The organism is Erwinia tracheiphila, assembly GCF_021365465.1.
GTDB lineage: Bacteria > Pseudomonadota > Gammaproteobacteria > Enterobacterales > Enterobacteriaceae > Erwinia > Erwinia tracheiphila.
Genome location: NZ_CP089932.1, coordinates 1,321,129 through 2,243,874, shown reverse-complemented (window position 1 = coordinate 2,243,874; position 922,746 = coordinate 1,321,129). Strand labels below are relative to the sequence as shown.

At 50.0% G+C, this 922,746-nt stretch carries 809 protein-coding genes, 17 tRNA genes, 1 other RNA gene, 170 pseudogenes and 1 other annotated feature (2 of these 998 cut by a window edge); of the genes and pseudogenes, 467 read left to right on the top strand and 530 right to left on the bottom strand.

The window, feature by feature from the left end; genetic code table 11:
* A protein-coding gene (locus LU633_RS11910; RefSeq protein WP_016192452.1) for an ATP-dependent DNA helicase crosses the window boundary here: on the bottom strand, positions 1 to 1,224 show its 5' portion. 687 nt of this gene lie to the left of the window's left edge; only the first 1,224 of its 1,911 coding nucleotides appear in the window; the start codon lies at positions 1,222 to 1,224; the stop codon falls past the left edge of the window.
* 283 nt (positions 1,225 to 1,507) lie between these two features.
* Here LU633_RS11910 and LU633_RS11905 point away from each other — a divergent pair, with 283 nt between their 5' ends.
* On the top strand, positions 1,508 to 1,852 hold the full coding sequence (locus tag LU633_RS11905; RefSeq protein ID WP_016192451.1) for a RidA family protein: 345 nt from the start codon (positions 1,508 to 1,510) through the stop codon (positions 1,850 to 1,852).
* 9 nt (positions 1,853 to 1,861) lie between these two features.
* Here LU633_RS11905 and LU633_RS11900 read toward each other — a convergent pair whose 3' ends face one another.
* The 3 genes from LU633_RS11900 to LU633_RS11890 form a co-directional block, all read right to left on the bottom strand.
* Entirely contained in the window at positions 1,862 to 2,506 is a 645-nt protein-coding gene (locus LU633_RS11900; protein WP_016192450.1) for a hypothetical protein, read from the bottom strand.
* Positions 2,507 to 2,628: 122 nt separating this feature from the next.
* Positions 2,629 to 2,832 (bottom strand): hypothetical protein, encoded by a 204-nt coding sequence (locus tag LU633_RS11895; protein WP_152664151.1) that lies wholly within the window; start codon positions 2,830 to 2,832, stop codon positions 2,629 to 2,631.
* 37 nt (positions 2,833 to 2,869) lie between these two features.
* Positions 2,870 to 3,055 carry a YoaH family protein gene (locus LU633_RS11890; protein WP_016192448.1) on the bottom strand — a complete coding sequence of 62 codons (186 nt, stop codon included), beginning with the start codon at positions 3,053 to 3,055 and terminating at the stop codon, positions 2,870 to 2,872.
* A 111-nt stretch (positions 3,056 to 3,166) separates the two neighbouring features.
* Here LU633_RS11890 and pabB point away from each other — a divergent pair, with 111 nt between their 5' ends.
* Positions 3,167 to 4,531, top strand: coding sequence for an aminodeoxychorismate synthase component 1 (gene pabB, locus LU633_RS11885; RefSeq protein ID WP_016192447.1), 1,365 nt, complete (start codon positions 3,167 to 3,169; stop codon positions 4,529 to 4,531).
* A pseudogene (locus LU633_RS11880) lies at positions 4,524 to 4,956 on the top strand (CoA pyrophosphatase); the annotation flags it as partial. The gene pabB and the pseudogene LU633_RS11880, both read left to right, overlap by 8 nt.
* 53 nt (positions 4,957 to 5,009) lie before the next feature.
* On the opposite strand, the gene LU633_RS11875 reads toward LU633_RS11880, so the two are convergent.
* Complete coding sequence (locus tag LU633_RS11875; protein WP_046371854.1) at positions 5,010 to 6,029, bottom strand: phage integrase; 1,020 nt, start codon at positions 6,027 to 6,029, stop codon at positions 5,010 to 5,012.
* An 84-nt stretch (positions 6,030 to 6,113) separates the two neighbouring features.
* Positions 6,114 to 6,395: a helix-turn-helix transcriptional regulator gene (locus LU633_RS11870; protein WP_046371853.1), complete on the bottom strand. Its 282-nt coding sequence runs from the start codon at positions 6,393 to 6,395 to the stop codon at positions 6,114 to 6,116.
* Between the two features lie 104 nt (positions 6,396 to 6,499).
* Between LU633_RS11870 and LU633_RS11865 the strand changes: the two genes are divergently transcribed.
* From LU633_RS11865 to LU633_RS11795, 15 genes and pseudogenes are all read left to right on the top strand, one after another.
* The gene (locus LU633_RS11865; protein ID WP_233481908.1) at positions 6,500 to 6,931 is read left to right on the top strand and encodes a hypothetical protein; all 432 of its coding nucleotides are present in this window, start codon (positions 6,500 to 6,502) and stop codon (positions 6,929 to 6,931) included.
* Positions 6,928 to 7,185, top strand: a complete 258-nt coding sequence (locus tag LU633_RS11860) for a hypothetical protein (RefSeq protein WP_016193247.1) — start codon at positions 6,928 to 6,930, stop codon at positions 7,183 to 7,185. The genes LU633_RS11865 and LU633_RS11860 overlap by 4 nt, the downstream gene beginning before the upstream one ends.
* Positions 7,163 to 7,345 carry a hypothetical protein gene (locus tag LU633_RS11855; RefSeq protein WP_046371852.1) on the top strand — a complete coding sequence of 61 codons (183 nt, stop codon included), beginning with the start codon at positions 7,163 to 7,165 and terminating at the stop codon, positions 7,343 to 7,345. Before LU633_RS11860 ends, LU633_RS11855 begins: the two co-directional genes overlap by 23 nt.
* Complete coding sequence (locus tag LU633_RS11850; RefSeq protein WP_016193245.1) at positions 7,314 to 7,553, top strand: hypothetical protein; 240 nt, start codon at positions 7,314 to 7,316, stop codon at positions 7,551 to 7,553. Before LU633_RS11855 ends, LU633_RS11850 begins: the two co-directional genes overlap by 32 nt.
* A 337-nt stretch (positions 7,554 to 7,890) precedes the next feature.
* Entirely contained in the window at positions 7,891 to 8,127 is a 237-nt protein-coding gene (locus LU633_RS11845; RefSeq protein ID WP_040465953.1) for a hypothetical protein, read from the top strand.
* Between the two features lie 169 nt (positions 8,128 to 8,296).
* Positions 8,297 to 8,689, top strand: a complete 393-nt coding sequence (locus LU633_RS11840) for a hypothetical protein (RefSeq protein ID WP_040465952.1) — start codon at positions 8,297 to 8,299, stop codon at positions 8,687 to 8,689.
* Between the two features lie 81 nt (positions 8,690 to 8,770).
* Positions 8,771 to 9,331 (top strand): 3'-5' exonuclease, encoded by a 561-nt coding sequence (locus tag LU633_RS11835; protein WP_233479716.1) that lies wholly within the window; start codon positions 8,771 to 8,773, stop codon positions 9,329 to 9,331.
* Complete coding sequence (locus tag LU633_RS11830) at positions 9,328 to 10,170, top strand: DNA adenine methylase (protein WP_016193243.1); 843 nt, start codon at positions 9,328 to 9,330, stop codon at positions 10,168 to 10,170. Before LU633_RS11835 ends, LU633_RS11830 begins: the two co-directional genes overlap by 4 nt.
* Complete coding sequence (locus tag LU633_RS11825; protein ID WP_016193242.1) at positions 10,167 to 10,373, top strand: hypothetical protein; 207 nt, start codon at positions 10,167 to 10,169, stop codon at positions 10,371 to 10,373. The genes LU633_RS11830 and LU633_RS11825 overlap by 4 nt, the downstream gene beginning before the upstream one ends.
* Positions 10,370 to 10,663: pseudogene (locus tag LU633_RS11820) on the top strand (ash family protein); the annotation flags it as partial. The gene LU633_RS11825 and the pseudogene LU633_RS11820, both read left to right, overlap by 4 nt.
* A 41-nt stretch (positions 10,664 to 10,704) precedes the next feature.
* A complete protein-coding gene (locus LU633_RS11815) occupies positions 10,705 to 10,947 on the top strand; it encodes a derepression protein (protein WP_016193223.1) in 243 nt (80 codons plus the stop codon).
* A 72-nt stretch (positions 10,948 to 11,019) separates the two neighbouring features.
* Complete coding sequence (locus LU633_RS11810) at positions 11,020 to 11,403, top strand: hypothetical protein (protein ID WP_016193222.1); 384 nt, start codon at positions 11,020 to 11,022, stop codon at positions 11,401 to 11,403.
* Positions 11,403 to 13,898 carry a replication endonuclease gene (locus tag LU633_RS11805; RefSeq protein WP_052734706.1) on the top strand — a complete coding sequence of 832 codons (2,496 nt, stop codon included), beginning with the start codon at positions 11,403 to 11,405 and terminating at the stop codon, positions 13,896 to 13,898. Before LU633_RS11810 ends, LU633_RS11805 begins: the two co-directional genes overlap by 1 nt.
* Positions 13,864 to 14,130, top strand: a complete 267-nt coding sequence (locus LU633_RS11800; RefSeq protein ID WP_046371850.1) for a hypothetical protein — start codon at positions 13,864 to 13,866, stop codon at positions 14,128 to 14,130. The genes LU633_RS11805 and LU633_RS11800 overlap by 35 nt, the downstream gene beginning before the upstream one ends.
* A gap of 19 nt (positions 14,131 to 14,149) precedes the next feature.
* Positions 14,150 to 14,509 carry a type II toxin-antitoxin system HicB family antitoxin gene (locus tag LU633_RS11795; RefSeq protein ID WP_046371849.1) on the top strand — a complete coding sequence of 120 codons (360 nt, stop codon included), beginning with the start codon at positions 14,150 to 14,152 and terminating at the stop codon, positions 14,507 to 14,509.
* An 84-nt stretch (positions 14,510 to 14,593) separates the two neighbouring features.
* Here the strand turns inward: LU633_RS11795 and LU633_RS11790 are convergent, their stop codons facing one another.
* Positions 14,594 to 14,734 carry a hypothetical protein gene (locus tag LU633_RS11790; protein ID WP_161796982.1) on the bottom strand — a complete coding sequence of 47 codons (141 nt, stop codon included), beginning with the start codon at positions 14,732 to 14,734 and terminating at the stop codon, positions 14,594 to 14,596.
* A 39-nt stretch (positions 14,735 to 14,773) separates the two neighbouring features.
* On the opposite strand from LU633_RS11790, the gene LU633_RS11785 reads away from it, so the two are divergent.
* The 3 genes from LU633_RS11785 (at position 14,774) to LU633_RS11775 (ending at position 16,703) form a co-directional block, all read left to right on the top strand.
* Entirely contained in the window at positions 14,774 to 15,367 is a 594-nt protein-coding gene (locus LU633_RS11785; protein ID WP_046372030.1) for a hypothetical protein, read from the top strand.
* Positions 15,368 to 15,376: 9 nt separating this feature from the next.
* On the top strand, positions 15,377 to 15,757 hold the full coding sequence (locus LU633_RS11780; RefSeq protein WP_046372029.1) for a type II toxin-antitoxin system YafO family toxin: 381 nt from the start codon (positions 15,377 to 15,379) through the stop codon (positions 15,755 to 15,757).
* Positions 15,758 to 16,199: 442 nt separating this feature from the next.
* A complete protein-coding gene (locus LU633_RS11775; RefSeq protein ID WP_016193219.1) occupies positions 16,200 to 16,703 on the top strand; it encodes a hypothetical protein in 504 nt (167 codons plus the stop codon).
* 70 nt (positions 16,704 to 16,773) lie between these two features.
* Here the strand turns inward: LU633_RS11775 and LU633_RS11770 are convergent, their stop codons facing one another.
* Together LU633_RS11770 and LU633_RS11765 are read right to left on the bottom strand one after the other, a co-directional pair.
* A complete protein-coding gene (locus tag LU633_RS11770; protein WP_016193218.1) occupies positions 16,774 to 17,832 on the bottom strand; it encodes a phage portal protein in 1,059 nt (352 codons plus the stop codon).
* Positions 17,832 to 19,562: a terminase large subunit domain-containing protein gene (locus tag LU633_RS11765; protein WP_040465939.1), complete on the bottom strand. Its 1,731-nt coding sequence runs from the start codon at positions 19,560 to 19,562 to the stop codon at positions 17,832 to 17,834. Before LU633_RS11765 ends, LU633_RS11770 begins: the two co-directional genes overlap by 1 nt.
* A 159-nt stretch (positions 19,563 to 19,721) precedes the next feature.
* Between LU633_RS11765 and LU633_RS11760 the strand changes: the two genes are divergently transcribed.
* From LU633_RS11760 to LU633_RS11685, 16 genes are all read left to right on the top strand, one after another.
* Positions 19,722 to 20,558 (top strand): GPO family capsid scaffolding protein, encoded by an 837-nt coding sequence (locus tag LU633_RS11760; protein ID WP_016193215.1) that lies wholly within the window; start codon positions 19,722 to 19,724, stop codon positions 20,556 to 20,558.
* Positions 20,559 to 20,581: 23 nt separating this feature from the next.
* Positions 20,582 to 21,631 (top strand): phage major capsid protein, P2 family, encoded by a 1,050-nt coding sequence (locus LU633_RS11755; protein ID WP_016193214.1) that lies wholly within the window; start codon positions 20,582 to 20,584, stop codon positions 21,629 to 21,631.
* A 24-nt stretch (positions 21,632 to 21,655) separates the two neighbouring features.
* Positions 21,656 to 22,513 (top strand): phage terminase small subunit, encoded by an 858-nt coding sequence (gene gpM, locus LU633_RS11750; protein ID WP_040465938.1) that lies wholly within the window; start codon positions 21,656 to 21,658, stop codon positions 22,511 to 22,513.
* 96 nt (positions 22,514 to 22,609) lie between these two features.
* The gene (locus LU633_RS11745) at positions 22,610 to 23,134 is read left to right on the top strand and encodes a head completion/stabilization protein (RefSeq protein ID WP_016193212.1); all 525 of its coding nucleotides are present in this window, start codon (positions 22,610 to 22,612) and stop codon (positions 23,132 to 23,134) included.
* Positions 23,134 to 23,334 (top strand): tail protein X, encoded by a 201-nt coding sequence (locus LU633_RS11740; RefSeq protein WP_016193211.1) that lies wholly within the window; start codon positions 23,134 to 23,136, stop codon positions 23,332 to 23,334. The genes LU633_RS11745 and LU633_RS11740 overlap by 1 nt, the downstream gene beginning before the upstream one ends.
* Positions 23,325 to 23,627, top strand: coding sequence for a hypothetical protein (locus LU633_RS11735; RefSeq protein WP_016193210.1), 303 nt, complete (start codon positions 23,325 to 23,327; stop codon positions 23,625 to 23,627). Before LU633_RS11740 ends, LU633_RS11735 begins: the two co-directional genes overlap by 10 nt.
* Positions 23,611 to 24,156, top strand: coding sequence for a lysozyme (locus LU633_RS11730; RefSeq protein ID WP_016193209.1), 546 nt, complete (start codon positions 23,611 to 23,613; stop codon positions 24,154 to 24,156). The genes LU633_RS11735 and LU633_RS11730 overlap by 17 nt, the downstream gene beginning before the upstream one ends.
* Positions 24,153 to 24,668 (top strand): DUF2514 family protein, encoded by a 516-nt coding sequence (locus LU633_RS11725; protein WP_016193208.1) that lies wholly within the window; start codon positions 24,153 to 24,155, stop codon positions 24,666 to 24,668. The genes LU633_RS11730 and LU633_RS11725 overlap by 4 nt, the downstream gene beginning before the upstream one ends.
* A 4-nt stretch (positions 24,669 to 24,672) precedes the next feature.
* On the top strand, positions 24,673 to 25,134 hold the full coding sequence (locus LU633_RS11720; RefSeq protein ID WP_016193207.1) for a phage tail protein: 462 nt from the start codon (positions 24,673 to 24,675) through the stop codon (positions 25,132 to 25,134).
* A complete protein-coding gene (locus tag LU633_RS11715; protein WP_016193206.1) occupies positions 25,131 to 25,769 on the top strand; it encodes a phage virion morphogenesis protein in 639 nt (212 codons plus the stop codon). The genes LU633_RS11720 and LU633_RS11715 overlap by 4 nt, the downstream gene beginning before the upstream one ends.
* Positions 25,766 to 26,341, top strand: coding sequence for a phage baseplate assembly protein V (locus LU633_RS11710; protein WP_016193205.1), 576 nt, complete (start codon positions 25,766 to 25,768; stop codon positions 26,339 to 26,341). The genes LU633_RS11715 and LU633_RS11710 overlap by 4 nt, the downstream gene beginning before the upstream one ends.
* A complete protein-coding gene (locus LU633_RS11705) occupies positions 26,338 to 26,706 on the top strand; it encodes a GPW/gp25 family protein (RefSeq protein ID WP_016193204.1) in 369 nt (122 codons plus the stop codon). Before LU633_RS11710 ends, LU633_RS11705 begins: the two co-directional genes overlap by 4 nt.
* On the top strand, positions 26,693 to 27,589 hold the full coding sequence (locus tag LU633_RS11700) for a baseplate assembly protein (RefSeq protein ID WP_016193203.1): 897 nt from the start codon (positions 26,693 to 26,695) through the stop codon (positions 27,587 to 27,589). The genes LU633_RS11705 and LU633_RS11700 overlap by 14 nt, the downstream gene beginning before the upstream one ends.
* A complete protein-coding gene (locus LU633_RS11695) occupies positions 27,582 to 28,196 on the top strand; it encodes a phage tail protein I (RefSeq protein WP_016193202.1) in 615 nt (204 codons plus the stop codon). Before LU633_RS11700 ends, LU633_RS11695 begins: the two co-directional genes overlap by 8 nt.
* Positions 28,186 to 29,187, top strand: coding sequence for a phage tail protein (locus tag LU633_RS11690; RefSeq protein WP_016193201.1), 1,002 nt, complete (start codon positions 28,186 to 28,188; stop codon positions 29,185 to 29,187). Before LU633_RS11695 ends, LU633_RS11690 begins: the two co-directional genes overlap by 11 nt.
* Entirely contained in the window at positions 29,187 to 29,783 is a 597-nt protein-coding gene (locus tag LU633_RS11685) for a tail fiber assembly protein (RefSeq protein WP_233485090.1), read from the top strand. The genes LU633_RS11690 and LU633_RS11685 overlap by 1 nt, the downstream gene beginning before the upstream one ends.
* A gap of 154 nt (positions 29,784 to 29,937) precedes the next feature.
* On the opposite strand, the gene LU633_RS11680 is transcribed toward LU633_RS11685, so the two are convergent.
* From LU633_RS11680 to LU633_RS11655, 6 genes are read right to left on the bottom strand one after another with little or no spacing between them, the layout of a single operon-like run.
* Positions 29,938 to 30,426 carry a phage tail protein gene (locus tag LU633_RS11680; RefSeq protein WP_016193199.1) on the bottom strand — a complete coding sequence of 163 codons (489 nt, stop codon included), beginning with the start codon at positions 30,424 to 30,426 and terminating at the stop codon, positions 29,938 to 29,940.
* Between the two features lie 12 nt (positions 30,427 to 30,438).
* Positions 30,439 to 33,411 (bottom strand): phage tail tape measure protein, encoded by a 2,973-nt coding sequence (locus LU633_RS11675; protein WP_233485096.1) that lies wholly within the window; start codon positions 33,409 to 33,411, stop codon positions 30,439 to 30,441.
* Positions 33,398 to 33,553, bottom strand: coding sequence for a GpE family phage tail protein (locus LU633_RS11670; RefSeq protein ID WP_072052871.1), 156 nt, complete (start codon positions 33,551 to 33,553; stop codon positions 33,398 to 33,400). Before LU633_RS11670 ends, LU633_RS11675 begins: the two co-directional genes overlap by 14 nt.
* A 5-nt stretch (positions 33,554 to 33,558) precedes the next feature.
* Positions 33,559 to 33,876: a phage tail assembly protein gene (locus LU633_RS11665; RefSeq protein WP_046372028.1), complete on the bottom strand. Its 318-nt coding sequence runs from the start codon at positions 33,874 to 33,876 to the stop codon at positions 33,559 to 33,561.
* Positions 33,877 to 33,924: 48 nt separating this feature from the next.
* Entirely contained in the window at positions 33,925 to 34,440 is a 516-nt protein-coding gene (locus tag LU633_RS11660) for a phage major tail tube protein (RefSeq protein WP_046372027.1), read from the bottom strand.
* Positions 34,441 to 35,622 carry a phage tail sheath subtilisin-like domain-containing protein gene (locus LU633_RS11655; protein ID WP_046372026.1) on the bottom strand — a complete coding sequence of 394 codons (1,182 nt, stop codon included), beginning with the start codon at positions 35,620 to 35,622 and terminating at the stop codon, positions 34,441 to 34,443.
* Positions 35,623 to 35,772: 150 nt separating this feature from the next.
* On the opposite strand from LU633_RS11655, the gene LU633_RS11650 reads away from it, so the two are divergent.
* The 5 genes and pseudogenes from LU633_RS11650 to LU633_RS11630 all read left to right on the top strand — a co-directional run bounded on the left by LU633_RS11650 (position 35,773) and on the right by LU633_RS11630 (position 41,029).
* Entirely contained in the window at positions 35,773 to 36,909 is a 1,137-nt protein-coding gene (locus tag LU633_RS11650) for a phage late control D family protein (protein ID WP_046371821.1), read from the top strand.
* Between the two features lie 38 nt (positions 36,910 to 36,947).
* Entirely contained in the window at positions 36,948 to 37,196 is a 249-nt protein-coding gene (locus LU633_RS11645; RefSeq protein WP_072052782.1) for an ogr/Delta-like zinc finger family protein, read from the top strand.
* 134 nt (positions 37,197 to 37,330) lie between these two features.
* A pseudogene (locus LU633_RS11640) lies at positions 37,331 to 37,492 on the top strand (CoA pyrophosphatase); the annotation flags it as partial.
* 365 nt (positions 37,493 to 37,857) lie between these two features.
* Positions 37,858 to 39,222 (top strand): L-serine ammonia-lyase, encoded by a 1,365-nt coding sequence (gene sdaA / locus LU633_RS11635; RefSeq protein ID WP_016192647.1) that lies wholly within the window; start codon positions 37,858 to 37,860, stop codon positions 39,220 to 39,222.
* A 244-nt stretch (positions 39,223 to 39,466) separates the two neighbouring features.
* Positions 39,467 to 41,029, top strand: coding sequence for an EAL domain-containing protein (locus LU633_RS11630; protein WP_016192648.1), 1,563 nt, complete (start codon positions 39,467 to 39,469; stop codon positions 41,027 to 41,029).
* 230 nt (positions 41,030 to 41,259) lie between these two features.
* Here the strand turns inward: LU633_RS11630 and LU633_RS11625 are convergent, their stop codons facing one another.
* The 5 genes and pseudogenes from LU633_RS11625 to LU633_RS11605 all read right to left on the bottom strand — a co-directional run bounded on the left by LU633_RS11625 (position 41,260) and on the right by LU633_RS11605 (position 47,123).
* Positions 41,260 to 42,825: a TerC family protein gene (locus LU633_RS11625; protein WP_016192649.1), complete on the bottom strand. Its 1,566-nt coding sequence runs from the start codon at positions 42,823 to 42,825 to the stop codon at positions 41,260 to 41,262.
* Between the two features lie 828 nt (positions 42,826 to 43,653).
* Positions 43,654 to 44,481, bottom strand: a complete 828-nt coding sequence (gene rlmA, locus LU633_RS11620; RefSeq protein WP_016192650.1) for a 23S rRNA (guanine(745)-N(1))-methyltransferase — start codon at positions 44,479 to 44,481, stop codon at positions 43,654 to 43,656.
* A 488-nt stretch (positions 44,482 to 44,969) separates the two neighbouring features.
* Positions 44,970 to 45,179: a transcription antiterminator/RNA stability regulator CspE gene (cspE, locus tag LU633_RS11615; protein WP_001062678.1), complete on the bottom strand. Its 210-nt coding sequence runs from the start codon at positions 45,177 to 45,179 to the stop codon at positions 44,970 to 44,972.
* A gap of 715 nt (positions 45,180 to 45,894) precedes the next feature.
* A pseudogene (locus tag LU633_RS11610) lies at positions 45,895 to 46,841 on the bottom strand (MBL fold metallo-hydrolase).
* Between the two features lie 21 nt (positions 46,842 to 46,862).
* Positions 46,863 to 47,123, bottom strand: coding sequence for a YebO family protein (locus tag LU633_RS11605; protein ID WP_040465825.1), 261 nt, complete (start codon positions 47,121 to 47,123; stop codon positions 46,863 to 46,865).
* 237 nt (positions 47,124 to 47,360) lie between these two features.
* Here LU633_RS11605 and LU633_RS11600 point away from each other — a divergent pair, with 237 nt between their 5' ends.
* Positions 47,361 to 47,597 (top strand): YobH family protein, encoded by a 237-nt coding sequence (locus tag LU633_RS11600; protein WP_020323236.1) that lies wholly within the window; start codon positions 47,361 to 47,363, stop codon positions 47,595 to 47,597.
* A gap of 35 nt (positions 47,598 to 47,632) precedes the next feature.
* On the opposite strand, the gene kdgR is transcribed toward LU633_RS11600, so the two are convergent.
* A complete protein-coding gene (gene kdgR, locus LU633_RS11595; RefSeq protein ID WP_020323237.1) occupies positions 47,633 to 48,424 on the bottom strand; it encodes a DNA-binding transcriptional regulator KdgR in 792 nt (263 codons plus the stop codon).
* A 193-nt stretch (positions 48,425 to 48,617) separates the two neighbouring features.
* Between kdgR and LU633_RS11590 the strand changes: the two genes are divergently transcribed.
* Positions 48,618 to 49,994: an MFS transporter gene (locus tag LU633_RS11590; RefSeq protein WP_046372025.1), complete on the top strand. Its 1,377-nt coding sequence runs from the start codon at positions 48,618 to 48,620 to the stop codon at positions 49,992 to 49,994.
* 65 nt (positions 49,995 to 50,059) lie between these two features.
* On the opposite strand, the gene htpX is transcribed toward LU633_RS11590, so the two are convergent.
* From htpX to LU633_RS11565, 5 genes and pseudogenes are all read right to left on the bottom strand, one after another.
* Positions 50,060 to 50,941 (bottom strand): protease HtpX, encoded by an 882-nt coding sequence (gene htpX, locus LU633_RS11585; protein ID WP_020323239.1) that lies wholly within the window; start codon positions 50,939 to 50,941, stop codon positions 50,060 to 50,062.
* 236 nt (positions 50,942 to 51,177) lie between these two features.
* Positions 51,178 to 51,564: pseudogene (gene tnpA / locus LU633_RS11580) on the bottom strand (IS200/IS605 family transposase).
* Positions 51,565 to 51,928: 364 nt separating this feature from the next.
* Positions 51,929 to 53,968 (bottom strand): carboxy terminal-processing peptidase, encoded by a 2,040-nt coding sequence (prc, locus tag LU633_RS11575; RefSeq protein ID WP_020323242.1) that lies wholly within the window; start codon positions 53,966 to 53,968, stop codon positions 51,929 to 51,931.
* Positions 53,969 to 53,987: 19 nt separating this feature from the next.
* Positions 53,988 to 54,674: an RNA chaperone ProQ gene (gene proQ, locus LU633_RS11570; RefSeq protein ID WP_020323243.1), complete on the bottom strand. Its 687-nt coding sequence runs from the start codon at positions 54,672 to 54,674 to the stop codon at positions 53,988 to 53,990.
* 96 nt (positions 54,675 to 54,770) lie between these two features.
* Positions 54,771 to 55,271 (bottom strand): GAF domain-containing protein, encoded by a 501-nt coding sequence (locus tag LU633_RS11565; protein ID WP_040465820.1) that lies wholly within the window; start codon positions 55,269 to 55,271, stop codon positions 54,771 to 54,773.
* A 230-nt stretch (positions 55,272 to 55,501) separates the two neighbouring features.
* Between LU633_RS11565 and LU633_RS26490 the strand changes: the two are divergent.
* The 4 genes and pseudogenes from LU633_RS26490 to LU633_RS11550 form a co-directional block, all read left to right on the top strand.
* Positions 55,502 to 55,648, top strand: a pseudogene (locus tag LU633_RS26490) (membrane integrity lipid transport subunit YebS); the annotation flags it as partial.
* Between the two features lie 16 nt (positions 55,649 to 55,664).
* Positions 55,665 to 56,973 (top strand): annotated as a pseudogene (locus LU633_RS11560) (MlaD family protein); the annotation flags it as partial.
* 216 nt (positions 56,974 to 57,189) lie between these two features.
* Positions 57,190 to 57,485 (top strand): annotated as a pseudogene (locus LU633_RS11555) (hypothetical protein).
* Complete coding sequence (locus LU633_RS11550) at positions 57,476 to 57,823, top strand: DUF1493 family protein (RefSeq protein WP_020323248.1); 348 nt, start codon at positions 57,476 to 57,478, stop codon at positions 57,821 to 57,823. Before LU633_RS11555 ends, LU633_RS11550 begins: the two are co-directional and overlap by 10 nt.
* Before the next feature lie 60 nt (positions 57,824 to 57,883).
* On the opposite strand, the pseudogene LU633_RS11545 reads toward LU633_RS11550, so the two are convergent.
* Positions 57,884 to 58,027: pseudogene (locus LU633_RS11545) on the bottom strand (DUF2184 domain-containing protein); the annotation flags it as partial.
* On the opposite strand from LU633_RS11545, the gene LU633_RS11540 reads away from it, so the two are divergent.
* On the top strand, positions 57,989 to 58,126 hold the full coding sequence (locus tag LU633_RS11540; protein WP_020323249.1) for a phage integrase: 138 nt from the start codon (positions 57,989 to 57,991) through the stop codon (positions 58,124 to 58,126). The pseudogene LU633_RS11545 and the gene LU633_RS11540 overlap by 39 nt on opposite strands.
* A gap of 256 nt (positions 58,127 to 58,382) precedes the next feature.
* Here LU633_RS11540 and LU633_RS11535 read toward each other — a convergent pair whose 3' ends face one another.
* Genes LU633_RS11535 through yobA form a run of 3 tightly spaced genes read right to left on the bottom strand, consistent with a single transcriptional unit; the run spans position 58,383 to position 60,036 of the window.
* Positions 58,383 to 58,733 carry a YebY family protein gene (locus tag LU633_RS11535; protein WP_020323251.1) on the bottom strand — a complete coding sequence of 117 codons (351 nt, stop codon included), beginning with the start codon at positions 58,731 to 58,733 and terminating at the stop codon, positions 58,383 to 58,385.
* A 54-nt stretch (positions 58,734 to 58,787) separates the two neighbouring features.
* A complete protein-coding gene (gene copD, locus LU633_RS11530) occupies positions 58,788 to 59,627 on the bottom strand; it encodes a copper homeostasis membrane protein CopD (RefSeq protein ID WP_232426917.1) in 840 nt (279 codons plus the stop codon).
* A 37-nt stretch (positions 59,628 to 59,664) separates the two neighbouring features.
* Positions 59,665 to 60,036, bottom strand: coding sequence for a CopC domain-containing protein YobA (gene yobA, locus LU633_RS11525; protein ID WP_020323253.1), 372 nt, complete (start codon positions 60,034 to 60,036; stop codon positions 59,665 to 59,667).
* Positions 60,037 to 60,196: 160 nt separating this feature from the next.
* Here yobA and LU633_RS11520 point away from each other — a divergent pair, with 160 nt between their 5' ends.
* From LU633_RS11520 to exoX, 3 genes are all read left to right on the top strand, one after another.
* A complete protein-coding gene (locus tag LU633_RS11520) occupies positions 60,197 to 60,427 on the top strand; it encodes a DNA polymerase III subunit theta (RefSeq protein WP_020323254.1) in 231 nt (76 codons plus the stop codon).
* An 84-nt stretch (positions 60,428 to 60,511) separates the two neighbouring features.
* A complete protein-coding gene (locus LU633_RS11515; RefSeq protein WP_020323255.1) occupies positions 60,512 to 61,273 on the top strand; it encodes a carbon-nitrogen hydrolase family protein in 762 nt (253 codons plus the stop codon).
* Between the two features lie 4 nt (positions 61,274 to 61,277).
* Entirely contained in the window at positions 61,278 to 61,964 is a 687-nt protein-coding gene (gene exoX, locus LU633_RS11510) for an exodeoxyribonuclease X (RefSeq protein WP_020323256.1), read from the top strand.
* 70 nt (positions 61,965 to 62,034) lie between these two features.
* On the opposite strand, the pseudogene LU633_RS11505 reads toward exoX, so the two are convergent.
* Together LU633_RS11505 and LU633_RS11500 are read right to left on the bottom strand one after the other, a co-directional pair.
* A pseudogene (locus LU633_RS11505) lies at positions 62,035 to 64,113 on the bottom strand (S9 family peptidase).
* A 125-nt stretch (positions 64,114 to 64,238) separates the two neighbouring features.
* Complete coding sequence (locus tag LU633_RS11500; protein ID WP_020323257.1) at positions 64,239 to 64,892, bottom strand: tellurite resistance TerB family protein; 654 nt, start codon at positions 64,890 to 64,892, stop codon at positions 64,239 to 64,241.
* 233 nt (positions 64,893 to 65,125) lie between these two features.
* On the opposite strand from LU633_RS11500, the gene LU633_RS25940 reads away from it, so the two are divergent.
* From LU633_RS25940 to LU633_RS25930, 3 genes are read left to right on the top strand one after another with little or no spacing between them, the layout of a single operon-like run.
* On the top strand, positions 65,126 to 65,398 hold the full coding sequence (locus LU633_RS25940) for a hypothetical protein (RefSeq protein WP_325175737.1): 273 nt from the start codon (positions 65,126 to 65,128) through the stop codon (positions 65,396 to 65,398).
* A gap of 2 nt (positions 65,399 to 65,400) precedes the next feature.
* A complete protein-coding gene (locus LU633_RS25935; RefSeq protein WP_233478520.1) occupies positions 65,401 to 65,559 on the top strand; it encodes a hypothetical protein in 159 nt (52 codons plus the stop codon).
* Complete coding sequence (locus LU633_RS25930) at positions 65,556 to 65,978, top strand: sugar phosphate isomerase/epimerase family protein (protein WP_325175738.1); 423 nt, start codon at positions 65,556 to 65,558, stop codon at positions 65,976 to 65,978. Before LU633_RS25935 ends, LU633_RS25930 begins: the two co-directional genes overlap by 4 nt.
* A gap of 67 nt (positions 65,979 to 66,045) precedes the next feature.
* Here LU633_RS25930 and LU633_RS11490 read toward each other — a convergent pair whose 3' ends face one another.
* Positions 66,046 to 66,408 (bottom strand): YebG family protein, encoded by a 363-nt coding sequence (locus LU633_RS11490; RefSeq protein ID WP_020323258.1) that lies wholly within the window; start codon positions 66,406 to 66,408, stop codon positions 66,046 to 66,048.
* A gap of 111 nt (positions 66,409 to 66,519) precedes the next feature.
* Between LU633_RS11490 and LU633_RS11485 the strand changes: the two genes are divergently transcribed.
* The 3 genes from LU633_RS11485 (at position 66,520) to purT (ending at position 69,803) form a co-directional block, all read left to right on the top strand.
* On the top strand, positions 66,520 to 67,227 hold the full coding sequence (locus LU633_RS11485; protein ID WP_046372024.1) for a M91 family zinc metallopeptidase: 708 nt from the start codon (positions 66,520 to 66,522) through the stop codon (positions 67,225 to 67,227).
* A 33-nt stretch (positions 67,228 to 67,260) separates the two neighbouring features.
* Positions 67,261 to 68,481: an ISL3 family transposase gene (locus LU633_RS11480; protein ID WP_046371929.1), complete on the top strand. Its 1,221-nt coding sequence runs from the start codon at positions 67,261 to 67,263 to the stop codon at positions 68,479 to 68,481.
* A gap of 143 nt (positions 68,482 to 68,624) precedes the next feature.
* Positions 68,625 to 69,803 (top strand): formate-dependent phosphoribosylglycinamide formyltransferase, encoded by a 1,179-nt coding sequence (gene purT, locus LU633_RS11475; RefSeq protein ID WP_020323259.1) that lies wholly within the window; start codon positions 68,625 to 68,627, stop codon positions 69,801 to 69,803.
* 244 nt (positions 69,804 to 70,047) lie between these two features.
* Here the strand turns inward: purT and LU633_RS11470 are convergent, their stop codons facing one another.
* Together LU633_RS11470 and zwf are read right to left on the bottom strand one after the other, a co-directional pair.
* Entirely contained in the window at positions 70,048 to 70,686 is a 639-nt protein-coding gene (locus LU633_RS11470; RefSeq protein WP_020323260.1) for a bifunctional 4-hydroxy-2-oxoglutarate aldolase/2-dehydro-3-deoxy-phosphogluconate aldolase, read from the bottom strand.
* Between the two features lie 287 nt (positions 70,687 to 70,973).
* Positions 70,974 to 72,449, bottom strand: coding sequence for a glucose-6-phosphate dehydrogenase (zwf, locus tag LU633_RS11465; protein WP_020323261.1), 1,476 nt, complete (start codon positions 72,447 to 72,449; stop codon positions 70,974 to 70,976).
* A gap of 361 nt (positions 72,450 to 72,810) precedes the next feature.
* Between zwf and LU633_RS11460 the strand changes: the two genes are divergently transcribed.
* From LU633_RS11460 to LU633_RS11445, 4 genes are all read left to right on the top strand, one after another.
* Complete coding sequence (locus LU633_RS11460; protein ID WP_020323262.1) at positions 72,811 to 73,689, top strand: MurR/RpiR family transcriptional regulator; 879 nt, start codon at positions 72,811 to 72,813, stop codon at positions 73,687 to 73,689.
* Between the two features lie 103 nt (positions 73,690 to 73,792).
* Positions 73,793 to 75,235, top strand: coding sequence for a pyruvate kinase (gene pyk, locus LU633_RS11455; protein WP_020323263.1), 1,443 nt, complete (start codon positions 73,793 to 73,795; stop codon positions 75,233 to 75,235).
* Positions 75,236 to 75,354: 119 nt separating this feature from the next.
* Positions 75,355 to 75,495: a hypothetical protein gene (locus LU633_RS11450; protein ID WP_198292548.1), complete on the top strand. Its 141-nt coding sequence runs from the start codon at positions 75,355 to 75,357 to the stop codon at positions 75,493 to 75,495.
* Positions 75,496 to 75,587: 92 nt separating this feature from the next.
* Positions 75,588 to 76,823, top strand: coding sequence for an MFS transporter (locus tag LU633_RS11445; RefSeq protein ID WP_020323265.1), 1,236 nt, complete (start codon positions 75,588 to 75,590; stop codon positions 76,821 to 76,823).
* Positions 76,824 to 77,002: 179 nt separating this feature from the next.
* Here LU633_RS11445 and lpxM read toward each other — a convergent pair whose 3' ends face one another.
* The 3 genes from lpxM to znuA all read right to left on the bottom strand — a co-directional run bounded on the left by lpxM (position 77,003) and on the right by znuA (position 80,883).
* Entirely contained in the window at positions 77,003 to 77,974 is a 972-nt protein-coding gene (gene lpxM, locus LU633_RS11440; protein WP_020323266.1) for a lauroyl-Kdo(2)-lipid IV(A) myristoyltransferase, read from the bottom strand.
* A 621-nt stretch (positions 77,975 to 78,595) separates the two neighbouring features.
* Positions 78,596 to 79,924: a murein DD-endopeptidase MepM gene (gene mepM / locus LU633_RS11435; RefSeq protein WP_020323268.1), complete on the bottom strand. Its 1,329-nt coding sequence runs from the start codon at positions 79,922 to 79,924 to the stop codon at positions 78,596 to 78,598.
* Between the two features lie 11 nt (positions 79,925 to 79,935).
* Positions 79,936 to 80,883 (bottom strand): zinc ABC transporter substrate-binding protein ZnuA, encoded by a 948-nt coding sequence (gene znuA / locus LU633_RS11430; RefSeq protein WP_020323269.1) that lies wholly within the window; start codon positions 80,881 to 80,883, stop codon positions 79,936 to 79,938.
* Positions 80,884 to 80,960: 77 nt separating this feature from the next.
* Here znuA and znuC point away from each other — a divergent pair, with 77 nt between their 5' ends.
* Together znuC and znuB are read left to right on the top strand one after the other, a co-directional pair.
* The gene (gene znuC, locus LU633_RS11425) at positions 80,961 to 81,713 is read left to right on the top strand and encodes a zinc ABC transporter ATP-binding protein ZnuC (RefSeq protein ID WP_020323270.1); all 753 of its coding nucleotides are present in this window, start codon (positions 80,961 to 80,963) and stop codon (positions 81,711 to 81,713) included.
* Entirely contained in the window at positions 81,710 to 82,495 is a 786-nt protein-coding gene (znuB, locus tag LU633_RS11420) for a zinc ABC transporter permease subunit ZnuB (RefSeq protein ID WP_020323271.1), read from the top strand. Before znuC ends, znuB begins: the two co-directional genes overlap by 4 nt.
* Before the next feature lie 510 nt (positions 82,496 to 83,005).
* Here znuB and ruvB read toward each other — a convergent pair.
* The 6 genes from ruvB to aspS form a co-directional block, all read right to left on the bottom strand.
* The gene (ruvB, locus tag LU633_RS11415) at positions 83,006 to 84,010 is read right to left on the bottom strand and encodes a Holliday junction branch migration DNA helicase RuvB (protein WP_020323272.1); all 1,005 of its coding nucleotides are present in this window, start codon (positions 84,008 to 84,010) and stop codon (positions 83,006 to 83,008) included.
* A gap of 8 nt (positions 84,011 to 84,018) precedes the next feature.
* Positions 84,019 to 84,636, bottom strand: coding sequence for a Holliday junction branch migration protein RuvA (gene ruvA / locus LU633_RS11410; protein WP_020323273.1), 618 nt, complete (start codon positions 84,634 to 84,636; stop codon positions 84,019 to 84,021).
* 125 nt (positions 84,637 to 84,761) lie between these two features.
* Complete coding sequence (gene ruvC, locus LU633_RS11405) at positions 84,762 to 85,286, bottom strand: crossover junction endodeoxyribonuclease RuvC (protein WP_020323274.1); 525 nt, start codon at positions 85,284 to 85,286, stop codon at positions 84,762 to 84,764.
* Between the two features lie 31 nt (positions 85,287 to 85,317).
* Positions 85,318 to 86,061: a YebC/PmpR family DNA-binding transcriptional regulator gene (locus LU633_RS11400; protein WP_020323275.1), complete on the bottom strand. Its 744-nt coding sequence runs from the start codon at positions 86,059 to 86,061 to the stop codon at positions 85,318 to 85,320.
* Between the two features lie 146 nt (positions 86,062 to 86,207).
* Positions 86,208 to 86,642 carry a dihydroneopterin triphosphate diphosphatase gene (gene nudB / locus LU633_RS11395; RefSeq protein WP_020323276.1) on the bottom strand — a complete coding sequence of 145 codons (435 nt, stop codon included), beginning with the start codon at positions 86,640 to 86,642 and terminating at the stop codon, positions 86,208 to 86,210.
* A complete protein-coding gene (gene aspS / locus LU633_RS11390) occupies positions 86,642 to 88,441 on the bottom strand; it encodes an aspartate--tRNA ligase (RefSeq protein WP_020323277.1) in 1,800 nt (599 codons plus the stop codon). Before aspS ends, nudB begins: the two co-directional genes overlap by 1 nt.
* 277 nt (positions 88,442 to 88,718) lie before the next feature.
* Here aspS and LU633_RS11385 point away from each other — a divergent pair, with 277 nt between their 5' ends.
* The 5 genes from LU633_RS11385 to cmoB all read left to right on the top strand — a co-directional run bounded on the left by LU633_RS11385 (position 88,719) and on the right by cmoB (position 92,444).
* Complete coding sequence (locus tag LU633_RS11385; protein WP_020323278.1) at positions 88,719 to 89,273, top strand: hydrolase; 555 nt, start codon at positions 88,719 to 88,721, stop codon at positions 89,271 to 89,273.
* 92 nt (positions 89,274 to 89,365) lie between these two features.
* Positions 89,366 to 90,190: a DUF72 domain-containing protein gene (locus LU633_RS11380; protein WP_020323279.1), complete on the top strand. Its 825-nt coding sequence runs from the start codon at positions 89,366 to 89,368 to the stop codon at positions 90,188 to 90,190.
* Between the two features lie 122 nt (positions 90,191 to 90,312).
* The gene (locus tag LU633_RS11375; RefSeq protein ID WP_020323280.1) at positions 90,313 to 90,600 is read left to right on the top strand and encodes an MAPEG family protein; all 288 of its coding nucleotides are present in this window, start codon (positions 90,313 to 90,315) and stop codon (positions 90,598 to 90,600) included.
* A gap of 138 nt (positions 90,601 to 90,738) precedes the next feature.
* Entirely contained in the window at positions 90,739 to 91,479 is a 741-nt protein-coding gene (gene cmoA, locus LU633_RS11370; RefSeq protein ID WP_020323281.1) for a carboxy-S-adenosyl-L-methionine synthase CmoA, read from the top strand.
* The gene (gene cmoB / locus LU633_RS11365) at positions 91,476 to 92,444 is read left to right on the top strand and encodes a tRNA 5-methoxyuridine(34)/uridine 5-oxyacetic acid(34) synthase CmoB (protein ID WP_040465822.1); all 969 of its coding nucleotides are present in this window, start codon (positions 91,476 to 91,478) and stop codon (positions 92,442 to 92,444) included. Before cmoA ends, cmoB begins: the two co-directional genes overlap by 4 nt.
* 554 nt (positions 92,445 to 92,998) lie before the next feature.
* Here cmoB and LU633_RS11360 read toward each other — a convergent pair.
* Positions 92,999 to 93,106, bottom strand: a pseudogene (locus LU633_RS11360) (cytochrome b561); the annotation flags it as partial.
* Here LU633_RS11360 and LU633_RS11355 point away from each other — a divergent pair.
* Together LU633_RS11355 and LU633_RS11350 are read left to right on the top strand one after the other, a co-directional pair.
* A complete protein-coding gene (locus tag LU633_RS11355; RefSeq protein ID WP_046372023.1) occupies positions 93,095 to 93,868 on the top strand; it encodes a hypothetical protein in 774 nt (257 codons plus the stop codon). The pseudogene LU633_RS11360 and the gene LU633_RS11355 overlap by 12 nt on opposite strands.
* Positions 93,861 to 94,271 (top strand): hypothetical protein, encoded by a 411-nt coding sequence (locus tag LU633_RS11350; RefSeq protein ID WP_046372022.1) that lies wholly within the window; start codon positions 93,861 to 93,863, stop codon positions 94,269 to 94,271. Before LU633_RS11355 ends, LU633_RS11350 begins: the two co-directional genes overlap by 8 nt.
* Positions 94,272 to 94,844: 573 nt before the next feature.
* Here LU633_RS11350 and cutC read toward each other — a convergent pair.
* Positions 94,845 to 95,600: a copper homeostasis protein CutC gene (cutC, locus tag LU633_RS11345; RefSeq protein WP_020323285.1), complete on the bottom strand. Its 756-nt coding sequence runs from the start codon at positions 95,598 to 95,600 to the stop codon at positions 94,845 to 94,847.
* 250 nt (positions 95,601 to 95,850) lie between these two features.
* On the opposite strand from cutC, the pseudogene LU633_RS11340 reads away from it, so the two are divergent.
* Positions 95,851 to 97,001, top strand: a pseudogene (locus LU633_RS11340) (MalY/PatB family protein).
* On the opposite strand, the gene LU633_RS11335 reads toward LU633_RS11340, so the two are convergent.
* Positions 96,996 to 97,556 (bottom strand): VOC family protein, encoded by a 561-nt coding sequence (locus LU633_RS11335; RefSeq protein ID WP_020323286.1) that lies wholly within the window; start codon positions 97,554 to 97,556, stop codon positions 96,996 to 96,998. The pseudogene LU633_RS11340 and the gene LU633_RS11335 overlap by 6 nt on opposite strands.
* Before the next feature lie 617 nt (positions 97,557 to 98,173).
* On the opposite strand from LU633_RS11335, the gene argS reads away from it, so the two are divergent.
* Positions 98,174 to 99,904 carry an arginine--tRNA ligase gene (argS, locus tag LU633_RS11330; protein ID WP_020323288.1) on the top strand — a complete coding sequence of 577 codons (1,731 nt, stop codon included), beginning with the start codon at positions 98,174 to 98,176 and terminating at the stop codon, positions 99,902 to 99,904.
* A 236-nt stretch (positions 99,905 to 100,140) separates the two neighbouring features.
* On the opposite strand, the gene flhE is transcribed toward argS, so the two are convergent.
* The 23 genes and pseudogenes from flhE to LU633_RS11215 form a co-directional block, all read right to left on the bottom strand.
* Entirely contained in the window at positions 100,141 to 100,539 is a 399-nt protein-coding gene (flhE, locus tag LU633_RS11325) for a flagellar protein FlhE (RefSeq protein ID WP_020323289.1), read from the bottom strand.
* Positions 100,539 to 102,620 carry a flagellar biosynthesis protein FlhA gene (flhA, locus tag LU633_RS11320; RefSeq protein WP_020323290.1) on the bottom strand — a complete coding sequence of 694 codons (2,082 nt, stop codon included), beginning with the start codon at positions 102,618 to 102,620 and terminating at the stop codon, positions 100,539 to 100,541. Before flhA ends, flhE begins: the two co-directional genes overlap by 1 nt.
* Complete coding sequence (gene flhB, locus LU633_RS11315; protein WP_020323292.1) at positions 102,620 to 103,765, bottom strand: flagellar biosynthesis protein FlhB; 1,146 nt, start codon at positions 103,763 to 103,765, stop codon at positions 102,620 to 102,622. Before flhB ends, flhA begins: the two co-directional genes overlap by 1 nt.
* A 208-nt stretch (positions 103,766 to 103,973) precedes the next feature.
* Entirely contained in the window at positions 103,974 to 104,618 is a 645-nt protein-coding gene (cheZ, locus tag LU633_RS11310; RefSeq protein WP_020323294.1) for a protein phosphatase CheZ, read from the bottom strand.
* Positions 104,619 to 104,627: 9 nt separating this feature from the next.
* Complete coding sequence (gene cheY, locus LU633_RS11305; protein ID WP_020323295.1) at positions 104,628 to 105,017, bottom strand: chemotaxis response regulator CheY; 390 nt, start codon at positions 105,015 to 105,017, stop codon at positions 104,628 to 104,630.
* Between the two features lie 49 nt (positions 105,018 to 105,066).
* Positions 105,067 to 106,116, bottom strand: a complete 1,050-nt coding sequence (locus LU633_RS11300) for a protein-glutamate methylesterase/protein-glutamine glutaminase (RefSeq protein ID WP_020323296.1) — start codon at positions 106,114 to 106,116, stop codon at positions 105,067 to 105,069.
* On the bottom strand, positions 106,116 to 106,988 hold the full coding sequence (cheR, locus tag LU633_RS11295; protein ID WP_020323297.1) for a protein-glutamate O-methyltransferase CheR: 873 nt from the start codon (positions 106,986 to 106,988) through the stop codon (positions 106,116 to 106,118). Before cheR ends, LU633_RS11300 begins: the two co-directional genes overlap by 1 nt.
* Before the next feature lie 25 nt (positions 106,989 to 107,013).
* Positions 107,014 to 108,627: a methyl-accepting chemotaxis protein gene (locus LU633_RS11290; RefSeq protein WP_020323298.1), complete on the bottom strand. Its 1,614-nt coding sequence runs from the start codon at positions 108,625 to 108,627 to the stop codon at positions 107,014 to 107,016.
* Positions 108,628 to 108,669: 42 nt separating this feature from the next.
* On the bottom strand, positions 108,670 to 110,349 hold the full coding sequence (locus LU633_RS11285; protein WP_020323299.1) for a methyl-accepting chemotaxis protein: 1,680 nt from the start codon (positions 110,347 to 110,349) through the stop codon (positions 108,670 to 108,672).
* A gap of 536 nt (positions 110,350 to 110,885) precedes the next feature.
* Positions 110,886 to 111,383, bottom strand: a complete 498-nt coding sequence (cheW, locus tag LU633_RS11280; protein ID WP_020323300.1) for a chemotaxis protein CheW — start codon at positions 111,381 to 111,383, stop codon at positions 110,886 to 110,888.
* Positions 111,384 to 111,407: 24 nt separating this feature from the next.
* On the bottom strand, positions 111,408 to 113,399 hold the full coding sequence (cheA, locus tag LU633_RS11275; protein ID WP_198292546.1) for a chemotaxis protein CheA: 1,992 nt from the start codon (positions 113,397 to 113,399) through the stop codon (positions 111,408 to 111,410).
* A 10-nt stretch (positions 113,400 to 113,409) separates the two neighbouring features.
* Positions 113,410 to 114,450 carry a flagellar motor protein MotB gene (motB, locus tag LU633_RS11270; RefSeq protein WP_020323302.1) on the bottom strand — a complete coding sequence of 347 codons (1,041 nt, stop codon included), beginning with the start codon at positions 114,448 to 114,450 and terminating at the stop codon, positions 113,410 to 113,412.
* On the bottom strand, positions 114,447 to 115,334 hold the full coding sequence (motA, locus tag LU633_RS11265) for a flagellar motor stator protein MotA (protein ID WP_020323303.1): 888 nt from the start codon (positions 115,332 to 115,334) through the stop codon (positions 114,447 to 114,449). The genes motB and motA overlap by 4 nt, the downstream gene beginning before the upstream one ends.
* Positions 115,335 to 115,466: 132 nt before the next feature.
* Positions 115,467 to 116,045, bottom strand: a complete 579-nt coding sequence (gene flhC / locus LU633_RS11260) for a flagellar transcriptional regulator FlhC (RefSeq protein WP_020323304.1) — start codon at positions 116,043 to 116,045, stop codon at positions 115,467 to 115,469.
* Positions 116,045 to 116,398 carry a flagellar transcriptional regulator FlhD gene (flhD, locus tag LU633_RS11255; protein WP_020323305.1) on the bottom strand — a complete coding sequence of 118 codons (354 nt, stop codon included), beginning with the start codon at positions 116,396 to 116,398 and terminating at the stop codon, positions 116,045 to 116,047. Before flhD ends, flhC begins: the two co-directional genes overlap by 1 nt.
* Positions 116,399 to 117,324: 926 nt before the next feature.
* Positions 117,325 to 118,731, bottom strand: a complete 1,407-nt coding sequence (gene otsA / locus LU633_RS11250; RefSeq protein WP_020323306.1) for an alpha,alpha-trehalose-phosphate synthase — start codon at positions 118,729 to 118,731, stop codon at positions 117,325 to 117,327.
* A 4-nt stretch (positions 118,732 to 118,735) separates the two neighbouring features.
* Positions 118,736 to 119,542, bottom strand: coding sequence for a trehalose-phosphatase (gene otsB / locus LU633_RS11245; protein ID WP_046372021.1), 807 nt, complete (start codon positions 119,540 to 119,542; stop codon positions 118,736 to 118,738).
* Between the two features lie 905 nt (positions 119,543 to 120,447).
* Entirely contained in the window at positions 120,448 to 121,425 is a 978-nt protein-coding gene (gene hemB, locus LU633_RS11240) for a porphobilinogen synthase (protein WP_020323309.1), read from the bottom strand.
* 244 nt (positions 121,426 to 121,669) lie between these two features.
* Entirely contained in the window at positions 121,670 to 122,503 is an 834-nt protein-coding gene (locus LU633_RS11235; protein WP_232426918.1) for a glycosyltransferase, read from the bottom strand.
* Between the two features lie 255 nt (positions 122,504 to 122,758).
* The gene (locus LU633_RS11230; RefSeq protein ID WP_020323311.1) at positions 122,759 to 123,472 is read right to left on the bottom strand and encodes a glutamine amidotransferase; all 714 of its coding nucleotides are present in this window, start codon (positions 123,470 to 123,472) and stop codon (positions 122,759 to 122,761) included.
* 193 nt (positions 123,473 to 123,665) lie between these two features.
* Complete coding sequence (locus LU633_RS11225; RefSeq protein ID WP_020323312.1) at positions 123,666 to 124,226, bottom strand: TorD/DmsD family molecular chaperone; 561 nt, start codon at positions 124,224 to 124,226, stop codon at positions 123,666 to 123,668.
* A gap of 37 nt (positions 124,227 to 124,263) precedes the next feature.
* Positions 124,264 to 124,488: pseudogene (locus LU633_RS11220) on the bottom strand (phosphatase); the annotation flags it as partial.
* Between the two features lie 405 nt (positions 124,489 to 124,893).
* Entirely contained in the window at positions 124,894 to 125,151 is a 258-nt protein-coding gene (locus tag LU633_RS11215) for a hypothetical protein (RefSeq protein WP_020323314.1), read from the bottom strand.
* Here LU633_RS11215 and LU633_RS11210 point away from each other — a divergent pair.
* Both LU633_RS11210 and LU633_RS11205 read left to right on the top strand, forming a co-directional pair.
* A complete protein-coding gene (locus LU633_RS11210; RefSeq protein ID WP_020323315.1) occupies positions 125,143 to 125,619 on the top strand; it encodes a tyrosine-type recombinase/integrase in 477 nt (158 codons plus the stop codon). The two genes, LU633_RS11215 and LU633_RS11210, sit on opposite strands and share 9 nt — an antisense overlap.
* Before the next feature lie 139 nt (positions 125,620 to 125,758).
* Positions 125,759 to 125,941, top strand: coding sequence for a hypothetical protein (locus tag LU633_RS11205; protein ID WP_020323316.1), 183 nt, complete (start codon positions 125,759 to 125,761; stop codon positions 125,939 to 125,941).
* Positions 125,942 to 125,952: 11 nt separating this feature from the next.
* Here LU633_RS11205 and LU633_RS11200 read toward each other — a convergent pair whose 3' ends face one another.
* Positions 125,953 to 127,161 carry an IS256 family transposase gene (locus LU633_RS11200; RefSeq protein ID WP_046372020.1) on the bottom strand — a complete coding sequence of 403 codons (1,209 nt, stop codon included), beginning with the start codon at positions 127,159 to 127,161 and terminating at the stop codon, positions 125,953 to 125,955.
* A gap of 214 nt (positions 127,162 to 127,375) precedes the next feature.
* On the opposite strand from LU633_RS11200, the gene LU633_RS11195 reads away from it, so the two are divergent.
* A protein-coding gene (locus LU633_RS11195; RefSeq protein WP_233482019.1) for an IS1 family transposase occupies positions 127,376 to 128,075 on the top strand; the annotation gives its coding sequence in 2 pieces (ribosomal slippage) (positions 127,376 to 127,648 and positions 127,650 to 128,075; 699 coding nt in all).
* Between the two features lie 51 nt (positions 128,076 to 128,126).
* On the opposite strand, the pseudogene LU633_RS11190 reads toward LU633_RS11195, so the two are convergent.
* From LU633_RS11190 to LU633_RS11180, 3 pseudogenes are all read right to left on the bottom strand, one after another.
* A pseudogene (locus LU633_RS11190) lies at positions 128,127 to 128,573 on the bottom strand (recombinase family protein); the annotation flags it as partial.
* Positions 128,574 to 128,796: 223 nt separating this feature from the next.
* Positions 128,797 to 129,176 (bottom strand): annotated as a pseudogene (locus tag LU633_RS11185) (PHP domain-containing protein); the annotation flags it as partial.
* Between the two features lie 50 nt (positions 129,177 to 129,226).
* Positions 129,227 to 129,766 (bottom strand): annotated as a pseudogene (locus LU633_RS11180) (NAD(P)-dependent oxidoreductase); the annotation flags it as partial.
* A 394-nt stretch (positions 129,767 to 130,160) separates the two neighbouring features.
* Between LU633_RS11180 and LU633_RS11175 the strand changes: the two are divergent.
* The gene (locus tag LU633_RS11175; RefSeq protein WP_161796965.1) at positions 130,161 to 130,301 is read left to right on the top strand and encodes a hypothetical protein; all 141 of its coding nucleotides are present in this window, start codon (positions 130,161 to 130,163) and stop codon (positions 130,299 to 130,301) included.
* Positions 130,302 to 130,309: 8 nt separating this feature from the next.
* On the top strand, positions 130,310 to 131,524 hold the full coding sequence (locus LU633_RS11170) for an IS91 family transposase (RefSeq protein ID WP_046372006.1): 1,215 nt from the start codon (positions 130,310 to 130,312) through the stop codon (positions 131,522 to 131,524).
* Positions 131,525 to 131,667: 143 nt separating this feature from the next.
* Here the strand turns inward: LU633_RS11170 and LU633_RS26195 are convergent, their stop codons facing one another.
* A complete protein-coding gene (locus LU633_RS26195; protein WP_020323321.1) occupies positions 131,668 to 131,826 on the bottom strand; it encodes a 2-ketoacid reductase in 159 nt (52 codons plus the stop codon).
* Positions 131,827 to 131,890: 64 nt separating this feature from the next.
* Entirely contained in the window at positions 131,891 to 132,175 is a 285-nt protein-coding gene (locus LU633_RS26190; RefSeq protein WP_020323322.1) for a hypothetical protein, read from the bottom strand.
* 290 nt (positions 132,176 to 132,465) lie between these two features.
* Here LU633_RS26190 and LU633_RS11160 point away from each other — a divergent pair.
* Positions 132,466 to 132,552: transfer RNA gene (locus tag LU633_RS11160), tRNA-Ser, on the top strand.
* Between the two features lie 434 nt (positions 132,553 to 132,986).
* A tRNA-Ser gene (locus LU633_RS11155) sits at positions 132,987 to 133,074 on the top strand.
* A gap of 674 nt (positions 133,075 to 133,748) precedes the next feature.
* Here LU633_RS11155 and tnpA (LU633_RS11150) read toward each other — a convergent pair.
* The 6 genes from tnpA (LU633_RS11150) to putP form a co-directional block, all read right to left on the bottom strand.
* Positions 133,749 to 134,186 carry an IS200/IS605 family transposase gene (gene tnpA, locus LU633_RS11150; RefSeq protein WP_046372019.1) on the bottom strand — a complete coding sequence of 146 codons (438 nt, stop codon included), beginning with the start codon at positions 134,184 to 134,186 and terminating at the stop codon, positions 133,749 to 133,751.
* A gap of 160 nt (positions 134,187 to 134,346) precedes the next feature.
* A complete protein-coding gene (phoH, locus tag LU633_RS11145; RefSeq protein ID WP_020323326.1) occupies positions 134,347 to 135,135 on the bottom strand; it encodes a phosphate starvation-inducible protein PhoH in 789 nt (262 codons plus the stop codon).
* Between the two features lie 556 nt (positions 135,136 to 135,691).
* Positions 135,692 to 136,978, bottom strand: a complete 1,287-nt coding sequence (gene efeB, locus LU633_RS11140; RefSeq protein ID WP_020323327.1) for an iron uptake transporter deferrochelatase/peroxidase subunit — start codon at positions 136,976 to 136,978, stop codon at positions 135,692 to 135,694.
* A 6-nt stretch (positions 136,979 to 136,984) separates the two neighbouring features.
* Positions 136,985 to 138,103, bottom strand: coding sequence for an iron uptake system protein EfeO (gene efeO / locus LU633_RS11135; RefSeq protein WP_020323328.1), 1,119 nt, complete (start codon positions 138,101 to 138,103; stop codon positions 136,985 to 136,987).
* 36 nt (positions 138,104 to 138,139) lie between these two features.
* Entirely contained in the window at positions 138,140 to 138,973 is an 834-nt protein-coding gene (efeU, locus tag LU633_RS11130) for an iron uptake transporter permease EfeU (protein ID WP_020323329.1), read from the bottom strand.
* Between the two features lie 622 nt (positions 138,974 to 139,595).
* Positions 139,596 to 141,098, bottom strand: a complete 1,503-nt coding sequence (gene putP, locus LU633_RS11125; protein ID WP_233485089.1) for a sodium/proline symporter PutP — start codon at positions 141,096 to 141,098, stop codon at positions 139,596 to 139,598.
* Positions 141,099 to 141,412: 314 nt separating this feature from the next.
* Between putP and putA the strand changes: the two are divergent.
* Positions 141,413 to 144,597, top strand: a pseudogene (putA, locus tag LU633_RS11120) (trifunctional transcriptional regulator/proline dehydrogenase/L-glutamate gamma-semialdehyde dehydrogenase).
* On the top strand, positions 144,590 to 145,438 hold the full coding sequence (locus tag LU633_RS26185) for an aldehyde dehydrogenase family protein (RefSeq protein ID WP_161796976.1): 849 nt from the start codon (positions 144,590 to 144,592) through the stop codon (positions 145,436 to 145,438). The pseudogene putA and the gene LU633_RS26185 overlap by 8 nt, the downstream one beginning before the upstream one ends.
* 105 nt (positions 145,439 to 145,543) lie before the next feature.
* Here LU633_RS26185 and LU633_RS11115 read toward each other — a convergent pair whose 3' ends face one another.
* From LU633_RS11115 to LU633_RS11080, 8 genes are all read right to left on the bottom strand, one after another.
* On the bottom strand, positions 145,544 to 152,596 hold the full coding sequence (locus LU633_RS11115; protein WP_157275264.1) for an Ig-like domain-containing protein: 7,053 nt from the start codon (positions 152,594 to 152,596) through the stop codon (positions 145,544 to 145,546).
* A gap of 1,163 nt (positions 152,597 to 153,759) precedes the next feature.
* Complete coding sequence (gene tcyN, locus LU633_RS11110; RefSeq protein WP_020323333.1) at positions 153,760 to 154,497, bottom strand: L-cystine ABC transporter ATP-binding protein TcyN; 738 nt, start codon at positions 154,495 to 154,497, stop codon at positions 153,760 to 153,762.
* A complete protein-coding gene (gene tcyL / locus LU633_RS11105; RefSeq protein ID WP_020323334.1) occupies positions 154,494 to 155,162 on the bottom strand; it encodes a cystine ABC transporter permease in 669 nt (222 codons plus the stop codon). Before tcyL ends, tcyN begins: the two co-directional genes overlap by 4 nt.
* Positions 155,162 to 155,965 carry a cystine ABC transporter substrate-binding protein gene (gene tcyJ, locus LU633_RS11100; protein WP_020323335.1) on the bottom strand — a complete coding sequence of 268 codons (804 nt, stop codon included), beginning with the start codon at positions 155,963 to 155,965 and terminating at the stop codon, positions 155,162 to 155,164. Before tcyJ ends, tcyL begins: the two co-directional genes overlap by 1 nt.
* A gap of 92 nt (positions 155,966 to 156,057) precedes the next feature.
* Complete coding sequence (locus LU633_RS11095; protein WP_407647012.1) at positions 156,058 to 157,071, bottom strand: D-cysteine desulfhydrase; 1,014 nt, start codon at positions 157,069 to 157,071, stop codon at positions 156,058 to 156,060.
* Positions 157,072 to 157,133: 62 nt separating this feature from the next.
* Positions 157,134 to 157,637 (bottom strand): flagella biosynthesis regulatory protein FliZ, encoded by a 504-nt coding sequence (fliZ, locus tag LU633_RS11090; protein ID WP_020323337.1) that lies wholly within the window; start codon positions 157,635 to 157,637, stop codon positions 157,134 to 157,136.
* A 45-nt stretch (positions 157,638 to 157,682) separates the two neighbouring features.
* A complete protein-coding gene (locus LU633_RS11085; protein WP_020323338.1) occupies positions 157,683 to 158,405 on the bottom strand; it encodes an RNA polymerase sigma factor FliA in 723 nt (240 codons plus the stop codon).
* Positions 158,406 to 158,544: 139 nt separating this feature from the next.
* Positions 158,545 to 159,513, bottom strand: coding sequence for an HNH endonuclease signature motif containing protein (locus LU633_RS11080; protein WP_020323339.1), 969 nt, complete (start codon positions 159,511 to 159,513; stop codon positions 158,545 to 158,547).
* 268 nt (positions 159,514 to 159,781) lie between these two features.
* Here LU633_RS11080 and LU633_RS11075 point away from each other — a divergent pair, with 268 nt between their 5' ends.
* From LU633_RS11075 to LU633_RS11050, 6 genes are read left to right on the top strand one after another with little or no spacing between them, the layout of a single operon-like run.
* The gene (locus tag LU633_RS11075; RefSeq protein WP_020323340.1) at positions 159,782 to 160,588 is read left to right on the top strand and encodes a hypothetical protein; all 807 of its coding nucleotides are present in this window, start codon (positions 159,782 to 159,784) and stop codon (positions 160,586 to 160,588) included.
* Between the two features lie 23 nt (positions 160,589 to 160,611).
* A complete protein-coding gene (gene rfbF / locus LU633_RS11070) occupies positions 160,612 to 161,382 on the top strand; it encodes a glucose-1-phosphate cytidylyltransferase (protein WP_020323341.1) in 771 nt (256 codons plus the stop codon).
* The gene (gene rfbG / locus LU633_RS11065) at positions 161,367 to 162,464 is read left to right on the top strand and encodes a CDP-glucose 4,6-dehydratase (RefSeq protein ID WP_020323342.1); all 1,098 of its coding nucleotides are present in this window, start codon (positions 161,367 to 161,369) and stop codon (positions 162,462 to 162,464) included. The genes rfbF and rfbG overlap by 16 nt, the downstream gene beginning before the upstream one ends.
* Positions 162,461 to 163,003 (top strand): dTDP-4-dehydrorhamnose 3,5-epimerase, encoded by a 543-nt coding sequence (gene rfbC, locus LU633_RS11060; protein ID WP_020323343.1) that lies wholly within the window; start codon positions 162,461 to 162,463, stop codon positions 163,001 to 163,003. The genes rfbG and rfbC overlap by 4 nt, the downstream gene beginning before the upstream one ends.
* Positions 163,003 to 163,860 carry an NAD-dependent epimerase/dehydratase family protein gene (locus tag LU633_RS11055; protein WP_020323344.1) on the top strand — a complete coding sequence of 286 codons (858 nt, stop codon included), beginning with the start codon at positions 163,003 to 163,005 and terminating at the stop codon, positions 163,858 to 163,860. Before rfbC ends, LU633_RS11055 begins: the two co-directional genes overlap by 1 nt.
* Positions 163,847 to 164,896, top strand: coding sequence for a class I SAM-dependent methyltransferase (locus LU633_RS11050; RefSeq protein ID WP_020323345.1), 1,050 nt, complete (start codon positions 163,847 to 163,849; stop codon positions 164,894 to 164,896). Before LU633_RS11055 ends, LU633_RS11050 begins: the two co-directional genes overlap by 14 nt.
* Before the next feature lie 183 nt (positions 164,897 to 165,079).
* Here LU633_RS11050 and LU633_RS11045 read toward each other — a convergent pair whose 3' ends face one another.
* Complete coding sequence (locus LU633_RS11045; protein ID WP_020323346.1) at positions 165,080 to 168,604, bottom strand: glycosyltransferase; 3,525 nt, start codon at positions 168,602 to 168,604, stop codon at positions 165,080 to 165,082.
* Between LU633_RS11045 and LU633_RS11040 the strand changes: the two genes are divergently transcribed.
* Positions 168,603 to 168,746: a hypothetical protein gene (locus tag LU633_RS11040; RefSeq protein ID WP_157275265.1), complete on the top strand. Its 144-nt coding sequence runs from the start codon at positions 168,603 to 168,605 to the stop codon at positions 168,744 to 168,746. The two genes, LU633_RS11045 and LU633_RS11040, sit on opposite strands and share 2 nt — an antisense overlap.
* A gap of 594 nt (positions 168,747 to 169,340) precedes the next feature.
* On the top strand, positions 169,341 to 170,381 hold the full coding sequence (locus tag LU633_RS11035; RefSeq protein ID WP_046371791.1) for an IS481 family transposase: 1,041 nt from the start codon (positions 169,341 to 169,343) through the stop codon (positions 170,379 to 170,381).
* A 132-nt stretch (positions 170,382 to 170,513) separates the two neighbouring features.
* On the opposite strand, the gene LU633_RS11030 is transcribed toward LU633_RS11035, so the two are convergent.
* A complete protein-coding gene (locus tag LU633_RS11030) occupies positions 170,514 to 171,308 on the bottom strand; it encodes a helix-turn-helix domain-containing protein (protein ID WP_016193257.1) in 795 nt (264 codons plus the stop codon).
* 291 nt (positions 171,309 to 171,599) lie between these two features.
* On the opposite strand from LU633_RS11030, the gene LU633_RS11025 reads away from it, so the two are divergent.
* From LU633_RS11025 to LU633_RS10835, 40 genes and pseudogenes are all read left to right on the top strand, one after another.
* A complete protein-coding gene (locus LU633_RS11025) occupies positions 171,600 to 173,582 on the top strand; it encodes a transposase domain-containing protein (protein ID WP_046372018.1) in 1,983 nt (660 codons plus the stop codon).
* 2 nt (positions 173,583 to 173,584) lie between these two features.
* Positions 173,585 to 174,133 carry a DNA transposition protein gene (locus LU633_RS11020; protein ID WP_016191746.1) on the top strand — a complete coding sequence of 183 codons (549 nt, stop codon included), beginning with the start codon at positions 173,585 to 173,587 and terminating at the stop codon, positions 174,131 to 174,133.
* Entirely contained in the window at positions 174,051 to 174,536 is a 486-nt protein-coding gene (locus tag LU633_RS11015; RefSeq protein WP_233482000.1) for an AAA family ATPase, read from the top strand. The genes LU633_RS11020 and LU633_RS11015 overlap by 83 nt, the downstream gene beginning before the upstream one ends.
* Complete coding sequence (locus tag LU633_RS11010; protein WP_016191748.1) at positions 174,533 to 174,775, top strand: hypothetical protein; 243 nt, start codon at positions 174,533 to 174,535, stop codon at positions 174,773 to 174,775. Before LU633_RS11015 ends, LU633_RS11010 begins: the two co-directional genes overlap by 4 nt.
* The gene (locus tag LU633_RS11005; protein WP_016191749.1) at positions 174,768 to 175,382 is read left to right on the top strand and encodes a DUF3164 family protein; all 615 of its coding nucleotides are present in this window, start codon (positions 174,768 to 174,770) and stop codon (positions 175,380 to 175,382) included. Before LU633_RS11010 ends, LU633_RS11005 begins: the two co-directional genes overlap by 8 nt.
* Before the next feature lies 1 nt (position 175,383).
* Entirely contained in the window at positions 175,384 to 175,644 is a 261-nt protein-coding gene (locus LU633_RS11000) for a hypothetical protein (protein WP_016191750.1), read from the top strand.
* A 110-nt stretch (positions 175,645 to 175,754) separates the two neighbouring features.
* Positions 175,755 to 176,309, top strand: coding sequence for a gp16 family protein (locus tag LU633_RS10995; protein ID WP_016191751.1), 555 nt, complete (start codon positions 175,755 to 175,757; stop codon positions 176,307 to 176,309).
* Positions 176,306 to 176,815, top strand: coding sequence for a hypothetical protein (locus LU633_RS10990; RefSeq protein ID WP_016191752.1), 510 nt, complete (start codon positions 176,306 to 176,308; stop codon positions 176,813 to 176,815). The genes LU633_RS10995 and LU633_RS10990 overlap by 4 nt, the downstream gene beginning before the upstream one ends.
* Complete coding sequence (locus tag LU633_RS10985) at positions 176,812 to 177,252, top strand: Mor transcription activator family protein (protein WP_016191753.1); 441 nt, start codon at positions 176,812 to 176,814, stop codon at positions 177,250 to 177,252. The genes LU633_RS10990 and LU633_RS10985 overlap by 4 nt, the downstream gene beginning before the upstream one ends.
* A gap of 121 nt (positions 177,253 to 177,373) precedes the next feature.
* On the top strand, positions 177,374 to 177,880 hold the full coding sequence (locus LU633_RS10980; protein ID WP_016191754.1) for a glycoside hydrolase family 108 protein: 507 nt from the start codon (positions 177,374 to 177,376) through the stop codon (positions 177,878 to 177,880).
* A complete protein-coding gene (locus tag LU633_RS10975) occupies positions 177,880 to 178,179 on the top strand; it encodes a hypothetical protein (protein ID WP_016191755.1) in 300 nt (99 codons plus the stop codon). The genes LU633_RS10980 and LU633_RS10975 overlap by 1 nt, the downstream gene beginning before the upstream one ends.
* Positions 178,169 to 178,402: a hypothetical protein gene (locus LU633_RS10970; protein WP_016191756.1), complete on the top strand. Its 234-nt coding sequence runs from the start codon at positions 178,169 to 178,171 to the stop codon at positions 178,400 to 178,402. Before LU633_RS10975 ends, LU633_RS10970 begins: the two co-directional genes overlap by 11 nt.
* Positions 178,395 to 178,997 (top strand): hypothetical protein, encoded by a 603-nt coding sequence (locus LU633_RS10965; protein WP_016191757.1) that lies wholly within the window; start codon positions 178,395 to 178,397, stop codon positions 178,995 to 178,997. Before LU633_RS10970 ends, LU633_RS10965 begins: the two co-directional genes overlap by 8 nt.
* A complete protein-coding gene (locus tag LU633_RS10960) occupies positions 178,997 to 179,221 on the top strand; it encodes a TraR/DksA C4-type zinc finger protein (protein ID WP_016191758.1) in 225 nt (74 codons plus the stop codon). The genes LU633_RS10965 and LU633_RS10960 overlap by 1 nt, the downstream gene beginning before the upstream one ends.
* A complete protein-coding gene (locus tag LU633_RS10955) occupies positions 179,214 to 179,507 on the top strand; it encodes a DUF2730 family protein (protein WP_016191759.1) in 294 nt (97 codons plus the stop codon). The genes LU633_RS10960 and LU633_RS10955 overlap by 8 nt, the downstream gene beginning before the upstream one ends.
* Positions 179,508 to 179,509: 2 nt before the next feature.
* Positions 179,510 to 179,797, top strand: coding sequence for a VpaChn25_0724 family phage protein (locus LU633_RS10950; RefSeq protein ID WP_016191760.1), 288 nt, complete (start codon positions 179,510 to 179,512; stop codon positions 179,795 to 179,797).
* A 1-nt stretch (position 179,798) separates the two neighbouring features.
* Positions 179,799 to 180,371, top strand: a complete 573-nt coding sequence (locus tag LU633_RS10945; RefSeq protein ID WP_016191761.1) for a DUF3486 family protein — start codon at positions 179,799 to 179,801, stop codon at positions 180,369 to 180,371.
* Complete coding sequence (locus LU633_RS10940; protein WP_016191762.1) at positions 180,371 to 181,933, top strand: terminase large subunit domain-containing protein; 1,563 nt, start codon at positions 180,371 to 180,373, stop codon at positions 181,931 to 181,933. Before LU633_RS10945 ends, LU633_RS10940 begins: the two co-directional genes overlap by 1 nt.
* The gene (locus LU633_RS10935) at positions 181,924 to 183,507 is read left to right on the top strand and encodes a DUF935 domain-containing protein (RefSeq protein ID WP_016191763.1); all 1,584 of its coding nucleotides are present in this window, start codon (positions 181,924 to 181,926) and stop codon (positions 183,505 to 183,507) included. Before LU633_RS10940 ends, LU633_RS10935 begins: the two co-directional genes overlap by 10 nt.
* Positions 183,491 to 184,812: pseudogene (locus LU633_RS10930) on the top strand (phage head morphogenesis protein). Before LU633_RS10935 ends, LU633_RS10930 begins: the two are co-directional and overlap by 17 nt.
* Positions 184,813 to 185,280, top strand: a complete 468-nt coding sequence (locus LU633_RS10925; RefSeq protein WP_016191766.1) for a phage virion morphogenesis protein — start codon at positions 184,813 to 184,815, stop codon at positions 185,278 to 185,280.
* 156 nt (positions 185,281 to 185,436) lie between these two features.
* A complete protein-coding gene (locus LU633_RS10920; RefSeq protein ID WP_016191767.1) occupies positions 185,437 to 186,633 on the top strand; it encodes a phage protease in 1,197 nt (398 codons plus the stop codon).
* Positions 186,633 to 187,556 carry a Mu-like prophage major head subunit gpT family protein gene (locus LU633_RS10915; protein WP_040465662.1) on the top strand — a complete coding sequence of 308 codons (924 nt, stop codon included), beginning with the start codon at positions 186,633 to 186,635 and terminating at the stop codon, positions 187,554 to 187,556. The genes LU633_RS10920 and LU633_RS10915 overlap by 1 nt, the downstream gene beginning before the upstream one ends.
* 77 nt (positions 187,557 to 187,633) lie before the next feature.
* On the top strand, positions 187,634 to 188,101 hold the full coding sequence (locus tag LU633_RS10910) for an HI1506-related protein (RefSeq protein ID WP_016191770.1): 468 nt from the start codon (positions 187,634 to 187,636) through the stop codon (positions 188,099 to 188,101).
* A complete protein-coding gene (locus tag LU633_RS10905) occupies positions 188,098 to 188,550 on the top strand; it encodes a gp436 family protein (protein WP_016191771.1) in 453 nt (150 codons plus the stop codon). Before LU633_RS10910 ends, LU633_RS10905 begins: the two co-directional genes overlap by 4 nt.
* A gap of 1 nt (position 188,551) precedes the next feature.
* Positions 188,552 to 189,118 carry a DUF1834 family protein gene (locus tag LU633_RS10900; RefSeq protein WP_016191772.1) on the top strand — a complete coding sequence of 189 codons (567 nt, stop codon included), beginning with the start codon at positions 188,552 to 188,554 and terminating at the stop codon, positions 189,116 to 189,118.
* Complete coding sequence (locus LU633_RS10895; RefSeq protein ID WP_016191773.1) at positions 189,111 to 189,290, top strand: DUF2635 domain-containing protein; 180 nt, start codon at positions 189,111 to 189,113, stop codon at positions 189,288 to 189,290. Before LU633_RS10900 ends, LU633_RS10895 begins: the two co-directional genes overlap by 8 nt.
* Positions 189,290 to 190,756, top strand: a complete 1,467-nt coding sequence (locus tag LU633_RS10890) for a phage tail sheath subtilisin-like domain-containing protein (RefSeq protein ID WP_016191774.1) — start codon at positions 189,290 to 189,292, stop codon at positions 190,754 to 190,756. The genes LU633_RS10895 and LU633_RS10890 overlap by 1 nt, the downstream gene beginning before the upstream one ends.
* A gap of 9 nt (positions 190,757 to 190,765) precedes the next feature.
* Positions 190,766 to 191,125, top strand: coding sequence for a phage tail tube protein (locus LU633_RS10885; protein ID WP_016191775.1), 360 nt, complete (start codon positions 190,766 to 190,768; stop codon positions 191,123 to 191,125).
* A gap of 3 nt (positions 191,126 to 191,128) precedes the next feature.
* Complete coding sequence (locus LU633_RS10880) at positions 191,129 to 191,482, top strand: phage tail assembly protein (protein WP_016191776.1); 354 nt, start codon at positions 191,129 to 191,131, stop codon at positions 191,480 to 191,482.
* Position 191,483: 1 nt separating this feature from the next.
* Positions 191,484 to 191,615 (top strand): hypothetical protein, encoded by a 132-nt coding sequence (locus LU633_RS25765; protein WP_016191777.1) that lies wholly within the window; start codon positions 191,484 to 191,486, stop codon positions 191,613 to 191,615.
* The gene (locus LU633_RS10875; RefSeq protein ID WP_016191778.1) at positions 191,616 to 193,424 is read left to right on the top strand and encodes a hypothetical protein; all 1,809 of its coding nucleotides are present in this window, start codon (positions 191,616 to 191,618) and stop codon (positions 193,422 to 193,424) included.
* Positions 193,424 to 194,740 carry a DNA circularization protein gene (locus tag LU633_RS10870; RefSeq protein WP_016191779.1) on the top strand — a complete coding sequence of 439 codons (1,317 nt, stop codon included), beginning with the start codon at positions 193,424 to 193,426 and terminating at the stop codon, positions 194,738 to 194,740. The genes LU633_RS10875 and LU633_RS10870 overlap by 1 nt, the downstream gene beginning before the upstream one ends.
* Entirely contained in the window at positions 194,724 to 195,821 is a 1,098-nt protein-coding gene (locus LU633_RS10865; protein ID WP_016191780.1) for a phage baseplate assembly protein, read from the top strand. The genes LU633_RS10870 and LU633_RS10865 overlap by 17 nt, the downstream gene beginning before the upstream one ends.
* Positions 195,818 to 196,366 (top strand): phage baseplate assembly protein V, encoded by a 549-nt coding sequence (locus tag LU633_RS10860; protein ID WP_016191781.1) that lies wholly within the window; start codon positions 195,818 to 195,820, stop codon positions 196,364 to 196,366. Before LU633_RS10865 ends, LU633_RS10860 begins: the two co-directional genes overlap by 4 nt.
* Positions 196,363 to 196,803 carry a phage GP46 family protein gene (locus LU633_RS10855; protein ID WP_016191782.1) on the top strand — a complete coding sequence of 147 codons (441 nt, stop codon included), beginning with the start codon at positions 196,363 to 196,365 and terminating at the stop codon, positions 196,801 to 196,803. Before LU633_RS10860 ends, LU633_RS10855 begins: the two co-directional genes overlap by 4 nt.
* Positions 196,804 to 197,883 carry a baseplate J/gp47 family protein gene (locus LU633_RS10850; RefSeq protein ID WP_016191783.1) on the top strand — a complete coding sequence of 360 codons (1,080 nt, stop codon included), beginning with the start codon at positions 196,804 to 196,806 and terminating at the stop codon, positions 197,881 to 197,883.
* The gene (locus LU633_RS10845) at positions 197,874 to 198,458 is read left to right on the top strand and encodes a YmfQ family protein (protein WP_016191784.1); all 585 of its coding nucleotides are present in this window, start codon (positions 197,874 to 197,876) and stop codon (positions 198,456 to 198,458) included. The genes LU633_RS10850 and LU633_RS10845 overlap by 10 nt, the downstream gene beginning before the upstream one ends.
* A gap of 38 nt (positions 198,459 to 198,496) precedes the next feature.
* A complete protein-coding gene (locus LU633_RS10840) occupies positions 198,497 to 199,153 on the top strand; it encodes a phage tail protein (RefSeq protein WP_407647036.1) in 657 nt (218 codons plus the stop codon).
* A complete protein-coding gene (locus LU633_RS10835; protein WP_016191786.1) occupies positions 199,153 to 199,749 on the top strand; it encodes a tail fiber assembly protein in 597 nt (198 codons plus the stop codon). The genes LU633_RS10840 and LU633_RS10835 overlap by 1 nt, the downstream gene beginning before the upstream one ends.
* 363 nt (positions 199,750 to 200,112) lie before the next feature.
* Here LU633_RS10835 and LU633_RS10830 read toward each other — a convergent pair whose 3' ends face one another.
* Complete coding sequence (locus LU633_RS10830; protein ID WP_016192842.1) at positions 200,113 to 201,396, bottom strand: FliC/FljB family flagellin; 1,284 nt, start codon at positions 201,394 to 201,396, stop codon at positions 200,113 to 200,115.
* Between the two features lie 280 nt (positions 201,397 to 201,676).
* Between LU633_RS10830 and fliD the strand changes: the two genes are divergently transcribed.
* The 4 genes and pseudogenes from fliD to LU633_RS10810 form a co-directional block, all read left to right on the top strand.
* Positions 201,677 to 203,089 (top strand): flagellar filament capping protein FliD, encoded by a 1,413-nt coding sequence (gene fliD, locus LU633_RS10825; RefSeq protein ID WP_016192843.1) that lies wholly within the window; start codon positions 201,677 to 201,679, stop codon positions 203,087 to 203,089.
* A gap of 13 nt (positions 203,090 to 203,102) precedes the next feature.
* Positions 203,103 to 203,510 (top strand): flagellar export chaperone FliS, encoded by a 408-nt coding sequence (gene fliS, locus LU633_RS10820; protein WP_016192844.1) that lies wholly within the window; start codon positions 203,103 to 203,105, stop codon positions 203,508 to 203,510.
* Complete coding sequence (fliT, locus tag LU633_RS10815) at positions 203,511 to 203,879, top strand: flagella biosynthesis regulatory protein FliT (RefSeq protein ID WP_016192845.1); 369 nt, start codon at positions 203,511 to 203,513, stop codon at positions 203,877 to 203,879. It abuts the gene before it with no gap.
* Between the two features lie 133 nt (positions 203,880 to 204,012).
* Positions 204,013 to 204,352: pseudogene (locus tag LU633_RS10810) on the top strand (alpha-amylase); the annotation flags it as partial.
* 79 nt (positions 204,353 to 204,431) lie between these two features.
* Here LU633_RS10810 and istB (LU633_RS10805) read toward each other — a convergent pair.
* Positions 204,432 to 205,175, bottom strand: coding sequence for an IS21-like element helper ATPase IstB (istB, locus tag LU633_RS10805; RefSeq protein ID WP_046372017.1), 744 nt, complete (start codon positions 205,173 to 205,175; stop codon positions 204,432 to 204,434).
* A 10-nt stretch (positions 205,176 to 205,185) separates the two neighbouring features.
* Positions 205,186 to 206,715 (bottom strand): IS21 family transposase, encoded by a 1,530-nt coding sequence (gene istA / locus LU633_RS10800; RefSeq protein WP_046372016.1) that lies wholly within the window; start codon positions 206,713 to 206,715, stop codon positions 205,186 to 205,188.
* Between the two features lie 239 nt (positions 206,716 to 206,954).
* Here istA (LU633_RS10800) and amyA point away from each other — a divergent pair.
* Positions 206,955 to 208,049: pseudogene (gene amyA / locus LU633_RS10795) on the top strand (alpha-amylase); the annotation flags it as partial.
* Between the two features lie 46 nt (positions 208,050 to 208,095).
* Here the strand turns inward: amyA and yedD are convergent.
* Positions 208,096 to 208,578, bottom strand: coding sequence for a lipoprotein YedD (yedD, locus tag LU633_RS10790; protein WP_016192848.1), 483 nt, complete (start codon positions 208,576 to 208,578; stop codon positions 208,096 to 208,098).
* A gap of 140 nt (positions 208,579 to 208,718) precedes the next feature.
* Here yedD and LU633_RS10785 point away from each other — a divergent pair, with 140 nt between their 5' ends.
* The 8 genes and pseudogenes from LU633_RS10785 to LU633_RS10745 form a co-directional block, all read left to right on the top strand.
* Positions 208,719 to 209,042, top strand: coding sequence for a DUF6388 family protein (locus tag LU633_RS10785; protein WP_016192849.1), 324 nt, complete (start codon positions 208,719 to 208,721; stop codon positions 209,040 to 209,042).
* Between the two features lie 1,540 nt (positions 209,043 to 210,582).
* Positions 210,583 to 211,280 (top strand): IS1 family transposase gene (locus tag LU633_RS10775; protein WP_233481952.1). Its coding sequence is split into 2 segments (ribosomal slippage): positions 210,583 to 210,832 and positions 210,832 to 211,280, totalling 699 coding nucleotides; the frame shifts between segments, so codons are not numbered across the junction.
* A 274-nt stretch (positions 211,281 to 211,554) separates the two neighbouring features.
* Complete coding sequence (locus LU633_RS10770) at positions 211,555 to 212,835, top strand: rhamnan synthesis F family protein (RefSeq protein WP_046372015.1); 1,281 nt, start codon at positions 211,555 to 211,557, stop codon at positions 212,833 to 212,835.
* A gap of 187 nt (positions 212,836 to 213,022) precedes the next feature.
* Positions 213,023 to 213,205, top strand: a complete 183-nt coding sequence (locus LU633_RS10765; protein ID WP_016192853.1) for a hypothetical protein — start codon at positions 213,023 to 213,025, stop codon at positions 213,203 to 213,205.
* Between the two features lie 328 nt (positions 213,206 to 213,533).
* Positions 213,534 to 213,659, top strand: a pseudogene (locus tag LU633_RS26180) (IS256 family transposase); the annotation flags it as partial.
* 390 nt (positions 213,660 to 214,049) lie between these two features.
* Complete coding sequence (locus LU633_RS10760; protein WP_161796965.1) at positions 214,050 to 214,190, top strand: hypothetical protein; 141 nt, start codon at positions 214,050 to 214,052, stop codon at positions 214,188 to 214,190.
* Between the two features lie 8 nt (positions 214,191 to 214,198).
* Positions 214,199 to 215,412: pseudogene (locus tag LU633_RS10755) on the top strand (IS91 family transposase).
* Between the two features lie 149 nt (positions 215,413 to 215,561).
* Positions 215,562 to 215,726: pseudogene (locus LU633_RS10745) on the top strand (IS256 family transposase); the annotation flags it as partial.
* Between the two features lie 76 nt (positions 215,727 to 215,802).
* Here the strand turns inward: LU633_RS10745 and LU633_RS10740 are convergent.
* Positions 215,803 to 216,360 (bottom strand): EAL domain-containing protein, encoded by a 558-nt coding sequence (locus tag LU633_RS10740; protein ID WP_232426929.1) that lies wholly within the window; start codon positions 216,358 to 216,360, stop codon positions 215,803 to 215,805.
* A gap of 224 nt (positions 216,361 to 216,584) precedes the next feature.
* Here LU633_RS10740 and LU633_RS10730 point away from each other — a divergent pair.
* Positions 216,585 to 217,282, top strand: a protein-coding gene (locus LU633_RS10730) for an IS1 family transposase (RefSeq protein WP_325175736.1) whose coding sequence is annotated in 2 segments (ribosomal slippage) — positions 216,585 to 216,846 and positions 216,846 to 217,282 — 699 coding nt in all. Because the reading frame shifts where the segments join, the coding sequence is not laid out codon by codon here.
* Positions 217,283 to 217,362: 80 nt separating this feature from the next.
* Here the strand turns inward: LU633_RS10730 and LU633_RS10725 are convergent.
* Positions 217,363 to 218,318: pseudogene (locus LU633_RS10725) on the bottom strand (SulP family inorganic anion transporter); the annotation flags it as partial.
* A 201-nt stretch (positions 218,319 to 218,519) separates the two neighbouring features.
* Between LU633_RS10725 and ychF the strand changes: the two are divergent.
* Entirely contained in the window at positions 218,520 to 219,611 is a 1,092-nt protein-coding gene (gene ychF, locus LU633_RS10720) for a redox-regulated ATPase YchF (RefSeq protein ID WP_016192857.1), read from the top strand.
* Between the two features lie 172 nt (positions 219,612 to 219,783).
* Positions 219,784 to 219,921 (top strand): annotated as a pseudogene (locus tag LU633_RS10715) (Arm DNA-binding domain-containing protein); the annotation flags it as partial.
* A 33-nt stretch (positions 219,922 to 219,954) separates the two neighbouring features.
* Here the strand turns inward: LU633_RS10715 and LU633_RS10710 are convergent.
* Together LU633_RS10710 and LU633_RS10705 are read right to left on the bottom strand one after the other, a co-directional pair.
* Positions 219,955 to 220,459 (bottom strand): annotated as a pseudogene (locus LU633_RS10710) (peroxiredoxin).
* Positions 220,460 to 220,812: 353 nt separating this feature from the next.
* Positions 220,813 to 223,590, bottom strand: coding sequence for a flavocytochrome c (locus LU633_RS10705; protein ID WP_016192859.1), 2,778 nt, complete (start codon positions 223,588 to 223,590; stop codon positions 220,813 to 220,815).
* Between the two features lie 701 nt (positions 223,591 to 224,291).
* Between LU633_RS10705 and LU633_RS10700 the strand changes: the two genes are divergently transcribed.
* On the top strand, positions 224,292 to 225,785 hold the full coding sequence (locus LU633_RS10700; RefSeq protein WP_016192860.1) for an anion permease: 1,494 nt from the start codon (positions 224,292 to 224,294) through the stop codon (positions 225,783 to 225,785).
* Between the two features lie 39 nt (positions 225,786 to 225,824).
* Here the strand turns inward: LU633_RS10700 and LU633_RS10695 are convergent, their stop codons facing one another.
* Positions 225,825 to 227,000 (bottom strand): type VI secretion system ImpA family N-terminal domain-containing protein, encoded by a 1,176-nt coding sequence (locus LU633_RS10695; RefSeq protein ID WP_016192861.1) that lies wholly within the window; start codon positions 226,998 to 227,000, stop codon positions 225,825 to 225,827.
* Positions 227,001 to 227,494: 494 nt separating this feature from the next.
* On the opposite strand from LU633_RS10695, the gene treA reads away from it, so the two are divergent.
* Both treA and LU633_RS10685 read left to right on the top strand, forming a co-directional pair.
* Positions 227,495 to 229,156 (top strand): alpha,alpha-trehalase TreA, encoded by a 1,662-nt coding sequence (gene treA / locus LU633_RS10690; protein WP_016192862.1) that lies wholly within the window; start codon positions 227,495 to 227,497, stop codon positions 229,154 to 229,156.
* A gap of 209 nt (positions 229,157 to 229,365) precedes the next feature.
* Positions 229,366 to 231,515 (top strand): annotated as a pseudogene (locus LU633_RS10685) (TonB-dependent siderophore receptor).
* A 128-nt stretch (positions 231,516 to 231,643) separates the two neighbouring features.
* On the opposite strand, the gene LU633_RS10680 reads toward LU633_RS10685, so the two are convergent.
* Positions 231,644 to 232,317, bottom strand: a protein-coding gene (locus tag LU633_RS10680; protein ID WP_152664194.1) for an IS1 family transposase whose coding sequence is annotated in 2 segments (ribosomal slippage) — positions 231,644 to 232,059 and positions 232,059 to 232,317 — 675 coding nt in all. Because the reading frame shifts where the segments join, the coding sequence is not laid out codon by codon here.
* A 389-nt stretch (positions 232,318 to 232,706) separates the two neighbouring features.
* A complete protein-coding gene (locus tag LU633_RS10675) occupies positions 232,707 to 232,955 on the bottom strand; it encodes a GlsB/YeaQ/YmgE family stress response membrane protein (protein ID WP_016192864.1) in 249 nt (82 codons plus the stop codon).
* Positions 232,956 to 233,129: 174 nt separating this feature from the next.
* Between LU633_RS10675 and LU633_RS10670 the strand changes: the two genes are divergently transcribed.
* Positions 233,130 to 233,861, top strand: coding sequence for a flagellar brake protein (locus LU633_RS10670; protein WP_016192865.1), 732 nt, complete (start codon positions 233,130 to 233,132; stop codon positions 233,859 to 233,861).
* Positions 233,862 to 233,985: 124 nt separating this feature from the next.
* Here LU633_RS10670 and emtA read toward each other — a convergent pair whose 3' ends face one another.
* Positions 233,986 to 234,609 carry a membrane-bound lytic murein transglycosylase EmtA gene (emtA, locus tag LU633_RS10665; protein WP_016192866.1) on the bottom strand — a complete coding sequence of 208 codons (624 nt, stop codon included), beginning with the start codon at positions 234,607 to 234,609 and terminating at the stop codon, positions 233,986 to 233,988.
* Positions 234,610 to 234,884: 275 nt separating this feature from the next.
* Here emtA and ldcA point away from each other — a divergent pair, with 275 nt between their 5' ends.
* Both ldcA and LU633_RS10655 read left to right on the top strand, forming a co-directional pair.
* Positions 234,885 to 235,808, top strand: coding sequence for a muramoyltetrapeptide carboxypeptidase (gene ldcA / locus LU633_RS10660; RefSeq protein WP_016192868.1), 924 nt, complete (start codon positions 234,885 to 234,887; stop codon positions 235,806 to 235,808).
* A gap of 317 nt (positions 235,809 to 236,125) precedes the next feature.
* Positions 236,126 to 236,191 (top strand): annotated as a pseudogene (locus LU633_RS10655) (type VI secretion system tube protein Hcp); the annotation flags it as partial.
* Positions 236,192 to 236,227: 36 nt separating this feature from the next.
* Here LU633_RS10655 and LU633_RS10650 read toward each other — a convergent pair.
* Positions 236,228 to 236,521: pseudogene (locus tag LU633_RS10650) on the bottom strand (transposase); the annotation flags it as partial.
* Positions 236,522 to 236,621: 100 nt separating this feature from the next.
* On the opposite strand from LU633_RS10650, the pseudogene LU633_RS10645 reads away from it, so the two are divergent.
* Positions 236,622 to 237,660 (top strand): annotated as a pseudogene (locus LU633_RS10645) (IS481 family transposase).
* Between the two features lie 145 nt (positions 237,661 to 237,805).
* Here LU633_RS10645 and LU633_RS10640 read toward each other — a convergent pair.
* The 9 genes and pseudogenes from LU633_RS10640 to LU633_RS10605 form a co-directional block, all read right to left on the bottom strand.
* A pseudogene (locus LU633_RS10640) lies at positions 237,806 to 239,006 on the bottom strand (IS256 family transposase).
* Between the two features lie 247 nt (positions 239,007 to 239,253).
* Entirely contained in the window at positions 239,254 to 239,457 is a 204-nt protein-coding gene (locus LU633_RS10635) for a hypothetical protein (protein WP_016192871.1), read from the bottom strand.
* A 359-nt stretch (positions 239,458 to 239,816) separates the two neighbouring features.
* Positions 239,817 to 241,581: pseudogene (locus LU633_RS10630) on the bottom strand (amylovoran biosynthesis protein AmsF).
* Between the two features lie 136 nt (positions 241,582 to 241,717).
* Positions 241,718 to 241,879: a hypothetical protein gene (locus LU633_RS25925; protein ID WP_016192874.1), complete on the bottom strand. Its 162-nt coding sequence runs from the start codon at positions 241,877 to 241,879 to the stop codon at positions 241,718 to 241,720.
* A 118-nt stretch (positions 241,880 to 241,997) separates the two neighbouring features.
* Positions 241,998 to 242,484: pseudogene (locus LU633_RS10620) on the bottom strand (lysozyme).
* A gap of 1,113 nt (positions 242,485 to 243,597) precedes the next feature.
* Positions 243,598 to 243,741, bottom strand: coding sequence for a hypothetical protein (locus LU633_RS10615; protein WP_232426930.1), 144 nt, complete (start codon positions 243,739 to 243,741; stop codon positions 243,598 to 243,600).
* Between the two features lie 85 nt (positions 243,742 to 243,826).
* Positions 243,827 to 243,928 (bottom strand): annotated as a pseudogene (locus LU633_RS10610) (DUF2158 domain-containing protein); the annotation flags it as partial.
* Between the two features lie 743 nt (positions 243,929 to 244,671).
* Complete coding sequence (locus LU633_RS25760; protein ID WP_016192876.1) at positions 244,672 to 244,803, bottom strand: hypothetical protein; 132 nt, start codon at positions 244,801 to 244,803, stop codon at positions 244,672 to 244,674.
* Positions 244,804 to 244,937: 134 nt separating this feature from the next.
* A pseudogene (locus LU633_RS10605) lies at positions 244,938 to 245,414 on the bottom strand (DUF808 family protein); the annotation flags it as partial.
* Positions 245,415 to 245,476: 62 nt separating this feature from the next.
* Between LU633_RS10605 and LU633_RS10600 the strand changes: the two are divergent.
* Positions 245,477 to 246,685: an IS256 family transposase gene (locus LU633_RS10600; RefSeq protein ID WP_016192878.1), complete on the top strand. Its 1,209-nt coding sequence runs from the start codon at positions 245,477 to 245,479 to the stop codon at positions 246,683 to 246,685.
* 34 nt (positions 246,686 to 246,719) lie between these two features.
* Here the strand turns inward: LU633_RS10600 and LU633_RS10595 are convergent.
* From LU633_RS10595 to LU633_RS10580, 4 genes and pseudogenes are all read right to left on the bottom strand, one after another.
* A pseudogene (locus tag LU633_RS10595) lies at positions 246,720 to 247,168 on the bottom strand (DUF808 family protein); the annotation flags it as partial.
* Positions 247,169 to 247,185: 17 nt separating this feature from the next.
* On the bottom strand, positions 247,186 to 247,452 hold the full coding sequence (locus tag LU633_RS10590; RefSeq protein WP_016192880.1) for a hypothetical protein: 267 nt from the start codon (positions 247,450 to 247,452) through the stop codon (positions 247,186 to 247,188).
* A 114-nt stretch (positions 247,453 to 247,566) separates the two neighbouring features.
* Positions 247,567 to 248,037 carry a very short patch repair endonuclease gene (locus LU633_RS10585; protein ID WP_016192881.1) on the bottom strand — a complete coding sequence of 157 codons (471 nt, stop codon included), beginning with the start codon at positions 248,035 to 248,037 and terminating at the stop codon, positions 247,567 to 247,569.
* 121 nt (positions 248,038 to 248,158) lie between these two features.
* Positions 248,159 to 249,529 (bottom strand): DNA cytosine methyltransferase, encoded by a 1,371-nt coding sequence (locus LU633_RS10580; RefSeq protein WP_232426932.1) that lies wholly within the window; start codon positions 249,527 to 249,529, stop codon positions 248,159 to 248,161.
* Positions 249,530 to 249,736: 207 nt separating this feature from the next.
* On the opposite strand from LU633_RS10580, the gene LU633_RS10575 reads away from it, so the two are divergent.
* Complete coding sequence (locus LU633_RS10575; protein ID WP_016192883.1) at positions 249,737 to 250,393, top strand: epoxyqueuosine reductase QueH; 657 nt, start codon at positions 249,737 to 249,739, stop codon at positions 250,391 to 250,393.
* 143 nt (positions 250,394 to 250,536) lie between these two features.
* On the opposite strand, the pseudogene LU633_RS10570 reads toward LU633_RS10575, so the two are convergent.
* Positions 250,537 to 250,845: pseudogene (locus LU633_RS10570) on the bottom strand (IS481 family transposase); the annotation flags it as partial.
* A gap of 126 nt (positions 250,846 to 250,971) precedes the next feature.
* Between LU633_RS10570 and LU633_RS10565 the strand changes: the two are divergent.
* The 12 genes and pseudogenes from LU633_RS10565 to LU633_RS10510 all read left to right on the top strand — a co-directional run bounded on the left by LU633_RS10565 (position 250,972) and on the right by LU633_RS10510 (position 264,734).
* Positions 250,972 to 251,160, top strand: a complete 189-nt coding sequence (locus tag LU633_RS10565) for a hypothetical protein (RefSeq protein ID WP_016192885.1) — start codon at positions 250,972 to 250,974, stop codon at positions 251,158 to 251,160.
* 436 nt (positions 251,161 to 251,596) lie between these two features.
* Positions 251,597 to 252,189 (top strand): annotated as a pseudogene (locus LU633_RS10560) (hypothetical protein).
* Between the two features lie 340 nt (positions 252,190 to 252,529).
* Positions 252,530 to 252,605, top strand: a tRNA-Asn gene (locus LU633_RS10555).
* Positions 252,606 to 252,774: 169 nt separating this feature from the next.
* A complete protein-coding gene (locus LU633_RS10550) occupies positions 252,775 to 254,046 on the top strand; it encodes a tyrosine-type recombinase/integrase (protein ID WP_016192886.1) in 1,272 nt (423 codons plus the stop codon).
* A gap of 179 nt (positions 254,047 to 254,225) precedes the next feature.
* Positions 254,226 to 255,851, top strand: a complete 1,626-nt coding sequence (locus tag LU633_RS10545; protein WP_046372279.1) for a site-specific DNA-methyltransferase — start codon at positions 254,226 to 254,228, stop codon at positions 255,849 to 255,851.
* A 55-nt stretch (positions 255,852 to 255,906) separates the two neighbouring features.
* Complete coding sequence (locus tag LU633_RS10540; protein ID WP_046371917.1) at positions 255,907 to 257,115, top strand: IS256 family transposase; 1,209 nt, start codon at positions 255,907 to 255,909, stop codon at positions 257,113 to 257,115.
* A 37-nt stretch (positions 257,116 to 257,152) separates the two neighbouring features.
* Positions 257,153 to 257,605 (top strand): annotated as a pseudogene (locus LU633_RS10535) (site-specific DNA-methyltransferase); the annotation flags it as partial.
* Between the two features lie 9 nt (positions 257,606 to 257,614).
* Positions 257,615 to 260,572 (top strand): annotated as a pseudogene (locus LU633_RS10530) (type III restriction-modification system endonuclease).
* A gap of 170 nt (positions 260,573 to 260,742) precedes the next feature.
* Positions 260,743 to 261,874 (top strand): annotated as a pseudogene (locus LU633_RS10525) (helix-turn-helix domain-containing protein).
* A gap of 94 nt (positions 261,875 to 261,968) precedes the next feature.
* Entirely contained in the window at positions 261,969 to 263,009 is a 1,041-nt protein-coding gene (locus LU633_RS10520; RefSeq protein WP_046372007.1) for an IS481 family transposase, read from the top strand.
* A 361-nt stretch (positions 263,010 to 263,370) separates the two neighbouring features.
* Entirely contained in the window at positions 263,371 to 263,511 is a 141-nt protein-coding gene (locus tag LU633_RS10515; protein ID WP_161796965.1) for a hypothetical protein, read from the top strand.
* 8 nt (positions 263,512 to 263,519) lie between these two features.
* Positions 263,520 to 264,734, top strand: a complete 1,215-nt coding sequence (locus tag LU633_RS10510; RefSeq protein WP_046372006.1) for an IS91 family transposase — start codon at positions 263,520 to 263,522, stop codon at positions 264,732 to 264,734.
* A 441-nt stretch (positions 264,735 to 265,175) separates the two neighbouring features.
* Here LU633_RS10510 and LU633_RS10505 read toward each other — a convergent pair whose 3' ends face one another.
* The 12 genes and pseudogenes from LU633_RS10505 to LU633_RS10450 form a co-directional block, all read right to left on the bottom strand.
* The gene (locus LU633_RS10505; protein ID WP_016192890.1) at positions 265,176 to 265,787 is read right to left on the bottom strand and encodes a glycoside hydrolase family 19 protein; all 612 of its coding nucleotides are present in this window, start codon (positions 265,785 to 265,787) and stop codon (positions 265,176 to 265,178) included.
* A gap of 68 nt (positions 265,788 to 265,855) precedes the next feature.
* On the bottom strand, positions 265,856 to 266,179 hold the full coding sequence (locus tag LU633_RS10500; protein ID WP_016192891.1) for a phage holin family protein: 324 nt from the start codon (positions 266,177 to 266,179) through the stop codon (positions 265,856 to 265,858).
* 221 nt (positions 266,180 to 266,400) lie between these two features.
* Positions 266,401 to 266,505, bottom strand: coding sequence for a hypothetical protein (locus LU633_RS10495; protein ID WP_233482029.1), 105 nt, complete (start codon positions 266,503 to 266,505; stop codon positions 266,401 to 266,403).
* 163 nt (positions 266,506 to 266,668) lie between these two features.
* Positions 266,669 to 267,355 carry a bacteriophage antitermination protein Q gene (locus LU633_RS10490; RefSeq protein ID WP_016192892.1) on the bottom strand — a complete coding sequence of 229 codons (687 nt, stop codon included), beginning with the start codon at positions 267,353 to 267,355 and terminating at the stop codon, positions 266,669 to 266,671.
* Positions 267,356 to 267,362: 7 nt separating this feature from the next.
* Positions 267,363 to 267,740: a hypothetical protein gene (locus LU633_RS10485; protein ID WP_016192893.1), complete on the bottom strand. Its 378-nt coding sequence runs from the start codon at positions 267,738 to 267,740 to the stop codon at positions 267,363 to 267,365.
* Positions 267,737 to 268,030: a DUF1364 domain-containing protein gene (locus LU633_RS10480; protein WP_016192894.1), complete on the bottom strand. Its 294-nt coding sequence runs from the start codon at positions 268,028 to 268,030 to the stop codon at positions 267,737 to 267,739. Before LU633_RS10480 ends, LU633_RS10485 begins: the two co-directional genes overlap by 4 nt.
* A 2-nt stretch (positions 268,031 to 268,032) precedes the next feature.
* Positions 268,033 to 269,493: pseudogene (locus LU633_RS10475) on the bottom strand (DNA cytosine methyltransferase); the annotation flags it as partial.
* Positions 269,490 to 270,143 (bottom strand): phage N-6-adenine-methyltransferase, encoded by a 654-nt coding sequence (locus LU633_RS10470; RefSeq protein ID WP_046372004.1) that lies wholly within the window; start codon positions 270,141 to 270,143, stop codon positions 269,490 to 269,492. The pseudogene LU633_RS10475 and the gene LU633_RS10470, both read right to left, overlap by 4 nt.
* Positions 270,140 to 270,736 carry a DUF1367 family protein gene (locus tag LU633_RS10465; protein WP_046372003.1) on the bottom strand — a complete coding sequence of 199 codons (597 nt, stop codon included), beginning with the start codon at positions 270,734 to 270,736 and terminating at the stop codon, positions 270,140 to 270,142. Before LU633_RS10465 ends, LU633_RS10470 begins: the two co-directional genes overlap by 4 nt.
* 177 nt (positions 270,737 to 270,913) lie before the next feature.
* A complete protein-coding gene (locus LU633_RS10460; RefSeq protein ID WP_016192898.1) occupies positions 270,914 to 271,066 on the bottom strand; it encodes a Hok/Gef family protein in 153 nt (50 codons plus the stop codon).
* A gap of 206 nt (positions 271,067 to 271,272) precedes the next feature.
* Entirely contained in the window at positions 271,273 to 271,422 is a 150-nt protein-coding gene (locus tag LU633_RS10455) for a hypothetical protein (RefSeq protein ID WP_157275272.1), read from the bottom strand.
* Between the two features lie 153 nt (positions 271,423 to 271,575).
* Positions 271,576 to 272,172 (bottom strand): ORF6N domain-containing protein, encoded by a 597-nt coding sequence (locus LU633_RS10450; protein ID WP_046372277.1) that lies wholly within the window; start codon positions 272,170 to 272,172, stop codon positions 271,576 to 271,578.
* Between the two features lie 326 nt (positions 272,173 to 272,498).
* On the opposite strand from LU633_RS10450, the gene LU633_RS10445 reads away from it, so the two are divergent.
* A complete protein-coding gene (locus LU633_RS10445) occupies positions 272,499 to 272,756 on the top strand; it encodes a type II toxin-antitoxin system ParD family antitoxin (protein ID WP_016192900.1) in 258 nt (85 codons plus the stop codon).
* A 6-nt stretch (positions 272,757 to 272,762) separates the two neighbouring features.
* Entirely contained in the window at positions 272,763 to 273,050 is a 288-nt protein-coding gene (locus tag LU633_RS10440; RefSeq protein ID WP_016192901.1) for a type II toxin-antitoxin system RelE/ParE family toxin, read from the top strand.
* On the opposite strand, the gene LU633_RS10435 is transcribed toward LU633_RS10440, so the two are convergent.
* The 11 genes from LU633_RS10435 to LU633_RS10385 form a co-directional block, all read right to left on the bottom strand.
* Positions 273,047 to 273,415 carry a hypothetical protein gene (locus tag LU633_RS10435; RefSeq protein WP_016192902.1) on the bottom strand — a complete coding sequence of 123 codons (369 nt, stop codon included), beginning with the start codon at positions 273,413 to 273,415 and terminating at the stop codon, positions 273,047 to 273,049. The genes LU633_RS10440 and LU633_RS10435 overlap by 4 nt on opposite strands.
* A 25-nt stretch (positions 273,416 to 273,440) precedes the next feature.
* A complete protein-coding gene (locus tag LU633_RS10430; RefSeq protein ID WP_016192903.1) occupies positions 273,441 to 273,872 on the bottom strand; it encodes a DUF2514 family protein in 432 nt (143 codons plus the stop codon).
* On the bottom strand, positions 273,869 to 274,480 hold the full coding sequence (locus tag LU633_RS10425; protein WP_016192904.1) for a glycoside hydrolase family 19 protein: 612 nt from the start codon (positions 274,478 to 274,480) through the stop codon (positions 273,869 to 273,871). The genes LU633_RS10430 and LU633_RS10425 overlap by 4 nt, the downstream gene beginning before the upstream one ends.
* On the bottom strand, positions 274,477 to 274,803 hold the full coding sequence (locus tag LU633_RS10420; RefSeq protein WP_016192905.1) for a phage holin, lambda family: 327 nt from the start codon (positions 274,801 to 274,803) through the stop codon (positions 274,477 to 274,479). Before LU633_RS10420 ends, LU633_RS10425 begins: the two co-directional genes overlap by 4 nt.
* A 157-nt stretch (positions 274,804 to 274,960) precedes the next feature.
* Positions 274,961 to 275,164: a DUF2767 family protein gene (locus LU633_RS10415; protein ID WP_016192906.1), complete on the bottom strand. Its 204-nt coding sequence runs from the start codon at positions 275,162 to 275,164 to the stop codon at positions 274,961 to 274,963.
* A 133-nt stretch (positions 275,165 to 275,297) separates the two neighbouring features.
* Positions 275,298 to 275,996 (bottom strand): bacteriophage antitermination protein Q, encoded by a 699-nt coding sequence (locus LU633_RS10410; RefSeq protein WP_016192907.1) that lies wholly within the window; start codon positions 275,994 to 275,996, stop codon positions 275,298 to 275,300.
* Positions 275,993 to 276,376 carry a hypothetical protein gene (locus LU633_RS10405; RefSeq protein WP_016192908.1) on the bottom strand — a complete coding sequence of 128 codons (384 nt, stop codon included), beginning with the start codon at positions 276,374 to 276,376 and terminating at the stop codon, positions 275,993 to 275,995. The genes LU633_RS10410 and LU633_RS10405 overlap by 4 nt, the downstream gene beginning before the upstream one ends.
* Entirely contained in the window at positions 276,373 to 276,669 is a 297-nt protein-coding gene (locus tag LU633_RS10400; RefSeq protein ID WP_016192909.1) for a DUF1364 domain-containing protein, read from the bottom strand. Before LU633_RS10400 ends, LU633_RS10405 begins: the two co-directional genes overlap by 4 nt.
* On the bottom strand, positions 276,666 to 277,319 hold the full coding sequence (locus LU633_RS10395) for a phage N-6-adenine-methyltransferase (protein ID WP_016192910.1): 654 nt from the start codon (positions 277,317 to 277,319) through the stop codon (positions 276,666 to 276,668). Before LU633_RS10395 ends, LU633_RS10400 begins: the two co-directional genes overlap by 4 nt.
* A complete protein-coding gene (locus tag LU633_RS10390; protein WP_016192911.1) occupies positions 277,316 to 277,915 on the bottom strand; it encodes a DUF1367 family protein in 600 nt (199 codons plus the stop codon). Before LU633_RS10390 ends, LU633_RS10395 begins: the two co-directional genes overlap by 4 nt.
* Before the next feature lie 57 nt (positions 277,916 to 277,972).
* Positions 277,973 to 278,170: a hypothetical protein gene (locus LU633_RS10385; protein ID WP_016192912.1), complete on the bottom strand. Its 198-nt coding sequence runs from the start codon at positions 278,168 to 278,170 to the stop codon at positions 277,973 to 277,975.
* 204 nt (positions 278,171 to 278,374) lie between these two features.
* Here LU633_RS10385 and LU633_RS10380 point away from each other — a divergent pair, with 204 nt between their 5' ends.
* Complete coding sequence (locus tag LU633_RS10380) at positions 278,375 to 279,595, top strand: ISL3 family transposase (protein WP_046371806.1); 1,221 nt, start codon at positions 278,375 to 278,377, stop codon at positions 279,593 to 279,595.
* 160 nt (positions 279,596 to 279,755) lie between these two features.
* Positions 279,756 to 279,917 (top strand): hypothetical protein, encoded by a 162-nt coding sequence (locus tag LU633_RS10375; RefSeq protein WP_157275273.1) that lies wholly within the window; start codon positions 279,756 to 279,758, stop codon positions 279,915 to 279,917.
* A 429-nt stretch (positions 279,918 to 280,346) separates the two neighbouring features.
* Here the strand turns inward: LU633_RS10375 and LU633_RS10370 are convergent, their stop codons facing one another.
* The 5 genes from LU633_RS10370 to LU633_RS10350 are packed head-to-tail and all read right to left on the bottom strand — an operon-like array spanning position 280,347 to position 283,532.
* Positions 280,347 to 280,946 carry an HNH endonuclease signature motif containing protein gene (locus LU633_RS10370; RefSeq protein ID WP_016192913.1) on the bottom strand — a complete coding sequence of 200 codons (600 nt, stop codon included), beginning with the start codon at positions 280,944 to 280,946 and terminating at the stop codon, positions 280,347 to 280,349.
* Positions 280,936 to 281,178 (bottom strand): hypothetical protein, encoded by a 243-nt coding sequence (locus LU633_RS10365; protein ID WP_016192914.1) that lies wholly within the window; start codon positions 281,176 to 281,178, stop codon positions 280,936 to 280,938. The genes LU633_RS10370 and LU633_RS10365 overlap by 11 nt, the downstream gene beginning before the upstream one ends.
* Before the next feature lie 47 nt (positions 281,179 to 281,225).
* A complete protein-coding gene (locus LU633_RS10360) occupies positions 281,226 to 282,050 on the bottom strand; it encodes a ParB/RepB/Spo0J family partition protein (protein WP_016192915.1) in 825 nt (274 codons plus the stop codon).
* Between the two features lie 19 nt (positions 282,051 to 282,069).
* A complete protein-coding gene (locus tag LU633_RS10355) occupies positions 282,070 to 282,816 on the bottom strand; it encodes an ATP-binding protein (RefSeq protein WP_016192916.1) in 747 nt (248 codons plus the stop codon).
* 2 nt (positions 282,817 to 282,818) lie between these two features.
* Positions 282,819 to 283,532 carry a hypothetical protein gene (locus LU633_RS10350; protein WP_051124415.1) on the bottom strand — a complete coding sequence of 238 codons (714 nt, stop codon included), beginning with the start codon at positions 283,530 to 283,532 and terminating at the stop codon, positions 282,819 to 282,821.
* 267 nt (positions 283,533 to 283,799) lie between these two features.
* On the opposite strand from LU633_RS10350, the gene LU633_RS10345 reads away from it, so the two are divergent.
* Complete coding sequence (locus LU633_RS10345) at positions 283,800 to 283,985, top strand: hypothetical protein (protein ID WP_016192918.1); 186 nt, start codon at positions 283,800 to 283,802, stop codon at positions 283,983 to 283,985.
* A gap of 6 nt (positions 283,986 to 283,991) precedes the next feature.
* Here LU633_RS10345 and LU633_RS10340 read toward each other — a convergent pair whose 3' ends face one another.
* Together LU633_RS10340 and LU633_RS10335 are read right to left on the bottom strand one after the other, a co-directional pair.
* Complete coding sequence (locus LU633_RS10340; protein WP_016192919.1) at positions 283,992 to 284,480, bottom strand: toxin YdaT family protein; 489 nt, start codon at positions 284,478 to 284,480, stop codon at positions 283,992 to 283,994.
* Complete coding sequence (locus LU633_RS10335; protein WP_016192920.1) at positions 284,458 to 284,691, bottom strand: Cro/CI family transcriptional regulator; 234 nt, start codon at positions 284,689 to 284,691, stop codon at positions 284,458 to 284,460. Before LU633_RS10335 ends, LU633_RS10340 begins: the two co-directional genes overlap by 23 nt.
* An 83-nt stretch (positions 284,692 to 284,774) precedes the next feature.
* Between LU633_RS10335 and LU633_RS10330 the strand changes: the two genes are divergently transcribed.
* The 12 genes from LU633_RS10330 (at position 284,775) to LU633_RS10275 (ending at position 294,481) form a co-directional block, all read left to right on the top strand.
* Positions 284,775 to 285,176, top strand: a complete 402-nt coding sequence (locus LU633_RS10330; RefSeq protein ID WP_016192921.1) for a helix-turn-helix domain-containing protein — start codon at positions 284,775 to 284,777, stop codon at positions 285,174 to 285,176.
* A 177-nt stretch (positions 285,177 to 285,353) separates the two neighbouring features.
* Complete coding sequence (locus LU633_RS10325; RefSeq protein WP_016192096.1) at positions 285,354 to 285,569, top strand: hypothetical protein; 216 nt, start codon at positions 285,354 to 285,356, stop codon at positions 285,567 to 285,569.
* Between the two features lie 381 nt (positions 285,570 to 285,950).
* Positions 285,951 to 286,145, top strand: a complete 195-nt coding sequence (locus tag LU633_RS10320; RefSeq protein WP_016192097.1) for a cell division protein FtsZ — start codon at positions 285,951 to 285,953, stop codon at positions 286,143 to 286,145.
* A 70-nt stretch (positions 286,146 to 286,215) separates the two neighbouring features.
* Positions 286,216 to 286,551: a hypothetical protein gene (locus LU633_RS10315; protein WP_016192098.1), complete on the top strand. Its 336-nt coding sequence runs from the start codon at positions 286,216 to 286,218 to the stop codon at positions 286,549 to 286,551.
* Positions 286,552 to 288,261: 1,710 nt separating this feature from the next.
* Positions 288,262 to 289,059 (top strand): PD-(D/E)XK nuclease-like domain-containing protein, encoded by a 798-nt coding sequence (locus tag LU633_RS10310; RefSeq protein ID WP_040465749.1) that lies wholly within the window; start codon positions 288,262 to 288,264, stop codon positions 289,057 to 289,059.
* A 5-nt stretch (positions 289,060 to 289,064) separates the two neighbouring features.
* Positions 289,065 to 289,877 carry a hypothetical protein gene (locus LU633_RS10305; protein WP_016192100.1) on the top strand — a complete coding sequence of 271 codons (813 nt, stop codon included), beginning with the start codon at positions 289,065 to 289,067 and terminating at the stop codon, positions 289,875 to 289,877.
* Between the two features lie 143 nt (positions 289,878 to 290,020).
* Entirely contained in the window at positions 290,021 to 290,428 is a 408-nt protein-coding gene (locus LU633_RS10300) for a hypothetical protein (RefSeq protein ID WP_046372001.1), read from the top strand.
* A complete protein-coding gene (locus tag LU633_RS10295; RefSeq protein WP_046372000.1) occupies positions 290,421 to 290,645 on the top strand; it encodes a hypothetical protein in 225 nt (74 codons plus the stop codon). Before LU633_RS10300 ends, LU633_RS10295 begins: the two co-directional genes overlap by 8 nt.
* Positions 290,642 to 291,418: a hypothetical protein gene (locus tag LU633_RS10290; RefSeq protein WP_052734704.1), complete on the top strand. Its 777-nt coding sequence runs from the start codon at positions 290,642 to 290,644 to the stop codon at positions 291,416 to 291,418. Before LU633_RS10295 ends, LU633_RS10290 begins: the two co-directional genes overlap by 4 nt.
* Positions 291,415 to 293,055 carry a DUF4942 domain-containing protein gene (locus LU633_RS10285; RefSeq protein ID WP_046371999.1) on the top strand — a complete coding sequence of 547 codons (1,641 nt, stop codon included), beginning with the start codon at positions 291,415 to 291,417 and terminating at the stop codon, positions 293,053 to 293,055. Before LU633_RS10290 ends, LU633_RS10285 begins: the two co-directional genes overlap by 4 nt.
* Before the next feature lie 66 nt (positions 293,056 to 293,121).
* On the top strand, positions 293,122 to 293,373 hold the full coding sequence (locus LU633_RS10280; RefSeq protein WP_016192101.1) for an excisionase: 252 nt from the start codon (positions 293,122 to 293,124) through the stop codon (positions 293,371 to 293,373).
* Positions 293,348 to 294,481, top strand: a complete 1,134-nt coding sequence (locus LU633_RS10275; RefSeq protein WP_016192102.1) for a site-specific integrase — start codon at positions 293,348 to 293,350, stop codon at positions 294,479 to 294,481. The genes LU633_RS10280 and LU633_RS10275 overlap by 26 nt, the downstream gene beginning before the upstream one ends.
* Before the next feature lie 121 nt (positions 294,482 to 294,602).
* Here LU633_RS10275 and icd read toward each other — a convergent pair whose 3' ends face one another.
* Entirely contained in the window at positions 294,603 to 295,853 is a 1,251-nt protein-coding gene (gene icd, locus LU633_RS10270) for an NADP-dependent isocitrate dehydrogenase (RefSeq protein ID WP_016192103.1), read from the bottom strand.
* A gap of 101 nt (positions 295,854 to 295,954) precedes the next feature.
* Here icd and rluE point away from each other — a divergent pair, with 101 nt between their 5' ends.
* From rluE to LU633_RS10230, 8 genes are all read left to right on the top strand, one after another.
* Positions 295,955 to 296,617 (top strand): 23S rRNA pseudouridine(2457) synthase RluE, encoded by a 663-nt coding sequence (gene rluE, locus LU633_RS10265; RefSeq protein ID WP_016192104.1) that lies wholly within the window; start codon positions 295,955 to 295,957, stop codon positions 296,615 to 296,617.
* A 30-nt stretch (positions 296,618 to 296,647) separates the two neighbouring features.
* Complete coding sequence (locus LU633_RS10260; protein WP_016192105.1) at positions 296,648 to 297,124, top strand: NUDIX domain-containing protein; 477 nt, start codon at positions 296,648 to 296,650, stop codon at positions 297,122 to 297,124.
* Positions 297,125 to 297,182: 58 nt separating this feature from the next.
* A complete protein-coding gene (mnmA, locus tag LU633_RS10255; protein WP_016192106.1) occupies positions 297,183 to 298,286 on the top strand; it encodes a tRNA 2-thiouridine(34) synthase MnmA in 1,104 nt (367 codons plus the stop codon).
* Positions 298,287 to 298,346: 60 nt separating this feature from the next.
* Positions 298,347 to 298,991, top strand: coding sequence for a high frequency lysogenization protein HflD (gene hflD, locus LU633_RS10250; protein ID WP_016192107.1), 645 nt, complete (start codon positions 298,347 to 298,349; stop codon positions 298,989 to 298,991).
* A gap of 20 nt (positions 298,992 to 299,011) precedes the next feature.
* The gene (gene purB / locus LU633_RS10245; RefSeq protein WP_016192108.1) at positions 299,012 to 300,382 is read left to right on the top strand and encodes an adenylosuccinate lyase; all 1,371 of its coding nucleotides are present in this window, start codon (positions 299,012 to 299,014) and stop codon (positions 300,380 to 300,382) included.
* Between the two features lie 123 nt (positions 300,383 to 300,505).
* Complete coding sequence (phoP, locus tag LU633_RS10240) at positions 300,506 to 301,174, top strand: two-component system response regulator PhoP (RefSeq protein WP_016192109.1); 669 nt, start codon at positions 300,506 to 300,508, stop codon at positions 301,172 to 301,174.
* 4 nt (positions 301,175 to 301,178) lie between these two features.
* A complete protein-coding gene (gene phoQ / locus LU633_RS10235) occupies positions 301,179 to 302,639 on the top strand; it encodes a two-component system sensor histidine kinase PhoQ (RefSeq protein ID WP_016192110.1) in 1,461 nt (486 codons plus the stop codon).
* A 92-nt stretch (positions 302,640 to 302,731) separates the two neighbouring features.
* Positions 302,732 to 303,859, top strand: a complete 1,128-nt coding sequence (locus tag LU633_RS10230; RefSeq protein WP_016192111.1) for a ribosomal protein uL16 3-hydroxylase — start codon at positions 302,732 to 302,734, stop codon at positions 303,857 to 303,859.
* Between the two features lie 99 nt (positions 303,860 to 303,958).
* Here LU633_RS10230 and pepT read toward each other — a convergent pair whose 3' ends face one another.
* Both pepT and LU633_RS10220 read right to left on the bottom strand, forming a co-directional pair.
* Positions 303,959 to 305,194, bottom strand: a complete 1,236-nt coding sequence (pepT, locus tag LU633_RS10225; protein ID WP_016192112.1) for a peptidase T — start codon at positions 305,192 to 305,194, stop codon at positions 303,959 to 303,961.
* 96 nt (positions 305,195 to 305,290) lie between these two features.
* Positions 305,291 to 305,829: pseudogene (locus tag LU633_RS10220) on the bottom strand (helix-turn-helix domain-containing protein).
* Positions 305,830 to 305,946: 117 nt separating this feature from the next.
* On the opposite strand from LU633_RS10220, the pseudogene LU633_RS10215 reads away from it, so the two are divergent.
* From LU633_RS10215 to LU633_RS10195, 5 genes and pseudogenes are all read left to right on the top strand, one after another.
* A pseudogene (locus LU633_RS10215) lies at positions 305,947 to 307,086 on the top strand (benzoate/H(+) symporter BenE family transporter).
* A 191-nt stretch (positions 307,087 to 307,277) separates the two neighbouring features.
* Positions 307,278 to 308,195: a metal ABC transporter substrate-binding protein gene (locus tag LU633_RS10210; RefSeq protein ID WP_016192116.1), complete on the top strand. Its 918-nt coding sequence runs from the start codon at positions 307,278 to 307,280 to the stop codon at positions 308,193 to 308,195.
* A complete protein-coding gene (locus tag LU633_RS10205; protein WP_016192117.1) occupies positions 308,192 to 309,001 on the top strand; it encodes a manganese/iron ABC transporter ATP-binding protein in 810 nt (269 codons plus the stop codon). Before LU633_RS10210 ends, LU633_RS10205 begins: the two co-directional genes overlap by 4 nt.
* A 4-nt stretch (positions 309,002 to 309,005) precedes the next feature.
* Positions 309,006 to 309,872 (top strand): metal ABC transporter permease, encoded by an 867-nt coding sequence (locus LU633_RS10200; protein WP_087949726.1) that lies wholly within the window; start codon positions 309,006 to 309,008, stop codon positions 309,870 to 309,872.
* A complete protein-coding gene (locus LU633_RS10195) occupies positions 309,869 to 310,732 on the top strand; it encodes a metal ABC transporter permease (RefSeq protein WP_016192119.1) in 864 nt (287 codons plus the stop codon). The genes LU633_RS10200 and LU633_RS10195 overlap by 4 nt, the downstream gene beginning before the upstream one ends.
* A 50-nt stretch (positions 310,733 to 310,782) precedes the next feature.
* Here the strand turns inward: LU633_RS10195 and cobB are convergent, their stop codons facing one another.
* The 7 genes and pseudogenes from cobB to LU633_RS10160 all read right to left on the bottom strand — a co-directional run.
* The gene (cobB, locus tag LU633_RS10190) at positions 310,783 to 311,619 is read right to left on the bottom strand and encodes a Sir2 family NAD+-dependent deacetylase (RefSeq protein ID WP_016192120.1); all 837 of its coding nucleotides are present in this window, start codon (positions 311,617 to 311,619) and stop codon (positions 310,783 to 310,785) included.
* Positions 311,620 to 311,666: 47 nt separating this feature from the next.
* Positions 311,667 to 312,911, bottom strand: coding sequence for a lipoprotein-releasing ABC transporter permease subunit LolE (gene lolE, locus LU633_RS10185; RefSeq protein ID WP_016192121.1), 1,245 nt, complete (start codon positions 312,909 to 312,911; stop codon positions 311,667 to 311,669).
* A complete protein-coding gene (lolD, locus tag LU633_RS10180) occupies positions 312,911 to 313,615 on the bottom strand; it encodes a lipoprotein-releasing ABC transporter ATP-binding protein LolD (RefSeq protein WP_016192122.1) in 705 nt (234 codons plus the stop codon). Before lolD ends, lolE begins: the two co-directional genes overlap by 1 nt.
* Complete coding sequence (lolC, locus tag LU633_RS10175; RefSeq protein WP_016192123.1) at positions 313,608 to 314,807, bottom strand: lipoprotein-releasing ABC transporter permease subunit LolC; 1,200 nt, start codon at positions 314,805 to 314,807, stop codon at positions 313,608 to 313,610. Before lolC ends, lolD begins: the two co-directional genes overlap by 8 nt.
* A gap of 357 nt (positions 314,808 to 315,164) precedes the next feature.
* A protein-coding gene (locus LU633_RS10170; RefSeq protein ID WP_087949720.1) for an IS5 family transposase occupies positions 315,165 to 316,009 on the bottom strand; the annotation gives its coding sequence in 2 pieces (ribosomal slippage) (positions 315,165 to 315,664 and positions 315,664 to 316,009; 846 coding nt in all).
* A 37-nt stretch (positions 316,010 to 316,046) separates the two neighbouring features.
* A pseudogene (locus tag LU633_RS10165) lies at positions 316,047 to 316,530 on the bottom strand (IS5/IS1182 family transposase); the annotation flags it as partial.
* A 9-nt stretch (positions 316,531 to 316,539) separates the two neighbouring features.
* Positions 316,540 to 316,896, bottom strand: a pseudogene (locus LU633_RS10160) (host specificity protein); the annotation flags it as partial.
* Between the two features lie 270 nt (positions 316,897 to 317,166).
* Here LU633_RS10160 and LU633_RS10155 point away from each other — a divergent pair.
* Together LU633_RS10155 and LU633_RS10150 are read left to right on the top strand one after the other, a co-directional pair.
* Entirely contained in the window at positions 317,167 to 318,165 is a 999-nt protein-coding gene (locus LU633_RS10155) for a hypothetical protein (RefSeq protein ID WP_016192128.1), read from the top strand.
* A 1-nt stretch (position 318,166) separates the two neighbouring features.
* On the top strand, positions 318,167 to 318,571 hold the full coding sequence (locus tag LU633_RS10150) for a hypothetical protein (protein ID WP_016192129.1): 405 nt from the start codon (positions 318,167 to 318,169) through the stop codon (positions 318,569 to 318,571).
* 33 nt (positions 318,572 to 318,604) lie between these two features.
* Here LU633_RS10150 and LU633_RS10145 read toward each other — a convergent pair whose 3' ends face one another.
* Positions 318,605 to 318,763: an antiterminator Q family protein gene (locus LU633_RS10145; RefSeq protein ID WP_232426905.1), complete on the bottom strand. Its 159-nt coding sequence runs from the start codon at positions 318,761 to 318,763 to the stop codon at positions 318,605 to 318,607.
* Positions 318,752 to 318,985, bottom strand: a pseudogene (locus LU633_RS10140) (hypothetical protein); the annotation flags it as partial. The pseudogene LU633_RS10140 and the gene LU633_RS10145, both read right to left, overlap by 12 nt.
* Positions 318,986 to 319,255: 270 nt before the next feature.
* Between LU633_RS10140 and LU633_RS10135 the strand changes: the two are divergent.
* The 7 genes and pseudogenes from LU633_RS10135 to LU633_RS10105 all read left to right on the top strand — a co-directional run bounded on the left by LU633_RS10135 (position 319,256) and on the right by LU633_RS10105 (position 324,292).
* Positions 319,256 to 320,272, top strand: coding sequence for a membrane protein (locus LU633_RS10135; protein ID WP_016192131.1), 1,017 nt, complete (start codon positions 319,256 to 319,258; stop codon positions 320,270 to 320,272).
* On the top strand, positions 320,269 to 320,658 hold the full coding sequence (locus tag LU633_RS10130) for a hypothetical protein (protein WP_016192132.1): 390 nt from the start codon (positions 320,269 to 320,271) through the stop codon (positions 320,656 to 320,658). Before LU633_RS10135 ends, LU633_RS10130 begins: the two co-directional genes overlap by 4 nt.
* A gap of 98 nt (positions 320,659 to 320,756) precedes the next feature.
* A protein-coding gene (locus LU633_RS10125; protein WP_233482018.1) for an IS1 family transposase occupies positions 320,757 to 321,454 on the top strand; the annotation gives its coding sequence in 2 pieces (ribosomal slippage) (positions 320,757 to 321,006 and positions 321,006 to 321,454; 699 coding nt in all).
* Between the two features lie 265 nt (positions 321,455 to 321,719).
* Positions 321,720 to 321,836: pseudogene (locus LU633_RS10120) on the top strand (phage major capsid protein); the annotation flags it as partial.
* A gap of 17 nt (positions 321,837 to 321,853) precedes the next feature.
* Entirely contained in the window at positions 321,854 to 322,162 is a 309-nt protein-coding gene (locus LU633_RS10115) for a phage terminase small subunit P27 family (RefSeq protein WP_046371996.1), read from the top strand.
* Positions 322,146 to 323,803: pseudogene (locus LU633_RS10110) on the top strand (terminase large subunit). The gene LU633_RS10115 and the pseudogene LU633_RS10110 overlap by 17 nt, the downstream one beginning before the upstream one ends.
* Positions 323,804 to 324,163: 360 nt before the next feature.
* A complete protein-coding gene (locus LU633_RS10105; protein ID WP_016192136.1) occupies positions 324,164 to 324,292 on the top strand; it encodes a hypothetical protein in 129 nt (42 codons plus the stop codon).
* A gap of 38 nt (positions 324,293 to 324,330) precedes the next feature.
* On the opposite strand, the gene LU633_RS10100 is transcribed toward LU633_RS10105, so the two are convergent.
* Both LU633_RS10100 and LU633_RS10095 read right to left on the bottom strand, forming a co-directional pair.
* The gene (locus tag LU633_RS10100; RefSeq protein WP_016192137.1) at positions 324,331 to 324,756 is read right to left on the bottom strand and encodes an antitermination protein Q; all 426 of its coding nucleotides are present in this window, start codon (positions 324,754 to 324,756) and stop codon (positions 324,331 to 324,333) included.
* A 347-nt stretch (positions 324,757 to 325,103) separates the two neighbouring features.
* Positions 325,104 to 325,357, bottom strand: a pseudogene (locus tag LU633_RS10095) (recombination protein NinB); the annotation flags it as partial.
* A 589-nt stretch (positions 325,358 to 325,946) separates the two neighbouring features.
* Between LU633_RS10095 and mfd the strand changes: the two are divergent.
* Positions 325,947 to 329,390, top strand: coding sequence for a transcription-repair coupling factor (gene mfd / locus LU633_RS10085; RefSeq protein ID WP_016192139.1), 3,444 nt, complete (start codon positions 325,947 to 325,949; stop codon positions 329,388 to 329,390).
* 586 nt (positions 329,391 to 329,976) lie between these two features.
* On the opposite strand, the gene LU633_RS10080 is transcribed toward mfd, so the two are convergent.
* From LU633_RS10080 to yceD, 23 genes and pseudogenes are all read right to left on the bottom strand, one after another.
* A complete protein-coding gene (locus LU633_RS10080; RefSeq protein WP_016192140.1) occupies positions 329,977 to 330,516 on the bottom strand; it encodes a glycine zipper 2TM domain-containing protein in 540 nt (179 codons plus the stop codon).
* Positions 330,517 to 330,801: 285 nt separating this feature from the next.
* Positions 330,802 to 332,094 carry an NAD(P)/FAD-dependent oxidoreductase gene (locus LU633_RS10075; protein ID WP_040465732.1) on the bottom strand — a complete coding sequence of 431 codons (1,293 nt, stop codon included), beginning with the start codon at positions 332,092 to 332,094 and terminating at the stop codon, positions 330,802 to 330,804.
* 334 nt (positions 332,095 to 332,428) lie between these two features.
* Positions 332,429 to 333,277: pseudogene (locus LU633_RS10070) on the bottom strand (IS5 family transposase).
* Between the two features lie 59 nt (positions 333,278 to 333,336).
* Positions 333,337 to 333,897 carry an alpha/beta hydrolase YcfP gene (gene ycfP / locus LU633_RS10065; RefSeq protein WP_016192143.1) on the bottom strand — a complete coding sequence of 187 codons (561 nt, stop codon included), beginning with the start codon at positions 333,895 to 333,897 and terminating at the stop codon, positions 333,337 to 333,339.
* A 28-nt stretch (positions 333,898 to 333,925) separates the two neighbouring features.
* A complete protein-coding gene (gene nagZ / locus LU633_RS10060; RefSeq protein ID WP_040465733.1) occupies positions 333,926 to 334,954 on the bottom strand; it encodes a beta-N-acetylhexosaminidase in 1,029 nt (342 codons plus the stop codon).
* Positions 334,955 to 334,963: 9 nt separating this feature from the next.
* Positions 334,964 to 335,833, bottom strand: a complete 870-nt coding sequence (gene thiK / locus LU633_RS10055; RefSeq protein WP_232426898.1) for a thiamine kinase — start codon at positions 335,831 to 335,833, stop codon at positions 334,964 to 334,966.
* Positions 335,793 to 336,359, bottom strand: coding sequence for a penicillin-binding protein activator LpoB (gene lpoB, locus LU633_RS10050; RefSeq protein WP_198292542.1), 567 nt, complete (start codon positions 336,357 to 336,359; stop codon positions 335,793 to 335,795). The genes thiK and lpoB overlap by 41 nt, the downstream gene beginning before the upstream one ends.
* A 41-nt stretch (positions 336,360 to 336,400) precedes the next feature.
* Positions 336,401 to 336,748: pseudogene (locus LU633_RS10045) on the bottom strand (YcfL family protein).
* Between the two features lie 49 nt (positions 336,749 to 336,797).
* The gene (gene hinT / locus LU633_RS10040) at positions 336,798 to 337,148 is read right to left on the bottom strand and encodes a purine nucleoside phosphoramidase (RefSeq protein ID WP_016192148.1); all 351 of its coding nucleotides are present in this window, start codon (positions 337,146 to 337,148) and stop codon (positions 336,798 to 336,800) included.
* Positions 337,149 to 337,338: 190 nt separating this feature from the next.
* Positions 337,339 to 338,772 (bottom strand): PTS glucose transporter subunit IIBC, encoded by a 1,434-nt coding sequence (gene ptsG / locus LU633_RS10035; RefSeq protein ID WP_016192149.1) that lies wholly within the window; start codon positions 338,770 to 338,772, stop codon positions 337,339 to 337,341.
* 257 nt (positions 338,773 to 339,029) lie between these two features.
* Positions 339,030 to 339,824, bottom strand: coding sequence for a metal-dependent hydrolase (locus LU633_RS10030; RefSeq protein ID WP_016192150.1), 795 nt, complete (start codon positions 339,822 to 339,824; stop codon positions 339,030 to 339,032).
* A gap of 10 nt (positions 339,825 to 339,834) precedes the next feature.
* The gene (gene holB / locus LU633_RS10025; RefSeq protein ID WP_016192151.1) at positions 339,835 to 340,830 is read right to left on the bottom strand and encodes a DNA polymerase III subunit delta'; all 996 of its coding nucleotides are present in this window, start codon (positions 340,828 to 340,830) and stop codon (positions 339,835 to 339,837) included.
* A complete protein-coding gene (gene tmk / locus LU633_RS10020) occupies positions 340,827 to 341,459 on the bottom strand; it encodes a dTMP kinase (RefSeq protein ID WP_016192152.1) in 633 nt (210 codons plus the stop codon). The genes holB and tmk overlap by 4 nt, the downstream gene beginning before the upstream one ends.
* On the bottom strand, positions 341,449 to 342,468 hold the full coding sequence (gene yceG / locus LU633_RS10015; protein ID WP_016192153.1) for a cell division protein YceG: 1,020 nt from the start codon (positions 342,466 to 342,468) through the stop codon (positions 341,449 to 341,451). Before yceG ends, tmk begins: the two co-directional genes overlap by 11 nt.
* A gap of 11 nt (positions 342,469 to 342,479) precedes the next feature.
* A complete protein-coding gene (gene pabC / locus LU633_RS10010) occupies positions 342,480 to 343,274 on the bottom strand; it encodes an aminodeoxychorismate lyase (RefSeq protein ID WP_016192154.1) in 795 nt (264 codons plus the stop codon).
* A 236-nt stretch (positions 343,275 to 343,510) separates the two neighbouring features.
* On the bottom strand, positions 343,511 to 344,752 hold the full coding sequence (fabF, locus tag LU633_RS10005; RefSeq protein ID WP_016192155.1) for a beta-ketoacyl-ACP synthase II: 1,242 nt from the start codon (positions 344,750 to 344,752) through the stop codon (positions 343,511 to 343,513).
* 83 nt (positions 344,753 to 344,835) lie between these two features.
* A complete protein-coding gene (acpP, locus tag LU633_RS10000; RefSeq protein WP_016192156.1) occupies positions 344,836 to 345,072 on the bottom strand; it encodes an acyl carrier protein in 237 nt (78 codons plus the stop codon).
* A 154-nt stretch (positions 345,073 to 345,226) separates the two neighbouring features.
* Positions 345,227 to 345,961 carry a 3-oxoacyl-ACP reductase FabG gene (gene fabG / locus LU633_RS09995; RefSeq protein ID WP_016192157.1) on the bottom strand — a complete coding sequence of 245 codons (735 nt, stop codon included), beginning with the start codon at positions 345,959 to 345,961 and terminating at the stop codon, positions 345,227 to 345,229.
* A gap of 21 nt (positions 345,962 to 345,982) precedes the next feature.
* Positions 345,983 to 346,906, bottom strand: coding sequence for an ACP S-malonyltransferase (gene fabD / locus LU633_RS09990; protein WP_016192158.1), 924 nt, complete (start codon positions 346,904 to 346,906; stop codon positions 345,983 to 345,985).
* Between the two features lie 16 nt (positions 346,907 to 346,922).
* Positions 346,923 to 347,876, bottom strand: a complete 954-nt coding sequence (locus LU633_RS09985) for a beta-ketoacyl-ACP synthase III (RefSeq protein ID WP_016192159.1) — start codon at positions 347,874 to 347,876, stop codon at positions 346,923 to 346,925.
* A gap of 6 nt (positions 347,877 to 347,882) precedes the next feature.
* A complete protein-coding gene (gene plsX, locus LU633_RS09980; RefSeq protein WP_016192160.1) occupies positions 347,883 to 348,917 on the bottom strand; it encodes a phosphate acyltransferase PlsX in 1,035 nt (344 codons plus the stop codon).
* 23 nt (positions 348,918 to 348,940) lie between these two features.
* On the bottom strand, positions 348,941 to 349,111 hold the full coding sequence (rpmF, locus tag LU633_RS09975; protein WP_016192161.1) for a 50S ribosomal protein L32: 171 nt from the start codon (positions 349,109 to 349,111) through the stop codon (positions 348,941 to 348,943).
* 14 nt (positions 349,112 to 349,125) lie between these two features.
* A complete protein-coding gene (gene yceD / locus LU633_RS09970) occupies positions 349,126 to 349,647 on the bottom strand; it encodes a 23S rRNA accumulation protein YceD (RefSeq protein ID WP_016192162.1) in 522 nt (173 codons plus the stop codon).
* Between the two features lie 142 nt (positions 349,648 to 349,789).
* Here yceD and LU633_RS09965 point away from each other — a divergent pair, with 142 nt between their 5' ends.
* A complete protein-coding gene (locus tag LU633_RS09965; protein WP_016192163.1) occupies positions 349,790 to 350,374 on the top strand; it encodes a Maf family protein in 585 nt (194 codons plus the stop codon).
* A gap of 42 nt (positions 350,375 to 350,416) precedes the next feature.
* Here LU633_RS09965 and rluC read toward each other — a convergent pair whose 3' ends face one another.
* The gene (rluC, locus tag LU633_RS09960) at positions 350,417 to 351,379 is read right to left on the bottom strand and encodes a 23S rRNA pseudouridine(955/2504/2580) synthase RluC (protein ID WP_016192164.1); all 963 of its coding nucleotides are present in this window, start codon (positions 351,377 to 351,379) and stop codon (positions 350,417 to 350,419) included.
* Between the two features lie 569 nt (positions 351,380 to 351,948).
* Here rluC and rne point away from each other — a divergent pair.
* Both rne and tnpA (LU633_RS09950) read left to right on the top strand, forming a co-directional pair.
* Positions 351,949 to 355,230 carry a ribonuclease E gene (gene rne, locus LU633_RS09955; RefSeq protein WP_016192165.1) on the top strand — a complete coding sequence of 1,094 codons (3,282 nt, stop codon included), beginning with the start codon at positions 351,949 to 351,951 and terminating at the stop codon, positions 355,228 to 355,230.
* A gap of 164 nt (positions 355,231 to 355,394) precedes the next feature.
* Positions 355,395 to 355,832: an IS200/IS605 family transposase gene (tnpA, locus tag LU633_RS09950; protein ID WP_016192166.1), complete on the top strand. Its 438-nt coding sequence runs from the start codon at positions 355,395 to 355,397 to the stop codon at positions 355,830 to 355,832.
* 308 nt (positions 355,833 to 356,140) lie between these two features.
* On the opposite strand, the gene LU633_RS09945 is transcribed toward tnpA (LU633_RS09950), so the two are convergent.
* Positions 356,141 to 356,683: a GNAT family N-acetyltransferase gene (locus LU633_RS09945; protein WP_016192167.1), complete on the bottom strand. Its 543-nt coding sequence runs from the start codon at positions 356,681 to 356,683 to the stop codon at positions 356,141 to 356,143.
* Between the two features lie 46 nt (positions 356,684 to 356,729).
* Positions 356,730 to 357,692: an HTH-type transcriptional regulator Cbl gene (gene cbl / locus LU633_RS09940; protein WP_016192168.1), complete on the bottom strand. Its 963-nt coding sequence runs from the start codon at positions 357,690 to 357,692 to the stop codon at positions 356,730 to 356,732.
* A gap of 666 nt (positions 357,693 to 358,358) precedes the next feature.
* Between cbl and LU633_RS09935 the strand changes: the two genes are divergently transcribed.
* From LU633_RS09935 to LU633_RS09920, 4 genes are all read left to right on the top strand, one after another.
* Positions 358,359 to 359,495, top strand: coding sequence for an MFS transporter (locus tag LU633_RS09935; protein WP_016192169.1), 1,137 nt, complete (start codon positions 358,359 to 358,361; stop codon positions 359,493 to 359,495).
* 341 nt (positions 359,496 to 359,836) lie between these two features.
* Positions 359,837 to 361,288, top strand: coding sequence for an AMP nucleosidase (locus tag LU633_RS09930; RefSeq protein ID WP_016192171.1), 1,452 nt, complete (start codon positions 359,837 to 359,839; stop codon positions 361,286 to 361,288).
* Between the two features lie 418 nt (positions 361,289 to 361,706).
* A tRNA-Asn gene (locus LU633_RS09925) sits at positions 361,707 to 361,782 on the top strand.
* 179 nt (positions 361,783 to 361,961) lie between these two features.
* Complete coding sequence (locus LU633_RS09920; protein WP_040465757.1) at positions 361,962 to 363,245, top strand: tyrosine-type recombinase/integrase; 1,284 nt, start codon at positions 361,962 to 361,964, stop codon at positions 363,243 to 363,245.
* A gap of 189 nt (positions 363,246 to 363,434) precedes the next feature.
* On the opposite strand, the gene LU633_RS09915 is transcribed toward LU633_RS09920, so the two are convergent.
* Complete coding sequence (locus LU633_RS09915) at positions 363,435 to 363,986, bottom strand: replication/maintenance protein RepL (RefSeq protein ID WP_016192173.1); 552 nt, start codon at positions 363,984 to 363,986, stop codon at positions 363,435 to 363,437.
* Positions 363,987 to 365,118: 1,132 nt separating this feature from the next.
* Here LU633_RS09915 and LU633_RS09910 point away from each other — a divergent pair.
* Positions 365,119 to 366,159, top strand: a complete 1,041-nt coding sequence (locus LU633_RS09910) for an IS481 family transposase (RefSeq protein ID WP_046371995.1) — start codon at positions 365,119 to 365,121, stop codon at positions 366,157 to 366,159.
* A gap of 306 nt (positions 366,160 to 366,465) precedes the next feature.
* Here the strand turns inward: LU633_RS09910 and LU633_RS09905 are convergent, their stop codons facing one another.
* The 4 genes from LU633_RS09905 to LU633_RS09890 form a co-directional block, all read right to left on the bottom strand.
* Positions 366,466 to 366,762, bottom strand: a complete 297-nt coding sequence (locus tag LU633_RS09905) for a hypothetical protein (protein WP_016192174.1) — start codon at positions 366,760 to 366,762, stop codon at positions 366,466 to 366,468.
* A gap of 34 nt (positions 366,763 to 366,796) precedes the next feature.
* Positions 366,797 to 366,985 (bottom strand): helix-turn-helix transcriptional regulator, encoded by a 189-nt coding sequence (locus LU633_RS09900; RefSeq protein WP_016192175.1) that lies wholly within the window; start codon positions 366,983 to 366,985, stop codon positions 366,797 to 366,799.
* A 149-nt stretch (positions 366,986 to 367,134) separates the two neighbouring features.
* Positions 367,135 to 367,677 carry a DUF6387 family protein gene (locus tag LU633_RS09895; protein WP_016192176.1) on the bottom strand — a complete coding sequence of 181 codons (543 nt, stop codon included), beginning with the start codon at positions 367,675 to 367,677 and terminating at the stop codon, positions 367,135 to 367,137.
* Between the two features lie 167 nt (positions 367,678 to 367,844).
* Positions 367,845 to 368,093, bottom strand: a complete 249-nt coding sequence (locus LU633_RS09890) for a DUF6387 family protein (protein ID WP_016192177.1) — start codon at positions 368,091 to 368,093, stop codon at positions 367,845 to 367,847.
* Between the two features lie 431 nt (positions 368,094 to 368,524).
* Between LU633_RS09890 and LU633_RS09885 the strand changes: the two are divergent.
* Positions 368,525 to 369,691, top strand: a pseudogene (locus LU633_RS09885) (tyrosine-type recombinase/integrase); the annotation flags it as partial.
* A gap of 59 nt (positions 369,692 to 369,750) precedes the next feature.
* On the opposite strand, the gene LU633_RS09880 reads toward LU633_RS09885, so the two are convergent.
* Positions 369,751 to 370,791 carry an IS481 family transposase gene (locus tag LU633_RS09880; RefSeq protein WP_046371791.1) on the bottom strand — a complete coding sequence of 347 codons (1,041 nt, stop codon included), beginning with the start codon at positions 370,789 to 370,791 and terminating at the stop codon, positions 369,751 to 369,753.
* Between the two features lie 414 nt (positions 370,792 to 371,205).
* Between LU633_RS09880 and LU633_RS09875 the strand changes: the two are divergent.
* Positions 371,206 to 371,514 (top strand): annotated as a pseudogene (locus LU633_RS09875) (site-specific DNA-methyltransferase); the annotation flags it as partial.
* 17 nt (positions 371,515 to 371,531) lie between these two features.
* On the opposite strand, the pseudogene LU633_RS09870 reads toward LU633_RS09875, so the two are convergent.
* Positions 371,532 to 372,229: pseudogene (locus tag LU633_RS09870) on the bottom strand (IS1 family transposase).
* A 45-nt stretch (positions 372,230 to 372,274) separates the two neighbouring features.
* A complete protein-coding gene (locus LU633_RS09865) occupies positions 372,275 to 372,913 on the bottom strand; it encodes a hypothetical protein (protein ID WP_046371994.1) in 639 nt (212 codons plus the stop codon).
* Between the two features lie 74 nt (positions 372,914 to 372,987).
* On the opposite strand from LU633_RS09865, the pseudogene LU633_RS09860 reads away from it, so the two are divergent.
* Positions 372,988 to 373,293, top strand: a pseudogene (locus tag LU633_RS09860) (DDE-type integrase/transposase/recombinase); the annotation flags it as partial.
* Between the two features lie 95 nt (positions 373,294 to 373,388).
* Here the strand turns inward: LU633_RS09860 and LU633_RS09855 are convergent.
* The 3 genes from LU633_RS09855 to LU633_RS09840 all read right to left on the bottom strand — a co-directional run bounded on the left by LU633_RS09855 (position 373,389) and on the right by LU633_RS09840 (position 376,926).
* Complete coding sequence (locus LU633_RS09855; RefSeq protein ID WP_233485088.1) at positions 373,389 to 374,348, bottom strand: AEC family transporter; 960 nt, start codon at positions 374,346 to 374,348, stop codon at positions 373,389 to 373,391.
* Positions 374,272 to 375,720, bottom strand: coding sequence for an FAD/NAD(P)-binding protein (locus tag LU633_RS09850; RefSeq protein WP_016192182.1), 1,449 nt, complete (start codon positions 375,718 to 375,720; stop codon positions 374,272 to 374,274). The genes LU633_RS09855 and LU633_RS09850 overlap by 77 nt, the downstream gene beginning before the upstream one ends.
* 744 nt (positions 375,721 to 376,464) lie before the next feature.
* Positions 376,465 to 376,926 carry an IS5/IS1182 family transposase gene (locus tag LU633_RS09840; protein WP_016192184.1) on the bottom strand — a complete coding sequence of 154 codons (462 nt, stop codon included), beginning with the start codon at positions 376,924 to 376,926 and terminating at the stop codon, positions 376,465 to 376,467.
* 145 nt (positions 376,927 to 377,071) lie between these two features.
* Between LU633_RS09840 and LU633_RS09835 the strand changes: the two genes are divergently transcribed.
* The 6 genes from LU633_RS09835 to LU633_RS09810 are packed head-to-tail and all read left to right on the top strand — an operon-like array spanning position 377,072 to position 381,741.
* Positions 377,072 to 377,452: a GNAT family N-acetyltransferase gene (locus LU633_RS09835; RefSeq protein ID WP_016192185.1), complete on the top strand. Its 381-nt coding sequence runs from the start codon at positions 377,072 to 377,074 to the stop codon at positions 377,450 to 377,452.
* 48 nt (positions 377,453 to 377,500) lie between these two features.
* Positions 377,501 to 378,775, top strand: a complete 1,275-nt coding sequence (locus LU633_RS09830) for a lysine N(6)-hydroxylase/L-ornithine N(5)-oxygenase family protein (protein WP_051124400.1) — start codon at positions 377,501 to 377,503, stop codon at positions 378,773 to 378,775.
* 9 nt (positions 378,776 to 378,784) lie between these two features.
* Positions 378,785 to 380,272 carry a class I tRNA ligase family protein gene (locus tag LU633_RS09825; protein WP_016192187.1) on the top strand — a complete coding sequence of 496 codons (1,488 nt, stop codon included), beginning with the start codon at positions 378,785 to 378,787 and terminating at the stop codon, positions 380,270 to 380,272.
* An 8-nt stretch (positions 380,273 to 380,280) separates the two neighbouring features.
* On the top strand, positions 380,281 to 380,592 hold the full coding sequence (locus LU633_RS09820; RefSeq protein ID WP_016192188.1) for a cupin domain-containing protein: 312 nt from the start codon (positions 380,281 to 380,283) through the stop codon (positions 380,590 to 380,592).
* On the top strand, positions 380,585 to 381,298 hold the full coding sequence (locus tag LU633_RS09815) for an FAD-dependent oxidoreductase (protein WP_016192189.1): 714 nt from the start codon (positions 380,585 to 380,587) through the stop codon (positions 381,296 to 381,298). The genes LU633_RS09820 and LU633_RS09815 overlap by 8 nt, the downstream gene beginning before the upstream one ends.
* A complete protein-coding gene (locus LU633_RS09810) occupies positions 381,295 to 381,741 on the top strand; it encodes an FAD-dependent oxidoreductase (RefSeq protein WP_071598937.1) in 447 nt (148 codons plus the stop codon). Before LU633_RS09815 ends, LU633_RS09810 begins: the two co-directional genes overlap by 4 nt.
* A 103-nt stretch (positions 381,742 to 381,844) precedes the next feature.
* Here the strand turns inward: LU633_RS09810 and LU633_RS09805 are convergent.
* A protein-coding gene (locus tag LU633_RS09805; RefSeq protein WP_152664192.1) for an IS1 family transposase occupies positions 381,845 to 382,542 on the bottom strand; the annotation gives its coding sequence in 2 pieces (ribosomal slippage) (positions 381,845 to 382,293 and positions 382,293 to 382,542; 699 coding nt in all).
* 73 nt (positions 382,543 to 382,615) lie between these two features.
* A pseudogene (locus LU633_RS09800) lies at positions 382,616 to 382,852 on the bottom strand (integrase core domain-containing protein); the annotation flags it as partial.
* A gap of 118 nt (positions 382,853 to 382,970) precedes the next feature.
* On the opposite strand from LU633_RS09800, the gene LU633_RS09795 reads away from it, so the two are divergent.
* Both LU633_RS09795 and LU633_RS09790 read left to right on the top strand, forming a co-directional pair.
* On the top strand, positions 382,971 to 383,201 hold the full coding sequence (locus LU633_RS09795; RefSeq protein ID WP_046371992.1) for a hypothetical protein: 231 nt from the start codon (positions 382,971 to 382,973) through the stop codon (positions 383,199 to 383,201).
* Positions 383,188 to 384,405, top strand: a complete 1,218-nt coding sequence (locus LU633_RS09790; RefSeq protein ID WP_040465737.1) for an IS91 family transposase — start codon at positions 383,188 to 383,190, stop codon at positions 384,403 to 384,405. The genes LU633_RS09795 and LU633_RS09790 overlap by 14 nt, the downstream gene beginning before the upstream one ends.
* Positions 384,406 to 384,569: 164 nt before the next feature.
* On the opposite strand, the pseudogene LU633_RS09785 reads toward LU633_RS09790, so the two are convergent.
* The 5 genes and pseudogenes from LU633_RS09785 to LU633_RS26485 form a co-directional block, all read right to left on the bottom strand.
* Positions 384,570 to 385,004, bottom strand: a pseudogene (locus LU633_RS09785) (DDE-type integrase/transposase/recombinase); the annotation flags it as partial.
* Positions 385,005 to 385,129: 125 nt separating this feature from the next.
* The gene (locus LU633_RS09780; RefSeq protein ID WP_016192194.1) at positions 385,130 to 385,441 is read right to left on the bottom strand and encodes a type II toxin-antitoxin system RelE/ParE family toxin; all 312 of its coding nucleotides are present in this window, start codon (positions 385,439 to 385,441) and stop codon (positions 385,130 to 385,132) included.
* The gene (locus LU633_RS09775) at positions 385,429 to 385,707 is read right to left on the bottom strand and encodes a CopG family ribbon-helix-helix protein (protein WP_016192195.1); all 279 of its coding nucleotides are present in this window, start codon (positions 385,705 to 385,707) and stop codon (positions 385,429 to 385,431) included. The genes LU633_RS09780 and LU633_RS09775 overlap by 13 nt, the downstream gene beginning before the upstream one ends.
* 261 nt (positions 385,708 to 385,968) lie before the next feature.
* Entirely contained in the window at positions 385,969 to 387,075 is a 1,107-nt protein-coding gene (locus tag LU633_RS09770) for an IS91 family transposase (RefSeq protein WP_233482028.1), read from the bottom strand.
* 57 nt (positions 387,076 to 387,132) lie between these two features.
* Positions 387,133 to 387,312, bottom strand: a pseudogene (locus tag LU633_RS26485) (hypothetical protein); the annotation flags it as partial.
* A gap of 140 nt (positions 387,313 to 387,452) precedes the next feature.
* Here LU633_RS26485 and LU633_RS09760 point away from each other — a divergent pair.
* The 5 genes and pseudogenes from LU633_RS09760 to LU633_RS09740 all read left to right on the top strand — a co-directional run.
* The gene (locus LU633_RS09760; RefSeq protein WP_161796973.1) at positions 387,453 to 387,605 is read left to right on the top strand and encodes a hypothetical protein; all 153 of its coding nucleotides are present in this window, start codon (positions 387,453 to 387,455) and stop codon (positions 387,603 to 387,605) included.
* A gap of 56 nt (positions 387,606 to 387,661) precedes the next feature.
* Positions 387,662 to 387,886 (top strand): hypothetical protein, encoded by a 225-nt coding sequence (locus LU633_RS09755; protein ID WP_051124401.1) that lies wholly within the window; start codon positions 387,662 to 387,664, stop codon positions 387,884 to 387,886.
* A gap of 154 nt (positions 387,887 to 388,040) precedes the next feature.
* Positions 388,041 to 388,514, top strand: a complete 474-nt coding sequence (locus LU633_RS09750) for a DUF3757 domain-containing protein (protein WP_016192197.1) — start codon at positions 388,041 to 388,043, stop codon at positions 388,512 to 388,514.
* 93 nt (positions 388,515 to 388,607) lie between these two features.
* Positions 388,608 to 389,351: pseudogene (locus LU633_RS09745) on the top strand (IS256 family transposase); the annotation flags it as partial.
* Positions 389,346 to 389,798 (top strand): annotated as a pseudogene (locus LU633_RS09740) (IS6 family transposase); the annotation flags it as partial. The pseudogenes LU633_RS09745 and LU633_RS09740, both read left to right, overlap by 6 nt.
* A gap of 140 nt (positions 389,799 to 389,938) precedes the next feature.
* On the opposite strand, the pseudogene LU633_RS26175 reads toward LU633_RS09740, so the two are convergent.
* Positions 389,939 to 390,064: pseudogene (locus LU633_RS26175) on the bottom strand (IS6 family transposase); the annotation flags it as partial.
* 303 nt (positions 390,065 to 390,367) lie between these two features.
* On the opposite strand from LU633_RS26175, the gene LU633_RS09735 reads away from it, so the two are divergent.
* On the top strand, positions 390,368 to 391,675 hold the full coding sequence (locus tag LU633_RS09735) for a lytic murein transglycosylase (protein WP_040465738.1): 1,308 nt from the start codon (positions 390,368 to 390,370) through the stop codon (positions 391,673 to 391,675).
* Positions 391,676 to 392,090: 415 nt separating this feature from the next.
* On the opposite strand, the pseudogene LU633_RS09730 reads toward LU633_RS09735, so the two are convergent.
* Together LU633_RS09730 and LU633_RS09725 are read right to left on the bottom strand one after the other, a co-directional pair.
* Positions 392,091 to 392,294, bottom strand: a pseudogene (locus LU633_RS09730) (recombinase family protein); the annotation flags it as partial.
* Between the two features lie 123 nt (positions 392,295 to 392,417).
* Positions 392,418 to 392,974, bottom strand: a pseudogene (locus LU633_RS09725) (IS1 family transposase); the annotation flags it as partial.
* An 84-nt stretch (positions 392,975 to 393,058) separates the two neighbouring features.
* On the opposite strand from LU633_RS09725, the gene LU633_RS09720 reads away from it, so the two are divergent.
* Positions 393,059 to 394,282 carry an IS91 family transposase gene (locus LU633_RS09720; RefSeq protein WP_046371990.1) on the top strand — a complete coding sequence of 408 codons (1,224 nt, stop codon included), beginning with the start codon at positions 393,059 to 393,061 and terminating at the stop codon, positions 394,280 to 394,282.
* A gap of 248 nt (positions 394,283 to 394,530) precedes the next feature.
* Positions 394,531 to 395,568: pseudogene (locus tag LU633_RS09715) on the top strand (IS481 family transposase).
* Positions 395,569 to 395,713: 145 nt separating this feature from the next.
* On the opposite strand, the gene LU633_RS09710 reads toward LU633_RS09715, so the two are convergent.
* The 3 genes from LU633_RS09710 to LU633_RS09700 are packed head-to-tail and all read right to left on the bottom strand — an operon-like array spanning position 395,714 to position 398,551.
* Positions 395,714 to 396,922, bottom strand: coding sequence for an IS256 family transposase (locus tag LU633_RS09710; protein WP_046371989.1), 1,209 nt, complete (start codon positions 396,920 to 396,922; stop codon positions 395,714 to 395,716).
* Between the two features lie 60 nt (positions 396,923 to 396,982).
* Positions 396,983 to 397,171, bottom strand: a complete 189-nt coding sequence (locus tag LU633_RS09705) for an EexN family lipoprotein (protein WP_046371988.1) — start codon at positions 397,169 to 397,171, stop codon at positions 396,983 to 396,985.
* A 57-nt stretch (positions 397,172 to 397,228) separates the two neighbouring features.
* Entirely contained in the window at positions 397,229 to 398,551 is a 1,323-nt protein-coding gene (locus tag LU633_RS09700) for an IS4 family transposase (protein ID WP_046371795.1), read from the bottom strand.
* 153 nt (positions 398,552 to 398,704) lie between these two features.
* Between LU633_RS09700 and LU633_RS09695 the strand changes: the two genes are divergently transcribed.
* The 4 genes from LU633_RS09695 (at position 398,705) to LU633_RS09680 (ending at position 401,546) form a co-directional block, all read left to right on the top strand.
* Positions 398,705 to 399,825, top strand: a protein-coding gene (locus LU633_RS09695; protein ID WP_152664161.1) for an IS3 family transposase whose coding sequence is annotated in 2 segments (ribosomal slippage) — positions 398,705 to 398,963 and positions 398,963 to 399,825 — 1,122 coding nt in all. Because the reading frame shifts where the segments join, the coding sequence is not laid out codon by codon here.
* Positions 399,822 to 400,217 carry a hypothetical protein gene (locus tag LU633_RS09690; protein WP_046371987.1) on the top strand — a complete coding sequence of 132 codons (396 nt, stop codon included), beginning with the start codon at positions 399,822 to 399,824 and terminating at the stop codon, positions 400,215 to 400,217. Before LU633_RS09695 ends, LU633_RS09690 begins: the two co-directional genes overlap by 4 nt.
* A gap of 95 nt (positions 400,218 to 400,312) precedes the next feature.
* On the top strand, positions 400,313 to 400,726 hold the full coding sequence (locus tag LU633_RS09685; protein ID WP_016192205.1) for a hypothetical protein: 414 nt from the start codon (positions 400,313 to 400,315) through the stop codon (positions 400,724 to 400,726).
* Between the two features lie 397 nt (positions 400,727 to 401,123).
* Complete coding sequence (locus tag LU633_RS09680; RefSeq protein ID WP_016192206.1) at positions 401,124 to 401,546, top strand: hypothetical protein; 423 nt, start codon at positions 401,124 to 401,126, stop codon at positions 401,544 to 401,546.
* A gap of 457 nt (positions 401,547 to 402,003) precedes the next feature.
* On the opposite strand, the gene LU633_RS09675 is transcribed toward LU633_RS09680, so the two are convergent.
* Complete coding sequence (locus tag LU633_RS09675; RefSeq protein ID WP_016192208.1) at positions 402,004 to 402,486, bottom strand: Hcp family type VI secretion system effector; 483 nt, start codon at positions 402,484 to 402,486, stop codon at positions 402,004 to 402,006.
* Positions 402,487 to 402,562: 76 nt separating this feature from the next.
* Between LU633_RS09675 and LU633_RS09670 the strand changes: the two genes are divergently transcribed.
* A complete protein-coding gene (locus LU633_RS09670) occupies positions 402,563 to 403,372 on the top strand; it encodes a DUF4225 domain-containing protein (protein WP_016192209.1) in 810 nt (269 codons plus the stop codon).
* On the opposite strand, the gene LU633_RS09665 is transcribed toward LU633_RS09670, so the two are convergent.
* The 5 genes and pseudogenes from LU633_RS09665 to LU633_RS09645 all read right to left on the bottom strand — a co-directional run bounded on the left by LU633_RS09665 (position 403,369) and on the right by LU633_RS09645 (position 406,160).
* Entirely contained in the window at positions 403,369 to 403,695 is a 327-nt protein-coding gene (locus LU633_RS09665) for a hypothetical protein (RefSeq protein ID WP_016192210.1), read from the bottom strand. The two genes, LU633_RS09670 and LU633_RS09665, sit on opposite strands and share 4 nt — an antisense overlap.
* A 143-nt stretch (positions 403,696 to 403,838) precedes the next feature.
* Positions 403,839 to 404,027 (bottom strand): hypothetical protein, encoded by a 189-nt coding sequence (locus LU633_RS09660; protein ID WP_016192211.1) that lies wholly within the window; start codon positions 404,025 to 404,027, stop codon positions 403,839 to 403,841.
* 43 nt (positions 404,028 to 404,070) lie between these two features.
* Positions 404,071 to 405,191, bottom strand: a protein-coding gene (locus LU633_RS09655) for an IS3 family transposase (RefSeq protein WP_152664191.1) whose coding sequence is annotated in 2 segments (ribosomal slippage) — positions 404,071 to 404,933 and positions 404,933 to 405,191 — 1,122 coding nt in all. Because the reading frame shifts where the segments join, the coding sequence is not laid out codon by codon here.
* A 60-nt stretch (positions 405,192 to 405,251) separates the two neighbouring features.
* Positions 405,252 to 405,919, bottom strand: a pseudogene (locus LU633_RS09650) (tyrosine-type recombinase/integrase); the annotation flags it as partial.
* Positions 405,920 to 406,083: 164 nt separating this feature from the next.
* A tRNA-Arg gene (locus LU633_RS09645) sits at positions 406,084 to 406,160 on the bottom strand.
* Positions 406,161 to 406,339: 179 nt separating this feature from the next.
* On the opposite strand from LU633_RS09645, the gene folD reads away from it, so the two are divergent.
* A complete protein-coding gene (gene folD, locus LU633_RS09640; RefSeq protein WP_016192214.1) occupies positions 406,340 to 407,206 on the top strand; it encodes a bifunctional methylenetetrahydrofolate dehydrogenase/methenyltetrahydrofolate cyclohydrolase FolD in 867 nt (288 codons plus the stop codon).
* Positions 407,206 to 407,418: a ribosome-associated protein YbcJ gene (gene ybcJ, locus LU633_RS09635; RefSeq protein WP_016192215.1), complete on the top strand. Its 213-nt coding sequence runs from the start codon at positions 407,206 to 407,208 to the stop codon at positions 407,416 to 407,418. The genes folD and ybcJ overlap by 1 nt, the downstream gene beginning before the upstream one ends.
* A gap of 342 nt (positions 407,419 to 407,760) precedes the next feature.
* On the opposite strand, the pseudogene LU633_RS09630 reads toward ybcJ, so the two are convergent.
* Positions 407,761 to 408,539 (bottom strand): annotated as a pseudogene (locus LU633_RS09630) (IS5 family transposase); the annotation flags it as partial.
* An 845-nt stretch (positions 408,540 to 409,384) separates the two neighbouring features.
* On the opposite strand from LU633_RS09630, the pseudogene LU633_RS09625 reads away from it, so the two are divergent.
* Positions 409,385 to 410,343 (top strand): annotated as a pseudogene (locus LU633_RS09625) (IS630 family transposase).
* Between the two features lie 168 nt (positions 410,344 to 410,511).
* Here the strand turns inward: LU633_RS09625 and LU633_RS09620 are convergent.
* Both LU633_RS09620 and cysS read right to left on the bottom strand, forming a co-directional pair.
* A complete protein-coding gene (locus tag LU633_RS09620) occupies positions 410,512 to 411,552 on the bottom strand; it encodes an IS481 family transposase (protein ID WP_046371813.1) in 1,041 nt (346 codons plus the stop codon).
* Between the two features lie 166 nt (positions 411,553 to 411,718).
* Positions 411,719 to 413,110: a cysteine--tRNA ligase gene (gene cysS / locus LU633_RS09615; protein ID WP_016192218.1), complete on the bottom strand. Its 1,392-nt coding sequence runs from the start codon at positions 413,108 to 413,110 to the stop codon at positions 411,719 to 411,721.
* Between the two features lie 222 nt (positions 413,111 to 413,332).
* On the opposite strand from cysS, the gene ppiB reads away from it, so the two are divergent.
* The 4 genes from ppiB (at position 413,333) to purK (ending at position 417,228) form a co-directional block, all read left to right on the top strand.
* On the top strand, positions 413,333 to 413,827 hold the full coding sequence (gene ppiB / locus LU633_RS09610; protein WP_016192219.1) for a peptidylprolyl isomerase B: 495 nt from the start codon (positions 413,333 to 413,335) through the stop codon (positions 413,825 to 413,827).
* Positions 413,827 to 414,552: a UDP-2,3-diacylglucosamine diphosphatase gene (lpxH, locus tag LU633_RS09605; protein WP_016192220.1), complete on the top strand. Its 726-nt coding sequence runs from the start codon at positions 413,827 to 413,829 to the stop codon at positions 414,550 to 414,552. Before ppiB ends, lpxH begins: the two co-directional genes overlap by 1 nt.
* A gap of 1,087 nt (positions 414,553 to 415,639) precedes the next feature.
* Positions 415,640 to 416,149, top strand: coding sequence for a 5-(carboxyamino)imidazole ribonucleotide mutase (gene purE / locus LU633_RS09600; RefSeq protein WP_016192221.1), 510 nt, complete (start codon positions 415,640 to 415,642; stop codon positions 416,147 to 416,149).
* Positions 416,146 to 417,228 carry a 5-(carboxyamino)imidazole ribonucleotide synthase gene (purK, locus tag LU633_RS09595; protein WP_016192222.1) on the top strand — a complete coding sequence of 361 codons (1,083 nt, stop codon included), beginning with the start codon at positions 416,146 to 416,148 and terminating at the stop codon, positions 417,226 to 417,228. The genes purE and purK overlap by 4 nt, the downstream gene beginning before the upstream one ends.
* A 137-nt stretch (positions 417,229 to 417,365) precedes the next feature.
* Here the strand turns inward: purK and ybbP are convergent, their stop codons facing one another.
* Both ybbP and ybbA read right to left on the bottom strand, forming a co-directional pair.
* Positions 417,366 to 419,783 (bottom strand): putative ABC transporter permease subunit YbbP, encoded by a 2,418-nt coding sequence (gene ybbP / locus LU633_RS09590; protein ID WP_016192223.1) that lies wholly within the window; start codon positions 419,781 to 419,783, stop codon positions 417,366 to 417,368.
* Positions 419,780 to 420,466, bottom strand: coding sequence for a putative ABC transporter ATP-binding protein YbbA (ybbA, locus tag LU633_RS09585; protein WP_016192224.1), 687 nt, complete (start codon positions 420,464 to 420,466; stop codon positions 419,780 to 419,782). The genes ybbP and ybbA overlap by 4 nt, the downstream gene beginning before the upstream one ends.
* On the opposite strand from ybbA, the gene tesA reads away from it, so the two are divergent.
* The 5 genes from tesA to LU633_RS09560 all read left to right on the top strand — a co-directional run bounded on the left by tesA (position 420,437) and on the right by LU633_RS09560 (position 424,277).
* Positions 420,437 to 421,060 (top strand): multifunctional acyl-CoA thioesterase I/protease I/lysophospholipase L1, encoded by a 624-nt coding sequence (gene tesA / locus LU633_RS09580; RefSeq protein ID WP_016192225.1) that lies wholly within the window; start codon positions 420,437 to 420,439, stop codon positions 421,058 to 421,060. The genes ybbA and tesA overlap by 30 nt on opposite strands.
* Before the next feature lie 31 nt (positions 421,061 to 421,091).
* Entirely contained in the window at positions 421,092 to 421,889 is a 798-nt protein-coding gene (locus tag LU633_RS09575) for an SDR family oxidoreductase (RefSeq protein ID WP_016192226.1), read from the top strand.
* Between the two features lie 53 nt (positions 421,890 to 421,942).
* Positions 421,943 to 422,800: a co-chaperone YbbN gene (locus tag LU633_RS09570; RefSeq protein WP_016192227.1), complete on the top strand. Its 858-nt coding sequence runs from the start codon at positions 421,943 to 421,945 to the stop codon at positions 422,798 to 422,800.
* Between the two features lie 116 nt (positions 422,801 to 422,916).
* Complete coding sequence (locus LU633_RS09565; RefSeq protein WP_016192228.1) at positions 422,917 to 423,831, top strand: SPFH domain-containing protein; 915 nt, start codon at positions 422,917 to 422,919, stop codon at positions 423,829 to 423,831.
* The gene (locus LU633_RS09560) at positions 423,828 to 424,277 is read left to right on the top strand and encodes an NfeD family protein (RefSeq protein ID WP_016192229.1); all 450 of its coding nucleotides are present in this window, start codon (positions 423,828 to 423,830) and stop codon (positions 424,275 to 424,277) included. Before LU633_RS09565 ends, LU633_RS09560 begins: the two co-directional genes overlap by 4 nt.
* Before the next feature lie 727 nt (positions 424,278 to 425,004).
* Here LU633_RS09560 and cueR read toward each other — a convergent pair.
* Positions 425,005 to 425,394, bottom strand: a complete 390-nt coding sequence (gene cueR, locus LU633_RS09555) for a Cu(I)-responsive transcriptional regulator (protein WP_016192230.1) — start codon at positions 425,392 to 425,394, stop codon at positions 425,005 to 425,007.
* A 1,163-nt stretch (positions 425,395 to 426,557) separates the two neighbouring features.
* Between cueR and copA the strand changes: the two genes are divergently transcribed.
* From copA to ybaK, 3 genes are all read left to right on the top strand, one after another.
* The gene (gene copA / locus LU633_RS09550; RefSeq protein ID WP_016193059.1) at positions 426,558 to 429,071 is read left to right on the top strand and encodes a copper-exporting P-type ATPase CopA; all 2,514 of its coding nucleotides are present in this window, start codon (positions 426,558 to 426,560) and stop codon (positions 429,069 to 429,071) included.
* A 68-nt stretch (positions 429,072 to 429,139) separates the two neighbouring features.
* On the top strand, positions 429,140 to 429,940 hold the full coding sequence (locus LU633_RS09545; RefSeq protein ID WP_016193060.1) for a TraB/GumN family protein: 801 nt from the start codon (positions 429,140 to 429,142) through the stop codon (positions 429,938 to 429,940).
* Positions 429,941 to 430,604: 664 nt separating this feature from the next.
* Positions 430,605 to 431,084, top strand: a complete 480-nt coding sequence (ybaK, locus tag LU633_RS09540) for a Cys-tRNA(Pro)/Cys-tRNA(Cys) deacylase YbaK (RefSeq protein ID WP_016193061.1) — start codon at positions 430,605 to 430,607, stop codon at positions 431,082 to 431,084.
* 30 nt (positions 431,085 to 431,114) lie between these two features.
* Here ybaK and LU633_RS09535 read toward each other — a convergent pair.
* A pseudogene (locus LU633_RS09535) lies at positions 431,115 to 431,270 on the bottom strand (LysR family transcriptional regulator); the annotation flags it as partial.
* A 132-nt stretch (positions 431,271 to 431,402) separates the two neighbouring features.
* Here LU633_RS09535 and LU633_RS09530 point away from each other — a divergent pair.
* Together LU633_RS09530 and LU633_RS09525 are read left to right on the top strand one after the other, a co-directional pair.
* Positions 431,403 to 432,548 (top strand): annotated as a pseudogene (locus LU633_RS09530) (IS3 family transposase).
* A gap of 107 nt (positions 432,549 to 432,655) precedes the next feature.
* The gene (locus tag LU633_RS09525) at positions 432,656 to 433,666 is read left to right on the top strand and encodes a hypothetical protein (protein ID WP_016193065.1); all 1,011 of its coding nucleotides are present in this window, start codon (positions 432,656 to 432,658) and stop codon (positions 433,664 to 433,666) included.
* Between the two features lie 415 nt (positions 433,667 to 434,081).
* Here LU633_RS09525 and LU633_RS09520 read toward each other — a convergent pair whose 3' ends face one another.
* The gene (locus LU633_RS09520) at positions 434,082 to 434,276 is read right to left on the bottom strand and encodes a hypothetical protein (RefSeq protein WP_040465919.1); all 195 of its coding nucleotides are present in this window, start codon (positions 434,274 to 434,276) and stop codon (positions 434,082 to 434,084) included.
* Between the two features lie 32 nt (positions 434,277 to 434,308).
* Between LU633_RS09520 and LU633_RS09515 the strand changes: the two genes are divergently transcribed.
* The 4 genes and pseudogenes from LU633_RS09515 (at position 434,309) to LU633_RS09500 (ending at position 438,166) form a co-directional block, all read left to right on the top strand.
* Positions 434,309 to 435,301 (top strand): hypothetical protein, encoded by a 993-nt coding sequence (locus tag LU633_RS09515; RefSeq protein ID WP_046372375.1) that lies wholly within the window; start codon positions 434,309 to 434,311, stop codon positions 435,299 to 435,301.
* A gap of 673 nt (positions 435,302 to 435,974) precedes the next feature.
* A complete protein-coding gene (locus tag LU633_RS09510; protein ID WP_016193072.1) occupies positions 435,975 to 436,826 on the top strand; it encodes a hypothetical protein in 852 nt (283 codons plus the stop codon).
* Positions 436,823 to 437,002: pseudogene (locus tag LU633_RS09505) on the top strand (hypothetical protein); the annotation flags it as partial. The gene LU633_RS09510 and the pseudogene LU633_RS09505, both read left to right, overlap by 4 nt.
* A pseudogene (locus LU633_RS09500) lies at positions 436,991 to 438,166 on the top strand (IS91 family transposase). The pseudogenes LU633_RS09505 and LU633_RS09500, both read left to right, overlap by 12 nt.
* A 166-nt stretch (positions 438,167 to 438,332) precedes the next feature.
* Here LU633_RS09500 and LU633_RS09495 read toward each other — a convergent pair.
* Positions 438,333 to 438,890 (bottom strand): annotated as a pseudogene (locus LU633_RS09495) (recombinase); the annotation flags it as partial.
* A gap of 215 nt (positions 438,891 to 439,105) precedes the next feature.
* Here LU633_RS09495 and LU633_RS09490 point away from each other — a divergent pair.
* The 3 genes from LU633_RS09490 (at position 439,106) to LU633_RS09480 (ending at position 441,440) form a co-directional block, all read left to right on the top strand.
* Positions 439,106 to 439,813 carry a M91 family zinc metallopeptidase gene (locus LU633_RS09490; RefSeq protein ID WP_046372137.1) on the top strand — a complete coding sequence of 236 codons (708 nt, stop codon included), beginning with the start codon at positions 439,106 to 439,108 and terminating at the stop codon, positions 439,811 to 439,813.
* Between the two features lie 33 nt (positions 439,814 to 439,846).
* The gene (locus LU633_RS09485) at positions 439,847 to 441,067 is read left to right on the top strand and encodes an ISL3 family transposase (protein WP_046371929.1); all 1,221 of its coding nucleotides are present in this window, start codon (positions 439,847 to 439,849) and stop codon (positions 441,065 to 441,067) included.
* A gap of 115 nt (positions 441,068 to 441,182) precedes the next feature.
* Complete coding sequence (locus LU633_RS09480) at positions 441,183 to 441,440, top strand: YfhL family 4Fe-4S dicluster ferredoxin (protein WP_016193075.1); 258 nt, start codon at positions 441,183 to 441,185, stop codon at positions 441,438 to 441,440.
* A 22-nt stretch (positions 441,441 to 441,462) separates the two neighbouring features.
* Here the strand turns inward: LU633_RS09480 and acpS are convergent, their stop codons facing one another.
* The 13 genes and pseudogenes from acpS to rpoE form a co-directional block, all read right to left on the bottom strand.
* The gene (gene acpS / locus LU633_RS09475; RefSeq protein ID WP_016193076.1) at positions 441,463 to 441,855 is read right to left on the bottom strand and encodes a holo-ACP synthase; all 393 of its coding nucleotides are present in this window, start codon (positions 441,853 to 441,855) and stop codon (positions 441,463 to 441,465) included.
* Positions 441,855 to 442,586, bottom strand: a complete 732-nt coding sequence (pdxJ, locus tag LU633_RS09470; protein WP_016193077.1) for a pyridoxine 5'-phosphate synthase — start codon at positions 442,584 to 442,586, stop codon at positions 441,855 to 441,857. The genes acpS and pdxJ overlap by 1 nt, the downstream gene beginning before the upstream one ends.
* Before the next feature lie 71 nt (positions 442,587 to 442,657).
* The gene (gene recO, locus LU633_RS09465) at positions 442,658 to 443,392 is read right to left on the bottom strand and encodes a DNA repair protein RecO (protein ID WP_016193078.1); all 735 of its coding nucleotides are present in this window, start codon (positions 443,390 to 443,392) and stop codon (positions 442,658 to 442,660) included.
* Positions 443,393 to 443,396: 4 nt separating this feature from the next.
* Positions 443,397 to 444,302, bottom strand: a complete 906-nt coding sequence (gene era / locus LU633_RS09460) for a GTPase Era (protein ID WP_016193079.1) — start codon at positions 444,300 to 444,302, stop codon at positions 443,397 to 443,399.
* Positions 444,299 to 444,979 carry a ribonuclease III gene (gene rnc / locus LU633_RS09455; RefSeq protein WP_016193080.1) on the bottom strand — a complete coding sequence of 227 codons (681 nt, stop codon included), beginning with the start codon at positions 444,977 to 444,979 and terminating at the stop codon, positions 444,299 to 444,301. Before rnc ends, era begins: the two co-directional genes overlap by 4 nt.
* 129 nt (positions 444,980 to 445,108) lie before the next feature.
* Positions 445,109 to 446,071, bottom strand: a complete 963-nt coding sequence (gene lepB / locus LU633_RS09450; protein WP_016193081.1) for a signal peptidase I — start codon at positions 446,069 to 446,071, stop codon at positions 445,109 to 445,111.
* Positions 446,072 to 446,097: 26 nt separating this feature from the next.
* A complete protein-coding gene (gene lepA / locus LU633_RS09445; RefSeq protein WP_016193082.1) occupies positions 446,098 to 447,897 on the bottom strand; it encodes a translation elongation factor 4 in 1,800 nt (599 codons plus the stop codon).
* Positions 447,898 to 448,299: 402 nt separating this feature from the next.
* Positions 448,300 to 449,310: an IS110 family RNA-guided transposase gene (locus LU633_RS09440; protein ID WP_046372373.1), complete on the bottom strand. Its 1,011-nt coding sequence runs from the start codon at positions 449,308 to 449,310 to the stop codon at positions 448,300 to 448,302.
* Between the two features lie 230 nt (positions 449,311 to 449,540).
* A pseudogene (locus tag LU633_RS09435) lies at positions 449,541 to 450,237 on the bottom strand (IS6 family transposase).
* A gap of 139 nt (positions 450,238 to 450,376) precedes the next feature.
* Positions 450,377 to 450,835 carry a SoxR-reducing system protein RseC gene (gene rseC, locus LU633_RS09430; protein WP_016193085.1) on the bottom strand — a complete coding sequence of 153 codons (459 nt, stop codon included), beginning with the start codon at positions 450,833 to 450,835 and terminating at the stop codon, positions 450,377 to 450,379.
* Positions 450,832 to 451,785, bottom strand: coding sequence for a sigma-E factor regulatory protein RseB (gene rseB / locus LU633_RS09425; protein ID WP_016193086.1), 954 nt, complete (start codon positions 451,783 to 451,785; stop codon positions 450,832 to 450,834). Before rseB ends, rseC begins: the two co-directional genes overlap by 4 nt.
* Complete coding sequence (gene rseA / locus LU633_RS09420) at positions 451,785 to 452,435, bottom strand: anti-sigma-E factor RseA (protein ID WP_016193087.1); 651 nt, start codon at positions 452,433 to 452,435, stop codon at positions 451,785 to 451,787. The genes rseB and rseA overlap by 1 nt, the downstream gene beginning before the upstream one ends.
* Before the next feature lie 30 nt (positions 452,436 to 452,465).
* A complete protein-coding gene (rpoE, locus tag LU633_RS09415; protein ID WP_016193088.1) occupies positions 452,466 to 453,041 on the bottom strand; it encodes an RNA polymerase sigma factor RpoE in 576 nt (191 codons plus the stop codon).
* Between the two features lie 459 nt (positions 453,042 to 453,500).
* Between rpoE and nadB the strand changes: the two are divergent.
* Positions 453,501 to 455,111, top strand: a pseudogene (gene nadB / locus LU633_RS09410) (L-aspartate oxidase).
* On the opposite strand, the gene trmN reads toward nadB, so the two are convergent.
* On the bottom strand, positions 455,112 to 455,849 hold the full coding sequence (gene trmN / locus LU633_RS09405; RefSeq protein WP_016193092.1) for a tRNA(1)(Val) (adenine(37)-N(6))-methyltransferase TrmN: 738 nt from the start codon (positions 455,847 to 455,849) through the stop codon (positions 455,112 to 455,114). It abuts the pseudogene before it with no gap.
* 131 nt (positions 455,850 to 455,980) lie between these two features.
* Between trmN and srmB the strand changes: the two genes are divergently transcribed.
* Positions 455,981 to 457,303 (top strand): ATP-dependent RNA helicase SrmB, encoded by a 1,323-nt coding sequence (gene srmB / locus LU633_RS09400; protein WP_016193093.1) that lies wholly within the window; start codon positions 455,981 to 455,983, stop codon positions 457,301 to 457,303.
* A 128-nt stretch (positions 457,304 to 457,431) separates the two neighbouring features.
* Here the strand turns inward: srmB and tyrA are convergent, their stop codons facing one another.
* Complete coding sequence (gene tyrA, locus LU633_RS09395) at positions 457,432 to 458,553, bottom strand: bifunctional chorismate mutase/prephenate dehydrogenase (RefSeq protein WP_016193094.1); 1,122 nt, start codon at positions 458,551 to 458,553, stop codon at positions 457,432 to 457,434.
* 2 nt (positions 458,554 to 458,555) lie between these two features.
* Positions 458,556 to 459,635: a 3-deoxy-7-phosphoheptulonate synthase gene (locus LU633_RS09390; RefSeq protein WP_016193095.1), complete on the bottom strand. Its 1,080-nt coding sequence runs from the start codon at positions 459,633 to 459,635 to the stop codon at positions 458,556 to 458,558.
* 671 nt (positions 459,636 to 460,306) lie between these two features.
* Between LU633_RS09390 and LU633_RS09385 the strand changes: the two genes are divergently transcribed.
* The 3 genes from LU633_RS09385 to LU633_RS26170 all read left to right on the top strand — a co-directional run bounded on the left by LU633_RS09385 (position 460,307) and on the right by LU633_RS26170 (position 464,307).
* A complete protein-coding gene (locus LU633_RS09385; RefSeq protein WP_016193096.1) occupies positions 460,307 to 460,591 on the top strand; it encodes a hypothetical protein in 285 nt (94 codons plus the stop codon).
* Between the two features lie 365 nt (positions 460,592 to 460,956).
* Positions 460,957 to 464,163 carry a M66 family metalloprotease gene (locus tag LU633_RS09380; RefSeq protein ID WP_016193097.1) on the top strand — a complete coding sequence of 1,069 codons (3,207 nt, stop codon included), beginning with the start codon at positions 460,957 to 460,959 and terminating at the stop codon, positions 464,161 to 464,163.
* Positions 464,164 to 464,208: 45 nt separating this feature from the next.
* Positions 464,209 to 464,307: a hypothetical protein gene (locus LU633_RS26170; RefSeq protein WP_325175772.1), complete on the top strand. Its 99-nt coding sequence runs from the start codon at positions 464,209 to 464,211 to the stop codon at positions 464,305 to 464,307.
* 356 nt (positions 464,308 to 464,663) lie between these two features.
* Here the strand turns inward: LU633_RS26170 and rplS are convergent, their stop codons facing one another.
* From rplS to ffh, 5 genes are all read right to left on the bottom strand, one after another.
* Positions 464,664 to 465,014, bottom strand: coding sequence for a 50S ribosomal protein L19 (rplS, locus tag LU633_RS09375; protein WP_016193098.1), 351 nt, complete (start codon positions 465,012 to 465,014; stop codon positions 464,664 to 464,666).
* A 32-nt stretch (positions 465,015 to 465,046) separates the two neighbouring features.
* Positions 465,047 to 465,829 (bottom strand): tRNA (guanosine(37)-N1)-methyltransferase TrmD, encoded by a 783-nt coding sequence (gene trmD, locus LU633_RS09370; protein WP_016193099.1) that lies wholly within the window; start codon positions 465,827 to 465,829, stop codon positions 465,047 to 465,049.
* Positions 465,830 to 465,864: 35 nt separating this feature from the next.
* Positions 465,865 to 466,413 (bottom strand): ribosome maturation factor RimM, encoded by a 549-nt coding sequence (rimM, locus tag LU633_RS09365; protein ID WP_016193100.1) that lies wholly within the window; start codon positions 466,411 to 466,413, stop codon positions 465,865 to 465,867.
* A gap of 18 nt (positions 466,414 to 466,431) precedes the next feature.
* Positions 466,432 to 466,680 (bottom strand): 30S ribosomal protein S16, encoded by a 249-nt coding sequence (gene rpsP / locus LU633_RS09360; protein WP_016193101.1) that lies wholly within the window; start codon positions 466,678 to 466,680, stop codon positions 466,432 to 466,434.
* Between the two features lie 136 nt (positions 466,681 to 466,816).
* Positions 466,817 to 468,178: a signal recognition particle protein gene (ffh, locus tag LU633_RS09355; protein WP_016193102.1), complete on the bottom strand. Its 1,362-nt coding sequence runs from the start codon at positions 468,176 to 468,178 to the stop codon at positions 466,817 to 466,819.
* A 159-nt stretch (positions 468,179 to 468,337) separates the two neighbouring features.
* Here ffh and LU633_RS09350 point away from each other — a divergent pair, with 159 nt between their 5' ends.
* Together LU633_RS09350 and LU633_RS09345 are read left to right on the top strand one after the other, a co-directional pair.
* The gene (locus LU633_RS09350; protein WP_016193103.1) at positions 468,338 to 469,129 is read left to right on the top strand and encodes a cytochrome C assembly family protein; all 792 of its coding nucleotides are present in this window, start codon (positions 468,338 to 468,340) and stop codon (positions 469,127 to 469,129) included.
* Positions 469,130 to 469,154: 25 nt separating this feature from the next.
* Positions 469,155 to 470,441, top strand: coding sequence for an HlyC/CorC family transporter (locus tag LU633_RS09345; protein WP_040465921.1), 1,287 nt, complete (start codon positions 469,155 to 469,157; stop codon positions 470,439 to 470,441).
* 58 nt (positions 470,442 to 470,499) lie between these two features.
* On the opposite strand, the gene luxS is transcribed toward LU633_RS09345, so the two are convergent.
* The 13 genes from luxS to mltB all read right to left on the bottom strand — a co-directional run bounded on the left by luxS (position 470,500) and on the right by mltB (position 481,950).
* On the bottom strand, positions 470,500 to 471,015 hold the full coding sequence (luxS, locus tag LU633_RS09340) for an S-ribosylhomocysteine lyase (protein WP_016193105.1): 516 nt from the start codon (positions 471,013 to 471,015) through the stop codon (positions 470,500 to 470,502).
* Between the two features lie 150 nt (positions 471,016 to 471,165).
* Entirely contained in the window at positions 471,166 to 472,725 is a 1,560-nt protein-coding gene (gene gshA / locus LU633_RS09335) for a glutamate--cysteine ligase (RefSeq protein WP_016193106.1), read from the bottom strand.
* Positions 472,726 to 472,793: 68 nt separating this feature from the next.
* A complete protein-coding gene (locus LU633_RS09330; protein WP_016193107.1) occupies positions 472,794 to 473,222 on the bottom strand; it encodes a YqaA family protein in 429 nt (142 codons plus the stop codon).
* On the bottom strand, positions 473,219 to 473,785 hold the full coding sequence (gene yqaB, locus LU633_RS09325) for a fructose-1-phosphate/6-phosphogluconate phosphatase (RefSeq protein ID WP_016193108.1): 567 nt from the start codon (positions 473,783 to 473,785) through the stop codon (positions 473,219 to 473,221). Before yqaB ends, LU633_RS09330 begins: the two co-directional genes overlap by 4 nt.
* A 253-nt stretch (positions 473,786 to 474,038) precedes the next feature.
* Positions 474,039 to 474,115, bottom strand: a tRNA-Arg gene (locus LU633_RS09320).
* A gap of 105 nt (positions 474,116 to 474,220) precedes the next feature.
* A tRNA-Arg gene (locus LU633_RS09315) sits at positions 474,221 to 474,297 on the bottom strand.
* Between the two features lie 3 nt (positions 474,298 to 474,300).
* A tRNA-Ser gene (locus LU633_RS09310) sits at positions 474,301 to 474,393 on the bottom strand.
* Between the two features lie 306 nt (positions 474,394 to 474,699).
* The gene (gene csrA / locus LU633_RS09305; protein ID WP_016193109.1) at positions 474,700 to 474,885 is read right to left on the bottom strand and encodes a carbon storage regulator CsrA; all 186 of its coding nucleotides are present in this window, start codon (positions 474,883 to 474,885) and stop codon (positions 474,700 to 474,702) included.
* 249 nt (positions 474,886 to 475,134) lie between these two features.
* Positions 475,135 to 477,762, bottom strand: a complete 2,628-nt coding sequence (gene alaS, locus LU633_RS09300; protein WP_016193110.1) for an alanine--tRNA ligase — start codon at positions 477,760 to 477,762, stop codon at positions 475,135 to 475,137.
* 138 nt (positions 477,763 to 477,900) lie between these two features.
* Complete coding sequence (locus tag LU633_RS09295) at positions 477,901 to 478,407, bottom strand: regulatory protein RecX (protein ID WP_016193111.1); 507 nt, start codon at positions 478,405 to 478,407, stop codon at positions 477,901 to 477,903.
* A gap of 135 nt (positions 478,408 to 478,542) precedes the next feature.
* Entirely contained in the window at positions 478,543 to 479,610 is a 1,068-nt protein-coding gene (recA, locus tag LU633_RS09290; RefSeq protein WP_016193112.1) for a recombinase RecA, read from the bottom strand.
* Positions 479,611 to 479,705: 95 nt separating this feature from the next.
* Positions 479,706 to 480,200, bottom strand: coding sequence for a nicotinamide-nucleotide amidase (gene pncC / locus LU633_RS09285; protein ID WP_016193113.1), 495 nt, complete (start codon positions 480,198 to 480,200; stop codon positions 479,706 to 479,708).
* 670 nt (positions 480,201 to 480,870) lie between these two features.
* Positions 480,871 to 481,950 (bottom strand): lytic murein transglycosylase B, encoded by a 1,080-nt coding sequence (gene mltB / locus LU633_RS09280; RefSeq protein WP_016193114.1) that lies wholly within the window; start codon positions 481,948 to 481,950, stop codon positions 480,871 to 480,873.
* A 209-nt stretch (positions 481,951 to 482,159) separates the two neighbouring features.
* Between mltB and LU633_RS09275 the strand changes: the two genes are divergently transcribed.
* Together LU633_RS09275 and LU633_RS09270 are read left to right on the top strand one after the other, a co-directional pair.
* Positions 482,160 to 482,750 carry a DJ-1 family glyoxalase III gene (locus LU633_RS09275; protein ID WP_040465922.1) on the top strand — a complete coding sequence of 197 codons (591 nt, stop codon included), beginning with the start codon at positions 482,160 to 482,162 and terminating at the stop codon, positions 482,748 to 482,750.
* Between the two features lie 169 nt (positions 482,751 to 482,919).
* The gene (locus LU633_RS09270) at positions 482,920 to 484,128 is read left to right on the top strand and encodes an IS256 family transposase (RefSeq protein WP_046371820.1); all 1,209 of its coding nucleotides are present in this window, start codon (positions 482,920 to 482,922) and stop codon (positions 484,126 to 484,128) included.
* 11 nt (positions 484,129 to 484,139) lie between these two features.
* Here the strand turns inward: LU633_RS09270 and LU633_RS09265 are convergent.
* The 9 genes and pseudogenes from LU633_RS09265 to LU633_RS25915 form a co-directional block, all read right to left on the bottom strand.
* Positions 484,140 to 485,379 (bottom strand): annotated as a pseudogene (locus tag LU633_RS09265) (ISL3 family transposase).
* 90 nt (positions 485,380 to 485,469) lie between these two features.
* Positions 485,470 to 486,510, bottom strand: a complete 1,041-nt coding sequence (locus tag LU633_RS09260; RefSeq protein WP_046371818.1) for an IS481 family transposase — start codon at positions 486,508 to 486,510, stop codon at positions 485,470 to 485,472.
* Positions 486,511 to 486,770: 260 nt separating this feature from the next.
* Positions 486,771 to 487,094: pseudogene (locus LU633_RS09255) on the bottom strand (ATP-binding protein); the annotation flags it as partial.
* Positions 487,082 to 487,849, bottom strand: a pseudogene (locus tag LU633_RS09250) (Mu transposase domain-containing protein). The pseudogenes LU633_RS09255 and LU633_RS09250, both read right to left, overlap by 13 nt.
* Positions 487,850 to 487,961: 112 nt before the next feature.
* Complete coding sequence (locus LU633_RS09245) at positions 487,962 to 488,123, bottom strand: hypothetical protein (RefSeq protein WP_198292536.1); 162 nt, start codon at positions 488,121 to 488,123, stop codon at positions 487,962 to 487,964.
* A gap of 157 nt (positions 488,124 to 488,280) precedes the next feature.
* Positions 488,281 to 488,703 (bottom strand): hypothetical protein, encoded by a 423-nt coding sequence (locus LU633_RS09240; RefSeq protein ID WP_016191996.1) that lies wholly within the window; start codon positions 488,701 to 488,703, stop codon positions 488,281 to 488,283.
* 85 nt (positions 488,704 to 488,788) lie between these two features.
* The gene (locus LU633_RS09235) at positions 488,789 to 489,565 is read right to left on the bottom strand and encodes an N-acetylmuramoyl-L-alanine amidase (RefSeq protein ID WP_016191995.1); all 777 of its coding nucleotides are present in this window, start codon (positions 489,563 to 489,565) and stop codon (positions 488,789 to 488,791) included.
* A 2-nt stretch (positions 489,566 to 489,567) separates the two neighbouring features.
* Entirely contained in the window at positions 489,568 to 490,086 is a 519-nt protein-coding gene (locus LU633_RS25920; protein WP_325175735.1) for a family 10 glycosylhydrolase, read from the bottom strand.
* A gap of 92 nt (positions 490,087 to 490,178) precedes the next feature.
* A pseudogene (locus LU633_RS25915) lies at positions 490,179 to 490,741 on the bottom strand (glycoside hydrolase family 10 protein); the annotation flags it as partial.
* Positions 490,742 to 490,993: 252 nt separating this feature from the next.
* Here LU633_RS25915 and LU633_RS09225 point away from each other — a divergent pair.
* A complete protein-coding gene (locus LU633_RS09225; RefSeq protein WP_016191994.1) occupies positions 490,994 to 491,134 on the top strand; it encodes a helix-turn-helix domain-containing protein in 141 nt (46 codons plus the stop codon).
* A gap of 216 nt (positions 491,135 to 491,350) precedes the next feature.
* Here the strand turns inward: LU633_RS09225 and LU633_RS26165 are convergent.
* A pseudogene (locus LU633_RS26165) lies at positions 491,351 to 491,635 on the bottom strand (IS110 family transposase); the annotation flags it as partial.
* A gap of 297 nt (positions 491,636 to 491,932) precedes the next feature.
* Here LU633_RS26165 and LU633_RS09215 point away from each other — a divergent pair.
* Positions 491,933 to 492,244, top strand: a pseudogene (locus LU633_RS09215) (acyltransferase family protein); the annotation flags it as partial.
* Positions 492,245 to 492,252: 8 nt separating this feature from the next.
* Here LU633_RS09215 and LU633_RS09210 read toward each other — a convergent pair.
* Positions 492,253 to 493,575 (bottom strand): IS4 family transposase, encoded by a 1,323-nt coding sequence (locus tag LU633_RS09210; RefSeq protein ID WP_046371795.1) that lies wholly within the window; start codon positions 493,573 to 493,575, stop codon positions 492,253 to 492,255.
* Between the two features lie 86 nt (positions 493,576 to 493,661).
* On the opposite strand from LU633_RS09210, the pseudogene LU633_RS09205 reads away from it, so the two are divergent.
* Positions 493,662 to 494,507, top strand: a pseudogene (locus LU633_RS09205) (acyltransferase); the annotation flags it as partial.
* Between the two features lie 435 nt (positions 494,508 to 494,942).
* Here LU633_RS09205 and LU633_RS09200 read toward each other — a convergent pair.
* Positions 494,943 to 495,791, bottom strand: a pseudogene (locus LU633_RS09200) (hypothetical protein).
* Positions 495,792 to 496,237: 446 nt separating this feature from the next.
* Here LU633_RS09200 and LU633_RS09195 point away from each other — a divergent pair.
* Positions 496,238 to 497,460: pseudogene (locus LU633_RS09195) on the top strand (ISL3 family transposase).
* A gap of 253 nt (positions 497,461 to 497,713) precedes the next feature.
* Here LU633_RS09195 and LU633_RS09190 read toward each other — a convergent pair.
* Positions 497,714 to 497,863: pseudogene (locus tag LU633_RS09190) on the bottom strand (integrase); the annotation flags it as partial.
* Positions 497,864 to 498,025: 162 nt separating this feature from the next.
* Here LU633_RS09190 and sbcB point away from each other — a divergent pair.
* Positions 498,026 to 499,453 carry an exodeoxyribonuclease I gene (gene sbcB / locus LU633_RS09185; protein ID WP_016191990.1) on the top strand — a complete coding sequence of 476 codons (1,428 nt, stop codon included), beginning with the start codon at positions 498,026 to 498,028 and terminating at the stop codon, positions 499,451 to 499,453.
* A 386-nt stretch (positions 499,454 to 499,839) separates the two neighbouring features.
* Positions 499,840 to 500,286: an IS200/IS605 family transposase gene (tnpA, locus tag LU633_RS09180; RefSeq protein ID WP_016191989.1), complete on the top strand. Its 447-nt coding sequence runs from the start codon at positions 499,840 to 499,842 to the stop codon at positions 500,284 to 500,286.
* 25 nt (positions 500,287 to 500,311) lie between these two features.
* Here tnpA (LU633_RS09180) and LU633_RS09175 read toward each other — a convergent pair.
* Positions 500,312 to 500,605 (bottom strand): annotated as a pseudogene (locus tag LU633_RS09175) (transposase); the annotation flags it as partial.
* A gap of 100 nt (positions 500,606 to 500,705) precedes the next feature.
* Here LU633_RS09175 and LU633_RS09170 point away from each other — a divergent pair.
* Positions 500,706 to 501,746 carry an IS481 family transposase gene (locus tag LU633_RS09170; protein WP_046371813.1) on the top strand — a complete coding sequence of 347 codons (1,041 nt, stop codon included), beginning with the start codon at positions 500,706 to 500,708 and terminating at the stop codon, positions 501,744 to 501,746.
* Between the two features lie 58 nt (positions 501,747 to 501,804).
* On the opposite strand, the pseudogene LU633_RS09165 reads toward LU633_RS09170, so the two are convergent.
* The 8 genes and pseudogenes from LU633_RS09165 to LU633_RS09130 all read right to left on the bottom strand — a co-directional run.
* Positions 501,805 to 502,395 (bottom strand): annotated as a pseudogene (locus LU633_RS09165) (IS256 family transposase); the annotation flags it as partial.
* A gap of 79 nt (positions 502,396 to 502,474) precedes the next feature.
* A pseudogene (gene istB, locus LU633_RS09160) lies at positions 502,475 to 503,218 on the bottom strand (IS21-like element helper ATPase IstB).
* 10 nt (positions 503,219 to 503,228) lie between these two features.
* Positions 503,229 to 504,758 (bottom strand): IS21 family transposase, encoded by a 1,530-nt coding sequence (istA, locus tag LU633_RS09155; RefSeq protein WP_046371812.1) that lies wholly within the window; start codon positions 504,756 to 504,758, stop codon positions 503,229 to 503,231.
* Positions 504,759 to 504,966: 208 nt separating this feature from the next.
* A pseudogene (locus LU633_RS09150) lies at positions 504,967 to 505,305 on the bottom strand (transposase); the annotation flags it as partial.
* A gap of 100 nt (positions 505,306 to 505,405) precedes the next feature.
* Complete coding sequence (tnpA, locus tag LU633_RS09145) at positions 505,406 to 505,843, bottom strand: IS200/IS605 family transposase (RefSeq protein WP_046371836.1); 438 nt, start codon at positions 505,841 to 505,843, stop codon at positions 505,406 to 505,408.
* Positions 505,844 to 506,001: 158 nt separating this feature from the next.
* Positions 506,002 to 507,369, bottom strand: coding sequence for an APC family permease (locus tag LU633_RS09140; RefSeq protein WP_016191987.1), 1,368 nt, complete (start codon positions 507,367 to 507,369; stop codon positions 506,002 to 506,004).
* Positions 507,359 to 507,556, bottom strand: a complete 198-nt coding sequence (locus LU633_RS09135) for a hypothetical protein (RefSeq protein WP_016191986.1) — start codon at positions 507,554 to 507,556, stop codon at positions 507,359 to 507,361. Before LU633_RS09135 ends, LU633_RS09140 begins: the two co-directional genes overlap by 11 nt.
* Before the next feature lie 260 nt (positions 507,557 to 507,816).
* A pseudogene (locus LU633_RS09130) lies at positions 507,817 to 508,172 on the bottom strand (glutamine synthetase); the annotation flags it as partial.
* Positions 508,173 to 508,445: 273 nt separating this feature from the next.
* Here LU633_RS09130 and galT point away from each other — a divergent pair.
* The 4 genes from galT (at position 508,446) to gpmA (ending at position 512,583) form a co-directional block, all read left to right on the top strand.
* On the top strand, positions 508,446 to 509,492 hold the full coding sequence (galT, locus tag LU633_RS09125; protein WP_016191984.1) for a galactose-1-phosphate uridylyltransferase: 1,047 nt from the start codon (positions 508,446 to 508,448) through the stop codon (positions 509,490 to 509,492).
* Positions 509,493 to 509,494: 2 nt separating this feature from the next.
* Positions 509,495 to 510,643: a galactokinase gene (gene galK / locus LU633_RS09120; protein WP_016191983.1), complete on the top strand. Its 1,149-nt coding sequence runs from the start codon at positions 509,495 to 509,497 to the stop codon at positions 510,641 to 510,643.
* The gene (galM, locus tag LU633_RS09115; RefSeq protein WP_016191982.1) at positions 510,637 to 511,677 is read left to right on the top strand and encodes a galactose-1-epimerase; all 1,041 of its coding nucleotides are present in this window, start codon (positions 510,637 to 510,639) and stop codon (positions 511,675 to 511,677) included. Before galK ends, galM begins: the two co-directional genes overlap by 7 nt.
* Positions 511,678 to 511,830: 153 nt before the next feature.
* The gene (gene gpmA, locus LU633_RS09110; RefSeq protein ID WP_016191981.1) at positions 511,831 to 512,583 is read left to right on the top strand and encodes a 2,3-diphosphoglycerate-dependent phosphoglycerate mutase; all 753 of its coding nucleotides are present in this window, start codon (positions 511,831 to 511,833) and stop codon (positions 512,581 to 512,583) included.
* Positions 512,584 to 512,637: 54 nt separating this feature from the next.
* Here the strand turns inward: gpmA and aroG are convergent, their stop codons facing one another.
* Complete coding sequence (gene aroG / locus LU633_RS09105) at positions 512,638 to 513,690, bottom strand: 3-deoxy-7-phosphoheptulonate synthase AroG (RefSeq protein WP_016191980.1); 1,053 nt, start codon at positions 513,688 to 513,690, stop codon at positions 512,638 to 512,640.
* Positions 513,691 to 513,973: 283 nt separating this feature from the next.
* Here aroG and LU633_RS09100 point away from each other — a divergent pair.
* From LU633_RS09100 to LU633_RS09080, 5 genes and pseudogenes are all read left to right on the top strand, one after another.
* A pseudogene (locus LU633_RS09100) lies at positions 513,974 to 514,328 on the top strand (protein YbgS).
* 162 nt (positions 514,329 to 514,490) lie between these two features.
* Positions 514,491 to 514,799 (top strand): annotated as a pseudogene (tnpA, locus tag LU633_RS09095) (IS200/IS605 family transposase); the annotation flags it as partial.
* A gap of 72 nt (positions 514,800 to 514,871) precedes the next feature.
* Positions 514,872 to 516,046, top strand: a protein-coding gene (locus LU633_RS09090; protein WP_152664147.1) for an IS3 family transposase whose coding sequence is annotated in 2 segments (ribosomal slippage) — positions 514,872 to 515,127 and positions 515,127 to 516,046 — 1,176 coding nt in all. Because the reading frame shifts where the segments join, the coding sequence is not laid out codon by codon here.
* Positions 516,024 to 516,188, top strand: a pseudogene (locus LU633_RS09085) (hypothetical protein); the annotation flags it as partial. The gene LU633_RS09090 and the pseudogene LU633_RS09085, both read left to right, overlap by 23 nt.
* 372 nt (positions 516,189 to 516,560) lie before the next feature.
* Positions 516,561 to 517,049 (top strand): annotated as a pseudogene (locus tag LU633_RS09080) (cation diffusion facilitator family transporter); the annotation flags it as partial.
* Between the two features lie 53 nt (positions 517,050 to 517,102).
* On the opposite strand, the gene pnuC reads toward LU633_RS09080, so the two are convergent.
* The 3 genes and pseudogenes from pnuC to LU633_RS09065 form a co-directional block, all read right to left on the bottom strand.
* Positions 517,103 to 517,813: a nicotinamide riboside transporter PnuC gene (gene pnuC, locus LU633_RS09075; protein WP_016191977.1), complete on the bottom strand. Its 711-nt coding sequence runs from the start codon at positions 517,811 to 517,813 to the stop codon at positions 517,103 to 517,105.
* 36 nt (positions 517,814 to 517,849) lie between these two features.
* A pseudogene (nadA, locus tag LU633_RS09070) lies at positions 517,850 to 518,883 on the bottom strand (quinolinate synthase NadA).
* 120 nt (positions 518,884 to 519,003) lie between these two features.
* Positions 519,004 to 519,531 (bottom strand): methylated-DNA--[protein]-cysteine S-methyltransferase, encoded by a 528-nt coding sequence (locus LU633_RS09065; RefSeq protein ID WP_016191974.1) that lies wholly within the window; start codon positions 519,529 to 519,531, stop codon positions 519,004 to 519,006.
* A gap of 173 nt (positions 519,532 to 519,704) precedes the next feature.
* Between LU633_RS09065 and LU633_RS09060 the strand changes: the two are divergent.
* Positions 519,705 to 521,079 (top strand): annotated as a pseudogene (locus LU633_RS09060) (AlkA N-terminal domain-containing protein).
* A 166-nt stretch (positions 521,080 to 521,245) separates the two neighbouring features.
* Here the strand turns inward: LU633_RS09060 and LU633_RS09055 are convergent.
* The 21 genes from LU633_RS09055 to sdhC all read right to left on the bottom strand — a co-directional run bounded on the left by LU633_RS09055 (position 521,246) and on the right by sdhC (position 541,499).
* Positions 521,246 to 521,321, bottom strand: a tRNA-Lys gene (locus LU633_RS09055).
* A gap of 59 nt (positions 521,322 to 521,380) precedes the next feature.
* Positions 521,381 to 521,456 (bottom strand) — tRNA-Lys (locus LU633_RS09050).
* Between the two features lie 165 nt (positions 521,457 to 521,621).
* Positions 521,622 to 522,398, bottom strand: a complete 777-nt coding sequence (gene cpoB, locus LU633_RS09045; protein WP_016191971.1) for a cell division protein CpoB — start codon at positions 522,396 to 522,398, stop codon at positions 521,622 to 521,624.
* Positions 522,399 to 522,407: 9 nt separating this feature from the next.
* Positions 522,408 to 522,923, bottom strand: coding sequence for a peptidoglycan-associated lipoprotein Pal (gene pal, locus LU633_RS09040; protein ID WP_016191970.1), 516 nt, complete (start codon positions 522,921 to 522,923; stop codon positions 522,408 to 522,410).
* Positions 522,924 to 522,967: 44 nt separating this feature from the next.
* Positions 522,968 to 524,260 carry a Tol-Pal system beta propeller repeat protein TolB gene (gene tolB / locus LU633_RS09035; RefSeq protein ID WP_016191969.1) on the bottom strand — a complete coding sequence of 431 codons (1,293 nt, stop codon included), beginning with the start codon at positions 524,258 to 524,260 and terminating at the stop codon, positions 522,968 to 522,970.
* A gap of 118 nt (positions 524,261 to 524,378) precedes the next feature.
* Positions 524,379 to 525,530: a cell envelope integrity protein TolA gene (tolA, locus tag LU633_RS09030; RefSeq protein WP_016191968.1), complete on the bottom strand. Its 1,152-nt coding sequence runs from the start codon at positions 525,528 to 525,530 to the stop codon at positions 524,379 to 524,381.
* A gap of 29 nt (positions 525,531 to 525,559) precedes the next feature.
* Complete coding sequence (tolR, locus tag LU633_RS09025; protein WP_016191967.1) at positions 525,560 to 525,988, bottom strand: colicin uptake protein TolR; 429 nt, start codon at positions 525,986 to 525,988, stop codon at positions 525,560 to 525,562.
* Positions 525,989 to 525,996: 8 nt separating this feature from the next.
* Complete coding sequence (gene tolQ, locus LU633_RS09020) at positions 525,997 to 526,680, bottom strand: Tol-Pal system protein TolQ (RefSeq protein WP_016191966.1); 684 nt, start codon at positions 526,678 to 526,680, stop codon at positions 525,997 to 525,999.
* Positions 526,677 to 527,081, bottom strand: a complete 405-nt coding sequence (gene ybgC / locus LU633_RS09015) for a tol-pal system-associated acyl-CoA thioesterase (RefSeq protein WP_016191965.1) — start codon at positions 527,079 to 527,081, stop codon at positions 526,677 to 526,679. Before ybgC ends, tolQ begins: the two co-directional genes overlap by 4 nt.
* Positions 527,082 to 527,565: 484 nt before the next feature.
* Complete coding sequence (cydX, locus tag LU633_RS09010) at positions 527,566 to 527,676, bottom strand: cytochrome bd-I oxidase subunit CydX (protein ID WP_016191964.1); 111 nt, start codon at positions 527,674 to 527,676, stop codon at positions 527,566 to 527,568.
* A gap of 15 nt (positions 527,677 to 527,691) precedes the next feature.
* Positions 527,692 to 528,831 carry a cytochrome d ubiquinol oxidase subunit II gene (cydB, locus tag LU633_RS09005; RefSeq protein WP_016191963.1) on the bottom strand — a complete coding sequence of 380 codons (1,140 nt, stop codon included), beginning with the start codon at positions 528,829 to 528,831 and terminating at the stop codon, positions 527,692 to 527,694.
* Complete coding sequence (cydA, locus tag LU633_RS09000) at positions 528,828 to 530,414, bottom strand: cytochrome ubiquinol oxidase subunit I (RefSeq protein ID WP_016191962.1); 1,587 nt, start codon at positions 530,412 to 530,414, stop codon at positions 528,828 to 528,830. The genes cydB and cydA overlap by 4 nt, the downstream gene beginning before the upstream one ends.
* Before the next feature lie 523 nt (positions 530,415 to 530,937).
* Positions 530,938 to 531,635, bottom strand: a protein-coding gene (locus LU633_RS08995) for an IS1 family transposase (RefSeq protein ID WP_233482013.1) whose coding sequence is annotated in 2 segments (ribosomal slippage) — positions 530,938 to 531,386 and positions 531,386 to 531,635 — 699 coding nt in all. Because the reading frame shifts where the segments join, the coding sequence is not laid out codon by codon here.
* A gap of 162 nt (positions 531,636 to 531,797) precedes the next feature.
* Positions 531,798 to 532,673 carry a succinate--CoA ligase subunit alpha gene (sucD, locus tag LU633_RS08990; protein ID WP_016191961.1) on the bottom strand — a complete coding sequence of 292 codons (876 nt, stop codon included), beginning with the start codon at positions 532,671 to 532,673 and terminating at the stop codon, positions 531,798 to 531,800.
* Positions 532,673 to 533,839 (bottom strand): ADP-forming succinate--CoA ligase subunit beta, encoded by a 1,167-nt coding sequence (gene sucC / locus LU633_RS08985; RefSeq protein ID WP_016191960.1) that lies wholly within the window; start codon positions 533,837 to 533,839, stop codon positions 532,673 to 532,675. The genes sucD and sucC overlap by 1 nt, the downstream gene beginning before the upstream one ends.
* Before the next feature lie 103 nt (positions 533,840 to 533,942).
* Positions 533,943 to 535,163: a 2-oxoglutarate dehydrogenase complex dihydrolipoyllysine-residue succinyltransferase gene (odhB, locus tag LU633_RS08980; RefSeq protein WP_016191959.1), complete on the bottom strand. Its 1,221-nt coding sequence runs from the start codon at positions 535,161 to 535,163 to the stop codon at positions 533,943 to 533,945.
* 14 nt (positions 535,164 to 535,177) lie between these two features.
* Positions 535,178 to 537,985, bottom strand: coding sequence for a 2-oxoglutarate dehydrogenase E1 component (gene sucA, locus LU633_RS08975; protein WP_016191958.1), 2,808 nt, complete (start codon positions 537,983 to 537,985; stop codon positions 535,178 to 535,180).
* A 280-nt stretch (positions 537,986 to 538,265) separates the two neighbouring features.
* Positions 538,266 to 538,982 (bottom strand): succinate dehydrogenase iron-sulfur subunit, encoded by a 717-nt coding sequence (locus tag LU633_RS08970; protein ID WP_016191957.1) that lies wholly within the window; start codon positions 538,980 to 538,982, stop codon positions 538,266 to 538,268.
* A gap of 18 nt (positions 538,983 to 539,000) precedes the next feature.
* Positions 539,001 to 540,767, bottom strand: a complete 1,767-nt coding sequence (gene sdhA / locus LU633_RS08965) for a succinate dehydrogenase flavoprotein subunit (RefSeq protein ID WP_016191956.1) — start codon at positions 540,765 to 540,767, stop codon at positions 539,001 to 539,003.
* Between the two features lies 1 nt (position 540,768).
* A complete protein-coding gene (gene sdhD / locus LU633_RS08960) occupies positions 540,769 to 541,116 on the bottom strand; it encodes a succinate dehydrogenase membrane anchor subunit (protein ID WP_016191955.1) in 348 nt (115 codons plus the stop codon).
* Positions 541,110 to 541,499, bottom strand: coding sequence for a succinate dehydrogenase cytochrome b556 subunit (gene sdhC, locus LU633_RS08955; protein ID WP_016191954.1), 390 nt, complete (start codon positions 541,497 to 541,499; stop codon positions 541,110 to 541,112). Before sdhC ends, sdhD begins: the two co-directional genes overlap by 7 nt.
* A 612-nt stretch (positions 541,500 to 542,111) precedes the next feature.
* Here sdhC and LU633_RS08950 point away from each other — a divergent pair.
* Positions 542,112 to 543,395 (top strand): citrate synthase, encoded by a 1,284-nt coding sequence (locus LU633_RS08950; RefSeq protein WP_016191953.1) that lies wholly within the window; start codon positions 542,112 to 542,114, stop codon positions 543,393 to 543,395.
* A 33-nt stretch (positions 543,396 to 543,428) separates the two neighbouring features.
* On the opposite strand, the pseudogene nei reads toward LU633_RS08950, so the two are convergent.
* Both nei and LU633_RS26160 read right to left on the bottom strand, forming a co-directional pair.
* Positions 543,429 to 544,212 (bottom strand): annotated as a pseudogene (nei, locus tag LU633_RS08945) (endonuclease VIII).
* 99 nt (positions 544,213 to 544,311) lie between these two features.
* A complete protein-coding gene (locus tag LU633_RS26160; RefSeq protein ID WP_157275251.1) occupies positions 544,312 to 544,401 on the bottom strand; it encodes a hypothetical protein in 90 nt (29 codons plus the stop codon).
* Positions 544,402 to 544,525: 124 nt separating this feature from the next.
* Between LU633_RS26160 and LU633_RS08940 the strand changes: the two are divergent.
* Positions 544,526 to 544,882: pseudogene (locus LU633_RS08940) on the top strand (helix-turn-helix domain-containing protein); the annotation flags it as partial.
* Positions 544,883 to 544,978: 96 nt separating this feature from the next.
* Here the strand turns inward: LU633_RS08940 and pxpA are convergent.
* The 6 genes and pseudogenes from pxpA to LU633_RS08910 all read right to left on the bottom strand — a co-directional run bounded on the left by pxpA (position 544,979) and on the right by LU633_RS08910 (position 550,661).
* Positions 544,979 to 545,717: pseudogene (gene pxpA, locus LU633_RS08935) on the bottom strand (5-oxoprolinase subunit PxpA).
* On the bottom strand, positions 545,701 to 546,639 hold the full coding sequence (gene pxpC, locus LU633_RS08930; protein ID WP_016191947.1) for a 5-oxoprolinase subunit PxpC: 939 nt from the start codon (positions 546,637 to 546,639) through the stop codon (positions 545,701 to 545,703). The pseudogene pxpA and the gene pxpC overlap by 17 nt, the downstream one beginning before the upstream one ends.
* A complete protein-coding gene (pxpB, locus tag LU633_RS08925) occupies positions 546,633 to 547,289 on the bottom strand; it encodes a 5-oxoprolinase subunit PxpB (protein ID WP_016191946.1) in 657 nt (218 codons plus the stop codon). Before pxpB ends, pxpC begins: the two co-directional genes overlap by 7 nt.
* Positions 547,290 to 547,402: 113 nt before the next feature.
* Positions 547,403 to 548,146 (bottom strand): type 2 GTP cyclohydrolase I, encoded by a 744-nt coding sequence (locus LU633_RS08920; RefSeq protein ID WP_016191945.1) that lies wholly within the window; start codon positions 548,144 to 548,146, stop codon positions 547,403 to 547,405.
* A 115-nt stretch (positions 548,147 to 548,261) separates the two neighbouring features.
* Positions 548,262 to 549,683, bottom strand: a complete 1,422-nt coding sequence (gene phrB, locus LU633_RS08915; RefSeq protein WP_016191944.1) for a deoxyribodipyrimidine photo-lyase — start codon at positions 549,681 to 549,683, stop codon at positions 548,262 to 548,264.
* Between the two features lie 21 nt (positions 549,684 to 549,704).
* Positions 549,705 to 550,661, bottom strand: coding sequence for a YbgA family protein (locus LU633_RS08910; protein ID WP_016191943.1), 957 nt, complete (start codon positions 550,659 to 550,661; stop codon positions 549,705 to 549,707).
* A gap of 813 nt (positions 550,662 to 551,474) precedes the next feature.
* On the opposite strand from LU633_RS08910, the gene kdpE reads away from it, so the two are divergent.
* Positions 551,475 to 552,158: a two-component system response regulator KdpE gene (kdpE, locus tag LU633_RS08905; protein ID WP_016191942.1), complete on the top strand. Its 684-nt coding sequence runs from the start codon at positions 551,475 to 551,477 to the stop codon at positions 552,156 to 552,158.
* Positions 552,159 to 552,466: 308 nt separating this feature from the next.
* On the opposite strand, the gene pgm is transcribed toward kdpE, so the two are convergent.
* Together pgm and seqA are read right to left on the bottom strand one after the other, a co-directional pair.
* On the bottom strand, positions 552,467 to 554,107 hold the full coding sequence (gene pgm, locus LU633_RS08900; protein ID WP_233485087.1) for a phosphoglucomutase (alpha-D-glucose-1,6-bisphosphate-dependent): 1,641 nt from the start codon (positions 554,105 to 554,107) through the stop codon (positions 552,467 to 552,469).
* 30 nt (positions 554,108 to 554,137) lie between these two features.
* Positions 554,138 to 554,689, bottom strand: coding sequence for a replication initiation negative regulator SeqA (gene seqA, locus LU633_RS08895; RefSeq protein WP_016191940.1), 552 nt, complete (start codon positions 554,687 to 554,689; stop codon positions 554,138 to 554,140).
* A gap of 258 nt (positions 554,690 to 554,947) precedes the next feature.
* Here seqA and LU633_RS08890 point away from each other — a divergent pair, with 258 nt between their 5' ends.
* The 4 genes from LU633_RS08890 to fur all read left to right on the top strand — a co-directional run bounded on the left by LU633_RS08890 (position 554,948) and on the right by fur (position 557,647).
* A complete protein-coding gene (locus tag LU633_RS08890) occupies positions 554,948 to 555,718 on the top strand; it encodes an alpha/beta fold hydrolase (protein WP_016191939.1) in 771 nt (256 codons plus the stop codon).
* 150 nt (positions 555,719 to 555,868) lie between these two features.
* Positions 555,869 to 556,150, top strand: coding sequence for a LexA regulated protein (gene ybfE / locus LU633_RS08885; RefSeq protein WP_016191938.1), 282 nt, complete (start codon positions 555,869 to 555,871; stop codon positions 556,148 to 556,150).
* 156 nt (positions 556,151 to 556,306) lie between these two features.
* On the top strand, positions 556,307 to 556,837 hold the full coding sequence (gene fldA / locus LU633_RS08880; protein ID WP_016191937.1) for a flavodoxin FldA: 531 nt from the start codon (positions 556,307 to 556,309) through the stop codon (positions 556,835 to 556,837).
* 363 nt (positions 556,838 to 557,200) lie between these two features.
* Entirely contained in the window at positions 557,201 to 557,647 is a 447-nt protein-coding gene (gene fur, locus LU633_RS08875; RefSeq protein WP_016191936.1) for a ferric iron uptake transcriptional regulator, read from the top strand.
* A gap of 357 nt (positions 557,648 to 558,004) precedes the next feature.
* On the opposite strand, the gene LU633_RS08870 is transcribed toward fur, so the two are convergent.
* From LU633_RS08870 to nagE, 8 genes are all read right to left on the bottom strand, one after another.
* Positions 558,005 to 558,586 (bottom strand): hypothetical protein, encoded by a 582-nt coding sequence (locus tag LU633_RS08870; RefSeq protein ID WP_152664146.1) that lies wholly within the window; start codon positions 558,584 to 558,586, stop codon positions 558,005 to 558,007.
* A gap of 677 nt (positions 558,587 to 559,263) precedes the next feature.
* On the bottom strand, positions 559,264 to 559,461 hold the full coding sequence (locus LU633_RS08865) for a hypothetical protein (RefSeq protein WP_157275250.1): 198 nt from the start codon (positions 559,459 to 559,461) through the stop codon (positions 559,264 to 559,266).
* Between the two features lie 117 nt (positions 559,462 to 559,578).
* Positions 559,579 to 560,133 carry an MFS transporter gene (locus LU633_RS08860; RefSeq protein ID WP_152664145.1) on the bottom strand — a complete coding sequence of 185 codons (555 nt, stop codon included), beginning with the start codon at positions 560,131 to 560,133 and terminating at the stop codon, positions 559,579 to 559,581.
* The gene (locus LU633_RS08855) at positions 560,099 to 562,753 is read right to left on the bottom strand and encodes a beta-N-acetylhexosaminidase (RefSeq protein WP_016191933.1); all 2,655 of its coding nucleotides are present in this window, start codon (positions 562,751 to 562,753) and stop codon (positions 560,099 to 560,101) included. The genes LU633_RS08860 and LU633_RS08855 overlap by 35 nt, the downstream gene beginning before the upstream one ends.
* Positions 562,754 to 562,770: 17 nt before the next feature.
* Entirely contained in the window at positions 562,771 to 562,965 is a 195-nt protein-coding gene (gene chiQ, locus LU633_RS08850) for a ChiQ/YbfN family lipoprotein (protein WP_016191932.1), read from the bottom strand.
* A 38-nt stretch (positions 562,966 to 563,003) separates the two neighbouring features.
* Positions 563,004 to 564,407 (bottom strand): chitoporin ChiP, encoded by a 1,404-nt coding sequence (gene chiP, locus LU633_RS08845; RefSeq protein ID WP_016191931.1) that lies wholly within the window; start codon positions 564,405 to 564,407, stop codon positions 563,004 to 563,006.
* Positions 564,408 to 565,602: 1,195 nt separating this feature from the next.
* Positions 565,603 to 567,270 carry a glutamine--tRNA ligase gene (gene glnS / locus LU633_RS08840; protein WP_016191930.1) on the bottom strand — a complete coding sequence of 556 codons (1,668 nt, stop codon included), beginning with the start codon at positions 567,268 to 567,270 and terminating at the stop codon, positions 565,603 to 565,605.
* Positions 567,271 to 567,546: 276 nt separating this feature from the next.
* Positions 567,547 to 569,574 (bottom strand): N-acetylglucosamine-specific PTS transporter subunit IIBC, encoded by a 2,028-nt coding sequence (nagE, locus tag LU633_RS08835; protein WP_016191929.1) that lies wholly within the window; start codon positions 569,572 to 569,574, stop codon positions 567,547 to 567,549.
* A 335-nt stretch (positions 569,575 to 569,909) separates the two neighbouring features.
* Between nagE and nagB the strand changes: the two genes are divergently transcribed.
* The 11 genes from nagB (at position 569,910) to LU633_RS08780 (ending at position 576,849) form a co-directional block, all read left to right on the top strand.
* On the top strand, positions 569,910 to 570,710 hold the full coding sequence (gene nagB, locus LU633_RS08830; protein WP_016191928.1) for a glucosamine-6-phosphate deaminase: 801 nt from the start codon (positions 569,910 to 569,912) through the stop codon (positions 570,708 to 570,710).
* Positions 570,711 to 570,761: 51 nt separating this feature from the next.
* Positions 570,762 to 571,901 (top strand): N-acetylglucosamine-6-phosphate deacetylase, encoded by a 1,140-nt coding sequence (nagA, locus tag LU633_RS08825; protein WP_016191927.1) that lies wholly within the window; start codon positions 570,762 to 570,764, stop codon positions 571,899 to 571,901.
* Positions 571,902 to 571,917: 16 nt separating this feature from the next.
* Positions 571,918 to 573,138 (top strand): DNA-binding transcriptional regulator NagC, encoded by a 1,221-nt coding sequence (nagC, locus tag LU633_RS08820; RefSeq protein ID WP_016191926.1) that lies wholly within the window; start codon positions 571,918 to 571,920, stop codon positions 573,136 to 573,138.
* A gap of 31 nt (positions 573,139 to 573,169) precedes the next feature.
* Positions 573,170 to 573,922, top strand: a complete 753-nt coding sequence (locus LU633_RS08815; protein ID WP_016191925.1) for an HAD-IIA family hydrolase — start codon at positions 573,170 to 573,172, stop codon at positions 573,920 to 573,922.
* A 272-nt stretch (positions 573,923 to 574,194) separates the two neighbouring features.
* Positions 574,195 to 575,868: an asparagine synthase B gene (gene asnB, locus LU633_RS08810; protein WP_016191924.1), complete on the top strand. Its 1,674-nt coding sequence runs from the start codon at positions 574,195 to 574,197 to the stop codon at positions 575,866 to 575,868.
* 399 nt (positions 575,869 to 576,267) lie between these two features.
* A tRNA-Met gene (locus LU633_RS08805) sits at positions 576,268 to 576,344 on the top strand.
* 7 nt (positions 576,345 to 576,351) lie between these two features.
* Positions 576,352 to 576,436 (top strand) — tRNA-Leu (locus LU633_RS08800).
* Positions 576,437 to 576,459: 23 nt separating this feature from the next.
* Positions 576,460 to 576,534: transfer RNA gene (locus LU633_RS08795), tRNA-Gln, on the top strand.
* Positions 576,535 to 576,577: 43 nt separating this feature from the next.
* A tRNA-Met gene (locus LU633_RS08790) sits at positions 576,578 to 576,654 on the top strand.
* Positions 576,655 to 576,661: 7 nt separating this feature from the next.
* Positions 576,662 to 576,736 (top strand) — tRNA-Gln (locus tag LU633_RS08785).
* Between the two features lie 38 nt (positions 576,737 to 576,774).
* Positions 576,775 to 576,849, top strand: a tRNA-Gln gene (locus tag LU633_RS08780).
* A gap of 101 nt (positions 576,850 to 576,950) precedes the next feature.
* On the opposite strand, the gene ubiF is transcribed toward LU633_RS08780, so the two are convergent.
* Positions 576,951 to 578,141, bottom strand: coding sequence for a 3-demethoxyubiquinol 3-hydroxylase (gene ubiF, locus LU633_RS08775; RefSeq protein WP_016191923.1), 1,191 nt, complete (start codon positions 578,139 to 578,141; stop codon positions 576,951 to 576,953).
* Between the two features lie 184 nt (positions 578,142 to 578,325).
* On the opposite strand from ubiF, the gene miaB reads away from it, so the two are divergent.
* From miaB to lnt, 5 genes are all read left to right on the top strand, one after another.
* Positions 578,326 to 579,750: a tRNA (N6-isopentenyl adenosine(37)-C2)-methylthiotransferase MiaB gene (miaB, locus tag LU633_RS08770; RefSeq protein ID WP_016191922.1), complete on the top strand. Its 1,425-nt coding sequence runs from the start codon at positions 578,326 to 578,328 to the stop codon at positions 579,748 to 579,750.
* Positions 579,751 to 579,961: 211 nt separating this feature from the next.
* Complete coding sequence (locus LU633_RS08765) at positions 579,962 to 581,026, top strand: PhoH family protein (RefSeq protein ID WP_016191921.1); 1,065 nt, start codon at positions 579,962 to 579,964, stop codon at positions 581,024 to 581,026.
* Positions 581,023 to 581,496, top strand: a complete 474-nt coding sequence (gene ybeY, locus LU633_RS08760; protein WP_016191920.1) for an rRNA maturation RNase YbeY — start codon at positions 581,023 to 581,025, stop codon at positions 581,494 to 581,496. The genes LU633_RS08765 and ybeY overlap by 4 nt, the downstream gene beginning before the upstream one ends.
* 87 nt (positions 581,497 to 581,583) lie before the next feature.
* Positions 581,584 to 582,462, top strand: coding sequence for a CNNM family magnesium/cobalt transport protein CorC (corC, locus tag LU633_RS08755; RefSeq protein ID WP_016191919.1), 879 nt, complete (start codon positions 581,584 to 581,586; stop codon positions 582,460 to 582,462).
* A gap of 6 nt (positions 582,463 to 582,468) precedes the next feature.
* A complete protein-coding gene (gene lnt / locus LU633_RS08750; RefSeq protein WP_016191918.1) occupies positions 582,469 to 584,001 on the top strand; it encodes an apolipoprotein N-acyltransferase in 1,533 nt (510 codons plus the stop codon).
* Between the two features lie 96 nt (positions 584,002 to 584,097).
* Here the strand turns inward: lnt and LU633_RS08745 are convergent, their stop codons facing one another.
* Positions 584,098 to 584,580 carry a zinc ribbon-containing protein gene (locus LU633_RS08745; RefSeq protein WP_016191917.1) on the bottom strand — a complete coding sequence of 161 codons (483 nt, stop codon included), beginning with the start codon at positions 584,578 to 584,580 and terminating at the stop codon, positions 584,098 to 584,100.
* Between the two features lie 212 nt (positions 584,581 to 584,792).
* On the opposite strand from LU633_RS08745, the gene leuS reads away from it, so the two are divergent.
* The 4 genes from leuS to nadD are packed head-to-tail and all read left to right on the top strand — an operon-like array spanning position 584,793 to position 589,672.
* A complete protein-coding gene (gene leuS / locus LU633_RS08740; RefSeq protein ID WP_016191916.1) occupies positions 584,793 to 587,375 on the top strand; it encodes a leucine--tRNA ligase in 2,583 nt (860 codons plus the stop codon).
* A gap of 14 nt (positions 587,376 to 587,389) precedes the next feature.
* Positions 587,390 to 587,986 carry an LPS assembly lipoprotein LptE gene (gene lptE / locus LU633_RS08735; RefSeq protein WP_040465706.1) on the top strand — a complete coding sequence of 199 codons (597 nt, stop codon included), beginning with the start codon at positions 587,390 to 587,392 and terminating at the stop codon, positions 587,984 to 587,986.
* Entirely contained in the window at positions 587,983 to 589,014 is a 1,032-nt protein-coding gene (gene holA, locus LU633_RS08730) for a DNA polymerase III subunit delta (RefSeq protein ID WP_016191914.1), read from the top strand. The genes lptE and holA overlap by 4 nt, the downstream gene beginning before the upstream one ends.
* Positions 589,007 to 589,672, top strand: a complete 666-nt coding sequence (gene nadD / locus LU633_RS08725) for a nicotinate-nucleotide adenylyltransferase (RefSeq protein WP_016191913.1) — start codon at positions 589,007 to 589,009, stop codon at positions 589,670 to 589,672. Before holA ends, nadD begins: the two co-directional genes overlap by 8 nt.
* 373 nt (positions 589,673 to 590,045) lie before the next feature.
* Here the strand turns inward: nadD and tnpA (LU633_RS08720) are convergent.
* Positions 590,046 to 590,482 (bottom strand): annotated as a pseudogene (tnpA, locus tag LU633_RS08720) (IS200/IS605 family transposase).
* 810 nt (positions 590,483 to 591,292) lie between these two features.
* Here tnpA (LU633_RS08720) and LU633_RS08715 point away from each other — a divergent pair.
* The 10 genes and pseudogenes from LU633_RS08715 to lipA all read left to right on the top strand — a co-directional run.
* Positions 591,293 to 592,402 (top strand): annotated as a pseudogene (locus tag LU633_RS08715) (chitinase); the annotation flags it as partial.
* Positions 592,403 to 593,086: 684 nt separating this feature from the next.
* A complete protein-coding gene (gene rsfS, locus LU633_RS08710) occupies positions 593,087 to 593,404 on the top strand; it encodes a ribosome silencing factor (RefSeq protein WP_016191906.1) in 318 nt (105 codons plus the stop codon).
* A gap of 3 nt (positions 593,405 to 593,407) precedes the next feature.
* Positions 593,408 to 593,878, top strand: coding sequence for a 23S rRNA (pseudouridine(1915)-N(3))-methyltransferase RlmH (rlmH, locus tag LU633_RS08705; protein ID WP_016191905.1), 471 nt, complete (start codon positions 593,408 to 593,410; stop codon positions 593,876 to 593,878).
* Between the two features lie 32 nt (positions 593,879 to 593,910).
* Positions 593,911 to 595,815 (top strand): peptidoglycan DD-transpeptidase MrdA, encoded by a 1,905-nt coding sequence (gene mrdA, locus LU633_RS08700; RefSeq protein ID WP_016191904.1) that lies wholly within the window; start codon positions 593,911 to 593,913, stop codon positions 595,813 to 595,815.
* A gap of 2 nt (positions 595,816 to 595,817) precedes the next feature.
* Positions 595,818 to 596,930 (top strand): peptidoglycan glycosyltransferase MrdB, encoded by a 1,113-nt coding sequence (gene mrdB, locus LU633_RS08695; RefSeq protein WP_016191903.1) that lies wholly within the window; start codon positions 595,818 to 595,820, stop codon positions 596,928 to 596,930.
* Between the two features lie 11 nt (positions 596,931 to 596,941).
* The gene (gene rlpA / locus LU633_RS08690; protein ID WP_016191902.1) at positions 596,942 to 598,066 is read left to right on the top strand and encodes an endolytic peptidoglycan transglycosylase RlpA; all 1,125 of its coding nucleotides are present in this window, start codon (positions 596,942 to 596,944) and stop codon (positions 598,064 to 598,066) included.
* 131 nt (positions 598,067 to 598,197) lie between these two features.
* Complete coding sequence (dacA, locus tag LU633_RS08685) at positions 598,198 to 599,409, top strand: D-alanyl-D-alanine carboxypeptidase DacA (protein ID WP_016191901.1); 1,212 nt, start codon at positions 598,198 to 598,200, stop codon at positions 599,407 to 599,409.
* A 125-nt stretch (positions 599,410 to 599,534) separates the two neighbouring features.
* Positions 599,535 to 599,798, top strand: a complete 264-nt coding sequence (gene ybeD, locus LU633_RS08680) for a DUF493 family protein YbeD (RefSeq protein ID WP_016191900.1) — start codon at positions 599,535 to 599,537, stop codon at positions 599,796 to 599,798.
* A gap of 81 nt (positions 599,799 to 599,879) precedes the next feature.
* A complete protein-coding gene (lipB, locus tag LU633_RS08675; RefSeq protein ID WP_040465705.1) occupies positions 599,880 to 600,551 on the top strand; it encodes a lipoyl(octanoyl) transferase LipB in 672 nt (223 codons plus the stop codon).
* Positions 600,552 to 600,723: 172 nt separating this feature from the next.
* Positions 600,724 to 601,689, top strand: coding sequence for a lipoyl synthase (lipA, locus tag LU633_RS08670; RefSeq protein ID WP_016191898.1), 966 nt, complete (start codon positions 600,724 to 600,726; stop codon positions 601,687 to 601,689).
* Between the two features lie 36 nt (positions 601,690 to 601,725).
* Here lipA and tnpA (LU633_RS08665) read toward each other — a convergent pair.
* The 5 genes and pseudogenes from tnpA (LU633_RS08665) to LU633_RS08645 form a co-directional block, all read right to left on the bottom strand.
* A pseudogene (gene tnpA / locus LU633_RS08665) lies at positions 601,726 to 602,070 on the bottom strand (IS200/IS605 family transposase); the annotation flags it as partial.
* 26 nt (positions 602,071 to 602,096) lie between these two features.
* Positions 602,097 to 603,317, bottom strand: coding sequence for an ISL3 family transposase (locus tag LU633_RS08660; protein ID WP_046371806.1), 1,221 nt, complete (start codon positions 603,315 to 603,317; stop codon positions 602,097 to 602,099).
* Between the two features lie 67 nt (positions 603,318 to 603,384).
* Positions 603,385 to 603,534, bottom strand: a pseudogene (locus LU633_RS08655) (transposase); the annotation flags it as partial.
* 167 nt (positions 603,535 to 603,701) lie between these two features.
* Positions 603,702 to 603,908 carry a twin-arginine translocase subunit TatE gene (tatE, locus tag LU633_RS08650; RefSeq protein ID WP_016191896.1) on the bottom strand — a complete coding sequence of 69 codons (207 nt, stop codon included), beginning with the start codon at positions 603,906 to 603,908 and terminating at the stop codon, positions 603,702 to 603,704.
* A 344-nt stretch (positions 603,909 to 604,252) separates the two neighbouring features.
* Complete coding sequence (locus LU633_RS08645; RefSeq protein ID WP_016191895.1) at positions 604,253 to 605,074, bottom strand: deaminated glutathione amidase; 822 nt, start codon at positions 605,072 to 605,074, stop codon at positions 604,253 to 604,255.
* Between the two features lie 144 nt (positions 605,075 to 605,218).
* Here LU633_RS08645 and LU633_RS08635 point away from each other — a divergent pair.
* Positions 605,219 to 605,916: pseudogene (locus LU633_RS08635) on the top strand (IS1 family transposase).
* Between the two features lie 90 nt (positions 605,917 to 606,006).
* On the opposite strand, the pseudogene LU633_RS08630 reads toward LU633_RS08635, so the two are convergent.
* From LU633_RS08630 to LU633_RS08605, 6 genes and pseudogenes are all read right to left on the bottom strand, one after another.
* Positions 606,007 to 606,435 (bottom strand): annotated as a pseudogene (locus LU633_RS08630) (GNAT family N-acetyltransferase).
* 379 nt (positions 606,436 to 606,814) lie between these two features.
* On the bottom strand, positions 606,815 to 607,024 hold the full coding sequence (gene cspE / locus LU633_RS08625; RefSeq protein WP_004156612.1) for a transcription antiterminator/RNA stability regulator CspE: 210 nt from the start codon (positions 607,022 to 607,024) through the stop codon (positions 606,815 to 606,817).
* Positions 607,025 to 607,174: 150 nt separating this feature from the next.
* Complete coding sequence (pagP, locus tag LU633_RS08620; protein ID WP_016191892.1) at positions 607,175 to 607,750, bottom strand: lipid IV(A) palmitoyltransferase PagP; 576 nt, start codon at positions 607,748 to 607,750, stop codon at positions 607,175 to 607,177.
* 990 nt (positions 607,751 to 608,740) lie between these two features.
* Positions 608,741 to 608,983, bottom strand: a complete 243-nt coding sequence (locus LU633_RS08615) for a hypothetical protein (protein ID WP_152664144.1) — start codon at positions 608,981 to 608,983, stop codon at positions 608,741 to 608,743.
* Between the two features lie 429 nt (positions 608,984 to 609,412).
* Positions 609,413 to 610,198: pseudogene (locus LU633_RS08610) on the bottom strand (IS630 family transposase); the annotation flags it as partial.
* Between the two features lie 386 nt (positions 610,199 to 610,584).
* Positions 610,585 to 611,424: pseudogene (locus LU633_RS08605) on the bottom strand (helix-turn-helix domain-containing protein); the annotation flags it as partial.
* Positions 611,425 to 611,464: 40 nt separating this feature from the next.
* Between LU633_RS08605 and LU633_RS26155 the strand changes: the two are divergent.
* Positions 611,465 to 611,773 carry an acetolactate decarboxylase gene (locus LU633_RS26155; RefSeq protein WP_082103730.1) on the top strand — a complete coding sequence of 103 codons (309 nt, stop codon included), beginning with the start codon at positions 611,465 to 611,467 and terminating at the stop codon, positions 611,771 to 611,773.
* A gap of 411 nt (positions 611,774 to 612,184) precedes the next feature.
* Here the strand turns inward: LU633_RS26155 and arnF are convergent, their stop codons facing one another.
* From arnF to LU633_RS08555, 10 genes are all read right to left on the bottom strand, one after another.
* Complete coding sequence (gene arnF / locus LU633_RS08600; protein WP_016191886.1) at positions 612,185 to 612,574, bottom strand: 4-amino-4-deoxy-L-arabinose-phosphoundecaprenol flippase subunit ArnF; 390 nt, start codon at positions 612,572 to 612,574, stop codon at positions 612,185 to 612,187.
* Positions 612,574 to 612,906: a 4-amino-4-deoxy-L-arabinose-phosphoundecaprenol flippase subunit ArnE gene (gene arnE / locus LU633_RS08595; RefSeq protein ID WP_016191885.1), complete on the bottom strand. Its 333-nt coding sequence runs from the start codon at positions 612,904 to 612,906 to the stop codon at positions 612,574 to 612,576. Before arnE ends, arnF begins: the two co-directional genes overlap by 1 nt.
* Positions 612,903 to 614,564 (bottom strand): lipid IV(A) 4-amino-4-deoxy-L-arabinosyltransferase, encoded by a 1,662-nt coding sequence (gene arnT / locus LU633_RS08590; protein WP_016191884.1) that lies wholly within the window; start codon positions 614,562 to 614,564, stop codon positions 612,903 to 612,905. Before arnT ends, arnE begins: the two co-directional genes overlap by 4 nt.
* Before the next feature lie 5 nt (positions 614,565 to 614,569).
* The gene (gene arnD / locus LU633_RS08585; RefSeq protein WP_016191883.1) at positions 614,570 to 615,463 is read right to left on the bottom strand and encodes a 4-deoxy-4-formamido-L-arabinose-phosphoundecaprenol deformylase; all 894 of its coding nucleotides are present in this window, start codon (positions 615,461 to 615,463) and stop codon (positions 614,570 to 614,572) included.
* Complete coding sequence (arnA, locus tag LU633_RS08580) at positions 615,460 to 617,442, bottom strand: bifunctional UDP-4-amino-4-deoxy-L-arabinose formyltransferase/UDP-glucuronic acid oxidase ArnA (protein ID WP_016191882.1); 1,983 nt, start codon at positions 617,440 to 617,442, stop codon at positions 615,460 to 615,462. Before arnA ends, arnD begins: the two co-directional genes overlap by 4 nt.
* Positions 617,442 to 618,422, bottom strand: a complete 981-nt coding sequence (arnC, locus tag LU633_RS08575; RefSeq protein ID WP_016191881.1) for an undecaprenyl-phosphate 4-deoxy-4-formamido-L-arabinose transferase — start codon at positions 618,420 to 618,422, stop codon at positions 617,442 to 617,444. The genes arnA and arnC overlap by 1 nt, the downstream gene beginning before the upstream one ends.
* The gene (gene arnB / locus LU633_RS08570; RefSeq protein ID WP_016191880.1) at positions 618,412 to 619,563 is read right to left on the bottom strand and encodes a UDP-4-amino-4-deoxy-L-arabinose aminotransferase; all 1,152 of its coding nucleotides are present in this window, start codon (positions 619,561 to 619,563) and stop codon (positions 618,412 to 618,414) included. Before arnB ends, arnC begins: the two co-directional genes overlap by 11 nt.
* 915 nt (positions 619,564 to 620,478) lie before the next feature.
* Positions 620,479 to 622,584, bottom strand: coding sequence for a peptidase domain-containing ABC transporter (locus tag LU633_RS08565; protein ID WP_040465721.1), 2,106 nt, complete (start codon positions 622,582 to 622,584; stop codon positions 620,479 to 620,481).
* Between the two features lie 7 nt (positions 622,585 to 622,591).
* Positions 622,592 to 623,872 (bottom strand): HlyD family secretion protein, encoded by a 1,281-nt coding sequence (locus tag LU633_RS08560; protein WP_016191878.1) that lies wholly within the window; start codon positions 623,870 to 623,872, stop codon positions 622,592 to 622,594.
* 366 nt (positions 623,873 to 624,238) lie between these two features.
* A complete protein-coding gene (locus tag LU633_RS08555) occupies positions 624,239 to 624,484 on the bottom strand; it encodes a hypothetical protein (RefSeq protein ID WP_161796958.1) in 246 nt (81 codons plus the stop codon).
* Between the two features lie 950 nt (positions 624,485 to 625,434).
* On the opposite strand from LU633_RS08555, the gene LU633_RS08550 reads away from it, so the two are divergent.
* The 4 genes and pseudogenes from LU633_RS08550 to LU633_RS08535 all read left to right on the top strand — a co-directional run.
* Positions 625,435 to 626,643 carry an IS256 family transposase gene (locus LU633_RS08550; protein WP_046371804.1) on the top strand — a complete coding sequence of 403 codons (1,209 nt, stop codon included), beginning with the start codon at positions 625,435 to 625,437 and terminating at the stop codon, positions 626,641 to 626,643.
* Positions 626,644 to 626,875: 232 nt separating this feature from the next.
* Positions 626,876 to 627,250 (top strand): hypothetical protein, encoded by a 375-nt coding sequence (locus tag LU633_RS08545; protein WP_233478843.1) that lies wholly within the window; start codon positions 626,876 to 626,878, stop codon positions 627,248 to 627,250.
* A 131-nt stretch (positions 627,251 to 627,381) separates the two neighbouring features.
* On the top strand, positions 627,382 to 628,521 hold the full coding sequence (locus tag LU633_RS08540; protein ID WP_016191876.1) for an iron-containing alcohol dehydrogenase: 1,140 nt from the start codon (positions 627,382 to 627,384) through the stop codon (positions 628,519 to 628,521).
* A 149-nt stretch (positions 628,522 to 628,670) separates the two neighbouring features.
* Positions 628,671 to 628,826 (top strand): annotated as a pseudogene (locus LU633_RS08535) (short-chain dehydrogenase/reductase SDR); the annotation flags it as partial.
* A 116-nt stretch (positions 628,827 to 628,942) separates the two neighbouring features.
* Here LU633_RS08535 and LU633_RS08530 read toward each other — a convergent pair.
* The 14 genes from LU633_RS08530 to LU633_RS08465 form a co-directional block, all read right to left on the bottom strand.
* Entirely contained in the window at positions 628,943 to 629,131 is a 189-nt protein-coding gene (locus LU633_RS08530; protein WP_152664141.1) for a hypothetical protein, read from the bottom strand.
* Between the two features lie 37 nt (positions 629,132 to 629,168).
* Positions 629,169 to 629,450: a hypothetical protein gene (locus LU633_RS08525; RefSeq protein WP_152664140.1), complete on the bottom strand. Its 282-nt coding sequence runs from the start codon at positions 629,448 to 629,450 to the stop codon at positions 629,169 to 629,171.
* Positions 629,389 to 629,958, bottom strand: coding sequence for a hypothetical protein (locus LU633_RS08520; RefSeq protein WP_040465702.1), 570 nt, complete (start codon positions 629,956 to 629,958; stop codon positions 629,389 to 629,391). The genes LU633_RS08525 and LU633_RS08520 overlap by 62 nt, the downstream gene beginning before the upstream one ends.
* Positions 629,958 to 630,125: a hypothetical protein gene (locus tag LU633_RS08515; RefSeq protein ID WP_157275248.1), complete on the bottom strand. Its 168-nt coding sequence runs from the start codon at positions 630,123 to 630,125 to the stop codon at positions 629,958 to 629,960. Before LU633_RS08515 ends, LU633_RS08520 begins: the two co-directional genes overlap by 1 nt.
* A 61-nt stretch (positions 630,126 to 630,186) precedes the next feature.
* A complete protein-coding gene (locus LU633_RS08510; protein ID WP_016191873.1) occupies positions 630,187 to 630,381 on the bottom strand; it encodes a hypothetical protein in 195 nt (64 codons plus the stop codon).
* A gap of 17 nt (positions 630,382 to 630,398) precedes the next feature.
* Complete coding sequence (locus LU633_RS08505) at positions 630,399 to 630,746, bottom strand: Mor transcription activator family protein (RefSeq protein WP_016191872.1); 348 nt, start codon at positions 630,744 to 630,746, stop codon at positions 630,399 to 630,401.
* A complete protein-coding gene (locus LU633_RS08500) occupies positions 630,724 to 631,173 on the bottom strand; it encodes a gp16 family protein (RefSeq protein WP_016191871.1) in 450 nt (149 codons plus the stop codon). The genes LU633_RS08505 and LU633_RS08500 overlap by 23 nt, the downstream gene beginning before the upstream one ends.
* Before the next feature lie 7 nt (positions 631,174 to 631,180).
* Positions 631,181 to 631,423 carry a hypothetical protein gene (locus LU633_RS08495; RefSeq protein WP_016191870.1) on the bottom strand — a complete coding sequence of 81 codons (243 nt, stop codon included), beginning with the start codon at positions 631,421 to 631,423 and terminating at the stop codon, positions 631,181 to 631,183.
* A 261-nt stretch (positions 631,424 to 631,684) separates the two neighbouring features.
* Positions 631,685 to 631,825: a hypothetical protein gene (locus LU633_RS08490; RefSeq protein WP_157275247.1), complete on the bottom strand. Its 141-nt coding sequence runs from the start codon at positions 631,823 to 631,825 to the stop codon at positions 631,685 to 631,687.
* A complete protein-coding gene (locus LU633_RS08485) occupies positions 631,822 to 632,043 on the bottom strand; it encodes a hypothetical protein (RefSeq protein WP_016191869.1) in 222 nt (73 codons plus the stop codon). The genes LU633_RS08490 and LU633_RS08485 overlap by 4 nt, the downstream gene beginning before the upstream one ends.
* A gap of 1,038 nt (positions 632,044 to 633,081) precedes the next feature.
* Complete coding sequence (locus LU633_RS08480) at positions 633,082 to 633,654, bottom strand: DUF3164 family protein (protein WP_082103734.1); 573 nt, start codon at positions 633,652 to 633,654, stop codon at positions 633,082 to 633,084.
* 52 nt (positions 633,655 to 633,706) lie between these two features.
* The gene (locus LU633_RS08475; RefSeq protein ID WP_157275246.1) at positions 633,707 to 633,871 is read right to left on the bottom strand and encodes a hypothetical protein; all 165 of its coding nucleotides are present in this window, start codon (positions 633,869 to 633,871) and stop codon (positions 633,707 to 633,709) included.
* 40 nt (positions 633,872 to 633,911) lie between these two features.
* Positions 633,912 to 634,609 (bottom strand): IS1 family transposase gene (locus LU633_RS08470; protein ID WP_233482011.1). Its coding sequence is split into 2 segments (ribosomal slippage): positions 633,912 to 634,360 and positions 634,360 to 634,609, totalling 699 coding nucleotides; the frame shifts between segments, so codons are not numbered across the junction.
* A 519-nt stretch (positions 634,610 to 635,128) separates the two neighbouring features.
* Positions 635,129 to 635,623, bottom strand: a complete 495-nt coding sequence (locus tag LU633_RS08465) for a DUF1198 family protein (protein WP_040465700.1) — start codon at positions 635,621 to 635,623, stop codon at positions 635,129 to 635,131.
* Between the two features lie 232 nt (positions 635,624 to 635,855).
* On the opposite strand from LU633_RS08465, the gene LU633_RS08460 reads away from it, so the two are divergent.
* Positions 635,856 to 636,026 carry a hypothetical protein gene (locus tag LU633_RS08460; protein WP_157275245.1) on the top strand — a complete coding sequence of 57 codons (171 nt, stop codon included), beginning with the start codon at positions 635,856 to 635,858 and terminating at the stop codon, positions 636,024 to 636,026.
* 324 nt (positions 636,027 to 636,350) lie between these two features.
* Here LU633_RS08460 and LU633_RS08455 read toward each other — a convergent pair whose 3' ends face one another.
* Positions 636,351 to 637,310, bottom strand: a complete 960-nt coding sequence (locus tag LU633_RS08455; protein WP_016191864.1) for a chemotaxis protein — start codon at positions 637,308 to 637,310, stop codon at positions 636,351 to 636,353.
* A 534-nt stretch (positions 637,311 to 637,844) separates the two neighbouring features.
* On the opposite strand from LU633_RS08455, the pseudogene LU633_RS08450 reads away from it, so the two are divergent.
* The 4 genes and pseudogenes from LU633_RS08450 to LU633_RS08435 form a co-directional block, all read left to right on the top strand.
* Positions 637,845 to 638,018, top strand: a pseudogene (locus LU633_RS08450) (DUF554 family protein); the annotation flags it as partial.
* A gap of 195 nt (positions 638,019 to 638,213) precedes the next feature.
* Positions 638,214 to 639,311, top strand: a pseudogene (locus LU633_RS08445) (tyrosine-type recombinase/integrase).
* 76 nt (positions 639,312 to 639,387) lie between these two features.
* Positions 639,388 to 639,696 carry a hypothetical protein gene (locus LU633_RS08440; protein ID WP_016191863.1) on the top strand — a complete coding sequence of 103 codons (309 nt, stop codon included), beginning with the start codon at positions 639,388 to 639,390 and terminating at the stop codon, positions 639,694 to 639,696.
* A 25-nt stretch (positions 639,697 to 639,721) separates the two neighbouring features.
* Positions 639,722 to 640,132, top strand: a complete 411-nt coding sequence (locus tag LU633_RS08435; RefSeq protein ID WP_016191862.1) for a type II toxin-antitoxin system HicB family antitoxin — start codon at positions 639,722 to 639,724, stop codon at positions 640,130 to 640,132.
* A 37-nt stretch (positions 640,133 to 640,169) separates the two neighbouring features.
* Here LU633_RS08435 and LU633_RS08430 read toward each other — a convergent pair whose 3' ends face one another.
* Positions 640,170 to 641,189, bottom strand: a complete 1,020-nt coding sequence (locus LU633_RS08430; RefSeq protein WP_046371802.1) for a glycosyltransferase family 9 protein — start codon at positions 641,187 to 641,189, stop codon at positions 640,170 to 640,172.
* Positions 641,159 to 641,856, bottom strand: a protein-coding gene (locus LU633_RS08425) for an IS1 family transposase (protein ID WP_233482010.1) whose coding sequence is annotated in 2 segments (ribosomal slippage) — positions 641,159 to 641,595 and positions 641,595 to 641,856 — 699 coding nt in all. Because the reading frame shifts where the segments join, the coding sequence is not laid out codon by codon here. Before LU633_RS08425 ends, LU633_RS08430 begins: the two co-directional genes overlap by 31 nt.
* A gap of 103 nt (positions 641,857 to 641,959) precedes the next feature.
* On the opposite strand from LU633_RS08425, the gene LU633_RS08420 reads away from it, so the two are divergent.
* From LU633_RS08420 to LU633_RS08365, 12 genes and pseudogenes are all read left to right on the top strand, one after another.
* On the top strand, positions 641,960 to 642,322 hold the full coding sequence (locus tag LU633_RS08420; RefSeq protein WP_046371800.1) for a hypothetical protein: 363 nt from the start codon (positions 641,960 to 641,962) through the stop codon (positions 642,320 to 642,322).
* 35 nt (positions 642,323 to 642,357) lie between these two features.
* Positions 642,358 to 642,750 carry a DUF2303 family protein gene (locus LU633_RS08415; RefSeq protein WP_046371831.1) on the top strand — a complete coding sequence of 131 codons (393 nt, stop codon included), beginning with the start codon at positions 642,358 to 642,360 and terminating at the stop codon, positions 642,748 to 642,750.
* A 100-nt stretch (positions 642,751 to 642,850) separates the two neighbouring features.
* Positions 642,851 to 643,971, top strand: a protein-coding gene (locus LU633_RS08410; protein WP_152664139.1) for an IS3 family transposase whose coding sequence is annotated in 2 segments (ribosomal slippage) — positions 642,851 to 643,109 and positions 643,109 to 643,971 — 1,122 coding nt in all. Because the reading frame shifts where the segments join, the coding sequence is not laid out codon by codon here.
* A 60-nt stretch (positions 643,972 to 644,031) separates the two neighbouring features.
* Positions 644,032 to 644,822, top strand: a pseudogene (locus LU633_RS08405) (ParB/RepB/Spo0J family partition protein).
* Complete coding sequence (locus LU633_RS08400; protein ID WP_016191859.1) at positions 644,819 to 645,052, top strand: ParE family toxin-like protein; 234 nt, start codon at positions 644,819 to 644,821, stop codon at positions 645,050 to 645,052. The pseudogene LU633_RS08405 and the gene LU633_RS08400 overlap by 4 nt, the downstream one beginning before the upstream one ends.
* Before the next feature lie 84 nt (positions 645,053 to 645,136).
* Complete coding sequence (locus LU633_RS08395; RefSeq protein ID WP_016191858.1) at positions 645,137 to 645,382, top strand: hypothetical protein; 246 nt, start codon at positions 645,137 to 645,139, stop codon at positions 645,380 to 645,382.
* 68 nt (positions 645,383 to 645,450) lie between these two features.
* Positions 645,451 to 645,699: pseudogene (locus LU633_RS08390) on the top strand (hypothetical protein); the annotation flags it as partial.
* A complete protein-coding gene (locus LU633_RS08385) occupies positions 645,696 to 645,923 on the top strand; it encodes a hypothetical protein (RefSeq protein ID WP_016191856.1) in 228 nt (75 codons plus the stop codon). The pseudogene LU633_RS08390 and the gene LU633_RS08385, both read left to right, overlap by 4 nt.
* The gene (locus LU633_RS08380) at positions 645,905 to 646,498 is read left to right on the top strand and encodes an HNH endonuclease signature motif containing protein (protein ID WP_040465699.1); all 594 of its coding nucleotides are present in this window, start codon (positions 645,905 to 645,907) and stop codon (positions 646,496 to 646,498) included. Before LU633_RS08385 ends, LU633_RS08380 begins: the two co-directional genes overlap by 19 nt.
* Positions 646,495 to 646,920: a hypothetical protein gene (locus tag LU633_RS08375; protein ID WP_016191854.1), complete on the top strand. Its 426-nt coding sequence runs from the start codon at positions 646,495 to 646,497 to the stop codon at positions 646,918 to 646,920. The genes LU633_RS08380 and LU633_RS08375 overlap by 4 nt, the downstream gene beginning before the upstream one ends.
* Positions 646,921 to 647,151 carry a DUF4060 family protein gene (locus tag LU633_RS08370; RefSeq protein WP_016191853.1) on the top strand — a complete coding sequence of 77 codons (231 nt, stop codon included), beginning with the start codon at positions 646,921 to 646,923 and terminating at the stop codon, positions 647,149 to 647,151.
* A gap of 19 nt (positions 647,152 to 647,170) precedes the next feature.
* Positions 647,171 to 647,440, top strand: a pseudogene (locus LU633_RS08365) (3'-5' exonuclease); the annotation flags it as partial.
* Positions 647,441 to 647,502: 62 nt separating this feature from the next.
* Here LU633_RS08365 and LU633_RS08360 read toward each other — a convergent pair.
* Positions 647,503 to 648,543 (bottom strand): IS481 family transposase, encoded by a 1,041-nt coding sequence (locus tag LU633_RS08360; RefSeq protein WP_046372128.1) that lies wholly within the window; start codon positions 648,541 to 648,543, stop codon positions 647,503 to 647,505.
* A 283-nt stretch (positions 648,544 to 648,826) separates the two neighbouring features.
* On the opposite strand from LU633_RS08360, the gene LU633_RS26150 reads away from it, so the two are divergent.
* From LU633_RS26150 to LU633_RS08350, 3 genes and pseudogenes are all read left to right on the top strand, one after another.
* Positions 648,827 to 648,928, top strand: coding sequence for a hypothetical protein (locus LU633_RS26150; RefSeq protein ID WP_152664137.1), 102 nt, complete (start codon positions 648,827 to 648,829; stop codon positions 648,926 to 648,928).
* Positions 648,929 to 648,959: 31 nt separating this feature from the next.
* A protein-coding gene (locus LU633_RS08355; protein ID WP_233482009.1) for an IS1 family transposase occupies positions 648,960 to 649,657 on the top strand; the annotation gives its coding sequence in 2 pieces (ribosomal slippage) (positions 648,960 to 649,209 and positions 649,209 to 649,657; 699 coding nt in all).
* A 217-nt stretch (positions 649,658 to 649,874) separates the two neighbouring features.
* Positions 649,875 to 650,418, top strand: a pseudogene (locus LU633_RS08350) (IS110 family RNA-guided transposase); the annotation flags it as partial.
* On the opposite strand, the pseudogene LU633_RS08345 reads toward LU633_RS08350, so the two are convergent.
* Positions 650,419 to 650,531 (bottom strand): annotated as a pseudogene (locus tag LU633_RS08345) (IS481 family transposase); the annotation flags it as partial.
* On the opposite strand from LU633_RS08345, the pseudogene LU633_RS08340 reads away from it, so the two are divergent.
* Positions 650,529 to 650,725 (top strand): annotated as a pseudogene (locus LU633_RS08340) (transposase); the annotation flags it as partial. The pseudogenes LU633_RS08345 and LU633_RS08340 sit on opposite strands and share 3 nt — an antisense overlap.
* 245 nt (positions 650,726 to 650,970) lie before the next feature.
* Positions 650,971 to 651,069, top strand: coding sequence for a YoaK family small membrane protein (locus tag LU633_RS08335; protein WP_152664136.1), 99 nt, complete (start codon positions 650,971 to 650,973; stop codon positions 651,067 to 651,069).
* A gap of 52 nt (positions 651,070 to 651,121) precedes the next feature.
* On the opposite strand, the pseudogene LU633_RS26480 reads toward LU633_RS08335, so the two are convergent.
* Positions 651,122 to 651,361: pseudogene (locus LU633_RS26480) on the bottom strand (transposase); the annotation flags it as partial.
* A 54-nt stretch (positions 651,362 to 651,415) separates the two neighbouring features.
* Positions 651,416 to 651,607 (bottom strand): annotated as a pseudogene (locus tag LU633_RS26475) (transposase); the annotation flags it as partial.
* 610 nt (positions 651,608 to 652,217) lie between these two features.
* Here LU633_RS26475 and LU633_RS08325 point away from each other — a divergent pair.
* From LU633_RS08325 to LU633_RS08315, 5 genes and pseudogenes are all read left to right on the top strand, one after another.
* Positions 652,218 to 652,475, top strand: a pseudogene (locus LU633_RS08325) (IS1-like element transposase); the annotation flags it as partial.
* Positions 652,412 to 652,546, top strand: a complete 135-nt coding sequence (locus LU633_RS26470; protein WP_456151887.1) for a hypothetical protein — start codon at positions 652,412 to 652,414, stop codon at positions 652,544 to 652,546. The pseudogene LU633_RS08325 and the gene LU633_RS26470, both read left to right, overlap by 64 nt.
* Positions 652,494 to 652,607, top strand: coding sequence for an IS1 family transposase (locus LU633_RS26465; RefSeq protein ID WP_072052786.1), 114 nt, complete (start codon positions 652,494 to 652,496; stop codon positions 652,605 to 652,607). The genes LU633_RS26470 and LU633_RS26465 overlap by 53 nt, the downstream gene beginning before the upstream one ends.
* 328 nt (positions 652,608 to 652,935) lie before the next feature.
* A pseudogene (locus LU633_RS08320) lies at positions 652,936 to 653,765 on the top strand (IS5 family transposase).
* Between the two features lie 132 nt (positions 653,766 to 653,897).
* Positions 653,898 to 654,761 (top strand): annotated as a pseudogene (locus LU633_RS08315) (nucleoside-specific channel-forming protein Tsx).
* A gap of 129 nt (positions 654,762 to 654,890) precedes the next feature.
* Here the strand turns inward: LU633_RS08315 and LU633_RS08310 are convergent.
* From LU633_RS08310 to LU633_RS08285, 6 genes and pseudogenes are all read right to left on the bottom strand, one after another.
* On the bottom strand, positions 654,891 to 655,310 hold the full coding sequence (locus LU633_RS08310) for a hypothetical protein (RefSeq protein WP_016191847.1): 420 nt from the start codon (positions 655,308 to 655,310) through the stop codon (positions 654,891 to 654,893).
* Positions 655,311 to 655,417: 107 nt separating this feature from the next.
* Positions 655,418 to 656,338, bottom strand: a pseudogene (gene mmuM / locus LU633_RS08305) (homocysteine S-methyltransferase).
* Positions 656,339 to 656,345: 7 nt separating this feature from the next.
* A pseudogene (locus LU633_RS08300) lies at positions 656,346 to 656,888 on the bottom strand (amino acid permease); the annotation flags it as partial.
* Between the two features lie 8 nt (positions 656,889 to 656,896).
* Positions 656,897 to 658,219, bottom strand: a complete 1,323-nt coding sequence (locus LU633_RS08295) for an IS4 family transposase (protein WP_046371795.1) — start codon at positions 658,217 to 658,219, stop codon at positions 656,897 to 656,899.
* Between the two features lie 83 nt (positions 658,220 to 658,302).
* Positions 658,303 to 659,160: pseudogene (locus LU633_RS08290) on the bottom strand (amino acid permease); the annotation flags it as partial.
* 156 nt (positions 659,161 to 659,316) lie between these two features.
* Complete coding sequence (locus LU633_RS08285) at positions 659,317 to 659,652, bottom strand: DUF2002 family protein (RefSeq protein WP_016191844.1); 336 nt, start codon at positions 659,650 to 659,652, stop codon at positions 659,317 to 659,319.
* A 161-nt stretch (positions 659,653 to 659,813) separates the two neighbouring features.
* Between LU633_RS08285 and LU633_RS08280 the strand changes: the two genes are divergently transcribed.
* From LU633_RS08280 to LU633_RS08225, 12 genes and pseudogenes are all read left to right on the top strand, one after another.
* A complete protein-coding gene (locus LU633_RS08280; protein WP_016191843.1) occupies positions 659,814 to 660,137 on the top strand; it encodes a DUF883 family protein in 324 nt (107 codons plus the stop codon).
* Positions 660,138 to 660,389: 252 nt separating this feature from the next.
* Entirely contained in the window at positions 660,390 to 660,632 is a 243-nt protein-coding gene (gene nrdH, locus LU633_RS08275) for a glutaredoxin-like protein NrdH (protein WP_016191842.1), read from the top strand.
* Between the two features lie 5 nt (positions 660,633 to 660,637).
* Positions 660,638 to 661,054: a class Ib ribonucleoside-diphosphate reductase assembly flavoprotein NrdI gene (nrdI, locus tag LU633_RS08270; protein WP_016191841.1), complete on the top strand. Its 417-nt coding sequence runs from the start codon at positions 660,638 to 660,640 to the stop codon at positions 661,052 to 661,054.
* A gap of 29 nt (positions 661,055 to 661,083) precedes the next feature.
* Positions 661,084 to 663,165 carry a class 1b ribonucleoside-diphosphate reductase subunit alpha gene (nrdE, locus tag LU633_RS08265; RefSeq protein WP_016191840.1) on the top strand — a complete coding sequence of 694 codons (2,082 nt, stop codon included), beginning with the start codon at positions 661,084 to 661,086 and terminating at the stop codon, positions 663,163 to 663,165.
* Positions 663,166 to 663,209: 44 nt separating this feature from the next.
* Entirely contained in the window at positions 663,210 to 664,169 is a 960-nt protein-coding gene (gene nrdF, locus LU633_RS08260) for a class 1b ribonucleoside-diphosphate reductase subunit beta (RefSeq protein ID WP_016191839.1), read from the top strand.
* 377 nt (positions 664,170 to 664,546) lie between these two features.
* Positions 664,547 to 665,746, top strand: a complete 1,200-nt coding sequence (gene proV / locus LU633_RS08255; RefSeq protein ID WP_016191838.1) for a glycine betaine/L-proline ABC transporter ATP-binding protein ProV — start codon at positions 664,547 to 664,549, stop codon at positions 665,744 to 665,746.
* A complete protein-coding gene (proW, locus tag LU633_RS08250) occupies positions 665,739 to 666,902 on the top strand; it encodes a glycine betaine/L-proline ABC transporter permease ProW (protein ID WP_016191837.1) in 1,164 nt (387 codons plus the stop codon). Before proV ends, proW begins: the two co-directional genes overlap by 8 nt.
* A gap of 69 nt (positions 666,903 to 666,971) precedes the next feature.
* On the top strand, positions 666,972 to 667,967 hold the full coding sequence (proX, locus tag LU633_RS08245) for a glycine betaine/L-proline ABC transporter substrate-binding protein ProX (protein WP_016191836.1): 996 nt from the start codon (positions 666,972 to 666,974) through the stop codon (positions 667,965 to 667,967).
* A gap of 823 nt (positions 667,968 to 668,790) precedes the next feature.
* Positions 668,791 to 669,321 carry a transcriptional repressor MprA gene (gene mprA, locus LU633_RS08240; protein WP_016191835.1) on the top strand — a complete coding sequence of 177 codons (531 nt, stop codon included), beginning with the start codon at positions 668,791 to 668,793 and terminating at the stop codon, positions 669,319 to 669,321.
* 142 nt (positions 669,322 to 669,463) lie between these two features.
* Positions 669,464 to 670,161, top strand: a pseudogene (locus LU633_RS08235) (multidrug export protein EmrA); the annotation flags it as partial.
* A pseudogene (locus LU633_RS08230) lies at positions 670,156 to 670,353 on the top strand (MFS transporter); the annotation flags it as partial. The pseudogenes LU633_RS08235 and LU633_RS08230, both read left to right, overlap by 6 nt.
* Positions 670,354 to 670,457: 104 nt before the next feature.
* Positions 670,458 to 671,477: pseudogene (locus LU633_RS08225) on the top strand (helix-turn-helix domain-containing protein).
* Positions 671,478 to 671,629: 152 nt separating this feature from the next.
* Here the strand turns inward: LU633_RS08225 and LU633_RS08220 are convergent.
* The 3 genes and pseudogenes from LU633_RS08220 to LU633_RS08210 all read right to left on the bottom strand — a co-directional run bounded on the left by LU633_RS08220 (position 671,630) and on the right by LU633_RS08210 (position 674,552).
* Positions 671,630 to 672,764, bottom strand: a pseudogene (locus LU633_RS08220) (IS256 family transposase).
* Positions 672,765 to 672,900: 136 nt separating this feature from the next.
* Positions 672,901 to 673,356, bottom strand: a pseudogene (gene tnpA / locus LU633_RS08215) (IS200/IS605 family transposase).
* 164 nt (positions 673,357 to 673,520) lie between these two features.
* Positions 673,521 to 674,552 carry a tRNA/rRNA methyltransferase gene (locus tag LU633_RS08210; protein ID WP_016191828.1) on the bottom strand — a complete coding sequence of 344 codons (1,032 nt, stop codon included), beginning with the start codon at positions 674,550 to 674,552 and terminating at the stop codon, positions 673,521 to 673,523.
* A 243-nt stretch (positions 674,553 to 674,795) separates the two neighbouring features.
* Here LU633_RS08210 and trxC point away from each other — a divergent pair, with 243 nt between their 5' ends.
* The 4 genes and pseudogenes from trxC to LU633_RS08190 form a co-directional block, all read left to right on the top strand.
* A complete protein-coding gene (gene trxC, locus LU633_RS08205; RefSeq protein WP_016191827.1) occupies positions 674,796 to 675,215 on the top strand; it encodes a thioredoxin TrxC in 420 nt (139 codons plus the stop codon).
* 81 nt (positions 675,216 to 675,296) lie between these two features.
* A pseudogene (locus LU633_RS08200) lies at positions 675,297 to 675,495 on the top strand (DTW domain-containing protein); the annotation flags it as partial.
* 134 nt (positions 675,496 to 675,629) lie between these two features.
* The gene (locus tag LU633_RS08195) at positions 675,630 to 675,878 is read left to right on the top strand and encodes a hypothetical protein (RefSeq protein WP_071598930.1); all 249 of its coding nucleotides are present in this window, start codon (positions 675,630 to 675,632) and stop codon (positions 675,876 to 675,878) included.
* A pseudogene (locus LU633_RS08190) lies at positions 675,812 to 676,770 on the top strand (IS91 family transposase); the annotation flags it as partial. The gene LU633_RS08195 and the pseudogene LU633_RS08190, both read left to right, overlap by 67 nt.
* Before the next feature lie 61 nt (positions 676,771 to 676,831).
* Here the strand turns inward: LU633_RS08190 and LU633_RS08185 are convergent.
* Positions 676,832 to 677,872, bottom strand: a complete 1,041-nt coding sequence (locus LU633_RS08185) for an IS481 family transposase (protein WP_046371791.1) — start codon at positions 677,870 to 677,872, stop codon at positions 676,832 to 676,834.
* Positions 677,873 to 677,972: 100 nt separating this feature from the next.
* On the opposite strand from LU633_RS08185, the pseudogene LU633_RS08180 reads away from it, so the two are divergent.
* Positions 677,973 to 678,125 (top strand): annotated as a pseudogene (locus tag LU633_RS08180) (IS91 family transposase); the annotation flags it as partial.
* 232 nt (positions 678,126 to 678,357) lie between these two features.
* On the opposite strand, the gene LU633_RS08175 reads toward LU633_RS08180, so the two are convergent.
* Both LU633_RS08175 and LU633_RS08170 read right to left on the bottom strand, forming a co-directional pair.
* Positions 678,358 to 678,780 (bottom strand): hypothetical protein, encoded by a 423-nt coding sequence (locus LU633_RS08175; RefSeq protein ID WP_016191820.1) that lies wholly within the window; start codon positions 678,778 to 678,780, stop codon positions 678,358 to 678,360.
* Positions 678,773 to 679,474 carry a hypothetical protein gene (locus tag LU633_RS08170; RefSeq protein ID WP_016191819.1) on the bottom strand — a complete coding sequence of 234 codons (702 nt, stop codon included), beginning with the start codon at positions 679,472 to 679,474 and terminating at the stop codon, positions 678,773 to 678,775. Before LU633_RS08170 ends, LU633_RS08175 begins: the two co-directional genes overlap by 8 nt.
* Positions 679,475 to 679,711: 237 nt before the next feature.
* On the opposite strand from LU633_RS08170, the gene LU633_RS08165 reads away from it, so the two are divergent.
* From LU633_RS08165 to LU633_RS08130, 6 genes and pseudogenes are all read left to right on the top strand, one after another.
* Positions 679,712 to 679,960: a hypothetical protein gene (locus tag LU633_RS08165; protein ID WP_071598930.1), complete on the top strand. Its 249-nt coding sequence runs from the start codon at positions 679,712 to 679,714 to the stop codon at positions 679,958 to 679,960.
* Positions 679,894 to 680,999 (top strand): annotated as a pseudogene (locus tag LU633_RS08160) (IS91 family transposase). Before LU633_RS08165 ends, LU633_RS08160 begins: the two are co-directional and overlap by 67 nt.
* A 752-nt stretch (positions 681,000 to 681,751) precedes the next feature.
* Positions 681,752 to 682,449, top strand: a pseudogene (locus LU633_RS08150) (IS1 family transposase).
* A 233-nt stretch (positions 682,450 to 682,682) separates the two neighbouring features.
* Positions 682,683 to 685,340, top strand: a complete 2,658-nt coding sequence (locus tag LU633_RS08145) for a bifunctional acetate--CoA ligase family protein/GNAT family N-acetyltransferase (RefSeq protein WP_016191817.1) — start codon at positions 682,683 to 682,685, stop codon at positions 685,338 to 685,340.
* A 99-nt stretch (positions 685,341 to 685,439) separates the two neighbouring features.
* The gene (gene pssA / locus LU633_RS08140; protein WP_040465694.1) at positions 685,440 to 686,795 is read left to right on the top strand and encodes a CDP-diacylglycerol--serine O-phosphatidyltransferase; all 1,356 of its coding nucleotides are present in this window, start codon (positions 685,440 to 685,442) and stop codon (positions 686,793 to 686,795) included.
* Positions 686,796 to 687,063: 268 nt separating this feature from the next.
* Positions 687,064 to 687,762: pseudogene (locus tag LU633_RS08130) on the top strand (IS1 family transposase).
* Positions 687,763 to 687,997: 235 nt separating this feature from the next.
* Here the strand turns inward: LU633_RS08130 and clpB are convergent.
* From clpB to rluD, 3 genes are all read right to left on the bottom strand, one after another.
* Positions 687,998 to 690,583, bottom strand: a complete 2,586-nt coding sequence (gene clpB / locus LU633_RS08125; RefSeq protein ID WP_198292534.1) for an ATP-dependent chaperone ClpB — start codon at positions 690,581 to 690,583, stop codon at positions 687,998 to 688,000.
* Positions 690,584 to 690,696: 113 nt separating this feature from the next.
* On the bottom strand, positions 690,697 to 691,425 hold the full coding sequence (gene yfiH, locus LU633_RS08120; RefSeq protein ID WP_040465693.1) for a purine nucleoside phosphorylase YfiH: 729 nt from the start codon (positions 691,423 to 691,425) through the stop codon (positions 690,697 to 690,699).
* Positions 691,425 to 692,402 (bottom strand): 23S rRNA pseudouridine(1911/1915/1917) synthase RluD, encoded by a 978-nt coding sequence (gene rluD, locus LU633_RS08115; RefSeq protein ID WP_016191813.1) that lies wholly within the window; start codon positions 692,400 to 692,402, stop codon positions 691,425 to 691,427. The genes yfiH and rluD overlap by 1 nt, the downstream gene beginning before the upstream one ends.
* A 131-nt stretch (positions 692,403 to 692,533) precedes the next feature.
* Here rluD and bamD point away from each other — a divergent pair, with 131 nt between their 5' ends.
* The 3 genes from bamD to pheA all read left to right on the top strand — a co-directional run bounded on the left by bamD (position 692,534) and on the right by pheA (position 695,671).
* Positions 692,534 to 693,265 carry an outer membrane protein assembly factor BamD gene (gene bamD, locus LU633_RS08110; protein WP_016191812.1) on the top strand — a complete coding sequence of 244 codons (732 nt, stop codon included), beginning with the start codon at positions 692,534 to 692,536 and terminating at the stop codon, positions 693,263 to 693,265.
* 321 nt (positions 693,266 to 693,586) lie between these two features.
* Positions 693,587 to 693,928, top strand: coding sequence for a ribosome-associated translation inhibitor RaiA (raiA, locus tag LU633_RS08105; protein WP_016191811.1), 342 nt, complete (start codon positions 693,587 to 693,589; stop codon positions 693,926 to 693,928).
* A 582-nt stretch (positions 693,929 to 694,510) separates the two neighbouring features.
* Positions 694,511 to 695,671 (top strand): bifunctional chorismate mutase/prephenate dehydratase, encoded by a 1,161-nt coding sequence (gene pheA / locus LU633_RS08100; RefSeq protein WP_016191810.1) that lies wholly within the window; start codon positions 694,511 to 694,513, stop codon positions 695,669 to 695,671.
* Positions 695,672 to 695,849: 178 nt separating this feature from the next.
* On the opposite strand, the gene grcA is transcribed toward pheA, so the two are convergent.
* Positions 695,850 to 696,233 (bottom strand): autonomous glycyl radical cofactor GrcA, encoded by a 384-nt coding sequence (gene grcA / locus LU633_RS08095; RefSeq protein ID WP_016191809.1) that lies wholly within the window; start codon positions 696,231 to 696,233, stop codon positions 695,850 to 695,852.
* A gap of 284 nt (positions 696,234 to 696,517) precedes the next feature.
* On the opposite strand from grcA, the gene ung reads away from it, so the two are divergent.
* The gene (ung, locus tag LU633_RS08090) at positions 696,518 to 697,195 is read left to right on the top strand and encodes a uracil-DNA glycosylase (protein WP_016191808.1); all 678 of its coding nucleotides are present in this window, start codon (positions 696,518 to 696,520) and stop codon (positions 697,193 to 697,195) included.
* A gap of 86 nt (positions 697,196 to 697,281) precedes the next feature.
* On the opposite strand, the gene grpE is transcribed toward ung, so the two are convergent.
* Positions 697,282 to 697,863, bottom strand: a complete 582-nt coding sequence (gene grpE, locus LU633_RS08085; protein ID WP_016191807.1) for a nucleotide exchange factor GrpE — start codon at positions 697,861 to 697,863, stop codon at positions 697,282 to 697,284.
* 125 nt (positions 697,864 to 697,988) lie between these two features.
* On the opposite strand from grpE, the gene nadK reads away from it, so the two are divergent.
* The 3 genes from nadK (at position 697,989) to bamE (ending at position 701,115) form a co-directional block, all read left to right on the top strand.
* The gene (gene nadK / locus LU633_RS08080; RefSeq protein WP_016191806.1) at positions 697,989 to 698,867 is read left to right on the top strand and encodes an NAD(+) kinase; all 879 of its coding nucleotides are present in this window, start codon (positions 697,989 to 697,991) and stop codon (positions 698,865 to 698,867) included.
* A gap of 87 nt (positions 698,868 to 698,954) precedes the next feature.
* The gene (gene recN, locus LU633_RS08075) at positions 698,955 to 700,616 is read left to right on the top strand and encodes a DNA repair protein RecN (protein ID WP_016191805.1); all 1,662 of its coding nucleotides are present in this window, start codon (positions 698,955 to 698,957) and stop codon (positions 700,614 to 700,616) included.
* A 151-nt stretch (positions 700,617 to 700,767) separates the two neighbouring features.
* Positions 700,768 to 701,115 carry an outer membrane protein assembly factor BamE gene (gene bamE / locus LU633_RS08070; RefSeq protein ID WP_016191804.1) on the top strand — a complete coding sequence of 116 codons (348 nt, stop codon included), beginning with the start codon at positions 700,768 to 700,770 and terminating at the stop codon, positions 701,113 to 701,115.
* Positions 701,116 to 701,187: 72 nt separating this feature from the next.
* On the opposite strand, the pseudogene LU633_RS08065 reads toward bamE, so the two are convergent.
* The 4 genes and pseudogenes from LU633_RS08065 to LU633_RS08050 form a co-directional block, all read right to left on the bottom strand.
* A pseudogene (locus tag LU633_RS08065) lies at positions 701,188 to 702,207 on the bottom strand (IS481 family transposase).
* Between the two features lie 170 nt (positions 702,208 to 702,377).
* Positions 702,378 to 702,818: pseudogene (gene tnpA, locus LU633_RS08060) on the bottom strand (IS200/IS605 family transposase); the annotation flags it as partial.
* Between the two features lie 143 nt (positions 702,819 to 702,961).
* Positions 702,962 to 703,249: an RnfH family protein gene (locus tag LU633_RS08055; RefSeq protein ID WP_016191801.1), complete on the bottom strand. Its 288-nt coding sequence runs from the start codon at positions 703,247 to 703,249 to the stop codon at positions 702,962 to 702,964.
* The gene (locus LU633_RS08050; protein WP_016191800.1) at positions 703,242 to 703,676 is read right to left on the bottom strand and encodes a type II toxin-antitoxin system RatA family toxin; all 435 of its coding nucleotides are present in this window, start codon (positions 703,674 to 703,676) and stop codon (positions 703,242 to 703,244) included. The genes LU633_RS08055 and LU633_RS08050 overlap by 8 nt, the downstream gene beginning before the upstream one ends.
* A 157-nt stretch (positions 703,677 to 703,833) precedes the next feature.
* On the opposite strand from LU633_RS08050, the gene smpB reads away from it, so the two are divergent.
* From smpB to LU633_RS08010, 8 genes are all read left to right on the top strand, one after another.
* On the top strand, positions 703,834 to 704,316 hold the full coding sequence (gene smpB / locus LU633_RS08045; RefSeq protein WP_016191799.1) for an SsrA-binding protein SmpB: 483 nt from the start codon (positions 703,834 to 703,836) through the stop codon (positions 704,314 to 704,316).
* A gap of 49 nt (positions 704,317 to 704,365) precedes the next feature.
* Positions 704,366 to 704,746: a transfer-messenger RNA gene (ssrA, locus tag LU633_RS08040) on the top strand.
* Between the two features lie 248 nt (positions 704,747 to 704,994).
* The gene (locus LU633_RS08035; RefSeq protein WP_016191798.1) at positions 704,995 to 705,249 is read left to right on the top strand and encodes a DinI-like family protein; all 255 of its coding nucleotides are present in this window, start codon (positions 704,995 to 704,997) and stop codon (positions 705,247 to 705,249) included.
* 126 nt (positions 705,250 to 705,375) lie between these two features.
* Positions 705,376 to 705,678: a hypothetical protein gene (locus tag LU633_RS08030; protein WP_016191797.1), complete on the top strand. Its 303-nt coding sequence runs from the start codon at positions 705,376 to 705,378 to the stop codon at positions 705,676 to 705,678.
* Positions 705,679 to 705,766: 88 nt separating this feature from the next.
* Positions 705,767 to 706,990: an IS91 family transposase gene (locus LU633_RS08025; RefSeq protein ID WP_046371785.1), complete on the top strand. Its 1,224-nt coding sequence runs from the start codon at positions 705,767 to 705,769 to the stop codon at positions 706,988 to 706,990.
* Positions 706,991 to 707,076: 86 nt separating this feature from the next.
* Positions 707,077 to 707,658 carry a hypothetical protein gene (locus tag LU633_RS08020; RefSeq protein WP_016191795.1) on the top strand — a complete coding sequence of 194 codons (582 nt, stop codon included), beginning with the start codon at positions 707,077 to 707,079 and terminating at the stop codon, positions 707,656 to 707,658.
* 755 nt (positions 707,659 to 708,413) lie between these two features.
* Positions 708,414 to 708,860, top strand: coding sequence for an STM2901 family protein (locus LU633_RS08015; RefSeq protein WP_016191794.1), 447 nt, complete (start codon positions 708,414 to 708,416; stop codon positions 708,858 to 708,860).
* Positions 708,854 to 709,180: a DUF1493 family protein gene (locus LU633_RS08010; protein WP_016191793.1), complete on the top strand. Its 327-nt coding sequence runs from the start codon at positions 708,854 to 708,856 to the stop codon at positions 709,178 to 709,180. Before LU633_RS08015 ends, LU633_RS08010 begins: the two co-directional genes overlap by 7 nt.
* Before the next feature lie 29 nt (positions 709,181 to 709,209).
* Here LU633_RS08010 and LU633_RS08005 read toward each other — a convergent pair whose 3' ends face one another.
* The 21 genes from LU633_RS08005 to LU633_RS07905 all read right to left on the bottom strand — a co-directional run bounded on the left by LU633_RS08005 (position 709,210) and on the right by LU633_RS07905 (position 728,090).
* Positions 709,210 to 710,481, bottom strand: coding sequence for a phage tailspike protein (locus LU633_RS08005; RefSeq protein ID WP_052734686.1), 1,272 nt, complete (start codon positions 710,479 to 710,481; stop codon positions 709,210 to 709,212).
* A 560-nt stretch (positions 710,482 to 711,041) separates the two neighbouring features.
* Positions 711,042 to 713,231, bottom strand: coding sequence for a hypothetical protein (locus tag LU633_RS08000; RefSeq protein ID WP_016191790.1), 2,190 nt, complete (start codon positions 713,229 to 713,231; stop codon positions 711,042 to 711,044).
* Positions 713,231 to 714,421: a phage DNA ejection protein gene (locus LU633_RS07995; protein WP_082103727.1), complete on the bottom strand. Its 1,191-nt coding sequence runs from the start codon at positions 714,419 to 714,421 to the stop codon at positions 713,231 to 713,233. Before LU633_RS07995 ends, LU633_RS08000 begins: the two co-directional genes overlap by 1 nt.
* Before the next feature lie 11 nt (positions 714,422 to 714,432).
* Entirely contained in the window at positions 714,433 to 714,999 is a 567-nt protein-coding gene (locus LU633_RS07990) for a hypothetical protein (RefSeq protein ID WP_016191788.1), read from the bottom strand.
* Positions 714,983 to 715,372, bottom strand: coding sequence for a hypothetical protein (locus LU633_RS07985; protein ID WP_040465691.1), 390 nt, complete (start codon positions 715,370 to 715,372; stop codon positions 714,983 to 714,985). Before LU633_RS07985 ends, LU633_RS07990 begins: the two co-directional genes overlap by 17 nt.
* 2 nt (positions 715,373 to 715,374) lie before the next feature.
* The gene (locus LU633_RS07980) at positions 715,375 to 715,866 is read right to left on the bottom strand and encodes a hypothetical protein (RefSeq protein ID WP_046371784.1); all 492 of its coding nucleotides are present in this window, start codon (positions 715,864 to 715,866) and stop codon (positions 715,375 to 715,377) included.
* Positions 715,859 to 717,634, bottom strand: a complete 1,776-nt coding sequence (locus LU633_RS07975; protein ID WP_052734685.1) for a packaged DNA stabilization protein — start codon at positions 717,632 to 717,634, stop codon at positions 715,859 to 715,861. Before LU633_RS07975 ends, LU633_RS07980 begins: the two co-directional genes overlap by 8 nt.
* A complete protein-coding gene (locus LU633_RS07970) occupies positions 717,606 to 718,091 on the bottom strand; it encodes a packaged DNA stabilization gp4 family protein (protein ID WP_046371783.1) in 486 nt (161 codons plus the stop codon). The genes LU633_RS07975 and LU633_RS07970 overlap by 29 nt, the downstream gene beginning before the upstream one ends.
* The gene (locus LU633_RS07965) at positions 718,075 to 718,347 is read right to left on the bottom strand and encodes a hypothetical protein (protein WP_046371782.1); all 273 of its coding nucleotides are present in this window, start codon (positions 718,345 to 718,347) and stop codon (positions 718,075 to 718,077) included. Before LU633_RS07965 ends, LU633_RS07970 begins: the two co-directional genes overlap by 17 nt.
* 41 nt (positions 718,348 to 718,388) lie before the next feature.
* Positions 718,389 to 719,684: a P22 phage major capsid protein family protein gene (locus LU633_RS07960; RefSeq protein WP_046371781.1), complete on the bottom strand. Its 1,296-nt coding sequence runs from the start codon at positions 719,682 to 719,684 to the stop codon at positions 718,389 to 718,391.
* A gap of 11 nt (positions 719,685 to 719,695) precedes the next feature.
* Positions 719,696 to 720,604: a scaffolding protein gene (locus LU633_RS07955; protein ID WP_016193239.1), complete on the bottom strand. Its 909-nt coding sequence runs from the start codon at positions 720,602 to 720,604 to the stop codon at positions 719,696 to 719,698.
* 13 nt (positions 720,605 to 720,617) lie between these two features.
* A complete protein-coding gene (locus LU633_RS07950) occupies positions 720,618 to 722,732 on the bottom strand; it encodes a portal protein (protein WP_072052774.1) in 2,115 nt (704 codons plus the stop codon).
* Positions 722,732 to 724,255, bottom strand: coding sequence for a terminase large subunit (locus LU633_RS07945; protein ID WP_046371780.1), 1,524 nt, complete (start codon positions 724,253 to 724,255; stop codon positions 722,732 to 722,734). Before LU633_RS07945 ends, LU633_RS07950 begins: the two co-directional genes overlap by 1 nt.
* 202 nt (positions 724,256 to 724,457) lie before the next feature.
* Positions 724,458 to 724,937, bottom strand: a complete 480-nt coding sequence (locus LU633_RS07940; RefSeq protein ID WP_046371779.1) for a DNA-packaging protein — start codon at positions 724,935 to 724,937, stop codon at positions 724,458 to 724,460.
* 5 nt (positions 724,938 to 724,942) lie between these two features.
* A complete protein-coding gene (locus LU633_RS07935) occupies positions 724,943 to 725,197 on the bottom strand; it encodes a hypothetical protein (RefSeq protein ID WP_046372399.1) in 255 nt (84 codons plus the stop codon).
* Positions 725,198 to 725,214: 17 nt separating this feature from the next.
* Positions 725,215 to 725,643, bottom strand: a complete 429-nt coding sequence (locus LU633_RS07930) for a hypothetical protein (RefSeq protein WP_046372151.1) — start codon at positions 725,641 to 725,643, stop codon at positions 725,215 to 725,217.
* A gap of 9 nt (positions 725,644 to 725,652) precedes the next feature.
* Entirely contained in the window at positions 725,653 to 726,402 is a 750-nt protein-coding gene (locus LU633_RS07925) for a hypothetical protein (RefSeq protein ID WP_233481544.1), read from the bottom strand.
* A gap of 54 nt (positions 726,403 to 726,456) precedes the next feature.
* On the bottom strand, positions 726,457 to 726,891 hold the full coding sequence (locus tag LU633_RS26460; protein WP_016193238.1) for a lysis protein: 435 nt from the start codon (positions 726,889 to 726,891) through the stop codon (positions 726,457 to 726,459).
* Positions 726,888 to 727,313, bottom strand: a complete 426-nt coding sequence (locus tag LU633_RS07915) for a lysozyme (RefSeq protein WP_016193237.1) — start codon at positions 727,311 to 727,313, stop codon at positions 726,888 to 726,890. The genes LU633_RS26460 and LU633_RS07915 overlap by 4 nt, the downstream gene beginning before the upstream one ends.
* A complete protein-coding gene (locus tag LU633_RS07910) occupies positions 727,310 to 727,849 on the bottom strand; it encodes an NUMOD4 motif-containing HNH endonuclease (RefSeq protein WP_016193236.1) in 540 nt (179 codons plus the stop codon). The genes LU633_RS07915 and LU633_RS07910 overlap by 4 nt, the downstream gene beginning before the upstream one ends.
* Entirely contained in the window at positions 727,839 to 728,090 is a 252-nt protein-coding gene (locus LU633_RS07905; protein WP_407647021.1) for a phage holin family protein, read from the bottom strand. The genes LU633_RS07910 and LU633_RS07905 overlap by 11 nt, the downstream gene beginning before the upstream one ends.
* Before the next feature lie 226 nt (positions 728,091 to 728,316).
* Here LU633_RS07905 and LU633_RS07900 point away from each other — a divergent pair, with 226 nt between their 5' ends.
* Complete coding sequence (locus LU633_RS07900; RefSeq protein WP_052734744.1) at positions 728,317 to 728,607, top strand: hypothetical protein; 291 nt, start codon at positions 728,317 to 728,319, stop codon at positions 728,605 to 728,607.
* An 83-nt stretch (positions 728,608 to 728,690) separates the two neighbouring features.
* Positions 728,691 to 729,731: an IS481 family transposase gene (locus tag LU633_RS07895; RefSeq protein ID WP_046371797.1), complete on the top strand. Its 1,041-nt coding sequence runs from the start codon at positions 728,691 to 728,693 to the stop codon at positions 729,729 to 729,731.
* Positions 729,732 to 729,790: 59 nt separating this feature from the next.
* Here LU633_RS07895 and LU633_RS07890 read toward each other — a convergent pair.
* Positions 729,791 to 730,537 (bottom strand): annotated as a pseudogene (locus tag LU633_RS07890) (DNA-methyltransferase); the annotation flags it as partial.
* 51 nt (positions 730,538 to 730,588) lie between these two features.
* Here LU633_RS07890 and LU633_RS07885 point away from each other — a divergent pair.
* The 4 genes from LU633_RS07885 (at position 730,589) to fghA (ending at position 735,288) form a co-directional block, all read left to right on the top strand.
* Positions 730,589 to 731,296: a M91 family zinc metallopeptidase gene (locus LU633_RS07885; protein WP_046372137.1), complete on the top strand. Its 708-nt coding sequence runs from the start codon at positions 730,589 to 730,591 to the stop codon at positions 731,294 to 731,296.
* 33 nt (positions 731,297 to 731,329) lie between these two features.
* On the top strand, positions 731,330 to 732,550 hold the full coding sequence (locus tag LU633_RS07880) for an ISL3 family transposase (protein WP_046371929.1): 1,221 nt from the start codon (positions 731,330 to 731,332) through the stop codon (positions 732,548 to 732,550).
* Positions 732,551 to 733,308: 758 nt separating this feature from the next.
* Positions 733,309 to 734,433, top strand: coding sequence for an S-(hydroxymethyl)glutathione dehydrogenase/class III alcohol dehydrogenase (locus LU633_RS07875; protein WP_016192923.1), 1,125 nt, complete (start codon positions 733,309 to 733,311; stop codon positions 734,431 to 734,433).
* A 12-nt stretch (positions 734,434 to 734,445) separates the two neighbouring features.
* The gene (gene fghA, locus LU633_RS07870; RefSeq protein WP_016192924.1) at positions 734,446 to 735,288 is read left to right on the top strand and encodes an S-formylglutathione hydrolase; all 843 of its coding nucleotides are present in this window, start codon (positions 734,446 to 734,448) and stop codon (positions 735,286 to 735,288) included.
* A 42-nt stretch (positions 735,289 to 735,330) separates the two neighbouring features.
* On the opposite strand, the gene LU633_RS07865 is transcribed toward fghA, so the two are convergent.
* The 4 genes from LU633_RS07865 to yieE all read right to left on the bottom strand — a co-directional run bounded on the left by LU633_RS07865 (position 735,331) and on the right by yieE (position 739,820).
* Positions 735,331 to 736,116, bottom strand: coding sequence for an ABC transporter ATP-binding protein (locus LU633_RS07865; RefSeq protein ID WP_016192925.1), 786 nt, complete (start codon positions 736,114 to 736,116; stop codon positions 735,331 to 735,333).
* On the bottom strand, positions 736,116 to 737,198 hold the full coding sequence (locus tag LU633_RS07860; protein WP_016192926.1) for a FecCD family ABC transporter permease: 1,083 nt from the start codon (positions 737,196 to 737,198) through the stop codon (positions 736,116 to 736,118). The genes LU633_RS07865 and LU633_RS07860 overlap by 1 nt, the downstream gene beginning before the upstream one ends.
* Before the next feature lie 108 nt (positions 737,199 to 737,306).
* On the bottom strand, positions 737,307 to 738,782 hold the full coding sequence (locus tag LU633_RS07855; protein WP_016192927.1) for an amino acid permease: 1,476 nt from the start codon (positions 738,780 to 738,782) through the stop codon (positions 737,307 to 737,309).
* A 165-nt stretch (positions 738,783 to 738,947) separates the two neighbouring features.
* Positions 738,948 to 739,820, bottom strand: a complete 873-nt coding sequence (gene yieE / locus LU633_RS07850) for a DNA-binding transcriptional regulator YeiE (protein ID WP_016192928.1) — start codon at positions 739,818 to 739,820, stop codon at positions 738,948 to 738,950.
* Between the two features lie 97 nt (positions 739,821 to 739,917).
* Between yieE and LU633_RS07845 the strand changes: the two are divergent.
* The 3 genes and pseudogenes from LU633_RS07845 to LU633_RS07835 all read left to right on the top strand — a co-directional run bounded on the left by LU633_RS07845 (position 739,918) and on the right by LU633_RS07835 (position 742,381).
* Positions 739,918 to 741,006: pseudogene (locus LU633_RS07845) on the top strand (YeiH family putative sulfate export transporter).
* Between the two features lie 66 nt (positions 741,007 to 741,072).
* Entirely contained in the window at positions 741,073 to 741,915 is an 843-nt protein-coding gene (gene nfo / locus LU633_RS07840; RefSeq protein WP_016192931.1) for a deoxyribonuclease IV, read from the top strand.
* Between the two features lie 25 nt (positions 741,916 to 741,940).
* Complete coding sequence (locus LU633_RS07835; RefSeq protein ID WP_016192932.1) at positions 741,941 to 742,381, top strand: hypothetical protein; 441 nt, start codon at positions 741,941 to 741,943, stop codon at positions 742,379 to 742,381.
* Between the two features lie 664 nt (positions 742,382 to 743,045).
* Here LU633_RS07835 and fruA read toward each other — a convergent pair.
* From fruA to fruB, 3 genes are read right to left on the bottom strand one after another with little or no spacing between them, the layout of a single operon-like run.
* Positions 743,046 to 744,746 carry a PTS fructose transporter subunit IIBC gene (gene fruA, locus LU633_RS07830; protein WP_016192933.1) on the bottom strand — a complete coding sequence of 567 codons (1,701 nt, stop codon included), beginning with the start codon at positions 744,744 to 744,746 and terminating at the stop codon, positions 743,046 to 743,048.
* 15 nt (positions 744,747 to 744,761) lie between these two features.
* Positions 744,762 to 745,700, bottom strand: coding sequence for a 1-phosphofructokinase (gene fruK / locus LU633_RS07825; RefSeq protein ID WP_016192934.1), 939 nt, complete (start codon positions 745,698 to 745,700; stop codon positions 744,762 to 744,764).
* Complete coding sequence (gene fruB, locus LU633_RS07820) at positions 745,697 to 746,830, bottom strand: fused PTS fructose transporter subunit IIA/HPr protein (protein WP_016192935.1); 1,134 nt, start codon at positions 746,828 to 746,830, stop codon at positions 745,697 to 745,699. Before fruB ends, fruK begins: the two co-directional genes overlap by 4 nt.
* A gap of 276 nt (positions 746,831 to 747,106) precedes the next feature.
* On the opposite strand from fruB, the pseudogene LU633_RS07815 reads away from it, so the two are divergent.
* Both LU633_RS07815 and LU633_RS07810 read left to right on the top strand, forming a co-directional pair.
* Positions 747,107 to 747,640 (top strand): annotated as a pseudogene (locus tag LU633_RS07815) (site-specific integrase); the annotation flags it as partial.
* 66 nt (positions 747,641 to 747,706) lie between these two features.
* Positions 747,707 to 748,411 carry an IS6 family transposase gene (locus LU633_RS07810; protein ID WP_046372397.1) on the top strand — a complete coding sequence of 235 codons (705 nt, stop codon included), beginning with the start codon at positions 747,707 to 747,709 and terminating at the stop codon, positions 748,409 to 748,411.
* 261 nt (positions 748,412 to 748,672) lie between these two features.
* Here LU633_RS07810 and LU633_RS07805 read toward each other — a convergent pair whose 3' ends face one another.
* Positions 748,673 to 748,915, bottom strand: a complete 243-nt coding sequence (locus LU633_RS07805) for a RepB family protein (protein WP_020322900.1) — start codon at positions 748,913 to 748,915, stop codon at positions 748,673 to 748,675.
* 24 nt (positions 748,916 to 748,939) lie between these two features.
* Complete coding sequence (locus LU633_RS07800) at positions 748,940 to 750,385, bottom strand: TraI domain-containing protein (RefSeq protein WP_161797006.1); 1,446 nt, start codon at positions 750,383 to 750,385, stop codon at positions 748,940 to 748,942.
* A 451-nt stretch (positions 750,386 to 750,836) separates the two neighbouring features.
* Between LU633_RS07800 and LU633_RS07795 the strand changes: the two genes are divergently transcribed.
* Positions 750,837 to 751,640, top strand: a complete 804-nt coding sequence (locus LU633_RS07795; RefSeq protein ID WP_016192939.1) for a DUF4225 domain-containing protein — start codon at positions 750,837 to 750,839, stop codon at positions 751,638 to 751,640.
* Here LU633_RS07795 and LU633_RS07790 read toward each other — a convergent pair.
* From LU633_RS07790 to LU633_RS07765, 6 genes and pseudogenes are all read right to left on the bottom strand, one after another.
* On the bottom strand, positions 751,615 to 751,947 hold the full coding sequence (locus LU633_RS07790; protein ID WP_016192940.1) for a hypothetical protein: 333 nt from the start codon (positions 751,945 to 751,947) through the stop codon (positions 751,615 to 751,617). The genes LU633_RS07795 and LU633_RS07790 overlap by 26 nt on opposite strands.
* A 277-nt stretch (positions 751,948 to 752,224) precedes the next feature.
* Positions 752,225 to 752,818: pseudogene (locus LU633_RS07785) on the bottom strand (Tn3 family transposase); the annotation flags it as partial.
* 543 nt (positions 752,819 to 753,361) lie between these two features.
* Positions 753,362 to 754,180, bottom strand: coding sequence for a phosphatidylinositol-specific phospholipase C domain-containing protein (locus LU633_RS07780; RefSeq protein ID WP_051124417.1), 819 nt, complete (start codon positions 754,178 to 754,180; stop codon positions 753,362 to 753,364).
* 241 nt (positions 754,181 to 754,421) lie between these two features.
* Entirely contained in the window at positions 754,422 to 761,033 is a 6,612-nt protein-coding gene (locus tag LU633_RS07775) for an anthrax toxin-like adenylyl cyclase domain-containing protein (protein WP_052734743.1), read from the bottom strand.
* 67 nt (positions 761,034 to 761,100) lie between these two features.
* Positions 761,101 to 761,742, bottom strand: coding sequence for a recombinase family protein (locus tag LU633_RS07770; protein WP_046372395.1), 642 nt, complete (start codon positions 761,740 to 761,742; stop codon positions 761,101 to 761,103).
* A 91-nt stretch (positions 761,743 to 761,833) separates the two neighbouring features.
* Positions 761,834 to 762,106: a DUF2913 family protein gene (locus tag LU633_RS07765; protein ID WP_233482006.1), complete on the bottom strand. Its 273-nt coding sequence runs from the start codon at positions 762,104 to 762,106 to the stop codon at positions 761,834 to 761,836.
* Between the two features lie 165 nt (positions 762,107 to 762,271).
* On the opposite strand from LU633_RS07765, the gene LU633_RS07760 reads away from it, so the two are divergent.
* From LU633_RS07760 to LU633_RS07745, 4 genes are all read left to right on the top strand, one after another.
* Positions 762,272 to 762,835 carry a phospholipase D family nuclease gene (locus LU633_RS07760; protein WP_040465895.1) on the top strand — a complete coding sequence of 188 codons (564 nt, stop codon included), beginning with the start codon at positions 762,272 to 762,274 and terminating at the stop codon, positions 762,833 to 762,835.
* Between the two features lie 146 nt (positions 762,836 to 762,981).
* Positions 762,982 to 763,242, top strand: a complete 261-nt coding sequence (locus LU633_RS07755) for a replication regulatory protein RepA (RefSeq protein WP_016192946.1) — start codon at positions 762,982 to 762,984, stop codon at positions 763,240 to 763,242.
* 395 nt (positions 763,243 to 763,637) lie between these two features.
* A protein-coding gene (locus tag LU633_RS07750; protein WP_233482005.1) for an IS1 family transposase occupies positions 763,638 to 764,335 on the top strand; the annotation gives its coding sequence in 2 pieces (ribosomal slippage) (positions 763,638 to 763,887 and positions 763,887 to 764,335; 699 coding nt in all).
* Between the two features lie 459 nt (positions 764,336 to 764,794).
* Entirely contained in the window at positions 764,795 to 765,325 is a 531-nt protein-coding gene (locus LU633_RS07745; RefSeq protein ID WP_016192947.1) for a DUF2778 domain-containing protein, read from the top strand.
* 190 nt (positions 765,326 to 765,515) lie between these two features.
* Here LU633_RS07745 and tnpA (LU633_RS07740) read toward each other — a convergent pair whose 3' ends face one another.
* Positions 765,516 to 765,941 (bottom strand): IS200/IS605 family transposase, encoded by a 426-nt coding sequence (tnpA, locus tag LU633_RS07740; protein WP_016192948.1) that lies wholly within the window; start codon positions 765,939 to 765,941, stop codon positions 765,516 to 765,518.
* A 123-nt stretch (positions 765,942 to 766,064) separates the two neighbouring features.
* Between tnpA (LU633_RS07740) and LU633_RS07735 the strand changes: the two genes are divergently transcribed.
* Positions 766,065 to 766,769, top strand: coding sequence for an IS6 family transposase (locus LU633_RS07735; RefSeq protein ID WP_046372393.1), 705 nt, complete (start codon positions 766,065 to 766,067; stop codon positions 766,767 to 766,769).
* A gap of 79 nt (positions 766,770 to 766,848) precedes the next feature.
* On the opposite strand, the gene LU633_RS07730 is transcribed toward LU633_RS07735, so the two are convergent.
* Positions 766,849 to 768,021: a phage major capsid protein gene (locus LU633_RS07730; RefSeq protein ID WP_016192949.1), complete on the bottom strand. Its 1,173-nt coding sequence runs from the start codon at positions 768,019 to 768,021 to the stop codon at positions 766,849 to 766,851.
* Positions 768,022 to 768,261: 240 nt separating this feature from the next.
* On the bottom strand, positions 768,262 to 768,525 hold the full coding sequence (locus LU633_RS07725; RefSeq protein WP_072052884.1) for a DUF1493 family protein: 264 nt from the start codon (positions 768,523 to 768,525) through the stop codon (positions 768,262 to 768,264).
* Between the two features lie 75 nt (positions 768,526 to 768,600).
* Between LU633_RS07725 and LU633_RS07720 the strand changes: the two genes are divergently transcribed.
* Complete coding sequence (locus LU633_RS07720) at positions 768,601 to 769,641, top strand: IS481 family transposase (RefSeq protein WP_046371813.1); 1,041 nt, start codon at positions 768,601 to 768,603, stop codon at positions 769,639 to 769,641.
* 90 nt (positions 769,642 to 769,731) lie between these two features.
* Here LU633_RS07720 and LU633_RS07715 read toward each other — a convergent pair whose 3' ends face one another.
* From LU633_RS07715 to LU633_RS07665, 12 genes and pseudogenes are all read right to left on the bottom strand, one after another.
* A complete protein-coding gene (locus tag LU633_RS07715) occupies positions 769,732 to 770,952 on the bottom strand; it encodes an ISL3 family transposase (RefSeq protein ID WP_046371806.1) in 1,221 nt (406 codons plus the stop codon).
* 199 nt (positions 770,953 to 771,151) lie between these two features.
* Positions 771,152 to 771,592 carry an STM2901 family protein gene (locus tag LU633_RS26145; protein WP_040465896.1) on the bottom strand — a complete coding sequence of 147 codons (441 nt, stop codon included), beginning with the start codon at positions 771,590 to 771,592 and terminating at the stop codon, positions 771,152 to 771,154.
* Between the two features lie 74 nt (positions 771,593 to 771,666).
* Positions 771,667 to 772,001 (bottom strand): annotated as a pseudogene (locus tag LU633_RS07710) (hypothetical protein).
* Positions 772,002 to 772,267: 266 nt separating this feature from the next.
* Positions 772,268 to 773,516 (bottom strand): annotated as a pseudogene (locus LU633_RS07705) (DNA primase family protein).
* A 105-nt stretch (positions 773,517 to 773,621) separates the two neighbouring features.
* Positions 773,622 to 773,912, bottom strand: a complete 291-nt coding sequence (locus tag LU633_RS07700) for a helix-turn-helix transcriptional regulator (RefSeq protein ID WP_040465897.1) — start codon at positions 773,910 to 773,912, stop codon at positions 773,622 to 773,624.
* Between the two features lie 38 nt (positions 773,913 to 773,950).
* Positions 773,951 to 774,648 (bottom strand): IS1 family transposase gene (locus LU633_RS07695; RefSeq protein WP_233482004.1). Its coding sequence is split into 2 segments (ribosomal slippage): positions 773,951 to 774,387 and positions 774,387 to 774,648, totalling 699 coding nucleotides; the frame shifts between segments, so codons are not numbered across the junction.
* A 47-nt stretch (positions 774,649 to 774,695) separates the two neighbouring features.
* Positions 774,696 to 775,661: pseudogene (locus tag LU633_RS07690) on the bottom strand (terminase large subunit); the annotation flags it as partial.
* A gap of 52 nt (positions 775,662 to 775,713) precedes the next feature.
* Positions 775,714 to 776,145 carry a type II toxin-antitoxin system VapC family toxin gene (locus LU633_RS07685; RefSeq protein ID WP_040465898.1) on the bottom strand — a complete coding sequence of 144 codons (432 nt, stop codon included), beginning with the start codon at positions 776,143 to 776,145 and terminating at the stop codon, positions 775,714 to 775,716.
* A 2-nt stretch (positions 776,146 to 776,147) separates the two neighbouring features.
* Complete coding sequence (locus LU633_RS07680) at positions 776,148 to 776,399, bottom strand: type II toxin-antitoxin system Phd/YefM family antitoxin (RefSeq protein ID WP_016192956.1); 252 nt, start codon at positions 776,397 to 776,399, stop codon at positions 776,148 to 776,150.
* A gap of 98 nt (positions 776,400 to 776,497) precedes the next feature.
* Positions 776,498 to 776,935 carry a P27 family phage terminase small subunit gene (locus tag LU633_RS07675; RefSeq protein WP_016192957.1) on the bottom strand — a complete coding sequence of 146 codons (438 nt, stop codon included), beginning with the start codon at positions 776,933 to 776,935 and terminating at the stop codon, positions 776,498 to 776,500.
* A gap of 304 nt (positions 776,936 to 777,239) precedes the next feature.
* The gene (locus tag LU633_RS07670; protein WP_016192958.1) at positions 777,240 to 777,431 is read right to left on the bottom strand and encodes a hypothetical protein; all 192 of its coding nucleotides are present in this window, start codon (positions 777,429 to 777,431) and stop codon (positions 777,240 to 777,242) included.
* Between the two features lie 323 nt (positions 777,432 to 777,754).
* Positions 777,755 to 778,450 (bottom strand): annotated as a pseudogene (locus LU633_RS07665) (IS1 family transposase).
* Positions 778,451 to 778,504: 54 nt separating this feature from the next.
* Between LU633_RS07665 and LU633_RS07660 the strand changes: the two are divergent.
* A pseudogene (locus LU633_RS07660) lies at positions 778,505 to 778,636 on the top strand (cell wall-binding protein); the annotation flags it as partial.
* Between the two features lie 108 nt (positions 778,637 to 778,744).
* On the opposite strand, the gene mepS reads toward LU633_RS07660, so the two are convergent.
* The 3 genes and pseudogenes from mepS to LU633_RS07645 form a co-directional block, all read right to left on the bottom strand.
* A complete protein-coding gene (gene mepS, locus LU633_RS07655; RefSeq protein WP_016192961.1) occupies positions 778,745 to 779,320 on the bottom strand; it encodes a bifunctional murein DD-endopeptidase/murein LD-carboxypeptidase in 576 nt (191 codons plus the stop codon).
* 371 nt (positions 779,321 to 779,691) lie between these two features.
* Positions 779,692 to 780,389, bottom strand: a protein-coding gene (locus LU633_RS07650; RefSeq protein ID WP_233482003.1) for an IS1 family transposase whose coding sequence is annotated in 2 segments (ribosomal slippage) — positions 779,692 to 780,128 and positions 780,128 to 780,389 — 699 coding nt in all. Because the reading frame shifts where the segments join, the coding sequence is not laid out codon by codon here.
* Positions 780,390 to 780,594: 205 nt separating this feature from the next.
* Positions 780,595 to 780,800, bottom strand: a pseudogene (locus LU633_RS07645) (phosphatase PAP2 family protein); the annotation flags it as partial.
* A 306-nt stretch (positions 780,801 to 781,106) separates the two neighbouring features.
* Here LU633_RS07645 and LU633_RS07640 point away from each other — a divergent pair.
* Complete coding sequence (locus LU633_RS07640; RefSeq protein WP_016192963.1) at positions 781,107 to 781,406, top strand: fimbrial protein; 300 nt, start codon at positions 781,107 to 781,109, stop codon at positions 781,404 to 781,406.
* A gap of 71 nt (positions 781,407 to 781,477) precedes the next feature.
* On the opposite strand, the gene yeiP is transcribed toward LU633_RS07640, so the two are convergent.
* Positions 781,478 to 782,050 (bottom strand): elongation factor P-like protein YeiP, encoded by a 573-nt coding sequence (gene yeiP / locus LU633_RS07635; RefSeq protein WP_016192964.1) that lies wholly within the window; start codon positions 782,048 to 782,050, stop codon positions 781,478 to 781,480.
* A gap of 232 nt (positions 782,051 to 782,282) precedes the next feature.
* Between yeiP and LU633_RS26140 the strand changes: the two are divergent.
* Positions 782,283 to 782,348 (top strand): annotated as a pseudogene (locus tag LU633_RS26140) (YkgJ family cysteine cluster protein); the annotation flags it as partial.
* Between the two features lie 56 nt (positions 782,349 to 782,404).
* Here LU633_RS26140 and LU633_RS07625 read toward each other — a convergent pair.
* The 8 genes from LU633_RS07625 to tnpA (LU633_RS07590) all read right to left on the bottom strand — a co-directional run bounded on the left by LU633_RS07625 (position 782,405) and on the right by tnpA (LU633_RS07590) (position 788,178).
* A complete protein-coding gene (locus LU633_RS07625) occupies positions 782,405 to 782,656 on the bottom strand; it encodes a pyocin activator PrtN family protein (protein WP_016192965.1) in 252 nt (83 codons plus the stop codon).
* Positions 782,653 to 783,960: a DEAD/DEAH box helicase gene (locus LU633_RS07620; protein WP_232426935.1), complete on the bottom strand. Its 1,308-nt coding sequence runs from the start codon at positions 783,958 to 783,960 to the stop codon at positions 782,653 to 782,655. Before LU633_RS07620 ends, LU633_RS07625 begins: the two co-directional genes overlap by 4 nt.
* A 225-nt stretch (positions 783,961 to 784,185) precedes the next feature.
* Complete coding sequence (locus LU633_RS07615; RefSeq protein ID WP_016192967.1) at positions 784,186 to 784,488, bottom strand: PDDEXK family nuclease; 303 nt, start codon at positions 784,486 to 784,488, stop codon at positions 784,186 to 784,188.
* Positions 784,472 to 784,702, bottom strand: coding sequence for an ANR family transcriptional regulator (locus tag LU633_RS07610; RefSeq protein ID WP_016192968.1), 231 nt, complete (start codon positions 784,700 to 784,702; stop codon positions 784,472 to 784,474). The genes LU633_RS07615 and LU633_RS07610 overlap by 17 nt, the downstream gene beginning before the upstream one ends.
* 15 nt (positions 784,703 to 784,717) lie before the next feature.
* On the bottom strand, positions 784,718 to 784,930 hold the full coding sequence (locus LU633_RS07605) for a hypothetical protein (RefSeq protein ID WP_016192969.1): 213 nt from the start codon (positions 784,928 to 784,930) through the stop codon (positions 784,718 to 784,720).
* A complete protein-coding gene (locus LU633_RS07600; RefSeq protein ID WP_016192970.1) occupies positions 784,927 to 785,604 on the bottom strand; it encodes a hypothetical protein in 678 nt (225 codons plus the stop codon). The genes LU633_RS07605 and LU633_RS07600 overlap by 4 nt, the downstream gene beginning before the upstream one ends.
* Before the next feature lie 5 nt (positions 785,605 to 785,609).
* Positions 785,610 to 787,622 carry a DNA polymerase family A protein gene (locus LU633_RS07595; protein ID WP_233482027.1) on the bottom strand — a complete coding sequence of 671 codons (2,013 nt, stop codon included), beginning with the start codon at positions 787,620 to 787,622 and terminating at the stop codon, positions 785,610 to 785,612.
* Positions 787,623 to 787,818: 196 nt separating this feature from the next.
* Positions 787,819 to 788,178: an IS200/IS605 family transposase gene (gene tnpA, locus LU633_RS07590; protein ID WP_233482026.1), complete on the bottom strand. Its 360-nt coding sequence runs from the start codon at positions 788,176 to 788,178 to the stop codon at positions 787,819 to 787,821.
* A gap of 231 nt (positions 788,179 to 788,409) precedes the next feature.
* On the opposite strand from tnpA (LU633_RS07590), the gene LU633_RS07585 reads away from it, so the two are divergent.
* Complete coding sequence (locus LU633_RS07585) at positions 788,410 to 788,928, top strand: hypothetical protein (RefSeq protein ID WP_016192972.1); 519 nt, start codon at positions 788,410 to 788,412, stop codon at positions 788,926 to 788,928.
* Positions 788,925 to 789,281 (top strand): putative T6SS immunity periplasmic lipoprotein, encoded by a 357-nt coding sequence (locus tag LU633_RS07580; RefSeq protein ID WP_016192973.1) that lies wholly within the window; start codon positions 788,925 to 788,927, stop codon positions 789,279 to 789,281. Before LU633_RS07585 ends, LU633_RS07580 begins: the two co-directional genes overlap by 4 nt.
* Positions 789,282 to 789,302: 21 nt before the next feature.
* Here the strand turns inward: LU633_RS07580 and LU633_RS07575 are convergent.
* A pseudogene (locus tag LU633_RS07575) lies at positions 789,303 to 789,632 on the bottom strand (IS1 family transposase); the annotation flags it as partial.
* 385 nt (positions 789,633 to 790,017) lie between these two features.
* On the opposite strand from LU633_RS07575, the gene LU633_RS07570 reads away from it, so the two are divergent.
* Both LU633_RS07570 and LU633_RS07565 read left to right on the top strand, forming a co-directional pair.
* Entirely contained in the window at positions 790,018 to 790,158 is a 141-nt protein-coding gene (locus LU633_RS07570; protein WP_161796965.1) for a hypothetical protein, read from the top strand.
* A gap of 8 nt (positions 790,159 to 790,166) precedes the next feature.
* Positions 790,167 to 791,381 carry an IS91 family transposase gene (locus tag LU633_RS07565; RefSeq protein ID WP_046371879.1) on the top strand — a complete coding sequence of 405 codons (1,215 nt, stop codon included), beginning with the start codon at positions 790,167 to 790,169 and terminating at the stop codon, positions 791,379 to 791,381.
* A 106-nt stretch (positions 791,382 to 791,487) separates the two neighbouring features.
* Here the strand turns inward: LU633_RS07565 and LU633_RS07560 are convergent.
* Positions 791,488 to 791,906 (bottom strand): annotated as a pseudogene (locus LU633_RS07560) (IS1 family transposase); the annotation flags it as partial.
* A gap of 355 nt (positions 791,907 to 792,261) precedes the next feature.
* On the opposite strand from LU633_RS07560, the gene LU633_RS07555 reads away from it, so the two are divergent.
* The 6 genes and pseudogenes from LU633_RS07555 (at position 792,262) to yejF (ending at position 799,498) form a co-directional block, all read left to right on the top strand.
* A complete protein-coding gene (locus tag LU633_RS07555) occupies positions 792,262 to 792,876 on the top strand; it encodes an EAL domain-containing protein (RefSeq protein WP_161797005.1) in 615 nt (204 codons plus the stop codon).
* 152 nt (positions 792,877 to 793,028) lie between these two features.
* Positions 793,029 to 793,811, top strand: a pseudogene (locus LU633_RS07550) (IS5 family transposase); the annotation flags it as partial.
* Positions 793,812 to 793,987: 176 nt separating this feature from the next.
* Positions 793,988 to 795,796 carry an extracellular solute-binding protein gene (locus LU633_RS07545; protein WP_016192977.1) on the top strand — a complete coding sequence of 603 codons (1,809 nt, stop codon included), beginning with the start codon at positions 793,988 to 793,990 and terminating at the stop codon, positions 795,794 to 795,796.
* Between the two features lie 11 nt (positions 795,797 to 795,807).
* Positions 795,808 to 796,902, top strand: coding sequence for a microcin C ABC transporter permease YejB (locus LU633_RS07540; RefSeq protein ID WP_016192978.1), 1,095 nt, complete (start codon positions 795,808 to 795,810; stop codon positions 796,900 to 796,902).
* Positions 796,899 to 797,915, top strand: coding sequence for an ABC transporter permease (locus LU633_RS07535; RefSeq protein WP_016192979.1), 1,017 nt, complete (start codon positions 796,899 to 796,901; stop codon positions 797,913 to 797,915). Before LU633_RS07540 ends, LU633_RS07535 begins: the two co-directional genes overlap by 4 nt.
* Positions 797,915 to 799,498, top strand: coding sequence for a microcin C ABC transporter ATP-binding protein YejF (yejF, locus tag LU633_RS07530; RefSeq protein ID WP_016192980.1), 1,584 nt, complete (start codon positions 797,915 to 797,917; stop codon positions 799,496 to 799,498). Before LU633_RS07535 ends, yejF begins: the two co-directional genes overlap by 1 nt.
* Before the next feature lie 22 nt (positions 799,499 to 799,520).
* Here yejF and LU633_RS07525 read toward each other — a convergent pair.
* The 3 genes and pseudogenes from LU633_RS07525 to rsuA form a co-directional block, all read right to left on the bottom strand.
* A pseudogene (locus LU633_RS07525) lies at positions 799,521 to 799,862 on the bottom strand (hypothetical protein).
* Positions 799,863 to 800,123: 261 nt separating this feature from the next.
* Positions 800,124 to 801,320, bottom strand: coding sequence for a Bcr/CflA family multidrug efflux MFS transporter (locus LU633_RS07520; RefSeq protein WP_016192982.1), 1,197 nt, complete (start codon positions 801,318 to 801,320; stop codon positions 800,124 to 800,126).
* 4 nt (positions 801,321 to 801,324) lie between these two features.
* Complete coding sequence (rsuA, locus tag LU633_RS07515) at positions 801,325 to 802,053, bottom strand: 16S rRNA pseudouridine(516) synthase RsuA (RefSeq protein WP_016192983.1); 729 nt, start codon at positions 802,051 to 802,053, stop codon at positions 801,325 to 801,327.
* A 206-nt stretch (positions 802,054 to 802,259) separates the two neighbouring features.
* Here rsuA and LU633_RS07510 point away from each other — a divergent pair, with 206 nt between their 5' ends.
* Entirely contained in the window at positions 802,260 to 804,014 is a 1,755-nt protein-coding gene (locus LU633_RS07510; protein WP_016192984.1) for a DEAD/DEAH box helicase, read from the top strand.
* Positions 804,015 to 804,184: 170 nt separating this feature from the next.
* Entirely contained in the window at positions 804,185 to 804,469 is a 285-nt protein-coding gene (gene rplY, locus LU633_RS07505) for a 50S ribosomal protein L25 (RefSeq protein WP_016192985.1), read from the top strand.
* Positions 804,470 to 804,649: 180 nt separating this feature from the next.
* Here the strand turns inward: rplY and yejK are convergent, their stop codons facing one another.
* On the bottom strand, positions 804,650 to 805,654 hold the full coding sequence (gene yejK, locus LU633_RS07500; protein ID WP_016192986.1) for a nucleoid-associated protein YejK: 1,005 nt from the start codon (positions 805,652 to 805,654) through the stop codon (positions 804,650 to 804,652).
* 160 nt (positions 805,655 to 805,814) lie between these two features.
* Here yejK and LU633_RS07495 point away from each other — a divergent pair, with 160 nt between their 5' ends.
* From LU633_RS07495 to LU633_RS07480, 4 genes are all read left to right on the top strand, one after another.
* Complete coding sequence (locus LU633_RS07495; RefSeq protein ID WP_016192987.1) at positions 805,815 to 806,042, top strand: YejL family protein; 228 nt, start codon at positions 805,815 to 805,817, stop codon at positions 806,040 to 806,042.
* Positions 806,043 to 806,063: 21 nt separating this feature from the next.
* Positions 806,064 to 807,815, top strand: a complete 1,752-nt coding sequence (gene yejM / locus LU633_RS07490) for an LPS biosynthesis-modulating metalloenzyme YejM (RefSeq protein WP_016192988.1) — start codon at positions 806,064 to 806,066, stop codon at positions 807,813 to 807,815.
* A 94-nt stretch (positions 807,816 to 807,909) separates the two neighbouring features.
* Positions 807,910 to 807,986 (top strand) — tRNA-Pro (locus LU633_RS07485).
* Between the two features lie 204 nt (positions 807,987 to 808,190).
* Positions 808,191 to 808,742 carry an integrase arm-type DNA-binding domain-containing protein gene (locus tag LU633_RS07480; protein WP_016192989.1) on the top strand — a complete coding sequence of 184 codons (552 nt, stop codon included), beginning with the start codon at positions 808,191 to 808,193 and terminating at the stop codon, positions 808,740 to 808,742.
* 50 nt (positions 808,743 to 808,792) lie between these two features.
* Here LU633_RS07480 and LU633_RS07475 read toward each other — a convergent pair whose 3' ends face one another.
* Positions 808,793 to 809,833, bottom strand: a complete 1,041-nt coding sequence (locus tag LU633_RS07475) for an IS481 family transposase (protein WP_046371791.1) — start codon at positions 809,831 to 809,833, stop codon at positions 808,793 to 808,795.
* A 96-nt stretch (positions 809,834 to 809,929) separates the two neighbouring features.
* On the opposite strand from LU633_RS07475, the pseudogene LU633_RS07470 reads away from it, so the two are divergent.
* Positions 809,930 to 810,673 (top strand): annotated as a pseudogene (locus tag LU633_RS07470) (tyrosine-type recombinase/integrase); the annotation flags it as partial.
* Here the strand turns inward: LU633_RS07470 and LU633_RS07465 are convergent.
* Positions 810,666 to 811,019 (bottom strand): annotated as a pseudogene (locus LU633_RS07465) (integrase core domain-containing protein); the annotation flags it as partial. The pseudogenes LU633_RS07470 and LU633_RS07465 overlap by 8 nt on opposite strands.
* Between LU633_RS07465 and LU633_RS07460 the strand changes: the two are divergent.
* From LU633_RS07460 to LU633_RS07445, 4 genes and pseudogenes are all read left to right on the top strand, one after another.
* Positions 811,015 to 811,492: pseudogene (locus LU633_RS07460) on the top strand (transposase); the annotation flags it as partial. The pseudogenes LU633_RS07465 and LU633_RS07460 sit on opposite strands and share 5 nt — an antisense overlap.
* 41 nt (positions 811,493 to 811,533) lie before the next feature.
* On the top strand, positions 811,534 to 811,776 hold the full coding sequence (locus tag LU633_RS07455) for a hypothetical protein (protein ID WP_072052882.1): 243 nt from the start codon (positions 811,534 to 811,536) through the stop codon (positions 811,774 to 811,776).
* Between the two features lie 124 nt (positions 811,777 to 811,900).
* Positions 811,901 to 812,188 carry a hypothetical protein gene (locus tag LU633_RS07450; protein ID WP_016192991.1) on the top strand — a complete coding sequence of 96 codons (288 nt, stop codon included), beginning with the start codon at positions 811,901 to 811,903 and terminating at the stop codon, positions 812,186 to 812,188.
* Between the two features lie 125 nt (positions 812,189 to 812,313).
* Positions 812,314 to 812,640: a hypothetical protein gene (locus LU633_RS07445; protein WP_152664309.1), complete on the top strand. Its 327-nt coding sequence runs from the start codon at positions 812,314 to 812,316 to the stop codon at positions 812,638 to 812,640.
* A gap of 319 nt (positions 812,641 to 812,959) precedes the next feature.
* Here LU633_RS07445 and LU633_RS07440 read toward each other — a convergent pair whose 3' ends face one another.
* The 9 genes and pseudogenes from LU633_RS07440 to LU633_RS07400 all read right to left on the bottom strand — a co-directional run bounded on the left by LU633_RS07440 (position 812,960) and on the right by LU633_RS07400 (position 826,801).
* Positions 812,960 to 814,000: an IS481 family transposase gene (locus tag LU633_RS07440; protein WP_046371818.1), complete on the bottom strand. Its 1,041-nt coding sequence runs from the start codon at positions 813,998 to 814,000 to the stop codon at positions 812,960 to 812,962.
* Between the two features lie 192 nt (positions 814,001 to 814,192).
* Positions 814,193 to 815,393 (bottom strand): annotated as a pseudogene (locus LU633_RS07435) (IS256 family transposase).
* A gap of 662 nt (positions 815,394 to 816,055) precedes the next feature.
* Positions 816,056 to 817,096 (bottom strand): IS481 family transposase, encoded by a 1,041-nt coding sequence (locus tag LU633_RS07430; protein WP_046371791.1) that lies wholly within the window; start codon positions 817,094 to 817,096, stop codon positions 816,056 to 816,058.
* A 78-nt stretch (positions 817,097 to 817,174) separates the two neighbouring features.
* Positions 817,175 to 817,312 (bottom strand): hypothetical protein, encoded by a 138-nt coding sequence (locus LU633_RS07425; RefSeq protein WP_161797004.1) that lies wholly within the window; start codon positions 817,310 to 817,312, stop codon positions 817,175 to 817,177.
* 8 nt (positions 817,313 to 817,320) lie between these two features.
* Positions 817,321 to 822,135, bottom strand: coding sequence for an HNH/ENDO VII family nuclease (locus LU633_RS07420; RefSeq protein WP_082103858.1), 4,815 nt, complete (start codon positions 822,133 to 822,135; stop codon positions 817,321 to 817,323).
* Positions 822,136 to 822,184: 49 nt separating this feature from the next.
* Positions 822,185 to 822,604 carry a DcrB-related protein gene (locus LU633_RS07415; RefSeq protein WP_016193226.1) on the bottom strand — a complete coding sequence of 140 codons (420 nt, stop codon included), beginning with the start codon at positions 822,602 to 822,604 and terminating at the stop codon, positions 822,185 to 822,187.
* Positions 822,605 to 822,709: 105 nt separating this feature from the next.
* Positions 822,710 to 824,629: a type VI secretion system Vgr family protein gene (locus LU633_RS07410; RefSeq protein WP_016193224.1), complete on the bottom strand. Its 1,920-nt coding sequence runs from the start codon at positions 824,627 to 824,629 to the stop codon at positions 822,710 to 822,712.
* A 560-nt stretch (positions 824,630 to 825,189) separates the two neighbouring features.
* A protein-coding gene (locus LU633_RS07405; RefSeq protein ID WP_233482002.1) for an IS1 family transposase occupies positions 825,190 to 825,887 on the bottom strand; the annotation gives its coding sequence in 2 pieces (ribosomal slippage) (positions 825,190 to 825,626 and positions 825,626 to 825,887; 699 coding nt in all).
* Positions 825,888 to 826,489: 602 nt separating this feature from the next.
* On the bottom strand, positions 826,490 to 826,801 hold the full coding sequence (locus tag LU633_RS07400; protein WP_233481953.1) for a tlde1 domain-containing protein: 312 nt from the start codon (positions 826,799 to 826,801) through the stop codon (positions 826,490 to 826,492).
* 308 nt (positions 826,802 to 827,109) lie between these two features.
* Here LU633_RS07400 and tnpA (LU633_RS07395) point away from each other — a divergent pair, with 308 nt between their 5' ends.
* Positions 827,110 to 827,547: an IS200/IS605 family transposase gene (gene tnpA / locus LU633_RS07395; protein ID WP_046372389.1), complete on the top strand. Its 438-nt coding sequence runs from the start codon at positions 827,110 to 827,112 to the stop codon at positions 827,545 to 827,547.
* A gap of 283 nt (positions 827,548 to 827,830) precedes the next feature.
* Positions 827,831 to 828,862, top strand: a complete 1,032-nt coding sequence (locus LU633_RS07390; RefSeq protein WP_016191557.1) for an IS481 family transposase — start codon at positions 827,831 to 827,833, stop codon at positions 828,860 to 828,862.
* Between the two features lie 60 nt (positions 828,863 to 828,922).
* On the opposite strand, the gene guaA is transcribed toward LU633_RS07390, so the two are convergent.
* On the bottom strand, positions 828,923 to 830,503 hold the full coding sequence (gene guaA, locus LU633_RS07385) for a glutamine-hydrolyzing GMP synthase (RefSeq protein WP_016191558.1): 1,581 nt from the start codon (positions 830,501 to 830,503) through the stop codon (positions 828,923 to 828,925).
* Positions 830,504 to 830,581: 78 nt separating this feature from the next.
* The gene (gene guaB / locus LU633_RS07380) at positions 830,582 to 832,048 is read right to left on the bottom strand and encodes an IMP dehydrogenase (protein WP_016191559.1); all 1,467 of its coding nucleotides are present in this window, start codon (positions 832,046 to 832,048) and stop codon (positions 830,582 to 830,584) included.
* Between the two features lie 169 nt (positions 832,049 to 832,217).
* Here guaB and xseA point away from each other — a divergent pair, with 169 nt between their 5' ends.
* Both xseA and LU633_RS07370 read left to right on the top strand, forming a co-directional pair.
* Positions 832,218 to 833,627, top strand: a complete 1,410-nt coding sequence (gene xseA, locus LU633_RS07375; RefSeq protein WP_233485086.1) for an exodeoxyribonuclease VII large subunit — start codon at positions 832,218 to 832,220, stop codon at positions 833,625 to 833,627.
* An 80-nt stretch (positions 833,628 to 833,707) separates the two neighbouring features.
* A pseudogene (locus LU633_RS07370) lies at positions 833,708 to 834,329 on the top strand (protealysin propeptide domain-containing protein); the annotation flags it as partial.
* A gap of 911 nt (positions 834,330 to 835,240) precedes the next feature.
* On the opposite strand, the pseudogene LU633_RS07365 reads toward LU633_RS07370, so the two are convergent.
* From LU633_RS07365 to LU633_RS07300, 14 genes and pseudogenes are all read right to left on the bottom strand, one after another.
* Positions 835,241 to 837,673, bottom strand: a pseudogene (locus LU633_RS07365) (glucose/quinate/shikimate family membrane-bound PQQ-dependent dehydrogenase).
* Positions 837,674 to 838,040: 367 nt separating this feature from the next.
* A complete protein-coding gene (locus tag LU633_RS07360; RefSeq protein ID WP_016191564.1) occupies positions 838,041 to 838,259 on the bottom strand; it encodes a zinc ribbon domain-containing protein in 219 nt (72 codons plus the stop codon).
* A gap of 223 nt (positions 838,260 to 838,482) precedes the next feature.
* Positions 838,483 to 839,967, bottom strand: a complete 1,485-nt coding sequence (gene der, locus LU633_RS07355; protein WP_016191565.1) for a ribosome biogenesis GTPase Der — start codon at positions 839,965 to 839,967, stop codon at positions 838,483 to 838,485.
* A 216-nt stretch (positions 839,968 to 840,183) separates the two neighbouring features.
* Positions 840,184 to 841,365: an outer membrane protein assembly factor BamB gene (bamB, locus tag LU633_RS07350; RefSeq protein ID WP_016191566.1), complete on the bottom strand. Its 1,182-nt coding sequence runs from the start codon at positions 841,363 to 841,365 to the stop codon at positions 840,184 to 840,186.
* Positions 841,366 to 841,411: 46 nt separating this feature from the next.
* Entirely contained in the window at positions 841,412 to 842,032 is a 621-nt protein-coding gene (locus LU633_RS07345; RefSeq protein WP_016191567.1) for a YfgM family protein, read from the bottom strand.
* A 13-nt stretch (positions 842,033 to 842,045) separates the two neighbouring features.
* Positions 842,046 to 843,335 carry a histidine--tRNA ligase gene (gene hisS, locus LU633_RS07340; protein ID WP_016191568.1) on the bottom strand — a complete coding sequence of 430 codons (1,290 nt, stop codon included), beginning with the start codon at positions 843,333 to 843,335 and terminating at the stop codon, positions 842,046 to 842,048.
* Positions 843,336 to 843,387: 52 nt separating this feature from the next.
* Positions 843,388 to 844,509, bottom strand: coding sequence for a flavodoxin-dependent (E)-4-hydroxy-3-methylbut-2-enyl-diphosphate synthase (gene ispG, locus LU633_RS07335; protein ID WP_016191569.1), 1,122 nt, complete (start codon positions 844,507 to 844,509; stop codon positions 843,388 to 843,390).
* 37 nt (positions 844,510 to 844,546) lie between these two features.
* On the bottom strand, positions 844,547 to 845,548 hold the full coding sequence (rodZ, locus tag LU633_RS07330; protein ID WP_016191570.1) for a cytoskeleton protein RodZ: 1,002 nt from the start codon (positions 845,546 to 845,548) through the stop codon (positions 844,547 to 844,549).
* Positions 845,538 to 846,275, bottom strand: coding sequence for a type IV pilus biogenesis/stability protein PilW (gene pilW / locus LU633_RS07325; protein WP_016191571.1), 738 nt, complete (start codon positions 846,273 to 846,275; stop codon positions 845,538 to 845,540). The genes rodZ and pilW overlap by 11 nt, the downstream gene beginning before the upstream one ends.
* A gap of 82 nt (positions 846,276 to 846,357) precedes the next feature.
* A complete protein-coding gene (locus LU633_RS07320; RefSeq protein WP_016191572.1) occupies positions 846,358 to 847,533 on the bottom strand; it encodes a bifunctional tRNA (adenosine(37)-C2)-methyltransferase TrmG/ribosomal RNA large subunit methyltransferase RlmN in 1,176 nt (391 codons plus the stop codon).
* A gap of 238 nt (positions 847,534 to 847,771) precedes the next feature.
* On the bottom strand, positions 847,772 to 848,203 hold the full coding sequence (gene ndk, locus LU633_RS07315; protein WP_016191573.1) for a nucleoside-diphosphate kinase: 432 nt from the start codon (positions 848,201 to 848,203) through the stop codon (positions 847,772 to 847,774).
* Between the two features lie 540 nt (positions 848,204 to 848,743).
* A complete protein-coding gene (locus tag LU633_RS07310) occupies positions 848,744 to 849,454 on the bottom strand; it encodes an MgtC/SapB family protein (RefSeq protein ID WP_040465653.1) in 711 nt (236 codons plus the stop codon).
* Positions 849,455 to 849,581: 127 nt separating this feature from the next.
* Positions 849,582 to 850,796 carry an MFS transporter gene (locus tag LU633_RS07305; protein WP_016191575.1) on the bottom strand — a complete coding sequence of 405 codons (1,215 nt, stop codon included), beginning with the start codon at positions 850,794 to 850,796 and terminating at the stop codon, positions 849,582 to 849,584.
* A 14-nt stretch (positions 850,797 to 850,810) separates the two neighbouring features.
* Complete coding sequence (locus tag LU633_RS07300; protein WP_040465664.1) at positions 850,811 to 851,629, bottom strand: MBL fold metallo-hydrolase; 819 nt, start codon at positions 851,627 to 851,629, stop codon at positions 850,811 to 850,813.
* Between the two features lie 163 nt (positions 851,630 to 851,792).
* On the opposite strand from LU633_RS07300, the gene LU633_RS07295 reads away from it, so the two are divergent.
* The gene (locus LU633_RS07295) at positions 851,793 to 853,952 is read left to right on the top strand and encodes an extracellular solute-binding protein (RefSeq protein ID WP_016191577.1); all 2,160 of its coding nucleotides are present in this window, start codon (positions 851,793 to 851,795) and stop codon (positions 853,950 to 853,952) included.
* Between the two features lie 191 nt (positions 853,953 to 854,143).
* Here the strand turns inward: LU633_RS07295 and LU633_RS07290 are convergent, their stop codons facing one another.
* Positions 854,144 to 856,501, bottom strand: a complete 2,358-nt coding sequence (locus LU633_RS07290; protein WP_051124384.1) for a glycerophosphodiester phosphodiesterase family protein — start codon at positions 856,499 to 856,501, stop codon at positions 854,144 to 854,146.
* Positions 856,502 to 856,532: 31 nt separating this feature from the next.
* Positions 856,533 to 857,633, bottom strand: a complete 1,101-nt coding sequence (locus LU633_RS07285; protein WP_040465654.1) for a hypothetical protein — start codon at positions 857,631 to 857,633, stop codon at positions 856,533 to 856,535.
* Between the two features lie 1,051 nt (positions 857,634 to 858,684).
* Here LU633_RS07285 and sseA point away from each other — a divergent pair.
* Positions 858,685 to 859,533: a 3-mercaptopyruvate sulfurtransferase gene (sseA, locus tag LU633_RS07280; RefSeq protein WP_016191578.1), complete on the top strand. Its 849-nt coding sequence runs from the start codon at positions 858,685 to 858,687 to the stop codon at positions 859,531 to 859,533.
* A 101-nt stretch (positions 859,534 to 859,634) separates the two neighbouring features.
* Here the strand turns inward: sseA and sseB are convergent, their stop codons facing one another.
* The 5 genes from sseB to trmJ all read right to left on the bottom strand — a co-directional run bounded on the left by sseB (position 859,635) and on the right by trmJ (position 864,573).
* Positions 859,635 to 860,414 carry an enhanced serine sensitivity protein SseB gene (gene sseB, locus LU633_RS07275; protein WP_016191579.1) on the bottom strand — a complete coding sequence of 260 codons (780 nt, stop codon included), beginning with the start codon at positions 860,412 to 860,414 and terminating at the stop codon, positions 859,635 to 859,637.
* Between the two features lie 73 nt (positions 860,415 to 860,487).
* Complete coding sequence (gene pepB, locus LU633_RS07270; RefSeq protein ID WP_016191580.1) at positions 860,488 to 861,771, bottom strand: aminopeptidase PepB; 1,284 nt, start codon at positions 861,769 to 861,771, stop codon at positions 860,488 to 860,490.
* Between the two features lie 156 nt (positions 861,772 to 861,927).
* The gene (locus LU633_RS07265) at positions 861,928 to 863,082 is read right to left on the bottom strand and encodes an IscS subfamily cysteine desulfurase (RefSeq protein WP_016191581.1); all 1,155 of its coding nucleotides are present in this window, start codon (positions 863,080 to 863,082) and stop codon (positions 861,928 to 861,930) included.
* Between the two features lie 100 nt (positions 863,083 to 863,182).
* Positions 863,183 to 863,680: a Fe-S cluster assembly transcriptional regulator IscR gene (iscR, locus tag LU633_RS07260; protein WP_016191582.1), complete on the bottom strand. Its 498-nt coding sequence runs from the start codon at positions 863,678 to 863,680 to the stop codon at positions 863,183 to 863,185.
* A gap of 164 nt (positions 863,681 to 863,844) precedes the next feature.
* Entirely contained in the window at positions 863,845 to 864,573 is a 729-nt protein-coding gene (gene trmJ / locus LU633_RS07255) for a tRNA (cytosine(32)/uridine(32)-2'-O)-methyltransferase TrmJ (protein WP_016191583.1), read from the bottom strand.
* Between the two features lie 119 nt (positions 864,574 to 864,692).
* On the opposite strand from trmJ, the gene suhB reads away from it, so the two are divergent.
* Positions 864,693 to 865,496, top strand: a complete 804-nt coding sequence (gene suhB, locus LU633_RS07250; RefSeq protein WP_016191584.1) for an inositol-1-monophosphatase — start codon at positions 864,693 to 864,695, stop codon at positions 865,494 to 865,496.
* 48 nt (positions 865,497 to 865,544) lie between these two features.
* Here suhB and LU633_RS07245 read toward each other — a convergent pair whose 3' ends face one another.
* Together LU633_RS07245 and LU633_RS07240 are read right to left on the bottom strand one after the other, a co-directional pair.
* Positions 865,545 to 866,540, bottom strand: coding sequence for a nickel/cobalt transporter (locus LU633_RS07245; protein WP_016191585.1), 996 nt, complete (start codon positions 866,538 to 866,540; stop codon positions 865,545 to 865,547).
* Complete coding sequence (locus LU633_RS07240; RefSeq protein ID WP_040465666.1) at positions 866,531 to 867,139, bottom strand: DUF1007 family protein; 609 nt, start codon at positions 867,137 to 867,139, stop codon at positions 866,531 to 866,533. Before LU633_RS07240 ends, LU633_RS07245 begins: the two co-directional genes overlap by 10 nt.
* Before the next feature lie 166 nt (positions 867,140 to 867,305).
* Between LU633_RS07240 and LU633_RS07235 the strand changes: the two genes are divergently transcribed.
* Together LU633_RS07235 and LU633_RS07230 are read left to right on the top strand one after the other, a co-directional pair.
* Positions 867,306 to 867,671 (top strand): hypothetical protein, encoded by a 366-nt coding sequence (locus tag LU633_RS07235; RefSeq protein WP_232426879.1) that lies wholly within the window; start codon positions 867,306 to 867,308, stop codon positions 867,669 to 867,671.
* 107 nt (positions 867,672 to 867,778) lie between these two features.
* Positions 867,779 to 868,351, top strand: a complete 573-nt coding sequence (locus tag LU633_RS07230) for a PRD domain-containing protein (protein WP_051124386.1) — start codon at positions 867,779 to 867,781, stop codon at positions 868,349 to 868,351.
* 230 nt (positions 868,352 to 868,581) lie between these two features.
* On the opposite strand, the pseudogene tnpA (LU633_RS07225) reads toward LU633_RS07230, so the two are convergent.
* The 3 genes and pseudogenes from tnpA (LU633_RS07225) to LU633_RS25755 all read right to left on the bottom strand — a co-directional run.
* Positions 868,582 to 869,022: pseudogene (gene tnpA, locus LU633_RS07225) on the bottom strand (IS200/IS605 family transposase); the annotation flags it as partial.
* A gap of 164 nt (positions 869,023 to 869,186) precedes the next feature.
* On the bottom strand, positions 869,187 to 870,440 hold the full coding sequence (glyA, locus tag LU633_RS07220; protein WP_016191589.1) for a serine hydroxymethyltransferase: 1,254 nt from the start codon (positions 870,438 to 870,440) through the stop codon (positions 869,187 to 869,189).
* Positions 870,427 to 870,558 carry a hypothetical protein gene (locus LU633_RS25755; protein ID WP_256371751.1) on the bottom strand — a complete coding sequence of 44 codons (132 nt, stop codon included), beginning with the start codon at positions 870,556 to 870,558 and terminating at the stop codon, positions 870,427 to 870,429. Before LU633_RS25755 ends, glyA begins: the two co-directional genes overlap by 14 nt.
* 194 nt (positions 870,559 to 870,752) lie before the next feature.
* Between LU633_RS25755 and hmpA the strand changes: the two genes are divergently transcribed.
* Positions 870,753 to 871,931 (top strand): NO-inducible flavohemoprotein, encoded by a 1,179-nt coding sequence (gene hmpA, locus LU633_RS07215; RefSeq protein WP_016191590.1) that lies wholly within the window; start codon positions 870,753 to 870,755, stop codon positions 871,929 to 871,931.
* Between the two features lie 60 nt (positions 871,932 to 871,991).
* On the opposite strand, the gene glnB is transcribed toward hmpA, so the two are convergent.
* The 8 genes and pseudogenes from glnB to purL all read right to left on the bottom strand — a co-directional run bounded on the left by glnB (position 871,992) and on the right by purL (position 882,264).
* Positions 871,992 to 872,330: a nitrogen regulatory protein P-II gene (gene glnB, locus LU633_RS07210; protein ID WP_016191591.1), complete on the bottom strand. Its 339-nt coding sequence runs from the start codon at positions 872,328 to 872,330 to the stop codon at positions 871,992 to 871,994.
* A 141-nt stretch (positions 872,331 to 872,471) separates the two neighbouring features.
* The gene (glrR, locus tag LU633_RS07205) at positions 872,472 to 873,806 is read right to left on the bottom strand and encodes a two-component system response regulator GlrR (protein ID WP_016191592.1); all 1,335 of its coding nucleotides are present in this window, start codon (positions 873,804 to 873,806) and stop codon (positions 872,472 to 872,474) included.
* Entirely contained in the window at positions 873,803 to 874,531 is a 729-nt protein-coding gene (gene qseG, locus LU633_RS07200) for a two-component system QseEF-associated lipoprotein QseG (protein WP_016191593.1), read from the bottom strand. Before qseG ends, glrR begins: the two co-directional genes overlap by 4 nt.
* On the bottom strand, positions 874,528 to 875,961 hold the full coding sequence (locus tag LU633_RS07195) for a sensor histidine kinase (RefSeq protein WP_016191594.1): 1,434 nt from the start codon (positions 875,959 to 875,961) through the stop codon (positions 874,528 to 874,530). The genes qseG and LU633_RS07195 overlap by 4 nt, the downstream gene beginning before the upstream one ends.
* Before the next feature lie 1,040 nt (positions 875,962 to 877,001).
* Positions 877,002 to 877,184: pseudogene (locus LU633_RS07190) on the bottom strand (hypothetical protein); the annotation flags it as partial.
* A 428-nt stretch (positions 877,185 to 877,612) separates the two neighbouring features.
* Positions 877,613 to 877,961, bottom strand: a pseudogene (locus LU633_RS26455) (transposase); the annotation flags it as partial.
* Complete coding sequence (locus LU633_RS26450; RefSeq protein WP_071598891.1) at positions 877,912 to 878,133, bottom strand: transposase domain-containing protein; 222 nt, start codon at positions 878,131 to 878,133, stop codon at positions 877,912 to 877,914. The pseudogene LU633_RS26455 and the gene LU633_RS26450, both read right to left, overlap by 50 nt.
* A 243-nt stretch (positions 878,134 to 878,376) precedes the next feature.
* Positions 878,377 to 882,264 (bottom strand): phosphoribosylformylglycinamidine synthase, encoded by a 3,888-nt coding sequence (purL, locus tag LU633_RS07175; RefSeq protein ID WP_040465655.1) that lies wholly within the window; start codon positions 882,262 to 882,264, stop codon positions 878,377 to 878,379.
* Between the two features lie 270 nt (positions 882,265 to 882,534).
* Here purL and mltF point away from each other — a divergent pair, with 270 nt between their 5' ends.
* A complete protein-coding gene (gene mltF, locus LU633_RS07170; protein ID WP_016191597.1) occupies positions 882,535 to 883,995 on the top strand; it encodes a membrane-bound lytic murein transglycosylase MltF in 1,461 nt (486 codons plus the stop codon).
* Positions 883,996 to 884,005: 10 nt separating this feature from the next.
* On the opposite strand, the gene tadA is transcribed toward mltF, so the two are convergent.
* The 3 genes from tadA to murQ form a co-directional block, all read right to left on the bottom strand.
* A complete protein-coding gene (gene tadA, locus LU633_RS07165; RefSeq protein ID WP_016191598.1) occupies positions 884,006 to 884,512 on the bottom strand; it encodes a tRNA adenosine(34) deaminase TadA in 507 nt (168 codons plus the stop codon).
* Positions 884,513 to 884,556: 44 nt separating this feature from the next.
* On the bottom strand, positions 884,557 to 885,225 hold the full coding sequence (yfhb, locus tag LU633_RS07160) for a phosphatidylglycerophosphatase C (RefSeq protein ID WP_087949706.1): 669 nt from the start codon (positions 885,223 to 885,225) through the stop codon (positions 884,557 to 884,559).
* 208 nt (positions 885,226 to 885,433) lie between these two features.
* A complete protein-coding gene (murQ, locus tag LU633_RS07155; protein ID WP_016191600.1) occupies positions 885,434 to 886,327 on the bottom strand; it encodes an N-acetylmuramic acid 6-phosphate etherase in 894 nt (297 codons plus the stop codon).
* Between the two features lie 192 nt (positions 886,328 to 886,519).
* Here murQ and LU633_RS07150 point away from each other — a divergent pair, with 192 nt between their 5' ends.
* Positions 886,520 to 887,359: a MurR/RpiR family transcriptional regulator gene (locus tag LU633_RS07150; RefSeq protein ID WP_016191602.1), complete on the top strand. Its 840-nt coding sequence runs from the start codon at positions 886,520 to 886,522 to the stop codon at positions 887,357 to 887,359.
* Positions 887,360 to 887,623: 264 nt separating this feature from the next.
* A complete protein-coding gene (locus LU633_RS07145) occupies positions 887,624 to 888,910 on the top strand; it encodes an O-antigen ligase family protein (protein WP_016191603.1) in 1,287 nt (428 codons plus the stop codon).
* A 300-nt stretch (positions 888,911 to 889,210) separates the two neighbouring features.
* Here the strand turns inward: LU633_RS07145 and LU633_RS07140 are convergent, their stop codons facing one another.
* Positions 889,211 to 890,809 carry a lytic polysaccharide monooxygenase auxiliary activity family 9 protein gene (locus LU633_RS07140; protein WP_016191604.1) on the bottom strand — a complete coding sequence of 533 codons (1,599 nt, stop codon included), beginning with the start codon at positions 890,807 to 890,809 and terminating at the stop codon, positions 889,211 to 889,213.
* A 932-nt stretch (positions 890,810 to 891,741) separates the two neighbouring features.
* On the bottom strand, positions 891,742 to 892,140 hold the full coding sequence (locus tag LU633_RS07135; RefSeq protein WP_016191605.1) for a hypothetical protein: 399 nt from the start codon (positions 892,138 to 892,140) through the stop codon (positions 891,742 to 891,744).
* Positions 892,141 to 892,298: 158 nt separating this feature from the next.
* Between LU633_RS07135 and LU633_RS07130 the strand changes: the two genes are divergently transcribed.
* The 3 genes and pseudogenes from LU633_RS07130 to LU633_RS07120 all read left to right on the top strand — a co-directional run bounded on the left by LU633_RS07130 (position 892,299) and on the right by LU633_RS07120 (position 894,278).
* Positions 892,299 to 893,180, top strand: a complete 882-nt coding sequence (locus tag LU633_RS07130) for a hypothetical protein (RefSeq protein ID WP_016191606.1) — start codon at positions 892,299 to 892,301, stop codon at positions 893,178 to 893,180.
* Positions 893,102 to 893,694: pseudogene (locus tag LU633_RS07125) on the top strand (IS1 family transposase); the annotation flags it as partial. The gene LU633_RS07130 and the pseudogene LU633_RS07125, both read left to right, overlap by 79 nt.
* A 278-nt stretch (positions 893,695 to 893,972) precedes the next feature.
* Entirely contained in the window at positions 893,973 to 894,278 is a 306-nt protein-coding gene (locus tag LU633_RS07120) for a hypothetical protein (protein WP_152664306.1), read from the top strand.
* A gap of 15 nt (positions 894,279 to 894,293) precedes the next feature.
* On the opposite strand, the pseudogene LU633_RS07115 reads toward LU633_RS07120, so the two are convergent.
* Positions 894,294 to 894,467 (bottom strand): annotated as a pseudogene (locus tag LU633_RS07115) (transposase); the annotation flags it as partial.
* A gap of 255 nt (positions 894,468 to 894,722) precedes the next feature.
* Here LU633_RS07115 and LU633_RS07110 point away from each other — a divergent pair.
* Positions 894,723 to 895,166, top strand: coding sequence for a hypothetical protein (locus LU633_RS07110; protein ID WP_016191608.1), 444 nt, complete (start codon positions 894,723 to 894,725; stop codon positions 895,164 to 895,166).
* 1 nt (position 895,167) lies between these two features.
* On the top strand, positions 895,168 to 895,734 hold the full coding sequence (locus tag LU633_RS07105; RefSeq protein ID WP_016191609.1) for a hypothetical protein: 567 nt from the start codon (positions 895,168 to 895,170) through the stop codon (positions 895,732 to 895,734).
* A 50-nt stretch (positions 895,735 to 895,784) separates the two neighbouring features.
* On the opposite strand, the pseudogene LU633_RS07100 reads toward LU633_RS07105, so the two are convergent.
* From LU633_RS07100 to ushA, 4 genes and pseudogenes are all read right to left on the bottom strand, one after another.
* Positions 895,785 to 896,267, bottom strand: a pseudogene (locus tag LU633_RS07100) (IS256 family transposase); the annotation flags it as partial.
* Positions 896,258 to 896,956 (bottom strand): annotated as a pseudogene (locus LU633_RS07095) (transposase); the annotation flags it as partial. The pseudogenes LU633_RS07100 and LU633_RS07095, both read right to left, overlap by 10 nt.
* A gap of 44 nt (positions 896,957 to 897,000) precedes the next feature.
* On the bottom strand, positions 897,001 to 897,198 hold the full coding sequence (locus LU633_RS07090) for an antiterminator Q family protein (RefSeq protein ID WP_016191612.1): 198 nt from the start codon (positions 897,196 to 897,198) through the stop codon (positions 897,001 to 897,003).
* A gap of 412 nt (positions 897,199 to 897,610) precedes the next feature.
* Positions 897,611 to 899,263: a bifunctional UDP-sugar hydrolase/5'-nucleotidase UshA gene (gene ushA / locus LU633_RS07085; RefSeq protein WP_016191613.1), complete on the bottom strand. Its 1,653-nt coding sequence runs from the start codon at positions 899,261 to 899,263 to the stop codon at positions 897,611 to 897,613.
* 74 nt (positions 899,264 to 899,337) lie between these two features.
* Here ushA and LU633_RS07080 point away from each other — a divergent pair, with 74 nt between their 5' ends.
* Both LU633_RS07080 and ybaL read left to right on the top strand, forming a co-directional pair.
* A complete protein-coding gene (locus tag LU633_RS07080) occupies positions 899,338 to 900,537 on the top strand; it encodes an MFS transporter (protein WP_016191614.1) in 1,200 nt (399 codons plus the stop codon).
* Between the two features lie 220 nt (positions 900,538 to 900,757).
* Entirely contained in the window at positions 900,758 to 902,440 is a 1,683-nt protein-coding gene (ybaL, locus tag LU633_RS07075; protein WP_016191615.1) for a YbaL family putative K(+) efflux transporter, read from the top strand.
* Between the two features lie 16 nt (positions 902,441 to 902,456).
* Here the strand turns inward: ybaL and LU633_RS07070 are convergent.
* From LU633_RS07070 to dnaX, 8 genes and pseudogenes are all read right to left on the bottom strand, one after another.
* A pseudogene (locus LU633_RS07070) lies at positions 902,457 to 903,765 on the bottom strand (inosine/guanosine kinase).
* Positions 903,766 to 903,846: 81 nt separating this feature from the next.
* Positions 903,847 to 904,806 carry a ferrochelatase gene (gene hemH / locus LU633_RS07065; protein ID WP_016191617.1) on the bottom strand — a complete coding sequence of 320 codons (960 nt, stop codon included), beginning with the start codon at positions 904,804 to 904,806 and terminating at the stop codon, positions 903,847 to 903,849.
* A 179-nt stretch (positions 904,807 to 904,985) separates the two neighbouring features.
* Positions 904,986 to 906,007: pseudogene (locus LU633_RS07060) on the bottom strand (helix-turn-helix domain-containing protein).
* A gap of 104 nt (positions 906,008 to 906,111) precedes the next feature.
* Complete coding sequence (gene adk, locus LU633_RS07055) at positions 906,112 to 906,756, bottom strand: adenylate kinase (protein WP_016191620.1); 645 nt, start codon at positions 906,754 to 906,756, stop codon at positions 906,112 to 906,114.
* Positions 906,757 to 907,078: 322 nt separating this feature from the next.
* Entirely contained in the window at positions 907,079 to 908,956 is a 1,878-nt protein-coding gene (gene htpG / locus LU633_RS07050; RefSeq protein ID WP_040465657.1) for a molecular chaperone HtpG, read from the bottom strand.
* Between the two features lie 100 nt (positions 908,957 to 909,056).
* Positions 909,057 to 909,662, bottom strand: coding sequence for a recombination mediator RecR (recR, locus tag LU633_RS07045; protein WP_016191622.1), 606 nt, complete (start codon positions 909,660 to 909,662; stop codon positions 909,057 to 909,059).
* Positions 909,662 to 909,991: a YbaB/EbfC family nucleoid-associated protein gene (locus LU633_RS07040; protein ID WP_016191623.1), complete on the bottom strand. Its 330-nt coding sequence runs from the start codon at positions 909,989 to 909,991 to the stop codon at positions 909,662 to 909,664. The genes recR and LU633_RS07040 overlap by 1 nt, the downstream gene beginning before the upstream one ends.
* 43 nt (positions 909,992 to 910,034) lie before the next feature.
* Positions 910,035 to 911,975, bottom strand: coding sequence for a DNA polymerase III subunit gamma/tau (gene dnaX / locus LU633_RS07035; RefSeq protein WP_016191624.1), 1,941 nt, complete (start codon positions 911,973 to 911,975; stop codon positions 910,035 to 910,037).
* Positions 910,632 to 910,693 (bottom strand) — a sequence feature (DnaX frameshifting element). (Overlaps the previous gene by 62 nt.)
* A 471-nt stretch (positions 911,976 to 912,446) precedes the next feature.
* On the opposite strand from dnaX, the gene LU633_RS25750 reads away from it, so the two are divergent.
* Positions 912,447 to 916,001 (top strand): autotransporter outer membrane beta-barrel domain-containing protein, encoded by a 3,555-nt coding sequence (locus LU633_RS25750; RefSeq protein ID WP_016191625.1) that lies wholly within the window; start codon positions 912,447 to 912,449, stop codon positions 915,999 to 916,001.
* A gap of 171 nt (positions 916,002 to 916,172) precedes the next feature.
* On the opposite strand, the gene apt is transcribed toward LU633_RS25750, so the two are convergent.
* Entirely contained in the window at positions 916,173 to 916,724 is a 552-nt protein-coding gene (gene apt / locus LU633_RS07005) for an adenine phosphoribosyltransferase (RefSeq protein ID WP_016191626.1), read from the bottom strand.
* A 204-nt stretch (positions 916,725 to 916,928) separates the two neighbouring features.
* Between apt and priC the strand changes: the two genes are divergently transcribed.
* The 5 genes and pseudogenes from priC (at position 916,929) to rsmS (ending at position 920,631) form a co-directional block, all read left to right on the top strand.
* Positions 916,929 to 917,459, top strand: coding sequence for a primosomal replication protein PriC (gene priC / locus LU633_RS07000; protein ID WP_016191627.1), 531 nt, complete (start codon positions 916,929 to 916,931; stop codon positions 917,457 to 917,459).
* A gap of 237 nt (positions 917,460 to 917,696) precedes the next feature.
* Positions 917,697 to 918,533, top strand: a pseudogene (locus LU633_RS06995) (IS256 family transposase); the annotation flags it as partial.
* Between the two features lie 83 nt (positions 918,534 to 918,616).
* Positions 918,617 to 919,840: pseudogene (locus LU633_RS06990) on the top strand (IS91 family transposase).
* A 139-nt stretch (positions 919,841 to 919,979) separates the two neighbouring features.
* Positions 919,980 to 920,315: pseudogene (locus LU633_RS06980) on the top strand (transposase); the annotation flags it as partial.
* 160 nt (positions 920,316 to 920,475) lie between these two features.
* Positions 920,476 to 920,631 carry a pleiotropic regulatory protein RsmS gene (rsmS, locus tag LU633_RS06975; protein WP_016191632.1) on the top strand — a complete coding sequence of 52 codons (156 nt, stop codon included), beginning with the start codon at positions 920,476 to 920,478 and terminating at the stop codon, positions 920,629 to 920,631.
* Here rsmS and acrR read toward each other — a convergent pair.
* Positions 920,628 to 921,269: a multidrug efflux transporter transcriptional repressor AcrR gene (gene acrR / locus LU633_RS06970; protein WP_016191633.1), complete on the bottom strand. Its 642-nt coding sequence runs from the start codon at positions 921,267 to 921,269 to the stop codon at positions 920,628 to 920,630. The genes rsmS and acrR overlap by 4 nt on opposite strands.
* Positions 921,270 to 921,408: 139 nt before the next feature.
* Here acrR and LU633_RS06965 point away from each other — a divergent pair, with 139 nt between their 5' ends.
* Together LU633_RS06965 and LU633_RS06960 are read left to right on the top strand one after the other, a co-directional pair.
* Entirely contained in the window at positions 921,409 to 922,593 is a 1,185-nt protein-coding gene (locus tag LU633_RS06965; RefSeq protein ID WP_040465659.1) for an efflux RND transporter periplasmic adaptor subunit, read from the top strand.
* A gap of 16 nt (positions 922,594 to 922,609) precedes the next feature.
* A protein-coding gene (locus LU633_RS06960) for a multidrug efflux RND transporter permease subunit AcrB (protein WP_016191635.1) crosses the window boundary here: on the top strand, positions 922,610 to 922,746 show its 5' end (the start). 2,977 nt of this gene lie beyond the right edge of the window; the window shows 137 of its 3,114 coding nt (coding positions 1–137); it begins with the start codon at positions 922,610 to 922,612; its stop codon lies off the right edge, out of view.

Genomic DNA, 922,746 nt, shown 5'->3' with positions numbered 1-922,746 from the left:
AAAATGAGTCATTTGTTCATTGACCGACAGCGTGGCGGAAGTGAAGATCCAACTGGCAGGACGCTCATCCATGACTTCACGAAAGCGTTCAGCAACCGACAGCGGCGTCAGCGCCAATACAAAATGGCGCACATGGCATTCATACCAGTAGCTGAATCCCGGCTGCGCCACGTCCTTGAGCCGGCGTAGTCTGCTGCGGTAGAGTGCGGCGCGCTCAAAGGCGGCATCCAGCAATGCGGAGCGCCCCAGCGCCATTTTTGCCACGTCGTAACACAGTTCCAGCGCATCATCCAGCAATAGCAGCGTGCGCTGAATAGCGGGATTATTCAACAGATCGCGCAGGTTGCCGCGAAAACCCGGTTCCCCTAACGCCAGTCTGAAATCCTGCGTACTTTGTGCCAGACGGTCTGCAGACTTCAGTAGCTGTTGCATATCGCGAATTTCAGTTCGGTAGGCAATGGTAATATCTTTGGCAAGGTCCAACAGCTGCTTGCTAGAAATTTGCTGTCCGAAATACTGGCTGGCAATATCCGGCACCTGGTGGGCCTCATCGAAGATCATCACGTCGGCCTGGGGGATAAGCTCGGCAAAACCGCTCTCCTTTACCACCATATCCGCCAGGAACAGGTGGTGATTCACCACCACCACATCGGCATCCATCGCTCTGCGACGCGCTTTGACGACAAAACAATCCTGATATTGTGGGCAATCGCTGCCCAGACAGTTGTCGTTAGTACTGGTCACCAGCGGCCACAACAGGCTGTCCTCAGTGACACCGCCACAGGTACTGATATCGCCATCTTGCGTTTCTGCCGACCAACTGCGCAGATGCACCAGATCGCTCATCGCCTGAGCGACCAGCTCGCCTCCCGCCATTGACTGTTGCTCAAGTCGCTCCAGGCACAAATAGTTAGCGCGTCCTTTAAGCAACGCCAGCCTGCCCTTAAATTTCAGCGCAGCTGCAACGGTGGGTAAATCACGATTGTAGAGTTGATCCTGCAACGCTTTAGAACCGGTGGAAACGATGACTTTTTTACCAGAGCGCAACGCCGGGGCAAGATAGGCATAGGTTTTACCTGTGCCGGTTCCTGCTTCAACAACCAACTCCTGTTTATTCTCGATCGCCTGACGCACCGCATCTGCCATCAGGCCCTGAGGCTCGCGCGGTCTGAATCCGTTAATCGCCTGCGCCAGTGCGCCATCTGCTGCAAAATCGTCTGCCAATTTATCCTCACCGCCACGAAAAAAACGCCGCCATTATGTCAGTCCGACCGAACGAAGCAAAGTCGTTAAAATCGAGTGAACAGCATCATAATCACTGTAATTTTCTGATAAATAATGTTTATGTCCTTTATCGTGTATCGTGACTAATTTTCTGTTATTACTGTGTTCACCTCACGCATCGCCAGCATTTTTTCGTCAGGCTATCCGAACCCTGCGTATTAGCAAACGCCGGGCATTTATGGCAGGCTTGTAGCCTGGCCCCCAAATCGTTCAAGGGAAAATAATGAGTATTGAACGTCTCGATCCTGAACATCGTATGTCGGAAGCAGTGGTACACAATGACACCATCTATTACACCAGCGTGCCGGAAAACCTTGATGAAGATGCCCACGCGCAAACCGCCAACGCCCTTGCCGTGATTGACCGCACACTGGCTCGTTTAGGCTCAGATAAAAGCCGCATCCTTGACGCCACTATTTTTCTGGTTGATAAAGACGATTTCCCGGCAATGAATCGCGCCTGGGATACTTGGGTTTCCCCCGGCAACGCACCGGTGCGCTGCACCGTTCAGGCAGGATTAATGAACCCAAACTATCGCGTAGAAATTAAGATTGTCGCTGCCAGATAGTGCGTTACTTCAGCGTAACAAGGTAAAAAGTGCCCTTTTGCTTTCGTAGGAAGTAAAAACACAAAGCACTTCATGATGACATCCTGCCACCACATGGAGCCTGTGTGCCGCCTGCAGTTTAAGCGCTTCGCGGTCATACCGGGAAAAATTGATGCCCCGGTCTAACCGCCAGCGCCCCTGACTTATGGCAGCACAGGATTTATCAAGGATGTGTTCAGCACTGCCCAGTCCACTGCCGTGATCGTCACTCCCTCCAAGGTAAGTTATTTCTGCCGTGCGATAGTGCTCATGTGCGCCGGCAGCACGATCATGCAAACATGTCGACACGCTTTCGATACCGTATTTCCAGCGGTTTATTGGTAGGCAGGACGTTGCCTGACATGCGTCAAACCACAGCCATGACCCAGGATCGGCGATAACATAGCATATTCGTATCCCGGCAGGATGGCGTACGAATGCCACATAATGCTGCACAAACTGTCCACCGGTGGAAAAACCGGCCAGCGTGATTTGCTGAAGGGATGGCCAGCGCTGTTTTAACTCAACCAGTAACCGATCTATTGCGGAGAATGCGCTTACTTGACCTAACGTATCAGGCAAGCCGTCGACCCAGAAATGACCGTTCCACAGCGCCTCCTTTTGGTATAGCGGCATGCAAACCGGGTGAATAACACTGTGCCGGAACCATGTCAGACACCTGAAACAACGACACGACGGCAGGAAAATTATCTGCGACAGGGTTGCCGCTGGCAGTGCGCAACGCTGCAGCCAGCGTTTTACCCCCCGTCGCGCGGATGTCCGTGCATCACAACCAGCACATAAGTGACATCGTCACTTATGTGCTGGTTACTTAGAAAATAGTGAAAGCGCTGGCCGGAATCGAGCTTAATGATTTGCTCAATCATATCCTGCGGCCATTGCGGTGAACGGGCACCGGCAAAAGAAGGGGGAGCGCTCCAGCTTAATAACAGATTGCTCAAAATGAGAAAAAACAGTCTGAATGGACTTTTAAAGCCGTTAATCCTCTTCATCTTCATCGTCAAAACGGGCAGCAATCATCGCACCGGTATGGTTCTCACGAATTTGTGCCGCCACCAGCTGAATAGCCTGGCCGCTGCTCATGCCTTGCGCGATAAGTTGTTGGATGCACTCAACAGCCTGTTGCTGTTGCTCATGGGAAAGCGCGGGTAAACCAGTAATCATTGTCTGTTCCTTTCAGGTTGTGGAAATTATCATACGCCGAACAAAGTGATGCCAATAGCAGAAAAATATGTCAGGCTTGCCGGAAAATACTGTGTCGAATCTTAAAACCCTATGTCACCTGTTTATTATCCTCTCAGCTATACCCCGGGCGCGATTGAACGGCTGTTTACTGCCGTTTCCTCAGAGCCATGGTCAATACTGCTTCACTCTGGCTTTGCTGACCACAGCGACAATCGTTTTGATATTATGGTGGCCGACCCGCTGATCACCCTGACTACTCACGGTGAAATCACCTCCGTTTGTCAGGGCGGTCATGTTATCGAAAGTCGTGAAGATCCGCTGTATTTACTGCAAAAAACCCTGCAAACCTGCCCCTTCAATGCCGATGAGCATAAGGATTATCCGTTCCAGGGCGGCGCCCTTGGCCTGTTTGGCTATGATCTGGGACGGCGCTTTGAAAATCTTCCGCAGCGGGCAACGCAGGATCTGCATACGCCCGATATGGCCATTGGCATATACGACTGGGCGTTAATTGCCGATCACCATCTAAAAAAGCTTACCCTGGTAATGCAGGATAATGGCTCTTCACGACTTATCTGGCTGGAAAACCTGCAATCAGAGCTGCCTGAACATCCTTTCAGATTGACCAGTCCGTGGGTTTCCAATATGACCCGGGAGCAGTACGGTGCGAAGTTTCGTCAGGTTCAGCAGTGGCTTCGCAGCGGTGATTGTTATCAAATCAATCTTGCGCAACGATTTCAGGCAAGCTTCAGCGGCGATGAGTGGCAGGCATTCAGACGATTAAATCAACAAAACCGCGCTCCTTTTAGTGCCTTTATCCGCCTGCCACAAAGCGCCATTCTCAGCCTCTCACCAGAGCGTTTTTTAAATCTTACTGGGGGGATCGTTGAAACCCGGCCCATCAAAGGCACGCTTCCACGTCTTGCGGATCCTGACGCCGACCGCGCACAGGCGGTTAAACTGGCACACTCAACGAAGGATCGCGCAGAAAATGTGATGATTGTCGATCTGCTGCGCAACGATATTGGCAGGGTGGCAAAACCGGGCAGCGTGACGGTACCGGAACTGTTCGTTGTCGAGCCTTTTCCTGCAGTCCATCACCTTGTCAGCACCATCACCGCCGAGCTTAAATCTGAACTCGGCGCCTGCGATTTACTGCGCGCCTGCTTCCCCGGCGGTTCCATAACCGGTGCGCCAAAGGTACGCGCAATGGAAATTATCGACGAACTGGAACCCCAAAGACGCAATGCCTGGTGTGGCAGCATTGGTTATCTCAGCGTTTGCGGCAGAATGGATACCAGTATTACTATTCGCACACTGACCGCGGAGAAGGGCCAGCTTTATTGCACGGCAGGCGGAGGAATTGTTGCGGACAGCGATGAACAGGCGGAATATCAGGAGACTTTTGATAAAGTTAACCGAATTCTTCCCTGTCTGGAAGCTCACGATGACTGACACCAATCTGACAATCGATCACTTTATTAGCCGTTTTATGTTGCAACCTCCTGAACCTGCTGCGTTATTGTGCTCAGGCCGTCAGGCAGCCGTGCTGGTGCCGGTTATTAATCGCCCGCGTCCTTCACTGCTGCTGGCACAGCGTGCCACCACACTACGAAAGCCTCCCGGTCAGGTGGCCTTTCCCGGTGGGATGAAAGACCGCGATGATGGCTCGTTAATCGCCACGGCGCTGCGCGAAACACACGAGGAAGTTGCCATCTATCCTGACACAGTAACGTATGCTGGGTGTGCTGCCTGCCGTGACCAGCAGCAGCGGTTTTCAGGTCACACCCGTGGTCGGTATTTTGCCACAGGACCTGCAATGGCGGGCCAGCGATGATGAAGTTGAGTCGGTATTTGAAATGCCCTTACGGGTGGGATTAGTAACCCCGTAGCCACCTAAGTGACTACGGTAAATCAATAAGTTATAACCCCATTACCCCCCACTTACCCCCTTTTGACCTGATAACTGTGGTCGCAATGTGGACACTTCAGATAACGGGTTAAAGCTTACCGCATCTGCTAAATAGTCCGGGGAAAAATGTGCATAGGTCATGGTCTGCGATACGTCTGCATGACCAAGTATTCTTTGCAGGGTTATGATGTTCCCGCCCTTCATCATAAAGTGAGTGGCAAAGGTATGCCGTAGTGCATGGGCCGCCTGTCCCTTTGGCAGATTAGGTTTCGCAGCCTTCATCATTTTGCGAAAACGGCTGTAACTGACTTTGAACAACCGCCCTGACTCGTGCGTTTTAACAATATCAGCCACCTCCTGCGAGACTGGAACAACGCGCTTTTTCCCGTTTTTGGTATGAGGAAACATAACGTTGTTGTGGATGATATGTTCTGCCTTGAGTCCGTAAGCCTCCCCCCATCGCGCCCCTGTCGCTAAACAAAGAACGGCTATCCTGTAATAATCACCCTTTACTGAGCCAAGAAGAGTGTTAATCTCGTTCTCAGTAAGGTATGACATTTCGGATTTTACTTCCCGGAGTGGTGCCAGCGTGGCAACATGGTTTTCCCCATAGAACTCATCAATCGCCCCCATTGCTTTAAAAATGCCGCTTAACGCAAACAGATCGTGATTGATAGTCGATGCTTTGATCCCGTTCTCCAGGCGCAAGCACCGATAGTCGATTAAACATCTGGAGTCAATCTGGTACATCATGGGGTCGTTCATGTCCCGACAGATTCCATTGACAGTACTCAGCCTGTACTTTGCATAGGGCAGATTCCGGCCCAGCAACATCCACCAGGTTTCAATGAACTCACTCAGGCGACGCTTATCCGCTGGCCGGTTGAGATAATCATTGTTCTGGTACCTGGCAATGATGCTGCGTTCATAGCAATGTGCATCAGCTTTACGGTCAAACTTTTTACGGATACGCTTTCCATTGCGGCCCCGCGGTCTTACATCCACTTCAAAGCGACCATCTTCGAGTTTCTTAATTGACATAAGATAACCCTCCGATGTACTGCGCAACTCTTACCCTCAGTTCTTCAGCCCAAAGGTAATAAATATCTAGCCAGTTCTCCCTCCTTAACGGGGTGAGGTTGTTTCGTCTTGCATAGAGTGTGCGAGAGCCGGAGCAATTTGCCCCTTCGCAGGATCTGTTCGGTCATATAAAAACCAGTCTTGATACTTGCTAAAACGGGGGTGCCCAAAAATTTTTACCGCCGAATCTAAAGTCATTCTGGATTTATCATTCTCATACCCATGATAAGTGGTGTAATTAATATCAACTAAATCAGATAGTTCCTTCTTGTTTAGTTGTTCAGAAAACCTGATTAATCTTAATTTCTCACCTTGTGTTATTGACATATGTTCAACTTCTCCATATATTATAATGAAATCAAACCAGAGCAAGCAAAGCTAACTCTGAACCAAATAAACCCCATTGGGGTTCAACTAGGGATTTTAGCACAATGAAAAACATCAGCGAAATTGACACACAATATGCAAGGCAATTCCCTGTTGATACAGGACGTGCATTGCGAGTTTGCAGGATGACCGCAAAGCAGGCCGCGAAGCTGCGGGATATGCCAACAGACGAGCTTGCAAATCAGATTTTTGTTAGTGCGGAGGAGTTCGCTTATGTCACTGGTCGCACCCTTAAATCGGTGCAACACCTTATGGACAGAAATCAGATTCCCGTTCATCGCGAAGGGATGCCAGGTTCAAAGCGCCCTAAGCGCTTCATCATGATGCAGGAATATTTAGACGCTTTGCGCCACTGCCGCGCCATCATCACCGCCGACGAGCGCTATCACATAGATCGCCTCATGCGTGATAAAGCAACCTACCGCCGTAGTTCAATTAAGTCAGGTCGCACGGTAAACGGAAGGTCACCAGCATGAAACATTTAATGGCGCATCCGGATAAGTTTGCGGAAATTATTCCGGGTGTAATTCAGGTCAGCAGGAATATTTATATCTGTTCCGGTTTCACGATCCGAAAATCGCCACGAAACGCACTGAACAATCGCGGCGCTTATTTAATCACAAAGTATGCTGAAAACAGCAATAACTATTATGGGCGTGACTTTTCGCTGTCTGAAGCCCGTAATACCGTGCGCAGGATTATAAAACATGGACGACTCATTTCTTTTTGATGATTTACTACTGGCTTTCTGGCTGCTGGTTTTTTCCTGGGTATTTTTAACATCCGCACAGGCAATAATTCGTGACCATTGCCACCACGTTAATCTGAAAAATAAATTCAAATCAGGAGGCATGGAAAATGAAAAGCTTCTACGCAGAACAGATAAATAAATTACTTCAGGACTATTATTTTAATTTTGAAAATAATCCCCAAGGGCGCGAATCACATTACGGTGTGTTGGTTAGTGGTCTTCAGCATCTCTACGGCGCGGCCTTTTTCACGAATGACGATGAAGCATTGATCGTGCTTCGTCCATTTGTCAATTCCGTAATGAATGGTGAGGTGCCATCCCCGGCAATAGCGGATATGGCGTCATGAAACGCAAGGAAGCAAAGGCCGCACCGGCATTTATACGTATTTAGACGATGCCATTCCTTTAATAGCCAGAACTAATTGAAGTCGTGGAATGTGTGAAAAAAACAAGAATTTTTAATTACACCCGCAAAGTTGAGGTAGCTATGACTGATAAATCGACGTACCCCGCCTTGCATAACCTAAAAGTCAGCTAATTATCGAAGACCTGCGCCGAAACCCCTCTGAAGGAGGCCAGCAATGAAAAGAAAACTTAAAAACAAGATAAAAGAGGCCGCGAAGTTATGCGGCCTGAGAAAGAGATATTACGACAGCGGATCTGTTGCCGGTTTTATCGTGACTAGTGGCGGGATTTGCCAGTTTCAGAAGCGCCAATAGCGGCCATCTTTTCTACATAGCTCTTCAGAAAAGCAATGGCATCTATGGCTTGTTCTGGAGTGAGACCCGTAAAGAGCTTATCAGCCTGAGGGATGACCTCACCGTCAGGAAGGCGGTAATGAAAACGAAGACATGCCAGGTGATTGGCTATGTAGCACTAAATTTCACCGGGAATGAGGATTGGAACAGTCTCGTTTTGTGACATGAATTCTCCTTGTTGGTGGGTAGTTATGCCGCTCACTTCCTGGTCGAAGGCGGCATAACGAAATTACCACAAAACCATGCGCCGGGAATGGTTAAAACCCGGCACTTATCCGGGGCACTACTTACGAGTTGTGCCCCGGATAAGCAGCAGTGATGGAGGTAAAACCATGCGTACCGGACAGGATAAAACGTTATCGGGCCGTCAGATATTTCTTGAACAGTGCGCCCGTTTGCAGTCGGAGCTTAAGGTCTCCCGCACCTGCAAAACAGCCAATCGTTATGACCTGCTGGGAGAAGACCAGCGTGAGGTTATTTTTATTCTTGCTAACGAAGCTGCTGCGCGGTTTCAGGGATTGCCGCAGCTGACGCGGGAACGCCTGAGAGCAGACTTTGACGATTTGAGTGAGCAGGAACGCGGATCTTTGATGCTGGGCATCAAGCGCCTGGCGGAGCTGGCTGCGGCGTTGCCGTGGGAGTTTCTCGATCATGCTGCGCCGCGCCCTGAAATTCAGGCGTCACGCGGATCACCACCACCCGCACCGGACGGCGCAGCGAATTAACCACTGAATGATTAACCGGCAGTCAGGCGCATCATCGCGCCGGGCTTCCTGCACCCCGAGGAAAGCAAGATGAAACACGTAATGATTGATATTGAAGCCATGGATAACAAGCCAACTGCCGCTATTGCGTCTGTAGCTGCGGCAATCTTTGATCCTATGTCAGGTAAGGTTTTCGCCTCAATGTACCGGGCTATTGCTATTGAAAGCAGTGAAGCATTCGGCGGAACGTTGGGTGCTGAAACAATCAGATGGTGGTTTAAGCAGTCGGGAGAAGTACGAGCGGAGGTAACGAAAGAAGGGGCTGGCTCCCTCCCTGTAGCTCTCAGTGAATTAAATAGGTTTATCCTGAGAAATTGTGATCAGGCGAGCGTGAAAGTCTGGGCGCGCGGTACTGATTACGATATGCCGATTATCTATAACGCAATGCGCGCTGTAGAGTTAAAACCGGTCTGGAATTTCTGGAATGTCCGCGATGTCAGAACGGTTGAAGAGGTTACGCTTACTGTCTGTGGGTATGCCTCAAATCGGCTTGTTGACCCTGAAAAACATAACGCTGCCGCTGATGTGTGGAATCAGATCGCCCAGCTCTCAGACAACCTGAAAAGCCTCGCAGCCAAAGGCGCTACGGGGGCGGCATTATGATCCGCTCCCTTCTCAAATGGCCGGGAGGAAAAACCCGCGTTATACCTGAATTACTGCCATACCTTCCAAAGGCCAATTGCCTCGTTGAGCCTTTTGTGGGCGGCGCGTCAGTGTTCCTCAATACCGATTATCGCCGCTATATCCTCGCCGATATCAACCCGGATCTGATCCGCCTTTATCGCGAGGTTAAGGGTAACCCCGATCTGCTGACTGGTATGGCGCGTCAGCTGTTCGCTGAGGGGAATTCAAAGGAAGCTTATTTGCGCAACCGTCACATATTCAACAGCGTGAAGGGGTTGCCTGATGTTTACAGGGCTGCGCTGTTTCTCTATCTCAATCGACACGGTTACAACGGCGTGGTGCGTTATAACCAGCGTGGTGGCTATAACGTACCCTTTGGTCAGCACAAAACCGCGCCTTACTTCCCGGAAACGGAGATCCGCCAGTTTGCCGAGAAGGCCAACGACACCAAAGCCATTTTCCTGTGCAGCTCGTTTCAAAACACCCTCAAAGTGATGGCTGGAACGGATGAAGCCATCTACTGCGATCCGCCGTACCTGCCTGTCAGCGAAACCGCCAGTTTCACTCAATACCACACCGAGCCATTCACCGGGAAGCACCACCGCCAGTTAGTGGCGGAGCTGCTGGAGGTTAACCGCAAATATGGCGCGCCGGTTGTCATTTCCAACAGTGACACCGAAACCACCCGCGAGATTTACCAGTCGTTCAGGATGCACGAAATCAGCGTGCAGCGTTCCGTCAGCACTGACGCCAGTAACCGCCAGAGGGCCAGAGAGGTGATCGGCACTCTGGGCACCCACGCGGAGAGTCAGGTATGAGTGAATCTCGCAAAGAAATGGTCGCCCGCCATCAGACGTTCATCCCTGATGCGCATGTCCATATCGGCGACTCGATAATCTGTGGCAGTGCCAGAGAGGCATGTGGCATCAAGCCGGGGGCAATCATCCGGGTGCGTCAGATCACTGACGAACAGGATGGGGAGCTTCCATACGTTATCTTTGGCGAACAGGTTGCGGGATGATGACGGGATTCAGTCGAATGCTCCCCCGCAGCAGCGCCCACAAAAAAACCTTGCATATTCTGATTACCGGAGGCTATATTCCCCGTGCAGCCGCAAAATCGGCTGCCGGGTGTAGCAACCCGGTAATCAGTACAGCGCACAACCGCGCTAACGCGGTTTTTTTGTGTGCGAAGCACGGCCACATCAGCATTATGGTGGGGCGTGCAGGGCCAGCTTCGGCTGGGCCGGGTTCTGTGCTGACCGGTATTGCTACCCCTGTACGCCTCACCACCCTTGAGCGTAGCAACTCTCGTGGTGAGTTTTTAACTCTCAGCACGGAGGATGCCCAATCATGGCAACCCGCAATAGTTCTACCTGCAACAAACCGAGTGCCCGCGACGTCGTTCGCACGCATCAGACCACCGAAATCAACCGAAAACTGCACCGCGCCCGCGCAATGGCGTTTTTCCTGTCCGCTGAAATACTCAGACGGGATTACGACCCGATGCCACTTTATTTGCAATCAGCCCTCAGCTATATCGCCGATGACGTCAGCGATATACAGGCGATCTTCAAAGACTTCACTTCAGCTTAACCCGCCCGCAAACGCGCACCCCGCAGCAATACCGGGGTGCCTGCTCACGCCTGTAAAACGGGAGAATCGCGCATGACCGATTTTTACGCCTTTATTGACTGGTTGTGGGGACGTGATCCACGTCTGGCCGTTCGCACTCAGGATTACCACGACAGCTGGCACAAATTACTGACCCACCATCATGAGAGCCAGCAGGAAACGATCGGCGGACAATGCATTATTGATGGCCGCTACCGGATCATCTCTGAAAAGTACGGACTGGCGCTTTACAGCCTGATGGAACGCAATGAGGGGCCACTGGCCATCTATCATTCACCCGGACCGCTTTTTGCCGATCTCATTGCTCACAGTATCCGGCGATCAGGACACCTGGACGCCGGGGATTTTATCGCCGAGTCCGCACGGTTGCTGAAAGCATGTCAGGTTGCCTGGGCTGAGTTCGGGGGCGGGAAGTAATGAGCGCACCTTACGCCTGGTACTGGAATGCTCCCCGACCGGCACCCGATCCGTCCACCTTCGGCAAAGCCCCCCGGATTACAGAGCTTGCCAGACAAATAGCCTACTACACCCGTAGTGATCAACGGGCCGAGGCGTTGCGCCGGGCAGGGCAGCCCCCCTCAGCCTGTGAGATCATGATTAATCGCGCCCTCGAACGCGATCTTATTCGTGATAAGGAGCTGAAAAGAACCGAAGAAGACAGGCGGGCAGCGAGACGGGACAGGGACAATAATCAGGTGGTTGCGCTTCTGGCAATGCCAGATTATCTGCGCGAACCGCTCATGCAGCGCCTGCGCTTTTTGCGCAAAAAACAACATGACGCGGAACAGGGCGGAAAGAAGGAGCGCCCAGCCAGCGCATTCCTGCACGGCCAGCTTAACCGCATTTTTAAACGCGTGGAACGCATCGATACCCGCTTCAGGACGCCTGCTTATCAGTATGTGACGGCAAAAGAGCGACTGGATGCATTACTCGACCTTCCCCGACTGACCAAACGCGAGATCCAGACAGCTGCAACCCTGACGGCGGGCGCGATAGAAGGTGAGTTTAACCGCCTGTGTGATCTGTACGGCGTTAATTTCTCGCTGAATGACGCCCTTGAGGCTTACCAGAATCTGGCCCGCACGGTATTTAAACTGAACGTCACACCTGCAGGGTGGGAAGCACTCAGAACAGACAACGATCGACGGAGTGAACCAGACCTTGAGCAGCTTCCGGGTGCCATAGCCCGCCTGACCTGCGCCAACTGGTGGCAGCGCAAACTCTGGCGACTCCGGCGCATCTGGCGGGAAGAACAGCTCAGGGCTGCCGGGATGGTGTCGAAAACCACATCGGTATACCTCAGTCGGGATGCTCTCACAGAACATCGCGACCAGCGCCGCCGCATGCGCGACTTCCTTAAATCTTACGAACTGGTGAATGAGGATGGTTTCACCATCGATCTGGAAGATGCGTATTACGCCGGTAACAGCAACCCAAAGCACCGCCGTTTTGAAATGATGACCACCATGAAGGGTATGGAAAATATCGCCGAGGCACGCGGCGATGAGGCCGTTTTTCTGACGGTCACCTGCCCTTCGCGCTTCCATGCCACGCTGGAGAGCGGCCCACTCAATCCCAAATGGGACGGTTCAACGGTACGCGACAGCAGCGATTATCTGGTTAACGTATTTTTTGCCGGGGTACGAAAGAAACTTAATCGCAAAAAGCTGCGCTGGTATGGGGTAAGGGTTGCCGAACCGCATCATGACGGTACCGTCCACTGGCACATGATGATTTTTGCGCGCCCGGACGAACGCGAGGCCATTGTTGATATTGTGCGCGAATTTGCGATCCGCGAAGACAGGGCGGAGCTGGGCGACGATATTACCCCCCGCTTTGAAAGCGAACTTATCACCAAAGAAAAAGGCACCCCAACAAGCTATATCGCAACCTATATAGGTAAAAACGTTGATGGCGCAGCAGTAGGCGGCATTGACCCAAAAACAGGTCAGCCGCGCGTGGATAATGACAGCGGAAAAAGCATGGCCGATAGCGTGGAGCACGCTATTGGCTGGACGGGTTTACACGGTGTGCGCCAGTTCCAGTTCTTCGGCATTCCCTCCCGCCAGGCTTACCGTGAACTGCGAAGGCTGGCCGTCCAGATGTCGCGCCAGAAGGATGGCCCCGCAGAATTGCCTGACAAGTCAATGGATAACGTACTGGTTGCCGCCGATGCCGGATGCTTTGCCAGCTATATCAACAGTCAGGGCGGCGTGCTGATCCCCCGCAAAGACTATCTGATCCGCACCGCCTACGATGTCGCCGACAAACTCAACGATTACGGCGAAGCCGGAATACAGATTTTCGGTATCTGGGCCCCCGCCCTTGGTGAAGAGTCGCGCGTCTGCACGCACCCCGACAACTGGGTAATGGTCAGAAAAAGAATAAAATCCGCGTCAGAAGAAGCCCTTAAGGGGGTTGACCCTGACCTTCGGGGCGGCCCTGACGCCCCTTGGACTCGTGGCAATAACTGTCCGCCTGAGCAAAATTCAGACAAAAGTACAGATATTGCTACGCAGGAAATTAAGGATTTCGGGCAGATGACACGCCACGAAAGACGGGAATTATTAAAACGCCTGCGCAGTAGCCCACCACCAGGAAGTAAAGAGAGTTCGCCACCAACAAAATACTCGCAACCGGTGCATTCATCCCCTCCACCGCCCCAGCTTGCAGCCAGGGCCAGCAAGGTGCTGGACATTCTGGGAATATATGTAAGTGAACGACTGGTTGAAGCGTTATCGCGGGGTTCGTCTGTACATACTGATAAGACGCGAAAAATGTTTATGGACAGGAACGGCAGCATCAGATTTGTTAATCTGCTCCGCTATTGTAAAAAATGCTCACATGAAGTCAGCAAAAACAATGAGGATACCCCGGATGGATGCCAGAAATGCACAACCATTAAAAACTAAACCACCCGGTTATATTGAGGTGAGCATTGATGATGCGACCGACTACTTTTTGCCCTACGATGATCAGCATGTGATCTTCTCTTTCAGGCAATATATATGCATCAATGGTGCACGATTCAATCCAGGCGAAGTGGTAATACTGATGTGGAAAAATGGCCGGGAAGTAAGGGGGCAATATGCCGGAAGCTGCATTTTACTAAAGGCGCAGTCGTCAGCCTGCGCGAATGGTTAGAAAGCACCGGAGTGAAACCATGACAAAACCAGCCACCCCAAATATGATCGTTATTGCCGGGCAGCCAGCGGTTGTCAGCTACGTGCCGGAAATTAATATGTTTCGCGGGCGCTTTCTGGGGCTGACAGGCTACTGTGACTTTGTTTCTGACAGTATTCAGGGACTGAACAAAGAAGGCGATATTTCGCTTCGTGAGTATCTGGAAGATTGTAGTGCGGAAGGTATAGAACCTTACGCCCGCCAGGAAAAAACCAGGACATTCACGCTTCGCTACCCTGAATCTTTCGGCGAACGCCTGAATCAGGCAGCCGCAGAAAATGAAGTATCGGTGAATGCGTTCATTGTTGAGACGTTAAACGAGCGCATGAAGCATGCCTGACCCCGCAGGGCAGGCATTTATCTCTAAGTTCGGCGGGGCTTAATACCGTGTTTTCATGGCAATCGGTATGGCTGGCGTAATGCGTTACGCCGGAAATAGCGATTCTGCGGGTGCGGGCGGCAAAGAGTCCGCCAGCGCCACAACGTGGCGCTCAATGAGGTTGATGCGGGCTAGTTTTGCCGCGAGGATAATTCGTTTCAGCGGGTGATTTTTTTGCGCTATCATTCCGGCAGTGGTTCACGATTATTGGCAGGAAAGGAAATTATGGGCAGTAAGAAAAATAAAATATCATCTATGGCCGCAGCGCTGGCGGTGGCTCTTGCCCCTGTTCCTGCCAGTAGTATTGTGCATCATGACGTATCAATCTCCCGGCATAGTACGTCTACGCTATCCCTCCAGGACGTAAAGGATTCTGTGGCATACCTTCCTATTGATGAGGCCACCAGTTATATGCTTAACCTGGCTGACAGGATGAAGACACACAGAGCAAACCTCCGCATTGAATGGGAAGAGAAGCAGATCCCTATTATTCTGAAAAATCAGAAAAAAGAGACTCAGGAAGGGTTTGAAAGCCTTTTCCGTCATATTGCGGTATGTGCAAGTTTTGTCGAGGCTGCAAGGGTTGCGCTGAAAAGCGTACCTGAAAGTAACGCGGGACTGAGAAAAGAGATTGTCGCTTTTGCTCGTTCCGCTGCGACGCTTCGCTATACGATTGAAGATATTTTATCCTTCATTGAAAGCACGCATGTTCCTAAGAAAACTTCAGATGCTGATCTGGGTGTTACTGCCGATCAGGTTCATGCACTTATCCGCAGTGAACATAAAAAGCTGGGCCTTGAAGATCCAACGTTCCATTAAGGCAGAGCCATGATTAAAGTCTCTGTCCACAACGATATAGAACTTCCCGCAGTTGCTCGTAAATATGCACATGCTTTGCAGTCATGGAAGAACGGCGGATCTTTACCCTCAGTTTTTGGCAATGAAGGGCAATGGGAAGATAGCGGGCGTCTCCGCGATTCTTTTGTTTTTAAGATCCATATCCGTTTACCTGATGAAAAGCCGTGGCCTGCAAAATTGCCTGCTGCTTCGCGTAAATCAAACAGCTATCTCGTTTACTCCCGCCATTTCTTATATCCAGATAAGTATCAGTTGATCAGCATCATGACACCCAATGCGCATGAGTTAGCCCGTACATCCTACATGGCAGAAATTGAGCGCAGAGCAGAAGAGTTCCAATCTTCTTTTTGAGTTTTGCGCCGATTATCCATCAATCCCCACTAATCTGAGAAGCTGCCTTTTGAGGCGGCTTTTCTTCTTTCCTGGCCTTCATTCTCTGTTGCACAATAGTGCACAAATTTGCACAATTTTTTTGACGCTGTTTATACCCTTTCCGCCCTGTGGCGGCGCGGTCTGGCCCCGGATCGGCAAATGCACAAAAAACGAAGCAAATGTCGCGCGCAGGTGACGGGGGAACAGCCCACGCGACGGAGGGTCGGGAGGTGATGCCTTTAATTGGCATTCTCCGGCCTTTTTCGCCTTCTCAGCGCGTTTTCTCGCCTCCGGTATCAGGCACCGGGCGGTCATGCGGGTATTGAAAAATCTGACGGTGAGCACTGAAATTCGCATTGCTCATCATCGGATGAGTCAGCACAATAGCGGTGAGTACAACCAGAAAGAAAAGAGGTGAGCAATGAGCCACTTCCGTGATTTATGCCGTCTCAATGAGACGGTCGAAGAAAGGCGAGCCGATGCCGCAAGAATACTGAGGAATGAGGCGATAAGGCTGATCGAATACTATGAGGAATGGCTGGGCCTGCCTGCCCGTCATTGGGTGGACAGTGCCGGGGATCTCCACCCCTATGTTGAGACCGGTCTGCCATGCAACGAACCAGAAGGTTTTTCTGCGCTCTCCGTTCGACAGATTGGCGTCACCCCTGACGGAGCAATTCGCATGGCAGTAAGAACGTGGGTCGAAAACGAACCATCAGGTCTGCATGTCAGTGTGGTTCTGAACCTTCAGCTCGCTTCTGTGGGTGATAACCGCGTCAGTATTGACGTCCAGGTCGAACAGGACAGACCTGTCAGGGTGCTTATCGGTAAATCTGATGAGAACGTCTGGGAGGATGTGGTGGAAAGCATAAAGCGACACATCGGGAGCGCACTAAAAAAACGTTACCCTCCTGCATACCTCTGATCGGCGATCCCGTGCGGGCATAACGCTTTTATGCTCCGCACGGGAAGGGCAGGCGAAGTGCGGCAGTGAGTCACTTCTGCTCAAGTAGCGCGTAAGGATTGAAGCGGATCACGTCCTGGCCGAGCCAGTCGTTGACATGCTTCAGTGCTTCCATAACCGGCATCAGTTCATTGATGGCAAAGACGCGCGCGGCTTTTTCAACGTCGCCAAACGATCCTTTCTCACCAGGCATGGCACCCATCAGTTGCGGCGGCACGCGGTGGGCGGCAAGAATATCGTCACGCGTAACAGATTTGATATTCAGAAACTCATCTTTTGCAGAGATCTGACTGAACGGTATCAGCTGCACACCATCCTTACCACCGCCCGGCGCATTGATCAGCACGTTTTTGAATGCGCCTTTTCCTCTGGCCTCTGACAGGGTTTTTTGCACCACCTTTATGCTTTCCTGGTCAACCTGCGTCGCGCCGACGTAGAGTATGCAGCCAGCATGTGAGCCATTATCGTAATAGAGTTTGCGGAACTTATCGGCGGAGTGTGACAGGCTGGCGGAGAGCAGTGCACCCATATATTCCGGCATTCCGTAGATCTCCTGGTGAATATCAGGATTCATTACGTGGCAGACCTCACCCGCTTTAAACATGTACTCATCCTTCCACTGACGGATAAACCAGTACGTGTCCAGATCGCTGCCGCGACGTGTGTATTTCGCAGGAACATGGCGCAACGTCAGCGGCCCATTCAGGCGATTACGGCGGCACTCCAGATAGCAGTTGCCAAAGACAAACCAGTCAAGCACGAAGGCGGAGAATGCCTGACGGTTCAGCAGCGGATGGGGAATATAGCAGCCGGTCAGCGCATTGCGTTTGAAGTAAAGCGCTGACTGATGCCATGACGCCTGACCGAAAGAACGGGCCAGCCCGTACCAGTCAACCGGCGTCTCAAACCAGCGGCCATTATCGGCGCAATACATATTATCCAGCAGATCATAACCGTCCGTTACCGGGTACGGGCCGTCGAATGTGAAGGCGCTGAGCGACGGATCGCCTCTGAGCGCGTCAGAGATATCAGGCTGTCCGGCACTGCCACTACTGGCAGTGTGTTTGTTTTTGTAGGTGCGCTTCTTCATCAGAACTCCATAGCAAACCCGCCGTTGCCACTCTCCTGGCCCAGCGGTTCGTTAATAATGGCGAGCATGTTCGCCCAGGCTAAATCACCGTGGCTGACGCCGCGTGACCGATCGGTGTCATAGGTGATGAATCCGCCCGGCGTCTTTACCTTGCGAACCGAGTTAAAGGCGTTGATCAGGGCGCGCTCGCTGCGGTCATACTCCCAGCGCCCGGCGCGGATTAGCTGTAGCATTTTCAGCACCAGGGTGCGCTTTGACGTCATTGACATGGTCCAGGGCATCGCCATCGGGAAAAACTTCTTCACTATCTGATACACGGCTTCACCGTTACCGCCCGTCACGTCGATGCCGACATGCTGAACGTTGTATTTGAAGGTGAAGTTTTCGATAACTTTCGCCTGCTCTTCAAACTCAAAGCCGCGCACCTGTTCCGTTTCCACCGTGCGGAATCTGCCGCCCGGCACCAGCGGCGGCACCACAACACAAATCGCACCGCTGTCACCATTGCCGCTGCTGCCGTTGGCGTCATAGCCAATCCATACCGGGCGATTCCCCATCGGCCTGGACGCAAAGGGTTTCCAGTCCGGCCATTCGTCGTAACCATCTGCCCCGCAACCAATCAGGGCGTTAAGATTGAAGGCTGACTCGCCATCGCGAACAAACTCGCACATGTACAGGTTGCGGAATTCATCCTCGCTGTTTTCATCCTGGATTTCTTCAAGATTGGTATATTCCCAGCCCTGATCGATAATGTCTTTCAATGTGACTATCTGTCGCCAGGTTTTATCCGGGCATAACAGCCCGCTGTTCAGCGTTTTCCAGCCCACATCAAACGCTTTGCGCTGCACCTTCGGGCGTTTCTCATTCCAGCGGTCACCCGTCCAGAACGGGTAAGCCTCATGCGTTTCACTTGATGGTGTTGAAAAATAGGTGCGCGTCAGCCCTTTCATCGTTGCCATAGCGCCCGCCACTTTACGCAACTTTGTGAAGTGGCTGACCCAGAAAAACTCATCGAAATACAGGTTGCCGGTGTAAGACTGCGCTGTTGCCGCCGATGTACCGAGAAAATGCAGCTCTGCACCGTTACTCAGTACGATTTTGTCACCACCCTTCAGCTCAACGTCCACCTCGCCCGCCACCTTCTGGATGAAGCCTCTGAACTGGTGCGCCTGACGGCGGGATGCCGACAGAAATATCTGGTTACGCTGGTACGAATATTCCACATCATCCCGCAGGGCGCGCAACAGTGCCTCGCGGGCAAAATACCAGGTCGCGCCGCACTGACGGGTTTTCAGTAGCATGCGGTTGCGCTGGTCCTGCTGTTCCTGCCATTTGCGCTGGTGCTGCGCCAGTGATGCCGTTATTTTCTCCCGCAGTGCGACGATCTGTTCTTCGGTGAAGTGATTTTTCAGCTTGCGCTGGCGCGGCTTTTTGCCCGTGCCAGCCCCTGCCGGTTGTCCGTCAGACAGCTTTTTCAGTTGCCGGGTAAGCAGATCAATCTCTTTGAAGTCTCCCCCGGTCTTGTCTTTCTTGTCCGTAAGCTGGATAAGGCGGGCATCCATAGACTGGCTGACGCGCTGGACGGGCGGCGTTTCATCCCATTCATCGCGTTTCTTCCAGGCGTAAATTGTGTTCTGATTTATCCCCATCAGGCGCGCGATCTCCGCTGGCGGGTAGCCCTGCCAGTAAAGTTGTTTTGCCCTCTGACGTACAAACGCGTCCTGTATCATCTGCCCTCCACCGTTTATGGAGTGAAGATTACCCCGCACGCGATCCCGCTATCCCCCCCTTTATGGCCTGGCCTTCCTCCGACAACAAAACCTCGTTGAGACAGCTGGTTACGCTCTGCCATCATGGCCGTACAGAAACCACTCAACAGGATTATCGACATGGCAAGCTCTGCTAAACCCGCCCGTAAGAAATTCCGCGTTGCCGTCTCCGGTGCCACCGTTGACGGGCGCGAAATTCGCCCTGAGCACCTTCGTGATGCAGCAGCAAACTACAGCCCGGACGTGTACGGCGCACGCGTCAACGTGGAGCACTATCTTTCGCCGTTTCCCGGCAGTGATTTCGGTGCAATGGGGGATGTGACGGCGCTGAGTGCGGAAGATATCAGCGAAGGCCCGCTTGCCGGACGCACCGCGCTTTACGCCGAAATCGAACCTTCTGAGCGCATGAAGAAGCTGACGGATGAAGGTAAGAAAATTTACTCCAGCATTGAGCTGCACCCGCAGTTTGCGCTTAACGGCAGGGCTTATGTCATGGGGCTGGCGATGACCGATACTCCGGCGAGCCTCGGCACCGAGCGCCTGAAGTTTGCCGCGCAGCAGCGTCAGCAGGTTATGTCTTTCAACAATCAGCAGGGTGAAGCCCCGCTGTTCACCGATGCCATTGAGGCTGAAATTATCGAACTGGCTGAACAGCGAAACGATGAGGGCAAACAGTGGTTCGGGCGCGTTATGGGGATTATCGGCAAAGGCCGTAAATCTGACGGTGAGCAGTTCAGCCAGGTGCGTGACGCCGTGGAGAACGTCGCTCAATCCCATGCCGATCTGCTGGACAGCTTCAACGACCTTCATCGCGCCTGCCAGCAGGACAGCAAGACCATCCAGAAACTGACCGCTGACCTTGTCACGCTGAGAAGCCAGCTGGGCAGCACCGATGCCAGTTTCAGCCAGCGGGAACCCGCGAACGGCGGCACCAGCGAGCAGCTGGCTGATTTCTGATATTCACAACGAGAGCAGAGAACATGGATAACAATACCCGCCAGCTGTTTGATCGGTACATCGCCCGGCAGGCACAGCTTAACGGCATATCAACCGCCGCTGTTGCTGCAAAATTTGCCGTAGATCCGACGCGTCAGCAGCGCCTTGAGCAGGCCGCGCAGCAGGATGATTCTTTCCTGAGAAAAATTAACGTGTTTGGCGTCAACCAGCAGATCGGACAGAAAGTCCTGATCGGCAGTAAAGGCCCGATGGCTGGCGTAAACAACAGCGTCACCAGTCGCCGCAACCCTGGCTCTAATCATTCAATGGAGCCGCTCGACTACATGTGCCGCAAGGTCAACTATGACTACGGCATCAGCTACGAACAGCTTGATGCGTGGGCGCATATGCCGGAGTTCCAGCCGCTGATCAGCAAGGCGATGGCCCGTCAGATGTCGCTTGATCGCATCATGATTGGCTTTAACGGCGTGAAGTACAGCGATCCGTCTGACCGCGCTGCTAACCCGCTGTTGCAGGACTGTGGCACTGGCTGGCTGGAAAAAATCCGTCAGGAAGCGCCGCACCGGGTTATTTCTGATGTGACGATCACCTCTCGCGATGAAGATAACAAGGTTGTAGCGAAAGGCACCTACGGCAACATTGGCGCTGCGGTGTACGACGCCAAAAACACCCTGATGGATGAGTGGCACAAGCGTAACCCGGATAACGTGGTGATTCTGGCGGGCGACCTGCTGACTACCAGCAATTTCTCAGCCATCAACGCGTTAAGCCAGACCAACCCGAATACCGAAATGCTGGCCGGTCAGCTGATTGTCGCGCAGGAGCGCGTAGGCAACATGCCGACCTTCATCGCGCCTTACTTCCCTGTAAATGGCGTACTGATCACGCCGTTCAAAAACCTGTCGATCTACTACCATCGTGGCGGCCTGCGCCGGACGATCAAGGAAGAGCCGGAGTACAACCGTGTCGCAACGTATCAGTCTTCAAACGACGATTTTGTCATTGAAGACTACGGCAATGTTGCGTTCATTGACGGTATTCAGTTCGCCCAGGCCGAACCGGCAGGCGAGTGACAGAAGCGGCGGGGAGAAGTGACGATGTTAACACCGGCACAACGACATTTTCAGAAGGTCATGGCAGAACGCCGGGGCCAGGCGGATGAAGAATCCGATATCCAGCGCACTGCGCATGAGCAAATTCTGCATCGCCTGCGTATGGAATTGTCCCGCCTTAGCGGCGTGCAGTCCGAAGAAACCAAAGCTGAAATGAAAAAATCCATGCTGCCTGAATATGAGGGATGGATTGAAGGCACGCTCGACGGCGACAGCGGACGACAGGATGAAGTCATTACCCGGCTGATGGTCTGGGCGATTGACTGTCGTGATTATGCGCTTGCGTTGAGGCTGGGGCGCTATGTGGTGCGCCACGGGCTGACACTGCCGGATAACTTTAACCGCACGGCAGCAACATTCCTGACCGAAGAAATGAGTAAACCACTGTTGACGCTCGCGGCTGCTGATGCTGACGCTGATTTATCGTCCGGCATCGCTGTGCTTGACGAAGTGGCGGAGATTGTCGCCGACAGTGATATGCCGGATGTGGTGCGCGCCAAGTTGTGCAAGACCCGTGCGCTTGCCCGCCGTAGTGCGACTGATATCACGACCAAAGCGGAAGCGCTGGCGTTGTTCCGTGAGGCGCTGACGCGCAACCCCAACGCCGGGGTAAAAAAAGAGATCGCCACGCTTGCCCGTGACGTTAAGAAGCTGTCTGCCGATGGCGGCACGGGTGAAAGCGACGCGGCCAGCACCGACAAAACTGACGGTGCTGCAGAGCCTGTTACGGAAAAGACCACCGCCGCCAGCGCAGCAGGTAAAGCGACGGCGCGTAAAACCACGACCAGGGCGGCAACAGGCAAGGCGGCAACCCGCAAGCCTGCCAGCCAGAAAAAGAATTAACGACTTCGGCCCCGTCCGACAGGCGGCGCGGGTGGATATCTGCCCGTTTACGGTCTTTTAACCACCCGCCCACCGCCTGATTTATGGGAGATAAGCATGAGCAGCCTTGTGGCAAATAAGCGCGTGTTGCCTGCCGGGAGTGATACGCCCGATGTTGATGATGGTGATGCCACCGTCAGCGCCGGGGAATTCTGGCCGGTCATTAAACTGACCGATCTCCGTCTGGCCGCGCGCATCACCGGGGGTATCACCACGTCCAGACTGATGCACGTCACCACGGAAGCGGTAGCTCATGTCACCGCGCAGTTGCTGGACTGGCGTGCCGGTCAGGTCAGCGCAGGCTTTTACTCGCTGGAAGATGTACCTTCAGCCCTGCCATCAGGTGAGATGGAAAAGCTGATGATCAACGGTGAAAACGTGAAGGTGTACCGCTTCCGCCGTGCAGTTTATTCGATTGCCAGGGCGCTGGTCCTTGAGGGCTATCGCGACGTTGACACCACGGCGAAAGGCGACAAAGACGCCGCCGCGCTTGACCTGCAACGGGACGATCTCTGGCGGGATGCCCGCTGGAGTATTGCTGATATTCGCGGCGCGCCGCGACTCTATGCGGAGCTGTGCTGATGAAGGTTAAAGCGTTACAGGGGGATACGGTGGATTTGCTTTGCTGGCGTCACTACGGCACCACGCAGGGCGTGACCGAAAACGTGTTATCTGCCAATCCCGGACTGAGCCAGCAGGTTTTTCTGGATGCCGGTCAGGAGATTGAGCTGCCGGAAATCACCCGCAGTACACAACGGGAGACAGTACAGCTATGGGATTAGGTTTTTTTCAGCGCCTGAATGACTGGCTGACGTTCACCATGTCAGCGTTGGTAACGGGCATCGGTGTGATGACATTAAGCGAAAAAATAGCGCTGGCCGGGCTGCTGATCGGGATCGTTTTTGGTCTCCGTGGCTGGCTTTATCGCACGCGCATCGAGCGCGGCCAGCAGCGTCGCAACGATCTGATTAATCAGATCCTGTTACAGGCGGAACGCCATCCGCTCAGCGCTGCCGACAGTCGCGCACTTTCACTGCTGCAACAGGATGCCCCTGAAGATGAAAAAGCCTGTTAGAAAATGTGCGATTGCGGTCATCGTCGCGCTGGGTGCCACGTTCAGCCCCGCCACGTTGCGCACCTCACAGGAAACCCAGCAAAAGATAGCGGACTGGGAAGACTGCCGTAAAACCCCCTACTACTGCCCCTCCGGCGTGCTGACGGTCGGGATTGGCTCAACAGGTGGGGTTGAAAACCGCGAATACAGCGACAGTGAAATTGCCGGTCGCTGGATTAACGATCTGACGCGGGCAGAAAACTGTATTAACCAGAATTTTGAGGCGGCGTATATGCCACAGTCAGCGTTTGAGGCGATGACCGATGCGGCGCTTAACGTAGGTTGTACCGGCCTGATGTGGTTCACCAACGGGCAGGGCCGAAAACAGCGCACCACTATCTGGAAAAATGCCCGGTTACATGACTGGCAGGCGATGTGCAACCGCCTGACAGACTTTGTTAACAGCGCAGGTCAGCGCAGTCAGGGGTTGGTTAACCGCAGAACGGATTTCAAAGCCTGGTGCCTGCGTGATATGGAGAACACCCGGTGAAACCGACACTGACGGTAGCCGTAGTGCTCTGTGGTCTGGCCGTCTGGTGGTTCAGCCAGCAGCGTTATATGGCTGGGTACAGCAGGGCTGATGCTGAGTGGTCACTGAAATGGAAACAGCGTGATGCGGATGATGCGACAGCGCTGGCTGAACGCCAGGCAGAGGCCAGAAAAGAAGAACAACGCCGACAGGGTGAAATTGATGAGATCAGAAAACAGACCAGCCAGCAGCTTGCTGCCGTTCAGGCTGATGTTGATCGTGCCCGTACTGCTTCTCGTGGGCTGCACGACAGGGCCGGTAAACTCGCCAGGCAGCTGGCAGAACGTGAACGCACCTGCGGTGCCGGTACTCCCGGCAGAAGCGAGGCAGAAACCAGCGGAGCCATATTGCTCGCCGACCTGTTCCGCCGCGCTGATAAGCGCGCGGGAGAGCTGGCAGGAGAGGCTGACGAGGCAAGAGCCAGAGGGCTGGCCTGCGAAGCTGCCTATGATTCAATCAGCCGACTGAGGTAATACCATGCTGAAAGCAGATTCGCTGCGCGAAATGCTGACCCGCGCAAACACGTGGTGCAGGGCCAACCCTGAAGCCTTCACCGTGTTTGTGGAAGAGGGAAACATTGAAACGACCGGCGAAACACCGTCATTCATGTACCGTTATAACCTGGTGTTGTTTGTGATGAACTTTGCCGGTGATATTGATGATTTCACCCTGCCGCTGATGGCATGGCTCTGGCACAACCAGCCCTGCCTGCTGTTGAACCCGGATAAGAACCGGGACATTAAATTTACGACGCTCATTAACAACGATGACACCGCCGATATTCTGTTTGAAATGCCGCTTCGCGAGCGGGTGAAAGTCTCACTGGATGAAGACGGCATACCCCGCGCGGAGCATTTGCCGGAACCCAGGCCGCGCATCCCATCAGCGGATGGAGACTGGAGCACCGTCTTTGACGATGCCACATGGGAGGCTGCATGAATCAGGAACGTTTTCGTGAGCTGGATCAGGTGTTCAGCGGCATCCTGTCAGGTACCTCGCAGGCCGGACGTACCCTCACCGCGCGTGCTGTCGGGCAGGCGCTGAAACGCAGCCAGCAACAGCGCATCAAAGCGCAGAAAAATCCTGATGGTTCCCCCTGGGCTGCCCGCCGCCGCAGGGTGCTGCGATCCCAGCAGGGTATTGTATTTGTCTGGCAGGGTGAGATCCGACGCCTGAAAAACTGGCACGGCGGCCAGGGAAAGTACGGGCGCACCCTGACCGGCTTTGATGAAGAACGTAACGCCATCCGCACCTTCTACCGCAGTGATATTGAACGTTACATTGAGATAAACACGCGGTCAGTGCGCCGCAGCACTGCGAAGAAGGTGCCGATGTTTCAGCGGTTACGAGGTTATCGCTTTCTCAAAATGCGCGCTGACGGTGGCGGCACTTCTGTAGGCTATGACGGCGTGGCCGCACGTATTGCCCGTGTCCACCAGTACGGCCAGCGCGATCAGGTCGGGCCGGGTGCTTTTGCTAAATATCCGGTGCGTGAACTGCTGGGCTTTACCGCTGGCGATGACCGGATGATTACGGAACGGGTGATTAACAGCCTGGGGAGCGTCGCGCGATGAACGCTGAACTGATCCGCCTGCTGGAAAATATCCTCCGAGTGGGTGTCGTCAATGCCGTTGATGAAGAGAGCTGGCGCGTGCGCGTGCAAAGCGGCGAACTTCAGACCGACTGGCTGCGCTGGAGCGCCACGCGTGCCGGGGCATTCAGTCTCTGGGTGCCGCCTTCAGTGGGTGAGCAGGTCTTGCTGGGCTGTATTGGTGGCAACCCCGAAACGGCAGTCATTATCGGCAGTTTGTACAGCAACGATCACCCTGCACCGGGCAGCAGCCTGAAAGAGATGGTGCTGACGGCACCGGACGGTGCCTCTTTCCGCTATGACGCACAGACCGGTGCGCTGGAAGCGCAGGGCATGAAGACCGCACATATCAAAGCTTCTGCCCGCGTCACGCTTGAAACGCCGGTGGTGGAATGCACCGACCTTCTGAAAGTGCGGACGTTCGAACTGACGGAAGGCGGCACGATGAAAGGCAATGTGGCCCATTCTGACGGATCGCTTTCGTCTAACGGCAAGGTGCTGCATACGCACAAACACCCAGGTGACAGCGGCGGCACTACAGAGGCACCGCTATGACTGTTCGTTATACCGGCATGAACCCGGATGGCACCGGCCTGCTTACCGACAGCGATCAGCTGTGGAATTCCGTGCGCGACATCCTGACCACGCCGCTGGCAAGCAGGGTAATGCGCCGGGATTACGGCAGTCTGATCCCCGATTTGCTGGATGCCCCTCAGAATGAAGTGACACGCCTGCAATGTATGAGCGCCGCCGCGATTGCGCTGACGCAGTGGGAACCGCGCATCGCCCTGAGCGGTATCAGTATTAACTATTCAAAAGATGGCGCTGTTACCGCTGAACTGACCGGCATCATTACCGAAACCATGCAGGCGGCGGGCGGCGTGTTGACGCTCAGGAGTGGCAGCAATGGCAACGGTTGATTTATCGCAGCTACCGCAACCGCAGATTATTGAGGCAATGGATTTTGAAGCCATTCTCAGCGAGGTAAAAGCAGCGATGGTTGCAGCATTTCCGCAGGCACAGCAGGCATCTGTTACTGCCGCGCTGGAGCTGGAATCTGAACCGCTGAACATCATAGCGCAGGTGATCGCCTACCGCGTAATGGTGCTCATGCAACGGATTAATGACGGCGCAGCGGCGTGCATGTTGAGCCACGCGGTTTCATCCGATCTCGATAACCTCGCGGGCAACCTTGGCACCGAACGTCTGATTATCACCCCGGCAACGGCAACCACCGATGCGGTAACGGAAAATGACAGCGCATTACGATTGCGCGCGCAGGCGGCGTTTGACGGACTGAGCGTGGCCGGGCCAACTGGCGCATATGAATATTTTGCCCGCAGCGCCAGCGGCCAGGCGGCGGATGCGAAAGCAACCAGTCCGTCACCCGCCGTGGTGATAGTTTCCGTGCTGTCCACCGAAGGTGACGGTACGGCCAGTGATGAGCTGCTGGCAACGGTAAATCAGGCGCTTTCTGCTGATGACCGGCGTCCTGTCGGTGATCGCCTGATCGTACAATCTGCGGAAATCGTGAATTATAAGATAGACGCGCTGCTGTATTTCTACCCCGGCCCGGAGTCTGAACCCATCCATGCCGCCGCGCAGGCCGTGCTTCAGTCCTGGCTGAGTCAGCAGGGCAGGATTGGCCGCAACGTTGCGCGCTCTGCCATCATCGCAGCACTGCATGTTCAGGGCGTGCAGCGCGTGGAGCTGCTGGAGCCTGCCAGCGATATTGTGATTGACGATACTCAGGCGGCGCGCTGTGAGTCATTCACGATTACGGAAGGTGGCACCGATGAATAGTCAGATACTGCCGCCTTCATCCAGCGACTTTATGCGTTGCACCACTCAGGCCACGGAACGGCTCACCGATATCCCCGTCGATCTGCGCAAGCTGTGGAATACGAAAGATTGTCCTGTCGATCTGCTGCCGTATCTTGCATGGGCGCTGTCCGTTGACCGCTGGGATAAAAACTGGCCCGAACAGACCAAACGTCAGGTAACCGAGATGGCCTGGCTGGTTCACCGTCAGAAGGGCACCATCACGGCACTGAGGCGGGTTGTGGAACCTTTTGGCTATCTGCTGAGGGTAATCGAGTGGTGGCAGAGTGGCGAAGAGCCGGGCACCTTCCGGCTTGAAATCGGCGTGCAGGAGCAGGGAATTACTGAAGAAACCTGGTCTGAACTGGAGCGGCTGATTGATGATGCCAAACCCTGCAGCCGGCACCTGAAAGGGCTGTCCCTTTCGCTGCAATCGTCGGGGGTGGTTAATGCAGGTGCCGGGTGCTGCCTGGGCGATACGCTGACCGTGTACCCGTACTTTCCTGAAGCTACAGCCGTGGGCGGTCACAGTTATACCGGCGCGGCAGTCCATTTAATTGATACCGTGGAGATCGCAAGTGGCGACTAAATATTTTGCCCTGTTAACCAATATCGGGGCGGCAAAACTGGCAAACGCCACGGCATTGGGGGTGCAGGTTGAGATCACTCAAATGGCCGTGGGTGATGGCAATGGCGCGCTGCCGACGCCGAACCCGGCGCAAACCGCGCTGCTAAATGAACTACGGCGCGGTCCGCTTAATGCACTGAGCGTTGATCCGGACAATATCAGCCAGCTTATTGCAGAACAGGTGATCCCGGAGAGCGCCGGAGGGTGGTGGATACGCGAAATTGGCCTGTTTGATTCATCGGGCGATCTGATTGCCATAGCCAACTGTGCGGAAACCTACAAACCGCAGTTACAGGAAGGCAGCGGACGTGTTCAGGTTATTCGTATGATCCTGATCGTCAGCAGCACAGACGCGGTAACGTTAAAAATCGATCCGTCTGTGGTGCTGGCAACCCGTAAATATGCAGATGATGCTGTCATTGAAGTGAAGGCATATGTTGATCAACAACTGGCAGCCCATATTGCTGCCGTTGATCCCCATACGCAATATTTGCTTGAGTCAGATATTGATAAATATATCCCTGTGGGCTTCCCGCTACCGTGGCCGACAGCGACAGCCCCCGCAGGCTGGCTTAAATGCAACGGTGCGGCGTTTGATAAAGCCAAATATCCCGCACTGGCGGTGGCGTACCCCTCAGGCAGTTTGCCCGATCTGCGAGGTGAGTTTATCCGTGGCGCGGACGATGGTCGGGGCATGGATGCTGGCAGGTCTGTTCTTTCCGCACAGAATGATGCAATGGGTGTGAGCTATGCCTCTAACGGGTTGACGGTAAAAAACATTCTTGTACTGACTAATCGTACAGGTTCGGGAGCCGATGCCATTGATGGCCTGGCAGCCGGGGACGCATTCGCTGACGGTGGGCAAACTTCCTCCGCTCGTCTGTCTGTTCGATCAGCAAATGAAACCCGCCCGCGAAACATTGCGTTTAACTACATTGTGAGGGCCGCATAATGGCAACGGCAAAACTGAACAGCGAACTGATTTCCATTGAGGCGGGAGATATTACCGTATTTAACTACGATGGCGGGACCCGTGAATATCTTTCAACGTCTGTTGAGTGTCTTGCCCCGGGGGTGGGTATCCCTGCCAACTCATGTACTGACGCACCGGGTGAAAGCAAAAAAAAATTTGCTATTTGCCGTACCGCCGATTTGAAAGCGTGGGAATACGTTGCCGATCATCGTGGCGAAACGGTATACAGCACTGAAACAGGTGACGAAGTTTCCATTACTGCGCCGGGTGATTATCCGGAAAAAACCACTACGCCGGCACCATCTACGCCATACGATACGTGGAACGGCAGCGAGTGGGTGACGGATACCGAAGCGCAGCACGCGGCGGACGTGGAAGCGGCGGAGCAACAGAAAACAGCGTTATTGAGTGAGGGTCAGGCAACGATCGGCCTTTGGCAGACGGAGCTACAGTTAGGCATTATCAGCGATGAAGACAAAGCCAGTCTGATCGCCTGGGTGAAATACATAAAAGCTGTGCAGGCGGTGGATGCGCCGAAGGTGCCGGATATCACCTGGCCGGAAAAGCCGGAGTAGATTCTCATTCCGGCACGCACCACCATTTTCAACCGTGCTGGCCATGTGTATCGAGTACAGTCATTTTTAACGGTGCTGCAGTACAGTCAGTGATGGCGGAGTATCAAGAAAGACAAAGCGGGCAAATGCCCGCTTTAGTTTTATGTGGATGCCGTCAGAACAGGCCAGACAGCGTACTACTGGCAGAGTTATAAACGGTTGTTGCCTTATCCTTCAGGCCCAAAAGCAGATCGCCAACGGACGAGGCTTGCAGTCGTTCGCGTAAGTCTTCATCGCAGCGCTGAAAGCTGATCGAGAATGTTATTTTTTTCGCTTTCCCGTAGCGGTCAAACTCCGTATGCGTGGCCTGTAGCCCGGTCAGTACATACATCCCGTAAATCTGCCCCGCACCGCTGATGAGTGGCCAGGGACGCCCGGTGTATGCCTGCGTTGCCAGCACGGAGAGCGACACGTCACCACCCGTAATTTCAGGGTAAAGCACCCCGTCAAGGTTGATCTGCGTCTCCCCGACGCCGATGTACTGCCATTTTGCCGACCGGTTAATGCGGTCATTTTTCACATGCCGCCAGTTCAGTGAGTGCCGCAACTGCTGATACGGCAGCGTTTTCAGTTCAAAAACAAACATCCCAAATATCATCATCATAATGTTACCTCCTTAATCCCTGTCTCTGAAGCTTCCGCGGCTGAGTCGTTCACGCCGGGCCAGCTCCGCGTTGACCGCATCGGCGGCAATCCGGCCAATTTCGCGGGCGTCCTGTCGTTCAACGCCGTGAAGGTGTACGTGGATTTCCCCCGTAAAACCGCCCGTGTTAACCGGTGTACTGCTGGCGCTGCGGCTGACGGGCGGAAGCGGCGCCTGTTTGACAGGCAGCGATGCCACCGCCACGGCAGGCCGTGCGCTTAACCTGCTATTTCTGACCGTGCTGGCCAGTTGCGATTCCTGCCACCCCCCACGGACGGCCAGCGCACGCGGCAGGTTTTTAAACACGATATCGCCGGGGCCGATTTTCTTCGTGTTATCGGCTGTCACTTTGGTATTGCTGTCGATATTCTGTAACCGACGCAGAGTGCCGTTATCGTCGGTCAGGGGGGATGTGGTTTGTTGTGCTCCGGACGGAACGTTATTCACCTCAACTTTTTTCGGCGCAACCTTAGCGATATCTCCCTGAAGAAGGGCTACTTTGTCCTGAAGCACCGCCATGCGTTGTGCATCTTCGATCTTCTTCCTTGCCTTCTCAGCCTCATCAGGCAGAACGCCGAGCTTTTCAAGGATCCAGGCTAATGTATCCAGCAGCATTTTTGCGGGAGCCAGGACAAGCTGGAGCGCACCACCCAGGACATTGCCGAACACCTCACCGGCGCTGGCGCATTTATCCAGCGTTTCTTTGCTGGATTCCATTGGGGAAAGTAGAGATTTGAACCAGTTAAAGACCTGGCTAACAGCGCCGCTTATCGCATCAAAGATAGGACTGAACTGCGCGAAGGCCTCACGTAGCGGGGCCAGTCTTTCCATGATGCCGGTAAATACACCTGCAAAAAATGCTTTAAGAGGCTCCCAATAACGCCAGATGAGAACCCCGGCAGCAACAAACGCCGCCACTATCAGGCCAATCGGACTCAACAGCAGTGACAGCGCAGTACCCAGCACAGACACCGCAGCAGTGACCATGCTCCATATGGCCGGTAAACCCGTCAGGCGCAGGGCCAGCATCCCAGCCCGCTTAGCCAGCGATCCCAGCGCAGCACCGGGCGCGAGGACAGCCCCCATCAGCGCAACGCGCATAGCGGGCATGATGGCTGAAACTCCCCGCATTTTCCCTGCTAACGAGCCGAGAACTGGCCCCCATCCGCGCACGCTTGCCATTGCCGGGCCGGAGGTGGTTCCGAGTGTCCGGAAGGCGGCAATCGTTCCGGTTATGCCTCTGCCGCCCGTCAGCAGGGTAAAGCCCAGCTGAAGTTTCGCCAGCGGCCCCAGCAGCAGGCCAGTCGCCAGCGATGTGCCGCCAATGGCGACGGTCAGGGCCAGAACGCTGCCACCAACGAGCACCAGTGATTTGGTCAGTTCAGGATTTTTATCAACCCAGCCCTTCATGGTCGTTATGGCGGAAGTGAATGATTTCGCCAGCTGACGCAGCGGCCCGTCAAGCGTATCACTGACCGCAATACGAAAACCCTCCCAGGCGCTGGTCAGCTGCATCAGATCGCCCGGCAGATTGTCAGTCATGGTCCGCGCAACTTTCTGACTCTCTTTATTTTTATGCGCTCCTGATATCCCTTCATACAGGTCACTAAGATAGCCGTCACCCGCGCCCTCAATGATAGCCTGAAGACCAACAAAGCCCTGTTCACCCGCAATATCCTTGAGGAAACTGATTTTTGCAGGCCCGGTATATTTCGCCATTTTCTGCTGTAGCTCCAGCAGCAGTTCAAAAGGCTTCTTCATTTCACCCATTGCATTCACTGACTCAACGCCCAGCTCATGCATCGCCTTTTTGCCTGCCGGGGTTTGCACCGCCAGCCGTGACAGGCTGCGCCTCAGCGCCGTACCTGCATCGCCACCTTTGATCCCCATACGTGCCAGTGCGCCGGTCAGCGTGGCGGTTTCCTCCAGGCTGAACCCCATCGCCTTTGCCACCGGCCCGGTGTACTTCATGGTTTCGCCAAGCTCACGCAGGTTGGTATTGGTGCGGGTGAATGCCCCCGTCAGCACGTCGCTGACGCGATCCATTTCTGAGGCGGCAAGCCCAAACTGTGAGAGGATATTGGTACCGATATCCGCCGTTTCGCCCAGATCCAGATCGCCCGCCAGCGCCATATCAAGCACACCAGGCAAAGCTGCACGAACGGATGCTGGCGTAAACCCTGCCATTGCAAGAAAGGACTGTCCGCGCGCGGCGTCCGTAGTGGTAAACGCGGTTTCAGCACCCAGTTTTTTGGCCTGCTCGCGCAGTGCCGAGAAATCAGACGAGTTTTTATCGATCCGGGTCAGCGCCTGAACACGCGACATTTCCTTGTTGAAACTCAGCGCCGGAGCCAGAAAACGCCCGCCTGCGTAACCGGCAGCGGAAGCACCCGCAACGGCCATCGTGCCGCCTGCGCGCAGCTTACCCGCCGTTTGCTGCAACCGGTCATAACGTGCGCGTGCCTGCGTAACCGCTGCCAGCTGGCGGCGCTGGCGCTCCAGCGTCTGGTTATACTGTTCGGTGCGGCGAATGGCGCTCTGAATAGTCCTGTCGCTGCCGACCAGCGAAACGCCGTGGCCCTTCAGCGCCTGCGAGGCGGCGCGCAGTTTTACCATTTCCTGAGTACGTGTGGCGTTAAGCCGCTCCAGCTTTGCGGCCAGTGCTGCCATATGGGCTTTTTGCTTGTCTGTAAGCTGTGCACCATCCCGCTGCGCCTGATTCAACCCGTTAAATGCGCGGCTGGTTTCATCAATTTTTCGTGACGTTTTCTGTACGCTGTCGCGCAGGCGATTGAACGTGCGGGACTGACTGTCCAGGTCTTTAATGCCGGACTGCGTTTTTTTGAGGGATTCAGACAAACCGCCCGCACTCTGGCGGGCGGCATTGACCGGGCGGGTAAGTTTATCGATCGCGCTGAACGCGACGCGGATATTAAGGCTTTTCACTGTCACTGGCTCCACTTCGGACAGCCGCCCGCTCACGCCAGGCTATGACTTCGCCCAGCTCCATCGCGAAGACTTCAGAGGGCGGCCAGTTGAAAACAACGGCGATATCAGCAACCAGATCGTCGATCAGGTCGAACCGCAGGAGTGTTACTGATTCTCCGTCTCCGCCTCGTTCGATGCTCCAGACCCCGCAGGTGTCAAAAAAGGGACGAGCGCTTCTGACAGGCTGACGAAATCGCGGGTATCCATTTCGTTAATCTCAGTCTGTTTGAGGCGCGGTGACGTGACGCGGGTCAGCAGTACCGCCACCGAATCCACATCCATATTCATCACGTTGACCAGCTTTAGTCCACGCAGTGAACCAGCCTGTTTGATCTCATCTGTGATCGTTACCTGAGTAATTTTCTCATCGCCGCGAATAACGGGTTTTGCCAGCGTAATGGCGTTATCGTTTTTTTTGCTCATTGTTGAATGCTCCGGGCGGCACGGGTGTACCGCCACTTATCAGGTTAATCAGTTACCCATTCCCAGCGCAGACGTGATGCGGTCAGGGTAGATATTCTTGCCATCTTTCTTGTAGATGAAGTTCAGCAGATCAAACTCAAACACCGGCTTGTCGTCGATAGTAAGCTTGTAATAGGTGTTCTTCATGGTGTAACTGACGGAGGTGTCTTCTCCCTGCTTACTTTCGCCGCCGTCCATTTCGGTGATGCGGCCGCGTAGTTCAACCTCAACCAGCAGGCTTTCGCCATCGGTGTAATACTCACCAGCGAAGCGGAAACGGGTTTCATCGATATCCCCGCAGTAGTTCAGCAGCAGCGACTGAACCAGACCGCCAACCACCATCGTGGTGTCCAGTGCGCCACTGTCCAGACCGAGATCTACCGCAGCAGATCCAATCATCCCGCCGCCCTGAAAGTCTTCAGTCTTACGGGTCAGTTTTGGCAGCGTCACGGAAGAGACTTTGCCAATGCAGTTGCTGCCGTTCACAAAGCAGGTGAACAGGCGCAGTTTGTGAGGAACCGCCATTTATGCACCTCCCAGCGAAGAGAACGCCGATTCAAAGTATTCATCGGTGAAGGTTTGGTACATCGTCAGATCCTCCATCGGCGGAACTGGCGTATATTTATAGCGAATGCGCACCTGACCCTGGCGAAGCCCGGTTGTCGGGTTATCCAGGATATCAAACCAGCATTCAGCGCCGATTAGCCGTCCCTGCGTCACCAGCGAGCTGAGTTTTCCACTGATGCCGCTAACCACGTCCCTGACATTGGCCGGGGTCAGCGGCTCATCAACGGCTTCAAACTGCGCTTCTGCAATGCTGTCAGCCAGAATCTGTGCGGTGCGGGTATAAACCTCAAAGAGGTAATCACTGCTTTCTGTGGTCCTGTTGCCCCAGAACCGGAAACCGTTACGCTTGATAAGCGTCGTTACCTCCTTGTTGTTCAGCTCGTTCGCGTCGCTGTCTTCAGCCTGAAGCGACCAGAAAACGTCCTGTGAAATACCCAGCACGTTGCTGACTGCCACGTTAGACAGCGATTTATGCCAGCCCCGATCGTTATCAATCAGCGCCCGCAGGCCGCACGCATAGGCCGGTGCCGGGAAGGCTTCATTCACGCCGGTGAGCGGGTTGTAGGCGATAAAATCCGGCCAGATAAGCATCAGTTCGCGGTATGCAAATTTTGCCCGGTACGCGATGGCCTCTTTCATCGTTTTGCAGTCATGGCACCCGGCATAGACAAACGCCCGCAGGTTCTGGGCAATCACGCACAGCGCGGAGGTGACCTCTTCCGTGTCATACCCCGGCGCTGCCAGAATGCGCGGACGATACCCCACCTTCTGTTCCGCCGTCAGAAAAGCGTACATGCCGGTATAGCTGCCGTCTTCTGCCGTGCCGCCCATGATGAGCTGCGACTGTGTTTTGCTGCCTTCCTCATCCGTTGCTGCCGCCACGCGCACAACGATCACCTTCGGGCTGGTCTGGTCAGCGATGGCTTTCAGCGTTTTGTACAGGGAGCCGGTTTTACCCGCCTTACCCAGCACGTTGTTCACCCGCGTCAATAGCACGGGGGTATTCAGGGGAAAGGTTTCCGCATCGGCATCATCCGCCACGGCGACAACGCCAATGACACTGGAATCAATGTCATTGATAGCCGTCACCAGGTCGGTATTCTCCCGGACGCGTACGCCGTGGAAACGTGTCTCTGACATGTTCACCGCCACTATGTTGTTGAGTTCAGCGTCATAATCCCTCAGTTCTGCCGTCCACTCACGCCATTGCGGATCTGGCCGGACGGTGACAACAAAAACCGGTTTGGGATCGAACGCGCGCGTGAGATCGTCGCCAGAAAAGGAGAGGATATGGCACTGACAGACCTGGCCGAATCACTGAACAACGCTATCGGCAGTTATGACGATTCGCTGACTGAAGCGGTAAAAAGTCCGGGCTTCAGCGTCACGATGGGCGGCAGGGCGCTGACGCAGCTTGATGAACGAATCATGTCGCTGTCGCTGACGGATAACCGGGGCTTCAATGCCGATCAGCTGACCATTTCCGTTGATGACAGTGACGGACTGACCGCACTGCCGCCACGCGGCGCAGAGCTGGCCGTATCATTCGGCTGGCTGGGCGAAGCGCTGATTTATAAGGGACTGTATACGGTCGATGAAGTCTCACATGAAGGCCCGCCGGACGTGATCACCGTGACGGCACGCAGCGCGGATTTTCGTGACGAGTTCAACGTAAAACGGGAGGTATCCTGGCATGACGTGACCGTTGAGCGGGTTGTATCGGCTATTGCAAAGCGCTACGGGCTGACGGCACAGATCAGTGACATGCTGATGGAGATTGAGATAGACCACGCCGATCAGACGCAGGAAAGCGACATGTCTTTCCTTACCCGCATGGCGGAAATGCTGGGCGCAATCGCCACCGTCAAGAACGGCAGTCTGCTGTTTATCCTGCCGGGCGGCGGAGTCACAGCTACAGGCCGCGCGCTACCCTCCGCCAGTATCACCCGCAGCAGCGGGGACCGTCATCGTTTCCGTATTGCCGACAGGGATGCGTATACCGGCGTGCGCGCATACTGGCTGGATCTGAATTTTGGCAAAAAGAAAAAGGTCAGCGTTAAGCGCCGCAGACCTGCAAAGCCCAAAAAAGAGAAGAGCAGCAGCCGTGAGGGCGATTACATGGAGGGCGCAGACGGTAACGTTTATGTCCTGCGTAAGACTTACCAGAATGAGGAAGCGGCAAAACGCGCGGCGGCGGCAAAGTGGCAGCAGCTTCAGCGTGGTGCGGCAGAGTTTTCGATCACGCTGGCGCGTGGCCGCGCGGAGCTTTACCCGGAAATGCACGTCACGGTGAGCGGTTTTAAGGATGAAATTGATAATCAGGACTGGATTATCGCCCGTGCCGATCATGCAGTGGATGACAGTGGATTTACCACCCGGCTGGAACTGGAGGCAAAAATCCCTGACTGGATAGCGGAAACTGAATAGAATGTCATGGAGTTCAACTCCCCAGGGGAGCCATCATTATGTTCAGATGTCCATTTTGCGGCGCTATGGCCCGCACCCGTACCAGCCGTAAAATTACTGATATGACCATCCGGCAATATCACCAGTGTCAGAATCTGGAATGTAGCCGATCATTTACCACGCTAAACAGCGTGGAAAGGGAAGTCACAAAGCGAGCAGGCAACGCGCCGTTGCCGCCTGGCTTTATCCCGCGCGATGCGTTTCCGGCTTCACACTATGGCAGGGAACAGTTAAATCTGATGTTCTGAAGAAAAACCACTATTAATTCAATAATTTAATCAATTCCTAAAGCCCCGGCGACGGGGCTTTAGCTCGAAGTGTGGTCACATTGTGGACAGTGATGATATAAATCCTTTTATATCAATAAAATAAACACTTGACCCTCCCCTTACGGGAAGCTTTTGCACTGGCACGCTATTCCTCAGTGGACGTCTGGCGCAATGGCTTATCCCACCGCGTCTCGCTCTCCTGGTCTGGCGACTATTTTGTCTGGGGTATGACGGCCGGTATCATTCGACAACTGGGTCTGCAGGTGGCTCCCTGACAGACTTTACCCAACGTCTGAAGAATCGCTGTTTCAACCTCTTCCCGTCGGCAGAAAAGTTTTTTTGCCTGTCTTTAACGGTATCTGTTGATATTAATGTTAATCAGCGCCTGTAATGACTACAATAAATGAATACTTAACATTTCGTCACCATTTTTAAACAAGGCTTGCAGTACATTTTACAACGTGTCTTTTTCCCTGATGCAGCAAAGAATAAACAACGGACTCGTTAAGTTACACGATAAACACCTGCGATAATTTTTATCGGAAATCGATTAGTTTATTTCACGCGATGTTCTTTCGCTGGATGATTACTATTACCCCATCAGTTTCCGAATAGTTAAGGTTTACCGAGGATCAAAAGCGTGATTAGTGTTTTCGACATGTTCAAGATCGGCATAGGCCCGTCAAGTTCCCATACGGTGGGGCCGATGAAAGCAGGTAAGCAGTTTGTCGACGAACTGTGCAGTAAAGGCATTCTCACTGACGTCTCCCGCATTGCCGTGGATGTCTATGGTTCACTTTCCCTGACAGGTAAAGGCCATCACACGGATATTGCAATCATTATGGGATTATCTGGTGCTGCACCGGAAACAGTCGATATTGATGGCATTCCGGCATTTATTCGTGATGTCGAACAGCAGCAGCGTCTGCTGCTGGCAAATGGCAGCCATGAGGTCGATTTTCCGCGTGAGGGCGGCATGATTTTTCGCAGCGATAACCTGCCGCTGCATGAAAACGGCATGCGCATCAGCGCCTTTTGCGGTGACAGCCTGTTATTCAGTAAAGTGTATTATTCCATTGGCGGCGGCTTTATCGTTGATGAGGCACACTTTGGTCAGTCGGTGTTGAACGCCGTTTCCGTGCCCTATCCTTTCAATTCAGCCAAAGAAATGCTGGCTCATTGCCAGCAGACCGGACTGTCACTGTCCGGGATGGTGATGAAAAATGAGCTTGCGCTGCACAGCAAAGCGGAGATTGAGCGCTATTTCGCCGATGTATGGCAGAGTATGCGGGATTGTATCGACCGCGGTATGAATACCGAAGGTGTTTTACCCGGTCCGTTGCGCGTCCCGCGCCGTGCTTCAGCCTTACGTCGCCTGCTTGTTTCTTCTGACAAACTCTCCAGCGATCCAATGAATGTAATCGATTGGGTCAACATGTTTGCACTGGCCGTCAACGAAGAGAATGCGGCCGGAGGACGTGTGGTGACTGCACCAACCAATGGTGCCTGTGGTATCGTCCCTGCAGTACTGGCTTACTACGATCATTTTATTCAGTCAGTCAGCCCGGATATCTTTATCCGCTATTTTCTCGCCTCTGGTGCGGTGGGCATTCTTTACAAGATGAATGCGTCTATCTCCGGTGCGGAGGTGGGTTGTCAGGGTGAAGTAGGTGTAGCCTGCTCCATGGCAGCGGCAGGTCTGGCTGAACTTCTCGGTGCCAGCCCTGAGCAGGTCTGTGTCGCTGCAGAGATTGGAATGGAGCATAATCTTGGGCTGACATGCGATCCTGTCGCGGGCCAGGTGCAGGTCCCCTGTATCGAACGCAATGCTATTGCATCCGTGAAAGCGATCAACGCCGCAAGAATGGCCATGCGCCGCACCAGCGAAGCAAGAGTTTCGCTGGATAAAGTGATTGAGACCATGTACGAGACGGGAAAGGATATGAATGCAAAATACCGGGAAACATCACGCGGAGGGCTGGCAATTAAAGTTCAATGTGATTAAACATTAACCGCCGTCGTTTTAATCCCCCCTGCCTATAACGGCGGCCCCTCCTTTTTGTCCTGTCATCCGATGATCAAGTCGCTGTTCATCGTGACAAAACCACGGTATTTTCTGTCAACAGTGAGTTAGCCACGCTTTACGCTGAATCCGCACTCAGGCCAATTAAGACTAAACTTAACGCTGATTTTGCCGATATCAGGGGTTTGATTTCTAAATTATTACTTCAATCACAGGGTGATGACCGATGCAAGTGTCCCAGGAGGTTTTCGGACAGTATCGCCGCAAGCGCTTATTGATCGCTTTAGCGGTTTCAGCTTTAGTGCTTATCCTGACATTATCCCAACGTTTTTTTGAAGAAAAAAGTCGGATTGAAAAACAATCGCACACCTTCGCCGGAAATGCCATTCAACGATTTGATCGCCTTTTTTCACCACTTGAAGTGGCTGCCAGCAATACGCTTCGCCTGGTCGGGCTGCCCTGTGATGAAGTGCGTTTTCCTCTTATTGAAAAGCTGGCTATGTTGCAAACGGTGCGCTCAATCATTCTGGTTGATAAAGATATCCTGTATTGCTCAAGCATATTTGGCCACGGTGCCACAACGTTCAGTAGTCGCTATCCTGAACTGGCCGTCAATAATCAACGAATGATGCTCAGTATTGACGATCGTATTCTGAAAGGTTCACCCATTTTGCTACTCTGGACGCCCCAGGATACCGACAACCATGCTGGTATTTTGCAAGTCATTAATATCGAGATGATAAGCAACTATCTGCTTGAACCGACGTTGCCCTGGGTTGAGCGCGCGATTATTAACGTTGCCGGTAAAAGCCTAGAATATGGTAGCCAGCGACTTGAACAGACGGTCCCCTCAAATAACGAAATCAGCTATCAGGAAGCATCGCTGCGTTACCCATTCAGCATCACCTTATTTGGCCCGGCACCCGCACGACTGGCGCTGATCACTCTGCCTTCCCAACTGCCGCTGGCATTACTGCTAAGTTTGCTAACCGGATATATCATCTGGCTGGCGACCGCAAACCGGATGAGTCTCGCCTGGCAGATTAGTTACGGCATTTCCACTCGGGAATTCATGGTTTACTGCCAACCGCTGATTAACTCCCGAAGCCGTGAGTGCGATGGCATCGAATTACTGCTTCGCTGGCATAATCCCCGGCAGGGCTGGGTTCCGCCGGACGTATTTATTCCACTTGCCGAACAGCACAATCTTATTGCGGCACTGACTCGTTTTGTGCTCAGTGAAGTCGTTCGTCAGCTGCCCATGCTGCCAACCAGCCCTAATTTTCACATCGCAATCAATGTCGCTTCCGGGCATTTTCACGAGCGTGAAATTATTGATGACCTGCAAGAATTATGGTGGCCTGCCAGCCCGCGCCCACAATTAATCGTTGAGCTAACAGAGCGCGACGCCCTCCCCCTGGTGGATCAGCGTGTGGTGTCTCATTTGCACAAAATTGGCGTGAAGCTGGCGATTGATGACTTTGGCACCGGTCATAGTTCTCTTTCCTATTTAAAAACGCTGAATCCTGACGTGCTGAAAATTGACAAGGTCTTCACCGCCGCCATCGGCACAGATGCTATTAATGCCACGGTAACAGATATGGTTATTTCTCTGGCACAGCGTCTGAATATCAGTCTGGTAGCTGAGGGCGTCGAAACAGCGGAACAGGCAGAATATCTGCGCGAGAGAGGTGTTGACGTGTTGCAGGGATACTTTTACGCCCGACCTATGCCGCTCGGTGATTTCCCGGAATGGTTGAATCAGTACAAAACGACGCCAAGACAGTAAGTATTCGCCCTGTGCAACAAGAGTTATTAGTACAGCCCTCTTAACGAGAACCACAACACCGCGCCTGGGCTGCGGTTATATCTGACACTCTTCTCTTACCTGCATCACACATCTCTGCAAATTATTCATTCGCATAAAGCCATTGGGTTAATCAGGTGTTGAACACGCCCACTGGACGTGGTTTTAATTTACCAGTATAAAATGGGCCGTCCTTAACGACCCGTTGGGTTTTATTCTTCGCTCTGGTCATCTTCAGGATCGCGGTCACGAGTAACCCGAACCAGGTCGATACGATAGTCCGTCGCCTCTACAATCAGGAATTCTAGTGGTGGCAGTTGAATGGTTTCGCCAACCAACGGCAGTTGACCTGTCTGAGCAATCAGCAGCCCGGCCAGCGTGGCATGATTGTCACCTGGATTTACCAGCACATGCGTATTGAGACATTGCTGTAACGAATGCAAATCAGTCCCGCCTTTCACCAGCCAGCCCTCACCATCGGCAACGATATCCGGTGTTTCATCCTCATCCGGGAATTCCCCCGCGATTGCCTCCAGCACGTCCAGCGGCGTAATAAGCCCCTGCACCACACCAAATTCACTGGTCACCATAACGAAACTACCCTTAGCGCGGCGCAGTACGCCCAAAAGATTAATGGGATCCAGGGTATCAGGAATAATGACAGGCGGAGTGGATGCCGCAAAGGTGGCCACGTCCATGCCGTGCTCCAGTGCAACAAGTAACTCTTTAGCGCGTACCACACCAATAATCTCATCCAGTTCTCCGCGACAAACCGGAAAAAGACTGTGGGGCGTATCTAACAGCTGAATACGAATCTCATCGACCGGACGTGCAGCATCAACCCAAGAGATATCCCCGCGCGGCGTCATGATACTGCGCACGGAACGAGAGGCCAGTGTTAACACGCCGTTTATCATGTAACGCTCTTCATCTTTGAACGCTTCCTTTGGTGGGCTGAACGCTCTGTCTTTTCCTTCAGCAGACTGTTCTTCCGCGTCACGATCTCCGCCCATCAGGCGAAGTATCGCCTCTGCGGTGCGCTCACGCATCGGCTTGCGGGCCTGATTACGCATAAAATTAACGCGCGCAATCTGATTAAACAGCTCAATAAGAATCGAAAAACCAATCGCTGCGTAGAGATACCCTTTAGGAATGTGGAAACCAAAACCCTCTGCAACCAGGCTCAGACCAATCATCAACAGGAAGCTCAGGCACAACACCACGGCAGTAGGATGCGCATTAACAAAGTGAGTTAACGGTTTTGACGCCAGAAACATCACGCCCATCGCAATAATAACTGCCGTCATCATCACCGCCAGATTGTTTACCATACCGACAGCGGTAATTACAGCATCCAGTGAGAAAACGGCATCCAGTACCACAATTTGTAATACCACCGCCCAGAAACTGGCGTAACCCTTATTGCCCCCCCCTGAATGATCGCGGTTTTCCAGTCTTTCATGCAGTTCCATCGTGGCTTTGAAAAGCAGAAACAGACCACCCACAAGCAGAATCAGATCGCGACCAGAAAAACTAAACTCGCCCACGCTGAAAAGTGTCCGGGTTAAGGTCACCATCCATGAGATAAGCGATAACAGCCCCAGGCGCATAATCAGCGCCAGTGAAAGACCAATAAGCCGTGCGTTATCACGCTGTTTAGGCGGTAATTTGTCAGCAAGAATGGCAATAAAAACCAGATTATCGATCCCAAGCACAATCTCAAGAACAACCAGCGTAAGCAGGCCTGCCCAGATTGAAGGGTCTAAAAGAAATTCCATCAGAGACTCCGAAAAAGGGTAAGGCCAGATGCGATAATTGTGCACAAACTCGCATAGCATAAGGCAACGCTGGATAAATGGGGAAGTTCGTCAGATGACGGGATGATACTGGCCGATAAACCCGGAGAGGTGATTAAGCGACGTCGGTGACGATCCATAGGGAGGGCTGATGCCCGTTACTCCTGTGTTAAATAAGAAAGGCTACTGTAATAAGACATGCTCTGTACGTCAAAATATTTTCTTACATTTACATTGTCTTAACCACACTGGCACCGTCATCAAAACAAAAAACATCCATTCACCTCTGAATACTGGAACAGGACTACGGGCATTATTTACACGCTGAATAAAATAGTTTTGGCCCTGGCTTACCAGACAGAAAACAATTTTGTCCGGTGGCGGAATCAGCAATTTATATTTCCTCTTAATGCGTTATCCCATCCGGCTCCCTGACAGATTACTAAAAAAGACAGGCCGCGTGACCGACTCAAATCATCTCGCAGTATGTGCTGAAAGTTTATGCATCCCGGCTTTTGTAGAGAACGCAGGTTCAGGCACAAAACGCTGGCGGGTATTTATATCGATACATGATCGGATTGCGGAAAAACCAATAAAAACACTGAGAAGCTGTGTACAGAACAGTGAGATGCTAAAGAGTGAATTTCACACAGGGTGAAAACGTCGAAATCTAAATTCAGGACCGCTGCCCCGACAGAAATTCGCAGCAACGTGCTTATCCCCGTCGACCTGATGAGACAGCGTTCTACCAGAATACATGTTGATAAGAATAATAATGATGCCAGCATCGGCCCCATACTTTGGGAGATGCTACTGACACATAATGTTACGCTGCCACACGCGCAGCGTGAAATCAGTTTCGCAGTTAAACTCACTGGAGGTTGCCAGTACGCCCCATACTTCCGGGCGAGCGCGCCAGGCAAAAGGGGTCATTTGTAGCAATTGCGCCGACTCTTCGCTGTTTAAGCTCAATGGATAATTAAGTGAATGCTGCTCAACAAGAGTGAAGCATTTCATCTGTTCAGGTGTGTCGTCATGCAGTCTCACATCCTGATAAATCAGTTCCTTAAACTGGATTAAATGGCGCGGGCCCGGCGTGACGGTCAGTACAATTCCCCGGTCCTTCACCACCCGTTCCAGTTCTTCTGCATTGCAGGGAGCATAAATTCTCAACACAGCATCAAAAGCAGCGGAGGTAAAAGGCAGGCGATGACTTGAAGCCACGCAAAATTCGACATTGTGATAACGTTTGGCTGCAAAGCGCACGGCAGCTTTTGAAACATCCAGCCCGTAAACTAATGCTTCACTACGTGCCTGAAGCTGCATGGCGACTGCCTGCGTGTAATATCCTTCTCCACAGCCAATATCCAGAAGATGAAGCCCGGTGGACGGTAAATGCTGTTCAAGTAGTTCACAAACTTTATGTTGCAGTGGCTGATAGTGTCCGCTGTCAAGGAACTCACGCCTTGCAAGGATCATATCAGCACTATCACCGGGCTGGCGTGAACGTTTATGCTGCACCGGAAGCAGATTAACATACCCTTCTCTCGCCCGATCGAACTGGTGCCGGTTTTCACATCGCAAAACAGCGGCTTCCGCCAGCAAAGGCTGATGACAAAGTGGGCACTGGTATGGCATGACACTTCTCCGGCAGAATTAACGGCGGCAGTGTAACGGAATCCATTGGCGCGAGGCAGCTTTTATTCACACGGCAGTAAAACGGCCATTATAAGCAGTAATGTTGTTCACATTATCAAGAGGAGGCCATGACAACTCAAGGGCTGAAGTGCTCGGGGATTTTGTCAGGTTTATATTCAAAGGCAACAAGACCAACGATGGATGCTGATAAAAAACTTCATCAAATACTGCTTTAATGATTGTGCGATTTTTCACAAGGCCGGTGCGGTTCCTCTGTGGCAGATTACCAATCCCACAACAAATTCTGGTCATTCTGTCGCCGCTAACAGAACAAAAATCAAGACAGCAAACAATCTGACACACTGGCATACCCAATGCCTGAACTACCAGACAATGAAAAAAGCCGGACCGATTAAGGTCTGGCTTTTTTACTCAGATTCGTACCTGAACCACACGCTATGCGAACAGCTGGCAGGCCAAAACCGGAATTAGATTGCGGTGACGTTCACAGCAGCGGGGCCTTTCTGTCCATCCTGAATTTCGAACTCAACGTTCTGACCTTCAGCAAGAGTTTTGAAACCATTACCCTGGATAGCGGAGAAATGTACAAATACATCTTTGCTACCGTCAGCAGGGGTAATAAAACCAAAACCTTTAGACTCGTTGAACCACTTAACCTGACCTTTAATCTTTGCCATTTTACAAATTCCTTAGAATGTTTATTCGCCCAAAGGCTTATGTACAGAAAAAACAGAGACACTACTGCATGGGGCACAAATTAATTCTCGGCAAGGAAGCGGTATTCAACATAACGTCTTTGCTCAAAACTTCTTTACTGAAGATGCCTCACTTAAACAGAACTGTACCTCGGTTACCCAGATGTTTTATTACATATTTGTTAATTAATGGCAAGCTATTTTTAAACAAGGAACAAGGCTATGCACAGAATTGAAACAAAGCGATTTTTGATAATTCAATTCGGTGATTGTCGTTTACATTCATACAGTAAAACAGAGATGAAAAGTGCCCGCAAGCCTTGCGGGCACAGCAGGCGCGTGCTTTCAGCATGAGACATGCAGCTCATTAATAGTGCAAGCTGTTTATATTTAACCTGAATTGATTGCACAATTATTGAAAAGGTTAGGTAAAAACGTCATTTTAAGCCTCCTGCCATCAACGACTAAAGTCATGCTGTAAGATTTAAAAAAATTACCGGAGCAGGATGAATTTAAACTGTACCAAAATCAGGAAAGTGCATTTATTCCTGCCCCATTTAATCGCACCTGCTGCTGTATTAATTAACGGAATCGCGTAGGAATTTTTATATCAAAATCTCAATTTTAATTATCTTCAAATAATAAATTAGGATTATTCCTAGCCATCAGTATTAAACAAGATACATTCCCCAATTTTTCATGCATGAAAGCAGTTCTCATCCATTCCGGCAGCCTTCATTTCAACTGAAAGGACTTCAGGTAACTCGTCAAGAGACTCATCACCCCGCTCAAATACTCCCCAATGAATGGGAATAGTGGTGGGCTGCTCAAGGTATCCATGCAACAAAACGGCGCGCCTGGGATCCATATGGTGCTCCCTCACGAACCATCGTGGTGCATAGGCACCTGTTGGCAGCGCTGTAAGGTTAAAAGAACCCAGCCTCGCAGGGATTCCATCAGATTCTCAGAATAACCGCTGTCCCCACTAAACTAAAAAATTAAGCTGCTTATAGCGAATCACCCAACCGCACCAGAGAGAACGATTTCTGTCCCACAAGGTTCTCATACTCCAATGACGAGCAGGCACTGCATAAACCATCATTCCGGCAGATTCTGTATGTTCACACCTGTCCAGCTCTACCACGTTGCTGGCACCAATGCGCTAAACCACTTTTTCAACCCCAACGGCACGATAAACTCAGTCTGAGGGAATCGCCTGAGAATTTTTTATCGTCATTTTATCAAGGTGATCATCGTGGTTATGAGAAATCAGGACGCTGTACAGTGAGGGTAAATTATCAATGCTAAGTGCCGCAGAGGTTTTGCACCGGGGACCATAAAAACTGACAGGAGACGCTCGTGAAAAAAAAGCCGGGTCTATCAACGTGTATCGCCCAGAGCAGCGCAGCAACAAACAGGCATGCCCTAACCACCAAATCGTATCGCCCTTCCCGGGCAAATCGGCATGCTGCCATCACTGCTGAATAAAATTCTGATAACCATGAGCAAGGGAGTTGGTAATCCCTTAGCTTTACGCCAGCGTTTAAGATCATCTTTTCTGCGGATGTATGGTTCGGTATTACGAAAACCATCGCGAGAGTGATGATATTTATCAGGATCAAACCAGAGGTTTAGCCAGCCCATAAATAACCTTAAGTATGGTGTTCAACGTTCAGGCACAAGACGAGTGAAATCTTTAGTTTCACTATGCGCCTTATCAGTAACCGATGAAGATTCAGCTATTTTTCTCAACAGCGCATTTTGCCTCTTTTGCTCTTCAAGCAGCGCCTCAAGCAAACATACCTGTTGTGTGGCTTTAACGCTGGCGCGATTAATAAAAAACCAGACGAACAATCCAACTACCACCAGAGTCAGCATGATGCCCATTGATGTAAAGCTCATTGCACCATTCACTATTTCGTTCATAACCGCCTCAAATTGAAAACGTTTTTCTCTAATCTGACACCGGAAAAAGATTTTACCCGCTAACATGGAAAATGACAGCCGGATTGCGAAATTTTAAGAACGTTCGCGCAGGCAAAACGTATTGAAATGTGTATTCTCAGCCAAGGATGCGTACTATATCGCAACATACTGTTATATCAGCCAGTAAGAATCATGCTGAATAAGTAGCACAGGCGTCTTTCTGAAATAAGGATGTATATGAAATTTTTAGTTCGCATTGCGACATTGCTGGTCATTATCTGGTTAGCAATGCTGTTGACAGGTTACGGTGTTCTGACAGGAAGCACTAAAAACGTCGCAGGAATGGGGCTTCAGTGCCAGTACCTGACCGCACGCGGAACGCTTACCGCACAATATCTCCACAGCGATAGTGGAATAGTGGGCGTTTCGGATTGCCCGCTGTTAAAAAAGAGCGGTAAAGTTATAGATAACTAAATAAAACTTGGCCAGCACCCTGCTGGCCAGGCTTGTCAAACCGGGTAATCGTGGTAACCCATTTGTTCAGAAATAGCGCTTCCTGCCTGTTGCAGAAGTTTTACATATTCACTTTTTTTATCATGCGCAAAGCGCAACGTTGGAAAAGAAACACTCATGCCCGCAACGACAACCCCAAAGCGGTCAAATACTGGCACAGCCAGGCAACGCAGTCCCTCTTCCTGCTCTTCATTATCTTCAGCAAAACCACTGATGCGCACAATATCCAGTTGATGCATAAGGGCTTCAGCGCTGGCAATCGTCCTTGCAGTACTACGGGTAAATTCGACACCGTCAAACATCTTTACCACTTCTTGCCGATCCCGCCATGCAAGCAGCACTTTGCCTATTGCCGTGCTGTGTAGCGGATTACGGCGACCAATACGGGAATACATTCGCAGGTTGTACAGCGAATCAATTTTGTGGATGTATACAATACTGTTTTCTTCAAGTGCACCAAGATGAATGGTTTCACGAGTCTGACGCGAAATTTCACGCATTTGTACATCAGCCAAGCGAATCAGATCGATATTTTGTAGTGCTTTCGCACCAAGTTCAAACAGTTTTAATGTCAGGGTATATTTCTCTGATTCACCTTCCTGAGCGATATAGCCGAGTGACTTCATCGTCTGTAAAAAACGATACACCGTGCTTTTTGACATCATCAGGCGCTGTGAAAGGTCAGTGATGCCATGCTCCCTGCCCTCACCCAGCGCCTGAAGGATACCAAAGACTTTCATTACTGATGAAACCGCATCCGGCTGCTTGTCTATATCTTCCTTTGTCATTGCAGGTCCTTATATGTTGTTTTATAAAAAATGGAACAGTGTTTTTATTATACGATCGGCAAAAAGAATGTTGCAATCCATGCAATCTGAGAAGCCATTTCATATGATTTTGAAGTTATTAACGCATTAACACTGCTATTGTTGTTAAAAACCTTTAGCATAATAATATTCACTTCTCTTATTATCCTAAATTATGCTGCAAACTACTCAACAGGATGGCCTTCCCGTTCCACACCGCTACGGTGCTATTATGGCAATAGCCCTTGGCATTATTGTCGCTGTACTGGACGGTGCTATAGCGAACGTTGCACTCCCAACCATTTCACGCGAATTGCATGCCAGTCCGGCCGAATCAATCTGGATAGTTAATGCTTATCAGCTGGCTATTATTACATCGCTGCTGTCGCTTTCTTTTCTCGGAGACATCATAGGCTACCGACGTATTTATCAGTGTGGACTGGTTCTGTTTACCTTCACATCTCTGTTTTGTGCGCTGTCCGATTCTTTAGGCATGCTTACGCTGGCCAGGGTTCTGCAAGGTTTCGGCGGAGCAGCCCTGATGAGCGTCAATACAGCATTGATCAGGATCATCTATCCACAACGCTACCTTGGTCGGGGCATGGGTATCAATTCACTTATCGTGGCTGTTTCTACAGCAGCGGGGCCTACGGTGGCTGCGGGTGTGTTATCCGTAGCGTCGTGGAAATGGCTGTTTCTTATCAACATTCCAGTTGGATTACTGGCGCTATTTTTAGCATGTCGTTTTTTGCCTGACAATACGCAACGGAATAAGGAACAACGTTTTGACATCCCAGGCGCTGTCATGAACGCCCTGACTTTTGGCCTGCTGATTGCGGCGCTAAGTAGCTTTGCACAACGGCAGTGCAGCTGGCTGACCATGGCAGAATTAATTGGGCTTTTCACGGCAGGCTTTTTCTTTTTACGGCGACAGCTGCGTCTGCCCTTTCCATTATTGCCGGTGGATTTACTGCGCCTGCCTGTATTCTCACTTTCAATCGGCACCTCCGTTTGCTCTTTTTGTGCACAGATGCTGGCTATGGTGTCATTACCATTTTTTTTGCAAAAAATCCTTCAGCGTGATGAGGTCGCAACCGGTTTACTGCTAACTCCGTGGCCGCTGGCAACAATGGTGATGGCCCCAGTCGCAGGTCGATTAATTGAAAACTGTCATGCTGGCCTGCTGGGCGCAGTTGGGCTTCTTATGTTTTCCTGCGGGTTGTTTTCCCTGGCACTGCTGCCTTCTTCACCGGAAGATCTGAATATTATCTGGCGAATGGCGCTGTGTGGCGCAGGCTTTGGTTTATTTCAATCCCCTAACAACCATACAATTATATCTTCAGCCCCACGGCATCGAAGCGGAGGTGCCAGCGGTATGCTCGGTACTGCACGTCTGCTGGGGCAGAGCAGTGGTGCTGCGCTGGTAGCGCTTATGTTTAATCTGTTTGATAGTAAAGGCACTTATGCGTCTTTGTTAACTGCTGCCGGCTTTGCTGCAGTTGCTGCAGTTGTCAGCGCACTAGGCATTATGCAAACCAGAAATATTCCCTGATAAAAACACCCTGCCAGTAAAAACCTGGCAGGGTGCGGTAATACTCAGGCACTGAAACGGTGGCCCTATTTCAGATATTGTCCGCTTCTCAACGCTTCAATACGCTTATCGAGCGGTGGGTGAGACATAAACAGTTCACTTAAAGATTTAGATTTACCATTGATGCAGAATGCCATCATAGTGCTGGCTTCCTGCGGCTCATAGCTGGTTTTCAGGCGTTGTAATGCCGCGATCATTTTTTCACGACCCACCAGCCGGGCAGAACCCGCGTCTGCATGAAACTCGCGATGCCGTGAAAACCACATGGTAATAATGCTGGCAATGATGCCAAAAACCAGTTCAAGCAACATTGAGACCGCAAAGTAGACCAGCGGGTTACCGTTACTGCTCTCTCCCTCGTCACGATCGCCTGACATAAAGCCTGCAGCCAGTTGAGCAATGATTCGCGATATGAAAATCACGAAGGTATTAACGATACCCTGGATTAGCGTCATGGTAACCATATCACCATTAGCGATGTGACTGACCTCATGGGCAAGCACGGCCTCTGCTTCATCGCGACTCATGTTTTGCAATAGTCCGGTAGACACAGCTACCAGTGAGGCATCGCGGCGTGCCCCCGTTGCAAAAGCGTTAATATCAGGTGCATGATAGACGGCCACCTGGGGCATGGCTATGCCTGCCTGCTGCGCCTGCTGTGCGATGGTCTGTATCAACCAGCGCTCAGTTTCATTCCGTGGCTGTTCAATAACTTCACCGCCAACGGAACGTAACGCCATCCATTTTGACATCAGCAGTGAGACAAACGCACCGCCGAAGCCAAACAGACCTGCCATAATCATCAGGCCCTGTACACTGCTTGACTGAATTCCTGTCAGGCTGAGTATCAGCCCGAAAACCAACATAACCCCCAGATTGGTTAACAGGAAAAGCGCAATACGCATCATAGATTATCTTCTTCCTCAATTAACAAAAAATGCTCAAAGCAGACACTATCCTATTTGCACAGCAAAACATTTCAAGCTGCATCACTCGATAACTCATTAAAAAAACATAACTTTACACTTTCTGGTAATGAGCAGACGCACGTTTAAATAAAAAAGTAAAAAACCACCTGCATAGCAGGTGCCATTGATTTCGCCGCACAGGGGCGCACTAAGTCCAGACTCAGAGAGCCTTCCCTTCACACTTCTTTCAGTGGAAGCTGGCTATCTTCAACTTCATGTTTTTCCTGATACTTCACGTACTTTATTATCATTTCTTCGTTTATACCTACGGTATCGACACAATAACCTCTTGCCCAAAAATCATTCCCCCACTGCTTGTTCTTACGCAAGCAGGGAAATTTACTGAACAATCGAAGGGCTGTTTTACCCTTTAAGTCGCCTGTTACATGGGAAATCGAAAGCCGTGGAGGCACTTTTACCCGCAAATGGGCATGGTCTGTCTGGTCATTCAGCTACACTACTTCTATCCCGGGCTGCTCACCTGAGATCCTTATCGGCTTACAGACCTCTTTACCAACATTGTTACTAAGGATTCGAAACCGGTACCTGGGTGTCCATACGATATGATATTGACAACATCAGGGCACATGAGATGCTTTCTGGAATCTACTCATGGTTAAATCCCTGGCAATTATGTGTATAACAGATTCGGATTTTTCCATGAGTAGCATGACTGGCAGAGCCAGCTTATTGCTGACCACCTCCACAGGAGGTGGTGTTCATGCAGGGATAAAAAAAGCACAGCCTGTGCTGTGCTTTTTTTATTGCCGCCGGAAACCACCAGATAAGTAGGCGTGGTCATTATTACATTCTGGATTTATCTTACATCTCGCAGTTTTGAATCCACCAGACACAACGCCTTGTTAAACATGGTAGTTCATCTCTGTGGGATGGGCCTCAAGCCACCTTCTGTGAAGGTGGCTTTGACTATTTTGCAGCAGCTGGTGAAGGCTGCGATTTTTCAAGTTGCGCCAGATCGCTGGCAATCTTAACAGTTTCATCCATGTAAGGATCGGGTTCTTTATAATCCTTTGGAAGATCGTCAAGTTTAGCCAGCAGTTTTTTCCCCTCCCGCTGCATTCTGGCATTGATACGCTCAAGTCGCAGAGCGTCATCTTCATGATTCTCTTTTTCACGTTCGACCAGATTCAGGGAAACAATATTACGTTTATCTTTGTTCGCGTTGAAACGAGCAATGTCTTTAATTATGTACCGGAACTCAGGTTCCTGGGCAATTCGCGCATCGTGCAATTTCAACAACTGCGCTTCCAGCGGTTTTAAATCACGCGCTTTGCTGTAGCTTGCCGCATTAATACTGTCCCAGGGGAGCGCGTTATCTTCAAACTTCTCACCCGTATCAACGGCTTCCACACCGGTAGGCATCAGGAGATCTGGCGTGACACCTTTACGCTGCGTGCTGCCTCCATTAATCCGATAAAACTTCTGAATAGTATAAGTAATCGAACCCAGCGCAGGCCATTCCGGGCGCAGCATTTGGTCGTAGATGCGATTCAGTGAACGATATTGTTGAACAGTACCTTTACCAAAGGTAGGCTCACCAACAATCAATGCACGTCCATAATCCTGCATTGCAGCGGCAAAAATTTCCGATGCCGAAGCGCTAAAGCGATCAACTAATACTACCAGGGGGCCTTCGTAATAAACAATACCATCAGTATCACTGTCTTCACGTACTTTGCCGTTATTGTCGCGAACCTGTACAATCGGTCCGGACGGGATGAATAAGCCGGACAGCGAAACCGCTTCAGTTAACGCACCACCACCGTTGGTACGCAGATCGATGACCACACTCTCGACATTCTGTTTTTGCAGTTTTTGCAGCTGGACTTTCACATCATCAGTGAGGCCAACGTAAAAGCCGGGAATATCAAGTACGCCGACTTTTTCCTTACCGACATTATGCACGCTCATCTTCACGGCACGGTCTTCGAGACGGATTTTTTCGCGCTTCAGGGTAACAGTGCGTGTTTTTGTACCCTTGCCTGCAGGCAATATCTCAAGCCGAACCTTACTGCCCTTTGGGCCTTTAATTTGCGCAACGACATCATCAAGCCGCCAGCCAATTACATCCACCATCGGCTTACCCGGTTGACCTACACCCACGATGCGGTCACCCACGGTAATAGATTTACTTTTTGCTGCAGGACCACCTGCCACTATCGAGTTGATCACCGTGTAATCATCATCCATCTGCAACACCGCCCCAATCCCTTCAAGTGAGAGACTCATTTCAGTATTGAACTGGTCGGTGTTACGCGGCGAAAGATAGCTGGTATGAGGATCGATTTCGCGGGCGAAGGACGTCATTGCCAGTTGGAAAACATCTTCGCTGTTACTTTGTGCAAGACGACGAATCGCGAACTGATAACGTCGTGACAATACGTCACGAATTTCTTTTTCATTCTTGCCGGCAAGTTTAAGACTGAGCTGGTCAAATTTTACTTTGGCATCCCACAGCTGGTTGAGTTCATCCGTACTGGTAGGCCATGGGGACTTGCTGCGGTCAATATCGATTGTGTCGTGGCCGGTGAAATTCATCGGGCGATCGAGCACAGTCAGCGCATAATGAAAGCGCTCAAAACGACGTTGCTGGGCAAGGTTGTACAGTTCATAAAACACATCCAGTTTGCCGCTTTTCAGCTCATCGCCCAGCGTCGTTTTTTTACTGGCGAAGCGTTCAACATCAGAGGTCAGCAGGACGTTATGGTTGTAATCGAGAAGGTTAAGATAGCGGGTAAATATTTTCTCTGAAAAGCCCTGGTCAAGGTCGAACTGACGATAGTGAGAACGGGTAAAGCGTGACGTTACGCGCTCACTGACGGTGGCATGCTGTGGTTCCTGATGAAGCTGGGGAATTTGATCGGCGTGCGTAATCGTTTCCGCAGAGAAAACGTTACCCGTCAGGAGTGCTGCGGCGATAACGGTTATTTTAAAAAAATTGTTCATGCCCTGATTGGCCTCCGTCTCAGAACTGCAAGTGTTCTGCGCGTACGATCATTGCAAGGCCGGAAACCAACTGGACCCGGACACCATCTTTAGTGATCTCAAGAATTGTCGCCTCCATTGCATTTTTTCCCGCTGTGACTTTTATATTCTGCCCAACCTGCAGTGATGCAGTGTCTGGTACAGGCGCACTGCGTGGTGATGGAGTCGCTGAGACTGCGGGCTTGGACTCTGACGTATTGCGCGGCGGTCTGCTACGTGTCCGCCGCGACGCATCACCGTCGCTAGCAGGTTTATTCGCTGGCTTACGCGGACGACGAGGAGCGGCTTCCACAGCGGCCTCACGTTTTTTTGCCTGCAGTTGCTCACGATGTGCCTGAACTCGCGCTTTTGCTTCTTCCAGCTGCTTACGTGCATGTTCCACATGCTGCTCATCAAGCACACCACAGGCGTTTCCGTCGAGGTCAACGCGAGAAGCACCAGCTTTGATACCGTAGAGGTAACGCCAGCTTGATGTATAGAGCCTGAGTGCAGAGCGAAGCTGAGTTTTACTAAGACCCATCTCACCCTGAACACGCTCAACCAGATCCTGAAAGATACCGATTTTAAGCGGACGTGCTTCACCTTCAGCACTAAAACACTGGGGAAAGCGTTCGGCCAGAAAGGTAATAACTTCTTTGCTGCTATTCAACTTGGGTTGATTTTCCATGAAATTTCCTGATTACAACGGGTTGCCAACAAGCCGAAGGCATGAACAGGCGTCATTATAATGACACCATCGGCAATTGCTACGTGATCCAGCACTTTAGCTGCGTTTCATGTGAATAAATTTTTCCACATCAGAACCCGCAATCACCTCACACAGCCCGGCGATGAGCGTTGACAGCCCCGCTTCATCTTCGCTGTCAAAACGGCTGTATTCCACGCTATCAATATCCAGGACACCAATGACCTGGCCGTTAACTTCCAGCGGTAATACGATTTCCGCGTTGCTGGCCGCGTCGCAAGCAATGTGACCGGGAAAAGCGTGCACATCAACAACCCGCATAATACGGTTCTCTGCTACTGCCGTACCGCAAACACCTTTGCCAACAGCAATACGTACACAGGCAACTTTTCCCTGAAAAGGACCAAGCACTAATGTTTCAGGTTCAGCCAGCAGATAAAATCCCGCCCAGTTAACACCGTCCAGACGCTCGTATAAAAGCGCGCTGCAGTTACTTATGGCCGCCAGAAAGCTGGTTTCCCCGGCAATAAGCGTGTGCAAATCACGATTCAGATCCGAATAAAATTCTGCTTTTGTCATCGTTTAACCATTTTAAAAATACCTTTCTGCAGCAGTTTTGATTCTCGCAGTAAAATAAGCACAAATTTACGACCAGACAAGGTGAATGATCCCTTTAGTTAATATAACCTTATCCGGGAGGATTGCATGGACATGACCAGGGTGGATCAGTTTATCGCCATGACGACCGGAAAAACTTAACCCTGCCCCGCACTTGTGTTGTCTGGGCCTGAAGTACTTTGCTCATTATTATGAAGCTGTACGCCATCAGCCATGCTTTGCCTCAGGCACGTTATCAGCGTTGTCCCCAATGCGATACCCTTTTTTCCTTACCAGATGTTAAATCCAATCAGTCGACCCATTGCCAATGCTGCAATGCAAAAATACTTAAAAACCAGCATAAAAAGTGACATGAAACCCGCCATGCCTGCCCTCACCCTTACGGCGCATGAAAGTTACGGCATTGATGCCGGGCAGCCGGTTGTGCTGCACGGTATGCAGATTGGTCAGGTGGTTAACCGTCAGTTGCATGAACAAGGCGTCAGCTTTACCGTCGCCATCAGCCCGGATTATCGAAATCTGGTCCATGATGACAGTAAATTTATTATCAATAACCGCCTTGATGTGAAGTTTGGCATTGATGGCATGGAAGTGATTGGTGCCAGCGCACGCGAATGGGTTGATGGCGGCATTCGCCTCGATCACGGTAGCAAAAGCACGGCTAAAAATGTTTATCCACTGTATGCCAATGCGGAGAAAGCGGCCGAAGGTATTACCACCAATCAGTTGCCCCCTGACGCTCACGGCACAGAGCCTGCCTGATATTCAGACAGGTTCTGTGGTGCTTTACCGTAAATTTCAGATGGGTGAAATTGTCGAGGTGACACCGCAGGTCAACCAGTTTGAAGTACGGGTTCATATCAAACTGCAATACCGTAAATTGCTCACGCCAAACAGCGTATTCTGGTCTGAATGTGGCGCTCGCATTCAGCTGAACGGTGGTGGCCTGACCGTGCAAGCTTCACCACTTAGTCGGATTTTGAAAGGGGGGATCGGTTTTGACAACCTACCCGGTGCCAGCGCCGGACTGACCAGTAAAGATAAACGCGTGCTGTATGACTCCGAAACTGCCGCTCTCGCGGTGGGCAGTCAGATAACGCTGCGTACCTTTGATGCCAGCAAGCTCTCACACGGGTTACCCATTCGCTATCCGGGCATCACCATTGGTCAGTTGCAATCGCTGGCTCTTAGCCCGGATAAAAAGCAGGTTATCGCCAAAGCGGTGCTGTATCCGGAATACGTTGAGGACTTTGCACGGCAGGGGAGCCGTTTCTCGGTAGTATCACCAGAGATCTCTGCAGCAGGGGTTAACCACCTTGATACACTGCTACAACCCTATATCAACGTCGATCCGGGGAACGGGCGTGGACAGCGTAGCTTCGAGCTGCAGGAATCCACGCTCACCGACGCACGCTGCCCTGACGGACTGAATGTGCTGATGGATGCCCCTGAGGGCGGCTCACTTTCAGTGGGAACGCCGGTTCTGTTCTGCGGTGCTGAAGTCGGTACGGTTGCAGGCACGTCACCTGGCGCAATGGCCGACCGTGTGCAGATTACCTTGCGTATAAGTAAAAAATACCAGCATCTGGTACGCAATAACTCGGTGTTCTGGCTGGCCTCTGGCTATAACCTGAAGTGGCAGTTATGGGGACAACAGATTCGGATTTTCCCATGAGTAGCATGACTGGCAGAGCCAGCTTATTGCTGACCACCTCCACAGGAGGTGGTGTTCATGCAGGGATAAAAAGCGCCCCACAAAGCGGGCGCAATGCTGAAGGGAAGATAGTTGGGCAGGCTCGGCAGGAAACGTCTGATGGCGTTGGCGTAAAATGGTATGATAAGGTTTTAAACAATAATGCCACTTAATCAAGGGAATGATATGGATACGACAGAGCAATTGAACCGGACGTATTTTTATAATCTTACTGTTGGTGAGCTTTTTTCTGGGTTTGTCTGGAGGAGTTTCAGGAAAAACTCGCCGTGAGTGATGTTATCGCGCCGGGTTTGATTATCCTCGGCCAGCATATTAAATCGACGCGAGGAGCAACGAAAGGTGCACGCTGGATACCTATATCAGGCATTGCATTTATGTTCAGTGATATAGCAACTGCGGCCTGGAAGGCAACAGTAACTTACAATCATATCGTGCGTAAAGAGGATAGATTGTGGAATTAAATGACGAGCAGGCAATGAAGGTTTTTGACTGGTATGACGAAAAATGGAATTTGCCACCCCCTTTCAGTAAAAAGCGGCAACTGACTCTGGATACCAGTCTTTCCACCGGAGATTACCCGTTGGCCAGGGAAATCGGTGGCGATATTATGGAAGAATATTTTGCCCATTTTGATGTCGATAATTCCAACTTTGCTTTCCTTAAATACTGGCCCATTAGCAAAGGATTCATACCCAATTTTATTCGCCCGAAATCCATGCGTGTGGAAGAGAAAAATGCGGAACCATTAACCATCGCTATGTTGATTGAATCTGCTAAAGCAGGCCGCTGGCTTTACTGAACGGCAAAACGCCGGCAAAAGCAGGCGCTGTGTATTCAGTTGTATTAGTTTAGCCATTGTTTAAACTCCCGGCATTGAGGCGATAGCCAGAGGCTGTTTGATGATTGTTACCCAGGTTCCTGCCGATTTTTTCTGTTTCCAGGCCGACTCTTCCGTTACCACAGCATGAGCACGCATTTTTTCAGTAAAAGAGGTGTAGCCGGTAAGGGAAAAGAATTTGCCCGTAAATTACCGGGCCATAAAACGGAGGCAATGACGGAAAAATATCTCAATACACGCGGAAAGGAGTACGTGATGATATAAAAGACCAAAGGTCTAATTTCGGGGGTTTTTCGGGGAAAGGAAAATAAACCCTATAAAAACAATTAATTAAAAAAAGACTGAAGACAACTCCTGTCTTCAGTCCAGGGAAATGGCTCTGTTCAGAGCCATGCGCTAAAAGTTGGCATTAATGCAGGCTTTGGGTGGTCTGCCATTTAAAGATAGTCGGATTACGTAGATTTTCCACCCTGCGGGCATCACGACACATGCAGGCCAGCCACGTTGCAAACGCCACGACTCAATGCCCGGGCTGGCCACATAATTTCTGTGCCCGTTCAACAAAAGGCCCAAGGCTTTTCTTTTGACCGGGGTGTTGCGGATCGTCAATCTGAATAACGCTGACGGGCTGCCCCTTCATCTGGCCGTTTTTCATCATCTGCTCTGCAATATCGTTTAACGGGTACTGCATCAGGGTGCTGGGATTGATCACCAGCAGCGCGTTACCTCTGGCACAGGTCAGCATCACCTCTTCCCTGTCAAATGCCCAGTTATCTTTTCCCACTTCGAAGCGGCTGACGGTAATGATTTCAGCAGCCGTGGCATTGGCACAAAAACACAGCACAACGATCAAACTGGCCAGTTTTTTCATGATTAAGCAAACCTCTCTGAATAAGGGCTTTACAAGGCGGTAAAAACTTTCTGTCTATGCGGGTTCAAGCGTGGCAAAGACGCTGACCAGCAGCAATACCACAACGGAAAACAGAATTTCCATCAACGTGGTCAGCATAAAAAGATTACGGGTATTATCACCGCACTGAAAACGCGGCACCAGCCAGTAACGATTGAACAACGCCATCAGGCACATCGCGGCAACCAGCACACTTTTCAGCAACAGAAGTCGGGTATAAAGATGAAAACTTTCGGGAGGCCATCCGAGGATTAACAGCACGTTCAGCACACCGGTCAGCACTACCAGCGCGACAGCAATATGGCCATAGCGCGAATAGCGCATCAGCGTTTTTAAAGCATCAAAGCGGGTATCAGCGCGCCTGACATCCTGCAACAGCAATACCACCGGAATTAACCCCCCCGCCCAAAAGGCAGCGCTAATCAGATGTACCATCTGATTAGCGCGATGAAAGGCTCCGGTAAGGTCTTCGCTCATCGCAGCATGGCCAATTAACGCAAGCCCGACAAGCTGCGCAATCCCACTCAATAACCACAGTGTGTGCCTGCGCCTGTTGCTGGCCAGCACCGCGGCGGCTCCTGCGCCAGCGGCAAACAGCTGCCACTGCCAGACAAGGCCAACGTGTGTTTGCAGCACAGCCTGCCAAAGTGTAACATTTTTTAAATCCTGCCAGCTACCGACCAACAGCGCAGTATGTCCTGCCAATAACATTATCGTACTCAACAATGTCAGTGCCGCTGCACAAACCAGTACAATATGAAACTTTTTCCGCAGGTGTTCCCGAAATCTGCATGGCGCGAGCAGGACAGTGAAGGTACTACAACCTATCAGCGCTATTAGCGCTGAAAAATGCATCCAGCGGCAAAACATATAAAACAGGCTGAAAGACATATCATTTAACGCTGAAACTATAAGTCCCGCTGGTTTTATGTCCATCCGTCGATAGCACGTGCCAGCTGACCTGATAAGTCCCACTCGTCAGCGGCTTTTCCAGCGGAACGATCATCTGGTTATGCTGTTCAGGCGCACGTTGCGCTTTCGCCAGCGGTACCGTTTTTTGACCGCCGTCCCTGACCTCAACACCACTAAATGCGGGTTCTATATCCTCGGAAAAAGTTAAGGTCAGCGCCTGTGGCGAAGCGTCCATGCTGGCATTCGCAGCCGGATACTGATCTTTGAGATGAGCGTGCGCCAGGGCCTGCTGAGAGAAAAGGCTCGCGGCGAGAGCAGAGATGAAAAAGGCGGAGAATTTACGCATTGACATCGTATCATCCTGAAGCGGAGCAGCCCCAACGGCTGCGGTCAGGCGGCAAGGATACTCCCCTTAAAATAGGGTGTCGAGCAGATCGGGGCCATGCCGGTCGGCCATACTTGCGAAATATGCACGGGTGCTTTATTTTTGCCACCACCGTGAAGAGGAATAAATGATGCATAATCTTGCCCGACTGTCCCAGGACGAAAAAGACAGGGTTAATGTCGATCTTGCCGCCGCTGGCGTCGCTTTTAAAGAACGATACAATATGCCGGTTATCGCCGAGGTGGTAGAGCGTGAACAGCCTGAAGCGCTCCGCGACTGGTTTCGTCAACGGTTGATGCACTATCGTCAGGCTTCGCTACATTTTTCACGACTGCCTTATGAACCAAAGCAAAAATAGTCGGTATCCTTGGTGTTATTTCCTTGTATTTCCCTTCAGTCTGGGATGAGATACGAATTCTGAAAATGCCCCGCAGGAGAAATTATGTCCGTCTGGAGTGTTGCTGCGGCACAGTCAGGCTCCCGCCCCGGAGATATTGACTGGAATATCTCGCGGCATCTTGAATTTATCCATCAGGCAGCTGAACACCATGTTAATGTTCTGATCTTCCCTGAATTATCGCTCACCGGCTATGAACTGACCCTGGCTCAACAACTGGCGATGCACATAAACGATGCGAGGCTGGAACCCTTTGCTGAGGCTGCATCACGACATCAGATGACCATTGTCATCGGCTTACCGCTCCTCGACGACACCCGCCCACTGCTTTGCGCACTGGCGGTTCTCCCGGATGCTACCCGCCTCGCTTATGGCAAACGTAATCTGTTCGGCGATGAAAATCTTTTTTTCCAACCCGGCACAGGGGTACCGCTTTTTGGTTATCGACAACATCATATTGCGCTGGCGGTCTGTGCAGACATTCGTGTTGAAGAGTATGCAAGGGACGCCGCCGAACGCGGTGCCCACCTTTATGCCACAGGCGTCCTCTCCTGCGAAAAAAGCTATGAGCAAGTGTGCTATCTCCTTGCACGCTGGTCAGCGGAGTACAAGATGGCGGTGCTGATGGCGAACCACGCTCTGCCTACGGGCGGGGTCAACAGCGTGGTCAAGAGCGCAGTATGGAACAATGCCGGACAACAAATCGTGGTGGGGAGTTCAGGAAAAGAGGAACTGGTAATTGCAAGGCGCCAAGCGAACAACTGGCAAGGCGAAGTACATGCGTTCACTCTGGCCGGACAGAAATAATCCTATGCTGCGCGTAATTGATACCGAAACTTGTGGATTGCAGGGCGGCATTGTTGAAGTGGCCTCAGTGGATGTGATTGATGGCACCATAACCAATCCTCTCAGTGATTTGATATGTCCTGATCGTCCAATCAGCCCCCAGGCAATGGCGATTCATCGCATTACTGAAGCAATGGTGGTTGGAAAACCTCGCATCGAAGACGCTATTGGCCGCTATCAGGGTAGTGCGTACTACGTTGCACACAATGCCCGTTTTGACCGTCGGATGCTGCCGGAGATGTCTGGCGAATGGATTTGTACCATGACCCTGGCACAAAGTCTTTGGCCCGGCAGAAAATATGGCAATCAGGCACTGCGGGAGTCCCTGCAGCTTGAGGTTACTCCGCCGCCCGGTCTGCATGCACACCGTGCTTTATACGACTGCCACGTGACGGCGTCACTTCTTATTCGCATCATGACATTTACGGGCTGGGACGCACCGGAAATGGTGCGACGAATGCAGGTACAAGGTTCAACGACAACCTTTCCGTTTGGCAAATACCGGGGGAACAAAATCGACGACGTAGCCAGGCGCGATCCTGGCTATCTGAAGTGGATGTTGAAAAATATTCCCGACCTGAAAGCCAATTTACGTAGCGCTCTGGAACGAGCCGTGTCCGCGACTGACGATGACCTGTCAGCCTCGCCATAACGTACTGTCAACGTAATTTAATATCAGCCTGTAGTTCCCCGGCTTGCCTGTGGCAGGCAAGATCTGGCCGTTACAAATCGCCTGTATTATCGGCTGTCGGCCCCTGCAGGGCATTTGCCAACATAAGCAGGAAGGTATATTCCTCTGCCACGCTCTCATAAAAGGTGAACCGACCTGACTTGCCACCGTGGCCCGACTCCATATCGGTCAACAGTAACAAAAGATTATCATCGGTTTTCAGGTCGCGAAGTCGGGCGACCCATTTTGCCGGCTCCCAGTATTGCACCTGAGAATCATGTAGTCCGGTGGTGACCAGTATATGGGGATAATCTTGTGCAGTGACGCAATCATAAGGGCTGTACTGGCGAATATAGTGATAAAACTGCGCTTCGGCGGGATTGCCCCATTCGTCATATTCCCCGGTAGTTAAATGAACGGATTCATCCAGCATGGTGGTGACCACATCCACAAACGGCACCTGGGCCACCACGCCGTGAAAAAGCGCAGGTGCCATGTTAATCACCGCGCCCATTAACAGTCCTCCTGCACTGCCGCCCATGGCATAGAGCTTGCGGGCATCGCAATACCCCTTTTTGACCATCGCATCGGTTACATCAATAAAATCGTGTAACGTGTTCATTTTATTGAGCAATTTTCCATCTTCATACCATTGCTGGCCGAGTTCTCCACCGCCGCGAATATGGGCAAGGGCAAAGATAAATCCACGATCCAGCAGACTCAGTCGGCTCGCACTGAAAACGGCGTCCATGCTGCTGCCATAGGAGCCATAGCCGTAAACCAACATAGGGTTGTCGCCCGGCCTGAAATGTTCACGGTGATAAACCAGCGATACCCGCACTTCCGCGCCATCACGCACGGTGATCCAGTGACGTTCACTACGGTAATCACTGGCGTTAAACCCGTTGACGTCGGTCTGTTTGAGGATCTGGCGGCTACTGCTGTCCATATCCAGCTCAAACAGCGTATCCGGCGTGGTCATTGAGGAATAGCCATAGCGCAGCAGCGCTGTTTCCGGTGAGGGTTGCCAGGAAAGCCTGGTAACACAAGCCGGGGCGTCAAACGTAATGACAGAGTCACGGCCGGTTTTACGGCAAATTTGACGCAGCCGGGTTTGTCCACGTTCACGCTCCTGCACGACCAGCCAGTCTCTGAACAGGCTAAAATCTTCCAGCAGCACGGGCGTACGCGCAGGAATAATCGTCTGCCACTGTTCCTCATCCGGTACGTCGCTGCCATAGAGTGCAAAATTTTTGCCTTTACGATTGGAGCGAATATAAAAACGCTCTTGATAGTGATCCACCGAGTATTCGTGATCTTTACGGCGCGGGCAGAATCGTTGCGGCTGTGCCGAAGCTGAATGCACATACAGCAGCAGCACCTCGCTGGTGGTGGTACTGTTCAGTCTAATCACCACGAAGTCTTCTGAGGTCGTTTTATACAGGCTGACGTAAAAGGTGTCATCCTGCTCTTCATATATCAGTACATCATCCTGCTGCGGCGTGCCTGGCTGGTGACGCCACACCTACCAGGGTAAAAGCGTTTGTTTATCTTTCAACACATAATAGAAAGTGTGGCAGTCGCTGCCCCAGCTAAAGCTGGAAGAGACGTTTTCCAGGGTTTCAGCATACCAGTTCCCGGTTGCCAAATCACAGAGACGGATAGCGTATTGCCGACGGGACAAATAATCCTCAGCCACTGCCATAGTCTGGTTATCAGGGCTGATGCCAATTCCCCCGAGGGTATAAAAGTCCGCTTCAGCCGCACGAAGATTACAGTCGAGCAGAATGTCCCACTGTTCAGGCGCTGTGGTATCTTCCCGCTGGCGAGTATAAATTGCGTACTCTTTTCCTTCTTCATAGCGGCTCTGATAACGCCAGCCCCTTTTGACGTAGGGCACTGAAAAATCATGCTGTGGAATGCGCCCGATAATTTCGTTCAATACCGTCTGCTGCAGCTGCTGATGCGGTTCCATGACCTTTCTGACGTATTCATTCTCGGCGTTAAGATAGTCGAGCACGTCAGGATTCTCACGCTGGTCATCCCGCAGCCAATAATAGTTATCACAACGGGTTTCACCATGCAGCGTCATATTAAAGAGGATCTTTCTGGCAATGGGCGGTTTTGTCATTGCTCGCACCTGCTTTCTCAGTGATTTTAGCTAAGTGTGACAGCTGACAGAGGAAATGTCAGCTGTGTTAAGGCATTAACAAATGAATAATCAGGCTGTAGGGGGCCGCAGCCCCCGCATTACCCTCATGCAGATAATTTTTGCTTTTCCGTTTGAATGTCCTTTGCAATGCTGTCACGCACATCTTCAGGAATATTCAGGGCATCGCCCAGAGCCTGCAGATAGCTTCGTTCCATAAAATGATCAACGTCGATGACCAGATTGCTCAGGAAGTAAACCTCAAGTGCCTCTTCCTCATCGTTGATGTCCTGCACCAGTTTTTCCGGGGCGAGGGGCATATCAATTGCCTGCTGAATTAGCCGCTCCCCTTCGGTGCCGAGACCTGCCTGCTGGATATGCTGATCGATCACCTGCCTTTCGTTGCTGTCAATATGTCCATCGCTTTTGGCGGCAAAGACCAGCGCCAGAACAAGGCGCTCTGCACGACGATCAATGGAGGACTGCCGCGACTCACTGCCCGAACGACTGGCATGCGCTTCACTGAGGCGGTGTTTATATTTATTCCACAACAGTGCGCCGGCGGCGGCGCTACCGCCAATAATCAGCGCATTTTTCCCATACTTACTCAGCAACTTGCGGGAGGATTTACTGGCAATAAGCAAGCAAGCCAGACCACCCAATGCGCCCGGTGCCAGCATTTTACTTAACCCTTGAGCACCAGTGCTGCCCGGCTTGTTGTTGCCCAGAACATGTTTAAGCTGTTTTAACCAGTCAGACATCATCTTTACCTTCTGTGAAAGAAAAATCACAGAATAGAGCGCACTGTGTCAAGAACAGTCAGTTCTGGAAAAAACCCGAAAACAACAGATAACAGCATACTAACAATAAAATCGCACTATACTTAACTCACTCACAATCATCCTAGGGATTGCTGACATCCTCGCCACCATTACCACCATTACTGGCTCAGACCGTTTAATGCCATCCTTACCTGAAACAGGCAACAGCAGGATTGGCTCAGAGGAAAATAACGCGCTTCGCAGAGAACGCCTTGTTTATTAACATGGTCATTTTTGGCGGTATGCCTGAAGAAAAGGTCCATGCCGCTGCACAGGCAGGTTTCCAGCAGATTGAGCTATGGCACCAGGATGTCCGGCAGCCACGCTGCGATGCTACAGGGGGCGCTCAGTTGCGGGAAAAACAGCATCTGGCATTAACCGACTATCAGCTACTGCTCGATTTTGATGGCACCCCTGACAGGTCAAAGCAAGCAGCAAAGCATTGATAATGCCCAATACGGCTGTTGCACTCGGTGACAGCACGTTGTTAACGCCTGCGTCAACCGCAAGCCAATGTATTGCCGCACGCGAAGAAGAAGATATCCGCTGGCTGGTGGCTGAGGCGGCAAAGCGGGGGCTGAAAGTAGCGTTTGAGGCGATGGCCTGAAGCAGACATATCAGCGACGCACCGCCACATGGCAAATAGTACAGCGCATAGATCAACCCAACCTCGGACTGGTTATCGACGCATTCCATATCTTTGCCTGCAACCGTACAGTTGACGATCTTCTTGATATCCCCATGGAGAAAATTTTTCTGGGGCAGTTTTCAAAGCTTGCTGTTGTGCCCACGCAGGCAGAACTTATTGAAACCACACGCCATAAACGACTGTTACAAGGCCAGGGCACTTTCCCGCTCAATACCCTGTTCGATTACCTGGCCAGTAGGGGCTATCACAGGCCGATAGGACTGGAAGTGTTCAATGATGCTCTCCACCAGCAACCACCTGTGGAAGTGGCAAAGCAGGCGATGTCTGCACTGCAAAACTGCCTGTCCGGGCCGCCGCAAGGAACCACAACGAGCTGATAATCATTCGGCCCCCGGCACAATCGATAACAGCGACACCGTCGAAACGATCAGGCCGCTGTGGCAATCAGGCTGCTTTGCCTGCGCGTGTCGTTTTTACCGGGCGAACAACCTCAGATTCCGTGCTCATGCTGTCCCCGGCGTCGGGCTGCAGCTCGCTTTCGCAGGTTGGCTCCTCTGTGCTTTCGCCTGAATCCGGCAATTTGCTTGTACGCAGGATATGCTGGAGCACCTCTTTATTTTCCGCAAGATAGAGGCCGAGCGCCTCATAATGCTGCTCATCCAATGTCAACGGTGCAACGGACAGCCAGTCGGAGAAAACCTCAGCCATATCCAGCATTTTGTCGTACGCATCGGCTTCTTTTTTGCTGGCGAACGTCATTTTTTCCTCACCTTTTCTGACCACAACATATTTAATTTCAACAGCCATGATACACACCTTAAGTTAACTGTATTTTCATGGGTCTTCCCCTGTTGTGGTGGCGCACACTGCCAATCAAGTATAATCCTCTTGACTTGCGCTTATCCTCAGGAGGTCTTAATGCGCCCTACATCCCTTAACCTGACATTACCTTCGTTACCTCTACCCTCATCTTCGAATTCAATTTCAGCCACAGACATTCAATCTCTTGTAAAAATATCGGGTGTGCGCTGGGTGAAAAACAACCAACAACTCTGTTTCCACGGGACTGACCTTAAAATCTACAAGCATCTTGAAGCTGCTCTCGATAAGATCGAATCCACAGACACTGGACGTACTCTTTTGAACTGTATTGAATTAACATCCCGACTCAAATCAGAAAAACTGGCAATACATCTCGATTCTGCTGAGTTAGGGGTGATAGCACACTGCAATACGGATGCTGAAAACTCCCGAGGAACTGGCTCCGACTTTCACTGTAATCTGAATGCAGTTGAATATCCCTGCGCGCAAGGAATTAGCCTGGTAGACTTTCATGCGTGCATTGTTTTCCATGAACTTCTCCACGTTTTCCACAATTTAAATGGAGAGCGCCTGAAAGTTGAGAGTTCTCAACCAGAATTACAAACACACTCCCCACTTTTACTCGAAGAAGCCAGGACTGTTGGGTTGGGTGCTTTTTCTGAAGAAGTTCTTTCAGAAAATAAATTTCGTGAAGAGATTGGGATGCCCCGCAGAACATTCTACCCGCACGATTCATCTCTCATTCATGATGACAATACAGTGACTCAGGGATTCCAGCGGAAAAAACTACATCCGTTACTTTAGCTACGTTGCTTATATGAGGACTCATCTGCATATATGGATGAAAAATCGCTATACGCCCACATTCTCAACCTGTCCGCCCCGTGGCAGGTTGAATCACTTTCCCTTGATGAAAATACTGGCTCTGTCACCGTTGTTGTCGGGATCGCCAAAAATTCACTGCTAATCTGCCCGACATGCAGGCAGCAATGCCCTGTTCACGATCACCGCCACCGCAAATGGCGTCATCTTGATACCTGCCAGTTCATGACTGTCGTTGAGGCGAATGTCCCCCGGGTCATGTGTCCAGACCATGGATGCCAGACGTTACCTGTTCCGTGGGCCGGAGCTGGTAGCCGATATACGTTATTGTTCGAATCATTCATCCTTTCCTGGCTGAAAATTAGCACGGTTGATGCGGTAAGAAAGCAACTTAAGCTTAGCTGGAATGCCGTTGACGGCATTATGACCCGGGCAGTTAAACGTGGTCTTGCGCGAATAAAAAAGCCGCTATCAGCCCGGCATATGAATGTGGACGAAGTTGCGTTCAAAAAAGGGCACCGGTACATCACAGTGATATCAGATCGTGAGGGACGAGCGCTGGCATTAACGGATGATCGGGGAACAGAAAGTCTTGCCAGCTATCTTCGCACCCTCACCGACAGTCAGCTGCAGGCAGTCAAAACGTTCTCAATGGATATGAATGCCGGATATATCAGAGCGGCACGCATCCATCTTCCGGGCGCCGTAGAGAAAATAGCCTTTGACCGCTTCCATGTGGCAAAACAGCTGGGTGAAATCGTTGATAAGACACGGCAGAACGAACATCCCCGACTTCCGGTTGACAGCCGCCGTCAGGCAAAAGGAACCCGCTTCCTGTGGCAATACAGTGACAAATGGATGACAGAGCCCCGACAGGAAAAACTGGCATGGCTGAGAGAACAGATGCAACTGACCAGCCAGTGCTGGACACTGAAAGAGCTGGCGAAAGATATCTGGAACCGCCCCTGGAGTGACAAACGACGTGCAGACTGGTTGCAGTGGATAGCACTGGCGAAAAGTTGCGATGTGCCGGTAATGAGAAATATGGCAGGAACCATCACAAAAAGGCTGTACGGAATACTTAACGCCATGCGGTACAGCGTCTCAAATGGTAATGCCGAAGCGCTGAACAGCAAAATAAGGCTGCTGAGGATAAAGGCCAGAGGCTATCGAAACCGGGAGCGATTTAAACTGGGGGTGATGTTCCATTACGGGAAGCTGGATATGACGTTCTGATCCTCCCACCATGATTGGGGAAGACCCATTTTCATACAGTATATCAGTAATAATTTTCTATCTCAACGGGCGAAGCAGATGTATACGCAATCGTTTTCGTTTATACTTCGCGCACATTTTTTCCATTCTTTCAGGTAGATATTATGACAACTCTGGGTACTGCGCTGCGCCCTGCCGCAACGCGTGTGATGCTGTTAGGGTCGGGCGAACTGGGTAAAGAAGTTGCGCTTGAGTGCCAACGTCTGGGCGTGGAAGTCATCGCGGTAGATCGCTACGCCGATGCACCTGCAATGCATGTTGCACATCGCAGCCATATCATCAATATGCTCGATGGTGAAGCGCTGAAAGCGCTGGTGGCACAGGAGCGTCCCGACTACATCGTTCCTGAAATTGAAGCCATCGCTACCGACATGCTGATTGAACTGGAAAGCAACGGGCAGCGTGTTGTTCCGACTGCCCGCGCCGCCCGTCTGACGATGCATCGTGAAGGCATTCGCAGGCTTGCCGCTGAAGAATTGTCACTGCCTACCTCAACCTATCAGTTTGCCGACGATGAACCTGGTTTTCGGCGGGCCGTGGATGTAGTTGGTTTCCCGTGCATTATTAAGCCGGTGATGAGTTCATCGGGTAAAGGACAGAGTTTTATTCGTGAGGCAGCGCAGCTTGATGCGGCCTGGCGCTATGCGCAGCAGGGTGGACGTGCCGGCGCTGGCCGGGTGATTATTGAGGGTGTTGTTAAATTTGATTTCGAAATCACCTTACTGACCATCAGTGCGGTGGACGGCATCCACTTTTGTGCGCCCATTGGCCATCGACAGGAAGATGGCGACTACCGTGAATCCTGGCAGCCACAGCAGATGAGCGCCCTCGCCCTGCAACGTGCTGAAGAAATTGCCAGAAAAGTGGTAACCGCATTAGGTGGTTACGGTCTGTTTGGCGTTGAACTCTTTGTTTGCGGTGATGACGTGGTGTTTAGCGAAGTCTCACCGCGCCCGCACGACACCGGTCTGGTAACGCTTGTCTCCCAGGATTTATCAGAATTCGCCCTGCACGTTCGCGCATTCCTTGGTCTGCCAGTCGGCAGGATCCGTCAATACGGCCCTTCTGCTTCAGCCGTTATTCTGCCTGAGTTAAGCAGCGAAAACGTTCAGTTTACGCAGCTGGAGAAAGTTCTGGGCGCGGGGCTGCAGCTGTGCCTGTTTGGTAAGCCGGAAATCAACGGCAAACGCCGTCTGGGTGTTGCGCTGGCAATAAGTGACACTGTCACTGATGCCGTGCAGCGTGCTATTCATTGCGCTGCGGGTGTAAAAATCAGCGGATAACATTGCCTCATCGCAAAAGAAGAATGGCAGATGCCATTCTTCTTTTATTGCTCGAAAAAACCGCATTCTGCTGGCGGGATTATTAACAGGTTTTATCGCTCTGCTTTATTTTCTTTGGATTCGAATCTACCAGCATAATCAGAGTTAGCCATTACGGTTTTTTTCGTCTGTCAGTGGGGCTAGAGCAACAACTTCTGGTATAGGGCAAACTGTTACCGTCTCTGTCATCGATGATGCGGGATACTCATACCGCACCCGTTACGGCTTCTTTCGCCAGTCTGGTAATACGGGAGTAATCCCCGCTTTCCAGTGCATCACCCGGCACCAGCCACGATCCGCCAATACAGAGTACGTTTTTCAGCGCCAGATAGTCACGGTAGTTTGCCGATGTAATTCCACCTGTCGGACAGAAGCGTACCTGGGGAAAAGGGCCGGAAATAGCCTGTAATGCCTGTACACCGCCGTTGGCTTCTGCAGGAAAGAACTTAAACTCACACAGGCCGTAGTCCATACCCTCCATCAATTCAGAAACCGTGCTGATACCCGGAATCAACGGCACGCTTCCGGCGACCGCTGCCTTTAGCAACGAGGGGGTTATACCTGGGCTAATTGCAAATTGCACACCAGCATCCGTTACCGCATTGAGCTGTTCAGCGTTAATAACCGTTCCGGCACCGACAACCGCCTCCGGCACTTCTTTAATTATCGCTGTAATGGCATCCATCGCGCAGGGGGTGCGCAGCGTAATTTCCAACACATGAACACCACCCGCCACCAGTGCTCTTGCCATCGGCACCGCATATTCCAGTTTGTTAATCACCATTACCGGCACGACCGGACCGCTGCCAAGGATCTGTTCAGCACTCGTTTTCCAGTGATTCATTAACCTGATTCTCCTGTCTGTTCAGCCAGCATTCCACTGCTGCAAGGGCTTGTTTGATCGGCATGCCTTATTCTATACCGCTCAATTGTCAGCCACTTTACAGGATAACGAGGAAATACGTCCACTCCTCTTTTCTATTTTTAAAACACAAGTTCATTTATTTTAATCACCTGTTCCTTTAGTTAGCTGCACAAGCAGGATTCATTAAAACGTCTGTTTGCGGTGACGTTAGTTTTTCACTCTGTTAACTCACAGACTGTGCAGGGGATTGATTGGGTGACGGACGATCATTCAAATTCATTCCATGAGCGACCATCACGGGTAATCATAGCAACTGAGGCGACTGGCCCCCAGGTGCCCGCCTGGTATGGCTTGGGCGCTTCTTTATCTGCCGCCCAGGCTTCCATAATAGAATCCACCCATTTCCATGCTTCTTCCACTTCATCACGGCGCACAAACAGCGCCTGAATGCCGCGCATCGTTTCCAGCAACAGGCGTTCGTAGGCATCCGCCAGGTGTGACTGATTGAAGGTTTCAGAGAAGCTTAAATCCAGCTTGGTGGTTTGCAGATTATGCTTGTGATCGAGTCCCGGCACCTTATTCAGAATTTGGATATCGACGCCTTCGTCCGGCTGCAGACGAATGGTCAGTTTGTTCTGCGGTAATTCCTGCCAGGAATCTTTAAACAGGTTCAGCGCGGGATTTTTGAAATAGACTACGACTTCAGAACATTTCGTTGGTAGCCGTTTGCCCGTGCGCAGATAGAACGGCACCCCTGCCCAACGCCAGTCGTCTATATCAACCCGGATGGCCACAAACGTTTCTGTGTTGCTTGATTTATTAGCGTCTTCTTCTTCCAGGTAGCCAGGGACTTTTTTACCCTGCACAAATCCCGCCGTGTACTGACCACGCACGGTTTTATCGCGTACGTTAGTATGGTCGATACAACGCAGTGAGCGCAGCACTTTTACTTTTTCATCGCGAATGCGGTCCGCAGAGAGGTCAGCTGGCGGCGACATAGCAATCATGGTCAGAACCTGTAAAAGATGGTTCTGGATCATATCCCTCATCTGTCCTGCTTTATCAAAATAGCCCCAGCGTCCTTCAATACCCACTTCTTCTGCCACGGTAATTTGCACATGGTCGATAGTACGATTATCCCAGTTTGAAGCGAACAACGAGTTGGCAAAGCGCAGGGCCAGTAAATTGAGCACCGTCTCTTTACCAAGATAGTGATCGATGCGGAACACCTGGTTTTCTTCAAAGAACTCACCGACCTGATCGTTAATTTCCTGCGAGGTATCAAGGGAGGTACCTAACGGCTTCTCCATCACCACGCGCGCGGGCGGCGCATTCAGTTTTGCCGTCCCCAGCCCTTTGCAAATCGCGCCAAATGTTCCAGGTGGCATGGCGAAGTAGTTAATCGTCACGCGATTCTTCTGATCCAGCATTTTACCCAGCTTGCTGAAGTGACCGGTGTCGTTGACGTCCAGATTACAGAAGTCGAGCCGGCTGCTCAGTTTGTCCCAGAGCGCCTCGTCAATCTTCTCCTTCATAAAGGTCTCCAGCGCTTCCTGCACCATCCTGGTCCAGGTCGCTTTATCCCAATCCGCACGTCCCACGCCGATAATGCGCGATTCCTCATGGATCTGGCCGGCTTTTTCCAGCTGATAAAGGGAAGGTAACAGTTTCCGGCGAGCAAGATCGCCTTTGGCACCGAAAATAACCAGATCGCATGCCAGGGCCGTTTGTGTAACCGCCATATATTCTCCTCGTTGCAGGATAAGCCTGACCTGCATAACCCGTAACATTCAGGCTCTTATTGTAATTTTCTTTCGCTACAATGTACTGCTTTTTCCCGGTCCACGTAAACTGAAGTACGCAGGGAAACGCTAACGTGCTGAGTCTGCCCGCGGTAAATCATCAGTGAATGCGTAACTTTTCAACGTTTCTGTTTTAAACTTACACAGGTGAAAATCAGACCGAGTTCAAATTATGGCAAAAAACGGCGTTGTTGCAGGCGTGGCCTCTGACCCTGACTTATTAGCGCTTGTATATTCTCTACAAATTGACATCGATTTCTCCTTTGATTGAAATCGCCAGAACGTATTAACAGGCACCATCATGACCATGCTGGAAAAAATCCAGTCTCAGCTGGAAAATCTGAGCAAATCTGAACGAAAAGTGGCGCAAGCCATTCTTGCCGCACCGGGTGCTACCATCCAGACCAATATCGCCCTTCTGGCGCGTGAAGCAGGCGTCAGCGAACCCACCGTTAATCGATTCTGTCATCGCTTGCACACAAAGGGTTTTCCTGATTTTAAATTGCAGCTGGCGCAAAGCATCGCCATAAAGGGTACGCCCTGGGTCAGTCGCGACATTGAAGAAAATGACAGTGTGGCAGTTTATTCCGGCAAAATATTTGAATCGGCCATGGCCGGTTTGAATCTCGTCCGACAATATCTTGACACGGTAGCCATTAACCACGCCGTCGACCCGCTGACGCAGGCTCAAAAGATTGCTTTTTTTGGTTTAGGGGCATCCGCCGCCGTTGCACATGACGCAATGAATAAATTTTTTCGCTTCAATGTGGCAATCATCTGTTCCGATGATATTGTGATGCAACGAATGCACTGCATTAACTGTACGGAAGGCGATGTTATCGTGCTGATTTCTCACACGGGACGCACAAAAAATGTCGTCGAACTGGCCCAGCTTGCGCGAGAAAATAATGCCACCGTGCTGGCCATTACCTCTCCCGGCTCGCTGCTGGCATGTGAAGCCACGCTGGCGCTGACCGTGGAAGTCCCGGAAGATACCGATATCTATATACCTATGGTGTCGCGGCTCGCGCAGTTAACGCTCATTGATGTGCTTGCAACGAGCTTCACTTTGCGACGCGGTGCAAAATTTCGCGACAATCTCAGACAAGTCAAGGCTGCACTGAAAGGGTCACGATTTGATAAAGACGATCCCCCCGCGCAAACGGAGCTTTTGTCATGACCGCGACCGCCACGGCTTGTCAACGTATATTTACTGTTAACTGACTGAATTTTACACAGGGATTGCTCCAGCATTACTCACTTTTTAGCCAACGGAGTCATACATGTCCAGACGTCTCAGAAGAACCAAGATCGTCACTACCTTAGGTCCGGCAACCGATCGTGATAATAACCTCGAAAAAATCATCGCTGCCGGCGCCAATGTCGTTCGTCTTAACTTCTCCCATGGCACCCCGGAAGATCACATGCAGCGCGCCAATAACGTACGCAGCATTGCCGCAAAGCTTGGGCGTCACGTCGCTATCCTTGGCGATTTACAGGGACCGAAAATCCGCGTCTCCACGTTTAAAGAAGGCAAAATATTCCTTAGCCACGGTGATCGCTTCCTGCTCGATGCCAGCCTGGGCAAAGGCGAAGGCGACAAGGACAAAGTGGGCATTGATTATAAGGGACTGCCCGCTGACGTTGTGCCCGGCGATATCCTGCTGCTGGACGATGGTCGCGTGCAGTTAAACGTGTTGGAAGTTCAGGGGATGAAAGTGTTTACCGAGGTCACGGTCGGTGGTCCGCTTTCTAACAATAAAGGTATCAACAAACTCGGCGGTGGCCTTTCCGCAGAAGCTCTGACCGAGAAAGATAAAGCTGACATTCTCACTGCGGCAAAAATTAATTGTGATTACCTGGCCGTTTCTTTTCCGCGCTGCGGTGAGGACCTCAATTACGCCCGCAGGCTGGCGCGTGAGGCCGGCTGCGAGGCAATGATTGTTTCCAAAGTAGAACGCGCTGAAGCCGTTGCCACGCAGGAAGCAATGGACGACATTATTCTTGCCTCAGACGTGGTGATGGTTGCCAGGGGCGATCTGGGAGTAGAAATCGGCGATCCTGAGCTTGTGGGAATTCAGAAAGCCCTGATTCGTCGCGCCCGTCAGCTAAATCGTTCGGTAATCACGGCAACGCAGATGATGGAATCCATGATAACCAATCCCATGCCGACACGAGCTGAAGTCATGGACGTGGCTAACGCGGTTCTCGACGGCACCGACGCCGTGATGTTGTCGGCAGAAACGGCGGCCGGCCAGTACCCGGCAGAGACTGTTACCGCCATGGCGAAAGTGTGCCTGGGTGCAGAAAAAATTCCCAGTATCAATGTCTCAAAACACCGACTGGATGTACAGTTCGATAACATCGAAGAAGCCATCGCCATGTCAGCCATGTACGCCGCTAACCATTTGCAAGGCGTAACGGCAATTATCACCATGACGGAATCCGGCCGCACTGCGCTAATGACGTCGCGCATTACTTCAGGTTTACCGATTTTTGCCATGTCACGTCACGAGCGCACGCTGAATCTGACCGCGCTTTATCGTGGTGTAACGCCGGTTTATTTCGACAGCAACAACGATGGCGTCAGGGCGGCTCACGATGCTATTAACCTTCTACGTGATAAGGGTTTTCTGATGTCTGGCGATCTGGTGATCGTGACACAGGGGGACGTGATGAGCACCACTGGCACCACCAATACCAGCCGTGTTCTTCGTGTTGATTAAGTCATAAGTCATACCCCCATCCATAATATCGCCATTCTTCGTAATGGCGATTGTTCCTCACCCTGAAAATTTTACCTCTCCGAAATAATTCCCCACCTGACACCCTTCTTACTGAAAAAGTGCAGCGTCTGGCCGTAGACGTGCCGGAGCCTCTCAAACTGCTGTCAGTGTTTACCGACGTGTTTGACTGCATATTCCGTTTTATCAGCGCGATCCTCGATGAATCTGGCACCCTGTCGGAGATTGCTGCACTGCGTTAAAAATGTCATTGAAACAACATCAAACTGGTGTATGTTGACGCGGCCACCTGGCGACCACGTTTTTTTCATTCTTATTGCTGGAAGGAGCCTGCATGGCCTCGTTTATTCCGGTGTCGGTGCTGACCCGCCGCCATCTGATTTTTCCTTTTTCCCTGGTACTTTTCGAGTTCGCTACCTATATCGCCCACGATATGATCCAACCGGGCATGCTGCTGGTCACCCGTGAATTTAACGTGGGACCAGGGTGGGTTTCTGCCTCGCTAACCGCCTATCTGATCGGCGGTATCGTGCTGCAATGGCTGCTTGGCCCGCTTTCCGATAAGGTGGGTCGTCGGCCGGTCATGCTGGCAGGCGTGGCTTTTTTCATGGTGATCTGTTTTGCCATGCCCGCGGTTCAAAATATCGAGCAGTTTATTTTGATGCGGTTTTTACAGGGTATCAGTCTTTGTTTTATTGGTGCAGTGGGCTATGCCGCCATTCAGGAAGCATTTGATGAAGCATTAAGCGTGAAAATGATGGCGCTGATGGCCAATATTGCGCTGCTCGCACCGCTGGCGGGTCCGCTGGCAGGCGCGGCGTTTCTTGCCGTCAGCGACTGGCGCACGATGTTCTGGCTGTTCGGTTCGATCACTGCTGTCGCACTGGTCGGCCTGTGGTTTACCATGCCAGAAACATCGGGCGACAAAAATGCCTCTATTTCCCTGAAGTCTCTGGGCAAAGGCTACGCCAGGCTGCTGGCTGATCGCCAGGTCATGCGTGGTTCCCTGGCTATCGGCCTGGCAACCATTCCGTGTCTCGCCTGGGTGGCGCTGTCACCCGTAATTCTGATCCACGATGCCGGGTTAAACAAAATGAACTATGCCCTGCTTCAGCTGCCGGTATTTGTCGCAATGATCGCCGGTAATCTCACGCTGGTACGGATCACCGGGCGCTTTCCCCTTGAGCAGCCCCTGCGAATTGCCGCCTGGCCTGTGTTAGGCGGACTGCTGCTGTCAGCAGTCTTCACATTGTTCAACCCGCAAAGCTATCTGTGGCTCACTGCCGGACTGAGCCTGTATGGTTTTGGCACCGGGCTGGTCAATGCCAGTCTTTACCGGCTGACCCTGTTTTCCAGCGAGGCGGGCAGAGGCAGCGTTGCAGCGATGTTAGGGATGGTCAGTATCATCGTCTTTGCCCTCGGTATTGAACTGAGTAAGGCTGGCTATTTCAGCGGTGGTAGCGGCTGGTTTAGTGTGGTGAATTTGTTTTGTGGTCTTCTGTGGTTCTGGCTGGTGCGGGCCTTTTTAAAGGAGAGGAAATGCCTGACAAGACTCACGTCCATCGAATAAAAACCAGCTGCCGTGATTGTCCAACGATCTTAAAAACACGCCTGTGTATTTGATGAGATCGACAACTAAAAATAATCAGGCAAAACCACAGGCATTAAAAAACCACGGTCCAATCGTGGTTTTTTAATGAACAAAAAATGGCGGCGGAAAATCCTTCCGCCTGCCTGATTTTACCCTGCTTACTTTTTGCGAAACAGATCTTTGCGTCGGTAAGGTTCAATTTCACCGTCTTTACGGGTTTTCAGCAGCTTTAATATCCAGGTGTACTGTTCAGGATTAGGACCAACAAAAATTTCCACTTCCTCATTCATACGTCGCGCCAGTGTGCGGTCGTCCGCGTCAAACAGGTCATCCATCGGCGGGCGAATATGCACCTCAAGCTGGTGCGTTTTGTCATTGTAGACAGGAAATAGCGGCACCACTCTCGCCCGGCAAACTTTCATCAGACGGCCTACCGCCGGAAGTGTTGCCTTGTACGTTGAGAAGAAATCAACAAATTCGCTGTGTTCGGCACCGTGGTCCTGATCCGGCAGGTAGTAACCCCAGAAGCCCTGACGCACTGAACTGATAAAGGGTTTAATACCGTCATTTCTGGCGTGCAACCGACCACCAAAACGGCGGCGGGCGGCATTCCACAGGTAATCCAACAGCGGATTGCGTTGATTATGAAACATGGCGGCCATTTTCTGGCCTTCGGATGCCAGCAGCATCGCAGGAATATCCACGGCCCAGCCATGAGGAACCAGAAAAATTACGTTCTGCCCGCTCGCCTGTAGCTCATCGATAATTTCCCTGTTATGCCAGATGATACGTGAGCGGGTACGCTCCGGGCGCATCGCCATCTCAGCCATCATCACCATTGACTGCGGAGCGACGGCAAACATCTGATCGATAATGCTTTCGCGCGCTGCTTCAGGCACGTCAGGCATACAGTAAAACAAGTTTATCTGCGCCCGTCGACGGGCGCTTTTGGCAAATTTACCGGCCAGACGGCCCATAGCACCCAGCAGTGGGTCACGTACGCTGCCCGGAACCCAGGCCATGGCCACACATGCCCCCAGGGCAAGCCAGCTCCCCCAGTAACGCGGCAGCAGGAAAGATCGCTGAAAAACGGGAATAAATTCAATGTTGCTTTTTTTGCTGGTATCCATGCACTTGCCCCAAACAATAACCGACTAATGATAGTGCTGGCACACGATTTTGCAATGCCCGACCTGTTCTTCGGGCCAGTTAAAAAGCATGTGCATTAAAGGCAGCGTTGATAGCAACCCATCAGGAAGTGTCCATAATCCTAAAAAAACCGAAGCTTGTTATGTAAGAATGATGAACAAAGACAACAAAGCCAATACAGATTAATGTTCGGACTAACGGCACGCGTTGGTTCGTTAACAAAAAATCTGCTGCCACAAAAAGTGCTTTTACCTGCGCAATATCGCGGTTATCTCTCTAAAAAGATCTCTCGACTGGTACAGTGAAATTGACGGACAAAGACAGTAAAATTGAGTCAAAGCCCACGGATGGCGAGGCATCCAGGGCAGAGCCTGCTGTATACAGTAAAAATATCCCCTTACAGAAAGCAGCGTTGCTCTAACTCCACCCTCGACAGTTCAAAACCTGAAAACAAGTCTCTGCTTGCGCTGCCATATTTAATTCCTGGGACAATAAAACAGAGTCGAAATATTTTGATAACCACGTCTGCTGTGTGTGCTTTTTCCAGAAAAAAGCCGGCAGGAGCGCCCACCGGCTAAAGCGAGAACGCACTTGTGCGTTAATCAGAAGTGAAGCTGCGGTAGCACCTGGCGCACCTGCGCCATAAAGTCGGTGCGATCTTTGCCGGTCAGGCCTTCCATTCTTGGTAATCTGGCCGTTAATGGATTGACTGCCTGATTATTAATCCAAATTTCAAAATGCAGGTGTGGGCCGGTAGAACGCCCGGTGCTGCCGGAAAGACCGATACGGTCGCCGCGTTTCACTTTGTCACCTGGCTGAACTAACAGTTTTTTCATATGCATGTAGCGTGTCATATACTGACGACCATGCCGCAGGGTGACATAGTTACCGGCTGCACCATCGTGTTTGGCAACAACCACTTCGCCATCGCCAATGGCAAGCACCGGCGTCCCCGGGGGCATAGCAAAATCAACGCCTTTGTGTGGCGCGATACGTCCGGTAACCGGGTTAAGGCGGCGTGGATTAAATTCAGAAGAGACGCGATACTGGCGGGTGGTGGGAAAACGCATAAAAGCCTGCGCCAGTCCGGAACCATTGCGGTCATAGAACTTACCGTCTTCAGCACGGATGGCATAATAATCCTTACCGCCAGTGTGCAGCCGAACACCAATAAGCTGACTTTGCTGCGTTTTGTTGTCCAGCGCTTCACGGGACAGCAGCACCGCAAATTTGTCACCGCTGCGCAGTTTTCTGAAATCCATCTGCCACTGCAGTGCCTTGATCACCGCATTGATTTCGCCGCCTGACAGACCGACGCTGCGGGCGCTGTCCACAAAGCTTCCGTTCACCGTACCGGAAAGAACGCTGTTGCTCCATTCCCCTTTTTGAATTTCTGACGACACTTTAAAGGTGTCACCGGATCGGTCATAAGTGCGTTTTTCCCGTCGGGAAACTTCCCAATTCAGTCGCTGTAGCTGACCATCGCTGGTCAGCGTCCAGGAAAGTTGCTGGCCGACTTTCAGGTTGGCCAAGTCTTTATCAGCCTGTCCCAGGTGGTGGATAACGCCAACATCAATACCGTATTGGTTAAGGATACTGCTTAGGGTGTCACCTGAGGAAACAACGTACTCATGCGTTCCTGTTTCATTGGGAACATCCTGATCGATTTCATCCTGGGGAACATCATCATCCGGAGTGACCGTATCCTGATCGAGCGGTTCACTGGCGTCAGGCAACAGTGTTCTCAGTCGTTTGCCATCAAGCTCGATATTTCTGACGACGGTATTTTCTGCAACAGTTGAAGGAGTATAGACGTAAGGCCGCCAGACAGAAACGGCCAGAGTAGCTACGCTCAGTAAACCCAGCATAATGCGGTGGGTTCGTGGCAATGTATTGAACGCTATGGCGACAGCGCGGGCGATGTGCTGCACTTGTTATTCCTCTAGTCTCCTTTCAGGCAGCTTGTATACTGGTTCGACAGCTGTGAGAGGAATTTCACGTAGCTGTCCTTGCTGACAGTGATGTCGGTTCCAAGCGGGTCCAGCGTTCCAGTGCGCACACTGAACCCTCTGGCAACAGCATCGATAACCGCTGGCCTGAATTGTGGTTCAGCAAAAACGCAAACCGCCTTTTGCTCAACCAGCTGTGTTCGAATCTTATGTAGACGTTGTGCGCCAGGTTGAATTTCAGGGTTGACAGTAAAATGTCCCGTTGGGGTCAAACCGAAATGTTTCTCAAAATAGGTATAGGCATCATGAAAAACAAAATAGCCCTTTCCTCTAACCGGTGCAAGCTGAGCCCCTATTTGCGTATTGGCGCTCGCCAATTCTGCCTCAAAATGTCGCAGGTTCGCGTCTAGTTTGTCTCTGCTTTGCGGCATAAGTTCCAATAATTTTTCATGGATTGCAACCGCAGATTGCAAAGCAATATCGGGGGACATCCACAGATGCATATTGTATTCGCCGTGATGATGGTGATGTGCGGATTCTGCATCACCTGCGATTGCCTCTTCCCCGGCCTCATCCTCGTCATCCTGACCACGCAGTAACAGCGGTTTTACCGTGGGTAAATTCGCCAGCGCAATGGATTTTTGTGCAGGAAGCTGCGCGACGATTTTTGGCATAAACGCTTCCATTTCCGGCCCGACCCAAAGAATCAGCTCCGCGCTGCGCAAGCGTTTCAGGTCAGAGGGGCGCAGGGAATAATCATGTTCAGAAACACCGTCCGGAAGCAATACCTCTACCGGGGTCACGCCTTCTGCAATGGCAGCGGCAATAAAGCCTAAAGGTTTAACGGAGGCGACAACGGCAGCCTGTGCAGGCACAAGTGACGCTGCGGCGACGGCAAGACTGGATACCAGGGCAAACAATCGTTTTTTATTCTGTAACATAATAATACATTCCATCGTGACAGGTCGATGGAATGTGATATTATAACATTAGAAAACTTCTGCAACCCATAATCATTATGTTACCTCTGATTAATCTTGAAAAAGTCTCTGTCAGCTTTGGGCAGCGTACCGTGTTGTCCAGTGTCTCCATGAAATTGCAGCCGGGCAAGATCCTCACCTTGCTGGGTCCAAACGGTGCCGGCAAATCTACCCTGGTAAGGGTTGTGCTTGGGCTAACCCCCCCCACTCAGGGCAAGATTACCCGTGGCAGTCCGTTGCGCATCGGCTATGTGCCGCAAAAAATACACCTGGACGTTACGCTGCCGCTGACTGTTGAGCGTTTTATGCGACTGCGGACTGGCGTAAAACGCGCCGACATCCTTCCTGCACTTAAGCGGGTGGATGCCGCCCAGCTGCTTGATTACCCCCTGCAAAAGCTTTCCGGGGGCGAAATGCAGCGGGTCCTTCTGGCGCGCGCACTGCTGAACCAGCCTCAGCTGCTGGTACTGGATGAGCCGACGCAGGGCGTGGACGTCAATGGCCAGATGGCACTGTACGACATGACAGACCGGCTTCGCCATGAACTGAACTGCGGCGTGCTGATGGTTTCTCACGATCTGCACCTGGTCATGGCTAAAACTGACGAGGTGCTTTGCCTTAACCAGCATATCTGCTGTTCCGGGACGCCGGAAGTGGTTTCCCAACACCCGGAATTTATCTCAATGTTCGGTCCACGTACGGCAGGTCAGCTGGCAATTTACCGGCATCATCACAACCATCGCCACGATCTTCGCGGACGTATTATTTTACGCAAAGGACAGGGACAGTGATTGAATTATTATTGCCCGGCTGGCTTGCCGGCTTTTTACTGACGCTGGCAGCCGGCCCTCTGGGTTCCTTTGTCGTCTGGCGCAGGATGTCCTATTTTGGCGATACGCTGGCACATGCTTCACTGCTGGGGGTTGCTTTTGGTCTGCTGCTCAACATTACCCCTTACTACGCGATAATTGCTGTCACCCTGCTGCTGTCATTGCTGCTGATCTGGCTGGAACGACGTCCACATCTGGCAATAGATACGCTGTTGGGCATTCTGGCGCACAGCGCCCTGTCGCTGGGTCTGGTGGTGGTCAGCCTGATGTCCGGCGTACGAATAGATTTAATGGCGTATCTTTTTGGCGATCTGCTTTCAGTCACCCCGGCTGACCTCTGGATAATCGCAGGCGGGGTGACGCTGGTGTTAGCGGTGCTTATCGCCAACTGGCGTTCACTGCTATCGATGACCATCAGCCCGGAACTGGCGCAGGTGGATGGCGTGAATATGCAGCAGGCAAGAATTGTGTTGATGCTGGTCACGACCCTTACCATCGGAGTGGCGATGAAATTTGTTGGTGCACTGATTATCACCTCCCTGCTGATAATCCCTGCCGCAACCGCACGGCATTTTGCCCGTTCACCGGAACAGATGGCGCTCTTTGCCGTGCTGACTGGCATGGTCTCGGTCACCGCTGGCCTGCTCTTCTCGGCCGCTTACGACACGCCGGCTGGCCCATCGGTAGTGCTGGCAGCGGCCCTGCTGTTTATGCTGAGTACCCTGAAAAAAACACCGACTTAAAGATCCCAGGAAATCGCCGAGTTGCACCGGCCTCTACTCCTCAACGCAATTTGCCACAGGCTGAATCTTTCTCTTTTGTCAGGTAGAAAAATGGGTCCGGGTTTTAACCACCTCCCCTTGTACTTAGCATCGTTAATGTCAGTTTCGATTTCTATGTCAGCCTTCTCGGTTTTCCCCCAGGACCAAATGGCAACGCGGGGCTTATCTGTTCCCCGGCAAACTCTGTCTCTGGATGGCCACGATTAAAGCCACTTTACTTTGTGCATCGTTCGCAAGTTCTTTTCGCGTTCAGAAAACGGGGACAGGACGTGGGTATGCGGGAACGGAAAGAGAACACGGGCGAAGGAGAACTCGTCTGTCTTATCGATCCTGACGGCCCCTCGCTGGTGGAGCCAGTCAGGATGGCCAGACTGCCAGGACTGGCATAGTACCGTGCTGTTTGAACAGAACGGCTCACCATGACCGAATAATAGATGAAGCTTTGGCAGCGGGCCGCTTTGCCTGAAAGGGTTACGCCTCCGGGCTGAGTCCAAAATGGCGCCAGGCATGCTGCGTCGCGATGCGGCCACGCGGCGTTCGCTGAATAAATCCCTGTTGAATCAGATAAGGCTCAAGTACATCTTCAATGGTTTCACGCTCTTCACCAATGGCCGCGGCCAGGTTGTCAAGACCTACCGGCCCTCCGGTGAATTTGTCAATGATTGCCAGCAACAGTTTACGGTCCATATAATCAAAGCCTTCCGTATCGACGTTAAGCATGTCCAGCGCCCGCGCCGCCACTTCACCGCTCAGGTCCCCTGCCGCACGCACCTCAGAGAAATCCCTGACGCGACGCAGCAAACGGTTGGCAATGCGTGGTGTACCGCGTGAGCGCCGGGCTATTTCCAGCGCACCCTCTGTGCTTAACGACAACCCCAGGCAGGTCGCACTTCGCGCTACAATATGTTGCAGATCCTCCACCTTATAAAATTCCAGCCGCTGGACAATGCCAAAACGATCACGCAAAGGGGATGTCAGCGAACCGGCGCGGGTAGTCGCACCTATCAGGGTAAAAGGCGGTAAATCCAGTTTTATTGAACGGGCTGCTGGCCCATCACCAATCATAATATCCAGCTGATAATCTTCCATCGCCGGGTAAAGCATCTCTTCCACAATGGAAGACAGGCGATGAATTTCGTCAATAAATAACACGTCATGGGGTTCAAGGTTAGTCAGCATCGCGGCCAGATCGCCTGCTTTTTCCAGCACCGGACCGGAAGTGGTTCGCAGATTTACGCCCATTTCATTGGCGACGATATTCGCAAGGGTGGTTTTGCCCAGCCCCGGTGGCCCAAAGATCAGCAGGTGGTCCAGCGCATCGCCACGCATTTTTGCGGCGCGGATAAAGATATCCATCTGCTCACGCACCACCGACTGACCAACGTATTCAGCCAGCTTTTTTGGCCGAATAGCGCGGTCAATAACCTCTTCTTCGGATATCGTTCCCGGCGACACCAGGCGATCGGCTTCAATCATGCTTTACCTCAAATGGCTGTGCGCAGGGCTTCACGAATAAGTGTTTCACAATCCGCATCAGGACGACCCACCTTGCTGATCATGCGACTGGCTTCCTGAGGTTTATATCCCAGCGAAACCAGAGCGGCAACCGCTTCTCCTTCGCTGTCGTTAACCTGCGCCACAGGCTGCACTTCGCTGGTCAGTGCGTAAGGAACATCGGCGGCGAACAAATCACCGTGCATCCCCTTAAAGCGGTCCTTCATTTCCACGACCAGACGTTCCGCGGTTTTTTTGCCGACGCCAGGTAGTCTCACCAGTGCCGAAATTTCCTCACGTTCGACTGCGGTAACAAACTGCTGTGCCGACATCCCGGAAAGAATCGCCAGTGCCAGCTTGGGGCCGACACCATTAACTTTGATTAGCTCGCGGAACAGAGCGCGCTCCTGCTTACTGTTGAAACCAAAAAGCAACTGCGCGTCTTCACGCACCACGAAATGAGTAAAGAGTATCGCTTCGTGATGCAATTCAGGCAGCGCATAAAAGCATGTCATCGGAATATGCACTTCATAACCCACGCCACTGGCTTCCAGTACCACCAGCGGCGGTTGCTTCTCCAGAATATTGCCTCTCAGACGACCAATCACGTTAGCTTCCTCCAGAAAAGTTAGTGTGCGGGTTATAACATAAAAAAAGCTGGATGAATATCCAGCTTAGAAGACAATCCCCTTTAACCCGGAGACAACCGCGTTTTGCGTCACGGTACGGCACATCACTGGTGCAGCCGGGCACGAGCCAGATTGAGCTTTCCTTTGCCAATACGGTCAATATTCTGACTGAGATGACAATGGGTGATGGCAATCGCCAGTGCATCTGCGGCATCGGCCTGGGGGCTGACTGACAGCTTCAATAGCGTTTTCACCATATGTTGAATCTGACTTTTTTCCGCCCCGCCAGTGCCTGCTAACGTCTGCTTGACCTGACGCGCAGCGTATTCAAACACCGGAAGCTCATGGTTCACCGCCGCCACAATGGCACAGCCGCGCGCCTGACCCAGTTTTAGCGCGGAATCAGCATTTTTCGCCATAAACACCTGTTCGATGGCGAAAAAATCGGGCTGAAACTGGGTGATAATTTCACTGACGCCCGCATAAATCAGTTTCAGGCGCGACGGTAAGTCGGTGACATTGGTGCGAATACATCCGCTACCAAGCCAGGTCAACTGTCGCCCGACCTGGCGAATCACACCATAACCGGTGATGCGCGACCCCGGATCGATACCAAGAATAATCGCCATCACCTTTCTCCATGCTGGCAGCGCAACAGCATTACAGGGTTGCCGCCACCTCATCGGAGATCTCACCGTTATGGTAGACCTCCTGCACATCATCGCAGTCTTCCAGCATATCGATAAGACGCAGCAGTTTCGGTGCGGTGTCCTCATCCATATCCGATTTGGTGGAAGGGATCATGGTGACTTCAGCCGACTCCGGCGTCAGACCCGCCGCCGCCAGCTCATCTTTGACATCGCCAAGCGATTCCCACGGGGTAAACACATCAATCGCGCCATCATCGTACGTCACCACATCATCAGCACCGGCTTCCAGCGCCGCGTCCATCACCGTATCTTCTTCAAGACCGGGTGCAAAAGAAACCACGCCTTTACGGGTAAAAAGATAAGAAACCGAGCCGTCTGTGCCGAGATTGCCCCCGGTTTTGGTGAAAGCATGACGCACTTCAGACACGGTGCGGTTACGGTTATCACTCAGACACTCAACCATCACGGCGGTGCCGCCGGGACCGTAACCTTCATAAATGATGGTTTCCATGTTGCTGTCATCATCACCACCCACGCCACGAGCAATTGCGCGATTCATCGTATCGCGCGTCATGTTGTTAGACAGGGCTTTATCCATCGCGGCGCGCAGGCGCGGGTTAGAAGCGGCATCACCACCGCCCAGTTTCGCCGCCGTCACTAACTCGCGGATAATTTTAGTAAAGATTTTTCCACGCTTTGCATCCTGCGCGGCTTTACGGTGTTTGGTGTTTGCCCATTTACTGTGACCGGCCATTTGTACAATTTTCTCCTCGATCGCGCACAGGCAGATTTAACACAAAACGTATTCAGCATAATGTGAACACGCACCTCGCGTGAGTCCTGACTGGCGTTTCAGCTGATACTCTCCTGCCAGCGGCAGAAACGGTTATTCAAAATATTTTACTGCAGGAACGCTTCAATTGCCTGGCGATTGCTCCATGAGCAGGTCAGCTTCGCCGCCTCTGACGGGGACAGCCAGCGAAATGCCAGATGCTCACGCAGGTTGACCTGGCGTTCAGCGGGCAGTTCCAGACAAAACCAGTGTTCCCGGTTGTGCGTCACGCCAGGCGCATAGCGGTGGCGGAAATGCGCGAAGATTTCAAACTCAATCTGCCGCCGACAATCCACCAACTCCAGCCCTTCGGTAATCACGTCGATGCCAGTTTCTTCGCACACCTCACGCTGCGCGGTGCTTAACAGGCTTTCGCCCAACTCCTGGCTACCCGTAACGGACTGCCAGAAACCGGGATCGTCACGCCGCTGCAGCATCAGCACCCTGCCGGTATCACGGGCAGAAACCACCACCAGCACCGACACGGGATACTTGTAAAGCATCAGTTGCGCTCTGGCGCTTCGCCAGTCGCAGAGGGCTGATATTTTTTTGCCACCTCAATGCCCAGCTCGCCCAGTGAAGCCGGATTGGCAAAACTGGGGGCCTCCGTCATCAGGCAGGCGGCCGCCGTTGTTTTCGGAAAGGCAATAACGTCACGAATATTATCGGTGCCAGTGAGCAGCATCACCAGACGGTCAAGACCGAAAGCCAGTCCGGCATGAGGTGGCGCACCAAATTTCAGCGCGTCCAGCAGAAAACCAAATTTTTCGCGCTGCTCCTGCTGATTGATGCCGAGAATGCCAAAGACCGTCTGCTGCATTTCTCCATTATGGATGCGAACCGAACCGCCGCCGACTTCGTAACCATTAATCACCATATCGTAGGCATTGGCGATGGCCGTCTCAGGGGCCTTTTGCAGCTCTTTCGGCGTCATATCCCGGGGCGCGGTGAACGGATGATGCATCGCGCTCAGGCCGCCTTCGCCGTTTTCTTCGAACATCGGGAAATCCACGACCCACAGCGGTGCCCAACTATCGGCTTTGACGATTGCCAGATCGCACCCCACCTTCAGTCGCAGTGCACCCAGCGCATCAGCTACCACACTGGCGCAATCGGCACCAAAGAAAATGCAGTCGCCGTCGGCGGCATCGGTGCGAAACAGGATTTCCTCAATAATTTCAGCGCTGAGAAATTTCGCCACCGGGCTGCTGATACCATCAGGGCCGACTGCACGGTGATTCACCTTCATCCAGGTCAGACCTTTTGCGCCATAGATTTCAACGAACTTGCCGTACTCATCGATTTGTTTACGACACAGCTGCGCACCGCCCGGTACGCGCAAAGCAGCAACGCGGCCTTTAGCATCGTTAGCCGGACCGGAGAACACCTTGAATTCTACCTGTTTTAACAGATCCCCAACGTCCACCAGCTCCATCGGATTGCGCAGGTCGGGCTTGTCAGAACCATAACGGTGCATGGCTTCCGCATAGGTCATAACCGGGAAATCGCCTAAATCAATGTTGATCTGACTCTGCCAGAGCTGGCGCACCATTTTCTCCATCAGTGCGCGCACCTGCGGCGCGGTCATAAAGGAGGTTTCAACATCAATCTGGGTAAATTCTGGCTGACGGTCAGCACGTAAGTCTTCGTCGCGGAAGCATTTTACAATCTGATAATAGCGGTCAAAACCGGACATCATCAGCAGCTGTTTGAAAAGCTGTGGGGACTGCGGCAGCGCATAAAACTTGCCTTTGTGTACGCGGCTCGGCACCAGATAATCACGCGCCCCTTCCGGCGTCGCCCTGGTGAGCATTGGCGTTTCAATATCCAGGAAACCGTTGTCATCCATAAAGCGTCGAACAAAGCTGGTGATAGCCGCGCGGGTTTTCAGACGCTGCACCATGTCAGGTCGGCGAAGATCGAGATAACGATATTTCAGGCGGGCTTCTTCACTGTTGGCCTGGTTGGCGTCCAGCGGCAGGGGTTCCGCGCGGTTGATAATGGTCAGCCCGGTGGCGAACACTTCCACGTCGCCGGTTGCCATCTCACCGTTTTTATTTTTCTCATCGCGCGCGCGTACCGTGCCTGTCAGCTGGATACAAAACTCATTACGCAGCTCAGAAGCCAGTTTGAATGCTTCCTGGCGGTCAGGATCGAAAAAAACCTGCACGATACCCTCACGGTCACGCATATCAATAAAGATCAGGCTGCCCAGGTCACGACGGCGATTGACCCAACCACATAATGTGACCTGCTGTCCGACGTGAGACAGGTTGATCTGTCCGCAATACTCAGTACGCATAACGATATCCTTTAAACTTCGCCGCTCACATGCAGCCATTGTTTCCAGCCACAATCCGGCCATGCTGCCGTGAAAAAAGGCGGCTATTATAATGTAAAAACCCTGATACGATAAGTGCTCATGCGCACTCTGTTGCAGGCCATCCTCACCCGCAGTGACAGGCGCATGCTTAATCAAAAAAGTTAACAAATTTTGCAGCGCTCTCACACGGTGCCTGTCGTTTGTTTGTTGAATTAAGCCTAACCTCACTGACTTTTCTTATATGACCGGAGTCATCATGCTGAAATTACATGCCGCATCTGCTGCACTGGTGTTGATCGATTTGCAGGAAGGCATACTGCCTTTTGCCAAAGGCCCGCACACTGCTGCACAGGTGGTGTTACGGGCAGCCAGGCTGGCCGATGCCTTCCGTGCGGTTCAGGCACCCGTGGTACTGGTGCGCGTTGTCTGGGCCAGTGATTTTGCCGATGCGCCGAAGCAGCCAGTGGATTCAGCCAGCAACGGCGCACTGCCGGAAAACTGGTGGGCATGGCCACCGACCCTGGATCACCAGCAGAGCGATATTCTGGTGACTAAACGTCAGTGGGGCGCGTTTTACGGCACTGACCTTGAGCTGCAGCTGCGTCGCCGCGGCGTGGACACCCTTGTACTCGGCGGCATCTCCACTAATATCGGCGTGGAATCCACTGCGCGTAACGCCTGGGAGCTGGGCTTTAACCTGGTGATAGTGGAAGATATTTGCAGCGCGGCGGAACATCCCGGCAGTTTTAACTCTATTTTCCCCCGCCTTGGTCGCGTTCGCAGCAGCGAACAGGTGATAGCCGCACTGTAATCGTTTCTGGTAACGGTAGCCTTGCGATGATCGGTTGCGTCCGGTGCAGCAGATTGGTTACATTTTCGTGCCGTTAACCACAGGAACTTTGCGTGAAGCCTTTTTATCTTGGACTACCTCAGTGGCAGCATCCGCAATGGAAAAAACTGGGGATGTCCACACTTGCCGATTACGCCCGCTACTTTAACTGCGTTGAGGGCAATACCACCCTTTACGCCCTGCCACGCCCTGATATTGTTCAGCGCTGGCGGGATATGACCCACGACGATTTTCGCTTCTGTTTCAAATTTCCTGCCACCATCAGCCATCAGGCTGCGCTGCGTCAGTGTGACGCACTGACCCGCAGCTTTTTTGAATTGCTTGAGCCGCTTGCCGGGCGTATCGGGCAATACTGGTTACAGCTGCCCGCCGCGTTCAGCCCGGCTGATTTGCCCACGCTCTGGGCATTTCTTGACGGGCTGCCCGCCGACTTCAGTTACGGCGTGGAGGTTCGCCATCCCCAGTTTTTTGCCAAGGGCGAAGCGGAACAGGCGCTGAACCGGGGGTTACACCAGCGCGGTGCCAACCGGGTGATTCTGGACACCCGCGGCGTGCATGCCGCCGTGCCGGGCAACGCTGAAATCATAGAGGCCCAGCGCAAGAAACCACGTTTACCCGTGCATGCGGTAATGACCGCCGACAGGCCAATGATTCGTTTTATCGGCGGAGACGATGAGGCGGCAAATCTGCGCTGGTTTCAGGCATGGCTGAACAAGTTGCCGCAGTGGTGCGAACAGGGCAAGCCCTGGCTGTTTATTCACACCCCTGACGTCGCGTTTTCACCTCAGCTGGTACAGTCTCTCTGGCCCGCGCTTCAGAAGGCCCTGCCGCAGCTGGGGACCATGCCGGACTGGCCCAGGCAGAACGCGCTGTTCTGAGCATATACCGGCAGTGTCAATCAGCGCTTTGCAGAATATGACTGGTTTCGTTTTCACCGCTATCATCACCACTGATTTTCGCGTGGTTTTTCGGAGTGATTATGATTAGCGCACTGTAGGTTGTGATTGGGGTCCTGTTTCTTATTGCACTGTATCTCCAGGTTGTCCGTTTACGCCACCATTATCGTGTGCCGCTTGGTGACGGCGGCTTTTCTGCTTTGCAGGTGGCGATCCGCATCCACGGCAATTCGGTAGAAACCATCCCGATTGCCCTGCTGCTGTCGGTGATGATGGAGATTAACGGCGCACAAGTCTGGGTGTTGGCGGTGCTGCTTTCTATCTGGGCTGCGGCTTCCACTGCTATGGAATGTACACCCGTACCTTACTGTGGCGTAAAAATGCAATGCTGATCACCTGACTCTCTCTGCTGGCGATGGTTGTACTTAATCTGGTGTTTCTGCCCTGGGATCTGCTGCTGGCAGAAAGGATGCACCCTGCACCACTTTCTGCCAGAATAGCGCCTTTGCGTTTTCTTTCGGACTATCACTATGTCTAACCGCGATACGCTTTTCGCTGCTCCAATTGCCAGTTTGGGCGACTGGACATTTGATGAACGCGTGGCTGAAGTATTTCCCGATATGATCCAGCGCTCGGTACCGGGCTATTCTAACATTATTTCGATGATTGGCATGCTCGCCAGGCGTTTTGTTCAACCCGACTCACAGGTCTACGATTTAGGCTGTTCACTGGGTGCGGCAACGCTCTCGGTACGCCGAAATATTCAGGCCAGCGGCTGCAAAATCATCTCTGTTGATAATTCCCCGGCAATGATCGAACGCTGCCGTCGCCATATTGATGCCTTCCGTGCCGAAACGCCCGTAGAGGTTGTTGAGGCAGATATCCGGAATATCACTATTGAGAACGCCTCATTGGTAGTGCTGAATTTCACCCTGCAATTTCTTGCGCCAGAAGAACGCCAGGCGCTGATCGCACGTATTCTGTCCGGTCTGCGTCCGGGCGGTGCACTGGTGCTCTCGGAGAAGTTCAGTTTTGCCGATGAAAAGGTCGGTGCGCTGCTGTTCGATATGCATCATGACTTTAAACGCGCTAACGGCTATAGCGAGCTGGAAATCAGCCAGAAACGCAGCATGCTGGAAAATGTCATGCTGACTGACAGCGTGGAAACCCACAAAGCGCGCCTGCAAACCGCCGGGTTTAAGCATGTGGAACTGTGGTTTCAGTGCTTTAATTTTGGCTCACTCATTGCACTTAAAGCAGGGTCTGTCTGATGGACTTTGGCAACTTTTATCAGCTGATTGCCAAAGGCCCGCTGGCCTACTGGCTGGAAATCTTACCGGCACAGCTTGCCGCCTGGCAACGTGAACAGTTACATGGTCATTTTAAAAACTGGGATCGCGCGGTGGAATATCTGCCGCTAATGCAGCCGGAAACGCTGGACCTGCTTCACAGTGTTAGCGCAGAGAGCAGCCAGCTCAGTGAGCGTCAACGCGACGGCATCGAAAAGCTGTTACGAAACCTGATGCCCTGGCGTAAAGGCCCCTATTCACTGTATGGCGTGCATATTGATACCGAGTGGCGTTCAGACTGGAAATGGGAGCGCGTATTGCCCCACATCTCCCCGCTGGCCGGGCGCACCATTCTCGATGTCGGCTGTGGCAGCGGTTATCATATGTGGCGGATGATCGGGGCAGGCGCCCATCTGGCGGTGGGTATCGACCCGATGCAGCTGTTTCTGTGCCAGTTTGAAGCCGTCCGCAAACTACTTGGTAACGATCAGCGTGCACATTTGCTGCCGCTGGGCATTGAGCAGTTACCCGAGCTTAAGGTATTCGATACCGTGTTTTCGATGGGCGTGCTTTATCATCGCCGCTCACCCTTTGACCATTTGTTACAGCTAAGGAATCAGCTGGTCAGCGGCGGTGAACTGGTGCTGGAAACGCTGGTGGTTGAGGGTGATGAGCGCGCGGTGCTGGTTCCAGGTGAACGTTACGCCCAGATGCGTAATGTCTGGTTCATCCCCTCCACCGCCGCGCTAAAAAGCTGGCTGGAAAAATGCGGTTTTGTCGATGTTCGTATCGCAGATTATTCCCTGACCAGCACGGAAGAACAGCGCCGGACCAGCTGGATGGCCAGCGAATCACTGGCAGAGTTTCTCGATCCACAGGACAACAGCAAGACGGTAGAAGGCTATCCCGCGCCGCTTCGGGCTGTGCTGGTCGCCCGCAAACCCTGAGGGGCAGCCTGAGTACGTTTTCAATAACAATCCGGCGCGCGGATGCCTGGACAAAAACACGCGATCTAAGCCAGGTAGGCCAGCAACAGTATGTCTGGCTCAGAGGCCGCCACAATGCAAGCATGCTCTCATATGGCATATTCAGGCAGTGAACGATTAAGGTCACAACCGGCGGGCATGACGTTGACCGTAAAGCCCGTCATGCCTGATGGCAAGGCCTGTTTATGCAAATAAAATCATTATGCCAGGCATTCACTGCAGGTTTGTTTTCATCGGGATAGCGCCGATTCTTCTGTTACCTGTTAAGCCTTAATATCCGATTGATCGTCGCAGCAACCAGCCTGAGATTGGCGGCGAATAGTAATACCCATCATACTGACACACTGAATAAGCAGGAGAGATTTTTTCCTCAACAAGAACCAGCAGCGCAATACCCTCTGGCTGAGTCCCTTTATTCCCATCAATAATTTCTCAGGACGCCTGTTCCTCTACGATAGCGCTTCAGCCGCGCGCGGTTAGGGCATCATCCTGCGCAATGTGTTGTCTTTCATCAGCTAATGATGCACAAGCGCCGGCAGCACGTGCACTCCAATTAGCCAGTAACCTAATGGGGCAAGGATTACATACCACTCCATCAGGGTTGAGGCCAGCTGCGGGTCCGGTACGGGGTGGACGCTGACGCCGCCGGGTTTATGCAGAAACACTACGGCACTATTGCCGCGCTGACCGGCATCGGGGAAAAAGTCTTCAGCACCGCCGGGGACGCCGGTGAAAAATACTTCAACAGCATTGAGCAGACGCTTAAAAAAATTGAGGCCAGCTATCAGAACCAGTTCCGCACACAGGGAACGCTGATCAGCCAGCAGTTTTTCGTTGAACGTAATCAGCTGCTCAATCAGCTGAAGGAGCTGGTTAACAAACCGCTGTTAAAATCGCTGGCTCGCCATACGGTTAAGTTCCGACAGTATGAAAGCATGAAACGGGCGTTAAACCTCTCCAGCAAGTCTATTGTGCATGAATGGTCAACGGCCGGGATGAGTGGTATTCCGGGCTATTCATATTATGTCGGTAATGCGGCAAAAGCAGCGCGTTTCCTTAAGGCAGGGGGGTATATTGGTATTGGCTTTTCATTTGCCGGAACGACGAATGATGTGGTCAATGCCTGTACGACAGGAAGAGAAGGTGAGTGTAAAGAATCTGCATTTAAAGAATATACAAAGTTTGTGGCAGGAACTTTTGCTGGCATGGGTACAGGATATTTAGGCGCGTTAGCCGGGACAGGAATCTGCACAGTAATTGGTATTGCCACTGTTGGCGTGGGAGGAGTTGTTGGTGCCACAGTGGCTGGTAGCCTGGGTAGTGCTTCCTCAGACACATTTATAAAATTAATTACGCAGGACAACGAAGGAGTTCCACGTGGATAAGTCTCTTGCCATTATGGCAATTGCCTGTGCCTGGACAGGTTTCATAATTATTATTTTTTGTTTTTTTCCTTCTTATTCAATAAAAAAATATGACAGAATATTGAGTAATTACATTAAGAGAAATCCCCTTCTGCCTGCTCCGTACAGCCTTTTCTTTCACGCTGGATTCTTTGGCTCTTTCGGAGTTCCATATTTCTTTTGCAGAATCATAGAGAAAAAAAGAGTTGCATTTATGTCAACAACCAGCATCAATATCTATGATTTTGCAAATACCATCGAATCTGATGTAGTTCAATGGTTTAAGAAATATTATAAATTATCCAAAATTCTATTCATTCTATACTCATTATTTATGTTGATGGCAACGATTCAGATATTAATAATTAAGCCAGACAGTTTATAATTAGTAGCCGACACCCGGTCTGAAACGCTACATATAACTCTCCCGCTTAAGGCACATATCCCGTATTTACAAACAAATGTATGCAAACCCTATCCGCCATCTGAAAGATTATCCCTATTATACGCTGCAATTGCCTCCTCCCGCTTAGACCTGTCTTTTATGTAATGATCAACCAGAAAATATACTCTTCAGGCATTTCCGTTTAAGTCAGCACAGTGAGGAATCTGTCATTAATACATCATTATTTTCAGCGCAACTTATACCACTGGTTTTTTTAGAAGGCAGCCCTGAAAAATTCGACGCTATCAGTAAAGATAGTTGCCAGGTGCAAGGCAATTTGTCCAGACAAAGCCAAAAGCCACAGGTTGAAAAACATAGGGGAATAGCGAAAAGCGAATTTTGCAGCAGCTGACTGGTCACCCGCACATTGCACGATCTTGATATAAAGCTCTCCTGTAGCCTGTTTAATGAATAACTTATTAATTATAATGAAAAAAACCCATCAACACGATGGGGTATGGTACTTGCAAACACCACGTCGATAGTTTGGCGTGCTGCGCGGCAAAACTGGTGTCAGACCATCCTGACGGGAGCGTGTTGAGAAATAGCCGCCTTCATGGCTTCAACCATATCACTGTCAACACACAAACGGCTGAACTCATCCTGCTCTAAAATCGAACTCATTGAGACACCCGCTTTACGATAGCGCATCGGGGACGCAATGCGCTGACTGGCAGAGCTGTGAAACTCAGTAATACCCGCATCAATAAATTTTTGCAAATTACCCAGCCGCACGCCTGATCCTGCCATGATGATAGGGCCCCGGGTAAGACGATTAAGTTCTTTAAGCAGAGATAAACCACTTTCAGCGCTTTGCTGCTGGCCCGAGGTCAGGATTCTTGTCACACCAAGATCGGTTAACTGTCGCAGCGCCATCAATGGGCTGTGACAAAGATCGAATGCGCGATGGAATGTTACCGACATCCCTTCGCAGAGCAACATCACCTGGCGCATGCGCGTCAAATCAATATGCCCGTCAACATCCAGCACACCGACGACCAGTCCACTAAAACCCAGCTCTCTAATCAACGCAATATCAGACTTCATTTCGTTAAATTCAGTCGCACTGAAACAGAAATCCCCGCTGCGGGGACGAACGATAGGATGGACAGGGATAGCTACGGTTTCGCGAACCTGCATCAGGCTTCCCGCAGAAGGCGTCAGACCGCCCTCAGATGGAGCAGCACATAATTCGATACGATCGGCTCCAGCGTTTTCTGCCGCGACGGCGCATTCAACACCATAGCAGCATACCTCCAGTTTTAGCATCCTCTTCTCCTGTTAATCAGTGCTGTCTGGTTGTGTAAATGAGTGACGATGTTTAATCTGAATGAAAGCCTCTTGCCTCGGGCTTTTTCACCATTTTGAGTCTGTTAAGAATCTTTAATCATCAACTGGTGCATTCTGTCCAGGGCTCCTGTTCGTTGCGATGGCTAACGTCATCGCCCGATCAATCCGGTGAAAATATTATTAAAATTGCCAATAATTTTCAGCAAAAATATTAGCGGGAATAATATATATGATATGCAATTTTGACCAGCGCATCGATCGCCGCCACAGTGACAGCCTTAAATGGCAAAAATACGGTGACAGCGACATATTACCTTTATGGGTCGCTGATACGGATTTTCGTTCACCGGACTGCATTATTGAGGCGCTGAAAAAAAGGGTGGAACACGGTATCTTTGGCTATGGAAAATCACCCGCCGATCTGACCGACGTGGTCGTTAACAGAATGGCTGAACGATATCAGTGGCAGATACAACCAGAGTGGCTGGTGTTTCTTCCCGGCGTGGTAAGCGGCCTGAATATCGCCGTTCGCGCCCTGAGTGAAGCGCATCAGGGAACCATTGCGCCCACCCCCATTTCCGTTCAGCCGCAAAGCTGGCTAACCGAACGCAGCTCAATGCCCCACTGCGGCTGGAAGATCAGCGCTGGGTGTTAGATCTGGATGCGCTGGTGCCGCAGCTAACCGGCGGCGAAAAACTGTTAATGCTGTGCAACCCTCAGAATCCAGGGGGAACCGCCTATCGACGGGATGAACTTGAGCAACAGCTACGTTTTGCCCGGCAGCACGATCTCATCGTTTGCTCTGACGAAATTCACTGCGATTTAGTGCTGGAACCGGGCGTTACGCATATCCCCTTCGCCAGCCTTAGTGAAGATGCGCAGCAGCGTTCGGTCACGCTGCTGTCACCTTCGAAAACCTTTAATATCGCTGGGCTGGGTGCTTCACTGGCGATCATTCCTGACAGGGAGTTACGCACCCGCTTCAACGCGGTGCGACAGGGCATTGTTCCGCCGGTTGATATCCTTGCGCTCACCGCCGCTACCGCCGCATGGCAGCACGGTCAGCACTGGCTTGATCAACAGCTTGATTATCTGCGTAAAAACCGCGATCTGGTGACGGAAAAGGTCAATGCCATCAGCGGCCTTTCAACCGTCGCGCCTGAGGCATCCTATCTCTCCTGGATAGATGCCAGCGAATTAAACGTTGCCAATCCGGCAGTGTTTTTCGAGCACCATGGACTGGGTTTTTCATCCGGAGCAGATTTTGGCAACAGCAGCTTTGTTCGCCTAAACTTCGGGTGTCAGACAGACCTGTTGAAAGAAGCACTGAGAAGAATGGAAAATGCGGTCAGGCACCACGCGCAGCAGAATGTGTTATAACTCACTCTGCACAATCTCTTTAAGGCTCCAGGGATGGAACTTGATGGTCACACGTCCGTCTGAAATAGCCAGCGTTGGGTTGGCAAGGCGTTCGCCCTCGCCTTCAGGTGAGCTGTGTCTGACAGAGATACCAGGGCGGCCAAGCCCTTCGCCCATACACAGCGCCAGTGCCTGACTGATTAACTCCTCCTCCGGACAGCGCAGCACAATTTCCACGTGCTCCCAGCCTTCATGGCGATAGCGTTTTTCACCGGGCCACGGCAGCTCCACCACGGGTATCAACCAGGGCCCTACTGGCAAAGGCGTATCAAACTCAAACAGTGCTACCGGCCGGCCGTTAATCATCTTTTCTGACAGCAACACGCCGTGTTGCAAAAAACCTTTTTTCCATCGTTCAGCGGTTTCCTTCTGGAAACACCTCACCGCTATGTGATCGGCATGGAGTCCGCCGGGTTGAAGCCCTAACAAATCCGCAAGTTTAAAAACAGCGTGTAAAAAATCGGGAAAATCACTGGCCAGATCGGTTAATTCTTCAACGAATTGATAGTGGGACATTTCAGCTCCATTATTTTAAAGACATATTTTATGAAAAAATGCTAAACCCGTTATTCGCGACAAAAAATAACTTGTTAGTTCTAACAAAGAAGATCACGTGCAATAAAGTTTTTTAAAAAGAACCGCACAAAAGCCCCTTTTATGCATTTGCTTTGATAAAAGCCAAATTAGATTCGTTTCTTTTATGTTTTTTATCGCATTAATTACGAAGAATCTTAAATTCATCATGCGCTGAGATAAGGTATTTTGTTCCTCCACACCCCTCTGTTTACCCATAAGGAATGGAAACATGCTCTTTCTGATACTGAGTGTCACACTGATCTCCGTGCTTGGCTTTGCCTTATTACGTCACTGGAAAACACGAAAATATAAAAAAAACTTTACAAGCCCTTATCGTAATCATAACCGTCGCCTTTAATTTTTTCGGCGGGCCGTGCCGTTACGTCACTTCCCGCCACCCAGCATCCCCCTCCATGCCACCTGGCTAACCGCATGAGAAATGCAGTATACTTTTCCCCTTATTTTTAACGGCAACGCCCTGTGACCATGCAGCTTGCAGCTTGAGGCTTTATCGGTCGGCAACAGGCGCATGGCCAACAGATCACGAAGGTAACCAGTTGAACATTCAGGCTCTTCTTTCAGAAAAAGTCAGTCAGGCGATGATTGCGGCAGGCGCACCCGTCGATTGCGAACCGCAACTACGGCAATCAGCCAGGGACCAGTTTGGGAATTATCAGGCAAACGGCATCATGGCCGTGGCAAAAAAACTGGGTAAGGCTCCGCGGCAGCTGGCGGAAGAAGTGCTGACACACCTTGATTTACAAGGCATCGTCAGCAATGTTGAAATTGCTGGCCCGGGCTTCATTAACCTGTTTCTCGACCCGATCTGGGTTGCCGCGCAGGTAGATAACGTGATTACCGATCCGCGCGTGGGCTTGGCGACCGTTGAAAAACAAACCATTGTTGTCGACTATTCTGCGCCTAACGTGGCCAAAGAAATGCATGTGGGGCATGTGCGCTCAACCATTATTGGCGATGCAGCCGTGCGAACGCTGTCATTTCTCGGCCATAATGTTATTCGCGCTAACCACGTCGGCGACTGGGGCACCCAGTTTGGTATGCTGATTGCCTATCTTGAGAAACAGCAGAATGAACATCATGAGGACATTGCGCTGGCAGACCTGGAAGCCTTTTACCGGCAAGCGAAGCGCACCTATGATGAAAACGCGGAATTTGCTAAACGCGCACGCAGCTACGTGGTGAAATTGCAGAACGGCGATGCGTATTGTCGCACCCAGTGGAAAAAACTGGTCGACATTACCATGTCGCAGAATCAGTTAATCTATGACCGCATGAATGTCACCCTCACCCGTAACGACGTTATGGGTGAAAGCCTTTATAACTCCATGTTACCGCAGATCGTCACCGACCTGAAAGCAAAAGGCATGGCGGTGGAAAGCGAAGGTGCGACCGTGGTTTTCCTTGATGAGTACCAGAACAAGGAGGGAGAATCGATGGGCGTCATCATCCAGAAAAAGGATGGCGGCTACCTGTACACCACTACCGATATCGCCTGCGCGAAATATCGCTACGAAACCCTGCATGCGGACCGCGTGCTCTACTACATTGATTCCCGCCAGCACCAGCATCTGCAACAGGTATGGGCCATCGTGCGCAAAGCAGGCTACGTGCCGGCGTCCGTTACGCTTGAGCACCATGCGTTCGGCATGATGCTCGGTAAAGACGGCAAGCCTTTCAAAACCCGTTCCGGTGGCACCATCAAGCTGTCGGATCTGCTGGATGAAGCAGTAGAGCGTGCAACTCGGCTGGTCAGGGAGAAAAATCCTGGCATGCCTGCTGATGAGCTGGCAAAGCTGGCAAACATCGTGGCTATCGGTGCGGTGAAATACGCAGACCTGTCCAAGAATCGGACCACCGATTACGTCTTCGACTGGGATAATATGCTGACCTTTGAAGGTAACACCGCGCCTTACATGCAATATGCCTACACTCGCGTGTTGTCGGTGTTTCGTAAGGCAGGGATTGATGAAAGCGCACTGACCGCAAACACCGTCATCGGTGACGCGCGCGAAGCTGCGCTGGCCGTGCGTCTGTTGCAGTTCGAAGAAACCATCATGCAAGTCGCACGTGACGGTACGCCACACGTAATGTGTGCTTATTTGTACGATCTGGCCGGGCTGTTCTCAGGATTTTACGAACACTGTCCGATTCTGACAGCCGAAGACGAAACCACCCGACACAGTCGCCTGAAGCTGGCGCTGCTGACGGCGAAAACCCTCAAGCTGGGGCTGGAAACACTCGGTATTGGCACGGTGGAAAGAATGTAAGTCAAAAGCCGCCAACGGTGGCTTTTGACGCCCTCCATAAGGGGGCAACCCTCTCAGGCCGCCCCTCTGCCTGCTCTTTCAGATTCAACGTCCTAAAAACCCGGCCAGAAGCTGGGTATCTTTCCTTGCACCGGGCATGGTATTGCGTGAGTAAAAACGCCGTAGTCGCTGTTATGCAGCCACTGAGTGCTTGTTCCTTTGCTGTACGCATAGACCGCAGCCGCGTCAGACAATAATCAGCGGTAATTGACCATCACTTCATTACTGAGCACCCGTAGCGTTTGCGGTAGTTTGCCCTTGCCCTGAACGCTGTAAACAAAATGTAAATTTTCCGCTGCATTGACGTCGGTCAGTCCGCGCGTGCTACCGCTGGCACCTTCAAGCACCACACAGCGCGTCTGAGTACAGAGATGGACTATCAGTCCCGACGGCGGCGGCGCGTTTAACCTGTAGCGCCAGGAAATCTGGGTAATGACGCCGCTGCTCTTCTCAGGGGCACTCAGTGCTGGCGAAAACATCTGCTGACCACGAATTTGCAGTCCCGGACCACTGCTGCTCGCCTGCCAGCCCCCGCCGGCGGCGGCGGCGGCGGCGGCGGGCAGAAGCGCCGCCAGCAGAAAGAAAAGCCGCTTCATCAATATCCACCAATGGTCGAGGTCATGCGGATCTGACGATTATCGGTCATCTCAAGATTTGAAATCACCATCAGCTGCGGCAGATTACGACGCAGGAAGCGGGCAAGAAGCGCGCGCAGTGGATGGTTAACCAGCAGTACCGGTGGTGCGCCAAGCGATTCCTGATGGGCCAGTGCGCTCTGCGCCTGCGCCAGAAGACGATCGGCAAGGCCCGGCTCCAGTCCACCACCGCCCTGCAATGCCTGAAGCAGCAAACGCTCCAGCGTGGTGTCCAGCCCGATAACCTGCGCTTCCCCCGTCCCGGGAAACCACTGTTGCGTAATCGCCCGGCCCAGCGCGACACGCACCACAGCGGTCAGTTCCTGCGGATCGTTCTGAACCGGTGCATGTTCCGCCAGCGTCTCAATAATCGTTCGCATATCGCGGATAGAAACCCGCTCTGCCAGCAAATTTTGCAGCACTTTGTGCAGCGTGGTCAGGGTGATCACGCCAGGGATTAAATCCTCCGTCAGTTTTGGCATTTCCTGCGTCACACGATCCAGCAGCTGCTGTGCTTCCTGGCGACCAAACAGCTCACTGGCGTGCTGACCAATCAGATGATTCAGGTGCGTTGCCACCACGGTACTGGCTTCCACCACGGTATAGCCCTGAATCTGCGCCTGCTCTTTCAGGGCGCTGTCAATCCAGATAGCCGCCAGACCAAAGGCGGGATCGACTGTGGCTTCTCCGGGTAACGTTCCGGCAGCAGTGCCGGGGTTAATCGCCATCCAGCGACCCGGATAGGCATCACCACTGCCTATTTCGACGCCTTTCATCAAAATCCGGTAGCGCGCGGGCGGTAATTCCATATTATCCCGAATGTGCACCACCGGCGGCAGAAAGCCCATCTCCTGAGCAAATTTCTTACGGATACTGCGGATACGTCCCAGCAGTTCGCCATCCTGTAAATGGTCGACCATGGGGATCAGACGGTAACCCACTTCCATACCCAGTGAATCTTCCAGTTGCACATCGGTCCAGGACGCCTCAACGTTGGCCGGTGTTTCGGTGGTTTTCACCACGCCACCCTGCGGTTCCACCTTCGGTTTAGCTTGTTTACCGCGCAGATACCATGCGAGGCCAAGCAGCGCAGCGGTGAACAGCAGAAAAACAAAATTAGGCATGCCGGGTACCAATCCCAGCATCCCCAGTACTCCGGCACTGAGCATCATTACCCGCGGGTTGGTAAACAACTGCCTGACCATCTGCTCACCCACGTCCTGCTCGGTGCTGACGCGAGTAACAATAACGCCCGCCGCAGTGGAGATAACCAGCGCGGGGATCTGCGCCACCAGACCATCACCAATGGTCAGCAGCGTGTAACTTTCCGCCGCGTGGCCAACGTCCATACCATGCTGAACAACACCCACCAGCAGGCCGCCGATCACGTTAATCACCATGATCATAATCCCGGCGATGGCGTCCCCACGCACAAACTTACTGGCACCATCCATGGAACCATAAAAATCGGCTTCCTGAGTCACTTCAGAACGGCGTTTCTTCGCCACTTCTTCGCCGATAAGCCCGGCGTTCAGATCGGCATCAATCGCCATCTGTTTACCCGGCATTCCGTCCAGAACAAAACGTGCGCCGACTTCCGCGATACGTCCGGCACCCTTGGTGATAACCATAAAATTAATGATGACGAGGATGATAAACACCACGATACCGATAGCGAAGTTACCGCCTACCAGAAAGTGGCCAAAGGCTTCTACCACATGACCGGCAGCACTGGCACCGGTATGGCCTTCCAACAGAATGATACGGGTGGATGCGACGTTCAGCGCCAGACGCAGCAACGTTGAAAACAGCAGAATGGTGGGAAACGCGGCAAACTCCAGCGTACGCTGGGTGAACATGGCCACCAGCAACACCATAATCGACAGCGCGATATTAAAGGTAAAAAGTAGATCGAGGACAAACGACGGCAGCGGCAGCACCATCATTGACAGGATCATCAGAATCAATACCGGACCGGCCATCACCTGCCACTGGGTATCCTTAATATTCGGTAACCGTAATAACGTCGACAAAGAAGCCATTACTCTTTTTCTCCTGGATCAAAATCAAGTGCTTCCGGCACCGGTAAATTATTGGGTTTCTTCGGAGCCAGGCCGCCTTCGATTTTCCAGCGACGGAGCTGCCAGACCCAGGCTAACACTTCAGCGACCGCCGCATAAAGCGTGCCGGGAATATGCTGGCCTATTTCTGTGTGCCGGTAGAGCGCACGGGCCAGTGAGGGTGCTTCCAACACCGGGATACGGTGTTCTTTGCCCAGTTCACGAATGCGCAGAGCAATATCACCCGCTCCTTTGGCAAGCACCTTTGGCGCACTCATTTTTCGTTCGTCATATTGCAGTGCCACAGAGAAATGCGTTGGGTTGGTGACAATCACATCTGCTTTGGGAATATCAGTCATCATGCGACGACGTGCCGCGGCGCGCATTTGCTGGCGAATGCGCCCTTTTACGTGGGGGTCACCTTCCTGCTGTTTATATTCATCGCGGATATCCTGGCGGGTCATGCGTAACCCTTTAAAGTAGCTGTAAAGCTGCCAGAACACGTCAAATCCCACCATCGGGGCCAGCCCCAGCACCACCAGAATGCAGCACAGCGCAATCATGTTCAGCGAACTGGCCAGCGCGGTATACGGCGATTCGCCGATCAGCCTGAGCATATCGGGCCAGTGATGCCGGATATAAATCCAGGTAACTACGCCAACCAGCACAGCCTTAAGCACTGATTTGAGCAACTCCGCAGCGGTCTGGCCGGAAACCAGTCGTCCCAGTCCTTTAATCGGGTTCATCTTGCCAAAATCAACTTTAATCGCTTTACCGTTGATCATCACCCCACCAAGCAGCATAGGTGCAGCAATAGCGACCAGCACCAGCCCACCCATCATCGGCAGCAGCACAAACACTGCCTCCAGCAGCAGGTTACTCATTTGGCGCAGCATTTGGCTGGTATCGCTCACTACGGAGTGATCGAAATGCAGTCCCTCCGCCAGCAACAGAGCAATTTTGCGGGACATTAACGCGCCGCCAGCCCACAGAATAGTCAGTCCTGCGACCAGCATCAGTACCGACGTCAGCTCGCGCGATCGCGGTATCTGGCCCTCTTCACGCGCTTTTTCAAGTCGGTGGGCCGTTGCGGCTTCGGTCTTTTCCTCTTCGCTTTCACCGGACACGACAGCTCACCTTCACAACAGAAATTTTGTACAGCATGCCAGAATGGCGCAGGAATGATGCCGCGAGTAACGGCGTAAAAAAGGGGTTATTTCACTGATAAACGACGCGATGGTCAGGCACCCGGTCAGGCAGGTTGCTGCACGGGTGTCCTGTTGCTGAAAATCAGCGCCCGCTTTGCAGGCGTGTCAGGCAGACGTGGCACAGATGTCAGAACCCGAGACTGTCCAGCAGGTCGTCAACCTGGTCCTGGTTCGCCACCACACCGGGTGCGGTGCCGTTGATCTGTGGGCCATTGAGCAGGCTGTTGGCATCTTTTTTCGGCCTGTCAGGCTGATCCGGTATGTTTTCCAACAGCACCATCAGTAGCTGACGCTCAATTTCCTGGATTACATCCATCATGCGCTTGATGACCTGGCCGGTAAGATCCTGGAAATCCTGCGCCATCATGATTTCCATCAGCTGGGCGTTGGTAAAACCGGTATGCTCCGGTACGGATTCCAGATAGCTACGGGTATCCGAAACCAGCGAGCGGGCATCTGCCAGTTCAATAGGATTTTCAAACCACTCATCCCAGCGTCCTTTCAGTGCTTTCGCTCCGTTCTCCATCAGTGTCTGGCGAGGCTGCGACGCTTCCACGCAGTTTAGTGCGCGTTCCGCCGCCTGCGCGGTCATTTGTACTACGTAATCCAGACGATCGCGTGCGTCGGGAATGGCTTCCGCCGCTTCGGCAATCGCCTGATCCAGACCCAGCTCACGCAGGCTGTCACGCAGCATGCGCGTCAGTGAACCGATTCGGGAGATGATGTCTTGCGCCGAGGCAGCATCAACACTTGGTTTCGGAATATTGCTCATCTCGGCTCCTTACATACCCAGCTTTTCGAAGATTTTACCTAACTTCTCTTCAAGCGTGGCTGCAGTAAAGGGTTTAACAACGTAGCCACTGGCACCTGCCTGGGCAGCCGCAACAATGTTTTCTTTTTTGGCTTCTGCCGTGACCATCAGCACCGGCAGCTTGCCCAGGGTGGTGTCAGCACGGATGGTTTGCAGCAGCTGCAATCCGTCCATGTTGGGCATGTTCCAGTCGGAAATCACAAAGTCGAAGCCCCCCGCACGCAGTTTGGCCAGCGCATCGACGCCATCCTCGGCTTCTTCAACATTGTTGAAGCCGAGTTCTTTCAGCAGGTTACGGACGATGCGGCGCATAGTGTTAAAGTCGTCCACCACCAGAAACCGCATATTCTTATCAGCCATAGTTACTCCTGTTTTATGTAGCCCCTCAGGACGGGCGCTGTGTTATACGTTAGATTCGTAATGCCTGTCCGGCGCTAATTTTTGCCAGCATATGCTGGCTAACCTGGTGCAAATCCACCACTTCACTGGCCCCCCCGAGGGTAATGGCCTCGCGGGGCATGCCAAATACCACACAGCTTTCTTCATTCTGCGCAATGGTCCAGGCTCCCGCTTTATTCATTGCCAGCAGGCCCGCTGCACCGTCGTTACCCATCCCGGTCAGGATCACTCCCACCGCATTCCGGCCTGCAAACTGTGCCACTGATTTAAACAACACATCGACCGACGGTTTATGACGATTTACCGGTGGTCCATCATTCAGTTTAACCTGATAGTTAGCACCACTGCGGGCCAGCTCCAGATGCATCGCACCGGGTGCAATGTAAGCATGACCGGGCAGAATACGTTCACCATCTTCCGCTTCTTTCACCGTAATCTGGCACAGCTTGTTTAAGCGGTCGGCGAAAGAGCGGGTGAAGCCCGCCGGCATATGCTGAGTAATAAGCAATGCCGGGCTGGTTATCGGAAGCGGTTGCAGGACGTGCCTGATTGCCTCAGTGCCGCCCGTTGATGCGCCAATAGCAATCAGCTTTTCGCTACTCAGCAGCGGTCCGGCTTTTAGCATAACGGGAGCAGGCAGCAGCCCTCGTGTGTGCAGCCTGGCTTTTGCTGCCGCACGCACCTTGTCGCCAATCATCTGGCTGTAGGCCAGCATTCCCTCGCGAATACCCAGCGATGGTTTAGTCACAAAGTCCACCGCGCCTAGCTCCAACGCTCTCAGGGTGACTTCCGACCCTTTCCCGGTCAAAGAGGAGACCATCACCACTGGCATTGGCCGCAGACGCATCAATTTCTCAAGAAAATCCAGGCCGTCCATCCGCGGCATTTCCACATCCAGCGTCAGCACGTCCGGGTTGTATTCTTTAATCAGCTCCCGCGCTACCAGCGGGTCGGGGGCGGAAGCGACCATCTCAAGGTCGGGATGGCTGTTGATGATTTCAGTCATTAGCTGACGCATAAGCGCGGAATCATCTACGCATAACACTCTGATTTTGCCCATTATCTTTCCTTAGTCAGTCCGTAGACCGTCTGGCCGCGCAAATAAAATTCTTTGCTGATCTGGCTGAAATTCTCGGAATGGCCGGCAAACAGAATTCCCCCTGGCTTAAGCTGCGTGACAAAGCGCCTCAGAATTTTCTCCTGCGTTTCTTTATCAAAATAAATCATCACATTACGACAAAAAATAGCATCAAACGGTCCAGGTAAGACCCACTCATTAGCCAGCAAATTGAGCCGGGCAAAGGTCACGGTATTCGCCAGCTCGGGTCGTACCCGCACCATGCCAGCATGTGGTCCGGTACCACGGAAAAAAAAACGCTGCATTTGCTGTGGAGAAAGCGTGCGTAATTCCTCCTGGCGATAGACCCCGGCCAGCGCCTTTTCCAACACCTGCGTATCGATATCGCTGGCGTATACCTGAAATTTACCCGGCCCGGTACCCAGGATTTCCGCCAGGGTTATCGCCAGCGAGTAGGGTTCTTCGCCGGTTGACGCTGCGGCACACCAGACGTTAAAACTGCCACCGCGCTTTTTGGCATGTTCCGCCAGAATCGGAAAGTGGTGCGCCTCGCGGAAAAACGCCGTCAGGTTGGTGGTCAGCGAGTTAATAAACGCCTGCCATTCCGGGCTGTTAATATCATTTTCCAGCAGCGCCAGATAGCGACCAAAATCGTCCAGGTCCAGCATCCGCAGCCTGCGCACCAGACGGTTGTAAACCATCTCGCGCTTGTGATCGGCCAGAACAATGCCCGCCCGCTGATAAATCAGCTGACTGATACGTTTAAAATGCGCATCAGAGAGCGGGAGACGCTGCACCATCTGGGACAGCATTGTTTGATTTTCCTGCGGTGCTAATGACGTCGATTTTTTCATGTATTGCCACCCAGCAAAGTACAGATTAAGGGGTTAAAACCAGGCTATTTTTCCTGAATACATCCAGCGCCAGCGGTTGACCCATTTCATCCGCAGAAGAAAGGGTAAATTTCTTCACCGCCTGCGTCAGATGATCGGCCTGCGCTTCAAGTGCTTCGGTCGCGGCGGCGGCCTGTTCCACTAATGCGGCATTCTGCTGCGTGACCTGGTCCATCTGGCTGACTGCCCGCGCAACCTGTTCTATACCGCGACGCTGCTCATCTGAAGCCGAGGCGATTTCCCCCATGATGTCGTTAACTCGGGTGACGCTCTGGACTATTTCATCCATGGTTTCTCCGGCAGAGGCCACCAGTGCCGAACCCTGCTCCACACGGTTGACCGACTCTTCAATCAACACTTTAATCTCTCTTGCCGCCTGCGCGCTGCGCTGTGCAAGGCTGCGAACTTCCCCGGCAACCACCGCAAACCCTCTGCCCTGTTCACCTGCACGCGCCGCTTCAACCGCGGCGTTCAGCGCCAGTATGTTGGTCTGGAACGCGATACCGTCGATCACGCTGGTAATATCACCAATTTTTTTCGAGCTGGCGGCAATATCATTCATGGTGGTGACAACCTTGTCGGTCAGCGTTCCCCCGCGATTCGCAGTGTTTGAGGCGTCTTTTGCCAGCTGAGAGGCCAGCCGTGCGTTTTCCGCATTGCCGCTTACCGTTGCGGTCAGTTGTTCCATACTCGCCGCCGTTTCTGTCAGTGAAGCCGCCTGCTGCTCGGTGCGTGCCGACAAATCGTTATTACCCGATGCCATTTCATGGATCCCTGTATGCATTTCGTGGCTACCATCACGAACGCTGCTCACCGTACTGGCCAGCGCGGTTTGCATCACATGCAGGCTGTTAAACAACTGGCTCAGTTCATTGCGGCCATTGGCCGAAATGTGGCCACCAAGATCGCCGGCCGCAATACGTTCAAAATGACCACGCATCAGGGTCAGGGGCGCAATGACCACTTTCCTTACCCAGACAATGCCTGCCAGCGTGACCAGTAATGACGTCAGCACCGCAGCGATAAAAATCACCTTTGACTGCCGGTAAAAACCTTCCCCTGCCTGGCTGGCATGCTCACGCATCTTGTCGATATGCGCCATCCACAGGTTGTACTGCCCCTGGAATTTGTCCTGCTTGCCCTGAGTAGGGGAATCCAGGAAATTTTGCAGCTGATTGTTTTGCAGATAAGTAATCAGTTGCGCCAGTTCCTGATAATAATTGTGATATTCCACCGCCATCACCTGCTTTAACTGCTGCCCCTCAGGTGAAACCACTCCGATGGCATCAAACTCTCTGTAGGCTTTATCGGCAGCATTCAGATCTTCCTGAGTTCTTGTCATTAAACTTATTATTTGCTCGCGCGGTTTGCTCAGTGCAGCCAGCGTGCCAGCACGGCTCAGTGTTACGCAGGCGCTTAGGAGGGCCGCCCAGGTCTGCCCCAGGGTTTCGCGCTGGTTGCTGCTAACTTCAACGGCGTGCATATTGCGCGCATCCAGACGAAACGAGTTGAAAGAAAGGCCACTACCCACAATTTGCATTACGCAAAATAGCCCCAGCAAAAACAAAATGACGGTGGCGATACGGATCCGGCTGAACATGTAAATCTCCTGCATAGCCGCCCACGGCAGCTGGATAATAAGTTAAAAAGTTTCCCAGTTATCATTGGAAATCGGGGCAGCAAGCCTTTCAGGCTGAGGCGCTGTGGGAGACAGCAGGATCTTTTCGTCACGTCTACTGCTATTAACAGCCTGGATGACATTTTCTTTACGAATTCGAAATACACTAACCGCCTGGGACAGCCGGCGAGACTGTTCTTCCAGTGCAGCGGCAGCGGAGGCGGACTCGCCTACCAGTGAGGCATTCTGATGCGTAACGCGGTCCATTTCCGTTACCGCCGTCCCCACCTGTTCAATACCGCGGCTTTGTTCATCGGATGCCGAGACAATTTCACCCATGATGTCAGTGACACGGGTCACTGCACTGACAATATCCTTCATAGTTTCGCCCGCCGTGCCGACCAGCGCAGAGCCGCTGTTTACCCGCGCCACGGAATTCTCAATCAGCACTTTGATTTCTTTCGCCGCCTGGGCGCTGCGCTGCGCCAGGTTACGTACTTCTCCCGCCACCACGGCGAAACCGCGTCCCTGCTCACCTGCCCTCGCTGCTTCAACAGCGGCGTTAAGGGCCAGAATATTGGTCTGGAAAGCAATACCGTCTATTACGCTGGTAATATCGGCAATTTTTTTCGAACTGTCGGCAATTTCGCTCATAGTTTTCACCACGCTGTCCACCACGCTACCGCCTTTCCCTGCCGTTTCAGACGCGCTAAGTGCCAGCTGCGATGCCTGGCGAGCGTTTTCAGCATTCTGCTTCACGGTGGCCGTTAACTGTTCCATGCTGGCGGCAGTTTGCTCCAGCGACGCTGCCTGCTGCTCGGTGCGTGAAGAGAGATCGTTATTACCGGCAGAGATTTCACTGGCACGGGTGTAAATAGCGTCGGAACCGTCGCGAACATCGCTCACCGTGCGGACCAGCGACTGCTGCATATCCCGCAAATTTTCGGCAAGCTGCGCCATTTCATTTCGCCCCTCCACCAGCACGGGCTGAGTCAGATCGCCTTCTGAGATACGGCGGATATGCGCAATATTCATTTTCAATGGCTGCAGCAGGATTTTTTGGATGCCATTCCAGATGAACGCGGTTGCCACCAGGAAAGTCACCAGCACCAAGACCAACGTCCAGATGGTTTGCTGATAGGCATCGCGGTTCATCTGGTTTCCCTGTTCAGCCAACTGGCTGTTTCTTTCAAGCCAGGCGTTATAAATTTTTTCGAAATCGTCCTGATCGCGCTGCGGAGGCTGGGAAAGAAAATCGTTAAAACGGCCGACGTCCAGCATAGCGATCAAAGCAGACAGAGAGGCACGATACTGCTGATAACCAACCTGAAGCGCCTTGACGTGTTTCACCGTTTTGCCCTGTTCAGACAGATTTGCGTTAAATACTGCAAAGAATTTGTCAGCGGCATCCATACTCTGCCGGGCCTGTGTCAGCAACTCGTTTACCGTAGTGCCTGAGCCTGTATAGGTAGCATCAAGCAGAAAGCGGGTACCGGCACGATTCAGGGTGTTACATGCCTGGATTAAGGAAATCCACGCCCCTCCCATCGCCTGCTGCTGGATTCGCAGTCGCTGGTTGAACTGATAGTTTTCCTTATCATTATGTACCGTGTTAAAAAAGAGTACGCTGGTTCCTGACTGTAATAAGGCAAACAATACAAGTATTCCCACCAGGCCAGTGACAACTTTGATACGTTTGAACATGACTACCTCTGTACAGGGCTAATTATCCTCTATATCGGCATCAGCGCTGCGATCTTTACGAGAATGATTTTCGGTTGCTGCTTTCATGAGCAGTATCAGGACAATCCGTTATGTCAGAATCATCTGACAGAGCATGAGTGTTATTCCCACATGATTTAAACAGAGTAAAGGGGCTTATTTAATGACTCTCTGCCTGATTAAATTTAATTATTATCAAGATTTTTTAATGAGTTGTATTGATTTCCTGCAATGATATTTCACTCCGGTAACAACCTGGAAAGCTTCCCGGACTCGCCTTGACGCACACGTTTATGTCTATCTGGTGACGCCCTGTGCACAACTGAAAATGTGTAATGCAGGTTTCGGTTGGCAATAAATGAACGTACCGAATCATTAGCCACCGGGAAACAGTGCGGTCGACGGGCAGTCAGGCAGCGAGGACAATTGCGCAGAAAAAAAAGAAAGAAACCCTCAATAAAAGAAATTCGAAGCGTCCCGCAAAGGACTGCCCCGAAATAAAGATTCTTATCCGTGTCTTATGCGCTACGCAGTGTGTCTACCAGCGCCATTTCTTCACTGTTTAACAGCTTTTCAATATCCACCAGAATCAACATACGTTCACCCAGGGCGCCCAGGCCTGTCAGATACTCTGTGGACATGGTGACCGCAAATTCCGGGGAGGGGCGAATCTGGTCCTGCGTCAACGACAGAACATCAGATACGCCATCCACGACAATACCTACTACCCGATGTTTGAGGTTGAGAACAATCACCACGGTATTATCGTTATAGTGGACGTTCGGCTGTTCGAACTTAAGCCGTAAATCGATAATTGGCACGATTACACCGCGCAGATTGGTCACGCCTTTAATAAAAGGCGGCGTATTGGCGATACGGGTGACCTGATCGTATCCCCGGATCTCCTGGACCTTGAGGATGTCGATACCGTATTCTTCATTTCCCAGTGTAAAGACCAAAAATTCCTGGCCTACCGTTTCGCCAGCAAGTTTAGTGACAGCTGCCATTCCAGTCATAGTTATACCCTTAATCGGTTTAAGTCAGGCTGCGGCTCCCGCCACACGCTTTTCACGGTTGAGAGATTGCAGAGCCGAGACATCGACAATCAACGCCACGCTACCATCGCCAAGAATGGTTGCTGCCGAAATGCCCGGAATTTTGCGATAGTTGCTTTCCAGGTTTTTCACCACCACCTGGTGCTGACCAATCAGCTGATCAACCAGCAAGGCGTAGCGTTTACCGGCACTTTGCAGAATGACCACTATTCCCTGCGTCGCCTCTGTTTTAGCATCCTGCACATCAAATACATTCCACAGCTCAACCAGCGGCAAGTATTCGCCCCGCACTTCCAGCACACGCTCCCCACCAGCCAACGGATGCAGATCGTTTGCCAGTGGCTGGAGGGATTCCATCACAGCATTGAGCGGCAGGATAAAGACTTCATCAGCTACGCGGACAGACATGCCGTCGAGAATGGCCAGCGTCAGCGGCAGCAGGATACGGATGGTTGTGCCTTTGCCCTGTTTCGAGGCAATTTCAACATGGCCGCCCATCTCCTGAATGTTACGTTTCACCACATCCATGCCAACGCCGCGCCCGGAAACGTCGGTAACCTGTTCTGCGGTGGAGAACCCTGGGGCGAAAATCAGCATGCCGACTTCTTCATCGCTCATGGAATCACTGACCGGGAGTCCGGAGGAAAGCGCCTTCGCCAGGATACGTTCGCGGTTGAGTCCTGCACCGTCATCAACCACTTCAATACAAATATTGCCACCCTGGTGTTCTGCAGAGAGGGTAAGGTTGCCCACGGCAGCCTTACCCTCTGCCAGACGTTTTGCCGGTGCTTCAATTCCGTGGTCAAGACTGTTTCGTACCAGGTGGGTCAGTGGATCGATAATACGTTCAATCAGGCTCTTATCCAGTTCGGTCGAACTCCCCAGCAGGGTCAGTTCCACTTCTTTGCCCAGTTTGCTGGCCAGGTCGCGAACCAGACGCGGAAAGCGGCTGAAGACATATTCCATCGGCATCATACGGATCGACATCACCGATTCCTGCAGGTCCCGGGCGTTACGTTCAAGTTGGCCCATGCTGTTAAGCAAATCGCCGTGAGCAACCGGGTCAAGCTCGCCAGAACGCTGGGCCAGCATCGACTGGGTGATAACCAGCTCACCCACAAGGTTGATTAGCTGGTCAACTTTCTCAACCGCTACACGAATACTGGTTGATTCGCTGGCCTTAGGCACAGACGTTTTTTTAGTCGACTCACGCTTCGCCGGTGAAATATCGCTGACGGACGCCAGTATCGGCTCCGGTTCGGCTTCTGTTTCCACATCGGCCACCAGCGTTTCAACCTCGACCGCCGCGACCTTTTTCTGTGGTGTTTCACTGCCTTCGTTAAGGAATTTGATCTGAGACTCATCAATAACGAAGCAGAGTACCGCCACGATATCATCCGGGCTGACGGAAGAATCCAGGGTTAACTCTACCGAGGTTTCCCCTTTAATGACGTTGGAGACGCTGCCCAGGTTGCCCAATTCTTCCAGCATAAGCGGAATTTCAGCAGGTTTCAGGTCAACCAGAGTCAGACGCAGCCCCCCCCGTTCAGGCGTCTCAACAACGACAGGCTGTGGCGCGATAATTTCACCTTTGGCTTCGAGTGCCAGCTGACGCAGCGCCTGACAGATATATTCGAAGGTTGCAGCATCCGGCTCCGAGGCGGTTTTGTAGGCATCCAGCTGTTCTTGCATGATATCTTTCGTTTCCAAAAACAGGTTGATGATATTGGTGCTCAATTGCATTTCACCGCGACGAGCACCGTCGAGAATATTTTCCAGAATGTGCGTAGTTTCCTGCAGAACAGTAAAACCAAATGTTCCCGCACCACCTTTGATTGAGTGGGCTGCGCGGAAAATTGCGTTCATCTGTTCCGCATCTGGTTCCTGCGGGTCAAGGCCCAGCAGGTGTTGTTCCATGTCGGCCAGCAATTCATCGGCCTCATCGAAAAACGTTTGATAAAAATCGCTGATATCCATGCTCACGGTATCACCTCTGCTGTGAGTCGCGCTCGGTCTGTGCCGGGGTCGCAGGCTGTCCCGAAGAAAACGCCTTCGGTACATTCTTACTTCCTGCCGACTCAGCCTGTGATGGTTGAGGGGCCGGGTTATTGTTGGCAGCCGATGGGATCGGCGGTGCCACTATTTGTTTAAGATTTGCCGGATCACTGTTGTCGATTTGCACAGCATCACTTTCCGAATTTTCCTTCTCAATCTGCATTTCCGTGTCATGATTCAACACCAGCAAACTGATTCGACGATTGACCGCATCATTTGCACCGCGATTATTCAACTTCATGGTATCGGCCATGCCGAGCACCCGTAGCATCTTGCCTGCATCCAGCCCGCCTATCACCAACTCGCGACGTGATGCATTGGCACGATCAGTTGACAGCTCCCAGTTACTGTAACCCCTGTCGCCCGTGGCATACTGAAAATCATCCGTGTGCCCCGCCAGACTGATTTTATTCGGTATATCATTCAGAATCGGCGCGATGGCTCTGAGGATATCGCGCATATAGGGTTCCACTTCCGCACTCCCGGTTTTAAACATCGGGCGGTTCTGACTGTCGATAATCTGGATACGTAACCCCTCTTCCACCATGTTGATAATCAGATGCTGCCTGAGCGCCTTCAGGCGCGGATCGGCTTCTATCAGCTGATCCAGCTTTTCTCGCAGGCGGTTAAGTCGAATCTTATCCATATTGCGTTTCTCTGCATCCATATCGACAACTTTGTGAACTTCACCTATTTTTTGCGTCGGGTCCTGACCGCCACCCGGGATAACGCTTACGCTTTCACTGGTACGTGTCCCGCCCGTTATTGCAACCTTCAGGGGCGTTTTAAAATATTCCGCAATACTTTCGCGCTGTGCGGGCGTGGAAATCGAAATCAGCCACATCACCATAAAGAAAGCCATCAGAGCCGTCATAAAATCCGCATAGGCAATCTTCCATGAACCATGCCCGCCCTCATTGCCTTTGTGCTTCTTCTTCCTGACCACAATGATAGGATGAGTGTTATGTTTCATGCGCCCTGATCCGAAGTCTGTTTCGCCGATGCTTTCGCATTGCGGACGTGTTCCTCCAACTCGATGAAAGATGGTCTGTCCGTCGAGTAAAGGGTTTTACGGCCAAACTCAACGGCAATTTGTGGCGCATATCCATTCAGGCTGGAAAGCAGCGTAACCTTAATGCACTGCATCATTTTCGTGGTTTCTGCACACTTCTGCCGCAACACACTCCCCAGGGGAGAAATAAAGCCGTATGCCAGTAAAATGCCTAAAAATGTTCCTACCATCGCATGCGCCACCGAGGCACCCAACTCCGCTGCTGGCCTGTCAGCCGCTGCCAGCGTATGAACCACCCCCATTACCGCTGCGACGATACCAAATGCAGGAAGGGAATCACCCATGGATTGCAGTGCCGTCGCAGGCACCTCACATTCATGTTCGTAGGTTTCAATTTCTTCATCCATCAAGGCTTCGATTTCGAACGCATTCATATTGCCGCTGATCATCAGGCGTAAATAGTCGGTAATGAAGTCCACTAATCTTTTATCGGCAGAAATGCGCGGGTAATTAGCAAAAATTTCACTTTCCTGCGGGTTATCAATATCGGCCTCAAGGGACAACATGCCCTGCTGACGGGATTTAGCCATCAGGCGATAGAGCAGCGCCATCAAATCCATATAAACGGATTTGTTATACTTCGCGCCACGCATCAGGAGGGGAAAGGATTTCATGGTGGCTTTAATGGCTTTGCCGTTATTTCCAACGATAAAGGCGCCGACAGCAGCCCCACCAATAATCAACAGTTCAGAGGGTTGGTAAAGCGCGCCAAGTTCGCCACCAACCATCGCGAAGCCACCTAATACCGATCCCAAAACCAGGATATAACCCAAAATAATTAACACGATTGATCCTTACGTCTGCTGACGCGTGGGAGTAAGACGTCCAGATAGCGGTAAACGGATTGCATCACGCATGGACAAAAAAAAGCAGCGGTTAAAAACCGCTGCTGGAGTCATTCCACGTGGCTAACACCATTAAACGGCTTGTTTAATCTGTTCATCCAGCAGTTGTGAAATATTATCGGCAGAATCTGAAATAAGTTTACGCCTTTTTACCGCGCGCGAAGGCGGCTGGCAGAGGCTGCAAACAAAGCTGCCGACAGGCTGATGTGCATGATTAATAAAGCTTCCACCACAGCATTTGCAGTCGGAAAGCTCAAGCATACCGCTCTCCACAAAGCGGACCAGCGTCCATGCACGGGTCAACGCCAGTAGCGGACCGTTTTCCTGCTGCGGACACTGCTCAAGATACAGCCGATAGGCCTTAATAACGGCATCGACGCCTTTACACATGTCACTTTTCAGTAAGAACTGCCAGGCATTACAGAACATGGACGCATGGATATTCTGCTCCCATGTCATAAACCAGTCGGTAGAGAATGGCAGCATGCCTTTAGGTGGCGGGCTACCGCGCAGTTCTTTATACAGTTTGATTAAGCGGCCACGGCTTAACTGGGTCTCGCTTTCCAACATTTGCAGGCGTGCGCCGAGGGAAATTAATTCCATGGCTAACTGAATGTCACGCGCTTCCTGCACGATACTTTTTTCGCTCATTAACTCGCCCTCTTTTTAGGCTGTCCGTCTTTTTTATCAATGGCGTTACGCAATAAACGGCTGGATAACAAAATCCCCGTGTGAATTTGTTGTAAATCATCCACGCGTGATTCCTGAGTCAGGCGGTTAATTGTGTTGTGATCGGTGAAACGAAACTGACAAATCAGCTGATTGGTTTCGGCCAGTTTCACCATCTCAGGCAGGGTCAACTGAGACAGCGCATCGGCCATTGCTTCATCGATACCGAGGCGAAACATAGCGGAGGCTTTTTCCTGATTAATCAGGCGCTGTGCAAGCAGCAAATAAGACAGATTAATGTCATAAATATGTTTTAGTAATTCTGATGTGCCCATTTTTTCCCATCATAACTGTCACGACTTTAACGTTTACGGATTTCGCCGCTACCTGATTGCTGACTGTACATCTGAAGATGGCAAAAAATTTAGTGGCTAAAGCCAAACGCTTGCAAGGCTGAGGGCGACCAGAAAATGGAAGTCCATACAGGAAGTAGTCATAAACTCATTTTGCCAGTTACTGCTCCGATGTTTTCGTGCTTTTCCCTGGCATCACCTTTCTGAGTCTTGAACGCTATTAAGACTATTCTGAAAACAAAACAACTTTATATCCTCTTTTTTCCGGATACAACGTGAGCCAAGTTTAATTTTAGATAAAATGTGATCTATGTCACATTTTTTGGCTTGTTTTGGTTAAAAAAAGCTAAAGCAGAGCTGCTCATTAGTTCACTAACCAATCATTTTTGGCTCTTTTTATTAATTTTTTACCTTTTTTATTACATTCAGATGGAACCGTAATATAAACAAGATATATAACCTTAAAATTAAATAATTAATGAATTAAATAGAATTAAAAACTAATTAATTTTTATAATTAAGATTTTTATATTATTTTAGATGAAAAAATGACGCGCTAATTAGTGAAATGAAGCTACTATCACGAAGCTGGCTGAATAGAAAAAATGTGATCTGTGATAGGTTTTTTATCTGGAAATGTTGGTGTGATGTAAGGAGTGAGGGTATTGATGTTCAGCGGACGGCAGCAGATGTAACCAATAATTACATTAATAAATTGAATGTATTCCATAATTTCAATACTGCACGCTACATATCGGCAGAGGAACCATTTTCTTTAATAAAAATGTGCTTTTTTAGCGTTTTTTTTTAAATAAACGTTCTGATAAGCTCTAAAGGGTAAAAAAGAGCGATTAACACTCGCTCTTTTTATGAGGCGGGTACAAATTATGCCCGGCAGTGGAATGGGGCTATCTGTTTACAGCATGATCGACATCGCCACGCGCGGGAAGTGCCTGTAAATCCGTTAAGTAGGTTTTTCGCCAGTGGGTAATGTCATGCTTACGAAGAACGTCCATCATTTCGTTATAGCGTGAAATACGCTCATCCAACGGCATGGTTAGCGCCTGATTAAGCGCCGCTGCGACCTCATCGCGGTCGTAGGGATTCACAATCAGCGCGGAGGTCAGTTCATTGGCCGCACCGGCAAAACGGGACAAAACCAGCACACCGGGGTCTTTTGGGTCCTGAGCAGCGATATATTCTTTCGCGACAAGATTCATACCATCGCGTAACGGCGTAACCAGGCCAATGTCCGTCAGGCGAAATATTTTCATTAACAGCCGTCTGTCAAAATGCTGGTTAAGGTAATAAAGGGGGGTCCACCCCAGCGTGCCATATTTACCATTTATTCTTCCCGCTTCGGTTTCAAGCTGATGACGAATATCCTGGTAAGCCTGCACGTCACCCCGGGAGGTCGGCGCTATCTGGGAATAGCGTATTTTTCCACGATGCTCAGGGTAATTTTCCAGCAGAGCCTCATAAGCCAAAAAGCGCTCGGGAAGCCCTTTAGAATAGTCCAGCCGCTCACAGGCGATGATATTTTTGGCATCGCCGAGAGCCTTCTTCATGGCGGCCATTTTAGGCGGCAACGGCCCTTCCGCCATCTCGCGGATATTGTCCGGCTCAATCCCGATGGGATAAACCTCAGTGATAAAATGTTGATCAAATGCCTGATGTTTCTTGCCTTCACCCTGTAACTCAGTACACAGCGAAACACACTCCAGAAAAGCAGTACGATCATTTTCCGCCTGGAAGCCCAGCAGGTCATATTCGCACATCATCGCCAGGAGTTCGCGATGCGGCGGCAGCGCGTTAAAGACTTCCGGTGTAGGAAAAGGAATATGCAGGAAGAAACCGATGCGGTTCTGAACACCCAACTTACGAAGCGCGGCGGCAAAAGGCAGCAGATGATAGTCATGGATCCAGATAACATCGTCCGGCTCCAGTAGCAGCATCAGTCGGTCGGCCAGCTGGTTGTTGACCTTGCGATACCCCTCCCAGGCCTCACGCTGAAAATTAACCAGGTCAAGACGATAATGAAAAGCGGGCCAGAGCACGCCGTTGGAGAACTGCAGATAGTACAAATCATAATCGTTCTGGTTCAGTCCAAAAGAAGCATAGGAGATGCCATCCTGTTCGAACAGGTTCATCTCTTCCTCATCTTCCCCAATCTCATTGATTTCGCCATTCCAGCCAAACCATATTCCCCCGGTGGTTTTAAGCGCATCCATAATGCCAACCGTTAAGCCACCTGCGCTGACTTTTGACCCATCAGGTACTGCGATGCGGTTAGATACAACTACTAAGCGACTCATAACCTTAACTCCTTACCGACATTTTTTCGTCTTGATCTAATTGTAATAGTGTTTCTGCCAGCCATTTGTTGACTGCGGCGACATCCGGCAGACGATGCGCGGCTTCCGTGCAGCCCTCGCCGACTTTGACTGAGATTCCCTGCATGGCATTAACCGTGGAAAATGCTGCCTCATCGGTCACATCATCGCCAAGAAATACCGGTGTTTTACCGGAAAAAGGCGCCTGCTGCATAAATGCCGCAACAGCAGCCCCTTTATTGATACCCTGCGGCTTGATTTCCACCACGCATTTTCCGGGCTGAAGCGCCAGCCCGCTAAACTGCTCAATAACAGATTCAGCCAGTTGCATCACCTGAGTTTGAAAGTGCTGCGCACCCCGATAATGCAGGGCAAAGGCCATGCCCTTCATTTCCAGCTGGGTACCAGGGAGAGCAGCCATGCGTTGCTGTAATAAAGAAGAAAGTGCAGAAACGATCTCTTCTGGTAACGCATGCTGTTCGAGGTTTCCTTCCAGATCGCGCCGCTCGGCACCATGCACACCAGCCAGAGGCAGCTGTAACGGCGAGACCAGTGCGTCCAGTTCACTTATCGGGCGGCCTGATACCAGCGCCACTGCACCACCACAGATACGGGCAAGATCCTTAAGGTTGACAATAACCTCTTCCGAAACAGACACGTCATCCGGGCGCAGCTGAATGTCAGCCAGCGTTCCGTCAACATCAAAGAAGAAGGCGTAACGCTGTGCCTGAGATAGCACGGGGCCGGGTATATTTTGTGAATTCACACGTTTTCTCCTGATGGTATGTCTCATGGCGGTATGTTGATAAGGGGTGAGAAGGACTCGGAAAGCACCAGACACCGTATGCCCGGAAACAGCGACAGCAAATAACGCCCAAAGGGCTATCTGCAGAAGATGAAGAGTACTTACGGGCAGATTTCAGTGTTGTGAACGTCCCTTCCTCGCGGGTCTTTACAGCAGGTTCACCTCTGACCTCACCCCGTTGTTACTCAGGTAACAACATCATTATTAGTATAGTTGCCAGGCTTCGAACTGCCAGAACCAGGGTTTAAGCTGGTACAGCGGCGGCATAAATTCAGAGCCGACATGAAAAAAGAGGTCATGAAATCAGCGAACAACGAGTGCAGTCAGGCAACGGATCGCATCCACAAATCATTAATATTGATGCCACACCAGTCGGTGACATCCTCCGGACCGGCGATACTGTCGGGACAGTCGCTATCAGAAAGATTAACTATCTCACGTCTCAGGTATTGTCTGGTCCTCATGGACTAAAAAACGCAGACTTTAGGCTGCAATAACGACAACTCTCCGGGTTCAGCCACCACCACCCGCCCCGAAGCCAGGCACCAATGAACCCACCGGATAGATTCCTACCGCCTTAACAACAGTATAAAAATTATCCGGCCCAAATACCCTTCCCAGCTGGCCATTTTACGCATGGTGCTGGACGGATTCCAGCCTGCCTTGTACGCTCTGTCAGAGGTTATCACATCATAGACATCACATACTGCCGCCATCCGGGCCAGTTCAGAAATTTTCTCATCCTGTGAGCCAAACAGATAACCGAACGCTTGCTCGACACGGCCTACCGCCTCTTAATCGGGCCAGCTAACGCAGGTAAGACCGCCCGTCACTGAGTGCCTGTAAGAACGTTTCGGGCGGTCAAAGGCGTTGAAATACATTGCACCAGCACGCTACAGCAGATTTTTTTCCGCCAGTTCCAGGGCAAAATAGCTGAAAATAAGATCGGCCCCGGCACGTTTAATGCTTCCAAGGCTTTCCAGAAACACATCCCTTTCATCGATCGCCCCGGCCTGAGCCGCAAATTTAATCATCGCATACTCACCGCTGACCTGATAGGCAGCAAGAGGAAGTTCAGTGCGTTCACGCACTTCACGAATAATATCCAGGTAGGCTCCGGCGGGTTTTACCATCAATGCATCGGCCCCTTCCGCCTGATCGATCAATGATTCACGGAGTGCTTCCCGACGATTCATTGGATTCATCTGATAGGTTTTGCGATCTCCCTTCAGGGAAGTCCCCGCCGCTTCACGAAACGGACCATAAAAGGAAGAGGCAAACTTTGTCGAGTAAGACATGATCGCAGTATCGGTAAATCCTGCATTATCCAGCGCGTGGCGAATGGCTGCGACCTGACCGTCCATTGCTGCCGAGGGAGCAATAAAATCCGCACCGGCCTGCGCTGCCGCCACCGCCTGTCGGCCCAGATTCACCAGGGTGGCATCATTATCAACACCATTTTCGTGCAGCACACCGCAATGGCCGTGGCTGGTATATTCACAAAAGCAGGTATCTGACATCACAATTATTTCAGGGACGGTTTCTTTGCAGATCCGCGCCATGCGGGAAACCAGGCCATCCTTCTGCCAGGTATTGCTTCCATCGGCATCCGTATGGTGAGAAATGCCAAAAGTCATGACCGCAAGAATGCCCGCTTTTGCAATACGTTCAATTTCAAAAGCCAGACGTTTTTCCGGTATGCGCAACACACCGGGCATCGCCTGAATAGCTTTATAATCATCCAGTTCTTCCTCAACAAAAATCGGCAGCGCAAGATCGTTCAGGCTGAGAGTGGTTTCCTGAAGGAGTGAGCGAAGGGATGAGGACTGGCGTAGACGACGTGGACGTAAATTTGGCGAATAACTGGACAAAAGAACCTCGTTCTGGGAACCTGGCTCCGGCGAAGCAAACGCCGGAGGAAAAGACAATCTGCTAACACTATACGTCTGCGTGTCTGCTGGCAATATCTGCCGACCAACGCCTCGCATAACCACATGTAATCCTTATATTGTGCCGGGCAACTCTCCCGACTGCCCAGGCGTCAGTGGCATGGCTGGAAAACTGCTCTGACGCAATCTGCCCGCATCATGCTGTCACTCTTTCCGGCTGGCTGTGTCAGGCGGTGAAGCCTGAAAGCTTCTTTTTGAACAACATCAGGGTGTTATAAAGTGGATGACAATACCATACCAGACTCATCTTCACGCTATTGCGGGTCATCTGGCACGCCAGCATGTTGAACGGCAGTTGGTACTCTTTTGGCGCTTCCATGCGATGCTTTCTGACCATCATCAGGCAGCCAGGCATCACCGGAAAATAATAGCTATCCAAAAGCTGACGATCCAGAGGCTGCCCGGCCGCACGCAGTGTCCTTTCTGTTCCCTCGCGAACGATAAAATAGTTCCTGACCCAGGAAAAATCACGGGTATTCACCGACCGCGAGTTTAGCGTGTAGCGCTTGAAATAATAGCTGTTTCTGGTAAAGAACACCCGAGTGGCCTGCAGGTACAGCGTGAACATAAAAGGCGCGTCTTCATGGTTCTGCACTGGCAGAAACTCGCTGTGGGTACGGTCAATAAGCGCTCTGGAAATGATGCCTGACCACAATACGCTGTGCGCGGAATGGTTAGCAATCAGGTTACGTGGCATTTCCGGGCCGCCCGCAAATTCCCCCTGCACCGTACACATATGGCTGCGGGTGTATTTTCTCTGTTCCACCGGAACGTCAGGGAATATTTCTGCTGAGAAGCCGTAACGCTCCAGCTGCGGACAGACACGCAGTTCGCGGAGAAAATCGGTAAACAGTCCCGGCGCAATAAAATCATCCGAATCCATAAAATAGATGAACTGCCCCGTCGCCACGCCCAGCCCTTTGTTACGGGCAGCGTTCACGTCACTGTGGTTGTTACGCAGTAAGGTTATATGCGGATGCAGCTCGCTGTATTGCTCAATCAGCCGATCCGAGCCGTCGTCAGAACCGTCATCAATAACGATGATTTCATCCGGTAAGTTCCCTCAACAGGCGTCGTATATTTCCTGAAAGCGTCGACAATACGCGGGCGGGGTTGTTCGCAGATCGTAGCCCGATGGTTAACGGGAGCGTGCAGCCAGCTCAGACCTGTGGTGTAAAACGGCTGAACCGGGCGAATACGCTCCATGAGGAAAGGCAATGCAAGCCGTCAGCGCGCTGCCGACGGCGAAAAAGAATCAGCCCGTCTGACTCAGCGGACTTCGCTGCTGAAGAAAAGCCTGCAGCAAGCGACGTGGCCAGACCGGCTCGCTTTCTTGCATAACGCCGTTTTCCTGCGGTCTGTCAGGTAAACAGGCCATCATAATTTCTGCGGTAAACTCAGGATGGAACTGGAAAGACAGAGCTGACGGGCTGTAGCGGATGATCTGGCACGCATCCAGTGCCGAGGTGGCCAGTACCGTTGCGCCCGCCGGTGGCTTAAGTACCGACTGGCGGTGTGAAAGCCAGGCATTGAACTGTCCCGGTAGCTGACTCAGTAAAGGATCGTACTGGCAGCCCGGCTGCGTCTCAAGGCGCTGCTGCCCGCGCTCCCAGCCTTTAGGATTGTCTGCCACCTGCCCCCCTAACGCATAGGCCATAAGCTGGTGTCCGTAGCAAACGCCCAGCAAAGGAAGACCGTTGTCCACCGCACTGCGTATCCAGGCAGCGGTGCGCTCACTCCAGTCTGCATGGTCGGTCACCATCGCCCAGGAACCTGTCAGGATCGCTGCCGTAACGCAGGCTGGATCGGGTAAGGTTTCACCAAGATCGGGACGAACCACGATAAATTCGCCCTCTTTAAGCCCCAGCGCCGCTACAAACCAGTGATACTGTTCTCCTGCGCGGGCTAACACCGCCTCGGGCGGCGATTCAAGCTGGATAATAGCTAAGGGAAGAGAAGAACTGACCATTATTAGTGTATCCTCATCATTAATCTGCTTTTAGCGGGCAGAATGACACGCAGTCAATGCTCTGTCATATCACTTTTTTTCACATAGATATTCGCTGCTATGCTAATGCAGCAGCATCTTTTCTGTTGCTGACGCATAAAGCATCCACCATAGAAAATATGCGCCATACTTATGGCAGCGTTATCTGCCAGACTCAGGCACCTGTGTCTGTTTCCTCAGCCAGCTCGTCACGCATTGCCTGTAGCGCTTCCCGGGTTAACAGGGAGAGGGTGCGATAAAATGCCGTCTTCGCATGTGCTTCCACCTTGCCGAGGAAAGCGCCACACCAGGGCAACATGTAGCGGTCAAACAGAGCAATCTGCGCCTCGCTCTCATCTTCCTGCGACCGATCCTCAAGCCAGGAGGATGCAAGCAGTAAAGCGCCAAAATGGTCAGCAGGCGAATCGGTAAGTGGCATTCCCCGACTCTGTAAAAAATCCCGGATCTCAATTTCCTTAGGCCCGTTCTCCCAATGGGATCCAAAAGGCGAAACGCGACAATCGCTGCCAACAAACAGCGCATTGTAATCGGCTGCCAACGCCTGTGGATCGCTGTTGAGCTGGAGCCGGATCAACAGTTCATCCTGCTCCAGCGGCCACTGTGGCTGGAGTTTGCCTTCACGCAGCATGGTAAAAAGAGGCAGCAGCAGTGGGTCCTGAGGCTGTCGATGAAATAACGATCCTAAAATACGGCAGATAACGGAAAATTCATTCATGTCAGGATATCCATCCAGGCAATTAAAAGTGACAGCGTCACAGACAAGCGGATTCAGTAATTTCTTTACCCGTGCGCCGCTGCAGGAAATTCAGCAGCCTACGCGGCGTAACATTTAATATGCGATCTTTGGGAAAATCCACTGCATTAACAATACGCAGACAGTGTTCAAAATTTCCGAGCGTAAACGCCGTCTGGGAATCCGATACAAAGACAATCCAGCCGCCAGCATCGCTAACGGCAGTGACAATCTCCTGACAGTTAGCTCCCTCTCTATGACGTTCTGCCCGTTCCCAGAAACAGAATTAACCACATAGCTAAAATCATTCACCTTTTCAGACAGGAAAGTTAGCTGCTCTGAGGCCAGTTTTCCGGTTTTCTGCAGGTTTTTTAGCCATGCAGCTGCGTCTACTGGTCCACGTAGGTTTTGAATCTGTTTTAATGCTGATTGACCGTTAATGCCTGCCGTCATCGCAGCATTAACCCAATCCCCCATTTCGCCGCCTCCAGTGAAGGAAGTTTTTCCAGTTTTTTTATTCCTGGTAAACTGGCCCTGTGCCAATTCACCCTGCCGATCAGATAAATCTTTCTGGATGTCTCCCGGTTTTTCAAACAATAAATTGAAACCAGTATTCTGCGCCACAACCATCTGTAATGCAGCCGCTTCGTTATCCCCGAAATTTATCCCTGCGCTGTTGTATTTCCTGGCGTTCTGCCTGCAACTGGATAGCCCGTTCAGTTGCACCTGAAGCCATTGACAGACCTAAAGCACCTAATCCCGCAACTCCTGCCAGTGCAAGGCCAGCACCACCAACGCCAATGCCCCGTTCTGGTCGATGTGATTTTTTATTTGCTCGTGCTACCTCTCTGTTATTAGCACGGTTAGCCGCCGCCAGGCGTTTAGTATCAGCTAATAAATGACGCATGGATTGATTCATCTCACGCAAATCCAGATTTCCATTTTTGTACTCTTCAGAAAGCTTTCTTACAGCGCCGAACTGTTTAAATTTCTGTGCTGTAATGTGAAGGATAAGAAAACTGGCAAAATCCGGGCAATTTTGCGCACACCCAAAGCACTGGAATTGGTAGCACAACGCAGGGCAGGTAATCCCGCTCATACGTTTCTGTTTGAGGTGGAGAGCAACCGGGCCAAAGGCAAGCCCATCAGTAGAGTGAGCGTTTCAACAAAATTCAAGGAAGCAGGTGAGCGTTTAAATCTGACAATTGCTGCACATACGCCCCGAAAAACTATGGGCTATCAGGCACTACAGAGAGGAGTGAGCCAGCCAACTCTCACGAAACTTTATGGGCATTCGTCACAGGCTGTCACGCTTGCGTACTGCGGCATAATGGATAAGGATGTTGAATACGTGTACCCAGGGATCGATTATTGATATGATGACCAACGGTACATTGGCGATTTAGGGATGAAAGTAAGCGAAGAAAAATTACCGGAATCAGGATCCAGTAAGGATGGTATAAAAAAAATTGAAGAATAAGTGCCGGGTTGATTAGGATAAGGAATTTGATTAAATGGCTATGGATTTTAGTAAAAATCGTCTTCTTGCATCAGGTTTTACGGTGAAGGAATTACGGAAACTTCAGAATAATATCGATAACTTTGGTGGTACGCTTGAGGGCATTGTCAGGGATTTGGCTAAGAGGTTTAAAAGGATTTTTTTCACAGTTTTTGACCCTGTAAATAATTCTGTGTAACTGCCACCACGTCAAAGGTGATCGCTCAGGCGGTCACCGAACTCAATAATAAAGCGGCTCATCGCCAGCCGCCAGTTCTGGACCGGTATACTCCATTTTTTCGATGCCGACTGGATTGCCAGGTAAATAACCTTTCGCACTGAGTCATCCGTCGGGAATACCTTGCGTTTCTTAATGGCGGCACGGATCACCCTGTTCAGCGACTCAATGGCATTCGTGGTGTAGATAGCTTTTCGGATGTCAGACGGATAGCCGAAGAACGTATCGAGGTTTTCCCCGTGCGCACGCCAGCTTTTGCTGATTTGTGGATATTTGTCATCCCATTCTTCGGCGAACGCATCCAGCGCCATCCGTGCGGCCGCTTCTGTTAGTGCCTGATAAACGGTTTTCAGCCCGCCTGTGACCGCTTTGTAGTCCTTCCACGCCACGTATTTCAGGCGGTTACGCACCATGTGGATGATGCACAGCTGGATGTGAGTCTGCGGATAGACGCTGTTTATCGCATCCGGGAAGCCCTTCAGGCCATCCACGCAGGCAATCAGGATGTCCTGAAGGCCGCGATTTTTAAGTTCCGTCAGCACGTTCAGCCAGAACTTTGCACCTTCATTTTCAGCCAGCCACATCCCCGGAAGCTCTTTCCGGCCTTCGGTATTGATGCCCGGCGCCAGGAACACCGCTTTGTTAATCACGCTGCCATTCTGACGAACCTTAACAACAATACAGTCCAGATAAACAATGGGATAGAGCGCATACAGCTGGCGATTCTGCCATTCGGCGACCTGCTCTTTAACGGCATCCGTGACTTTTGATATCAGGGCCGGTGACACATCAGCATCGTACATCTCTTTGAACGTATCGACGATTTCCCGCGTGGTCATGCCTTTGGCATACAAGGATAAAATCTGGCTGTCCATCTGCGTGATACGCGTCTGATTCTTCTTAATCAGCTGAGGTTCAAAGGTATTTTCCCGGTCGCGCGGCGTGTTTAGCCCGATTTCACCGCCGTCGCACAGCAGCGTTTTCGAAGAGTAGCCGTTGCGGGTATTGGTGCCGGTTTTAGGGGCATTTTTCTCATGCCCGAGGTGGTCAGTCAGTTCTGCATTGAGTGCCGTTTCAACGGTCAGCTTCGTGAGCATGCGGAAAAACTGATTAAGGCCGGCCTCAGTTTTGAGGCCTTTGGCCAGTTCAGCAGCAAGGGCCTTAAGTTTCTTCTCGTCCATAATTTGCCTGTCTCCATTGTTGGAGTGAACATATCAAAAACAGGCAATTACACAATTTTAATTACAGTCTCCAGTTTTTATTATTTATGTATGCTGTTTTTTTCTCGTCGACGGGTGAAGCTATAACTCCTGGAGTATCACCCCTTGTTGTATCTATATTAGGTCGTGACGCAGACTTGCTGATCACGTATGCTTTGCGCTTTGGATGTAACATATGGCTAAAGTTGATGTCGTCTGCCCTCAGTGCAATGAAACTCATGCTGTACGATGTAACGGACATTCAGCATCCGGTGCCCAACGTTACATCTGCAAGCATTGTTCAAAGACCTTTCAGCTCAATTTTAGCTACTCCGGTGCCAAACCAGACACACACCAGACCATTGTTAATATGGCCATGAATGGTTCCGGATGTCGCGATACCGCACGGGTTCTCGGTATCAGCCTCAATACGGTTCTGCGGCACGTAAAAAAATTTCGCCAAAAAGCAGGTAGCTGAGAATATCGACCCCGAAACGGAGGTTGTTATCTGCTGTGAAGCCGGTGAACAATGGCCTTACGTGCGGTGTAAAAGCAATCCCCGGTGGTTGTTCTATGCTTATGACCGTATCCGCAAACGTGCTCTGGCCCATGTCTTCGGCCCGAGAAATGCCCCGACCCTGCGACGATTGCTGGCCCTGTTAAGCAAATTTAACATTGCCTTTTATATGACAGATGCCTGGCCGGTTTATAAAGTTCTGTTAAGTGCAACAAGCCACGTGGTGAGCAAGAAATATACCCAACCGACAGAACGACATAATCTTAATCTTCGTACACATATCAAACGACTGACCCGCAGAACAATTTGCTTTTCGAAGTCAGAGGAAATGCACGATAAGATCATCGGTTGGTATCTTACTCTGCATCATTATCAATAAATCTGCGTCACGACCCCCGAAACGAACCCCAGCCCTGCAATAATAATTCAATTATCTTCTTCGCTGCTGACCAGTGTACAGATGGGGTTTGGTTTCCTCATATCGTGAACCAGTGTCATCTATCCACCAAGGAGAACTACCTGCGCTTTTAATATTAACAGACTGGCAGCGATTGTGACGTTCCACTAGAGCGGCAACATTACAAAAAACGCGCTTTTGTTTGGTCAAGGATTCCTCGTGCGCCCGTTCAAAGGCGAGGGTAGAGAAGATCATGGACATGATGTCTCTATCGCTGCCTGGCCTCTGTATTTCTCTGTCCTGCCCGGTGACAACAGTTAACCCAAGCGTCAGCAGACGGCGTAACAGTTCATTTGCCATCATGGCGTAGTCACGCGATAGCCTATCCAATTTTTCCACGTACAACCAAGAGTAAGACGGTATGTCGCCATTCTCAACGGCTGCGATAAAATCTGCTAATGCTCCCTGAGAACTATTCCGCCCTTTGAAGGCACTGCCCCCTTCATCGCGAAAAGAATCATCGAAATCTAAATTATGCTCAAGAGCAAATTAACGGACGGCGCTGGTTTGACGCTCTAATGTTGTACCGCTCGCCTGGTGCTGACTTGACCAGCGTATGTATGAATAAAGTCGAGATTTACTACTCATATAGATGGCATCCTAAGTTTTTTACAAGAGCACACCATATTGTCATCTAAAATAACTTCGGATTATCTGGATAGCTGATGATATTCATGTTAGCGCTGGCCATGGCGGCAATCATCGCTGCGGTGTTGGTGGCTTTGTCCTGAGGCGCAAATAGGGGTTCATGAAAGCCCGCGACAACAAGATCTATCACCGCCAGCATTGGGCCACTGCAGTCAATGTTTTTAATATTGGCTTCAATGCCGCATAAAATACCCCCCCTTCAACCCCGCGTGGCCAGACACGCATCCAGTAATGTGGCGCATGGCCATATCAGGACCGTGATCAGTAATTACCAGCAGCGTTATACAGCACTGTTGCACCTGCTGAACATAATCACGCAATGTACTAAGCATGAGTGCTGACAACGGTATGCATATGTAAATCTACGGGATACATAATATTCTCCTGGAAGCTTAATGGGCGCTTATAACGCTCATTAAGCTTTATCAATAACCACGACCTAAATCCACACGTCCGCCAGGCTGATCGCCCACTTCGCACTGCATAATCGCGCGGGCGATGGCGTCAGGCACGTCTTCCCGAAGCGGGACCGCAGCATTGTGCGGCGTAATGGTAATAGTCGGGTGGTGCCAGAACGGGTGGTCCTGCACCAGCGGCTCCTGAACAAAAACGTTCAGTGCAGCCGCTTTAATTTCTCCGGCGTCAGTAAATCGGCTTCAACCAGGTGCGCTCCGTGCGCAAGATTCAGCAGATACGCCTGCGGTTTTAGCTGGCCTAACAGCGTGCGATTAAGAATACCTTTCGTCTGTGGTGTATTAGGGCAACAGATTAATCAGGACCTGCGTGCCGGAAAGGAAGTCGGTAAGCTGGTCATCACCATGAAAGCAGGTTACGTCGGGCAAATTTTTTGGCGGCCGGCTCCAACAACGTACCGGGAATCCCCACACCCTAAGACTTTCTGCGACGCATTGTCCCAGCACGCCAGCACCAAGAATACCAATGCTAAACGCCTCGCGGGAATAATTTCTGAACATAGCGCCCTTACAGGGCGAGCGTCACGGCTCTGCCGTTCCGAGGGTGTTCATGACCGGCTCACAGCTTTATACTCTGCGGTATGTTAATTTCTCAGGAAATCATTCACATGGCCCGTAGCAAAGCCCCCAGAAAGCGTAAACCCACGCCCTCGTCCCGACGCGCTATACCCGGATATCCTAAGCGTTTTCTGGTGTCCATTCCGCCCCGGAGCGATTATGACGACCCCGACGAGTTTTTTACGACACTCCGCAGGATGCCATTCGTCACTGTGTCCACCTGGGGCCACAGTTTTTCCTCGATACACACTTCGACCCGCCTCTCGTCTGCATCATCCGCGGCTTTGAGCCGCCTGACTCACCCGACGGCGATGTCGTCCTTGAGTCCATGCCAGCCGATGTGTTTATTATCGCCACAGAATCCGGCATGCTGCCGGTGACCTTCGCTCCCTGGGATAAACACACCGACAACTGGGCCGATGACTGTGACGACTGGCACTATAATACCGGTGCCACTGCAGAGCGATAATCCGCCGCATGTATATCCCGCGCCCGGCAAAACTGCTGTTCACCACTGATGACGCCTGGAACCGGTATATGGATAAACACGGGGACACCCTCAGCCCCTGGACCGTACTCTGCGTCGAGCGCATGCTCGCCTGCGGCACTGCTGCCATGGGGGTGAAGCGATACTGCTGCGCCTCCCCGGACTGCACCCACACCCGCTTCTTCTGCCAGACCTGTAAATCAAAAGGCTGCAGCTCCTGCGGACATAAGGCCACGGAGCAGTGGATTACAGAGCAACAGCAAATTCTGCCCGACTGCGACTGGCAGCATATCACCTTCACCATGCCCCATCTGCTGTGGCCCTTTTTCAACAATAACTGGCCTCTGCTCAATGCCCTGTTCCGCGCAGCCACCCGCGCCATGCTCCGCTGGGCCAGAAAACAGGGTGTGGAAGTCGGTATCTTCTGCGCCCTGCACACCTACGGTCGCCAGCTCAACCAGCATCCCCACATTCATCTCTCCGTCACCCGCGGCGGGCTTGATATTAAACACGGCGTATGGCGCGACCTCTTCTTTAAAAAGCATGCCGTGGAGGAAATCTGGCGCGGAGCCGTCATCCGGCTGCTGCGCCACAGCTATGACCTGATTAACCCCGGCAGGCTGCCGGGGCTGGGGTATATCCACGACAAAAAACAGTGGCTGCGCTATCTGCAGGCGCAGTACGGGCGCCGCTGGAAGGTCCACTTCGCGAAGAAGACCCGGGGGGCCTGGCGGAGCGTCAAATATCTGGGCCGGTACCTGAAACGGCCCCCCGTGTCGGCGGCGAAGCTGAGGCACTACAGCGGCGGCGCGGTGGTGCACCACTATTACGACCACCGTACGCAGCAGTACCGGCAGCAGACGCTGACGCAGGAAGATATGATCGGACGTTATATCAGCCATATCCCGGCGAAGCATTTTAAGATGGTGCGTTATTACGGTTTTTTATCAAACCGTAAACGGGGTAGCCTGCTGCCGAAGGTGTATGAAGCCCTGGAGATGGAAGCGCGGAAAAAACCGGAGAAGCCCGGCTTCGCCGCGCTGATGAAAGAATTTCTGCGCACGGATCCGTACAAATGCATTCTGTGCGGCAACCGACTGCGCTTCAGCAGTGCGCAGGCCGGGAGGCACGCGTCGGAGTTGGTGGCAGAAAGACTGCATAACATCGACCGGAAACGATGGCTTCTGGCACAGACTGCGGGATAAGTGCGTCTGAAAAACAGCTTTCAGGTTAAAAACGCGCCGCAAATGCCATTTTATGACCATAACGTTCCCGATGGCACATCATTACTGCATTACAGACACTGCTGCTCATGGTCAGGAAATTTTTAAAACGATGATTCAGTTTCCTAACCATCAAGATGATGCCAGCGAGCCTCATTCTTCTGCTGCTGGTATTCGGTAAAACGACGAAACCAGCCAGGGACGTGATATACCGCATATTCCTGCATCTGGCGCCCCATTCCGGTATCTTCCGGACGGAACAGCGGCACATCTGGCGACAGCATATTCGGATGTTGACGTAACTGGTTAAGAATATCATCGACACCGGCCCCAGCTCAAAAACGCCTTTCAAGCCGCGGCGTCCCTGCAATATCGCCACGGGCGGCTGGCGCACCAGCGCATAATCAGCAGCGGCATCATCACCCGCTGTCCAGGCACGCAGCGGGCATTGTTTAACCGCTGTTGCAAGGCCCTGGCACCATTTTTCCGCATTAAAAGAAGGATGACAGAAAATGATATCCACTGTTGCGCTCCTGTATTTTCTTCAGACTCAGGTAAAAAGACCGGTCTGACCAGCAAAAAATGCCAGCGGCCGCCGTCAACTTCCCAGCTACGCGGCAGGTATATCTTCATTTTTAGCAGCCCAGAAAGAATAACCCATTCAACCACATTAATCTGGTTTTCAGCCGGGCGCAGGCTGGCACTTTATTATCTTTATAAAAACAAGCACCCGCATGTGCTTCTCTGCCGGCATAAACACCACGCCCGGCCAGACCTTTTGCAGCAATACCCACCACTGTTGGCGATTTCAAAAAAACTGGTTTAAAACTGGCTAAATGCATGTCAAAACGCGGGAATGATGTTGACCATAACAGCGCTTTTCTACATTACCGGCGTTGTCTGACACTTAATGGCAACAATGTGGTGAGGTGTCCGAGTGGCTGAAGGAACACGCCTGGAAAGTGTGTATACGGCAACGTATCGGGGGTTCGAATCCCCCCTCACCGCCATCATGCAAAAAGAGAGTCCGAACGCACGCTCGGACTTTTTTATCTGTCGCACAGCAGAAACCCTCCCGTCGTATTTTCCGGGAAGCATCACCGCCCGGATGGATCAACCGCAAGACCGATGCTGCCAGTCAATCCCCCTGCCCTCACCCTCCCGGTAAAACACCTGCAGTGCTGCAGAGACTTTTTTGCCTGCCGACCGACGAACACAATGGACAGAAGGAAAACACTGGCGCATAGCGCAACAACAGGTTCCGGGCACATTGATACCTTGAGGAGTCAGGTCCTGTTGATCGCAGGCCGAGTTCATAAAAGCGGCATGCCTGCGGTCAACGCTTAACCATTCAGAATAAAAAGAATATTTTCCTTGACCGTAATAAGACGACTGCCTATAGTAGCGCCGCATCACCCCCCCCGGGGTAATGCAGTTAAAATGTGGTGAGGTGTCCGAGTGGCTGAAGGAGCACGCCTGGAAAGTGTGTATACGGTAACGTATCGGGGGTTCGAATCCCCCCCTCACCGCCATAATTTTAAGAAGAGTATGAACTTACGTTCAGACTTTTTTGTTACATTGCCAGATGCAGAAAGGGGGATTACCTCTCATCTGATGCGACGTCAGCAGCGCACACAGAGTACTGGCAGCCCGTCAAGTTGCCCTTTGCGCTGACAAACATATAGCGTTGTTGAAATCGCGTAACAAACGGTTATTTATCAGAGGCCGAATATTGCTTCGGTTACACCAGAAGCAACCGCCGCCAAACACAACTTGTTCACTTTTCAACGTTAAACCCCATCCCCTTTAATCATGGGGAGTTACCCGGCACTGCCAGAATGGTCTGGCCAATGATCTGCGTATATTATCCTCGTCATGACCGTATCAGGTTATGGTCTGAAAACGTGCTTGCGCCAATAACAGGTCGGGACCGCCCCTCATTTATCGCTAAAAATAGCGGTTTAATATCAGTAAAAAATCCGCATTCACACACGACAGCGTTGAGCGTGCAGGTGCCTGCTAACGCTCTGAAAAGGCGTCTTTGCCTGCATTGACAGATTTAATATCCTGCAACAACAAGGCGGAGCCAAAGCTGTTGATCACCACGGCCACAGGAAATTTGATAGTAAAAAACCACCTGCATAGCAGGTGCCATTGATTTCGCCCCACAGGGGCGCACTAAGTCCAGACTCAGAGAGCCTTCCCTTCACACTTCTTTCAGTGGAAGCTGGCTATCTTCAACTTCATGTTTTTCCTGATACTTCACGTACTTTATTATCATTTCTTCGTTTATACCTACGGTATCGACACAATAACCTCTTGCCCAAAAATCATTCCCCCACTGCTTGTTCTTACGCAGGCAGGGAAATTTACTGAACAATCGAAGGGCTGTTTTACCCTTTAAGTCGCCTGTTACATGGGAAATCGAAAGCCGTGGAGGCACTTTTACCCGCAAATGGGCATGGTCTGTCTGGTCATTCAGCTCCACTACTTCTATCCCGGGCTGCTCACCTGAGATCCTTATCTGCTTACAGACCTCTTTACCAACATTGTTCCTGAGGATGCGAAACCGGTACCTGGGTGTCCATACGATATGATATTGACAACACCAGAGCACATGAGATGCTTTCTGGAATCTACTCATGGTTAAATCCCTGGCAGTTATGGGGATAACAGATTCGGATTTTTCCATGAGTAGCATGACTGGCAGAGCCAGCTTATTGCTGACCACCTCCACAGGAGGTGGTGTTCATGCAGGGATAAAAAAGCCCGGACTGGCATCCGGGCTTTTCTCTTAATGCACTTCAACCGTAGGCCAGCAACGTACGCTGACACAGCTGTGAGCGCACGCAGTCTTCTTTCGCGAAACGCACCACGCCAATCATGTCGTCCTCCTGGAAACGGGCCAGCGCATCGCCAAGGCCGGACTGGACATGGGACGGCAAATCGCACTGGGTAATATCACCATTTACGATCACCGTAACGTTTTCCCCGAGTCGGGTCAGAAACATCTTCATTTGCGCCGCGGTAACGTTCTGGGCCTCATCAAGGATCACCACAGCATTTTCGAAGGTACGCCCGCGCATATAGGCAAAAGGTGCAATTTCCACCTTGCCAATTTCGGGACGCAGACAATATTGCATAAACGACGAACCAAGACGTTTAACCAGAATGTCATAGACGGGCCGGAAATAAGGGGCAAACTTCTCAGAAATATCCCCGGGCAGAAAACCTAAATCTTCGTCTGCCTGTAATACCGGTCGCGTCACGATAATCCTGTCGACATCCTTATTGATCAGGGCCTCTGCCGCTTTTGCGGCGCTTATCCAGGTTTTACCGCAGCCCGCTTCACCGGTGGCGAAAATAAGCTGTTTGCTTTCTATGGCTTTAAGATAGTGCGCCTGTGCTTCATTGCGGGCTTCAATCGGTGAATGATCGCGGCTGTCCCGCGCCATACCAATTGAGTCCAGCCCGCCCATCTGCACCAGTGAGGTGACCGACTCTTCTTCACGCTGACGGTGACTGCGTGAATCGCTACGAAGCAAACGTTTTGCTTCACGACGCGCTTTGATCACTGCTTTCTGTCTTCCCATAGTGGCACCTTACAGTTGGTTTCATTTCCCGCATCATTTTCATCGACGCGATTACGTGAACGCTTTAGAGGTTTTGGTGGCTCCCTTGTAAACCTGGTAAAGCCGTTGAAAAGATACGTACCGGGCATCGACGCCGTTGGCGTACCGGATGACATCGGATTCAGTTCGTTCTGGTACCAGGAAATAAACAAGGGAAAATGTCATTGCGACAAAGAGACTTTCGCGAAGAGATACGATGGTTATTTTTGGAAACTGTCGAATGCAACAGGGTTTTACCATTTGCCCTCTCCGCTATAAACACTGCTCAGACATGATGTGAATAAATTGCAACAAATTCCAACCAAAATGCAACATCAATTTTTACAGGGCAGCGCTAATAAAGCGATTAATGCAGCTGACGTTATCAGCTATGAAATTAAAAATTAATGAAAATCATAGCGATAAATTATATTCAATATTAGAAGACCGTAGTGAAACAATGTAAATATCAGGTTAAAAAAAGAGGGGTGTTTGATTAAAAAAGCCTTTCACACCAAAGAGTGGAAAGGCTGTTTTATTAAGCCTCAAGCAAAGATTGCCCAAGATAGTGTTTCTCATCGGGCACACCCGGCAAAACAAAAAAGTAGCCCCCGCCAACCGGCTTGACATATTCCTCAAGGGCTTCGCCATTGAGCCTTTTTTGTACCGTAAGAAATCCCTTTTCCAAATCGTGCTGATAACAAACAAACAGCAGCCCCATTTCCAGCTGACCCGCATGGGAAACACCCAACGAATAGCTGTAGCCGCGACGCAGCATCAGGCTACTTTGCGTCTCTGGCGTGCGTGGATTAGCCAGACGGATATGCGCATCGAGCGGGATAACCGCACCATCAGGGTCGCGGCTGTAATCCGGCACATCATGCTCATGCTGCATGCCAAGCGGTGCGCCACTCTGCTTCACCCGGCCAAAGATAGTTTGCTGCTCCTGCAGCGGCGTGCGATCCCAGAACTCCACGTGAAACTGAATAATGCGCGCCGCCTGGTAGCTGCCATTGTACGCCCATGTCGGTTCGCCCTGATCTGCCGATACCCACACCACAGAGTCCATCAGCGCCTGATTGCTGCTGTCAGGATTTGCGGTGCCGTCCTTGAACCCCAACAGGTTGACCGGCGTTTCCTTGCCTTTACTGCGCGCGGCATGGTCAGAAATAAAGCCTTCCCGCCGCCAGCGCACACTCAGCAGATCCGGCGTGTGCTTGATAATATCGCGCAACGCGTGGATCACCGTGTCGTTCGTATTTGCACAAATTTGCAACAGCAGGTCGCCGTGACACAGGCTGCTGTCAAGCGCATCGTTAGGAAAGCGGCTCATTGGCTGCAGCTTGAGGGGTTTCTGCTTTTGTAAGCCAAAACGCGAATCAAACAGCGAATGGCCGACAGAGGCGGTGACAGTCAGATTATCAGGGTAAATCATCTCACCAAGTATGCCGGAATCCAGTGGTGGCAGCTGTGGATTGTCAGTCTGTGGCGCTTTACCGCCTTTGGTCAGAAAGGCAATGCGGCTGTCAAGCAGCTGAAAAAGGCGTTTCAACTCGGCTTTATCCGAGGCCAGCACGTCAAAGGCTACCAGCATCATTGACGCCTGCTGCGGGGTAACAATACCTGCCTGATGCGCGCCGTAATAAGGCTGTGCTTCCTGGCGGGCATTGGGCGGCAGCACACCCGGTGAAAAAGGAGCGTTATTCTCGCCGGCGTGAACCGGACATCCGCCGCTAATCGCAAAGGCACCACCAAGGATGCCCATGCCTTTCAGTAAACGGCGGCGTTCTGGCAACGCCGCATCGTCAGAAGAGTGTCTTGCCATAACCCGTTAATCCAACCCCAGTGTGCCGCGCAGTTTAGATAAATCTTCCGCAAGGGTGGTAATCGGCCCTTTCAGCGCGGTACGGTCTGCATCGGTCAGTTTATCATAAGACTCAAAGCCTGCTTTAGTGCGATATTTGCCCAAAATCGCGTCCACTTTTTTGAAGTTGACATCAATTTTGGTCAGCAATGCCGCATCGGTCTTCTTCAACATGGGCCGCAGCAGATCAACAATTTTCTTCGCACCATCGACGTTCGCCTGGAAATCAGACAAATCGCTGCGGCTGTAGCGATCTTCTTCGCCAGAAATCTTGGTGGCCGCCACCTCTTCAATCAATGATGCGGCACCCCCCACCACCTTGCCCGGCTGGAAAACCAGATTGCTGACACGTTTTTGTAACTCGACGGTATCACTGTTCAACTTATCAGCATAATCATTCATGCCTTTGGTGCTGTTATCAGCAAACAGCGCTTTCTCCAGACGGTGCCAGCCGGTGAATTTAGGATCGGCCGCTTTTTTCTCGTAATCATCTTCACGGGCGTCAATGCTGCTGTCGAGATCGGAGAACAGCTCGGCAATCGGCTCTATGCGCTCATAATGATGGCGAGTGGGTGCATAAAGCGCTTTGGCCTTATCCACGTCGCCCGCTTTCACTGCGTCAGTAAAGGCTTTAGTACCGGCGACCAGGTCGGCCACTTCTTTTGTCACGTAAGTTTTGTATTCACCCAGCGGTCCGGCCAGCTGCACTACATCCGGCCTTGCCGGGGCATTGCCGCCCTTCACGGTCAGCTTGCCTTTCGGATTATTCAACAGGCCGCAGGTCATTTCGTATTCACCCGCTTCAAGATTGGCCGTCAGTTTCTGGGTAAAGCCAGGCGCGATATTTTCGCGCTCTTCCACCACCATCACCCCTTTAAGAATTTCCCACTCCAGCGCTTTCTGGCTGTTGTTTTGAACAACGAACTGGGTTTTACCGGCGCTGACGCTGATCGCCATCGGATCGCACTGCTTGTCGGTAACAGTGATTTTAACCTGTGGCACGTCTGCCGCCATTGCCGCAGACGTGCCGGTCAGCAGGGTAAGAAGTGCAGCAGTCAACGCAGACTGACGAAAACGAAAATTCATAGTGAATACCTGTGAAAAGTTCATCATAAAGACGCTTCAACGCGGCGTGCGTAGCGTTGTCGTCTGGGGACGCGCTGGCATAAAGAACAGCAGCAGCGCAGGGACTAAATAGAGTAACCATACCGCCACTTCACTGACGCTCGGGGCCTCCTGATAGCCGAAGATCCCCTCCAGCAGCGTACCCACCAGCGTCGCGGTTGACAGAGCGTTGCTTAAATCAAAGGCCACTGCCTGGAAATGATTCCATAACCCCGCTTCATGAAAGGCGCGGATTGCCCCTGCCGCCAGTCCGGCTGCGACAAACAGAATAAACAGGCTGGTCCAGCGAAAGAACACCGCGAGATTCAAACGCACACCTCCCCAGTAAATTAAGACGCCAAGTACAATTGCCGCGGTAAGGCCCAGCAGGGCGCCGAACGGTGGAGCAATGCCCACATCCTGCTGAAACGCCGCCAGCAGGAAAAAGACGGATTCAAGCCCCTCACGCATCATGGCAAGAAACACCATCACAATCAGCGCCCAGCCGCTGCCGTTGCCTTTTTGTAACGCATTCTCAATCGCACCTTCCAACTGCGCCTTGACGTTGCGTGACACCTTACACATCCAGAAAACCATGTAGGTCAGGATAGCGACGGCAACCATCGCCACCATGCCTTCAAACAGCTCCTGCTGTTTCTGGGGAAACTCTCCGGTGGTTTCGTTAATAAACCAGCCCACCCCCAGGCAGAGCGCAGCAGCGGCAACCACCCCAATCCACATGGCAGGAAACCACTCACCGCGCCCGGCGCGCTTCAGATATCCAGCTATCAGGCTGACGATCAGTGCAGCTTCAAGCCCTTCGCGTAACATGATAAGAAACGGGACAAACATGCAGGAGCCTCGAGTGTCAAAAAAATTTCAAACAGAGTAAAGAAAGGTAAATATAAACGATACAGATTATCATTATCGGAAAGAAAAAAACAAGTCTTGCGCGGTCATTTTATTACATCGCAGCAACCTTATTTTCGGTATGCGGATTTAAGTCAGTTTTACTTCTTAGCTGCGCCGTTTGAATTGTAATCACACCGATTGGGCAGCGATTATCATCGGGGTTTTGCTATATCCCGGCTGCGGAATCAAATCCGCCCTCAAGGAAAATGATGTTGACCGACTGAAAAAACGCATCCTCTGTATGGAATGAGCAAAAAATTCTGGTTCCCTCTGCGCCGTTTGAATTGCAATTTCACCAACGAGCAGCCATTGTTTTCAGGATTGTGGCTACAGCACGACGGAGGCGTCACATTGACCTTCAGTGAAAAATGACATTATTGCTGACTGAAAAATACGTCCTGTCGGCAGGCTCAATAATCTGTTTCGGCTCTGCTGAGGCAGGAATCCGGCAAAACCGATGCAGCCTGCCCCCTGTGGCACATTACATAAAAAACGCCTTTACGAAACCCTTATATAATGTACTGGTCGCCATAACCGGGCCGCATCCGGCGGCATGCAAAAATCAGCGCTGTCTGAATTCCGCTTCTGCGACGAGAAAACGCTGCTGTGCAGCGGCAGAAGGTTGTCCACCCAGCAGACTGATCAGCACAATGGCCAGGCTGGCAAACAGAAAACCCGGAATGATTTCATACAGTCCCAGCCATGCATACTGTTTCCATATCAGCACGGTCGCGGCCCCCACAATCATCCCGGCAAGCGCACCGTTGCGCGTCATGCGTTTCCAGAGCAGTGAAAGCAGCACGACCGGGCCAAAGGCAGCCCCGAAGCCCGCCCAGGCATAGCTGACCAGCCCCAACACCCTGTTTTCCGGGTTCGCGGCTAACAGAATGGCGATCGCCGCCACCAGCAATACCATTCCCCGGCCCACCCACACCAGCTCATGCTGGCTGGCGTGCTTGCGCAGATAATTTTTATAAAGATCCTCCGTCAGCGCAGAAGAACAAACCAGCAGCTGGCAACTCAGCGTCGACATCACTGCCGCCAGAATTGCCGACAACAGCACGCCCGCAATCCACGGATTAAACAGCAATCGTGCCAGCTCAATAAATATGCGTTCCGCATTTTGCGACACTCCGTAGGCCTCGCCCGGATGGTTCTGAAAATAGGCGATACCAAAGAACCCCACCGCCACTGCTCCGCCCAGACAGAGGATCATCCAGGTCATACCAATCCGGCGGGCGGCACGAATGGAGTGATGAGAATCTGCAGCCATAAAGCGTGCCAGAATATGCGGCTGGCCAAAATAGCCCAGCCCAGCCCAGCCCAGCCCAGCCCAGCCCAGCAGCGACAATACCGCCACCAGGTTAAGCCCCTTGAGCATATTGAGATTTTCAATGCTTTTCGCCTGAATAACTGACAGTGAATCACCCACGCCACCGACGCTCACCACGACCATCACCGGCATCAGGATCAGGGCGAAAATCATCAGGCTGGCCTGCACGGTATCGGTCCAGCTGATGGCCAAAAAACCGCCCACAAAGGTATAAATGATTGTGGCAGCGGCACCCGCCCACAGCGCGGTCTGATAGCTCATGCCAAAGGTGCTTTCAAACAGTCGCGCACCGGCAACAATGCCGGATGAGCAGTAAATGGTGAAGAACATTAAAATAACCACTGCCGAAATAACCCGCAGCAGCTTACTGCTGTCCTCAAAGCGGCTGGAGAAATAGTCCGGTAACGTCAGCGCATTATCATGGTGTTCGGTTTGCACTCGCAGACGTCCGGCAACAATTTTCCAGTTGAGCCACGCCCCGGCAATCAGGCCAATGGCTATCCAGCTTTCTGATATTCCCGAAAGGAAAATCGCGCCGGGCAAGCCCATTAACAACCAGCCACTCATATCCGATGCGCCCGCTGACAGAGCGGTAACCAGACTCCCCAGACTGCGTCCCCCCAGAATGTAGTCATCAAAACTTGTGGTTGACCGCCAGGCAATAAATCCAATCAGTAACATGCCGGTTATATACACGCAAAAAGTCACCACCATCGGTGTGCTTGCTGTCATTCAGGTTCTCCATTGTCATTGTTAGTGCAGGCACCTGGCGGACGCCAGGACAATCCCCTGTCATGCGGCTGGCACCTGCCCCGGCATCGGGGCAGGCTATCCTGCCTTAAAGGTGCGTTGCGGCTAAGAGGTTTAACACAATTTAAACAATAATTTCACTAATGCTTTTAAGCTTAGGGTCAATAAGTTGCACCCGATTACAATCACTGAGTTTACCTGTAAAAACCATATAAAACGAGATGTTAAGAATATCCCTGACACCCCTGAGACTCTAAGCCACAATCATCCTATGAGTTATAAATAAATTAAAAATTATGCTTTCTGCATCACAGTTAACAAGGTTGAACAAAGTTGCAGCATGGCTGATATTGTCGTTAACATTTATCACAACAGGAGTTTCAGCTATGGGTACTACCACCATGGGAGTTAAGCTGGATGGAGCCACCCGTGAGCGTATTAAGCTGGCGGCCAGCCAGATCGATCGCACACCGCACTGGTTGATTAAACAGGCCATTTTCAACTATCTGGAACTGCTGGAGCGTGGAGAAACCCTGCCTGAAATGGCTTCCTCGCCAGTAACTGAAGACAATTCACTTCAGGCTGCTGAAGATTCGCATCAGCCCTTTTTGCATTTTGCGGAATCCATCCTGCCACAGTCCGTTATCCGCGCCGCCATCACCGCGGCCTGGCGGCGGCCTGAAATTGAAGCCATCCCCTTGCTGTTGGAGCAGGCCCGCCTGCCGGAGAAGGCCGCGCAGCAAACCTTCCGTCTTGCCCTCCAGCTTGCGACCCGCCTGCGGCACCAAAAAAGTGCAGGCGGACGCACCGGCATGGTGCAGGATCTGTTGCAGGAATTCTCTTTGTCGTCTCAGGAAGGGGTGGCACTGATGTGTCTGGCGGAAGCCCTGCTGCGTATTCCAGATAAGCCCACGCGTGATGCGCTTATCCGCGACAAAATCAGCAATGGAAACTGGCAGTCGCATCTGGGACGCAGCCGATCGCTGTTCGTCAACGCTGCGGCCTGGGGACTGCTGTTTACCGGGCGGCTGGTCGCCACCCACAATGAAGCTAACCTTTCCCGCTCACTCAACCGCATTATTGGTAAACGCGGTGAGCCGCTGGTCCGTAAAGGCGTGGATATGGCGATGCGCCTGATGGGTGAGCAGTTTGTCACTGGTGAGACCATTGCCGAAGCGCTGGCCAACGCGCGACGGCTGGAAGAGAAAGGGTTTCGTTACTCTTACGATATGCTGGGCGAAGCAGCACTCACCGCCAGCGATGCAAAAGCCTGTCTGCTCTCTTATCAGCAGGCGATCCATGCTATCGGTAAAGCTTCCAACGGACGCGGAATTTATGAAGGGCCGGGGATTTCCATCAAACTTTCTGCGCTGCACCCTCGCTACAGTCGGGCGCAATACGATCGAGTAATGAGTGAACTCTGGCCGGTGCTTAAGTCGCTGACGCTGCTGGCGCGTGGCTACGATATCGGCATTAATATTGATGCGGAAGAAGCGGATCGCCTTGAGCTGTCGCTGGATCTTCTGGAAAAACTGTGTTTTGAACCGGAACTGGAAGGCTGGAACGGCATCGGATTTGTTATTCAGGCCTATCAGAAACGCTGTCCAATGGTGGTTGACGCGCTGGCGGACCTCGCGCAGCGCAGCCGCCGTCGGTTGATGGTGCGGCTGGTCAAAGGCGCATACTGGGACAGCGAAATTAAACGGGCGCAGCAGGACGGGCTGGAAGGTTATCCCGTCTGGACCCGTAAGGTTTACACCGATATCGCCTACCTTGCCTGCGCACGCAAGCTGCTGGCAATACCGAATCTGATTTACCCGCAGTTCGCCACCCACAATGCCCACACGCTGGCCGCCATCTATCAGCTGGCAGGCAATAACTATTATCCAGGCCAGTATGAGTTCCAGTGCCTGCACGGCATGGGTGAACCCTTGTATGAACAGGTGGTGGGCAGCGTTTCTGACGGCAAGCTTAACCGTCCGTGTCGCATCTATGCGCCAGTGGGCACCCATAAAACGTTGCTGGCTTATCTGGTGCGTCGGCTGCTTGAAAATGGCGCGAATACCTCCTTTGTGAATCGTATTGCCGATACCAGCCTGGCGGTGGAAGACCTGGTGGCAGACCCGGTAGAGGATGTTGAAAAGCTCGCCCGTGCCGAGGGTATGGTTGGCCTGCCGCATCCTAAAATTCCGTTGCCGCGCCAGCTTTATGGTCGCGCACGGTCAAACTCAGCCGGGCTGGATCTGGCAAATGAGCATCGGCTGGCATCGCTGTCCAGCGCCACGCTCAACAGTGCCATTCAGCCCTGGCAGGCTGCCCCCATGCTGGAGGGCGAGGCCACAGCCACAGACGCGTTGCCGGTTATCAATCCGGCAGAACCCGCTGACGTGGTGGGCTGGGTACGCCACGCCAGCCTGATCGATGTGGACAACGCGCTCGTTGCCGCCGTGAACGCCGCGCCTGTCTGGTTTGCCACACCGCCACAGGAACGTGCCGCTATTCTGCATCGCGCCGCCGTGCTGATGGAAAATCAGCTACAGCGCCTGCTGGGTGTACTGGTGCGGGAGGCGGGAAAAACCTTCAGCAATGCGATTGCTGAAGTGCGCGAGGCGGTGGATTTTCTGCATTACTATGCCAGCCAGGTGGAAGCGGATTTTGATAACGAAACGCACCGCCCGCTGGGTCCGGTGGTCTGTATCAGCCCGTGGAATTTCCCACTGGCTATCTTTACCGGGCAAATTGCTGCGGCGCTGGCGGCCGGTAACACCGTGCTGGCAAAACCGGCGGAACAGACTCCGCTCATTGCCGCCATTGCCGTCGGCATATTATTCGAGGCAGGCATACCCAGAGGTGCGCTGCAACTGCTGCCGGGTGACGGCGAAACGGTTGGCTCCCGGCTCAGTGCCGATCCCCGCGTGCGCGGCGTGATGTTTACTGGCTCGACCGCCGTGGCCACGCGGCTGCAGCGCACCCTCGCCAGCCGTCTGGACCCTCAGGGACACCCTGTCCCCCTGATTGCCGAAACCGGTGGACTCAACGCAATGATCGTTGATTCGTCAGCACTCACCGAACAGGTGGTGAATGATATTGTCGCTTCCGCGTTTGACAGCGCTGCTCGGCACTGCGCCTGCTGTGCGTTCAGGAAGACGTGGCGGATCACACCCTGAGGATGCTGCGCGGCGCGATGGACCAGTGTCGGATGGGGAACCCGGAACGACTCTCCACGGATATCGGGCCGGTCATCGATCGCGAAGCGAAGCACAATATTGAGCGCCATATCGCCGTATTACGCGGCAAAGGTATGGCAGTGTATCAGTCCGCGCTGAACTGCCAGGAAGACAGCAGAGAGTGGCAAAGCGGGACCTTTGTGCCACCCACGCTAATTGAACTGCAGCAGATCAGCGACCTGGAGAAAGAGGTGTTTGGTCCCGTGCTGCACATGGTGCGCTTTAGCCGCAGCGCCCTGCCAGCAGGTGATTGAACAGATTAACGCCACCGGCTATGGCCTGACCATGGGCGTGCATACGCGTATTGATGAGACCATCGCTCAGATAAGCCAGCGTGCACGGGTTGGCAACCTCTACGTTAACCGCAATATGGTGGGGGCCGTGGTCGGTGTCCAGCCGTTCGGCGGTGAAGGATTATCAGGAACCGGATCAAAAGCCGGAGGGCCACTCTATCTTTACCGACTGCTGGCCAGCCGCCCCGATGATGCGCTGCGCGTAACGCTGGATCGCCAGGATACCCAGTTCCCACCGGATGTATCTCTGCGCCCGTCCTTGCTGGTGGCACACCACGCGCTCACCGCATGGGCAGCAGAAAAACCGGATCTGGCGGCATTGTGCGCCCGCTATGCATTGCTTACCCAAAGTGGCTCGGTACGCCTGTTGCCAGGCCCGACCGGCGAGCGTAACAGCTATGCGCTGTTGCCGCGCGAGCAGGTGCTTTGTCTTGCCGATAACGAGCAGGATGCGCTGGTTCAGCTTGCGGCGGTGACCGCCACTGGCAGCCGGGTAGCGTGGCCGGACGATCCGCTGCACAGCACGCTGGTCAGCATGCTTCCTGCCGCGGTACAGGCATGTATTGATCTCGCGGTCGACCCGTTACAGCAGGCTTTTGATGCGGTCATCTTTCACGGCGATGCCGACAGGTTGCTTGAAATATGCCAGAAGGTGGCAGCACGTGACGGTGCCATTGTATCGGTACAGGGATTTGACCGTGGTGAAACCGATCTGCTGCTGGAGCGTCTGCTGGTTGAACGGGTGATCAGCGTCAATACGGCGGCGGCGGGAGGCAATGCCAGCCTGATGACCATTGGCTGACGACAGAGATAAAAAATCCCCCTAATTCAGGGGGATTCTGTCTGGAACCTGTTCAGGCCTGACGCTTACGCAGTAATATGGGCCTCACAAATATGGCTGGCAGATTCATCGCGGATAGTTTTCAACCCTGCGTACATTCATTCCATCGCCATTACCGCCCCATCCGCGACTTGGTGCATCGTAAGTATAGGTCTGCCCGGCATAACCTACGGTAAGAATCACAGCGTACCCACCTATATGATCGGTCCAGCACTTGGTTGCGACCGTTGTCGCTCCAAAAACAACATACTGATTAGTGGTGACCGAATCAAACGTGCCAGGGAAATCTCTTGATGTATTACCGCCATTTTGAGTTGCCCGTGCCCTGGCACTAAGGCGCATTGGCGAAAGCAGCCGCTTACCACCAAAATTGATACTGCCCCCGTCAGCAATGGCCACATTCCAGTGCTCGCGACCCAAGAAAGTTTCTTGACATGAACCCGAGTTCCCCGCACTGCTGCGGGCTGTCAGAAAATGATTAACGGTCATTGAGTTCCAAATCTGACCAGGCTCAAGATTTCTGACAGATATATCGGGCGACGACGCGGTGGTTTCGAGATTGCCGTAACCTTTCGCAACCACCTCCACGCGCACTGTTTTTCCCCAGAAATGAGTATCAGGATTGAAAGTCACCACGTTGCTGGCCACAGGAGATGAAACCGCAAACTCACTCAGTATGTTATCGTTGGTGTCTTTAATATAAACCACCGCACTGTTCGGCCTGCTGAATTCATTCGTCAGCCCCGCACTCCAGTTAACCGTGAGCGTATCGTCAGTAAAGACCGGCGTCCACGTCCCTGAGTTGCCGTTTGTGCCTCTGCTGATATAGGTTACATTGCCGAGGCTAATCGCGGGTTTGGTATACACCTGCACGTCATAGTAACCCGCGCTGGCACTGTAATAGTCATTCGCTTCCACCGTCAGCGTCAGCCGCGTCTGTCCATGACTGACGCTACCCTGCACCTCGCCCGCGGCGGAAACATTCACCACGCTTGTATTACTGGAAGCCCAACTTAGCGCCGCCTCCGGGCCAAATGTTGATGTCGGATTTTGCAAGCTGAAAGCAACCTGGTCCGTCGTTTTTACCTCAGGGTGAGCAAAGTTAATGTCCAGGGATGCTTTGTTCAGCACGTAAGTGACCTCCGATAATCCCGGCAGGAACTGGTCCGTTTCCGGTGTGCTGACGCTGACCACAGTGGTACCAGGCTTCACTGCCGTCAGTCTGCCACTGCTATCAACAGTGACGACGGAGGAAGCCCGGCTGGCATACACCGGCGTCAGCAGTCGCCGGGCATCGCTGTTGCCGTAACTGGCGGCAATGGTGCGATCCACACCGTCTCGCCACATCGCAATAACCGGCTCACCGCTTCCTGCTTTTAGCTGTGGGTCCGCTTTGGCAACTCTGATGTAATAATTGGCCATCGCGGCGGTGTATTGTGCATTACCGGGCGTATAGACTGAAACGCTGGCCTCTCCCGCCTTCAGCAAGGTGAGCCTTCCGTTGTTATCAATGCGTACCACACTTTCATCCGACACCGTCCAGATCTGCGTAACACCTTTCGGCATGCCAGTTACAGACTGGGATTCAGTGAAATTACTGGTCCACACCGTGTTCTGCTGCGCATTGGGAAAACGTAGATCCGGGATGATTGCACCGACGATAACCTTGACAGAATTGCCGACGGTTTGGTTGTCTACCTGTGCAGAAATCGTCACCTCCCCTTTAGTCGTTGCGGTGGCAGTTGCCATGTACAGACCATTACCCTTGTCTGCCACCGCACTCAGTGTGAAGCCAGACAAGGTGTTTGCCCCCCGGAGTACCACAGTCTTGCCGGTAACGGGGTTACCGTACCTGTCCTCAAGGTAGGTGGTGAACGTCACCGTATCTTTGCCATCTGAACCAATCATGGTCTTGTCAGCTGTCAGGCTTGCCTGCTTAATGTTCCCCGCCGCCACGTTAACCGTTGCTGCCTGCAGTGAATTATTGCTGTCCAACCAGGCAGTCATATGCAGCTGACCTGCGGTATTACTTAATACCGTGGTTGTTGCAATACCATTACTGTCCGTCCTTGAGGTCGGCATAAATGTGCCAACATGTTCACGCAGCTGCCACGACACCACTACACCAGGTAACACGTTGCCGTGGCTGTCCACTACGGTGGCGCTATAGGTCACTCCCTGACTGTCGCCCGCGTTAAAATGGGTTCTGTCCGGGATGACTTGTGAAATTTTCCAGCTGTCGGTGTCCCCATTGATGGTTAATGTTCGCGTCTGGCTGAAAGTTTGGCTGCCCACCGTCACCGAAAGTAAAGCGGTACCCGTCTTGTTACCACTGACAGTCATGGTGTAACGACCCGGCGCATCGCTGCTTTGCTGACTCGCAGCCACGCTGACATCGGCGTTGCTGCTGACGCCTCTCACGCTCTGTCCTGACAGCAGGTTGCCGTGCTTATCGCGCAAAATCAGCACAAGCTCCGCCGTTTCTTTGCCGGCGACGATAACCGATGGCGAAAGCGTTAACGCTGAACGGCTTTCATCTGCTGCCCCTGTGCTAAACGTCACATCCGGGGCAGAGGTGCTCCCCGATGGCAAAATCAGCTGCACGGTTGCGGTACCGACAATCAGTCGGGTGAGGGCGACTCTGGCCGTACCTGAATCATCCGTCCGGGTGACCTGCGCCTGTAAGGTACTCCCCTCATTGGCACTCCAGGTTACAGGGATACCAGCGCCGAGTGCATTACCGTTTTTATCTGTGAGAGTGGCCGAATAGGTCACCGTTTCCCCCACTGAAGCAGAGGTCGACGATACCGTGATGTTGCCTTTGACCACCGCTGCGGTGTTATCAGCCACAATGGTAAGGCTGGCTTTCTCCGTCACGGTCACACCATCCACCACGGCGGTGATATTGGTTCTGCCCGCTGTTGTGCCAGTCACTTTCGCCTGATACACCCCCGATGACACCTCAGTAAAGCCCGAAAGCGTCGTGTCGAGTGCAGTTGAGAAAGTCAGGCCCAGTTTATTTTTCAGGCCCGTCAGCAGATTGCCTTCTGCATCTCTGGCAGTGACAGTGGCCGTCGCGTTCTCCGTTTCTGCCACGATACTGGCAGGCAATACGTTGAGCGACGACCGCCCTGCATCAACGGTGCCGGCAGTAAAGGTGGCAACCCTGGAGGCACTGACTGGTACTCCACCGCCCAGCATAGCGCTCACCCGTGCCTGACCAGCTGCACGGCTGCTCAGGGTGATTTCCGCTATACCATTTTCATCCGAGCTGCTGATACGCGATGAAAGATTACCCAGATTGGTATCCCAGCCCACCGCCACACCGCTCAGTTTTGTATTGCCATTCTTATCTTTGACCTGGGCACGAAAGGTCACCGTTTCCACGCCGTCCGCTTTGGCGATTTGGCTGCCGGAAATCGTGACGCTGTCGATTTCCGCTGAGTCCTGGCTGGCAAGCATACCAATTGGCGTTTGCAGACTGAGGCTGCCGCTGTTTGCCGTTAGCGGCCAGGTACCCTCGCGGGTGCCGGTGACGGTGGCCTGATAGAGGCCATTGCCTGTTTCTGCTGCGGCAAGGGTAATACCGGACGCACTATCAGCAGCCCAGTTTACTGGCTGATTGAGTACCGGATTATTCCAGCGATCTTTCAGAATCAGCGTTGCCACTGCGCTGGTATGCCCGTCAGCGGTAATGGTCTGGGGCGATACCGTCAGTACGCTATTTTCCTGAGCAGGCACGCCCGGCGTAAAGGTCACCTGTGCCGTGCCTTTATTCCCGTTATGAAGTGCAGCAGTTATCGTGGTCAGTTGTGCCGTAGTGCCGGTAAGGTGAACCAGCGCCTCCCCCTGCGCGTTAGTCACGCTCATTGGCAGGCTCAATTGATTATGGGTTGATTGCCAGGCTACGCTGAGATCCGCCACAGGATTATTGTGTGAATCCACGACGGTAGCCGTGAGCGTGACTGGCTGGCTTTGTCCTGCTGCCGCGGTAGCTGAATCAGACTTCACCTTAACGGATGCCGTCTGCGTGTCCGCCAGCGCGGTTAAAGGCAGGGTTTTACTGGCCGCGTTATCCAGGCGCGCGGTAACGGTCATCACACCCGCCTCGGTCCCGGTGAGCGTGGCATAAGCAAAGCCATCTCCTCCTGACACCAGCGCGGAAGGACTCACCGTCCCGCCGCGATCGCTGCTTAACGTCACGTTCATATCAGGCAGGGGATTGCCGTAGCTATCTTCAACCCGCACGCTGAGACGCACCGAATCAGTACCGTTCGCTGTCAGCGTCAGCTTGTCGCTGCCAAGCTGCGCCACCTGCGCACTGGCCTTATCCGCGATAAAAGTAAATGGCGAGGCGGCCTTAGACGACGCGTTTGTCGAAGCGGTCACCACAACATCCGTAAAGGCGCGGATGCTGGCAACAGCGATTTCCGCCACACCCTGGCTGTTAGTCTGCGTCTGCGCCTGAGCAAAGGTCACGATGCCGTCATCTTTATTGGACTTCCAGTCAACGGGAATATCAGGTAATGGATTGCCGTTCTCATCTTTAATCAGCGCCCTGAACGTCACCGCCGTTTTACCATCAGCAATGCCGGATGCCTGTACAGCCTCAACAGATGTGACCAGCGCGGTTGCACTGTTGGCGATAAAGGTGGTTTCTTTAACCGTCGTGGTGTTATTGACGCTGGCGCTTACGCGGGAAAGCCCGGCAACCTTACTGCTCAGTAAGGTTGTGGCACGCCCCTGCGCATCACTCAGCACCGAATTATCCGCCGTTAGCGCACCGTTATCCGCGCTGAAAGCAACCGGCAGCCCCGGCACGGGATTACCGTTGGCGTCAGTCACAATAGCGCTTATCGTTTTGGATTCTTTGCCATCCGCCAGAGAGACCGCAGGCAGAATACTCAGATTACTGTCGATGACCCGCGCGGTATGTTGGTCAGACAGGAAAGTCAGTTTGACTTCTTTGCTGCCTGCGCTGCTGACGCTGGCGGTAAGGATAGTTTCCCCGGCACGAAGACTGGTAACAGGCACGTTCACTGAACCATCGTCGCTGGTTTCCACCTCACCGACGACCGAGGTTTCATTATTTGCCCTGAGCGTCACAACCTTTCCGGCAACGGGGTTGTTATGCGCATCGACCACGGTTATTTTAATAACATTTTGCGCCTGACCATCTGCAATGGCGTTATCCGACACCACCTCAACAGTGTCAATTAGCGCAGTCGTTTTATCGGCGGTAAGCACAACCCTCGCCGGGGCGAAGTCTGCATTACGCGCCCCAGGAGTCAGGGTAAAGGCTTCGGGCACTGTACCCGCGGTTACTGTGGTGACATATTCTCCCGGTGCCTGACGAACGAATGCCGACACAACGGTATCACTTGCCCTGCGAAGCATCGCCGTTCTGGTCACGCTAATTTCATCGCCATCAATATCAACAGGGTTACCTTCACTGTCGTTAACTTTCAGCACAAGCCGTTGCTGAGTTTTACCATCGGCTGGCAGTTGAATTTCGGACGGAGTGAGTGAACTGAGATGGGTAGCGATCGCAGCCTGCGTGACGGTGATGGTGGTGCTGGCACGTTTCGAATGATTACCCTGTTGATCAACCGCCACACCATCAACGGAATAGGTGTTTATACCATTTTGCGCCGACTGATAATCCGGTAACACCACCCCATAATCGCCATTGTTGTCAACAATTTTACCGCCTGCAGCAATCAACGAAGGTGCCGTCCAGTTGATATGGGAAAACGCGTATTTACTGTTCACCGATGCGCCCAGTGATTTATACTGTCCGGCGTAACCTGTTAGCAACGGCGCGGTTCTTAGGCTAATCACCTCTTTTTTTCGGTATTCCAGCACGATATTGTTATTGCGCTCAACCAAATCGTAGCGGCTGTTCATCAAACTACGCATGCCCGCCACAGCTTTTGGATCGGTCTGAAGACGCCACGGCACGCCAGGCTGATAGTTCATACTCAGGCCAAATAGCGTTTCGCTTTGACCTGCGGCCCCCTGACGCTGCTCGGCTCTGAAGGTAAGCAGTGGTACCGGGGTATAGTTCATCCCAGCGGTCACGGCATAGGGATTACGTTGGCGGTTGTCTTTGCCAAACAGGGCAACTTCATTGCCGTAATATTGCTCCAGAGTGAGTTTTCCGCCCAGTTGCGGATATGTTGGCAGCCAGCCCTGGGTGCGAATATCCCAGCCGTTTGCCGGGCGCGCCTCGTAATCTGTCAGGTGCGGAGCATCTTGCCAGTTGGTCAGGCGTAAATAGCCATTCACCGCGACCCTGACAAAATCACGCCAGTACTCAATGCCACCGCCCACCCGAGAATGCCGCTGGGAAAGGTCGTGATCGAAGAAAGTATTCATCCCGAACATCCACTTGTCGTAAAAGTGCCGCACGCCTGCGCCGAGATTAATCTGTGTGCGGTCATCAGTACGGTGCAGGCTGCTTTGCGAGAACACCAGGCGATTATTTTGTTCATGCAAAGGAAGCAGCAAATCCACCTGAGAGTTTTTCAGAGATAAATTTTTATCCGTTTCCAGCTGCACCCGTGCGGTGCCGAAACCACTCATCCACTGTTGGATTTCTGCACTGGCCGCGCTGGAAACCATACTTCGCGCCAGCGAAGAAGCCGCCTGACTGTTCGGCTGATTTGCCAGAAACGTTCCGACCTGAGAAACATGTCGGGCGACTTTTTCTTCGGTCTGTCCAGGCTGACTCGTCTGGGATGTTGCTGAAACATCCTCAGAATGCTCATGCCATTGAATCTCCGGGAACGGTTTGAGCGGCACTTCCAGCTCGTCTCCTGGCTGTATCCCCTCAAATCCGCGGGAAAATGTTCTGAATTGATTGAGTTTTTTAAGCGCCTCAGGCGTCATATTGTATTTTTTTGCCACAGTGGCGGCGGTTTCGCCCGCAACCAATCTATAAGGTTGGGTTTGCAAAATGGACTGTGTTGGTGCATTCAGCAGGCGGCTATTGCTGCCCGTGCCAGCAATAGCCGGTGAGAAGGCTGCCGCAAGGGGAAAGGCAGCCTGCACGGCTATGTTGAGCCATGCAAAAAATTTTATACGAAGCGGAACAACATTTCTGGATATTACGTTCACAAACTAGCCCCATTGAAAACCATCCGCAGATGGCAGATAAAAAAGGAAAATTGATCGGTATTAGCCAGCAGCAGAAAAGTAAAAAACTATGTTATTGGCTGGACTAATTTTTCATTTTGATGAAAAAATAAAATGGCAGGTTCATACTCCTGCTTGCGTAGCAATTTTGACAGAAGCCAATTAAACATTAATTAATTTCGGAACTAAAATGAATGCTTAACATTAACATCGATATTCCCCCTTATTTTAAGGTCAACTTATATAAGTACATCTATTTGCAAGATTCATTAAGAGAAACATTTAGCTAACACGCAGAGTTACATAAGTAAAAAATCAGGATTAAGAGAGCAATAACGAAACCAGACTACTGCACCATATGTCACATTAGTATTCTTGATATTATCATAATAAACATTAGGTTAAATTGAATGTAAATTTAGTAACGAACAAAAACACCTCCACAGAAGTCAGCCTTCATTAATCTAATCGCTTCCAGAACAAGGCTCTGGCTATTTTTTCTGATTCAGCCCAAAACAATAAAGTACAGGGCAAACCTGTAGATGATCGCGACCGGAGGGTGTCAATAATTAAATAATGTATCTTTCCACACTCTGTTTTGCTGGAATACAGCCAATTAATGGCTGGCATACATGTAACGTAATTTTATATCTGATGCGCTACGTGCATAAAGTCCGCAAATGCCTTCTCTTTCATACTGCTAATTATGACTAATAATATGGTCCAATTATCACTTTTTGGCAAGCCAACATCATTTACTGACGATCTTTACCAATAAAAAAACAAAAATAATCCAGATAATTAACAAGTGCATTCAGATGCTGTTTTTTTAAAAAAAAACAGTTTTAAATCACCGATAAAAAAAACTTTCTAAAAAAACGCCTTTGGCAGATGTTAAGTAAATGTAATGAAAAATAATTGCAACAAAAAATTTACCCATCTCATTGAGCTAATATTTATATATCTTAACCGCTCAAATTCCAGCCCCGATTGCGCAAGTATAATTAATGTTGGAAAGCAGCGCCTGATACTGAACACAGATGTAATATTGTATCAGTATTGCGCTTTTTAACGGCGATGTCGGTAAAAGGCCGGACGCAGCCATGAGCGGGGTCACAACAGCGTCCGGGAAGAAGTTGAAAGAGCTAACCTTCGAGGAACTGACGGGTACGCGGATGCTGTGGGGAGGTGAATAACGTTTCAGCCGGTCCCTGCTCGACGATTCGACCCTGGTCCATAAAAATAGCCCTGTCGGCAACGTCACGGGCAAACCGCATTTCGTGTGTGACAATCACCATGGTGCGTTTTTCATCCGCCAGCGCACGAATAGTATTAAGCACCTCCGCCACCAGCTCCGGGTCCAACGCCGACGTTGGCTCATCAAAAAGAATCGCCCGGGGGCGCATTGCCAGCGCACGCGCAATCGCCACCCGCTGCTGCTGCCCACCTGACAAACGGCGAGGAAAACGCGCTTCCAGTCCCTGCAGTCCGACTTTCTCCAAAAGCTGCCTCGCGTGGGCTATCGCCTGAGCTTTTGACTCTTTACCCACGATAACCGGCCCTTCAATAATATTTTCCAGCACGGTACGGTGTGGAAAAAGATTGAAATTCTGGAAGACAAAACCAACCTGCTGGCGCAGCTGTCGCACCTGTTCACGTTGCCGCGACGCTTCTGTGGCATCGATACGGATTTCACCTACCTGTATGGTGCCGCTATCCGGTGTTTCCAGCAGGTTGATGCTGCGTAACAGCGTGGTTTTGCCGGAGCCGCTAGGCCCGATAATTGCCACCACCTCGCCGCGCACCACCTCCAGGTCGATACCGTGCAGGACGGTATGACCCGCAAACTGTTTAACCAGGTTGCGAACCGAAATAGCACTCATTTTGCCTCCTGTTCCTGGCGATTTACGCTCGACTCCAGCCTGCTTTGCAGCACTGACAGTAGCGTGGCCATCAGCCAGTAAATGACCGAGATGGCAAGATACATGGTGAACACTTCCAGCGTGCGCGAGGTAATAAGCTGCGCCTGACGAAACAGTTCGGGCACCTGAATGGTCGCGGCCAGCGAGGTGTCTTTCACCAGGCTGATAAAGCTGTTGCCCAGCGGCGGCAGTGCAGTGCGTGCCGCCTGTGGCAACACCACACGACGTAATGTCTGCCAGCGCGTCATGCCGATACTGGCGGCCGCTTCCCACTGTCCACGCTCAATAGCGGCAATCGCCCCGCGCAGGGATTCAGAGGTATAGGCGGCGGTGTTTAACGACAGGCCAATCATCGCGGAAGGGATTGGGTCCAGCTCAATGCCAAACTGGGGCAGTCCGTAGTAAATCATAAAAAGCTGCGCAATCAGCGGGGTACCACGGAAAACCGAGACATAAAAGCGGGATGCCCAGTTTAGCGGCCTGAAGGATGACAGACGCATTATTGCCAGCATAAAACCCAGCAGCAGACCGAAAAACATGCCGCCAACACTCAGTTGCAGCGTGAAAAGCGCCCCTTTCAGCAAAAAAGGTGCTGAACCCAGCACCAGTTGAAAGCTTTCCTGCATTATTTCGTCACATCCACACCAAACCATTTATCAGACAGCGTTATCAGAGTGCCATCTTTCTGCATTGCGTTAATGGCCTGGTCGATAGCCTGCAACAGTTCAGGATTACCTTTACGCAGTGCCACGCCGGAGGTCTGACGAGAAAAAGCCGGACCGGCTGACGCCATGACCGCCCCGGTTTTCTTCACCAAATCCAGGGCGGCCAGACGATCCACCAGGATAGCATCAATCCGCCCTATCCGCAGATCCTGATACTTGGTCGGATCGTCATCGTAGGTACGGATATCAACATTTTTCACATTGTTTTTAAGCCACTGCTCGTAATTGGTGCCGAGGCCCACGCCAACTTTTTTACCGCTGAGATCCTCCGGTTTGGCAATACCTTCTGCGTTTTTACGCAGGGTCAGCACCTGAATGCCTGAAACCGTATAAGGCGAGGAAAAGTCATATTTTTTCTTGCGCTCGTCGGAAATGGTCACCTGATTGATCACCACGTCAATGCGGCCGGAATCCAGCGATGCCAGCATGCCATCCCATTTTGTCGGCTTTAACGCCGCTTTTACCCCAAGGTGCTGCGCCAGCGCTTTGGCAAAATCAACTTCAAAACCCGCCAGTTTACCGTTGTTATCCTGAAAGCTGAACGGTGGATAGGTGCCTTCCAGACCAACCAGCAGTGTGCCACGCTGTTTGACTTTATTGAGCAGAGTGTCATCAGCGGCTGAAGCGCTGCTGGCAAAACCGGCCAGCAGCGCCAGCGACATGACCCCCATAACCAACTGACGGCGGACAAAAGTAAATTTCATTTAATGCTCCATAATTTCAGGCAGATGCCAGGGGAATTTATGTGGACTGGCAAATTAATACCAGCGGTGTATTAAGAACAATCAGCACTAATTCAGAACAAAGGGTGATAAGCAAAGAGCGCGGGCGCTCCCCCCGTGTGAATAAACAGCAGCGGCCCTTCACGGCGAAAGCGCTTTTGCCCGATACCGTCCAGCAAGCCCGCCATGGCTTTACCGGTATAAACCGGATCGAGAAAAATGCCTTCCAGCCGCGCCAGCAGGCTAATCGCTTCCTTTGCCCCGGTGTTCGGCTCACCATAGCCCGGTGCATAATACTCATCCCACAGCGTGATCGGCGCACTGGCAGACAGCGCCAGCGAGGCAGCAAGCTCATCACGAAGGGCAACCACTTTAGCATGCTGTTGTTGCGCAGGGCGCGAGACGGTCACGCCCACCAGCTCGCAGTCGGGCAATAATTGCTCCAGCCCCACCGCCAGCCCGGCGTGGGTACCCGCGCTGCCCGAAGCAACCACCGCCGCCGCGAAATCCACCCCGCCCTCGCTCTGATGGGCAATCTCCTGCGCGCACTCCACATAGCCCAGCGCCCCCAGTGCGCTGGAGCCACCCACTGGAATGATACAGGGGCGAAATCCCTGCGCTTCCAGACGCGTGGCCTGTTCCTCCAGCTGCTCATCGGGATGATGCAGGGCATCCACCATGATCACTTCAACATCCATCAGCTCAAGCAGCAGGCGATTGCCATTGGAGAGATAGTTTTCCGCGCCAGTCCCGGTAGGATTTTCCAGCAGGGCCACGCACTTCAAACCCAGCTTTGCCGCAACAGCCGCGGTCTGGCGTACATGGTTGGACTGAATGGCGCCTGCGGTCAACAAAACATCTGCGCCCTGACGCAACGCGTCGGCCACGAGAAACTCCAGCTTTCTCAATTTGTTACCGCCGAGCGCAACTGGCGTAACGTCGTCACGCTTAATAAAAATATCCTGGCCAAGATAATCGGACAGTCGTGGCAGTCGCTCCAGCGGCGTGGGCGCACCAAGCAGTTCCAGACGAGGAAAGGAATGTAAAAGATGTAAGAACAAGACAGCCTCCTGAACGGGCGCAATCATTTGTCCTTACAGTGTTACAGAAGTAAGCAGAAAGGTAACGTAAAAAGGCTTGAAGAGAGCAATTAACTCCGCTGCCAGCCTAAAAACTGGTCATATTTGCGCAGAGCAATGCGATAATTGTTATTACCGGCATCAGGCAAATCGTTTTCCAGACAGGCATGCCAGCTGGCGCCGCTAAGTTTTTCCGCCGGGAAATTGCGGGCCGACAGCATATCGTCAAGGCGACGAAGGCGAACAACATATTCACGAATGGTGCTGTGACTCATTTCAGTCTGCTCAAATAAATATTGTTTGAACGCCATGATGTCGAAGTAATTCGGATGCGTATTGCAATATATATCGCTACAAAAGCGGCACAGCGCGGTTAGCTCATTCTGTAACTTTAACCAGATCTGATCGTCAATTAACTGGTCCATCCTCGAGATGGCTTCTTTATTAATGATTTGTCCGCGAAAGACAAGCGCCATTCGATCCAGTACTTTGCTGCAATGGGGACAGTTACTCTGGCTGTGTTTATAGTCTTTTAAATAACGGCTCAACGGCCTAAGTTTTGTTTTGGATTCCATTATGGAGTCCTCAATTGCTGTTAAGTATGCATAAAACTGCCCCCTCTAGCGCACCGCCGTTAAACGGGTACGCAGGCGTTTGATCGCCTGACTGTGCAGTTGGCTGACGCGGGATTCACCGACTTCCAGGACTGCGCCAATCTCTTTCAGGTTCAGTTCCTCCTGATAATAAAGTGTCAGCACCATTTTCTCGCGTTCAGGCAGAGTCTCGATCGCTTCAATGACGCGCTCACGCAGATTCTCTTCCATCAACTGGTGCAACGGATTAGCTTCTTCATGGCCTTCCGTCACCAGCTCCGCGCTGTCACCGTGTTCTTCACGAAACTCGTCGTAAGAAAACAGCTGACTGTTGTTGGTATCCAGCAGGATCTGCCGGTATTCCTCCAGCGATACATCAAGCTGCGCTGCCACTTCCTGTTCGCTGGCAGAACGCCCCAACGCCTGCTCCACCTGATGCATCGCAGCGGCAACTTCACGCGCATTGCGCCGTACGCTACGTGGTGCCCAGTCCCGGCTACGCAATTCATCCAACATTGCGCCGCGGATACGTTGCACCGCATAGGTGGTAAAGGCCGTTCCCTGCAGCGCATCGTAACGCTCCACGGCATTCAGCAGCCCGATGCCTCCTGCCTGTAACAGATCATCAAGTTCAACGCTGGCAGGTAACCTCACCTGTAAGCGAAGCGCTTCATGGCGCACCAATGGCACGTATCGCTGCCACAGCGAGTTTTTATCCATCACGCCACCGGCGGTATATAGATCGTTCACTCTGACTATCCTGCGTTAGTTAAGTTATCGGCACGATTATCAGTTTCCGTAGCCCAGATTGATTGGCAGAATAACAGTGAAAAACGCAGGTTATTTCAATTTTGTGTTGCGGGTGGATGGCCCGCTGCTTGCCAATCCGTTAACGAAATTTCTTTAATCTGGCGCGGGTAGCGTCAGGCACCTGCGACCACAATGCACACACTTTTCCTTCCAGCTCGGGATAAAACGATGCCAGGGTTTTATCCTGCGGCAGCGCACTACGGAACCGCACCACGCCGCTGACCGCATCAATGCTAAGGCGACGGCTGGCAAACAGACGCTGCAAATCGCTACGCAGAAAAAGGCCGTTGTCAGTGTGGTTATCCAGCACAGCACCCAGCTCGTTTTCCCGCATATCGATATGGCAGGCTTCGACCCAGGGCCAGCTCTCTTCATCACTGAGCAAGGTTCCGGTAATGACGCAGGCGCCATAGCGGGCGCGGACTGAACGGGTGAAGTCCTGCTGGCTGGCCCGTTGCCACAGCCGGGCTTTCACCCGACGGCCCACCTGAGTTCCCTGTATCACGCCGGTGGCGGGCGGCAATAACGGCGAGGTCAGTACCACAATGAACTGGAGCTGGCGCGCATGTTCGAAGCAGGGCTGTGACTGACTGTTATAAAGCTGCCAGTACTCCTCTTCATCCTCGGTACGCAGCAGCGTCAGGGTATAGCCACGCTGTTGCAGCAAGGTTTGCGCCATGATGGATGCAGGATCGAGCATCGCCAGCACTTTGCTTTCCCCCATCACTTTCCAGGTATTCCACGGCGACGGTTCGGTCGGACGCCGAAAATAAAGAAAGCTTTCCTGCTGCCGCAAATAATATTCAAATCGCGACAGATAATTCTTCCTTTCGTTATCGCTGGTGATAAACAGCACATCCTCCAGCGGAATCTGACTGTCTTTGCTGGCAAAAACCGCGCGGATGGTCCAGTTTTTGCTTGAGGTTGACGGACTGAGCAAACCCCGGCTGGTCAGCGATTTATTGTCAGGGTAGCGCTGGCTGTAGCGTTCGCTTATTTCATCAAACGACAGCAGTGTCCCCGGTAACAGGTCATAATTGAAGCGCATCGGACACTCCGGACGGTAAAAGGGTTATGCCATGCCCCGCATGCCGTGTGTTTGCAGCATGCGGTGACTATCTGAGAGAATTATCGGCACGGTGTAAGGTTTCTGTAAAGATTTACCACAACAGGGGCGAAGAATTTGTTTTCATCGAGAGGGAATCTGCTGCCCGGTCACTGTCAGTGATAAGCAATATAAAAGTGCGTTTATTCTGCTGATTGAAAGAAAAGCCTTAGGCTAGTATCGCTTCAGGCATTCCCTTTCGGAACACGCAATGAATACATTCATTATCTGCCACCAGAATCTTCCCTGTTACCAGGTGCGATCCAACGCCAGTATTGTCTGGCTAAACAATACGCTGCCGGAAAACCCGCAGGGGCTGAATATTATCCCCGGGTATGAATTTATTGATAATGCGGCGGAATTGCACCAGCAACTTTCCGGGGCCATTGGTCCAATGGTGATTCGCAATATCGTTAACCAGATGAAGCTGACCGAAGGCAATGTCACTCTCTGGCAATACCGCAAATTTGTCACCCGCGAGAAATTTGGCGCGCCGTCGGTTGATTACGGCGGCACGCACGATGTGGATATCAAGGAAGTCGCCGGCACCGCCATTATTCCGCAGCCCGCAGAGGGCCGCAGCTATATTGTTTCCGCGCCTATGCAGCTGGGAAATTTATATCAGCAATATGCCGCCTTTCATCACATCAGCGATCTGCTGAAATATACCGCGCTGGCGGTCGATCTCGGCGTAATCACCGAGCAGGAAAGCTTTTTGTTTCTCAACTGCGCCCATCTGATTATTGGTGGTATTGAACTGGGCACCTACCCGGTGGCCTGGTGGCAAAACGCGTTTGGCCATCTTCAGTCGGTCTCGCTGGCGTTTATTGAAAACTTTACGCCATTTTCCCCTGAGGATCCCTATCAAAAACGCGCGGTGGCGTTCTGTCAGGAAAGGCTGGGCAGCTATCTGCTTTTAAAAGAATTAAGCAGTACGCATAACAATAATCTTCCCGTGGGCCTGTTTGGCACCGTGCATACGGTCACGGAAAAAGGCGCTTATACCCGCGGTACCTGAAGGTGCTGATAAAGGATAACATGATGAAAGTAATCATTTTAGCAGGGGGGCTTGGCTCCCGCCTTTCAGAAGAAACGGTTGTGCGCCCGAAACCGCTGGTTGAAATCGGTGATAAACCGATTATTTGGCACATTATGAGTATTTACGCTCATCATGGCTTTAAAGATTTTATCGTCTGCGTGGGCTACAAAGGGTATTTACTGAAAGAGTATTTTGCCAATATCGTGCTGCACCATAACGATATTACCGTCGATTTACAGAGTAATAAGGTTGAATATCACCACGGCAGCTCGCCGGACTGGAAGGTGACGCTGGTGGACACCGGTAACAGCTCCATGACCGGCGGTCGGTTAAAGCGGATCAAAGAGTATCTGGACCCGCATGAGCCTTTTATGATGACCTATGGCGACGGCCTGGGTGACATTAATATTACCGAAGAACTGGCTTTTCATCGTTCTCATGGCCTTCAGGCCACCATGTGCACCGTGGTACCCCCTGCCCGCTTCGGCACGATCCACTCCGATGGCTATCGTATTACTGACTTTTCGGAAAAGCCAGTCGACCACTCGGCGCGCATCAACGGCGGCTTTTTTATTTTGCAGCCCTCGGTACTGAATCTGATCGACGGTGACAGCACCGTCTGGGAAACCGGCCCGCTCGAACAACTGGCAAGAAGTGGCCAGCTTGCCGGGTTTATGCACGACGGTTTCTGGCAGCCTATGGATACCCTGCGAGAAAAAGTCCTGCTGGAAGAACTGTGGCACAGCGGTGAGGCGCCATGGAAAATATGGTAACGCCCGCTTTCTGGTCAGGGCGAAAAGTGTTGGTAACCGGCCATAGCGGTTTTAAAGGCTCGTGGCTGACCCTGTGGCTGCTAAAATTGGGCGCGCAGGTCGAGGCAATCTCGCTGGCCAATGACCAGCCTTCATCACACTATCACGCGGTCAACCTGCGCCGGCAAATAACCGAACATCTGCTAGATATCCGTGAACGACAGGCGCTGAGTGACATCATTGCGCAGTCTGACGCAGAAATCGTTTTTCATCTGGCCGCGCAGGCGTTGGTTAACGCTTCGTATCTCGACCCGCTAACGACTTTCACCAGCAATGTCGATGGCACGCTGAATCTGCTTAATGCTGTCCGTTCTTCAAAAACTATTAAAACGGTTATCGTCATCACTACCGACAAGGTTTACGCCAATAATGACGCGCCGGATAACGTTTTTGATGAGCACGACGCGCTGGGTGGCAACGATCCTTACAGCGCCTCTAAAGCGATGACCGAACTGCTGTGCGCCGCGTACCGGGAAAGTTTTTTGCGCAAACAAGGGATTGTGCTGGCCACGGCCCGTGCCGGGAACGTGATCGGCGGCGGCGACTGGTCTGCTGACCGACTGGTTCCTGACTATTTCCGCGCCGTCAACCAGCAGCAGCCGTTTAGCGTGCGCTATCCCGATGCGGTTCGTCCCTGGCAGCATGTGCTAGAGTCGCTGCGCGGCTATCTGCTTTATGCGCAATATCTGACGTATCATCGTGACAGCTCGCTGACCGCGCTGAATTTCGGCCCGGACAGCCGCAATACCATTACCGTGCGCGATCTGCTGCAGCGGCTGTCGGCCTTTACCGAACAGGCGCAGGTCCCCGCTACCTCTGCAGTTGCCCCACAAAATCGGGAAGCCATTAACCTGTCGCTTAACTCCGCAAAAGCCCGTGAAGCATTGCGCTGGTTTCCGGCTCTGGATATTGACGCCACGCTGCGTTTTACCAGCGACTGGTATCAGGCCAGCCGCCGTGGCCTCGATATGGCCGCATTCAGCCTGCAACAAATTGCTGACTATGAAAGCCGGGTGAGGGAACAACAGGAGAACGTATCATGAAAATAACCGCAACGCCGATTGTCGGTGCATGGCATATCGAGGCGACGCCATTTGTCGATGAGCGCGGCTCATTCAGCCGCACCTTTTGCCAGAAAACCTTTGGTGACGCGGGTCTGGAAACCGTCTTTGTCCAGTGCAATCTGTCGCGGAACCGTGCAAAAGCCACGCTGCGCGGATTACATATGCAAACGGGCGAACATGCCGAAGTGAAACTGGTCAGAGCGATGACGGGACGAATTTTTGACGTCGCGCTGGATTTACGCCCGGAATCGGCGTCGTACAGGCAGTGGTTCGGTGTCGAACTCAGCGCGGCGCGCCAGAATACGTTTTATATTCCGCGCGGCTGCGCGCACGGTTTTATCACCCTTGAAGACCACAGCGACGTTTTTTATCAGGTGTCCAGTCACTATGCGCCCGGTCATGAGCAGGGATATCGCTGGGATGATGCGGCCTTTGGCATTGAGTGGCCATTGCAGCCCGCCACACTCAGCGATAAGGACCGCGCTTATCCTGACTATGACGCCCGTCAGGCCCGCTGATGATAAAAAATATTCTGCTCACCGGAGCGAGTGGTTTTGTGGGGCGGGCGCTGCTACAACGGCTTGCCGCTTATGACGTTGCCATTACCGTTATCTGCCGCGACGCGAGCCGTCACAGCCTGCCTGCTCAGGAAAATATCCACCGGGTGATAGTAACGGATTCGATTTTTAATAAAGATGTCGCGTGGTGGCAGGCCCCCCTCAAAGGTATTGATACCGTTATTCATGCCGCCTGGTACGTCAACCTCCTGGACTATCTCACCTCAGACGAGAATCTGGTCTGCCTGAACGGCACCCTGACCCTGGCACAGGCCTGCATTGCCAGTGATGTCAGCTATTTCGCCGGAATCGGCACCTGCTTTGAATACCAGCACGGCGATGATTTTTTAAGCGTGGATACCCCGCTAAAACCACAATCGCTATACGCCGCCAGCAAGGTGGCCACCTTTACTCTGCTGAGTGCGCTGTTCAAAAACACCCCGGTTCAGTTTGGCTGGTATCGCCTGTTTTATCTGTTTGGCGCCCATGAAAAAGCAGGACGCCTGGTTCCCTATCTGCAAGATATGTTCACCCGCAACAAAATTGCGGTATTGAATCAGGCCAATCTTATTCGGGATTATCTTGATGTGGATTGCGCGGCGGAAAAAATCACAGAAAGCGTAATGGCGACAAACACCGGTACATTTAACGTCTGCTCCGGTATCGGTACGACAATTGGCGACCTGGCCCTGCGCATAGCCGCTCTGCATCACGCCACCCACCTTGTGCAACTGGGTGAGGTTACCCCTTCTGAATCCACACCCTTAAAAATCATTGGCGTGTGCAATTTAAGAGATAAACATCATGACAGCCGCTAAGTCGCTTTTTTATCGTGAAAACTATCCGATATTTCAAAATAAAATGTATTCCTCGCGCGAGGCAGGGATTCACTGCCCGAAAGGCAATATCGATCTGATCGTTGACCAGAAGACCGGCATTATATTCAACTGCCAGTTTGATGAATCGCGAGTGCAATACGATAAGGATTATCACAATGAACAGGGACTGAGCCATGCCTTTTCACAGCATTTAAATGATGTTGCCAGGCGTATTATTCAGGCAATGGGCAAGGAAAACCTTGTTGAAGTCGGCTGCGGTAAGGGATTATTCCTCGATATGCTTAGTGCCCAGGGCGTTGACATCACCGGTTTTGACCCCACTTACAGCGGCGATAACCCCAGAATTCGCCCGGAATACTTTACTCAGGACACGCCGATATCCTGTGATGGTATTATTTTGCGTCACGTGCTTGAACATATTAAAGACCCGGCTGATTTTCTGCATTTTCTTAAAAAAGCCGCCCCTGAGCACTGCAAAATTTATATTGAAGTACCTGCCTTTGAATGGATTGCCGCGAATAATGCCTGGTACGATATTTTCTATGAGCACGTTAACTATTTCCGCTTGGATGATTTCAAACGTCTGTTTAGCACGGTGATTGAAGGGGGCTACGTTTTTAATCAGCAATATATTTATGTGATTGCGAACCTGGCAGACCTGTGCGAACGCATTGAGGTTGACCAACAGAGCATTGATGCTTCTTTCCCCATCGACCAGCTGATTGCCGAGAAAGTCGATCGCAGCAAAAAAATCACATTGTGGGGAGGGGCCTCAAAAGGGGTTATTTTTGCCATGAATCTTGCCCGGCTGGGCATTGAGGTCGATCACGTTATTGATATTAACCCGAAGAAACAGAATCGCTTTTTGGCGGCGACCGGCATTAAGGTCGAATCACCGGATGATGTACTGCCACAGTTAGCCGACGGTGAAAATATCTACGTGATGAATTCCGGTTATCTGGCAGAAATTAAGCAGATGACGGGGCAGCGTTTCAATTACATCACCCTTGACTAAGCCTGCGGCGCACGGTTATCCTTGAGGAAGCGGCCATCTTATCTTGAAGATGACTGGTGCAAAGGGTGAAAAGCCGCCTTAACAAAGGTGGCTTTTTTGTTTCGTACCGCGTCCCCTGCCCGTTCCTGCCCGATACCTTACGACAAAGCCAGAAACAACGGATAAATACTCATGGCACGCGGCTTACCCTGTCCATGCTTTTAGCCACTCCGTGACATTGTCTCCACTCAGCATCCAGTCGCGGCGCAGCCGCGCCTGCAGCTCATCGCCCATCCTGGCAGTGGCATCCATATCGTTCAGGTGTCTGCGGATAGCATCACACCAGTCTTTAAAGCGATTGCGCGCGCGGGTCACCGGTAAATCACCGCGATAACATTCCACATCGCTGCAAATAACCGGGACGCCGCAGGCACCGTATTCCATCAGGCGCAAATTGCTTTTACAGGCGTTGAAAATATTATCTTCCACCGGGGCCAGCGCCAGATCGAGATTCAGCGCCGCCAGCGTGGCCGGATATATTTCAATATCAACGCCATAATGCAGCTCGTGAATATAAGGGCGCAGCTTGTGCGGACACATGCCCATAAACACCCATTCAACCTCATTGGTAAACTCTTTGACCACATCGACAATCATTTCCAGATCGCCAGTATGACTGGAGCCGCCTGCCCAACCCACGCGCGGCTTTTTCCCCTGGCGGCGCTGTCCCTGTAAATTCCCCCACCACTGCACCGGCAGACGATTGTTCACCACCACAATCTGATCATGCATACCTTTAAAGGCTTCGGCCAGCGGTGCTGTTGACACCACGAAGCGGTCGAAAAAGCCCAGACTTTTACGCATTTTTTTCCACATATCCTGCTTAAAATCTTTGTGGTGATGATTTTTTAGCGGCACGTTGAGAATATAGTCATCCAACTCATAGACCCGAAAGATATCCGTTGCCGCCACCACGGGTGCCATCCAGTTCTGGAAAATGTCAGAATAGCGACGCTGAATAATCATGCTGTCCGGCTTCTGCTGACCGATTTCCGCAATAGACAACAGACGGCTGTAAAGCTTGCCGTTCGCCATTCCTTCCCGCTCCATAGCCTGGAACGGGCCGATAATACGGTAGTGTCCACATCCGGCACTGTCCGCGTGATTTGCAAGAATAGTTGGCACGCCGGGGCGGGTCACTGGCGTCCAGCACAGGGCGCTGTCGCTGTTAACGTCAAACTGGCGACTTTTTAGCGACAGATTGGCATTGAATGCCGGATCGTTAGCAATGGTCGGCAACCAGCGTCGGTAGAGCCAGGTGTCTTCATCCTGTTTTTGTATTTTAACCGCCTGACTGTTTTCACCTTTAAGCGGCGGCTGCCGTGCGGCCGAACGCAGAATACGGGCATAGGGCGTCCAGACGGTCAGGTAACCCTGCTCACGGGCGCGCAGGCAAAAATCCACGTCATCATAGAGCTGGCTGCGGGTGTCGAACCCGCCAAGGGCATCAAAAACCGTCCGGCGAATAAGCATGAAATCGCCGGATACGGCGCTGTAGTTTTGGTCGGTATGCAGCCGTCCAAGATAGCTCGCCTGGTCGTCCGCCATGCCACGAAACGCATCACCTACCGCGCCATCCACTCCAAGCAGGTAACCAGCGTGACGAATACGATGCTCTGAGTTGAGCTGCTTGCCGCCAACGACACCGACTTCGGGACGCTGCCCGTGGTTGAGCAGGTTATCCAGCCATTCACCATCCATCACCGCCAGTTCGCAATGCAGAAGCACCAGATATTCACCGCGCACGGCGCTGGCCCCCAGATTAGTCATGGCAGCCCGCTGCCAGTCCTCGCGGTGATGCAGTACTTTAATCCTTTGCGGATCGACGCTGGCAATACTTGCCAGCCATTTTTCGCGCTCGGGGCTTTGCTGATTGTCCGCCACGATAATCATTTCGTAGTTAAGATAGCGGGTTTTTTCCAGCACGGTGGTCACTGACGTAATCAGCGAGGGCAGATGCCAGTTCGCCAGGATAATCAGTGAAACCAGCGGCTGGTGAGGATGTTGGTAACGCAGACGATAATTGCCGTAGTGGTCCATCGCCACTTCGCCTTGCGGATAACCCCGGTTAGTCAGATGACGTCGCAGGATCGCTGCATCTTCCACAACGTCGCGCTTTCTGAGCGTCGTTGTCATCAAGGGTTCTGCGATATGACCGATAACGCCAAATCCCTGGTTTTCGATAAGCCGGGTGATAAGATCAAATTCACTGGCATTGGGGCAGGCCAGGTCAAATCCTTCCGAGGCTGCCAGCAGTTCACGTCGGAACAGCCAGTGCTGCGCCATGGTTTTTGGCGAGCTAAGAAACAGGTCGAGGTTAAAATCAGGACGGAAAGCGACACCGCCCGGATCCCCTTCGATGGCAAAAAATTCATCCGCATAGAGCGCCAGCGTGCCGCCCGCGCCGGGCAGCGCACTGGCCAGGGAAATAAGCCCTGAAGACAGGAAGAGGCTGCCTGCATCGACAAAAATAAACCACGCTTCACTGCGCCCCTGCAGCACATGGTTAATCACCTCCAGGCGATTTTGCGGCGTTGCCGGATAACAGCTCACATCCGCTGGCACGCCTTCCGCACAGCCAACCAGCAGCGGCGTAAGAGCCAGCAGGCTGGGATCTACCCCCGCCAGGCTCGCCAGCGTGACGCTGATACCGTGGCGGTTGTCATCACTGGCGGTAATAACCACCGCCACGCTTACTGGCCCGCCCCTTTCGTGCGCCAGCCTGGCAAGATAATTTCGCTCAAAATCCCGCAGCTGGCGATGGTCAAGCCAGGTCGCCAGCTCAGAGCGGATAAAGTTGTTGTGGTGCTGCTGGCTGAAGTTCTGATATTGCGCCTCATCCGGTGCATATATCGGCGCAACCCGCACCATGTTTTGTGGCTTTTGAAACTGACTAAACCAGCTTTGCTGGCGAAGAAAATAAAAAACCTTATCGCGATTTTGCACCACTTTTTCTTCGTTATCGCGCTGGCCCGGCTGTTGATAGACGCTGGAAACGCGGATAGTACACAGCGATGTGTTTAACCAGCCCAGCCATTTTCCGGGTAGCACTCGGGCATAGAGAACCAGTGCTTCCACCTCCAGCATTTTTTCATCATTGATGCTGAACAGCGCGCCCTGCTGCTCAATCAACGACTGGAGGTCTTCGCGGCGAAACAGCGCCACACTCATTTCACCAATAACGTTAAAACTTAAGGTCGACTGGAAACGTAACAGATCTTCGCCGTTAATCAGTACATCGCCATTGACCAGCGGCGCGTTAGACAAAATGTCCGGCTGGCGGATATTCAGACAGTTGGTGCGGGTGCGCCGCGTCGCCACTACCGATACCTGCTGGTTATTTTCCATAATGCCAACCGCCTGTGCCGTGGCATTTTCCGCCAGCCAGTCCGCATCCGCGAGATAGCGAATGTATTCTCCCTGCACCTCTTGCAACGCGTTTTCAAACGCCCCTTCTTTCTCTTTCGGATGTTTAAATATGCGTACCGGGTGGCCCGGCTGATTAAGAAAAGGGGCGACAATCTCGGCAATGAAGTTTTCACTGCTGCAGTCTGCGATCAGAATTTCGCAATGCACATAATCCTGAGCAACTGCGCTTTGCACTGCCTGAGCGAAATAGGTGGGAATGCGGGCAATAATAATTATGCTGACTAAGGGTGGACTGGACATGGCTGGTCTGCTCCGGGAAATCGACAATCCCAGTAAAATGAATGTACTGGAAATGGATGATGATTTTTATGTTATCGACAAACGAAGATTCCAATCGCCAGAAGAAGAACCTAAAAGCGCGTTATTCCCGCGTTTCAGATAGCAGATAAAAATCGCATCCCCACAGAGAACGCAGTTGCAGCCTCTTGGCAGAGGTTAAAAAAGCGGATGGTGCTGGTCCCTGTGCCATGAGTCACGTACGGACAGAACCATAAGTAAGACGATTGTATCAACAGCAGAGTGAAGTGATTCAGAAAGAATGAAAAAACAGATATTAGGAAATTGGTGGGATTTAACGGGATCAAGTTGATATTGATAAGCCTTGTCTGGCACGGTTCGTAGTGAAAGCAAGAGCTATTTAATTAGAGTTTAGTCGAAAAAAGCAAAATGAGAAAAAGACAGATAGATTGCTATTTGCATCATTTATTGTGATAAACAAGGGGATTAGTTCGGAAAGCATTTAAAAAATGTTTAATGCATTGATATAATTAGCATTCTGCACTTTTACAGACAGATACCAAATAGCAAGGGAGATCCTATAACTCATGAAAAAAAGGATCTCAGTTCCTTTTGGTGTTAAGTAGTTCCTATTATTTGTATTAGTCGCGACTTGATCTGACACTGGACCTTGAAAGGTTGAGAGTTACCGGTTTTGATATGGGTGTCTAATCCTTAAACAAAACGCGAGGTAACTCTCATGATTCATACTAACAATCCCATCATCAAACACAAAGCCGGCCTGCTCAATCTCGCCGAAGAACTCGGTAACGTATCAAAAGCCTGCAAGATCATGGGCGTGTCACGCGACACGTTTTACCGTTATCAGGAACTGGCTGCTGAAGGCGGCATCGATGCGCTGATTAACCAGAACCGCCGCGTCCCCAACCTGAAGAACCGCGCCGACGAAGCCACTGAACGCGCTGTTGTTGAATATGCCGTTGAGTTCCCGGCCCACGGGCAACACCGGACCAGTAATGAGCTGCGTAAAAAAGGCGTGTTTATCTCCGGTAGCGGCGTGCGCTCCATCTGGCAACGGCACGACCTGGAGAACTTCCGTAAACGCCTGAAGGCACTTGAGGAAAAGGTCGCCAGAGAAGGCATCGTGCTTACCGACGCTCAAATCGCAGCGCTGGAGAAGAAGGCCCACGATGACGAGGCCAGCGGAGAAATCGAAACTGCTCACCCGGGTTATCTCGGGTCGCAGGACACCTTCTACGTGGGCAATCTGAAAGGTGTGGGTCGTATCTACCAGCAGACGTTCGTGGATACGTACTCGAAAGTGGCACACTGCAAGCTGTATACGAGTAAAACGCCGATCACCGCCGCAGACCTGCTCAATGATCGCGTACTGCCGTTCTACGAGGCTCAGGGACTGCCGATGCTGAGGATCCTGACCGACAGGGGAACGGAGTACTGTGGTAAGGTGGAGCAGCATGATTACCAGCTGTATCTGGCCATCAACGATATCGACCATACAAAAACGAAGGCGATGTCTCCGCAGACGAACGGCATCTGCGAGCGCTTCCATAAAACTATTTTGCAGGATTTTTATCAGGTTACGTTCCGTAAGAAGTTATACGAAGACCTGGAGAGCCTGCAAACGGATCTGGACAACGGGTTGTGGCATTACAATAATGAGCGAACTCATCAGGGAAAAATGTGCTGCGGGCGTACGCCAATGGCCACGTTACTTGATGGTAAACGAGTCTGGGCAGAAAAAAATCTGAACCAGATGTAATCTGACAGACACCTGTATAAATAACCGGTAACTGTCAGATCAGGTCTGAGCTAGTACATATTATTTGTAACCAATTGATTATAAGTAAAAAACTCCACGTTAGATTAATTCGCGTTCACAAGAAAAAAGGAACTATCTACTTGCCTTTTTTTTTGCTGCTACAGCCTTGTATGTTTTATCTAATTCAGCATCACTTAGATCTCTTAGTGATGTTGCGCCAAATCTTTTAGATATATACTCATCAAGCCATAATTCATTATTTTTAATGTTTATTTTTATGTATGCGTATTTTCTTTTTCGCCATTCATCGTTATCAACGATTGGTGCAGAGGCTTGCGAGTTAAGCCGTCCTATCCATGTCCTGAGATATTTTTCTGCTTTTGCATAAGAGGCTAATGGAATCAATCTGTACCGAGTGACACGGCAATGGGAATTTACTGCGGCCCAAATGGCCTTATATGTTCTTGGAGTCTTGCGTACTTTTTGTTCTAATTCTGCTATCGTAGATACCATTTTAGTGAGTTTGGCTGCCTGTTCTTCTGTGATATGCTCAACTCCAGGTTTTATATCGGCCTTAACGTTAGTTACATGTTTCTGTGTTGTGACCATGTTTACCGTAGAGCCAAGTTGGGCGAATTGAATTACATTGGCGCTTCCGCCAGACTCAACATGTATAGCTGGTTGTATTGCCTGAAGAACTTCCTCTGAATTTTTAGATTTTATACCTGTTAAAATATATTGCACATCAATACCAAATCCAGCAGCTCTGGCTAGAAATTCTGCATTTAGACTACGTTGTCCCATCTCATAAAGCCTTAATCCCTCCCTGGAAATATCAAGCTGTCTCGCAAAATCTGCTTGTGAATAACCAATTTTAGCCCTTTCTTCGATTAACCGAGTTGCTATATCTGCACGATCATTAACCATGTAAACACCCGTTGACATCCAACATTTGTTGGCATAGTATTTATTTGAATTGTTTAAATGCTGCGTGGAGTATATCAAAGATGGTTAAAGATCTAACCCCTGGCACCACTCTGCTTAGCCAAGTTAGAGCGGGACTTATATCCAACGGCTCGAATTTGCATCGCTGGTGTCTTGAAAATGGAATTCTGTATCCCAATGCCAGACAAACACTTATTGGCTCCTAGGATGGGTTGAAAGGAGCTAAAGTTAGGGAGAGATTGATAGAGGCCTCTGGAATCAGGAGGAATATCAATGGACAGAAATGACTGGTATACAGCTCAAGAGTTGGCTGGTTTACCTGGATTACCTACCACCGAAAGAGGAATTCGAAAATTAGCATCCTCATCGTCTTGGAATGGCCGAAAAAGAGGTAGTTCTAAAGCCATTGAGTATCCAATTGAGTCCTTTCCCATCGAAGCACGTGTTGCATTACTAAAAAAAGCTGAAAGCATAAAAATCGGCGAGAAATTTTATAAAGTTAAAAAGAGTTCCATTGAATTTTACTGCCGCGAGTCACTGTGGCAACACTGGAATAACGCCAGCAACAGACAGCGTGAAAAAGCACGCGCAAAATGCGAAGCCGTCATGGCGGTGGCCGGACTGATTGACTCCGGCATTGATACCCTGACGGCGTTCGATTCTGTGGGGAAAGCCCTGCATATTGCCCCCGCCAGCGTTCGGCGCTGGTACTACCTTGCCAGACCGTTTGACCGGACTGACTGGCTGGCGGCACTGGTTGGTAAACATGGCCGCAATCTCGCCACCCGTAAAAAGAAAGAGGCTGAATGCTCCCCTGACGCCTGGGACTTCCTTCTTGCTGATTACCTTCGCCCGGAACAACCGGCATTACGCACCTGCTATGCCCGACTGAAAGAAGCCGCCACAGCACATGGGTGGACCATACCGAGCCTGTCATCACTGAGGCGCAAGCTGGAGCGTGAAGTACCAACAGAGCAAATGGTCTTATTACGCGAAGGAGAACACGCCCTGATGCAGCTTTATCCGGCTCAGGAACGCAGCGTGCTGGAACTGGATGCAATGGAATGGATAAACGGCGATGGCTACCAGCACAACGTATTCGTTCGCTGGTTCAATGGCGAAGTTATCCGGCCTAAAACGTGGGTCTGGCAGGATATTCGTAGCCGTAAAATTCTGGGCTGGCGTACCGATGTGTCAGAGAACAGCGATTCGATTCGCCTGGCACTGGCCGATGTGGTCGGGCAGTACGGCATCCCGAAACATATCACCATCGATAACACCCGCGCCGCCGCCAATAAATGGATGACCGGCGGTGTGCCGAACCGTTACCGCTTTAAGGTAAAGGAGGATGATCCGAAGGGCATTATTCCCCTGCTGGGTATCAAACTGCACTGGACCAGCGTGCTGTTTGGTCAGGGGCACGGTCAGGCCAAGCCGGTTGAACGTGCTTTCTCTCACGGCGGACTGGGTGAGGTGGTGGATAAACATCCCCTGCTGGCCGGGGCGTACACGGGCGTCAGCCCGATGGCCAAGCCGGATAATTATGGTGAACGGGTCGTTGAAGCCCGGGTGTTTTTAAAAGCGCTGGCTGAGGGGATCGCTTTCTGGAATCGACGCCCGGGGCGCGATACCGAAGTCTGCCGGGGCATTCTTTCTTTTGATGCCGCTTTTGAGCAGAGCTATCAGGAAAGCGCCGTGCGTAAGGCCACCGCAGAGCAGCGGCACCTGTTACTGCTGCCGTCCGAGGCCGTCACCGTAAACAATGGCATCTTTGTCCTGAAAGCGGGCGGGAAATTGCAGGGCCGCGAGAATCGCTACCACAACGAGCAGCTACTGAGTATCAGGCCCAATAAGATTGTGGTGCGCTTTGACCCGGCGCAGTTACACGCCAGCGTGTTGTGTTACACCCTGGACGGACGCTTTATCTGTGAAGCCGCCTGCATTGAGAAAGCCGGATTTGGTGACACTCAGGCCGCCCGTGAGCATCACCGTAACCGTAACCGTTTTGTTAAGCGTACCAAAGAAGCAACGGCTGCACAGCGCCGCATGACCGCGCTGGAAGTGGCAGAGCGGATGCCCGATACCTTGCCACCGGAACCCCCTGAAAGCCGTGTTGTAGAAATCTGTCGTCCTGCCGGTAATACCGTGCGCCGTGAATGGGCAGAGGAACAGCCTGAGACCGGCTACGACCATGCCTTTGAAAATGCCGTTGCCTGCTTACACGAGCAGCAGCAGAAAAATAATCTGGGAGTATAACCATGAGTAACGTACTGGATTCAGCTCACGCACAGACCGCGATGGCGGATGTCCGCGCCGCAATACGCGGGACGGTTGAGCGTGACGATGTGACCTACAGCACCATCGCCCGTGAAAGCGCGATTTCATCAACGGCACTCTCGCAGTTTATGAATGAAAGTTATCCGGGTGATAACAGCAAGATTGCCGGTCAGCTCTCCGTCTGGCTGGAGAATCGCAGCCGCCGGGCAAATGAAATGCCGGAAGCGCCTGATTTTGTAAAGACCAGAACCGTCCGACAGATATGGAGTGCGCTGCAATACGCCCAGCTGGCCCAGTGCATCACCGTTATCTATGGCAGCCCCGGCGTGGGCAAGACCCGTTCCTTACAGCAGTTTGCGGCAGAGCGTCCGAACGTCTGGTTAATCACCGTCTCGCCTTCCCGCGCCAGCATCAGTGAAGCACTGTATGAGATGGCGCTGGAGCTGGGTGTCGGTGACGCGCCGCGCCGGGCAGCTGGGCCGGGCTGTACGCAGGAAGCTGCGCGGAACGCAGGGCCTGCTGATTATTGACGAGGCCGACCACCTTGATTATCCGGTACTGGAAGAGCTGCGCATCCTTCAGGAAGAAACCGGTATCGGGCTGGCTCTGGTGGGCAATCATCAGGTGTACGCCAGGCTGACGGGCGGCAGTTCCCGCAGCGTTGATTTTGCCCGCCTGTTCAGCCGAATCGCCAAAAAAGTGGCCATCCTGAAGACAAAACGGGATGACATCACGGCGATTGCCGATGCCTGGGGACTGACGGGTAAGGCCGAACGCGCACTGATCCATACGCTGTCAGAACGCCCGGGCGCATTACGCACCGTTTCCCATACGCTCCGTCTGGCCACCATGTTTGCCAGAGGGAGCAACGAAGCCCTGACGGAGAAGCATATTCGCGCCGCCGTCAAAGACCTGGAAGGAGTACACGCATGAGACGTAAAGCAACACAGTTGGTTAACGCGGTGGGATGGCTGGAACGCCGTAACGTTCAAATCAGACGGGTCAGTACCGAACGCGCCAGACCACTACTGGAAATTGTGCTCCCGTGTCTGGACCTTATCCGACGGTCTAAGGAACTGACTGTTACCCGCAATGGCTGCATGAGCAAAGCGTATACCGCTATGGTGCAGGGCTGCATTATTTACTGGAGTAAGGAGAGTCATTATGAATAAAGACACTGAACAGACTGGCTACCGCCAGAACGCTCAGGGCCATCTGGTGCCGCAAAACCTGATCCGTCCGATTGATATGCTGCGTGATGATGTCGTGATGAATATTGTCGAGGCTGCCAGGGCATTGCGTCAGGCTATGGCAGATTTCAAAGCCGCATCCATGAAGCAAATCGGGGACTTTATTGATTTGTCATCCAGAGAGTACGGCGTTGAATATGGCGGTACAAAGGGAAACGTCACCCTGCCAAGCTTTGATGGCCAGTTCAAAATTATGCGTGCGATTGGCGATCACAGGGTCTTTGACGAGCGTATCCAGGCGGCTAAAAAACTGATCGATGAGTGCGTGGTTGAATGGTCTGACGGGGCTAACGTCAATCTGATAGCGATGGTCGATCATGCTTTCCGCGTCAACAAGCAGGGGCGTATTGATATCAATCAGGTTCTTGGATTGCGCCAGCTGGCTATTGACGACCCACGCTGGAACGAAGCCATGTCAGCCATTGCCGATGCCATTCAGGTGACGGGAACCAGTCAGTACCTGCGTATCTATCTGCGCCAGCCCAGTGGTAAATATGAACAAATCAGTCTGGATATATCGGGGGTTTAGCATGAGTAAGGAAAAGCAATTTGTTGAAGATATGATCCGATGCCGTGGCATAGATTTTGCCCGACTTGGCATGATGGTTGAAGTGTACGGCGAACCGGGAACTATTGTTGGCATGAATGGCAGTGCTAATCTGGATGTTGTTTTCGTTAATCAGTTGAAATACGGAAAGAAAAAACACAACTGCCATCCGACCTGTGGAGTTAAGTATTTTGACGCAGAAGGGAATATTATTGCCGATTACACAAAGAACGGCTCATATTAGCCTTTAAAGTTTCCACGCTAGCGACTTAATTCTTATCACCCTGAGTTTTTATTGGCGTAATCGCGTCGGGCACACTTACGCCAGAATCAGACATCAAGAGGTATTTATTAATGGATAAACCACAATTAATCAGGCTAATCCATGTAGCCAAAGGAAAGCTGAAACTGGATGATGAAACCTATTGTTTATTGCTGTCTAATACGGCTAACGGTAAATCCAGTTGCAGTAAAATGAGTCACGGCGAATTATTAAATGTTTATTCGGAACTGCAACAGCGGGGATTTAAACGCTCTTTTAAAAAGAGTTCAGTGCGGGTTAAACCCAATTCAAAGGGAAAACCACGCACTGAGGAGATTGCTAAAATCCGCGCCATCTGGGGCACCATGTTTCGTCACGGTTTCGTCAGCAGCGACGGCGAACTGGCGTTAAATGCTTACGTTAAGCGCATGACCTCTCAGCTCAACAACGGTGAAGGCGTTGCCGAGGTGGGCTGGCTTGATGGCTGGCTGGCGTACCGGGTACTGGAGTGCCTTAAACAATGGCATATCCGGCTGATGCTGGCGTTTCTGACAGCACGCCGCGTGGCTCATCCGGTGAATCCGGTTACCGGGAATGCATCGCGTGATTACGACATCATTACCGATGCTTACGAGGCCAGCTTATGAAACTGTCCCGCTGTCCTGTCTGCCACACTGACTGGCACCTTGAGGCGTTGTGTGAAGATGATGCCAGCCGCCAGTTGCTTAAAACGCTGGCTGACCTGCCCGGAAGCTGTGCCCGCCATCTGGTGGCCTATATCGGGCTGTTTCGCCGTGAGAAAGCCAATCTGAGCAACAGCCGCGCATTGAAACTGGCCACTGAGGTACTGGCGCTTTACAAGCCCGGGCGGGTGCTCTCACATGCGTTGAGTGAAACGGTAGACCGTATCAGAGAGAAACGGCTACAGGGAGATAAGAAACCGCTGTCAAACCATAACTATCTGAAAACCGTCTATCAGTCATCAGAGCAGGTGTTTGCGCAAAGCAGTAGCGTCAGCGCCCGGGAAAAACAGCAGCCCGGCAACGGTTCTGACAGCAATGAAGCCTGGTTCAGGCAAATGGAAAGGATGGGCGTTGATGTCAGCACGCTGCCCGGCGGCAGCGAGTGGCTCAGACGTCAGGAGGATGTATGAACGATAATCTACAACTGTTTGATGATGACCATGCTGAACTGGGGCAACTGCTTGACCGGATGGACACGATCCCAACAGGGGAGCTGCACGCACGCTGGCCCCAGTTGCTGGCCGATATGGTTGATCTCTTCTGTGCCGAGCTGCAACGACAGGGATATGACGAGGTGGCCGCCCGCCTGTCAGCCGGTAAACTGGTGGGGGCGCTGGCAAATTATTATGGGGGCCGGGCGGTTTATCTGCCAACCGGTGACGCACTTCGCGCAGCATTACGCGATAATCAGCTGTTCGATGAATGGAGCCGTTCGCGGGGGAATGTGGATGTTCTGGCCAAAAAACACACGCTAACGCATTCCACCGTGTATGCTATCCTGCGTCAGCAGCTGGCCCTGCACCGTAAACGATATCAGAGGGATCTGTTTACTTCCGATCCGGAATGAAAATAAATTCCCCGGCAATTAAAACACGCTTATCCTGGCGGGTTTTGTTTGACCCGCCACAAACCCACCTGACCATCCCCCCGCGTAATGATGAGCTACCGATTATCAACAGGTAGCGATTATGATCCCCTACAGCGTTACATTTATTCATGCCATTGATTATATGCTCACGGCGGAAGGCGGCTATGTTAATGACCCTGCTGACCGTGGCGGAGAAACAAAATTCGGCATCAGTAAACGCAGCTATCCCGCACTGAATATCGCCGAACTGACACAAGAGCAGGCGAGTGAAATTTACTATCGTGATTACTGGCTAAAAACCGGATGTGATCGGCTACCCGCCGGTATTTCCCTTGCCGTGTTTGATGGTGCCGTACAGCACGGGTACAAAACCGCTATCCAGCAGCTACAGCGTGCCCTGCGCGTGGCTGACGATGGCATTATCGGTGCCCGAACGCTGGCGGCGACAGAAGCTATCCAGCCTTTGTTACTGTTCGTCCGCCTGATGAACCAGCGTTCACAAACCTATGCCCGCATTATTGCGCATTCACCGGTTCAGATCCGCTTTATGAACGGCTGGTTTAACCGCCTGGACAAGCTGACAGCGTCCGTTCTGGAGGTGCTTTAATGACCTCGCCCACCATGTCGGTCTGCCTGCTGCAAAAGCTGCTCCCCGAACTGCGTAATCCGCGCTATCGCCGCACCTATTTTGAAGCGCGTGAACGCTGCCTGCATCTCGCACTGGCGGGCGAGTCTATTGACGTGGTGCCGCTCTACAGCCATAACGCCACTTACCAGTCTTTTTATCGTCAGGGCTGGCAGAGCGTGACCGCTCAGGATATCCGCCTGGCTAAAACGGTGGGAATAAGCGCTGAAGTGGCCCGACAGAAAATTGAAAAACTCATTCGGGAACAACATGCTGACTAATCTTAAACAGCTTATCAGTAACCCTGACGGCCACCTTTCAACCTCAGACACCATGCTGTGCGGAGCCTTTATAGCCAGCACTGCCGTGCTGCTGTGTTCTGCATGGCAGGGGAACCTGGATGAATGGCTCTATATTGGCTATCTCACCGCCTGGGTCATCAACACTCAGGCATCAAAGCAGGCCTCCATTAAACGTCATCGTGAGGTCGGCCTTGATGATTAGTCTCTTACGCTCCTGCGGTGGCTATATCGTCGCAGGCATTATCTGTCTGATATCCGGTTTTAAGCTGGGTAACACCATGACCACCGCCAGGCTGATGCCGCAGATTTCAGCCGCTGAACGCGCATTAAGTGACGCCCGGTATGCCTTTTCTGAAGACCAGAAAAATGCAGCCGAACTGCATAACCGGACGCTGCGTGAGGCAACGGACAGACTGAAGGCGCTGGATACAGCCAATGAGCAACTTACCGCTGATTTGTATGCCACCACTCAGGTGCTGGCAGAGGCAAAACAGCAGTATGACCGGAGTATTCCCGATGCGATTAAAAATGATGGCAAAACTTATACCGGCCTTGGCCCTGACAGCCTGCGGGTCTATATCACCGCCTTTGGCTACGAAACCGCTACCGGTAATAACCGTCTGTCCCCGACTACCGAACGCCATGACTCAAATTCCTCTCAAGCCTCCACCGCCGACATCGGGAAGTCCCCAAGCACTGCTGATACACGCCAGCCGCTACGGGGAATGGAGCCAGAATCTGGAGAGCAGGCTGAAAGCCATCCGGCGCTGGCAGGAAATCAATCAGGAACCGAATAATGGCTGACGAAGCAGATTATGCCAGCGTTCTGGAACAACGGACGCGTGATCACATTATCGCAGCACACATTGGCCGCCCCGTGCTGCATGGTGATGGCATATGTATTGATTGTGGTGAGGATATAGCACCCCAGAGGTTAACCATTGACCCTGGCTTTACCCGCTGTGTCCGGTGTCAGACATTGACAGAAAAACGGGAGGCCCGCCTTGCTGGACATGATTAAAGAACACTGGGCCATTCTGTGTGCGGTTGCCACGATTGTTTTCAACATCCTCATTTTTATCCTGGCCAAAACCTACGCCAGACGTGATGAGGTTGAAGTCCTGAAAAACCGGGTCAGCCTGCTGGAGAATGCTTTCTCCACGTTGCCGAATCAGAAAGAGCTGCACGCCCTGCAACTGGATATGGCGAACCTGCGCGGAGACCTGAAAGCGGCACTGCCGGAACTGCGACAGTTACGGCATATGAGCGACCTGCTGTTACAAAACGAACTGAAAGAAAAGGGGTGAATATGCGGGAGATTTTAAACGCAGACCAGCGACTGGTGGTCTTGCGCACGCTGGTTGAGTGTGGTGGTGACGCTAACGAGTCGGTGTTGCAGACCTGCCTGGATGCCTGGGGGCACCGTGTCAGCCGCGATATGGTGCGTACCCACTGTCACTGGCTGACAGAGCAGGGACTGGTGTCTGTCAAAGATGTTTCCGGATGTCTGGTGGTGACGTTATCAGAGCGCGGTGCCGATGTGGCCGAGGGACGCAGTACCGTACCTGGCGTAAAACGTCCACGCCCGAGGGGATAACATGCAGGATAAGCGCACCCGTGGCCGCCCGTCTAAAATCGATCTCCTGCCGTCCGTTATTCGCGATCAACTGCACGGGTTACTGCGGGATAAACGACATACCCAGGAAGATATCCGGGCGGCGGTAAATGAGCTGATTGACGGTCATGGCCTGGGCGATGACATGAAACTCAGCCGTACCGGATTAAATCGCTATGCCAGCCGGATGGAAGAAATTGGCTCTAAAATCCGCCAGTCGCGTGAAGTGGCGGAAGTGTGGTGTGCAAAACTGGGCGATGCGCCGACCTCCGATGTTGGTAAGCTGTTGCAGGAAGTGGTCAGAACGCTGGCGTTTGAAACCGGTATGGCCATGAGTGAAAACGGGGAACCCGTTGAACCTAAAGCCATCAGCCAGCTTGCCCTTGCCATCCAGCGGGTTGAGCAGGCTGCGATGACCAGCCCTAAGCGTGAGAAAGAGATCCGCGCCGCGTTCGCGGCTGAAGCGGCGGATAAAGCCGAGAAAATCGTTAAACAGGCGGGGCTGACCGCCGATGCCGCTGCTGATATTCGTCGCCAGATTCTGGGGATCGTCTGATGCTGACTGCCGAAATCTCCCCCGCCGCAGAGTTTATTATCGATGCCGTCCAGGGGGGTGGGGCCGACAATAACGATGTTCTGCTGGCCTATCAGAAAAGGTGGATAGCCGACGATTCTCCGTTAAAAATTGCCGAGAAGTCGCGCCGTACCGGGTTGACATGGGCGGAAGCCGCTGACGCCTCGTTAACCGCCGCGAAGTCCCGTGAAGCGGGCGGGACGAACCATTTTTATATCGGCTCTAATAAAGAGATGGCGCGGGAGTTTATTGATGCTGCCGCCATGTGGGCCAGAGCCTACGGACTGGCGGCGGGTGAAGTGGGTGAGGAAGTCTTTGAGGACGAAGACAAAGACATCCTCACCTTTATCATCTACTTCGCCAGTGGCTATAAAGTGCAGGCGCTGTCCAGTAACCCCAGGAACCTGCGCGGTATGCAGGGTAACGTCACCATTGATGAGGCCGGTCACCATGATCGGCTTGCGGAGGTGCTTAAATCCGCGCTGGCGCTGACCATGTGGGGGGCTAAGGTTCGTATTATTTCCACCCACAATGGCAATGAAAACCTGTTCAACGAGTTGATCCAGGACTCCCGCGCCGGGAGAAAACGCTATTCTGTTCATACGATCACGCTGGATGATGCCTGTAATGACGGGCTGTACCGCCGTATCTGCCAGGTATCAAAACAGGTCTGGTCACAGGCGAAAGAGGATGAGTGGAAAGCCAATCTGCTCAAAGATACCGCCACCGAAGAAGATGCTCTTGAGGAATATTATTGTGTACCGAAACAGGGTTCCGGTGCCTATATTCCCCGCGTGCTGATTGACCGTGCCACCCGCGAAGAACATCCGGTTCTGCGCTTTACCATGCCGGATGGCCATATGGAATGGACCGAAGAGGAACGGCACCGGACGGTAGCCACCTGGTACGAGGAGGCGTTAGCCCCACTGCTGATGCTGCTTGACCCCGATACCCGTCACAGCGTCGGAGGCGACTTTGCGCGTATCGCCGATCTGTCCATTTTCAGCATATCCAGCATCGAGCAGGACACCCGCCGCCGTTTGCGCCTGACCGTGGAGTTGCGCAGCGTTCCCTACAACCAGCAGCGGGAGATCATCTTCTTTATTCTGCACGGTACGCCCCGACTGGTCGGGGTAGCGCTGGATGCCGGGGGGAACGGTGGCTATCTGGCTGAAGCCGTTTTGCTTCACTGGGGCGAAGACATGGTAGCGGCTGTCCAGTTAAGTGAGAACTGGTATCGGGAATGGGCACCCAAATACAAAGCCCTGTTTGAGTCCGGCTATATCGAAATTCCAAAGGATGAGGACATCATCACCGACCAGCGTCACCTTCAGGTGATACGCGGTGTGCCTAAAATTGACAAAAATCGCAGTACCAGCGCGGACGGAAACAAGCGACATGGCGACAGTTGTGTGTCTTACATGATGGCCGTCAGGGCCAGCTATATGGATGGTCAGATTATTGAATTTACCCCTTTGCCAGGCAAACACACGATTGCCAGCGAGGATGATAATTTACCTGCTTTTGAGAGGGGATGCTGGTGAAAATGCTCACTAGACTGGTTGACGCCTTTGGGCGTCGTTTCTGGTTTCAAAATGAGTCGCAAACCGGGTCGGGTGATTCACGTCTGGGTCAGCTGCGCCGCCACTACAGTGACCACCCCGTCAGCGGGCTGACGCCTGCCCGTGCCGCTGAGATCCTGGTGGATGCTGAACGGGGGCTGTTACCTGACCAGTGCGATCTGGCCGAAGACATGGAAGAGAAAGACTCTCACCTTCAGTCAGAGCTTGGGAAACGCCGCCGGGCTATCCAGTCACTCAAATGGACCATTAAACCACCGCCGAACGCCAGTCGCGAAGAAATCAAAGACGCCGAACTGCTGACGGAGATCCTGCTGGATGCCTCATGGTTACCCGATTGCATCTTTGATGCCACCGATGCCATCCTGAAAGGCTTCTCATGTCAGGAAATTGAATGGGAGAACGTTGAAGGACTGCTGATACCGCGTGAAGTCGAGTGGCGCGATCCGGCGTGGTTCCAGACTCACCCCGATGATCGGAATCTTCTTCGCCTCCGGGATGGCAGCTACCACGGAGCCGATCTGCAACCTTTTGGCTGGATACAACATTATGCCAAATCAAAGTCCGGCTATCTGGCCCGCACCGGGTTGATCCGCACGCTGGTCTGGCCGTTTATCTTTAAAAATTATTCGGTCCGTGACCTGGCTGAGTTTCTGGAAATTTACGGCCTGCCTATCCGGGTGGGGCAATATCCTGCCGGGGCCACCGATAAAGAGAAACAGACTCTGTTGCAGGCGGTAATGTCCATTGGCCACAATGCCGGGGGGATTATTCCCCGCTCAATGATGATTGACTTTAAAAACGCCGCTGACGGCACGGCTGACCCTTTTCTGTCGATGATGTCATGGGCAGAACTCAGTATGTCAAAAGCCATTCTGGGTGGCACGCTAACCAGCCAGGCTGACGGAGCCAGCAGCACCAACGCCCTGGGCAACGTGCATAATGAGGTGCGGTTTGAGGTGCGATCCAGCGATGCGACCCAGGTCGCGGCCACGCTGACCCGTGACCTGGTCTTTCCGCTGTATGTGCTGAACTGTCAGTCGTATAACAATCAGCGCCGCCATCCCCGTTTTGAGTTTGATCTCTCCGAACCGGAAGACGTCAGTGCCTATGCGACAGCTCTGCCAGCCCTGGTGAGTATGGGGATGAAAATCCCGTTGCAGTGGGCGCACGACAAGCTGCAAATCCCGATTGCCGCGAAGGATGAGGATTGTCTCAAGGCCGTAGCACCATCCCCTGATTTCTCTCAGGCATTGCTCAGTGCCCGTGACGTTCGCCCCGGTTACGCACTGCTGTCAGCCATACCCCAGCCGACGGATGCTATGCCGGATGCCGTGAGCGGCGAGCAGTGGCAGGCAGCCATCGACCCGTTGTTAACACCGGTTATTGAGGCGCTGAAAACGGGTGGTTACGCAGCGGCCAGAAACAAAGCAGCAGAGCTGTATCTGGATATGGATGACGCACAAATTGCGGATATGCTGCACCGGGCTATGTTTGTTGCCGAGACGTGGGGGCGACTGAATGCCACAGCCGGTTGACCTGGGCTATGCAGCAACGCTTGAGCCAAAACTTGCCGTCGACTATTTCCGCTCGAAAGGCTATGACATTACGTGGAACTGGCAGGAAGCCAGTGCGGTGACCCATGCACGGGCGTTTACCGTGGCTAAAGCGGTGCGCATGGATGTCCTGACGTCCATCAACAGCGAGGTTGATCGGGCGTTGAGTGAAGGCACCACAGAACGCGACTTTATCAAAACCCTTACTCCACGCCTTCAGGCACAGGGTTGGTGGGGAAAACAGATGATCGCTGACAGCAATGGGGAAATCGAAGAGGCACAGCTGGGCAGCCCGGCACGTCTGTCCACTATTTACCGCACCAATCTGGCCACATCCTACCAGGCGGGACGTTATCAGCAGCAGCTTGCCAGTGCAAAAGCTTCCCGTACTGGCAATATCTCGCCATCCTGGATGGCAATACCCGTAAAAGTCATGCGGCCATGCATGGCCGGGTGTTCCGCTTTGACGATCCCATCTGGGATACTTTTTATCCGCCAAACGACTGGGGATGCCGTTGTCGCGTCCGGACACTGACCGCCGCACAGGTCAAACGTATGGGGCTGACGGTTGAATCCGGTACCGGGGCCATTACCACCCGGACGGTGGAAACCGGCGTTGATAAGCGAACCGGTGAAGTGTACGACGCTGACGTTACCACCTTCAGTCGGGGTCAGCAGCGGATGACCACCGGTGCGGGCTGGGCGCACAACGCCGGACAACTGGCGGTGGGCAGTGATGTGGCTATGACGCGTAAGCTGACAGGGCTGCAAAACCGGGAACTGCGTCAGCAGGTGATCCAGTCTCTGAATAATGCCCCGGCCCGACAGAATGCGTTTTCGCAGTGGGTGGGCAATGTGCTGACCACCCGCAGCCCTGGCAACAGCGTGCAACCAGTGGGCTTTATTGCAGAGGATATTGCCGCAGCGATTGAAGCCCGTACCGGCAAACCGGCGGCACTGCTGCTGACCATCAGTGAAAAAGAACTGGTGAAGGCCGACAGCCTGAAGCGCAAATCGAAAGGACTGGCCCTGACGCTGGCGGAGTCTCAGGCTTTACCACATGTGGTCGCCAGGCCATCGGCGGTACTGTGGGACTCGCAAAGTCAGCGCCTGCTTTATATCAGCAATAACGAGGACAGCACGCTGAAAACCGTGGTCAGTGCGCCGTGGCAAATGGCCCGAGCGGATACGCTGGACGTGGCGGTGATGCCACAACGTGTTCCTCTGTCGGCGCTGAAGAAAGGCATGGACATCGGGCAATACGAACTGTTACAGGGAGCACTGTAAATGCAGATTGACCACAAGTTTGATGACCGCGGTATCGTCAGGGCGTTTAAACGGCTGGAAAAGCTGGGGCGAGATACCACCCCAATTACCCGCGCGATTGCGGCAGTACTGGCCAGCGAGAGCGAAGACGCCTTTGCCACGGAGACTGACCCGACAACCGGTAAAAAGTGGGCACCGTTAACAGAGGGTTACAAAGCCCGGCTGGCGAAGAAGGGTAAAACCGGCGGTATGCTCCAGCGCAGTCAGGGTGGGCTGGCGATGTCACTGTCTGTCGATTATGATGCAGTCAGTGCCGCCATTGGCACCAGTAAAGTGTATGGACCCATTCACCAGTGGGGCGGCTTACCAAATATGCCACCCGCCCCGGCGGCCGTTCCGGCGCGTGAGTACATGGGGCTTTCTCCGCAAGGGGTTAAGGATATCCTCACCATCATCAATGAACAGCACGCCAGGGCGTCAAAGGCGTAACCGGAACAGATTCACAGTAAAAATTGTTAAACGCGCCACGGCGTTTTTAAACGGGGTTTAAAGGGGGTATAGTGCCCCCGCCTCCGCAACAACTCCCCGTGATGGTGTGACCCATCACAAACCCACCTTCAGTACCGTACCGCCGACAATGACGGTATGAAAACGAAAAAGCCCGCCCACCCACGTTTAGCCATCCTCAATTCGACCTTAGCGGACCCGAATGACGGCTGGTATCAGTTACTACCCGCCGGCCATTTCAGCGCCCGGGATGGTCGCCCGGAGGATGTTGCCAGCGGCACCTGGTTTATGGATGCAGATATCGCCCGGGCGTTTATTGAAGCCACTGCCGCTGTCAATCAGCCGGTACTGTTTGATTACAACCACGTCACCCTGAAACAGGATACCGATGCCAAAGCGGCCCGCGAGGCTGTAGCTGCCGCCTGGTTACGCAATCCGCGGGAAAACATGCAGTGGCGTGAGGGTGACGGGTTGTACGTGCGTCCTGAGCTGACCCCTGCCGCACAGGCGGCCGTTGATGCCCGTGAGTGGGGCTATCTTTCTGCCGTTTTCCCCTATGACGAACAGGGCCACCCACTCTTTCTGCGAATGGGTGCCCTCACCAATGACCCGGGCCTGACCGGTATGTCATCCCTTGTCGCACTTGCGGCGCAATTAACCGATGTTTCTCCCCAAAAGGTAACGGTAATGAATGACTACATTCGCCAGCTGTTAGAACGGCTTGGCATAGAACTACCCGAAAACCCGGACTCTCTCACCGAAGAGGACCTGGGTGAACTGTGGCAGCAGGCACTCAGTGCGCTGGATACTCTGTTATCGGCGGCTGATGTGGCAGTAGATGCACAGAGTGCTATTGAAGATGCCACCAGTCCGGATGATGCCCTCACTGAGGTGATGGACGTGGTTGACGGAGCGGCGGCGGATATTGTTGAAGCTGAACAAATCCTCGAAGACGCGGCACTGAACGGTGTGGATCTGACCCGGTTTGTCCCGGCTAAAGCGTATCAACTGCTGGCGCGTCGTGCGGCAGTGCTGTCTGCCCGTAGTCAGGGGAGTAATGTGGAATCGGTTATCCAGAATGCGCGTCGTTCCGGGCGCGTGACGGCAGCGGAAGTGCCTTATCTGCGTGCGCTGGGTAAACAGCACGGCGTGGCCGAGCTGAACGCCGCTATTCAGGGCCGGAAGCCCGTCGTGGCACTGACCGCCCGTCAGACCCGTGGTCTCAACAGGCCCACCCGCCTGGCCGTTCTCTCTGTGGCTGAAAAAGACGCTGCCCGTCTTCAGGGACTGACTGAGGCGGAATATCTGAAACGTAAAAAAGGAGCCGCCAAATAATGGCTATCGTTACCCCCGCACTTATCAAGGCGCTGTTTACCGGCTGGAATGGTGATTTTCAGAACGGTCTTGAGCAGGCCGACAGTCAGTATGAGAAAATTGCCACCATTGTGCCAAGCACCACAAAATCCAACACCTACGGCTGGCTGGGACAGTTCCCGGGAATGCGTGAATGGATTGGCGATCGCGTCATTAAAGATATGCAGGCACACGGCTACCAGCTGGTTAACCGTCCGTTCGAAAGTACCGTAGGCGTTAATCGTGATGATATCGACGATGACAACGTGGGCATTTACTCTCCGCTGTTTACCGAAATGGGCCGCGCCGCTGGTGTCCAGCCTGACGAACTGACGTTCGGCGCACTGTCGCAGGGCTTTGACACCCTGTGTTATGACCGCCAGAACTTCTTTGATACCGATCATCCTGTTTATCCCGCCGTGGATGGCACCGGCACGGCGGCCAGCGTCAGTAATATTCTGGCGGCAGAAGGCTATAAAGGTCAGCCCTGGTTTGTCCTGGACTGTTCCCGCGCCATTAAACCGGTCATCTTTCAGAACCGCAAGTCGCCGGAACTGGTGGCGATGGACAAGGTTGATGATGAAGATAACTTTATGCGCAAGCTTATCCGCTATGGGGTCGATGCCCGTTGCGAAGCGGGTTATTCCTTCTGGCAACTGGCTTATGCTGCTAAAGCTCCCCTCAATGCCGACAACGTATGGCAGGTCATTCAGTCAATGCGCTCAGTGCGTGCTGATGGTGGCCGCCCGCTGGCCATTCGTCCGACACATCTGGTTGTTCCGCCGTCAATGGAAAAACAGGCAACACAATTGCTTGAGCGTGAACTCACTATCGACAGCGACGGTGGCACGGTCAGCAATGAAATGAAAGGCCGTCTGGAACTGATCGTGGGCGACTACCTGTAAGCCCGGGACGTTTTTTTATCTCCCTTTAAACAGGGTGTGAATCCTGTTTAAACCTCAGCCAAAGGAAAGTGAATGTCATGCCAAATCAGAATGCAAATATGGAATATGTCGATATGGTCGGCATTAGCGTGGTCAATACGGCACATGACGGGTATCGCCGGGCGGGTTTTGTTTTCGCCCGGGGTGACAATATTTTACCGCCGGTCACTGCGCAGCAATGGCAGACCCTGGCCGATGACCCGCGTCTGTCTGTCACGATTATTTCGGCAGCTACGGATGATTTGCCGTCGCGGGGGCTGGGTAATACCCCGTTATCTGACGCGGTAGACGACAACGCTCTGAAACCCGGTGATCCACAGTCAGTCAAACCCACCCGTGCCGAGCTGCTGCTGGGGGCGGTAATGTGCTCAGAGCTGGAGTCAGATCCGCTGATTTTCTGGACCAAAAGCGGCAGTCCCCGTCTGGAACACTGGCGATCAATTGTGGGTGACGATCTGACGGCAGAAGAAATCACTCAGGCACTGGACGGAGGTTCACAACCATGAGTTACGCCACCCTGACCGACCTGTACAGCCGTTACAGCACGGATGCTCTGCATACTCTGGTGGATGCCAAAATTGCTGACTGGCACCAGCTGGATGCTGCGGAACTTACTACCGCACGGAAACAGTTACTACAGATCGCTCTGGATGATGCATCGGCCACCATTGATGGCTATATCGACAGCCGGGCAACCCTGCCGTTAAGAACCGTTCCACAGGTGCTGATCAGGGTGGCGTGTGTGCTGGCCCGCGTTGCCCTCGAAGACGGTGCGGCCACGGAAAAAGCAACCAAAGACAATGAAGATGTGTTGCGACTGCTGGAAAAAGTCGCCACCGGTGATATCAGCCTTGGCCTCAGTAAGGAGGCAGAACGGCCTGACGGTGGTGATGTCGCCATGATGAGCAGTGCGGGCAGTGTCTTCAGTCGCAGCAAATCCAGGGGGTTTATCTGATATGACGATCCCATCTTCTGTTACGACTGAAATCTCTGACGCGCTGCTTGCAGGGATCAGACATCTGTTTGCCAGTACCCTGCGCAGAGTAGATACGCACCCGGGCCAGTGGAGTGACAGCGCGGTGAAAACCATTATCAACACCGCCCCAGCCGTTTATGTCGCCTGGCTGGGTGGGCGTCCTGGCACGGTACGGCAGACGATGGTCAGTACCTGGGGAATATTTATCAGTGCTCAGGTACTGAATGGCCGTACCAGTGATTCGCCCGGTATTTATCAAATCGTTGAGCGCCTGACCGCCTGGCTACACGGGAGACGCCTTGCCCCGGCAGGTCGCTTTATGCTGACTCAGGCGGGCAATCTGTGGAGTGATATCCAGAGTGCGGGCGGCGTGGCGGTCTACGGCCTGTATTTTGAAGCACCACAGCAATTGCCGGATGCGCCTGACCTCAATGACGATGATATCGGTGACTACACCACCCACTACCAGAAATGGGCTGTACCTGTCGGTACACCGGAGCAGGAGGCGCTGATTTCTCTCCCTGTCCAGGATAAACCACATGACTGAGTTATATATCAAACCGGTCCCCGGGCTGACAGTTCGGGACCCTGATACTTACGAACCACTGGCTGTCAATGGCGAAAAGAAACCGTGTACCGGCTTCTGGTTGCGCAGGCTGAAGGATGGCGACGTGGTTGCAGTTACGGCTGGCACATCAAAGAAAGGAGCCGATAAATAATGGCGATTTCATTCCAGGATATCCCGGACAATATTCGTGTCCCCCTCTGTTATATTGAGTTTGATAACAGTGCGGCAGTAAAAGGTACTCCTCAGACGCTGCACAAAACGCTGCTGCTGGGTCTGCGCCTCAATACCGGCAGCGTCCCGGCAGGTCAGCCGTTTCGTATCACCTCAGCCAGTGCTGCCGAATCGGCATTTGGTCGGGGGTCAATGTTATCCACGATGGCCGGTGCTTTTATTAAGGCCAATACCTACAGCGATCTGTGGGCTGTTGCCGTTGATGACGATGAGAACGGCATCAGGGCAACCGGAACCGTTACGCTGTCAGGCCCCTGCAAAACATCAGGTCAGATTGCATTGATGATAGCCGGAACCTCTGTGCGGGTGACTGCACTGGCCGGGGACACTGCCACCGCTATGGCCCGGAAAATTGCCGCCGCCGTCAATGCTCTCAAAACACTGCCGGTAACGGCCACTTCAGCAGAGGACAAAGTGACGCTGACCGCCAGGTGGAGCGGCGTAACCGGCAATGATATTGATATCCGGGTGAACTATTACGACGGCGATATGCTGCCAGCCGGGGTCGGATGTACCTGTAGCGTCATGACCGGCGGTGTGGGTAATCCTGACCTGTCTGATGCCATCGCCGCTTTTGGCGATACATGGTGGAATTACCTGGTGAACCCGTTCACCGATACAGCCAACCTTGACCTGCTCAAACTGGAGCTGGTGAACCGCTGGGGGCCACTGCGCCAGATTGATGGTCAGTGCTTTATGGGATTCAGGGGCACCCATGCCGCCACCAGTACCTTTGGTATCCGGCGCAATGATTACCTGTTTTCGACCACCGGCACCGGTCTGGTGCCACAGCCCCCGTATATCTGGGCCGCAACCGTAGCCGGTGCAGCCGTCGCTTCCCTGAGCACTGACCCGGCACGACCTTTGCAAACCCTGCAACTGCCCGGATTGTTGCCACCCACCATAGGTGAACGCTGGGCGTTGAATGAACGTAATGTGCTGCTCTATGACGGCATTTCAACCTACAGCGTGGCGGCGGGCAATGTGGTGCAGATTGAACGGCTTATCACCATGTACCGTGAAAACAGCTTTGGCGATACTGACCCGAGTTATCTTGATGTGGAAACCATCGCCACCCTGTCATATCTGCGCTATTCCACCCGCACCCGCATCACACAAAAGTTCCCCCGCCATAAGCTGGCCAGCGACGGTATCCGGGTCAGCCCCGGACAAGCCATCGTGACCCCGGCAGTGGTTAAAACGGAGCTGCTTGCCCTGTTTACCGAACATGAGTGGGCAGGGCTGGTTGAAGGATTTGATGACTACAAAGCCACGCTGATCGTTGAGCGTGACGAAAATGACCGTAACCGACTTAACGTGCGTGACAACCCTGACCTGGTGAATCAGTTCAGAATATACGCGCACGCTATTCAGTTTATTTTGTAAGGACAACAGATGACCAGTCCATATCAGTATACCGGGGTGGCCTACGTCCGCCTGAACGGTAAGGAATACCCGACCAAAGAGGGGGCCACCCTGACACCGGGTGGCATCAGTCGCCAGCCTGTGGTGGGTGCCCGCGTCTACGGCTGGCAGGGAAAGCCGAGGGAGGCCAAACTCAGTTGCACCATTCCACAGGGGCCGGGGATCTCTCTTTTTTATATCAATAATCTCACCGATGTAACTGTCGAGTTTGAAAGCGATACCGGCGAACGGTTTCTGATGGCCAATGCCTGGAGTACAGGCGAATCCACATTAACGGATTCGGGTGATATCGCAGCGGCTTTTGATGCCATTGAATGCAGGGAAATTTAAGTCATGCAAATCCAGCTGATACACGGTCTGTGCTATGGCCAGGGCGATGATATGGTCAGGCAGTTTGACGTCGAGTTAAGGGAGCTGAATGCCGGTGACCTGATTGAAGCAGAACAGGCCAGCGAAAAAATGGTAATGACCCCGAAGGGTCCGGCGCTGCTCTCCAGCCCGGCCATGATGGGTTATGAAATGGTTCGTCGCAGCATTGCACGTATTGGTGTCATTCAGGGGCCACTGTCGATGGCGCTGCTGAAAACCCTGCATCAGGACGATCTTGAACTGTTGCTGAAGGCAACTAACCTGCAAAGCGATGCTGCCATCACCACGGTAAATCGGGTGACTGACGAGGGGCGATAGTTTGCGGTGCGTCAGGGACATCGAACGCACTGCACTCCATATCGGTATTATTTTGAAAGGTGGCCCGGTCTGGGCGCTGGGGCTGCCTCTGTCAAAACTTATTCTTTATCAGCACTGGACGAAGAAGAAATAAATGGCCACTGAGAATCGCGCGAAATTCATTATTGATCTGGTGGGTAACGTTTCTCAGCGTGCCCGTAACTTTGGCAGCAGCATCCGCCAGTTAGGCAGGGACGGCAGTCTGTCAATGCGGTTGCTTTCCCGTTCAGTCAGCGGCGCTAACGGCATTCTGGACAAGTTTGATAACAGGCTGGTCGGATTTGCCACAGGCGGTGGTCTGGTGATGGCGGGTAAACGGGTTGGTGAGCAGAGCCAGTTGCTTACCGAACTTGGCACGCGCTATAACCTGACGGCTGACCAGGTTAATGCATTTAATCAGGCGGTGTGGCAGAACGCGGGTAACCGCAAGACAAACTATACCGACCTGATTAATGCCACCGGGAAATTTCTGGAGCGGACGAACGATCTTGATGGCGCTGTCACGCAGATGGATAACATCGCTCTGGCCATGAAAGGCATCGGATTAAGTGCTGAGGATGCCGGTGATCTGGTCAGCGCATTCTGGCTGAGTGGCACCAGGGATGCCAGGGCAATGACGCGGGCGTTAGATGGGTTATCATCCGTCTCGCTGACCGGCACCGGCAATTTATCTGAACAGGTTAAATCGGTGCCCGGCATGATCAAAAGCACCTCATGGAAAACGCCTGAGGATATCGCGCAGATTGTGGGTATGCAGAGGCTGGCCAATGAACAGTTTACCGATCCATCTCAGGCTGCCAGCGCGGTAAACGATTTTTTTGAATCAGTTAAAAATAAAGACAATCAAAAAATACTGAGGCGTAATCACGTCGAGGTTTATAAGGACAGAAAAAGAGGGATTTATAAGTCAGCACCGGAACTGGCTCTGGAAATAGGTAAAGCAGCAAAACAGAAAGAACATAATTTCAGGGATATATTTAACGGCAATGCCCTGCAAATGATGATGGGATTTACCAGTAAAGATAAGCAGCAACAACTTAAAAGCTTAATCAATCCGGCTAATGTTAAAGATGGCTTTACCGACGAGAAAGCCACCAGGAATATCCAGACGTTAAATAGCGCATTAACATCACTGGCCAATGCCGGTGATAAATTCGCCCAGCTTAAACTGGCAAAGCCAGTGCAAGACCTGGCTGACGCCATTAATGACCTGTCCGCTGAAGAACTCGATAAATACACCGGTATTCTGGAAAAGGCCACCTGGGCCATCGGTGCAGCCGTTGCTGCCCGCTATACCTGGCGAGCCGGTAAATGGGGTAAAGACCTCCTTATGGGACCCGGTAAAAAGGGGGCAGGCAGGGGTGAACTGGGGGGCGACGGTTCGGTCGTTCCTGTCTATGTCACCAACTGGCAGGATGGCGGCAACGGTAATGGCGCGGGACCTGGAAGTGATACCCCCTTTAATAAAGTCGGGCCGCGTGCTTCCGCCATGAATAGCACCATCCAAATCATGGGGCTTTTGCCTACAGAGGATGAGTTAAAACAGCGGCTCGAACAGTTGCGGAAGGAGCAATATCCTGATGGACGCCAGCCGAAATATGCCTGGCTTCCTGCCCCTATTGATAACTGGTTACAGGACAGGGATAAACGGCTGAGTGAGCGTGGCCCGGCAATTTCCCCTTATTTGCGTGGGGGGACGATGGGCGAACAGTGGGAGCAGGCACAAGCCACCGCACCCACTGAGGCCCGTGATTTCCGTAAGGCAATACAGCCGCCGGATGGCAAAATTACCATAGAAGTTTCTTCAGCTAACCCTGACCTGAAGGTAAAAGCCACCGAGGTCAAATCACGTAATATCGGGCTGCGGGTTAACACCGGTTACACATGGGGCGGGGGCATATAATGGATATTAACGCACTGTTTAACGATACCTCATGGCGTGGCCGTCTGGCTGATGGTAAAGGCTCTTTTCGGGGTGTGCCGTTCCGGATGATTGAAGACACGACGCTGACCGGAGGACGCCGGATTGTGCGCCATGAATACCCCCTGCGTGATGAGGGGCTGACCGAAGATATGGGCCGCGCCCTGCGTCAGTATGCTTTTACCGCTGTTGTTGTGGGGGATGACTACTTTGACCAGCGTGATGCGCTGATTAACGCGCTTGAGGCCAGGGATGTGGGGGAACTTGTTCACCCGAACTGGGGCACTTTAAACGTCCGGATTGAAACCTATACGGTACGTGAATCCTGTGGGGCACAGGGCAACGCCATTTTTTCCATTACCTTCTCGCCAGCAGAGGATGACACGGCACCGACTGAGGCTGAAGATACCCTGCTCAACAGTGACAGTCTTGCCGTCAGCCTGCTAAACGATGTTCAGTCGGGCTGGGCCACGGTTACCCAAACAATGGCTGATGCTACGGCGGCGATAAATGAAGTGGAAAAAACGCTTAATACCATTACCAACGGGATCCGCGGACTGACCTCCAGTTCTGGCGGTGCCTCATTACTGGCGGCAGCACTGGCATTAAAAGGCTCTGTCAAAAATCTTATCAATACCCCCGGGCAGCTTTTTTCGGAAATGTTCGCTCTTATCAGCGGTGTGGTACAAACCGGCACCTCTGCGGTATCGGTTCGGGCGTTGCAGAAAACACGGGGCGGCATACAGACTCAGTTCACGTCGAATGATCCGACGGTTGCCCGCATCCAGACGGTGATGAATACCACCGTTACCACATTTACAGCGGCTGAACTGGCTAAAGTAACCCTGACGGCCGCGAAAGAAAGCATCATGTCATCTTCCCGTTCAGTGGTATTAACCGGCAGCAATGACAGTCTGTCATTAACTTCACCTGCAAAGACGCAGGCCTGTACCTCAGCTATAGAAACGCTGGAAGACTGCAACGCCGCGATGACTGAACTGGGGGACATCCTGCTGGACGCACTGACAGATACCGGCGATATGGGCTGGTTTCAGACATCCATTCAGGTGCGAATTTTCCGACTGACCTTTATTCAGTACATGAAATCTGTCGCGCAAAACCTGCCTGCTGCCAGAACGATACAGCTCACCGGAACAGAACCCGCGTTAGTCGCGCTGTACCGTCACACCGGTGACGTCCACCATCTTGACCGCTTTATCCGCCGTAACGGTATCCGTCACCCGGCCTTTGTCACCGGTAGCACAGACGTGGAGATCATCAATGACACATCGTATTGAACTGTATCTGGGTAACCGGATTTACAGCGGCTGGAAAGAACTGAGCGTTACTCGCAGCCTTGAGGAAATCGCCGGACAGTTCACGCTGGGCGTCACGGTTACAGGCGGTGATTCACCACTGGTATCAGAAGCCGGTATGGCCTGTAAGCTGGAGATCAATGGTCAGCGTGTGATTACCGGCTATGTGGATACGATGGATACCGATGTCGACAGCAAAAACCGCACCATTACGTTGACCGGACGCGATAAGACCGGTGATCTGGTGGATTGTACGGCAATTCATGTCCGGGGCCAGTGGCGTGACGTCACGCTGGCCACGATTGCCAGAGACGTCTGTCAGCCCTTTGGTGTTGAGGTCATCTGGCAGATTGAACTGCCTGCTGCTGCCGCAAAATTCCGGGTCTGGCAGATTGAACCCGGGGAGACCGTCTTTGATATGCTGTCACGGGCAGCACGCCATCGCGGTGTGCTGATCACCAGCAACGCACAGGGCGACCTTGTCTTTACGACAGCCAGTAAAAACCGTGCGGGCACACTGATTTTAGGGCCTGACGGCAGTGATAAAGATGCGTCAGGCACCCGAATGTTATCGGTTAAAACCCACCAGTCATGGGCCGAGCGCTTCAGCCTGTTTCGCGTCAAAGGTGGTTGCAGTGGCGGCGGGCTATGGGGAGAGACCCAAACGGCCAGCCAGGCAACGTCAGTGTATGTTGATGTGGCAGACCCTGATATCACCCGCTATCGCCCGACCATTATTATTGCTGATGACAACTTCACCAAAGCTAAAGGTAATGCGCGGGGAAGCTGGGAGCAGAAGCGCTCAATGGCCCATGCCACCACCGCCATTGCAACGGTACAGGACTGGTTTAATCCGCAGGGTAAGCTCTGGTCACCCAACCAGCTTGTAACCGTCAGGGCCAGGGCGGCGGGATTTCCTGAACGGGATTTACTAATCACAACCGTCACCTTTAATTTGACGCAGGAGGGAGGCACGGTCACCGAACTGGAACTGATGCCCCGTGAAGGTTTCGAGGAACCGGCGCAGCCAGACGCGAAATTTTATGATGGTGTATGGCGATGATCAGACAGATAAATAAAATCACCGCCGGTTTACAACGTCGTCTGCGCCTGTTGATTTCCCGTGGTGTGGTCAATATGGCCAATGACAGTCTCAGGACGCAGAACCTACAGGTCACCATGCTGGCCGATGAGACAGCAGATGATGTCGAGCGCTTCCAGAACTACGGCCACAGCAGCGTGCCCCCGGTGGGCAGTGAAGCCATCGTTTTATCGGTGGGCGGTATCCGGCAGCATCTGGTGGCCATCGCCGTTGATGACAAAAACTCACGACTGGGCAACCTTGAACCTGGTGACAGCGCCGTCTATCACCTTGAGGGACACCGTATCGTGCTTACCAAAGATGGAGTTATTAAGATTGCCTGCAAGCGCCTTGAGGTCGTGGCGGAGGATGAAATCCTGTTTGACTCACCCCAAACCCGCTTTACCGGTGATGTTGATATCGTTGGCATCAGTCAGGCCAGTGACCATCTGTCTGGCGGGATTAGCGGCGCGAACCACATCCACCCTGAACATGATGGCTACAGCTCCGGAGGGCCGAAGGCATGACAGATATCGCACTAATCTGGCAAACCAACGGCGCTGATATAGCCGTGGGCAATGCGGATATTCTGCTGGATGATTCACTGAGTACCGCCGTCATTATTTCATTATTTACTGACCGGCGGGCGCTGGATTCTGATGAATTACCCGCCGGGCCGGATACAGATAAACGCGGTTGGTGGGGAGACGCCTTTCAGTCCCGTCAGATGGGAAGCCGACTGTGGTTGCTTTCCCGTGAAAAACAGATGGCATCCGTGCTGATACGGGCCAGAACCTACGCCTGCGAGGCGCTGGCCTGGCTGGTTGATGACGGTCATATCAGGCATGTTGATGTGACGGCATCGGCTCCCCGCACGGGATTTCTGTTGCTTACGGTAATGCTGACGCTCCCGGACGGCAGCACCGTCCCGCTGGCGTTTAACACCACTTTAAACGGTATTTAAATGGCTTATACCCCTCCTGCATTATCACTACTGCTGGCCCGTGGCCAGGCAGACATTGAAAGCCGGTTACCCGGTACGTACGCCCGCCCCCGCTTCAGCGTTGCAGGAGCTGTTGCATTTGCCAATGCCGGTAACGCCGCAGCGCTGCATGACCATTTAGCCTGGACATCGCGCCAGATAGTTCCGCATCTGGCGGATGAAGATAAGCTGCTGGAACACTGTGAATTCTGGGGGGTATGGCGTAAACCTGCCGCCAGTGCCAGTGGGGAACTGTTGGTAACGGTGAACGGTGACACCGTAATCCCTGAGGGCACCCGCTGGCAGCGGCCTGATGGCACGATGTTTGAGTCAGTTGCTGAAATCAGAGCCAGAGCCGGGCGTGTCGCTGTTTACGTTGTGGCCATTGAGACGGGTAAAAACAGCAATACCGCCGAAAATGTAACGGTGGAACTCATCTCACCCGTTGATTTTGTCCAGAGCAGTGCCGTTGTCAGCCAGACCACAATCAGTGGCGGTGCTGAACTGGAAAGTATTGATTCACTGTGCGTACGATTACTGTTTCGCGTGCAGTATCCGCCATCTGGTGGTAATCAGTTCGATTATGTCCGATGGGCGCTGGAATGCGCTGGTGTTACCCGTGCCTGGTGTATTCCACGCTATCGGGGCTATGGCACGGTGGGAGTGATGTTTGTACTGGATGAGGAAGTTGATATATTCCCGACGCCAAACGATCTTGCCCGCGTCAAAGAGTATCTGACCGCACATATCAACCCGGTAACAAATCAGGTTGAAGGTAAGACCGTTGGGGCTGAACTGATTGTTGAAAGCCCGAACCCCTTACCCCTTAACCCCGTTATCCGGCTGGTGCCTGATACTCAGGACGTCAGAACGGCAGTCAGTGACAACCTTAAAGCCTGGCTTGCCACCCTTCCTCGTGGTGGCACAATGCTGTTGTCCCAGCTGCGGGCCACCATATCCAGTGCCCCCGGGGAGACGGATAACACCGTTATTTCTCCTGTTTCTGACCAGTATGCGGCCGAAAATGAGCTGTTTGTCCTGGGTGATATCGTATGGCGATGACCGCGCAGGACTATCAACAGTCAGGTCTGAAACTGCTGCCGAATGGTAAAGCCTGGACAAAAAAACCGGACAGCCAGCTGGCACGACTGATGCTGGCCACTGGCGAAGAATTTGCCCGGGTTGACAGCATCAACGACGCATTGCTGAATGAGATGCATCCTGACCGGGCATTTCTGTTGCTGGACAGCTGGGAAGATTTTGCCGGGCTACCCGATTGCAGCATCGACAGGGACGCGCCGATTGAGAACCGCCGTAGCGCTCTGAAGACCAGGCTGACGATGGCCGGGAGCCTGTGTATCCCGTTTTACGAGCAGCTGGCTGCTTCCCGTGGTTACAGCATAAGGCTGGTTGAGCGTTATCCGCACCATTGCCTGCGGAGCTGCATTTACCCCATTCATCCGGAAACTAACTGGTTTCGCGTCTTTGTATATGTGGCATCGACGGTCACACATTACTCAACGGTGCTGGATAACTGCACGCAGCGTTTACGGGTTGCCGATGCGGCTGACCTTGAGTGCCTGCTTGAACGCTATACCCCTGCTGAAACTGAATTTATCTTTATTTATGAGGACTGATTATGTACGGACTGGATAACAACAGCGGTGTCAGCGTGATGCCTGCTATTGCGCCCACATCCAGCGCAACACCGTTATGGTTTACTGAAGGAGGGGCAAATCAGTCGCCCAGCTATCCCGGACAGGACTGGTTTAACCAGGTTCAGGCAGAGCTTCTGAATGTACTGACAGAAGCCGGTATCGCCCCCGACAAAGCGGATAACACTCAACTTTCCAGAGCGATCTCACAAATTATTGCCGCCAGCGCTAACGTTATCCCTGTCGGTATACCCCTGCCGTGGCCGACAGCGACAGCGACAGCCCCCGCAGGCTGGCTTAAATGCAACGGTGCGGCGTTTGATAAAGCCAAATATCCCGCACTGGCGGTGGCGTACCCCTCAGGCAGTTTGCCCGATCTGCGAGGTGAGTTTATCCGTGGCACGGACGATGGTCGGGGCATGGATGCTGGCAGGTCTGTTCTTTCCGCACAGAATGATGCAATGGGTGTGAGCTATGCCTCTAACGGGTTGACGGTAAAAAACATTCTTGTACTGACTAATCGTACAGGTTCGGGAGCCGATGCCATTGATGGCCTGGCAGCCGGGGACGCATTCACTGACGGTGGGCAAACTTCCTCCGCTCGTCTGTCTGTTCGATCAGCAAATGAAACCCGCCCGCGAAACATTGCGTTTAACTACATTGTGAGGGCCGCATAATGGCAACGGCAAAACTGAACAGCGAACTGATTTCCATTGAGGCGGGAGATATTACCGTATTTAACTACGCTGGCGGGACCCGTGAATATCTTTCAACGTCTGTTGAGTATCTTGCCCCGGGGGTGGGTGTTCCTGCTAACTCATGTACTGACGCACCGGGCAAAAGTAAAGATGGCTTTACCATCTGTCGGACTGTGGATTTTACTGCATGGGAATACGTAGCAGATCATCGTGGGGAAACCGTTTACAACATTAAAACAGGCGAAGAGGTCGCTGTTACTGTGCCGGGCGATTACCCGGAAGGCACCACCACGCTGGCACCAGCCACACCATACGACAGGTGGAACGGTAGCGAATGGATAACAGATTATGAAACACAGCATATTGCGGACGTGAAAGCAGCAGAGCAGCAGAAAGCGGTGTTACTGGCTGAAGCGCAGGCCACAATTAGCTTGTGGCAGACGGAACTCCAGTTAGGCATTATCAGCGACGAAGACAAGGCAAGTCTGGTTGTGTGGCTGAGGTACATTAAAGCAGTGCAGGCAGTGGATACATCGAAAGCGCCGGATATCATCTGGCCAGTCCGGCCAGTTTAAATTTCAATCAAAACAAATCGCGTATAATGAGAAAAAAACCACTGTTACCGATTTATCAATTTAAGTGGCGCAATTTCTCATTTTACGCGACGCGCTACACAGAGGGTTTTTATCCGGCAGTCAATAAACCGCACAGCAGGTTACAGCGATGACCTGCCAGCGGAGAGCACCATCAGATTAACAGCAGCTCTCTGCCCGTTTTGTCTGGCTGTATGTCCAGCAGCGTTGAGGATATGGTTTTCAGCAGGCAATAAAAAACGGGCCGGAAACAATCTACCTGAACGAATTCAGAGGATTGCCGCCATGCCCGTTTGGGGTTTTACCTGCTCCCCGCCCGTTCAGTCGGGGAGCGATGCAAGGTTATTAGCCCTGCAGCAGTGACAGAACCTGCTGTGGAACCTGGTTCGCTTTCGCCAACACGGAGTTACCTGCCTGCTGGATAATCTGTGCTTTAGACATATTCGACACTTCCGTCGCATAGTCAGCATCCTGGATTCGCGACTGCGCCTCTGACAGGTTAGTGGTGGTATTGCTCAGGTTGGTGATAGCTGAATCCAACCGGTTTTGTACCGCACCCAGGCTTGAACGGAACTTATCAATCTGTGCAATCGCTTTGTCCAACAGGGCCAGCGGGTCAGATGTTGAAGTACCGGTGTACAAGCTGGTGTTGCCGGTGTTAGCGATATCGTTGATGTTGCTGCTGCCTGAAGTTGCAGTGTCGCCGCCGTTGGCAATGCCGCTTGATGCAACGGTGTACTCTTTGCCCTGTACGGTGACGAAGCCCACTGCGTTACCGCTGGCGTCTGCACCAACTTTGATCGCCTGGCCAGTCATCACACCAGAGGTGACGCCGTTGGTGCTGTCGCTGTAGTCAACTTCAGTTTTGTTCAGTTCAACTTTACCGCTTGAACCGACAGATACAGAGTAGTTGTCGCTACCGGAAGATACCACGTAGGTGCTGGTGGCTTTGCCGCTGCTGTCCAGCACGCTGTGCAGTGACAGACCAGAAGCAGCCATGCCCAGACCAGATGCCACAGCGCTCAGGTCAACGGTAGACATGGTACCGGAAGCTGCTGAACCTACCTGAGTAATGGAATCACCGAGGCTCAGTGCATTTTTGTCTACGGAGAAGCCTTTCAGACCCAAAGTAGAAGAGTCAATTTTCTGCAGGTCGATAGAGATGGTTTCGCCATCGTTAGAGCCAACCTGGATTTTCATGGTGCCGTCTTTTGCCAGCACGTTCACGCCGTTGAACTGAGTCTGACCAGATACGCGGTCAATTTCGTCCAGACGAGATTTGATTTCGTCCTGGATTGAGGTCAGGTCGGAATCAGAGTTGGTACCGTTCTGTGCCTGTACGGTCAGTTCACGAACACGCTGTAAGTTATTGTTGATTTCAGACAGTGCGCCTTCCGTTGTCTGCGCAGCAGAGATACCATCGTTAGCGTTACGAGATGCCTGAGTCAAACCGTTGATGTTAGAAGTGAAACGGTTAGCAATCGCCTGGCCCGCTGCGTCAGCTTTTGCGCTGGTGATACGCAGACCGGATGACAGACGCTCAATAGAACTGGACAGAGCAGACTGGTTTTTGTTGATGTTGTTCTGGGTGATCAGCGAGAGGCTGTTGGTATTGATGACTTGTGCCATGATAAAGTTTCCTGTTAAATTGAATCGGGTTTAAGGTGGTTGGGCTTGTTTTCACCCCGGCTTCATCGCCGTCAATGTTGTTATCGTCTGCCCTTTTCGAACCTTTAGAATTTTTTTAGCGCCGTATCAAAATTTTCTCCACAAACCCTGGCCGACGAAATACCCCCTTCTGTTAGCGCTATTCTCGCCATTGTCCCGTTGCAAATAATCATAAACTTTCCCTGTGTCTGGACGATAACCATGTAGTTCACTTTACGTGTTGACTATAAAAGGAAACATTATGACCACTATATCTACCCTGGGAATCGGCTCGGGCCTCGACTTAAGTACTATTCTGGACAGCCTTCAGACGGCTGAAAAAGCCACGCTGACGCCAATTTCCACGCAGCAGACGTCTTATACAGCTAAGTTAAGCGCTTACGGCACCCTGAAAAGCGCGCTGACCACGTTCCAAACCGCCAATACCACGCTGAATAATGCCGATTTGTTCTCCTCCACGAAAGCGACCAGCACCACCAGCGCGGTGAGCGCGACGACAACCAGCGGTGCAGTGGCAGGTAAATACACTATTAGCGTATCGCAGCTGGCTACCGCCCAGACGCTGACCTCTGGCGCACAGAGCACTAACTCCACCGCCATCGCCAGCTCGGACAGCACCATTACGTTGCAGAAAGCCGATGGTTCTGCCGCCGTGAAGATTTCGCTGACTGCTGCCAACTCGTCGCTGACCGGTATTCGTGACGCCATCAATAAGGCAGATGCCGGCGTTACCGCAAGTATTATCAAGACCGGTGACGGGAGCTATCGTCTCTCGATGACCTCTGACAATACCGGTACAGATAATGCGATGACCGTCGCCGTCAGCGGTGACAGCACGCTGCAAAGTTTTCTTGCCTACGATGGCACCTCAAGCAGCAATATGACCGAAAGCGTCACGGCGCAGAACGTCAAACTGACGGTGAATAACGTTGCGATTGAGAACAGCAGTAATACCATCAGCGATGCGCTGGAAGGCACTACGCTTAACCTGAGTGATACCACATCAGGCAACCAGAGCCTGACCATCACCAAAGATACCTCTGGGGCCTCATCTGCCATTACTAACTGGGTAAATGCTTATAATGATTTGCAGGATCAGTTTGCCAGCCTGACAAAGTATACGGTGGTAGATGTTGGTACCTCGACTCAGGATTCCAGCAATGGCGCCCTGGTGGGCGATAGCACGCTGCGTACTATTCAGTCACAGCTGAAAAGCCTGTTGACCAACGCGGCCAGTACCTCAACCTTTAAGTCGCTGTCGCAGATTGGCATCACCAGCAACCCGACCTCAGGTCAACTGTCAGTGGACTCCACCACGCTGGACAGCGCGCTCACCAGCAATTCTGACGGGGTAAAAGCGATGATTATCGGTGATGGCAAAACGACCGGTATCTCCACCACTATCGCCAGTAACCTCACCGGCTGGTTATCCACTACCGGCATTTTGCAGGCGGCAACGGATGGCGTCAGTAAGACCCTGAATAATCTGACCAAGCAGTACAATGATCAAAGTACCCGAATTGATGCGATGGTCGCACGCTACAAGACCCAATTCACCGCACTTGATGTGCTGATGAGCAAATTAAACAGCACCAGTAGCTATCTGACCACTCAGTTCAGTACATCAAACAGCTCTACAAACAGTTCATCGTAATTAAGGAGAAAACATGTATAGCGCAAGCGGGACCAAAGCCTATGCAAAAATCGGGGTTGAAAGCGCGGTGATGAGTGCCAGCCCTGACCAACTGGTCACTCTGCTGTTTGATGGGGCACTCAGTGCCCTGGTCCGCAGCCGGTTATTTTTACTCGATGGCAATATTGCAGGTAAGGGAGAATCTCTCTCCAAAGCCATTAACATTATTGAAAATGGCTTAAAAAAAGGGCTGGATGAAAACAGCGGTGATTCGCTGGCTGATAATCTCACCTCGTTATATCGCTATATGGTGCATCGCCTGTTACAGGCTAATTTGCACAATGACAGCGAAGCGATTCAGGAAGTCGAAACGTTGCTGCGCAACATCGCCGACGCCTGGAAAGAAGTTTCTGGAACCACTGCTCTTCAGGATGCCGTTTAAATGAATATTGCGCCGCACATACTTACGATTTACCAACAATTGTTAGTGCTCAGTCAGACGATGCTGCGTCTCGCTACCGAGGGAAGCTGGGAAGAGTTGATTGAAATGGAAGTCGTTTATGTCAGCGCGGTAGAAAAACTGGCGGAAAGCACCAAACAAAATCCGATACCGGCACAGGTGCAAGATCAGTTACGCCCTGTTCTGCGCCATATTCTGGACAATGAAGCTGAAGTGAAAAATCTGCTGCAAGCAAGGATGACCGAACTCTCCTCACTGATCGGTCAGGCAAGTCGGCAAAAATCCGTTAATAAAGCCTATACCCGGGTACAGGGAGTAGTGCTGTTTGCACACGGACCGGGCGGCATCTGACAGATACCGCAGTATGAATATCACTCATTTCTTTAAGAGGACCAGTACGTTATAAAATATCCGTGCCGGTCCGCGCTTTTTTCCCCGCCTGTTCCATACTGCAGATTCACCCGCTAAAAACTGGGGCACGGAGATGCACAACCCCAGCCTGTTGCAATTCTTCCACTGGAATTACCCTGACAGCAGCAAACTCTGGTCGGAAGCCCCCGAACACACGGCATGGCTGGCAGAAACTGACATCACCGACGCCTGGCTTCCTCCCGCTCATAAAGGCGGATCAGAGGGATATTCGGTGGGTTATGATACTTACGATCTCTTCGATCTTGTCGAGTTCGATCAAAAAGGTTCCCGTGCCACCAAATACGGTGATAAAACGCAGCTGCAGACCGCCGTGGATGCGCTGCGGGCGTTGGGGTGATTATGGATATGGTGCGGATGAGAAAGAAAACGTCCAGGTCAACCACGTCAATCCTGCGTATTCCGATGATTCCGGTCAGTGATTCCGGCGATTTCGATCGCGCTTCCCGCGCTGGTTATTTCTTCCTTTAGTTTTTAACCCGTCTGATCGGTTTGCGCCAGTTTACGCATTGATTCGCCCCTGAGCTCAACGCGATGTCCGTTGTGCAGTAGCCGGTCCATCAGGGCATCGGCTACCGTCGGGTTGCCTACCAGCTTGTACCATTCACTCACCGGTAGCTGACTGATGATGATGGTGCTTCCCCGCTGGTATCTGTCCTCCATCACTTCCAGCAGCTCTGAGGCCTGGCGGGTGTTCAGCTTCTCAAGACCCCAGTCATCAAGGATGAGCAGGTCCTTTTTCGACAGATGCAGCAGTTGCTTCTGGTAACTCCCGTCGGCATGCCCGATATTCAGGTCATCAAGCAGCCGCGTCAGCCGATAATACACCACCTGGATATGCTGCTGGCAGGCCTGCTCACCCAGGGCACAGGCAACGTACGTTTTTCCGCATCCCGTGGGGCCGGTGATCAGCACATTTTCATGACGGTGAACATAGGTGCCTGTCAGCAGCTGTACCAGCAACTGCCGGTTCAGCCCCCGTTCCGGCCGGTAGTCAAGCTGTGAAGGCTGCGCATCCAGTCTCAGTTTCGACTGTCTTCGCAGACGGTTGACCTTCGAGACCTCCTGCTGCAGCAGTTCGTGCTCCAGCAGGAGGCCCAGCCGTTCCTCGAAGCTCAGCGAGGTGTAGGTCATCGGCTGCGACCATTGCAACTCCAGCGCGTTGCTCATGTGCCCCAGCCGCAGGGCGCGTATCTGTTCCAGCAGGTTGTTGTGCATTATTTTCTCCTCAGTGGTAGTACCCGGCACCGCGTACGTTGCTGTGCTCTACAGGGGACTCATCCGGCACTTCGTCTTTCAGCCGGTCCCGGTGGTTTGTCAGCAGATTCAGGATCACCTGACGCCATGGGCGCTCCAGTAACAACGCCTGCTGGCAGGCGTTTTCCAGCCGGGTATCGCCATATTCACGGCTGAGATTGAGCAGACCCAGGCAGGTCCGGTAAGCCTGTTCCGGATGTGCGCGATGGTGCAGGTGCCATGCCACCACGGCACGGGTGGTGCTGCCGATGCTCTCGCCCCACGACACCAGCCGCTCCGGGCTCCATCGCTGTCGGCGATGGGATTCCGGCATATGCTCTGCTTGCGTGGTGAAGCCACCCTGTTGCTGTGCCCGTGGATGCCGGGCTACCAGTGTTCCACGGTGATAGAGGCGGACCAGTCGGGCTCCTGCCTCGATATCGATATGGCTGCCAACCAGCGCGTGAGAGACGGAGTACGCATGTTTGCTGTACAGCACGTGATAGTCCGGGCCGACCTTTGCCCGGCGGATATCAACGTATTCATACCAGTATGGCGGGAGAGCCTTCAGGGCGGGTTTATCCAGTTGTTCATACAGGCTTTTCCTGCAACCCGGCAACCGACGGAACGGCCGCTCATTCAGTTCCTGCAGTAGCTCACTGATGGCCAGATTCAGCGCGGCCAGCGTATGGAACACCTCATGCCGCAACCACATCAGGATCCAGCGCTCCACGACCAGAACGGCATTTTCGACTTTGGGTTTGTCTTTCGGTTTGCGGGGCCGGGCCGGGATCATCGCCGTGTTATAGTGCCGGGCCAGCTTGCGATAGTTCTCGTTCAGCACCGGCTCGTAGCGGTCTGCGCGGCTGACCGCTGCTTTCAGATTATCCGGCACAAGAAGCTGGGGAACACCGCCGAAGAACTCGAACGCCCTGACGTGGGCCATCAGCCAGCTTTCCTGCCGCTGGTTTTCACAGGCCTCAACATAGGTGTAGTTTGAGGCACCGAATGTGGCCACGAAGATGTGAGCCTGCCGGACCTCACCCGTATCCGGGTTGATAACAGGGATCGTCGGCCCGCAGAAGTCGAGGAACAGTTTCTCACCGGCGACATGATGCTGACGCATGCTATGCTTCTGTAGCTTCAGCCAGTCGTTGTAGAGGTTGCAGAACTGGCTGTAGCCGTAGGCATTTTCGCCAGCGTCCTGTTGATATTCCTGCCAGAGCAGGATTTTGGTCATCCCCTTACGCTTCAGTTCCTGGTGGCACAGCGGGAAGTCCGGCATCCGTTTATGGCTGTCGCTGGCGCGTCCGGTATAGAGCAACGCTTCGAGCTGTGATTCCGTCATCTCCTCCGGCAGGGGCCACGCCAGCTGGCTCCCCCTGAAGCGGGTGACCACATCAGATACGGTGCTGCACCCGATATTCAGACAGGCTGAGATGCTCCTGTTGGGCAGGTGACAGTCAAATTTAAGGCGCAGCAGTTCTTTAATTTTACTCATCCGCGTTCTCAGTCTTGCGATGGCGACACGTCTCCGGAAGATGGGTTATCAGGAGAAAGTGTTGTCCATTGTTTTAAAAGTGAAAAGCGCGGGATTCCGACGGATGGCCAAATCTGGCCGGAACAAATCGGAATTCGTGGTCGAATTAAATCGGAAAGTGCGATCGGATTAAATCGGAATCAATGGTCGGTTTGGGTCGGAATCAATGGTCGGTTTAGGTCGGAATACGCAAATCCCGATAACCGGGGGAGACAGACCCTGAGGTGATTGAGGCAGAAGCATGGACACGCTTTACTTTCCCTGTGCGGAACGGCGAATATTCACAGTTCGTCTGGGGTTTCAAATGCTTTAGCGGCATCGATCATATCGAAAACCCCGATGAAAATGGCGTCTTTAAAATCGTCAATGATTATTATACTGGCGAAGACTGGAACGTTCAGGTGGATGACGAACTGGGCAACTTCGATTATTTGATGGGTGCCAATATCGACTTTCGCCATCATGCGGTCACTGAAGAACTGAAATACTGGGCGCGCTGGATGCCCGAACAGATTCCCTGAACTGGCTTTCGCCTTGATGCGGTCAAACACATTCCTGCCTGGTTTTATAAAGAATGGATAGACCATATTCAACAGGTGGCAGAACCGCCGCTTTTTATCGTCGCGGAATACTGGTCCCATGATGTTGATAAGCTGCAACACTATATTGACCAGGTAAACGGTAAAACCATGCTGTTTGACGTGCCGCTGCAGATGAATTTTCATCATGCCTCCCGCGAGGGCGCTGACTATGACCTCAGCACAATTTTCAATGACACGCTGCTCGCGGCCGATTCCTGGCACGCGGTGACTATCGTTGTGAATCATAACACCCGGCCGCTGCAGTTGCTGGAAGCGCCGGTAGAAGCCTGGTTTAAACCGCTGGCCTGTGCACTTATCCTGTTGCGTGAACAGGGCCTTCCAGCGGTGTTTTATCCCGACCTGTTTGGCGCAAGCTCCGAAGATGAAGGTGGCGATGGTGAGACTTACCACATTGACATGCCGGCAATCCGCGAGCTGGAAGCACTAATCCGTGCCCGTCAGCTTTATGCTCACGGGATTCAGACCGAATGGTTCGATCACACCAATTGCGCTGCCTTCGCCCACAGCGGAGCAGAGAAGCTTCCGGTCTGCGTGGTTATTATGTCCAACGGTGATGAGGGAGAGAAAAATCTGCCGCTCGGTGCCCGCTTTGCCGATAAAAACTGGCGGGATTTTCTGGGGCATCGCAAGGAAACGGTCAGTTCAGATGATGAAGGAAATGCGCTGTTTCGTTGTGATGCAGGCAGCGTTAGCGTATGGGGGTTGCAGAACTAAAGGCGGCTCCATGCAGAATCTGGTTCTACATGGAGATGCTCGGGCATTAAAATTTACTGTTTCTGAGCGTCGATTTATGGTGTGGTTTGCCTCCTACGGAGGCCGCCTGAACGGGTGTGACCGCAGGGGCGTCCGTCAGGTGGGCAAGCGCATCCTGGCACTCTGTCGTGGGTTGTTTAACCCGCTGCAGCACCAGCTTATCGTAATGCAGATCGCCACCTTTCAACGTCAGCGGCATCATCCGCGATGCAATATTGATGTTTACCCAGTCGTCACTGAATTGCGTTACCCTCCCCGGTTTGGCAATGACTCGCTGCCACTGACGGCAGTCCAGCGTATCGCCGTCGGCATTGATAATCAGGCTGGCTATTGCCTCTTTACTCACCAGACCGCGCTGTGGCCCAACGCTCTGCCAGTACCCTACCAGACTGGCAGGTGGTGGCGCTTTTACTGCGCTTTGGTAGCTCGGTACGTGGGCACAGCCAGACAGCACCACCGCTGCGGCTGCGGCTAACATCCACTTTTTCATTTTTTTATTCCTGACTCATCGACCAGGCGCTAACTTATAATGTCTTCAGGTCCATCGCAAGCTACGCAGTATTATCCTGACATTTCACTTCGGCCTTACTGAAGGTAAACTGCCACTCATTTTTCTATATCAGGTCCGTTATGAAAACCGTTGAAGAGTACTATGCCATCGCTAAAAAACTGTTCCTTGACACCTATCCCGAGATTAACGCCGCCATTACTGCACTTAGTGCTGAGGATGCGGCACCGTTGGGCATGACGCTAGCACAGTTGCAGTCTGTGCAGGCGGATCGCGCCTGGGCAGCGTTTATCCGTGAAAAGAAGCTGGATGGTATGATCTTTGCTATCCAGCTGGCGGAGCCTGACAAGGTGATCGCCGCACAAGCCATCGAAGCTTATCTGCGAGAGCACGCCGCGGCCTTAGGGATGAGCTGGGAAGCATTTTGCATCAAAAATGAACTCTGATACGTCAGACCGTGCCGGACGCTTCTGGCATATCGTTCACCGTTTGCTATCTTTTTGTCACACAACGCCATCATTTTACTGATTCAATCCTTCAGGCTTTATTCAGATGGCTGTCAGCTTATGTATTTCAGATACTCAGCCGTAACAATGGCAATCAGCCGTTGGTGGAAAACGGATGCAAAAAAACATGCTGAACGGGCTTTTCGTTACGTGTTTCTTTCATGATAGCCACAGGCAACGACTGTTAATATCGCGTGGTCACAAGACTGTCGAAACAGGCTTCGTTCACCTACGTATTCAGCCGCAGTCGTGTTGCCTGGCGGTGACGTCGCGGCGGTATTAACCTGCGCTAACACAAAGATGGTTTCTGCTTCATCGCTTCAGCAGACCCCAGAGCCACACTAAATAGTTGCCCGGAATAGTACATCATGGTTGGTCAGCCCTTGAGGAATAGGGAATTGAGGCGTTTTCGCTGCCATTTGGCGTTACATCATATCATACTTCGCTCTGCCGGGCCTGCAAGATAGCCATCAATGCCAGGTATAACGGTATCAGGCGCAGCTATTTAGCCTTGACGCGTGGTCTGTCACTCTCCGGCTGATGTCCCATAATGTTCACGGTATTAAGAGAATGCTGAACGCAGCCATAACCTTGTCATTAGCGCTGTGAAAATCCCCACCGCCGATAATGTTCAGATTCCTGATTTTGTCAAATATAAATGCCCATGTTTGTAGCAGCCAGTATAACTTTTGTGTTTTTGATCAAGATTAGCGGCATGATAGAAAAATAAAAAAGGCAGTTTATTATTCGTATACGTCCGGCTGGTTATATTTGACACTCGATTCTGTATTTAGTTGATGAGGTTTAACGGCATGACGATCAATCCACTGCTGAAAAACATAAAAATCATATTAATCGATAGTACTGTTCTTCATATTTTGAAACGCAGACCATGGATGATAGCATTTACTTTCTCAGGCTGTATTTGGTTAATTATTCTCACCACATTTCTTTAACAACGGCAAAATAAGAATGTCGACCATTGTTATCTGGATGGATAAAAAAACAGATACTGAGTTCAACAGAAACATTCTGCGTAAAGTATAAAATAGCCACTTTAAAAGACCGGTTTATCACAGAAGATGATGTAATCAACCTCTCTACCCTGAATAACTGCGCATAATGGTGTGCCACTTTCGACCAATCCGTACAGAGTAAGGTATTGGGACTGTATTCTCTGCCTGCTCTCACTGCATGATTCCTGGCATGTGTTGTCCTGACGCAGGATGCCACATCTTAGTAAAGGGCAATTGTAGCGATATCAGACGCCATTATTTAGCCAAAAGTGAGCACTATTGCGGACAGTTATTCAGTCGCTATATCGTTAAGAATCTGATAACACAGGTCCTGACATATAGCCTGCTGTGTCTATGTTATGTCGTAGCCTGGAAAGTTCCTGAGCTACTGATGAGTATGACAGGTTGAGCGGTCGTGACGCAGACTTGCTGATTACGTATGCTTTGCGCTTTGGATGTAACATATGGCTAAAGTTGATGTCGTCTGCCCTCAGTGCAATGAAACTCATGCTGTACGATGTAACGGACATTCAGCATCCGGCGCCCAACGTTACATCTGCAAGCATTGTTCAAAGACCTTTCTGCTCAACTTTAGCTACTCCGGTGCCAAACCAGACACACACCAGACCATTGTTAATATGGCCATGAATGGTTACGGATGTCGCGATACCGCACGGGTTCTCGGCATCAGCCTCAATACGGTTCTGCGGCACGTAAAAAAATTTCGCCAAAGCAGGTAGCTGAGAATATCGACCCCGAAACGGAGGTTGTTATCTGCTGTGAAGCCGGTGAACAATGGTCTTACGTGCGGTGTAAAAGCAATCCCCGGTGGTTGTTCTATGCTTATGACCGTATCCGCAAACGTGCTCTGGCCCACGTCTTCGGCCCGAGAAATGCCCCGACCCTGCGACGATTGCTGGCCCTGTTAAGCAAATTTAACCTTGCCTTTTATATGACAGATGCCTGGCCGGTTTATAAAGTTCTGTTAAGTGCAACAGGCCACGTGGTGAGCAAGAAATATACCCAACGGACAGAACGGCATAATCTTAATCTTCGCACACATATCAAACGACTGACCCGCAGAACAATTTGCTTTTCGAAGTCAGAGGAAATGCACGATAAGATCATCGGTTGGTATCTTACTCTTCATCATTATCAATAAATCTGCGTCACGACCCAAAATGGCGCTATAAAGTACAAACTTTCTTAACTCAGGCAAGAACCACCATACTGTTTTATAAGTCAGCATACCGAATTATTGATGCCAGCCATTGTCGTGACTCTAAAAGGGTGTAACATATAATTACAGAAAAATTACATTAATAAAAAATAAATACATATATAAATTCACTAAAAGACACATTATATTGCTTGCGTTTGCTTGTGCATCAGAAAAAATGCTATAAAACACCTTTAGTTAACCAAGGATAGTGGCCATGCCAATAATTAATAAAAAATGTATAAATCCTCTTATAAATTTTTACCTAAGAAACCACTTTCTCTGCGTATCATTAATCAAAGCAGTTAAAACAAAAAGTAAAAAAGATATTATCTTAGAAAACAAAAATTCAACAAAACTCCTTCTGATCATTGCATTGAATAAAAAAGGATCCTTACGAAAAGATATTGAAGGTTTTTTGAAAAAAATGAAAGAAAAAGGTGCAGGCATTATCGCAGTCAATGCCTGCTCGCTGGAAAAAAAAGAAATAAAAAGAATATCAGCACTTATCGATATTTATATTGAAACCGATGATATCGGTCGCAGCTTTGCAAGCTATAAAGAATGCTTTGACTATATCTATAAAAACCAAATGAATCAGCATTGCAAGCGACTGATTATGTGCAATGACAGCGTTTTTTACAGTTCACATGGGCTAAATGATTTTGTTGACACCATGATTACCACTGAAAAAAACGTGCTGGGAGCAACTGAAAATCACGCCTGTGATAAATATCTTGACTCTTATTTCATCAGCTTTTCCGGGGGGATAATTAACAATGAGAAATTCATAGCATACTGGCGAAAGTACAAAAAAACCGACTCAAAGCATAAAATAAAAAGCGAGGGGGAAATTCATCTGTCACAGGTCCTGCAATCCATTAGTATGGGAAATAAGGATTTTGTTTCTCTTTATAATATCTCCGGTATTGAAAGATCGCACAATGATATCACCAGTATTGTCGATTTGGCTTTCGCTGTCAGTATGGGAAAACATAGCTGTGAACAGACTACTCTGCTGAAAGATAAATTTTGTCAGGATAAATTCATTGCTTCTTATTTTAAAAAATACAGCAAAGAGATGTTGCCTGCTGGTTATCAACATAGTCAGTCTGCTGAAAAAAAAGGAGGGAATACTCCAGAGAAAAACCTTCATTCCATGCTGTTTATGCAGTGGCTTAACCATCTTAAGACATCCTCACCACAGCCGGATAAAGCATTAATCCATGCCCTGAAAGGCAGATGTCTGGAGTTCTGTGTTGAAGGGTCACAAATTCACCTCAACGCCATAATTTTAAAAAAAATGGGGCTGCCGTTGGTCAAACTTGATTTATTTTATCGCGGTTATTTAGGCATGCATGATATGTTTAAAATCACGAAATTACTTCACGATAAACAAGAAGTGGAAGCGTTCAGCCAGCTGATTTCTTCTAGGACTGCGGGTAAACATTTTTATAAAGGATTTATGCGCGTTGCCTTCATGCATGACTACATTTGATGATTGAGCGCGAACGCCAGGATGATGTACTGGTTTTGGCAGATAAATCCTTTTCTCTTTCATCACAACGATGACGGCAGGCTTATGATCCAATTCTGCCCACTCACCTTATGCCCGACAGCGCTTGCTGCATCATCATTTCTTTCGGTTTTCATATTCTGTTCCACTAATAATCACACCAGGAATCATGGAATTTAACCTTCAGAGCAGCAAGCAAAAGGAGGCGAGCTTTATCTCCCGTGGCCAGGGCAGGATGGAACAACAAGAGCTGATGTTTGTTTTTAACCCAAAGGTGAATGCCATCAACTTAAAAAGTGATAGCTATTACACCGTATCTTCACTGCCGCAAACATGGAGAGCCGCAATTTAAGAGGGCTGGAATTAAATACAGGAAGCCATACCAGTGCAGGCAACCTGTACCTGCTGGTCTTTATCAGCCGGAGCAAATCCAAACTTTGTCGCCTCTCAAATGGGACACGCTGATGCACAAATGGTATACCGGATATATGGCACCTGGATGGAGGAGGAGAACACCCGGCAACTGACGTTGATGAACGCCAAATTAAACAAGTTTGTGCTACATGCGTGCCACGACAAAGAGTCCATGTAGTTATATCCTATTTAATCATAAACTTACTACACCAGACTTGTATATTCATAATGTGGTTTTGGAATTTTCAGAACGAGTAAAGAGCTGATCAAAAACAAGGCAGGCAAACTGGGCCAGACTGTCGACGTTCTTCGCTTACCCGGCAGACATCCGCAAGACGCTCGACACGACCAGCGCCATCGAGTCGCTGAACAGCGTGATCCAGGGTGCCATGAACATAGCGCCCTTACAGGGCGAGCGTCACGGCTCTGCCGTTCCGAGGGTGTTCATGACCGGCTCACAGCTTTATACTCTGCGGTATGTTAATTTCTCAGGAAATCATTCACATGGCCCGTAGCAAAGCCCCCAGAAAGCGTAAACCCACGCCCTCGTCCCGACGCGCTATACCCGGATATCCTAAGCGTTTTCTGGTGTCCATTCCGCCCCGGAGCGATTATGACGACCCCGACGAGTTTTTTACGACACTCCGCAGGATGCCATTCGTCACTGTGTCCACCTGGGGCCACAGTTTTTCCTCGATACACACTTCGACCCGCCTCTCGTCTGCATCATCCGCGGCTTTGAGCCGCCTGACTCACCCGACGGCGATGTCGTCCTTGAGTCCATGCCAGCCGATGTGTTTATTATCGCCACAGAATCCGGCATGCTGCCGGTGACCTTCGCTCCCTGGGATAAACACACCGACAACTGGGCCGATGACTGTGACGACTGGCACTATAATACCGGTGCCACTGCAGAGCGATAATCCGCCGCATGTATATCCCGCGCCCGGCAAAACTGCTGTTCACCACTGATGACGCCTGGAACCGGTATATGGATAAACACGGGGACACCCTCAGCCCCTGGACCGTACTCTGCGTCGAGCGCATGCTCGCCTGCGGCACTGCTGCCATGGGGGTGAAGCGATACTGCTGCGCCTCCCCGGACTGCACCCACACCCGCTTCTTCTGCCAGACCTGTAAATCAAAAGGCTGCAGCTCCTGCGGACATAAGGCCACGGAGCAGTGGATTACAGAGCAACAGCAAATTCTGCCCGACTGCGACTGGCAGCATATCACCTTCACCATGCCCCATCTGCTGTGGCCCTTTTTCAACAATAACTGGCCTCTGCTCAATGCCCTGTTCCGCGCAGCCACCCGCGCCATGCTCCGCTGGGCCAGAAAACAGGGTGTGGAAGTCGGTATCTTCTGCGCCCTGCACACCTACGGTCGCCAGCTCAACCAGCATCCCCACATTCATCTCTCCGTCACCCGCGGCGGGCTTGATATTAAACACGGCGTATGGCGCGACCTCTTCTTTAAAAAGCATGCCGTGGAGGAAATCTGGCGCGGAGCCGTCATCCGGCTGCTGCGCCACAGCTATGACCTGATTAACCCCGGCAGGCTGCCGGGGCTGGGGCATATCCACGACAAAAAACAGTGGCTGCGCTATCTGCAGGCGCAGTACGGGCGCCGCTGGAAGGTCCACTTCGCGAAGAAGACCCGGGGGGCCTGGCGGAGCGTCAAATATCTGGGCCGGTACCTGAAACGGCCCCCGTGTCGGCGGCGAAGCTGAGGCACTACAGCGGCGGCGCGGTGGTGCACCACTATTACGACCACCGTACGCAGCAGTACCGGCAGCAGACGCTGACGCAGGAAGATATGATCGGACGTTATATCAGCCATATCCCGGCGAAGCATTTTAAGATGGTGCGTTATTACGGTTTTTTATCAAACCGTAAACGGGGTAGCCTGCTGCCGAAGGTGTATGAAGCCCTGGAGATGGAAGCGCGGAAAAAACCGGAGAAGCCCGGCTTCGCCGCGCTGATGAAAGAATTTCTGCGCACGGATCCGTACAAATGCATTCTGTGCGGCAACCGACTGCGCTTCAGCAGTGCGCAGGCCGGGAGGCACGCGTCGGAGTTGGTGGCAGAAAGACTGCATAACATCGACCGGAAACGATGGCTTCTGGCACAGACTGCGGGATAAGTGCGTCTGAAAAACAGCTTTCAGGTTAAAAACGCGCCGCAAATGCCATTTTATGACCATAACGTTCCCGATGGCACATCATTACTGCATTACAGACACTGCTGCTCATGGTCAGGAAATTTTTAAAACGATGATTCAGTTTCCTAACCATCAAGAAGCGGAAGGTGCTCCCGACTGACGACGCAGTGAAGAAGGAGGTGTGGCTGGCAATCCAGGCCGCATCACAGAAATGGACGATGCCACGGAGGGTCTGGCGTATGGCGATGAGCCGTTTTATTATCGGGTTCGGTGACCGCCCGGACGGTCACTACTGAGAAAAGGCATTTACACAGAATCATGTACAGGGTCACGATGGCCGTAATGCCATCGGTATTACTCATCCACCTGCGGTTACTGATCGTTAAAATCTGAAAGCGGCACCACGGGCAAATAATACCCCTGTACGCCCCAAATTTTGTGATCTGCCAGCTTATTGAGCCCGAGCGGGTTCTCAGCCCCATCCACAATCACCCGACTGGTATACTGACGAATATGCGCCATCAATACGTTGAAGAATGGCTTTCCGGCATTCTTCAGATAAAACTGCCTGTCCAGCTTCACCGCTTCAAACATCTTTGACTGAAGTGCATTCAGATTCGCCGCACCAGCCCCGAGATCGTCGAGCCACAAAATATTTAGCTGTTCAACCAGCGTGCGCAAAATAGGGTTATTCGGGCCGTCGTGCAGATTGGGAAAATCCTCCGTCAACTTCAACCGAATAAAGGGTAAATGACTGAGTATATGCTGGATAAGCACGGACTCAATCACCACCTTTGCCAGCTGAAAATTTATCGTCACACAGCACAATAGATTGTTAAGCCGGAAATAGTCAGCATACTGCTCTATAGCAAGCAGCTGATTCAGCAAATGGCTTTCAGCAATCTGCGCAGCTTCAGATACGGTCTTCATCGACGCATGATTATTCTGTGTGAAATCAAGCGCGATCAACTCCCCGTCAAGGGTGTGAATCGGAACGCAAAATAAGTTATTTATCATGCTTTAAATGCCAGTTTTATGAGCTTCCTGCCAGTTATAAAAATCGTCGTACAAATTAATTTCAGTCTTTCATTCTGTAATTCGGGTCGTGACGCAGACTTGCTGATCACGTATGCTTTGCGCTTTGGATGTAACATATGGCTAAAGTTGATGTCGTCTGCCCTCAGTGCAATGAAACTCATGCTGTACGATGTAACGGACATTCAGCATCCGGTGCCCAACGTTACATCTGCAAGCATTGTTCAAAGACCTTTCAGCTCAACTTTAGCTACTCCGGTGCCAAACCAGACACACACCAGACCATTGTTAATATGGCCATGAATGGTTACGGATGTCGCGATACCGCACGGGTTCTCGGTATCAGCCTCAATACGATTCTGCGGCACTTAAAAAAATTTCGCCAAAGCAGGTAGCTGAGAATATCGACCCCGAAACGGAGGTTGTTATCTGCTGTGAAGCCGATGAACAATGGTCTTACGTGCGGTGTAAAAGCAATCCCCGGTGGTTGTTCTATGCTTATGACCGTATCCGCAAACGTGCTCTGGCCCACGTCTTCGGCCCGAGAAATGCCCCGACCCTGCGACGATTGCTGGCCCTGTTAAGCAAATTTAACCTTGCCTTTTATATGACAGATGCCTGGCCGGTTTATAAAGTTCTGTTAAGTGCAACAAGCCACGTGGTGAGCAAGAAATATACCCAACGGACAGAACGACATAATCTTAATCTTCGCACACATATCAAACGACTGACCCGCAGAACAATTTGCTTTTCTAAGTCAGAGGAAATGCACGATAAGATCATCGGTTGGTATCTTACTCTTCATCATTATCAATAAATCTGCGTCACGACCGTAATTCGAGGATCAATACGACGATTTTTTATCTTATAGGCACTCACGGCTTTAAGCTTTAAGCATTAACCTTCATCAGCAGCAACTTTGTAGTCAGAGTCATCTGTATCAACGCTGCAAAATGGTCCCGCCTGCTTCAGCAGGCTGACACAATCAGGGCTGAGATGGCGCAAACGCAGATTTTTTCCTGCCGAAAGGTAACGAGCCGTGAGCTTATCAATCGTCTCAACACAGCTGGAGTCCATGACCCGTGTGCGGGCAAAGTCGATAACCACATTTTCCGGGTCATTCTCCGGATCGAACAATTCATGGAAGCTGGCAACGGAACCAAAAAAGAGCAGCTCCTCCAGTCGATAAGTCTTTTGCCCTTCACTCTCTCTTCCAGGCTTGCCAGGGTAATACGCGCATGTTGCCACGCAAAACCAGCGCCGAAATAATAACCCCACAGATTACCGCCACAGCAAGGCCGGTAAAGATAGTGACGACCGTAACAGCAATCATGATCGCCGCGTCGGGCTTCGGCATCCGCTTCAGACGGCGAAGTGAAGTCCATTCAAAGGTGTTGATGCACACCACAAACATAATGCCCACCAGTACCGCCAAAGGTAACAGGGCAATATATTTCGACAGACTGACCAATCATCGCACACCCGGTAAAGCTGCCAAAAAAACCACAAATCGTATTGCCAACCCCCTGCGCTACACATTCCTTATTGCAATCGTCCTTTTTGCTGTACATTTCATCCAGTACGGCCAGGGTGAGTAACGATTCTATCAGTCCCACCAGTGCGATAATCAGCGAATAAGGCAGCACAATTGTTAGCGTTTCCACGCTTAACGGTGCATCCGGCAGATGAAACATGGGCAGCGTCCCCGAAATATCGGCCAGCGAGCCGGGGAGCACTTTAGTGAATTTCGGAAAGAGCCAGACAATCAGCATCACCAACGCAACAGGCCCGTACATCAACAGCCCCTGATGTTTCATCATTGGGAACTGCGCCAGCGCGATGACATCTGCGAGAACTCCGTCGGTTGCCAAGTTATGTCATTATCCGGGAATGTGAGCCAGATCTCAACATCAATCCCGACCTGCCACAGGAATTCCACGCCATATAAAAGTCAATAACGTGTATAATGCGCCAAACAGGCGGTAACAACACGCTCAGACACAGCAGAAAAACATTCAACTTGCTGATTATCAAGAAATTAAGGTGATTTAATCATGGGATTCAAATGCGGTATTGTGGGCCTGCCCAACGTCGGTAAATCCACCCTGTTCAATGCGTTAACCAAAGCGGGTATTGAGGCTGCGAACTTCCCGTTCTGTACCATTGAGCCTAATACCGGCGTGGTTCCCATGCCTGATTCCCGTCTGGACCAGCTGGCCGAGATCGTCAAACCACAACGCATCCTGCCCACCACCATGGAATTCGTGGACATTGCCGGTCTGGTAAAAGGCGCATCAAAAGGCGAAGGTCTAGGCAACCAGTTTCTGACCAACATCCGCGAAACAGAGGCTATCGGTCATGTGGTACGCTGTTTTGAAAACGACAATATCATTCACGTTAACAACAAAGTTGACCCGGCGGATGATATTGACGTGATCAACACTGAACTGGCCTTGTCCGATCTGGATACCTGTGAACGCGCCCTGCAACGTGTTCAAAAACGGGCCAAAGGCGGCGATAAAGATGCGAAAGCGGAACAGGCAGCACTGGAAAAATGTCTGCCCCATCTGGAAAATGCCGGCATGCTGCGTTCACTGAACCTGAGTGAGGAAGAAAAAACCGCTATTCGTTACCTGAGTTTCCTGACCCTTAAGCCGACCATGTACATTGCCAACGTCAATGAAGATGGCTTTGAAAATAACCCCTATCTCGATCAGGTGCGCGCAATTGCTGAAAAAGAAGGTTCCGTGGTTGTCCCGGTGTGTGCTGCTGTGGAATCCGATATTGCCGAGCTGGAAGATGAAGATCGCGCAGAGTTTATGGCTGAACTCGGTCTTGAAGAGCCAGGCCTGAACCGCGTTATCCGCGCGGGTTACGCGCTGCTGAACCTGCAAACCTATTTCACTGCAGGCGTGAAAGAAGTTCGCGCATGGACAATTCCTGTGGGCGCTACCGCACCGCAGGCTGCAGGTAAAATTCATACCGATTTTGAAAAGGGCTTTATCCGTGCGCAGACTATCGGGTTTGAAGATTACATCACATATAGAGGTGAACAGGGCGCAAAAGAAGCCGGGAAAATGCGTTCAGAAGGAAAGGATTATATCGTTAAAGATGGCGATGTGATGAATTTCTTGTTTAACGTCTAAATAAAAATGTGTTGTCTCATGAAGCTTCAGAACATCTCATGAAAATCACATAACCCTATAAAATCCACACTGTCTCACATAATTTCATGAAAGTGCAATCTAAAACGAGTATATAGATGAGTACAAACCGTTTCCATTATCATTTTAGCTAAGTACAATAACGTTGCAGGGAATAGACAAAGACCCGCTATGCCGCACTGCCAGGTCAAAAGAAAAACTTTATCGGCTCAACGACTTCAACGGTCTCTACCTCGAAGTGAAACCCGACGGCAAAAAGGCATGGCGCTATCGGTTTAAACTCAACGGTAAAAAGGGCGGTCAACATGGCGTGCCTCGCGGGGCATCATTGGGTGGTCGGATGGGCTTTATCCCAAGTTTTGACCGCGTCCAGCGCTTTCTGGATATGGCTGTCGGGGTTACGATCGGTGTAGCTCAGAAGAATGCTGTGGTCAGGTGCTATCACGTAGGAAGTGCGTTCGGACGGTGTTTACCTTTCATCTGCATGGTGATCTGGTACTGCGAGGCAATCTTTGCCCACGGATCGGCTGTTACGGCAAATTTATCCCGGCACTCTGACCGGGAAAACGCGCTGACCTGCCCGGTATTGCCTGCAGTGACGCCAACAAAACCGTGGCACCCAGTTTGGTGAAGCTGTCGGTGGCTTCCGCAAAGTCGTGTGCTTCCACAGTACAGCCCGCGCTGAAGGCGGCCGGAAAGAAGTAGAGCACTACCGGGCCTTTTTGCAATGCCTGCTGCAATGAGAAAGTGATGGGTTTGCCGCCGAGCGCGCCCTGCAGCTCAAAATCAGGTGCTTTAGCACTCGCAGGCAGTGCCGCCTGAACGTTTATAACGCCAGCGCTCGCGGCGTCGCCGCGGCCAGTATCAGTTTGCTTAACTTATTTTTCATCTTATGCTCCGCTAACATAAAGTTAGTGTCAGCATCCAGTTTAATTCAGAGCGAGAAAAAGTGAGGGGATAAGGGCATTATCTTTATGGCACGCCATGCTATTCGCAGACCAGGCGGAGAAAAAACTGTGGCAACGGGAAAATTGCCGCCGGAAAAGGTTAAGCATCATATGACGCAGGAATGACAAACGGAGAGGAGGACGGGACCGGGAGCAAATGTGACAGGGCGGGCCGCCCAACGGAATCTCACCCTTCGGCCTCGTCCGGCGCGGCAGGCCGCAGCCGGAAATCAACCTTACTGGCAGGAGAACGCCGCGGCATGCCGCCCGGCAAGGATGCCGAAGATGATAATGTCCGCTATCGCATTCCCTCCGATACGATTTGCACCGTGAATTCCCCCAACCACTTCACCCGCCGCCCAGGCTCCTGGAATGGCCTGTTTTTTGCTATCCAGCACGGCGGTCTCGGTGTTAATGGTGACGCCCCCCATAGTGTGATGCACGCCCGGCGCAATACGAATCGCGTAAAACGGGGCAGTTTTAAGTGGGTGCCGCAGGGCGGTTGTTCGGCCAAAATCCTCGTCATCCTGTTTTTCCACAAACAGGTTGTAACGCTCCAGCGCGGACAGCAGCGCATGAAAATCCATATTCAATTTCACCGCCAGCGCCTGAGGCGACGGTGCGCTGACCACAAATCCCCTGGCGATATATTCATCGGCAGCCTTGTTATTACGCCGGACTTCGTCGTCAAAAATAATCCAGGCGCTCTTCTCCGGCAGCGCGATAATGGCCGCCGAGACCTTATCACGGGTTTCCATCTCGTTATAAAAGCGCTGCCCGGCCTGGCTAATCAGGATGGCCCCGCCACCGCGAATGGCTTCAGAAATGAGATATGAGGTAGTTTGTTCAACGGTGGGATGGATCTGGATTTCCCCCATATCGACCGTATCCGCACCGATTTTTTTCAGCATGGCGATACCACTGCCCGTAGCGCCTTTATGATTGGTGGTGACAAATCCCTCAAGGTCTGGCCGATACTTCACCACCATCTCGCGGTTGGCGCTGAAGCCCCCCGTAGCAACGATAACGCTTTTGGCATTGAGTACACGACTGTCGTTATATTCGTCCACCACCCGCACACCACTGACCGCGCCGTCGGTAAACAGGATTTCATCTGCCGACGTTTCCAGCAGCACCTCAATATTGCGTTTATTGATGTTTTTCACCAGGCCGCTGATAAGAAAGCCACCCACCGCAGAGTGATCGGCCGGGCGATGAGTTCGCTCAATGCTCATGCCGCCGGTAATGGTTAACTCGTTAAGCTCAATGCCTTTTGCCGCCAGCCACTCGATGGCTTCCGGTGCCAGGTTTACAAACTCGTGCAGTAAATCAGGATTATTTTTAAATTTTCCCCCTTTCAGCGTTTCGTTGTAGAACAGCGCTTTACTGTCTTCAATGCCTTTTTGCTGCTGGAAACGGCTTTGTGCCGCGTTCATGCCGACCGAGGCTTTAATGGTATTGCCGCCAATGGCAGGCATTTTTTCGATGATCGCCACATGGGCCCCTTCATCGTGCGCCTGTATGGCCGCTGCCAGCCCTGCCCCGCCGCTGCCGACGATCACCACATCATAGTTTTGCGGTGCCTGCGGGTTCCCACCCTCTTCTATCACCTGTTCTTTACTGGAGGAGGTGAGCGCGCGGGACACGGCTTTTTTCAGCGCTTCACTTTGCGTGGTCGCGCCAGTGACCGCATCAACATGTGGGCTGTTTGCCACCAGAATGCGCGAACGCAGACTGTCAAAGGTGGTAGTGAAATCCACGTCGAGGGAATCGTCCGGCACCAGGCTGATGTCGGTAATACGGTCAGTGTCCAGGGTGACATTAATTTTAAGCTTAAGCGCTTCCGATTCGACTTTTTCCTGCCAGACGCCCGCTTTGTATTTACGCCCGGCCACGCTTGCGTCGCGGATCATGGCGTCCACCAGCGAGAAGCGCCATAGCGGCTCCGGTATCTTTAGCGCTTCGCGCTGCTGACTGTCGATAAACAGCTCGAGGCATTCATTATTGATGATGCGGTCGGCCCAGTCAGGGTAAGCAATGCAGGCTTTGCCCACGGCCACTAAATCGAATCCGTGCGCCAGCGCGTTTTCAGCATCGGCTTTATTGACCACGCCACCGACGCCAATCACCGGTATTCTGGCCAGCTCAGGCGAGCGCATCGCCAAAAATTTGGTAATAAGCGGCGTGGAGTCGTCGGTTTCTATGATAGAAGACCGCAGAAGTTGACCCAGTGAAAAATGCACATAGTCCAGCCCTTGATGGGCGAGTTTTTCCAGTAAAAATAAGGTGTCATCAAAGCGGATGCCCGGTACTTCCAGTTCTTCCGGCGAGAAACGATAGCCGATGATAAAACCGTCATGGGCAAAGCGCTTCGCCATTTTTTGTGTGATGTCGAGAACCGCCAGTGGGAAAGCAGCGCGCTTTTCACGGCTGCCGCCCCATTTATCCTGACGCTGATTGGAGTTGGGAGAAAAGAACTGCTGGATCAGGTAAGTATTGGCACCGTGAATTTCCACACCATCGAATCCCGCTTTGATCGCCCGGTTTACCGCATCGCCGAATTTGCCAACCATTCCCTCGACGTCTTCTGCAGTCAGCGCCTGCGGTATAGTGGCGCCGTCGCGGGGTGCCGCGACGGCGCTGGGTGCGACCGGGGTTCTGCCGCCAATCAGCTCCGACTCCACCATCCTGCCTCCATGATAGATTTGCAGAATAGCCGTCGAACCTTCCAACTTGACTGCGTCCGCAATTCTTTTCAGGCCGGGGATTTTGTTATCGCTGTCAATGCCCAGTGCACCCGGAAAAGCAGGCCCTTCAGGGTCGACAAAGCAGCATTCAACGATGACCGTGCCCATGCTGCCCGCCCTTGCGCGGTAATACTCCACCACTTCACTGGTAACGGAACCATCGTGAAATCCCGTACAGGTGGTCATGGGCGCCATCAGAAGGCGGTTTTTCAGTACAGCGCCGTTGGGCAATGTCAGTGGATTAAGAATCGGGGTCAGCGTGTTCATAGCGGCACAACTCCAGGGTTGATGTTCTGAGTGCTGACGACGCAATACCTGCACGCTGATTTGACAAACCAATATTTAATTGAGTTAACGTCGGTTCATTCCTGTAAACAGAGTAAAGTTCGTCGGTAATAACATTTTTATCGGGGAAAACGGGTTAGAAAATAATTTATTCAGAAAAGTACCTGTGACATTTTTAGCTATTTATTTCCAAAAATCAACCTATAAATAGAATAAGTTAACGCGATGGAAATAAGATGATTATTTATATTATTTGGCGTTTACTGAATTTTAAACTAAAGTAACTGACGCATAGCAAATGTTCAACATCAATAATTTATATTCACTTCCTGCAGAATGAAACGTGTTATTTTCATACAACAATAGTGACGCCTTGTTATGGGTATGGTGAAATTACGGACTTATTTTCATTACAGTTTCACCCTATATTTCTGGCAACTAGCGCCAGCAGATAGATATATTTACGCGCCATTTATTAACAGAGTAATAATAATGGTGCGATGCGGATGAGAAATTAAAAAAGCGGTCTCCGCAAAGTCAATGCCACCCGGTTGCCCCCCAACAGCGTGGCAGAAACAAGGGGCCGGGACACCCGTGGGAGTCATGACATCGCCCTTACCACTTGCAGCATGCGATGCTCATCGCTCTGTGAATTAGCTAAAACGACGGAATCATTTTTTGCTATGAACTTATCGAACGGTTTGGCTCCTGCTAAAGCAGGCTGTAAGAAAGATGCCATGATGAAGTTATTGCCGCTGGCAGTGACCCTTTTACTGCTGCTGATACCGGTGCCTTCAGGTCTGGAACCTTATGCATGGCATTTCTTTGCCGTTTTTGTCGGCGTGATTGTTGGCCTGATTTTTGAACCGCTGCCCGGCGCAGTTATCGGTTTAACCGGCGTGGTCACTATTGCGCTGTTTAGCCAGTGGCTGTTGTTCAGCCCGTCTGAAATGGCCAGTCCCCGGTTTAATATGCCGACGGAAGCCTTTAAGTGGGCGGTCAGCGGCTTCGGAAATTCAACGGTATGGTTGATTTTTGGCGCATTTATGTTTGCAGCAGGCTATGACAAAACGCAGTTTGGTCGCAGGCTGGCATTAATTCTGGTGAAGTTCCTTGGACGCCGCAGCCTGACACTGGGCTATGCCATTACTTTTGCCGATCTGCTGCTGGCCCCGTTCACCCCCTCTAATACCGCACGCAGCGGGGGGACTATCTATCCCGTGATTGCTAATCTGCCACCGCTATACGGTTCAAGACCTGACCATCCCAGCGCCCGTAAAATTGGCTCTTATCTGATGTGGGTAGCGATTACCGCAGCCTGTATCACCAGTTCGATGTTCTTATCTGCACTGGCACCCAATCTGCTGGCGCTGTCGCTGGTAAAGAGCATTACGGGTTTTGATATCTCCTGGGGGATGTGGTTTCTCGCTTTTCTGCCTCTGGGCCTGCTGTTGATTCTGACCATGCCGTTGCTGGCTTACTGGTTTTACCCACCCGAAGTAAAAATCAATGACGAGGTGCCGCGCTGGGCGAACAGCGAGCTGGAAAAACTAGGAAAACTGTCGCGTAATGAAATTTTGCTGCTGCTTTTTGTTTGTACAGCGCTGCTGATGTGGATTTTTGCCGCCCCTTGGATTGAACCTGCGATGGCAGCACTGGTGGTGGTGGTGGTGATGCTCTGGACGGGGGTATTAAGCTGGAACGATATCACCAGCAACAAGCCTGCCTGGAACACGTTTGCCTGGTTTGCCACACTGGTCGCCCTGGCGGACGGCCTGGCCAGAGTCGGCTTTATTGCCTGGCTGGGAAAAGAAGGCAGCCAGCTGTTACAAGGTTACGATCCACAGGTTTCCGCAGTGGTGCTGTTAGTGGCCTTTTTCCTTTTGCACTATCTGTTTGCCAGCACCACCGCACACACCACCGCCCTGCTGCCTGCCACGCTCACCATTGCCGCCTCAATACCCGGTATTAATATGCCCGTTTTCTGCCTGATGATGGTCACTTCTTTGGGCGTTATGGGTATCATTACACCTTACGGAACAGGCCCCAGCCCCATCTATTATGGCAGTGGCTATCTGCCGACCAAAGATTACTGGCGACTGGGTACGCTTTTCGGCACCATTTTCCTGGGCGGAATGATGTTGATTGCCTATCCCTGGATGGTAATGATGTTCTGAACCGCACTTTTTTTGGCTTTGTCCATGCCTCAGCAGGCTTTAATAGAGTTTTTCATAGTGCGGATCTTCTCCGAGGATCAACGCATAACGCGCCAGCAGCTGCTTCATCCGCTGCTCGATTTTTCCTCGTAGCACTGGCGAAGCATTGTTTTTTTGCAGTTTGAGTAGCAGATCTTCGAGTGGCGTCAGCTCCTCAAACGGCTGCTGGATAGTCACCACTCTGGCTTTAAGTTCAGGCCACATTTTACTCTGCGGATTGGCTTTCTCCAGTGTATCAAGATCCTGACTGAGCTTTTGCAGACGGTATTGTACCGTCTGCCATAGCAGCATCTGCTTATCTGGCAGCGCGGCGTCTTCTGCATACTTTCGCCAGTGTATCTCTTGCCTGACCTGCTGGGGCACAATCTGTTGAGCCAGCAGCGTCATTCTCTGTGCCCTGTTGGGTAGGGGCTGCATAAGATGCCACGCCCATATTGCCATGGTTCCACACAGCAGCATAGCAATCATTCCGGTTATAAATCCACGACTGCGTTCCCAAAAACTGAAGGATACCTTGAGTGTGTTTGGCTCACTGAGGTCGTGTGGCACGTACACTAGCGGCGTAAAATTGTCATCAGGAGGTTGCAGCTGATCATCTGCGCCTCGGGCATGTTCCTGTGATACATGCTGATTAAGTTGCTCCAATGACGGCCGGGTCGGCAGTAAACCCCTGATTAAATCGCTTACCTGAATATTGAGCCAGTCTAGTTGTGAAAGGTGTCTTTGCGCCAGTTTTTCGAGCAATTCAACACTTTCGTCCAGTGCGGATCGTAGCCTTAGCACTAAAGGGAGATCTGTCTGATTCAAGGTTAGAGTACGCATAAACTGCTGAATGCTGTTACTTAACCAGGTGATAATGGCCAGTCGGGCTGGCAGAGGATGAGGCCACAGCGTTGGCCATTGATATTTTAACATCGCCGTGATTATCTCCAGGCCTTCACACAGCCCAGCCAGCCCGGCTCGCCATGCTCTTGCCATGCTGTACCAGGCAACGCTTTGCAAATCCATACCGTTGCGGCGAAATAAGGCGATTGACAGTTCCTCCACCCGCTGCCAGTCTACGTTTTTATCGTCAGATCGACTTTTTTTCCCCGTTTCATGACGAAGCTGAATAAACTCGGGTAAGACACGAGGGTCACTCCCTGTATGAAGGATATTTTGTCTTGAAGTGGTCATGAGTTGAACAAGTCCTTTTGAAGGTAATAAATCCAGGGTACTTTTAAATTTATATTATCTTATGAAGGAAAAAGTCAGGCAGGGTTATTTTAATATCAGAGTATTTCAGATTTTATAGCAAATGATTTTCCCTCATAAACTTGAAAATATACAGGCACTGGAAAAACATAAATAATATCGATAAAACAGGGAAGACATAACCAAATAACAGCCAGAAAATAACTGATAAGCGTAATATCAACGCATAATAAATTATCCATTATTTTATCCTGAATATATGCAGACATGCAGTTAAATATACCCACTGAGTAATAATAGTGACATGAAAGCATTACACAGTTCCAAATTTCGTAAAATGAAATTGTGCCTTGACATCTGAAACCCTGACGACTTCACACTTCACAAAGTCCCCCTGACGTTCTGTAAAAAAACGTCTAAAGTTTGATGTACAGTCAATAAGTTATGGATCGCCGGATTCAAATATGGAGAACCTCATGCACAGAGTTGAAAAGAAACCGTGGAAAAAAATGCTGGTACTGTCCCTGCTGTTCGCGGCCCTCTCTCAGGCTGGCTATGCCAGAACGACCGATAAGCCTCAAGGTGACCCTGAGGCTGCTGTGCAGCCCCCGGATGTCCGTTTTGGCTCCTTGTATCAGGAGGTTCAGACGGCCGGGATTTTCTCCGATCAAAAAACCTTCGCCGATGCCGTGCCTAAAAGCGATCCCTCTTCAATTCTGGCCGACTGGCAAATGCAGAAAAACCAGCGCGGCTTTGATCTGCACCGTTTTGTTAACGAGAATTTTATGCTACCTGTCGAAAGTAAGCAGTATTCCCCTCCTGCCGGAGAAAGTCTGCGTCAGCATATCGATGGCCTGTGGCCGGTACTAACCAGAACGGCTCACCAGGTCAATACATGGGATTCGCTGCTGCCTCTTCCCGCACCTTATGTAGTGCCAGGTGGCCGTTTCCGCGAGATTTATTACTGGGACAGTTATTTTACCCTGCTAGGACTGGCCGAGAGCGGCTACTGGGATCGCATGCAGGATATGGTCGATAATTTTGCGTCACTGCTGGAAAAGTACGGTCATATTCCCAATGGTAACCGCAGCTATTATCTGAGCCGATCACAGCCCCCTTTCTTCAGCATGATGGTCGATCTGCTGGCACAACATCAGGGCGATACGGCATATCGTAAGTATCTGCCTGAATTACAGAAAGAGTATGACTATTGGATGGCGGGTTTTGAAACGCTTAAGGCAGGAGAAAGCAGTCAGCGTGCGGTAAAATTAAAAGACGGCACGCTGCTTAACCGCTACTGGGACGATCGCGATGTGCCCCGTACAGAGTCATGGATGGATGATATTTCGACCGCTAAACAGGCTGGCACACGCAACAAGAGCGAACTCTGGCGCGATTTGCGTGCGGGTGCCGCGTCCGGCTGGGATTTCAGCTCCCGCTGGTTTGCCAATCCCGGAAAGCTGGACACAATTCAAACCACCCGCATACTGCCAGTTGATCTTAATTCTCTGCTGTTCCATCTCGAAACCACGCTGGCTCATGCGACGCTGCTCAACGGGGATCGGCAGGCCAGCCAGCATTTCACACAACTTGCCGAGAGGCGCAGGCAGGCGATTAACCATTACTTGTGGAATGAAAAACAGGGCTGGTACGCTGATTACGACTGGCAAAGTGGCACAATCCGTCCCCAGCTCACAGCAGCAAGCCTGTTTCCGCTGTGGTTAAAGGTGGCGAATGCACCCCAGGCAGATAAAACCAGTGTCGCCGTTGAAAAACAGCTGCTCAAAGAGGGCGGCCTGGTCACTACTACTATTCATACTGGCCAGCAGTGGGATGCACCTAACGGCTGGGCACCATTGCAGTGGGCAGCCGTTGAGGGACTTAACAATTACGGTAAATCAGCGCTGGCAAAAGAGATCGGTGTACGCTTTCTCAACAATGTGCAGGCCACTTACGATAAACAGCATAAACTGGTGGAAAAGTATGTGGTTGAAGGCAAAGGTATCGGCGGCGGCGGTGAATACCCTTTACAGGACGGTTTCGGATGGACAAATGGCGTAACATTGAAGCTGCTGGATCTTTATTGCCCCAAAAATGTTGTTTGTAACAACGTCAGTGATATTTCTAAAAAACCCTGACCCTATGCGGCACTTTGGTGCCGCCTGTTAAATCCGCATTTTTTGCAGGCTATTGATATATAAATAATTACTTGAATCTTAATGCAGAAAAGATAACAATTCTCATTGAGATTACTATAAATATTTACATTACTGCCACTGTGATTCTTTTTCTGTTGTTCAGCGCAAACGGATTCTACCTGACCACCCATTTTCTAATGTAATTGACAATGAGAGTGCCTTTTGTTCTAAAGCGTTCTGTCCTGCTTTGTTCCATCGCACTGACTACCCTCCTCTCTCTTTTGCGACTGATACGTTGACCGTCACCGCCCGGCCTGCTGAAACGGCAACCGCACCGACAATCGGATACCGTGCTAACACCACCAAAGGCGCAACAAAAACCGATCGTCCACTGATCACGACAGCGCAGTCCGTTTCGGTAGTGACCCGCCAGCAAATGGAAGATCAGGGTACGTTGAACGTCAATCAGGCGCTGAATTACACCGCCGGGGCATTCACTAACTTTGCCGGTGCCGCCAGTCGCTATGATACCGTTTCGCTGCGCGGCTTCCACGGCGGTGACGTCGACAATATTTTTCTTGATGGGCTGCGTCTGATGAGCGATCCGGGCAGCTATAACATACTGCAGGTCGATCCGTGGTTTCTTGAACGTATTGACGTGATTAAAGGGCCGTCTTCAGCCCTCTACGGCCAGACCGTGCCGGGTGGTCTGGTCATGGAAACGTCCAAACGCCCTCAATTTATTCAGGAAGGCCATTTCCACGTCTCCACCGCCACTAACAGCACTAACAGCGCGGCGTTTGATTACACCAATACGATTAACGACCAGTGGGCATTCCGCCTGACCGGGATTACTCGCAACAGCAATACGCAATACGCAATACGCAATACGCAATACGCAATACGCAATACGACCATACCAGGGAAGAAAAATACGCAATTTCACCTTCGTTTCTCTGGCAGCCTGACGAAAACACCTCTCTTTTGCTGCGCGCTTACCTGCAAAAAGACCCCTCTGGTGGCTATCATAGTTCCGTACCGGGCGACGGCAGCATTACCGAACATAACGGCCGAAAATTGAGCACGGGGTTCTATGACGGTGACAGTTCACTGGATCAGTTCAAGCGTCGCGAGCAGATTTACAGTTCCGAGTTTGCACATCGTTTTAACGATACCTGGGCTTTTCGTTCCACAGCCAGCTACGCCCATTCCGATGTTGACCTGGATCAGGTCTATCAGATTGGCTGGGATACCAGCAATCCGAACCTGCTGAACCGCTACTATTCTGGCTCCCGTTCATCACTAGATGCCTTTGCTCTGGACAATCAGTTGGAAGCGGATTTTGCCACCAGTGAAGTCCGCCATAAGGTGGTGCCTGGCGCTGAATATCATCAGTATAAAAATGATTTAAGCGATGCCAGCGGTTATGCCAGCCAACTTAATGCCCTGAACGGTGAAAGCCTGGATGCCCGTCAGAGCTATACCTTCTATGATTCACAGCGTCGTTACTATCAGACTGGGGTCTATTTGCAGGATGAGATGCAGTGGCAGAAATGGCATCTGGATACGTCGGTCGCTATGATCACATTGTCTCAGAGACGGATAATTACGATTTTGACACCCGGTATCGCCGTCAGGACGATCACGTCAGCGGTCGCGCTGCGCTGCTCTATGCCTTTGATAATGGCATTTCATCCTATGTCAGCTACAGCCAGGCTATTACGCCACAGTCTCTTTCTGGGGAGGATGGCAATCTCCTGGAGCCTACCACATCCGAGCAGTATGAAACCAGCGTGAAATATCAGCCGGTCAGCACTTCAGACCTGTATTCAGTAGCCCTGTACGACCTGACTCAAAAAGATGTCGGTAACCGCGTCATCGTCGACTCTTACTATGAACCCGCAGGAAAAGTACATTCGCAGGGAATTGAACTGGAAGCGCACAATCAGCTGACGCCGCGTCTGAGTACCCTTGCCAGCTACACACTTAATCGCGTGCGCTACAAAGATTCGGTTGATGGCAACGACGGACACACGCCTTATATCACCCCGAACGCCATGGCCTCAGCGTGGGCGAAGTACCAGTTTGATTACGGTATCAGCGTTGGCGCGGGCGTTCGCTATATTGGCAAACAGTGGGCTGACAATGAAAACACCACACGGTTGCCTTCTGTCACACTGTTTGATGCTTCCGTCCGTGCCGATCTCGGAGTCTGGAACAGTAGCCTGAAAGGGGCCTTTGTGCAGGTAAATGCCAATAACCTGACCGATCGTGATTACGTCGCGGCCTGTTACGGCACTGGCTACTGCTACTGGGGCGCGGAGCGGATCATTATTGCTACCGTGGCTATGACTTCTGATTAAGCGCATTTTTTCAAGCGCTCAAAAAAGCCCGGAGCGGTAGACTGCACCAGGCTCTTTTATTTCCAGAATAACACCCGGCAAAAAGGGTCGTGACGCAGATTTATTGATAATGATGAAGAGTAAGCTACCAACCGATGATCTTATCGTGCATTTCCTCTGAATTCGAAAAGCAAATTGTTCTGCGGGTCAGTCGTTTGATATGTGTACGAAGATTAAGATTATGTCGTTCTGTCCGTTGGGTATATTTCTTGCTCACCACGTGGCCTGTTGCACTTAACAGAACTTTATAAACCGGCCAGGCATCTGTCATATAAAAGGCAATGTTAAATTTGCTTAACAGGGCCAGCAATCGTCGCAGGGTCGGGGCATTTCTCGGGCCGAAGACGTGGGCCAGAGCACGTTTGCGGATACGGTCATAAGCATAGAACAACCATCGGGGATTGCTTTTACACCGCACGTAAGACCATTGTTCACCGGCTTCACAGCAGATAACAACCTCCGTGTCGGGGTCGATATTCTCAGCTACCTGCTTTGGCGAAATTTTTTTACGTGCCGCAGAACCGTATTGAGGCTGATACCGAGAACCCGTGCGGTATCGCGACATCTGTAACCATTCATGGCCATATTAACAATGGTCTGGTGTGTGTCTGATTTGGCACCGGAGTAGCTAAAGTTGAGCTGAAAGGTCTTTGAACAATGCTTGCAGATGTAACGTTGGGCACCGGATGCTGAATGTCCGTTACATCGTACAGCATGAGTTTCATTGCACTGAGGGCAGACGACATCAACTTTAGCCATATGTTACATCCAAAGCGCAAAGCATACGTGTTCAGCAAGTCTGCGTCACGACCGCAAAAAGGACGTAAATATCCAGCAGACCGCTTTGATATATTTCGTCGACGGTAGCGCCACCGTACAGCGCAGTATCACTGAACATTACATGACTGAAATACTGGCAGGATTATTATTGGTTTAATGTATGGTTATGATAAAAATGTTAAACACTGCATCAGAATATTTTTATTGCGAATTAGATTAGATGTAATGAGACTGCCATTGAGAAAGTCGGGTCTTCTTCAGATATTTTTTGGCACCTGCATTAGATAATATTGGCAGCAACTTCACGCAAGTCACCTGTTACCTGAATAGCGGTCATCACCGCCATTCAGGCAGGAATGCCATCCGCGCTAACTTTTGACTTTACGATAAATCCACAGCACCGCAATGGCACCAATCACAGCAACCACGAAACTACCGAAGTTGAAACCGTCAACTTTACCGAAACCAAAGAAAGTGCTGATCCAGCCCCCCACCACTGCACCAACAATTCCCAGGATCACCGTGATAATGAAACCACCGCCATCACGCCCCGGCATAATCCACTTGGCAATGATGCCAGCAATCAAACCGAAGATGATCCATGACAAAATACCCATCTGCTACCCCTTTGTTTTGGTTATTGAAACACCTTAAGTATAAGACAGAGATTCTAACTCTGTGATTTAAATCCAACCTTTTTTCAATACACCATAAAGACAGTGAACTGCATGCCGATAATCTCACCTGGCACTACAGACACCAGGTTATTGGCATCCAGCAGAGGTAGGAATGTGAAGGAAAAAGAGCAGTATCTTAAACGTGGCCCTCTGGCCGTTCTGGCGGTATTGAAAAACCTGTTAAAAAATCAGACGCCAGTGTTGGTCTCTCACGCACGGGGACAGTTTATAACTAAATTACTGTATGCCGATCATGACCAAATTATCATCGACTATGGCAGTAACGATTACGATAACCAGTTAGTGCTGGAGGCAAGTGAGCTGAATCTCTGGGCTGAAACGCAAGGTGCCAAGGTTGAGTTCACACTCAGTGAGCCACATTCGGGTAGCCATGAAGGACTCCCAGCTTTTTTTGCCAATGTGCCGGAAGAGCTGTGGATGATTCAGCGTCGCGAGTTTTTCCGTGTTAATGCGCCACTGGATCCCATTTTTTACTGCTATGTCCACTGGCCCGATGGCTCGGGCGAAGATCGGATGCGTCTGCAGGATCTTTCACTGGGAGGCATAGCAGTACTTGGGGAGACCACACTGCCTGAAAACCTGACAGGCGGTGAAGATTTTAAAAAGTTACGCGTGGAACTGGGTGAATATGGTCGGTTTGAGGTGGACGCAAGACTGATTAATATCGGCAAACATAGCGTGGTGACCGCTAAAAATGAAACTATCGTTACCCCTTGCCTGAGATTTAGCTTTGCCAAACTTAACGTAGGACAGGAACGGCAATTACAGCAGGTGATCTTTCAGCTGGAAAGACTGGCTCGCGATAAGGCTAATCGTTTTCAGTAGACTTTACCTCCCCGCTGGAACAGGAAAACCTTAAGCGGCATACGCGTGAGTGGCTGTTGCGGCTGGACAGAAAAAAACGGGTTGAAAAGTACCGCTGTCACCCGAAGACAGCGGTACGGGGATGTCAGATTGTGCGATAAGCGGTCGTCACTTTCCATAAATAACGCGGTGCCTGAGCAGCCGGATGTTTATTCTGTACATGCTGGTAGAACTGATTTGGCGTCATGGCATTGATCATCGCAATAGCACGATCCCGATCACTGGAGAACGTCCTGAGTAACGCTCCCGCGCCATTAGCATATGACACAATTGTTGCATAGCGTAAGGTTTCCGGATTGTGAATACCCGCAAGAGAGCGGTCCTGCAAAATTTTCAGATAGGCTGTGCCAATATCGATGTTCTTAACAGGATCGCGCAACTCTGAACTGCTGGGTTGTCCGTGAAGCCCCTTGGCGTGATAAACTTCCCGACCTGCCGTGGCAGCTTTAATCTGCATCAATCCAATGGCATTCGATTTGCTGACTAACGTTGGATTGCCGCCCGATTCCACTGAAATAATTGCGTCAATCAGCTTTTGGTCAATACCGTAATTATGGGCCGCGTAATCGGTAAACAAAGACCAGTCCTGTGCCACTTTTTCCGGTGGCGCTTTTATTAAAGGCGTTTGCTGCTGAGTCATCGCCTGCTTATGAGGTTCGCTGGCGCAGCCTGCAAGCACCAGAACACCCATCAGCGCAGCTGTTTTCATGCTTCTCATGCTATATTTCTTCCTGTGAAAATTAACCCCAGATTTTATCTGGGCGGCTGTCTTAACAATGAAAATTACCGTCAATCTGAATTTAGCTGGAAAGACCGATGGCTTTTCGACATGATCCCATCTGCCATGCCTGTCCAGGTTAAGGGGTTTTCAGTCCGCACAAAAATCACACAACCTGCTTTAAAAAGCGACTTTTTTATCCACACGCAGCCTGCTTTATTTGAAAAGGGTATCTCTGCGCACTGTTGAAGGTAAACGTGAAAACTATGTCTGTCGTTCCCCGCTCATTTCATTTAATCGCACCTTCAGGCTATTGCCATAACCAGCAGGCTGCTTCTCTGGCGGTTGAAAGGCTCCGTTCCGAAGGACATCGGGTGGAAAATACAACCGTTATCTGCCGTCGTGAACAACGCTTTGCCGGGAGTGATAAGGAACGACTGGCAGACTTGCATCAGCTTATTCAACCCAAGTGTCAGGCAGATATCGCGCTGGTGGTGCGCGGAGGCTATGGTGCCAGCCGCCTGCTGCCGTTCTTTCAGGCACGGGCACTGGCAGACCGACTGCAATCCCGTCCGCTGGCCATTTGTGGCCATAGCGACTTCACCGTATTGCAAATGGCACTCCTCCAGCAGGGTGCTATCACGTTTAGCGGTCCAATGCTTGCCGGTAATTTTGGTGCCGGGAACCTGTCTGATTTTACCGTTAACCATTTCTGGCTCGCACTGACCTCACCACGCTTTACGCTGGAATGGTCAACGCAATCATCGCAGGCGACTGAGCTAAAAGGCACGATTTGGGGGGGCAATCTGGCGATGCTGGCTTCGCTGACCGGTACCCCCTGGCTGCCGCAGATTCATGATGGAATACTGGTCATTGAAGATGTCAACGAGCCCCCCTTCAGAATTGAAAGGATGCTGCTGCAACTGGCCTATTCTGGCGTGCTGGCGAAGCAAAAAGCCATTATTACCGGCAGTTTTACAGGGGTGACGCTGACTGATTACGATCGTGGGTATGATTTCGACAACGTCTGGGCGCGAATCAGTGAAATAACCGGCGTGCCCGTGCTTACCGGTTTGCAATTCGGTCACCACCGGGATACGGTCACGCTACCGCTGGGTGCGCAGGGCCATCTGAAAATCAGCGAGGGTAACTGCAAGCTGCTGGTCTCCGGTCACCCTACATTGCCATGACAGGTCGCTAACAGAGGCAATCGGCGTGTCCTGCCCGGACCTTCTGGATTCAGGAGGTCACATTACCCAAGCCATCAGTATGATGCAGCAGTACTTTTTTTCAGTAATTAACTTGTTGAAGTAGAGGAAGAAAGTAATTGCTAAGTAGGTTCCAGCTTACTGGTGGCATACATTTTTGGGAATGTGAGTGCGGTTTGATAGAAACAGATAACTAACCTTTCTACGGAGCAAAAAAACCACACATTGGTTGTTTACTCACCTCCAGACAATAGATACAGTATTTACAGGGATTTACAACGACGTAAGGAAAAAAGAACATAGCTATTCCGGGTAATATGTGGCTCTATGACGATGGTGGAGCACTAATCAAAGGCGGTTGTGATGGACCCTGTAAATAATTCTGTGTAACTGCCACCACGTCAAAGGTGAACGCTCAGGCGGTCACCGAACTCAATAATAAAGCGGCTCATCGCCAGCCGACAGTTCTGGATCGGCATACTCCATTTTTTCGATGCCGACTGGATTGCCAGGTAAATAACCTTTCGCACTGAGTCATCCGTCGGGAATACCTTGCGTTTCTTAATGGCGGCACGGATCACGCTGTTCAGCGACTCAATGGCATTCGTGGTGTAGATAGCTTTTCGGATGTCAGACGGATAGCCGAAGAACGTATTGAGGTTTTCCCCGTGCGCACGCCAGCTTTTGCTGATTTGTATTCGTCGCGACGTGATCTGACACCGGACCCTGCAAGGTTGGGGGTTACCGGTTTTGATATGGGTGTCTAATCCTTAAACAAAACGCGAGTTAACTCTCATGCTTCATACTCACAATCCCATCATCAAACACAAAGCCGGCCTGCTCAATCTCGCCGAAGAACTTGGTAACGTATCAAAAGCCTGCAAGATTATGGGCGTGTCGCGCGACACGTTTTACCGTTATCAGGAACTGGCTGCTGAAGGTGGCATCGATGCACTGGTTAACCAGAACCGCCGGGTTCCCAACCTGAAGAACCGCGCCGACGAAGCCACTGAACGCGCGGTTGTTGAATATGCCGTTGAGTTCCCGGCCCACGGGCAGCACCGGACCAGTAATGAGCTGCGTAAAAAAGGCGTGTTTATCTCCGGCAGCGGCGTGCGGTCCATCTGGCAACGGCACGATCTGGAGAACTTCCGTAAACGCCTGAAGGTGCTTGAGGAAAAAGTTGCCAGAGAAGGCATCGTGCTTACCGATGCCCCAATCGCCGCGCTGGAGAAAAAGGCGCATGATGATGAGGCAAGCGGCGAAATCGAGACGGCTCATCCGGGTTATCTCGGGTCGCAGGACACCTTCTGTGCTGGCAATCTGAAAGGGGGGCCGTATCTGCCCGCAGACGTTCGTGGATACGTACCCGAAAGTGGCACACTGCAAGCGGTATACGAGTAAAACGCCGATCACTGCCGCCGACCTGCTAAATGATCGGGTACTGCCGTTCTGTGAGGCTCAGGGGCTGCCGATGCTGAGAATACTGACCGACAGGGGAACGGAGTACTGTGGTAAGGTGGAGCCGCATGATTACCAGTTGTATCTGGCCATCAACGATATCGACCATACGAAAACAAAGGCGATGTCCCCACAGACCAACGGCATCTGCGAGCGCTTCCATAAAACGATTTTGCAGGATTTTTATCAGGTTACGTTCCGCAAGAAGTGATATGGGGACCTGGAGAGCCTGCAGGCAGATCTGGACAACGGGTTGTGGCATGACAATAATGAGCGAACTCATCAGGGAAAAATGTGCTGCGGGCGAACGCCAATGGCCACGTTACTTGATGGAAAACGGGTCTGGGCAGAAAAGGATCTGAACCGGATGTAATCTGACAGATACCTGTATAAATAACCGGTAACTGTCAGATCAGGCCTGAGCTAGTACAGTTTAACGCCAGAGCTGGCCGCTGGTTGTATGACTGATTCACACCACAGGACGACCCTGTAAATAATTCTGTGTAACTGCCACCACGTCAAAGGTGAAGGCTCAGGCGGCCACCGAACTCAATAATAAAGCGGCTCATCGCCAGCCGCCAGTTCTGGACCGGCATATTCCATTTTTTCGATGCCGACTGGATTGCCAGGTAAATAACCTTTCGCACTGAGTCATCCGTCGGGAATACCTTGCGTTTCTTAATGGCGGCACGGATCACGCTGTTCAGCGACTCGATGGCGCTGGTCGTGTCGAGCGTCTTGCGGATGTCTGCCGGGTAAGCGAAGAACGTCAACAGGCTGGCCCGGTTTGCCTGCCAGCTCCGGCTTATCTGCGGGTAGCGGCTGTCCCGGGTGCCGGCGAACGCTTCCCGCGCCTGCTTCTTCCGTGGTGGCCTGACAGATGGCTTTCAGGTCACGGGTGACGGCTTTGTAGTCCTCCCAGGAGACGAACCGCAGACTGTTGCGCACCATATGCACGACGCACAGCTGGACGCGGGCCTGCGGATACACCGCGTTGATAGCGTCCGGGAAGCCCTTCAGACCATCAACACAGGTGATGAGGATATCGTTCAGGCCGCGATTTTTTAATTCGGTCAGCACATGGAGCCAGAACTTCGCGCCCTCGTTTTCGGCCAGCCACATACCCGGCAGTTCTTTCTGGCCTTCGATGTTGATACCCGGGGCAAGGAACACGGATTTATTGATGACGCGACTGTCCTGCCGGACCTTCAGGACGATACAGTCAGGGTAAACGATGGGACAAACGGCATCCAGTGGCCGGTTTTGCCATCCGGTGATCTGCTCCATGACGGCATCAGCTACCTTTGAGACCCGCGCTGGCGAGGCATCGGCGTCATACGGCTCTTTGAATGCGGCCGCTATCTCGCCGGTGGTCATCCCTTTGGCGTACAACGATAAGATCGGGTTATCCATCCCGGTGCTCCGGGTCTGGTTTTTCTTTACCCGTTGCGGTTCAAAGGGGCCATCACGATCGCGCGGTATACGCAGCTCCGGCGGGCCATCGCCAGTGATAACCGTCTTTTGGGTGTGGCCGTTGCGGGCGTTGGTCGCCGGTTCTGGCTGATTTTTATCGTCGCCGGGGTGACGGGTCATTTCGGCGTTGAGCGCCGCCCCGACACTGATTTTTTTCAGCAGGCGCTCAAACTGACTGATATCGTCAGGGGTTTTGAGATTTTTGTCCAGTTCGTTAGCCAGGGCCTGCGACTGTTTTTCGTCCATAAATTAACCTGCTTTTGATGCTGGATTGAACATATCAAAATCAGGCAATGACACAAATCTATGTACTGGCTCCCAGTGAATGGATAATGCGGTAATTTTCTTTTCAGGTACATCCTGTTCTGGTCACTGGTTTTAGCGCCATGGCAGGCAAACTTCTGTCCCTGATTGCTAAACTGGGACAATGACATTTTACCCGTCATAACAATGAAACGACGTTTGCTGTCTGCGGAGGCTTGCAGGGCAAGGGCTATTTGTATTTAGCGTTTTCGTTAATTTCAACCGACAACAGTTCATAAATGGCAGCTGCATGAGCGGAACAGTCCCGCAGCAGCGTTATAGCATCTTCCAGCGTATCAGGTGTGATCTGGCCGATAATGCGCCATCCTAATGCGATGTTTTTGGCTTCTTCCAGTCGGTCAGTGTGATGCTCTGAGCACGCGGCTTGTGACACAAAATTCTCCTGATTTAGATTTCATACCTATTTTAAGGACCAACTACGCAGCATCTCAACTGTGATCTTCCCCTGCCGTTAACTTCAATGTTTTTGACCCTGTTTGCTGAAAAAGACATCAGTCAAACAACATAATCCGCCGAACAGAGGCACAGTACAGATTAATTCAATACCCCAAACTGTATACCCTTTTTATTAACCCCGGCTAAAGTTAATTTCTTAATAATTCACTTTTTTTCCCATAATTAAATCATACTGCAACCAGAATGACTTCAGTAAAAGATGGATTTAAGGGCTTTTTTATGAAAAGCCGCCCTGCACGTGGACTGGACCTGAATCAGCTGAGGTTTAACTTTCGTTCAGGCAGGCGGCTTTATCACCTGTCTTAACCACAGGTAGTCGGGAAACTTACGATCGCCACCATTGATGTTGAGTGTGATATACACCGCGGGGGTGATGGCTGAAGGCGCTACCGCCTCGCTTTTTGCCAGCGTAACAATACTATTTTCATTTGCGCCGAATCAGGCGACATCATTGGGTAGGCTGAGTCGGGCAGAGGGCGTATAAGTACCAATGGTGGTTTCATCATTCACCTCAGAGAGATCGGGTGAGAATAAAGAACAGGAACAGGAACCGGATTCAAAACGGGTCGGCCCGGTCGACCTGAGGTTGAACATCGTGTCCCCACTCCTCGCTTTCAGCTTCACCCACAGTTCAACAATATCGGTATAGACGGGTTTATATTTCACATCCACGACCGCAGTAAGACCGCGATGAAACATATTGGCATATACCGCGATAGTGCAACGCTGCAAGTTCAGATAAGTCACCCCGGATGAAACCGTTTGCAGTGGATTAGCCGAAGAGAGTTTACTGATCATTTCCAGCGCCCATTGCTGACTGGCTTTCGGAGAACAGAACTTTCCGATGCGGAACCATTTATCCACCGTCGACGTATTGCTCAACCTGAGTCCGCTGTATCAGCCAACTTTGAGCGAACCTGTCATTACCGTGCCAAAATTTTCATCCCGCCGCCAGCCACGCTCGTAGCCGGAAAGCCAGCTATCAGCCGTTGAATCATTCGTGACTTTTGCGCCGTCCTGAAGATTAAGCTGACGTATCAGTACCCTGCTGTTGTTCATTGAAAAAGCATTGTCGCAGTCCTCCACGCTGAACGCGTCGACTATCCACTGATCATTACTTAAATCTCCTGGAAAGCGTGTATGTTCAATCCATACATTCCTGATAATACCCTGCGTCAGACGGGGCATCATCAGTGTGGCATCACCATAGCCATACTGAAAATTTGCGTTGGACAACTCAATCGCCGTGGTGTGATCCCAGACCCCGCCAGGGGAATTGGAGCAGATGACATCAAAAACTCTTCCGTAAGTGTTTTGAGTATAAATCTGGTCAAAATGCGTGTCCAGTGTGTCAAGCAACTTGATAACGGTCCCGCCCGTATACTGAGCACGAAAACAGTGCAAATTAACGAATTCACCCTCAATGGTCGTATTTTCAAAAAAAGCTGCACGTTGGACAACATAGCGGCGGTGATTGCTCCAGTATTAGTGGTCGTATCCGCCGAGCTCTGCCCATTCCAGGCGTTCCCCCGAATCACGCTACGCCTTGCATTGACTTTAAATACCGTATTAGCGGATTTTTCGGAAACAATTGTGGTTCGCAACAATATGTCACAGGAAGAGTCATATCCATACAATGCGAAACAGAGAAACTCACTGGCGCTGAGGTCAATCGGTAAAATTAAAAATTTACCTGCCGGAAACTATACACCAATATCTTTCGCGCTGGTGCCATAGCTTTGTGGCCAGGCCAGCATCCTTTTAAACGCATCGCTGTCATCGGTTATGCCGCCACCCTTCGCACCAAAATGACAGATATTGACCTGCTCAGTATCATTGATGATTCTTTTCCAATAAAAACCGTTTCCTTTCGCCAGCGTGCCGCTGTTATCGCTCAGAGTGGCAGTGGCCGGAAAGTCCACAAAATCACCACCGCCGTGAAAACTGGCATCTTTATCGTAATAACGTTTGAGGGCGGCGATATCCCCCGCTTTGTTGGTGCGGTGGTTCTCAAGTCAGCAAAGCAATTTACTTCGATCATGATGACCTCCAGATGAACAACAAATGACGCAATAAACCACACAGGGCGGGTATGTCACCGCGTCAGCGCAACGCAGCAACCGGAATACGATCCGGCGTACAGAGCCGGATTGCGTTCTGATGACGGATAAACAGAATCAGGTTTCCTGCTCCAGTTTATGTCGCTGCCCGGCGAGTGCTGGCTGCCGGACAAACTGTGCGATAACCGCCATAGCCACCATAAATGCACCGATCATTCCAAGGCAATTTTGCGGAATAATCGCTTTCACATCGGAGGGAAACTGCTGCCAGGCGCACATTGCTGAATCAGGAAATAACTGAACCCAGGCACCGGGAGCCGGTCCCAATTTACGTGATGCACAAATTCGAGTGAGCTGTACCGTCGGCTAAGTATGAGTCGCAAAATGACGATAACAATTACGCAGAGATAAAAAATGATAATAACCCCCGATAAGTATCCCGGTTTCCGGTGCGCATCACCTCGGCATGGCGTTTCGCTCTTTCAGGAGTCTGCTTTGCCCACAGACTGTTAAGTATATTGTCTGAAGCTACTGAAAAATCTGCGCCGCTGATAGCGTCCAGCATCTGTCGGAATGCAATAAGCCCTTCAATTCCAATGATGATAAGCCATGCTGTAAAGGATGTCCGCACGAGGCAGGTTGCATTTATTCAGCACCTCTGCCAGTTGAAGCTTCTGCTTCATGTCATAGATTTTACTCATGACCAGCGCTTGCATCCAAAGATCCCCCACCACGCCCGGTACTTTAAAGATATAGATGGCTAACGAGGCACCTTTCGGGTCAATTTTGATCCCACATCCCACCGTGGGATGCCCTTGCGTATCGATAAATGGCATATCACGATAGTCCTCTTCAAATTTCAACAGCGCAACGATCTGACTCATGACATCTCCTCCATTTGGTGAACTTAATGTGAAGCCGTTGAAACTGGCTGGTTGCATAGAGGCGTGTCCTGACAAAATTCAATGATAATGACCAACAGCACAAAGCGGCAAAATATGCGTATACTCTGTCAACACCCGAGCAGCTCTGATCGATGTGAGCAACGACAGGTAACGACAGACCGGAACAGAGATGACATTGTCTGTTGAGAAATATATTAAAATAAAATGATAATTGAAAAGGGTAAGCCATGCTTCGGAAAATCCTGTACTTTTTTATTATTCTTATTCTGGCTGGATCTCTTTTCTTTGCCACCACATCGGTTCATTTATTAAACAGGATTGAGTATTTGATTTATGATGTTGCTTTATTTATTCTACAGCGCAAAGGCTTTTAACATACCCTCCGTATTATTGATATAAAACACCTTAATTCTCACCGTTGCGCACAACATTAATCAAACAGGATTAAAAATTCGTTCCCGTAAGTGAAATTAAAATACAACCAGTTCGATCGAACTATACCATATGGGTTTAAATTATCGCTATAATAGCCTGTTCTCAACCGCAGGTAAAATTCATACTATCCTTCCTCTTTTCACCGTTACAAAAACAGGCCATGAGTTAACTCATTATTTGAGTCATGTTATCAATACGAATAAAATATCGACGCTTAAAGGTAACCTTACCCCTAAGCGGCTCATGCAGAATGATAATCCATACGGTCAAATGATAAAATCAATTTATCCAGATAAGCGATTTTGACCAGCGTGGGATTTGCCAATCAATAAAAACGCACATCAGTAGCACAGAAAAGTCCGTTATCTTTTTTGCCGTAAAAGCCAGTACGATGGTAAAGCTATGGGCAGAGAAAGCTATCCGTGCTGCACTGACATAATTATTTTACCGACGGATACGGTGTCTTAGTGGTTCACATCACTGCGAGAGATGAGAAAGCTGTTAACCTCACTCATCGAGCATTCATTGTCGGAAGCATCGTGTTGAGTAATCACTTCATAGCGCCCACCGTTTTTATCGTGAAATACAAAGTGATAAATCTGGGTGTAAAAGTCTTTACTTTTTTTCAGATGCCAGGCGTTTAATTTCTGTTTTTGCTTAATCGAGTTTAGTTATATCGACGATACCGGCATTTTTCATCCATGCTTCAGCCATGTTGTGCGGCCATGACTGGCAGTCAGTTTTTTTTACCAGTACTGCAAACGGGAGAAAAATAAAAAGTGACAAGATTGTTTTCATCATTTGATAACCTCAATTTGTTTTTCGTTGCTTGCCCATACTTGCTGCAGTACGTGCACTGGTAGAATTATGCAGACGTCTGACGTTAACCATCATGCCCGCGGCATTCAACCATACCACTAGCAGTTCCTGTAACAATCATTGTCGGATCGCCCTCTTTGAGCTGAAGCTCTTCGCTAACCACAATCATGCCTTACCTCCTGTTTCGGATTTGAAAATACTGGCTGGTGAAATTTAGTTATAGCAGCAGAACCTGATTTATTCAGTTAATCAGAGAATAAATATTTCTTATCCTGTAAAAATAATAACTAAAGATGAATAGCAGAATAAGGTTGGTTGTGCATATATTCATTTTTGCAGAACGCTTAATACCTGATGGATTTTCAGCCATAAACCGTGTCTGGGACACAGACCGGAACACTATTCCAGGGGGAGAACACGTGCTAACAGCAAGGTAATAAAGAGAAGTGCTTTACTTAGATTATTTAGTGCAAAGAAACGTATCACAGACGAACATTAATTCTCTGTACTCTATCCGTAAAACCCGCTAACAAACCCCTGTTTAATGATATTTCACACTTTGCCTGAAAAAAGCTAGGCTGCCGATTAGTTTAGTTTTAACAATTAGAAATCACTGACATCGTCTGTAAAAAGTGTAATCGCAGGATAAACAGCCCTGTTACCATCAATAAATAAGGCTGCCCCTCCAATTATCTAAAATAAAAATGGGTTCTTTTTATAAAAATCATTTCAACTAACCGCAACATAAACCCCGTTATCATTAATCAGAGTTCTAACGGTGACAGTATTTCAGCATATAAAATGTAAAAACCTCAAAAAAGAAGCGATTACCGCATATATCTCGTAAAAGCGATATTGCGGTAATCGATGAAATGCCTGTAAATACGCTGGTGCGATAGTGACTTATCGCAATCAGATTTTACACCCTTCACAGTCGTCTTCATCACTCAGTGTATCAGGCACTTCACTGGCTTTTTTTTCCGCATTCGCTTCAGCCTGTGCCAGCTGGGCATCAATATCAAATTCAAAAATATCGTCTTTCATCGCTTCATTCCTTAGTGGTATTGAGATGCTGTGTAAAGTGTTATGCAGGCTGAACGGATTCATTCAGCCTGCATAACACTTTGTCGGTACAGGCGGTATCTTAATGGCAAACGTCTTCGGATCCGCGGCCGTTTTTATACTGATTTTTCACGCACCTTAGCAATCACTTTTACCAGTAATAGCACAATCATCCCCACGATCATGCCTGTTGCCAGGCTGGAAAGGTCATTCATAAATGAACGTATCAGCTCACTGTCATTGGCAATGAACTGAGCCATACCGTGATGAAGCAAAGGAATACCATGAGCAATCATTCCGCTACCGACTAAAAACATCCCCAGCCTGCCCACAACAGACAAGGTACGTACCAGCCAAGGTGCAACAGATAGCAGTCCGCCACCGACGGCTTTGACAAGATAAGAGGATTTTTGCTGGAGCCACAGACCAAGATCGTCAATCTTGACTATACAGTCAACAATCCCGTAGACACCGATAGTGACGAGGATGGCTATCCCGGAAAGAATTAACACCTGATTCAATAGTGGGGCTTCAGAAACAATACACAGAGTAATCGCCACGATCTCCGCAGACAAAATGAAATGAGCCAGTACATAGATTTGTGTAATTGCCTGATTTTGATATGTTCAATCCAGCATCAAAAGCAGGTTAATTTATGGACGAAAAACAGTCGCAGGCCCTGGCTAACGAACTGGACAAAAATCTCAAAACCCCTGACGATCTCAGCCAGTTTGAGCGCCTGCTGAAAAAAATCAGTGTCGGGGCGGCGCTCAACGCCGAAATGACCCGTCCCCCCGGCGACGATAAAAATCAGCCAGAACCGGCGACCAACGCCTGCAACGGCTATTCCACAAAGACAGTGACCACCGGCGATGGCCCGCCGGAGCTGCGTACACCGCGCGATCGTGATGGCTCCTTTGAACCGCAACGGGTGAAGAAAAACCAGACCCGGAGCACCGGGATGGATAACCCGATCTTATCGTTGTACGCCAAAGGGATGACCACCGGCGAGATAGCGTCCGCGTTCAAAGAGCTGTATGACGCCGATGCCTCGCCAGCGCTGGTCTCAAAGGTAGCTGATGCCGTCATGGAGCAGGTCACCGGATGGCAAAACCGGCCACTGGATGCCGTTTGTCCCATCGTTTACCCTGACTGTATCGTCCTGAAGGTCCGGCAGGACAGTCGCGTCATCAATAAATCCGTGTTCCTTGCCCCGGGTATCAACATCGAAGGCCAGAAAGAACTGCCGGGTATGTGGCTGGCCGAAAACGAGGGCGCGAAGTTCTGGCTCCATGTGCTGACCGAATTAAAAAATCGCGGCCTGAACGATATCCTCATCGCCTGTGTTGATGATCTGAAGGGCTTCCCGGACGCTATCAACGCGGTGTATCCGCAGGCCCGCGTCCAGCTGTGCGTCGTGCATATGGTGCGCAACAGTCTGCGGTTCGTCTCCTGGGAGGACTACAAAGCCGTCACCCGTGACCTGAAAGCCATCTGTCAGGCCACCACGGAAGAAGCAGATCAGCGGGCGCGGGAAGCGTTCGCCGGTGCCCGGGACAGCCGCTACCCGCAGATAAGCCGGAGCTGGCAGGCAAACCGGGCCAGCCTGTTGACGTTCTTCGCTTACCCGGCAGACATCCGCAAGACGCTCGACACGACCAGCGCCATCGAGTCGCTGAACAGCGTGATCCGGGATGCCATCAAGAAACGGAAGGTGTTCCCGACGGACGACGCAGTGAAAAAGGAGGTGTGGCTGGCAATCCAGGCCGCATCACAGAAATGGAGGATGCCACTGAGGGACTGGCGTATGGCGATGAGCCGTTTTATTATCGGGTTCGGTGACCGCCCGGACGGCCACTACTGAGAAAAGGCATTTACACAGAATCGTGTACAGGGTCAATGAAATCGGTGCGAACAACACCTTTGATTTTCTTTTTTTCATAAGCGGCAGCCTGCTCGTTACCGAGATTGTACAGTCGCTGCTACCTCACCTCCTCGGTTTTCTGCAATCTGTCTTTGCAGGCTGTGAACCACTTTTTCCATACCCTCATAACAAAGATAAGCCCCATCAATCATCAGCAGTGGCGTAATTCCCCAGGGGGGCCAAAGCACTGTTCACCAGAGCAAGCGGTACCAGAATCAACTTATTCAGAAAGGAGCCTTTCGCCCCCCATACCACCGGCAGTTCACGATTAGCGTTCACCCCGCTGACCTGTCGGGCGTTAAACGACAGATCGTCTCCAGGAACATCGGCAGTTTTCTTTACCGCCACTTTCCCCATGACTGAAATATCATACAGTAAAGTAGCAATGTCATCAGGTAACGTAAGTAAACTACTTCCTGCCAAAATTGTGTTCCTTTTACTTAATCATGTTGGCAGCAGGGGCATATCTGCATTTCTGCCACTGCCATATCCGCAATGCCGTCGCACTGCCATTGCACTGTTACCGACTGCCCTTGAGCTTCACTGTGGTGCAGGTACTTGCTAACCGGACTTTCGGTCATACCTGAAATCTCCTCGGTTGCCACCAGCTTGTCACCCACGTAAATGCGCGCAACGGCCTCGGTGCTTACCATGTGCTCACCGCTGATTTTGTAAAGCCGCCTGACTGTAAGTTTGATGCTGGCCATGCTTACGTGGCACCTCAGTGTAAAAAGAGGAGTGGAACAATTATGAACGTAATATGTAAAAATGTTAAATTATCATACCGTTTCAGTCACTGATGGCCCAGCCTGCACGGTCACTTACAGACGCTGCCTTATGCCCGCACAATCGATTTCACTATTGCCCTCTCCGGCACAAACCCACTCTTCAATCCTTGTGCTCATTTCAGCCTCATTAAGGCGCATTTTGCCCCGCAGGGCACATTCCCATACTACCAGCACTTTCCAACCTGCCGCACTGAGCGCAGCCATATCACACCGATCCCGCGCAACATTACCGTCAATTTTATTCATCCAGAAATCTGTGCGCGTTGCCGGCACTTTGAACAGATGACAGTTATGGTGATGCCAGAAACAGCCATGCGCAAAAATAACGCTCTGATATTGTGTCAGCACAAAATCCGGCGTGCCCGGCAGCGTCTTATCCTGGGCACCATAGCTGAAGCCCAGCGCCGCCAGCAATGCCGCCAGTCGATTTTCAATAGCGGTATCGCGGGTACGAATGGCACGCATGTTTTTACTACGAGTGGCAGAAGAATGTACATCAGCCATATCATCATCCTTTTTGGCTAAGTATAGTGCCGCGACATACCAGACCAAGGATTATTCGGATAAAAACGCGCCCATCCCGTTCTGCATCTGGATAACGTTGCCCAAAGGTTTTAGCCTGATTTTATTGACGCGCGCGCACCGCTTGCTCAATCCATGGGCGTAAAAGCGTTGCCACAGCGGCAAATGCAGGGACGACAACAGAATTGCCAAACTGACGATATGCCTGAGTATCAGAAACCGGAATGCGAAAAGGAATGCCGCCTGGAGTTTCAAAGCCCATTAAACGTGCGCACTCTTTTGGCGTCAGGCGGCGAGGTCGTCTTTGCTGATTTTGTGGATTATCAAAGTCAGCTTCACCCAGAGCCCGGTCCCACCCGCGGTCAATCAAAATTTCCGAGCCATCTTTGTAATAGCGGGCTGACAGCGTGCGCGCAACACTATTTTCTTTTTGGGGGTCCACCAGACCATAGCCAAAACCATTGCCTTTTGCCTGATGCTTTTTTGCATAGCTATAAAGGTACTTCCATAGCGTCGGCGTGAGGATATATTTCTCTTCCACCGCTGGCTCAAGCAAATCCCGTAGCGGTATGCGTTGCTGCGGATACAAACCGGCAAGCGCGCTCAGACTGAATGTCGGCAGTTGCAAATCACGGCGAAAACCCACCAGCACAATGCGCTCACGATGCTGCGGCAGAAAATATTTCCCCTCGATGATTTTTGGGTCTGGCGTACCGTGATGATTGGCATCCGCCACGTCGTATCCGAGTTCACCAAGGGTATCCATGATGACACGGAACGTTTTTCCCCGATCGTGACTCTTAAGATTTTTCACGTTTTCAAGGACGAAGATTGCCGGTTTTTTCGCGGTAATAATCCGCGCGACATCAAAAAACAGCGTACCCTGTGCTTCACATTCAAAACCATGCGCACGACCCAGCGCATTTTTTTTTGACACGCCTGCCAGAGAAAACGGCTGGCAGGGAAAACCTGCCAGCAGCACATCATGATCGGGAATCCCCTGCTGGATGTGATGATAGGCTTGCTGCTCATCAATTGCAGGATTGTTGCTCAGGGTAACGTCACGAATATCACTATTAAAAATGTGAGTGTCTGGGTCGCAATACCAATTCGCCCGATAGGTTTTCAGAGAATATTTGTTCCATTCGCTGGTAAATACGCATTGACCACCGATCGCATCAAAACCACTGCGAATACCGCCAATACCGGCAAAAAGATCGATAAAACGAAAAGCATAATGCGGATGATACGCTGGTGGAGCAGGCAACAGGTTTTTTAGCGAACGCATCTCTTGTTGGGTCAACCGCTCCGGGATCGCGTCTTCTTTCAGCCAGCGATTTACTGTTTCACGATTCCATTTACACCCGCTTACCTCTGAGAGCATCGCAGCAACCGTTTTCGCATCATAGATTTCCAGCACCTGTAACATCAGCTGGTGATGCTGTTCAGAACGCGTCTCCTGTTGATTAATCATATTGGCTGGCGGTACGGCAATGTGCTTTAACTCGCTCATAATCATCCGGTTATCAGAAATAGACCGATGTAGTCTATCATCTCATTTCTGTTGTGCCAGGCGTTCTACTCGCGGGTTGGCATAACCATTGCGTTATCCTTGCCGTGACAATGGCTTCCGCGCCTCTTACACTGTCCCGGTTTTAACTGATTAATGGAATCTGACGCCATGAGCGAAATCTCACGTCCACTGCTCACCCTGCCTGGCGGGGCCGATAAATTACTGCTCCATTCCTGCTGTGCACCCTGCTCCGGTGAAGTGATGGAGGCTATCCAGGCTGGGGGTATTGAATACACGATTTTTTTCTACAACCCAAACATCCACCCGCAAAAAGAGTACATGCTGCGCAAAGAAGAAAATATTCGCTTTGCCGAAAAGCATAACGTGCCCTTCGTTGATGCCGATTACGATACCGATAACTGGTTTGAGCGCGCAAAAGGTATGGAATGGGAGCCGGAGCGTGGGGTTCGTTGTACAATGTGTTTTGACATGCGTTTCGAACGCACCGCACTGTATGCGCATGAACACGGTTTCCCGGTGATGACCAGCTGCCTTGGCATTTCACGCTGGAAAAACATGCAGCAGATTAATGAGTGCGGCATTCGGGCAACATCACCGTATCCGGGACTCAGCTACTGGGATTTCAACTGGCGCAAAAATGGCGGTTCCGCGCGGATGGTGGAAATCAGTAAACGTGAGCGGTTTTATCAGCAGGAATACTGTGGCTGCGTTTATTCTCTGCGCGACACCAACCTGCATCGTAAAAGTCAGGGACGACCTTTAATAAAGCTGGGGAAGCTTTACTACGGTGATGAACAAAAATAGGCCATGCTGAAGGTGCCTTGCCCGATTGAGCAAGGCAAAAGTCAGTTGATTTTACCGGATTGGTGGTAATTTTGAGGCGGTAAAATGTACCCGCTCAGACCTGATCTGACAGTTACCGGTTATTTATACAGGTGTCTGTCAGATTACATCTGGTTCAGCTCCTTTTCTGCCCGGACCCGTTTTCCATCAGGTAACCTGACCATCGGTGTTCGCCCGCAGCACATTTTTCCCTGATGAGTTCGCTCATTATTGTCATGCCACAACCACTTATCCGGATCTGACCGCAGGCTTTCCAGGCCCCCGTATAACGTCTTGCGGCACGCAACCTGATAAAATTCCTGCAAAATGGTTTTATGGAACCGCCCGCAAATACCGTTGGTCTGCGGGGACATCGCCTTCGTTTTTGTATGGCCGATATCGTTGATGGCCAGATAAAGCTGATAATCATGCTGTATTGTATGAACAGGGCAGCCGGCCGGCCGCGAACTGAAAACTGCGCCATCTGCCTGACTCTGAGTTGTCACACAGTGATTTGAATATGTATGATCTGACTACATATTTTGCTCAGAGTCTTCCCCATGATGACCCGTAAAAGCATCGATACCATCCTGCTCTCCGTTGCCGCGGACAAGCTTTCACAGCGTGAATGGGACTGGATGAAGATGCTCAAACCCATGGACCCACCTCCGGCAATGGTCGCCAGCGCCATACTGGAGCACCGCCACGATACGGCTGCGCTCACCCGCCTGCGGGACGCCGGGGATTAATCTGTCACGTGTACACGTCAAAAAAGACGGCCGTTGGCCTGCACTTCATATTTGTAATTTATTGTAAATACTGGCATACCCGCTTTTACGAGATTTAATTACCATGAAATATTGAGAATGTTAGAAAATGGCGCACCGAATGTAATTAAATTAGCACAGGCTTTTTTATGCGATTCATTTAAATGTTTATGAGACCTTAAATCGTTTAAATCAAATTTGCTGATTCTATTAATCAGACTGCCATCCGAACTCATGATATTTTTCTGGATAATCTCATACTCTCCTGATGGTTATTAGCCAGCCCGGGCAGGTCCATACTAAGCCAGATAAGTTCAACAGCAGTATGGTAATGAAACACTCCAGCCCGTGCTGGCTCTGAGACTAAAAACATCACCATTAAAAAAGTAACAGAGGTTTTAACATGAAATAGCGCCCGATTCTATTTAACAGCCAACGGGTGCGAGCGCTGCTCTCAGGACAACAGAGTCAAACCCGGCGTATCATGAAGTCACAACTTTTTGGTCCCGGCCACGATAATCACGAAGGTTGCTATGGTATTGACGTGCTGAATAATCAGTTACTGGGCAACCGTGTAATTGATATGGGAAATATCTATAACCACTGTCCCTATGGGCAACCGGGCGATCGTCTCTGGGTCAGAGAAACCTAGCGTGGGCCAATGATCTCTCAGCAGGACATAACAGAATATGAGCGTACACCGTCACGGTTTAAATCAGCCAGCTATTGCCAATATCGTGCTGACAGCAACCAGTTTGACCCCAATGACGAGGAGCAATTTGGCTGGCAGGCCGGTATTCATATGCCTCGCTGGGCCAGCCGGATAAATCTGCAGATTTGTGATATTCGTCTGGAAAGGATACAAGAGATTAGCAATGATGATATCGCTGCAGAAGGTATACAGCCCCGTGCCCGAAAGAAGCTTACCGCCAGCACTGGTCGCAGCAATACGGGGGAACCAGTTGGGAAGTCAATCCGTGGGTATGGGTAATTGAATTCGCCCGGGTGTGAAAACGACCCTGTTACCTGAAAGATGTGACAGGACACAGGCTTTAAAATAAAGCCTGTGTGGCAGGTCCACGTTCTCCTTCTGGATTGCAAACTCACCTGCCATTTTGCTTAAGTCATTAAAGCATAATGATAAGTTGCGGCATTCCGTGCTTATTAGTACAGGATGCTGCCATTTGAAACATAACGTTAATTGTTCTGGCCTGCCGGAAAGCAAAGTAATAAACATTCTTATGCTCACTATTTACCCAGTAATGTTTTAAAGATAGGCAATTGAATGCTAACGTGTTTACGGGGTTGACAGCACTAAAAACTACCGTTATTATGCGCCCATCAACGCAATTCCTCTGTAGTTCAGTCGGTAGAACGGCGGACTGTTAATCCGTATGTCACTGGTTCGAGTCCAGTCAGAGGAGCCATATTTAGGTCAGCAGACGTTTCATAAAGTCTGTTTTCTGCATTTATATCAGTTGGTTACCCTCTTCTTCAGGTTCACTAAAAACCACTCGAAGCCATACCCATTTGCTGGTAAAAATGTTGGTAATGGTAGTTCGATTGCGTTTTTACCAACAAGCGGGGGATGCCGTTATGCCACTTACTGATACCAAAGTAAAAAACGCCAAACCTCTCGATAAGGAATACAAGCTGACTGATGGCTTTGGTATGTTCCTTCGCGTTACCCCTAAGGGTTCTAAATACTGGCAGATGGCTTACCGCTTCGAAGGGAAGCAAAAACTTTTCTCTATCGGTGTTTACCCTGCTGTTTCACTTGCTGATGCAAGACAGCGCCGTGATGAAGCTAAAAGACTTCTTGCTCAGGGAGTCGCTCCTAACGCCAAGAAACAGGCCGAAGTTAAAGAGCTGAAAACCAAACGCGACAACACCCGTTATTTCAGGGTCGTTGCCAAAGCGTGGTTTGCTACCAAGAAGAAATGGTCTGAAGATTATCGTCATAGCGTATTGACCCGCCTTGAAACCTATATCTTCCCGGATATTGGCAACAGAGACGTTACCGAGCTTGCCACTGGCGATCTGTTAGTCCCCATAAAAAAAGTAGAAGCACTTGGCTATCTCGAAGTTGCCACGCGGGTTAAGCAATACGTGACGTCCATTCTACGCTATGCCGTCCAACAGCAGCTCATACGTTATAATCCGGCTTACGATCTGGAAGGTTCCATTCAGAAATCAGAAACTGAACACCGCCCGGCGCTGGAGCTTGAAGAGATCCCATTGCTACTTGAACGTATTGATGCCTACAAAAGCCGCAGACTGACCACACTGGCGATTCAACTTAACCTGCTGGTGTTTGTTCGTTCCAGCGAGCTGCGTTTCGCCAGATGGTCAGAGATCGATTTCAAAAGCAAACTGTGGGTTATCCCCGAACAGCGGGAAGTCATCGACGGCGTGAAATATTCAGGTCGTGGCACCAAGATGAAGCGTAAGCATTTCATCCCTCTCTGCCGTCAGGCAATCGTGTTGCTGAAAGAAATTAAACAGCTCACCTGTGAAGATGGCAATGATGATGGTTTCATCTTCACAGGCAGCTATGACAGCTTCAAGCCAATGAGTGAAAACACCATAAACAAGGCACTACGTAAGATGGGCTACGATACCCGGCAGGACATTTGTGGTCACGGTTTCCGCACACTGGCCTGTAGTGCCTTAATTGAGTCCGGTTTATGGTCAGAAGACGCTGTAGAGCTTCAGATGAGCCACAAAGAAAGCAACAGCGTCCGTGCAGCTTATACCCATAAAGCCAGGCACCCTGACCAGCGCCGCCTGATGTTGCAGTGGTGGGCTGATTTCCTTGATGCCAACATCAACGGTATGGTCAGACCGTTTGAGTTTGCCCAGAGGTGAACACTTTGAGTTAGAAAATTACGGCTAACTGCTTGATAACCCATCACATAACCGCATGTAACCCTTTGTTTTGAATGTGTTTGAATAGCCACCACTGGTTGATGGCTATCACTTCATACCGTAAAATGCTTACCAATTTCGGACACTGCTTTCCCGTGACCTCATGACGGATACTTTTTATGAAAAAAATAACTTCTGATATGACAGAACTACAATCAATGAATATCACTGAAGATAATATCAGCAAACTTAACTCTTTGTTTCCTGAAGCCTTTAATGAAAACGGCATTGATTTTGACGTTTTAAAACATCTTTTGGGTGAAAATGTAGACGAAAAAGAAGAACGCTATGGCCTGAACTGGCATGGTAAGCGTCAGGCCCGTCAGCTTGCTCTTACCCCTTCCCGTGGCACCTTACGCCCATGTAAAGATGAAAGCGTTGATTGGGATAACACCAAGAACCTGATGATCGAGGGTGATAACCTTGAAGTGTTAAAGCTTCTACAAAAAAGCTACGCGGGAAAAGTTAAGCTTATTTACATCGATCCGCCTTATAACACCGGGAAAGATTTTTTTTATTCTGATAAATTCCAAGATAATATGAAAAATTATCTTGAAATCACAGGACAAACAGAAGAAGGTACGCGTTTAAGCACAAATACTGAAACCAGCGGACGTTATCATACTGACTGGTTAAATATGATCTACCCACGATTAAAAATCGCTCATAACTTGCTCGTTAAAGATGGCGTAATATTTATCTCCATAGATGACTCAGAGCTATACAACCTGAAAGAAATATGTGATGAAATATTTGGAAGTGAAAATTTCATTGCAACATTAATTTGGGAGAAAGGACGTAAAAACGATGCCAAACTTATTTCTTTAGGTCATGAATACATTCTGGCTTATGCAAGAAATAAATCATATCTTCTTAAAAAAGAAGTAAGATGGCGAGAAGCAAAACCCGGAGCACAAGAGATTCTTGACGAGTACTTAAAACTTAGAAAAAAATATGGTACTGATAATGATGCTGTTGAGAGTGGAATTCGTAATTTTTACGAGAGTCTTCCCTCGAACCATCCATCGAAAAAACATATGCGCTACAATAAAGTAGATGACCGTGGTGTATGGCGAGATGATAATATGTCATGGCCCGGCGGTGATGGTCCGAAGTATGATCTAATACACCCTAAGACAGAATTACCATGTGCTGTTCCTGAAGACGGCTGGCGTTATAGTACACTCGATAAAATGCTTGAAATGATAAAACTCGGCAAAGTTGTATTCCGGGATGATCATTCTGAACCACCAATCAGAAAAACCTATCTTGTAGAGATTGATGATCTACCAGAGGATGATGGAGATGGCTCCGATGAGCAAAACGAAGATTTGCCTATTCAGGTAGCTGGAAGCTACTTCTATCGAAGTGCATTACAAGCGTCCAAGGAGTTAAGTTCTTTATTTGGAAGTAAGGTTTTTAATAATCCTAAAGATAAAGAAACACTTATTAGATGGTTTTCATATATCAATGTAAAATCAGACGACATCATCCTAGATTTTTTTGCTGGTTCTGGAAGTACGGGACATGCCGTATATGATTTGAATGTTAAGGAAAATAAGAACATCCGTTTCATTCTCGTTCAATTACCAGAGACTATTGATCCTAAATCAGAAGGTGTAAAACCAGCCATTGCGTTTTTAAATGATCTTAAAAAGCCAGCTAAGATAAATGAAATAACAAAAGAACGCCTTCGCCGTGCAGGTAAAAAAGTTCGTAAAGATAATCCAGAGCCTGTAATTTAAATTGTGTATCTGCCTGTTTTTGATATCTTCATTTCGATAACGGAGACAGGTAATTATGGACGAAAAAAGACTCAAAGCCCTTGCGGCTGAACTGGCTAAGGGGCTGAAAACCGAAGCCGATCTCAACCAGTTTTCCCGCATGCTGACGAAGCTTACAGTTGAAACTGCGCTCAATGCTGAGCTGACTGACCACATCGGACACGAAAAGAACGCACCCAAAACAGGCTCAAATACCCGCAATGGTTATTCGTCAAAAACGTTGTTGTGCGACGATGGTGAGATTGAAATCAGTACACCACGTGATCGTGAAAGCACCTTCGAACCTCAGCTTATTAAGAAAAATCAGACACGTATTACGCAGATGGACAGTCAGATCCTGTCGTTGTATGCAAAAGGCATGACCACCCGGGAGATTGTCGCCACCTTCAAAGAAATGTACGATGCGGACGTCTCACCCACGCTGATATCGAAAGTCACTGATGCGGTGAAAGAGCAGGTATCTGAGTGGCAAAACCGTCCGCTGGATGCTCTGTATCCCATTGTTTATCTTGACTGTATTGTCGTAAAAGTTCGCCACAGTGGCACTGTAATTAACAAAGCCGTATTCCTTGCTCTGGGTATTAACACCGAAGGCCAGAAAGAATTACTGGGCATGTGGCTCGCAGAAAATGAAGGTGCGAAGTTCTGGCTCAGCGTGCTGACTGAGCTGAAGAATCGAGGTCTCCAGGATATCCTGATTGCCTGCGTGGATGGCCTTAAGGGCTTTCCGGATGCGATAAACAGCGTGTACCCGCAGACGCATATCCAGTTGTGCATTATTCACATGGTACGCAACAGCCTGAAATACGTGTCATGGAAGGACTATAAAGCCGTTACTGGCGGTCTGAAAGCGGTTTATCAGGCTCCGACAGAAGCAGCAGCGCTGATGGCCCTGGATAAGTTCGCTGATGTCTGGGACGACAAATATCCGCAAATCAGCAAAAGCTGGCGTGCACACTGGGAAAATCTCAATACGTTCTTTGGTTATCCACCAGATATACGTAAGGCTATCTACACCACGAATGCCATCGAGTCGCTGAACAGCGTTATCCGGGCAGCGATAAAGAAACGCAAAGTGTTCCCGACAGATGACTCAGTGCGCAAGGTGATATATCTGGCAATCCAGTCGGCCTCGAAAAAATGGAGTATGCCGATCCAGAACTGGCGGCTGGCAATGAGTCGCTTTATTATCGAGTTTGGTGACCGCCTGAGCGATCACCTTTAATACGGTGGCAGATACACAGAATTATTTACAGGGTCATAATCCAGAATGGTATGGAGATGTTGGTTTTCGCGTATTCAAACTTGATACATCTAACATCCGACCGTGGGAAGCCACAGCAGAAACCCTCTCTGAACAGCTTGATGCCTATGTAAGCCCAATCCTTGAAGACCGTAGTGAAGAAGATTTGCTTACAGAGTTAATGCTTAAGCGTGGCATTGACCTGAGTGTAAACATTGAAACCCGACAATTTGATGGGTTGACCGTTTCTTGTGTTGACGCTGGCAAATTGTTTACCTGCTTTGCTAATCAAATCTCTGCATCTTCAGTCGAAGAACTGACCGGGGGGATCATCGACTGGCATAAGAGCTTGAAGGCTGGCAAAGATACGGTCTGCTATTTCCTTGATAACGCATTTGAAAATAACGTTGCTAAAACAAATCTTTGCGCCATTCTTGAACAACATGGTCTGACTAACCTGCACAGCCTGTAAGGGAATGAGATGAAACTACATTTTGAATCTGACCTTAAATATCAGAAAAACGCTATAAAATCGGTATGCGATTTGTTTGAAGGCCAGGAGAAATGAGAAAGTGAAATGACTGTGCTGGCCCCAGCTCAGGGCGCACTCTCATTTGAAGGCGCAACAGGTCCAATGCGTGTTAACCCACAAATACCCGAAGATGATGTTCTGCTGAAAAACTTAAACAGTGTTCAGTTGAAAAATCAGCTTCCTCCTTCATCTGTGCTTGACAGTCATGATTTTACTGTTGAAATGGAAACAGGGACAGGTAAAACGTATGTTTATCTCCGCACCATGCTGGAGCTGAACAAACGCTATGGCATGAGTAAATTTATCATTGTGGTTCCTTCCGTTGCCATCAAGGAAGGCGTTTATAAAACGCTACAAATCACTGAAGAACACTTCAAAAGTCTCTATGCGGGCATTCCATACGAATACTACCTGTATGATTCTGCAAAACCTGCCGATGTCAGAAATTTTGCAACCAGTTCTGTTATGCAGATCATGGTAATGACGGTGGGTGCGATTAACAAAAAAGACGTTAACAAGCTCTATCAGTCCAGTGAAAAAACGACCGTTGATGATCTGGATAAGCCAATTGACCTGATCCGGGCTACACGTCCGATTATTATCGTCGATGAGCCACAAAGTGTTGATGGTGGCTTGAATGGTGCGGGTAAAACCGCACTTGATGCTATGTATCCCATGTTCACCTTACGTTATTCAGCAACACATGTGCATAAACATCATATGGTGTATCGTCTCGATGCCATTGACGCTTACAATCAAAAACTGGTCAAACAGATCGAAGTTGCCGGGCTTGAAGTACAGAATGCAAGCAACAGCCCCTATGTGAAGCTGGTTAGTATTAACAGTAAGAAAAACATTATCAGTGGTACTGTTCTTGTTGATATAGCTGATAAAAAAGGGAACGTTAATCGTTCTGAGATTATCGTATATGACGGTATGACACTTGATGACGAAACAGGACGTGATATTTATCAGGGATACCGGATAAGCGAGATCCGTACGGGCAAGAAAGGTTACCTTACACTGGAAACGCCTTCTGATACTTACTACATGAGAGTCGGTGATGTCGTCGGTGATATTGACCCAATGCTCATCCAGCGACATATGATTAGACGTACAATCCGTGAACATCTCGATAAAGAACTTCGCCTGAATACTCAGCAAATCAAGGTCCTTACCCTGTTTTTCATTGATAAGGTTGATTTCTATCGCAAGACCAATGAAGAAGGACTGCGTGAACCGGGTGAATATGCCCGTATCTTTGAAGAAGAATATCTCAAAGCCATCAAAAGCCCCGCTTATAAAGATTTGCTCCCTTCTCATCCAGAACAAGCTAAAGACGTTCACGATGGTTATTTCTCCATTGATAAAAAAGGTGCATGGGCTGAAACAAGCGAAAGCAATAATGCAGGCCGCGAAAATGCAGAGCGCGGTTATAACCTCATAATGAAAAATAAAGAGAAGCTTTTGAGTTTCTCCAATCCGGTGAGGTTCATTTTTTCACACTCTGCTTTGAAAGAAGGCTGGGATAACCCCAATGTATTCCAGATCTGTAGCCTTCGAGAAATGGGAAGTGAACGAGAACGTCGTCAAACATTAGGCCGTGGTCTTCGCCTGTGCGTTAACCAAGAGGGTGAACGTGTTCGTGATGACAGCATTAACATTCTGACAGTCGTTGCCAGTGAAAATTATGAAGCCTATGCCGAACGACTACAGAGCGAAATTGAGAACGAAACAGGTATCCGTTTTGGTATTATCGAAAAAGATGCGTTTGCCCATCTGATCTTCTCTGATTCCTCGCAAAGTGTAGGTATTTCCGGTTCACATGATATCTGGTCTGAACTACAGACTGAAGGTTATCTGGAAAAATCGGGAAAAATCACCAAAACCCTGAAAGAAACTCTTTTCGATGGCACTTTTGCTGTTAGCGAAAGGTTCCTTCCCCTTCAGGAGCAAATTGAAATCATTCTACGTAAATCAGCAGGACGACTAAACATTAATAATGCTGATGAGCGCAAAACAATCCAATACCGGAAAGAAGTCTTAAATAGCCCGGAATTCGAAGCGTTATGGCAGAGAATAAGTCAAAAAACACGCTACCGACTGTCATTTGATGAAGATGAATTGATGAAATCCTGTACGAAATCACTTTCTGAAATGCAGCCTGTAGCAAAAGCAATGGTCAGTTTCAGCAAAGCAACAATCAAACAAAGCCAGTCAGGTCTTGATGTTAAAGCTCAGGTTAATGGGACAACAAGCTCTGTTATTGATGTTGCTGAACAACCGCTGCCAGATATTCTTGGTGTTCTGCAGGAAAAAACCGGACTGACAAGACGCAGCTTAAGCACCATACTGAAAGAGAGCGGAAGACTCGCTGATTTTGCTAAAAATCCACAACAATTTATCAGTGAAGCTATAGGCAGAATCAACTATTGCAAACGCCTGTCTATTGTTGATGGTATTAAATATTATCCACTAAAAAGTGACGTATATGCACAAAATCTCTTTATGGATAAAGAGCTAACTGGATATGCCCGTAATCTTTTCGAAACCTCGTCTAAATCAGTTTACGAATACGTTCCTAAAGATTCTGAAGTCGAAAGCCATTTCGCTCAGGAACTCGAAGAACAGGATGAAGTTAAGCTTTATGTAAAACTTCCCAGCTGGTTCAAAATCCCGACGCCACTGGGAACCTACAATCCTGACTGGGCCTTAGTTATTGAAGACAATGGTGAAAACCATATTTACTTTGTTGAGACAAAAAGTAAACACATTGGTCTTGGTAATGAAGAAGATGCGAAAATAACTTGTGGCAATGCGCATTTTATCTCACTCAAAGAGCAGATGATTAATCCTGCTAGATACATGCGCTCTACCAATATAAATGAGGTTGTGAGCAGCATATAAGGAAGGAGGCCAAGAGGCCCTTTCTTTTTATCTTTTGAATTAAACCAACTCGATTTCCGTGCCTCATGTGTATTAGTCGCGACGTGATCTGACACCGGGCCCTGAAAGGTTGGGGGTTACCGGTTTTGATATGGGTGTCGAATCCTTATACAAAACACGAGGTCACCCTGATGCTCCATACTCACAATCCCATCATCAAACACAAAGCCGGCCTGCTCAATCTCGCCGAATAACCCGGTAACGTCTCAACAGCCTGCAAGAGCACGGGCGTGTCACGCGACACCTTCTATCGTTATCAGGAACTGGCTGCTGAAGGCGGCATTGACGCGCTGGTTAACCAGAACCGCCGGGGTCCAAACCTGACGAACCGCGCCGACGAAGCCACTGAACGCGCGGTTGTTGAATATGCCGTTGAGTTCCCGGCCCCCGGGCAGCACCGGACCAGTGATGAGCTGCGTAAAAAAGGCGTGTTTACCTCCGGCAGCGGCGTGCGCGCCATATGGCAACGACACGACCTGGAGAACTTCCGTAAACGCCTGAAGGCGCCTGAGGAAAAGCTCACCAGAGAAGCCATCGTGCTTACCGGTGCCCCAATCGCCGCGCTGGAGAAAAAAGGCGCATGATGATGAGGCCAGTGGCGAAATCGAGACCGCACACCCGGGCTATCCCGGGTCGCAGGACACCTTCTGTGCTGGCGATCTGAACGGTGTGGGCCGTATCTGCCCGCAGCCGTTCGTGGATACGTACCCGAAAGTGGCACACTGCAAGCGGTATACGAGTAAAACGCCGAACACCGCCGCCGGCCTGCTAAATGATCGGGTACTGCCGTTCTGTGAGGCTCAGGGGCTGCCGGTGCTGAGAAGACTGACCGACAGGGGAACGGAGTGCTGTGGTAAGGTGGAGCCGCATGATTACCAGCTTTATCTGTCCATCAACGATATCGCCCATACAAAAACGAAGGCGATGTCCCCACAGACCAACGGCATCGGTGAGCGCTTCCATAAAACGATTTTGCAGGACTTTTATCAGGTCACGTTCCGCAAGAAGTCATATGGGGAGCGGGAGAGCCTGCAAACGGATCCGGACAACGGATTATGGCATGACAATAATGAGCGGACTCATCAGGGGAAAATGTGCGGCGGGCGAACGCCAGTGGCCAGGTTACCTGATGGAAAACGTGTCTGTGCAGAAAAGGATCTGAACATAGCGCCCTTACAGGGCGAGCGTCACGGCTCTGCCGTTCCGAGGGTGTTCATGACCGGCTCACAGCTTTATACTCTGCGGTATGTTAATTTGTATTAGTCGCGACTTGATCTGACACTGGACCTTGAAAGGTTGAGAGTTACCGGTTTTGATATGGGTGTCTAATCCTTAAACAAAACGCGAGGTAACTCTCATGATTCATACTAACAATCCCATCATCAAACACAAAGCCGGCCTGCTCAATCTCGCCGAAGAACTCGGTAACGTATCAAAAGCCTGCAAGATCATGGGCGTGTCACGCGACACGTTTTACCGTTATCAGGAACTGGCTGCTGAAGGCGGCATCGATGCGCTGATTAACCAGAACCGCCGCGTCCCCAACCTGAAGAACCGCGCCGACGAAGCCACTGAACGCGCTGTTGTTGAATATGCCGTTGAGTTCCCGGCCCACGGGCAACACCGGACCAGTAATGAGCTGCGTAAAAAAGGCGTGTTTATCTCCGGTAGCGGCGTGCGCTCCATCTGGCAACGGCACGACCTGGAGAACTTCCGTAAACGCCTGAAGGCACTTGAGGAAAAGGTCGCCAGAGAAGGCATCGTGCTTACCGACGCTCAAATCGCAGCGCTGGAGAAGAAGGCCCACGATGACGAGGCCAGCGGAGAAATCGAAACTGCTCACCCGGGTTATCTCGGGTCGCAGGACACCTTCTACGTGGGCAATCTGAAAGGTGTGGGTCGTATCTACCAGCAGACGTTCGTGGATACGTACTCGAAAGTGGCACACTGCAAGCTGTATACGAGTAAAACGCCGATCACCGCCGCAGACCTGCTCAATGATCGCGTACTGCCGTTCTACGAGGCTCAGGGACTGCCGATGCTGAGGATCCTGACCGACAGGGGAACGGAGTACTGTGGTAAGGTGGAGCAGCATGATTACCAGCTGTATCTGGCCATCAACGATATCGACCATACAAAAACGAAGGCGATGTCTCCGCAGACGAACGGCATCTGCGAGCGCTTCCATAAAACTATTTTGCAGGATTTTTATCAGGTTACGTTCCGTAAGAAGTTATACGAAGACCTGGAGAGCCTGCAAACGGATCTGGACAACTGGTTGTGGCATTACAATAATGAGCGAACTCATCAGGGAAAAATGTGCTGCGGGCGTACGCCAATGGCCACGTTACCTGATGGAAAACGGGTCTGGGCAGAAAAAAATCTGAACCAGATGTAATCTGACAGACACCTGTATAAATAACCGGTAACTGTCAGATCAGGTCTGAGCTAGTACAGTTAATTTCTCAGGAAATCATTCACATTGCCCGTAGCAAAGCCCCCAGAAAGCGTAAACCCACGCCCTCGTCCCGACGCGCTATACCCGGATATCCTAAGCGTTTTCTGGTGTCCATTCCGCCCCGGAGCGATTATGACGACCCCGACGAGTTTTTTACGACACTCCGCAGGATGCCATTCGTCACTGTGTCCACCTGGGGCCACAGTTTTTCCTCGATACACACTTCGACCCGCCTCTCGTCTGCATCATCCGCGGCTTTGAGCCGCCTGACTCACCCGACGGCGATGTCGTCCTTGAGTCCATGCCAGCCGATGTGTTTATTATCGCCACAGAATCCGGCATGCTGCCGGTGACCTTCGCTCCCTGGGATAAACACACCGACAACTGGGCCGATGACTGTGACGACTGGCACTATAATACCGGTGCCACTGCAGAGCGATAATCCGCCGCATGTATATCCCGCGCCCGGCAAAACTGCTGTTCACCACTGATGACGCCTGGAACCGGTATATGGATAAACACGGGGACACCCTCAGCCCCTGGACCGTACTCTGCGTCGAGCGCATGCTCGCCTGCGGCACTGCTGCCATGGGGGTGAAGCGATACTGCTGCGCCTCCCCGGACTGCACCCACACCCGCTTCTTCTGCCAGACCTGTAAATCAAAAGGCTGCAGCTCCTGCGGACATAAGGCCACGGAGCAGTGGATTACAGAGCAACAGCAAATTCTGCCCGACTGCGACTGGCAGCATATCACCTTCACCATGCCCCATCTGCTGTGGCCCTTTTTCAACAATAACTGGCCTCTGCTCAATGCCCTGTTCCGCGCAGCCACCCGCGCCATGCTCCGCTGGGCCAGAAAACAGGGTGTGGAAGTCGGTATCTTCTGCGCCCTGCACACCTACGGTCGCCAGCTCAACCAGCATCCCCACATTCATCTCTCCGTCACCCGCGGCGGGCTTGATATTAAACACGGCGTATGGCGCGACCTCTTCTTTAAAAAGCATGCCGTGGAGGAAATCTGGCGCGGAGCCGTCATCCGGCTGCTGCGCCACAGCTATGACCTGATTAACCCCGGCAGGCTGCCGGGGCTGGGGTATATCCACGACAAAAAACAGTGGCTGCGCTATCTGCAGGCGCAGTACGGGCGCCGCTGGAAGGTCCACTTCGCGAAGAAGACCCGGGGGGCCTGGCGGAGCGTCAAATATCTGGGCCGGTACCTGAAACGGCCCCCCGTGTCGGCGGCGAAGCTGAGGCACTACAGCGGCGGCGCGGTGGTGCACCACTATTACGACCACCGTACGCAGCAGTACCGGCAGCAGACGCTGACGCAGGAAGATATGATCGGACGTTATATCAGCCATATCCCGGCGAAGCATTTTAAGATGGTGCGTTATTACGGTTTTTTATCAAACCGTAAACGGGGTAGCCTGCTGCCGAAGGTGTATGAAGCCCTGGAGATGGAAGCGCGGAAAAAACCGGAGAAGCCCGGCTTCGCCGCGCTGATGAAAGAATTTCTGCGCACGGATCCGTACAAATGCATTCTGTGCGGCAACCGACTGCGCTTCAGCAGTGCGCAGGCCGGGAGGCACGCGTCGGAGTTGGTGGCAGAAAGACTGCATAACATCGACCGGAAACGATGGCTTCTGGCACAGACTGCGGGATAAGTGCGTCTGAAAAACAGCTTTCAGGTTAAAAACGCGCCGCAAATGCCATTTTATGACCATAACGTTCCCGATGGCACATCATTACTGCATTACAGACACTGCTGCTCATGGTCAGGAAATTTTTAAAACGATGATTCAGTTTCCTAACCATGAACCGGATGTAATCTGACAGACACCTGTATAAATAACCGGTAACGGTCAGATCAGGTCTGAGCGGGTACAAATTATTTATAGGCTCGAAATGGTAAAAAAATAACTTTTCTCCCAACTTCAGCCCTTTGTGGGTAGATTCCCCCCTTCTTCACAAAGCAGCACGACATGTCGGTAGTGCTGCTTCATTCCTTATCCCTTCGAACACCCAGCTAAAGCACACCAACATTGGTGAACCATCGCTCACAATCATGTATATCAATTTCGCTGCGATGGCATTTTATCAGGCCGTCATACCAGCACCGATTTCGCTTTTTCGTAGCGAGCTTTACGGTCATCAAGGCCATTGGTACCGCCATTGATGATTTTTGTTACTGCCGTAATATCGCCACTGCGTTTCAGGCAGCCCCTGGAGGCAAAGAACCACGTTGCCGAACGAGCCGCATATTCGTCCTGCTCCAGCAACTGCGGAACCAACAGCAAATCAGTACCCAGGCCAGCGCCACAATCCCGGTAATTGTCGTGACCGGTTATCTGAATCAGACCGCGACCTCGATAATTCCAGCCGTCGTTTTCTCCGATATTCCCCATGCGGTGGGCGTACACGATATTTGCGATCGCTTTTTGATTTGCTGGTTGGGTGGCTGTGCGACCATATTGCTCTGCGGTATTACCGGGGAAATACTTCCCGAAAGTTGCTTTCAGGCCATCAGCCGAATAATTCAGGTTTTCCACAATACGTGTGAAACCTCCAGACTCATGCCCCACCTGAGCGATAAACATTGCCTGATCGTCAGTTGACGTAATGCCAAATTCAGCCATCGCCGCATCAATTGGCTGAAACCAACGCGCAGCTAATTCGGCGCTGATATTAGCCGCCTTCTGAAACTGTGATTTATTCATTTTTCTGTTCCGGTATAAGTAGTTATGCCAGTGCGTTTGGAGAACAACCCCAGAGCTATCGTTCTCATTCAGTCTGCTCCGATGAAGTCAATCATCCCCCCTACAAATGCACCTGCATTAGCGGGAAGGCCAAGATATTCCATCATCGCAGAGACGGTTAGCGCGAAGATTCCACAAGCCAACGACCCTGTTGCTGTATATATCTTTGGTTTCCCGTCCCTGATATCTATCAATGCCGAAATGTTGAGCGCCAATGCCGAAATGTTGAGCGCCAATGCCGAAATGTTGAGCGCCAATGCCGAAATGTTGAGCGCCGTCAATCCAGCATAAACCGACGGCAGGTATACAGCCAACCATTTCATTGTTTGCTCAATTATTCCGTGTTTTTCCATAGTCACCTCCGGAACGGGGCGCCGTGTGAGAATAAAAAATCCCCGAATATCCAGGAGCGGCAACGGGGAAAGGCGTTGCACTAACCTGACCTGTCAGCGGTCTTTAATATGAAAAAGCCCCGGCAATTGCCAGGGCTGGAATTTTTTGACGGGGTATTTATCGTTCCAGGACAGTTATCGCAGCTTCCATCGCTTTACGCATGTATTCAGTATGGCCGTTATCACCAGTTGAAGCCGTTCTGAGTGCACTGGCAATCTTGTACTTCTTCGTTTCTATGTTCAGTATCACAAAGGACAAATACCGCATCCCCCACTATCCGACACATCTCGTTATAGAGCGCTTCTGATTCTTCACCGTACATAATTTCACCTTTTTAGCTGTTTTGGCGATTAGCGCGAATGTGGATCCAAAGCAAAAACCCCGCAATTAAGCGGTTTTTTTTTAAAATTTCGGCAATATATCAGAATTGCGCTAAATATGGCTGATTTTCACAACTTTTGCAAGCAGTTGTCCTCTTCAGGATGTGATTCACCACGACAATTCAGCACCCCAGACAGTGCTGACAAATCCATTTCTCTGAATGCAGTTTTCATTAGTGCCCAGTGAGGCGCATATGTTTTTGACCACCCCTGCTGTGTAGAGCCGATTAGCCGTCCCAAAGCTGCACCGGCATATTCTTTATAGGTGTCGTTGTTGTTAGAAGCTGCGACATCCTGAGCCGCCAACCAGACGAGGGCGATCAACCGTTTCTGTGTTTTTTTCAGTAAGACTGGTGGAAAATGCTGCTGGTGAGCGGTCCAAACAGACTGGCAAATCAGTGTCTGATAACGGAACGTCAGATCGAAACCGTAGCAGTAACGCAGCCAGGCCTGTTCATGCTCAGGCAGCATGTTCACCGCGCGGCGCCACGGTGCGGCGGCAAACTCATAATCATTTATCGGTGGCAACGGCCTGCGGCGGCGGCGCGTCTCCAGTACATACAGAGAAGTGTTCCGTGCCTTCACCCTTCTACCATCCTCAAACTCAACCATGTGGATGTGTTTGCGTGGACAGCGGTCTTTCTCCGCGGGTGGATGCTCACTAAATGCCTGCAACTGCCCTTTCGTTTTACCTGAGTTGTCCATCAATGCGCGGGTTAATTCTATACGGGCGTACTCGAGTAATTGAGGAGTCATTTCGCAATCACCTCATTCTGCCAGCGGGGTAACGGCGCTTTACTTCACTTCCAGTCCGGCGGATTCGCGACTTCGCGTTACGCTCAATCTGGATAAGCCTTTCGATATTCTGGCGTCGCTGCTTTTCCTCACGGCGGAGATAATCAACGGTGTCTGCCAGTTGTACCTCCCGCCGTGCTATCGACAGCAGATAATCGAACGGGTCCAGAACGGCACCGCATCGGCGGCAACGAACCTGTCGCTCAAACTCATTAACAAAGACACCAGAGTGAAAGCACCGGACTTTTTCACCCTCCGGCAAAAATTGCAGATCGCTTTTTTCCATCCCTTCTTTCGCCGGGAATGCCACGACGTTCAGCAGTTCGGTTTCTGTTTCAGTGCTCATAACTTGCCTTCACTTCTGAGAATTGATTGCGTGCGGAAAACAGCTTCGGCGTGAAATAAGCGAAGCTCATCGCGGGAATAAGGTGTTTTTATGCGTCCATCGACAGCGGAATGACAGGCATCACAGCCCCACGCGCCCTGTGCGTCATCAGGTTTACATCCTGTGCCACAGGTGCCGGCCAGTCGGTAATGAGCCAGCACGGTAGTGTCCGGGGTGAAATTACAGATACCGGGAATTCTCATTTGGCAGTCTCGCCCACGCGCTTGCTTTCTGAGATCAACCTTTTTCATCGAATGGCCTCCGCAATGCGTTCACCAATCCAGCGCATTACCGGTACTGCCATGCTATTACCGATTGCTTTATAGCGAGGTCCGTCGGGACAATCCGTTGCCTCCTTTCCACGCCAATTAATCAGAGTATGGTTATCGGGAAAGCCCTGTAAGCGTTCACATTCAACTGGAGTTAAGCGACGAACTTGAGGCCCCCAACTTATGGCCCCTACCCCCATCCCGGCCCGACCGCCGTTCGGAGTCAACAAAGCATTTGCTGTTCCGTCGTTACGCACCTCAACAGATGAACCTTCAGCACGTCCACGAATTGCAAGTGTGTACTGCTCATACGCAATAGCTGGAGGCTGCCCGCTATTGGCATGACTGGTGTCATGGTTTCCGGCACGCAAGGTTGGTGCCATATCTACCGTTGCATCAGCACCGTTGTCTTTGTAACTAAAAGCTATGCAGGCATTTTCCTGACCGTTGTTACGTCCCAGCGTGTGCGCCAGTTCGCGATTTATATCCGGATCCTGTGTACCGTGAACGGCGAACGTTTCAACATCAAAATCAATGCGCTGACCTTTGGCCGTCAGACATGCAGCAACATCAATGTTTCCGCTGGTATTGCCGCCGCCATAAGCCAGTACGTTCATCCCTCTGTCGGCACATGGTGATGAGTCGTGGCGAGCAGTAAGGGTACCAGCCACTCCCTCGCCATATTGGGTTTCAGCTACTAAATGTCCAGCTTGTCCCTAGTTGTCGTCTGCACCACACGTTCCAACGCCGTTTGCAGTAAGGGCGGCAACTGTCGTTTGCGGTTCTCTGCGCGGCGGAGTATCCCGGCGCACGCTTTCGAACTCAAAAAGTACCGCGGCGGGATCGAATCCTTTTCGAGCACTTGCGACAACGAACACACGTCGGCGGCGTTGGGCCACTCCGAAAAATTGAGCGTCAAGGACTCGCCATGCGATAGTCCTTTGGGGTCCATACACACAACCAGCGTTCGACCATTTTCGCCCTGCTGGTTGTAGCTCACGGCTTTCTCCGGCAAGTCCTGCCAGAAAACATCCAAAGGCATTATCTTTTGAGGTAAGGACTCCCGGCACGTTTTCCCATACATAAATCGCTTCATCTTCTCCACGCTCGATTCGTTTTGCATCAATTCCATTCGCTAATTCCACATAAGAAAGTGTTAACTGACCACGCTTATCAGCAAGACCATTTCGTAAACCGGCAATACTGAAAGCCTGACAAGGTGTGCCCCCGACTACTATTTCAGGGGCAACAACACCAACACGCACAAAACTGGCTATTTTCGTCATATCGCCCAAATTCGGTACATTGGGCCAGCGTTCTGCCAGCACAGCGCATGGGAAAGGTTCAATTTCAGCAAACCACGATGGCCGCCAGCCCAAATATCCCCATGCTACCGAAGCCGCTTCAATACCACTGCACACAGATCCGTAAGTGATGGTTTTCATCCAGCTACCCCGACTAACTTCATCGCTGATCGCTGTATTTGAGTCAGGATCATGCGGCCTGTGGTTTCAAGTTCTTCGCGACTGATGTAGCTCGTCGCCGGGCCAGCCCATGCTTTATCGAATATCGCGATCGCCATACCGAAACCGGCAGAGGATTCCGACTGTTCACCTTCAGCGGGGATATACCAGTCAGGAAGGTCAAAGCTGATACGCCCTCGAACGAAGGCGATGTGATCTGCATTCTCAGGCCACCAGCTTTCGCTTGTCGCAGACTTGATGAAAAAGACATACCTCCCGCCCTGTTCCCGCATCGCTGCGGCATGCTGCATGATCGGCACCATTCCGGTGATGTACTCACCTTCGAATTGTTGAGCACGGCTGTATGGCGGGTTAGCGTACGCGGCACCACCGAGGACTCCGAGGCGAGCGGACCAGTCCTGCGCCATCGCATTATCTTCGGCGGTGTAATAGTTATCACATTTGGTGTTGTGGTCGTCGGCAAACAGGTCAAGTGAAAACGGGCCAAACCTGGCGTTTATGCCCCACCAGATTGCGTCGGGTGTGCGCCACTGGTCACCGACTTCTTTCAATTTGTGTGACTGGCGGTTACGCAGTGCTTCAAGTGCTTTGCAGTATGGATTCTGGTTCACGCGGCAAACTCCAGTAGCTGCATGGCCACATTGTCTGCTTCCTGGTAATTGCGAAATTTTTTAAAGAGGATTGTGTTCCAAAGAACGTTGAAAACAGCTTTGTAAACCTGAAAAAATTCAGCTTCGCTCATGTTGGCAAAAGAGATTGATTTAGCCTCACGGCGAACGGTGTTACCTGGCAGGATAAACGTATCGTAAAAACCAGCCTCAACGATGGCCCATTTTCTGAAGGATTCAAAAGATTTGGTGATCGCGACTTCTTTTGTGCGCCATTGCTCCTGTCTATCGTGGTATAGCTGTTCCGTTTCCAGGAGGGTATCTTCGTTACCAGCAATGGAAATCAGATACCTCACGTAACCATGCAGATAATCTTTTTCGGATTGGGTTATCGCACCACCGCCCGGTGTCCAGTATTCGAACCCAAGATTCAGCAGAGCAAAGAAGCGTTTGTGAAAGAGATAGTTTCGGGCTTGCCTGACGTCGCAGTTAAGCCACACACCAATTTTGATGCGCTGCAAAAAGTCTCTGGCCTCGGTGGTGGCCGTGGTCAGTGTCGTCGGTGAAGATTTAAAAAGTTGTATAATCTGTGCCATCAGGTATCTCGCATCTGATGCACAGCAATGGTTTGCCAGTTGTTCAGGCTGACGTGATTATTATAAATCAGTGACGGGAAAAAGAAAAACCCGCCGTAACGGGTTGTTGGTGTGGGTGCGTTGAGGATGCCTGACCACCTGAAGGGTGGCAGGGGATCGCTCCCCTGCCGTGCTCTCTTACTCAGGTTCGTAGACTGTGAAGACAGCGACCTCCGTCTGGCCGGTTCGAATTCGTACCTCGCAGAGGTCTTTCCTCGTAACCAGTACCGCCATAATGACGGTGATACAGATGACGATCAGGGCGATTAAGATCGCTTTTTGCTGCTTCATAGCCTGCTTCTCCTTGACCCGGAGGCCAGTAAGAGGCTATTCTGAATGTGTTCAGCATTAGAAGTGGCCTCGGTTAATGTTAAGCGTCCAGCAAGACGCATAATGTTTCCGGGGCTTTTCTCTTTCTGCCATCGGCTAATGCTTAAGGCAGAAAGCCTCAAGCACCCACGGCGAGTATACCTCATCTCCTGGCCAGTGGCACAGCGTTACGATTCTCCGCCAAGTGCCATGAAGATTTCCTCCGCAAGTTCTTCACCATCTGAGTAATCAGCATGGCAATGAGCCACAAACTGATCCCAGTGCTCCTCAAGAAACTGACGCACAGTTAACGACTGAAAATCATCAAGTTCGGACATAGGTTCCTCTCAGTCTTTAATGTATCGCAGCATAAAAAGCGCGAAACTGATTACTGCAGCGACGAAAAGAACAACGATTATTCCGTAGAGCATTATCACCTCCGCAACATTGTTAGTTGTGACGCCATCCGACATTTTCCAGTCGTCAGTGCGTTATTTCCCGCTTCCCATCCTGAAAAAATCCTGTAGCGTCATGCTGGTTAAGCTGTCCCGTCGCATTACCAGCCAGCCATCTTTTTCGAGCCACCATTTTACTTTACCCAGGGTTGCAACTATTGACCCAGCAGGGGCCTGCTCAGTGAAACGTATATTACCGCTTTCGTCAAAACGAACTACCAATGTGCGTGGGCCGCCGTGAATAATATTGCTTTTGTCTTCTGAGGGGGCAACAGGTTTACGGGTAAAGTAGCAATCTTCCAGCTTTTCGAAAACTTCCCACGCCTGATCGGTCTCGAGCATTTTGGCGTGACGGGCAGCGCCGCGTTCTGTCCAGAGGATGAGGGAGCGGACATTGCGGGCGATTTTCACAGACCCACTAAAAGATGGTCTGTGCTTCAAATCACGTAACTCTTCGCCTTCAATCTTGAAGAAGTGTTTTCCCACCACAAAGCGATCCGCATTTCTAGCATAGTTATTTTGGATATTTTTAACGTCCGCGCCGTAGAGTTGTGCAAGCAGTTCGGTGGTGATAACAGGAATCTGGTTGTGAGTAATTGGGGAAAGAGTTTCGACAGAAATTTGAGTTGTCATGGGATTTACCTTTTCAGTTAGGTTAATCACCACCATATGATGCCAGTCATTGGTGGCGAGACGTACAGGGCTGGCATGACCGGCTGAAAAGGACCCGGCGAGCCTTTCGGCTCCCCCACACGCCCCACCATTGAGATGTGACTGTGCTTACGCATAAAAAAACCACGTCTGGCGTGGTATGCGCCTTTTCAGATATCCGGGATGCCAGTCCCGACAACCGATTTTTCGGCTGCACAGGGAATATAGCCCCGGATATCCATGTCGTCAACAGGTGACGACTGTGCTATTATTGAATGGTGTTTAATCCTACTGAGTGAGATAAATCTATGCGCTCTACACAACAGTTCAGCATCACCCTGACCAACGAGATGGCCGAAATGGTTCGCGCACGCGTGGCTTCCGGTAATTATGCCTCCGAAAGCGAAGTGATCCGCGAAGGTCTGCGTGCGCTCTCCGATCGCGACAATGCGATTGAAGCCTGGCTTATGAACACCGCCGCACCAGCGCTCGATGCTCTTCGGAAAAAACCAGATTCAGGGCGCTCCACAGAACAGGTTCGCGCAGCCGTGAAAAAAAATAAGTAATCGCCCATGGCTTACACTGTTATTTTTTCTCCAGCGGCAGAACGGCAAATTACCGATCTACACGATTACATTGCCGTTCACGGTAGCCAGATGATTGCCGACCGTTTTATTAGTGAGCTGCTGGACTACCTTGACGGCTTTATCATTTTCCCTGAGCGAGGCAATCGCCGCGATGACATCCGTCCGGGGCTGAGAATTACTCACTTCCGCCACCGGACGGTTATTGCCTTTGCCGTTGATGATGAGCAAATACTGATTGCTGGTATCTATCACGGCGGTCAGTCTTACGATTAGACACGCTCGCTGAAATACGCCACGGCAGCCTTTTTACGGCTGATCTGACGCGCAATATTCTCTATCTGGGCCAACCAGCGCATTTCGTTTCTGAGTTCTTTACGCCGCTGGCGAACCCAGCCCAGCGTGGGGAATTCCTGCACGTCGTCCGGCGAACTCAAGACCAGCCTGAGCGGACGTGAACCGCCCGGTGCTGGCGCAGCCTCTGTCAGTGTCCAGTGCGCCCCGCCTTTTTCGACGACCCCTGCCTCCAGCAGTTCGTTCAGCAGCGCCTGCGCATCACGCCTGTCTATTTTCAGTATGGCGGCAATCTCACCGGTACTCGCCTTGCCGGTACGATTCAAAATTTCAGTTACTGTTTCCATCAGATATATGTCCTCATCGGGTGAATTAATCAGATTCTGCCTGCCCTGCGACGCAAAAATTCTTCGTGCATCTTCTGCGCGGGTGTTGGTTCTGTTGGATGTGCAGGCGCTGAGATCCTTTTCTGCACCGGGGGTACTGAAAATCCATTAGCCACTTTTTTCTCCCAGCCCGCTGAGCAGCGTCAGCATCAGCCTGTACTTTTGCCAGTTCTTCATCTGCACGTTTCCGTTCCTCGTCTGCCGCCTGCTGGCGCCGCCGTTCTTCGGTTCGTTCGGCGACTTCAGCATGCAGCGCCGCGGTCGAATCAACCAGGTCACGCTGCGACCATTTCAGGTTCCATGTGCTATTTGTCGAATCGACACCGAAGCTGTAGGCACGCCATAACGAAAAAGCCACCAGCAACGTGATCACCAGTGGCTTCCAGTATTTCTCGGCTATGGCAAGCAGCGCACTCATACCAGTACCGATTTCGCTATTTCGTAGCGAGCTTTACGGTCATCAAGGCCGTTGGTACCACCATTGATGATTTTTGTTATTGCCGTAATATCCCCACTGCGTTTCAGGCAGCCTTTCGAGGCAAAGAACCACGTTGCCGAACGAGCCGCATATTCGTCCTGCTCCAGCAACTGCGGAACCAGTAGTAAATCGACACCCAGGCCAGCGCCACAATCCCGGTAATTGTCGTGTCCGGTAATCTGAATCAGGCCGCGACCGCGATAATTCCAGCCGTCGTTTTCTCCGATATTCCCCATGCGGTGGGCGTAAACAATATTAGCAATTGCTTTTTGATCCGCCGGATGATCAGGGGTGCGTCCGTATCGCTGAGCGGTATCGCCAGGGAAATACTTCCCGAAAGTTGCTTTCAAGCCATCGGCAGAATAATTCAGGTTTTCCACAATACGCGTGAAACCACCAGACTCATGCCCCACCTGAGCGATAAACATCGCCTGATCATCGGCGGAGGTTATGCCAAATTCAGCCATCGCCGTAGCAATTGGCTGAAACCAACGCGCAGCTAACTCGGCGCTGATATTAGCCGCCTTCTGAAACTGTGATTTATTCATTCGCTTTTCTCTGTACTGATACCGGTTCGCTTGGTAAATAACGCCACGGCAATATCACGCAATCGGTCAGCGCCAATAAAACCAATCATGCCGCCAACGAATGCGCCGGAATTTGCAGGAAGGCCCAAATATTCCAGAATCGCTGATACTGCTAATGCTGCAATTCCGCAAACCAGCGCCCCGGTAGCTGTATAGATTTTGGGCTTTCCGGCCCTTATATCCATTAATGCCGAAATCCCTAAAGCCGTCAGCCCGGCATAAACCAACGGCAGGTATACAGCCAACCATTTCATTGTTTGCTCAATTATTCCGTGTTTTTCCATAGTCACCTCCGGAACGGGGCGCCGTGTGAGAATAAAAAATCCCCGAAAATCCAGGAGCGGCAACGGGGAAAGGCGTTGCACTAATTTGACCTGTCAGCGGCCTTTGATATGAAAAAGCCCCGGCAATTGCCAGGGCTAGAATTTTTTGATGGGGTATTTATCGTTCCAGGACAGTTATTGCAGCTTCCATCGCTTTACGCATGTATTCAGTATGTCCGTTATCACCAGATAAAGCCGTTCTGAGTGCATTAGCAATATTGTACTTCTTCGTTTCTATGTCAGTATCACAAAGGACAAATACCGCATCTCCAACTATCCGACACATCTCGTTATAGAGCGCCTCTGATTCTTCACCGTACATAATTTCACCTTTTTAGCTATTTTGGCGATAGTACCTTCAGAAATTAGCGCGAATGTAGATCCAAAGCAAAAAACCCGCAATTAAGCGGGTTTGTACAACTTTGGCAACATATCAGAATTGCTCTAAATATGGCTTATTTCGTTGCATTTTGCAATAGCGTCCATTCAATCTCTTCAGGAGGTGCTTCACAATGGTGGTCAAGCGTGTGCTGCAACGCCTCTGTGTCCAGCTCGTTGAACGCACGTTTGAAGTGGGCCCAATGAGGCGCGTAAACGCGAAGCCATGTTGAAGGATTCACGCTCATTAATCTGGCCAACGCCGCCCCGGCGTACTCTTTGTATGTGTCATTGTTTCTAGTGGCTGCGATGTCTTGCGCAGCAAGCCAGATCAACGAAATTAAACGCTTCTTAGTTTTATTCAGTAGGCCTGGCGGCAGATATTTTTGATGTCCGTTCCAGATTACCTCACAGATGATGGTCTGATACCTAAACGTCAGATCGAAGCCGTAACAATACTTTAGCCACGCCTGCTCATGCTCTGGCAGGAAATTAACTGCGCGGCGCCACGGTGCTCCGGCAAACTCATAATCGTTAATCGGTGGTAATGGCCTGCGGCGGCTGCGCGTCTCCAGTACATACAGAGAAGTGTTCTGTGCCTTTACCCTTCGACCATCCTCAAACTCAACCATGTGGATGTGTTTGCGTGGGCAGCGGTCTTTCTCCGCTGGTGGATGCTCACAAAACGCCTGCAACTGCCCTTTCGTTTTACCTGAGTTATCCATCAATGCGCGGGTTAATTCTATACGGGCGTACTCGAGTAATTGAGGAGTCATTTCGAGATCACCTCATTTTGCCAGAGGGGTAAAGGCGCTTTACATCCAGTCCGACGGATTCGCGACTTCGCGTTTCGCTCAATCTGGATAAGCCTTTCGATATTCTGGCGTCGCTGCTTTTCTTCACGTCGGAGATAACCAACGGTGTCTGCCAGTTGTACCTCTCGCCGTGCTATCGACAGCAGATAATCGAACGGATCCAGAACGGCATCGCATCGGCGGCAACGAACCTGTCGCTCAAACTCATTAACAAAGACGCCGGGGTGAAAGCACCGGACTTTTTCACCCTCCGGCAAAAATTGCAGATCGCTTTTTTCCATCCCTTCTTTCGCCGGGAATGCCACGACGTTCAGCAGTTCGGTTTCTGTTTCAGTGCTCATAGCTTGCCTTCACTTCTGAGAATTGATTGCGTGCGGAAAACAGCTTCGGCGTGAAATAAGCGAAGCTCATCGCGGGAATAAGGTGTTTTTATGCGGCCATCGACAGCGGAATGACAGGCGTCGCAGCCCCATGCACCCTGTGCATCATCAGGTTTACATCCTGTTCCACACGTGCCAGCAAGCCGGTAATGAGCCAGTACCGTAGTTTCCGGGTTAAAATTACAGATGCCAGGAATCCTCATCTGGCATTCGCGGCCATGCGCCTCTTTTCGGAGATTAACGGAACGGCTCATGCTGCCACCCCGACCAACTTCATTGCTGCTCGCTGGATTTGAGTCAGGATCATGCGACCTGTGGTATCAAGTTCTTCGCGGCTGATGTAGCTTGTCGCCGAGCCTGCCCATGTTTTATCGAATATAGCGATCGCCATACCGAAACCAGCAGAGGATTCTGACGGTTCACCTTCTGCGGGGATATACCAGTCTGGAAGATCAAAGCTGATACGCCCTCGAACGAAGGCGATGTGATCTGCATTCTCAGGCCACCAGCTTTCGCTTGTCGCAGACTTGATGAAAAAAACATACCTCCCGCCCAGTTCCCGCATCGAGGCGGCGTGCTGCATGATCGGCACCATCCCAGTGATGTACTCGCCTTCGAATTGTTGAGCACGGCTGTACGGCGGGTTAGCGTACGCGGCACCACCGAGGACTCCGAGGCGAGCGGACCAGTCCTGCGCCAGCGCATTATCTTCGGCGGTGTAGTAGTTATCACATTTGGTGTTGTGGTCGTCGGCAAACAGGTCAAGTGAAAACGGGCCAAATTTGGCGTTTATTCCCCACCAAATCGCATCTGGTGTACGCCACTGATCGCCGACTTCTTTCAATTTGTGAGACTGACGGTTACGCAGCGCTTCGAGTGATTTGCAGTATGGATTCAGGTTCACGCGGCATACTCCAGTAACTGAGCAGCAACGTTTTCGACTTCGGCTGGTGATGAAAATTTACGGAACAGGATCCAGTTCCAGAGCACATTTAGTGTTGATTTATAGAATTGCTGGAATTCAATCTCGTCCATTTTGGCAAAGGAAATCGACTTTGCCCGACGGTTGCGGCTGCCATCAGGATAAATGTGCTCGGTGTAATAACCGGCCTGAATGGTCACCCATTCACGGTAAGCTTCGAAGGATTTAAGCAGGGCAATGTCACGCGTTCGCGTGTGTGCGGCATCGGCAAGGTACTGCTCTGCGGCGTCGGAAAGCGCAACACTATGTTGCTGGCCCACCTGCCGGCAAAGAAAATCGACGAAGCCGTTAACCAGTTTTTGCTCTTCTGGAAGAATAGCGCCGCCGGTAGGCGTCCAGTAATCAAAGCCAAGTTGAAGGAGCTTGAAAAAGCGTTTGTGAAACTGGTAGTTGCGGACACGCTTAAAGTCGGCGTGGATCCACTCACCGATTTTGATGCGTTGCAGAAATTCGCTGGCCTCGGGTGTTGCCGGGGTCAGGGTTTCGGGGCTAACTTTTTGTAGTTGGATCTGTGCCATCGGTTTTCTCCGGTGACACAGTGTTTTCTCAGCAGGTTGTTCAGACCTGTGTATAGATTATAGTGGATTATCAGCATCATCAACAGCCGATATTCCGGCAGTTTTCCGCGCTTCAGCCATCTGCTGCACACTGGTTACAAATTCATCAGGGCGCAGCACAAAGCCATAAACAACATCGCCGTATTCGTTCCTGTAAAGCACAACAGGTCTTGTGCTGTTGTTCAGGCCACGAATTAAGTGGTCAGGTATGATCATCACTTTGCTCCAGCATGTTTTTGGGAATCCTTTACTTTCCTTCGCGCGTCCCGATAGTTAAGCCGATGCATACACTTATCTCAATCAACATGTCAGAGCTGTTTGAGATAAGTGGCATTAATATACTGTATATAAAAGGGTCTTCCCCTGTTGTGGTGGCTAAGGGCATTATGATGGCAGTCTTGATTTTCTGAGGAGTCTGCCATGGACGAAAAGTCCCTCTATGCCCATATCCTTAACCTGTCCGCACCGTGGCAGGTAAAATCCCTTTCTCTTGATGAAAAATCTGGTTCAGTGACTGTGATTGTCGGCATTGTCGGGCACACTCAACTGACCTGTCCAACATGCGGTAAATCCTGCCCCATACATGACCACCGGCGTCGCAAATGGCGTCACCTCGATACCTGTCAATTCACCACGCTGGTTGAAGCTGATGTACCCCGCATTGACTGCCCCGAGCACGGTTGCCAGACACTGCCGGTTCCGTGGGCGGGGCCAGGCAGCCGCTACACCCTGTTGTTCGAAGCCTTTGTTCTTTCATGGCTGAAAATTAGCACCGTGGATGCTGTCAGAAAGCAGCTCAAACTCAGTTGGAATGCCGTGGACGGCATCATGATGCGCGCAGTAAAACGAGGCCTGGCCCGGATAAAACAACCCTTATCGGCCCGTCATCTCTGCGTGGATGAAGTCGGGTTCAAAAAAGGACACCAGTACGTCACCGTTATCTCTGACAGGCAGGGACGCGCTTTGCAACTGACCGACGATCGCGGTGTAGAAAGTCTTGCCAGTTATCTGCGTAGCCTGAGAGATCACCAGCTTGAAGAGATAAAAACGCTGTCTATGGACATGAACACGGCCTATATCAGTGCTGCACGCATCCATCTCCCCAATGCCGTGGATAAAATCGCCTTCGATCACTTCCATGTGGCAAAAATGTTGTGCGCCATCGTTGATAAAACCCGTCAGGCTGAGATGAAACAGATCCCGTCGTCAGACAGGAAAGACGCCCACCGCTCACGCTACTTATGGTTTTACAGCAAACAAAATCGCTTTGGGCGCCGCGCTGAGAGGTTAGAAGTTGCCCGGCTGGTGTTACCGCAAACGAACCAGTGCTGGGTAATGAAAGAGCTTGCCCGCGATCTGTGGCACCGCCGCTATGACGACCATAGCCGTAAGTTGTGGCAGGAATGGATGGCGATGGCTAAAGACACCGGCATACCACTCATGGTCAGCATTGCCCGCATGGTGGCAAAGCGGCTTTACGGCATTCTGAATGCGATGAAAAACCGGGTATCGAACGGCAATGCGGAGTCTCTGAACAGTAAAATACGGTTGCTGAGGATCAAGTCACGGGGCTTCAGGAATAAAGAACGGTTCAAGCTGGGCGTAATGTTCCACTACGGGAAGCTGAACATGGCGTTCTGAGTCTCCCACCATGATCGGGGAAGTCCCATATAAAACCAGTGCAATTCTCCAGTGTCTATCGCGTTATTTTTGATCATATCGATAAAAATCAATTGATTGAGTGTTTTTCAAGCAATGGCTTTATTGAAAGTAGGTGAACGGCAGGAAAAGACGGGAATGAATGCTGGAGGTTATTAAAGACGCGGTAGCTGGTGACCACCGCGCCTTAGCTACGTTTCACCGATTATTTTGTCTCGGTGATCAGTCGCATCACTGCGACGATGATTTCGATGACCAGTTTGATGATGGTCAGGATCGTTATCATCCGTTTTTCCTTACGTAAGGAATTGGCAGGATTGACTGGCCCTTAAATTTCCCCGAGCCAAACCATGCTATCGTTGGAGATTGCTTGCCGCTTCCCAGGTTAGAACCCTGACAGCACCACCTGTTTCAGCGGGGAAAAACTGTCCGCTAATCCTGAGTTTGGGGCAATAACTTCAACGGGTTAGATTCTACATTATGCAGGCAGTTAGCAAAAGCTAATTATTTCTTGAAATCTCCCTGATATTAGGTAATCCTAACCTCGTTGGAGATTGCTTGCTTAGATAAGCATCTGTAAGCGGTTGGAAGCGGTTGTTGAACAACTTAGCTGAAACCATCAAAAAACCTCGGGCTACCAACCCGGGGTTTTTTGTATGTGCGATTGACCTTTCCAGCTATGAGAGGCTATCCTAGCATGTGTCGAGCATACGAGAGGCCTCGGGTTGATTCATCAGCTCGGGGCTTTTTCTTTTGGATCGCCATTCCGCTGAACCTCAAAGAGTTTTACCTCCAGCTTAGATAGATTAAACAACACTGGTTTGACATCAGCCGGTGCCGCGTTGTATTCCCGGCGATTCAGGTGTATGTGCTCGGCCTTGCTGACTTTCACCAGATTGGCAGGATCAAGATTCTGTCTGTCACCATCGAGAAAGCGAATTACCATTCCTGGCGGGATTGGTCCATTGTGTTGCTCCCATACGCGAAGATGGACAAATTCCCACTCGTTGGGGTCGCCAACCTTCACGCGCCGATAACCATCGCCATCTGTGATCTCGGTACCCACGGGGACATAGTTCGCCGGGCGGTTACCTTTTTTGAACGATGTCGCATTCGGTGTTTTGGCGCCAGAGCCTGGTACTTTGGCCTGGCCTTTTTTGAATCGACCATCACGGCCTGTCAACCAGCCTTTGCGTTTCCTGAGGGAACTAAGCTGCCCGGCAGTTAGCTCGGTACCAAAGCGTTCGTTAAATTTATCGGCAAGCTCCTGCCGTTCCAGCGCAGCGTGCCATTTAACCCAGTTCAGTTCGATCTCGCTATATTTATGCGCCATGTGATTTACCCACTCTCAGGACTTCAGGAGTATCGCCCGGCTTCAGCCCGCGGCTATACTCTTCAGCATCGAGCACCAGACGGGCATTACTGATAATTTGTGTGGAAATACCCGTCACAGCTTTGGCGCGGTTGATTTCCTCTTGTAGCTTATCTCCAGTAAGCGACTCGTCGCTCAGGCGTTCCATCTGTGCAAACAGGTGGTTATTCAGATCAGATAAAGAATTTTTCACGTAAACCTCTTATGACCAATAGTAATGAACGGTAATCCGATGCTCGTTTAAGCAGCAAGCCTGCTTCGGTCGGCAGCAATTTTTTTCTGTTCGTCGATTATTTCCAGGACTTCGGCAAGCGCTAACCCATCGAGTTTGATCACACCATCGTCACTGATCAGCGCAAGTGCCAATAGCTCAACAGCCCGGCGAGCCTTCTTGACACTGATTTCGGGCGCGATGATGCTGCGGGTAACTTTTTTCTTTCCGGCTGCGGCGGCAATGGCTTTATCCTGTTCCAGTACTTCACCCGCTTTTTCTCCGTGCTCTTTCACACGGTCAACGGCAACATCCACAGATACTGCTCCGGCTTTCACGCTCTGCTGAACATCGTGATTAGCCATCGCCAGCGTTAATAGCTTCTCGATGGTTGCTACTGATTTATGCACCTTCTGGGCTATTTCCTGTTTCGTCAGGTTGAACGCAGCCAATTCTTTCACAACAGCGGCCTGTTCAATTGCAGTCAGCGGCAATTGGCTATTCGATGTCATGATCCGCGCTACGCGGTCAACGTCGTTCCCCTCGAACGGTACGATGCTGATAAACTCAACCGGTTTCCCCGCATCACGGCACCGCTGGTAGCACCTGCTGCGGCGATGGCCCTCAACAATCCATACACCGCCCTCATCACGCGGGATCACCTCCAGCGCAGGTACGCGGCCACCAGCGGCGAGAAACTCAAACAGCTCATCATCGGCCTGCTGCGTCCGTTCGTCGTTCTCACGCTTGTTGAAGCCGTCTTTGACGTGAATATCTTCCAGACGAATAAACATGCCGGAATGCAGGCGCTTGATTGCACCGGAGGTGGTCATTTTTTTAAAAGAATTAGCCATCTATCTATATTTCCTCAATTTATTTTACTAAGCGCAGGTGAGTTACTTTGTTGCGGTAGCTCTCCCACGCGAAATTCACCCACATGCCTTTGTCCATCTTCAGACGGTCTACGACGCGCTCGCCCAGCGTGGCAGCCAGCTCGTCATAATTCAGGTTGGTTAGTACCCCGACAGGCTTCATCGCAGCTAGGCGGCGATCCACAACTTGATTCAGCAAAACTTTCTCGTGCTGCGAACCCTTCTGGATCCCGACTTCATCCAGCACCAGCAGGTCTACACGATCCAATTCGTCGAGTAACGCGGCCTCAGATTGCCCTCCGTCATAACAAGCACGTACGCGCAACATCAGGTCTGCTACAGTGACAATGAGCACAGAGCGGTTTTGTGCCAGCAGGTAATTACCTATCGCCGCTGCAAGATGGTTTTTCCCGGTACCAGGGCTGCCGCTGAACACGAAGCTCGTAAAGCCGTTGCCAAAGTTCATCGCATAGCTCTTCGCCAGACTGAGTGCATGGCGCTGGCCATCACCTTTCACTTCGTAATTTTTGAACGTGCAATTTCGGTGCAGGTTCTGGATCCCTGAACGCCCGAGAATTTTATCGGCCCGAACTTTCTGGTTAAGTCGGTCAACTTCAGCAGCCCTTTTGCGACCTTCCTCGTCCTGCCAGCGTCGCCATTCTTCAGCGTTGGAAAACTTCGGCTGGACACCCGCCGGGATAAGTTTTTTTAGCCGCTCCAGTGCGCTACCTGCCGAAATGTTTTTCATGCCTACCCCCTGAAGCCTGGTGGGATGGTTTTATTTGGCTGAGAAATCTGGTTAACGTCTCTTGGCGCAGGTCTATCAGACTGCCAGCCTCTCGGTTTATCCTGGCTGTTTTGCAGCCACGTAGTGATAAATCGCTTAATTCCACGCGGAGTTTTTCGCTTGGTAGGATTGCTATCCAACCAGCCGCGCATATTTCGCAACTCCTGCTCGATATTCACACCGGGATATAAATTCACCTGCTCGTGCAAATAACTTTCGGTTACATCGAAAAAACTTTTTCCGTCAGAAAGCGGTAACGATATAAAAATTTCTTCTGCTGCCTGATGCTGATTTTTTTCAGCTTCAGGCAATATGTTTTGATCTTTTAAAACCTGTTTACTGCTTACTGCTTTCTGGATACCTGATGGCAAAGGCGTAGGCTTATCCTTAGGCAAAGGCATTGCCATATCGAAAGACTTACCCATAGCCTCGGAAACCCCGTAGCATGCGGCTTTAAGGGAAATCCATGCTTCCCATTTAAGGGAGCATTCAGGTATATATTCGAAAGCTTTCGCCCAAGATTTCACAACGTTTATCGAACCGGGCGGGTTGTGTTTAGCTGCATTCGGCAACCAAAATACTCTGGCTTGCAGGTCGGCTTTCACCAAGCCTAAAGTTATGGCTTCGTCTAAGGCTAAGTCGAAGGCTTCGACATCCCAATCCAGCTCCTCGGCCAATGCAGCTCTACCTGCCTTAAACAGGCCGGGGATAATGCCCGTGAAGGGGCCAGTTAGCAGGTAAATAAACAGACTCTGCCCACTTGGCGGCAATGGAGATAGCGCCCGAAATTTCGGGTCATCCCACATAGTTATCTTTACCTTGCGATAAGGCTCATTGTTAGCCTTTGTCTTAGGCATAGCGTTTGCCATATACTTCACCTTGTCTCTTGGCTAAGAACATGCCAAGAATTTTCATAAAACATAATTTTCTCAGGGAGTTATCACATGGGAGCATTTGCATTCACCGTGCCTCAACGTAATGAAATCAGTATCGAAATCGACGATGAAGGCTTTGTCGAAATTTCCCAAAGTGACGGCTCAATGGAAGATGACAACCTCAACACCATTCGAGTACATAAAACCGACCTGGAGTTTTTGATAATTGGCCTACAGGAAGCAGCTAAATCCTGAATATGGTTATGCATAACTTCCCCGGTATACTTCCCGCGCATCGGCACAGCAAAGCGGTTCGATAACCGATTTAATCGCCAAAAACGCGGATATCGCTTCGTTAATTTCTTTCAGTGCAACGGCTGGCGCAGCGCGAAGATGAACGGCATTTACCGCCTCGATACTTTCTTTTGCTGCGACCGTAGCCAACAGCGCAGGATCCCGAGGTGACTCAATACGGGCTCTCCGTTCGGCAGGCAATACGGACAACGCAATAGGCTTTAATTCGACCGCTAGCGATGCATAACGGGGGCCATCAAATCCCCTGAAAATCCGCTTAACACGCTGGATTGCATTTCTAAGCCCATCGCCGGTATTGACCGCCGGAAGAATATCGCCACCACCATCGGCGTGATATTGATCCGCTATGGCCATCCCGACCGCTTTCCAGCCAGCTTCAAGCGCCCAAGCTTCCAGTTCGGATGCAACAACATCAATCGGAGGACTGATTTTCATGATTCAGTTCCTCTTCTGTCCCTCCGTTATCCTGTGCTGCATACAAACCAGCCTCATACTGCAAAGCGCCATTAGTAAGGGCCGCCAACTCCATAGCACGCAGTTTGGGAATAATTTTCCCCCAACGAGTAACTGAAGGCCTGCTTACATTCGCAGCCGCCGCCAGCTTACTTTTACTACCAAAGAATTTGATCGCATCTTCTTTGTACACTTTATGAACTCCATTTGTTAGCCATAGCTAACAATATAGAAGTTAACACAAACAGAGTAAAGAAGAATTAGCATTAGCTAACTATGAAAAATTTAACCATTGGCGAACGCATCCGGAACCGCCGGAAAGAAATGAAGTTTACGCAGCGCTCTTTAGCTAAGGCGTTGAAGATTTCGCATGTGTCCGTATCTCAGTGGGAACGGGACGATAGTGAACCTACCGGGAAGAATCTTTTTGCCTTAACGAAGGTTCTCCAGTGCACTCCTACCTGGATACTTTTCGGAGATGAAGATCAATCCCCCCAAGAGCCTACGGATACACCATCAGAACTTGACGACAAACAGCGCGAGTTGATCGAGCTATTTATCGCTATAACTGACTCGGAGCAAGATGAACTGCTCAATGAACTTAGAGCACGCGTAGAAAATAATAAAATTCGTCTAGAAGAACTCCTCAAAGCCCGCCAACGCGCAAGTAAAAAATAATCTCTTAGCTAACAACGCATTAGCTATTTTTTACGCCCCAATCGTTAGTTTTGACTAACATTCTCTTGATCTAATCGTTAGCTTTGGTTAACTTAGTCACATCGAAACCACACAGTGATTTCTCAGATAACACGTTCCGCCATCCTGGCGACAAGGGCACAACACAGGAGATGTGAGATGGAAGAATTAAAGCACGTAATTGCACTGCTACTGGAAGATGCAAAACGTTTGCAGCAGTTGGAGCCAGATGCAGGCACCGAAGCCCGCATCTGGATTGCTAAAGAGGCACTCCTTAAATCGGCTGAACTCGATTTTCCAGGATTTGCCGCAACAACTAACGGATCCCAGGCTTTCCGGCAAGGGCTTCAAGAATGCCATTGCGCCTGTCGCTAACAATGCCTATGGCGGCAACACACATAGCACACTGAATAAAATGAAGTTTGTGCTGACAGTTCCGTACTTTGGTATTGCTGTTCAACTCAAATGAAGATGAAGCATTTTGGACATTTTGTAGTTAAAGCCATTTTTATTTCCTTATAGGTATACGAACCATAAGGATATCACGCGCCGGGCGTGGCTAAAAATCCCGGCATTTTAAACAACTAATTTAGCTGGCTGTGATGACAGAGAACCGATGCGCTCAACGCGACCATCCATGATTACTGCTCACAGCCAGCTAAACCAAAAGTGATTTTTCATGCCCTCACCAGGGGGAACGGTTCTCCCTGAGAACGCCGGAAACGTAACCGGCAACCATTAATAATGGAGAATAACATGTACGGTACAGCATTAATGCCACGTCATGCCGTAGTTCCGGGCACGATGATTAAGCATAAAGGTAAATACTGGCGTGCCTCTGCAAATCTGGAAAAAGGTTTATACGCATTGACACCTTCGGAAGTAACCAGAATAAACAGTGACACTATCGAAGTAATGCTAAATCAACGCGGCCTGCCGCTAATAAATTAATTTAAACCACGCCTGTTAACAATGTCGCTAATCCGGCAGGACAACACTCAACTTAACCAAAGGAACTACCATGGAAAACTTTGCTTTCACTGTAGAATGTAAAATAGAACGAATCGTTAATTTCACCGACCGCACCATCGACAAGATTAAAGTGGGCGATGAGGTTATTGGCTATATTGCCGTTAATAAGACCGGGCGGGAAACCATCATCACCCCTCTGACCCCGGCGGGTGAATTCAGAGAAGCACATTGTGTAGCCTGCGCAGGGAAGGAACTTTTTTCTGTGTGGGCGGGCATTCCTCTCGACCTGGTTGATATGGACACAGATGATTCATCCGAACCTGCCATAAGCATTTCCGTGCCGACCGTAAGTAATAAACCCGGACCGGATCCACAGCCGCACTGACAGCCAGTTTTTATTCAGAATAACCATCATCCATTGCTCTGTGTAGTGCTTTCCCGCAGCTACAGCGCGGGGCTTTTTATCCGCATGGGCATTTTCAGAGTGTCCAGCCGGATAAATTAAATGAGGAGGAATGACGTGAACAACCTGAGTTTTTATTTACTGAGGCCTGAGGCCGGAATTAAAAAACCAGAAATGGTTATTCAGGTTTCTGCTGAAAATGAAAAGAAAGCCATCAATAAAATTAATTTTCTCGCGGATGAAGCGGATATTGATCTGGATGGTTATGAAAAACCGATCCTGACCGAATACCCTTCAACAAACTGGCATGCTGATTTACCAGAACCTGACACATTCTCGACTGAGTGGCTTGAGCATTTCGAACTGCTGGGTAGCTTTGGCCGCATCTGGTTCCCCGTTAACCCCGCTCTGGATGAAGGATCCGCCAGTGAGGGTACTGATGAGGATGCATCAAACGTTGTTGCCATCCCAGCCACCCCACTCAATACCCGCGAAAGATTTATGCGGCTGAGTCGCGACACCCGCGTTGTGGCCGTCCTGGAGCGGGGTTTCTACGTCATTGATCAGGAACTCACCGAGCAGGAAACCAGCGAGTTCTCAAAAAAAGCCCTGAATGCGGGCGATGAAGATAAGTACCTTGCAGATTTCCTTTACGGCGTTCGCCTGCCTGAACTGAGCGCCTTTAACGCACCACGATTCGCCGCATTTATCGCCGGGGTTGGCCGCCGCTTTGAGCGTGGTGATGCTGAGGCAACTTTTGCCAACATCCGCAAATTCTGCCTGAACCTGCTTGGGCAGGACTCAGGCAAGACCGACCCCGATCGGTTCAATATCGTGGTTGCCCTGCTCGTGATGGGTAAAAATCCCGTAGGTGCAAAAAGTGGCGATGTCACAAAGGCCAAAGAGCTCGTGGCGATGAGGGAGGAAGCCTGGCGGGCCTGGCATACATCCCTGCAGCTGGTCCCGGGCATCCCGGTGTTCCCGGAAGCGCTGCTTTACGAACTGACGTTTGAAGGCATGAAAAACCTGAAATTAATCAGGGACAGCGCGGGTCGCCGCCAGTATATCCGTGAACATTTTGCAGGACACCCCCTGCTGCCTGATTATCCGATTGAGGACACTGAAAGCCATGATGAAACCCAACAGAGCGCGGAGAGCGCAGATAGCACACTGGCAGATGCAGCGATGCCGGATGATGCAGTGGCGCAGGATACAACAGAGCAGCCAGGATCAGCGGAGGGCGTGGAAACTACGCCATCTGTAGCAGAGCGTACCGGTCCGTTTTATGTGCGCAATGAAGCGGGTGAAGTTAAGCGTGCCAATAAACTGAAAGGACTGGAAGACCTGAAGGCGCAGGGTTACACCGAAATTGATAAAGAAGAATACCTCCGGCTGAAAAATCCACCGCCAGCGGAAAAAGACACTTTTCGGGAAAATCAGAATTCGTCTACCGAATCTCTTCGTGAAAACGCGGTTCCGTCAACCGGCAGCGCCGTTGAAAGCCTGGAACATGAAGAAAAGCTGGCCGCAAATATTAACGGCGTTCAGATAGCAGAGGCTGAACCGGGAAAATTCAGCGTCGGGGCATTTCTGACACCAGCGGACTCATCCGGAGGCGAAAAAACGGAAGAGACCGGTACGGCCACGCCTGAATCGACAGCAGAACCTCGTGAAGCTTACGCAGGTCCGGGGATCTATTACCAGATTTCAAATGCTGATTACCATGCAGGTCCGGGCGTCAGCAAATCGCAGCTGGATGATATCGCCGTGGATCCGGCAATTTTCCGCTGGCGCAAGGCAGCGCCGGTTGACACCGAGAAAACCGCAGCGCTGGACAAGGGTACTGCGCTTCACTGCCTGCTGCTGGAACCCGACGAATATGAGCAACGGTTCATCATCGCGCCAGAGTTCAACCGCCGCACTACCGAGGGCAAGAATGAAGAGAAAGCCTTCATCGAAAGTTGCCAGCAGAGCGGGAAAATTATTATCAGCCATGATGATAACCGCAAGCTTCATCTGATGCGTGACAGCGCTATGGCCCACCCCGGAGCAAGGGCGCTGTTAGAAGCGGAGGGCCACTGCGAATCATCCCTGTACTGGAATGACCCGGAAACTGGCGAGCTGTGCCGCATTCGTCCGGACAAACACCTGGTAAATATGCCTTTTATTGTTGACGTAAAAAAAGTGGCTGACATGAGCCGCTTTGCCCGCCACATCGAAGAGTTCCGCTACCACGTTCAGGCCGCGATGTATTCCGAGGGCTGGCGGGCTCACACCGGTGAAATGCCTCGCTTCGTCTTTCTGGCCGTCAGCGAGAGTATTGAGTGCGGACGCTATCCCGTTCACACCTACATCCTCGACAGTGAAGGCATGGAGGAAGGTTGCCGCCTTTTCAGGCGGGATCTGGATTCCTGGCACCGTTGCAACGAAAGCGGCGAATGGGGCTGGGGATTTGAAGAAATTCAGCGCCCTTACTGGGCAAGAGGATAATCAGGATGAACAATTCAGTCATGAATCCCTTCGGGCAGCCAGCAGTGCAAAACCAGCAGGCAGGTGTGGTAGCCATCGAACAGCACCGGGCTATGCAGGAGGTGCAGGCCGCGCTGGTTGTTGCAAAAAAATTCCCCCGCGACCCGGTGGCGGCGATGGACAGGATCCTTACCGCCTGTACCCGCCCCACGCTGGCAGAGGGCGCACTCTATTCTTACGCCCGCGGTGGTACCGATGTGACCGGACCCAGCATCAGGCTTGCGGAAGCGATCGCACAGAACTGGGGCAACCTTCAGTTTGGCGTCAGGGAGCTGGAACAGCGTAACGGTGAATCCATCGTTGAGGCTTTCGCCTGGGATGTGGAAACGAACACCCGGCAGATCAAAACCTTTACCGTTCCACATATCAGGTACACCAGAAAAGGAACGCAGAAACTTGTGGATCCCCGCGACATCTACGAACTCGTTGCAAGTCAGGGGGCCAGACGCCTTCGCGCCTGTATCCTCGGCGTTGTTCCGGGAGATGTGGTTGAATCCGCCCAGCGGCAGTGTGAAACCACGATGGCGACCAATTTTGAGATCACCCCCGAGTTTATTCAGTCGCTTATTTCCTCATTCGAAAAGCTGGGCGTGACAAAAGAGCAGCTGGAGAAGCGCATTCAGTGCAGGGCCGAAGCCATCAGGCCGGCGCAGGTTGTTCAGCTGAAAAAAATTCAGACCAGCATAAAAGATGGCATGTCTACAGCGTCTGGCTGGTTTGAGGTTTCAGCCCCTTCAAAAAGCGGCACTGCTGACCTTAACAAACTCGATATCAAATAACCCTCCCCGGCCAGCACCGTCTGGCCACTACCGGAGCTATAAAATGACCAAATACTACGTATCGGGCGTCAAAGCCGACGCTAAAGGCCACTGTGAAATCTGTGATGACGCAGAGGCGCAATTCTGGACGCTCTACGAGCGGAATGAAAACGGAGAGAGTCAGGCAGTTATTAGAGTTTTTCGGTAGAAAACTGTTCCGCATTCGCGCCATGATTTCGTTTGGTAATGTTCAAACTGGTGATTTGGGTGGCTGGGTTGAGAGCGAGAGTAATGTAGAACAGTCCGGCGATGCATGGGTGTACGGCAATGCGCACTGGATCTCTATCGGGCCAATTGGTTCAGAGAATGATTTCCTGACAGCGTTCCGGCAGCGTGATAACAGCATCATGGTCAGACGCGGATGTTTCTCTGGCACGATTGACGAGTTTGAGTCAGCTGTTAACGATACGCACAGCGACAACCAGCACGGCGATATTTATCGCGCCCTGATTCTGGTTATTAAGTTGAGGCTGGCAGAAGTTGAAGGTGAGCAGGGAGGCGACCATGCGTGAACTCCCCACCCCATCGGATGTGCAGTTGAGCATCGTTCGCCCAGGGGGTGATTTAGAAAACCCAATCAGGATGATTATCCGCGTTGAGCGAGGGAAAACAATCACTCTGGAAATATTACCCCATGAGTTTGCCCTGGCTCTAACCGGTAGTAGTGACAGAGGTGCAAAAATGTACCTGCGAAATATTGAAGTGAAGCGCATCGGGGGTGACGCATGAACCAGCGCCCATACGACAAAACACTACCGCTTGAGGAATTAGCAAATCTTCGGGGCCTGATTAAATTCGCTTCCCCCATGCCGTGGCGCTGGGCTACCAGCAATAGCATGGCTCGTTTGAGTAGCGCCAGCGGCAAGGATGGCGATGTAATTCATGCATTCAAGGCTGTAGACGAGGTGCCGTGCGTGAATGTTTCCTTGGATAACATGAATCTCATTGCATGCGCTGTTAAAACGCATCAGGTGACCTTGAGGCCCAGGACAGTATCAACGACATTCGCCAGGCGCTGGAAGAGAAAGCAGAAGTGCTGCGCATCAACAGCAGGAGTAAGAGCGATGACGAATGAAGAACGGCTGTCGTTGGTTGAGCGATGCAAAACTATTGCAGCATGGCGGGAAAAATACGGCGACAATGCAAACGTTATGCTGCCAGCGCTGGAGGCAAAACAGATAGCAGAAATCGCCCTCGCCTCGCTGCAGGCTGAGAGTTTTGCTTTTATCCACCCTCAGATGCTAGAGGATTTAAAATATAAAGCCAGAAGTTGCGGTAGGTGCTGGACTGGAAGTCACGATGAGTTAAGCGGAGAAGCAAGGATTCCTGTGTACACCACAGCACCAGCAATGCCTGACGGGTTTGACCCGGACAGCGGACATGAAACAACGGTTGTCGCACATTATCACGCACATGGCGAATGGATTAAGTGCAAATCCCACATTGAGGAAATTTGCGATTACGTGTTGTTGCCAGAGCTAAAAAATGTTGGTGGATTATGAGTGAAGTGACAGAAACCCTGTATGGAGAGCTGTCGGACGGGGCGTTTTTCGCCCCTGCATCTTCCGACATGGTTGACTCTCTTATCGGCCAGTACAAGCAACTCCGGGCCAATATAGAAATGATGTCCGGGTTAATTAACTCGCACCATGTATCGGTTCACCATTTTCTGGAGGGAAATCAGGACCATGATCGGCGGCATTATTTCGGCGGCGTCAGTAATCTATTTAAACTCGAAGGCGCTATCGCCAGTCTGAATGCAACATTCTGGCAAAAAGCACTGAATATGACCGACGTATACGAGTACATGCCGAACAACCGGCGTACCGAGTGGAACGAGCAGATCAGGGAAATGAAAACACCCGGCTTCGAAGAAGAGACCGTGCGACCAACAATCATGGAACTGCTTAACTCACGCCAGAAATTCTTCTCCGAGCGTGTGGATGGTATTTTCCGCGCGCTTTCCGGCGACCACGTTACCAACCGACCGGAAGGCTTCGGCAAGCGCATGATCCTTGCCCGGGTGTTCACCGATTACGGCATGACAAATCACAATATGAGCGGCTATATCCAGGATCTACGGCAGGTGATTGCTAAATTTATGGGCCGCGATGAACCCCGCTGGCGTGTAACCGACGACGCATTACAGGAAGCCCGCTGTCGCCACGGTGAATGGTTGGTGCTGGACGGTGGAGCATTGCGTGTCCGGGCTTATCTGAAAGGTACAGCACACCTCGAAGTCCACCCGGATATGGCCTGGCGGCTCAACTGCATTCTGGCACACCTGTACCCGCTGGCAATCCCTCCACAATTCCGCCAGAAGCCAAAGAGAAAGCTGAAAGATTTCGTGCTGATGAGCAAGCCACTCCCCTTCGCCGTTCTGGAAGTGCTGGCGGGATTAAAGGCAGAGCGGCACACCCCGATTCACCGCAACCGCTGGGATGAGCCGACACAGCCCCTGACTACAAATCCGTACAACCGCCGATTTGACTGGCGCGACGAAGACAAAGCGATCCGGGGCCAGGCGGGGAAAATACTGGAAACCATCGGCGGCGTGCTGATTAAAGCGGGTCCAAATAAAAATATCAACATCTGGGAGTTCGACTATGACCCCGCCCGGGTGCTGGGTGAAATTATCGCGTCCGGGTGTATTCCGGATCATCAGTCGCACCAGTTTTACCCTACCCCTGAATCGCTGGCTGAGTGGGCCGTATCCGAAGCTGATATTCAACCCAGTGATAGATGTCTGGAGCCGAGTGCCGGCACCGGGAACCTTGCCGTACTGATGCCGGCAGACCAGACCCAATGTGTAGAAATATCAGCGCTGCACTGTCGGGTACTGGAGGCGAAAGGTTACGCCGTCGAACAGGCTGATTTCATCCAGTGGGCCGAAGCCACCAGCAGTCGCTTTGACAAAGTGGTAATGAACCCACCGTTCAGCGAAGGACGGGCCAAAGCGCATGTGGAATCTGCTGCCAGCCTGGTTAAACCCGGCGGCCGTCTTGTGGCCATCCTGCCCGGAAGTATGCGGAAAAAAGATATTTTGCCCGGCTGGTCATGTAGCTGGTCTGGATTAATTGATAACGAGTTTGACGGTACCGGCGTTTCAGTTGTCATGCTGAAAGCCTATCGCAAGTGATTTTTGATAATCAGTTTTAAAGCCCGGTTGGCGCTAAATTACTGACCGGCTGTATGAGGTACGAGTATGGCCAGAATGGTGAGCTTAGAAGAATGGGCGGCGGAAGAATTTGGAAGTTTAGCCCCCAGCCTTCGCACATTAAAAAAATATGCCAAGGGCCACATGATGGCACCACCAGCCAGAAAAGTAGGCAGAGAGTGGATGATTGATCGTGAAGCCCGATTTATCGGCATTTTAGCTGAACCAAAAATCGCACCGACCGCAAACCCCATGCTGAGAAGGATTATTGAAGATGGCTGCCAGACCACGAACCCATAAAATCACCATCCCTAATCTGTACTCAAAACTGGACAAGCGTACCGGGCGTGTTTACTGGCAATACAAACACCCTGTAACGGGTAAATTTCACAGCCTCGGCACTGATGCTGAAGAAGCCAGACAGGTCGCCAGTGAGGCCAACGACATTATCGCGGAGCAGCGCACCCGGCAGATCCTCAGCGTTAACGAAAAAATCGCCCGTATGCGTGAGTCCGGAGAATTTATCACCGTCACAACCTGGCTGGATCGCTACCTTGTTATCCAGCAGGAACGACTTGAAACAGGAGATATTAAATTGAACTCAGTAAAACAGAAGAAAAAACCCGTTGAACTGCTTCGCCAGCATTCAGGGATGCTTTATCTGAAAGATGTTACTGCGCTGGAAGTGGCAGAAATCATTGATACAGTGAAAGCACAGGGGCATAACCGTATGGCTCAGGTCGTCAGGATGGCTATCATTGACGTTTTCAGAGAGGCGCAACACGCCGGACACGTACCGCCAGGCTACAATCCGGCACAGGCTACAAAACAGCCCCGAAACAGAGTGACACGCCAGCGCTTGTCGCTTAATGAGTGGAAAACCATTTATGCCGCCGCTGAACAACATCCGCCCTACCTACAGTGTGCAATGCTATTGGCTTTAGTGACTGGCCAGCGGATAGGTGACATTTCTAATATGAAGTTTTCTGATATATGGGACGACATGCTGCACGTTACCCAGGAGAAAACCGGTTCACGTCTGGCTATCCCACTGGACCTGATCTGTGGGGCAATTAATATTTCACTGAGGGAAGCCGTGGCTAAGTGTCGGGATGCGGTATTAAGCCAGTACCTGGTACATTTTCGACACACTACATCACAGGCGATTCGGGGGGGCAGGGTTTCGGCTAATTCCATCACAACCACATTCAAAAAGGCCAGAAACCGGTGCGGCATAACGTGGCCGGAGGGAACAGCGCCAACGTTCCATGAACAGCGTTCTCTGTCTGAACGCCTGTATCGGGAACAGGGGCTGGAAACACAAAAACTGCTGGGGCATAAATCACAAAAAATGACGGATAAATATAACGATGATCGAGGGAAAGAGTGGATGGTAATCGCAGTTTAAACCGTACTTTTTCTATACAGTTTTGGGGAAGAGTTTTGGGGAAGTTTTGGGGAAAGATTGGGAGATCAAAAAGCCAACATAAAATTAACAAATTATGTTGGCTACATGTTAACAAAAATACTTACATGTGCTTAACGATAGCATCGCCAAATTCTGAACATTTCAGCAACTTAGAGCCATCCATCAGGCGCTCAAAGTCATAAGTAACGGTTTTGGCAGCGATAGCCCCTTCCATTCCTTTAACAATTAAGTCAGCGGCTTCTGTCCAGCCCATGTGACGCAGCATCATTTCAGCGGAAAGAATCACGGAGCCGGGATTCACTTTATCCTGGCCCGCATATTTAGGTGCCGTACCGTGTGTCGCCTCAAATAACGCACATTCGTCGCCGATATTGGCTCCGGGCGCAATGCCAATGCCGCCAACCTGTGCTGCCAGCGCATCAGAAATGTAGTCACCGTTCAGATTCATACAGGCAATGACGTCGTACTCAGCCGGACGCAGCAAGATCTGTTGCAGGAAGGCATCGGCAATCACGTCTTTGATAATGATTTCTTTAGCGTTATTCGGATTTTTGATCCGAATCCAGGGGCCGCCATCGATCAATTCGCCGCCGAATTCCTCTTTCGCCAACTGGTAGCCCCAGTCTTTGAATGCACCTTCGGTAAATTTCATGATGTTACCTTTGTGAACCAGCGTGACCGAATCACGATCATTTACGATCGCGTAGTCAATCGCCGCGCGCACCAGGCGTTTGGTCCCCGCTTCAGAACACGGCTTGACGCCGATGCCACACTGTTCAGGGAAGCGAATTTTCTTAACGCCCATTTCATCGCGCAGAAACTTAATGACTTTATCGGCTTCTGCTGTGCCTGCTTTCCACTCAATACCGGCATAAATATCTTCTGAGTTCTCACGGAAAATCACCATATCAGTGTCTTCCGGACGTTTTACCGGGCTGGGAGTTCCCGTGTAGTAGCGAACAGGACGAAGACAAATATAAAGATCGAGCTGCTGACGGAGGGCAACATTCAATGAGCGAATACCGCCGCCGACCGGCGTGGTCAGTGGGCCTTTAATAGCCACGCGATACTCTTTAATGAGGTCGAGGGTTTCCTGCGGCAGCCAAACATCCTGGCCATAAAGCGCTACCGATTTCTCACCGGTGTAAATTTCCATCCAGGAAATTTTACGCTCACCGTTATAAGCTTTCTGTACGGCGGCATCGACAACCTTGATCATAACTGGGGAAACATCAACGCCAATTCCGTCACCTTCGATAAAGGGAATGATGGGATTGTCAGGCACGCTGAGTTTGCCCTTTTCCAGAGTAATTTTTTGACCTTCCGCCGGAACAACTACTTTGCTTTCCATTAACCTCTCCTTCGGGCGCTTTCTTGTTAATGATTTGTAAGATGCGGGACAATACTACTGCAATATTCCCCCCGCGCCAATCCTCACCAGTTTGCGTTATAATGCGCTCATCCTTAACAAGTGCAAAGAACATGCTTAAAATTTCTTTTAAAAATCACCACAATAAACGTTCCAGTTCATCCTTCACGGCAAACAAAATCAAAAAAGGGCAACGGCGGGTTATCGCCTTTAATAAACCTTTTGATGTTCTCCCTCAGTTCACAGATGAAAGAGGCCGCACCACCTTGAAAGATTTTATTCCTGTACCAGGAATTTATGCAGCCGGGCGTCTGGACCGCGATAGCGAGGGGTTGATGTTGCTGACGAACGATGGTGTGCTTCAGGCCAGACTCACGCAGCCAGGCAAGAAAATCGGTAAAATTTACTATGTCCAAGTTGATGGCGAGCCGACAGAAAAAGATCTTCAGCCGCTGCGTGAGGGCGTTGTTCTCAAAGATGGTTTTACGCTCCCCGCAGGGGTAGAACGCGCCAGCGAGCCACACTGGCTGTGGCCGCGCACCCCGGCGATACGCGAGCGTAAAACTATTGCGACCAGCTGGCTTAAGATTATGCTGTTTGAAGGACGCAATCGTCAGGTCCGGCGAATGACCGCACACATTGGCTTTCCAACACTTCGCCTGATTCGCTTTGCTCTGGGGGAAGTGACGCTGCAGGATTTACCACCGGGTGCATGGCGTGATATTACCAGTGAATTTCCCCGCTAAAACAATACCGGCAATATTAAGGAGTCAGACATGTTTAAACCACACGTTACTGTCGCAACCGTGGTACAGACAGAGGGCCATTTTCTTGTGGTAGAAGAGATGGTGCGTGGCCGGGCAACGTGGAATCAGCCCGCAGGCCATCTCGAAGCCAATGAGACGCTTTTGCAAGCGGCCTCACGGGAACTTTACGAAGAAACGGGCCTTGAAGGCGTACCTCAGGCTTTTTTACGACTGCATCAGTGGATAGCACCGGATAATACACCGTTTTTGCGTTTTCTTTTTGTGCTGGATTTACCCAAAATGCTGCCAACCTGGCCGCAGGATCGCGACATCGATCGCTGCTGGTGGTTAACGCCGGATGCCATACTGACGTCAAAAAAATTGCGCTCGCCGCTGGTGGCCGAAAGTCTGCGGATTTATCAGCAGGGTCCGCGTTATCCACTGGCGCTACTCAGCGCATTTCAGTGGCCGTTCAGTGAAGATGCGCACGCACCGGACGCGTGGTAGACTAGGTCGCAATTTTAAAGGGCAGCCTTTAACTGCCACTCAAAGTCAGGTATTCCTCATGTCATCAAGTCAAAAAAAAGTAATCGTCGGTATGTCCGGCGGTGTGGATTCTTCCGTTTCCGCCTGGTTGCTGCAACAGCAAGGCTATCAGGTTGAAGGTTTATTTATGAAAAACTGGGAGGAAGATGATGGCGAGGAATATTGTACAGCGGCAGAGGACCTGGCAGATGCCCAGACCGTATGCGACACACTGGGTATTGTCCTGCACACAATAAATTTCGCGGCGGAATACTGGGACAACGTTTTTGAGCACTTCCTGCAAGAATACAAAGCGGGTCGTACGCCCAATCCCGATATTCTCTGTAATAAAGAAATAAAATTTAAAGCCTTTCTTGAGTTTGCCGTAGAAGATCTGAACGCCGATTTTATTGCCACAGGCCACTACGTTCGCCGCGAAGATATCGACGGCAAAAGTCGCCTGTTGCGGGGCCTCGATGCGAATAAAGATCAGAGCTACTTTCTCTATACATTGGACCATCAACAGATAGCCCGTAGCCTGTTTCCCTTGGGGGAACTGGCAAAACCCGAAGTGCGCCGCCTTGCTGAACAGCTGGAGCTGGTAACCGCGAAGAAAAAGGACTCCACCGGAATTTGTTTTATTGGCGAACGTAAATTCCGCGATTTTCTTGGCCGCTATCTGCCTGCTCAACCCGGTGCAATCATCAGCGTTGAGGGTGAAGTGATTGGAGAACATCAGGGCCTGATGTATCACACCTTAGGACAGCGCAAAGGGCTTGGAATCGGCGGCATCAGAGGAGGCTGCGAAGAACCATGGTACGTGGTCGATAAAAACGTAGAAAAAAACCAGCTGGTGGTAGCACAGGGTCACGATCATCCGCGGCTGATGTCAGTCGGACTGATTGCACAGCAACTTGATTGGGTTGACCGCGACGTTCTGTCTCAACCGATGCGCTGTACGGTTAAAACCCGTTATCGCCAGGAGGATATCCCTTGCCTCCTCACGCTGGTTAGCAACGACCGCCTCGAAGTACGTTTCGATGAGCCTGTCTCAGCCGTCACACCCGGTCAGTCCGCCGTGTTTTACCAGGGGGATATTTGCCTGGGTGGCGGCATTATTGAACAAAGGTTGCCACTTCTTTAGTTTTTATCGGCCGCTTTATATTGGATTAGTGACTGCACACAGTCTCCTAAAGGAGTTAACGTGGCGAAGAGTTTTTATGACATAACGCTGGCTCTTGCTGGCATCTGCCAGTCGGCACATCTTGCGCAACAGCTTGCACACCAGGGGCATTGCCCCACTGAAGTATTGAAAATATCCTTACACAGTGTAGTGGATCTGAACCCGTCCTCCACGCTGGCAGTATTTGGTAATAATGAAGCAAATCTGCGTTTTGGGCTGGAAGCACTACTCGCCGTGCTGCACAGCAATCGTCACGGCACCGTGGCTGAACTGACCCGCTATACCCTTAGCCTGATGACGCTGGAGCGCAAGCTCAATGCGAAACAAAGTGCGCTGGACGCGCTGGCACAGCGCGTCCGCCAGCTTGACCGACAACTGCTTCACTTTGATTTAGACTCTGATACGCTACTCAGTGCAATGGCAACGATTTATGTTGATATCATAAGTCCGCTTGGCCCACGGATTCAGGTGACCGGGTCTCCGGCCGTGCTGCAAAACACGCAAATTCAGAGTAAAATTCGCGCCACGTTGCTGGCGGGCATTCGCGCTGCCGTGCTGTGGCAGCAGGTCGGCGGTGGTCGCCTGCAGCTGATGTTCTCCCGCAATCGCTTCGCCAATGAGGCAAAGCAAATTTTATCCCGGGCAACCGGATCGTCCAAATGTTAACCTCTTCAGGAGTTGCACCAATGGAATTATCCTCTCTGACAGCCATCTCACCGGTTGACGGTCGTTACGGTGACAAAGTCAGCCCTCTGCGCGGCATTTTCAGTGAATATGGTTTGCTGAAGTTTCGCGTTGAAGTGGAGGTTCGCTGGTTACAAAAACTGGCTGCCTGCGCAGAGATAAGGGAAGTTCCTGCATTTGATAGCGACGCAAACACTTTCCTTGATGCGATTGTCGCTAATTTTAACGAAAATGACGCGGCGCGAATCAAAATTATTGAGCGCGCCACCAACCACGATGTCAAAGCAGTGGAATACTTTCTGAAAGAAAAAGTGGCTGACTATGCTTCACTACATGCCGTGTCAGAATTTATACATTTCGCCTGCACTTCTGAAGATATCAACAATCTTTCTCACGCGCTGATGCTGGACACAGCCCGCCGCGAGGTGATTCTGCCCTACTGGAATAAGATTATCGCGGCAGTTAAAAACCTGGCCGTAGAGTATCGCGATATTCCACTGCTTTCGCGCACCCACGGTCAACCAGCAACGCCGTCAACGCTTGGCAAAGAAATGGCGAACGTGGTCTGTCGCTTTGAGCGCCAGCTGCGCCAGCTGCAGAAAATAGAGATCCTTGGCAAAATGAATGGCGCAGTAGGTAACTATAATGCGCACATGGTAGCCTATTCGCAAGTTGACTGGCACCAGCTGAGTGAAGACTTTGTGACGTCGCTGGGCATCACCTGGAATCCATATACCACCCAGATCGAACCGCACGACTACATTGCAGAACTGTTTGACTGCATCGCACGTTTCAATACCATCCTGATCGACTTTGATCGTGACGTATGGGGCTATATTGCACTAAACCATTTCAGGCAGAAAACCATCGCAGGCGAAACTGGTTCCTCCACCATGCCACACAAAGTTAACCCAATTGACTTTGAAAACTCTGAGGGCAACCTTGGCCTGGCAAACGCCGTTATGCAACATCTGTCCAGCAAACTTCCGGTTTCACGCTGGCAGCGCGATCTGACCGATTCCACCATGTTACGCAACCTGGGCGTTGGCACAGGCTATGCACTGATTGCCTATCAGGCAACGCTGAAAGGTATTTCAAAACTGGAAGTGAATCGTGAGCGGCTGCTCGACGAACTGAATAATAACTGGGAAGTGCTGGCTGAACCGATCCAGACGGTAATGCGTCGCTACGGCATTGAAAAACCCTATGAGAAGTTGAAAGAACTGACTCGCGGCAAGCGTGTCGATGCCATCGGCATGAAAAACTTTATTGACGGGCTGGACCTGCCTGAAGAAGAAAAGTCACGGCTGAAATTATTAACCCCAGCTAATTATCTTGGCCGTGCGGTTCAAATGGTCGACGATTTGAAGTAACCTGCTTCGCAGGCTGATATAAGTCAGCCTGCGTTAACCTGCTGTTTATCTGCTTTCACCTATACTTTCTCAAAACGACCATCATACCTTCGGCCCTCGAATCAGACAGAAAGGATTAGCATTATGCGTGTATTGATTGTGGAAGATAACCCTCTGCTACGTCATCATCTCGCTGTACAACTTCGTGAAATGGGTCACCAGGTCGACACCGCGGAAGATGCTAAAGAAGCAGATTATTTTCTGGATGAACATACACCGGATATCACCCTGGTCGATTTAGGACTGCCGGATGAAGATGGCATGACGCTGATTCGCCGCTGGCGAACGCAGGAAGTCAAACAGCCTATTCTTGTGCTGACTGCCCGCGAGGGCTGGCAGGCGAAGGTGGAAGCGTTGGAAGCAGGCGCTGATGATTATGTGACCAAGCCATTCCATATCGAAGAAGTGGTTGCCCGCATGCAGGCGCTGATGCGTCGTAACAGCGGACTGGCTTCACAGGTTATTACCCTCGCCCCCTTTCAGGTGGACTTTTCACGCCGTGAACTGGCCATTAATGAGCAGCAGATTAAACTGACCGCATTTGAATATACCATTATTGAAACGCTGATTCGCAACGTCGGTAAGGTGGTGAGTAAGGACTCGTTGATGTTACAGCTTTACCCGGATGCAGAACTGCGTGAAAGCCACACGATTGATGTTCTTATGGGTCGGCTGCGCAAAAAAATTCAGGCGCTTTATCCAAAAGAGGTGATCGCTACTGTACGTGGTCAGGGTTACAGGTTCGATCTCTGATCAGATGCTTAAGCTAAAACCCAAAACGCCATTTTCACTCCGAGCCCGCTTTCTGCTGGCGACTGCTGTAGTAGTGCTTATCCTGTCACTTTCCTACGGTATGGTTGCGGTTGTGGGCTATGTGGTGAGTTTTGATAAAAATACTTATCGGGTAATGCGTGGTGAAAGCAATTTATTTTTTACGCTGGCGCAATGGCAAAACGGCAAACTCAGTATCATTCAGCCGGGTAGCCTGTCGCTTAACTTCCCCACTCTGGTGTTTATCTACAATGAAAAAGGCAAGTTGCTGTGGCAGCTGCGCGATGTGCCGGACATTCGTGAAAAGATCAATCGCGACTGGCTGAAACGCGCGGGTTTTTATGAGATAAACACCGACAACAGCACCAGCCGCAAGGCGCTGGGCAATGATTCAGATGCCCAGAATAAGCTTACCGCCTATGATGATGACAACAATGATACGTTTACCCACTCGGTGGCGGTTAACCATTATGGTGCCACACCAACCCTGCCTGCGTTAACCATTGTCGTTGTCGACTCCATTCCACAAGAGCTGCAACATTCAGATGTGGTCTGGTCATGGTTTAGTTATGTGTTGCTGGTAAACCTGCTGCTGGTTATCCCTCTGCTGTGGCTTGCCGCACACTGGAGCCTTCGCCCTATTGGCTCGCTGGCCAGTCAGGTCCACGAGCTGGAAAACGGAACGCGGGAAGCGCTTGATCCACAACCGCCTCATGAGCTGCAAAGCCTGGTGCGTAACCTTAATCTGCTGCTGGATAACGAGCGACAGCGTTACACGCGCTATCTCACCACGTTGAGCGACCTCACTCACAGTTTGAAAACACCACTGGCGGTATTGCAGACGACATTGCGTTCCCTTCGCAGTGGTCAGAGTCTGTCCATAGAGCAGGCAGAACCGATTATGCTGGAACAAATTAGCCGAATCTCACAGCAAATTGGTTACTATCTGCATCGCGCCAGCATGCAAGCCGATCACAACGCACTGAAACGCGATCTGCATTCCGTTCCCGGCTTGCTTGACAGTCTGTGTTCCGCGTTGAATAAGGTCTATCAGCGCAAAGGCGTGTCTCTGACGCTGGACATTTCACCAGAGCTGACGTTTATCGGCGAACAGAACGACTTTATGGAAGTCATGGGCAACGTGCTGGATAACGCATGTAAATATTGCCTGGAGTTTGTGGAGATCTCCGCCCGCCAAACTGATAACGAGCTGCACCTTATTGTGGATGACGATGGCCCGGGCATCCCCGTCAGTAAACGCGATCTAATCTTTATTCGTGGGCAGCGTGCTGACACACTGCGACCAGGTCAGGGCCTTGGGCTTGCCGTAGCCCGAGATATTCTGGAGCAATATACCGGGGATATTATTGCGACCACCAGCGAGTTAGGCGGTGCGCGTATGGAGGTGATTTTTAAGCGCCAGGAAGTGCTACACAGCGACGAATAATGGCTGAACCATGGCTATCCACATAATGAGGTTACCACCGGTTTCTCTCCCGCTGTTATAATCGACGCAAATCAGCGACTCAGGAACACCTTATGGCTTACCATCTTGAATTTAACTGGCCCGACTTTATGCAGCGCTACTGGCAAAAACGCCCGGTACTGTTGAAGCGCGGCTTTAAGAACTTTGTTGACCCTATTTCCCCGGACGAACTTGCCGGGCTGGCAATGGAAAACGAAGTCGACAGCCGCCTGGTCAGTCATCAGGACGGTAAATGGCAGGTTAATCATGGCCCATTCGAGAGTTTTGATCACCTGGGTGAAACTAACTGGTCGCTACTGGTTCAGGCCGTTGATCACTGGCACGAAGCCTCTGCTGCGCTCATGCATCCTTTCCGCCATCTGCCCGACTGGCGCATAGACGACCTGATGATCTCCTTCTCAGTTCCGGGGGGGGGCGTTGGCCCCCATCTCGATCAGTATGATGTATTTATTATCCAGGGCACTGGCCGCCGTCGCTGGCGTGTCGGTGAAAAAGTGACTATGAAACAGCATTGTCCCCACCCGGACCTGTTACAGGTAGAGCCTTTTGAGGCCATTATCGATGAGGAGGTCGAGGCAGGGGATATTCTCTACATCCCGCCGGGGTTTCCACACGAAGGCTACTCTCTGGAAAATTCACTCAGCTTTTCTGTGGGCTTACGTGCACCGAACGGCCGCGAACTATTAAGCAGCTTTGCTGATTATGTCCTTTCGCACGAACTTGGCAGCTATCGCTTTAGTGACCCGGATATTCCTGCACGTAAAAACAGCGCTGACATTCTGCCAGAGGAACTGGCCAGTATGCGGGAAATGATCCTTGACGTGGTGAATCAGCCCGAACATTTCACTCAGTGGTTCGGCGAGTTTATTTCGCAATCACGTCATGAGCTGGATATCGCACCACCTGAACCTCCCTATCAGCCGGATGAGATTTATGATGCGCTGCAACAGGGCGACCGTCTGAAGCGTTTGGGCGGACTGCGGGTGCTGTCCATTGGCGATACCGTGTTTATCAATGGTGAACAGATTGCATCACCGCATCGAGAAGCCCTCACTCTGTTAGCTAATAAGCCTTCGCTGGATGCAGAGCAACTGGGCGCTGTGCTGGACGATCCTGCGTTTCTCGCCCAGCTGGCTGGGCTGGTCAACAGCGGTTACTGGTATTTTGGGGAAGAAGAGTAAACGATGATCGGGCGATGCTATGGCCCGGTAAGCGTCAAACAGGCTGAAAGCGTGTAACCCGCCGCACCTCGGCGGGCATAATTGAAAAAGAGCCGCCCTTCAACACTTCTCCGCTTTCCGTGCCGTCAACGCGGCAATACGCATAATGACCGTAACGGCCTTTTCCATATTTTCCAGCGAAACAAATTCATGCCTGCCGTGATAATTGTATCCTCCGGTAAACAGATTCGGACAGGGTAACCCTTTGAAAGAGAGCAGCCCCCCATCGGTACCGCCGCGAAGGGGTTTTACTTTCGGTTCAATTCCACACTCCCGCATTGCTTCCAACGCAAATTCAATGATGTGAGGATGGGCTTCAATTTTCTTTCGCATATTGAAATAGCTGTCTTCAATCTGCACCTGAATTGCTGAACAGGCTGGCAAGGTAGCGGACAGCAGAGCAGCTGTTTTACTCAAGACGTTTTTGCGTTCCTCGAAACGGCTGGCATCAAAATCCCGGATAATATAGTTAAGTTCAGCCTTATCCACGCTGCCTTTCATCGTGTGTAAATGATAAAAACCCTCAGAACCTTCCGTGCGCTCAGGCACTTCATTTTCTGACAGAGCTGCCTGAAAACGCAGAGCCAGTTCAAGAGCATTCACCATAACCCCCTTAGCCGTACCCGAGTGAACATTGTTACCGGAGATTCTTACTGTGGCTAAAGCAACATTAAAGTTTTCATATTCAAATTCACCCAGGCCGCTGCCATCAACGGTATAGGCCCACTCAGCATCAAACCCGTCAACGTCAAAACAGCGGGTGCCTTTACCTATCTCCTCATCCGGCGTGAAAGCAATACGAATATTGCCGTGAGGAATATTTTCATTTTTGAGTCTGACCATCGCCGTAATGATTTCTGCAATACCCGCTTTGTCATCAGCCCCCAGCAGCGTTCTGCCATCGGTGGTCACCAACGTATGCCCAATCAGGCTGTGCAGGACAGGGAACATAACCGGTGAAAGCACTTCATCCCCTATCCCCAGGGCAATATCTCCACCCCGGTAGTTTTCGACGATTTGTGGAGCAACATTTTTAGCGGTGAAATCGGGAGAGGTATCCATATGAGAAATAAAGCCTATGGCGGGCACAGGCCAGTCTACATTGGAGGGAAGCGTTGCCATGACAATCCCGTTTTTACTGAGCGAGACATCGCTAAACCCCAACGAGTTCAGCTCATTACAGAGCACCTTCGCCAGCCTTAATTGGCCTTCAGTGCTGGGGATTTGGCGAACATGATCTTTTGACTGCGTATCGTAAGAAACGTATTCCAAAAAGCGGTCGAGTAGGTTATTCATCTTCATTCCCTCTGATATGGCAGATTTTCATTATCAGTAACTTTTTGGTGGTAAGTATTGCTTCAGGTCAGATAAGGGACAGGCTTACGCATGTCGCTACATCTTCTGCGGATAGTGAATGAGGGTGTGAAACTTTACCGACTTAAGGCTCACATTAAGATAGCTGTGAGGGTAGTCTGCCTGAAAACGCAATCCTTCCCCCACACGCAGAGTATGCCATTTTCCGTTTACCGCCAGCTGCAGCTCCCCTTCCGTCACCACCACATGCTCAATCACACAGGCCTCATGGGCTGAAGACTCACTAACGCCCCCACTGCCAGCTCGACCGCCAGAACATCAAAGCGCAACTGAGTATCGAAGGGAAACAAAGGCGTAACCTGCATCGCGTCTGTGCGCTGCCGTCGAGTCCTACACCTATCGTTGCACAGCACTTTTTCCGCTTCATCTGGCTCAGATACGGGAACAAAGTGTGAGAAGGGGACATTAAAACCCGTAGCGATTTTCCACAAGGTTGCCACGGCGGGGCTGGACTCTCGCCGTTCGATTTGCCCCAGCATGGCCTTACTCACGCCAGTTTCTTGCGTGGTGCGCACTAAACTCCACGCCCGGGACAGGCGCAGAGATTTCAGGGTCAGTCCGGGTTAAAAACTGGGATTGGTCATATCATCTCCTGATGAAGGGCAGATTGGCAATTCGTACGTTATAGCGCACGATGTTAGTTTGTACGCTATAACGTACATGCGGATACAATAATGCGCCCACCTTTCTCTCATCTCACATTACCTGCGCTGGTCGCGGGTTTTGTCGCGGTGCTGGTGGGCTATGCCAGTTCTGCAGCAATCGTTTTCCAGGCTGCCAGCGCTGCTGGTACCTCAGAATTACAGGTCGCTGGCTGGTTAAGCATGCCGGGACTGGCCATGGGGCTGACCTCTGTTGGCTTGTTGCTTTATTATCGTGCTCCTGTCCTTACCGCATGGTCGACGCCTGGCGCTGCTCTGCTGGTGACTACGCTCACCTGTACATCTCTTGCGGATGCCATCGGTATGTTTGTCTTTACATCCGCACTGATTTTCCTTTCTGGCGTCACTGGCCTGTTCGCCAGACTCATGTGCTTTATTCCACAGGCAATGTCCTCTGCAATACTGGCGGGTATTTTGCTTCACTTTGATACAGAGGCTTTAACCTCTTTACCAGTTGATTTCTCACTGACTGCCGGTATGAGCCTGATCTATCTTGCTGCAAAGCGTTTTCTTCCGCTCTATGCAATTTTGATCGCGCTGGTAACGGGACTGACAGTGGTAATGCTCAGAGGGGATATATACCTTGCGCAACAAACGGTTAATTCTGCCATGCTGACGTTCGTCGCCCCACACTTTAACCTTGCCAGGCTGGCCGATACCGATCTGTCTTTTTTTGTCGTCACTATGGCTTCCCAGAACTCACCGGGTATCGTCGCGCTGAGAGCGGGTGGCTTTCAGGTATCTGACTCCCCGCTGATAGGCTGGACTGGCCTCACTTCGTTACTACTGACACCCTTTGGTGGATTTTCAGTGTGCATCGCGGCAATTACCTCCGCTATCTGTATGGGACATGATGTTCATCCCGATCCGCAACGCCGATATTGAGTCACAGTCTGTGAGGGGCTGTTTTATCTTGTCGCCGGGGTATTCGCGGCATGATTGGGCAATTATTTATTGCGCTACCACCTGCGCTTATGCATGCTGTCGCCGGTCTGGCATTATTAGGGAGGCTCACTGCCAGCCTGCAGCGCGCCCTGACCGATGAAAAACAACGTGAAGCCACAACATCACCTTTCTTATACAGCTTCAGGCTTGTCGCTGCCGGGCATTGGCACAGAATTTTGGGGGCTGGCAGGCCCCTTACCTCACTAATCCTCTCATCTTCGCTACGCAGCTCATCAGCACGGTAATTATCAGATGTCATATAGCGGTTAAAATTACCGATCAATTTGAATTTCTGCATCAAAGTTTGTTTTTGATCAAATGAGAATTATTGCCATTAAATTATAGCAAGTGCTATGTTTTATAGCGTCACCTATTTATCAGGGTTTCGGGAGAATATAATGAAAAAATGGCTGTCCCCTGTTCTATTTGCTTCAGGCATTTCATGCCTGATTCTGCTGCTCAATATATCGTCTGCACTGGCTCAGGATAAATTCAAGGTGATCACCACCTTTACCATTATTGCTGATATGACCAGAAACGTCGCGGGCGACAAGGCCATCGTTGAATCAATCACCAAACCTGGCGCGGAAATACATCAGTATCAACCCACGCCCGGCGATATCCGCCGCGCTCAGGGCGCACAGCTGATCCTCTCCAACGGTCTTAATCTTGAACTGTGGTTTAAGAAGTTTTACCAGCACCTGCCTTCCGTGCCCGAAGTGGAAGTCTCGACAGGCATTGTACCGATGGGTATTACCACCGGGCCCTATAACGGCAAGCCGAATCCCCACGCCTGGATGTCACCCGACAATGCACGTATTTACGTCAATAATATTCGCGATGCTCTGATGAAATACGACCCGGAAAATGCCGCAATTTACCGTAAGAATGCAGAAATTTATCAGCAGAAGATTGCCGACACGCTGCAACCTCTGCGCGACCAAATCGCAAAAATTCCGCACGATAAGCGCTGGCTGGTCACCAGTGAAGGAGCGTTCTCTTATCTGGCTCGCGATCTTGGCTTAACAGAACTTTACCTGTGGCCGATTAATGCCGACCAGCAGGGTATACCGCAGCAGGTGCGGCAGGTTATTGATGCAATGAAGAAAAAAGCTGTTCCTACCCTGTTTAGCGAAAGCACTGTTTCTGATAAACCCGCCCGACAAGTTGCCAGAGAAACCGGCGCACACTATGGCGGCGTACTTTATGTGGATTCACTGAGCAGCGCCGAAGGTCCTGTACCCACCTATATTGATCTGCTGCACGTTACCACTGCGACGGTGGTAAAAGGCATTAATGATGGACTTAAACCATGAAAGCCCTTCCCGATAATGGCTTTCATGATGACGGCATCCGCGCGAATGGGGTAACAGTCACCTACCGCAACGGTCATACCGCACTAAGAAAGGCGAGCTTTGCCGTCCCATCCGGGACGCTTGCGGCATTACTTGGGGTGAATGGTTCCGGGAAATCAACGCTGTTCAAAGCGTTGATGGGGTTAGTGCCGCTGGCGGAGGGCGACATCACAATGATGGGAATGCCTCCCTGCCTGGCCCTGCGACAAAGTCAGGTCGCTTACGTTCCACAGGCGGAGGATGTTGACTGGCACTTTCCGGTACTGGCCGAAGATGTGGTGATGATGGGCCGTTATGGCCATATGGGCGCATTACGCATTCCACGAAAGGCCGACCACAATGCGGTGGCGGCAGCACTTGACCGGGTGGGAATGCGTGATTTTCGCCACCGACAAATTGGTGAGCTGTCCGGGGGGCAAAAGAAACGCGTTTTTCTCGCCCGGGCCATCGCCCAGGGCGGGAAAATTGTGCTGCTGGACGAACCGTTTACCGGTATCGATGTCAATACAGAGCGACAAATTATTTCTCTGCTTCAGCAAATGCGCGATGAGGGCTGCACATTACTCGTTTCCACTCATAATCTCTCCACGGTAAGCAGTTTTTGTGATTATACCGTGCTGGTAAAAAACACAGTGCTCGCCTGTGGGCCGACCAAAGAGACATTTACCGCATCAAACCTGAACAACACCTTTGATGGTATTTTACATCCGATGATGTCAGGCAACCTGCCGATAGCGGATAAAAAACCAGCGCAGGAAAAAGATTAAGATGCTGCGTCTGCTTCTGGAACCGTTTAGCTATCAATATATGCTAAATGCCATGTGGGTTTCCGCGCTGGTAGGCGGCGTGTGCGCTTTCCTTTCCTGTTACCTGATGTTAAAAGGCTGGTCGCTGATTGGCGATGCGCTTTCGCACGCGATCGTTCCCGGCGTGGCGGGTGCCTGGATGCTGGGATTACCTTTTTCAGTGGGGGCATTTTTCTCAGGAGGCCTCGCGGCAGCGGCAATGTTGTTTCTCCATCAGCGAACGCGACTGCGTGAAGATGTCATTATCGGGCTAATCTTCTCATCGTTCTTTGGTTTTGGGCTGTTTATCATGTCGCTTAACCCAACCCCGGTGAATATCCAGACTATTGTTTCCGGTAATATTCTGGCGATCGCCCCTGGTGATATCTGGCAGCTGGCCCTCAGCAGCGTGATTTCCCTGAGCATTTTATTGCTGAAATGGAAAGATCTGATGGTCACTTTTTTCGACGAGAACCATGCACGCACCGTTGGCCTCAATCCGCTTCTTATGAAAAGCCTGTTTTTTGTGTTGCTCTCGGTTACCACTATCGCCGCGCTGCAAACCGTCGGGGCTTTTCTGGTCATTTGCATGGTGGTTGCTCCCGGTGCCACGGCTTATCTGCTTACTGACCGCTTTCCACGCATGCTGACTCTTGCGGTGATAATAGGTGCGGCAACCAGCTTTTTCGGTGCCTGGATAAGCTTTTTTCTGGATGGCGCAACCGGCGGTATCATTGTGGTCGCACAGGCAGTGCTGTTCTTGCTGGCTTTTCTTTTTTCACCCAAATATGGCTGGCTGATGCGGCACAGGCGCAGTATATATGCACCCGACCGGGACGGAAGGACGCCATGAGTCTGCTGACGCTTTTACTGCAACCGTTCCAGTTCAGCTTTATGAACAATGCGCTGATCGTTGCCGTGTTGCTGGCTGTGCCTGCAGCATTGATTTCCTGTTTGCTGGTGCTAAAAGGCTGGGCGCTACTGGGCGATGCCATGAGCCATGCTGTATTTCCAGGGGTTGTGCTGGCGTATATGGCAGGTTTGCCATTTTCCATTGGTGCTTTTTTTGCCGGTCTTTTTTGTGCGCTGGCGACAGGTTTTCTGAAGGAAAACACCCGGATAAAGCAGGATGCGCTAATGGGCATCGTTTTTTCCGCAATGTTCGCTATTGGCCTGATCCTCGCCGTTGCGGTGAAGTCCGAAATTCACCTCGATCACATTCTGTTTGGCGACATGCTGGGCATTAACGTCAGGGATTTGCAGCAAACGGGGCTGATTGCACTGCTGATTGTATTGATTTTTGTCATCAAATGGCGCGACTTTTTGCTTTATGCTTTTGACCCGGTTCAGGCCAGCGCCAGCGGGCTACATATCAGGCTGCTGCATTACGGACTGCTGTGTATGATCGCGCTGACTATTGTCGCAACATTGAAAGCAGTTGGCATTATACTGACCGTCTCGCTGCTGATTGCGCCAGGTGCCATTGCACTGTTGCTGACCCGGACGTTTGTCCGCATGCTGCTGGTGGCCGCTGGTGTGTCAATAACGGTTGCTTTTAGCGGCGTTTATCTGTCGTTTTTTATCGACAGCGCGCCAGCACCCACCATCGTGGTACTGTTCACACTGGTATTTGTCAGCGTCTTTACGCTGGTCAGCCTGAAAGAACGGCACCATCATAGTAGCCCGCCAGGCGAAACTGAATTAGCCCCCTGACCTGTGGCCGCGCACGTCACCGCACACGGCTGCTACATCCTGAACAGAAACTACTGCCGGGTTTTTCGCAGCAGACTTTGCACAAACCTCGGCACCACCTCACTTGCCGGGCCGTAATCATTTTCTTCAAATTCACTGCCTACCTGACTCGGTTGCAGGTTCAGCTCCACCGTATACGCACCTTGCAATTTTGCTTCATGAACAAAGCCCGCCGCAGGATAAACATGGCCGGAGGTGCCAATGGCAACAAAATAATCAGCCTGCGACAGCGCCGTATAAATCTCATCCATTTGTAACGGCATCTCGCCAAACCAGACAATGTGCGGGCGGAGCGTCGATGGAAACTGACAGCAGTGACAGCGGTCGCCAGGGTTGACATCATCCTGCCAGCTCACCACCTGACCACTACCCGTACAGCGTACTTTTAGCAGTTCGCCGTGCATATGAATGATGTTGTGGTTGCCCGCCCGCTCATGGAGGTTGTCGATATTTTGCGTCACCAGCAGAAAATGATCGCCCAGTGCGGCTTCCAGCTTTGCGAGGGCAAGATGTGCCGCGTTGGGGGCAATGTCAGGCTGTTGTAGCTGACGCCGACGCGCATTGTAAAAGACCTGTACCCTTTCGGGGTCGCGGGTAAAGCCCTCAGGTGTGGCAACATCCTCGACCTTATGGTCTTCCCACAGGCCATCTTCTGCGCGGAAGGTGCGAATACCGGATTCCGCAGAAATACCCGCGCCAGTCAGCACCACCACGCGGGGTAGTGGATTTTGGGCTATTTCAATATTACGGTCGCGTTCAAAAATGCGCTGACGAAAGCGCTGATGCACCTGACGTCGGTTTTTTTTGTAACGTGCCAGTCTCAGGCGACGACGGGGGTTACGCATCATAACTTCTCTACTCCTTAACGTGCCGGAAAGGGAATGCCAATCTCTGTTTACTGGCCGCTGAGGACGCGGGCCGGATCGATACGGCTTGCTCTTCTCGCCGGATACCAGCTGGCAATCAGGCTCAGAACCAACGAGGTGAGCAGCACAATCACCACGTCCAGCCAGTGAACTTCTGAGGGTAAAAAGTCGATAAAATAGATATCGCCAGAGAGGAAATGGTAGCCAGTCAGTGTTTCAATACCTTTAATCAGCGTGGTTAAGTTGAACGCCGCGAGTACGCCGGTGACCACGCCGCTGACGCTGCCCACTAATCCGGCCATCAACCCGTACCAGACAAAAATCGCGCGGATCAGACCGTCTCTGGCACCAAGGGTGCGCAACACTGCGATATCGCTACTTTTATCTTTTACCGCCATCACCAGGGTGGAAACGATATTGAAACAGGCCACACCAATTACCAGCACCATTGCCAGATACATAATGGCACGAATCATCTGAATATCCCGATACATATAGCCATAGCTGCCAATCCAGCTGCGGATATAAACGTAGGCATGGGTAACTTCACCGGCATCGCGCACCAGTTTTTGGGCGGCAAAGGGATCGGTCATTTTCAGGGCAATGCCCGTGACGTTGTCACCCATATTAAGGTACTGTTGCGCATCAGCCAGCGGCACCAGCGCCAGACTGTGATCAAGCATGCCGCTTAACGCCAGGATGCCGCTGACCTGAAGACGGACGCGCTTAGGTTGAAGTAATTTTTGTCCCTCGCTACTGTCAGGTATCAAAATGGTCAGCCAGTCGCCCTGCTTCAGGTTCAGGCTGTTAGCCACGCCCTGCCCCAGGATAATCTGCTGCTTACCCGCGCTGAAGCTTTGCCATGCCCGGTTCTGCACGTATGCAGGTAACGCACTCAACCGGATTTCCTGCTGCGGATCGACACCTTTTACCTGAATTGCCTGCAGCTTCACGCCGCTTTCAATAAGACCGGTAAAGTTGATATAGGGTGCCGCCGCCGCAATGCCTTTAACCTGCTCCACTTTGGGCAGCAGCGACTGCCAGCTAGTGAACGGCTGCTGCACCAGCTCGATTTCTCCGTGCGGCACCACCGCGAGAATACGGTTATTCAGCTCACGCTCAAAACCGTTCATTGCGCTGAGACCAATGATAAGCACCATCACCCCCAGCGCAATCCCCAGCGTAGAGATAACCGAAATCAGCGACACCATACCGCCACGGCGACGCCCACGGCTAAAGCGCAGGCCAAGCAAAAGAGAAAGAGAGTTTGCCATTACGCCAGTCCTGTCAGGGTCAGTGCGTCGCTCAGTTCACCATCGCGCATTTCCATCTGGCGGCGCAGGCGTTTCGCTAGGTTGAGATCGTGAGTGACGACCAGAAAAGCGGTCCCCTGTCGCACATTCAGTTCTCCAAGCAGATCGAAAATCGCATCGGCATTACGCGCATCCAGATTACCGGTCGGCTCATCGGCCAGCACAAGCCGTGGATTGTTCACCAGCGCACGGGCAATTGCCACACGCTGGCGCTCTCCGCCAGAGAGTTCAGAAGGACGGTGATGCGCGCGTTTTGACAGCCCAACCGCACTGAGCATGTCCTGCGCCTTATCCCGTGCTTCATTTTTGCCGACCTTACCAATTAACAACGGCATGGCGACGTTTTCCAGCGCGTTAAAATCCGGCAGCAGGTGGTGGAACTGGTAGATAAAACCCAGCTCGCGGTTGCGTAATCCGGCTCTTGCCGCCGCTGACATACGGTTCAGAGACTGACAATCGAACACCACCTCCCCAGATGTCGGCGTATCCAGCCCCCCCAGCAGATGCATCAGGGTGCTTTTACCAGACCCTGAACTGCCAACAATCGCCATCATCTCGCCGGGAGCAACGCTAAAAGAGACGTTGCGCAGCACATCCGTCTGTACGCTGCCTTCTTTATAACGCCTGCAAAGGTTATTGCACTGTAACAAGGTGGTATTACTCATAACGTAAAGCCTCAGCAGGTTGAACGGCGGCAGCTCGCCAGGAAGGATAAAGCGTCGAGAGAAGCGACAACACCATAGCGGTAATGACGATGGTCAATACCTGCGGCACGGAGATATCCACGGGCAGTGCCGCACCGTCAAGTAACGTGCCAATCAGCGGCATCAGATTGTTCAACTGGCTGGCAAGCAGCACCCCCAGCAATGCGCCCAGTACTGAGCCAACGATACCGGCAGTGGCACCCTGAACCATAAATACCAACACAATCTGGCGACGCGTCAGCCCCTGGGTTTGCAGGATAGCGACCTCACCCTGTTTCTCCATAATCAGCAGTCCCAACGAAGTAATGATGTTAAAAGCGGCCACCGCAACAATCAGACTCAGCAGCAGGCCCATCATATTTTTCTCCATTCGCACCGCCTGGAACAATTCGCCTTTGCGCTCTCGCCAGTCTTTCCAGACCAGCCCCTGCGGCAGCTTTTGCTCGCTCAGTGCATCGACCTGTAATGGCTTGTCCAGCCATAAGCGCCAGCCGGTAATATTCCCGGCCGGGTAGCGCATCAGACGGGAGGCATCCTGTTGGTTAACCAGAATCTGGTAGCCATCCACTTCACTGTTAGCGGCAAAAGTCCCTGCGACAGTGAACAGACGCTGACTGGGCAGTCGCCCCATCGGCGTAAACTGGCTGGCAGAAGGCACCATTAAACGCAGTTCATCGCCTCTTTTAACACCCAGCTGCTGCGCCAGCTGCTCTCCAAGAATAACGTTGTACTGCCCGGACTGAAGCGTTTGCTGGCTGACATTGCTGAGATAGGGTCCAAGCGGATCGGGTTCATCGGGCATGATACCGAGCATCACGCCCACACCGACGCTGTGTGCGCTTTGCAGCACAACATCGGCGGTAGTCAGTGGAGTGAGACGATTGACACCGCGCAGTTGCAGCGAGCTGGCCGGAACCTGCTGAGGATTAACGGAACCTTTATCGCTGGTCACCAGCGCCTGGGGCATCAGGTTAAGGGTGCTTTTTTCCAGTTCATGCTCAAAACCGTTCATCACCGATAATACGGTGACCAGGGCCAGCACGCCGAGCGTAATGCCAATGGCCGACAGCCAGGATACAAACCGCCCAAAACGGTCCGATGCTCGTCCACGCATATAGCGCAGGCCGATAAATAACGCGACAGGTTGATACATGTAATCCGTCTTCTGGCGTGGATAAAGTCAAAAAGTGATCGAAGATGATAAAGGGAAGCCCGGCGTTATGGAACCTCCAGACTACAGACTCTGCACGATTGTTTTGTCAGTAAACAGGTTGTCAGGGCAAAAATGCCATCATCGAATAGAAAACACGCGATTATTGTGCGCTTGTTCATCGTTGACGGGCGTAACCTGTTTTATCGGCGCACGACGCCACAACACAGCAAACTATGCCATGACCTGCATGCCAGGTTATCGACGCGGGAGTGATAAACATGGCCAGATACCCTGAAGGCAGCATCGTCAGGCATAAGACGGGGGATATCAAAGGAACTGGTTTCTAGGCTGTGTCCCTTAATTGCATAACCTTTTGTAAAACAATCGTATGCAGCCCAGCTTCACCATCGCCAGATAATTCCTCGCCGTTTTATCGTAGCGTGTGGCAATGCGACGATATTCTTTCAGGCGACCAAAGCAACGTTCAACTACGTTGCTATTGCGGTAAGCATCACGGTCGGGTTGTGAGCAACCATCCGAGGCCATTTTCTCATTTGATTTGCGAGGGATGACAGTTTTTATACCTTTGCTTTTCAGCTCGTTACGTAACGCATGTCCGGAGCAGGCTTTATCAGCCAGTACGGCATGACCACGTCGCTTCATGCTGCCGTTCTGCCGCTGAACACCAATGCCATCCAGAAGACGTTGTGCGAACTGGCTTTCATGGGCCTGGCCGGGACTCAGCACGATGTTTAATGGAAGGCTGCTTCCGTCTGTCGCCAGATGGATTTTGGTGCCAAAACCACCGCGAGAGCGACCCGGGCTGTTATCTCCGGTGATATCGGGATGTTTTTTTGCGCGCAGGCGGCACATCTGAGCGCCCGGATATTACTGCCATCCAGCGCCGTCGCTGACCAGTCAACAAGGCCATGAGCGTCAAGAAACGATAGTAACTTATTGAAAATAATGTTAATCACTCCTGACTTTGACCACCGGTTAAAACGGTTGTAAACGGTCTTCCATGAACCATATCGCTCAGGCAAATCACGCCAGGGTGCGCCTGAACACAGCACCCAGAACATGCCGTTGATGATCATACGATGTTCTGCCCATGGACGTCCGGCCTCTGGTATTGCTGGTTCAGTAGGTAATAGTGGCTGGATGAGAGCCCATGCTTCATCGGGGAGGTCGTAGCGAGCCATAGTTCAATGTTTTGTGGAAACAGACAGTTACTATAGCTCAGGAGATTAAGGGACACAGCCTAATAGCCTGTCTCAACAGGACTTTATTCCAGACAATCAGACCACAGGAAAAATGCAACAGGGTCCCGTCATTCTCAGACGTCTTTTCCCGTCGGGTCAGGACCCGGCGAAACCGGTTCATCCGGCTGTGCCTCCTCCTGACGGCCCGGCGACAGGACCTGAAGTTCGTGGTTTTACTGGCATCTGATCCCTCTTTACGCGACGGGATATAAGGCTCGTCAAGACAGCTCAACCGGTCTGTTTTCAGCCCGGGCGCTTCGGCGCCTTTGTCCGGGCAGAGTCCGTTTTTTTGCCCCGGGCGTCCTGCCTTAAGAGCATCGGGTGTGTCCGCTACCAGTTTGATGTCATGCATGTTTGCTGCTGCGACCCGTGACAGAGGAAGCCCCCCGGCATCTGTCATCAGTGCGCTTTACGCCCTGTTTTCCTCTGTCCGTGGGGTTGCGTCCTGTTTTAAACGTGCCGTCATCGTTGTCAACGGCACGGTCCGGCATGATGTTGAGATTATTTACCGCACTGACGCGCCCACCGTTTTGTTTGCCAGCCCTGAACGGATCGGCCACGCCAATGATTTCAGCAGGCAGCGGAATATAGCCATCCAGCCCCACGCCAAAAGAAACGGTGCCGTCTTTGGCATTGGACAGAATTGCCCGGTGCCCACGCCGGTGCGCTTCACTCTGCGAGGTACAACCAATCGCGCTCAGTGAAGTTTCATTCACGCTGTAGCGGTTAACCAGGTCAGAATCGTAAACACCCTCCACCGTGTCGCTGCAATGATTCTGCGGATCGGACCAGCTGACCTGACAGGAGGTATAACGATTTTTGTAGCTGCTATCCCACTATTATCAAATTAAGAACAGGAGTGGTGCTGCCAGGGGTTACATGTAATGGGATTACGCCCCCAGAAAGCAAAAAACCCCGCCGACTGGCGGCGTTTTAATGTTAAGCGGTGTGTCGTGGTAACCACTCCTGGCAGAGTTACAACACGTTTTGCGTAACGCAGCAGAATTATTTATATTTACCGCGGTTTTGATTAAACCCGTGGAAGGACCCACCCACGGCAATCATCACTGACATCCACCCGGACGGAGAAAGGACTCATGGCCCGTAATATTGCCCCCGGATACTGTATCGTTGAAAGGCAGGGATCGCTGGATACCCAGGCGCGGCAACTGTTCAGGGATGTTCGTTCCCCTGCTGCCAGCCTCTTTATGAAACTCAATGCGGATACGCCTTATCTGAAGCCGGGACAGATTCTGATTGTGGCCGACCCCGACACCCCCGCCTCCCTGACCGCGCATATGCTTACCACGCTGCGGCAGGCCAAAAATGCCACCAGTGCGGCCCTTATCGGGGTGGACGCTGATGACGCCGGGTTTATGCAAAGACATTACGGTACTATTGCCGCGCTGACCGGCATCGGGGAAAAAGTCTTCAGCACCGCCGGGGACGCCGGTGAAAAATACTTCAACAGCATCGGGCAGACGCTTAAAAAAATTGAGGCCAGCTATCAGAACCAGTTCCGCACACAGGGAACGCTGATCAGCCAGCAGTTTTTCGTTGAACGTAATCAGCTGCTCAATCAGCTGAAGGAGCTGGTTAACAAACCGCTGTTAAAATCCCTTGCCCGGAATACCGTGAAATTTCGGCAGTATGAAAGCATGAAGCGGGCGTTAAATCTATCCAGCAAGTCTATTGTGCATGAATGGTCAACGGGCGGGATGAGTGGTATTCCGGGCTATTCGTATTATGTCGGTAATGCCGCCAGAGCGGCGCGATTCCTTAAGGCCGGGGGATATATTGGTATTGGGTTTTCTTTTGCAGGAACCACCAATAAGGTTATTAATAACTGTACAACAGGGCGAGAGGGAGAGTGTGGCAAATATGCATTTAAAGAATATGCTAAATTCACAAGTGGTACATTCGCTGGCATGGCTGGAGGCGCTCTGGGTGCATCTGCTGGTATGGGCGTTTGCGTTGCGGTCGGAATAGCCACCGCTGGTGCGGGAGGAGTTGCTTGCGCTGCTGTGGGTTCGTTAGTCGGTGGGGCTGTTGCAAGTTCAGCAAGCGATTATCTTATGAACCTTTGGTTAAAATAGCATGAAAAATATTCTTTTTTATATAGCTATGGGATGTGCCATCGTCCCTTTCTTTATTACTGTTCTACAGTTTGTGATTTTTTCTATCAATAACGAGAAATACAACACTTTGTTATCCATGTATCACAATAGTAAATTTGAACTACCACCACTTTATAAATTTTACGGGTCTATGGGTTTTTTGGGTTCTTTTGGAATGTCTTATTTTTTCTCAAGACTTAAAAAAGGTAAAAAAATAATCTTCCAACCAAAAGAACAGATTACTGTTTCAGAATTCCTAAAAGGTATCGATATAAGCCTTACGAAGTGGATTGATAATTATTATTATCTTTCAATTTCCGCGCTGTTTTTGTATGCAGTTTTTGTTGTAATTAGCTTGATAAAAGCGGTAATCACGCAAATCTAAAAGCCCACTGTGTGGGCTGTTTTCTCCATTGGATTAACTGCCCATCTCCAGCTCAACATCGAGCATTGCCAGACACCCATCTATAAACCCCTCAGCCATCTGAAACTTTATGCGGATCATGTCCTCTGGCAGCTTCAGCTTTCTGCCTGTCGCCCGCGTTGAAATATCCCGGATGGGGTGCTCCAGCCCCACGCCAAAAGAAACGGTGCCGTCTTTGGCATTGGACAGAATTGCCCGGTGCCCACGCCGGTGCGCTTCACTCTGCGAGGTACAACCAATCGCGCTCAGTGAGGTTTCATTCACGCTGTAGCGGTTAACCAGGTCAGAATCGTAAACACCCTCCACCGTGTCGCTGCAATGATTCTGCGGATCGGACCAGCTAACCTGACAGGAGGTATAACGATTTTTGTAGCTGCTATCCCACTATTATCAAATTAAGAACAGGAGTGGTGCTGCCAGGGGTTACATGTAATGGGATTACGCCCCCAGAAAGCAAAAAACCCCGCCGACTGGCGGCGTTTTAATGTTAAGCGGTGTGTCATGGTAACCACTCCTGGCAGAATTACAACACGTTTTGCGTAACGCAGCAGAATTATTTATATTTACCGCGGTTTTGATTAAACCCGTGGCAGGACCCACCCACGGCAATCATCACTGACATCCACCCGGACGGAGAAAGGACTCATGGCCCGTAATATTGCCCCCGGATACTGTATCGTTGAAAGGCAGGGATCGCTGGATACTCAGGCGCGGCAACTGTTCAGGGATGTTCGTTCCCCTGCTGCCAGCCTCTTTATGAAACTCAATGCGGATACACCTTATCTGAAGCCGGGACAGATTCTGATTGTGGCCGACCCCGACACCCCCGCCTCCCTGACCGCGCATATGCTTACCACGCTGCGACAGACCAAAAATGCCACCAGTGCGGCCCTTATCGGGGTGGACGCTGATGACGCCGGGTTTATGCAAAGACACTACGGCACCATTGCCGCGCTGACCGGCATCGGGGAAAAAGTCTTCAGCACCGCCGGGGACGCCGGTGAAAAATACTTCAACAGCATCGGGCAGACGCTTAAAAAAATTGAGGCCAGCTATCAGAACCAGTTCCGCACACAGGGAACGCTGATCAGCCAGCAGTTTTTCGTTGAACGTAATCAGCTGCTCAATCAGCTGAAGGAGCTGGTTAACAAACCGCTGTTAAAATCCCTTGCCCGGAATACCGTGAAATTTCGACAGTATGAAAGCATGAAGCGGGCGTTAAATCTATCCAGCAAGTCTATTGTGCATGAATGGTCTACGGTAGGAATGAGTGGTATTCCGGGCTATTCGTATTATGTCGGTAATGCCGCCAGAGCGGCGCGATTCCTTAAGGCCGGGGGATATATTGGTATTGGGTTTTCTTTTGCGGGTACAACGAATGATGTGGTTGATGCCTGTACGACAGGACGGGAGGGGCAATGCAGGAAAGTAGCTTACAGACAATATTCAAAATTTGGCGCTGGAACGCTGGTAGGACTAGGAACAGGAGCAATCGGTTCAGCTGCCGGACTGGGAGTATGTGCTGCCATCGGTATCGCCACAGTAGGTGTGGGGGGAGTAGCTTGTGCTGCTGTCGGTTCGCTAGCCGTTGGCTATGCTGGAAGTCAGGCAAGCGATTCATTAGTCGATATTTTTTTGATTATTTCGAGAAATAAAAAATGAAATCCATCACAATGTTTATAGCTATAATTCCTCTCATTTGTTTGATTACCTGTATTTTTTTATACGGATTAAATCGCAAAAATTATCATCATTTACTGGATAAATTACAAAAAGAAAATATTCTTCCGACGTTTTATGCATATCATGCAAATATGGGATTTATTGGGGCACCAGTGATAGCTTATTTATTTTTTGGATTACAACGCAAAAAAAAATTACCATTTCTGAACAGGGACAACATAATGTACAACTTCCCTGATAAAAACAAAGATCTAATTTACACAGTCGCACCTTTTTATTATACATTTCTGACAGGAATAGGATTTGCTTTTATTATTTGTTTTATTGGACTAATGATAAAATTAAAAATATTTTTTCCCTCTTAATTATCATTACAGCCCACAAAAAAGTGGGCTTCCATCTCTAAAAGCGGTCGTGACGCAGACTTGCTGATCACGTATGCTTTGCGCTTTGGATGTAACATATGGCTAAAGTTGATGTCGTCTGCCCTCAGTGCAATGAAACTCATGCTGTACGATGTAACGGACATTCAGCATCCGGTGCCCAACGTTACATCTGCAAGCATTGTTCAAAGACCTTTCTGCTCAACTTTAGCTACTCCGGTGCCAAACCAGACACACACCAGACCATTGTTAATATGGCCATGAATGGTTCCGGATGTCGCGATACCGCACGGGTCCTCGGTATCAGCCTCAATACGGTTCTGCAGCACGTAAAAAAATTTCGCCAAAGCAGGTAGCTGAAAATATCGACCCCGAAACGGAGGTTGTTATCTGCTGTGAAGCCGGTGAACAATGGTCTTACGTGCGGTGTAAAAGCAATCCCCGGTGGTTGTTCTATGCTTATGACCGTATCCGCAAACGTGCTCTGGCCCACGTCTTCGGCCCGAGAAATGCCCCGACCCTGCGACGATTGCTGGCCCTGTTAAGCAAATTTAACCTTGCCTTTTATATGACAGATGCGTGGCCAGTTTATAAAGTTCTGTTAAGTGCAACAAGCCACGTGGTGAGCAAGAAATATACCCAACGGACAGAACGACATAATCTTAATCTTCGCACACATATCAAACGACTGACCCGCAGAACAATTTGCTTTTCGAAGTCAGAGGAAATGCACGATAAGATCATCGGTTGGTATCTTACTCTTCATCATTATCAATAAATCTGCGTCAAGACCTATTTTTCCTGCTCACTGTATCAAATTTTGTAAATTATTCGTACCCATGATTACCCGTGCTTACCCCCGTCTCTGACGGGGGTTTTCTTTCTGTTTTTCATCTATATCCTGGTGTGTGGCACTCAGACGTGAGCCGCCACCGGCCGTCAGGTTTGCCTCGCTCCTGACATAGCGTTCCTCACTACTGACGGCCTCCCCATTCCCGGACTGGTTTCACGTCTCAACATTTAACGTTACGAGAAACCACGATATGAAAAAATTGCCTGAACTCCGCCAGGAGAAAAACGCCCTCAAAACTCAGATGCGTTCCATCATGGATAAAGCCACTGAGGAAAAACGCGATCTGAACGCCGACGAGGGTAACCGCCCGCTTACCTTGATGACATTGCCCGGCAGCAATGGAAGGCCAAAGCGAAACAGCTGGCCGAACGGGGCGATCTGCACCCCGCCGACTGGAACAATCTTGAGCTGTACTGCGTCAATTACGCCATGTACCGCAAAGCAGTAGAAGACCTTGCCCGGCGCGGGTTCAGCATTGTGAACAGCCAGGGCGGAGAGAGCCGCAACCCTTCACTGAGCGCTAAAGCCGATGCCGAGAAGATCATGATTAAAATGTCTTCGCTGCTGGGCTTCGATCCGGTCAGCCGCCGCAAAACGCCTGTAGAGGAAGACGAGCTTGACCGTCTGGAATGATTATGCCAGCGCCATAAAATCAGGTGCCATACCCGCCTGTAAGCGCGTGAAACAGGCCGTAGAGCGTTACTTTAATGACCTGAATAATCCGCTGTACTGTTTCGACATCGCAACGGTAGAGCGGTTTATCACATTCTCCCGCCTCTGTCCTCACGTTAAAGGCCCGCTGTGTGGTCAGTCGATTGTGCTGGAGCCGTGGCAGCAGTTCGCCTTTGCCTGCTGGGCTTCAGGGTGAAGGCCACCGGACGCCGGAAATACAAGAGCGCCTATATTCAGGTGCCGCGCAAGAACGCCAAATCTACCGTGGCCGCAATGCTGGCTAACTGGTTTCTGGTGATGGAGCACGGCCAGCAGGACATTTACACCGCCGCCGTGAGCCGGGATCAGGCCCGTATCGTTTTTGATGATGCCCGCCAGATGTGCCTTTTATCAAAGCCGCTGAAAAAGCGCCTGACCATTCAGCAGCACAAAATGATTTTCGCAAAATCCAACAGCCTGCTGAAGCTACTGGCCGCCAAAGCAGCGACTATTGAGGGAACCAACCCCAGCCTGTCGATTGTGGACGAGTACCACCTGCACCCGGATAACGGTGTTTACTCCGCACTTGAGCTGGGCATGGGCGCACGGCCTGAAGGGCTGCTGTTCGCTATAACCACCTCCGGGAGCAACGTGGTATCGGCCTGTAAGCAGCACTATGATTACTGCTGCCAGATTCTGTCCGGGGAAGAAACCAACGAGTCCCTTCTTGCCCTGATTTACGAGCTGGACGACGAAAGCGAGTTAGACTCCCCGGCGCTGTGGGTAAAGGCCAATCCCAACCTGAATATTTCCGTTGACGGTGCGGCGCTGGCTGACACCATCCAGAAGGCCAGGGGCATACCCTCGCAGTGGGTGGAAATGCTTACAAAGCGTTTTAATATCTGGTGCCAGGGTGCCACGCCGTGAATGGGTTCCGGCGCATGGGATGCCTGCAAGGACGATTACAGCGAGTCTGACCTGTACGGCATGGAGTGCTACGCCGGGCCTGCCCTGTCCTCTGCCGGGGACATTACCAGCGTCTGCTATGCGTTCCCGTCTGACCGGGAAATCCGGCTGCTGACCCGTCACTACCTGCCAGAAGCGCAGCTGAACAACGTAGCCAATAAAAACCGCGCCATTTACCGCCAGTGGGCTAAATCGGGCTGGATGCGCACCACGCCGGGTGACTGCATCGACTATGACCGCATCCGTGACAATATTCTGCGTGATGCTGAGGTGTTCGGAATCAAGCTGGTGGGCTTCGATACCTGGAACGCCACGCACTTACGCACCCAGCTACAGGGCGCGGGTCTCGATGTTGAGCCGTTCCCGCAGACCAACCTTAAATTCAGCCCGGTAGCGAAGTCGCTGGAGGTGTTCGTAAACCGCGGGGTTATACGGCGCAACGGCGATCCGGTTCTGGCCTGGGCGATTGGTAACGTGGTGATGGAGTCTGACGCCAACGCAAACATTAAGCCGAACAAAAAGAAATTGGCCAACAAGATAGACCCGGCGATAGCGGGATTAATGGCGTTCGGCACCTGGCAGGCCGAGCATGAAGATTTCAGTTTTGATATGTCCGAGGCCCATAAGCAACGCCTGGCGACATTCACCGGGATTTGAGGATTATCGATGCAGCACAAAAACATTGCTGGAGCACTGGCCGCACAGCGCCGCAGGGCGGATCATGAGCGTTCAGCCAGCAGCACTTACACATGGACTAAACCCGTCAATCTTCGCCGCCGATAGTGGTACAGGTGGGACAGCAAAACCGCCAAAAGCCCCATGTTTGTTTTCGTGCTTGCAGTCCATCCGGGCATCATATTTTAGAAGTGTTTCTCTCCCAGATACAGGGTTGCGTTAATCCTGTGTATTGCAAATGCTGATCTTTTATCATTAAAGATTCATTAAAGTGCATAATAAACAATTAGTTAAAAATAATTTGCAATAAACAGAAGCAAAGTATTCCCGACAGACGACTCGGTGCGTAAGGTGATTTATCTGGCAATCAGGGATGCGTCGAAAAAATGGAGTATGCCGATCCAGAACTGGCGGCTGGCGATAAGTCGTTTTATTATCGGGTTTGGTGACCGCCTGAGTGCTCACCTTTAATATGGTGGCAGTTACACAGAATTATTTATAGGCTCTAATTATCTGGTCATCCCACGAAATACTGAGTCAGCGTAATTTTCTTTAATCTCACACCGGGTCACCAGCATTTCAAAAAATAGCTTCCAGTTACGAGACCATGATGATTGGGTTAATTCTGGTAGCAGCAGCGTAACTGACCTGCTGGCTGGCAGTCGTTTAAAGCATCGCCCTGAACAGCGATCACACTCCCTGTCTACCGGCGCGCCCTGCCGTGCTGATTCTGCAAGGTCACGCATACGGCCTGTTCCGTTACAGCCGGTCTTAGCCAGGAACGCCGATACTCCAAATTCAGCTTTCGACTGGCAGTAACCAATTGCCCCCATCAAATTCGTACCGATCAGACTGACTGACGACGTGGTGCGAGAACTGTCCGTAACCATCTGACTGTTAGGGCTGAAGTATTTTACTGCGGTTTCTAGTTTCATGCTTTCCCCTTCGATACAACACTGGACACGACGGCTAACCTTTGACGGGATCAGACCGTAAAATCCGGCAGCGACGGAGGCCAGAAGACATCCTCCTGATTATCCAGCCCGCGCGCCCCAGCGCTCTAAAACCTGCTCAATATCTCTCATCGCTTTTTCCTCTTTGGCTGCAAATCCCAGGATTGTCAGTGTGCTGACTGTATAACGGGGATGATCGGACGGAAGTGACTGAGGATTTTGGTTAGCCAGGTCACGATTTATTGCCTATGAACAGTAAGTAAATCAGCATAAGAGGCTATCCGGCCTTATTGCAGTCAGAGCTGCGGGCCACTATGAGATTCGAAGACTCACTCCTTATTCCTCCGGCGAGCTTTAGGTTCAGCGCCGCATTCAGGTTTAGTGAGAACTTCACGCAGCCGCACACCGTTACCGACTGCCCAGGCCGTTGAGTATTCGATAAGGTTTGTCATGCGCCTGATTCCCATGTTTGCAGTCGATTCCCGGATGTTGCAAAACTCACCCTCCAAGCCAGGAACAACTTCTGCACCCAGCACCCAGCCACTGAGTGTCCAGATATAAATAGCGTTTTCCACTGTACCGGTATCCTCTCCTGGTGAATATGTTATCGGTACGAAGAAAGGGACTCGCATTCTTCCCAAAAGAATATCTGGAGAATTTGCCCGGCTTAGAGATAGGTGCAGCTTATCATGGAAAGGTAATCCCCCTCATTCCACGAACTCCGGTGCCTGTCCGCGAGACTACATACCGCAGAAAATGGATCGAAATTTGCACAACGATTGTTGGGGTATAAATCCGCCCAAATAACTGACAGGTACAGGGATTCAAGGGGTAATGAGTGGGATATTATTTTAAATTAATTTAGACTTATTTCGAACTTTCCACCCTATATCACTGATACAAAAAGGATATGTTACAGTGGGTTCATATAAAAGGAAGAAATAGTGCTGAATATTTTCGAACAGGATCACTCTGACACCGGCTATTACGTGGGACGACGAAAACCACAGCTACCACGCGGAAAAAGAGCTGAGGTGGGCAAACATTGACCGCACCGGACTTGCACTACACGCAACAATCGGCAAAATAGAGGTATACTCGGGTAAGCCGAAAGGGAACCACAACCACAGGTTCCCTGCTCTCCTTATCACGAAGAGACAGCCTGACTAATTATGCCTGAACAATCCCGTTATACCCTTCCCAGCAAAGCAGGCGATCAGCGCCAGCTTGGGCAGCTCACTGGTGCCGCCTGCGCGGTCGAATCCGCAGAAATTATCGCACGTCATCAGGGTCCGGTAGTGTTAATTACCCCGGATATGCAAAATGCTCTGCGCCTGCACGATGAAATTAAACAGTTCACCTGCGAGACGGTGATAAACCTGGCCGATTGGGAAACGCTGCCCTTTGACAGCTTCTCTCCTCACCAGGAAATTATCTCTTCCCGTTTATCGACACTTCACGCTCTGCCTTACATGGCGCATGGCGTGCTGATCCTGCCAGTTAACACGCTGATGCAGCTGGTGTGCCCACACAGTTTTCTGCACGGCCACGCGCTGGTAATGAAAAAAGGTCAGCATCTGTCACGTGATACTTTACGTTCTCAACTGGAGCAGGCAGGCTATCGTCATGTTGACCAGGTGATGGAACACGGCGAATATGCCACGCGCGGTGCGCTACTGGATATTTTTCCGATGGGCAGCCTGCAACCTTATCGCATTGATTTATTTGATGAAGAAATAGACAGCCTGCGCCTTTTCGACGTTGACAGCCAGCGCACACTGGAAGAAGTATCGGCGATCAATTTGCTCCCTGCCCACGAATTTCCAACAGATAAAACCGCGATTGAACTGTTTCGCACGCGGTGGCGCGAGCATTTTGACGTGCGCCGTGAGCCAGAACATATTTATCAGCAGGTCAGCAAGGGCACGTTGCCTGCGGGGATTGAATACTGGCAGCCGCTGTTTTTCGACCAACCGCTGGTGCCGCTTTTCAGTTATTTGCCGGCAAACAGTCTGCTGGTGACCTGCGGTAATGTGGAAACCAGTGCCGATCGCTTCTGGCAGGACGTGAACCGTCGTTTTGAAAATCGCCGTGTTGATCCGATGCGTCCTTTGCTTGCCCCTGATACGCTGTGGCTGCGCACCGATCAATTGTTTAGCGAACTGAAAAAATGGCCACGCGTACAATTTAAGCACGACGCGCTGGCTGAAAAAGCCAGTAATAGCAATCTCGGCTATCAACCGCTGCCCGATCTGGCGGTGCAGGCCCAGGCTAAAACACCGCTCGATACCCTTCGCCGCTTTCTTGAGTCTTTTTCCGGCCCGGTCATCTTTTCCGTGGAGAGTGAAGGCCGTCGCGAAGCATTACAGGAGCTGCTGGCCCGCATTAAAATTTTACCTAAGGCCATTACCCGCCTTCAGGAGGCGGAAAAGCCTTCTCACTATCTGATGATTGGCGCCAGCGAGCATGGTTTTATCGACAGCCAGCGCAACCGTGCGTTGATATGCGAAAGTGATTTACTGGGTGAACGCATTAGCCGCCCCAGACAGGACAGCCGACGCACCATCAATCCTGATGTGCTTATCCGCAATCTCGCAGAGCTGCATCCGGGTCAGCCGGTTGTCCACCTGGAACACGGCGTGGGCCGCTATATTGGCCTGACCACGCTGGAGACCGGGGGCATTACTGCTGAATACCTGATGCTGGCCTACGCTGGCGATGCCAAACTCTATGTTCCCGTGTCCTCATTACACCTGATCAGCCGCTATGTCGGCGGTGCAGACGATAATGCGCCGCTGCATAAACTGGGTAGCGATGTATGGGTCCGCGCCAGGCAAAAAGCCGCGGAAAAAGTGCGGGATGTGGCAGCCGAACTGCTGGATATTTATGCGCAGCGTGCGGCAAAAGTCGGCTTTGCATTCAAACACGACTGGGAACAGTATCAGTCGTTCTGTCAAAGCTTTCCTTACGAAACCACCCCTGACCAGGCACAGGCTATTAACGCGGTTCTGAGCGACATGTGCCAGCCGCTGGCAATGGATCGGCTGGTGTGCGGTGACGTCGGCTTCGGCAAAACAGAAGTGGCAATGCGCGCAGCTTTTCTTGCGGTAGAAAACAATAAACAGGTGGCAGTGCTGGTGCCAACCACCCTGCTGGCACAGCAGCACTACGACAATTTCCGCGATCGTTTTGCCAACTGGCCAGTGCGCATTGAGGTGCTCTCTCGCTTCCGCACCGCGAAAGAACAGGCGCAGGTGCTCAATGATACTCAGGAAGGTAAGGTTGATATTTTAATTGGCACTCATAAGCTGTTGCAGAGTGAAATCAAATGGCGCGATCTGGGGCTGTTGATCGTCGATGAAGAGCATCGCTTTGGCGTAAGACACAAAGAACGTATCAAGGCGATGCGCGCCGATGTGGATATTCTGACGCTGACTGCCACGCCAATCCCCCGTACGCTGAATATGGCGATGAGTGGCATGCGCGATCTGTCAATTATTGCCACCCCACCCACCCGCCGTCTGGCGGTTAAAACCTTTGTTCGTGAGTTTGATGACCTGGTGGTACGGGAGGCCATTCTGCGCGAGGTACTGCGCGGGGGCCAGGTGTACTATCTGTATAACGATGTGGAAAATATCGAAAAGGCGACCAGGCGTCTGGCCGAGCTGGTACCTGAAGCACGCATCGCCATCGGTCACGGACAAATGCGCGAGCGTGAGCTGGAGCGAGTGATGAATGATTTCCATCACCAGCGTTTTAACGTGCTGGTCTGTACCACCATTATCGAAACCGGCATTGATATTCCCACGGCGAATACCATAATCATTGAGCGTGCTGACCATTTCGGTCTGGCCCAGTTACACCAGCTAAGGGGGCGCGTTGGCCGTTCGCACCACCAGGCCTATGCCTGGCTGCTTACACCGCACCCAAAAGCAATGACCACCGATGCCCATAAGCGGCTGGAGGCAGTTGCCTCTCTGGAAGATTTAGGCGCAGGTTTCGCACTGGCAACCCACGATTTGGAAATCCGTGGCGCCGGTGAACTGTTGGGCGAGGACCAGAGCGGACAGATGGAGTCCATTGGTTTTTCACTGTATATGGAACTGCTGGAGAATGCGGTGGATGCGCTGAAAGCAGGTCGTGAACCTTCACTGGAGGATTTGACCAGCAGCCAGACTGAAATTGAACTGCGCATGCCCTCGCTTCTGCCGGATGATTTCATCCAGGACGTCAATACTCGCCTTTCCTTTTACAAGCGAATCGCCAGCGCTGAAAAAGATGGCGAACTGGATGAGCTGAAAGTCGAGCTGATAGACCGCTTTGGCTCGCTGCCGGACGCCGTGCGAAACCTGCTGGATATTGCGGCCCTGAGGCTGACCGCAAAGAAAATTGGTATTCGCCGGGTAGAAGCCAATGACAAAGGCGGATTTATTGAGTTTGCCGCCAAAAACAGCGCTGATCCGGGCTGGATGATTGGCCTGTTGCAGAAAGAACCACAGCACTGGCGTCTGGATGGCCCAACCAGACTGAGGTTTATGCGCGATCTGACCGAACGCAAAATTCGTATAAACTGGGTGAGGGATTTTATGAATCAGCTGCTGACCAATGCCGCCTGATTGTATTAAAAACCTCATTCCGCACAGCGTTTTGTTACCGTCGTAATCGGTCAGACTGAGGGAAGACGTTGCAGTCATGATGGCAAATTATCCCTATTCACCCTGACCATTAAAAAAGCCACTTTTGCTAAGGACAGCGTGGTGGCAGCTTAACGGGCTTTACAGAACAGTCAGGAAAGCTGCCTTGCTCGTCAGCAAAATTAAAAAACTTCCAGGCATCATCACAGACAGATCACGAAGTTTTACACGAACGGTAAAATCCCCCTTTGGTTACCGCGCATAAAGTAGAGCTGCCCACTTAGAAAGAAGTTCTGGTCTGTCTATATAAGATTATAAGTAAGACAGTGCCTAATACCTGTTGGTGGGCGTAATTAAAGGACGTGTTTTTTGTTACCAATGAAATCCGCTTCCACATAAGCGTGCTTTGACACTACTCACGGTGATCCTCAAAAGAAGCTTATGCTTGCAGATTTAAATTCAAAGATTACAAGGGCGCACCAAAATATGTTGATAACCACGCCCACAGATCGGGGTTAATTAGGCAATAAAAAAGCTGCCAGGGCCGCTTTTTTATTCACCAGGCTGACTATGCCTGATTATCCAGTATCAGCTGTCCGTTGCTGTCCAGCGGAATACGGCTGCCGGGGTCGTGATCCATACGGATTTTGCCCTGCTGATTACCAATTTTATAAGTGACATCGTAGCCCATCATTTTTTCCTGCTTTTCATAGACGGTCTTACAACGCTTTTCAGTAGTGGTATAGGTATCACGCTCCTGCAATGCACCCTGCACCTGGTTACCACCGTATCCACCTGCCAGTGCGCCTGCTACCGTCGCGACGCTGCGGCCCCGACCGCCACCAAACTGGTGGCCGATTACGCCCCCGGCTACCGCACCCAGCACCGATCCGGCGATACGGTTTTCATCCTGTACCGGGCGGCGATGCGTCAGGGTGATGTTACGGCAATCCTGACGCGGATTTTTACTTATTTCTTTGATTGGCGTGGCAGACACCACCTGTGCAAACTGTGGTCCGCGGTCAAACACGTTCATACTTGCCACGCCAGCAACCCCGAGTGCTGCCACTACACCAATACCCACACCTGCCAACATTGATTTATTCACAGGATGTCCTCCGGAAATTGTTACCACGCATCAGCGTCCCGACCTTATTTAATCTGTGGAGACAGTTACCCAGCGTGCGTGAAGCGCCGTATTTGGTTAAGGCAAGTTTTGCGCAGTAGGGTCAAATGTGACAATAAGAAAACTGGAAGAAATGAAGTTTCATGGTGCTGACGGCCTGTCTTTAAGAGTCTTCTTAGCGACTAAGCTGTCAGCAGCAGAGAAAAACGGCTTATATCGATAGTGGCAATATAAGCCCGGTCAGGTGGATTTGCCAGATTAATCGATTCAGTGCAGTTTTAAACGAGGACGGATCACCCGGTTTATACTGCCCACCAGCATCATTAGTCCGGTTTTGAAGTAGCCATGCAGCGCAACCTGGTGCATACGGTACAGCGATATATAGACCATGCGAGCAATACGCCCCTCAACCATCATCGATCCGCGCATCAAATTACCCATCAGACTGCCAACGGTACTGAAGCGGGAAAGTGATACCAGCGAGCCGTGATCTTTATAAACATAAGGCTTCAGTTTTTGTCCTTTCATATCGGCAAGAATATTGCCAAGTACCAGGCTCGCCATTTGGTGTGCAGACTGAGCGCGAGGCGGCACAAATCCGCCCGCAGGCAGCGGACAGGAGGCGCAATCGCCAATAGCATAAATATCCGCATCGTGGGTTGTCCGCAGCGTTGGCAATACCACCAGTTGATTAATACGGTTAGTTTCCAGGCCACCAATCTCTTTCATAAAATCAGGCGCTTTAATGCCCGCCGCCCATACCATCAAATCGGCTTCAATAAACTCGCCGGATTTGGTATTAAGGCCCTTGCTGTCCGCGCTGGTGACCATAGTCTGCGTTAACACACGAACACCCAGTTTCGTCAGCTCCTGGTGGGCCGCAGAAGAGATACGCGGTGGAAGCGCAGGCAAAATTCGCTCACCCGCCTCCACCAGCGTTACGTTCAGCGCCTGATTATCCAGCCCCTCATAGCCGTAGCTGTGCAGTTGCTTCACCGCATTGTGCAATTCTGCAGAAAGCTCAACGCCCGTTGCACCCGCACCAACAATAGCAATATTGACCTTTTCCTGCATGCCCGGGCTGGCAGAGAATTTCAGGAACAAATTCAACATTTCGTTGTGAAAGCGGCGTGCCTGATGCGGATTATCAAGGAATATACAGTGATCTTTCACACCCGGGGTACCAAAGTCGTTCGACATGCTGCCCAGCGCCATCACCAGCGTGTCGTAGCCCAGTTCGCGAGCGGGAACCAGTGACTCTCCTGCGACATTACGAATTTCAGCCAGCTGCAGGGTTTTATTTTTACGGTCAATATCTGTCAACGTACCGAGCTGAAACTGAAAATGATGATTGCGCGCGTGCGCAAGATAGCTAAGTGCATCAATTCCTTCATCCAGCGATCCGGTCGCCACTTCATGTAATAAAGGTTTCCACAAATGACTGTGATTGCGGTCAACCAGAATAATTTCCGCTTTTTTTCTGCGTCCTAATTTACGCCCCAGCTGTGTGGCCAGTTCAAGTCCACCGGCACCTCCGCCTACAATTACAATTCTCTTCATACCTTTCGTCAAATGACCCCTCAATATGTGAACCAATCGTTAACTAGAGGTTAAACTAATATCCTTAATTAACATAGGGTTGGCTTTTAATTACTGTCTACGGGCAGAATAACATGAGGTGCTACCTCAGTCCTGTTAAAATTGATTAATATCAATTTTACAGCCAGTGTTTTAATTAACGCAGCCTTATTCCTCACGGTTTTTATTGTTATTCTTCGTCTGTTCGCCCGAAAAAATTTACTACCAGACCAACTGATTGATTATTTTTATTTAGTAAGCATATTTATTTAAATTAAATCGCTGGCTTTGATAACCGTAAAATAAGTAAAAAAAGTCATAACATCAATATACTGCCAATTTCAGACTCTTCGTAATGGCAACTTAGCGCCTGTCTCAACAGAACTTTATTCCAGACAATAAGACCACAGGAAAAATGCAACATAGCCTCGTCATTTTCGGCCTTCTTTTCCCATCGGGTCAGAACCCGACGAAAGCGATTCATCCAGCTATGTGTCCTCCCGACGACCCAATGATGGGCTTTAAAGTCCCTGTTTTTACTGGCGTCAGACCCCTCTTTACGGGACTGAATATGTGGCTCGTAACGGCGACTCTGTAGATACGTTTTCAGCTATCCAGCTTCGTAACCTTTGTCCAGGTTTTTCCCCCGGACGCCCCGTCCGGAGGGCACCGGGCGTATCCACAACCAGGTTGATGTCGTGCGTATTTGCTGGTGCGGCGACCAGCGACAGAGGAAGACCGTTGGCGTCCGTCAGCAGGCTGCGCTTTACGCCCTGTTTCCCTCTGTCCGTGGGCTTGCGGCCTGTTTTTTTGTTCCCGACAGCGGCGATTTGGTCATACAGCCGTCCATCGACAACGAGGACCAGTCAATGCTGTCCGGATGCTCGCAGGCCAGCAAACCGTTCTGCCAGAAGCGCTCAAAGACGCCTGCATCGCGCCACTCCTGAAAGCGCCGGTGTGCAGAACCCGATGAACATATCACGGTGGCATTGAGTGCATTCCACTGACAGGCTGTGCTGAGGACGAAGAAAATGGCGTTCATTGCGGCCCGATTATCAACACGTTTTCGGCGTGTACCCGGAGGGTGGCGGGTTTTGTGTTCCGGGATAAGCGGAGCGATTTTGGCCCGGAGTTCATCGCTAATCTGCCCTTTACCGCCTGCCATACTTTGCCCTCAGATATGACCGGGATGCATTATACGATAACGCCTTTTGGGACAGGCTTTTAGATCCGCCTCTCCTCATGATATTGAGATTTAAAAAGTTTAATTCGTGGCAGGTGAGGAGAAATATTTTTAAATTTGTGTCCTTCAGCTTCATCCCATATAACCGGATAAAACGCCTGTAAAACCAACGCTGCACGCTTCATATCCAGCATTTCATCATGGCGTGAAAGGATTGCCAGACAGCGCTGGCGGTTTTTATCGCGAAAATGCGTGACGCATTTGCTGGCAATATCAACATACTCTTCCGGGCGATCGATTTTTCCATGCATATTTTCTTCAGGCCAGAGATTGGGATTGAAAATAACCTGAGGAATACCGTTAAGAAAACCAATACGCTCGGCCCAGAATCCACCTAATCCGACGCCGCAAATCAGCGGAAGCGCGCCCTGACTGCTGCGCAGAAGCTTATCGGTTTCCTTTAACAAATGTTGCATATCATGCTTTGGGTGCAGCGCACTGTAACTAAGCAAACGTACATCAGGATCGATAAACTGTAATTGCAGCACTTTTTCATGATTGCCGGGGCTGTTTGAATCAAAACCATGCAGATAGATTATCATTGCTATCCTCTTCAGTTTTTATCGCCGGTCAGTTGCCTTTGCGCCCCTCCCAGCGCGCGTGTAACGCGGTGAGTGCCTGATGAGCTTCCTGCCAGCGAGGGGATGCCAGCAACTGCTGACGGGTGAACGTTCGGCGATGATACAAGCTGGTTACCCGTTCGGCATTGATCAGCGACAGATTATCAAGCACGCTGACTGCACCCTGGCGGTTATTGCAAACCAGAATCATGTCACAACCCGCATCCAGTGATGCCTGGCCACGTTCTGCATAGCTGCCCATAATGGCCGCACCTTCCATTGACAGATCGTCGGAGAAGATGACGCCGTTGAAACCTAACTCTTTTCGCAATACCTGTTTAAGCCAGTGAGGAGACCCGCTGGCCGGTTTCGTATCCACCTTAGTATAGATAACATGTGCAGGCATCACCGCATCCAGCGCATTTTCCGTAATCAGCTGTTTGAAAATAGCCATGTCGTGCCTGCGAATGTCTTCCTCGCTCCTGTCGTCCCGCGGCGTCTCTTTATGGGAGTCCGCACTGACCGCACCGTGACCTGGAAAATGTTTGCCCGTGGTTTTCATTCCTGCCTGGCGCATGCCGCTAATAAACTGACGCGCCATTTTCAATGCCACGCCAGGTTCATGATGAAAGCTGCGTTCGCCTATGGCAGCACTGTGATGACCAATGTCTAGCACCGGTGCAAAACTGATATCAATATCCATCGCCAGTATTTCGGCTGCCATCAGCCAGCCGGCCTGTTCTGCCAGCGCCAGCGCCGAAGTTTCATCGTGCAACGCGGCAAAGGACTGCATTGCGGGCAAACGCGTAAAGCCTTCACGAAAACGCTGCACGCGCCCGCCCTCCTGATCGACTGCCAGTACCAGTCGGTTGCGTGAGGCATCGCGGATCTGTCTTATCAGTTCAGCAAGCTGCTGAGGATTGTCATAATTACGGCTGAAAAGAATAAGGCCACCTACCAGTGGATGCTCTAAAATCTCACGTTCTTCCCTATCCAGCTCATAGCCGTGCACATCTAATATTACCGGTCCCGGTCCCACACACACCTCTTATTCTGATCGCATCCGTTGCCAGCTTTGTCCCGCCAACTGCTTAAAAAGGGTTTCGCCGCTTTGTTGCCAGCGAAGTTCATACCAGCAGGCAACCAGAAGACGAAGCCAGGGTTGCCAGCGGCGTATTTGACGATGCAGTACGTCAGGATTGATATTCTGCATTCCTGCATAATGGCTGACCAGCGTCCATTGCTGTTCAGCAGAAAATGCATTGCTTATGATAACCGAAGCCAGTTCCAGTGCCACATCACCATCCCCGGCATATTCCCAGTCGATCAGCTTCAGGTCGCCAGCGTCATTTATAACGTTGCCAGCATGAATATCCATGTGCAGCAGGCACAGGCGCAGCGGTTCAGGCTCTCCCTGTTTCTGCAGGCGTCGCAGCGCTTTCAGCCAGCCACAGTGCCGCCTGTGCGGATGGATGATCTGCCAGTATCGTTCCAGCATTTTGCGCATTTGCAGACGATAACCGCTAAGTCTCTGTCGATGCAGCGACACCATGCATGCCGATATCGCCCTTAACTGCTGAGTAAATTCATTCTGTGACAACGGTTGCCCAGGCTGCCAGCCGAGTAACAGCCAGCGATCGGCATAACCGAAAACGTCTGGAGACAGTTCCGCATGGCAGATTTTGCGTAATATGCGGTATTCCCGTCGGCGATCGACCCCCGGAATAAACGCATCGGGATGCTGATAACGGGCCACCAGCATAGTGTTTTCCAGCGTTATTTTTCTGGTGTTACCCGACAAGCCGGGAAGTGATATAAGTGAGCCGGCGGCGTTCGCCGCCGGAAACTGTCTTGCAATCAGTCGCTGCAGGGAAGATTCAGAACTGAACGACACCATCACCAGACCAGATAAGTTCACCGGTCTGCACCAGCATCAGTTGCATCTGAAGCGTGGGGGATTTCACGTCGCCACGGACATTAGTATAGAGCACGTACTGTGCGCCCAGATAACGGGCAAGCCCCACCGCTTTACTGCGGGAACCCAGACTGTCACTGGCGGAAAGCCCCAGTGTCTGCTTCGCAGCAGCCAGCTGTTCCGGCTTCACGAGGGTGAACTCGGTGTTATTTTGCAGTGCATTGTTCAACGCATCCGTTGCTTTTGATCGTTGCAGGCTACCGTTAGTGCTGTTTTTCACCCCATCCACCAGCAAGACGCTGCCCGGCGTAATGCCCTGAGCTTTCAGCATTTGCGCCACCAGTGGCGTAACGCTGGCATCCCAGTTAATGGATTGCATTTTGGGGGGTTGCGGTAGAGTTTGTGCTGGGTGAGCGGGCGGCGCAACCGGATTTTGAACCGGCTGGGCAGGTTCAGATTCCGTCGTTTTTGCGGGCTGTTGCCCTTGCTGCTGACTGATACAGCCAGTCAGAACCAGCGTCAGTAACATGACGCCAGAAAGTTTACTCTGCCGTTCCACGCACTCACCTCCTAAAGATACAGATACAGCGGGACCTTACTTGCCGTCAGGTTACCCGTTTGCGATGATATTTCAACTTTGCCGTGTGGCGGAACACTGACCGCACGAGGCTGCTCAAAAGGCAGGATTTCCAGTCCTTTGCCATCATACCAGTAGAAACGATAATTAACGTCAACTGCCTTCTCCTGCTGATTGACCAGCAGCGTTGACGCACGCTGTTGCCCGTCATGCTCTGATATGGTTGGCCCGTCCGTGATAATACCTGCTGACAATACGGGCACGTCCATCACCAGCGACTGTGATGTGTTGATGGTAGTGTGGTCATTGCTGCATCAGCTCAGAAAAGCAATCAGAGCCATCACGATAACTGTTATGCGCCTCTCATCGTTGTCCGTATCCACGTAATTTTCAGCGAACCAGCATCGGTCCCAGAGGGCGGCCACCGATCAGATGCAGGTGGATATGGTAAACTTCCTGCCCGCCGTGCTGGTTACAGTTCATAATCACACGGTAGCCATCTTCCGCAATTCCTTCCTGTTTGGCGATTTTTGCCGCAACCACCATCATCCTTCCCAAAGCCGCTTCGTGGCCTGGCACCGTATCGTTGGCAGTCGGAATAAGAATATTTGGTATTATCAGAATGTGCGTGGGGGCTTGCGGAGAAATATCACGAAACGCGGTAACCAGCTCGTCCTGATAAAGAATATCAGCCGGGATTTCACGGCGAATAATCTTACTGAAAATGGTTTCTTCAGCCATTGCACAACTCCTTGAGAGAAAAAATTGAGTTATCGCATTATGAGCGAGATATTTGTTTTCTTTCAACCTTTCGGTGATTTTTCTTTTCAGTGGGTTTTCGTTCAAAAACAACAAAGTCCCGAGTATGTGTTCGGGACTTTGTTAGCAGAACAGAGAAGGATCGCCTTCGCCAGTTCATCAACCCAAAAGATTACATTTTACGGATGTAATCATCCATATCAGTTTTCAGGTTATCTGATTTCGTACCAAAGATGGCCTGGACGCCTGAACCCGCGATGACCACCCCCGCAGCGCCCAGTTTTTTCAGTCCTGCCTGATCCACTTTCGCCACATCGGCCACGCTGACGCGCAAACGGGTGATACAGGCATCAAGGTTCGTGATGTTATCCTTACCACCGAACGCGGTGACCAGGCTGGCGGCCATTTCATTTGATGAAGCAGAAGACTGTTCAGCACTGGCTTCTTCCCGTCCGGGCGTTTTAAGATTCAGCTTCGCAATTAATACGCGGAACACGGTGTAATAAACCAGCCCGTAAACAATACCCACTATCGGGAACAACCAGATTTTACTGCTGTTACCACTTAGCACCACGAAGTCGATCAGACCGTGCGAGAAGCTGGTGCCATCGCGCATGCCCAGAAGAATACAGATTGGGAAAGCCAGACCCGCCAGAAGGATATGGATGCCGTAGAGAATTGGCGCCACAAACATAAAGGAGAACTCAATTGGCTCGGTAATGCCGGTCAGGAAAGAGGTCAGCGCGGCAGAAATCATGATACCGGCGACTTTCGCCCTGTTTTCTGGTTTAGCAGAATGCCATATAGCAATGGAGGCGGCAGGAAGGCCATACATTTTGAACAGGAAGCCACCGGAAAGTTTACCCGCCGTTGGATCACCCGCCATATAGCGAGGAATATCGCCGTGGAACACCTGCCCTGCGGCATTGGTAAATTCACCGATTTGCATCTGGAAAGGTACATTCCAGATATGATGCAGACCGAACGGCACCAGAGAACGTTCAACCACGCCGTATAAACCAAAGGCTAACACCGGATTCTGGTACGCTGCCCACTGTGAAAATTCCTGAATAGCACTTCCTATTGGTGGCCAGATAAAGGACAGGACAATCCCAACGAAAATCGCGGTAAAACCAGAAATAATCGGAACAAAACGTTTACCAGCAAAGAAGCCGAGATATTCAGGCAGCTGAATACGGTAAAAACGATTAAACATCCATGCCGCAATTGAACCTGCGATGATGCCTCCTAATACACCCGTGTCGGCCAGATGCTTCGTTTGAATCTCGCCTGCGGGCAGATGCAGAACCATCGGTGCCACGACGGCCATCGTTTTTACCATAATGCCATAGGCCACAACCGCGGCCAGTGCAGAAACACCGTCATTATTGGTGAAACCCAACGCGACGCCGATAGCAAAGATCAGCGGCATATTAGCAAAAACAGACCCTCCCGCCTCGGCCATCACCTGAGAAACAACAGCGGGCAGCCAGCTGAAATTTGCCGAACCGACGCCCAACAAAATACCGGCAATCGGCAGCACCGAAACCGGTAGCATCAGCGATTTGCCAACCTTTTGCAGATTTGCAAAAGCATTTTTGAACATAACAATACACTCCTGAGTAAAGGTGCTGTTTCGCGCAGGGCGCGTCATAACAAGGGGAGAACCCATTATGATGGAGCATTTATGTCGCTCTCGTATTTATTACGAACTGTAAAATAAATCAGAGAATATTTGTTTGATGACTATCACGTTTCACAAAATATCGGGATATTGTGCTTTTCCTGAGCCAATATAAGCCTCTTATATCTCGATAAAGCGGTGCACTTTACGTCTAATGTGGACTAATTACGGGCTGAAAATTAAATCTCGGTCAGGCGATCCAAAGTGATATGAAAAAGACGGGAGAAATTCTTCGTGGTCACATCCGCCAGCTTTTCAATACTCACCCCTTTCAGTACAGCCATATATTCTGCTACATCACGGGTATAAGCAGGCTGATTTTCTTTACCACGATGAGGGACGGGCGCCAGATAAGGTGAATCTGTTTCCACTAAGATACGGTCCAGCGGGACATAGCGTGCGGCTTCCCGGATTGCTTCAGCATTGCGGAAGGTAACAATGCCGGAAAAGGAGATATACATTCCTGAATCCAGTATTTTTTTTGCCGTTTTGCGATCTTCAGTAAAACAGTGCAGCACCCCGCCACACTCCTCAACCTTTTCTTCCCTAAGCAGTGCCAGCGTATCTTCACGTGCATCCCGGGTATGGACGATAACAGGCTTGTTCAGTTCGCGCCCAATGCGAATATGTTCACGAAAGGACGCCTGCTGTTGTTCTTTGGTTTCCTTCTGATAATGATAATCAAGGCCCGTCTCCCCCATCGCCACTACGCGCACGTCAGCCGCCAACCTGCGCAGTTCAGCAAAATCATACGGCTCCTGCTGATTTAATGGATGAACGCCGCATGAATACACCACATTGTGCCGCTCGCCGATCAAGCCAACCATAGCCTGATATCCCGGCAGCGTGGTCGCCACAGCCAGCATAAATTTAACGCCTCGCGCAGCAGCTTTCGCTAATAAATCATCGACATCCTGATGCAAATTTTCATAATCCAGGCCATCAAGATGACAGTGGGAATCGACTAAAAACATAAATACGTCTCTAATTGGGTGAGCCAGTCTGCAAGCCACGCAGTGCCTGCTCCCAGGTTAATAACTGGTCTGTCAGGATAAGTTCGCGATTAACAGATGCTATCCCGAGTTGTTCACGGCAATTTATCCATAGCCGGAGGCTTTCGTTAAGTGCGTTAGCAGGCAATAAAACAGCGATATCCGCAATCAGTGCTTGCTGATCGACATTGGCGATAAACTCGCCACCACCCTGTTGCCATTTCAGTGCATCAACCAGCAATGAATACAACCACCCAGTACGACGTTGCACATTGTCATCATTTAATTCACCGATAAGGGTGAGTATATCGCCACGTAATGCCAGTGGCAGGACCTGACAAAGCGCATGGCGAGATCTCCAGACAGACGCTTCCAGCAGCGATTGTGCCGCAGCCGGGGCACCACCACTTAGACGCAGTGCGCTAAGAGCCTCCGACTCCGTCACGGAAATTTGCTTTTGCAACCATGCCAGCCCTTGTTCTTCATCAGGAACAGCAAGATGGTAGCGAAAACATCGGCTACGCAGAGTTGCTGGCAAACGCGAGGGCTGCTGGCTAAAAAGCAAAAACCAGCAGTTTTTGGGTGGCTCTTCCAGCGTTTTCAGGAGCGCATTAGCTGCAGCCTCGGTCAACAATGAGGCGTCTGGCACAGTGACAATTTTAGCCCCTCCCTGTTGCGCGTGATGAAAAAGCGTTTCTGTTACGGCACGCACAGCGTCAACACCGAGCGAACTCTTACCTTTTTCAACACCCAGCAGATGCCAGTCCGGGTGGGTATGCGCCTGCATCAGTTGACAAGCGTGACAGTGACCGCAGCTTTTTAACCCCTCTCGCTGCTGGCACATCAGCCAGCGGCTAATCCCCCACAACAACGATTCGTCACCCATTCCAGGCAGACCATGCACAAGCAGCGCGTGATGCGCACGATTAGTCTGGTGCTGTGCAATAATTTGCCGGTAGGGATGATTAAGCCATGGATACCAGTTCACTGCTGTTCCCGCAGCCACTGCCGCACCGTTTCTCTGATAGCCGAGGAAACCTGCTCTATCGGCTGACTGGCATCTATCGTTTTGATGCTGTCGTCAGCCGCTACCAGCGCCAGGTAGCGTTCACGCGTGCGGTTGAAAAATTCGAGCGACTCACGTTCGATACGGTCCAGTTCCCCTCGCGCTCTGGCACGCCCCAGGCCCGTTTCTGGCATTACATCAAGATAGAGCGTCAGATCGGGGGCAAAATCGCCCAGCACACTCTGCTTCAGCTGCTGCATAAGTTGACTGTTCATTCCTCTGCCACCGCCCTGATAGGCCTGCGAAGAGAGATCGTGCCGATCACCCACCACCCAGCAGCCCTGTTGCAGCGCCGGTTTAATCACATTTTCGACCAGCTGTACTCGCGCAGCATAAAGTATGAGCAGCTCCGCTTTATCGCTGACCACTTCGCTTGCCATACCCTGCTTGATCAGCTCACGCAGTTTTTCTGCCAGCGGCGTACCGCCAGGCTCACGAGTGAATACAACCTCGCTCACACCCTCTTCTTTCAGGACAGCAACCACCACGTCACGCGCCGTGGTTTTGCCCGCGCCTTCCAGACCTTCGATAACGATAAATTTACTGTGCATTTTTTTCCTTCCGCGCCTGGCGCCACGCCTGCACCGCCCGATTATGGCTGGCAAGATTAGTGGTAAAGGTATGTCCGCCCTGACCATCTGCAACAAAATATAAAAAGTCGGTTTTTGACGGATGCGCTGCAGCCTCCAGCGATGCTTTCCCCGGCATGGCTATTGGCCCCGGCGGCATCCCGGCGATAGTGTAGGTGTTATATGCCGTGGGCGTTTCAAGATCCCTGCGGGTCAGTGTGCCGGTGTAGCCGTCTCCCAGGCCATAAATGACGGTAGGATCGGTTTGCAGGCGCATTCCTGAGCGCAGACGATTAATAAACACCGAGGCCACTTTGCTACGTTCCTCATGCACGGCCGTTTCTTTTTCAATGATTGAGGCCATGGTCAGCAAATCGTTCTGATCCTTATAGGGCAGTCCTTCCGCTTTACCCGCCCACACACTCGCCACCAGCGTTGTCATTCGCTGATGGGCTCGTTTAAGAATGACCACATCGGCGGTATTAGCGGTATAGGAATAGGTATCCGGCCAGAACCACCCCTCAACATTTTGTGCCTGTAAACCCAGCGCCGAAGCAACCGTCGCCAGATTATCATCGGCAAGGGTATGCTTTATGTAGGGGGCAGCCCGTAATTCAGCCAGCCAGTCCCTCATACGGGTCCCTTCCACGAAGCGCATGGGAAACTGGGCTTCCTTACCACTGGCTAGTAGCGTCAGCATCTGCCGAACAGTCATACCCGGTGTCAGGCGATAGGTGCCTGCTTTGAATTTCGCCAGTTCAGGATGCAGCTTCAGAAGCCAGCCGAACCAAATCGTTTGTGGCACGATCTTTTGTCGGTTGAGTTCGGCTTCAAGCACCACCCGCCCCGACCCGGCGGGTAACGTAAAGAGGGTTTCATTGTTAATGGATAGCGGTGACTGCGCAAACTGTCTGACCTGCCAGTAGCTGAAAAGCACTGACGCGACGACGATAACGATTATCCCGGTGAAAATTTTTCTTTTTAAAGCCATAAAATCCCTTATTAAATCCGGGAGATAAGGAAATTATAAAGATTTCGGTCATGATAAAAATGCTGGCTTATCTGACGGACTGGCAGAACGGGCATCAATGCATTCGTGATCAACACTTCATCAGCCTCTTGCAGTACATCAGGTGAGTTCCTGACTTCAGAGACGATTGTTCCCGTTTCGCGTAATAGCTTAATGACCTGCTGGCGCTGAATGCCATTTACGCCTGAATCACTCAGGCAAGGGGTGAAAACGTCATTCCCCTTGCGCCAGAATAAATTCGCCGCACAGCATTCCACCAGCATACCTTCGGTATCAAGCACCAGCGCCTCGTCAGCATCGGTCTGCTCAAGCTCTGCACGAATAAGCACCTGTTCCAGCCGATTGAGATGTTTAATACCTGCCAGAAAGGGGTTTCTCGCCAGTCTGATGCTACTGAGTTGCAGACTGACCCCCGTGACCTTCAAATGGTAATAATGGCCAGGGTAATCAGATACCGTCAGTATCCGCGTGGGCTGTCCGCAGCCTGAAGCACTGTACCCTCGCCCTCCTTTTCCTCGCGAAATAATCACTTTAAGCACCGCCTCACTATGGCCGACAGCAGCATTAAGCATTTCCTCGCGCAGTCGCTGCCAATCTACCGATTCAATCAGCAGGCGTTCACAGCCAAGCTGAAGACGCATCAAATGGGCATCCAGCGCTTTCACCTCACTTTGACTAATGTGAGCAGTGGTGAAGCAACCATCTCCAAACTGTACTGCACGATCGCCAATTGCAACGTTATCCTGAAGTTGACCGTTTACCCACACCGTACAGGCTCCCTGCAGGTTGTTATTTGAACGTAAAGATTACCTGTAATACCTGACAGATTCATCCCGCGTTTGCAACGAGTGGTTTTTTATCAAACGAGCTGGTGAATTATATCTTCAATGCAGCTCAACGCGGCTTTACAGAAAAGCTTATCTGAAAATTCACCATACAAAAATGCCAGTCAGGGATTAGCTGACTGGCATTGCTGACCGAACTGACTCGTACGAAAAAAACATCAGATTTTACGGAAAATCAGTGAGCCATTAATGCCGCCAAAACCAAAGGAGTTACACAGGACATAGTCCAGTCCCTTGATCTGCCGCGACGTATGGGGCACGAAGTCCAGATCGCAACCTTCATCCGGGTTGTCCAGATTGATCGTCGGTGGAATAACCTGGTCACGTAATGCAAGAATTGAGATAATTGACTCAACTGCACCCGCAGCCCCTAACAGATGCCCGATCATAGATTTTGTTGAACTCACCATAATCCGGTTGGCACTGGCACCAAAAACAGACTTCACTGCCTGCGCTTCTGCTTTGTCCCCGGCAGGCGTGGAAGTACCGTGGGCGTTAACGTAACCAATTTTTTCGGGAGAAACCCGCGCATCTTTCAATGCATTTTCCATTGCCAAGGCCGCGCCCGCGCCATTTTCAGGCGGTGAGGTCATATGATAGGCATCACTACTCATGCCAAAACCTACCAGTTCGGCGTAGATTTTTGCTCCACGTTTTTTCGCGTGTTCGTACTCTTCGAGCATCATGATGCCGGCACCATCTCCCAAAACAAAACCATCACGATCTTTATCCCACGGGCGGCTTGCCGCTTGTGGATCATCATTACGGGTAGAAAGCGCGCGTGCGGCACCAAATCCACCGATGCCCAGTGGCGTACTACCCTTTTCAGCACCACCTGCCAGCATGACATCCGCATCATTGCAGGCGATCATACGCGCAGCCAGACCGATATTATGCACACCCGTTGTACAGGCGGTAGAGATAGCGATGCTTGGCCCACGCATACCAAACATGATAGTCAGATGCCCGGCTATCATGTTTATGATAGTGGAAGGAACAAAGAAGGGGCTCATTTTCCTCGGGCCGCCGTTGAGAAGCGCAGAGTGATTATCCTCAATTAGACCGAGGCCACCGATTCCAGAACCAATAGCCGCACCAATTCGGGCAGCGTTTTCATCGGTAACAACCAGCCCGGAATCCTGCATAGCCTTAACACCAGCAACAACACCATACTGAATAAAAGCATCCATCTTGCGCTGATCTTTGCGCGAGATAAACGCTTCACAGTTAAAATCCTTTACTAAGCCAGCAAAATGCGTTGCGTAGGCACTAGTATCAAAATGATCGATCAGGCTGATGCCACTCTGACCGGCAACAAGAGCATTCCAGGTAGACTCTACGGTATTGCCGACAGGAGACAACATGCCAAGACCGGTCACAACCACACGACGCTTAGACACGTTCATCCTCCAGGGAGGGTAAAAAGAAAGATCTGCTACGGATAAAACTCAGGCGGTCATTATGACCGCCTGGAGACGCTCACTTATGCCTGGTGATCATTGATGTAATTAATAGCGTCCTGGACTGTTGTGATTTTCTCAGCTTTTTCGTCCGGAATCTCGGTGTCAAACTCTTCTTCCAGAGCCATGACCAACTCAACGGTATCAAGAGAATCAGCGCCCAGGTCTTCTACAAAAGAGGCAGCATTCACAACTTCTTCCTGCTTAACGCCAAGCTGCTCACCAATGATTTTCTTAACACGTTCTTCGATAGTGTTCATACTATTAAATTTCCTATCAAAACTCGCTTTCGCGATGGTTTTCGTAGTGTATAAAATGTTGAAAAAGATGCAACTAAATCCCGGCTGGTCCAACCACGATTTAACGCTATTTTGCGGGCATAACCGCAAATAACGCAAATAATTTTCGTGAATGTCAGACCATATACATTCCGCCGTTGACGTGCAGCGTTTCACCTGTAATGTACGCCGCTTCGTCAGAAGCTAAAAATGCAACTGCGCTGGCGATTTCCTGCGCACCGCCAAGGCGTCCCGCAGGCACTTCCGCCAGAATGCCCGCACGCTGTTCTTCATTCAGCGCACGAGTCATATCTGTTTCGATAAAACCCGGAGCAACAACGTTTACAGTGATGCCACGCGACGCGATCTCACGCGCAAGCGATTTGCTAAAACCGATCAAGCCTGCTTTCGCTGCCGCATAATTTGCCTGTCCTGCATTACCCATGGTTCCCACAACGGAACCGATAGTAATAATTCGGCCTGTGCGCTTCTTCATCATAGCGCGTAATACTGCCTTTGACAGGCGAAAAACCGACGTCAGATTTGTGTCCAAAATATCCTGCCACTCATCATCTTTCATACGCATCAGCAAATTATCACGCGTAATGCCGGCATTATTAACTAAAATATCGACTTCGCCAAATTCAGTACGGATATTTTGGAGCACGCTGTCAATAGAAGCGCTGTCATTAACATTGAACAGCAAGCCCTTACCGTTACCGCTAAGATAATCACTTATTGCGTCAGCACCATTCTGGCTGGTAGCCGTTCCGACCACTTTAGCACCACGCGCGGACAAGGTTTCGGCGATAGCACGGCCAATACCACGGCTGGCACCGGTTACCAGTGCGACTTTTCCTTCAAAGTTCATAGCATCCTCCTCGTCTGTCAGTTAAACCGCCGCTGAAAGGCTGGCGGGATCATTTATCGCTGTCGCAGTCAGGGCGTCAACAATGCGTTTGGTCAGACCGGTGAGCACCTTACCTGGCCCTGCTTCAATCAGCGATACTACACCCTGATCGGCCATAGATGTCACGCACTCTGTCCAGCGCACAGGACTGTATAATTGACGAATAAGTGCACTTTTGATTGCCTCTGGTGACGTTTCACATTTTACGTCGACATTATTAATAACCGGAATGGAAGGAACGTTGAAGGTTAGCGCTTCCAGAGCAATGGCCAGTTTTTCAGCGGCGGGTTTCATCAGCGCACAATGTGATGGCACGCTGACCGGCAAAGGGAGCGCACGCTTCGCACCGGCTGCTTTGCAGGCCGCGCCAGCTCGCTCAACGGCTTCTTTATTGCCTGCAATAACCACCTGGCCAGGCGAGTTAAAGTTAACCGGAGAAACCACCTGCCCCTGAGCAGAGTCTTCACAGGCTTTTGCAATGGCCGCATCATCCAGACCGATAATGGCCTGCATCGCCCCGGTACCCGCTGGCACAGCTTCCTGCATCAGCTTGCCGCGCAATTCCACCAGTTTGATGGCGTCGCTAAAATCAATCACGCCAGCACAAACCAGTGCGCTATACTCGCCAAGGCTGTGCCCTGCCAGCATTGCCGGAGGCTTGCCGCCTTTTTCCTGCCAGACGCGAAAAATAGCCACGGAGGCGGCCAGCAGGGCAGGCTGTGTTTGCCAGGTTTTATTCAGTTCTTCCGCAGGCCCCTGCTGCACCAACGCCCAGAGATCGTAACCGAGCGCATCGGATGCTTCCTGGAATGTTTGCTCGATCAGCTCGTTCTCTAGGGCCAGTTCGGCCAACATGCCGACGGCTTGCGAACCCTGTCCGGGAAAAATCATTGCGAATTGCGTCATTCTTCTATCCTGATAATCAAAAACGGACCAGTGCCGAGCCCCAGGTAAAACCGCCACCGAACGCTTCCAGCAAAATCAGTTGGCCTCGCTGAATACGGCCATCACGCACCGCCTCGTCCAGCGCCGAAGGTACAGAAGCTGCGGACGTGTTACCATGGCGATCCAACGTCACCACCACTTTTTCCATGCCTATCCCCAACTTACGAGCGGTCGCGCTGATAATACGCAAGTTAGCCTGATGAGGCACCAGCCAGTCAATTGCCTCGCGATCGAGGTTGTTAGCCTGTAGCGTTTCATCCACGATATGTGCAAGTTCAGTTACGGCGACTTTGAAAACTTCATTGCCCGCCATGGTCAGATAGGCAGGTTGTTCCTGATGCTGACGATCCTGGTAGGGAAGCGTCAGTAATTGTGAATAACGACCATCTGCGTGAAGATGAGTCGAAATAATACCGGGTTGTTCACTTGCACCCAGCACAACCGCACCTGCACCGTCACCAAACAAAATCAAGGTGCTGCGGTCATCCGGATCAAGCGTGCGCGCTAACACATCTGCCCCAATAACCAACGCGTGTTTGACCGTGCCGTTTTTAATATACTGGTCGGCAACGCTTAAGGCATAAGCGAAACCAGCACAGGCTGCTGCGAGATCAAACGCAGTGGCATCGTTAATACCGAGCATTTGCTGAATGATGCAGGCAGAACTTGGAAAAGCATGGCTGGAAGAGGTGGTTGCGACCACGATCAGCTCAATCTCATTCTGTTCTATACCCGCCATGTCCAGTGCGCGCTCTGCCGCCTGGAAACCCATTGATGCAACAGTTTCATCGGCAGCCGCAATGCGCCGCTCACAGATACCGGTTCGAGTGACAATCCACTCATCAGAGGTATCCACCATTTTTTCCAGATCGGCGTTAGTCCGCACCTTTTCGGGCAAATAGCTGCCGGTACCGATAATCTTCGTATACATGTACGCTCAGTCACTCTTAGGTAATACAGCCTGAAGGCGCGTGGCAATCCGCCAAGGAACCTGCCGCCGCACCGCCTGCTCTGCCTGTTTTATTGCCGCAGTAAACGCTGCCTGACTGGCACCGCCGTGACTTTTGATCACCGTTCCGCGCAACCCTAACAGACAGGCACCATTGTACTGGTCTGGATTAAGATGACCAAAACGCTTCGCCAGACGCTTTTTCAGCAACCGCCCGGCCAGAGTCAGCCACCAGCGCCTTTTTGTCCCTTCAGGCTGCGACTTAAACAGAGAAAGAAACATTCTGACCACGCCTTCCATCGTTTTCAGCGTTACGTTACCGATAAAGCCATCACAGACAAGCACATCAGTTTTTCCAGTCAGAAGATCGTTGCCTTCGAGGTATCCAATATAGTTGACGTCTGGCAAGTTACGAAGGACAGCCGCAGCCTCACGAATGCTGTCCAGGCCCTTACTTTCTTCTTCACCAATATTCAGTAAAGCCACTCTTGGGGTCATAATGGCAAGAATTTCTTCCGCAACGACAGTGCCCATCACAGCAAACTGCACCAGCATTGCGCTATCAGACACCACATTTGCACCCAGATCGAGCAGCACGGTCTTGCCCTGCTGTTGATTAGGCAACACCGTCATTAATGCCGGTCGTTCAATACCGTCCAACGGTTTAAGTAATAGCTTTGCCAGTCCCATCAGGGCACCGGTGTTACCCGCGCTAATGCAGGCATCTGCTCTTCCTGCCTTTACCAGCTCAAGCGCCACGCGCATCGAAGAGCCTTTGCTCTGACGAATAGCCTGAGAAGGCCTGGCATCACTGGCAATAACTGATTCGGCAGGAATAATCTGCAAACGTGCCGTCAAGGCAGAATCCGCTGTTGTAAGTGATGTCGAGATAGCATCGGGATCGCCGACAAGAAGGAGATACAGCTGCGAATCAGAAGCCAGTGCCTGCATTGCCGCAGGCACTGTTACGCAAGGACCGAAGTCCCCGCCCATCACATCTATCGCCAAGGTCAATCGTGTCAAAGTATCGCCGGCTGGGCCAGAAATTACTTAGTGATGACCTTGCGGCCGCGGTAATAACCATCCGCAGTGATGTGATGTCGCAGATGTGTTTCACCAGAAACTTTATCTACGGAAAGAGTGGTGGTGGTTAATGCATCGTGAGAGCGACGCATACCACGTTTGGAACGGGTTGGTTTGTTCTGTTGTACGGCCATGGACCTTACTCCTGTTACTTACGCTTTAAACTGGCTAATACGGCAAATGGATTTGGTTTTTCCGCCTCTTCAGGCAGTTTACCAAAGACCATGTCCGCCTCGGACACTTCACAGTGTTCAGAATCATGAACCGGAACGACAGGCAGAGCGAGGATGATCTCATCTTCCACTACTGCTAACAGATCGATTTCGCCAAATTCATTGACTTCGACCGGTTCGTACGCTTCCGGCAGAGCCTCAGCCTGATCGTCATTGACAACCGGACTGAAACAATACTTTACATGGACGGCATGGGGAAAAGACTGCTCACAGCGTTGACAACACAGCGTAACGGAAACAGTAGCAGTACCCTTAAGCACAGCCAGACGCTGATTATCAATCGCAAAAGACATGGAACATTCCACATCTGTATCCACGCTGACTACCGATTCAGCAAGACGCTCCACCTGCTGGCAAGTATAAACGCCCTGATAATCAAGACGTTTTTGAGCGGCGTGTACCGGCTCGAGAGTCAGAGGTAATTTTACTTTTTGCATAGGGCGCGAATATTAACTTTGTCATGACACAGAGTCAAAGAAAAAGGCTGTTTTACAGCATCTTTCTCCTGAAATGTCGCAACGGATGAGGCACACTATCCAGAATGTCCACTATTGGCTTGCTATCTCAATCAGGAAAAAAATGACGCTGCTTATCCTTGCCTCGACTTCACCATTCAGAAAATCACTTTTAGAAAAACTGGGAATGCCCTTCATGACAGCGGCACCCGAGGTCGATGAAACGCTCCTTCCCGACGAATCTGCCACCGAGTTAGTTATGCGTCTGGCGGAAGAAAAAGCCCGTGCACTGGCAACGCGCTATTCTCAACACGTTATTATCGGCTCCGATCAGGTATGCATGGTAAACGAGAAAATAACCGGCAAACCTCACACGCAAGCAGATGCGTATGAACAATTACGCCTTGCCAGCGGTCAGTCCGTCATTTTTTATACTGGGCTGGCCCTGCTGGACACCCGTTTCGATCGCCTTAATGTGATCTGTGAACCCTTTAGCGTGACATTTCGCCAGCTTACCGAGGCCGAAATCATCCATTATGTGCGCAAAGAACAACCACTGAATTGTGCCGGCAGCTTTAAAAGCGAGGGGCTTGGGATAACACTGTTTGACACATTGACAGGCCGGGACCCCAACACGCTAGTGGGGTTGCCACTTATTGCCCTGTGCGAGATGCTGCGTGAAGCAGGAATCAATCCTTTGATGCAGTAAATATGCTGGCGTCGAACCGTTAATTCGCCATTACAACCCTGACTACTTCATCGGCGCATTTTTACGTAGCGCCTGCAGACATCCTTTGAGTTCATCATCCAATGGGGCTTTTACACGCATCACTTCGCCCGTTGCAGGATGGGTAAAGCGTAAGGCCAGCGCGTGCAAAAAAAGCCGTTTCAACCCGCTGCCTGCCAGCTGCATATCAAAGGATTTCTCTCCATAGCGATCGTCAAAAGCAATTGGATGTCCAGCGTGCAGGGTATGTACACGAATCTGGTGAGTGCGTCCGGTCACAGGACTGGCTTTAACCAGCGTCGCGTATGCGTAGCGCTCTTCAACTTTAAAACGGGTCTCTGAAGGTTTTCCCTCGGAGCTGACCCGGACCACCCGCTCACCACTTTGCAAAATATTTTTCAGCAGCGGTGTCTGCACCGTTTTGAGATGTGAGGGCCACTGTCCCTTTACCAATGCCAGATAATCCTTTTGCATTCCTTTCTCACGGAGCTGTTCGTGAAGCGAACGCAAAGCAGAGCGCTTTTTCGCCACCAGCAAAATACCGGATGTATCGCGGTCAAGCCGGTGCACCAGTTCCAGGAATCGCGCATCGGGCCGCAGCGCCCTTAATCCTTCAATAACACCAAAGCTAAGTCCACTCCCGCCATGTACCGCTGTGCCGGAAGGTTTATTCAGCACCAGCAGGTGATCATCCTCAAATAAAATTGCCCCGTCCAGTGCTGCAACCTTTGCAAGCTTAGGGGAAACGGCTTCTTCTTCACGTTCAGCCACACGCAACGGGGGAATACGCACTTCGTCCCCCGCTTCCAGTTTATATTCTGGTTTAACTCGGCCTTTATTAACGCGCAACTCTCCCTTACGCAGGATGCGATAAATCATACTTTTAGGTACGCCTTTAAGCTGCGTGCGTAAAAAGTTATCGATGCGTTGACCTGCTTCATCAGCAGAAATTGTCACCTTCTGTACGACTGGAGTATTGGTTTTCATGGTCGGGGATTCTAAATAGAGGCTGTGAATAGCGCCACCTCTTTTTCTGTGCTTTACTCATTGGCGGCGTTAAGCCAGAAACGTTATTCGTACAGTTTTCAATCAGTTTGTAGAACAAACTGAGCGAAATAGTGATAAAAGCTGGCATAAAGTTGGCGGAGCAAGAAAAGTCACCTTGCTATCACAACGTTAGCAATGGAATAATGTTTCGGTTTCCCATGTTAACCCCGGGTAAACAAGAAAATTGCTTAAAAAATTTTGCCTGATAACCCATACACGCAGCAATGGCATAAGACGTTTTGTGTAATCAGGCATTTAACGGGCTGCGGGTTGCAGCCTGGACGAAAGACGGGATTGGTTCATTCAGGTTCACACTGGCGGTTCCCCCCTTTTAAAAGTGCTGTTTTTCCAGCTGAAAAACAGGCTGCCGAGAATTTGCGCCCCTGTAGCTACCGACATCCGGGAGGTTGACGGCTTTGCCATGAGACCTGGGGTCATCGGTTGACCACGTCCAGCGTTACTACTGCCCGTAGCTTTGTCACTAATGCAAGAATAATGAGTAAGTTACGATGAAAAGAATGTTAATAAACGCAACTCAGCAGGAGGAGCTGCGTGTCGCACTTGTGGACGGACAGCGCCTGTACGATCTGGATATCGAGAGTCCCGGATACGAACAAAAGAAAGCCAACATCTATAAAGGCAAAATCACCCGCATTGAACCCAGCCTTGAAGCTGCCTTCGTCGATTATGGTGCTGAAAGACATGGCTTCCTTCCCCTGAAAGAAATCTCACGCGAATACTTTCCCGCTAATTATTCTTCCCACGGTCGTCCCAATATCAAAGACGTGCTGCGTGAAGGTCAGGAAGTTATTGTTCAGATTGATAAAGAAGAACGCGGTAACAAAGGTGCAGCCCTGACCACATTTATCAGCCTGGCGGGTAGCTATCTGGTATTAATGCCCAATAATCCTCGCGCGGGGGGGATTTCACGTCGGATTGAAGGTGATGACCGCACTGAATTAAAAGAAGCGCTGTCCGCACTGGAACTTCCTGAAGGTATGGGGCTGATTGTTCGAACCGCTGGCGTGGGTAAATCAGCGGAAGCATTGCAGTGGGACCTGAGCTTTCGCATTAAGCATTGGGAAGCCATTAAGAAAGCCGCCGAAAGCCGCCCTGCACCTTTCCTGATCCATCAGGAAAGCAACGTTATCGTGCGCGCATTCCGCGATTATCTTCGCCAGGATATCGGTGAAATCCTGATTGATAACCCAAAAATTCTGGAACTGGCCCGTCAGCATATCGCTGCGCTGGGGCGCCCCGACTTTAGCAGCAAAATTAAGCTTTACACGGGTGAAATCCCGCTATTCAGCCACTACCAGATTGAATCGCAAATTGAATCAGCCTTCCAACGTGAAGTGAGCTTGCCTTCCGGCGGCTCCATTGTTATTGATACTACCGAAGCGCTGACCGCAATCGATATCAACTCCGCCCGTGCCACGCGTGGGGGCGACATTGAAGAAACCGCTTTTAACACCAATCTTGAAGCGGCCGATGAAATCGCCCGTCAGTTACGCCTGCGCGATCTTGGTGGCCTGATCGTGATCGACTTTATTGATATGACGCCGGTCCGTCATCAGCGCGCGGTGGAGAATCGCCTGCGTGATGCGGTACGCCAGGACCGGGCGCGCATTCAAATCAGCCATATTTCCCGTTTTGGCCTGCTGGAAATGTCACGTCAGCGCCTCAGCCCTTCGCTGGGTGAATCAAGCCATCATGTCTGCCCGCGCTGTAGCGGCACAGGCACCATTCGTGATAACGAATCGCTGTCGCTTTCCATCCTGCGCTTAATTGAAGAAGAGGCGCTGAAGGAGAACACTAAAGAAGTACACGCTATCGTTCCGGTACAGATTGCATCGTATCTGCTGAATGAGAAACGTGAATCTGTGAGTGCGATTGAAAAACGTCAGGGTGGCGTACGGGCTATTATCGTACCAAACGATCTGATGGAAACCCCACATTATTCCGTTCTGCGCGTACGCAGTGGCGAAGAAACCCAGACGTTAAGCTACCATCTTCCTAAGCTGCATGAAGCCGAAATGGCATTACCTTCTTCTGAAGAAGAGCATGCGGAGCGTAAACGCTCTGAACAACCCGCCCTTTCCGCCTTTGTGATGACGGACGCGCCTCCAGTACAGCAACAGGGCAGCGCCCATTCAGCACAACCACAGACAGACAGCACAGAACAAAGCGATAAACCCGGGCTACTGAGTCGCCTTGCGCGAGGTTTAAAGCGTCTTTTCAGTGCGGACAGCCAACCGGAAGCGCAAGTACAGGCAGCCTCAGGTGAAACGACGAAATCCGAGGACAGCAGTGCGCCGCGTAATGAACAGCGCAACAGCCGTCGTCAGAATAATCGCCGCGAGCGTAATAGCAGTGAACACAACGAGCGTAATACCGAACGCAACAAAAGTGCTCGGAATGAACGTAACAGCAACCGCAACCAACGTATGGTGCGTGACCGCGATACCACAGCGGAAGACAGCCGCCGTAACAAACGTAGCAATGCTGCTCAAAGCGAAATTCGCGACGAGCAACAGGTAGCCGAAGAAAACCATAGCCAACAGCGCGATGACACTCAGCCTGGACGCCGTAACGATCGTAAGCACCGAACTGAACGGCCTGCGATACAGGAAGCAAAAGTCAGCGAAATCCCTCAGGCCGAGCCGATCGTTGATAACAGCGAAGAGCAGATTCAGGTGATGCCTCGCCGTAAACCGCGCCAGCTGAGTCAAAAAATCCGCATCGAAACGGCAGAGCAAACGGCTGCCCGCGCGTTTGCCACCGAGACACCTGACACTCAACCGACTACACACACGGCTGAAAGTGTGGCAGAGCCAGAAGAGACGGATACTAACAGCATGCCGCGCCGCTCGCGTCGTTCACCGCGCCACCTGCGCGTCAGTGGACAACGCCGCCGCCGTTATCGTGATGAGCGTTATCCAGCTCAGTCGCCAATGCCGCTGACGTTTGCTGCTGCATCGCCAGAAATGGCGTCTGGCAAAGTCTGGATTTCCTATCCTGTCGCACAGGTGGCCGAAGAGAGTGAGATCGAACGCTCTGTTGTCCCGGATTATGGCCATGAGGAAACCGCTGACGCAATGGCGGCAACCGTCATGGATGAAAACATCCCTGAGGAAAAAGCGCAGGTCGACGCCGGGTCTGTTCAGCACTCTGCGACGATGCCGGAACACCAGCCGCAAATCACGTCGGTTCACAACTGTGAAAGTGAGGCCATTGCTGTATCGGTTAACCAAGAGCCTGCCGTTATTTCTGTCGCCGACCAGGCTACCGCCCGTGAGATCTTGGCTGAAACACAGCCAGCTAACGAGGCACCGACAGAAACAAAAGCTGTCGTAAAGCACGTCGAAGAAAGGGAAAATACTGCGACGGCGATCGTGTCAGACACCAGTACAAAAACGATCGCTGACGTTGACGCAGTGCAAAATGCTGCGCCAGTTGAGGTAACAGAGCCTCACGCACCAGTTCCGGCGCGGGATCAGGCGGTTGCCCATCCAACGGAGCCAGTGCATGTTGCAGAAGAGCAGCCTGAACAAGCTGCATCATTCCCAACTCACACTGAGCAGACGGAAACTGACGCTGCGATTGCCCAACCAGCCTTTAAACATCACGCAATGGCACCGATAACCAAAGCGCCCGCCCCGGACTGGCAGCCGGAATCGGTTCGTCACAGCGACTGGGTGCGGCCGATGTTTAACTTTGCCGGGAAAGGCTCGGCAGGTGGGCATTCCGCCACCCACAAAGCAACAGCACCAGCAACGCGACCGCACTAACATCTGCGGACCTGAATGTAACAGCCCCGGCAAGACCAGGGCTTTTTATCCCTGCATGAACACCACCTCCTGTGGAGGTGGTCAGCAATAAGCTGGCTGTGCCAGTCATGCTACTCATGGGAAAATCCGAATCTGTTATCCCCATAACTGCCAGGGATTTAACCATGAGCAGATACCAGAAAGCATCTCATGTGCTCTGGTGTTGTCAATATCATATCGTATGGACACCCAGGTACAGGTTTCGCATTCTCAGGAACAATGTTGGTAAAGAGGTCTGTAAGCCGATAAGGATCTCAGGTGAGCAGCCCGGGATAGAAGTAGTGGAGCTGAATGTCCAGACAGACCATGTCCATTTGCGGGTAAAAGTGCCTCCATGGCTTTCGATTTCCCATGTAACAGGCGACTTAAAGGGTAAAGCAGTCCTTCGATTGTTCAGTAAATTTCCCTGCCTGCGTAAGAACAAGCAGTGGGGGAATGATTTTTGGGCAAGAGGTTATTGTGTCGATACCGTAGGTATAAACGAAGAAATGATAATAAAGTACGTGAAGTATCAGGAAAAACATGAAGTTGAAGAGAGCCAGCTTCCACTGAAAGAAGTGTGAAGGGAAGGCTCTCTGAGTCTGGACTTAGTGCGCCCCTGTGGGGCGAAATCAATGCCACCTGCTAGACCCTGTAAATAATTCTGTGTAACTGCCACCACGTCAAAGGTGAACGCTCAGGCGGTCACTACTGAGAAAAGGCATTTACACAGAATCGTGTACAGGGTCCCCCCACTTCCGCCCCTTTACACCGCCAGGCTCGCCACAAGATACCTGCGCTAAATGGGAACGGCCGAGATCTCACCATTAGAGAAAAGATAAATCCGCTGCCCATGTTGCCAGCAAAGCTGGCATATTACACAGCAGCGCCATCAAGCCATCGCTTGGGTCATCAGCCAGAATGACTGCACGCCGTCAGGCTGCCATGCCATACCTCTGACCATGGTAGTGGAACTGTCTACCTGCGCTATCCCCAGAGCATTCAGACAGTCGTCAAGGCCGCTGAGTAATTCACTGACCAGTACTTTCGCCCCAGCCAGATCTTCTGCTATCACCGGGCCGATAGCCTGTCCATGACCAAAAGAACGCTGGCAGGCAAAACCCGTGATACGCCCTGCACGCTCCAGCAGCAGAAAACGCTGTGCGCTGTCAAACAGGCTGGCAATCAGCTCCGGGCGATACTGCCCGTGTGCCTGTCGTTCCAGCGCCACCAGCACATAGGTATCCTCACGCCGGGCCACGCGCATCGCTACGTTATGCACTGGCGCAACCACCATCACCGAGGGAAGCTCACGGCACTGATGCTGTTCAACCATACCAGTTTCCACAAAGCCCAGCTTCTTATAGAGCGCTTTACCCATTTCCGATGCATTAAACCCATCTTTCGTTCCGAAGCGACAGACTTTACCGGGCATCGGAGATCGCCTTACCACCGCCCACAATGAAGTACCACGCTGTGTTTCAGATTTGAAAATCAATCGCGGGCGGCGTGTCGTCGGGCTCAGGCGACAATGCCTGGCGTTTGATCTCCTCCAACGACAGATTGGCGTTGCACAACTCAAGAAACTGCCAGACGTAATTACGCTGGAGCTGACCACGCTTCAGCCCCAGCCACACCGTATTAGATTCAAACAGATGTTTCGCCTCCAGTCTGGTCATACCGGAATGCTCATCTGGTTGACAGGCCTGGTCCGCCAAGATGCCGACGCCCAACTCCAGACTGACATAGGTTTTCACCACATCACTGTCCTGTGCGCTAAGTACAATATCCGGGGTCAGCCCTGCGGCCTGGAAAGCACGATCAACCCGCGAACGGCCAGTAATACCCTGTCGATAGGTAACCAGCGGATAGCGGCTAAGAGCAGCCAGAGAAACCGGCTGTTCAGATTCCAGCGGATGGTCGTTCGGCACCAGCAGAGCGTGATGCCAGTTGAACCAGGGAAATGCCGCCAGCGAAGGTACACTCATCACCTGCTCGCTGGCAATGCCGATGTCCGCCTCTCCCGACAGCAACATGGAAGCAATCTCCTGCGGTGAGCACTGATTAAGTACCAGTCGTACACTCGGGTAAAGGGTACGGAAAGCTTTGATGATCTCAGGCAGACTGTAACGGGCCTGCGTATGCGTGGTGGCAATGGTTAACACACCGCTGGATTCGTTGGTGAACACATCGGCAAGGCGACGAATTTTCCCAGCCTCATCAAGAATGCGTTCAGCAATGGTAAGCAGTGCTTTACCCGGCTCGGTCATGCCGAGTAACCGTTTGCCACGACGAATGAATATCTCCACGCCCAGTTCTTCTTCCAGATCGCGGATATGGCGGCTGACACCGGACTGAGAAGTAAACAGCGTGTTAGCGACATCGGTAAGATTGAAATCGCAGCGTGCTGCTTCACGGATAATCTTAAGCTGCTGGAAATTCACGCAGATTCCTCTTTTTCTTATCGTTCGGTTCGCATCATGTTAAGGATGCAAATCGATAGCAACAAATAATAAAAAGAGGTCTTATATGCTTTTTAGTGATAACAGCATGGTGGCTTCTCAGCGCACCTTTAGCCAACCAGCATCAGTTCACGCACCTCATGTGACGGGTTATTTAGCAATTATAACAAAACATTTTTTACTGCCTGAGCCGCAGGTATCGCTAAGTGTATTGTTCCAGGTCATCTGTTAACAAAAATTTTGAAATGGTTCATGTACAAGTATTCATTTATTAACCACCACCTCAAAAATATAATACAAAAAAATTATTTTTTAACTTTTGGGTCTTTTTCGGTATTTTTATTATGAATAAAAAATCCATATAATACATGATGTTATTAGAAATCAACTCTCCAGTCAAAGGAGCCAAATTAAAGAAACCAGATGTCTACCGACGCCTGGTTTTTTGCTTTTTATCAATGTTCTGATCATCCCTCTTCATTTATGATATAGAGCCATTCTGCGCGGCGGCGTCTTGCTGGCCTGATATGACCACACTTATTATTCTCATACAAAACCTGATTACCTTACCGGGCTATATCCACTTACAACCTGTAGAAAATGATGCTGGCGCTATCTTCTTTTTAGCCACTTTTGACGGACATAAGAATGAGTGAAACATTATCCACACGGATCGTTTTCTTTATTGCCGGGATTGTTACCGCTGCCTGGGCGGTGATTGTTCCTTTTGCCAGGATAAACACTGGCGTCAATGAAGCGTTGCTGGGCACACTGCTACTTTGCCTGGGCTTCGGCGCGATTGTTGCTATGCCGCTAACCGGAACCCTGACCTCCAGATGGGGATGCAGGGCGGTTATTACCGCTGCAACCTGCATTATTCTTTTTTCCATCCCTTTTCTGGCGGTAGTCAGCAGTCCAATTTTACTGGCATTGAGCCTGTTAATTTTTGGTGTCGGCGTCGGCATCACTGACTGCGCGATGAATGTGCAGGCTATTCTGGTGGAGAAATTGTCGGATAAGCCCGTGATGTCAAGTTTTCACGGTATGTTCAGTGCAGGCGGCATTGCGGGTGCGGGGATAATGACGGGATTAATGAGCAGTGGACTGAGTGTTGTTAGTGCCACTCTGGCTGTCGTCGCAACGGTTTCGCTGCTGCTGTTGCTCAGTTATAAAGGCATGCTGCCATACGCAAACCCTGCGGAAGGCCCGGTATTCGCAATCCCAAGGGGCACCGTATTAATCCTGGGGCTGATTTGCTTCATTTTTTTTATGGCAGAAGGCACGGTACTTGACTGGAGCGCGCTCTATCTGGTGGAAAGCCGCCATCTTCCGGATACCCTTGGAGGTCTGGGCTTTGCTGCGTTTGCCACGGCAATGACCATTGGCAGACTGAGCGGTGACAGGATCGTCGCGAAATATGGCTCGCTGAAGGTAGTCATGGCAGGTAGCAGTACCGCCATAACAGGATTTCTGCTGGTGATCAATGCTGAGACGCTACCCGTAGTGCTTTTGGGTTATCTGCTGATTGGCGCTGGCTGTGCCAACGTGGTACCCATTATGTTCACGCAGATTGGCAAACAAACCAGCATGCCACAGATGGTTGCCGTGCCAGCGGTGACGACGCTGGGCTACATCGGTGTGCTGGCCGGCCCAGCAATAATTGGCTATATCGCTCATCACAGTTCTGTTACACATGGTTTTATTCTTGTCACAGGACTGATGGTATTCGCCGCAATATTGTCATTCAGTATCAGAAAACTGCTTGAATCACGATCCCTGGAGTAACCCCCGCACTTACAGAAGGTGCCGATGATAACAGTGCGGCCTTCTCTGATTACGATGACTCTACTGGCCCGCAAATTCCGCGCAACTCAGGTGGATTTCGTCTGGCAACTAAAACCCGCTTTGTTGGCGCACCGATCGATGTGGGCTGAAAGCCACGTCAGATCTGCTTTAACGCAGCCAGAAAACACGGCAGGCAGGCGCGCATCGCTTGCGGCATTCTTCCTGCACAGCACCCGCTTTTTATCGGCACATGACCGCCAGTGTTAAATTTCGCTCCTGGCAGACGCCGCCCTTAACTTTCGGCTAACATGTCCACGAACAAACAGGAATGAGGATATAAGATGACGCAATCTGCACACTTATCGGTAATGGAAGCTCTGGATCAGCTGGAGTCATATTATGAAAATGCCGTTGATGCGCTGCGCAAAGCCATCACTGACTATACCGAGAATGGTTTATTGCCGGATGAAACGCTGCGTGAGAAAGGGTTGTTTGTCTATCCTGAGCTACGCGTAAGCTGGGAAGGTGATGATACCCACCATAAAACGTCGCGCGCATTTGGTCGTTTCACCCGTCCTGGCAGCTATGCTACCACCGTGACCCACCCCGCTCTTTTCCGTCATTATCTGGCCGAACAGCTGGAGATATTGAGCAGTGAATACCCCATTAAGCTTGAAGTCGGCCCCTCACACCAGGAAATTCCCTTTCCTTATGTCATTGACGGGGCTAGTTTTAGTCTGGATCGCAGCATAAGCTCCGGACTGGCCAGACATTTTCCCACCACTGAACTGGCACAAATTGGCGATGAAAATGCCGACGGTATTTATCAGCCGGGTATCGCGCTGCCACTGTCGCACTTTGATGCCCTGCGCACTGATTTCTCATTAGCACGACTGCGCCATTACACCGGCACTCCGGTAGAACATTTTCAGTCTTATGTTCTGTTCACCAACTACACCCGGTATGTCGATGAATTTGTCCGCTGGGGCTGTGAGCAAATTGCCGATCCTCACTCACCCTATGAAGCGCTCTCCTGCGCGGGGAGTATCTACGTTAATGCAGATACACCAAATCCACAGGAAACCATTTCCGGGCTTGCCTGGAAAAATCACCAGATGCCAGCCTGGCACCTGATTGCTAAAGATGTCCAGGGCATTACGCTCATCAATATCGGCGTTGGCCCATCCAACGCGAAAACCATTTGCGACCATCTTGCGGTACTGCGCCCGCATACCTGGCTGATGATAGGCCACTGCGGCGGACTGCGTGAAAGTCAGGGCATTGGTGATTACGTGCTGGCACATGCTTATCTGCGCGACGATCATGTGCTTGATGCCCTACTACCGCCGGGTATTCCGGTTCCCAGCATTGCCGAAGTCCAGCGCGCACTGTTTGATGCCACCCGTGAGGTGAGCGGCATGCACGGTGAGCAGATTAAACAGCGCTTACGCACAGGCACGGTGGTGACCACGGACGATCGTAACTGGGAGCTTCGCTATGCGGCTTCGGCATTGCGTTTTAATCTCAGCCGTGCGGTGGCGGTAGATATGGAGAGTGCCACCATTGCTGCCCAGGGCTACCGTTTTCGAGTACCTTACGGTACGTTACTGTGTGTTTCTGACAAACCGTTGCATGGTGAAATCAAGTTACCGGGCCAGGCCAATCGCTTCTATGAAGGGGCAATATCGGAACATTTGCAAATTGGCATTTGTGCCATCAACCTGCTTCGGGCTGAGGGCGACAGGCTTCATTCCCGCAAACTACGTACCTTTGACGAACCCCCATTCAGATAAAATTCACGGCAGGCAAGCCTGCCGGATTAAATCGATTTGCCAGGCTGGATCACTGCAATCGCATCAGAGAGCGCTCTGTCATCCCGCTGACTCACCCGGCCAGGATGAGAAGTCGTCGACATGCGGGTTTTCGTCGCACAGGCAATAAAAACCTTCAGTCAGCACTTTTACAAATAACGTTCTGGAACAATAGCAAGTTATAACGATCCCCATAAAAATTTCATGGAAAATGCCCCACGCGATGTACCAGAGAGGTTCGGTCTGGAGCATGGCATATGGCCAGGCAATGCCGTGATCCTATGGACTGAAATAATAAATGCATAAAAATGCTGTTTTATTCAGCAATCGAACGGTTTATATAAAAACAGACTTTGACATCTCTGAGCATGCTGGATATGATGCGCCCCGTTCAAACGATTCCTCTGTAGTTCAGTCGGTAGAACGGCGGACTGTTAATCCGTATGTCACTGGTTCGAGTCCAGTCAGAGGAGCCAATTTAAAGAAACCAGATGTCTACTGACGTCTGGTTTTTTGCTTTCTATCAATTGGTTAACCCTTCTAGCTTGTCTACTCACGTCTATTAAAAAATACTCGAAGCTACACCCTCTTGCCGGTAAAAATGCTGGTAAAGCTGGTTCGGTTTTCTTTTTACCAGCAAATAGAGGATACCGTCATGCCACTCACTGATACAAAAGTAAAAAATGCCAAGCCTTCTGAAAAGGCTATCAAGCTCACTGACGGGTTCGGCCTCTACCTGCTGGTACACCCTAACGGTTCAAAGTACTGGCAGTTGGGTTATTGTTTTGAAGCGAAACAAAAGGTGTTTTCCATCGGTGTATACCCTACCGTTTCTCTGGCAGATGCAAGACAACGCCGAGACGAGGCCAAAAAACTTTTAGCATCCGGAATTGATCCCAGCGCTAAAAAACTGGCTGACAACAAAACCAAGATGGAAAAGCGTAACAATACACGCGCTTTTAAAACCGTTGCTAAAAGCTGGTTTGCAACCAAAACTGCCTGGTCAGAAGATTATCAGCGCTCAGTCTGGACTCGTCTTGAAACTTACCTGTTTCCTGATATCGGCAACAAAGATATAGGTGAGTTAGATACGGGTGATCTTTTGGTTCCAATCAAGAAGATTGAAACACTCGGTTATCTTGAAATCGCTATGCGGGTAAAACAGTACGCTACCGCTATCCTGCGATATGCTGTTCAGCAAAAGATAATCCGCTTCAATCCTGCCTATGATCTGGAATGTGCTGTACAGAAGCCACAGACAGAACATCGACCTGCAATTGAACTGGAAGATATACCAGCACTTCTGGAACGTATTGATGGTTATCAGGGACGTAGCAGGCTCACGTTACTGGCGATCAAGCTCAATCTCCTGACGTTTGTGCGTTCCAGTGAACTACGCTTCGCCAGATGGTCAGAAATCGATTTTAAGAGTGGGCTTTGGGTCATCCCGGAACAGCGTGAAGCAATTGAGGGCATTAAGCATTCTGCTCGTGGTGCTAAAATGCGAAGGAAACATTACGTGCCACTGTGTAATCAGGCTCTAATCATTATTGAAGAGATAAAGACGCTGACTTATGGCGTAAACAATGATAACGATTTTATCTTTACGGGCTGTTATGACGCGATGAAGCCTATGAGTGAAAACACAATCAACAAGGCGCTACGTAAAATGGGCTATAACACCAAAACCGACTTGTGCGGTCATGGTTTCCGTACCCTAGCTTGTAGTGCTCTGATTGAATCAGGTATCTGGTCAGAAGATGTTGTTGAACTTCAAATGAGCCATATGGAAAAGAACAATGTCCGTGCAGCCTACACACATAAGGCCAAACATCTTGAACAGCGCCGCTTAATGTTACAATGGTGGGCTGATTTTCTCGATGCAAATAAGAATTCTATGGTAAGACCGTTTGATTTCGCAACTAATAAAAATCATTAGAATAACGATAACGGGAAGGCCCCTCTATAAGGGGCTAAATGGTAAAGAAAAAATTAATAATAAAATCCTGCAATGACATTCAAGCAAAAAATGTTAATACTGAATATTAAATTACAGGCTCAAATAAACTGCCGTAGTGAATTGAACTGTACCTTAATACAGACAATATATTAAGGTACAGTTTTTACATTAACAACGGCTTTTGTTTAAGTTGAAATTTTTTGATTCGCATTTAATATAAGATTTAACAAATGACAGGCGATCACCATTAAATATAAAATCAGGATTAATGAAGTAATAATTCTGGATCATAGTTTCAGCAATGAAACTCTTTTCCACCAACTCTTTCATACCTTTAAAATAAGTCGTTCTGGATATTTTAACAATCGTTTTATCTACAATATCATACGACATTAAAATTGTGTCAGTGTCCTTCTGCTCCTGCATTGCTCTGTACAGTATTTCGAAGACCTTTGTTCCTGCCGAAGATAACTCAGTGATCGCTCTGACGCCATTAACATAGAGTTTTAAAAACTGAGTTTTATCCACTTCCTGGTATTGAAAAAAACCGGCCCCACCTAAATATTCTCCCGTATTCTCATTGACGACCATAAGTCTGTCTTTCCCTGTTGATATTCTTTTGACCCCGCCTTTTGTATTGTTGCTCGCAGAAATTATAAATGGGTTTTTCACATGGCGCTGTAATCCTCTTCTTGATTTATTCGTTATCTGTTGTGACATTTTATTTTCCTTTTATTATTGTTATTATATTTTAATTAACATATTTATTTTATTAGTCAATACTTAAAGTACATTTATTTTTAAATAAATAGAATTTCAAGTATCAAAGACTGACACTTGAAGTATCAAAATATTATTCAAAAATGAACTCGAAGAGTTTGAATGAGAATAATAATCGATTAAAGTCACCAAACCACGGACTTTAAGTCACCGGATCGCGAACTTTGTTTAAGTCTATATCTGGTCTGAGGGCAGTTTCCTTCTTCATTATTAATATATAGCGAAGCGTCAGATGATCGTCATTTTTTTTATGAGATAAAAATACCTTATGATCTTCGTTCATTTTATGTAACCCTACACGGATTTTATTCCGCGTCATTAGGTTTCATTTTTTAATTAAAGAAGCTACGCAACTTTTAGGTTGCGTCATTGGGTTTAAAGGATTTGATCATAATTCTTCTTTAACTAAAACACACATAATCCCTGACTCATGCTTCTTTGCCCTTTGAAAGGGCAACCAGCAGGTCAGGACGTAACTATTATCTTTTTTATTAGTTTTCCTGTGCAGCATATTCGCCTGCTCATATACTGCTTTAAAATTAAAACCTTTGATACAGAAGCTGTCTTGTTTTTGCTTCCTACTGTCAGCAAAACCGCTATGCGCTCACGCGCACTGACGACTTAAAAAGTATAGGTTTTCTGCCAAAACCATTTTTTTCATCGCTTGAAGACTTTTCTTCGTTTCAAGTGTGAAAAATGAAGTAAATCACTTCATCAGATGAAGAAAATCTACTTTAAAATTTAAATCAAAAGGGCGAGAATCAGCAAACGTTCGTTAGAACATTTGCATGGATTTTAGCGATTGAGCGCGTTAGCGAAATCAAGACAAGCTATTTACCCAATTTTTTATTTTTGCGTAATGCGAGCAAGCGAGTATGTAGCGAAGAAAAAAGTCACCAATGGCTATCAGCTCATACAGGGATTGCTGGTTGCCCCAAAAAGGCATAGAAGCAGATGCCTTGTTATTATTTGTATTAGTCGCGACTTGATCTGACAATGGGCCTTGAAAGGTTGAGAGTTACCGGTTTTGATATGGGTGTCGAATCCTTATACAAAACGCGAGGTAACTCTCATGCTTCATACTAACAATCCCATCATCAAACACAAAGCCGGTTTACTCAATCTGGCCGAAGAGCTCGGTAACGTATCAAAAGCCTGTAAGATCATGGGCGTGTCGCGAGACACGTTTTACCGTTATCAGGAACTGGCTGAAGAAGGCGGTATTGATGCGCTGGTTAATCAAAGTCGTAGGGTACCCAACCTGAAGAACCGCGCCGATGAGGCCACGGAACGTGCGGTTGTTGAGTACGCCGTTGAGTTCCCGGCTCATGGTCAGCATCGGACTAGCAATGAACTTCGTAAAAAAGGCGTGTTTATCTCCGGCAGCGGCGTGCGCTCCATCTGGCAACGACACGACCTGGAGAACTTCCGTAAACGCCTGAAGGCGCTTGAGGAGAAAGTCGCTAAAGAAGGCATTGTGCTTACCGATGCCCAAATCGCAGCGCTGGAGAAGAAGGCCCACGATGACGAGGCCAGCGGAGAAATCGAGACGGCACATCCGGGTTATCTGGGCTCGCAGGACACCTTCTACGTTGGCAATCTGAAAGGGGTTGGCCGTATCTACCAGCAGACGTTTGTGGATACGTACTCAAAAGTGGCACACTGCAAGCTGTATACAAGTAAAACGCCGATCACCGCCGCCGACCTGCTCAATGATCGCGTATTGCCGTTCTACGAGGCTCAGGGACTGCCGATGCTGAGAATACTGACCGACAGGGGTACGGAGTACTGTGGTAAAGTGGAGCAGCATGATTATCAGCTTTATCTGGCCATCAACGATATCGACCATACGAAAACGAAGGCGATGTCTCCACAGACGAACGGTATCTGCGAGCGCTTCCATAAAACCATTTTGCAGGATTTTTATCAGGTTACGTTCCGCAAGAAGTTATATGGAGACCTGGAAAGCCTGCAGGCAGGTCTGGACAACTGGTTGTGGCATTACAATAATGAGCGAACTCATCAGGGTAAAATGTGCTGCGGGCGTACGCCAATGGCAACTTTACTTGATGGTAAACGGGTCTGGGCAGAAAAAAATCTGAACCAGATTTAATCTGACAGACACCTGTATAAATAACCGGTAACTGTCAGATCAGGTCTGAGCTAGTACATATTATTTTTCTACTGAGTTAATGATGAAGATCTTCAACCATCATGAACCTCACAGGCACAACATAAGGTTGTGCGGGGTTCTATACATAAAAAAAATTAAGAAAATCATTCTTAATAGTTATACAAACTGACGGCACGTCCAGTTTTAGTAACATTTTCCGATCGAAACCCATTGGTGAGATTAAAAATCTCACATGGTTGCAATGTAAGTATCCCGTTGAACGGGATACTTACCCTTACTTGAATGTTATTTGTTATTTTTTAATTCGACTGCATCGCCATTAATAATCATATTTTGAATATGATTTTCAAAATCTTCACCTGACGCATTAGAAAATAATTCTAAAAACTCATTGGTTTCTTCTATGCCATATTCTTCTTCTAATGATCTGGTGATCATAAGTTCAAGAATAGGATTTATTAAATCCATGCAGTCTTTTAATCCTTCATCTGTTAATGACAGTGATTTTTTAGCTTCATCGTGTCCTTTCTTGATGATGTAAGCAGTCGTATGGAGCATTTCGTAATATTTATCTTTATTCATGTTTCATTCCTCTGTTATTTTTTAATTTTCAAATTTAAGATCTTGCACTGTTAACTAAATTATCTATCCAGTTATCAACTTCACTTTCTATAAAGGCAATAGCTCTTTCACCGATCTTTATTGGTTCAGGAAACCGTTTCTGTTTAATAAGCTTGTAAATCCATGCCCTACAAAATCCTGTTCTGTTAAGGACTTCGTGCATTCTTATTAATTTTTTATTCATGTTGTTTTCTCCTGTTTGTTTCGACGAGGAGAATTATCGGAGATTTGGGGGTATGAAAAAATTGATGGAATTAACGAGATGTTTCTGGGGATCTCTGAGAAGCTTGTTTACAAGGATAAGACTATTTCTCTTATCCCTTGACTTTCACATTATGTTTTTTTCTTCTCATTCAGCTCGTACACTTCGCTTACCTTCATATCCATTAAGTGTATGTTTTTATACAAAAACATCGTGAAGAGATTATCAAATTCGTTGGTAAGTGCTTTCTTGGCAAGTGGCCTGTCTGTTTCTTTGATTTGCACCTGATCACGGCAATCCTCCATGCCCCAATGGTAGAGAAGCTGTTCCAGATCCTTGTCACTGAGTTTGTAATTATTTAATTTTGCGTGATAAAGAAGGTCTAAAAGAGGAATGACTCGAAAATCAACTATTTTTTGAACCATCGCTTCCCCGAAACCATAAATATACTGGCTTGGTTTCGGCTTGATGCCAATTTGCTTACGCCATCGGTCTAACAGATAGCGCATTGATTCAATGATTTGATCATCCGTTGACAGACTCATATCAATCTCAAGATTGATCACACTTATTGCCCTTCGAACCAGGCTCTTTTTCTGCTCGTCAGTAAGATTCCGAGATTCAATCAGTTGCTGAACACGTATCTGTTTGTATCGCAGGATAGGTAGCTGCAACCCGTACCTGTTTTTTCTGTGTGGAATGTTACCGTTTTTTCTCCGTAGTCAAGCAATCCGGTCTCTTTGATGTACCCTTCCAACTGATAAAGCTTACCAGCAGTCATAAGCCTGACATGTTGATCACTTTCATAAGACTCTGCATCGTATTCTGTTGGCCCAGAGGCTCACAAGGGCTTCCCTGAGAATATTAACTCCCTTTCTTCAAGGTTAGCCTGACTCACACACCATTCAGGTTCATCGCTTTCCAGCGCTTCTTCCAGTTCTTCTTCCAGTTCTTCTTCCAGTTCTTCGAACATTGCCTTTCGTTTGCGGATCTCCTGGCAAAGTTGCATTACGGTTATATCTTTTAAAACATTATAATTTTCAGGCTTAAACCATTTTGTTAACTCAACTTTTTTAGCTACGGTTGCCATCAGTAATCCCTCTTATAAACAGGCTGTTACTATACGATAGCGGTTTCCAAAAGTTGACAGGTTTGATTTTCTTAGGTAACAATTCTTGTGATGTCTACTGACGTAAAATGAGATAAATAATTGAATATTATTGACTTTTCACCCATACAGATTAAATAATGTTGGTAAAAATGCTGGTAAAAAGTCAGTTAACTTTTTAAAACCCAATAACAGAAGGAGTTACAGATGAAGTTCGAGTCCAGTCAGAGGAGCCATATTCAAGAAAGCAGACGTTCACTAACGTCTGCTTTCTTCATTTCTATCCGTTGGTTATCTCTCTTCAGTCATTCACCCTCGTTCACCAAAAACCACTCGAAGCCATACCCATTTGCTGGTAAATATGTTGGTAATGGTAGTTCGATTGCGCTTTTACCAACAAACGAGGGGAGGGCATGTCACTGACTGATAGTAAAGCAAAAAATGCAAAACCCCTCGAGAAGGAATACAAGCTGACCGACGGCTTTGGTATGTTCCTTCGCGTTACCCCGAAGGGTTACAAATACTGGCAGATGGCTTATCGCTTCGAAGGAAAGCAAAAAATCTTCTCCATCGGTGTCTACCCTGCTGTTTCACTTGCTGATGCGAGACAACGGCGTGATGAGGCCAGAAGGCTTCTTGCTCAGGGCATTGATCCTAACGCCAGGAAACAAGCCGAAGTTAAAGAACTAAAGGCCAAGCGTGATAAGACACGCTCTTTCAGTATTGTAGCTAAAGCTTGGTTCTCCACGAAAACAAAATGGTCAGAAGATTATGGTGATTCCGTATGGAAGCGCCTTGAAACCTATGTCTTCCCGGCGACTGGAGATAAAGATGTTGCCGAACTGGATACGGGTAATCTGCTGGTTCCGGTGAAAAAGGTGGAGGCTCTTGGTTATCTTGAAGTCGCCATGCGCATTCAGCAATATATTACCGCGATCCTCCGTCATGCCGTACAGCAAAAACTGATACGCCATAACCCAGCCTATGATATGGAAGGTGCTGTTCAGAAACCTCATACTGAACACCGCCCTGCGCTGGAACTGGAAGAAATACCCCAACTACTGAAAAAAATTGCCGGATACAAAGGTCGCAGGTTAACCATACTGGCTATTCAGCTCAATCTGATGATTTTCATTCGTTCCAGTGAACTACGTTTCGCTCGCTGGTCTGAAATTGATGTCAAAAGTAAGTTATGGGTGATACCCGAACAGCGGGAAGCAATTGAAAACGTCAAACATTCGACTCGTGGGGCCAAAATGAAGCGTAAGCACTTCGTTCCCCTTTGTAAGCAGGCCATGAAGATATTGAAAGAGATCCGACAACTGACTTATGAAGAAGGTCATGATGACGGATTAATCTTTACTGGCTGTTATGACTCGTTTAAGCCCATGAGTGAAAACACCATCAACAAAGCGCTTCGCAATATGGGCTATGACACGAAGCAGGACATCTGTGGACACGGTTTCCGAACACTGGATGTAGTTGCCTTAATTGAGTCCGGGCTATGGTCAGAAGACGCTGTAGAGCTTCAGATGAGCCATAAGGAAAGCAACAGTGTCCGTGCAGCTTATACCCATAAAGTGTACTAGCTCAGACCTGATCTGACAGTTACCGGTTATTTATACAGGTGTCTGTCAGATTACATCTGGTTCAGATTTTTTTCTGCCCAGACTCGTTTACCATCAAGTAACGTGGCCATTGGCGTACGCCCGCAGCACATTTTTCCCTGATGAGTTCGCTCATTATTGTAATGCCACAACCCGTTGTCCAGATCCGTTTGCAGGCTCTCCAGGTCTTCGTATAACTTCTTACGGAACGTAACCTGATAAAAATCCTGCAAAATAGTTTTATGGAAGCGCTCGCAGATGCCGTTCGTCTGCGGAGACATCGCCTTCGTTTTTGTATGGTCGATATCGTTGATGGCCAGATACAGCTGGTAATCATGCTGCTCCACCTTACCACAGTACTCCGTTCCCCTGTCGGTCAGGATCCTCAGCATCGGCAGTCCCTGAGCCTCGTAGAACGGCAGTACGCGATCATTGAGCAGGTCTGCGGCGGTGATCGGCGTTTTACTCGTATACAGCTTGCAGTGTGCCACTTTCGAGTACGTATCCACGAACGTCTGCTGGTAGATACGACCCACACCTTTCAGATTGCCCACGTAGAAGGTGTCCTGCGACCCGAGATAACCCGGGTGAGCAGTTTCGATTTCTCCGCTGGCCTCGTCATCGTGGGCCTTCTTCTCCAGCGCTGCGATTTGAGCGTCGGTAAGCACGATGCCTTCTCTGGCGACCTTTTCCTCAAGTGCCTTCAGGCGTTTACGGAAGTTCTCCAGGTCGTGCCGTTGCCAGATGGAGCGCACGCCGCTACCGGAGATAAACACGCCTTTTTTACGCAGCTCATTACTGGTCCGGTGTTGCCCGTGGGCCGGGAACTCAACGGCATATTCAACAACAGCGCGTTCAGTGGCTTCGTCGGCGCGGTTCTTCAGGTTGGGGACGCGGCGGTTCTGGTTAATCAGCGCATCGATGCCGCCTTCAGCAGCCAGTTCCTGATAACGGTAAAACGTGTCGCGTGACACGCCCATGATCTTGCAGGCTTTTGATACGTTACCGAGTTCTTCGGCGAGATTGAGCAGGCCGGCTTTGTGTTTGATGATGGGATTGTTAGTATGAATCATGAGAGTTACCTCGCGTTTTGTTTAAGGATTAGACACCCATATCAAAACCGGTAACTCTCAACCTTTCAAGGTCCAGTGTCAGATCAAGTCGCGACTAATACACATAAAGCCAGGCACCCTGACCAGCGCCGCCTGATGTTGCAGTGGTAGGCTGATTTCCTTGATGCCAACATCAACGGTATGGTCAGACCGTTTGAGTTTGCCCAGAGGTGAACACTTTGAGTTAGAAAATTACGGCTAACTGCTTGATAACCCATCACATAACCGCATGTAACCCTTTGTTTTGAATGTATTTGAATAACCACCACTGGTTGATGGCTATCACTTCATACCGTAAAATGCTTACCAATTTCGGACACTGCTTTCCCGTGACCTCATGACGGATACTTTTTATGAAAAAAAATAACTTCTGATATGACAGAACTACAATCAATGAATATCACTGAAGATAATATCAGCAAACTTAACTCTTTGTTTCCTGAAGCCTTTAATGAAAACGGCATTGATTTTGACGTTTTAAAACATCTTTTGGGTGAAAATGTAGACGAAAAAGAAGAACGCTATGGCCTGAACTGGCATGGTAAGCGTCAGGCTCGTCAGCTTGCTCTTACCCCTTCCCGTGGCACCTTACGCCCATGTAAAGATGAAAGCGTTGATTGGGATAACACCAAGAATCTGATGATCGAGGGTGATAACCTTGAAGTGTTAAAGCTTCTACAAAAAAGGGTCGTGACGCAGATTTATTGATAATGATGAAGAGTAAGATACCAACCGATGATCTTATCGTGCATTTCCTCTGACTTCGAAAAGCAAATTGTTCTGCGGGTCAGTCGTTTGATATGTGTGCGAAGATTAAGATTATGCCGTTCTGTCCGTTGGGTATATTTCTTGCTCACCACGTGGCCTGTTGCACTTAACAGAACTTTATAAACCGGCCAGGCATCTGTCATATAAAAGGCAAGGTTAAATTTGCTTAACAGGGCCAGCAATCGTCGCAGGGTCGGGGCATTTCTCGGGCCGAAGACGTGGGCCAGAGCACGTTTGCGGATACGGTCATAAGCATAGAACAACCACCGGGGATTGCTTTTACACCGCACGTAAGACCATTGTTCACCGGCTTCACAGCAGATAACAACCTCCGTTTCGGGGTCGATATTCTCAGCTACCTGCTTTGGCGAAATTTTTTTACGTGCCGCAGAACCGTATTGAGGCTGATACCGAGAACCCGTGCGGTATCGCGACATCCGTAACCATTCATGGCCATATTAACAATGGTCTGGTGTGTGTCTGGTTTGGCACCGGAGTAGCTAAAGTTGAGCAGAAAGGTCTTTGAACAATGCTTGCAGATCTAACGTTGGGCACCGGATGCTGAATGTCCGTTACATCGTACAGCATGAGTTTCATTGCACTGAGGGCAGACGACATCAACTTTAGCCATATGTTACATCCAAATCGCAAAGCATACGTGATCAGCAAGTCTGCGTCACGACCTGATTCTTTTGAAATCAAAATTATTGATAGAAAAGGCGTCTTTTCTGATATTGGCATTGCCAAACCACACCAGGCTCAACAATATAGTGACCACGCCAGCCGTAATGCAGACCGCGTAGGGAACCAGGATAAATTCAATTTCCGGAACAAACCAGATACTGAAAAAGAGTGACAGCAGATACGCCAGCAACCACAGGGCAGAATTGGTGTAGTGCAGCGATTGCAATCCCCGCCCGGTAGAGTAGAATGCTGTAAATGGTTTATTCGCCAGTAAAAGTAAAAACCCTCCAACCAGCAGCGCCAGCGAAGTAAATATAATAATCCCAGTGCGATGACCGATATAAACGTCGAACCATGACAATATTGTTAATACCACATACATCATCAGCATAAAGATCGAGACAGGTGACCTGATGTCATGCTTCAGTTCAAGAGCAACGATTAACAGGTAACACGACAACGCAATCATAAAAGCAATTTTCAGATCGATAAAAAAGATAAAACCAAGACAAAAAATCAGGTTGACAAGCGAGATAAACATAAAGAAAACCGGAAATATTCTGTCGTCCTGATTATTTATCTCATCGTTATCAATACCGCTCTCTTTTACTACCACATTATCGGAACGCATTAATGCACCTCCGGATAAAGGATTCATTGCTGGCAGACTCAAGCAAAATGGCAATCCAGGCTGCTTCGTTCTTGCACCCCAGTGAAACTTATATCACAGTTAACGGCAGATGGACTTACCTGTGCCGGGCTGTTGACAGCAAAGGACGCACCATCGATTTTTATCTCTCTTAGCGTCGTAACAGCAAAGCGGCATATCGTTTTCCCGGGAAGATTTTAAATAACGTGAAAGGCTGGCAGGCCCCCTGTCTCATCAACACAGATAAGGCTCCCACTTATGGCCGGGCGCTGGCGTGACTGAAACGGGAGGGCCGGTGTCCGCCCGATGTTGAACACCGACAGATTAAGAGCCTGAATAACGTCATTGAATGTTATCACGGCAATCAGAACCTACGACGAGCGTATTGAATCCTTATTCGATACGCTTCCGGATGCAGAACTGTTCAAATCACTTCCTGGAATGGGACAGTGTAACCTCAGGAGACGAGGCCCATCGTTCTGCTTATAGCGATAGCTGCTGCAAATAAGCCTATTGCTATAATACTGATGCAGGTTCCACAGGTTATGATCTTGGCCGACCGACCAGTCCCCAGATAATGTGTTTCAAGAACGATGATATTCGCTGCCGGAGGGAGAAAGCAAAAGAGATAAAGCGTCGCGAAATTGTCTGTTACCAGTCTGAAGTCTAACGTTCTGGCAAGCCATAATATCAGCGAGATCAGAATCAACATCACAGCTGATTTAAACATATACGGGTGAATTTCCTGTCGGAGATCTTTTAGCGTTAGCTCAGTTTTTGACAGCCATATTCCAAGCACCGCCATGCCAAGAAAGCTCATAAGGAACTTCGCGACATTATAAAGACCGTCAAACCACAGAGGTAACTGTTGGCTGAATGGAATGAGCGCAGCCCCAACAATCAGTGCCAACACAGGCGGAGTCTGCGCTAATTTGAACAGATTAAACCGGTGACCGGAGAGCATAGCAGCACCGACCGAGTTGCCCACGATAGAGCTACCCACGTAGGCAGCGATAACAATGGTTGCGGCTTCATTGCCAAACAGGGCTGTTGCCATCGGCAGCCCCAGCCATCCTATATTCAGGTAACTGAAGCACAGGCTTTTAACAGGATCACGAAGAACATACCTGGACACCATCAGCATTACGAGCATACTGATGGCCGTCACGATGATAATGGTACTCATGCTGCCAGAGCGCGTGGCTATGTTAAAGGTGATGACAACCGGAATTGCCACGCGCGTTAAAATCAATGAGGCAGTTGTTTTAAAATTCCAAGCCGTTTTGCCAGCCAGCCAGCCAGCCAGCCGGCAAAAAGATAAATTAACGGTACAAATATTGTCAAAGTGTTTCCTTAACAACGTTTTCGCAAAACTCGACAGCCCACTTCTTTGCCCAGCTTTCAGTGCACCGCGCATTGAACCAGATGGAATTCGTCGAGAAGAGGCTTCCTTTGCTGAGTGGACCAATATTATAAAGACCCGGAACATTGCGGTTATTAACTCTGCACTGGCAAGTGAGAGGATCGGTATCGATTCCTCCACACGGATGCCCCTCAATCAACTGCTGGTTCAGCAGGTGACGCAACAGAGGATGCTCCATGGATTCAATATGCAGCCGCCCCCCTGTTGCATCCCACAGACGCGTGAATGAGAGCATCTGAGACCTGGTTTTCAACAGGAATAACCCCCCCTCACACTCTGGAGAAGACAGGGCCTGATGAAATTTGAGCTTTCCTGCGGCAGAGGCTTCCAGTAGTTCACTATAAACTTCCTGTGGAACCGGATGCTGCCATGCCGCCCACACGGCACCATACATTTTCATAAACCGCTGCTTCTGTCCGGGGGTGAATGCAATCCATAATTTATGCATGTAGGGTCTTGTTGAAACTAGGACATCCTGCCAGGGAAGGTCTCCCTTCTCAGCCCGTGACAGCAGTAAACGAAAATAGTCCACCTGTCTTCCCTCACGTAGCAATTTCATTGCAGGTCTGAACTCGCAGTGCTGGAGAAGCAGATTAAATTCCCGGCGAAGCAGGCACAAGAAGACGCTGAGGACATCGTCTGATCCCGCACTGGCAGCTATAAGATTACGCCACGTCAGATGAACCGGAATGTAAGTATTCCGCGTCGTCAGGCAGGTAGGAGCGTAGCCACTGCGGGAGTAAAGATGAATATCGACGGGGCTTTTACTGCGTGCATAGCGGAATGCATCAATGGCGGTAAGTCCGCTTCCGGCAATGAGCAACGGCTTTTCTGAAAACTGATCAAATTGCGTATAGTGTGTAATAAAGCCGTGGTGGCTTTTAAAATCAGGAAAAATATCCGCAGCCAGTGACCCCAGACACATCACTACTTTTCGGGCATAAATGACATCACCTTTATCATCTTTTAATGCAAATCCACCGGCATTCCGGCACATTTCCGTTACGCTGTTTCGCCACTCATCTATGTGAAGTATCCCTGCATGCCTGATATCACGGTAGGTTTGACTGATAAAATCTGAGTATTTTAGACGAGATGGCCATTGCTCATGTGTACTGAAGGCCGAATACATCCAGTGAATGAACTGTTCAGGCTCTGTCGACGTTACCGCCATCACTGCCGGAGGGGTATTCACTTTATGCACGGCATCGGCATCACCAAACGCTTTGCCCTTAGCGAAACTGCAGGGAGGATTAAAAACAGCAATACGAGGTTTCACTGTCCTGACTTTATATATTTCATCCTGAATCTGACTGAGCAGGCTTACGCCTGTTGCGCCAAGTCCAACAATGGCAACATCGTACATGGCCAGTTATTCCTTTTTAATTATTTAGGAATCTTATACAACCTCAATGTAGAAAAAATGTAAACAAATTTTAATAAATGTTTAGATAAAATTTAAATAATGTTAAGATCATGATTTTTATGCTTATTAATTTCGACACAAGAACTAATGAATATGTAATCTTTAAATTTAAGTGTTTTATCTTCCATTTAATCCATTAGCTTTTGTGTGCATTACTGATGTTGACTAAGGAATACTTACATCATCTATAACTCATCACCGCTAACGCGATGTAAAAATGTGGGGCAAGTGAATACATAAATATTCCGCAGGCTATCAAATCGCACTTTGCTATCAGGTTCCGGGAGGGTCTTGAATACCACTTCTTGACGTATAGGAAATTCAAACCATTCGAGCCCCCGTGCAGGCTGATGAAATTTTATCTTACCCACCAATAGTGGACACGCGCCTTAGAGCCTGTCCCAAAAGGCGTTATCGTATAATGCATCACGGTAATATCTGAGGGCAAAGTATGGCAGGCAGTAAAGGGAAACAGGGCGTAAAGCGCAGTCTGATGACAGATGCTGGCGTGCTTCCTCTGTCACGGGTCGTCGCAGCAGCAAACAGGCATGACATCAAACTGGTGGCGGGCACACCCGGTGCTCTTCAGACGGGGCACCCGGGGCAAAAACCCGGACTCTGCCCGAACAAAGGCGACGAAGCGCCCGGGCTGAAAACAGACCGGTTGAGCCGCCGTGACGAGCCTTATCGGGATTTAGCTCCGTGTTTATCCTCCAGCCATTGCCCACGCCATAGGCCTTTAGCCCAGTAGTGGTCGATAAGGATGTGGGCCGCCCCTTCAGCGGAGATGCGAGGAAGTGGCGGCAATCTCACGACCCGTCGGCTGACGGTGGTATGGTCCGGCACAGAGAGACTCACTGCCATAATACTGAAAACCGACGGCATCATGCATTCGGTCTGACGCAAGGGTATACTGAAAGCGGTACGGAGCATCAGACAGGTTTGGATGGCGAGGTCGGAATAACGCGGCTGTTCACCCGGAGAGGTACGGACTGCAGCCTTTCGGTGCGTAATGGCCTCAGGGATAAACCAGAGCGCCAGGCTGCCACGTTGTTTCAATCCCGCTTCGTATTGCGACCAGTTAGTGATGGTATATTTTGCTTTGGGAATGTGATGACGCTTTTTGGTGTTATGCTTATGTGGCATCGTTAACAGACTTTAGAGTGAGCAGGCGTTAATGATACGTTATTAGCCATCTATGCACTAAAGCCACAGGTTGTGACATTCATCACATATAATTGTCAATTATAAGCTAATATAGGAAATAACATAATTACAAAAGACAAATAAAATGAATATAAACGATGTTGATAAAATAGTTCCTCTCTTTAAGAAAGATCATGAATTTTACCATGCAACATCGAATATTAATGATATTAAAAATTATCTATTAGATAGAGTAAAAAAAAATGAATCTGTTATCTATTATGTAGAGGATGAGAATAAAAAAACATTAGATCTTACAAATCTGCATCCGTTATTATTTTCTCTGGAAATGAAACAAATATGGCTGTTATATGATTTACATACAATGGCGGAATCGAGATGTCAAGGAACAGGTACAATGCTACTAAATAAAGCGGAGGAACTGGCAAAAGAAACAGAATCAGAATTTATCACATTGAGTACAGTCAAAGATAATTATGTCGGCCAGAAATTATATAAAAAATAATAGCTATGTGCGTGATGACATCTTTTTTGCATATAATAAGGACATAAAATGATGGGTGATTTTTTTAAAGAGACGGACGTAGTATGTATAGGATTAGGCCCTTTTAATTTAAGTTTATCCGTTTTACTACACGAAGCTGGGTTTGAAAACTATATAGCTATTGAGCAAAAAGAGAGTTTTAGCTGGCATGAAGGTATGCTACTAGAGGGCACAACATTACAGGTTCCTTTTTTAGCTGATTTAAGTACAATGGTAAACCCAAGAAGTGAGTTTACCTATTTGAATTATTTACATGAAAAAAATAGATTACAAAAATTTTTCTTCTTTGAAGACTTCAAAGTACCAAGAAGAGAATACAATAACTATTGTCAATGGGCTTGTGAAAAGATTAAAGAAAAAATAATTTTTGATTGTGCTGCAATATCTATTAAAGAAACAAAAACAGGCTTTGCTATACAAACATCAAAAGGAAAGATATATACTAGAAAAATTGTTATTGGTATTGGCACCGTACCCTACACGCCAGAATGTGTTAAACAAAATAAAAATATTATTCATAGTTCTGATTTTTATAAAAATCAATGTAAAATAAAGAAAAATGCTAACATAACAATTTTGGGATCGGGGCAATCTTCAGCAGAAATTTTTAAATTTTTATTCAATGAACAAATGGAGAATGGTAAGAAAAAATATTTTTTAAATTGGCTGACAAGGAGCCAGGGATTATTTCAAATGGAGTATTCTAAATTTGGCCTTGAATTTAGTTCATTGGATCACACGAAGTTTTTTTATCATGGGCATGGCGATAAAAAAAAATTAGTAAAATCTCAGGCTTTTATATACAAAGGAATAAGCTATAGCACAATATCAGACATATACAATGCTCTTTATCATCGTGATATTAATAATGACATTGATAATTATGTTCTAATACACCCATTTTTAGACTTGATAGAAATAGAACAAAAAAATAATATTATCATGAAGTTCAAAAATACTCGAACTGAACAAAATAAAACTATATTAACAGATTATCTAATATGTTGCACAGGTTACAAATACGAAATACCCGCTTTCCTGGATAAATTAAAGAACAAAATAAAACTTACAGATAAAGAAACTATAGATTTGGATTTTAATTACAAAGTTAAATACAATGGGGATGGAACTATTTATGTACAAAATATGGAAATCAACACGCATGGTTTAACATCACCAGATCTGGGATATGGTGCTATCCGCGCTTCTATTATTGCAAATGACATTATTGGTAAGCACTACTATATAGAACAAAAAAATAATATATTTCAAAATTTTGATTAGAGTATAACCATGAATAAAATACATAGATTTATTAAAAATAACAAAAGAGAAAGATATTTTGGGATTGCAGCAATGCCTACACCTAATGGTGATCTACACTTAGGCCATATAGCTGGTCCATTTTTAAAAATGGATATTTTAAAAAGATTTAACAAACAATTAGGAAATGAGATATATATTGCAACCGGCACTGACTCTTATGAATCTCATGTTATTCCAGAGGCATTACGTAATTCCTGCACTATTGAGGAAACTTGCTTAACTAATAAAAAATGTATACAAATAAGCCTAGAAAAACTATCTATTGATGTCGATTTATTCATTAATCCGAGTGATAATAAGATTAAAGATGATTACACATCTTTTTTGGTAAGAATGCATACAAAACTGATAAAAAGCAATTTCACATGTAAAATTGAGCATTTAGTTCCATACAACAGCAATACAAAAAACTACATAACAGGCTCTTCTCTAATTGGAAAGTGCCCTGAGTGTAATAATAATGGCTCTGGTTACTATTGCGAAGTGTGCGGTATGGATAACCCTGCTGATACACTTAAAAGCAGCTATGACAAGTATCATCCGAAAGATCAATTAGCATTAGTTAAAACGGATGACTATTATTTGATTTTGGATAAAAAACATATAATAGATAGTGCTAAAAAAAAATCATTAGGGAGAGATACATTACGACTAGCATATAAATATATATTAAAAAATGATTATGCAAGACTAACTGAGCTTGGAAGTTGGGGAATAAAAGATGCAACTTTAAATAATGAGCACGTTATATATTCATATAGCTCATCTTACTTTTATTCATTATTTTTAGGTGAGTTATTAAAAATAGAATTTAGTTTAGAAAAAAACCCATTTGAACATAATAGTAAATTTGAAATAATATTCTCATTTGGTTTTGATAATACTATTCCATTATTAATATACCCCCCAATGTTCAGTAAAATATTAGGTGAGTACAAAGATTATAGTCACTGCCTTGTCAATAGGTTTTATCATCTGAATAATTCAAAATTTTCAACAAGCAGGAGAAATGTCATTTGGGCTAGAGATTGTGTTGAAACGTTAGGCTCTTCTGTTGATATAATTAGATTATATTTATGTCACACATGTCCTGACGAAAATACATCTACTAATTTTGATGAGAATGAATTCAAATGCTTTTCTAAAAATATTTCAATCATCTTTAATAAAATATATTCATTTGGCGAATATAACAAAAATGATGCGGATATACCCGCATTAGATATGTATAATTACTTCTTTGAAAATTATATTGATTTATCCCCAGGGTGCTTAAACCTTAAAAAGGTCGCAGATAGAGTTATCTCGTTGCTAAATGTCATCAATGTCAATGACAGGAATCAAATTATATTTTTGTCTGCCTTTATATATCCTATATGTCCATCATTTGCTCAGAAGTTATGGACTAAATTAAACCTAAACGGTCAGCCCCGTTATTTGGATATTAAAAAATGAAAATACCTATGACCGAAATTAATCTATCATTAGATGGAATAAAAATGCTAGTTCCAATGTTAGGCTTGGAAAAATTAGGAACAAACATTGGTGTATCAAAATTTTCAGTAGATAAAAATACCTGCACTCCTGTAGATGTTCATGATGACCATGAGATTTGGTTTATTCATGAAGGAGAAGGATTATTAACTTTGGATGGTGAAGATAAAATAGCGAGAATGGGTGATTTTCTTTATTTTAAACCAAACTCTAAGCATACAATCCTAAATACTTCCAGTAGCCAACTTTGCATAATTTCTATTTGGTGGATTAATGCATAATTACGATGTTGTGATTATAGGTGGTGGCGTTATCGGATTAATGGCCGCATATTATCTCTCAGATAAAGGTGTGAATGTTTGTATTTTTGATAAGAATGAACAGTCAAAACAAACAATAAATTCATGGGGGTTTATTAGACAGCAATTAAGAAAAAAAGAACAACTTTACCTTTCCTTAATATCTTTGAATGAATGGAATATTTTGAATTATAAATCTAATAACGAAATAAAATACAAGAAGCCAGGATTATCATATTTTTTCAAAAGTGATGAATTAAAGGCTGTAACAGATTGGAATAATTCATCGAAATCATTCTCTTGTAATAATATATTGTTGCATCCTGAAAGTGGTTGTGATGTATTTAGGCTAACCACTATGAATGATGGAACAGTAAACCCTTTTGGGGTGTATGAGTTTTTAAATAGAGAAATTATAAGACGTAAGATACCAATAATATATGATGATTATAACTTATCCCGTATGAATAATTCGTATTTGATACAAACAAAAAAAGAAAGATTTAATTCAAAATATTTAATTATCAGTGCAGGCAGTGGATCGCGTTCGATTTTATATGAGTTAGGAATAGATATTCCAATGATGACATGCCTGATATCTTCTATATATGCAAATAACAAGTATTCTTTTAACGAAAACTTTGTAAAAAATGGCCTCATCATTAAAAAAATACAAATAATATTATGATAGGAGATAATTCCAGTATCGGGATTATATTAAATAGATATAATATATCTTCATATTTAAAGTATAATAAATTAATAAACCCCAACATAAGAAAAAAGTTCTTCTGGAGAGAAAGCAATCTCTCACAACATAAATATAATAAATGGTTATTCAATTCTATTGAATATAGGAGAATTGTTTCCGCAGCCAGCAGGCTGTTTAACGACAATATAGAATGCATCCAGACATGCACAGCTCTAATGGATATTATGCCAGACGAAAATCCAATAATAGACATTATTGATAATGACCACATATTAATTGCAACAGGATTTTCAGGTTCAGGGTTAACAATAGCTCCGGCAGTAGGTATTATATTATCTGAAATAATCACAGGTGATCGGTCGAAATTTAATGTGATTAATAAACATAGACATTTCTCGATTTCAAGATTTTTAACATAATTGGTCTTACCCGTCCCGATTGTTGTAGCACCAATATAGTAATGTCACTTTTCGGCATAAAGGATCAAATCTTTTTGCTGCAAATGTAGGTCGTGACGCAGATTTATTGATAATGATGAAGAGTAAGATACCAACCGATGATCTTATCATGCATTTCCTCTGACTTCGAAAAGCAAATTGTTCTGCGGGTCAGTCGTTTGATATGTGTGCGAAGATTAAGATTATGTCGTTCTGTCCGTTGGGTATATTTCTTGCTCACCACGTGGCCTGTTGCACTTAACAGAACTTTATAAACCGGCCAGGCATCTGTCATATAAAAGGCAAGGTTAAATTTGCTTAACAGGGCCAGCAATCGTCGCAGGGTCGGGGCATTTCTCGGGCCGAAGACGTGGGCCAGAGCACGTTTGCGGATACGGTCATAAGCATAGAACAACCACCGGGGATTGCTTTTACACCGCACGTAAGACCATTGTTCACCGGCTTCACAGCAGATAACAACCTCCGTTTCGGGGTCGATATTCTCAGCTACCTGCTTTGGGGAAATTTTTTTACGTGCCGCAGAACCGTATTGAGGCTGATACCGGGGACCCGTGCGGTATCGCGACATCCGGAACCATTCATGGCCATATTAACAATGGTCTGGTGTGTGTCTGGTTTGGCACCGGAGTAGCTAAAGTTGAGCTGAAAGGTCTTTGAACAATGCTTGCAGATGTAACGTTGGGCACCGGATGCTGAATGTCCGTTACATCGTACAGCATGAGTTTCATTGCACTGAGGGCAGACGGCATCAACTTTAGCCATATGTTACATCCAAAGCGCAAAGCATACGCGATCAGCAAGTCTGCGTCACGACCCAAATGTAAGTATCCCAGCTCTAGGTCCATGCAATTTTTGAGAGTTCCGCTTTTTCAGCCATTAGCCGGTACTCTTCTGGTGTCAGGTTATTCAGGCATTCATGAGGCCGCTCGCTGTTGTATTCCGTCAGCCAGCGCTCCGGGATTTCCCGTGCCTCGTTCAGTGTTCTGAACAGATAAAAATCCAGTATTTCTGTCCGGTACGTTCGGTTAAACCGTTCGATAAATGCGTTTTGCGTCGGTTTGCCTGGCCTCAGAACGAAGCAGCCTGGCGGCTGCAAATCGATGTGTGGCAGAATAGCGTTATTCTGAATCCCATCAGCCGAAGGTGATCCCGTATCGCATTCCTCAGAGCATCAGCTCACTCACACAAAAATGGTTAAGCATGTTCTCAGAACGCTGGCCAGTGAGTCACAGATTTCTTACCAGGTGCTCTTTCGTCGTTTTATCGAGGAAGAGCCCTTGTGTATTGATTTGTTCTGGACCACCTTCTTTCGCCTGTACCCCGACTCCCCTTACCGCTATACCGCTTACCGCTATTTCACCCGGTCGTTTGAACTGTACGAAGATGAGCCATTCATGCCTGGTGAGCATGGCTGGTTCTGATCCCGCCTTCCAGCCCCGGCCAATGAAATCGCTGTTCCAGCGCAACGGGACACGGGCTGACATCATAGAGACGTACCCGCTCCGGGACGTGGAGGTGGAGGTCGTCACAAAGATGCTGGCCTGCGGCACGCCGCTGATGGGCAGCCGGGAGTTTTGCTGTGAGAACGGCGGCTTTACGCATCACCGCTATGTGCACCAGAGCTGTAACGGGAGGGGATGCCCGACCTGTGGCAAAAAGGCCACCGATATCTGGATTGCGACGATGATGGCTCGTCTGCCCGACACGCCCTGCCAGCACGGCACCTTCACGCTCCCGGACACCCTGTGGCCACTGTTTGCCGTCAACCGCTGGCTCACGGACCATCTGTTTGCTCTGGCGGCCGACAACCTGCTGTACGCCGCAGAGAAACGCGGACTCCCCATCGGCATTTTTGGCGCACTGCACACCTACGGTCGCCAGTTTAACTGGAACTGCCATCTGCACCTGTCGTGGACCACGGGAGGGATAAACTCGCATGTGGACTGGAAAAAGATGTCGTTCGCGCTGCCGAAGGTCAGGGAGAGGTGGATATGGAACGTGCGTCAGTTCCTGCTGTCGGCCTGGGGGGCCCTGTCCCTGCCGCCGTCGCTGGCCCACATCCGGGATTATGATGAATGGAAACGCCTGATACTCAGCCTGGGGAAAAATGCACAGGGAGAGGATTACTGGCACGTCTATTTTGCGAAACCGACGAAAAATGCGCGTCAGACGGCGAAGTACCTGGGCCGTTATCTGAAGAAACCGCCGGTGGCGGGTGCCCGGCTGGCGCATTATGACGGAGGAAGCCGTATCAGCCTGCGCTTCCTGGATCACAGAACAGGGCATTACGGGACGCTGGAGTTAAGTCAGCGGGAAATGATATTACGGCTGATACAGCACATCCCGGAGAAGCATTTCAGGATGATACGGTATTTTGGCTTTCTGGCGAACCGTGTGGTGGGAAAGTTGCTGCCGTTAGTGAAAAAAGCACTGGAACAGGAAGAAAGCCCGGCGGTGAAACAAATCACCTTCGCGGCTCTGAGTCAGGGTCTGCTGAATGTGGATCCGTTCAGGTGCATCCTGTGCGGAGGGAGGATGGTATACCGTCGTGCGCTGGCGGCGGTGCCACTGGCCACTCTGGTGGATAATGCCAGGGATATCGCGCGAATGCGGTTTGTGGGCTGACGCAGGGAAGAACCGCCCGGCGGCAGGCATTCCGGGCAAAAAACCACCGTTCAGCCCAATAAACAACCACTGAATTTCGTCCCCGAAACAGAAAAGGTCAGTTTTTCACCTCTGAGCCCCCTGTGTCAGGCGGCCTCAAAAAGTTTGAAATTTCTAGACGTCAATTCCAGCATTACGCCATGGTCCTCAGCCCATTGCGCCAGCGCCAGTGATACCAGTTCCGGTTCGTTATCCATCCGCATTTTCAGCGGATATCCACGGTTTGCCACTATTCTGTCCAGAACCCGTACAACGTGCGGCGACGGGATATTCAGGTCAATTTCGATGGCGAGAGCCTCGCGGTTAAAATCATCAACGACGTTGAAAGTCCGAAAACGTCGGCCGCATGTCAGCGCGTCGTGCATAAAATCAGTCGACCAGCTCTGGTTAAGGGCTTCCGGCGTGGCCAGGGGGGCCGGATTGCGCACCGGCAGGCGTTGTTTACCCTGACGACGAAAATTGAGTTTTAGCAGACAATAAATCCGGTGTACATGCCTGTGGTTCCGGACGTGGCCCTGCCTGCGAAGCACCTGAAAAAGCTGCTTAAATCCGTAGCGGGGGCGTGCATGCAGCACAGCTTGGAGCGAACGACCTACACTGAGCCGAGATACCAGCAGCGTAAGCCATGAGAAAACGCCACGCTTCCCGAAGGGAAAAAGGCGGAACAGACCATCGTTCAGGGTGATTATTCCTGCAGGCCGCGATAGCCGGCTTCTTTCTGGTGTAGGGCTGTCAGGATCACTATCTGGTCTGTTTCCCGGTCGTGGCGATAGAGCATGACATAACCACTGTCGCCAAATCCGATCACCAGTTCCTGGTATTCCAGCGGGAGAAGCGAAACCGGGCGACCCATATCCGGCTGTGTCTTCAGCTGCTGTATAGCCCGGACGATTACCTCACCGGCTTTTCTGGCTGCCAGCCGGTTTTTGGTTTTGAGAAAGTCTTGCAGGCGCTGTAAATCCCGCTGCGCCAGTGCGGAGACGATTACCTGTGGCATGACGGAGCATCCTGCTCATTCTCAGTTCCCCAGGTATCTATCCAGGATTCCACTTCTTCGGCGCTCAGGTGCAGACCGGTTTCCTGATAGTGCTGCCATGCGGCCTGCCCATCCCGGAGGTACTGGCTGCGCTTTTCTTCGCGGTCGATGTATTCGGTGATCGCTTCCAGCATCAAAGCATGAGCGGAACGGTGGCGATCATCGGCAAGAGTTTTCAGGCGGTCTTTGAGTTCATCATCAAGCCTGATGGATGTTGCTGCTGACATAAAATCACCTTTGTAGTTATATGTAATACGTATGACTACTGTAATCGGAGTCAGTGATATTTGCCAGAAATACGGGTTACACTGGTAGTTCACGTATAGGAAATTGAAACCTTTTTTCCCCGGGATGTAGTGATTAAAATTCAGTCAACCCTCAATCCCCGAATCAGTTGGTAAGCAAACATTGCGTAATTTAATAATAATTAAAGATTTACCAGACCATGTTTTAGACTAATTCAGGATTGCAGACAGATCTTCCCTGCATCAGCCGGGGATGTACCTCATCAGGCCGATCTCCCGCGCGTGGGTTTTCAGCCCCTGTACGCTCAGGCCTGCCACCGCGCGGCGGTACTCCATACGCCCTCCACACAACACGCATTCAAACGGGTCACGCCGCATGAACTGCTTACTCATCTGCGCGTAGCACACCTTTGGTACCGGTGCCGGGTTACCCACCCCCGGCGCGCTGCAGACCACCGGCAGCTTTTCTCCGCACACCCTGTTGGCCAGAAAACCAAAATAGCGCACCATCCGGAAGAACTTCTCCGGGATGTGCTGTTTCAGCCGTGCCACTATGTCACGCCGCGTCAGCGTTTCCGTCGCCTGCTCACCGGTGTTGTGGTCATGGTGGCGGAAGCCCAGCGTGGTACCGCCGGCGTAGTGCGCCAGCCGGGAGCCCGCTACAGGCGGTTCTTTCAGGTGGCGGCCCGGGTATTTCACGGTGTTTTTGCCACCGGCCGTCTTTTTTGACATGTACACGTGCCAGTAATCGCCTCCGGCGGTCAGCACCAGGCTGTGCCACTGTGATTCGGTGGTGATGTGGCTCAGGGAAGGCGGCAGCGCAACGCCTTCATACCAGACGTCCGGCAACAGCTGCCGGATATTCCACATCCAGCGGGCGCGCATGGCATCCTTACGGAAGCTGATTTTTTTCCACTTTCTGTGCTCGTTGATACCGCCGCAGGTGACGGAGACGTGCACATGGAGATGCCAGTTGAGTCGCCGGCCGTACGTATGGATGGCGCAGAAGATACCGATATCCCGCCCGCGTTTTCCGGCAGCAAACAGTAGGTTATCGACGGCCAGCCGGCAGAGGTCGTTGAGCAGCCCGCGGTTAACCTCAAACAGGGGCCACAGCGAATCGGGGAGGGTGAAGACGAGATGTATCCAGTCGCAGTCCGGCAGACGGTTAAGCCGGGCGGCAATCCACAGGACGGTGGCCTTTTTCCCGCAGGAGGGGCAGGCCCGGCTGTGGCAGGCGTTGGTGATGTATCTGACATGCCGGCACCCGGGATTATCGCAGCCATATTCCTTCACGCCGCTGATACGGGTGCCGCAGGCGAGCATTTTGGTGACGTGCCCGACCTCGATATCACACAGCCCGCCGGCATCCAGGAAGGAGGTCCAGCACGGGACAGATTGAGCTTCAGTTGTCTGCAGACGGGCAAGCGCGGCGGTGTCGCCCCGGCGCTCCAGTATAGACCTGGCGACCATAACAGGCGGCGGGTCCATGGGTTTGAGCATCTTCATCCAGTCCCATTCACGCTGAGAGAGCTTATCCGCGGCAACGGAGAGCAGGATGGTATCGATGCTTTTACGGGTCAGCATGGGGAAGGCTCTGAGCAAAATATGTAGTCAGATCATACATATTCAAATCACTGTATGACAACTCAGAGTCCGGCAGATGGCGCAGTTTTCAGTTTGCGGCCGGCCGACTGCCCTGTTCACGACGCCCCTACATGGAGGAAGTGGGTGACCGGATAACAGTGTTTGAGTTTGGCGGCCTCAGGGATCGTCAACGGGACTATATCGACTGGGTGATGCAGGGCGTGCTCCCGGAGGGAGCAAACGTCGGCGATGTGATCACAGAGGATGCTGTGAACCTGCTTGCCCCTGCCTGAAGACCCCTCTTCAGATTGGGCGTCATCTGGTGCGGGTTTTTGAGGCCGGGTTTGAGATGGGCGTAAAGCCGGTTGACGCCACGACGGTGGAGACGGTGATGTCCCGCCGGATGGATGACCTCAAACCTCAGCTGACCCGCAATGGCTATGATAGCCGCGCACTGTGCGCACAATTTGATGCCCGTCTATCTGAAATCATACAGCTGATGCGAGGCACCCTGAACTCTCAGCGCACAAATGAACTTGCCGGGGAAATGCTGGCTGCTGGGTTGCCTCTGTAAACAATTTTTATTAGAGGGAATTATATTTCTATTAAGTATCACGGCATTTGATGATAAAAAACCGTAAAGGGCAACAAAATACCGAATTGGTTAAAAAACGTACTTGGTGTACGTTTTCGTACGGTTGGGCTTCAGCCCCCTAAAGGAGAATGTAATGAATAATATTAAAAAAGTCAGTTTGATGTTATCGATATTAGGTTTCTCATCCAGTGTAATAGCTAACAATACTGAGGAAATGAGTTGCCCTGCCCCAGAAAGCGTAAAATATGTTAGCAGCAGATATGAGGCTAAAGAGACACATAAGGGGTGGGAGGGACGCTGGGTTTCCCGACCGCACAAACAAGGTGAAATTGAAAAGTTTTCTATTGCTGAATATTTTTCTGAAAATGATAAGAGAACAGAAGGAACGCTAACGAATTGCACTTATAAATTAAGAGAAGGAAGTGACGTCGTTGATCTGGAGTATCACAAGAATGGTGAAGAGAGTGGGTTAAAAACATTGATTGTGTCCATAAAAAAGCAACCTTACTGGCGTAAAGAAAGCGGTGCAATAGGAATACAGGGTTATGAGTGTATAAAATCTGCTACTGAATGTAAATTCATTCCCTTACAAATCAAAGAAAACTGATACAGGGGTTTGGGGAGCAACGGAAGAGCCTGTACATAAATTTGTGTCATTGCCTGATTTTGATATGTTCAATCCAACATCAAAAACAGGTTAATTTATGGACAAAAAACAGTGCAGGCTCTGACCAACGAACTGGCCAGAAATCTCAAAACCCTGACGATCTCAGTCAGTTCGATCACCTGCTGAAAAAATCAGCGCAGAGGCGGCTCTCAACACCGAAATGCCCCACCATCCGGGCTACGATAAAAATCAGGCTAAATCGGGTTCCAATCCCCGCAACTGCTACTCGACAGAGTGTTGATGGCCCACCGGAGCTGCGTACTCCTCATGATCGCGAAACCACCTTCGAACCATTACTGGTGAAGAAAAAACCAGACCTGCATCACCGGGATGGATAACCAAATTCTGTCGTTGTACGCCAAAGGCATGACCACCCGTGAGATCGCTGCCGCGTTCAAAGAACTTTATGACGCGGATGTCTCACCGGCGCGGATCTCAAAGGGCACCGATGCCACCATAGAGCTGGTTGTGGAATAGCAAAATCGTCCACTGGATGCGGTCTGTCCCATTGTTTATGCTGGCTGTATCGTCCTGAAAGTCCGGCAGGACAGCCGCATCATCAACAAATCCGTGTTCCTGGCACCGGGTATGTGGCTGGCTGAAAATGAAAGCGTGGAGTTCTGGTTGAACGTGCTGGCGGAGCTGAAAAACCGCGGTCTGAACGATATCCTCATCTCCTGCGTTGATGGCCTGAAGGGCTTCCCGGACGCCATCAACGAGGTGTATCCGCAGGCACGTATCCCGCTGTGTATTGTGCATATGGTGCGCAACAGCCTGTGTAATCGGGAGGAGATAATGTCTGAACGGGGCATTATGGTTGACCATTCCCCTTTCACCGGTGGGTCATCCGCATGGTGCCGCTGGAAATATCTGTACCGGGCGGTCGATACTGATGGTCAGACCATTGACTTCCTGCTGACGGTGAAGCGGTATGCGGCAACCGGCCTGCGTTTTTTCCGCAAAGCCATCCACCACCAAGGTGAACCGGATGTGATGACCATCGATAAAAGCGGCGCGAATATAGTCGCGCTCAACGCAGGTAAATCAGAGGAGTAAAGCATCAGAGTCAGACAGAGTAAGTATCTTAACAACCTTGTGGAGCAGGTTCACCGGAACATCAAACGACGGATGCGACCGATGCCGGGGTTCAAATCATTACGGCGTGCTCAGACGATACTTGCAGGCATTGAATTAATCCAGATGATGCGCAAAGGGCAATATTAGTATCCACACGGTGCTGGATTATCTCCGGCTGAACAGTTTATCTGTTGGCTGCCTGAAAAACCGGCAGCACAATTTTGGCTAAGCTGTCTGTGTTAATGCGGCAGAGCCGGATGACTCACCAGTGGAGTGTGGGGTGATCAGCGCTCTGCCATTATATCCTCCAGATTACGCAGGCTGAGTGAGTACGCCAGATATCAGCGGACGCACTGCGCAATAATATCAGTGGAGTAATTCAGGCATTTAACCGATTTTATAATCAGGTTCATTTTCAGGAAAAATATAAATAAAAAACAGTATATTATGTAACTATTTCTTAATGCGGAAGAACCCTAAATAGGGTCATAAGATGACCATTGCCTGATATTTGCAACAGTGCCGAAAATATGAGTGTTGTCTGAAAGTTGGACTCGCCGGAGGCAGGTTAGATAAAAACATGTTTCACTATACTGTAGAACTCATACGCCTTGAGCGTGGAAATATATATTGATGTTGCACTATTTCATAGCTGCATCGATCAATGTTTATGTTACATACTTGTTTTTTTTAAGAAAACTCAAGAGAACCATAAAATGCCCAATACAAAAACGCGAGTATCATCAATGAGGTCGGTAGCAAAGCTGACACTATTACTGCTTGGTATCAGTTTTTTAAGCTCATGCGCCTCTGCTACAGATAAATGCCAGAATATTGATAGTTTGCTGAAATCGCACGGGATAACCGACAACACAGCACCGCCACCTGCACCAGATAAAAGTTTTGAACAATGGAAAAACACTGTGCGTCAGGAAGCGCTTTCCCAAGGAATACGAGCCAATATCTTTGACAAGGCATTTTCTGGACTGACCCCAGACATCGATATCATTACTAATATACAAAATCAGCCGGAAATTGTTTTACCAGTGTGGACCTATATCGAAAAACGGGTAACGCCGGAGAATATTGCTGAGGGTAAAAAACTGATTAATCAATACAGGAAAGTAACCCAGAGAATATATCAGCGTTATCAGGTAGATACATCAATTTTGTTCGCCTTCACCGCCATTGAAAGCAGTTATGGCACGAATATTGGTGACAAGTCGGTTATTCGTTCGCTTGCTACGCTGGATTACTACAATTATCGTAGGAATTTTAACCGACAGAACCTGATTGCGGCACTGAGAATTATCCAGAACGGTGATGTACAACCTCAGCAAATGAAGGGTTCATGGGCCGGCGCGATGGGAATTCCCCAGTTTATTCCGGATTCTTATCTGACATATGCCGTAGATTTTGACGGTGATAATCATCCCGATATCTGGAAGTCTTTCCCTGATACCTTGGCTTCTGTGGCGAACTATATGCAACAAGCCAGATGGAAAGCAGGTGTACCTTGGGGATTTGAAGTGAATCTGCCCGCCGATTTTAATTATGCGCTTTCCGGCATGGATAATAAGAAAAGCATCGCCGACTGGCAAACGCTGGGTGTGAAGATCGCGACTGCCAGAGAGCCACTTTCGTTCTCTTCTGAGAATGCTTCTCTCTTACTTCCAGCCGGGAAAAATGGTCCGGCGTTTCTGGTGACGGATAATTTTCGCGCCATTCTGAGGTACAACAACGAGATATCCTATGCACTTACTGTTGGCCTTCTGTCGGATAACTATCAACGCGATACACCTATACTGAAGCACTGGCCTCTTCAGGATACACCGTTAACACGTAAAGATCGCCTGGCTCTGCAGATCCTGCTACAGGAAAAACAGCTTTATCAGGGACCCATTGATGGAAAAATTGGTCCTGCTACAACGCAGGCGATACGCACCTATCAGCAGCAGAAAAGAGTGCCTGCAGATGGGTATGCCGACCATGCCTTACTTGATAGTCTGCGCTGTCATAACTGATATGGGTTCACATATAGGAAATTGGGCACTGTTGCAAAAATGTGGGGGTGATAAACTTACCGCCACTTTTTGCTGACGGAGCAGCACATGACCCCATTCAAAGGCTGATATTTTCAGCGTGACATCATCCTGTGAGTGGTTCGCTGGTACTGCAAATAGCTATCAGTTTGGATATAGAGAATTATTGTACGGTAAGCCTGTTTTTTGAACAGTCCTACTTATAGCAATGAGGTGTACTCCCTCACTATATATGTCGCCTGTCGTGGATTTTCCCTAATCGGATAACCTAAATGCGATAGCGCTAAGGCGATTAATTTAAAAGCGATAACCACTGGCTCTAAATCAATCCCTTACGGGCTGGTATGGTCAAATAATGATCTAAACGTACAATAATTTCCGATCTCCATACTGACCCCAGTTTTTCAGCTTTATGAAGAGGGAGGCGACTGATACGGTCAATTTTTTCGGCTATTACCACATCACCCGGTTGAAGGTCGACGATCATTCGGAGAAGCTGAGGCCTGTCAGCCCTGACACCCGATGCTTTTTCCCGATAAATACCGGCGATATAGAAACTACTGGCAATGGCCGTTTTTTCGATGTCAGCCTGGCGAGTCAGCTCCTGCTCTGATGTACTGGCTCTTTAATAGATGCGAAAAATTTTCATTTAAGGTAGACAAAATGATTATAGGTAATTTGGCTGTCGTAAAAGGTATGGCTAAAAATGGGTCGTGACGCAGATTTATTGATAATGATGAAGAGTAAGATACCAACCGATGATCTTATCGTGCATTTCCTCTGACTTCGAAAAGCAAATTGTTCTGCGGGTCAGTCGTTTGATATGTGTGCGAAGATTAAGATTATGCCGTTCTGTCCGTTGGGTATATTTCTTGCTCACCACGTGGCCTGTTGCACTTAACAGAACTTTATAAACCGGCCAGGCATCTGTCATATAAAAGGCAATGCTAAATTTGCTTAACAGGGCCAGCAATCGTCGCAGGGTCGGGGCATTTCTCGGGCCGAAGACGTGGGCCAGAGCACGTTTGCGGATACGGTCATAAGCATAGAACAACCACCGGGGATTGCTTTTACACCGCACGTAAGACCATTGTTCATCGGCTTCACAGCAGATAACAACCTCCGTTTCGGGGTCGATATTCTCAGCTACCTGCTTTGGCGAAATTTTTTTACGTGCCGCAGAACTGTATTGAGGCTGATACCGAGAGCCCGTGCGGTATCGCGACATCCGGAACCATTCATGGCCATATTAACAATGGTCTGGTGTGTGTCTGGTTTTGAACGTAGCGCCCTTACAGGGCGAGCGTCACGGCTTCGCCGTTCCGATGCTTTGCATGGCCGGAGCACCGCTTTATACTCAGCATCATGTATATCCCGCGTCCCGCCAAACTCCTGTTCACCGTCTATGACGGCTGGAACTACTACCTCGGGAAGCACGGTGACAGCGTCAGCCAGTGGACCCGCCTCTGTGTTGAGCGCATGCTCGCCTGTGGAACCTGCGCAATGGGCGTTCGCCGCTACTGCTGTGCCTCGTCGGGCTGTACCCACTCCCGCTTCTTCTGCCAGAGCTGCAAGTCAAAGGCATGCAGCGCCTGCGGCATGAAGTCCACTGGGCAGTGGATTGCTGAGCAGCAGCACATTCTGCCCGACTGCGAATGGCAACACATCACTTTTACTATGCCACACCTGCTCTGGCCGTTCTTTAACTATAACAGGCCGCTGCTCAACGACCTGTTCCGCTGCGCCACCCGCGCCATGCTGAAGTGGGCACGTACACAGGGCATTGAGGTCGGCATATTCTGCGCCCTGCATTCCTATGGTCGCCAGCTCAATCAGCATCCGCATATCCACGTCTCCGTCATGCGGGGCGGTCTCGACGTTAAGCACCGCGTCTGGCGCAGCCTCTTCTTTAAAAAGAAGGCCGTTGAGGAAATCTGGCGTGGTGCTGTTATCCGACTGCTGCGCGACAGCTACGCCCGGATCATGCCCGGCATGCTGCCGGGTCTGGGCCACATCCGCGATGAGCGCCAGTGGCGGCGTTACCTGAAGGCACAATATGGCCGACACTGGAAGGTACACTTCGCGAAGAAGACCCGGGGAGCCTGGCACAGCGTGAAATACCTCGGCCGCTACCTGAAGCGCCCGCCGGTGTCGGCTTCCCGTCTGCGACACTACGGCGGAGGCGCGGTAGTCCACCACTACCTCGATCACCGCACGGGAAAACATAAACGCCAGACGCTGAGTCAGGAAGAGATGATCGGGCGCTATATCAGCCACATTCCGGCGCGGCATTTTAAGATGGTGCGCTACTCCGGCTTTCTGGCCAACCGAAAGCGGGGCACGCTGCTGCCGAAGGTTTACGAAGCGCTGGAGATGACGGTACGGGAAAAACCTAAACGCCCCGGGTTCGCGGTACTGATGAAAGGCTTCCCGGGCACAGATCCGTATCAGTGCATCCTCTGTAAAGGCCGGTTGCATTTTTCCGGAGCCGTGGCGGGTGAACACGCCACAAAAATGCTCTCTGACAGGCTGCATCAGATGGCGAAAAAACGATGGCTACGGATGCCGGAACTGGATCGGTGCACCTGAAAAATGGGTTTCAGGTTGAAAATACAGCGAAGATGGCATTTTTATATCAAGACCCACACAGATCAGCAGCAGCAATGGAGTAGACAGTGTCATTTTTCATGGTCAGGCGATATCAAAAGAAGCGATTCAATCTCCTAACCATAAATTGTATTAGTCGCGACTTGATCTGACACTGGACCTTGAAAGGTTGAGAGTTACCGGTTTTGATATGGGTGTCTAATCCTTAAACAAAACGCGAGTTAACTCTCATGCTGCATACTCACAATCCCATCATCAAACACAAAGCCGGCCTGCTCAATCTCGCCGAAGAACTTGGTAACGTATCAAAAGCCTGCAAGATTATGGGCGTGTCGCGCGACACGTTTTACCGTTATCAGGAACTGGCTGCTGAAGGTGGCATCGATGCACTGGTTAACCAGAACCGCCGGGTTCCCAACCTGAAGAACCGCGCCGACGAAGCCACTGAACGCGCGGTTGTTGAATATGCCGTTGAGTTCCCGGCCCCCGGGCAGCACCGGACCAGTGATGAGCTGCGTAAAAAAGCGTGTTTACCTCCGGCAGCGGCGTGCGCGCCATCTGGCAACGACACGACCTGGAGAACTTCCGTAAACGCCTGAAGGCACCAGAGGAAAAGCTCGCCAGAGAAGCCATCGTGCTTACCGATGCCCCAATCGCCGCGCTGGAGAAAAAGGCGCATGATGATGAGGCCAGCGGCGAAATCGAGACGGCTCATCCGGGTTATCCCGGGTCGCAGGACACCTTCTGTGCTGGCAATCTGAAAGGGGGGCCGTATCTGCCCGCAGACGTTCGTGGATACGTACCCGAAAGTGGCACACTGCAAGCGGTATACGAGTAAAACGCCGATCACTGCCGCCGACCTGCTAAATGATCGGGTACTGCCGTTCTGTGAGGCTCAGGGGCTGCCGATGCTGAGAATACTGACCGACAGGGGAACGGAGTACTGTGGTAAGGTGGAGCAGCATGATTACCAGTTGTATCTGGCCATCAACGATATCGACCATACGAAAACAAAGGCGATGTCCCCACAGACCAACGGCATCTGCGAGCGCTTCCATAAAACGATTTTGCAGGATTTTTATCAGGTTACGTTCCGCAAGAAGTGATATGGGGACCTGGAGAGCCTGCAGGCAGATCTGGACAACGGGTTGTGGCATGACAATAATGAGCGAACTCATCAGGGAAAAATGTGCTGCGGGCGAACGCCAATGGCCACGTTACTTGATGGAAAACGGGTCTGGGCAGAAAAGGATCTGAACCGGATGTAATCTGACAGACACCTGTATAAATAACCGGTAACTGTCAGATCAGGCCTGAGCTAGTACAGTTTAACGCCAGAGCTGGCCGCTGGTTGTATGACTGATTCACACCACAGGACGACCCTGTAAATAATTCTGTGTAACTGCCACCACGTCAAAGGTGAAGGCTCAGGCGGTCACCAAACTCGATAATAAAGCGACTCATTGCCAGCCGCCAGTTCTGGATCGGCATACTCCATTTTTTCGAGGCCGACTGGATTGCCAGATATATCACCTTGCGCACTGAGTCATCTGTCGGGAACACTTTGCGTTTCTTTATCGCTGCCCGGATAACGCTGTTCAGCGACTCGATGGCATTCGTGGTGTAGATAGCCTTACGTATATCTGGTGGATAACCAAAGAACGTATTGAGATTTTCCCAGTGTGCACGCCAGCTTTTGCTGATTTGCGGATATTTGTCGTCCCAGACATCAGCGAACTTATCCAGGGCCATCAGCGCTGCTGCTTCTGTCGGAGCCTGATAAACCGCTTTCAGACCGCCAGTAACGGCTTTATAGTCCTTCCATGACACGTATTTCAGGCTGTTGCGTACCATGTGAATAATGCACAACTGGATATGCGTCTGCGGGTACACGCTGTTTATCGCATCCGGAAAGCCCTTAAGGCCATCCACGCAGGCAATCAGGATATCCTGGAGACCTCGATTCTTCAGCTCAGTCAGCACGCTGAGCCAGAACTTCGCACCTTCATTTTCTGCGAGCCACATGCCCAGTAATTCTTTCTGGCCTTCGGTGTTAATACCCAGAGCAAGGAATACGGCTTTGTTAATTACAGTGCCACTGTGGCGAACTTTTACGACAATACAGTCAAGATAAACAATGGGATACAGAGCATCCAGCGGACGGTTTTGCCACTCAGATACCTGCTCTTTCACCGCATCAGTGACTTTCGATATCAGCGTGGGTGAGACGTCCGCATCGTACATTTCTTTGAAGGTGGCGACAATCTCCCGGGTGGTCATGCCTTTTGCATACAACGACAGGATCTGACTGTCCATCTGCGTAATACGTGTCTGATTTTTCTTAATAAGCTGAGGTTCGAAGGTGCTTTCACGATCACGTGGTGTACTGATTTCAATCTCACCATCGTCGCACAACAACGTTTTTGACGAATAACCATTGCGGGTATTTGAGCCTGTTTTGGGTGCGTTCTTTTCGTGTCCGATGTGGTCAGTCAGCTCAGCATTGAGCGCAGTTTCAACTGTAAGCTTCGTCAGCATGCGGGAAAACTGGTTGAGATCGGCTTCGGTTTTCAGCCCCTTAGCCAGTTCAGCCGCAAGGGCTTTGAGTCTTTTTTCGTCCATAATTACCTGTCTCCGTTATCGAAATGAAGATATCAAAAACAGGCAGATACACAATTTAAATTACAGGCTCTTGCCAAGCAGGTGTTGCTCAAGCTTCTCTGCTTTATAATTATCAAAGCCAACTCTCGCGTTATCACAGCTTCTACCACTTATCTCACCTGCTTCACACTTTTTAAGTGTCTCTTCAGCTTTTTCGTGATTAGCCTGATAATAAGATGCGTCATACTCTTTATCCCCGCATCCGCTCATAGCAAAGAGAGCCACGGTAACAAGTAATACTTTCTTTGACCTGCTCCCTAATGCTGGTCACTTAAGGTGACCAGCAACCTTTTTATCCGGATATTTCCTGCTCTTTACCCTCAACTCTCTCGGGTAACTTCGCTCTCTTCTACCCGGTAACACAAGCCATTTCGCCTGTTCATACAGGGTTCTCAGTTCTCCCGGCATTTTTCCCGGCGAAGCCCAGGGCAGGGTTATCAGCATCCGGATTATTTCGCTTATCGCTCCACTGAAGCTCAGCTGGTAAGGCAGGTAATCTCCTTTCAGATGGAACGCCATCTGCACCATCTGATATCGCACCAGGTTATAAGCCAGCAGTACCCCCCATAGCTCCTGTCTCACCAGCTCCGGCAGGCGACTGCGTAATGTCCACCGGCTGTCCAGCATACCCTGCTTTGCTTCCCGGTAGCCCAGTTCTATTTCCCAGCGGTGGCGATATAGCTCGCTGATATCTTTACCCGGATAGCGATTCGGGTCTGTCAGTGACGTCAGCACCTGCCTCTCTTTACCGTCTACCCTGCGGGTCAGCAGTCTTGCCACCATTTCTTCCGGGACCCCTGGCCATTGCTTCCTGGCTCGTGGACTGGTTTTCAGGCATATCAGTTCATCTCCACGCCCCAAACGGCGAACCACCTGATACTGTACGTGTTTTTTCAACGGCAACAACCAGTGACGGTGTTCTCCTGCTGTCTGCCAGTGATGAAGCAGACCCATCGAATAAAATCCCTTATCGAACAGGGTGATACTGTTATTCGGGGTTTTCTCCGTCAGGTGCTCAGCCAGCCGCATTTCACTGACTTTTTCACTGTCGAATGCACTGGCGGCGATCAGATGGCTGCTCAGCTCCATCAGACAAACCATTCGCACCTGAGGATAGCCGCCTTCGCCGTACTGGCTGCTGTGTTTACTGAAGACGGCTCTGTTTTCCGGCGTATCGGCGGTACGCCAGACCACGCCGTCGACAGCAAACAGATTCAGACCGTGCCATTTTGGATGTGCAGCCTGCTGATTCCAGTGCTGCTGTGTGATATCAAAAAGCTCCCGCACTGCATTTTCACCCAGAGTCTTACGGCGCTGAATGACAGCGCTGCGTGCGGTAAAAGGAGCTCCGGTCCGGTCAGTAATATCCATCAGATTGACGATTTCGGTCATCGGACGATCGCAAAAAATGGACATCCCAACGACAAGCCAAATCATGGATTCGAGGGAAAGTTTACGTTTACGCAAAGTAACGGTATCGGTCAGGGTGAGCGCCTGCTGAATAAGCTCGGGAGGAATAAGGTCGGCGAGACTACGGGCGCGCTCAGGAGTGGCGGCATTGATGATGCCGAGGGCCTGGGAAAGTTCCATTTAAAAAGGGTTCCATGATGAACATAGAACCCTTTTTACCGCATAAACCGGATCGGTCAACCGATCCTTAAATGATCGGCATTAACCTGCTCCCCGTTGATTAATACAGCGCGATGTTAGTAATGTCTTCATAAGTCACATGAGGACATCCCCATGAAGAAGCGATTTTCCGACGAACAGATCATCAGTATTCTCCGCGAGGCCGAAGCCGGGGTTTCGGCCCGGGAACTCTGCCGCAAGCATGCTATTTCAGACGCTACCTTCTACACCGGGCGCAAGAAGTTTGGCGGCATGGAAGTCCCCGAAGTGAAGCGGCTCAAGTCACTTGAAGAGGAGAACGCCCGCCTCAAGAAGCTGCTCGCTGAAGCCATGCTGGATAAGGAGGCGCTTAAGGTGGCTCTGGGCCGAAAGTTCTGACGACAGACCAGAAGCGGGAAGCCGTGGAAGTCATGTGTGAGATAACGGGTCTGTCGCAACGTCGTGCCTGCAGGCTGGCCGGTCTGTCCCTTTCAACCTGCCGTTATTCGGTTCAGCGTCCGGCTGCTGACGCGCAACTATCTCTGCGTATCACAGAGCTGGCACTTGAACGTCGCCGATTTGGTTACCGGCGCATCTGGCAGTTATTGCGTCGGGAGGGCCTTCACGTCAACCACAAGAGGGTTTACCGCATCTATCACCTTAACGGTCTCGGTGTAAAACGCAGGCGACGCCGTAAGGGTCTGGCGACTGAGCGGCTTCCGCTTCTCCGCCCGGATGCGCCGAACCTGACATGGTCGATGGATTTTGTCATGGATGCACTTTCCAGCGGCCGCCGGATTAAGTGCCTGACCTGCGTGGATGATTTCACGAAGGAGTGTCTGACGATCACCGCCGCTTTCGGTATTTCAGGCGTTCAGGTCGCACGTATTCTGGACGGCCTCGCGCTGTTTCGCGGCTATCCGGCAACGATAAGAACCGATCAGGGCCCGGAATTTACCAGCCGTGCGCTCGAACAGTGGGCTTTTGAGCATGGTGTAGAACTGCGACTTATCCAGCCGGGTAAGCCAACACAGAACGGATTTATTGAGAGTTTTAACGGACGCTTTCGGGATGAATGCCTGAATGAGCACTGGTTCAGCGATATTCTTCATGCCCGGAAAATCATTAATGACTGGCGGCAGGATTATAACGAGTCCAGACCTCATTCATCGCTGAATTACCAGACGCCGCTTGAATTTGCAGCATGCTGGCGAAACGGGAAACATGAAGAAAAACCAACCGACATTACTAACTGAAGGTTGTATCTAATACTGGGGGCAGGTCAAATGTTATAAATACCTGGAATAAAGATGAGAAACTAACCTGGGATGCATTATGTGACAAGTTGGTGAAGAACATTGGTAAAAGACCTTCAAGGCAATCATTAAGTAGTCATATCAAAGTTGCTGATTGTTTTAATTCAAAAAAGAAGCTTCTCAAAGCAGGTGTGATGGAAACAAATGTGGTTAAACCTGCTAATTTACAAATTGCCTGCGAAAGGATTAAAAGACTCGAAACTGAGAACAAAGCACTCATGGCCTTGAATAATAAATATTTAGAGCAGTTCAAGATATGGCTATATAATGCTCATTTAAAGCAAATAACAGTTGATGATCTAAATTATCCTTTACCTAAAAAAGATATTTAAATAAATATTTGATAGATTTTAGCTATTGACATGATTAAATATTGTGGTAATTCTTTTAGAGTCAGGATGACATTCACAACAGCAAGGATGCTACTATGAATAAATTAAACAGATATTTACCAGACCAGAAGTTTTTGATACTACTTAATCGCTTTATTCTTAGATACGACGAATCAGACTGCAATAAAGAAAAAATCGTAAAAGATGCCTACCTGTTCTGTGTAGGATACTTTTTGAAGTATCAGCAAGATTATGACAATCCTCATTTAACCGGATCAAGTAATATTATCGCGGTTCTCACCTCTGCTTTACTAAGCCCAAACTTTCATATAATACCTGATACAATTAGTTTGGAAAGAGTTCTCTATTTTTATAAATTCATTGTTGAATATATAATATGGAATGATCACGATGTTGAAACGATATTTAAGCAACAGAAAGTTAGTTTTGACCAACACTCATTTTCGGCGAAAGTAAAAGCAACAAAAAGTAAACTAAAGCAAATTTAAATACTAAGGACCGTAATTACAGAAATTAAAATTACGATCCTTATTTTTAAGTTGGGCTATTCCACTGAATGATCTTACTTTTATCGAAAACGAAACATAATTGTATTCTTTTATCTAGATTATTTAAGGTGTTCTCATCGAAATCCTTGTTGAATATTGAAGATTTTCTTGCTTCCTTATATATTTTTTGATATCGACTGAGCAAGCCAAGCTTATGTTTTTGTATGAAAAAAAAGTGACGCCTTTGATAGTGTATTTGTTATTTGCGAAATTTTTTTGTATATTTCAATTTGCATAATCAAAAATTTCTATAGGATAATCATCAGACTTGATTGTATAGTTATGCACTCTAAAGTCTGTAACTCCTGATAATTTCATTGAAATTTCTATTATCATTATGGGGATTGGTTTAATTACAAAAGAAGTCGGAATTAATAAAACAAGAGATAATCCAATCGATAAACATGATCTTTTAAACGATGAAGGCATGTCTTTTTTTCGAAGAAATAGTGTTGCCGGAATTTGCGATATAATTATAATAGTTAATGAAACAAGAGCTACACTTGCGAGACTTTCAGGAGATGAGTCATCATTAATTTCAATTAAAGAGATAAATAAGGATAGGGCAGTCATAGGAGTTATAGCTATCACTCCAATTAACAACGATGTGAATATCAAATACCATTTTTATTTATATAAAGCTACTCTGTTATATAAAACCCCACCTTTCAAAAAATTTCTATTGAAGAAATACAAGCAAAAAATATTCACTAAAGTCGTTATTGCGAATAAGGCCCATATGTTTTTCGAAGTTAGTTAAAATAATGAATAAAATGCTATGAAAAAAATTGCCGTTGTTGAAAGTATAGATGTTATTAATATCGCTTTGCTCGAATATTCTATTGTTTCAGGGTAACGTTCACTCTTGTAAAATTTGTTGTTGAAGAACAGAATCATTAATGCGGATGGATTATAAAATAAAAGCATGAATAATATTATCGACATGATTAAAAAGAAGGCGATGATATCAAACGTTCTTTCACTCTCTAAAACCAAAGAAAAGACATCAAGACGGCCTAATCTGTTTAGATATATCCAAAGACTTGATGCCCCTAAACAGTAAATTATTCCAGCCAAAGGAACTAAACTTAATAATTTCATTACTATCGGAGAATTTAATTTAAGCGTGGTTTCTTTGTTATCAAGCATTTTCTGACTTTTATTAGTTATTCATCTGTAGCAATCCAAAGAGTGCTTTGAAGATTACTAATCGGAAATTAGCTTTCTTTATTCTCTTTAATGTTCCATGCCGATTGGGACTCAGCTCCCTTACCGCCAGTAGAGGACTGCTCCCAGTGTTGTGTTTTGACCTTAGAAGCTTGGAACTGGTAAGTCATACCAACAGCATCTCTTTGAGACGAGCCATTGAAAATTGCATTGGTAATGAGCACATCTTCAAGGGTGATACGACAGTATTCAATCTGACTACCTCCTGCTTTGCAGACAGATAATTCGACTTTTGCTATATGTTTTCCGTTAGATACATACCGCATGATAGCTGGAGTTGCCTTGTCAATCGCTGCTTGTGCACTGAGGTCAAGATATCTCACTTTACCAGCTCCGCCACCACCGCCAACGGACATGTTTCCGGGCTGGCTTGCACCCCATGTGAATGAGTCAATGTTAATCCATCCAGCATGATTACTGTCTTTAGCCTCGCCACTGATGCCATCGATTTTCAGGTAGATATCCGTGTTCATTCGAGCTTCCTCTTTTCGTTTTCAACTGAATCTGTTTAAATATATTACTGGATCTATAATCGCACAGGGCAAATGCATGGACAACTACCTCGATAAAAACAGATTCCTAAATTACTTTTTAGTCATGGCAAATGCCGAGGCTAATCAGTTAATTAGCCAAGCAAATTTTATCTCAGCGATCCATCTTAAGGATGGTTTTGCCAGATTGCAGTTTCAAAATGAGATCCAGAAATTTATTGATAATCAGATTCATACAATACGTAATTCAAAATCTGAAAATGAGTGCCAGGTATGTGTTCAAAATCTAAAGATTGAGCAAGATTACTTGTCAATTCAGGACCGGATGCTCAGAAGCGGTGAAGCCGTAGTTCATGCTTCAGTAGAATTGGTCAAAGGTTATCAAAACGAACTGGGTTACATCATCAACGGTATAGGGGTGGTAACTGGAGCTTTTCAGGTTGTAACAGGTGTTGGAATCTTTGTAGCTTCCTTTGTCAGCGGAAATGTTGTTGGTGCCGGAGCAGGGCTGTTCCTGGTTATGCACGGGGCCAACTCTGTTGAGGAAAGTGTTTACTCGCTAATAGGCGAGAAAGAACATACTGGATTGGTTAAAGAGGGCTATATTGCTTCTGCTGAATTCCTTGGTTTCGATGCAACTACAGGCAGGGAAGCTTACACAGCAATGGATGTAGGACTTTCAGCATACGGACTATTGAAGTTTACTGTTAAGCCCGATGCCTGGAGATTGTTCAGAAACATACCAAGCGATTATGCCCGTCACTTTAACAATATAAGCAAAGTTTCTCTTGCTCTAAAAATTGTCAGTAATGGGCCTAAATTGAAGCTGATGTATGACCTTCATACAGGAAGAAATGAAAATAATTAAAGAGAATTTTTCTTTATCTTTAAGTATTTCATTGCTTTGTACCCAAATTGCATTGGGATCAAAAATATTACGGATGTATATAAAATAATAGAAACTATGACGAAACCAATAAGATGACCATTGTCATAGTTGAGGACGGATACCAATAAAGCGATAGTCATCAAAGATACTAAAAGCACTCCGGCATAAAATCGTTTTTTTAGTTCTTCCAGAAGAGTTATAAAAGGCTTGTCATCTTTGTCAGAGTATTCCTGTAAGATATTTATTTGGTTATCCGTAAATCCATAATTTTTAAGTTCTTCTCTCGTAATTGTTTCTTTCATAGCTCATCTCCTTCATCACTTACTCTGATTATAACCTATGAGAATCAGTTAAGGAATTCATCTTTTATAAAGGTTTTTTTATGCTGAAGAAGGAAATCAAGAGGAATTGGCGGGATGTAAAATCCCGCATTTAATTATATGCCTTATAGCTTGGAAACAACACCAGTTAAATCAATTACGGTAGTAAAGTTCTGGTTTTCAGTATACTGCGACCAGTTACTTAAATCCGAAAAACTACCGATTTTTGCGGTAACAATAATCAATTCGTCTTTTTTAAAGCTGGCAATATCATTCTCTAAACCATCATAGTATTGGATATGTAAAACTCCCATACATTTCTTTGTATTGACCTGCCCCCAGTATTAGATACAACCTTCAGTTAGTAATGTCGGTTGGTTTTTCTTCATGTTTCCCGTTTCGCCAGCATGCTGCAAATTCAAGCGGCGTCTGGTAATTCAGCGATGAATGAGGTCTGGACTCGTTATAATCCTGCCGCCAGTCATTAATGATTTTCCGGGCATGAAGAATATCGCTGAACCAGTGCTCATTCAGGCATTCATCCCGAAAGCGTCCGTTAAAACTCTCAATAAATCCGTTCTGTGTTGGCTTACCCGGCTGGATAAGTCGCAGTTCTACACCATGCTCAAAAGCCCACTGTTCGAGCGCACAGCAGGTAAATTCCGGGCCCTGATCGGTTCTTATCGTTGCCGGATAGCCGCGAAACAGCGCGAGGCCGTCCAGAATACGTGCGACCTGAACGCCTGAAATACCGAAAGCGGCGGTGATCGTCAGACACTCCTTCGTGAAATCATCCACGCAGGTCAGGCACTTAATCCGGCGGCCGCTGGCAAGTGAATCCATGACAAAATCCATCGACCATGTCAGGTTCGGCGCATCCGGGCGGAGAAGCGGAAGCCGCTCAGTCGCCAGACCCTTACGGCGTCGCCTGCGTTTTACACCGAGACCGTTAAGGTGATAGATGCGGTAAACCCTCTTGTGGTTGACGTGAAGGCCCTCCCGACGCAATAACTGCCAGATGCGCCGGTAACCAAATCGGCGACGTTCAAGTGCCAGCTCTGTGATACGCAGAGATAGTTGCGCGTCAGCAGCCGGACGCTGAACCGAATAACGGCAGGTTGAAAGGGACAGACCGGCCAGCCTGCAGGCACGACGTTGCGACAGACCCGTTATCTCACACATGACTTCCACGGCTTCCCGCTTCTGGTCTGTCGTCAGAACTTTCGGCCCAGAGCCACCTTAAGCGCCTCCTTATCCAGCATGGCTTCAGCGAGCAGCTTCTTGAGGCGGGCGTTCTCCTCTTCAAGTGACTTGAGCCGCTTCACTTCGGGGACTTCCATGCCGCCAAACTTCTTGCGCCCGGTGTAGAAGGTAGCGTCTGAAATAGCATGCTTGCGGCAGAGTTCCCGGGCCGAAACCCCGGCTTCGGCCTCGCGGAGAATACTGATGATCTGTTCGTCGGAAAATCGCTTCTTCATGGGGATGTCCTCATGTGACTTATGAAGACATTACTAACATCGCGCTGTATTAATCAACGGGGAGCAGGTCTCCAGTTGCCTTTGGAACTCACCCAGTTCATTTACTGAAAGATGAGGAAAATGTTTTTGTTTTGGTGCTTTCAGAACACCTACCAGATCTGAGACTGAATTATGCTCTGCTCTGCCAGAAATTACTGCATATGTGAAGATTTGACGACATGCCTGGCGAGTTTTCTTCAGCTTATCAAGAACACCACGATTTTCCATTTTACGAAGAACATCGAGCATCTCCTTAGCATTGATTTCAGCAACAGGTCTTCTGCCTATGTAGGGAAAAACATCTTTCTTAAGGTATTCAAGAATGTCATCAGCATAGCCCTCAGACCAGAAAGGTTTCTTATGTTCATGCCATTCAAGAGCGATAAGCTCAAAGCTGTTGCTGACAGCCATAATTTTCGCGGCCTTGATATCCTGTTTTTGCTGACTTGGGTCACCACCTTCTGACAAGAGTTTCTTAGCTTCAGATCGTTTAATCCTGGCTTCAGCAAGGGTAAGCAATGGATAGGTGCCAAACACTACACGTTTTTCTTTACCTGCAATCCGATACTTAAGCCTCCAACTTTTTGTTCCATTGGGAAAAATTTCCAGATACATACCGCACCATCGGCAAGTTTGTATGACTTTTCTTTCGGCTTAGCAGAGTCAATTTGTCGGGCTGTCAGCTTCATTTGGGGGCATCCATTTGATTGAACCTGGCAATGCCCCCCATCCTGCCCCCAATTGAAACAAGAACGCAATAGGTGACCTTGGACCAAACTGGACCATCGAGAAGTGTTATATTCTGATTTAAAAGGAAAAAGTAGACTAGAAAGGATGTTGATAGAAGAAAAGATGGTACGCCCTACAGGATTCGAACCTGTGACCTACGGCTTAGAAGGCCGGTGCTCTATCCAGCTGAGCTAAGGGCGCATTATGTCGTCAGATTATACGGTGCGATCCCCAGGAGTCAACGATTTTACCCGGTCAATCATTCTGTTGCTGCACTATTGAGCATCGCCCCCTGAAACTGTACCTGACAGTTGCTTGTGCTTCTGACAAAATAGGCACCATTGCCCGTTTCAACTCAACACAGATGGATCCACGCTCTAATGGTAGCTAAGATTATTGACGGTAAGACGATTGCGCAGCAGGTACGACAAGAGATTGCAGAAAAAGTACAGCAGCGCCTCGCCAGGGGGAAACGAGCTCCAGGCTTGGCCGTTGTGCTGGTCGGTGCAGACCCCGCGTCGCAGATTTACGTTGGCAGTAAAAGGCGCGCCTGCGAAGAGGTAGGGTTTCTATCCCATTCTTACGACCTGCCCGACTCGACCAGCGAAATGGAACTTCTCTCACTGATTGATCAGTTAAATCATGACGACACCATTGACGGAGTTTTAGTGCAGTTACCTCTTCCGGCCAATATCGATTACGTTAAGGTACTGGAACATATCTCGCCCTCTAAGGATGTAGACGGCTTCCATCCTTATAATGTTGGCCGACTCTGTCAACGCGCCCCTAAACTTCGCCCATGTACGCCAAAAGGCATAATTACTCTACTGGAACGATACAATATCGATACCTATGGCCTCAACGCAGTAGTCATTGGGGCATCCAATATTGTTGGTCGGCCAATGAGTATGGAACTGCTTCTCGCAGGTTGTACCACCACCGTAACACACCGCTTTACCAAAGATCTGCGCCACCACGTAGAACATGCCGATCTTTTGGTTGTAGCCGTTGGAAAGCCGGGCTTTATCCTTGGTGAGTGGATTAAACCCGGTGCAATCGTCATTGATGTGGGTATCAACCGGCTGGACAACGGCAAGGTGGTCGGAGATGTGGATTTTGATGAAGCGGTGAAGCGCGCTGCCTTTATTACGCCAGTGCCAGGAGGCGTAGGCCCCATGACTGTGGCGACACTGATTCAAAATACGTTGCAAGCCTGTGAAGAACTTAACGATAAAGGAGCGCATTAATGGCAATATTCTCTTTGGGTAAGCATCACCACGTCGACCTGTGCGACCTTCTCAAGCTGGAGGGTTGGGTGGAGAGCGGTGGAGCAGCAAAAGAAGTTATTGCCGCCGGTCAGGTTAAGGTCGATGGACATGTTGAAACCCGTAAACGCTGTAAAATTATTGCAGGGCAGCAGGTAGGGTTTGAAGGAATGTCCGTTAAGGTTATAGCGTGAAAGCAAGACTCCACCTTCATAATAGAGGGTGGTTTTTTGTCTCTGAAGGTGGATTAAAAACCCAAAAATAAACGCATATCCGTTTTCTATAGATTCAGAGAAAACAAACCTTCACCAGAACGTTATTTTATTGTAATGATAAAATGACTCTTTCATAAAAGAAGGCGCTGTTACGGTGAAAATAAACGCCTGCCTGCTATTTAAACCCTGGATAATACAATAAACCAAAATTTTTAATATTTTCGCTATTAAACATACGCTAAGTTAAAAGCCGCCGTTGCCAAAGGCGATTTTTATTGCACTTTTAGGGGTAACTAAAAACAGTGGACTAAAAGCCTGCCTCAACAGAACGTTATTCCAGACAATAAGACCACAGGAAAAACGCAAAAGGCCCCGTCATTCTCAGGCGTCTTTTCCTGTCGGGTCAGGACCCGGCGAAACCGGTTCATCCGGCTGTGCCTCCTCCCGACGACCCGGCGACGGGCCCTGAAGTTCGTGGTTTTACTGGCATCTCATTCCTCTTTACGGGGCGGGATATAAGGCTCGTCACGACGGCTCAACCGGTCTGTTTTGCCCGGGCGCTTCGTCGCCTTTGTCCGGGCAGAGTCCGGGTTTTTGCCCCGGGCATCCCGTCTGAAGAGCACCGGGTGTGTCCGCCACCAGTTTGATGTCATGCCTGTCTGCTGCTGCGACGACCCGTGGCAGAGGAAGCCCCCGGTATCTGTCATCAGACTGGGCTTTACGCCCTGTTTCCCTGTGTACGTGGGGTTGCGTCCTGTTTTTTTTGTCCCGGGCAGCGGTGATGTTGTCATACCGCCATCCATGAGCAGTCCGGGGTGTCCACAGGCCAGTGATCCGTTCTGCCAGAAACGCCCGAAGACACCTGCGTCTCTCCGTTCCCGGAAGCGCCGGGGTGCAGAAGCTGATGAACCTATCCCTGTGGCATTGAGTGCATTCCACTGACAGGCTGTGCTGGGGACGAAGAAAATGGCGTTCATTGCGGCCCGATTATCAACACGTTTTCGGCGCGTACCCGGAGGATGGCGGGTTTTGTGTTCCGGGATAAGCGGAGCGATTTTGTCCCGGAGTTCATCGCTAATCTGCCCTTTACCGCCTGCCATACTTTGCCCTCAGATATGACCGGGATGCATTATACGATGACGCCTTTTGGGACAGCGTCTAAATACTTACAAAACTTATACATCTAAATTTATTATGAATTTTACAGGATAATAAGTAGACAAAAAGAGCCAACAAACCACTATATTCCACGCTGTTATAACCAATAAGTCACCTGACCATCTCGAACGAATAATTCAAATAATCGGCCTGCTGTCCTCATGCAATGGGGTTATCGTATATGTCACGGCCCCAGGCATCAGCATGCTACCTTCAATCGCTTCACCATCAAACGTTATTAGCGTCCGGCCTCTCCTCCTGCCCAGGCCGACAACCCTTACATTTCATAAGTGAACTCGTTACCGGGTTTAGGCGTCAGTTCACTATCAAACGTGAATTCTGCCGCCGAATTCATACAGTCGGGTTCTGGGCCTGACCTTACAAATAATGCTCAGATTAAGCGTATCTTCAACATAATCCTGTGTCAGGCCTGGAAATTCCATCATCTCCCTCCCATCGCGCGACCCATGCTCATCAAAAAATAATCCTGGTCACCATTATCATACTCTGCGAATGATCGAAAAATGGCTGGTATCAACTGCATCCATACCGCTGCCTGATTCATAGTCCAGTGATGGTTATATCTCGTCAGGTTTCGCAAAAAACCAGACAGCTGCACGCTCCGTCCGCGGCGATAGCTTGGTTTAATGCTGTCTGTAAATGCCCGGTAAATCTCATACATTCTGAATAGCAACGCCGGATAGTCGATCACTTTGAAGGAACTCAGCCCGGATTGTGCGATCTGAGCAATCGCCAAACCAAAACAAATCACCAACCGGACTGAGCGATGCAGGTCATCGCACCACTGCCCCGCAGTGAACGACGCCTGATGCAGAAAACCATCCATAAAACCCGCGATAAAAATTATGCCCGCAGACTGATCGCCATGCTGATGTTGCACCGGGGAGACCGTGTCAGCGATGCCACCAGAACACTCTGCTGCCCCGTTCATCTGCCGGACGCCGGATTAACTGGTTTACCCGGCCGGGCGTTGAAGGTCTGAAATCTTTATCCGCCGGGCGTTCCCGCCGCTGGCCTTACGAACATATCTGCACATTGTTACGTGAACTGATAAAGCACTTTCCCGGTGATTCTGGTTATCAGCGTTCACACTGGAGCACTGCGCTTCTGGCAATAAAAATCAACGAGATAACCGGCTGTCAGTTACATGCCGGGACAGTCCGTCGCTGGCTGCCGACAGGCGGTGTGGTGTGGCGCAGGTCCGCACCCCACACAAAGAAGAGAAAATGGCGGCAATAAACACGGCGCGGGTGAAGCGCAGCCGGGAGCATCCTGTGTTTTACGAAGATGAGGTGGATATCCATCTCAGCCCAAAAATCGGTGCAGACTGGCAGGTCCTCGGACAACAAAAACGGGTGGTAACAAAAAAATACTCTCTGGCAGGCGCACGGCATAGTGGCACAGGTAAAGTCAGCTACGTTGGCGGTAATAGCAAAAGTTCGGCGCTGTTTATCAGCCTGTTTAAGCACCTGGAGGCAGGTTACCGGTGTGCAAAAACAGTTACACTGATCGTTGATAACGGCATCATCCACAAGAACCGTGAAGTTCAGCGTGATTTACCCGCTGTGGGTGAACCGCGTTGAACGGTTATGGCAGGCGCTTCACGACACGATAACCGGGAATGATCAGTGCCGTTCAATGTGGCCACTGCTGAAAAAAGTTCGTCACTTTATGGAAACGGCAAGCTCCTTCCCCGGCGGGAAACATGGTCTGGCAAAAGTGTAGCGGTATCAGGCGCAGCTATTTACTGCCCAATTCAAATAAAAAACAATAAGGCCGTACCGAAAGCAGTTGACGCACACGCACACGGGACGTGATTTTTGTCAGCAATAAAATGTACTAGCTCAGACCTGATCTGACAGTTACCGGTTATTTATACAGGTGTCTGTCAGATTACATCTGGTTCAGATTTTTTTCTGCCCAGACTCGTTTACCATCAAGTAACGTGGCCATTGGCGTACGCCCGCAGCACATTTTTCCCTGATGAGTTCGCTCATTATTGTAATGCCACAACCAGTTGTCCAGATCCGTTTGCAGGCTCTCCAGGTCTTCGTATAACTTCTTACGGAACGTAACCTGATAAAAATCCTGCAAAATAGTTTTATGGAAGCGCTCGCAGATGCCGTTCGTCTGCGGAGACATCGCCTTCGTTTTTGTATGGTCGATATCGTTGATGGCCAGATACAGCTGGTAATCATGCTGCTCCACCTTACCACAGTACTCCGTTCCCCTGTCGGTCAGGATCCTCAGCATCGGCAGTCCCTGAGCCTCGTAGAACGGCAGTACGCGATCATTGAGCAGGTCTGCGGCGGTGATCGGCGTTTTACTCGTATACAGCTTGCAGTGTGCCACTTTCGAGTACGTATCCACGAACGTCTGCTGGTAGATACGACCCACACCTTTCAGATTGCCCACGTAGAAGGTGTCCTGCGACCCGAGATAACCCGGGTGAGCAGTTTCGATTTCTCCGCTGGCCTCGTCATCGTGGGCCTTCTTCTCCAGCGCTGCGATTTGAGCGTCGGTAAGCACGATGCCTTCTCTGGCGACCTTTTCCTCAAGTGCCTTCAGGCGTTTACGGAAGTTCTCCAGGTCGTGCCGTTGCCAGATGGAGCGCACGCCGCTACCGGAGATAAACACGCCTTTTTTACGCAGCTCATTACTGGTCCGGTGTTGCCCGTGGGCCGGGAACTCAACGGCATATTCAACAACAGCGCGTTCAGTGGCTTCGTCGGCGCGGTTCTTCAGGTTGGGGACGCGGCGGTTCTGGTTAATCAGCGCATCGATGCCGCCTTCAGCAGCCAGTTCCTGATAACGGTAAAACGTGTCGCGTGACACGCCCATGATCTTGCAGGCTTTTGATACGTTACCGAGTTCTTCGGCGAGATTGAGCAGGCCGGCTTTGTGTTTGATGATGGGATTGTTAGTATGAATCATGAGAGTTACCTCGCGTTTTGTTTAAGGATTAGACACCCATATCAAAACCGGTAACTCTCAACCTTTCAAGGTCCAGTGTCAGATCAAGTCGCGACTAATACAAATAAAACGCCGGAAAAAAATTCCGGCATTATCCTTTCACCCTGGAAAACTGCCCTGCATAACCTTATTTACGTCGCCAGATGCTTCCCTGTGGGCCATCTTCCAAAATAATACCTAACGCGTTTAGCTTATCTCTTGCCACATCGGCCTGAGACCAGTTTTTCTCTTTACGCGCGTCGTTACGCATTTTAATCAGCGCTTCGATTTCAGCGACTTCATCATTAGCACCATCCGATCCTGTGTTCTGCAGAAATGAAGCCGGATCTTGTTTCAGCAGTCCCAATACCCCTGCCAGCTGCCGCATTTTTGCCGCCAGACCATTAGCAGAAACAGCGTCCTCCATCTTAAGCCTGTTGACCTCCCGTGCCATATCAAAAAGCACGGAATACGCTTCTGGCGTATTAAAATCGTCATTCATTGCCTCGCGAAAGCGGGCTTCAAAGCTTTCACCACCGCAGGCCTCCACAGAGACATCCGTATTGCGAAGCGCAGTATAGAGACGCTCAAGACCAGCACGGGCCTGCTTAAGATTATCCTCGCCATAGTTCAACTGGCTGCGATAGTGCCCGGACATCAGGAAATAACGCACCGTCTCCGGGTCATAATGCGCAAGCACATCACGCACCGTGAAGAAATTATTGAGCGATTTCGACATTTTCTCACGATCAACCATTACCATGCCGGAGTGCATCCAGTAATTCACATAAGGCCCGTCGTGGGCGCAGGATGACTGGGCAATCTCATTTTCATGATGAGGAAACATCAGGTCTGAGCCACCGCCATGAATGTCAAAATGCTCACCCAGCTGTTTATAGTTCATGGCTGAACATTCAATATGCCAGCCCGGTCGACCCTCTCCCCAGGGAGAAGGCCAGCCCGGCTCATGCGCTTTTGACATTTTCCACAGTACGAAATCCATCGGATTGCGCTTCACATCCGCAGCCACTTCCACGCGTGCTCCCGCCTGCAATTGCTCCAGATCCTGGCGGGATAACAAGCCATAATCTGCATCGCTTTCCACTGAAAACATCACGTCACCGTTACTGGCAACATAGGCATGCTGATGTTCAATCAACTTGCTCACCAGGGCGATAATATCGTCAATATGTTGGGTTGCCCGAGGTTCAGCATCCGGCGGCAAAATATTTAACGCCGCAAAATCCCTGTGCATTTCGGCAATCATGGTGTCGGTCAATTGCTGGATGCTTTGCTGGTTTTCATTGGCGCGCTTAATGATTTTGTCGTCAATGTCGGTGATGTTGCGGACATATTTCAAAGAATACCCGAGAAAACGCAGGTAACGAGCCACCACATCAAAGGCAACAAAAGTGCGTCCATGGCCAATATGACAAAGGTCGTAAACGGTAATGCCACACACGTACATACCGATTTGTCCGGCATTAATCGGTTTAAATTCCTCTTTCTGACGACTCAGGGTGTTGAAAATCTTAAGCATTGAAACGTTCCGTTTTTATCGTGTACGTGGGGATTTCAGGTTAAACGCTTATTCTGACGTATTGTTAAGCAGAGCGCCATGCCAAACAGGGCAATACCCGTCGGTCATACTGACTCTGCCTCGCTTTTTATGATATAAAAGCGCACTGCTTACGCCTGCAAAGCCGTAATGTGGCGGCACTGGCGCATTGTTTAATTATCTCCACCCTCATAGGATGAAATTATGATCACTTTCCAGACGAATCATGGCGATATCGTTGTTAAAACCTTTGATGATAAAGCGCCTGCTACCGTTAAAAACTTCCTGGATTATTGTCGTGAAGGTTTCTATGACAACACCATTTTCCACCGCGTTATTAATGGATTTATGATTCAGGGCGGCGGCTTCGAACCCGGCATGAACCAGAAGTTGACAAAAGAAGAAATCCGTAACGAAGCCAATAACGGTCTGAAAAATACCAAAGGCACGCTGGCGATGGCGCGCACTCAGGCTCCGCACTCCGCTACTGCACAGTTCTTTATCAACGTAGCTGACAATGACTTTCTGAACTTCCGTGATGAAAGCCTGCAGGGTTGGGGCTACTGCGTGTTTGCCGAAGTGGTTGAAGGCATGGACGTAGTGGAAAAGATCAAAGCAGTCGCAACAGGCCGCAGCGGAATGCACCAAGATGTTCCTAAAGAAGATGTGGTTATTCAGAAAGTGACCGTCAGCGAATAATGTCTTATACGCTGTTTATCGCAGATGTCCATCTGTGTGTGGAAGAACCGGCTATTACTGCCGGTTTTCTTGCTTTTTTACAAGGCGAGGCCCGTCAGGCAGATGCGCTGTATATCCTGGGTGACCTGTTTGAAGCCTGGATCGGCGATGACGAGCCACAGCCTTTGCACACTGCAATCGCCAACGGTCTGCTGGCCTTAACCCGTTCGGGCGTCCCCTGTTATTTTATTCACGGAAACCGTGATTTTCTGCTGGGAAAAGCCTATGCCGATGCCTGTGGGATGACGATGTTGCCAGAGGAGCAAACGCTGGAGCTTTACGGCGAGCGTATATTAATCCTGCATGGCGACACACTGTGTACGGACGACGACGCCTACCAGCGTTTTCGCCACAAGGTTCACCAGCCGTGGCTTCAGAGGCTGTTTCTTGCTTTGCCGCTTTTTGTGCGTAAGCGAATTGCTTCCCGAATGCGCGCTGACAGCAAGCAGGCTAATCGCGACAAGACTATGGCGATTATGGACGTCAATCAAAATGCAGTGGTAGAGGCCATGACACGTCATGATGCCTGCTGTCTTATCCACGGCCACACGCATCGTCCGGCCATTCATCAGCTGACAGTCAATGGACACCCTGCAGAACGTCTGGTATTGGGAGCATGGCATACGCAAGGCTCAATGATCCATGTGACACCGGCAGGCGCTGAACTTATTACGTTCGCCTTTTAGCCTCAACCACATCTTTTTCCTGCGTCATTGACTACATCTGAACTGACACGGTTTCAGTCTCGTTTGCAACATCGTGATTTTTTACGCCGCCAACCCGGCCATTCTGGAGAGTGAAGATATCGTTTGGCGAGATGTTTTCCCCAATCTGCGTCCTGTCGTCACTGCGGGAAAAAACGTACCCTTCGGCAGCGGGAGAGAAAACTGACTGGCAGAGGGATAGTCGTCAGGCAATTGGCCAATCTGGAATCATTAAACACTTCTCGTGATGGAAAAATGATTTTCAGCCTGTCACATCATCCAACCGGGTGGCCGGCCAGGATTCGCGGGATGCCGTATTTTTTCATCTGGATGATGATATGCGCTGCGCCAGCTCGTAAAAGAATGTCAGCTGCAAATTTAGTCTGATCGTCTTAATTCGCAAAATTACCTGATCGTACCGCTGTTTATCGCTGGCGACCCCTGTGCCAACATCGCGCTGAATAGACGTATTATCGATCAGAGCTACCCCCTCGAATCAAACAGCAGCAGAAGTGAAAATGCCCGTCTCTCCTCAGGCTGTTTTTATCCTCAACAGGTTCACCGGTGGTGGGTTAATCATCAAAAAATACGGTTTTCTCCGGCAAGATGAGATCTGTCTCCCCGTGACTTTTCCTTTTTTTGTCTGGCGCCTTTGATGTTTTTTTCAAAATAGCTTCCCGGCTGGAATGTTGTCATTATTCACAGGGGTATCCACTTTAAGTCGATATGAAGCTACGCTGCATAAAACCATAACAGAGCTTTGTCGCTGCAATTTTCAGAGCGAAAATGCGCCTTTTAACTTGTCCTTTTAGCCGTGGCAAAACGGTGATTATGCCGTTCTAAAAGGTGAGACGCCCACAACCAATGACTGGTTCAGATAAAACATCCCTGGCTGTTTTCCCGTTATTACGCAATATCAGGCATGTCGCTCGTTCATGCATGCTGGCGGATTTCGACCCACGCAACCGTTTTCCTCATCGTGCAGTCATGATATTCTCTCTGCCCTCCCCGTCTGATGGCCTGTCAGGCTGACAGATGATATTTGCACAATCACAGGAGTCTCACCCGCATGTCTTCCAATGCCGCACCGGCCCGCATCGCTATTGTTATGGGCTCCCAAAGTGACTGGGCAACCATGCAATTTGCCGCGGAAATTCTCACCTGCCTTGACGTCCCTTTTCATTGCGAAGTGGTTTCAGCACACCGTACGCCAGATAAACTGTTTAGTTTTGCCGAAGGGGCGCTGGAAAATGGCTTTCAGGTGATCATTGCCGGTGCCGGGGGAGCAGCACACCTGCCGGGTATGCTGGCAGCAAAAACCTTGCTGCCCGTGTTGGGCGTGCCCGTACAAAGCGCGGCACTGAGCGGCGTGGATAGCCTTTACTCTATCGTGCAGATGCCGCGCGGTATTCCAGTTGGTACATTGGCGATTGGCAAAGCCGGTGCGGCCAATGCTGCACTGCTGGCCGCGCAAATTCTGGCTCTGCACGATAAGCAACTGGCTTCACGTCTTGCCAGCTGGCGCCAGACGCAGACAGACGAAGTGCTTAATAATTCGGACCCCAGGGAGGATGCATGAAGCCAGTTTGTGTATTAGGGAACGGCCAGCTGGGTCGGATGCTGCGTCAGGCAGGTGAGCCGCTGGGCATTGCCGTCTGGCCCGTAGGGCTTGATGCCGAGCCAGAAGCATTGCCCATCGCGCAAAGCGTGATCACCGCAGAAATTGAACGTTGGCCGGAAACTGCGCTGACGCGTGAACTGGCAGATCATGATGCCTTTGTGAACCGTGATATTTTTCCACTACTGGCAGACCGCCTGACGCAAAAACAGCTGTTGGATCAGCTGAATTTGCCCACGGCACCCTGGCAATTGCTGACGCATGCTGATGATTGGGCACAGGTATTTGCCACGCTGGGGGAGCTGGCCATCGTCAAACGACGTACGGGTGGCTACGACGGACGTGGGCAATGGCGTTTACATGCGGATGAAACCGGGACACTACCCGCAGAGTGTTACGGGGAGTGCATTGTTGAGCAAGGTATTCATTTTTCAGGGGAAGTATCGCTGGTTGGCGCCCGTGGAAAAAATGGTAATACGGTGTTCTATCCGCTTACGCACAATCTGCACCAGGAAGGCATTCTGCGCACCAGCGTGGCACTGCCCACCCCCGACAGGACCCAGCAACAGCAGGCTGAAACCATGCTGTCGGCAATTATGAATGAGCTTAACTATGTTGGCGTGATGGCAATGGAATGTTTTGTTATACCGCAGGGATTGCTGATCAATGAACTGGCTCCTCGCGTGCATAACAGCGGTCACTGGACACAAAACGGCGCATCCATTAGCCAGTTCGAGCTTCATTTGCGCGCTATTCTGAATTTGCCACTGCCTGAGCCGGTAGTCAGTGTCCCTTCAGTCATGGTTAATTTGATCGGGACGGCGGTCAATATCGACTGGCTAAACCAGCCGCTGGTACACCTGCACTGGTATGAAAAAGAGGTGCGCCCTGGCCGTAAAGTTGGCCATCTGAATCTGTCAGATGTCAGTACGCCAGCTCTGCAATCTGCGCTCAGTGCGCTGGTGCCCATACTACCGGAAGAGTATACCAGCGGCATTGCCTGGGCAGCAGAAAGATTGCAAAACGGTCAGCGTCACTGATCGAAAAAACCGCCCGTCGGTGAACGATATCCTTATCGACAAAGATCGACATTTTTGGATACTCTTCTGCCAGAGGCGGTTTCTTTTTTCTGCATCATCCTGAGTGGCAGGCGGTGCGACCCATGCCGATTTTCCTGTCAGTCGGAGTGATAGTGTCGGAACAATGCTTTTCCCTTCAGCAACCGGACACCCAGCCAGCCACCACACAGCGACAACAGCACTGCGCCAGCCAACGGCAAAGTAATCCACAGCAGAAAATCCGGCTGCCACGGAAAATCAAAAACCTTACGCTGTAGTCCCCACAGTGCAACCTCTGTGCCAATGGCCGCCGCAACGCCGGAAACCAGTCCCAACAAGGCGAATTCGTACCATAGAGTTGCCCGTAGCAGCTTTTTACTGGCTCCCAGCGTGCGCCAGACCACCAGCTCCTGCCTGCGCTGACGCATGCCAACCTGCACCTGAGCCAGCAACAGCAGCCCCCCGCAGGCCGTCACCAATACCACCATAATCTCCATTGCCCGGCTAATCTGGGCCAGCACCTGGTCTATCTGCCGCAGGATCGCGCCAATATCCAGCAGGTTCAGGGTCGGAAACCGTCGATTGAGCTGGGCCAGCAGTTCACTATTACCCTCAAGTCGAAAACTGGTCAGCCAGGCCTGGGGTTGATCGTCCAGCACGTGAGACGGAAAAATAAACAAAAAATTCGGCTTCAGACTCTCCCAGTCCACTTTGCGCAGACTGGTCACTTTTGCCGAAAATGTCTGCGTATCAGCAGTAAACGTCAGGGTGTCCCCAGGTCCGACGCCAAGCCGCTCTGCCAGGGTCACCTCCATTGACACTTCGCCTTTTTGCGGTGGCCAATTGCCCGCAGTCAGTGGGTTATGGTCTGGCAGTCTGTCCTGCCAGGTCAGATTCAGTTCCCGATTAAGTGCATTATCGCGTGAGGGATCAGCCTGTTGATGATTGATTTCCGTCAGTCGCGCCCTGACGACAGGATAAAAACTTTGTGGTTCAACATGGTGTTGCTGCAAAAAACTGTTAACCTGGGGCACCTGATCCCGGGTCAGATTCAGCAAAAAGTAATTTGGGCTGTCCGAAGGAAGCTGCTGTTGCCAGCGTTCGAGCAGATCGCCACGCATGACCAGCAGCAGCGCCAGCAGCATAAAAGAAAAAGAAAACGCCGCCAGCTGGCTGAGAGTGGTCCAGGGTTGACACAGCAAGCGCATGGCCGCCAGACGAAAGGGCAGGCTGCGTATGGAGAGACGCCGTAGCATCTTTAGTCCCAGCCAGCCGATACCACCTAAGAGTAATGAAAGCAACACAATCCCCCCCACCAACACCCACAGCAGCTTGCTGCCTCCTACCAGCAAGGACAGCATTGCAACCACCAACAGCGCCATCGCCGGAAGGTAATACTTAAGCGGCCAGATATTGGCGACGGCATCTCTTCTCAACACCCGCAAAGGCTGCGTTGCCAGCAGTAAACGATAGGGGCGCACTCCCACCATAAATGAAATAATAAACAGCGCCCCCATTGCCGACAGCCAGGGCCACGCGCTTGCAGCCGGTAATACGCCGGGCAGAACCGGCTGCAGCATTTTCAGCAAAACCCGCTCAAAACCTACCCCCATCAGGCTGCCAGACACGCCCGCCAGCAGTAATACCGCCAGCCACTGCCCGACAATCAACTTACTTAAGGCCGCTCGGTTAGCACCCAGCGTTTTCAGTACGGCGATCAGATCGTAACGACTTCGACAGTAATGGCTCATTGCCACAGTCAGCGCGGCAATGGCCAGCATCAACGTTAACAGGGAGGACAGCAGCAAAAACTGCTGGGCCCGCTGCACAGACTTACCCAACGCATCGTCTGAATTATCAATGCTGATCCAGCGCTGATCCGGCCTAATATTGGATTCGATAAAGCGGTCATAGCCTGCCAGCTGCACGGGCGTACCGGAAAATTTATAACGCCAGGTCAGGCGGCTGCCGGGCTGCACCGCACCGGTTTTTTGCACGTCGGCCAGATTCATCAGCAGCCCTGGTACAGTCTGAAAAGGGTTAAAGCCGCTATCCGGCTCCTGAATAACTTCACCGACGATGCGTAGTGTCGTATCCCCAACGTCAATATTGTCGCCCACTTTCAGATTGAGCAATGCCAACAGGCGTGGTGCTGCCAGCACCGTTCCTTCCGCGGGTTTCAGTTCTGGAGGACGGGTCACCAGCTTACCGAACATGGGATAAAGGTCATCCACCGCCTTTACCGCGGCCAGTTGCGGCACATCACCCGAAAACGTCATGGTCATAAACGTCAACTGACGCCCAACCTGCAATCCAGCCTCACGGGCTTTATCCAGCCATGCCTGCGGCACTTCACGCGAACTTTGTAATGTCCGGTCACCTGCCATAAAGTCACGACTCTGCTGGGTAAGCCCTTTCTCCATCCTGTCGCTCAGAGAACCCAGTGCCAGTACACAGGCGACAGCCAGCGTTAATGCCAGCCAGACAATCAGCAGCGAAGGAGATTTCCACTCGCGCCAGAACCAACGCCAGATCATGCTTCCTCCCAGAGTTTGCCATCCCGAACCCGCAGCCGCCGGTCGCATCGCGCCGCCAGATGTTCATCGTGCGTGACCAGAATCAACGTGGTGGAAAAATCACGATTGAGAGAAAACAGCAAATCAGCAATACGATCGCCCGTTTTTCTGTCGAGGTTACCGGTTGGTTCATCGGCAAACAAAAGTGCCGGGCGACCACTAAAGGCTCTGGCAAGCGCAACCCTCTGTTGTTCGCCGCCGGAAAGCTGCGATGGCAAATGATGCAGACGTTCAGCCAGCCCAAGCTGGGTCAGTAAATTGCGTGCCTGTTCAAGGCATTGCCGGTCATTGTCCCCACGCAACAGCGCCGGAAGCTGTACATTTTCCAGCGCGTTCAGGGTGGGCACCAGCATAAACGACTGAAAAACGAAACCGATATTTTTCGCCCGCAGTTCCGCCCGCTGCTCCTCATCCATTTGATGCAAAGGAGCACCCAGCAGAAAAACCTCACCATCACTGCCATCATCCAGACCGGCAAGAATACCCAGCAGGGTGGATTTACCCGAACCTGACTCGCCAATCAGGGCAATGGTTTCCGCTGGTTTGACAACAAGCTCAACTCCGGTAAGGATAGAAAGCTGATGCTCACCCTCACCGACGGACTTACTAAGACGATGAACTTCAACAATGTTTTCCGCTGGCATTATCCTTTCCTGATTGTCATGTTACTGATGACGTTCCGTGCAACGGCAGCGGATACGTTACTGGTTCTTGGCGACAGTCTCAGCGCCGGTTATCAGATGTCTGCAACCGCTGCATGGCCTGCCCTGCTTAACGATAAATGGCAAAAATCTCCCGTAATCGTTAACGGTAGCATAAGCGGCGATACTGCGACGCAGGGGCTGGCGCGTTTACCTCCCTTGCTTAAGCAGCATCAACCGCGTTGGGTCCTGATTGAGCTTGGGGGCAATGACGGTTTACGTGGTTTTCCACCACAGGACATTGCAGAAGATCTCAGTAAAATCATTATGCAAATCAAGGCAGCAGACGCACAGCCTCTGCTAATGCAAATTCGGTTACCCGCCAACTATGGCAGACGTTATACTCAGTCTTTTAGCGACATTTACCCTAGGCTGGCTAAAGAATTTGCGGTTCCGCTGGTGCCTTTTTTTATGGAGCAGGTTTACCTGAAACCTGAATGGATGCAGCAGGATGGCATTCACCCCGCCCCCGACGCTCAACCCTTTATTGCTGACTTCATGGCAAAAGCGTTGGTACCGCTAGTAAAGCATGAGTAACGGGCTTCACCGATTATCCACAGGTAAAGTTATGCAAAAAAACATTGTCATCACTGGCTGTTCGAGCGGTATCGGACTGACCGCCGCTAACGATTTGCTGCAGCGGGGATATCGCGTTTTCGCTACGTGCCGCAAGCCACAAGATGTCGGGCGCATGAATCAACTCGGTTTTATCGGCATCGAACTGGATCTTAACGATCGTAACAGCGTTGCCCGGGCGGCCGAACAGATTATTAACTTAAGTAATAACAGGCTGTTCGCGCTGTTTAATAACGGCGGATACGGTGTTTACGGGCAGTTGGAGTGCATCAGCCGCGAACAAATAGAACAGCAGTTCGCTACCAACCTGTTTGGCACTCATCAACTCACTATTCTGCTGCTCCCTGCATTACGGGCAAGCGGCAATGCACGCATTATCAACACCAGTTCAGTTCTGGGAGTGATCTCGACGCCGGGCCGGGGGGCTTATGCAGCGAGCAAATATGCGCTTGAGGCTTGGTCAGATGCCTTGCGTATGGAACTGTACGGCAGCGGCGTGCGTGTCAGCCTGATTGAACCCGGCCCGATTAAAACCTTTTTTACAGATAATGTGCATCAGACACAACGGGCGCGGCCAGTAAAGAACCCTGGCATTGCGGCCCGATTTGCCCTGACACCGGACGTAATTTTACCTAAACTACATCATGCTCTTGAAAGCCGCCACCCGCGTTTACGCTATCCCGTGACGCTGGTCGCTCATGCAATGACGTTGTTGCGGCGTTTACTTCCCGGCTGGATGCTGGATCGAATTTTGCGCGGTAAACCGGCTGATAACGTCGATAAACCTTGAAGCCTCTGTGAGCGCCCCAATAAAGTAAGAACCCCTGTTGAAGAGAAGAATCCATGTCATCACAAGCTGCCATTATCAGCATTAACGAAAGCAATTTGCACCAGACCCTGGAACAGTCCATGCAGGTTCCGGTCCTGTTTTATTTCTGGTCTGCCCGCAGCCAACATTGTCAGGAACTCACCCCGCTGCTTGAGCGGCTGGCACAGGAGTATGCTGGCCAGTTTGTTCTGGCAGAACTGGATTGCGATGCTGAACCTGCTGTCGCACAACAGTTTGGCTTACGTTCAATTCCAACCGTGTATCTTTTCCAGAACGGCCAGCCAGTAGATGGTTTCCAGGGGCCGCAACCGGAAGAGGCTATCCGCACGCTGCTGCACAAAGTCCTGCCAAAAGAGGAAGAGCTTAAAGCACAACAGGGTATGCAGCTGATGCAGGAAGGCAAAATGCTGGAGGCGTTGCCACTGTTGAAAGAAGCCTGGCAGTTGAGTAAACAAAGCAGCGAAATGGGTTTCCTGCTGGCTGAAGCGCTGATTACACTCAACCGGAGTGATGAAGCGCAGGCTGTGCTGGATGTGGTGCCGTTACAGGATAAAGATACACGCTATCATGGCCTTATCGCACAGATTGACTTGTTAAAACAGGCTGCTGACACCCCTGAAATTCAGCAACTTCAGCAGCAAATTGACGCGGATCCGGACAATGCTGAACTGGCGACAAAGCTGGCTTTACAATTGCACCAGGTTGGCCGTAACGAGGAAGCGCTGGCGCTGCTCTTTGGCTTTTTAAAGAACGATTTGAGTGCAGCTGACGGGCAGGCCCGTAAAATTTTACAGGAAATTCTCGCCGCGCTGGGAACCGGGGACGCACTGGCATCGCAATATCGCAGAAAACTCTATGCGTTACTTTACTAACTAAATTAGCAACATGAATAGCAGTGCAGTTGCTGCACTGCATTGCCAGAAACAGCAATATGCACGATAGCCGAAGGGAATTTTTCGGCCAATTACATCAACAATCTGGAGGTTATATGCTGACTGTCATTCCCGTCATTATCATCCTTGCCCTTATCGTCGTCTGGTCGGGCGTCAAAATCGTGCCGCAGGGCTATCAGTGGACGGTAGAACGCTTTGGGCGTTATACCAAAACACTGCAACCCGGACTGAATTTACTGGTGCCTCTTATGGATCGTATTGGCCGTAAGATCAGCATGATGGAACAGGTGCTTGATATTCCTTCGCAGGAGATTATTTCCAAAGACAATGCCAGCGTAACGATTGATGCCGTTTGTTTCACTCAGGTTGTCGATTCGGCGCGCGCTGCCTATGAAGTGAGCGATCTGGAGCTGGCCATCGTTAATTTGACCATGACCAACATGCGCACCGTGTTGGGCTCGATGGAACTTGATGAAATGCTGTCCCAGCGCGACAACATTAATACCCGGCTGCTACGTATAGTTGACGAGGCAACGAATCCCTGGGGTGTGAAGATTACCCGTATTGAAATACGCGATGTCCGTCCTCCGGCCGAGCTGACGGCCTCAATGAATGCTCAGATGAAAGCGGAACGCACTAAACGTGCAGATATTCTGGAAGCGGAGGGCGTCCGTCAGGCAGCAATTTTGCGTGCAGAGGGAGATAAACAGGCGCAGATCCTTAAGGCAGAAGGAGAAAGACAATCAGCATTCCTGCAGGCAGAGGCGCGGGAACGCAGTGCAGAGGCGGAAGCGGCGGCAACGAAAATGGTCTCAGATGCCATTGCGGCTGGTGATATACAGGCCATTAATTACTTTGTGGCACAAAAATACACTGACGCCCTGCAGCATATCGGTACCGCCAGCAGCAGCAAAATGGTGATGATGCCGCTGGATGCCAGTAGTCTGCTGGGTTCCATTGCCGGGATTTCCGAGTTACTCAACGAAACAAAAAAAGATCGACAAAAATGACGGGCGAATTATTAGCAAATCCCTGGCTACTCTGGTTGGCGTTGGGCTGCCTGTTACTGGCCGCTGAGATGCTGGGAGCTGGCGGCTATTTGCTGTGGAGCGGCGTGGCGGCCCTGTTGGTCAGCTTTCTGGTATGGCTGCTGCCAGTCACATGGGAATGGCAGGGTATCAGCTTTGCGTTGCTTACTATCATCTCGGCCCTCGCCTGGTATCACTGGCTTAAACGCCGTTATCACTTTGAACCACGCGCCAGTCTTAATCAGCGTGGTCATCAGTACAGCGGAAGAAAATTCACGCTGGAACATGCCCTGATCGACGGAATTGGCCACGTCAAAATTGACGATGGCAGCTGGAGAGTACAGGCAAAGGAAGATTATCCCGCAGGTACTAAGGTGGTTGTGGTCACGGTTGAAGGAATAACCTTGCAGATTGAAAGAAGTATATAAATCCTGCCTGAGCATGTTCTCGCCGTAAGGTTTGTTATTATCGGGGCAGGTATATGCCCCTTAAGCCCCTCTGCGTATACCGAAGTTAATCCCGGTGAAATATCATCTCTGGTGGAGCACAAAGCGCCTGAGAGCACATTTATCTTCAAAAACGTTTTTGCACAAATCATCACCCGGCGGTGTTGTATCAAAACGATTACGGAACACCGCCTGATAACATTGACCCGCCCTGCATTAATACACATACGGCATTCACTTAATCAGGCAGATTATCTGCGACGGGGCATTACTAATTTCACCAGGGATTTATTTACGTCATAAACCTGCAAGGTACAACATGAAACTCACCAATGCAGATTGAGCAGCCTTATTACAAAGGGGAGATAAGGGCATTCAGCTTAGACAGACTGTTATGGATTATGCAGGGCGGAACACCCCTGTAAAAATCACTATATCGACATATGCAGAACTGCTGCGTGGACGAGTAAGATCACACAGAATCAGTACTGACCGCAACGCCTGAATCTCTGGGTCAAAAAATTTACGTCTGTACTGCCGCCAGGCAAATTACCTGAGTCCATCTTTCAAATCGTGATGACCTTGCAACATAAGGAACGATATCAGCACCCTTAAGCAGGCGGCTAAACCCGCAGTAAACGATATGTCCGCAAATAACAACGCACGCGACGCAGAAAACCCGTTCAGACAATATTTTTATTACTTACTCTCAGTCTGCTTTCAGGCTGTTAATTATCGGACAGTCAGCACTATCATCACCGGGACAAAGATCAACCAGTGCCAGCAGACGCTCGCGCATTTGTATTAGTCCGTTGATTTGTTTTTCAATATCAGCCACTTTATTCAGGGCGTGCGCTTTAACATCTGAGCTGTGACGTCGCGGGTTTTTAAATAAAGAAACCATTTCCCTGCACTCTTCAAGATTAAATCCAATCTGTCGTGCCTGACGTAGTAGTATGAGTTCCTCAAGATGTTTTTCAGTGTAGCAGCGATAACCGTTTTCACTTCTTTGCGGAGCAGTAACCAACCCTTTTTCTTCGTAAAAACGAATCGTTTTGCTGGTCAGCCCGGTTTTACGAGCCACATCGCTGATATTCATATTACCCCCTTACGTTAAACAGATGAGCTTTCATAACCCCCATGCCAGGTGATGAAACCCCACAAAACCATCGCTACTATATCATCACCCTGTTTCGTCAGGTTTTGGCAGGCGATTACGTATTGTATCCGCTTCAGTTAATTTGACCATTAGCGAACGCTGTCTCAGACATTCTCCGCTAACATCCAATACGGAATAATATTTCGTTATATCATACTGTTAGCCTGATACTTCAGGTAAAGCTATTTATTTTCAGCATGACAGCCACACCACAACTATCGCAAAAGTGGAAAACAGGTTCAGCACCAGTATGCGGCCTGCTGAATGACGGTAACTGGCGCGGAGCCCGAATCCGTCATGCTCACTTTTTCATCAGGGAAGTTTTGCTCGATCTGCATTCTCCCCCATGCAGCCTCATGATTTCTTGTGACTGAAAGCGCCACGCATTGGTAAATATCAACCAGGCTCCCCCGCCTATTTTCTGGCTGAACGCTCTTTCATGTGGGCATCTGTTTTTACGTTTCGATGGCGCGTTGTAATGCAGATAAAATGACTTTGACACCTGGTTGTCCGTGACAGCGTACCTGCTCCCGGAGACTCCATGCAGTGGCTGGCCCTTAATTCCCGTTTCAGCCAGATGTCACTTTACATAACAAGGCGCGGCACTCTGCCGATAAAATCCCAGTCCAGAGATGAGAGACGGTAAACCGGGTATTCTGAAAACTGGCAGCGGTCACAATAATAACGATGCACGTTAAGGCAGAGAAAACAGCTTCAACACTTGAACATTCATGGACGATCAATAGTGGAGTGCTATTTCGCCCAGCTATTTATTGTGAAATCGAAAGAATTCACAGATTGCTTTACGCCCAAAAGCAATCAAGCAATCAAGCAATCAAGCAATCAAGCAATCAAGCAATCAAGCAATCAAGTTTAAAAGCATAAAATTTCATTTAAAGAAATCACATTAAAACGTAATAAAAAAGCACCCTTTGATAAAAAATAAAATAGCAAAAACCAGTTCGGTCTCATGGTATCTGAATAAAAAAATATAAAAAAGCCGACACGCAGGGATCGGCGGGGAAAACAGCATATTGACCCTCCCCTTACGGGAAGGTTTAATTTTATGTCTGTCAGAGTACAGACCAAAGAATGGGGGATTTATGTCACATACTACCGTCCTTACGCTCACAGGCCTGTCCTGCGGCCACTGCATTAAAAGAGTCAAAGAATTTCTCGAAAAGCGAGACGATGTAGGACACGCTGAGGTCAGCTTCAGTGAAGCACGCATCCTTAGTACGGCAAGTGCACAAGCCCTGATTGCCGTGGTTGAGCAAGCTGGCTATCACGCTTCTCAGACAGAAGAAAACCCGCTCCCAAAGTCTGAGCCACTGACGGTACCAGACGTCGCGCCGGAAGCGCTGGAAGTGGACCTTAATAAGCTTCCGGCACAGTCAGAAAACAGCGCTAATTTAATTATTGACGGCATGAGTTGTGCCAGCTGCGTGACGCGTGTCGAACAAGCCCTGACTGCTGTGCCCGGCGTTAGCCGTGTGCGAGTGAACCTGGCTGAACGCACGGCTCTGGTCACGGGTGATGCCGGAGCAGGCGCATTAATTGAGTCCATACAACGTGCGGGCTACGATGCAGAGATCGTTGAAGACGATCGACAGCGCCGTAAAAAACAGCAGCAGGCCGCTGACAAGGCCATACGTCGTTTCCGCTGGCAGACTGCGCTGGCACTGGCGCTGGGCGTTCCTCTTATGATCTGGGGAATGGTCGGCGATGGTATGGTACTGACCGAGAGTAATCGTACCCACTGGCTGCTGTCAGGCTTTTTGACGCTGTTGGTGATGGTGGTTTCAGGGGGACATTTTTATCGTAATGCCTGGCGCAGCCTGCTGAAAAAAACCACGACCATGGATACTCTGGTGACGCTGGGAACCACTGCCGCATGGGTTTATTCAACGATAGTCACCTTGTGGCCTGCCGCTTTTCCGCCAGCATCCCGCCATCTTTACTACGAAGCCAGCGCAATGATTATTGGATTAATTAATCTCGGTCATATGCTGGAGCAGCGGGCGCGGCAGCGCTCCTCGCAGGCGCTTGAACATTTGCTGGATCTGACCCCGGCAACCGCGAGAGTGGTCACCGAGGGCGGCGAGAACATAATCAGATTAAGTGACGTCACGCCCGGCATGACGCTGCGACTGGCCACCGGCGACAGGGTTCCTGTGGATGGTATGATCGTTCAGGGTCGGGCATGGCTGGATGAAGCCATGTTAACCGGCGAACCTATGCCACAAGAGAAATCCACGGGCGAAAATATACATGCAGGCACCGTTGTGCAGGACGGTAGCGTATTATTTATCGCCAGCGCTGTCGGCAAAAACACCACCCTGTCGCGCATCATCAATCTGGTGCGCCAGGCGCAGAGCAGTAAACCCGAAACAGGCAGGCTGGCCGACAGGATAGCCGCTGTTTTCGTGCCGGGCGTGTTAATCATCGCCATGTGTAGCGCATTAATCTGGTATCTGCTTGGTCCCGCACCTCAGCTTGTTTACACGCTGATGGTTGCCATGACGGTTTTAATGATTGCCTGTCCCTGCGCACTGGGCCTTGCCACTCCGATGTCGATCATCGCGGGAGTCGGGCGGGCTGCGGAGGCCGGTATTTTGATTCGTGATGCGGATGCGTTGCAACGCGCCAGCAGCCTCGATGTATTGGTTTTTGATAAGACGGGCACCTTAACCGAGGGCGCGCCGCACATTGTCGATATCACCCTGTTTGACGATATGACTGAATCGCAGGCGCTCAGTTGGGCTGCCGCGCTGGAGCAAGGCTCACAGCATCCGCTGGCCTGCGCCATATGTCATCGCGCAGAGGGCATTGACCTGCCTGAAATCAGTCAGTTCCGCACCCTGCCCGGTCAGGGTGTGAGCGGTAATATTGGTGAAACAGCCCTGCTGCTTGGCAACAGTATGCTGCTGTCACAACAGAATATTGCTATTACGGAAGCAGCCGCACAGATAGCCACCCAGTCAGCCAAAGGTATTACGCCTGTGTTACTGGCTGCAAACGGCAAAATAAAAGCGGTGTTTTCAGTGCGCGATCCGCTACGAGACAGCAGCATAACAACGTTGAAACGACTGAAAAATCGTGGTTATCAACTGATGATGTTAACCGGTGATAACAGGGCCACTGCTCTTGCTGTCGCGCAGGAAGCCGGAATTGAAAAGGTCATTGCTGATGTTCTTCCTGAAGGTAAGGCTGAGGCCATTCGCAGATTGCAACAGCAGGGGTTTCGGGTGGCAATGATTGGTGATGGTATTAACGATTCACCTGCGCTGGCCCAGGCTGATGTAGGTATTGCTATGGGTGGAGGCAGTGACGTAGCCATTGAAACGGCTGGTATGACGCTGATGCGCCACGATTTGACCGCGCTTGCTGATGGTTTGGCGATAGCGAAAGCAACGTTGCGTAACATGAAACAAAATTTGCTGGGCGCTTTTATTTATAACGCTCTGAGCATTCCCGTTGCAGCCGGGGTGCTCTGGCCTTTCACCGGCACATTACTCAGTCCGGTTGTTGCAGCGGCCGCAATGGCGTTGTCGTCAGTGACCGTGGTAAGCAATGCTAACCGGCTTCTCCGCTACCGGCCCCCAGCCATTGCTTAAGTGCGTTTCGCCTGGTCCTCTGTCAGCTTTAGCGCTAGCATGATGTAATCATGACTAAGGCGGAAAGTATGGCAAAATTATTTGAAAAACTGGCAAGCCTGCTGCACAAAATCTCGCCGACCCACTACGCCTGGCCTGCTGAAGACATCACTCTGGGCCAGCGACACTTTCACATGGTCGGCAGTATTCACATGGGCACACCCGACATGCGCCCGTTGCCAGCCAGGCTGTTGTCAAAGCTGGAGCTGGCCGATGCGCTTATTGTTGAAGCAGACATCACCTCCGGCGTTTCACCTTTTGGCGCAACTGAATTCTGTATCCCGCTGGCAGAACGCTTTTCAAAGGAGCATATCGACGAGCTTTACCGTCGCTGTGATGAAATGGAAATAGACGGAGAAGGAATAGATACCCTTCCCGCCTGGCAAATTGCACTCATGCTTCAGGCACAACAGGCACAACGTCTCGGGCTTAACGCCAGCTGTGGGATCGATTATCAACTGTTAACGGCAGCGCACTCACAGCAGAAGAAAATCATCGAACTGGAAGGCCCGGAAACCCAGCTGGCATTGTTAAAGGCGCTGCCGGATAACGGGCTTTCGCTACTGGAAGACACGCTTACACACTGGCATACCAATGCACGCCTGCTGCAAACTATGATCGGCTGGTGGCTGGAAAGCCCACCGTCGCACAGCCAAAATACAATGCCGACAACGTTTAATAAATCGCTTAACGATGTACTGATGTTGCAACGTAACCAGCGCTGGTGCCAGCAACTGTCTCATTTGCCACCGGGTAACTATGTCCTGGCCGTAGGTGCACTGCATCTTTATGGTGAAGGTAATCTGCCCACCTTGTTAAGGAAAGGATGAAAAAGCACCGTTGCAGATATGCCTGCGGAGAAGCCATCCTCCTGTTGCCCATCTCTTTAGCAAACGCGGTTCATCTGCGGCTGGTCTGCCAGAGAATAACTTCACCAAACCTTTGCGCAGCGTGGCTGTTCCCTGCATGGTGGCGTAACGATTCACATCTCAACGTGCTGATGGTTACAGTTTCAATTTGCCATGACCGCATTCGATAATATTATTCCACTGTTTAGTTGAACATCTGGAAGGTAACACGCCGCATTTTTGAGTAGCGCGAGCCTGAATATCAGCATTCTGCCTGTATCGATAAGGCGTGGGAGCTGCTATTTTTTCACGTTATAAATGGTCAATACTGACAACATTAAGCAATGAAACCTTAACTGATGCCGTATTTGCAATACCAACAAACTCCACACAGCATACTGGGATATCGACATTCGGATAGATTATGGTTAGCGTTAATGGAAGAAAAGGTAGTAAGGTTTATCAGGACGACGAACGGTGCGGCTAGCGCTTTAAAAAAGCCGCCAACATCGTCAGCCTGTCAATAGAAAGTGTAACAGTTATCCTGCCGATGCTGCAAGATTGTGTTAGGCAGACTGCATTCAGGCCAGCGCTTTTTCATTCGCAGTCATCCGCTTACAGAGAGATATTCACCAGGACCCGCCTTATGACACCAGCTGTAAAACTCCTTGAAGAACAGAAAGTCAGTTTCCGACTGTATACGTATGAACATGACGCCAGTGAAACACATTTTGGCGACGAAGTCATATCAAAGTTAAATCAGGATGCGAGGCGCGTGTATAAGACGCTATTAGTGGCGCTGAACGGGGATAATAAAACGCTGGCGGTGGCGATGACGCCGGTGGACGGGCAGTTAGATCTTAAGCAGGTTGCAAAGGCGCTGGCGGTGAAAAAGGTTGATATGGCCGATCCGAAAATCGCACAGCGAACCACCGGCTATTTGCTCGATGGGATAAGCCCACTCGGACAGAAAAAACGTTTACCCACGGTCATTGATGACTCTGCGTTAGGGTTTCCAACTATTTTCATTTCTGGCGGCAAGCGGGGTCTGGAAATAGAGCTGGCACCGCTGGTCCTGTCGCAACAGTTGAATGCCACCTTTGCCACTGTATCCAGGCAACATTGAACTCCTGCCCGGCTCCGGGTTGCCCGTCATTGCCAACAGCCTGTCGATCATCCAGCATCCGGCAGGTCCCGGTGAACTTCTGCGAGACCAGATAACATCCACCGGAATGCGTTGTGGCCAGCCCTCGATTGGTAATTCACATAACAGCTGATGTCCAAACTGTTTCACCAGCCAGCGAGGCAATACGCCTGAGTAAAGTGTAGTGGCACACTGAATTTGTCCACCTGGGCAGAGGTGATATGCTCACCTCAGAACAGCACAGGTACTCCAATGAAAAGAAGAAACTTCAGGCCTGAATTCTAACGCGAATCCGTTCAGCTGGTTGTCGATCAAAATTACACCGTCTCTGACGCAGCTATGGATGTGCTTCTTTCCACGATGACAAAATGGGTAAAACAATTGCGTGATGAGCGTCAGGGCAAAACACCAAAAAGCCACTCCGATAACACCAGAACAAATCGAAATACGCGAGCTGAGGAAAAAATACAACGTATTGACATGGAAAATGAAATTTTAAAAAAGGCTACCGCGCTCCTGATGTCAGACTCCCTGAACAGTTCTCGATAATCGGGAAACTCAGGACGCGTTACCCTGTGGTTATTCTCTGCCATGTGTTCGGGATTCATCGCAGCAGCTATAAATACTGGAAAAATCGTCCTGATAAACCAGACGGCAGACGGACTGTATTACCAGGCCAGGTGATTGAGCTGCATAGCATCAGCCACGGTTCGGCTGGAGCAAGAAGCATTGCCACCATGGCAACCCACAGAGGCTATCAGATGGGACGCTGGCTTGCCGGGAGGCTCATGAAAGAACTGGGACTGGTCAGTTGCCAGCGGCCGACTCACCGATATAAACGTGGTGGTCATGAACATGTTGCTACCCCTGACCACCTTGAACGGCAGTTCGCAGTGACAGAGCCAAATCAGTTGTGGTGTGGCGACGTATATGCGGACAGGAAAATGCCGGGTATATCTCGCCGTTGTTCCCGACCTGTTCGCGAGAAAGCCAGCAGGCTGGGCAATGTCGTTCTCACCAGACAGCCGACCCACCATGAAAGCGCTGGAAATGGCATGGGAAACGCGCGGCAAGCCAGCCGGAGTGATGTTCCACAGCGATCGGGGCAGTCATTATACGAGCAGGCAGTACCGTCAGGTACTGTGGCGATACCAGATCAAGCAGAGTATGAGTCGACGTGGAAACTGCCGGGATAATAGTCCGATGGAGCGCTTCTTCAGGAGTCTGAAGAACGAATGGGTGCTGGTGGCGTGTTAAATAAATTTCAGCGATGCAGCCAACGCAATAAGGGACTATATCGTTGAGTATTACAGCGCGCTCAGGCCGCATGAATATAACGGTGGGTTGCCACCAAACGAATCAGAAAACCGATACTGGGAAAACGCTAACGCAGTGGCCAGTTTTAGTTCACCACGACTTAGCAGAATTACAACACGTTTTGCGTAACGCAGCAGAATTATTTATATTTACCGCGGTTTTGATTAAACCCGTGCCCGTGGCAACCACACTCACGGCAATCATCACTGACATCCACCCGGACGGAGAAAGGACTCATGGCCCGTAATATTGCACCCGGATACTGTATCGTTGAAAGGCAGGGATCGCTGGATAATCAGGCGCGGCAACTGTTCAGGGATGTTCGTTCCCCTGCTGCCAGCCTCTTTATGAAACTCAATGCGGATACACCTTATCTGAAGCCGGGACAGATTCTGATTGTGGCCGACCCCGACACCCCCGCCTCCCTGACCGCGCATATGCTTACCACGCTGCGACAGACCAAAAATGCCACCAGTGCGACCCTTATCGGGGTGGACGCTGATGACGCCGGGTTTATGCAAAGACATGACGGCACCATTGCCGCGCTGACCGGCATCGGGGAAAAAGTCTTCAGCACCGCCGGGGACGCCGGTGAAAAATACTTCAACAGCATTGAGCAGACGCTTAAAAAAATTGAGGCCAGCTATCAGAACCAGTTCCGCACACAGGGAACGCTGATCAGCCAGCAGTTTTTCGTTGAACGTAATCAGCTGCTCAATCAGCTGAAGGAGCTGGTTAACAAACCGCTGTTAAAATCGCTGGCTCGCCATACGGTTAAGTTCCGACAGTATGAAAGCATGAAACGGGCGTTAAACCTCTCCAGCAAGTCTATTGTGCATGAATGGTCAACGGCCGGGATGAGTGGTATTCCGGGCTATTCATATTATGTCGGTAATGCGGCAAAAGCAGCGCGTTTCCTTAAGGCAGGGGGGTATATTGGTATTGGCTTTTCATTTTTAGACACCACAAATGAAGTGGCTAATGCCTGTTCGAAAGGACGTGAAGGAGAATGCGGGAAAATCGCGTTCAGGAAGTATTCAACGTTTGCGGCGGGAACTGCTGGAGGGATGGTGGGTGGTGCCTACGGCGGAGCATTTGCTATGGGTATTTGTGCCGGCATAGGTATAGTGACTGCTGGTGTTGGGGGTGTTGCATGTGCAACTGTCGGTGGAGTAGCTGGTGGCTCTTTAGGAAGTGCGGGCCTTGGCACTGTAGTCAATAAATTTATAGATTTTTATGATAACTAATAAAATTATAGCTAGCCTGGGTTTATATTTCGCGCTTTCTGGTAGTGCAATGATATTTTTGTCTTTCTTAATATATGCAGTTAAAATAAAAGACTATTATGACTTGATAGCGTGCTACAAGAAGCGATTTCAGTTTCCTGTCCCAAGCTCATTTCATCATATGATTGGTTTCTTTGGTGCTTTTATTGTAATACGTTTCTTTATTAAGCTATCTCATAAAAAAAACATTTTATTTATGAGACATGATGACCCGGCATATTCTTTTTTTGATGATACGGACATTCAATTAAAAACATGGATGAGAATTTATTTTTATCTGTGGCTTACAGCGACTGTTTTTTTTATTTTTGCGGTAGCCCTAGGTTTGCTTTTACCATAATTATCCTGATAGCCCTTACAGGAAGGGCCACTTCTATCAGAACTTTTTATCCATCTCCAGCTCAACATCAAGCATCGACAGACACCCATCGATAAACCCTTCAGCCATCTGAAACTCTAACCACGACTTAGCAGAATTACAACACGTTTTGCGTAACGCAGCAGAATTATTTATATTTACCGCGGTTTTGATTAAACCCGTGCCCGTGGCAACCACACTCACGGCAATCATCACTGACATCCACCCGGACGGAGAAAGGACTCATGGCCCGTAATATTGCCCCCGGATACTGTATCGTTGAAAGGCAGGGATCGCTGGATACCCAGGCGCGGCAACTGTTCAGGGATGTTCGTTCCCCTGCTGCCAGCCTCTTTATGAAACTCAATGCGGATACGCCTTATCTGAAGCCGGGACAGATTCTGATTGTGGCCGACCCCGACACCCCCCTGACCGCGCATATGCTTACCACGCTGCGGCAGGCCAAAAATGCCACCAGTGCGGCCCTTATCGGGGTGGACGCTGATGACGCCGGGTTTATGCAAAGACACTACGGCACCATTGCCGCGCTGACCGGCATCGGGGAAAAAGTCTTCAGCACCGCCGGGGACGCCGGTGAAAAATACTTCAACAGCATTGAGCAGACGCTTAAAAAAATTGAGGCCAGCTATCAGAACCAGTTCCGCACACAGGGAACGCTGATCAGCCAGCAGTTTTTCGTTGAACGTAATCAGCTGCTCAATCAGCTGAAGGAGCTGGTTAACAAACCGCTGTTAAAATCGCTGGCTCGCCATACGGTTAAGTTCCGACAGTATGAAAGCATGAAACGGGCGTTAAACCTCTCCAGCAAGTCTATTGTGCATGAATGGTCAACGGCCGGGATGAGTGGTATTCCGGGCTATTCATATTATGTCGGTAATGCGGCAAAAGCAGCGCGTTTCCTTAAGGCAGGGGGGTATATTGGTATTGGCTTTTCATTTGCCGGAACGACGAATGATGTGGTCAATGCCTGTTCGACAGGGCGTGAAGGCGAGTGTAGAAAAGTGGCTTTCAAAGAATATTCAAACTTTGCTTTTAGCACAGGTGGGGGTATGGTTGGTGGTGCCTGGGGCAGCAGCACTATGATCGGGATTTGTGCCGCAGTCGGTGTTGCTACAGTAGGAGTTGGCGGTGTAGCATGTGCGGCAGTCGGATCTATAGCCGGAGGCTACGTTGGTAGCGTAGTTGGTGAAAAAGCAGTCAACCTGTTTTTGGAGTAAATCGGTGATTGAACTTATATTAGCCAGGACAGGGTTATTCTTTGGATTGTTTGGCAGTGCGCTTATTTTTTTATCATTTTTTCTCTATCTTCCTAATAAAAAGAATTATGAGAAATTAGTTTCACTTTTCAAGAAAAAATATATATTCCCTGCACCCAACTCATTTAATCATATGATTGGTTTCTTTGGTGTATTTCAGGTTAGCAGATTTTTTATCCAGTTAAGCAAGAAAAAGAAAATTTTCCTCCTCGAACGGAATGATCCTGCTTATGATTTTTTTAAAGAGAATGATTTAAAGATTCAATCATGGATGAGATATTTGTCGTTAATGTGGATGGCTGCAGGTTTTCTTTACCTGATTAGTCTATTACTTTCCGTTATCTTGTATTTCACCAGATTATGGTATTAGTTTAGAACAACTGCCCACCGATATGTGGGCAGTTGTTCTAAATTCCCTCATCCATCTCTAACCGTACATCAAGCATCGACAGACACCCATCGATAAACCCTTCAGCCATCTGAAACTTTAACCACGACTTAGCAGAGTTACAACACGTTTTGCGTAACGCAGCAGAATTATTTATATTTATCGCGGTTTTGATTAAACCCGTGCCCGTGGCAACCACACTCACGGCAATCATCACTGACATCCACCCGGACGGAGAAAGGACTCATGGCCCGTAATATTGCCCCCGGATACTGTATCGTTGAAAGGCAGGGATCGCTGGATACCCAGGCGCGGCAACTGTTCAGGAATGTTTGTTCCCCTGCTGCCAGCCTCTTTATGAAACTCAATGCGGATACGCCTTATCTGAAGCCGGGACAGATTCTGATTGTGGCCGACCCCGACACCCCCCTGACCGCGCATATGCTTACCACGCTGCGGCAGGCCAAAAATGCCACCAGTGCGGCCCTTATCGGGGTGGACGCTGATGACGCCGGGTTTATGCAAAGACACTACGGCACCATTGCCGCGCTGACCGGCATCGGGGAAAAAGTCTTCAGCACCGCCGGGGACGCCGGTGAAAAATACTTCAACAGCATTGAGCAGACGCTTAAAAAAATTGAGGCCAGATATCAGAACCAGTTCCGCACACAGGGAACGCTGATCAGCCAGCAGTTTTTCGTTGAACGTAATCAGCTGCTCAATCAGCTGAAGGAGCTGGTTAACAAACCGCTGTTAAAATCGCTGGCTCGCCATACGGTTAAGTTCCGACAGTATGAAAGCATGAAACGGGCGTTAAACCTCTCCAGCAAGTCTATTGTGCATGAATGGTCAACGGCCGGGATGAGTGGTATTCCGGGCTATTCATATTATGTCGGTAATGCGGCAAAAGCAGCGCGTTTCCTTAAGGTCGGGGGGTATATTGGTATTGGCTTTTCATTTGCCGGAACGACGAATGATGTGGTCAATGCCTGTTCGACAGGGCGTGAAGGCGAGTGTAGAAAAGTGGCTTTCAAAGAATATTCAAACTTTGCTTTTAGCACAGGTGGGGGTATGTTTTGCTCAGAGCCTTCCCCATGATGACCCGTAAAAGCATCGATACCATCCTGCTCTCCGTTGCCGCGGATAAGCTCTCTAAGCGTGAATGGGACTGGATGAAGATGCTCAAACCCATGGACCCGCCGCCTGTTATGGTCGCCAGGCCTATACTGGAGCGCCGGGGCGACACCGCCGCGCTTGCCCGTCTGCAGACAACTGAAGCTCAATCTGTCCCGTGCTGGACCTCCTTCCTGGATGCCGGCGGGCTGTGTGATATCGAGGTCGGGCACGTCACCAAAATGCTCGCCTGCGGCACCCGTATCAGCGGCGTGAAGGAATATGGCTGCGATAATCCCGGGTGCCGGCATGTCAGATACATCACCAACGCCTGCCACAGCCGGGCCTGCCCCTCCTGCGGGAAAAAGGCCACCGTCCTGTGGATTGCCGCCCGGCTTAACCGTCTGCCGGACTGCGACTGGATACATCTCGTCTTCACCCTCCCCGATTCGCTGTGGCCCCTGTTTGAGGTTAACCGCGGGCTGCTCAACGACCTCTGCCGGCTGGCCGTCGATAACCTGCTGTTTGCTGCCGGAAAACGCGGGCGGGATATCGGTATCTTCTGCGCCATCCATACGTACGGCCGGCGACTCAACTGGCATCCCCATGTGCACGTCTCCGTCACCTGCGGCGGTATCAACGAGCACGGAAAGTGGAAAAAAATCAGCTTCCGTAAGAATGCCATGCGCGCCCGCTGGATGTGGAATATCCGGCAGCTGTTGCCGGACGTCTGGTATGAAGGCGTTGCGCTGCCGCCTTCCCTGAGCCACATCACCACCGAATCACAGTGGCACAGCCTGGTGCTGACCGCCGGAGGCGATTACTGGCACGTGTACATGTCAAAAAAGACGGCCGGTGGCAAAAACACCGTGAAATACCCGGGCCGCCACCTGAAAGAACCGCCTGTAGCGGGCTCCCGGCTGGCACACTACGCCGGCGGAGCCACGCTGAGCTTCCGCCACCATGACCACAACACCGGTGAGCAGGCGACGGAAACGCTGACGCGGCATGACATAGTGGCACGGCTGTAACAGCACATCCCGGAGAAGTTCTTCCGGATGGTGCGCTATTTTGGTTTTCTGGCCAACAGGGTGTGCGGAGAAAAGCTGCCGGTGGTCTGCAGCGCGCCGGGGATGGAAAAGCCGGAGCCGGTGGCAAAGGTGTGCTACGCGCAGATGAGTAAGCAGTTCATGCGGCGTGACCCGTTTGAATGCGTGTTGTGTGGAGGGCGTATGGAGTACCGCCGCGCGGTGGCAGTCCTGAGCGTACAGGGGCTGAAAACCCACGCGCGGGAGATCGGCCTGATGAGGTACATCACGGGCTGATGCAGGGAAGATCCGCGTGTTATTCGCTGTCAGCCTGAAAAACGACCAGAAAAAGCCTGAATTATCAACAGCGCGCAGCTCACCGACTTATCCGATGCTATACAAAGCAGGGCATGGTTAAATTTCAACCACCTCATACTGGGGCAGAAATAGTTTCAATTTCCTATACGTCAAGCGCATGGTTATTAGATTTTGTCGCTATCCAGGTGTCCAGCGCCGCAATGATTCTTCCATAAGTTACATCACCGAACACTTCACAATCACCAAACGCTAAGTCGATATGCTTTATGTCCGGTAGCTGTGGTCACTTAATTTCTGGCGTTGTACTTTCGCTTCAAGGTCAGCACGATAACTCTCCAGAGCCAAATGTACAGACTCAGCTCTCAGACCTTCCCCCCATTTCCACCGCTTTCTCACGCGCAAGTTGAATCGCCAGTTCCGGCCATTCACCCAATTTACGCCCTTTCAGCCCCATTTTCTTAGGGAGCTCCGCATAAAATGTAACCTTACCGACCTTAATGAAATCGATGCGTAAATAGCTCTCTTTTTCGTACTTAGATCGCCGGAATTGTCGCTGGTGCTTGGGTATAGTTTTTGCTGCCGTAACACAGATTCGTATGTGTGAGTTTGTGTATGGTGGCTTGCATCCCTCCCAATACTCTAAAACGCTCAAAAAATCGTCATTATTGGGCTTTTCGGGGCTCTGTGTTACAGTGCGCGGCATTGAAATTCCTTATCCTATGGCCCATCGCGAGACAGGCTCGCACATGAGGGTTTTTAGGGTGATGATTTTCGGTCTGTGTTGCGGTTTTGTGTTACGCAAGTGAGTGTATCAGTGTTTTTTATACTGTACAAATACGGGTCTTCCCCTGTTGTGGTGGCGCACACTGCCAATCAAGTATAATCCTCTTGACTTGCGCTTATCCTCAGGAGGTCTTAATGCGCCCTACATCCCTTAACCTGACATTACCTTCGTTACCTCTACCCTCATCTTCGAATTCAATTTCAGCCACAGACATTCAATCTCTTGTAAAAATGTCGGGTGTGCGCTGGGTGAAAAACAACCAACAACTCTGTTTCCACGGGACTGACCTTAAAATCTACAAGCATCTTGAAGCTGCTCTCGATAAGATCGAATCCACAGACACTGGACGTACTCTTTTGAACTGTATTGAATTAACATCCCGACTCAAATCAGAAAAACTGGCAATACATCTCGATTCTGCTGAGTTAGGGGTGATAGCACACTGCAATACGGATGCTGAAAACTCCCGAGGAACTGGCTCCGACTTTCACTGTAATCTGAATGCAGTTGAATATCCCTGCGCGCAAGGAATTAGCCTGGTAGACTTTCATGCGTGCATTGTTTTCCATGAACTTCTCCACGTTTTCCACAATTTAAATGGAGAGCGCCTGAAAGTTGAGAGTTCTCAACCAGAATTACAAACACACTCCCCACTTTTACTCGAAGAAGCCAGGACTGTTGGGTTGGGTGCTTTTTCTGAAGAAGTTCTTTCAGAAAATAAATTTCGTGAAGAGATTGGGATGCCCCGCAGAACATTCTACCCGCACGATTCATCTCTCATTCATGATGACAATACAGTGACTCAGGGATTCCAGCGGAAAAAACTACATCCGTTACTTTAGCTACGTTGCTTATATGAGGACTCATCTGCATATATGGATGAAAAATCGCTATACGCCCACATTCTCAACCTGTCCGCCCCGTGGCAGGTTGAATCACTTTCCCTTGATGAAAATACTGGCTCTGTCACCGTTGTTGTCGGGATCGCCAAAAATTCACTGCTAATCTGCCCGACATGCAGGCAGCAATGCCCTGTTCACGATCACCGCCACCGCAAATGGCGTCATCTTGATACCTGCCAGTTCATGACTGTCGTTGAGGCGAATGTCCCCCGGGTCATGTGTCCAGACCATGGATGCCAGACGTTACCTGTTCCGTGGGCCGGAGCTGGTAGCCGATATACGTTATTGTTCGAATCATTCATCCTTTCCTGGCTGAAAATTAGCACGGTTGATGCGGTAAGAAAGCAACTTAAGCTTAGCTGGAATGCCGTTGACGGCATTATGACCCGGGCAGTTAAACGTGGTCTTGCGCGAATAAAAAAGCCGCTATCAGCCCGGCATATGAATGTGGACGAAGTTGCGTTCAAAAAAGGGCACCGGTACATCACAGTGATATCAGATCGTGAGGGACGAGCGCTGGCATTAACGGATGATCGGGGAACAGAAAGTCTTGCCAGCTATCTTCGCACCCTCACCGACAGTCAGCTGCAGGCAGTCAAAACGTTCTCAATGGATATGAATGCCGGATATATCAGAGCGGCACGCATCCATCTTCCGGGCGCCGTAGAGAAAATAGCCTTTGACCGCTTCCATGTGGCAAAACAGCTGGGTGAAATCGTTGATAAGACACGGCAGAACGAACATCCCCGACTTCCGGTTGACAGCCGCCGTCAGGCAAAAGGAACCCGCTTCCTGTGGCAATACAGTGACAAATGGATGACAGAGCCCCGACAGGAAAAACTGGCATGGCTGAGAGAACAGATGCAACTGACCAGCCAGTGCTGGACACTGAAAGAGCTGGCGAAAGATATCTGGAACCGCCCCTGGAGTGACAAACGACGTGCAGACTGGTTGCAGTGGATAGCACTGGCGAAAAGTTGCGATGTGCCGGTAATGAGAAATATGGCAGGAACCATCACAAAAAGGCTGTACGGAATACTTAACGCCATGCGGTACAGCGTCTCAAATGGTAATGCCGAAGCGCTGAACAGCAAAATAAGGCTGCTGAGGATAAAGGCCAGAGGCTATCGAAACCGGGAGCGATTTAAACTGGGGGTGATGTTCCATTACGGGAAGCTGGATATGACGTTCTGATCCTCCCACCATGATTGGGGAAGACCCACAAATACACAGATAGTTAATCATGATAAGGAATACAAACATCATATAACCAGTTGATTATATAAGATAAAAAAGGCAAGTGATTGAAGTGGCTTTACTAATTACAAAACGCTGTATCAATTGCGACATGTGCGAACCAGAATGTCCCAATCAGGCGATTTCAATGGGCGATAGCATTTATCAGATCGATATTAACCGCTGCACAGAATGCGTAGGGCATTATGATGCGCCTACCTGTCAGCAGGTCTGCCCTATCGTGAACACCATTATTACTGACCCGAACCATATCGAAAGCAATGCGTTGCTGTGGGAAAAATACGTATTAATGCACCATATCGGGTCTTAACAGAGGCCAGGACAAAGGATGGTTACACAGGAGACAGGCTTTCAAGAATTACTGTTGCGCAGGCATAACAACGTTCGTCTGTCAGGGTAACGTGCGCATGCGTAACGCCCAATCGTTCTGCCAGTTCAGCAGCATACTGTAAAAAACGAAGCCCCGGTTTTCCAAATGCATTGTTGTAAACTTCAAACTGATTAAAAGCCAGGCCGCCGCTAATGCCCGTACCAAAAGCTTTCGCTGCCGCTTCTTTTACCGCAAACCGTTTAGCAATAAAACGTATGGGCTGCCTGTGAGCACTGTATTGCGCATACTCATTTTCACTAAGTATGCGTCTGGCCAGTCGGTCACCGGAACGAGACACCATGCCTTCAATACGGGCGATTTCCACAATGTCAGTACCCAGACCGAGAATTGCCATCAGCGTCTGGCTTCCTGCATCAGCTGTTTCATGTCTTGCACAGCACTGGCCAAACCACTCATCACCGCTCGGCCAATAATGGCGTGTCCAATATTCAGTTCGTGAATCTGAGGCAGGGCCGCAACAGGCTGAACATTGTGATAGGTCAGGCCGTGGCCCGCATTCACCTTCAGTCCTTTGCCATGAGCATATGCAGCTGCATCCCTGATCCGTCTGAATTCAGCATCACGCTCGCGGCCCTCTGGCGCGTCGGCATAAGCACCCGTGTGAATTTCAATGTAAGGAGCGCCGGAAGCCATGGCCGCATCGATCTGTTGGTGATTTGCATCAATAAAAAGTGAGACTAATATTCCTGCTTCTGACAAACGCGACACGGCAACAGTAATCTTGTCGAGCTGCCCAGCCACATCCAGCCCGCCTTCAGTGGTGACCTCTTCACGTTTTTCCGGTACCAGACAGCAAAAATGTGGCTTAATATCGCAGGCAATGTCCAGCATCTCATCCGTTACTGCCATCTCAAGGTTCATTCGGGTCTGTATAGTCTGACGAAGAATACGCACATCCCGGTCAGTGATATGACGACGATCCTCACGAAGATGTACCGTGATGCCGTCAGCTCCCGCCTGTTCGGAAACAAATGCTGCCTGCACGGGATCAGGATAGTTTGTACCGCGAGCATTGCGAACGGTTGCAATGTGATCGATATTGACGCCCAGTAATAAGTCGGCCATGACATACCTCAGAATTAAACTTTGTTTTGATGGGTTACATTTTTTCACATCACGCCAGATATTTCAGGCAATTAATCCGGTCCGGGAGGTGCATCTGTCTTTTTTTTGGGTAGAAACTGGCGAAACAGTTCCTGACTTTTTAATGGTCTTCCTCCCAAATAGGGTTTAAGTACCATTCGGGTAAATCTTTTCGCTGCACTGAGCGTGTCCGCATCCGGGAAATCCCGCTCCGCCAGTGCACGCAACTGGCGACCAGAAAAAGTCTTATGATTTATCACTATACTGGCGATAAAACCTTTTTCTTCGCGATAGCTGTAGGTCATTGCATCACAGATAGCGTCTCCGCTTCCGGCACAATGCAAAAAATCAACGCCGTAACCGAGATGACCCAGCATCGCAAGTTCGAAACGTCGTAAAACAGGTTCAGGTGAAGAGGTTGCCGCAGCCAGCGTCTGAATGCAGTAAAGGTAGTCAAAGAATAACGCGGTGAAAGCCGTTTCCTGTTCCAGCACTCTGGACAACAGCTCATTCACATAGAGCCCACAATAGAGAGTTGTACCGGAAAGCGGCAGAGCAAGGGATATAGGCTCGGCAGCGCGCAGGGTTTTGACTTCCCCACGTCCGCCCCACCGAACCAACAGCGGTGTGAAAGGCTGGAGCGCACCCTTCAAAGCAGAACGCTTACCGCGCGCCCCTTTAGCAAGAATCCGCACACGACCATAATTTTCCGAAAAAATGTCCAACAGCAAGCTGGTTTCACTGTATGGACGTCCATGCAGGACAAACGCTCGCTGCCATCCATCCATCAGCTTAGAGATCGTCTACATAGCCCAGACTGCGTAGAGCACGCTCATCATCCGCCCAGCCGGATTTGACTTTGACCCAGAGTTCGAGGTGTACTTTGGCTTCAAACATCTCTTCCATGTCTTTACGCGCTTCAATACCAATGGTTTTGATTTTAGCACCTTTATTACCAATAACCATTTTTTTCTGGCCCTCGCGCTCTACCAGAATGAGGCCATGAATGTCATAGCCACCACGCTCATTAGTGACAAACTGCTCAATTTCAACCGTCACGGAATAAGGCAGCTCGGCACCAAGAAACCGCATGAGTTTTTCACGGATGATTTCTGAAGCCATAAAACGCTGAGAGCGATCGGTGATGTAGTCTTCGGGAAAATGATGTTCCGCTTCAGGCAGGTACCTGCGCGCAATGGTGGCGATACTATCAACGTTTTTACCGCTTTCAGCTGAAATCGGCACAATATCAATAAAAGACATTTTCTGGCTGAGAAACTGAATGTGCGGTAACAAAATGGATTTATCAGTGATGTTGTCAACCTTATTAATGGCCAACAACACGGGTGACTTACTGTCCTTAAGCTTGTGCAGTACCATTTCATCGTCGGGCGTCCAGCGTGTGCCTTCCACCACAAAAATCACCAGCTCAACGTCACCAATTGAACTACTGGCAGCGCGATTCATCAGGCGGTTTATTGCACGTTTCTCTTCCATATGTAAGCCGGGCGTATCCACGTAAATTGCCTGATATTCACCCTCAGAGTGAATACCCATGATACGGTGGCGTGTCGTCTGCGCCTTACGCGAGGTAATTGATACTTTCCGCCCCAAAAGCTGGTTCAGGAGCGTAGATTTTCCGACATTTGGTCGTCCGACGATGGCAATAAAGCCGCAGTGAGTCATCTTTTCGCTCATTCAAGCCCCAACTTCATCAACGCCTGTTCAGCTGCTGCCTGCTCGGCCTTACGTCGACTTGAACCCGTTCCTACCACTGGTTCCACCATGCCGCTGACATGACAATGTATTGTGAATTCCTGATCGTGTGCTTCACCGCGCACCTGCACGACCAGATAGGATGGCAGTGGCAGATGGCGTCCCTGCAAATATTCTTGCAAACGCGTTTTTGGATCTTTTTGCTTGTCACCCGGGCTAATCTGCTCCAGACGACTGGCGTACCAGTTAAGAATAAGTCTTTCAACCGTTTCAATATCACTGTCGAGGAACACACCGCCAATGAGGGCTTCAACGGTGTCAGCGAGAATCGATTCCCGACGGAAGCCACCGCTTTTCAGTTCTCCTGGGCCAAGACGCAGACATTCTCCCAGATCAAATTCCCGGGCCATTTCCGCCAAGGTATTTCCCCGTACCAGCGTCGCACGCATACGACTCATATCGCCTTCGTCTACACGAGGAAAACGGTGATAGAGCGCATTTGCAATGACATAGCTGAGAATAGAATCGCCGAGAAATTCCAGTCTTTCATTGTGCTTGCTGCTGGCACTGCGATGCGTCAATGCCTGCTGCAACAGTTCTTGCTGAGTAAAATTGTAGCCCAACTTTCGCTGGAGCCTGTTAATTACAATGGGGTTCATGTGTTACCAGTGTCTGAATGCGTAAATTGTTCTGCATACGGAACAGTGCTGGAGTGACCAACACAAAACTGTTTAATGTGCAGTGGCCCCACAAGGGCCACTATTATTTACCGCAGCCTCGTAAGGCTATCAGTGGATACTGCCAATACGGTTCAGGCGAATACCCGTTGGCCATTGTCCTTCCTGCTTCTCAAAACTCATCCAGATGGCTGTTGCACGGCCAACCAGATTTTTTTCAGGAACAAAACCCCAGTAGCGGCTGTCTGCACTGTTGTCGCGATTATCACCCATCATAAAATACATGCCAGCAGGAACCACCCAGCTTGATACAGGTTGCCCCGGCTGCTGATAGTAAGCGCTGGCCTGGTTTTGTACATGCGTTACCAGCAAAATTCGATGAGTCATGTTATCCAGGGTCTCATCACGGATGGCAAGACGCAGCCCGCCCTGTATGGATTCTCCCTGTGGCACATTGTAGAAGCCGTTTCCAACTTCATTGCCATCAAATCCGCTGAATGTCTGGATAAAGTCACTGGGTTGTACGTCAGAGTAAGTGACAGGCAAAGCATTGTTGCAGTTCGCTGCCGCCCCACAGCCTGGATTAATGGTCACCGTTTTACTCTGCGGATTGTACGTTACGCGGTCTCCGGGCAGACCAACAACGCGTTTAATATAATCGACGCTGGGATCTTTTGGATATTTAAACACAGCAATATCACCACGTTTAGGATGACCGGTCTGAACCAACGTGGTTTGGGTGATGGGATCTTTTATGCCATAGGCGAATTTTTCAACAAGAATAAAGTCCCCGATCAGTAATGTCGGCATCATTGAGCCGGATGGAATCTGGAAAGGCTCGTAAATAAACGATCGAACAACAAAAACCACCAGCAGCACCGGGAAAACAGAAGCGGTAGTTTCAACCCATCCAGGCTGCTTTACGTTGACATTATCTTCGTCACTATCAGCACTTCCGGCAACATTGCCAGCCTTAGCGCGGCGGGCTGGTGCCCACTTGATTTTATCCAGACACCATATAATGCCCGTTATTAATGTTGCTATCGCCAGAATCAGGGCGAACATATTAGCCATTCCAGTTCCCTCGCAGCCCTCAGGCTCTATTTACTGTCTTTACCAACATGAAGAATAGCAAGGAACGCCTCCTGCGGCAGCTCAACGTTACCCACTTGTTTCATGCGCTTCTTACCGTCTTTCTGTTTCTGCAACAGCTTTTTCTTACGGCTGACATCGCCGCCATAACATTTAGCCAAAACGTTTTTACGCAGCTGTTTGACGGTAGAGCGAGCAATAATGTGATTACCAATCGCCGCCTGTATCGCAATATCAAATTGCTGACGCGGAATTAAGTCCTTCATCTTCTCCACGAGATCTCTGCCACGATACTGTGAATTATCACGGTGGGTAATTAATGCCAGAGCGTCCACGCGCTCACCGTTGATCAACACATCCACGCGCACCATATCAGAAGTCTGGAAACGCTTAAAATTGTAATCAAGAGAGGCATATCCGCGTGAAGTGGATTTCAACCTGTCAAAAAAGTCGAGAACCACTTCTGCCATAGGTATTTCATAAGTCAGGGCAACCTGATTGCCGTGATAAACCATATTGGTTTGCACACCCCGTTTTTCGATACAGAGCGTAATCACATTCCCCAAATACTCCTGAGGTAATAACATATGACACTCCGCGACAGGCTCGCGTAATTCTTCAATGTTATTCAGGGGGGGCAATTTTGCAGGACTGTCGACGTAAAGTGTTTCACGCGAAGTGGTCAGTACTTCGTAAACCACGGTTGGCGCAGTGGTGATGAGATCGAGATCGTATTCGCGCTCAAGCCTTTCCTGAATAATCTCCATGTGCAGCAGGCCAAGAAAGCCACAGCGGAAACCAAACCCTAATGCAGTAGAGCTCTCAGGCTCATAAAACAGCGACGCATCGTTAAGGCTGAGTTTGCCTAACGCATCACGAAAAGCTTCATAATCATCAGAACTGATGGGGAATAACCCGGCATAAACCTGAGGTTTTACTTTTTTAAAGCCCGGCAAGGCTTTTTCCGCAGGATGACGAGCCAGAGTCAGCGTATCCCCTACTGGTGCGCCCAAAATATCTTTAATGGCGCACACTAACCAGCCCACTTCACCGCAGTTAAGCATATCACGGTCAACGCGCTTGGGCGTAAAGATACCCAGACGGTCAGCGTTATAGGTTTGCCCAGTGCTCATCACTTTGACCTTGTCACCTTTACGCAGGCTACCATTCTTGATGCGCACCAGAGATACCACACCAAGATAGTTATCAAACCATGAATCGATAATCAGCGCCTGCAGTGGTCCTTCGGGATCGCCTGCCGGTGCAGGAATTTCGCGAACCAGTCTTTCAAGCACATCGGGTACGCCTGTGCCAGTCTTCGCCGAACAGCGCACGGCGTCAGTAGCATCAATACCGACAATGTCTTCGATCTCCTGAGATACACGGTCGGGATCGGCTGCCGGAAGATCAATTTTGTTAAGCACCGGCACAACTTCCAGATCCATTTCCATCGCGGTATAGCAGTTTGCCAGTGTTTGTGCTTCAACCCCCTGCCCCGCGTCGACCACCAGCAAGGCACCTTCACACGCTGCCAGCGAACGGGAAACCTCGTAGGAGAAATCCACATGCCCTGGAGTATCAATAAAATTGAGCTGGTAAGTTTCACCGTCTGGCGCATGATAATCGAGCGTTACACTCTGTGCCTTGATAGTAATCCCGCGTTCACGTTCTAAATCCATTGAATCCAGAACCTGCGCAGCCATTTCACGTTCGGTCAGTCCACCACAAATCTGGATCAAACGATCAGAAAGAGTCGATTTGCCATGGTCGATATGAGCAATGATGGAAAAGTTTCTTATGTGCTTCATTTATATGAATTTTTCGCTTAGAAGTACGGTTTGATTCTGGCGAGGGACACAGCAATTAACTTCAGCTTTCCATCCACCTGCCGTCAATGAGCACGCATCTTACACTGTTAGCCCGCGTCACGAAAGAATTCACATACATCAGAACGTGTCAGCTACTGTGTTTCGTCAAGAAAAAATCGCTTTAATTTTAGGGATACAGCCCCCTAAGCGCTGTCAGCACTAAGTTCCCGATACATCGCGGCTACGCCGCGCTAACAGGGTTAAAAGGGCTTATATCAGCATAATCATCGCTATAAGCCCGCATGGCTGTTCAGGGCGGGAGGGGGATACCACTCTCTGACAGTCCTCCACCGGCCTGCGCCGGGCTTCGGCGGGTTAACTACAGAGTCATATAAAACAACGTTATGCCGCCTTACATGCGCTACGCGCATCTGAAGACAGGTATTCAGCATCGAACGGCTTTTGTGTTTTCAGAACGCCATAGCACCAGTGGACGAGTTTCCGCATCAGTGCGCCAATGGCACACATTTTTGCCTTGCCACGCAGGCATAACCGCTCATACATCGCTTTCATCACCGGGTTAAATCTCAGGCCACACAACGAAGCCAGATACAGTTTCGCGCGGATTTCCGGCGGGCCGATTTTGGATAATTTCGGTTTCCCTCTGACCGATGTGCCGGAGTATTTTTCAACACGGACCACGCCCAGAAATGCAGCAACCTGCTCTGCTGTATCGAAATGATGACCCCGCAGGATAACCAGCATATTCAGACCTAACTGATAACCCACGGATTTTATTGATGTCAGCAGGTCAAAATCCTTTTTTAATTCAGGATGCTGGTCGAGGTGGGTCAGGATCAGAGCGTCCAGATGCTCAGGCTCTGCGCTCAGGTTACGAAGCACATTTTCGATGGATTCAGTGACAGCAAGAGGTGTGTCCGTTGCCCGACATTTTTCCAGCCTGTTTTTTTCGCGGGTGCTGTCGGTGACAGGTGCATCACGTCGGCGGAGAAGTGCGCTGAGATGGCGGACATTCTCAGGCGGGGGGACCCACGGTTCCGGCACCTTAAGTGCACCGTAGCAGGCGAGCATATAAGCATCAACCTGGTCGTTTTTTGTCAGAATGTCCATGCCACGCGCAAATTCTCTGCTGCGATGTGGGTTGGCGAGCGAAACTTTAGCTCCGGCCTTGTAGAGGCCGTATGCAAGCGATTCATGATAAACCCCGGTGGCCTCCATGATGATATGGACATTGGCAGGTTCACAGTGCTGTTTACTGAGCCAGCCGATCACGGCATCGGCTGCATTGAAATCGTTTTTAAGCTTGCGGGTTTTTACCTTGCCTTTGACACCTTCCCGCAGCAGACATAAATCCAGGGTTTTCTTGCTGACATCGATACCGAGCTGAAACATAGATGTTTTCTCCTTTCACTGAACCATCACGCCTATTACCCTTGTACATGCAGAGTCATCGCTCCTGGCAACCGTTGAATGTTAATGCTGGCGTGAAAGGTGAAGCGGAGGGCTTTTGCTGCCAACGAAGGTCATAGCCTTAGGGGAGGGGGAGCAACAGGTTGAAGGATGGCTGAAAGGCTCTGTCGCGTTAACGGAGTGAAGATGATGAAATCTGCGCTGCCTGTTTTTCAGGCAGCCAGCAGATAAAATGGTTCTGCAGACGACAATCCTTCACCAACTGGATGATGAAGCTGTCCTTTACGGATCATGTTTACCAGTTCAATACCCGCAAGTATGGTCTGTGCCCGCCGGAATGATTTGAATCCCGGCATCGCACGCGTCCGTCGTTTGATGTTCCGGTGAGCCTGCTCTACAAGGTTGTTCAGATATTTGTTCTGCCTGATAGTGATACTTTCCTCTGCGGGTTTGTCGGCATTGAGTGTGGTCCGCGCTGCCGTACTGGCACCAACTTTTATCGATGGTTACCATTTCCGGCTCACCGTGGTGGCGAACGGCCTTACGAAAGAAACACAGCGCTGCGGCGGCATCCCGTCTGGCAGTCAGCAGGAAATCAATGCTCTGCCCTGTAATATCGACGGTCTGCTACAGGTATTTCCACTGCCCTCTGACTCTGATGTAGGTTTCGTCCATTCACCAGCGGCGACCCGTCGGGCGTTCAGGCAGTCGGAACGCCTTATCCAGCACCGGCACCAGGCGGATGACCCGGCGGTGAAGCGTGGAGTGATCAACAATAATGCCCCGCTCAACCATCATCTCTTCGAGGTTGCACAGGCTGAGTGAATACGCCAGGTACCAGCGGACACACCGGGCGATAACATCAGTGGGGTAATGGAGGCGTCGGAAAGATTTTCGGATCAGGGACATAGTCGGCAACATTATAAAAAAAACAGCATGTTACCTGACCCCGGCTTAATGCGACAGAACCCGCACTGCTGTCACTGAAGGAATAATGAGTATATTGAAAGAGGCTTAACTGCCAGCTATGCAGCAGCTAAGGGGGAGTTCAGGATTTAACTTGTAAAACATCTGGAGGTAATGAAACATTCAGGATTACTGGCTGGAAGGATGATGATTTGCTCAACAGCGTTGAGATCCCTTTTGCCACGATAAATCCACCCACACCACCTAGCGCAGCCCCCATCGCCGCCGCAAGATCGCTGTGAAACAGCATTTGAAACAGACCCGCAATCGAAAACAATCCTGCCAACGGCGTCATGTATATTAATACAGCTGAACCAAGCAGGCTTTTCTCTGTAATACCCAGTTCAATACGCTGTCCCGGTTTAAGTGGGTCAGCACTTGCGATTTTCATCACATGAGCATTTTTGGGTCCCAGCTTGTTCAGCATCTGGCTACCACAACCTTTGCGCGCGGAACAGCTGTTGCAGGAAGTTTTCATTTCGCTATGGAGTGTTGCGATACCGTTCTGCCAGGAAACTACCGTCGCCCATTCTCTCATCATGGTGTCGATCTCAGGTTAACGCCATCTGCAATGAGTTTAGCCGTTGATGGCGGCAACTCGCCAATCACCGTAATTTCGGTGTTATTACGAATCGCAGTCTGAACCGTTCGTCGTCCGGTGCGCACAAGCTGCGGGCTGCTGTTTTTATCGGCTGCTGTAACATTGATTGAAAAGCTAAACAGCCCGTCCGAATAAAGACGTGATTCAACCGGTTTGTTGATTGATGGGATCTGCCTGCGACTTTGCATCACCTCTTTCATACCATCAGGAAGCCAGCCGGGCATCCAGTTGAAATCCTTTTTTTCACTGGCGGGCAAAGGCATGCCAAGAGGAAGATTTGCCTTCTCAAGTCCCTGCATTATTTTTTGTACACCATCATCAACTGCAAAACTAATTACCCTGTACTGTTCCAACGTCTCACCATCACGATCGAGCAAATCAATGCGCAGCGGCAGACGCGTATCCGAATCAAGCCAAACGATAAAGCTATAGCGTGTGCCATCACGGGGAACCACACGTATGATGTCACAAAGTTGATCGGCAATTCGGGTCCGCCCTACGGGCACAAAATCATAAAAAGCGGCAAGTTTTGGAAAGTTTGCGTATACCAGAGAAGGGAGCGCATCAACAATATGCTCTCCAGCCAGAGTAAAAGGTGACAGTCCAGGTTCAAAGTAGCTGATTTCATTCCCACGCTGGATAATCTCACGCCGTGGACCATCCATCGGCAAAAGTTGCGCGTAAACTTTATTATTCAGAACAGCATGTCGATAACGCAGCGATTCGATGCCTGACCTGGATACGTTTATATACGCCAGTTCATAGCTAAGAGACTGGCTGGCCTGCTCCATCTGCTGCAACAACGCCCCGGGGGTTGTTTCAGCCGGGGCAATGCTGGAGTAAATCAAACTGCCAGTCATCAGACTGACTGCACACCATAACTGCTTCATTACTGCTGCTGAATTCCTAAAGACTGGTTACCTGGAACCTGAACCACAGCCTGTTGCCCTGGATTTTGATCAAAATGAAGCCGATCCGAATGCAGGCGACGTTGCAATTCATAATCCTGAAGCATCGCATTAACCCTGCGACGCTGTTCCTGAACTTGCTGAGGTGCATTGCTGTTGTTCGCGTTCTCTGGCGGCACGCCAAGACTCACAGGTGAAGCCTGCCCCATCATTGGCAGCGTATTGAATACCGGTGAGTCTGACTGCTGCTGCACATTCTGCGGCTGATTGTAATGCTGCACGCCAACAATGACGGCCAGAGAAACGCAGGCAGCGACGCCTATCTGGATAATTTGCGCTGCCCAAGGACGGACTTTATGCCAGAATGGCATATTGACGTAACGCTCAGGTGTTGGCAGCCGCTCAGGAATGAGCGGCGAGGTCTTATTGAACGTCTCGTTATCAATAGCTGCGGCTACGCGCGCTGAGATGTCAAAATGGAGAACCTGCCCTATATCGCCACGCAAAGTATCACGAATAAGATGATAGTTTTCCCAACACTGCTGTAACGCGACATCTCCAGACAGCGTCGACAAAACTTCATTGTCCAGAGTTTCGCCGTCCATCAAAGCGGAAAGTCGTTCTTTCTGCATGCCTCAGTACCCTTCCTGTATCCGCTGAAATTAGCGCTGGATAAGTGGTTGAATTTTGCTATCAATAGCTTCGCGAGCACGGAATATGCGTGAACGCACCGTGCCTACCGGACAATCCATAATAGCGGCTATTTCTTCATAGCTCAGTCCGTCCAGCTCCCGCAGAGTGATTGCCATACGAAGATCCTCAGGCAATGTCTCAATGGTGCGAAAAACCATTTGTTTCAACTCTTCCGACAACATTAAGTTCTCAGGGTTCGAAATTTCTTTTAATCCACCCGCACTTTCGAAGTTTTCAGCATCAATAGCATCGACATCGCTTGAAGGTGGACGACGCCCCTGAGCAACAAGGTGATTTTTGGCCGTATTTACGGCAATGCGATAGAGCCACGTATAGAAAGCGCTGTCGCCACGGAACGATTCGAGTGCGCGATACGCCTTGATAAATGATTCCTGTACTATATCAGGCACGTCTCCTGATGGGACATAACGAGAAACCAAGCTCGCCACTTTATGCTGGTACCGCACGACCAGTAAATTGAATGACTTCTGATCTCCCTTCTGAACTCGCTCTACGAGAACCTGATCCGTTAACTGCTCGCTCATCCGAGGTAATGTCTCCCCAAATATATTTCCACGCAACTCCCAATACCCTGCAACAACTCATATCTGTCGAGCAAGCATGCGCTTAGAGTAATTATCATATGTGAAGTTCCGTTACACGGTTGTCTTTGTGTTGTTGGTACTGGATGAGATTAAAAAACGCATCATTTTTTAAGATGCAGGCCCGCTGACAACTGCTCTGAATGATATACGCTCTTCTGACATACCGCATTCTGGTAACGCCGCAGGTTACCGCATGAAGCCTGTTTTTTCATCTTTAAATCACGCCCACGTCCAATTGTTTTACATATTGAACTTATTAATCAATAAAAAATAGATTATTTTGCTTAAATTCAGTCTTTTTTCAACACAGATAATGCATTAAAAATAATGGAAATTTATTTTGATTAATAACATTGAGTGATATGCTCAACAAACAACCTGTTTAATAAACTAAACAACGTGTTCTCTGGTTCCTCTTCAGCCTGCGACGTTTTGATTATTGGCAACGGTGCAGCAGGCCTCTCACTGGCGCTACGGCTGGCTGACCACCTCCAGATCACCGTATTGAGTAAGGGTGCGGTGAATGATGGCTCGACCTTCTATGCCCAGGGAGGCATTGCCGCCATCTTTGATGAAAGCGACAACATTGAATCCCACGTCACAGACACGCTGATTGCAGGCGATGGCCTGTGCGATCGCCACACCGTTTCCTTTATCATCAGTAACGCAAGACACTGTGTACAATGGCTGATTGATAACGGAATGCATTTCGACCAACGCCCGTCAAAAAGCAACACCCGTTTTTTTCATCTCACTCGTGAAGGTGGCCATAGCCATCGACGTATTTTGCATTACGCTGATGAAACGGGTCGCGCAGTGGAAAACATGCTGGTTAATCAGGCATTGCGTCATCCCAATATCCGTCTGCTGGAATACTGTAATGCAATCGACCTGATTACTACCGATTCCGACAAAACAGTCCTGTCACAGCACCGCCATGCTGTGAGTGCGTATATCTGGAACAGGAAAAATAAAAAGGTTGAAACCTGCAGTGCACCTGTGGTTGTACTGGCAATCGGTGGGGCGGCAAAGGTTTATCAATATAATACCAATCCAGATGTCGCCTCAGGTGATGGCGTTGCCATGGCCTGGCGCGCGGGATGCCGGATGGCAAATCTCGAATTCAATCAATTCTATCCCACCAGCCTGTTCCACCCCGATGCACATAATTTTCTTGTTAACGGAAGCACTTCGCGGCGAAGGAGCACTGCTCAGGTGCCCAGATGGCTCCCGGTTTATGCCTGATTTTGATCCACGTGCTGAACTAGCACCACGCGACATTGTTGCGCGTGCGATTGATCATGAGATGAAACGGCTTGATGCCGAGTGCATATTTCTGGATATCAGTCATAAACCCGCCGACTTTATTCGTGGCCATTTCCCCACAATAATGGAGAAACTACAGGTTCCAGGTGCAGATATAACAAAAGGCCCCGTCCCGGTCGTGCCCGCGGCCCATTATACTTGTGGTGGCGTAATGGTTAACCAGCATTGCCGCACTGATGTTGATGGTGTTTATGCCATTGATGAGGTGAGCTACACCGGTTTACACGGTGCAAACCGTTTAGCGTCTAATTCATTACTGGAATGTCTGGTCTTATGCATGGTTGGCAGCGGAAGATATTCAACGTTATTTGCAAGGTGCCAAAATATCCCATCCACTGACTGAATTGCGCCTGCCTGAAGGAAATGAGGCAGGCGAACCAGCGATGATCCAAGCTCATCGGCACACACTGCGGCGTTTAATGTGGGATTACGCAGTAATAGTTCGCACCACCAAACACCTTGAGTAGGCGAGGACTCAGATAACTCTGGTGCGGCAGGAAATCGATGAATATTACCATCGCTTTTGTATATCAGATGATTTGCTGGAAGTTCGTAACCTGGTTCAGGTTGCCGAACTTATCATCAGGTGCGCAATGGCCAGAGAAAGAAAGCCGTGGTCTACATTATATTGTGGATTATCCGAAGACGTTGCCTCAGGCGACGCCAACCATACTGGTGCCGTGATCAACGGAACAGATAAAAATCACGTGTCAGACTGCAATGCGCTTCAGAATAACGCTGGTCTGGGCCGCGAATGGTCATATGATCGATAAACAGCTCCCCAGGCTGCGGAGAAAAGGCAAGCATGACACGATTTGGTGGACGCTGTTCATTGTCGGAAATATCCGTACGTAAATGCAAATGCCACCCTCTGTGTTGTGACAGTGCGACCAATGCATTGCCTGCTGGTTCTGGCAAAATAACGGCAAAGTAGCCGTCTTCCGCGATCAGCTCTTCAGCGCATTTCAGCAAGGCTTCGTGCGTCAGGTCACTGGTGTAACGGGCCGCTTCCCGTTCAGGTGTTAAGCACGCCACACCCGCCGCAAAATAAGGCGGATTGCTCACAATAAGCGAGTAACGGTGCGTACTATGCTTTGCCCACTGCAAAATGTCTCCCCGACAGACATTAATGCGTTCGGTCCAGGGAGAAGCGGCAGCATTTTCCTGAGCCTGAACGGCCGCAGAGGCATCCAGCTCAATGGCATCAATCAGAACATTTTGTGCGGTTCGCTGTGCGAGCATTAACGCAATCAGACCACTACCAGTGCCAATATCCAGTATTCGCCGCACCCCAGCAACAGGTGCCCAGGCACCCAGCAATACGCCATCGGTACCCACTTTCATTGCACAGCGATCGTGGGCCACAAAAAATTGTTTAAAGGTAAAACCATCAGAGCGAAGAGAAATTTTATGTTGAGACATTTAACTGACCTGAGAAAAAACGCCGCCAGCATAGGGCAATCGCTAAACAAGGAAAAGTCATTTCGGTAATACAAACAGATGAAGATCCCGTTAATTATGTCTATAATCAGCGCCCCAAGCTGAGGTAGAGCATGACTGTAACCACTTTTTCCGAACTAGAACTTGATGAAAACCTGCTGAATGCCCTGCAGGAGAAGGGGTTTTCACGCCCTACGGCCATTCAGGCTGCTGCAATTCCGCCTGCACTGGAGGGCCGTGACATTCTCGGTTCGGCACCAACAGGTACAGGCAAAACGGCCGCCTATTTACTTCCCGTACTGCAGCACCTGCTTGATTTTCCGAGAAAAAAATCTGGCCCACCGCGCATTTTGGTGCTGACGCCTACCCGCGAACTGGCGATGCAGGTCGCAGATCAAGCGAGGGAGCTTGCCAGACATACGCATCTCGATATTGCGACCATCACGGGCGGTGTCGCTTACATGAATCATGCCGAAGTCTTTAGCAAGAATCAGGATGTGGTGGTCGCCACCACCGGACGCCTGCTGCAATATATTAAAGAAGAAAATTTCGACTGTCGGGCAATCGAAACACTGATCCTCGACGAAGCAGACCGTATGCTGGATATGGGCTTTGCCCAGGATATTGAAACAATTGCCGCCGAAACGCGGTGGCGTAAGCAAACGCTGCTTTTTTCTGCCACCCTGGAAGGAGGGGCCATTAAAGATTTCTCCGAGCGTCTGCTAAACGATCCTGTTGAGGTTGAAGCAGATCCAGCGCGTCGCGAACGAAAAAAAATCCAACAGTGGTATTACCGTGCTGATGACATCACCCACAAGACCGCTTTGCTGGTTCATCTGCTAAAACAACCTGAAGTCAGCCGCTCGGTCATTTTTGTACGCAAACGCGAACGGGTTCACGAGCTGTGCGGCTGGCTGCGCGAGGCAGGAATTAATACCAGCTATCTGGAAGGAGAACTTGAACAATACAGACGCAATGAGGCAATCAAACGGGTTGACGATGGGCGCGTCAATGTTCTGGTTGCTACCGATGTAGCCGCTCGCGGTATTGATATTGACGATGTCAGTCACGTGTTTAATTTTGACCTTCCACGCACGGCGGACACCTATCTTCATCGTATTGGTCGTACGGGTCGGGCGGGTAAAAAGGGCATCGCTATCTCGTTGGTTGAAGCTCACGATCATATGCTGTTGGGGAAAATCAGCCGTTATGTTAATGAGCCGCTAAAGGCGCGAATCATTGAGGAACTGCGCCCAACCACCCGCGCCCCCAGTGAAAAACAGAATGGAAAGCCGTCCAGGAAAGTGCTGGCTAAACGCAAAGAGAAGAAAGAAAAGGACAGCGAGGCAGCGAAACCACGGGTGAAAAAACGGCACCGCGATACTAAAAATATCGGTAAACGCCGCAAGCCAAGCGGAACAACCAGCGCAGAATAGCCGCACTACTCCGTAATAAGTTACGTAACCTGTGGCTTGCCGTTTCACAGGCCCCGCAATCGGGGGCTGAATCATGGGCAGCTTTCAAGAAAGCATCCCCGCCACATCAGGCTTTTATTCAAGGACTTTTATTGCCTGCTGTCATTAGCCTGACGCAGCAGCGCTCGGCTCTCCAGTAAAAAACGACGAGCATGATCGCCGAACCAATCTTCAACCTTACGGAAGCTGTTTATAAACGCCTGCTTGTCACCTGTTTCCAGTAATTTTATAGCTTCACCAAAACGTTGATAGTAACGCTTGATCAGCGCCAGATTATTTTCTGAAGACATAATAATATCTGCGTACAGCTGCGGATCTTGTGCGAATAACCTGCCGACCATCGCCAGTTCCAGACGATAAATCGGTGATGAAAGAGCCAGAAGCTGTTCAAGCTGCACATTTTCTTCAGCCAGATGCAAGCCATAAGCGAAAGTCGCAAAATGGCGCAGGGCCTGAATAAAAGCCATGTTTTGATCGTGCTCAACTGCGCTGATTCGGTGTAACCGTGCGCCCCATACCTGAATTTGTTCAAGAAACCACTGGCTGGCCTCGGGCTGTCGCCCATCGCACCAGACCACGACCTGTTTTGCCAGACTACCGCTGTCAGGGCCAAACATCGGGTGCAGACCGAGCACCGGGCCAGCATGTGCTGCCAGCATCGCCTGCATGGGGCTATTTTTAACCGACGCCAGATCGACCAGAATACAGTCATCGGGTAGTGTCGGCAGTGCGGCAATCACCTCTTCCGTCGAATGTATTGGTACGCTGATAATCACCATGCCGGCATCCTTCAGCAGCGCATCTCGCTGCACCCATTCCTCTTTATCAAGGATCTTCACCTGATATCCCGACAGCTTCAGCATCTTTTCAAACAGACGCCCCATCTGTCCTTTCCCACCCACAATGACCACCGGACGCAGCTCAGGACAAAGCGTTTTAAAGCCCTTGTCATTTTCACTGGAATAGGACTCGCGCATGATACGGCGGAGCACATCTTCAATCAGATCGGGCGGTACGCCTAATAGCTCCGCCTCTTTGCGGCGGGAAGCAAGCATTGAGGCTTCACGTTCAGGTACATAAACCGGCAGTCCATACCGACTTTTTACTTCGCCCACACCGGCTACCAGTTGTAGCCGCCGGGACAACAGATCGAGCAACGCCTTATCAACTTCATCAATTTGATCGCGAAGCGCGGTCAGTTCAGCCACCATAATTAATCCTCTTGTGGCAGACGCGCCACCAGCACTCCATCCAGATTCTGGTTAATTTCACGCAATAGATTTTCTGTCGTTTCCCAATTAATGCAGGAATCAGTAACGGAAACGCCATAACGCATTTCACTACGTGGCTGTTCAGAAGTCTGATTGCCCTCGTGGAGATGGCTTTCCAGCATAAGACCAATGATTGAGCGGTTACCATCTTTGATCTGTGCCACAGCCGATTCAGCTACGCCGGACTGGCGGCGGAAGTCTTTGTTAGAATTGCCATGGCTGCAATCTATCATCAAGGCAGGACGGAGTCCCGCCTTGGCCATTTCTTTTTCACATTGCACTACATCCGCTGGGCCATAGTTGGGCTGTTTTCCTCCGCGCAGAATAACATGTCCATCAGGGTTACCCTGCGTTTGCAGCAGACACACCTGGCCACCCTGATTTATCCCCACAAAACGGTGTGGCATTGCAGCGGCTCTCATGGCATTGATTGCGGTACCAAGACTGCCGTCAGTGCCATTTTTAAAGCCTACCGGCATCGATAAACCAGAAGCCATTTCACGGTGAGTCTGCGACTCCGTGGTGCGTGCACCAATCGCGGACCAGCTAAAAAGATCACCAAGATATTGTGGGCTGTTAGGGTCGAGGGCCTCAGTAGCCAGCGGCAGGCCCATTTCGACGAGGTCGAGCAGCAGCCGACGCGCTATGTGCAGGCCCGCCTGCATATCAAATGAATTATCCATGTAGGGATCGTTAATGAGTCCTTTCCAGCCAACAGTGGTACGGGGCTTTTCAAAATAGACGCGCATAACGATATAGAGCTGATCTTGTAACTGTTCTGAAAGAGTTTTCAGACGGCGTGCATAGTCAAGCGCGGCTTCAGTATCATGAATCGAACAGGGGCCGCACACCACCAGAAAGCGATGATCCTTACCACTGATGATATTGGCGATAATCTGCCGTGAGGCAGCAATTTGACTGGCCTGAGTTGCACTGAGTGGGAACGTTTTTTTGAGTTCTTCTGGGGTGATCAGAATCTGTTCTTCTGCGATATGCACATTGTTGAGCGCGTCTCTTTGCATGGTCATCTCTCTTTTATATCGATATACGCAGGTCAACTCTAGTAAGTTGACAGATACTGTATCAAAAAAACACAGATGTAAAGTCTTAACTGTACACTTTTATTACCGATAAATAATAAATTATATTTATTTGATTAAAAACAATTAGTTATAAATAAACCCACTGAAATGAAAGAAGTAATTTGTATATATATATTTACGGATTAATGTGTCTAAGAATACAGCTTTCTGTTTAAACACAATGGTTAATGAGCGGACTTTTTCCGTAGAGTGCAGGTAACCAGCAGGAACTCATTATGGTTAACACCGAAAAGAGACGTCCTTCTTTTATAGCAGCGCAATCTTCGAATTAACGATTTACTCTACTACACTGATTGTCGATGGCCTGCCGTCAATGATGATTACAGGATTGCTGAGTTACTTTTAACCAGATGAGCTGTAGACAGACAATTCTTTCTCACCGTGCACGGTTGCCAGACACTGAGCACCACACAATTCACTTTTACGCGAAGACTGACGGCTTTATAACTGAACAATGGGATTTTCAACAGTTACTGCGTGTACCGGGCGATGTACTTTCAGAGAGGTGCTGGCAACGCAGTCTCTCTTACCAACAATGCCATTGTTTGAAGTCGCGCATACCATGCAGAACAACCAACCGGGGCTGTCTGATGGAGACTGTAAATTACCGGAAAGAATCAGCCTGCATTATTCACTTCCTTAAAAAGCTTCTGTCCAATGAGCTACGGAGTAACAAACTGTGGCAGACAATTGTCAGCCAGACCATCGCCCAAGGTTATTCAGGTTTAGCAATGCCCTGGAAGCAAAATCGTAGCCATTCCTGCAAACCCAACATGGTGATAGCCACATTGCCGAGAAATGTGGCGCTAAAAAAAGATGTGATATTCCAGCCTGCGGCACTGTCGACTCCGTTTATTATCAATCCTCACCATTAAACTCAACCATTCCTGCTTTCGGGCATTTTTATCCAACGCTATTAGCTAATTTTCTGGTGCCTGTCCTGCTGTGATTGTTTAGCAGAGTGAAGCAGAGCATTGCCACTATCGGCCAGATAGCTTATTTTTCATCACACTTTTACACCACCAGAAAAACATCAATCTTTTTCAGAAAAAATAATCTTTCATTTTCATTGAAATGCTTTTTTTTGAAACCTCATCGAAATTATTGTAATTGCTCATCTGTGAACAGGGTTGGAGAATACATTCGCACTCTCCTAATGGATTAATTAATCCTACAACCTCCCAGTTTGCGTCCGTATATAAGACGGAAATGCAGCCTGTTTTTATATTAAGGATTGGTCATGATACCGAACGAAAATGCAGCCAGCAAACCACATAAAACCAACAGTGAGAAACTGGTTTTCAATAACAGTGATAATACCAATAATTTGCAAGGCTCTCTGTCAGCCAATATTAAATTTGCACAAAGCCAGATCATTCCCGCAAGACCTGTACCTGGCGATCCACAGCCCCATCTGGTAGCCTTCCGGGAAACGTTGGTCCTGGTGAAACCGCAAGACAACCTAGATGCAATAACCCTGAGGGTCACTGATACAGAAGGGAAAATCATCGGTATTCTCCCTTTGCAAAAACCTGAGGACTTGCCCAATACGGCCTACCATATTGATGGTATACCGGATAATTTTGATTTCCTTCCCTTACCCGGCAGCACTCACACTATTACTACTAACAGTGAAATTAATGAATTAAATAACCCTTCTGCTTCATATTTGCGTGAGCTGTTGCAGCGATATACGCTTATAGCAATTAGCACCTTCGATGGTAGCTGGACACGGGATATTTATTTACCGGATAACCTTGCTAAGGAAGGAAGAGTCGTGCATGTCATTTCTCATGCAACTTTGACTTCAAATATCATTTTCAGCGGCCGGCGCGCCACCATCTCAAATGGCGAATCAGGCCAATTTAAATTCATTTCTGGACAGTGGGTTTGGGATGGTGAATTACTTAATCAGAATATTATCTATGCTGAAAATACCTGGAGCGCAACGATCCCTGCCCGATGGATCAAACCCGGTATCAGGATGCAATTTGACAGTAATAACCGAAGCGGAAAACTAAACGACATAAAAGTTGGCGCCCCTTCTGAGTTGCTTATTCACACTATCGACATTGGTATGTTAACCCCTCCGCGTGATGCTTATGCTTTTGCAAAGGATCCACAAGCGCATCGGGAATATTTCCAGACAGTCCCGATATCCAGGCTGATAGTCAGTAATTATCAGTCGCTTCATTTGAAGGAAGTCATGCTGCCCAATGGAACCTTGCTGACCGATTCAGATCCCAGCGTTGGGGGATGGCATCAAGGAACAATGCGGGAAAAGATTGGCAAAGAGCTTATTTCTCTTGGCATTAATCATGCGAACTATGGGATCAACAGCTCAACGGGCATCGGTGAATGGACACCTTATACCGCTGCTCAACTTACCGCTCACAATAGCCGCGGCAACTACAGCAATGGTGTTCAGGTGCATGGCGGTTCCGGTGGTGCAGGTATGGTGACACTTGACCAGTCTCTGGGCAATGAATTCAGTCATGAAGTTGGTCATAATTACGGTTTGGGACATTATGTGGGCGGGTTTAATGGCTCTGTTCACCATGCCGCTGGTTCCCTTAACTCAACCTGGGGCTGGGACAAAGATTTGAACCGGTTTATACCCAATTTCCGGCCGGTAATTAATCACCAGGCATCGTGTCTGGAAGAACACTGCCAGGCACCTTTTCATGGAAGATCGTTCGGGTTTGATGCCATGGCTGGTGGCGAGCCGATGAGCTTACTTAACCGCTTTACTCTCTATACTCCTCATGTCGCTGAAATTATTCAGAGATTTTTGGAAAAAAAAGTCGTATTTTCCCCAAATTCAACCACGGGTTTTAAAAAATGGAATAGCAGTACCCAGCGTATGGAACCCTATGCCCTTAAGCAAAATACCATCAATGCGGTGACAGCCGCGAACAGCGATTTGAGTGCAAATGCACTGTCTGAATTGTTCAGGCAGGAGGAAATGATTCAGGTAGAAATGCACGATGGCAACTGGTCCAGTACCATTGATGTTCCGCAAGCCTCACGGGCGAACAATCAGCATATTATTAGGGTGAAAAACAATGCTACCTGGAGCAGTCAGTTGCACATCAACGATGAGTCTGTTTCTGTACCCCGGGGTTTTGACAGAAGTTATCTGTCAAATGCTTCAGTCTGGAATGAGTGCATAGTTATCGACATGAATATGGACCGCACAGTTGCATCTAATCATTCTCTGAGCCAGACAGAGTTAGCAAGTTATATTGCTAACTTCCACGTTGTCAGCATAGTAATGACAGAAAATGACTGGGCGGGGGATATTTACTTTCCTGTTTCGTCACAGCTTAACAAGGGACGTGTCATTACCATTGAAAATACTGCGATGCTTCCTACAACAGTGCATGTTAACGGACTGAATATGCAAATACAGATTGGGGAAAATAAACACTATATTTCAGAGGGTCATGGCTGGCGCGAAATAGCACTCATAAAAGATATTACCGCTAACCGCCAACCCAAATCCTTTGGTGTCCCTGTCACCACGCTGGTTGGCTATTACGACCCACAAGGCGAACTGCCAGGCTATATTTACCCTGCCCTGCACGGTGCCTATGGTTTCCTTTATTCCGATGACAGCAACACGCTGAAAGAGTCTGACTGCCAATTGTGGGTAGAAACAGGCGCCCATATTCAGCGTTTTAAACTTGGCAATACCCGGCTTGCTCATAACGCCATGAATAAATTCCACATTAACATTGCACAGTCCGATCAAATACGAACGGTCAGATTGATATATAACGGTCAGACCATCTCCAGCAAAACTATTGAGCCGATTCACACACCACTCACCTATACAATTAATGGTGAAACTGCTGACGATGAAAGTCCGGTTGTCCCTGCCTCACCGGAGGGACTTCAGGTAACGAATGCTACTGCAAACAGTATTTCTCTGGTCTGGAACAGGCTGAACACGCCCGTCATAAACTACCGTATCTATCGTGACGGGAATTTACTGACAACCAGCATCGAACCCCGCTATACCGATGCCGGACTTTCGGCAAATACCCAGCACCTCTATGCCGTGAGCGCAGTTGGCGACAACAATCAGGAATCAGGAAGAAACGCAAGCATTGCAGCGAGAACAACCCTCCCTGAAAACCCTAACCATCCACCAACCGCACCAGGCAATTTACATAGTACGTCAGTAACCAGTGACAGCATTAGCCTCGCATGGGAAGCATCCTCAGGGAGCAGTCCGCTACACGAATACAGTATTTATAGGGGAGTTAACAATAATATCATTAGTGCGCTGGCGAGAATCCCAGCCTCACAACTCACTTATCATGACGTCGGGGTTTCATCTGATACGTGCTACCGCTATTTTGTTATCGCTCGTGACGCCCTGGGCCGGCTGTCAGTCCAGAGTAACACGCTGACCCTCACGACACCTGCCGCTGCAGATTGACGTGTCTGGACGCTGGGTGATACTTATCAGTCTGGCGAAGAAGCTATGTATAATAACGAGGTGTGGATTTGCCGGGTAACGCACACCGCACTGTCTCCCAACTGGAATCGAGTCGAAGCACTTTCTCTCTGGCTGAAAGCCTGACCCCACCTCTGCTTGAGTGAGGAGAATACAGATGTCTGATGAGTACAGCAGGGACAAATTGCAGCCCACAATGGCGAAATACTGACGGACCAAGCCCGGCCACCTGGCTGGGCTTTTTACCCACCACCATGTATAAATCTAACCATATATAAATCTAACCATACCTTGTTATGCGCAATATGATACGGGCGAAGCTGCGACAATATCAGCACCCAGTGCTTGCGGTATATTCTTGTCTGGCTTGACAGAATGTTATTTTGGGAGAGTTAAAACGAAAAAAGCCCCTATTCAGGGGCTTGTTTTTAATCCACTTCTTACAAAGGTGGATATTTTTACTATTAACTTTCAGATGTTGCTTAAGCGCCCAGACGTTCTTTGATGCGTGCAGACTTACCGGTGCGCTCACGCAGGTAGTACAGTTTGGCCTTACGTACGGCACCACGGCGTTTGACAGTGATACTGTCAATAACAGGTGAGTGAGTCTGGAACACACGCTCAACACCTTCACCGTTAGAAATTTTACGAACAGTGAATGCAGAATGCAGACCGCGGTTACGAATAGCGATAACCACGCCCTCGAATGCCTGCAGACGTTTCTTAGAACCTTCAACGACCCATACTTTCACTTCCACGGAATCACCCGGACGGAAGGAAGGTACGTCCTGCTTCATCTGCTCTTGTTCAATTTGCTTGATAATGTTGCTCATAATTTTATCTCTTATCCTGGGTAAACTGATATTCAGGTACCGCGACTCACGTCGGGTTGCCCATCATCATTTTGTTGCTGCCTGAATTCATAACGAAATTCATCCAGCAACCTTGCTTGCTCTTCAGTCAGAGCCAGGTTTTCCAGAAGTTCAGGTCTTCTTAGCCAGGTACGGCCCAGCGACTGTTTCAAACGCCAACGACGTATTTCAGCATGGTTTCCCGACAAAAGAACTGACGGAACTTCCGTCCCTTCTAACACTTCAGGTCGGGTATAGTGCGGGCAATCCAGCAGCCCACAGGAAAAAGAATCTTCCTCGGCTGACGCCTGCTTTCCCAGTACGCCGGGGATAAACCGGGCGACCGAGTCAATCAGCGTCATCGCTGGAAGTTCCCCACCGCTGAGAACATAATCGCCAATCGACCATTCCTCGTCGATTTCGGTTTTGATTACGCGCTCATCAATTCCTTCATAACGGCCACAAACCAAAATTAACTTCTGATTAGCCGCCAGCTCGCAAACCCCATACTGATCGAGTTTGCGTCCCTGAGGTGAAAGATAAATCACCTTAGCGCCTTCTCCTGCCGCTGCTTTTGCTGCGTGGATAGCATCCCGTAAGGGCTGAACCATCATTAACATTCCAGGACCGCCGCCGTAAGGACGTTCGTCAACGGTACGGTGCCGGTCATGAGCGAAATCACGTGGACTCCAGCTCTGGATGTTGAGCAGGCCATTTTTTACTGCCCGGCCAGTCACTCCGTAATCGGTAATCGCACGAAACATCTCCGGGAATAAACTGATTATGCCTATCCACATTGATTGCGCTGCTGTTTTACCGCGTTGTCCGGAGCTCAAAAACCAGGATCCCAATCCACTTCAATAGTGCCGGTAGTGAGATCGACATTCTTGATAACCTCTCCATCAAGGAACGGAATCAGCCGCTCCTTCGCACCGAATGCATCCTTCAGGTTTGCCTTGACGACGAGAACGTCGTTTGAACCTGTTTCCATCAGATCTGTGATTCTACCAAGTTCATAGCCCTGGGTGGTGACGACCTGGCAACCGATTAGATCTTTCCAGTAATAGTCGCCATTATCCAGCGCAGGCAGCTGCTCAGAATCCACGACAATTTCGCAATTAGTCAGCAGAGTTGCAGCATCACGATCGTCAATGCCTTTGACTTTGATGATCATATCCTGATTGTGGCGCTTCCAGCCTTCCAGCTCGATAAGCTCCCATTGACTCGCCCGTTGAATAAACCACGGTTGATAGTCAAAAATGCTTTCGGCATCTTCGGTGGAGGAAAACACTTTGAGCCAACCACGGATCCCGTAGGCCGACCCCATCTTTCCCATAATTAATGGGTTAGCAGGAGACGACGCGGCGAGTTGTTTGCTCATGTTGACCACCGTGACAGATTAAGCTGCTTTCTTAGCTTCTTTGATCAGCGCACCAACGCGATCAGAGAGAGTTGCACCCTGGCCAACCCAGTGCTCAATGCGGTCCATATCCAGACGCAGCGCTTCAGCCTGACCAGATGCGATCGGATTGAAGAAGCCAACGCGCTCAATGAAGCGACCGTTACGAGCATTACGGCTGTCAGTAACGACTACCTGATAGAACGGGCGCTTTTTTGCGCCGTGACGTGCCAAACGAATTGTTACCATAACATCCTCTTTAGTTAATAAAACAACCTGGCCCCATTGAGGGAACGGGGCCAGGTTGCAATATAAAAAGCCCGAAAATTTTACTCATTCAGGCGAAAAAAGCAATCTAATTCGCCCGTAATGTTTCCAGGGAACGTTAGCGGCCGGGAAATCCGGGCGGCATCATACCTTTCATGCCACGCATCATTTTGGCCATCCCACCTTTTTTCATTTTCTTCATCATACGTTGCATATCGTCGAACTGCTTTAACAAGCGATTGACGTCCTGCACCTGCATGCCGGAACCAGTGGCAACACGACGCTTGCGGGAACCTTTGATGATTTCTGGTTTTTCACGCTCTTTGCGGGTCATCGAGTTGATCATCGCTTCCATACGAACCAACACTTTGTCGTCCATTTGCGATTTAACGTTATCCGGTAACTGCCCCATTCCGGGCAGTTTACCCATCAGGCTGGCCATGCCCCCCATATTGCGCATCTGTTTCAGCTGCTGAAGAAAATCGTTCAGATCAAAGCCATCGCCTTTTTTCAGCTTACTGGCCAGTTTTTCCGCCTGCACACGGTCGACTTTACTTTCGATATCTTCAATCAGCGACAACACATCGCCCATGCCGAGAATGCGCGAAGCAATACGGTCAGGATAAAAGGGTTCAAGGGCGTCTGTTTTTTCACCAACGCCCATGAATTTTATCGGTCTGTCGGTGATATGACGGATTGAGAGAGCGGCCCCGCCACGAGCATCGCCATCAACCTTGGTCAGGATCACGCCAGTCAGCGGCAGCGCTTCATTAAATGCTTTGGCTGTGTTCGCCGCATCCTGGCCAGTCATTGCATCCACAACAAACAGTGTCTCAACCGGATTAATTACTGCATGGACCTGTTTAATTTCGTCCATCATCGCTTCATCAACGTGAAGACGACCGGCGGTGTCCACCAGTAACACATCGTAAAACTTTAACTTCGCCTGCTGTAGGGCATTTTTAACGATATAAACAGGTTGTTGACTTAAGTCAGACGGACAAAAATCCACACCAACCTGTTCGGCCAGTTTTTCTAACTGTTTAATTGCAGCAGGACGGTAAACGTCGGCGGAAACAACCAGCACTTTTTTCTTATGCTTTTCACGCAGAAATTTACCCAGCTTACCCACGCTGGTCGTTTTACCTGCTCCCTGCAAACCGGCCATCAGGATGACGGCGGGAGGCTGTGCGGCCAGATTAAGCGTGTTGTTTTCCGCACCCATTGCGGCAACTAGCTCATTTTGCACAATTTTTATAAATTCCTGCCCCGGCGTCAGACTCTTGTTAACGTCCTGGCCTAACGCACGCTCTTTAACGCGATTTATAAATTCACGAACTACCGGTAGCGCAACATCGGCCTCCAGTAATGCCATGCGAACTTCACGCAGTGTGTCTTTTATGTTGTCTTCTGTCAGCCGTCCACGGCCGCTAATATTGCGCAGGGTTTGCGACAATCTGTCAGTTAAATTATCAAACATCGTCTCTCGCTCACGTAATGAGAGGTCGCCAGGCGACACAATGGCGCGGATTATATCATGAAGGCATGGCGATCTCAGCCTAATGCATTGAGATCGTTTGGAGCCGACCGCCGCTGGCGTTATACTGTATTTTTGCTCACCGGTACCAGAAAACTTTCTATGTCCGTATTTGCTATTCTGGCGCTGCTCGCCTACTCCTTTTGCCTTGCTTTAATCGTTCCGGGCCTGTTGCGAAAGCAAAGTACATGGCGAAAGCTTGCCGTAGTTTCCGCCACTGCTGCGCTTATCTTCCATGCTACAGCGTTATATCAGCGCATTTTCGCCATGCCGGGCGGCCTCAATCTCAGCCTGCTAAATATTGGCTCCCTAGTGAGCCTGCTGATTTGTGCCATTATGACCATTGTGGCTTCCCGTAATCGGGGCTGGATGCTGCTGCCAATCGTCTATGGCTTTGCGCTAATTAACCTGGCCTTCGCCACCTTTGTACCAAATGCGTTCATCACTCATCTTGAAACTACGCCAGGCATGATGATGCATATCGGGCTTGCCTTGTTCGCCTACGTCACATTAATTATCGCTGCACTTTATGCCCTGCAACTAGCATGGATAGACTGGTTACTAAAAAATAAAAAACTAACGCTCAGTAATGACATCCCGCCGTTGATGACGATTGAGCGCAAAATGTTTCATATTACCCAGGTTGGTGTAGTCCTCTTAACACTGGTGTTGTGCACGGGTTTGTTCTATATGCATAACCTGTTTAGTCCTGAAAATGTTGATAAAGCGGTACTGTCCATTCTGGCATGGTTTATCTATATCGTTCTGCTTTGGGGTCATTATCATGAAGGCTGGCGTGGTCGTCGTGTCGCCTGGTTTAATTTTGGTGGAGCATTCCTGCTTACCATGGCCTATTTTGGCAGCAGGATGTTGCAACATTTTCTGACTTCCTGAACATCAACCATAAGGAATTGATTCGTTGGAAAAAGTTTCAACCACCACTCTGATTATTATTTTGATCTGCATGGTGCTGGTCTCAGCCTGGTTCGCGGGTTCTGAAACTGGCATGATGACTCTGAATCGTTACAAATTGCGCCATCAGGCTAAAAACGGCGATCGTGCCGCACGTCGGGTAGAAAAGATGTTACGTCGCCCTGATCGTCTGCTGAGTCTGGTGCTGATTGGAAATAACCTGGTCAATATTCTGGCTTCTGCACTGGCAACGATTGTTGGCATGCGAATTCACGGCGATGAAGGCGTTGCTATTGCCACTGGCATTCTGACTTTTTGCGTGCTGGTTTTTGCCGAGGTCTTACCCAAAACCATTGCAGCGCTCTATCCAGAAAAAGTCGCGTTTCCCAGCAGTATTCTGCTGGGGCCACTGCAGCTGATTATGATGCCGCTGGTCTGGCTGTTAAACACTATAACCCGCATTCTGATGCGTCTGGTCGGGATGAGGACGGAAGGCGCAGCTAATTCAGCGTTGAGCAAAGAAGAGCTGCGCACCATCGTTTATGAATCCCGTTCGCTGATGTCTCGCCGCAATCAGGACATGCTGCTGTCAGTTTTAGACCTGGAAAAAGTTAATGTTGATGACATTATGGTGCCGCGCAATGATATTGTTGGCATCAATATCAACGATGACTGGAAGTCCATCGTTCGCCAGCTGACCCATACGCCACATGGCCGTATAGTGCTTTATCGTGATTCTCTGGATGATACTATTAGCATGTTACGGGTGCGCGAAGCCTACCGTCTGATGACGGAGAAAAAAGAGTTTACCAAAGAAGTTATGCTGCGCTCGGCTGACGAAATTTACTACGTTCCGGAAGGCACGCCGCTAAATGTTCAGCTGGTAAAATTCCAACGTAACAAGAAGAAGGCCGGTCTGGTGGTGGATGAATACGGTGACATCAAAGGTTTGGTAACAATTGAAGATATCCTTGAGGAGATCGTTGGAGATTTCACTACCTCAATGTCATCAAACCTTGCCGAAGAAGTTGTGCCACAAAATGATGGCTCAGTGCTGATTGAGGGCAGTGCTAATGTGCGCGAGCTAAATAAAGCATTCAACTGGAAGCTTCCAGAGGATGAAGCCAGAACGGTCAATGGCATGATCCTCGAAGCCATTGAGGATATTCCGTTACCTGATACCACTATCCATATCAGCCATTACTCCATAGATATTCTGGACGTTCAGGAAAATATGATCAAACAGGTTCGCATCACCCCGCAAAAATCGCTGAAGGAATCGGTAGGATCGTAACGGTTTCGGATAAGCGTTGCCGTCCCGTAAGCCGGGACGGTGACACAGCAGCAGAAATCTAAATGTGTAATTCCTGTAATTTTTCTTTCGGTAGCGCCAGTTCGTCGTTGTGGTTAACGCGAATTTCATTGTCGATGATATGGCGTGCTATCTCCTGCGCTTCATCCAGAGAATGCATTTCGAAGGTTCCACACTGGTATTCGTTCAGCTCAGGAATTTTGCACTGATCGGAAACTTTAAGAACATCCTGCATCGCTTCCTTCCATGATTTTGCCACACGTTGCTCGTCCGGTGTGCCAATAAGGCTCATGTAGAAACCGGTACGACATCCCATTGGCGAAATATCGATAATCTCCACCCCCCCACCGTTGAGATGATTGCGCATAAATCCGGCAAAAAGGTGTTCCAACGTGTGAATACCACGCTCAGGCATGACTTCTTTATTTGGCCTGCAAAAGCGCAGATCAAAAACAGTGATAGTGTCACCATGAGGTGTTATCATGATCTTAGCTACGCGAACCGCAGGTGCCGCCATGATGGTGTGATCGACGGTAAAGCTATCCAACAATGGCATATTGTTACCTCAAGAATTGAATTTATTTTGCGATTAATGAAACTTTATCTGTCATGCAGGGTCTGAATATTTGAAAGACGCGCATTTTGTTATCGTCATCCCTGTTAACAGAGATGCTAATTCGGCCACAGTAATGTGGCCTTTTCTTTTTCAGCTTCTGCTTCGCAGAAAATCTTCGAAACTGAGCGTATCATTTTCTTCAATTCGTTGCTGCTCACGCTTTGAACGAACCGATTCCTGCTCCATTTCTGACGCGGTTAATATCTCCAGCGTTTCTTCTCTCAGCTGGCGTTGATACTTTTCCGATAAAGCCACGCCGGTCGCCACAATACCATTTTCCTGTAACGTAGCAAGGAAACGCGCTGAAAAAGTCAGTTCGGGATGATCAAAGGATGCAACCAAATGCTCACATACCTGCTGGTACTCGCTATCACTATGCTGCTTATCCAGCACTTCAGCCACGCGACGCAAATCCTTAAACAACGTTTTTCCCACGTCCTTAAGTGGATACAACGTTTCCTCGCACCCCAGCCCTAACATTAACTCCGGGTTGCGTCCTTCCAGAATGACCCTGTTCCAGTTCTTACGCGTACAAGCCAGCTCTTCACTACTCATTTCTGGCGCATCAGCCAGTACACACCAGATAAGAAACAAATCAAGAAAACGAACCTGATCTTCATCAACACCAATTGGCGAGAACGGGTTGATATCAAGAGAGCGCACTTCAATATATTCAATGCCCCCCCGCAGCAGCGCATCTGACGGATTTTCACCTGAGCGCATCACACGTTTGGGTCGAATCGGCGCATAGAACTCATTTTCGATCTGTAATACGTTAGTGTTGAGCTGCAGCCAGTGCCCTTTATCATCTTTAATCCCCAGTTCTGCATAATTCGCAGACGGCGTTTTGATCGCAGCTTTCAGCGCCCGAACATAGTCCGTCAGGTTGTTAAACGTAATGCCCAGACCGCTTTGCGACTTATTAGTATAGCCTAAATCACTCAGCCGCAAAGAGGTGGCATAAGGCAACCATAACATCCCTTTCTCACTTCGTTCAAAGGGCAATGTTGTCTCCTTTCCTTGCAAAAACGAGGAGCAAATCGCCGGGGAGGCGCCAAACAGGTAAGGTATGACCCAGCCAAATCGATAATAATTACGGATCAGACGAAGATAGCCGTCAGAAATAACCTCCTGGCCGCTTGTTGCATCATCAACGCCAGCCCATACCTGCCAAAATGTTAACGGCAGCGAAAAATTATAATGCACACCAGAAATCAACTGCATCAGTGCACCATAACGATTTTTCAGCCCTTCACGGTACAGTGTTTTCATCTTACCGATATTAGAACTGCCGTATTGTGCCAGCTCAATCTGCTCAACATCGTCAATCAAGCAGGGCATGCTCATCGGCCACATTCTCTCTTCACCCAGTTCACGCGATGCATGTCGGTGAATGTCTCGAAGAAAAGACAGAAGCTGCTCAATGTTGTCATTAACGGGGGTGATAAACTCAAGTAGCGTTTCAGCAAAATCTGTGGTAATCCACTTGTGAGTCAATGCAGAGCCTAACGATTCAGGATGCCCGGTCGTTGCTACATGACCATTGGGCCTGACACGCAACGTTTCGCGTTCAATACCGCGACCAATACCTTTCATTGCGTCAGGGTGCGCTTCCAGCCATGAAAGCGCCTGTGATACGTCCGGAAACAAATCGACCTCCCGCTCGGGGAAAATTTATTATTGTTAAGCATAATGTTAATCGCAGCACAAATTCTTCGCTAATTAATGCCACTATTCCATGCCATGCCATGAAGTGTTACAAAAGCGACCACAACGTAGCGTAGCGTTTTCCCTGCGGCGAGGAAAAACACCATTGCCAGCCAGGATAAACGCAGCCAACCAGCTAATACACACAGTACATCACCAATAACGGGTAGCCAGCTCATCAACAATACGGCCGCTCCCCAACGGGACAACCATGCTTGCGCTGTACCCTGCCAGCGACCCTGCGGCAAAATGCGACCAATGATAATATTTGTCAGTCCACCGAGGGTGTTCGCAAGTGCTGCGCAAAAAATGATGCCAGGTACAGAAACGTTACCTGCTATAAGGAGAGCAACCAGTAGCACCTCCGAACTGCCCGGTAACAACGTGGCACTTAAAAAACTACTGGCAAATATTGTCCCACGGGAAAACCAGTCATTCACAACAGGCGAACATCAACAACATCCATACCTGCCGCTTGCGCAGCGCGTATACCAAAATCAGCGTCTTCAAATACCACGCACCGGGACGGGTTCACTCCCATTAGTTTAGCGCAGCGCAGAAAAGTTTCTGGAGAGGGCTTGTGCTGACTGACATCATCAGCGCCTACGATGACATCGAAGCATTCCAGCAGGCCAAGATGTCGCAACAATCCTTCTGCCATCGCGTGCTCACTGCCAGTTCCCACAGCCATTGGACGGCGACCTTTATAGGATTTAACGACTTCTACCAATGGTAATGGTCGCACTTCATCAAAAAGTATTTCTTTTAATTTTGCCGTTTTCTCCGCCGCTAACGCACGGGGATCAAGGTTAAGGCGGTTAGCAGCAAGTATCGCTTCAGCAATTCGCCATGTAGGTGAACCATTCATACCTGTCAGCATATTGTGATCAAAATTTACACCATAAGGCGTAAGAACCGCTCGCCATGATTTGCGATGCGTGGACTCGGTATCGAGAATAGTCCCATCCATATCAAATATCAGTGCGTCGTAGCTATCATACATACCTTTTCCCTCACCTGCGGAGTTAAAGCGGATAATGTAGCCTACACTACTTTTTCGACTGTTTCTGGATTGAGTCAAAAATCATTGAATTGACAGAAGATTATTTTACATTAAAGGATTTAATAGGTTAACCTTGCAATTCTTAAGGACAAATTATTTTATTGAAAACATTAGTGAGGACTCAATAAAAGCTAAGGAAATAAATGAAGGATAAGAAAATGCATGAGGTATGCAGGAAATGAATTGATTAATATGGTGCATCCGGGAGGATTCGAACCTCCGACCGCTCGGTTCGTAGCCGAGTACTCTATCCAGCTGAGCTACGGATGCATGAATAAATCATTATGTAAGAACGACCAAACTATAGCGCATGTGTATACATACGGTTATTAACTAGTTATGACCTGATTATTCAGATAACAACCGCATTAATAATGGTGCACCCGGGAGGATTCGAACCTCCGACCGCTCGGTTCGTAGCCGAGTACTCTATCCAGCTGAGCTACGGGTGCAAATGGCGGTGAGGCGGGGATTCGAACCCCGGATGCAGCTTTTGACCGCATACTCCCTTAGCAGGGGAGCGCCTTCAGCCTCTCGGCCACCTCACCATACGCACTCTGTTGAATTGTGCTTCAGAACGTTGTTTCTGCTCATCGGCACTGCGTGGCGCACATATTACTTTCCCGGACTTATAAGTCAAACAATTTTTCCCTTCATCTGATTGATTGCACATTTCACACGCAATAAGAATGTTTTAGCGGCAAAAGGAGTGATTTTTCAACAAGAGTTCTCGCATTCGGATCCAACAAGCCATATGCGTTCTGGTCGTAAAAGAAGGTGACAGTATAAAAAGAAGGAAGAAAAAATCGGGAAAGCCAGCGGTGCCTCGCTTTAAAAGCGAGGCACCTGATCCGTTAGTAACTCGTTTGCTGAGTTTTTTCGGCCTGAATACGCTGATAAATCTCTTCGCGATGAACCGATACTTCTTTAGGAGCGTTGACACCAATGCGAATCTGGTTTCCTTTCACTCCCAGCACCGTTACAGTCACCTCATCGCCAATCATGAGGGTTTCACCAACTCGACGAGTTAGAATAAGCATTCTTTGCTCCTTGAAAGATTAAAAGAGTCGGGTTAGCTATCTCTCCCGGCATTATCCATCATACAACGTTAAATGTAGACTATGACAAAAACACTACAAGTGCATCATCATACCAATACATTCTGCCGATACTTAGTTTAGCCGAAATACGCACCAGTAACCTGACTTTATGTATTATTGGGATTACACCTGGTCCGGGTACGCCACAGACACTCTCCATGACGTCCCTTCAGATGCTCTCTTGTAGTATTACAGTTTTGCAACAACCCAGCTTTCAACACCAGCAAGTGCACCAGATAGTGCCTGAACATCACTACCGCCCGCTTGGGCCATATCCGGACGTCCTCCACCCTTACCGCCAATTTGCTGTGCTAACTGTCCAACCAACTCTCCCGCTTTCACGTGTTCGGTGACATCTTTCGTGACGCCAGCGATCAACGACACTTTACCTTCATCGACGGTCGCTAACACAATAATCGCCGACTTCAACTGATTTTTCAGATCGTCAACTATAGTACGCAACATCTTAGGTTCAACATCTTTTAGTTCGCTTACCAGTAGTTTTACACCTTTCACATCAACAGCCTTACTGCTGAGTAAAGCACTTTCCTGGGCTGCCTGCTGCTCTTTAAGCTGCTGCAACTCCTTTTCCAGTCCGCGAACGTTATCAAGCATTGATCGCACTTTTTCGTGCAAATTAGCCTGATTTGCCTTCATTAATTCAGCAATATCCTGCAACTGCTCACTTTGTGCATACACCTGCTGAAGAGCGCCTTCGCCAGTAACAGCTTCGATACGTCGAACACCTGCAGCAGTACCTGACTCGGAAGAGATTCTGAATAAGCCAATGTCGCCGGTACGACCAACGTGTGTTCCACCGCAAAGTTCGGTAGAAAAATCACCCATGGTCAGCACACGCACCCGTTCATCATACTTTTCACCGAAAAGCGCCATAGCACCGAGCGCTTGTGCTGCACCCAGCTCCATAATATTGGTGTCAACGACAAGATTACGGCGGATCTGCGCATTGACGATATTTTCGACCTCGCGAATCTCCTGCGGCTTCATCGCTTCAAAATGTGAAAAATCAAAACGCAGATATTTGTCATTAACTAACGAACCTTTCTGCACAACATGATTGCCTAGAACCTGGCGCAATGCTGCGTGCATTAAATGCGTTGCAGAGTGATTCAGCCTGATGCGACCACGCCGTGCATCGTCAATATGTGCTGTCAGGCGGTTTCCAGACCTTATTGAGCCTGACTTCAGCTTGCCCATATGTCCAATGGCTTGGCCGTATTTTTGTGTATCATTAACGGTAAATAATGCGTGGCTTCCTCTCAGCTCACCCGTATCACCTACCTGACCACCTGATTCACCATAAAATGGTGTTTCATCCAGAACGATCACACATTCCCGATCGCTATCAATTTGTTCTACCGGCTGACCATCAACAAATATGGCTGTCACTACTGACGTGATTTCTGTCTGGTCATAGCCTTTGAATACGGAAGCAGCATCAGTTTGAATAACACTGTTGTAATCACTGCCAAAACCACTGGCGCTACGTGCACGCTGACGCTGCTGATTCATGGCATTCTCAAAACCCGCTTCGTCAATTTTCAGATTGCGCTCACGACAAACATCCGCAGTCAGATCGGCCGGAAAGCCGAAGGTGTCATACAGACGGAAAACTGTCTCGCCATCGAGTGTATCGTCCTGCAACTTCGCCAGTTCCTCATCCAGAAGCGCCAGACCACGTTCAAGCGTTTTCGCGAACTGCTCCTCTTCAGTCTTCAGCACCTGCTCAACCTGAGATTGCTGCCTTTTTACCTCATCCCCAGCATTACCCATCACCTCTATCAACGGGGCAACAAGTTTCCAGAAAAATGTTGCTTTTGCACCAAGCATATTACCGTGGCGAATTGCACGACGAATGATACGACGTAGCACATAGCCACGGTTTTCATTCGATGGGATAACACCATCAGCGATCAGAAAAGCGCAGGAACGAATGTGATCGGCCACGACGCGCAAAGATTGATTAGTCAAATCGTTGGTGCCGGTTACTGCTGCGACAGATTTAATCAGGGTTTCGAACAGGTCAATTTCATAATTAGAGTTTACGTGCTGCAACACGGCAGTAATACGCTCCAGTCCCATCCCTGTGTCTACTGAAGGCTTAGGCAAGGGCAGCATGGTGCCATCAGACTGCCTGTTAAACTGCATAAAAACGAGATTCCAAATTTCAATATAACGATCGCCATCTTCTTCAGGACTGCCCGGAGGTCCTCCCCAAATATGATCGCCATGATCGTAAAATATCTCCGTGCAGGGTCCACAAGGTCCGGTATCACCCATCTGCCAGAAATTATCGGAAGCATAGGCGCCGCCTTTGTTATCACCGATACGGATGATACGCTCACGTGGAACACCAATATTTTCCGCCCAGATGCCAAAAGCCTCATCATCGGTTTCGTAAACGGTCACCCACAGTTTCTCTTTCGGCAGATTGAACCATTGTTCGCTGGTCAGCAGTTCCCATGCATATTCAATCGCTTCGCGCTTAAAGTAATCACCAAAACTGAAATTACCCAGCATTTCAAAAAAGGTGTGATGACGAGCGGTGTAGCCCACGTTTTCCAGGTCGTTATGTTTGCCACCCGCGCGCACACAGCGTTGTGAAGTTGTAGCACGGGAGTAATTGCGCACATCCTGGCCAAGAAAAACATCCTTAAACTGATTCATGCCAGCATTGGTGAACAGCAGAGTAGGATCATTATTCGGAACGAGGGAGCTACTGGCTACAACCTGATGTCCCTTGCTGTGGAAAAAGTCGAGAAACGCCTGGCGAATCTCCGCAGTGCTCTTGCTCATAAATATCCTGGAATTACGCTAAGGAATATTTCGTGGGTTTAAGATACCGGCAGGATAAACCTCTCGCCGATAGCGCACGAACAAAAAGTGGTGAATAAGATAAATTTTCTTCGATGGGAAGTAAAATCCCATCGTCGCTCAATTTTCAAAATTTGAATAAATGCCATGGATATCTTCAGTAAGATACCCTTTCATCATCAGATAACGCTGTACTTTTACCCTCTCTTTCCAGAGCGATGGTAGCGGCAGGCCAAATTTTCTTTCAGCAACTTCATAAGCCTTCCTGCACCAGTCAATCTCTGCCGTTGCCAGAACCTCATTGCTTGTCTCCTGGCTAATACCCTTTTCACTTAGCCCCCTGCGTATGCGCTGGCGACCATAGCCTTTGCGACTGTAGCTGGCAACGTAACGTTCCGCGAAATGGGCATCATCAAGGTAACAATGCTCATAGCACCAGGCTACAATCTGGTCGATTTGCTCCTGGGAAGGAGCGTCAAATTCGGGTACTCGGCTTGCAGTTAGAAGGGTAGCAGGTAAAGAAAGCTTGCGGCGCAATTCAACCTCACTATGATCGCGTACAGCAAGAATGCGTACGGCACGCTCTGACAGGCGGGAGATCACACTACGTTCTTTTGTATCTGGCATCGGCCCCCACAACTTTTAGCTCAATAAAATGGTGAAAATCCAGAGTAACAGGAAAAAAATATAAGAAACAAAAAAGGAACGGCAACAGGCTGTTCCTTTCTTTAGTCTCTATAACCACCGCTCTGAGTTTAGCGCTCAGAAGCTCTCATCTGCTTCGCTGATGGGATGGCTATCTGCATCATCAGCAGAGAAATCGGGCTTACTGTCTGGATTGTTTAGCAGCATAGCGCGTAATTTACTTTCTATTTCACTGGCAATCGCCGGATTTTCTTTCAGGAAATTACCCGCATTGGCTTTACCCTGACCAATTTTGTCACCGTTATAGCTATACCAGGCGCCGGCCTTTTCAATCAGTTTGTGTTTGACACCGAGATCTACCAGCTCACCCAGAACGTTGATGCCTTCACCATACATGATCTGGAATTCAGCTTGTTTAAAGGGTGCAGCAACTTTGTTTTTCACCACTTTTACCCGAGTTTCGCTGCCCACCACTTCATCTCCCTCTTTAATCGCGCCGATACGACGGATATCAAGACGAACAGAAGCATAAAACTTCAGGGCATTACCACCCGTAGTGGTTTCCGGATTTCCGAACATCACACCAATTTTCATACGAATCTGGTTAATAAAAATCAATAGTGTGTTGGACTGTTTCAGGTTACCCGCCAGCTTACGCATCGCCTGGCTCATCATGCGTGCTGCCAGCCCCATGTGCGAGTCGCCAATTTCGCCTTCAATTTCGGCTTTAGGCGTTAGCGCAGCGACGGAGTCGACAATAATGACGTCGACAGCCCCAGATCGAGCCAGCGCATCACAGATTTCCAGAGCCTGCTCACCCGTATCAGGCTGGGAGCACAGCAGATTATCAATATCAACACCGAGTTTCTTCGCGTAAACCGGATCCAACGCATGTTCGGCATCAATAAATGCACAGGTTTTTCCCTTACGCTGGGCGGCAGCGATAACCTGCAAAGTCAGCGTGGTTTTACCAGAAGATTCAGGTCCATAAATTTCAACAATACGGCCCATGGGAAGCCCGCCTGCGCCCAACGCAATATCCAGCGAGAGAGAACCCGTAGATATGGTTTCCACATCCATAGTGCGATCTTCGCCCAGACGCATGATAGAGCCTTTACCAAATTGCTTTTCAATCTGGCCCAGCGCGGCTGCCAGTGCTTTTTGCTTGTTTTCGTCAATAGCCATTTCAACTCCTCATCACGCGGGGGAAACACACATACGTGGATCTTTACCGTATTCGAATGACGATGATTATACTGTACGGTCATACAGTATCAAGTTTATTTTTTGAGAAAATGCCTGTACAGCGTTAACAGGCCCCAGGCCGTTGCCTGACGTCGGACAGCCTCGCGATCGCCAGAAAAAACCTGACGCTGCGTAAGCGTTTCTTGATTTGCTGCTGCAAAGCCGAACCAGACCGTACCCACAGGTTTCTCTTCCGAACCGCCATCAGGTCCGGCGATCCCACTGACAGAAATGGAAAAGTCAGCCCCCGCAGCGGCGCGTGCTCCCTCTGCCATTTCCCGCACAACCTGCTCACTGACAGCACCATATTGCGTCAACGAATCAGGGGTAACACCAACCATTTCCTGCTTGGACTGATTGCTGTAAGTGACAAACCCGCGCTCAAACCAGCACGAACTACCGGGTATATCGGTTATAACTTTGGCAATCCAGCCACCAGTACAGGATTCGGCTGTGGTCATTGTGGCTTTCAGAGACTGCAACCGCTGGCCAATCTCACTGCTTAATTTATTCAAATCATCGTCCGTCATTGCCATTTCCTTCCCTTACCGTAAGAAACAGAAAGATTAGCATTTTTTAACCCAGACAAGGAAAGGATTACCCGCTTTGCGAGACGGCTTCAGGAAAGATAATAATTAGCTATCAGCAGGCATTTAACATAGCGAAGAGAAACATCAGCACACAGCCACACTGGATTTAATTTATGCAGGTAATAAAAAAATCAGACCAGTTTATCCCCCTGCCAGAGACCAATGCTGGTGAGCCAGAACAAGCGATAGCATAATAATGCTATCGCTTGTTACAAAACCATAAGCAGCCAGATTAAGTAAAAAACGCATAAGCTTAAGCACAGCAGTCCATAATATTTATCGCGGCTGATATCTGCGCTACGACATAATTTTTCTTTCTGTTTGCCTATCGGCCGTTGATTGATTGGCGAACTAAGCGGATATTTTAACGTAAAAAAGTAACGTTACGGGCAACATTCAATGAGATCTCACCACAATTGTGATAATTTCATTCACTGGGAAGTTGATTACATCAGTGAAAAGAATAATTTGCCACCAGGCAGATTAAGCTTAAATAGCAAAAAATAAAGCGCAAAAGGCTGCAAAAAGCAGGCCCAGATAAAGCAGCCATGAGCAGATAATATGGCAAGGTTACCTGTCAATAAACCCTGCTTAAAGGTAATCAAAGGATTCAGAAACGGCCAGCATCCCGTACTGCTTCACCCAACTGCCACACCGCCATTGCATAATGGTTATTGTTATTATAACGAGTAATGACATAAAAATTCGGCAAGCCATACCAGTATTGATAATACTGTCCCATATCAAAACGTAGCAGACTGACCTGCTGCTGGTCATTCAGTGGTACCTGTGGCGACAGGCCGGCAGCGGAAAGCTGCTCAGGCGTATAACGCGTTTTGAAACCATTTTCCAGCGGCGACACCTGACCGTTAGCTGGCACAGCAACTGTCCCCTCTTTTTGCCAGCCATGTGCACTGAAATAATGTGCAATACTGCCAATAGCATCTTCCGGATCCCACAGATTGATGTGTCCGTCGTTGTTAAAATCCACCGCATATTGTTTATAGGAAGAAGGCATAAACTGCCCATATCCCATTGCGCCAGCAAATGAACCACGAAGCGCCAGGGGATCATCATTCTCTTTCCTGGACATCAGCAGGAAAGTTTCCAGCTCACCGCTGAAATAGTCGGCCCTGCGCGGATAAGCAAAGGAAAGTGTCGTCAGCGCATCAATAATACGGGTCTTACCCATCACACGGCCCCAGCGGGTTTCCACACCGATAATACCGACAATAATCTCAGGTGGAACACCATACTTCAGCCAGGCACGATTAAGCGCGTCCTGATATTGATTCCAGAACTGCACACCATTTTGAACGTTGTCCGGCACAATGAATTTATTGCGATAGCGTATCCACGCCCCATTAGGCCCGGAAGGCGGCTGATAAGACGGAGCCTGACGCTCCATTAATCTCAGCACCCAGTCCAGCCGTTTTGCCTGTGCCAGCACATCATGCAGCTGCTGACGATTAAAATTATGCTCCCGCACCATTTTATCAATAAAGGCGTCAACAGCAGGGTTATCGGAAAAATCACCGTCCAGTGGCGCAACAGTATGCGAGTCGGCGTTCAGAAAGTTATTGCCCCCTCTGAACGGATTACCATGATGTGCTTCATGCTGAAGCAGTTTACCGCTACTGCAGGCCGGGAGTAAAATCAAGGGTAATAAAAGCGAAACTAAATAACGCATCAGGTACCTACAGCATAATAAAATTAGTGCTTACGTTAAGGCATAGCCCAACAGCAAGAAAAGCAGATGTTATGTAAAGGTATAACAGAACAATTCGTTTCCCACTTCACACAGCATAGCCGCGCAAATCACCACATTTAAATTGACTTAATTTAAATAAAACGATATTTCAATAATAGTAATCATGGATTTTGTTATCAGGAGGGATGATGACTAAACATGCAGCCATACTGCTGGCTCCGGGATTTGAAGAAGCTGAAGCCTTTATTATCATTGATATTTTGAATCGGCTGAAGGTGAAAGTGACCACTGTTGCCTGCCATGATCGACATGAAGTTGCCAGCTATCATGCCATCAGGGTATGTGCCGATACGCTATTAAGTGACGTTCAGTACAACATATTTGATGCGGTGGTGATTCCGGGAGGGCCGGAAGGCACGGTAAATCTTGCGGCGAATCCAGAGGTCAAAAGGTTTATTACACGGCATGACGAAGCCGGCAAATTGATAGCACCAATCTGTTCTGCCGCAGCACGGGTTCTTGGTAATAATCACCTGCTTAAGGGACGGCGTTATACCTGCTCAGGCGAGCTGTATAAGGCGGTAACAGATGGTATCTGGAGCAACGAGAACGTCGTGGAGGATGGCAACCTGATCAGTGGTAAGGGCTTAGGAAAAAGCTTTGAATTCGCTTTCCAACTGGCATGGCGTTTAACTGGTGATACCGAAACCGCCGATTTTCAGGCAGACCACATTTACTTCGATCACTGGCGGAGTAATCAAGGTATAGATGCCAAATGAAGCGTTTCCGGGAGCCGGGCTGTTCCCGCCTCGCAGTGCATACAGAAATGATAAGAGTCTTCCCCTTAATGGTGGGAAGACTCAGAACGCCATATCCAGAGACTGTAATTAAAATTGTGTAATTGCCTGTTTTTGATATGTTCACTCCAACAATGGAGACAGGCAAATTATGGACGAGAAGAAACTTAAGGCCCTTGCTGCTGAACTGGCCAAAGGCCTCAAAACTGAGGCCGGCCTTAATCAGTTTTCCCGCATGCTCACGAAGCTGACCGTTGAAACGGCACTCAATGCAGAACTGACTGACCACCTCGGGCATGAGAAAAATGCCCCTAAAACCGGCACCAATACCCGCAACGGCTACTCTTCGAAAACGCTGCTGTGCGACGACGGTGAAATCGGGCTAAACACGCCGCGCGACCGGGAAAATACCTTTGAACCTCAGCTGATTAAGAAGAATCAGACGCGTATCACGCAGATGGACAGCCAGATTTTATCCTTGTATGCCAAAGGCATGACCACGCGGGAAATCGTCGATACGTTCAAAGAGATGTACGATGCTGATGTGTCACCGGCCCTGATATCAAAAGTCACGGATGCCGTTAAAGAGCAGGTCGCCGAATGGCAGAATCGCCAGCTGGATGCGCTCTATCCCATTGTTTATCTGGACTGTATTGTTGTTAAGGTTCGTCAGAATGGCAGCGTGATTAACAAAGCGGTGTTCCTGGCACCGGGCATCAATACCGAAGGCCGGAAAGAGCTTCCGGGGATGCGGCTGGCTGAAAATGAAGGTGCAAAGTTCTGGCTGAACGTGCTGACGGAACTTAAAAATCGCGGCCTTCAGGACATCCTGATTGCCTGCGTGGATGGCCTGAAGGGCTTCCCGGATGCGATAAACAGCGTCTATCCGCAGACTCACATCCAGCTGTGCATCATCCACATGGTGCGTAACCGCCTGAAATACGTGGCGTGGAAGGACTACAAAGCGGTCACGGGCGGGCTGAAAACCGTTTATCAGGCACCAACAGAAGCGGCCGCACGGATGGCGCTGGCTGCGTTCGCCGAAGAATGGGATGACAAATATCCACAAATCAGCAAAAGCTGGCGTGCGCACGGGGAAAACCTCAATACGTTCTTCGGCTATCCGTCTGACATCCGAAAAGCTATCTACACCACGAATGCCATTGAGTCGCTGAACAGCGTGATCCGTGCCGCCATTAAGAAACGCAAGGTATTCCCGACGGATGACTCAGTGCGAAAGGTTATTTACCTGGCAATCCAGTCGGCATCGAAAAAATGGAGTATGCCGATCCAGAACTGTCGGCTGGCGATGAGCCGCTTTATTATTGAGTTCGGTGACCGCCTGAGCGTTCACCTTTGACGTGGTGGCAGTTACACAGAATTATTTACAGGGTCCATATCCAGCTTCCCGTAGTGGAACATCACTCCCAGCTTAAATCGCTCCCGGTTTCGATAACCTCTGGCCTTTATCCTCAACAGCCTTATTTTACTGTTGAGTGCTTCGGCATTACCGTTTGAGACGCTGTACCGCATTGCGTTAAGTATTCCGTACAGCCTTTTCGCGATGGTTCCTGCCATGTTTCTCATTGCCGGCATATCGCAAGTTCTTGCCAGCGCTATCCACTGCTGCCAGTCTGCACGGCGTTTATCACTCCATGGACGGTTCCAGATATCTTTCGCCAGTTCTTTCAGGGCCCGACACTGGCTGGTCAGTTGCATCTGCTCTCTCAGTCATGCCAGTTTTTCCTGTCGGGGTTCTGTCATCCATTTTTCGCTGTATTGCCACAGGAAGCGGGTTCCTTTTGCCTGGCGGCGACTGTCCACCGGAAGCTGGGGGTGTTAATTTTTCCGTCTATTATCAACGAGTTAGCCAATTTTTTGCCACATGAAAGCGGTAAAAGGCGATTTTTCCTGCTGCTCCCGGAAGAGGGAGCCGCTCTACTCTGATATATCCGGCATTCATATCCATTGAGAATGTTTTGACAGCTTCCAGTTGGCTGTCGGTGAGGGTGCGAAGATAGCTGGCAGGACTTTCTGTTCCCCGATCATCCGTTAACGCCAGCGCTCGTCCCTCACGATCGGATATCACGGTGATGTACCTGTGCCCTTTTTTGAATGCAACTTCATCCACATTCATATGCCGGGCTGATAGCAGCTTTTTTATTCGGGCAAGACCACATTTAACTGCCCGGGTCATAATGCCGTCAACGGCATTCCAGTTAAGCTGAAGCTGAAGCTGCTTTCTTACCGCATCAACCGTGCTAATTTTCAGCCAGGAAAGGACGAATGATCCGAACAATAACGTGTACCGGCTACACGGTCCGGCCCACGGAACAGGTAACGTCTGGCATCCATGGTTTGGGCACATGACCCGAGGGACATTCGCCTCAACGACAGTCATGAACTGGCAGGTATCAAGATGACACCATTTGCGGTGGCGATGATCGTGAACAGGGCATTGCTGTCCACATGTCGGGCAGAGTAATTGAGTATTTTTAGCGATCCCGACAACAACGGTGACAGCACCAGCGCTTTCATCAAGAGAAAGGGATTGGACCTGCCACGGAGCAGGCAGATTCAGAATGTGAGCATAGAGTGACTTCTCGTCCATGATGATCTCTGTGGATAAAACATACAGTTATCTGTACTAGCTCAGACCTGATCTGACAGTTACCGGTTATTTATACAGGTGTCTGTCAGATTAAATCTGGTTCAGATTTTTTTCTGCCCAGACCCGTTTACCATCAAGTAAAGTTGCCATTGGCGTACGCCCGCAGCACATTTTACCCTGATGAGTTCGCTCATTATTGTAATGCCACAACCAGTTGTCCAGATCTGCCTGCAGGCTTTCCAGGTCTCCATATAACTTCTTGCGGAACGTAACCTGATAAAAATCCTGCAAAATGGTTTTATGGAAGCGCTCGCAGATACCGTTCGTCTGTGGAGACATCGCCTTCGTTTTCGTATGGTCGATATCGTTGATGGCCAGATAAAGCTGATAATCATGCTGCTCCACTTTACCACAGTACTCCGTACCCCTGTCGGTCAGTATTCTCAGCATCGGCAGTCCCTGAGCCTCGTAGAACGGCAATACGCGATCATTGAGCAGGTCGGCGGCGGTGATCGGCGTTTTACTTGTATACAGCTTGCAGTGTGCCACTTTTGAGTACGTATCCACAAACGTCTGCTGGTAGATACGGCCAACACCTTTCAGATTGCCAACGTAGAAGGTGTCCTGCGAGCCCAGATAACCCGGATGTGCCGTCTCGATTTCGCCGCTGGCCTCATCATCATGCGCCTTTTTCTCCAGCGCTGCGATTTGGGCATCGGTAAGCACAATGCCTTCTTTAGCGACTTTCTCCTCAAGCGCCTTCAGGCGTTTACGGAAGTTCTCCAGGTCGTGTCGTTGCCAGATGGAGCGCACGCCGCTGCCGGAGATAAACACGCCTTTTTTACGAAGTTCATTGCTAGTCCGATGCTGACCATGAGCCGGGAACTCAACGGCGTACTCAACAACCGCACGTTCCGTGGCCTCATCGGCGCGGTTCTTCAGGTTGGGTACCCTACGACTTTGATTAACCAGCGCATCAATACCGCCTTCTTCAGCCAGTTCCTGATAACGGTAAAACGTGTCTCGCGACACGCCCATGATCTTACAGGCTTTTGATACGTTACCGAGCTCTTCGTCCAGATTGAGTAAACCGGCTTTGTGTTTGATGATGGGATTGTTAGTATGAAGCATGAGAGTTACCTCGCGTTTTGTATAAGGATTCGACACCCATATCAAAACCGGTAACTCTCAACCTTTCAAGGCCCATTGTCAGATCAAGTCGCGACTAATACACTTTATTATCGAGTTTGGTGACCGCCTGAGCGATCACCTTTAATACGGTGGCAGATACACAGAATTATTTACAGGGTCTACCCGCATTCAGCCACGTCCACGGTGTCAACGCCAGGATTTATGGTCGTTTTTCGCCATTTTTAATGTCCGCTATTTGATCACTTCTGCTGTCCGCTTTCCGCCATTTCATCATCACTGACTGGCATCGCGCTTTTGGCCAGCACCCCGGCTTTGCGTTTTTCCTTCAGCCGCTAACTTTCTCCTTTGATGTTCAGCGTGGTTGAGTGATGCAGCAACCGATCCAAGATCGCCGTTGCCAGCACGTTATCTCCGGACATCTCTCCTCAGTCTGCGAAGCTTTTGTTTAACGTCAGGATGATGCCCGCTTTTTCATACCGCCGGTTCAGCAGGCGGAAGAACAGACTGGCTTCCTCCCTGGTCATCGGAAGGTAGCCGATTTCGTCCAGGATCAACACAGCGGCTCCTCATAAGCACTCAGTGGACGATGTTCCACCATGCTGACCTGCTGCCAGAGCGGAGCATGGTGCCCAGGCACCGTCTGCCATCCAGATGATGCTGAACAGGGCCGGTGTAATGCTACCTGCTGCTCATTACTGTAGATCCGCAACTCGTCATCCAGTGATATTCGTATCGAGACCGGCTGCCCACACAAGGTTTCGGGAACACTGTAACGATTGCCGCCAACCTCGATATAGCGGTCCCAGGACACATGGCGGATGTAGAAGTAGCTGGTATCGAGATCCTTATCCGGCAACGGCTGCAGGTGTATTCAGCATCCGGTTTTAGCACGGCGAAGACACGGAAGCGACGGGAGAACCGCAGCGTATTTACCGCGCGGTTAACTTTGCATCGCTGTCCCGCGACCTCCGCTTCGATTTCGCACCGATCGTACTGCAACTGGTAACCGGGCTGGGTTTCGAAGCGCTCCGTTTTTTGATGGTCGCATTTTGCGTTTGGGCTGGATGTAATAGCGCAACATGGAGCGCACGCCGATGTACCCCATTGCTTTGATTTCTGCGGGGATAACATCGCCATTTCAGACATTCTCAGCCAGGCGCGTGTCAATATCGTCCATGAACGGCTTCAATTTGTGGCGTGTTTTTCTGGCCGGTGGTTCAGGGTATTTAAGATATCGCCTGACAGTACGCTCAGAGCAACCAGCCTGAGTCGCAATATCGACAATGTACGCACCCTGCTTGCTCATTTGCTTTATCATGTAAAAGGTCCTCTCTGCCCGGCATGTCGATGTCCTTTCTGGTGTGATAACCTGAACCTCAAGGAAACAACATGTTGGGGGGAGCGGACAATTCAAATGGCGAATTACAGTCTTATATCATTGGCGCTAACACTGCCACGTCGGCGGCCCTGTATCCAACGACTTCAAGCGCAGCCAGAGGGCTGATAATCTCCGTCCTTCGGCGGGTTTGCTCCCATGTTTCGTCGGGAAGGGTGGACACTCCCCGCTCAATAATTTGCGATGTTTCCGACACAATGCCCAGACCTCGCTTTGGTACACACGAGTATTGAGCATAGTCGAGAGGGGTTAAGATGACTTCTGATATTCTGCTGTCAGAAGCCACCTGCACATCCGACCTTACCTCCGGGCTGTTGCGTCATGCATGTATAGCAGAGATGTGTGCTGCTGTGTTAGTCAGCAGCCTCAATGCGTAACAACTGGTTTACATCGCCTGAATCCGCAGGAGCTACTACAGCCCTGCTGAAAGGCAATTCTCCCCTGAATGACATCCAGACCAGGTCAGGATTTTTTTTGTTCCTGATAATCACTGTGCCATCAGAATTTTCATCAATCAGCCACAACGCAGAATCTTCATCGGCAATCTTACTTTTGTCTGCAAGATTCAGGTTCACTATTCTTTCCTGGGTGCTGTCATAACGGGCACACATAAGACCTTCAAAACCACAAATAAAATAGCCTTCCTCAGAAGGAACAAGGGTAAACGTATGAATGCCGGAGTATGAGGGAGTCAAAGCATCGAAATTGAACAGATAATTGAGATACTTCATCTGCCCGGAAGACTCGCGGATATAAAACTTTTCAGGAATAGACATTAAAACTCCTTATACCATTTATGAAATATGACAACTGCAAACCCTCACTGAAACCAGGCGAACGAGGGTCAGAGTCAGTTTTAGTTTAGTTGAAGGTGCTGTATTTATCCGTCAGGGCATAAAGAATGGCCGCCGTATCTGCATCAATGACGCCGTCGTAGTTTTCCTGACGAAAATGTAGCTGGAAGGCCCGGACAAGCAGCTGAAACACCGAAGCGGTTGTTGTGCCGGAAACGTCATAGCCCCAGGTTTTCAGCCTGGCAATGATATCCTCATCAGACGGAAGTCCCCCGGCGGCAAACTCCGCCAGATAAGCTGACCGGGTGTTATCGTCATACCATGCCCCGACTCCGGCCTCATAAAGCGTTTTCCAGGGGAACGCGGCCCCGGGGTCACTTTTCCTGCACGGCGCAATATCGGAATGCCCCACGACATTCACAGGGCTGATGTCCGGATACCGCTGGAGGATATTTATTGCCAGCTCTTTGATTGCGTCAATCTGAACCGGGTTATAGGGAGGAAAGACAAACACGCCGTCATTATCACTGGCCAGATTAACCACCTCAATTCCGATGGCGGTGTCGTTAAGATTACTCCACCCTGCCCAGGAGCTGGCCCCGGCATGCCAGGCCCGTTCGTTTTCATCAACCAGGTTAAAAACACGCATATCGTTAAAACCGGCTGCAATGTACATTTTGTCGTCCGGGTCCGGGACCAGGTAATGCGCACTCACGGTGCCGTCACCGGCAAGTGCACGCACCGATGCGGCAAAATCAACGGCGGTGTAATGCATGACAAGAAAGCGCACGCGCCGGTTAAAACCCTTTACAGAGCGGTAGCTGTTATAATCGATGGGGTACATTTTTATTTCTCCTCTTCCTGTGCCTGACATCCGGCTGCCGCCCGGCGCGCTTTCAGATACTCAACAGCCTGCTGCGTCTGCGGCTCTCTCAGAAACATGTGGCGGAACAGCATGCATCCGTCCACGTCATTCAGGGAATCATTCCGGTCAAACTGCCGGGTGATTTCGGGCACCCCGCCTTCGACCGTCCAGTCAGGTTCAGCGGCTGACGGGATACCGACCTTGTAAAGCACCATGCAGATATACAGTGCACTAACAGTGCCTCTGATGGTGTCGGCCCACCACCGGGTTATCACATTATACCGGGCGACTTTGCGGGCAAAGGGCCAGTAAACCTGGGGCACGATATAATCAATGATGCCGTCAGGTACCCACTTCTGCGTGTCCGCATACACCGAATCATAGTTTGGGCCCCCGGCCTGCATGTCTGACCCCAGCGGGTCATCGACCCTGTTCCGCCATACGCGTGCAGGGCGGACGCCGGGTTTGATGGCCTTAATCCGCCAGTGACAGGCATCCACCAAGGAATACGTATTGTTTCTTCGCCAGTCACCTTTACTGTTGAAGCCCTGACGGACTTCTGCCAGGTGGCGTCGTCGTCCAGCGAGGAGTCCGCGGATTCGTAATAGAAGTAATCATCGAACTGAATACCGTCGACATCGTACCGGGTGACAATTTCCTCAACGATACCGGCGAGCCAGGCCTGAACCTTTGGAATACCGGAGCAAGCGCGAAGCGATTATAGTCGACGCGGGTCCATTCAGGATGTGTTCTGTAAACGCCGGAAGCAGAATCCGGAAATGAGTTATTCAGTTCATCGACGGTGGCATCGCGGGTATTCATTGAGAGGCGGTACGGATTAACCCGGGCGTGAAGCTCAATGTTTCTGGTATGAGCCTGTTCAACCGCCCAGGCAAGGCGGTCGAAGCCGGGATTTTTGCCCAGCGTCCCGGTCAGGTATTTCGACCAGGGCAGTAAGTCTGATGCATAGAGCACATCGGCACAGGGAACCACCTGAAATATCACGGCGTTCATGTTCATGGCCACGATATCGTCAAGAATACCGGTCAGTTCTTCTTTCTGCCATTTAATACGCTCAACATCATCCCGGATAGTGAGTGAGGAGGCGGAAGGCCAATCCAGATTGATAACGCCGGATACCCAAGTGGCCCGCATTTTCCTGTTTTGCATAAGATTACCTTCTTCAGGTGGAGTTCATTCATTAACTTCCCGCATGAGTAAACAAAAGAGAAACGGAATGCCAGCCAGGAGTCAGTTTTGCTGATTTTTGTGAGCGTCATCTGGTCAGAACATGTCGCCTGACAACCGGAAGAAAAGAAACCATTCAGTCAGTCCCGGGTTATCATTGCGGTAACCCGCGCACTCCGCCTCTGACATTTCGTGCAGTTGTCTTCTGAAAATAACAGGATGTCAGAAAAACGGCAGATCGCACTTAAACGCCTGAAAGCGGGTGCCGGTATCAGCTCTGTGGCGCGGGAATTCGGCACTTCCTGGCAGACCATTATGCGGATGCGTGATGATGCACTCAACCCGGTGGCACCAGAATAGCATGGAACGTGCCCCTATTAAGTTGTCAGGCATGTTTATGACGTCGTAGGGGTATATCGCGCATCATGGCGCATAGAACACCACAGCGCCCCCTTGACAGGGCTATAACCGCCTGGCTATGTCGTTTCCTCTGGCTCATTGTGCGTGTGTACTAAGCCCTGGAGATCGGATCGCTGAACACCGCGAAGGCCGACAGGAACAGCGCACATTTGAGGAGTTTATCTGGGTCAACAGGCCGCGGATACGGTTGCTGGCCTGCGTTGTCTGCGCGGCAAGATCATCATCGAAGCCACAGAGCATGGAGGGTTCTGCGATTTGCTCGTCGGTCAGCTTTAGCGTGCGTAGCGCGTGAGGCAGGGTACGGGCTGCTTCGGCGATGATGACCGCATCGCGGGCATCGGTTTTGGCTTCACCGGCGTGTAAGTCGGCGATACGGCGCATTGCCAGCCCGGGGAGGTGTCCAACAAGGACGCCTTCAGAGCGTGCAACGGCGACGGGTAGCGGAGTGTATACTGGCTCAGTATGTTACGGCGGAGTGGGAGTTCAGGAAAGTGCTTCATGTGGCAGGTGTGACATTTACGTTAATCCTGAACAAATATCAGCATTAAATTTAAATAAAATATTTATTTTTAGCATATCAGACTGAAATTTTTTATTTCCTGCAGTCATTTTTTTCGTCCACCTGCCATCAGCATCCAGGGAAATTCTGATAATTTCTACTTTAGTTATTAATGGTATTTCCAATTGTTACTTCATATTTACACTTCACGACAAAAAACGAACGATGAGGGATTGAATATGTCATCTGCAAGGGGCTGGTCGCCTGAACTGGAAGGGCTGTGAGGTGTTGCGTCGCTCTGGGTATTGGTAGGCCATATCAGCCTGCTGACGCACTGTCACATCGTGCTGGTTTCATCACCGGGTATCGGTGTCGATTTGTTTATTTTGCTTTCGGGCTATCTCATGGCAAAGAATTATGTTGAACGCCAGCATAAAGAGCCGTGGCAAAGTGTTAACACTATCCGCAAATTCTGGACACGACGTTTTTTTCGTATTGCACCGCTTTATTATCTATTGCTCATCGTGGCACTGATCGCTGGCCCATGGTTTAATGCTGGTCACTTAAGGTGACCAGCAACCTTTTTATCCGGATATTTCCTGCTCTTTACCCTCAACTCTCTCGGGTAACTTCGCTCTCTTCTACCCGGTAACACAAGCCATTTCGCCTGTTCATACAGGGTTCTCAGTTCTCCCGGCATTTTTCCCGGCGAAGCCCAGGGCAGGGTTATCAGCATCCGGATTATTTCGCTTATCGCTCCACTGAAGCTCAGCTGGTAAGGCAGGTAATCTCCTTTCAGATGGAACGCCATCTGCACCATCTGATATCGCACCAGGTTATAAGCCAGCAGTACCCCCCATAGCTCCTGTCTCACCAGCTCCGGCAGGCGACTGCGTAATGTCCACCGGCTGTCCAGCATACCCTGCTTTGCTTCCCGGTAGCCCAGTTCTATTTCCCAGCGGTGGCGATATAGCTCGCTGATATCTTTACCCGGATAGCGATTCGGGTCTGTCAGTGACGTCAGCACCTGCCTCTCTTTACCGTCTACCCTGCGGGTCAGCAGTCTTGCCACCATTTCTTCCGGGACCCCTGGCCATTGCTTCCTGGCTCGTGGACTGGTTTTCAGGCATATCAGTTCATCTCCACGCCCCAAACGGCGAACCACCTGATACTGTACGTGTTTTTTCAACGGCAACAACCAGTGACGGTGTTCTCCTGCTGTCTGCCAGTGATGAAGCAGACCCATCGAATAAAATCCCTTATCGAACAGGGTGATACTGTTATTCGGGGTTTTCTCCGTCAGGTGCTCAGCCAGCCGCATTTCACTGACTTTTTCACTGTCGAATGCACTGGCGGCGATCAGATGGCTGCTCAGCTCCATCAGACAAACCATTCGCACCTGAGGATAGCCGCCTTCGCCGTACTGGCTGCTGTGTTTACTGAAGACGGCTCTGTTTTCCGGCGTATCGGCGGTACGCCAGACCACGCCGTCGACAGCAAACAGATTCAGACCGTGCCATTTTGGATGTGCAGCCTGCTGATTCCAGTGCTGCTGTGTGATATCAAAAAGCTCCCGCACTGCATTTTCACCCAGAGTCTTACGGCGCTGAATGACAGCGCTGCGTGCGGTAAAAGGAGCTCCGGTCCGGTCAGTAATATCCATCAGATTGACGATTTCGGTCATCGGACGATCGCAAAAAATGGACATCCCAACGACAAGCCAAATCATGGATTCGAGGGAAAGTTTACGTTTACGCAAAGTAACGGTATCGGTCAGGGTGAGCGCCTGCTGAATAAGCTCGGGAGGAATAAGGTCGGCGAGACTACGGGCGCGCTCAGGAGTGGCGGCATTGATGATGCCGAGGGCCTGGGAAAGTTCCATTTAAAAAGGGTTCCATGATGAACATAGAACCCTTTTTACCGCATAAACCGGATCGGTCAACCGATCCTTAAATGATCGGCATTAGCCCATGGTTTGGTGAAATGCGCGAGACCATTGCCCATTTTTATTCCGCAACCGCAACGCAGAGTTCACGTTACAGTGACCAGTCTTTGGCAAATATTCTGACACACTTCAGTTTCCTTTTCGGTATGCTCCCTGCCTATAGCTTTAACACCGTATTGCCCGACTGGAGTACTGGCCTTGAAATGCAGTTTTATCTGCTGTTCCCCTTTATCATGCTGGCGGTGATGCGTTTCGGCTACGCTACCGCTCTGACGGGCATTATCCTGCTGTGCTGTGCAGCGCGTTTTGTGCTGGCGTATTATTATATGGCTTTTGAAATGCCCTCAATGATCCTGATTAAGTTGAATATGTTTATTGCAGGGATGCTGCTAGCCGAAGACGTGCGGCGCAAGTCAGTGCTGTATGTTGTCTTTGCCCTGCCTGGCCCGGTGGTCAGGGTGATTATTGACCCTCAACCTATCCCTCTGCAGATTGCCATGGAAACACTGATGATCGTGGGTATGCCTGCTATCCTCTGGCAACACACTGAACGGAGCGCGGCGGCACGGCTTGTGGCAATACATCGAAAAATGCTGAATAACCGTCTCAGCACCTGGCTGGGTGACGTCTCTTTCTCGGTGTATCTTTTGCATCTGCTGATTGTCACACCGACTATCGCGTTGCTGCTCACTCACAGCAATCTGCCTGCCAGCAGCGACCTGGTTCGTTTTGCCACCGTCTGCGCCATCACAATTCCACCAGTCTATGTGCTGGCCGCCCTGCTGTTTAAGTTCGTTGAGAAACCAGTAATTTTAACAGGCAAAAAGGTGCTGGCCTCTGCTGAATTGCGCCGGAATCGGACAGGTTAAGCACACTAAGGCCACCAGTGCTTTAGCGCTGAATCTGTCAGCCATAAGACAACCTTTTTGGATTATGGCTATTTCCATTTCCGATCTTCATGCCGGCCGAAATCAAGGTAGTGCCTGACTGCATCCACCCCCGCCACCGCGACATCAGGATTTAATTCATAGTAACGTTTTTCAATAAACCCCGGTGGGACTATTTTGGGTACATATTTTTCTTTTATTTCTGCATATTCAGTTGCCAGCCCCCGGACTTTGAGACTGAGTGTTTTGTCCGTTTTTTACATTTATTCCATTTTTTCAAAAATGCTCATGGCTCCTGGCAGTTGAGGAGACCATAATCTGGTGGTATAATTCCTTTTATTATTCACCGGCCACTGATGATACTCAGATAAATAATTATCAATATTAATCGAATTAATTTTAATGCCTGAGTCCTTTTCAGCATAATTTAAGAATAGCGGTACAAGCGCCGACCATAAAAGCACCTCCATATGCCCCCCTGCAATGCCTCCAGCGGTACCAGGCGCAAATTTTGAATATTTCCGCACAGCTATTTTCCCGCATTCCTCTTTCCGCCCTGTCGTACAGGCATTCACCACATCATTCGCCGTTCCGGCAAACGAAAATCCAGTGCCAATATACCCTCCGGCCTTAAGGAAACGCGCTGCTCTGTCCGCATTACCGACATAGTAAGAATAACCGGGAATGCCACCCAGCCCCACAGTTGACCACTCATGCACCATCGAGCGGCTGGAGAGGTTTAACGCCCGCTTCATGCTTTCATACTGGCGGAATTTCACGGTATAGCGGGCCAGCGATTTTAACAGCGGTTTATTGACCCACTCTTTTAACTGATTCAACAGCTGATTGCGCTCAACGTAAAACTGCTGGCCGATCAGCGTTCCCTGAGTGCGAAACTGATTCTGGTAGCTGGCCTCAATTTCTTCAGTGTCTGCTCAATAGCCCTGAAGTACTTTTCACCTGCATCGCCAGCGGTGCTGAAAATCTTGCCTCCGGCGTCGATCAGCGCAGCAATCAGTCCGTAATGTTTCTGCATAAAGCTGGCATCGTCGCCATTAACGTCGGTAAAAGCAGCACTGGTTTTGTTCTTCAACTGCCTGAGACTGTTAAGCATGTGCATTGTCAGCTGAATAGGTGTATCCGCATTGAGTTTCATAAACAGACTGGTGGCAGGGGAGCGGGTATCCCTGAAGAGTTCCCGTGCCTGACTCTCCAGCGATCCCTGTCTTTCAACGTACAGTATCCGGGTGCAATGCTACGTGACATGAGTCCTTTCTCTGTTCGTTGTTAACTGGACATGATGATTACCACAAGTGGCAGTACCAGAGCTGTAAAAAACCGGGATAAATATAAATAATTCCGCTGCGGTCCGCAAAAAGTGTTGTAACCTGCTAAGAGTGGTTACTACGACACACCGCTTAACATTAAAGTCTCGCCAGTCGGCGGGGATTTTTGCTTTTTAGGGGCAAAAAAACAGCCACCCGTTTCGAGGTGGCTTTTTAGTTTCTGCACTTCTGAAAATGGGCGACTGCTGACAGCTTGCACACTGCCAGCAGCCATTCACCCCATGGATAAGGTCATGAAGTAAACCCGGGCCCATTCCGCCAGCTGGTGGATACACCTTAAAGGATTACTGTATAAAAGAGGGTCTTCCCCTGTTGTGGTGGCTAAGGGCATTATGATGGCAGTCTTGATTTTCTGAGGAGTCTGCCATGGACGAAAAGTCCCTCTATGCCCATATCCTTAACCTGTCCGCACCGTGGCAGGTAAAATCCCTTTCTCTTGATGAAAAATCTGGTTCAGTGACTGTGATTGTCGGCATTGTCGGGCACACTCAACTGACCTGTCCAACATGCGGTAAATCCTGCCCCATACATGACCACCGGCGTCGCAAATGGCGTCACCTCGATACCTGTCAATTCACCACGCTGGTTGAAGCTGATGTACCCCGCATTGACTGCCCCGAGCACGGTTGCCAGACACTGCCGGTTCCGTGGGCGGGGCCAGGCAGCCGCTACACCCTGTTGTTCGAAGCCTTTGTTCTTTCATGGCTGAAAATTAGCACCGTGGATGCTGTCAGAAAGCAGCTCAAACTCAGTTGGAATGCCGTGGACGGCATCATGATGCGCGCAGTAAAACGAGGCCTGGCCCGGATAAAACAACCCTTATCGGCCCGTCATCTCTGCGTGGATGAAGTCGGGTTCAAAAAAGGACACCAGTACGTCACCGTTATCTCTGACAGGCAGGGACGCGCTTTGCAACTGACCGACGATCGCGGTGTAGAAAGTCTTGCCAGTTATCTGCGTAGCCTGAGAGATCACCAGCTTGAAGAGATAAAAACGCTGTCTATGGACATGAACACGGCCTATATCAGTGCTGCACGCATCCATCTCCCCAATGCCGTGGATAAAATCGCCTTCGATCACTTCCATGTGGCAAAAATGTTGTGCGCCATCGTTGATAAAACCCGTCAGGCTGAGATGAAACAGATCCCGTCGTCAGACAGGAAAGACGCCCACCGCTCACGCTACTTATGGTTTTACAGCAAACAAAATCGCTTTGGGCGCCGCGCTGAGAGGTTAGAAGTTGCCCGGCTGGTGTTACCGCAAACGAACCAGTGCTGGGTAATGAAAGAGCTTGCCCGCGATCTGTGGCACCGCCGCTATGACGACCATAGCCGTAAGTTGTGGCAGGAATGGATGGCGATGGCTAAAGACACCGGCATACCACACTCATGGTCAGCATTGCCCGCATGGTGGCAAAGCGGCTTTACGGCATTCTGAATGCGATGAAAAACCGGGTATCGAACGGCAATGCGGAGTCTCTGAACAGTAAAATACGGTTGCTGAGGATCAAGTCACGGGGCTTCAGGAATAAAGAACGGTTCAAGCTGGGCGTAATGTTCCACTACGGGAAGCTGAACACGGCGTTCTGAGTCTCCCACCATGATCGGGGAAGTCCCATAAAAGACCAGCAATAATGTTACCTTCGGCTCTGTATGTTCCGGTATTGAAGCGGCAGGTGTCGCCTGGGTGCCCCGGGCTTCAAAGGGGTATGGTTCAGTAAAATTGAGCCGTTCCCATGCTGCGTCCTGGCCACACACTGGCCTTTAACACCTGATTATGGCGACATGAACACACTGGCAGCCAGACTGAATAATGAAGAGATTCAGGCACCATATATTCTCATCGGCGGTTCACCCATCTGTACCGGAACTGAAAGTTAATCACACCTCGTGGCGTAATCCTTGCTCCCGGCCCGTCTGAATCTGTTATTTCCAGTGCGCCAGAATATGGTTTACCATAGATAGAACGTAGCCTGGTGTCGCTGATAGCCATAATAATATTTTGTACTCCCCTGATTTTATGTACTCAACGTGCCATGTACTAACGAATATATCGACAATCATGCTTATACAATAATATCTAAAAACAGATAAAACAATAAAAAAACAATATAAAACAAAAACATAAATCAACTATCGTGGGCAATTAAATACAGTGAAAGACCAGCAAATACAGCCAAGCTTCCTCTTCCACGATTATGAGACTTTCGGCCAAAGCCCGTCTCTGGACCGCCCTGCCCAGTTCGCGGCTGTTCGTACGGATATGGACTTCAACATTATCGGTGAGCCGGAAGTATTTTACTGTCAGCCTGGGGATGACTATCTCCCGCAGCCTGAAGCGGTAATGATCACAGGTATTACGCCTCAGGCCGCACGGGCAAAAGGAATAACCGAAGCCGCCTTCGCTCGACGTATCCACCAGCTCTTTAGTAAACCGGGAACCTGCATTGTCGGCTATAACAATGTTCGCTTCGATGATGAAGTCACGCGGAATCTGATGTACCGCAATTTCCACGACCCTTATGGCTGGAGTTGGCAACATGGCAACAGCCGTTGGGACCTGCTGGACGTTATGCGCGCCTGTTATGCTCTTCGCCCTGATGGCATTGAATGGCCAGAAAATGATGATGGTTTTCCCAGTTTCCGTCTGGAGCATCTCACTAACGCTAATGGTGTTGCACATCAGAACGCGCACGATGCCATGTCTGACGTCTGGGCCACCATCGCCATGGCAAAATTGGTGAAAGAGAAACAGCCCCGCCTTTACGACTTTCTTTTTAGCCATCGCAACAAGCAAAAAATCATGCATCTGGTGGATATTCCACAGATGAAGCCGCTGGTTCATATCTCAGGTATGTTCGGCGTATTTCGCGGCAACACCAGCTGGATCGCTCCACTGGCCTGGCATCCGGTGAATAAAAATGCCCTGATTGTCTGTGATTTAGCCGGTGATATGACCCCACTGCTGGAGCTGGACTCCGACGCGTTGCGGACGCGTCTGTATACGCGACGCGAGCAGCTGGCAGACTCGTCTCCGGTACCTGTTAAGCTGCTCCACATCAACAAATGCCCGGTGGTCGCGCCTGCTAATACCCTGCGCCCGGACGATGCCAAACGGCTTGGGATTTCCCGTCAGCGCTGTCTGGACAACCTTGCTTTATTACGGAAGCACCCGGAGATTCGTGAAAAGGTAGTGGCTGTATTTGTCGGTACAGAGCCATTCACCCCTTCAAATAATGTGGACGCGCAGCTTTATGACGGTTTTTTCAGCGACGCAGACCGCACCGCAATGAATATTATTCAGCAGACTACGCCGGAGCATTTGCCCGCGCTGGATCTCACCTTCAACGATCCACGGATTGCAAAGCTGCTTTTTCGCTATCGCGCACGTAATTTCCCCGGCACGCTGGATGAGGCAGAACAACTTCGCTGGCTGCAGCATCGCCGTGACATGCTCAGCCCTGAACGGGTACGGGATTATGTTGAACGGCTTGAAAGCCTGTTTGTGCAGTATGAAGGGGATAAAAGCAGAATAGTTCAGTTAAAGGCGTTATTTGACTATGCCAGGGAGCTGGTTTCATAAGAATAACAATCACGTTGAACGGCATCTCTGGCTTGTCCTGAAACCCCTATTCTCTGGTCTGAGGCCGCAGTATTTTTACTATGCGCTCCCTCTGGCAAAGCCACAGCAGACAGGTTGACAACGCGTGGATTGAATTGGGCAGTACCAGGCACCCTTATAAGGACGCTCCCCCTCTCTGCCTTTGGCTGTAAGTTCCACAGCCAAAGGCAGAACGGCCGGTCACCCGGCGGTGAAAACAAAAAAGAGCAGCCAGCCGTTCTTTTTTTATTATCAACACTAAACCACCTCCTGTGGAGGTGGTGATCGTTCATGTGGGGCTTTGCCCGTAGAATGCCCATGTTAAATACTGTCCCGGTTTGTTACCAGCAAATCAAGGAGTAAATAGCATGAGCAGATATGAATCCGCTTCCCACGTATCCTATCGCTGTCAGTATCATCTCGTATGGACACCGAAGTACAGATACAAAACCCTCAAAGGTCATCTCGGTAAAGAGGTTTACCGCAGCATCTACATTTACAGCAATATGAAAAAATGCACAGTAGTTGAGCTAAATGTGCAGATAGATCATATACATCTGGTGGTGAGGACGCAGCCGGGCTTGAGTGTTTCTGAGTTGATGGGATTTGTGAAAGGGCGAACGGCCATCAGGCTGTTCGAGAAGTTTCCTTATCTCAGGAAGCACAAGCTTTGGTGTAACCACTTTTGGCAAAGAGGGTATTTTGTGGATTCGGTGGGTGCAAAAGAAGAAGTAATTCGAAGGTATGTACGGTACCAGGGCAAGGTTGCCAAAGAGGAAGAAGAAAGGCAAATACAGCTCGGACTGACCCTGTAAATAATTCTGTGTAACTGCCGCCACGTCAAAGGTGAACGCTCAGGCGGTCACCGAACTCAATAATAAAGCGGCTCATCGCCAGCCGACAGTTCTGGATCGGCATACTCCATTTTTTCGATGCCGACTGGATTGCCAGGTAAATAACCTTTCGCACTGAGTCATCCGTCGGGAATACCTTGCGTTTCTTAATGGCGGCACGGATCACGCTGTTCAGCGACTCAATGGCATTCGTGGTGTAGATAGCTTTTCGGATGTCAGACGGATAGCCGAAGAACGTATTGAGGTTTTCCCCGTGCGCACGCCAGCTTTTGCTGATTTGTATTAGTCGCGACTTGATCTGACACTGGACCTTGAAAGGTTGAGAGTTACCGGTTTTGATATGGGTGTCTAATCCTTAAACAAAACGCGAGGTAACTCTCATGATTCATACTAACAATCCCATCATCAAACACAAAGCCGGCCTGCTCAATCTCGCCGAAGAACTCGGTAACGTATCAAAAGCCTGCAAGATCATGGGCGTGTCACGCGACACGTTTTACCGTTATCAGGAACTGGCTGCTGAAGGCGGCATCGATGCGCTGATTAACCAGAACCGCCGCGTCCCCAACCTGAAGAACCGCGCCGACGAAGCCACTGAACGCGCTGTTGTTGAATATGCCGTTGAGTTCCCGGCCCACGGGCAACACCGGACCAGTAATGAGCTGCGTAAAAAAGGCGTGTTTATCTCCGGTAGCGGCGTGCGCTCCATCTGGCAACGGCACGACCTGGAGAACTTCCGTAAACGCCTGAAGGCACTTGAGGAAAAGGTCGCCAGAGAAGGCATCGTGCTTACCGACGCTCAAATCGCAGCGCTGGAGAAGAAGGCCCACGATGACGAGGCCAGCGGAGAAATCGAAACTGCTCACCCGGGTTATCTCGGGTCGCAGGACACCTTCTACGTGGGCAATCTGAAAGGTGTGGGTCGTATCTACCAGCAGACGTTCGTGGATACGTACTCGAAAGTGGCACACTGCAAACTGTATACGAGTAAAACGCCGATCACCGCCGCAGACCTGCTCAATGATCGCGTACTGCCGTTCTACGAGGCTCAGGGACTGCCGATGCTGAGGATCCTGACCGACAGGGGAACGGAGTACTGTGGTAAGGTGGAGCAGCATGATTACCAGCTGTATCTGGCCATCAACGATATCGACCATACAAAAACGAAGGCGATGTCTCCGCAGACGAACGGCATCTGCGAGCGCTTCCATAAAACTATTTTGCAGGATTTTTATCAGGTTACGTTCCGTAAGAAGTTATACGAAGACCTGGAGAGCCTGCAAACGGATCTGGACAACTGGTTGTGGCATTACAATAATGAGCGAACTCATCAGGGAAAAATGTGCTGCGGGCGTACGCCAATGGCCACGTTACTTGATGGTAAACGAGTCTGGGCAGAAAAAAATCTGAACCAGATGTAATCTGACAGACACCTGTATAAATAACCGGTAACTGTCAGATCAGGTCTGAGCTAGTACAGCTGATTTGTGGATATTTGTCATCCCATTCTTCGGCGAACGCAGCCAGCGCCATCCGTGCGGCCGCTTCTGTTGGTGCCTGATAAACGGTTTTCAGCCCGCCCGTGACCGCTTTGTAGTCCTTCCACGCCACGTATTTCAGGCGGTTACGCACCATGTGGATGATGCACAGCTGGATGTGAGTCTGCAGATAGACGCTGTTTATCGCATCCGGGAAGCCCTTCAGGCCATCCACGCAGGCAATCAGGATGTCCTGAAGGCCGCGATTTTTAAGTTCCGTCAGCACGTTCAGCCAGAACTTTGCACCTTCATTTTCAGCCAGCCGCATCCCCGGAAGCTCTTTCCGGCCTTCGGTATTGATGCCCGGTGCCAGGAACACCGCTTTGTTAATCACGCTGCCATTCTGACGAACCTTAACAACAATACAGTCCAGATAAACAATGGGATAGAGCGCATCCAGCTGGCGATTCTGCCATTCGGCGACCTGCTCTTTAACGGCATCCGTGACTTTTGATATCAGGGCCGGTGACACATCAGCATCGTACATCTCTTTGAACGTATCGACGATTTCCCGCGTGGTCATGCCTTTGGTGCGTATTCCGATGATTCCGGTCAGTGATTCCGACGATTTCGATCGCGCTTCCCGCGCTGGTTATTTCTTCCTTTAGTTTTTAACCCGTCTGATCGGTTTGCGCCAGGTTACGCATTGATTCGCCCCTGAGCTCAACGCGATGTCCGTTGTGCAGTAGCCGGTCCATCAGGGCATCGGCTACCGTCGGGTTGCCTACCAGCTTGTACCATTCACTCACCGGTAGCTGACTGATGATGATGGTGCTTCCCCGCTGGTATCTGTCCTCCATCACTTCCAGCAGATCTGAGGCCTGGCGGGTGTTCAGCTTTTAAAGGCCCCAGTCATCAAGGATGAGCAGGTCCTTTTTCGACAGATGCAGCAGTTGCTTCTGGTAACTCCCGTCGGCATGCCCGATATTCAGGTCATCAAGCAGTCGTGTCAGCCGGTAGTACACCACCTGGATATGCTGCTGGCAGGCCTGCTCACCCAGGGCACAGGCAACGTACGTTTTTCCGCATCCCGTGGGGCCGGTGATCAGCACATTTTCATGACGGTGAACATAGGTGCCTGTCAGCAGCTGTACCAGCAACTGCCGGTTCAGGCCCCGTTCCGGCCGGTAGTCAAGCTGTGAAGGCTGCGCATCCAGTCTCAGTTTCGACTGTCTTCGCAGACGGTTGACCTTCGAGACCTCCTGCTGCAGCAGTTCGTGCTCCAGCAGGAGGCCCAGCCGTTCCTCGAAGCTCAGCGAGGTGTAGGTCATCGGCTGCGACCATTGCAACTCCAGCGCGTTGCTCATGTGCCCCAGCCGCAGGGCGCGTATCTGTTCCAGCAGGTTGTTGTGCATTATTTTCTCCTCAGTGGTAGTACCCGGCACCGCGTACGTTGCTGTGCTCTACAGGGGACTCATCCGGCACTTCGTCTTTCAGCCGGTCCCGGTGGTTTGTCAGCAGGTTCAGGATCACCTGACGCCATGGGCGCTCCAGTAACAGCGCCTGCTGGCAGGCGTTTTCCAGCCGGGTATCGCCATATTCACGGCTGAGATTGAGCAGACCCAGGCAGGTCCGGTAAGCCTGTTCCGGATGTGCGCGATGGTGCAGGTGCCATGCCACCACGGCACGGGTGGTGCTGCCGATGCTCTCGCCCCACGACACCAGCCTTTCCGGGCTCCATCGCTGTCGGCGATGGGATTCCGGCATATGCTCTGCTTGCGTGGTGAAGCCACCCTGTTGCTGTGCCCGTGGATGCCGGGCTACCAGTGTTCCACGGTGATAGAGGCAGATGAGCCTGGCACCGGCTTCGATATCGATATGACTGCCGACCAGCGCATGGGGCACAGAGTACGCATGTTTGCTGTACAGCACGTGATAGTCCGGGCCGACCTTTGCCCGGCGGATATCAACGTATTCATACCAGTATGGCGGGAGAGCCTTCAGGGCGGGTTTATCCAGTTGTTCATACAGGCTTTTCCTGCAACCCGGCAACCGACGGAACGGCCGCTCATTCAGTTCCTGCAGTAGCTCACTGATGGCCAGATTCAGCGCGGCCAGCGTATGGAACACTTCATGCCGCAACCGCATCAGGATCCAGCGCTCCACGACCAGAACGGCATTTTCGACTTTGGGTTTGTCTTTCGGTTTGCGGGGCCGGGCCGGGATCATCGCCGTGTTATAGTGCCGGGCCAGCTTGCGATAGTTCTCGTTCAGCACCGGCTCGTAGCGGTCTGCGCGGCTGACCGCTGCTTTCAGATTATCCGGCACAAGAAGCTGGGGAACACCGCCGAAGAACTCGAACGCCCTGACGTGGGCCATCAGCCAGCTTTCCTGCCGCTGGTTTTCACAGGCCTCAACATAGGTGTAGTTTGAGGCACCGAATGTGGCCACGAAGATGTGAGCCTGCCGGACCTCACCCGTATCCGGGTTGATAACAGGGATCGTCGGCCCGCAGAAGTCGAGGAACAGTTTCTCACCGGCGACATGATGCTGACGCATGCTATGCTTCTGTAGCTTCAGCCAGTCGTTGTAGAGGTTGCAGAACTGGCTGTAGCCGTAGGCATTTTCGCCAGCGTCCTGTTGATATTCCTGCCAGAGCAGGATTTTGGTCATCCCCTTACGCTTCAGTTCCTGATGGCACAGCGGGAAGTCCGGCATCCGTTTATGGCTGTCGCGGGCGCGTCCGGTATAGAGCAACGTTTCGAGCTGTGATTCCGTCATCTCCTCCGGCAGGGGCCACGCCAGCTGGCTTCCCCTGAAGCGGGTGACCACATCAGATACGGTGCTGCACCCGATATTCAGACAGGCTGAGATGCTCCTGTTGGGCAGGTGACAGTCAAATTTAAGGCGCAGCAGTTCTTTAATTTTACTCATCCGCGTTCTCAGTCTTGCCATGGCGACACGTCTCCGGAAGATGGGTTATCAGGAGAAAGTGTTGTCCATTGTTTTAAAAGTGAAAAGCGCGGGATTCCGACGACAGGATCACGGATTCCGACGGATGGCCAAATCTGGCCGGAACAAATCGGAATTCGTGGTCGAATTAAATCGGAAAGTGCGATCGGATTAAATCGGAATCAATGGTCGGTTTGGGTCGGAATACGCATTTGGCATACAAGGATAAAATCTGGCTGTCCATCTGCGTGATACGCGTCTGATTCTTCTTAATCAGCTGAGGTTCAAAGGTATTTTCCCGGTCGCGCGGCGTGTTTAGCCCGATTTCACCGTCGTCGCACAGCAGCGTTTTCGAAGAGTAGCCGTTGCGGGTATTGGTGCCGGTTTTAGGGGCATTTTTCTCATGCCCGAGGTGGTCAGTCAGTTCTGCATTGAGTGCCGTTTCAACGGTCAGCTTCGTGAGCATGCGGGAAAACTGATTAAGGTCGGCCTCAGTTTTGAGGCCTTTGGCCAGTTCAGCAGCAAGGGCCTTAAGTTTCTTCTCGTCCATAATTTGCCTGTCTCCATTGTTGGAGTGAACATATCAAAAACAGGCAATTACACAATTTTAATTACAGTCTCACTAAGTCCAGACTCAGAGAGCCTTCCCTTCACACTTCTTTCAGTGGAAGCTGGCTCTCTTCAACTTCATGTTTTTCCTGATACTTCACGTACTTTATTATCATTTCTTCGTTTATACCTACGGTATCGACACAATAACCTCTTGCCCAAAAATCATTCCCCCACTGCTTGTTCTTACGCAGGCAGGGAAATTTACTGAACAATCGAAGGGCTGTTTTACCCTTTAAGTCGCCTGTTACATGGGAAATCGAAAGCCGTGGAGGCACTTTTACCCGCAAATGGACATGGTCTGTCTGGTCATTCAGCTCCACTACTTCTATCCCGGGCTGCTCACCTGAGATCCTTATCTGCTTACAGACCTCTTTACCAACATTGTTACTAAGGATGCGAAACCGGTACCTGGGTGTGCATACGATATGATATTGACAACACCAGAGCACATGAGATGCTTTCTGGTATCTGCTCATGGTTAAATCCCTGGCAGTTATGGGGATAACAGATTCGGATTTTCCCATGAGTAGCATGACTGGCAGAGCCAGCTTATTGCTGACCACCTCCACAGGAGGTGGTGTTCATGCAGGGATAAAAAAGGCCCCGTAATTTACGGGGCCTTTAAGCAGCTTTGCTACATTGGCTCTTCAGTACATTGCGGCACGGGATGACGGAAGCTTCGGGTAACAACGGCAAGATAAATCAAGCCAATGCCAGCCCAAATCAGACCGAGGGTCATGGAGCTTGCTTCCAGACTTACCCAAAGTGCTCCCACCGTCAGCGCACCACACAGCGGCAGTAACAGGAAATTGACGTTATCCTTGAGCGTTTTGTTACGTCCTTCGCGGATCCAGAACTGAGAAATAACCGAGAGATTCACAAAGGTAAACGCCACCAGCGCCCCAAAGTTGATCAGCGCTGTTGCCGTCACCAGATCAAAGGTAATCGCGCTAAGGGCAATCCCCCCCACCAGCACCACATTCAGCGCTGGCGTTCGCCATTTTGGATGGATGTAGCCAAAGAAACGCTCTGGAAAAACGCCATCACGCCCCATGACGTACATGAGGCGAGAAACGCCCGCATGAGCCGCCATCCCCGACGCCAGCACCGTGACGCAGGAGAAGATCAGGATACCAAACTGGAATGCCTTACCCGCTACATAGAGCATAATTTCCGGCTGTGACGCATCGGGGTTTTTAAAGCGAGAAATATCCGGGAAATAGAGCTGCAGGAAATAGGAAACGACAATAAAAATAACGCCGCCAATGAGTGCGGTCAAAAAGATAGCCTTTGGAATAACGCGCCCGGCATCTTTGGTTTCTTCTGAAAGCGAACTGATACCGTCAAAACCGAGAAACGAGAAGCACAAAATGGTTGCGCCCGTAATCATTGGCACGACATGGGCGCTTTCAGACCAAAATGGCCGGCTGCTAGCCAGGGTTCCGGCACCTTCACCGTGCGCAACGCCGTAAATGACCATCGACATAATGACCACCATCACCACGACCTGCAACACCACGATAACGCTGTTGAAGTTGGCAACGGTTTTAATGCCCTTCAGATTAGAGAGCGTCATAAAGCCCACCAGCAACACCACGAAAATCCATGCGGGAATACCGGGAAGCAGCGCTTCAAAATAAATTTTAGCCAGCAGGATATTGATCATCGGCATGAACAAATAGTCCAGCAGGGATGACCAGCCCACCATAAAGCCCACATGCGGGCTGATCGCTTTCTGCGCGTAGGTATAAGCAGAACCCGCAGAGGGGAAGCGGCGAACCAGCTTGCCATAGCTTAATGCGGTAAAAAGGATAGCAATCAAGGCGAAAGCATAAGCGGTGGCCACGTGACCGTCGGTCAGGCCGGAGACGATACCGAACGTGTCGAACAGGGTCATCGGCTGCATATAGGCCAGTCCCATCATCACCACCGGTAACAAAGTCAGTGACTTTTTGAGCTGCGCACGCGGCTGGGCGGCAGAGGTCTGAGGATTATGCAACATTATTGAGCCTCCCATGAGTTTCAACCTTTCCGGATTGAACCACAGGGAAACTTCGCATCAGGCGAGCGTTTTTCTTCGTAATAGTAATAAGCGGAAAAGTAGCGGTAAAAGAAAAACCTGCTGTTGCGCCGTAGTCGTCGCGCAGACGTTTACCGGCAGCGGCCGACGTGATCAAATGCTGACCCATCTTTCATTCCTCAATCAGACACAAAGTGTGTATTAACGTAATTTTACATCCGGCGTCTGGCCCGCGACGGAAGACCTGAATCGTCGGCAAAAAATAACCGACGCAATGAAATCGCATCGGTTATCTGTGTATTTTGCAGGGGGATATTCTGCACCATTCAGGAGCACGAAAACAAGGGGGTCATCCGGCCGCAAACGTACTTCGCGTGCTGAAAGAAAAACATCGCAGCACATTCAGGTGTTTTTCAGCATCCAGTCGATTTACGTGGCGGTAATCAGCCGCTCAAAATGCATCAGTTCATGATGTTTACAGCTGTGCCAGACAAAGCTGAAACGCTCAACCAACAGTTTTTGTAAGGCATGGCTCTGCTCAAATTCATACAGCGCACCACTTTGACGGGTTGGCAGAGGGTTGCCCTCCACTTCATGACAGCTGCCTTTCACATCCAGTGACAGTGGGTTGTCAACTCCATGCGGGATCCCGGCGAGTACCGCAGCCACCACCAGGTAGGGATTGGCGTCCGCACCCTCTCCCGGTATTCAACACGGTGGTTATCGCTATCACCACAGGGAATGCTCAAAGCCACGGTGCGATTGTTATGGCCCCATGACGCCTGTAGGGAATACCCCGCAAGGAGCGGCCAGATTTGCAGCTCACCAGTCAGACGCATCTGCCTATTCGAAAGGCAATCTGCAAATGTAACCGTTACCAAATGATTACCATTTATGATTTTTCTTAGAGGCTAATTACTTGCTTAATCGCCTTATTCATGAATTTTCAACTTATGTAAACGATTCCATTTATCCAAACTCGATCACGCTTTCTGTTTTGGCACTGTGCTATTTTTCTGTGAATCACCTGTAACATAAGAAGGTCATCAGGATTTACCATGCAAACATTCAACCCGGTCGACCATCCTCACCGCCGCTATAATCCTTTATCCGATCAGTGGATTCTTGTTTCACCGCACCGCGCAAAACGTCCCTGGCAGGGTGCGCAGGAGATCCCTTCACAACAACAGCTACCCACTCACGATCCTGACTGTTTTCTCTGTCCGGGCAATCGCCGCGTGACCGGTGACAATAACCCCAGCTATACCGGCACCTGGGTGTTTACTAACGATTTTGCCGCCCTGATGACTGATACGCCGGATGCAAAAGCCAGTGAAGATAACCTGATGCGTTACGAAAGCGCACGTGGAACCAGTCGGGTAATCTGCTTCTCGCCGGATCACAGTAAAACCCTGCCGGAACTTTCTCTTGCTGCTTTGGAGCAAATCATCACGACCTGGCAGGCGCAGACCGCCGAGCTGGGACAGCGCTACCCCTGGGTGCAGGTGTTTGAGAATAAAGGGGCAGCGATGGGATGTTCAAACCCCCATCCGCATGGTCAGGTTTGGGCTAACAGCTTCCTGCCGAATGAAGCGAAACGTGAAGATGACTTACAACGCACTTATTTTGCACAACATCAGTCGCCCATGCTGCTGGACTACAGCGCACGTGAACGTGCAGACGGCAGCCGGACCGTGGTGGAAACTGAACACTGGCTGGCCGTGGTTCCCTGGTGGGCGGCCTGGCCGTTTGAAACCTTGCTGCTGCCAAAAGCGCACGTAAAACGCATTATTGATTTGAACGATGCCCAGCGTACTGACCTAGCACTGGCCTTAAAAAAACTCACCAGCCGCTATGACAACCTCTTTCAGTGCTCATTCCCCTATTCAATGGGCTGGCACAGTGCGCCATTTAATGGTGAAAACAACGATCACTGGCAGCTTCACGCCCATTTTTATCCTCCGCTATTGCGCTCCGCTTCAGTACGGAAATTTATGGTGGGATACGAGATGCTGGCAGAGACCCAGCGCGACTTAACGGCGGAGCAGGCAGCCGAGCGGCTGCGTTCCGTCAGTGATATTCATTTCCGCGAGACGGGAGCATAACAATGACTTTAAAAACCTCTGTCCGGCACATTTTCGCCGATAAATTTGGCTACCAGGCCGAGCATACTTTCCAGGCACCAGGCCGGGTGAATCTGATCGGCGAACACACCGATTATAACGACGGTTTTGTGCTGCCCTGCGCCATCAATTATCAGACGGTTATCGCCTGCGCAAAACGTGATGACCGCCAGATCCGGGTGATTGCCGTTGATTATGACAATCAACAGGACCTCTTTTCACTGGATGAGCCAATCCTCAGCCATCCCGATCAAATGTGGTCAAACTATGTGCGTGGCGTGGTGAAACACCTGCAAAAGCGCAATAAGCATTTTGGCGGCGTGGATATGGTGATTACCGGCGATGTTCCGCAGGGGGCGGGGTTAAGCTCCTCAGCTTCGCTGGAAGTGGCGATTGGTACGGCAATTCAGCAGCTTTACCATTTGCCGCTGGACGGTGCCCAAATTGCCCTCAACGGGCAGGAAGCGGAAAACCAGTTCGTTGGCTGCAACTGCGGCATTATGGACCAGTTAATCTCCGCGCTGGGGAAAAAAGACCATGCCATGCTGCTGGACTGCCGGACGCTGGGTACCCGCCCGGTGCCCATGCCGCAAGACATTGCCGTGGTTATCATCAATTCCAATTTCCGGCGTAGTCTGGTGGGCAGTGAATACAACACCCGTCGTCAACAATGCGAAACCGGCGCTCGCTTTTTCAGCCAGTCGTCACTGCGCGATGTCGATCTCAATCAGTTTAACGCCGTTGAGCATCAGCTCGATCCTTTGGTGGCAAAACGGGTGCGCCATGTGCTGACCGAGAATGCCCGCACGCAGCAAGCCGCAGAAGCACTGGCAAAAGGCGATCTGACACGGATGGGGGTACTGATGGCCGAGTCCCATGCTTCGATGCGCGATGACTTTGAAATCACCGTTCCACCGATTGATACGCTGGTTGAGATAGTGAAGAACACGCTGGGCGAACGTGGTGGCGTGCGCATGACCGGCGGTGGCTTCGGTGGCTGCATTGTGGCATTGATGCCGTTGGAGTTGGTTGAACAGGTACGGGCCGCGGTAGCAGAGCAATATGAAACCCGCTGCGGTATTAAAGAAACTTTTTACGTCTGCCAGGCTTCAGCAGGAGCGGGGCAATGCTGACACAGCAGACCTCTCTGGCCCCGGACGGCCAGCCGTTGCGCATCACTACCTTGCGCAACGCCGGAGGAATGGTCACAACGTTTATGGACTGGGGAGCCACCTGGCTCTCCGCCCGCGTGCCAATGAAGGATGGCACGGTGCGTGAGGCGCTGCTGGGTTGCTCCACGCCGTCAGATTATTTGCAACAATCGTCCTATCTGGGCGCAACCATTGGCCGCTATGCCAATCGTATTGCCCGTGCAAACCTCCATGCTAACGGTCAGACCTGGCAGCTTGAAGCTAATCAGGGTATACACCAACTCCACGGCGGTTCAGGCGGCTTTCATCAGCGTCGCTGGCAGATCGTGCGTCAGGCAGAGCAGGAAGTGGAATATCGGCTCAATTCCGCCGACGGCGAACAGGGCTTTCCCGGAAATTTGCAGGTAACCTTGCGCTACCGCCTTGGGGATGACAATACGCTGTCCATTAGCTTTCAGGCAGCGGTGGATCGTCCCTGCCCGATTAACCTCACTAATCACGCCTATTTCAATCTGGATGCTGAACAGGGGGATGCCCGCCAACACCGTCTGCAGCTACATGCCGAACGCTATCTGCCTGTGGACAGCGAGGGCATTCCCTATGGCCCCTTTAAGGCAGTGGAAGGAACCAGCTTCGATTTCCGCCAGCCTAAGACCGTGGCGCAAGATTTCCTGCAGGATGACGATCAGCGCGCGGTTAAAGGGTACGATCATGCTTTTTTACTGTGCAAAGGCTCCGCAATCCGGCCTGCAGCTGAACTTTGGTCTGCAGACGGTAAACTCAGGCTCAGGGTGCATACCAGCGCCCCTGCCCTGCAATTTTACTCAGGCAACTTTTTACAAGGTACGCCCGCGCGGGAACAGGGCGTATATGCTGCCTTTCACGGAATCGCACTGGAAAGCGGATTTTTGCCCGACTCGCCAAACCATCCCGAGTGGCCTCAACCTGATTGCTGGTTAAAGCCGGGTGAATCGTATCAGCAATTAAGCCATTATTGCCTGACGCCGTTTGACTGAGCGCATGAAAATCACGCATGCCGAACGCTTCAGGCTTACCTGACGTGAAGATTTCGGCTATGGTATTAACCAGCAAAAAATTGCGGTGGGCCGTACACGCAATTTTCAGTTTACCCTTGTCTTAGAAACGTCAGATTATTAAGGAGTTAAGCAATGGCTGTAACAAAGCTGGTTCTGGTACGTCATGGCGAAAGCCAATGGAACAATGAAAACCGCTTTACCGGTTGGTACGATGTGGACCTCTCCGATAAAGGGCGTACCGAAGCAAAAGCAGCAGGTCAGTTGCTGAAAAAAGAAGGTTTTACCTTCGATTTTGCTTACACCTCCGTACTGAAACGTGCCATCCACACGCTGTGGAATATTCTTGATGAAGTGGATCAGGTCTGGCTGCCGGTTGAAAAATCATGGCGTCTGAATGAGCGTCACTACGGTGCTCTGCAAGGGCTGGATAAAGCGGAAACCGCGCAAAAATACGGTGACGATCAGGTTAAACAATGGCGCCGTGGATTTGCCGTAACGCCTCCAGAGCTGGACCGCGCCGATGAGCGTTTCCCAGGCCACGACCCGCGTTATACGTCACTGACGGCAGAACAGCTGCCAACCACTGAAAGCCTGGCGCTAACCATTGATCGCGTGCTGCCGTACTGGAACGAGTCGATCCTCCCACGCATGAAGAAAGGTGAAAAAGTTATCATCGCTGCTCACGGTAACTCGCTGCGTGCGCTGGTGAAATACCTCGACGACATGAGTGAAGAAGAAATTCTTGAACTGAATATTCCTACCGGCGTACCGCTGGTTTATGAGTTCGACGAAAACTTCAGGCCGGTGAAACACTACTATCTGGGTGATGCTGACGAGATCGCAGCGAAAGCCGCCGCCGTTGCTAACCAGGGCAAAGCGAAGTAATTCTGCCGGAGTGTGAATGCAGCGATAAAAAAATCCGCCTGAAGGCGGATTTTTTTATGCACGACGCGCTTTCACTGCCTGAGCCAGCTGGCGAAGTATGTGTTCCGTATTTTCCCAACCAATACAGGCATCGGTCACACTTTTACCATAAACGAGAGGTTCACCGCTTTCGAGACTCTGATTTCCCTCTACAAGGTGGCTTTCGATCATAACACCGATTATCGCTTTTTCGCCGCCGGCTATCTGCTGCGCCACATCGTCAGCAACCATCATCTGTTTTTTGAACTGCTTGCTGCTGTTGGCATGGCTAAAGTCAATCATCACCTGCGGTTCAAGCCCCGCTTGCGACAGGCCTTCTTTCACCAGATTGACATGATGTGCACTATAGTTTGGATCTTTTCCACCGCGCAGGATAATATGACAGTCGCTGTTGCCGCTGGTTTCAACAATAGCGGAATGCCCGTATTTCGTTACGGACAGGAAACAGTGTGGCGCACTGGCGGCGTTAATCGCATCAATGGCAACCTTGATCGTTCCGTCAGTTCCATTTTTAAAACCCACCGGGCAAGACAAACCGGACGAAAGCTCACGGTGTACCTGAGATTCTGTGGTTCTCGCCCCGATGGCACCCCAGCTCATCAGATCGGCCAGATACTGGGGGGAAATCATATCCAGAAATTCGCCGGCGGCGGGTAATCCCATATCATTGATCTCCAACAGCAGCTTGCGGGCAATACGCAAACCATCGTTAATCTGGTAACTGCCATCCATATGCGGGTCGTTAATCAGGCCTTTCCAGCCGACGGTGGTTCGTGGTTTTTCAAAATAAACGCGCATTACCACTTCAAGTGAATCTTTTAGTTCTTCGCGCAGACGAAGCAAACGCCCGGCATAGTCTTTTGCCGCGGCGGGATCGTGAATGGAACAGGGGCCTATTACCACGAGTAAACGATCGTCTTCTTTTTGCAGAATATGATGAATAGCCTGGCGGCAGTGAGCCACAGTTGCTGCCGATCTTTCTGTGGCAGGGAATTTTTCCAGCAAAGCAACAGGGGGAAGGAGTTCTTTTATTTCTTTGATTCTTAGGTCATCGTTCTGATAATTCATAATTTTTCCAGGTATTTTCCAGGTCGTACTGCACACCGGGCGCATCCCGTTCAATTTATCGTGCAGGCCGAAGCGTGTAAATCAACTTTGTGCAAATACTTACCAGCCTGATTTGCTATTTTATGGTTGTTAACCAAAATTTATCAATTAGTTAAAAAATACATCCTTGTTATTAATCTGTTTCAGACATGATCGATGGGGATAGCATATCCTCTTCAACTTTTAACCGAACTGCTTTGAGAAGAGTTTGGTTCTGCGGAATGCAAATCGATGGAGAAGAGTAATGAATAAGTTTGTAATGGTATTTTTGACTGCAGCAATGACTCTGGGTAGCGGTGCCGCAATGGCTGACATTAACAATAAGTCATGCACGGCACATCAAATCAGCCAGCGGATGCTGGCGGAGTATCTGGCGGCGGCACCCAGAAAATTGCGCCAAACGGCGTGGATAACAGCAAAATCAATAACACGGGCAACGCCACCGCTCATGCCAAAAAGTGAAGTATCACCACCATGCTAAAAAATCATCTGCCACTGAGACGCATAAAAACAACGTGTGTAAAGAAGGCAAGTGACCGGGTGTGAATAAAAAAGTTGGCTCTGATGCCAATACCAAAACCGATGGCACCACGCAGTAATAACCTCAAGTTGATTGCACAGGAGAGCCTCAGCTCTCCTTTTTTATCCCTGCATGAACACCACCTCCTGTGGAGGTGGTCAGCAATAAGCTGGCTCTGCCAGTCATGCTACTCATGGGAAAATCCGAATCTGTTATCCCCATAACTGCCAGGGATTTAACCATGAGCAGATTCCAGAAAGCATCTCATGTGCTCTGGTGTTGTCAATATCATATCGTATGGACACCCAGGTACCGGTTTCGCATCCTCAGGAACAATGTTGGTAAAGAGGTCTGTAAGCAGATAAGGATCTCAGGTGAGCAGCCCGGGATAGAAGTAGTGGAGCTGAATGTCCAGACAGACCATGTCCCTTTGCGGGTAAAAGTGCCTCCACGGCTTTCGATTTCCCATGTAACAGGCGACTTAAAGGGTAAAACAGCCCTTCGATTGTTCAGTAAATTTCCCTGCTTGCGTAAGAACAAGCTGTCGGGTGTAGTGGCACACTAAAACTGTCCACCTGAAAAGAGGTGATATCATCACCTCACAGTCAGAACAGGTGACATTATGACCGGACGAACCAGAAGAACTTTCAGTCCTGAGTACCGTCCTGAAGCTGCACAGCTCGTACTCGACCAAAATTATTCTGTTGCCAATGCTGCCAGAGCTATGAACGTCGGTGTTTCCACGATGGATAAATGGGTTCGCCAGCTCAAGGACGAACGGGCAGGGAAATCGCCTGATGCAATGCCCATGACACCGGAACAACTCGAGATGCGTGAGCTAAAAAAACAGATACAACGCATTGCAATGGAAAACGATATCTTAAAAAAGGCTACCGCTCTCTTGATGTCAGACTCCCTGAAAAATTCTCGTTAGTTGAGAAACTCAGGAAGCGGTTTCCTGTTGCCATTTTATGCAACGTGTTCGGGGTTCATCGCAGCAGTTATAAATACTGGCGTAAGCCGAAAACTCCCGATGCCTCACGTGTGGCATTACTGAGTCTTGTTCGGGAAGCTCACCACGCCAGCAATGGCTCTGCGGGTGCACGTAATATCGCTGCCATGGTCACGGCGAAAGGTACGCGTCTTAGCCGCTGGCGCGCAGGAAAACTGATGAAAGAACTGAATATTATCAGTTGCCAGCAGCCCGGACACCGCTATAAAAAGACATCAAAAGAACATGTTGAGATCCCGAACCACCTGCAACGTCAGTTTGCCGTGAATGAACCAAATCAGGTCTGGTGCGGCGATGTGACTTACATCTGGACGGGGACACGTTGGGCATATCTGTCCGTTGTTCCGGACTTATTTGCACGTAATCCTGTTGGCTGGGCAATGTCATCTTTCCCCGATTCATCGCTGACTGGCAAAGCATTATCAATGGCATGGGAGCGAAGAAATAAACCGGCAAACGTCATGTTCCATTCGGATCAGGGAAGCCATTATACAAGCACTCATCTCAGACAACTATTATGGCGATACCAGATTAAACAAAGTTTGAGCCGACGGGGTAGCTGCTGGGATAACAGCCCGATGGAACGCTTCTTCCGCAGCCTTAAAACGGAATGGATACCAGACACCGGCTACAGTCATTCCAGTGAAGCACAACGCAGCATCACGAATTACATAACAGGTTATTACAGTCATCTCCGGCCCCATCAATATAATGGTGGAATGACACCGAACGAATCAGAACAGCGGTTCTGGAAAAACTCTAAAACTGTGGACAGCTTTTGTTGACCACTACAGGGGGAATGATTTTTGGGCAAGAGGTTATTGTGTCGATACCGTAGGTATAAACGAAGAAATGATAATAAAGTACGTGAAGTATCAGGAAAAACATGAAGTTGAAGAGAGCCAGCTTCCACTGAAAGAAGTGTGAAGGGAAGGCTCTCTGAGTCTGGACTTAGCGCGCCCCTATGGGGCGAAATCAATGCCACCTGCTATGCAGGTGGTTTTTTATTAAAAACACTACGTTTTGCAAACGTGGGCGTAAACCTCTGTTGACGCGCCTTACTGTTTCCAGAGTTAACGCTGGCAGGCCAGGTAGAGGCGTCTATTTTAAGAGTTTTAGTCCGCTCTTGCGGGACAAAATCACAGCCGATTTGCGTGAGGCCAGAGCTGCACCAGCCTCCTTTCCGTCGGCAGGATGTTTAATGTATTTTTGCCCTGCCTGATTACAGCTGTAAATACTTTTCCTGGTCGCGTTCGGTGCCGGGCAAATCAGCAAACCAGCCTGAGTGCATAAGCGGGTATGCTGGGGATCGCTGTTGCCGGGCTGTTCGCCAATTTACTTTCCTTCTGGTTGCTCCATCATGGAAGCGAAGAAAAAAACCTCAACATTCGCGCAGCTGCACTGCATGTGCTGGGTTCTGTTGGGACGGTGGCCGCGGCGCTTATTATTTTTACCGACCGGATGCTTGTCGACCCTGTGCTGTCAATACTGACCTCCCTTCTGGTGTTACGTAGCGCATGGGGTTTACTGAAAGAAAGTCTTCATGAACTATTGGAAGGTGCGCCAGGTTTAGTAGATGCAAGTAAAATCCAGTGCGCATTGATTCGTGGAATTCCTGAAGTGCGAAATGTTCATCACCTGCATCTGTGGCAGGTGGGTGAAAAACCGGTTATTACGCTGCATGTGCAGGTCGTCCCGACTTACGATCATGACGCTCTGCTTCGGCGTATTCATTGCTTTTTGCACGACCATTATCAAATTGAGCATGCCACAGTGCAGATGGAATATTAGTGCTGTGAGCAAATTGATGGTGGGTCGGCGCATACCCACCATCATCACCATTAAAGATGACAAGCGCTCTTTCGGGCGTTTTTTATCCATAGCCAGCAGCCATTCAGCGCAATCAGAGTCAGAATGGCGTACTCCAGTGACATGGCCCAGACTCCCTGACGCGCAAAAATCATTACGCTGATTACGTTGATGACCACCCACAGCAACCAGTTTTCAACGTATTTTCGCGTCATCAGAATCATTGCCACCACCGACAGAACCAGCATGCAGGCATCCCAGAATGGAAACGCATCCGGCTGCAGTTCGGGCATGATCACCACCAGCCCCATCGCCTGCATAAGCGTCACCGCCACACAGGTCAGCCAGCCAAATACCGGATTGATATACAGCGTCATCAGCGCAATGGCGACGATACTTATCACCGCGCAGCTCAGGGCTTTCGGCAGGCTCATCCAGCGAATGTGCAACAGGTTCTGGCTGTCCACCGTTTGGCGGCTCCAGGCATACCAGCCATAAATATTGGCCGCAAAGAAAAACATCTGCAATAGCAGACTGGCATAAAGGTGAATTTGAAAAAAGATAACGGCAAACAACGTGACGTTAATCAGGCCGAACACATAGTTACTGATTTTCTCCAGGCTGGCAAGCCAGATGCAGAGCAGGCCAGCAAAGGTGCCGATAGCTTCTATCCATGAAAGATCATAGCCGCCAGCACCAAGTGGAATATGAACCAAAATATTATGCGTACTGAAAAAATCCATAGCAACTCCATTGTCGTGAACAAACAGGAACAGGTATCACCTTTGCAAACTGGCAGCAAAGGTTAACATACGATTAAGCGGTCGCAATGCGCTTTCACGCAGTACGCTATCCACCTCAATTTCATGTGCGCAGCCGCCCTTTTCCAGCCCTGCTGCGATGGCTTTAATGACATCCACGGGCAATGGGCGAAGGTGCGGCAAGATGCGCCCTCGCCCGCCGCAGGCGCAGCCAGCAGTTCTTTGTCAGGACAGGCTTGTTGCATTTTGTAAAAAAATCCCCGGTCGGTTGCCACAATCATCTGTCGATGTGGCAGGTTTTTCGCTGCCTGAATCAGCTGGCTGGTAGAACCCACTGCATCAGCAAGGTCGACAACAGGCTGTGGTGATTCCGGGTGCACCAGCACTGACGCGCCAGGAAAAAGTGTTTTCATACGCTGCAGTGCCTGAGTTTTGAATTCATCATGCACAATGCAGGCACCTTGCCAGCACAAAATATCAGCACCGGTTTGACGTGTTACATAACGTCCAAGATGACGGTCCGGTGCCCAGATAATTTTTTCTCCAAGACTGTCGAGATGTTCAATTAATTCGACCGCGATACTGGACGTTACCACCCAGTCGGCACACGCTTTAACCACAGCTGAGGTATTGGCATAGACCACCACGGTGCGCTCTGGGTGACTGTCACAAAACTGGTTGAATTCATCGGCGGGACACCCCAGGTCAAGGGAGCACTGTGCCTGTAAAGTCGGCATGAGAACGGTTTTTTCAGGGCTGAGGATTTTAGCGGTTTCGCCCATAAACCGCACGCCAGCTACCAGCAGCGTTGATGCGCTATGCTGGCTGCCAAATCGTGCCATCTCCAGCGAATCAGCCACACAGCCTCCGGTTTCCTCGGCCAGCGCCTGAATATCAGGTTCGGTGTAATAGTGAGCCACTAATACTGCGTTGCGTAATTTGAGTAATTTTTTGATTTTTAACAGGTAAAATTGTTTTTTGCTCTGGCTTAATGCCGTGGGCTTTGGCGGAAAGGAATACACGGATGTGTCGTCGGCGTACATCTGGCTCATAATGCGATTCTTGTTTTTTCCAATTAACATATTCAGCAAACGGCCAGCTTTAATCTGCAATCCAGCCACCACTTTGTTTTATATGCTAAACAAGATACGCTAATTGACCGTTTACGTCGCTTAATTTTCATTGTTCGTCTGGGCCGCTGGCTGAGTGATACTCGCTGGCAGAACTGTTTCTGCTTTCAGTAAAAATGCTTTTATTTCCAGCCCACCGGCAAAACCCGTCAATTTGCCATTCGCACCAATAACCCTGTGACAGGGTGCAATAATAGAAACCGGGTTTTTGCCATTGGCCGCCCCCACCGCTCTGACTGCCCTGGGATGCCCAATTTGTCGCGCAATGTCGCCATAACTGCGGGTTTGACCATAGGGGATAGTGAGCAACGCATGCCAGACTTTTTTCTGAAACTCTGTGCCGTGGAACTCAAGATTCAGCGTAAAGCTCTGGCGTGCACCGGAAAAATATTCCCTCAGTTGCTTTTCTGCTTCCAGCAGCACAGGGGGGTGGTCGCTCTCCTGAGGATTGAGTAACCTGACGCGACCAGGACGATCGTTTTCCCAAAGTACCGCCGCCAGCCCACTGTCGCTGGCGATCAGTTTCAGTTCTCCGACGGGTGAAGACATCATTTTAAAAAAGTAACGCATCATTGTTCTCTCTGTACCATGCCGTTGCCCATGTAGCCGTTATTATCCGTTAATCGTTTAATGATGCCAGCCGTTTTCGGACGCTGAAAGATTTTATATTGCTATCCGAAAACGGCTGGCAGCGCTGCTTAATTGTGCTTACTCTGCCAGAAAAAAGCACAGAGGAACTGAGGATGATCGATGGGAAAGTCGCATACCGGGCCTTAACCTCCCGTGACAGCCGCTTCGATGGTGTTTTCTATGTAGGCGTGACCCCAACCGGTATTTACTATCGGCCGGTTTGCCCGGCAAGAGCTCCGCGTGAAGAGAATTACCTGTTTTTTCCCGCGCAGAAGCGGCTGAAAAAACCGCCTTTCGCCCCTGCCTGCAATACCCCCCGGAACTTGCGCCGGGTAATGGGTCGCTTGATAGCAGCCATCGTATCGTGGGTTTATTACTGCAAAAAATAGGGCGTAACCTGACAGATGAACTGACTACGCTGAATGAAATGGCCGCACAGCTATCATTAAGCAGTCGCCAGTTACTGGCAAAAAGCTTTTAACAGAGACTTCTTTGTCGATAACAGAAATAGCCTATGCCAGTGGTTTTGGTAGCCTGAGACGCTTCAATGCTGTCTTCCGCAGCCGCTATCGTCTTTGTCCGGGCGATCTACGCAGAAATCCTGACCGAAGCCTTTCAGGCACCAAAGAGAGTCCCGTGCTGCTACTCAGCTACTGCACGCCTTATAACTGGGTCGCAATGCTCGACTTTTTGAAACTGCGTGTGCTGAAGGCCGTTGATGGCAGCCGCTATACGCGCACCGTTTCTCTGGGAAAGCACAAAGAGCGGATTCAGATTATGCAGGCCAGCAGCAAGCACGCACTGCGGGTGGAAGTTAGTCATTCCCTTACGCCAGTGTTGCCTGCATTACTGCGTAGGGTAAGGAACCTGTTCGATCTGGATGCCCATCCGCAGCTGATTGCCGACCATCTGCAACAGGATGCACTGTTACAAAAAAGCCTGAACGTCCATCCTGGCCTGCGTGTACCGGGAGCATTCGGTGGTTTTGAGATGCTTGTCCGCGCAGTATCTGGTCAGCAAATTACGGTTAAAACCGCAACAACAGCAGGTGGATGCTTTGCCGCGGCCTTTGGAGAACCGCTGGGTACACTTTTCCCCGGACTAACGTCTCTCTCTCCAGAGCCAGCCCGCGAGGCAGAGGCAACCGTCGATGAAATCGCAAACCTAGGTATCGTCAGAGTGCGTGCCAGTACCATTTTAAACATGGCTGGTGCATGCAGCCGCAGCATGCTGCCGCTTGAACCGGTATTGGATCCTCCTGACGCGATAGTACAGCTGACCGCGCAGTCCGGCATTGGTGAATGGATCGCCCATTACATCGCCATGCGCTGGCCGGATGCCTTTCCAAAAGAAGATGTTGTGATAAGAAAAAATCCTGGCGGGTTAAGCGCCCATGAGGCAGAGGAAAGATCGCTATCGTGGCGTCCCTGGTGCAGCTATGCGGTGATGCACATCTGGAAAAATCTGCCCCCAGGCAAGAATGAATAGTCGGGCACAATCCCCCGCTTATCTGAACTCAGGATGACACAGGGGCTGATTAATTGTGCAGAATAATCGCATCCTGTCCTTTTCTTGTCACACTTGCTGATAATATTTGTTCACGGGTTGAGGCACAGAAGATTAGCAGATCCAAGCATAGTCCTGATTTTTGCATTGGTGGGTCGTGCAGGATTCGAACCTGCGACCAATTGATTAAAAGTCAACTGCTCTACCAACTGAGCTAACGACCCGAAGTGGTGCTTTATCTGCCTGACAATTTTGTGCGCTGATACTGACATCAGACGCGGATTGGTGGGTCGTGCAGGATTCGAACCTGCGACCAATTGATTAAAAGTCAACTGCTCTACCAACTGAGCTAACGACCCACTTAAACGCTATCAGAACGATTTAATAGATATCCCGGCAACGGCGGCATATATTACTGATTTGACGTCCCAGCGCAACCACTATTTTTACATAAGCCGTTCAACTGACTGACTTTCATCCAGGCGGTGCATAAAACACCCAATTCGATCACGATGTTTCTGCTTTTACAACGAAGCAGCGCGCTTTTGGGCCTGTTTAGCAACATCGCTATTTGGGTACTGCTTTATCACCTGCTGGAAAACCGCCTTCGCTTTAGCACTGTCGCCTTTCTCCTGCATGATCACCCCAACCTTGTAAAGGGCATCGGCGCTTTTAGACGACTTAGGATAATTTTTCACCACCGTTGCAAAATAAAAAGCGGCATCGTCTTTTTTGCCTTTGTTGTAATGCAACTGCCCTAACCAGTAGTTGGCATTAGGCTGATAGGTTGAATCGGGATACTTCTTAACAAAAGCCTGAAAAGCAGCTATAGCCTGATCGTTTTGCTTTTTCTCCAGCACCAGCGCCACAGCCGCATTGTAATCAGTGTTGGCATCTCCGCTTTGCACCGGCGCAGCTGGCGTACTGCTTTCTGAAGGTGTGCTATCGCCTATGCCACCTGCCGCTGGCTGAGACTGAGCATTCGCGCCACTGCTGCTGAGGGTGTCCAGCTGCTGGTAGATATTTTTCTGGCGCTCGGTTAACTGATTCAGTTGATACTGATTCTCCTGAATTTGACCACGGAGGGAGTCTATATCACGCTGAGTATCGGAGAGCTGTTGCTGAAGCTGCTGAACGAGTTGCCCCTGAGCATTTGAGATACGCTCAAGGGTAGTGACACGGTCTTCGACCGAGCCAGAGCCAACGTTACTGATTGACGCCTGGGCACTAGCGACCCAGGGGGCCGCTACGCCAACCAGTAACGACAGACTCAACAGATGAAGTCTGAAGTTACTAATCATGTGATTCTCTTAGTAAACCAGTACAGCACGACGGTTTTTGGCATAAGCCGCTTCGTCGTGGCCCAGAACTGCTGGCTTCTCTTTACCGTAAGAAACGATAGAGATCTGGTCAGCAGAAACGCCTTTACCCTGCAGGTACATTTTGACTGCGGTAGCACGGCGCTCGCCCAGTGCAATGTTGTACTCAGGCGTACCACGCTCATCCGCATGACCTTCAACCGTCACTTTGTAAGAGGGGTTGTTACGCAGGAACGTAGCATGCGCATCCAGCATCTGAGCGAATTCAGACTGGATATCAAATTTGTCCAGGCCAAAGTAAACGATGTTGTTTTTCTGCAGTTCCTGCATTTGCAGGCGAGCCTGGTCGTCAGAAGACATGTTACCACTGTTCATTCCACTGTTAGCAGAGCCATCGCCCATACCATTGGTCTGATCGTTGTTGTTGTTTTTGTGTGAGCTACATGCAGCTACTGCGATTACTGGCAGTGCCAGCATTAAGCCTTTCAGCACTTTATTCAGTTGCATTTCTACAATCCTATTATTGTTTGCCATACATATTTACACATGCATCACAGATACGGCGACCAGGCAGGAAATTTGACCTGTCCATCGGTCGCCGGAAGACGCGCTTTGAAACGCCCGTCCGTCGATACCAGCTGCAATACGGAACCCATGCCCTGAGTCGAGCTGTAGATTACCATGGTGCCGTTTGGCGCGAGGCTTGGCGTTTCATCCAGGAACGTATCCGTTAATTGTTGAACGGCTCCCGTTTCCAGATCCTGTCTGGCGACGTGCTGTGCACCGCCATTAGTGCTAATCATCACCATTGATTTACCATCAAAGCTGACGTCAGAATCCTGATTCTGAGAACCTTCCCAGGTCAGACGTTGTGGCGCACCGCCGTTAGCACTGATTTTGTATATTTGTGGACGACCAGCCTGATCCGAGGTGTAAGCCAGGCTCTGGCTGTCCGGGAACCATGTTGGCTCGGTACTGTTGTAGCGACCGTCGGTGATCTGATTAATCTGACCTGACGCAAGATCCATGACATAAAGATTCAGGCTACCACTTTTCGACAGGGCAAAAGCCAGTTTGCTGCCGTCGGGAGAAAACGAAGGTGCGCCGTTATGCCGGGGGAATGAAGCAACTTGCCTGATAGCACCATTTGCTAACGTCTGCACCACCAGCGCAGATTTGCCGCTCTCAAAGGTGACATATGCCAGTTTACTGCCATCCTTTGACCAGGCAGGGGACATTAATGGCTGTGGAGAACGGTGAACAACAAACTGGTTGTAGCCATCGTAATCTGAAACCCGAAGCTCATACGGGAACTGGCCGCCATTGGTCTGTACTACATAGGCAATACGGGTACGGAATGCGCCTTTAATACCGGTCAGCTTCTCAAAAGCCTCATCGCTGGCAGTATGTGCCGCATAGCGCAGCCACTGTTTAGTCACTTTGTACTGGTTTTGTGCCAGTACGGCACCCGGATTACCCGATGTGTCCACCAGCTGATAAGAAACCAGATAGCTACCGTCAGCACCCGGCTGAACCTGACCAACAACGACTGCATCGATACCCAGCGCTGTCCAGGCTGCAGGCTGCACTTCAGCCGCAGAGGTTGGCTGCTGTGGCAAACGCGCACGATCCAGAGGGTTGAATTTACCGCTGTTACGCAAGTCAGCCGCGACAATACCACCGATGTCTTCCGGCGCTACACCTGGCCCATCCCATTTGAATGGCACCACGCCAATAGGGCGTGCGGTATTCACACCCTGGGTAATTTCAATACGAACTTCTGCCTGCGCAACGGCGACAAACAGCAGTAAAAAACTCAGTGCTACACGAAATGCCTGCTTCATGTTTTCTCCCTTATCTGAACGCAATGTTCACGATAATTAGCAGTGTCTCAACGAATCAATAACGCATGTATAGAGTACGGGATGTTGACCTTAGTTCAACATCCCGAATAATGCCGAATTACTGGGGCTTAAATTCTAACGTTGTATCTTTGACTGCCTGATAAACCTCAGTACTTGGCGGTTTGGGAATTTTTGCCATGCGCGCTGCATTAATTGCTGCCTGACATAATGCGGCATCCCCACCGGCTGGCGTTGCTGAAATCAATAACCCATCCGGTGCCAGTTTAATGTGAACATCACAGGTGCGGCCTCTGAAGGTATCAGCATCATAAAATTTGCTCTGAATAGCTCCCTGCACCTGACCAAGATAGCTGTCGATAGCGGCACCAGAGGCACCCGATTTCTTCTGGTTGCCCTGACCTGCTGCGGCTCCCCCGGCCTTACCTTCTTTCGGCGCGTTTTTGCCAGAAGCAAGACCGCCCAGCAGATCGTCAACATCGCTACTTTCTTTCGCGGCTTGTGCCGCCGCTTTTGCCCTGGCAGCAGCGGCTGCTTTCGCCTTAGCCGCCGCATCAGCTTTTGCTTGCGCGGCGGCTTCTGCTTTTTCTTTTGCTTCAAGAGTAGCCTGTTCTTTGGCCTCTTTAGCTTCCTGAGCGGCTTTTACTTTCGCAGCCTCGGCTGCGGCCTGTTTTTTGGCCTCGGCGACAGCCTGTTTCTTAGCTTCAGCAGCGGCTTTTTTCGCCCCGGCCTCAGCCTGTTTTTTGGCTTCGGCAGCAGCACTGGCCTGAGCATCCGCCAGGGCTTTCGCATCAGCTTTGGCTTTTGCCGCAGCCTCTTCGGCCTGCTTTTGCTGCTCACGTGCCTGCTGTGCCGCTTCCTGAGCCTGTTTCTGCTCCTGAGCCTGTTGTGCCGCCTGTTCTTTAGCTTCCTGCAGGGCCTGTAAACGCTCTTTTTCCAGCGCTTTCAAGCGCTGTTGTTCTGCCGCCTGTTTCTGCTGCAGCTCTTCTGCCTGCTGTTGCGCCTGTTTCTGCCGCTGTTGTTCAGCACGTTTACTGTCACTCTGCTGATTTTGCTGCCGGTTGTACTGTTCAACCACCGCACCCGGATCGACCATGACGGCATTAATATCACCACCGCCACCGCCGCTACTGGCGTCGATGTGCTCGTCAAATGAGCTCCAAATCAGCAATGCAATCAGGACGATATGCAAAATAACTGAAATAATGATGGCGCGCTTTAACTTATCGTTTTGCTCGGCTACCTTCGACACTCTCAGTTCCCAAAAACGGTTCGAATAATTTAAATCGGCTGCGTCATCAAGCCGACAGACTTCACGCCTGCCTGATGTAGCAGGTTCAGCGCCTTAATAATTTCATCATAAGGGACATCTTTCGCGCCGCCGATGAGAAATACCGCCTTAGGATTGGCTTCTATGCGACGCTGTGCCTCAGCAACAACCTGCTCAGGTGGCAGCTGCGTCATCCGATAGTGATCGACCACCAGACTGTATTGTCCCACGCCTGCCACCTCAACGATAACAGGCGGATTATCATCGCTGGAAACGGTTTTTGAATCCGTTGCGTCCGGCAGATCGACTTCCACGCTTTGAGTGATAATCGGCGCTGTTGCCATAAAAATAAGCAGCAGCACCAATAGTACGTCCAGTAAAGGAACAATATTTATTTCGGACTTCAGCTCGCGGCGACCGCGACCACGTTTTCTGTCCATGCAACCCCCTACCTTGACTCGCTGGAGAAGGCCTGACGATGGAGAATAGCCGTAAACTCTTCCATAAAGTTATCGTAATTCTGCTCAAGCTTATTGACCCGCTGATTCAGCCGATTATAGGCCATGACCGCAGGAATGGCAGCAAACAGCCCGATAGCCGTAGCAATCAGCGCTTCTGCAATGCCCGGGGCAACCATCTGCAAGGTTGCCTGTTTTACCGCACCCAGCGCGATAAAAGCATGCATAATCCCCCATACGGTACCGAAAAGGCCAATATAGGGACTGATTGAACCCACGGTACCCAAAAACGGAATATGTGTTTCCAGCGTTTCCAGTTCGCGGTTGAAAGAGATCCGCATGGCGCGTGTCGCCCCTTCCACCACGGCTTCCGGCGCATGGCTGTTCGCGCGATGCAATCGGGCAAACTCTTTAAAGCCCGCGTAGAAAATTTGTTCTGAACCGGCAAGTTCGTCGCGGCGGGCCTGACTTTCCTGATAAAGACGTGAAAGCTCAATACCCGACCAGAATTTGTCTTCGAACGCATCGGCCTCGCGCCCTGCAGCATTGAGAATGCGCGTACGCTGGATAATTACAGCCCAGGAGACAATTGAAAAGCCGATCAAAATCAACATGATAAGTTTAACCAGAAGGCTGGCCTTCAGAAACAAATCAAGAACATTCATGTCAGTCACTGCTTGAACTCCGCGACAATAGACTTGGGAAGCACAACAGGCTTCATCAGATGTGGATTGATGCAGGCGATAAGAACTTCTGCTTCGTTCAGGAGTCGGCCCTGTGCATTAACTATACGTTGTGCAAAGGTCATGGTCGTTCTGGTCATTTTAATTACCTCACTCTGCACCTCGAGAAAGTCATCAAGGCGGGCTGGGGCAAGATAATCAACCGTAATCCGACGCACGACAAACACAATCCGCTGTTCCAGCAGGACGCTTTGATTGAGATGGTGCTCGCGCAACATCTCAGTACGTGCTCGCTCATAAAAAGCAACATAGCTGGCATGATAAACCACACCACCAGCATCGGTATCTTCGTAATAGACACGAACCGGCCATCGAAACAGCGTTGTACTCACTTTACATCCCGGCAATGCTTTTAAACGTTGCTACTATACGCAAGAGAATACGCCTTTGGAATGGATTGCCAGACGCTAAAGTAAATAATTATCCTTTCGAAACAACTTTGCAGATACCAGGATAGTTCTTAAACAAATATTGACAAAAATAGAAGTGGAAAAAGGTGTTACGGGCATAAAAAAGCCGGGAAGTCAGCCCGGCCAGAAAGAATAAAATAAAAAAGAACCCATTTGCAGCAAGTAGTCTGCGAGTAAAAAGAAAAATGGTCTGCCTGCACAACTACTCCCCATTGCCATAAGCGATCCTGAAGCAGTGAGCGCGGGCAAGCAGTAGTTCTCACCAGATTTCAAGCGCCCTGCCGCATGTTGGCAAAGACGTGGGCAGCAGAATACATCTTGCCAGTGAGGGGGCCAGAATCAGGAAAGTACCCTCAACAGATTCTTGCTAATCATGTGACGAGAAGCAGGTAGGCCGAGCGGCCCATCACGATTTTTCTTTAATTTCGCTGTCTTCGACATGTTCGATCACCAGTGCAGTGATAATCGCGATAGCACAAGCCATTAACGTCCCGAGAATCCAGGCAAAATACCACATGGTCAAGCTCCTCTGTCAGTAAAGAGAATGGGTGTTGGCCTCAATCTGCTCTTTGGTCAGACGACCGGCCATTTTGTAGTAACACCAGGCGGTGTAAGCCAGGATAATGGGCACAAAAATAATTGCCGTTACGGCCATAATTTTTAGCGTCAGAAAACTGGATGTCGTATCCCACATGGTCAGGCTGATGTCAGGTACGGTACTGGACGGCATGATGAACGGAAACATGGCCACTCCCGCCGTGGCGATGACACAAGCCAGCGTCAGGGAAGAAAAAACAAAGGCCAGTGCACCTTTTTCAAAACGTGAACAGAACACGGTCAACAGCGGCAGAACCACGCCAAGTGCAGGAATGCTCCACAGCAGGGGTGTCTGATTAAAGTTGACCAGCCAGGCACCGGTCTGACGTACAACCTGTTTGTTCAGGGGGTTTGACGCTGCATTGTGATCCAGGGTGGAAACCACAACGTAACCCTCTATGCCATACACCACCCAGACACCAGCCAGTACAAAGCAAACCATCATCACCAGCGCAGAGATTTGCGCCGCCGCACGAGAACGCATATGCAGTTCTCCCACGGTGCGCATCTGTAGGTAGGTAGCCCCCTGGGTCAGGATCATGGTCAGGCTGATAACCCCTACCAGTAATGCAAACGGATTCAGCAACTGAAAGAAACTGCCGGTGTAAAACAACCGCAAATACGCATCAGCATGGAAAGGAACGCCCTGTAAGAGGTTGCCAAATGCCACGCCAAACACCAGAGGAGGCACAGCGCTACCAACGAAAATGCCCAGATCCCACATCCCACGCCAGCGTTTGTCAGCAATCTTTGAGCGATAATCAAAACCTATAGGGCGGAAGAACAAGGATGAAAGGACGAGGATCATCGCAACATAAAAACCGGAAAAAGCAGCGGCATAAACCATCGGCCATGCAGCAAACAGTGCACCACCCGCGGTGATGAGCCAGACCTGATTACCATCCCAGTGAGGGGCAATACTGTTGATCATTACGCGACGTTCGTTATCGGTACGACCAAGAATGCGGCTCAACATACCGACCCCCATATCAAACCCGTCGGTGACCGCAAATCCGATAAGCAAAACGCCCACCAGTACCCACCAGACAAAACGCAGTAGCTCATACGAAATCATTTTAACGCTCCTGTGCCAGCACTGTGATTCGTTGCCAGGTCAGACTGTTCAAAGTGGTAACGGCCCGTTTCCAGACTGCTCGGCCCCAGCCGTGCAAATTTGAACATCAAATACATTTCAGCAATCAGAAACAGCATGTACAGGCCACAAATCAGTACCAATGAAAACAGCAGTTGACCTGCTGTCAATGATGAACTTGCCACTGCAGTGGGCAACACTTCACCAATTGCCCACGGCTGCCGGCCATATTCGGCCACAAACCAGCCAGCCTCTGCGGCGATCCAGGGAAGCGGGATGCCATAAAGGGCACATTTCAGCAGGAACCGATTTTTACCTATGCGTTTACGGAGCACCGTCCAGAAGCAACAGCCAACGATCAATAACATTACTATCCCTGCCCCCACCATAATGCGGAAAGCAAAATAGAGCGGAGCAACGCGCGGAATGGAATCTTTTGTCGCCTGAAAGATTTGCGCTTCGCTGGCATCGGTCACATTAGGGGTATAACGCTTCAACAGCAGCCCGTAACCCAGGTCCTGCTTTTTCTCATTGAAAGCCGCGCGTACGTCAGGCCCGGTGCTGCCAGTACGTAACTCTTCGAGAAGCTGATACGCCTCCATTCCGTTACGTATACGCACTTTATGATTTGCCATCAGGTCTTTCAGGCCGATAACTGGCTTATCAACTGAGCGGGTGGCAATCAGCCCCAACAGCCAGGGAACCTGAACCGCATAATGGTTTTGCTGACTCTCCTGATCGGGGATCCCAAAAAGGGTGAATGCGGCCGGTGCAGGTTGTGTTTCCCATTCAGCTTCAATCGCCGCCAGTTTGGTTTTCTGCACATCTCCTATTTCGTAGCCGGATTCATCGCCCAGCACGATCACTGAGAGCACAGCCGCCATGCCAAAACTTGCTGCAATTGCAAAAGAACGTTTGGCAAACGCCATATCGCGCCCACGCAGCAGGTAATAAGCACTAATGCCCAGGATAAACATGGCTCCCGTGGTATAGCCCGCCGCAACGGTATGGACAAATTTAACCTGAGCAACCGGATTAAGAACCAGCTCGGAAAAACTGAGCATTTCCATCCGCATCGTTTCAAAGTTGAATTCCGAGGCCACCGGGTTTTGCATCCAGCCGTTGGCCACCAGAATCCACAACGCAGAAAGGTTCGACCCCAGAGCAACCAGCCAGGTCACCGCCAGATGCTGCACTTTACTCAACCGGTCCCAGCCAAAAAAGAACAGGCCAACAAATGTCGACTCGAGGAAAAAGGCCATCAGACCTTCAATCGCCAGTGGTGCACCAAAAATATCGCCGACGTAATGAGAATAATAAGACCAGTTAGTGCCAAACTGAAACTCCATGGTCAGCCCGGTTGCCACTCCAAGAGCAAAGTTAATCGCAAATAACTTCCCCCAGAATTTGGTCATATCTTTATAAATTTGTTTCCCTGACAGCACGTAGACTGTTTCCATTATCGCCAGCAGAAACGCCATACCCAGCGTTAACGGGACAAACAGGAAGTGGTACATCGCTGTAAGCGCAAACTGTAATCGCGACAGCTCGACAACATCAAACATCTTAACTCCTTGCTCCTCGCATGAGGGCCATAACTCAGTGTTCCCACTCGCAGGAAATACACCGGTCAGTGCCAGTATTTTTCAGAAATAGATCCCGTCATCGTGTTAATTAAATAAATGCGCTATTGTATTTAACAAAAAATTTAAATTTACAGAATTACTTATAATAAAGAGCATATAAACGCGGTTATTTAACAAATAACTCACCATCATTTTATCGATTTTTTATCAAAAAAATCTCTAACGAGCATGGCAGCAGTATTTTTTGATAGAAGACAATTAAATCGAAAATTGCATTTCTAATCCAGCAGTAATAATTCATTCTGGATTATTTTCTATTTATGAACAATGCAAGCAGATCCAAAAGAAAACTGAAAATACCATTGTTAAAACATGGCTCTAAATTAGCGTGAAATGCTATTAATTTATAAAGTATATATGAAAATTTTAATTAAATAACTTACCAAGTTATTTAAATTTAATTAAAACACTAAACAGGCAGATTTTGGGTCGTGACGCAGATTTATTGATAATGATGAAGAGTAAGATACCAACCGATGATCTTATCGTGCATTTCCTCTGACTTCGAAAAGCAAATTGTTCTGCGGGTCAGTCGTTTGATATGTGTGCGAAGATTAAGATTATGTCGTTCTGTCCGTTGGGTATATTTCTTGCTCACCACGTGGCTTGTTGCACTTAACAGAACTTTATAAACCGGCCACGCATCTGTCATATAAAAGGCAATGTTAAATTTGCTTAACAGGGCCAGCAATCGTCGCAGGGGCGGGGCATTTCTCGGGCCGAAGACGTGGGCCAGAGCACGTTTGCGGATACGGTCATAAGCATAGAACAACCACCGGGGATTGCTTTTACACCGCACGTAAGACCATTGTTCACCGGCTTCACAGCAGATAACAATCTCCGTTTCGGGGTCGATATTCTCAGCTACCTGCTTTGGCGAAATTTTTTTACGTGCCGCAGAACCGTATTGAGGCTGATACCGAGAACCCGTGCGGTATCGCGACATCCGTAACCATTCATGGCCATATTAACAATGGTCTGGTGTGTGTCTGGTTTGGCACCGGAGTAGCTAAAGTTGAGCAGAAAGGTCTTTGAACAATGCTTGCAGATGTAACGTTGGGCACCGGATGCTGAATGTCCGTTACATCGTACAGCATGAGTTTCATTGCACTGAGGGCAGACGACATCAACTTTAGCCATATGTTACATCCAAAGCGCAAAGCATACGTGATCAGCAAGTCTGCGTCACGACCAGATTTTGAACGAAAATACCGCTGAACTATTTATTTCCTTCCCTTCCAAAAATTTAATCGCCCCAAAAAAAAGCCACCCGAAGGTGGCCGTGAGACAGTCAATGTAATATCACCTGGGTGGAAGGACTGCTTTCACCGCATCGCCAATATCTGCCAGGCTACGCACAGTTTTCACCCCTGCGGCCTCCAGTGCAACAAACTTCTCGTCTGCTGTACCTTTGCCACCGGCGATGATCGCCCCGGCATGGCCCATACGCTTACCTTTCGGCGCGGTCACACCCGCGATGTAACCCACAACTGGCTTAGTGACATGCTCTTTGATAAAGGCGGCCGCTTCTTCTTCTGCGCTGCCGCCGATTTCGCCAATCATCACAATCGCTTCGGTTTGTGGATCGTCCTGGAATAATTTCAGGATATCGATAAAGTTGGAGCCTGGGATCGGGTCACCGCCGATACCAACACAGGTAGACTGGCCGTAGCCAATATCCGTGGTCTGCTTAACGGCTTCATAGGTCAGGGTACCAGAACGGGAAACGATACCGATACGGCCGGGTTTATGGATGTGACCCGGCATAATGCCGATTTTACATTCGCCCGGCGTGATAACGCCAGGACAGTTCGGCCCAATCATTCGCACACCCGCTTCATCCAGCTTAACTTTCACGGTCAGCATATCCAGCGTCGGAATGCCTTCAGTAATGGTGATAATCAGCTTGATACCCGCATCAATGGCTTCCAGAATACCGTCTTTGCAGAACGGTGCCGGAACGTAGATAACCGATGCCGTTGCGCCGGTCGCTTCCACAGCCTCGCGCACGGTATTGAACACCGGGAGGCCCAGATGCTCGGTACCGCCTTTGCCCGGTGTTACGCCGCCAACCAACTGCGTCCCGTAAGCCAGCGCCTGCTCAGAGTGAAACGTTCCCTGGCCACCGGTGAAGCCCTGGCAAATTACCTTGGTATTTTTATCGATCAAAATGGACATTATTTCCCCTCCGCTGCGGCAACAACGCGCTGCGCCGCGTCGCTCAGGCTGGTTGCTGCAATAATATTCAGACCGCTGTCCGCCAGGTTTTTGGCACCCAGCTCGGCATTGTTTCCTTCCAGACGCACCACTACCGGTACGTTAACACCAACCTCCGCCACCGCGCCGATAATGCCATCGGCAATCAGATCGCAGCGTACGATGCCGCCGAAGATGTTTACAAATACCGCTTTTACCGCATCATCCGACAGGATGATCTTAAATGCTTCTGTTACGCGCTCTTTGGTCGCACCGCCGCCCACGTCGAGGAAGTTCGCCGGCTGGCCACCACTCAACTTAACGATATCCATGGTACCCATCGCCAGGCCCGCACCGTTGACCATACAGCCGATATTGCCTTCCAGTGCCACATAGTTCAGTTCCCACTGTGCCGCATGCGCTTCACGGGAATCTTCCTGGCTTGGATCGCGCATTTCACGCAGTTCAGGCTGGCGGAACAAGGCATTGCCATCGACACCCAGTTTGCCGTCTAGGCAAATCAGATCGCCCTGTTTGGTGATCACCAGTGGGTTTATCTCAACCAGTGCCAGATCGCGCTCCAGGAACAGCGTTGCCAGTCCCATAAAGATTTTGGTGAACTGCCCAACCTGCTTGCCGCTCAGACCCAGCCTAAAGGCCAGCTCACGACCCTGATAAGGTTGAGGACCGGCCAGCGGGTCCAGCACCATTTTATGAATCAGATGCGGGGTTTCTTCCGCAACTTTTTCAATCTCAACGCCACCTTCCGTCGAAGCCATAAACACCACGCGGCGCGTGCTGCGATCGACTACCGCTCCCAGATACAGTTCCTGGTCGATATCGGTTGCCGCTTCCACCAGAATCTGGTTAACCGGCTGGCCGTTGGCATCGGTCTGGTAAGTGGTCAGGCGTTTGCCCAACCAGTGTTCGGCAAACGCACGGATTTCTTCTTTGCTTTTAACCACTTTCACACCGCCCGCTTTGCCGCGGCCTCCGGCATGAACCTGACATTTCACTACCCACGGACCGGCACCAATCTTGGAGGCGGCTTCTTCTGCTTCACGTGGCGTGGTGCAGGCATAACCAGTTGGTGCCGGTAAGCCGTACCGTACAAACAACTGTTTTGCCTGATATTCGTGTAAGTTCATGGTGTTCTGTCCATTAAGATCGGAAAACGTGGCCGATGCCATCAGGGAAAAATGGTCGACCATACACAGGAACAAATGCGGTTTCTGCCGCATCTGACAGGAATTAAACGTCCAGCAGCAAGCGAGACGGGTCTTCCAGCAGCTCTTTTATTGCCACCAGATAGCTGACCGATTCTTTGCCGTCAATCAGGCGGTGATCATAAGACAACGCCAGATACATCATCGGCAGGATTTCCACCTTACCGTTGACGGCCATCGGACGGTCTTTGATCGCATGCATACCCAGAATGGCACTCTGTGGCGGGTTGATGATTGGCGTGGACATCAGCGAACCAAATACGCCACCGTTGGTAATAGTAAAGTTACCGCCGGTCAGCTCCTCGACGGTCAGCTTCCCGTCACGGCCTTTTATTGCCATCTCTTTGATTTTTTTCTCAATGTCGGCCATACCCAGCGCATCAACATCTTTCAGTACCGGCGTCACCAAACCACGCGGAGTGGATACCGCAATGCTGACATCGAAGTAGTTGTGGTAAACCACATCATCACCATCAATAGAAGCATTCACTTCTGGGAAGCGTTTCAGTGCTTCAACCACCGCTTTCAGGTAGAAAGACATAAAACCCAAACGCACGCCGTGACGCTTTTCGAACGCTTCGCCATACTGCTTACGCAGGCTCATGATCGGCTGCATATTGACTTCATTGAAAGTCGTCAACATCGCAGTGCTGTTTTTCGCTTCCAGCAGACGCTCGGCCACGCGCTTGCGCAGGCGGGTCATTGGCACACGTTTTTCACTGCGGCCCGCCAGAGAAGACGCCGGCGCGGCAATAGCCTTTGCTGACTGATTAGCAGCGCTTTCTGGTTTTTTCGCCAGGTGATTTTCAACATCTTCGCGGGTCAGACGACCGCCGACACCGGTGCCTTTAATTGCTTGCGGATCAAGACTATGTTCGGCAATCAGACGACGGGTCGCCGGACTGAGCGCCTCGTTGCTTTCATCAGACAGCGAGGCGGTCTGGCGTTGAGCTGGCGTGGATTCTTTTTGTTGAGCTTTGGCAGAACTTTCTTTACCGCCGCTGTTACCCTCTTTCAGACGTCCCAGTTTATGACGTGACATGACGGTCGCACCTTCATCTTCCAGGATGGCTTCCAGCACGCCGTCAGCAGATGCCGGAACTTCCAGCACCACTTTATCGGTTTCAACCTCAACCAGCACTTCATCACGCTGGACGGTATCACCTGGTTTCTTGCGCCAGGTTGCCACGGTGGCATCGGCAACGGATTCAGGCAGGTCGGGAACGAGGATATCTACGCTACTCATTATTTTTCCTTTAATTAATTAACGTTCAGCGCGTCGCTGACCAGATCTTGCTGCTGTTGCTGGTGAACGGACATATAGCCTACTGCCGGGGAAGCGGAAGCAGGACGACCGGCATAACGTAATGAAGCGCCGAATGGCACCACTTCGCGGAAATGATGCTGACTACAGTACCAGGCACCCTGATTAAGCGGCTCTTCCTGGCACCAGACAAAATCGTGTACGTGCGAGAAAGGCTGCAGCTTTTCCTGTACTGCTTTGTGCGGGAACGGATAAAGCTGTTCAATGCGCACAATAGCCACATCGGTTTGCTCGTTTTTACGACGCTTTTCCAGCAGGTCGTAATAGACTTTGCCGGAGCAAAGCACCACACGCTTAACACCCTGCGGATCAATATCGTCGATCTCGCCGATTGCGGGCTGGAAGTCACCAGTTGCCAGATCATCGAGGGAAGAGACGGCCAGCGGATGACGCAGCAGTGATTTCGGTGACATCACCACCAGCGGACGGCGCATCCCGCGCAGCGCCTGGCGACGCAGCATGTGGTAAACCTGCGCGGGCGTCGATGGCACGCAGACCTGCATGTTCTGTTCCGCGCAGAGTTGCAGATAGCGCTCAAGGCGTGCGGAAGAGTGTTCCGGCCCCTGCCCTTCGTAGCCATGCGGCAGCAACATCACCAGGCCACACATCCGGCCCCATTTCTGCTCGCCGGAGCTGATGAACTGATCGATAACGACCTGCGCGCCGTTGGCAAAATCACCAAACTGCGCTTCCCAAATAGTCAGGGTACGCGGTTCAGCGGTGGCATAACCATATTCAAAAGCCAGTACCGCCTCTTCCGACAGCACAGAATCCCACACTTTAAAAGTGCCCTGACCATTGTGGACGTGCTGTAGCGGGGTGTAAGTCGAGCCGTTTGACTGATTGTGAATGACCGCGTGGCGATGGAAGAACGTGCCACGCCCCATATCTTCACCAGAAAGTCGGCACGAGACCCCCTCATCCACCAGCGTGGCATAGGCGAGATTTTCCGCGGCACCCCAGTCGAAAAGCTTATTTCCCGCCGCCATTTCAGCACGGTCGTTATAAATTTTTGCCACGCGTGACTGCATTTCGATGGCATCAGGGACCTGGCTGATACGTTTTGCCAGCTCCTGCAAACGTTTCGGGTCAAGGGTGGACGGATAGCTCTCATCCCATTCGTGATTAAGGAACGGCGACCAGGTGGAAGAATGCAGACTGAGTGGACGACATTCCGACACCACGCATTCGCCCCTATCCAGCGCATCACGATACAGGTTGACCATTTCCGTGGCATCTTCCAGGCTGGCTACCTTTTCCTGTTCGAGGCGGTCAGCATAAAGCTTACGCGGCGTAGGATGCTTTTTGATTTTCTGGTACATCACCGGCTGAGTCGCACTTGGCTCATCGGCTTCGTTATGACCATGACGGCGGTAACACACCAGATCGATAAAAACATCGCGTTTAAAGGTGTTACGGAAATCCAGCGCCAGGCGGGTAACAAAAGCAACCGCTTCAGGGTCGTCAGCATTGACGTGGAAAATGGGGGCCAACACCATTTTGCCAATGTCAGTGCAGTATTGTGTTGACCGGGCATCTTTTGGATTCGACGTGGTAAAACCAATCTGGTTGTTAATGACGATACGCACGGTGCCGCCCACTTCGTAACCCCGGGCCTGTGACATATTCAGGGTTTCCTGTACCACACCCTGTCCGATCACTGCTGCATCACCGTGAATGGTTATCGGCAGAACCTCACGACTGTCCTGCTCGTCGAGCCTGTCCTGGCGGGCACGCACAGACCCCATCACTACCGGGCTGACAATCTCAAGATGTGACGGGTTAAACGCCAGCGCCAGATGCACCATGCCGCCATCGGTTTCGACATCGGATGAAAAACCCATGTGATATTTAACGTCACCAGTTCCAAGATGTTCTTTGTGCTTACCGGAGAACTCGTCAAACAGATCCTGCGGCTTTTTACCCAACACATTGATCAACACGTTCAAACGACCACGGTGGGCCATGCCCAGTACTACTTCGCGAATGCCGTTATTGCCCGCGTGCCGGATCATTTCATTGAGCATCGGCACCAGCGCATCACCGCCTTCCAGAGAGAAACGTTTTGCGCCGGGGAATTTCGCGCCCAGATATCGTTCCAGACCTTCTGCTGCGGTGAGCTGTTTCAGGAACCCCTTTTTCTCCGCGTCGGAAAACGATGCCTGGCCCGCGACCGATTCGATGCGCTGCTGGATCCAGCGCTTCTCGTCGGTATTGGTGATATGCATATATTCCGCGCCAATGGAGCCACAGTATGTCTGCTTGAGCAGGCTGTAGAGATCCGACAGCTTCATAGTATCTCTACCGAACGCGAAGGAGCCTACGTTAAAGGTTTCCTCGAAATCGTCCTGTGTCAGCTCGTGAAATGCCGGGTCGAGATCCGCCACTGTTTCCTGCTTCCACAGTCCTAACGGGTCGAGATTAGCCTGTTGATGGCCACGAAAGCGGAAGGCATTGATTAACTGGAGAACTTTGACCTGTTTGGCATTGATCTCGGGATCGCTGACGGTAGCCGTGTAGCGAGTGGCATCTTTCGCCAGGCGTCTGAAGTATTCGCGGGTGGAAGAGTGGAACTGTTCGGGCTTAACACCTTGCCCCGGAAGCCGCTGAAACAAGGATCTCCAAGCGTTATCAACAGAGTCAGGATCGGTTAAATAATCCTCATAGAGTTGCTCGATGTAGGTCTGATTCGCGCCAGCCAGCCAAGAGGAGTCCAGCCAGGGTTTCATCGCGCTGTTCTGCATTGTGAGCCCTTAAGCATTTTGTGCTTTTTTCGCCATGGTTATTTAAAGGAACGAAGTCACCGTTCCGCACCGCATAAGCGGCTTGCCCTCGACTGTATTTCGCAAAAACGAAACGCAGCCTGAAAGTTCATCGATACGAGCACAGTACGCGCTGCTGGCGATCCGGCCCGTAAGGGAACCCTGGCAAGGCATCGTTAATTAACTGCCCAATATCTTGCCAGGATTTCCCGTTTAAACATCTTAAACATCCGGGAACCTGAAGGTTCCCGGATGGGTCATGCTAGGCACCGCGCTGTAACAGCATCGACTTAATATGGCCAATTGCACGCGTCGGGTTCAACCCTTTTGGACATACGCTCACACAGTTCATAATGCTGTGGCAGCGGAATACGCTGAAAGCATCGTTAAGATTATCCAGACGCGCACTGGTTTCGGTGTCGCGACTGTCAATCAGAAAACGGTAAGCGGCCAGTAGTCCGGCAGGCCCGATGAATTTATCCGGATTCCACCAGAATGACGGGCAGGATGTTGAACAGCACGCACACAAAATACATTCATATAACCCATCCAGTTTTTCACGCTGTTCAGGCTGTTGAAGGTGTTCACGTGCTGGAGGATTTTCTCCATTATTCAACAGGTAAGGCTTAATCTTCTCATACTGAGTGTAGAATTGCCCCATGTCCACCACCAAATCACGGATAACCGGCAGGCCTGGTAACGGACGGATCACAATTTTACGTTTTCCCCCGCCAAGGACCGAAATCGGCGTGATGCAGGCAAGGCCATTTTTACCATTCATATTGAAACCGTCTGAGCCGCAAACGCCTTCACGGCAGGAACGACGAAAGGCCAGGGTAGGATCTTTCTCTTTCAGGCGAATCAGCGCATCCAGCAGCATCATGTCACGTCCGTCCTCGGACTCCAGGCTGTAATCCTGCATACGGGGCGCGTCGTCTACGTCCGGGTTGTAACGATAGATAGAAAATTCGAGTTTCATCGTCTTTTTCTCCGCAAACTAGTAGGTACGCGCTTTCGGCGGGAAGGCCGCGCGCAGTTTAGGCTGCATGTTTACCTCGCGGCGCGTCATGCTTTCGCTTTGCGGCAGGTACAGGCTGTGACATAACCAGTTTGCATCGTCACGCTCGGGATAGTCGAAGCGGCTGTGTGCGCCACGACTTTCAGTACGGAAGTTAGCCGCGACCGCTGTGGCATAGGCCGTTTCCATCAGGTTGTCCAGTTCCAGACATTCAATACGCTGCGTGTTGAAATCCGGTGAACGATCATCCAGACGGGCTTTTTTCAGGCGTTCACGCAGCACTTTCAGCTCGGCAAGACCCTTGGCCATTGCGTCACCTTCGCGGAAGACCGAAAAGTTGTTTTGCATGCAGGTTTGCAAGGCTTTACGCAGTTCGGCAGGATCTTCACCTTCAACGTTATTGTTCCAGCGATTCATCCGCGCCAGAGAAGCCGCGATCTCCTCATCAGTGGCGTCCAGAAGTTCACCCTGCCCCTGAATAGACTCTTGCAGGTGCAGGCCAGCAGCGCGACCAAATACCACCAGGTCAAGTAATGAGTTGCCACCCAAACGGTTAGAACCATGTACGGAAACGCACGCAATTTCACCCACGGCAAACAGGCCCGGCACCACCACATCTTCACCCTGTTCATTAAGGGTGATTGCCTGTCCGGTGACTTTGGTTGGAATACCGCCCATCATATAGTGGCAGGTTGGGATAACCGGAATCGGCTCTTTCACCGGATCGACGTGAGCAAAGGTGCGGGACAGCTCAAGGATCCCCGGCAGACGTGCTTCCAGCACTTCGTGGCCGAGATGATCCAGTTTCAGCTTGATATGCGGTCCCCACGGGCCTTCACAGCCCCGGCCTTCACGGATTTCGATCATCATCGAACGGGCCACCACGTCACGACCAGCAAGGTCTTTGGCATTTGGCGCATAGCGTTCCATAAAGCGCTCACCGTGTTTGTTCAGCAGGTAGCCCCCTTCCCCACGGCAGCCTTCGGTCACCAGCACACCAGCGCCAGCGATACCGGTTGGGTGAAACTGCCACATTTCCATATCCTGCACTGGTACGCCCGCGCGCAGCGCCATGCCAACACCATCACCGGTATTGATATGAGCATTGGTGGTGGACTGGTAGATACGGCCTGCACCACCGGTCGCCAGCACCGTGGCGCGGGCCTTAAAGTAGACCACTTCGCCATTTTCAATATTCAGTGCAGTACAGCCAACAATGGCACCATCGGCATTTTTCACCAAGTCCAGCGCGCACCATTCAGAGAAAATGGTGGTTTTATTTTTCAGGTTTTGCTGATAAAGCGTATGCAGCAGCGCATGACCGGTACGGTCAGCCGCCGCCGCCGTGCGTGCCGCCTGTTCGCCGCCAAAGTTTTTCGACTGGCCACCAAAGGGACGCTGATAAATGCGCCCATCGTCCAGTCGGGAGAAAGGCAGGCCCATATGTTCCAGCTCCAGAATCGCCTCCGGGCCAGTTTTACACATATATTCAATGGCGTCCTGGTCACCGATATAGTCGGAACCTTTCACTGTATCGTACATGTGCCATTCCCAGTTATCGTCATGGGAATTGCCCAGCGCCACGGTAATGCCACCCTGCGCAGATACGGTGTGAGAACGGGTTGGAAAAACTTTTGATAACAGGGCGCAGCTCTGGCCCGATTGGGAAATTTGCAGTGCGGCTCGCATACCTGCACCGCCTGCGCCGATAACAACGGCGTCAAATTCTCTGACTGGCAACTTCATGTTACGCTCCCCACACCACAATAGTTCCATAAATTGCATAGACTAACAGCACAACCACCACCGCGAACTGCAGCAACAAACGCAACGCCAGCGGCTTAATGTAATCTGTCAGTACCTGCCAGGTGCCAATCCAGCCGTGTACCAGAATGGAGAACAACGTCAGCAGGGTGAATACCTTAGTAAAGGAAGAGGAAAAAAATCCGCGCCAGATATGCCAGGTAAGATGATCTGACATCGCAATAAAACCGAGGATATAAAGAACATATAGGGTCATGATCATGGCAGCGGCACGCAACAGCAGCCAGTCATGAACGCCATTGCGACCCAGTGCAGAAGCATTGCTTACCATACGAGGACTCCAGCCAGAATTGAAAGCACGACAGTGATACCAAAAGAAATTTGCGCCGAGTACGCACCCGTTGGCAATGTCTCACCCAGCCAGCCGACGTCCATCAGCAGGTGACGTATGCCGCCGACGATGTGATACGCCAGTGCGGTCAGAATGCCCCAGAAGATGAATTTAACAATAAAGCTGTTCATAACGGCAGAGGCCTGGAGAAAGCCTTCGGGTGAAGAGAGAGATAAACCCAGTAACCAGAGAAGTATGCCCACGGCCACAAAGGTAATCACGCCAGATACACGGTGGAGAATTGACGCAATTGCAGTAACAGGAAACCAGATCGTTGAGAGATCCAAATTGACAGGTCTTTGTTTTTTCACGGTTTTGCCCACACAGCCTTTCTTATTTTTGCTTCCTCCGGTCCTGAGGGCAGGTCAGGCAGCGTTATACAGTGCGCCAGGCACTAAAACGACAACGTCCAGTGTCAAAACGCCGCGCAAAAAACGCTGGATGGCTCCTACGGCAGGGTGTTCCGGAAACCTTGCGGAAGTATAGGGGGTTCACAAACCCATTACAATTCCCCTACAAACATCTTGGGAACATTTGCCCCGAACAGTGATCACTCTCACATTTTCATATTTAATACAAATTAAATCAACTGATTTGACAAAAGTTCAACATAAGTGTTACAAGTTGACGATAAGATCTCATGATTTACAAAAGTTATGAGTATACACTTTCCCGTAAGCACAAGTTATGTAACATTGGTAAATCGCACATAATAAGTATCAGGTAATGGTTACCTGCCCGTTAAGACCAGACCGGATCTTTAACAACCGCGTAATGATGTCAGTTCTGCCCTCCGAGGCGTGAGCCCTTCACTCTGTACCCTGCACATTATAAAGATGCCTCAGAGTGGAATATGTGCCCCTGAACACAACCGCAGACAAACTGGCTTATGAAGGTGTGAAAGATCCACCGATAAGGCGCTAAGGAGACTGTAAATGGCTGATAAAAAGGCAACGCTTAACCTACCCGGCGAAGCGGCTATTGAACTTGATGTGCTGAGTGGCACATTAGGCCAGCAAGAAATTGATGTCCGAGCTTTGGGTTCTAAAGGCTATTTCACTTTCGATCCAGGATTCACCTCCACTGCGTCCTGCGAATCCAAAATCACCTATATTGACGGTGACGAGGGTATTCTGCTTCATCGTGGTTTTCCTATTGATCAGCTTGCCCTTCACTCTAACTACCTGGAAGTGTGCTATATCCTGCTCAATGGTGAAGCGCCAACTAAAGAACAGTTTGATGAATTCAAAACTATCGTAACCCGCCACACCATGATCCATGAGCAGATACATCATCTGTTTCGTGGCTTCCGACGTGACTCACACCCGATGGCGGTTATGTGCGGCGTGACTGGCGCACTGGCAGCTTTCTACCATGACGCCATGGACGTCAACATCGAACGTCATCGCGAAATTGCCGCCTTCCGCCTGCTGTCTAAAATGCCGACGGTTGCCGCAATGTGTTACAAATATTCAATTGGTCAGCCGTTCGTTTATCCGCGCAACGATCTTTCTTATGCCGGTAACTTCCTCAACATGATGTTCTCCACGCCATGTGAAAACTATGTGGTGAACCCGGTGCTTGAGCGCGCCATGGACCGTATCCTGATCCTGCACGCCGATCACGAACAGAATGCATCCACCTCTACCGTGCGTACCGCGGGTTCTTCTGGCGCAAACCCGTTTGCCTGTATCGCGGCAGGTATCGCTTCGCTGTGGGGGCCTGCACATGGTGGTGCCAACGAAGCCTGCCTGCGTATGCTGGAAGAAATTAGCACGGTTGATCACATTCCTGAGTTCCTGCGTCGTGCCAAAGACAAGAATGATTCCTTCCGCCTGATGGGCTTCGGCCACCGCGTGTATAAGAACTACGATCCGCGTGCGACCGTAATGCGTGAAACCTGTCACGAAGTGTTGAAAGAGCTGGGTATGAAAGATGACCTGCTGGAAGTCGCCATGGAACTGGAGTATATTGCGCTTAACGATCCCTACTTTATTGAACGCAAACTCTACCCGAACGTTGATTTCTATTCAGGACTGATTCTGAAAGCAATGGGGATTCCTTCCTCGATGTTTACCGTCATCTTCGCCATGGCCCGCACCGTAGGCTGGATTGCACACTGGAAAGAGATGCACGATGACGGCGTTAAAATTGCCCGTCCGCGTCAACTTTATACCGGTTACGACAAGCGTGATTTTAAATCCAATATAGCGAAGTAACTCTGCTATCGCGCCGCACCTGCGGCGCTTTTTTTATTTCTGGCAGCCCGGACACCGGTAAAACGTGCGTGTGTCGTTTTCTCAATGTTTCCCCCGCATCGCTCACACCCCTTACCTGCCCGATGAACAACCTTAAAACTGAATAACACCCTGTGGTGTTTATTTTCCTTTCCCTTCCCGCGCGTCTGGTAAGACAAACGTGGAATATCACCTAGCGTATCCGACAGTGCTGCCAGCTGCCGGGGAGTCAGGTCCTGCGCATGGTGCCGGGGTGCCAAACCTGCCTGCCAGAGAATCTCCACCCGCAGATATTGCCCAACCCGGCGAGGAAGGACTGTTCGAGCAGCAAACTGCTAAACTGGTGCCGCCGGGAACGGGAAGGCAGCAGTCGTTCGGCCACCTCTTCTCTGGTTAAGGTCATATCCAGCACGTCCGGGCCTGCACGCAACAGAAACAGATGGGCCACCAGCGTATCGGCATTCAGTAGCTCAATATCCGACGCGCTGTAAAGCAGTAACGTTTTGTCCTTCGTCGTCAGCCGCAGGCGCAGTACGCGATTTGTCTCAGGCTCTTTACCGGTGCTGACCACGCGCCAGACGCCGTAAAGCTGGTTATGGGTGTAAAGAACTAACCCGTTAGAAAAATGAGTCAGCATGGCTTTTCCACGCGTTTCAATCGCCTCAATCCGTTCGCCGCCCGGCGAAGGTTCATCGGTTTTTAGCTGCGGAAAAGCAAACCAGACCGCCGTCAGCGTTTTTCCTTTGATCGCTTTTTTCAGTTTGTCCGCCGCACGGCGGATTTCCGGCCCTTCTGGCATTTATCTCATCCTTTTACGGTTAATGTGTTGCGCCGCCTTCCTGGCGTATATCATGTTCCACGCTCAGGGCAATACTTAGCACCATTTCCAGCGGCAGCGTCACCGTCGGTAAGGACATGCTGGCAACACAACCTGCCTGATAACCTGTCCGGGCAGATAAGGAATATGGATAAAACCATCGCACCGCACTTTAGCTTTGTGCTTTTTAAGATGTATTAGTCACGACGTGATCTGACACCGGACTCTGAAAGGTTGAGAGCTACCGGTTTTGATATGGGTGTCGAATCCTTATACAAAACACGAGGTCACTCTCATGCTTGATACTCACAATCCTGTCATCAAACACAAAGCCGGCCTGCTCAATCTCGCCGAATAACCCGGTAACGTCTCAACAGCCTGTGAAATCATGGGCGTGTCACGCGACACCTTCTACCGCTATCAGGAACTGGCGACAGAAGGTGGCATTGACGCACTGGTTAACCAGAACCGCCGGGTGCCCGGCCTGAAAAACCGCGCCGATGAAGCGACTGAATGCGCGGTTGTTGAATATGCCGTTGAGTTCCCGGCCCCAGGGCAGCACCGGACCAGTAATGAGCTGCGTAAAAAAGGCGTGTTTATCTCCGGCAGCGGCGTGCGCGCCATCTGGCAACGGCACGATCTGGAGAACTTCCACTGCGGCATTCTGAAAAGCAGAATTTAACTAAGTTATTCCTGTCAGAGAGAATGTTCAGCCCGCAACAATCAGGCTGATAACGCCTGCTAAGGGTCAGCCGCTGGTCACCATGATGTCGTGTTGCGCAAAGGCGTCACATAGCTGCACGGCAAAGTTTAGCGCGTGCGCACCGTCACCGTGCAGACAAACCGTTTCAGCAGTAACGTTCACCGGATTACCGTGATGACTGCGGACTTTTCCGGTCTGGATCATTGATAGCGTCTGCGCAATTGCCTGGTCCGCACTTTCCAGCAACGCCCCCGGATGTGAACGGGGAACCAGTGTTCCATCATCCTGATAACTGCAGATCGGCAAAGACCTCCTGCCGTGTCCTCAGCCCCAGCACTCTGGCCGCGCGGATTGACTGACTGCCTGCAAGGCCTACCAGAATCAGCGCCGGATCGACAGCGCACACCGCTCGCGCAATGGCAGCGGCCAGTGCAGGTTCCTGAGCCGACTGGTTGTACAGCATGCCATGGGGTTTCACGTGGATCAGCTGGCCACCTTCGCTTCGGGCAATCGCCTGCAGTGCGCCAATCTGAGCAATCACCTGGCTACAGACGGTTTCCGGGGAAAGCTGCATGGCCGTGCGGCCGAAGTTTTCACGATCGGGAAAGCCAGGATGTGCACCGATAGCCACGCCCGACTCCAGCGCCCAAATCACACTTTGCCGCATGGTTATCGCGTCTCCGGCATGATAACCACAGGCGATATTCGCTGAAGAAACCAGCTTCAGCAGTGCATGGTCATTTTCGCCGCCTTCACCCAGATCGGCATTAAGATCGATTTTCATTTTGCAGCCCCCAGGCTATCTGTTGCAGGCTGCCTCGCTGGTTACGCATTGCCAGCAGCGCCTCTTGCGTTGAGCAACGCATAAAGTGAACCGGCTCACCGAGCCGAAGCTGGGCAAGATGATAAAGGTCGGCTTCAATCACGCAGGCGATACGCGGATAACCACCCGTGGTTTGCGCATCGGCTATCAGCACTATGGGTTGACCGTTCGGGGGTACCTGAACCACGCCGGGCAATAATCCGTGCGACAGCATTTCACGCGGATTTTCCCGTATCAGCGGACTGCCCTGAAGCCGATACCCCATCCTGTTGCTTTGCGGATTGAGCTGCCACGCAGAGCGCCAGAATAGTGCCCGACTTTCCGGGCTGAACTCAGTGTATTCCGGCCCCACCACGGCACGTACGCGGTTACTGAAAAGCAGCTGCCGTACCCCTGCGGCCCGGGTAAACCGTCTTTCTGGCTGACTCTGCGGCAAACAATCGCCATCTTCTATCCGGCGACCGGCAAAGCCACCAAAACCGGCTTTTACATGCGTGCTGCACGAATCCAGCACAGGTTCAACAGCAAAACCGCTATCCAGCGCCAGATAGCTGCGCATGCCGCGCAGGGGCATTTTCAGGGTCAGTCGCTGCCCTTTTTTCACTGCGCTACGCCAACCGGTCCACACTGGTTGTTCGTTGAGCACTGCATCGCAGTGCGCGCCCGTCAGGGCAATCCAGCCGTCTCGCGTAAATTCAGCACAGAATTGCCCCAGCGTAATTTCCAAGACGGCGCTGCCTGGCGCATTGCCCACCAGCAGATTGGCCGTTTCCATCGCCGGTCTGTCCAGCACGCCACTGCTACCAACGCCATACAGCCGCCAGCCACAGCGCCCCGCATCCTGTAAGGTTGTGCTGATACCCGCACGAATGATTTTCAGCATACGCCCCCCTTCTGCGGCAAAAAGCGCACGCTGTCACCGGGCCGGAGATACGCTGGAGGCCGGTTATCAGCATTGAATAGCACCTGATCAGTTTGCCCAATGAGCTGCCACCCCCCCGGAGCAGAGAACGGATAAATGCCGGTCTGACTGCCGCCAATACCGACAGAACCCGCGGGTACCCTGACCCGCGGCTCGGCCCGGCGCGGCGTATGTAAGTGAGGATTAAGTCCAGCGAAATAGGGAAAGTCAGGCTGGAAACCAATAAAATAAACCTGGTAGCACGCACTGGCATGGGCCTCCACCACCTGCTGTGGGGTTAATCCGCTGTGCCGGGCAACCTCCTGTAAATCAGGCCCGGCACCACCACCATAGACCACTGGGATCTCTGCCTGACGCGGGAGGATTTCCTGCACCTCGCTTTTTTCCCACCATTCCTGCAACCACGCCACGGCCTGCAACGTCATCTGCTGTGGTTCGCGGAGAATGACGGTAATGTTATTCATGCCGGGGATGGCTTCTGACACCTCAACGCAGTCCAGCAGTTGTGCAGTTAAGCCCCAGATTCGTTGCTGGGTGTGCAGGGTGACAGGGGGAGAAAGCTCCAGCACGACCGCACGCTCGCCCAGCAGGTAACAACGCGCTTGTTGCAAAATAAACCTCCAGACGGGTTTCGGAGCAGCGTATTCAGAGGGTAATAGTTATGCGGAAATGTTATTAATGTGTCAACACAAGGTGCGGACGGCCTGGGCGGCCGTCCAGCCAGTCAGGCAGGGTTAGCGATATCGATAAAGGTAACGTCCAGCGAATAATGTTCTGCCAGCCATTCCCCCAATGCCCTTATCCCGCCACGTTCAGTCGCATGATGTCCTGCCGCAAAGAAATGCAAGCCCTGTTCACGGGCGCTGTGAATGGTTTGTTCCGACACTTCTCCGGTGATAAAAGCATCGACGCCAAAGTCCGCCGCCGCATCGATAAAACCCTGCCCCCCCCCCGAACACCATGCAATGCGCTTAATCCGCTGCGGGCCGTTCTCGCCGCAGTGCAATGGCTCGCGCCCCAGAACATCGGTGAGTTTTGCCGCCAGCCATGCGCCGGATACTGGCTCCGCCAGCTCGCCCCAGGGTACAAGCGGCATCACTTCACCAACGACCTTGATGCCTAAATCTTTCGCCAGCTGTGCGTTATTTCCCAACTGGGGGTGTGCGTCAAGGGGCAAATGCCAGCCAAAAAGATTGATGTCGTTAGCCAGCAACGTTTTTAGCCGGTTGCGTTTCATTCCTTTTATTGTTTGCGCTTCATTCTTCCAGAAGTAGCCGTGATGGACTAACACCGCATCGGCTTCAAGGCGCACCGCTTCGTCCAGCAGCGCCTGACAGGCGGTGACGCCGGTGACAATTTTTTGCACTTCACTACGCCCTTCGACCTGCAGTCCGTTGGGCGCATAGTCGCTGAAAGCCTGAGTATTGAGTTGCTGGTTAACAAGGTGCTCCAACTCGGTATTTCGCATGATTTCTCCTGACAGTGGGCGGCCTTAAGCGGACCGGCTCGTGGCGGTTGTGGCAACAATAGCAGACGAGGCAAATGATGAGAACGGGCGGCGGTGACCGCCCGTTAACGAGGGGCTATTTTCTGGCTGCTTCAAACGCCGCCAGAGTGGTCTTTCGCGCTTCTTTGTGATCGACAATCGGTTGTGGATAATCCAGCGAGACCCCGTGTTTTTTTGCCCATGCCTGCGGCTGATGAATATGCTGTTTCGGCACCGCTTTCAGTTCCGGTAGCCACTGGCGGATAAACGCCCCTTCTTCATCAAAACGCTCGCCCTGCGTGGTGGGGTTGAAAATGCGAAAGTAAGGTGCGGCATCGGTACCGCAGGAGGCGGCCCATTGCCATCCGCCGTTGTTAGCCGCCAAATCGCCATCAATTAACTGCGACATGAAATAGCGTTCGCCTTCGCGCCAGTCAATCAGCAGGTCTTTGACCAGAAAACTGGCGACGATCATCCGTAAACGGTTATGCATCCAGCCAAGCGCATTAAGCTGACGCATGGCAGCATCAACAACAGGGTATCCGGTTTTTCCCTGTTGCCAGGCCTCAAGGTGACGTCCATTCTGCTGCCATTTCACTTTTTCCGTCCAGCCGATAAACGGCTGATGGCGGCACAGTGACGGCCAGGCAACCAGTAAGTGTCGATAGAACTCGCGCCAAATCAGCTCGTTAAGCCAGACAAAAATACGGCTGTTATCCAGCCCGTCAGCATGCTCACGCAGTAAGCGATTCAGGCACTGGCGCGGTGAAAGTACCCCAGTGGCCAGATAAACGGAAAGACGACTGGTGCCATCCACGGCCGGGATGTCGCGTTGCTGAGGATAATCAGCAGCAGGCTGCTGGCAAAATGCCCGCAGTCGTTTCAGTGCCGCAGCTTCACCAGCGGGGAAAAGCTGGTCGTCAAAGGCTTCACTGGGGTAATCGAAGGGTTTAAGCGTCGGCGTTTTTTTCAGCGGTGCGTTCTCCCGTGCTTTAGGCACAGGCAGACATTCCGGCACGCCTTCCTTAAGACGCCGCACGAGCGCCTTACTAAAGGGCGTAAATACTTTATACATCTCACCGCTGCCGGTCAGCACGCTGCCCGGTGCCAGCAGCAGGCTGTCGTCAAACCCCTGTGAGATAATATCAAGTTCGGAAAGGGCGCGTTCCACCCTCGCGTCGCGCTGGCGTTCATTCACTTCATACTGATAGTTATAAAACATCCGCTCAATATTATGCGCCTGACAAAACGATGCCAGCTCAGAAACCGAGGCATCGAAATCCCGGCACTGCAGGAAATGTAGCGGAATCCCCTTTTCCGCAAGAGATTGTTGAACATCCTGCAAACTTTGATAAATAAACGCTGCCTGCCTGGGGGCCATCACATGTGAATGCCACTGCTGCGGCGTGGCAATAAACAGTGCCAGCACCCTGGCGTCGCTGTCCCGGCAGGCGGCGTGAAGTGCTGTATTATCGTGGATGCGCAGATCGTTGCGCAGCCAGACCAAATGAGTGGCCATAACGCTCCCTGAAATCGTTAATCAGTGACCGTAACGCAGGCGCAGCGCTTCCGGATAGGGTTCGAAGTAGCGCTGCTGCGTCAGGTAAGGGTCGGGATATTCCGCCATGTAATGCTTCAGCAAGGTGATTGGGACCAGCAGTGGCTGTAATCCCTGGCGATAGTTATCTATCAGCGAGGCCATCTCCTGGCGTTGTTTTGAGGTCAGTCGCGGGCTAAAGTAACCCTGAACATGGGACAGCACGTTGGTGTGGTTACCTCTTGACGCCTGCTTTTTAAGCAAATCCATTAGCCTCTGGCGGTATTCAAAAGCGTAAGCTTCCAGCGATGGCCATTCTTCAATTGCTGCCACAAAACGGCCTATTTTGCGATATTCAGGTTGTGAATGTGCCAGCAGCAGCAATTTGTAACGGCTGTGGAAGGCAATCAGCTTGCCCCGCGTGAGCCCGCTCCGCCACATTTCATTGAATTCATGAAGCGTGTAAACGCGTTCAATAAAGTTCTCCCGCAGTAGCGGAGCGTGCAGGCGACCATCTTCCTCGACCGGTAGCCAGGGCATTTGCGCCATAAGTTCCCGGGTAAAGATACCCACACCCTCTTTACGATTGTTATTGTTTTCCGGCTGATAAACCCTCACACGCTCCATACCACAGCTGGGGGATTTCGTGCAGACTATGTAACCGCAAAGATGGTGTAAGGAAGCTATTCTTTTTTCGGCGAAATTTTGCATCGCCTCCGTCACCGGGCTGCCCTCGCCGTTGCTGAACCTTAGCTCCACGGCTCCCTCTTGTATTTCCACAAGACGCAGTGCCGGACAGGGCGCTGGCAGGCCAATCGCCATTTCAGGGTAAACGGGCTGGTAGCGCATAAAGGGCGCAAGCTCCAGCGCAGCAAATGCGCAGCGCTTATGGCCGCCATCAAAACGAACATTATCCCCAAGCAGACAGGCACCGATGCCAACAGGAATTTTATCATTCATAGTTGTACGATCTCTTTTTTCCTGTATAGGTTTTAAGTTTAGCTGAATTTTAACTTCAACGCGCGTGTCGGCTTCGAAAATGTCACGGTTGATAAGTAAAAAACTGCTTTCAAAGAAGGCGGCTTCGCTTTAACGCCTGACAGCAGCCAGCTAAAAACCGTTAAAAGAAGTCGCTTCCCGTGCCGAAAGCAATAAGGCAGAGCCAAAATACGTTGATGAGCACGCACACAACCCGGCAATAAAATGGCCTTATGTGAACGCGGATTTAATGGCACCCCACTGACGTATAGCAACAGCCCTGAAAAGAAGTTCTGATTTGTGCAATAAAGTTCAACAGGTAAGCTGATGACCATAAGACGTGATTGTTAGTTCGTCATGACCTTTGCCTCATTAAGGCGGTTTGATAAAGGCATGTTATTCAGTGCAGCGCCGATGCAGTAGATCATTGCCTGACAGTATATAAAGCGAGGCTTCGGGAAAAGCGACGGAGCGGGCAGCCCCGATAAGATGAAACGATGGCAAGTAAAAATCGTGCTGTCTCTTTACCCAATGCGCCTTATATCCCCGTCCTTCAGGGCGGGGAGGATGTCAATACTCATCCGACCACTAATTTGCGGGAAATTTCACCGCTTTTCTTGTCTGAAACATAATCAGGTTACTAAAAAGTTAAAATATCGGTAATCTGCTAACTTAAAAATCACCGCACTATTCCCGGCAAGCACGACCAGCCTTTATTTGCTAAATTGACAACATCTGGCAGATAAGCGTTTCGCTGAGGGCTGTCTCCGGCCACGGATAAGTAAAGAGCGAAGTATGGTAACTCGAGTTCTGATTGTTGAAGATGAAAAAGAAATCCGCCGTTTTTTACGTGTTGCGCTGGAAGACGGAAATCTGCGCGTGTTTGATGCAGAATCGCTGCAGCGCGGCCTGATTGAGGCCGCAACCAGGAAACCCGATTTAGTGATCCTTGACCTGGGGTTACCAGATGGCGATGGCATTGAATTTATTCGTGAAATTCGTCAGTGGACCGCTATTCCGGTGATTGTATTATCCGCACGCTGCGATGAGCAGGATAAAATCACCGCACTGGATGCCGGCGCAGATGACTTCTTGAGTAAGCCATTTGGAGTGGGTGAGCTGTTAGCACGCGTACGCGTCGCGTTGCGATATAGCCGGGGGGATGGCTCGGAGCCAAAAGCGGAAGTCAGCTTCAGCAATGTCCAGGTCGATATTGCCGCCCGCCGCGTCCTCAAAAGCGGAGAGGAACTCCATCTGACCCCGATTGAGTTTCGACTGCTGGTGAGCCTGTTGAATAATGCCGGTAAAGTGATGACGCAACGTCAGTTGCTCAATCAGGTGTGGGGGCCAAATGCAGTCGAACACAGCCATTATTTACGTATTTACATGGGGCATTTGCGGCAAAAGCTGGAGGTCGATCCTGCTCAACCTCGCCACCTCATTACTGAAACCGGCGTCGGCTATCGTTTCGTGCCCTGAGCGCTTATTCAGTCAGCAACGCCAAAGAGATCAGATAATACTTCCGGCAGGGTGTAGCATTCAACTGGGTAATTGTTCCTGTGAAAACGCTGGTCGCAATATGCAGGAAGCGTCAACAAGACATAACCTATACCGCAGGCTGGTGGAGAATGAAAATTCGAACAAGCCCGTAAAAAATAAATCAGCAGAAGCCGGGACGGTAAAAAAGAACCTTCAGGCAAATTTCATCGAACCGAAAAAAGCCCTGCCGGGAAGGCAGGACCGCTTATTAAGGACGGAAACGGGCATCAGGGGCCGGCTTCGTGTTCTCAGGCATTTTTCAACACTTCACTGACTATCTCTACCGCTTCTTTTTCGATTTTTTCACGGTGCTCTGCACCCAGGAAACTTTCGCAGTAGATTTTATAGGCATCTTCAGTACCAGAGGGGCGTGCCGCAAACCAGCCGTTTTCCGTCATCACCTTCAGACCACCGATGGATGCGCCATTACCCGGAGCCGAAGTCAGGCGCGCGGTGATTGGATCGCCAGCCAGGATATCAGCGCTGACCATCTCAGGTGAAAGCCTGGACAGTGCGGCTTTCTGGGCCGAGGTAGCAGAAGCCTGCTGGCGGTTGTAGCTTGGCGCACCGAAGCGCTCTGCCAGTTCATCATAATGTTGCTGAGGATTTTTTCCGGTAACCGCGGTGATCTCTGCGGCTAACAGACACAGGATGATACCGTCTTTATCGGTTGACCATGGCGTGCCGTCAAAACGCAGAAAGGACGCACCTGCACTCTCTTCACCACCAAACCCGAAGCTGCCATCAAACAGGCCATCAACAAACCATTTAAAACCAACCGGTACTTCCACCAGCTTACGATCGATAGCCTTCACTACGCGGTCAATCATCGCACTGGATACCAGGGTTTTACCAACAGCCACATCTTTGCCCCACTGCGGGCGGTTCTGAAACAGATAATTGATCGCCACCGCCAGATAGTGGTTCGGGTTCATGAGCCCCGAGGGGGTAACAATGCCGTGACGGTCGTAATCCGGATCGTTAGCAAACGCCAGATCGAATTGATCGCGCAGTGCCAGCAAGCCAGCCATTGCGCTCTCCGAGGAGCAATCCATACGGATGACGCCATCTTTGTCCAGATGCATAAAGCGAAATGTCTGGTCAATAGAGTCGTTGACGATGGTCAGATCCAGATTGTAAAACTCTGCGATGCGCTGCCAGTAAGCGATGCCAGAGCCGCCAAGCGGATCAACGCCAATTTTAAGCCCAGCTTTCTTAATTGCTTGAATATCAATAACTTGAGTCAAGCCTTCAATGTATGGCTGCACCAAATCCTGCTCTGTTAAGTGGCCACTGGCCCAGGCTTTATCCAGAGCAATGCGCCTGACGCCCTGAAGACCCTCTTTTATCAGAGCATTAGCGCGTTCCTCCACAACTTTCGTTACGTTAGTGTCGGCAGGACCGCCATTAGGGGGATTGTATTTGATGCCACCATCTTCTGGCGGATTGTGAGAGGGGGTGATAACAATGCCGTCAGCCTGCATGCCCCCCGCTTTATTATGCTCAAGAATAGCGTTGGAGATAGCAGGCGTCGGTGTATAACCATTATCCTGCTGCACAATCACATCAACCCCATTTGCCGCCAGCACTTCCAGCACGGAGATAATGGCGGGTTCAGACAACGCGTGGGTGTCTTTCCCCACGTAACAGGGGCCGGTGATACCGTTCTTTTTACGCTCCTCAGCAATGGCCTGCACGATTGCCAGGATATGCGTTTCATTAAAACTGTGACGCCCTGCGCTGCCACGATGGCCAGATGTGCCAAATTTCACCGCATGTTCCGCATTACCTGGATCAGGTTGCAGGACATAATACTGTGAAGTTAATTGTGCAACGTTAATCAAATCGCTCTGCCGGGCAGGTTGCCCGGCACGGGGGTGATTGGCCATTGGGGCTTCTCCCTGACGCTTATTTATCAGTTAGAGGGTGCCGCAAACTTTTTCAGTCAGTTCATGAGGGAACTGCATTGACAGCATGATGTGTTCGATCATGCTTCGTTTGCGACCTGTGTTGGTGTTGGTTATCACCCAGTACGGTGTGCCAGGAATATGCTGTGGCTTGGTATGGGTGCCATTTTGTATCAGAGTCTGTTGATTGCCAGCAAAATAAACGCGCGTGCGCCCCAACAGAGACTCGGTAGCAGCACCAAACGCGCCGGGTTCGAGACGATATAATGTTGAAAGAATTAACATAAACCGATTAATCGCTTTCTTCTGTTCAGCATATTCGTCCGAGAGGAGTAACTCCCGGATGGCACGAACCCGATCCTGTGGGCGAGACGGGTCCTGTCCTTTGACAACGTCTTTCACCACCGTAGTTGAAGATGACGCCGTTCCTTGCAATGCTGATGCATCTTGTCCTGCAGTAAAGTTGAGCATTCTGCGCAGAATATCAGAGGCGCTTTCCCCTATATGCTGAGTATGGCTGGCGATATAACGATAAAGCTCTTCATCAACGTCGATAGTTTTCATCTTGATCCAGTACAGTTGTTGCCTGATAAGAGCAGGATTGCGTCATGCCTTTCAAACAGTCGATAAACGCGTTGAAAAATCCTGTCCTAACACGAGGATTATAAAGTTAAATCCTGCCGGGTTGTAGCGCCAGCACTTAATGCCGATAAAAGTCAGATAATACCGCAAAACGGTGATGATAAACTACCTGCTTGCACAAGCAGGAAATATTACGACTATGATACCCTAACTATTCTTTTACACTGTAAGAACTTTGCCATGAAATTGAATGTCCGCTTGCAATCTGAGCAATCTGATGAGGTTGGCCTGCCGTTGGTACTGATTCACGGCCTGTTTGGGAGCCTGGATAATCTTGCTGTGCTGGCAAGAGGGCTGGTGAAAGAGCGGCAAATCATCATGCTTGATGTGCGCAACCATGGATTGTCACCCCATTCATCTGAAATGCATTATGCCGCGATGGCCCGGGATGTTTTGGAAACACTGGATAACCTCGGTATTGGTGAGTGCGACATCGTGGGCCACTCAATGGGCGGAAAAATAGGCATGGCAGTTACCGCGGCCGCTCCCGATCGCGTAAAAAAATTAGTGGTGATCGATATAGCACCTGTGGCGTATACACAACGCCACCACGATGCCATATTCACAGCGCTTAATGCAGTCAGTCAGTCATCTGCGGCATTACGCAGCGAAGCCGCGATAATAATGCGTGACAGCATTGAAATTGAAGATGAAAGCATAATTCAATTTTTACTTAAGTCTTTTCACGATGGCAGATGGCGTTTCAATGTCCCTGTTTTACAGGCGCAATATGAGAATTTGATTAGCTGGCAGTTGTTGCCAGCCTGGAAGGGGCCAGCACTCTTTATACGGGGAGAATTGTCGCCCTATCTCGCTGATGAATATCGGGATACGCTGCTGCAACAATTTCCAACAGCGCGTGCTCATATCATTGCAGGGGCCGGTCACTGGGTACATGCTGAAAAACCAGAGCCTGTTCTTCGTGCAATGCGTCGTTTTTTTGCACAGTAAAAACAAATAGTTGCTGAAAAAGCTAAATTATTGTCGTCATGTGTTTTGCCAGGGTATGATTATCGGCTTAAATTTTGCTGGTTGGATTGCGATTCGAACAGCATAACAGTCCAAACTACCTGAACTTCAGCCCTCCAGTATCACGATTCTATGGCTAAAGAAAACACGGACCGCACCACTATCGATTTGTTCGCAGATGAACGTCGTCCTGGTCGTCCTAAAACTAATCCGCTGGCACGTGGTGAGCAGCTACGTATAAATAAACGCAATCAGCTTAAACGCGATAAAGTGCGCGGACTTCGCCGTGTGGAGCTAAAAATAAGCAGTGATGCTGTTGATGCGCTCAACAGGTTGGCAGAAGAGCGTAAAATCAGCCGTAGTGAACTGATCGAAGAAATGATTATGGTCCAGCTCGACAATGCAGAACACTAAGTCCCCTGCCTGAAATATCGCTTAATGGAAACAAGAGCACAAAGCGACAAATGCAGGAGCATTCCTCATTTATCAGTCCGATACGGTCTGTTATCATTACCGTTAATATTGTAGGTTCAGCATCTCAATCATTGAATTTTAAGAGGTTTTAAACGCATGGCAATCGTAGGCATTTTCTTTGGCAGCGATACTGGCAATACGGAAAATATTGCAAAAATGATTCAGAAGCAGCTGGGTAAAGAAGTTGCCGAAGTTCATGATATCGCTAAAAGTAGCAAAGAAGATCTGGAAGCCTTTGATATATTGCTGTTGGGCATCCCTACCTGGTATTACGGCGAAGCACAGTGTGACTGGGATGATTTTTTCCCCACACTGCAAGAAATCGATTTCAATGGCAAACTGGTTGCGCTGTTCGGCTGTGGTGACCAGGAGGATTATGCTGAATATTTCTGTGATGCGATGGGCACCATTCGCGACATCATTGAGCCAAACGGCGCAGTTATTGTCGGACATTGGCCAACAGAAGGCTATCATTTTGAAGCATCGAAAGGGCTTGCAGACGACACCCATTTTCTCGGCCTCGCCATTGATGAAGACCGCCAGCCAGAACTGACAAATGAACGCACCGAAAAGTGGGTAAAGCAGATTTACGAAGAGTTGCAGCTCGACGATATCCTCAATGCTTAATTCTGTGTATTACGGTGCAATTAATCGCCTGACAGCGCAATGATTTTTTCTATAGCTCTGCAGGAACATTTTTTTAACTTTTAGCTGCGACACTGTACAATGTCGCCATTAGCCACCCCGACCTGTCAGCAACGTTGCCCGTAAGCAACAACTGAGAGTCAGTTCGAAATGTAAATTCCGTATGCAGGGCCAATGCTTTTTCCGGATGTAATGCCGTTTTCTTACCTCCCTGAGTGCCCTGCGGCTGGCTTTCCAGCAGTTTTCATTTCAGCACATCGGTTCTATACTGCTTCGTTAATCAGGGCCGATGTTCAGGGTTTTTCAGCCACTTAGTGATTAGCAAAGTAACAGGACAATATCCGCATGACTGACAATAACATCGCATTAAAGAAGGCAGGCCTGAAAGTTACGCTTCCACGACTAAAGATTCTGGAAGTACTTCAGGAACCAGAGTGCCATCACGTCAGTGCGGAAGATTTATATAAGCGCCTGATAGATATGGGCGAAGAAATTGGACTGGCAACGGTCTACCGCGTGCTCAACCAGTTTGATGATGCAGGCATCGTGACACGACACAATTTTGAAGGTGGAAAGTCCGTCTTTGAACTGACTCAGCAGCAGCATCACGATCATCTGATATGCCTTGACTGCGGTAAAGTTATCGAATTCAGCGATGAGTCTATTGAAACACGCCAGCGAGATATTGCCTCACGTCACGGCATCAAGTTAAGCAACCACAGCCTTTATCTTTATGGCCACTGCGAAACGGGTGATTGTCGTGAAGATGAAACACTTCACGACAATCAATAACGCATGACCAGATTAAAAACCGGTGAATTTCACTGGTTTTTTTCAGGGGACGGCAATTTCTTTTGCAAGAAAATAAAGTCTGTCAGCGAAAATGTGCTGTCAAGGTTCACAGCAGCCGCACTCGCTACCTCCCCCCCCCACTTTTTGTATAAAACAACTGCATCACTGCTTCCCCATACTCAAAGTGTAAGTCTGAGCGCATGCTGACGGCTTGCCTGTCACTCCGCCTCTTGCATTATTAACCTGAAATAGCCTTTTCCCCCGTGCTGCCGGTTCCAGTGCCAGAGTGGCAATAAAATAATCCGATTCAAGGCTGTTTTTCTCGACAAAACTGTCGTAGTCACTGTTGAGTATGTGTCATTCCTGGCGATAAAGGGATTCAACCTTTATCTGCTTAAACTCCCCCCACCCTACCCGCAGTAAAAAACCAGCAAAGTTACCGCATCGGTCAGAAACTAAAGTGATAAAATCCAACCATGCCTCAATGCTTTGAGCTAGCTGAAGTGAAACAATGTCAATCTGCTGTGAATTAGCCACTGAACAATACTCCAGACAGCTGGCACTAAAAATCAGACGGACAATTTTTTGGCGGACATCGTCGGTACTTTCCACTCCGGGGGAAAATAATTGGTGGGAGAGAAGCGCCCGGGCCACAATCACACGTTGCCTGATCCTGCCATTGACCCACAGGCTGCCAGAAGTGTCCACCAGCAATGCTGATACGATTTTTTCCAGGAAATAGCGTCCGAAAAGCACGTTGACTTTATCCCGCAAGGCATCCTCCGACAGCACGTTGTAATAATGAAAATGCTCAATATCTGAACATATTTGTAATGAAGAAGCGATGCGCGGGACTTCCAACACGCTATAGACTTCGGTTAGCTCCGCCAGTCCCAGTGTTTTTTTCAGCGTCCATTCAATTTCTTCAAGTCTGCTCACGCTCTGCCGGTAACTTAGCATTTCCTTTTCCGATAACGGGCAATATTCACCACTGATAATATCGTCAAGCAGTCACATTCCACTGACACCAAAAAGAATTTCCTCTTTTTCTCCCCAGGAAAATACAGCATAGCGCTGAGAAAATTCATCATGAATGATAAAAGTCACTTTCCAGTGTTTACACCACAAATGATAAAAGAGCGCGAATATCTCCCGTTCCCACGGCTTATTTTTTGTGACACATCTTTCGCAGCCTTGCATAAGCTTCGTTCAGGCATCTAAATATCTCTCTGAGAGCGGGTTCATCCTTCATCGCCATGATCAGTTCAGCCAGCTCAGGAATACGGCATTTTTACCTCCTCCGGGGACATGCTTTATTGCCGGAAGTTCTGACCTTAGTAAAATTAACCTATCGGTTTGTAATGCAAGTTATTTGCATCCATGTACACGCACCATATTCGATCAGGATTAACAATCTGAAGTAGTCCGACAAGGTGGCGTAGTAACCCTGCTGGTAAAGCTGGCCTAAAAACTGCCCGTCATAACCTACTACTTTATTTAACAGCCTGAGCAATGAGTTAACCTGCAAAGTCCCTTTCTCAAGCGCCATCTCACCCAGCATACAGTTATCTTTGCCCAGCGCGCGTCTGAAACGGCTATCGAGCCGTGCCTGTTCTTCATGCCAGACCCAAAGAATTTGCCAGAAAGGCGGGACAGGCCAGTAACATCACAGGAATTTCAATAGCGGCAGCCAACCCCATCATCAGCCCGACACTTTGCCGGGGCAACGCCAGCTGTTTCGTAATAAAAATTGGAATATCGATAAGATAAATTGCACTGCAACTCCACATGAGCACCGAGACAATAAATAACAAACTCAGTTCATAGCGACAGCCTGTAACAGCTGACGGCGGCAGCACATATGGCAGGATGTTTATTTCCCTGCAGTACAAACGTCATCAGCAATATCGCGGTGAAGATGCCAGCAGTAATCAGGTACATTGAGATAAAGCCCGCTTTGGCGGTAATACTAAAAGCCAGAGGTGAGCGAGCACCCACGCCAGTGATAACTGGGTACGCATAAGCGCATTGAATATTGGTTTCTCACAATATTCTCCTGCCAGTGCAAAGAGTTGAGGTATACCAGCATTAGCCACAGCAGCAATAAACACCCCCGCGGTTAATAAAAATAAACAATGACGACTGAAGGCAAAAGCCAGACTATTTAAAATAGCCATCAGGTAACAAAACATCAGTAAATGTCGCCGTCCACTAAAGCAACCTGACATCACTGCCAACCAAAAGCTGACATCAATGTCAATGGCTGCGTTAACGGCATAGAAAAAACTAATTGCAGTTGGATTGGCCTGTAATTCTGCTGAAAGATAGAGACTTAAAGTTGGGATTTGAAAAGCCCCGGCGCCCCCAGAAAGAAAAGCAATGATGAGAAAAATGCACAACACAGCACTATCTACTCCGATAAAAAGGCCCGCTTCACACGGGCCGGTCACATCAGAGTTTCTCGGAACGACTAAAACGTTTTCCATCCGGGCTGGCAGAGCGAATCATTACCTCACCGGTTATTGTAGGTTGGGCTTTGGCATCGTATTTTTGCCAGCTTTTGCCCGCATCCTGGCTGTACTCGATAGTCAGGCCAGGCAAAGCGATGTTAGCTTCCAGTTTGCCATCAACCACTTTTGCACCGGGAACAGGCAGACGGTAATGAATCCCGGTTTTATCGAGTTTAGACAGTTCACGCTGGCCAAGCAGGTTAGCAAAACGCTGCCAGTCTTTCAGCAGGGTTTGCTTATCGACATACTGCGTTTTTCCGCCGATATATTCTTTGCCAGCCTGGTAATCCTGCTCCCATGCTGCTCTGTGCCATGCACGTTCAGCCACTGATAACATACGCGGGAAAATCATGTATTCCATTTGTTCATCGGTTCGCGTGGTTTCACTCCAGAGCTGCGCTGACAGGCCATAAGCACCAGGCCAGGCCTTGTCTGATTTAGCAGAGAAAGTTTTACCATCACGATCCAGGGAAGTTTCCGCATTTTGCGGCAAATTATCCGGCGCGAAACTAAACATTTTGCGCTCATCATTGAAGCGAGTTCCCCAATAATAGCCGCGCTCAAGCGGATTGACCTCGTAAGGGAAATCCATATACACGTAATCCGGGTTGGAAATGATCACCTCATAACCTTTTCTTGCCCAGTCGTTGGCTGTATCAAAGCCACCCCAGAACAACGTATCCCAGAAGTTGACACCCATTCGTTTGGTGGCAAATACGCTAGCGTTCTCAGTATCTTTCAGGCCATCCTGCCATGCGTGCATTCTGTCAATGCCATGGTCTCTCACATGTTTACTGACCTGCTGGGCAAAATAGCTTGGCAGATGTTCAAGATCCTCTACTTTTCCATCTTCCACCAATTTTTGACAAACCTGAGATTTCGCCCAGGGTTTATCCTGCTTACTCATATCAATCAGGCCAGTACCTGGTTGAGGATTATTTTTATCGGAATAACCCGCACCTAAACGAATATTTTTCGCTTCGTCGCCGCCAAAATGCCACGTTTTGATTGGCTGTCCGGCTTCACGGTGCATGGCTTGAATTTCACTCATCACTTTATCGGTGAAACGCAGGGAAGAGTCCAGGCAGGGATTAAGATAGCTGGTGCGATCGTATAACTGTACAGAGGTCGTATTGGAATCATCGGTCGGATCGACAAGCCTGTACTCATTTGCCTCAGTGGTTTTGCCTTCTTTCATCAATCGGTTATAACGTGCTTCCATCGAAATAACGGCAGCACGTGCATGTGCGGGCATGTCGATCTCTGGTATCACTTCAATACCACGCGCATCGGCATATTTGACAATTTCGATATAGTCCTCGCGGCTGAAATAGCCGGACCCCATATTATCACTGTCTGGGCCGGAACCGAGCTGCGGTAGCAAGCAGCGCTGTTCACTGAGATCGTGACAACGTTTGCCTCCAATCTCGGTGAGTTCCGACAGGCCGGGGATCTCAATTCGCCAGCCTTCATCATCACTCAGATGGAAATGGAAAACGTTAATTTTCCATGATGCTAACTGATCCAGCATGCGCATCACGGCATCCTTGCTATGGAAATTACGGGCCACATCAAGGAACACGCCTCGATAAGCAAAACGTGGGGCATCGCTGGCTTTCAGAGTGGCAATTTTGGCACTGCCATCGGCGGGAAGCAGCGAGATAATGGACTGCAGACCATAAAATACGCCATGCTGATCGTAGCCTGTCACTCTGGCTTTATCTTTACCGATAATTAATTGGTATCCGCCGGAAACTGCTTCGCCTTTTTTAAAAGCCTTACGGTCAATATGCGTTGAAATCTGATAACCATCGGCTTTTTCCTGGACGCCCAGTAACAAGAAACGTTGTTTCACCGCCTCCGCTTTTTCTGCAGGCAAACTGGCGAGATCCAGCGCCACACCTTTAGACAGATCGGCATCGTCTGGCAGCACCTTTACATGCTTCGGTGTGGGAACGATCTGTCCACGTAGCTCAAATGGGGGCAACTGCTGTACATCGCTGTTTTTATCAAAGCGGCTGGCCGGCATCATTAATACATTTTGATCGTCAGGCGTGCGTTTCCACTGTTCGCCAAAAGGTGCCACAAAAGCGGTCAAATCTTCAGTATCCGTGCTTTTGATAACTTCTGGTGTCGAATCCTCAGAAGTCACATACCAGCGAGGCATTACATCGGTAATAAACAACTGCCCGAACTCGAGGATGATCGGAATTTCTACCGACTCACCGGCAGCAAAACCCTGGAAATTTTCCGTGGGCTCCAGCCGTGCCAAATCACCAACAATATGCACCAGACGGAACTGATCGCTTTCGACCTTTATGGCTTCATGGACGTTAGACATATAAATCGCCCAATTCTTACTGGTGATTGCCGCACCTGGATTGGTCAAAGTGATCGTCGCCCGGTTGCAGGAAGCCCAGTCGGCACCAAGTGCAGCACAGTCAACACCGTTCAGTGCTGCATGATTATCCGTGACTTTATACTGCACACCAAACTGGCTGATTTGATCGACAATTTGCTGATTTGCCAGCACACTCCCACTTGCCAACGAAGAAAGCAAAGCAGTAGCTATAAGACTCGCTCTGAATTTATTCATTTCTTTTCCTTAATCTGTCAGTTATGGTTTTGCTCAATTTCTTGCCGTAACGCACCGCACTCCTTTGCAATACCTTCCGCACCGCCCATTTTTTCGGCATCGAGACAACGTTGGTAATCCAGTGCTGGTATTTTTTCTTGCTGCTGAACAACATTTTTTTGTGCACATGCGCCAGTCAGTAACATGGCAATAACGGGCAATATATATTTCATGCTTGATCCTCATTTAATGCTGCAGGTTATTTCACTGCTCAGAAAATCGTAAATGGCGCAATCACGATAAACCTCACGTCTTTCTCATCCTGGAATATGTTTCTGAAGCCACCGCTTCCGCTTGGGAGATCAGAGTGATTGTCATAACGGCTATAGTGCAATTTGAATAAGGTCCCTTTTGCTGCACCTTCCTGAACGGTATAAAGCAGATCTAAATTCCATGTTGATTCACGCAGACGTTGGTTTTGATTGAATTCTGGATTAGTGGATGGCCTCGCATCCCAGCCATATGCATAAGAGGCCCCTACCGCCCAGCCGGGGAGCTGCCAGTTTTTAAGGTCATACATTACGCCAGCAAAAAGCGCCTTTTCCCCATTAGCATTAAAGTCCGAACGTGAATTCCACCATACATCCAGTCGACCATTAGAGGTGGCATAACCCGGTGTCATACGCTGCAAGAAGAAGCCCTGATTGCCCTCAGCTTTTACCCAAGTTCCCTCCAGACGGAAGTCAAAAGGCCCGGTAGTGTAGCCAAGCGTTAATGCCTGTAACCATGCGAGTCCATCGTAGGCATCATTAATATTAGAGGCACCACCGCTTTCTTTATCTTTGGCACCATAAAACTGCCAGCTGGTTCTCAGGCTGTTTCCTGCAACCGGAAATGAATAGGATACTTTCGTAAAGTACTGGTCCATATAATCCGCAGCCTGGCCAAAAGCACCTTCTACTATCAGGTTATTTTTAAAGTCGTATTTAGCACCAACGGAATGTAGATAATTGATTCCTGTTATGCCATCCGCTTTACGAAAATTATACATATTGCGGTACCAGGGTGATTTATATTCGTTAGCCCAGAAATAAGAAAGAGACAGTTCACCCGCGTCAGCAAAATCATAAACACTGCCAATTTCAACCCCACGATAAGTGCCGGGCATAAAACTCCACTGAGGTGCTAATAAACTCTGTCCAGTTGGCTGTAAATAGCCACCACGCAACCAGTAGTTATTATATTTCATTTTCACAGCAGCTTTATATAAATTAACGCCACCCGTGTCGCCATCCCATCGTTCTCCCCAACGACTTTTGGTTTTACTGAAACCAATTTCATTAGGCGACGCCGGGCCTGTTTGCCCCAATTCAACGGCACTGAATGCTGCTAAATCAAAGCCGATGAAATCAGCCAGATAACCGGATGAAAAATCAAGATTAGCATTAAACGTAGAATGGTGGAGATTATGTTCGTACTGACCGTATTTTTCCGACGTCACATTCATATTTTTTCGATCACGGTGACGCTGCCAGTAATATATCCCACCGGTCAAGGATGAGTCATCAACAAAACCAGCGGCAGTTGCCGTGGGTAAACAGAAACTCCCGCTAATAGCGGTGCAAATGGCAACAGCAAGTACTAAGGTTTTTTGATTGATAATAATCCCGGACATAAGTCAGCCTCTTTTCCTAAAAGCTATTTTAAAGTTAAAATAATGTTGTAATGAATGGTGTTTGGATTTTTTACACATCGTAAATTACGTCAGTAATAATATTTTTTGCGCCACGAATTATCAATTAAATGTGTGTTTTACGGGACAAAACCATGACTCAGAACACATAAGCACGAAAGATGTTAATTAAATATTAAATTTAGATAATGCAAATGAAAAATCCATTTATTTTTTATTTAAAAAAACGTCAAAAGAAAATTAATTTTATCTTCATTTATTATAAATGCAGACAGGTAATAGGCACCACTCTACAATCCAATTTATTTCGCGATTAATGCACAACAACATTTTTTAATTTTCTAAAAAATAGCATTAAGCTTACAAAGCAGGCATATTTATTTACATTAATTCATCTGTTTGGTATGACATCACTTTTTTTGAGAAATTAACATTGCAACATATAAATTATACAAATAGTTGATTGATATAAATCTGTCAGTGTTTCCTCTTCACTTTCAGCCCTCTATGAAACTCATGAATTAGGACTGAAAGTGTTCTGCATTTTTTTCTCGTCCTGATCGGGACATATCGACAACGCTGAACGAATCAATGCATGCGCTGTATTGGTTAAAGGCGTAACCAGAATAATTTCGATGATGAAAATAATGAATATGGATATATTGCAAGGAAAATATTGAAAGGTAAACGTCCGTCAACCTTGTTCTCAAAAAAATCCCTTATTAAACATACAACACTGTTAGACCCGCCATTTACTGACATGCGATAGCGACACTTAGCACAGGTAACAGCCCCAATTCCTTGTCCACAAAGGCTGGCAAAACGTGTAGCACTATTCCGTGCAGCTATTTAGCATGTGTCATCTTACGCAAGGACAATATCTCATGGAGCGAAACATGGCAGAGAAAACAGTGCCAACACCTTAGCTGTAAGAGTTAGCCAAAAGTTGGACACTACTCCGCACAGCTTTTGACAAGGTATTTTGATAAAAGATCAACGACTGATTTACCGCTTTCTTAAGTTAGCAGTTAGCAGTTAGCAGTTAGCAGTTAGCAGTTAGCAGTTAGCAGTTAGCAGTTAGCAGTTAGCAGGTTGAAAATAACCATATAAAAACTGTCGGTTTACAATTTACAAAAAAACGCAGCCACAGGCTGCGTAATGTATTCGTTATTCGGGATCATTCACCCGTTTTTGTCCAGGTGTCACGTAAGCCTACGGTACGGTTGAAAACCAACTGGCCAGGCGCAGAGTAGACACTGTCAGCACAGAAATAGCCTTCACGCTCGAACTGATATGGACTGTCATGCTGCGCCTGTTGTAAACCAGGCTCAACAAATCCATGGCGAATTACCAGGGATTCAGGATTGATGGTCGCAAGGAAATCCTCAGCCGCTCCCGGATTTGGCACGCTGAAAAGACGATCATAAAGGCGAAACTCAGCCGGATGCGCATGTACAGCAGATACCCAATGGATAACGCCTTTCACCTTACGTCCATCGGCAGGGTCTTTGCTCAGGGTATCCATATCACAGGTACAAAACAGGCAGGTAATATTGCCCTGCTCATCCTTTGCCACACGTTCAGCTTTGATCACGTAGGCGTTGCGCAATCGCACTTCTTTCCCCAACACCAGACGCTTGTACTGCTTGTTGGCTTCTTCACGAAAATCAGCACGGTCAATGTAAATTTCACGGCTGAAAGGCACCTCACGCGTTCCCATTTCTGGTTTAGCAGGATGATTTGGCATGGTGAGAATTTCTTCGTGATTCGATGGCAGGTTTTCAATAACCAGCTTAACCGGATCAAGAACCGCCATAGCACGAGGCGCGCTGTCGTTAAGATCGTCCCGAATACAGGATTCAAGCGATGCCATTTCGACAATATTGTCTTGCTTAGTCACACCAATACGACGACAGAATTCACGAATGGATGCTGCAGAATAACCACGCCGACGTAAGCCAGACACTGTTAACATCCGGGGATCGTCCCAACCTTCGACAACCTTTTCGGTCACAAGCAGGTTCAACTTACGTTTTGACATAACGGCGTATTCCAGATTCAAACGAGAAAACTCGTATTGACGCGGATGAGCCGGAATAGAAATATTGTCCAGAACCCAGTCGTAGAGACGGCGATTATCCTGAAACTCCAGGGTACAAAGCGAGTGCGTAATGCCCTCAAGCGCATCAGAGATACAATGGGTAAAGTCATACATTGGGTAAATGCACCATTTCTTTCCGGTTTGATGATGGCTGGCAAACTTGATTCGGTACAGGACTGGATCACGCATCACAATGAAACTTGACGCCATATCAATTTTGGCACGCAGACAGGCAGCACCCTCAGCAAACTCGCCATTACGCATTTTTTCAAATAGCGCAAGGTTTTCCGCCACGCTTCGATCACGATATGGGCTGTGTTTGCCCGGCGACGTCAAGGTGCCACGGTATTCACGAATTTGATCCGGCGTAAGTTCATCAACATAGGCCAGTCCCTTATTAATCAGCTCGAGGGCATAGTGATGAAGCTGATCAAAGTAATCTGAAGAGTAACGAACATTGTCCGTCCAGCTAAAGCCCAGCCACTGAACATCCTGCTTGATTGACTCAACATACTCGATATCTTCTTTCACCGGGTTTGTATCGTCGAAACGCAGGTTACATTGCCCCTGATAATCTTGTGCGATACCAAAATTGAGACAGATTGATTTGGCATGACCGATATGCAGATAACCATTTGGTTCCGGCGGAAAGCGAGTATGTATGTTTTTATGCTTACCAGATGCCAAATCTTCGTCGATAATCTGACGAATAAAGTTAGTTGGGCGGGCTTCTGCCTCACTCATCTTAATTTCCTCAATAATACTATGGTAAATATACCCTGATAAATTCGAGCTTCAGGAGGGCAGCAGATAAAGGAATCACAGTGAGCATGTGCGATAAGTGACTCGGGCAACTGAACGCGACCAGCGCTCCTGCCACTCGAAGCATAATGGGTATGCGCGTGAAATTACCGAGTATCATCCACAAAGCGCTTCAGGGAAACAACCGTTACTTACTGCAATCCAATAAAAAAGGGCAGAAATTGCTTTCCACCCTTTAAATTTTCACGTTATCAGGTTTTAACCTTTAACCTCATACATCGGGCTTTCTCCCGCGACGACGTTAGCTCCCGCCAGCAGGTTTATCCCCGTAAACTCGTCCATATTACTGACTACTATCGGGCTTATCATCGAGCGGGCATGAGCATTCAGGAAATCCAGGTCCATCTCCAGTACAGGCTGACCTGCAGCAACAACAGCGCCCTCTTCCACCAGTCGGGAGAAGCCTTTACCGTCCAGTGCTACCGTATCCAGCCCCATGTGTACCACAACTTCAAGACCTTTCTCCGTTTCCAGACAAAAAGCATGGTTAGTGTTGAAAATTTTCATCACGGTCCCGTTTGCCGGAGAAACAACGGTGCTGCTGGTTGGCTTAATTGCCAGTCCTTCACCCACGGCTTTACTGGCAAAGGCGTCGTCCGGTACATCTTCCAGGGCAATGACCTCACCACTCACCGGTGCAACCAGCGTTTCAACTGTGGATCCTGTTGTTGCTGATTTTTCAGCTTTCGTTATCGCTGCTAAAGGGGATTCGGGTTTAACCGATGCGGCCGCAACGGGACCTCTGGCCAGCACGGTTTTCATGGCCGAGGCGATGGTTTCAGCCTGGGTGCCAACAATAATTTGAACACTTTCTTTGTTCAGACGAATTACGCCAGAAGCACCGAGGCTACGGGCCACAGGCTCATTCACAACACTGCTGTCCTTCACGCTGAGGCGGAGGCGGGTAATACAAGCATCAATTCCAGTCAGATTTTCAGAACCGCCCACGGCAGCAAGATAACGACGCGCCAGTGACTCGGTATCAGACTCGTCGTGGCGCTGGCTGTCCACATTGGCATCGTAGCCATCGCTTTCGTCACCTTCCACTGTAAGTTCACGGCCTGGCGTTAACAGATTGAATTTTTTTATGGTAAAACGGAAAATGACATAATAGGCCACAAAGAAAACCAGTCCTTGAGGGATCAGCATATACCAGTGCATCGCCAGCGGATTACGACTCTGTAATGCCATATCAACCAGCCCCGCGCTGAAACCAAAACCGGAAATCCAATGCATGCTTGCGGCGATAAACACAGAGATACCCGTCAGCACAGCGTGGAGGAAATAAAGCACCGGAGCCACAAACATAAAGGAGAATTCAAGTGGTTCAGTGATGCCAGTGAAGAAAGCGGCGAACGCTGCAGCCATCATGATCCCTCCTACTTTGGCGCGATTTTCAGGACGTGCGCAATGGTAAATTGCCACTGCGGCACCGGGCAGGCCAAACATCATAATTGGGAAAAAACCAGCCTGATAACGCCCGGTTATTCCTAAAACAGCTTTGCCATTTTCCAGCGATTGTGCACCACCAAGGAAGTTAGGAATGTCATTAATGCCTGCCACATCGAACCAGAACACCGAGTTCAATGCATGATGCAATCCGACCGGAATTAACATGCGGTTAAAGAAAGCGTAAACACCAGCACCTGCAGAGCCCAGCTTCTGAATATGTTCACCAAAGCTCACCAGGCTTCCGAAGATAACCGGCCAGATGTACATCAGAATAAAGGCGATCAGAATCATCAAAAACGAGACGAGGATAGGAACCAGGCGGCGACCGCTAAAGAATGAGAGTGCTCTTGGGAGTTCAACATGGCTGAAGCGATTGTACATTTCTGCCGAAATGATCCCGACCATAATGCCAACGAACTGGTTTTCAATTTTCCCAAACGCCGCTGGCACCTGATCGACAGGAATTTTTTGAATCATCGCAACAGCCGCCGGAGAACACAGCGTCGTCACGACTAAAAAACCCACAAACCCGGTTAACGCTGCAGCACCATCTTTGTCTTTCGACATACCATAAGCAACGCCAATCGCGAAGAGGACCGACATGTGTTCAATAATAGCGGAACCCGACTTGAGCAATAATGCTGCAAAGGCGTTGCCCGCTCCCCAGGCATCCGGGTCAAGCCAGTAGCCTATGCCCATCAGAATAGCGGCTGCCGGTAGCGTTGCTACCGGCACCATAAGTGCCCGACCTACTTTTTGTAAATAACCTAGCATGTTCTTTTCCCCTTGTGAGGCGCGTTAGAGCATTTATAATCTAACGACATTATCTCAATGGTAAACTATTTTATGGATGACACAAATTTGATAGGGTCGAGTGTAAAAAGAAAATAATTCGCTCTGCAAATTAAAACCGCAGCTAATGTGACTTTTATCATTAAAAATAAGTATTACACTTTGCAGCATCTGGTGAGTAAGGGTTACTTATTTTATGATTAAAAAAAACTTAGCACCTTTAATTTTTTGAAACCAGCTGCCCGTGCTTTTATGCTCAGGGACAGTAACAGAATTATCCAGACTTTTTAAAATTAAGCTTATAGTGAGGTCATAACATGAGACTAATTCCTCTTACCAGCCCTACTCAGGTCGGTAAATGGGCAGCACGCCATATTGTGAATCGTATCAATGCATTTAATCCTTCCGCTGAACGGCCATTTGTACTGGGACTGCCCACAGGCGGCACACCGCTGGAAGCCTATAAACACCTGATTGACATGCACAAAGCGGGCCATGTTAGCTTCAGACATGTGGTCACGTTCAATATGGATGAGTATGTTGGCCTGCCTGAAGAACATCCAGAAAGCTATCACAGTTTTATGCACCGTAACTTTTTCGATCATATTGATATTAAAAGCGAAAATATTAACCTTCTTAATGGTAATGCACTGAATATTGACACAGAATGTCGCCAATACGAAGACAAGATCCGCGCTTATGGCAAAATTAACTTGTTTATGGGCGGCGTGGGCAATGACGGTCACATCGCTTTCAATGAACCGGCGTCTTCACTGGCCTCCCGTACGCGCATCAAGACCCTGACCCATGAGACCCGCGTGGCAAATTCGCGCTTTTTTGACGGCGATATCGATCAGGTTCCCAAATACGCGCTTACAGTCGGCGTGGGTACGTTGCTGGATGCTGAAGAGGTGATGATTCTGGTCACCGGGCATGCTAAAGCCCATGCGCTGAGGGCAGCAGTGGAAGGAAACGTAAATCATATGTGGACAATCAGCTGCCTGCAGCTGCACGCAAAATCCGTCGTGGTCTGTGATGAGCCTTCCACAATGGAACTTAAGGTCAAAACCATAAAATATTTCCGCGAACTGGAAGCGGAAAACATGAAAAATCTGTAATTCATTAGCACATGATTAACCGCAGAAAGCGGGTAATACCGGGAGAACTTTATGTACGCTTTAACCAATGGCCGCATTTATACCGGCCATGAAATACTTGACGATCATGCTGTTATCATTGCCAATGGCCTGATAGAACGCATATGTAAAATGAACGATCTTTCAGAAAGCATTTCAACACGCGATGTTAAAGGTGCACTTATTGCTCCCGGTTTTATCGATTTGCAGTTGAATGGTTGTGGCGGCGTACAGTTTAATGACAGCCTTGAGGCCATCACTGCAGAAACTCTGCATATTATGCAGAAAGCGAATGAGAAATCGGGTTGCACCAGCTTTTTGCCCACACTGATAACCAGCAGCGATGAAATGATGAAGCGCGCGGTTGAGGTAATGCGCGCCTATCTGGCACAAAATAGTCATCAGGCACTTGGGCTGCACCTTGAAGGGCCGTGGTTGAGCCCACGTAAACCCGGAACGCACAACCCTGCTTTAATCCGTCTCCCGACACCGGAAATGGTAGACTTCCTCTGTGATAACGCGGATGTTATCAGCAAAATCACGTTGGCTCCTGAGCAAGTGGATAGCGCGGTTATCCGACAATTGTACGAGGCGGGCATTGTCATTTCGGCCGGACACTCGCACGCCAGTCATGATGAAGCACGCCGCAGTATTGCTGCCGGCGTCACCTTTGCAACACACCTGTATAATGCTATGCCGGGCATTAGCGGTCGTGAACCGGGGCTGATCGGCGCATTGTTTGATTCGCCGGATGTCTGGTGCGGTATCATTGCTGATGGTTTACATGTGCACTATGCAAACATTCGTAATGCCAAACGTATTAAAAGAGACAGGCTAATCCTGGTCACTGATGCCACCGCACCTGCAGGCGCTGATATTGAGCAGTTCATTTTCGCTGGAAAAACAATATACTATCAAGATGGGCTTTGCGTTGATGAAAATGGTACGCTGAGTGGATCGGCCCTGACTATGATTGAAGCTGTTGCTAACAGCGTCGAATATGCAGGGATCGCCTTGGATGAAACGTTAAGAATGGCCACGCTTTATCCGGCCCGCGCAATCGGTGTGGATCATAAGTTAGGTTCTGTCGAAGCAGGAAAAATCGCGAACCTGACGGTTTTTACCCGGGACTATAAAATAATCAAGACCATCGTTAATGGTAACGAGGTCTAAAGCGAGCAGATATTGAATGACCACTGGCGGGCAGTCTCAAATAGGTAATATCGATTTAGTTAAACAACTCAACAGCGCAGCCGTTTATCGGCTGATCGACCAGCAAGGTCCGATCTCACGTATTCAGATTGCCGAGCAAAGCCAACTTGCTCCCGCCAGCGTTACTAAAATTACTCGTCAGTTAATAGAGCGCGGTTTAATAAAAGAAGTGAACCAGCAGGCCTCGACTGGCGGTCGCCGCGCTATCTCAATTATCACTGAAACCCGCGGCTTCAATACTATTGGCGTTCGGCTGGGGCGCAGTGATGCAACGCTGACTTTATTTGACCTGAGCGGTAAACCTCTTGCGCAGGAAGACTATTCCCTACCGGAAGAATCACAGCAGGCGCTGGAAAACGCATTATTTGATGCAATTACTGACTTTTCTGAGCTGCATCAGCGTAAATTACGTGAACTAATAGCCATTTCAGTCATATTACCAGGTCTGGTGGATCCGAATAATGGCGTCATTCGCTATATGCCTCACATTGAAGTGAATCACTGGCCTTTGGTTGCCAATTTGCAAAAACGCTTTAACGTTTCCAGCTTTGTTGGGCATGATATTCGAAGTCTGGCGCTTGCCGAGCACTATTTTGGGGCATCGCGCGATTGCGCTGACTCTATTCTGGTACGCGTTCACCGCGGAACCGGTGCTGGCATTATAACCAACGGCAAAGTCTTTCTGGGGAGTAATGGCAACGTAGGGGAACTGGGACACATTCAGGTTGATCCACTTGGCGAGCGCTGTCACTGCGGCAATTTTGGTTGTCTGGAAACCATTGCTGCAAACACAGCTATTGAAAAGCGCGTGAGCAATTTGCTCAGGCAAGGCCATGCCAGTTCTTTGACTCAGGAAGCGTGCCTGATAACGGATATCTGTAAAGCGGCTAACCATGGTGATGCGCTGGCAACAGAGGTGATTGACTATGTTGGTCGCCATTTAGGTAAAGCGGTTGCCATTGCCATCAACCTGTTTAACCCACAAAAAGTGGTCATTGCCGGAGAAATCACTGAAGCAGATAAAATTCTGCTGGCCGCTATCGAAGGCTGTATTAACACGCAAACACTGAAATCCTTCCGCAATAATTTGCCCGTGGTGCGTTCGGAAATCGATCATCGCTCTGCTATTGGTGCCTTTGCGCTGGCAAAACGCGCCATGCTCAATGGGATTTTATTGCAACATTTACTTGAAAGTTAACAGATGTGTTAGCCAGTATGGACAGCAAATAATGACTATCAAAAATGTGATTTGTGATATCGATGGAGTGCTGATGCACGACAACACTCCAGTGCCGGGAGCAAAAGAATTTCTGCAAGGTATTATGGCAAAGGAAATGCCGCTGGTTGTTCTGACCAACTATCCTTCGCAAACCCCCCCCGATCTTGCCAATCGTTTTGCCTCTGCCGGAATAGACTTGCCTGAAACCGTCTTTTACACCTCAGCAATGGCCACGGCTGATTTTCTTCGACGTCAGGAAGGTAAAAAAGCCTATGTCGTGGGAGAAGGCGCGTTGATTCATGAAATGTATAAAGCAGGTTTTACCATCACCGACATTAATCCCGATTTTGTGATTGTCGGCGAAACGCGCTCCTATAATTGGGAAATGATGCATAAAGCCGCTTTTTTTGTCGCCAATGGCGCACGCTTCATTGCCACCAACCCTGATACTCACGTACGCGGTTTCGTACCTGCCTGCGGTGCGCTTTGTGCCGGTATTGAGACTATTTCAGGCCGTAAACCTTTTTACGTTGGCAAGCCCAGCCCGTGGATAATTCGGGCGGCGTTAAACAAAATGCAGGCTCATTCAGAAGACACAGTGATTGTCGGTGATAACTTGCGTACCGATATTCTGGCGGGTTTTCAGGCTGGCCTGGAAACGATTCTGGTGCTGTCTGGCGTGTCTACGTTAAGTGATGTCGATGCAATGCCTTTCAGGCCAAGCTGGATTTTCCCCTCCGTTGCGGATATCGATATCCTCTGAACAGCGCCCGGCATTGAGCCGGGTTAACCGCTTTTGCCGCACACTTTCCGACTCTTACCGCCCCATAAATATCGTTTATTCAATTTATGCCGCCATTTATTGAATAAACGTTAATTCAGTGAACATCTGAACAGACTATTTCTCATAAAAAAACTAAATTGCTTGCATCAACATAGCAAGATAGCGCATGTTCTTAGGCACCGGACGAACGCTTCGTCAGTCATATTCACCTTATTATCATCACCGTTCAGGGATGTCGTCAGGAGTTAAGTATGTGTTCTATATTTGGAGTATTGGATCTTAAAAGCGATTCAGTTGAGCTGCGCAAAAAAGCCCTGGAGCTTTCGCGTTTGATGCGCCACCGTGGCCCTGACTGGTCAGGTATTTATGCTGACGACCATGCAATTCTGGCTCATGAACGCCTGTCTATTGTTGACGTCAACAATGGCGCACAACCCCTCTATAACGCCGACCGCACTCATGTTCTGGCAGTGAATGGTGAAATCTACAACCACCAGGCATTGCGTGCCCGTCTCAGTGACCGCTATGAATTCCAGACAGAATCCGATTGCGAGGTAATTCTGGCCTTATACCAGGAAAAAGGCGTCGATTTCCTTGATGAATTACAGGGTATGTTTGCCTTTATTCTTTACGACACCATTAAGAAAACCTGGCTAATCGGTCGTGACCATATCGGCATCATCCCGCTTTATATGGGCAATGATGAACACGGCAACCTGTTCGTGGCTTCTGAAATGAAAGCGCTGGTTCCGGCCTGCAAAACGCTGAAAGAATTTCCTCCGGGCAGCTATATGTCCAGCACCGATGGTGAAATACACCGTTACTGGCAGAGAGACTGGTTCAGCTATGAAGCCGTTGAGCACAATGTTACCGATGCCGTTGCTCTGAAGGACGCGCTCGAAGATTCTGTTAAAAGCCATCTGATGTCGGACGTTCCTTATGGTGTTTTACTCTCTGGTGGGCTGGATTCTTCCATTATTTCGGCAATCACGAAAAAATTTGCCGCCATGCGCATTGAAGATCAGGATAAGAGCGAAGCCTGGTGGCCACAGCTTCACTCATTTGCAGTGGGTCTGGAAGGTTCTCCCGATCTGAAAGCCGCAAAATCCGTTGCCGACCATTTGGGAACCGTTCATCACGAGATCCACTTTACGGTACAGGAAGGCCTCGATGCTATTCGCGATGTTATCTATCACATTGAAACCTACGATGTCACCACGATACGAGCTTCCACACCAATGTATCTGATGTCCCGTAAGATCAAAGCGATGGGCATTAAAATGGTCCTGTCTGGTGAAGGTGCAGATGAAGTATTTGGCGGCTATCTGTACTTTCATAAAGCGCCAAACGCCAAAGAATTTCACGAAGAAAACGTCCGTAAATTGCTGGCATTACATATGTTTGACTGTGCAAGAGCCAACAAAGCGATGTCTGCCTGGGGAGTCGAAGCCAGGGTGCCGTTCCTGGATAAAAAGTTCCTGGATGTGGCAATGCGTATCAATCCAGCAGACAAGATGTGTGGTGCAAACGGTAAAATGGAAAAGCACATTTTGCGCGAGTGCTTTTCCTCCTACCTGCCAGAAAGCGTGGTCTGGCGTCAGAAAGAACAGTTCTCCGACGGCGTGGGCTACAGTTGGATCGACACCTTAAAAGAAGTTGCCGCGCAACAGGTAAGCGATCAACAGCTTCAGACAGCCCATTTTCGTTTTCCGTATAATACGCCGACATCTAAAGAAGGCTATCTGTATCGTGAAATGTTTGAGCAGCTGTTCCCTCTTGCCAGCGCAGCAGAGTGTGTACCGGGTGGCCCTTCTGTCGCCTGCTCATCGGCCAAGGCCATTGAATGGGACGAAGCTTTTAAAACGATGGACGATCCATCAGGCCGCGCTGTTGGTGTGCACCAGTCAGCCTATGCAGTGAAATAGTTACGGCAGGGTTATCTTACTTCGATGAGATAACCCTGTCGGTTATCGTCCTTCGCCAATAAAACAAGTCGCCGTTTATCACCGCGCATCTATTGTGCTTCATCACTGTTATATTAATCGTTGCAGCACTCTCACAAGCACCTGACTACCATAAAAAGTAGCGGTCATTAAGGTCGAGCTATCAAACAATTAAAGAGTTTGTGCATGTCTTTTACCTTTGGTCAGGTGCTTAGAAATGGTGCGAAACCGTCTTTAATTGCTGGTTTAATCGCCAGGGTGGTTATAAGCCAGACAAACGAATCGGTTTGGGACAAAAACAGGAAAAAATTTGTTGACGCTTCCAGGTCAACTCCGCATAATGCGCCCCGCAACGCCGTTGAAGGTAACGCGAAAAAAAATGGCTACGTAGCTCAGCTGGTTAGAGCACAGCACTCATAATGCTGGGGTCACAGGTTCGATTCCCGTCGTAGCCACCATATTTTTGCGGGAGTGGCGAAATTGGTAGACGCACCAGATTTAGGTTCTGGCGCCGCAAGGTGTGCGAGTTCAAGTCTCGCCTCCCGCACCATTTCCATAAATGATTTGCACGGATGGGGTATCGCCAAGCGGTAAGGCACCGGTTTTTGATACCGGCATTCCCTGGTTCGAATCCAGGTACCCCAGCCATTTTTTCTTAGTAAAAAGCATTACGTCTTGTACCAGAAATTCTGGCTACTTAGTTCAGCTGGTTAGAGCACAGCACTCATAATGCTGGGGTCACAGGTTCGATTCCCGTAGTAGCCACCAATTTTCTTGGGGTATCGCCAAGCGGTAAGGCACCGGATTCTGATTCCGGCATTCCGAGGTTCGAATCCTCGTACCCCAGCCAGATATAAAGTCGGTTTTCATAAACTGCAACAGTATTACTGGGGTGTCGCCAAGCGGTAAGGCTCTGGTTTCTGATACCAGCATTCCGGGGTTCGAATCCCTGCACCCCAGCCAAAAAGTAAAAAACCGCTCATAAGTGGTTTTTTTATGCCTCATATAAAGCCGAAAGCGTCATAACCAAAGTATTATGTCGCCTGTCCTGCATCAGCCACTCATCATTCCATTTTTGTCAGACCTAATGCATAACGCAAAGCCTGACGTTTCAGAGCACCAGCGCGTTCAGCAACCATTAAACCTAAATTACGCACGATACGAATAGGTACAACGGATGAGCTGAAAGCGAAATAAAACAGATCCATCCCGCTTTGCATTAACAGGTTATCTTTCCGCCGTTGGCGCTTGTAACGTAACAGGATTCTCTCTGACGACCAGTCTTCAGCCTGCTCCCGTGCAGCCACAAGAGTTGTAATAAGCGCATCCACATCGCGGTAACCTAAATTAACCCCCTGCCCGGCCAGCGGATTAATAGTATGCGCAGCATCGCCAACCAGAGCCAGCCCCGGTAACACATAGCGGCTGGCGTGACGCCGCGTCAGAGGAAAAGAACCTGCTGCCACCGGTGTGACCTTTCCGACACGATGAGGAAAATGCGTTGCAATCTCCTGCTGCAACTGAGCCATAGTCATTGCCTGTAACTGGCGGATTCTTGCCGGGCTGTCATACCACACCAGCGATGCCCAGCGATCAAACAGCGGTAAAAATGCGCGTGGTCCCTGGGGGGTAAATTGCTGCCAGGTGCAATCACCTGCATCTTGCTCTCCACGCACGCTGATCAGCATACATGACTGTGCATATTGCCAGCCCCTGATACCAATCCCCGCAAGTTGACGAACCTGAGAATTCGCCCCGTCAGCACCGACAACAAGGCGTGCGTGAAGGATTTCCTCATTCTCCAGCGTTAGCTGCCAGCCACCGTTTACTGATTGCAAGCCTTTCAGCGTAGTGGGTGAAATCAATGTTACGCCCTGCTGCTCAAGACGCTGCCACAAAGCCAGTTTCAGCACGCTGTTTTCAACCATGTATCCCAGTTCAGGTAAACCCAGCGACTGAGCATCAAAACCAACCTTCGCACTCTGCCACTCCCAGGTTTCCAGTTTGCTGTAGGGTTTACAACGCATCGCCTCCAGCATTGGCCAGACTTGCAAACGCTTTAGTAAACCCACCGATGCTGCGCCAATAGCGGAAATTCTGACGTCTGGCTCCCTTTCCCTGTCAAAACCAGTCGGGCGGGTCTGCTCAAGCACCACAACCCTGAAACCCTGAGCGGAAAGCCCGCTGGCCAACGCTGCGCCAACCATCCCACCGCCTACCACGGCAACGTCCCAACGATGTGTTGTTTCAATCATAATTTTTCCGTCCTGCGAACATGCGGATCGTCGTGTCCCTGCATCTGAGAAGGTTTATTCTGTTACCCCTAGTGTACCGGAATTTCGCGGAACAGTTTCAAAAGCCTCATACACTGGTCACAACCGCAGCAAAGCATTACAATACGCGCCCTGCACTCACTTCTGCATGATTAATGGCAACCAGATGACCAAAAAATTGCATATCAAAACCTGGGGCTGTCAGATGAATGAGTACGATTCATCCAAGATGGCTGACCTGTTAAACAGCACCCACGGCTTTACTCTGACCGATGTAGCAGAAGAAGCCGACGTTCTGCTGCTGAATACCTGTTCCATCCGTGAAAAGGCGCAGGAAAAAGTGTTCCACCAGTTAGGCCGCTGGAAAACGCTCAAGCAGACCAATCCCGATGTGATTATTGGTGTAGGCGGCTGCGTGGCCTCCCAGGAAGGCGATCACATCTGCCAGCGTGCAAATTTTGTTGATATCGTATTTGGCCCACAGACGCTGCACCGACTGCCAGAAATGATCAATACCGTCCGCGGTTCAAAAAGTCCGGTTGTGGATATCAGCTTCCCGGAAATTGAAAAATTTGACCGGCTGCCGGAACCACGGGCGGATGGGCCGAGCGCTTTCGTCTCAATAATGGAAGGCTGCAATAAATACTGTACGTTCTGCGTAGTGCCCTACACCCGCGGCGAAGAAGTCAGCCGCCCCTGTGACGATATCCTGTTCGAAATCGCGCAGCTCGCGGAACAGGGCGTGCGTGAAGTGAATCTGCTGGGTCAGAATGTCAATGCGTATCGCGGCGCAGATTATAACGGTGAAATATGTTCATTTGCCGATTTGCTGCGCCTCGTGGCAGCCATTGACGGCATTGACCGTATTCGTTTCACCACCAGCCATCCGATTGAATTCACCGATGACATTATTGCTGTCTATCGCGATACACCTGAACTGGTCAGCTTCCTGCATCTTCCGGTGCAAAGTGGTGCAGACCGCATCCTGACACTGATGAAACGTGCGCACACCGCGCTGGAATATAAAGCCATTATTCGTAAAGTAATTGCCGCACGTCCCAATATTCAAATCAGTTCAGACTTTATTATTGGCTTTCCGGGTGAAACGCAGCAGGATTTCGAGCAGACCATGAAACTGGTGGGTGACATCAATTTCGACACCAGCTATAGCTTTATCTATTCAGCGCGGCCAGGCACGCCAGCAGCCGATCTGCCGGATGATGTTTCAGAAGAAGAGAAAAAGCAACGTTTGTGGATCCTGCAGGATCGCATCACTCAGCAGGCCATGGCGTGGAGCCGCCGCATGCTGGGTACGGTTCAGCGCATTCTGGTTGAAGGTACATCGCGTAAAAATGTGATGGAACTGTCTGGTCGAACCGAAAACAACCGCGTCGTGAATTTCGAAGGCACACCGGAAATGATCGGCAAGTTTGTGGATGTGGAGATCGTCGATGTCTATACGAACTCACTGCGTGGCAAAGTGATTCGTACTGAAGATCAAATGGACCTGCGCGTCATGCAAACGCCTGCTTCAGTGATTGCGCGTACGCGCAAGGAAAATGAACTGGGCGTCGGCACCTTCCAGCCTTGAGACAACAATGTGCGGCGGGCCTCGCAGGTTCGCCGCTGCAAAACGGCAAGTTACCCTTGTTTTATCACGTCCTCACCCAAATATCATTCTCTACGCTTGCGGATTGACGCACCGCCATAAATAATTTCCTTGTGGCACCGGTCTCATGGCCACAACGGTAAGTCCATGAAAAACATTCTCAACCTGGCCCTGTGCGACCCAAAGGATTAGTTTGAATATTGATACACGCGAAATCACCTTAGAGCCCGCTGACAATCAACGCCTGTTAAGCCTCTGCGGCCCGTTCGACGATAATATCAGGCAACTTGAGCGCCGCCTGGGGATCGAAATCAACCGCCGTGATAATGCTTTTAAGCTGGTGGGCAAAACGCTGATTATTGATTCCGTCGCCCACATCCTTCGCAATCTGTATGTCGAAACCGCGCCGGTGCGGGGAACTATTTCAGATATCGATCCCGAGCAGATCCACCTTGCAATCAAAGAGAGTCGAGTTCTGGAGCAAACCGCGGACAGCGTTCCTGAATATGGCAAAACCGTAAATATTAAAACCAAACGTGGCATGATTAAACCGCGTACGCCGAATCAGGCACAGTATGTTGCTCATATTCTCGATCATGACATCACCTTTGGTATCGGACCCGCTGGCACGGGAAAAACCTATCTTGCCGTCGCCGCTGCGATAGATGCGCTGGAACGCCAGGAAGTGCGCCGCATCCTGTTGACTCGCCCGGCAGTTGAAGCCGGCGAAAAGCTGGGTTTTTTACCCGGCGATCTCAGCCAAAAAGTCGATCCCTACCTGCGCCCACTGTATGACGCCCTGTTTGAAATGCTTGGTTTTGAACGCGTGGAGAAACTGATTGAACGCAACGTCATTGAGGTCGCCCCGCTGGCCTATATGCGCGGCCGTACGCTCAACGATGCGTTCATCATCCTTGATGAAAGTCAGAACACCACCATTGAACAAATGAAGATGTTTCTGACGCGTATCGGTTTTAACTCAAAGGCGGTTATTACCGGTGACGTCACGCAAACAGACTTGCCGCGCAATCTTAAATCAGGCCTGCGCCACGCTATCGAAGTGCTTTCTGAAGTAGAAGAATTAAGCTTTAATTTCTTCCATAGTGAAGACGTCGTGCGCCACCCTGTGGTTGCGCGCGTGGTTATCGCCTATGAAATCTGGGAAGCCGCTGACAAGAAACGCCGGGCGGCTGCAGCTGAACAACGTAAACATGAAACACTGGCAATACAGTCTGCTATGCCGAAGGAGTCCGAATGAGTAATGTAATCCTGGATCTCCAGCTGGCCTGTGAACCACTGGAGGGCCTGCCCACTGAATCTGAATTTCACCACTGGCTGGAAGCCGTGCTACCTCAGTTCCAAGAGGAGAGCGAAGTGACGATCAGGATAGTGGACGAGACTGAAAGCCAGCAGTTAAATCACACCTACCGCGGTAAAGATAAACCTACCAACGTGCTCTCTTTTCCCTTTGAAGCCCCTCCAGGCATAGCGTTACCGCTGCTTGGTGATCTGGTCATCTGCCGCCAGGTTGTCGAGCAGGAAGCAGGAGAACAGGAGAAACCACTGCTGGCCCACTGGGCACATATGGTTGTTCACGGTAGCCTGCATCTGTTGGGATATGACCATATCGAAGACGATGAAGCAGAAGAGATGGAGTCGATAGAGACAGAGATAATGCTTGCTCTTGGTTATGACGACCCGTACATTTCGGAGAAAGCATTATCCTGAGCAGCGAACCTGCTCTTTACCCCCTGTTCTGCCTTCACGGTGAACAGGAATTTTAATTATGACGATGAGCGACTAAATAATAACGCCATGAGCGATGACCATCCACAGAACAACGATACTCCCGGTACTAAAAAGGGATTTTTCACCCTTATCCTCAACCAGCTTTTTCACGGTGAGCCTAAGAACCGTGACGATCTTCTGGAGTTAATCCGCGACTCAGAGCAAAAAGATCTGATTGACCCGGACACTCGCGACATGCTTGAAGGCGTCATGGATATTGCTGAACAGCGGGTGCGCGATATCATGATCCCCCGTTCACAAATGGTCACATTGAAGCGAAACCAAACGCTGGAAGCCTGTCTGGATACCATTATCGAGTCTGCCCATTCGCGTTTTCCGGTGATCAGCGAAGATAAAGACCACGTTGAGGGTATTTTGATGGCGAAGGATCTACTGCCCTTTATGAGCAGTACCTCTGCGCCTTTTAGTATTGAAAAAGTGCTGCGCCCTGCGGTGGTGGTACCAGAAAGTAAACGTGTTGACCGCATGCTGAAGGAGTTTCGCTCTCAGCGGTATCATATGGCTATCGTCATAGATGAGTTTGGCGGTGTGTCTGGTCTTGTGACCATCGAAGATATTCTTGAGCTGATCGTGGGCGAAATTGAGGACGAATATGATGATGAAGAAGATCGCGATATTCGTCAGCTGAATCGTCACACCTATACCATCCGTGCGCTGACGCCAGTCGAAGACTTCAATGACGTGTTCGGTACCCACTTTAGTGACGAAGAAGTCGATACTATTGGTGGTCTGGTTATGCAGGCATTTGGCCACCTGCCCGCCAGAGGAGAAAGTATCGGGATCGATGGCTATCAGTTCAAAGTCGCGATGTCTGACAGCCGACGTATTATACAGGTCCATGTCAGAATACCGGAAAACTCGCCACAACCGATTTTGGAAGAATAATCCCTGATGGCCATTGCCTCTCTGTATCAGCGCCAGCGAGTTCGCCTGCTATTAGCGCTACTCACGGGTGCCGCTGGCACCCTGGCTTTTTCACCCTATGATTTCTGGCCGGCTGCGCTGATTTCGCTTTTTGGGCTGCTGGCTTTACCCCTGAATCGTTCCACACGCCAGGCAACCGCTATCGGGTTCGTTTGGGGCTTTGGCCTGTTTGGCACTGGCGTTAACTGGGTCTACGTCAGTATTGCCACCTTCGGCGGGATGCCTACTGAGGTAAATGTATTTCTGGTGATGCTGCTTGCAGCCTACCTGTCGCTATTTACCATGCTGTTTACTGCGCTGCTTAACCGTTTATTTCCGCAAACATCGCTGATACGTCTTGTGGTCGCGGCCCCGGCGCTGTGGCAGTTTACTGAGTTTTTACGCGGATGGATTCTGACCGGTTTTCCCTGGCTACAGTTTGGCTACAGCCAGATTGATGGCCCACTAAAAGGACTGGGGGCGATTACCGGTGTTGAAGGCATCACCTATGTTTTAGTGATGGTATGCGGCCTCGCTGTTTTTGCAGCGGCCAGGCGAAACTGGGTTGCTGGCGTTGCTGCCCTGGCATTGCTACTACTACCATGGCCGCTTCGCCAGATCGGTTGGTATCACCCGCAGCCAGAGCGCGAAGTTAAGGTCGCACTGGTTCAGGGTAATATCCCGCAGTCAATGAAGTGGGACCCTGAACAGTTGCTTAATACGCTACGTACTTACAGTGCCCTCAGTCGCCCTTACACCGGAAAGGCACAGCTGGTTATCTGGCCTGAGTCGGCTATATCAGATTTGGAAACCAATCAGCAGTCCTTCCTGAAGTCACTGGATGAAGCCTTACGCGCCAGCGGGACCGGACTGGTTACCGGTATCGTTGATTCGAGGCTGGAAAATAATCGCTATCACGATTACAACTCCATCATCGTGTTGGGGGGTGACGAACCCTACGACCACAACAGCAACAATCGTTATCAGAAAAACCACCTGGTGCCTTTTGGCGAATTTGTACCCCTGGAAAGTTTGTTACGCCCGTTGGCACCTTTCTTTGATTTGCCAATGTCCTCTTTCAGCAGGGGAGCTTATATTCAGCCACAGCTTAAGGTCGCTGGTTATAACCTGACCGCCGCAATCTGTTATGAAATAGTGCTGGGCCAGCAGGTGCGGGATAACTTTCGTTCTGATACCGACTTTTTGCTGACTATCTCCAACGATGCCTGGTTTGGTCATTCCATCGGACCGTGGCAACATTTCCAGATGGCGCGCATGCGAGCACTGGAACTGGGACGCCCGCTGTTGCGCGGAACCAATAACGGCGTGACTGCGGTGGTGAATGCTGATGGCAATGCAAAAGAGATGATCCCACAGTTTAAAACCGATGTTCTGGCAGCACACGTCATACCCACCAAGGGGATGACTCCGTATGCGCGTTTCGGAAACTGGCCGGTGTGGATAATCACCATACTTTGTGGCGTGACGGCGATATTCAGCCGTCTGTATCAACGCCGATAACGTTATTAAAAACGCCGGTATTTCACCACTGGCGTTTTTAATCCGTTCATTCCAGGCACCTGTTACCTGTCAGCATCACTGCGAGTGATATTTTCATTAGGGCATAAATGCCTGCCGATGAAACTGGTCGTTGCCACATTCCGGGCAGCGCGTAAGCGTTTCAGGCGTGTAAATCGCTCGGGTAAACTGGCATTTTTCACACACCAGATTACCCAGTCCCACAACTTCACCACTCTGATAGACACCGTGATGGTTCAGATCCTGGAAAACTTCACGCCACTCCAGCTGGCTTTTATCCGTAATATCAGCCAGCTCTTTCCATACGCTTTCACGAATGATGCGCATAAAAACACTACCGTCGCTGTCACTCTGATTTTCCGTATAGCTCCGGGCAAACTCTTCCAGATCGCGGCGTACCGCCCTGGCAACATCGTCAATCTGATGACGAGTCAGCTCACCGCGGTTATTCATACGTTGGCGGGCATTTTCCACCAGTGCATCAATATCGTGCTCCCCTTGATTAATTCTTTCAGTCAGCGAAGACACTAATTCCCGGTAATACTGAGCAACCTTGTTCATTATTCCTCCGGCAGCAGCCTGTTGATCACATTTTTAGTTTAGCGCCTGCCACGCCAGGACGAAGCGATAACGATGAATTTTGCCAGTTACCTTACAGCCTGCAGAGAAATGCCTGTCGACAGGCCGGATACAGTTGTTGCGCCGGGGCGGGATCAGCTATGCTATGCCGATCTGAACGAATGTTTAAAGTTTACAAAGGACCACTGGCTGCCATGCAAGAGCAATACCGCCCGGAAGAGATAGAATCCCAGGTTCAACAACACTGGGACCAGAAGCAAACGTTTAAAGTCGTCGAAGAGGAAGGAAAAGAGAAGTACTACTGCCTCTCCATGCTACCCTATCCTTCTGGCCGCCTACATATGGGCCATGTCCGTAACTACACCATCGGTGACGTCATCTCTCGCTATCAGCGAATGCTGGGTAAAAATGTATTGCAGCCAATTGGCTGGGATGCGTTTGGCTTGCCCGCAGAAGGTGCAGCGGTAAAAAACAAGACGGCCCCAGCACCCTGGACCTACGACAATATTGCTTATATGAAGAACCAGCTAAAACTGCTGGGCTTTGGCTATGACTGGAGCCGGGAACTGGCAACCTGTCAGCCAGAGTATTATCGCTGGGAACAATGGTTTTTTACCCGGCTCTATGAAAAAGGTCTGGTTTACAAAAAAACGTCTGCGGTCAACTGGTGCCCAAATGACCAGACCGTTCTGGCCAATGAACAGGTCATAGAAGGATGCTGCTGGCGCTGTGACAGTAAAGTTGAGCGCAAAGAAATTCCACAGTGGTTTATCAAAATCACCGCCTATGCCGATGAGTTGCTGAACGATTTGGATACGCTGGAAAACTGGCCAGAACAGGTCAAGACCATGCAGCGTAACTGGATAGGCCGTTCTGAGGGTGTAGAAATCACCTTTAACATAGCTGACAGCCATGAAACGCTGACCGTTTATACCACTCGCCCGGATACCTTTATGGGGGCAACTTGCCTGGCGGTCGCAGCAGGACATCATCTGGCCGCTCAGGCGTCTGCCAGCAACCCTGCGCTGGCAGACTTTATCGCTGAATGTCGTAATACCAAGGTGGCTGAAGCGGACATGGCCACCATGGAGAAAAAAGGCGTGGCGACAGGCGTGTTTGCCGTTCATCCACTGAGCGGTGAAAAGCTGCCGGTATGGGTTGCTAACTTTGTACTGATGGAATACGGCACCGGTGCTGTTATGGCCGTCCCCGGCCACGATCAGCGCGACTGGGAGTTCGCCACAAAATATGCATTGCCCGTCGTCCCTGTCATTCTTAATGCCGATGGCAGTGAACCAGACCTGCGTGAATCAGCCATGACCGAAAAAGGGACGCTGTTCAACTCAGGTGAATTCGACGGCCTGTCTTATGAGGATGGTTTTAATGCGATTGCTAGCAAACTGGCCGAACAGGGTGCTGGTGAACGCAAGGTTAACTACCGCCTGCGCGACTGGGGCGTGTCGCGTCAGCGCTACTGGGGTGCTCCCATCCCGATGGTGACGCTGGAAGATGGCACCGTGATGCCAACGCCAGAGGATCAGCTACCAGTGATTCTGCCAGAAGATGTGGTGATGGATGGCATTAACAGTCCAATTAAAGCCGATCCTGAATGGGCGAAAACCACAGTAAACGGACAGCCTGCACTGCGTGAGACGGATACCTTTGACACATTTATGGAATCATCCTGGTATTACGCGCGCTACACCTGCACGGGTTTTGATAAGGGTATGCTCGACCCGGCAGCCGCGAACTACTGGCTGCCGGTCGACCAGTATGTAGGCGGCATTGAACACGCCATCATGCATTTGCTTTACTTCCGTTTCTTCCACAAGCTGCTGCGGGACGCTGGCCTGGTTAACTCAAGCGAGCCGGCCAAACGCCTGTTGTGTCAGGGTATGGTGCTGGCCGATGCCTTTTACTATCAGGGCTTAAATGGTGAACGTAACTGGGTTTCTCCGGTTGATGTGACCGTTGAACGCGATGAGAAAGGTCGAATCATTAAGGCCACCGATGCGACCGGACACGAACTGATTTATGCCGGCATGAGCAAGATGTCCAAGTCGAAAAATAACGGCATCGACCCACAGGTCATGGTTGAACGCTACGGCGCGGATACGGTGCGGTTGTTTATGATGTTTGCCTCTCCGGCAGAAATGACGCTGGAATGGCAGGAGTCAGGCGTTGAAGGCGCTAACCGCTTCCTGAAGCGCGTGTGGAGGCTGGTTTTTGAGCATACTGATAAAGGTGAAACTGTCGCCCTTAACATCGCCACGCTCAATGAAGATCAGAAAGCGTTGCGCCGCGATCTGCATAAAACCATTGCTAAAGTCTCTGACGATATTGGCCGTCGTCAGACTTTCAATACCGCCATCGCAGCCATTATGGAACTGATGAACAAACTGACGCGCGCCTCCCAGGAGAGCGAGCAGGATCGCGCACTGATGCAGGAAGCACTGCTGGCGGTCGTGCGCATGCTTTACCCCTTCACGCCACATGCAAGCTTTGTACTGTGGCAGGCGCTGGGCGGCAACGGCGATGCTGATAATGCAGCATGGCCAGAAACCGACGAAACCGCCCTTGTTGAAGATTCTGTGCTGGTAGTGGTTCAGGTTAATGGTAAGGTACGTGGCAAAATTACCGTTGCAGCAGACAGTACGCAGGAGCAGGTTCAGGCTCGGGCTGCACAGGAGCACCTGGTCGCCAAATATCTTGCTGGCGTCACCATCCGCAAAGTGATTTACGTACCCGGCAAATTGCTGAACCTGGTCGTGGGCTGATGTCAGGAGGAAATGTGCGACACCCGATAATGTTATTGCTGGTCAGTATGGCGGTGTTGATCACCGCAGGGTGTGGTTTTCATTTACGCGGGACCAGCTCGGTCCCTCCTGAAATGAAAACCCTGATTGTCGATTCCGGCGATCCTTACGGACCACTGGCACGCGCAGTACGTGAAGAGTTACGTCTTAACAACGTGACCATTCTTGATAAACCCGGTTTGCGTAAAGACCTGCCGTCACTGCGTTTGGGAACAGAAACCCAGCATCAGGATACGGCAACCATTTTCCAAGATGGAAAAACCGCCGAGTATTCACTAATGATGACCGTCAATGCACAGGTGCTGGTGCCAAATAAGGGCATCTATCCCATCAGCACAACGGTGTACCGGGCATTTTTCGACAACCCACTCGCTGCACTGGCAAAAGACTCGGAACAGTCGATTATTGTTAGTGAAATGCGCACACAGGCAGCGCAGCAGCTGGTTCGTAAACTGCTTACAGTGCATATCGCGGAGAACGATACCTCGGTCAATACGCTGAGTTCAACGCCCGCCGCACCTGACGTTATCTCTCCACGCTCCGCAATACCGGGCACTTCTTACGCCAAATGATCAGAACCTATCCTGAACAACTGAGTGCACAGCTTAACGAAGGGTTACGCACCTGTTATCTCTTTACCGGTAACGAACCTTTTTTGTTGCAGGAATGCCAGGCTGCTGTGCGTTTAGCCGCACGACCACAGGGATTTGCCGAGCATTTCACTAGTGAGATCGACGCGAATACCGACTGGCAGTCAATCTTCGCCACCTGCCAGTCCTTAAGTCTGTTTGCCAGTCGCCAAATAATGACCCTGTCATTTTCCGAAAACGGCCCTAATGCCGCGATGGCAGAACAGCTAACAACCCTTTCAACTCTGCTACACAGTGATATTTTGCTCATGCTGTGCCTGCCCAAACTCAGCAAAGCACAGGAAAACAGCGCCTGGTTTAAAACACTTAGTCTGAATGCTGTGCAGGTGCCGTGCCAGACGCCGGAGAAAGCCCAGCTGCCTCGCTGGATTTCAGCAAGAGCAAAAAGTATGAAGCTCTCACTGGACGATGCCGCTATTCAGTTACTTTGCTACTGCTACGAGGGCAATCTGTTAGCCCTGGCTCAGGCTCTGGAACGCCTTTCGCTGCTCTGGCCTGACGGCAAACTGACCCTACCGCGCGTAGAGCAGGCGGTAAACGATGCTGCACATTTTTCGCCATTTCATTGGGTTGATGCACTTCTGGCAGGAAAAAGTAAACGGTCACAACATATTCTGCGACAGCTACGGTCTGAGGATTGCGAACCGATTATTTTAATGCGTACGCTTCAGCGAGAATTGATGTTGTTACTGACCCTTCAGCGACAAATGAATAACGCTCCACTGCGCACACTGTTTGATCAACACCGCGTCTGGCAAAATCGGCGGCCGCTGTTCAGCGAAGCACTGCAACGCCTCTCAGCAAAGCAAGTAACTCAATCGATTCATCTGCTGGCACAGACGGAAATCAGCCTCAAGAAGGATTATGGTCAGAATATCTGGCCGGAACTGGAGACGCTGACATTATTGCTGTGCAGTTCCTTAGTTACGGCAGGATTTAACCATGCCTGAAAACAGCAGCCAGATAGAGGCATTGTTTGGCGGCACCTTTGATCCTGTTCATTATGGACATCTGAAACCCGTTAAAATGCTGGCCACGCAGGTTGATCTGCAAAAAATAACGCTGATGCCAAACAATATTCCACCTCATCGCACTCAACCCATTGCCTCGCCCGCGCAACGAGTAAAAATGCTGGAGCTTGCCATTTCCGGCGATGCACTGTTTGATATCGATTTGCGCGAAATGCAGCGTAACACCCCCTCCTATACTCTCGAAACGCTTATCGCATTGAGGAAAGAACGAGGCGAGCAGCAGCCTCTGGGGTTTATTATCGGGCAGGATTCCTTGCTCAACCTCCACAGGTGGTACCGCTGGCAGGAGTTACTTTATTATTGCCATTTGCTCGTTCTGAAACGTCCAGGATGTTCTGATCAGATGCCCACACCGGCGCTGGATAACTGGCTGCAATCGCATCAAACTACGGACATCCCCCGTTTGCACCAGTCGCCTTCAGGCTGCATTTTTTTAGCCGAAACGTCCCTGCTCCCAATTTCTGCAACGGAAATACGCGCACGCCGTCATGCAGGTCTTCCTTGTGATGACTTACTCCCTGATAACGTTATTGACTGGATTAATCAACAGAATTTATATTCAGCCACACCAGAGTAATGACCAATAAAAATCCTGGTTCTTAATCAGTCAGTTAGCTTCCCTCAAACAATTAGCAGAGACGATTAATTTAATTTCAATCATACTTAATAAAAAACTGATTAACCAATAGCATCTACCTTATTTATACCTATCGGAAAATAAAAAACAAACTTTAGCGACTGATAACACAATAAACACCTACAGATAAGCCATCATAAAACAATAAGCTATATTTTCTAAATTTCGATAACAATGATAGCAGATTATTATTTCCTCAATCTGTAACTGAGAATGGCACTGAATGTTTTCTGTAAAAAACCACCTGCATAGCAGGTGCCATTGATTTCGCCCCACAGGGGCGCACTAAGTCCAGACTCAGAGAGCCTTCCCTTCACACTTCTTTCAGTGGAAGCTGGCTTTCTTCAACTTCATGTTTTTCCTGATGCTTCACGTACTTTCTTATCATTTCTTCGTTTGTACCTACGGTATCGACACAATAACCTCTTGCCCAAAAATCATTCCCCACTGCTTGTTCTTACGCAAGCAGGGAAATTTACTGAACAATCGAAGGGCTGTTTTACCCTTTAAGTCGCCTGTTACATGGGAAATCGAAAGCCATGGAGGCACTTTTACCCGCAAACGGACATGGTCTTTCTGGACATTCAGCTCCACTACTTCTATCCCGGGCTGCTCACCTGAGATCCTTATCTGCTTACAGACCTCTTTACCAACATTGTTCCTGAGGATGCGAAACCGGTACCTGGGTGTGCATACGATATGATATTGACAACACCAGAGCACATGAGATGCTTTCTGGAATCTGCTCATGGTTAAATCCCTGGCAGTTATGGGGATAACAGATTCGGATTTTCCCATGAGTAGCATGACTGGCAGAGCCAACTTATTGCTGACCACCTCCACAGGAGGTGGTGTTCATGCAGGGATAAATATCACTCAGTGATGATATATAAAATAATCACCACCCGCTTTTTAAACATTATTGATTTACTAACTTTTTCAAAAAATCAAAGAATCTCTTCGCACCCCACCTGCAAGTGCAACACGCTAATAAGTTAAATCGGTATTGTTAACTGTGGGGATAGCAAACTGTAGATGCGGAAAATTTAACATGAAGAAAGAAAAGATGATGGTAAAAAGGCGGCTTCTGGTTGGCTGTATTGCGCTGTTTTTTGATGCCTTTGCTCACGAATTATATAATCCACAACAGAGTTACCCGGCAGGCTCCTGTCTACCCTTGACGGTAAAACTTATATCGCTAAATGATGAGTTTCAGCAGGGCAACGCCCTGATAAAGTTGTCGCAAACCCGTGTGATTCACCGTGGGAGCAGGCCAGTGACAGCGCTGCCCCAGGTGTGACGCCAGCGCCGGAGATCATACCAGAGCCGGAAGTCAAACCTTCAGATCACCCTCCTTATATCGCAGGCACCGCGTATAAATCAGGTGATATTATCAGTAATGCGGGCAGCAATTTTATCTGCAAAGAAGGCGTTGCGGCATAGTGTAACGGCAGCTCCCTCGCCTATGAACCTGGAGTTGGTCACAGTTGGGAATCCGCATGGCCCGTTTATCATGACAGCAGTGATGGAGGTCAGGGCTGCCAACCAGAAGCGGTAATGACTCTACCGCAAAGTGAACTTGATCAAACAGAAGCAAAGCTAACCAGCGGCGGTTTAATGGGTGAAGTAAAAGTATTGATTGCCACGCTTGATAACGCCACCGTTGAAAAAATCACGGCTGGGTCGTCAACTAATCCAGAGAATGTACGGAGAGTGGAAAATATCATCGACGCCCAACGTTGGGAGCATCTCTTCCCTCAGCGCAATCCCACCTAGACTTATAATAGTTTCCTCAAGACCGTCGGTAAATTTCCTTATATCTGTGGCAGCTATCGCGACAGGCGCGATGCCGACCAAATCTGTCGCAAAACGCTGGCCACAATGTTTGCCCATTTTGCCCAGGAAACTGGCGAACATAATGTACACAGTGATGTTCCTGAATGGCGACAGGGGTTGCATTGAGTTCGTGAAATGGGCCAGGCTGAAGGACAGCCAAATGGTTACAATGGCGAATGTAATCCCGATACCTGGCAGGGCAAAGCCTGGCCTTGCGGAAAAGACCGCCAGGGATGCTATCTGAGCTATTTCGGGCGTGGTGCAAAACAGCTTAGTTATAATTACAACCACGGCCCTTTCTCGGAAGCAATGTCTGGCGATGTAAGCGTCCTGCCCAACAAAACCGGGCTGGACTTAATTAATCTTGCCAGCGCAATCTTTTTCTATGTTTATCCGCAACCGCACAAACCCAGCATGCAGTTTGTCATTGATGGCACCTGGCAGCCTAATTTATATGATAATGCAGATGGTCTGGTTCCGAGCTTTGGCGTCACCACACAAATTATTAATGGTGATATGGAAGGTAGCGACAGCGTTGAAATTGCCCAGTCATTGAACCGTATCAAATATTACGAAACCTTCGCCAAAGAGTTAAATGTGCCTGTTTCACCAGAAGAAGTGCCGGGTTGTAAAAATATGAAACAGTTTTCAGAAGGTGGGGCTGGTTCATTACCTATCTATTGGGAACAAATCTGGGACTATAACCAGAACAACCCCGGAGGAAAAAGCTACGCCTGCCAGCTGGTGAGTTATCAGACACCTTTTACCGCATTTAAGAAAGGGGACTATACCCAGTGCGTTAAAGAGCACTTTCCTGATTTAGTTATCACCGATAAGTAACCGGCAGCAGTGGGGGAAATAATGCCTCCACCGCATTTTCAGGATAAATAAAATTCACCACAATTTATGCTTATGTTTAATGAGGAAGTCACCGGGCTTAAAGCGCGGTAGCCGCGTTATATCCACAGTTTTTTGCCGTCATATCGCGCTGTCGTGTACTCTTCTTACCGCTTTAAGTTTCTCAGCGATGCAGGCTTGCCTGACGTCTCGAGTATGAGACTGGCTGCCTGGGAACGCTGGTTAAAAAATAATGCGATTAGCTGGTTCAGCAAACCCCGTCACAAGGATCTCACGCAAGCCCAGGCATTTTTATCCTGTTCACTATCACCCTGCACATCATTGACACCGATCTTAAGGCTGTTATGCTTCGCTGCCGCGCGTTTTACATCATCGATGATGATGACATTGCGTGAAAAATACTGACAAAACATTTCGGCAAAGCTCGCGAAAAAGACAAGTGTAGATGGGAAAATGCTTCGCCAGCCCGAAAGTTGTCTGAAACGTTTTGGGGGCTTTGCTAAAGAAGTACAGTGGGTGCATCATTTGAAATCTGTCTGAAGATAAATCAGGATGTTTAAGTGCTCAGGTAAAATCAATGGTGCCCCCTGTACAAACTGCGAACAAAGCCGCTTAAGGCTATAATTTATTGAAATCAATTATTAAAAAAAGGTGAACCTTTTGCAAGGACAAACACTCCAAGACTTCGTTATCGACAAAATCGGCGACCTGAAAGGGCAGGATATTATTTCTGTTAATGTTCAGGGCAAATCCAGTATTACTGACTGCATGATTATCTGTACCGGCACGTCAACCCGCCACGTAGCGTCTATTGCCGACCACGTTGTACAGGCGTCACGTGCAGCTGGTTTGAAAGCGATGCCAGTTGACAGCAGGATTTCAACGGATTGGGTCGTGGTTGATCTTGGAGACGTCATTGTTCACGTTATGCAAGAAGAGAGCCGTCGTTTGTACGAACTCGAAAAACTCTGGAGCTGATGCGTGAAATTGCAGCTGGTTGCTGTCGGCACCAAAATGCCAGATTGGATAAGCACCGGATTTGTGGAATATCTTCGCCGTTTTCCCAAAGATATGCCGCTGGAACTGACCGAAGTGCCCGCCGGTAAACGTGGTAAAAATGCGGACATCAAACGTATTCTTGAAAAAGAAGGCGACCTGATGTTGAGCGCGGTTGGCAAAGGCAACCATATTGTGACGCTGGATATTCCGGGTCAGTCATGGGAAACACCACAGCTTGCCTGTCAGCTTGAGCGCTGGAAACAGGACGGGCGTGATGTGAGTTTACTGATTGGTGGTCCGGAAGGTCTCTCTCCCGCCTGCAAAGCGGCTGCCGAACAAAGCTGGTCACTCTCTGCACTCACGCTCCCTCACCCGCTGGTCCGTGTGCTGGTGGCAGAGAGTCTCTATCGGGCCTGGAGCATCACATCAAACCATCCCTATCATCGTGAATAACCCAAGAACAACCGGATACCCTGAAGCAGCGGATGAAATTACAGCGCAACTTTTTTCGTGACTACACTGCCGAACAAACACTGTTTGTTCGGCGGGCGCTCGTCGCCTTTCTGGGCATTTTTCTCCTCTCCGCAATTCTGGTGGTCAATTTGTACCACCTGCAAATTGTCCGCTATGACGACTATACCACCCGCTCAAATGTTAACCGTATTAAGCTGGTTCCTGTTGCGCCAAATCGTGGCATCATTTATGATCGAAACGGTATTGCGCTGGCAATGAACCGTACCATTTATAAAGTTGAGCTGGTGCCGGAAAAGGTAGAAAACCTCGAAAGAACCCTGCTGGCATTGCAGCCAATTGTCAATTTAAGCGATGAAGACCTCATCGCATTTGAAAAAGAACGTAAGCGCTCCCGTCGTTTCACCTCGATTACAGTCAAAACAGGACTGAAAGAAGAAGAGGTTGCCCGTTTTGCCGTTAACCAGTACGCCTTTCCTGGCGTAGAAGTTAAGGGGTATCAGCGCCGCTATTATCCTTATAATTCTGCGCTTACCCACATTCTGGGTTATGTTTCAAAGATTAATGATCGTGATATTGCGCGTCTGAATAAAGAGGGCAAACTACCCGATTACGCAGCAACCCACGATATTGGCAAGCTGGGTATTGAGCGCTATTACGAAGATATTCTGCACGGTAAACCGGGCTATGAAGAAGTTGAAGTGAACAACCGGGGCCGGGTGATTCGCCAGTTGCATGAACGACCTCCTCAGGCAGGCCAGGATATCTGGCTTACCATTGATCTGGAACTACAGCAGTACATTGAAACGCTGCTGGCAGGAAGTCGTGCCGCAGTGGTCGTCACCGATCCCCGTAACGGCGATATTTTAGCAATGGTTTCCATGCCCAGCTACGACCCGAATCTTTTTATCGACGGTATTAGTAGCAAAGGTTATAACGCGCTGCTTAACGATCCGAATCGCCCGCTGATTAATCGCGCCACCCAAGGAGCTTACCCTCCGGCCTCAACGGTAAAACCTTACATTGCCGTCTCTGCCCTCTCTGCCGGTGTGATTAACAAAAATACCAGCCTGTTCGATCCGGGATGGTGGCAGTTGCCCGGCACGGAGAAACACTATCGCGACTGGAAACATTGGGGACACGGGCGACTGGATGTAACAAAATCACTTGAAGAGTCCGCTGATACCTTCTTCTATCAAGTTGCCTATGATATGGGTATTGATCGTCTGGCTGAATGGATGAGCAAATTTGGCTATGGTCAGCTTTCTGGCGTCGATCTCCTTGAGGAAACACCGGGCAATATGCCTACGCGAAAATGGAAGATGAAACGCTTTAAGAAACCGTGGTATCAGGGCGATACCATTCCGGTAGGCATTGGACAGGGCTACTGGACAGCAACACCACTCCAAATGAATAAAGCAATGATGATCCTGATTAACAACGGCATTATTAAAACGCCGCACTTGATGGCTTCAACGCGGGTCAATAATGTAAAAGTGCCCTGGCAACAACCCGAATCGGCGCAGGTAGCAGATATTGACTCAGGTTACTGGGAAATCGCTAAAAATGGCATGTATGGCGTTGCGCATCGGCCAAACGGCACCGCGCGTAAAAGCTTTTCAGACGCATCTTACAAAATTGGCGCAAAATCAGGAACCGCGCAGGTGTTTGGCCTGAAAGCCAATGAAACTTATAACGCACATAAGGTGGCTGAACACCTTCGCGACCATAAGCTTATGACCGCATATGCCCCTTTCGATAATCCTCATGTGGCGGTAAGTATTATCCTCGAAAACGGCGGTGCCGGACCAGCGGTGGGCACAATAACACGTCAAATTCTCGACCATATTATACTTGGGGATAATAATACCAATCTGCCAGATACGACCCCCTTACCCTCTGGCTATGAAGGCGAATAATCATGAATGACCGTCATCAGAAGCGCACTATCTGGACCCGAATTCATGTCGATCCACCTTTTTTTATTCTTATTACGGCCCTGCTGGTCTACAGCTCGTTGGTGATATGGAGCGCCAGCGGTCAGGATCCGGGAATGATGGAACGCAAGCTAGGACAAATTGCGATGGGCACCGTCGTGATGCTGGTTATGGCACAGATACCACCCAGGGTTTATGAAGGCTGGGCGCCTATTATGTATATTTTTTGCGTCATATTACTGATTGCGGTGGATGCATTTGGACATATCAGTAAAGGGGCGCAACGCTGGCTTGATTTGGGCGTGGTACGTTTTCAGCCATCTGAAATAGCTAAAATTGCCGTCCCGCTGATGGTTGCTCGCTTTATTAATCGCGATGTTTGCCCTCCAACATTGAAAAATACCGCCATCGCGCTGGTGCTCATTTTTATGCCAACGCTCCTGGTGGCTGCACAGCCGGATTTAGGCACCGCAATACTGATCGCTGCCAGCGGATTGTTTGTGTTATTCCTCTCCGGCATGAGCTGGAAATTGATTACTATCGCCCTGCTGCTGGTTGCCGCTTTTATTCCGATCCTGTGGTTCTTTTTGATGCATGATTATCAACGTAACCGCGTCATGATGCTGCTCGATCCGGAAACCGATCCGCTGGGTGCTGGCTACCATATTATCCAGTCAAAAATTGCTATTGGTTCAGGCGGTCTGCGCGGTAAGGGGTGGCTCCATGGCACGCAGTCGCAGCTCGAATTTCTGCCTGAGCGTCATACCGATTTTATCTTTGCAGTGCTGGCTGAAGAGCTGGGGTTAGTCGGGGTGCTGGTGCTACTGGGCTTATATATTTTGCTGATTATGCGCGGGCTGATGATGGCGGCTCGCGCACAGACCACTTTTGGTCGCGTCATGGCCGGCGGATTAATGCTGATCTTTTTTATCTATGTTTTTGTAAATATTGGTATGGTAAGCGGTATCCTGCCAGTCGTGGGTGTTCCACTGCCACTGGTCAGCTATGGCGGCTCCGCCCTGATTGTGCTTATGGCCGGGTTTGGCATAATCATGTCCATTCATACCCACCGAAAACTGTTATCAAAAAGCGTTTGAGAGGCTTTAACATGCGTAAGGATTGGCTCTGGATTAGTCTGGCTGCAGCCCTGCTGACAGCCTGTAGTACCACTGAACAACAGATGCCTGCCCCTCAACAACCGGCTTACAATGGCCCGGTGGTGGAGATTGGCGGCGTGGAACCGCGCTACGAACCGCCTGCTGCGGGGGCCAATCAAGACTACAGCGTTAATGGCAAAAAGTACCGTATTGTAAAAGAACCCTCGAACTTCAGCGAAACCGGCCTGGCAACCTGGTACGGTGATGAGGCCAAAGGCAATCGAACCGCTTCGGGTGAGCAATTTGATCCAGAAGCGCTGACAGCTGCCCATCCAACCCTGCCAATTCCTGGCTATGTTCGTGTTACCAATCTGGCCAATGGCCGTCAGCTGGTCGTTCGCATTAACGATCGTGGGCCTTACACCGCAGGCCGGGTAATCGATTTGTCTAAAGCCGCAGGCGACCGCCTGAATATCTCCAACAATACCCGGGTGAAAGTCGACTACATCAGCGTGGCACCTGATGGCTCGCTGTCCGGTCCTGGCACTATCGGTACGCGCGTTGCTAAACAGAGTTACGCTCTGCCACCGCGCCCTGATATTGGCGGCGGCATGGTGGTCATGGGCGCTGGCGCAGCGTCAGGTGCACAAAGCGTGCCCGCCCAGCAGGAAGAAGCGGAATCACACCCTATCGATAACCGCAGCCTCAGCAATGAAAACAATATGGGAGCGCCAGTCAATCGCAATGGTTTCCTGGGCGCACCGCAGCCCCTGCGTAACGGGGTGCTTGAAGGCAGTGAGTCGGTAGCGGCAGCAACCGCAACAGAGTCACAGGAGGTGCATCCCGCAGCAGTAGCGGTTTCCCCTGCCACAGCGCCAGCCTCACGCGCCACACCAGGCGGCACCAGCTGGGCAGTACAGGTTGGCGCAGTCAGCGATCCTGCGCGCGCTCGGCAGTTGCTTAACACATTAAGTAAAAAATTTGGTGTGTCTGGTACGGTGGAAAACCACAACAATGTCTACCGCGTGCAACTGGGACACTTCAGCTCTCGTCAGCAAGCCAGCGTACTGCAACAACGTCTGTCCAGTGAAGTAAATCAGTCGTCATTTATTACGGCCGCTTCCGACAAAATGTAGCGTTTTTCTGGCAGCCCGCCTCAACGGACAGATTGTTAATCTGCGGCTGTTAAAGAGGGATGCCGGATAACCCTGATTTTGCTATAGTGGCTCACTTTTCTAACCTAACCACGGATGCTGTCGTCCTGAACATGAACACTCTCACCTCTTCCTTACCGCTCAAACGCCTGATGGCAGCTTCCGTCATTGCCTTCAGTCTGACAACGCTCGCTTACGCCGATGACGTTAACATTAAAACGATGATCCCGGGTGTTCCTGACATTGATGCTGAAGCCTATGTGCTAATCGATTACAACTCTGGCAAAGTGCTGGCTGAGAAAAATGCCGACGCCCGTCGCGATCCCGCCAGCCTGACCAAAATGATGACCAGTTATGTTATTGGCCAGGCCGTCAAAGCAGGAAAAATTCACCAGGAAGATATGGTGACCGTGGGTAAAGACGCATGGGCTACCGGTAACCCTGTATTCAAAGGCTCGTCGCTGATGTTTCTCAAGCCAGGGGATCGCGTATCTGTATCGCAGTTAACGCGCGGCATTGTATTGCAATCTGGAAACGATGCCTGTGTTGCAATGGCCGATTATGTCGCCGGTAGCCAGGATGCTTTTGTTGGCCTGATGAACAACTATGTTAAAGCCATTGGCCTGAAAAACACGCATTTCCAAACCGTTCATGGCCTGGATGCTGACGGACAATACAGTTCAGCACGCGATATGGCACTGATTGGCCAGGCCTTAATCCGCGATGTACCGGACGAATACGCTGTTTATAAAGAGAAAGAGTTCACCTTTAATAATATTCGCCAGCTCAATCGCAATGGCCTTTTATGGGATACCAGTTTGCAGGTGGATGGTATTAAAACCGGCCACACTGACGCCGCAGGTTATAATCTGGTGGCCTCCGCTACCGAAGGTCAGATGCGCCTGATTTCAGCAGTAATGGGCGGACACACCTATAAAGGTCGTGAAACGGAGAGTAAAAAGTTACTCACGTGGGGGTTCCGCTTCTTTGAAACCGTGGCACCGCTAAAAGCTGGTAAAGAATTTGCTTCTGAACCTGCCTGGTTTGGTAATAGTGATCGTGTACAGCTGGGTGTTGAAAAGGATCTTTACCTGACGATTCCACGTGGAAGAATGAAGGATCTTAAAGCCAGCTATACCCTCACCAATACCGAACTCCATGCGCCGCTGGCTAAAAATCAGGTTGTCGGGTCCATTAATTTCCAGCTGGATGGTAAAACCATCGAGCAACATCCGCTGGTGGTGCTCAATGAAGTGCAGGAAGGTGGCTTCTTCGGTCGCATCGTTGATTACATCAAACTCATGTTCCATCACTGGTTTGGTTAATCCCGGTGTGGATCGGCCTGTCGCAACCGCGCTGGCTTGATTTCGTTCTGAATCGACTCCATATTGTGTTGATGTCCAGGCTCCCGCTGCGGCGGGAGTTTTGTTTTAGCGTTACCGGAGAACTTATGAAAACCAATCTTAAAGAACTGCTCGAATTTCCAACACCATTTACTTATAAAGTAATGGGGCTGGCACAACCAGAGCTGGTTGATCAGGTGGTGGAGGTGGTTCAACGTCACGCGCCGGGCGACTACTCTCCAGACGTGAAGCCCAGTAGCAAAGGAAATTACCATTCCGTTTCAATCACTATAACCGCCACCCACATTGAACAGGTTGAAACGCTTTATGAAGAACTGGGTAATATTGAAATTGTGCGCATGGTTCTGTAGCTTTTCTGGCGAGCAACGTCATTCGATTTACCCCAAAGTTTAGCGCTCAATTCATTTTCATCTTTCAGCGGACTGCACGTTTTGAACCAGGATACCCTACTAATCCGTCAGTTAGATATACAGCCCTGGGTCAGCATTTCCCGGGCTATGCATATTTTTACCGACAATCGTGACGAGCAAACATCTGATGAAATTTGGCTGGTTGAGCATCCTGCCGTCTTTACACAGGGCCAGGCGGGTAAAGCAGAGCATCTGTTGATGACCGGGGATATTCCGGTAATGCAGAGCGACAGGGGGGGGCAGGTAACCTATCACGGACCAGGTCAGCAGGTGATGTATGTCCTGATTGATATCCGCCGTCGAAAAATTGGCGTTCGTGAACTGGTCACCGCTATTGAGCAAACGGTTGTTAACACGCTGGCCCATTTCGATATTGTGGCCGTAGCCAGACCAGATGCACCGGGTGTTTACGTCGATAGCAGGAAGATCTGTTCGTTGGGGTTGAGAATACGTCGCGGATGTTCATTTCATGGACTGGCTTTGAATGTTGCCATGGATCTCTCGCCATTTCTTCGCATCAACCCCTGCGGCTATGCCGGTATGGAGATGACCCAGATCAGCGTGTTGAGACCCGGCACCCAACCAGCCGATGTGCGGCCACTACTGGTGAATAATTTCGCCCGGGGGCTGCAAATTAGCGATGTAATCTGGCAGACCGAATCCGCCCTTCCTGAAAGCTATTACACCTGTTAGTTTACAACCACGTCACATTTTATCTTGCGGGCTGGCTGCAACCCGGCAACAGCAGTGATATAATTTTCGCGCTTTATCAAAAAAAGTTTAAGACACTGGCCTTTGATGGTAAAACCACTCTTTGCATTTTTGCGACATACAGAGCGCATGCCAACCTGGAACCTGCAAGATTATGAGTAAACTCATTCAGATGGAACGCGGCGTTAAGTACCGTGATGCAGATAAAATGGCCCTGATCCCGGTAAAGGCGGTGGTCACAGAACGTGCTGAAATTTTACGTAAGCCGGAGTGGATGAAAATCAAACTCCCGGCAGATTCCAGCCGCATTCAGGGCATTAAGGCTGCCATGCGTAAAAATGGCCTGCACTCTGTCTGTGAAGAGGCTTCTTGCCCTAACCTTGCAGAATGTTTTAACCACGGCACTGCCACTTTCATGATTCTGGGCGCTATATGTACGCGGCGCTGCCCATTCTGCGACGTGGCGCATGGTCGTCCGGTAGCACCTGACACCAATGAGCCAGAAAAGCTGGCACAAACCATTGCTGATATGGGCCTGCGCTACGTGGTTATAACTTCTGTTGATCGCGATGATCTTCGCGATGGCGGTGCTCAACATTTTGCAGATTGTATTCGCGCTATACGGGCTAAAAATCCGACCATAAAAATCGAAACACTGGTACCCGACTTTCGTGGTCGCATGGATCGTGCACTGGATATTCTTAATGCCACGCCACCGGATGTTTTTAACCACAATCTCGAAAACGTGCCACGTGTTTATCGCCAGGTTCGTCCCGGTGCAAATTATGAGTGGTCCCTGAAACTTCTTGAACGCTTTAAAGAAGCACACCCGGAAATCCCAACAAAATCCGGTCTGATGGTCGGACTGGGGGAAACCAATGCCGAGATTGTTGAAGTCATGCGCGATCTTCGTCGTCACGGCGTGACCATGCTGACGCTCGGACAATATTTACAACCCAGTCGTCATCACCTGCTCGTGCAGCGTTATGTGAGCCCTGCGGAATTTGATGAGATGAAAACCGCAGCGATAGAAATGGGCTTTACCCACGCGGCCTGTGGCCCCTTCGTTCGTTCTTCATACCATGCAGATATGCAAGCCAAGGGTCTTGAGGTGAAATAACCAGACGCTATCCTGATTTTCTTTAGTTACATCTGCTTACACAAAGACACCGCCCCCTAAAAGGGGGCTTAAACACCACCTTTCCAGTCCGAGCTGTATGTGCCTTTCTTCTTCCTCTTTGGCAACCTTGTCCTGGTACCGCACATACCTTCGAATTACTTCTTCTTTTGCACCCACCGAATCCACAAAATACCCTCTTTGCCAAAAGTGGTTACACTAAAGCTTGTGCTTCCTGAGATAAGGAAACTTCGCGAACAGCCTGATGGCCGTTCGCCCTTTCACAAATCCCATCAACTCAGAAACACTCAAGCCAGGCGGCGTCCTCACCACCAGATGCATATGATATATCTCCACATTTAGCTCAACTACTGTGCATTTTTGGGACTTCCCCGATCATGGTGGGAGACTCAGAACGCCATGTTCAGCTTCCCGTAGTGGAACATTACGCCCAGCTTGAACCGTTCTTTATTCCTGAAGCCCCGTGACTTGATCCTCAGCAACCGTATTTTACTGTTCAGAGACTCCGCATTGCCGTTCGATACCCGGTTTTTCATCGCATTCAGAATGCCGTAAAGCCGCTTTGCCACCATGCGGGCAATGCTGACCATGAGTGGTATGCCGGTGTCTTTAGCCATCGCCATCCATTCCTGCCACAACTTACGGCTATGGTCGTCATAGCGGCGGTGCCACAGATCGCGGGCAAGCTCTTTCATTACCCAGCACTGGTTCGTTTGCGGTAACACCAGCCGGGCAACTTCTAACCTCTCAGCGCGGCGCCCAAAGCGATTTTGTTTGCTGTAAAACCATAAGTAGCGTGAGCGGTGGGCGTCTTTCCTGTCTGACGACGGGATCTGTTTCATCTCAGCCTGACGGGTTTTATCAACGATGGCGCACAACATTTTTGCCACATGGAAGTGATCGAAGGCGATTTTATCCACGGCATTGGGGAGATGGATGCGTGCAGCACTGATATAGGCCGTGTTCATGTCCATAGACAGCGTTTTTATCTCTTCAAGCTGGTGATCTCTCAGGCTACGCAGATAACTGGCAAGACTTTCTACACCGCGATCGTCGGTCAGTTGCAAAGCGCGTCCCTGCCTGTCAGAGATAACGGTGACGTACTGGTGTCCTTTTTTGAACCCGACTTCATCCACGCAGAGATGACGGGCCGATAAGGGTTGTTTTATCCGGGCCAGGCCTCGTTTTACTGCGCGCATCATGATGCCGTCCACGGCATTCCAACTGAGTTTGAGCTGCTTTCTGACAGCATCCACGGTGCTAATTTTCAGCCATGAAAGAACAAAGGCTTCGAACAACAGGGTGTAGCGGCTGCCTGGCCCCGCCCACGGAACCGGCAGTGTCTGGCAACCGTGCTCGGGGCAGTCAATGCGGGGTACATCAGCTTCAACCAGCGTGGTGAATTGACAGGTATCGAGGTGACGCCATTTGCGACGCCGGTGGTCATGTATGGGGCAGGATTTACCGCATGTTGGACAGGTCAGTTGAGTGTGCCCGACAATGCCGACAATCACAGTCACTGAACCAGATTTTTCATCAAGAGAAAGGGATTTTACCTGCCACGGTGCGGACAGGTTAAGGATATGGGCATAGAGGGACTTTTCGTCCATGGCAGACTCCTCAGAAAATCAAGACTGCCATCATAATGCCCTTAGCCACCACAACAGGGGAAGACCCGCATTTTTTCATATTGCTGTAAATGTAGATGCTGCGGTAAACCTCTTTACCGAGATGACCTTTGAGGATTTTGTATCTGTACTTCGGTGTCCATACAAGATGATACTGACAGCGATAGAATACGTGGGAAGCGGATTCATATCTGCTCATGCTATTTACTCCTTGATTTGCTGGTAACAAACCGGGGCAGTATTTAGCATGGGCATTCTACCGGCAAAGCCCCACATGAACGATCACCACCTCCACAGGAGGTGGTTTAGTGTTGATAATAAAAAACGGATGACGACGTCATCCGTTTTTTCTGCCTTTGCAGCGATTTACTCTTTGTGAGCAACCTGTTCGGCGGGCTTATCTTCTTCAACCTGCGTTTTTTTAGCGGAAGCGTCGTCGTCGCTCATGGCTTTTTTAAAGCCTTTAATGGCAGCCCCCAAGTCGCCCCCTAAAGAGCGCAACTTATTGGTTCCGAACAGCAATACAATCAGAGCACCGATCATCAGCAGCTTGACAATACTGATACCTTCCATTACGCACCTTCTTATTTAATCTGAACCAATGACAAAACCGATAACAGTAAAGTGTATTAACTCGCACATTCCACGTCAATACAACCGCAATCTGTAACAGAGTAATATCTGCGCAGAGCAGTGATAACGGCCGCCAGATAAAAGGGTTTGACGCTTAACAGAACGGTTTCACACGTTAAAGATTTTTTGTCTGATAAATCCGGGCAATATGGAAAACCTAAAAGGTATTTTTTAATCGAAAAACGGTACTGGTACCTCTTCATTAACGTTGACTATGTTTGCTGACGCTGACCGTAAATACGTAACAGGAAAAATCCTTTTTCAGTACCGCTAATAATTCAGGTTTAAACACCGTCAAGGGGTCGTATCACCGTGTTTTTATCAAGTTCAGGAGCAGTAAAACGTCGGTTTTGCAGTACTGGAAGTTGACTCCGAGCATAAGTGAGGCGTGCTGGATCAATATCGGCAAAAATCAATGCCGGTGCTTCAGCCGCCCTTGCAACGATCACCCCAAACGGGTCAACCACCAGGCTATTACCAATATTGCGTGGGCCGCATTCACCTGCTGCCACCATGTAGCAAGTGTTTTCCAGCGCACGGGCTGCCACCAGCAACTCCCAGTGCATTTCTTTCAGTGCTCCCTTGACCCATGCAGCAGGCAACACCAGCACATCTGCACCATCCAGCACCAATCGCCGGGCCAGTTCAGGAAAGCGGATATCGTAGCAGGTCATCAGACCAACATTGATACCAGCAACAGTGATTAACGGTGGCACGCTGTTGCCTGCGACCACGTTACGCGATTCCTGCATATTAAAAGCATCATAGAGATGTAGCTTGTCGTAACGACCAATGATTTCCCCATCACGCAGTACAATCAATACGTTCAACACCTTGCCATTAGCATTGGGAACATAAACAGTCATTATCGTGGTCAGCTGATTACCCCGGCTTGCTGCACAGACCGCAGTAACAATAGATCCATTGAGAGGCTGTGCAGCTGTAACGCCCCAGTCTGGATCGATATTATCACGGGCCAATACGCTTTCAGGTAATACTAGTAAATCGGCACCACCCACCAGCGCCTGCACCATAAGAGAAATGACAGTAGCCTGATTCTGATGCCAGTCACGACTCACTGCGAATTGCCCCGATGCAACTTTCATTAACCTGCTCCTTAATGGCCTCAGAAAAATCAACCCTAGACGCCGAAAGAATACGCCAGGAATTACTCGCTAAAAAACTTCACCACTATGGGGTCGTGACGCAGACTTGCTGATAACGTATGCTTTGCGCTTTGGATGTAACATATGGCTAAAGTTGATGTCGTCTGCCCTCAGTGCAATGAAACTCATGCTGTACGATGTAACGGACATTCAGCATCCGGTGCCCAACGTTAGATCTGCAAGCATTGTTCAAAGACCTTTCTGCTCAACTTTAGCTACTCCGGTGCCAAACCAGACACACACCAGACCATTGTTAATATGGCCATGAATGGTTACGGATGTCGCGATACCGCACGGGTTCTCGGTATCAGCCTCAATACGGTTCTGCGGCACGTAAAAAAATTTCGCCAAAGCAGGTAGCTGAGAATATCGACCCCGAAACGGAGGTTGTTATCTGCTGTGAAGCCAGTGAACAATGGTCTTACGTGCGGTGTAGAAGCAATCCCCGGTGGTTGTTCTATGCTTATGACCGTATCCGCAAACGTGCTCTGGCCCACGTCTTCGGCCCGAGAAATGCCCCGACCCTGCGACGATTGCTGGCTCTGTTAAGCAAATTTAACATTGCCTTTTATATGACAGATGCCTGGCCGGTTTATAAAGTTCTGTTAAGTGCAACAGGCCACGTGGTGAGCAAGAAATATACCCAACGGACAGAACGGCATAATCTTAATCTTCGCACACATATCAAACGACTGACCCGCAGAACAATTTGCTTTTCGAAGTCAGAGGAAATGCACGATAAGATCATCGGTTGGTATCTTACTCTTCATCATTATCAATAAATCTGCGTCACGACCCACTATGGGGTAATACAAAGGTTATTATCTGATATAAACGTCAAAATCATTTGCAGAAACATACGCTGGCAAAAATTACCGATCCAAGACTTTAATAAGATAATGTGGCGATTCATTGTAATCTTCACGAGCATAAAACATATTTGCCTTGATTCGATGTTCATGGCAATGCACTTCCATATGATCGCATCCCCGCTGACGAGCCAGGTGCTCCGCATAATGTAATAGCTGCTGCCCAACCCCCTTACTGCGCTCGCCTTCACCAATACAAAAATAGCTTATCCGGGCAAAATCTCACGCTAATGCTAACTGTGGAATAAAATGAAGCGATAAAAAACCCAGTACGGTCGCACCGTCTGCAACAATCAGGAATTGTTCAGTACGATCATTTATTAACTGTGCAAGACGCGCAGAGATAAAATCCTCATTATTTTCGTAGCCCAGCTCGTCCAGCAGAGCGCTCAGTGCATAGCTGTCATTTTCATGGGCGAGGCGAATATTCATACACTTTATCCAGATTTTCGCTCACAAAACAGATGTGACGTGTTTTCTTGTAAATGATACCTCGCATAAATAACACAGGATTAACACAATATCATGGCAAAAAACCTGTCGTTGTTATGAAAACGGAATACTTCATAACACAATCCACCTTTAATGTTGCCTGAATAACCCTGTGGAATATTCTTATCACAGAATACTTCCGGGGCTTGAGATAATGCTTTTTTATCCAAATGCTCTGGTAAATAATTAGCACCGCTATAGCCATCCAGGCTTTCTTATGCTGTCTGGAACACGCTTCTCACACTGTAATTTTAACCTGCTAAACAAAAAAACAAAAAAACCCGCCATAGGGGCAGGTTTTAAAATTCTGTCTGATAACTTAAATAGCGGCAACGTTAGCAGCAGATGGGCCTTTGGCACCGTTGGTGATTTCGAACTCTACACGCTGACCTTCAGCCAGAGTTTTGAAACCGTTGCTCTGGATGGCAGAGAAGTGTACGAACACGTCTTTGCTACCATCTTCAGGAGTAATGAAACCGAATCCTTTGGACTCATTAAACCACTTAACGCTACCTTTGATCTTAGACATCTATATTACCTTTACATGAAAAATGGACACTAAACTGTGTCGGTGTTTAGTACAGCAATTGCCGAGGCTTTTGTCCAGTAGTCGTAACGAAAAAAGTGATAAATATCGCTTTTCCTTCATATCTCTCATAATTTCAGCTGCTTCACCTCATTAAAACTGCCAGCGAAACCAGGCAAAGTACACATTTCCATTATTGTAAGTACCCGGAATATAGGTCATCTGGAAAGTGGCTTTGCTATAACCTACAGAAGCAAGCGGCAGCACTGCCGGAATAGGGATGTACTTCCAGTTGTCACGCGCGGTGACCCCGGCAGTGTAGCCGAGGCCTAAGCGAAAATTTTGATCGTTTAGAGGTCGCCAAATTTTTTCCCAGCCAAAACCGATAAATGGCTCCCACTTATTAAACGAGTCTTTGAAAGCCATTGCATACAGCCCATTCCAGTTACCATTCTCATCAAAACGCGACTTCCCAAGGCCAATCCCCCAGGGTCGCTCGTTGTAACGGTCTGTTTTATCTCTGTCGTAAGCCAGACGATTATGCCAGGTAATTGCTGGAACATACAGATCACAGCACGGTGCATCACTCCATGTATCGCTCACTTTATTACTGAAATATTGCCAGTTCGACGTGATAATTCCGGTAAAACGTTGAGCATGAGCTTCATTTATATTGGCAAGCTCTGTACATGCGACCATTACAGGCAAGAAAAGTCTGAACAGCTTCACCACATTAACACCTGGTATCAATTGCAAATGCATAAAATCCATAACGAAAAAAAGAATAATATTTGGGCGTAATTATTATTGTAATCATTCTGTTAGACAACTGATAAATGCTAAAAAATTATATTTCAGATATTTATTATCCCCTTTTATTGTCTGAGCCTAAAAACTACTTTCAAATCATTAAGTTACTGTAAGTATAACCAACAAAAACATAATATAATTTAGACAAATAATTCACCAAAGTCATAAAAATGACACAAATCATTTTTATGACTAAGAAAAGATGCAGAGCGCAAAAGCAAAATAAATATCAACAAACAAATCTTTTTTATCGAAAATTTTACATTTTTAAGAATGAGCCTATTGATTAGCCGTTATAAATCATAAAATTAAACCCAGACAGACTACTGGATAATTAATTAACAATATTTATCGATAACAAGTTATTTTTTGGTAAAATCGTCCACTTATCAGGAATGATAGGGTAAGGATCACACGCATGAAAATACGGTGCTGGAAATGCGGTCATAGAAGGATTGTGTTTACAACGCAAGGGGATCGGTTTGGAAATCATCACGGTGCAGTGTGTGCCCACTGCAATAATCCCATCACTCTCAGGGACTGTTATTTCAATGCTAAAATGCCGCTAAAAAATGATGGAAACAGCACTTCTGCACAGGAGTCGGAACTGGATAACAAAAAATGTCATTTACCAGCAGCCCGGCTCCACTGGAATGATAACTCACAAACAAAATAGATTTAACATTTAAAAACAACAAGTTAGATGAACACGCAATCGTTAGTAGTCAAAGAATAAAAATAATCGCGATCACCCATAGAATAATTTTCATACATCTTTCCTGAATTGTAATGACATTATCAATGACTATTCAACACAGCAAACCTAAGCATAGAACCAAAGTATAATTCTGCCGTTCTTAAAATCACCTGACGAAATGACGTTGACAAAAATCTTGCGAAAAAGTCACATCAACTTAGCCTGTCCAGAATGGCCTCATCCGGTCGCAGGGGATAAATGCCGCGCTTGTGTCGACGACTGACCAAAAATACTGGCATTGCAAGGAAAAGCAGTAAACTTCCTGATACGCCACATACAAACATGCTGACCGCCCCAGCCCATCCTTCGCCAACGGTCAAACCAGCAACAACCAATGACAAAATAAAAAAGAAAAACAGCGTCATTGTAACCGGCAAAATATTATTGATATCCATCTCACTGAGCACCATTTTTACTGGTTTTACCGCTCTCTTTCTACTTCTTTTTCGGCTCTTATATTTACTGTCACTGTTTCCAAATCAACGCAGGGCGCAACAAAATTCCCCGTTGATTGAGGATCGTACAACTCGTCAAAAACCAGGTTTACACGTGGAAAAGTCGGCGGCCAGGTCGCACTATGCACACCATATGCACTCAACGCAGGTAAGGTAATGCGAGGCCAGTGAACAACCTGTAAATAGCGATCGTTAAACACCGCCCAACGCTGACGTATGGCACCTTTATTAACATGATAGAGTTTGAATCGGTCAGCTGGCGGATAGTTAAGATAACTGACATGTGCAGTGATAAATGGAATCTCTTTCTGGCGACAATAATTAACGCGGCTTTATCCTTCTGCTGCTAAATAGCTGCGCCTGATACCGCTACACTTTTGCCAGACCATGTTTCCCGCCGGGGAAGGGGCTGGCCGTTTCCATAAAGTGACAAACTTTTCTCCGCAGTGACCACATTGAACGGCACTGATCATTCCCGGTTATCGTGTCGTGAAGCGCCTGTTATAACCGTTCAACGCGGGTCACCCACGGCGGGTAAATCACGCTGAACTTCGGGGTCGCTTTCAGCCGGCGCTGAACTTCACGGCTCTTGTGGATGATGTCGTTATCAACGATCAGTGTGATTGTTTTTGCATACCGGTAACCTGCCTTCAGGTGCTTAAACAGGTTGATAAAACAGCGCCGAACTTTTGCTATTACCGCCAATGTAGCTGACTTTACCTGTGCCACTATGCCGTGCGCCTGCCAGATAGTATTTTTTATTCTGACCGGGTGTTACCACCCGTTTTTGTTGTGCGCGGACCTGCCAGTCTGCACCGATTTTTGGGCTGAGATGGATATCCACCTCATCTTCGTAAAACACAGGATGCTCCCGGCTGCGCTTCACCCGCGCCGTGTTTATTGCCGCCATTTTCTCTTCTTTGTGTGGGGTGCGGACCTGCGCCACACCACACCGCCTGTCGGCAGTCAGCGACGGACTATCCCGGCATGTAACTGACAGCCAGTTATCTCGTTGATTTTTATTGCCAGAAGCGCAGTGCTCCAGTGTGAACGCTGATAACCAGAATCACCGGGAAAGTGCTTTATCAGTTCACGTAACAATGTGCAGATATGTTCGTAAGGCCAGCGGCGGCCAATCACTCGCTCTGCCGGCACCCGGAATATGTCCAAAGACTCCTTTCCAGTCGGCAGTAAAGCAAAAGGAAAAATTTTACTAAGAAAGGTTAGCGCGTCATCAGGACAGTCCCATTCACCACTCGACTCCATGCCGTGAAGATTTGCGGTAAACTCACCCCAGCCGGTTTTGCCCAGCAAATCAATTTTATATTTCGTTCTGGCAAGCCCTTCACCAAGCCGAAGAATTGCTTCAGGAGTGCCCTTAAGGGAGAGTTCCGGCACTTCAGAAACAACATCATTTTGTTCACTTCCCATACTTCCCCCCCAAATAGTTCAATATAGTGAAATGAATTAAACCGCTTAACGGAAAAAGCACCCGGAACGAACAAAAGTCGCCAACTCCGCATAAAATAAAATAAAATCGTCTGATAAAAGTCCTGCAAAATGCTTTTATGGACGCGCCCGCAGATGCCGTTGGTCTGTGGGGACATCGCCTTCGTTTTCGTATGGGCGATATCGTTGATGGCCAGATAAAGCTGGTAATCATGCTGCTCCACCTTACCACAGTACTCCGTTCCCCTGTCGGTCAGTCTTCTCAGCACCGGCAGCCCCTGAGCCTCACAGAACGGCAGTCGGCGGCAATGTTCGGCGTTTTACTCGTATACCGCTTGCAGTGTGCCACTTTCGGGTACGTATCCACGAACGGCTGCGGGTAGATACGGCCCACACCCTTTCAGATCGCCAGCACAGAAGGTGTCCTGCGACCCGGGATAGCCCGGGTGAGCGGTCTCGATTTCGCCGCTGGCCTCATCATCATGCGCCTTTTTCTCCAGCGCGGCGATTGGGGCACCGGTAAGCACGATGGCTTCTCTGACGAGCTTTTCCTCAGGCGCCTTCAGGCGTTTACGGAAGTTCTCCAGGTCGTGTCGTTGCCAGATGGCGCGCACGCTGCTGCCGGAGGTAAACACGCCTTTTTTACGCAGCTCATCACTGGTCCGGTGCTGCCCGGGGGCCGGGAACTCAACGGCATATTCAACAACCGCGCGTTCAGTGGCTTCGTCGGCGCGGTTCGTCAGGTTGGGACCCCGACGGTTCTGGTTAACCAGCGCGTCAATGCCGCCTTCAGCAGCCAGTTCCTGATAACGGTAGAAGGTGTCGCGTGACACGCCCGTGCTCTTGCAGGCTGTTGAGACGTTACCGGGTTATTCGGCGAGATTGAGCAGGCCGGCTTTGTGTTTGATGATGGGATTGTGAGTATGGAGCATGAGGGTGACCTCGCGTTTTGTTTAAGGTTTCGACACCCATATCAAAACCGGTAACCCTCAATCTTTCAGGGTCCGGTGTCAGATTACGTCGCGACTAATACAGTTAATCAGACGTCCACAGCCAGCAACAATTGAAACATGTGATATCAGCGAGGTATCGGATACACAGCAGGAGGGCTATCTGCATAACATCAAAGGCAAGCTGGTGGGATTCTGGACGTCGGAGCTTTACGGACATATTTCTGTCCATGGCTTTCATTTTATCGATGAAAAACAGCAGATAAGTGGTCATGTACTATTTTACCATGCTGAAGAAGCAATAGTTAGCTATGAGGAAAGCAGACCATAGAGATTACTAATCCTGCCAGCGATAAATATAAAAATCTTGCTATTAACGTGGCAGAACTGGATGAAATTATTGCACGGATAGAAAAATAACCCGCAATACCTGATAGCACATGCCCGACAACCCAGCTTCAACAGCCAGCGATCAGGCTGTCAGGCGCTCGCTACATTTTTGTTAACTTACAGCCTGTTCTGACAGCATGAACACGAAAGCGGCACGTTATTTCGAAGTGAACGCTCTCTCAGAGGGGACAAACTGACTTTGCAGCAACAATATCAAGAGGCCAGGCTGTTTGTCAGAGGCTATTTCTGGACAAGGTCGGCCTGCCAGGGCTGAAAGAACCGTGAAAAATACGCGTTCTGTTGCGTAAGTTCCAGTATCGGCCCCTGATAAAAAATAAGGAAGCCACGGTATTTATTGCTCGCTTTTTGTCGGCGCTGGCCAGCAAACCAGCAGCAAACCGCAAAAAATCATCAAGACCCCTACAAGTTTCGCCCACTGAAACACCTCATTCAGTTCTGGCAAAAGCATTGCCATTGCCCACACCATAACATAGCTAAGACTCAGTAAAGGATAAGCTTTACTGAGCGCCATTCGTTGCAGCGCGAGAAACCAGCAAAACATGGAAAGCACATAAGCCAGAATACCGCAAGCCAGCCCGAGCGTGGCGGGTGAACATTGCAAAAGGTCGTTAACAAACAGCGAAATATCGCTGACGGACGGCAGACGCATCATCGACCAACGCATCAGCAACTGCGCCCCACTGACCAACAGTACACTGCATAACGCCAGTAAAACGCCCATCAGGCAAACATCCCCATCACCGCCACGCCTGCCACAATCAGGCCAATACCCAACCAATGGCGCAGCGAAACCGGTTCCTTCCACAGCCAGCGAGCCGCAAGTACCACCAGAATAAAGTTTACGCTTAACATCGGGTAAGCCACACTAACCGGAACATGCTGTAGCACCCGTAACCACACCAGCATGGCGCAACCCAGCAGTAGTACGCTCAGGCTTAACCAGCACAGCAGATGTTTTTTTCCTTTCAGCAGGGCATGATACGCGGCCTGCTTCTGGCAGAGTTGCCCGCTACAGCTCAACAGACTGGAAAGCAAAATCAGCAGCAGATTCATGGCGTCTGATTGTACTGGTACATCACTATTCTTCCTTGTCGGTGAGTGAAATCGGCTTTGGGCAAATAAGGCTCATGGCCTTCATCACTACGCGATAACAGCAAAACCAGCGTAACCTGACCTTCATGACGATGTTTAGCCAACCACTGCGGGAAATCCGGTCCGGCAACAAATTTATCCTGAGCATCAGCATAGCTCAGGCCGTACTGCATTTCACCTCGCTGCTGATAGAGTATAATGTCGCTGCGCCGTAGCTCCCACGCCAGCCCCGATGCAATCCCGGGATTATTTGCCAGCAGAAAGCGGCTGGTGCCAATTTCGCTTTTAATTTCCTGAATAAACTGCTGCGGCTGTTTGGAATCCACTATTTTGTCCGGTATCACAAACCCTACCACCAGCGCCAGCCCTAACGGACACAATGCGGACCATGCCCAGCGCTCTGACGATGCGCTAAGGGTGAGAAAACCGCATGCGGCCCACAGCAGAAATGCACCTCCTGCAAGCACCACTTTGAGAAGCTCGTGATGACCGTAAAGAGAATGTTTTAACAGACTCCATGGGGCAAGGAAGCCGATAATGGTAATAACACAAAGCAGCCCAAACGCCAGATTGATCCAGCCATTAACCCATAGCGCCCTTCCCTGACGGGCGACAAGCAACATTGCCTGCCGTGCCATCAGAGCCGCCAGCGGTGCAAAGCAAGGCAGGATATAGGTTGGCAATTTACCTTTTGCGATGCTGAAAAAGATCAGCGGCATCACCACCCAACTCAGCAAATAAAAACTGCCGCTGTTTTCATTACGGTTACACCAGCCATTGCGAAGTGCTCCCGGCAATAGCGCGAGCCAGGGCAGACACCCCAACAGCAAAATCGGCAAGTAATACCAGAAAGGTGCCTTGTGCTGCGCATTGTCTTCAGCGAATCGCTGAATATGCTCAACCCAGAAAAAGTAGTGCCAGAAATCCGGCTCACGTTGTGCAACGGCGATTGCCCAGGGTGCACTGATTATCACCGCGCCCACTACCGCCAGCAGACCAAACTTTAGCAAGGATATAAAACGTTTCTGCTGGATAGCCCAGGGAACGATGGCCACCACCGGCACCGCCAGCGCCAGAAACCCTTTCGTCATAAAGCCCATACCGCAGGCGAAGCCCATTAGTAGCCAGGCGAACACCTGTTTGCGAGTGGTTGTCGCGTTTGTTGCCAGCCAGTAGCAGCACATAGCCGCTGTCAGCCACATCGTGATCATCGGGTCGAGTACAGCGTAGCTGCCAATGCCATAGACCAACAGGCTGGAGAGGAAGATCACTCCGGCCATCAAGGCAGTAGTACGGTCGCGCCAGATGCGCAACGTCAGCCAGTAAACCAGGAGCGCCGTAAGGGTGGTGGAAAACACCGAGCCAAAGCGCACTGCAAAATTATTGTGACCAAAAATCAATTGACTAAGATTATTAATCCAGTAGCCAGCAATTGGTTTTTCAAAATAACGGAGATCAAAGAAATGCGGAACAACCCAGTTGCCGCTAACCAGCATCTCCCGGCTAATCTCGGCATAACGGGTCTCATCCGGTTGCCAAATGTGGCGAAATTCCAGGGGAATCAAATAATAAAGAGAAAAAAGAACCAAAAGGAGAAAGCCATTTCTCATCATTTTCATAAAAATTACTCAACTGATTGCTGGCATCCAAGCCATCCTTCACGGCCAGGGAGACTACCCCGGACAATTTTTCCTGTCGGCAGGATGGAGAGATCGTCAGGCAGCAGTTCACTCAGAGGACAAAACTGGATACCTGCCTGATTTGCCAGCGTTAACAGATCGCTGAACAACTCGCTCATCACAATACCCTCCACTTCAGCATGAATGGTATAAACCGGCGTGCCGCGGTCCTGCAGAATCTGGTCAATAATAAAAGCATTAAAATTTTCTTTACTGACCGAAGAACCCACCACTTCATCCCAGGTTGGCAGCGTCACCGGAATCTGCACCGTACCAGTGCTACCATCATCCAACAGCGGCAGAAAAGGCGTACTGCCACGACAATCGCTATTGTAGTGGAAACAGAAGCCCTGCTTGGCTTCAACGACGCGCTGGTCAGCGCGCCATCCCGCGACGGCAGAGCAGGTTACCGGCTGCCCGGAAATAACACTTAGCGCATCACGTCCCAGGCGGATCTGTCGGGTCAACTGTTCTGGCGACCAGACGCCTGCCCAGGTTTGCCAGGCAAAATGATCCCATGCATGCAGCCCAACCTCATGATGATCCACCGTCGCATTAATGATCTCAGCCAGCTCTTTGCCAATATTACGGCCAGGCCAGGCGGTACCCGCCAGCAAAATATCCCAGCCGTATAGCGATGCGGCATTCGAGCGCAACATTTTCCACAGAAATTTAGGCTTTAACAGGCGCCACAAGTGGCGCCCCATGTTATCTGGCCCAACGCTGAAGAAAAAAGTGGCCTGAGTGCGATGTAAGCTGAGAATTTCCAGTAGCCTGGGAACACCGTCACGGGTGCCACGCCAGGTATCAACATCTATACGGAGGCCAACTTTTCTCATTGGTTTTCTTCCACGCCATCAGCGGTGCGCAGGAAGAAATCCAGCGTATTATCAATGGTTTTATCCATAGTTACCGTTGGCGTCCAGCCTAACAGACGACGGGCGTTGCGAACAGCCGGCTTACGGTGCTCGACGTCCTGATAGCCTTTACCATAGTAGCTGCTGCTTTCCACGTCGCGGAAGCCGGCAAACGGTGGGAACTGGTTACGCAACGGATGGCGTTCGAAGCTCTCCAGAAGCTGTTCAGCCAGCTCTTTGATGCTCGCTTCATTCTCCGGGTTACCAATGTTAATGATCTGTCCGTCACAATTGTTGTTTTTGTTCTCAATAATGCGGAACAACGCTTCCACGCCATCGCTGATATCGGTAAAACAGCGTTTCTGTCTGCCACCGTCGATCAACTTAATCGGCGAGCCTTCCACCAGGTTAAGGATGAGCTGGGTGATGGCGCGTGAGCTGCCAATACGTGCGGCATTGAGGTTATCAAGACGCGGGCCCATCCAGTTAAAGGGACGGAACAGCGTGAAACGCAGCCCTTCCTTATCGCCATATGCCCAAATCACCCGGTCCAACAGCTGTTTGGAAACGGAGTAGATCCAGCGCTGCTTATTAATAGGCCCGACCACCAGATTGGAGCTGTCTTCATCGAAGTCAGGGTCGTCACACATGCCGTAAACTTCAGAAGTCGATGGAAAGATGACGCGTTTTTTGTACTTAACGCAGTCACGGATAATTTTCAGGTTCTCTTCAAAATCCAGCTCGAAAACGCGCAGTGGGTTTCGGGTGTACTCAATTGGCGTGGCAATAGCAACCAGCGGCAGGATCACATCACATTTTTTGATGTGATACTCGATCCATTCTGAATGGATGCTGATATCCCCTTCCACAAATTGAAAGCGCGGATGACCGATAAAGCGACTGATGGCATCAGAGCCGATATCAAGACCATAAATATCAAAGTCATCATCCTTCAGAAGACGCTCGGTCAGATGATTACCAATAAAACCATTTACGCCAAGTATCAGTACACGGGTACGACGCTTAACAGTGGTTACCGGCTGATTGCTTAACAGTGCGCCGCACACCAGACCGAGCGTTTGTGCCAGCTGGGTGCCCTGCATATAAACGCCGTTTTCACTCTGGCCGGTGACAATTTCCAGTGCACCCTCACCGCATGCAACAATCAGTGGACTGACTGACAGCACCGTACCGGCTTTTGCCGCAGGCTGATCCTGACGGACCTTCCCCTTCCAGACGATAAATTTGGCGGAACCCACATAGCCAAACGCACCCGGCCACGGCTCTGTCACCGCCCGCACCAGATTATTGACGACACTAGCCGACAGCGACCAGTCAATGCGACCGTCTTCAGGCCTGCGCCGACCCACAACGGTCGCCTGAGAGTGATCCTGCGGGCTGGCGGTAAGCTGGCCCGCCTTCAATGCTGGCAATGCGTCAGCCAGCAGCGTTTCCGCTGTCGCATTTAATTTACGATGCAGCGTCAGTGCATTATCGTCGGCAGAAATCTGTACTTTTTCCTGCACAAGGATATCACCGGCATCAGCACTGGCGGTCATCCGATGCAGGGTCACGCCGGTTTCGCTTTCGCCATTGACCAGAACCCAGTTTAACGGTGCACGTCCACGGTATTTAGGCAGCAGCGAACCATGCAGATTGAATGCTCCGGCAGGTGCGCAGTTAAGGATCTTTTCACACAACAAATTGCGATAATAAAAAGAGAAAATAGCCTCCGGGGCCATCGCACGGATGCGGTCAATCCATAACGGGTGATTGACGTCTTCCGGGGCAAACACCGGGATATCAAGATCGGCTGCCGTGCGGGCTACCGAAGCAAAAAAAGGATTCTCAGCGGCTGAATCAGGGTGTGTAAAAATAGCTTCAATTTTATAACCAGCCTTAACCAGCGCATTGAGACCAATGCACCCCATATCGTGGTAGGCAAAAACAACTGCTTTCATTATTTGTCGTCCTCAGTAGAGACGGGATGGGAAGCGTTGATCACACGCTGAATAAAGTAACGGGGACGGGCACGAACATCGTTATAGATACGTCCAATGTATTCACCCAGCAGCCCCATGCCAACAAATTGTGCGCCGATAAAAATAAACAGTACGGCAAAGAGCATGAATACGCCGTCAGCAGCCCAATGCGGACCCAAAAACAGGCGCAGGCAGATCAACAACAGAGAAAAAGCAAACCCGGCCAGCGCAATCAGGCTACCCACCACACTAAGCATACGTAACGGCGTAGTAGTCAGACAGGTCACCAGATCATACATCAGATTAATCAGACGCATCAGGCTGTATTTCGAGTCGCCAAACTCCCTTTCAGCATGCATGACCGGGATCTCAATCGCCCGACGGGCAAAGGTATTGGCAAGAATCGGGATAAAGGTACTACGTTCATGGCAATGCAACATGGCGTCAATGATATGACGGCGATAAGCACGCAGCATACATCCGTAGTCGCCCATTGCTTTGCCCGTGGTTCGCTGGATCAAATGATTTATCAAACGGGATGCTTTCTTACGAAACCAGCTGTCCTGACGATTCTGACGCACGGTACCCACTACGTCATAACCTTCCTGCGCGGTCGCAACCAGACGCGGGATCTCCTCAGGCGGGTTTTGCAAATCAGCATCCAGCGTGATAATCAAATCACCGCTGACATTGCTGAAGCCTGCCATAATTGCTGAATGCTGACCGTAGTTCCGGTTAAGCAAGACAGCGACAACGTGACTGCCCTCCTCTTCCGCCGCCGCCGCCAGCATGGTGGCTGAGTTATCGCTGCTGCCGTCATCGATCAGCAGAATTTCATAATCCATCGGAAGTAAGGCGCAGGCGTCATTAGTGCGACGGAGTAATTCTGGTAAACTTTCCTGTTCGTTGTAAACGGGAATTACTACGGAAACTTTGTTAATAGGCTGTTCAGCGGTCATGAAATTTCTCAGCGATCTCACGCAGCGCGGTAATTACGCGGCTAACATCGTCATCGGTCATTGTAGGGAATAATGGGATCGAACAGATACGCGGCGAATTCCACTCGGTGGCGGGGAGCGAAAGCTCTGGAAAACGCTCACGATAATATTTCTGGGTGTGCGCCGCACGGAAATGCAGGCCGGTACCGATATTGCGTTCTTTCAGTGCCTGCATCAGTTCATCACGCGTCAGTCCACAGCGCGCCTCATCGACGCGCAGGATAAACAGGTGCCAGGCATGCTGGTGTGAGTATTCCGGCTGGGATAGTGGCAGGAATGGCGTATCGGCCAGCTCACGCAAATAGCGCACAGCAATTTCTTCACGGCGTGCATTAAGCCGGGGCAGTTTTTCCAGCTGTACCAGCGCGATGGCAGCATTAATATCCGCCAGATTGTACTTATAACCAGGAGTGATAACTTCAGCCTGTGGTGACCGACCATGGGTCTGGCGATCGAAAGCATCCACACCTAACCCGTGAAACTTCAGGCTTCGAATACGGTTTGCCAGGGATTCATCATCCGTGACCACCAGACCGCCTTCGGCACACGTCATATTTTTGATGGCGTGGAAGGAAAATATTGCCGTACCGATCGCGCCCACATGGCGCCTTTTATAAAAGGTGCCGGTAGAATGCGCAGCATCGTCAATAACGGGAATACCGTGACGTTTACCGATAGCGTGAATGGCGTCAATGTCTGCCGGTGCGCCAGCATAATGTACAGGGATAATCGCTTTCGTTCGTGGCGTAATCGCCGCTTCAATCAGCGCGGGGGTAACCATCAACGTATCACGGTCAACGTCCACCATGACCGGTTCAGCGCCCAGCAGAGCAATCATGTTCAGAGTGGAAACCCAGGTCAGCGAGGGAGAAATCACCTCATCACCTGCACCAATACCCAGAGCCATCAGTGTGACATGCATCCCCGCCGTGGCAGAACTGACCGCAATGGCATGCTGATTGCCGGTCAGTTCACAGAACGCTTTTTCCAATTGCTGATTTTGGGGGCCGGTGGTAATCCAGCCAGAACGGAGCACGTCACTAACGGCAGCCAATTCATCTTCACCCATCGCCGGACGCGAGAAGGGGAGAAATTCGGACATAATCAAACTTCCTTTAATAGTCACCTGAGTTTACTTTAACAGAATGTGCGATTTACATCGTCCGTTATATTGATAACCATTTGAAATGGTATCAAAGTTATTTCTAACCGTGCCAATAGAAAACGAAAGTTTCGCTGATACTTTTTAACAAACCTTTTGTCCTTATACAGATATGGGGCATTGTGGCATGATGTTAACCGCTCAAGTTCAACGTTTCGCTAACGATAGAGCATATTTCTTAATTGAAAATTAAGAGCTGCAAAGGCAAGTAAAAAGACAGATACCATCAGCAGCTCACGCCTTATGTTAACCACAGAACAAACTGACGATTTTTTATCATTTACAGGGCCTGCCTGATATAAAAATCGTCATATCATTCAGATATATTTGCCAACGTTGTCCCGCCTTACACGCGATACCGTTGACAATATTCCACCAGTCGGTTTTTGCTGGCGTACTAACCAACCGTTCCAGACTCTGACAACGCGTTTGTCAGAATGTGAACAACAAATCTGAATTTGAACAATTCTATCAGATTACCTTAAACAGGCTTCACAATAGGGAATCGTTGCAGCAGAGTCCACCACTGAGAGATTAACAATGGCCACAGGCAATCGGGATATGAAAATGGCATGGTCCATCAACAAAACCGGGGATCATCCCTCCACCATCAATGCTAAAGTTGATACAGACATGTTCAGCGTTAACGTACCGCTGATTAATCTCATCCATGACTGACATAAACGCCCCGAACATTTATGGTAAACAGGCCACAGAAGGTGACCTGGACCATTTTAACTTCCTGTAAGAGGATGTTATCGGTCATCTGATAAGCATTAGCCCTATCCGATCACGGCAGAAAGATTGCCATTATCAATTCACTGTTTTTTCTTCACGACTCTCTCTGTAAGCAATTTATGTTTTCGTCTGTACAGCCGATCCTAAACTAATCACCCGATCAGCCGATTCGATGGTAGATGACCGATGTGCAATGATCACGCGGGTGATATCCAGTGCCGCAATGGCCTGATTTATTAACTGCTCATTTTTCTCGTCAAGATGGCTGGTCGCTTCATCCATAAACAGGATGCGGGGTCGACGGTATAGAGCACGGGCAATAAAAATTCTCTGTCGCTGTCCACCGGATAACCCTTCGCCCAGTTCACCAATTAACGTTTCATAACCCATAGGCAGAGCGAGGATATCCTCATGAATATGTGCGCTTCTTGCACAACGCTCCATCAGTATCTGGTCTGCATGTTCACTAAAGCCAGTAATATTATCCTTCAGAGAACCAGAAAAAAGCCGATCTTCCTGCAAAATACAGGCCACCACCTGTCTGTAAGACCCTGTCCCCATAGCGTTAATATTCTTGCCGTCAGCCATCACCTGACCTTCGGTTGGCTCACTAAGGCCGCAGAGCACCTTCATCAGCGTACTTTTCCCGCATCCCGATGGCCCGGTAATGGCCACGCTTTCTCCTGCACGAATATGCATATTCAGACCGCTAAAAACAGCAGGACTTTGTGCGTCATAACAAAATGACAGCGCCTCCGCCCTGAGAGAGAGCGCACCGTCACCTGCCAGTGGTGGCTTTAAGGAATTTTCAGGCTCCGCCTCACTGAGGGCGATATCCGCTATTCTCTCATTGTGTATTGACAACATCCGCAGCTGGGCAAACAGCCCGGTCAGAGACAAAATCCGGTCCGAAAACAACCCACGGAAAGCACTGAAGGCGACAAATGCGCCAACGGTCATCTGGTTATCCATTACGCGTGAGATACCCAGCCACAGAATCAGCACATTATCGCAGGCGCTGATAAACGCACTCAGCACGTCGAAAAACATATCAAAGCGAGCCAGTTTGAATCCTGTGTTTACGCTATCAGAGACCTGACTAAGCCAGTTCTGTCGGCGACGTTCCGACAATCCCTGCGCTCTGACCGTCGCCATACCAAACAATGTCTCGGTAAACGATGAAGCCGCCCTGCCATTTTTTACCAGCAATTCTTCTGACGTTTGCCGATAAACAGGATAAACCAGCAGCCTGATCAGGACATAAAGCGCAGTGATCGCCACCACAACGGCAGCAAGCCAACCACCGTAAAGACACAGTAGCACCAGCGCACCCACTGACATGATACCGTCAGTCAGTGCACCCGTGATATTGCGGGTAAACGTGGTGCGAATTGCATCCAGCGAACTGAATCGGGACTGGATATCTCCCGTTTGACGCTTTTCAAACCAGATCAGCGGCAGGCGCAAGAGGTGGCGAAAAAGGCCGTCCTTCCACTGAATATCCGTCATGGTGTTCATAATGAGCGAAGTCCAGTTTCGCAGTACGTTCAGTCCTGCCTGCAGCAGGGTGAGCAATAACAGCCCCAGACAGATTATCATCAGCAGACCGCGGTCATCCGCCGGCACGGCATGATCCATAACCATCTGCGTGCCAACGGGCAGTAGCAGACCAATGAACTCAATCATCAGTGAAAGACTGAATATTACTGTTAGTGATGCACGCAGGCCGACAATGTTGCGCGCCAGCCTTGCTGTATGAAGACGCGTTCTCTGTCCTACCTGCGTGAAATCGGCATCGGGCCATATTTCCAGTGCTACCCCGGTAAAATGTTCAGAAAGTTCACGCCGCCCTATCACCCTTCTCCCCAAAGCAGGATCGTGAATGACGCATCTTTCTTTATTCACTTTTACCAGCACAACAAAATGGCTGAAGTCCCAGTGCAGAATACAGGGAAGTCGTATCTCTGGCAGCTCATCCAGATCCAGGGACAACGGACGCGTGGCCATTCCGATCCGGGATGCTATGTTCATCAACTCAGCAAGGGTAGCGCCACGGGAAGAAATACCGTGTGCATGCCGCAGGGAAAGTAAATCAGTATTCTGCCCGAACCATCTTATAATCATTGCAAGGCAGGCCAACCCACATTCAGCCGATTCAGTCTGCAGGATAAGGGGAAAGCGACGACGGAAGCTAAGGTCAAGTCTGTCTGTTATCCACGACATCGGGTCTTTATTCTCCACCGGATGGCCCTCCTGCGCTCGCTGCCAAATCGTAAAAGGGTGATAGTATCCACTGATAAAGCCGCCGTTCTTCGAGAAAAAGCGTGACTGACGCTTTCATCCCATTCTCCGCAGGCAACTGGCGGCCCTGCCAGACGAAGCGGCTGGAGTCCGGTTCAACAGTGACGCGATACCAGGTCTGGGGAGCCAGAGCATCAGAGCCGGGGGCAGAGGGGTAAGTGGCCATCTCCTGAAAGGTTGCCGGCACCCCCGCCACGGCAACAATGTGCCCCGGATACAGACCAAACTTTTCCGAAGGAAACGCATCGTAGCGAATATTCACTTTATCGCCAACACGCAGAAAGGGTGCCGCATTGTCAGGTACCCACAGCACAAGCTGATAGCGTGATACGTTTCCGGGAATGATTTGCATCAGCGCATCGCTCGCACGGGCAACCTGTCCTGTTGCCGTATTCACCGAATCAACTCGTCCATCCGTTGGTGACGTGACTACCAGCGTGCCTGCAGCTTCAGCATCCGTGAGTTGCCGGTTAAGATCGCTTCGTTGTATCTCTAGCTGGTAGATTCGGTTATCAAAATCCGTCGCCTGCGTGTGAATATTCCCCTCAAGAGACATCACCTGCAGAGCATTTTGTTCATTTTGTGTGACCAGCGTCAGCAGGTCATTCTGCTGCTGGTAATAAAGCGCCGTTTGACTGGACAATTGATCCTGGTTAATCAGGCCACGGCGGTGATAATCACGGTAATTTTCCATATTGGCCTTCATAATTGCGATGCCCTGCTGCGACTGGTGGAGAATATCAGAAGAACGGCGCAACGCTTCTTCATAGCGCGCTTTTTGGGCGGTCAGGGTTTCCAGCGTAATTTTCCTGTTTTCTCTGAGTCTGGAGATAATACTTTCCACGGTATTTATCTGGCCGCGAATGGTTTCTCGCTGGCGTATACTGACGCCACCCGACAATGTGGTTCTGCTGATGTCAATATCCATTAAGGGTTGCCCCTTTTTAACCCGTTCTCCGGGCCAGACACGCTGAGAAACAATAACTCCCCGGGCTTCTGAGAATAATGTTATCGCCCGCGGCACTGAGACCAGTTCGCCCCTGACGGCAACCCGCCTTGTATAGGTGCCAGAGATCAACAAAATCAACAGGCACAGGAAAAACAGGATGGTAAATCCGCTGACCAGTAATGGGGAAAGAGGAGGAATAAGCACGGCTTTTCCTGCCCAGCGTCGTTTTCTGTGCACCAGCGCTTCCTGTCTGAAAAGCATTCTTTTACTCTCCTGAAAAACGGCGACTCAGCATCCACCGCCACCGTATACAATAAATTACGCATGGCTTTTGCCGGGCAGAAAGTGATATTTCCCAAGAGCAGAAAGGTGCATGAAAATGGAAGAAATGCGAATTGAGATTTTCTGGTAACATTAAACTTTATTTAGAAGGGGTTAGTAATGGCCCCACACCATTTGCGGGGCCATTAATCAGATGGTTGTTGAGCTACTTTCAGGGGATTAAATCCCGACTCAATCCCTTTGATAAACCACCGAAAGCTTCTCCAAAAGCCTTACCCATTGTTCCAGTACTTACGCCAGCGATTGCAGCAGCCCGCCTTCAATAGAAGAAAGAACCGTTACCAGTTATCCCCTATTATATGGAGAACCACGGCCAGAGCCAGCGCGAATAGCATCGCCAGAGCCAGCGCGAATAGCATCGCCAGAGCCAGCGCGAATAGCATCGCCAGAGCCAGCGCGAATAGCATCGCCAGAGCCAAGATTGATACTTTTCGCTTTACCATTGTCACTTCTAGGGCCAACTGGTCGACCACTACGGCCCTCGAATATTGTGCCAGCTCCACTTGGATCAAAGCTTTCTACTTTGTTCACAAGAAGGCCCGCACCAGAAACAAATTTAATTTCATCGGAAGATAAAGTTTTCATTTTTTTCTCCAGTATAACTGCGCTTAACAAGAGTCTCTCTTATGCAGCATTCACCTATATTCGTCAATATTTTTTTGTTAACAATAAATACAACAAAATGTAAATCTCGTTTTATCATTTCATTAATAATGAAGGTTTTTAATGCCAGGAACGAAGTTTTTCGGACAAAATATTAAGGTCAATGACTGGATAAGCTCCTGATTATCCTTTTGATATGTTAAAAAACCGGGCACCAGTCTTCAGTCCTGATAATGTCAAGGTGATACACCCATTTTATTGCCCGCGGGAGAGTACCCGCTCATCACCCGTCACTTTGCTCTGCGGTCCATGAAACAGTGGAGGTTGAGCACGCTAAGTGCAGCAGTTGTATTGAGCTCAGACAGGCCACTGCGTGGTTTGATGATAATACGTGAGTCATTTACAGACGATGAAACCAGTTCAGAAATCTGAGCCGTAGCCGATTGGGCAAAACTAATGGCTGACTGTAAAAGAACAGTGCTAATGATAAGAAAGTAGAGGTCTTGTTATTCACAGGATCGGTTCGGTTGATAACGTTTAAGCGCCAGAAAGTTTCTCAACCTGACGTCCGTAAGAACATTCTTTATCCAGACAGGACGTCGCGCCGGGAAGCGCGAATGCATCATTGCGGCATAAAGTATATAAGCACATGGCTGATTTGCTGACAGACCATGATAAGAATGTGGTTTATGCATACTTCATCGAAAAAATAACAATTATAAATTACAGATACAGCATAAAGCAGCAAAAGCTGTGGGGTTGTAGCATCAGTAAATTCATTTGCGAACTCCCTGCTACCTATTCTGCGAGACTGTAATTAAAATTGTGTAATTGCCTGTTTTTGATATGTTCACTCCAACAATGGAGACAGGCAAATTATGGACGAGAAGAAACTTAAGGCCCTTGCTGCTGAACTGGCCAAAGGCCTCAAAACTGAGGCCGGCCTTAATCAGTTTTCCCGCATGCTCACGAAGCTGACCGTTGAAACGGCACTCAATGCAGAACTGACTGACCACCTCGGGCATGAGAAAAATGCCCCTAAAACCGGCACCAATACCCGCAACGGCTACTCTTCGAAAACGCTGCTGTGCGACGACGGTGAAATCGGGCTAAACACGCCGCGCGACCGGGAAAATACCTTTGAACCTCTGCTGATTAAGAAGAATCAGACGCGTATCACGCAGATGGACAGCCAGATTTTATCCTTGTATGCCAAAGGCATGACCACGCGGGAAATCGTCGATACGTTCAAAGAGATGTACGATGCTGATGTGTCACCGCCCCTGATATCAAAAGTCACGGATGCCGTTAAAGAGCAGGTCGCCGAATGGCAGAATCGCCAGCTGGATGCGCTCTATCCCATTGTTTATCTGGACTGTATTGTTGTTAAGGTTCGTCAGAATGGCAGCGTGATTAACAAAGCGGTGTTCCTGGCGCCGGGCATCAATACCGAAGGCCGGAAAGAGCTTCCGGGGATGTGGCTGGCTGAAAATGAAGGTGCAAAGTTCTGGCTGAACGTGCTGACGGAACTTAAAAATCGCGGCCTTCAGGACATCCTGATTGCCTGCGTGGATGGCCTGAAGGGCTTCCCGGATGCGATAAACAGCGTCTATCCGCAGACTCACATCCAGCTGTGCATCATCCACATGGTGCGTAACCGCCTGAAATACGTGGCGTGGAAGGACTACAAAGCGGTCACAGGCGGGCTGAAAACCGTTTATCAGGCACTAACAGAAGCGGCCGCACGGATGGCGCTGGATGCGTTCGCCGAAGAATGGGATGACAAATATCCACAAATCAGCAAAAGCTGGCGTGCGCACGGGGAAAACCTCAATACGTTCTTCGGCTATCCGTCTGACATCCGAAAAGCTATCTACACCACGAATGCCATTGAGTCGCTGAACAGCGTGATCCGTGCCGCCATTAAGAAACGCAAGGTATTCCCGACGGATGACTCAGTGCGAAAGGTTATTTACCTGGCAATCCAGTCGGCATCGAAAAAATGGAGTATGCCGGTCCAGAACTGTCGGCTGGCGATGAGCCGCTTTATTATTGAGTTCGGTGACCGCCTGAGCGTTCACCTTTGACGTGGTGGCAGTTACACAGAATTATTTACAGGGTCTATTCTGCTGAATTAATTCACCTAAAAGACACAAATTGATAATAGATTTGTCACGCGATCGGTGCGTCTGTTTTTTGTTTAATACCCTGCCGCAAAATCAGACCTTCTTCAGATTCGGCGATACTTAATTTCTAGCCCGCAGGCATCATTCATCGTCGGCATTGAATGTTGAATACTCATCAAGACAAGGACGTTATATGCAATTGCAGCACCTTAAGACACCTCCAGCTTTCGTTACCCTGTCTCTTATCACCGTACTGATGACAGACTGCTCTTCTGAGCAAAAAGGAATGTGTATGCTGGAGAAATGCAGACGCTTTCTGGTCAGTCAAAAAGCAACACCTTGGGTAGGATTATCGTTCTTTTTAATTCATTTAGTGTGGAAGTTGGCGATTTACATCTCAAAATGTGGACCACTGCAATCATCCGACCAACAAAAATGCATTCCCTCTGCTGTCACTGGCAACGGTTGGTTATTGCAATGCCTGTCCGATACGCAATTTAGCACAATTAACGCGCCGCAGGATACAATGATCGTTTTCACCTGCCTGACACGCACACGCACGTTATAAGGCGCAGGAGGCATGCTACTTGATACCTTTTATTCAGACAGGTAAATGCACTGTAACCCGATAATGATTTCACCTGAACGGGAACTTATAATCTGGACAGAACCTGACCCTTTTTTGCTTACAGGACAGATATGATTGCCAGCCAGATGATTGCCAACCGACAGACTTTCTTTGGCCGGGGAAGTCTGAGCCAGCTGTTACCACTACTCGCTGATAAGCCCGCTGCGACGCTGCTTTTTTGCGGGCGTTCTTTCCTCAAAGGCACGGCCTGGAGCGTATATCAATCTGAACTTGAACCACAGTTTATCGGCCATGAAATTGTCAGTCATGAAGCCTCTCCGGCAGAAATTGATGCATGGGTTGAGCGATGGCGTGGTAAGGTAGAACGAGTGGTGGCAATTGGCGGCGGCAGCGTACTTGATGCGGCTAAAGCGTTCGCCGCGCTGAGTCAGCATCCGCTGAATACGCTTCGCTATCTGGAAAAAGTGGGCGACACGCCCTTGAGTGGTGCAACGCTACCGCTTATCGCCATCCCCACCACCGCAGGAACGGGTAGCGAAGTAACGCAAAATGCCGTAGTTACAGATAAAACGGCGCATAAGGTAAAAGCATCGTTGCGCCATGCCAACTTCGTTCCGCAGATTGCCATTCTTGATGCAGATTTGCTGCGCGGCACGACCACTCACATTCTTACCTGCTGCGCTATCGATACTTTCACTCACCTGTTTGAGGCATGGCTTTCCTGCAAAGGTAATCTTTTTACTCGCCAGACGGCATTGAGCGGAATGCGCGCATTTATCAACGGCTGGCCTTATCTGGACAAGGATGGTTCTCCAGGTGACCAGGCTCGTGAGCAAATGTTGTTAGCTTCATGGCAGGGGGGATTGAGTCTGAGTATGGCAGGGCTGGGCGTGATTCATGGTATCGCTGGGGAGCTAGGTGCCATCAAAAATTATCATCATGGTGAGGTCTGTGGCCGCCTGCTACTGCCTTTCCTTGAGCTACTGAACAAAACAGAAAACCCTGAGCAGCAGGCATTGATGGCCGATCTGGCCGCTGCACTTTTTCCCGTCCATGCCCTTTCTCCTGCAAAAATGCTGGCAGAATGGTTGAAGGATCGGGCAATTGCACCTTTCTGGCAGGATGCCCCCCCACTCACAGTCTCAGAAATTGACTGGATACTGGCACGTTCAAACAGTAAAAACTCCCTGGTCACGTACAGCAAAGCCCAGCAGCGCTTTATGTTGGAAAGCGCCTTTTCCGTTCAGTAACGCCGTAAGATGTTTGCGTTTCACGCGGCGATATCTGGCCAGATAGTCCATACTCTCCCTTTGCCATGTCACAGGAGACATGAATGAAAATCGATCTGAGCGGAAAAACAGCTTACCCAAGGAGCAGATCTCAATGAACTGCGGTGACGTTTGTTAAAGAAAATCGTCCCGGCTCCCTCATTCAGCATGCTGCAAGTGTCGAAGAGGTAAGCAATATGGCGGTTTATGTTAGCTCTCCACTTGCTTCTGCAACAACAGTCGCTGCCCTGCGGGTAGATGGTGGAGTAGTAGATACACCCTTTTAATCCCGGCATAGAAAGTGACTTTTCACCAGCGAATTCAGGTCAATGAAGACAATCAGATTATGACATTTACCCTTTACGCTGTCAGATCTGGCATTAAATATGCACAATTCTGCAGTTCAGCGCAAACATAGTGTAAATATTAGGTTATTTTCCAGATACAGGCGTTCAGCGTCGTTCTGCCGGGTGGCCCTGAGTACGCGCATGTAGTGTTTTTTGCCGGTGTCGAGCGTGACGGCGATATGACGGCGGGCCGGTACGTCTCCGGCGACGGCCGTGTCCGACAGGCCGCAATATTCCACATCCATATAATTCCCGTTCAGTCCGGAAACCGGCACCAGCTCGTCAGGATCGCCTGCGATCCTGACGAGCTGGCGGCCCCCGCAGCCAGTAAAACAGCACGCGCAGTGCCCGCTGGTCCGTGCGGCCTGAGACGGTCCACGTATGCTGTGCGGCGTAAAACGGCCGCTGCGCCGCGTCGGTGCGGTACGGGATGCCCACCGTGTTATCCAGTTTCATTATCAGGCGCTGAAATTCCGCGCTGAGATCTTCCCGGTAATCAGGTTCATGCTCCAGCACCGGCACGCCCAGATAGGTGACCGGCGGGGCCGTTGCGTTCAGAGACACGAAAGCGCACCTGTGCCGATATCAGCGAACCACGCCGGGTGATGGCGGGCGGTTCGGTCAGCACGGCCGGGCGCAGGGGGTAAACCAGCGCCTCTTTGAACGTCAGCCAGGTGGCCCCTATGCTTGAAATCGTGCAGCTTTCCCACTGTGCCAGCCAGCCGGGCTGCGACTGGATCAGCACCTCTGCACCGGCGACGAACTCACGGCCCGCAGTCGGCACGCCGACCGTTTTCTTTCCCGCCGCGTAGTTTGTGGTTATCTGCACCACGTCAGCCCACAGCGGGATGGCCCATTCCATAGCACCCACGCGCGCCAGCCAGTTCTGGAACGCGCCGCGCTCCACACCGGCACATACGGTGGTCAGTTCAAAATACCGGCGGGGCGTCAGGCGGCGTGCGACGCGCTGTTCTGCTCCCGTCGGCGACTGTAAAACGTCTGTTTTCCACTCAAGGGTTTCGGTCAGACCTTCCGACCAGTCCGGCGCACCCAGCCACGGGAAGACGGCCATTATTTGACCCTCAGTATCTGGCGGAGCGTGGAAGCGTTGCTGCTGATAAAGGTGATCATGGTGCGTTTACCGCTGGCCGTGTTCACGCCCTTACTGAGCGCCTCGGTCGGGTCAAAGACCAGCGTCTGCTGTAATACGGGCTGCTGCGTCGGTGCGCTGATGTTCACTATGGGGCGTGAAAATGCCGCAGAGGAAACCGGCCCAGCGTTTGCTCCTGTCTGCTGCGTTTCATTTATCCGCCTTTTTGTCCAGTTTCTGCTCAATACGCTGTAGCATTGCCATAATCTGCTGGAAATCACGGTGTGCATCGTCGCGGCGCTGATAGTTGTCACGAATATCGCGCAGCTCGTCCCTGAATTTTTTCTGGTCCTCATTGATGTTACGGGCCCAGAAAGAAATCAGACCGGTGGAGATTGCCAGCACGATGCTGAATGCAGAATTCAGCAGCGCAAAGCGCCGGATTCACCCGCCGCCCGCAGCGCATGGTATTCAGCAATAAAACGCCTGTTGCGAAGCTCCCGCAGGGCAGCAGAACAGCGCGGAATATAGAGCGTTTCGCCACCGAAACGGGCCGCAATTTTCTTTGCGGACTCCACAGGAACAGCAGACGCCAGAACGTCAACACGACGTTTTCCCGTCGTGTTGACGTTCTTTCCGACCGGGAAGGACACGCCGCCGACATGCTCTATTAACGACTGCGTGTCACGATAGCCGATTAATTCGACCAGTTCCAGCACGACCGCCTGTAACAGTTCGCTGACGGATTCAAAATTTTTGTTCCGGATCATTGTCTGCTGCCTCCCGTTTCTGCCGCCGTTTCTGGTCAGCAATCAGTTCCTGCATCAGTTTAAACAGCTCTTCATCGGTCAGCCATTCGACAGCCTGACGGCCTTCAAACATATGCCGCGCCATCGCTTCGGCATACTGCCACGGCCGGGCGGATACGGTCAGCAGTGCTTCAATTTTGGCGAGAACGTCTTCCCGACTCCGGGCGACGTGCGGGCGGCGGCCGCGCCGTGGATTACAGCGCGGAAAACCACTCTGGTGCATATGCTCCAGCACGCTTTCCAGCTCAGCTACGGTGCATTTGGTGCTGCTGGTTTTACCGGTAAACCGGGCCAGTACAGCCCGGTATGTTTCATCATCCCAGTTAAGGGCGGATTTGCCGGTATGCAGCACGCGAATTAATTTTTGTTTAATCACATTCGCGGCCATGTTTACGCTACCCGTTATTGACAGTAAACGGCAGTTCTCCCAGCATGAATAACGCAAGCGTTATCCCCAGCCTGAGTCCACGGCCCAGTTCGGAACCTGCCTTAATATCCGGATACTGATAACCCAGTTCAATATCCGCATCCTTCTTATCAACGACAAGTTGCAGCTGGGCTACTTTATTTTTGTGCCATTCGGTGACACAGGCGGCCAGTTCAGAAACTTTATCACTGTCATCATTGAAATTAATCATGATTAACCCTCAGAGTTTTACCCATCATCAGCCCGGCCTTGTCGGATATACAGCTTCGAACGAGCACGGATAATTTCATCAGAGTTTCAGCAGAAAGGACGCATTCACGAGCACTGGTTAACTCTGCCATTCTGCCAAGGTGTTGCAGCTCATTAGCCCATTTATTCAGAGTGGCATCCCGGCTGCTATCAGGTAACGCAGGGGCAAGGTGTTCACCGAACGCCCCTCAATGCTCACCACGACCGCGCCGTGTCCCAGCGTCTAGGCTCCGGAGCGGGTGACGACCCGTTCACCGTCGCCGGGCTGGTTAACCAGTGGGAAATAATAAAACTTACTGCCGACAGGATAGAGGATATTAAATTCATCTGCCGTCATATTCAGGGGTAGTAATTTTATTTTCATGATTTGATTTTCCATTTCTTATTGTGCCGCTCTATTGCGGCTTTCATATCACTGCGGGCCTGACCACGCAGAATTGCGCGGCTGTCTGCGCCCCAGAATCTGAAGCGTGTTTTTCCGGGGTATTCTGTAAACTCCTGCGCTGACGCGCGGTTATTAAAGGTGTAGTTACGTTGTTTTCCGTTATCGTAATAATTACAGCTGGTCACGCTCAGATACATGTTTCACCCCGCCGGTTATACGTTCGGTTACACGGGAATTCCACACGTCGATGGCAGACTGAAACGCCTTTTTATGCACCCATTCACAGGCTTTACGGCTGCGGATATTTCGTCCTGAAAATTCCGTTTCGAAATCTCCGGCTACTCTTGCGCCACAATTATCACATTCAGCTTAATAATAAGGTGTGTGCGTATTACTAACGTTAATGTAGCGGGAACCACAGAACGGACACGGCCTCAGCGCCGGGTCGGCATCCGGCTCATATTCACCGTGCGCGCTCCACCCGTAAGAATCACCAAATACTCTTAACTCCATATAACCCTCGCTTATTTTTCAAAAGGGGGCATAAAACCCGTAATAAAGGCAAGGAACAACGTAATAAGGACTGCAAAGGGGATCGCGATTATACAAATAATAATTGCAACACCAACACAGCTGATAACGTCTGTCACCTTAATTAAAACGTTTCCTATCCGCATACATACCTCACCGTTGAGAAAATCAGACCCATCCAGAAGAAGAAACAACCGACAATCATAAATACCCAGATGTGTCTTTTGATAATATCCATATATTCCATATTCCTGATTAAGGGCGCGGGGAACCCTGACGGATAATCGCGCCGTTGTTATAAAAATCAGACTTCAGACTAATGCAGGAACGGCCGGTCTCAGCTTGTTGACGTTGACAAAGTAAGGATTAATGCTTATTTCAACAAAAGTTTTACCGTCAACATCATTAGCCGTGCCGATTGTTTTACATCGTTTCCCCTGAAAATGTTCAGGATTGACAGAATAAAAAAAATAATCGTCGGGCCGGTGGCGCTGATTAAAATCAGCTGCCCCGTTAAAAGCCAGGCCGGATCGTCTGGACAGGTAGTCGCAGGTTTCAGCCCGGCAGGCCGCCCAGGACTGATTTTTTTACTGGCAGGGCACGTTACGGCGCGGCGTGTGCATAGGCTCCCTGACGTTCGAGCTGTGCTGCCTCGTTTGCAAACCGCGCATAGCTATTGCCACGGCATGACATCGCGGGATTGTTCATAAGCAGATCCCGGCAATATCAAGCGGTATGGTCCGGTATTGATCGGAGTCGCCTATACGTTCATAAACGCGGATATAAGACCGGCTGCCGACAACCTGCACGGCTTCCCCGATTGCCGTCATGGCCTTAATCCAGCGCGGGTCGTCAATATCCAGCTTGCGTAATTTCAGCACCTCGCCAGTGTTGATCTCGCCTTCCTTGTCCGTGGAGAACACACGATTGATCAGCGCGTGGATCTCCGGGCACGCGCCCTCTGTCCAGTCAGCCAGGCAGGCGTCAATCAGAGCTTTAGCAGCCTGTAAGTGTTCATCAAAAGCAATTTTATCCTGCATGGCGCGCTGGATTTTATAGCGTCCGTCGAACGTGAACAGCGTCACATTGCCTTTTTTACCGCCGAGACTGACGCCGTATTCATTCGCGGAAAGGTCCACAAAAGCGGCAATATCAGCAAAGCCGGTCAGTTTGAAGTCTGCGAGTAATTTATTCAGCTCAACTGCACGGCCTATAATTTCACCGACCAGGGCATCGCGCGCCATATCAATCGGCTTAATCAGACTCTCAGGCGTCATAACGCCTTTGGCGTCCACCCAGTAACCGGTCGGCGCTTCTTCTTCAGTTAACTTATTGTTTTAATTTTATATTTTTCAATCTCGCTGTTTTTGAGTTAAGTTGTTCGGTATATTTTAAAAAAATATAACCGATTCCCCTCTGAATCATTTCTGCCAGTTCTTTTTCATGGTTACAGTAATTTCCTGCAACTCCGTTAACCTCAATATCCAAATCCATTCTGCTATTTTCATGTGCAATTTTGGGTCGTGACGCAGATTTATTGATAATGATGAAGGGTAAGATACCAACCGATGATCTTATCGTGCATTTCCTCTGACTTCGAAAAGCAAATTGTTCTGCGAGTCAGTCGTTTGATATGTGTGCGAAGATTAAGATTATGTCGTTCTGTCCGTTGGGTATATTTCTTGCTCACCACGTGGCTTGTTGCACTTAACAGAACTTTATAAACCGGCCACGCATCTGTCATATAAAAGGCAATGTTAAATTTGCTTAACAGGGCCAGCAATCGTCGCAGGGTCGGGGCATTTCTCGGGCCGAAGACATGGGCCAGAGCACGTTTGCGGATACGGTCATAAGCATAGAACAACCACCGGGGATTGCTTTTACACCGCACGTAAGACCATTGTTCACTGGCTTCACAGCAGATAACAACCTCCGTTTCGGGGTCGATATTCTCAGCTACCTGCTTTGGGGAAATTTTTTTACGTGCCGCAGAACCGTATTGAGGCTGATACCGAGAACCCGTGCGGTATCGCGACATCCGTAACCATTCATGGCCATATTAACAATGGTCTGGTGTGTGTCTGGTTTGGCACCGGAGTAGCTAAAGTTGAGCTGAAAGGTCTTTGAACAATGCTTGCAGATGTAACGTTGGGCACCGGATGCTGAATGTCCGTTACATCGTACAGCATGAGTTTCATTGCACTGAGGGCAGACGACATCAACTTTAGCCATATGTTACATCCAAAGCGCAAAGCATACGTGATCAGCAAGTCTGCGTCACGACCGACTATCCGGCACTGCTATTTAGCAGAATAAATAAATCTTTACCGCAGGGTTTAACAGGAAGACACACCCCTGATACGTTAAACTATCACTTTTTGAAAAAAGAGGCAGCGATTTAATTACTGTTGTTCATAAAGGCAAAATCATCATCACTACTGGCCACAAGAATTTACCAACGCTCATCCCATCAAACCCCGGAGCGAAATCACTTAAACGCAGAGTTACTTGATTATGAAATTCAAATCCAGAGAGCTGATTTCATTTTTATTTAACGATGACGCTGACAATTTTAAAAACACCAACAACCAACCAGGCATCAGCCAATTTTTTATTTAACTCTGTAATAGCCTTTATATAACGCAGTATTTTACCATGATAGATTTTCATGCCAAACCAACTTCATTGACTCAACTAGCTAAAGAGATGGCGATTATTTAAAACCATTTATTTATACCAGCGCTGCTATGTTTAACAACAACCCGATCTGGAATGAATAGAATAAACGTTGCAGGCGTCAGCGGTGAAAACAGCATGAGAGATGGCAAAACGCTGATGATAACGCAGACGAAAAGCATGCATCTCCTGCGAATCCGGTTCCAGCTCACGTAAAAAAACCAGTGCCAGACGCACATGCTCACTCGACATTTCCGTTGGGAGATAAGCTTTCCTCAGTACCCCGCGCCAGAAAGTCAGGTTTTCTTCTGACTCATCAACAATAAAAACATGATAAATAAGCAAAACCATCGCAGCATTGCTCAAGTGAGTTTCATTGTCCCGGCCAAGATAAGCAACAAATTCATCTCCTGCCGTGCGTCCCATTAAGGTAATAAGAGACTCAACAAAAATTGGTTCGATATTTAACCTTCGGGTCAATGCCTTTGCAGCGCGGCGCTTCTGCGAGTTGAGCACGCGGAAACCAACGATAAAAACCACAATCAGTGTCAACAGCATTAGCCAAATCATTGAATATCCATTTTAAAAAGTATCAGGTTACCCCTGTCATAACACAACAGGGGGACAGATTAACAGCCGCTTTATGTATGGGCAACTGGAGAGTTGTCTATATGCAATAATTTGTTAACATAACCAAAACAGAAAATTCATGCCTTGTTATGGATATGAGGATGAAAATAAAACTGGGTATGACTCAAGATTGCAAGCTATAATGCCCCTGCATGAAAAACAAGGAGTGTCCATGTCGATTTATATGATTACCGCCATCCCGTTATTACTTGTCTCTCTGACTATGCTTGTGATGGCGGCAAAGCGAAAACAGCGTATCTATTTTAACCTTGGACTCAGCTTGATGTTAGCTTCTGTCATCAATTTCTTGGTAGGACTTTACACGGGGAATAATTTACGTTAATAACAGAGAAGCAATGGCCCATTGCAAATGACAGCCACTTAACCAGTACAAAAACGTTATTTTTAAACGCTTACTAACAGGTATACTCATACCGTAATGTGCATTTTCCTGTGCACTGTCGATGTTAAAAAAATAACCAGCAACAACACAGTCGTCACATGACCAAATTAGGCAAAGGTGCTTTTTTCAAATAAGCGGAAAGTGTCATATGGCACTCCGCTTATAATCCCCACGATGCCGGGAACGAGGTTACCGCAAGATTACAAAGCGTGACGCGCCATTGCTGACCACTTATGCAAGTCACGAATTGCCCCCGAATTTCAGTCAGTGTGGTGCATTTTCCAGTACCTTATGGATGACCGATGAAAGTTCATTGATTTCAAATTTGGCAACATAGCCGTTAGCCCCTACTTTGCGTACGTGATCTTCGTTCGCGCTACCAGAAAGCGATGAGTGAATCACCACGGGAATATTACGTAAACGCTGGTCAGTTTTGATATTACGAGTGAGAGTGAAACCGTCCATTTCAGGCATTTCCAAATCGGTCAGTACCAGAGCAATTTTGTCGTGAACAGACTCGCCGTTAGCTATCGCCTGCTGATCAATTTGTTTGATTTTTTCCCAGGCTTCCAGGCCGGTAACATGCATTAATGCCGGTATTCCCATCACTTTCAATCCCTGTTCAAGCATCTGACGGGCCACTTTAGAATCCTCAGCCACAATAGCGACAGCGCCTGGCTTAATGTTGAAAGAATTGAGCTTGATATCGCCTTCTTTTACTTCACGCACCGACGGAATAACATCATTGAGAATTTGTTCGACATCCAGAACCAGTGCCATGCTGTTGGTTTTACTGTCCAGGCAGGCAATACTGGTAATATTGCGGCTGCTAACGCCGGACTCGGCCGTATGAATCTGGCTCCAGTCAAGACGCACAATATCATCAACGGATTCAACGGCGAAAGCCTGAGTACTCCGGGCGTATTCGGTTACTAATAACAGGTTGAGGCCGGTTTCTGGCGAACACCCCGCCACTGCGGGCAGATCAATCACCGGGATGAACTGGCCGCGAATGTTGGCCATTCCCAGCAAAGGAGATTTCATTCCTGCTGCTTTGGTAATGGTTGGCATGGGAACAATTTCACGCAGCTTAAATACATTGATACCAAAGAGTTCTGGTTTCGCTTCGCTATTGTCTGCTCCCAGACGAAACAGTAATAATTCAAACTTATTGGATAAGGCGAGATTCGCTCTCTCATCAATGTCTTTTTGAAAATTATCCATCTCTACCTCTGAGTTATCTTTTTGGTTATACGCAATCCACATCAGTGTACGCAGAGAGGGACAGAGTGCTGTTCTGTCGTTCAGGCGTGGTACACTGAATCACACTCTGTGTATATCGGCAGCAATAAAAAAAAGTACAGGGTAGTCACCGATTAATTATCAGCAGCTCCCGAAAGACAGTTCTGTCAGCGCAGACCTGCTACCTCCTTTATCACCATCGCGGTGTTATCTAAACCCACAGATTCGGCTTGCGAAATGCAAATAATTTAATACGAGAAAAAGGCATCTCGTTTTCAATCGACATTCTGGAAAAAACTAAGATAGCTTATTTCTATGAACATGCTCGCCACGAATCGATGAATCCATTGTTATTATTCTGAACTGTCAGAAATATTCATCGTGAATATTAAAAACAGCCCATTATTGCAATAATATCACTGGTTATTTATTTTTGTTTAAATCTTCAGGAGAATGATATGTTAACAGGACCAACAGTGAACAGCTTCACCATCGTTGCAGGTGGTTATTTTGCCGATGATTTTAGGAGTCGTATTGGGTGAACTGTTCTACCTGGAGAGAAATATTGGTAAGGTGGGCAATCTGGCACGTGGCATTGCCGCTAAACTGGCACCGGACAACGGCATGGATCAACGTGCCTTTACCGAAAAATTCGTGGCAATCGTTGTACTTTTCTGCGCCAGTGGTACAGAAGTTATCGGGGCCATGCTGAATCGTGAAGGGCTGTATTTTGGCGCTGCGCCGCTGCTTTCGCTGGATTGGTGCGGATTTATAGACTCTTTATTTTCGTGCATTTTTTGTCTTTATGTCGTATTTTCGCTTTCTCAGTACACCATACTGTACACCACATCAATGGTGTACCGGGATACAGGAATCAGTAGAAGTATGGCTTACTATAACATAGTAAAGCGTCCGCGTGCTGACGGTACTGTGAGGTACCGCTGCACTGCTGGCGTAAAGGAAGGTGGCAAACATCTACATCGCGAAACGCGAACCTTTGGCAAATTGGCTCAAGCCAAAACATGGGGGGCAAAACGCGTAATCGAACTGGAAGAAAATGGCGTACCCAACAGCAACGACATCGGGAAAATGACTGTTGGTGACCTGTTAAAACGTTATATCAACGATCCCAATCTTGGTGGCAAGGCTGGCCGCACAAAGCGTTATGTGCTCGATATGCTGCTGGATTGCGACATAGCCGAGACTTTACTTACAGACCTGTCAACCAGCCACGTTATCGAACATTGTCGCCAGAGAAACGGGGCAGGTGCTGGTCCATCCACAGTTAACCACGATGTGAGTTACTTATCTTCTGTTTTAGCTTCAGCTAAACCTGTTTATGGTATTGACTACATAACCAACCCCGCAACCGACTCAAGGCCACTCCTGCTCCAGATGGGGCTGATTGGCAAATCCAGGCGACGCAGCCGCCGCCCGGCAAGCAACGAGTTGGATAGATTGCTGGCCGGGCTCGAGTCCAGAAGCTAACACATCGCGGCAAAAATACCCTTCGTTGATATTCTGAACTTTTCGATCCTCAGTTGTATGAGGGTGGGCGAAGTGTGCAAAATCCGTTGGGAGGACGTGGACGAAAAACAAAAGGCCGTACTGGTCAGAGACAGAAAAGATCCGCGCAAAAAATCAGGTAATCATATGCTGGTTCCACTGCTCGGAGAAGCCTGGAACATCGTGCAGCGTCAGCCCAAAACCAGCGAGTTAATTTTCCCCTATAACTCCCGTTCCGTAACGGCGGGTTTCCAGCGTGTAAGGAATGCCCTGGGCATTGAAGACTTGCGGTACCACGATCTGCGCCGCGAAGGAGCCAGCCGACTATTCGAGGCAGGGTTCAGTATCGAAGAAGTGGCTCAGGTCACCGGCCATCGTTCACTAAATGTTTTATGGCAGGTTTATACGGAGCTATACCCCAAATCCCTGCATGAAAAATTCAACTCAAAAATGATTGACGTAAAACACAAAATATGAAGTCGTAAATTTTTGCAAGTTTGACAGGTAAAGGGTAAAATCCGTTCGACAGATACTAAGTGTGAGGGGCGTGCAATTGAGCGAAGATAAAAAAGTCGAATTCAGTACCAGCGACATACTGAACGCTTTACTGCATCGCGGGCAGAACATGCAGCATCTGGCCACTCAGGAAAGCGTCGATAATCTTCGTCGTGAAAGTGAGGCGAATTTTAATCAGATTAGCAAGCGTTTCGAACAGGTTGATAAGCGATTTGAGCAAGCCGATAAGCGTTTCGACAAACTGGAGAGCAAGCTGGATCGTTTACAGTGGTTTATCGTTGCTGCTGCGCTTGCTCTTATCTTTAAAGATTATCTTTTTAAAGCCGCCGCTGCTCTCGCCCATTGATACCTCCCACTTACTGGAGGTTTAAATGTTGTATCCCGTTGCTATTGATAAAAGCGATTCATCGTTCGGCGTTCGCGTACCTGATACTACAGGCTGCTTCTCTGGCGGCGACAGCTATCAGGATGCGATTGAGAGCGTGCGTGAGGCTATCGACGCACATATTGAACTACTGGTGGAAGATGGCGAAGCGGTGCCGGAAGCGACCAGCGTGGAAAACTGGCTGGCCGATCCCGATTATGCTGGAGTGGTGTGGGCGCTGGTTGATGTGGATGTTACCCGTTTAATGGGGAAAGCGGAAAAAATCAGCGTTACACTCCCTTCTTTGCTGATCCGCCGTATCAATCAGTTTGTCGCTGCGCACCCTGAGTACGGTAGCCGTTCCGGCTTCCTGTCCCGCGTGGCAGCTGATAAAGTTATTGGACGAGAAAAACATTAAGCCTCGTGAGAAGCTTTCCTGTAAAGCCATCTAACGTTCACAGTTGCGTCGGGCTGCGTTCACTTATTGCTGACATAACTTCCTGAGCGGTAATAACGAACATCGGTTGGTCGGAAAATTCAGAAGTAAGTGGACGTTCTTCGGGAGGCACCCTTATAACAGTATGCAGTTCCTTATCCTGAAGAGGGCCAGTATGAGCCGGGTTAGCAGTAACAAACAGGCTTATTGTGGGAACCTTAAGTGCAACAGCTATGTGTAGCGGTCCTGTATCACCAGTAACAAGAACATCAAATCTTGAAATATGCTCAACCAGTTCTTTTAAGTTTAGAGTTCCCACATAGTTTTCAATATAATTACACTCATCACGACTCATACCTGCAAAAAACGAATTAGCCAAATTTATTTCTTTAGGAGAACCAATAAGAGCTATGCGACATTTCATCCCAGAAGAAAGTAACAGCCTTGCCAGCTCCTGAAAACGATAAACCGGCCAGCGCCTTAGAGATTCAGACGCACCAAGTTGGAAAGCTACAACTATTCTATCTTTCGATTTTTCTTGATCAAGTTCAATTTTTACGGGTATTGACATGGAAATATCTTTTTTTTCACACCCTAACTCACCCACTAAATTGAGTTTGCGTTCAATTAAATGGCCTTTAAATTCATGATTACTTATTGATGAAATCCAACGCTTCAAAATCAAATCTTTTTCGTTGTAGCTATCTTTCAAAATATATTCACACCCAGATAACGATACGCAAAGTATATCATAGGGACTTTTGGAGTGGAGTAATATCGCCAACACAGGTTTTTGCTTTCGAATTTCACAGATTAATGACGGCAAGAATTTAACCTTCTGATCCCAATAAAGTATCTTAGAAAACCAGTCACTCCCCTCAACAAGAAGCTTATTTTTATAACTCGACACCAATGTGATTTTTGCGTTCGGGTAACGTTCCCGCACAGCTCGTATAGCTGGAGTATTAAAAAGAAAATCACCGAGAGCAGTTGGGTCGTGACGCAGATTTATTGATAATGATGAAGAGTAAGATACCAACCGATGATCTTATCGTGCATTTCCTCTGTCTTAGAAAAGCAAATTGTTCTGCGGGTCAGTCGTTTGATATGTGTGCGAAGATTAAGATTATGTCGTTCTGTCCGTTGGGTATATTTCTTGCTCACCACGTGGCCTGTTGCACTTAACAGAACTTTATAAACCGGCCAGGCATCTGTCATATAAAAGGCAATGTTAAATTTGCTTAACAGGGCCGGCAATCGTCGCAGGGCCGGGGCATTTCTCGGGCCGAAGACGTGGGCCAGAGCACGTTTGCGGATACGGTCATAAGCATAGAACAACCACCGGGGATTGCTTTTACACCGCACGTAAGACCATTGTTCACCGGCTTCACAGCAGATAACAACCTCCGTTTCGGGGTCGATATTCTCAGCTACCTGCTTTGGCGAAATTTTTTTAAGTGCCGCAGAACCGTATTGAGGCTGATACCGAGAACCCGTGCGGTATCGCGACATCCGTAACCATTCATGGCCATATTAACAATGGTCTGGTGTGTGTCTGGTTTGGCACCGGCGTAGCTAAAGTTGAGCTGAAAGGTCTTTGAACAATGCTTGCAGATGTAACGTTGGGCACCGGATGCTGAATGTCCGTTACATCGTACAGCATGAGTTTCATTGCACTGAGGGCAGACGACATCAACTTTAGCCATATGTTACATCCAAAGCGCAAAGCATACGTGATCAGCAAGTCTGCGTCACGACCTAACCGTCCTTTTTATTCCCGAAATAACCATTATTTAATGGAGATTCATTATGTCTGAAAATAAAAGTACGCCATTTAGTCAACAGCTTGCTTACTTAAATAAAGGCACGCTGGACAGTGAATTAACCGATGGCATTACCGCACTTGTGAAAGCAGTACGCGAAACAGGAAAAAAGGGAACATTAACCCTGACAATTACCTGTGCGATGCTCAATACGCGCGATGAAAACGCAATGCGCCTTACACCATCGGTTAAAACAACTCTACCAGAACTTGATCGCGCTGAAACAATTATGTTCTCAACGTTTGACGGTGATTTACTTCGCGATGATCCGCAACAAGTGCAAATGGATTTACGCGTTATTGATACCCAACCAACTGCTGCACCTATCCAGTTATCGCAGCAGGGCTAAACCGTAGTTAAATCATTAACAATTGAGGATTAAAAATGGACGTTACCAATAACAACGAATCGGTTAAACATATTGCCGAACTCGCTGTATCAGGTTCACTTATTAAGACGGATATCCCTTACGCAGTTGTACCGCGTGGTTATGAAGTTGAATCTCTTGAAAAATTCATCGTTGATGAAAAGCAAGTCAAACAGAGCGTTACTGTCACTTCTGCTTCTTCTCTGATCGCCTACGTTGTCCGCTTCAAAGATGATCGCAGTGTTATTTTTGCTGATACTGAAAATACACGTTTTCGCGGTGTACTGGATTACCACCTGGACGGTAATACCCCGTTTAAAAATACGCATACAGTAACATATGACTGTCCTCACTCCGAAGAGTGGAAAGCATTTACCCAATACGACAAGAAATCAATGAATCAGGTCTAATTTGCTGAGTTCATTGAGCAAAACATTAATGACCTGCTCCCCGTTGATTAATACAGCGCGATGTTAGTAATGTCTTCATAAGTCACATGAGGACATCCCCATGAAGAAGCGATTTTCCGACGAACAGATCATCAGTATTCTCCGCGAGGCCGAAGCCGGGGTTTCGGCCCGGGAACTCTGCCGCAAGCATGCTATTTCAGACGCTACCTTCTACACCGGGCGCAAGAAGTTTGGCGGCATGGAAGTCCCCGAAGTGAAGCGGCTCAAGTCACTTGAAGAGGAGAACGCCCGCCTCAAGAAGCTGCTCGCTGAAGCCATGCTGGATAAGGAAGCGCTTAAGGTGGCTCTGGGCCGAAAGTTCTGACGACAGACCAGAAGCGGGAAGCCGTGGAAGTCATGTGTGAGATAACGGGTCTGTCGCAACGTCGTGCCTGCAGGCTGGCCGGTCTGTCCCTTTCAACCTGCCGTTATTCGGTTCAGCGTCCGGCTGCTGACGCGCAACTATCTCTGCGTATCACAGAGCTGGCACTTGAACGTCGCCGATTTGGTTACCGGCGCATCTGGCAGTTATTGCGTCGGGAGGGCCTTCACTTCAACCACAAGAGGGTTTACCGCATCTATCACCTTAACGGTCTCGGTGTAAAACGCAGGCGACGCCGTAAGGGTCTGGCGACTGAGCGGCTTCCGCTTCTCCGCCCGGATGCGCCGAACCTGACATGGTCGATGGATTTTGTCATGGATGCACTTGCCAGCGGCCGCCGGATTAAGTGCCTGACCTGCGTGGATGATTTCACGAAGGAGTGTCTGACGATCACCGCCGCTTTCGGTATTTCAGGCGTTCAGGTCGCACGTATTCTGGACGGCCTCGCGCTGTTTCGCGGCTATCCGGCAACGATAAGAACCGATCAGGGCCCGGAATTTACCTGCTGTGCGCTCGAACAGTGGGCTTTTGAGCATGGTGTAGAACTGCGACTTATCCAGCCGGGTAAGCCAACACAGAACGGATTTATTGAGAGTTTTAACGGACGCTTTCGGGATGAATGCCTGAATGAGCACTGGTTCAGCGATATTCTTCATGCCCGGAAAATCATTAATGACTGGCGGCAGGATTATAACGAGTCCAGACCTCATTCATCGCTGAATTACCAGGCGCCGCTTGAATTTGCAGCATGCTGGCGAAACGGGAAACATGAAGAAAAACCAACCGACATTACTAACTGAAGGCTGTATCTAATACTGGGGGCAGGTCAGACTGTCAAAAATAAACATTAAAGGTGAACTATGGCCAGTTTAAGCCAACTATATAGCAGCAAAGAATCAGGGTTGACGACAAAGAAAACATTTCTGGTTCCGCTCTCTGAAATTTATGCCGAAGAAGGTTATAACGTTCTCACGTTGAGGAATTTCGCGATGCTTTTATTGCTGGCGAATATATACCACCACTGGCGGTGGAGGTAACGGAACTCGGTGTTAAAGTCATTGACGGTCACCATCGTTATTATGGCGCACTGGCGGCGACTGAGGCCGGATGTGAAATACCCAGACTGGAATGTAAAGACTTTGTTGGTAGTGAAGCAGATAAAATCGCATTCATGGTTACCAGTTCCCAAGGTTTGGCACTTACCCCTTTAGAACGGGCAGCAGCGTATCAACGTCTTTTAAACCAGAACTGGACTATTCAGGAAATAGCCAAAAAGGTTAAACGCTCTGAATCAGATATTATTCAGCACACCCAGTTAGAAGAATGCTCTGGCTATATTAATAGCCTTGTTCGTTCCGGTTCGATGAATTATGCCATTGCGATCAGTATTCACCGTGAACATGGTGTATACGCTGATCGTGAAGCCGCACGGTTGATTAAAAAAGCAGAAGACGCTGGAAAAACCAAAGTTACAAAGAGCATTGCCCAATCTCAATTTAGTGCCAAGAAAGCACGCCGGATGCTTGAACTGCTATTTGATGCTGTTCCAATCGTCCAGGGTGAAAACAATATGCTTATGCTGAATAGCAGTGTAAAAGACGAGGTCATGCAGATAATTAGTGATTATCGCAATGAAGGCCACCAGCAATGAACGTCAAATTTAATAATGCGCCTTTATGGATAACAGAAAAGGCATTGGCTCTATTAAGCCAATTCAGTAACAGTCGGGTTATTCCTCGCCGAGTTAAAAATAAACCCCTTCTTACTTTACGTGTTAATAAACGCTGGCATTTACTTTCTCATAACGGGGGTAAAGATTGGCAATTACTTACCCATAATGATTATCGCAACATCATTACTCAACAGCCGGAGGCAAAATGAAAGAGCGAGAATACTTTGTTATCAGCGTCAAGCATAACCAGCGCAGTGACCGCTACGGCCCACGCATGAATACTGGAGAGTGAGATGTCAAAACTAACTACAACAGAGCGCAAGTGGCTTTCTGAAGTTCAGGCTGTTCTGGACCGCTGCCCTTCTGATCGTATTGGCTTTTACACGACTGGCGATTGCACGGTATTTACATGGAATTTGGATAAAACAGACGCCGTTAACGACCACTGTTGTGACTTTTACGAGGCAGTTAAAAAAGAGCGTGCCAGCTTCAGCATAACTCTAAAATTTCCAGCACAAGTTGAAAGCACAGCAGGTTGAGGACCAAATCATGACAATTACATCTGAAAAACTGATTTCTAATCTGGACGGGCAGCGAAATGGTCGGATGGACGCCATCAATCCATATGCCGCGCTGGGCTTCACGTATCACCCTGGAGATTACAGGTGTGAGGGTTGAGCGGTTACAGGATATCAGTGCCAGTGATGCTCTGACAGAGGGTGTCACGCACCGCACCATGAATTGCCCCAGACATGAGTATTTCCAGATCTGGAACAGCATTTATGGCGACATGGCTCACGAAGCTAACCCGTGGGTATGGGTTATCGAATTCAAATGTATGGAGGGTAAGGCATGAAAAATTCACTCGAAGATTTGAATAATCACTTATTTGCACAAATCGAAAGATTGTCAGACGAAGAGCTGGGTGGTGAAGCCTTAAGCATTGAGCTACAACGTTCAAAAGCGATATCTGCTGTTGCCAGTCAGATTATCGGCAACGGCAAGCTGGCTCTCGAAGCCCAAAAGGCATTGGGGGCGGGAGAAGTTAAAACGGTACATAAATGGCTGGAGGCAAAATAATGTTTGTTTACAGTTCAGAAATGCGTGCGTGGATGCGCATCAATTATATGTTGCCAGCAGGTCAACTTACAGCAGCTTTCAATCATAAATTTTGTACTGATAGAACTGCGAAACATATTCATGGATTCCGAAAAACAATGGGGCTGAAAACTGGACGTACCGGGCGCTATGAAAAAGGCAACGTCCCATTTAATGCTGGTACTAAAGGGTTTATGAAAAGAAATTCTGGCACATTCAGAAAAGGAAATATACCCGCAAACCATCGACCGATGGGTTCTGAACGGATAGATTCAAAAGACGGATATATTTATATAAAGGTAGCAGAACCTAATAGATGGAGAATGAAGCATCGGGTTATATGGGTTCAACATTACGGAAAAATAAGACAAGGTGAAATTATAACGTTCAGGGATGGAAACATCCTCAACTGTAATATTGAAAATCTGGAAAAAATCACCAGAGCCGAACATGCCGTATATAACAAAAGGTTCAGCGGCATCCCCACTGAATTGAAGCCTACCGCAAGAGCAATAGTAAAACTTGGTCTGGCAGTTTCAGGGAGATCAGCAGATTGACAATTACAGCAGAAGACGTGATTTACGGATTAGGTTTGCATGCTCAAGAAAAGGAGGGTGGCAGTTATCACGTAAATGTAGATGAGGCTCGCATTCTGTTGGCTTACATCGACGCCCAAGCAGTGCGGATTGCAGAACTGGAAGCCCGTGAAAACCGAGTGACAAAACTCGTTTTTGATAGCAGTAAGTCGTGGCATTTGCTTGCTGATAAATGGGCTAAGGCAGAGCAAGAGCTGGCAGCGCTGCGGGAACATGTAAACCAGTCTTACAAGTTAAACTCTCCGGTAATCCCGGATGGTTTAATCGTCGCCGTTAATCATCTGCTAGACGTTGATGGCACCAGAGGGTGTTGCAGCACCATCCAATGCCATGATGCGCGGGAAAAGGTAGAACGTTTACTGGCAGTAGCGTCGGGGGCTTGAGTGAAGGAAGTCATTAGAGGCGACACCGAGCCTGTTCACATTGTGGTAGCAAATCAGGCCATCGAAACGCATAAGAGAAAGTACGGAACTGGCAACAAATATCATCCCATCATCTACTCGATCAGATACCGCAATAAATCCTATCAAATTGAAGTAACGAACCGAAAAACAACAATATCGGCATCGGTCATTACGGGTGTCCGCAGGTTATTGAAGGTTTGGAATGCATAACACCATAAAAGGAATACAAATGTTTAATCACTTAATGATTGACCTCGAAACAATGGGCAATAAACCATCATCACCGATTCTAGCAATCGGCGCGGTGTTCTTTTCTCCACAAAATGGAGAGCTTGGAGAGGAATTCTACACCCCGGTGAATCTTGAAAGTGCAATGGCCGGTGGGGCAATCCCTGATGCTGATACGATCATTTGGTGGCTGAAGCAAAGTTCAGAAGCCCGCGCGGCTGTATGTGTTGACGGCACGCCATCGCTAATGTCAGCACTCTATGATATGAATAAATTGTACTAGCTCAGACCTGATCTGACAGTTACCGGTTATTTATACAGGTGTCTGTCAGATTACATCTGGTTCAGATTTTTTTCTGCCCAGACTCGTTTACCATCAAGTAACGTGGCCATTGGCGTACGCCCGCAGCACATTTTTCCCTGATGAGTTCGCTCATTATTGTAATGCCACAACCCGTTGTCCAGATCCGTTTGCAGGCTCTCCAGGTCTTCGTATAACTTCTTACGGAACGTAACCTGATAAAAATCCTGCAAAATAGTTTTATGGAAGCGCTCGCAGATGCCGTTCGTCTGCGGAGACATCGCCTTCGTTTTTGTATGGTCGATATCGTTGATGGCCAGATACAGCTGGTAATCATGCTGCTCCACCTTACCACAGTACTCCGTTCCCCTGTCGGTCAGGATCCTCAGCATCGGCAGTCCCTGAGCCTCGTAGAACGGCAGTACGCGATCATTGAGCAGGTCTGCGGCGGTGATCGGCGTTTTACTCGTATACAGCTTGCAGTGTGCCACTTTCGAGTACGTATCCACGAACGTCTGCTGGTAGATACGACCCACACCTTTCAGATTGCCCACGTAGAAGGTGTCCTGCGACCCGAGATAACCCGGGTGAGCAGTTTCGATTTCTCCGCTGGCCTCGTCATCGTGGGCCTTCTTCTCCAGCGCTGCGATTTGAGCGTCGGTAAGCACGATGCCTTCTCTGGCGACCTTTTCCTCAAGTGCCTTCAGGCGTTTACGGAAGTTCTCCAGGTCGTGCCGTTGCCAGATGGAGCGCACGCCGCTACCGGAGATAAACACGCCTTTTTTACGCAGCTCATTACTGGTCCGGTGTTGCCCGTGGGCCGGGAACTCAACGGCATATTCAACAACAGCGCGTTCAGTGGCTTCGTCGGCGCGGTTCTTCAGGTTGGGGACGCGGCGGTTCTGGTTAATCAGCGCATCGATGCCGCCTTCAGCAGCCAGTTCCTGATAACGGTAAAACGTGTCGCGTGACACGCCCATGATCTTGCAGGCTTTTGATACGTTACCGAGTTCTTCGGCGAGATTGAGCAGGCCGGCTTTGTGTTTGATGATGGGATTGTTAGTATGAAGCATGAGAGTTACCTCGCGTTTTGTTTAAGGATTAGACACCCATATCAAAACCGGTAACTCTCAACCTTTCAAGGTCCAGTGTCAGATCAAGTCGCGACTAATACAGATTACGAACCTAAGTAAGAGCAACCGGTGGGGAGCAATCCCCACCAACTCTTTGTTGTCGTGGTCTTGCCTCAATGCACCCTTCCCCCAAAAAAACTGGCACACGGTACACCAATAGTACACCACGAGAATATAAATTATTGATTTTTATCCATAGTGAACCCCATCTTCTGTAGGAGCAATGACAGAAGGTATGGCCCAGGCCCCGGGTATCTTATATGTCAAAGCAATAATGGACTTTTTCACAGCAGCCATATTCTCGGTCGTGACGCAGACTTGCTGATCACGTATGCTTTGCGCTTTGGATGTAACATATGGCTAAAGTTGATGTCGTCTGCCCTCAGTGCAATGAAACTCATGCTGTACGATGTAACGGACATTCAGCATCCGGTGCCCAACGTTACATCTGCAAGCATTGTTCAAAGACCTTTCTGCTCAATTTTAGCTACTCCGGTGCCAAACCAGACACACACCAGACCATTGTTAATATGGCCATGAATGTTTCCGGATGTCGCGATACCGCACGGGTCCTCGGTATCAGCCTCAATACGGTTCTGCGGCACGTAAAAAAATTTCCCCAAAGCAGGTAGCTGAGAATATCGCCCCCGAAACGGAGGTTGTTATCTGCTGTGAAGCCGGTGAACAATGGTCTTACGTGCGGTGTAAAAGCAATCCCCGGTGGTTGTTCTATGCTTATGACCGTATCCGCAAACGTGCTCTGGCCCACGTCTTCGGCCCGAGAAATGCCCCGACCCTGCGACGATTGCTGGCCCTGTTAAGCAAATTTAACCTTGCCTTTTATATGACAGATGCCTGGCCGGTTTATAAAGTTCTGTTAAGTGCAACAGGCCACGTGGTGAGCAAGAAATATACCCAACGGACAGAACGGCATAATCTTAATCTTCGCACACATATCAAACGACTGACCCGCAGAACAATTTGCTTTTCTAAGTCAGAGGAAATGCACGATAAGATCATCGGTTGGTATCTTACTCTTCATCATTATCAATAAATCTGCGTCACGACCCTATTCTCTACTATTTCTGGGATATTCAGTAATACTGATATCTTTTCCACAATGGGTTATTCAGTTTTATATTGCCTCATCTACCGTGGTTATTTTACCGCACATCCATCAGATTTTACTACTGCGGGCGGTTAATGAGATGGTCCCCATCCCCTGTGAGCGCTACGCTGACAGGGGGTTTTTCTTTCTGGGGAAGGCCATCATGCAAAACGTTACGTGTATTGGTATCCGTTCTCGGCAAGCATTCCTTCCACATTCACTGCCAGGATAAATCAGGCAAGGCATTACTACGTAAAAAGGTTGCCCGTACCAAACTTATTGAGTTTCTGGCTGGCTGCACATCGGCTAGCGTTGTGATAGAAGCCAGCGCCGGCACCCATTTTATGGCTCGCCGGCTCGCTGATTTAGTCCATGAAGCAAAATTGATTTCTCCGCAGTTCGTCCGCCCTTTTGTTAAGAGCAACAGGAACGATTTTGTCGATGCGAAAGCCATATGCGAAGCAGAACCCCGTCCCTCAATGCGATTTGTGCAACCACGAACTGAAGCCCGGCAGGCCATGCGGGCACTTCACCGCGTCAGGGAATCGCTGGTCAGAGATAAAGTCAAAACGACCAATCAGATGCATGCTTTTTTGCTGGAATTTGGCATCAGTATGCCAATCGGAGCCGCCGTGATAAAACGGCTTTCAACCGTCCTTGCAGAGAACGAACTTCCTCCCTATCTGGCACAGTTGCTGATACGCTTAAAGCTTGCAGTGCGACACTTTCGGGTACGTATCCACAAACGTCTGAGGGTAGATGCGGCCACACCTTCCAGATTGCCAACGCAGGCGGTGTCCTGCGACCCGAGGTAAGCAGGACGATTGCCAAAACAATCCGCAATAGGTTGTACGGAATACTGAATGCGATGCAGCACGGGGTATCGAACGGGAATACTGAAGCGCTGAACAGCAAGATCCGGTTACTGAGGATCAAATTCCGGGGTTACAGAAACAGGGAGCGCTTCAGGCAGGGAGTAGTGTGCACTCTGGAAAGCTGAACATGGCGTTCTGAGTTTCCCACAATGATCGGGGAAGCCCCATAAACTTCCACTAATTAAAATCTGTGCCACAAGGTAAGATGTAGCGTTACTGTTCGGCGCTTGCTGAAAAACGTTATGTCATTGGGGGATAAAGTGAAACATCTGTTAGTTCCGGTACTGCTTATTATTACGGTTTTGGTCGCGGTTTTCTTTGTGATGACGGACGGTCGCTATCCATGGTAAGAGACTCCGATAGTTTTCAATACAGGAATACAAAGTGAAAATTGGCTATTTGTTTCCGGCAGCCGTCGGTATTGCGGGGATCGCGTTACTCATTTGGTTCATCGCCAGCGGAGCCTGGATGCCGGGTACCTGATCCCTGCCTGAACACAGGACCCTGTGAATAATTCTGTGTATCCGCCACCATATTAAAGGTGATCGCTCAGGCGGTCACCGAACCCGATAATAAAGCGACTCATCGCCAGCCGCCAGTTCTGAACCGGCATACTCCATTTTTTCGAAGCATTCCTGATCGTCAGATAAATAACTTTTCGCACTGGGTCATCTAGCGGGAATACTTTTCGTTTCTTTATCGCCTGACGGATCACGCTGTTCAGCGATTCGATGGCATTGGTGGTGTAGAGGGCTTTGCGGATATCGGGCAGATACAGGGACAAAATCTGGCTGTCCATCTGCATGATCCGCGTCTGGTTTTTCTTTATCAGCTGAAAGGTGCTTTCGCTTTCGCGATCACGTGGGGTCTGAATTTCAATCTCACCGTCATCACTGAGCAGGGTTTTGGAAGAGTAGCCATTGCGCGTACCGGAGCCTGCTTTGGACGCATTCTTCTCGTGTCCGGTGTGGTCAGCCAGTTCAGCATTAAGGGCAGTTTCAACGGTGAACCTGGTGAGCATACGGGAAAACGGGTTAAGTTCGGCTTCGGTTTTCAGTCCCTTAGCCAGTTCAGCCGCGAGGGCTTTGAGTTTCTTTTCGTCCATAATTTGCCTGTCTCCTTTAGCGGAGTGAAGATATCAAAAACAGGCGGATACACAATTTAAATTACAGTCTCGAACACCGTGATAATATCAGCGTCTTGTAACGGCATCAGTACGCCCGTTACTTCTCCACGATGTCGTTATGAACTCTGTGTTTATTACTTTTGATACAGTGCGTTCATTATTTAGTGGCATGACTTTCAGTAAGGAACGTCTGGTCATGGAAAATATTTCAGTTCATTTAGTATCAAAGCAACGTCAAGAAGATAAATTATTTAACTGCGGTAAGTAAAAGAACACTCGCCACAGGAGTTCTGAGCACAATATTGTTATGTTTCAAATTCTCTAACCAACTAAAAAATCGGTAAAGAGTATGAAAACATCGCCTCATATTCAATATAACTTTAAACAATGACAGCTTTGAATAAACACTAATAAAAGTTCAGTATTATTATCTAAAATCATATACAAAGCCTGGTCGTGACGCAGACTTGCTGATCACGTATGCTTTGCACTTTGGATGTAACATATGGCTAAAGTTGATGTCGTCTGCCCTCAGTGCAATGAAACTCATGCTGTACGATGTAACGGACATTCAGCATCCGGTGCCCAACGTTACATCTGCAAGCATTGTTCAAAGACCTTTCTGCTCAACTTTAGCTACTCCGGTGCCAAACCAGACACACACCAGACCATTGTTAATATGGCCATGAATGGTTACGGATGTCGCGATACCGCACGGGTCCTCGGTATCAGCCTCAATACGGTTCTGCGGCACGTAAAAAAATTTCCCCAAAGCAGGTAGCTGAGAATATCGACCATCAAACGACTGACCCGCAGAACAATTTGCTTTTCTAAGTCAGAGGAAATGCACGATAAGATCACCGGTTGGTATCTTACTCTTCATCATTATCAATAAATTTGCGTCACGACCCAAAGCCTGAACTTATTCAATTCAGACATGCATACAATCAGTATCCTGATCTGTCGCAAACAGGGAATAATTGCAACAAGAGAATGATATCGTACTGATAAGCAGTATATTCAAAGGGTATAAACTGGCGATATTATCAGCGGTATGAAGCAACCACACTGACCTGGCCAGCAAGGCTGCATTTCTCACCATGTTCAGTCAATAGCAGGAAAACATTGGGCCTTTATGCAAAGCTACCAGGCAGAGCAATCTAAGAGCCTGTCCCAAAAGGCGTTATCGTATAATGCATCCCGGTCATATCTGAGGGCAAAGTATGGCAGGCGGTAAAGGGAAGATTAGCGATGAACTCCGGGACAAAATGGCCCCGCTTATCCCGGAATACAAAACCCGCCATCCTCCGGGTACACACCGAAAACGTGTTGATAATCGGGCCGCAATGAACGCCATTTTCTTCGTCCCCAGCACAACCTGTCAGTGGAATGCACTCAATACCACAGGGATAGGTTCATCAGCTTCTGCGCCCCGGCGCTTCCGGGAACGGAGAGACGCAGGTGTCTTCGGGCGTTTCTGGCAGAACGGATCACTGGCCTGTGAACACCCGGACGGCACGGACTGCTCATGGTTGTCGGTGGATGGCGGTATGACAACATCACCGCTGCCCAGGACAAAAAAACAGGACGCAACACCACGGACACAGGGACACAGGGACACAGGGCGTAAAGCCCAGTCTGATGACAGACGCCGGCGGGCTTCCTCTGTCACGGGGCGTCGCAGCAGCAGACAGGCATGACATCAAACTGGTGGCGGACACACCCGGTGCTCTTCAGACGGGATGCCCGGGGCAAAAACCCGGACTCTGCCCGGACAAAGGCGACGGAGCGCCCGGGCAAAACAGACCGGTTGGGCCGTCGTGACGAGCCTTATATCCCGCCCCGTAAAGAGGAATGAGATGCCAGCAAAACCACGAGCTTCAGGACCCGTCGCCGGGCCGTCGGGAGGACGCACAGCCGGATGAACTGGTTTCGCCGGGTCCTGACCCGACGGGAAAAGACATCTGAGAATGACGGGGGCCTGTTGCGTTTTTCCTGTGGTCTTATTGTCTGGAATAACGTTCTGTTGAGACAGGCTCTTATTAACAAATGACGGTCCAATGTTATTTAAGGTAAAGCGGGTATTATTTCTGAAAATCAGCACCCACTTATTTCCTCAATAACAACTGATTTGTGCCCCTGCTGCGTGTCGGCCAAAAAGGGACAGTAGGTGTGTGGTAATATAATTAAATATAAAATTGTGATAGCTGGTACACTTGCTGCGCTTTCTTACAGTGCGTCCTCCGCTACAACCGACAATGCTGAATATGTTTCTGACTGGTGGCATCAAAGCGCCAACATAGTCGGAAGCTATCACTCTCGCTTTGGACCCCAGCTCAATAATGATGTCTGTCTGGAATATGAGGCTTTCGCCAAAAAAGCCTGGCTAGATTTCTATGGCTATGTCGATGTGCCTAAATTTTTCGGTGCCGGAAGCTCAAATGACCGAGGAATCTGGAATAATGGCTCCCCGCTGTTCATGGAGATTGAACCGCGTTTCTCTATCGACAAGCTGATCAACACCGATCTCAGCTTCGGACCATTCAAAGAATGGTATTTTGCCAATAACTATATTTTCGATATGGGTCACAACAGCGCCAACCGACAAAATACCGGGTATATGGGGCTGGGAACCGATATTGATATCCATTCTGACATGGGGCTATCACTTAACGTTTACGCTAAATATCAGTGGGAAAACTACGGTGCCGCTAATGAAAATAGCTGGGATGGCTATCGCTATTAAGGTGAAGTATTTTATTCCACTGACCAGCCTGTGGGAAGGAGAACTCACCTATATAGGTTTTACCAACGTTGACTGGGGTTCCAATTTGCGTGACAAGTCAGACGCCTCGCGCACCAGTAATGCGATTGCCTCGAGCCATATCCTTTCACTGAGTTACGATCACTGGCACTACTCCTTCGTGGCTCGCTGGTTCCATAACGGCGGGCAATGGTCAGATGGTCAGGGCTAAACTTTGCGAACGGCCCATTCTGGATGAAATCTACTGGCTGGGGCTACTACCTGGTGGTTGGCTACAACTTCTGATGATTGCTTTTCCTTCCGCCCGCAAGGTATTACGGGCGGCAGAATATTGGCACAGACACAGATAACAACACGGCAGCACATCAGCATGTGACGAACATAAAAAAAAGTATCCCTCACTTATGCCACCGACTAACTGCGCGCCCCAACTGGGTTCATAATCGTTTCAACCTCTGCCGGTTCAATGTTGTACATGCCACCATTAAAGGGATCGACAATTAGCCAGCCCGGAAAAACGCCCAGAGGAATATTGCCCAAAATATACCAAAGATTGGCTTTTTCACTTAACGGTATGGTTTGCGGCACAAAGCCCGTGCGTTCCAGTAAAAGCGTAAATTTTTTCTTACCAAAATAGCTGCCGTCAGATTTCTCCAGGGTAACCGTTTTTGGCGTTACGCCTTCTGCCACTGCCCTTCCCGTTTCATCCTGAACCACAAATTTCACGCCCTGAGGCCAGGTTTTGATTGCAACATCCTGAGTTTTACTTCCAACAATAGTCGCACAGCCGCTCAACAACCATACTGAAGCCAGCGCTACCAGCAGCATTTTCATAAATATTCCTGAGAAATTAACCATAGTGCCAGTCTAAACGGAGTACGGCAGGTTTTCATTATTAACGCCCGACAACTACGGGCGTTATAAGACAAATTTCCAGCAGGCTATTGCGAGTGGCAGCATTTTACGATGGCCGCAATACCGGCAGGCGTGGGGCGACAGCACCCCCCTATCAATTTTGCGCCAGCACGTTGCCAGGCCTCAAGATGGTCAGTAAGGCAACTGTCGGCAGCACCACTGTGCCATGTTTTGCTGCCAGCATCGTATTGCTCACCCGAGTTTGGATAGACCACCAGTGGCTTCGCTGTAAGTAACAACAGTGCCTGTAAAGATGCTGTCACCTTGTCCAGCGCAATACAATTAATGCCCAGAGCCACCGCCTGCGGACACTCTTCAAGAAAAGAAACAAACCTCGCGCAGCGGTGTTCCGTCACTAAGGTGTTCACTGTCACGTAGCGTAAAAGAGAACCAGGCTGGTATCCCGGGAAATTCCTGCAAAAGCGCCACCAGCGCATTAATTTCAGCAAATGAAGGCAATGTTTCACACGCCAGTATATCAACCCCCGCATCCACCAGCGCACGGACGCGCGGCCTGTGGAAGTCCATCATCTGCGTTTGCGGCAAAGAGTAATCGCCCCGATATTCGGAACCATCCGCCAGAAAAGCGCCATAAGGACCAACGGAACCCGCTATCAGCAAGGTTTTCACAGCGGGCTGTTCAGCATGGTAGTCAGTTCTGGCACGGCTCGCCAGCTCAACGCCAGCGCATCGGCTTCATTAATTCCACGGCGAGCAAAACCTTGTGGCGTGGTCTGGTAGCTGGCAGTGATCGCCACCTGCGCACCGGCTCTGAAATAATCAAGATGAACCTGATAAATCAGATCTGGGTTTTCCAGCAGCACTTTTGCTGACCATAATGCATCCACGAGGTCACAGCCACGCGCTTCCAACTCTGTTGCCATTGCACCATCCAGCACCAGGCCGGCTGCAATCTGTTGCTGCACTGAATATTCTGTCACTGGCATATTAACTCTATCTCGCATTCTTGCGTTTATTCAGTAACTGTGTGAGATGATAAGCACCATAACATAGCGCCACAAAAGGCAACCCACAGTACAAGGCGATACGCTGTGAGGGATCAAATGCCAGACCTGCACAGGCCAGCAGGCAGAGCAGGAAACCGAGGATCGGCGTCATCGGATACCAGGGGGCGTGATATTTAAGGCTCGAAAGCGGATTTCCCGCCTTCAGGTGCACACGGCGGAAGAAATAGTGCGCGGCACAGATGCTCAACCAAACTGCGACCACCGCAAAACCAGAAATAGCTGACAGCGCCACAAAAACGGTGTCCGGCGCAATGACGCTGGAGAATAGGGCCAGTAATCCCCCTAACATACTCACCGAGATGGCAAACAGTGGAATACCACGCCGGGTCAGTCTGGCAAAGCAGCGAGGCAGTGTTTTCTCATTGGAAAGCGACCAGAGCATACGTCCTGATGCATACAGCCCTGAGTTGGCCGCCGAGAGGATTGCCGTAAGAATAACGAAGTTGAAAATATCTGCCGCCCACGGAATAATGCTGGTCACTTAAGGTGACCAGCAACCTTTTTATCCGGATATTTCCTGCTCTTTACCCTCAACTCTCTCGGGTAACTTCGCTCTCTTCTACCCGGTAACACAAGCCATTTCGCCTGTTCATACAGGGTTCTCAGTTCTCCCGGCATTTTTCCCGGCGAAGCCCAGGGCAGGGTTATCAGCATCCGGATTATTTCGCTTATCGCTCCACTGAAGCTCAGCTGGTAAGGCAGGTAATCTCCTTTCAGATGGAACGCCATCTGCACCATCTGATATCGCACCAGGTTATAAGCCAGCAGTACTCCCCATAGCTCCTGTCTCACCAGCTCCGGCAGGCGACTGCGTAATGTCCACCGGCTGTCCAGCATACCCTGCTTTGCTTCCCGGTAGCCCAGTTCTATTTCCCAGCGGTGGCGATATAGCTCGCTGATATCTTTACCCGGATAGCGATTCGGGTCTGTCAGTGACGTCAGCACCTGCCTCTCTTTACCGTCTACCCTGCGGGTCAGCAGTCTTGCCACCATTTCTTCCGGGACCCCTGGCCATTGCTTCCTGGCTCGTGGACTGGTTTTCAGGCATATCAGTTCATCTCCACGCCCCAAACGGCGAACCACCTGATACTGTACGTGTTTTTTCAACGGCAACAACCAGTGACGGTGTTCTCCTGCTGTCTGCCAGTGATGAAGCAGACCCATCGAATAAAATCCCTTATCGAACAGGGTGATACTGTTATTCGGGGTTTTCTCCGTCAGGTGCTCAGCCAGCCGCATTTCACTGACTTTTTCACTGTCGAATGCACTGGCGGCGATCAGATGGCTGCTCAGCTCCATCAGACAAACCATTCGCACCTGAGGATAGCCGCCTTCGCCGTACTGGCTGCTGTGTTTACTGAAGACGGCTCTGTTTTCCGGCGTATCGGCGGTACGCCAGACCACGCCGTCGACAGCAAACAGATTCAGACCGTGCCATTTTGGATGTGCAGCCTGCTGATTCCAGTGCTGCTGTGTGATATCAAAAAGCTCCCGCACTGCATTTTCACCCAGAGTCTTACGGCGCTGAATGACAGCGCTGCGTGCGGTAAAAGGAGCTCCGGTCCGGTCAGTAATATCCATCAGATTGACGATTTCGGTCATCGGACGATCGCAAAAAATGGACATCCCAACGACAAGCCAAATCATGGATTCGAGGGAAAGTTTACGTTTACGCAAAGTAACGGTATCGGTCAGGGTGAGCGCCTGCTGAATAAGCTCGGGAGGAATAAGGTCGGCGAGACTACGGGCGCGCTCAGGAGTGGCGGCATTGATGATGCCGAGGGCCTGGGAAAGTTCCATTTAAAAAGGGTTCCATGATGAACATAGAACCCTTTTTACCGCATAAACCGGATCGGTCAACCGATCCTTAAATGATCGGCATTAGCCCACGGAATACCGATTTTCTCAAACACCATGACAAAAGGGCTTTTCACGATCCCGGCCTGGCCCATGGGAATTAACGCCGCCAGCACCAGCACGGTGCCGAGAAAGAAAATGATCAGGCGTGCAACCGTCGTGCGAATCGCAATGGGCAGAACCTGATGTGGATTTTCAGTTTCACCCGCCGCAATACCAATCAATTCCGTACCGGAAAAGGCAAAGTTGACTGCAACCATCGTCATTAAAATGGGTAATGCGCCGTGCGGTAACCAGCCGGATACGATCAGGTTGTGAAAAAACGGCGCACTACTTCCATCCTTCAACGGAATGAAGCCAAATATCGCACCTGCCCCAAGCACGATAAATGCCAGAATTGTGACCACTTTGATGATTGAAAACCAGAATTCGCCTTCGGCAAAAAAACGCGACGAAATGACATTGAGTGCGAAAATTACTATGCAAAAAAGCAGGCACCACAGCCATACAGGTGTTTGCGGGAACCAATACTGCATACAAAAACCGGCGGCAGTAAGACTTGAGCCCAGCGCGACCGTCCAGGTCAGCCAGTAAAGCCAGGCAACGGTGTAACCGGTTGCCGGGTTAAGATAACGTGCTGCATAGACATGAAAAGCGCCGGTTTCCGGCATAGCGACCGATAATTCACCCAGACTGAGCATAACCAGATAAACTACCAGTGCACCAATCAGATACGCAAGCAGCGTACCCGCTGCCCCGGTAGTAGAAATAATATATCCCGTATTGAAGAACAAACCCGTACCAATCGCACCGCCCAGAGACAGCATAACCAGATGGCGGGTCTTCATGGTGCGTTTGAACCGCTGAGTTGTATCCTGCTGCATCGCTGTGTTATCCGTATAGACGTCTGAACTTCCATATGTACAGGTTTATACCGATTCCATTTCAGTAAAGCAACGCAACTAAAACAAAGAAGAAATAACTTATTAATATATTTTTAACAATTTATGCAAAGCAGGTGCGGCAGGAAACGACGGAAACTAATCGAACATCTGAGTAAGATAACGCTCCAGCGCAGCACGAGAGCTGAAGCCATGCGGAATACCGTAATGATGCTGGTTATCACCTACAAGATAGACTGGAAACTGTACATAATGTTCACAGGTTTTCATATCCGAAGTGGGCTCGGCATAACTGTGGCTTTTTTCTTTCAGTACGGGATGGATGACCAGCGCGGTTCGTCCCATTCTTGCTTCCCGATTAACGTATACGTAACTCTCACCTCGACGATAACCGTAAGTTTTTGCGGTCACAGCGTCCATTTCAAATCCTGCTTTCTCCAGTACGCGGGCAACCTCATCTGGGCGTAAATACATGCTTTTTCCTCTGAACTCACTATCCGATTCACTTTACAACAGCGTGAATGCCGTGGGCTTTCGGAATCATCCAGAAAGGCATGGTTTCATGGTCAGGCCCCCTAAAAACGCCAGTGCTGGTCTATAGTTGATAGTACGTTTCATCCCCAGGGGAGTTAAATATGTTTAAACGAGCACCGAAAAAAGACGCTGTTGATATTAATCAGGATGTTTCCGATCTGGCCGATACGCTGGAAAATTTGCTGAAATCGTACAGCAGCAAAACAAAGGATGAGGTCGATTCTGCCCGCGCAAGCGCGGAAGCTTTGCTCAAAGAAACATGTGCCAAATTACATGGTCCTAATCGCGTTACCCGGGCGGCGAAAGAGGCCGGTGAGCAGGTTGATTCTTATGTCCGCGGTAAGCCGTGGTACGGAGTCGGCATCGGTGCAGCGCTGGGTATTTTTGTCGGCGCACTTATCGCAACGACCAGCTCACGTGACTAAAATTTCGCCCTGTCTGACGAAAATCCCCGCCGTTTACCCGGCGGGGATTTTTTTGCAGGCAATAAATCCCAACCCTGATAAGCCTGTGGCTGCAAAAATCGCAATCACCTGAAGATTGCGGGGTTGCAAACACCAGACACTACATCTAGTATTAAAAAACAAAAAACAAACAACATGTAGCGCTTTCACGGCAAAATCAGTGTTGATGATGTCAGTTGAGACTTACTGCAGAGAAAAAGGTAAATACGAATCATGCGCATTATTATTTATACAAAAAATAATTGTGTCCAGTGCAATGCAACAAAAACCGCAATGGATAAGCAAGGCATTGATTATCAGACTGTTAATCTCGACATTGAGCCAGCAGCGGTGGAAACACTCAAGTCATTGGGGTATCGGCAAGTTCCAGTAGTTATGGCAGAACAGGAGCACTGGAGCGGTTTTCGCCCCGATAAAATTTCCGCACTGCGCCAGCGCTCAATGATGCAGGGCTAAAGCCAATGCTGGTTTATTTCTCCAGTCAGTCAGAAAACACGCATCGCTTTGTCATGAAAACAGGACTGGCCGCCATTCGCATCCCGTTCAACGGTGAACAGCATTTACGGGTCGAACAACCCTATATTCTGGTTGTACCCAGCTATGGCGGCGGCTCCGCAAAGGGTGCCGTGCCACGGCAGGTTATTCGGTTTTTGAACGATGCCAGTAACCGCGAATTAATCCGCGGGGTGATTGCCGCAGGAAACCGTAACTTTGGTGAGGCTTATTGCATAGCTGGCACCATCATTGCGCAAAAATGTCAGGTTCCCTGCCTGTACCGATTTGAACTACTCGGCACCAGCGAAGACATCGCCAACGTATCTCACGGAGTAACCGAATTTTGGCTGCAACAGAAAACACTCTCATACCCCCAAATCTGACCGCGCTGGATTACCATTCGCTGAATGCCATGCTCAATCTCTATGACACGCAGGGCAATATTCAGTTTGAGAAAGATCACGAGGCCACCCGACATTACTTCTTACAACATGTACTGCCCAACAGCATGGTCTTTGCTTCCCTTGCTGAACGTCTGCAATATCTTGTTTCAGAAGGTTATTATGAGGCAGGCGTACTTAATGAATATCCATTTGAATTCGTCAGTGAACTGTTTGAACAGGCTTATGCCCGACGTTTTCGCTTTCAGACCTTTTTGGGAGCCTGGAAGTTTTATACCAGCTACACCCTGAAAACCTTCGATGGGAAACGTTATCTGGAAGGCTTTACCGAACGCGTCTGTATGGTTGCGCTGACCCTGGCCAGAGGCGACAGACCGCTGGCTTTATCGTTAATGGACGAGATGCTTTCCGGGCGTTTCCAGCCTGCCACACCCACTTTTTTAAATTGTGGCAAACAGCAGCGTGGTGAACTGGTTTCCTGTTTTCTGCTGCGTATCGAAGATAACATGGAATCCATTGGCCGCTCGGTTAACTCAGCGCTGCAACTTTCCAAACGGGGCGGCGGCGTGGCATTCCTGCTATCAAACCTCCGCGAGGCTGGCGCACCGATTAAACGTATCGAAAACCAGTCTTCCGGGGTCATTCCGGTGATGAAAATGTTGGAAGATGCGTTTTCTTATGCTAATCAACTAGGTGCACGTCAGGGTGCTGGTGCCGTGTACCTGCACGCCCATCATCCCGATATTCTGCGTTTTCTCGATACCAAACGCGAAAATGCCGATGAAAAAATCCGTATTAAAACCCTGTCACTGGGCGTGGTTATCCCCGATGTGACTTTTCATCTGGCGAAAAAGAATCAGCCGATGGCGCTGTTTTCTCCTTATGATGTTGAGCGGATTTATGGTCTGCCTTTTGCCGATATCAGCATCAGTGAAAGATACGAAGAAATACTGGCAGACGAACGCATTCGCCGCAGCTTTATCAATCCGCGTGAATTTTTCCAGACGCTGGCAGAAATTCAGTTTGAATCCGGCTATCCCTATATCATGTTTGAAGATACGGTTAATCGGACCAACCCCATTGCCGGACGAATCAACATGAGCAATCTTTGCTCAGAAATTCTCCAGGTTAATAGCCCAACCACGTACAATGACGACCTCAGCTACCGCCATATTGGTAAAGATATCTCCTGTAATCTGGGTTCACTGAATATTGCCCATACCATGGATTCGCCTGACTTTGCCCGTACGGTAGAAATTGCCGTTCGCGGCCTGAGTGCTGTGTCCGACCAAAGTCATATCCATTCGGTTCCCTCTATTGAGTTGGGCAACGCTGCGTCGCACGCGATTGGCCTTGGTCAGATGAACCTGCACGGCTATCTGGCGCGTGAAGGTATCCAGTATGGTTCTGATGAGGGGCTCGATTTCACCAATATCTACTTCTATACCGTGACTTACTACGCTCTGCGCACGTCAAATTTAATTGCGTGCGAAAGAGGCGAGCATTTTGCTGGTTTCGAAAAATCTCGCTACGCCAGCGGCGAATATTTTGAACGCTATGTTAACCATAACTGGCTGCCGCGTACTCAAAAAGTCGCTGCGCTATTTGCTGAGGCTGGCATAGCGATCCCCACAAAGAAACAGTGGCTGGCATTACGTGAAGCCGTAATGCAGTACGGCATTTACAATCAGAATTTACAGGCAATTCCGCCAACGGGTTCAATTTCTTATATCAACCATGCTACGTCCAGTATCCATCCGATTGTGTCGCGAATTGAGATTCGTAAAGAGGGAAAAACAGGCCGCGTCTATTATCCCGCACCTTTTATGAATAATGACAACCAGGCGTTTTACCGGGATGCTTACGAAATCGGTCCTGAGGCCATTATTGATACCTATGCAGAAGCCACACGTCATGTTGATCAGGGGCTGTCGCTGACCCTGTTCTTCCGCGATAGCGCGACCACCCGCGATATTAATAAGGCACAGATCTATGCCTGGAAGAAAGGCATTAAAACGCTCTACTACATCCGACTACGCCAGATGGCCCTGCAGGGTACAGAAGTTGAAGGCTGCGTCTCCTGCTCTCTTTAAGGTAACTGAGTGGGGCTGTTTGTCCTGCCCCGGAAGGAACGATGATGACACTGAAACGTATCCACGCCATAAACTGGAACCAGATTGAAGATGATAAAGATCTGGAAGTCTGGAATCGACTGACCTCCAATTTCTGGCTACCAGAAAAAATTCCGCTGTCCAATGATCTTCCAGCCTGGAACAGTTTGGGTGCAGAGGAACAGCAACTGACAATTCGCGTATTCACCGGACTCACGCTGCTCGACACGATTCAAAATACTGTCGGCGCACCCGCTTTGATGGGGGATGCACTGACGCCTCATGAAGAAGCCGTTATGTCGAATATCAGCTTTATGGAAGCCGTGCACGCCCGCTCTTACAGCTCCATTTTCTCAACCCTGTGTCACACCAGCGATGTTGACGCTGCTTATGTCTGGAGTGAGCAGAACCCGTCGCTGCAACGTAAAGCTGACATTGTGCTTGAGCATTATTACGACAACGACCCGCTGAAAAAAAAGATTGCCAGCGTATTCCTCGAATCATTTCTGTTTTACTCCGGCTTTTATCTGCCGATGTACTGGTCGAGCAGAGGCAAGCTGACCAACACTGCCGACCTGATTCGCTTGATTATTAAAGACGAAGCGGTACATGGCTATTACATTGGTTATAAGTTTCAAAAATCACTGGAGAAAGAGAACCAGTCTCGCAAGGACGAACTGCAACAGTTTGCGATAGAATTATTGCTGGTACTATATGAAAATGAATGCATTTATACGTCTGAATTATATGATGGCGCAGGCTGGAAGGACGACGTTATAGCGTTTTTGCATTATAACGCTAATAAAGCGTTGATGAACCTCGGTTACGAGGCATTGTTTCCTGCGGAATTAACACGGGTCAATCCTGCGATTCTTTCCGCTCTTTCACCCAACGCAGATGAAAATCACGACTTTTTTTCCGGTTCAGGTTCATCCTACGTGATGGGAAAAGCCGTAGATACTGAAGACGAAGACTGGAATTTTTAATATTTGCTGGCATGGCTTAACATTCAGACATGCTGGCTGGCTTTTGCATCGCCTATTTATCCCCCTGGCCTGCTTGTAAAGATGATCAATAAACGGTGATTGTATTAGCTTTATTTAACCATTAAATTGCAGAAGACATGAAATATTACCGACATCTGATATCTGTGACAGAATAAAATATTTTTACCTCGCCAGAATCCAGCGTAATCCCTTACCCACTCTGTGATTTGCAGATATATTTCCCATGACGTTAATTTTCATAATTTGCTGTGAGGGTTGCCTCAAAATTTCAATGTGCTACGTTATAGGACGCTAATATAAATCAGGACGCAAGCGAAATAAAAAAACCAACCAATAACCAGGAATATAACCATCACATGGCTGTAAAACTTGAAGTTAAAAATCTTTATAAAATTTTTGGAGACAATCCCGAACGTGCATGCAGGCACATTGAAAAAGGAGTAAGCAAAGAAGCGTTACTGGAGAAAACCGGTCTTTCGCTTGGTGTTAAAAATGCCAGTCTGGCCATTGAAGAAGGCGAGATATTTGTGATCATGGGATTATCCGGTTCAGGAAAATCCACTATGGTTCGCCTTCTCAATCGTCTGATAGAGCCTACACGCGGTCAGGTCATTATTGATGGTGTTGATATTGCCAAAATATCTGACGCTGAACTTCGTCAGGTGCGCAGAAATAAAATCAGCATGGTATTCCAGTCATTTGCTTTAATGCCGCATATGACGGTGTTAAATAATACCGCCTTTGGAATGGAATTAGCCGGTATTCCCCTTCAGGGGCGTCAGGATAAAGCTCTGGAGGCATTACGTCAGGTTGGGCTTGAGAATTATGCCCATGCATACCCGGATGAATTGTCAGGTGGAATGCGCCAGCGTGTTGGATTAGCAAGGGCATTGGCAATCGACCCGGATATATTATTAATGGATGAGGCTTTCTCAGCGCTCGATCCTTTAATTCGTACCGAAATGCAGGATGAGTTGCTCAAATTACAATCCAGCCATCAGCGAACCATTGTATTTATTTCCCACGATCTGGATGAAGCCATGCGTATTGGCGACAGAATAGCCATTATGCAGGGCGGAGAAGTTATTCAGGTCGGTTCGCCAGATGAAATTCTGAACAATCCAGCCAATGATTATGTACGTACTTTCTTTCGTGGAGTAGATATCAGCCACGTCTTCAGCGCGAAAGATATTGCACGTCGGGGAGCCGGTTCATTACTGCGTAAAACACCAGGTTTTGGTCCTCGTTCTGCGCTTAAACTTCTGCAGGACAGTGATCGTGAATATGGCTACCTCCTCGAAAAGCAACAATTTGTTGGCGTGGTGTCCACCGACTCTCTTAAGGCAGCGCTGGCTGCAGGGACAGGACTTGAGGGAGCACTCCTGTCGGCACCCCTCGCCGTGTCCGATGATACCTCGTTGAATGATTTGTTGTCACATGTCGCTCAGGCACCTTGTGCCGTGCCGGTGGTGGGTGAAGGCCACCAGTATATTGGGGTCATTTCTAAAGGGACGCTATTACAGGCATTAGACCGTGAGGTAGCAAACAATGAGTGAACAAACAACCGATCCATGGGCAGCCGCTTCTACGCAGTCAACACCTTCCGCTTCAGCAACGGGCCATGCCAGCCAATCCACAGCAGGCGGCGATCCCTGGTCCACGTCCTCTGCTCAGACACATGCTGCCCCGCAAAATGCTGGCAATGCCTGGGATGCGCCATCCCCCCCGAGTGGACATGAAGCAGCGGTCGGTAGCAGTGACTGGCTGAACAGCGCACCAGTCCCCCAGGCCGAACATTTTAGTATGCTCGATCCATTTCATAAAACCCTCATCCCTCTCGACAGCTGGGTGACCAGCGGCATCGACTGGATCGTTACGCATTTCCGCCCGGTTTTTCAAGGGATACGCGTGCCGGTGGATTACATCCTCAGCACCTTTCAGCAACTGTTACAGGGCATGCCTGCGCCAGTTGCCATCGTTCTGTTTGCGCTGATAGCCTGGCAAATGTCCGGGCTGGGTATGGGCATCACCACGCTGGTTTCGCTGATCGTTATTGGCGCAATCGGAGCCTGGTCGCAAGCGATGGTGACGCTGGCACTGGTGCTGACCGCGCTGCTGTTTTGTGTTCTCATCGGGCTGCCGCTGGGGATTTGGCTGTCGCGCAGCGAGAAAGCGGCACGTATTATCCGTCCGCTGCTGGATGCCATGCAGACTACGCCCGCGTTTGTTTATCTTGTACCGATTGTGATGCTTTTTGGCATAGGAAACGTGCCAGGGGTCGTGGTAACAATTATTTTTGCACTCCCGCCTGTAGTACGCCTCACCATATTGGGTATTAAGCAGGTACCGGCCGATCTGACAGAAGCGGCAGCGTCTTTTGGTGCCAGCCCACGTCAGATGCTGTTCAAAGTGCAGCTTCCCCTGGCCATGCCGACGATTATGGCTGGAGTTAACCAGACGCTGATGCTGGCGCTCTCAATGGTGGTTATCGCTTCGATGATCGCCGTAGGGGGACTTGGCCAGATGGTACTGCGTGGTATTGGCCGTCTCGATATGGGGCTGGCAAGCGTGGGGGGCGTTGGCATTGTTATTCTGGCAATCATTCTTGATCGCCTTACTCAATCCGTTGGCCGTGACAGGCGCAGTCGACACGCTCGTCGCTGGTATGCCAACGGGCCACTGGGCCTGCTAACTCGCCCGTTTATTAAATAGTCGTACTTCAGGCGGTGGCTCTAAGCCCTGCCTGCACCTGAGTCAAATACAAAATCATAAGGATTCGCTATGCGTAAGACAGCATTGTTAGCCGCCGCTTTGACCACGCTGGTCAGCACTTATGTTTCCGCCATCGACCTTCCCGGTAAAGGGATTACCGTTAAGCCCTTACAGAGCACTATCTCGGAAGAAACCTTCCAGACACTGCTGGTGAGCCGCGCACTTGAAAAACTGGGATACACCGTCGAAGCACCCGATGAGGTCGACTATAACGTTGCTTACACGTCTATTGCCTCAGGAGATGGCACCTTTATGGCTACCAACTGGCAGCCCTTGCATGATGACATGTATAAAGCTGCAGGCGGTGACAGCAAATTCTATCGTCAGGGTACCTATGTCTCTGGTGCGGTTCAGGGCTATCTGATTGATAAAAAGACGGCTAAAAAGCATCACATTCGCACTATCAATCAGCTAAAAGATCCTGAGCTGGCAAAGTTATTTGACAGTAATGGCGATGGTAAAGCCGATCTGACAGGCTGTACGCCAGGCTGGGGCTGTGAAGCGGTGATCAACCATCAGCTCAAGGCGTATGGTTTGAGCAACACGGTTGAACATAATCAGGGTAATTATTCAGCACTTATCGCCGATACTCTCACCCGTTTCAGACAAGGTAAGCCCATTCTCTACTATACATGGACACCCTACTGGGTGAGCGATGTGCTGGTGCCGGGACGGGATGTCGTCTGGTTACAGGTGCCGTTTTCTTCTATGCCCGGCGCGCAGAAGGCTATCGATACCACTTTGCCGAACGGGGCAAACTATGGCTTCCCGGTGAATATGATGCATATCGTAGCGAACCGGGCATGGGCAGAGAAAAATCCGGCAGCCGCAAAACTGTTTGCCGAGATGAAACTGCCTGTCGCGGATATCAATGCTCAAAACTCGCGAATGCATCAGGGCCAGTCCAGTGAGGCAGATATTCATGCGCATGTGGACGGTTGGATTAAAGCACACCAGGCGCAATTTGACAGTTGGGTCCATGATGCTCAGGCTGCCGCAAAATAATCGGTTGCAATTCTGCTACCACTGCCAGACAGATTGACGGCCTGCTGGTACAACGTTGATCTGATTAATGTCCTCACTGCACCGGTTGCCAGGCACCCAATGGCAACAGGTCTTTTCACTGCTGGTATGCCCCCAGAACTGAAAACACCTTCAGTACGCACCACTTCTTTCCCCTGGCTCAATACCGGATGCCAACTGAAACAAGAATGAATTTGATAATTACAATTTATCTGTAAGAACAGAGGCACACCTAGCGCTTTTGTCCGGCATGTTCTGAGATTATAGATAAAAAATGCGTAAATTTCAGGTCCATCGCCTTGTTAAGCGTTTACACTCTCTGGTATGGTTAGCGCCGTAGTTATTCAAGTCGGTTATTTTTTCCGTTGAAACTATTAAGAGATGCAGCAGGCCGCATTCGGCAGCTATGACCATCTTAGCCGACTGAGTCCAATGTCCTGTTACCTGGCAGGCGGACTGCCAGAAGGTTTTTTGCCTGATGGCCGCCTGCCAGTTATTCCGGCCCGTCCGAGGAGATGGGTTTGTTAGTACGGATGCGATGAGTACCTGTCACTGAAATTTATTCAGTGTGCTTTCAGCAACCCGAGCATTTGAACCTGTCCTGTAGAGTTAAGGCTTAACATGTTATCGCTTAGATAATCTCTGCAACGTAGCGCCTGAATGCGTTACTCAGCATCCTGGGTTATGGAGTGACCTGAAATTACAGATGGAGAACACGGTTGTTAAATTATCTCCCGCAGGCAGGAGTACACCGCGTTCACGGCCATCGCCACCATACCAGTTGCAACTAATGAGGTCCACCCAGATGGAAAGTTCGTTCGCCCCCATTGAACAAATGCTGAATTTCCGCGCTAACCGTCATGAAGATTTCCCTTTACAGGAAATAATACTGACGCGCCTGTGCATGCACATGCAGAGTAAGCTGCTGGAAAATCGCAATAAAATGCTCAAGGCCCAGGGGATTAACGAGACATTGTTTATGGCATTGCTTACTCTTGATGCCCAGGAAAATAACAGTATTCAGCCTTCTGAACTCAGCTCTGCTTTGGGTTCATCCCGCACGAATGCCACGCGTATTGCAGATGAGTTGGAAAAACATGGCTGGATTGAACGCCGGGAGAGTGACAGTGACCGCCGTTGTCTTTACCTTCACCTGACTGAAAAAGGCAACGAATTCCTGCATCATATGCTGCCACCTCAACACAAATGCCTGCAATTGCTGTGGTCCTGCCTGAGCGCGTCAGAAAAAGCCCAGTTGGAGGGCATCACGCGTAAGCTACTGACACGCCTTGATCAAATGGATGAAGAAGAAGTCGTCGCGGCACTTTCTCGTTAATGTCCTCATCAATAGCATATTAAGTAACACCCCATTCGTTCTTAATCGTTATTTTAGGCCGCAATTTCTTAATCGATGCCAGCGACTCGACTCCGCTGGCATTTTTAACCCATACAGCGCGTTGTCAGCCAGCCTGATTAGCATGGTAAATGGGGAGCCAGTTCAGCAAGCCAGCATAAAAAAGAAAAGGCGTAAAAGTGCGTTAATTTTGTTGGCTGTACTGTTCCTTTTGATTGTGGCCGACAGGCTCATCTACTGGTTTCTTGTCCTTCGCCATCATCAGGAAACGGACGATGCTTATGTTGCAGGCAATCAGACGCAGGTCATGGCCCAAGTTTCCGGGAACGTGAACACAGTCTGGTTCGATAATACTGACTTTGTCAAAAAGGGTGATGTGCTGGTGACCCTGGATAAAACGGGTGCTGAACAGGCTTTCGAAAAAGCGCAAACTGCGCTGGCAACCAGCTTCCGTCAGACCCATCAATTGCTTATCAACAGTAGGCAGTATCAGGCAAACATTAAATTGCAAAAAAACGCACTGACTCAGGCCGAAGCCGATCTGAAACGTCAGGAACCTTTAGGTGCCCCTAATTTGACTGGTCGCGAGGATCTTCAACATGCCAGAGATGCGGTGGCAACAGCGAAAGCACAGCCTGAAGTTGCAAAGCAGCAGAACAATGCCAACCAGGCTATGGTACTGAACACCATGCTGTAGAATCAGCCTGCCGTAACGCAAAGCGCGACTGAACGTCGTGATGGCTGGCCTTGCAGCGAACTGAAGTACTCAGCCCAATCGACAGCTTCATTTCACGTCGCAGTGTTCAAGTCGGCTCGCAAATGTATAACAAACTGGAGCAGCTGGGGATGACACAAAACCAGGCTTCGTCGTGGATTGCTCAACAGATAACCGGACAGGACATGATTATTTCCGCAAACGAAATTTTTTGGGCTTCAGCGGGGGTTTTGCTGGTACTGATATGGCTTGCACGATCACCTTTCGTTTCAGGAAGCGATGGCACCGGGGTGCACTAAACTGTATTCGTCGCGACGTGATCTGACACCGGACCTTGCAAGGTTGGGGGTTACCGGTTCTGATATGGGTGTCGAATCCTTAAACAAAACGCGAGGTCACCCTCATGCTCCATACTCACAATCCCATCATCAAACACAAAGCCGGCCTGCTCAATCTCGCCGAATAACCCGGTAACGTCTCAACAGCCTGCAAGAGCACGGGCGTGTCACGCGACACCTTCTACCGTTATCAGGAACTGGCTGCTGAAGGCGGCATTGACGCGCTGGTTAACCAGAACCGTCGGGGTCCCAACCTGACGAACCGCGCCGACGAAGCCACTGAACGCGCGGTTGTTGAATATACCGTTGAGTTCCCGGCCCCCGGGCAGCACCGGACCAGTGATGAGCTGCGTAAAAAAGGCGTGTTTACCTCCGGCAGCGGCGTGCGCGCCATCTGGCAGCGACACGACCTGGAGAGCTTCCGTAAACGCCTGAAGGCGCCTGAGGAAAAGCTCGCCAGAGAAGGTATAGTGCTTACCGGTGCCCCAATCGCCGCGCTGGAGAAAAAGGCGCATGATGATGAGGCCAGCGGTGAAATCGAGACCGCTCACCCGGGCTATCCCGGGTCGCAGGACACCTTCTGTGCTGGCAATCTGAAAGGGGGGCCGTATCTGCCCGCAGACGTTCGTGGATACATACCCGAAAGTGGCGCACTGCAAGCGGTATACGAGTAAAACGCCGAACACCGCCGCCGACGGCCGTTCTGTGAGGCTCAGGGCCTGCCGGTGCTGAGAAGACTGACCGACAGGGGAACGGAGTACTGTGGTAAGGTGGAGCAGCATGATTACCAGCTTTATCTGGCCATCAACGATATCGCCCATACGAAAACGAAGGCGATGTCCCCACAGACCAACGGCATCGGTGAGTGCTTCCATAAAACGATTTTGCAGGATTTTTATCAGGTCACGTTCCGCAAGAAGTCATATGGGGAGCGGGAGAGCCTGCAAACGGATCCGGACAACGGGTTGTGGCATGACAATAATGAGCGGGCTCATCAGGGGAAAATGTGCGGCGGGCGAACGCCAGTGGCCACGTTACCTGATGGAAAACGTGTTTGTGCAGAAAAGAATCTGAACCGGATGTAATCCGACAGACACCTGTATAAATAACCGGTAACTGTCAGATCAGGTCTGAGCTAGTACACAGGAGGCGAAGTCAAAACCCTTTAAAAGGGTTTCGTGCACGGTTTCCTCAAGAATTACGACCCTGTAAATAATTCTGTGTAACTGCCACCACGTCAAAGGTGAACACTCAGGCGGTCACCGAACTCAATAATAAAGCGGCTCATCGCCAGCCGACAGTTCTGGATCGGCATACTCCATTTTTTCGATGCCGACTGGATTGCCAGGTAAATAACCTTTCGCACTGAGTCATCCGTCGGGAATACCTTGCGTTTCTTAATGGCGGCACGGATCACGCTGTTCAGCGACTCAATGGCATTCGTGGTGTAGATAGCTTTTCGGATGTCAGACGGATAGCCGAAGAACGTATTGAGGTTTTCCCCGTGCGCACGCCAGCTTTTGCTGATTTGTGGATATTTGTCATCCCATTCTTCGGCGAACGCATCCAGCGCCATCCGTGCGGCCGCTTCTGTTAGTGCCTGATAAACGGTTTTCAGCCCGCCTGTGACCGCTTTGTAGTCCTTCCACGCCACGTATTTCAGGCGGTTACGCACCATGTGGATGATGCACAGCTGGATGTGAGTCTGCAGATAGACGCTGTTTATCGCATCCGGGAAGCCCTTCAGTCCATCCACGCAGGCAATCAGGATGTCCTGAAGGCCGCGATTTGTAAGTTCCGTCAGCACGTTCAGCCAGAACTTTGCACCTTCATTTTCAGCCAGCCACATCCCCGGAAGCTCTTTCCGGCCTTCGGTATTGATGCCCGGCGCCAGGAACACCGCTTTGTTAATCACGCCGCCATTCGGCGACCTGCTCTTTAACGGCATCCGTGACTTTTGATATCAGGGCCGGTGACACATCAGCATCGTACATCTCTTTGAACGTATCGACGATTTCCCGCGTGGTCATGCCTTTGGCATACAAGGATAAAATCTGGCTGTCCATCTGCGTGATACGCGTCTGATTCTTCTTAATCAGCAGGGGTTCAAAGGTATTTTCCCGGTCGCGCGGCGTGTTTAGCCCGATTTCACCGTCGTTGCACAGCAGCGTTTTCGAAGAGTAGCCGTTGCGGGTATTGGTGCCGGTTTTAGGGGCATTTTTCTCATGCCCGAGGTGGTCAGTCAGTTCTGCATTGCGTGCCGTTTCAACGGTCAGCTTCGTGAGCATGCGGGAAAACTGATTAAGGCCGGCCTCAGTTTTGAGGCCTTTGGCCAGTTCAGCAGCAAGGGCCTTAAGTTTCTTCTCGTCCATAATTTGCCTGTCTCCATTGTTGGAGTGAACATATCAAAAACAGGCAATTACACAATTTTAATTACAGTCTCTGATGCCCCTATAAAGCTCTCTTACCAACCGCGCCCGGCAGGCACAAGATGATCTGACATTTGCATCAGACTTCTCTACTACGGCCTGTAAACGGGCTACCCGGATATGGGACTGATAACTGCTCTCCCATTTTATCCTCTTCAAGCTGATGCTTTATGTATTACTGTATCTTCGTCTTGTTCTTACCCACCGTATCGACGTAGTACCCTCTGCACCACAACTCCCTGTTCCTGTATTTGAATTTCATATCTCCAGACTCCTCGTAAAGCATCAGGCTGCTTTTTCCCTTCAGATAAGACACGCTCATCTTTGGCGGGATCTCCAGAAGCATATGGATATGCTATGCACAGCATTCCGCTTCCAGAATTTTCACATTTTTCCACTCGCACAGCTTCCTTAAAATACTGACTACCGCTCTACGTTTCTCCCCGTAGAACACCTGCCTTCGGTATTTCGGTGCAAAAACTATGTGATATTTACAGTTCCATCGGGTGTGCGCTAAACTCTTTTCGTCCCCCATTCACACCTCCTTTGGATTTCTTGTTAAACTTTTGCAGTTGCCAGACCGCAAGGTTTTTTAACAAATCAACCGAGGTTTTGATAACTGGCTGAAAGCTTTACTGAACCCCAGCCTGACTGGGGGGTTCCATAGACAAAAAAGCGGGCCATGATGGCCCGCTTTTATCAGCTATTCTGACGCCACCACTCGGCTAAAAGGATACCCGTGGCGACAGAAACATTGAGGCTTTCAACATTCCCGGTGCCGCCTATAGAAACGTTGAGTTCACCTTCCTGCCAGGTGCTGTCTGACAAACCATCACGTTCCTGCCCCAGAACAAGGACCATTTTGGCAGGCAATTCAACCTCCGTCAGCGGTACACCTTTATGGCTGGAGGTGGTAACAATGGTATAGCCCGCTTTACGAAAAGCATTGAGTCCGGATGCAAAATCTTCGCCGCTAATGGCCTGTACATGTTCCGCGCCGCCTTCGGCGGTTCTCACCGCCGCACCGGAGTCAAGCGTGGCAGCATCATCAACAAGTAGCCCTTTGATGCCAAAATGCGCACAACTGCGCATAATGCCGCCCAAGTTATGCGGATTACCGATATCCTCAAGGGCCAGCACGCAGTCCTTTTCGCCCACTGCAGCCAGCCACTCTCTTACCGGCATACCCATGCGTTTTTTAATCAGAAAACAAACGCCACCGTGATGTTCAGTCCCGGCGGCTTTTGCCAGCTCATCTTCTTCGACAACATGATAAGCCTTACGGTTGGCCGCCATCCATTTTAGCGTCTCACGAAAGCGCGGCGTGACGCTCTGCACAAACCATGCACGGACGATGCAATCAGGACGACTCTGAAACAATGCCTGACAGGCATTTTCACCATAAACTCGCGTCTCCTCCATGCGCTGACGACGAATTTGTTGCGGGTCGATATGACTTTTACCGCTAATGCCGCTGTGCTCTGGCTGAGAGCTATCGACATCATAAGACGCACGTGAAACTGTGCGCCAGGGTGATTCTGCGGGGCCAACGTCACGCCCACGCCCACCCCACGGTGAACTGTCCGTATTGCGTGAAGGACGGCGAGTACCATCCTGACGAGGACCACCTTTACCAGTCCGGGGGTTATGACCGCCCTTGCTGTTCTCGTCTTCACCACGGACATACATCACTTTGACTTTACCGCTTTTACCTTTAAATTCGTCGTTCATTTTCCCTCCACCTGGCTGAGCGCGACGCGCGCAGATTACCTGATGTGGCAGCACTTAGCTATCAACTTCCAATAAGTACCCCGACTGAACACTATTCCGTATAGCGGCAGTTAGCGTATCAAATTTTCAATTACGGCCTATTATACTTATTGAGTAAATCACTTTGTTTCCCGGAATTACGTCCTTCATAATTATCTCAAGTAAACCGTCACGCTCACGCTTAATTATCACTGAGGTGTATCTATGAATACCGTTTGCGCTTCATGCCAGGCAACCAACCGCCTGCCACAGGAACGTATTAATGAGGGTGCCAATTGCGGTAAGTGTGGCAATACGTTGTTCAGCGGTGAGGTTATCAATGCAACAACAGCAACCTTCGACAAATATTTACAGGATGGGCTGCCCGTTGTGGTTGATTTTTGGGCGCCCTGGTGCGGCCCCTGCGTTAACTTTTCACCTGTCTACAGTGATGTGGCACAGGAACTTGGGCATCAGATTCGTTTTTTGAAGGTGAATACAGAAGCAGAATCTGAACTGAGCGCCCGTTTTCGTATTCGCAGCATTCCAACCATCATGATATTTAAACAGGGTAAGGTGGTGGATATACTTAATGGCGCGATGCCCAAAGGGCCATTTACCCAATGGCTTGATGAGAATATCTGAATAACTGTGGTCATGCCTTCTGGCCACTACTGCTGCCCCTGTATTTCCGCCAGGATAGTATTTTTGCTGAAACCAACTTCCATGACCGGAAATCCTGCCCTGCGCCTGCGTGCCGAACGCCTTTCGCGCACGAGGTAATCGTACTCCACTCTGCCAGTGCTGCCTGCTTCCCCAAAAGGCCCATAGCCGCTTCTGTCTGGTGATGTTCGACAGCGAACCGATGAAGCCAGGCAATGCCGGACGACTTATCGCCGATATTCTGCCGGATACGCAAGCTTTTGGTTGAGCGCGCACGGAACAGGGCAGCCTGACGGGCGCAAATTGAAAACCCCGCCGTTTGCCTGCCCTGCCGTTGCCATACGCTGAGTGGAATATGTATGATCTGACGACATATTTTGTTCAGAGACAGTCAGCATGATGACCCGAAAAAGTATCGATACCGTCCTTCTCTCCGTTGCCGCTGATAAGCTCTCGCAGCGTGAATGGGACTGGATAACACGGATGAAGCCCATAGCTCCGCCTGCGGCAATGGTCGCCAGCGCCATACTGGATCACCGGGGCGATACCACCGCACTGAGCCGTCTGCCGCCGGCTGCCTGCGCAATATCGAAGTCGAACCCGTCACCAAAATGCTGGCCTGCGGCACCCGCATCAGCGGCGTGAAGGAGTATCACTGCGACAACGCGCAGTGCCCGCACGTCAGGTACATCACCAACGCCTGCCACAGCCGGGCCTGTCCTTCCTGCGGTAAAAAAGCCACCGACCTGTGGATAGCCGCGCAGCTTAACCAGCTGCCAGACTGCGACTGGCAGCATCTGGTCTTCACCCTGCCCGACACGCTCTGACCACTCTTTGAAGTCAACCGCTGGTGACTTAACGACCTCTGTCGCCTGGCACCTGATAACCTGCTGTACGCTGCCCGGCAGCGGGGGCTGGATATCGATATTTTCTGCGCCCTTCATAGCTACGGACGGCGGCTTAACTGGCATCCCCATGTCCACGTCTCCGTTACCTGCAGCGGTATTAACCGGCACGGAAAGTGGCAAAAAATCAGCTTCCGTAAGGATGCCATGCGCACCCGCTGGATGTGGAATGTACGCCAGTTTCTGCTGCGCGCCTGGTCAGAAGACATTGCGCTTCCGTCTTCCCTGATGCACATCACCACCGGCGCACAATGGCAGCAGCTGATACTGACGGCCGGAGGAAAGTGCTGGTGCGTGTACATGTCAAAAAAGACGTCGGGTGGCAAAAACACCGTGAAATACCCGGGTCGCTATCTGAAAAAAGCCGCCGACGGCTGGCGCACTACGCCGGCTGTCCCACGCTGAACTTCCGCCATCACGACCACAACACGGGAAAACAGGCCATGGAGAGGCTGACGCAGCATGAGATGGTGAGACGCCTGAAACAGCATATTCCGGAGAAGCACTTCCGGATGGTGCGTTACTTTGGTTTTCTGGCCAACCGCGTATGCGGTGAAAAGCTGCCGCAGGTGTACGGTTCGCTGGGAATGCAAAAACTGGAGTCGGTGCCAAAAGTCTGTTATGCGCAGATGAGTTGTACTAGCTCAGACCTGATCTGACAGTTACCGGTTATTTATACAGGTGTCTGTCAGATTACATCTGGTTCAGATTTTTTTCTGCCCAGACTCGTTTACCATCAAGTAACGTGGCCATTGGCGTACGCCCGCAGCACATTTTTCCCTGATGAGTTCGCTCATTATTGTAATGCCACAACCCGTTGTCCAGATCCGTTTGCAGGCTCTCCAGGTCTTCGTATAACTTCTTACGGAACGTAACCTGATAAAAATCCTGCAAAATAGTTTTATGGAAGCGCTCGCAGATGCCGTTCGTCTGCGGAGACATCGCCTTCGTTTTTGTATGGTCGATATCGTTGATGGCCAGATACAGCTGGTAATCATGCTGCTCCACCTTACCACAGTACTCCGTTCCCCTGTCGGTCAGGATCCTCAGCATCGGCAGTCCCTGAGCCTCGTAGAACGGCAGTACGCGATCATTGAGCAGGTCTGCGGCGGTGATCGGCGTTTTACTCGTATACAGCTTGCAGTGTGCCACTTTCGAGTACGTATCCACGAACGTCTGCTGGTAGATACGACCCACACCTTTCAGATTGCCCACGTAGAAGGTGTCCTGCGACCCGAGATAACCCGGGTGAGCAGTTTCGATTTCTCCGCTGGCCTCGTCATCGTGGGCCTTCTTCTCCAGCGCTGCGATTTGAGCGTCGGTAAGCACGATGCCTTCTCTGGCGACCTTTTCCTCAAGTGCCTTCAGGCGTTTACGGAAGTTCTCCAGGTCGTGCCGTTGCCAGATGGAGCGCACGCCGCTACCGGAGATAAACACGCCTTTTTTACGCAGCTCATTACTGGTCCGGTGTTGCCCGTGGGCCGGGAACTCAACGGCATATTCAACAACAGCGCGTTCAGTGGCTTCGTCGGCGCGGTTCTTCAGGTTGGGGACGCGGCGGTTCTGGTTAATCAGCGCATCGATGCCGCCTTCAGCAGCCAGTTCCTGATAACGGTAAAACGTGTCGCGTGACACGCCCATGATCTTGCAGGCTTTTGATACGTTACCGAGTTCTTCGGCGAGATTGAGCAGGCCGGCTTTGTGTTTGATGATGGGATTGTTAGTATGAATCATGAGAGTTACCTCGCGTTTTGTTTAAGGATTAGACACCCATATCAAAACCGGTAACTCTCAACCTTTCAAGGTCCAGTGTCAGATCAAGTCGCGACTAATACAGATGAGTAAACAGTTTCTGCGCCGCGTTCCGTTTGAATGCATCCTGTGCGGTGGTCATCTGTCTTACCACCGTGCGACAGCGGGCCTAAATGTGCAGGGGCTGAAAACCCATGCGCGGGATATCAGCCTGATGCGGTACGTACCGGCCTGATGCAGGGAAGATCTGTCCACCGTCCGGCAACAAGGCAAAAATCGACCTGTGTCAGTACAGATATTCACCGCAGGCAGATGTTGCAGGCTGTTCGTGAGTGCAGGCGTTCCATGCAGTTAAAAATTTCATCAGCCTGCACGTGGATACGGATGGTTTGAATTTCCTGTACGTGAACTGACGATGCAGCTCTGGCTGTTATGCTTTTAGTTGATTATGTAATAGTAGAAAATGGTTATGTGAAGTTGTAAACAACCTGCACGATTACGGTTTCCTCACCATTCAAAGCGCCTACATAAACAGATTCCTGAGGATCAGTTCTGCGCCAACACGTTGACTCAAAGTCACATTCAGCCCGCTTGTATCCTATGGACGTCAGATAATCTTCTATTTTACTGGTATCTTTCGTATCGTAGAATTTCATTGCATAAACATGCGTCGCAGGTCCTGTGATGTTCGCAAAATCAAAGGAATAACGGGCGGAAATACGCGGCATTTTTCTTAGTATGTCAGGAGTATAAAAATCATACTCCCGTTTATCCTGCTCGGTATAGTGAGCGCTACCGGCGAATTCCATTTTAACCCATGGCCAGGCATAGGTGAGAGCAACAGCAGTAAAGATAGTTGCACCACCGAATACCTTAAGAGACTTACGCATAGGGTAATGACCCCCCTTTAGCTTTGTCTATATATGAACCATCAGCACTGGCGATACCAACAATCCCCGAATGGAAGTCGTTCCACGGTTTGACTGTTGTCATAAAATTCGGCAGAAAACCTCTTCGAGGTCTCGCATTGGGGAATTTTTCAGGGTCAGGGAATAAAAGTGGCAAAAAGGAATGGTTTTTCCAGGAGCCGATCTTACCGTAATAATCCCATCTTTTTAGCGCCTCCGCTTTGTTGACCGGACGCAGAAGTTCAAAGGGATTAGGCATGGTGACAACACGGTAAAAACCCAGCAAATCTGACACCAGATCTTCTCCGCTAAAGCCACTATCTGTAACGCAATTGATGGGGAATGATGCCTGCAATCCTTCGAACTTCCGGGCCAGTGACATCATCATTGCCAGCGCAATGCTTCTGCGTTCGAAATACGAACGACCGCGTTTGATACGCCAGGTAATAAATTTACCCATTTTCATAGTTCTGGTTGGATCAATCATAGACTGCGAATAGGTAATGTCGTAGTGTTCCTTGCCTGAAGATTCTCCGGAATCAATACTTCTCAACAGCGTTCTTATATCAGTACCCTGAGCATGTCCGAGATCGATCCATCCAAGGACTTCGGTATATATAAGGCCATATTTAAGATGACTTTGCCGACCATCAATAATATCATTTCTTTTACTCATCCTTAATCTCCTTTCCTTTTTAATCTCTTCGGGTCTAATTCCCCGCCGCTTGCGGCGATAAAGTTTGCCTGTCCTCACAAGCATATTCTACATTTTTCCTAAATGGGGTTGTAACCGGGAACAGGGCAGCCTGACGGGCGCAAATTGAAAACCCCGCCGTTTGCCTGCCCTGCCGTTGCCATACGCTGAGTGGAATATGTATGATCTGACGACATATTTTGTTCAGAGACAGTCAGCATGATGACCCGAAAAAGTATCGATACCGTCCTTCTCTCCGTTGCCGCTGATAAGCTCTCGCAGCGTGAATGGGACTGGATAACACGGATGAAGCCCATAGCTCCGCCTGCGGCAATGGTCGCCAGCGCCATACTGGATCACCGGGGCGATACCACCGCACTGAGCCGTCTGCCGCCGGCTGCCTGCGCAATATCGAAGTCGAACCCGTCACCAAAATGCTGGCCTGCGGCACCCGCATCAGCGGCGTGAAGGAGTATCACTGCGACAACGCGCAGTGCCCGCACGTCAGGTACATCACCAACGCCTGCCACAGCCGGGCCTGTCCTTCCTGCGGTAAAAAAGCCACCGACCTGTGGATAGCCGCGCAGCTTAACCAGCTGCCAGACTGCGACTGGCAGCATCTGGTCTTCACCCTGCCCGACACGCTCTGACCACTCTTTGAAGTCAACCGCTGGTGACTTAACGACCTCTGTCGCCTGGCACCTGATAACCTGCTGTACGCTGCCCGGCAGCGGGGGCTGGATATCGATATTTTCTGCGCCCTTCATAGCTACGGACGGCGGCTTAACTGGCATCCCCATGTCCACGTCTCCGTTACCTGCAGCGGTATTAACCGGCACGGAAAGTGGCAAAAAATCAGCTTCCGTAAGGATGCCATGCGCACCCGCTGGATGTGGAATGTACGCCAGTTTCTGCTGCGCGCCTGGTCAGAAGACATTGCGCTTCCGTCTTCCCTGATGCACATCACCACCGGCGCACAGTGGCAGCAGCTGATACTGACGGCCGGAGGAAAGTGCTGGTGCGTGTACATGTCAAAAAAGACGTCGGGTGGCAAAAACACCGTGAAATACCCGGGTCGCTATCTGAAAAAAGCCGCCGACGGCTGGCGCACTACGCCGGCTGTCCCACGCTGAACTTCCGCCATCACGACCACAACACGGGAAAACAGGCCATGGAGAGGCTGACGCAGCATGAGATGGTGAGACGCCTGAAACAGCATATTCCGGAGAAGCACTTCCGGATGGTGCGTTACTTTGGTTTTCTGGCCAACCGCGTATGCGGTGAAAAGCTGCCGCAGGTGTACGGTTCGCTGGGAATGCAAAAACTGGAGTCGGTGCCAAAAGTCTGTTATGCGCAGATGAGTAAACAGTTTCTGCGCCGCGTTCCGTTTGAATGCATCCTGTGCGGTGGTCATCTGTCTTACCACCGTGCGACAGCGGGCCTAAATGTGCAGGGGCTGAAAACCCATGCGCGGGATATCAGCCTGATGCGGTACGTACCGGCCTGATGCAGGGAAGATCTGTCCACCGTCCGGCAACAAGGCAAAAATCGACCTGTGTCAGTACAGATATTCACCGCAGGCAGATGTTGCAGGCTGTTCGTGAGTGCAGGCGTTCCGTGCAGTTAAAAATTTCATCAGCCTGCCCGTGGATACGGATGGTTTGAATTTCCTGTACGTGAACGGTTGCACAGATTAAAAATTTTACCCTATAAATCATTATTTATAGGGTAAAAAAGGAATCTTTAAAATCGAAAAAACGGTACATAGTGGACATAAGCGAAAATCTATTTTCAAGTATTTAATTGAATGGTGGATAAACGGTATCACTAATTTTAACCACTAATTTACATACTATCTATTTTTGTGCACACGAAAAAACCTGATTGCGCCAAAAATCAAAATTGTCAGTAAACTACATAAAAACCAATAATCAGGAACCACAAAATAGTAAAAAACAAAAAGAAACATGACTATGGCGTAAACAGTCAAGCCTTCCAATATTTCCTTAAAAAACAAGGACAGTAAACGCAATTATTTTACCCTGCTAATTTTTCGAAACACAATGCCAGAAACAACCAGAGCGCCTGAAATTGACAACAAAACCAAAAAAAATAAACCAGGAATCAAATGAAACTCTAAAACTTAAAAAAACAAAGTTACTCATAAAATTAATAACTTTGTCAGCTGTCAAAAACCGGAACGAATGGTCGTGACGCAGACTTGCTGATCACGTATGCTTTGCGCTTTGGATGTAACATATGGCTAAAGTTGATGTCGTCTGCCCTCAGTCCAATGAAACTCATGCTGTACGATGTAACGGACATTCAGCATCCGGTGCCCAACGTTAGATCTGCAAGCATTGTTCAAAGACCTTTCTGCTCAACTTTAGCTACTCCGGTGCCAAACCAGACACACACCAGACCATTGTTAATATGGCCATGAATGGTTACGGATGTCGCGATACCGCACGGGTTCTCGGTATCAGCCTCAATACGGTTCTGCGGCACGTAAAAAAATTTCGCCAAAGCAGGTAGCTGAGAATATCGACCCCGAAACGGAGGTTGTTATCTGCTGTGAAGCCGGTGAACAATGGCCTTACGTGCGGTGTAAAAGCAATCCCCGGTGGTTGTTCTATGCTTATGAGCGTATCCGCAAACGTGCTCTGGCCCATGTCTTCGGCCCGAGAAATGCCCCGACCCTGCGACGATTGCTGGCCCTGTTAAGCAAATTTAACATTGCCTTTTATATGACAGATGCGTGGCCGGTTTATAAAGTTCTGTTAAGTGCAACAAGCCACGTGGTGAGCAAGAAATATACCCAACGGACAGAACGACATAATCTTAATCTTCGCACACATATCAAACGACTGACCCGCAGAACAATTTGCTTTTCGAAGTCAGAGGAAATGCACGATAAGATCATCGGTTGGTATCTTACTCTTCATCATTATCAATAAATCTGCGTCACGACCCAAAAAAGACGTATGATTCCCCTGGCCCCAATGTCGTCTGTTTCAATTGTGCTATTTTTACACACAATGACACTTAAACCTCTTATTTTATGCTCACAAGAAAAGATAAACTGGCTTAATCGAACTAACCAACCACCTCAACATAGCCGAAGCAATAACAGCAATAAAAAGTAAAAGCGTTTAAAATCAGGTGTAGTCATCTCGAACAGGAGCCTGAAATGAGTCAACGAGCGCTGGAAGCGTTATTACGCCCCAAATCTATTGCGGTGATCGGTGCCTCAATGCGCCCGGAGCGAGCAGGCTACCTGATGATGCGCAATTTGCTTGCGGGCGGTTTCAACGGGCCAGTTCTTCCCGTCACCCCTAAGTATAAAGCGGTCTGCGGTGTGTTGACATGGCCTGACATCGCCAGCCTGCCTTTTTCGCCCGATCTGGCGGTAATTTGCACCCATGCCAGCCGCAACCCACAATTGTTGAAGGATTTGGGAGAGCGAGGCTGTAAAGCCTGCATTATTCTCTCCGCGCCACCTGAGCAGATGGATGAGCTCAGACAGTGCGCCAGTCGGTGGCAAATTCGCCTGCTAGGCCCCAACAGTCTCGGTGTTCTGGCCCCCCGGCAGGGCCTGAACGCCAGCTTTTCTCCCGTACCTATTTATCCCGGCAAGCTGGCTTTTATTTCCCAGTCCGCCGCCGTTTCTAACACTATCCTTGACTGGGCCCAGCAGCGAAAACTCGGGTTTTCATGGTTTATTGCGCTAGGTGACAGTCTGGATATTGATGCAGATGACCTGCTTGATTTTCTTACGCGCGATGGCAAAACCACTGCTGTTTTGCTCTATCTCGAACACCTGAACGATGCTCGGCGATTTGTTTCTGCGGCACGTAGTGCAGCAAGAAATAAACCCGTTCTGGTCATCAAAAGTGGTCGTTCACCCCATGCCCAGCAATTGCTTGGAGCACGGTTCGGTATGGACGGCGTATGGGATGCTGCGATTCAACGTGCGGGTTTATTACGCGTGCAGGATACGCATGAACTCTTTTCAGCCGTCGAAACGCTAAGTTACATGCAGCCATTACGTGGCGAACGGTTAATGATCGTAAGTAATGGCGCGGCACCTGCAGCGCTCGCTCTGGATGCATTAGATGTACAAGGAGGGAAACTGGCCACGCTGGGCGATGAGACGCTGGCCAGTTTGCAGCAAACTTTGCCACAGAGCATTAGCATCGGAAACCCTCTCAATCTTAAAGATGATGCCACGATAAACTGTTACCAGCGGGCGATAGCGATGCTGCTTGACAGCCGAGATATTGATGCCCTGCTGGTCATTTATTCTCCCAGCGCGGTCGCCCCCGCCACAGCCACTGCACGACATTTGATTGAGCTGGTTAGCTCGCATCCGCGTGCAAAACTTATTGCCCTGTTAACAAACTGGTGTGGTGAATTTTCAACGCCTGAAGCACGCCGTAGTTTCAGTGAGGCAGGGATCCCAACCTATCGCACGCCAGAGGGCGCTGTTACTGCTTTTATGCATATGGTCAAGTTTCAACGTAATCAGAAACAGCTGCGCGAAACACCTGCCTTACCCGCCGATCTCGCAACCAATACCGCCATAGCTCATCAGCTTATTCAGCAGACACTGGATAAGGGGATCTGCTCGCTTGATACTTTTCAGGTTCAACACATTTTGCAGGCTTATGGCCTAAAAACTCTGCCAACCTGGATTGTACGAAGCAGCGATGAAGCGGTGCAAATTGCACAAAATGCCGGTTTTCCGGTCACACTTACACCGCGTTCTTCGGATATTTCCGCTGAATCTGAAATATCTGGTGCTATGTTTTCTCTGCGCTCTGTCCCAGACGTCAGGCTGGCGGCAGGCGCTATTATAGAACGAGTACCGCAGGCTAAAATTGAAGGTATCCAGATGCAAAGCATAGACAGCGCATCGGGTACTCAGGCATTGCGAATTGTCATGGACCAGGACCCTGTATTTGGACCTATTATAATGCTTGGCGAAGCCGGCATTGAGTGGCAGGCAGATAAACAAGCCGCAATCGCCCTTCCTCCGCTCAATATGACACTCGCACGTTATTTAATTATTCAGGCCATTAAGCAAGGAAAAATTCGAAGCCACAGCGCGTGCGCTCCCCTTGATATAGAAGGCCTGAGCAGCGTTTTAGTACAGGTTTCTAATCTTATTGTCGATTGTCCTGAAATCATGCGACTTGATATTCGCACGTTGATGGTAACAGGCAAGACATTCTCCATACTGGATGTCGCTATGCAACTTGCGCCCTTTACAGGCGATCCTGATGCCCGGCTGGCGATTCGTCCTTATCCTCAGCACCTGGAGGAAACGGTTCAATTGAAGAATGGTGAAACGTTGCTGTTTCGCCCGATCCTTCCTGAAGATGAACTCCTGCTAAAACAGTTTATTGCCAGGGTAACAAAAGAAGATCTTTACTATCGCTACTTTAGTGAAATTAATGAGTTTACCCATGACGATTTGGCTAACATGACGCAAATCGACTACGATCGGGAAATGGCGATCGTGGCAGTGAGTGGACAGGGTACAGCGGCTGAAATAATCGGTGTGACTCGTGCCATTTCGGACGCAGATAATATTGATGCGGAGTTTTCCGTCCTGGTACGTTCCGATTTGAAAGGGCTGGGGCTCGGGAGCCGATTATTGGAAAAAATTATTGCCTGCGCGCGTCAGCATGGCTTAAAACAGCTCAACGGTATCACCATGCCGGGCAATCGTGGCATGATAAGCCTTGCACGCAAAATTGGTTTTGACGTCAATTGCCAACTTGAAGACGGCATAGTCAGTTTATCGCTAAGACTAGATAAGGCTGCACAATGTGTGGAAACGTAAACCTGCCGACATCAGTGTTAACAGATGATATTATTCGCTACTGGAATGATGATTCCATGGCGCAAAGCCATTTCATAAACAGAGAAGAAACGCATTGTGATGCTGTCTAAATTTAAACGTAATAAACACCAACAGCACCTTGCGCAACTGCCAAAATTGTCTCAGCTGGTTGCCGACTTTACCACGCTTTACTCTGCCGCTAATTTTCGTGAGGCACTGCTGGAAAAAATAACTAACGCCAGTCAGCGAATTTGCATTATTGCTCTGTATCTTGAGAATGATGATGCAGGTCGAATCATTCTTTCCGCGCTATATGATGCAAAGCGACGCCGCCCGAATCTGGATATCAGAATTTTAGTTGACTGGCACCGTGCCCAACGTGGCCGTATTGGCGCAGTGCGCGGTGTGACAAATGCTGACTGGTATTGCGAAGTTGCCGATAAAAATGGTGATATTGACATTCCGGTTTATGGTGTGCCCGTTAATACCCGTGAAGCACTTGGGGTACTGCACCTTAAGGGTTCGATTATTGATGATACCCTGCTATATACTGGTGCCAGTCTGAACGATGTGTACCTGCATCAACATGACAAATACCGTTACGATCGCTACCACTTGATTACCAACTCCCGTCTGACAGATACATTGATTAATTGGGTCGACCAGAATCTTATTCAGGCTGACGCAGTACACCAACTTAATCAATATCAGCGTCCAAAAAGCCTGGAAATTAAAAATGAAACCCGGCAGTTCCGTCAGGACCTCCGCGGATTTGATTATGATTTTACAGCAGATGCAGGTAATGAACAGCTAACTGTCACACCACTGGTTGGGCTTGGTAAACGCAGTTTGCTTAATAAAACCATCTATCATCTGATGCCGGCAACCGAGCAAAAACTGACTATTTGTACGCCCTATTTCAATCTTCCCGCTATTTTGGTCAGGAATATTATTTGGTTACTACGTCAAGGTAAGGAAGTGGAAATCATCGTAGGTGATAAAACAGCAAACGATTTTTATATCCCTCAAAATCAGCCATTCAAAATTATTGGCGCTTTGCCTTACCTCTATGAAATTAACCTCCGTCGTTTTCTTAGCCGCCTGCAATATTATGTCACTAATGGTCAGTTGCTGGTAAGGCTATGGCGTGATGGCGAGAACAGTTATCACCTTAAGGGAATGTGGGTGGATGAAGAGTGGATGTTAATTACCGGAAACAACCTTAATCCACGAGCGTGGCGACTGGATTTAGAAAATGCGGTATTAATTCACGACCCTCTCCAACAACTAAGCGCTCAAAAGGCAAAGGAACTGGAGTTAATTCGCCAACATACTACGGCTGTTCAACATTTTAGCGATTTGGAAAGTATTGCTGACTATCCGGTCAAAGTTCGAAAGTTAATTCGACGCCTGCGTCGCATTCGTATAGACAGAATAATTAGCCGAATCCTTTAACCTAAATTGCCGCCCTGTATAAATACGGGGTTTTGTATGCAAATACAATTGGATAACCAGTTTCTGAACGTTTCCCTCTGATAAATAATATAAAAAACACGCTTCTGATAAGAACTAACAAAGTCTCATCAATATCAACTGCTATATTATACATAATCTAAACGGGCTACCGTAATTCTGTTTAATGGTAACAACTGTTTTATGCCACGAAATACGGTCGTGACGCAGACTTGCTGATCACGTATGCTTTGCGCTTTGGAGGTAACATATGGCTAAAGTTGATGTCGTCTGCCCTCAGTGCAATGAAACTCATGCTGTACGATGTAACGGACATTCAGCATCCGGGTGCCCAACGTTACATCTGCAAGCATTGTTCAAAGACCTTTCAGCTCAAATTTAGCTACTCCGGTGCCAAACCAGACACACACCAGACCATTGTTAATATGGCCATGAATGGTTACAGATGTCGCGATACCGCACGGGTTCTCGGTATCAGCCTCAATACGGTTCTGCGGCACTTAAAAAAATTTCGCCAAAGCAGGTAGCTGAGAATATCGACCCCGAAACGGAGGTTGTTATCTGCTGTGAAGCCGGTGAACAATGGTCTTACGTGCGGTGTAAAAGCAATCCCCGGTGGTTGTTCTATGCTTATGACCGTATCCGCAAACGTGCTCTGGCCCATGTCTTCGGCCCGAGAAATGCCCCGACCCTGCGACGATTGCTGGCCCTGTTAAGCAAATTTAACATTGCCTTTTATATGACAGATGCCTGGCCGGTTTATAAAGTTCGGTTAAGTGCAACAAGCCACGTGGTGAGCAAGAAATATACCCAACGGACAGAACGACATAATCTTAATCTTCGTATACATATCAAACGACTGACCCGCAGAACAATTTGCTTTTCGAAGTCAGAGGAAATGCACGATAAGATCATCGGTTGGTATCTTACTCTTCATCATTATCAATAAATCTGCGTCACGACCAGAAATGGCCTACATCGCTGCTTTAGACGCTGCCATTAAACGGGTGATAAAATAAATTATATAAACGTAAGTTCGTATCAGCCTGGTAATCTTTTAAGATGCCAAAACAGTAGTTGGCAGGGGCTTCTCACAGGATTTAGAAATAAAAGCACCGACATATTTCAAGTAGGTGCTTTCCATTAAAAGGATAAAGCGTCAGAAATGCAGAGGCTTTAGCAAACTATTGATGTGCAATAATTGTGTCGTTCTCCACATCCATTTCTATTTTTTTTCCAGGAACAAGACTGCCTGAAAGAATCTGCTGGGCCAGTGGATTCTCAATATGCTGTTGGATAGCTCGTTTCAGTGGTCGTGCACCATAAACAGGGTCGTAGCCGTTTTCAGCAAGCATATGCAGTGCCTTATCTGAAATATACAACTCATATCCACGTTCATTAAGACGCTTATAAAGCCGCTGCAACTGGATTCTAGCAATTGAAGCAATATGTTTTTCACCAAGAGGATGAAACACGACTACTTCATCGATGCGGTTGATAAATTCAGGACGGAAATGGTGCGTGACTACATTCATCACCACATCTTTCATTTCACCGTATCCTAATGCGTCAAAGCGTTCCTGGATCAGGTCTGACCCAAGATTAGACGTCATAATTACCACTGTGTTACGAAAATCAACAGTCCTTCCCTGGCCGTCAGTCAAGCGACCATCATCAAGCACCTGTAGCAAAATATTGAAAACATCAGGATGTGCCTTTTCAACTTCATCAAGAAGAATGACTGAGTATGGGCGACGCCGCACTGCCTCAGTGAGATAGCCACCTTCTTCGTATCCAATATATCCGGGAGGGGCACCTATCAATCGGGATACAGCATGCTTCTCCATAAACTCTGACATATCAAGACGTACCATCGCATCATCACTATCGAACATGAAATGAGCCAGCGCTTTACATAATTCAGTTTTTCCTACCCCGGTGGGACCAAGGAAGAGGAAGGAACCAATAGGACGATTTGGATCGGCCAGACCTGCTCTGCTACGCCGAATTGCATTGGAAACAGCTTCAACAGCTTCATCCTGTCCGATAACCCGAGAATGTAACTCCTGTTCCATTCGCAGCAACTTGTCCCGTTCCCCTTCCATCATTCGATCAACAGGAATGCCGGTCCAACGTGCCAGTACATCTGCAATTTCAATGTCTGTTACGCGATTACGTAATAACCGCATTGTTTTGCCTTCTGACTGAGTAGCAGAGGCTAACTGCTTTTCCAAATCGGGAATTTTCCCATATTGCAACTCAGACATTTGCGCAAGATCACCCGAACGTCGTGCTTGCTCAAGTAATAACTTCGCCTGTTCCAGCTCGGCTTTAATTGTTTGCGTACCTGATAGTGAGGCTTTTTCAGCTTTCCACTCTTCTTCCAGTTCAGAGTAATCACGTTCTTTGCGAGTCAGCTCATCTTCCAGCATATCAAGACGCTTAATACTGGCATCATCAGATTCTTTTTTAAGCGCCTGCTGTTCCAATTTGAGCTGGATAATGCGTCGTTCTAAACGATCAAGTGATTCCGGTTTAGAATCAATCTGCATACGAATGCTGGAAGCTGCTTCGTCAATCAGGTCTATAGCTTTATCGGGTAACTGTCGATCAGCAATGTAACGATGAGATAACGTCGCCGCAGCGACAATTGCAGGATCGGTAATCTGAACGTGATGATGCAATTCGTATCGTTCTTTTAAACCACGTAAAATCGCAATCGTGTCTTCGACACTGGGTTCTGCGACAAAAACCTTCTGGAAACGACGCTCCAGTGCAGCATCTTTTTCGATATATTGACGATATTCATCCAACGTAGTGGCACCAACGCAATGTAGTTCACCACGCGCCAGCGCAGGTTTAAGCATATTCCCTGCATCCATTGCGCCATCGACCTTGCCCGCACCGACCATCGTATGGAGTTCGTCAATAAACAGAATAACATTGCCTTCCTGTTTCGAGAGATCGTTAAGAACACCTTTCAGGCGCTCTTCAAACTCGCCACGATATTTAGCACCCGCTACCAGCGCCCCCATATCAAGCGCCAGTACCCGGCGACCTTTCAGGCCTTCCGGCACTTCACCATTGATAATTCGTTGAGCAAGTCCTTCAACAATGGCTGTTTTACCTACCCCCGGCTCACCAATAAGCACAGGATTGTTTTTTGTACGGCGTTGCAATACCTGGATAGTTCGACGTATTTCTTCATCACGACCAATCACCGGATCCAGTTTACCTTTCTCTGCTCTTTCGGTGAGATCGATAGTATATTTCTTCAGCGCATGCCGCTGGTCTTCTGCCCCCTGGTCGTTCACGTTTTCCCCTCCTCGTATTTGCTCGACAGCCCGAGCCAACTTTTCACTGGTCGCTCCAGCGAGTTTAAGCAAATCGGCAAGAGAACCTCGAGAATCAAGAGCTGCCAGCACAAAAAGTTCGGATGATATAAAATTATCGCCACGTTTTTGTGCAAACTTATCACATAGATTAAGCACACGAATCAGGTCTGATGAAGGTTGTACATCTCCATCACTTCCTTCAACTCTGGGAAGTCGCGTGATTGCCTGGTGGATATTATTAGCAAGCGAAGTAACATCAATGCCCGCAGTAGTAAGTAAAGGTCCTACAGACCCGCCTTCCTGACTGAGCAAAGCACTCATAAGGTGGAGAGGTTCAATAAACTGGTTATCGTGCCCAAGGGCTAGTGATTGGGCATCAGCCAGAGCAAGCTGAAATTTATTGGTAAGACGGTCCAGACGCATAATTTCCCCCATTCAGGTCAAATTGCTACTGGAGATCAAATGAGGTCATGCCTCAAATTTTCAAGTTAATGACCCGAACATTTTGGTGAAAAATACATCAATCCGAACCGTCTTGTGGCGACAGGTTATATCAGCCAGATCAAAGTTGCCATACGGCCAGTTGTTCCATCCCGGCGGAATGAGAAAAATTGCTTTTTGTTCAGGAAGGTACAGCGTCCTCCTCCTGTGATCTCCCTGACCCCTGCTCGGGTGAGGCGGATGCGTGCAAGCTGCCAGATGTCGGCATAATACTTCTCACCTGCGGGCCAAAATGCAGCATCGAAGGCTAAATCTTGCGAAACAAATGATTCACGCACCTCTGAGCCAACTTCGAAAGCCTCAGGCCCAATAGCAGGCCCCATCCAGGCAAATATATCTTTTGCCGGAGCGTCAAAAGCATTCAGCGTCGCTTCTAAAACACCGTTGCATAACCCTCTCCAGCCAGCATGAACCGCTGCAATCTCTTTTCCATCACGAGAACAGAATAATACGGGCAGGCAATCGGCAGTCATTACTGTACAAACCCGGTCACGATCGCGAGTATAAGACGCATCTGCGCGTAAAGAAGATGGCTGACTATCCGTCAGATGAAGTACTTCTGTTCCATGCACCTGCTCGAGCCATACTGGTATCGTGGGTAAATCAGCACATTCAGACAGATACTGCCGGTTATGCTGCACATTAGCCGAACTGTCACCCACGTGAGCGCCCAGATTTAAAGCATCCCACGGCGGGCAACTCATGCCACCCCGCCTTGTAGTGGAACATGCCCGTACACTGGCAGGAGCATTCCATTCGGGAATAATCAGATTCATTACCAGTCCAGTTGTTCTTTAAACTCTTCACTATCTGCCTTTAATGCGGCAATCAGATCGATCATGTCCTGCGGCAATGGCGCATGCCATTCCATCTCAATTCCAGTAATAGGATGATATAAACGTAACATTGTGGCATGAAGCGCCTGACGATCAAACTTGCGTAAAGCAGAGATAAAATTATCAGAAGCGCCTTTTGGTGGGCGAGGACGTCCACCATAGAGAGGATCGCCAACCAGAGGATGGTTGATGTGTGACATGTGCACACGTATCTGATGAGTGCGACCCGTTTCGAGACGCAGACGCATGCGGGTATGCGCACGAAAATGCTCCATGATGCGATAATGTGTTGTGGCAGGTTTCCCCATAGGATGTACCGCCATATGGGTCCGTTTAGTGGAATGGCGACTAATCGGTTCATCAACGCTACCACCTGCTGTCATTCTGCCAATGGCTACCGCTTCGTACTCTCGGGTTATTTCGCGCAGCTGTAAAGATTCCACCAGATGAGTCTGTGCGGGTACTGTTTTTGCCACAACCATAAGTCCGGTTGTATCCTTATCAAGACGATGCACTATACCAGCTCGAGGTACATCGCATATGGCAGGATATCTGTGAAGTAACGCATTAAGTACAGTCCCATCAGGATTGCCTGCTCCCGGATGTACAACTAAATTATGAGGCTTGTTAATAATCAGAATGTCATCGTCTTCATAGACAATGTCGAGCGCGATATCCTGTGCCTTCCAGCGTACATCCTCTTCAATCTCAGCCTTAATAGTAATCTGTTCGCCACCCAGTACTTTTTCCTTTGGTCTTGCGGTAATCGCACCATTGACTGTGACGCGCCGATTGAGGATCCAGTCTTTTATACGAGATCGTGAATAATCCGGGAACAATTCAGCCAAAGCCTGATCTAAGCGTTGTCCGAGTTGCGATTCAGCGATTGTTGCGTTGAGTTCTACTTGTTGTGCCATAAACAGCTTCTTCGTTAACGTTGGGTTTTCACGGCGATGCCGTTTAATATAATGTGCTATCGTACATGGTCACTATCGGGAGCTACATGGACAGCTTCCTGAATAACACTTCTGAGGATAATCAAATCGTCATGACGCGTATGAAATATCTGGTGGCTGCAACCACGTTGAGCCTGGCATTGGCAGGTTGTTCCGGCTCGAAGGACATCGTCCCCGATAGCCCACCTTCTGAGATCTATGCCACAGCCCAGCAAAAACTGCAGGACGGTAACTTTAAAGGAGCAATAACGCAACTGGAAGCACTCGATAACCGCTATCCATTTGGGCCTTACTCCCAACAAGTTCAGTTAGATCTGATTTACGCTTATTACAAAAATGCCGATTTGCCATTAGCGCAAGCTGCAATCGATCGCTTTATGCGTCTGAATCCGACTCATCTTAATATAGATTACGTAATCTATATACGCGGTCTGACAGATATGACTCTGGACGACAGCGCTCTGCAGGGCTTTTTCGGCATCGATCGTTCCGATCGCGATCCCAGCCACGCGCGGGATGCGTTTCATGATTTCTCTCAATTGCTGCGCGGTTATCCAAACAGTCAGTATGCTACAGATGCAAGAAAGCGTCTGATATATCTCAAAGATCGCCTGGCAAAATATGAACTCTCCGTCGCACAGTTTTACACCAAGCGCGGAGCGTACGTTGCTGTTGTCAATCGTGTTGAACAAATGATGAAGGATTATCCAGATACCCAAGCAACGCGCAATGCTTTGTCCTTGATGGAAAATGCCTATCGCCAGCTGCAGTTAAGCACACAGGCGGACAAGGTCGCTAACATTATTGCCGCAAATAAAGCTTGATTAACACAAAGGAGCTGCTGCGATCAGCTCCTTTTACTCTCTGTTTCACACAGATACTTCATTTGATAATTATATTCTTCAACAGGCTTTAACAGTTAGTTTTTACTGTTCAATCTTTTCCTATGTCAGGATAAACTGCCAATAAGGCATTTTGACTATCCCCCAAGATTTTTTCCTGCACCACTACGATCTATTCCTCTCTCTCAAATTTTTTCTCATTGACAAAACGTGACAAAAAAAAGTCTTGCAGATACTTCACTGTCCTCATTTTCGAGGTATGCTAAATTAACATCCGACGGAAATGACAGAGAGGTAGGTACTATGGTTCTGAACATTACCAGTAAGCAAATGGACATCACTCCGGCAATCCGCCAACATGTCGAAGAACGTCTGGCTAAACTTGAAAAATGGCAGACTCACCTGATTAATCCCCATATTGTCCTGTCTAAAGAGCCGAAAGAATTTGTCGCGGATGCAACAATCAATACGCCGAACGGGCCATTGATTGCGAGTGCAAAACATGAAGATATGTATACTGCAATTAATGAGCTAATTAACAAACTTGGACGCCAACTTAACAAGGTTCAACACAAGAGTGAGGCACGCCGTGCCGCAGCCAGCGTTAAAGATCTCAGCATTATCGATGAAGAATCAGTGCATTAAGCATCCATGACCTCATGAGCAAAACAGGCCAGCCCATGGTTGGTCTGTTCTTATTGCAGATACGGAAGGTTCAGTTCAAAGAGTCTACTCTCTGATAAATTGAGATATTACCTTATGGATTTTGCAGTCAGATTGCATTATTCAGCTGATTTATGACAATAATTCCCTCATATCCAATCCGCAAAAAACCAGCTCTCGTCAATCACTGACGGCTATCTTAAATTTTATTTAAAGCACACTGTCTTATGCAGATTGTTCAGAACACAGCCACAATCATAATGTTTGCTTATAAATTAAAAAATCACCCCAAATAATCATAACAAGACCAGGAACCTGAGGATTATATTTTCTGGACCAGTCTGGTGAATCGTTGCGATCTTACGTTTTTAATTGACACAGAGAAATTGCAGCGGTTACTTTAACCCTTCAAAAACGATGATCAACATTATGAAAATAAAGTCGTTGTTCTTAAAATTCCTTTTTATACCCTCTTGATTCGAGTGACAGTAGATTGCGAAAAGAGGAATATGATCAGGCCTCCCAAATGGGGGGCTTTATTGTAAATATCTGACAGGTAGTACTATGAATGAGAGAAATCCGCTGCTGCAACTACGCCAGAAGATCAGCACGCTTGATGCTGAATTAATAGGCTTACTTGCTTCTCGCCGGAAACTGGCACTGGAGGTAGCTAAAACAAAAATGGCTACCCATAAACCAATTCGTGACATTGAACGAGAACACGAACTTCTTGAAGATCTTGTTATAAAAGCGAAAACACATGAGCTTGATGCATACTATATCACCCGCCTTTTCCAGTTAATCATTGAAGACTCTGTTTTAACACAGCAGGCTTTGCTGCAAAAAAATCTGAATCGGACTGACACGCATACCGTCCGTATAGCGTTTTTGGGTCCTATAGGTTCTTATTCTCATCTAGCTTGTCGTTACTATGGAAGCAGACATTTTGATAATATCATTGAAAGCGGCTGCCTTAATTTTAGGGATATTTTCAGTAAGGTGGAAACAGGCCAGGCTGACTATGCTGTGCTACCGATTGAAAATACCAGTTCTGGCTCCATCAATGAAGTTTACGATCTTCTACAGCAAACAAGCCTTTCTATTGTTGGTGAGTTGACGATCGCCATCGATCATTGCGTACTGGTTTCCGGCTCTACGCATTTACAGCAAATCGATACGGTGTACAGCCACCCACAACCGTTCCAGCAGTGCAGCCAATTCATCCATCGCTATCCACATTGGAAGATTGAATACACCGAAAGTACCGCAGCGGCAATGGAAAAAGTAGCAGCACTCAACTCATCAAAAGTAGCTGCTCTCGGAAGTGAAGCAGGTGGGAAGCTATATGGATTGCAGGTAATTGAACGCAATCTGGCCAATCAGCAACAAAACTATACACGCTTTATTGTCCTTGCACGCAAGCCTGTTGAAGTAACGATACAGGCACCGGCGAAAACGACATTGATCATGGCAACCGGCCAACAAGCTGGTGCGCTGGTAGAAGCGTTATTGGTTTTAAGACAACATAACTTACCAATGAGCAAACTTGAATCACGTCCAATCAATGGTAACCCATGGGAGGAGATGTTCTATATTGATTTTCAAGGAAATTTACGTTCAGAAACTGTGCAGCAAGCTGTACGGGAACTGGCCACCATGACACGCTCACTGAAAGTGTTAGGCTGTTACCCCAGTGAAAATATTGCTCCTGTTGCAACCAAATAACAGGAAGAACAGCCGCAAATGCGGCTGTTCTCGATTAAGCAGGATACTTGTAATTTAAACGCTTGCCTGTTTCACATTCAGACAACCTGTTCTGTATAAGAACTCCCGCTCTAATTCTAAAACGCGTCACTTTTGATACATCACCCTATAGGCAGATAACCATTTAGCGTTCTTGCTATCAAAGACTTTCCGTAAAGGTACGAGCAATCACATCACGCTGCTGCTCAGGTGTCAACGAATTGAAGCGGACAGCATAACCAGAAACACGGATTGTCAATTGTGGATATTTTTCGGGATGGTTTACAGCATCTTCCAGTGTTTCACGGCGGAGCACATTGACATTCAAATGCTGCCCACCTTCAATCCGTACCTGCGGTTTCATTTCGAGAGGGAGCTCACGAAACTCACAGTTGTCAAGCTCACTAAGGGCAACGATTTGATCTTCGTGATAATGAGATTTTGCACAGATACAGCGTGCCTGCCCTTTTTCATTGTCAAGCAACCAGACTGAATTTAACAACGCAGGATTGGGGGTGTTGCTGATTTGAACTCCGGTAATCATATTAGGCCTCCCAAGCTATCTAATGTTGAGAATTATCGATTCATGAGAATCTTGCTACTGAATAGTCATGCTCGACACTATATATCAGGCCGTAAGGAAGATAATTTTGATTCTAATCAACTCTGGCTTCGTAAGTAAAATCCTACATTGACCAACCTATTGATATAAATCAATTTAGATGAATGGCGTAGAAAAAATTATTTTATAAATTTCAGTTTATTTTAATTTTGTACTGGTTCGAATTCACGTTAAGCTACCGCCAGGTAGTTCTTGAGGAGGCAGACATGGTCAATAAACTGACCTGGCACGACGTACTGGCACAGGAAAAAGAAAAAGATTATTTTATCAGAACATTATCTTTAGTAGCGCAAGAGCGATCGGCAGGTAAAGCTATTTATCCTCCTCAGAAGGATGTATTCAACGCATTTCGCCTTACAGAACTAGGTAATGTAAAAGTGGTGATTCTCGGTCAGGACCCTTATCACGGGCATGGACAGGCGCACGGTTTGTCTTTTTCAGTGTTACCGGGTGTCGCAGTGCCGCCTTCCCTACTCAATATTTATAAAGAGCTGGAAACAGATATTCCTGACTTTGTACGCCCTGAACATGGATTTCTTGAAAGTTGGGCACTGCAGGGAGTATTACTACTTAATTCAGTTCTGACTGTAGAGAAAGGGCAAGCGCACTCTCATGCCCGTTTTGGCTGGGAAACATTTACAGATAACGTAATAGCCGCTATAAATGAGCATCGCGAAGGTGTGGTATTTTTGCTATGGGGTTCTCATGCCCAGAAGAAAGGCGCAATTATTGACAGACACCGCCATTACATTTTACAAGCTCCTCATCCTTCGCCGCTCTCAGCGCACAGAGGCTTTTTTGGGTGCAAGCATTTTTCAAAAACTAACCAGTGGCTGACTCAACACGGCGAGGAAAACATCAACTGGATGCCAAACTTACCATAACAAAGCGCTTAAGCGACAGAGGGTTATAAAGGTTTAATGCTATAAACAGGCATTAAACCTTTATAAAAGGTCAGTAGCAGTAAAAATTAAGCTTTAGGCTTAGAAACCGCAACCATCGCAGGGCGAAGTAGACGGCCATTAAGAATGTACCCTCGCTGCATTACCAGAAGTACATGGTTAGGTGCAACATCTTCGGATTCCATCATTGACATCGCCTGGTGAATCTCAGGATTGAAGGGAACATTTATATCTCCAACCACTTCAACACCAAACTTACCTACGGCACCCAATAGTGATTTCAATGTCAGATCTATTCCCTCAACCATAGCCGTTAGTTCAGGATTTTCTTTATCCACAACTTCGAGTGCGCGCTCCAGACTGTCTATCACGGGCAGCAGCTCATTGGCAAATTTTTCTAAAGCGAACTTATGCGCTTTTTCAACATCTTGCTCTGTACGACGGCGAATATTTTCGATTTCAGCCTGTGCACGAAGTTGCGCTTCACGCACACCACCTTGTGCCAGTGCAAGTTCAGCCTCCAGTTCAGTAATCCGCTCATTTTTAACTTCCAGCTCATCTGCTGGCTGGGTTTCCTGCGCGGATACCTGCTCCTTATCCATCTCATCTGAGACTTGCTCGTTTGGTGCTTTCTGTTCTTTACTACTCATGGAATTCTCCGCATTTATCCACATTCGTCTCGCTCGTTCGCTTATTATGGGGATAAGAATTGTGGTTTCAAGGGAATCCATCACATTGTCTGAGGTAGTTTACCTTAATAAGGAATACCCATTTTATGAAGAACCATTTCAACTGCATCGGTATTGTGGGATACCCGCGCCACCCTAATGCACTGACAACGCATGAAATGCTCTGCCGCTGGCTCACAACAAAGGGATTCAGGGTCATAGTTGAGCAGCAGATCGCTGCAGAGTTGAATTTATGCGACGTTGAAACAGGAACCCTCAATGAAGTCGGTCAGAAAGCGGACCTGGCAGTTGTCGTTGGTGGTGACGGTAATATGCTGGGTACCGCTCGCGTACTGGCTCGCTACGATATCAAAGTTATTGGTGTAAATCGGGGTAACCTTGGCTTTCTTACCGATTTGGATCCTGACAATGCTCAACAACAGCTGGCTGACGTGCTGGAAGGAAAATACATTACTGAAAGTCGTTTTTTACTTGAAGCCAGAGTTTGCCGTCAGGCATGCGATCCCAGAATTGGCACCGCTATTAATGAAGTGGTGCTTCATCCTGGAAAAGTAGCGCATATGATTGAGTTTGAAGTCTACATTGATGAAAAATTCGCCTTTTCACAACGTTCAGATGGCCTAATCATCTCAACCCCTACGGGTTCGACTGCTTATTCGCTCTCTGCTGGCGGCCCCATTCTAACCCCTTCTCTGGATGCTATTGCGATTGTGCCAATGTTCCCCCATACACTGTCTGCGCGTCCGCTTGTAATCAATAGCAGCAGCACTATCCAACTGCGTTTTTCCCATATGCACAGCGATTTGGAAATCAGTTGTGACAGTCAGATAGCCTTACCTATTCATGAAGGAGAAGACGTTCTTATCCGTCGAAATGAGGATCATCTAAATTTAATTCACCCCATAAACTATAATTATTTCAAAACACTAAGCTCAAAGCTGAACTGGTCAAAAAAATTATTTTAGAAACTATGCATAACAACTTTACTGGTTATAAAAACAGTTTATACTGTATAAAAAATCATATCTGTTTATTTATACAGGAGCACTGTCATGCTGGCACAACTGACTATCAGTAATTTTGCAATTGTCCGCGCACTTGAAGTCGATTTTCAGCACGGCATGACGGCTATTACCGGCGAAACAGGGGCTGGGAAATCAATTGCAATCGATGCCTTGAATCTGTGTCTGGGGGGGCGTGCAGAAGCAAATATGGTTCGCTCGGGTGCCACCAGAGCAGATATCTGTGCCAGTTTTGCCTTAAAGGACAATCCTTCCGCTTTAGAATGGCTCATTGCTAACCAACTTAATGAAAACAATGAATGTCTTTTACGCCGCACGATAAGTAATGATGGCCGTTCAAAGAGCTTCATTAACGGCACGACTGTACCACTCTCACAGCTACGCGAGTTAGGGCAATTACTTATTCAGATTCATGGACAACACGCACACCAACTGTTGCTTAAATCCGAACATCAAAAAACGCTTCTGGATGGTTATGCCGGCGAAAACATTCTTTTAAAACAAATGGCAGATAGCTATCATCAATGGCATCAGAGCTTTCGCTTATTAGCTCAACATCAGCAACTATCGCAGGAGCGTGAATCACGTCGCGAACTATTACAGTACCAATTGAAGGAGCTCAATGAATTTGCGCCACAAATTGGTGAATACGAACTTATTGATGAAGAATATACGCGACTGGCAAACAGTGGGCAGCTACTTTCAACAGGACAACAAGCCCTTGTGATACTTGCTGATGCCGAAGACAGTTCAGTACAAAATCATCTTCACACCACCCAACAATTGCTCAGTAGACTTGCTGCAATGGATAGTAAATTGGTCGGTGTCTGTGCCCTACTCAATGAAGCTGCAATTCAGATTGGTGAAGCCAGTGATGAATTACGCCATTACTGTGAAAGACTGGACCTCGATCCTAATCGGCTTCATGATCTCGAGCAGCGTCTTACCCGACAGATTACGTTGGCACGCAAGCATCATGTCCCGCCGGAGCATCTGCCATTATTTCACCAACAATTATTGGACGAACAGGAAGTGCTCAATCAACAGGAAAACGATCAGGAAAACCTGGCATTGCTTGTTGCACAAAATCATCAGATAGCTCTCAAATATGCTGAAGAACTTCATCAGCGCCGTGTTCATTATGCGCATGAACTTGGTCAGCTCATCGGTGAGAGGATGCATGCGCTGTCTATGCCATATGGGCAGATGGATATCAATATTAGTTACAATCCCGATCACCTTACTGCAGAAGGCGCAGACCACGTTGATTTTCGCATAAGCACCAACCCCGGCCAGCCTTTGCAGCCGTTATCAAAAGTGTCTTCAGGCGGAGAACTTTCACGTATCACGCTTGCAATTCAGGTTATAACTGCACAGAAAATGGACACGCCAGCGCTCATTTTCGATGAAATCGATGCAGGTATTAGTGGCCCTACGGCCGCTGTTGTTGGCAAAATGTTGCGCCAGTTGGGAGAGTCTACCCAAGTGATATGTGTCACTCATTTGCCGCAAGTAGCGGGTTGTGGTCATCATCACTTTTTTGTCAGTAAAAAAACTGACAGAGAAATGACAGAAACTCATATGCTTTCTCTCAATAAACAGGCCAGGCTCCAGGAACTGGCACGTTTATTGGGTGGGGGTGAAGTCACATGCAACACATTAGCAAATGCAAAAGAGCTTTTGGCAGCCTGATACGGCACTTTTCAGACTAACCTTGGTCTGAGACATCATTCACAAAGGTTTCAAACTGTGGAAAGGTTTATTATCATCGGTTGTTACGCTGTCATCGTAACAACTGTACGATGTAAACAGACCGTTGGCCCTTAAAGGAATCAATATACTTATGCGCTGTAAAACGCTGACTGCCGCTGCGATGGTTTTCTTAATGATAACCGCTGGATGTTCTGCTTTTGAGCAAGTGGTTTATCGGCCAGACATCAACCAGGGGAATTACCTCGTTGCAAATGATATTTCCAAAATCCATACCGGCATGAACCAACAGCAGGTTGTTTACACCCTCGGAACACCAATGATGCGCGATCCTTTCGGTAGCAATGTTTGGTATTATGTATTCCGCCAGCAGCCGGGACATGAACCCGTTACTCAGCAAACACTTACGCTTACCTTTGATAACAAAGGCACACTGGTCAATATCGATAACAGACCTAATCTGACCAGTCAGAAAAGTTGAGGTGGATTAGCTAATGTACTAGCTCAGACCTGATCTGACAGTTACCGGTTATTTATACAGGTGTCTGTCAGATTACATCCGGTTCAGATCCTTTTCTGCCCAGACCCGTTTTCCATCAAGTAACGTGGCCATTGGCGTTCGCCCGCAGCACATTTTTCCCTGATGAGTTCGCTCATTATTGTCATGCCACAACCCGTTGTCCAGATCTGCCTGCAGGCTCTCCAGGTCCCCATATCACTTCTTGCGGAACGTAACCTGATAAAAATCCTGCAAAATCGTTTTATGGAAGCGCTCGCAGATGCCGTTCGTCTGTGGGGACATCGCCTTCGTTTTCGTATGGGCGATATCGTTGATGGCCAGATAAAGCTGGTAATCATGCTGCTCCACCTTACCACAGTACTCCGTTCCCCTGTCGGTCAGTCTTCTCAGCACCGGCAGGCCCTGAGCCTCACAGAACGGCCGTCGGCGGCGGTGTTCGGCGTTTTACTCGTATACCGCTTGCAGTGCGCCACTTTCGGGTATGTATCCACGAACGTCTGCGGGCAGATACGGCCCCCCTTTCAGATTGCCAGCACAGAAGGTGTCCTGCGACCCGGGATAGCCCGGGTGAGCGGTCTCGATTTCGCCGCTGGCCTCATCATCATGCGCCTTTTTCTCCAGCGCGGCGATTGGGGCACCGGTAAGCACGATGGCTTCTCTGACGAGCTTTTCCTCAGGCGCCTTCAGGCGTTTACGGAAGTTCTCCAGGTCGTGTCGTTGCCAGATGGCGCGCACGCTGCTGCCGGAGGTAAACACGCCTTTTTTACGCAGCTCATCACTGGTCCGGTGCTGCCCGTGGGCCGGGAACTCAACGGCATATTCAACAACAGCGCGTTCAGTGGCTTCGTCGGCGCGGTTCTTCAGGTTGGGAACCCGGCGGTTCTGGTTAACCAGTGCATCGATGCCACCTTCAGCAGCCAGTTCCTGATAACGGTAAAACGTGTCGCGCGACACGCCCATGATCTTGCAGGCTTTTGATACGTTACCAAGTTCTTCGGCGAGATTGAGCAGGCCGGCTTTGTGTTTGATGATGGGATTGTGAGTATGAAGCATGAGAGTGACCTCGCGTTTTGTTTAAGGATTAGACACCCATATCAAAACCGGTAAATCTCAACCTTTCAAGGTCCAGTGTCAGATCAAGTCGCGACTAATACATGTAAAAAGCCACCTGCATAGCAGGTGGCTTTGACACCGCCCCCTAAAAGGGGGCTTAAACACCACCTTTCCAGTCCGAGCTGTATGTGCCTTTCTTCTTCCTCTTTGGCAACCTTGTCCTGGTACCGCACATACCTTCGAATTACTTCTTCTTTTGCACCCACCGAATCCACAAAATACCCTCTTTGCTAAAAGTGGTTACACCAAAGCTTGTGCTTCCTGAGATAAGGAAACTTCGCGAACAGCCTGATGGCCGTTCGCCCTTTCACAAATCCCATCAACTCAGAAACACTCAAGCCAGGCGGCGTCCTCACCACCAGATGCATATGATATATCTCCACATTTAGCTCAACTACTGTGCATTTTTTCATATTGCTGTAAATGTAGATGCTGCGGTAAACCTCTTTACCGAGATTACCTTTGAGGATTTTGTATCTGTACTTCGGTGTCCATACAAGATGATACTGACAGCGATAGAATACGTGGGAAGCGGATTCATATCTGCTCATGCTATTTACTCCTTGATTTGCTGGTAACAAACCGGGGCAGTATTTAGCATGGGCATTCTACCGGCAAAGCCCCACATGAACGATCACCACCTCCACAGGAGGTGGTTTAGTGTTGATAATAAAAAGTAAGGCGCGACAGCACCTTACTTTTTTGCGGCTCTTTCTGCACGCTGTCGACGCAAATCTTTAGGATCGGCTAAAAGGGGACGATATATTTCAATCCGGTCACCACTATGCACCTCGTTGTGAAGCTTCACTGGACGACTAAATACTCCTATCTTATTACTTGAAAGATCAATATCTGCACGTAAAGTAAGGATTCCAGACTTTTCAATAGCCTGTTTTATAGTGCTACCCTCTGCCACGTTCACTGCAAGGAGATACTGTTTTTCAGGAAGAGCATAAGCAACTTCAACAGCTATTTCAGACACTGTATACCTCTTTCGCACGCAGTGTGAATGCCTGAACCATGCCGTTGGCAAGCTCCTTGAAAACTCGCCCAAATGCGAGTTCTACCAACATGTTGTTAAACTCAAACTCTAAATTTAGTTCGACCTTGCATGCTTCATCTCCGAGTGCTGTGAAGACCCATCCTCCAGTTAATTTCCGAAACGGCCCCTCGACAAGTTGCATACTAATACTTTGATTATTAGTGAGGGTATTACGCGTTATGAAAGTCTTGCTTATCCCTGCCTTTGACACATCAACTGAGGCTGTCATTTGTTGTTCACTGGATTCAAGTACGCGACTACTTGTGCATCCCGGAAGAAATTCAGGATATGAATCAACATCATTTATCAATCTGAACATTTGCTCCGCACTGTAAGGTACTAATGCAGAACGACTAATCTGAGACATAGTATTACCTGTTAATTTTCTAACCCATCAATAGTAACATTGCCTGATATCAAACAAAAATTCTAAGCTTTGAACATTCTGCTAAAATAGCGTTTTCCCTGAAACGGCCATTACAGGGATGTCATCAATCTTCGCTTCGTGTAAACTAAATAGCATTATGACAAAGAAAAAAGCACACAAACCGGGTTCTGCAACCATTGCAATGAATAAACGCGCACGGCATGAATACTTCATTGAGGAAGAGTTCGAAGCCGGGCTTTCATTACAAGGATGGGAAGTAAAATCCCTTCGGGCAGGTAAAGCTAACATCAGCGATAGTTATATCCTGCTACGTGATGGAGAAGCCTATTTATTTGGTTCGACTTTTCAAGCACTAAGTGTCGCTTCATCCCATGTCGTTTGCGACCCAACACGTAATCGCAAACTGCTCCTGAAACAACGTGAACTGGATTCCTTATATGGTAAGGTAAACCGCGAGGGCTACACGGTTGTCGCACTCTCACTTTACTGGAGAAATGCCTGGGCAAAGCTGAAAATAGGCGTTGCCAAGGGTAAAAAAGAACACGACAAACGCGACGATATTAAAGAGCGTGAGTGGAAGTTGGACAAGGCGCGGATAATGAAACACGCTAATCGTTAAGCCACTGGTATAACCGCATATTTTTCTGTTATAATGTTTAATAGTACTTGGGGCTGATTCTGGATTCGACGGGATTTGCGAAGCCCAAGGAGCATGCCGAGGGGCGGTTGGCCTCGTTAAAAGCCGCAAAAAAATAGTCGCAAACGACGAAAACTACGCACCTGCTGCAATCGCAGCTTAATCAGCCTAAGAAACTGAAGGTGTCCTCTCTCCCCAGCCTCCGCTCTTAGGACGGGGATCAAGAGAGGTCAAACCCAAAAGAGATCGCGTGGATGCCCTGCCTGGGGTTGAAGCGTTAAATCCAATCAGGCTAGTTTGTTAGTGGCGTGTCCGTTCGCAGCTAACAGGTGAATGTAAAAACCGGACTAAGCATGTAGTGCCGACGGTGTAGTAATTTCGGACGCGGGTTCAACTCCCGCCAGCTCCACCACTTTAGATAGGACTGCACCCGGACAGTGACTTTTAAAACAAGCACTTACGGACACTGACCAGACAGTAAGCAGACCATAAAAAGACAAAAAAGTGCACCTGTTATGCACGTGCATATGGTAAAAGCCTCAGATTTCACAGTCTGGGGCTTTTCTGTTTGTAACGAAGTGAAACAAAAATACATTTACCTCATCTCACTTTGCGTGCAATATTACTGTACATCCAACCAGTAAAAATCAGAGGTGCAAAATGTACGTCGAACTCATCTATGACAAACGCAATGTGGATGGCCTGCCTAATGCCAAAGCGCTGATCCTGGCCGAACTGGAAAAGCGCGTTCACCGCGTATTCCCACAAGCTGAAGTAAAAGTGAAACCAATGAATGGTGAAAGTCGCATTCAGTCAGACGCCAGCAAAAGTGACAGAGCAAAGCTAACGGCACTAATTCAGGAGATGTTTGAAGAGGCTGATATGTGGCTGGTGAATGAAGGTAATCCAGAGTGAGACGATAGTCTATTGAACACTTCACTGAATTTATATACAGACTGATCAAATACTCACCATTACTAATTCATTAACCTGAGTTATCATTCAACCGTGACAGGAATTCACATCAATCATGAGGGAATTATGAGCATCGATTATGAGCTAAAAGAATCCTCTTCGTTCGTCAATATAGTTGCAGATTCGGCGGCTATTGTAGGACTTATTGAGAATGAAGAGGAAACTATCAATATTTTCTTCACTAAAAGCTTGCCTGTAATATGCGTGGATGAAAATGGGAATGTGGGCGTTAAAGCGCTTCAAAAACAGAAGGTTGCTCCTCTAAGCCTTACCATGCATCAGGCAAATGGCTTTTTGAAAGCACTCCGACTAGCCTTGGAGCAATCCCCTTCATGTAATTTTGAAACAAAATCCGAAGGTGAAGGCTAATGAACGTAGCACGCCTTTGGCGTGAGCGGCCCTGCTGCGCAGCTTCGGGTGTTTGCATGACCGGCGCTCCGCTTTATACTCTGCAACCATGCATATCCCCCGCCCCGCCAAACTCCTCTTCACCGTCGATGACGGCTGGAACCGCTACCTCGAAAAACACGGCGACAACATCAGCGACTGGACCCGACTCTCCGTTGAGCGCATGCTCGCCTGTGGCACCTGCGCCATGGGCGTACGCCGCTACTGCTGTGCCTCGCCGGACTGCACGCACTCCCGCTTCTTCTGCCAGAGCTGCAAGTCAAAGGCCTGCAGCGCATGTGGCATGAAATCAACTGAGCAGTGGATAGCCGGGCAGCAGCACGTCCTGCCCGACTGCGAATGGCAGCACATCACCTTTACCATGCCCCACCTGCTGTGGCCCTTCTTCAGCAACAACTGGCCCCTGCTCAACGACCTGTTCCGCTGCGCCACCCGCGCCATGCTGAAGTGGGCGCGTCGGCAGGGTATAGAAGTCGGTATCTTCTGCGCCCTGCATACCTACGGCCGGCAGCTGAATCAGCATCCGCACATCCACGTGTCCGTCACCCGCGGTGGACTTGACGTAAAGCACGGCGTCTGGCGCAGCCTTTTCTTCAAAAAGAAGGCCGTGGAGGAAATCTGGCGGGGTGCCGTTATCCGCCTGCTGCGCAGCAGCTATGAGCGGGTCAGTCCCGGCACCCTGCCGGGCCTGGGCCACATCCGCGATGAGCGCCAGTGGCGGCGTTACCTGAAGGCACAGTATGGCCGGCACTGGAAGGTACACTTCGCGAAGAAGACCCGGGGAGCCTGGCACAGCGTGAAGTTCCTGGGACGCTACCTGAAGCGCCCGCCGGTGTCGGCTTCCCGTCTGCGACACTACGGCGGAGGCGCGGTAGTCCACCACTACCTCGATCACCGCACGGGAAAGCATAAACGCCAGACGCTGAGTCAGGAAGAGATGATCGGGCGCTATATCAGCCACGTTCCGGCGCGGCATTTTAAGATGGTGCGCTACTCCGGCTTTCTGGCCAACCGCAAGCGGGGTACGCTGCTGCCGAAAGTCTGGGAAGCGCTGTCGATGACGGAACGGGAAAAACCGAAGCGGCCCGGGTTTGCGGTGCTGATGAAGGGCTTCCTGGGCACGGATCCGTACCAGTGCATCCTCTGCAAAGGCCGGCTGCGTTTTGCCGGCGCCGTGGCGGGTAAGCACGCCACAAAAATGCTCTCTGACAGGCTGCATCAGATGGCGAAAAAACGATGGCTGCGGATGCCTGAGCTGGATCGGTGCGCCTGAAAAACAGGTTTCAGTTTAAAAATACGTCGAAGATGACATTTTTACATCAAACCCTACGTAGATTCCCGGTATCACAGGAAAGGATCATGCCACTTTTCATGGTCAGGCGATCTAAAAAGAAGCGATTCAATTTCCTAACCATGAACACAGGGAAAGATGTTGATAAGCTAAGCGGCATTATATCCCTGTCATATAGCGGTGAAAACGGTTCGTTTCGCCAACTTTTCACTTCCTCTCAGGAAAATGCTGTTTCAATATTCACTGCCTGCTTGCACCTGACCAAAAGTTCATCCCCACTCATTGTCAGTGCGTCGCAAATGAACGATACTGGGAGCAACAGGTTAATAACAGGTGGAGGCGACAACATGGAAAAGCGTTTAGCAGTGCTAGAAGCTGAAGTTTCGCACATCAAAACTGATATCACGGAGATCAAAGCCGACCAAAAAAACTTGATATCAGGTATGGCAGACATAAAAGCTGATGTAAAAGTACTCATCCAAAAAATTGTTGATATTGACGATAAAGTGGCAACAAAAGCCAGCGAGGACTTTGTCGAAAAGAAAGCCGGGCATATAAAAATTTGGATGCTTAGCTTACTACTTGTATCAATAGCAATGCCAATTATTTCCTTCCTTCTGAACTTGTATCTGGAAACCAAGTCTTCATAATCGAAAGGAGTATATGAATGTCTACACTAACTTTATTGTATAATGACGCAACGCTATTAAGAAAGTTAATGAACGATATTATTACAAAAGCATCCGAAAAAGAGCGAAAAGCCGCATAAAAATAATGACCCGGCCAGCGTGCCGGGTTTTTTGTGCCTTTGACATTTCGTGCTTAACCTAAGCTCAGCTTTGATGAGATATATCTATTACCCCATTAACCTGCATGGTGGCTGCACAGCTAAGAGCTATGCTGGAGTTCCCTTGTCTACCTTGTACGAATTCATGCCCGTGTAACGCGGGCTTTTTTGTACCTTAAGCCGGCAAGCCGGGCTTGATGGTTGGTTAAGCGTCTGGCGCAATCAAAAGCCTGTTGTTGCCGGTACTGCGTTCTGTTCTGCTGAATGCGGCGAGGATTACCATAAGTGTCAGCGAGAGAAAAAGCAGCGACTGGTGATTGAGTGAACTTGCACATTTTGCAATCAGTGCCAGGATTTAAAAGTCTGGATTAACCCCCGGTTGCACTTCTTTCCCGTCAGCGTTCCTAACCGCGAACTGGCGGGATTTTTTTGTTTGTAACAGCTTATTCCCAGTTAACTGAACGTACTGTGGCAGGTTTACACAGAACTTTACCCGAAATCGCTGCATGAAAAATTTGACGCGGGTTTAATTGACACGAAGTTAAAAAACTGAGCTTGTAATCTTCTGCATGTATGGCCTAGATTGTCCTGAATGCATTCAGAACAGGGACGAAAACGATGGATACTGTTGAAGAGCTCAACAACACTTATTTCTACAAAGGCGTGTGCAATCTTTCGGCGGGAGAATTATTTTTCTGGATTTTTCTTGATGCCGTAGACGAGCAACTAGGCGTAAATGATCTGGTGGCCGCCGCCAGTATTATTCTGGGGCAGCCCACCCGCCCAACAAGAGGTAAATTTGGCGGAGCAACTAAGGGAACGTCCCTTGCATCAGAAGCAGCTCGCCGTTATCTCAACATTGAACTGCCCTTTCGCCTGCCCACATTCACGAATGCGAGCCTCAGAACACTTCGGCCTAAGTTTGTAACTAATCTTGGCGCTTTTGTCGGTCGCGCCGTTCCCGTAGTTGGGTGGGTTATTGCATCCTCCGATGTAGCTACAATAGCATTCCATGCCACAGTGAACTACAACCGTATAGCCAGGGGGGATGATAAAATATGGTGACGGATAATGATGTCCTTGATTTTTTCCGGAAAGAATTACCCCTGGTGACGACACTGTCATTAAAGAAAATCCCGCTTAATAAGGACGACACTCTACAGGAATACGCGGAAGTCGAAGACCTGGCAGAAACCATCAATAAATACTCAGATAAGTATAACGTCGACGTATCCGCGCTAAACATTGAGAACTATTATCCCTGGTCGATCCCCTGGTTTTTCCGTAGCTGGTTCACGAAAGAACCGGTTAAACAAATCAAGAAACCACTTACAGTTACTATGTTCGCAGAGTCCGCCAAAGCAGGACGCTGGCTTTATGACTGATAGTGATACCGGGGTGCCCCTGGTAAGGGTCATACAACAACGTTGATCATCAGGTTCCGGGGTTCGCCACCGGGACCACGGACAATACCCTCAATAGCGCCATTCTTCACCGCAGCAATCAAATCCGTTGTGAGGTACTTAATTATGTGCTCATCCGGAAAGACATCTGAAACACTGATTTTTGCGGTTGATGTCGCGATTTCTACCAGCGTCTTCCCTCGCAGGTGCAGAACGCGGGAAAAGGCCATTGAAGGAATATCACCTGCAGGTGTATTTGCGCAGAGGTTCCAAGGACGCGCACTGCTGGCATCAGAAGTAACGGCCACACACCCCGTCAGTGAAACTGATGAGGTTAAGTCTCCACTGATTGTGCAGGCGCGTGTCTGGACCCAGCCGGTAACCTCTGACGGGTCATAGTTGTCCGGTATCGTGTCAATTATCACTCCACGAATATCCAGAACGCTACCACCTGAGCAATGGAACGTGAGGGGGCCAAATATCCGCGGGGCGTCATAATAAGCGATATGAGCTTTAATTGTTGGTCGGGCCAGGTCTGCCGCTGCCCAGCCGTAATAAGATGGCTGCGAGGGTGACAGGTCCGGCACCTTATTGCCGTCAATATAGGGATCATCGTAAGGCATAATCAGTCTGATACACCCTACTATCGATGTCTGAACATCAAGAATAAAAGTCTGGCCGGAATGAAGGTGTATGGTGTTGCTCTTGTTCGCAGGGGTTCGCGTAAGAGCCTCATTCAGGGTTTTAAGCGGTTTTTCTCGCGAACCGATATTATCATCACTGCCGTTAACGGTATCGACATACAGATTGAGCAAATCATCAGACGCTGACGTACCGTAGTAAAGCCCATCGTCGCGGATCTCCAGCAGATTGCCGCTATTCCCGGACAGTTTAACACCCAGCGGATCCGCCTCTGTTCCGTCGCCGTGCAGGGTCTGATCGTGAAACACTTTGAGCACATACGGGCCTGAGCAACGCGGAAAATAGAACGCCTGGGCATCGAACTGGTCATAAACAGCAATCGAATAATCCTGCGTCACTACCAGTTTAACCACCTGCCCGCTGATAACCGGGTAACCACCAGCATTGATGCTGATCGGCTGCGCTATAGGCGTCAGCGTGCCGTTCTCGCCCTCCTGGTAAACTGTTACGCGGTTTGTCTCAGCTGTAGGATCAGTATCCAGTTTGCCGACATAGATTTTACCGTTAAAAACGGTGCTGAACTGGCGCGGCATGGTGTAAAGTTCAACAGGGAGCGTGAGCGGTATGGCGTTATCGGTCATTTTAAGATCTCCTGAATAGCTACGCAGTAATAGCTATTATGCGTAGCTGTAGATATTTCCAGTTCAAAGGGATGTTGAATAATGAGCAAGTACTTAAGTCTTCTTCCATATGCTGTAGTTGGTTTTATCCTCACCAAATTTATACCTAATTGGTGGATGTATGGTCTTGCGATTACTTCACTAATACTGATATTCGGATGGCTGATTTTGTTCATATCCGATCACAGAGAACTAATGGCTTTATTGATTTACCCAATAACCATATCTTTTATAGTATTGATAATTACATTAGCGATTACAGTTTTTCAGTACGTGAAAATAGCCATTACTGATTCAACGATGCCGTCATTTGATATTTTCATGTTTTATTTTATTAAATCATTTGAATTCCCTCTAATTTTCTTAGGTACTGGAATTATTCTCACCTTTATAATATTACTCTTTGAGAAAATAGCTAACCATTTCAAAAGACTAAATTAAAATTATTACCATAAGTACTGTATGCAAGCGATTTTCTGTAACTACCTTACAAAAGGCTCAGTAGTAAAAGGGATTGAGCCTTAATTAGCCTGCAAGGCTTCCAGACCGCTCACTGATGTTACAATACCCATTCTCCGTATTGCCCTGATATCTTCAGGGCTGAATTCTTTATTGAGAATTGCCAGAGTTTTTGGATTACGTATAAGTCTTTTCTCCGCTGCATCGATAGCCGCTTTAGAACCGCCAGCTTTTAACGCATTTCCCCCCTCCTGAATGGCTTTTTCCACGATATATTTGACGCTTCTCTTTTCAATCGCTTTTTCAAGCAACTGACTTGCCAGGAATTTACTGCCTGCGACAGCAGCCCCACCAATGCCACCGGTTGCCACCGCTGCGCCACCAATCGCCAGATCCAAGCCCCTGTTTGCCGACGCCCTTAATACTGCTCCAGACATACCGCCCACGCCCTCCTCAAGTCTTTTAAGCGAAGGCATCGATCTGCCGGTCTGCTCCATTCGCTTCATGAAGCCGCTGGCATTTCGTGCCAGCGTTCCGTAGGCGGCCAGCAGATCGGCTTCCTGCGGCATATAGCGGCGAATTGCCGATATATTTTGCGGGGTCAAAATCTCGCTGAGGTCCTTCATACCCGCGCCCACTGAAGTGCCACCCCGCGGCCCTTTTTCAACAGCCCGACTAAGTGCAGATGCCAGCACAATACCGCGCTCTGACTCCGGCAGGGCAGAAACCAACTTGTGAATAGGGTTAACCCCCTTCTCCCCTGAACTTCGCAGAGCCGTATTCAGTTTGCTGACAAGCTGGTCATCATCAAGTGACTTACCGAAAGCGGCTTTAGCGTCTTTCTCCATCGCAAAGCGTTCTTTCGAAAGCGCGTTCGCCTTTTCCCAATCGTCGATAAAACCGTGTCTTTCGGCCATCCCCCGCATATCATCGGCCAGCGCGTTTCGCGCACCTGCCAGCTTTCGGGCTTCATTCATTCTACCGGCGCGGCGTGCGGCTTCCTCAGAATCACCAACACGAGAGCGCCACTCTTTCATCTGCTCGAAAGTCATGGGGCTTTCTGTGGTTTTATGCAGGCTTTTTAGTGTTGGATTGTCGAAGGTAGCTAGCGCCTTCTCAGCGCTGAGATGCGCCCGGACGTTGGCCGCTTTTTCTTTAGCCAGTGGGTTAGCAGCATTGCGCATATTGTCCCAGGCTGATCTTTCGGTCACCTTCAGGCTGTTTAAAGAATTTACAACCCGCTCACGGATGGCGGCGGTTTTCTCGGATGAACCACCCGCTTCCGCGCCCAGACGGTTCAGATCGTTTTTAAGGCTGTTTGTCACTGCGCTGACACCGCGCTCCTGTGCATCACGTGCCGGACCCGCAACAGACGACAGCACGCCTTCAACATCCTGTAATCCTGCATTACCGCTACGCTGGCCGGGAGACAGCGCACTGATATCAACGCCTGTTAATCTGGACGCCTCGTCAACGTCCGGGCTGACCTGATTAATGGCGCGATTGAGATCTTCACGTCCAGCCCTGCTTTTAGCGGCCTGTACGATCTCGTCATTGGTCGAAGGCAATGCACGCTCTGCCGGATTCAGGCGATTTCTCACGGCACCCGCAGCCTTTCCGAACAGCGGAGCAATTACACGGCCTGCTCCACTCGCAGCGGTTCCGATCGCCAGGTCTTTTGCCAGCCCATCGCTATTATCAGCACTGCTGTTTTGTGCCAGCGCACCGGGCACGTTTTCGGCTAACATATCTGCCGCTTTGGTTGCGAACCGTTCCGCACGTCCGGCACCGGCTACGGACCCCAGCGCGGCGGCCGTGCGCTCTGCCCCAACGCCGGGTATCAGGTAAGGCCCCATCTCCGCGCCAATTTTTGCATATTCATCTTTCGGCTGAAGAGCGTCAGGTAATGCGAAACGCTGCGCCGGGGTGTAAGTCCCGTCGCCTATGCCCAGCTTGCCACCTGCCCACACTGCAGCACTCTGAACCGCGTCGCCAATTTCAGGAATGATATTAGCCACATTCACAGCGGATTGAGCGAGCCCCTTACCCGCTTCCAGAAGTGGATTATCCGGCTGCTGCTGGCCGGGAGATGGATAGGCTGAATAAAAGGCCGCCTTCGCCTGCGCTGCCTGGTCACCCGCACGAGGAGCGACAACCTCGTTAAAGTACTGTTCCTGCGCTTCGCTTTTCTGAGCGGGTGAAAGTTGCTGGTATTGTGGCGACGCGATAACATCCTTCCATGCTTTAGCCATTATTCCCCCCACAATGAAGAATAAGCAGATTGCTGCTGGCCGCCCGCTGGTGAAGAACTTTCTTCATAAGTCGGTACATAGCCATTCAGCGCACCACCCGCTTTCTGTGCCAGGAAGCGTAGCTGTTTGCGCACGGCATCGGGCGAGCCGATAATACCGTTGTCTGTAACACGCAGTCCGGTTCCCAGCTGATAGGCGGCATCAAGTTCTTTATTCGAGGTGCTGCCTTTGAACGCCTTGAGGCGTTCGGAACCGATAAGGCCCTGTAACTGTTTTATCTTGCTGATTTTGTCAGCGCTGCTGTTACGAAACGTTCCGGCCAGCCACCCTTTCTCACGTGTGTTAACGGTCCCGACAATACGATCTAAATCGGGATCGTCTGCCAGTTCCTGCGCCAGCTGCTGCGCCTGATACAGGTCATTTTTAGCCGCTGTGACCTGCGTCTGACGCTGTTCAATCTCCTGCTTATTAGCATCAATTTTTTGCTGCGCGGCCTGCAGTTTGAGGTCATTATCAGCCGCTTTATACTGGTTCTCCAGTTGCCTTTGTTGGTAGTTCAGCTTTTTCAACTGCATATCGTCCGCATGGAACTGCGCCGCCTGGTTCAGACCGGCCCAGCCGCGCGCGTCCGCCAGATTCTGCCCACGAGCTGTTAGCCCCTCGTTAGCTCTGTGGCTACGTGATGTCTCCGCTCGGGTCTCACGATTACCCTGCTCAGCGTAATAGTCCTTCACGCCCAGCGCGCCCATGCCTACCGTATCGATAATATGCTGCGTGCCGCGCGGGTCCTGCTGATACTGTTTAAATAGGTCCTCCGGCGTGCTGCCGACGCTCTGCAGCGTCGCGCGATGTTGCGCAGCTGCCTGGGCGAACGCCGCCGGATTGCCGCTGGCCGCCGCTATGCGTAAATCGCGGGCAGCATTGCCCAGCGCCATGCGGTGATTGTCGTCGCGAAAGCCAATCGCCTTCTGCACCGTCTCCATCTGCTGAGGATATTTCGCTACGATAGCATCCAGCGCAGCCGGATCTCCCGACGCATAAGCTGTTTGCCAGTCACGCTGGAACTGCTGCTGGGCCTTTTGCTGCTCAGCCTGGGCTTTCTGCTGTTGCACCTGCTGATACATCCCGGCTCCCTGTAGCCCCTGCAAAAAACCGTTCCCGGACGTGTAGTCGATTGGTTGAAAATCCATGCTGCCGCCTCCTAAAACAATCCCGCAAGAAAGCCGATCCCCTGCGTCAGTGCCTGCCCATTTGCCAGCGAATTACCCGCCTTGGCCGCGCCAATCTGATTGACGTTGTTGCTGTATGCGTTTGCGTAGTTGTTACCGCTGGTATTCATGACGTTTGCGGCATTCATGCCGATGCCGGTCAGACCGGTCAGGTTGTTGTACTGGCTGCTCAGATACTGCTGGCCGAGCTGCGGCGCGATCGATGCCAGCGCATTGCTGGTTGCCGTGGAGCCCAGCCCGCCGGTTGCCTCGGCGCTAGCCAGCTGCTGATATCGTGCCTGATTTGCGAGGCCTGAATACTCAGACGAGTTGTAATAGTCCGCCAGCGTGCCACTGCGGTTATTGACCAGATTTTGCAGTCCGGTTAGCGCAGTACTGCCTGCATTGTAATACGGCGTCATGCGCTGAACCTGGTCGTTATAAATTTGCTGCGCCATCGCGTTTGACTGATTCGCCGCGCTGGTTGTGGCGCTGGCCGCCGCATTCGCACCGGTCACACTGCCTATCACATTGCCGACCGCCTTACCAATTCCGCCCATTATTTTTCCCCTTTATCATCAGAACTACCTCGCCAGTGGAGCCGTCTAAAAACTCCATCAGCACAGTTTTTTCGTAAGCGAAGCCGAATTTTTTCGCGAGATTACAGACATGGCGCGACGTCGCAAGAATCGGCGCACGCACCTCCCTGTCGCCAATCCGCACGAGTACGTCGCGCACCGCGTCGCGACACCGCCAGCGCTGGCCTGATTGCATCGCCATGTGAATTTCGACGTAATCGCCATGGTCCGGCAGCGCGAACACGCCGCAATCGCACCAGAGATAATAATCAGTGTCGTAATCCGGCCAGCTCTCCAGCCCCCACGCGCGAAATAATGCCTGCCCTGTGAGAGCATCAATTTTTTGAAGGTTCATGTTTAGTCGATTAAGCCGTGGGCGCGCAGCGCGTCCTCTAAAGCCTTGATGCGCTGGCGGGCCTCTTTCAGGCCACCGGGTGCTGAGTCGGGATCGAAATCAGCGTCGGCGTTGAACGCCCCGCTGCTGGCGCTGCCGGTTGCGGGAGTAAAACCGGTCACGCGGCCACCGACGACCTGAATGCCGTTAACCGTGAAGGATGTCGCACCGAGGGAGCCGCCAACGCTCTGCGCATCGGTGGCGCTTTTTGACACGTAATCACCGTTAATTTGCTTCAGCGCCTCACCCTGGCTGGCAATAGTCTTGTCCTGCTCTTCGTTCTGCTCCTGTGCCGTGTTGGCATCCCGGCCAGCTGAATTGGCCTTGTTCGCAATATTCACCATGCTGTTGCTCTGCTGCAGGACATACAGCTGATATGCCCGGGAGAAATTGGAAGGGAGCATTTGCGCATTGATTGGTGTGGGGAGTACCTGCACATCATCATTTTTAGCCATAACCCGCCCTTAACTGACAGTAAGCCAGCGCGGCTGGCGTACTGGTGACAAAGCGCAGGCGAAATCCGATGTTTTTACGACACCGACCGATCCTGCGCCAGATGATCCGCTGGTCGTAGCGGTAGAGGCTGTTGGAGGTGATTAACTGCTCACGCCCGTAATTACTGCCGTCCGTCGTCACCGAGATAAAGCAGCGCTCTGCTTCCAGCGCCAGCCCTGCGGCGGATTCAATCTCAAAGTCAAACAGCAGGGAGTTGTCCGCTTTCGCCAGCGGGGTATAAAGGACCAGCTCAGCGGCTTCGTCATATTGAGACGCGAGCGCAGGATCCAGTCTGCCGGTTACGCCCTCATTTTTGTCGCCCAGCGTGACGGCTGACCCGTCCCACATCAGATCAATCCCACGGTAAACAGCGTCATACAGGCCACTTTTCAGAATGCACCATTGCGGCCCGTCACCCGAGGCACTCCCATCGAAGCAGAGCGTATGCCGGGGCAGGTGCACGATCAGCAGTTCGTGGCCGTCAAATCTGACCGACTCCAGCACGCCGGACGCCAGTTCGTCAGCGCTGTAACCGCTTATCAGTTTTTCGACGGTCGGCGTTGCAATCGCTTTTTTGCTGCCACTGTCGATGAGGTACACGGACGGTGCGCCTGTAGCCGGGTGACTGAGCACAGCGAACGAATCGCCGTAATGGCATTTACAGTAAGTCCCTGCGATGCCGGTATTCACCATCAGCGACGGCTGTGCAATGTAAACCGCATCGCTGGTGCTGGAACTGCCGGACAGCGAGAAATATTCTGTCGTGGCCGAGCCGAAACAAACCACCATATCCCGCCAGCTGCCCACCCCCTGAATGCCGTCTGGCATTGACTCAGCCCGGTAAAATGGTCGGTACTGGTCCGGGTGTGTTTCGTCCTCAAGATCCGTTATGCCGAAGGTGTCCGTACCATCTTTGACCCAGATATAGCGGCTCCGGTTGTGGCAGATATCGCGGACGGTCCCGATCTCATACTGCGCATAATCGAGCGAAATCTCGTTAACGGTCAGATCGACAGACACCGCCGTAGCGTCAGTGCCGCCGCCGTTAAATGTCCAGCTCAGGGTAACAATGCTGCCGCTGGTTTTGCTGCCGGTTACCAACACCTCAGAAAGCCATGGGCCGCTTTCAGGCTTTTCCTGAGTCTGTTCGCTGCCCCACTGGCTTTCTGTGACTGTCAGCGCCTCGCCGGTAGTGCCGTCTGATTTTGTTGGCGTAAGCGTGATCGTTATTTTACCGTCCTGCGACTCTGCCGGGACATAAAACGCATCGCTGCCGCTGGCGGTGTGCGTCCACGCGCTGAGCGTTTTCTCGTAACCCTCCTGTGATATGACCGTTTCCGGCCAGTTATCGAGCGCTGTAAGCGTCTTATCATCGTAGCTGTAAAGCAGCAACTGGCCGTCAGCCGCCACGCCCTGGCTGCTGTAGCTGTGTGCCATGCTGACCCGCCCGCTGCCGGGTATGGTGACTTCAAGATCGGAGCCGCTGGCGTACAGCTTCGCACCGGCCACGCGAAACAGCTCACTTTGTTTTGTATTGTACTCCGCGCCGCGGGAAGTGCCGTCCACCTCCGCAGCTTTCGCTATGCCAGGAAACGAGCGCATGTAACCCGCAGCGTTCAGCACCGGTTGCGGCACGGCCAGCATATTTACGGGCAGGAGATCGACGTAGTCAGCGATAAACGGGTTCTTCCCTTTACCCTTAATTATCGGAAGCTGGATCATCGGCATGGTGTCGTTTCCTGTGAAAATATCGCGATGTGTGACGGTTACCGCTGCCGGTTGGCATCCGGTTGGGATAACTGAGATGAGGCGTTCGCCGCTTCGCCAGCCACTTGACGATCCGCTCTTTGCCATAACTGCCTTTGGCAACCAGTCCGGCGGGAGCCTCCTGTCCGTAGTCAGCCAGCATGCGAATTGCCAGACAAACCAGCACGGCGTTGATGCAAAAATCAGGCAGGTTGTGGACATCCTCCGGTAATGGTGATGCACCGCTTTCCGAAAAGGCATACCCCACATCAATACCGCGCCGTTCGTCATCCATAAGCCATTCGGACATCATCAGATCGAGGTCGTCGAGGCCATCTTCCAGCGACTGAGGGTCAACATCCGTCAGCGTGGCATTGCTGGCGAGCGACGCCTTACGCAGTGCTGCCAGCACAATATCGCCCTTAGTCGTCAGTCTCATCGGCGGCCGCCTTTGGTTTACGTCCGCGTTTTTTTGGCGTCTCGTCCTCCGATTCGCCAATCAGATCATCGCCATCCGTTTCGGTTTCTTCCTGCTCCTGCTCCTGTTCTGGCAGAGGTTCAAGTAGTTTTGACGGATGATCAAGCCAGCCCTCCGCCAGATATTTCGCTAAATCCTCGCGCCCGATTACCTTCACGTGCGCCGTGGTGTTCCAGACCCGGGTTTTACCGCCAGCTTTATAAATCATCGTTTTCATGAAATTACCTCATTTAAAAAGGGGCCAAAGCCCCTCAGTTGTTACGCTGCCTGATTAGCCAGGCCCACGCCGATCGATTCCGGACGGGTCGCATTGACCGAGTACCACAGCGCAATACGGCATTTGCCCGCCAGCGTGCTGATATCTCCCTGGGTGGCAAAAATGCCGTTCAGGCCAACGTCAGGGATGCTGAATGATTTGGTCTTCATGCCGGAGAAAAGCTCGTGGGTGGTCGGGATCGGCTGCGAGACAATGCGGATACTGTCGTTTGACCAGAACACATTGGTTGTCGCATCTGCCACGTTCAGGATATTCACCGCCATTGCGTTAGCCAGACCGGTATTAACGTTCGCATAGGCCCTCTGTGCTGCGGAGAGGCTGGCGTCATCCAGTGCAATCGGCTTAGGCGTGATCTCAACGGTGTTCTCGTCCAGAACGCGAACAACTGAAAACGTCGCGTCGTCCGTCAGCACGTTTTTCGCCATCTGCGCGAGGTATTTCACGCCCGCAAAGCTGATTTTGTCACCGCGCTTAAGGCCGGTTGTCGCCGACAGCTTCACCTGTGCGAAACGGTTATCGACGTTCTCGCGTTCACCATCGGCATCTTCAACCCATGCCAGCGGCTTAAACGACTGGGTGCCGGAAACCGTGAGGCCCGACGCGCCGGACGCTTTGAGCACAGGCATTTTTGGCGAACGCAGCACATCATCAAAACCCGCAACCTGTTTCTGGATAGTGCCTTTTTTATAGGCGTCCTCCGTCATGCGGCCATAAATATCGCGCCCCACCAGGTCATAGCCCGCCTTCTTGTAATCCTTAACGTTAAAGAAGTAGCTCAGGCCGCGGTTGCGGCTCAGTTCGCGGGCAAACATGATCGCCTCAGCGTCGGCGACAAAATCCCAGCCGCCGCCAGGCTTGTTGCTGATGTCCTCCGGATTGGTAACGACCAGCGAGCCCATATCGGCGGACACCTGAGCGATTTTCTGCTCAACGTTGTTAGCCAGCTTCTCAGCCGCGGCTTTGATGCGGCGGCGATAGCTGGTTTCATCCCGCAGGTCATCCGCCCGCAGCGAGAAGAAATCATTATCCGGTACGCCCATATTCACCTTGACCGCCAGCTCAAGCAGATCCGTCTCCTTGCCGGTCAGGTCCCAACCCTCCTGGGTCGGAGATTCCATTTGCAGCGGCATCCAGTGGGTGTTATTGCTGCGCTGCATATCGCCAGCAGGCGGCGTGTAAACTTCAGCTTTCTGCGCCATTGGTGTGAGATTTGTGATTGTCTCGATCACCTCATCGACACCGTATGACACGATTTGACCTTCGTTTAATGAAGCCATTATTTTGATCCTTAAGAGAGTAATTTTTTAATTTTGCGGTAGGTTTCAACGTCGCCTTTAGTTGCCGCTGCATTCATCTGCTTTTGCAGCACATCGCGATTTGCCGCCGCAACGTCACCGCTTACGGGCTCGTCAACGGGTGGCGCTTTTGACACCTCTTTACCGCGTGGCTTAATCGTCAGGCGCTCTGACAGGCGCGTCAGCTCAATCAGGGCCTGTTGTGAGCTCATTGTCAGCAATCCGCGCAGCTTTTCCGGGTTTGCACCCAGGTGGTAGAACATCGCCGCCGATTTTTCAGGGAAGAGGCTCATGATCTCCGCATCCAGTCCGGGGGGGAGGATGCTTCTCACGACATCTTCTTTTTCTTCAAAATCTGGCAGGTTCAGCTTCTCAGCGGCGTCATAGTGCGCTTTCGCCGCTGCTGCGAATTGTGACGACTGGCGGGTAAACTCCTGCGTTTTACGGCCCTGTTCAGCAACGGCGTTACTTCTCGCGTCCTGGGCTTTCAGCATCCACTCGTTCTGGGCTGCCTGAAAAGCGGCCATGGCGCGGTTAGTATCGAAGCCGTATTTTTCCAGCGCCGTATCTGACAGAAAGTCATTAAAATCAGGCTGGGATGGCAGCTCAGGTGTTACCCGCAGATTCTCCGGCACCTCACCACGCGTAACCGCTTCCGCTGCCTGCTCCAGTTCGCGCTGACGCTTGCGGGCAATGCGGCGTGCTGCAAACTTTGCATTCTCGTTTGCGGGGGTGTCCGGGTTGGCTGGTTCCTCGTCATTCAGAACAATGTCAAAGCCCTGTTCGCCCTGATCCTCTGGCTGATTTTCCGCTACTCCGGTCTGGACCTGCGGCTGTGCATTTTCCTGATCTGCGGACAGGGTTGATTCTTCAGTTACCTGAATGTCGGTGGTATCACTCATGTTTTTTTACTCTCTACATGGATTGAGGGAACTCGCCCGAAGGCGGAAATTGACCCGGCACCTGGCCGGTGGGTATGGATTGCTGTTGCCGGGTGGCAACCTCGTGCATCAGTTTCAGCGCTTCAATCACCGCTTTGCTGTCTATGTTTCGGGCTTGTGCCAGCTTATAAATAGTGTCAGCCTGTGAGCGCTGCGCGTCCTGCTGCGCGGTAAATGCTTTAATTTCGGTCTGCGCCGTCTCGTTCTGCGCTCTGGCAGCTTCAGCCTGCGCGGCGATCATCTGCGCCTGTGCGAGAACCATATTCGGATCCTGCTGGCCCTGTTGTGCCTGCTGAGCTTCCTGCAGCCAGCGTTCCTCTTCCGGCGTCTCCGGTTTTTTCAGACCCTGAACTACCAGCTGTTTCGTTGCGTAATCGCGGGTGATCTCGATGCCTTTACCGTCCAGCAGCGCCAGATATTGCAGCAACAGTACGTTCCAGACCTGATGCTCTGCCGGGACCGTTTTCAATAGCTCCTGAATCTCAGCCCGGTTCTGGTCCTTCATGCTCTGGAATGACGGCCCCGCGTCGGTGTAGCACTCATAGCGCCCGCGAATATCATTGAGCACCACCACACGCCCGGACTGATAATCAACGGCCTGTGACAGGGTCTGCACCTCGTTTTCGCTGCCGTCCTCAGCCGTTGTCAGCACGGTGCGCGGCACATCGTAGATGTCATTGACCATCGCCTGGTAAATTTCACCGTCGCGGCGCATGGCGGTAGCCAGGTTATCCATGAAAACGAAGGTTTCCAGGTCGGCGCGCTGGTTCAGCTGGTTCACCGTATCAAAGGCCACCTGGTTACCATTTACCTCCTGGCCATCCACGCCCGGATCTGCAACCTCTTTCACCGCCGCGGTGGCCGCCTCCAGCATGTAGGCGTTTGCCTGTGGCACTTCCGGATTATCCATATATGAAATGGGCCGCGCCGGAAGCTGGGCGTTCTGCTCGTCGGTACGATTCATCAGGTAATAAGGGAAATCGTCATCCCCGCTGTACATGTACTCGTAGCCCTCAATCTGCTCCGGCCAGAATATGGGCTTTTTCTTCGGTGTGCGGGCCACGATGTCGGCGTTGAACGACATGATCATGTTGCGCAGGCGCTGGCCGTCTTTCGTCAGCCGGACAATCCCCTCGTACACCTCCACATCGTCAACAAAGCCCCACTCCCCGAAGACCGGCACAATCGGCAGGTGCTCACCGGCTATCAGCTCCCGGTTTTTCAGTACGGCAGTGTTTGAGAGAATGGTCTTATACACCCTGCGGCGGGTGACTTTGCGCTCTGCGACCTTCTCCATGCCCTGCTCAGCCAGCTCATCGATCACGTCTTTAATATCGCGCTTGTAATAGCTGACGGGCTCGCCGCTCAGCGGGTCCTGATAAATGAATACCGTCTCTTTCTTTTCCTCGACCTCGTAATATTCAGCGATAAATACGGTATCGCTGGTCTGCCAGCTGAACAGCAGATCATTGGGAGACGTGAAAGTCGGCAGCTCGTCGGCATCAAGCCCGTACTTTTTCGCGAATGACTTCCAGCCTGATTTGCTGAGGGCGTTAATCACGGTCACATGCCGCGCGTCGGATTTATCCAGCTGCTTGCTGTTCGCATCCCAGATAACGTGGGAGCATGCGCCGTGTATCGGCACGCGACGAATAATCTGGTTGTTGCTGGTCGGGTCCTGATCTTCATGTTCCGTAACCAGACGCCAGGCCCCCACCCCCGCCTCGATTTGCTCGCGAACAGCAATGTTTACAGAGGTTCGGGCAGTGTTATGCCGCATGTCGGTACGGTACATGCCCATCAGGACGTCAGCGGCATCCGGATCGGCACCGTCTTTTGGCCGGTAACGCACATCAACAGGATTCTGGCGCATTTCTGCCACCAGTTTACGAACCACCGGCCGCACAACGTCAAACTGTCCGCGATACTGCAGCGTGGTGTACTGGCTGAGCCAGTCATCCCAATGGCTGACGCGGGAGAAAAACAGGTCGTTACGGGCTTCGGTCCTCGCATCCTCGCTGGCGGTCCAGTCGCTGTCAAACTGGCGGAGAATATCGTCCAGCCGTGAGTTTTTGTCTTCGTCGGCCATTATCTTCCTCGCTGTATCGGCCGGATGGGTGCCGGTATTTTTTTGGTTTTGGGTTTAAACAGATCGCGCTGCATTCTCGCGCTACGCCGCATCATGTACGCATAGCGGACGGCGGAAAGGATATCGTCGTTGAGTTTCACGATCTTGCCGTTCTCGTCCCTGTGATAGAGCCGGAACTCTTCGAAGAAGGGTTCACAGGTGTTAAACACCCTGAAGCGCCCCTCGGTCATCAGGTCGCGCAGTTCGGTAACCCCCGGTTCAACCGCGTTCCCGCCGTCCGGCCAGGTGGCATGCTCAGGCAGCATCTGAAAACCCGCCTCGACGTATTTCGCTTTGAGCTCTTCACCGCCCCCCTTCTCATGCTGATAGCCGTCATGCGGCCAGGCTGTGGGAATGCCCTTACTCCAGGCCTTCACCGCGCCCCATGCCTGTACGGCTGTGTTCTCGCGTTTCTTCCAGACCCTCGCCAGATAAAAAATATCAGCGTCCTTGTCCCACCAGAGCTGGATATGAGCCTGCGGGTGATCCCATCCGAAGTCCTGCCCGTTAATAACGTAAAAATGTTCCGGGCATTCGAACGGCTGACACTTGATCGTCTCTTCGGTGATCTGGAATATGCGACCACTGCCCATGGTCGGTATGCCGCGGGCGCGGGCTTCGCGTTCATGCTCAGGATACGAAGCAATGATCTGCTCGCGCCGTTCGTCGCTGTAGTGCTCAGCATCGTAGATCGTCATCGAGACGACTTTCTGCGCCTTGCTGGGGTTCTTCAGAAACTTGGTTACAACGTCTGACATCCCCATCAGCGGAGTGAATGTCAGAATCGAGAACTGACCGTATTTGTTGGTACGCGTCAGCCCTTCGGAATAAATTGCATAAGGCGGTTCTTCATCGAACCAAACGCCGTGAACGGTATCAGCCTGCCAGCGGGCGCGGCCCTGGGAGTAAGGCTTGAAGTAAACCAGGCTCGCGCCGTCTTCAACGCCATCTGCGTTGTGATGCTTCACCAGCACGCGGTCGATCAGACCGGGGAAAAATGGCGATTTAACATAGCTGATAATGTCGTCTTTGGGGATGGAACCGTACCCGGGTTCGTTGCCCTCATCAATACGCCCGCACAGTATTCGCTGCGTCGATTTGGTCACAGTCTCATTAGTTTCACCGCCCACCCAGAAGACAACTGGCTCGCAGAACCTGCGCCCTTCCCACCCCCCCTGGTAAGCACCGTCAGCGGGGTAACCTTTTGTGCCAGGGTAACGGCCGGTCAGATGGAAAGCCACTTCCGCGCCGCCGGTCAGCGTTTTGCCCAGCTGGTTACCGGCCATGAAGCAGCGCTCGGTAAACTCGCTGCCCGCATCCATGAATTCACGCTGTTTAACGTATGGGGAGTAGTCGAAGAGGCGGTGAGTGTTCCGGTATTCGTCTTCAGCTTCCAGCAGAGCGAGAAGTTCGGCCTGCTCGTCATCACTGAGACAATCAATCACAGTTTCGTTAATTTCGGGATTTTGACCACTTTTTAACATAATGACTCTTAAGCGCCCTGGCGAAACAGCACTCGTCGCAATTAATGGGTGAAAGGCTTATTTGTCGGTGAATAAATGGATATTTCGCTGAAAATGCACTGCATAAACATTGCATAAAATAGGAGCAAAAATGCATAGGGTTAAAACGTCCTGAAACGTCTGTTTTCCCATGTTTTCTGAATTTTCGACAGAACGCCTTAAATCACTTTTCTGCCACCTTGTTCAGCAGTTCCTTTATGCGATTAATCCGGGTCGGGCGATCATGAACCGGTGTCACATCTTCAATTTGCTGCTGGTCTTTCAGGCCCAGGTCACGGGCAATGATATTGGCGTTGAGCAGGTCAGCCGCAGCGCCAGAGAATTTTTGATCGTAGATCACCTGCTCTGCTCGCGTAACGACTTCAGATAAGTCTTCTCTCGCTCTGTACTGTCGCCATGTTTCAAGCGTCACATCAAGGAAGAGTGTTAATCCGGTTAAGGTCATTGCCCGCAGCTTGGGTATAGCCTCCTGTTTAACCTCTCCCTGATACGCGAACGCCTTCATTTCCCACAATGGATTAGCTTCAACCCACTCGAAATATTCACAACATGCCCGCCACAGCGCCTCAGGTGTTTCGAATTTCGGGTTTCGCCCGTGACTGCTGCGGGCCTCCCAGAATCGGTTACCCTTTGGTGCTGCCATCTTGATTACTCCTTGCCTGCATCGTTAACGCCATCATCAATAACGATTTCGCTGTTAATACTGTTATTGGCCGCCGTGTGCAGCCACAAATAACCTGCGCTTGTGTTCAGAAATTCAGAAATGATTAACGCGTCCTTATTGCTGGCGGGAGCGGACGCACTTGATGAAACAAAAACCTTTCCGGAAATAACCTGTAGGACACCATCGCCTGTAGGGTATTTTTGCCAGCTATTGCCAATGGCGTAACGCTTAGTAGCCATTACTCCCCCGTTAATCTTTATGTTGCGGTAATAGTGAGCACTGAAACCAGACCATTCCAGCGGCATGTTATTAATACCTTGCCAGCCCTGAGCAAACCGAAAATCGTCTGGCCGCTGGCTGATGGCGTTTTATATGTCGCTATTGAAGGATCGGATACTGTCCATTCGACTGTGCTGTCCAGCCTGCCGTGGCTTGTGTCGCCATCAATATCACGAAGGAATACGCCAATATAGATCGATCCGCGCGGAGCTGTAGCATTCGGCATTGCGTACTGGGTGTTACTCAATTTCTGCACAGACCATATCGATGAGGGGTCTGTGTAAGTGTCGTTCTGAATAAAAATGTATTGCGTCACTTTCGGCTGCCGGTCACCCATTGCCAGCGCACCCGGTACAGAAATACCGCCAGCAGCGTTTATTGAAGGAGCGCCGGATATATTCATCATGTCGCCTCACTATGCCTGCGCCCGTTGATACCAGTATTCAAATGCATAATTAGGTTCAGAGCCACCGTCGCCAGACGTTACGCTAAGCGGCTTCATCGCTTTTGTCTTCAAATTGCAAAGCTGTGTCGCAGCCCCATATACAAAGAGGTAAATTTCAACCGACGGGGACGACGACGGGGACGACGTTGCCGACGCAAGCTGGTTGGTGATAATCACGAACGGAAGCGCGTTCCCGTCCGCGTCACATGGAATACCTGGTGTGTGATAGATATTCGCGCTGGCGATAACGCTGTTGCCCTTTTGGGCGGCTACGCATGAAACAGTAGTTTTCCAGTAGAGGGTTGTCCCAAATTTACCATGCGCACTGGAAGCGGACGGATCGTCCGGGTAGCCCACAGTTAGATTGCCAGTCGAGGTACTTCTGGCCCAGGCCGCCGCATCCTTACCATCTTTGCCGTCAGATCCCCGCGGAACAGCAGAGTAAGTGCTTTCGAACGATGCGGCTGGGATGTAAAGGTCCTGATTATCTGAATCGCGAACAAGATAACCGCCGACTTCCGGCGAGAAGATTGTCACGAACATCTGAGGCTCATATATCGCGTTGTAATCACCATCCGGCACAATGGTGATTGAGCCATCGGTATGCGGCAGGATGCTGGAGATTTTAACGGCGATCACGTTTTCCACGCCGTCAGTGTAGACCGGCCACGGGTTGAAAATGTTCGTCATGGGCCATTGGGTGGCCGGAGATTGAGCCATGATTTAACTCGCTATATTGTGAATGAAAAAAAGCCCCGCGTTAGTGAGGCCCTATTAATGCAGGCATTGTTGCCGGATGTAATCCTGCAGGTATTTCACCTGCCCTGTGACTGTTGTGATTCGCTCTCTGAGGGTGAAATAATCCCGTTGAGCGGCGTCATCAAGTCTGGCGCTGGAAGCATCGCCCAAGCTGCCGGGTGCGGTGGATTGCTGCGTACAGGTTGCTGCGACCCGCAACCGCTTACGGCCAGCAGCAACGTCAGACTCAAGGTTTTTAATAGTGCGTTGAGCATCTGCCTGTTCCCTGATGTATTTTTCATCAAGAAGCGCAGCGTCTTTCTGCCTGCGCTGCATATCGGTAATGGTTTCCTGCCGTTCTGCTGCCAAGGTTGCCGCTTCGCTGTACTGGATTATGTAGTGGCGCGTGATGGCTGACAGCACCGCAACCGCGGCAAGCAGAGTGCCCACAGCCAGCGTATTCCCGTTCATGACAGAAACAGCTCGCGCTCGGCGGCGCGGCGTCTGATCAGACCCGGCAACTCCGTTTTACCTGCGTATATCCAGCGGCCAAACTCAGCCGCAGCGCCAGCATAATCGCCAGCGTTCAGTTTCCGCAGCAGCGTAGACCGGACGAAATTACCCGCGCCAACATTGAACACGAACGCTACCAGCGCGTCGAACTGGCCCTGCGTCAGTACCGCTTTGGCGTTGGTGTTTACCGTCAGCTCAGCTACCTGCAGGTCTTCCCTCAGATACTCCTCAGCCTGCCGACCGGTGACCGCGTCGCCCCGCTTAACGCCATGCGTATGACCGTAGCCAATGGTCCAGACGCCAGCCGGGCAGAGATATGCCGTTGTCTCAAGCCCTTCGGACTGCTTAATCAGGTCGAGGCCAGTTTGACTTATGTTCAATTTACCGCCCTCGTGAAGGTATAACCCCTGTGTGCATTCCTGCTGGCGTTGTTGATAACTTTGTAGACCTCGCTCGGGCTAAATCCATAGCGTTGTATATCTGCCGTACCCGCAAGAATTATAATTTTTCCGCTTTCAATATTGGTAGCGACGACCTTACCCTTAAAATTTCTGGATAATGTGCCGCTTGCACTCACGTTTAACCTCGTGCGAAATGCATGTTTTTGATTTTCAGAGCGAGTAGACCACTCTAAATTCTCAGCTCTGTTATCGTCTTTCACGCCATTAATGTGATTAACCTGAGGTTTCCCCTCCGGGTTAGTAACAAAAGCTTTAGCAACAAGCTGGTGCGCCGTAAAAGCTTTAGGGGACTTGTTTTTATATAGCCTGAATGAAACGTATCCGTGCCTCAGACGGTTTGATTTGAGGATCAAATAATTGCCTTTAGGCCGTTTACTTCGGACACGCCCTAAATTAGACACCTGATAACGCTCCTCATAGCCTGAAATGTCTTTCCAAACCTCATCAGTTTGCATTTTTCATCCCCGTCAGCCGTTCCCAGAAATAGTTCAGCGCAACGCTGCCCATAGTGCCGGACATGCCCGCGGCGACCAGCACGTAATAAATACTCAGGCCGGACTCAATAGCCAGCAGGCCACCAATCAGGCCCGCAAAGCCGGATATTGCGACCTGGGCCAGCGCAGCTACCCAGCTCCACGCGAGCTTTTGCGTCCGGACATCGATGATATATTTCACGAAGCCCCCGTATATCGACATTGCGGTTATGAGCACCCACGCTAACAGCCCGTAGGAACCCGGATCACGACTTGGCATTGGTATCACTCCGTCGCCCAATGCGAGGGGCATGTGCAAAAATTGGAAAATAAAAAAGGCCGCCTGGTGGCAGCCTTAAACTTGGAGCCAGATAGCGCCTGGCGGCATAATTCTCGTTCTGATATTGTTAAATCGCTGAAGATAACCATATCAAGAAGAGGGAATTGTAATGATCGAGGAAAAAGGACTTATCAGTCGTATAGCCAGTGCTGTTTCTGGTGCCAGCGGAGCGCTAAAGGGGGCCGTTAGTGCCGCGAGAGAAATTCAGTCGATGCAGGTCGATTACTCTGTCAAAGAGAAAACATATGACCTGCTCGATAAACTCATGGATGCTCAGCAGCAGCAGATGTCACTTCAGGAACTTCTTGTGTCTGCAAAGGATCGCATCATTGAGTTGGAGGATGAGAAAAAACAACGTGATGAGTGGGAACTCACATCCTCTGTATTAGTCGCGACTTGATCTGACACTGGACCTTGAAAGGTTGAGAGTTACCGGTTTTGATATGGGTGTCTAATCCTTAAACAAAACGCGAGGTAACTCTCATGCTTCATACTAACAATCCCATCATCAAACACAAAGCCGGCCTGCTCAATCTCGCCGAAGAACTCGGTAACGTATCAAAAGCCTGCAAGATCATGGGCGTGTCACGCGACACGTTTTACCGTTATCAGGAACTGGCTGCTGAAGGCGGCATCGATGCGCTGATTAACCAGAACCGCCGCGTCCCCAACCTGAAGAACCGCGCCGACGAAGCCACTGAACGCGCTGTTGTTGAATATGCCGTTGAGTTCCCGGCCCACGGGCAACACCGGACCAGTAATGAGCTGCGTAAAAAAGGCGTGTTTATCTCCGGTAGCGGCGTGCGCTCCATCTGGCAACGGCACGACCTGGAGAACTTCCGTAAACGCCTGAAGGCACTTGAGGAAAAGGTCGCCAGAGAAGGCATCGTGCTTACCGACGCTCAAATCGCAGCGCTGGAGAAGAAGGCCCACGATGACGAGGCCAGCGGAGAAATCGAAACTGCTCACCCGGGTTATCTCGGGTCGCAGGACACCTTCTACGTGGGCAATCTGAAAGGTGTGGGTCGTATCTACCAGCAGACGTTCGTGGATACGTACTCGAAAGTGGCACACTGCAAGCTGTATACGAGTAAAACGCCGATCACCGCCGCAGACCTGCTCAATGATCGCGTACTGCCGTTCTACGAGGCTCAGGGACTGCCGATGCTGAGGATCCTGACCGACAGGGGAACGGAGTACTGTGGTAAGGTGGAGCAGCATGATTACCAGCTGTATCTGGCCATCAACGATATCGACCATACAAAAACGAAGGCGATGTCTCCGCAGACGAACGGCATCTGCGAGCGCTTCCATAAAACTATTTTGCAGGATTTTTATCAGGTTACGTTCCGTAAGAAGTTATACGAAGACCTGGAGAGCCTGCAAACGGATCTGGACAACTGGTTGTGGCATTACAATAATGAGCGAACTCATCAGGGAAAAATGTGCTGCGGGCGTACGCCAATGGCCACGTTACTTGATGGTAAACGAGTCTGGGCAGAAAAAAATCTGAACCAGATGTAATCTGACAGACACCTGTATAAATAACCGGTAACTGTCAGATCAGGTCTGAGCTAGTACAATTTACGGTTCAGTGACTGGTATGTTGCCACGAGGTGGTGGTGAGGCTGCGCCAGTTCGGCACGCTGATGCTTCTCGATAGCGATCCGGGTGAAAAGCTTCTGCAATTTGAGGTAATCCGCTTCACCCGGCAACTGCCACTGGCTGGAACCAAACCAGTGCGAAACCATGTTCTTCTTTCCGGTGGCCTCGACGATTTGTTTAGAGGTAACGCCAAGCGCTTCCCGCGCATCCTGAAAATAGGCAATGAGCGGTGTCAGCACATGCTGTTTGAGTTCACCACATTTTGCCGCATAGCCATCGTCTTTGGGCTTGCATGGCCCCTGATAGTGCTCAGCAAACAGAACACGCTCAGTGGCAGGGAAATACGCGCGCAGGCTTTCTTTATTACAGCCATTCCAGCGACCGCTTGGTTTAGCCCAGATGATGTGGTTCAGGATACGGAAACGGTCGCGCATTAAGATTTCGATATCCGCAGCAAGTCGGTGACCGCAAAACAAGTAAATGCTACCGGCAGGTTTCAGCACCCGCCAGAATTCAGCCAGGCAACGATCGAGCCAGCGAAGATAGTCTTCATCCCCTTTCCACTGGTTATCCCATCCGTTTGGCTTCACCTTGAAGTAAGGCGGATCGGTAACAATCAGATCGATGGAGTTATCAGGAAGGGTGGCGATATAATGCAGGCAGTCAGCGTTGATTAACTCAACACTGTTTATTTTTGGGTCTTCCCCTGTTGTGGTGGCGCACACTGCCAATCAAGTATAATCCTCTTGACTTGCGCTTATCCTCAGGAGGTCTTAATGCGCCCTACATCCCTTAACCTGACATTACCTTCGTTACCTCTACCCTCATCTTCGAATTCAATTTCAGCCACAGACATTCAATCTCTTGTAAAAATGTCGGGTGTGCGCTGGGTGAAAAACAACCAACAACTCTGTTTCCACGGGACTGACCTTAAAATCTACAAGCATCTTGAAGCTGCTCTCGATAAGATCGAATCCACAGACACTGGACGTACTCTTTTGAACTGTATTGAATTAACATCCCGACTCAAATCAGAAAAACTGGCAATACATCTCGATTCTGCTGAGTTAGGGGTGATAGCACACTGCAATACGGATGCTGAAAACTCCCGAGGAACTGGCTCCGACTTTCACTGTAATCTGAATGCAGTTGAATATCCCTGCGCGCAAGGAATTAGCCTGGTAGACTTTCATGCGTGCATTGTTTTCCATGAACTTCTCCACGTTTTCCACAATTTAAATGGAGAGCGCCTGAAAGTTGAGAGTTCTCAACCAGAATTACAAACACACTCCCCACTTTTACTCGAAGAAGCCAGGACTGTTGGGTTGGGTGCTTTTTCTGAAGAAGTTCTTTCAGAAAATAAATTTCGTGAAGAGATTGGGATGCCCCGCAGAACATTCTACCCGCACGATTCATCTCTCATTCATGATGACAATACAGTGACTCAGGGATTCCAGCGGAAAAAACTGCATCCGTTACTTTAGCTACGTTGCTTATATGAGGACTCATCTGCATATATGGATGAAAAATCGCTATACGCCCACATTCTCAACCTGTCCGCCCCGTGGCAGGTTGAATCACTTTCCCTTGATGAAAATACTGGCTCTGTCACCGTTGTTGTCGGGATCGCCAAAAATTCACTGCTAATCTGCCCGACATGCAGGCAGCAATGCCCTGTTCACGATCACCGCCACCGCAAATGGCGTCATCTTGATACCTGCCAGTTCATGACTGTCGTTGAGGCGAATGTCCCCCGGGTCATGTGTCCAGACCATGGATGCCAGACGTTACCTGTTCCGTGGGCCGGAGCTGGTAGCCGATATACGTTATTGTTCGAATCATTCATCCTTTCCTGGCTGAAAATTAGCACGGTTGATGCGGTAAGAAAGCAACTTAAGCTTAGCTGGAATGCCGTTGACGGCATTATGACCCGGGCAGTTAAACGTGGTCTTGCGCGAATAAAAAAGCCGCTATCAGCCCGGCATATGAATGTGGACGAAGTTGCGTTCAAAAAAGGGCACCGGTACATCACAGTGATATCAGATCGTGAGGGACGAGCGCTGGCATTAACGGATGATCGGGGAACAGAAAGTCTTGCCAGCTATCTTCGCACCCTCACCGACAGTCAGCTGCAGGCAGTCAAAACGTTCTCAATGGATATGAATGCCGGATATATCAGAGCGGCACGCATCCATCTTCCGGGCGCCGTAGAGAAAATAGCCTTTGACCGCTTCCATGTGGCAAAACAGCTGGGTGAAATCGTTGATAAGACACGGCAGAACGAACATCCCCGACTTCCGGTTGACAGCCGCCGTCAGGCAAAAGGAACCCGCTTCCTGTGGCAATACAGTGACAAATGGATGACAGAGCCCCGACAGGAAAAACTGGCATGGCTGAGAGAACAGATGCAACTGACCAGCCAGTGCTGGACACTGAAAGAGCTGGCGAAAGATATCTGGAACCGCCCCTGGAGTGACAAACGACGTGCAGACTGGTTGCAGTGGATAGCACTGGCGAAAAGTTGCGATGTGCCGGTAATGAGAAATATGGCAGGAACCATCACAAAAAGGCTGTACGGAATACTTAACGCCATGCGGTACAGCGTCTCAAATGGTAATGCCGAAGCGCTGAACAGCAAAATAAGGCTGCTGAGGATAAAGGCCAGAGGCTATCGAAACCGGGAGCGATTTAAACTGGGGGTGATGTTCCATTACGGGAAGCTGGATATGACGTTCTGATCCTCCCACCATGATTGGGGAAGACCCATTAATCAACAGGGAGCAGGTCAAACATCTGTATCACCTTGCGGATTTATTCGCGATTTTTCTTCTTCGTACCACGCCTGCAACTCGTGAGCTTTGCCCCGATCAATATGAAATTAAATGAATTTTTTCCTGAACTTACTTATACTGGCTTTATCAATTTCCACCAGCTGTATAAGGTGAACCTGACTGAAGATATGTCAGGTGACGGGCGTCGCACCTTGTTGCAGCGAGTTCAAATGATGATGATGATGTAGTGCGCTCAAAAATTTGCTTTCATTGCTGCTGAGAAAAGATACTTTTTTCCTGACAGGAAAAGTATCAAAGAGTTCATTTCACAGGCTTCAGCCGCTATTTTTGTGCGGAGAAACACCTGTTCAGCCAGCGCCTCGTCGCTCAGGTTCTGGGGGTGAGTTAATTTTGATTTAAAGGGCATGGCATTGATTACGGTTGCAGGCAGATTATGGCTGCCACAGGCCAACATTCGGCATCAGGCTGAATGTTTTGCGTAAAGGTTATGTTGTTAAGCTAATATTAACTATCCGTTTACTGGCCGCAAGATATACAGGCGGTAACCGCCTGCGCGGGCAAAATGTTACCCCTTGCTGATCGGCGTGAACAAATCCGTTCAGTCTCTCCGCATCGCAGAAGAGTTCAGTTAAACACGCACCGCATGCTGCCGGTGTGACTATGTAAGGCCAGACAGAATGACTGGTCACAAGAGAGAGGAAGCCATGGAAATGATTAAAACACGTGCCGCCGTTGCCTGGGCTGCCGGTGAACCCCTGAAAATTGAAGAAGTGGACCTGATGCCGCCACAAAAAGGCGAAGTGCTGGTGCGTATCGTTGCCACGGGCGTTTGTCATACCGATGCCTACACGCTCTCAGGGAAAGATCCCGAAGGCGTGTTCCCCGCGATTCTCGGTCATGAAGGCGGAGGCATTGTTGAAGCCGTTGGTGAAGGCGTGACCAGCGTGGCGGTGGGCGATCACGTGATTCCGCTTTACACGCCAGAATGTGGAAAATGCAAGTTCTGCCTGTCCGGCAAAACCAACCTTTGCCAGGCAATTCGCGCTACCCAAGGTAAAGGCCTGATGCCGGATGGCACCACCCGTTTCTTCAAGGAAGGCAAACCAATTTTTCATTATATGGGGACCTCAACCTTCTCTGAATACACGGTGGCGCCGGAGATTTCACTGGCTAAGATCAGTAAAGAGGCACCGCTGGAAGAGGTCTGTCTGCTCGGCTGTGGCGTCACCACCGGTATGGGCGCTGTAATGAATACGGCTAAGGTGAAAGAAGGCGATACCGTGGCGATTTTCGGGCTTGGCGGCATTGGACTGTCAGCGATTATCGGCGCGAAAATGGCAAAAGCAGGCCGGATTATCGGTGTTGATCTTAATACCAGTAAATTCGATCTGGCGGCAAAGCTGGGTGCCACCGACCTGATTAACCCTAAGGATTACGATCGTCCCATTCAGGATGTCATTGTTGAGATGACCGATGGTGGTGTGGATTTCTCCTTTGAATGCATCGGCAACGTCAACGTGATGCGTTCGGCGCTGGAATGCTGCCATAAGGGCTGGGGTGAATCGGTGATTATCGGTGTGGCCGGCGCGGGCGAAGAGATTGCCACCCGGCCGTTCCAGCTGGTAACAGGCCGCGTCTGGCGCGGTTCCGCTTTTGGCGGGGTCAAAGGACGTTCACAGCTGCCGGATATTGTTCAGCGCTATCTTGACGGGGAATTCCGACTGGACGATTTCATTACTCATACCCTTCCGCTGGAAGAGATTAATCAGGCCTTTGAGTTGATGCACGAAGGTAAATCGATCCGCACCGTGGTGCATTACAACAAATAATAAGGGGGAGCAATGGCAGCCTCTCTGGAACTGCTGGAAGAACATCGCCTGTTTGGCGGCTGGCAGCAGCGCTACCGACATCAGTCAACGGTGCTTAATTGCACCATCACCTTCAGTATTTTCCTGCCCGCTCCTGAGGAGGGAACCCCACCGCCGGTGGTGTGGTGCCTTGCCGGGCTGACCTGTTCCGATGAGAATTTCTCGGTCAAATCAGGTGCGCAGCGCACCGCCGCAGAGCTTGGACTGGTACTGGTGATGCCCGATACCAGCCCGCGTGGTGAAAACGTGCCCGATGATGATAGTTACGACCTGGGCCAGGGAGCGGGGTTCTATCTTAACGCCACCCAACTTCCCTGGAAAACACACTATCGCATGTATGACTATCTGAATGAGGAACTTCCCGCGCTTATCGCCGGGAAGTTCCGCGTCAGCGAGCGTCAGGCAATCGTGGGGCATTCGATGGGAGGCCACGGTGCGCTGGTGCTGGCCCTGCGTAACCCCGGCAGGTTTACCTCGGTATCCGCATTGGCACCCATTGTGAATCCGCTTGAGGTACCGTGGGGACAAAAAGCGTTCAGCGCTTATCTGGGTGATGACCGCAACGGCTGGCAGCATTACGACAGCTGTTGGCTGATGCAGCAGAGTGCCGATCCTGTTCCGGTACTTATTGATCAGGGCGATAGCGATCAGTTTCTTGCGGATCAGCTCCGCCCAGAGCAGCTGGCGTTGATTGCGAAGGAGAAAGACTGGCCGCTAACGGTACGTGTTCAGCCCGGTTACGATCACAGCTACTTTTTTATTGCCAGTTTTGTTGACGACCATCTGCGTTTCCACGCCGGGCATCTGTTTGCCTGAGTCCCTGTCGGGCCAGGAATATCCGGCCCGCTGTCCTGCCACTCAGCAGCCGGGTTCCGCCACCAGCCCATCGATCAGCACCTGAGGCAGCCCGTGAGAGCAGCGTTCAATACGCCCTTTTACGCCGTAGACTTTCGCCAGGCTTTCCGGCGTGATCACCGCGTCCGGTAAACCATCGGCGATCAGCTCGCCATTTTGCAGCATCAATATATGATCGCCGTGACGCAGCGCAATATTGATGTCATGAACCACCACAATGGTCACGATATTGCGGCGGCTGGTTTCGCGGCGGATTAAATCCATGACGTGAAACTGGTAATTCAGGTCAAGCGCGCTCAGAGGTTCATCCAGCAGCAGCAATTCGGGCCGACGAATCAGCGACTGTGCCAGCCCGACCAGCTGTTTCTGTCCGCCGGAAAGCTGGTCAAGAAAACTCATCGCCAGATGCGCGATACCCAGCCTTTCCAGCAGTGCCATCAATTCTGCTTCGCTGGTCTGCGTACTGCGTCCGCCCGATGCGCGCTGTGCCACAATAATCGATTCCAGAACGTGAAGGTGCACCCCTGCAGGCAGGGACTGCGGCAGATAAACCACCTTGTCCGCACGCCGGGCAAACGGCAGCGCCATCATCTCGCTGCCGTTCAGCCAGACCTCGCCCTGTGCCCGGTTCAGGCCAGCCAGCGAACGCAGCAGCGTGGATTTGCCGCAGCCATTTGGTCCCAGCAGAACGGTGATTTTGCCACGAGGCAACAGCGGCACATTGAGGTCGTCAATGATCTGGCGTTTAGGGTAACCCGCAGCAAAACCGCTGATTTTCAATCCATCCATCAGACATTCCCCCGATGACGCAGAATAATACTCAGGAAAAATGGCACGCCTATCAGTGAGGTCACGATGCCAACCGGAATGATGGCACCCGGTATCAGATTTTTTGAGGCTACCGAAGCCAGAGACAGCACCAGCGCACCGGTAAGCGCACTGGCTGGCAGATAAAAGCGGTGATCTTCGCCAAACAACAAACGGGCAATGTGCGGCGCTACCAGCCCGATAAAGCCAATTGGACCCACAAACGCCACCGATATTGCGGAGAGAATGCTGATGCGAAGCAAGGTGGCCAGCCGCAAACGACGTACATCTATGCCGAAACTGACGGCGCGGTCTTCGCCCAGACGCAGTGCCGTCAGTTTCCAGGCGCTCATCATCGATAACGGAACCAACACTACAAACATCCCGGTGAGTACGCCAAGTTTCTCCCACGACGCCCGCGCCAGGCTGCCCATAGTCCAGAACACCAGCCCCTGCAGGGTATCTTCGCTGGCAATAAATTGCAGCATCGACACCAGCGCATTGGAGGTGAAAACCAGCGCAATACCAAACAGCACCACGCCGGAGCTGGCAATCCGCGTCCAGCGCGTCACGCCGTCCAGCATTAAGGCCGCAAAGAGCGCAAAAATAAAGGCGTTGGCCGAGATAAACCACTGACCCGGAATACCAGGGATACCTATTCCCAGCACAATCGCCAGCGCCGCACCAAATGCCGCCGCGGAAGAGACGCCCAGTGTAAAGGGACTGGCCAGCGGATTATTGAGGATAGTTTGCATCTCGGCCCCGGCAAGGCCCAGGGACAGCCCCACCACGACCGCCATCAGCGCGTACGGTAAACGAATATCCCAGACGATGACACGGGTTCCGGCATCCACGCTTTCCGGCGACAACAGCGTCTGCCACAGGGTGGACAGCGACAAACCGGAAGGGCCAAGCGTGAAGTCGAGCAGCAGCGAAGCGACGATGGCAATCATCAGGACGCTTATCATCACCATACGATGACGCAGCACCCGGTGATAGCTGACCATCACACTTTCATTTTGCTGCCCGCCAGCCTGCCGGGCAGAATCGTGAGTTAAACTCATGTTTGTACCTGAGAGGGAAATAACAGGCCGATAACAGTAAAGGAAATGATAATAATTATCAATAACCTTTCAGGTTAACTATTTAACTTTAAGGATAAAAAGCACGTATTACCGCGGTTGCTTAAAGGTGGGGAACGTCATTTCACTGTATTTAATAAAACGGGTTTTCTTGCAAAGCTTGTAACTGAACCAAATCACCAGAAACAGCGGAATACCGACATAGGTTGCGGCAACACCATACCAGTCAATACTATCGGCAAAGAAAGCCTGATAATTTTGTCCCAGGGTAATCACCAGACACAATACAAAGGCAAACATCGGCCCGAGCGGGAAAAAGCGGGAAAGATACGGTAGCGCGGCCAGATCGTGTCCCTGCGACACATAACCGCGGCGAAAACGATAGTGACTGATAGCAATCCCCAGCCAGGCGATAAACCCGGTCATGCCCGACGTGTTTAGCAGCCACAAATAGACAGACTGATTGCCAAACAGCGAAGTCAGAAAGCACAGTGCAGCCACCAGCGTTGTGGCATAGAGCGCATTTCGCGGCACACCGCCCGCCGAAAGTTTGCCAAACATTTTTGGTGCCTTGCCGTCGCGTGCCAGGGTGAACAACATGCGGGTAGAGGCATACATACCCGAGTTTCCGGCAGAAAGCACGGAGGTGAGGATCACCGCATTCATCACCCCCGCTGCCGACAGCAAACCGGCATGTTGAAACACCAGGGTAAAGGGGCTGACACTGATGTCTTTTACATCGTTGCGCAGCAACTCGGGGGCAGTGTAAGGGATTATCAGACTGATGACCAGGATCGCCAGCACGTAAAACAGCAGAATACGCCAGAACACCTGCCGCACGGAACGCGGAATATTTTTGGCAGGATCTTCAGATTCACCCGCCGCAATACCGATCAGTTCGGTTCCCTGAAACGAAAAGCCGACGATCATGGCAACGCCAATCATGGCAGAGAATCCCCCGGCAAAAGGCGCATCACCAATATGCCAGTTGGCCCAGCTGCCCACCGGTTGGCTGCCGCGCAAAATGCCAACAATCATCATAACGCCTACCAGGATGAAAATAATCACAGTCATCACTTTGATCAGTGAAAACCAGTATTCCGCCTCACCAAAGCCCTTTACCGAGAGATAGTTGAGCAAAAACAGCGCACTGAGGAAGACAGCACTCCAAATCCAGCCCGGCGTATCGGGGAACCAGTAGGTCATCACCAGTTGCGATGCCACCAGATCAACGGCGATGGTCACTGCCCAGTTGTACCAGTAGTTCCACCCCAGCGCGAAGCCGAAGCCCTCCTCGACATAGCGCGAACCGTAGGTGGAAAACGATCCTGAAACCGGCATAAATGCCGCCAGCTCGCCCAGGCTGGTCATCAGGAAATAAACCATCAGGCCAATTAACGCATAGGACAGTAGCGCACCTCCCGGCCCTGCCTGTGAGATCGTCGCACCTGATGCCACAAACAGACCGGTTCCAATAGAACCGCCAATGGCAATCATCGTCAGATGACGTGCTTTTAATGCCCGGCGTAACCCAAGTTGTTGTGTTGTTATTTTGTCTTTAACCATCTTGAGATGCTGTGCTCTGAATAAAATGAGGCGTGATTGTAGCAAACTCTTCCGACAACAATAGTGTTAACACTCCCGACATAAGATAGCTTAATAATCATTGAAAAATTATTAGCCTTAAAAGAACTATCCGCATAAAAACAATTATAATCAGTATATTACCACCTAAGGCTTTTCATTACAGTAGCTGAGAAAACGTAACAGTGGTCTGGAGAGATGCTTTTGCCGATGTTGAATCCGGTACAGCGTACGTTTCAGTGCAGGCATTGGCAGCGGTACTTCGCACAGCGTTCCGCTGTGCAATTGCTCCTCGATGACCCGCCGGGAAAGACAGCTGATACCCATGCCATGACGTACTGCGTGTTTGATCGCCTCTGAGTTTCCCAGCTCAAGCGCCAGCCGGAATGAGGGCAAGTGTGACAGCAGCAGATAATCAACGATTTCCCGGGTGCCGGAACCTTGTTCACGCAGGATCCACGGTGCGCTGGCAAGGCTTTCCAGAGTTACCGGCCTGTTTAGCACGGACGCGTCAGGTGTCGCAAACACCACCAGCTCATCTTCAAGCCAGGCTTCGCTGATTACTTCGTTCCTGTGACACGGTCCCTCGATCAGACCGATATCAACGCGGAAATCAGCCACGGCGTTGATGACGTCCTGACTATTGCCGACACTTAGCTCAAGCGGCAAATCCGGGTAATCCCGCCGCCAGCGAGCGATCATGCCGGGCAGCATATAGTTACCGATGGTGCTACTGGCAAAAACGCGCAGCGCACCTTTGTCTTCATGAAACAGCTGCTCAATTTCACCTGCCTGGTCAAGCAGCGCCATCGCACGTGGATAGAGCAGGCGGCCATGTTCATTGACCACCAGCCGTTTACTCACACGGTCAAACAACTGGACGTTAAGCTGGCCTTCCAGATCCGCCAGCGCCGCACTCACCGCCGACTGGGAAAGTGAGAGCTGCTGTGCAGCCTGGGTGGTTGAGCCGCTTTTTAGCACCTCAGTAAATACTTCAAGCTGTCTTAAGGTAATGTGCATCGCTGTTCCTTACGCCACGGCTTCTGGTTCTGACATAACACTTATTCTGGTTAATTATAAATATATAATCAATTTCTCTTTTAAATCGATTTGTCGCATGCTGCACGCTCTTCACAGGAGTATCGCTACGGCCGATCTGACCCTCACCCATTACCCGCCTCGTCCACTGCGTTACCTTACCGGGATTTTGTTTTCGCTATTGCTGGCCCTGGCAGCTATCTGGTTGAGTCATCAGCCTGCGCTGGCCGCACTGGGGCTGGGAGCACTCACCCTCGCCATAGTTGCCGGTATGCTGGTGGGGAATACGTTTTATCCGTATTTTGCCCAACGCTGCAATCCCGGCGTAATGCTGGCAAAACAGCGTTTACTGCGTATCGGTATTATCCTCTATGGCTTTCGCCTGACGCTGCAACAGATCGCTGGCGTTGGCATCAGTGGCGTGTTAATTGACGTGCTGACACTTAGCTCGACATTTATGCTGGCCTGTCTGTGAGGACAGCGCGTTTTTGGCCTTGACCGTGATACCTGCTGGCTGATTGGGGCTGGCAGCAGCATCTGCGGTGCAGCCGCCGTGATGATCACCGCACCAGTGGTACGGGCACACTCATCAAAGGTGACCGTTGCTATCGCCACTGTGGTGCTATTTGGTACGCCGGGCATTTTTATTTATCCGCTGCTCTGGCACCTGGCCAGCGAGGCATTTCCCGCAATAACAAAAACCAGTTGGGGTATTTTTACCGGCTCCACGTTGCATGAAGTTGCTCAGGTCGTTGCGGCCGGGCATACCGTCAGCCCGGAAACAGAAAGTGCCGCTGTAATTGCTAAAATGCTGCGAGTGATGATGCTGGCACCTTTCCTGCTTTTGCTAAGTGCAAAAATTCAACGCGGTAAAACCCCCGCTGAAAAACAGGCAAATAACATCGCGTTTCCCTGGTTCGCGCCGATTTTTATTCTTGTTGCGCTGTTCAATTCCCTGCATCTGCTGCCGCAGGCGGTTATCGACAGCCTGAATCAGCTTGATAATCTGCTGCTGACCACCGCGATGGCCGCACTGGGGCTGACCACCCGCTTTAGCGCGCTGAAACAGACCGGGCTAAAACCGCTGTTGCTGGGGGCGCTGCTGTTTGGCTGGCTGATTATTGGCGGCGGCGCAATTAACCTTGTTTTTCAACATTTATTGACATGATTTACCGGCGGGCGGTTATCATTGTTGGTTTGCGTCGTCAGATGCATATCCCACAGGAGAAACGGCATGAAATTTATCGGCGCTCACGTTAGTGCAGCCGGCGGCGTGGACCAGGCGGTTGTTCGCGCCCATGAACTGGAGGCAACCGCCTTTGCACTTTTTACTAAAAATCAGCGCCAGTGGCGTGCGGCTCCGCTCACCAGCGAGGTGATTGTCGCGTTTCGCTCTGCCTGTGAGAAATATCACTACCAGCCCGGACAAATCCTGCCACATGACAGCTACCTGATTAATCTGGGACATCCTGTTCATGAGGCGCTGGAGAAATCCCGTGATGCCTTTATTGATGAAATGAGCCGCTGCCAGCAGCTTGGTCTTTCGCTACTTAATTTCCATCCCGGCAGCCATCTGCACCAGATTGACGAAGACACCTGCCTGCAACGCATCGCCGGGTCGATCAATATCGCTCTCGACAAAACAGCAGGCGTGACCGCCGTCATTGAAAACACCGCCGGCCAGGGCAGCAATCTGGGTTTTCGCTTTGAGCACCTGGCTGCGATCATCGAAGGCGTAGAGGATAAATCGCGCGTTGGGGTATGTATTGATACCTGTCACGCCTTTGCCGGCGGTTACGATTTGCGCACCGAAGAGGAATGTGTGAAAACCTTTGCCGAATTCGATCGGGTTGTCGGCTTTCGTTATTTACGCGGAATGCATCTCAACGATGCCAAAAGCGCGTTCGCCAGCCGGGTAGATCGCCATGACAGTCTGGGGGCAGGAAACATAGGTAAAACGGTATTCAGCTGGTTGATGAAAGACAGCCGCTTTGACGGGATTCCGCTAATCCTGGAGACAATCAATCCCGATATCTGGAAAGATGAAATTGCCTGGCTGAAATCCGAACAACATTAACCTGAGCTAAACAGCACAGTAATTTATGCCGGACCGCGCTGGGGGCTCTCGCCAGAAGCCAGTCGTTTTTTTCACTTTGCCACCCTGGCCGTTCTTTTATCGCCACGCTAAATTCTTTACTGTAAACAGCCAGTTGCAGCGCAATGATTTATCCTCTTTATCTGCAATATTGCGCCAATCCCCCCCCCGGCTCACGCTGGCGGTGAGAAGAAACTGGGCTGACCGGGATAACGGCGGGGGTTTTAAACGTGTATATGGCTACACCGGTGAGTTCTTTTTTAACCCTTTCGTCAGTGTGGTGACAGTTGCTCTTATCCTGCTTTCAGGAAAGCAACTGGCGCAGGCTTCTCGCCCTATCTTTATAACAGTATGCAGTACAATTTTAATCGCCGGGTGGGCATTGAAGCCGGGATTATCTTTCCTTCCATCTTTGCCGCCACCATTGAATGGCGCTTCAGATAAATAACTGTTCCCAATACCGCTGGAACTGGACAAACTGGTTCTGAATCAACCGACTTGTTCGGGTGAATGTCAGGTCGTCGTGCGCCTGCATTCCATGCCAGTCATGAGCAACGCCTTATGTGGTGAAACCAGATAAAAAGCGCAGCGCAGTCAGGAACGCTTATTTAGAGCGCTTTGCGAAACGGCTCTCCACTTTTGGTCAGCCGGCAACGGGAGCTGTTTTCTCTGCCTGACAGCGCTGAAGAATTTTCCATACCCGGTATGCCTGGCAAACGGCAGATGAAGCGATATCAGGGATAACTATTAAGATAATTGTGCGCAACTGTGTTAGCGCTTCCGGCACAAGCGTTTGTTTTACAGATGGGAAATCCCGCCATGCTGGCCATCACTCCCGACTGGAGAGATACCATCCAAAACCTGTCGCTGACGCAACCTTTGCCTGGCTGCTGATACCTTCAAAATGATTATTTACCTGTGTCGGCGAATACAACAGATCGCACGTTCACCACCACGCCGACAGCCTGTTAAGACAGTACGTTGCTGCGCAGGATTTACCAAAAACCGTAGCGCACTGAGTCACGGCTAATCGAGTAACAAAAAAAGGGCAGGGACAGAAATAGCTTAGTGTACCTTTTCTGCCCCCTGCTCTGCTTTTACCGAATGAGGATTCAGGCTTTCGCCAGTTCCGCTTCCGGGCGTTTCAGAATAGCGTAAGCCAGACCAGCGACCAGCGTACCTGCAATGATTGCCATCAGGTAACCCAGCACTGGCGTGATCGCGCCGGGAATCAACAGCACAAACAGTCCGCCGTGCGGTGCCATCAGTTTGGCACCTATCGTCATTGAAATGGCACCGGTCAGTGCGCCTCCGATAATACAGCATGGCAGAACGCGCATCGGGTCGCGTGCCGCAAACGGGATGGCACCTTCGGAGATAAAGCACAGTCCCAGAACCAGTGCCGCTTTGCCACCTTCCTGCTGACCTTTATTAAATTTCTTACGGGCAACCAGCGTTGCCAGCCCCATCGCCAGCGGTGGAACCATGCCTGCCGCCATAATGGCTGCCATTGGCGCATAGGTCTGCGAACTGAGCAGGCCAACACCAAAAGCGTATGCCACTTTATTTACCGGTCCCCCCATGTCAGTACACATCATACCGCCGAGGATCGCACCCAGAAGAACCGCATTAGCCGTGCCCATATTCGCCAGCCAGTGGGTCAGCCCTTCCATGATTTTTGCCACAGGTGTACCCACGACATAGATCATCAGCAGACCGGTGATCAGACTGGCTGCCAGCGGAATAATCAGGATAGGTTTCAACGCCTCCATACTTTGCGGCAGTTTCACTTTAGCGCTGATAAGTTTCGCCGCATAACCGGCAATGAAACCAGCAATGATGCCACCCAGGAATCCGGCATTGATGCTGGTGGCAATCATCCCACCAATCAGGCCCGGTGTCAGTCCCGGACGGTCTGCAATGGAAAAGGCGATAAAACCCGCCAGTACCGGCACCATAAGGGCAAACGCACTGCCGCCACCAATTTGCATCAGCGCCGCCGCCAGCGTACCCGGTTCTTTAAATGCGGTGATACCAAACGCGAAAGAGAGCGCAATGCTCAGGCCACCCGCCACCACCATCGGTAACATGTAGGAAACACCGGTCAGCAAATGGCGGTATGCGCCCGCTTTCTCTTTTTTCTCTTCGGCGTCTCCCGTCGACTGACTGCCACCTTTTGGCTGGTAAGGTCTGGCTTCCGCTACGGCTTTGTCCAGTTCCTGCACGGTTTTTTTTAGTGCCAGGCTGGTAGAAGTGCGATACATGGGTTTACCAGCAAATTTAGCCAGGTCAACGTCAATATCTGCAGCCACAATAACCAGATCGGCTGCCGCCACTTCTTCCGGGGTGATGGCATTGCCCGCACCAACAGAACCACGGGTTTCAACTTTAACCCACCAGCCACGTTTTTTCGCTTCGGCATCAATGGCTTCTGCGGCCATAAAAGTATGTGCCACACCAGTAGGGCAGGCGGTGACCGCAACGATACGTTTCGGGCCTGCCGTCGCCGCACCGGACCGTGCAGGGAGGTCCGCTGTAGCCGGAGCGTGCCAGACTTTAGCGCCGGACTGTGCCTGTTCAAGCACCGCCGCTGGCTCTTGCAGTAACTGTTCAATGTCCGCGAGGTAAATTGCTTTACCGTCCAGCGTGCCGTCTGTAGGAATATGCTTCCCGGCAACGATGATCCTATCGGCCTCTGCAAGGTTTTCCGTCAGAGTCAGCCCTTTACTGGCTGCCGCGGTGGTAGTGATATTTTTTGCCAGATAGCCTGTTGCCAGCCCCAGCGAAGAATCAATTATCAGCAGCGTTTTCATTATGCTCTCCTGCTGTCAGTTAAAGGGTTTTAGGTCGACGCGCGCCATCATTGCGGCCAACTGGGTACGATCGGTAACGCCTACGTTGCTCTGGCTGACGGCCATTGCTGCCACAGCGGTTGCAAGACGCAGTGTGTGCTCGCTGGACTCGCGCATCAGCAAGCCATAAATCAGCCCACCGACCATTGAATCCCCGGCACCCACGGTGCTCACCACTTCACAAGCTGGTGGTTTGGCGATCCATTCACCTGAAGCGTTCACCCACAGCGCACCTTCTGCTCCCAGCGAGATCACCACATGGGCGATTCCCTGTTCGCGCAGTAAATGAGCGGCTCCAATTACATCCTGCAAAGTTGGCAATTTACGGCCAGCCCAGATTTCCAGCTCACGCTGGTTGGGTTTTACCAGCCACGGCGCGGCTTTAAGGCCCGCCACCAGCGCCTCACGGCTGCTGTCAAAAATAATGCACGGGCAGTGCGTCCGCAGCGCGCTCATCCAGCGGGTAAAATCTTCCGGGTTGACGCCTTCCGGCAGGCTGCCGCTTACGCAAACCATGTCGAACTGGCCAAGCCAGCTCAACGAGTCAGCACTGAAACGGTCCCAGTCCTGCTGCATCACGGTGAAACCGGAAAAGTTCAGATCGGTGACCTCGCTTTCTTTTTCCGTCAGTTTGACATTGATGCGTGTACGCCCTTCCACCACCTGAAAACGATTTGCGATACCCAGTTCGCTAAACAGATGCTGAAAACCGTCCTGATTTTCTTTACCTAAAAAACCGCCCACGGTGACATCAATACCCAGATCTTTCAGTACCTTAGCAACATTTATACCTTTTCCGGCGGCGTGCAGGCCGGTGGTTTTAACCAGATTGACTTCGCCACGCTCAATTTTCGGAGTGTAGCCCACCAGGTCATAGGCCGGGTTCAGCGTAATGGTTGCAACACGTCTGCTCATGCGGCCCCCTCGCCAAGACCCGAAGCGATGGCTTCACCGATGGCATCAAGGGCAGCGCGGGCATCTTCACCGCTGGCAGTAAAGCGCAGGCGGTGACCTTTTTTCACGCCAAGTGCGACGACCTTCATCAGGCTACGGCCATTGGCTGGTTTACCACTGCCGTCAAGGTTGGTAGCGGTAATCTCAGCATTGAACTGTTTAATAACGCTGACCAGCGCCGTTCCAGGGCGGGCATGCAGACCGTGTTCGTTGCGGATGGTAAACTCTTCCGTCAGCACATCAGCCTGTCCGGCAATGTCACTGGTCAGCAGTGTCAGAATTCCCGCGGCGTCGGCGTTAAGAAGATGCTCCGCTTTTTGTGTGTATAGCAACTCGCTCAGGTAGTTCAGTACGCTTAAAGGCTGATCATCAGTAACGGCAACAGTAATCAGCAGAGCGGCTTTTTCGCCATCGACGTCAAACGGGGTAGCACTACGGCTAACCGCCACGGCGCTGGTGAGATTGCCTTCCGTACTGTCGTTCAACCAGATCCCCTGCCCCAGGTTGAGCGGGCGGGTCGATACCACTTTGCTGACAAAACTGGCATCCACGGCCCCTGCCTGCTGCAAGCGGCCAGCATTGAGAGCCTGCAATGTGATCAGATCGCTTGCTGCAACCTCAGTAGAAATCAGTGAGGTATCAAATTTGAATTCATTGGCCTGCTTTTCACCCATCAGCAGACTGCATAACGTTTCTGCGGAGTCAGTCGTTTTTAGCTGTTCAGCCATGCTGTTATCACTGAGCGCATGCGTAAGCTGACGCAGCAGCGCGAGGTGCTCATCCGACTTCGCAGCTATGCCAATCACCACATAGGCAATTTGGCCGTCACCCCAGTCAATCCCCTGAGGAAACTGGTAAACCTGCACGCCTGTATTTAGCACCAGATCGCGGGTATCGGTGGTGCCATGGGGAATGGCAATACCGTTGCCCAAGTAAGTAGTGATCTGCTGTTCACGGGCCAGCATGCCATTAACGTATCTTTCACCTACATTACCTGCTGCGGTTAATGCCGCAGCAACCTGCCGGATAGCATCTTCTTTGTCTCCGGCGCGGGCACCGGGATGGATAGCGGACAGTTCAAGCTGGAACATAGTTCTCCTCGTTGCTGAAATTGAATCGTTTCAGCTAATTTGAGAAAAAAAGCGGAATCTCACTTTTAACAGACTGAACAGATAACGCTGAAACGTTTCAAGAATATTGATTACCCAGTGTGCATGTAGCAAGTTTTACCGTAAACCACGTAGCAGATTTTTGAAGCGACGCACATTTCCTCTACTCTTTTCAGAAAAAGCCCCTTTGCCAGGCATCCTGATTGCTGAATGAACACTGACGAATTATAGAATGTGCTTTAAAGATGACAGAAAAACATTCAGCCATGCTCTAGCATAGAAAAACGTCAACGCGCCGATGGGACTTTACGCTAACGCTGCACCGTGGGCGTGAAAGAAGGTGGGAAATATCTCTACCGGGAAAACCGGACATTCAGCAAACAGGCCCATGCCAAAACGTGGGGTGCTGGCAGGGTTGCTGAACTGGAAACAAATGGGGTGCCGACTGCCAACGACTTAAATAAAATGGCCATTGGCGATCTGCTAAAACGCTATATCAATGATCCCAATCTCGGCGGCAAAGCCGGACGAACAAAACGTTATGTACTGGATATGTTGCTGGACTGCGACATAGCCGAAATCCCTCTTACAGACCTTTCAACCACCCACGTCATTGAGCACTGCCGCCAGAGAAACGGCGCTGGTGCTGGCCCTTCCACTGTTAACCACGATGTGAGTTATCTATCTTCCGTTCTGGCGTCCGCCAAACCTGTCTACGGTATCGACTACACAACCAACCCCGCAACCGATGCAAGACCGTTACTGCTCCAGATGGGGCTGATTGGCAAATCCAGGGGCACTGTTGCAAAAATCTGGAGGTGATAAACTCATCGTCACCTTTTGCTGACGGAGCAGCACATGAATCCATTCAAAGGCCGGCATTTTCAGCGTGACATCATCCTGTGGGCAGTGCGCTGGTACTGTAAATACGGCATCAGCTATCGTGAGCTGCAGGAAATGCTGGCCGAGCGCGGTGTCAACATTGATCACTCCACGATTTACCGCTGGGTTCAGCGTTATGCGCCTGAAATGGAAAAGCGGCTGCGCTGGTACTGGCGTAACCCTTCAGGGTTCTGCTCCTGGCATCTTGATGAAACGTATATCAGAGTTAACGGCCGATGGGCATACCTGTACCGTGCTGTTGACAGCAAAGGCCGCACCATCGATTTTTATCTTTCCCCGCGCCGTAACAGCAAAGCGGCATACCGGTTTCTGGGAAAGATTCTGAACAACGTGAAAGGCTGGCAGAGCCCCCGCCTCATCAACACCGATAAAACCCCCACCTATAGTCGCGCCCTGGCGTTACTGAAGCGGGAAGGCCGGTGTCCGCCTGATGTTGAACACCGGCAGATTAAGTACCGGAATAACGTCATTGAATGCGATCACGGCAAACTGAAACGGATAATCGGCGCCACGCTGGGATTTAAATCCATGAAAACGGCATATGCCACCATCAGGGGGATTGAAGTCATGCGGGCATTGCGTAAAGGACAGGCGGAAAACTTTTACTACGGCCATCCTCTGGGCGAGATGCGTCTGGTGAGCAGGTTTTTTGAAATTTAAGGCATTTCTGTAATACAAAAGGTACAGCATCAAGAAATTTGCAACAGTGCCTGATTTTGTACATGGATTTATACTCCACCACAGAACGAAAACGTTCCGCAGTACATTTGTTAGCCCCGATTTTCTGTCTTCTCCCGCCAAGTTGATGAACAGATATCGGGGTTTACTTTTTTTGGGGTTCCCACCCCGTTCCTGGCACCTTCCGGCGTGCCGACCAAAAATTCTTAGCGCACTTTAGCAACAAACCTATGACAGGTCAATTTAGTCAAGAACTTCACTTGCGTATTTTTTTATGAGTTCCGTAACTAACTCCCCTTGAGTAACCCCACGCAGCTTACAAAGCTTGTTCAGGGTATCTCTACCATCCGGGGACAAAAGAACTTTTGTTTGTACCTTGGTCTGCAATTTCTGGGTTATATAGGCTCGCTGTTTGTCAGACTTCGTTTCATATTTCCTAGGTCTACCAACTTTCGTACCACGAACAGCGCCCTCATCTTCAGCCATGCTGTACACCTGCCAGCCTCTTGATCATGCAGCTAATGTAAACCAAAACGCCAGTATTAACCAGCATGGCGGGCCGGTCACCGGCGTTTTGGCACCACCATCAACGGATTGTCTGCCGGAACAGGATTCTGCCCGTAGACACGGCGGGCGTCGATGAAATAGCCCGAAAGGTTGGTAAAGTCCCCCCCCGGCGCTCTCTGCTTCATACAAACGGCATCGGTACAGCTTCCCCTCACTCCGTCTGATATGGGGTAACGCTTCAACGTCCTGACGCAGTGAATCGATATCATCAACATCCTCATTCTCCGCAGCAAACTGATGAAATATCGCCGGGGCCTGGATAAAGACACTCCCGGCAACCAGATGGACTCTGGCTTCCGGCGTGTTGACGGCCAGCGAACCGTCTTCTACCGACTTCAGCAGCCACAACCAGAATCTTTCCCCCAAACTGGCGGTGTCGGGTGAAGATTCGGGTGCAGCCAACCCGGTGTTCTTAACGGCCGATCCCTGAGCGGCTTCCTCATACCCCAGGAAAGCCGCAACATCCTCCCAGTCAGTATTTCCAGCGTCCTCATCCATGTGGATTTCCGGTTCCGGTAACGGAGCCTCCGTGGCAGCCACATCCGGCACACTTTCGCTTCCGGCAGAAGGATCAAGCGCCGAGGCAAGCACCAGGGGAGCGGCACCCGCTGACATAGCAGGCGGAGTTTGCGGCGCTGAATCCACAGGTAACAGCGCGGACGAAACCGGCAGTGTTGCTCCCACAACTGACGATCCCCCTGAAACGAGTACTACCGGCTGTACCGGAGCCGACCCAGTCACTTCGTGGATGGCGTCACTGACTATCGCATTGATGACACCACATTGCGCCCGCTGCCCACCAATCCAGAGCATGAGCATATCCAGAGCAGGCGGGTGTTGCTTCAGCCAGGAAAAAACATCCCCTGGCAGGACCCTCGAGGCAAACAGCGCCCCCAGACAGATATCCGCCCCGGCCATGCCTGGCGGAACAAACCGGAACCGGTAGGCCGAAGCGGGTTGACCGTCAAACGGTATCCAGACAGAGCCATCGTCCAGTTCGACTTTCAGCGAGCCTAATGCAGACAGGTGCGAAAACAGAGCCGCGTAGAACACAACGGTATTCCACGCGGCGGAGTCCCGCGCCTGGTCTTCAGGCGGAACGCCCGGTGGCAGCATATAACTCCGGGCCTTCATCACCGCGTAAAGCAACGTTTTCAGCGTCGCGTCCAGCATTCCGCCCGGATGCGCAAACCTGCCAGCGTCACTGTACGGAAACTGCTGCATGACCTCAGCACATGCCTGCAACGGAGCCAGGCACAGCGCCTGGTAGGTTTCCTTCGGCAACGAGGTGTTTTCCCAGATACGAACCAGCGCCCGGGCGCGTTCCTCCGTGGAAAGAAGCCCGGCGGCGCTTTGCGGGAAATAATAACCAGCAGGGGGTGAAGACACGGATAGCGCCAGGTCCTTTGCTGTTCTGCCCGTCAGTAATCTGGCAAACAGTTGCCGCATTATATTCACTCGCCGTTGCCGTTTCTGTTCGCGCCAATCTATGGGAGAAGCCAGAACAGATGCAACGATCAAATGAAGGTGGTCTTCCGCCATTTAAACCTTGATTTTTTGCCTTCAGTGCCCTTTCTGCTGCCCGATGACATATTGTCAGACCCCGCTGAAGACGTGACGGCAGGCTTCCCCCTGCCTTCAAGCCGCTTTCGCGGCATATCCTCACAGCCGGAACAGATCCGACGCCTCCAACCAGAACCGGTTACGTTCTGCCGGCGCTGTCGGCACCGCAAAGGCCGCAGGCGGTGCCTGCCCTGTATAACTCCCCTCGAAAATCAGGCTTGAATCACGAACCGTTGTCGGTGAAAATTAAGCTATCTGCGATTGCCAAGGAAAGCCAATGTATCTCGCCGTCCCCCCGGGTCAAAAGACTATTGCATGGTCAGAAATGGCCCTCGACCGCGAGGCTCGAAAACTCGTCAATATCGCTAATACCGTCTCAGCCTCACATCTCAAAGATGGCCTGACGCGCATCAAATTCGTGGAAGAAATCCGTGATCTCATTACGCAGCAACTGACGGCGGTGCGAAAGGTGAAGTCGATAGACGCCTACACGCAGGCCACTCAGACGCTGCAAGCCGAAACCGCGAACCTGCTGGAGCAGGACAGGCTGATCCGCACCAAAGCCGTGCAACTCTATGCCAGGGTGGAGTTCGTGAAGGAGAACAATGAGATCGTCGGCTATGTGATCAGCGCGGTCAGTGTGGTGCTGGCTGGGGTTTCACTCGCGGTAGGTGCGACTATGATTGCTACCATGACTCCATTAGGAGTAGTGGCGGGTGCCATTTTGGTAACTGATGGGTTTAACAGCCTAAGTAAAGAGTTCAGCCACCGGATATTGAATGATACCTCATCCGAAGGCTTTGCAGCTGATGCTGCAATATCAGCGGCTGAATTCATGGGGTTCAGTAGAAATAAGGGACTGGCGGCGTATGAAGTAGCTTCGCTTGCAGCGAGTGTATATAGCATATTTGGATTAATGCGAAAGCCTGGTGCATGGCGATTGTTTCACTACTTACCAGAAGACTATTTCCGAAAGGTAAGCGCAATGAGTCGCCCAAAGTTAACTATGAAAATAATGGGTTATGGACTAAAGGCAAAAGTCGTTTTCGACTTGCTTAGTACCGAACATTCGACGTCTTAGGGCGACGTTTTTTTAATTTCCATGATTTATAAGCTAGTTTAGCGGGAGCTAAGTACCAAATAAAAGGCAGCCCTGTTATTAATGCAAATAAAAGGGAAAGTGCATTATTTTTAGAGGAAAAAACAGAAACTAACAGTAATATCACAAAAGCTACTATCGAAATCCATTGAACAGAGCGGAACCTGTTTGACAGGTCATGCACTGCTTGGTCAAACGAACCGCCATAGTTATCGATATTGTTCTTCAGCTTCTGCACATCCGCTGGCGTAAAACCCGATGCAAGCAGTTTTTCTTCAGTAATCGCCATGCTGCATGCTCCTTCGTTGATCAGAATAAAAATGGATGCCTAAAAAATGAAACCCGACAATTTTCTGCTCACTGCATCATGCCCGAAGCAGACAGCTTCAAGCACCCGTGGGCATTCTAGCAACACTCCCCCGAAAGTTCCCGCACTTGTGCAATTTCTCCTGCAATCACACTCATCACAATTGTGTATTTTTTAACCATTACGGCGGACCACCGCGCAACGCCAAATCAATTACGTTTTAAAGGGGGTCTGACGCTCAGTGGAACGAAAACTCACGTTAAGCAAATTTTTCTTCTTCTGACGCCACTTTTAATGGTCTCAGATGCTCTTTGGTCACTAGTTCTGCCAGCGTGAAGGAATAATGGCCGAGCATATTGATATGTCCATGGCAAAGCGGTGAGAGGCGTGCAATATCTTCATCATTCAGGGTTTCTCCTTGTGCCTGGAGATGATCCAGAGCTGCCTGCATATAAATAGTGTTCCATAACACGACGGCGTTAGTGACCAGCCCCAATGCGCCCAGTTGATCTTCCTGACCATCGGTATATCGCTTTCTTATCTCACCTTTCTGACCGTGACAAATAGCTCTGGCAACAGCATGGCGGCTTTCTCCCCGGTTAAGTTGGGTCAGGATGCGTCTGCGGTAATCTTCATCATCAATATAATTAAGCAGATACAGCGTTTTGTTAATGCGTCCCACTTCAATGATTGCCTGAGTCAGTCCGGAGGGGCGTTCACTTTTCAGTAATGAACGGACCAGCACCGAAGCCTGTACCTTGCCCAGCTTCAGGGAGCCTGCGGCCCGGATCATTTCGTCCCACTGAAGGGCTATTTTTCGGGGATCTGACTGTCCTCTGGCAATATCATTTAGCTTAGACTCCTTTTAGCAAAAATTTAGATTTTTTCCACCTCCCCAAAATTAGTTATTATAACACGTTCTGTTATCTTACCTATTTTAGGAAAGTCAGAAATTACAACCCCACCATTAACTTTGGTTCCACTTATATATTTTGCCATCTCCGGATTTTTATCCAGAGCATAAGACCTAATCGAGGTAAAAGTATCGGCAGCAATGCTCGTGAAATTAAGAATCAACCAACCTTTTTTGGAGCTGGCAACACCAAAGTTTCAGGCGTTTCTAATTGCATGCCATTTTTTTGCCTCATTATGTTGGTTGTACTCGTCTTGTACATGTATTTTATTTCCGGTATTAAAGGTCTGATTATCCGGCCAACTTGCTGCATTTACTCCTAGTGAGCCACCAGAAAATCTGCGTAACAATACTATCTTACTTCTTACTTCTTACTTCTTACTTCTTACTTCTTACTTCTTACTTCTTACTTCTTACTTCTTACTTCTTACTTCTTACTTCTTACTTCTTACTTCTTACTTCTTACTTCTTACTTCTTACTTCTTACTTCTTACTTCTTACTTCTTTGAGTTTTGGTATGCGATCTTCCACGAACCATCTCGAAGAATCATAATATTTTATTTCGAAAGTTTTATCAAAAGAACGAATGTTATTTTCTTCTGTGTGTTCTTTCTTTACTGAAATTAATATAAATTCATCTGGATGTTGTACCAGAAATTTATAACAATCATTTAAAACAGTTCCGAAGTTAATGTTAAGGTATATATTACCATGATGCATAGAAAAAATATCAGAAATATGACGGCAGCGAGCATCTATAAATCTTACACCTGACTCAAGTTGTTCAAATATTGAATCATCCTGAGTCTTTGCATAGCCGCTAATGATAGCTGCACTACCTATTGTGTAAGTTGCTGAGTCATGAGTACCCGGCAAATAAATCTGGTTTATCGGACGCTCGTCATTAATATATTTAATCCACTCTTGCTTTTTTATATTGTCTCTCACTATCCATTGATCATTATCATTACCATCCGTTGGAAAATACCAGTTATGTTCTGATGGGTTGCCGTCCTTCTTCAGTATGAAGAAGGATAAATATTTTTTACTGTAATAGATGTCTCCTTTTGCTCCTGAGTCCCCCCATTGCTTAGGGTCGGTAAATATCCCCACTCTCCACTGGATAAAATCCCATCGGTTATTTGATGTACCATCAGCGGGAAAGTACCAGTTATGTTTTGATGGATTGCCGTCCTTCTTCAGTATGAAGAATGATAAATCTTTCTTGCTGTAATAGATGTCTCCTTTTTCTCCTGAATCAACCCAATTTTTAGGTTGAGTGAATGAACCAATGTTATTCATGATTTTTACTCCTTAATATGATTACAGGGCCTATAAAATGTTTCAATGGAATTTCATTGCAAATATAGACTATTTCTTTTGCGCAGTTCTCTAAATTATTCCTCAAATAAACGTTGTTATGAATTTTTCCAAGAATTTTGATGGAGGTGCCTCACTCAATATTATCGCATTCTAATACATATCAGTCATTGCCGCCTGAAACATAGAATTGCCCCACACTTTTTATTCTCTATTTTTTATTTCAGTTCCCCCTTAATACAGGATACCCCGCCATGGCATACAAAACCCTCATGAAATTGAGATATTCTGATGATGTAATATATCCCGCGCATCTTTTTCTCCTTAAGGCAGGAATAAATTCCTTATCGATATCATTAATAATGGTTGCAAGGTTATCCGCATTATTAAGAATAAGCTTGGCTTCCAGCACATGATCTATATTAAGAATATCAATGGCCATTTTTTTCTCTAAATCCGTAATTGGGGTTTCACGCATTGTTTTCTTTCCAATTACTTCATAATAGAAGTTGTCATTCATTCTACCACCAAACGAGTGTTCCCTGAACTGATTTATTGATTCCTGTGCTGAAGCATAATCCCATGTTTCTCCCTCACTATATGTATACAAGTAATCCACAGTATTAGAGGATGAATGAGTTGTCTCATGCAAAAATATCATATTTTGATACTCTTGACTTATGCTTGCAATGTCTTTTTTTGTTAAATAAACTTTCCTTCCATTTACTTTAGCTGTATTGTCAATCATGGCTCCTGCGTTAAAATGTATTCTGCTCTCAGGATCTTCAGAATAGGTAAAAGCATTTGTAGTTGCTGCCTCGCCTTTTTCCAAAATTTTTTCATATTGCTTAAATTTATAAATGTAAATGTTTTTAAAATTATTAGAAGAAGTCTTTTGAAGAATTTCAAGATTTTTATTTACTGCCACTTCAATAAAGTTAACAGCCTCATTAATCACAGCATCATCATCAGTACCTAACAAATTTTTCAAATGATCAGCCACTCTATGACGTGTTGATGACTCACCAAATAACGTTACGAGCCGCTCAGATTGCTCCAGCGCAGTTCTGGCAGAATTTATTATTTTCCCTCCAAGCACCCTCATGTTGTCGCTTTCAGAGTTAATGATGTTCTGACATGTTGAAATAACAACATTGTCATCGCCAAACGTCTGGCTAAGGTATTGCTGTAAATTAAATTGATATACCTGTTCTGTCATTAATTTAGGTGGGAATGTAGCATCAAAAGCCTTCAGGGGGCCGTTAGGGAAATGATAGATAGCCCCATCTCTACCAATCAACTCAGCATAAGCACCGTTCGGGATTTCCGGAAAGACATTCCTCAGAGAGGAGCGCCATGCTAAACTGAAATCCGGATATGGCGATTGTTGTACTGGCAATTGTTGCTCTGGTTCCAGAATATCTGAATATGACTCTTCCTCTATATCAGAATTAATAGATAATTCTGAATCAAATTCATCTGAACCGGGTGAGTCAGGATTTTGATATTTACGCTCAACAATGCCACTTTTTGTTCCATAGTTTTCTACATTCACATATCTATCAGTTACACTGTCATACTTACAATATAAATGATTCCCTCCAGGCTCCCCTAAAATATAATGCCCTTTATAATATGGATTCGGAACCATCCTGAACAACTTGTTATCTATTTTAATAAAACGCTCACCTTTGGCATTCTCAACAATATTTCTCGAATTTACCGGTGAGAAATCTTTTTGCACAAAAGGAATACCTGGTAATTCATTCATGATTTTATTGCACAGCGTACTCCCAATTATATTCACATCAGAGAAAACTTTGGGGGTGTCAAAATTAAGTCCACTCCTGAAGACACCAAAGGTCCATTCATTATTAGCATTCATATGAACTGGATACCCCCACTTATCTTTATCGTTAAAGTCGTAAACCTCAATTGCTCCTCCTTTTACATTATAATTAATTCTGTAAGGAAGATACTGACCTTTCATTTCAATGCACTCTATTTGTTCATTATTTTTTCCATTAACGATAACCATTTTGTTTTCGAGAGAATCAACTGTGTAACTTTTTGTTGGCACGGATAGTTTATTGATAATTTTCTCCTCCATCGAGACTTTACTTATGGCAGGAGAATAAACATTGAATCTGGGACTGAATTCTGCAGGGAAACCATTTGCTTTAAATATTGAGTATAGATCTCTTAACTGCTCAACTGTATGGGCCTGAGTCATCTGTCCTGACGGAAGAAAGAAAATCGGCTTATCACTCATATCCAGGCCAGGGCTAAAAGGATTCATTGACTCATCACCATGCCAGAATAGTTTACCCCCCTGATAACCTTCACTATTAACTTCTTTATTTAAATTATTAATTATTGTCTCTGTGAAATAATTAACATTTCCTTTATTTTTATGCTCCCCCTTACTTCCTATTTTTTTATTTTTTAAAGATACAAGCTCAAACCTTCCGTTTATAAGAACAGGTCTTAATTCAATCGGGTTAATATTATAGTCTTGCTGTTTTCTGGGGATAATGCAGAATAAATCATAATCTGCCGTGACAGGTCTGGATTTTATATTGCTCGTTCCTGAACTCGTTCCTGCTTCCGGTGGGTTTGTCAGTACTTTTACAGGCAGATGATTATCGTCAAAAACCGCCCCATCGTCACCGATATGAAAAGTTTTTTTTCCTCCCGGATAGGTTGCTGAGTAAATATCCGACTGCAGATGAGACATTTCTCCTGCTGCGGTCAATTCCTTTATTCTGGCCTTACTCAGTATTAACTGAACACTTTCAGCCCCTTTTTTTATGGCGTCCTCTATCGCTTTACTCTGCTTCTCATAATTATCAGGGGAAACCTTAGAGTAATGGGGTTTTTCAGCAATAAATCCCGAAGTGGGGCCTGTTCCACTGGATTTTGCTTTTAAATGAAAGTTTTTAGAGGGGTAACCTTCTTTTAATAAAGTCGCACCCCGTGGGTTTGGAAATCTGACACCAATTATAACACCATATTTTTTGGCAGTGCGTTGTATCGCTCTGCTGTATAATATAACATCGGACGCGCGAGGAAGTCCGGCCAACAAAGTAAATCTTTCCCCCCCCTTAACTACTGTACCTGAACCTTGGTTTTTTGGCATTTTACTTCGATGTGCTTTGGGAGCGATCCTGATAATATCATTGCTATCAATTATATATTTCTTTCCAAAAGGGGCACCTAACTCTGAATTGAACTCAGCCCATATTCCACGATCCTGATGACTACCTACCCTGACGACATTTATTTCCCTGCCCAGTCCGGGACCATCGCCAGGATAATACTTTGTTTTTATTTTTAAAGCATCAGTATGCATGTAAGCACGATTACGCATAGCTGCGGAAAGCTTCTTAATTCCAGCACCTGCATCAGGAATTTTCTGGATAAGCCGACTCAATGCACAGCCCCCCTTATAGCTACCCAGGACGATTATCTCTCCTCCTGGATCCAGAGCGCGTAACAATGAGACACCCAGACCTTTAAGTGTCGCGGGCGAAATTTCTCTCGCGATATTTGGCGATAACTCGATAAATTTTATCCCTGCCTGTTTTATCATTTGAGAAACTGTAACCTGCCTGGCACCATACTTTATCGCTGTAACTCCCGTGGATGTCAGAGCCTGACCAAACCTTCCCGCTACCTTTGCAGCATCGGCTGCGGCTGGTAACATTGTAAGTATATCCACTGAGCAGGACGCTAATGCATGTCCTGTATTGCCTTTTATGGATTCTGTAATACAAGTATAAAAAGGAATAAAGCTAAGAAGAGTTTCTTTTATTTTTTCTGCTGTGGTTTCGTCATAACCTTTTGCATGAAGTCGATCCTTCATCCTGGCTCTATGTTCCTGAGACAGATTTTCTATTAATAAATGAACGCTCTCACCTTCTTTTTTTATCATCTTACAATATTCTATATAATACCGTTTACCATCCTTATGTGCCTCAATGAGATTTTTACCTAAATTCCTCATCTTCTCATCATCTTCTGCTGTTCTGTCCGGGTCTACTCGATTCATTGTGTAATTTTTGCTGTTTTCGTCCATAAAGATAGAGTAGAAACGAACATTTTCTCCCGAGGTACAGAGAATAAAATCAACCTCTTCAGGAATGCTATATTTTGCACCTTTCAAAGTAGATGATTTTTGTTCAGGAAACAAATCGACTAAGTTAGCTTTTATTAATTCCACTCTTGAATTTTGTATGAAATTTTTATCATCATCATTCAATGATGAATCAAATAGCAACGGAAGCAATAATTTATCCAAATCGTATATAACATCAGCTATCGCTTGGTTTTGTTTTTGAAATATTTCATCAATATTTGGGAGGGTAATAACATTAGGTGCCACTAATTGCTCACTAACTTTCATTCCATATAATATTTGATCTTTATTGAAAACCCATTTGTCATGTGCATTCAAATAATACGTTAAATATTCTTCAACATTGATATTGTTCTCACGAAGAATATTAGTGGCGATATCTGTTCTTTTTTTCCATTTCTCAATCAAATCATTAAGCTTTAAATATGGGTTGTTCTCTACCACCCAGCTATTAATGTATGAAAAATAATTTTTGTGAGCTTTGCTTATATCTTCCTCAGTTGCGTTAGATGACACGGAAGCACCATCTTTATTCCACGATGAATAGGCAGCTGCTGGGGTGTTGAAGTATCGATTATACTCTTTAGGTATAGCATCTTCTTTCAATATCACACTCAAGGTATTTCCTACTTCTTCAATTTCTTTCATGCTGAGATCGCTGATATTGATGTTATTATCACGGAGCAAAAGAGCACCAGCATGCACAAGTCCCCACTGTGCTTCAGTTATATCAATATGTGTTATATCCTTACCTGCCGGTCCCATGTATTCAGGAAGTAAAGCTGGGATTTCATAAGATACTATTTTTTTATAAAAAGCTATTGTTTTTTTAGCCAGCAACCCTTCTGATAGATGCTTTTTAATCACACTATCAAACTTATCTGATAATATTTTGCTGCTGGGCGATACTGTTTTACTTGATTTAATGTCTGCTATTTGATTTGAAAACCACTCCCCTAAATCAGAACCAAGTATATACGCACTCAGGTAATCTAATAAAACCAAACGTTTTAAAGTATCCGTAGTGATATTTTTATCTCGTGGGATATATATGTTAATTGGTTCTAATAAGCAGTTAATCACCTTATTCATTCTTGATTTTTTCTTTCCTTTAGAAAGGTAAGTAACAAGATTATTTATTACATCATGAGGATTACCAATATCCATTTTGTTATTTTTAAACAATACAGAAAGGCATTTAGTTTGTTCCTTGCGAATTTCCACCTCTGTATTTAACCCATCAGGTTGAATTAACCCCTCCTGTATTTCTCTTTTACCTTTCTTTATATTGCCGCCGCTGCCTTTCCCAGTGCTCCCTGATGCGAACTGATCCCACAGCTGTTTCCCGCCCACGATAGCTCCGACCAGACCGAAAGCAGAGACTGCACCAATCATCTTTTTACTTTTCAGGGCCTGCATATAAGACGTTGCCACGGGCACCGCTACTGCCCCCGTCATCACCAGGGGAAGCAAAGCATCCCCGCCACTCCGGCTTGTTGCTGCCGAGGATACCTGTGTTTCCGTTATGTCTGTGTGAACAGGTATGCTATCAGCCCCTTTCGTCAACGGTTCAGGATAATCGGTGGCATCACATTTTGTATTGAAATACGTGCTGGTAATAATATTTTCGTTTGTTTGCTGGCGGCTCTCAGTTTTACTGGTCGCACAATATAACAGGTCTGAAAGACCGCTTTCCTGCCGGAGTTTCTCCACAGCCAGATAATGTGTCTGTTCAGGTACAGAGATACGGGTATTTTTCCCGGACGCAGGAGCGGGCCTGTTCTGTACCGTCGCATGGGTGTAAGCCTCAGGACGGGCAGTTGAATTTGACGAGAATGCGGTGAGCCGTGGTGCTGAGGTGCCGGAAGCTGTGGCATCACATACATCTTCGGTCATTTCCATCTGCGTATCGACCTCAAAAGCGGGAGCGGGTTGTGATGTGCCGGTATTTTCCGGGATTGCTGTGCCGGATGGGAGACTGCCCGCCATATTTCCCAGCGCTGTCCAGTAATGACTGGCGCGGATAAAAATATTAGCCATAAAGGCCGGGACCTTCAGAACACCGCGCTGCGGGGGCCCTTCGTCTTTCATCCAGCGTCCTGCCACAATGGCCGTTATCGCAAGGGCTGTAAACAGGTGGGTGGATGTGTGATTTTCTTCGTTTCCCAGAAACTGCTGCAGAAAAGTCTCATCTGTCCACCCGGTAACGGTATCCCTGAGAAAGGATGCCAGCCGGGATACAATATTAATATTCTCAGGAAGGTAACAGGATGCCAGCCCGAGAGTATGCAGTACTGCAGTATCAATATTCCGTCGTTCAGTCACTGCGGTATACAGACTGTTTGCTGCGATAACGAGACTAGTCGGGGTGCCGGGAAGTATTTTAGAAAGGCAGGCAGAAAGCATTCTGCTCTCCCCGTATTCTCCCAGGGTACGAACAAGCTGCTGAACGCCGCGGCGACAGTCTTCCGTGAACGGAACCCGGGAATCTGCGGCTTCTCCGGCAGAAGATGACGGGGCAGTCTGATGTTCTTCATGAATGTCAAAGGCTTCAGCCCCCTCAAACCAGGCCTCTTCCATTTCAATGTGGTCGATGGCGTCAAACCAGATATCCTGGTCTTCCGGATTTGAACTATCCCTGGATACCCAGGATATATTGTTTGATGAGGTGGGGTTTGGTGGGTTTACAGGGGGCATAGGATTCCTTTCGTATTCGTAACTGGCTTTTAACCCCCTTTTTTATCATCATCAAAAAAAATTTCTGTTAGAAAATGACTTTATTTCTGTAGAGTGCCTGAATTCGGCATATCTGAGAGCAGCTGTACCCGGTGGCCTCTGCGGTTTCACGAATACTGAGTTTTTTCACCTGTCTGTAGTACAGGACTTTCTGGTCCCGTTCCTGATCAGCCTGTTTTCCCCGGTATTTTCCCAGTGTATGCGCACGTTCAATTCCCTGTTTTTGCCGCTGGCGGCGATTCAGCCAGTCCTTATGCGACATCGCGGCCATCAGGTCGATAAGCATGTTATTGATGGCGGTTATCACGAAGCGGGTGATTGGGTCAGCCTGCGAAGGATCTTTATCTGATAGTGCCTGCCATGAGGTGGGGACATCCAGACTGACAATCCGCAGCTCGTGTTGTTCTATCTGCTTTTTCAGCGTCATCCAGTCGCTGTTGCTCAGACGGGTCAGGCGGTCAATTTGCTCGACCAGCAAAATATCATTGCGGTGACTGTCCATCAGTAAGCGTCCCAGTTCCGGGCGGTCAAGTTTTGTACCGCTGATGTTCTCCCTATAGTAACTGGCGATTTTATGACCTTGTTCCTGGGCGAACTGCTCCAGCATCTCTTTTGCCTGATCGGCGAACTGATCTTCCGTCGATGCCCTCAAATAAGCTCTGATGAACATTTTTTCACCGTACTATCGCATATAGGTTATTGCATGCATTGTGTGCCGTCACGTTTTTACTATTGCGTCAGGGTACACTCTACCGCGATAGTTAAGCCTGTTCAAAAAATAGGCTTAACGTACAATATTTTCCGATATCCAAACGCACCCCTCCCTCATTAATAAGCCAGAGGATGTCCTGTGCGACCGAGCGGGGGAACAGCTTGCGTTTCTGTGCTGTTGTCAGCCACTGCATGATGAACATGTGTATCTGCAAATCTGTGCGAATTTTGCCCTGCTTCTGCGACAGCTTTACTGCAACCAGCAGGCACAATGCCAGATGCGCCAGTTCTTCAGTCGGGCGTTTCTGATAAAAGACAGTCAACCAGTACCACTCCATTTTTTCGTCGCGCGGAAGAATAGCATATTGCCTCCTCATCCGGGAGCAGGGCTACCGCCTTCGCTGCGCTCAGTTGGTCAACCCCGGAAACGGGTAAAAGCAAGTTTTACCCGTTTCCAGCGTTCCTGTTAAAAATCCAAAGGAATCAAGATGATGTTATTTTCTTACGGAAAACTGGTCAGGGCCAGCTTTCTTTGCCTTCCCCTGCTCTCTTCACTGCCCTTCCTCGCCGTCGCGGGGATATCGACGGCTCCGGATATTCAGGTGGGTTTTTCTCCTGAAGGGACAGGTCGCCTTCTGGTGCTGAATACCATCGGTTCCGCACAGCAGAGTATCCGGATGATGGCCTGGTCCTTCACCGATCCGGACGTGATGAAAGCGCTTATTGCCGCGCATCAGCGGGGCGTGGATGTAAAAATCGTTATCGACGAGAAAGGCAACCGCAACAGGGCCAGCATGGCGGCAATGAATCTGATTGTGAATGCCGGTATTCCGCTGAGGACAAACGACCGCTTCCCTATCCGGCATGATAAGATTTTAATTGTTGATAATCATACGGTTGAGTCAGGCAGTTATAATTTCAGCAGAGCAGGAGCGAGAAAAAATTCGGAGAACGTGGTGGTGATGCGCTTTATGCCCGCCATCGCCAGCCAGTATCTGTCTCACTGGCAGTCCCGCTGGGAAATGGGAACAGACTGGCAATCGACTTACTGATAACGGCGTACAGGTGGCCTCTCACTGACAGGGGTGATCCGTGCGCCAACACAGATCACCTTTTCGATAAAAGTTAAGTCGCTGATTTACCGATTCTGTAGTATTCTCTGCGGGACGATCCTTTTTTGATCCTTGAGGAGGCAGAGATGTCGCAAGCAACAAATGCAGCAACTTCCTCATCGAAAGAAAAACGTGCCTATCGCAAAGGTAATCCGATGTCAGCGACTGAAAGGCAGTTGGCCGCGATTGCACGTAAACGTGAAACTCATAAAGAAGTGAATGTATTTATCCGAAACCCGATGAAAGCCCAGCTTTTGCATTTATGCAAGCAAGAGGGGTTAACTCAGGGAGAAATGATAGAAAAACTCATTCAGATTGAGACTAAACGTCGCGGCGAAAAAATGTGAACATTTCACATTCTTGCCTGTTAAGCCGGTGAGTGTTAGATTACTGATCGTTTGAGAGAATTTTTTGGCGAACCACGCCGTAAGGTGGCAGGGAACTGGTTCTGATGAGGTGTTTAGCCGGAGCCAGAAAAAACTAAACCCCGATAATCTTTATCAACTTGGCAAATATAATAAGCACAGACACAATGGCAAAAGATAGCCCAAAAGAGATGATCTCATTCATGGATTCAAACAATAATACATAAATAAAAAAACAAAGAGAAACATAATCATAAAAAAAATCCTTTTAAATCTTTTCGCTAAATCCCTGACAACCTCCTCAAACGAGCCGCCGAAATTATCGGTCGTGACGCAGAATTGCTGATCACGTATGCTTTGCGCTTTGGATGTAACATATGGCTAAAGTTGATGTCGTCTGCCCTCAGTGCAATGAAACTCATGCTGTACGATGTAACGGACATTCAGCATCCGGTGCCCAACGTTACATCTGCAAGCATTGTTCAAAGACCTTTCAGCTCAATTTTAGCTACTCCGGTGCCAAACCAGACACACACCAGACCATTGTTAATATGGCCATGAATGGTTACGGATGTCGCGATACCGCACGGGTTCTCGTTATCAGCCTCAATACGGTTCTGCGGCACGTAAAAAAATTTCGCCAAAGCAAGTAGCTGAGAATATCGACCCCGAAACGGAGGTTGTTATCTGCTGTGAAGCCGGTGAACAATGGTCTTACGTGCGGTGTAAAAGCAATCCCCGGTGGTTGTTCTATGCTTATGACCGTATCCGCAAACGTGCTCTGGCCCACGTCTTCGGCCCGAGAAATGCCCCGGCCCTGCGACGATTGCCGGCCCTGTTAAGCAAATTTAACATTGCCTTTTATATGACAGATGCCTGGCCGGTTTATAAAGTTCTGTTAAGTGCAACAAGCCACGTGGTGAGCAAGAAATATACCCAACGGACAGAACGGCATAATCTTAATCTTCGCACACATATCAAACGACTGACCCGCAGAACAATTTGCTTTTCGAAGTCAGAGGAAATGCACGATAAGATCATCGGTTGGTATCTTACTCTTCATCATTATCAATAAATCTGCGTCACGACCAAATTATCGATATTATTCTGAAGTTTTTGTAATTCCTTCGCCGTAAAACCCGATGCCAGAAGGCGCTCTTTACTGAAATCCATAGTCATTGCATCAATATCCTTATCCTGACAATTCAAACCGACACATCATCACAAAACCGCACGGAATTTACCATAACACCCGTTGTCGGCACAGCTTATATCCCCGCCCGCATTGGGCAAGAGTTTACGGCGTTTTTCGCTAAAAATGAACCTATTTCTCAATAAAATTCAATGTGATAGCTGAGTAAGGTGGGACTTTTGGAGGAAATGGGCACGGAACCCCGAAATGGGCTTTAAATGGAAAAATATTGGTGAGAAACTAGATACCACAATAAATGGTGCCGTAGCCCTCTACAAGCGATATATACAGCTCGATTTGGCAAAAGACTTACCCGAAGAAATAAACACAAAGGAATGAATCATGGCAATACATGGTACTTTTGATTTGAACGGTGCCGAATATGCACCTCTCAAATTTCCGGGCATTGGAACTTTTATGGCATTTTCCGGCAATGGCAAAAACAGAAATCATGCCACCTGCACCCATATCCCAACTGTTGGTCCTATCCCAGTAGGGAAATATTGGATTGTTGATCGGGCACAAGGCGGTTTACTCTCGCAAGGAATATCGACTTCAAAAGACATATTTAACAAGGTTTTCCGTCATGCAGAGTTCGGACATTCAGACTGGTTTGCACTATGGCGAGACGACATGAGCATTGACGACTGGACATGGATAAACAGTGTAAAACGAGGCAATTTCAGGCTACATCCTGGAGTAATCTCAGAAGGTTGTGTGACACTGTCTCGCAACTCAGATTTTGCAATGCTGAGAAATGTTTTGCTTCGAACACCTCTGATTGATGTGCCCTGCATGAGAAACCTAAAAGCTCGCGGAACCATAGAAGTAAGGAACAGAGATTATGCAAAAACTTGCCCCAGCAATAGCTAAAACAGTCCTGTTTTGCCTGTTTGCGAGTCTCGTTGATTCGTCAAAGTTTATCAGCCTGAATGTAGCTAATCACTTCGCAGAATGGTTACACGGTAACGCCAACCAAGAAAATTATGATGATCTCTGGTTTTTTACAGATGTCATTCTGTCTTTGTTATTATCTTTCATCTCGTATAAATTAATATTACGGTTATTTAGGCGTTGACTGACTCTGAACATAGACTCTGAGCGTTTCAATCGTTGCCCCTCCTGTGCTACAGACAAAGTACGCTCTCGACCACAAAAGCCCCGTTTTACTTTGCATCCGTAAATGTGTGTTTTGCTGGCGCAGCAGCCGCGACGATACTGATTTCAGATTGTTGACCATCACACTGACCGCCAGTTTTGGCGGGTAAGCGACCAGCAGATGCACATGGTCAGGCTCTCCGTCCATCTCAATAATTTCGCATTCAAGTTTTGCAGCAGCGGAGCCAAAAACCTCACGAAGTTGAGCGATCATCTGTCCGTCAAATAGCTTACGTCGATACTTCGTCGTAAAGATCAGATGCACAACCAGTTTACTGACACTGTGCCGCTTGCGGAGGAACCCCAGCAGTAAATCATCATGATTACTCAATTTATATATTCACCTAACATGTTAAAATAACATCATTATATAAATGAGCGCTGATTATGTGGCACTGTTGCAAAAATCTGGAGGTGATAAACTCATCGTCACCTTTTGCTGACGGAGCAGCACATGAATCCATTCAAAGGACGGCATTTTCAGCGTGACATCATCCTGTGGGCAGTGCGCTGGTACTGTAAATACGGCATCAGCTATCGTGAGCTGCAGGAAATGCTGGCCGAGCGCGGTGTCAACGTTGATCACTCCACGATTTACCGCTGGGTTCAGCGTTATGCGCCTGAAATGGAAAAGCGGCTGCGCTGGTACTGGCGTAACCCTTCAGGGTTCTGCTCCTGGCATCTTGATGAAACGTATATCAGAGTTAACGGCCGATGGGCATACCTGTACCGTGCTGTTGACAGCAAAGGCCGCACCATCGATTTTTATCTTTCCCCGCGCCGTAACAGCAAAGCGGCATACCGTTTTCTGGGAAAGATTCTGAACAACGTGAAAGGCTGGCAGAGCCCCCGCCTCATCAACACCGATAAAACCCCCACCTATAGTCGCGCCCTGGCGTTACTGAAGCGGGAAGGCCGGTGTCCGCCTGATGTTGAACACCGGCAGATTAAGTACCGGAATAACGTCATTGAATGCGATCACGGCAAACTGAAACGGATAATCGGCGCCACGCTGGGATTTAAATCCATGAAAACGGCATATGCCACCATCAGGGGGATTGAAGTCATGCGGGCATTGCGTAAAGGACAGGCGGAAAACTTTTACTACGGCCATCCTCTGGGCGAGATGCGTCTGGTGAGCAGGTTTTTTGAAATTTAAGGCATTTCTGTAATACAAAAGGTACAGCATCAAGAAATTTGCAACAGTGCCGGATTTAAGGGGCCGAAACCCCTGCTAATTAAGACCCGGAACCTGGGATTTCGAGAACTTTAATTGCGTTCGAATCAACTAAACCTGCTCCTAAATATTTATCCGTATGGATTTTCAGGAAACCCGGTTCGGTAATATTGTCCGGGCGGGTACGCACTCCGGTAGTGTGATCCACGATGTAGTAACCGCGCCTGAAGTCGCCCACGGCCAACACTGGTTCGCCTGCTGCTGCATCGCTCATGTTTTCAAGGTAGTAGACCGGACGGCCCAACAGCAGATCAGGGGAACCCTCAGTCAGACGATCACGCCAGATGTAATCACCGTTACCGTTCTTCAGCTTTTGAAGGGCAGCGGCTGAACTGGAGTTCATCACCCATACGGCATTTTTGCGGTATTTGGCCTTCAGCTTAAACAGCAGGTCGATCAGCTCGTCAGCAACGGGCGAGGCTCCGGCAGTCTCCATTTTCTCCAGCGTACCGAACGGGCGGGTTTTGTCGCCAGTGGCCGCGCGAGGATAGGACAGGAAGCCTTTGGACTTTTTAGCCCCGTCTCCGGTCAGCAGGTCGGTTTCTTCGGTCTCGGTGAAGGTGTCGCTGATTTCAGATGACAGCCAGCCCAGAATATCCACATCGCTGAAGTCCAGAATTTCCTGGGTGGTTTTCGGGTAGGCATAGATCGGGAACAGTTTAATGCTCACTTCTTCCAGCTTCGGCGTACTGGTTTCGGTACGGGCCACACCTTCTTCGCCGTGATTCAATACCGCACCGTCCACGGATACCAGCTTTTTGTATTCATTACTGCTGGTGGTCTTCACGGTGGCGATCTGACGCATCACAGAATCATCAGTCAGCTGGCGCATAATCTCTTTGTCGAGATCGGGAATAACGGTATAGCCGCCATCGGAGCCAACCGCAGTGGAAAGGGCGCGGGTTTCACCTGTCAGGATGTAGTGACGCAGCTGGTCGTTAGAGACTTTCTTACCGTCCACTGGCTTACCCGACTGATTGCGTTCTTCATCGGCCAACGCTTCAAGGCGGGAAATATCAGTATCAAGGGATTTTGCTCTGGCGCGGAGTTCGTCAAACTGTTTACCCTCGTCGGCGTTCAGGTTGCGTTTTTCCTCAGTGGCTTTATCCATGATGGAGCGCATCTGGGTTTTGAGGGCGGTTTTCTCCTGGCGGAGTTCAGGCAATTTTTTCATGTCGTGGTTTCTCGTAACGTTAAATGTTGAGACGTGAAACCAGTCCGGGAATGGGGAGGCCGCTAAATCTTTTTCTGCATCCCACAGGCTGTACTCGCTACAGCTTGATTTAACGGCCAGTGGCGGCTCACGTCTGAGTGCCACTCTTCAAGATCTACATGAAAAATATAAAGAAAACCCCCGTCAGAGACAAGGGCAAACATGAGTACGAATAATTTACAAAATTATTTATTTAACTGCTCAGTCATAAAGCCAGTGCCCCGCTTTTGCAGACTCAACAAGCATTCTGACGGTAAACGGTTGAGGTTTGTGTCGATCTGAGCATAAACGAGCGGACATTATACGATTAGGGAGGAACGGCAATATGAGTATTGGGAAATAACGACGCCAGTCTATAGAACTACAATCAACGCCAAAAACCTCAACATACTTATCGACCAGTTCATATACATCTTCACGAACAGTCAGATATTTACCTGTATTAGTCGCGACTTGATCTGACACTGGACCTTGAAAGGTTGAGAGTTACCGGTTTTGATATGGGTGTCTAATCCTTAAACAAAACGCGAGGTAACTCTCATGATTCATACTAACAATCCCATCATCAAACACAAAGCCGGCCTGCTCAATCTCGCCGAAGAACTCGGTAACGTATCAAAAGCCTGCAAGATCATGGGCGTGTCACGCGACACGTTTTACCGTTATCAGGAACTGGCTGCTGAAGGCGGCATCGATGCGCTGATTAACCAGAACCGCCGCGTCCCCAACCTGAAGAACCGCGCCGACGAAGCCACTGAACGCGCTGTTGTTGAATATGCCGTTGAGTTCCCGGCCCACGGGCAACACCGGACCAGTAATGAGCTGCGTAAAAAAGGCGTGTTTATCTCCGGTAGCGGCGTGCGCTCCATCTGGCAACGGCACGACCTGGAGAACTTCCGTAAACGCCTGAAGGCACTTGAGGAAAAGGTCGCCAGAGAAGGCATCGTGCTTACCGACGCTCAAATCGCAGCGCTGGAGAAGAAGGCCCACGATGACGAGGCCAGCGGAGAAATCGAAACTGCTCACCCGGGTTATCTCGGGTCGCAGGACACCTTCTACGTGGGCAATCTGAAAGGTGTGGGTCGTATCTACCAGCAGACGTTCGTGGATACGTACTCGAAAGTGGCACACTGCAAGCTGTATACGAGTAAAACGCCGATCACCGCCGCAGACCTGCTCAATGATCGCGTACTGCCGTTCTACGAGGCTCAGGGACTGCCGATGCTGAGGATCCTGACCGACAGGGGAACGGAGTACTGTGGTAAGGTGGAGCAGCATGATTACCAGCTGTATCTGGCCATCAACGATATCGACCATACAAAAACGAAGGCGATGTCTCCGCAGACGAACGGCATCTGCGAGCGCTTCCATAAAACTATTTTGCAGGATTTTTATCAGGTTACGTTCCGTAAGAAGTTATACGAAGACCTGGAGAGCCTGCAAACGGATCTGGACAACTGGTTGTGGCATTACAATAATGAGCGAACTCATCAGGGAAAAATGTGCTGCGGGCGTACGCCAATGGCCACGTTACTTGATGGTAAACGAGTCTGGGCAGAAAAAAATCTGAACCAGATGTAATCTGACAGACACCTGTATAAATAACCGGTAACTGTCAGATCAGGTCTGAGCTAGTACAAATAAGGGACTTCCCCGATCATGGTGGGAGACTCAGAACGCCATGTTCAGCTTCCCGTAGTGGAACATTACGCCCAGCTTGAACCGTTCTTTATTCCTGAAGCCCCGTGACTTGATCCTCAGCAACCGTATTTTACTGTTCAGAGACTCCGCATTGCCGTTCGATACCCGGTTTTTCATCGCATTCAGAATGCCGTAAAGCCGCTTTGCCACCATGCGGGCAATGCTGACCATGAGTGGTATGCCGGTGTCTTTAGCCATCGCCATCCATTCCTGCCACAACTTACGGCTATGGTCGTCATAGCGGCGGTGCCACAGATCGCGGGCAAGCTCTTTCATTACCCAGCACTGGTTCGTTTGCGGTAACACCAGCCGGGCAACTTCTAACCTCTCAGCGCGGCGCCCAAAGCGATTTTGTTTGCTGTAAAACCATAAGTAGCGTGAGCGGTGGGCGTCTTTCCTGTCTGACGACGGGATCTGTTTCATCTCAGCCTGACGGGTTTTATCAACGATGGCGCACAACATTTTTGCCACATGGAAGTGATCGAAGGCGATTTTATCCACGGCATTGGGGAGATGGATGCGTGCAGCACTGATATAGGCCGTGTTCATGTCCATAGACAGCGTTTTTATCTCTTCAAGCTGGTGATCTCTCAGGCTACGCAGATAACTGGCAAGACTTTCTACACCGCGATCGTCGGTCAGTTGCAAAGCGCGTCCCTGCCTGTCAGAGATAACGGTGACGTACTGGTGTCCTTTTTTGAACCCGACTTCATCCACGCAGAGATGACGGGCCGATAAGGGTTGTTTTATCCGGGCCAGGCCTCGTTTTACTGCGCGCATCATGATGCCGTCCACGGCATTCCAACTGAGTTTGAGCTGCTTTCTGACAGCATCCACGGTGCTAATTTTCAGCCATGAAAGAACAAAGGCTTCGAACAACAGGGTGTAGCGGCTGCCTGGCCCCGCCCACGGAACCGGCAGTGTCTGGCAACCGTGCTCGGGGCAGTCAATGCGGGGTACATCAGCTTCAACCAGCGTGGTGAATTGACAGGTATCGAGGTGACGCCATTTGCGACGCCGGTGGTCATGTATGGGGCAGGATTTACCGCATGTTGGACAGGTCAGTTGAGTGTGCCCGACAATGCCGACAATCACAGTCACTGAACCAGATTTTTCATCAAGAGAAAGGGATTTTACCTGCCACGGTGCGGACAGGTTAAGGATATGGGCATAGAGGGACTTTTCGTCCATGGCAGACTCCTCAGAAAATCAAGACTGCCATCATAATGCCCTTAGCCACCACAACAGGGGAAGACCCATAAATAACCGGTAACTGTCAGATCAGGTCTGAGCTAGTACAATTTACCTGTACTTAGCGATGAATCAATATCAAGCTCCTCGCAGCGTAATTCATCTCTTACAAATTTAAGCACGGCATCTTCGACAGACGTCATATTCTGTCCTCAGGTTTGACCATGACATTATAGTGCCAGATAGTTCTGTGCGAAATCATGGTTATATCATATAACGTGATCGCGACCCCGACCCACGGCAACCATCTTCCAATAAGACCGCCTAAACTCGCTGTTCTGGCCCACCGACCATTAATCAATGTTTTCCAGGTAGGGGAACGCCAGCGACTATCTAACCGACACGAAATCATCCTGCACAACCCCAATGACAAGAGACTTGTTCCTCTTGTCGCTGTATTGGGTTTTCCAGGAACGTGAATTATGTTGAAACTTCCGACTATCGTCGCAAACGCAAAAATATCTATGCCGTCAAATTGCTTTTCTGCCTCATCCACCAGAATCCAGAAAGCAAGCTCTCCAAGTGGAAGGTTCCACATCCCTTTAAAATAATATCCGTTCAGTTCTTCAACCGTATCAATACGTCCTCCTGTTATTAATCCAGCCCTTAGCTTAAATCAAAACAGCCCGTTTTTAAACAGGCCTGGCTGTTACCCTATTCTTTATCCAGTCCCCAATGATAAAATGCCCAGCTCGCAGTTGATTGTCCTCCAAATATCGCACTTTCAATGCCAGCCCCCGTATAAGACAAGTCACCTGACATCCGCTGAAGAAGATCAAGGTAAGCATCCGCATCTTTTGACAGCTCATTTCCAGCTGCTTCAACACCGCTTTTATATGCCTCAAGGTCAGTTTTTTCAGAAGTAACAAACGCGCTCAGGGCAAGGAAGTCTGTCACAGTAATCTCGTTTTTTTCGACAGTGCGTCCACGGCGCTGTAAAGAAATTTGAAATCAACCATCCGATCGTTAGCTTTGCCAATCATTTTCATATCTGTTCTCCTGTGAAAAAATAAAATTTATGCCTCAGAGTGTTCACCTTTTCTGTTTTTCCTATTTAAGTCATTGAATTATATGGTTCCCACTCTGAAAAAAGTGTTCACTTGTGTTCACCTTAACTGTTCACCTCAAACACGAGCAAATCTAAAAAAAGGTGAACAGGTGAATAGTTGGTGAACAGTTAATAATAAAGTGTTCACCCTCCGTATTTATGTTCTTTAATCACTTTCTGACATGGTGAACACTTTTCCATTATCTTTTACGTTTTGCTGTCGGGTTCATTGCACTGCGGCATCCATTCATCAGTCTCAGGCGTCAGCGAAAGGTTTGACCTCATACCCTGCTTTGTCTTCCTCCTGTCATACACTTTGCCGTACTCAGACATTGCACCCGGCATATCCGTACCAAACCTGGTTAGCGATACGGGCTTGTTCAGTCCGTTTGAGCGCATGTATTGCATATAGGCGTGATACAGATACCGACGCGGGCTGAAGGGAATAATATCTGCATTGCCAACAAACATGCCGTCACACTGTACTGAGGCCAGCAGGTAACCACAGAAATCCACCAGCGAATCGCCTTCACGCTTAATGGCTAATTGCCTCCTCTGATTTCTGCTGCTCAAACAGAAGACTTTGGGCCTCATTCTGGTCAGCAAAGCGCGTCAGCAGGTGCCGGATGATAACTGGAAGCTACGCCTCAATTTTTTCCGACAGCAGCGGATCACGCTCATTCTCCGGTACAACCTGCGAGAAATTGAAGATAACCCTGCGCCGGGATATGCCGCCGCTACGGTCACTGAACGTCATGGCATTGTTATTTACGGCCAGTATGACAGCAGGAATGCGGGTTGAGTATGGCGGCTTGTGTTTCGGGTCTATTGCCACTTTGTCACCGCCCGTAATGGCTTTAATTCCCGCACCGTCTCCGGCATAGCGGTTAGCCATAATCATATACAGCGCGGCCAGAACACGCTCCGCTTTACGGCTGTTGCCTCCGGTTGCCCAGGTCAGCCACTTCCAGAACGCCGGGGCATTGCTCTCCGGCGTTTCGCCGTCCTGCTGAGACCCAAACTCCACCTCGCTGGCAACCAGTAACCAGTCTTCTCGGTCATGTGGCCGGAATGTGCCTTGCCGGGTATCAAAAACACCATTGCTGAAGCCAATCAGGTTACGGGCCGTCACGCCCATTACTGGCAGGCTCAGTTTCATTGTATCCACGGTGTTCTTCATCGCCGTCATAGAGTAAGGAACGCCGGATTCCCGGAATATATTCGGCATCTCCCTTGCAAGGTCTTTATCACTTACTGGCTTCCAGATAACGCCGCTGTAATGGTGAACGGTGTCAGAATCGCTGTGTAACGCCAACAGGCGATCATAATGTTCAAGCAACACCTCTCCACGCTGGCTTGGCCCCATCTGAGCAAGTGACGATGTGGACGCGTCAGTTACCCGCTTCTTTTTTTTCCGGTTTTGGTGCGGGGAATACCCGGTGGATACGTCCTGCATCAGTTAAAACGGCCTGAACCCCGTCACTACCAATCAGATCGGACACCAGCTCTATACGGTTTTTCTTCTGTACGGCCTTATCGGTCATCAACAGGCCGCTTTCGCTCAGTTCCTCGTAGGTAACCCCGGCACCAACCACAAAACCTTTAAGGCGTTGCGCCAGTGCGCCGTAGGCGTGGTTTTGTCTTTATCCCTTACCCATGCCTGCACTTCTGATAATCTGTACAGTTTTGTTTTGGGACCATATTCATAGCGAGGTGGAAATCGCCCCATTTTAATCATGTAGTACCTTGTACTTGCACCAATAGAGGTCATCCAGCGACAATCCCCTTCGGTTATCATCCGATCCAAGTCTGGCATAATTTCCAGTTCTTCTCTTGTCATAACTTTAATCATGATTATGCCTCATTGATAATTCCGGTCGTGACGCAGATTTATTGATAATGATGAAGAGTAAGATACCAACCGATGATCTTATCGTGCATTTCCTCTGACTTCGAAAAGCAAATTGTTCTGCGGGTCAGTCGTTTGATATGTGTGCGAAGATTAAGATTATGCCGTTCTGTCCGTTGGGTATATTTCTTGCTCACCACGTGGCTTGTTGCACTTAACAGAACTTTATAAACCGGCCAGGCATCTGTCATATAAAAGGCAAGGTTAAATTTGCTTAACAGGGCCAGCAATCGTCGCAGGGTCGGGGCATTTCTCGGGCCGAAGACGTGGGCCAGAGCACGTTTGCGGATACGGTCATAAGCATAGAACAACCACCGGGGATTGCTTTTACACCGCACGTAAGACCATTGTTCACCGGCTTCACAGCAGATAACAACCTCCGTTTCGGGGTCGATATTCTCAGCTACCTGCTTTGGGGAAATTTTTTTAAGTGCCGCAGAACCGTATTGAGGCTGATACCGAGAACCCGTGCGGTATCGCGACATCCGTAACCATTCATGGCCATATTAACAATGGTCTGGTGTGTGTCTGGTTTGGCACCGGAGTAGCTAAAGTTGAGCTGAAAGGTCTTTGAACAATGCTTGCAGATGTAACGTTGGGCACCGGATGCTGAATGTCCGTTACATCGTACAGCATGAGTTTCATTGCACTGAGGGCAGACGACATCAACTTTAGCCATATGTTACATCCAAAGCGCAAAGCATACGTGATCAGCAAGTCTGCGTCACGACCTGTTTTGATGTCATTGGTACGGCGCGGCACAGTTTTTGCTATCTGCAATATTTCGACAAGATCATCGTAAAAAATCGAGACATTGAGATTTGGATTGGCCTTGATGAGGTTCACGGGATCCTGCCAGTCATCACCATCATCCAGCTCGTAAATCATGGCAAACAGGCGATCGTTTGGTATTACAGCGTCCAGCACCTCTTTTGCTTCTTTGTCCTTATCGAAACAGGGAGACTCCAGATCCACGCCCGCCGTTGTGATAATCAGTGTTAACGGCTGGCTACGAGCGCCCATGCCCGTGGTCATTGCTGCATACAGGCGATCAGTGGGGTGCTCATGGTACTCGTCAATAATCGCACAGGACGGACTGTCACCATCGCCCGGATTCCCCACGACAGGGGCAAAAACCGAGCCATCGGGACGGGTCATTTTTTCGGCCCATACGGAAACGCCAAATTTGCTGCGTAGCCCTGGCAACATTTTTGCCATATGTTGGGCTGGGTTAAACACTTTCTTTGCCTGCGGCATCTTTGTTGCGCCGCAGTAAATTTCTGCGCTGTTTTCACCATCGGCACAGAACATATAGGTACCGATACCGGCAGCGAAAAAACTTTTGCCATTTTTTCTCGCTACCCGGATATAAGCCTCGCGAAAGCGCCGTTTTTTATTCTTTTTCGTCACCCAGCCAAAAATCGAAAAGAAAACAAATGCCTGCCACAATTCCAGCACCAGTTTCTGCCCTTTCAAATCCCCACTGGAATGGGGCAACAACTGAACGAACCGGCAGGCGCGTTCAGCCAAATCACGGTTGAAGGTGTATGGATACTCTTTATCGAGAGATTTTTTCAGATCGTCAAAATGGCGCTGGCAAACCTTTTTGATGTAACTGCAGGCGATGATTTTCCCGCTCAGAACCTGACGGGCATACTCATTCGCCATGTTGACGCTCGGGTATGCCGCCATTTTTCCTTACCCTGGGACCACGATCCCAATTAAGATTTTAATCATGCTGATGTCAGCTGCTCTCATGAAATTCCCATGGATTCAGTATTTCAACGCCGCTGGCCTGAAAATCGGCAACATTTCGTGTAACCACTGTCATCCCGTGCACCAACGCTGTTGCAGCAATCAGCGCGTCGCGCTCTGATTGCCGGTCCGGAATATGCAGCCGCGCACAGCGCAGGGCTACCGGAGTATCAACAGCGATGGTTCTGCCGGAAAACTCTGGTAGAACGTGATTATCCATCCATGTACGCAGCATCGTCCCCTGAGAGGCATCCTTCCGTTTCATGGCCAGAATGCCCATCTCCAGTTCCATGATTGTGATGGCCGACACGAACAGGTCCGATGCATCGACCTGTGATGCCCACTCTGCAACGTTTGAATCGGCCTTACCTGACTGGATTTTCCTCAGTTCTGAAACAACGTTGGTGTCAATAACATACATCATCAGAACTCAGCCGCCCGGATACCGATATTCGCCCGCGGTGCCTCAAAATCGATATCTGCAATGCCAGGCATTGCCAGCGAATCAGCAATGTTTCGCCGCTGTTTTGTCAGCGCCTTATATTCTTCAAACGTCAGTAGCACATGCACCGGTTTCCCACGCGACGTGATGAAAACAGGCCCCGATTTAGCGGCCTTTTTAGCACGACCAATATCCTGATTCAATTCCCGGCTGGTTAATGTCGTTACGGTCATAATACCCCCTTTACTATCGAGGTGTAGCGAGGTGTAGGTACGTTACTACATTTTATTGGAAAGGGCAATTTCCGGCTGGCCGTAGCCTGTTTTGGTAATCAAAATTCATCGAATTCGTTGCCTTTCTCAGCACCATTTTTACCGGGGCTGGCCACCCTGTTCCTGCTGTTGCAGTCCAGTCGCAATACGACGCTGAGGCGTATCAGCTGAGAGAGATATTTTTCCAGCGCCTTTACCGCCGCCCCCATCTTCTGGCCACCTGCTGCTGTTTCGTCACCAATCCCGTCATTTTTTATTTCCTGATTGGCGTCATACAGCAGCTGAATGGTGTTGCAGTATTCCATCAGCAGATAGCAGTCCTGCATTTCAAACGTGCCAGCATCAATCATGACGCGGATAGTCCGTTTCCAGGCATCAATGTCCATATCACCGAGCAGTTCCTTTGGTGGGGCAACAGCACGCGTTACAGAGCTGACCATTGCCCCGGTATTGTTGGGCTTTCGGCCCCCTCCGGGAGTTCTTAAACCGGTACTCATTCACAGGGTTCCTGTTTTAATACGATGATTTGTTACGCTAATTACCAACAAAAAAACGACCAAAAAAAGTTTTTATTTCCCGCGCGTAAAAATCGACCGGGAGCGGCAGTCCTGGTGTTCGAAAGGGGTTGAGGATTTGATCCCCCCTCTCCCCTGATTTAGATGATAATTTTTATCATTTGTGGATATGTTTTAGTCTGATGCCTTCATCGTCCAGCTACCATCTCAATACAGAGCTGACGCTTTGCAGCTCTGCCATGGTGGTTATGGATTTCTGACATGATAACTGCAATGCAGCTGGACTTTACCCCAGCTGCAGCACGCCGTGCTTTTCGCTATCGGAGTACGCAATCAAACCGTGGTACTCGGTCACCTCAACCCCATCATCGGCCTCGAACGCCGGGATAAGACCTGTGGTAATCGTGTAAGATTGTTGGCCATCCTGAGTTGCGAACGCTGAGAGTTCCTGAATCTGTGCTGCTGTTAGTACGATCATTAAGTTGTTTCCTTTTAGTCAACATAGAAGTCATCGCTCAGACGGCGACGGTTGCCTGAGTTGGCATTATTCTGGCAAGCGCTGCTGTTATGCCCTCCCTTACTGATCACCTGAGATGATTACAGTCAACTGATTAAGGTGTTGGGACAGTAACTGGTATTGCCCGGTCAAAGCTGCTGTTTGCGTCAGTTCTTTGGCTCGCAGCCGCGCTTGCGCGGAGTTCATCCCCTTGTAATGGTCTGGGGTAGCTATCATTACTTTGTTTGCATTAGTAATTTTTACAAGATTGTATTTACGTAAGAAATTTGGGTCGTGACGCAGATTTATTGATAATGATGAAGAGTAAGATACCAACCGATGATCTTATCGTGCATTTCCTCTGACTTCGAAAAGCAAATTGTTCTGCGGGTCAGTCGTTTGATATGTGTGCGAAGATTAAGATTATGTCGTTCTGTCCGTTGGGTATATTTCTTGCTCACCACGTGGCCTGTTGCACTTAACAGAACTTTATAAACCGGCCACGCATCTGTCATATAAAAGGCAATGTTAAATTTGCTTAACAGGGCCAGCAATCGTCGCAGGGTCGGGGCATTTCTCGGGCCGAAGACATGGGCCAGAGCACGTTTGCGGATACGGTCATAAGCATAGAACAACCACCGGGGATTGCTTTTACACCGCACGTAAGACCATTGTTCACCGGCTTCACAGCAGATAACAACCTCCGTTTCGGGGTCGATATTCTCAGCTACCTGCTTTGGCGAAATTTTTTTACGTGCCGCAGAACCGTATTGAGGCTGATACCGAGAACCCGTGCGGTATCGCGACATCCGTAACCATTCATGGCCATATTAACAATGGTCTGGTGTGTCTGGTTTGGCACCGGAGTAGCTAAAGTTGAGCAGAAAGGTCTTTGAACAATGCTTGCAGATGTAACGTTGGGCGCCGGATGCTGAATGTCCGTTACATCGTACAGCATGAGTTTCATTGCACTGAGGGCAGACGACATCAACTTTAGCCATATGTTACATCCAAAGCGCAAAGCATACGTGATCAGCAAGTCTGCGTCACGACCGAAAAAAGTTAGTTGCACAGAAGAAGCAAACAATGTTTATAACTGTATTGTCGATGCCTCCATTAGCAATATGAAACAGACAAAGCCTGTTAAGCTTGTGAAAGCTGATGGTGTCTGGAAAGAAGTTCAGTAGTAGCCTATATCAAGAAGCCTCTTTTAGCCCCTACATAGGGGACAGTGTCAAAGCCACCTGCTATGCAGGTGGCTTTTTACTCGTTTCACAAACTATGGGGCCAGAAATTCAGCTTTGGGAGCGGTTTAGCACCCTGCGCGCATCACGATAACGGTTTTTCCAGTAGGCTTCATTCAGATTGGAAATCATTACGCCGTTAGTGGTTGAGGCATGAACAAAGTTGTCATTTCCCAGATAAATCCCAACGTGACGTCCTGTAGAACCTGCACGGAATAACACTAAATCGCCTGGCCGCAACTTGGCGCGCTGAATACTTTTCCCGGTGTCTTCCTGCTCATAGGTTGAGCGAGGCAGATCCAGACCGAACTGTTCACGGAAAGTGGTTTGCACAAATGCAGAGCAATCAATGCCGCGCTTGTTGGTTCCGCCCAAGCGATAACGAACGCCTTTCCAGTCAGAGTACTGCTCCATCAGACGGGATTTGATATCCACATTCTGAACCAGCTGTTCAAATTCATCCTGAGACGCTTGCAGTAAAAAACCGTTTTTGTCTTTAACTGCATGGGTATCAGTTTGTGCATTGTTGCTGGTATTTGTTGAAGTACAGGCTGAAAGCAGCGTTACCAGGGCAACTGCGGGTATAGTCCGCCATATATATCTCAGAATCGGTTGAGACTTGACCATTGTGAATGTGATCCCTTGGAGTCCTTAACGACAAAGTCGCTAGCTAAATTGCGAAACGAAAACGAGCTATCACAGGAAAGTAAGACAATTCCTGAATAATTAAAACCTGTTTAAGAAAGCGGTTTTAAATGTAAATTTCAGAAATATAGCAATGCTATTTACCTAGTTGAACGTAGACTACCCGATTACAGGCAGCATGGCGAGGGGTTTTTACGTCTTTTTATAGGTTTTAATAATATAAAAAATAATGATCATGAGATGCCTGCACTATCGGCAAATCAAAGAAAAACCTTAACAAATAAACGCAAAACAGCCTGAAAGGCTGTTTTTTTTGTGAATTATGAAGTGAAAAATATGGTCGTGACGCAAATTTATTGATAATGATGAAGAGTAAGATACCAACCGATGATCTTATCGTGCATTTCCTCTGACTTCGAAAAGCAAATTGTTCTGCGGGTCAGTCGTTTGATATGTGTGCGAAGATTAAGATTATGTCGTTCTGTCCGTTGGGTATATTTCTTGCTCACCACGTGGCCTGTTGCACTTAACAGAACTTTATAAACCGGCCACGCATCTGTCATATAAAAGGCAATGTTAAATTTGCTTAACAGGGCCAGCAATCGTCGCAGGGTCGGGGCATTTCTCGGGCCGAAGACGTGGGCCAGAGCACGTTTGCGGATACGGTCATAAGCATAGAACAACCACCGGGGATTGCTTTTACACCGCACGTAAGACCATTGTTCACCGGCTTCACAGCAGATAACAACCTCCGTTTCGGGGTCGATATTCTCAGCTACCTGCTTTGGCGAAATTTTTTAAAGTGCCGCAGAACCGTATTGAGGCTGATACCGAGGACCCGTGCGGTATCGCGACATCCGTAACCATTCATGGCCATATTAACAATGGTCTGGTGTGTGTCTGGTTTGACACCGGAGTAGCTAAAGTTGAGCTGAAAGGTCTTTGAACAATGCTTGCAGATGTAACGTTGGGCACCGGATGCTGAATGTCCGTTACATCGTACAGCATGAGTTTCATTGCACTGAGGGCAGACGACATCAACTTTAGCCATATGTTACATCCAAAGCGCAAAGCATACGTGATCAGCAAGTCTGCGTCACGACCAAAAATATCAAAAAAAACATCTTTTTTGTTGTTTTTTAAAGTCAAGGGGTATTAATAAATATTTTATGAAATATTATCCCGGCAAAGTGAACATAACGTGAATAGCGATATGGTGCGTTCACCAAATAATCGCAGGAGGGCGTAATTCACCACCAGCTCATTCCCACCAACACAATTGCAAGTGAACCTGCTGCTACATCCGTAAACCAGTGCGCACCGATCATTATACGGGGCGCGGAAAATATCAGCGTCATTGCCACAGCCATTAGAAAAGTACCGCGGCCAAAATAACGCACATAAAACTGGCAAAAATCATCACCATCATGCCGTGATCGCCAGGAAAACTGTCAGCAGAGGCCTTTTCGCAGGAACGCAATTAATTTTGCTCCGCGTTCCGCCAGCAAGCCGCTATTAACACTTGTTTCACCAAACTTATTCCCTCGCTCTGCCCATTCTTGTTAACGGGTTTGCTGGCCAGTAAGTGCAGCAGTTTGCTGGTCTCTTCACTTCCCTGGAAACCTCCACCGTGGCCACTTTTACTCCATGTACATAGGTCCGTTAACGGGAAAAAATGAATTTAGATCCATTTAAAAATTTACCAACAGAGCGAAAAGGTGAAGTTGCGGCTAAGTTAATAAGTGGATAATAAAGTAATGAGGTTGCTATGAAGGTTATAAAACTTGCGATAACTGCGGTTATCTTCACATCATTGTCAAACTATGCTCTGGCGGCAGGAAGCAATATCGGCGTGGTACAATTTGTCGGAACCATTGTTGAGCCAATGTGCGACGTTACACTTGAGCAAAACCAGCTGAGTTCATCCTGCTATCGCGAAGGCCATTATCAGATGACGCGTTCTGCCGTTGAAGATGAGCAGGCAATCCCTGCCAATATTGGACAAACGCAGATACGCTGGTTAGACAGCACCCACAAGCAAGGCGTGCTGACTGTTAGCTATAACTGAGTGTAACAATGGATTTGTCATAGTATAACAAAACAACCATGCATTATTGATGGTCGGTTTTTTTACTACAGTTATTCAGCGCGTCCCATATAGCGGCGTTCAGGGATGTGGATACGGATTTTATCGCCGCTACTGAGATACTCAGGCACCTGAATCACCAGACCCGTGCTCATCGTGGCAGGTTTTGTCCGGGCACTGGCTGAAGCCCCTTTAATAACCGGAGTAGTTTCAACAATTTCCATATCCAGTGTCTGAGGCAGCTCAAGGGCGAGAATTTGCCCATCCATGGTCAGCACCTGAATACCGGGGATACCGTCTTCGGGAATAAACAGCAGTTCCTCTTCGATTTGTTCTTTTTTAAAAACATAGGGTGTGTAATCTTCGTCATCCATGAAGACATATTCATCACCATCAATGTAAGAAAAAGTCACCTGACGTCGGCTGAGTGAAATGGCTTCCAGAATATCGTCACCCTTGAAGCGTTCCTCCACTTTCAGACCGGAACGGATATCGGTGAAACGCATCTTATACAGGGTTGACGCGCCACGAGCGCTGGGGCTTTGCACATCAATATCTTTTACTAACAGTAGCTTACCATTATGGCTCACCGCCATTCCTTTTTTTATTTCGTTAGCTCTTGGCATAATAAAAGTCTCAATAAACAGGCGATAGAAAATGATTGCGTCAACTTACTCCGGCTGAAGGATCCAGGCAAGGATTGCCCGAACCGCTTGCGGCAGATTATCGTAAGAAAAGAAAAATGATGACAGGTGAGATGATAATCTTATCAGGGCGCTGCTATTGTCCCGGCAAAGTGTACAGTGGATAAAAATGTAATGTCGTGCTGAATGTGGTGCATGTTGTACCACACCGTCAATTTCAGCGGCTATTCCCGGCATGCCGGGGGGCAAACCAGCTAATACGCCCTGTATTGAATGGGATTTACTGCAAATAAAAATCAATAAGTTATGTTTTTGTGGGGTGCTGATCGGGAGGTATTACTGCATTCTTCTAAGTTCTTCTTTTGCCTCTTTCCTCTTTTTATCAATGAACTCTGCCAGATCGCTGACGTGAACCATGCGAGGGGATTTTTGGCTATCACCTATGCGGAAAGTGGGTAGTGGCAGATCGCCACATCCAGCCTTTTTATCCGCTGTTGCGGGTTTCATTCCAAGATAACGTTCAGATATGTCGGCCAACGGGATTGTTGAGGTTTCAAACTCCGCCATCAGCAAAAACATAGTATTCATTTCAAACCTCGCTTCTTCATGGCTTCGAGCAGGATGTCCTGCACTTCACGTTTTGAATCGCGCCGCTGCATTACCAGTTCGTCTACGGTATCGGCGGCGATAATGTGATGTATCCAGACCGGACGGTTATGCCCTGCCTGTATCTGGCGCATTGGCCCTATACGTTCAATAATTTGCTGATACTGTTCCAGATCCCACCAGTGGGAGAAAAACGCCAGGATGTTGCCACCGTCCTGTAAGTTCAGGCCGTGGCCCGCGCTGGCTGGGTGAGCAAAAAGGACAGGTATTTTTCCGGCGTTCCAGTCGCGCAGCGTCTGCGGATCGGAATCAAGCTGTTTACCCTTCGGAAATGCTTTCAGTAAACGGGCTAAGTCGCTTTTAAAGTGGTAGGCAACCAGCCCCGGCATACCGCCAGATTCGGCGATCACACTTTCCAGCGCCTGTAATTTTGCGTCGTGGATCTCTGACCATGTACCCTTGTCGTCGGTATAGACAGCGCCGCTGGCGATTTGCAGGCACCTTACCGTTTTAGCGGCGGCGTTCTGCGCTTCGATGTCGGTGCCGTCCAGTTCCAGAAACATCTGCTTTTCCATTTCCTGATATTGTTGCCGTGCCTTTGCTGGCATCTGCACCCGGATCACGTTGTGGATCGGTTCCTCAATATCAAACCAGTCGGCGGCGTCCAGCGAGATAGTCACATCACGTAGCGCCGCCTGCATTTGTTCCAGCGCAAAGGGGCGCGGTTCCAGCTTTGACCACTGCTGACCGGGAAACTGAATGTTGTTAAACCAGCGAGAAGTGAATGCGCCAAAGGTGCGCCCTAAGCGCTGGCCCTGATCAACAAACCATGCCTGGCCCCACAGGTCGATCAGGCCATTTGGTGCGGGGGTGCCGGTGAGGTTCATCCAGCGGTGTACGTGCTTATGTGCCACTTTCGCCAGCGCCGCTGCACGTTTGCCGCCTTGCCGTAACCGGAACGATTTTAGCCGGGTGCTCTCATCTGCCACTACAGTACCGAAAGGCCAGCGATCACCCAGCGTTTCAACCAGCCAGACCAGATTATCGTAGTTGGTCGTATACACGCTGACATTGGTGTTTTGCAGCGCCGCCAGCCGTTCTTTGACTGTGCCGACAATTGGCTGCATCTCAATGTTGCGTAGGTGATTCCATTTATCGACTTCATCCGGCCACGTTGATCGTGCTACACGCAGGGGGGCGAGAACCAACACCGGTTGCGTTTCGGCACCGCACATAAAGAGATCTTCCAGAGTGGTCAGTGTGGCAACCGTTTTACCCATACCCATGCCAGCCCAGATATTGGTGCGGGGTAGGTTAAGGGAGTGGTCGATAATAAGGTTTTGGTATGGGCGGGGGGTGAAATTTTTAGGAGGTAAGCTATTTTGCACGTTTTTCCTCCCAATAAAGCTGTTCGCTTTGCCCTGTATACCTACCCGTTTGTCCTTTTGCTGTAAACTCAAGCGTTCCAGCGGTAAAGAGCATTACGATGGCTCCATCATACGGGCCGCCAATTAGCCGGAATTTACTGCGACGTTGGACTTTTCGCACAATATTCCCTCCAGATTCTTGCTATCCAGCACTATTACGGTAAAGCCCAGCGCCCTAAGCCGTTCATGTTCGCGCAACTGCTCGGGCCGTGGTTTCTCGCCGGGGGCTTTGCACTCAACGAAGACTGCCCGGCCACCAGGTAGCAGAACCAACCGATCCGGCACTGCACGGCGACCGGGAGATAAAAACTTGTAGGCGATGCCGCCAGCCTTTTTCACTTCAGTTACCAGGTGTTTTTCGATAGTGGATTCACGGGTGTAGGCCATCGGCAACCGCCTCTTTTAGTTTTTCCCGCCCGACCTGCATCAGGCAGAAGTCGGAGCGATTTTCGCTCCACTGCTGATTAATTCCGTTACGTGATAAGCGACTGGCTTTTGTCCATACCTTTGCAGCGCGGCGGTAATCGCCCTCGCGCTCGATTTGCGCAGCCTCACGCGCAGCCCGGTAATACAAGGGGCTGTCATAATTTCTAAAAGACATAAGGGTTGGCCTCGATCAGTTGATAACGCCGACGACTTCCTCATCGGTGTAAACATTTTCGCCGTTGATTTGAGACTGGCGGCACCGGACGAGCACGGCTCCCTGTTCACCCCAATCTTTACGCAGTGATTTCCAGGATGGTTTTTTATTACCGCAACACTCCAGTATCGCGGCCCGGTCAATGTCGAATTGCGCGCGGCCATCCATCACCATATACAGGTATTTCATTCTGCCACCTCGCCGCCAGCGGCCCGGATTGCCTTTATCCACAAGACTCCAGCATTCAATCCGTCTGCAAATTTGCTGACTTTGGGGATTTTCACAATAAACGGCTTACTCCCGTTATTGAGACGTAGAGTTTTGGCTTTGTCTTCCAGTGATTGGCGAATTTCATTGATACCTTCCTGAGCCTCGTAATCGCCAAAGGCGTTACGTACTTCAACACAAGTCAGGCATACCCAATCTATGAATTTCTCGCTCAGAACATCCGTCGCAGCAATTGATGGGGTGAATTGAGGTATGGCGTAAACAGGATGGTATTGTGATATGCGTCCAGCGTTAACAGCATCGTCCAATGTTTTCTCATGCATCGGATACGCATCCATGTGCCAGCCACCCACCTCAGGGTGATGAACAAAATATTTATACCCAGCTGGCTCACCCGCTGACGCATCGCGTTGGATTAGTTCCCGCTCGGCTATTGCAGCCCTTGCTCCTAACTTTCCAGACTGTTTCGCCAATTCTTGGCACTGTTTCATAGCGGCGTCCAACTTCTCTGCTTGGGCGTCGATGTGTGCCAGTAATACGCGGGCCTCATCTACATTTACGTGATAACTGCCAGCATCCCCTTCTTGAACGAGCAAGCCTAACCCGTAAATCACGTTTTCTGCTGTAATTGTCATAATGATTATTCCTTTCTGTAATGGCGGGCTTCGAATCCGCCAGCGGATAGCGGCAGATCTAAAGCCCATGCGGGGTTAGTTGCGAGCAGGGTGCTCAGGTGTTCGTGGGAGTAATCGGTGGTGTCGGGGGCTTCCGTCAGCACTTCGTCATGCACAGTCAGTATGATGTCGTAGCCGTTATCCTCCACACCGGGCATGTTCGCTGCCATCACATCACGGGCGGTCGCCTGGGTTACGTTCTCCGCCAGTTTGCCGCCGTAGGTTTGCAGGCGTTGCCATTTCCGGCTGTAGGTGTTGATGCCCATATAGCTGATCTTGCCGCTGTCGTCGATACGTGCGCCGGGGTAACAGACCGCCCGGCCAGACGGAAGTTGGATACGAAGCCAGCTTCCATCACGGCGAAGTTTTAGTTTGCGGCAGGAAATGGTTATGCCGGGGGTAGCAATGGCACGGCGGGTGGCCTGGTCGATCTCCTTCCAGAAGCTGAATGTTGCCGCGTGGGCTTCACGCCAGAGGCGTTTAAAAGAGTCGCAAACAACATAAGCGCGTTTTGGCAGTCCGTAGGTTCGCTTCTGTTTTACCGCCCATTCATATGCACGAACGGCTTCATCCAGTATGTTACGCGGGATGTTGTCGATAGCGGCAGAGGCCATTTCTTCGAGGTCGATGTTGTACGCCAGAGAGAACGTCAGAAATGCGCCGACGCCCCCTTCATAGCCCAGCGCCAGTTCCTGCACTTTGCCGACCTGACGCTGATCTTTGTCCACTTCATCCGGGTGGACGCCGAAAGATTTTGCATAGGCCAGTTTGTACAGGTCATGGCCAGCGCGGATCGCTTCACCTTTTTCATCGGTACCGATGATGGTGTCATAATCACGAAACGCCTGTAGCTTCCACTTCTCCCCGGCCAGCCACGCCAGTACGCGCCCCTCGATGTTGCTAAGGTCAGATACCACCAGTTTTTTACCCGCAGGGGCCATGATGCAGCCGCGCAACGCTGAACTGGTCAACTGCATCACATCATCGTAAAGCAGGTCGGCGCACCCGGCTTTCAGTGCTTCAATACCAAAATCAATCTCGTCTTGTTTTAACGTTGGCCTAGGTAAATTTTGGGGTTGAAACAGCCGCCCGGCCCAGCGCCCGGTACGCGATGCGCCACAAAATTGCAGAGTTCCGCGCAGGCGTCCGTCGCGGCTGACGCCTTTCATCAGGGTTTTGTATTTGCTGGTGCTGGTGGAACTGGCCTGTAGGCGGATAGCGAGTAGCTCGCGAAGTTCAAACGGCAGGTCGGGATCGTTAACCCGGCGCTGCAAGGTACTGGCCTGCATATCGGGAAGTTCGATACCGAAAGCTTCTGCTATGTGTTTCAGCATGGCGTCACGCTGTGTTGCTGCCTGCACCTCGTTGTCCGTGAGTTCCCGTGTTCGTTTGGCCAGAACCTTCTGTTCCATCTCAACAGCCGTAACCGCTGCCTCTGCAAGCTGCACGTCCATGAATACGCCGCGATCATTAATGCGCTGATCACGGTGCCAGAGCGCCAGTTCCTGACCTGAGTAATTCCAGGTGGGTAACTTTTTGTCGATCTCGCGCATGGCATCGATATCCAGCCCGGCGTATTCAACGAATCGCTGCCACTCGACAGGGTGCGTTTTGGCGGTAGCGCGGCGGATGGCGCTGTTTTTTGGGCGAGGCTTACAGAATAGCTGGATCAGTTGCTTACCGGCCTTATCCTTGGCTTTATCCTGCGAAACGCTAAGAATGTCGCATAAATCGCCCAGCGAACCCGGTAGGCCGTGCGCCAGCGCTCTGACCATTGTATCCCGCCAGCGCTCAACACCACCGGCTGCGACACCCGGCATGGCGTGATTTAACACCGTGCGGTCGAAATGGCTGTTGTGGGCGTAGATCAATACATCAGGATTGGTTAACGCCATCTTTAAATTTGCTGGCATGGGCTTTCCGCTGGTCACGTCCCATACATGTACCGGCGCGGTATCGATAGCCCAGGCAAACAGCATAACCTCCACGTTTTCGGCGTAAGCATGAGTTCCGTTTTTTATGGGCACTTCGCTGAAAGTCTCGAGATCAAGCCATAATATCTTGGACGTAAAAAACCACCTGCATAGCAGGTGCCATTGATTTCGCCCCACAGGGGCGCACTAAGTCCAGACTCAGAGAGCCTTCCCTTCACACTGCTTTCAGTGGAAGCTGGCTCTATTCAACTTCATGTTTTTCCTGATACTTCACGTACTTTATTATCATTTCTTCGTTTATACCTACGGTATCGACACAATAACCTCTTGCCCAAAAATCATTCCCCCACTGCTTGTTCTTACGCAGGCAGGGAAATTTACTGAACAATCGAAGGGCTGTTTTACCCTTTAAGTCGCCTGTTACATGGGAAATCGAAAGCCATGGAGGCACTTTTACCCGCAAAGGGACATGGTCTGTCTGGACATTCAGCTCCACTACTTCTATCCCGGGCTGCTCACCTGAGATCCTTATCGGCTTACAGACCTCTTTACCAACATTGTTCCTGAGGATGCGAAACCGGTACCTGGGTGTCCATACGATATGATATTGACAACATCAGGGCACATGAGATGCTTTCTGGAATCTGCTCATGGTTAAATCCCTGGCAGTTATGGGGATAACAGATTCGGATTTTCCCATGAGTAGCATGACTGGCAGAGCCAGCTTATTGCTGACCACCTCCACAGGAGGTGGTGTTCATGCCGGGATAAAATTGCCTTATGTTATAGGGTTAACCTGAAATGAATAGAGGTTATGTGGGAAGGAGTCCCTATGCTTAAAAGAGGTGGTTTGCGATTATTAACTTCGGGTGAAATTCGCCTGGCAACTGAGCTATACCGTCACAGCATCCAGTACAATCGGGTATGGGTTCATCACGGTAGCTATCTGCCATTTGGTATGCAGGAAAACAATACCGCGATGACACCGAATGGTGAGATATGGTTTGAAACCAACGTTTATCGTGATGATTACTCTATAGCTTCAGTTGATTACCAGCATCTGTTTATGCATGAAATGATGCACGTCTGGCAATATCAGCGTGGCATGAACGTCAGAATGCGTGGTTTGGTTTCATGGGCTGCGAATTACACATATCGCCTTGATAAGAAAAGTTTATCTGGTTATTCAATGGAGCAGCAGGCTTCAATAGTGTCCGATTATTGGTTGCTAATGAAATTAGGCTTCGTAAAGAACAAAAGAATGATAAATTATAAAGATTATGATTCGTCTCAACCTGTGAAAGGTTTGGTTGCGAAATACCAAGGAGTTTTAAGAGGTTTTCCTCAATGATTAAACATTGGCTGTTATGTATTTTCTTTTTTGCACTAACGGGGTGCACTGGCGACAGACTTTCATTTCATAAGAAGGGCAGCGCAACCGTAAATGAAAACCGGGTTTGTATAGCATCGGCCCCCAGCGATATTCTGGAATATTATTCTTTAAGTTCATCTGAAAATAGTTATGCGGTACCTATTTTAACAGAAGATAATATCGCGAAAAAATATCCTGATACCTGCATGCCTTTGATTCTTAAAAATAGTACGAATTATGAGTTGATTTATGTACTAAGCGGTGAAAAGTATCGGTTCGAGTTTATAACTGATGCCCATAATAAAGTAACAAAAACCTATAGCAAGTCGTAAAAAATAGGTCGTGACGCAGATTTATTGATAATGATGAAGAGTAAGATACCAACCGATGATCTTATCGTGCATTTCCTCTGACTTCGAAAAGCAAATTGTTCTGCGGGTCAGTCGTTTGATATGTGTGCGAAGATTAAGATTATGCCGTTCTGTCCGTTGGGTATATTTCTTGCTCACCACGTGGCCTGTTGCACTTAACAGAACTTTATAAACCGGCCAGGCATCTGTCATATAAAAGGCAATGTTAAATTTGCTTAACAGGGCCAGCAATCGTTGCAGGGTCGGGGCATTTCTCGGGCCGAAGACATGGGCCAGAGCATGTTTGCGGATACGGTCATAAGCATAGAACATAGCGCCCTTACAGGGCGAGCGTCACGGCTCTGCCGTTCCGAGGGTGTTCATGACCGGCTCACAGCTTTATACTCTGCGGTATGTTAATTTCTCAGGAAATCATTCACATGGCCCGTAGCAAAGCCCCCAGAAAGCGTAAACCCACGCCCTCGTCCCGACGCGCTATACCCGGATATCCTAAGCGTTTTCTGGTGTCCATTCCGCCCCGGAGCGATTATGACGACCCCGACGAGTTTTTTACGACACTCCGCAGGATGCCATTCGTCACTGTGTCCACCTGGGGCCACAGTTTTTCCTCGATACACACTTCGACCCGCCTCTCGTCTGCATCATCCGCGGCTTTGAGCCGCCTGACTCACCCGACGGCGATGTCGTCCTTGAGTCCATGCCAGCCGATGTGTTTATTATCGCCACAGAATCCGGCATGCTGCCGGTGACCTTCGCTCCCTGGGATAAACACACCGACAACTGGGCCGATGACTGTGACGACTGGCACTATAATACCGGTGCCACTGCAGAGCGATAATCCGCCGCATGTATATCCCGCGCCCGGCAAAACTGCTGTTCACCACTGATGACGCCTGGAACCGGTATATGGATAAACACGGGGACACCCTCAGCCCCTGGACCGTACTCTGCGTCGAGCGCATGCTCGCCTGCGGCACTGCTGCCATGGGGGTGAAGCGATACTGCTGCGCCTCCCCGGACTGCACCCACACCCGCTTCTTCTGCCAGACCTGTAAATCAAAAGGCTGCAGCTCCTGCGGACATAAGGCCACGGAGCAGTGGATTACAGAGCAACAGCAAATTCTGCCCGACTGCGACTGGCAGCATATCACCTTCACCATGCCCCATCTGCTGTGGCCCTTTTTCAACAATAACTGGCCTCTGCTCAATGCCCTGTTCCGCGCAGCCACCCGCGCCATGCTCCGCTGGGCCAGAAAACAGGGTGTGGAAGTCGGTATCTTCTGCGCCCTGCACACCTACGGTCGCCAGCTCAACCAGCATCCCCACATTCATCTCTCCGTCACCCGCGGCGGGCTTGATATTAAACACGGCGTATGGCGCGACCTCTTCTTTAAAAAGCATGCCGTGGAGGAAATCTGGCGCGGAGCCGTCATCCGGCTGCTGCGCCACAGCTATGACCTGATTAACCCCGGCAGGCTGCCGGGGCTGGGGCATATCCACGACAAAAAACAGTGGCTGCGCTATCTGCAGGCGCAGTACGGGCGCCGCTGGAAGGTCCACTTCGCGAAGAAGACCCGGGGGGCCTGGCGGAGCGTCAAATATCTGGGCCGGTACCTGAAACGGCCCCCCGTGTCGGCGGCGAAGCTGAGGCACTACAGCGGCGGCGCGGTGGTGCACCACTATTACGACCACCGTACGCAGCAGTACCGGCAGCAGACGCTGACGCAGGAAGATATGATCGGACGTTATATCAGCCATATCCCGGCGAAGCATTTTAAGATGGTGCGTTATTACGGTTTTTTATCAAACCGTAAACGGGGTAGCCTGCTGCCGAAGGTGTATGAAGCCCTGGAGATGGAAGCGCGGAAAAAACCGGAGAAGCCCGGCTTCGCCGCGCTGATGAAAGAATTTCTGCGCACGGATCCGTACAAATGCATTCTGTGCGGCAACCGACTGCGCTTCAGCAGTGCGCAGGCCGGGAGGCACGCGTCGGAGTTGGTGGCAGAAAGACTGCATAACATCGACCGGAAACGATGGCTTCTGGCACAGACTGCGGGATAAGTGCGTCTGAAAAACAGCTTTCAGGTTAAAAACGCGCCGCAAATGCCATTTTATGACCATAACGTTCCCGATGGCACATCATTACTGCATTACAGACACTGCTGCTCATGGTCAGGAAATTTTTAAAACGATGATTCAGTTTCCTAACCATGAACAACCACCGGGGATTGCTTCTACACCGCACGTAAGACCATTGTTCACTGGCTTCACAGCAGATAACAACCTCCGTTTCGGGGTCGATATTCTCAGCTACCTGCTTTGGCGAAATTTTTTTACGTGCCGCAGAACCGTATTGAGGCTGATACCGAGAACCCGTGCGGTATCGCGACATCCGTAACCATTCATGGCCATATTAACAATGGTCTGGTGTGTGTCTGGTTTGGCACCGGAGTAGCTAAAGTTGAGCTGAAAGGTCTTTGAACAATGCTTGCAGATGTAACGTTGGGCACCGGATGCTGAATGTCCGTTACATCGTACAGCATGAGTTTCATTGCACTGAGGGCAGACGACATCAACTTTAGCCATATGTTACATCCAAAGCGCAAAGCATACGTGATCAGCAAGTCTGCGTCACGACCCAGAATCGGCAAAAATAGTCTCTACTAATCCAGCCGGCGTGTTAAGCGATAGCCTCCCCTCAGCTGAAAATTCGCTTTCATTGGCAGACAGTCCATTGGTCGGGACTTTTACGATTTCTGGTTTACCGCTCGTATTGCTGCTTTATGGCAAACCGATTATGGCTGGCGATTTAACGATTTTGGTGTTGTGCAGTCTTGCTGCTGCCTTACTCATCGGTTTGGCTTTTTTTACACTGGTATCACGGCGAATGCAGCCAGACAGGGAAATTCTCCAGGGCATTCAATGCAGAGGTTTTTACTTTGTGTTCCAGCCAGTTATCGCAACCATTAACGGCAAAATTTCGTGCATCGAAACACTGCTACGCTGGACTCATCATGAAATCGGTACTATTTCGCCCGACAGATTCATCAGCTATGCAGAAATAACAGATACGATTGCTCCCCTTACCCGCCATCTGTTTGAACTGGTATCCCGTGACAGCAGTACACTTCGTGTTGCCCTACCACAAGACACGGGACTGAGCCTGAATATTCCTCCGAATCATCTTGCTGATAATTGTTTTTATGATGATGTTTCTGCCTGGTTTGAAGCAATACCGCAGAATCACTTCAACTATCCCTTTGAAATTACCGAGCGAACCGCTCTCTATGAAAACAGTACACAAAAGGTATTTAACTGGATTCATAATCAGGGCATCTGCATTGCCGTGGATGATTTTAGAATAGGACATAGTGCACTGATTTGCCTTGATAAATTCAGTTTTGAATATCTTAAAGTCGATCGCGGATTTATCGAGCATGTCAGAAACAGTATCCTGAACTCACCTGTCCTGGAGGCAATTCTTAGTCTGGCAGGTAAGCTGGGGGTGTTTACGGTGGCAGAGGGGTGGAAACCAGCGAACAATCCTCGTGGTTAATTCGCCGCGGTGTTTCCCATCTCCAGGGATATTTTTTCAGCCGCCCTGCACCATTTCACAATTACTCGAATATATGCAGCAGGGCCAGCCTAAGACGCTGTCCTAAAAGGCATCATCGTATAATGCATCCCGGTCATATCTGAGGGCAAAGCATGGCAGGCGGTAAAGGGCAAATCAGCGATGAACTCCGGGACAAAATCGCTCCGCTTATCCCGTAACACAAAACCCGCCATCTTCCGGGTACGCGCCGAAAACGTGTTGATAATCGGGTCGCAATGAACGCCATTTTCTTCGTCCCCAGCACAGCCTGTCAGTGGAATGCACTCAATGCCACAGGGATAGATTCATCAGCTTCTGCGCCCCGGCGCTTCCGGGAACGGAGAGACGCAGGTGTCTTCGGGCGTTTCTGGCAGAACGGATCACTGGCCTGTGAACACCCGGACGGCACGGACTGCTCATGGATGGCGGTATGACAACATCACCGCTGTCAGGGACAAAAAACAGGACGCAACCCCACGGACTGAGGGAAACAGGGCGTAAAGCGCACTGATGACAGATGCCGGGGGGCTTCCTCTGTCACGGGTCGCAGCAGCAAACAGGCATGACATCAAACTGGTGGCGGACACACCCGGTGCTCTTCAGACGGGGCCCCGGGGCAAAAAACCGTACTCTGCCCGGACAAAGGCGACGAAGCGCCCGGGCAAAACAGACCGGTTGAGCCGTCGTGACGAGCCTTATATCCCGCCCCGTAAAGAGGAATGAGATGCCAGTAAACCACGAACTTCAGGGCCAGTCACCGGGTCGTCGGGAGGACGCACAGCCGGATGAACCGGTTTCGCCAGGTCCTGACCCGACGGGAAAAGACGTCTGAGAATGACGGGGGCCTTTTGCGTTTTTCCTGTGGTCTTATTGTCTGGAATAAAGTTCTGTTGAGACAGGCGCTAAGTTATTTCTCAGTCAATGAAAGCAGCAGACACAAACAATTGATTTTACACATTGTCACTGCCATACGACTGCTGATAGGATCTTATCCTGTGCGGATGCCGCCTTTCAGACATGATGCTGCCTTCAGGTGCGGCATGAGGTTTCGCTTTCGGAGTTGAATAACATAATGATTTTTCGCTGGTGTGCCCTGATAATTTTCATTTTTGCCTCATATTCAGCACTGGCTGAAAAAATCAATGAAAGTTATGCTTTTGCCCAGCTAGGCGAGCCCAGGTATGCCACTGATTTCACTCATTATGAGTATGTGAACCCGTCAGCGCCCAAAGGCGGAAATGTTGTCCTCTCTGCTATTGGCACCTACGATAACTTCAATCGTTTCGCCTTGCGCGGCAATCCTGCCGTGGGCTCCGACACTCTTTATGACACGTTATTTGTCTCGCCTGACGATGAGGCAGGGAGTTATTATCCGTTAATTGCTGAAGTTGCACGTTATCCTGATAGTTTCCGCTGGGTGGAAATAACGCTAAAACCGCAAGCACGTTTTCAGGACGGTACGCCAATGACTGCTGAAGACGCCGCGTTCACTTTTAACAAATTTATGACAGAGGGTGTGCCACAATTCCGGGTGGTTTTTAAAGGCGTAACCGCAAGAGCTATCTCCAGACTGACGGTACGTTTTGAGCTGCCGGGCCGCGACCGCAATAAAATGCTTTCATTGCTCAGTCTACCTGTCTTTCCTGAGAAATTCTGGAAGGATCACAAACTGAGTGAACCCCTTGCCGTACCGCCTCTTGCCAGCGGCCCCTACCAAATCACCCGCTATAAACCAGGTCAGTCTGTTACCTATTCCAGAGTTAAGGATTACTGGGCTGCAGACCTGCCGGTGAATAAGGGACTGCACAATTTCGATACCATCCGTTATGACTATTATCTTGATGATAATGTGGCCTTTGAAGCGTTTAAAGCGGGCGCATTTGATTTTCGTGCTGAAGGCTCTGCAAAAAAATGGGTCACACAGTATCAGGGGAAAAATTTTAAAAAACAGCAAATTATCAAGAGTGAGCAGCCGAATAAGATAGCCACTGTGACTAACTGGCTGGCATTTAACGTCCCTAAACCGCTGTTCAGCGACAGAAGAGTTCGTGAGGCCATTTCGCTGGTTTTTGATTTCGAGTGGATGAACAAAGCCTTATTTTACGGAGCCTATAACCGCACCAGCAGCTATTTCCAGAACACTGACTATGCTGCCCGCCATTATCCAGATGCAAAAGAGCTGGAAATTCTGACTCCCTTCAAAGGCAAGATACCGGATGACGTTTTTTCAAAAATCTATCAACCCTCACATACTGACGGCAGCGGATACGATCGCAATAACTTGCTCAAAGCACTGGATTTATTGCAGCAGGCCGGCTGGCAGATAAAAAATCAGCGTCTGGTTAATATAAAAAATGGCATCCCCTTCCGTTTCGAACTGCTTACCCGCAGTGGCGGCAACGATCAGTGGATATTGCCGTTCCAGCATAATCTGGCAAGGATCGGCATTCAGTTAACTATTCGTCAGGTTGACAGCTCACAGTATCTTGCCCGGATGCGCAAAAGTGATTTCGATATGCTGATGTCACCCTATCCGGCCATGCCTTTTCCAGACAGTGGTCTGCAAATTTACTGGGCAACACCCTATATTAATTCGAGCTATAACCTCCCGCATGTTTCTAATCCGGTTATCGACAATCTGGTGGATCAGATCAACCAACATCAGGGAGATAAAGCTGCGTTGCTTCCGCTGGGACGCTCGCTTGACAGGGTGTTGCTGTGGGATTACTACATGATCCCAATGTGGTATAACGCAAGCGATCGTTACGCTTGGTGGAATAAGTTTTCCATGCCGGAGATACGTCCAACCTGGTCAGTCGGTTTTGATAGCTGGTGGTATGATGCCAATAAAGCCGCCCAGTTGTCGACCCAACGTCAATAAAGGAGCAGAGCTTGGGCAATTACCTGCTACGCAGACTGTTACTGATTATTCCCACGCTGTGGGCGATCATTACTATTAACTTTTTTATTGTGCAAATCGCGCCCGGTGGCCCGGTGGATCAGGCTCTGGCTAATATAGAATTCGGGCAAATCAGCGGGATGCCCGGCGCTGCCGACGCGTTGCAGGGACAAAATCGGCATACGTCAAACCTGAATCCGGGCGACAACCAGTATCGCGGCTCCCGAGGTCTGGATCCGGAGGTAGTGGCTGAAATTACCAAACGCTATGGCTTTGATAAGCCGCTTTACCAGCGATATTTCAGTATGCTGTGGAATTATCTGCGCTTCGATTTCGGTGACAGCCTGTTTCGCAGCAGTTCCGTCATTGAATTAATCAAAAGCAGCCTGCCGGTTTCCGTAACGCTTGGCCTGTGGAGCACGCTGATTATTTATTTGGTGTCCATTCCGCTGGGGATCAAAAAGGCCGTACGCAACGGTAGTGCTTTTGATATCTGGAGCAGCACCATCATTATTGTCGGTTACGCCATTCCATCATTCCTTTTTGCAACACTCCTGATTGTGCTATTTGCGGGCGGCAGTTACCTGGACTGGTTTCCGCTTCGCGGGCTGGTTTCCTCGCAGTTTGACAGCCTGCCGTGGTACGGCAAGATTACCGACTACCTTTGGCATATCGCCTTACCAGTCACTGCCACAGTGATTGGCGGTTTTGCGACATTAACCATGCTGACTAAAAACTCGTTTCTGGATGAAATTCGCAAACAGTACGTGGTAACCGCACGAGCGAAAGGGTTGAGCGAAGATAAAATACTTTATCGGCACGTATTTCGTAACGCTATGCTGCTGGTTATCGCAGGATTTCCCGCCACCTTTATCAGCATGTTTTTTACCGGTTCATTACTGATTGAAGTAATGTTTTCACTCAATGGCCTTGGCCTGTTGGGTTACGATGCCACCATTCAACGCGATTATCCCGTTATGTTCGGCACGCTTTATATCTTCACCCTGATTGGCCTGTTACTGAATATCGTGAGTGATATTACGTATACGCTGGTCGACCCGCGCATTGATTTTGAGGCACGCTCATGAACCCTGTTAACCAGGCCCGCTGGGCGAGATTCTGTCACAATCGCCGTGGCTACTGGTCACTGTGGATTTTTGCCGTGATATTTGTGCTTTGTCTTGGTGCCGAGTTACTGGCAAACGATAAACCCCTGCTGGTCAGCTATCAGGGCCAGATCCGATTCCCGTTGCTTATTAATTACAGCGAATCCGATTTCGGTGGTCCGCTGACCAGCGCGGCCGATTATCAGGATCCATGGTTGAAATCACGTATTGAGCAACAAGGATGGGCCATTTGGGCACCGGTTCGTTTCGGCGACGGCACGATTAACTTTACTTCCACCGTCCCCTTTCCTTCTGCGCCTTCCGTTCATAACTGGTTAGGCACCGATGCTAACGGCGGTGACGTGCTGGCCAGGTTACTTTACGGCACACGTATCTCACTGCTGTTTGGACTGATGCTTACGCTGATTTCCAGCGCGATTGGCGTGGTCGTGGGAGCCTGTCAGGGCTATTACGGCGGACGTCTGGATTTATGGGGCCAGAGGCTGATCGAAGTCTGGTCCGGGATGCCAACACTGTTTTTGATCATCCTGCTTTCAAGCGTTATTCAACCTGGGTTTTGGTGGCTTCTGGCGATTACCGTGCTGTTCGGCTGGATGCAACTGGTTGGCGTGGTCAGGGCCGAATTTTTGCGCGCGCGTAATTTTGACTACATCCGCGCAGCCCAGGCCCTGGGGGTGAGTGACGGCAAGATTATGCTGCGGCACATGCTTCCCAATGCCATGGTGGCCACACTGACCTACCTTCCCTTTATTCTTTGCGGTTCTATTACTACGTTGACGTCACTCGATTTCCTCGGTTTTGGTCTGCCGCTGGGTTCACCTTCACTGGGTGAATTACTGTTACAAGGAAAAAATAATTTACAGGCACCCTGGCTTGGGATCACCGCTTTCCTGACGTTAGCAATCGTCCTCTCTCTGTTAATTTTTATTGGTGAAGCGGTGCGCGACGCCTTCGATCCCAGTAAGGTATATTGATGTCTCTGCTAACCATAAAAAACTTAAGCATCGCTTTTCGCGAGGGCGCTGCAAGCCGTCAGGTAGTGGACAATCTTTCACTGTCTGTTGCTGCCGGAGAAACCCTGGCACTGGTGGGTGAATCTGGTTCGGGTAAAAGCGTCACCGCGCTGTCGATCATGCGCCTGCTGCCGGAGCCACCGGTAATTTATCCGCAGGGCGAAATCATGTTTGCAGGCAACGATCTCCTGAAAGCCAGCGAAAATACACTTCGTGCTTTGCGGGGCAATCGTATAGCGATGATCTTTCAGGAACCGATGGTTTCTCTTAACCCACTGCACAATATAGAAAAACAGCTGTACGAAGTGTTATCCCTGCACCGTAGAATGCGTAAAGAAGCTGCCCGTGCAGAAATGTTAAACTGTCTTGATCGCGTGGGGATACGTCAGGCCAGCAAGCGGCTCAATGCTTTTCCTCATCAGCTATCGGGCGGCGAACGGCAGCGGGTAATGATTGCGATGGCATTGTTGACCCAGCCAGCACTTTTGATTGCTGATGAACCCACTACAGCGCTGGATGTCACGGTGCAGGCGCAGATTCTGGTTTTGCTGAAAGAGCTTAAACAGGAATTAAATATGGGTCTGCTTTTTATCACCCATAATCTGAACATCGTCCGCCAGCTGGCAGATAATGTCGCCGTGATGCAAAACGGTCAGAATGTGGAAAGTAACAGCTGGCAGCAGCTGTTCAGCGCCCCCTCCCACCCTTATACCCGCGCACTGCTGGATGCAGAGCCTGATGGCCTGCCCGCCCCGTGCGATACGCTCGCGCGGCCTTTACTGCGCGTTCAGGCACTCACGGTGTACCTCCCGGTCAAACGCAGCCTGATGCGGCGGACAGATGAACCTTACCACGCATTAAAATCGCTCAGTTTCACGCTTCGGTCAGGCGAAACACTGGGACTGGTAGGCGAGTCCGGTTCAGGCAAAAGCACGACCGGGCTGGCTCTGTTACGGTTAATTGCGTCACAAGGTGAGATCTGGTTCGATGAACAGCCTCTGCATCTGTTTGATCGACGAAAAATGTTACCAATTCGACGTCAGATACAGGTGGTATTTCAGGATCCAAATTCATCGATGAATCCCCGACTAACGGTAGCGCAGATTATTGCGGAGGGTTTACTGGTGCATCATCCAGAACTGTCCCTCGCACAGCGTGAAGAAAGCGTCATTGCGGTTATGCGGGAAGTCGGTCTGGATCCAGAGACGCGGCATCGTTATCCCACCGCCTTCTCGGGTGGGCAACGACAGCGCATAGCTATTGCAAGGGCAGTTATTCTCAAGCCCAAATTGATTATTCTGGATGAACCGACCTCTTCTCTTGATCGCTCGGTGCAAAAGCAGATTCTTACTTTGCTCAAAAAGCTGCAGCAGGATCACAGCCTTGCTTATATTTTTATCAGCCACGATTTGCAGGTAATTCGTTCACTGTGCCATCAGATGGTGGTATTAAGACAGGGAGAAGTGGTTGAGCAAGGAGAGTGTGAACACATTTTTATCGCGCCAGAACAACCCTATACGCAACAATTGCTGGCACTAAAATAAAAACCAGTGCCAGATTTTCCAATCAGGCGTTGGCATTCCTGAAGGGTTCGTCAATGCCAACGCCAAAATTTTTAAGCCAGCAGGTTGCTGCGCACTCGTCGTGACGAGCAACAAACAGGCAGGGTTCTCCTTCCCATCCAATGATGAAACAGTCGGGCTGTATTTCCGTTAGTGCATCTTTAAGCGTCTGCATGATGTCCTATGACTGGACACCATGATGCCTTAACAGGCTGAGGCTGACTAAATCGTCGTCGGTGGCAACGTTACTGAAAAGAAGAGGTTCAGCAGTTACACCTGGCCTGCTTCCGCCCCACCGATAACTCTGCGTTAAGCGATGAATCACTGAATGTTGTAATGTATTCATGCAAACACCAGGATCTGTATAGTCAGTCTGAGGAACCAGGCTGATTTCAGAGAACGCCGTGATTAACTGTCGCTGCCTTTAAGGTTGATAACAGCGTTAATTTCTGCGAGTCAGGCCTCATTATTAACATTATTTTTACCTTGTAATCATTCAGATAATAATTATTTTATTTCATAAATGTATAGTTAAGCGAGAATAATTTCACATTATAGCAACAAAATACAGACTTACCCTCTGCCGAAAAATTTATTCAACCGTCATTCAAACTGCATCTTTACGCGAGCCGATTGCAGCCATAAAAAGCAGCACAGAAAGTGAGGCACAAATAAATATGGAACCCACCATTGGCCAGGCATCGGTAAATGTGAAGGTGGAAAGCAGCGCCCCTGTCAGTGCACCCACGCCAAAACGCAGCGCTCCCGCCAGTGACGATGCCGTTCCGGCCATGTGTGGAAATTCTTCCAGGATGACCGCCATAGCATTTGACGACACCATCGCAACACAACCAATGTACATGGCAACCCCAAAAACCAGCGGAAGAAATCCGAGATTCAGTGCGCTCACCACCACCAGCCACAGCGCCATGGCAAACTGAACAGACAAGCCAAAACGGAACATTATTACCGGACCAAAACGGCGTACCGATCGGCTGTTAACCAGCGTCATCAGGAAAAGAAAAACCACATTCAGGGCAAAATAATAGCCAAAATCCTGGGGTGATATATGATTCAATTCAATATAGACAAAGGGACCTGCGTTAAGAAAAGAGAACATTCCGGCAAAAGATAATCCACTGGCCAGCATATAGCTGAACGCCTGCCTGTGGCGAACAAGATAAAGGAAATTGATTAACGTCGTCCACAGGTTGAATTTCTGGCGTTTATCTGCTGGCAAGGTTTCCCTGATTTGCGTCGCGACCATAATCGTGGTGACGACGGCCACCATCGAAAGGGTCCAAAAAATGGCATGCCAGCTCCAAATCTGCAGCAACCAGCCGCCGATTATCGGCGCAAGCAAAGGTGCGATAGTGGTTACCATCATCATAAATGACATCATGCGGGAGAACTCCTCTTTCGAGTAGCAGTCACGCATAAGGGCACTGCTCACCACACTGCCAGCGGCGGCTGACAGGCCGTGCAGCAGGCGCATAACAATCAGCTGGTCGATGGTCTGTGCCATCGCACAGGCCGCAGCAGCAACCGAAAAAATCAGCGTCCCCAGAGAGATGAGCGGTTTGCGGCCAAAACTGTCGGCCAGTGGTCCATAGACTAACTGACCCAGCGCAAACCCCAGAATGTAAATGTTCAGCGTCATTTGTACGCTTCCTGCGGTGACGCCAAACTCCCTGGCAATCTCCGGCAGTGCTGGCAGATACATATCAATCGACAACGGCATTAACATTGCCAACAGGCCAAGGATCACCACCAGCCCGAGCGACGAATTCATTTCCTTACGCACCCTGTTATTCCTTATTCACTTTTGTTTTGTCTTTTCTGACGCTGATGCTGGCTATCTCCTCTGCATTCAACGCCCGATATTCACCGGGTTGCAGTTGAGCATCAAGTTGAATGTCACCAATACGCTCGCGATGTAATGCCACTACGTGGTTCCCCACGGCAGCAAACATACGCTTCACCTGATGATAGCGTCCTTCGCTGATAGTCAGCCGCACCTGGTTATAGCTGATAGCCTCCAGCAAGGCCGGTTTAGTCAGGTCCTTTTCATTATGCAGCTGCACGCCCTGCTGGAATTTCGTTGCCACATCATCAGCCAGCGGTGATTCAAGCGTCACCAGATAGGTTTTCTCACAGTGATGGCGAGGTGGCGTGATGCGATGTGACCATTGCCCATCGTCGGTCATCAGCACCAGTCCCGTGGTGTCGATATCCAGCCTTCCTGCGGCATGCAATTTGTAGGCAGTAGGTTCTTCCAGAAAGTAAAGAATCGTCGGGTGATCGGGATCGTCCGTCGAACAGACGTAACCCTGCGGTTTATTGAGCATAAAGTAACGAGGCCCTGTTTCCAGCTGAAGCAGATTGCCGTCGTATTTCACTTCATTTTCAGCAGTCAGCCTGAAAGCACCATCGCGAACGACTTCACCGTCTACAGTGACTTTTCGTGCACGTAGTTCACGTCCGGCGATAGCCCGGCTGATTTCGAGTTGCTGAGATAAAAATTTATCAAGTCGCATTAAATCTGTACTGCCTGTCTCAAAGAAAAACAGACGCCTCATTAAAGAGACGCCAGGAGAAAAAACGGTGTGTTCGCTATGACGTCATATCCGCATTTCAGACGGCAAGTATATCGGGAGTTCCTTCGGAGGCACAGAGTCCGCTTCGTCCGCGCTCTACTTTCATGACATAATGCGCTTTTGATCGTTGAGCAGCTGAAAAATCAATGTCATTTACACTACGCCCGTATCAGCACGAGGCCGTTGAAGCTACGCTTAACTACTTTCGTCGCTCCTGCGCTCCTGCGGTCATTGTTCTGCCCACCGGAGCGGGTAAAAGTCTGGTCATCGCTGAACTGGCGAAACGGGCGCGTGGTCGCGTACTGGTGCTGGCCCATGTTAAAGAGCTGGTTGCGCAAAATCACAGTAAATACCAGTCTTACGGGTTGAACGCTGATATTTTTGCCGCAGGGCTGCAACGGCGTGAAAGTCAGAGCAAGGTTGTATTTGCCAGCGTGCAGTCGGTGGCGCGCAATCTGCAACAATTTGACAGTGAATTTACGTTACTTATTGTCGATGAATGCCATCGTATCAGCGATGCTGAGGACAGCCAGTACCAGCAAATTCTCCACTACCTTCGTTTACGTAGCCCGCAGTTGCGGCTGCTGGGCCTCACCGCGACTCCCTACCGACTGGGCAAAGGATGGATATATCAGTTTCATTGCCACGGGATGGTGCGAGGTGATGAACATGCCCTGTTTCGCGACTGTATCTACGAATTGCCTATGCGCTATATGATTAAAAACGGTTTTCTGGTCCCACCAGAAAGGCTCGATATGCCTGTTGTCCAGTATGATTTCAGTCGGATTGCCGTAAAAGAAAATGGCCTTTTTAGCGAAGCAGACCTTAACCACGAATTGAAACAGCAACGTCGTATTACGCCCCATATCATCCGGCAGATCATTGAATTTGCACAATCTCGTCAGGGCGTAATGATTTTTGCCGCAACGGTCGAACACGCCAGAGAAGTCGCAGGCCTGCTGCCGGATGACAACGCACTGATTACGGCGGCCACGCCCGCAGTGGAGCGTGATGCATTAATCGCCGCCTTTAAAGCACGCCAACTGCGCTATCTGGTCAATGTTGCCGTATTAACCACCGGATTTGATGCACCGCATGTCGATCTGATAGCCATCCTGCGACCTACTGAATCGGTCAGTCTCTATCAGCAAATTATTGGACGAGGGCTACGGCTTTGCCCCGGCAAGCGTGACTGCTTGATCCTCGACTATGCTGGTAATCCCCATGACATTTTTACACCTGAGGTAGGTACACCAAAGGGAAAAAGTGACAACCAGCCGGTGCAGGTTTTTTGTCCGTGCTGCGGTTTCGCCAATATCTTCTGGGGGAAAACGGCCGCCGATGGCACCCTTATTGAACACTTTGGTCGCCGCTGCAAGGGAATTATTGAAAACAGCGATGGCGAGCGTCAGCAGTGCTATTACCGTTTTCGCTATAAATGCTGCCCGCACTGTCTGGCCGAGAACGATATAGCGGCACGCCGCTGTCACCAGTGTGAGGCCGTGCTGGTGGACCCGGATGATATGTTAAAAGCCGCACTAAAGTTAAAAGATGCGCTGGTGTTGCGCTGTGCCGCAATGGAGCTTGAGTGTGGGGCAGACCAGAAAGGAGAGTGGCTCAAAGCACGTTATTACGATGAGGATGCGACCGAAGTGAATGAGCGCTTTCGCCTCAGCACGCCCGCACAGCGCACTGCATTTGAGCAGATTTTCCTGCGGCCTCATCTGCGTGCGCCGGGTACCCCACTGAGCTGGAATAGTGCGGCTGATATCGTTGCACTTCAGCCATTGCTACGCCATCCCGATTTTGTTGTAGCACGCAAACAACGCCATTTCTGGCAGGTCCGTGAAAAAGTTTTCGATTATCAGGGGCGTTATCGTCGTGCCCATGAGCTTCGCTGAATCACAAGGCCGGGTGAATGTAGGTGAGCAGTATCAAGGCGACATATAGCCGTTGCCCGCACACCCGAAGTAAGGCTATAATCCGCCCCGCTTTTGCAACCGCACAAGCTGAAATACCAACCTGTTGCTGGGTCGCCTGTAGCAGGAAAATCAATTTAAGAGACTGAACAATGTTCACTATCAATGCAGAAGAACGTAAAGAGCAGGGTAAGGGTGCGAGCCGCCGCCTGCGTACAGCTAACAAATTCCCGGCCATTATTTATGGCGGTAAAGATGCAGCTGTTGCCATCGAACTGGATCATGACTCCGTGATGAACATGCAGGCTAAACCTGAGTTCTACACCGACGTGCTGACTCTGGTTGTCAATGGTAAAGAAACCAAAGTAAAAGTGCAGGCTGTTCAGCGTCATCCGTTCAAGCCAAAACTGCACCACATCGATTTCGTTCGCGCTTAACTACCGTTCGATACCAGTAAAAAACGCCGCTTAATGCGGCGTTTTTTTGCCTGATTAAAACCCCGGTCTGCGGATATATTTATCGGGCCGGTTTTGGCTTTGCCTGATTATCCTGGTCGTTAAGCATCACAAACTCGCTATGGTCTGCTCTGCAGCCACCTGCAATTAAGGTGGCTTTGTTCACCCCCCGCCGCTGCGACGCTGTAACTGTTCGCGCAGGTTGGGTGGCGTGCCTTTGATCGTCAGCGTATCGGTAGCCGCATCCCAGAAAATTCGCTCCCCCAGTAGCAACGCATCAAAATTCAGGGTTAGCCCTCCCCCACTTCCGGCAAACTTAGTCAGCTGGCGCAAGGTACCACGATCGGCAGGGAAACGTTCTTCCAGTTCATAGCCCTGTTCCTGCGTGAAAGCCTGAAAGGTTTTCTCGCTAAGGGGTGCCAGCTCGCCGGATAATTCTTCCAGTTCGATTTCCTGTCCCGCCTGTAACTGCTCATTACAGTAGCTGTAGACCTGCTGACGATAGTTTTGGCGTTCATTCTTATCAAGACTTGCCTGATCACAGTAATCATCAACGGCCTGCAGCAGGCCACGATTTTGCGCTTTCGTATCCAGCCCGACGCTGGCACCGAGAAAGTCCATAAAAAAGTCTGCAACCTTACGGCCAACGCGACCACGCAGAAAAGTCAGATAGCGCGTGGATTCAGGGTTAGTTTCCCATTCTGTTAAATCAATACGCGCAACAATATCGGCATGATGGATATCAAGATAGTGCGTGCTGCTGATATCCAGTTGTTCATTCACATACATGCTGTTTTGACTGCTGAGAACGGCGATCAGCAAATATTCGACTGCCAGATAACGATAATGTCCAAAAAGAACGATACCACCATCAGCAAAGGGATATTTTGCCAGTTCATCACGCAGGCGCCCGGTAGCAGTCCGACTGAATGCCAGGAAATCATCCTCACCTTTTCGGCAATTGCGCAATGCAGCGGCAAGTTCACTTTCCTGATCAAATAAACCACAGGCTTTATTTTTAACGCTATAAACGCGATGAAGCTCTTCCATCATAGCGATCACCGGGCCATTGGCAGGCAGCAACGAATCACGAAGCACCAATTCCAGCGGGTGCTCATCGCGTTTTATCATCTGATGCAGGGCAATCTGCTCGATATCCAGACTCATAGTAAACTCTCCTTAATATGACCGGGACGCGTATTCAATCATTCGCCGGGGCAGCAATCAACAGACAACAATATTAACCAATATCTCGCGATAAAAGTGCAGAAAAAATCTCACGTTTACGTTAGGATAAAGCCCTTTAATACTCAGTAAATTCGACCCTATGCCACAACAGTCCCGATACAGTGACGAGCGAGTGGAAAAACTTCTCGCAGACATGGTCAATATTCTTGAAAAAGATAATGCGCCGACCGACCTTTCCCTGATGGTGCTTGGAAATATGGTAACCAATTTGATTAACACCAGCGTATCATCTGCACAGCGTAGTGCACTGGCGGGTTCGTTTGCCGATGCGCTGCGGGCCTCCGTGCGTGAAGATAAGATTCGTTAACGTGATAATTTTGACCCCGGTATGGTAACAAGTCAGCAGCGCTACCGTGAAAAAGTCTCCCAGATGATAGGCTGGGGGCACTGGTTCGCCCTGTTTAATATTCTTTTTGCTTTCATCTTAGGTAGCCGTTACCTGTTTGTCTCTGACTGGCCTGCATCGCTGGTCGGGCGTATTTATGCCTTTACCAGCTGGATCGGCCATTTCAGTTTTATCGTTTTTGCAACTTATCTGCTGATTATCTTTCCGCTGACGTTTGTTGTGATGTCACAACGATTGCTGCGCTTCCTGTCTGCGATTGTTGCTACAGCGGGCTTAACGCTTATTCTTGTGGATAGCGCCGTATTCAACCGTTTCCATCTGCACCTCAATCCGGTGGTATGGGAACTGGTCATCAACCCCGATCAAAGTGAACTGACTCGAGACTGGCAACTGATGTTTATCAGCGTTCCAGCGATATTTCTGGTAGAAATGCTGTTTGCTACCTGGAGCTGGCAGAAACTTCGCAGTCTTAACCGACGTAATTTTGGTAAGCCACTTGCCGTGCTGTTTATCTCGGCATTTTGTAGCAGCCATATTATGTACATTTGGGCTGATGCAAATTTCTACCGCCCAATCACCATGCAGCGCGCTAATCTGCCGCTTTCATATCCCATGACCGCGCGCCGTTTTCTCGAAAAGCATGGGTTGCTCAATGCACAGGAATATCAGCGCAGACTGGTTGAACAGGGTGCGCCCGGGGCCGTTTCGGTGGCCTACCCGCTGAATAACATTCTTTTTCGAGATGGCGGAACACATAATAATTTACTGATGATAACGGTGGACGGGCTAAATGCAGCAACGTTGCAGCAGTCGCTTCCCCATCTGGCACAGTTCGCCAGTCAAAACCTCAATTTTACCCAGCATTTCAGCTCAGGTAGCGCTCCCGACAGCGGACTTTTTGGTCTTTTCTACGGAATATCCCCCAGCTATATGGACGGTGTGCTGTCGGCACGCATGCCTTCTGCATTGATCGATGCGCTTAGTAAACAAGGCTATCAGTTCGGCCTGTTTGCTTCAGATGGTTTTGCCTCGCCGCTTTACCGGCAAGCTCTGTTAGCTGACTATTCACTGCCACCTTCAAACATCCAGCATGATGGGCAAACAGTTGTTCAATGGCAAACCTGGTTTGAAGAACAGAACAGCACCAATGCCCCCTGGTTTTCCTATCTGTCCTTTTCGGGGAGAGGCCTTGCTGACAGTAATCAGGATAAATTTCTTCATCACTATGAGCGTAACGCGAGTGATGTCGATAACCAGATTCAGCATGTGTTGTCTGTTTTGCGTACTAAAGGAGTGCTTGATAATACCGTCGTAGTTATCACAGCCCAGCACGGCGTGGCCTTAGATGGTGATATCAGCATGGGCAATAGGGCTAATCTGCGCGTGCCTCTGATTGTCCACTGGCCAAATACCCCGGCACAGCAGATAAACAAACTGACCGATCACGCGGACATAATGACCACCTTAATGCAACGGCTGCTGCACGTCAGCACCGCACCGTCTGACTATTCACAGGGCGAAGACCTGTTTGCAGCACGCCGACGTAATGATTGGGTAGCCAGCAACAGCAATCATAAGCTGGTGGTAACCACTTCCCAGATTACCCTTTTGCTGGATAATAACGGCAGCTATACCGCCTGGGACAACGCAGGAAACCAGTTGAAAGATCACAAACCGCAGCTGGCGTTATTGTTGCAAGTGCTAACGGAAGAAAAACGCTTTATTGCCAACTGAATCAAATAATAGCGATATTGGCTATTTTCATAGCAGTCAACATCTTAGAGACTTGCATTCATAAAAGATTTCAGTAGAATCACGCTTCAAATATCGGCACGTAGCGCAGCCTGGTAGCGCACTGTCATGGGGTGTCAGGGGTCGGAGGTTCAAATCCTCTCGTGCCGACCAAATTCCCCCAACGTTTTGTCTAGTGAAGTCCAGACAAGGCTATAAAAAAAGAATAAACAGTAGGTTGCACCGACCTGCTTTTTTTCTATTGTCTAGCAAAGTCCACACTGATACAGTGAAATCCAACATTTTTAGGCATATATTTAGGCATACAATCCATTTTGTCGTCTGAGCCATATGCCTAACCAGTGATTGGAGAATGATATGGCGCGTCAGACAAAGCCCCTTAACAACACCGAAGTCAAGAATTCCAAAGCGACTGAACGTGCCACTATCCTGTATGACGGGGACGGCTTAGAACTACTGGTTAAGCCCGGCGGCTCAAAACTCTGGCGATTCCGCTATTACAAACCTTTCACTCGCAAACGCGCCATGATTAGCTTTGGTGCTTACCCTGCTGTATCTCTCTCTGAGGCTCGTCAACTTCGTGAAGATGCCCGTCTTCTATTGAGCAAAGATATTGATCCGCAGGAGCATAAAAAAACCGAGCAGTTGCGGCAAAAAAGTGCCACAGAAAGCACCTTTGAAAAGGTTGCAGGAGACTGGTTCAAAACCAAAGAATCAGCGGGGCTGGCAACTCATACGTTAAACGATATCTGGCGTTCTATGAGTAAATATGTATTCCCACATATTGGCTCTATGCCCATTGCTAACATCACGGTTCAGCAGTTCATCGGAGCATTAGAGCCAACACACGCTGCCGGAAGACTCGAAACGGTTAAACGTCTAAGCCAGCGTATCAATGAAGTGTACTAGCTCAGACCTGATCTGACAGTTACCGGTTATTTATACAGGTGTCTGTCAGATTACATCTGGTTCAGATTTTTTTCTGCCCAGACTCGTTTACCATCAAGTAACGTGGCCATTGGCGTACGCCCGCAGCACATTTTTCCCTGATGAGTTCGCTCATTATTGTAATGCCACAACCCGTTGTCCAGATCCGTTTGCAGGCTCTCCAGGTCTTCGTATAACTTCTTACGGAACGTAACCTGATAAAAATCCTGCAAAATAGTTTTATGGAAGCGCTCGCAGATGCCGTTCGTCTGCGGAGACATCGCCTTCGTTTTTGTATGGTCGATATCGTTGATGGCCAGATACAGCTGGTAATCATGCTGCTCCACCTTACCACAGTACTCCGTTCCCCTGTCGGTCAGGATCCTCAGCATCGGCAGTCCCTGAGCCTCGTAGAACGGCAGTACGCGATCATTGAGCAGGTCTGCGGCGGTGATCGGCGTTTTACTCGTATACAGCTTGCAGTGTGCCACTTTCGAGTACGTATCCACGAACGTCTGCTGGTAGATACGACCCACACCTTTCAGATTGCCCACGTAGAAGGTGTCCTGCGACCCGAGATAACCCGGGTGAGCAGTTTCGATTTCTCCGCTGGCCTCGTCATCGTGGGCCTTCTTCTCCAGCGCTGCGATTTGAGCGTCGGTAAGCACGATGCCTTCTCTGGCGACCTTTTCCTCAAGTGCCTTCAGGCGTTTACGGAAGTTCTCCAGGTCGTGCCGTTGCCAGATGGAGCGCACGCCGCTACCGGAGATAAACACGCCTTTTTTACGCAGCTCATTACTGGTCCGGTGTTGCCCGTGGGCCGGGAACTCAACGGCATATTCAACAACAGCGCGTTCAGTGGCTTCGTCGGCGCGGTTCTTCAGGTTGGGGACGCGGCGGTTCTGGTTAATCAGCGCATCGATGCCGCCTTCAGCAGCCAGTTCCTGATAACGGTAAAACGTGTCGCGTGACACGCCCATGATCTTGCAGGCTTTTGATACGTTACCGAGTTCTTCGGCGAGATTGAGCAGGCCGGCTTTGTGTTTGATGATGGGATTGTTAGTATGAATCATGAGAGTTACCTCGCGTTTTGTTTAAGGATTAGACACCCATATCAAAACCGGTAACTCTCAACCTTTCAAGGTCCAGTGTCAGATCAAGTCGCGACTAATACAAATGAAGTTATGGATTACGCCCTTAATTCTGGGCTGGTATCTGTAAACCCCGCAGCACGAATCGGGCGAACATTCCATAAACCAAAGGTAAAGCACCGCCCTGCCCTACCTCCAGAGCAACTCCCCCTTTTGATGAAAACTCTGGCATTTGCCAGTATCGGACGACAAACTCGCTGTCTTATCGAATGGCAATTACTAACGATGATCCGACCTGCCGAAGCGTCAACCACTCGCTGGGATGAGATCGACTTTGCCGCAAAAGAATGGCGTATCCCTGCTGGCCGCATGAAGATGAAGCGTGAGCATATCGTTCCGCTTTCTGAGCAAGCTTTGGCTATTCTGGAAGTGATGAAGCCCATCAGTAAGCACAGAGATTATGTTTTTCCTGGCTACCGTAATCCACTTGAACCAATGAATAGTCAGACAGCAAACATGGCGCTTAAACGGATGGGCTTCAAAGATCTTCTTGTCGCTCATGGGATGAGAGCGATTGCCTCAACAGTGCTTAACGAGAAAGGTTTTCCTCCTGATGTGATTGAAGCTGCGTTAGCACATATCGATACTAACGAAGTCAGGAGAGCTTACAATCGCGCTCAATACCTTGAACAACGTAGAGAGATGATGAGCTGGTGGGGTCAGTATGTAGAAGCTGCATCCTTTGGAAACTCATCAATCAGTGTTATTGGCAAGTTAACTTCAACTGACCTGCCCCCAGTATTAGATACAACCTTCAGTTAGTAATGTCGGTTGGTTTTTCTTCATGTTTCCCATTTCGCCAGCATGCTGCAAATTCAAGCGGCGTCTGGTAATTCAGCGATGAATGAGGTCTGGACTCGTTATAATCCTGCCGCCAGTCATTAATGATTTTCCGGGCATGAAGAATATCGCTGAACCAGTGCTCATTCAGGCATTCATCCCGAAAGCGTCCGTTAAAACTCTCAATAAATCCGTTCTGTGTTGGCTTACCCGGCTGGATAAGTCGCAGTTCTACACCATGCTCAAAAGCCCACTGTTCGAGCGCACGGCTGGTAAATTCCGGGCCCTGATCGGTTCTTATCGTTGCCGGATAGCCGCGAAACAGCGCGGTGTATCCGCAGGCCTGCGTCCAGCTGTGCGTCGTGCATATGGTGCGCAACAGTCTGCAGTTCGTCTCCTGCAAGGACTACAAAGCCGTCACCCGTGACCTGAAAGCCATCTGTCAGGCCACCACGGAAGAAGCAGGCGCGGGAAGCGTTCGCCGGCGCCCGGGACAGCCGCTACCCGCAGATAAGCCGGAGCTGGCAGGCAAACCGGGCCAGCCTGTCGACGTTCTTCGCTTACCCGGCAGACATCCGCAAGATGCTCGACACGACCAGCGCCATCGAGTCGCTGAACAGCGTGATCCGGGATGCCATCAAGAAACGGAAGGTGTTCCCGACTGACGACGCAGTGAAAAAGGAGGTGTGGCTGGCAATCCAGGCCGCATCACAGAAATGGAGGATGCCACAGAGGGACTGGCGTATGGCGATGAGCCGTTTTATTATCGGGTTCGGTGACCGCCCGGACGGCCACTACTGAGAAAAGGCATTTACACAGAATCATGTACAGGGTCAGTCCGGTTGGTGATTTGTTTTAGTTTGGCGATTGCTCAGATCGCACAATCCGGGCTGAGTTCCTTCAAAGTGATCGACTATCCGGCGTTGCTATTCAGCTCAGGTGCTGTCTTCGTTTGTCTGACCTGTTCTTCTGTGCGCCTTCTCTCTTCTGCTGTTTTCTTTACCAGGACACGATTAACGGCAGCAGTAGTGCCTGCGGCATGGCTGCTCTTTTTTATGGCACTCACCCAGCCAGGTTTAGTTTAACCACAGCGGCGGTTATGACGATATCTGCATATGCCGTTGTGAGACGGCGATAACGCACGACTCTTTTGAATCATGGTTTTTGAACTGACTGACGGGCTGGGGCCAGCTTAACAAGGAGCCTGAAATGAAAGTGAATATACAAATAGTGACTACTGCACTGTGGCTGACCTTCTCAACAGGTGCAGCCGTTGCGGTGATTTTCGCTGGAGGGCAGCGTACAGCAGCTGGTCTTCAGGGCACAGGACGACGCCCGGGAGAGCATTCGACTAATGGACTACAGTTCCCGCCTGAGGTGGTGAAATCGCTGGGCGCGGCGTGGACGTCAGGGTGGTCGTTGATGACAAAGGCAACCGCGGTAAATGTAAGGGCTGGCCATCTGCTTACTGAAACTAACCCTTGTGTTTATCTCTAAAGAAAATCTGAAACCACACCAAAGTAAGTCGCTGATTTCTGTCAGACGTAGTATTCTCAGCCGAGAATTGTCGTGCTTTCAATTGAACACTTATAAAAAGCAGCAGCTGAAATGGATAAGGAGATTTGACTAAAGCAGGAAGAGCACTACAAAAACATAGAGACAGACAGGGAAATATTTTTCTCAAAGCTACAGGAACTCCCACAGTTAAAAACGAACAGACACAGATGATTGTTGACAGTATTCTTAATGATCAAAATAAAACAGTCACATCCAAATCAGCAGGCAGATTCGCAAAAGTCATTGATATTGTATCAAAAGATGGAAAAGGTATACGCTATAGTAAAGATGGTAAATTAATTGGTTTCCTGGAGACACAAGAAAATGAAAAAATTAAATGCCCAACTGGCCAATTGGCCAGACAGAGAAAACGCTGTTTACGATATATATGAGAATACAGAACAAGTTGCCGAAATTTCAAATGAACCCGGCGAAGGACTTAAGATAGATATATTCCCCAGCCCTGACGGCTCGTGGCATTTCTGTTTTAACGAGTTTCTGTCTCTACTTGAAGAGGTCGGTAAAAATCTCGAAAAACCCTGATTACAGTAATTGGAGCCTGATGCTCAGTCGAACGAAAACTCACGTTAGGCGAGAAGGGTCGTCCGGAAAATCGATTAATGAGCAGTAGTGTCCGTTAAATGTCATTTATCTGTACTAGCTCAGACCTGATCTGACAGTTACCGGTTATTTATACAGGTGTCTGTCAGATTAAATCTGGTTCAGATTTTTTTCTGCCCAGACCCGTTTACCATCAAGTAAAGTTGCCATTGGCGTACGCCCGCAGCACATTTTACCCTGATGAGTTCGCTCATTATTGTAATGCCACAACCAGTTGTCCAGATCTGCCTGCAGGCTTTCCAGGTCTCCATATAACTTCTTGCGGAACGTAACCTGATAAAAATCCTGCAAAATGGTTTTATGGAAGCGCTCGCAGATACCGTTCGTCTGTGGAGACATCGCCTTCGTTTTCGTATGGTCGATATCGTTGATGGCCAGATAAAGCTGATAATCATGCTGCTCCACTTTACCACAGTACTCCGTACCCCTGTCGGTCAGTATTCTCAGCATCGGCAGTCCCTGAGCCTCGTAGAACGGCAATACGCGATCATTGAGCAGGTCGGCGGCGGTGATCGGCGTTTTACTTGTATACAGCTTGCAGTGTGCCACTTTTGAGTACGTATCCACAAACGTCTGCTGGTAGATACGGCCAACACCTTTCAGATTGCCAACGTAGAAGGTGTCCTGCGAGCCCAGATAACCCGGATGTGCCGTCTCGATTTCGCCGCTGGCCTCATCATCATGCGCCTTTTTCTCCAGCGCTGCGATTTGGGCATCGGTAAGCACAATGCCTTCTTTAGCGACTTTCTCCTCAAGCGCCTTCAGGCGTTTACGGAAGTTCTCCAGGTCGTGTCGTTGCCAGATGGAGCGCACGCCGCTGCCGGAGATAAACACGCCTTTTTTACGAAGTTCATTGCTAGTCCGATGCTGACCATGAGCCGGGAACTCAACGGCGTACTCAACAACCGCACGTTCCGTGGCCTCATCGGCGCGGTTCTTCAGGTTGGGTACCCTACGACTTTGATTAACCAGCGCATCAATACCGCCTTCTTCAGCCAGTTCCTGATAACGGTAAAACGTGTCTCGCGACACGCCCATGATCTTACAGGCTTTTGATACGTTACCGAGCTCTTCGTCCAGATTGAGTAAACCGGCTTTGTGTTTGATGATGGGATTGTTAGTATGAAGCATGAGAGTTACCTCGCGTTTTGTATAAGGATTCGACACCCATATCAAAACCGGTAACTCTCAACCTTTCAAGGCCCATTGTCAGATCAAGTCGCGACTAATACAATTTATCGATTAAAAACACACCGTTTTAATCGGTTTTTTCACTGTCCGTAATATTCGAGCCTGTACATGATTCTGTGTAAATGCCTTTTCTCAGTAGTGGCCGTCCGGGCGGTCACCGAACCCGATAATAAAACGGCTCATCGCCATACGCCAGTCCCTCTGTGGCATCCTCCATTTCTGTGATGCGGCCTGGATTGCCAGCCACACCTCCTTTTTCACTGCGTCGTCAGTCGGGAACACCTTCCGTTTCTTGATGGCATCCCGGATCACGCTGTTCAGCGACTCGATGGCGCTGGTCGTGTCGAGCATCTTGCGGATGTCTGCCGGGTAAGCGAAGAACGTCGACAGGCTGGCCCGGTTTGCCTGCCAGCTCCGGCTTATCTGCGGGTAGCGGCTGTCCCGGGCGCCGGCGAACGCTTCCCGCGCCTGCTTCTTCCGTGGTGGCCTGACAGATGGCTTTCAGGTCACGGGTGACGGCTTTGTAGCCCTCCCAGGAGACGAACTGCAGACTGTTGCGCACCATATGCACGACGCACAGCTGGACGCGGGCCTGCGGATACACCGCGTTGATAGCGTCCGGGAAGCCCTTCAGACCATCAACACAGGCGATGAGGATATCGTTCAGGCCGCGGTTTTTTAATTCGGTCAGCACATGGAGTCAGAACCTCGCGCCCTCGTTTTCGGCCAGCCACATACCCGGCAGTTCTTTCTGGCCTTCGATGTTGATACCCGGGGCAAGGAACACGGATTTATTGATGACGCGACTGTCCTGCCGGACCTTCAGGACGATACAGTCAGGGTAAACGATGGGACAAACGGCATCCAGTGGCCGGTTTTGCCATCCGGTGACCTGCTCCATGACGGCATCAGCTACCTTTGAGACCAGCGCTGGCGAGGCATCGGCGTCATACAGCTCTTTGAATGCGGCCGCTATCTCGCCGGTGGTCATCCCTTTGGCGTACAACGATAGGATCGGGTTATCCACCCCGGTGCTCCGGGTCTGGTTTTTCTTTACCCGTTGCGGTTCAAAGGGGCCATCACGATCGCGCGGTATACGCAGCTCCGGCGGGCCATCGCCGGTGATAACCGTCTTTTGGGTGTGGCCGTTGCGGGCGTTGGTCGCCGGTCTGGGCTGATTTTTATCGTCGCCGGGGTGACGGGTCATTTCGGCGTTGAGCGCCGCCCCGACACTGATTTTTTTCAGCAGGCGCTCAAACTGACTGATATCGTCAGGGGTTTTGAGATTTTTGGCCAGTTCGTTAGCCAGGGCCTGCGACTGTTTTTCGTCCATAAATTAACCTGCTTTTGATGCTGGATTGAACATATCAAAATCAGGCAATTACACAAATCTATGTACTGGCTCTAATATTCTGATTTATCGGACAAAAAAATCTTAACGTGTGAAATCGTTCCGTTGAGCGTCAAACCCCTTATATAACCTACTCAACCGCCATGGCAACACCTTTCAGGATATAAACACCTCCGCGCCTGCGATCTGCCCCGGTGAGATTAAAAATATTCATTCCAACGCGGCGAAACAGGAAGCGAACGCTAACACGCCTTCATTCAACCCGCCCAACCAACATGGCAACACCTTTCAGGGGCTAACTGCTGTTACACCTACCACTCGCCTTGATGAGATTACGAGTATTGATGCTGAACAATATGAGACGTTTACAGGCGAGTTTAATAATTATGAAGAATGCGCATTGTTTGCAAAATACGAACAGCCTTTTAGTTAGCGCGCTTTTCGGTTACATCAGTCTTCAGCATTTCGTCTAACGAATATGTGACATGGTGGTTTGAGCAGCCATCGTCATTCTTCTGGTGTCAGACTGACGTTCATTATATACCTCATCTAAAATAAAATTGAGGAGGACAGACTTGACTTTAGTTGTACTAGCTCAGACCTGATCTGACAGTTACCGGTTATTTATACAGGTGTCTGTCAGATTACATCTGGTTCAGATTTTTTTCTGCCCAGACTCGTTTACCATCAAGTAACGTGGCCATTGGCGTACGCCCGCAGCACATTTTTCCCTGATGAGTTCGCTCATTATTGTAATGCCACAACCCGTTGTCCAGATCCGTTTGCAGGCTCTCCAGGTCTTCGTATAACTTCTTACGGAACGTAACCTGATAAAAATCCTGCAAAATAGTTTTATGGAAGCGCTCGCAGATGCCGTTCGTCTGCGGAGACATCGCCTTCGTTTTTGTATGGTCGATATCGTTGATGGCCAGATACAGCTGGTAATCATGCTGCTCCACCTTACCACAGTACTCCGTTCCCCTGTCGGTCAGGATCCTCAGCATCGGCAGTCCCTGAGCCTCGTAGAACGGCAGTACGCGATCATTGAGCAGGTCTGCGGCGGTGATCGGCGTTTTACTCGTATACAGCTTGCAGTGTGCCACTTTCGAGTACGTATCCACGAACGTCTGCTGGTAGATACGACCCACACCTTTCAGATTGCCCACGTAGAAGGTGTCCTGCGACCCGAGATAACCCGGGTGAGCAGTTTCGATTTCTCCGCTGGCCTCGTCATCGTGGGCCTTCTTCTCCAGCGCTGCGATTTGAGCGTCGGTAAGCACGATGCCTTCTCTGGCGACCTTTTCCTCAAGTGCCTTCAGGCGTTTACGGAAGTTCTCCAGGTCGTGCCGTTGCCAGATGGAGCGCACGCCGCTACCGGAGATAAACACGCCTTTTTTACGCAGCTCATTACTGGTCCGGTGTTGCCCGTGGGCCGGGAACTCAACGGCATATTCAACAACAGCGCGTTCAGTGGCTTCGTCGGCGCGGTTCTTCAGGTTGGGGACGCGGCGGTTCTGGTTAATCAGCGCATCGATGCCGCCTTCAGCAGCCAGTTCCTGATAACGGTAAAACGTGTCGCGTGACACGCCCATGATCTTGCAGGCTTTTGATACGTTACCGAGTTCTTCGGCGAGATTGAGCAGGCCGGCTTTGTGTTTGATGATGGGATTGTTAGTATGAATCATGAGAGTTACCTCGCGTTTTGTTTAAGGATTAGACACCCATATCAAAACCGGTAACTCTCAACCTTTCAAGGTCCAGTGTCAGATCAAGTCGCGACTAATACACATTAGGGCATTTTCAAGGTTGCTTATCTGGCTCTTATCTGCTGCACCGAGCCAAAAAATCTCATGTTTGCTTGAACTGTTAAGCCTGTCGATCAGGTCTTGAATATCAGCCATTTCTATCCTCACATGAAGTCTTGAGCGCGTAACGCCCAATATTTATTCCTGAACGTATCGTATTGATAATTTAGGCTTCCATCATGTCTGAAGCTTCGGCCATCTTCTATCAAACCATGTAATTCTTTGTGATATTGTTTATGTGTTGAGGAAACCAACTCTGCCATCGGCCCTGGCTCCTGCCCTAAAACATGGTGTAAGTTCATTTGCTTACCATCGGGACCAATAGGCGCGTATCCATTTTTCATCAAATCTAAATTAGTCCATCCATCAGCAACTTTTTGACGGATAGATCTATGGACGCTTGGATGCACAAAACCAGGAGCGTTTGGGCTTATATCAACCGTATTTTTATATACTGTACGGCCTAAAATTGTTTCTGGCTTATATTTACCAGATGCCGAACATTTGGATAACCCCAGCGGATCAACCCAGTTCAGCGGATTCGGCGCGTAAGCATAAGTATTCAGTCCCCCCGCCAGCCCTATCGGGTCAGGACTTAAATAAGTTCCTGACTCAGGATGATAGTACCGGAACCGGTTGTAAACAAGACCGCTTTCCTTGTCCTCCATCTGACCAGCAAACAGCAGCCCCGGATCCAGTCTGTCTTCTGCCAGATGGCGCATTCGCTCTGGCCGCAACCCCCACAGCGTGGTGTGCCTTTTACGCCAGACCTGATGACCCTCCGGGGTATACAGCGCCAGCGGCAGACCGTTCAGGTCGGTGCTGGCATAGTGTGTCTGCCAGACTCCCTCATCTGTATAGCAGTCCTGCTGTGCCAGCAACTCAAATCCGTTAAACACCTGATGGCGGGTTCGCCACAGCCTCTCATCACGGTATTCCCGGATGACCGCTATTGTATCATTATCCCACAGATAAACCGTCCGGCACTTTTTCCGTTCGCATGACTTTTCTGTCCGCCGTCCGCGCGCATCATATTTATACTGCCAGACTTCGCCGTCCGGTTTTTTAAAGCCGGTAAGCTGGTTCAGGCTGTTCCACTGGTAGGTGTATATCAGCGGCCGGTATCCCTCCTGGCGCAGCACCCGTTTGCACATCCGTCCGCAGCGGTCATACTCAAACCACTCATCACCACGCTGACTCAGCCGGTGACCCTCAACATAGTGAGTATTGTCGCTGTGCCGGAAAGGATAGGGCAGACGCTGCTCCGTCACATAACCGCATTCATCATAACCGTACTGCTCACTTTCGAGCGGGTATTCCACGGCAGTCACCTGCCCGTTACCGTTTAGCTGGTAGCGTACCAGCCCCTCATCGTCATTTACGGCAACGATGCTGCCCCGTACGTCATAGTGATAAACCCTGTCCTGGCTGGCCAGTATCGGGTACGGTATCTCCTTCTCCTCATTGGCATCCAGCAGCAACCGGGGCTGCCGGCCCGCTCTTCTGCGGACCGCCCGGTTCATCCCATCGTAATACTGGCACAGCATAAAGCCGCTATCGGCGCTGCGCCGGACTTCGTTGCCACACGCATCATACGCCAGATCGAGCGCCGCATTTTCCGGCAAGGCCAGTTGAACCAGCTCCCCGACTGCATTACGCCGGAAGGTGGTTTTCAGGGTATGGCGCCCGCCGTCTTCACTGGTATAACAGATTTCCCGCTCAATGCTGTGCCGGGACGGATAGCGGTATGTGATTTCGTGCGCCGGATGAATCTCCCGGGCTAAACGCAGTGCCTCGTCGTATTCATACGCAATGATATCGCCGTCTTTTTGCGTTGAAAGCAACTGACCGGTGTCACTGTAATGATAATATGTGGTGCCTTCTTCACTGTGTGCAGCAATGCACTGGCCCCGGGCATTATAGTCAAAGGTGATGGCCTGCCCCTGGCCGTCAGTCCGGCTGATGCAGTGCCCGTCTTCATCGTACGCGTAATGCCACACAGCACCGCCGTAATCTTCCTCTCGCTCAACCTGCCCCTGCGCATTGTAAGTATAACGCCAGGATTCACCCTGCGGATTGATCACCTGCGCCAGCTGTGCTGTCACGGTGTCATAAACGTAGCGCCAGCGGTTACCCGGCGCGTCTGTACGTGCCACCGGCATATCAAAGGGACCATATTCCAGTTGCCACTCGTATCCCGCCTGATCAACATAGCTCAACAGGTTGCCATGGCGATCGTAACGGTAGCTTTTCTTCGTCTGATCCGGGTGGATCACCGCCTTCAGCCGCTGGTGCTGCCAGTGAAAGTGTGTCTGCGACTGGCCGGGTTGAACCAGTGTCTGAGGCTGATCGCGTTTGTTATAACCAAACTGATAATGACGTCCGGCCTCATCGGTTATCTGGCTCAGGCGTTTGTGCGCATCCCAGCGATAGCGCTGACTGCTGCTATCCGGGTGGACAATCGCGGCCAGCAAGCCATCCGCATGATAATGAAACTGTGTTTTGTCACCGTTCGGGGAAATCATATGGACAGGCTTACCCAGTGCATCATATGCCTGCCGCCATTCGTGCCCCTGTGGATCGGTGACTTTGCTGAGTCTGCCCTGATAGTTATATTCATACTGCCACTGACTGCCAGATTCGTCAGTGTAGCAACGCAGTAACTGCGTGTGCGGCACGTATTCGTAAAAGGTCTGACGCCCCTGCGGAGTGGTGCGGGACGTGATGTTGCGATCGTCATCATAAGTGTAACGGGTGATCCGCCCGTCCTGCGTTTCTTCCGCCGTAATGTTATAAAGCGCATCACGCCAGTACCGGGTACGCTGGCCGCGACCATCCGCCACATCCGTATAATCATCACCGTAGCTTAATGTCCCGCTGTAATATCCCTGCGCTCCCTGCGTGCTGATACAACATCCCTGCGCGTCATAACGGAAATTCACCCAGGTCTGGTCGTTATCCGCCCATCTCACCAGCCGGTGATCCGCATCATACTGATAAAAAAGATGAAACTCCCGGGCAATATCCGCCTCCGTCAGCCGACCATGTTCATCCTGGTGATATTCCGCCAGCACTTCCAGCTCACCGGTATAACGAATAATTTTGTGCAGATAACCGCTGGGGTGATAATGCAGTCTTAACCGGATCCCGTCGGTATGGATAACTCCGACTATCTGCGCAGCATCGTTGCGCTCAAAATAGAGTTTATTATTGTTAACATCCGTCATCGCCCCCAGATAAAAATGGCGTTTTTCTTCGCCGTCAGCCATCTGTCGGTGGTTAAACGCATCGTAAAAGTAGCGGCTGATAAGTGTCTGTGCATCAAACAGCTCCAGTACGTTTCCCCGACGCCGTAAGGTCAGGTGGGAATAACTGGCGTTACAGGCAATATCTTCATCCGGCATAAAATTAAAGCTGTAAACCTGACCGGTATAATCGAAGATATCAATAAAACTTCCCAGCTCGCTGACCAGAGCATATTCACTCCAGTTGTCACTCCATCCTTTCCCCAACAGTCCGGCGTGGCTCTCCGTCGAGTCGTAATAGCGAATAAACTCCAGTGGCAATGTCTGCCCCAGGCGAATATCGGTGCGCATTTCAGTATAAGCACCGGTTGCAATATCAACAGGATCGAATATCCATCGTTTTACCCGGGCAAAACCATTGCGTGCTTTTTCGCCTATAGGTCGGGCAAAATTCGCCACATGCGTTGCCACTTTCGATGGACCGTTACGCACTGCGGCCAGCGCTCTCTGCGCACCAAGCAATGCGCCTCTGAGCCGGGGAAGTCGACCCAGCAGTTTACTGACGCCTCCTGCTAACCTGCCTGCCAGCTTCTGTCCGAGCGAAGACGGCGGCAGAAGATAACTGGCGATATTGATAACGCCGAGAACTTTACGCATCCAGGGGGGGAATTCCGCATCAATATCCAGACAGGTTAGTTGCCCCCCGCCAATAAAAACATTTTCTGACCCTGTCTTGATGATCGCAGAGCATTCCAGTTTATCGTCTTTGCGCGCCGCAGGTTGACCATTAATAAATACACTGCCGCTTCCCTGGGCGATTCGCGGCGGTTTACCTTCCTTACAGGTAGAGGTATCTCCCGGCGCCTCGGGAAAATCAACGTCCCGCTTTATTCCCCCATGACCGCCTGCCATGGTAATAAGCTCCGCAGTGACAGGCCCCCCGATTAACCACGAACTGGCAGCCTCCAGCCGTTCCATAACGCTGGCATCATTACGCCCCAGAATCGTATCCTTGTTCTTTTGGGTGACGTTATCGGCCCAGTTTGCTGCATCATTGATCCATCCCGGGGCATTGCTGACACCTTCTGCCAGCGCGCCAGGCAGGTGTGAAGCTGCATCAGCATAATTTCCCTCACCAAGCGCTGCTGCTATCCCCTGAAAATCGGTCGGCGCACTCTCACTCACTTCCACCGGCTCTGTCGGTAGCGTAACACCTGCTCTGGCAGCCTTTTTCTTGTTAATAACGACATTTGGGGAGCCGGTAATAATGGCACCATCTGGAGAAGTGAACAGACCGTCTACAAAGTTAGTGACCCCCTCACTGAGCTTATCAATCAGCGGTGCGGCTTTAAACGCCGCCACCAGCGCCAGCCCGCCTACCAGCAGGCTGGCCGGGAACGCCAGGGAAAATGCAGCGACGACAACAATACCGGTAGCGATAGTTAATGCCGCTCCCACCACGGCACCGGCAAGCGCAGCCAGAAAGCTTTTATGTTTAACCTGATCATCCACTCTGGCTGCCCCGGGTCCGGGTTGCCAGCCTGAACGGGTCTGTTTAACATTCTCAAATGACGCATCACGCTGTATTCTGGCCTGAATCAGTGTCGCTTTGTTACCTGCCAGCGAGGCTCCAACCATAGCCCCCATTGCTGCGACTGCTCTACCGATCGACATGTGTATCTCCTCTCCCTGTCAATCTGTCTGAATAATATAAAACAGCGGGTTAATCGGTGGATTCGGGATTAAAACTCTGAATAACGCCCAGTAGCGTTTCCTTTTGTTTTTTGCTCATGCCACTGGCACTGCTGGCTGTAAATGAGAGCAAGACGTCATTGAGATAAAGCATTACCGCCAGTTGATCGATACGCCCCTCATCACTTTGCCAGTGATACGCCAGTAAACAGGCATTCTGCGCTGCCAGAGTGATAGTTTTATATTCATCCTCGGTATAACCGGGCAACTGCTCCCGATACTGGGTCAGAATATTTTCAAGAAATTCATCTTTGTCGGTACCAAAAGGCAACCCCTGGCGGGTGATCACCAGATTGAGACCACTTTTATCTGGCGCAGAAAATGCGTTAAGCGTTTCATCATTCCAGTTTTCCGGCAGCTGAATAATTCCTTCATTAAGTTGGTAACGCATGGTTGCTCCCTTAGTTGACAAATACGCTGCTGCCGTTAATGGTGATGCCATCCTTACCCAGTTGAATGACAGAATCCCCGATATGTAAAACAATGGCGTCCGGTGTCAGAGTGATCTGGCTGTCACCCACGCCCAGTGAGATCCCGTTTTTAGCCAGAAACATTTGAAGACCCGAGCTTTCCCCACCCTGAGCCCCGTTGCAAAAACATTGATACTGTCAGCGGTAATGCTTTTTTCTTTGGCAATATCTTCGGTTAATGCACCGGCCTTTACAGATTTGCTTTCATCACCTTTACTGACAATAACCGTTCGATTTCCCTCCTGGATCTGAACACGCTGATTGCCTTTCACTGTTTCCGAGTGGTTTGCCCCGACGGTCGTTGTCCGGTCATTATTGATATGCGTACTCATGTCTTTTTGCGCATGCATTGAGAGCATTTCCTGCCCATTCGCATCCTCAAACATGAGTTCGTTATAACCTTCGCCTTTGTGAGTCTTACTCCTGAACGCCATTTGCGTCTTTGCGGCTGGCAGGCCAATCGACGGCAGATTATTCGCGTGATAGGTACGCCCGATAATAATCGGCTGATCCTGGTCACCATGCAGAAAGTCCACGATCACTTCCTGACCAATGCGCGGGGTGGCAATCATTCCCCAGCCGTTGCCCGCCCAGGGCTGGGATACCCGTATCCAGCAGGAGCTTTTGTCATCTGAACAACCATAGCGATCCCACGGAAACTGTACCCGTACCCGACCATGGTCATCGCAATAGATTTCTTCATCAGGCGGCCCGACTACGATGCCTATTTGAGCACCATCAACCCGGGGTTTAGGCAGTGGTGCTGGCCGCCAGGTCTGATGTGCCGGAATAAAGGTGAACCGGTTGCCAAGCGTTGTTCCCTGTTCCTGAGACGCTCTTTCCAGCGCCTGAGGCTGACTGCCGGTATGAGTGATGCTGACTACCTGCCAGCGCGTGTTGAGTGAGGCTCTGGGATGAGATGTCAGAGTAAATAACAGTCCCGGGAAAAGCTGTGGCGCATTACTGATCCCGTAGCCACCATCAGCATCGTTACGCAGTCCCTCCAGATGGTAGCGGGTATAATCCTGACCATGCTGGTCGTCTTTAAAACGTCCCGGAAACATATAGTATTCGTAATCGGGACGCTGGTTATGCAGTTTGCGCGCTTCTTCGGTAAACAGGCCGTACCAGAGCGGTCTTTTAAAGGTGTAGTCCTTGAGCTGCACACTGGCGGCTTTGACCTGAGCGCTGCGGATAAACTGATTTACGCAAAACTCCCCGGTCTGGGGCTGAGCATCAGGATTCCATGGCAGTGAGAGATCCGCTGGCAGCGGTCCTGCATCGTCGGCGAATACCATCTTGCCGTCCTGATTGCTGTCAAACCAGTAACAGATGCCTTCTTCCGCGCTCAGACGCTGAATAAAGCTCAGGTCATCTTCCTGATACTGGACACAAAATTCTCGCGCCGGATGGGGATAACGAAGAACGAACCGGGCGTTAAGTATTCCGCGTTCGCGCAGCAGGGTAGTGATGATATCTTCGGGGGTTTGTTGCTGAAAAATACGACAGTTACGGCGCAGCGAGGTGCGCCACAGTTCAGGACGCAGGGTCATACGGTATTGCGTCTGGTGCAGGCCGGTATTGCCCTGTTCAAAGGCGGCAATCATACCGCTGACCTTGCGCAGCAGGGTTCCGCCCTGAAGGATATTCAGTGTGGCATGCCCATCCAGTACGCGGGCAAAATCAACGTCCGGCTCTGCGCTGACAAGATTTACATCCAGCGTCCATGGTGACGACAGACTTTCCGTCAGGCTAAAATCGGATACGACAAATAGCGCTGCTGCCTGTCCGGTCACTGTCAGCGTGAACTGTAATCCAGGTGCAGCGCTGTCAACCAGACTTGATAGTAAATCTTTACTGGCACCAGTTAAGGATGACGTCCCAGAACTTATCTGAGAAGAAGCAAATACACCGTAAGGTTTTTTGTTGTTGTCATCATAAGACATCGTTCACTCCCTGTGTTTTTTGCGATGTATGCCTGTGAGGCCGGTTAGTAATGTATTTTATATGGGCAGGGCGGTCAGGGTAGCACAGCAGAAAAAGAGGCAGGTAATATATAAAAACAGGATGGTAACAGGATTTTTATATATAAATTTCAATCCATTATGATTATTGCCAGTCATTCATGTTATTTGAAGTTGAATTAGTTTAGTTATTTTCTTTTCTGGCAAAAATTATAACAGGGTACGCTGGCGTTTATCTGATGATAAAGGTTATCGGGAGGTTGATATTCTGGAGTTCGTTATTTCGGATAACAAACTTGTTATAGCGGTTTTTTTAGAATTTAACGGTTTGCTTTTTTAATTTTTTCGATTTTATTTTTTAAAGGGTTATATGGATTTTTCTTTGGAAGTAAATGTGTGATGAGTGATTCGCATTTCTAATTTTTTATTGTGATTTTGCTATGAAATAATATGGGTTGTAATTATTGTTTAATGATTTTTAACAGAGATTCTCGCTTATTTTGTGAGGGAAACTGCGCTCATATCAGGGTCGTGACGCAGATTTATTGATAATGATGAAGAGTAAGATACCAACCGATGATCTTATCGTGCATTTCCTCTGACTTCGAAAAGCAAATTGTTCTGCGGGTCAGTCGTTTGATATGTGTGCGAAGATTAAGATTATGCCGTTCTGTCCGTTGGGTATATTTCTTGCTCACCACGTGGCTTGTTGCACTTAACAGAACTTTATAAACCGGCCAGGCATCTGTCATATAAAAGGCAATGTTAAATTTGCTTAACAGGGCCGGCAATCGTCGCAGGGTCGGGGCATTTCTCGGGCCGAAGACGTGGGCCAGAGCACGTTTGCGGATACGGTCATAAGCATAGAACAACCACCGGGGATTGCTTTTACACCGCACGTAAGACCATTGTTCACCGGCTTCACAGCAGATAACAACCTCCGTTTCGGGGTCGATATTCTCAGCTACCTGCTTTGGGGAAATTTTTTTAAGTGCCGCAGAATCGTATTGAGGCTGATACCGAGAACCCGTGCGGTATCGCGACATCCGTAACCATTCATGGCCATATTAACAATGGTCTGGTGTGTGTCTGGTTTGGCACCGGAGTAGCTAAAGTTGAGCTGAAAGGTCTTTGAACAATGCTTGCAGATGTAACGTTGGGCACCGGATGCTGAATGTCCGTTACATCGTACAGCATGAGTTTCATTGCACTGAGGGCAGACGACATCAACTTTAGCCATATGTTACATCCAAAGCGCAAAGCATACGTGATCAGCAAGTCTGCGTCACGACCCATATCAGTACTGGCGCTGGCTGCGGGAAGAATGAGAAATTAAATCTGAACTGCATAATGCCTGCCCCATTCTTGTGGTGTCATTATCCCCGCTCACGCGGGGAACGCTGTCATTTTAAATTCTCCACAGCCTCACAATCAACTTATACGCAATGACAGCAACAATCAGATCAATGACTAAAACCACCGGGAAATAGACATTTTTCGGGTCACTGACGCCTAAGCACTCTGAAATTTTAAACCACACGGCCAGCTGATTTTCGGGCATCGGGTAGGGGTATGTATGAACGAACTTCAGAGAAAGAATACACAGCCCAATAAAAATCAACAATTTAATTAGGCTACGGGCAGGTTTTACCATATGCGAACACCTCTATTGTGCCATATGTTAACAGGTTGCTATTCGGGATGGGTTCCCTGCGGGTTTGGAGCAACGCACTGCGAATACCTGCAAAATCTGACGAATGCTGAAGAGTTATGCATCCTTTGGAGACACCCATTGGGCCGATGGGGTGGTAACCTGAAATGACCGCGTTCAACTGCACTAACTCATGTGTAATCGGCAATTCTGCCGTCATCACGATACAGAGCAAACCATTCATCATAGTGCGTAGGGGTTGAGGTTAACCAGGTCGGAATTTCTTTTACTTTATTTTGTAGCCATGTTCTCAGGTCGCCTTTTGGCCGTTCGACAATCCAGTATTTACCCGGTGGCAGTGGCCCGTTATCTGGTACACCAACGCCCCCGTCTTTATTGCGAAACTGCTTATTGCCGGAAAACGCCATGAACGTGCCTATGCCAGAAATTGTGAGCGGTGAGAACTTAGCCTCATTGACTACGAACGTTCCATGTAACGTCATATCTGTTCCTCAGTTAAATTGTTGGTCGGTTGGTAATATGTCGTTTATGGCGTTAACTGTAAACAGAGAAAGCCCCGGCGAAAGGGCTTTGTTTTTCGAAGTGTGGTCACTGAGTGGACATCTGTATAAAAATATGCACTGCTATCAATAACATTAACCGTACAAAGGCAGGCCACTTATGCGGCCTTTTTATCCCTGCATGAACACCACCTCCTGTGGAGGTGGTCAGCAATAAGTTGGCTCTGCCAGTCATGCTACTCATGGGAAAATCCGAATCTGTTATCCCCATAACTGCCAGGGATTTAACCATGAGCAGATTCCAGAAAGCATCTCATGTGCTCTGGTGTTGTCAATATCATATCGTATGCACACCCAGGTACCGGTTTCGCATCCTTAGTAACAATGTTGGTAAAGAGGTCTGTAAGCCGATAAGGATCTCAGGTGAGCAGCCCGGGATAGAAGTAGTGGAGCTGAATGTCCAGACAGACCATGTCCATTTGCGGGTAAAAGTGCCTCCATGGCTTTCGATTTCCCATGTAACAGGCGACTTAAAGGGTAAAACAGCCCTTCGATTGTTCAGTAAATTTCCCTGCCTGCGTAAGAACAAGCAGTGGGGGAATGATTTTTGGGCAAGAGGTTATTGTGTCGATACCGTAGGTATAAACGAAGAAATGATAATAAAGTACGTGAAGTATCAGGAAAAACATGAAGTTGAAGAGAGCCAGCTTCCACTGAAAGAAGTGTGAAGGGAAGGCTCTCTGAGTCTGGACTTAGTGCGCCCCTGTGGGGCGAAATCAATGGCACCTGCTATGCAGGTGGTTTTTTACTCTGAATAAGTCGGGTGTTTCCTGATGAGTTATTGCCATACGTGTGGATTAACTATTATATAAGTATCATTGCTAAATGAAACGACCAATACAACTAAAGTGTATTAGTCGCGACCAGATCTGACATATAACCTTGAAAGGTTGAGAGTTACCGGTTTTGATATGGGTGTCGAAGCCTTATACAAAACACGAGGTCACTCTCATGCTTCATACTCACAATCCCGTAATCAAACACAAAGCCGGTTTACTCAATCTGGCTGAAGAACTCAGCAATGTATCCAGAGCCTGCAAAATCATGGGCGTTTCACGAGATACGTTCTACTGTTATCGCGAACTGGCCGAGGAAGGTGGCGTGGATGCGCTGATAAACCGTAGTCGCCGCACACCTAACCTTAAGAACCGTACCGATGATGCAACTGAACGCGCTGTTGTGGATTATGCTGTCGCTTTCCCGGCGCACGGTCAGCACCGGACCAGTAACGAGCTGCGTAAACAGGGCGTTTTTATCTCCGGCAGCGGTGTCCGTTCCGTCTGGTTACGTCATAACCTTGAGAACGTCAAAAAACGCCTGAAAGCACTGGAAGAAAAAGTGGCCTGTGACGGCATAGAACTGACGGATACCCGGATCGCAGCGCTGGAACGTAAAGCCAGTGATGATGAAGCCTGTGGCGAAATCGAAACCGCTCATCCTGGCTCGCAGGACACGTTCTGTGCTGGCAATCTGAAAGGCGTCGGGCGTATTTACCAGCAAACGTTCATTGACACGTACTCGAAGGTGGCTCACTGCAAGCTCTACGTCACCAGAACGCCGATTACGGCGGCGGATCTACTGAATGACCGTGTGTTGCCGTTTTATGAGTTTCATGGTTTGCCGATGCCGAGGATACTCACTGACAGAGGCACAGAGTGCTGTGGCAAAGTGGAGCAGCATGACTACCCGCTTTATCTGGCAATAAACGATATCGACCACACGAAAACCAAAGCGATGTCACCGCAGGCCAACGGCATCTGCGAGCGGTTCCACCGGACGATATTGCAGGCGTTTTATCAGGTGACGTTCCGCAAAAAACTGTATGGCGCTCTCGACGCACTACAATCAGGTCTTGATGAATGGTTGGCTCACTATAATAATGAGCGAACCCATCAGGGGAAAATGTGCTGTGGGCGAACGCCAATGGAAACATTACTTGATGGAAAGCGCATCCGGGCTGAGAAGAATTTAAGCCAGATGTAATCTGACAGATACCTGTATAAATAACCGGTAACTGTCAGATCAGGTCTGAGCTAATACAATTCATTCCCACTCAATCGTCGCAGGCGGCTTGCCGCTGATGTCATAAACCACACGGGAAATGCCGTTAATTTCATTAATAATACGGTTAGAAACGCGACCGAGGAATTCATAAGGCAAATGAGCCCAGTGTGCGGTCATAAAGTCGATGGTTTCCACGGCCCGCAATGATACAACCCAGTCGTATTTACGACCGTCCCCCATAACGCCCACCGAGCGCACCGGGAGAAATACGGTGAATGCCTGGCTGACTTTGTCGTACAGCTCCGCTTTGCGTAGTTCCTCAATAAAGATAGCATCGGCACGACGCAGCAGGTCGCAATACTCTTTTTTAACTTCGCCCAGCACGCGTACGCCAAGTCCCGGACCAGGGAATGGATGACGGAACAGCATATCGTAAGGCAGCCCCAGTTCCAGGCCGATTTTGCGCACTTCATCTTTGAACAACTCTTTCAGTGGTTCCACCAACCCAAGCTTCATCTCTTTCGGCAGGCCACCCACGTTGTGATGCGATTTAATGACATGTGCTTTACCGGTCGCGGAAGCCGCAGATTCAATTACATCGGGATAAATAGTGCCTTGCGCCAGCCAGGAAACATCGGTGAGGCGTGTTGCCTGTTCATCGAAGACCTCAACAAACACGCGGCCAATAGTTTTGCGCTTCGCTTCCGGATCGTCAATGCCCGCCAGCGCATCAAGGAAACGTGCTTCTGCCGGAACATGAACAATATTCAGACCAAAGCGATCACCGAACATATCCATCACCTGCCCTGCTTCGTTCAAACGCAGCAGGCCGTTATCAACAAATACGCAGGTCAGACGATCGCCAATGGCACGATGCAGTAACAGCGCGGTAACGGAAGAGTCGACGCCACCAGACAGGCCAAGGATAACCTTATCGTTGCCCACCTGCTCACGCAGGCGTTCAACCGCATCTTCGATAATTTTTGCTGGCGTCCACAGTGCTTCACAGTGGCAGATATCCCGAATAAAACGCTCCAGCAGTCGCAGCCCCTGACGGGTATGGGTCACTTCCGGGTGGAACTGCACGCCATACAGGCGTTTTTCTTCATTCGCGATAATGGCAAACGGGCAAGTTTCCGTGCTGGCGACGGTGACGAAATCAGCCGGTATTGCGGTCACCTTATCGCCGTGGCTCATCCACACGTCCAGTACTGGCTTACCGGACGTGCTGAGAGAGTCTTCGATGTTGTGGGTCAGCGCACTTTCCACAGCGATTTCAACCTGAGCATAGCCATATTCGCGTTCGCTGGAGCACGATACTTTTCCGCCCAGCTGTAGCGCCATTGTCTGCATGCCATAGCAAACGCCCAGAACCGGAACACCCGCCTCGAATACATATGCTGGCGAGCGCGGACTGCCGTTTTCCGTGGTACTTTCAGGACCGCCGGAAAGAATAATGCCGTTTGGGTTGAACTGGCGGATTTGCTCCTCAGTGACATCCCATGCCCAGAGTTCACAGTAAACGCCCAGCTCACGCACACGGCGTGCCACTAACTGCGTATACTGCGAGCCGAAATCAAGGATCAGTATGCGGTGTTTATGAATATTTTCCGTTGTCATTGGATTGTTCCAGGGCAATAGCAAAATCAGGGTTCAGGATTAACAAAGCCCGGCTGTGCCGGGCGCAAAAAAGGGTTATCAGGAGCCCATGCGGTAGTTCGGGGACTCTTTGGTGATGGTTACGTCGTGAACATGGCTTTCTGAAATACCGGCGCTGCTGATGCGAACAAATTCAGCTTTCGTGCGCAGGTCGTCTATAGTACCACAGCCCGTCAGTCCCATACAGGAACGCAGCCCCCCCATTTGCTGGTGGACGATCTCTTTCAGACGGCCTTTATAGGCAACACGCCCTTCTATACCTTCCGGCACCAGTTTGTCAGCCGCATTGTCCGTCTGGAAGTAACGGTCAGAGGAACCTTTCGACATCGCGCCTAATGAGCCCATGCCGCGATATGACTTAAAGGAACGCCCCTGGTAAAGTTCGATTTCACCCGGTGATTCTTCAGTACCAGCCAGCATTGAACCCACCATCACGGCAGAAGCACCGGCGGCGATGGCTTTGGCAATATCCCCTGAGAAACGGATACCGCCGTCGGCAATCACCGGAACGCCCGTACCTTTCAGCGCTTCAACCGCATCGGCTACTGCGGTGATCTGCGGCACACCCACGCCTGTGACGATGCGGGTGGTACAAATTGAACCCGGACCGATGCCCACTTTTACTGCGCTAACGCCCGCCTCAACCAGCGCAAGCGCACCCGATGCCGTGGCAACGTTTCCGCCGACAATTTGCAAATCGGGATATTTCATGCGGGTTTCGCGAATACGCTGTAACACGCCTTCGGAATGACCGTGGGAGGAGTCAATCAGCAACACATCCACTCCCGCTGCCACCAGCGCGTCCACGCGCTCTTCATTACCTGCACCCGCGCCCACTGCAGCACCAACGCGCAGGCGTCCATGCTCGTCTTTGCAGGCATTAGGTTTACGTTCGGCTTTCTGGAAATCTTTTACGGTAATCATGCCCAGCAGGTGGAAACTGTCATTCACCACCAGCGCTTTTTCGACGCGTTTTTCGTGCATTTTCTGCAAGACGACTTCGCGTGTGTCATCTTCACGCACGGTGACAAGGCGCTCTTTGGGCGTCATCACTGCAGAAACAGGCAGATTCATGTCGGTAACAAAACGCACATCACGTCCAGTAATAATCCCCACCAGCTCGTTATTGCCATTTACCACAGGATAACCGGCAAATCCATTCTGTTCAGTCAGACGTTTCACTTCACTCAGCGCGGTATCAGGCAGCACGGTTTGTGGATCGGTCACTACTCCGCTTTCATGTTTTTTTACCTTGCGAACTTCTTCAGCCTGGCGCTCAATACACATATTTTTGTGGATAAAGCCCAGACCACCTTCCTGCGCCAGCGCAATAGCCAGGCTGGCTTCCGTTACGGTGTCCATTGCAGCAGACAGCATAGGAATGTTCAAACGAATGGTTTTGGTAAGCTGGGTGCTGAGGTCGGCGGTATTTGGCAAAACAGTTGAATGAGCAGGAACGAGCAAAACGTCGTCAAATGTCAGGGCTTCTTTAGCAATTCTTAGCATGGCAATATCTCAACCTCAGGATAAATGAGAACATATAAAATATTGCCGCGGCATTATACAGGCCGTAACCGATTGCCTCCAGCTTTATTTACGAAAACTCTTGATTCCAGTGGACAGCCATGTAGTATTGATCAATTAACTCTCTGATTTGGAATTTGATCTTAATCACATGTTACAACCTCCATCCACTCCCATTTTTACCGTTAGTCGCCTTAATAGCACGGTGCGTAAGCTGCTGGAAATGGAGATGGGGCAAATCTGGTTAAGCGCTGAGATCTCAAATTTTTCCCAACCCTCTTCCAGCCACTGGTACTTCACGCTGAAAGACGATAGCGCACAGGTTCGCTGTGCCATGTTTCGCAACACAAATCGCCACGTCACCTTCCGTCCACAAAATGGTCAGCAGGTGTTGGTCAGAGCAACCATTACGCTCTATGAACCGCGCGGCGATTATCAACTGGTTGCCGAAAGTATGCAACCTGCCGGAGAAGGTGCGCTGCGGCAGCAGTTTGAGCAGCTTAAACATAGATTGCAGGCGGAAGGATTGTTCGAGCAGGCGCGCAAGCAGGCCCTTCCGCAACCCGCACGTCAGGTTGGCGTGATTACTTCCGCTACCGGTGCCGCCTTGCACGATGTGTTACGCGTGTTACAGCGCAGGGATCCATCCCTGCCAGTGGTGATTTATCCAACGCTGGTACAGGGCGCAGAAGCACCAGATGCGATTGCAAATGCAATTGACGTGGCCAACCGGCGCAATGAATGCGATGTATTAATCGTAGGGCGCGGCGGCGGTTCTCTGGAAGACCTGTGGTGCTTCAACGATGAACGCGTGGCCAGATCTATTTACGCCAGCCGCATTCCCATTATCAGCGCGGTCGGTCATGAGACCGATGTCACTATCAGTGATTTTGTCGCCGATCTACGAGCCCCCACGCCCTCCGCTGCTGCTGAACTGGTCAGTCGAAACCAGGTCGAATTGCTGCGTCAGCTGCAGTCGCAGCAAACCCGACTGGAGATGGCAGCAGATTATTACCTTGCGGAGCAGAACCGTACATTTACCCGTCTGCATCACCGTCTGCAGCAGCAGCACCCGCAACTTCGACTGGTACGCCAGCAAACAGCCATGATAAAACTTCAGCGCCGTCTTGCAGATGTCATGCTGCTTCAGTTACGTCAGGCAGTCCGCAGGCAGGAAAGCATCGGCCAGCGCCTGCTGGGTCTACAGCCGCAAAGAAAAATTCACCGTGCACAGCAGCACCTGCAACAGATTCTCTATCGGCTACAGCAATCACTTCAGCAGCATATCAATCATGATAAACAGCGTTTTTCTGCGCTCGTCGCCAGCCTCGAAGGGGTCAGTCCGCTGGCAACGCTGGCACGTGGTTTCAGTGTGACCACCGCGCCTGATGGAAAAGTGCTTAAAAATATCCGGCAGATCCAGCCAGGTGATAAATTAAAAACCCGACTGGATGACGGCTGGGTCGAAAGTGGCATTACAGCGATCACGCCGGTAAAAAAACGCGAAAAGTATACTCCTCTTCCTGATGCCCATTCGCAACTTTTCCGGAACACCGTCTGAATTCTGCCAGCGTTTCTTTTGGCAATATATCAGTGCCAACGCATGAATGAGCAACCCTGTCTATACTTTAGCCACATTGTCTGACAGTTCAGGAGTGCAAAACGAAACACAGCGTTATTCCTCCCTGTGTTCTGCGCAAGATTATTAATAACGGCTCAGGACAGCAGCAATACTGTGCACGGAGCACGCTGACTCATGTTCAGACACTCATGCCAGCAAACCGGGTAAAACCGGTGAACACTGGCGTAACGCAACCAGGACAGGTTGAGCGCGAAATCTATGATGCAGAAAATACGCAAACGCTGCCATGCACGCTGGTTCGCCGCGAAGTTCAACCCGATAGCCTGCAGCGAAGCATATGATTATGTGGGGATAACCTATGATTTTTTCTGGCAGGTCTGGCAGCGCAACTCGCTCGAGATAAAGGGCTGGCACTAAAAAGCAGTGTTCATTATGGGATAAATTATCAGAATGCGTTCTGGAACGGTCAACAGACGGTGTTTGGTGATGGTGACGGCGAGATATTTAATCGGTTCACCATCGCACTGGATGTTATCGGCCACGAGCCGGGGCACGGCGTAACGGAATCGGAAGCAGGACTGATTTATTTTGGCCAGGCCGGTGCGTTGAATGAGTCTGTCAGATGTCTTTGGCTCGCTGGTCAAACAGTTTCATCTTCAACAAACCGCTGACAAAGCCGAAGACACGCAATGCTGTGCCGGAAGTGGCGATCGCCGCTATTTTCGGGTGGCCATCTGCTACGCTTCGCAGCAGCAGATAAATGGCGTAGTGATTGTTATCCCCGAAGAACTTGCTCCGAATAACCAGGTCCGACTCTGGCAGGCAGGCCAGTAGACGCAATTTATTGGTCATTAAGCATTCTTATTTATCAAAACTCCACACTCAGTGGCTGGTTGCAGGAGGAAACAAACGCGCCTGCATATTTTTGTAAGTCGAATCGGTCAAAAGTGCACGCCACGCAAATAACGCCATTCCCTGTGATAGAAAACCTGCACTGAGCGGTATGCTAATCAGTCAGCATCCCGCTTTCTGAGGTCTGATCAATGCAGATGAACGACAAACGAGCCGATCACTCCCCGTTCCAGAAAACAGGTTTACTCGCGGTGTTTTGGTCAGCCCCGAGGTCAGGTTTTGGATTATTATGCCGATCTGATGAATGACATGTGTGGCAATAGCGTCTTTAAAAGCCGCAGATGTATGCCACCTTCTGTGCTGGTCAGCTTTCACTCCCTGCTATAAGCCCTGACAAACACTGGCTGACGCACGTTTTCTGGGTGGACGTCATTATCTGGCAATAACGTTGCATTACTTTCATATACGCTTTTTGTCGGTCGCTAAATAGCCACGCGGAATGGCCTGTCAAGGGCATGTCGTCAGGGGCGTTTTTTCTGTTTGACCGCGCGGCATCCGGCCTGAGATCTGTTGCCTTTACCCGGCATGTCACGTAGATCCAAAAGTGAGAGGTAGCGGTACAGGCACAGTTATTGAAGGAAATCGCAATATTCAACTGCGTTCACTTAAGTGTTGCCCGGCATCAGCCGGGCAGTTACTTACCTGAATGCCTGTTTACCTGAGGGACAGCACGCGTAAGCTTACTTATCCAATGCGAACGCAATGACATAGTCACCGCGATCCGGTGACTGGCGGGCACCACCAGCAGAAATCAAAATATACTGCTTACCGTTTTGCGGTGAAACATAGCTGATTGGCCCACCCTGGCTGCCCACTGGCAAACGGGCTTTCCACACTTCTTTACCCGTTGCGGTATCGAATGCGCGCAAATAGTAGTCCTGCGTGCCAGCAATAAATACCAGGCCACCCTGCGTGGCCAGCGAGCCGCCAAGAGAGGGCATGCCCACTGGCATTTGAGCATGCATTTTAATGCCGAAGGGACCGGTGTCCTGAACGGTTCCAAGCGGCACCTGCCAGACTACTTTCTGCGTTTTTAGATCAACCGCTGACAGGGTACCAAACGGCGGTTTCTGGCAGGGAATGCCCAGCGGGGACATAAACCGATTTTTGTTTACCGCATAAGGTGTGCCTTTCATCGGCACCACGCCCATACCGGTGTTAACCGCTTCACCACCGTTACTGACCGCACCGTTTTTCGCCGGTGCAGCTGGCACCATCTGCTGCCAAAGCCCCAGGCGCATATCATTGATAAACAAATAGTGATGGTTTGGATCGGTGGACATACTGCCCCAGTTCATTCCACCAAGGGAACCCGGGAAACTGAGGGATTTATCCGTACCCGGCGCGGTGTAAAGCCCGGAGTAGCGCATGGATTTGAAGCTGATACGACAGGCAAGCTGATCAAAGGGCGTAGCACCCCACATGTCCGACTCTTTCAGGGTTTCATTGCCAATCTGTGGCATGCCAACGGAGCGCGGTTGCGTTCTGGAATACTGTTCGCCGGGGATATTAGCCTGAGGCACCGGCTGCTCTACCACTTTGGTCAGCGGCTGACCGGTCTGGCGGTCCAGTACATAAATCTGTCCTGATTTTGTGCCAATAGCCACTGCTGGCTTGCTGACGCCATCCTTCATCGGGAAATCGATCAGACTCGGCTGCATGGGCAGGTCGAAATCCCACAGATCGTTGTGGACCGTCTGATAAACCTACCTCTCTTTGCCGCTGGTGGCATCAAGTGCCAGCACCGCAGAGCCATATTTATGATCAAGTTTGGTACGATTCACTCCCCACAGATCAACCGAGGAGCTACCCATAGGAATGAACACCGTGTTCATATTGGCATCATAGGACATAGGCGCCCATGAGTTTGGCGTGCTGCGCGTATAGTGATCGCCAGACGCCAGCGGCGCATTGGGTTCGTCCTTACCCGGGTCAAAGGCCCAGCGCAATTTACCGGTGATAACATCGAAACCCCGTATCACGCCACCCGGCATATCCGTACTGACGTTGTCTGCCACGCGTCCACCGACAACAACCGTTGTACCAGCTACCGTGGGTGCCGACGTTAATACGTAACTTGGATCTTTTGCCTCTCCCATTCCTTCACGCAGGTTAACGGTACCGTTGTGGCCAAAATCCGCGCAGGCTTTACCGGTATCCGCATCAAACGCCATTAAACGGGCATCGATGGTGTTCATCAGGATACGACGCTGGCAGGCAGCATCGGCAGCGAGATTAACGGGCGCAGGCGGCACTGAATCCGGGGCAGCAGGCTGTATCAATGGTCTGGTGGCATCGAAATATGCCAGCCCACGGCAGCGCATCCACACTGACGATTTGGCGTTAATTTCCGCTTTCCAGATCGATTTACCGCTGTCGGCCGCCACCGCAATCACGTTATTATGAGGTGTGCAAAGGAAGACAGTATTGCCAACCTGTAACGGTGTTTGCTGATCTTCGGCACCGTTACCATCAGGACTTAGTGGTATATCACCGGTATGAAAAATCCATGCAACTTTCAGGTTGTTGACATTATCGCGGGTTATCTGGTCCAGCGCGACAAAACGGTTGCCACCGGGCGTATTGCCATAATTGTCCCAGTTTTTCTGCTGCTGATCCTCTGTAACCGGGATCAGTGGTAATGAATGCCCTTCCTGCACGGCTGGATGTGGCTGGAACATCTGCACCAGTGTCACCACCATACCGGTAAGCACAATAGCCGAAAGTGCATAAGATGCTCTGGCTGCAGAAGATTTACCTTCATGCTTACGTAATGCAGGCAGTGTGATCGTCGCCAGCAGCAGGAAACCCGCCAGCGTCATTAGCCGCGACACCAGCGGCCAGAAATAAAATCCAACATCCAGTGCCGCCCAGATGACTGAACCGATAAACACCAGAGTAAAAGTTAATACGGCGGAAGATTTGCAGCGAAAAAACTGAATGGCAGAAATAACAATGAAGATACCGGCGATAAGAAAATAAGCGCTTCCACCAAGGGAAATCAGTTTCCCACCGCCGATAATAAAGCACAGGCCTGCTGCCAGAAAAAGTCCTCCCAGCGCAAAGCACCATAACCCCAGCATTTTTGATGCGCGGGAATTAATTTCAGACATAGCAAACAACTCCTTAATAAAATGAGGTTCAGCAGAATTATTTAAATAACGCCAAAAATTGTACCATATGCTTCACAAACAGAGAGATATAAAATTAACAAGCAGTACCTTTTTATATTCTATACAAAGCGAAGTAGATATATAATTTCCGATAACGTTTAAAAAAACCATTCAATCTTACCCAGACAATAAGATAGCGATAAATTTATTATTCAGAGGGAAGTGAATTAATTAAAGGGAGTTTAATAAAACAAGGAGAGTGAAAATAAACAACAATTAAAAAGATTAACCGAGTGATTATTGGAAGTAATTAAATAAAACAACCAACTTACCGGAAGGATAATTTTACAGACCGACAATGATCACATTATGGTCGTGGCAAATATTGCACCCGTTTCTTTGAGATAAGCCCATGTTCCTCTGCGCAAAAATAATCTACAGCGCCGCATGCCTTTAACACCTGTAACGGCTTTGCGCAATCCGGGCAGAAAGGCAGTGCGATAAACGTGTTGTCACAGCATGAGCAGTGAAAAAGCCCTTCATGCATGCTCAGAAGATTTTGGCAAACCGGGCAGACGTTGCTCATAAACATTTCCTTTTTTCTGCATATAAACAGCCATCAAAGAAAGTACCTTTGATTACCCTCTGAAGAGATGGACTACCGACCTTTTAAAAAACCCCGATCTGTACAATCCCGATCTGTACAATTAAGATGCAAAGACAATAAGTCAGAACCGAGAGCTGTTGACAACCACACCCACGACACCCACGGGATGTGGTCATAAAAGGGCCAGATATGACCCTTTAATTTAGCGTTTGTTCTTTTTCAAATGACTTATCAGACGTTTACGCTTGCGCTGCTGATTAGGCGTCAGCACGTTACGTTTCCCGGCAAACGGGTTCTCGCCTTCTTTAAACTGAATACGTATTGGCGTTCCCATAACATCAAGAGAACGACGGAAATAGTTCATCAGATAGCGTTTATAGGAATCCGGCAGATCCTTAACCTGATTACCGTGAATAACGACAATCGGCGGATTATATCCCCCTGCATGAGCATATTTCAGCTTCACGCGGCGTCCTCGCACCATGGGAGGCTGATGATCGTCAGCTGCCATATTCATGATGCGGGTGAGCATAGCCGTGTTTACCCGGCGGGTGGAGCAGTCATAAGCCTCGGTCACCGATTCAAACAGATTGCCAACGCCGCTGCCATGGAGCGCAGAAATAAAATGTACGCGGGCGAAATCAATAAAGCCAAGGCGATAATCCAGCGCCTCTTTTACTTCGTCACGCACATCCTGAGACAGCCCATCCCACTTGTTGACCACGATCACCAGTGAACGTCCGCTATTGAGAATAAAGCCCAGTAGTGACAGGTCCTGATCGGAAATCCCCTCACGGGCATCAATTACCAACATAACCACATTGGCATCTTCGATCGCCTGAAGGGTTTTGATCACCGAAAACTTCTCAACGGTATCAGTGATTTTGCCGCGTTTGCGTACTCCAGCCGTGTCAATTAGCACATATTCCCGGCCATCGCGTTCCATTGGAATATAAATGCTGTCACGCGTGGTTCCGGGCATGTCATAGACGACTACGCGGTCTTCACCAAAAATACGGTTGGTCAGCGTCGATTTGCCGACGTTTGGACGACCGACAATTGCCAGCTTGATGGGCAAATCCAGCGGGTTAAAATCGTCCCGGGTCTCCTCATCAGCCTCTTCAGGGTTCTCTTTCAACGCCAGTGCCGCCCAGTAAGCCTCATCTTCTCCGGCCACTTCACGAGGATCAATTTCATCCATCCACGGCAGCAGCACCTTTTCCAGCAGGCTGGTGACGCCACGCCCGTGGGAAGCCGCAATCGGATAGATATCACCCAGGCCAAGCGACCAGAAATCAACCACCGCAGAGTCAGCATCAAGTCCGTCTGTTTTGTTCACAACCAGAAAGGTCGGCTTTTCACGTGTACGCAGATGTTTTGCAATAGCCTGATCGGCTGCCATCAGGCCAGCGCGTGCATCGACCATAAACAACACCACATCGGCCTCTTCAATCGCCAGCAGTGACTGTCCGGCCATCCGGGTTTCGACGCCTTCTTCTGTACCATCGATACCACCGGTATCAATACAGATAAACTCGCGTCCTTCAACCTCAGCGCGTCCGTATTTACGATCGCGGGTGAGTCCGGGAAAATCTGCAACCAGTGCATCTCGCGTGCGCGTTAAGCGATTGAAAAAAGTGGATTTTCCCACATTGGGACGCCCGACCAGCGCGACCACAGGTATCATATTGAAGCCTCATGACAAAATGAAAATGCCCAACAAAAAAGCGATAGCCAGTACGGCAGCACAACAAAAATGCATCTAACCAGAAGATGCAAATCACTGCGACACTCAGGCTATATCACCCACAGGCTGAAGGCGTAAAGAATACCACGCCCTGAGAAAAACGAAACGGCCCCTGACGGATCAGGAGCCGTGGTAAACCTGTCAGACTGGGTGTTCTCAGCGGGTAATAGCGTAAACTTTACCGCCCTTCGCCTGAATTAACAGTTTGTCACTGGCAACAACAGGTTCGGTCTGAAAGCCTGAACTGTCCACTTTTTGCTGTGCAACAAAGCGGCCATCAGTTGTATTAAGCCAGTGCAGGTAGCCTTCGCTGTCCCCTACTACCAGATAGCCATTGTAAAGCGCCGGGGAAGTCAGGTTGCGATGCAGCAAGTCACTCTGACGCCAGACGGTGACGCCACCTTCTGTGCTCACTGCTATCACGCGATCGTCCTGATCAACAAGGTAAATCCGTCCACCATCAACGATCATATCGTGAACGGAACCAATCTCGCGTTTCCAGATAATCTGACCAGAACGTAAATCCAGTGCAGCGAGGTTTCCGTTATATGCCAACGCATAAACCACACCATTGACGATAACCGGCGTGGTATCAACATCGGCAAGGCGATCGATCTCCGTGGCCCCTGTGGGCTGAGAAATGCGTTGCTGCCAGATGATCTGACCCTGATTCATCATCACCGCACTGACACGACCGTTATCACCACCGACAATCGCCGCACCAAAGGCGGTTGCTGGTGCAGATTCGCCGCGCAGTGAGAGTGAAGGTACATCAAGATTTACGGTCCATTTCACCACGCCGCTGGATTGATCAAGCCCCTGCAGCATGCCGTTGCTGGTATGTACCAGAACCAGACCATCGCTGATAACAGGGCGGGACAGGATCTCACCCGCGGCTTTGGTTTGCCATGCAACAGACCCATCACGAGTATTCAATGCGTAAACCTGGGCGCGTTCACTGCCCAGATAAAGGTGTTCGCCGTCAACCGTCACGCCACCGGAGAGTAAGGCAGACAGATTCTTAGAGAAAAAGCCTGTTTTTTCAGAAAGGTTGACATTCCACTGCTCTTTGCCATCGGCCGTATTTACCGCCTTGACAACACCGAACCTGTCAGCGGCGTACACGGTGCCGTCAGACCAGCCGGGGGGTAGATTTGAGTAAAAATCACCGACGCCATCACCGACAGAAACGTTCCAGACCTGCTGTGGCGTAAACTGATTTTCGACTTTGGGTAGCGGAGACATCTTCACCACGTCTTCTTCACCGCTGAACCATGAACATCCGCTAAGTAAGGTAACTGAAATCAGTCCCGGCAGAAGTATCTTACGCAATTCCATGAAATCCCTCTTGTGCCTGTTGAGGCTATTTTCACCCGAAGTGGACTTAGCCCGGGAGATTATTCATTTTCATTTGCAGCATCTCCCTTAACGTCGGAGACGCGTCAGAGTCGATGCCTTTATGCCAGGCATCGCGGGCACCTTTGGTATCGCCCTTACTGAGAAGCGCTTCGCCACGGACATCCGCCACAATTGCCGCCCATCCATCGCCTTTTACTGCATCAAGCGTTTTCAGCACCTCGTCCGGCTGCTTTAACTGCAGCTGAACCCGGGCCAGGCGTAGATTCAACACGGCCTGAAGGTTTGCATCGGTGGTATCTTTCAGACCGCTATGCAATTGAGCAGCGGCTTTATCTAACTGATTAGCATCAACATAACGTTTGGCCAGATCCAGCGATACCAGAGCGCCATAGGTGTTGTTGTTCTCGCTGGCAAATTTTGCGGCAGCATCCAGGGTTTCAGGTTTGCTGATATCTAACGCAGTGGAAACCTGCTGATAGATTTTTGATGCTTCCTCATTGCTGCCCTGCTGATGACTGCTCCAATAATGCCAGCCGACAAGTGCTCCCACACCAATCACTGCCCCGATAATCAGGGTCTTACCATTCTGGGCAAAGAAACGCTTCAGCGCGTCGACCTGTTCATTCTCGTTGCTATAAACTTCCACGCAAACCTTCTCCTTAAATAGCGGCTGCCTGACTTAACAACCCAGCCAATATGGCTGGCGCTTCGCATTGCGCCACCGTCTGCTGCTCGCCATTACGTAAATCTTTGATCACGACCCGATCGTCAGCGACTTCTGCTTCGCCCAGCACCAGTGCGATACGAGCTCCCCACTTATCCGCACGGGCAAACTGTTTTTTAAAGTTGCCGCCACCAAAATGGGTCATCAACTTTATAAGGGGATCGGCATCACGAAGTTTTTCTGCCAGTTGCATTGCGGCAGACTGTACGCCCTGCCCTGAAGCGATAACATAGACATCGACAATGCGCGTCGGTTCAAATTCCGGGTTTACTGCCTGCACCAGCAGTACCAGTCGTTCCATGCCCATGGCAAAACCAACGGCGGGGGTCGCGCGACCACCCAGCTGTTCAACCAGACCATCATAACGGCCACCGCCGCAGACCGTTCCCTGAGCACCGAGGCTGCTGGTGACCCATTCGAATACGGTGCGGTTGTAATAATCCAGCCCGCGTACCAGACGCTGATTAATGGTATAGACGATTCCTGCTGCGTCCAGCAATTGGCATAAGCCGGCAAAGTGCTCGCGGGAATCGGCATCAAGGTGATCGGATAGCTGCGGCGCACTATTCAGTAGCGCCTGTACCTGCGCATTTTTACTGTCCAGTACTCGCAATGGGTTACTGTACATGCGGCGCTTGCAGTCTTCATCCAGGATATCCTGATGGCGTTCAAGAAAAGCGACCAGGGCATCACGGTAGCTGGCACGCGCCTCAAGCGAACCGATTGAGTTAAGTTCCAGACTGATGTGGTCGGCAATACCGAGCGCTTTCCACCAGCGAGCCGTCATCATGATCATTTCGGCATCAACATCCGGCCCTTGCAGGCCAAACACCTCTGCCCCCAGCTGGTGGAACTGACGATAGCGCCCCTTTTGCGGACGCTCATAGCGAAACATCGGGCCGCTGTACCACAACCGTTGTTCCTGGTTATATAACAAACCGTGCTCAATACCGGCACGCACGCAGCCTGCTGTTCCTTCCGGGCGAAGCGTCAGGCTTTCGCCATTACGATCGTCAAAGGTGTACATTTCTTTTTCAACCACATCGGTGACTTCTCCGATTGCGCGTTTGAATAACGAGGTTTGTTCTGCGATGGGCAGGCGGATTTCACTGTAACCATAGCTGGCCAGCACCTGTCTTAGGATTTGTTCAATACGTTGCCAGACTGCGGTATCTGCTGGCAGATAATCGTTCATGCCACGAATTGCCTGAATATTTTTTGCCACTACATGTTCTCACAATATGGATTGGACAGAGGCGGGAGAGCCAGCTGCCCGATTATTTTTCAACCTGCTGAACATCAATGCGTCGCGATTGGTCCATCATCGCGGCTTTGGCACGGATGCGCGCCTCAAGTTGGTCAATCATGTCATGATTGTCAAGACGCTCGCGAAGGCGCACGCCGTCTTCATAGAAACCACTTTTCTTATTACTGCCCGTCACGCCGAGGGTGGAGACCAGGGCCTCACCCGGCCCGTTTACCACGCAGCCGATGATAGAAACATCCATAGGCGTGATAATATCTTCCAGCCGCTGTTCAAGCTCATTTACCGTGCCGATAACATCGAACTCCTGGCGGGAACAGGTGGGACAAGCAATAAAATTGATACCCCGTGAGCGAATACGCAGTGACTTCAGGATATCAAAACCTACTTTTACCTCTTCAACCGGATCGGCGGCCAGAGAAATGCGCAGCGTATCGCCAATCCCTTCCGATAAAAGCAACCCAAGACCGATGGCAGACTTAACCGATCCCGCCCGTGCCCCCCCCGCTTCAGTGATACCAAGGTGCAGCGGCTGATCGATTTGCTTTGCCAGAAGGCGGTACGATTCTACCGCAAGAAAGACATCGGACGCTTTGACGCTGACTTTGAACTGGTCAAAGTTAAGGCGATCAAGATGATCTACATGGCGCATCGCGGATTCGAGCAATGCCTGAGGGGTTGGCTCGCCATATTTTTCCTGTAAATCCTTTTCCAGGGACCCGGCATTTACGCCGATACGGATGGGAATGTTATTATAGCGGGCACAATCCACGACCTGGCGGATACGCTCTTCATTACCGATATTACCGGGGTTGATCCGCAGACAATCCACGCCATATTCAGCCACTTTCAGAGCAATACGATAATCAAAATGAATATCGGCAACCAAAGGAACGTCAACCTGTTGCTTAATCAGGTGAAAAGCTTCCGCAGCATCCATAGTGGGAACCGACACGCGGACAATATCCACGCCGACGCGCTCCAGCGCTTTGATTTGCCTGACCGTCGCGTCAACATCCGTTGTTCGCGTATTCGTCATTGACTGGACGGCGATGGGTGCACCGTCGCCCACAGGCACCTTGCCGACGTAAATACGTTTCGATTTGCGACGGGTGATGGGTGCTTCATTATGCATATTCTTTCTCCGAAATTACCCGCGACCAACAGCGATATTAATGCCCACCAACGGTCAGACGGGCAACCTGGTTTGAACGGATAAAACGACTCAGGTCCACTGGCTGTCCCTGATACTGAATCTGCACGGCGGAAGGTGCACCAATTTTTACATGATAAGGCGCGGTGCCGTTCAGGCTGAGTTTGCCACCGCTACGCTGCATTCCGCTAAACAACTTCTTACCCGATGCATCACTCACTTCCAGCCAGCAATCTTTTGTGAAATTCATAATCAATGCCGTGGCATCCACAGCAGGCGCGCTAACGCCAGCAGCGGCCGTTGGCATGGATGGAGCTGCCTGGCTTTCAGTGGGGACCTGTGCTGACGAAGCACCCGTGGGCTGCTCGTTACCGGACGGCTGAGTCGTGCTTGCGGAGGGAGCAGGACTATTCGCGGAGGCTGCTGGTGAAGTGGAAGGAGCGTTTTCTGTCCGTGCTGAAGGCGCGCCTGCCGGGGTAGTTTGCGCTGGTGCCGTCTGTACAGCAGGTGACCTGTCAGTGCTGCTGCTGTCAGTCAGAGAAACAGGCTGGCCGTCGCCCCGACTGGCTGAATTTTGTTCTGCCATGGAAGCAATATCGTCCTGAGCTGCCTTATAATTTTGCCACCACCACGCTCCGGTTAGTCCCAGTACAACAATAAACACCAACCAAGTGAGGGTCATCAGCCAGCCATCGCGTTTTTTACGGCGCTTACCCAGCGAAAATCCTCGCATTGGCTGCACCTTTGCTGCACGGACAGGGGTCTGCTTCGCCATCATTGGCAGCAGCTCCTCCTCAGGTACGTGAACCAGACGTGCATAGGAACGAATGTAGCCACGCAGAAAGGTCGATGCCAGTTCTGTCGGCGATTTATCTTCCTCAATGTCCCGCACGGTAGAAAGTTTCAGGCACAGGCGCTCGGCTACATTTTGCTGAGTCAGACCCATTTTTTCACGAGCATCCCGCAAGCGCTGGCCCGTTGAGTTTGGTAATGATTTGTCTTGAATGGCTTCAGTATTCATTAGCTAAAAAGTGCAGGTACTGTATCGATTGTGGAAAATTTCGCGCCAGCTGCTCCCCTGCCTGCATGACGCCTTCAGGATGCCTGGCCTGCGCGGCGAAGCGAATCTCTAGCCACAGACTTTCTGCACTGGCAGGAAAGTTGTGTTGATAAATTTTTAAAAGGAGCAGCGGACTATCGCGCTCATTATTTTCAAATCGCCTTTCGGCTTCTGCCAGGAGCATTTGACCTTTATGCGGATCATTACGCGTCGCCTTAATCAGCGCCACTTCAGCCTCTTGCCTGTTTCCGGCACGAAGGTAGCAGTATCCGGCATTTTCTAACACTTCTAACACATCGGCCCGGCTATCGTTTGCAGATAATTCTGCGGCGCGGCTGAACTGCCGCTGGGCCGCATCATACTGCCCTAAACGACAGAGAAACGCACCGTAATTATTGATTACATCGTGGTTGCTTCCTGCCAGCCGTAACGCATGTTGATAATACCTTTGCGCTGTATCCTCGTGCCCCAACCTTTCCTGATAACGCGCCATCGCCAGATAAGTGCGGTAATCATCAGGTGAGAGCCGCATAGCCTCACCCAGATTGCGCCCTGCTGACTCCAACTCGCTACGGTCCAGATAAGCAAGACCAAGTTGCAGCCTTGTTAAGGCCAGCTGATGATGTTGTCGTGACTGGCTGCATGCACTGAGCAATAATGCCAGCCCAGCCAGAAATCCTTTTCCCATACTGCCTCCTGATTAGATTGCGCCTTACTCTACGGCAAACAAATCAAGAGAAACAGCCACGCTCCGATCAAAAATAAAGCTCTCAGAGCGCTTTCACAGAAATCGGCTCACCAGCCATTTTTTTACGCATTGTCCGCCGGGTACGATCAATGACCTCACCAGCAAGCTGCCCACAGGCTGCATCAATATCATCACCGCGAGTCTTACGCACAATAGTAGTAAAACCATAATCCATCAATACTTTAGAGAAACGATCGATACGACTGTTCGAGCTGCGTCCGTAAGGTGCGCCGGGGAAGGGGTTCCAGGGAATCAGATTGATTTTGCAGGGCGTATCCTTCAGTAAAGCCGCAAGTTCATGGGCGTTATCCGTGCTGTCATTGACATGGTCAAGCATCACATACTCAATGGTCACACGTCCCTGATTTGCATTCGATTTCGCAATGTAACGGCTGACGGCATCCAGAAAAGTCGCAATATTGTATTTTTTATTAATAGGAACGATTTCATCACGTATTGTGTCATTTGGTGCATGTAAAGAGATGGCCAACGCCACGTCAATAACATCACCAAGTTTGTCCAGCGCGGGAACGACGCCGGAAGTAGACAGTGTCACACGACGTTTGGACAGACCAAAACCAAAATCGTCGAGCATGATTTCCATTGCCGGTACGACATTATTGAGATTTAGCAGCGGCTCCCCCATTCCCATCATGACAACATTCGTAATCGGGCGCTGTCCGGTAATCTTTGACGCCCCAATAATTTTAGCGGCACGCCAGACTTGGCCGATGATCTCTGATACGCGCAAATTACGGTTGAACCCCTGCTGGGCCGTCGAGCAAAATTTGCATTCCAGCGCACAACCAACCTGTGAGGAGACGCACAGTGTGGCACGATCTTTTTCCGGAATATAAACGGTTTCAACCTGCTGTCCACCGACCGAAATAGCCCACTTAATAGTGCCATCCGCAGAACGCTGTTCTTCCGCCACTTCCGGAGCACGGATTTCAGCCAGTGCTTTCAGCTTGCCGCGAAAAACCTTATTAATGTCGGTCATTTGATCGAAATCATCACAACAGTAATGGTAAATCCACTTCATTACCTGATCGGCACGAAAAGGTTTCTCACCCAGGCTGACGAAAAATTCGCGCATTTGCTGGCGATTCAGATCGAGTAAATTGATTTTTTCTTTTTTAGCTTCAGCCACGGCAATGGCAGAGGGAGCAGACGATGAAGTCACGTTGTGTTCAGACATAATTTTCTCTGGCCTCGTTGTTACACGTTATGGCACTGGGGAAGAGTACATATTTAAAGGCGTCAAAACAGCGTAAAGCTGCTTTTGGCCACTGCGGATTAACACGTCAGATATAATTGGAACGCCCCTGAGAAAGCGCTCTTACTCAGGGGCCTGCATTCTACAGGTCTGGCAGAACGGATTAAAGCATACTAACAAAATAATTTGTAAGCACGTCCCCAACCTGCCCGCCCGCAAATTAGCGGGTGCGCGGGCAAACTTCACCTTCGCCGAAGAAGTAAGCGATTTCACGGGCAGCAGATTCAGCGGAATCTGAACCATGGGTCGCGTTTTCTGTAAAGCTGTCGGCATAGTCAGCACGCAGCGTACCGGCCAAAGCATTAGCAGGGTTGGTCTCACCCATCAGGTCACGATGACGCTGTACGGCGTTCTCGCCTTCAAGCACAGAAACCACAACGGGGCCGGAGGTCATAAATTCGACAAGACCGTCGAAAAAAGGCTTCCCCTGGTGTTCTGCATAGAAACCTTCAGCCTGCTCTTTGCTGAGGTGAAGCATTTTGCTACCAACAATCCTGAAGCCTGCGCTTTCGAAACGATTGAAGATGGCACCAATCACGTTTTTTGCCACCGCGTTCGGTTTTACGATAGAAAATGTACGTTCAATAGTCATTTGGACCTCTGTTTGACATCGTATGTGACCGGTAAGAAAGCTCTCCGGCTCGGAAAATGGCGCAGATTATAGGGTGCATCGCCGGGCTTGCCTATGAGATATTTTACAAATTTTTCAATATCTGCTTATTTTGCAACAATTTGGATCGCCGGATCTGAGTGGCATTATTTTAATTGTGTCATCTGTACGGGGTTTGCTTATCTGCAAAAGCTAGGTAAACGCGGCGAAATGAGTGCGATAAAGGCTTCAGTGATAAATTATTCACAGCAAACCAAATTGAAATTCAGCAGCGCACACAATTGTGACAAACTCCGCACTCGTCCGCACATCCGTGAATTAACCATAATCGGTTCTTATAAGAACCATTTCAGCCACACATTGAAAACAACCATGCCGCGGCTCTTTTGGAAAACTCACTGACGATAAAACCTGTACAACCACTCACTCATTTCAGGCAAGAAGAAATATAGAAACCGCCCTCCCTTTCCATATATAAAATTAACCTGACAATAGTTTTGAGCACCTGAAGTTTTTAATGACTTATCTGTCAAGTGCAACGGAATAAACACCATCAATATCTTTTAGCGTGGAGTACAGGCTAAAAACCGTGAGTTTTTTCCTGGTTGAAAGCCTCATATTCATTATTATTTTTTCTTTCTTACCATCGATAATATTGAGATTATCAATGTAGCAACTTTTATCATGCATTATAGAAAAAACTAACGGAATGGTATTCCTGTCAAGAATAACTAAATGAACGGATGCCCGGTGAATATGTCCGTCAGTCAGCCTGAAACGGGCAAGAGCAGAACTGAATCTTATTGCGAACAAAAACAACACCGTTCCCATCAGCGCATAAAGATAAAAAGTTGAGCCACAAGCGATACCCACACCAGCAGAAGCCCATACCATGGCAGCAGTCGTCAAACCTGAAATACCATCCCCCTCTTTGTGCATAATGACACCTGCGCCAAGAAAGCCCACGCCACTAATGACCTGGGCAGCAAGTCTCATGGGGTCTGTGCGAATATTAGATGACATTTCAGCATAATACTCAGCCGACTGAATTGATACTTGAGTTAATAAACAACTGGCAACAGAAATAATGATACAGGTTTTAATTCCAACGGGCTTATTCTTCGACTCCCTCTCCCAGCCAATGATAGCACCCAAAATGAAAGATGCACTGAATTTTAAAATTGCATTCCAGAACTCTGAAAAACTGAAAAGAGTATAAAAGTACTGTTCCATCAAAACAAAGCTCTCCCAAGTCAATACTCCTTGTAATGCAGCATAAAAACTTAATTGGATAGTGTATTATTTATATATTGCACTACAAATTAAAAGCCCCAACACTAATATTTTACTACAAATATTTTTACTGCTCTGGAAAGTCTGTTTTCGGCTCATCCCTGAAAAAAATGAAGAAAGCCACAGAAACAACTGCCGCAATTACCATAGGATATAACCAAAATGTTTTCCATTGCAATAGAGACTGAGAATCAGTCAATGTTACTGTGCTGTTGAATATTTTTCCACAGACGGTGGAAGCAAACATTAAACCAATTCCGTTCGATATAATAAAACGTAAACTCTGCGCCTGTGCTTTAATTTTCTCACCAGCCTTGCTGTTAACAAAAATATCTCCCGCAGTAAAGAAAAAATCCCAGCAAAAGCTTTGCAACATCAAGGCAATTAAAACATAGGCTATATTATTATCCATTGCTGAGTGAGACAGAAGCAAACATCTTATAATCCAGCAGATCGCCCCCAATAAAATAACTCTCTTAAAACCAAATTTCATCAGAGAGAATGCAAGTACAAACATAAAAATAATCTCAAATACGGTACCGACTTGCAGCATAGTTGCCGCATTATCAAATCCCAATGATTTGAGAAAAACGGGTATATAAGCAGAATATGCTGTTTTCGGGATCATAAGTACAAATGTTGATAGCATGAAAATACTGAAATTTCTGTCTTTAAAAAGCAATAATGCATCAAGACAAAGCAGGTCATTAATTTTAAATTTTTCTCCTTTCGCTTTAGGCGGTGTATCAGGCAACGTCAAACAGTACAGCCCAAGACATGCACCCGAAAAACTCGCAATATACCATGTCATTATGCTTCCAGAGAAGCCAAACTGTCCGAGTATAAAACCTATTGACATAAATCCGAAAGTGCCAAACACACGTATAATTGGAAAGGTCTTAACACCACTGACGTGGCAAAAACTTATACTGTTAGCTAATGCAGCTGTAGGGTAGAAAAGCAGCCCAACGATAAAAACCATAACCAAAAACATTACATCGTTATGAGCGATGATATATTGGGGTGTCAATAATAAAATCCCGGCGTTGACTAAATGCAACACTGCCATTACTTTTTGAGAACAAAAAAATCTGTCTGCTATCATACCTATGATCAGTGGTGAAAGTATTGTCGCCAAACCTAACATACCATAAGCTGTGCCAATAATTTCTGACATACCATAAGTGCTTAATACCAGACCCATCGTCATATTCCAGGCCCCTTGCACAAAGTACTGAGCATACATCATAATAAAAAGCCGTGGCGTTTTTTTAAATTCCATATAGATTTTTCCTTCTACAGATTAATTTTCAATCCATCGTGTGCAATGCATATTCCGTGCGGTTTCATTTTTTCATTAATTTCAGAATGGGTCATTTTGACATTATGTGAAATATGCGAGAGAATTATTTTACTACACTCATTCAAACAACCCATGGATATCATTTTCTTTTTGACTTCAATAATTGTTTCAAAACTCATATGTCCATTAGTTTTACTGTTACCATTACTTCCTATTGTGCATTCCAAAACTAAAAGATCTATTTTTTTTCCATCAAGATATTGCCATGTCAACTCGGGAAACCAACCCGAATCATGACCATAAAATATTGCCTTGTTTCCTTTTTTTATTAAATAAACATAACAAAACTCCCATACTGCATGATTTGCCAGTAGTGGTGTAATAGTATAACCATCGATTTCCACATCATTAAAAGGTATGATCTTATTGAGTATAAAACGCTCGTCACTGTAATTTTCAAGAAGTTGAGCACATTTCCCTATAGCAATATCATTACCATGTACTTTCAATGGGTGGGTAATATTGTGACCAAACCCTTCCATCCGGCTGTAAAGCTCTCCAACATTGAAATGATCAGGATGAGTATGCGTAAAAAATAAATTCGTTATTTTTCTGGCATCCACAGTATCACGCATCAACTGATAACTGTATTCAGGAGATATATCGATTTGCATAACGTCATCAATAATTACAGAAGAACGCGTGCGGATATCTTTCCCACCAATAATCCGCGTTTTCTCACATAAATCACAGGAACAATAGGGATTGGGAATTCCCTCTGAAGCTGCTGTTCCTAAAAAATGAAGCTGCATGTTCATTAATTCTCAGACGGTACTGCTGCTCAATGTTAATCAGGAGAAACTTTTTTTGGTACGTGTCAATTATGCAAATTCTAATGTTTTACACCCCTCACAGATTTGTTGCTATTGATGCACTGATGGTAGGATGGGTATTGTCGGATTTAAGAGGTTATTTATGGCAACAATCAAAGATATAGCCAGGCTGGCAGGGGTTTCACATGGAACTGTTTCGAATGTCCTCAACAAACGCGGCAATGTAAGTGCAGTTAAAATCAGTGCCGTTAAAAAAGCAGCCGAACAACTTGGCTATCAGGTCAATGTGCAGGCACAAACGCTACGTGGGGGAAGCTCCAGACGCATTGCGCTGGTTGTACCTAATTTGCGCGCAGAGCGCTATCATGACCTTTATAGTGGTGTTAATAATATCTTATCGAAACATGACTATCATGTTGAAATATTTATAACTAACGATAATCAAGATATCGAAAAAAAACAGGTAAAACTTCTGGCAAGCCACCAATGCCAGGGAGTTATTGTGGTGAGCTGTCTGTCTGCCGCTGATATATATTATAAGCAACTCTCAATTTCGCAGGAAAAGATCCTGTTCATTTACAGAGAGCCAACCGGAACAAAATGTTATTTTAACATCGAACACCAAAATGAAATCAATCATCTCACTGCAGAAATTTTAAAGAAAGGGTATAAAAAAATTGGTGTGTTTACCGAGCCTGAAAAATATTCGAATATGAAAAAATTTATGCAACATTTGAATATGGCACTTTCCAGAGGGAAAAATATAAAATTACAGCATTACTCTTGTACCGATTCTGAATGTCACAGAACTGCTTTTCGATTTTTTCAAGATTCTGTACCTGATGTTATCGTCTGTTCCGATTTTGATAAAGTTCGCCACCTTAAAAATGCAAGTCAGCTTAGTTCTAATCTGAGCTGCCCTCCCATCTATACATTTTCCGGTGAAGAATTACGCCTTGAAGAAAATATTTACTGTTCCTCAATAAATTATGAAACATTCGGAGTAGAACTGGCTGAAAAATTAACAGGCGCCTCAAATAAGAAGAATAACATACAGCCCAAATACAACGATAACTATCGACATTTTTATTCAAAAAACGATCTTAAAGACTTCCCAGATAAAATAAAGATCCTCACTATCCCGAGTCCAACGACAGATGTACTCGAAAAGTTATTACCGCATTTTTTTAGAATAACGGGAATTAACGTTGAAATAACTAAAACACCATTCAATAATTTTATTGAAATTACAAAAAACCCGAGAAAGTTTATCGAATACGATTTAATAAGAATAGATATAGCAACGTTGCCAGTGTTAGCGAAAGAAATTTTTGAACCATTAAAAAAACTAACACCAGATTTATCCTATCTTCTTGATGACTTCCCAAATGAAATAACTAACAGATATAGTAAAGTTAATAATATTACTTATGCTATACCTTTTGACTCCAGTGCTCAGATGCTTTTTTACCGTAGGGACCTGTTTGAAGACCAGAAAATCAGGAGAATATATTTTGAAAAATTTCGACAATCTATGAATGTACCTGAGAGTTTCGAGCAATTTGACAGGCTATCTTTATTTTTTTCAGAACTTCAAAGACAAGGTGAAATAACACCAACAGGCTCATGCGTCAATACGGGGGGAACAGAAGTAATAGCTACAGAGTTTTTACTGCGCTACTACGCTAAAGGTGGACGACTGTTAAATAAAAAACCGCCCGCACAACTTGATCAACAGATAGCAGAAGATGTGCTTAAACAATATCTGACCAGCCTGGACCATAACTTACGTATCAATAGTAACTGGTGGAAAGATGCAATTACCCATTTTGAACAAGGTAATCTTGTCATGCTGCTTGTCTATAATAACTTATTATCAAATGTTGCAGGTAACGAGCTTTCCTCAACCATCGGGTATTCTATCGTACCCGGAAGCAAGCCTTTACTAGGAGGAGGATCAATTGGAGTGATAAAGAGTTCTGTCAAAAAAACACAGTCTGCTTTATTTTTACAATGGCTCTATTCCCCCACAATTATTGAACAGATCGTTCTGCTTGGAGGAAGTTCAGCTTCTCGTCATCAGTACAACAATGCAAAAATTATAGATTGTTATCCGTGGATTTCATTAGTAGAAAAAAATTCAATCTGTGGCATTCGTGAAAATGCGTTTGACGATGGAAAGTATTTTGATTTACACAAGGCTGAAGATATTATAGGCGGTGAGATAATTCAAATTATTGATAGAAAACTTAACATTGTCGATAGCATCCAGAAAATCAATGCCAGACTAGCAAAATATTGAAGCGGGCCTCAATATGAACACATTAGCGACATAATATATTTTACTAATGTTAAGCAAATTTGAAATTTTTTCACTTATCGTACATAATAATAAACACAGTGCTAAAAAACAGATACGACGAAACTTCCATCATTCGCCGTATCTGGTTACAAATTGTCATTCGGTGAGTATCAAGTTAACACTTATATACATTATTCCTCTTCTATTTTTTCCAGATACCAGCTTGCCCAATCGTCTGGCGTATTTGTATTTCTAAGCAACCCATATGCAATACCATAATAAACTCCCCCCCGATAAAACTCGATGTATTTTGTATCATCTCCGGTGTATAAATTGCGTAATTTATAGTTTTCCGTATGCCAGAAATGTGTTTCAGTATTTTCAGGGTTGCAGTTAGAAGTAAATTTCAGATATGAAGTATCTCCATCTCTTCCACTAAGACAGAATTTATCATCATTAGAGTAAATTTGATTTACAGCACCGTATTTAACATTTTCAATTACCCTCATTTTGAGTTTATTACTATAACTAATTTTGTCAGCGTACTTGCATGCATAAACCCATGGGTATTTTGAATAGCTGTTATCGTATATACACACCTGACCATTCCAAATCAACGGTGATGAACCGCCGCCCCAACCTTTAAATTTTGCCGTTACCCCGTCCGGGGTAGACCAATATTGCAATGCCCAGGCGAGGGTTGATTGCATACTTTGCCTTGGATAGTGTGGATTCGGTATTGAAATCTTGTCCAGATTACCTCTCTTCGCAAAATAATTATCAATACTGTCAGTATCGTCGGCAGTGATGACATTAGCACCAATTGCCCGATTCCATGCGAGATTTTCTCTAATATCTTCAAGTTCATTTTTGGCCAACCTGTCCTTCAGGCTGTAGCAACATTGGGAATCGTTGTTGTAATAGGCTTTGGTAATATCAATTCTTTTTTTATGATTAGAAGTATTAGGTACAGTAACACCCGACACAACGTCATCTCTCCACATAATGCGATCGCCTACGGGTACATAAGTACCTAAAGGCTTGCCATTTTTTTTCACAATGGCAATCATATAGGCAGGTGAACCAGGAATAGTATTATTCATGTAAAGGTTTTCTGGCCTGTCATAACCGCCTTGTACGGATGGGATATGTTGTGTTTTTATAAATCCACTTTTTGAGTTTTTAATAACAATCTCAACGTTAGGAACATTCTGTCCATGAGCAGAGGACCACCAATAAACAGCCCTGCTTGCGTTGTCGTGCAAAGGGTCACCCTCGGGTTTCGCGATAGCAGACTCAGGCAGTTTATTAATTCTTTCTGCCGCAGCAGGACTCATTACAGGGTTTGCCATAATATTAATATCTGCCCCAATATCCCTTAACCCGGCAACCCAATCAACATAGGTTGGATACTCTGCCATATTGAATTTAACGATAACTCTTTTAATTAAAGTAGGATCTGACTTGGCCTCATCAGTAATAATTTTCGCCACACGCATAATAAGCTTAGGCTCTTTTACTTCGAGATAGAGCAAGGCTTGTCCATTTTGTTCACGGTAATCCCTGAGTAACTCTTCTACCGTAATGATTGTGTCTCTTGTAGGCCGCCTTCTTGGATCAAGAAGTGGTTTTCTTTTAAGTTCAGCTAACATCATTTGGCTGAGAAGGACATTTGACCCCGTGTTTCTGTCGGGGTCATAAGTGGGTTCCATCATCTTACCTATTCTGACATCATGAAATATCACAGGCTGATTATCTTTAGTTAACAGAACATCTGTTTCTATTGCTGGACGACACATTTTATATGAGAGCCTGAACGCACTGAGGCTGTTTTCAGCTACATTTGTATCTGAATCCCCACGATGACGTACGGTAATAATTTTATCTTTACTTGCAATATCTCCCAGTTGATCATAAAGTTTCTGCCAATCAGGACAATCACTTCCCACATTCCGCTTAAAAATCTTTCCGCCCGTTTTAGGTACCATATTTTCCGGGAAGAACTTGCCATCTCTTAACTCAAGATATAATTTCTCTCCGTTTTCCTTCCTGATAAAGTATTGCGTCTTGCCTTGAATAATACGAACAAAGTTATCATTTATCTTTATATATTTGTTATTTTCACTGTCTTGCCTTAGCCCCTCATCGTTAGGTGAAGAGAGTAAACTCGTATCAATATTCTTTTCGTACATATCAGGTGTGATACTGTTTTTTAATTTATCTGATACATGCATTGATGTTGGCGATTCAAATAGCCAACGTCTGCCATCCCATTCAATGGGGTAACCTGCCGTTGGATCCATTGTGTTAAAAACCTCATACAATGCCCCCTGAACTGCGTGCTTCTTATTTCTTACAGGGACAATTTTTCCATTCATTTCCACATATCTGGATAAAATATAATTCACCTCTGTGTTTTTATAAACCTTATTATATATACCCCCATTACCGTAATATTTATTGTTATTATTACCTAACGTAAAATACGTATAATCATCGCTAACATCTGTGGCTATTTTATTAATAAGGTTTTCATTAGCAATGATCAAATACAGAATAATAATGATTTGTCGAAAGATGCTATTTCTTTGATAAAGGTTCCTGGTACAGCGGAATTTCTCGCTTCACACCATCATTCCTTAAAACTTCGATAACATATTTGTCTTTGCCATTCATTTTTGCATTATAATAACGACCATAAAGCTCTACCTGCTTATTACCTTCAACAAAATCGATCTCAATACTTTCTTCTTTCGGAGTATCTTCATAATGCCATGAGAGGGTTTCCTCATTCAGGAAGACATTTTTACCCAGTTGTTCTACTTTATTATTTTCAACTTTGTACGTAGAATAAATATTCTTCTTTTCAGTGGGTTTTAAGTAAATAAATGTATCTATATCAGAATTATCATACTTCTCTCTATGCAACCTGATGAGAATCTCTGTCCTCACACCCGTTAAGGGATCCCGGCTGTAAAAAGCAGCCCTCTCTGGGACAGATAACGAATTTTTTAGCTCAACAGGTGTGACTTCATCACCCAACCTTTTATGTAAAATTATTTTTTCCTCTTCAGAGGTAAAGTCTGCCAGCATCGCTGCATAGTTTTTGCTTACGGAGAGATCGTTAATAGTGAACTTATTCGAATCTCTTAAATATTCCGTGTGCATAAAATCACTAATCAGCCTCGCTATTTCAGGACTTATACCAAACGTTATAAGCTCTCCAGATTTTTTATTCTTAGTCTCATCCTTTTCAGATGTCACTCCTCCATTATTTTTTTCAGTTACTAACAATAGAAACCTGCCTTCAACGTCACCATCAGCGTTAAGAAACTCCTTTTCGGAAAAACTGGTTATTTTTTCTGAACTATTATCAATTAACCCTGCAACAATATTTTCATCCAGTGCGTTACGCAATATAATCATTCCTCGCTCGGATGCAGAGAATTTAATAAATTCATCTTTAGATATAGTTCTTTTTTCTCCGTTTTCACCCACAGTAATTTCTAAAAAATCTTTTTTATCATCGTTCCAGTCATCCAACCCAAGGCCTTTTATTTCTGGTTTTTTGAACACTGAATGTAGGATTGGCTCATCGGCACTGATTATTCTTGTAATATATTCGAGATTAGCTCTGTCATCATTTTGTGAAAAACCATGATCTATAATTCTATTTACCAATTTATTTAAAATTTCTTTTTTTTGGTTATCATGATAAATAAATTTACTAAAAGGAAAATTGTTCAGAACTTCATTTTCATTTATTGTGACTGGTACAGCATCAACACCGAAAAAATTATTACCACCTGTAAAAATGCCTCTTTTTTTTCTTGATAATCCTTTTTCAACAGACTAGTTTCATCAGAAACATCTGCGTCCATTTTTATATTATTTTTTTTGATTTCATCTGTTTTTTCTTTTTTACTTCCTGTATTTTTTATTTTAGAAAAATCAGTTCTTTTTTTCCACCTCGTCGGTAAAGCGATTTACCTTTATAGCAGTGAAGATTATTCGAGTTATTGCTAATAACTTCGTTCGCATCCCCGTTCTCGCTCACACTTTTACACAGAGAATTACCTGTGAAATGACCAATTCGTTGAACAGAAGAATTTTGCGATGGGATCTTTAATACCCCATCACAAATAAACTTTACCGCACACACTGTATCCGGGATACATCTCAGAAAGATATTACTTAAACAATGCCTTTTTATATTACCACTGTGCAACCCAGGATTATTCTTGATATATTCGATCTGCTTAGTAAATAATTTTTTTTCATGTCTATAGTCAGACTGTGTTTTAATGGTTCTGTTATTTTTTAGTAGTAATTTTTCTTTATAGCTGCAATATTTAGATGACACTTTCGTTGGCGAACCCATAGTAAAATCTCCGTTAATTTTAGAAGATAAAAATATCAACATCACCCCATAAATCTTCATTTATATTAAATAGTTATATTTTTTTAACTTTCAAAAAACGATATTTTACTTCAAAAAAATACCTGACGAACATAACGTCAACATAAAAAAATCACTTTCTTTTCATACGAATAATCCGTTTTATTCCACAACATTTGATCTTCTTGCTCAGATTCTTACCCTTTATATTGATATGCCCCCTTGCGAAAGATAATGCCGTTTCTACCTTTAAATGATGAATGCCAGCGATGTCTTGTACTACCTGCCAGTATAGTTAACACTTTGTATACCAGCACAACCAACGAGGCCACGATGACCAACACCTTCTTTGTAACCGCCGACTGGCTGGCGAAACATTATTCTGATAATGACATTCAGATTATTGATGCGCGTATGTTACCGCCAGGTCAGGATCGGGGACGTGACATTCACGCCGAATATCTGAACCAACATTTACCCAATGCCCCTTTCTTTGATATTGAGGCGCTTTCCGATCATAGTTCGCCTTATCCCCATATGCTACCCCGTGCTGAATCTTTTGCCGTTGCCATGCGGCAACTTGGCATCAACAGTGACAGACATCTGGTGGTATATGATGAAGGGAATCTTTTTTCCGCCCCCCGCGCCTGGTGGATGCTGCGCCAATCTGGCACACAGCATGTTTCGATCCTCGCAGGTGGCCTGAAAGGCTGGAGAGAAGCAGGTTACCCGTTAGAAAAGGGGATCGTCACGCTGCCCGAAGGGGAGTTCAGCGCCAGTTTTGACCCTCATACAACGGTTAACGTTACGGATGTACTGCTGATTAGTCATGAAGGCAGTACGCAACTGGTCGATGCCAGAGCGGCGAACCGTTTCAGGGGAGAAGTGGATGAGCCACGACCCGGTTTACGACGTGGTCATATTCCCGGCAGCCATAATTTGCCCTGGAATGAGCTGGTGGAAAATGGTCAGTTAAAGCCAGCTGAGACGCTGAAAAAAATTTTTCAACAGCATTGCATCAATCCAGCTGAACCCACCGTGGCTAGCTGCGGTTCGGGCGTAACGGCAGCTGTTCTTATTTTGGCGCTCAATACGTTAGGCGCAAAAAATGTCAGGCTGTACGACGGTTCATGGGGAGAATGGGGTAGCCGCAACGATTTGCCCATCAGCCCCGGCGAATAACATGGTGATACATGATGAGCAGGGTGTCCACTTTTAATACCAGGAATTACCCTGCTCACCTCTTTTGTTAACGCATGTGTAAAATGATACTCAGCAAATCGTCAGGATTGAGCACCCGCTTTGAATTCGCGCAGAAAGCTTCCCCATTTGCGTTCATAAAAGGGGGTGATGTGCGCGGTAAAGAAATGACTGATACCCGCTTCACCCTCAGATACCTGGCAAAGATCAACCGGATCGTCACCGATAAGTGTGTCGGTTGCCACATTGCCTGCCGCCTGAATAATCGTGGCAATATCGCTGTCAGCTTCAATCCCAATCAACAGATTGGGTGCTTCTTCAGAAGATTCTTTAATATGCGCAATAAATGCCCGGCGAACCTGCTTATATTTTGTAAACAGACCGATAAGTGAATTGAGCATTTGTGTCGGCGGCTCGGTCACCCCGGAAAGCAGCAGCGCAGTTCCTCCTTCCAGCACGCGATGCTGAGTGAGGGCATTGCCATTATCAGTTAACAAATGTTGGATTTCTGCTGGCGTAAATTCTTTACCCGACGGCAGTTCCGGGTTAAGAAACAGAGTTTCCCCCTTTGTCATGGCGAACAGCGTTCGCACCGGTATGACCAGAAACGGCTGCTCATCACTGACAGCCTGCTCCATCGCACTGGCCGAGGTGAAAAAAGGAATAATGCGGCTACCATCCTCTTTCTTCCAGTGCCGTAAATTCACCGTTGCCGGATTTGAAACACGGTGCGCCTCGTCCAAACTTTCGCCGGGCACCCACACGCTGGCGTCCATCAGTAAAGTAAAAAACTCCGGGCGATGAGCGGGTTCCGTCGCCGCCAGTTTTAACACCTCTTCCAGACGCTGGTTATTTTGATTCATCAGATGGGTTCCGTCAGCGGCAAGAGCAAATATGCCGGATGCGATGATGCGTCCGGCATATTTGCAGTAAGAATTATTTCAGCAAGATATTGGCTACGGTGCGCACGCCCAGTCCGGTTGCTCCGGCAGCCCACTGGTCAACCGCACTTTTACGATAGGTCGCTGAACAATCGATGTGCAACCATCCCTGCTGATAGCGCTCAACAAAATAAGAAAGGAACGCTGCCGCAGAACTGGCCCCCGCCATATGAGAAGGTGCCGCAATATTATTGAGATCGGCAAAATTAGATGGCAGATGGTTTCGGTGGAACTCCGCCAGCGGCAAACGCCAGAAAGGCTCGTTCTCGCTGGCCGCACAACTTAACAAATCCTGCGCCAGTTTGTCGTCGAAGCTGAACAGTGCATGATAGTCATTGCCCAGCGCGGTTTTGGCAGCCCCGGTCAGGGTGGCGGCATCAATCAAAAGTTCTGGCCGCTGTTGACTGGCGTCAATCAGACCATCAGCCAAGACCAGGCGCCCTTCTGCATCGGTGTTCATCACTTCCACCGTTTTGCCATTGCGATAGCGAATGATGTCGCCGAGGCGGAACGCGTTGCCGCTCACCATATTGTCAGCGCAGCACAGGTAGAGCTTAACGCGCTTGTTCAGCCCGCGGCTGACGGCGAGTGCCAGTGCGCCAGCCAGTGTCGCTGCACCACCCATATCAGATTTCATCGAATCCATAGAACCGCTGGGCTTAAGACTATAACCACCGGTGTCAAATGTAATACCTTTACCCACCAGACAGGCGAAGACAGGCGAAGCCTCATCACCACTGGGGTTGTAATCCAGCACCAGTAACGCCGGGCTGCGTGTGGAGCCGCGACCAACCGTATGCAGCCCCATGTAGCCTTGCTCACGCAGATCTTCACCCTTGGTGATACGGTAACTGACTTTATCACCGCCAACCGCATTGAGCAGATCAACCGCACGTTGAGTCAATTGCTCAGGACTCAGTTCTTCTGCAGGAAGATTGATGGTGTCACGCACCCAGTTAATAATTTTGTAACGATGTTCGAACTCCGCCGCATCGGCTGCATCAAGCGTTGGCCATTCCACCTGGTTTTCGCCTTTAGGGCTGCGGAAACCCTGCCAAAATGCCCAGCTTTTTTCCAAATCCCATTCACCATTGAGGCTGACGTTACGGATCCCCTGACCATTAATTTTTCGCGCCGCGCGTTGAATAACGGCAAGTTCATCCTCACCCGTAAGATGAATGGTGAATCCACTGTCGTTGCTGGTAAGGATCGCTTTTTCTCCCCAGCGCGGATCGGCCGCTGCCGTTGACAGTGATATTTTCATTAGCGTCGTTGTCATCGCATGGCTCCTTATTCGTTTTTTATTTGTTCTGTAATCGCGGCCACTCTTGAAACGGCCGGACATTACAATAACGCGTTGTTTATTACCGTCCCGCTAAACCCGCCTGCCGACCGACCGACCGACCGGCATGATTATGCTGCAAAATTATTAAGGTTACATGTGGCCGCGAAGACGATTGACCGCATTTTTCACCGTTTTAATCGCAAAGTCGATCTCTTCTTCGGTGGTAAAGCGGCCGAGGGAAAAGCGCAGGGAACTGTGTGCTAACTCATCAGAAAGTCCCAGCGCACGCAGCACGTAGGAAGGGGCCATGCTGGCTGAGGTGCACGCAGAGCCGGAGGACACCGCCAAATCTTTCAGCGCCATCAACAGCGTTTCGCCCTCGAGAGCACCAAAGCTGACATTAAGAATGCCCGCTACGCCCTGCTCAAAGCTGCCGTTGAACGAGACATCATCAAGCTGGCTGATACCCTTCCACAGTTTAGTACGAAGTATGCTCAGGCGGGCCATTTCGTCCGCCATCTCTTCTTTTGCCAGACGATATGCCTCACCCATTCCGACAATCTGATGCACAGGAAGGGTGCCGGAACGCATGCCGCGCTCATGCCCCCCACCGTGAACCTGAGCATTGATGCGAACGGGCGGTCTGCGGCACACATAAAGACCACCAATGCCTTTCGGGCCATATACCTTATGAGCAGAAAAAGAGAGCAGATCGACCGGAAGCGTACTGACATCCACCGAGAGTTTTCCAACGCTCTGCGTCGCATCAACGTGAAAAAGAACAGCGCGAGCGCGGCACCGTTCACCGATAGCGGCAATATCCTGCACCACGCCAGTTTCATTATTTACGTGCATGATTGAAACCAGCACGGTGTCATCGCGAAAAGCAGCGTCAAGCTCTTTCAGGTCGATCAAACCATCCGGGCGGGGCGAAAGATAGGTAACGGTAAAACCTTCACGTTCCAGCTGCATACAACTGTCGAGTACCGCTTTATGCTCGGTCTCACAGGTGATGAGATGACGGCCTTTTTGCTGGTGCTGCCAGGCAGCGCCTTTGATAGCCAGGTTGTCGGATTCCGTCGCGCCGGAGGTAAAAACGATTTCTCGTGGATCGGCTCCAATCAGCGCTGCCACCTGATTACGGGCAATATCGACGGCTTCTTCAGCCTGCCAGCCATAGCGATGAGAGCGTGAAGCCGGATTGCCAAAGGTGCCATCCTGAGTGAGATACTGCATCATTTTTTCAGCGACCCGCTGGTCGGCTGGCGTGGTTGCTGCGTAATCGAGGTAAACAGGTACTTTCATTACTATTGAACTCCGTATATTAACGTCATTCAATACGGTACGTCGCTCCCGCCATTCAGCGGATGCGAGGAATGACGGGATTTGACCTCGCCTGAATGATTCAGGCGCGCAGATTGACGTTAATTGTTTCGTGCGTGCGGCCAGCCGACATGCGCACTTTTTCGGTATTATTCTGACGGTCTGCGACATCCAGAATTTCCTGGTTATTAACCAGCTCGGCCAGCGTGATGTTATTCAGGAAATCGCTGATGCGCTCACTGAGGTCGCGCCACAGAACATGAGTCAGACAGCGTTCTCCACCCTGACAACCTTCTTTACCCTGGCATTTTGTGGCGTCGACGGACTCATCGACGGCTGTGATCACTGCACCGACGGCAATCTCGTTCGACGCTTTACCCAACAGGTAACCACCACCCGGACCACGCACGCTGGCAACCAGGCCATTCTTGCGCAGGCGGGAAAAAAGCTGTTCCAGATAAGACAAGGAGATACCCTGACGTTCAGAAATATCAGCTAATGGCACCGGGCCTTCATGTGAGTGAAGTGCAACGTCAAGCATAGCGGTAACGGCATAGCGGCCTTTAGATGTCAGTCTCATGGCGTAAACAACCTCAGTTTTACCCTGTTAAGGGAATGCACAATAAAGATGGATGCAAGTCTGACATTCCTGAGTTTTTTAGTCAACTATTTAACCAAGTAATTTACTCAACTATTTATCCTGGTAATTTACTCAACTACTTTCCCTGCATCAGCCCCATTTGTTTACTTTTCACCCTTGGGCTTTTCCAGCGATGACAGCATGCCACGCAGGATATTCAGTTCATCACGCTCCGGGCGGGCACGGGTGTAAAGGCGTCGTATTTTACTCATGACCTGACCGGGGCTTCCCTCACGGATAAAACCACTGTGTATCATCACCTGCTCAAGGTGTTGATAAAAACGCTCCAGATCGTCCACCAACGGATAAGGTGAGTCTTCGTATTCCGGTTGCACCGTTTTTTGCGATTCAAGAAATGCCATGCGCACTTCATAGACAATAATCTGCACCGCCATCGCCAGATTTAACGAACTGTATTCGGGATTGGCGGCTATCGCCAGATGGTAATGGCACTTCTGCAGTTCTTCATTAGTCAGGCCTGCGCGCTCGCGTCCAAAAACCAATGCAACAGGAGCCTGTTGTCCTTCCTGCACGCTTTTTACACCGCATTCACGCGGATCGAGCATTGGCCACGGCAGCGAGCGGGAACGGGCGCTGGTGCCAACCACCAGACTACAGCCTTCCAGCGCCTGATCGAGTGTATCAACAATGTGGGCTTCACCGATGACATCGCTGGCACCGGCAGCCAGCGCTATGGCCTGAGAGTCAGGTTTAACAAGTGGATTAACCAGGTAAAGGTTGCTCAGGCCCATTGTTTTCATCGCACGCGCGACGGAGCCCATATTGCCGGTATGAGAGGTTTCAACCAGCACGATTCGGATGTTTTGCAGCATAGGTGTGTCAGGTCCGTGAGATAATTTAGCGATGCTAGCATATTTTCAGGACAATTGCCGTTCCTCCTGCTATAATGCGCGCCGTTTCCATGTTCTTTAACATCCAGTGAGAGAGACCGATGCACCCGATGCTCAACATTGCCGTGCGCGCTGTGCGCAAGGCCGGAAATTTAATTGCAAAAAGTTACGAAATCCAGGACGCGGTTGAAGCCAGCCAGAAAAGCAGCAACGACTTCGTTACCAATGTTGATCGCGACGCTGAACGCCTGATTATTGAGGTGATCCGTAAATCTTACCCGAAACACACCATTATCTCAGAAGAATGTGGTGAATTAGCGGGTGAAGACCAGGATGTGCAATGGGTTATCGATCCTCTGGATGGCACATCAAATTTTATCAAACGTCTCCCTCACTTCTCCGTTTCCATTGCAGTACGCATTAAAGGCCGCACGGAAGCCGCCGTAGTCTACGATCCGATGCGCAATGAATTATTTAGTGCAGTGCGCGGTCAGGGCGCTCAACTTAACGGCTACCGTTTACGCGGTAGCAACGCCCGCGATCTGGATGGGACGGTTCTTGCCACTGGCTTCCCGTTCAAGATGAAGCAGCATGCAGCACCCTATATCAACATCCTTGGCAAACTGTTTACTCAGTGTGCAGATTTTCGCCGTGGTGGCTCTGCTGCGCTGGATCTGGCTTACGTTGCCGCAGGGCGCGTGGACGGTTACTTTGAAGTTGGTCTGAAGCCCTGGGATTTCGCCGGCGGCGAACTACTGGTACGTGAGGCGGGTGGCCTGGTGACTGATTTCGTTGGCGGGCACGGTTACATGGTTTCCGGTAACATTATCGCTGGCAATCCTCGCGTGGTGAAATCTATGGTGGCGACCATGCGTGACGAACTCAGCGAAGCGCTGAAGCGCTGATCGTATCAGGTATTGCCCGCGCAGCACATTGCGCGGGCCGTCTTCCAATCAGAACAAAGGCCGGATCCCTCCTGACATCGCTGGCTGTGCAGTCAGCCAGAGCATTTCCCCTGTAGCCATCAGCACAAGCCCTCCGCTCAGAGAGAGGCACAACCAGCCCATTTTTTGCCAACGTGCGATCGGCGTATTCTGGCTTAATGTTAATGCAAGTGAACGGGAAACCTGCACCAGAAAGGCCATCGCGGAAACCGTTATTGCCGTACCCACCGCCATTGCCAGTGCGGAAAGCACTCCCCACAGATAAACACCAATTACTTTCGAAAACAGTAACATCATAATTGCGCCGGAACAGGGCCTCAGTCCCATCGACAGCACCACTATTGCTTTTGTCCTGCCACTCACTGCTTTATCAAGCATCGCGCTGTCCGGCACATGCTGCTGCCCACAACCACAGTCTGCGCTGTGATGATGTTCCAGCGGGATAATTTTATTCGCTGCCCTATTCTGCGGTGTTCGTAACAGACGCAGAATTTTGCGTAAGGCGCGCCAGCACAACCACCCGCCAAGAACAATAACCAGCAGGTAGCTTGCTTTCTCGAGCCAGAAGCTGCTGAGATGCAGCTGCCGCGATGACAGGCCCAGAATGCCCAGCATCACCGTTACCAGCGATATGGCTACTCCCCCCTGCACCACGGCAGCCGCAAGTGTGATTTGCAAACTGGTTTTGACTCTGGTTGGGTGCGTCGCCAGAAAAGTCGCGATGACAATTTTGCCATGACCCGGTCCTAGTGCATGCAGCACACCATAAATCAAACTAAATCCTGTCAGGGTCATTCCGGTCTGATGGGGATGCGTGGCAACCTGCTGTAGCAAAATCGTCATTTGCTGATTAAGTGAACGCTGCCACAGCGTGCTTTGCAGAAGAATCTGGGGCCAGTACAACCACACAGCCGCGCTCGCAGCCAGCAACACGGCTATGAGCACCATCAGAGGCCAGGCCTGCCACCAGCCAGCATTCTTTTTACGCGATGAGATTACTGACATACCAGCATCACCGTCTGCGCAAATTGCCGCCCCAAATCCATTTCCGCCGGTGGCGCATCCGCTTTATCCAGCGACAACGCATATGCTTTCATTGATTCATTGGGTTTAGGCGTGTGTAGCGTAAGCTGACAGCGCTGGGCAAGCTCAGGAGGGAGGTGAAGCGATTTTTCAGAATCGTAATACATATCCACAAAATAAGTCGGATCGAAAGTAGAAAACGTGTAGCGCTGACCAGCCAGCGGCTGCGGCTCACTCAATGGTAAAATAAATTCCAACACAGCTTTATGTCCTTCTCTGAAAAGTTGGTACTCCGGCGGAAAGTTATAAAATTTTACGGCTTTGCCTTCATGCCAGAATTCGCTGAAGTAGTGCTGTCCGAGAACATTGGCCATCACTTCTGCCGCCAGCTTTTTCCAGACTTCCGATCCAGGCTTTGCCTTACCCGCATCATAAAGCAGGTCGGCAGAGGTGATCTCATCCATTACCCAATGCATTTTCAGCCCGGTCAGCACGTTGTCTTTGTGTACAGGTGTGACCTGCATAGCAATAAAACTGTGAGGATGAGCCCACGTTAATGGTGCCGACAACAACAGCATCATGCCGAAAGCCAACCTGATAAATACGTTATAACATAACAAATCGTATTCCTTCCTGTTATCTGGAAAAATTCCGTGACCTATCTTAAAAGATGCGAATAAATCTGTTCTGTACGGAAATTTTCCGCGCCAGCCTCGCTATTCTTATGCTGTTTCTTATTGAGCTGGATTGCAGACGATAAGCTTAACCGCACCCGCCCCTTCTGCCTTTTCCACTCCGCAACGACAATGCCACCTGTTGTTACTGCTTTATCTTTCGGAAACCCCTGTCACCCTGATATCGCTCAGTCAGCTGAATCAGGTGGAACAGTCGATAACCCGGCAAGATATAACGGAGGTGGCCGCAGAAATCCAGCGCTATCATCGGCTCAGGCTCATTCCGGATGCGCAGGGCTACTACCGGATTGTCGGCGCGGAGTGGCATCACCGTTTGTGCCTGCTGCACTGGTTGCGGCGGGCGCTTCGCCTTGTGCCAGATTTTGTCCGGGATCATTTTGCACCCGCGGTGAAACAGCAGCTGGAAAACCAGGGGTAAGCAAGACATTTTACGACGGGCGCAATCTTGACGCGCTGGTAAGACATTGTGTTAACAGACTGACACGGAATTTCAGCAACCGCGACCACCAGTTTTTAACACTTTTTATGCAGCATTCGCTGGGTCGCCATGTCCGTACTGAATTTACTGCCGCACAGATCGCCTGGCTGTCATCGCGACCCGAGCAACGCGTCGCCCTTGAGATGGTGCGCCACTGGCAAAAACGTTGTGAAGTTGTACCGGATGACAGCGAAGTGATGCTGCTGGCGCTGATGTTCAGTCAGCTACATACCCCGTTATCAGAGCATGCCTGCCACCAGCATGGATATCGTTTACTGTCTGATATTAAGCAAATGGTCGTCCATTTCCAACAGCTTTCCGCCCTGCGCTTTAGTGATGAGCAGGGTTTGTGTGCACAACTCTACACCCATCTGATCCAGACGCCTGAACGCAGCCTGTGTACTATCGACATCGATAACAGCCTGGCTGAAGAGATGGTTCGGCTCTACCCCCGCCTGCTTCGTACAACCCGTGAAACCGTTCTGTATATTGAGGAAGGTTACAATCTCTGCCTGTTGCAGCAAGAGATCGCACTCATTGCCATTATCTTCGGTGCGTTGCTGGAACAGGAGATTGAGCAGCAGCTTCGGGAACTGACTTTGCTACCTCAAATATCTTGATGTGGAAATTTACCAGCGAGACAGTGCGCCGAAAGGGGTTTCCATGGTGATTTCACCCTACGCGGTGTCACCGCCGCTTATCCACGCTGAGTTCCCGTTTGCGCTCCAGCAGCAGCGCATCGGAATGCTGCTGGAGCCCTGACTTTACTGCCGTGAGGCAGGAGTAAAAAGCCACCTGCATAGCAGGTGGCTTTGACACCGCCCCCTAAAAGGGGGCTTAAACACCACCTTTCCAGTCCGAGCTGTATTTGCCTTTCTTCTTCCTCTTTGGCAACCTTGTCCTGGTACCGCACATACCTTCGAATTACTTCTTCTTTTGCACCCACCGAATCCACAAAATACCCTCTTTGCCAAAAGTGGTTACACCAAAGCTTGTGCTTCCTGAGATAAGGAAACTTCTCGAACAGCCTGATGGCCGTTCGCCCTTTCACAAATCCCATCAACTCAGAAACACTCAAGCCCGGCGGCGTCCTCACCACCAGATGTATATGATCTATCTGCACATTTAGCTCAACTACTGTGCATTTTTTCATATTGCTGTAAATGTAGATGCTGCGGTAAACCTCTTTACCGAGATGACCTTTGAGGATTTTGTATCTGTACTTCGGTGTCCATACAAGATGATACTGACAGCGATAGGATACGTGGGAAGCGGATTTATATCTGCTCATGCTATTTACTCCTTGATTTGCTGGTAACAAACCGGGGCAGTATTTAGCATGGGCATTCTACGGGCAAAGCCCCACATGAACGATCACCACCTCCACAGGAGGTGGTTTAGTGTTGATAATAAAAAGCGGGACATATTGTCCCGCTAAAGGTTCACCTGTGGTTTTTATGCGTAAACCGGGAAGCGTTCACAGATTTCAAGCACCTGCTTCTTCACGCGTTCCTGCACATCCTGATCGTTGATGTTGTCGAGAATATCGCTGATCCAGCCAGCCAGCTGACGCACTTCTGCTTCCTGGAAACCACGGCGGGTAACGGCTGGCGAGCCAATACGAATACCGGAGGTGACAAACGGGCTTTTTGGATCGTTGGGCACACTGTTTTTATTAACGGTAATATTGGCACGCCCCAGCGCCACATCAGCTTCTTTACCGGTAAGGTTTTTATCAACCAAATCCAGCAGGAACAAATGGTTATGCGTTCCGCCGGAGATGACTTTATAACCACGCTCCAGAAACACCTCCACCATCGCCTTAGCGTTTTTGACAACCTGCTGCTGATAAACTTTGAACTCCGGTTCCATAGCCTCTTTCAGCGCCACTGCTTTTCCGGCAATAACATGCATCAACGGACCACCCTGCCCACCAGGGAAAACCGCTGAGTTTAATTTTTTGTAAAGCTCTTCATCACCGTCTTTTGCCAGGATCAGGCCGCCACGAGGACCTGCCAGCGTTTTGTGTGTAGTGGTGGTAACAATGTGCGCATGAGGAACCGGATTTGGATAAACACCTGCCGCGATCAAACCGGCAACGTGTGCCATATCCACAAACAGATATGCTCCGATGCTGTCGGCAATTTCACGCATTTTTGCCCAGTCACACACACCAGAATAGGCAGAGAAACCACCGATGATCATCTTCGGCTTGTGCTTTTGCGCCTGTGCAGCGAGATTGTCGTAATCGATATGGCCGGTTTCATCAATGCCGTAAGGCACCACGTTATACAGTTTGCCTGAAAAGTTAACCGGTGAACCGTGAGTCAGATGACCACCGTGTGCCAGATTCATCCCCAGGATGGTATCGCCCGGCTGAAGCAGTGCGGTGTAGACGGCGAAGTTTGCCTGAGAACCAGAATGGGGCTGGACGTTGGCAAAGTCAGCACCAAACACCGCTTTTGCACGATCGATGGCCAGCTGTTCGACAATATCAACATATTCACAGCCGCCGTAATAGCGCTTACCTGGATAACCTTCGGCATATTTATTGGTTAGCTGAGAACCCTGCGCCTGCATCACGCGTGGGCTGGTGTAGTTTTCCGAAGCAATCAGTTCAATATGCTCTTCCTGACGCACTTTCTCCTGCTCCATTGCCTGCCACAATTCGGCATCATAATCAGCAACATTCATATCACGCTTTAACATCCGCTTCTCCTGACTCAGCTAACTGGTATTCGGCATTAAACGGCCCTTTAGGGCGCAGGCTGACAGTGTAAACTGTTTTGCCCGCCCACTGCCAGTCGAAACCGCGCTTTTTACGCAAACGATTGGCCTGAAGATTGACGGTGTAATACGCTCACTTTAGCTAATAAATCCCTGACTATGCTGCTATTGTCAACAGGCAAAAGTTTACCCATGCCGTTGTCAACTCGCCGTATTTGAGAGGGAAATTGATACTTTTTCCTTTTTGGAAGGATTCATTTTAAATAAATCTGCTAATACACAAGGAGCTGCGCCATGTTAGATCCCCACACTATCAGCACCATCAAAAGCACTATTCCTGCTTTACTCGCCACAGGTTCCAGCCTCACAGCTTATTTTTATGACCGCATGTTTACTCATAACCCGGAACTCAAAAATATTTTCAATATGAGTAACCAGCACAATGGCAAGCAGCGTGAAGCGCTTTTTAATACCCTTTGCGCCTGTGCCACTCACATTGAAAACCTGTCCGTTCTTCAGCCCGTGATAGAAAAAATTGCACAAAAACATGCCAGTCTGGCCATTCAGCCGAATGATTATGAGATTGTCGGTAAACATTTACTGGCGACCCTTGAAGAGAAGCTCTCGCCGGGAACGACGGTACTGACTGCCTGGGGTGAAGCCTACCGGATTCTGGCCAGTCTGTTTATTACTCGCGAAGAAGAAATTTATCGGGAAAGTGAGGGTAAACCAGGTGGGTGGCGGGGACTGCGCAGCTTTTATATCAGTAAGATCGATACACAAAGTGAAAAAATCAAAAGCTTTATTCTGACACCTACGGACGGACTTCCCGTTGCAGACTATTGTGCCGGACAGTACCTCAGCGTCTGGCTGCGCACAGCGTCTGGTCAGCAAATACGTCAATATTCCCTGACGCAGTCACCCAATGGTAAAGACTATCGTATTGCAGTACGTCATGCCGATAACGGCAAAGTTTCAGGCTGGCTGCATCAGCAGGCAAAAACAGGCGATGAATTATTGCTTACGCCCCCCGCCGGAGACTTTTTCCTTGATGTACAAACAGATACAGCCATTGCGCTTATCTCGGCTGGCGCAGGACAAACACCAATGCTGTCGATGCTTGACGTGCTGGTCAGACAGCAGCATCCGAAGACAATATGGTGGTTCCATGCCACTGATAACGGAAGACAACACGCTTTTGACAAAGAGGTGACAGAAAAAGGTGCCGGGCTGGCAACGTTTTCACAATGCATCTGGTATAACTCACCTTTACCGCAGGATAACGATCGTTACCACCGCGAGGGGCTGATGGAACTTATGCCTTACAGGCATGAAATCAGCGACCCTGACATGCAGTTTTATCTCTGTGGCCCAACGGGTTTTATGCAGTCTGTAACACAGCAGCTCATGGCTACAGGAATAAGCAGGCAACGGATCCACTATGAAACTTTTGGCCCACACCAGGTAATTTGAGCCGCAAAAAAGGGCGTAACCACAGGTCACCGCCCTTTTCTTTGCCACTCAGGCAGCGGATTAAATCGCTTCTTCGTCTTCTTCGCCAGTACGGATCCGCACTACACGGGCCATATCAAACACAAAAATTTTACCATCGCCAATTTTTCCAGTCTGGGCAGTACGAATAATCGTATCCACGCAGGTCTCGACAATATCATCAGCAATCACAATCTCTATCTTTACTTTTGGCAGAAAATCGACCATATACTCCGCGCCACGATAAAGTTCCGTGTGTCCCTTCTGGCGGCCAAAACCTTTCACCTCCGTGACAGTCATACCGGTAATCCCAACTTCGGCCAGTGCTTCACGCACATCGTCAAGCTTGAACGGTTTGATAATTGCATCAATCTTTTTCATGGCAGACCCTTTTAACGCCTTCCGCAATCGGAAGATAATCTTCGATAGTATAAATGCAGCAAACAAGGCCCGCAGTGCGGTTTGTCTTCTTTTTCAGGACGTTTAACCTACCATATTCAGCGGTTTGTGCGGCATGAAAAACTACACTTTAAAATCAGACGCATCCAGTTCATGACGCGACAGGAGCTTATAAAATTCGGTGCGATTGCGCCCGGCCAGCCGCGCGGCATGAGTGACATTACCTTTGGTCATCTGTAGCAGCTTGCGTAAATAATTCAGCTCAAACTGATGCCTTGCCTCGACAAAGGTGGGCAGCGCCGTGTTTTCGCCTGCCAGCGCCTGTTCAACCAACGCCTCACCAATCACTGGCGCAGAGGTTAAGGCCACACATTGTTCAATGACGTTAACCAGCTGACGAACATTACCCGGCCAGCTGGCTGCCACCAGACGCTGCATGGCGTCCGTAGAGAAACGGCGAACAAAAGGTTTATGACGCTCGGCCGCCTGCTTCAGTAAATGGTTCGCCAGCAAAGGTATATCCTCTGCACGCTCGTGCAACGCAGGAATTTTCAAATTGACCACATTCAGCCGGTAAAACAGATCCTCACGGAACTCTTTCTTCTCCATCGCTTTGGGCAGATCGCGGTGAGTGGCAGAGAGGATACGCACGTTAATCTCCTGGTCGCGATTGCTCCCCAGCGGGCGGACTTTACGTTCCTGTAGCACACGTAAAAGCTTCACCTGAAGGGCAGGGGGCATATCGCCAATTTCATCAAGAAACAGTGTGCCCCCCTCTGCGGCCTGAAACAACCCTTCACGGCTGCTGACCGCACCGGTAAATGCGCCTTTCGCATGACCGAACAGCTCCGATTCCAGTAGCTGCTCCGGCAGCGCACCGCAGTTGATAGCGATAAACGCGTTTCCCGCTCGCGGACTGGCCGCATGGATAGCCTGCGCAAGCACCTCTTTTCCCGTGCCACTTTGACCGTTAATCAGCACGCTGACATCGGACTGCGCAACCATTCTGGCCTGCTCCAGCATGCGCAACATCAGCGGGCTACGGGTGACGATACTTTCGCGCCAGGCATCATCACTGGCCGGTGCGCGATGTGCCAGCGCCTGATCAATTGCGCTGTACAACGCATCCCGATCCACCGGTTTGGTCAGAAAGCTAAAGACTCCCTGTTGGGTTGCCGAAACAGCCTCGGGAATTGAACCATGAGCAGTCAGGATAATAACCGGCATGCCTGGCTCAATTTTCTGGATCTCACTGAACAGCGCCAGCCCGTCCATTTCATCCATACGAAGATCGCTAATGACCAGATCGATCTTCTCACGCAGCAAAGTGCGTAATGCTTCAGGGCCGCTTTGTGCGGTAAGTACCCGAAAACCTTCGCTGGCAAGACGCATTCCCAGCAGCTTGAGCAGGCTGGGATCGTCATCCACTAGCAGCAGCGTAGCCGATTTCTTTATCATTGTCGGGTTGCCTCCTCGGGGCTGGCTCGTGGTAGGTCGCTTTTATCATTGTGGCCGTTATCAGCACCGTCAGGCGAGCGACGGGACGACAGCTGACGTTCGATATCCGTCAGCCTTTCCAGTTTGCGACGGGTAAGCATCAGGTCCTTATTCAGGCTCTGCTGCTGCTGGCGCAAAGCATCAAGTTGCGCATCGCTGCTCTGTTGCAAATGGTGATAACGCATACGCTCTTCAGAAAGCTGAAGCTGCCCCATTTGATCGCTTAACCAGAGCTGCATCAAAGGTCGAACAGGGACCGGATAGTCCTGATTGAAGGTATCCAGCCGTTGCAGATATTGCCGACGTTCCTGTGGTGTCACGTTGCCATTTGCCAGCAGAACGCCCTGCTTAAACGCGCTTTGCCAGTTATCATCCGCCCAACGGCGCGCCGCCTGGCGGGCTTCTGCGGGTGAGAGTCGGATAGCACAATCCATCGTCCGTAACCAGTAAAGTGGATTACCATTAATTTTTTTATCATCGACCTGCCAGATGCGGTCGCATGACACCTGCTGGTAATCAACCACCTTACTTTCCGGCTCAATCAGTCCGCCAGGTTTATCCGTAACGGGCGGCACGGCCGTTTTACTGCTGCAGCCGACCAGTACAACAGGCACCAATGCAGCCAGGGTGAATCTCCTGAAGTGACCGACGTATTTCGCGACAACCCAAAAGGCGTGTGATGTCATGATGATTCTTTCCCGGCAATGGTGTTAAGTTCGATTCTGAAGCAAACATCCGCCGTGTCACTCTTGACCAGCCGGATATCACCCTGCAAACGGTGAACACACTCTCTGGCAATGCTGAGGCCAAGCCCACTGCCTTTTACCGCCCCTTTACGCTGCTGGCTTCCCTGGAAGAAAGGCTCGAAAATCATTGCCTGTTCAGCTTGTGGCACCGGCGTTCCGCTGTTAGCAACCTCAATAATTACCTTTCGTCCCTGATAACCACTGCGGATCCAGATGGTACCTGATTCAGCACCGTAATGTATCGCGTTCGAGTAGAGATTATCGATGATGCGACTGAGCAAATTCGCTTCTGCCAGACAGACGCTTGCCGATAATGTAATTTCAGTCTGCATCTTTTTCGCCCGAGCCGTCAGGCCATGCGTAATGACGATCTTCTCCACCAGCGGGGCCAGTTGAACAGGCTGCATAACAATGGGAGACTCGGAAAATTTTCTATTGTAATCGATTAGTTGCTCAATAAGCCGTTGCAGATGGCGACTACTTTCATCCAGAATACTTACCACTTCCTGCTGGTCGACCGTCAGCGGCCCTGCCACCTCATCCGCCAGCAGTGCTGTTCCTTCACGCATGCTAGCCAGCGGGGTTTTAAGCTCATGAGAAATATGGCGTAGAAATTCGTGGCGCTGCGATTCCAGCCAGGCAAGCCGCTCACTCAGCCAGAGGATGCGCTGCCCAAGGGAACGCAGTTCACGCGGACCGATAAAAGCCAGATTGTGACTGAGTGACCGCCCTTCCCCCAAGCGGTTAACCATTCGTTCAACCGCCTTAACCGGGTCAATGATCATGCGGGTAAATAGCAGCACTAAACCAACACTGAGCAGAAAAAGGATCAATGCCTGCCTGCCAAAATATTGCCCCCGCTCCGCAATTTCACGCTGAAGCTGAAGCCCTCTGGAAAAAACTACTTCACGGGTGGACTGAGCCAGCCGCGCACTGGACGCTGAAAACGCCTCAAGCGCTGCCGAAGCGCCAGGCAAGGGATTGTTATTTTCACAGGTGATTTGGCTTAAGGACGCCAGCGACTGACGCAGAGAATCCGCCTGGTGGCTGTCCGACAGAATCTGTACCTGCGCGTCCAACAATTGTGCATATTTGCTGCGCTGGGTCTGGTAGAGATTTGCCAACATCGGATCGTCGAGAACGCAGTATTGCCGGTAGCTTCGTTCAAGTTCAAGTGCGATGCGGGCCATGACCTCACTACGACGCACATCGGTCAGTGTCGTACGGTTGGTATCCGCCGCGCGGTCACTCAGGGCTGATAAACTTTCCCAGGCCTGCCATGCCAGAACCAACAACGGCAACAGTACCAGCAGAAAGGCCATCAGCACCAGCTGACGCAGAGAACGGGGGAAGAAACGCCATGCTTTCAATCAACATTCTCCTGAGTCACAGGCTGTGCTTTGCCAATACTGTGCCGAACTGTCTGTTACTGCCATGCTAACGGAGTACATCACGTCAGGAAAGTTCGAATTCTCCATACGAAAAATGGCAGACTCTGGGAATCTGCCATGCGATTTTGGAAAGATTGTTCATCAAAAATTAAGTGGTGCCTAACTCAACGTTTCGTCCGATGCTTGATAAGGCCCGCTGTGAGCGAATATCGGTCTGGAGGACGGCAGGCACCGTTTTGTGCGTCATTCGAAGTGTTAAGAAGCACTTTACCGCTTGCGCAGGGCTTTCATAACCAGGCGAATGAGCCACCCGACATATTTTAGCAAAAAGTATGCCAGTTTTTTATTTAAATTTACTGAGATGATTTTAAATCAAAAAAATGGAAAAGGCGGCCTGTGTCGGTCACCTTGTTTCGGAACAATTGTCGCTCACAAGTAACATTATTTTTAGCCAGGATCGATATCCATTTAAAACAATAAATTAAATGTCTCTTTTCTGAGACATACTGATGACTCATCTGTCATTTATTTGCAACAGTATGCTGTAGTCAAACACAACCTGCGCAGAAATCAATGCATGTTTCTTGCCAAACTGACAGTCTTCCCGCTTTTACCGACAATCGTAACCATATGAATTAAAAAATTTAACACCAACCTGAGGCCAGCTCTCCCTTTGTCGTCGGATAGTTCAAATGAGACTAAAAAGTGCTGTTCCCTGTAAGCCAGTGCTGATTGCACTCACAGGAGTACTTCCCCACCTTAAAAACAGATAATCACGGCGTGTACAAACAACGGCGGCAGAGCTAAAGCGTGTTAATGAAGACACAACCTGGCAATGTTTTCAGTAGCAGCTTATAAGACGGCATTAAGCACGTCCTCCAGAGGTGTATTTCAAACCCTAAAAAGCCCTCTCTGCTTGTGCCGCCAGATTTAAATCCCGGGGCAATAAGGCAGAGCCAAAACAGGTTGATGACCAGACCCGACATGGTTTTAACCTGATGTCCCGTGAGATGGGAGCGTTAATACGCATTCCAGAAGGGAGGTCGTCGATGTTGTGCATGAATCGTCATTTGCTGCCCGATTTCCCGGTCCTTCTTATCCTGATGCCTCACATATCGCCTGATAATTTCTTCGTTCACATCAACCCTATCGACAAAGTATTCCCTGGCGCAAAAATGGTTGCCCCACAGCGTTTTCCGTCTGTGCTGGGATCGATTGTGAAACAACAGGCTGGTGTCCAGACCGGTGATATTTGCACCACAATGCTATCTGTGGTTGACGCAGTATCTCTGTTCCCGTTGCCTGATTCCCGCGTCTTGCTGTCGGTACTGCTGAACAGCAACAAAACTGGGAGCTGTGTGGTGCTGGTTATGGTATCCACTGGCCTGAACTGGATGAGGACCTGAGTACCGAAGGGCTGTTTCGTGGTGCTAAAAGTGCGATTCCACGACACTGACCGGTGTAATTTGACAAACAGAACGCTGACCTTCCTGCTCTTTACCCTCAACTCTCTCGGGTAACTCCGCTCTCTTCTACCCGGTAGCACAAGCCATTTCGCCTGCTTATACAGGGTTCTCAGTTCTCCCGGCATTTTTCCCGGCGAAGCACGGGGCAGGGTTATCAGCATCCGGATTATTTCACTTATCGCTCCACTGAAGCTCAGATGGTAAGGCAGATAATCTCCTTTCAGATGGAACCCCATCTGCATCATCTGATATCGCACCAGGTTATAAGCCCGCAGTACCCCCCCACAGCTCCTGTCTCACCAGCTCCGGCAGGCGACTGCGTAATGTCCACCGGCTGTCCAGCATACCCTGCTTTGCTTCCCGGTAACCCAGTTCTGTTTCCCGGCGGTGACGATATAGCTTGCTGATATCTTTACCCGGATAGCGATTCGGGTCTGTCAGTGACGTCAGCACCTGCCTCTCTTTACCGTCCACCCTGCGGGTCAGCAGTCTTGCCACCGTTTCTTCCGGGATCCCTTTCACCCGGAGTCTTACGGCGCTGAATGACAGCGCTGCGAGCGGTAAAGGGAGCTCCGGCCCGGTCAGTAATATCCATTAGATTGACGATCTCGGTCATCGGACGATCGCAAAAAATGGACATCCCAACGACAGGCCAAATCATGGATTCGAGGGAACGTTTACGCAAAGTAACGGTATCGGTCAGGGTGAGCGCCTGCTGAATAAGCTCGGCGAGACTACGGGCGCGCTCAGTAGTGGCGGCATTGATGATGCCGGGGGCCTGGGAAAGTTCGATTTAAAAAGGGTTCCATGATGGACATAGAACCCTTTTTACCGCATCAACCGGATCGGTCAACCGATCCTTAAATGATCGGCATTAGCCTGTGAGTTACCTTTTTGCATCAATAAGATGTCGAACTCTCGTCAGAACTTAGCCCAGCTGCCGACGCGCATTACGGAAAATACGCATCCAGGGGCTGTCTTCGCCCCACTCAGCCGGATGCCAGGAGTTGCTGACCGTACGGAAAACGCGCTCAGGGTGAGGCATCATAATGGTAACGCAGCCACTTTCATTGCTCACGGCGGTAATGCCATTTGGCGAACCATTTGGGTTAGCCGGATACTGCTGCGTGACCTTACCGAAGTTATCAACAAAGCGCAGCGCCACCAGTCCTTTATGTTCCAGCGTCGCCAGATGCGCCTCATCACGCACTTCAACAAAACCTTCGCCATGAGAAACCGCTATCGGCATGCGCGTCCCAACCATACCCTCCAGCAGCAGTGACGGACTCGCCGCCACTTCCACAAGGCTGAAGCGTGCTTCAAAACGTTCTGACTGATTGCGCACAAAACGTGGCCAGGCTCTGCTGCCTGGGATCAGTTCGTGCAGGTTGGACATCATCTGGCAACCGTTACAGACGCCCAGCGCCAGCGTCTGTGGACGATGGAAGAAAGTTTCGAATTCATCACGAACGCGGTTATTAAACAGAATGGATTTGGCCCAGCCTTCACCCGCGCCCAGTACATCGCCGTAAGAGAAACCACCACAGGCCACCAGCGTTTGAAAGTCTTCCAGCCCAAGGCGACCGGACAGTAAATCGCTCATGTGCACATCAACAGCATCAAAACCCGCACGGTGGAAAGCCGCCGCCATTTCAACATGAGAGTTCACCCCCTGCTCACGCAGTACAGCGACTTTCGGACGTACACCCGTAGCGATAAAGGGTGCCGCGATATCCTCCTCCGGCCCGAAGCTCAGTGCGACATTCAGACCCGGATCGTCATCGTTTTTCTTCGCTTCATGTTCCTGATCGGCACAGTCCGGGTTATCGCGCAGGCGCTGCATCTGCCAGGTAGTTTCCGCCCACCAGGTACGCAGTGTGCTACGGCTTTCACTGTATACGGTGGTATCGCCAGAGGTAATAACAAAATGATCGCCGGCCTGTGCGCTGCCCATATAATGCACGCATGTCGCCAGCCCGTGCGCAGCCAGACACTGCTCAACCGCCGCACGATCACCAGCAGCAATCTGAATCACCGCACCCAGCTCTTCATTGAACAGCGCAGCCAGCACATCGTCACCCAGCGCGGAAATATCCACTTCCAGGCCGCAGTGCCCTGTGAAGGCCATCTCAGCCAGCGTCACCAGCAAGCCGCCATCCGAACGGTCGTGATAGGCCAGTAGTTTCCCTTCCGAGACCAGTACCTGAATTGCGTTGAAGAAGCCAGCCAGACGTTGCACGTCGCGTACGTCGGCAGGTTTGTCACCCAGCTGTCGGTAAACCTGAGACAGGGCTGTCGCCCCGAGCGCGTTCTCACCCTGTCCCAAATCAATCAGCAGTAACGCGTTATCCTGCCGGGATTGCAACTGCGGCGTGACGGTGCGACGGACATCTTCCACACGGGCAAAGGCGGTAATCACCAGCGACAGAGGCGAGGTCATTTCCCGCTGCTCGCTGCCCTGCTGCCAGCGCGTTTTCATCGACATAGAGTCTTTACCGACCGGGATGGTGATACCGAGCGCCGGACAAAGCTCCTCGCCCACGGCTTTCACCGCTTCATATAACCCGGCATCTTCTCCCGGATGACCGGCTGCCGCCATCCAGTTAGCGGAAAGCTTAATGCGCTTTAGCGAGCCGATCTGCGTAGCTGCGATGTTGGTAATGGCTTCTGCCACCGCCAGACGACCGGACGCGGCAAAATCCAACAGTGCGACAGGCGCGCGTTCCCCCAGCGCCATCGCTTCACCGTAATAGCTGTCAAGGCTGGCGGTAGTCACCGCGCAGTTAGCCACCGGGATCTGCCACGGGCCGACCATCTGATCGCGGGCGACCATGCCCGTCACCGTACGATCGCCAATGGTCACCAGAAAGGTTTTCTCTGCCACGGCAGGTAAATGAAGCACGCGTTTCACGGCATCCGCAATGGCAATCGCCTCGCGACACAGTGGCTCCCCTTTCGCTTTCAGCGTGGCGACATCACGGGTCATTTTTGGGGTTTTGCCCAGCAGAACATCCAGGGGCATATCGATCAGTTTAGTATTAAAATAGCTGTCCGAAAGCGACAGGTGCATTTCTTCAGTGGCTTCACCAATCACCGCATAGGGCGCACGCTCACGTTGACAAAGCGCATCGAATTCTGCCAGTTTTTCAGGTGCCACCGCCAGCACGTAACGCTCCTGCGATTCGTTACACCATACTTCCAACGGGCTCATGCCCGGCTCATCGCTGGGGATATCACGCAGATTAAAACGCCCACCGCGTTCGCCATCGCTGACCAGTTCCGGCATCGCATTGGAAAGACCGCCGGCCCCGACATCGTGGATGAACAGGATCGGATTGTCGCTACCCAACTGCCAGCAGCGATCAATCACTTCCTGACAGCGTCGTTCCATCTCCGGGTTATCACGCTGCACCGAGGCAAAATCGAGATCCGCATCCGACTGCCCGGAGGCCATAGAGGAAGCGGCACCGCCGCCAAGACCAATATTCATCGCCGGGCCACCGAGCACGATCAGTTTGGCACCGACACTGATTTCACCTTTCTTAACGTGATCGGCACGGATATTACCGATTCCGCCCGCCAGCATAATCGGCTTGTGATAGCCACGCAGCTCCGGCCCGTGGTGGCTGTTAACCCGTTCTTCATAGGTGCGGAAATAGCCATTCAACACCGGGCGACCAAACTCATTGTTGAACGCCGCCCCGCCCAGCGGCCCTTCTGTCATGATATCCAGAGCAGTAACAATATGCGTCGGTTTGCCAAAATCCTCTTCCCACGGCTGTTCAAAACCGGGAATACGCAGGTTGGACACGGAAAAGCCGACCAGTCCGGCCTTGGGCTTCGCCCCCCGTCCCGTGGCACCCTCATCGCGGATTTCACCGCCTGACCCCGTCGCCGCACCTGGCCAGGGAGAGATGGCAGTCGGGTGGTTGTGTGTTTCCACCTTCATCAGGATATGCGTCTCTTCCTGATAGAAATCATACTGTCCGCTGCGAGTAGTATAGAAACGCCCGACCTCAGCCCCTTCCATCACCGCCGCATTGTCTTTGTAGGCTGACAGCACATGATCCGGCGTGTGTTCAAAGGTATTTTTGATCATTTTGAACAGCGACTTCGGCTGTGCCTTGCCGTCGATGATCCAGTCGGCATTAAAAATTTTGTGGCGACAGTGCTCTGAGTTAGCCTGGGCAAACATATAGAGTTCAATGTCATTCGGATTGCGTCCCAGCGTTTCAAATGCCGCCAGCAGATAGTCAATTTCATCACTGGCCAGCGCCAGTCCCAGCCTGCGGTTAGCTTCCTCAAGCGCGCCACGGCCTCCACCTGATATATCCACACTGTGTAATGGGGCAGGCTGGTGATGAACAAAAAGCTCTTCAGCCTGCGCCAGCTCGTTGAGCACAACCTCCATCATGCGGTCGTGCAGTAAAGCGGCGAGCGACGTCCACTGTGTTTCACTCAGCTGTGGGGCTTTCACATAGAAAGCCAGCCCGCGTTCAAGACGCAGCACCTGTGGCAAATCACAGTTATGGGCAATATCGGTCGCTTTTGAGGACCAGGGAGAAATAGTGCCGTGGCGCGGCGTCACCAGTAATAAACGACCTTCCGGCACATGCCCGGCGAGAGAGGGACCATATTTCAGCAGGCGCTCAAGTCGAGCTTTTGCATCAGCGGTGAACGGCGCGCTGACATCGGCAAAATGGACGTACTCAGCGTAAATGTCACTCACCGGCAGGTGAGCATCCTGAAAGCGGGTCAGCAATTTATTGATACGAAATGCCGACAAAGCCGGCGAACCACGCAGTATTTCCATCATGAAAGATCTCTCGTCTTCGAAACGCCAGAGGACGCTTCTTTGGGCGCAACAGGGAAAACGGACGCCATTATAGAGAATCCCCATCCGTTACGAAACCGTTTGCGCATGATTTATCAGCACCCCAAATTGTCTGAAAATCACGCAATGCTGAATGAATTTTATTGCGTGAGGTAACGGAGTTGCGCAAAATGCACCTCGCTCAGGGCGCATTAGAGACTATAAATACTGCTGGTAGAGGCAGAAGCTTGGGCGCAATCGAGAGATAACCATTTGAAACGTCTCAAAATAAACTACCTGTTCATCGGGCTGATCACCCTGGCGCTTGCGCTGGCGTTGTGGCCGTCGATCGCCTGGTATGGCGGTGTGCAAAATCGGGTAGAACAGATCAAATCTCGGGGAGTATTGCGTGTGAGCGCCCTCGCCTCACCGCTGACATATAATACCGCTGGTCATGCACCGACGGGAATGGATTACGAGATGGCGAAGGGTTTTGCTGATTATCTCAATGTTAAACTGCATGTCACGGTTCGTCAGAATCTCAGCAAATTGTTCGACGATCTTGAGAACGGTAAAGCGGACATTCTGGCAGCCGGCCTGATTTACACCGGCGAACGGGGGTCACACTTCCGTACCGGGCCCACCTATTATTCTGTCTCTCAGCAGTTAGTGTATCGAATGGGTAAGGTGCGCCCGCAGAATCTCGGTGCGCTGAAAGGGCGACTTACCGTTGCCTCCGACTCCGCTTATCTTTCCACACTGCGCAACATCAGACAAAATCAGTATCCCGACCTGGACTGGGCTATTTCCACCGATAAAAGCCCCAATGCCCTGCTTGAGGACGTGGCTGGAGGTAAAATTGACTACACGGTAGGTGATTCGGTTTCCATTGCGCTATTGCAGCGTATCCATCCACAGCTTGCCGTGGCCTTTGATATCACCGATGAAGAGCCGGTTACCTGGTATATGCCAGGGGACGAGGGAGATGACAGTTTTGCCGCTGCCATGCTTGATTACTACAATAGTATGAACGAAGAAGGAACACTGGCTCGCCTGGATGAAAAATATCTGGGTCACGTTGGCACCTTTGATTATGTCGATACGCGTACCTTTCTGCGCGCCATTGACAGTACCTTGCCCTGCATTCAGCCTCTGTTTCAGAAATATGCCAGTGAGATTGACTGGCGCTTACTGGCCGCTATCTCCTGGCAGGAGTCACACTGGAACCCACAGGCAACCTCTCCCACGGGCGTGCGGGGAATGATGATGTTAACCCTCAATACTGCACAAAGCCTTAACATCAGTGATCGTACCGATCCCGAGCAAAGTATTCGGGGTGGCAATGCGTATTTGATCCGAATGATGGCAAAAGTCCCGACGGGAATACCAGAGGATGAACGGATCTGGTTTGCACTGGCCGCGTATAATATGGGCTATGTGCATATGCTGGACGCGCGCAAACTGACTGAAAAGCAGAAAGGCAACCCGGACAGCTGGGCAGACGTTAAGCTTCGCCTGCCGATGCTCAGTCAGAAACGCTATTACAGCCAGACGACCTACGGCTACGCGCGAGGCCAGGAAGCCTACAACTATGTGGAAAATATCCGTATCTATCAGTCAAGTCTGGTGGGGTATTTGCAGGACCAGGAACACAGAATGGCACAACAGGCGGCCAAAGACGCGGAACGAGCCAGCGGCTATCCGGTCGTTGAACCGACGATTGCGCTTAACTGATCCAGAAAGCTTATACTGGCTTCTCCTCTCTCGCCCGTTGCGCATCGCGCAATGCCTTCTTTTCCGCACGACGCAGCCGGAAAAAATCGCTTAACATAGCCGCGCAAGCTTCAGCCATTATGCCCTGTTCAATGGTGATTTGGTGATTCATACCGGGATGCCCTAATACGTCCAGTAACGATCCGGCCGCACCGGTTTTCTCATCCCTTGCACCGTATACCAGCCGAGTTATGCGCCCGTGGACCATTGCCCCAGCACACATGGCGCAAGGTTCGAGCGTCACGTATAACGTGGTGTCTGGCAATCGGTAATTTCTGAGGATTTGCCCCCCCTGACGCAGCGCCATAATTTCAGCGTGGGCTGTGGGATCGTGATGCCCGACAGGCCGGTTCCAACCTTCACCGATGGCCCGGTCACCCTGCACCAGCACTGCCCCCACCGGCACTTCACCTTCCTCCCAGGCACGGCGAGCCAGCGTCAGGGCGTGGCGCATCCAGAATTCATCATTTACAATCATTCTTCACCGTATTTCGAGCCTGAAACGGCGGGGAGTATACCCGTTTACTCAAGCTGTTGCAGTTCCCCGTGAGGCGTCACGCGCCAGCGGTGCTGGCAGAAGAATAACAGCGGATTATCCTGCTTACTGTCACTGTAGCCGCTGTAGAGCTGTAAAGGTGTGCCGAGTTTCCCCTCAAGCTGCGCCACTTTTTCATGGCCCAGACAGCGCATGGCCATTACCCGCCCGCCATAACGGCGGCTCATCTGACTGCCAATCAGTTTCACTTTTGGCATAAAAGGCGCATCAAAGTAAACCTGTTCAACCAGCGGCTGAGGCGACCCCGTAATCAACCAGACGTCAGCGTCCGGGCTGTCCAGATAATCGGTCAGTCGCTGCTGTACTACCGGAAAAGCGGTCACCCGCTGACGAAACCATTTTGCAAACTGCTTTTCTTTCCGCTGGATATTCGTTTCGCTGTGCCCCACGGTTATCGCCCACAGTAACAGACTGACAGACCCACGTGACGCGCGCCCTTTTACCAGAAGCCAGAGACCCACAATCGGTAAAAGTGGAATAACCAGCAGCAAATTCAGCGGGTGACACCAGAGCAAATAGCGCAAAAAGGTGCCGAACATATCCTGCTGATGAAGCGTACCGTCAAGATCAAAAAACACCACGCGCCGTTGCTGACCAGTGCTCAAACATAGCTCCTCAGGATGATTAAATCCCATTAATACGCCGATTCCGTAATACCGTCTCATTTCAGGCAGTCTTGATACCATCATGGATCAGCACATGCTGTGTACCTTACACAGCGGCCAACCTGCACCGCCATCATTAATGGCACCGCCTTAAGTGTAGACATTGATCAATACGCAACCACCCGGTGCTTTAACGACGCCTGTTAACAGGCCTGCTCGCTGTACGCCAAATCTGCTGTTAATCACGCAATGCTGAACGCAGAAAGCCTTTGTGTTTAAGCAGTAACGTTTCAGCTTGCGCTGCCGTCACTTCACTCAGGATCATTAAAATGGCGGTTTTCACCGCATAGTTTGACTGCCTGAGGGCGGCGACGGCGTCTGCAACCGCACAGCCGGTGGCCTCGCAAACCATACGGCTGGCACGATCAACCAACTTAATGTTAGTCGCCTGCATATCCACCATCAGGTTTTGATAAACCTTGCCGGTTTTCACCATCGCGCCGGTAGAAAGCATATTTAACACCAGCTTCTGTGCGGTGCCTGACTTCAGACGTGTTGAACCTGTCAGGGCTTCCGGTCCCACCACCGGAGAAATGGCAATGTCTGCTTCCTGCGCAATCGGTGAATCAGGATTGCAGGACAGTGCCACCGTGCGGCAACCCAGCTGGTGGGCAAAGCGTAATGCGCCAATAACGTAAGGTGTCCGCCCGGAAGCCGCAATGCCCACGACCATATCCCGCGCCGTGAGATTGAGTGCGGACAAATCGTCAATGCCAAGCTGTGGGTCGTCCTCAGCCCCTTCCACGGCCTTAAGCATCGCACCGGGGCCTCCGGCAATCAGCCCGACAACCACGCCGTGAGGAACACCAAAGGTAGGTGGGCATTCAGAAGCATCCAGTACACCAAGCCGCCCGCTGGTGCCCGCGCCGACGTAAATCAGACGCCCTCCCTCACTCAATGAAAGCGCGGCTGCATCCACCGCTCGTGCCACATCAGGCAGAGTTTTGCTTACCGCTATGGCGACGGTGGCATCCTGCTGGTTGAATTTAGTGACCATCTCCAGCGTGGAAAGATTGTCGAGTTCCATCGTGTCAGCATTGCGTGTTTCAGAAACCAGTGAAGCAAGATTCATGCTATCCTCAACTGAATTTTTAATTCTTAATGCAAATAACGTGTTGAATATTATATTCATAGGGTCGGATATCTGCCTGTTAAAAATCAGGTGCGTTTCTGCCCCATCAGGGGCTGAATCACTTCAGGCGGTGTTCAAGGCGCTGCCCGAAGCACCGTCTATGTTGGCATGTCCTGCCGGAGATTTCGATTGATGAGTTCACTGTTACGTATCCGCCAGCTCTATGCATCCCTGGCGCAAAATGAGCGTCGCCTGGCAGACTTTCTGTTATCGCAACCTGAGCGGGCGCGCTATCTCAGCTCGCAAAAGCTGGCAGAGGAATCGGGTGTAAGTCAGTCAAGCGTGGTGAAATTTGCCCAAAAACTTGGCTACAAGGGCTTCCCTGCCCTTAAGATGGCACTGAGCGACGCGCCGACCGCTAAAGAGGCCATCACCGTCCACAATCTCATCCTCAGCGACGATCCGCTAAAAGCCGTCGGTGAAAAACTGCTGGTGGAAAAACAGTCCGCAATCAAAGCAACACTTAATATCAATAGCGAAGAGATGCTGCTGGAAACCTTACGGCTGTTAAAAGAAGCCAGACGTATTGTTTTGGTCGGGATTGGGACGTCCGGTCTGGTCGCTAAAGACTTTTCATGGAAGCTCATGAAAATTGGTATCAACGCAGTTGCTGAACAGGATATGCACGCCTTGCTGGCCAGCGTTCAGGTACTGGACGTCAACGATGTGCTGCTGGCGATTTCCTATACCGGAGAGCGGCGTGAAATCAATCTGGCTGCGCAGGAAGCAAAACGTCTTGGTGCGAATGTGCTGGCTTTTACCGACTTTACCCCAAACACGTTACAGCAGTCGGCCACCCATTGTCTTTATACGGTAGCAGAAGAACAAAGCAGCCGCCGCGCGACTATTTCATCAACGGCAGCACAGCTGATCCTTACCGATCTGCTGTTTATGGGACTGGTACAACGCGACCCGGCGCGGGCCTCCAGTCATATGTGTCATAGTGAGGCGCTGGTAGATAAACTGGTTTGATGTCAGCAGCGACTGGGTAACAGGCAGCCGTATGCTTTGATGAAGGCCCGCCGACGGCATCACGGACGATGCACTGGCTTCTTTTGATTTTTGCTTGTGCATAAGCTATAAACAGGCGTCTTCATCTTCGGGATGTGGAATAATGTTTAGCCTGAACTCTACTGAGAATAGCATATGACAAGCATCACAAGCTCGCTGAGAACGGTATAAATAAACAAGGTAATCACTCAATATAGTTATACAGCTTTACTTGGGAAAATAATAATGTCTTACCTGGCCGTATTTAAACGCTATTCCATGCATGAACGCCTGACTCGCTCGCTGTTTATTGTTGCTATCACACTTCTTTTTTTAACACTTCCCCTAAGCTTTATTAGTGAGAAATCTTGTCGTATTGCCTTTTATTTTTGCAGCTATCTGAGTATAGTTGGTATTTTCATTAATTATCGAAAAACCAAATCAGCAATAACATCAACAAAAATTGTTCTTCCATTTTTTGCCTTATCGGTAATGTATGCTGTATGGTCGGTTATTGCCGCACATTATGCCGTAGCCGATGTTGACAATGGACTACTTTTTACACCGGCGAAACGCTGGTTTCTTGCCACTCTTATTTCAATGTTTATCCTTTGGGGTATCCGCGAGGAATTTATCAGCCAACCGCTACTGTGTAAGCTGGCATGGATTTCATTTGCGGCTGCTTTTATTTTTTCCAGCGCTGGAGGAATCTGGCAGCACATTAACGGTATAGAAAGAATCACGCTCGGCATTAATCGTGCGACAATGACCGCTTATGCGTACAGTGCAATGGCGCTCACGATGATGATAATGCTTAATCGCATTAACAGAGTATCACTCAGGCATATCAGCATCCTGTTCGCCTATTTACTCTCAGTCTATATAATATTTCTGACAGAAACGCGTTCTGCCATGTTTATTCATATTACTCTTGGTCTGCTGCTCATCATTAAAACATTATGCCAAAGCAAGTCGCTTAAACTGGTTCCCATCAGCGCGATAATTATATCTTTTTGCGTCGTTGGCATATTAGGCAAGAACATTATCGCCTCCCGTTTTGATACTACAAAACAGGAAATCCTGAAATTTAATGAGGGAGACGATCATACATCGTTAGGTTCACGCTTTACCATGTGGAAGTCTGGAATGGTGGCTATCGCAGAAAACCCGTTAGGCGAAACACAAATAACGCGTAACACTATCATAAAGGAATGGCTGGTTGCATCCCACAACCCCAACTCTTTTGCCCTCGATTATATTGATGTTCATTTACACAATGAGTTTATTCAATACGCGTCGCTTTTCGGTATTGCCGGGGTAATAGTACTTTTATTTTTCTTTGGCAAATTACTATTCGACAATGGCTTGAGGGGATTTTTAGGCAATCCAATTTCTGTTGTTACACTATCTGCTTTGCTGTACGGCATGACGGATGTCCTGTTTATCTCCGTGGAATATGTGGTGGTATTCAGTACACTGATTCTGTTAGTTCGTGCCAGTCGCTATTCGCCAGCAGATCAATCACCATCATAATGCTGCGGGGGTATCCCTCTCAGTCTGTTATCCATCGCTATTTTTTAATACGTTTACCCAGATTCAGGTAAACGTATTATCTATTTCGATTAAAAGACGTCCAACGCGAGTCAGCATTCACATTAAACGCCTGCGATCGTCATTGCTTTTCCGGTTACGGCCCTACAGCGATTCTGCTGAGACAAAAATTTATCGTCACTCTGTCACATCTGCAAAACCGTTGTCTTTTTTCCTTTCATACCCTTTGCATCCCGGGCCTGCGTATGACTTGCAAAGCACCGGGATATATTTAGCATCCTGTTAATGTAATAACGCTGTCCAGGCACGGTTCTCCTCAGCTAACGCATTTGCCGCATGGCTACCGGGTGCATATGCCCAGTTCTGATCGGTCCAACTGGTCGGTACGCTCTGTGAACACCATTGGGAGTATGGGAAAGGTTTACAAACCCAGGCATGTCCGTCCAGTCCTGTGACAATGGTGCCTGCATGATAGGATGACACATCTGCGCGACTCCACTGCGGATACTGGCCCGGAGAGGGTTGGGGAATAATACGCACCGTTTTTTCAGAAGTAGCCTGACGGCCGTGGCTGTCCGTGACGGTAAGCGAAACGCTACCGATCAACTCTGTCGTCGAATCTTCTGCTTTCACCGAAACGCTCTCACCAATACTTGATGCAGGAACAAAGTGACGGAACGCCCATTTGTAACTGATATGCTGGCCTGTTGACTGGCTCGCGGAGAAACTTGCCATGGTACTGGCCTGTACGCTGGCGGGTGCGGTAATGCGGGCAATGGGCGCTGCCTCGGGTGTTGGGTCCGGTGCCGGACTGCCAGGAATAATATCCAGGGCGCTACTATAACCTTTCAGTAACCATATTTTATTCGCCGCAAAATCCGTGGCTAAATAACCAATCTGATTTCCATTGCGCACACCGACCCTGACCAGACTGGCATATTGCGCATTCAATACGTTTGCCAATTCATTGGTCCAGACGTTACTTGCCTGATTGTGCGAGGTAATTGGCAAGCGCACATTGACCGCTTCAAGTCCCTGTGTATTTCCCCCCATCACACGGAACTGCACACTGTCACCTGGTGCAGGCCGAAGATCTGGCGTGTAATATCGACCACCGTCTTTCCAGGGAAAAGACACGCCCTGTTCAGGTTCGATAGTCACATCACTACAGTTGAAGAAACCTTCGTTGCCTGCATCTTCACGTTGCCACCAACTGTAAATAATAGCATCGCCAGTGCGGCCTTCGGGAATTTTGACGTTAAGCAGATAGAAAGTGCCTACTGTACCTGCAACATGGCCGGTATTATTTGCAGGGACTGGAGCAGGTGACTGTTGATCATAAATTTTTTCCAAATCGTCCCAGTGCAGGGGCTGCGTCGGATTGTAGCCGGGCTTGGTGATGTAAATATACATCCTGGAGGGATTGTGAGCCTGTGTGTTATCCCAGCGCAACTGGAAATATCCGTTGTCCGGCGTGATTTTCGTTTTGCGCCACAATGTTGTGGGAGTGTCATCAAGCCCTCTCTTTCTGGGGTCGCCTCCCGCACAAAGTAAGCCATCAGGCACTGCACGTTTTACCGTTTCAAAATCTCCTGGGTTAGTCGGATTCGCGGAAAGTTCATTCCACTGCTGGAAAGGCCACTGCGGGTTAGCACCACCATTAAGAATCGCCTGCCGACAATCGGCAGAACGAATATTTGCCGGATTACCCCAAAACCCGCCTTCAACAAAACACTGATATTGCCGGGCTATGGGGTAGCCCACTGCACCATGGGCCTCAGCCTGTTTGACAGGGAGCCAGAGGGAAAAGAACGATATCATCATTCCTGACAGCAAAAATCCTGATGCCTTCCATTCAGGGTATTTTAAACGTGGTTTCATATTGTTTACCTTTGAAATTAACATTTATGTAATGTGCTAAGATGGCTTGGCTTTCATCTGTTCAGCAATAAATGAGGGAAGTCAATTATCTTTTGATCCGATAATTATTTATGAAAATAGATAATCGTGCCATTGTGATAATCAACTTAATTAATAAAGAAAAGGCTAAGAGATGCAATTCCAATTTTTGACAGCAAACCAGTAAAAAATGACTTACTATTTTTAAAGGTATTAGCGTATTAGCGCATTAGCGCATTAGCGCATTAGCGCATTAGCGCATTAGCGCATTAGCGCATTAGCGCATTAGCGCATTAGCGCAACAGAATAATACGAATATATTTACTGCACCACTCATAATTGTGGTTCAGCCAGCACCATTAATAAGTGGAATACATCCCCAAAAGAACATAATATCTGAAAGTTAAATATTGTTAATGATGAGCCTATATCCTGCCGCTGATTTTTCACCATGAACCCCATTTCTCCTGCTATTAATGACATCGTTTTGATCATCCTCCTCAACACAAACGTGGATTCCCATGACAGCTGATATTCACTATCAATAAAATAGCTGCATCTGATACCGCGACAGTTGCTAAAATTGGATAATATCTGTCCCGTCAGGACTGGAGACCGACAATCTCATATGATGACTGGATGCCTCAACTCAGGGCACCATTCCCTGTGTACTGAGGATTGGTGAAAATCGGAGCACTATTCCGTGCAGCTATTTAAAACTTGTTTTATCTGATCGGCGGGAGGAATGGAAAACGGGTCAATTCTACACTTTCGTTCGAAGTGTTCGGAGCGTAAATACAATTCACGAGCTGTTTTCTGACCACTTCACCAAAACTTGGAAAAAATTCAGGGTGTCCGCGTTGATTTAACAGGGGTAATTCAGCATCAAAGGAAGCCCTCAATCATTTAAATTTTTATTGCGGATACCAGACAGTTTCATCTAATTCGAAAACAATATGATCGTCTTCGATTCGATACCTGACACTCGCATGTTCATCAAAGGTTTCGTTCTGATCGGTGCAACCGGCATAGAAATTCAGCTTACAGGTATATTCAATCATGTCATGTGTGACAGATAAAACCGTAAATGTTTCGTGCAGCATAAAATAACGATAATCCTCGGCGTATTTAGATAGAAGAGTATTTTCAAACATTTTTTCATTATTCTCGAATAGCGTTTTAGCACCCTCAAGATCACCGGATTTACTATTCCCAAGAGGGATTCTGTATACTGTCATTTTGTTCACGATAACCCCCAAACGTGCCCACTGCAAAAGGGCGATAAAGATAAACAATACCTTATAGCCCGACATTCTGCATTGACCTGCTGTCAACCACACCTACCAGTAATACAACACGTTTTGCGTAACGCAGCAGAATTATTTATATTTACCGCGGTTTTGATTAAACCCGTGGCAGGACCCACCCACGGCAATCATCACTGACATCCACCCGGACGGAGAAAGGACTCATGGCCCGTAATATTGCACCCGGATACTGTATCGTCGAAAGACAGGGATCGCTGGATAATCAGGCGCGGCAACTGTTCAGGGATGTTCGTTCCCCTGCTGCCAGCCTCTTTATGAAACTCAATGCGGATACACCTTATCTGAAGCCGGGACAGATTCTGATTGTGGCCGACCCCGACACCCCCGCCCCCCTGACCGCGCATATGCTTACCACGCTGCGGCAGACCAAAAATGCCACCAGTGCGGCCCTTATCGGGGTGGACGCTGACGCCGCCGGGTTTATGCAAAGACATGACGGCACCATCGCCGCGCTGACCGGCATCGGGGAAAAAGTTTTCAGTACGGCCGGGGACGCCGGTGAAAAATACTTCAACAGCATCGGGCAGACGCTTAAAAAAGTTGAGGCCAGCTATCAGAACCAGTTCCGTACACAGGGAACGCTGATCAGCCAGCAGTTTTTTGTTGAACGTAATCAGCTGCTCAATCAGCTGAAGGAGCTGGTTAACAAACCGCTGTTAAAATCGCTGGCTCGCCATACGGTTAAGTTCCGACAGTATGAAAGCATGAAACGGGCGTTAAACCTCTCCAGCAAGTCTATTGTGCATGAATGGTCAACGGCCGGGATGAGTGGTATTCCGGGCTATTCATATTATGTCGGTAATGCGGCAAAAGCAGCGCGTTTCCTTAAGGCAGGGGGGTATATTGGTATTGGCTTTTCATTTGCCGGAACGACGAATGATGTGGTCAATGCCTGTTCGACAGGGCGTGAAGGCGAGTGTAGAAAAGTGGCTTTCAAAGAATATTCAAACTTTGCTTTCTGCTCAACTTTAGCTACTCCGGTGCCAAACCAGACACACACCAGACCATTGTTAATATGGCCATGAATGGTTCCGGATGTCGCGATACCGCACAGATTCTCGGTATCAGCCTCAATACGGTTCTGCGGCACGTAAAAAAATTTCCCCAAAGCAGGTAGCTGAGAATATCGACCCCGAAACGGAGGTTGTTATCTGCTGTGAAGCCAGTGAACAATGGTCTTACGTGCGGTGTAAAAGCAATCCCCGGTGGTTGTTCTATGCTTATGACCGTATCCGCAAACGTGCTCTGGCCCACGTCTTCGGCCCGAGAAATGCCCCGACCCTGCGACGATTGCCGGCCCTGTTAAGCAAATTTAACATTGCCTTTTATATGACAGATGCCTGGCCGGTTTATAAAGTTCTGTTAAGTGCAACAGGCCACGTGGTGAGCAAGAAATATACCCAACGGACAGAACGACATAATCTTAATCTTCGCACACATATCAAACGACTGACCCGCAGAACAATTTGCTTTTCTAAGTCAGAGGAAATGCACGATAAGATCATCGGTTGGTATCTTACTCTTCATCATTATCAATAAATCTGCGTCACGACCCAGACGCCTGTACAAAAGGACAAGAAGGTGAATGCAGTAAAATAGCCTTTAAAAAATATGTTAAATTCAGGGTTTTCCCTTGTTGTGGTGAGTAGAGCATTCTTTTGTGTATTCTTAATACTTCAGGGGCTGTCAGGTTATACCCTAATAGACAATCCCTGATTTTAAAATGATACTCTTAACCTAAGCCTGTTTTGATTGAAAAAGGAAAAATAGCATGCCAACATACTTTAGCCCATTTTGATTAATAAAGGAAAAGTAGTATGCCAACATGCTTCGGGGTTTCTTCTGGTCTTTCCAGCAGCAAACCAGCAACCAACAACCAACAGAATATTAAAAATACAGATGTTAATTTTAAGCAGGGACGTCTCGGCGATTTTCGTGTTTATTGTTCCAGCCAGAATGATATCCGCCCTGCTAACAGAGGCGAGGCAAAGGTGAGGATGACAGCAAAAGAATTAGTATCTGTGCGTTCTCTTTTAGGAGAGCTGGAGATAACAAAAAATCCTTATCAAGATTCAACAATAAAATCAAACAATTGTGGCATACCGTATTTCCCACTAAAGTAGTATAACAACTGTAAATCATAATGCCATATTCAGCCTACCGTAGTGGAACACCACTGCCACTGTGAGATGATCCCTGTTCCGGTAACGCCTGGTATTTATTCTCAGCAATCTTATTTTACTATTTAGTACCTCCGCATTACCGTTTGAAACGTTATGCGGCATGGTATTCAGTATCCCGTATAACCGTTGCCAGCGATGTTTCTCATGGCTGCAAAATCACAAAAAACCAGGAATCTCGACCAAGCACTATGACCGGTACGATTATCTGAGAGATAAACGTTAATTCATTGAAAATGATAATAAAAATCAAATATCGCTGACAAATTTATGTTTACATAAAGAGCACATTAACATAGATTCACAAAGATAAACCTTGGCGTTTCAGAGGATAACTGTTCCGGGAAAGGTGTTGGGAGCTATATTGATTTTATCAAGGAGGATACAATGGCAACAAAATCGTTCAGGTTTTCGACTTTAGGTTACCTGGCTCTTGAAGGGGTCGGTGCTTTACATGCATCTTATACTTTGCTTCTGAATGTTACTGAAAACGATGTAAAAGAAGGGAAAAAGTTATTTTTATCCGCATCGATGTTATGTAATGCAGCCAGAGCCTATGGTTCCGGCGTGATTAACCCCTGGTGCACAGTTGAGAATAATATCGATAATAAAAAACACGTTTTAGATTCCAGGGATAGATCTTTTGCTCTCACACAGGATGAAATTCTTATTGGGGGAACCCAGTTTACTATAAAAGCGAGTAAAAACATTCAGCCAGTTTTAAAAATAGAAACCGGATACGTTTTAAATACAGGGTGTACGGGTTCACTGGCTCCAGTCCCCAAGAAAGCAATGCATTATATCTCACTGGATAAATTCAGGCAGGTTTAATATGAAAATAATATTATTCCCTTTCAGAGTAATGGCACTTTTTTTTCTTCTGTGCAGCTATACAAATTCTTATCCCGAACCTCTTTTAATCAAAAATAGCCCTACAGCCGAGGTAGCTGCTTTAGTTGAAAAATTAGTTATGGCGGACTCCAGTCAGAGTAATGAAATCCTTTCAAAAATCAATTCAATCCGCAAAAAACACCCTGAAAACAACGACATCCTGTTAATGTACACAAATAGTCTCATAGGCGAAAAACACTATAAAGAAGGAATTGAATTTCTTAAAATTCTCTATAAAAAAAAACCAACTCGCACATATTTACTGACACAATGTATGTTAAAAAAAAGATTAGGAGACAAGGATAGTGGCTGCTACGAAGATGTTGTACACCTTTCTGAACAACAGAATTTGATTGATTCAGATTATGTAACTGCACTCTTCTTTACCGACACAAAAAAATTTAGCACAGTGAAACAACAACTCATCAAAGAAAATAAATTTAAAGAGAGTGATTTTTTAGTATTCACTTTGGGTAAAGAAAAAATGCTGCATGAACTTTTTCCATAAATCATTACCGGGGCAGGGCCTGTCAGTCATTCTGTGTAACTGCCACCATATTAAAGGTGAGCGCTCAGGCGGTCACCAAACCCGATAATAAAACGACTCATCGCCAGCCGCCAGTTCTGGTTCGGCATACTCCATTTTTTCGACGCATCCCTGATTGCCAGATAAATCACCTTACGCACCGAGTCGTCTGTCGGGAACACTTTGCGTTTCTTTATCGCAGCACGGATCACGCTGTTCAGCGATTCGATGGCGTTCGTGGTGTAGATGGCCTTGCGGATATCCGCCGGGTAACTGAAGAACGTATTCAGGTTTTCCCAGTGGCCACGCCAGCTTTTGCTGATTTGCGGGTACTTGTCGTCACAGATTTCTGCGAACACATCCAGCCCTGTCAACGCCGCCTCTTCTGTCGGAGACTGATAAATCCTCTTCAGACCGCTGGTGACGGCCTTGTAGTCCTTCCATGCCACGTATTTCAGGCTGTTGCGCACCATATGAATGATGCACAGCTGGATATGTGTCTGCGGATAAACGTTACGTCGCCCCACCACACCTGATTAGGCTCTGTTACAGCAAACTGCCGCTCCAGATAATTGGGGAGCTCAACGTGTTCCCTGGATGCCTTCTTATATTGGTGACCTGGTTGCTGGCAACTGATGAGATGGCGCTCTTTCATCAGTGTTGTTGCCCGCCAGCGGCTCAGTTTTACGCCTTTGGTGGTAACCATCGCGGCAATATTTCGTGCGCCTGCGAAACCATTACTCCCGCGACAGCTTTCACGTATAAGGCTGAGTCGCGTCGCCCGTGCAGAGTCAGGTTTCTCTGGCTGCCGCCAGTATTTATAACTGCTGCGATGAACCCCAAACACATTGCACACAACGGCAACAGGAAACCGCGCTCTGAGTTTCTCAATTAATGAGAACTGTTCAGGGAGTCTGACATCAGGAGCGCGGTAGCCTTTTTTAATATATCTCTTTCCATTTCAATGCGTTGAAGTCTTTTCTTAAGTTCGCGTATTTCAATTTGCTCAGGTGTCATGGGTGAAGCTGTAGGGGATTTTCCCGCTCGCTCTTCTTTCAACTGCCGAACCCCACTTATCCATCGTGGATTTACCGACATTCATTGCCGTGGCAGCAGCAGCGGCGGTGTCGTTCTGATCAAGAACAAGCCGGGCAGCTTCGCGGCGAAATCCGGGGCTAAAATTGCGTCTGTTACGTCCGGTCATAATGTCACCTGTTTTTAACTATTAGGCGATGATATCACCTCTGTTCAGGTGGCCAGGTTTAGTGTGCCACTACAGATAAACCCTTCAGCCATCTGAAACTTTATGCGGATCATACCCTCTGACAGCTTCGGCTTTCTGCCTGTCGCCCGCGTTGAAATATCCCGGATGCAGTGGTCCACCAGCAAAGCATATTCATCGGGGCGCTTTTGTTTCAGCCTGCCTACGCACGTATCAACAATCATCGCGTCATTGTCTGTGCAACTTACACCGCTGGCATGCTCATGTAACAAGCCTTTGGGCTTTTCGGATTAGTCACGTTCTTCGCGTACAGCAAACCTCTGGCAGTGACACACCAGAAATGTTTTTCTCCGTTTCTGCCGGTACGTGAATTACCGGGTCTCGTCAGACGTTCCACCAGTCCGGGGCACTCAATCCGCCGACAGGCTTGCGCGGACTTGTGCTTATGGCGATCGGGGCGCCGATACCAAGTCTTTACCCGGGTATAAAAACCAGCAAATGACCGATAAATACAATGATGACAGGAGCAAGAATTGGACATTTATTGCGGTGTAAGTTTTGCAGAAAGATATTTATAAAGGACACAACTGGCGGTTTTCAATCATACCAATGAAAGAAAAACGCCTTTATATTTAACTAGTTATAAACAATTTCACCTTCTGGCGCATAACCCGCGGCATCCAGTGGTGAGTGCTTCTGGATATACTGTTTCAGTACTTCCGCATCAACAAATCCCGTATTGACATAGCCCGGCAACAGGTTGACTGCCGGATAGCCATCCCCTCCGGTGGCATTGAAACTCAGGGTTGCCATGCGGTACGTCTTGTCAGACTGGATCGGATCGCCTTTGATTTTAACTTCACTGACGCCTTTGCCATCGGCGCGCAGGCTGACATTGGCAAACTGCGCATAGCCACCGGAATCAACCGTGATGTTAGCGACCACCGCCAGATATTTCTCCACCTCACTGCCTGTCATGTCGACATAGGTCAGGGTGTTACCAAAAGGCTGTACTTTCAGCACGTCCTTGTAGGTAATTTTACCGGATGCAATGGAATCACGAACGCCACCTCCGCTCATCACTGCAAAATCGGCACCGGTGCGCTCAATCTGCGCCATAAGCATCATTCTCGCCAGGTTGGTTTGTCTGAAGCGCACCTTGCTCCGGTCTCCCTCCAGCTCCCCTTTTACACTGCCAATACTTATACCCAGCTGCGCTTCGCCTTTTTTCTGAAAGGGCGTAAGCAATTTCAGCATCCCCGGGTTTTTTGCAATCTCCTGAGTGTAATTTACCAGGCTGGTGCTGCCATCGGCATTTTTAACTTTGTGGCGCAGATTGATTGGCACAAGTTCATAGTGTTCCAGCGTCAGATTACCGTTGACGAAAGTGAAGTCGGCACGGCCAATATATTTACCCCATTCATGTGCCTGGACAATCCAGGTTCCATTTTGGCGATCCGGTTTGCAGGGCGTGCCCGGCACGTAATCCGCCTGTTTAACGTTTTCTTTTGCCATACAAACCGGATTCTGCGAATGGCCTCCAACGATCATATTCAGATAACCCGCCGGAAGTTCGCGCGCCATTTCCACATCGCCGGGGGCATTCGAGCCGTGGTTACCATTGTCATAGTGCCCCATATGGGTGACGGCAATAACCACATCCGGCTTCTCTTTTTTACGCAATTGCTCCACAACCTCTTTCGCTTCCGTGGCCGGTTTACGAAATTCCATGTCGGTAAAATATTCCGGGTTGCCAATTTTTGCGGTGTCATCCGTGGTCAGACCAATCACGGCAATCTTCAGCCCCATCCGGTTGAACAATGCATAAGGCTGGAACAAGCGTTTGCCGATGCTTTTTTGGTAAATATTAGCAGAAAGCAGCGGAAACTTAGCCCACTTCTGCTGCTGCCGCAGCACGGACAGGGGATTATCGAATTCATGGTTACCAATTGCCATTGCATCGTAGCCCACCAGATTCATACCACGAAAATCTGGCTCCGCATCCTGCAGGTCAGATTCTGGTACGCCGGTGTTGATATCTCCTCCTGAGAGGATAAGCACCGCACCGCCGTGCGCCTGAACATCATAACGAATTTGATCCATCATGGTTTTTTGCGCTGCCAGACCATATTCGTCATGCTCGTTTTGCCAAAAGCGGCCATGGTGATCGTTGGTGTGCAAGACAGTGAATTTATAAACCTTATCTTTAACCCACGCCTGGGCAGCCAGCGGTGTGATAAAAATGGTCAGCGCGAGTGTTGGCAACACATTTTTTTTCAAAAACGACATCATGTTTTCCTTGTTAAAAAACGTTAAAAAATATTACTTTAAGTAATAATTAAAATTTACGGCAGGTTAATGCAATGGTCAGTGAACAGGTCTCCCCCTTCTCCCCAACCGCGTTACGGAAAACCACTTTCCGTATTCTCGGTGCAATCAGTGTCGCCCATCTGCTTAACGATATGTTGCAATCGCTTATTCTGGCAATTTACCCCCTTTTGCAAAGTGAGTTTTCTCTGACTTTTGTACAAATCGGCCTGATCACGCTGACTTTTCAGGTCACAGCGTCGTTGCTGCAGCCGCTTATTGGTCTTTACACTGATAAGTTTCCCCAGCCCTGGTCTCTTCCCGTTGGTATGACTTTTACACTTTGTGGACTGGGCCTGCTGGCAGTCGCCGGTAGTTTCTATCTGATATTGCTGGCAGCCGCGCTGGTGGGCATCGGCTCATCCGTGTTTCATCCGGAATCATCGCGCGTGGCCAGAATGGCATCAGGAGGGCGTCACGGCCTGGCACAGTCACTTTTTCAGGTCGGTGGTAATCTTGGCAGTTCGCTTGGGCCATTGCTGGCAGCCGTGCTAATTGCCCCCTACGGGCGTAGAAACATTGCCTGGTTTATTCTGACGGCGCTGCTGGCCATCGTTTTGCTGTTGCAGGTCAGTCGCTGGTATCAGGCACGCCATCGCGTGGCAAAAGCCGGACATCCAGCGTCAGTCACGTCAGCGCTTCCGGGAAGAAAGGTCGCCTTTGCCATCGCTATTTTGCTATTGTTGATCTTCTCAAAATATTTTTACCTCACCAGTCTGAGCAGCTATTACACCTTCTACCTGATAAATAAATTTGGCCTGTCGGTGCAAAATGCGCAGTTACATCTTTTCGCTTTTCTCTTTGCGGTGGCAGCGGGAACAATTATAGGCGGCTCCGTTGGCGACAAAGTCGGCTGCAAGCAGGTGATTTGGGTTTCAATCCTGGGTGTTGCGCCTTTCACCCTACTGCTGCCTCATGCGTCGCTTATGTGGACAGGCGTGCTGTCAGTCGTTATTGGTTTTATTCTTGCCTCCGCGTTTTCAGCGATTCTGGTGTATGCCCAGGAGCTGCTCCCCGCCCGTATTGGCATGATTTCTGGATTATTCTTTGGCTTCGCTTTTGGTATGGGGGGATTGGGTGCTGCCGTACTGGGTATCGTGGCCGACCATACCAGTATCAATTATGTTTACCAAATTTGCGCCTACCTGCCTCTGTTAGGGGTATTCACGGTATTACTCCCAGACAATAAGGGATAAAATCGCAAAACGGCATGGGAATTAATTTCTATGCCGTGTCATTTTCTCCCTATAAATAACCCATTCACTTAGATAACCATCGAAAATCAGCATTAAAAGCAAATTTCGGTATATTTTTTCTTTTTATTCCTCTTTACATAAAAATTTTGGGTAAGAAATAGTATTATGCAATACAATCAATTCTTACATTCGGACACATTTTTACGATAGAGGGAGACAGATGCATCACACCACACCGCTCATCACTACCATTGTCGGCGGGCTGGTTCTCGCTTTCCTGCTGGGCATGCTGGCCAATAAGCTGCGTATCTCTCCCCTTGTGGGTTATCTGCTGGCAGGGGTGCTTTCTGGCCCTTTTACGCCGGGATTTGTCGCGGATACAAACCTTGCACCGGAGCTGGCAGAACTGGGCGTAATCCTGCTAATGTTTGGTGTCGGCCTGCATTTTTCACTCAAGGATTTAATGGCCGTAAAGGCAATTGCGATTCCCGGTGCCATTGCGCAGATAGCCGTTGCCACATTGCTGGGGATGCTGCTCTCCTGGTCAATGGGCTGGTCATGGCTGACTGGGCTGGTGTTTGGCCTTTGTCTCTCTACTGCCAGTACAGTAGTGCTGTTGCGGGCGCTGGAAGAACGTCAGCTTATTGACAGTACCCGTGGGCAAATCGCCATTGGCTGGCTGATTGTGGAGGACCTGGTCATGGTGCTGGCACTTGTGCTACTGCCAGCCATTGCAGGGATGTTCGAGGAAGGCACAGCCAGCGCCAGCGCGATCCTGTTGGATTTGCTGATAACGATCGGTAAGGTCGTCGCCTTTATGGTGCTGATGATGGTAGTAGGGCGTCGTGTCATACCGTGGATACTCGCCCGCAGCGCTGCCACCGGTTCACGTGAACTGTTTACGCTCGCCGTGCTGGCACTGGCTTTAGGGATCGCTTTCGGCGCGGTTGAATTATTTGATGTCTCTTTCGCACTTGGTGCATTCTTTGCCGGAATGGTGCTCAATGAGTCCGAGTTAAGTCATCGTGCCGCCCATGATACCCTTCCCCTTCGCGATGCCTTTGCCGTACTGTTTTTTGTGTCAGTCGGTATGCTGTTTGATCCCATGGTCCTGTTAAATGAACCTCTCGCCGTTATCGGCGTGCTGGCGATTATTGTGCTCGGCAAATCTGTTGCAGCCCTAGTGCTGGTACGCCTGTTTGGGCATTCCCGTCGAACTGCATTGACTATTTCGGCAAGCCTTGCACAGATTGGTGAATTCGCTTTTATTCTTGCCGGGCTGGGAATCTCACTTAACCTGCTGACCAGCGAGGGTCGCAACCTGGTACTGGCGGGTGCGATTCTGTCAATTATGCTCAATCCCATTCTGTTTGCTCTTTTGCAGCGCTACCTCGACAAAACGGAATCCGTTGAAGAGCAGCTGATAGAAGAGAACATCGAAGAAGAAAAACAAATACCCGTGGATATTTGCCATCACGCTGTGGTGGTTGGTTTTGGTCGTGTCGGCAGCATGCTTGGACAGAGATTAATCGACAGCGGCGTGTCGGTTGTCGTGGTAGAAAATAGCCGCACGCGCGTGGAAGCGCTCCGACAACAGGGAATTTGCGCGGTACTCGGCAATGCTGCCCGCCCGGAAACTATGGAACTGGCACGTCTCGACTGCGCCCGCTGGCTGCTGCTGACCATCCCGAACGGCTACGAGGCCGGGGAAATTGTTACTGCAGCCAGGGAAAAATACCCAACCATTGACATTATCGCCCGCGCTCACCACGATGATGAAGTGGAATACATCACCGAGCGCGGGGCCGATCAGGTGGTTATGGGCGAAAGAGAAATTGCCAACACTATGCTGAATCTGATGCAAATTACCCCAAACGCCCCATCACAGGAGTGCCCTATTTGAGGGCGGGCGCGGTGGGTTACCGCTTCCAATAAGACTCTTCAAGGCTGTCTTCACGCTCCGGCAGCCCACGACTTAAACGCGGCGAGTGCTGGTTTAAAACCTGGTAGCTGACGCGATTAGCATATTTGCAAATCTGAGCCAGTGAGGAGTAGGTCAGATACTGGCGGCCATGTTTGCCGGAGTTGGGCACAGTCAGGCGGTGGTAATTATTTGCCGTAATGTCATGCAGCAGCGCCGCCAGTGCGCCATCTCCTGCACCATTGGTATTCATGATTTTTTCCGGCCCACCCATGTAAGGAGCAATGTGTGAGTAAATGCGCATCGGCTGCTGACAATCATACCGACGCATGGCGCGACTAAATTCATACTGGTTGAATTCGGCGATGACGCCGGGCAATAAGGGATGCTGTGTTTTGCGCCGACTTTCTTCTTCGGTAAATCCAGCCATATAAAGCCCATTAAGCCCGGCAGTACAGAGTACCAGGTCAACCCATTCCAGCACACTGTCCGCCGCCTGAAGCGGGTCGCCAAGGCCCGTTAGCGCTTCCGCTTCTTCTTCGTTCATTGCCAGTACCGATACATGCTCGCGCAAAAAATTCTGCCAGAAACCCGGATCGTCACCAACGATATATCTGGTGCCGAGCGTCAGCACCACCGGGACATCATGCTTTTTAGCAAAGGCAACCGCCTGCATGGTGGCTTCAGACATCGGCTCCCCAGGCCTGCACCGCAGCAAATACGCGCTAAGTACCAGAGCCGCCGCCCCGGCAATGACCTCTTCGGTAATGCTTTGCTTGTGCAGTTGATTCATCATCCCTGGACTGATAGCAAAGGTACGTTCACCATGTTCACCAATCAGCGTGAAACAGCGGCCTATGGCACCATCAACACCTTGCAAATAATTAAGATCGGTTCTGCTGGAGGTGTTGCAGAGATAACGATAGGCATACCCACCAATTTGCACGTTATTGCACATTACGCCCAACAGTACGGAGCGGTCATCGGCCAGAACCGAGTAATTGTGCAACGTATTGCCTATAGTGCCACCGGCAAACTGGTGAGTGATCAGGTTTTCACGCGTCAATTCTGCATAGAGCGCTTCTGCAACATCATCCTTAATCACCAGAGAATGACCAACGCTCAGACCATAGCGGGCGATAAAAGCGTCATCGACTTTGGCTTCGATATCAACCAGCGTTTGATCAATCCCGACAATCCAGCTACCGGGTATTTCGATATTTTCTGGCTGTAGTTGCTGTAAGAGGGGAGTCGCGGGCGCTGACGGGAAAGTAGTGTTTTGATTTACGCTGGCCTGGAAATTTCATTATGGCGCTAACAGGAAAGAAAACAGTCGGGGGATGATAACACAGGAATATCGCGGTGCGCGCGCATCCCTGTGTTACATATCAATGCTGGCTGTTAACCAGTTCAACCATCATATCGATATGCAGTGGGTCATCATTAAGCGCCGGGATATATTCAAATTTGGTTCCACCAGCATGGAGGAATATCTCGCAGTTTTCTCCGCTAATCTCTTCCAGCGTTTCCAGACAATCGGAGGAAAACCCCGGACTCATAATCTGAACATGTTTGATCCCTTTGGCAGGCAATGATTTCATGGTTTCATCGGTATAAGGCATCAGCCAGGGCTCGCGGCCAAAGCGCGACTGGAAGGTCAGCATCGCATCCTGACTGTTCAGGCCCAGTGCAGAGACCAGTGCATCAAAGGTGGTATGGCAACGCTGTGGATAATCGTCTCCCTGGTTGGCAAAGCGTTGCGGGATGCCATGGAAAGACATGACCAGCAGATCCGGTTTGCCGTGCTGTGCAAATGAGCGTTCAGCCGAGGCTTTTAATGCAGCGATGTAGGCAGGATGCTCGGCATAGTCACGAATAAACTGTACGGAAGGCAGACTGCGGTAGCCAGCGAAAACATCGGTAATTCCGTCCCAAACGGCAGCAACGGTAGAGCACGAAAACTGTGGATACAGCGGCAGCACGATCAGTCGGGTTATCCCCTGCGCCATCAGCTTGTCGAGCGCACTTTTAAGACTGGGATTACCATAACTCATGCCGAGTTCCACTGGCATATCCAGGCGGGTTGCCAGTGCATCCCGCTGACGCTTGCTGTAGACCAATAACGGTGAACCTTCGTCCATCCAGACTGACGCATAGAGTTTGGATACGCGCGGCGCACGCAGCGGCAGAATGGCACCATTCAGTATTGGCCACCACAGCCAGCGCGGCGTGTCCACGACGCGTCTGTCACTCAGGAATTGTTTCAGGTAGCGTTTCACCGCAGGCGCGGTTGGCGCATCTGGGGTGCCAAGATTAACCAACAGCACTCCGGGTTTGTCTTGCCTCATTGTTATTCCTTATGCGGGCATAGTGAATGATGAAAACGAGACTTATTCTAGCGGAAAATGGTGCAGGGGAAACCAATTGCTTCAAAAGGGCCAGATTGGTCTGGCCCCGAGAGGGTTTATCTGTACCCGCTCAGACCTGTTCTGACCATTACCGGTTATTTATACAGGTGCCTGTCGGATTACATCCGGTTCAGATTCTTTTCTGCCCGGACCCGTTTTCCATCAGGTAACGTGGACACTGGCGTTCGCCCGAAGCACATTTTCCCCTGATGAGCCCGCTCATTATTGTCATGCCACAACCCGTTGTCCGGATCCGTTTGCAGGCTCTCCAGCTCCCCATATGACTTCTTGCGGAACGTGACCTGATAAAAATCCTGCAAAATCGTTTTATGGAAGCGCTCACCGATGCCGTTGGTCTGTGGGGACATCGCCTTCGTTTTCGTATGGGCGATATCGTTGATGGCCAGATAAAGCTGGTAATCATGCGGCTCCACCTTACCACAGTACTCCGTTCCCCTGTCGGTCAGTCTTCTCAGCACCGGCAGCCCCTGAGCCTCACAGAACGGCAGTCGGCGGCAGTGTTCGGCGTTTTACTCGTATACCGCTTGCAGTGCGCCATTTTCGGGTACGTATCCACGAACGTCTGCGGGTAGATACGGCCCACACCGTTCAGATCGCCAGCACAGAAGGTGTCCTGCGACCCGGGATAACCCGGATGAGCCGTCTCGATTTCGCCGCTGGCCTCATCATCATGCGCCTTTTTCTCCAGCGCGGCGATTGGGGCACCGGTAAGCACGATGGCTTCTCTGGCGAGCTTTTCCTCAGGCGCCTTCAGGCGTTTACGGAAGTTCTCCAGATCGTGTCGTTGCCAGATGGCGCGCACGCCGCTGCCGGAGGTAAACACGCCTTTTTTACGCAGCTCATCACTGGTCCGGTGCTGCCCGGGGGCCGGGAACTCAACGGCATATTCAACAACCGCGCGTTCAGTGGCTTCGTCGGCGCGGTTCGTCAGGTTGGGACCCCGGCGGTTCTGGTTAACCAGCGCGTCAATGCCGCCTTCAGCAGCCAGTTCCTGATAACGGTAGAAGGTGTCGCGTGACACGCCCGTGCTCTTGCAGGCTGTTGAGACGTTACCGGGTTATTCGGCGAGATTGAGCAGGCCGGCTTTGTGTTTGATGATGGAATTGTGAGTATGGAGCATGAGGGTGACCTCGCGTTTTGTTTAAGGATTCGACACCCATATCAAAACCGGTAACCCTCAATCTTTCAGGGTCCGCTGTCAGATTACGTCGCGACGAATACAGTTTATCCAAGTATTTTTGCCAGTTCGGCGCTCACTTCAGAGACTTTCCGCGTGCCATCAATTTTGTGGTACGCGATATTTCCCGCCACCGCTTCTTTACTGTAATAAGCAATCAGCGGTGCGGTCATCTGGTGGTATTCCACCAGTCGTTTGCGAACGGTTTCTTCCTGGTCGTCTTTACGCATGGTCAGTTCTTCGCCGGTCAGATCGTCTTTGCCTTCAATCTTTGGCGGATTAAAAGTGACATGATACACGCGACCCGACGGAGCATGCACACGACGACCAACGATACGTTCAACAATCAGCCCGTCCGGTACGGCAAATTCCAGTACGTTGTCAACATTAATGCCTGCTTCCTTCATGGCATCCGCCTGAGGAATGGTCCGGGGAAAGCCATCAAGCAGGAAGCCATTACGACAATCTTCCTGAGCAATCCGCTCCTCCACCAGCGCAATCACCAGCTCGTCGGTAACCAGCTTGCCCGCGTCCATGATCTCTTTCGCTTGTTTACCCAGTTCACTGCCAGTCTTAACCGCCGCACGCAGCATATCGCCTGTAGAGATCTGCGGAATACCGTATTTCTCCATGATGAACTGAGCCTGAGTCCCCTTACCTGCACCCGGCGCACCGAGCAGAATAATACGCATTGCGTAAATCCCCTTACGAATTGCTTAAACTATCGTGTTATTGAGGGCAAGAACATACCATCATGATCCTGTCTCCACAAGGAAGGGCAGTTATCCTTTACCACGGACGGAGGTAGATAATCGTCGAAACTCTGGCAGATACCTGGTTATAGCAACCAATATAAGCCAGCGAAACGCGGTGGCAGGATTTTCATGCAAAAAAGTAACCGGGTTAATTTCCCAAAGCAGGCGGCCGCTGAAAAAATAAGGGCAGTCATTTTGTGCAGGATCCTGCGCAGAATGACTGCCCTGGCACGGTTAACGGTGGGCCGGCACGCTACTTTTAACCGAGCAGGAGTTTATTCAGACGGCGAATAAACAGGTTTGGATCGTCAAGGGTGCCGCGTTCGGCAAACATGGCCTGGTCGAGCAACACCTCAATCCACTCGGCAAAACGCTCATCGTCCTGGGTATCAGCCGCACGTTTGACCAGCGCATGCTCTGGATTCAGCTCAAACAGGTACTTCACTTCCGGCGCGGTCTGGCCCGCAGCAGCAAAGAGTTTCGCCATTTGCGTGCTTATTTCGTTGGCCTCGGTGGTAACAATTGCTGGCGTATCGGTCAGGCGGTGAGTCAGACGGACTTCCTTCACGCGATCGCCCAACAGCGTTTTAACGCGCTCAACAAAAGGTTCAAGCGCTTTCTCTGCCTCTTTCTGCTCTTCGCTCTCTTCTTCATCGGCCAGTTTTGACAGCGCCTCATCTGCTTTGCTAACAGACTGGAAGCTCTTACCATCAAACTCGGTGAGATAGCTCATCATCCACTCGTCAATACGGTCTGACAGCAACAGCACTTCGATGCCTTTTTTGCGGAACAGCTCCAGATGCGGGCTGCTTTTCGCTGCGGCATAACTGTCGGCAGTGATGTAGTAGATTTTCTCCTGCCCTTCAACCATGCGGCTGACATAGTCCTCCAGCGATACGGTCTGCGCAAAGCCCTCGCTGCTGGTGGATGCAAAACGCAACAGTTTCGCAATGGTTTCTTTATTGCCGCTGTCTTCAGCCGGGCCTTCTTTTAGCACCAGGCCAAACTGTTGCCAGAACTGCTGATATTGTGCCTCATCGTCCTTCGCGATTTTTTCCAACATTTGCAGGGCGCGCTTGCTCAAAGCATTGCGCAAATTCTGGGTAATGCGGCTGTCCTGAAGGATTTCACGGGAAACATTCAGTGGCAGATCGCTGGAGTCAATCAGCCCGCGAACAAAGCGCAGGTAGTTCGGCATGAATTGTTCTGCATCGTCCATGATAAACACGCGCTGAACATAGAGTTTCAGTCCGTGTTTATGATCGCGGTTCCACATATCCCAGGGAGCCTGGGTCGGAATATACAGCAAGCTGGTATATTCCTGCTTGCCTTCCACACGATTGTGGCTCCAGGCCAGGGGATCGGCAAAATCGTGAGAAACGTGCTTATAAAACTCTTTATATTCGTCATCGCTGATTTCTGACTTATTACGTGTCCACAGCGCCTGCGCTTTGTTGATTTTTTCCCAACTGGTGGTGTCATCTTCTTCGTTGCGAGATTCAATTTCAACCGGCAGCGCAATGTGGTCCGAATATTTACTGATAATGCTGCGCACTCGCCATGTATCAAGAAATTCATCCTCACCTTCTCGCAGGTGCAGGGTGATTTCAGTGCCGCGATCGTCTTTGTTGATATCAGCGATGGTGTATTCACCCTCGCCCTCCGACTCCCAAAACACGCCTTCATCCGCGCTGGCAGAAGCGGCACGGGTACGAACAGAGACCTTGTCCGCCACGATAAAAGCAGAATAAAAACCGACACCAAACTGACCAATCAGCTGGCTGTCTTTCGCCTGGTCCGATCCTAATGATTCCAGAAAAGATTTGGTACCGGATTTAGCAATAGTGCCAAGATTTTCTATAACTTCTTCGCGGGTCATCCCGATGCCGTTATCACTTAACGTCAGTGTACGTTTTTCTTTATCAACAGACACTCTTACGCGAAGATCGCCATCGCCCTGATAGAGATCAGGCGCAGACAATGCACGAAAACGCAGTTTGTCAGCAGCATCAGAGGCATTGGAAATCAATTCACGCAGAAAAATTTCTTTATTTGAATAGAGCGAGTGGATCATCAGGTGCAGAAGCTGTTTTACCTCTGACTGGAAGCCACGAGTCTCTTGTCCTTTCATAGTCATTGCTACCTCATCTGAAATACGGTTTGTATTAAGTTGAGGTGAAGAATGGGGGCTATTGCAAGGATTTCAAGACGGCACGAGATAACGTGCCGTTGAATGACTAAAATTTGATCTTGTGTCGTCCGGCCAGAGAGTGAGACAGCGTGGCACCGTCAACCATCTCAAGCTCGCCGCCAACCGGCACGCCGTGGGCAATGCGGCTGGCTTCAACACCATACTGACCACACATTTCAGCAATATAGTTAGCGGTTGCCTCCCCCTCCACCGTGGGATTAGTCGCAAGGATCACTTCCTTGAGAGTTTCTTTTTCCAGCCGCTGTTCCAGCCGATCCAGGCCAATATCAATCGGACCAATCCCATCCAGAGGAGAAAGATGCCCCATCAGGACAAAATAACGTCCGGCAAATTGCCCTGTCTGCTCAATCGCATGAATATCTGCCGGGGTTTCCACCACACAAATGAGGCCATTTTGCTGACGGCGTAGATTCGCGCAGATAGTACAAATTTCCTGCTCGGTAAAAGTGCGGCAGTCTGCACAGTGGCCAATCTCTGACATGGCACGCGTCAAAGCCTGAGCAAGACGCATGCCTCCACTGCGATCCCGCTGTAACAACTGAAACGCCATGCGTTGAGCCGATTTCGGCCCAACGCCCGGCAGACAGCGCAGCGACTCCATCAGGCTTTCGAGGAGCGGACTGGTTTGCATCAGAATGGCATCTTGAAGCCAGGCGGCAGCTGCATGCCGCTGGATACCGCCGCCATTTTATCTTTTTGCGCTTCCGCGATGCGGCGCGCGGCATCATTGAATGCTGCTGCAACCAAATCTTCCAGCATCTCTTTATCATCTTCCAACAGGCCTGGATCAACTTCCACGCGGCGGCAGTTATGGGCACCGTTAATGGTGACCTTAACCAGGCCGGCACCTGACTCACCGGTGACTTCCATGGCAGCAATTTCTTCCTGTACCTGTGACATTTTATCCTGCATTTGCTGGGCCTGTTTCATCAGGTTTCCCAGTCCGCCTTTTCCAAACATAGTTCTCTCTCTCCGCTCGGGCTGCACTCTTACGCGCCGCATTTTAAATTGGACGAATACTCTCTTCATCGACATCTGCATCAAAAAACTGACGCAGAGTTTGAATATGGCTATCCGTAGTGATGGACTGACGCGCCTGCGCCAGCTTCTCTTCATAAATTTTTTGACGCCATTCCAGCGGGGTCAAGACTGCGGGATTATCGTCTTCAATCAGGGTTAATTCAACCGGATGTCCTGCTAACTGACTGAGCGCCTCGCGTAATACCTTTTGTGCAGAGGGGGAATTCAGATGACGCTGGCTGCTGCGCAGATGCAGCACAATGCCACTTTCCAGCGTTTCTTTCCACGCATTGAGCGCCAGCTGCCGGACCAGTTTCGGTAACGTCAACGTGGCTATCTCCCCTGCCCACGCATCGCGCAGTTCTGACTCGGTCGCCAGTTTATTTATTAGCTCAGGCGTTTTTTCATGTTCCAGGGCCGTACGCAACAATTTTGGCGTGGCGATAACGCCTTCAGGCTCTGCTTCGGCGCTCTGAGACTTCCAACGATACACCTCTTTTTTTACGGGTTCTGCAGGCTCAGGCGTAGTCTGTCGTTTCCTGCCCCGCTCGCCCACAGCCGCCAGACGCTCCAGTGCCAAGCCAGCCGACTGCGATCCCTGCGCCGCCGGCTCACTCTTTTTTGGTTTAGTCACTCCCTGCTGGCGCATCAACTGCGTCCGCGCCTGTAATAGCTGGCTGGTGGTATCGGGTAAACTCCCGACAGGTTCACTCTGAACAGCGGCAGGCGTGACAGCTGTGACTGCCAAAGGCGTCTCTGTGCCAGGTTCAGGCTGGCGGGGAATGGGCCGTTCTGAAACGATATTGGCAGCGGAGGGCGAGGGTTCAGCTATCAGCTGTTTTGGATGAAAAGCCAGCGCACGCAGCAAGGTCATTTCCACACCCATACGCCTGTCCGGTGCCAGCGGCAGTTCTTTACGTCCTACCAGCAAGGTCTGATAATAGAGCTGGACCTCTGCCGGGGGCAGCACTCTGGCCAGCTCACGCAGGCGTGACCCGGCAGCGGCAAACTCATCATCCGGCGCTGAACTGACAAGCTGAATCATCGCCACACGATGCAATAGCGTGAGCATTTCCACCAGCAACGCTTCCCATTCAACGCCTCTCGACGCCGCCTGATTAAGCAGAGACATCACTTTCTCACCCTCCGCCCTCACCAGGGCTTCAATAAGGGCAAGTGGCTGCTCATCATCAAGCGTGCCAAGCATATCGATGACCGTCGCGGTGGTTACCTGCCCCGCGCCAATAGCAATAGCCTGATCGGTAAGACTCAAGGCATCCCGCATACTGCCATCGGCAGTCCTGGCCAGCAGCTGCAGCGCTCTGACTTCTGCAGAAATGTTTTCCTGCTGCAAAACATACTCAAGTTGTCCGCGGATCTGGACAGCGTCGAGCGCCTTCAGGTGAAACTGCAGGCAACGCGATAAAATCGTCACCGGCAATTTCTGCGGATCAGTGGTGGCCAACAAAAATTTCACATGGTCGGGTGGCTCTTCCAGCGTTTTCAACAGCGCATTGAAACTATGGCGTGACAACATGTGGACTTCATCAATCAGGTAAACTTTAAAGCGCCCCCGAGCAGGGGCGTATTGAACGTTATCCAACAGGTCGCGGGTATCTTCAACTTTGGTACGGGAAGCAGCATCTATCTCTATTAAATCAACAAAACGCCCTTGCTCAATTTCCCGGCAGTTATCACACTGACCACAGGGCGTCGCAGTAATTCCCGTTTCACAGTTCAACCCTTTCGCTAACAGGCGAGCAATCGTGGTTTTTCCCACACCACGGGTGCCTGAAAAAAGATAAGCGTGATGAATACGACCAAGAGACAGGCCATTCGCCAGCGCGGTCAGAACATGTTCCTGCCCAACAACATCTGTAAACGCTTGAGGACGCCACTTGCGCGCCAGTACCTGATAGCTCATTAATACATCATCGTTAATTAAAAAATCATTTATCCAAATCGCACGTCGGCGTGATTTAGCCTCAATTCAACCTGCTACAACAGTGTACCAGCACGGCTAATGCCATTCCTATAAATTTTGCTCATATCCTGCCGCTGGCAGCATTCATTTGGAAAGAAATAAAAAGATTAAAAAAAAACAACCATACAAAAGAAACGTCAGAGCCAAAAAAAACAATAACAACCAGAAAGACATTAAAATAAAAAGTATCAATTTACATTAGCCACAATTAAAATAACTTGGGTGATTTTTGAATATATTAATTTGAAATTCACACCACATCAGGATGACGGCAAGACCAGTAAATGAACAGAAACAGGAAATAAAAATTCATTTAAATCAAAAACCTCAAAACAAAAACGCAGACTCCTTATTTACAGCGCTACGGACACGCTGACACCTCCTTAACAAAAACATAATGGAATATACATAATGGAAATAAAGCACACCCAAAAGAGAGCCACTTCCTCAAATAAAACATCCCAACAACACCCTTTAATTAAAGCGATGCATACGCTGGCTATTATCAGCCTTCCTTTATCAGGCACAATGAATATGGCCTATGCCGTTGATGACGTGGTTATCGGCACCGATGGCGGCATTGGCGGAAGCGGCAGTTCAGCAAGCAACGCAGGAAACGCCACGAATGGCAGTGATGGCAGCAACGGCTCTAATGCCAGAATCACCACCAGCGGCGGAGATGGAAGTAACGGCGTAAATGGGAGTGATGGAGCCAGCGGCAGCGCGGGTACAAAAGGAAATACGGGTACGGTGGGCGACGACAAAACGTCCACGTTACGCAATGTCAGAGGCACGTTGGGACTTCTGCAGATTGGTGGAAGCGGCGGTGAAGGTGGTGAAGCTGGCGAGGCGTCTGCAGGTACTTATGGTGGTACAGGAGGAGCCGGGGGCAACGGCGGCGATGGTGGCACAACCGGCATGGGAGGGAACGGGGGAGACGGCGGCAATGGTGGGAACGGCGGCAACGGCTCTGACGGGGGTAACGGGGGTAATGGCGCTGCAGGCGGCACCGGCACGCTTACCGTAAATCAAAGCAATTTCACCATTTTTAGCGGTTTCGTCGGTGCTGCGGGCGGCAATGCCAGTGACGGCCAGGACGGCAAGATAGGGGGGAGCGGCGGCACAGGTAGTAGTGGCGGTATAGCCGGGGCTAACGGTACTCGTGCACCAGGCGGCCTTGCCGGGAATGGCGGAAACGGGGGTAATGGCGGTACCGGAGGTAACGGTGGAGATGGTGCCGGAGGGGGTGCTGGAGGCAGCGGAAGTCTGATGCTGAACAACAGCACAATGAATGTCAGGAACACACTATCCGTCGGCGGTTCGGCTGGATCTGGCTCATCCGGGGGTAATGGCGCAACTGGAGGCCAGAGGGGAGATGCGGGAGTCACGTCCGAAAGTGCCACCTCCACAGGGGATGATGGTAACGGCGGGGCTGGTGGTACAGGCGGCAATGGCGGTCAGGGCGCAAATGGTGGTGATGGTGGTGACGGAAGTCTGACCGTGACGAATAGTGTGGTTAGCGCACAGTCAGTCGCCATTGGGGGCGACGGTGGTAACGGTGGTAGCGGCGGTAGCGGCGGTATTACGGGCTCATCCGGCACAGCCAGTACCTCCGGTTCTGCAGGATCGGGAGCTGCAGGCGGCCAGGGAGGCTCCGCAGGTGATGGCGGTTCTGCTGGTACAGGCACCGTTACATTTAACAACGGCAGCCTCACGGTCACTTCCGGCATCCATGTGGGTGGTAACGGGGGAAACGGGGGAAACGGAGGGAATCTGCAAGGAAGCAATGCTGCGGGTGACGGCGGCAATGGCAGTGACGGCTCCTCAGGTGCCCTCACCTTTACCTCCGGCGTAATCAATAATAAAGGAACGCTGACGCTGGGAGGCCAGGGGGGAAATGCAGGTGATGGAGGCACCAACAATGGCGTCAAAGGCCGCTCGGGTAATGGAGGTGAAGCAGGCAATGGCGGAACAGGTACAGCTGTTTTCTTAAGTGGCAGAGGTCAAATTGCCAGTGATATTCAAATTGGTGGGCAAAATGGCAGTCATGATGGCGTGCTGGACAGCAGTTCCCTGGCACAGACCGCTGGCGTGGGAGGCACAGGTATTTTGGATATCCGCAGCGGCGCATTCACAGCAGGCACACTGACGCTGGGAGTGGCAAATCTCTGGAGCAGCTTAACGGATACCCTGACAACCACAGAAAATCAATTTTTACAAAGTGGCGGGACCTTTCAGGTGGGCAGCTCGGTGCTGAACAATGGCACTATGACCATCGATGGGGGTATCTACGCCACTAAAACGCTGGAAGCAAATGAAGGAACCCTGATTATAAGCGGTGACGGTACCGCTATTTTTGGCCCAACGGAACTGAATGCCAACAGCTGGCAGGAAAAAGTTGCGCTATTGCAAAATAATCTCGCTGTATCGTTCAACGGTACGCTGGTCTTGAGTGGAGACACCACCCTCGATCTTTCCAGCACCGATCTGAACTGGCGCGTAGGGGGAGATGAAAGCACGTCAGGTCTGGGTACCTCCTCTCTGACGGTGTTAAATGCTCGATCCTATATTGATTCAGGTAATGCTGCACTGGCGATGGGATCGGCTCAAATCGACTCCGGTGCCTATTTGCTGGTTTTAACAGATGACAGTATCACCGCAGGAGAGTCCTTTACTGCCGTTACCAGCTCGGGCCTGTCGGAATCTGCCACATGGCAGGAGTCCAATATCAGCACCACCAGCAGGCTGCTGACCGCAACACAGACCGCCAGCGCAGATTCAACGGTGATCACCCTTAACAGCGCTGATCTGAGTACCACACTTCCAGAAATTTCAGGCGGTACAGCTGCCCTGCTCAATGCAATGAGCGAACAGATCGGCGTCAACGTAACCTCAGATAATGCCGCTCAGGAGTTCATCTCTAAAGCCATGGATGTGCGCTATGTCAGCGATTCAGGCACCTCAGCCCGCCTCATTGAATCGGCGATCAATCTTGCCTCTATAGCCAATGTTGCAGGTACCAGCTTCAGAGTCATGTCCGCCACTGCTAAAACCTTGTCACACCATTTATCCATGGGTCAACATTTCTTTCAGGGGACACCTTTGGAAGAGGGTTTTAATTTGTGGACGTCTCTGCTTTATGACAACAGCAAGCTTTCCGGTTACAACAGCAGTGGCTTTAATGCGAAAACCAACACCTGGCTTGGGGGCATCTTTATCGGTGCTGAAGATACCTTACTGACAAATAAGGGCGGGATACTCAAAACCGGGGGAGCTTTGAATATGGGTAAAGGTAAAAGTCGTTCGACTGGCAACCTCTACCCGGTAAAAAACGAACTCGATTTTTGGGGAGCCTCTCTCTACGGCAGCTGGATCAGTGGTAGCTGGAATCTTATCGGCGATATTAACTACTCAAGCGTTAGCCACAGCATCAAGCAATCACTCGATCCGGTTACGGGTTACTCAACGTTGTCCGGGGATGGTAAATCGACTATCATCAGTGCGGGTCTTACGCGCGAATACGTGTTTGAAAATAAATACGTTGATATTATGCCGTATATTGGGTTCCGCTATACCCAGTTGAAAAACAAAGCCTTTAAAACCAAAAGTGAAGGAAAAGAGTTCTTTAAGAACGGTTCCAGCTCTCAATCATTATGGTCTGTTCCGTTGGGTGTCCGTTTTACCAAAGAATATAAAAACGACTCGGGTTATACGCTGAAACCTTCTCTGGATTTGTCCTGGGTAGCCACCGGCGGTGATACGACAGCGGGTACAACGGTAACAATGGCGGGGGTAACGGGGTCGGCTTATGGCGAGTCTCGTATCGCTGACAGTTCAGCTTACAACGCCAATGTAGGTTTCTTACTGCAAAAAGATAAAATGACGTATGGCCTCAACTATGGTATCCAGAAGTCGTCGAACGAAACTTCGCAAACCATTTCTGCCTCATTTAATCTGAAGTTCTGATAGTAAAAATCCGCCTTTACAAAAGGCGGATTTTTTTCTTTTGGCACACCCTGAAACGTTTACTTTCCTGCAGAGATCCCGACAGAGCCAGACGCTGATGATGACGTTGACAAAACGTGATTGCAGGCCAGGCTTAAAAAGGATGCAGCCCTTATGCTGATATCTGACAACTCAGTGCCCCGGAAAACTGACCAGGCTGAAACATTCAATTCCTGCTGCATTCAAACGCGGCTCTCCACCCAAATCAAACAGATTAATAATGAAGGCGGCATGTTTGACTTCTCCACCGGCACGGCGAATCAGTTTAGCGGTTGCTTCAATGGTGCCGCCAGTAGCCAGTAGATCATCAACGACCAGCACGGTGTCTGCTGCAGTAATCGCATCACAATGTAGTTCAAGCCGATCAGTACCGTATTCCAGCTCATAGCTTTCTGAAAAAGTTTTACGTGGCAGCTTTCCGGGTTTGCGCACCGGCACAAAGCCGACGCCCAGTCCTAATGCGACCGGGGCACCAAACAAAAATCCGCGCGCCTCGGTTCCTACAACTTTGGTAATACCCGCATCGCGGTAACGCTCCACCAATAATTTAATGCTGAGAGCAAAGGCTTCAGGATTTTCCAGCAAACTGGTGACATCACGAAACAGGATGCCGGGCCTGGGATAATCCGCGATACTTTTAATACTGTTTCTCAGGAATTCGAGCTGCTGCGCTGTTGCGGTCATAATTTTATGCCTGATAAATACCAATCTGACTCACGCAGCTTCAGTGACTCTGACGAAACCCATTCGCAGAGTATTGCCGTTCATTCAGGGGAAGCCGCGTACGAAAGCGAACAAATTTATGCAAACCCTCTTCTAATTGCAACCTCAGAAAGCAAAACATCACCGTCAGAGCTATCATACCGAAAGAGGGAGGGAGTAAATGAAATGAGAAGAGAATATCTGCTTGGACAACTGGCAGCCCAGATAAAGCAATTGGTGCACACACTGGCTCCCCACGCGCATGAAAAAGCCTCCAGCGCACGTTTTGATGGTCAACTGTTTCACTGTAACAGTATCCGTCTTGGAGACTGTCTGCAAGAAGTCCGACAGAGTCTGGCGATGCTGAAACAAAGCAGCATCAGTGGCAGCAGTGAAAGCGTCGCCTGGCTGGCAGAACGAATGGTACGGCAGATCGGTGCCCTGCAGCGGGAAGTGGCAACGCAGTCGTTACGCAAAAAAGATCTGCAGACAGTACCTGAAGAGGAAAGTCTGTATGAAAAACTGGCAAAACATCAGGATTATGAAAGACGACTGCGTGCGGCGATAGCTGATCGGGAAAGTCAGCTTGCTTACCAGGATACCTTAAGCGGGCAACAAAAACTGCAACGAGAAATAGCCGCGCAAGAGGGACGCTTGCAGCGCTGCCTGCAGGCATTAAAACGCATTGAGCAGGCTATTGAAAAAAGTGAACAGTAGCTGCCACACATTAGATTTTAATGGGAGTTAACCAATGGGGCTTCTTTCATGGGTCATTATTGGCCTGCTGGTTGGTTTTTTTACACGCCGTTTTTTTCATGGCAGACCGGGAGGGTTCATCGCCACGTTGATGTTGCCCCTTGTTGGCGGACTGACCGGAGGGTATATCAGCACTTTTTTCGAGAGCGTTAAAAATTCTGTGTCATTCCAGTAATATACTCAAAAAAGGAATGATACATGTCCCAACCCTTTGATTTCGACAAAGCGCTGAAAGCACTCCAATCCGGTCAGGCCCTGACCGGTAAAGATGGTATCCTAACCACGTTAATCAAACAGTTAACCGAGGCGGCGTTGGCCGCCGAACTGGACTCCCATCTGGCTGCGGATGTTGAAGCCAACCGTAAAAACGGTTCCGGTAAAAAGACCATCAAAACCACCAACGGCACCTTCGAGCCTCAGTTGGTGAAGAAGCACCAGACCACGCTGTCGGACGAGATCGAACAGAAGATTATTCGCCTGTTCGCGCTGGGCATGAGTTACGCCGACATCAGCCGGGAGATCGAAGACCTGTACGCTTTCAGCGTTTCCACCGCCACGCTCAGCGCCGTCACCGACAAGGTTATCCCTGAACTCAAACAGTGGCAGCAGCGCCTGCTGGAGTCGGTTTATCCCTTTGTCTGGCTGGACGCCATTCACTATAAGATCCGCGAGGAAGGCCGCTACGTCAGCAAGGCGGTGTATACCGTGCTGGCGCTGAACCTTTCCGGTAAAAAGGAAGTGTTGGGGCTGTATCTGTCTGAAAGTGAGGGTGCCAACTTCTGGCTGTCAGTGTTGAGCGACCTGCAAAACCGGGGCGTAAAGGACGTACTGATTGCCTGCGTGGATGGGCTGACCGGCTTCCCGGAAGTGATAAACAGCATCTACCCGCAAACCGAAGTCCAGCTGTGCATCATTCACCAGATACGAAACTCCATTAAATACATAGCGTCGAAGCACCATAAAGCCTTCATGGCCGACCTGAAGCCGGTTTACCGTGCGGTATCGAAAGCCGCGGCGGAAACCGCGCTGGATGAACGTAGCGCCCTTACAGGGCGAGCGTCACGGCTTCGCCGTTCCGATGCTTTGCATGGCCGGAGCACCGCTTTATACTCAGCATCATGTATATCCCGCGTCCCGCCAAACTCCTGTTCACCGTCTATGACGGCTGGAACTACTACCTCGGGAAGCACGGTGACAGCGTCAGCCAGTGGAACCGCCTCTGTGTTGAGCGCATGCTCGCCTGTGGAACCTGCGCAATGGGCGTTCGCCGCTACTGCTGTGCCTCGCCGGGCTGTACCCACTCCCGCTTCTTCTGCCAGAGCTGCAAGTCAAAGGCATGCAGCGCCTGCGGCATGAAGTCCACTGGGCAGTGGATTGCTGAGCAGCAGCACATTCTGCCCGACTGCGAATGGCAACACATCACTTTTACTATGCCACACCTGCTCTGGCCGTTCTTTAACTATAACAGGCCGCTGCTCAACGACCTGTTCCGCTGCGCCACCCGCGCCATGCTGAAGTGGGCACGTACACAGGGCATTGAGGTCGGCATATTCTGCGCCCTGCACTCCTATGGTCGCCAGCTCAATCAGCATCCGCATATCCACGTCTCCGTCACGCGGGGCGGTCTCGACGTTAAGCACCGCGTCTGGCGCAGCCTCTTCTTTAAAAAGAAGGCCGTTGAGGAAATCTGGCGTGGTGCTGTTATCCGACTGCTGCGCGACAGCTACGCCCGGATCATGCCCGGCATGCTGCCGGGTCTGGGCCACATCCGCGATGAGCGCCAGTGGCGGCGTTACCTGAAGGCACAATATGGCCGACACTGGAAGGTACACTTCGCGAAGAAGACCCGGGGAGCCTGGCACAGCGTGAAATACCTCGGCCGCTACCTGAAGCGCCCGCCGGTGTCGGCTTCCCGTCTGCGACACTACGGCGGAGGCGCGGTAGTCCACCACTACCTCGATCACCGCACGGGAAAACATAAACGCCAGACGCTGAGTCAGGAATAGATGATCGGGCGCTATATCAGCCACATTCCGGCGCGGCATTTTAAGATGGTGCGCTACTCCGGCTTTCTGGCCAACCGAAAGCGGGGCACGCTGCTGCCGAAGGTTTACGAAGCGCTGGAGATGACGGTACGGGAAAAACCTAAACGCCCCGGGTTCGCGGTACTGATGAAAGGCTTCCTGGGCACAGATCCGTATCAGTGCATCCTCTGTAAAGGCCGGTTGCATTTTTCCGGAGCCGTGGCGGGTGAACACGCCACAAAAATGCTCTCTGACAGGCTGCATCAGATGGCGAAAAAACGATGGCTGCGGATGCCGGAACTGGATCGGTGCACCTGAAAAATGGGTTTCAGGTTGAAAATACAGCGAAGATGGCATTTTTATATCAAGACCCACACAGATCAGCAGCAGCAATGGAGTAGACAGTGTCATTTTTCATGGTCAGGCGATATCAAAAGAAGCGATTCAATCTCCTAACCATGAACTGGAAGCCCGCTGGGGTCAGCAGTATCCGGTGGTTATCCAGTCGTGGCGTCGGAAATGGGAAAATCTGTCGGCGTACTTCCGCTATGCCGCAGATATCCGCAAGGTGATTTACACGACCAATGCCATTGAGTCGGTTCACCGGTAGTTCAGGAAGCTGACGAAAACCAAGGGCGCGTTCCCTAATGAAAACAGCCTGTTGAAGCTGCTTTATCTGGGGCTGCTGAATGCGCAGGAGAAGTGGACAATGCCGATCCAGAACTGGAATTTGACATTGTCGCAGTTAGCCATCTATTTTGACGGGCGACTGAATAACGTGATTACGCTGTAATATTTTTACCGTGACACAGAATTCTGAACGCTCCCCTTTTTTCGATTATGGCACCTTGACCCGGTTTGATTTGCGATCGCTATTAATTTCTCTTACTGGCGCATTAATGATGGTGCTGGTTATTAAAAAATTACGTATATGAAATGCGTTGAGGAACACAATGTCACTTGAAACCGCTTCAGAAGAAATAAAGCTGGCCGTTGATTTAATCATGCTTCTTGAGGAAAACGCCATCCCGGCCCATACCGTTCTGGCGGCACTTGCTATCGTTAAGCACGATTATGAAAAGAAGCTCGCGGTGACGGAGAACGGCTAGTGTTGGCCAGTACGAAGCGAAGGGCTGTGTTTTAGCATATCGATCAATATCTCGACCAGCTGGGGAGCATCCGCAGCCAGATTAAAGCTTTCGGGCATAAACAACCAGTTTTCCATAAGGCCGGTAATGTAGCCCCGCATAACAACTGCTGCACACCGCGTATCCAGATCGGATGGGAGCTGCCCTGCTGCTATGCACTGACGGATAACCGCTTCAATTTTCTCGTAGCACTCAAGATATAATGTCTGTTGCATCTTCTGCAGGGTAGCCATTTCGCCCACAAATTCACACTTATGAAAAATAATTTCCATAAGCGCGCGCCGACGCGCATCTCTCACTGTTGCTTGCAGAACGGCTGAAATCATTGAGCTCATCACCGACAGTGGATCGAAAGGATATTTTGATTGATACTCAAGTTCTAAGTCTTCAAGACCGGATTCCGACTGAGACCATATTTCATTCAGCAAGTCGGCTTTGTTCTTGAAATGCCAGTAAATTGCACCTCGCGTCACACCAGCCGTATCAGCAATATCGGCAAGCGACGTTTTTGATACACCGTATTCAGAGAACCTTTCAATCGCCGCATCAATAATTTGATTACGCGTCTCTAATGCCTGTTGTTTGGTTTTTCGTGCCATACGGGGATTTTTACTAAGAGGTGTGCTTACATACATTTCCGAATGTATGTAACATAACACGACTATAATTGAAACGCAGCAATGGGTTATTTATTTAAGATCCATTGAACAATCAATATCGGACATTCGAGGTTTATTTATGAACAAAAACAGAGGGTTGATACCTCTGGCAGCCGTTCTGATACTTTCAGGAAGTATGCTGCTGACAGGATGTGATAATAAAAGCACACAACAGGCCGGACAGCAGCAGGCACCTGAAGTCGGGGTGGTTACGCTCAAAACCGCACCGCTGACGGTGACAACCGATCTCCCTGGACGAACCTCATCATTCCGTATTGCAGAAGTTCGACCTCAGGTCTCAGGTATTATCCTGAAACGCAATTTTGTTGAAGGCAGCGATATTAAAGCAGGAGAATCGCTTTATCAGATCGAGCCAGCCACCTATCAGGCAGCCTATGACAGCGCCAAAGGGGATTTAGCTCAGGCACAAGCTAACGCAGAAATCGCAGCACTTACGGTAAAACGTTATAAGCCCTTGCTCGGTACGAAATATATCAGCCAGCAGGATTATGACACTGCTGTTGCTACCGCGAGTCAGACTGCCGCAGCAGTAGAGGTTGCCAAAGCCAGTGTGGAAACAGCCCGCATCAACCTGGCCTTTACAAAAGTAACCTCCCCTATCAATGGTCGCATCGGTAGATCGTCAGTAACCGAAGGTGCTCTGGTACAAAATGCTCAAACCACGGCGCTGGCGACCGTTCAGCAACTCGACCCAATTTATGTCGACGTTACCCAGTCGAGCGAAGACTACACACGCCTGCGTGCGGAACTCCGTTCTGGCAAGCTGCAGCAGACTGGTGGTAAAGCTCAGGTTAAGCTGCTGCTTCAAAACGGCAGCGAATATTCTCAGACCGGCACTCTGGAGTTTTCAGACGTCACCGTTGATGAAACCACCGGCTCTATCACGCTGCGAGCCGTGTTTCCTAACCCGGGCCACACTTTACTGCCGGGCATGTTTGTTCGTGCACGCCTCAACGAAGGAACCAATCCAAACGCATTGTTAGTGCCACAGCAGGCGGTGACCCGGACTCCAACCGGTCAGGCAACGGCTATGGTGGTAGAGGCAGACAACAAAGTTGCCGTGCGTAACCTGACAGCAGAACAGGCAATTGGCGATAAGTGGCTGGTTACTGATGGATTAAAAGCAGGCGACAAAGTGATTACCACGGGTATCCAACGGGCCAAACCGGGTATTCAGGTTACACCGCAAGAAGTGAGTACAGACAATGCCGACAAGGCAAAATCTGTACATGCTCAGTCTTAAAAGGAGCCGTTGAAGCATGGCTAAGTTCTTCATCGACCGCCCTATTTTTGCGTGGGTTATCGCCATCATTATTATGCTGGCAGGCGTGCTCTCGATTTTGAAACTCCCTATCGAGCAATATCCTAATGTTGCCCCCCCCGCGGTACAGATAAC

Excerpts from the sequence above, each read along its gene's own strand:
- LU633_RS09680 (WP_016192206.1), top strand. The coding sequence starts at position 401,124 with ATGGGGATTGGTTTAATTACAAAAGAAGTCGGAATTAATAAAACAAGA.
- LU633_RS11285 (WP_020323299.1), bottom strand. The coding sequence starts at position 110,349 with ATGTTCAAACGTATCAAAGTTGTCACTGGCCTGGTGGGAATACTTGTA.
- LU633_RS26190 (WP_020323322.1), bottom strand. The coding sequence starts at position 132,175 with ATGAAGATATACCTGCCGCGTAGCTGGGAAGTTGACGGCGGCCGCTGG.
- LU633_RS11045 (WP_020323346.1), bottom strand. The coding sequence starts at position 168,604 with ATGTCCAGTCCACCCTTAGTCAGCATAATTATTATTGCCCGCATTCCC.
- otsB (WP_046372021.1), bottom strand. The coding sequence starts at position 119,542 with ATGAGACATACCATCAGGAGAAAACGTGTGAATTCACAAAATATACCC.
- LU633_RS07390 (WP_016191557.1), top strand. The coding sequence starts at position 827,831 with ATGCTTCATACTCACAATCCCGTAATCAAACACAAAGCCGGTTTACTC.
- LU633_RS10485 (WP_016192893.1), bottom strand. The coding sequence starts at position 267,740 with ATGAGCACTGAAACAGAAACCGAACTGCTGAACGTCGTGGCATTCCCG.
- LU633_RS10905 (WP_016191771.1), top strand. The coding sequence starts at position 188,098 with ATGAGTTACGCCACCCTGACCGACCTGTACAGCCGTTACAGCACGGAT.
- rpoE (WP_016193088.1), bottom strand. The coding sequence starts at position 453,041 with ATGAGCGAGCAGTTAACGGATCAGGTTCTCGTAGAGCGAGTTCAGAAG.
- LU633_RS10520 (WP_046372007.1), top strand. The coding sequence starts at position 261,969 with ATGATTCATACTAACAATCCCATCATCAAACACAAAGCCGGCCTGCTC.
- LU633_RS08520 (WP_040465702.1), bottom strand. The coding sequence starts at position 629,958 with ATGGCCGTCTTCCCGTGGCTGGGTGCGCCGGACTGGTCGGAAGGTCTG.
- LU633_RS11300 (WP_020323296.1), bottom strand. The coding sequence starts at position 106,116 with ATGGGCAAAATCAGAGTGTTATGCGTAGATGATTCCGCGCTTATGCGT.
- LU633_RS08545 (WP_233478843.1), top strand. The coding sequence starts at position 626,876 with ATGCAATTGCAGCACCTTAAGACACCTCCAGCTTTCGTTACCCTGTCT.
- LU633_RS07305 (WP_016191575.1), bottom strand. The coding sequence starts at position 850,796 with ATGGAATTTAAAAAAACGCCACGGCTTTTTATTATGATGTATGCTCAG.
- LU633_RS08025 (WP_046371785.1), top strand. The coding sequence starts at position 705,767 with ATGCATATCCCCCGCCCCGCCAAACTCCTCTTCACCGTCGATGACGGC.
- LU633_RS08145 (WP_016191817.1), top strand. The coding sequence starts at position 682,683 with ATGAGTCAACGAGCGCTGGAAGCGTTATTACGCCCCAAATCTATTGCG.
- LU633_RS09840 (WP_016192184.1), bottom strand. The coding sequence starts at position 376,926 with ATGCCACATAAGCATAACACCAAAAAGCGTCATCACATTCCCAAAGCA.
- purB (WP_016192108.1), top strand. The coding sequence starts at position 299,012 with ATGGAATTATCCTCTCTGACAGCCATCTCACCGGTTGACGGTCGTTAC.
- LU633_RS08175 (WP_016191820.1), bottom strand. The coding sequence starts at position 678,780 with ATGCGTAAGTCTCTTAAGGTATTCGGTGGTGCAACTATCTTTACTGCT.
- LU633_RS07700 (WP_040465897.1), bottom strand. The coding sequence starts at position 773,912 with ATGATTAAAGTTATGACAAGAGAAGAACTGGAAATTATGCCAGACTTG.
- mfd (WP_016192139.1), top strand. The coding sequence starts at position 325,947 with ATGCCTGAACAATCCCGTTATACCCTTCCCAGCAAAGCAGGCGATCAG.
- ffh (WP_016193102.1), bottom strand. The coding sequence starts at position 468,178 with ATGTTTGATAATTTAACTGACAGATTGTCGCAAACCCTGCGCAATATT.
- LU633_RS08420 (WP_046371800.1), top strand. The coding sequence starts at position 641,960 with ATGTCTGAAAATAAAAGTACGCCATTTAGTCAACAGCTTGCTTACTTA.
- LU633_RS11745 (WP_016193212.1), top strand. The coding sequence starts at position 22,610 with ATGAGCAGCCTTGTGGCAAATAAGCGCGTGTTGCCTGCCGGGAGTGAT.
- yejF (WP_016192980.1), top strand. The coding sequence starts at position 797,915 with ATGTCTCTGCTAACCATAAAAAACTTAAGCATCGCTTTTCGCGAGGGC.
- LU633_RS10510 (WP_046372006.1), top strand. The coding sequence starts at position 263,520 with ATGTATATCCCGCGCCCGGCAAAACTGCTGTTCACCACTGATGACGCC.
- LU633_RS08280 (WP_016191843.1), top strand. The coding sequence starts at position 659,814 with ATGTTTAAACGAGCACCGAAAAAAGACGCTGTTGATATTAATCAGGAT.
- LU633_RS07885 (WP_046372137.1), top strand. The coding sequence starts at position 730,589 with ATGCGCCCTACATCCCTTAACCTGACATTACCTTCGTTACCTCTACCC.
- LU633_RS07945 (WP_046371780.1), bottom strand. The coding sequence starts at position 724,255 with ATGTTAAAAAGTGGTCAAAATCCCGAAATTAACGAAACTGTGATTGAT.
- LU633_RS11825 (WP_016193242.1), top strand. The coding sequence starts at position 10,167 with ATGAGTGAATCTCGCAAAGAAATGGTCGCCCGCCATCAGACGTTCATC.
- LU633_RS09565 (WP_016192228.1), top strand. The coding sequence starts at position 422,917 with ATGCTGACTGTCATTCCCGTCATTATCATCCTTGCCCTTATCGTCGTC.
- chiQ (WP_016191932.1), bottom strand. The coding sequence starts at position 562,965 with ATGAAATATATATTGCCCGTTATTGCCATGTTACTGACTGGCGCATGT.
- LU633_RS10375 (WP_157275273.1), top strand. The coding sequence starts at position 279,756 with ATGCTGGAGGTTATTAAAGACGCGGTAGCTGGTGACCACCGCGCCTTA.
- LU633_RS07960 (WP_046371781.1), bottom strand. The coding sequence starts at position 719,684 with ATGGCTTCATTAAACGAAGGTCAAATCGTGTCATACGGTGTCGATGAG.
- raiA (WP_016191811.1), top strand. The coding sequence starts at position 693,587 with ATGGTTCTGAACATTACCAGTAAGCAAATGGACATCACTCCGGCAATC.
- LU633_RS09685 (WP_016192205.1), top strand. The coding sequence starts at position 400,313 with ATGAATAAATTAAACAGATATTTACCAGACCAGAAGTTTTTGATACTA.
- cydX (WP_016191964.1), bottom strand. The coding sequence starts at position 527,676 with ATGTGGTATTTTGCCTGGATTCTCGGGACGTTAATGGCTTGTGCTATC.
- LU633_RS11460 (WP_020323262.1), top strand. The coding sequence starts at position 72,811 with ATGACCATGCTGGAAAAAATCCAGTCTCAGCTGGAAAATCTGAGCAAA.
- ispG (WP_016191569.1), bottom strand. The coding sequence starts at position 844,509 with ATGCATAATGAAGCACCCATCACCCGTCGCAAATCGAAACGTATTTAC.
- LU633_RS11840 (WP_040465952.1), top strand. The coding sequence starts at position 8,297 with ATGCGTACCGGACAGGATAAAACGTTATCGGGCCGTCAGATATTTCTT.
- LU633_RS08185 (WP_046371791.1), bottom strand. The coding sequence starts at position 677,872 with ATGATTCATACTAACAATCCCATCATCAAACACAAAGCCGGCCTGCTC.
- purE (WP_016192221.1), top strand. The coding sequence starts at position 415,640 with ATGTCTTCCAATGCCGCACCGGCCCGCATCGCTATTGTTATGGGCTCC.
- LU633_RS11470 (WP_020323260.1), bottom strand. The coding sequence starts at position 70,686 with ATGAATCACTGGAAAACGAGTGCTGAACAGATCCTTGGCAGCGGTCCG.
- hmpA (WP_016191590.1), top strand. The coding sequence starts at position 870,753 with ATGTTAGATCCCCACACTATCAGCACCATCAAAAGCACTATTCCTGCT.
- LU633_RS09750 (WP_016192197.1), top strand. The coding sequence starts at position 388,041 with ATGAATAATATTAAAAAAGTCAGTTTGATGTTATCGATATTAGGTTTC.
- LU633_RS11905 (WP_016192451.1), top strand. The coding sequence starts at position 1,508 with ATGAGTATTGAACGTCTCGATCCTGAACATCGTATGTCGGAAGCAGTG.
- yejK (WP_016192986.1), bottom strand. The coding sequence starts at position 805,654 with ATGAGTCTGGATATCGAGCAGATTGCCCTGCATCAGATGATAAAACGC.
- dnaX (WP_016191624.1), bottom strand. The coding sequence starts at position 911,975 with ATGAGCTATCAGGTACTGGCGCGCAAGTGGCGTCCTCAAGCGTTTACA.
- LU633_RS09705 (WP_046371988.1), bottom strand. The coding sequence starts at position 397,171 with ATGAGCGGATGCGGGGATAAAGAGTATGACGCATCTTATTATCAGGCT.
- LU633_RS11225 (WP_020323312.1), bottom strand. The coding sequence starts at position 124,226 with ATGAATGAATTTTCCGTTATCTGCCGTATTTTAGGATCGTTATTTCAT.
- LU633_RS06965 (WP_040465659.1), top strand. The coding sequence starts at position 921,409 with ATGAACAAAAACAGAGGGTTGATACCTCTGGCAGCCGTTCTGATACTT.
- LU633_RS11775 (WP_016193219.1), top strand. The coding sequence starts at position 16,200 with ATGAGCCACTTCCGTGATTTATGCCGTCTCAATGAGACGGTCGAAGAA.
- LU633_RS07610 (WP_016192968.1), bottom strand. The coding sequence starts at position 784,702 with ATGTCTTTTAGAAATTATGACAGCCCCTTGTATTACCGGGCTGCGCGT.
- lepB (WP_016193081.1), bottom strand. The coding sequence starts at position 446,071 with ATGGCTAATATGTTCGCCCTGATTCTGGCGATAGCAACATTAATAACG.
- tcyN (WP_020323333.1), bottom strand. The coding sequence starts at position 154,497 with ATGAGTGCTATTTCGGTTCGCAACCTGGTTAAACAGTTTGCGGGTCAT.
- LU633_RS11710 (WP_016193205.1), top strand. The coding sequence starts at position 25,766 with ATGAACGCTGAACTGATCCGCCTGCTGGAAAATATCCTCCGAGTGGGT.
- LU633_RS11810 (WP_016193222.1), top strand. The coding sequence starts at position 11,020 with ATGACCGATTTTTACGCCTTTATTGACTGGTTGTGGGGACGTGATCCA.
- LU633_RS09210 (WP_046371795.1), bottom strand. The coding sequence starts at position 493,575 with ATGGAACTTTCCCAGGCCCTCGGCATCATCAATGCCGCCACTCCTGAG.
- LU633_RS11080 (WP_020323339.1), bottom strand. The coding sequence starts at position 159,513 with ATGCGCTTCAATTATGACCTGTTACCGGGGACACTGCTGTCGTTTGAT.
- flhC (WP_020323304.1), bottom strand. The coding sequence starts at position 116,045 with ATGAGCGAAAAAAGTATCGTGCAGGAAGCGCGTGACATTCAGTTAGCC.
- LU633_RS09510 (WP_016193072.1), top strand. The coding sequence starts at position 435,975 with ATGGCCCGTAATATTGCCCCCGGATACTGTATCGTTGAAAGGCAGGGA.
- LU633_RS07675 (WP_016192957.1), bottom strand. The coding sequence starts at position 776,935 with ATGAGTACCGGTTTAAGAACTCCCGGAGGGGGCCGAAAGCCCAACAAT.
- LU633_RS11765 (WP_040465939.1), bottom strand. The coding sequence starts at position 19,562 with ATGATACAGGACGCGTTTGTACGTCAGAGGGCAAAACAACTTTACTGG.
- LU633_RS08295 (WP_046371795.1), bottom strand. The coding sequence starts at position 658,219 with ATGGAACTTTCCCAGGCCCTCGGCATCATCAATGCCGCCACTCCTGAG.
- LU633_RS10880 (WP_016191776.1), top strand. The coding sequence starts at position 191,129 with ATGCAAATCCAGCTGATACACGGTCTGTGCTATGGCCAGGGCGATGAT.
- LU633_RS09065 (WP_016191974.1), bottom strand. The coding sequence starts at position 519,531 with ATGCGTTACTTTTTTAAAATGATGTCTTCACCCGTCGGAGAACTGAAA.
- LU633_RS07900 (WP_052734744.1), top strand. The coding sequence starts at position 728,317 with ATGATCGAGGAAAAAGGACTTATCAGTCGTATAGCCAGTGCTGTTTCT.
- galT (WP_016191984.1), top strand. The coding sequence starts at position 508,446 with ATGCAAACATTCAACCCGGTCGACCATCCTCACCGCCGCTATAATCCT.
- LU633_RS07810 (WP_046372397.1), top strand. The coding sequence starts at position 747,707 with ATGAATCCATTCAAAGGCCGGCATTTTCAGCGTGACATCATCCTGTGG.
- luxS (WP_016193105.1), bottom strand. The coding sequence starts at position 471,015 with ATGCCATTGTTGGATAGCTTTACCGTCGATCACACCATCATGGCGGCA.
- tmk (WP_016192152.1), bottom strand. The coding sequence starts at position 341,459 with ATGCACAGTAAATTTATCGTTATCGAAGGTCTGGAAGGCGCGGGCAAA.
- LU633_RS07880 (WP_046371929.1), top strand. The coding sequence starts at position 731,330 with ATGGATGAAAAATCGCTATACGCCCACATTCTCAACCTGTCCGCCCCG.
- fghA (WP_016192924.1), top strand. The coding sequence starts at position 734,446 with ATGGCAGCCTCTCTGGAACTGCTGGAAGAACATCGCCTGTTTGGCGGC.
- LU633_RS10585 (WP_016192881.1), bottom strand. The coding sequence starts at position 248,037 with ATGGCTGATGTACATTCTTCTGCCACTCGTAGTAAAAACATGCGTGCC.
- LU633_RS07240 (WP_040465666.1), bottom strand. The coding sequence starts at position 867,139 with ATGATGCTGTTGTTGTCGGCACCATTAACGTGGGCTCATCCTCACAGT.
- pabB (WP_016192447.1), top strand. The coding sequence starts at position 3,167 with ATGTCACCTGTTTATTATCCTCTCAGCTATACCCCGGGCGCGATTGAA.
- LU633_RS10420 (WP_016192905.1), bottom strand. The coding sequence starts at position 274,803 with ATGGAAAAACACGGAATAATTGAGCAAACAATGAAATGGTTGGCTGTA.
- LU633_RS11485 (WP_046372024.1), top strand. The coding sequence starts at position 66,520 with ATGCGCCCTACATCCCTTAACCTGACATTACCTTCGTTACCTCTACCC.
- LU633_RS07545 (WP_016192977.1), top strand. The coding sequence starts at position 793,988 with ATGATTTTTCGCTGGTGTGCCCTGATAATTTTCATTTTTGCCTCATAT.
- istA (WP_046371812.1), bottom strand. The coding sequence starts at position 504,758 with ATGGCAAGACTGAGAACGCGGATGAGTAAAATTAAAGAACTGCTGCGC.
- lolE (WP_016192121.1), bottom strand. The coding sequence starts at position 312,911 with ATGGCAAACTCTCTTTCTCTTTTGCTTGGCCTGCGCTTTAGCCGTGGG.
- corC (WP_016191919.1), top strand. The coding sequence starts at position 581,584 with ATGAGCGATGACCATCCACAGAACAACGATACTCCCGGTACTAAAAAG.
- proV (WP_016191838.1), top strand. The coding sequence starts at position 664,547 with ATGGCTGTAAAACTTGAAGTTAAAAATCTTTATAAAATTTTTGGAGAC.
- LU633_RS11590 (WP_046372025.1), top strand. The coding sequence starts at position 48,618 with ATGCTGCAAACTACTCAACAGGATGGCCTTCCCGTTCCACACCGCTAC.
- LU633_RS07770 (WP_046372395.1), bottom strand. The coding sequence starts at position 761,742 with ATGTTCATCAGAGCTTATTTGAGGGCATCGACGGAAGATCAGTTCGCC.
- rfbC (WP_020323343.1), top strand. The coding sequence starts at position 162,461 with ATGAAAATAACCGCAACGCCGATTGTCGGTGCATGGCATATCGAGGCG.
- LU633_RS11790 (WP_161796982.1), bottom strand. The coding sequence starts at position 14,734 with ATGATAGCGCAAAAAAATCACCCGCTGAAACGAATTATCCTCGCGGCA.
- LU633_RS09515 (WP_046372375.1), top strand. The coding sequence starts at position 434,309 with ATGGCCCGTAATATTGCCCCCGGATACTGTATCGTTGAAAGGCAGGGA.
- LU633_RS10935 (WP_016191763.1), top strand. The coding sequence starts at position 181,924 with ATGCTGGTGAAAATGCTCACTAGACTGGTTGACGCCTTTGGGCGTCGT.
- recR (WP_016191622.1), bottom strand. The coding sequence starts at position 909,662 with ATGCAAACCAGTCCGCTCCTCGAAAGCCTGATGGAGTCGCTGCGCTGT.
- LU633_RS09790 (WP_040465737.1), top strand. The coding sequence starts at position 383,188 with ATGGCTGGTTCTGATCCCGCCTTCCAGCCCCGGCCAATGAAATCGCTG.
- tesA (WP_016192225.1), top strand. The coding sequence starts at position 420,437 with ATGAACTTCAACAATGTTTTCCGCTGGCATTATCCTTTCCTGATTGTC.
- LU633_RS10925 (WP_016191766.1), top strand. The coding sequence starts at position 184,813 with ATGCAGATTGACCACAAGTTTGATGACCGCGGTATCGTCAGGGCGTTT.
- LU633_RS08745 (WP_016191917.1), bottom strand. The coding sequence starts at position 584,580 with ATGAACAAGGTTGCTCAGTATTACCGGGAATTAGTGTCTTCGCTGACT.
- glrR (WP_016191592.1), bottom strand. The coding sequence starts at position 873,806 with ATGATAAAGAAATCGGCTACGCTGCTGCTAGTGGATGACGATCCCAGC.
- aroG (WP_016191980.1), bottom strand. The coding sequence starts at position 513,690 with ATGAATTATCAGAACGATGACCTAAGAATCAAAGAAATAAAAGAACTC.
- LU633_RS09920 (WP_040465757.1), top strand. The coding sequence starts at position 361,962 with ATGCCACTCACTGATACAAAAGTAAAAAATGCCAAGCCTTCTGAAAAG.
- apt (WP_016191626.1), bottom strand. The coding sequence starts at position 916,724 with ATGACCGCAACAGCGCAGCAGCTCGAATTCCTGAGAAACAGTATTAAA.
- LU633_RS08505 (WP_016191872.1), bottom strand. The coding sequence starts at position 630,746 with ATGATCCGGAACAAAAATTTTGAATCCGTCAGCGAACTGTTACAGGCG.
- LU633_RS08920 (WP_016191945.1), bottom strand. The coding sequence starts at position 548,146 with ATGCGAAATACCGAGTTGGAGCACCTTGTTAACCAGCAACTCAATACT.
- LU633_RS26150 (WP_152664137.1), top strand. The coding sequence starts at position 648,827 with ATGACAGAAGGTATGGCCCAGGCCCCGGGTATCTTATATGTCAAAGCA.
- yceD (WP_016192162.1), bottom strand. The coding sequence starts at position 349,647 with ATGCAAAAAGTAAAATTACCTCTGACTCTCGAGCCGGTACACGCCGCT.
- LU633_RS09140 (WP_016191987.1), bottom strand. The coding sequence starts at position 507,369 with ATGTTGCATAATCCTCAGACCTCTGCCGCCCAGCCGCGTGCGCAGCTC.
- LU633_RS07985 (WP_040465691.1), bottom strand. The coding sequence starts at position 715,372 with ATGAACCTTCAAAAAATTGATGCTCTCACAGGGCAGGCATTATTTCGC.
- lipA (WP_016191898.1), top strand. The coding sequence starts at position 600,724 with ATGAGTAAACTCATTCAGATGGAACGCGGCGTTAAGTACCGTGATGCA.
- LU633_RS09295 (WP_016193111.1), bottom strand. The coding sequence starts at position 478,407 with ATGCCAGATACAAAAGAACGTAGTGTGATCTCCCGCCTGTCAGAGCGT.
- LU633_RS08415 (WP_046371831.1), top strand. The coding sequence starts at position 642,358 with ATGGACGTTACCAATAACAACGAATCGGTTAAACATATTGCCGAACTC.
- LU633_RS07580 (WP_016192973.1), top strand. The coding sequence starts at position 788,925 with ATGATTAAACATTGGCTGTTATGTATTTTCTTTTTTGCACTAACGGGG.
- LU633_RS26170 (WP_325175772.1), top strand. The coding sequence starts at position 464,209 with ATGTATAATAACGAGGTGTGGATTTGCCGGGTAACGCACACCGCACTG.
- LU633_RS07585 (WP_016192972.1), top strand. The coding sequence starts at position 788,410 with ATGCTTAAAAGAGGTGGTTTGCGATTATTAACTTCGGGTGAAATTCGC.
- LU633_RS10415 (WP_016192906.1), bottom strand. The coding sequence starts at position 275,164 with ATGTACGGTGAAGAATCAGAGGCGCTCTATAACGAGATGTGTCGGATA.
- LU633_RS09985 (WP_016192159.1), bottom strand. The coding sequence starts at position 347,876 with ATGTATACGAAGATTATCGGTACCGGCAGCTATTTGCCCGAAAAGGTG.
- cydA (WP_016191962.1), bottom strand. The coding sequence starts at position 530,414 with ATGTTTGATGTTGTCGAGCTGTCGCGATTACAGTTTGCGCTTACAGCG.
- LU633_RS25925 (WP_016192874.1), bottom strand. The coding sequence starts at position 241,879 with ATGTGCGCCTGGCAGCAGTTTCCCTCCGATGTGAAAGCGATTATTCCG.
- rluC (WP_016192164.1), bottom strand. The coding sequence starts at position 351,379 with ATGAAAACCAATACTCCAGTCGTACAGAAGGTGACAATTTCTGCTGAT.
- tnpA (WP_046372019.1), bottom strand. The coding sequence starts at position 134,186 with ATGAGTAGATTCCAGAAAGCATCTCATGTGCTCTGGTGTTGTCAATAT.
- LU633_RS11800 (WP_046371850.1), top strand. The coding sequence starts at position 13,864 with ATGGATGCCAGAAATGCACAACCATTAAAAACTAAACCACCCGGTTAT.
- tcyL (WP_020323334.1), bottom strand. The coding sequence starts at position 155,162 with ATGCAGGAAAGCTTTCAACTGGTGCTGGGTTCAGCACCTTTTTTGCTG.
- nagB (WP_016191928.1), top strand. The coding sequence starts at position 569,910 with ATGAGACTAATTCCTCTTACCAGCCCTACTCAGGTCGGTAAATGGGCA.
- LU633_RS11025 (WP_046372018.1), top strand. The coding sequence starts at position 171,600 with ATGGACAGAAATGACTGGTATACAGCTCAAGAGTTGGCTGGTTTACCT.
- LU633_RS09570 (WP_016192227.1), top strand. The coding sequence starts at position 421,943 with ATGTCATCACAAGCTGCCATTATCAGCATTAACGAAAGCAATTTGCAC.
- priC (WP_016191627.1), top strand. The coding sequence starts at position 916,929 with ATGAGAAGAGAATATCTGCTTGGACAACTGGCAGCCCAGATAAAGCAA.
- yqaB (WP_016193108.1), bottom strand. The coding sequence starts at position 473,785 with ATGTATGATAGCTACGACGCACTGATATTTGATATGGATGGGACTATT.
- LU633_RS08485 (WP_016191869.1), bottom strand. The coding sequence starts at position 632,043 with ATGTATCTGAGCGTGACCAGCTGTAATTATTACGATAACGGAAAACAA.
- LU633_RS07595 (WP_233482027.1), bottom strand. The coding sequence starts at position 787,622 with ATGCTGTTTGCCTGGGCTATCGATACCGCGCCGGTACATGTATGGGAC.
- LU633_RS08195 (WP_071598930.1), top strand. The coding sequence starts at position 675,630 with ATGATGACCCGAAAAAGTATCGATACCGTCCTTCTCTCCGTTGCCGCT.
- LU633_RS09915 (WP_016192173.1), bottom strand. The coding sequence starts at position 363,986 with ATGTCACAACAGATAACGAATAAATCAAGAAGAGGATTACAGCGCCAT.
- LU633_RS10400 (WP_016192909.1), bottom strand. The coding sequence starts at position 276,669 with ATGAGCCGTTCCGTTAATCTCCGAAAAGAGGCGCATGGCCGCGAATGC.
- nrdH (WP_016191842.1), top strand. The coding sequence starts at position 660,390 with ATGCGCATTATTATTTATACAAAAAATAATTGTGTCCAGTGCAATGCA.
- LU633_RS10565 (WP_016192885.1), top strand. The coding sequence starts at position 250,972 with ATGATGACCCGTAAAAGCATCGATACCATCCTGCTCTCCGTTGCCGCG.
- LU633_RS10865 (WP_016191780.1), top strand. The coding sequence starts at position 194,724 with ATGACACATCGTATTGAACTGTATCTGGGTAACCGGATTTACAGCGGC.
- LU633_RS10450 (WP_046372277.1), bottom strand. The coding sequence starts at position 272,172 with ATGACAACTCAAATTTCTGTCGAAACTCTTTCCCCAATTACTCACAAC.
- prc (WP_020323242.1), bottom strand. The coding sequence starts at position 53,968 with ATGAACAATTTTTTTAAAATAACCGTTATCGCCGCAGCACTCCTGACG.
- tnpA (WP_016191989.1), top strand. The coding sequence starts at position 499,840 with ATGAGCAGATATGAATCCGCTTCCCACGTATCCTATCGCTGTCAGTAT.
- LU633_RS11685 (WP_233485090.1), top strand. The coding sequence starts at position 29,187 with ATGGCAACGGCAAAACTGAACAGCGAACTGATTTCCATTGAGGCGGGA.
- LU633_RS07135 (WP_016191605.1), bottom strand. The coding sequence starts at position 892,140 with ATGTCGGGCTATAAGGTATTGTTTATCTTTATCGCCCTTTTGCAGTGG.
- pgm (WP_233485087.1), bottom strand. The coding sequence starts at position 554,107 with ATGGCCAATCACCCCCGTGCCGGGCAACCTGCCCGGCAGAGCGATTTG.
- ldcA (WP_016192868.1), top strand. The coding sequence starts at position 234,885 with ATGTCTGTCGTTCCCCGCTCATTTCATTTAATCGCACCTTCAGGCTAT.
- LU633_RS08480 (WP_082103734.1), bottom strand. The coding sequence starts at position 633,654 with ATGACGCCTGAGAGTCTGATTAAGCCGATTGATATGGCGCGCGATGCC.
- LU633_RS09260 (WP_046371818.1), bottom strand. The coding sequence starts at position 486,510 with ATGCTTCATACTAACAATCCCATCATCAAACACAAAGCCGGTTTACTC.
- LU633_RS09700 (WP_046371795.1), bottom strand. The coding sequence starts at position 398,551 with ATGGAACTTTCCCAGGCCCTCGGCATCATCAATGCCGCCACTCCTGAG.
- purT (WP_020323259.1), top strand. The coding sequence starts at position 68,625 with ATGACAACTCTGGGTACTGCGCTGCGCCCTGCCGCAACGCGTGTGATG.
- LU633_RS11055 (WP_020323344.1), top strand. The coding sequence starts at position 163,003 with ATGATAAAAAATATTCTGCTCACCGGAGCGAGTGGTTTTGTGGGGCGG.
- LU633_RS07680 (WP_016192956.1), bottom strand. The coding sequence starts at position 776,399 with ATGACCGTAACGACATTAACCAGCCGGGAATTGAATCAGGATATTGGT.
- gpmA (WP_016191981.1), top strand. The coding sequence starts at position 511,831 with ATGGCTGTAACAAAGCTGGTTCTGGTACGTCATGGCGAAAGCCAATGG.
- LU633_RS07605 (WP_016192969.1), bottom strand. The coding sequence starts at position 784,930 with ATGAAATACCTGTATATGGTGATGGATGGCCGCGCGCAATTCGACATT.
- LU633_RS11900 (WP_016192450.1), bottom strand. The coding sequence starts at position 2,506 with ATGCCGCTATACCAAAAGGAGGCGCTGTGGAACGGTCATTTCTGGGTC.
- flhE (WP_020323289.1), bottom strand. The coding sequence starts at position 100,539 with ATGAAGCGGCTTTTCTTTCTGCTGGCGGCGCTTCTGCCCGCCGCCGCC.
- tnpA (WP_046371836.1), bottom strand. The coding sequence starts at position 505,843 with ATGAGCAGATACCAGAAAGCATCTCATGTGCTCTGGTGTTGTCAATAT.
- nrdI (WP_016191841.1), top strand. The coding sequence starts at position 660,638 with ATGCTGGTTTATTTCTCCAGTCAGTCAGAAAACACGCATCGCTTTGTC.
- LU633_RS09930 (WP_016192171.1), top strand. The coding sequence starts at position 359,837 with ATGACGCAATCTGCACACTTATCGGTAATGGAAGCTCTGGATCAGCTG.
- LU633_RS10150 (WP_016192129.1), top strand. The coding sequence starts at position 318,167 with ATGAAAAATATTCTTTTTTATATAGCTATGGGATGTGCCATCGTCCCT.
- LU633_RS07415 (WP_016193226.1), bottom strand. The coding sequence starts at position 822,604 with ATGCGTTACCAACTTAATGAAGGAATTATTCAGCTGCCGGAAAACTGG.
- LU633_RS10895 (WP_016191773.1), top strand. The coding sequence starts at position 189,111 with ATGACTGAGTTATATATCAAACCGGTCCCCGGGCTGACAGTTCGGGAC.
- grpE (WP_016191807.1), bottom strand. The coding sequence starts at position 697,863 with ATGAGTAGTAAAGAACAGAAAGCACCAAACGAGCAAGTCTCAGATGAG.
- LU633_RS09440 (WP_046372373.1), bottom strand. The coding sequence starts at position 449,310 with ATGTTTCAGCTCGGTATCGATGTCAGCAAGAAAACCCTGGATTTATGT.
- LU633_RS10315 (WP_016192098.1), top strand. The coding sequence starts at position 286,216 with ATGGAAAACTTTGCTTTCACTGTAGAATGTAAAATAGAACGAATCGTT.
- treA (WP_016192862.1), top strand. The coding sequence starts at position 227,495 with ATGCACAGAGTTGAAAAGAAACCGTGGAAAAAAATGCTGGTACTGTCC.
- LU633_RS10290 (WP_052734704.1), top strand. The coding sequence starts at position 290,642 with ATGAACCAGCGCCCATACGACAAAACACTACCGCTTGAGGAATTAGCA.
- LU633_RS11535 (WP_020323251.1), bottom strand. The coding sequence starts at position 58,733 with ATGAAAAAACTGGCCAGTTTGATCGTTGTGCTGTGTTTTTGTGCCAAT.
- LU633_RS09820 (WP_016192188.1), top strand. The coding sequence starts at position 380,281 with ATGACCGAAATTAATCTATCATTAGATGGAATAAAAATGCTAGTTCCA.
- pepT (WP_016192112.1), bottom strand. The coding sequence starts at position 305,194 with ATGAATAACCTACTCGACCGCTTTTTGGAATACGTTTCTTACGATACG.
- exoX (WP_020323256.1), top strand. The coding sequence starts at position 61,278 with ATGCTGCGCGTAATTGATACCGAAACTTGTGGATTGCAGGGCGGCATT.
- holA (WP_016191914.1), top strand. The coding sequence starts at position 587,983 with ATGATCAGAACCTATCCTGAACAACTGAGTGCACAGCTTAACGAAGGG.
- arnF (WP_016191886.1), bottom strand. The coding sequence starts at position 612,574 with ATGGGCGTTTTACTGGCGTTATGCAGTGTACTGTTGGTCAGTGGGGCG.
- LU633_RS11700 (WP_016193203.1), top strand. The coding sequence starts at position 26,693 with ATGGCAACGGTTGATTTATCGCAGCTACCGCAACCGCAGATTATTGAG.
- LU633_RS26460 (WP_016193238.1), bottom strand. The coding sequence starts at position 726,891 with ATGAACGGGAATACGCTGGCTGTGGGCACTCTGCTTGCCGCGGTTGCG.
- LU633_RS09275 (WP_040465922.1), top strand. The coding sequence starts at position 482,160 with ATGACTAAACATGCAGCCATACTGCTGGCTCCGGGATTTGAAGAAGCT.
- proW (WP_016191837.1), top strand. The coding sequence starts at position 665,739 with ATGAGTGAACAAACAACCGATCCATGGGCAGCCGCTTCTACGCAGTCA.
- LU633_RS11720 (WP_016193207.1), top strand. The coding sequence starts at position 24,673 with ATGCTGAAAGCAGATTCGCTGCGCGAAATGCTGACCCGCGCAAACACG.
- LU633_RS08030 (WP_016191797.1), top strand. The coding sequence starts at position 705,376 with ATGAGCATCGATTATGAGCTAAAAGAATCCTCTTCGTTCGTCAATATA.
- LU633_RS07420 (WP_082103858.1), bottom strand. The coding sequence starts at position 822,135 with ATGTCGATCGGTAGAGCAGTCGCAGCAATGGGGGCTATGGTTGGAGCC.
- LU633_RS11400 (WP_020323275.1), bottom strand. The coding sequence starts at position 86,061 with ATGGCCGGTCACAGTAAATGGGCAAACACCAAACACCGTAAAGCCGCG.
- LU633_RS07080 (WP_016191614.1), top strand. The coding sequence starts at position 899,338 with ATGGTCAGTGAACAGGTCTCCCCCTTCTCCCCAACCGCGTTACGGAAA.
- LU633_RS08560 (WP_016191878.1), bottom strand. The coding sequence starts at position 623,872 with ATGCTTTTCAGACAGGAAGCGCTGGTGCACAGAAAACGACGCTGGGCA.
- cheR (WP_020323297.1), bottom strand. The coding sequence starts at position 106,988 with ATGAAAAAATCGACGTCATTAGCACCGCAGGAAAATCAAACAATGCTG.
- yedD (WP_016192848.1), bottom strand. The coding sequence starts at position 208,578 with ATGAAAAAGTGGATGTTAGCCGCAGCCGCAGCGGTGGTGCTGTCTGGC.
- LU633_RS10230 (WP_016192111.1), top strand. The coding sequence starts at position 302,732 with ATGGCTTACCATCTTGAATTTAACTGGCCCGACTTTATGCAGCGCTAC.
- suhB (WP_016191584.1), top strand. The coding sequence starts at position 864,693 with ATGCACCCGATGCTCAACATTGCCGTGCGCGCTGTGCGCAAGGCCGGA.
- LU633_RS10835 (WP_016191786.1), top strand. The coding sequence starts at position 199,153 with ATGGCAACGGCAAAACTGAACAGCGAACTGATTTCCATTGAGGCGGGA.
- LU633_RS08020 (WP_016191795.1), top strand. The coding sequence starts at position 707,077 with ATGCCACTTTTCATGGTCAGGCGATCTAAAAAGAAGCGATTCAATTTC.
- LU633_RS07910 (WP_016193236.1), bottom strand. The coding sequence starts at position 727,849 with ATGCAAACTGATGAGGTTTGGAAAGACATTTCAGGCTATGAGGAGCGT.
- LU633_RS07565 (WP_046371879.1), top strand. The coding sequence starts at position 790,167 with ATGTATATCCCGCGCCCGGCAAAACTGCTGTTCACCACTGATGACGCC.
- LU633_RS07040 (WP_016191623.1), bottom strand. The coding sequence starts at position 909,991 with ATGTTTGGAAAAGGCGGACTGGGAAACCTGATGAAACAGGCCCAGCAA.
- LU633_RS07600 (WP_016192970.1), bottom strand. The coding sequence starts at position 785,604 with ATGACAATTACAGCAGAAAACGTGATTTACGGGTTAGGCTTGCTCGTT.
- rsmS (WP_016191632.1), top strand. The coding sequence starts at position 920,476 with ATGTCACTTGAAACCGCTTCAGAAGAAATAAAGCTGGCCGTTGATTTA.
- acpP (WP_016192156.1), bottom strand. The coding sequence starts at position 345,072 with ATGAACACTATCGAAGAACGTGTTAAGAAAATCATTGGTGAGCAGCTT.
- purL (WP_040465655.1), bottom strand. The coding sequence starts at position 882,264 with ATGATGGAAATACTGCGTGGTTCGCCGGCTTTGTCGGCATTTCGTATC.
- icd (WP_016192103.1), bottom strand. The coding sequence starts at position 295,853 with ATGGAAAGCAAAGTAGTTGTTCCGGCGGAAGGTCAAAAAATTACTCTG.
- nrdE (WP_016191840.1), top strand. The coding sequence starts at position 661,084 with ATGCTCAATCTCTATGACACGCAGGGCAATATTCAGTTTGAGAAAGAT.
- bamE (WP_016191804.1), top strand. The coding sequence starts at position 700,768 with ATGCGCTGTAAAACGCTGACTGCCGCTGCGATGGTTTTCTTAATGATA.
- LU633_RS07895 (WP_046371797.1), top strand. The coding sequence starts at position 728,691 with ATGCTTCATACTAACAATCCCATCATCAAACACAAAGCCGGCCTGCTC.
- LU633_RS09835 (WP_016192185.1), top strand. The coding sequence starts at position 377,072 with ATGAATATAAACGATGTTGATAAAATAGTTCCTCTCTTTAAGAAAGAT.
- LU633_RS11875 (WP_046371854.1), bottom strand. The coding sequence starts at position 6,029 with ATGTCAATTAAGAAACTCGAAGATGGTCGCTTTGAAGTGGATGTAAGA.
- LU633_RS10425 (WP_016192904.1), bottom strand. The coding sequence starts at position 274,480 with ATGAATAAATCACAGTTTCAGAAGGCGGCTAATATCAGCGCCGAGTTA.
- LU633_RS11010 (WP_016191748.1), top strand. The coding sequence starts at position 174,533 with ATGAGACGTAAAGCAACACAGTTGGTTAACGCGGTGGGATGGCTGGAA.
- flhA (WP_020323290.1), bottom strand. The coding sequence starts at position 102,620 with ATGGCTTCTTTGTCGACGTTATTACGGTTACCGAATATTAAGGATACC.
- motB (WP_020323302.1), bottom strand. The coding sequence starts at position 114,450 with ATGAAACATAACACTCATCCTATCATTGTGGTCAGGAAGAAGAAGCAC.
- kdpE (WP_016191942.1), top strand. The coding sequence starts at position 551,475 with ATGGTAACTCGAGTTCTGATTGTTGAAGATGAAAAAGAAATCCGCCGT.
- LU633_RS11715 (WP_016193206.1), top strand. The coding sequence starts at position 25,131 with ATGAATCAGGAACGTTTTCGTGAGCTGGATCAGGTGTTCAGCGGCATC.
- LU633_RS11040 (WP_157275265.1), top strand. The coding sequence starts at position 168,603 with ATGGCTGGTCTGCTCCGGGAAATCGACAATCCCAGTAAAATGAATGTA.
- cysS (WP_016192218.1), bottom strand. The coding sequence starts at position 413,110 with ATGCTTAAGATTTTCAACACCCTGAGTCGTCAGAAAGAGGAATTTAAA.
- miaB (WP_016191922.1), top strand. The coding sequence starts at position 578,326 with ATGACCAAAAAATTGCATATCAAAACCTGGGGCTGTCAGATGAATGAG.
- LU633_RS10500 (WP_016192891.1), bottom strand. The coding sequence starts at position 266,179 with ATGGAAAAACACGGAATAATTGAGCAAACAATGAAATGGTTGGCTGTA.
- lpxH (WP_016192220.1), top strand. The coding sequence starts at position 413,827 with ATGTCTTATACGCTGTTTATCGCAGATGTCCATCTGTGTGTGGAAGAA.
- cobB (WP_016192120.1), bottom strand. The coding sequence starts at position 311,619 with ATGATGCGTAACCCCCGTCGTCGCCTGAGACTGGCACGTTACAAAAAA.
- LU633_RS10465 (WP_046372003.1), bottom strand. The coding sequence starts at position 270,736 with ATGGCACAGATTATACAACTTTTTAAATCTTCACCGACGACACTGACC.
- LU633_RS10550 (WP_016192886.1), top strand. The coding sequence starts at position 252,775 with ATGCCACTTACTGATACCAAAGTAAAAAACGCCAAACCTCTCGATAAG.
- leuS (WP_016191916.1), top strand. The coding sequence starts at position 584,793 with ATGCAAGAGCAATACCGCCCGGAAGAGATAGAATCCCAGGTTCAACAA.
- LU633_RS11665 (WP_046372028.1), bottom strand. The coding sequence starts at position 33,876 with ATGAGCAAAAAAAACGATAACGCCATTACGCTGGCAAAACCCGTTATT.
- LU633_RS08815 (WP_016191925.1), top strand. The coding sequence starts at position 573,170 with ATGACTATCAAAAATGTGATTTGTGATATCGATGGAGTGCTGATGCAC.
- proX (WP_016191836.1), top strand. The coding sequence starts at position 666,972 with ATGCGTAAGACAGCATTGTTAGCCGCCGCTTTGACCACGCTGGTCAGC.
- LU633_RS10920 (WP_016191767.1), top strand. The coding sequence starts at position 185,437 with ATGAAAACGAAAAAGCCCGCCCACCCACGTTTAGCCATCCTCAATTCG.
- ubiF (WP_016191923.1), bottom strand. The coding sequence starts at position 578,141 with ATGATTGAAACAACACATCGTTGGGACGTTGCCGTGGTAGGCGGTGGG.
- LU633_RS07685 (WP_040465898.1), bottom strand. The coding sequence starts at position 776,145 with ATGTATGTTATTGACACCAACGTTGTTTCAGAACTGAGGAAAATCCAG.
- rplS (WP_016193098.1), bottom strand. The coding sequence starts at position 465,014 with ATGAGCAACATTATCAAGCAAATTGAACAAGAGCAGATGAAGCAGGAC.
- LU633_RS11335 (WP_020323286.1), bottom strand. The coding sequence starts at position 97,556 with ATGTCCCACTATCAATTCGTTGAAGAATTAACCGATCTGGCCAGTGAT.
- ybeY (WP_016191920.1), top strand. The coding sequence starts at position 581,023 with ATGAGTAATGTAATCCTGGATCTCCAGCTGGCCTGTGAACCACTGGAG.
- cheA (WP_198292546.1), bottom strand. The coding sequence starts at position 113,399 with ATGGATATCAGCGATTTTTATCAAACGTTTTTCGATGAGGCCGATGAA.
- csrA (WP_016193109.1), bottom strand. The coding sequence starts at position 474,885 with ATGCTTATTCTAACTCGTCGAGTTGGTGAAACCCTCATGATTGGCGAT.
- ushA (WP_016191613.1), bottom strand. The coding sequence starts at position 899,263 with ATGTCGTTTTTGAAAAAAAATGTGTTGCCAACACTCGCGCTGACCATT.
- LU633_RS10135 (WP_016192131.1), top strand. The coding sequence starts at position 319,256 with ATGGCCCGTAATATTGCCCCCGGATACTGTATCGTTGAAAGGCAGGGA.
- LU633_RS09380 (WP_016193097.1), top strand. The coding sequence starts at position 460,957 with ATGATACCGAACGAAAATGCAGCCAGCAAACCACATAAAACCAACAGT.
- LU633_RS10870 (WP_016191779.1), top strand. The coding sequence starts at position 193,424 with ATGGATATTAACGCACTGTTTAACGATACCTCATGGCGTGGCCGTCTG.
- LU633_RS09545 (WP_016193060.1), top strand. The coding sequence starts at position 429,140 with ATGGCAAAATTATTTGAAAAACTGGCAAGCCTGCTGCACAAAATCTCG.
- LU633_RS08035 (WP_016191798.1), top strand. The coding sequence starts at position 704,995 with ATGTACGTCGAACTCATCTATGACAAACGCAATGTGGATGGCCTGCCT.
- putP (WP_233485089.1), bottom strand. The coding sequence starts at position 141,098 with ATGACAGCAAGCACACCGATGGTGGTGACTTTTTGCGTGTATATAACC.
- LU633_RS07930 (WP_046372151.1), bottom strand. The coding sequence starts at position 725,643 with ATGATGAATATATCCGGCGCTCCTTCAATAAACGCTGCTGGCGGTATT.
- znuC (WP_020323270.1), top strand. The coding sequence starts at position 80,961 with ATGTTACCTCTGATTAATCTTGAAAAAGTCTCTGTCAGCTTTGGGCAG.
- pheA (WP_016191810.1), top strand. The coding sequence starts at position 694,511 with ATGAATGAGAGAAATCCGCTGCTGCAACTACGCCAGAAGATCAGCACG.
- recA (WP_016193112.1), bottom strand. The coding sequence starts at position 479,610 with ATGGCTATTGACGAAAACAAGCAAAAAGCACTGGCAGCCGCGCTGGGC.
- sucD (WP_016191961.1), bottom strand. The coding sequence starts at position 532,673 with ATGTCCATTTTGATCGATAAAAATACCAAGGTAATTTGCCAGGGCTTC.
- LU633_RS07430 (WP_046371791.1), bottom strand. The coding sequence starts at position 817,096 with ATGATTCATACTAACAATCCCATCATCAAACACAAAGCCGGCCTGCTC.
- LU633_RS09850 (WP_016192182.1), bottom strand. The coding sequence starts at position 375,720 with ATGTACGATGTTGCCATTGTTGGACTTGGCGCAACAGGCGTAAGCCTG.
- LU633_RS07120 (WP_152664306.1), top strand. The coding sequence starts at position 893,973 with ATGCCAACATGCTTCGGGGTTTCTTCTGGTCTTTCCAGCAGCAAACCA.
- LU633_RS09780 (WP_016192194.1), bottom strand. The coding sequence starts at position 385,441 with ATGCCACAGGTAATCGTCTCCGCACTGGCGCAGCGGGATTTACAGCGC.
- mnmA (WP_016192106.1), top strand. The coding sequence starts at position 297,183 with ATGTCATCAAGTCAAAAAAAAGTAATCGTCGGTATGTCCGGCGGTGTG.
- fruK (WP_016192934.1), bottom strand. The coding sequence starts at position 745,700 with ATGAGCAGACGTGTTGCAACCATTACGCTGAACCCGGCCTATGACCTG.
- LU633_RS11385 (WP_020323278.1), top strand. The coding sequence starts at position 88,719 with ATGCTGAAATTACATGCCGCATCTGCTGCACTGGTGTTGATCGATTTG.
- LU633_RS10495 (WP_233482029.1), bottom strand. The coding sequence starts at position 266,505 with ATGTGTCGGATAGTGGGGGATGCGGTATTTGTCCTTTGTGATACTGAA.
- rluD (WP_016191813.1), bottom strand. The coding sequence starts at position 692,402 with ATGGCACAACAAGTAGAACTCAACGCAACAATCGCTGAATCGCAACTC.
- srmB (WP_016193093.1), top strand. The coding sequence starts at position 455,981 with ATGACTGTAACCACTTTTTCCGAACTAGAACTTGATGAAAACCTGCTG.
- LU633_RS11705 (WP_016193204.1), top strand. The coding sequence starts at position 26,338 with ATGACTGTTCGTTATACCGGCATGAACCCGGATGGCACCGGCCTGCTT.
- sdhD (WP_016191955.1), bottom strand. The coding sequence starts at position 541,116 with ATGGTAAGCAATGCTTCTGCACTGGGTCGCAATGGCGTTCATGACTGG.
- LU633_RS11860 (WP_016193247.1), top strand. The coding sequence starts at position 6,928 with ATGAAACATTTAATGGCGCATCCGGATAAGTTTGCGGAAATTATTCCG.
- ptsG (WP_016192149.1), bottom strand. The coding sequence starts at position 338,772 with ATGTTCAAAAATGCTTTTGCAAATCTGCAAAAGGTTGGCAAATCGCTG.
- ung (WP_016191808.1), top strand. The coding sequence starts at position 696,518 with ATGGTCAATAAACTGACCTGGCACGACGTACTGGCACAGGAAAAAGAA.
- pncC (WP_016193113.1), bottom strand. The coding sequence starts at position 480,200 with ATGACGGACGATGATTTGAATAAATTAAGCAGTGAGATTGGCCAGCGG.
- ruvC (WP_020323274.1), bottom strand. The coding sequence starts at position 85,286 with ATGGCGATTATTCTTGGTATCGATCCGGGGTCGCGCATCACCGGTTAT.
- LU633_RS07990 (WP_016191788.1), bottom strand. The coding sequence starts at position 714,999 with ATGGGCGGAATTGGTAAGGCGGTCGGCAATGTGATAGGCAGTGTGACC.
- yeiP (WP_016192964.1), bottom strand. The coding sequence starts at position 782,050 with ATGCCAAGAGCTAACGAAATAAAAAAAGGAATGGCGGTGAGCCATAAT.
- LU633_RS10445 (WP_016192900.1), top strand. The coding sequence starts at position 272,499 with ATGCGCTCTACACAACAGTTCAGCATCACCCTGACCAACGAGATGGCC.
- LU633_RS10885 (WP_016191775.1), top strand. The coding sequence starts at position 190,766 with ATGACCAGTCCATATCAGTATACCGGGGTGGCCTACGTCCGCCTGAAC.
- LU633_RS10675 (WP_016192864.1), bottom strand. The coding sequence starts at position 232,955 with ATGGGTATTTTGTCATGGATCATCTTCGGTTTGATTGCTGGCATCATT.
- trmD (WP_016193099.1), bottom strand. The coding sequence starts at position 465,829 with ATGTGGATAGGCATAATCAGTTTATTCCCGGAGATGTTTCGTGCGATT.
- rimM (WP_016193100.1), bottom strand. The coding sequence starts at position 466,413 with ATGAGCAAACAACTCGCCGCGTCGTCTCCTGCTAACCCATTAATTATG.
- LU633_RS10975 (WP_016191755.1), top strand. The coding sequence starts at position 177,880 with ATGACCTCGCCCACCATGTCGGTCTGCCTGCTGCAAAAGCTGCTCCCC.
- guaB (WP_016191559.1), bottom strand. The coding sequence starts at position 832,048 with ATGCTAAGAATTGCTAAAGAAGCCCTGACATTTGACGACGTTTTGCTC.
- pssA (WP_040465694.1), top strand. The coding sequence starts at position 685,440 with ATGCTGTCTAAATTTAAACGTAATAAACACCAACAGCACCTTGCGCAA.
- ybeD (WP_016191900.1), top strand. The coding sequence starts at position 599,535 with ATGAAAACCAATCTTAAAGAACTGCTCGAATTTCCAACACCATTTACT.
- mprA (WP_016191835.1), top strand. The coding sequence starts at position 668,791 with ATGGAAAGTTCGTTCGCCCCCATTGAACAAATGCTGAATTTCCGCGCT.
- LU633_RS11490 (WP_020323258.1), bottom strand. The coding sequence starts at position 66,408 with ATGGCTGTTGAAATTAAATATGTTGTGGTCAGAAAAGGTGAGGAAAAA.
- chiP (WP_016191931.1), bottom strand. The coding sequence starts at position 564,407 with ATGTCCGGGATTATTATCAATCAAAAAACCTTAGTACTTGCTGTTGCC.
- rseC (WP_016193085.1), bottom strand. The coding sequence starts at position 450,835 with ATGATGAGAGAATGGGCGACGGTAGTTTCCTGGCAGAACGGTATCGCA.
- LU633_RS10295 (WP_046372000.1), top strand. The coding sequence starts at position 290,421 with ATGCGTGAACTCCCCACCCCATCGGATGTGCAGTTGAGCATCGTTCGC.
- LU633_RS10300 (WP_046372001.1), top strand. The coding sequence starts at position 290,021 with ATGAAAACGGAGAGAGTCAGGCAGTTATTAGAGTTTTTCGGTAGAAAA.
- sucA (WP_016191958.1), bottom strand. The coding sequence starts at position 537,985 with ATGCAGAACAGCGCGATGAAACCCTGGCTGGACTCCTCTTGGCTGGCT.
- emtA (WP_016192866.1), bottom strand. The coding sequence starts at position 234,609 with ATGAAAACAGCTGCGCTGATGGGTGTTCTGGTGCTTGCAGGCTGCGCC.
- LU633_RS09890 (WP_016192177.1), bottom strand. The coding sequence starts at position 368,093 with ATGGCAACCGTAGCTAAAAAAGTTGAGTTAACAAAATGGTTTAAGCCT.
- trmJ (WP_016191583.1), bottom strand. The coding sequence starts at position 864,573 with ATGCTGCAAAACATCCGAATCGTGCTGGTTGAAACCTCTCATACCGGC.
- LU633_RS09865 (WP_046371994.1), bottom strand. The coding sequence starts at position 372,913 with ATGCGTTCCGATAATGTGGTAGTAAAAGAGAGCGGTATTGATAACGAT.
- LU633_RS08490 (WP_157275247.1), bottom strand. The coding sequence starts at position 631,825 with ATGAAAATAAAATTACTACCCCTGAATATGACGGCAGATGAATTTAAT.
- ycfP (WP_016192143.1), bottom strand. The coding sequence starts at position 333,897 with ATGATAATCTATCTGCATGGTTTTGATTCAAACAGCCCCGGCAATCAT.
- LU633_RS07295 (WP_016191577.1), top strand. The coding sequence starts at position 851,793 with ATGGCAACAATCAAAGATATAGCCAGGCTGGCAGGGGTTTCACATGGA.
- LU633_RS10285 (WP_046371999.1), top strand. The coding sequence starts at position 291,415 with ATGAGTGAAGTGACAGAAACCCTGTATGGAGAGCTGTCGGACGGGGCG.
- LU633_RS08285 (WP_016191844.1), bottom strand. The coding sequence starts at position 659,652 with ATGTATTTACGCCCAGATGAGGTTGCCCGCGTACTGGAGAAAGCAGGA.
- LU633_RS10950 (WP_016191760.1), top strand. The coding sequence starts at position 179,510 with ATGCGGGAGATTTTAAACGCAGACCAGCGACTGGTGGTCTTGCGCACG.
- LU633_RS07780 (WP_051124417.1), bottom strand. The coding sequence starts at position 754,180 with ATGAATAACATTGGTTCATTCACTCAACCTAAAAATTGGGTTGATTCA.
- LU633_RS10430 (WP_016192903.1), bottom strand. The coding sequence starts at position 273,872 with ATGAGTGCGCTGCTTGCCATAGCCGAGAAATACTGGAAGCCACTGGTG.
- fliZ (WP_020323337.1), bottom strand. The coding sequence starts at position 157,637 with ATGGAATCCAAAACAAAACTTAGGCCGTTGAGCCGTTATTTAAAAGAC.
- LU633_RS09945 (WP_016192167.1), bottom strand. The coding sequence starts at position 356,683 with ATGCCCGGTAAAGTCTGTCGCTTCGGAACGAAAGATGGGTTTAATGCA.
- rpmF (WP_016192161.1), bottom strand. The coding sequence starts at position 349,111 with ATGGCCGTACAACAGAACAAACCAACCCGTTCCAAACGTGGTATGCGT.
- LU633_RS10965 (WP_016191757.1), top strand. The coding sequence starts at position 178,395 with ATGATTAGTCTCTTACGCTCCTGCGGTGGCTATATCGTCGCAGGCATT.
- LU633_RS11205 (WP_020323316.1), top strand. The coding sequence starts at position 125,759 with ATGGCTATGGATTTTAGTAAAAATCGTCTTCTTGCATCAGGTTTTACG.
- LU633_RS11655 (WP_046372026.1), bottom strand. The coding sequence starts at position 35,622 with ATGTCAGAGACACGTTTCCACGGCGTACGCGTCCGGGAGAATACCGAC.
- LU633_RS10890 (WP_016191774.1), top strand. The coding sequence starts at position 189,290 with ATGGCGATTTCATTCCAGGATATCCCGGACAATATTCGTGTCCCCCTC.
- LU633_RS07300 (WP_040465664.1), bottom strand. The coding sequence starts at position 851,629 with ATGCAGCTTCATTTTTTAGGAACAGCAGCTTCAGAGGGAATTCCCAAT.
- mrdA (WP_016191904.1), top strand. The coding sequence starts at position 593,911 with ATGAAATTACAGCGCAACTTTTTTCGTGACTACACTGCCGAACAAACA.
- LU633_RS07975 (WP_052734685.1), bottom strand. The coding sequence starts at position 717,634 with ATGCCGATGATCCAGCTTCCGATAATTAAGGGTAAAGGGAAGAACCCG.
- nagC (WP_016191926.1), top strand. The coding sequence starts at position 571,918 with ATGACCACTGGCGGGCAGTCTCAAATAGGTAATATCGATTTAGTTAAA.
- trmN (WP_016193092.1), bottom strand. The coding sequence starts at position 455,849 with ATGTCTCAACATAAAATTTCTCTTCGCTCTGATGGTTTTACCTTTAAA.
- clpB (WP_198292534.1), bottom strand. The coding sequence starts at position 690,583 with ATGGGGGAAATTATGCGTCTGGACCGTCTTACCAATAAATTTCAGCTT.
- LU633_RS07245 (WP_016191585.1), bottom strand. The coding sequence starts at position 866,540 with ATGTCAGTAATCTCATCGCGTAAAAAGAATGCTGGCTGGTGGCAGGCC.
- LU633_RS07980 (WP_046371784.1), bottom strand. The coding sequence starts at position 715,866 with ATGGCTAAAAATGATGATGTGCAGGTACTCCCCACACCAATCAATGCG.
- LU633_RS11805 (WP_052734706.1), top strand. The coding sequence starts at position 11,403 with ATGAGCGCACCTTACGCCTGGTACTGGAATGCTCCCCGACCGGCACCC.
- LU633_RS08170 (WP_016191819.1), bottom strand. The coding sequence starts at position 679,474 with ATGAGTAAAAGAAATGATATTATTGATGGTCGGCAAAGTCATCTTAAA.
- fliD (WP_016192843.1), top strand. The coding sequence starts at position 201,677 with ATGACCACTATATCTACCCTGGGAATCGGCTCGGGCCTCGACTTAAGT.
- LU633_RS25750 (WP_016191625.1), top strand. The coding sequence starts at position 912,447 with ATGGAAATAAAGCACACCCAAAAGAGAGCCACTTCCTCAAATAAAACA.
- rfbF (WP_020323341.1), top strand. The coding sequence starts at position 160,612 with ATGAAAGTAATCATTTTAGCAGGGGGGCTTGGCTCCCGCCTTTCAGAA.
- LU633_RS09670 (WP_016192209.1), top strand. The coding sequence starts at position 402,563 with ATGGACAACTACCTCGATAAAAACAGATTCCTAAATTACTTTTTAGTC.
- efeB (WP_020323327.1), bottom strand. The coding sequence starts at position 136,978 with ATGGCAAGACACTCTTCTGACGATGCGGCGTTGCCAGAACGCCGCCGT.
- LU633_RS11480 (WP_046371929.1), top strand. The coding sequence starts at position 67,261 with ATGGATGAAAAATCGCTATACGCCCACATTCTCAACCTGTCCGCCCCG.
- LU633_RS10435 (WP_016192902.1), bottom strand. The coding sequence starts at position 273,415 with ATGGAAACAGTAACTGAAATTTTGAATCGTACCGGCAAGGCGAGTACC.
- LU633_RS11890 (WP_016192448.1), bottom strand. The coding sequence starts at position 3,055 with ATGATTACTGGTTTACCCGCGCTTTCCCATGAGCAACAGCAACAGGCT.
- LU633_RS10360 (WP_016192915.1), bottom strand. The coding sequence starts at position 282,050 with ATGGCTAATTCTTTTAAAAAAATGACCACCTCCGGTGCAATCAAGCGC.
- trxC (WP_016191827.1), top strand. The coding sequence starts at position 674,796 with ATGAATACCGTTTGCGCTTCATGCCAGGCAACCAACCGCCTGCCACAG.
- LU633_RS10410 (WP_016192907.1), bottom strand. The coding sequence starts at position 275,996 with ATGACTCCTCAATTACTCGAGTACGCCCGTATAGAATTAACCCGCGCA.
- LU633_RS09815 (WP_016192189.1), top strand. The coding sequence starts at position 380,585 with ATGCATAATTACGATGTTGTGATTATAGGTGGTGGCGTTATCGGATTA.
- arnE (WP_016191885.1), bottom strand. The coding sequence starts at position 612,906 with ATGAATCTGCTGCTGATTTTGCTTTCCAGTCTGTTGAGCTGTAGCGGG.
- LU633_RS10340 (WP_016192919.1), bottom strand. The coding sequence starts at position 284,480 with ATGAAAATCAGTCCTCCGATTGATGTTGTTGCATCCGAACTGGAAGCT.
- LU633_RS11760 (WP_016193215.1), top strand. The coding sequence starts at position 19,722 with ATGGCAAGCTCTGCTAAACCCGCCCGTAAGAAATTCCGCGTTGCCGTC.
- LU633_RS11075 (WP_020323340.1), top strand. The coding sequence starts at position 159,782 with ATGAATACATTCATTATCTGCCACCAGAATCTTCCCTGTTACCAGGTG.
- LU633_RS10390 (WP_016192911.1), bottom strand. The coding sequence starts at position 277,915 with ATGGCACAGATCCAACTACAAAAAGTTAGCCCCGAAACCCTGACCCCG.
- LU633_RS10205 (WP_016192117.1), top strand. The coding sequence starts at position 308,192 with ATGAAAGCCCTTCCCGATAATGGCTTTCATGATGACGGCATCCGCGCG.
- LU633_RS09735 (WP_040465738.1), top strand. The coding sequence starts at position 390,368 with ATGCCCAATACAAAAACGCGAGTATCATCAATGAGGTCGGTAGCAAAG.
- hinT (WP_016192148.1), bottom strand. The coding sequence starts at position 337,148 with ATGGCTGAAGAAACCATTTTCAGTAAGATTATTCGCCGTGAAATCCCG.
- LU633_RS07570 (WP_161796965.1), top strand. The coding sequence starts at position 790,018 with ATGCCAGCCGATGTGTTTATTATCGCCACAGAATCCGGCATGCTGCCG.
- znuA (WP_020323269.1), bottom strand. The coding sequence starts at position 80,883 with ATGTTACAGAATAAAAAACGATTGTTTGCCCTGGTATCCAGTCTTGCC.
- LU633_RS09910 (WP_046371995.1), top strand. The coding sequence starts at position 365,119 with ATGCTTCATACTAACAATCCCATCATCAAACACAAAGCCGGTTTACTC.
- LU633_RS26195 (WP_020323321.1), bottom strand. The coding sequence starts at position 131,826 with ATGCTGTCGCCAGATGTGCCGCTGTTCCGTCCGGAAGATACCGGAATG.
- fliT (WP_016192845.1), top strand. The coding sequence starts at position 203,511 with ATGAATATTGCGCCGCACATACTTACGATTTACCAACAATTGTTAGTG.
- LU633_RS11755 (WP_016193214.1), top strand. The coding sequence starts at position 20,582 with ATGGATAACAATACCCGCCAGCTGTTTGATCGGTACATCGCCCGGCAG.
- recO (WP_016193078.1), bottom strand. The coding sequence starts at position 443,392 with ATGGATGGATGGCAGCGAGCGTTTGTCCTGCATGGACGTCCATACAGT.
- LU633_RS09270 (WP_046371820.1), top strand. The coding sequence starts at position 482,920 with ATGGACGAGAAGAAACTTAAGGCCCTTGCTGCTGAACTGGCCAAAGGC.
- LU633_RS10540 (WP_046371917.1), top strand. The coding sequence starts at position 255,907 with ATGGACGAAAAAAGACTCAAAGCCCTTGCGGCTGAACTGGCTAAGGGG.
- kdgR (WP_020323237.1), bottom strand. The coding sequence starts at position 48,424 with ATGACAAAGGAAGATATAGACAAGCAGCCGGATGCGGTTTCATCAGTA.
- copA (WP_016193059.1), top strand. The coding sequence starts at position 426,558 with ATGTCACATACTACCGTCCTTACGCTCACAGGCCTGTCCTGCGGCCAC.
- LU633_RS07865 (WP_016192925.1), bottom strand. The coding sequence starts at position 736,116 with ATGGATGGATTGAAAATCAGCGGTTTTGCTGCGGGTTACCCTAAACGC.
- efeU (WP_020323329.1), bottom strand. The coding sequence starts at position 138,973 with ATGTTTGTCCCGTTTCTTATCATGTTACGCGAAGGGCTTGAAGCTGCA.
- yobA (WP_020323253.1), bottom strand. The coding sequence starts at position 60,036 with ATGTCAATGCGTAAATTCTCCGCCTTTTTCATCTCTGCTCTCGCCGCG.
- LU633_RS09225 (WP_016191994.1), top strand. The coding sequence starts at position 490,994 with ATGTCAGAAAAACGGCAGATCGCACTTAAACGCCTGAAAGCGGGTGCC.
- htpG (WP_040465657.1), bottom strand. The coding sequence starts at position 908,956 with ATGACTATGAAAGGACAAGAGACTCGTGGCTTCCAGTCAGAGGTAAAA.
- nfo (WP_016192931.1), top strand. The coding sequence starts at position 741,073 with ATGAAATTTATCGGCGCTCACGTTAGTGCAGCCGGCGGCGTGGACCAG.
- zwf (WP_020323261.1), bottom strand. The coding sequence starts at position 72,449 with ATGGCGGTTACACAAACGGCCCTGGCATGCGATCTGGTTATTTTCGGT.
- asnB (WP_016191924.1), top strand. The coding sequence starts at position 574,195 with ATGTGTTCTATATTTGGAGTATTGGATCTTAAAAGCGATTCAGTTGAG.
- LU633_RS11050 (WP_020323345.1), top strand. The coding sequence starts at position 163,847 with ATGACAGCCGCTAAGTCGCTTTTTTATCGTGAAAACTATCCGATATTT.
- glyA (WP_016191589.1), bottom strand. The coding sequence starts at position 870,440 with ATGTTAAAGCGTGATATGAATGTTGCTGATTATGATGCCGAATTGTGG.
- guaA (WP_016191558.1), bottom strand. The coding sequence starts at position 830,503 with ATGACAACGGAAAATATTCATAAACACCGCATACTGATCCTTGATTTC.
- LU633_RS10545 (WP_046372279.1), top strand. The coding sequence starts at position 254,226 with ATGAAAAAAATAACTTCTGATATGACAGAACTACAATCAATGAATATC.
- LU633_RS11290 (WP_020323298.1), bottom strand. The coding sequence starts at position 108,627 with ATGTTCAGCCGGATCCGTATCGCCACCGTCATTTTGTTTTTGCTGGGG.
- LU633_RS11200 (WP_046372020.1), bottom strand. The coding sequence starts at position 127,161 with ATGGACGAGAAGAAACTTAAGGCCCTTGCTGCTGAACTGGCCAAAGGC.
- LU633_RS08310 (WP_016191847.1), bottom strand. The coding sequence starts at position 655,310 with ATGAAAATGCTGCTGGTAGCGCTGGCTTCAGTATGGTTGTTGAGCGGC.
- LU633_RS11835 (WP_233479716.1), top strand. The coding sequence starts at position 8,771 with ATGATTGATATTGAAGCCATGGATAACAAGCCAACTGCCGCTATTGCG.
- bamB (WP_016191566.1), bottom strand. The coding sequence starts at position 841,365 with ATGGAATTGCGTAAGATACTTCTGCCGGGACTGATTTCAGTTACCTTA.
- LU633_RS09830 (WP_051124400.1), top strand. The coding sequence starts at position 377,501 with ATGATGGGTGATTTTTTTAAAGAGACGGACGTAGTATGTATAGGATTA.
- arnB (WP_016191880.1), bottom strand. The coding sequence starts at position 619,563 with ATGTCCGAATTTCTCCCCTTCTCGCGTCCGGCGATGGGTGAAGATGAA.
- LU633_RS07615 (WP_016192967.1), bottom strand. The coding sequence starts at position 784,488 with ATGGCCTACACCCGTGAATCCACTATCGAAAAACACCTGGTAACTGAA.
- LU633_RS07760 (WP_040465895.1), top strand. The coding sequence starts at position 762,272 with ATGATGTTATTTTCTTACGGAAAACTGGTCAGGGCCAGCTTTCTTTGC.
- LU633_RS10855 (WP_016191782.1), top strand. The coding sequence starts at position 196,363 with ATGACAGATATCGCACTAATCTGGCAAACCAACGGCGCTGATATAGCC.
- glnS (WP_016191930.1), bottom strand. The coding sequence starts at position 567,270 with ATGAGTGAGGCAGAAGCCCGCCCAACTAACTTTATTCGTCAGATTATC.
- LU633_RS09575 (WP_016192226.1), top strand. The coding sequence starts at position 421,092 with ATGCAAAAAAACATTGTCATCACTGGCTGTTCGAGCGGTATCGGACTG.
- LU633_RS10480 (WP_016192894.1), bottom strand. The coding sequence starts at position 268,030 with ATGAAAAAGGTTGATCTCAGAAAGCAAGCGCGTGGGCGAGACTGCCAA.
- LU633_RS07735 (WP_046372393.1), top strand. The coding sequence starts at position 766,065 with ATGAATCCATTCAAAGGACGGCATTTTCAGCGTGACATCATCCTGTGG.
- fabG (WP_016192157.1), bottom strand. The coding sequence starts at position 345,961 with ATGAACTTTGAAGGAAAAGTCGCACTGGTAACCGGTGCCAGCCGTGGT.
- mltB (WP_016193114.1), bottom strand. The coding sequence starts at position 481,950 with ATGCGTTATTTAGTTTCGCTTTTATTACCCTTGATTTTACTCCCGGCC.
- LU633_RS09170 (WP_046371813.1), top strand. The coding sequence starts at position 500,706 with ATGATTCATACTAACAATCCCATCATCAAACACAAAGCCGGCCTGCTC.
- LU633_RS08015 (WP_016191794.1), top strand. The coding sequence starts at position 708,414 with ATGGATACTGTTGAAGAGCTCAACAACACTTATTTCTACAAAGGCGTG.
- folD (WP_016192214.1), top strand. The coding sequence starts at position 406,340 with ATGGTAGCTAAGATTATTGACGGTAAGACGATTGCGCAGCAGGTACGA.
- ybbP (WP_016192223.1), bottom strand. The coding sequence starts at position 419,783 with ATGATCTGGCGTTGGTTCTGGCGCGAGTGGAAATCTCCTTCGCTGCTG.
- LU633_RS08005 (WP_052734686.1), bottom strand. The coding sequence starts at position 710,481 with ATGACCGATAACGCCATACCGCTCACGCTCCCTGTTGAACTTTACACC.
- LU633_RS09905 (WP_016192174.1), bottom strand. The coding sequence starts at position 366,762 with ATGAATAAAGATAAATATTACGAAATGCTCCATACGACTGCTTACATC.
- LU633_RS08475 (WP_157275246.1), bottom strand. The coding sequence starts at position 633,871 with ATGGATTTGGATATTGAGGTTAACGGAGTTGCAGGAAATTACTGTAAC.
- LU633_RS10405 (WP_016192908.1), bottom strand. The coding sequence starts at position 276,376 with ATGAGCACTGAAACAGAAACCGAACTGCTGAACGTCGTGGCATTCCCG.
- LU633_RS10955 (WP_016191759.1), top strand. The coding sequence starts at position 179,214 with ATGATTAAAGAACACTGGGCCATTCTGTGTGCGGTTGCCACGATTGTT.
- ybcJ (WP_016192215.1), top strand. The coding sequence starts at position 407,206 with ATGGCAATATTCTCTTTGGGTAAGCATCACCACGTCGACCTGTGCGAC.
- LU633_RS08050 (WP_016191800.1), bottom strand. The coding sequence starts at position 703,676 with ATGTCTCAGATTAGTCGTTCTGCATTAGTACCTTACAGTGCGGAGCAA.
- LU633_RS08970 (WP_016191957.1), bottom strand. The coding sequence starts at position 538,982 with ATGAAACTCGAATTTTCTATCTATCGTTACAACCCGGACGTAGACGAC.
- LU633_RS08615 (WP_152664144.1), bottom strand. The coding sequence starts at position 608,983 with ATGGATATCAATAATATTTTGCCGGTTACAATGACGCTGTTTTTCTTT.
- LU633_RS11695 (WP_016193202.1), top strand. The coding sequence starts at position 27,582 with ATGAATAGTCAGATACTGCCGCCTTCATCCAGCGACTTTATGCGTTGC.
- LU633_RS11855 (WP_046371852.1), top strand. The coding sequence starts at position 7,163 with ATGGACGACTCATTTCTTTTTGATGATTTACTACTGGCTTTCTGGCTG.
- recN (WP_016191805.1), top strand. The coding sequence starts at position 698,955 with ATGCTGGCACAACTGACTATCAGTAATTTTGCAATTGTCCGCGCACTT.
- LU633_RS08950 (WP_016191953.1), top strand. The coding sequence starts at position 542,112 with ATGGCTGATAAAAAGGCAACGCTTAACCTACCCGGCGAAGCGGCTATT.
- phrB (WP_016191944.1), bottom strand. The coding sequence starts at position 549,683 with ATGGCCACTCATTTGGTCTGGCTGCGCAACGATCTGCGCATCCACGAT.
- tcyJ (WP_020323335.1), bottom strand. The coding sequence starts at position 155,965 with ATGAAATTTACTTTTGTCCGCCGTCAGTTGGTTATGGGGGTCATGTCG.
- LU633_RS11625 (WP_016192649.1), bottom strand. The coding sequence starts at position 42,825 with ATGGAATTTCTTTTAGACCCTTCAATCTGGGCAGGCCTGCTTACGCTG.
- LU633_RS10845 (WP_016191784.1), top strand. The coding sequence starts at position 197,874 with ATGGCGATGACCGCGCAGGACTATCAACAGTCAGGTCTGAAACTGCTG.
- cheY (WP_020323295.1), bottom strand. The coding sequence starts at position 105,017 with ATGGCTGATAAGAATATGCGGTTTCTGGTGGTGGACGACTTTAACACT.
- acrR (WP_016191633.1), bottom strand. The coding sequence starts at position 921,269 with ATGGCACGAAAAACCAAACAACAGGCATTAGAGACGCGTAATCAAATT.
- LU633_RS08460 (WP_157275245.1), top strand. The coding sequence starts at position 635,856 with ATGTCGATTTATATGATTACCGCCATCCCGTTATTACTTGTCTCTCTG.
- pyk (WP_020323263.1), top strand. The coding sequence starts at position 73,793 with ATGTCCAGACGTCTCAGAAGAACCAAGATCGTCACTACCTTAGGTCCG.
- LU633_RS11785 (WP_046372030.1), top strand. The coding sequence starts at position 14,774 with ATGGGCAGTAAGAAAAATAAAATATCATCTATGGCCGCAGCGCTGGCG.
- LU633_RS10600 (WP_016192878.1), top strand. The coding sequence starts at position 245,477 with ATGGACGAAAAACAGTCGCAGGCCCTGGCTAACGAACTGGACAAAAAT.
- LU633_RS10330 (WP_016192921.1), top strand. The coding sequence starts at position 284,775 with ATGAAAAATTTAACCATTGGCGAACGCATCCGGAACCGCCGGAAAGAA.
- LU633_RS11230 (WP_020323311.1), bottom strand. The coding sequence starts at position 123,472 with ATGGTCAGTTCTTCTCTTCCCTTAGCTATTATCCAGCTTGAATCGCCG.
- nudB (WP_020323276.1), bottom strand. The coding sequence starts at position 86,642 with ATGCTTTACAAGTATCCCGTGTCGGTGCTGGTGGTGGTTTCTGCCCGT.
- LU633_RS10765 (WP_016192853.1), top strand. The coding sequence starts at position 213,023 with ATGGAATTTAACCTTCAGAGCAGCAAGCAAAAGGAGGCGAGCTTTATC.
- galK (WP_016191983.1), top strand. The coding sequence starts at position 509,495 with ATGACTTTAAAAACCTCTGTCCGGCACATTTTCGCCGATAAATTTGGC.
- LU633_RS07090 (WP_016191612.1), bottom strand. The coding sequence starts at position 897,198 with ATGATTGTTGATACGTGCGTAGGCAGGCTGAAACAAAAGCGCCCCGAT.
- LU633_RS10440 (WP_016192901.1), top strand. The coding sequence starts at position 272,763 with ATGGCTTACACTGTTATTTTTTCTCCAGCGGCAGAACGGCAAATTACC.
- LU633_RS08465 (WP_040465700.1), bottom strand. The coding sequence starts at position 635,623 with ATGATTTGGCTAATGCTGTTGACACTGATTGTGGTTTTTATCGTTGGT.
- LU633_RS09825 (WP_016192187.1), top strand. The coding sequence starts at position 378,785 with ATGAATAAAATACATAGATTTATTAAAAATAACAAAAGAGAAAGATAT.
- LU633_RS10325 (WP_016192096.1), top strand. The coding sequence starts at position 285,354 with ATGGAAGAATTAAAGCACGTAATTGCACTGCTACTGGAAGATGCAAAA.
- LU633_RS07995 (WP_082103727.1), bottom strand. The coding sequence starts at position 714,421 with ATGGATTTTCAACCAATCGACTACACGTCCGGGAACGGTTTTTTGCAG.
- xseA (WP_233485086.1), top strand. The coding sequence starts at position 832,218 with ATGTTACAACCTCCATCCACTCCCATTTTTACCGTTAGTCGCCTTAAT.
- LU633_RS09810 (WP_071598937.1), top strand. The coding sequence starts at position 381,295 with ATGATAGGAGATAATTCCAGTATCGGGATTATATTAAATAGATATAAT.
- ybaK (WP_016193061.1), top strand. The coding sequence starts at position 430,605 with ATGACACCAGCTGTAAAACTCCTTGAAGAACAGAAAGTCAGTTTCCGA.
- tnpA (WP_016192166.1), top strand. The coding sequence starts at position 355,395 with ATGAGCAGATACCAGAAAGCATCTCATGTGCTCTGGTGTTGTCAATAT.
- pnuC (WP_016191977.1), bottom strand. The coding sequence starts at position 517,813 with ATGGATTTTTTCAGTACGCATAATATTTTGGTTCATATTCCACTTGGT.
- phoQ (WP_016192110.1), top strand. The coding sequence starts at position 301,179 with ATGCTTAAGCTAAAACCCAAAACGCCATTTTCACTCCGAGCCCGCTTT.
- pxpC (WP_016191947.1), bottom strand. The coding sequence starts at position 546,639 with ATGCTGAAAATCATTCGTGCGGGTATCAGCACAACCTTACAGGATGCG.
- ybaL (WP_016191615.1), top strand. The coding sequence starts at position 900,758 with ATGCATCACACCACACCGCTCATCACTACCATTGTCGGCGGGCTGGTT.
- LU633_RS10455 (WP_157275272.1), bottom strand. The coding sequence starts at position 271,422 with ATGTCCGAACTTGATGATTTTCAGTCGTTAACTGTGCGTCAGTTTCTT.
- pdxJ (WP_016193077.1), bottom strand. The coding sequence starts at position 442,586 with ATGGCCGACTTATTACTGGGCGTCAATATCGATCACATTGCAACCGTT.
- LU633_RS07495 (WP_016192987.1), top strand. The coding sequence starts at position 805,815 with ATGCCACAACAGTCCCGATACAGTGACGAGCGAGTGGAAAAACTTCTC.
- iscR (WP_016191582.1), bottom strand. The coding sequence starts at position 863,680 with ATGAGACTGACATCTAAAGGCCGCTATGCCGTTACCGCTATGCTTGAC.
- LU633_RS10210 (WP_016192116.1), top strand. The coding sequence starts at position 307,278 with ATGAAAAAATGGCTGTCCCCTGTTCTATTTGCTTCAGGCATTTCATGC.
- LU633_RS10615 (WP_232426930.1), bottom strand. The coding sequence starts at position 243,741 with ATGATGAAAACAATCTTGTCACTTTTTATTTTTCTCCCGTTTGCAGTA.
- LU633_RS08010 (WP_016191793.1), top strand. The coding sequence starts at position 708,854 with ATGGTGACGGATAATGATGTCCTTGATTTTTTCCGGAAAGAATTACCC.
- LU633_RS07670 (WP_016192958.1), bottom strand. The coding sequence starts at position 777,431 with ATGATCGTACTAACAGCAGCACAGATTCAGGAACTCTCAGCGTTCGCA.
- cspE (WP_004156612.1), bottom strand. The coding sequence starts at position 607,024 with ATGTCTAAGATCAAAGGTAGCGTTAAGTGGTTTAATGAGTCCAAAGGA.
- LU633_RS11030 (WP_016193257.1), bottom strand. The coding sequence starts at position 171,308 with ATGGTTAATGATCGTGCAGATATAGCAACTCGGTTAATCGAAGAAAGG.
- LU633_RS11520 (WP_020323254.1), top strand. The coding sequence starts at position 60,197 with ATGATGCATAATCTTGCCCGACTGTCCCAGGACGAAAAAGACAGGGTT.
- istB (WP_046372017.1), bottom strand. The coding sequence starts at position 205,175 with ATGCACAACAACCTGCTGGAACAGATACGCGCCCTGCGGCTGGGGCAC.
- LU633_RS07130 (WP_016191606.1), top strand. The coding sequence starts at position 892,299 with ATGGCCCGTAATATTGCACCCGGATACTGTATCGTCGAAAGACAGGGA.
- LU633_RS10785 (WP_016192849.1), top strand. The coding sequence starts at position 208,719 with ATGAAAACCGTTGAAGAGTACTATGCCATCGCTAAAAAACTGTTCCTT.
- flhD (WP_020323305.1), bottom strand. The coding sequence starts at position 116,398 with ATGGGCACATCAGAATTACTAAAACATATTTATGACATTAATCTGTCT.
- lnt (WP_016191918.1), top strand. The coding sequence starts at position 582,469 with ATGGCCATTGCCTCTCTGTATCAGCGCCAGCGAGTTCGCCTGCTATTA.
- LU633_RS08565 (WP_040465721.1), bottom strand. The coding sequence starts at position 622,584 with ATGTCGTGGATAACAGACAGACTTGACCTTAGCTTCCGTCGTCGCTTT.
- LU633_RS08860 (WP_152664145.1), bottom strand. The coding sequence starts at position 560,133 with ATGGAAAACGTTTTAGTCGTTCCGAGAAACTCTGATGTGACCGGCCCG.
- nadD (WP_016191913.1), top strand. The coding sequence starts at position 589,007 with ATGCCTGAAAACAGCAGCCAGATAGAGGCATTGTTTGGCGGCACCTTT.
- lolC (WP_016192123.1), bottom strand. The coding sequence starts at position 314,807 with ATGTATCAACCTGTCGCGTTATTTATCGGCCTGCGCTATATGCGTGGA.
- tnpA (WP_046372389.1), top strand. The coding sequence starts at position 827,110 with ATGAGCAGATTCCAGAAAGCATCTCATGTGCTCTGGTGTTGTCAATAT.
- LU633_RS09965 (WP_016192163.1), top strand. The coding sequence starts at position 349,790 with ATGACGCTGCTTATCCTTGCCTCGACTTCACCATTCAGAAAATCACTT.
- LU633_RS10830 (WP_016192842.1), bottom strand. The coding sequence starts at position 201,396 with ATGGCACAAGTCATCAATACCAACAGCCTCTCGCTGATCACCCAGAAC.
- LU633_RS11815 (WP_016193223.1), top strand. The coding sequence starts at position 10,705 with ATGGCAACCCGCAATAGTTCTACCTGCAACAAACCGAGTGCCCGCGAC.
- der (WP_016191565.1), bottom strand. The coding sequence starts at position 839,967 with ATGATACCTGTGGTCGCGCTGGTCGGGCGTCCCAATGTGGGAAAATCC.
- yejM (WP_016192988.1), top strand. The coding sequence starts at position 806,064 with ATGGTAACAAGTCAGCAGCGCTACCGTGAAAAAGTCTCCCAGATGATA.
- rlmA (WP_016192650.1), bottom strand. The coding sequence starts at position 44,481 with ATGCCATACCAGTGCCCACTTTGTCATCAGCCTTTGCTGGCGGAAGCC.
- LU633_RS11175 (WP_161796965.1), top strand. The coding sequence starts at position 130,161 with ATGCCAGCCGATGTGTTTATTATCGCCACAGAATCCGGCATGCTGCCG.
- sseB (WP_016191579.1), bottom strand. The coding sequence starts at position 860,414 with ATGAATCAAAATAACCAGCGTCTGGAAGAGGTGTTAAAACTGGCGGCG.
- LU633_RS10970 (WP_016191756.1), top strand. The coding sequence starts at position 178,169 with ATGCTGACTAATCTTAAACAGCTTATCAGTAACCCTGACGGCCACCTT.
- lepA (WP_016193082.1), bottom strand. The coding sequence starts at position 447,897 with ATGAAGCACATAAGAAACTTTTCCATCATTGCTCATATCGACCATGGC.
- nadK (WP_016191806.1), top strand. The coding sequence starts at position 697,989 with ATGAAGAACCATTTCAACTGCATCGGTATTGTGGGATACCCGCGCCAC.
- tolR (WP_016191967.1), bottom strand. The coding sequence starts at position 525,988 with ATGGACAGAAAACGTGGTCGCGGTCGCCGCGAGCTGAAGTCCGAAATA.
- cheW (WP_020323300.1), bottom strand. The coding sequence starts at position 111,383 with ATGACTGGAATGGCAGCTGTCACTAAACTTGCTGGCGAAACGGTAGGC.
- LU633_RS11735 (WP_016193210.1), top strand. The coding sequence starts at position 23,325 with ATGGGATTAGGTTTTTTTCAGCGCCTGAATGACTGGCTGACGTTCACC.
- seqA (WP_016191940.1), bottom strand. The coding sequence starts at position 554,689 with ATGAAAACTATCGACGTTGATGAAGAGCTTTATCGTTATATCGCCAGC.
- LU633_RS11650 (WP_046371821.1), top strand. The coding sequence starts at position 35,773 with ATGGCACTGACAGACCTGGCCGAATCACTGAACAACGCTATCGGCAGT.
- LU633_RS11830 (WP_016193243.1), top strand. The coding sequence starts at position 9,328 with ATGATCCGCTCCCTTCTCAAATGGCCGGGAGGAAAAACCCGCGTTATA.
- LU633_RS07475 (WP_046371791.1), bottom strand. The coding sequence starts at position 809,833 with ATGATTCATACTAACAATCCCATCATCAAACACAAAGCCGGCCTGCTC.
- LU633_RS07400 (WP_233481953.1), bottom strand. The coding sequence starts at position 826,801 with ATGACGTTACATGGAACGTTCGTAGTCAATGAGGCTAAGTTCTCACCG.
- cheZ (WP_020323294.1), bottom strand. The coding sequence starts at position 104,618 with ATGAGCAATATTCCGAAACCAAGTGTTGATGCTGCCTCGGCGCAAGAC.
- pal (WP_016191970.1), bottom strand. The coding sequence starts at position 522,923 with ATGCAACTGAATAAAGTGCTGAAAGGCTTAATGCTGGCACTGCCAGTA.
- grcA (WP_016191809.1), bottom strand. The coding sequence starts at position 696,233 with ATGATTACCGGAGTTCAAATCAGCAACACCCCCAATCCTGCGTTGTTA.
- LU633_RS11850 (WP_016193245.1), top strand. The coding sequence starts at position 7,314 with ATGAAAAGCTTCTACGCAGAACAGATAAATAAATTACTTCAGGACTAT.
- LU633_RS08530 (WP_152664141.1), bottom strand. The coding sequence starts at position 629,131 with ATGGATGTGGAATATTGCGGCCTGTCGGACACGGCCGTCGCCGGAGAC.
- ybbA (WP_016192224.1), bottom strand. The coding sequence starts at position 420,466 with ATGCCAGCGGAAAACATTGTTGAAGTTCATCGTCTTAGTAAGTCCGTC.
- LU633_RS11445 (WP_020323265.1), top strand. The coding sequence starts at position 75,588 with ATGGCCTCGTTTATTCCGGTGTCGGTGCTGACCCGCCGCCATCTGATT.
- LU633_RS10280 (WP_016192101.1), top strand. The coding sequence starts at position 293,122 with ATGGCCAGAATGGTGAGCTTAGAAGAATGGGCGGCGGAAGAATTTGGA.
- LU633_RS07955 (WP_016193239.1), bottom strand. The coding sequence starts at position 720,604 with ATGAGTGATACCACCGACATTCAGGTAACTGAAGAATCAACCCTGTCC.
- LU633_RS07720 (WP_046371813.1), top strand. The coding sequence starts at position 768,601 with ATGATTCATACTAACAATCCCATCATCAAACACAAAGCCGGCCTGCTC.
- LU633_RS10320 (WP_016192097.1), top strand. The coding sequence starts at position 285,951 with ATGTACGGTACAGCATTAATGCCACGTCATGCCGTAGTTCCGGGCACG.
- LU633_RS10910 (WP_016191770.1), top strand. The coding sequence starts at position 187,634 with ATGCCAAATCAGAATGCAAATATGGAATATGTCGATATGGTCGGCATT.
- LU633_RS11740 (WP_016193211.1), top strand. The coding sequence starts at position 23,134 with ATGAAGGTTAAAGCGTTACAGGGGGATACGGTGGATTTGCTTTGCTGG.
- mepS (WP_016192961.1), bottom strand. The coding sequence starts at position 779,320 with ATGGTCAAGTCTCAACCGATTCTGAGATATATATGGCGGACTATACCC.
- LU633_RS08660 (WP_046371806.1), bottom strand. The coding sequence starts at position 603,317 with ATGGACGAAAAGTCCCTCTATGCCCATATCCTTAACCTGTCCGCACCG.
- cspE (WP_001062678.1), bottom strand. The coding sequence starts at position 45,179 with ATGGCAAAGATTAAAGGTCAGGTTAAGTGGTTCAACGAGTCTAAAGGT.
- yfiH (WP_040465693.1), bottom strand. The coding sequence starts at position 691,425 with ATGAATCTGATTATTCCCGAATGGAATGCTCCTGCCAGTGTACGGGCA.
- era (WP_016193079.1), bottom strand. The coding sequence starts at position 444,302 with ATGAGCGAAAAGATGACTCACTGCGGCTTTATTGCCATCGTCGGACGA.
- rpsP (WP_016193101.1), bottom strand. The coding sequence starts at position 466,680 with ATGGTAACAATTCGTTTGGCACGTCACGGCGCAAAAAAGCGCCCGTTC.
- LU633_RS07625 (WP_016192965.1), bottom strand. The coding sequence starts at position 782,656 with ATGAATACTATGTTTTTGCTGATGGCGGAGTTTGAAACCTCAACAATC.
- LU633_RS07230 (WP_051124386.1), top strand. The coding sequence starts at position 867,779 with ATGCAGCATTCGCTGGGTCGCCATGTCCGTACTGAATTTACTGCCGCA.
- LU633_RS07620 (WP_232426935.1), bottom strand. The coding sequence starts at position 783,960 with ATGGGTATGGGTAAAACGGTTGCCACACTGACCACTCTGGAAGATCTC.
- fur (WP_016191936.1), top strand. The coding sequence starts at position 557,201 with ATGACTGACAATAACATCGCATTAAAGAAGGCAGGCCTGAAAGTTACG.
- LU633_RS10075 (WP_040465732.1), bottom strand. The coding sequence starts at position 332,094 with ATGAAGAGAATTGTAATTGTAGGCGGAGGTGCCGGTGGACTTGAACTG.
- LU633_RS07425 (WP_161797004.1), bottom strand. The coding sequence starts at position 817,312 with ATGGCTGATATTCAAGACCTGATCGACAGGCTTAACAGTTCAAGCAAA.
- LU633_RS07950 (WP_072052774.1), bottom strand. The coding sequence starts at position 722,732 with ATGGCCGACGAAGACAAAAACTCACGGCTGGACGATATTCTCCGCCAG.
- LU633_RS10990 (WP_016191752.1), top strand. The coding sequence starts at position 176,306 with ATGAAACTGTCCCGCTGTCCTGTCTGCCACACTGACTGGCACCTTGAG.
- proQ (WP_020323243.1), bottom strand. The coding sequence starts at position 54,674 with ATGGAAAATCAACCCAAGTTGAATAGCAGCAAAGAAGTTATTACCTTT.
- LU633_RS08890 (WP_016191939.1), top strand. The coding sequence starts at position 554,948 with ATGAAATTGAATGTCCGCTTGCAATCTGAGCAATCTGATGAGGTTGGC.
- fruB (WP_016192935.1), bottom strand. The coding sequence starts at position 746,830 with ATGTTCCAGCTTGAACTGTCCGCTATCCATCCCGGTGCCCGCGCCGGA.
- LU633_RS08550 (WP_046371804.1), top strand. The coding sequence starts at position 625,435 with ATGGACGAGAAGAAACTTAAGGCCCTTGCTGCTGAACTGGCCAAAGGC.
- tyrA (WP_016193094.1), bottom strand. The coding sequence starts at position 458,553 with ATGGTGGCTGAACTGACCGCGCTTCGCGATCAAATTGATGAAGTTGAT.
- LU633_RS07745 (WP_016192947.1), top strand. The coding sequence starts at position 764,795 with ATGGCAATACATGGTACTTTTGATTTGAACGGTGCCGAATATGCACCT.
- LU633_RS07940 (WP_046371779.1), bottom strand. The coding sequence starts at position 724,937 with ATGGCAGCACCAAAGGGTAACCGATTCTGGGAGGCCCGCAGCAGTCAC.
- LU633_RS11660 (WP_046372027.1), bottom strand. The coding sequence starts at position 34,440 with ATGGCGGTTCCTCACAAACTGCGCCTGTTCACCTGCTTTGTGAACGGC.
- tatE (WP_016191896.1), bottom strand. The coding sequence starts at position 603,908 with ATGGAAGGTATCAGTATTGTCAAGCTGCTGATGATCGGTGCTCTGATT.
- LU633_RS11645 (WP_072052782.1), top strand. The coding sequence starts at position 36,948 with ATGTTCAGATGTCCATTTTGCGGCGCTATGGCCCGCACCCGTACCAGC.
- LU633_RS07110 (WP_016191608.1), top strand. The coding sequence starts at position 894,723 with ATGGCAACAAAATCGTTCAGGTTTTCGACTTTAGGTTACCTGGCTCTT.
- nagE (WP_016191929.1), bottom strand. The coding sequence starts at position 569,574 with ATGCTAGGTTATTTACAAAAAGTAGGTCGGGCACTTATGGTGCCGGTA.
- LU633_RS07775 (WP_052734743.1), bottom strand. The coding sequence starts at position 761,033 with ATGCCCCCTGTAAACCCACCAAACCCCACCTCATCAAACAATATATCC.
- LU633_RS09855 (WP_233485088.1), bottom strand. The coding sequence starts at position 374,348 with ATGCGCGGTGCACTGAAAGCTGGGCAAAGAAGTGGGCTGTCGAGTTTT.
- LU633_RS11730 (WP_016193209.1), top strand. The coding sequence starts at position 23,611 with ATGAAAAAGCCTGTTAGAAAATGTGCGATTGCGGTCATCGTCGCGCTG.
- LU633_RS10195 (WP_016192119.1), top strand. The coding sequence starts at position 309,869 with ATGAGTCTGCTGACGCTTTTACTGCAACCGTTCCAGTTCAGCTTTATG.
- LU633_RS07535 (WP_016192979.1), top strand. The coding sequence starts at position 796,899 with ATGAACCCTGTTAACCAGGCCCGCTGGGCGAGATTCTGTCACAATCGC.
- rseB (WP_016193086.1), bottom strand. The coding sequence starts at position 451,785 with ATGAAGCAGTTATGGTGTGCAGTCAGTCTGATGACTGGCAGTTTGATT.
- LU633_RS11020 (WP_016191746.1), top strand. The coding sequence starts at position 173,585 with ATGAGTAACGTACTGGATTCAGCTCACGCACAGACCGCGATGGCGGAT.
- yfhb (WP_087949706.1), bottom strand. The coding sequence starts at position 885,225 with ATGGGATTTAATCATCCTGAGGAGCTATGTTTGAGCACTGGTCAGCAA.
- htpX (WP_020323239.1), bottom strand. The coding sequence starts at position 50,941 with ATGATGCGTATTGCGCTTTTCCTGTTAACCAATCTGGGGGTTATGTTG.
- LU633_RS10590 (WP_016192880.1), bottom strand. The coding sequence starts at position 247,452 with ATGGCCAGCATCAAACTTACAGTCAGGCGGCTTTACAAAATCAGCGGT.
- LU633_RS10505 (WP_016192890.1), bottom strand. The coding sequence starts at position 265,787 with ATGAATAAATCACAGTTTCAGAAGGCGGCTAATATCAGCGCCGAATTA.
- LU633_RS10985 (WP_016191753.1), top strand. The coding sequence starts at position 176,812 with ATGAACGATAATCTACAACTGTTTGATGATGACCATGCTGAACTGGGG.
- LU633_RS11780 (WP_046372029.1), top strand. The coding sequence starts at position 15,377 with ATGATTAAAGTCTCTGTCCACAACGATATAGAACTTCCCGCAGTTGCT.
- pilW (WP_016191571.1), bottom strand. The coding sequence starts at position 846,275 with ATGGGAAAAGGATTTCTGGCTGGGCTGGCATTATTGCTCAGTGCATGC.
- arnT (WP_016191884.1), bottom strand. The coding sequence starts at position 614,564 with ATGAAAATGATGAGAAATGGCTTTCTCCTTTTGGTTCTTTTTTCTCTT.
- lpxM (WP_020323266.1), bottom strand. The coding sequence starts at position 77,974 with ATGGATACCAGCAAAAAAAGCAACATTGAATTTATTCCCGTTTTTCAG.
- LU633_RS11605 (WP_040465825.1), bottom strand. The coding sequence starts at position 47,123 with ATGAACGAAATAGTGAATGGTGCAATGAGCTTTACATCAATGGGCATC.
- LU633_RS07970 (WP_046371783.1), bottom strand. The coding sequence starts at position 718,091 with ATGAGACTGACGACTAAGGGCGATATTGTGCTGGCAGCACTGCGTAAG.
- arnA (WP_016191882.1), bottom strand. The coding sequence starts at position 617,442 with ATGAAAGCAGTTGTTTTTGCCTACCACGATATGGGGTGCATTGGTCTC.
- LU633_RS08435 (WP_016191862.1), top strand. The coding sequence starts at position 639,722 with ATGTTGTATCCCGTTGCTATTGATAAAAGCGATTCATCGTTCGGCGTT.
- cmoA (WP_020323281.1), top strand. The coding sequence starts at position 90,739 with ATGTCTAACCGCGATACGCTTTTCGCTGCTCCAATTGCCAGTTTGGGC.
- rplY (WP_016192985.1), top strand. The coding sequence starts at position 804,185 with ATGTTCACTATCAATGCAGAAGAACGTAAAGAGCAGGGTAAGGGTGCG.
- LU633_RS10705 (WP_016192859.1), bottom strand. The coding sequence starts at position 223,590 with ATGAACACGCTGACCCCGATTCTTAATCCACTGACATTGCCCAACGGC.
- purK (WP_016192222.1), top strand. The coding sequence starts at position 416,146 with ATGAAGCCAGTTTGTGTATTAGGGAACGGCCAGCTGGGTCGGATGCTG.
- LU633_RS07795 (WP_016192939.1), top strand. The coding sequence starts at position 750,837 with ATGTATCTCGCCGTCCCCCCGGGTCAAAAGACTATTGCATGGTCAGAA.
- LU633_RS10260 (WP_016192105.1), top strand. The coding sequence starts at position 296,648 with ATGTTTAAACCACACGTTACTGTCGCAACCGTGGTACAGACAGAGGGC.
- LU633_RS07925 (WP_233481544.1), bottom strand. The coding sequence starts at position 726,402 with ATGGCTCAATCTCCGGCCACCCAATGGCCCATGACGAACATTTTCAAC.
- LU633_RS10305 (WP_016192100.1), top strand. The coding sequence starts at position 289,065 with ATGAACAATTCAGTCATGAATCCCTTCGGGCAGCCAGCAGTGCAAAAC.
- sdhA (WP_016191956.1), bottom strand. The coding sequence starts at position 540,767 with ATGAAGTTGCCAGTCAGAGAATTTGACGCCGTTGTTATCGGCGCAGGC.
- LU633_RS08540 (WP_016191876.1), top strand. The coding sequence starts at position 627,382 with ATGATTGCCAGCCAGATGATTGCCAACCGACAGACTTTCTTTGGCCGG.
- tadA (WP_016191598.1), bottom strand. The coding sequence starts at position 884,512 with ATGATTGTAAATGATGAATTCTGGATGCGCCACGCCCTGACGCTGGCT.
- LU633_RS09900 (WP_016192175.1), bottom strand. The coding sequence starts at position 366,985 with ATGAATAAAAAATTAATAAGAATGCACGAAGTCCTTAACAGAACAGGA.
- LU633_RS08500 (WP_016191871.1), bottom strand. The coding sequence starts at position 631,173 with ATGGCCGCGAATGTGATTAAACAAAAATTAATTCGCGTGCTGCATACC.
- LU633_RS10915 (WP_040465662.1), top strand. The coding sequence starts at position 186,633 with ATGGCTATCGTTACCCCCGCACTTATCAAGGCGCTGTTTACCGGCTGG.
- LU633_RS09350 (WP_016193103.1), top strand. The coding sequence starts at position 468,338 with ATGTCCGTATTTGCTATTCTGGCGCTGCTCGCCTACTCCTTTTGCCTT.
- LU633_RS09710 (WP_046371989.1), bottom strand. The coding sequence starts at position 396,922 with ATGGACGAAAAAAGACTCAAAGCCCTTGCGGCTGAACTGGCTAAGGGG.
- galM (WP_016191982.1), top strand. The coding sequence starts at position 510,637 with ATGCTGACACAGCAGACCTCTCTGGCCCCGGACGGCCAGCCGTTGCGC.
- LU633_RS10460 (WP_016192898.1), bottom strand. The coding sequence starts at position 271,066 with ATGAAGCAGCAAAAAGCGATCTTAATCGCCCTGATCGTCATCTGTATC.
- yieE (WP_016192928.1), bottom strand. The coding sequence starts at position 739,820 with ATGCACATTACCTTAAGACAGCTTGAAGTATTTACTGAGGTGCTAAAA.
- LU633_RS10370 (WP_016192913.1), bottom strand. The coding sequence starts at position 280,946 with ATGGCGCATAAATATAGCGAGATCGAACTGAACTGGGTTAAATGGCAC.
- LU633_RS07440 (WP_046371818.1), bottom strand. The coding sequence starts at position 814,000 with ATGCTTCATACTAACAATCCCATCATCAAACACAAAGCCGGTTTACTC.
- LU633_RS08380 (WP_040465699.1), top strand. The coding sequence starts at position 645,905 with ATGGCTGGAGGCAAAATAATGTTTGTTTACAGTTCAGAAATGCGTGCG.
- lolD (WP_016192122.1), bottom strand. The coding sequence starts at position 313,615 with ATGAGTAATACCACCTTGTTACAGTGCAATAACCTTTGCAGGCGTTAT.
- fldA (WP_016191937.1), top strand. The coding sequence starts at position 556,307 with ATGGCAATCGTAGGCATTTTCTTTGGCAGCGATACTGGCAATACGGAA.
- LU633_RS10100 (WP_016192137.1), bottom strand. The coding sequence starts at position 324,756 with ATGAAACTAGAAACCGCAGTAAAATACTTCAGCCCTAACAGTCAGATG.
- LU633_RS07360 (WP_016191564.1), bottom strand. The coding sequence starts at position 838,259 with ATGAGCAACGTCTGCCCGGTTTGCCAAAATCTTCTGAGCATGCATGAA.
- ndk (WP_016191573.1), bottom strand. The coding sequence starts at position 848,203 with ATGACTATTGAACGTACATTTTCTATCGTAAAACCGAACGCGGTGGCA.
- cpoB (WP_016191971.1), bottom strand. The coding sequence starts at position 522,398 with ATGATTAGTAACTTCAGACTTCATCTGTTGAGTCTGTCGTTACTGGTT.
- LU633_RS09390 (WP_016193095.1), bottom strand. The coding sequence starts at position 459,635 with ATGCAAAGAGACGCGCTCAACAATGTGCATATCGCAGAAGAACAGATT.
- dacA (WP_016191901.1), top strand. The coding sequence starts at position 598,198 with ATGAACACTCTCACCTCTTCCTTACCGCTCAAACGCCTGATGGCAGCT.
- bamD (WP_016191812.1), top strand. The coding sequence starts at position 692,534 with ATGACGCGTATGAAATATCTGGTGGCTGCAACCACGTTGAGCCTGGCA.
- sucC (WP_016191960.1), bottom strand. The coding sequence starts at position 533,839 with ATGAACTTACACGAATATCAGGCAAAACAGTTGTTTGTACGGTACGGC.
- smpB (WP_016191799.1), top strand. The coding sequence starts at position 703,834 with ATGACAAAGAAAAAAGCACACAAACCGGGTTCTGCAACCATTGCAATG.
- LU633_RS08455 (WP_016191864.1), bottom strand. The coding sequence starts at position 637,310 with ATGGATAATTTTCAAAAAGACATTGATGAGAGAGCGAATCTCGCCTTA.
- LU633_RS08165 (WP_071598930.1), top strand. The coding sequence starts at position 679,712 with ATGATGACCCGAAAAAGTATCGATACCGTCCTTCTCTCCGTTGCCGCT.
- LU633_RS10695 (WP_016192861.1), bottom strand. The coding sequence starts at position 227,000 with ATGACCACTTCAAGACAAAATATCCTTCATACAGGGAGTGACCCTCGT.
- LU633_RS10345 (WP_016192918.1), top strand. The coding sequence starts at position 283,800 with ATGGGAGCATTTGCATTCACCGTGCCTCAACGTAATGAAATCAGTATC.
- odhB (WP_016191959.1), bottom strand. The coding sequence starts at position 535,163 with ATGAGTAGCGTAGATATCCTCGTTCCCGACCTGCCTGAATCCGTTGCC.
- LU633_RS07875 (WP_016192923.1), top strand. The coding sequence starts at position 733,309 with ATGGAAATGATTAAAACACGTGCCGCCGTTGCCTGGGCTGCCGGTGAA.
- LU633_RS10850 (WP_016191783.1), top strand. The coding sequence starts at position 196,804 with ATGGCTTATACCCCTCCTGCATTATCACTACTGCTGGCCCGTGGCCAG.
- phoH (WP_020323326.1), bottom strand. The coding sequence starts at position 135,135 with ATGGGAAGACAGAAAGCAGTGATCAAAGCGCGTCGTGAAGCAAAACGT.
- otsA (WP_020323306.1), bottom strand. The coding sequence starts at position 118,731 with ATGAGTCGCTTAGTAGTTGTATCTAACCGCATCGCAGTACCTGATGGG.
- cydB (WP_016191963.1), bottom strand. The coding sequence starts at position 528,831 with ATGATTTCGTATGAGCTACTGCGTTTTGTCTGGTGGGTACTGGTGGGC.
- LU633_RS10760 (WP_161796965.1), top strand. The coding sequence starts at position 214,050 with ATGCCAGCCGATGTGTTTATTATCGCCACAGAATCCGGCATGCTGCCG.
- LU633_RS11680 (WP_016193199.1), bottom strand. The coding sequence starts at position 30,426 with ATGATGATGATATTTGGGATGTTTGTTTTTGAACTGAAAACGCTGCCG.
- LU633_RS11540 (WP_020323249.1), top strand. The coding sequence starts at position 57,989 with ATGAGCACGCATTTTTTCAGTAAAAGAGGTGTAGCCGGTAAGGGAAAA.
- LU633_RS10155 (WP_016192128.1), top strand. The coding sequence starts at position 317,167 with ATGGCCCGTAATATTGCCCCCGGATACTGTATCGTTGAAAGGCAGGGA.
- LU633_RS07105 (WP_016191609.1), top strand. The coding sequence starts at position 895,168 with ATGAAAATAATATTATTCCCTTTCAGAGTAATGGCACTTTTTTTTCTT.
- rsuA (WP_016192983.1), bottom strand. The coding sequence starts at position 802,053 with ATGCGACTTGATAAATTTTTATCTCAGCAACTCGAAATCAGCCGGGCT.
- gpM (WP_040465938.1), top strand. The coding sequence starts at position 21,656 with ATGTTAACACCGGCACAACGACATTTTCAGAAGGTCATGGCAGAACGC.
- arnD (WP_016191883.1), bottom strand. The coding sequence starts at position 615,463 with ATGAGAAAAGTTGGCCTCCGTATAGATGTTGATACCTGGCGTGGCACC.
- LU633_RS07790 (WP_016192940.1), bottom strand. The coding sequence starts at position 751,947 with ATGGCGATTACTGAAGAAAAACTGCTTGCATCGGGTTTTACGCCAGCG.
- rne (WP_016192165.1), top strand. The coding sequence starts at position 351,949 with ATGAAAAGAATGTTAATAAACGCAACTCAGCAGGAGGAGCTGCGTGTC.
- LU633_RS10940 (WP_016191762.1), top strand. The coding sequence starts at position 180,371 with ATGCTGACTGCCGAAATCTCCCCCGCCGCAGAGTTTATTATCGATGCC.
- LU633_RS10840 (WP_407647036.1), top strand. The coding sequence starts at position 198,497 with ATGCCTGCTATTGCGCCCACATCCAGCGCAACACCGTTATGGTTTACT.
- LU633_RS08360 (WP_046372128.1), bottom strand. The coding sequence starts at position 648,543 with ATGCTTCATACTAACAATCCCATCATCAAACACAAAGCCGGCCTGCTC.
- murQ (WP_016191600.1), bottom strand. The coding sequence starts at position 886,327 with ATGAATCTTGCTTCACTGGTTTCTGAAACACGCAATGCTGACACGATG.
- LU633_RS11795 (WP_046371849.1), top strand. The coding sequence starts at position 14,150 with ATGACAAAACCAGCCACCCCAAATATGATCGTTATTGCCGGGCAGCCA.
- LU633_RS09720 (WP_046371990.1), top strand. The coding sequence starts at position 393,059 with ATGTATATCCCGCGTCCCGCCAAACTCCTGTTCACCGTCTATGACGGC.
- rodZ (WP_016191570.1), bottom strand. The coding sequence starts at position 845,548 with ATGAATACTGAAGCCATTCAAGACAAATCATTACCAAACTCAACGGGC.
- LU633_RS07510 (WP_016192984.1), top strand. The coding sequence starts at position 802,260 with ATGTCATTTACACTACGCCCGTATCAGCACGAGGCCGTTGAAGCTACG.
- LU633_RS11035 (WP_046371791.1), top strand. The coding sequence starts at position 169,341 with ATGATTCATACTAACAATCCCATCATCAAACACAAAGCCGGCCTGCTC.
- rseA (WP_016193087.1), bottom strand. The coding sequence starts at position 452,435 with ATGCAGAAAGAACGACTTTCCGCTTTGATGGACGGCGAAACTCTGGAC.
- LU633_RS11215 (WP_020323314.1), bottom strand. The coding sequence starts at position 125,151 with ATGCGTCATTTATTAGCTGATACTAAACGCCTGGCGGCGGCTAACCGT.
- LU633_RS08910 (WP_016191943.1), bottom strand. The coding sequence starts at position 550,661 with ATGAATGATAAAATTCCTGTTGGCATCGGTGCCTGTCTGCTTGGGGAT.
- LU633_RS09385 (WP_016193096.1), top strand. The coding sequence starts at position 460,307 with ATGGAGACTGTAAATTACCGGAAAGAATCAGCCTGCATTATTCACTTC.
- LU633_RS07805 (WP_020322900.1), bottom strand. The coding sequence starts at position 748,915 with ATGGCTGAAGATGAGGGCGCTGTTCGTGGTACGAAAGTTGGTAGACCT.
- LU633_RS11770 (WP_016193218.1), bottom strand. The coding sequence starts at position 17,832 with ATGAAGAAGCGCACCTACAAAAACAAACACACTGCCAGTAGTGGCAGT.
- LU633_RS08210 (WP_016191828.1), bottom strand. The coding sequence starts at position 674,552 with ATGAACGACGAATTTAAAGGTAAAAGCGGTAAAGTCAAAGTGATGTAT.
- LU633_RS07965 (WP_046371782.1), bottom strand. The coding sequence starts at position 718,347 with ATGAAAACGATGATTTATAAAGCTGGCGGTAAAACCCGGGTCTGGAAC.
- LU633_RS11565 (WP_040465820.1), bottom strand. The coding sequence starts at position 55,271 with ATGACAAAAGCAGAATTTTATTCGGATCTGAATCGTGATTTGCACACG.
- LU633_RS26470 (WP_456151887.1), top strand. The coding sequence starts at position 652,412 with ATGTCGCGATACCGCACGGGTCCTCGGTATCAGCCTCAATACGGTTCT.
- LU633_RS07145 (WP_016191603.1), top strand. The coding sequence starts at position 887,624 with ATGTCTTACCTGGCCGTATTTAAACGCTATTCCATGCATGAACGCCTG.
- LU633_RS10770 (WP_046372015.1), top strand. The coding sequence starts at position 211,555 with ATGCCAATAATTAATAAAAAATGTATAAATCCTCTTATAAATTTTTAC.
- LU633_RS07935 (WP_046372399.1), bottom strand. The coding sequence starts at position 725,197 with ATGGCTACTAAGCGTTACGCCATTGGCAATAGCTGGCAAAAATACCCT.
- LU633_RS10490 (WP_016192892.1), bottom strand. The coding sequence starts at position 267,355 with ATGACTCCTCAATTACTCGAGTACGCCCGTATAGAATTAACCCGCGCA.
- LU633_RS07715 (WP_046371806.1), bottom strand. The coding sequence starts at position 770,952 with ATGGACGAAAAGTCCCTCTATGCCCATATCCTTAACCTGTCCGCACCG.
- LU633_RS10900 (WP_016191772.1), top strand. The coding sequence starts at position 188,552 with ATGACGATCCCATCTTCTGTTACGACTGAAATCTCTGACGCGCTGCTT.
- LU633_RS11210 (WP_020323315.1), top strand. The coding sequence starts at position 125,143 with ATGACGCATGGATTGATTCATCTCACGCAAATCCAGATTTCCATTTTT.
- nagA (WP_016191927.1), top strand. The coding sequence starts at position 570,762 with ATGTACGCTTTAACCAATGGCCGCATTTATACCGGCCATGAAATACTT.
- LU633_RS09660 (WP_016192211.1), bottom strand. The coding sequence starts at position 404,027 with ATGGGAGTTTTACATATCCAATACTATGATGGTTTAGAGAATGATATT.
- LU633_RS08395 (WP_016191858.1), top strand. The coding sequence starts at position 645,137 with ATGTCAAAACTAACTACAACAGAGCGCAAGTGGCTTTCTGAAGTTCAG.
- rnc (WP_016193080.1), bottom strand. The coding sequence starts at position 444,979 with ATGAACCCCATTGTAATTAACAGGCTCCAGCGAAAGTTGGGCTACAAT.
- LU633_RS09675 (WP_016192208.1), bottom strand. The coding sequence starts at position 402,486 with ATGAACACGGATATCTACCTGAAAATCGATGGCATCAGTGGCGAGGCT.
- LU633_RS10575 (WP_016192883.1), top strand. The coding sequence starts at position 249,737 with ATGAGCGAAATCTCACGTCCACTGCTCACCCTGCCTGGCGGGGCCGAT.
- copD (WP_232426917.1), bottom strand. The coding sequence starts at position 59,627 with ATGCATTTTTCAGCGCTAATAGCGCTGATAGGTTGTAGTACCTTCACT.
- LU633_RS09240 (WP_016191996.1), bottom strand. The coding sequence starts at position 488,703 with ATGTCTATTCCTGAAAAGTTTTATATCCGCGAGTCTTCCGGGCAGATG.
- LU633_RS09795 (WP_046371992.1), top strand. The coding sequence starts at position 382,971 with ATGGTTAAGCATGTTCTCAGAACGCTGGCCAGTGAGTCACAGATTTCT.
- rluE (WP_016192104.1), top strand. The coding sequence starts at position 295,955 with ATGCGCTCATCCTTAACAAGTGCAAAGAACATGCTTAAAATTTCTTTT.
- LU633_RS08495 (WP_016191870.1), bottom strand. The coding sequence starts at position 631,423 with ATGATTAATTTCAATGATGACAGTGATAAAGTTTCTGAACTGGCCGCC.
- LU633_RS10355 (WP_016192916.1), bottom strand. The coding sequence starts at position 282,816 with ATGAAAAACATTTCGGCAGGTAGCGCACTGGAGCGGCTAAAAAAACTT.
- LU633_RS10960 (WP_016191758.1), top strand. The coding sequence starts at position 178,997 with ATGGCTGACGAAGCAGATTATGCCAGCGTTCTGGAACAACGGACGCGT.
- LU633_RS07835 (WP_016192932.1), top strand. The coding sequence starts at position 741,941 with ATGCCGGACCGCGCTGGGGGCTCTCGCCAGAAGCCAGTCGTTTTTTTC.
- LU633_RS09775 (WP_016192195.1), bottom strand. The coding sequence starts at position 385,707 with ATGTCAGCAGCAACATCCATCAGGCTTGATGATGAACTCAAAGACCGC.
- LU633_RS09620 (WP_046371813.1), bottom strand. The coding sequence starts at position 411,552 with ATGATTCATACTAACAATCCCATCATCAAACACAAAGCCGGCCTGCTC.
- LU633_RS09935 (WP_016192169.1), top strand. The coding sequence starts at position 358,359 with ATGAGTGAAACATTATCCACACGGATCGTTTTCTTTATTGCCGGGATT.
- LU633_RS09560 (WP_016192229.1), top strand. The coding sequence starts at position 423,828 with ATGACGGGCGAATTATTAGCAAATCCCTGGCTACTCTGGTTGGCGTTG.
- LU633_RS10515 (WP_161796965.1), top strand. The coding sequence starts at position 263,371 with ATGCCAGCCGATGTGTTTATTATCGCCACAGAATCCGGCATGCTGCCG.
- LU633_RS07905 (WP_407647021.1), bottom strand. The coding sequence starts at position 728,090 with ATGTCGATATACGGGGGCTTCGTGAAATATATCATCGATGTCCGGACG.
- pepB (WP_016191580.1), bottom strand. The coding sequence starts at position 861,771 with ATGACAACGACGCTAATGAAAATATCACTGTCAACGGCAGCGGCCGAT.
- LU633_RS10860 (WP_016191781.1), top strand. The coding sequence starts at position 195,818 with ATGATCAGACAGATAAATAAAATCACCGCCGGTTTACAACGTCGTCTG.
- LU633_RS07730 (WP_016192949.1), bottom strand. The coding sequence starts at position 768,021 with ATGAAAAAATTGCCTGAACTCCGCCAGGAGAAAACCGCCCTCAAAACC.
- LU633_RS10700 (WP_016192860.1), top strand. The coding sequence starts at position 224,292 with ATGAACTTATCGAACGGTTTGGCTCCTGCTAAAGCAGGCTGTAAGAAA.
- LU633_RS11870 (WP_046371853.1), bottom strand. The coding sequence starts at position 6,395 with ATGTCAATAACACAAGGTGAGAAATTAAGATTAATCAGGTTTTCTGAA.
- yceG (WP_016192153.1), bottom strand. The coding sequence starts at position 342,468 with ATGGCTTTAAAAAGAAAAATTTTCACCGGGATAATCGTTATCGTCGTC.
- LU633_RS07640 (WP_016192963.1), top strand. The coding sequence starts at position 781,107 with ATGAAGGTTATAAAACTTGCGATAACTGCGGTTATCTTCACATCATTG.
- ybfE (WP_016191938.1), top strand. The coding sequence starts at position 555,869 with ATGGCTAAAGAAAACACGGACCGCACCACTATCGATTTGTTCGCAGAT.
- LU633_RS08855 (WP_016191933.1), bottom strand. The coding sequence starts at position 562,753 with ATGAATAAATTCAGAGCGAGTCTTATAGCTACTGCTTTGCTTTCTTCG.
- LU633_RS10580 (WP_232426932.1), bottom strand. The coding sequence starts at position 249,529 with ATGATTAATCAACAGGAGACGCGTTCTGAACAGCATCACCAGCTGATG.
- LU633_RS10380 (WP_046371806.1), top strand. The coding sequence starts at position 278,375 with ATGGACGAAAAGTCCCTCTATGCCCATATCCTTAACCTGTCCGCACCG.
- LU633_RS11865 (WP_233481908.1), top strand. The coding sequence starts at position 6,500 with ATGAAAAACATCAGCGAAATTGACACACAATATGCAAGGCAATTCCCT.
- LU633_RS09520 (WP_040465919.1), bottom strand. The coding sequence starts at position 434,276 with ATGATTGCCGTGAGTGTGGTTGCCACGGGCACGGGTTTAATCAAAACC.
- LU633_RS07410 (WP_016193224.1), bottom strand. The coding sequence starts at position 824,629 with ATGTCTTATGATGACAACAACAAAAAACCTTACGGTGTATTTGCTTCT.
- LU633_RS10875 (WP_016191778.1), top strand. The coding sequence starts at position 191,616 with ATGGCCACTGAGAATCGCGCGAAATTCATTATTGATCTGGTGGGTAAC.
- LU633_RS11000 (WP_016191750.1), top strand. The coding sequence starts at position 175,384 with ATGAGTAAGGAAAAGCAATTTGTTGAAGATATGATCCGATGCCGTGGC.
- LU633_RS07450 (WP_016192991.1), top strand. The coding sequence starts at position 811,901 with ATGAAAGTGAATATACAAATAGTGACTACTGCACTGTGGCTGACCTTC.
- LU633_RS10995 (WP_016191751.1), top strand. The coding sequence starts at position 175,755 with ATGGATAAACCACAATTAATCAGGCTAATCCATGTAGCCAAAGGAAAG.
- LU633_RS09135 (WP_016191986.1), bottom strand. The coding sequence starts at position 507,556 with ATGGGTCAGCATTTGATCACGTCGGCCGCTGCCGGTAAACGTCTGCGC.
- LU633_RS10945 (WP_016191761.1), top strand. The coding sequence starts at position 179,799 with ATGCAGGATAAGCGCACCCGTGGCCGCCCGTCTAAAATCGATCTCCTG.
- fliS (WP_016192844.1), top strand. The coding sequence starts at position 203,103 with ATGTATAGCGCAAGCGGGACCAAAGCCTATGCAAAAATCGGGGTTGAA.
- adk (WP_016191620.1), bottom strand. The coding sequence starts at position 906,756 with ATGCGTATTATTCTGCTCGGTGCGCCGGGTGCAGGTAAGGGGACTCAG.
- LU633_RS11005 (WP_016191749.1), top strand. The coding sequence starts at position 174,768 with ATGAATAAAGACACTGAACAGACTGGCTACCGCCAGAACGCTCAGGGC.
- fabD (WP_016192158.1), bottom strand. The coding sequence starts at position 346,906 with ATGACGCAATTCGCAATGATTTTTCCCGGACAGGGTTCGCAAGCCGTC.
- tolB (WP_016191969.1), bottom strand. The coding sequence starts at position 524,260 with ATGAAGCAGGCATTTCGTGTAGCACTGAGTTTTTTACTGCTGTTTGTC.
- LU633_RS08000 (WP_016191790.1), bottom strand. The coding sequence starts at position 713,231 with ATGGCTAAAGCATGGAAGGATGTTATCGCGTCGCCACAATACCAGCAA.
- ppiB (WP_016192219.1), top strand. The coding sequence starts at position 413,333 with ATGATCACTTTCCAGACGAATCATGGCGATATCGTTGTTAAAACCTTT.
- LU633_RS11095 (WP_407647012.1), bottom strand. The coding sequence starts at position 157,071 with ATGATTGCGCCCGTTCAGGAGGCTGTCTTGTTCTTACATCTTTTACAT.
- fruA (WP_016192933.1), bottom strand. The coding sequence starts at position 744,746 with ATGAAAACGCTGCTGATAATTGATTCTTCGCTGGGGCTGGCAACAGGC.
- nrdF (WP_016191839.1), top strand. The coding sequence starts at position 663,210 with ATGACACTGAAACGTATCCACGCCATAAACTGGAACCAGATTGAAGAT.
- hemH (WP_016191617.1), bottom strand. The coding sequence starts at position 904,806 with ATGAGGCAAGACAAACCCGGAGTGCTGTTGGTTAATCTTGGCACCCCA.
- LU633_RS11515 (WP_020323255.1), top strand. The coding sequence starts at position 60,512 with ATGTCCGTCTGGAGTGTTGCTGCGGCACAGTCAGGCTCCCGCCCCGGA.
- LU633_RS09490 (WP_046372137.1), top strand. The coding sequence starts at position 439,106 with ATGCGCCCTACATCCCTTAACCTGACATTACCTTCGTTACCTCTACCC.
- rfbG (WP_020323342.1), top strand. The coding sequence starts at position 161,367 with ATGGAAAATATGGTAACGCCCGCTTTCTGGTCAGGGCGAAAAGTGTTG.
- LU633_RS08400 (WP_016191859.1), top strand. The coding sequence starts at position 644,819 with ATGAACGTCAAATTTAATAATGCGCCTTTATGGATAACAGAAAAGGCA.
- arnC (WP_016191881.1), bottom strand. The coding sequence starts at position 618,422 with ATGACCGCTGAACAGCCTATTAACAAAGTTTCCGTAGTAATTCCCGTT.
- LU633_RS11500 (WP_020323257.1), bottom strand. The coding sequence starts at position 64,892 with ATGTCTGACTGGTTAAAACAGCTTAAACATGTTCTGGGCAACAACAAG.
- LU633_RS09755 (WP_051124401.1), top strand. The coding sequence starts at position 387,662 with ATGGGCGTAAAGCCGGTTGACGCCACGACGGTGGAGACGGTGATGTCC.
- LU633_RS07855 (WP_016192927.1), bottom strand. The coding sequence starts at position 738,782 with ATGGTTAAAGACAAAATAACAACACAACAACTTGGGTTACGCCGGGCA.
- LU633_RS08645 (WP_016191895.1), bottom strand. The coding sequence starts at position 605,074 with ATGAAAGTTGCATCGGGGCAATTCGCAGTGAGTCGTGACTGGCATCAG.
- LU633_RS08385 (WP_016191856.1), top strand. The coding sequence starts at position 645,696 with ATGAAAAATTCACTCGAAGATTTGAATAATCACTTATTTGCACAAATC.
- aspS (WP_020323277.1), bottom strand. The coding sequence starts at position 88,441 with ATGCGTACTGAGTATTGCGGACAGATCAACCTGTCTCACGTCGGACAG.
- LU633_RS07140 (WP_016191604.1), bottom strand. The coding sequence starts at position 890,809 with ATGAAACCACGTTTAAAATACCCTGAATGGAAGGCATCAGGATTTTTG.
- LU633_RS09665 (WP_016192210.1), bottom strand. The coding sequence starts at position 403,695 with ATGAAAGAAACAATTACGAGAGAAGAACTTAAAAATTATGGATTTACG.
- LU633_RS07150 (WP_016191602.1), top strand. The coding sequence starts at position 886,520 with ATGAGTTCACTGTTACGTATCCGCCAGCTCTATGCATCCCTGGCGCAA.
- LU633_RS07755 (WP_016192946.1), top strand. The coding sequence starts at position 762,982 with ATGTCGCAAGCAACAAATGCAGCAACTTCCTCATCGAAAGAAAAACGT.
- efeO (WP_020323328.1), bottom strand. The coding sequence starts at position 138,103 with ATGAATTTTCGTTTTCGTCAGTCTGCGTTGACTGCTGCACTTCTTACC.
- LU633_RS07265 (WP_016191581.1), bottom strand. The coding sequence starts at position 863,082 with ATGAAAGTACCTGTTTACCTCGATTACGCAGCAACCACGCCAGCCGAC.
- LU633_RS09880 (WP_046371791.1), bottom strand. The coding sequence starts at position 370,791 with ATGATTCATACTAACAATCCCATCATCAAACACAAAGCCGGCCTGCTC.
- LU633_RS11170 (WP_046372006.1), top strand. The coding sequence starts at position 130,310 with ATGTATATCCCGCGCCCGGCAAAACTGCTGTTCACCACTGATGACGCC.
- qseG (WP_016191593.1), bottom strand. The coding sequence starts at position 874,531 with ATGACATCACACGCCTTTTGGGTTGTCGCGAAATACGTCGGTCACTTC.
- cutC (WP_020323285.1), bottom strand. The coding sequence starts at position 95,600 with ATGCTAAAACTGGAGGTATGCTGCTATGGTGTTGAATGCGCCGTCGCG.
- LU633_RS25935 (WP_233478520.1), top strand. The coding sequence starts at position 65,401 with ATGCCCAATACGGCTGTTGCACTCGGTGACAGCACGTTGTTAACGCCT.
- rlpA (WP_016191902.1), top strand. The coding sequence starts at position 596,942 with ATGCGTAAGGATTGGCTCTGGATTAGTCTGGCTGCAGCCCTGCTGACA.
- LU633_RS09485 (WP_046371929.1), top strand. The coding sequence starts at position 439,847 with ATGGATGAAAAATCGCTATACGCCCACATTCTCAACCTGTCCGCCCCG.
- ruvB (WP_020323272.1), bottom strand. The coding sequence starts at position 84,010 with ATGATTGAAGCCGATCGCCTGGTGTCGCCGGGAACGATATCCGAAGAA.
- sseA (WP_016191578.1), top strand. The coding sequence starts at position 858,685 with ATGACCAACACCTTCTTTGTAACCGCCGACTGGCTGGCGAAACATTAT.
- cueR (WP_016192230.1), bottom strand. The coding sequence starts at position 425,394 with ATGAATATCAGCGATGTGGCTCGTAAAACCGGGCTGACCAGCAAAACG.
- LU633_RS09235 (WP_016191995.1), bottom strand. The coding sequence starts at position 489,565 with ATGTACCCCATCGATTATAACAGCTACCGCTCTGTAAAGGGTTTTAAC.
- alaS (WP_016193110.1), bottom strand. The coding sequence starts at position 477,762 with ATGAGCAAGAGCACTGCGGAGATTCGCCAGGCGTTTCTCGACTTTTTC.
- acpS (WP_016193076.1), bottom strand. The coding sequence starts at position 441,855 with ATGGCAATTCTCGGTCTGGGTACTGACATTGTGGAAATCGCCCGTATT.
- LU633_RS11600 (WP_020323236.1), top strand. The coding sequence starts at position 47,361 with ATGAAATTTTTAGTTCGCATTGCGACATTGCTGGTCATTATCTGGTTA.
- LU633_RS10275 (WP_016192102.1), top strand. The coding sequence starts at position 293,348 with ATGGCTGCCAGACCACGAACCCATAAAATCACCATCCCTAATCTGTAC.
- LU633_RS10980 (WP_016191754.1), top strand. The coding sequence starts at position 177,374 with ATGATCCCCTACAGCGTTACATTTATTCATGCCATTGATTATATGCTC.
- LU633_RS25760 (WP_016192876.1), bottom strand. The coding sequence starts at position 244,803 with ATGAAAGACGATATTTTTGAATTTGATATTGATGCCCAGCTGGCACAG.
- LU633_RS11630 (WP_016192648.1), top strand. The coding sequence starts at position 39,467 with ATGCAAGTGTCCCAGGAGGTTTTCGGACAGTATCGCCGCAAGCGCTTA.
- LU633_RS09525 (WP_016193065.1), top strand. The coding sequence starts at position 432,656 with ATGGCCCGTAATATTGCACCCGGATACTGTATCGTTGAAAGGCAGGGA.
- mrdB (WP_016191903.1), top strand. The coding sequence starts at position 595,818 with ATGAATGACCGTCATCAGAAGCGCACTATCTGGACCCGAATTCATGTC.
- LU633_RS07320 (WP_016191572.1), bottom strand. The coding sequence starts at position 847,533 with ATGTCTGAACACAACGTGACTTCATCGTCTGCTCCCTCTGCCATTGCC.
- phoP (WP_016192109.1), top strand. The coding sequence starts at position 300,506 with ATGCGTGTATTGATTGTGGAAGATAACCCTCTGCTACGTCATCATCTC.
- glnB (WP_016191591.1), bottom strand. The coding sequence starts at position 872,330 with ATGAAAAAGATTGATGCAATTATCAAACCGTTCAAGCTTGACGATGTG.
- LU633_RS10130 (WP_016192132.1), top strand. The coding sequence starts at position 320,269 with ATGAAATCCATCACAATGTTTATAGCTATAATTCCTCTCATTTGTTTG.
- LU633_RS07480 (WP_016192989.1), top strand. The coding sequence starts at position 808,191 with ATGGCGCGTCAGACAAAGCCCCTTAACAACACCGAAGTCAAGAATTCC.
- LU633_RS10030 (WP_016192150.1), bottom strand. The coding sequence starts at position 339,824 with ATGTTTTTAGTCGATTCCCACTGTCATCTTGATGGCCTGGATTATGAA.
- LU633_RS07860 (WP_016192926.1), bottom strand. The coding sequence starts at position 737,198 with ATGAGTTTAACTCACGATTCTGCCCGGCAGGCTGGCGGGCAGCAAAAT.
- LU633_RS10385 (WP_016192912.1), bottom strand. The coding sequence starts at position 278,170 with ATGATCATACCTGACCACTTAATTCGTGGCCTGAACAACAGCACAAGA.
- LU633_RS10740 (WP_232426929.1), bottom strand. The coding sequence starts at position 216,360 with ATGAAGACCGTATCTGAAGCTGCGCAGATTGCTGAAAGCCATTTGCTG.
- lpoB (WP_198292542.1), bottom strand. The coding sequence starts at position 336,359 with ATGTTACTGACGCTGGTTCTGACTGGCTGTATCAGTCAGCAGCAAGGG.
- ychF (WP_016192857.1), top strand. The coding sequence starts at position 218,520 with ATGGGATTCAAATGCGGTATTGTGGGCCTGCCCAACGTCGGTAAATCC.
- LU633_RS07310 (WP_040465653.1), bottom strand. The coding sequence starts at position 849,454 with ATGGAACAGTACTTTTATACTCTTTTCAGTTTTTCAGAGTTCTGGAAT.